General features: G+C 34.4%; 875 protein-coding genes, 3 other RNA genes, 37 pseudogenes, 6 riboswitches and 12 other annotated features (2 of these 933 only partly in view). Of the genes and pseudogenes, 205 read left to right on the top strand and 710 right to left on the bottom strand.

The window, feature by feature from the left end; translation table 11 throughout:
• Together NHG49_RS12300 and NHG49_RS12295 are read right to left on the bottom strand one after the other, a co-directional pair.
• A protein-coding gene (locus tag NHG49_RS12300; RefSeq protein ID WP_258126071.1) for an FtsX-like permease family protein crosses the window boundary here: on the bottom strand, window positions 1-1,812 show its 5' portion. It extends 72 nt beyond the left edge of the window; the window shows 1,812 of its 1,884 coding nt (coding positions 1-1,812); it begins with the start codon at window positions 1,810-1,812; the stop codon falls past the left edge of the window.
• An 11-nt stretch (window positions 1,813-1,823) separates the two neighbouring features.
• Window positions 1,824-2,591, bottom strand: a complete 768-nt coding sequence (locus NHG49_RS12295; RefSeq protein ID WP_098102823.1) for an ABC transporter ATP-binding protein — start codon at window positions 2,589-2,591, stop codon at window positions 1,824-1,826.
• Between the two features lie 388 nt (window positions 2,592-2,979).
• Between NHG49_RS12295 and NHG49_RS12290 the strand changes: the two genes are divergently transcribed.
• Window positions 2,980-3,462: a DUF2975 domain-containing protein gene (locus NHG49_RS12290; protein WP_098102824.1), complete on the top strand. Its 483-nt coding sequence runs from the start codon at window positions 2,980-2,982 to the stop codon at window positions 3,460-3,462.
• Between the two features lie 125 nt (window positions 3,463-3,587).
• On the opposite strand, the gene thrS is transcribed toward NHG49_RS12290, so the two are convergent.
• From thrS to NHG49_RS12270, 4 genes are all read right to left on the bottom strand, one after another.
• On the bottom strand, window positions 3,588-5,507 hold the full coding sequence (gene thrS / locus NHG49_RS12285; RefSeq protein ID WP_258126070.1) for a threonine--tRNA ligase: 1,920 nt from the start codon (window positions 5,505-5,507) through the stop codon (window positions 3,588-3,590).
• A 44-nt stretch (window positions 5,508-5,551) separates the two neighbouring features.
• Window positions 5,552-5,774: a binding site (T-box leader), on the bottom strand.
• 35 nt (window positions 5,775-5,809) lie between these two features.
• Window positions 5,810-6,034, bottom strand: a binding site (T-box leader).
• A 125-nt stretch (window positions 6,035-6,159) separates the two neighbouring features.
• Entirely contained in the window at window positions 6,160-6,867 is a 708-nt protein-coding gene (gene rluF / locus NHG49_RS12280) for a 23S rRNA pseudouridine(2604) synthase RluF (protein ID WP_001222161.1), read from the bottom strand.
• A gap of 183 nt (window positions 6,868-7,050) precedes the next feature.
• Window positions 7,051-7,671 (bottom strand): YdbC family protein, encoded by a 621-nt coding sequence (locus NHG49_RS12275; protein ID WP_064477278.1) that lies wholly within the window; start codon window positions 7,669-7,671, stop codon window positions 7,051-7,053.
• A 206-nt stretch (window positions 7,672-7,877) separates the two neighbouring features.
• The gene (locus NHG49_RS12270; RefSeq protein WP_258126069.1) at window positions 7,878-8,243 is read right to left on the bottom strand and encodes a hypothetical protein; all 366 of its coding nucleotides are present in this window, start codon (window positions 8,241-8,243) and stop codon (window positions 7,878-7,880) included.
• 132 nt (window positions 8,244-8,375) lie between these two features.
• On the opposite strand from NHG49_RS12270, the gene NHG49_RS12265 reads away from it, so the two are divergent.
• The 3 genes from NHG49_RS12265 to NHG49_RS12255 all read left to right on the top strand — a co-directional run bounded on the left by NHG49_RS12265 (window position 8,376) and on the right by NHG49_RS12255 (window position 12,180).
• Window positions 8,376-8,951: a hypothetical protein gene (locus NHG49_RS12265; RefSeq protein ID WP_258126068.1), complete on the top strand. Its 576-nt coding sequence runs from the start codon at window positions 8,376-8,378 to the stop codon at window positions 8,949-8,951.
• A gap of 208 nt (window positions 8,952-9,159) precedes the next feature.
• Window positions 9,160-9,279, top strand: a riboswitch (glycine riboswitch).
• Window positions 9,280-9,386: 107 nt separating this feature from the next.
• Entirely contained in the window at window positions 9,387-10,754 is a 1,368-nt protein-coding gene (locus NHG49_RS12260) for an alanine/glycine:cation symporter family protein (RefSeq protein ID WP_000451054.1), read from the top strand.
• 232 nt (window positions 10,755-10,986) lie between these two features.
• Window positions 10,987-12,180: a S8 family peptidase gene (locus tag NHG49_RS12255; RefSeq protein ID WP_000790928.1), complete on the top strand. Its 1,194-nt coding sequence runs from the start codon at window positions 10,987-10,989 to the stop codon at window positions 12,178-12,180.
• A gap of 100 nt (window positions 12,181-12,280) precedes the next feature.
• On the opposite strand, the gene NHG49_RS12250 is transcribed toward NHG49_RS12255, so the two are convergent.
• Entirely contained in the window at window positions 12,281-12,805 is a 525-nt protein-coding gene (locus tag NHG49_RS12250; RefSeq protein WP_000666442.1) for a DinB family protein, read from the bottom strand.
• 14 nt (window positions 12,806-12,819) lie between these two features.
• Window positions 12,820-13,587 (bottom strand): DUF3891 family protein, encoded by a 768-nt coding sequence (locus tag NHG49_RS12245; RefSeq protein ID WP_000577278.1) that lies wholly within the window; start codon window positions 13,585-13,587, stop codon window positions 12,820-12,822.
• Between the two features lie 204 nt (window positions 13,588-13,791).
• Here NHG49_RS12245 and NHG49_RS12240 point away from each other — a divergent pair.
• From NHG49_RS12240 to NHG49_RS12230, 3 genes and pseudogenes are all read left to right on the top strand, one after another.
• Window positions 13,792-13,944, top strand: a pseudogene (locus NHG49_RS12240) (HU family DNA-binding protein); the annotation flags it as partial.
• Window positions 13,945-14,748: 804 nt separating this feature from the next.
• Window positions 14,749-16,638, top strand: a complete 1,890-nt coding sequence (gene ltrA / locus NHG49_RS12235) for a group II intron reverse transcriptase/maturase (RefSeq protein ID WP_258126064.1) — start codon at window positions 14,749-14,751, stop codon at window positions 16,636-16,638.
• A 179-nt stretch (window positions 16,639-16,817) separates the two neighbouring features.
• A pseudogene (locus NHG49_RS12230) lies at window positions 16,818-16,937 on the top strand (HU family DNA-binding protein); the annotation flags it as partial.
• Window positions 16,938-16,974: 37 nt separating this feature from the next.
• On the opposite strand, the gene NHG49_RS12225 reads toward NHG49_RS12230, so the two are convergent.
• The 10 genes from NHG49_RS12225 to NHG49_RS12180 form a co-directional block, all read right to left on the bottom strand.
• The gene (locus tag NHG49_RS12225; RefSeq protein WP_000959141.1) at window positions 16,975-17,517 is read right to left on the bottom strand and encodes a hypothetical protein; all 543 of its coding nucleotides are present in this window, start codon (window positions 17,515-17,517) and stop codon (window positions 16,975-16,977) included.
• A gap of 35 nt (window positions 17,518-17,552) precedes the next feature.
• The gene (gene sfp / locus NHG49_RS12220) at window positions 17,553-18,302 is read right to left on the bottom strand and encodes a 4'-phosphopantetheinyl transferase Sfp (protein ID WP_098654731.1); all 750 of its coding nucleotides are present in this window, start codon (window positions 18,300-18,302) and stop codon (window positions 17,553-17,555) included.
• A gap of 63 nt (window positions 18,303-18,365) precedes the next feature.
• Window positions 18,366-19,808: an MDR family MFS transporter gene (locus NHG49_RS12215; protein ID WP_258126061.1), complete on the bottom strand. Its 1,443-nt coding sequence runs from the start codon at window positions 19,806-19,808 to the stop codon at window positions 18,366-18,368.
• Window positions 19,808-20,032 carry an MbtH family protein gene (locus NHG49_RS12210; protein WP_000184070.1) on the bottom strand — a complete coding sequence of 75 codons (225 nt, stop codon included), beginning with the start codon at window positions 20,030-20,032 and terminating at the stop codon, window positions 19,808-19,810. The genes NHG49_RS12215 and NHG49_RS12210 overlap by 1 nt, the downstream gene beginning before the upstream one ends.
• On the bottom strand, window positions 20,029-27,189 hold the full coding sequence (locus NHG49_RS12205; RefSeq protein ID WP_258126060.1) for an amino acid adenylation domain-containing protein: 7,161 nt from the start codon (window positions 27,187-27,189) through the stop codon (window positions 20,029-20,031). The genes NHG49_RS12210 and NHG49_RS12205 overlap by 4 nt, the downstream gene beginning before the upstream one ends.
• A gap of 33 nt (window positions 27,190-27,222) precedes the next feature.
• Entirely contained in the window at window positions 27,223-28,116 is an 894-nt protein-coding gene (locus NHG49_RS12200; RefSeq protein ID WP_064477284.1) for an isochorismatase family protein, read from the bottom strand.
• A 30-nt stretch (window positions 28,117-28,146) separates the two neighbouring features.
• A complete protein-coding gene (locus NHG49_RS12195) occupies window positions 28,147-29,763 on the bottom strand; it encodes a (2,3-dihydroxybenzoyl)adenylate synthase (protein WP_088046890.1) in 1,617 nt (538 codons plus the stop codon).
• Window positions 29,764-29,775: 12 nt separating this feature from the next.
• The gene (gene dhbC, locus NHG49_RS12190) at window positions 29,776-30,975 is read right to left on the bottom strand and encodes an isochorismate synthase DhbC (protein WP_098102828.1); all 1,200 of its coding nucleotides are present in this window, start codon (window positions 30,973-30,975) and stop codon (window positions 29,776-29,778) included.
• A 26-nt stretch (window positions 30,976-31,001) separates the two neighbouring features.
• Window positions 31,002-31,787 (bottom strand): 2,3-dihydro-2,3-dihydroxybenzoate dehydrogenase, encoded by a 786-nt coding sequence (gene dhbA / locus NHG49_RS12185; RefSeq protein WP_064477287.1) that lies wholly within the window; start codon window positions 31,785-31,787, stop codon window positions 31,002-31,004.
• A 637-nt stretch (window positions 31,788-32,424) separates the two neighbouring features.
• Window positions 32,425-33,627 carry an L-lactate MFS transporter gene (locus NHG49_RS12180; protein ID WP_064477288.1) on the bottom strand — a complete coding sequence of 401 codons (1,203 nt, stop codon included), beginning with the start codon at window positions 33,625-33,627 and terminating at the stop codon, window positions 32,425-32,427.
• A 489-nt stretch (window positions 33,628-34,116) separates the two neighbouring features.
• On the opposite strand from NHG49_RS12180, the gene NHG49_RS12175 reads away from it, so the two are divergent.
• Window positions 34,117-34,302, top strand: a complete 186-nt coding sequence (locus NHG49_RS12175) for a YkvS family protein (RefSeq protein WP_000646787.1) — start codon at window positions 34,117-34,119, stop codon at window positions 34,300-34,302.
• 58 nt (window positions 34,303-34,360) lie between these two features.
• On the opposite strand, the gene NHG49_RS12170 is transcribed toward NHG49_RS12175, so the two are convergent.
• Window positions 34,361-34,660 (bottom strand): ArsR/SmtB family transcription factor, encoded by a 300-nt coding sequence (locus tag NHG49_RS12170; protein ID WP_064477290.1) that lies wholly within the window; start codon window positions 34,658-34,660, stop codon window positions 34,361-34,363.
• Between the two features lie 330 nt (window positions 34,661-34,990).
• On the opposite strand from NHG49_RS12170, the gene NHG49_RS12165 reads away from it, so the two are divergent.
• Entirely contained in the window at window positions 34,991-35,164 is a 174-nt protein-coding gene (locus tag NHG49_RS12165; RefSeq protein ID WP_064477291.1) for a hypothetical protein, read from the top strand.
• A 123-nt stretch (window positions 35,165-35,287) separates the two neighbouring features.
• On the opposite strand, the gene NHG49_RS12160 is transcribed toward NHG49_RS12165, so the two are convergent.
• The 4 genes from NHG49_RS12160 to NHG49_RS12145 form a co-directional block, all read right to left on the bottom strand.
• Window positions 35,288-38,377 (bottom strand): SbcC/MukB-like Walker B domain-containing protein, encoded by a 3,090-nt coding sequence (locus tag NHG49_RS12160; RefSeq protein ID WP_258126057.1) that lies wholly within the window; start codon window positions 38,375-38,377, stop codon window positions 35,288-35,290.
• Window positions 38,374-39,531, bottom strand: coding sequence for an exonuclease SbcCD subunit D (locus tag NHG49_RS12155; RefSeq protein ID WP_258126055.1), 1,158 nt, complete (start codon window positions 39,529-39,531; stop codon window positions 38,374-38,376). The genes NHG49_RS12160 and NHG49_RS12155 overlap by 4 nt, the downstream gene beginning before the upstream one ends.
• 15 nt (window positions 39,532-39,546) lie before the next feature.
• Complete coding sequence (locus NHG49_RS12150; protein WP_000667347.1) at window positions 39,547-39,786, bottom strand: DUF2584 family protein; 240 nt, start codon at window positions 39,784-39,786, stop codon at window positions 39,547-39,549.
• 183 nt (window positions 39,787-39,969) lie between these two features.
• Window positions 39,970-40,227, bottom strand: coding sequence for a hypothetical protein (locus tag NHG49_RS12145; RefSeq protein ID WP_046955733.1), 258 nt, complete (start codon window positions 40,225-40,227; stop codon window positions 39,970-39,972).
• A 316-nt stretch (window positions 40,228-40,543) separates the two neighbouring features.
• On the opposite strand from NHG49_RS12145, the gene NHG49_RS12140 reads away from it, so the two are divergent.
• Both NHG49_RS12140 and NHG49_RS12135 read left to right on the top strand, forming a co-directional pair.
• Window positions 40,544-41,599 carry an enoyl-CoA hydratase/isomerase family protein gene (locus NHG49_RS12140; RefSeq protein ID WP_242290095.1) on the top strand — a complete coding sequence of 352 codons (1,056 nt, stop codon included), beginning with the start codon at window positions 40,544-40,546 and terminating at the stop codon, window positions 41,597-41,599.
• A 227-nt stretch (window positions 41,600-41,826) separates the two neighbouring features.
• Entirely contained in the window at window positions 41,827-42,459 is a 633-nt protein-coding gene (locus NHG49_RS12135) for a LysE family translocator (RefSeq protein WP_098111957.1), read from the top strand.
• 70 nt (window positions 42,460-42,529) lie between these two features.
• On the opposite strand, the gene NHG49_RS12130 is transcribed toward NHG49_RS12135, so the two are convergent.
• The 8 genes and pseudogenes from NHG49_RS12130 to NHG49_RS12095 form a co-directional block, all read right to left on the bottom strand.
• Window positions 42,530-43,990, bottom strand: a complete 1,461-nt coding sequence (locus NHG49_RS12130; protein WP_064477296.1) for a CoA-acylating methylmalonate-semialdehyde dehydrogenase — start codon at window positions 43,988-43,990, stop codon at window positions 42,530-42,532.
• 36 nt (window positions 43,991-44,026) lie between these two features.
• Window positions 44,027-44,917 (bottom strand): NAD(P)-dependent oxidoreductase, encoded by an 891-nt coding sequence (locus NHG49_RS12125; protein ID WP_064477297.1) that lies wholly within the window; start codon window positions 44,915-44,917, stop codon window positions 44,027-44,029.
• A gap of 16 nt (window positions 44,918-44,933) precedes the next feature.
• Window positions 44,934-46,643 (bottom strand): acyl-CoA dehydrogenase family protein, encoded by a 1,710-nt coding sequence (locus NHG49_RS12120; protein WP_064477298.1) that lies wholly within the window; start codon window positions 46,641-46,643, stop codon window positions 44,934-44,936.
• A 154-nt stretch (window positions 46,644-46,797) separates the two neighbouring features.
• Window positions 46,798-47,706, bottom strand: a complete 909-nt coding sequence (gene prpB / locus NHG49_RS12115) for a methylisocitrate lyase (protein ID WP_063261135.1) — start codon at window positions 47,704-47,706, stop codon at window positions 46,798-46,800.
• Between the two features lie 18 nt (window positions 47,707-47,724).
• Window positions 47,725-49,161, bottom strand: a complete 1,437-nt coding sequence (prpD, locus tag NHG49_RS12110; protein ID WP_064477299.1) for a 2-methylcitrate dehydratase — start codon at window positions 49,159-49,161, stop codon at window positions 47,725-47,727.
• A 98-nt stretch (window positions 49,162-49,259) separates the two neighbouring features.
• Window positions 49,260-50,381, bottom strand: a complete 1,122-nt coding sequence (gene mmgD / locus NHG49_RS12105; RefSeq protein WP_064477300.1) for a citrate synthase — start codon at window positions 50,379-50,381, stop codon at window positions 49,260-49,262.
• Between the two features lie 396 nt (window positions 50,382-50,777).
• Window positions 50,778-51,020: pseudogene (locus tag NHG49_RS12100) on the bottom strand (HesB/YadR/YfhF family protein).
• 15 nt (window positions 51,021-51,035) lie between these two features.
• A complete protein-coding gene (locus NHG49_RS12095) occupies window positions 51,036-52,181 on the bottom strand; it encodes an MFS transporter (RefSeq protein ID WP_088046824.1) in 1,146 nt (381 codons plus the stop codon).
• A 237-nt stretch (window positions 52,182-52,418) separates the two neighbouring features.
• On the opposite strand from NHG49_RS12095, the gene NHG49_RS12090 reads away from it, so the two are divergent.
• Window positions 52,419-52,700, top strand: a complete 282-nt coding sequence (locus NHG49_RS12090) for a hypothetical protein (RefSeq protein WP_064477302.1) — start codon at window positions 52,419-52,421, stop codon at window positions 52,698-52,700.
• A gap of 230 nt (window positions 52,701-52,930) precedes the next feature.
• Here NHG49_RS12090 and NHG49_RS12085 read toward each other — a convergent pair whose 3' ends face one another.
• Window positions 52,931-55,438, bottom strand: coding sequence for a transglycosylase domain-containing protein (locus NHG49_RS12085; protein ID WP_064477303.1), 2,508 nt, complete (start codon window positions 55,436-55,438; stop codon window positions 52,931-52,933).
• A gap of 465 nt (window positions 55,439-55,903) precedes the next feature.
• On the opposite strand from NHG49_RS12085, the gene NHG49_RS12080 reads away from it, so the two are divergent.
• Complete coding sequence (locus tag NHG49_RS12080) at window positions 55,904-56,113, top strand: KTSC domain-containing protein (RefSeq protein WP_000977083.1); 210 nt, start codon at window positions 55,904-55,906, stop codon at window positions 56,111-56,113.
• Window positions 56,114-56,181: 68 nt separating this feature from the next.
• Here the strand turns inward: NHG49_RS12080 and NHG49_RS12075 are convergent, their stop codons facing one another.
• From NHG49_RS12075 to NHG49_RS12055, 5 genes are all read right to left on the bottom strand, one after another.
• A complete protein-coding gene (locus tag NHG49_RS12075; protein ID WP_064477304.1) occupies window positions 56,182-56,394 on the bottom strand; it encodes a YqaE/Pmp3 family membrane protein in 213 nt (70 codons plus the stop codon).
• Window positions 56,395-56,528: 134 nt separating this feature from the next.
• Window positions 56,529-57,188 (bottom strand): DUF6944 family repetitive protein, encoded by a 660-nt coding sequence (locus NHG49_RS12070; protein WP_064477305.1) that lies wholly within the window; start codon window positions 57,186-57,188, stop codon window positions 56,529-56,531.
• A gap of 186 nt (window positions 57,189-57,374) precedes the next feature.
• Window positions 57,375-58,082: an SDR family oxidoreductase gene (locus tag NHG49_RS12065; RefSeq protein ID WP_064477306.1), complete on the bottom strand. Its 708-nt coding sequence runs from the start codon at window positions 58,080-58,082 to the stop codon at window positions 57,375-57,377.
• A 132-nt stretch (window positions 58,083-58,214) separates the two neighbouring features.
• A complete protein-coding gene (locus NHG49_RS12060; protein ID WP_064477307.1) occupies window positions 58,215-58,415 on the bottom strand; it encodes a hypothetical protein in 201 nt (66 codons plus the stop codon).
• A 41-nt stretch (window positions 58,416-58,456) separates the two neighbouring features.
• On the bottom strand, window positions 58,457-58,792 hold the full coding sequence (locus NHG49_RS12055) for a hypothetical protein (RefSeq protein ID WP_064477308.1): 336 nt from the start codon (window positions 58,790-58,792) through the stop codon (window positions 58,457-58,459).
• 209 nt (window positions 58,793-59,001) lie between these two features.
• Between NHG49_RS12055 and gerPF the strand changes: the two genes are divergently transcribed.
• On the top strand, window positions 59,002-59,217 hold the full coding sequence (gene gerPF / locus NHG49_RS12050) for a spore germination protein GerPF (RefSeq protein WP_001141565.1): 216 nt from the start codon (window positions 59,002-59,004) through the stop codon (window positions 59,215-59,217).
• A 217-nt stretch (window positions 59,218-59,434) separates the two neighbouring features.
• On the opposite strand, the gene NHG49_RS12045 is transcribed toward gerPF, so the two are convergent.
• The 5 genes from NHG49_RS12045 to NHG49_RS12025 form a co-directional block, all read right to left on the bottom strand.
• Window positions 59,435-59,770, bottom strand: coding sequence for a YolD-like family protein (locus NHG49_RS12045; RefSeq protein WP_258126054.1), 336 nt, complete (start codon window positions 59,768-59,770; stop codon window positions 59,435-59,437).
• Window positions 59,771-60,228: 458 nt separating this feature from the next.
• A complete protein-coding gene (locus tag NHG49_RS12040) occupies window positions 60,229-60,636 on the bottom strand; it encodes a hypothetical protein (RefSeq protein ID WP_064477309.1) in 408 nt (135 codons plus the stop codon).
• 228 nt (window positions 60,637-60,864) lie between these two features.
• A complete protein-coding gene (locus NHG49_RS12035) occupies window positions 60,865-61,083 on the bottom strand; it encodes a hypothetical protein (protein WP_258126053.1) in 219 nt (72 codons plus the stop codon).
• 486 nt (window positions 61,084-61,569) lie between these two features.
• Window positions 61,570-62,424 (bottom strand): peptidylprolyl isomerase PrsA, encoded by an 855-nt coding sequence (locus tag NHG49_RS12030; RefSeq protein WP_258126052.1) that lies wholly within the window; start codon window positions 62,422-62,424, stop codon window positions 61,570-61,572.
• Window positions 62,425-62,601: 177 nt separating this feature from the next.
• Window positions 62,602-63,615, bottom strand: coding sequence for a glycoside hydrolase family 25 protein (locus NHG49_RS12025; protein WP_258126051.1), 1,014 nt, complete (start codon window positions 63,613-63,615; stop codon window positions 62,602-62,604).
• Window positions 63,616-63,884: 269 nt separating this feature from the next.
• On the opposite strand from NHG49_RS12025, the gene NHG49_RS12020 reads away from it, so the two are divergent.
• Window positions 63,885-64,079, top strand: a complete 195-nt coding sequence (locus NHG49_RS12020) for a hypothetical protein (RefSeq protein ID WP_000412573.1) — start codon at window positions 63,885-63,887, stop codon at window positions 64,077-64,079.
• A 417-nt stretch (window positions 64,080-64,496) separates the two neighbouring features.
• On the top strand, window positions 64,497-64,922 hold the full coding sequence (locus tag NHG49_RS12015) for a GIY-YIG nuclease family protein (protein ID WP_081257454.1): 426 nt from the start codon (window positions 64,497-64,499) through the stop codon (window positions 64,920-64,922).
• A gap of 718 nt (window positions 64,923-65,640) precedes the next feature.
• Here NHG49_RS12015 and NHG49_RS12010 read toward each other — a convergent pair.
• The 7 genes from NHG49_RS12010 to NHG49_RS11980 form a co-directional block, all read right to left on the bottom strand.
• Entirely contained in the window at window positions 65,641-66,243 is a 603-nt protein-coding gene (locus NHG49_RS12010) for a C1q-like domain-containing protein (RefSeq protein WP_088046818.1), read from the bottom strand.
• A gap of 115 nt (window positions 66,244-66,358) precedes the next feature.
• Window positions 66,359-66,895 (bottom strand): C1q-like domain-containing protein, encoded by a 537-nt coding sequence (locus NHG49_RS12005; protein ID WP_064477313.1) that lies wholly within the window; start codon window positions 66,893-66,895, stop codon window positions 66,359-66,361.
• 235 nt (window positions 66,896-67,130) lie between these two features.
• Entirely contained in the window at window positions 67,131-67,442 is a 312-nt protein-coding gene (locus NHG49_RS12000; protein WP_064477314.1) for a hypothetical protein, read from the bottom strand.
• Window positions 67,424-68,446: an anti-sigma factor gene (locus NHG49_RS11995; RefSeq protein ID WP_064477315.1), complete on the bottom strand. Its 1,023-nt coding sequence runs from the start codon at window positions 68,444-68,446 to the stop codon at window positions 67,424-67,426. The genes NHG49_RS12000 and NHG49_RS11995 overlap by 19 nt, the downstream gene beginning before the upstream one ends.
• Window positions 68,436-68,936, bottom strand: a complete 501-nt coding sequence (locus NHG49_RS11990) for a sigma-70 family RNA polymerase sigma factor (protein ID WP_258126049.1) — start codon at window positions 68,934-68,936, stop codon at window positions 68,436-68,438. The genes NHG49_RS11995 and NHG49_RS11990 overlap by 11 nt, the downstream gene beginning before the upstream one ends.
• Before the next feature lie 633 nt (window positions 68,937-69,569).
• On the bottom strand, window positions 69,570-69,821 hold the full coding sequence (locus NHG49_RS11985) for a DUF3947 family protein (RefSeq protein ID WP_064477317.1): 252 nt from the start codon (window positions 69,819-69,821) through the stop codon (window positions 69,570-69,572).
• 376 nt (window positions 69,822-70,197) lie between these two features.
• Complete coding sequence (locus NHG49_RS11980; protein WP_240368303.1) at window positions 70,198-70,596, bottom strand: CHRD domain-containing protein; 399 nt, start codon at window positions 70,594-70,596, stop codon at window positions 70,198-70,200.
• A gap of 200 nt (window positions 70,597-70,796) precedes the next feature.
• Here NHG49_RS11980 and NHG49_RS11975 point away from each other — a divergent pair, with 200 nt between their 5' ends.
• On the top strand, window positions 70,797-70,934 hold the full coding sequence (locus NHG49_RS11975) for a DUF3956 family protein (protein WP_000443219.1): 138 nt from the start codon (window positions 70,797-70,799) through the stop codon (window positions 70,932-70,934).
• A 119-nt stretch (window positions 70,935-71,053) separates the two neighbouring features.
• Here NHG49_RS11975 and NHG49_RS11970 read toward each other — a convergent pair whose 3' ends face one another.
• The 3 genes from NHG49_RS11970 to NHG49_RS11960 form a co-directional block, all read right to left on the bottom strand.
• Complete coding sequence (locus NHG49_RS11970) at window positions 71,054-71,332, bottom strand: hypothetical protein (protein ID WP_098110990.1); 279 nt, start codon at window positions 71,330-71,332, stop codon at window positions 71,054-71,056.
• A gap of 234 nt (window positions 71,333-71,566) precedes the next feature.
• Window positions 71,567-72,223: a DUF6944 family repetitive protein gene (locus NHG49_RS11965; protein WP_088046815.1), complete on the bottom strand. Its 657-nt coding sequence runs from the start codon at window positions 72,221-72,223 to the stop codon at window positions 71,567-71,569.
• A 280-nt stretch (window positions 72,224-72,503) separates the two neighbouring features.
• Window positions 72,504-72,857 carry a hypothetical protein gene (locus tag NHG49_RS11960; protein WP_088046814.1) on the bottom strand — a complete coding sequence of 118 codons (354 nt, stop codon included), beginning with the start codon at window positions 72,855-72,857 and terminating at the stop codon, window positions 72,504-72,506.
• A 700-nt stretch (window positions 72,858-73,557) separates the two neighbouring features.
• On the opposite strand from NHG49_RS11960, the gene NHG49_RS11955 reads away from it, so the two are divergent.
• A complete protein-coding gene (locus NHG49_RS11955; RefSeq protein WP_258126047.1) occupies window positions 73,558-74,166 on the top strand; it encodes a hypothetical protein in 609 nt (202 codons plus the stop codon).
• Here NHG49_RS11955 and NHG49_RS11950 read toward each other — a convergent pair.
• Complete coding sequence (locus NHG49_RS11950; protein WP_154131299.1) at window positions 74,145-74,318, bottom strand: hypothetical protein; 174 nt, start codon at window positions 74,316-74,318, stop codon at window positions 74,145-74,147. The genes NHG49_RS11955 and NHG49_RS11950 overlap by 22 nt on opposite strands.
• Window positions 74,319-74,909: 591 nt before the next feature.
• On the opposite strand from NHG49_RS11950, the gene NHG49_RS31665 reads away from it, so the two are divergent.
• On the top strand, window positions 74,910-75,062 hold the full coding sequence (locus tag NHG49_RS31665; protein WP_258126046.1) for a hypothetical protein: 153 nt from the start codon (window positions 74,910-74,912) through the stop codon (window positions 75,060-75,062).
• 23 nt (window positions 75,063-75,085) lie between these two features.
• Window positions 75,086-75,400, top strand: coding sequence for a thioredoxin family protein (locus NHG49_RS11940; RefSeq protein ID WP_098110992.1), 315 nt, complete (start codon window positions 75,086-75,088; stop codon window positions 75,398-75,400).
• Window positions 75,401-75,436: 36 nt separating this feature from the next.
• Here NHG49_RS11940 and NHG49_RS11935 read toward each other — a convergent pair whose 3' ends face one another.
• Entirely contained in the window at window positions 75,437-75,805 is a 369-nt protein-coding gene (locus tag NHG49_RS11935; RefSeq protein WP_098110993.1) for a YhfM domain-containing protein, read from the bottom strand.
• A gap of 237 nt (window positions 75,806-76,042) precedes the next feature.
• Here NHG49_RS11935 and NHG49_RS11930 point away from each other — a divergent pair, with 237 nt between their 5' ends.
• Window positions 76,043-76,924 carry a cation diffusion facilitator family transporter gene (locus NHG49_RS11930; RefSeq protein WP_000380378.1) on the top strand — a complete coding sequence of 294 codons (882 nt, stop codon included), beginning with the start codon at window positions 76,043-76,045 and terminating at the stop codon, window positions 76,922-76,924.
• Here the strand turns inward: NHG49_RS11930 and NHG49_RS11925 are convergent.
• From NHG49_RS11925 to NHG49_RS11905, 5 genes are all read right to left on the bottom strand, one after another.
• The gene (locus NHG49_RS11925; protein WP_064477325.1) at window positions 76,914-77,549 is read right to left on the bottom strand and encodes a phosphatase PAP2 family protein; all 636 of its coding nucleotides are present in this window, start codon (window positions 77,547-77,549) and stop codon (window positions 76,914-76,916) included. The genes NHG49_RS11930 and NHG49_RS11925 overlap by 11 nt on opposite strands.
• 77 nt (window positions 77,550-77,626) lie before the next feature.
• On the bottom strand, window positions 77,627-78,382 hold the full coding sequence (locus NHG49_RS11920) for a sporulation protein (RefSeq protein ID WP_064477326.1): 756 nt from the start codon (window positions 78,380-78,382) through the stop codon (window positions 77,627-77,629).
• On the bottom strand, window positions 78,364-79,185 hold the full coding sequence (locus NHG49_RS11915; RefSeq protein ID WP_064477327.1) for a serine/threonine protein kinase: 822 nt from the start codon (window positions 79,183-79,185) through the stop codon (window positions 78,364-78,366). Before NHG49_RS11915 ends, NHG49_RS11920 begins: the two co-directional genes overlap by 19 nt.
• Window positions 79,185-79,367, bottom strand: a complete 183-nt coding sequence (locus NHG49_RS11910; RefSeq protein ID WP_000473373.1) for a hypothetical protein — start codon at window positions 79,365-79,367, stop codon at window positions 79,185-79,187. Before NHG49_RS11910 ends, NHG49_RS11915 begins: the two co-directional genes overlap by 1 nt.
• Window positions 79,368-79,477: 110 nt before the next feature.
• Window positions 79,478-79,657, bottom strand: coding sequence for a YozD family protein (locus tag NHG49_RS11905; protein WP_000658451.1), 180 nt, complete (start codon window positions 79,655-79,657; stop codon window positions 79,478-79,480).
• A 150-nt stretch (window positions 79,658-79,807) separates the two neighbouring features.
• Between NHG49_RS11905 and NHG49_RS11900 the strand changes: the two genes are divergently transcribed.
• Window positions 79,808-79,975: a DUF3930 family protein gene (locus NHG49_RS11900; protein ID WP_000456535.1), complete on the top strand. Its 168-nt coding sequence runs from the start codon at window positions 79,808-79,810 to the stop codon at window positions 79,973-79,975.
• A gap of 4 nt (window positions 79,976-79,979) precedes the next feature.
• Here NHG49_RS11900 and NHG49_RS11895 read toward each other — a convergent pair whose 3' ends face one another.
• From NHG49_RS11895 to NHG49_RS11850, 10 genes are all read right to left on the bottom strand, one after another.
• On the bottom strand, window positions 79,980-80,642 hold the full coding sequence (locus NHG49_RS11895; RefSeq protein WP_000101496.1) for a hypothetical protein: 663 nt from the start codon (window positions 80,640-80,642) through the stop codon (window positions 79,980-79,982).
• Window positions 80,643-80,831: 189 nt separating this feature from the next.
• Window positions 80,832-81,047, bottom strand: coding sequence for a YozE family protein (locus tag NHG49_RS11890; RefSeq protein ID WP_000750728.1), 216 nt, complete (start codon window positions 81,045-81,047; stop codon window positions 80,832-80,834).
• Window positions 81,048-81,119: 72 nt separating this feature from the next.
• The gene (locus tag NHG49_RS11885; protein ID WP_000995761.1) at window positions 81,120-81,392 is read right to left on the bottom strand and encodes a YokU family protein; all 273 of its coding nucleotides are present in this window, start codon (window positions 81,390-81,392) and stop codon (window positions 81,120-81,122) included.
• Window positions 81,389-82,810, bottom strand: coding sequence for a lysine 2,3-aminomutase (gene kamA / locus NHG49_RS11880; protein ID WP_000902134.1), 1,422 nt, complete (start codon window positions 82,808-82,810; stop codon window positions 81,389-81,391). The genes NHG49_RS11885 and kamA overlap by 4 nt, the downstream gene beginning before the upstream one ends.
• 210 nt (window positions 82,811-83,020) lie before the next feature.
• Window positions 83,021-84,406, bottom strand: a complete 1,386-nt coding sequence (gene rocR / locus NHG49_RS11875; RefSeq protein WP_087980322.1) for an arginine utilization transcriptional regulator RocR — start codon at window positions 84,404-84,406, stop codon at window positions 83,021-83,023.
• 99 nt (window positions 84,407-84,505) lie between these two features.
• Window positions 84,506-85,351 carry a putative beta-lysine N-acetyltransferase gene (gene ablB / locus NHG49_RS11870; protein ID WP_088046809.1) on the bottom strand — a complete coding sequence of 282 codons (846 nt, stop codon included), beginning with the start codon at window positions 85,349-85,351 and terminating at the stop codon, window positions 84,506-84,508.
• The gene (locus NHG49_RS11865) at window positions 85,348-86,616 is read right to left on the bottom strand and encodes a peptidase (RefSeq protein ID WP_064477330.1); all 1,269 of its coding nucleotides are present in this window, start codon (window positions 86,614-86,616) and stop codon (window positions 85,348-85,350) included. The genes ablB and NHG49_RS11865 overlap by 4 nt, the downstream gene beginning before the upstream one ends.
• Window positions 86,617-86,631: 15 nt before the next feature.
• Window positions 86,632-87,294: a CoA transferase subunit B gene (locus tag NHG49_RS11860; RefSeq protein WP_064477331.1), complete on the bottom strand. Its 663-nt coding sequence runs from the start codon at window positions 87,292-87,294 to the stop codon at window positions 86,632-86,634.
• Window positions 87,279-87,977 (bottom strand): acetate CoA-transferase subunit alpha, encoded by a 699-nt coding sequence (gene atoD, locus NHG49_RS11855; RefSeq protein ID WP_000208097.1) that lies wholly within the window; start codon window positions 87,975-87,977, stop codon window positions 87,279-87,281. Before atoD ends, NHG49_RS11860 begins: the two co-directional genes overlap by 16 nt.
• The gene (locus tag NHG49_RS11850) at window positions 87,974-89,284 is read right to left on the bottom strand and encodes an aspartate aminotransferase family protein (RefSeq protein WP_001205889.1); all 1,311 of its coding nucleotides are present in this window, start codon (window positions 89,282-89,284) and stop codon (window positions 87,974-87,976) included. Before NHG49_RS11850 ends, atoD begins: the two co-directional genes overlap by 4 nt.
• A gap of 1,004 nt (window positions 89,285-90,288) precedes the next feature.
• Here NHG49_RS11850 and NHG49_RS11845 point away from each other — a divergent pair.
• Window positions 90,289-91,038 carry a DUF4397 domain-containing protein gene (locus tag NHG49_RS11845; protein ID WP_064477332.1) on the top strand — a complete coding sequence of 250 codons (750 nt, stop codon included), beginning with the start codon at window positions 90,289-90,291 and terminating at the stop codon, window positions 91,036-91,038.
• A 33-nt stretch (window positions 91,039-91,071) separates the two neighbouring features.
• On the opposite strand, the gene NHG49_RS11840 is transcribed toward NHG49_RS11845, so the two are convergent.
• Window positions 91,072-92,205, bottom strand: coding sequence for a BA2291 family sporulation histidine kinase (locus tag NHG49_RS11840; RefSeq protein WP_081257457.1), 1,134 nt, complete (start codon window positions 92,203-92,205; stop codon window positions 91,072-91,074).
• Between the two features lie 233 nt (window positions 92,206-92,438).
• Between NHG49_RS11840 and NHG49_RS11835 the strand changes: the two genes are divergently transcribed.
• The gene (locus NHG49_RS11835; protein ID WP_064477333.1) at window positions 92,439-92,831 is read left to right on the top strand and encodes a YueI family protein; all 393 of its coding nucleotides are present in this window, start codon (window positions 92,439-92,441) and stop codon (window positions 92,829-92,831) included.
• Window positions 92,832-92,951: 120 nt separating this feature from the next.
• On the opposite strand, the gene NHG49_RS11830 is transcribed toward NHG49_RS11835, so the two are convergent.
• Complete coding sequence (locus NHG49_RS11830; protein ID WP_258126043.1) at window positions 92,952-94,376, bottom strand: aldehyde dehydrogenase family protein; 1,425 nt, start codon at window positions 94,374-94,376, stop codon at window positions 92,952-92,954.
• Between the two features lie 132 nt (window positions 94,377-94,508).
• Entirely contained in the window at window positions 94,509-95,864 is a 1,356-nt protein-coding gene (locus NHG49_RS11825) for a hemolysin family protein (RefSeq protein ID WP_064477335.1), read from the bottom strand.
• 353 nt (window positions 95,865-96,217) lie between these two features.
• Here NHG49_RS11825 and racA point away from each other — a divergent pair, with 353 nt between their 5' ends.
• Window positions 96,218-96,760: a chromosome-anchoring protein RacA gene (gene racA / locus NHG49_RS11820; RefSeq protein ID WP_064477336.1), complete on the top strand. Its 543-nt coding sequence runs from the start codon at window positions 96,218-96,220 to the stop codon at window positions 96,758-96,760.
• A 96-nt stretch (window positions 96,761-96,856) separates the two neighbouring features.
• Here the strand turns inward: racA and NHG49_RS11815 are convergent, their stop codons facing one another.
• The 15 genes from NHG49_RS11815 to gntK all read right to left on the bottom strand — a co-directional run bounded on the left by NHG49_RS11815 (window position 96,857) and on the right by gntK (window position 115,206).
• Window positions 96,857-97,453, bottom strand: a complete 597-nt coding sequence (locus tag NHG49_RS11815; protein WP_000487799.1) for a hypothetical protein — start codon at window positions 97,451-97,453, stop codon at window positions 96,857-96,859.
• Window positions 97,454-97,727: 274 nt separating this feature from the next.
• On the bottom strand, window positions 97,728-99,578 hold the full coding sequence (locus NHG49_RS11810) for a hypothetical protein (RefSeq protein WP_258126040.1): 1,851 nt from the start codon (window positions 99,576-99,578) through the stop codon (window positions 97,728-97,730).
• Complete coding sequence (locus NHG49_RS11805; RefSeq protein WP_064477338.1) at window positions 99,568-101,388, bottom strand: AAA family ATPase; 1,821 nt, start codon at window positions 101,386-101,388, stop codon at window positions 99,568-99,570. The genes NHG49_RS11810 and NHG49_RS11805 overlap by 11 nt, the downstream gene beginning before the upstream one ends.
• A gap of 107 nt (window positions 101,389-101,495) precedes the next feature.
• Entirely contained in the window at window positions 101,496-101,756 is a 261-nt protein-coding gene (locus NHG49_RS11800) for a hypothetical protein (protein WP_064477339.1), read from the bottom strand.
• A gap of 75 nt (window positions 101,757-101,831) precedes the next feature.
• On the bottom strand, window positions 101,832-103,259 hold the full coding sequence (locus tag NHG49_RS11795; RefSeq protein ID WP_000129472.1) for a basic amino acid/polyamine antiporter: 1,428 nt from the start codon (window positions 103,257-103,259) through the stop codon (window positions 101,832-101,834).
• Between the two features lie 213 nt (window positions 103,260-103,472).
• Window positions 103,473-104,984: an ABC transporter permease/substrate-binding protein gene (locus NHG49_RS11790; protein WP_048563114.1), complete on the bottom strand. Its 1,512-nt coding sequence runs from the start codon at window positions 104,982-104,984 to the stop codon at window positions 103,473-103,475.
• A 3-nt stretch (window positions 104,985-104,987) separates the two neighbouring features.
• A complete protein-coding gene (locus NHG49_RS11785) occupies window positions 104,988-105,935 on the bottom strand; it encodes an ABC transporter ATP-binding protein (protein ID WP_258126037.1) in 948 nt (315 codons plus the stop codon).
• 100 nt (window positions 105,936-106,035) lie between these two features.
• The gene (locus NHG49_RS11780; RefSeq protein ID WP_064477341.1) at window positions 106,036-106,593 is read right to left on the bottom strand and encodes a YdcF family protein; all 558 of its coding nucleotides are present in this window, start codon (window positions 106,591-106,593) and stop codon (window positions 106,036-106,038) included.
• 201 nt (window positions 106,594-106,794) lie between these two features.
• The gene (locus NHG49_RS11775; RefSeq protein ID WP_088046803.1) at window positions 106,795-108,024 is read right to left on the bottom strand and encodes an MFS transporter; all 1,230 of its coding nucleotides are present in this window, start codon (window positions 108,022-108,024) and stop codon (window positions 106,795-106,797) included.
• 1 nt (window position 108,025) lies between these two features.
• Window positions 108,026-108,562, bottom strand: a complete 537-nt coding sequence (locus tag NHG49_RS11770) for an NADPH-dependent FMN reductase (protein ID WP_046955699.1) — start codon at window positions 108,560-108,562, stop codon at window positions 108,026-108,028.
• Between the two features lie 146 nt (window positions 108,563-108,708).
• On the bottom strand, window positions 108,709-109,863 hold the full coding sequence (locus NHG49_RS11765) for a CgeB family protein (protein ID WP_064477343.1): 1,155 nt from the start codon (window positions 109,861-109,863) through the stop codon (window positions 108,709-108,711).
• A 34-nt stretch (window positions 109,864-109,897) separates the two neighbouring features.
• Window positions 109,898-111,118: a tetratricopeptide repeat-containing glycosyltransferase gene (locus tag NHG49_RS11760; protein ID WP_064477344.1), complete on the bottom strand. Its 1,221-nt coding sequence runs from the start codon at window positions 111,116-111,118 to the stop codon at window positions 109,898-109,900.
• A 270-nt stretch (window positions 111,119-111,388) separates the two neighbouring features.
• On the bottom strand, window positions 111,389-112,285 hold the full coding sequence (gene gnd / locus NHG49_RS11755; protein WP_064477345.1) for a phosphogluconate dehydrogenase (NAD(+)-dependent, decarboxylating): 897 nt from the start codon (window positions 112,283-112,285) through the stop codon (window positions 111,389-111,391).
• An 18-nt stretch (window positions 112,286-112,303) separates the two neighbouring features.
• Window positions 112,304-113,653: a GntP family permease gene (locus NHG49_RS11750; RefSeq protein ID WP_064477346.1), complete on the bottom strand. Its 1,350-nt coding sequence runs from the start codon at window positions 113,651-113,653 to the stop codon at window positions 112,304-112,306.
• Between the two features lie 14 nt (window positions 113,654-113,667).
• Window positions 113,668-115,206, bottom strand: coding sequence for a gluconokinase (gntK, locus tag NHG49_RS11745; protein ID WP_088046801.1), 1,539 nt, complete (start codon window positions 115,204-115,206; stop codon window positions 113,668-113,670).
• A gap of 512 nt (window positions 115,207-115,718) precedes the next feature.
• Between gntK and NHG49_RS11740 the strand changes: the two genes are divergently transcribed.
• The gene (locus tag NHG49_RS11740; protein ID WP_000902494.1) at window positions 115,719-116,621 is read left to right on the top strand and encodes an ABC transporter permease subunit; all 903 of its coding nucleotides are present in this window, start codon (window positions 115,719-115,721) and stop codon (window positions 116,619-116,621) included.
• On the top strand, window positions 116,618-117,637 hold the full coding sequence (locus NHG49_RS11735) for an ABC transporter permease (protein WP_000836586.1): 1,020 nt from the start codon (window positions 116,618-116,620) through the stop codon (window positions 117,635-117,637). Before NHG49_RS11740 ends, NHG49_RS11735 begins: the two co-directional genes overlap by 4 nt.
• A gap of 140 nt (window positions 117,638-117,777) precedes the next feature.
• On the opposite strand, the gene adhP is transcribed toward NHG49_RS11735, so the two are convergent.
• From adhP to NHG49_RS11710, 5 genes are all read right to left on the bottom strand, one after another.
• Window positions 117,778-118,815 (bottom strand): alcohol dehydrogenase AdhP, encoded by a 1,038-nt coding sequence (adhP, locus tag NHG49_RS11730; RefSeq protein WP_064477348.1) that lies wholly within the window; start codon window positions 118,813-118,815, stop codon window positions 117,778-117,780.
• Between the two features lie 362 nt (window positions 118,816-119,177).
• The gene (locus NHG49_RS11725) at window positions 119,178-120,032 is read right to left on the bottom strand and encodes a MurR/RpiR family transcriptional regulator (protein WP_048563126.1); all 855 of its coding nucleotides are present in this window, start codon (window positions 120,030-120,032) and stop codon (window positions 119,178-119,180) included.
• A 192-nt stretch (window positions 120,033-120,224) separates the two neighbouring features.
• Window positions 120,225-120,872, bottom strand: coding sequence for a response regulator (locus tag NHG49_RS11720; RefSeq protein WP_064477349.1), 648 nt, complete (start codon window positions 120,870-120,872; stop codon window positions 120,225-120,227).
• A gap of 14 nt (window positions 120,873-120,886) precedes the next feature.
• Complete coding sequence (locus NHG49_RS11715; RefSeq protein ID WP_064477350.1) at window positions 120,887-122,005, bottom strand: GAF domain-containing sensor histidine kinase; 1,119 nt, start codon at window positions 122,003-122,005, stop codon at window positions 120,887-120,889.
• A gap of 158 nt (window positions 122,006-122,163) precedes the next feature.
• Window positions 122,164-123,057: a mechanosensitive ion channel family protein gene (locus tag NHG49_RS11710; protein WP_064477351.1), complete on the bottom strand. Its 894-nt coding sequence runs from the start codon at window positions 123,055-123,057 to the stop codon at window positions 122,164-122,166.
• 254 nt (window positions 123,058-123,311) lie between these two features.
• Between NHG49_RS11710 and NHG49_RS11705 the strand changes: the two genes are divergently transcribed.
• Window positions 123,312-123,761: an NUDIX hydrolase gene (locus NHG49_RS11705; RefSeq protein WP_064477352.1), complete on the top strand. Its 450-nt coding sequence runs from the start codon at window positions 123,312-123,314 to the stop codon at window positions 123,759-123,761.
• A gap of 35 nt (window positions 123,762-123,796) precedes the next feature.
• On the opposite strand, the gene NHG49_RS11700 is transcribed toward NHG49_RS11705, so the two are convergent.
• The 10 genes and pseudogenes from NHG49_RS11700 to asnB (NHG49_RS11655) form a co-directional block, all read right to left on the bottom strand.
• Window positions 123,797-124,345: a cysteine hydrolase family protein gene (locus NHG49_RS11700; protein ID WP_258126026.1), complete on the bottom strand. Its 549-nt coding sequence runs from the start codon at window positions 124,343-124,345 to the stop codon at window positions 123,797-123,799.
• Between the two features lie 114 nt (window positions 124,346-124,459).
• Window positions 124,460-124,654 (bottom strand): annotated as a pseudogene (locus NHG49_RS11695) (hypothetical protein).
• An 85-nt stretch (window positions 124,655-124,739) separates the two neighbouring features.
• Complete coding sequence (locus NHG49_RS11690; RefSeq protein ID WP_064477354.1) at window positions 124,740-125,228, bottom strand: hypothetical protein; 489 nt, start codon at window positions 125,226-125,228, stop codon at window positions 124,740-124,742.
• A 259-nt stretch (window positions 125,229-125,487) separates the two neighbouring features.
• Window positions 125,488-126,135 (bottom strand): nitroreductase family protein, encoded by a 648-nt coding sequence (locus tag NHG49_RS11685; RefSeq protein ID WP_064477355.1) that lies wholly within the window; start codon window positions 126,133-126,135, stop codon window positions 125,488-125,490.
• A gap of 98 nt (window positions 126,136-126,233) precedes the next feature.
• Entirely contained in the window at window positions 126,234-127,109 is an 876-nt protein-coding gene (gene dat, locus NHG49_RS11680; RefSeq protein WP_088046799.1) for a D-amino-acid transaminase, read from the bottom strand.
• A 130-nt stretch (window positions 127,110-127,239) separates the two neighbouring features.
• Window positions 127,240-128,202, bottom strand: a complete 963-nt coding sequence (locus NHG49_RS11675) for an ABC transporter substrate-binding protein (RefSeq protein WP_064477357.1) — start codon at window positions 128,200-128,202, stop codon at window positions 127,240-127,242.
• A gap of 138 nt (window positions 128,203-128,340) precedes the next feature.
• A complete protein-coding gene (locus NHG49_RS11670; RefSeq protein ID WP_103655305.1) occupies window positions 128,341-129,195 on the bottom strand; it encodes a phosphatase PAP2 family protein in 855 nt (284 codons plus the stop codon).
• A 386-nt stretch (window positions 129,196-129,581) separates the two neighbouring features.
• Window positions 129,582-129,911 (bottom strand): hypothetical protein, encoded by a 330-nt coding sequence (locus tag NHG49_RS11665; protein WP_064477358.1) that lies wholly within the window; start codon window positions 129,909-129,911, stop codon window positions 129,582-129,584.
• A 48-nt stretch (window positions 129,912-129,959) separates the two neighbouring features.
• Entirely contained in the window at window positions 129,960-130,319 is a 360-nt protein-coding gene (locus NHG49_RS11660; protein ID WP_064477359.1) for a GNAT family N-acetyltransferase, read from the bottom strand.
• A gap of 93 nt (window positions 130,320-130,412) precedes the next feature.
• Entirely contained in the window at window positions 130,413-132,314 is a 1,902-nt protein-coding gene (asnB, locus tag NHG49_RS11655) for an asparagine synthase (glutamine-hydrolyzing) (RefSeq protein WP_064477360.1), read from the bottom strand.
• Between the two features lie 217 nt (window positions 132,315-132,531).
• Here asnB (NHG49_RS11655) and NHG49_RS11650 point away from each other — a divergent pair, with 217 nt between their 5' ends.
• Window positions 132,532-132,996 carry an Hsp20/alpha crystallin family protein gene (locus tag NHG49_RS11650; RefSeq protein ID WP_001288088.1) on the top strand — a complete coding sequence of 155 codons (465 nt, stop codon included), beginning with the start codon at window positions 132,532-132,534 and terminating at the stop codon, window positions 132,994-132,996.
• 34 nt (window positions 132,997-133,030) lie between these two features.
• Here the strand turns inward: NHG49_RS11650 and NHG49_RS11645 are convergent, their stop codons facing one another.
• On the bottom strand, window positions 133,031-133,618 hold the full coding sequence (locus tag NHG49_RS11645; RefSeq protein WP_046959312.1) for an SCO family protein: 588 nt from the start codon (window positions 133,616-133,618) through the stop codon (window positions 133,031-133,033).
• Between the two features lie 335 nt (window positions 133,619-133,953).
• Here NHG49_RS11645 and NHG49_RS11640 point away from each other — a divergent pair, with 335 nt between their 5' ends.
• On the top strand, window positions 133,954-134,928 hold the full coding sequence (locus tag NHG49_RS11640; protein ID WP_064477361.1) for an MBL fold metallo-hydrolase: 975 nt from the start codon (window positions 133,954-133,956) through the stop codon (window positions 134,926-134,928).
• Between the two features lie 199 nt (window positions 134,929-135,127).
• On the opposite strand, the gene NHG49_RS11635 is transcribed toward NHG49_RS11640, so the two are convergent.
• The 4 genes from NHG49_RS11635 to NHG49_RS11620 all read right to left on the bottom strand — a co-directional run bounded on the left by NHG49_RS11635 (window position 135,128) and on the right by NHG49_RS11620 (window position 137,674).
• On the bottom strand, window positions 135,128-135,970 hold the full coding sequence (locus NHG49_RS11635) for a DegV family protein (protein ID WP_033657798.1): 843 nt from the start codon (window positions 135,968-135,970) through the stop codon (window positions 135,128-135,130).
• A 152-nt stretch (window positions 135,971-136,122) separates the two neighbouring features.
• On the bottom strand, window positions 136,123-136,374 hold the full coding sequence (locus NHG49_RS11630; protein ID WP_000629012.1) for a DUF2535 family protein: 252 nt from the start codon (window positions 136,372-136,374) through the stop codon (window positions 136,123-136,125).
• Window positions 136,375-136,702: 328 nt separating this feature from the next.
• The gene (gene tatC, locus NHG49_RS11625; protein WP_258126024.1) at window positions 136,703-137,446 is read right to left on the bottom strand and encodes a twin-arginine translocase subunit TatC; all 744 of its coding nucleotides are present in this window, start codon (window positions 137,444-137,446) and stop codon (window positions 136,703-136,705) included.
• 42 nt (window positions 137,447-137,488) lie between these two features.
• Entirely contained in the window at window positions 137,489-137,674 is a 186-nt protein-coding gene (locus tag NHG49_RS11620) for a twin-arginine translocase TatA/TatE family subunit (RefSeq protein WP_064477362.1), read from the bottom strand.
• Window positions 137,675-137,887: 213 nt separating this feature from the next.
• On the opposite strand from NHG49_RS11620, the gene trhA reads away from it, so the two are divergent.
• Window positions 137,888-138,544 (top strand): PAQR family membrane homeostasis protein TrhA, encoded by a 657-nt coding sequence (trhA, locus tag NHG49_RS11615; RefSeq protein WP_064477363.1) that lies wholly within the window; start codon window positions 137,888-137,890, stop codon window positions 138,542-138,544.
• A 40-nt stretch (window positions 138,545-138,584) separates the two neighbouring features.
• Here trhA and NHG49_RS11610 read toward each other — a convergent pair whose 3' ends face one another.
• The 6 genes and pseudogenes from NHG49_RS11610 to NHG49_RS11585 form a co-directional block, all read right to left on the bottom strand.
• Entirely contained in the window at window positions 138,585-139,304 is a 720-nt protein-coding gene (locus tag NHG49_RS11610; RefSeq protein WP_064477364.1) for a lysophospholipid acyltransferase family protein, read from the bottom strand.
• Between the two features lie 111 nt (window positions 139,305-139,415).
• On the bottom strand, window positions 139,416-140,051 hold the full coding sequence (locus tag NHG49_RS11605; RefSeq protein WP_064477365.1) for an FMN-dependent NADH-azoreductase: 636 nt from the start codon (window positions 140,049-140,051) through the stop codon (window positions 139,416-139,418).
• 242 nt (window positions 140,052-140,293) lie between these two features.
• Window positions 140,294-142,279, bottom strand: coding sequence for a penicillin-binding protein 3 (pbpC, locus tag NHG49_RS11600; protein ID WP_258126023.1), 1,986 nt, complete (start codon window positions 142,277-142,279; stop codon window positions 140,294-140,296).
• Between the two features lie 154 nt (window positions 142,280-142,433).
• A complete protein-coding gene (locus NHG49_RS11595; protein ID WP_000637214.1) occupies window positions 142,434-142,922 on the bottom strand; it encodes a dihydrofolate reductase in 489 nt (162 codons plus the stop codon).
• A gap of 19 nt (window positions 142,923-142,941) precedes the next feature.
• Window positions 142,942-143,898, bottom strand: coding sequence for a thymidylate synthase (locus NHG49_RS11590; protein WP_222655347.1), 957 nt, complete (start codon window positions 143,896-143,898; stop codon window positions 142,942-142,944).
• A 106-nt stretch (window positions 143,899-144,004) separates the two neighbouring features.
• A pseudogene (locus NHG49_RS11585) lies at window positions 144,005-146,587 on the bottom strand (family 78 glycoside hydrolase catalytic domain).
• A 184-nt stretch (window positions 146,588-146,771) separates the two neighbouring features.
• Here NHG49_RS11585 and NHG49_RS11580 point away from each other — a divergent pair.
• Together NHG49_RS11580 and NHG49_RS11575 are read left to right on the top strand one after the other, a co-directional pair.
• Window positions 146,772-148,229: a serine hydrolase gene (locus NHG49_RS11580; RefSeq protein ID WP_098103302.1), complete on the top strand. Its 1,458-nt coding sequence runs from the start codon at window positions 146,772-146,774 to the stop codon at window positions 148,227-148,229.
• A gap of 129 nt (window positions 148,230-148,358) precedes the next feature.
• Window positions 148,359-149,642 (top strand): S41 family peptidase, encoded by a 1,284-nt coding sequence (locus NHG49_RS11575; protein WP_088046796.1) that lies wholly within the window; start codon window positions 148,359-148,361, stop codon window positions 149,640-149,642.
• Between the two features lie 41 nt (window positions 149,643-149,683).
• Here NHG49_RS11575 and NHG49_RS11570 read toward each other — a convergent pair whose 3' ends face one another.
• The 6 genes and pseudogenes from NHG49_RS11570 to NHG49_RS11545 form a co-directional block, all read right to left on the bottom strand.
• A complete protein-coding gene (locus tag NHG49_RS11570) occupies window positions 149,684-150,610 on the bottom strand; it encodes an aminoglycoside phosphotransferase family protein (protein ID WP_098103303.1) in 927 nt (308 codons plus the stop codon).
• A 29-nt stretch (window positions 150,611-150,639) separates the two neighbouring features.
• A pseudogene (locus tag NHG49_RS31660) lies at window positions 150,640-150,749 on the bottom strand (aminoglycoside phosphotransferase); the annotation flags it as partial.
• A gap of 1 nt (window position 150,750) precedes the next feature.
• The gene (locus NHG49_RS11560) at window positions 150,751-151,386 is read right to left on the bottom strand and encodes an HAD family hydrolase (RefSeq protein WP_001174998.1); all 636 of its coding nucleotides are present in this window, start codon (window positions 151,384-151,386) and stop codon (window positions 150,751-150,753) included.
• A gap of 106 nt (window positions 151,387-151,492) precedes the next feature.
• A complete protein-coding gene (locus NHG49_RS11555; protein ID WP_064477370.1) occupies window positions 151,493-152,080 on the bottom strand; it encodes a YpjP family protein in 588 nt (195 codons plus the stop codon).
• Between the two features lie 282 nt (window positions 152,081-152,362).
• Entirely contained in the window at window positions 152,363-153,562 is a 1,200-nt protein-coding gene (locus NHG49_RS11550; protein ID WP_098103305.1) for an ABC transporter permease, read from the bottom strand.
• Window positions 153,555-154,265, bottom strand: a complete 711-nt coding sequence (locus NHG49_RS11545) for an ABC transporter ATP-binding protein (protein WP_258126022.1) — start codon at window positions 154,263-154,265, stop codon at window positions 153,555-153,557. Before NHG49_RS11545 ends, NHG49_RS11550 begins: the two co-directional genes overlap by 8 nt.
• Before the next feature lie 153 nt (window positions 154,266-154,418).
• On the opposite strand from NHG49_RS11545, the gene NHG49_RS11540 reads away from it, so the two are divergent.
• Window positions 154,419-154,850 carry a GNAT family N-acetyltransferase gene (locus NHG49_RS11540; protein WP_000009770.1) on the top strand — a complete coding sequence of 144 codons (432 nt, stop codon included), beginning with the start codon at window positions 154,419-154,421 and terminating at the stop codon, window positions 154,848-154,850.
• 29 nt (window positions 154,851-154,879) lie between these two features.
• Window positions 154,880-155,407 (top strand): HAD-IIIA family hydrolase, encoded by a 528-nt coding sequence (locus NHG49_RS11535; protein ID WP_064477374.1) that lies wholly within the window; start codon window positions 154,880-154,882, stop codon window positions 155,405-155,407.
• Between the two features lie 57 nt (window positions 155,408-155,464).
• On the opposite strand, the gene NHG49_RS11530 is transcribed toward NHG49_RS11535, so the two are convergent.
• The 6 genes from NHG49_RS11530 to NHG49_RS11505 all read right to left on the bottom strand — a co-directional run bounded on the left by NHG49_RS11530 (window position 155,465) and on the right by NHG49_RS11505 (window position 160,875).
• On the bottom strand, window positions 155,465-155,905 hold the full coding sequence (locus tag NHG49_RS11530) for a GNAT family N-acetyltransferase (protein ID WP_001223855.1): 441 nt from the start codon (window positions 155,903-155,905) through the stop codon (window positions 155,465-155,467).
• Window positions 155,902-156,375, bottom strand: a complete 474-nt coding sequence (locus NHG49_RS11525; RefSeq protein WP_000493262.1) for an SAM-dependent methyltransferase — start codon at window positions 156,373-156,375, stop codon at window positions 155,902-155,904. The genes NHG49_RS11530 and NHG49_RS11525 overlap by 4 nt, the downstream gene beginning before the upstream one ends.
• 87 nt (window positions 156,376-156,462) lie before the next feature.
• Window positions 156,463-157,161 carry an aspartate/glutamate racemase family protein gene (locus NHG49_RS11520; protein ID WP_142315419.1) on the bottom strand — a complete coding sequence of 233 codons (699 nt, stop codon included), beginning with the start codon at window positions 157,159-157,161 and terminating at the stop codon, window positions 156,463-156,465.
• A gap of 147 nt (window positions 157,162-157,308) precedes the next feature.
• A complete protein-coding gene (gene eutG, locus NHG49_RS11515) occupies window positions 157,309-158,511 on the bottom strand; it encodes an alcohol dehydrogenase EutG (RefSeq protein ID WP_064477377.1) in 1,203 nt (400 codons plus the stop codon).
• A gap of 52 nt (window positions 158,512-158,563) precedes the next feature.
• Complete coding sequence (locus NHG49_RS11510) at window positions 158,564-160,003, bottom strand: GntP family permease (RefSeq protein WP_064477378.1); 1,440 nt, start codon at window positions 160,001-160,003, stop codon at window positions 158,564-158,566.
• 206 nt (window positions 160,004-160,209) lie between these two features.
• Window positions 160,210-160,875 (bottom strand): HAD family hydrolase, encoded by a 666-nt coding sequence (locus tag NHG49_RS11505; protein ID WP_064477379.1) that lies wholly within the window; start codon window positions 160,873-160,875, stop codon window positions 160,210-160,212.
• A gap of 190 nt (window positions 160,876-161,065) precedes the next feature.
• Between NHG49_RS11505 and NHG49_RS11500 the strand changes: the two genes are divergently transcribed.
• Entirely contained in the window at window positions 161,066-161,863 is a 798-nt protein-coding gene (locus NHG49_RS11500) for a lipid II flippase Amj family protein (RefSeq protein WP_000028920.1), read from the top strand.
• A 31-nt stretch (window positions 161,864-161,894) separates the two neighbouring features.
• Window positions 161,895-162,470: a nucleotidyltransferase family protein gene (locus NHG49_RS11495; protein ID WP_000155288.1), complete on the top strand. Its 576-nt coding sequence runs from the start codon at window positions 161,895-161,897 to the stop codon at window positions 162,468-162,470.
• Between the two features lie 39 nt (window positions 162,471-162,509).
• Here NHG49_RS11495 and NHG49_RS11490 read toward each other — a convergent pair whose 3' ends face one another.
• The 26 genes and pseudogenes from NHG49_RS11490 to NHG49_RS11365 all read right to left on the bottom strand — a co-directional run bounded on the left by NHG49_RS11490 (window position 162,510) and on the right by NHG49_RS11365 (window position 195,376).
• Entirely contained in the window at window positions 162,510-163,424 is a 915-nt protein-coding gene (locus NHG49_RS11490; RefSeq protein WP_258126021.1) for an alpha/beta fold hydrolase, read from the bottom strand.
• A gap of 37 nt (window positions 163,425-163,461) precedes the next feature.
• A complete protein-coding gene (locus NHG49_RS11485; protein ID WP_258126019.1) occupies window positions 163,462-164,802 on the bottom strand; it encodes a sodium-dependent transporter in 1,341 nt (446 codons plus the stop codon).
• 116 nt (window positions 164,803-164,918) lie between these two features.
• Window positions 164,919-165,167: a binding site (T-box leader), on the bottom strand.
• A 107-nt stretch (window positions 165,168-165,274) separates the two neighbouring features.
• Window positions 165,275-166,234: a PepSY domain-containing protein gene (locus NHG49_RS11480; RefSeq protein WP_088046790.1), complete on the bottom strand. Its 960-nt coding sequence runs from the start codon at window positions 166,232-166,234 to the stop codon at window positions 165,275-165,277.
• Between the two features lie 18 nt (window positions 166,235-166,252).
• Complete coding sequence (locus tag NHG49_RS11475; RefSeq protein ID WP_258126018.1) at window positions 166,253-167,611, bottom strand: HAMP domain-containing sensor histidine kinase; 1,359 nt, start codon at window positions 167,609-167,611, stop codon at window positions 166,253-166,255.
• Window positions 167,612-167,614: 3 nt separating this feature from the next.
• Window positions 167,615-168,298: a response regulator transcription factor gene (locus NHG49_RS11470; RefSeq protein WP_064477383.1), complete on the bottom strand. Its 684-nt coding sequence runs from the start codon at window positions 168,296-168,298 to the stop codon at window positions 167,615-167,617.
• Between the two features lie 134 nt (window positions 168,299-168,432).
• Complete coding sequence (locus tag NHG49_RS11465; RefSeq protein WP_258126017.1) at window positions 168,433-169,863, bottom strand: SLC13 family permease; 1,431 nt, start codon at window positions 169,861-169,863, stop codon at window positions 168,433-168,435.
• Window positions 169,860-171,044 (bottom strand): glycerate kinase family protein, encoded by a 1,185-nt coding sequence (locus tag NHG49_RS11460; protein ID WP_098103314.1) that lies wholly within the window; start codon window positions 171,042-171,044, stop codon window positions 169,860-169,862. The genes NHG49_RS11465 and NHG49_RS11460 overlap by 4 nt, the downstream gene beginning before the upstream one ends.
• A 283-nt stretch (window positions 171,045-171,327) precedes the next feature.
• Window positions 171,328-171,630, bottom strand: a pseudogene (locus NHG49_RS11455) (recombinase family protein); the annotation flags it as partial.
• 534 nt (window positions 171,631-172,164) lie between these two features.
• Window positions 172,165-172,632: a DUF2004 domain-containing protein gene (locus NHG49_RS11450; protein WP_258126016.1), complete on the bottom strand. Its 468-nt coding sequence runs from the start codon at window positions 172,630-172,632 to the stop codon at window positions 172,165-172,167.
• A gap of 14 nt (window positions 172,633-172,646) precedes the next feature.
• Window positions 172,647-173,252: an HNH endonuclease gene (locus tag NHG49_RS11445; RefSeq protein WP_064477393.1), complete on the bottom strand. Its 606-nt coding sequence runs from the start codon at window positions 173,250-173,252 to the stop codon at window positions 172,647-172,649.
• Between the two features lie 808 nt (window positions 173,253-174,060).
• The gene (locus NHG49_RS11440; protein ID WP_064477386.1) at window positions 174,061-174,498 is read right to left on the bottom strand and encodes an SMI1/KNR4 family protein; all 438 of its coding nucleotides are present in this window, start codon (window positions 174,496-174,498) and stop codon (window positions 174,061-174,063) included.
• A gap of 5 nt (window positions 174,499-174,503) precedes the next feature.
• Window positions 174,504-174,938, bottom strand: a pseudogene (locus tag NHG49_RS11435) (hypothetical protein); the annotation flags it as partial.
• A 54-nt stretch (window positions 174,939-174,992) separates the two neighbouring features.
• Window positions 174,993-176,141 (bottom strand): annotated as a pseudogene (locus tag NHG49_RS11430) (IS110 family RNA-guided transposase).
• Window positions 176,142-176,296: 155 nt separating this feature from the next.
• Window positions 176,297-177,082: a recombinase family protein gene (locus NHG49_RS11425; RefSeq protein WP_098103682.1), complete on the bottom strand. Its 786-nt coding sequence runs from the start codon at window positions 177,080-177,082 to the stop codon at window positions 176,297-176,299.
• A 583-nt stretch (window positions 177,083-177,665) separates the two neighbouring features.
• Window positions 177,666-178,154, bottom strand: coding sequence for an antitoxin YezG family protein (locus tag NHG49_RS11420; RefSeq protein WP_061663665.1), 489 nt, complete (start codon window positions 178,152-178,154; stop codon window positions 177,666-177,668).
• 5 nt (window positions 178,155-178,159) lie between these two features.
• Window positions 178,160-179,608, bottom strand: coding sequence for a WXG100 family type VII secretion target (locus NHG49_RS11415; protein WP_258126014.1), 1,449 nt, complete (start codon window positions 179,606-179,608; stop codon window positions 178,160-178,162).
• Between the two features lie 56 nt (window positions 179,609-179,664).
• On the bottom strand, window positions 179,665-180,102 hold the full coding sequence (locus NHG49_RS11410) for an SseB family protein (RefSeq protein WP_064473932.1): 438 nt from the start codon (window positions 180,100-180,102) through the stop codon (window positions 179,665-179,667).
• Window positions 180,103-180,172: 70 nt separating this feature from the next.
• On the bottom strand, window positions 180,173-182,956 hold the full coding sequence (locus tag NHG49_RS11405) for a hypothetical protein (RefSeq protein ID WP_258126012.1): 2,784 nt from the start codon (window positions 182,954-182,956) through the stop codon (window positions 180,173-180,175).
• A gap of 23 nt (window positions 182,957-182,979) precedes the next feature.
• Window positions 182,980-185,655 carry a tetratricopeptide repeat protein gene (locus NHG49_RS11400; protein WP_258126010.1) on the bottom strand — a complete coding sequence of 892 codons (2,676 nt, stop codon included), beginning with the start codon at window positions 185,653-185,655 and terminating at the stop codon, window positions 182,980-182,982.
• 82 nt (window positions 185,656-185,737) lie between these two features.
• Window positions 185,738-186,010 (bottom strand): WXG100 family type VII secretion target, encoded by a 273-nt coding sequence (locus NHG49_RS11395; RefSeq protein WP_064473935.1) that lies wholly within the window; start codon window positions 186,008-186,010, stop codon window positions 185,738-185,740.
• Between the two features lie 127 nt (window positions 186,011-186,137).
• Window positions 186,138-190,145, bottom strand: a complete 4,008-nt coding sequence (gene essC / locus NHG49_RS11390; protein ID WP_258126009.1) for a type VII secretion protein EssC — start codon at window positions 190,143-190,145, stop codon at window positions 186,138-186,140.
• Window positions 190,146-190,176: 31 nt separating this feature from the next.
• Window positions 190,177-190,539, bottom strand: coding sequence for a ubiquitin family protein (locus tag NHG49_RS11385; RefSeq protein ID WP_064473937.1), 363 nt, complete (start codon window positions 190,537-190,539; stop codon window positions 190,177-190,179).
• Window positions 190,540-190,568: 29 nt separating this feature from the next.
• Window positions 190,569-191,342, bottom strand: coding sequence for a hypothetical protein (locus NHG49_RS11380; protein WP_222661111.1), 774 nt, complete (start codon window positions 191,340-191,342; stop codon window positions 190,569-190,571).
• 9 nt (window positions 191,343-191,351) lie between these two features.
• The gene (locus tag NHG49_RS11375) at window positions 191,352-192,116 is read right to left on the bottom strand and encodes a vWA domain-containing protein (RefSeq protein ID WP_258126007.1); all 765 of its coding nucleotides are present in this window, start codon (window positions 192,114-192,116) and stop codon (window positions 191,352-191,354) included.
• A 195-nt stretch (window positions 192,117-192,311) separates the two neighbouring features.
• Complete coding sequence (aspS, locus tag NHG49_RS11370) at window positions 192,312-193,610, bottom strand: aspartate--tRNA(Asn) ligase (RefSeq protein ID WP_103655007.1); 1,299 nt, start codon at window positions 193,608-193,610, stop codon at window positions 192,312-192,314.
• Between the two features lie 105 nt (window positions 193,611-193,715).
• Window positions 193,716-193,927: a binding site (T-box leader), on the bottom strand.
• Window positions 193,928-193,993: 66 nt separating this feature from the next.
• Window positions 193,994-195,376: a UDP-N-acetylmuramoyl-tripeptide--D-alanyl-D-alanine ligase gene (locus tag NHG49_RS11365; protein ID WP_222661109.1), complete on the bottom strand. Its 1,383-nt coding sequence runs from the start codon at window positions 195,374-195,376 to the stop codon at window positions 193,994-193,996.
• 216 nt (window positions 195,377-195,592) lie between these two features.
• On the opposite strand from NHG49_RS11365, the gene NHG49_RS11360 reads away from it, so the two are divergent.
• Window positions 195,593-196,075 (top strand): hypothetical protein, encoded by a 483-nt coding sequence (locus tag NHG49_RS11360; RefSeq protein ID WP_103655006.1) that lies wholly within the window; start codon window positions 195,593-195,595, stop codon window positions 196,073-196,075.
• A gap of 103 nt (window positions 196,076-196,178) precedes the next feature.
• On the opposite strand, the gene NHG49_RS11355 is transcribed toward NHG49_RS11360, so the two are convergent.
• The 10 genes and pseudogenes from NHG49_RS11355 to NHG49_RS11310 form a co-directional block, all read right to left on the bottom strand.
• A complete protein-coding gene (locus tag NHG49_RS11355; protein ID WP_098111903.1) occupies window positions 196,179-197,690 on the bottom strand; it encodes a M36 family metallopeptidase in 1,512 nt (503 codons plus the stop codon).
• 292 nt (window positions 197,691-197,982) lie between these two features.
• The gene (gene ileS, locus NHG49_RS11350; protein WP_258126006.1) at window positions 197,983-201,084 is read right to left on the bottom strand and encodes an isoleucine--tRNA ligase; all 3,102 of its coding nucleotides are present in this window, start codon (window positions 201,082-201,084) and stop codon (window positions 197,983-197,985) included.
• 53 nt (window positions 201,085-201,137) lie between these two features.
• Window positions 201,138-201,377 (bottom strand) — a binding site (T-box leader).
• A gap of 99 nt (window positions 201,378-201,476) precedes the next feature.
• Window positions 201,477-205,679 (bottom strand): bacteriocin-processing peptidase family protein, encoded by a 4,203-nt coding sequence (locus NHG49_RS11345; RefSeq protein ID WP_064472912.1) that lies wholly within the window; start codon window positions 205,677-205,679, stop codon window positions 201,477-201,479.
• Between the two features lie 318 nt (window positions 205,680-205,997).
• Complete coding sequence (locus NHG49_RS11340) at window positions 205,998-206,918, bottom strand: class I SAM-dependent methyltransferase (protein ID WP_081252594.1); 921 nt, start codon at window positions 206,916-206,918, stop codon at window positions 205,998-206,000.
• Window positions 206,919-207,051: 133 nt separating this feature from the next.
• Window positions 207,052-208,740: an arginine--tRNA ligase gene (gene argS / locus NHG49_RS11335; protein ID WP_258126005.1), complete on the bottom strand. Its 1,689-nt coding sequence runs from the start codon at window positions 208,738-208,740 to the stop codon at window positions 207,052-207,054.
• A gap of 44 nt (window positions 208,741-208,784) precedes the next feature.
• Window positions 208,785-208,999 (bottom strand) — a binding site (T-box leader).
• A gap of 40 nt (window positions 209,000-209,039) precedes the next feature.
• On the bottom strand, window positions 209,040-209,816 hold the full coding sequence (locus NHG49_RS11330; protein WP_098274926.1) for a class I SAM-dependent methyltransferase: 777 nt from the start codon (window positions 209,814-209,816) through the stop codon (window positions 209,040-209,042).
• A 49-nt stretch (window positions 209,817-209,865) separates the two neighbouring features.
• Entirely contained in the window at window positions 209,866-210,300 is a 435-nt protein-coding gene (locus NHG49_RS11325; RefSeq protein ID WP_000063705.1) for a BrxA/BrxB family bacilliredoxin, read from the bottom strand.
• Between the two features lie 83 nt (window positions 210,301-210,383).
• Complete coding sequence (locus NHG49_RS11320) at window positions 210,384-210,767, bottom strand: thiol-disulfide oxidoreductase DCC family protein (protein WP_000634876.1); 384 nt, start codon at window positions 210,765-210,767, stop codon at window positions 210,384-210,386.
• Between the two features lie 3 nt (window positions 210,768-210,770).
• Window positions 210,771-211,898, bottom strand: a complete 1,128-nt coding sequence (locus NHG49_RS11315; protein ID WP_064473949.1) for a conserved virulence factor C family protein — start codon at window positions 211,896-211,898, stop codon at window positions 210,771-210,773.
• A gap of 164 nt (window positions 211,899-212,062) precedes the next feature.
• Window positions 212,063-212,251 (bottom strand): annotated as a pseudogene (locus NHG49_RS11310) (single-stranded DNA-binding protein); the annotation flags it as partial.
• Between the two features lie 196 nt (window positions 212,252-212,447).
• Between NHG49_RS11310 and NHG49_RS11305 the strand changes: the two are divergent.
• The 5 genes from NHG49_RS11305 (at window position 212,448) to NHG49_RS11285 (ending at window position 223,578) form a co-directional block, all read left to right on the top strand.
• Window positions 212,448-213,674, top strand: coding sequence for a hypothetical protein (locus NHG49_RS11305; RefSeq protein ID WP_098817555.1), 1,227 nt, complete (start codon window positions 212,448-212,450; stop codon window positions 213,672-213,674).
• A gap of 33 nt (window positions 213,675-213,707) precedes the next feature.
• Window positions 213,708-216,629: a helix-turn-helix domain-containing protein gene (locus NHG49_RS11300; RefSeq protein ID WP_258126003.1), complete on the top strand. Its 2,922-nt coding sequence runs from the start codon at window positions 213,708-213,710 to the stop codon at window positions 216,627-216,629.
• Window positions 216,630-216,656: 27 nt separating this feature from the next.
• The gene (locus NHG49_RS11295; protein WP_098817553.1) at window positions 216,657-218,258 is read left to right on the top strand and encodes a site-specific integrase; all 1,602 of its coding nucleotides are present in this window, start codon (window positions 216,657-216,659) and stop codon (window positions 218,256-218,258) included.
• A gap of 8 nt (window positions 218,259-218,266) precedes the next feature.
• Window positions 218,267-218,956 carry a hypothetical protein gene (locus NHG49_RS11290; protein WP_242290207.1) on the top strand — a complete coding sequence of 230 codons (690 nt, stop codon included), beginning with the start codon at window positions 218,267-218,269 and terminating at the stop codon, window positions 218,954-218,956.
• 929 nt (window positions 218,957-219,885) lie between these two features.
• A complete protein-coding gene (locus NHG49_RS11285; RefSeq protein WP_258126001.1) occupies window positions 219,886-223,578 on the top strand; it encodes a hypothetical protein in 3,693 nt (1,230 codons plus the stop codon).
• Window positions 223,579-223,954: 376 nt separating this feature from the next.
• Here NHG49_RS11285 and NHG49_RS11280 read toward each other — a convergent pair whose 3' ends face one another.
• The 8 genes and pseudogenes from NHG49_RS11280 to NHG49_RS11245 form a co-directional block, all read right to left on the bottom strand.
• Window positions 223,955-225,700, bottom strand: coding sequence for an ATP-dependent helicase (locus tag NHG49_RS11280; RefSeq protein WP_098817551.1), 1,746 nt, complete (start codon window positions 225,698-225,700; stop codon window positions 223,955-223,957).
• Entirely contained in the window at window positions 225,697-227,775 is a 2,079-nt protein-coding gene (locus tag NHG49_RS11275; protein WP_098817550.1) for an ATP-dependent nuclease, read from the bottom strand. Before NHG49_RS11275 ends, NHG49_RS11280 begins: the two co-directional genes overlap by 4 nt.
• Before the next feature lie 326 nt (window positions 227,776-228,101).
• Window positions 228,102-231,812: an NACHT domain-containing protein gene (locus NHG49_RS11270; RefSeq protein ID WP_258126000.1), complete on the bottom strand. Its 3,711-nt coding sequence runs from the start codon at window positions 231,810-231,812 to the stop codon at window positions 228,102-228,104.
• Window positions 231,813-232,584: 772 nt separating this feature from the next.
• Window positions 232,585-232,743, bottom strand: a pseudogene (locus tag NHG49_RS11265) (single-stranded DNA-binding protein); the annotation flags it as partial.
• 158 nt (window positions 232,744-232,901) lie between these two features.
• Window positions 232,902-233,156 (bottom strand): DUF4318 domain-containing protein, encoded by a 255-nt coding sequence (locus tag NHG49_RS11260; protein WP_088046778.1) that lies wholly within the window; start codon window positions 233,154-233,156, stop codon window positions 232,902-232,904.
• 154 nt (window positions 233,157-233,310) lie between these two features.
• Entirely contained in the window at window positions 233,311-234,042 is a 732-nt protein-coding gene (locus NHG49_RS11255; RefSeq protein ID WP_258125999.1) for a Bax inhibitor-1/YccA family protein, read from the bottom strand.
• A 75-nt stretch (window positions 234,043-234,117) separates the two neighbouring features.
• Window positions 234,118-236,013, bottom strand: coding sequence for an ABC-F family ATP-binding cassette domain-containing protein (locus tag NHG49_RS11250; protein WP_064473952.1), 1,896 nt, complete (start codon window positions 236,011-236,013; stop codon window positions 234,118-234,120).
• Window positions 236,010-236,657: an HD domain-containing protein gene (locus NHG49_RS11245; protein ID WP_000165957.1), complete on the bottom strand. Its 648-nt coding sequence runs from the start codon at window positions 236,655-236,657 to the stop codon at window positions 236,010-236,012. The genes NHG49_RS11250 and NHG49_RS11245 overlap by 4 nt, the downstream gene beginning before the upstream one ends.
• A gap of 109 nt (window positions 236,658-236,766) precedes the next feature.
• On the opposite strand from NHG49_RS11245, the gene NHG49_RS11240 reads away from it, so the two are divergent.
• Entirely contained in the window at window positions 236,767-237,573 is an 807-nt protein-coding gene (locus NHG49_RS11240; protein ID WP_258125993.1) for a hypothetical protein, read from the top strand.
• A 580-nt stretch (window positions 237,574-238,153) separates the two neighbouring features.
• Here the strand turns inward: NHG49_RS11240 and NHG49_RS11235 are convergent.
• Window positions 238,154-239,809: a multicopper oxidase family protein gene (locus NHG49_RS11235; protein WP_023441242.1), complete on the bottom strand. Its 1,656-nt coding sequence runs from the start codon at window positions 239,807-239,809 to the stop codon at window positions 238,154-238,156.
• 759 nt (window positions 239,810-240,568) lie between these two features.
• On the opposite strand from NHG49_RS11235, the gene NHG49_RS31915 reads away from it, so the two are divergent.
• Window positions 240,569-242,278, top strand: coding sequence for an exosporium leader peptide-containing protein (locus tag NHG49_RS31915; RefSeq protein ID WP_483861631.1), 1,710 nt, complete (start codon window positions 240,569-240,571; stop codon window positions 242,276-242,278).
• Between the two features lie 480 nt (window positions 242,279-242,758).
• On the opposite strand, the pseudogene NHG49_RS11220 reads toward NHG49_RS31915, so the two are convergent.
• The 3 genes and pseudogenes from NHG49_RS11220 to NHG49_RS11210 all read right to left on the bottom strand — a co-directional run.
• Window positions 242,759-242,992: pseudogene (locus tag NHG49_RS11220) on the bottom strand (DUF6262 family protein); the annotation flags it as partial.
• Between the two features lie 52 nt (window positions 242,993-243,044).
• On the bottom strand, window positions 243,045-244,106 hold the full coding sequence (locus NHG49_RS11215; RefSeq protein WP_258125989.1) for an N-acetylmuramoyl-L-alanine amidase: 1,062 nt from the start codon (window positions 244,104-244,106) through the stop codon (window positions 243,045-243,047).
• A 78-nt stretch (window positions 244,107-244,184) separates the two neighbouring features.
• Window positions 244,185-244,682 (bottom strand): phage holin family protein, encoded by a 498-nt coding sequence (locus NHG49_RS11210; protein WP_242294716.1) that lies wholly within the window; start codon window positions 244,680-244,682, stop codon window positions 244,185-244,187.
• A 341-nt stretch (window positions 244,683-245,023) separates the two neighbouring features.
• Between NHG49_RS11210 and NHG49_RS11205 the strand changes: the two genes are divergently transcribed.
• Entirely contained in the window at window positions 245,024-245,227 is a 204-nt protein-coding gene (locus tag NHG49_RS11205) for a hypothetical protein (protein ID WP_258125988.1), read from the top strand.
• Between the two features lie 421 nt (window positions 245,228-245,648).
• Here the strand turns inward: NHG49_RS11205 and NHG49_RS11200 are convergent, their stop codons facing one another.
• From NHG49_RS11200 to NHG49_RS11065, 28 genes are all read right to left on the bottom strand, one after another.
• Window positions 245,649-246,593 carry a hypothetical protein gene (locus NHG49_RS11200; protein WP_258125987.1) on the bottom strand — a complete coding sequence of 315 codons (945 nt, stop codon included), beginning with the start codon at window positions 246,591-246,593 and terminating at the stop codon, window positions 245,649-245,651.
• A 13-nt stretch (window positions 246,594-246,606) separates the two neighbouring features.
• On the bottom strand, window positions 246,607-246,987 hold the full coding sequence (locus NHG49_RS11195; RefSeq protein WP_098626269.1) for a hypothetical protein: 381 nt from the start codon (window positions 246,985-246,987) through the stop codon (window positions 246,607-246,609).
• 11 nt (window positions 246,988-246,998) lie between these two features.
• Complete coding sequence (locus NHG49_RS11190; RefSeq protein ID WP_258125985.1) at window positions 246,999-248,063, bottom strand: cell adhesion protein; 1,065 nt, start codon at window positions 248,061-248,063, stop codon at window positions 246,999-247,001.
• 10 nt (window positions 248,064-248,073) lie between these two features.
• The gene (locus tag NHG49_RS11185) at window positions 248,074-250,308 is read right to left on the bottom strand and encodes a hypothetical protein (RefSeq protein ID WP_258125983.1); all 2,235 of its coding nucleotides are present in this window, start codon (window positions 250,306-250,308) and stop codon (window positions 248,074-248,076) included.
• A 23-nt stretch (window positions 250,309-250,331) separates the two neighbouring features.
• Window positions 250,332-252,059, bottom strand: a complete 1,728-nt coding sequence (locus tag NHG49_RS11180; protein WP_258125982.1) for a DUF2460 domain-containing protein — start codon at window positions 252,057-252,059, stop codon at window positions 250,332-250,334.
• A gap of 16 nt (window positions 252,060-252,075) precedes the next feature.
• Window positions 252,076-253,434, bottom strand: coding sequence for a hypothetical protein (locus tag NHG49_RS11175; protein WP_088609091.1), 1,359 nt, complete (start codon window positions 253,432-253,434; stop codon window positions 252,076-252,078).
• 13 nt (window positions 253,435-253,447) lie between these two features.
• Entirely contained in the window at window positions 253,448-253,825 is a 378-nt protein-coding gene (locus NHG49_RS11170) for a Low copy number virion structural protein (protein ID WP_258125976.1), read from the bottom strand.
• 13 nt (window positions 253,826-253,838) lie between these two features.
• Window positions 253,839-254,213, bottom strand: coding sequence for a hypothetical protein (locus NHG49_RS11165; protein ID WP_000464285.1), 375 nt, complete (start codon window positions 254,211-254,213; stop codon window positions 253,839-253,841).
• 44 nt (window positions 254,214-254,257) lie between these two features.
• On the bottom strand, window positions 254,258-254,641 hold the full coding sequence (locus tag NHG49_RS11160; RefSeq protein WP_098251998.1) for a hypothetical protein: 384 nt from the start codon (window positions 254,639-254,641) through the stop codon (window positions 254,258-254,260).
• Window positions 254,642-254,651: 10 nt separating this feature from the next.
• Complete coding sequence (locus tag NHG49_RS11155; RefSeq protein WP_242289971.1) at window positions 254,652-256,196, bottom strand: hypothetical protein; 1,545 nt, start codon at window positions 256,194-256,196, stop codon at window positions 254,652-254,654.
• A complete protein-coding gene (locus NHG49_RS11150; protein ID WP_098103072.1) occupies window positions 256,193-256,876 on the bottom strand; it encodes a hypothetical protein in 684 nt (227 codons plus the stop codon). The genes NHG49_RS11155 and NHG49_RS11150 overlap by 4 nt, the downstream gene beginning before the upstream one ends.
• Window positions 256,873-259,896 carry a phage tail tape measure protein gene (locus NHG49_RS11145; protein WP_258125972.1) on the bottom strand — a complete coding sequence of 1,008 codons (3,024 nt, stop codon included), beginning with the start codon at window positions 259,894-259,896 and terminating at the stop codon, window positions 256,873-256,875. Before NHG49_RS11145 ends, NHG49_RS11150 begins: the two co-directional genes overlap by 4 nt.
• A 34-nt stretch (window positions 259,897-259,930) precedes the next feature.
• Window positions 259,931-260,365: a hypothetical protein gene (locus NHG49_RS11140; RefSeq protein WP_258125971.1), complete on the bottom strand. Its 435-nt coding sequence runs from the start codon at window positions 260,363-260,365 to the stop codon at window positions 259,931-259,933.
• Complete coding sequence (locus NHG49_RS11135; RefSeq protein ID WP_258125970.1) at window positions 260,317-260,847, bottom strand: hypothetical protein; 531 nt, start codon at window positions 260,845-260,847, stop codon at window positions 260,317-260,319. Before NHG49_RS11135 ends, NHG49_RS11140 begins: the two co-directional genes overlap by 49 nt.
• 57 nt (window positions 260,848-260,904) lie before the next feature.
• Window positions 260,905-261,507, bottom strand: coding sequence for a hypothetical protein (locus NHG49_RS11130; RefSeq protein WP_000118564.1), 603 nt, complete (start codon window positions 261,505-261,507; stop codon window positions 260,905-260,907).
• A gap of 12 nt (window positions 261,508-261,519) precedes the next feature.
• On the bottom strand, window positions 261,520-261,942 hold the full coding sequence (locus tag NHG49_RS11125) for a hypothetical protein (RefSeq protein ID WP_097815002.1): 423 nt from the start codon (window positions 261,940-261,942) through the stop codon (window positions 261,520-261,522).
• 4 nt (window positions 261,943-261,946) lie between these two features.
• Entirely contained in the window at window positions 261,947-262,357 is a 411-nt protein-coding gene (locus NHG49_RS11120; RefSeq protein ID WP_000099343.1) for a phage virion morphogenesis protein, read from the bottom strand.
• 6 nt (window positions 262,358-262,363) lie between these two features.
• Window positions 262,364-262,732, bottom strand: a complete 369-nt coding sequence (locus tag NHG49_RS11115) for a hypothetical protein (RefSeq protein WP_258125968.1) — start codon at window positions 262,730-262,732, stop codon at window positions 262,364-262,366.
• Window positions 262,729-263,265, bottom strand: a complete 537-nt coding sequence (locus NHG49_RS11110; protein WP_097815005.1) for a hypothetical protein — start codon at window positions 263,263-263,265, stop codon at window positions 262,729-262,731. The genes NHG49_RS11115 and NHG49_RS11110 overlap by 4 nt, the downstream gene beginning before the upstream one ends.
• A complete protein-coding gene (locus NHG49_RS11105; RefSeq protein ID WP_000869889.1) occupies window positions 263,265-263,429 on the bottom strand; it encodes a YqbF domain-containing protein in 165 nt (54 codons plus the stop codon). The genes NHG49_RS11110 and NHG49_RS11105 overlap by 1 nt, the downstream gene beginning before the upstream one ends.
• Before the next feature lie 171 nt (window positions 263,430-263,600).
• Window positions 263,601-264,587, bottom strand: coding sequence for a phage major capsid family protein (locus NHG49_RS11100; RefSeq protein WP_078183147.1), 987 nt, complete (start codon window positions 264,585-264,587; stop codon window positions 263,601-263,603).
• A 16-nt stretch (window positions 264,588-264,603) separates the two neighbouring features.
• The gene (locus tag NHG49_RS11095) at window positions 264,604-265,806 is read right to left on the bottom strand and encodes an XkdF-like putative serine protease domain-containing protein (protein WP_258125966.1); all 1,203 of its coding nucleotides are present in this window, start codon (window positions 265,804-265,806) and stop codon (window positions 264,604-264,606) included.
• Window positions 265,807-265,919: 113 nt separating this feature from the next.
• Window positions 265,920-266,438 carry a phage head morphogenesis protein gene (locus NHG49_RS11090; RefSeq protein ID WP_078186933.1) on the bottom strand — a complete coding sequence of 173 codons (519 nt, stop codon included), beginning with the start codon at window positions 266,436-266,438 and terminating at the stop codon, window positions 265,920-265,922.
• 113 nt (window positions 266,439-266,551) lie between these two features.
• The gene (locus tag NHG49_RS11085; RefSeq protein ID WP_258125963.1) at window positions 266,552-268,030 is read right to left on the bottom strand and encodes a phage portal protein; all 1,479 of its coding nucleotides are present in this window, start codon (window positions 268,028-268,030) and stop codon (window positions 266,552-266,554) included.
• Between the two features lie 69 nt (window positions 268,031-268,099).
• The gene (locus NHG49_RS11080; RefSeq protein WP_258125962.1) at window positions 268,100-269,377 is read right to left on the bottom strand and encodes a PBSX family phage terminase large subunit; all 1,278 of its coding nucleotides are present in this window, start codon (window positions 269,375-269,377) and stop codon (window positions 268,100-268,102) included.
• Window positions 269,370-270,194 (bottom strand): phage terminase small subunit, encoded by an 825-nt coding sequence (gene terS, locus NHG49_RS11075; RefSeq protein ID WP_258125961.1) that lies wholly within the window; start codon window positions 270,192-270,194, stop codon window positions 269,370-269,372. Before terS ends, NHG49_RS11080 begins: the two co-directional genes overlap by 8 nt.
• Before the next feature lie 21 nt (window positions 270,195-270,215).
• A complete protein-coding gene (locus NHG49_RS11070; RefSeq protein WP_048563265.1) occupies window positions 270,216-270,395 on the bottom strand; it encodes a hypothetical protein in 180 nt (59 codons plus the stop codon).
• A gap of 181 nt (window positions 270,396-270,576) precedes the next feature.
• Window positions 270,577-271,119 carry a site-specific integrase gene (locus NHG49_RS11065; RefSeq protein ID WP_078186931.1) on the bottom strand — a complete coding sequence of 181 codons (543 nt, stop codon included), beginning with the start codon at window positions 271,117-271,119 and terminating at the stop codon, window positions 270,577-270,579.
• A 477-nt stretch (window positions 271,120-271,596) separates the two neighbouring features.
• Between NHG49_RS11065 and NHG49_RS11060 the strand changes: the two genes are divergently transcribed.
• Window positions 271,597-271,806: a hypothetical protein gene (locus NHG49_RS11060; RefSeq protein ID WP_001067900.1), complete on the top strand. Its 210-nt coding sequence runs from the start codon at window positions 271,597-271,599 to the stop codon at window positions 271,804-271,806.
• Window positions 271,807-272,242: 436 nt separating this feature from the next.
• Here the strand turns inward: NHG49_RS11060 and NHG49_RS11055 are convergent, their stop codons facing one another.
• Window positions 272,243-272,461 carry a hypothetical protein gene (locus NHG49_RS11055; RefSeq protein ID WP_258125960.1) on the bottom strand — a complete coding sequence of 73 codons (219 nt, stop codon included), beginning with the start codon at window positions 272,459-272,461 and terminating at the stop codon, window positions 272,243-272,245.
• Window positions 272,462-272,906: 445 nt separating this feature from the next.
• Between NHG49_RS11055 and NHG49_RS11050 the strand changes: the two genes are divergently transcribed.
• A complete protein-coding gene (locus NHG49_RS11050) occupies window positions 272,907-273,533 on the top strand; it encodes a hypothetical protein (RefSeq protein WP_097855283.1) in 627 nt (208 codons plus the stop codon).
• A 255-nt stretch (window positions 273,534-273,788) separates the two neighbouring features.
• Here NHG49_RS11050 and NHG49_RS11045 read toward each other — a convergent pair whose 3' ends face one another.
• The 4 genes from NHG49_RS11045 to NHG49_RS11030 all read right to left on the bottom strand — a co-directional run bounded on the left by NHG49_RS11045 (window position 273,789) and on the right by NHG49_RS11030 (window position 275,828).
• Window positions 273,789-274,331, bottom strand: coding sequence for a site-specific integrase (locus tag NHG49_RS11045; RefSeq protein WP_060749527.1), 543 nt, complete (start codon window positions 274,329-274,331; stop codon window positions 273,789-273,791).
• On the bottom strand, window positions 274,331-274,813 hold the full coding sequence (locus NHG49_RS11040; protein ID WP_258125959.1) for an ArpU family phage packaging/lysis transcriptional regulator: 483 nt from the start codon (window positions 274,811-274,813) through the stop codon (window positions 274,331-274,333). The genes NHG49_RS11045 and NHG49_RS11040 overlap by 1 nt, the downstream gene beginning before the upstream one ends.
• Before the next feature lie 27 nt (window positions 274,814-274,840).
• Complete coding sequence (locus tag NHG49_RS11035) at window positions 274,841-275,011, bottom strand: hypothetical protein (RefSeq protein WP_097807920.1); 171 nt, start codon at window positions 275,009-275,011, stop codon at window positions 274,841-274,843.
• A gap of 160 nt (window positions 275,012-275,171) precedes the next feature.
• The gene (locus tag NHG49_RS11030) at window positions 275,172-275,828 is read right to left on the bottom strand and encodes a DUF6944 family repetitive protein (RefSeq protein ID WP_070168744.1); all 657 of its coding nucleotides are present in this window, start codon (window positions 275,826-275,828) and stop codon (window positions 275,172-275,174) included.
• Window positions 275,829-277,580: 1,752 nt separating this feature from the next.
• Between NHG49_RS11030 and NHG49_RS11025 the strand changes: the two genes are divergently transcribed.
• Window positions 277,581-278,897, top strand: a complete 1,317-nt coding sequence (locus NHG49_RS11025; protein ID WP_258125958.1) for a BclA C-terminal domain-containing protein — start codon at window positions 277,581-277,583, stop codon at window positions 278,895-278,897.
• A gap of 1,454 nt (window positions 278,898-280,351) precedes the next feature.
• Window positions 280,352-280,924, top strand: coding sequence for a cupin domain-containing protein (locus tag NHG49_RS11020; protein WP_098103054.1), 573 nt, complete (start codon window positions 280,352-280,354; stop codon window positions 280,922-280,924).
• Window positions 280,925-281,204: 280 nt separating this feature from the next.
• Here the strand turns inward: NHG49_RS11020 and NHG49_RS11015 are convergent, their stop codons facing one another.
• Together NHG49_RS11015 and NHG49_RS11010 are read right to left on the bottom strand one after the other, a co-directional pair.
• On the bottom strand, window positions 281,205-281,408 hold the full coding sequence (locus tag NHG49_RS11015; RefSeq protein ID WP_371399829.1) for a DUF3947 family protein: 204 nt from the start codon (window positions 281,406-281,408) through the stop codon (window positions 281,205-281,207).
• Between the two features lie 44 nt (window positions 281,409-281,452).
• Window positions 281,453-281,707, bottom strand: coding sequence for a hypothetical protein (locus tag NHG49_RS11010; protein ID WP_078183130.1), 255 nt, complete (start codon window positions 281,705-281,707; stop codon window positions 281,453-281,455).
• 594 nt (window positions 281,708-282,301) lie between these two features.
• Between NHG49_RS11010 and NHG49_RS11005 the strand changes: the two genes are divergently transcribed.
• Together NHG49_RS11005 and NHG49_RS11000 are read left to right on the top strand one after the other, a co-directional pair.
• Complete coding sequence (locus NHG49_RS11005; RefSeq protein ID WP_098103052.1) at window positions 282,302-282,634, top strand: S-Ena type endospore appendage; 333 nt, start codon at window positions 282,302-282,304, stop codon at window positions 282,632-282,634.
• Window positions 282,635-282,727: 93 nt separating this feature from the next.
• Complete coding sequence (locus NHG49_RS11000; RefSeq protein WP_258125957.1) at window positions 282,728-283,138, top strand: S-Ena type endospore appendage; 411 nt, start codon at window positions 282,728-282,730, stop codon at window positions 283,136-283,138.
• A 64-nt stretch (window positions 283,139-283,202) separates the two neighbouring features.
• Here NHG49_RS11000 and NHG49_RS10995 read toward each other — a convergent pair whose 3' ends face one another.
• The 8 genes from NHG49_RS10995 to NHG49_RS10960 form a co-directional block, all read right to left on the bottom strand.
• Window positions 283,203-283,394, bottom strand: coding sequence for a DUF3954 domain-containing protein (locus NHG49_RS10995; protein WP_078183127.1), 192 nt, complete (start codon window positions 283,392-283,394; stop codon window positions 283,203-283,205).
• A gap of 71 nt (window positions 283,395-283,465) precedes the next feature.
• Window positions 283,466-283,828 (bottom strand): cell division protein SepF, encoded by a 363-nt coding sequence (locus NHG49_RS10990; RefSeq protein WP_098103051.1) that lies wholly within the window; start codon window positions 283,826-283,828, stop codon window positions 283,466-283,468.
• Window positions 283,829-283,838: 10 nt separating this feature from the next.
• A complete protein-coding gene (locus NHG49_RS10985) occupies window positions 283,839-284,816 on the bottom strand; it encodes a DnaD domain-containing protein (protein WP_258126834.1) in 978 nt (325 codons plus the stop codon).
• 117 nt (window positions 284,817-284,933) lie between these two features.
• Window positions 284,934-285,218 (bottom strand): hypothetical protein, encoded by a 285-nt coding sequence (locus tag NHG49_RS10980; RefSeq protein WP_258125954.1) that lies wholly within the window; start codon window positions 285,216-285,218, stop codon window positions 284,934-284,936.
• Between the two features lie 173 nt (window positions 285,219-285,391).
• The gene (locus NHG49_RS10975) at window positions 285,392-285,613 is read right to left on the bottom strand and encodes an RNA polymerase subunit sigma (protein ID WP_089607429.1); all 222 of its coding nucleotides are present in this window, start codon (window positions 285,611-285,613) and stop codon (window positions 285,392-285,394) included.
• Between the two features lie 30 nt (window positions 285,614-285,643).
• The gene (locus tag NHG49_RS10970) at window positions 285,644-286,159 is read right to left on the bottom strand and encodes a helix-turn-helix transcriptional regulator (protein WP_258125953.1); all 516 of its coding nucleotides are present in this window, start codon (window positions 286,157-286,159) and stop codon (window positions 285,644-285,646) included.
• 67 nt (window positions 286,160-286,226) lie between these two features.
• A complete protein-coding gene (locus NHG49_RS10965) occupies window positions 286,227-286,526 on the bottom strand; it encodes a MerR family transcriptional regulator (RefSeq protein WP_000606754.1) in 300 nt (99 codons plus the stop codon).
• 55 nt (window positions 286,527-286,581) lie between these two features.
• The gene (locus NHG49_RS10960; protein WP_258125952.1) at window positions 286,582-286,797 is read right to left on the bottom strand and encodes a helix-turn-helix domain-containing protein; all 216 of its coding nucleotides are present in this window, start codon (window positions 286,795-286,797) and stop codon (window positions 286,582-286,584) included.
• A gap of 160 nt (window positions 286,798-286,957) precedes the next feature.
• Here NHG49_RS10960 and NHG49_RS10955 point away from each other — a divergent pair, with 160 nt between their 5' ends.
• The 6 genes from NHG49_RS10955 (at window position 286,958) to NHG49_RS10930 (ending at window position 292,363) form a co-directional block, all read left to right on the top strand.
• A complete protein-coding gene (locus NHG49_RS10955) occupies window positions 286,958-287,329 on the top strand; it encodes a helix-turn-helix domain-containing protein (RefSeq protein WP_001023058.1) in 372 nt (123 codons plus the stop codon).
• A 185-nt stretch (window positions 287,330-287,514) separates the two neighbouring features.
• A complete protein-coding gene (locus NHG49_RS10950; RefSeq protein ID WP_002135952.1) occupies window positions 287,515-287,985 on the top strand; it encodes a hypothetical protein in 471 nt (156 codons plus the stop codon).
• Window positions 287,986-287,995: 10 nt separating this feature from the next.
• Window positions 287,996-289,378, top strand: coding sequence for a chromosome partitioning protein ParB (locus tag NHG49_RS10945; protein WP_258125951.1), 1,383 nt, complete (start codon window positions 287,996-287,998; stop codon window positions 289,376-289,378).
• Window positions 289,362-290,444: a hypothetical protein gene (locus NHG49_RS10940; protein ID WP_258125950.1), complete on the top strand. Its 1,083-nt coding sequence runs from the start codon at window positions 289,362-289,364 to the stop codon at window positions 290,442-290,444. The genes NHG49_RS10945 and NHG49_RS10940 overlap by 17 nt, the downstream gene beginning before the upstream one ends.
• A gap of 243 nt (window positions 290,445-290,687) precedes the next feature.
• Entirely contained in the window at window positions 290,688-291,170 is a 483-nt protein-coding gene (locus tag NHG49_RS10935) for an ImmA/IrrE family metallo-endopeptidase (RefSeq protein ID WP_258125949.1), read from the top strand.
• Between the two features lie 56 nt (window positions 291,171-291,226).
• Complete coding sequence (locus tag NHG49_RS10930; protein ID WP_258125947.1) at window positions 291,227-292,363, top strand: site-specific integrase; 1,137 nt, start codon at window positions 291,227-291,229, stop codon at window positions 292,361-292,363.
• Between the two features lie 240 nt (window positions 292,364-292,603).
• Here NHG49_RS10930 and spoVS read toward each other — a convergent pair whose 3' ends face one another.
• Entirely contained in the window at window positions 292,604-292,876 is a 273-nt protein-coding gene (gene spoVS / locus NHG49_RS10925; RefSeq protein ID WP_000427790.1) for a stage V sporulation protein SpoVS, read from the bottom strand.
• 482 nt (window positions 292,877-293,358) lie between these two features.
• Here spoVS and NHG49_RS10920 point away from each other — a divergent pair, with 482 nt between their 5' ends.
• Complete coding sequence (locus NHG49_RS10920; RefSeq protein WP_258125946.1) at window positions 293,359-293,901, top strand: preprotein translocase; 543 nt, start codon at window positions 293,359-293,361, stop codon at window positions 293,899-293,901.
• A 184-nt stretch (window positions 293,902-294,085) separates the two neighbouring features.
• Here NHG49_RS10920 and NHG49_RS10915 read toward each other — a convergent pair whose 3' ends face one another.
• On the bottom strand, window positions 294,086-295,687 hold the full coding sequence (locus NHG49_RS10915) for an esterase/lipase family protein (RefSeq protein WP_064473961.1): 1,602 nt from the start codon (window positions 295,685-295,687) through the stop codon (window positions 294,086-294,088).
• 791 nt (window positions 295,688-296,478) lie between these two features.
• Here NHG49_RS10915 and NHG49_RS10910 point away from each other — a divergent pair.
• The 7 genes from NHG49_RS10910 to NHG49_RS10880 all read left to right on the top strand — a co-directional run bounded on the left by NHG49_RS10910 (window position 296,479) and on the right by NHG49_RS10880 (window position 303,927).
• A complete protein-coding gene (locus NHG49_RS10910; RefSeq protein WP_088046624.1) occupies window positions 296,479-297,417 on the top strand; it encodes an excalibur calcium-binding domain-containing protein in 939 nt (312 codons plus the stop codon).
• Window positions 297,418-297,616: 199 nt separating this feature from the next.
• Window positions 297,617-298,324 carry an iron-sulfur cluster repair di-iron protein gene (gene ric, locus NHG49_RS10905; RefSeq protein WP_064473964.1) on the top strand — a complete coding sequence of 236 codons (708 nt, stop codon included), beginning with the start codon at window positions 297,617-297,619 and terminating at the stop codon, window positions 298,322-298,324.
• 208 nt (window positions 298,325-298,532) lie between these two features.
• Complete coding sequence (nirB, locus tag NHG49_RS10900; protein WP_064473965.1) at window positions 298,533-300,938, top strand: NADPH-nitrite reductase large subunit; 2,406 nt, start codon at window positions 298,533-298,535, stop codon at window positions 300,936-300,938.
• A gap of 15 nt (window positions 300,939-300,953) precedes the next feature.
• Complete coding sequence (gene nirD, locus NHG49_RS10895; RefSeq protein ID WP_064473966.1) at window positions 300,954-301,271, top strand: nitrite reductase small subunit NirD; 318 nt, start codon at window positions 300,954-300,956, stop codon at window positions 301,269-301,271.
• A 61-nt stretch (window positions 301,272-301,332) separates the two neighbouring features.
• Complete coding sequence (locus tag NHG49_RS10890; protein ID WP_258125942.1) at window positions 301,333-302,757, top strand: uroporphyrin-III C-methyltransferase; 1,425 nt, start codon at window positions 301,333-301,335, stop codon at window positions 302,755-302,757.
• The gene (locus NHG49_RS10885; RefSeq protein ID WP_064473968.1) at window positions 302,754-303,464 is read left to right on the top strand and encodes a sirohydrochlorin chelatase; all 711 of its coding nucleotides are present in this window, start codon (window positions 302,754-302,756) and stop codon (window positions 303,462-303,464) included. Before NHG49_RS10890 ends, NHG49_RS10885 begins: the two co-directional genes overlap by 4 nt.
• Entirely contained in the window at window positions 303,457-303,927 is a 471-nt protein-coding gene (locus tag NHG49_RS10880) for a precorrin-2 dehydrogenase (RefSeq protein ID WP_064473969.1), read from the top strand. The genes NHG49_RS10885 and NHG49_RS10880 overlap by 8 nt, the downstream gene beginning before the upstream one ends.
• 223 nt (window positions 303,928-304,150) lie before the next feature.
• Here NHG49_RS10880 and NHG49_RS10875 read toward each other — a convergent pair whose 3' ends face one another.
• Both NHG49_RS10875 and NHG49_RS10870 read right to left on the bottom strand, forming a co-directional pair.
• A complete protein-coding gene (locus NHG49_RS10875; protein WP_064473970.1) occupies window positions 304,151-305,068 on the bottom strand; it encodes an AEC family transporter in 918 nt (305 codons plus the stop codon).
• Between the two features lie 498 nt (window positions 305,069-305,566).
• Window positions 305,567-305,764 carry a PspC domain-containing protein gene (locus tag NHG49_RS10870; protein ID WP_098103193.1) on the bottom strand — a complete coding sequence of 66 codons (198 nt, stop codon included), beginning with the start codon at window positions 305,762-305,764 and terminating at the stop codon, window positions 305,567-305,569.
• Window positions 305,765-306,338: 574 nt separating this feature from the next.
• On the opposite strand from NHG49_RS10870, the gene NHG49_RS10865 reads away from it, so the two are divergent.
• The gene (locus tag NHG49_RS10865) at window positions 306,339-307,694 is read left to right on the top strand and encodes an RNA-guided endonuclease TnpB family protein (protein WP_258125941.1); all 1,356 of its coding nucleotides are present in this window, start codon (window positions 306,339-306,341) and stop codon (window positions 307,692-307,694) included.
• A gap of 286 nt (window positions 307,695-307,980) precedes the next feature.
• Here the strand turns inward: NHG49_RS10865 and narK are convergent, their stop codons facing one another.
• The 6 genes from narK to moaA form a co-directional block, all read right to left on the bottom strand.
• Window positions 307,981-309,150: a nitrate transporter NarK gene (narK, locus tag NHG49_RS10860; RefSeq protein WP_000678171.1), complete on the bottom strand. Its 1,170-nt coding sequence runs from the start codon at window positions 309,148-309,150 to the stop codon at window positions 307,981-307,983.
• Window positions 309,151-309,230: 80 nt separating this feature from the next.
• Complete coding sequence (gene moaD / locus NHG49_RS10855; protein ID WP_000573685.1) at window positions 309,231-309,464, bottom strand: molybdopterin converting factor subunit 1; 234 nt, start codon at window positions 309,462-309,464, stop codon at window positions 309,231-309,233.
• Window positions 309,461-309,931 carry a molybdenum cofactor biosynthesis protein MoaE gene (locus tag NHG49_RS10850; RefSeq protein ID WP_064473973.1) on the bottom strand — a complete coding sequence of 157 codons (471 nt, stop codon included), beginning with the start codon at window positions 309,929-309,931 and terminating at the stop codon, window positions 309,461-309,463. The genes moaD and NHG49_RS10850 overlap by 4 nt, the downstream gene beginning before the upstream one ends.
• Window positions 309,932-309,975: 44 nt before the next feature.
• A complete protein-coding gene (locus tag NHG49_RS10845) occupies window positions 309,976-311,265 on the bottom strand; it encodes a molybdopterin molybdotransferase MoeA (protein WP_258125939.1) in 1,290 nt (429 codons plus the stop codon).
• Between the two features lie 42 nt (window positions 311,266-311,307).
• Window positions 311,308-312,321 (bottom strand): molybdopterin-synthase adenylyltransferase MoeB, encoded by a 1,014-nt coding sequence (locus tag NHG49_RS10840; RefSeq protein ID WP_064473975.1) that lies wholly within the window; start codon window positions 312,319-312,321, stop codon window positions 311,308-311,310.
• Window positions 312,322-312,338: 17 nt separating this feature from the next.
• The gene (gene moaA, locus NHG49_RS10835; protein ID WP_064473976.1) at window positions 312,339-313,352 is read right to left on the bottom strand and encodes a GTP 3',8-cyclase MoaA; all 1,014 of its coding nucleotides are present in this window, start codon (window positions 313,350-313,352) and stop codon (window positions 312,339-312,341) included.
• Between the two features lie 278 nt (window positions 313,353-313,630).
• Here moaA and NHG49_RS10830 point away from each other — a divergent pair, with 278 nt between their 5' ends.
• The gene (locus NHG49_RS10830; protein WP_046197562.1) at window positions 313,631-314,323 is read left to right on the top strand and encodes a Crp/Fnr family transcriptional regulator; all 693 of its coding nucleotides are present in this window, start codon (window positions 313,631-313,633) and stop codon (window positions 314,321-314,323) included.
• A gap of 93 nt (window positions 314,324-314,416) precedes the next feature.
• On the opposite strand, the gene narI is transcribed toward NHG49_RS10830, so the two are convergent.
• Genes narI through NHG49_RS10810 form a run of 4 tightly spaced genes read right to left on the bottom strand, consistent with a single transcriptional unit; the run spans window position 314,417 to window position 320,822 of the window.
• Complete coding sequence (narI, locus tag NHG49_RS10825; RefSeq protein ID WP_258125937.1) at window positions 314,417-315,106, bottom strand: respiratory nitrate reductase subunit gamma; 690 nt, start codon at window positions 315,104-315,106, stop codon at window positions 314,417-314,419.
• A 17-nt stretch (window positions 315,107-315,123) separates the two neighbouring features.
• Window positions 315,124-315,654 carry a nitrate reductase molybdenum cofactor assembly chaperone gene (narJ, locus tag NHG49_RS10820; RefSeq protein WP_258125936.1) on the bottom strand — a complete coding sequence of 177 codons (531 nt, stop codon included), beginning with the start codon at window positions 315,652-315,654 and terminating at the stop codon, window positions 315,124-315,126.
• 19 nt (window positions 315,655-315,673) lie between these two features.
• Complete coding sequence (gene narH, locus NHG49_RS10815; protein WP_258125935.1) at window positions 315,674-317,149, bottom strand: nitrate reductase subunit beta; 1,476 nt, start codon at window positions 317,147-317,149, stop codon at window positions 315,674-315,676.
• Entirely contained in the window at window positions 317,139-320,822 is a 3,684-nt protein-coding gene (locus NHG49_RS10810; RefSeq protein WP_258125933.1) for a nitrate reductase subunit alpha, read from the bottom strand. The genes narH and NHG49_RS10810 overlap by 11 nt, the downstream gene beginning before the upstream one ends.
• 478 nt (window positions 320,823-321,300) lie before the next feature.
• Here NHG49_RS10810 and NHG49_RS10805 point away from each other — a divergent pair, with 478 nt between their 5' ends.
• The 5 genes from NHG49_RS10805 to NHG49_RS10785 all read left to right on the top strand — a co-directional run bounded on the left by NHG49_RS10805 (window position 321,301) and on the right by NHG49_RS10785 (window position 327,063).
• Window positions 321,301-321,801, top strand: a complete 501-nt coding sequence (locus NHG49_RS10805; RefSeq protein WP_044797210.1) for a hypothetical protein — start codon at window positions 321,301-321,303, stop codon at window positions 321,799-321,801.
• Window positions 321,802-321,916: 115 nt separating this feature from the next.
• The gene (locus NHG49_RS10800; RefSeq protein WP_064473978.1) at window positions 321,917-322,258 is read left to right on the top strand and encodes a hypothetical protein; all 342 of its coding nucleotides are present in this window, start codon (window positions 321,917-321,919) and stop codon (window positions 322,256-322,258) included.
• Window positions 322,259-322,661: 403 nt separating this feature from the next.
• The gene (locus tag NHG49_RS10795) at window positions 322,662-323,624 is read left to right on the top strand and encodes an AAA family ATPase (protein ID WP_078420013.1); all 963 of its coding nucleotides are present in this window, start codon (window positions 322,662-322,664) and stop codon (window positions 323,622-323,624) included.
• Window positions 323,624-324,838: a DUF58 domain-containing protein gene (locus NHG49_RS10790; protein ID WP_258125932.1), complete on the top strand. Its 1,215-nt coding sequence runs from the start codon at window positions 323,624-323,626 to the stop codon at window positions 324,836-324,838. Before NHG49_RS10795 ends, NHG49_RS10790 begins: the two co-directional genes overlap by 1 nt.
• Window positions 324,835-327,063: a transglutaminase TgpA family protein gene (locus tag NHG49_RS10785; protein ID WP_258125931.1), complete on the top strand. Its 2,229-nt coding sequence runs from the start codon at window positions 324,835-324,837 to the stop codon at window positions 327,061-327,063. The genes NHG49_RS10790 and NHG49_RS10785 overlap by 4 nt, the downstream gene beginning before the upstream one ends.
• A gap of 66 nt (window positions 327,064-327,129) precedes the next feature.
• On the opposite strand, the gene bsaA is transcribed toward NHG49_RS10785, so the two are convergent.
• Window positions 327,130-327,612 (bottom strand): glutathione peroxidase, encoded by a 483-nt coding sequence (gene bsaA, locus NHG49_RS10780; protein WP_098103185.1) that lies wholly within the window; start codon window positions 327,610-327,612, stop codon window positions 327,130-327,132.
• A gap of 224 nt (window positions 327,613-327,836) precedes the next feature.
• Between bsaA and NHG49_RS10775 the strand changes: the two genes are divergently transcribed.
• The 4 genes from NHG49_RS10775 (at window position 327,837) to NHG49_RS10760 (ending at window position 330,186) form a co-directional block, all read left to right on the top strand.
• On the top strand, window positions 327,837-328,046 hold the full coding sequence (locus NHG49_RS10775; protein ID WP_064473983.1) for a DUF3925 family protein: 210 nt from the start codon (window positions 327,837-327,839) through the stop codon (window positions 328,044-328,046).
• 95 nt (window positions 328,047-328,141) lie between these two features.
• Window positions 328,142-329,113 (top strand): MBL fold metallo-hydrolase, encoded by a 972-nt coding sequence (locus tag NHG49_RS10770; protein ID WP_149173276.1) that lies wholly within the window; start codon window positions 328,142-328,144, stop codon window positions 329,111-329,113.
• Window positions 329,114-329,198: 85 nt separating this feature from the next.
• Complete coding sequence (locus NHG49_RS10765; RefSeq protein WP_120340661.1) at window positions 329,199-329,633, top strand: hypothetical protein; 435 nt, start codon at window positions 329,199-329,201, stop codon at window positions 329,631-329,633.
• 310 nt (window positions 329,634-329,943) lie between these two features.
• Window positions 329,944-330,186, top strand: coding sequence for a hypothetical protein (locus NHG49_RS10760; protein WP_098274960.1), 243 nt, complete (start codon window positions 329,944-329,946; stop codon window positions 330,184-330,186).
• A gap of 48 nt (window positions 330,187-330,234) precedes the next feature.
• Here NHG49_RS10760 and NHG49_RS10755 read toward each other — a convergent pair whose 3' ends face one another.
• Window positions 330,235-330,915 (bottom strand): DUF3600 domain-containing protein, encoded by a 681-nt coding sequence (locus NHG49_RS10755; protein WP_149173274.1) that lies wholly within the window; start codon window positions 330,913-330,915, stop codon window positions 330,235-330,237.
• Window positions 330,912-331,490 (bottom strand): sigma-70 family RNA polymerase sigma factor, encoded by a 579-nt coding sequence (locus NHG49_RS10750; protein ID WP_258125929.1) that lies wholly within the window; start codon window positions 331,488-331,490, stop codon window positions 330,912-330,914. Before NHG49_RS10750 ends, NHG49_RS10755 begins: the two co-directional genes overlap by 4 nt.
• 208 nt (window positions 331,491-331,698) lie before the next feature.
• On the opposite strand from NHG49_RS10750, the pseudogene NHG49_RS10745 reads away from it, so the two are divergent.
• Window positions 331,699-332,685, top strand: a pseudogene (locus NHG49_RS10745) (quinone oxidoreductase family protein).
• Window positions 332,686-332,714: 29 nt separating this feature from the next.
• A complete protein-coding gene (locus NHG49_RS10740) occupies window positions 332,715-333,353 on the top strand; it encodes a zinc dependent phospholipase C family protein (protein ID WP_061672518.1) in 639 nt (212 codons plus the stop codon).
• A gap of 44 nt (window positions 333,354-333,397) precedes the next feature.
• On the opposite strand, the gene NHG49_RS10735 is transcribed toward NHG49_RS10740, so the two are convergent.
• The 6 genes from NHG49_RS10735 to NHG49_RS10710 all read right to left on the bottom strand — a co-directional run bounded on the left by NHG49_RS10735 (window position 333,398) and on the right by NHG49_RS10710 (window position 339,113).
• A complete protein-coding gene (locus NHG49_RS10735) occupies window positions 333,398-333,781 on the bottom strand; it encodes a VOC family protein (protein WP_064056645.1) in 384 nt (127 codons plus the stop codon).
• A gap of 70 nt (window positions 333,782-333,851) precedes the next feature.
• Entirely contained in the window at window positions 333,852-334,646 is a 795-nt protein-coding gene (locus NHG49_RS10730; RefSeq protein WP_154131260.1) for a sugar phosphate isomerase/epimerase family protein, read from the bottom strand.
• A 196-nt stretch (window positions 334,647-334,842) separates the two neighbouring features.
• Window positions 334,843-336,012, bottom strand: coding sequence for a DEAD/DEAH box helicase (locus NHG49_RS10725; RefSeq protein WP_000588609.1), 1,170 nt, complete (start codon window positions 336,010-336,012; stop codon window positions 334,843-334,845).
• 19 nt (window positions 336,013-336,031) lie between these two features.
• The gene (locus NHG49_RS10720) at window positions 336,032-336,559 is read right to left on the bottom strand and encodes a hypothetical protein (protein WP_000460226.1); all 528 of its coding nucleotides are present in this window, start codon (window positions 336,557-336,559) and stop codon (window positions 336,032-336,034) included.
• Between the two features lie 90 nt (window positions 336,560-336,649).
• On the bottom strand, window positions 336,650-338,338 hold the full coding sequence (locus tag NHG49_RS10715; protein ID WP_046953671.1) for a formate--tetrahydrofolate ligase: 1,689 nt from the start codon (window positions 338,336-338,338) through the stop codon (window positions 336,650-336,652).
• Window positions 338,339-338,432: 94 nt separating this feature from the next.
• Window positions 338,433-339,113: a class I SAM-dependent methyltransferase gene (locus tag NHG49_RS10710; protein ID WP_064473988.1), complete on the bottom strand. Its 681-nt coding sequence runs from the start codon at window positions 339,111-339,113 to the stop codon at window positions 338,433-338,435.
• A gap of 204 nt (window positions 339,114-339,317) precedes the next feature.
• On the opposite strand from NHG49_RS10710, the gene NHG49_RS10705 reads away from it, so the two are divergent.
• Window positions 339,318-339,656 (top strand): hypothetical protein, encoded by a 339-nt coding sequence (locus NHG49_RS10705; RefSeq protein ID WP_001253201.1) that lies wholly within the window; start codon window positions 339,318-339,320, stop codon window positions 339,654-339,656.
• 30 nt (window positions 339,657-339,686) lie between these two features.
• On the opposite strand, the gene NHG49_RS10700 is transcribed toward NHG49_RS10705, so the two are convergent.
• The 9 genes and pseudogenes from NHG49_RS10700 to NHG49_RS10660 all read right to left on the bottom strand — a co-directional run bounded on the left by NHG49_RS10700 (window position 339,687) and on the right by NHG49_RS10660 (window position 344,331).
• Window positions 339,687-339,899: a hypothetical protein gene (locus tag NHG49_RS10700; RefSeq protein ID WP_000798747.1), complete on the bottom strand. Its 213-nt coding sequence runs from the start codon at window positions 339,897-339,899 to the stop codon at window positions 339,687-339,689.
• 69 nt (window positions 339,900-339,968) lie between these two features.
• Window positions 339,969-340,289, bottom strand: a complete 321-nt coding sequence (locus NHG49_RS10695; RefSeq protein ID WP_048540982.1) for a hypothetical protein — start codon at window positions 340,287-340,289, stop codon at window positions 339,969-339,971.
• Between the two features lie 51 nt (window positions 340,290-340,340).
• Window positions 340,341-341,117 (bottom strand): hypothetical protein, encoded by a 777-nt coding sequence (locus tag NHG49_RS10690; protein ID WP_064473989.1) that lies wholly within the window; start codon window positions 341,115-341,117, stop codon window positions 340,341-340,343.
• A gap of 160 nt (window positions 341,118-341,277) precedes the next feature.
• On the bottom strand, window positions 341,278-341,703 hold the full coding sequence (gene ytfJ / locus NHG49_RS10685; protein WP_000349987.1) for a GerW family sporulation protein: 426 nt from the start codon (window positions 341,701-341,703) through the stop codon (window positions 341,278-341,280).
• Window positions 341,704-341,906: 203 nt separating this feature from the next.
• A complete protein-coding gene (locus tag NHG49_RS10680; RefSeq protein WP_088046617.1) occupies window positions 341,907-342,335 on the bottom strand; it encodes a GNAT family N-acetyltransferase in 429 nt (142 codons plus the stop codon).
• Window positions 342,332-342,703 (bottom strand): annotated as a pseudogene (locus tag NHG49_RS10675) (cupin). Before NHG49_RS10675 ends, NHG49_RS10680 begins: the two are co-directional and overlap by 4 nt.
• Before the next feature lie 12 nt (window positions 342,704-342,715).
• Window positions 342,716-343,201: a GNAT family N-acetyltransferase gene (locus tag NHG49_RS10670; RefSeq protein ID WP_064473991.1), complete on the bottom strand. Its 486-nt coding sequence runs from the start codon at window positions 343,199-343,201 to the stop codon at window positions 342,716-342,718.
• Window positions 343,198-343,758 (bottom strand): 2'-5' RNA ligase family protein, encoded by a 561-nt coding sequence (locus NHG49_RS10665; RefSeq protein ID WP_064473992.1) that lies wholly within the window; start codon window positions 343,756-343,758, stop codon window positions 343,198-343,200. Before NHG49_RS10665 ends, NHG49_RS10670 begins: the two co-directional genes overlap by 4 nt.
• Window positions 343,759-343,764: 6 nt before the next feature.
• Entirely contained in the window at window positions 343,765-344,331 is a 567-nt protein-coding gene (locus NHG49_RS10660) for a GNAT family N-acetyltransferase (RefSeq protein WP_258125922.1), read from the bottom strand.
• Window positions 344,332-344,467: 136 nt separating this feature from the next.
• On the opposite strand from NHG49_RS10660, the gene NHG49_RS10655 reads away from it, so the two are divergent.
• Window positions 344,468-345,094, top strand: coding sequence for a DUF1648 domain-containing protein (locus tag NHG49_RS10655; protein ID WP_103654992.1), 627 nt, complete (start codon window positions 344,468-344,470; stop codon window positions 345,092-345,094).
• A 26-nt stretch (window positions 345,095-345,120) separates the two neighbouring features.
• Here NHG49_RS10655 and NHG49_RS10650 read toward each other — a convergent pair.
• Window positions 345,121-346,225 (bottom strand): annotated as a pseudogene (locus NHG49_RS10650) (metallophosphoesterase).
• 147 nt (window positions 346,226-346,372) lie between these two features.
• Complete coding sequence (locus NHG49_RS10645) at window positions 346,373-346,795, bottom strand: GNAT family N-acetyltransferase (RefSeq protein ID WP_258125920.1); 423 nt, start codon at window positions 346,793-346,795, stop codon at window positions 346,373-346,375.
• Window positions 346,796-346,925: 130 nt separating this feature from the next.
• Between NHG49_RS10645 and pdxR (NHG49_RS10640) the strand changes: the two genes are divergently transcribed.
• Window positions 346,926-348,326, top strand: coding sequence for a MocR-like pyridoxine biosynthesis transcription factor PdxR (gene pdxR / locus NHG49_RS10640; protein ID WP_064473996.1), 1,401 nt, complete (start codon window positions 346,926-346,928; stop codon window positions 348,324-348,326).
• A gap of 46 nt (window positions 348,327-348,372) precedes the next feature.
• On the opposite strand, the gene NHG49_RS10635 is transcribed toward pdxR (NHG49_RS10640), so the two are convergent.
• Window positions 348,373-349,218 (bottom strand): YitT family protein, encoded by an 846-nt coding sequence (locus NHG49_RS10635; RefSeq protein ID WP_000831975.1) that lies wholly within the window; start codon window positions 349,216-349,218, stop codon window positions 348,373-348,375.
• Window positions 349,219-349,387: 169 nt separating this feature from the next.
• On the bottom strand, window positions 349,388-350,596 hold the full coding sequence (locus NHG49_RS10630; RefSeq protein WP_064473997.1) for a macrolide family glycosyltransferase: 1,209 nt from the start codon (window positions 350,594-350,596) through the stop codon (window positions 349,388-349,390).
• A gap of 385 nt (window positions 350,597-350,981) precedes the next feature.
• On the opposite strand from NHG49_RS10630, the gene NHG49_RS10625 reads away from it, so the two are divergent.
• From NHG49_RS10625 to NHG49_RS10615, 3 genes are read left to right on the top strand one after another with little or no spacing between them, the layout of a single operon-like run.
• A complete protein-coding gene (locus tag NHG49_RS10625) occupies window positions 350,982-351,860 on the top strand; it encodes a nitrate reductase (RefSeq protein ID WP_088047474.1) in 879 nt (292 codons plus the stop codon).
• 23 nt (window positions 351,861-351,883) lie between these two features.
• Window positions 351,884-352,771, top strand: a complete 888-nt coding sequence (locus NHG49_RS10620) for a GNAT family N-acetyltransferase (RefSeq protein ID WP_064473999.1) — start codon at window positions 351,884-351,886, stop codon at window positions 352,769-352,771.
• Window positions 352,764-353,477 carry a class I SAM-dependent methyltransferase gene (locus NHG49_RS10615; RefSeq protein ID WP_064474000.1) on the top strand — a complete coding sequence of 238 codons (714 nt, stop codon included), beginning with the start codon at window positions 352,764-352,766 and terminating at the stop codon, window positions 353,475-353,477. The genes NHG49_RS10620 and NHG49_RS10615 overlap by 8 nt, the downstream gene beginning before the upstream one ends.
• Window positions 353,478-353,497: 20 nt before the next feature.
• Here NHG49_RS10615 and alr (NHG49_RS10610) read toward each other — a convergent pair whose 3' ends face one another.
• Entirely contained in the window at window positions 353,498-354,673 is a 1,176-nt protein-coding gene (gene alr, locus NHG49_RS10610; RefSeq protein ID WP_064474005.1) for an alanine racemase, read from the bottom strand.
• Between the two features lie 171 nt (window positions 354,674-354,844).
• Between alr (NHG49_RS10610) and NHG49_RS10605 the strand changes: the two genes are divergently transcribed.
• The gene (locus NHG49_RS10605) at window positions 354,845-355,306 is read left to right on the top strand and encodes a DinB family protein (protein WP_064474001.1); all 462 of its coding nucleotides are present in this window, start codon (window positions 354,845-354,847) and stop codon (window positions 355,304-355,306) included.
• Between the two features lie 24 nt (window positions 355,307-355,330).
• On the opposite strand, the gene NHG49_RS10600 is transcribed toward NHG49_RS10605, so the two are convergent.
• From NHG49_RS10600 to NHG49_RS10565, 8 genes and pseudogenes are all read right to left on the bottom strand, one after another.
• Complete coding sequence (locus tag NHG49_RS10600) at window positions 355,331-356,530, bottom strand: MFS transporter (RefSeq protein ID WP_064474006.1); 1,200 nt, start codon at window positions 356,528-356,530, stop codon at window positions 355,331-355,333.
• A gap of 171 nt (window positions 356,531-356,701) precedes the next feature.
• The gene (locus tag NHG49_RS10595) at window positions 356,702-357,247 is read right to left on the bottom strand and encodes a MarR family winged helix-turn-helix transcriptional regulator (RefSeq protein ID WP_064474002.1); all 546 of its coding nucleotides are present in this window, start codon (window positions 357,245-357,247) and stop codon (window positions 356,702-356,704) included.
• Window positions 357,248-357,389: 142 nt separating this feature from the next.
• Window positions 357,390-358,172 (bottom strand): Cof-type HAD-IIB family hydrolase, encoded by a 783-nt coding sequence (locus tag NHG49_RS10590; protein ID WP_098110841.1) that lies wholly within the window; start codon window positions 358,170-358,172, stop codon window positions 357,390-357,392.
• 6 nt (window positions 358,173-358,178) lie between these two features.
• A pseudogene (locus tag NHG49_RS10585) lies at window positions 358,179-358,679 on the bottom strand (histidine phosphatase family protein); the annotation flags it as partial.
• Window positions 358,680-358,820: 141 nt separating this feature from the next.
• The gene (locus tag NHG49_RS10580) at window positions 358,821-359,951 is read right to left on the bottom strand and encodes an RNA-guided endonuclease InsQ/TnpB family protein (protein ID WP_103654984.1); all 1,131 of its coding nucleotides are present in this window, start codon (window positions 359,949-359,951) and stop codon (window positions 358,821-358,823) included.
• A 640-nt stretch (window positions 359,952-360,591) separates the two neighbouring features.
• Window positions 360,592-360,714, bottom strand: a pseudogene (locus NHG49_RS10575) (histidine phosphatase family protein); the annotation flags it as partial.
• Window positions 360,715-360,948: 234 nt separating this feature from the next.
• Complete coding sequence (locus tag NHG49_RS10570) at window positions 360,949-361,920, bottom strand: SPFH domain-containing protein (RefSeq protein WP_000257391.1); 972 nt, start codon at window positions 361,918-361,920, stop codon at window positions 360,949-360,951.
• A gap of 2 nt (window positions 361,921-361,922) precedes the next feature.
• Window positions 361,923-362,351 carry an NfeD family protein gene (locus tag NHG49_RS10565; protein WP_064474166.1) on the bottom strand — a complete coding sequence of 143 codons (429 nt, stop codon included), beginning with the start codon at window positions 362,349-362,351 and terminating at the stop codon, window positions 361,923-361,925.
• Between the two features lie 276 nt (window positions 362,352-362,627).
• Between NHG49_RS10565 and NHG49_RS10560 the strand changes: the two genes are divergently transcribed.
• On the top strand, window positions 362,628-363,845 hold the full coding sequence (locus tag NHG49_RS10560) for an MFS transporter (protein WP_064474167.1): 1,218 nt from the start codon (window positions 362,628-362,630) through the stop codon (window positions 363,843-363,845).
• A 45-nt stretch (window positions 363,846-363,890) separates the two neighbouring features.
• On the opposite strand, the gene NHG49_RS10555 is transcribed toward NHG49_RS10560, so the two are convergent.
• The 5 genes from NHG49_RS10555 to spoIIP all read right to left on the bottom strand — a co-directional run bounded on the left by NHG49_RS10555 (window position 363,891) and on the right by spoIIP (window position 368,653).
• A complete protein-coding gene (locus tag NHG49_RS10555) occupies window positions 363,891-365,366 on the bottom strand; it encodes an amidase family protein (protein ID WP_064474168.1) in 1,476 nt (491 codons plus the stop codon).
• A 186-nt stretch (window positions 365,367-365,552) separates the two neighbouring features.
• The gene (locus NHG49_RS10550) at window positions 365,553-365,999 is read right to left on the bottom strand and encodes an NUDIX hydrolase (RefSeq protein ID WP_064474169.1); all 447 of its coding nucleotides are present in this window, start codon (window positions 365,997-365,999) and stop codon (window positions 365,553-365,555) included.
• 23 nt (window positions 366,000-366,022) lie between these two features.
• On the bottom strand, window positions 366,023-366,763 hold the full coding sequence (locus NHG49_RS10545; RefSeq protein ID WP_064474170.1) for a M15 family metallopeptidase: 741 nt from the start codon (window positions 366,761-366,763) through the stop codon (window positions 366,023-366,025).
• Between the two features lie 11 nt (window positions 366,764-366,774).
• On the bottom strand, window positions 366,775-367,272 hold the full coding sequence (locus NHG49_RS10540) for a GNAT family N-acetyltransferase (protein WP_064474171.1): 498 nt from the start codon (window positions 367,270-367,272) through the stop codon (window positions 366,775-366,777).
• 226 nt (window positions 367,273-367,498) lie between these two features.
• Window positions 367,499-368,653 carry a stage II sporulation protein SpoIIP gene (spoIIP, locus tag NHG49_RS10535; RefSeq protein ID WP_064474172.1) on the bottom strand — a complete coding sequence of 385 codons (1,155 nt, stop codon included), beginning with the start codon at window positions 368,651-368,653 and terminating at the stop codon, window positions 367,499-367,501.
• An 89-nt stretch (window positions 368,654-368,742) separates the two neighbouring features.
• On the opposite strand from spoIIP, the gene NHG49_RS10530 reads away from it, so the two are divergent.
• Together NHG49_RS10530 and NHG49_RS10525 are read left to right on the top strand one after the other, a co-directional pair.
• Window positions 368,743-369,039, top strand: coding sequence for a hypothetical protein (locus NHG49_RS10530; RefSeq protein WP_064474173.1), 297 nt, complete (start codon window positions 368,743-368,745; stop codon window positions 369,037-369,039).
• A gap of 4 nt (window positions 369,040-369,043) precedes the next feature.
• Complete coding sequence (locus NHG49_RS10525) at window positions 369,044-369,349, top strand: permease (RefSeq protein ID WP_141669099.1); 306 nt, start codon at window positions 369,044-369,046, stop codon at window positions 369,347-369,349.
• On the opposite strand, the gene NHG49_RS10520 is transcribed toward NHG49_RS10525, so the two are convergent.
• From NHG49_RS10520 to cbpA, 4 genes are all read right to left on the bottom strand, one after another.
• Window positions 369,322-369,849, bottom strand: coding sequence for a DUF1572 domain-containing protein (locus NHG49_RS10520; protein WP_064474174.1), 528 nt, complete (start codon window positions 369,847-369,849; stop codon window positions 369,322-369,324). The two genes, NHG49_RS10525 and NHG49_RS10520, sit on opposite strands and share 28 nt — an antisense overlap.
• An 18-nt stretch (window positions 369,850-369,867) precedes the next feature.
• A complete protein-coding gene (gene csaA / locus NHG49_RS10515; RefSeq protein ID WP_064474175.1) occupies window positions 369,868-370,197 on the bottom strand; it encodes a chaperone CsaA in 330 nt (109 codons plus the stop codon).
• Window positions 370,198-370,264: 67 nt separating this feature from the next.
• The gene (gene brnQ4 / locus NHG49_RS10510; RefSeq protein WP_396021591.1) at window positions 370,265-371,602 is read right to left on the bottom strand and encodes a branched-chain amino acid transport system II carrier protein BrnQ4; all 1,338 of its coding nucleotides are present in this window, start codon (window positions 371,600-371,602) and stop codon (window positions 370,265-370,267) included.
• 435 nt (window positions 371,603-372,037) lie between these two features.
• On the bottom strand, window positions 372,038-372,685 hold the full coding sequence (gene cbpA / locus NHG49_RS10505; protein ID WP_064474177.1) for a cyclic di-AMP binding protein CbpA: 648 nt from the start codon (window positions 372,683-372,685) through the stop codon (window positions 372,038-372,040).
• Window positions 372,686-372,941: 256 nt separating this feature from the next.
• On the opposite strand from cbpA, the gene NHG49_RS10500 reads away from it, so the two are divergent.
• The 3 genes from NHG49_RS10500 (at window position 372,942) to NHG49_RS10490 (ending at window position 375,811) form a co-directional block, all read left to right on the top strand.
• A complete protein-coding gene (locus tag NHG49_RS10500) occupies window positions 372,942-373,811 on the top strand; it encodes a hypothetical protein (RefSeq protein WP_064474178.1) in 870 nt (289 codons plus the stop codon).
• A gap of 208 nt (window positions 373,812-374,019) precedes the next feature.
• Window positions 374,020-375,327, top strand: a complete 1,308-nt coding sequence (locus tag NHG49_RS10495; RefSeq protein WP_046959212.1) for a hemolysin family protein — start codon at window positions 374,020-374,022, stop codon at window positions 375,325-375,327.
• A 1-nt stretch (window position 375,328) separates the two neighbouring features.
• Complete coding sequence (locus NHG49_RS10490; RefSeq protein ID WP_000217333.1) at window positions 375,329-375,811, top strand: DUF456 domain-containing protein; 483 nt, start codon at window positions 375,329-375,331, stop codon at window positions 375,809-375,811.
• Between the two features lie 25 nt (window positions 375,812-375,836).
• On the opposite strand, the gene NHG49_RS10485 is transcribed toward NHG49_RS10490, so the two are convergent.
• The 4 genes and pseudogenes from NHG49_RS10485 to cls (NHG49_RS10470) all read right to left on the bottom strand — a co-directional run bounded on the left by NHG49_RS10485 (window position 375,837) and on the right by cls (NHG49_RS10470) (window position 378,603).
• On the bottom strand, window positions 375,837-376,457 hold the full coding sequence (locus NHG49_RS10485; RefSeq protein ID WP_000861614.1) for an NAD(P)-dependent oxidoreductase: 621 nt from the start codon (window positions 376,455-376,457) through the stop codon (window positions 375,837-375,839).
• 101 nt (window positions 376,458-376,558) lie between these two features.
• Window positions 376,559-376,739: pseudogene (locus NHG49_RS10480) on the bottom strand (hypothetical protein).
• Between the two features lie 189 nt (window positions 376,740-376,928).
• On the bottom strand, window positions 376,929-377,387 hold the full coding sequence (locus tag NHG49_RS10475) for a spore coat protein (protein WP_000340554.1): 459 nt from the start codon (window positions 377,385-377,387) through the stop codon (window positions 376,929-376,931).
• A gap of 31 nt (window positions 377,388-377,418) precedes the next feature.
• Window positions 377,419-378,603 carry a cardiolipin synthase gene (gene cls / locus NHG49_RS10470; protein WP_064474179.1) on the bottom strand — a complete coding sequence of 395 codons (1,185 nt, stop codon included), beginning with the start codon at window positions 378,601-378,603 and terminating at the stop codon, window positions 377,419-377,421.
• A 160-nt stretch (window positions 378,604-378,763) separates the two neighbouring features.
• Here cls (NHG49_RS10470) and NHG49_RS10465 point away from each other — a divergent pair, with 160 nt between their 5' ends.
• Window positions 378,764-378,850 (top strand): YjcZ family sporulation protein, encoded by an 87-nt coding sequence (locus NHG49_RS10465; protein ID WP_000505094.1) that lies wholly within the window; start codon window positions 378,764-378,766, stop codon window positions 378,848-378,850.
• Window positions 378,851-378,976: 126 nt separating this feature from the next.
• On the opposite strand, the gene NHG49_RS10460 is transcribed toward NHG49_RS10465, so the two are convergent.
• The 8 genes from NHG49_RS10460 to cotH all read right to left on the bottom strand — a co-directional run bounded on the left by NHG49_RS10460 (window position 378,977) and on the right by cotH (window position 386,763).
• Complete coding sequence (locus NHG49_RS10460; protein ID WP_000141167.1) at window positions 378,977-379,483, bottom strand: acyl-CoA thioesterase; 507 nt, start codon at window positions 379,481-379,483, stop codon at window positions 378,977-378,979.
• A gap of 195 nt (window positions 379,484-379,678) precedes the next feature.
• Window positions 379,679-380,554 carry a TIGR03943 family putative permease subunit gene (locus NHG49_RS10455; protein ID WP_064474180.1) on the bottom strand — a complete coding sequence of 292 codons (876 nt, stop codon included), beginning with the start codon at window positions 380,552-380,554 and terminating at the stop codon, window positions 379,679-379,681.
• A gap of 3 nt (window positions 380,555-380,557) precedes the next feature.
• Complete coding sequence (locus NHG49_RS10450; RefSeq protein WP_000418724.1) at window positions 380,558-381,454, bottom strand: permease; 897 nt, start codon at window positions 381,452-381,454, stop codon at window positions 380,558-380,560.
• 198 nt (window positions 381,455-381,652) lie between these two features.
• Complete coding sequence (locus tag NHG49_RS10445) at window positions 381,653-382,594, bottom strand: magnesium transporter CorA family protein (RefSeq protein WP_000932392.1); 942 nt, start codon at window positions 382,592-382,594, stop codon at window positions 381,653-381,655.
• 184 nt (window positions 382,595-382,778) lie between these two features.
• Window positions 382,779-384,158 carry a putative polysaccharide biosynthesis protein gene (locus NHG49_RS10440; protein WP_002096686.1) on the bottom strand — a complete coding sequence of 460 codons (1,380 nt, stop codon included), beginning with the start codon at window positions 384,156-384,158 and terminating at the stop codon, window positions 382,779-382,781.
• A gap of 97 nt (window positions 384,159-384,255) precedes the next feature.
• Window positions 384,256-384,858, bottom strand: coding sequence for an undecaprenyl phosphate transporter UptA (uptA, locus tag NHG49_RS10435; protein WP_000881202.1), 603 nt, complete (start codon window positions 384,856-384,858; stop codon window positions 384,256-384,258).
• Between the two features lie 104 nt (window positions 384,859-384,962).
• Window positions 384,963-385,580 carry an NUDIX hydrolase N-terminal domain-containing protein gene (locus NHG49_RS10430; protein WP_222655376.1) on the bottom strand — a complete coding sequence of 206 codons (618 nt, stop codon included), beginning with the start codon at window positions 385,578-385,580 and terminating at the stop codon, window positions 384,963-384,965.
• 106 nt (window positions 385,581-385,686) lie between these two features.
• Window positions 385,687-386,763 (bottom strand): spore coat protein CotH, encoded by a 1,077-nt coding sequence (cotH, locus tag NHG49_RS10425; RefSeq protein WP_000937986.1) that lies wholly within the window; start codon window positions 386,761-386,763, stop codon window positions 385,687-385,689.
• A 181-nt stretch (window positions 386,764-386,944) separates the two neighbouring features.
• Between cotH and exsB the strand changes: the two genes are divergently transcribed.
• Window positions 386,945-387,523, top strand: coding sequence for an exosporium protein ExsB (exsB, locus tag NHG49_RS10420; RefSeq protein WP_000817494.1), 579 nt, complete (start codon window positions 386,945-386,947; stop codon window positions 387,521-387,523).
• Between the two features lie 45 nt (window positions 387,524-387,568).
• Here exsB and NHG49_RS10415 read toward each other — a convergent pair whose 3' ends face one another.
• The 6 genes from NHG49_RS10415 to NHG49_RS10390 form a co-directional block, all read right to left on the bottom strand.
• Entirely contained in the window at window positions 387,569-388,180 is a 612-nt protein-coding gene (locus tag NHG49_RS10415) for a phosphoserine phosphatase 1 (RefSeq protein ID WP_064474182.1), read from the bottom strand.
• A gap of 16 nt (window positions 388,181-388,196) precedes the next feature.
• Window positions 388,197-388,739, bottom strand: coding sequence for a short-chain dehydrogenase (locus tag NHG49_RS10410; protein ID WP_222655377.1), 543 nt, complete (start codon window positions 388,737-388,739; stop codon window positions 388,197-388,199).
• A gap of 12 nt (window positions 388,740-388,751) precedes the next feature.
• A complete protein-coding gene (gene fosB, locus NHG49_RS10405; protein WP_103654975.1) occupies window positions 388,752-389,168 on the bottom strand; it encodes a FosBx1 family fosfomycin resistance bacillithiol transferase in 417 nt (138 codons plus the stop codon).
• 58 nt (window positions 389,169-389,226) lie between these two features.
• The gene (locus NHG49_RS10400) at window positions 389,227-390,888 is read right to left on the bottom strand and encodes a peptide ABC transporter substrate-binding protein (RefSeq protein WP_064474185.1); all 1,662 of its coding nucleotides are present in this window, start codon (window positions 390,886-390,888) and stop codon (window positions 389,227-389,229) included.
• A 76-nt stretch (window positions 390,889-390,964) separates the two neighbouring features.
• Entirely contained in the window at window positions 390,965-391,978 is a 1,014-nt protein-coding gene (locus NHG49_RS10395) for a DUF2628 domain-containing protein (protein ID WP_081257109.1), read from the bottom strand.
• A gap of 7 nt (window positions 391,979-391,985) precedes the next feature.
• Window positions 391,986-392,438: a methylated-DNA--[protein]-cysteine S-methyltransferase gene (locus NHG49_RS10390; protein WP_258125907.1), complete on the bottom strand. Its 453-nt coding sequence runs from the start codon at window positions 392,436-392,438 to the stop codon at window positions 391,986-391,988.
• Window positions 392,439-392,569: 131 nt separating this feature from the next.
• On the opposite strand from NHG49_RS10390, the gene namA reads away from it, so the two are divergent.
• Window positions 392,570-393,607, top strand: a complete 1,038-nt coding sequence (namA, locus tag NHG49_RS10385) for an NADPH dehydrogenase NamA (RefSeq protein ID WP_103654973.1) — start codon at window positions 392,570-392,572, stop codon at window positions 393,605-393,607.
• A 323-nt stretch (window positions 393,608-393,930) separates the two neighbouring features.
• Here the strand turns inward: namA and NHG49_RS10380 are convergent.
• The 3 genes and pseudogenes from NHG49_RS10380 to NHG49_RS10370 all read right to left on the bottom strand — a co-directional run.
• Window positions 393,931-394,005 (bottom strand): annotated as a pseudogene (locus tag NHG49_RS10380) (DinB family protein); the annotation flags it as partial.
• A gap of 506 nt (window positions 394,006-394,511) precedes the next feature.
• Window positions 394,512-395,171 (bottom strand): oxidoreductase, encoded by a 660-nt coding sequence (locus NHG49_RS10375; protein WP_048559679.1) that lies wholly within the window; start codon window positions 395,169-395,171, stop codon window positions 394,512-394,514.
• A gap of 115 nt (window positions 395,172-395,286) precedes the next feature.
• A complete protein-coding gene (locus NHG49_RS10370; RefSeq protein ID WP_181004172.1) occupies window positions 395,287-395,436 on the bottom strand; it encodes a hypothetical protein in 150 nt (49 codons plus the stop codon).
• A gap of 267 nt (window positions 395,437-395,703) precedes the next feature.
• Here NHG49_RS10370 and NHG49_RS10365 point away from each other — a divergent pair, with 267 nt between their 5' ends.
• Entirely contained in the window at window positions 395,704-396,654 is a 951-nt protein-coding gene (locus tag NHG49_RS10365) for a metal ABC transporter substrate-binding protein (RefSeq protein WP_064474189.1), read from the top strand.
• Between the two features lie 135 nt (window positions 396,655-396,789).
• Window positions 396,790-397,260, top strand: coding sequence for a GNAT family N-acetyltransferase (locus NHG49_RS10360; protein WP_064474190.1), 471 nt, complete (start codon window positions 396,790-396,792; stop codon window positions 397,258-397,260).
• Between the two features lie 97 nt (window positions 397,261-397,357).
• Here NHG49_RS10360 and NHG49_RS10355 read toward each other — a convergent pair whose 3' ends face one another.
• Window positions 397,358-398,308, bottom strand: coding sequence for a CobW family GTP-binding protein (locus tag NHG49_RS10355; RefSeq protein ID WP_064474191.1), 951 nt, complete (start codon window positions 398,306-398,308; stop codon window positions 397,358-397,360).
• Between the two features lie 165 nt (window positions 398,309-398,473).
• Between NHG49_RS10355 and NHG49_RS10350 the strand changes: the two genes are divergently transcribed.
• Complete coding sequence (locus NHG49_RS10350; RefSeq protein WP_064474192.1) at window positions 398,474-399,376, top strand: aldo/keto reductase; 903 nt, start codon at window positions 398,474-398,476, stop codon at window positions 399,374-399,376.
• A 24-nt stretch (window positions 399,377-399,400) separates the two neighbouring features.
• Here NHG49_RS10350 and NHG49_RS10345 read toward each other — a convergent pair whose 3' ends face one another.
• Both NHG49_RS10345 and NHG49_RS10340 read right to left on the bottom strand, forming a co-directional pair.
• A complete protein-coding gene (locus tag NHG49_RS10345; RefSeq protein WP_064474193.1) occupies window positions 399,401-399,985 on the bottom strand; it encodes a GNAT family N-acetyltransferase in 585 nt (194 codons plus the stop codon).
• Window positions 399,986-400,069: 84 nt separating this feature from the next.
• Window positions 400,070-401,533, bottom strand: coding sequence for a flavin monoamine oxidase family protein (locus NHG49_RS10340; protein ID WP_064474194.1), 1,464 nt, complete (start codon window positions 401,531-401,533; stop codon window positions 400,070-400,072).
• Window positions 401,534-401,710: 177 nt separating this feature from the next.
• Between NHG49_RS10340 and NHG49_RS10335 the strand changes: the two genes are divergently transcribed.
• Window positions 401,711-401,902: a DUF3896 family protein gene (locus tag NHG49_RS10335; RefSeq protein WP_064474195.1), complete on the top strand. Its 192-nt coding sequence runs from the start codon at window positions 401,711-401,713 to the stop codon at window positions 401,900-401,902.
• Window positions 401,903-402,007: 105 nt separating this feature from the next.
• The gene (locus tag NHG49_RS10330; RefSeq protein WP_098102942.1) at window positions 402,008-403,009 is read left to right on the top strand and encodes an LLM class flavin-dependent oxidoreductase; all 1,002 of its coding nucleotides are present in this window, start codon (window positions 402,008-402,010) and stop codon (window positions 403,007-403,009) included.
• 45 nt (window positions 403,010-403,054) lie between these two features.
• Here the strand turns inward: NHG49_RS10330 and NHG49_RS10325 are convergent, their stop codons facing one another.
• The 3 genes from NHG49_RS10325 to NHG49_RS10315 all read right to left on the bottom strand — a co-directional run bounded on the left by NHG49_RS10325 (window position 403,055) and on the right by NHG49_RS10315 (window position 405,213).
• Window positions 403,055-403,999 carry an alpha/beta hydrolase gene (locus NHG49_RS10325; protein ID WP_064474197.1) on the bottom strand — a complete coding sequence of 315 codons (945 nt, stop codon included), beginning with the start codon at window positions 403,997-403,999 and terminating at the stop codon, window positions 403,055-403,057.
• Window positions 404,000-404,206: 207 nt separating this feature from the next.
• Window positions 404,207-404,662, bottom strand: a complete 456-nt coding sequence (locus NHG49_RS10320) for a DUF3939 domain-containing protein (protein WP_098102941.1) — start codon at window positions 404,660-404,662, stop codon at window positions 404,207-404,209.
• A gap of 107 nt (window positions 404,663-404,769) precedes the next feature.
• Window positions 404,770-405,213: a Dps family protein gene (locus NHG49_RS10315; RefSeq protein WP_000105194.1), complete on the bottom strand. Its 444-nt coding sequence runs from the start codon at window positions 405,211-405,213 to the stop codon at window positions 404,770-404,772.
• Window positions 405,214-405,454: 241 nt separating this feature from the next.
• On the opposite strand from NHG49_RS10315, the gene NHG49_RS10310 reads away from it, so the two are divergent.
• Window positions 405,455-406,495 carry a YkvI family membrane protein gene (locus tag NHG49_RS10310; protein ID WP_064474200.1) on the top strand — a complete coding sequence of 347 codons (1,041 nt, stop codon included), beginning with the start codon at window positions 405,455-405,457 and terminating at the stop codon, window positions 406,493-406,495.
• 36 nt (window positions 406,496-406,531) lie between these two features.
• Here NHG49_RS10310 and NHG49_RS10305 read toward each other — a convergent pair whose 3' ends face one another.
• From NHG49_RS10305 to NHG49_RS10285, 6 genes and pseudogenes are all read right to left on the bottom strand, one after another.
• A complete protein-coding gene (locus tag NHG49_RS10305; RefSeq protein ID WP_098102940.1) occupies window positions 406,532-406,900 on the bottom strand; it encodes a DUF3979 family protein in 369 nt (122 codons plus the stop codon).
• A 296-nt stretch (window positions 406,901-407,196) separates the two neighbouring features.
• A complete protein-coding gene (locus NHG49_RS10300) occupies window positions 407,197-407,502 on the bottom strand; it encodes a hypothetical protein (protein WP_098102939.1) in 306 nt (101 codons plus the stop codon).
• Window positions 407,503-407,698: 196 nt separating this feature from the next.
• Window positions 407,699-408,517, bottom strand: coding sequence for a methyl-accepting chemotaxis protein (locus NHG49_RS31910; protein WP_420707519.1), 819 nt, complete (start codon window positions 408,515-408,517; stop codon window positions 407,699-407,701).
• A gap of 123 nt (window positions 408,518-408,640) precedes the next feature.
• Window positions 408,641-409,579 (bottom strand): annotated as a pseudogene (locus NHG49_RS31905) (HAMP domain-containing protein); the annotation flags it as partial.
• Window positions 409,580-409,888: 309 nt separating this feature from the next.
• Window positions 409,889-410,938, bottom strand: a complete 1,050-nt coding sequence (gene rsgA, locus NHG49_RS10290; RefSeq protein ID WP_064474204.1) for a ribosome small subunit-dependent GTPase A — start codon at window positions 410,936-410,938, stop codon at window positions 409,889-409,891.
• Between the two features lie 182 nt (window positions 410,939-411,120).
• Window positions 411,121-411,648: a DinB family protein gene (locus tag NHG49_RS10285; RefSeq protein ID WP_064474205.1), complete on the bottom strand. Its 528-nt coding sequence runs from the start codon at window positions 411,646-411,648 to the stop codon at window positions 411,121-411,123.
• A 171-nt stretch (window positions 411,649-411,819) separates the two neighbouring features.
• Between NHG49_RS10285 and NHG49_RS10280 the strand changes: the two genes are divergently transcribed.
• Together NHG49_RS10280 and NHG49_RS10275 are read left to right on the top strand one after the other, a co-directional pair.
• Window positions 411,820-412,167 carry a DUF4257 domain-containing protein gene (locus tag NHG49_RS10280; protein ID WP_000426320.1) on the top strand — a complete coding sequence of 116 codons (348 nt, stop codon included), beginning with the start codon at window positions 411,820-411,822 and terminating at the stop codon, window positions 412,165-412,167.
• An 84-nt stretch (window positions 412,168-412,251) separates the two neighbouring features.
• Window positions 412,252-412,476: a hypothetical protein gene (locus NHG49_RS10275; RefSeq protein WP_258125904.1), complete on the top strand. Its 225-nt coding sequence runs from the start codon at window positions 412,252-412,254 to the stop codon at window positions 412,474-412,476.
• A 96-nt stretch (window positions 412,477-412,572) separates the two neighbouring features.
• Here the strand turns inward: NHG49_RS10275 and NHG49_RS10270 are convergent, their stop codons facing one another.
• The 4 genes and pseudogenes from NHG49_RS10270 to NHG49_RS10260 all read right to left on the bottom strand — a co-directional run bounded on the left by NHG49_RS10270 (window position 412,573) and on the right by NHG49_RS10260 (window position 415,645).
• Window positions 412,573-412,935, bottom strand: coding sequence for a DUF805 domain-containing protein (locus tag NHG49_RS10270; RefSeq protein ID WP_064474206.1), 363 nt, complete (start codon window positions 412,933-412,935; stop codon window positions 412,573-412,575).
• A 142-nt stretch (window positions 412,936-413,077) separates the two neighbouring features.
• Window positions 413,078-413,285 (bottom strand): annotated as a pseudogene (locus NHG49_RS31440) (hypothetical protein).
• A 48-nt stretch (window positions 413,286-413,333) separates the two neighbouring features.
• Window positions 413,334-414,509 (bottom strand): annotated as a pseudogene (locus tag NHG49_RS10265) (MFS transporter).
• A 201-nt stretch (window positions 414,510-414,710) separates the two neighbouring features.
• Window positions 414,711-415,645 (bottom strand): annotated as a pseudogene (locus NHG49_RS10260) (aldo/keto reductase).
• A 108-nt stretch (window positions 415,646-415,753) separates the two neighbouring features.
• On the opposite strand from NHG49_RS10260, the gene NHG49_RS10255 reads away from it, so the two are divergent.
• A complete protein-coding gene (locus tag NHG49_RS10255; RefSeq protein WP_064474209.1) occupies window positions 415,754-416,062 on the top strand; it encodes an ArsR/SmtB family transcription factor in 309 nt (102 codons plus the stop codon).
• Window positions 416,063-416,365: 303 nt separating this feature from the next.
• On the opposite strand, the gene galT is transcribed toward NHG49_RS10255, so the two are convergent.
• The 4 genes from galT to NHG49_RS10235 all read right to left on the bottom strand — a co-directional run bounded on the left by galT (window position 416,366) and on the right by NHG49_RS10235 (window position 421,562).
• Window positions 416,366-417,856 (bottom strand): UDP-glucose--hexose-1-phosphate uridylyltransferase, encoded by a 1,491-nt coding sequence (gene galT / locus NHG49_RS10250; protein ID WP_064474210.1) that lies wholly within the window; start codon window positions 417,854-417,856, stop codon window positions 416,366-416,368.
• 212 nt (window positions 417,857-418,068) lie between these two features.
• Window positions 418,069-419,019 (bottom strand): serine protease, encoded by a 951-nt coding sequence (locus tag NHG49_RS10245; protein ID WP_064474211.1) that lies wholly within the window; start codon window positions 419,017-419,019, stop codon window positions 418,069-418,071.
• Between the two features lie 259 nt (window positions 419,020-419,278).
• The gene (locus NHG49_RS10240) at window positions 419,279-419,566 is read right to left on the bottom strand and encodes an AbrB/MazE/SpoVT family DNA-binding domain-containing protein (RefSeq protein ID WP_064474212.1); all 288 of its coding nucleotides are present in this window, start codon (window positions 419,564-419,566) and stop codon (window positions 419,279-419,281) included.
• A 115-nt stretch (window positions 419,567-419,681) separates the two neighbouring features.
• Window positions 419,682-421,562 (bottom strand): FtsX-like permease family protein, encoded by a 1,881-nt coding sequence (locus tag NHG49_RS10235; protein ID WP_258125903.1) that lies wholly within the window; start codon window positions 421,560-421,562, stop codon window positions 419,682-419,684.
• Between the two features lie 270 nt (window positions 421,563-421,832).
• Here NHG49_RS10235 and nadE point away from each other — a divergent pair, with 270 nt between their 5' ends.
• On the top strand, window positions 421,833-422,651 hold the full coding sequence (nadE, locus tag NHG49_RS10230; RefSeq protein ID WP_064474214.1) for an ammonia-dependent NAD(+) synthetase: 819 nt from the start codon (window positions 421,833-421,835) through the stop codon (window positions 422,649-422,651).
• Window positions 422,652-422,695: 44 nt separating this feature from the next.
• Here the strand turns inward: nadE and NHG49_RS10225 are convergent, their stop codons facing one another.
• The 4 genes from NHG49_RS10225 to NHG49_RS10210 all read right to left on the bottom strand — a co-directional run bounded on the left by NHG49_RS10225 (window position 422,696) and on the right by NHG49_RS10210 (window position 425,544).
• Window positions 422,696-423,157 (bottom strand): NUDIX hydrolase, encoded by a 462-nt coding sequence (locus NHG49_RS10225; protein WP_088048528.1) that lies wholly within the window; start codon window positions 423,155-423,157, stop codon window positions 422,696-422,698.
• Window positions 423,158-423,187: 30 nt separating this feature from the next.
• Complete coding sequence (locus NHG49_RS10220) at window positions 423,188-423,385, bottom strand: DUF4083 domain-containing protein (RefSeq protein ID WP_064474216.1); 198 nt, start codon at window positions 423,383-423,385, stop codon at window positions 423,188-423,190.
• Window positions 423,386-423,484: 99 nt separating this feature from the next.
• Entirely contained in the window at window positions 423,485-424,645 is a 1,161-nt protein-coding gene (locus tag NHG49_RS10215) for a transglutaminase domain-containing protein (protein ID WP_064474217.1), read from the bottom strand.
• Window positions 424,646-424,791: 146 nt separating this feature from the next.
• Complete coding sequence (locus NHG49_RS10210; protein ID WP_064474218.1) at window positions 424,792-425,544, bottom strand: YwqG family protein; 753 nt, start codon at window positions 425,542-425,544, stop codon at window positions 424,792-424,794.
• 224 nt (window positions 425,545-425,768) lie between these two features.
• Between NHG49_RS10210 and NHG49_RS10205 the strand changes: the two genes are divergently transcribed.
• Both NHG49_RS10205 and NHG49_RS10200 read left to right on the top strand, forming a co-directional pair.
• Window positions 425,769-425,915, top strand: a complete 147-nt coding sequence (locus NHG49_RS10205; RefSeq protein WP_000540425.1) for a YjcZ family sporulation protein — start codon at window positions 425,769-425,771, stop codon at window positions 425,913-425,915.
• Window positions 425,916-426,002: 87 nt separating this feature from the next.
• Window positions 426,003-426,968, top strand: coding sequence for a patatin-like phospholipase family protein (locus NHG49_RS10200; protein WP_064474219.1), 966 nt, complete (start codon window positions 426,003-426,005; stop codon window positions 426,966-426,968).
• 111 nt (window positions 426,969-427,079) lie between these two features.
• On the opposite strand, the gene NHG49_RS10195 is transcribed toward NHG49_RS10200, so the two are convergent.
• Window positions 427,080-427,247, bottom strand: coding sequence for a DUF3933 family protein (locus NHG49_RS10195; protein ID WP_000816376.1), 168 nt, complete (start codon window positions 427,245-427,247; stop codon window positions 427,080-427,082).
• A 12-nt stretch (window positions 427,248-427,259) separates the two neighbouring features.
• Complete coding sequence (pdxR, locus tag NHG49_RS10190; protein WP_064474220.1) at window positions 427,260-428,702, bottom strand: MocR-like pyridoxine biosynthesis transcription factor PdxR; 1,443 nt, start codon at window positions 428,700-428,702, stop codon at window positions 427,260-427,262.
• Window positions 428,703-428,820: 118 nt separating this feature from the next.
• Between pdxR (NHG49_RS10190) and NHG49_RS10185 the strand changes: the two genes are divergently transcribed.
• Complete coding sequence (locus NHG49_RS10185; RefSeq protein ID WP_001287293.1) at window positions 428,821-429,435, top strand: LysE/ArgO family amino acid transporter; 615 nt, start codon at window positions 428,821-428,823, stop codon at window positions 429,433-429,435.
• Window positions 429,436-429,488: 53 nt separating this feature from the next.
• Here the strand turns inward: NHG49_RS10185 and bcbE are convergent, their stop codons facing one another.
• The 22 genes from bcbE to NHG49_RS10075 all read right to left on the bottom strand — a co-directional run bounded on the left by bcbE (window position 429,489) and on the right by NHG49_RS10075 (window position 454,172).
• Entirely contained in the window at window positions 429,489-430,718 is a 1,230-nt protein-coding gene (gene bcbE / locus NHG49_RS10180; protein WP_098102692.1) for a bacillibactin exporter BcbE, read from the bottom strand.
• Between the two features lie 237 nt (window positions 430,719-430,955).
• A complete protein-coding gene (locus tag NHG49_RS10175) occupies window positions 430,956-431,162 on the bottom strand; it encodes an alpha/beta-type small acid-soluble spore protein (RefSeq protein ID WP_000113545.1) in 207 nt (68 codons plus the stop codon).
• Window positions 431,163-431,288: 126 nt separating this feature from the next.
• The gene (locus tag NHG49_RS10170; protein ID WP_064474223.1) at window positions 431,289-432,131 is read right to left on the bottom strand and encodes a sugar phosphate isomerase/epimerase family protein; all 843 of its coding nucleotides are present in this window, start codon (window positions 432,129-432,131) and stop codon (window positions 431,289-431,291) included.
• Between the two features lie 37 nt (window positions 432,132-432,168).
• The gene (asbE, locus tag NHG49_RS10165; RefSeq protein ID WP_098102691.1) at window positions 432,169-433,152 is read right to left on the bottom strand and encodes a petrobactin biosynthesis protein AsbE; all 984 of its coding nucleotides are present in this window, start codon (window positions 433,150-433,152) and stop codon (window positions 432,169-432,171) included.
• A 44-nt stretch (window positions 433,153-433,196) separates the two neighbouring features.
• Window positions 433,197-433,451: a petrobactin biosynthesis protein AsbD gene (asbD, locus tag NHG49_RS10160; protein WP_001250755.1), complete on the bottom strand. Its 255-nt coding sequence runs from the start codon at window positions 433,449-433,451 to the stop codon at window positions 433,197-433,199.
• Window positions 433,448-434,686, bottom strand: a complete 1,239-nt coding sequence (gene asbC, locus NHG49_RS10155) for a 3,4-dihydroxybenzoic acid-AMP ligase AsbC (RefSeq protein WP_098102690.1) — start codon at window positions 434,684-434,686, stop codon at window positions 433,448-433,450. The genes asbD and asbC overlap by 4 nt, the downstream gene beginning before the upstream one ends.
• Window positions 434,673-436,511 carry an IucA/IucC family protein gene (locus NHG49_RS10150; RefSeq protein ID WP_142315041.1) on the bottom strand — a complete coding sequence of 613 codons (1,839 nt, stop codon included), beginning with the start codon at window positions 436,509-436,511 and terminating at the stop codon, window positions 434,673-434,675. Before NHG49_RS10150 ends, asbC begins: the two co-directional genes overlap by 14 nt.
• A gap of 59 nt (window positions 436,512-436,570) precedes the next feature.
• Window positions 436,571-438,379 carry an IucA/IucC family protein gene (locus NHG49_RS10145; RefSeq protein ID WP_098102688.1) on the bottom strand — a complete coding sequence of 603 codons (1,809 nt, stop codon included), beginning with the start codon at window positions 438,377-438,379 and terminating at the stop codon, window positions 436,571-436,573.
• A gap of 298 nt (window positions 438,380-438,677) precedes the next feature.
• The gene (locus tag NHG49_RS10140) at window positions 438,678-439,199 is read right to left on the bottom strand and encodes a GNAT family N-acetyltransferase (RefSeq protein WP_000402429.1); all 522 of its coding nucleotides are present in this window, start codon (window positions 439,197-439,199) and stop codon (window positions 438,678-438,680) included.
• A gap of 96 nt (window positions 439,200-439,295) precedes the next feature.
• The gene (locus NHG49_RS10135) at window positions 439,296-439,976 is read right to left on the bottom strand and encodes an MgtC/SapB family protein (RefSeq protein WP_000119503.1); all 681 of its coding nucleotides are present in this window, start codon (window positions 439,974-439,976) and stop codon (window positions 439,296-439,298) included.
• Between the two features lie 159 nt (window positions 439,977-440,135).
• On the bottom strand, window positions 440,136-440,792 hold the full coding sequence (locus NHG49_RS10130) for a YkyA family protein (protein WP_064474229.1): 657 nt from the start codon (window positions 440,790-440,792) through the stop codon (window positions 440,136-440,138).
• A 14-nt stretch (window positions 440,793-440,806) separates the two neighbouring features.
• A complete protein-coding gene (locus NHG49_RS10125) occupies window positions 440,807-441,628 on the bottom strand; it encodes a peptidoglycan-N-acetylglucosamine deacetylase (protein ID WP_064474230.1) in 822 nt (273 codons plus the stop codon).
• Between the two features lie 101 nt (window positions 441,629-441,729).
• Window positions 441,730-443,091 carry a sensor histidine kinase gene (locus NHG49_RS10120; protein WP_258125898.1) on the bottom strand — a complete coding sequence of 454 codons (1,362 nt, stop codon included), beginning with the start codon at window positions 443,089-443,091 and terminating at the stop codon, window positions 441,730-441,732.
• Window positions 443,088-443,777 (bottom strand): response regulator transcription factor, encoded by a 690-nt coding sequence (locus NHG49_RS10115; protein ID WP_064474232.1) that lies wholly within the window; start codon window positions 443,775-443,777, stop codon window positions 443,088-443,090. The genes NHG49_RS10120 and NHG49_RS10115 overlap by 4 nt, the downstream gene beginning before the upstream one ends.
• A 13-nt stretch (window positions 443,778-443,790) precedes the next feature.
• Window positions 443,791-445,038, bottom strand: a complete 1,248-nt coding sequence (locus NHG49_RS10110) for a hypothetical protein (protein WP_064474233.1) — start codon at window positions 445,036-445,038, stop codon at window positions 443,791-443,793.
• Window positions 445,039-445,202: 164 nt separating this feature from the next.
• A complete protein-coding gene (locus tag NHG49_RS10105) occupies window positions 445,203-446,204 on the bottom strand; it encodes an LCP family protein (RefSeq protein WP_000093639.1) in 1,002 nt (333 codons plus the stop codon).
• 283 nt (window positions 446,205-446,487) lie between these two features.
• Window positions 446,488-448,794, bottom strand: coding sequence for a glycoside hydrolase (locus NHG49_RS10100; protein WP_258125893.1), 2,307 nt, complete (start codon window positions 448,792-448,794; stop codon window positions 446,488-446,490).
• Window positions 448,795-449,007: 213 nt separating this feature from the next.
• Window positions 449,008-449,217 (bottom strand): DUF6366 family protein, encoded by a 210-nt coding sequence (locus NHG49_RS10095; RefSeq protein ID WP_064474235.1) that lies wholly within the window; start codon window positions 449,215-449,217, stop codon window positions 449,008-449,010.
• A gap of 112 nt (window positions 449,218-449,329) precedes the next feature.
• Window positions 449,330-450,223, bottom strand: coding sequence for a homoserine kinase (gene thrB / locus NHG49_RS10090; RefSeq protein ID WP_048559639.1), 894 nt, complete (start codon window positions 450,221-450,223; stop codon window positions 449,330-449,332).
• Window positions 450,220-451,278 carry a threonine synthase gene (gene thrC, locus NHG49_RS10085; RefSeq protein WP_064474236.1) on the bottom strand — a complete coding sequence of 353 codons (1,059 nt, stop codon included), beginning with the start codon at window positions 451,276-451,278 and terminating at the stop codon, window positions 450,220-450,222. Before thrC ends, thrB begins: the two co-directional genes overlap by 4 nt.
• On the bottom strand, window positions 451,271-452,566 hold the full coding sequence (locus tag NHG49_RS10080) for a homoserine dehydrogenase (protein WP_064474237.1): 1,296 nt from the start codon (window positions 452,564-452,566) through the stop codon (window positions 451,271-451,273). The genes thrC and NHG49_RS10080 overlap by 8 nt, the downstream gene beginning before the upstream one ends.
• Window positions 452,567-452,720: 154 nt before the next feature.
• Window positions 452,721-452,952 (bottom strand) — a binding site (T-box leader).
• 115 nt (window positions 452,953-453,067) lie between these two features.
• Window positions 453,068-453,299: a binding site (T-box leader), on the bottom strand.
• A gap of 234 nt (window positions 453,300-453,533) precedes the next feature.
• Entirely contained in the window at window positions 453,534-454,172 is a 639-nt protein-coding gene (locus NHG49_RS10075; RefSeq protein WP_064476338.1) for a pyridoxamine 5'-phosphate oxidase family protein, read from the bottom strand.
• Window positions 454,173-454,253: 81 nt separating this feature from the next.
• Here NHG49_RS10075 and NHG49_RS10070 point away from each other — a divergent pair, with 81 nt between their 5' ends.
• Complete coding sequence (locus tag NHG49_RS10070) at window positions 454,254-454,862, top strand: NUDIX hydrolase (protein WP_064476339.1); 609 nt, start codon at window positions 454,254-454,256, stop codon at window positions 454,860-454,862.
• A gap of 184 nt (window positions 454,863-455,046) precedes the next feature.
• On the opposite strand, the gene NHG49_RS10065 is transcribed toward NHG49_RS10070, so the two are convergent.
• The 5 genes from NHG49_RS10065 to NHG49_RS10045 form a co-directional block, all read right to left on the bottom strand.
• Complete coding sequence (locus tag NHG49_RS10065) at window positions 455,047-455,874, bottom strand: peptidoglycan-N-acetylglucosamine deacetylase (RefSeq protein WP_064476340.1); 828 nt, start codon at window positions 455,872-455,874, stop codon at window positions 455,047-455,049.
• Window positions 455,875-455,991: 117 nt separating this feature from the next.
• Window positions 455,992-456,864 (bottom strand): aminoglycoside 6-adenylyltransferase, encoded by an 873-nt coding sequence (locus NHG49_RS10060; RefSeq protein WP_064476341.1) that lies wholly within the window; start codon window positions 456,862-456,864, stop codon window positions 455,992-455,994.
• Window positions 456,865-456,989: 125 nt separating this feature from the next.
• Entirely contained in the window at window positions 456,990-457,430 is a 441-nt protein-coding gene (locus NHG49_RS10055) for an ASCH domain-containing protein (RefSeq protein WP_064476342.1), read from the bottom strand.
• Window positions 457,431-457,483: 53 nt separating this feature from the next.
• On the bottom strand, window positions 457,484-458,155 hold the full coding sequence (locus NHG49_RS10050; protein WP_064476343.1) for an O-methyltransferase: 672 nt from the start codon (window positions 458,153-458,155) through the stop codon (window positions 457,484-457,486).
• 140 nt (window positions 458,156-458,295) lie between these two features.
• Entirely contained in the window at window positions 458,296-459,015 is a 720-nt protein-coding gene (locus NHG49_RS10045) for a 3-ketoacyl-ACP reductase (RefSeq protein ID WP_000818985.1), read from the bottom strand.
• 258 nt (window positions 459,016-459,273) lie between these two features.
• Here NHG49_RS10045 and NHG49_RS10040 point away from each other — a divergent pair.
• Window positions 459,274-459,799, top strand: a pseudogene (locus NHG49_RS10040) (DUF3139 domain-containing protein).
• 23 nt (window positions 459,800-459,822) lie between these two features.
• Here the strand turns inward: NHG49_RS10040 and hitS are convergent.
• From hitS to NHG49_RS10025, 3 genes are all read right to left on the bottom strand, one after another.
• Window positions 459,823-460,896: an envelope stress sensor histidine kinase HitS gene (hitS, locus tag NHG49_RS10035; protein WP_064476344.1), complete on the bottom strand. Its 1,074-nt coding sequence runs from the start codon at window positions 460,894-460,896 to the stop codon at window positions 459,823-459,825.
• Entirely contained in the window at window positions 460,893-461,570 is a 678-nt protein-coding gene (hitR, locus tag NHG49_RS10030) for an envelope stress response regulator transcription factor HitR (protein ID WP_064476345.1), read from the bottom strand. Before hitR ends, hitS begins: the two co-directional genes overlap by 4 nt.
• An 88-nt stretch (window positions 461,571-461,658) precedes the next feature.
• Window positions 461,659-463,419 (bottom strand): ABC transporter ATP-binding protein, encoded by a 1,761-nt coding sequence (locus tag NHG49_RS10025; protein ID WP_064476346.1) that lies wholly within the window; start codon window positions 463,417-463,419, stop codon window positions 461,659-461,661.
• Window positions 463,420-463,659: 240 nt separating this feature from the next.
• On the opposite strand from NHG49_RS10025, the gene NHG49_RS10020 reads away from it, so the two are divergent.
• Window positions 463,660-464,424, top strand: a complete 765-nt coding sequence (locus NHG49_RS10020; RefSeq protein WP_064476347.1) for an alpha/beta fold hydrolase — start codon at window positions 463,660-463,662, stop codon at window positions 464,422-464,424.
• Window positions 464,425-464,523: 99 nt separating this feature from the next.
• On the opposite strand, the gene entFM is transcribed toward NHG49_RS10020, so the two are convergent.
• Window positions 464,524-465,810: an enterotoxin EntFM gene (entFM, locus tag NHG49_RS10015; protein WP_000755538.1), complete on the bottom strand. Its 1,287-nt coding sequence runs from the start codon at window positions 465,808-465,810 to the stop codon at window positions 464,524-464,526.
• A gap of 699 nt (window positions 465,811-466,509) precedes the next feature.
• On the opposite strand from entFM, the gene NHG49_RS10010 reads away from it, so the two are divergent.
• Window positions 466,510-466,680, top strand: coding sequence for a DNA mismatch repair protein MutT (locus tag NHG49_RS10010; protein WP_141537796.1), 171 nt, complete (start codon window positions 466,510-466,512; stop codon window positions 466,678-466,680).
• Between the two features lie 45 nt (window positions 466,681-466,725).
• On the opposite strand, the gene NHG49_RS10005 is transcribed toward NHG49_RS10010, so the two are convergent.
• Together NHG49_RS10005 and NHG49_RS10000 are read right to left on the bottom strand one after the other, a co-directional pair.
• Window positions 466,726-467,328, bottom strand: a complete 603-nt coding sequence (locus NHG49_RS10005) for a nitroreductase family protein (RefSeq protein WP_176713072.1) — start codon at window positions 467,326-467,328, stop codon at window positions 466,726-466,728.
• A gap of 236 nt (window positions 467,329-467,564) precedes the next feature.
• The gene (locus tag NHG49_RS10000) at window positions 467,565-468,518 is read right to left on the bottom strand and encodes a D-alanyl-D-alanine carboxypeptidase family protein (protein WP_064476350.1); all 954 of its coding nucleotides are present in this window, start codon (window positions 468,516-468,518) and stop codon (window positions 467,565-467,567) included.
• Between the two features lie 188 nt (window positions 468,519-468,706).
• On the opposite strand from NHG49_RS10000, the gene NHG49_RS09995 reads away from it, so the two are divergent.
• On the top strand, window positions 468,707-469,708 hold the full coding sequence (locus tag NHG49_RS09995; protein WP_064476351.1) for a S66 family peptidase: 1,002 nt from the start codon (window positions 468,707-468,709) through the stop codon (window positions 469,706-469,708).
• Between the two features lie 89 nt (window positions 469,709-469,797).
• Here NHG49_RS09995 and NHG49_RS09990 read toward each other — a convergent pair whose 3' ends face one another.
• The 12 genes from NHG49_RS09990 to NHG49_RS09935 form a co-directional block, all read right to left on the bottom strand.
• On the bottom strand, window positions 469,798-470,244 hold the full coding sequence (locus NHG49_RS09990; protein ID WP_048543214.1) for a DUF6376 family protein: 447 nt from the start codon (window positions 470,242-470,244) through the stop codon (window positions 469,798-469,800).
• A gap of 89 nt (window positions 470,245-470,333) precedes the next feature.
• Complete coding sequence (locus NHG49_RS09985) at window positions 470,334-470,555, bottom strand: hypothetical protein (protein WP_048543215.1); 222 nt, start codon at window positions 470,553-470,555, stop codon at window positions 470,334-470,336.
• 205 nt (window positions 470,556-470,760) lie between these two features.
• Window positions 470,761-473,322: a glycosyltransferase gene (locus tag NHG49_RS09980; protein WP_149173262.1), complete on the bottom strand. Its 2,562-nt coding sequence runs from the start codon at window positions 473,320-473,322 to the stop codon at window positions 470,761-470,763.
• A gap of 429 nt (window positions 473,323-473,751) precedes the next feature.
• Window positions 473,752-475,476, bottom strand: coding sequence for a thiol reductant ABC exporter subunit CydC (gene cydC / locus NHG49_RS09975; protein WP_258125889.1), 1,725 nt, complete (start codon window positions 475,474-475,476; stop codon window positions 473,752-473,754).
• A gap of 2 nt (window positions 475,477-475,478) precedes the next feature.
• Window positions 475,479-477,194, bottom strand: a complete 1,716-nt coding sequence (gene cydD, locus NHG49_RS09970) for a thiol reductant ABC exporter subunit CydD (protein WP_064476354.1) — start codon at window positions 477,192-477,194, stop codon at window positions 475,479-475,481.
• Window positions 477,194-478,210 (bottom strand): cytochrome d ubiquinol oxidase subunit II, encoded by a 1,017-nt coding sequence (cydB, locus tag NHG49_RS09965; RefSeq protein WP_064476355.1) that lies wholly within the window; start codon window positions 478,208-478,210, stop codon window positions 477,194-477,196. Before cydB ends, cydD begins: the two co-directional genes overlap by 1 nt.
• Window positions 478,197-479,600 carry a cytochrome ubiquinol oxidase subunit I gene (gene cydA, locus NHG49_RS09960; protein WP_064476356.1) on the bottom strand — a complete coding sequence of 468 codons (1,404 nt, stop codon included), beginning with the start codon at window positions 479,598-479,600 and terminating at the stop codon, window positions 478,197-478,199. The genes cydB and cydA overlap by 14 nt, the downstream gene beginning before the upstream one ends.
• 616 nt (window positions 479,601-480,216) lie before the next feature.
• Window positions 480,217-481,272 carry an LLM class flavin-dependent oxidoreductase gene (locus tag NHG49_RS09955; RefSeq protein ID WP_064476357.1) on the bottom strand — a complete coding sequence of 352 codons (1,056 nt, stop codon included), beginning with the start codon at window positions 481,270-481,272 and terminating at the stop codon, window positions 480,217-480,219.
• 83 nt (window positions 481,273-481,355) lie between these two features.
• Window positions 481,356-481,799, bottom strand: a complete 444-nt coding sequence (locus NHG49_RS09950) for a MarR family winged helix-turn-helix transcriptional regulator (RefSeq protein WP_001205523.1) — start codon at window positions 481,797-481,799, stop codon at window positions 481,356-481,358.
• 154 nt (window positions 481,800-481,953) lie between these two features.
• Window positions 481,954-482,274, bottom strand: coding sequence for a carboxymuconolactone decarboxylase family protein (locus NHG49_RS09945; protein WP_064476358.1), 321 nt, complete (start codon window positions 482,272-482,274; stop codon window positions 481,954-481,956).
• A gap of 8 nt (window positions 482,275-482,282) precedes the next feature.
• The gene (locus NHG49_RS09940) at window positions 482,283-482,690 is read right to left on the bottom strand and encodes a tautomerase family protein (RefSeq protein ID WP_064476359.1); all 408 of its coding nucleotides are present in this window, start codon (window positions 482,688-482,690) and stop codon (window positions 482,283-482,285) included.
• A 41-nt stretch (window positions 482,691-482,731) separates the two neighbouring features.
• Window positions 482,732-483,280, bottom strand: coding sequence for a DUF4865 family protein (locus NHG49_RS09935; protein WP_064476360.1), 549 nt, complete (start codon window positions 483,278-483,280; stop codon window positions 482,732-482,734).
• Window positions 483,281-483,400: 120 nt separating this feature from the next.
• Between NHG49_RS09935 and NHG49_RS09930 the strand changes: the two genes are divergently transcribed.
• Window positions 483,401-484,189, top strand: coding sequence for a LysR family transcriptional regulator (locus tag NHG49_RS09930; RefSeq protein ID WP_064476361.1), 789 nt, complete (start codon window positions 483,401-483,403; stop codon window positions 484,187-484,189).
• Window positions 484,190-484,281: 92 nt separating this feature from the next.
• Here NHG49_RS09930 and NHG49_RS09925 read toward each other — a convergent pair whose 3' ends face one another.
• The 6 genes and pseudogenes from NHG49_RS09925 to NHG49_RS09900 form a co-directional block, all read right to left on the bottom strand.
• Window positions 484,282-485,235 (bottom strand): branched-chain amino acid ABC transporter permease, encoded by a 954-nt coding sequence (locus NHG49_RS09925; protein ID WP_064476679.1) that lies wholly within the window; start codon window positions 485,233-485,235, stop codon window positions 484,282-484,284.
• 49 nt (window positions 485,236-485,284) lie between these two features.
• Complete coding sequence (locus tag NHG49_RS09920; protein ID WP_149174105.1) at window positions 485,285-486,145, bottom strand: branched-chain amino acid ABC transporter permease; 861 nt, start codon at window positions 486,143-486,145, stop codon at window positions 485,285-485,287.
• 21 nt (window positions 486,146-486,166) lie between these two features.
• On the bottom strand, window positions 486,167-486,868 hold the full coding sequence (locus NHG49_RS09915) for a branched-chain amino acid ABC transporter ATP-binding protein (protein ID WP_064476363.1): 702 nt from the start codon (window positions 486,866-486,868) through the stop codon (window positions 486,167-486,169).
• Window positions 486,846-487,619 (bottom strand): ABC transporter ATP-binding protein, encoded by a 774-nt coding sequence (locus NHG49_RS09910; RefSeq protein ID WP_240368853.1) that lies wholly within the window; start codon window positions 487,617-487,619, stop codon window positions 486,846-486,848. The genes NHG49_RS09915 and NHG49_RS09910 overlap by 23 nt, the downstream gene beginning before the upstream one ends.
• A gap of 90 nt (window positions 487,620-487,709) precedes the next feature.
• Window positions 487,710-488,927: a substrate-binding domain-containing protein gene (locus tag NHG49_RS09905; protein ID WP_149174107.1), complete on the bottom strand. Its 1,218-nt coding sequence runs from the start codon at window positions 488,925-488,927 to the stop codon at window positions 487,710-487,712.
• A 181-nt stretch (window positions 488,928-489,108) separates the two neighbouring features.
• Window positions 489,109-489,558: pseudogene (locus NHG49_RS09900) on the bottom strand (3-oxoacyl-[acyl-carrier-protein] synthase III C-terminal domain-containing protein); the annotation flags it as partial.
• Between the two features lie 233 nt (window positions 489,559-489,791).
• Between NHG49_RS09900 and NHG49_RS09895 the strand changes: the two are divergent.
• Complete coding sequence (locus tag NHG49_RS09895) at window positions 489,792-490,787, top strand: S-layer homology domain-containing protein (RefSeq protein ID WP_149174108.1); 996 nt, start codon at window positions 489,792-489,794, stop codon at window positions 490,785-490,787.
• A 100-nt stretch (window positions 490,788-490,887) separates the two neighbouring features.
• On the opposite strand, the gene NHG49_RS09890 is transcribed toward NHG49_RS09895, so the two are convergent.
• Window positions 490,888-491,811 (bottom strand): CobW family GTP-binding protein, encoded by a 924-nt coding sequence (locus NHG49_RS09890; protein ID WP_064476367.1) that lies wholly within the window; start codon window positions 491,809-491,811, stop codon window positions 490,888-490,890.
• Window positions 491,812-491,914: 103 nt separating this feature from the next.
• Window positions 491,915-493,351, bottom strand: coding sequence for a flavin monoamine oxidase family protein (locus NHG49_RS09885; protein ID WP_064476368.1), 1,437 nt, complete (start codon window positions 493,349-493,351; stop codon window positions 491,915-491,917).
• A gap of 201 nt (window positions 493,352-493,552) precedes the next feature.
• On the opposite strand from NHG49_RS09885, the gene NHG49_RS09880 reads away from it, so the two are divergent.
• Window positions 493,553-494,497 carry an L-lactate dehydrogenase gene (locus tag NHG49_RS09880; RefSeq protein ID WP_064476369.1) on the top strand — a complete coding sequence of 315 codons (945 nt, stop codon included), beginning with the start codon at window positions 493,553-493,555 and terminating at the stop codon, window positions 494,495-494,497.
• 86 nt (window positions 494,498-494,583) lie between these two features.
• Here NHG49_RS09880 and NHG49_RS09875 read toward each other — a convergent pair whose 3' ends face one another.
• The 3 genes from NHG49_RS09875 to NHG49_RS09865 form a co-directional block, all read right to left on the bottom strand.
• The gene (locus tag NHG49_RS09875) at window positions 494,584-495,597 is read right to left on the bottom strand and encodes an AI-2E family transporter (protein WP_064476370.1); all 1,014 of its coding nucleotides are present in this window, start codon (window positions 495,595-495,597) and stop codon (window positions 494,584-494,586) included.
• A 178-nt stretch (window positions 495,598-495,775) separates the two neighbouring features.
• Window positions 495,776-497,386, bottom strand: a complete 1,611-nt coding sequence (locus NHG49_RS09870; protein ID WP_098102317.1) for an amidase family protein — start codon at window positions 497,384-497,386, stop codon at window positions 495,776-495,778.
• 105 nt (window positions 497,387-497,491) lie between these two features.
• Entirely contained in the window at window positions 497,492-497,626 is a 135-nt protein-coding gene (locus NHG49_RS09865) for a hypothetical protein (protein ID WP_258125885.1), read from the bottom strand.
• A 184-nt stretch (window positions 497,627-497,810) separates the two neighbouring features.
• On the opposite strand from NHG49_RS09865, the gene NHG49_RS09860 reads away from it, so the two are divergent.
• A complete protein-coding gene (locus NHG49_RS09860; RefSeq protein WP_258125884.1) occupies window positions 497,811-498,230 on the top strand; it encodes a GNAT family N-acetyltransferase in 420 nt (139 codons plus the stop codon).
• A 151-nt stretch (window positions 498,231-498,381) separates the two neighbouring features.
• On the opposite strand, the gene NHG49_RS09855 is transcribed toward NHG49_RS09860, so the two are convergent.
• From NHG49_RS09855 to NHG49_RS09840, 4 genes are all read right to left on the bottom strand, one after another.
• A complete protein-coding gene (locus NHG49_RS09855; protein WP_064476373.1) occupies window positions 498,382-498,984 on the bottom strand; it encodes a nitroreductase family protein in 603 nt (200 codons plus the stop codon).
• Window positions 498,985-499,041: 57 nt separating this feature from the next.
• On the bottom strand, window positions 499,042-499,692 hold the full coding sequence (locus NHG49_RS09850) for a DsbA family oxidoreductase (protein ID WP_000216675.1): 651 nt from the start codon (window positions 499,690-499,692) through the stop codon (window positions 499,042-499,044).
• A 70-nt stretch (window positions 499,693-499,762) separates the two neighbouring features.
• Window positions 499,763-500,194 carry an Rrf2 family transcriptional regulator gene (locus tag NHG49_RS09845; protein WP_064476374.1) on the bottom strand — a complete coding sequence of 144 codons (432 nt, stop codon included), beginning with the start codon at window positions 500,192-500,194 and terminating at the stop codon, window positions 499,763-499,765.
• A gap of 120 nt (window positions 500,195-500,314) precedes the next feature.
• Window positions 500,315-501,184 (bottom strand): LysR family transcriptional regulator, encoded by an 870-nt coding sequence (locus NHG49_RS09840; RefSeq protein WP_242289317.1) that lies wholly within the window; start codon window positions 501,182-501,184, stop codon window positions 500,315-500,317.
• Window positions 501,185-501,281: 97 nt separating this feature from the next.
• Between NHG49_RS09840 and NHG49_RS09835 the strand changes: the two genes are divergently transcribed.
• Window positions 501,282-502,187 carry a DMT family transporter gene (locus NHG49_RS09835; RefSeq protein WP_064476376.1) on the top strand — a complete coding sequence of 302 codons (906 nt, stop codon included), beginning with the start codon at window positions 501,282-501,284 and terminating at the stop codon, window positions 502,185-502,187.
• A 122-nt stretch (window positions 502,188-502,309) separates the two neighbouring features.
• Window positions 502,310-503,086, top strand: coding sequence for an alpha/beta fold hydrolase (locus NHG49_RS09830; RefSeq protein ID WP_222661015.1), 777 nt, complete (start codon window positions 502,310-502,312; stop codon window positions 503,084-503,086).
• Between the two features lie 123 nt (window positions 503,087-503,209).
• On the opposite strand, the gene NHG49_RS09825 is transcribed toward NHG49_RS09830, so the two are convergent.
• The 10 genes from NHG49_RS09825 to NHG49_RS09780 all read right to left on the bottom strand — a co-directional run bounded on the left by NHG49_RS09825 (window position 503,210) and on the right by NHG49_RS09780 (window position 539,145).
• Window positions 503,210-503,830 (bottom strand): YcnI family copper-binding membrane protein, encoded by a 621-nt coding sequence (locus NHG49_RS09825; RefSeq protein ID WP_064476378.1) that lies wholly within the window; start codon window positions 503,828-503,830, stop codon window positions 503,210-503,212.
• Window positions 503,831-503,864: 34 nt separating this feature from the next.
• Window positions 503,865-505,514 carry a copper resistance CopC/CopD family protein gene (locus NHG49_RS09820; RefSeq protein ID WP_098102313.1) on the bottom strand — a complete coding sequence of 550 codons (1,650 nt, stop codon included), beginning with the start codon at window positions 505,512-505,514 and terminating at the stop codon, window positions 503,865-503,867.
• A 560-nt stretch (window positions 505,515-506,074) separates the two neighbouring features.
• The gene (locus NHG49_RS09815) at window positions 506,075-518,314 is read right to left on the bottom strand and encodes a non-ribosomal peptide synthetase (protein WP_308665591.1); all 12,240 of its coding nucleotides are present in this window, start codon (window positions 518,312-518,314) and stop codon (window positions 506,075-506,077) included.
• Window positions 518,298-521,465 (bottom strand): cyclic peptide export ABC transporter, encoded by a 3,168-nt coding sequence (locus tag NHG49_RS09810; protein WP_064476380.1) that lies wholly within the window; start codon window positions 521,463-521,465, stop codon window positions 518,298-518,300. Before NHG49_RS09810 ends, NHG49_RS09815 begins: the two co-directional genes overlap by 17 nt.
• A gap of 23 nt (window positions 521,466-521,488) precedes the next feature.
• Window positions 521,489-525,973, bottom strand: coding sequence for a non-ribosomal peptide synthetase (locus tag NHG49_RS09805; RefSeq protein WP_081257370.1), 4,485 nt, complete (start codon window positions 525,971-525,973; stop codon window positions 521,489-521,491).
• A gap of 18 nt (window positions 525,974-525,991) precedes the next feature.
• A complete protein-coding gene (locus tag NHG49_RS09800) occupies window positions 525,992-530,218 on the bottom strand; it encodes a type I polyketide synthase (RefSeq protein ID WP_064476382.1) in 4,227 nt (1,408 codons plus the stop codon).
• Entirely contained in the window at window positions 530,211-535,979 is a 5,769-nt protein-coding gene (locus NHG49_RS09795) for a non-ribosomal peptide synthetase (RefSeq protein ID WP_088048521.1), read from the bottom strand. The genes NHG49_RS09800 and NHG49_RS09795 overlap by 8 nt, the downstream gene beginning before the upstream one ends.
• Window positions 535,969-536,688, bottom strand: coding sequence for a thioesterase II family protein (locus NHG49_RS09790; RefSeq protein WP_064476384.1), 720 nt, complete (start codon window positions 536,686-536,688; stop codon window positions 535,969-535,971). The genes NHG49_RS09795 and NHG49_RS09790 overlap by 11 nt, the downstream gene beginning before the upstream one ends.
• Before the next feature lie 194 nt (window positions 536,689-536,882).
• On the bottom strand, window positions 536,883-537,893 hold the full coding sequence (locus NHG49_RS09785; protein ID WP_002189230.1) for a fatty acid desaturase family protein: 1,011 nt from the start codon (window positions 537,891-537,893) through the stop codon (window positions 536,883-536,885).
• A 220-nt stretch (window positions 537,894-538,113) separates the two neighbouring features.
• Window positions 538,114-539,145 (bottom strand): serine hydrolase domain-containing protein, encoded by a 1,032-nt coding sequence (locus NHG49_RS09780; protein ID WP_064476385.1) that lies wholly within the window; start codon window positions 539,143-539,145, stop codon window positions 538,114-538,116.
• A 323-nt stretch (window positions 539,146-539,468) separates the two neighbouring features.
• Here NHG49_RS09780 and NHG49_RS09775 point away from each other — a divergent pair, with 323 nt between their 5' ends.
• Together NHG49_RS09775 and NHG49_RS09770 are read left to right on the top strand one after the other, a co-directional pair.
• The gene (locus tag NHG49_RS09775; RefSeq protein ID WP_064476386.1) at window positions 539,469-540,188 is read left to right on the top strand and encodes a 4'-phosphopantetheinyl transferase family protein; all 720 of its coding nucleotides are present in this window, start codon (window positions 539,469-539,471) and stop codon (window positions 540,186-540,188) included.
• Window positions 540,189-540,404: 216 nt separating this feature from the next.
• Window positions 540,405-541,244 (top strand): dimethylarginine dimethylaminohydrolase family protein, encoded by an 840-nt coding sequence (locus NHG49_RS09770; protein WP_064476387.1) that lies wholly within the window; start codon window positions 540,405-540,407, stop codon window positions 541,242-541,244.
• A gap of 171 nt (window positions 541,245-541,415) precedes the next feature.
• Here NHG49_RS09770 and NHG49_RS09765 read toward each other — a convergent pair.
• The 5 genes and pseudogenes from NHG49_RS09765 to NHG49_RS09750 all read right to left on the bottom strand — a co-directional run.
• Window positions 541,416-541,622 (bottom strand): annotated as a pseudogene (locus NHG49_RS09765) (branched-chain amino acid transporter); the annotation flags it as partial.
• Between the two features lie 35 nt (window positions 541,623-541,657).
• Window positions 541,658-541,759, bottom strand: a pseudogene (locus NHG49_RS31650) (copper resistance CopC family protein); the annotation flags it as partial.
• Window positions 541,760-541,974: 215 nt separating this feature from the next.
• The gene (locus NHG49_RS09760) at window positions 541,975-542,394 is read right to left on the bottom strand and encodes a VOC family protein (RefSeq protein WP_064476389.1); all 420 of its coding nucleotides are present in this window, start codon (window positions 542,392-542,394) and stop codon (window positions 541,975-541,977) included.
• Between the two features lie 85 nt (window positions 542,395-542,479).
• Complete coding sequence (gene brnQ / locus NHG49_RS09755) at window positions 542,480-543,835, bottom strand: branched-chain amino acid transport system II carrier protein (protein ID WP_258125874.1); 1,356 nt, start codon at window positions 543,833-543,835, stop codon at window positions 542,480-542,482.
• 235 nt (window positions 543,836-544,070) lie between these two features.
• Entirely contained in the window at window positions 544,071-544,763 is a 693-nt protein-coding gene (locus NHG49_RS09750) for an FMN-dependent NADH-azoreductase (RefSeq protein WP_000522525.1), read from the bottom strand.
• A gap of 294 nt (window positions 544,764-545,057) precedes the next feature.
• On the opposite strand from NHG49_RS09750, the gene NHG49_RS09745 reads away from it, so the two are divergent.
• Window positions 545,058-546,023, top strand: coding sequence for an arsenic resistance protein (locus tag NHG49_RS09745; protein ID WP_064476391.1), 966 nt, complete (start codon window positions 545,058-545,060; stop codon window positions 546,021-546,023).
• A gap of 127 nt (window positions 546,024-546,150) precedes the next feature.
• Here NHG49_RS09745 and NHG49_RS09740 read toward each other — a convergent pair whose 3' ends face one another.
• Complete coding sequence (locus tag NHG49_RS09740) at window positions 546,151-547,398, bottom strand: DUF4153 domain-containing protein (protein WP_258125873.1); 1,248 nt, start codon at window positions 547,396-547,398, stop codon at window positions 546,151-546,153.
• 1,321 nt (window positions 547,399-548,719) lie between these two features.
• Here NHG49_RS09740 and alr (NHG49_RS09735) point away from each other — a divergent pair.
• Window positions 548,720-549,835: an alanine racemase gene (alr, locus tag NHG49_RS09735; protein ID WP_064476393.1), complete on the top strand. Its 1,116-nt coding sequence runs from the start codon at window positions 548,720-548,722 to the stop codon at window positions 549,833-549,835.
• Between the two features lie 561 nt (window positions 549,836-550,396).
• On the opposite strand, the gene topB is transcribed toward alr (NHG49_RS09735), so the two are convergent.
• The gene (topB, locus tag NHG49_RS09730; protein WP_064476394.1) at window positions 550,397-552,541 is read right to left on the bottom strand and encodes a DNA topoisomerase III; all 2,145 of its coding nucleotides are present in this window, start codon (window positions 552,539-552,541) and stop codon (window positions 550,397-550,399) included.
• 332 nt (window positions 552,542-552,873) lie between these two features.
• Here topB and NHG49_RS09725 point away from each other — a divergent pair, with 332 nt between their 5' ends.
• A complete protein-coding gene (locus NHG49_RS09725; protein ID WP_088048519.1) occupies window positions 552,874-553,422 on the top strand; it encodes a hypothetical protein in 549 nt (182 codons plus the stop codon).
• A gap of 97 nt (window positions 553,423-553,519) precedes the next feature.
• Here the strand turns inward: NHG49_RS09725 and NHG49_RS09720 are convergent, their stop codons facing one another.
• The gene (locus NHG49_RS09720) at window positions 553,520-554,803 is read right to left on the bottom strand and encodes an aminopeptidase P family protein (RefSeq protein ID WP_222661004.1); all 1,284 of its coding nucleotides are present in this window, start codon (window positions 554,801-554,803) and stop codon (window positions 553,520-553,522) included.
• Between the two features lie 221 nt (window positions 554,804-555,024).
• Between NHG49_RS09720 and NHG49_RS09715 the strand changes: the two genes are divergently transcribed.
• Together NHG49_RS09715 and NHG49_RS09710 are read left to right on the top strand one after the other, a co-directional pair.
• The gene (locus tag NHG49_RS09715; RefSeq protein ID WP_222661002.1) at window positions 555,025-556,008 is read left to right on the top strand and encodes a F510_1955 family glycosylhydrolase; all 984 of its coding nucleotides are present in this window, start codon (window positions 555,025-555,027) and stop codon (window positions 556,006-556,008) included.
• A gap of 15 nt (window positions 556,009-556,023) precedes the next feature.
• Window positions 556,024-556,740, top strand: coding sequence for a sulfite exporter TauE/SafE family protein (locus tag NHG49_RS09710; protein WP_258125869.1), 717 nt, complete (start codon window positions 556,024-556,026; stop codon window positions 556,738-556,740).
• A gap of 45 nt (window positions 556,741-556,785) precedes the next feature.
• On the opposite strand, the gene NHG49_RS09705 is transcribed toward NHG49_RS09710, so the two are convergent.
• On the bottom strand, window positions 556,786-557,658 hold the full coding sequence (locus NHG49_RS09705) for a LysR family transcriptional regulator (protein ID WP_064476398.1): 873 nt from the start codon (window positions 557,656-557,658) through the stop codon (window positions 556,786-556,788).
• A 143-nt stretch (window positions 557,659-557,801) separates the two neighbouring features.
• Between NHG49_RS09705 and NHG49_RS09700 the strand changes: the two genes are divergently transcribed.
• Complete coding sequence (locus tag NHG49_RS09700) at window positions 557,802-558,509, top strand: alpha/beta fold hydrolase (RefSeq protein WP_258125867.1); 708 nt, start codon at window positions 557,802-557,804, stop codon at window positions 558,507-558,509.
• A gap of 146 nt (window positions 558,510-558,655) precedes the next feature.
• Entirely contained in the window at window positions 558,656-558,886 is a 231-nt protein-coding gene (locus NHG49_RS09695) for a DUF896 domain-containing protein (RefSeq protein ID WP_064476400.1), read from the top strand.
• A 50-nt stretch (window positions 558,887-558,936) separates the two neighbouring features.
• Here the strand turns inward: NHG49_RS09695 and NHG49_RS09690 are convergent, their stop codons facing one another.
• The 12 genes from NHG49_RS09690 to NHG49_RS09635 form a co-directional block, all read right to left on the bottom strand.
• Entirely contained in the window at window positions 558,937-559,416 is a 480-nt protein-coding gene (locus NHG49_RS09690) for a CcdC family protein (RefSeq protein ID WP_064476401.1), read from the bottom strand.
• Window positions 559,417-559,431: 15 nt separating this feature from the next.
• Entirely contained in the window at window positions 559,432-559,827 is a 396-nt protein-coding gene (locus NHG49_RS09685) for a DUF2871 domain-containing protein (RefSeq protein ID WP_064476402.1), read from the bottom strand.
• Between the two features lie 146 nt (window positions 559,828-559,973).
• Window positions 559,974-560,369 (bottom strand): cytidine deaminase, encoded by a 396-nt coding sequence (locus NHG49_RS09680; RefSeq protein ID WP_064476403.1) that lies wholly within the window; start codon window positions 560,367-560,369, stop codon window positions 559,974-559,976.
• A 33-nt stretch (window positions 560,370-560,402) separates the two neighbouring features.
• Window positions 560,403-561,704 carry a pyrimidine-nucleoside phosphorylase gene (locus NHG49_RS09675; RefSeq protein ID WP_064476404.1) on the bottom strand — a complete coding sequence of 434 codons (1,302 nt, stop codon included), beginning with the start codon at window positions 561,702-561,704 and terminating at the stop codon, window positions 560,403-560,405.
• A 36-nt stretch (window positions 561,705-561,740) separates the two neighbouring features.
• Window positions 561,741-562,922: a NupC/NupG family nucleoside CNT transporter gene (locus NHG49_RS09670; RefSeq protein WP_064476405.1), complete on the bottom strand. Its 1,182-nt coding sequence runs from the start codon at window positions 562,920-562,922 to the stop codon at window positions 561,741-561,743.
• Window positions 562,923-563,024: 102 nt separating this feature from the next.
• On the bottom strand, window positions 563,025-563,696 hold the full coding sequence (gene deoC / locus NHG49_RS09665) for a deoxyribose-phosphate aldolase (RefSeq protein WP_064476406.1): 672 nt from the start codon (window positions 563,694-563,696) through the stop codon (window positions 563,025-563,027).
• 305 nt (window positions 563,697-564,001) lie between these two features.
• Window positions 564,002-564,949, bottom strand: coding sequence for a DNA-binding transcriptional repressor DeoR (locus NHG49_RS09660; protein WP_064476407.1), 948 nt, complete (start codon window positions 564,947-564,949; stop codon window positions 564,002-564,004).
• Between the two features lie 365 nt (window positions 564,950-565,314).
• Window positions 565,315-565,941, bottom strand: coding sequence for a LysE family translocator (locus tag NHG49_RS09655; protein WP_258125865.1), 627 nt, complete (start codon window positions 565,939-565,941; stop codon window positions 565,315-565,317).
• A gap of 233 nt (window positions 565,942-566,174) precedes the next feature.
• Entirely contained in the window at window positions 566,175-567,254 is a 1,080-nt protein-coding gene (gene nheC / locus NHG49_RS09650; RefSeq protein WP_064476409.1) for a non-hemolytic enterotoxin NHE subunit C, read from the bottom strand.
• Between the two features lie 107 nt (window positions 567,255-567,361).
• The gene (gene nheB / locus NHG49_RS09645) at window positions 567,362-568,570 is read right to left on the bottom strand and encodes a non-hemolytic enterotoxin NHE subunit B (RefSeq protein WP_064476410.1); all 1,209 of its coding nucleotides are present in this window, start codon (window positions 568,568-568,570) and stop codon (window positions 567,362-567,364) included.
• Window positions 568,571-568,607: 37 nt separating this feature from the next.
• Complete coding sequence (gene nheA / locus NHG49_RS09640; protein WP_046959101.1) at window positions 568,608-569,768, bottom strand: non-hemolytic enterotoxin NHE subunit A; 1,161 nt, start codon at window positions 569,766-569,768, stop codon at window positions 568,608-568,610.
• A gap of 593 nt (window positions 569,769-570,361) precedes the next feature.
• A complete protein-coding gene (locus NHG49_RS09635; protein ID WP_000254869.1) occupies window positions 570,362-572,188 on the bottom strand; it encodes an APC family permease in 1,827 nt (608 codons plus the stop codon).
• 143 nt (window positions 572,189-572,331) lie between these two features.
• Window positions 572,332-572,478, bottom strand: a riboswitch (cyclic di-AMP (ydaO/yuaA leader).
• A gap of 138 nt (window positions 572,479-572,616) precedes the next feature.
• On the opposite strand from NHG49_RS09635, the gene NHG49_RS09630 reads away from it, so the two are divergent.
• Entirely contained in the window at window positions 572,617-572,745 is a 129-nt protein-coding gene (locus NHG49_RS09630; RefSeq protein ID WP_000031869.1) for a hypothetical protein, read from the top strand.
• A 55-nt stretch (window positions 572,746-572,800) separates the two neighbouring features.
• Here the strand turns inward: NHG49_RS09630 and panE are convergent, their stop codons facing one another.
• The gene (gene panE, locus NHG49_RS09625) at window positions 572,801-573,745 is read right to left on the bottom strand and encodes a 2-dehydropantoate 2-reductase (protein ID WP_078183608.1); all 945 of its coding nucleotides are present in this window, start codon (window positions 573,743-573,745) and stop codon (window positions 572,801-572,803) included.
• A gap of 174 nt (window positions 573,746-573,919) precedes the next feature.
• On the opposite strand from panE, the gene NHG49_RS09620 reads away from it, so the two are divergent.
• Window positions 573,920-575,395, top strand: coding sequence for a hypothetical protein (locus tag NHG49_RS09620; RefSeq protein WP_258125860.1), 1,476 nt, complete (start codon window positions 573,920-573,922; stop codon window positions 575,393-575,395).
• Window positions 575,396-575,568: 173 nt separating this feature from the next.
• On the opposite strand, the gene trhO is transcribed toward NHG49_RS09620, so the two are convergent.
• A complete protein-coding gene (gene trhO / locus NHG49_RS09615) occupies window positions 575,569-576,528 on the bottom strand; it encodes an oxygen-dependent tRNA uridine(34) hydroxylase TrhO (protein ID WP_258125859.1) in 960 nt (319 codons plus the stop codon).
• 492 nt (window positions 576,529-577,020) lie between these two features.
• Between trhO and NHG49_RS09610 the strand changes: the two genes are divergently transcribed.
• Window positions 577,021-578,316, top strand: a complete 1,296-nt coding sequence (locus NHG49_RS09610; RefSeq protein ID WP_001030663.1) for an Nramp family divalent metal transporter — start codon at window positions 577,021-577,023, stop codon at window positions 578,314-578,316.
• On the opposite strand, the gene NHG49_RS09605 is transcribed toward NHG49_RS09610, so the two are convergent.
• The 3 genes from NHG49_RS09605 to NHG49_RS09595 form a co-directional block, all read right to left on the bottom strand.
• Window positions 578,306-579,214, bottom strand: a complete 909-nt coding sequence (locus NHG49_RS09605; protein ID WP_098111536.1) for a M23 family metallopeptidase — start codon at window positions 579,212-579,214, stop codon at window positions 578,306-578,308. The genes NHG49_RS09610 and NHG49_RS09605 overlap by 11 nt on opposite strands.
• Window positions 579,215-579,296: 82 nt before the next feature.
• Window positions 579,297-580,364: a sensor histidine kinase gene (locus NHG49_RS09600; protein ID WP_064476414.1), complete on the bottom strand. Its 1,068-nt coding sequence runs from the start codon at window positions 580,362-580,364 to the stop codon at window positions 579,297-579,299.
• Complete coding sequence (locus tag NHG49_RS09595; RefSeq protein WP_064476415.1) at window positions 580,354-581,052, bottom strand: response regulator transcription factor; 699 nt, start codon at window positions 581,050-581,052, stop codon at window positions 580,354-580,356. Before NHG49_RS09595 ends, NHG49_RS09600 begins: the two co-directional genes overlap by 11 nt.
• A gap of 142 nt (window positions 581,053-581,194) precedes the next feature.
• On the opposite strand from NHG49_RS09595, the gene NHG49_RS09590 reads away from it, so the two are divergent.
• The gene (locus NHG49_RS09590; protein ID WP_064476416.1) at window positions 581,195-581,719 is read left to right on the top strand and encodes a GNAT family N-acetyltransferase; all 525 of its coding nucleotides are present in this window, start codon (window positions 581,195-581,197) and stop codon (window positions 581,717-581,719) included.
• Window positions 581,720-581,885: 166 nt separating this feature from the next.
• Here NHG49_RS09590 and NHG49_RS09585 read toward each other — a convergent pair.
• The 12 genes and pseudogenes from NHG49_RS09585 to NHG49_RS09530 all read right to left on the bottom strand — a co-directional run.
• A pseudogene (locus tag NHG49_RS09585) lies at window positions 581,886-582,032 on the bottom strand (radical SAM/SPASM domain-containing protein); the annotation flags it as partial.
• Window positions 582,033-582,059: 27 nt separating this feature from the next.
• On the bottom strand, window positions 582,060-584,105 hold the full coding sequence (locus tag NHG49_RS09580) for a class I SAM-dependent methyltransferase (protein ID WP_064476417.1): 2,046 nt from the start codon (window positions 584,103-584,105) through the stop codon (window positions 582,060-582,062).
• A 327-nt stretch (window positions 584,106-584,432) separates the two neighbouring features.
• The gene (locus NHG49_RS09575; RefSeq protein WP_000771817.1) at window positions 584,433-584,813 is read right to left on the bottom strand and encodes a BA_1872 family lipoprotein; all 381 of its coding nucleotides are present in this window, start codon (window positions 584,811-584,813) and stop codon (window positions 584,433-584,435) included.
• 59 nt (window positions 584,814-584,872) lie between these two features.
• A complete protein-coding gene (locus NHG49_RS09570; RefSeq protein ID WP_000726954.1) occupies window positions 584,873-585,082 on the bottom strand; it encodes a hypothetical protein in 210 nt (69 codons plus the stop codon).
• Window positions 585,083-585,523: 441 nt separating this feature from the next.
• Window positions 585,524-587,152, bottom strand: coding sequence for a peptide ABC transporter substrate-binding protein (locus tag NHG49_RS09565; protein ID WP_064476420.1), 1,629 nt, complete (start codon window positions 587,150-587,152; stop codon window positions 585,524-585,526).
• Between the two features lie 154 nt (window positions 587,153-587,306).
• Window positions 587,307-588,632: a bifunctional S-methyl-5'-thioadenosine deaminase/S-adenosylhomocysteine deaminase gene (locus NHG49_RS09560; RefSeq protein ID WP_141669141.1), complete on the bottom strand. Its 1,326-nt coding sequence runs from the start codon at window positions 588,630-588,632 to the stop codon at window positions 587,307-587,309.
• 53 nt (window positions 588,633-588,685) lie between these two features.
• Window positions 588,686-589,045 (bottom strand): YunG family protein, encoded by a 360-nt coding sequence (locus NHG49_RS09555; protein WP_064476422.1) that lies wholly within the window; start codon window positions 589,043-589,045, stop codon window positions 588,686-588,688.
• Window positions 589,046-589,072: 27 nt separating this feature from the next.
• Entirely contained in the window at window positions 589,073-589,516 is a 444-nt protein-coding gene (locus tag NHG49_RS09550; RefSeq protein ID WP_064476423.1) for a GNAT family N-acetyltransferase, read from the bottom strand.
• 230 nt (window positions 589,517-589,746) lie between these two features.
• Window positions 589,747-591,261: a succinyl-CoA:acetate CoA-transferase ScpC gene (scpC, locus tag NHG49_RS09545; RefSeq protein WP_064476424.1), complete on the bottom strand. Its 1,515-nt coding sequence runs from the start codon at window positions 591,259-591,261 to the stop codon at window positions 589,747-589,749.
• 127 nt (window positions 591,262-591,388) lie between these two features.
• Entirely contained in the window at window positions 591,389-592,033 is a 645-nt protein-coding gene (locus tag NHG49_RS09540; RefSeq protein ID WP_000389704.1) for a LytTR family DNA-binding domain-containing protein, read from the bottom strand.
• An 81-nt stretch (window positions 592,034-592,114) separates the two neighbouring features.
• A complete protein-coding gene (locus tag NHG49_RS09535) occupies window positions 592,115-592,720 on the bottom strand; it encodes a pentapeptide repeat-containing protein (RefSeq protein ID WP_048561151.1) in 606 nt (201 codons plus the stop codon).
• Between the two features lie 55 nt (window positions 592,721-592,775).
• Complete coding sequence (locus NHG49_RS09530; RefSeq protein ID WP_001102603.1) at window positions 592,776-593,699, bottom strand: alpha/beta hydrolase; 924 nt, start codon at window positions 593,697-593,699, stop codon at window positions 592,776-592,778.
• 204 nt (window positions 593,700-593,903) lie between these two features.
• On the opposite strand from NHG49_RS09530, the gene NHG49_RS09525 reads away from it, so the two are divergent.
• A complete protein-coding gene (locus tag NHG49_RS09525) occupies window positions 593,904-594,665 on the top strand; it encodes a DODA-type extradiol aromatic ring-opening family dioxygenase (protein ID WP_000982936.1) in 762 nt (253 codons plus the stop codon).
• Window positions 594,666-594,718: 53 nt separating this feature from the next.
• Here NHG49_RS09525 and NHG49_RS09520 read toward each other — a convergent pair whose 3' ends face one another.
• The 3 genes from NHG49_RS09520 to NHG49_RS09510 form a co-directional block, all read right to left on the bottom strand.
• The gene (locus tag NHG49_RS09520; RefSeq protein WP_000179291.1) at window positions 594,719-595,933 is read right to left on the bottom strand and encodes a multidrug efflux MFS transporter; all 1,215 of its coding nucleotides are present in this window, start codon (window positions 595,931-595,933) and stop codon (window positions 594,719-594,721) included.
• Between the two features lie 167 nt (window positions 595,934-596,100).
• Window positions 596,101-596,952 (bottom strand): GNAT family N-acetyltransferase, encoded by an 852-nt coding sequence (locus NHG49_RS09515; RefSeq protein WP_142289440.1) that lies wholly within the window; start codon window positions 596,950-596,952, stop codon window positions 596,101-596,103.
• Between the two features lie 18 nt (window positions 596,953-596,970).
• Window positions 596,971-597,687, bottom strand: a complete 717-nt coding sequence (locus NHG49_RS09510; RefSeq protein ID WP_064476426.1) for a DUF554 domain-containing protein — start codon at window positions 597,685-597,687, stop codon at window positions 596,971-596,973.
• A gap of 216 nt (window positions 597,688-597,903) precedes the next feature.
• On the opposite strand from NHG49_RS09510, the gene NHG49_RS09505 reads away from it, so the two are divergent.
• Together NHG49_RS09505 and NHG49_RS09500 are read left to right on the top strand one after the other, a co-directional pair.
• The gene (locus NHG49_RS09505) at window positions 597,904-599,007 is read left to right on the top strand and encodes a CapA family protein (RefSeq protein ID WP_088048513.1); all 1,104 of its coding nucleotides are present in this window, start codon (window positions 597,904-597,906) and stop codon (window positions 599,005-599,007) included.
• A 52-nt stretch (window positions 599,008-599,059) separates the two neighbouring features.
• On the top strand, window positions 599,060-599,287 hold the full coding sequence (locus tag NHG49_RS09500; RefSeq protein ID WP_033657814.1) for a hypothetical protein: 228 nt from the start codon (window positions 599,060-599,062) through the stop codon (window positions 599,285-599,287).
• An 80-nt stretch (window positions 599,288-599,367) separates the two neighbouring features.
• On the opposite strand, the gene ilvA is transcribed toward NHG49_RS09500, so the two are convergent.
• Genes ilvA through ilvE form a run of 6 tightly spaced genes read right to left on the bottom strand, consistent with a single transcriptional unit; the run spans window position 599,368 to window position 606,265 of the window.
• Complete coding sequence (gene ilvA, locus NHG49_RS09495) at window positions 599,368-600,630, bottom strand: threonine ammonia-lyase IlvA (RefSeq protein WP_088048512.1); 1,263 nt, start codon at window positions 600,628-600,630, stop codon at window positions 599,368-599,370.
• 31 nt (window positions 600,631-600,661) lie between these two features.
• The gene (ilvD, locus tag NHG49_RS09490; RefSeq protein ID WP_064476429.1) at window positions 600,662-602,335 is read right to left on the bottom strand and encodes a dihydroxy-acid dehydratase; all 1,674 of its coding nucleotides are present in this window, start codon (window positions 602,333-602,335) and stop codon (window positions 600,662-600,664) included.
• 46 nt (window positions 602,336-602,381) lie between these two features.
• The gene (gene ilvC / locus NHG49_RS09485) at window positions 602,382-603,389 is read right to left on the bottom strand and encodes a ketol-acid reductoisomerase (RefSeq protein ID WP_064476430.1); all 1,008 of its coding nucleotides are present in this window, start codon (window positions 603,387-603,389) and stop codon (window positions 602,382-602,384) included.
• 14 nt (window positions 603,390-603,403) lie between these two features.
• Window positions 603,404-603,634 (bottom strand): ACT domain-containing protein, encoded by a 231-nt coding sequence (locus NHG49_RS09480; RefSeq protein WP_064476431.1) that lies wholly within the window; start codon window positions 603,632-603,634, stop codon window positions 603,404-603,406.
• On the bottom strand, window positions 603,631-605,343 hold the full coding sequence (ilvB, locus tag NHG49_RS09475; RefSeq protein WP_064476432.1) for an acetolactate synthase large subunit: 1,713 nt from the start codon (window positions 605,341-605,343) through the stop codon (window positions 603,631-603,633). The genes NHG49_RS09480 and ilvB overlap by 4 nt, the downstream gene beginning before the upstream one ends.
• 22 nt (window positions 605,344-605,365) lie before the next feature.
• Window positions 605,366-606,265, bottom strand: a complete 900-nt coding sequence (ilvE, locus tag NHG49_RS09470; RefSeq protein WP_088048511.1) for a branched-chain-amino-acid transaminase — start codon at window positions 606,263-606,265, stop codon at window positions 605,366-605,368.
• A 152-nt stretch (window positions 606,266-606,417) separates the two neighbouring features.
• Window positions 606,418-606,656, bottom strand: a binding site (T-box leader).
• Window positions 606,657-606,723: 67 nt separating this feature from the next.
• Window positions 606,724-606,969: a binding site (T-box leader), on the bottom strand.
• A gap of 260 nt (window positions 606,970-607,229) precedes the next feature.
• On the opposite strand from ilvE, the gene NHG49_RS09465 reads away from it, so the two are divergent.
• A complete protein-coding gene (locus NHG49_RS09465) occupies window positions 607,230-607,988 on the top strand; it encodes an SDR family oxidoreductase (RefSeq protein ID WP_064476434.1) in 759 nt (252 codons plus the stop codon).
• A 50-nt stretch (window positions 607,989-608,038) separates the two neighbouring features.
• On the opposite strand, the gene NHG49_RS09460 is transcribed toward NHG49_RS09465, so the two are convergent.
• The 4 genes from NHG49_RS09460 to NHG49_RS09445 are packed head-to-tail and all read right to left on the bottom strand — an operon-like array spanning window position 608,039 to window position 613,151.
• Window positions 608,039-608,728 (bottom strand): response regulator transcription factor, encoded by a 690-nt coding sequence (locus NHG49_RS09460; protein ID WP_064476435.1) that lies wholly within the window; start codon window positions 608,726-608,728, stop codon window positions 608,039-608,041.
• 15 nt (window positions 608,729-608,743) lie between these two features.
• Window positions 608,744-610,234, bottom strand: a complete 1,491-nt coding sequence (locus tag NHG49_RS09455) for a sensor histidine kinase (protein WP_064476436.1) — start codon at window positions 610,232-610,234, stop codon at window positions 608,744-608,746.
• A 27-nt stretch (window positions 610,235-610,261) separates the two neighbouring features.
• Window positions 610,262-611,506, bottom strand: coding sequence for a copper resistance CopC/CopD family protein (locus NHG49_RS09450; RefSeq protein WP_088048510.1), 1,245 nt, complete (start codon window positions 611,504-611,506; stop codon window positions 610,262-610,264).
• 16 nt (window positions 611,507-611,522) lie between these two features.
• Complete coding sequence (locus NHG49_RS09445; RefSeq protein WP_088048509.1) at window positions 611,523-613,151, bottom strand: multicopper oxidase family protein; 1,629 nt, start codon at window positions 613,149-613,151, stop codon at window positions 611,523-611,525.
• A 247-nt stretch (window positions 613,152-613,398) separates the two neighbouring features.
• On the opposite strand from NHG49_RS09445, the gene msrA reads away from it, so the two are divergent.
• Entirely contained in the window at window positions 613,399-613,935 is a 537-nt protein-coding gene (gene msrA, locus NHG49_RS09440) for a peptide-methionine (S)-S-oxide reductase MsrA (RefSeq protein WP_064476439.1), read from the top strand.
• Between the two features lie 163 nt (window positions 613,936-614,098).
• Here the strand turns inward: msrA and NHG49_RS09435 are convergent, their stop codons facing one another.
• The 5 genes from NHG49_RS09435 to NHG49_RS09415 all read right to left on the bottom strand — a co-directional run bounded on the left by NHG49_RS09435 (window position 614,099) and on the right by NHG49_RS09415 (window position 617,426).
• Entirely contained in the window at window positions 614,099-614,299 is a 201-nt protein-coding gene (locus tag NHG49_RS09435; RefSeq protein WP_000913390.1) for a hypothetical protein, read from the bottom strand.
• Window positions 614,300-614,495: 196 nt separating this feature from the next.
• The gene (locus NHG49_RS09430; protein WP_064476440.1) at window positions 614,496-615,380 is read right to left on the bottom strand and encodes an RCC1 domain-containing protein; all 885 of its coding nucleotides are present in this window, start codon (window positions 615,378-615,380) and stop codon (window positions 614,496-614,498) included.
• A gap of 164 nt (window positions 615,381-615,544) precedes the next feature.
• Entirely contained in the window at window positions 615,545-616,186 is a 642-nt protein-coding gene (locus NHG49_RS09425; protein ID WP_000387068.1) for a FusB/FusC family EF-G-binding protein, read from the bottom strand.
• 110 nt (window positions 616,187-616,296) lie between these two features.
• Window positions 616,297-616,983 (bottom strand): DUF421 domain-containing protein, encoded by a 687-nt coding sequence (locus tag NHG49_RS09420; RefSeq protein WP_064476441.1) that lies wholly within the window; start codon window positions 616,981-616,983, stop codon window positions 616,297-616,299.
• A gap of 179 nt (window positions 616,984-617,162) precedes the next feature.
• The gene (locus NHG49_RS09415; RefSeq protein ID WP_064476442.1) at window positions 617,163-617,426 is read right to left on the bottom strand and encodes a CD3324 family protein; all 264 of its coding nucleotides are present in this window, start codon (window positions 617,424-617,426) and stop codon (window positions 617,163-617,165) included.
• A gap of 328 nt (window positions 617,427-617,754) precedes the next feature.
• Between NHG49_RS09415 and NHG49_RS09410 the strand changes: the two genes are divergently transcribed.
• The gene (locus NHG49_RS09410; RefSeq protein ID WP_064476443.1) at window positions 617,755-618,459 is read left to right on the top strand and encodes a polysaccharide deacetylase family protein; all 705 of its coding nucleotides are present in this window, start codon (window positions 617,755-617,757) and stop codon (window positions 618,457-618,459) included.
• Between the two features lie 150 nt (window positions 618,460-618,609).
• On the opposite strand, the gene NHG49_RS09405 is transcribed toward NHG49_RS09410, so the two are convergent.
• A complete protein-coding gene (locus tag NHG49_RS09405) occupies window positions 618,610-619,947 on the bottom strand; it encodes a sodium-dependent transporter (protein WP_064476444.1) in 1,338 nt (445 codons plus the stop codon).
• 302 nt (window positions 619,948-620,249) lie between these two features.
• Window positions 620,250-620,472, bottom strand: a binding site (T-box leader).
• A gap of 221 nt (window positions 620,473-620,693) precedes the next feature.
• Here NHG49_RS09405 and NHG49_RS09400 point away from each other — a divergent pair.
• On the top strand, window positions 620,694-622,328 hold the full coding sequence (locus NHG49_RS09400; RefSeq protein WP_064476445.1) for a putative polysaccharide biosynthesis protein: 1,635 nt from the start codon (window positions 620,694-620,696) through the stop codon (window positions 622,326-622,328).
• Between the two features lie 38 nt (window positions 622,329-622,366).
• On the opposite strand, the gene NHG49_RS09395 is transcribed toward NHG49_RS09400, so the two are convergent.
• The 4 genes and pseudogenes from NHG49_RS09395 to NHG49_RS09380 all read right to left on the bottom strand — a co-directional run bounded on the left by NHG49_RS09395 (window position 622,367) and on the right by NHG49_RS09380 (window position 626,020).
• The gene (locus NHG49_RS09395) at window positions 622,367-623,191 is read right to left on the bottom strand and encodes a DUF4037 domain-containing protein (protein ID WP_064476446.1); all 825 of its coding nucleotides are present in this window, start codon (window positions 623,189-623,191) and stop codon (window positions 622,367-622,369) included.
• A gap of 99 nt (window positions 623,192-623,290) precedes the next feature.
• Window positions 623,291-623,803 (bottom strand): annotated as a pseudogene (locus NHG49_RS09390) (GNAT family N-acetyltransferase).
• Between the two features lie 77 nt (window positions 623,804-623,880).
• Complete coding sequence (gene cysK / locus NHG49_RS09385; protein ID WP_064476447.1) at window positions 623,881-624,798, bottom strand: cysteine synthase A; 918 nt, start codon at window positions 624,796-624,798, stop codon at window positions 623,881-623,883.
• A 10-nt stretch (window positions 624,799-624,808) separates the two neighbouring features.
• Window positions 624,809-626,020, bottom strand: a complete 1,212-nt coding sequence (locus NHG49_RS09380; RefSeq protein ID WP_064476448.1) for an MFS transporter — start codon at window positions 626,018-626,020, stop codon at window positions 624,809-624,811.
• Window positions 626,021-626,265: 245 nt separating this feature from the next.
• Here NHG49_RS09380 and NHG49_RS09375 point away from each other — a divergent pair, with 245 nt between their 5' ends.
• On the top strand, window positions 626,266-627,906 hold the full coding sequence (locus NHG49_RS09375) for a peptide ABC transporter substrate-binding protein (protein ID WP_064476449.1): 1,641 nt from the start codon (window positions 626,266-626,268) through the stop codon (window positions 627,904-627,906).
• A 41-nt stretch (window positions 627,907-627,947) separates the two neighbouring features.
• Here the strand turns inward: NHG49_RS09375 and hflX are convergent, their stop codons facing one another.
• Together hflX and NHG49_RS09365 are read right to left on the bottom strand one after the other, a co-directional pair.
• Window positions 627,948-629,207 carry a GTPase HflX gene (gene hflX, locus NHG49_RS09370; protein WP_061673188.1) on the bottom strand — a complete coding sequence of 420 codons (1,260 nt, stop codon included), beginning with the start codon at window positions 629,205-629,207 and terminating at the stop codon, window positions 627,948-627,950.
• A 484-nt stretch (window positions 629,208-629,691) separates the two neighbouring features.
• Entirely contained in the window at window positions 629,692-630,246 is a 555-nt protein-coding gene (locus tag NHG49_RS09365) for a hypothetical protein (protein ID WP_064476450.1), read from the bottom strand.
• Between the two features lie 182 nt (window positions 630,247-630,428).
• On the opposite strand from NHG49_RS09365, the gene NHG49_RS09360 reads away from it, so the two are divergent.
• On the top strand, window positions 630,429-631,412 hold the full coding sequence (locus NHG49_RS09360; protein ID WP_064476451.1) for a ketoacyl-ACP synthase III: 984 nt from the start codon (window positions 630,429-630,431) through the stop codon (window positions 631,410-631,412).
• An 87-nt stretch (window positions 631,413-631,499) separates the two neighbouring features.
• On the opposite strand, the gene NHG49_RS09355 is transcribed toward NHG49_RS09360, so the two are convergent.
• The 6 genes and pseudogenes from NHG49_RS09355 to NHG49_RS09330 form a co-directional block, all read right to left on the bottom strand.
• Complete coding sequence (locus tag NHG49_RS09355) at window positions 631,500-632,768, bottom strand: MFS transporter (protein WP_258125853.1); 1,269 nt, start codon at window positions 632,766-632,768, stop codon at window positions 631,500-631,502.
• Between the two features lie 218 nt (window positions 632,769-632,986).
• Complete coding sequence (locus NHG49_RS09350) at window positions 632,987-633,322, bottom strand: YrdB family protein (protein WP_064476453.1); 336 nt, start codon at window positions 633,320-633,322, stop codon at window positions 632,987-632,989.
• Between the two features lie 299 nt (window positions 633,323-633,621).
• Complete coding sequence (locus tag NHG49_RS09345; RefSeq protein WP_154131355.1) at window positions 633,622-635,370, bottom strand: MFS transporter; 1,749 nt, start codon at window positions 635,368-635,370, stop codon at window positions 633,622-633,624.
• A gap of 36 nt (window positions 635,371-635,406) precedes the next feature.
• Window positions 635,407-635,946, bottom strand: a complete 540-nt coding sequence (locus NHG49_RS09340) for a PadR family transcriptional regulator (protein ID WP_075310117.1) — start codon at window positions 635,944-635,946, stop codon at window positions 635,407-635,409.
• Between the two features lie 177 nt (window positions 635,947-636,123).
• On the bottom strand, window positions 636,124-636,936 hold the full coding sequence (locus NHG49_RS09335; RefSeq protein WP_064476456.1) for a polyphosphate kinase 2 family protein: 813 nt from the start codon (window positions 636,934-636,936) through the stop codon (window positions 636,124-636,126).
• Between the two features lie 89 nt (window positions 636,937-637,025).
• A pseudogene (locus tag NHG49_RS09330) lies at window positions 637,026-637,328 on the bottom strand (carbon starvation CstA family protein); the annotation flags it as partial.
• Window positions 637,329-637,439: 111 nt separating this feature from the next.
• On the opposite strand from NHG49_RS09330, the gene NHG49_RS09325 reads away from it, so the two are divergent.
• A complete protein-coding gene (locus NHG49_RS09325) occupies window positions 637,440-637,904 on the top strand; it encodes a hypothetical protein (RefSeq protein WP_064476458.1) in 465 nt (154 codons plus the stop codon).
• 19 nt (window positions 637,905-637,923) lie between these two features.
• Here the strand turns inward: NHG49_RS09325 and NHG49_RS09320 are convergent, their stop codons facing one another.
• The 4 genes and pseudogenes from NHG49_RS09320 to NHG49_RS09305 all read right to left on the bottom strand — a co-directional run bounded on the left by NHG49_RS09320 (window position 637,924) and on the right by NHG49_RS09305 (window position 641,533).
• A complete protein-coding gene (locus NHG49_RS09320) occupies window positions 637,924-638,202 on the bottom strand; it encodes a hypothetical protein (RefSeq protein WP_064476459.1) in 279 nt (92 codons plus the stop codon).
• Window positions 638,203-638,335: 133 nt separating this feature from the next.
• Window positions 638,336-638,473 (bottom strand): annotated as a pseudogene (locus tag NHG49_RS09315) (MFS transporter); the annotation flags it as partial.
• A gap of 145 nt (window positions 638,474-638,618) precedes the next feature.
• Window positions 638,619-640,031 carry an S-layer homology domain-containing protein gene (locus tag NHG49_RS09310; protein WP_064476460.1) on the bottom strand — a complete coding sequence of 471 codons (1,413 nt, stop codon included), beginning with the start codon at window positions 640,029-640,031 and terminating at the stop codon, window positions 638,619-638,621.
• A 254-nt stretch (window positions 640,032-640,285) separates the two neighbouring features.
• Window positions 640,286-641,533, bottom strand: coding sequence for an N-acetylmuramoyl-L-alanine amidase (locus NHG49_RS09305; RefSeq protein WP_064476461.1), 1,248 nt, complete (start codon window positions 641,531-641,533; stop codon window positions 640,286-640,288).
• 175 nt (window positions 641,534-641,708) lie between these two features.
• Here NHG49_RS09305 and NHG49_RS09300 point away from each other — a divergent pair, with 175 nt between their 5' ends.
• Window positions 641,709-642,194, top strand: a complete 486-nt coding sequence (locus NHG49_RS09300; protein ID WP_064476462.1) for an 8-oxo-dGTP diphosphatase — start codon at window positions 641,709-641,711, stop codon at window positions 642,192-642,194.
• Window positions 642,195-642,223: 29 nt separating this feature from the next.
• On the opposite strand, the gene NHG49_RS09295 is transcribed toward NHG49_RS09300, so the two are convergent.
• The 3 genes from NHG49_RS09295 to NHG49_RS09285 are packed head-to-tail and all read right to left on the bottom strand — an operon-like array spanning window position 642,224 to window position 645,378.
• Complete coding sequence (locus NHG49_RS09295) at window positions 642,224-643,849, bottom strand: YndJ family protein (protein ID WP_064476463.1); 1,626 nt, start codon at window positions 643,847-643,849, stop codon at window positions 642,224-642,226.
• 5 nt (window positions 643,850-643,854) lie between these two features.
• Window positions 643,855-644,466 carry a DUF4166 domain-containing protein gene (locus NHG49_RS09290; RefSeq protein WP_064476464.1) on the bottom strand — a complete coding sequence of 204 codons (612 nt, stop codon included), beginning with the start codon at window positions 644,464-644,466 and terminating at the stop codon, window positions 643,855-643,857.
• 3 nt (window positions 644,467-644,469) lie between these two features.
• On the bottom strand, window positions 644,470-645,378 hold the full coding sequence (locus NHG49_RS09285) for a DoxX-like family protein (RefSeq protein ID WP_064476465.1): 909 nt from the start codon (window positions 645,376-645,378) through the stop codon (window positions 644,470-644,472).
• A 191-nt stretch (window positions 645,379-645,569) separates the two neighbouring features.
• Window positions 645,570-645,756: riboswitch (Lysine riboswitch) on the top strand.
• 199 nt (window positions 645,757-645,955) lie between these two features.
• Here NHG49_RS09285 and NHG49_RS09280 point away from each other — a divergent pair.
• Both NHG49_RS09280 and NHG49_RS09275 read left to right on the top strand, forming a co-directional pair.
• Window positions 645,956-647,185, top strand: a complete 1,230-nt coding sequence (locus NHG49_RS09280) for an aspartate kinase (protein WP_064476466.1) — start codon at window positions 645,956-645,958, stop codon at window positions 647,183-647,185.
• A 357-nt stretch (window positions 647,186-647,542) separates the two neighbouring features.
• Window positions 647,543-647,995: a VOC family protein gene (locus NHG49_RS09275; RefSeq protein ID WP_064476467.1), complete on the top strand. Its 453-nt coding sequence runs from the start codon at window positions 647,543-647,545 to the stop codon at window positions 647,993-647,995.
• 207 nt (window positions 647,996-648,202) lie between these two features.
• Here NHG49_RS09275 and NHG49_RS09270 read toward each other — a convergent pair whose 3' ends face one another.
• Both NHG49_RS09270 and asnA read right to left on the bottom strand, forming a co-directional pair.
• Window positions 648,203-648,640 carry a helix-turn-helix domain-containing protein gene (locus tag NHG49_RS09270; protein WP_064476468.1) on the bottom strand — a complete coding sequence of 146 codons (438 nt, stop codon included), beginning with the start codon at window positions 648,638-648,640 and terminating at the stop codon, window positions 648,203-648,205.
• A gap of 136 nt (window positions 648,641-648,776) precedes the next feature.
• Window positions 648,777-649,760 carry an aspartate--ammonia ligase gene (gene asnA / locus NHG49_RS09265; protein WP_061676615.1) on the bottom strand — a complete coding sequence of 328 codons (984 nt, stop codon included), beginning with the start codon at window positions 649,758-649,760 and terminating at the stop codon, window positions 648,777-648,779.
• Window positions 649,761-649,830: 70 nt separating this feature from the next.
• Window positions 649,831-650,089 (bottom strand) — a binding site (T-box leader).
• Window positions 650,090-650,494: 405 nt separating this feature from the next.
• Between asnA and NHG49_RS09260 the strand changes: the two genes are divergently transcribed.
• Window positions 650,495-650,629, top strand: coding sequence for a DUF3934 domain-containing protein (locus tag NHG49_RS09260; protein WP_000047588.1), 135 nt, complete (start codon window positions 650,495-650,497; stop codon window positions 650,627-650,629).
• 100 nt (window positions 650,630-650,729) lie between these two features.
• On the opposite strand, the gene NHG49_RS09255 is transcribed toward NHG49_RS09260, so the two are convergent.
• The 6 genes from NHG49_RS09255 to NHG49_RS09230 all read right to left on the bottom strand — a co-directional run bounded on the left by NHG49_RS09255 (window position 650,730) and on the right by NHG49_RS09230 (window position 660,863).
• Window positions 650,730-653,924: a DEAD/DEAH box helicase gene (locus NHG49_RS09255; protein ID WP_154131356.1), complete on the bottom strand. Its 3,195-nt coding sequence runs from the start codon at window positions 653,922-653,924 to the stop codon at window positions 650,730-650,732.
• Between the two features lie 118 nt (window positions 653,925-654,042).
• On the bottom strand, window positions 654,043-654,975 hold the full coding sequence (locus NHG49_RS09250) for a response regulator (protein WP_064476470.1): 933 nt from the start codon (window positions 654,973-654,975) through the stop codon (window positions 654,043-654,045).
• A 2-nt stretch (window positions 654,976-654,977) separates the two neighbouring features.
• Window positions 654,978-656,276 carry a sensor histidine kinase gene (locus tag NHG49_RS09245; protein WP_081257374.1) on the bottom strand — a complete coding sequence of 433 codons (1,299 nt, stop codon included), beginning with the start codon at window positions 656,274-656,276 and terminating at the stop codon, window positions 654,978-654,980.
• Between the two features lie 63 nt (window positions 656,277-656,339).
• Window positions 656,340-658,052, bottom strand: coding sequence for an oxaloacetate-decarboxylating malate dehydrogenase (malS, locus tag NHG49_RS09240; protein WP_142289438.1), 1,713 nt, complete (start codon window positions 658,050-658,052; stop codon window positions 656,340-656,342).
• Between the two features lie 75 nt (window positions 658,053-658,127).
• Window positions 658,128-659,567 (bottom strand): aspartate ammonia-lyase, encoded by a 1,440-nt coding sequence (aspA, locus tag NHG49_RS09235; RefSeq protein ID WP_000224183.1) that lies wholly within the window; start codon window positions 659,565-659,567, stop codon window positions 658,128-658,130.
• 24 nt (window positions 659,568-659,591) lie between these two features.
• Complete coding sequence (locus NHG49_RS09230; protein ID WP_000713278.1) at window positions 659,592-660,863, bottom strand: cation:dicarboxylate symporter family transporter; 1,272 nt, start codon at window positions 660,861-660,863, stop codon at window positions 659,592-659,594.
• A gap of 377 nt (window positions 660,864-661,240) precedes the next feature.
• Here NHG49_RS09230 and pyrH point away from each other — a divergent pair, with 377 nt between their 5' ends.
• A complete protein-coding gene (gene pyrH / locus NHG49_RS09225) occupies window positions 661,241-661,984 on the top strand; it encodes a UMP kinase (RefSeq protein ID WP_064476472.1) in 744 nt (247 codons plus the stop codon).
• 52 nt (window positions 661,985-662,036) lie between these two features.
• On the opposite strand, the gene cls (NHG49_RS09220) is transcribed toward pyrH, so the two are convergent.
• The 6 genes from cls (NHG49_RS09220) to NHG49_RS09195 form a co-directional block, all read right to left on the bottom strand.
• Window positions 662,037-663,248: a cardiolipin synthase gene (gene cls, locus NHG49_RS09220; protein WP_064476473.1), complete on the bottom strand. Its 1,212-nt coding sequence runs from the start codon at window positions 663,246-663,248 to the stop codon at window positions 662,037-662,039.
• 110 nt (window positions 663,249-663,358) lie between these two features.
• Entirely contained in the window at window positions 663,359-664,504 is a 1,146-nt protein-coding gene (locus tag NHG49_RS09215; protein WP_258125847.1) for an ABC transporter permease, read from the bottom strand.
• A 1-nt stretch (window position 664,505) separates the two neighbouring features.
• Window positions 664,506-665,615, bottom strand: coding sequence for an ABC transporter permease (locus NHG49_RS09210; RefSeq protein WP_064476474.1), 1,110 nt, complete (start codon window positions 665,613-665,615; stop codon window positions 664,506-664,508).
• A 37-nt stretch (window positions 665,616-665,652) separates the two neighbouring features.
• Window positions 665,653-666,591 (bottom strand): ABC transporter ATP-binding protein, encoded by a 939-nt coding sequence (locus NHG49_RS09205; protein WP_001093809.1) that lies wholly within the window; start codon window positions 666,589-666,591, stop codon window positions 665,653-665,655.
• Window positions 666,592-666,727: 136 nt separating this feature from the next.
• Window positions 666,728-667,828: a sensor histidine kinase gene (locus tag NHG49_RS09200; protein WP_064476475.1), complete on the bottom strand. Its 1,101-nt coding sequence runs from the start codon at window positions 667,826-667,828 to the stop codon at window positions 666,728-666,730.
• Window positions 667,829-667,832: 4 nt separating this feature from the next.
• Entirely contained in the window at window positions 667,833-668,471 is a 639-nt protein-coding gene (locus NHG49_RS09195) for a response regulator transcription factor (protein WP_000694104.1), read from the bottom strand.
• Between the two features lie 282 nt (window positions 668,472-668,753).
• Here NHG49_RS09195 and NHG49_RS09190 point away from each other — a divergent pair, with 282 nt between their 5' ends.
• Genes NHG49_RS09190 through exsE form a run of 4 tightly spaced genes read left to right on the top strand, consistent with a single transcriptional unit; the run spans window position 668,754 to window position 671,692 of the window.
• Window positions 668,754-669,236, top strand: coding sequence for an RNA polymerase sigma factor (locus tag NHG49_RS09190; protein ID WP_154131357.1), 483 nt, complete (start codon window positions 668,754-668,756; stop codon window positions 669,234-669,236).
• Window positions 669,233-669,676, top strand: coding sequence for a hypothetical protein (locus NHG49_RS09185; RefSeq protein WP_048543328.1), 444 nt, complete (start codon window positions 669,233-669,235; stop codon window positions 669,674-669,676). The genes NHG49_RS09190 and NHG49_RS09185 overlap by 4 nt, the downstream gene beginning before the upstream one ends.
• Entirely contained in the window at window positions 669,669-670,739 is a 1,071-nt protein-coding gene (locus NHG49_RS09180) for a hypothetical protein (protein WP_258125846.1), read from the top strand. Before NHG49_RS09185 ends, NHG49_RS09180 begins: the two co-directional genes overlap by 8 nt.
• Complete coding sequence (gene exsE, locus NHG49_RS09175; RefSeq protein WP_064476477.1) at window positions 670,736-671,692, top strand: exosporium protein ExsE; 957 nt, start codon at window positions 670,736-670,738, stop codon at window positions 671,690-671,692. Before NHG49_RS09180 ends, exsE begins: the two co-directional genes overlap by 4 nt.
• A 30-nt stretch (window positions 671,693-671,722) precedes the next feature.
• Here exsE and NHG49_RS09170 read toward each other — a convergent pair whose 3' ends face one another.
• The gene (locus NHG49_RS09170; protein WP_088048501.1) at window positions 671,723-672,970 is read right to left on the bottom strand and encodes a DUF445 domain-containing protein; all 1,248 of its coding nucleotides are present in this window, start codon (window positions 672,968-672,970) and stop codon (window positions 671,723-671,725) included.
• A 158-nt stretch (window positions 672,971-673,128) separates the two neighbouring features.
• Window positions 673,129-674,469: a D-serine ammonia-lyase gene (dsdA, locus tag NHG49_RS09165; protein ID WP_258125845.1), complete on the bottom strand. Its 1,341-nt coding sequence runs from the start codon at window positions 674,467-674,469 to the stop codon at window positions 673,129-673,131.
• Window positions 674,470-674,618: 149 nt separating this feature from the next.
• Here dsdA and NHG49_RS09160 point away from each other — a divergent pair, with 149 nt between their 5' ends.
• A complete protein-coding gene (locus tag NHG49_RS09160; RefSeq protein ID WP_064476480.1) occupies window positions 674,619-675,164 on the top strand; it encodes a helix-turn-helix domain-containing protein in 546 nt (181 codons plus the stop codon).
• 53 nt (window positions 675,165-675,217) lie between these two features.
• Here the strand turns inward: NHG49_RS09160 and NHG49_RS09155 are convergent, their stop codons facing one another.
• The 6 genes from NHG49_RS09155 to NHG49_RS09130 form a co-directional block, all read right to left on the bottom strand.
• A complete protein-coding gene (locus NHG49_RS09155) occupies window positions 675,218-675,898 on the bottom strand; it encodes a prolipoprotein diacylglyceryl transferase family protein (protein ID WP_064476481.1) in 681 nt (226 codons plus the stop codon).
• Window positions 675,899-675,916: 18 nt separating this feature from the next.
• Window positions 675,917-676,471, bottom strand: coding sequence for a TlpA family protein disulfide reductase (locus NHG49_RS09150; protein WP_064476482.1), 555 nt, complete (start codon window positions 676,469-676,471; stop codon window positions 675,917-675,919).
• An 18-nt stretch (window positions 676,472-676,489) separates the two neighbouring features.
• Window positions 676,490-677,203, bottom strand: a complete 714-nt coding sequence (ccdA, locus tag NHG49_RS09145; protein WP_064476483.1) for a cytochrome c-type biogenesis protein CcdA — start codon at window positions 677,201-677,203, stop codon at window positions 676,490-676,492.
• Window positions 677,204-677,256: 53 nt separating this feature from the next.
• Window positions 677,257-678,069 (bottom strand): M56 family metallopeptidase, encoded by an 813-nt coding sequence (locus tag NHG49_RS09140; RefSeq protein ID WP_064476484.1) that lies wholly within the window; start codon window positions 678,067-678,069, stop codon window positions 677,257-677,259.
• Window position 678,070: 1 nt separating this feature from the next.
• Entirely contained in the window at window positions 678,071-678,487 is a 417-nt protein-coding gene (locus NHG49_RS09135) for a BlaI/MecI/CopY family transcriptional regulator (protein ID WP_258125842.1), read from the bottom strand.
• A gap of 107 nt (window positions 678,488-678,594) precedes the next feature.
• A complete protein-coding gene (locus NHG49_RS09130; protein ID WP_142289436.1) occupies window positions 678,595-678,993 on the bottom strand; it encodes a DUF3942 family protein in 399 nt (132 codons plus the stop codon).
• A gap of 489 nt (window positions 678,994-679,482) precedes the next feature.
• Here NHG49_RS09130 and NHG49_RS09125 point away from each other — a divergent pair, with 489 nt between their 5' ends.
• Window positions 679,483-680,181, top strand: a complete 699-nt coding sequence (locus tag NHG49_RS09125; RefSeq protein WP_098103562.1) for a peptidase E — start codon at window positions 679,483-679,485, stop codon at window positions 680,179-680,181.
• A 56-nt stretch (window positions 680,182-680,237) separates the two neighbouring features.
• Here NHG49_RS09125 and NHG49_RS09120 read toward each other — a convergent pair whose 3' ends face one another.
• Together NHG49_RS09120 and NHG49_RS09115 are read right to left on the bottom strand one after the other, a co-directional pair.
• Window positions 680,238-681,647: an MATE family efflux transporter gene (locus tag NHG49_RS09120; RefSeq protein WP_258125841.1), complete on the bottom strand. Its 1,410-nt coding sequence runs from the start codon at window positions 681,645-681,647 to the stop codon at window positions 680,238-680,240.
• Between the two features lie 99 nt (window positions 681,648-681,746).
• Complete coding sequence (locus NHG49_RS09115; RefSeq protein WP_064476488.1) at window positions 681,747-682,511, bottom strand: DUF2087 domain-containing protein; 765 nt, start codon at window positions 682,509-682,511, stop codon at window positions 681,747-681,749.
• 255 nt (window positions 682,512-682,766) lie between these two features.
• Here NHG49_RS09115 and NHG49_RS09110 point away from each other — a divergent pair.
• Window positions 682,767-682,919 (top strand): annotated as a pseudogene (locus NHG49_RS09110) (MBL fold metallo-hydrolase); the annotation flags it as partial.
• Between the two features lie 361 nt (window positions 682,920-683,280).
• Window positions 683,281-683,703: a PH domain-containing protein gene (locus tag NHG49_RS09105; protein WP_064476490.1), complete on the top strand. Its 423-nt coding sequence runs from the start codon at window positions 683,281-683,283 to the stop codon at window positions 683,701-683,703.
• 92 nt (window positions 683,704-683,795) lie between these two features.
• On the opposite strand, the gene fumC is transcribed toward NHG49_RS09105, so the two are convergent.
• Window positions 683,796-685,184 (bottom strand): class II fumarate hydratase, encoded by a 1,389-nt coding sequence (gene fumC / locus NHG49_RS09100; protein WP_258125839.1) that lies wholly within the window; start codon window positions 685,182-685,184, stop codon window positions 683,796-683,798.
• Window positions 685,185-685,373: 189 nt separating this feature from the next.
• On the opposite strand from fumC, the gene NHG49_RS09095 reads away from it, so the two are divergent.
• Window positions 685,374-686,084, top strand: a complete 711-nt coding sequence (locus tag NHG49_RS09095) for an SDR family NAD(P)-dependent oxidoreductase (protein ID WP_064476492.1) — start codon at window positions 685,374-685,376, stop codon at window positions 686,082-686,084.
• Window positions 686,085-686,100: 16 nt separating this feature from the next.
• A complete protein-coding gene (locus NHG49_RS09090; protein ID WP_088048489.1) occupies window positions 686,101-686,481 on the top strand; it encodes a MerR family transcriptional regulator in 381 nt (126 codons plus the stop codon).
• 41 nt (window positions 686,482-686,522) lie between these two features.
• Here NHG49_RS09090 and nhaC read toward each other — a convergent pair whose 3' ends face one another.
• From nhaC to NHG49_RS09070, 4 genes are all read right to left on the bottom strand, one after another.
• Complete coding sequence (gene nhaC / locus NHG49_RS09085; protein WP_064476494.1) at window positions 686,523-687,926, bottom strand: Na+/H+ antiporter NhaC; 1,404 nt, start codon at window positions 687,924-687,926, stop codon at window positions 686,523-686,525.
• 323 nt (window positions 687,927-688,249) lie between these two features.
• On the bottom strand, window positions 688,250-688,909 hold the full coding sequence (locus tag NHG49_RS09080; RefSeq protein ID WP_064476495.1) for a class I SAM-dependent methyltransferase: 660 nt from the start codon (window positions 688,907-688,909) through the stop codon (window positions 688,250-688,252).
• Window positions 688,910-689,021: 112 nt separating this feature from the next.
• Complete coding sequence (locus NHG49_RS09075; RefSeq protein ID WP_258125837.1) at window positions 689,022-689,900, bottom strand: TIGR03943 family putative permease subunit; 879 nt, start codon at window positions 689,898-689,900, stop codon at window positions 689,022-689,024.
• 13 nt (window positions 689,901-689,913) lie between these two features.
• On the bottom strand, window positions 689,914-690,891 hold the full coding sequence (locus NHG49_RS09070) for a permease (protein ID WP_088048487.1): 978 nt from the start codon (window positions 690,889-690,891) through the stop codon (window positions 689,914-689,916).
• A 184-nt stretch (window positions 690,892-691,075) separates the two neighbouring features.
• On the opposite strand from NHG49_RS09070, the gene NHG49_RS09065 reads away from it, so the two are divergent.
• The 3 genes from NHG49_RS09065 to NHG49_RS09055 all read left to right on the top strand — a co-directional run bounded on the left by NHG49_RS09065 (window position 691,076) and on the right by NHG49_RS09055 (window position 694,103).
• Window positions 691,076-692,263, top strand: coding sequence for a GTP-binding protein (locus tag NHG49_RS09065; RefSeq protein ID WP_258125836.1), 1,188 nt, complete (start codon window positions 691,076-691,078; stop codon window positions 692,261-692,263).
• Between the two features lie 186 nt (window positions 692,264-692,449).
• Window positions 692,450-693,415 (top strand): DMT family transporter, encoded by a 966-nt coding sequence (locus NHG49_RS09060; RefSeq protein ID WP_088048485.1) that lies wholly within the window; start codon window positions 692,450-692,452, stop codon window positions 693,413-693,415.
• Between the two features lie 16 nt (window positions 693,416-693,431).
• Window positions 693,432-694,103, top strand: a complete 672-nt coding sequence (locus NHG49_RS09055; protein WP_046959020.1) for a GntR family transcriptional regulator — start codon at window positions 693,432-693,434, stop codon at window positions 694,101-694,103.
• 56 nt (window positions 694,104-694,159) lie between these two features.
• Here the strand turns inward: NHG49_RS09055 and fbpA are convergent, their stop codons facing one another.
• Together fbpA and NHG49_RS09045 are read right to left on the bottom strand one after the other, a co-directional pair.
• On the bottom strand, window positions 694,160-694,330 hold the full coding sequence (fbpA, locus tag NHG49_RS09050) for a Fur-regulated basic protein FbpA (protein ID WP_088048484.1): 171 nt from the start codon (window positions 694,328-694,330) through the stop codon (window positions 694,160-694,162).
• Between the two features lie 193 nt (window positions 694,331-694,523).
• Window positions 694,524-695,423 carry a cation diffusion facilitator family transporter gene (locus tag NHG49_RS09045; RefSeq protein WP_064476501.1) on the bottom strand — a complete coding sequence of 300 codons (900 nt, stop codon included), beginning with the start codon at window positions 695,421-695,423 and terminating at the stop codon, window positions 694,524-694,526.
• 212 nt (window positions 695,424-695,635) lie between these two features.
• Here NHG49_RS09045 and NHG49_RS09040 point away from each other — a divergent pair, with 212 nt between their 5' ends.
• On the top strand, window positions 695,636-696,709 hold the full coding sequence (locus NHG49_RS09040; protein WP_088048483.1) for a WD40/YVTN/BNR-like repeat-containing protein: 1,074 nt from the start codon (window positions 695,636-695,638) through the stop codon (window positions 696,707-696,709).
• 39 nt (window positions 696,710-696,748) lie between these two features.
• On the opposite strand, the gene NHG49_RS09035 is transcribed toward NHG49_RS09040, so the two are convergent.
• Together NHG49_RS09035 and NHG49_RS09030 are read right to left on the bottom strand one after the other, a co-directional pair.
• Window positions 696,749-697,855 carry a DUF4179 domain-containing protein gene (locus tag NHG49_RS09035; protein ID WP_222660949.1) on the bottom strand — a complete coding sequence of 369 codons (1,107 nt, stop codon included), beginning with the start codon at window positions 697,853-697,855 and terminating at the stop codon, window positions 696,749-696,751.
• Entirely contained in the window at window positions 697,852-698,418 is a 567-nt protein-coding gene (locus tag NHG49_RS09030) for a sigma-70 family RNA polymerase sigma factor (RefSeq protein WP_098103325.1), read from the bottom strand. Before NHG49_RS09030 ends, NHG49_RS09035 begins: the two co-directional genes overlap by 4 nt.
• 263 nt (window positions 698,419-698,681) lie before the next feature.
• On the opposite strand from NHG49_RS09030, the gene asnB (NHG49_RS09025) reads away from it, so the two are divergent.
• Complete coding sequence (gene asnB / locus NHG49_RS09025) at window positions 698,682-700,505, top strand: asparagine synthase (glutamine-hydrolyzing) (RefSeq protein ID WP_064476505.1); 1,824 nt, start codon at window positions 698,682-698,684, stop codon at window positions 700,503-700,505.
• Window positions 700,506-700,547: 42 nt separating this feature from the next.
• On the opposite strand, the gene NHG49_RS09020 is transcribed toward asnB (NHG49_RS09025), so the two are convergent.
• A complete protein-coding gene (locus NHG49_RS09020; RefSeq protein ID WP_064476506.1) occupies window positions 700,548-701,375 on the bottom strand; it encodes a PP2C family serine/threonine-protein phosphatase in 828 nt (275 codons plus the stop codon).
• Window positions 701,376-701,499: 124 nt separating this feature from the next.
• Here NHG49_RS09020 and NHG49_RS09015 point away from each other — a divergent pair, with 124 nt between their 5' ends.
• From NHG49_RS09015 to NHG49_RS09005, 3 genes are read left to right on the top strand one after another with little or no spacing between them, the layout of a single operon-like run.
• On the top strand, window positions 701,500-701,910 hold the full coding sequence (locus NHG49_RS09015) for a MarR family winged helix-turn-helix transcriptional regulator (protein ID WP_064476507.1): 411 nt from the start codon (window positions 701,500-701,502) through the stop codon (window positions 701,908-701,910).
• On the top strand, window positions 701,894-702,223 hold the full coding sequence (locus NHG49_RS09010; RefSeq protein ID WP_103655426.1) for a DUF3147 family protein: 330 nt from the start codon (window positions 701,894-701,896) through the stop codon (window positions 702,221-702,223). Before NHG49_RS09015 ends, NHG49_RS09010 begins: the two co-directional genes overlap by 17 nt.
• Before the next feature lie 36 nt (window positions 702,224-702,259).
• Window positions 702,260-703,120 carry an alpha/beta fold hydrolase gene (locus NHG49_RS09005; protein ID WP_149174132.1) on the top strand — a complete coding sequence of 287 codons (861 nt, stop codon included), beginning with the start codon at window positions 702,260-702,262 and terminating at the stop codon, window positions 703,118-703,120.
• A gap of 18 nt (window positions 703,121-703,138) precedes the next feature.
• Here NHG49_RS09005 and NHG49_RS09000 read toward each other — a convergent pair whose 3' ends face one another.
• The 6 genes from NHG49_RS09000 to NHG49_RS08975 form a co-directional block, all read right to left on the bottom strand.
• Window positions 703,139-703,510 (bottom strand): hypothetical protein, encoded by a 372-nt coding sequence (locus tag NHG49_RS09000; protein ID WP_046959012.1) that lies wholly within the window; start codon window positions 703,508-703,510, stop codon window positions 703,139-703,141.
• 89 nt (window positions 703,511-703,599) lie between these two features.
• Complete coding sequence (locus tag NHG49_RS08995) at window positions 703,600-704,175, bottom strand: histidine phosphatase family protein (protein WP_222655002.1); 576 nt, start codon at window positions 704,173-704,175, stop codon at window positions 703,600-703,602.
• Window positions 704,176-704,296: 121 nt separating this feature from the next.
• Entirely contained in the window at window positions 704,297-705,388 is a 1,092-nt protein-coding gene (locus NHG49_RS08990) for a serine hydrolase (protein ID WP_098103331.1), read from the bottom strand.
• 101 nt (window positions 705,389-705,489) lie between these two features.
• Complete coding sequence (locus tag NHG49_RS08985) at window positions 705,490-706,125, bottom strand: cupin domain-containing protein (protein WP_064476512.1); 636 nt, start codon at window positions 706,123-706,125, stop codon at window positions 705,490-705,492.
• A 161-nt stretch (window positions 706,126-706,286) separates the two neighbouring features.
• On the bottom strand, window positions 706,287-706,448 hold the full coding sequence (locus NHG49_RS08980) for a hypothetical protein (RefSeq protein WP_061680580.1): 162 nt from the start codon (window positions 706,446-706,448) through the stop codon (window positions 706,287-706,289).
• A 65-nt stretch (window positions 706,449-706,513) separates the two neighbouring features.
• Window positions 706,514-706,630: a hypothetical protein gene (locus tag NHG49_RS08975; protein WP_002011946.1), complete on the bottom strand. Its 117-nt coding sequence runs from the start codon at window positions 706,628-706,630 to the stop codon at window positions 706,514-706,516.
• 131 nt (window positions 706,631-706,761) lie between these two features.
• Between NHG49_RS08975 and NHG49_RS08970 the strand changes: the two genes are divergently transcribed.
• Window positions 706,762-707,184 (top strand): YfmQ family protein, encoded by a 423-nt coding sequence (locus NHG49_RS08970; RefSeq protein WP_064476513.1) that lies wholly within the window; start codon window positions 706,762-706,764, stop codon window positions 707,182-707,184.
• 51 nt (window positions 707,185-707,235) lie between these two features.
• Here NHG49_RS08970 and NHG49_RS08965 read toward each other — a convergent pair whose 3' ends face one another.
• The 5 genes from NHG49_RS08965 to NHG49_RS08945 are packed head-to-tail and all read right to left on the bottom strand — an operon-like array spanning window position 707,236 to window position 713,027.
• Window positions 707,236-708,069 (bottom strand): hypothetical protein, encoded by an 834-nt coding sequence (locus tag NHG49_RS08965; protein ID WP_064476514.1) that lies wholly within the window; start codon window positions 708,067-708,069, stop codon window positions 707,236-707,238.
• Between the two features lie 20 nt (window positions 708,070-708,089).
• On the bottom strand, window positions 708,090-709,352 hold the full coding sequence (locus NHG49_RS08960) for an MBL fold metallo-hydrolase (protein WP_142315092.1): 1,263 nt from the start codon (window positions 709,350-709,352) through the stop codon (window positions 708,090-708,092).
• Window positions 709,349-711,019 (bottom strand): ABC transporter permease, encoded by a 1,671-nt coding sequence (locus NHG49_RS08955; RefSeq protein WP_098111811.1) that lies wholly within the window; start codon window positions 711,017-711,019, stop codon window positions 709,349-709,351. The genes NHG49_RS08960 and NHG49_RS08955 overlap by 4 nt, the downstream gene beginning before the upstream one ends.
• Before the next feature lie 12 nt (window positions 711,020-711,031).
• Complete coding sequence (locus NHG49_RS08950; protein ID WP_222655005.1) at window positions 711,032-712,057, bottom strand: ABC transporter substrate-binding protein; 1,026 nt, start codon at window positions 712,055-712,057, stop codon at window positions 711,032-711,034.
• Window positions 712,035-713,027, bottom strand: a complete 993-nt coding sequence (locus tag NHG49_RS08945) for an ABC transporter ATP-binding protein (RefSeq protein ID WP_064476518.1) — start codon at window positions 713,025-713,027, stop codon at window positions 712,035-712,037. Before NHG49_RS08945 ends, NHG49_RS08950 begins: the two co-directional genes overlap by 23 nt.
• Before the next feature lie 163 nt (window positions 713,028-713,190).
• On the opposite strand from NHG49_RS08945, the gene NHG49_RS08940 reads away from it, so the two are divergent.
• Window positions 713,191-714,084, top strand: a complete 894-nt coding sequence (locus NHG49_RS08940; protein WP_098111814.1) for a LysR family transcriptional regulator — start codon at window positions 713,191-713,193, stop codon at window positions 714,082-714,084.
• Window positions 714,085-714,124: 40 nt separating this feature from the next.
• Here the strand turns inward: NHG49_RS08940 and NHG49_RS08935 are convergent, their stop codons facing one another.
• Window positions 714,125-714,649 (bottom strand): COG3014 family protein, encoded by a 525-nt coding sequence (locus tag NHG49_RS08935; RefSeq protein WP_000736432.1) that lies wholly within the window; start codon window positions 714,647-714,649, stop codon window positions 714,125-714,127.
• A 126-nt stretch (window positions 714,650-714,775) separates the two neighbouring features.
• Window positions 714,776-716,044 (bottom strand): MFS transporter, encoded by a 1,269-nt coding sequence (locus NHG49_RS08930; RefSeq protein ID WP_098111815.1) that lies wholly within the window; start codon window positions 716,042-716,044, stop codon window positions 714,776-714,778.
• A gap of 118 nt (window positions 716,045-716,162) precedes the next feature.
• Between NHG49_RS08930 and NHG49_RS08925 the strand changes: the two genes are divergently transcribed.
• The 5 genes from NHG49_RS08925 (at window position 716,163) to NHG49_RS08905 (ending at window position 719,111) form a co-directional block, all read left to right on the top strand.
• A complete protein-coding gene (locus NHG49_RS08925; RefSeq protein ID WP_258125832.1) occupies window positions 716,163-717,377 on the top strand; it encodes a helix-turn-helix domain-containing protein in 1,215 nt (404 codons plus the stop codon).
• 66 nt (window positions 717,378-717,443) lie between these two features.
• Window positions 717,444-717,623 carry an H-type small acid-soluble spore protein gene (locus NHG49_RS08920; RefSeq protein WP_001025744.1) on the top strand — a complete coding sequence of 60 codons (180 nt, stop codon included), beginning with the start codon at window positions 717,444-717,446 and terminating at the stop codon, window positions 717,621-717,623.
• 185 nt (window positions 717,624-717,808) lie between these two features.
• Window positions 717,809-718,144 (top strand): antibiotic biosynthesis monooxygenase family protein, encoded by a 336-nt coding sequence (locus NHG49_RS08915; protein ID WP_064476522.1) that lies wholly within the window; start codon window positions 717,809-717,811, stop codon window positions 718,142-718,144.
• Window positions 718,145-718,146: 2 nt separating this feature from the next.
• The gene (locus NHG49_RS08910; protein WP_103655421.1) at window positions 718,147-718,740 is read left to right on the top strand and encodes a dienelactone hydrolase family protein; all 594 of its coding nucleotides are present in this window, start codon (window positions 718,147-718,149) and stop codon (window positions 718,738-718,740) included.
• Window positions 718,741-718,751: 11 nt separating this feature from the next.
• Entirely contained in the window at window positions 718,752-719,111 is a 360-nt protein-coding gene (locus tag NHG49_RS08905) for a hypothetical protein (protein ID WP_081257380.1), read from the top strand.
• Window positions 719,112-719,136: 25 nt separating this feature from the next.
• Here NHG49_RS08905 and NHG49_RS08900 read toward each other — a convergent pair whose 3' ends face one another.
• From NHG49_RS08900 to NHG49_RS08820, 17 genes are all read right to left on the bottom strand, one after another.
• Window positions 719,137-719,307: a DUF3951 domain-containing protein gene (locus tag NHG49_RS08900; protein ID WP_064476524.1), complete on the bottom strand. Its 171-nt coding sequence runs from the start codon at window positions 719,305-719,307 to the stop codon at window positions 719,137-719,139.
• A 62-nt stretch (window positions 719,308-719,369) separates the two neighbouring features.
• Window positions 719,370-719,681 carry an AzlD domain-containing protein gene (locus tag NHG49_RS08895; protein ID WP_000425942.1) on the bottom strand — a complete coding sequence of 104 codons (312 nt, stop codon included), beginning with the start codon at window positions 719,679-719,681 and terminating at the stop codon, window positions 719,370-719,372.
• Window positions 719,672-720,397, bottom strand: a complete 726-nt coding sequence (locus NHG49_RS08890; RefSeq protein ID WP_149174138.1) for an AzlC family ABC transporter permease — start codon at window positions 720,395-720,397, stop codon at window positions 719,672-719,674. The genes NHG49_RS08895 and NHG49_RS08890 overlap by 10 nt, the downstream gene beginning before the upstream one ends.
• Complete coding sequence (locus tag NHG49_RS08885; RefSeq protein WP_098103342.1) at window positions 720,390-721,226, bottom strand: TrmB family transcriptional regulator; 837 nt, start codon at window positions 721,224-721,226, stop codon at window positions 720,390-720,392. Before NHG49_RS08885 ends, NHG49_RS08890 begins: the two co-directional genes overlap by 8 nt.
• A 177-nt stretch (window positions 721,227-721,403) precedes the next feature.
• Window positions 721,404-722,699, bottom strand: a complete 1,296-nt coding sequence (locus NHG49_RS08880) for an NtaA/DmoA family FMN-dependent monooxygenase (protein WP_258125828.1) — start codon at window positions 722,697-722,699, stop codon at window positions 721,404-721,406.
• 164 nt (window positions 722,700-722,863) lie between these two features.
• On the bottom strand, window positions 722,864-723,637 hold the full coding sequence (locus NHG49_RS08875) for a flagellar basal-body rod protein FlgG (RefSeq protein WP_258125827.1): 774 nt from the start codon (window positions 723,635-723,637) through the stop codon (window positions 722,864-722,866).
• A gap of 42 nt (window positions 723,638-723,679) precedes the next feature.
• Window positions 723,680-724,990, bottom strand: coding sequence for a flagellar biosynthesis GTPase FlhF (gene flhF / locus NHG49_RS08870; RefSeq protein ID WP_258125824.1), 1,311 nt, complete (start codon window positions 724,988-724,990; stop codon window positions 723,680-723,682).
• Between the two features lie 14 nt (window positions 724,991-725,004).
• The gene (flhA, locus tag NHG49_RS08865) at window positions 725,005-727,071 is read right to left on the bottom strand and encodes a flagellar biosynthesis protein FlhA (RefSeq protein WP_000472554.1); all 2,067 of its coding nucleotides are present in this window, start codon (window positions 727,069-727,071) and stop codon (window positions 725,005-725,007) included.
• 24 nt (window positions 727,072-727,095) lie between these two features.
• The gene (gene flhB / locus NHG49_RS08860) at window positions 727,096-728,142 is read right to left on the bottom strand and encodes a flagellar type III secretion system protein FlhB (RefSeq protein WP_258125822.1); all 1,047 of its coding nucleotides are present in this window, start codon (window positions 728,140-728,142) and stop codon (window positions 727,096-727,098) included.
• 10 nt (window positions 728,143-728,152) lie between these two features.
• Window positions 728,153-728,914 (bottom strand): flagellar biosynthetic protein FliR, encoded by a 762-nt coding sequence (locus tag NHG49_RS08855; protein ID WP_001055716.1) that lies wholly within the window; start codon window positions 728,912-728,914, stop codon window positions 728,153-728,155.
• 15 nt (window positions 728,915-728,929) lie between these two features.
• Window positions 728,930-729,205: a flagellar biosynthetic protein FliQ gene (locus tag NHG49_RS08850; protein WP_064449842.1), complete on the bottom strand. Its 276-nt coding sequence runs from the start codon at window positions 729,203-729,205 to the stop codon at window positions 728,930-728,932.
• A gap of 33 nt (window positions 729,206-729,238) precedes the next feature.
• Window positions 729,239-729,997, bottom strand: a complete 759-nt coding sequence (locus NHG49_RS08845) for a flagellar type III secretion system pore protein FliP (RefSeq protein ID WP_001220582.1) — start codon at window positions 729,995-729,997, stop codon at window positions 729,239-729,241.
• On the bottom strand, window positions 729,994-730,314 hold the full coding sequence (locus NHG49_RS08840; RefSeq protein ID WP_258125818.1) for a flagellar motor switch protein FliN: 321 nt from the start codon (window positions 730,312-730,314) through the stop codon (window positions 729,994-729,996). The genes NHG49_RS08845 and NHG49_RS08840 overlap by 4 nt, the downstream gene beginning before the upstream one ends.
• Before the next feature lie 12 nt (window positions 730,315-730,326).
• Entirely contained in the window at window positions 730,327-730,686 is a 360-nt protein-coding gene (gene fliN / locus NHG49_RS08835) for a flagellar motor switch protein FliN (RefSeq protein ID WP_098653191.1), read from the bottom strand.
• A 10-nt stretch (window positions 730,687-730,696) separates the two neighbouring features.
• Window positions 730,697-731,683 carry a flagellar motor switch protein FliM gene (gene fliM, locus NHG49_RS08830; RefSeq protein WP_258125817.1) on the bottom strand — a complete coding sequence of 329 codons (987 nt, stop codon included), beginning with the start codon at window positions 731,681-731,683 and terminating at the stop codon, window positions 730,697-730,699.
• A 14-nt stretch (window positions 731,684-731,697) separates the two neighbouring features.
• Window positions 731,698-731,922 (bottom strand): flagellar motor switch protein FliN, encoded by a 225-nt coding sequence (locus NHG49_RS08825; protein WP_000775712.1) that lies wholly within the window; start codon window positions 731,920-731,922, stop codon window positions 731,698-731,700.
• 62 nt (window positions 731,923-731,984) lie between these two features.
• Window positions 731,985-732,770 carry a lytic transglycosylase domain-containing protein gene (locus NHG49_RS08820; RefSeq protein WP_222660926.1) on the bottom strand — a complete coding sequence of 262 codons (786 nt, stop codon included), beginning with the start codon at window positions 732,768-732,770 and terminating at the stop codon, window positions 731,985-731,987.
• Window positions 732,771-733,026: 256 nt separating this feature from the next.
• Here NHG49_RS08820 and NHG49_RS08815 point away from each other — a divergent pair, with 256 nt between their 5' ends.
• A complete protein-coding gene (locus tag NHG49_RS08815) occupies window positions 733,027-733,848 on the top strand; it encodes a flagellin N-terminal helical domain-containing protein (RefSeq protein ID WP_258125810.1) in 822 nt (273 codons plus the stop codon).
• Window positions 733,849-734,460: 612 nt separating this feature from the next.
• On the opposite strand, the pseudogene NHG49_RS08810 reads toward NHG49_RS08815, so the two are convergent.
• The 25 genes and pseudogenes from NHG49_RS08810 to NHG49_RS08690 all read right to left on the bottom strand — a co-directional run.
• A pseudogene (locus tag NHG49_RS08810) lies at window positions 734,461-734,610 on the bottom strand (RNA-guided endonuclease TnpB family protein); the annotation flags it as partial.
• Between the two features lie 32 nt (window positions 734,611-734,642).
• Window positions 734,643-734,984, bottom strand: a pseudogene (gene tnpA / locus NHG49_RS08805) (IS200/IS605 family transposase).
• A gap of 962 nt (window positions 734,985-735,946) precedes the next feature.
• Window positions 735,947-740,659: a hypothetical protein gene (locus NHG49_RS08800; RefSeq protein ID WP_258125809.1), complete on the bottom strand. Its 4,713-nt coding sequence runs from the start codon at window positions 740,657-740,659 to the stop codon at window positions 735,947-735,949.
• A 1,153-nt stretch (window positions 740,660-741,812) separates the two neighbouring features.
• Window positions 741,813-742,760, bottom strand: coding sequence for a DNA-binding domain-containing protein (locus tag NHG49_RS08795; RefSeq protein ID WP_222660900.1), 948 nt, complete (start codon window positions 742,758-742,760; stop codon window positions 741,813-741,815).
• A 623-nt stretch (window positions 742,761-743,383) separates the two neighbouring features.
• Window positions 743,384-744,292 (bottom strand): chemotaxis protein, encoded by a 909-nt coding sequence (locus NHG49_RS08790; RefSeq protein ID WP_222660585.1) that lies wholly within the window; start codon window positions 744,290-744,292, stop codon window positions 743,384-743,386.
• Window positions 744,293-744,567: 275 nt separating this feature from the next.
• Window positions 744,568-745,053: a LysR family transcriptional regulator gene (locus NHG49_RS08785; RefSeq protein ID WP_258125808.1), complete on the bottom strand. Its 486-nt coding sequence runs from the start codon at window positions 745,051-745,053 to the stop codon at window positions 744,568-744,570.
• Between the two features lie 324 nt (window positions 745,054-745,377).
• Window positions 745,378-745,716: a DUF3964 family protein gene (locus NHG49_RS08780; protein ID WP_258125807.1), complete on the bottom strand. Its 339-nt coding sequence runs from the start codon at window positions 745,714-745,716 to the stop codon at window positions 745,378-745,380.
• A 49-nt stretch (window positions 745,717-745,765) separates the two neighbouring features.
• On the bottom strand, window positions 745,766-747,079 hold the full coding sequence (flgE, locus tag NHG49_RS08775; protein ID WP_258125805.1) for a flagellar hook protein FlgE: 1,314 nt from the start codon (window positions 747,077-747,079) through the stop codon (window positions 745,766-745,768).
• 21 nt (window positions 747,080-747,100) lie between these two features.
• On the bottom strand, window positions 747,101-747,673 hold the full coding sequence (locus tag NHG49_RS08770) for a flagellar hook assembly protein FlgD (RefSeq protein WP_258125803.1): 573 nt from the start codon (window positions 747,671-747,673) through the stop codon (window positions 747,101-747,103).
• Between the two features lie 3 nt (window positions 747,674-747,676).
• On the bottom strand, window positions 747,677-748,792 hold the full coding sequence (locus NHG49_RS08765) for a flagellar hook-length control protein FliK (RefSeq protein ID WP_258125801.1): 1,116 nt from the start codon (window positions 748,790-748,792) through the stop codon (window positions 747,677-747,679).
• A gap of 10 nt (window positions 748,793-748,802) precedes the next feature.
• A complete protein-coding gene (locus tag NHG49_RS08760; RefSeq protein WP_029440761.1) occupies window positions 748,803-749,213 on the bottom strand; it encodes a hypothetical protein in 411 nt (136 codons plus the stop codon).
• 116 nt (window positions 749,214-749,329) lie between these two features.
• Window positions 749,330-750,634, bottom strand: a complete 1,305-nt coding sequence (gene fliI, locus NHG49_RS08755; protein ID WP_098251843.1) for a flagellar protein export ATPase FliI — start codon at window positions 750,632-750,634, stop codon at window positions 749,330-749,332.
• Complete coding sequence (locus NHG49_RS08750) at window positions 750,631-751,320, bottom strand: FliH/SctL family protein (RefSeq protein ID WP_258125798.1); 690 nt, start codon at window positions 751,318-751,320, stop codon at window positions 750,631-750,633. Before NHG49_RS08750 ends, fliI begins: the two co-directional genes overlap by 4 nt.
• On the bottom strand, window positions 751,307-752,311 hold the full coding sequence (locus NHG49_RS08745; protein WP_048561266.1) for a flagellar motor switch protein FliG: 1,005 nt from the start codon (window positions 752,309-752,311) through the stop codon (window positions 751,307-751,309). The genes NHG49_RS08750 and NHG49_RS08745 overlap by 14 nt, the downstream gene beginning before the upstream one ends.
• 13 nt (window positions 752,312-752,324) lie before the next feature.
• Window positions 752,325-753,899, bottom strand: a complete 1,575-nt coding sequence (locus NHG49_RS08740; protein WP_258125796.1) for a flagellar M-ring protein FliF — start codon at window positions 753,897-753,899, stop codon at window positions 752,325-752,327.
• A 22-nt stretch (window positions 753,900-753,921) separates the two neighbouring features.
• Window positions 753,922-754,221, bottom strand: a complete 300-nt coding sequence (fliE, locus tag NHG49_RS08735; RefSeq protein ID WP_000701682.1) for a flagellar hook-basal body complex protein FliE — start codon at window positions 754,219-754,221, stop codon at window positions 753,922-753,924.
• A gap of 16 nt (window positions 754,222-754,237) precedes the next feature.
• Window positions 754,238-754,651 (bottom strand): flagellar basal body rod protein FlgC, encoded by a 414-nt coding sequence (flgC, locus tag NHG49_RS08730; protein WP_064476543.1) that lies wholly within the window; start codon window positions 754,649-754,651, stop codon window positions 754,238-754,240.
• Between the two features lie 20 nt (window positions 754,652-754,671).
• On the bottom strand, window positions 754,672-755,079 hold the full coding sequence (flgB, locus tag NHG49_RS08725) for a flagellar basal body rod protein FlgB (RefSeq protein WP_258126830.1): 408 nt from the start codon (window positions 755,077-755,079) through the stop codon (window positions 754,672-754,674).
• 369 nt (window positions 755,080-755,448) lie between these two features.
• The gene (locus tag NHG49_RS08720; protein ID WP_001058076.1) at window positions 755,449-755,721 is read right to left on the bottom strand and encodes a hypothetical protein; all 273 of its coding nucleotides are present in this window, start codon (window positions 755,719-755,721) and stop codon (window positions 755,449-755,451) included.
• Window positions 755,711-756,079 carry a flagellar export chaperone FliS gene (locus NHG49_RS08715; RefSeq protein ID WP_098201787.1) on the bottom strand — a complete coding sequence of 123 codons (369 nt, stop codon included), beginning with the start codon at window positions 756,077-756,079 and terminating at the stop codon, window positions 755,711-755,713. The genes NHG49_RS08720 and NHG49_RS08715 overlap by 11 nt, the downstream gene beginning before the upstream one ends.
• A 22-nt stretch (window positions 756,080-756,101) precedes the next feature.
• Window positions 756,102-757,478: a flagellar hook-associated protein 2 gene (locus tag NHG49_RS08710; protein WP_258125794.1), complete on the bottom strand. Its 1,377-nt coding sequence runs from the start codon at window positions 757,476-757,478 to the stop codon at window positions 756,102-756,104.
• 19 nt (window positions 757,479-757,497) lie between these two features.
• Window positions 757,498-758,361, bottom strand: a complete 864-nt coding sequence (locus NHG49_RS08705) for a flagellar hook-associated protein 3 (protein ID WP_258125793.1) — start codon at window positions 758,359-758,361, stop codon at window positions 757,498-757,500.
• 41 nt (window positions 758,362-758,402) lie between these two features.
• A complete protein-coding gene (gene flgK / locus NHG49_RS08700) occupies window positions 758,403-759,701 on the bottom strand; it encodes a flagellar hook-associated protein FlgK (RefSeq protein WP_258125792.1) in 1,299 nt (432 codons plus the stop codon).
• Between the two features lie 17 nt (window positions 759,702-759,718).
• Window positions 759,719-760,171 carry a hypothetical protein gene (locus NHG49_RS08695; protein WP_048561273.1) on the bottom strand — a complete coding sequence of 151 codons (453 nt, stop codon included), beginning with the start codon at window positions 760,169-760,171 and terminating at the stop codon, window positions 759,719-759,721.
• 16 nt (window positions 760,172-760,187) lie between these two features.
• Window positions 760,188-760,652, bottom strand: a complete 465-nt coding sequence (locus tag NHG49_RS08690; RefSeq protein ID WP_000946323.1) for a YaaR family protein — start codon at window positions 760,650-760,652, stop codon at window positions 760,188-760,190.
• 143 nt (window positions 760,653-760,795) lie between these two features.
• Between NHG49_RS08690 and NHG49_RS08685 the strand changes: the two genes are divergently transcribed.
• Both NHG49_RS08685 and cheR read left to right on the top strand, forming a co-directional pair.
• On the top strand, window positions 760,796-761,293 hold the full coding sequence (locus NHG49_RS08685) for a flagellar motor switch protein FliG (protein WP_258125790.1): 498 nt from the start codon (window positions 760,796-760,798) through the stop codon (window positions 761,291-761,293).
• A 39-nt stretch (window positions 761,294-761,332) separates the two neighbouring features.
• Window positions 761,333-762,115, top strand: a complete 783-nt coding sequence (gene cheR, locus NHG49_RS08680) for a protein-glutamate O-methyltransferase CheR (protein WP_258125789.1) — start codon at window positions 761,333-761,335, stop codon at window positions 762,113-762,115.
• A 33-nt stretch (window positions 762,116-762,148) separates the two neighbouring features.
• Here the strand turns inward: cheR and NHG49_RS08675 are convergent, their stop codons facing one another.
• The 7 genes from NHG49_RS08675 to NHG49_RS08645 all read right to left on the bottom strand — a co-directional run bounded on the left by NHG49_RS08675 (window position 762,149) and on the right by NHG49_RS08645 (window position 770,265).
• The gene (locus NHG49_RS08675) at window positions 762,149-762,865 is read right to left on the bottom strand and encodes a hypothetical protein (protein ID WP_064476547.1); all 717 of its coding nucleotides are present in this window, start codon (window positions 762,863-762,865) and stop codon (window positions 762,149-762,151) included.
• Between the two features lie 27 nt (window positions 762,866-762,892).
• On the bottom strand, window positions 762,893-764,233 hold the full coding sequence (locus NHG49_RS08670) for a transglycosylase (protein WP_258125787.1): 1,341 nt from the start codon (window positions 764,231-764,233) through the stop codon (window positions 762,893-762,895).
• Window positions 764,234-764,262: 29 nt separating this feature from the next.
• A complete protein-coding gene (locus NHG49_RS08665) occupies window positions 764,263-765,906 on the bottom strand; it encodes a flagellar motor switch protein (RefSeq protein ID WP_258125786.1) in 1,644 nt (547 codons plus the stop codon).
• Between the two features lie 173 nt (window positions 765,907-766,079).
• The gene (locus NHG49_RS08660; RefSeq protein ID WP_258125784.1) at window positions 766,080-768,083 is read right to left on the bottom strand and encodes a chemotaxis protein CheA; all 2,004 of its coding nucleotides are present in this window, start codon (window positions 768,081-768,083) and stop codon (window positions 766,080-766,082) included.
• A 129-nt stretch (window positions 768,084-768,212) separates the two neighbouring features.
• Window positions 768,213-768,581, bottom strand: a complete 369-nt coding sequence (locus tag NHG49_RS08655; RefSeq protein WP_000940570.1) for a response regulator — start codon at window positions 768,579-768,581, stop codon at window positions 768,213-768,215.
• 150 nt (window positions 768,582-768,731) lie between these two features.
• Window positions 768,732-769,409 carry an OmpA family protein gene (locus tag NHG49_RS08650; RefSeq protein WP_137052285.1) on the bottom strand — a complete coding sequence of 226 codons (678 nt, stop codon included), beginning with the start codon at window positions 769,407-769,409 and terminating at the stop codon, window positions 768,732-768,734.
• Between the two features lie 22 nt (window positions 769,410-769,431).
• Window positions 769,432-770,265, bottom strand: coding sequence for a flagellar motor protein MotP (locus tag NHG49_RS08645; RefSeq protein WP_258125781.1), 834 nt, complete (start codon window positions 770,263-770,265; stop codon window positions 769,432-769,434).
• 172 nt (window positions 770,266-770,437) lie between these two features.
• On the opposite strand from NHG49_RS08645, the gene NHG49_RS08640 reads away from it, so the two are divergent.
• Window positions 770,438-771,040, top strand: a complete 603-nt coding sequence (locus tag NHG49_RS08640) for an HD domain-containing protein (RefSeq protein ID WP_258125780.1) — start codon at window positions 770,438-770,440, stop codon at window positions 771,038-771,040.
• A gap of 25 nt (window positions 771,041-771,065) precedes the next feature.
• On the opposite strand, the gene hfq is transcribed toward NHG49_RS08640, so the two are convergent.
• Window positions 771,066-771,254, bottom strand: coding sequence for an RNA chaperone Hfq (gene hfq, locus NHG49_RS08635; protein ID WP_000400658.1), 189 nt, complete (start codon window positions 771,252-771,254; stop codon window positions 771,066-771,068).
• 54 nt (window positions 771,255-771,308) lie between these two features.
• Window positions 771,309-771,527: an aspartyl-phosphate phosphatase Spo0E family protein gene (locus NHG49_RS08630; RefSeq protein ID WP_002096752.1), complete on the bottom strand. Its 219-nt coding sequence runs from the start codon at window positions 771,525-771,527 to the stop codon at window positions 771,309-771,311.
• Between the two features lie 238 nt (window positions 771,528-771,765).
• Between NHG49_RS08630 and NHG49_RS08625 the strand changes: the two genes are divergently transcribed.
• The 6 genes from NHG49_RS08625 to NHG49_RS08600 all read left to right on the top strand — a co-directional run bounded on the left by NHG49_RS08625 (window position 771,766) and on the right by NHG49_RS08600 (window position 776,408).
• A complete protein-coding gene (locus NHG49_RS08625; RefSeq protein ID WP_000120179.1) occupies window positions 771,766-771,885 on the top strand; it encodes a YjcZ family sporulation protein in 120 nt (39 codons plus the stop codon).
• A 165-nt stretch (window positions 771,886-772,050) separates the two neighbouring features.
• On the top strand, window positions 772,051-772,518 hold the full coding sequence (locus NHG49_RS08620) for a VOC family protein (RefSeq protein WP_258126828.1): 468 nt from the start codon (window positions 772,051-772,053) through the stop codon (window positions 772,516-772,518).
• 5 nt (window positions 772,519-772,523) lie between these two features.
• The gene (locus tag NHG49_RS08615; RefSeq protein WP_258125779.1) at window positions 772,524-773,738 is read left to right on the top strand and encodes an MFS transporter; all 1,215 of its coding nucleotides are present in this window, start codon (window positions 772,524-772,526) and stop codon (window positions 773,736-773,738) included.
• A gap of 128 nt (window positions 773,739-773,866) precedes the next feature.
• Window positions 773,867-774,316, top strand: coding sequence for an ArsR/SmtB family transcription factor (locus NHG49_RS08610; RefSeq protein WP_064476555.1), 450 nt, complete (start codon window positions 773,867-773,869; stop codon window positions 774,314-774,316).
• 19 nt (window positions 774,317-774,335) lie between these two features.
• Window positions 774,336-775,556, top strand: coding sequence for an MFS transporter (locus NHG49_RS08605; protein ID WP_258125777.1), 1,221 nt, complete (start codon window positions 774,336-774,338; stop codon window positions 775,554-775,556).
• Between the two features lie 126 nt (window positions 775,557-775,682).
• Window positions 775,683-776,408, top strand: a complete 726-nt coding sequence (locus NHG49_RS08600; RefSeq protein ID WP_088091306.1) for a sulfite exporter TauE/SafE family protein — start codon at window positions 775,683-775,685, stop codon at window positions 776,406-776,408.
• Window positions 776,409-776,593: 185 nt separating this feature from the next.
• Here NHG49_RS08600 and NHG49_RS08595 read toward each other — a convergent pair whose 3' ends face one another.
• From NHG49_RS08595 to NHG49_RS08570, 6 genes are all read right to left on the bottom strand, one after another.
• Window positions 776,594-777,205, bottom strand: coding sequence for a flagellar motor switch protein FliG (locus tag NHG49_RS08595; RefSeq protein ID WP_258125776.1), 612 nt, complete (start codon window positions 777,203-777,205; stop codon window positions 776,594-776,596).
• Between the two features lie 25 nt (window positions 777,206-777,230).
• The gene (locus NHG49_RS08590; protein ID WP_258126827.1) at window positions 777,231-777,752 is read right to left on the bottom strand and encodes a sigma-70 family RNA polymerase sigma factor; all 522 of its coding nucleotides are present in this window, start codon (window positions 777,750-777,752) and stop codon (window positions 777,231-777,233) included.
• Between the two features lie 186 nt (window positions 777,753-777,938).
• Entirely contained in the window at window positions 777,939-778,523 is a 585-nt protein-coding gene (locus NHG49_RS08585) for a type 1 glutamine amidotransferase family protein (protein WP_098102190.1), read from the bottom strand.
• An 87-nt stretch (window positions 778,524-778,610) separates the two neighbouring features.
• Window positions 778,611-779,345, bottom strand: a complete 735-nt coding sequence (gene nfsA, locus NHG49_RS08580) for an oxygen-insensitive NADPH nitroreductase (protein ID WP_258125774.1) — start codon at window positions 779,343-779,345, stop codon at window positions 778,611-778,613.
• A 212-nt stretch (window positions 779,346-779,557) separates the two neighbouring features.
• On the bottom strand, window positions 779,558-779,875 hold the full coding sequence (locus NHG49_RS08575; protein WP_222660620.1) for a magnetosome magnetite crystal formation protein family: 318 nt from the start codon (window positions 779,873-779,875) through the stop codon (window positions 779,558-779,560).
• 148 nt (window positions 779,876-780,023) lie between these two features.
• The gene (locus NHG49_RS08570; RefSeq protein WP_222660622.1) at window positions 780,024-780,602 is read right to left on the bottom strand and encodes a YdcF family protein; all 579 of its coding nucleotides are present in this window, start codon (window positions 780,600-780,602) and stop codon (window positions 780,024-780,026) included.
• Window positions 780,603-780,762: 160 nt separating this feature from the next.
• Between NHG49_RS08570 and NHG49_RS08565 the strand changes: the two genes are divergently transcribed.
• Window positions 780,763-781,428: a DUF421 domain-containing protein gene (locus tag NHG49_RS08565; protein ID WP_222660623.1), complete on the top strand. Its 666-nt coding sequence runs from the start codon at window positions 780,763-780,765 to the stop codon at window positions 781,426-781,428.
• Window positions 781,429-781,464: 36 nt separating this feature from the next.
• Here the strand turns inward: NHG49_RS08565 and NHG49_RS08560 are convergent, their stop codons facing one another.
• Both NHG49_RS08560 and NHG49_RS08555 read right to left on the bottom strand, forming a co-directional pair.
• The gene (locus NHG49_RS08560; RefSeq protein ID WP_098102217.1) at window positions 781,465-782,820 is read right to left on the bottom strand and encodes an MATE family efflux transporter; all 1,356 of its coding nucleotides are present in this window, start codon (window positions 782,818-782,820) and stop codon (window positions 781,465-781,467) included.
• A 129-nt stretch (window positions 782,821-782,949) separates the two neighbouring features.
• Window positions 782,950-783,795 (bottom strand): MerR family transcriptional regulator, encoded by an 846-nt coding sequence (locus tag NHG49_RS08555; protein ID WP_088048426.1) that lies wholly within the window; start codon window positions 783,793-783,795, stop codon window positions 782,950-782,952.
• Between the two features lie 268 nt (window positions 783,796-784,063).
• On the opposite strand from NHG49_RS08555, the gene NHG49_RS08550 reads away from it, so the two are divergent.
• Window positions 784,064-785,227, top strand: a complete 1,164-nt coding sequence (locus NHG49_RS08550; RefSeq protein ID WP_088048425.1) for a cation:proton antiporter — start codon at window positions 784,064-784,066, stop codon at window positions 785,225-785,227.
• Window positions 785,228-785,290: 63 nt separating this feature from the next.
• Here NHG49_RS08550 and NHG49_RS08545 read toward each other — a convergent pair whose 3' ends face one another.
• The 8 genes from NHG49_RS08545 to NHG49_RS08510 all read right to left on the bottom strand — a co-directional run bounded on the left by NHG49_RS08545 (window position 785,291) and on the right by NHG49_RS08510 (window position 791,844).
• A complete protein-coding gene (locus tag NHG49_RS08545; protein ID WP_222660625.1) occupies window positions 785,291-785,569 on the bottom strand; it encodes a DUF3986 family protein in 279 nt (92 codons plus the stop codon).
• Window positions 785,570-785,649: 80 nt separating this feature from the next.
• Window positions 785,650-786,999 (bottom strand): aspartate aminotransferase family protein, encoded by a 1,350-nt coding sequence (locus tag NHG49_RS08540; protein WP_141669145.1) that lies wholly within the window; start codon window positions 786,997-786,999, stop codon window positions 785,650-785,652.
• A 179-nt stretch (window positions 787,000-787,178) separates the two neighbouring features.
• Complete coding sequence (locus NHG49_RS08535; RefSeq protein ID WP_258125767.1) at window positions 787,179-788,729, bottom strand: solute symporter family protein; 1,551 nt, start codon at window positions 788,727-788,729, stop codon at window positions 787,179-787,181.
• A 2-nt stretch (window positions 788,730-788,731) separates the two neighbouring features.
• The gene (locus NHG49_RS08530; RefSeq protein ID WP_000817375.1) at window positions 788,732-789,073 is read right to left on the bottom strand and encodes a DUF485 domain-containing protein; all 342 of its coding nucleotides are present in this window, start codon (window positions 789,071-789,073) and stop codon (window positions 788,732-788,734) included.
• Between the two features lie 246 nt (window positions 789,074-789,319).
• Window positions 789,320-789,949 carry a sterol desaturase family protein gene (locus NHG49_RS08525; RefSeq protein WP_258125766.1) on the bottom strand — a complete coding sequence of 210 codons (630 nt, stop codon included), beginning with the start codon at window positions 789,947-789,949 and terminating at the stop codon, window positions 789,320-789,322.
• Between the two features lie 82 nt (window positions 789,950-790,031).
• On the bottom strand, window positions 790,032-790,325 hold the full coding sequence (locus tag NHG49_RS08520; protein ID WP_064476567.1) for a hypothetical protein: 294 nt from the start codon (window positions 790,323-790,325) through the stop codon (window positions 790,032-790,034).
• Window positions 790,326-790,344: 19 nt separating this feature from the next.
• Window positions 790,345-790,977 (bottom strand): LysE family transporter, encoded by a 633-nt coding sequence (locus NHG49_RS08515; RefSeq protein ID WP_000466561.1) that lies wholly within the window; start codon window positions 790,975-790,977, stop codon window positions 790,345-790,347.
• Between the two features lie 138 nt (window positions 790,978-791,115).
• A complete protein-coding gene (locus NHG49_RS08510) occupies window positions 791,116-791,844 on the bottom strand; it encodes a YqcI/YcgG family protein (protein WP_064476568.1) in 729 nt (242 codons plus the stop codon).
• A gap of 266 nt (window positions 791,845-792,110) precedes the next feature.
• Here NHG49_RS08510 and cspB point away from each other — a divergent pair, with 266 nt between their 5' ends.
• Complete coding sequence (gene cspB, locus NHG49_RS08505; protein ID WP_001161731.1) at window positions 792,111-792,308, top strand: cold shock-like protein CspB; 198 nt, start codon at window positions 792,111-792,113, stop codon at window positions 792,306-792,308.
• 119 nt (window positions 792,309-792,427) lie between these two features.
• Window positions 792,428-792,676 carry a DUF2564 family protein gene (locus NHG49_RS08500; RefSeq protein ID WP_000534395.1) on the top strand — a complete coding sequence of 83 codons (249 nt, stop codon included), beginning with the start codon at window positions 792,428-792,430 and terminating at the stop codon, window positions 792,674-792,676.
• Window positions 792,677-792,709: 33 nt separating this feature from the next.
• Here the strand turns inward: NHG49_RS08500 and NHG49_RS08495 are convergent, their stop codons facing one another.
• The 3 genes from NHG49_RS08495 to NHG49_RS08485 form a co-directional block, all read right to left on the bottom strand.
• A complete protein-coding gene (locus NHG49_RS08495; protein WP_000358801.1) occupies window positions 792,710-792,886 on the bottom strand; it encodes a zinc-finger domain-containing protein in 177 nt (58 codons plus the stop codon).
• Between the two features lie 12 nt (window positions 792,887-792,898).
• Window positions 792,899-793,558: a ribonuclease H family protein gene (locus NHG49_RS08490; RefSeq protein ID WP_098102182.1), complete on the bottom strand. Its 660-nt coding sequence runs from the start codon at window positions 793,556-793,558 to the stop codon at window positions 792,899-792,901.
• Between the two features lie 148 nt (window positions 793,559-793,706).
• Window positions 793,707-794,195: a QueT transporter family protein gene (locus tag NHG49_RS08485; RefSeq protein WP_088048422.1), complete on the bottom strand. Its 489-nt coding sequence runs from the start codon at window positions 794,193-794,195 to the stop codon at window positions 793,707-793,709.
• A gap of 6 nt (window positions 794,196-794,201) precedes the next feature.
• Window positions 794,202-794,246, bottom strand: a riboswitch (PreQ1 riboswitch).
• Between the two features lie 132 nt (window positions 794,247-794,378).
• On the opposite strand from NHG49_RS08485, the gene NHG49_RS08480 reads away from it, so the two are divergent.
• The 3 genes from NHG49_RS08480 to NHG49_RS08470 all read left to right on the top strand — a co-directional run bounded on the left by NHG49_RS08480 (window position 794,379) and on the right by NHG49_RS08470 (window position 796,627).
• Window positions 794,379-795,251 carry an aldose 1-epimerase family protein gene (locus NHG49_RS08480; RefSeq protein ID WP_088048421.1) on the top strand — a complete coding sequence of 291 codons (873 nt, stop codon included), beginning with the start codon at window positions 794,379-794,381 and terminating at the stop codon, window positions 795,249-795,251.
• A gap of 70 nt (window positions 795,252-795,321) precedes the next feature.
• Complete coding sequence (locus NHG49_RS08475) at window positions 795,322-795,708, top strand: reverse transcriptase-like protein (protein ID WP_064476572.1); 387 nt, start codon at window positions 795,322-795,324, stop codon at window positions 795,706-795,708.
• A gap of 13 nt (window positions 795,709-795,721) precedes the next feature.
• Window positions 795,722-796,627 carry a DMT family transporter gene (locus NHG49_RS08470; protein ID WP_064476573.1) on the top strand — a complete coding sequence of 302 codons (906 nt, stop codon included), beginning with the start codon at window positions 795,722-795,724 and terminating at the stop codon, window positions 796,625-796,627.
• A 2-nt stretch (window positions 796,628-796,629) separates the two neighbouring features.
• On the opposite strand, the gene NHG49_RS08465 is transcribed toward NHG49_RS08470, so the two are convergent.
• The gene (locus NHG49_RS08465) at window positions 796,630-796,890 is read right to left on the bottom strand and encodes a DUF6123 family protein (RefSeq protein WP_001195212.1); all 261 of its coding nucleotides are present in this window, start codon (window positions 796,888-796,890) and stop codon (window positions 796,630-796,632) included.
• A gap of 182 nt (window positions 796,891-797,072) precedes the next feature.
• Between NHG49_RS08465 and NHG49_RS08460 the strand changes: the two genes are divergently transcribed.
• Window positions 797,073-797,633, top strand: coding sequence for a cysteine hydrolase family protein (locus tag NHG49_RS08460; RefSeq protein WP_258125761.1), 561 nt, complete (start codon window positions 797,073-797,075; stop codon window positions 797,631-797,633).
• Between the two features lie 33 nt (window positions 797,634-797,666).
• Here the strand turns inward: NHG49_RS08460 and NHG49_RS08455 are convergent, their stop codons facing one another.
• Window positions 797,667-798,527: a GNAT family N-acetyltransferase gene (locus tag NHG49_RS08455; RefSeq protein ID WP_064476575.1), complete on the bottom strand. Its 861-nt coding sequence runs from the start codon at window positions 798,525-798,527 to the stop codon at window positions 797,667-797,669.
• A 122-nt stretch (window positions 798,528-798,649) separates the two neighbouring features.
• On the opposite strand from NHG49_RS08455, the pseudogene NHG49_RS08450 reads away from it, so the two are divergent.
• Window positions 798,650-803,638, top strand: a pseudogene (locus tag NHG49_RS08450) (DUF7507 domain-containing protein); the annotation flags it as partial.
• A gap of 17 nt (window positions 803,639-803,655) precedes the next feature.
• Here the strand turns inward: NHG49_RS08450 and NHG49_RS08445 are convergent.
• The 3 genes from NHG49_RS08445 to NHG49_RS08435 all read right to left on the bottom strand — a co-directional run bounded on the left by NHG49_RS08445 (window position 803,656) and on the right by NHG49_RS08435 (window position 806,177).
• Window positions 803,656-805,104 carry a recombinase family protein gene (locus tag NHG49_RS08445; RefSeq protein WP_258125759.1) on the bottom strand — a complete coding sequence of 483 codons (1,449 nt, stop codon included), beginning with the start codon at window positions 805,102-805,104 and terminating at the stop codon, window positions 803,656-803,658.
• A gap of 74 nt (window positions 805,105-805,178) precedes the next feature.
• Window positions 805,179-806,042, bottom strand: a complete 864-nt coding sequence (locus tag NHG49_RS08440) for a helix-turn-helix domain-containing protein (RefSeq protein WP_258125758.1) — start codon at window positions 806,040-806,042, stop codon at window positions 805,179-805,181.
• Window positions 806,043-806,057: 15 nt separating this feature from the next.
• A complete protein-coding gene (locus NHG49_RS08435; RefSeq protein WP_023521579.1) occupies window positions 806,058-806,177 on the bottom strand; it encodes a DUF3961 domain-containing protein in 120 nt (39 codons plus the stop codon).
• Window positions 806,178-806,340: 163 nt separating this feature from the next.
• Here NHG49_RS08435 and NHG49_RS08430 point away from each other — a divergent pair, with 163 nt between their 5' ends.
• Entirely contained in the window at window positions 806,341-806,577 is a 237-nt protein-coding gene (locus NHG49_RS08430; RefSeq protein ID WP_258125757.1) for a helix-turn-helix domain-containing protein, read from the top strand.
• A gap of 26 nt (window positions 806,578-806,603) precedes the next feature.
• Here the strand turns inward: NHG49_RS08430 and NHG49_RS08425 are convergent, their stop codons facing one another.
• From NHG49_RS08425 to NHG49_RS08405, 5 genes are read right to left on the bottom strand one after another with little or no spacing between them, the layout of a single operon-like run.
• On the bottom strand, window positions 806,604-806,819 hold the full coding sequence (locus NHG49_RS08425) for a hypothetical protein (RefSeq protein WP_258125756.1): 216 nt from the start codon (window positions 806,817-806,819) through the stop codon (window positions 806,604-806,606).
• 20 nt (window positions 806,820-806,839) lie between these two features.
• Window positions 806,840-807,490, bottom strand: a complete 651-nt coding sequence (locus tag NHG49_RS08420; protein WP_258125755.1) for a replication-relaxation family protein — start codon at window positions 807,488-807,490, stop codon at window positions 806,840-806,842.
• Window positions 807,480-808,640 (bottom strand): FtsK/SpoIIIE domain-containing protein, encoded by a 1,161-nt coding sequence (locus NHG49_RS08415; RefSeq protein WP_258125754.1) that lies wholly within the window; start codon window positions 808,638-808,640, stop codon window positions 807,480-807,482. The genes NHG49_RS08420 and NHG49_RS08415 overlap by 11 nt, the downstream gene beginning before the upstream one ends.
• 10 nt (window positions 808,641-808,650) lie before the next feature.
• The gene (locus NHG49_RS08410) at window positions 808,651-808,974 is read right to left on the bottom strand and encodes a hypothetical protein (RefSeq protein ID WP_258125752.1); all 324 of its coding nucleotides are present in this window, start codon (window positions 808,972-808,974) and stop codon (window positions 808,651-808,653) included.
• Window positions 808,975-808,986: 12 nt separating this feature from the next.
• Window positions 808,987-809,379: a hypothetical protein gene (locus NHG49_RS08405; RefSeq protein WP_258125750.1), complete on the bottom strand. Its 393-nt coding sequence runs from the start codon at window positions 809,377-809,379 to the stop codon at window positions 808,987-808,989.
• Between the two features lie 304 nt (window positions 809,380-809,683).
• Between NHG49_RS08405 and NHG49_RS08400 the strand changes: the two genes are divergently transcribed.
• On the top strand, window positions 809,684-809,890 hold the full coding sequence (locus tag NHG49_RS08400) for a helix-turn-helix transcriptional regulator (RefSeq protein ID WP_258125749.1): 207 nt from the start codon (window positions 809,684-809,686) through the stop codon (window positions 809,888-809,890).
• A gap of 31 nt (window positions 809,891-809,921) precedes the next feature.
• Here the strand turns inward: NHG49_RS08400 and NHG49_RS08395 are convergent, their stop codons facing one another.
• The 52 genes from NHG49_RS08395 to NHG49_RS08140 form a co-directional block, all read right to left on the bottom strand.
• Window positions 809,922-810,689, bottom strand: coding sequence for an N-acetylmuramoyl-L-alanine amidase (locus NHG49_RS08395; protein ID WP_258125748.1), 768 nt, complete (start codon window positions 810,687-810,689; stop codon window positions 809,922-809,924).
• A gap of 16 nt (window positions 810,690-810,705) precedes the next feature.
• The gene (locus NHG49_RS08390) at window positions 810,706-810,936 is read right to left on the bottom strand and encodes a phage holin (protein ID WP_098356600.1); all 231 of its coding nucleotides are present in this window, start codon (window positions 810,934-810,936) and stop codon (window positions 810,706-810,708) included.
• A gap of 14 nt (window positions 810,937-810,950) precedes the next feature.
• Window positions 810,951-811,235: a hypothetical protein gene (locus NHG49_RS08385; RefSeq protein ID WP_098082691.1), complete on the bottom strand. Its 285-nt coding sequence runs from the start codon at window positions 811,233-811,235 to the stop codon at window positions 810,951-810,953.
• A 72-nt stretch (window positions 811,236-811,307) separates the two neighbouring features.
• On the bottom strand, window positions 811,308-813,911 hold the full coding sequence (locus NHG49_RS08380; protein WP_258125745.1) for a phage baseplate upper protein: 2,604 nt from the start codon (window positions 813,909-813,911) through the stop codon (window positions 811,308-811,310).
• A gap of 47 nt (window positions 813,912-813,958) precedes the next feature.
• Window positions 813,959-815,080 carry a siphovirus ReqiPepy6 Gp37-like family protein gene (locus tag NHG49_RS08375; protein ID WP_258125744.1) on the bottom strand — a complete coding sequence of 374 codons (1,122 nt, stop codon included), beginning with the start codon at window positions 815,078-815,080 and terminating at the stop codon, window positions 813,959-813,961.
• A gap of 16 nt (window positions 815,081-815,096) precedes the next feature.
• Window positions 815,097-815,951: a structural protein gene (locus NHG49_RS08370; RefSeq protein ID WP_258125741.1), complete on the bottom strand. Its 855-nt coding sequence runs from the start codon at window positions 815,949-815,951 to the stop codon at window positions 815,097-815,099.
• Window positions 815,952-815,976: 25 nt separating this feature from the next.
• Window positions 815,977-816,849, bottom strand: coding sequence for a phage tail family protein (locus NHG49_RS08365; RefSeq protein ID WP_258125740.1), 873 nt, complete (start codon window positions 816,847-816,849; stop codon window positions 815,977-815,979).
• Window positions 816,846-821,744, bottom strand: a complete 4,899-nt coding sequence (locus NHG49_RS08360; protein ID WP_258125739.1) for a phage tail tape measure protein — start codon at window positions 821,742-821,744, stop codon at window positions 816,846-816,848. The genes NHG49_RS08365 and NHG49_RS08360 overlap by 4 nt, the downstream gene beginning before the upstream one ends.
• A gap of 164 nt (window positions 821,745-821,908) precedes the next feature.
• Window positions 821,909-822,283 carry a phage tail assembly chaperone G gene (gpG, locus tag NHG49_RS08355; protein ID WP_103655622.1) on the bottom strand — a complete coding sequence of 125 codons (375 nt, stop codon included), beginning with the start codon at window positions 822,281-822,283 and terminating at the stop codon, window positions 821,909-821,911.
• A 58-nt stretch (window positions 822,284-822,341) separates the two neighbouring features.
• A complete protein-coding gene (locus tag NHG49_RS08350; protein ID WP_098082685.1) occupies window positions 822,342-822,908 on the bottom strand; it encodes a major tail protein in 567 nt (188 codons plus the stop codon).
• Window positions 822,909-822,923: 15 nt separating this feature from the next.
• Window positions 822,924-823,286, bottom strand: a complete 363-nt coding sequence (gp17, locus tag NHG49_RS08345) for a tail completion protein gp17 (RefSeq protein ID WP_098082684.1) — start codon at window positions 823,284-823,286, stop codon at window positions 822,924-822,926.
• On the bottom strand, window positions 823,283-823,720 hold the full coding sequence (locus tag NHG49_RS08340) for an HK97-gp10 family putative phage morphogenesis protein (RefSeq protein ID WP_103655623.1): 438 nt from the start codon (window positions 823,718-823,720) through the stop codon (window positions 823,283-823,285). The genes gp17 and NHG49_RS08340 overlap by 4 nt, the downstream gene beginning before the upstream one ends.
• Window positions 823,708-824,052: a phage head closure protein gene (locus NHG49_RS08335; RefSeq protein ID WP_103655624.1), complete on the bottom strand. Its 345-nt coding sequence runs from the start codon at window positions 824,050-824,052 to the stop codon at window positions 823,708-823,710. The genes NHG49_RS08340 and NHG49_RS08335 overlap by 13 nt, the downstream gene beginning before the upstream one ends.
• On the bottom strand, window positions 824,049-824,342 hold the full coding sequence (locus tag NHG49_RS08330) for a head-tail connector protein (RefSeq protein ID WP_103655625.1): 294 nt from the start codon (window positions 824,340-824,342) through the stop codon (window positions 824,049-824,051). The genes NHG49_RS08335 and NHG49_RS08330 overlap by 4 nt, the downstream gene beginning before the upstream one ends.
• A gap of 40 nt (window positions 824,343-824,382) precedes the next feature.
• Window positions 824,383-825,540 carry a phage major capsid protein gene (locus tag NHG49_RS08325; RefSeq protein WP_103655626.1) on the bottom strand — a complete coding sequence of 386 codons (1,158 nt, stop codon included), beginning with the start codon at window positions 825,538-825,540 and terminating at the stop codon, window positions 824,383-824,385.
• A gap of 37 nt (window positions 825,541-825,577) precedes the next feature.
• Entirely contained in the window at window positions 825,578-826,270 is a 693-nt protein-coding gene (locus tag NHG49_RS08320; protein WP_103655627.1) for a head maturation protease, ClpP-related, read from the bottom strand.
• Window positions 826,251-827,498, bottom strand: coding sequence for a phage portal protein (locus NHG49_RS08315; protein WP_258125737.1), 1,248 nt, complete (start codon window positions 827,496-827,498; stop codon window positions 826,251-826,253). The genes NHG49_RS08320 and NHG49_RS08315 overlap by 20 nt, the downstream gene beginning before the upstream one ends.
• A gap of 13 nt (window positions 827,499-827,511) precedes the next feature.
• Window positions 827,512-829,227 (bottom strand): terminase large subunit, encoded by a 1,716-nt coding sequence (locus NHG49_RS08310; RefSeq protein WP_258125735.1) that lies wholly within the window; start codon window positions 829,225-829,227, stop codon window positions 827,512-827,514.
• 8 nt (window positions 829,228-829,235) lie between these two features.
• Window positions 829,236-829,757: a phage terminase small subunit P27 family gene (locus NHG49_RS08305; RefSeq protein WP_258125733.1), complete on the bottom strand. Its 522-nt coding sequence runs from the start codon at window positions 829,755-829,757 to the stop codon at window positions 829,236-829,238.
• A gap of 99 nt (window positions 829,758-829,856) precedes the next feature.
• Complete coding sequence (locus tag NHG49_RS08300) at window positions 829,857-830,219, bottom strand: HNH endonuclease (RefSeq protein ID WP_258126826.1); 363 nt, start codon at window positions 830,217-830,219, stop codon at window positions 829,857-829,859.
• A 41-nt stretch (window positions 830,220-830,260) separates the two neighbouring features.
• Complete coding sequence (locus NHG49_RS08295; RefSeq protein ID WP_258125732.1) at window positions 830,261-830,515, bottom strand: hypothetical protein; 255 nt, start codon at window positions 830,513-830,515, stop codon at window positions 830,261-830,263.
• Between the two features lie 2 nt (window positions 830,516-830,517).
• The gene (locus NHG49_RS08290; protein WP_258125730.1) at window positions 830,518-830,688 is read right to left on the bottom strand and encodes a helix-turn-helix domain-containing protein; all 171 of its coding nucleotides are present in this window, start codon (window positions 830,686-830,688) and stop codon (window positions 830,518-830,520) included.
• Window position 830,689: 1 nt separating this feature from the next.
• Window positions 830,690-830,929, bottom strand: a complete 240-nt coding sequence (locus NHG49_RS08285) for a hypothetical protein (RefSeq protein ID WP_258125728.1) — start codon at window positions 830,927-830,929, stop codon at window positions 830,690-830,692.
• A gap of 382 nt (window positions 830,930-831,311) precedes the next feature.
• A complete protein-coding gene (locus NHG49_RS08280; RefSeq protein WP_048558239.1) occupies window positions 831,312-832,457 on the bottom strand; it encodes a YecA family protein in 1,146 nt (381 codons plus the stop codon).
• Window positions 832,458-832,635: 178 nt separating this feature from the next.
• Window positions 832,636-833,178: a site-specific integrase gene (locus NHG49_RS08275; protein ID WP_001012123.1), complete on the bottom strand. Its 543-nt coding sequence runs from the start codon at window positions 833,176-833,178 to the stop codon at window positions 832,636-832,638.
• On the bottom strand, window positions 833,178-833,660 hold the full coding sequence (locus tag NHG49_RS08270; RefSeq protein ID WP_000166196.1) for an ArpU family phage packaging/lysis transcriptional regulator: 483 nt from the start codon (window positions 833,658-833,660) through the stop codon (window positions 833,178-833,180). Before NHG49_RS08270 ends, NHG49_RS08275 begins: the two co-directional genes overlap by 1 nt.
• Window positions 833,661-833,687: 27 nt before the next feature.
• The gene (locus NHG49_RS08265; protein WP_000866142.1) at window positions 833,688-833,858 is read right to left on the bottom strand and encodes a hypothetical protein; all 171 of its coding nucleotides are present in this window, start codon (window positions 833,856-833,858) and stop codon (window positions 833,688-833,690) included.
• A gap of 115 nt (window positions 833,859-833,973) precedes the next feature.
• A complete protein-coding gene (locus tag NHG49_RS08260) occupies window positions 833,974-834,096 on the bottom strand; it encodes a DUF3983 domain-containing protein (protein WP_098112003.1) in 123 nt (40 codons plus the stop codon).
• 29 nt (window positions 834,097-834,125) lie between these two features.
• Window positions 834,126-834,476 carry a YopX family protein gene (locus NHG49_RS08255; RefSeq protein ID WP_258125726.1) on the bottom strand — a complete coding sequence of 117 codons (351 nt, stop codon included), beginning with the start codon at window positions 834,474-834,476 and terminating at the stop codon, window positions 834,126-834,128.
• 115 nt (window positions 834,477-834,591) lie between these two features.
• Window positions 834,592-834,738, bottom strand: a complete 147-nt coding sequence (locus tag NHG49_RS08250) for a hypothetical protein (protein WP_258125725.1) — start codon at window positions 834,736-834,738, stop codon at window positions 834,592-834,594.
• A 116-nt stretch (window positions 834,739-834,854) separates the two neighbouring features.
• A complete protein-coding gene (locus tag NHG49_RS08245; protein ID WP_258125724.1) occupies window positions 834,855-835,139 on the bottom strand; it encodes a hypothetical protein in 285 nt (94 codons plus the stop codon).
• Between the two features lie 43 nt (window positions 835,140-835,182).
• Window positions 835,183-835,845, bottom strand: a complete 663-nt coding sequence (locus tag NHG49_RS08240) for a hypothetical protein (protein ID WP_258125723.1) — start codon at window positions 835,843-835,845, stop codon at window positions 835,183-835,185.
• Window positions 835,846-835,888: 43 nt separating this feature from the next.
• The gene (locus NHG49_RS08235) at window positions 835,889-836,059 is read right to left on the bottom strand and encodes a hypothetical protein (protein ID WP_163258084.1); all 171 of its coding nucleotides are present in this window, start codon (window positions 836,057-836,059) and stop codon (window positions 835,889-835,891) included.
• Window positions 836,060-836,164: 105 nt separating this feature from the next.
• Window positions 836,165-836,314: a hypothetical protein gene (locus NHG49_RS08230; protein ID WP_000872737.1), complete on the bottom strand. Its 150-nt coding sequence runs from the start codon at window positions 836,312-836,314 to the stop codon at window positions 836,165-836,167.
• 33 nt (window positions 836,315-836,347) lie between these two features.
• On the bottom strand, window positions 836,348-836,854 hold the full coding sequence (locus NHG49_RS08225) for a BC1872 family protein (RefSeq protein ID WP_258125722.1): 507 nt from the start codon (window positions 836,852-836,854) through the stop codon (window positions 836,348-836,350).
• 54 nt (window positions 836,855-836,908) lie between these two features.
• Window positions 836,909-837,196 (bottom strand): hypothetical protein, encoded by a 288-nt coding sequence (locus NHG49_RS08220; RefSeq protein ID WP_258125721.1) that lies wholly within the window; start codon window positions 837,194-837,196, stop codon window positions 836,909-836,911.
• A gap of 36 nt (window positions 837,197-837,232) precedes the next feature.
• A complete protein-coding gene (locus NHG49_RS08215) occupies window positions 837,233-837,421 on the bottom strand; it encodes a hypothetical protein (RefSeq protein ID WP_258125720.1) in 189 nt (62 codons plus the stop codon).
• A gap of 36 nt (window positions 837,422-837,457) precedes the next feature.
• Window positions 837,458-837,973 carry a phiTE_072 family protein gene (locus tag NHG49_RS08210; RefSeq protein WP_258125718.1) on the bottom strand — a complete coding sequence of 172 codons (516 nt, stop codon included), beginning with the start codon at window positions 837,971-837,973 and terminating at the stop codon, window positions 837,458-837,460.
• A gap of 39 nt (window positions 837,974-838,012) precedes the next feature.
• A complete protein-coding gene (locus tag NHG49_RS08205; protein WP_258125717.1) occupies window positions 838,013-838,267 on the bottom strand; it encodes a PadR family transcriptional regulator in 255 nt (84 codons plus the stop codon).
• A 30-nt stretch (window positions 838,268-838,297) separates the two neighbouring features.
• Window positions 838,298-838,483 (bottom strand): hypothetical protein, encoded by a 186-nt coding sequence (locus tag NHG49_RS08200; protein ID WP_258125716.1) that lies wholly within the window; start codon window positions 838,481-838,483, stop codon window positions 838,298-838,300.
• 79 nt (window positions 838,484-838,562) lie between these two features.
• The gene (locus NHG49_RS08195) at window positions 838,563-839,036 is read right to left on the bottom strand and encodes a hypothetical protein (RefSeq protein WP_258125715.1); all 474 of its coding nucleotides are present in this window, start codon (window positions 839,034-839,036) and stop codon (window positions 838,563-838,565) included.
• A gap of 3 nt (window positions 839,037-839,039) precedes the next feature.
• Window positions 839,040-839,549, bottom strand: a complete 510-nt coding sequence (locus tag NHG49_RS08190) for a dUTP diphosphatase (protein ID WP_258125713.1) — start codon at window positions 839,547-839,549, stop codon at window positions 839,040-839,042.
• A 25-nt stretch (window positions 839,550-839,574) separates the two neighbouring features.
• Complete coding sequence (locus NHG49_RS08185; RefSeq protein ID WP_258125712.1) at window positions 839,575-840,048, bottom strand: sugar ABC transporter substrate-binding protein; 474 nt, start codon at window positions 840,046-840,048, stop codon at window positions 839,575-839,577.
• Between the two features lie 24 nt (window positions 840,049-840,072).
• Complete coding sequence (locus NHG49_RS08180; protein ID WP_258125709.1) at window positions 840,073-840,237, bottom strand: DUF3954 domain-containing protein; 165 nt, start codon at window positions 840,235-840,237, stop codon at window positions 840,073-840,075.
• 18 nt (window positions 840,238-840,255) lie between these two features.
• Entirely contained in the window at window positions 840,256-840,615 is a 360-nt protein-coding gene (locus tag NHG49_RS08175) for a cell division protein SepF (protein ID WP_258125708.1), read from the bottom strand.
• Window positions 840,608-840,886: an AbrB/MazE/SpoVT family DNA-binding domain-containing protein gene (locus NHG49_RS08170; RefSeq protein WP_258125706.1), complete on the bottom strand. Its 279-nt coding sequence runs from the start codon at window positions 840,884-840,886 to the stop codon at window positions 840,608-840,610. The genes NHG49_RS08175 and NHG49_RS08170 overlap by 8 nt, the downstream gene beginning before the upstream one ends.
• 3 nt (window positions 840,887-840,889) lie before the next feature.
• The gene (locus NHG49_RS08165; protein ID WP_258125704.1) at window positions 840,890-841,864 is read right to left on the bottom strand and encodes a DnaD domain-containing protein; all 975 of its coding nucleotides are present in this window, start codon (window positions 841,862-841,864) and stop codon (window positions 840,890-840,892) included.
• Window positions 841,864-841,992 carry a hypothetical protein gene (locus NHG49_RS08160; RefSeq protein ID WP_258125703.1) on the bottom strand — a complete coding sequence of 43 codons (129 nt, stop codon included), beginning with the start codon at window positions 841,990-841,992 and terminating at the stop codon, window positions 841,864-841,866. Before NHG49_RS08160 ends, NHG49_RS08165 begins: the two co-directional genes overlap by 1 nt.
• On the bottom strand, window positions 841,993-842,313 hold the full coding sequence (locus NHG49_RS08155) for a hypothetical protein (RefSeq protein WP_258125701.1): 321 nt from the start codon (window positions 842,311-842,313) through the stop codon (window positions 841,993-841,995). It lies immediately after the preceding gene.
• Window positions 842,314-842,368: 55 nt separating this feature from the next.
• Window positions 842,369-842,524, bottom strand: a complete 156-nt coding sequence (locus NHG49_RS08150; protein WP_179876829.1) for a DUF6906 family protein — start codon at window positions 842,522-842,524, stop codon at window positions 842,369-842,371.
• 72 nt (window positions 842,525-842,596) lie between these two features.
• The gene (locus NHG49_RS08145; protein WP_179876830.1) at window positions 842,597-842,755 is read right to left on the bottom strand and encodes a hypothetical protein; all 159 of its coding nucleotides are present in this window, start codon (window positions 842,753-842,755) and stop codon (window positions 842,597-842,599) included.
• 38 nt (window positions 842,756-842,793) lie between these two features.
• A complete protein-coding gene (locus tag NHG49_RS08140; RefSeq protein ID WP_258125698.1) occupies window positions 842,794-843,021 on the bottom strand; it encodes a helix-turn-helix domain-containing protein in 228 nt (75 codons plus the stop codon).
• Between the two features lie 169 nt (window positions 843,022-843,190).
• On the opposite strand from NHG49_RS08140, the gene NHG49_RS08135 reads away from it, so the two are divergent.
• Window positions 843,191-843,532, top strand: a complete 342-nt coding sequence (locus tag NHG49_RS08135) for a helix-turn-helix domain-containing protein (protein ID WP_258125696.1) — start codon at window positions 843,191-843,193, stop codon at window positions 843,530-843,532.
• Window positions 843,533-843,548: 16 nt separating this feature from the next.
• Here the strand turns inward: NHG49_RS08135 and NHG49_RS08130 are convergent, their stop codons facing one another.
• Window positions 843,549-843,680, bottom strand: a complete 132-nt coding sequence (locus NHG49_RS08130) for a hypothetical protein (RefSeq protein ID WP_257144135.1) — start codon at window positions 843,678-843,680, stop codon at window positions 843,549-843,551.
• Window positions 843,681-843,856: 176 nt separating this feature from the next.
• On the bottom strand, window positions 843,857-845,116 hold the full coding sequence (locus NHG49_RS08125; protein WP_258125695.1) for an AimR family lysis-lysogeny pheromone receptor: 1,260 nt from the start codon (window positions 845,114-845,116) through the stop codon (window positions 843,857-843,859).
• 179 nt (window positions 845,117-845,295) lie between these two features.
• On the opposite strand from NHG49_RS08125, the pseudogene NHG49_RS08120 reads away from it, so the two are divergent.
• A pseudogene (locus NHG49_RS08120) lies at window positions 845,296-855,363 on the top strand (cell surface protein); the annotation flags it as partial.
• A 111-nt stretch (window positions 855,364-855,474) separates the two neighbouring features.
• On the opposite strand, the pseudogene NHG49_RS08115 reads toward NHG49_RS08120, so the two are convergent.
• The 15 genes and pseudogenes from NHG49_RS08115 to NHG49_RS08045 all read right to left on the bottom strand — a co-directional run bounded on the left by NHG49_RS08115 (window position 855,475) and on the right by NHG49_RS08045 (window position 869,948).
• Window positions 855,475-857,021 (bottom strand): annotated as a pseudogene (locus NHG49_RS08115) (hypothetical protein).
• Between the two features lie 92 nt (window positions 857,022-857,113).
• Window positions 857,114-858,166 (bottom strand): glycosyltransferase family 4 protein, encoded by a 1,053-nt coding sequence (locus NHG49_RS08110; RefSeq protein ID WP_258125694.1) that lies wholly within the window; start codon window positions 858,164-858,166, stop codon window positions 857,114-857,116.
• Window positions 858,163-858,960 (bottom strand): glycosyltransferase family 2 protein, encoded by a 798-nt coding sequence (locus NHG49_RS08105; RefSeq protein WP_064476579.1) that lies wholly within the window; start codon window positions 858,958-858,960, stop codon window positions 858,163-858,165. Before NHG49_RS08105 ends, NHG49_RS08110 begins: the two co-directional genes overlap by 4 nt.
• Window positions 858,935-860,149: an O-antigen ligase family protein gene (locus tag NHG49_RS08100; RefSeq protein WP_064476580.1), complete on the bottom strand. Its 1,215-nt coding sequence runs from the start codon at window positions 860,147-860,149 to the stop codon at window positions 858,935-858,937. Before NHG49_RS08100 ends, NHG49_RS08105 begins: the two co-directional genes overlap by 26 nt.
• Window positions 860,150-860,152: 3 nt before the next feature.
• On the bottom strand, window positions 860,153-861,589 hold the full coding sequence (locus tag NHG49_RS08095; protein ID WP_258125692.1) for an oligosaccharide flippase family protein: 1,437 nt from the start codon (window positions 861,587-861,589) through the stop codon (window positions 860,153-860,155).
• Between the two features lie 37 nt (window positions 861,590-861,626).
• Entirely contained in the window at window positions 861,627-862,265 is a 639-nt protein-coding gene (locus NHG49_RS08090) for a sugar transferase (RefSeq protein ID WP_048561308.1), read from the bottom strand.
• Window positions 862,266-862,283: 18 nt separating this feature from the next.
• On the bottom strand, window positions 862,284-862,904 hold the full coding sequence (locus NHG49_RS08085) for a CpsD/CapB family tyrosine-protein kinase (protein ID WP_048561309.1): 621 nt from the start codon (window positions 862,902-862,904) through the stop codon (window positions 862,284-862,286).
• Window positions 862,891-863,634: a YveK family protein gene (locus NHG49_RS08080; protein WP_258125691.1), complete on the bottom strand. Its 744-nt coding sequence runs from the start codon at window positions 863,632-863,634 to the stop codon at window positions 862,891-862,893. The genes NHG49_RS08085 and NHG49_RS08080 overlap by 14 nt, the downstream gene beginning before the upstream one ends.
• Entirely contained in the window at window positions 863,635-864,828 is a 1,194-nt protein-coding gene (locus NHG49_RS08075) for an acyltransferase family protein (protein WP_258125689.1), read from the bottom strand.
• Between the two features lie 328 nt (window positions 864,829-865,156).
• Window positions 865,157-865,297 (bottom strand): FbpB family small basic protein, encoded by a 141-nt coding sequence (locus NHG49_RS08070; protein ID WP_046955196.1) that lies wholly within the window; start codon window positions 865,295-865,297, stop codon window positions 865,157-865,159.
• A 360-nt stretch (window positions 865,298-865,657) separates the two neighbouring features.
• On the bottom strand, window positions 865,658-866,524 hold the full coding sequence (locus NHG49_RS08065; RefSeq protein WP_064476586.1) for a 5'-3' exonuclease: 867 nt from the start codon (window positions 866,522-866,524) through the stop codon (window positions 865,658-865,660).
• Between the two features lie 131 nt (window positions 866,525-866,655).
• Entirely contained in the window at window positions 866,656-867,381 is a 726-nt protein-coding gene (locus NHG49_RS08060) for a P-type ATPase actuator domain-containing protein (RefSeq protein WP_000964966.1), read from the bottom strand.
• A 342-nt stretch (window positions 867,382-867,723) separates the two neighbouring features.
• Window positions 867,724-867,889: riboswitch (M-box (ykoK) riboswitch) on the bottom strand.
• A gap of 125 nt (window positions 867,890-868,014) precedes the next feature.
• The gene (locus NHG49_RS08055; RefSeq protein ID WP_048561313.1) at window positions 868,015-868,401 is read right to left on the bottom strand and encodes a DUF350 domain-containing protein; all 387 of its coding nucleotides are present in this window, start codon (window positions 868,399-868,401) and stop codon (window positions 868,015-868,017) included.
• Complete coding sequence (locus NHG49_RS08050) at window positions 868,398-869,633, bottom strand: glutathionylspermidine synthase family protein (protein WP_258125687.1); 1,236 nt, start codon at window positions 869,631-869,633, stop codon at window positions 868,398-868,400. The genes NHG49_RS08055 and NHG49_RS08050 overlap by 4 nt, the downstream gene beginning before the upstream one ends.
• A 3-nt stretch (window positions 869,634-869,636) precedes the next feature.
• Window positions 869,637-869,948: a hypothetical protein gene (locus NHG49_RS08045; RefSeq protein ID WP_258125684.1), complete on the bottom strand. Its 312-nt coding sequence runs from the start codon at window positions 869,946-869,948 to the stop codon at window positions 869,637-869,639.
• A gap of 83 nt (window positions 869,949-870,031) precedes the next feature.
• Between NHG49_RS08045 and NHG49_RS08040 the strand changes: the two genes are divergently transcribed.
• Window positions 870,032-870,481 carry a hypothetical protein gene (locus NHG49_RS08040; RefSeq protein ID WP_001235541.1) on the top strand — a complete coding sequence of 150 codons (450 nt, stop codon included), beginning with the start codon at window positions 870,032-870,034 and terminating at the stop codon, window positions 870,479-870,481.
• Window positions 870,482-870,535: 54 nt separating this feature from the next.
• On the opposite strand, the gene ssrS (NHG49_RS08035) is transcribed toward NHG49_RS08040, so the two are convergent.
• The 5 genes from ssrS (NHG49_RS08035) to NHG49_RS08015 all read right to left on the bottom strand — a co-directional run bounded on the left by ssrS (NHG49_RS08035) (window position 870,536) and on the right by NHG49_RS08015 (window position 872,637).
• A non-coding RNA gene (gene ssrS, locus NHG49_RS08035) (6S RNA) lies at window positions 870,536-870,719 on the bottom strand.
• A gap of 21 nt (window positions 870,720-870,740) precedes the next feature.
• Window positions 870,741-870,923: non-coding RNA, 6S RNA (ssrS, locus tag NHG49_RS08030), on the bottom strand.
• Between the two features lie 116 nt (window positions 870,924-871,039).
• Window positions 871,040-871,873: a sulfurtransferase gene (locus NHG49_RS08025; RefSeq protein ID WP_064476590.1), complete on the bottom strand. Its 834-nt coding sequence runs from the start codon at window positions 871,871-871,873 to the stop codon at window positions 871,040-871,042.
• Between the two features lie 2 nt (window positions 871,874-871,875).
• Complete coding sequence (locus NHG49_RS08020; protein ID WP_000451806.1) at window positions 871,876-872,148, bottom strand: YpbS family protein; 273 nt, start codon at window positions 872,146-872,148, stop codon at window positions 871,876-871,878.
• Window positions 872,149-872,169: 21 nt separating this feature from the next.
• The gene (locus NHG49_RS08015) at window positions 872,170-872,637 is read right to left on the bottom strand and encodes a GNAT family N-acetyltransferase (RefSeq protein WP_048561317.1); all 468 of its coding nucleotides are present in this window, start codon (window positions 872,635-872,637) and stop codon (window positions 872,170-872,172) included.
• Between the two features lie 72 nt (window positions 872,638-872,709).
• On the opposite strand from NHG49_RS08015, the gene NHG49_RS08010 reads away from it, so the two are divergent.
• Window positions 872,710-872,964, top strand: coding sequence for a DUF3931 domain-containing protein (locus NHG49_RS08010; protein ID WP_000369740.1), 255 nt, complete (start codon window positions 872,710-872,712; stop codon window positions 872,962-872,964).
• 3 nt (window positions 872,965-872,967) lie between these two features.
• Here NHG49_RS08010 and NHG49_RS08005 read toward each other — a convergent pair whose 3' ends face one another.
• Window positions 872,968-876,627, bottom strand: a complete 3,660-nt coding sequence (locus NHG49_RS08005) for a dynamin family protein (RefSeq protein WP_258125681.1) — start codon at window positions 876,625-876,627, stop codon at window positions 872,968-872,970.
• 548 nt (window positions 876,628-877,175) lie between these two features.
• On the opposite strand from NHG49_RS08005, the gene NHG49_RS08000 reads away from it, so the two are divergent.
• Window positions 877,176-878,339, top strand: a complete 1,164-nt coding sequence (locus tag NHG49_RS08000) for a DUF418 domain-containing protein (protein WP_064476592.1) — start codon at window positions 877,176-877,178, stop codon at window positions 878,337-878,339.
• A gap of 178 nt (window positions 878,340-878,517) precedes the next feature.
• On the opposite strand, the gene NHG49_RS07995 is transcribed toward NHG49_RS08000, so the two are convergent.
• The 4 genes from NHG49_RS07995 to NHG49_RS07980 form a co-directional block, all read right to left on the bottom strand.
• Window positions 878,518-879,216: a YwqG family protein gene (locus NHG49_RS07995; protein ID WP_064476593.1), complete on the bottom strand. Its 699-nt coding sequence runs from the start codon at window positions 879,214-879,216 to the stop codon at window positions 878,518-878,520.
• A gap of 424 nt (window positions 879,217-879,640) precedes the next feature.
• On the bottom strand, window positions 879,641-880,963 hold the full coding sequence (gene pbuX / locus NHG49_RS07990) for a xanthine permease PbuX (protein WP_222660650.1): 1,323 nt from the start codon (window positions 880,961-880,963) through the stop codon (window positions 879,641-879,643).
• A gap of 3 nt (window positions 880,964-880,966) precedes the next feature.
• Entirely contained in the window at window positions 880,967-881,560 is a 594-nt protein-coding gene (locus NHG49_RS07985) for a xanthine phosphoribosyltransferase (RefSeq protein ID WP_064476595.1), read from the bottom strand.
• Window positions 881,561-881,666: 106 nt separating this feature from the next.
• A riboswitch (purine riboswitch) is annotated at window positions 881,667-881,768 on the bottom strand.
• 116 nt (window positions 881,769-881,884) lie between these two features.
• Window positions 881,885-882,631 carry a type I methionyl aminopeptidase gene (locus NHG49_RS07980; protein WP_088048412.1) on the bottom strand — a complete coding sequence of 249 codons (747 nt, stop codon included), beginning with the start codon at window positions 882,629-882,631 and terminating at the stop codon, window positions 881,885-881,887.
• A 607-nt stretch (window positions 882,632-883,238) separates the two neighbouring features.
• On the opposite strand from NHG49_RS07980, the gene mphL reads away from it, so the two are divergent.
• Window positions 883,239-884,135 (top strand): macrolide 2'-phosphotransferase MphL, encoded by an 897-nt coding sequence (gene mphL / locus NHG49_RS07975; RefSeq protein WP_088048411.1) that lies wholly within the window; start codon window positions 883,239-883,241, stop codon window positions 884,133-884,135.
• 42 nt (window positions 884,136-884,177) lie between these two features.
• Here the strand turns inward: mphL and NHG49_RS07970 are convergent, their stop codons facing one another.
• From NHG49_RS07970 to NHG49_RS07925, 10 genes are all read right to left on the bottom strand, one after another.
• Window positions 884,178-884,648, bottom strand: coding sequence for a GNAT family N-acetyltransferase (locus NHG49_RS07970; RefSeq protein ID WP_064476598.1), 471 nt, complete (start codon window positions 884,646-884,648; stop codon window positions 884,178-884,180).
• A gap of 47 nt (window positions 884,649-884,695) precedes the next feature.
• Window positions 884,696-886,213: a carboxypeptidase gene (gene ypwA / locus NHG49_RS07965; RefSeq protein WP_064476599.1), complete on the bottom strand. Its 1,518-nt coding sequence runs from the start codon at window positions 886,211-886,213 to the stop codon at window positions 884,696-884,698.
• A 100-nt stretch (window positions 886,214-886,313) separates the two neighbouring features.
• Window positions 886,314-888,251: an ATP-dependent DNA helicase gene (locus NHG49_RS07960; protein ID WP_000493718.1), complete on the bottom strand. Its 1,938-nt coding sequence runs from the start codon at window positions 888,249-888,251 to the stop codon at window positions 886,314-886,316.
• 138 nt (window positions 888,252-888,389) lie between these two features.
• Window positions 888,390-888,572, bottom strand: a complete 183-nt coding sequence (locus NHG49_RS07955) for a DUF3921 domain-containing protein (RefSeq protein ID WP_000376887.1) — start codon at window positions 888,570-888,572, stop codon at window positions 888,390-888,392.
• A gap of 61 nt (window positions 888,573-888,633) precedes the next feature.
• On the bottom strand, window positions 888,634-889,773 hold the full coding sequence (locus tag NHG49_RS07950; RefSeq protein ID WP_064476600.1) for a THUMP domain-containing class I SAM-dependent RNA methyltransferase: 1,140 nt from the start codon (window positions 889,771-889,773) through the stop codon (window positions 888,634-888,636).
• A gap of 180 nt (window positions 889,774-889,953) precedes the next feature.
• Window positions 889,954-890,344, bottom strand: an RNA gene (gene rnpB, locus NHG49_RS07945) — RNase P RNA component class B.
• Window positions 890,345-890,431: 87 nt separating this feature from the next.
• A complete protein-coding gene (gene gpsB / locus NHG49_RS07940) occupies window positions 890,432-890,770 on the bottom strand; it encodes a cell division regulator GpsB (RefSeq protein ID WP_000622425.1) in 339 nt (112 codons plus the stop codon).
• 97 nt (window positions 890,771-890,867) lie between these two features.
• Window positions 890,868-891,422 carry an SLOG family protein gene (locus NHG49_RS07935; RefSeq protein ID WP_048543489.1) on the bottom strand — a complete coding sequence of 185 codons (555 nt, stop codon included), beginning with the start codon at window positions 891,420-891,422 and terminating at the stop codon, window positions 890,868-890,870.
• Between the two features lie 56 nt (window positions 891,423-891,478).
• Window positions 891,479-891,919 (bottom strand): CotD family spore coat protein, encoded by a 441-nt coding sequence (locus tag NHG49_RS07930; protein ID WP_000546280.1) that lies wholly within the window; start codon window positions 891,917-891,919, stop codon window positions 891,479-891,481.
• Window positions 891,920-892,075: 156 nt separating this feature from the next.
• Window positions 892,076-892,612, bottom strand: coding sequence for a YppG family protein (locus tag NHG49_RS07925; RefSeq protein WP_064476601.1), 537 nt, complete (start codon window positions 892,610-892,612; stop codon window positions 892,076-892,078).
• Between the two features lie 177 nt (window positions 892,613-892,789).
• On the opposite strand from NHG49_RS07925, the gene NHG49_RS07920 reads away from it, so the two are divergent.
• A complete protein-coding gene (locus tag NHG49_RS07920) occupies window positions 892,790-892,981 on the top strand; it encodes a YppF family protein (RefSeq protein WP_258125674.1) in 192 nt (63 codons plus the stop codon).
• A 24-nt stretch (window positions 892,982-893,005) separates the two neighbouring features.
• On the opposite strand, the gene NHG49_RS07915 is transcribed toward NHG49_RS07920, so the two are convergent.
• Window positions 893,006-893,350 (bottom strand): YppE family protein, encoded by a 345-nt coding sequence (locus tag NHG49_RS07915; RefSeq protein WP_000872967.1) that lies wholly within the window; start codon window positions 893,348-893,350, stop codon window positions 893,006-893,008.
• Window positions 893,351-893,365: 15 nt separating this feature from the next.
• Window positions 893,366-893,608, bottom strand: coding sequence for a hypothetical protein (locus NHG49_RS07910; protein ID WP_001252042.1), 243 nt, complete (start codon window positions 893,606-893,608; stop codon window positions 893,366-893,368).
• 85 nt (window positions 893,609-893,693) lie between these two features.
• On the opposite strand from NHG49_RS07910, the gene NHG49_RS07905 reads away from it, so the two are divergent.
• The gene (locus NHG49_RS07905; protein WP_258125673.1) at window positions 893,694-893,870 is read left to right on the top strand and encodes a phage portal protein; all 177 of its coding nucleotides are present in this window, start codon (window positions 893,694-893,696) and stop codon (window positions 893,868-893,870) included.
• Window positions 893,871-894,009: 139 nt separating this feature from the next.
• Here NHG49_RS07905 and NHG49_RS07900 read toward each other — a convergent pair whose 3' ends face one another.
• Complete coding sequence (locus NHG49_RS07900; RefSeq protein WP_064476689.1) at window positions 894,010-895,035, bottom strand: DUF2515 domain-containing protein; 1,026 nt, start codon at window positions 895,033-895,035, stop codon at window positions 894,010-894,012.
• Between the two features lie 103 nt (window positions 895,036-895,138).
• On the opposite strand from NHG49_RS07900, the gene recU reads away from it, so the two are divergent.
• Window positions 895,139-895,741, top strand: a complete 603-nt coding sequence (recU, locus tag NHG49_RS07895; RefSeq protein WP_064476602.1) for a Holliday junction resolvase RecU — start codon at window positions 895,139-895,141, stop codon at window positions 895,739-895,741.
• Window positions 895,742-895,806: 65 nt separating this feature from the next.
• On the top strand, window positions 895,807-898,494 hold the full coding sequence (locus NHG49_RS07890; protein WP_088048409.1) for a PBP1A family penicillin-binding protein: 2,688 nt from the start codon (window positions 895,807-895,809) through the stop codon (window positions 898,492-898,494).
• Window positions 898,495-898,517: 23 nt separating this feature from the next.
• On the opposite strand, the gene NHG49_RS07885 is transcribed toward NHG49_RS07890, so the two are convergent.
• The 10 genes from NHG49_RS07885 to panB all read right to left on the bottom strand — a co-directional run bounded on the left by NHG49_RS07885 (window position 898,518) and on the right by panB (window position 907,683).
• Window positions 898,518-899,036 carry a YpoC family protein gene (locus NHG49_RS07885; protein ID WP_258125670.1) on the bottom strand — a complete coding sequence of 173 codons (519 nt, stop codon included), beginning with the start codon at window positions 899,034-899,036 and terminating at the stop codon, window positions 898,518-898,520.
• A gap of 3 nt (window positions 899,037-899,039) precedes the next feature.
• Window positions 899,040-899,687, bottom strand: coding sequence for an endonuclease III (nth, locus tag NHG49_RS07880; RefSeq protein WP_002158563.1), 648 nt, complete (start codon window positions 899,685-899,687; stop codon window positions 899,040-899,042).
• A 15-nt stretch (window positions 899,688-899,702) separates the two neighbouring features.
• Window positions 899,703-900,410, bottom strand: a complete 708-nt coding sequence (gene dnaD, locus NHG49_RS07875) for a DNA replication protein DnaD (RefSeq protein WP_064476605.1) — start codon at window positions 900,408-900,410, stop codon at window positions 899,703-899,705.
• A gap of 121 nt (window positions 900,411-900,531) precedes the next feature.
• Window positions 900,532-901,719 (bottom strand): aspartate transaminase AspB, encoded by a 1,188-nt coding sequence (gene aspB, locus NHG49_RS07870; protein ID WP_000761545.1) that lies wholly within the window; start codon window positions 901,717-901,719, stop codon window positions 900,532-900,534.
• A gap of 18 nt (window positions 901,720-901,737) precedes the next feature.
• Window positions 901,738-902,241 carry a cell wall elongation regulator TseB-like domain-containing protein gene (locus tag NHG49_RS07865; RefSeq protein WP_000758745.1) on the bottom strand — a complete coding sequence of 168 codons (504 nt, stop codon included), beginning with the start codon at window positions 902,239-902,241 and terminating at the stop codon, window positions 901,738-901,740.
• A 7-nt stretch (window positions 902,242-902,248) separates the two neighbouring features.
• Window positions 902,249-902,419 (bottom strand): YpmA family protein, encoded by a 171-nt coding sequence (locus tag NHG49_RS07860; protein ID WP_000358354.1) that lies wholly within the window; start codon window positions 902,417-902,419, stop codon window positions 902,249-902,251.
• 250 nt (window positions 902,420-902,669) lie between these two features.
• Complete coding sequence (dinG, locus tag NHG49_RS07855; RefSeq protein WP_222660657.1) at window positions 902,670-905,474, bottom strand: ATP-dependent DNA helicase DinG; 2,805 nt, start codon at window positions 905,472-905,474, stop codon at window positions 902,670-902,672.
• A gap of 128 nt (window positions 905,475-905,602) precedes the next feature.
• A complete protein-coding gene (gene panD, locus NHG49_RS07850; RefSeq protein WP_000490178.1) occupies window positions 905,603-905,986 on the bottom strand; it encodes an aspartate 1-decarboxylase in 384 nt (127 codons plus the stop codon).
• A gap of 12 nt (window positions 905,987-905,998) precedes the next feature.
• Entirely contained in the window at window positions 905,999-906,847 is an 849-nt protein-coding gene (gene panC, locus NHG49_RS07845) for a pantoate--beta-alanine ligase (protein ID WP_098092965.1), read from the bottom strand.
• On the bottom strand, window positions 906,847-907,683 hold the full coding sequence (panB, locus tag NHG49_RS07840) for a 3-methyl-2-oxobutanoate hydroxymethyltransferase (RefSeq protein WP_000853116.1): 837 nt from the start codon (window positions 907,681-907,683) through the stop codon (window positions 906,847-906,849). The genes panC and panB overlap by 1 nt, the downstream gene beginning before the upstream one ends.
• A gap of 412 nt (window positions 907,684-908,095) precedes the next feature.
• On the opposite strand from panB, the gene NHG49_RS07835 reads away from it, so the two are divergent.
• The gene (locus NHG49_RS07835) at window positions 908,096-908,485 is read left to right on the top strand and encodes a cupredoxin domain-containing protein (RefSeq protein WP_142315013.1); all 390 of its coding nucleotides are present in this window, start codon (window positions 908,096-908,098) and stop codon (window positions 908,483-908,485) included.
• 26 nt (window positions 908,486-908,511) lie between these two features.
• Here NHG49_RS07835 and NHG49_RS07830 read toward each other — a convergent pair whose 3' ends face one another.
• The 7 genes from NHG49_RS07830 to NHG49_RS07800 are packed head-to-tail and all read right to left on the bottom strand — an operon-like array spanning window position 908,512 to window position 914,066.
• Window positions 908,512-909,492, bottom strand: a complete 981-nt coding sequence (locus NHG49_RS07830) for a biotin--[acetyl-CoA-carboxylase] ligase (RefSeq protein ID WP_064476609.1) — start codon at window positions 909,490-909,492, stop codon at window positions 908,512-908,514.
• Window positions 909,477-910,670 carry a CCA tRNA nucleotidyltransferase gene (locus tag NHG49_RS07825; protein ID WP_098102158.1) on the bottom strand — a complete coding sequence of 398 codons (1,194 nt, stop codon included), beginning with the start codon at window positions 910,668-910,670 and terminating at the stop codon, window positions 909,477-909,479. Before NHG49_RS07825 ends, NHG49_RS07830 begins: the two co-directional genes overlap by 16 nt.
• Window positions 910,657-911,802 carry an N-acetyl-alpha-D-glucosaminyl L-malate synthase BshA gene (gene bshA, locus NHG49_RS07820; RefSeq protein ID WP_000768303.1) on the bottom strand — a complete coding sequence of 382 codons (1,146 nt, stop codon included), beginning with the start codon at window positions 911,800-911,802 and terminating at the stop codon, window positions 910,657-910,659. Before bshA ends, NHG49_RS07825 begins: the two co-directional genes overlap by 14 nt.
• Window positions 911,799-912,503 carry a bacillithiol biosynthesis deacetylase BshB1 gene (gene bshB1 / locus NHG49_RS07815; protein WP_087979995.1) on the bottom strand — a complete coding sequence of 235 codons (705 nt, stop codon included), beginning with the start codon at window positions 912,501-912,503 and terminating at the stop codon, window positions 911,799-911,801. The genes bshA and bshB1 overlap by 4 nt, the downstream gene beginning before the upstream one ends.
• 11 nt (window positions 912,504-912,514) lie before the next feature.
• Window positions 912,515-912,910, bottom strand: coding sequence for a methylglyoxal synthase (gene mgsA, locus NHG49_RS07810; protein WP_000684766.1), 396 nt, complete (start codon window positions 912,908-912,910; stop codon window positions 912,515-912,517).
• Between the two features lie 14 nt (window positions 912,911-912,924).
• Entirely contained in the window at window positions 912,925-913,725 is an 801-nt protein-coding gene (gene dapB, locus NHG49_RS07805; protein WP_000658814.1) for a dihydrodipicolinate reductase, read from the bottom strand.
• The gene (locus NHG49_RS07800; RefSeq protein ID WP_001992677.1) at window positions 913,725-914,066 is read right to left on the bottom strand and encodes a nucleotide pyrophosphohydrolase; all 342 of its coding nucleotides are present in this window, start codon (window positions 914,064-914,066) and stop codon (window positions 913,725-913,727) included. The genes dapB and NHG49_RS07800 overlap by 1 nt, the downstream gene beginning before the upstream one ends.
• Window positions 914,067-914,336: 270 nt before the next feature.
• On the opposite strand from NHG49_RS07800, the gene NHG49_RS07795 reads away from it, so the two are divergent.
• Window positions 914,337-915,218, top strand: a complete 882-nt coding sequence (locus NHG49_RS07795) for a YitT family protein (RefSeq protein WP_064476612.1) — start codon at window positions 914,337-914,339, stop codon at window positions 915,216-915,218.
• 28 nt (window positions 915,219-915,246) lie between these two features.
• Here the strand turns inward: NHG49_RS07795 and NHG49_RS07790 are convergent, their stop codons facing one another.
• The 11 genes from NHG49_RS07790 to NHG49_RS07740 all read right to left on the bottom strand — a co-directional run.
• Window positions 915,247-915,888, bottom strand: a complete 642-nt coding sequence (locus NHG49_RS07790; protein WP_088048408.1) for a uracil-DNA glycosylase — start codon at window positions 915,886-915,888, stop codon at window positions 915,247-915,249.
• 109 nt (window positions 915,889-915,997) lie between these two features.
• A complete protein-coding gene (locus NHG49_RS07785; RefSeq protein ID WP_073517780.1) occupies window positions 915,998-916,681 on the bottom strand; it encodes a zinc metallopeptidase in 684 nt (227 codons plus the stop codon).
• 101 nt (window positions 916,682-916,782) lie between these two features.
• Window positions 916,783-917,571: a sporulation protein YpjB gene (gene ypjB, locus NHG49_RS07780; protein ID WP_258125655.1), complete on the bottom strand. Its 789-nt coding sequence runs from the start codon at window positions 917,569-917,571 to the stop codon at window positions 916,783-916,785.
• A gap of 107 nt (window positions 917,572-917,678) precedes the next feature.
• Window positions 917,679-918,365 (bottom strand): lipoprotein intramolecular transacylase Lit, encoded by a 687-nt coding sequence (gene lit / locus NHG49_RS07775; protein ID WP_000739736.1) that lies wholly within the window; start codon window positions 918,363-918,365, stop codon window positions 917,679-917,681.
• A gap of 25 nt (window positions 918,366-918,390) precedes the next feature.
• Entirely contained in the window at window positions 918,391-918,981 is a 591-nt protein-coding gene (gene lhaT / locus NHG49_RS07770) for a lipoprotein heptaprenylglyceryl N-acetyltransferase LhaT (protein WP_098102214.1), read from the bottom strand.
• A 120-nt stretch (window positions 918,982-919,101) separates the two neighbouring features.
• Entirely contained in the window at window positions 919,102-919,869 is a 768-nt protein-coding gene (qcrC, locus tag NHG49_RS07765; protein WP_000554600.1) for a menaquinol-cytochrome c reductase cytochrome b/c subunit, read from the bottom strand.
• A gap of 43 nt (window positions 919,870-919,912) precedes the next feature.
• Complete coding sequence (gene qcrB, locus NHG49_RS07760) at window positions 919,913-920,587, bottom strand: menaquinol-cytochrome c reductase cytochrome b subunit (RefSeq protein ID WP_000932700.1); 675 nt, start codon at window positions 920,585-920,587, stop codon at window positions 919,913-919,915.
• Window positions 920,588-921,100 (bottom strand): menaquinol-cytochrome c reductase iron-sulfur subunit, encoded by a 513-nt coding sequence (gene qcrA, locus NHG49_RS07755; RefSeq protein ID WP_098111396.1) that lies wholly within the window; start codon window positions 921,098-921,100, stop codon window positions 920,588-920,590.
• 143 nt (window positions 921,101-921,243) lie between these two features.
• Complete coding sequence (locus NHG49_RS07750) at window positions 921,244-921,699, bottom strand: YpiF family protein (RefSeq protein ID WP_000872168.1); 456 nt, start codon at window positions 921,697-921,699, stop codon at window positions 921,244-921,246.
• Window positions 921,700-921,853: 154 nt separating this feature from the next.
• A complete protein-coding gene (locus NHG49_RS07745; protein ID WP_001095922.1) occupies window positions 921,854-922,390 on the bottom strand; it encodes a ReoY family proteolytic degradation factor in 537 nt (178 codons plus the stop codon).
• Window positions 922,391-922,463: 73 nt separating this feature from the next.
• Window positions 922,464-922,746, bottom strand: the 3' portion of a protein-coding gene (locus NHG49_RS07740; protein ID WP_064476614.1) for a tetratricopeptide repeat protein. Its footprint extends 980 nt past the window's final position; only the last 283 of its 1,263 coding nucleotides appear in the window; its start codon lies beyond the right edge, outside the window — the gene reads right to left on this strand; it ends in the stop codon at window positions 922,464-922,466.

The raw sequence follows: 922,746 nt of genomic DNA, 5'->3' as shown, positions 1-922,746 counted from the left end.
ATAAATGACTAAGAAAATCCCTATCGGCACCCATACCTTCACAAACGGGTCAACTAATATAAAGCTAAATAAGTTAAGCCCTACTAACACGTGGGAAATTCCAATAATTGCTGGGAAGATAAATAAATATGAAATTTCTTTATAAATACTTTTCGTTAACATACTACGTCTCACACCGATTTTTCGTAACATTTCATAACGGCGTACGTCACGAGAAGCACCTGTTAATATTTTGAACATTAGCGAACTTGCCATCATTGCTAAAAAGGCAATTCCAAGGAAAAATCCCATAAACATTGTTCCACTCATGAAACTGTTCATAAACTGATAAATTGTCATTTTTGTAAATAAGTCTACTTTTGTACCTGTTGTTTTTTCAATTTGTTCTTTTTGTCTCTTATCTATATCGAGCAACAACGGTTTATATTTTTTCATATCATCTACTTTTGCTAATGTTACACTATGTTCCGTTCCTTGAACTGCTTTGTAGTGTTCTTCATCAGCAATTCTTACCGGTTTTCCGTTAAATTGATTATGTGTAATTTGTATTTCTCTTACAACCGCATCTTCCCAATCCCTTGGCATACGAGGAAATTTATTGGCTGCTTCGGGAGCTTCCAAAGCAGAATAAACAGGTTCAGTTAAAGGTTCAGCCACACGTTTTCGAGCTGGCTCTTTTAAAGTTTTTGTATCAAAGTGATCGGAAACGAGTGGTGGTTTCGCCGTTAAGTCGTTACGTAAGTAATACACCGCTTCTCCATCTACTTTATATTTATACTTGCTTTCTTCCACAATTTCCATTTCTTTTAATGCCGCTTTATCTTGATCATTTGGATCATGAATTACAACATCATATACACGTGAGAAGTCTGTCATAATACCTACATTTTTTTGAAATGCCATCCCTGCCGTCATCGCACCTGCGCCTAATGCAATTAACATCGCTACAGTGCCTAATACTCTCGATAAACTATTTACGCGAAAGCGCAGCTGTGCATATGTAAAACTATTTAAGCCCGTTTCATTTCGTTTTTTATTCCCTTTAATTTTCATCACAAAAAATGGGAGTAATGAACTAAAGATAAAATATGTTCCAAGAGTTGTAACGATTGTCGCTATTATAAAGCCTAATTCAGCATATATTTTTACATTGATCATAAAGTAGTATCCTATACTTACTAGCAATATACCAAGTACCGTCATTATAATAATGCGAGTTTTACTTTTCTTTACTTCATCTAGTGTTTCATCTTCACGAATTAACTCCAATTCTGTTTTACGTAATAACCGGATGCTATTCATTAAACCAGTAATAAAAAATAGTATTAAGAAGAAAATAGCTGTAACTAAGATTGCTGGTGTATATACAGATGAATAACTACCTTTCGCTGAAATTTCCATACCATTCATTAAAAAGTTTCCTGCTACACTTGCAAGCAACATCCCCACTAAGATCCCGATAATAATACTGACAATCCCCATACCGAATGTTTCAATAAATAATAACTGTGCTACTTTTTTCTTTTTCGCACCGAGCATCATGTACATACCGAGTTCTTTTCTTCTTAATGTGAGTAAGAAAGAATTGGCATATATAATATAAAATACAGTAATGAACGATAATAGTATGGCACCTACCCAGAATACGAGTCTAATACTACTAATAAGACTATTATCCTTCGTAAATTCACTATTCATCGCCATCGTTTGGAACATGTAGAAAATACTAATACTAATAACGAGACCAATAAGTAAAACCATATAATCTTTTAACATCTTTTTCATACTATGACGTGATAATTTGAATAACATAGTCTCGCCCCCTACTTAGACTCAGCAGCTGAGCCCATATGAGCGAGCACGCCTAAAATGTCTTGATAGAAATTTTCTCGCGTTCCTTGACGCGTTAACTCTTTATAAAGAAGACCGTCTTGAATAAATAAAATACGCTCACAATAACTCGCACTAAATGCATCGTGTGTAACCATCAAAATACTTACATTGTGATTTTCATGTAAATCTTGCATCGCTTCTAATAAGCTTTTTGCATTTTTACTATCAAGCGCACCAGTCGGTTCATCTGCTAATACGATTGCTGGATTATGTACTAAAGCTCGTGCTGCCGCCGTTCTTTGCTTTTGTCCACCAGAAACAGCAGTTGGATATTTTGTTAAAATTTCAGTAATCCCTAATTTCTTTGCAACCTCATTTACCTTCCCCGTAATCTCACTTGAAGGTACGCCTTGCAGAGAAAGTGGTAAAGCGATATTTTCATAAATTGATAAGTTTTCTAGTAAGTTAAAATCTTGAAAAATGAATCCTAATTTTTGAGATCGAAAATCAGATAAAGCATTCCCCTTCATTGAAGTAATATTTGTGCCAGCTATTGTCACACTGCCACCTGTCGCTTGATCCAGTGTACTAATCACATTAAGTAGTGTCGTTTTTCCAGACCCAGAAGGACCCATAATCCCGACGAATTCTCCTTCTTTTATACTTAATGACACACCCCTTAATGCTTTTGACTGATTCTCATTTCTTTTCCCATACGTTTTTTCTACACTTTCCACAGTAACTACATTTGTTGACATCTCTTTCACTCCATCCCTTTTGTATAAAATTACTTTCTCACATATTTCTTATCTTTTTCTCATGTAAACCCTTAAGAATTTTTTAATTTTTCAATCAGTAAGGATTACACGAGTAACGTAAACCTTTTTCCTATTTCATATTCTCACTTTTCTAAAACTCGTTCCTTCGATTTCGCTTACATTTACCTTACATTTTTGTAAGGTAAAAATATGACAGACCACTTTATAAGGGAATTTTCTTTGTAATGAAAAAGCTTTTTATTTTCATCAAAATGAATAGGAGACATAAATAACAATAATAACAAATTAAAAAACAATATAATTTTATTTTAAAACGATAAATTATATGATAAAATCATGTTGTTATTAAATAAACGAGGTGCTTTTTATGAAACAAGTTACAACACTCTTTTTAAAACTAGCTATTGTTTTTATAGGTATAGTAGTACTTGCATTGTGCATATTTTTAGTGCCTAAAATCGGGAATTTTGCTGGAGAATTGTATCCAGCTATCGCTTATATGAAATCTCTCGTTTTAATCGATATTTACGTAGCAACGATACCTTTTTACTTTGCTCTGTATCAAGTTTTTAAACTTTTAAGTTATATTGATAAGAACAAAGCGTTCTCGGAATTATCAGTAAAGTCTTTAAAAAATATAAAATACTGTGCTCTCACGATCGGTACCATATACTTACTAGGTATGCCGCTCTACTATCTTATGGCAAAAAAAATTGATCCTCCAAGTTTTATAACAATTGGACTAATCATTATTTTCACCTCTATCTTGGTTGCTATTTTTGCTGCAGTTCTCCAAAAGCTCTTACAAGAAGCCATTAATATAAAATCAGAAAATGATTTAACAGTATGAAGTGAAGTATATGGCAATAAATGATGAAGGGATAGCTTAATCGCTATCCCTTCATCATTTATTATGGTTCTTTACTTACTTTAAATTCAGTAATACATGTTAATGGTGTATTTTATTTTCAATCTCTATTTCTTATTTTTTATTTCCTCTTTTATACTCTCCACAAACCCATTTAGTTCAATAACTTCTGACTGGTCTTCACCGTATTTACGTACATTTACAGATCCGTTCTCCATTTCCTTATCCCCAATAACAAGAACATAAGGAACTTTTTGCATTTGTGCTTCTCTTATTTTATATCCTAACTTTTCATCTCGTACATCTCTTTCAACACGAATGCCAGCTTGTGCTAATTTATCCGCAATCTCATCTGCGTATTGTACATGGACTGCATTCGAAACTGGAATGACCTTCACTTGAACCGGTGCCACCCATGCCGGGAACGCGCCTCCAAAGTGCTCAATTAATATCGCTAAGAAACGGTCTAAAGATCCTAAAACTGCTCTGTGAATGACAACTGGTCTTCTCTTTTCATTCTTCTCATCTATATAATTTAAATCAAACTTCTCTGGCATTTGGAAATCTAGTTGGATTGTCCCGCACTGATGACTTCTATTTAAGGCGTCTTTAATATGGAAGTCGATTTTCGGTCCATAAAATGCACCGTCACCTTCATTTAGTCTATATTTATAATTCAATGAATGTAATACATTTTCTAATGCCTCTTCTGCTTGCTCCCACAACTTATCATCACCCATTGAATCTTCTGGACGAGTAGAAAGCTCTACTTCATATTCGAATCCAAAAGTTTTATAAACATAATCAATTTGCGCCATTACAGATTTAATTTCATCTTCAATTTGTTCTGGAGTTACAAATAAATGAGCATCATCTTGGCAGAAAGTACGTACTCTTAATAATCCATTTAATGCCCCGCTAAATTCGTGTCGGTGTACTTGACCGAACTCACACATACGAATTGGCAATTCGCGATAAGAGTGTAATTTATTTTTGAACATTAACATATGTCCTGGGCAGTTCATTGGTTTTAATGCGAAACTTTTATTGTCTACTTCAGAGAAATACATGTTGTCTTTGTAATGTCCCCAGTGTCCTGATTTCTCCCATAATTCTTGGTTCATCATAAACGGAGTACGTACTTCTTGATACTTATACTCTTTTTGAATTTTTCTTAAAAATGCTTCTAATTCATTACGAATAATTTGTCCTTTCGGTAAATAAAATGGCATTCCCGGAGCCTCTTCAGAAAACATAAATAACTCCAGCTCACTACCTAATTTACGATGATTTCTTTTTGCTGCTTCTTCAACGAAATGTAAATAATCTTCTAATTCTTTTTGAGAAGAGAACGCAACACCATATATACGCTGAAGCACTTGATTGTTACTATCACCTCGCCAATATGCACCAGAAACGTGAGTTAATTGGAATGCTTTCAAATAGCCTGTTGACGGTACATGTGGTCCTCTACATAAGTCTACAAATTCACCTTGTTTATATAGTGTTACACTTTCCCCACTAGGAATTGCTTCTAACAATTCTAATTTCAGGTGATCATTCATTACTTGAAACAGTTTTTTTGCCTCTTCTCGTGAAACCTCAACTCGCTCTATTTTTATATTTTCATTTATAATTTTTTTCATTTCTTTTTCGATTTCCGGTAAATCTTCTACGTTTACACTACTCGGAAGATCCATATCATAATAAAATCCATTTTCAATAACAGGTCCTACACCAAGGTTTACATTACCATGCATTCTCTTTACAGCTTGCGCTAAAATATGTGCCGCAGAGTGTCTTGCAATTTCTACCCCTTCATTTGAATCTATAGTAACGATTTCTACTTCCGCATTTTCTTCAATATTTCGGCGTAAATCATATAACTGATCATTTACTTTCCCTGCAACTGCTTTCTTTTTTAAACTACTGCTAATGGATCCCGCAATTTCTTCTAAAGTAATTCCTTTTACAAATTCTTTAACGCTTCCATCCGGAAATTTCATTTCAATCATCTGTTCTTTCATTTTTCATCTCTCCATTTCATAATAAAAAGCACACTCATCCCTAAAATAGGGACGAGCGTGCTTTTACCCGTGGTTCCACCCAGATTCCCATTGTAAATATACAATGGCTTCTTTTACGGTAACGTCGTTTACACGGCACTAGATACTTAATTTCCCCAGTGCAGCTCTAAGGTGGTAAGTTATTTTTCTGCGTTAGGAAGTTCTCAGCTTTCCTTCCTTCTCTGTATAACCGGATAAAATAACTCGTGTCCTTTTCTTCGCTTATTATGAAATTGAATACAAAAAAGCATATTCATCCCTAAAATAGGGACGAATATGCTTATATCCGTGGTTCCACCCAGATTCCCATCACAAAAAAACATAATGGCTTCTTTTGCGATAACGTCGCTTACACGGCACTAGATACTTAGTTTCCCCAGTGCAGCTCTAAGGTGGTAAGTTATTTTTCTGCGTTAGGAAGTTCTCAGCTTTCCTTCCTTCTCTGTATAACCAGATAAAATAACTCGTGTCCTTTTCTTTGCTTTTAAAAGTACATCCATTAATTGTTATTTACTATATCTTATTCATTTTATTTTTGCAAGTGTTTAAAAATGATTTTTTATTAAATAAAAAAAGAAACCAAAAATAGATTTTTGGTTTCCTCTTCTCAATTTTACCAATCTTGTGGTTCGTAATTTAAGTCTGAAAATAGACGTCGTTTCTCTTTCTTCGATAAATCTCTCCACTGTCCAACAGGTAAATTATTTAATTCTATATTCATAATTCTTGTACGCTTTAACGTGTATACTTGATAACCTAAAGCTTCACACATACGACGAATTTGACGATTCAACCCTTGAGTTAAAATAATTTGGAATTCATATTTTGATAACTGTGTTACCTCACAAGGAAGGGTTTTCGTTCCTAAAATTTTCACACCAGCTGCCATTTTCTCTAGAAAATCAGGTGTAATTGGCTTATCTACTGAAACGATATATTCTTTTTCATGTTTGTTTTCAGCACGTAAAATTTCATTAACAATATCACCATCATTCGTTAATAAAATTAAACCGTCTGAATCTTTATCAAGACGTCCAATGTGACTAATTCGTAATGGATGATTCACTAAATCAATAATATTACCTTTTACAGCTTTTTCACTCGTACATGTAATACCTACTGGTTTATTTAAAGCGATATATACGTGATCTCGAGCAATACGAAGTTGCTCTCCATTTACGCGTACATCATCACCTGGATTTACTTGGTCACCAATTTTTGCAACCTTACCGTTAATAATTACTCTTCTCTCATTAATTAGTTTATCTGCTCCACGTCGAGACGCTTTTCCAGCTTCACTAATAAATTTATTGATACGCAAATTAGGCACATCCTTTTCAAAAAAATTCTAGCTCACACTGATTCTACCGTACAATACAAAAGGGTAAGCCTTCTATTATAACTTAAATATATTAACATGAAAGGGGATATAACGTCTTCTATTAATTACTCGTTTATAAGAAAATATCTTTATTATACATTCATTTATGCACGTTTTGAACACTTAATATACAAGCCACTCTTCCTTACATACAGCTTGTTTACCTCTTATGTCTTTTAAATCCTCATGAATATTAGCTAGTTTATACAGCTCTGGGAAAATCTCTTCTACATAATTTTGATGCGCCATTTCATCTTTCCAATAAGTTAACACTATGTAACGATTTTCAGTTTTTAAAGACTTCCCAACTACTCCACCTATCATCCCGTTTGCTTTTTCCATTCCTTTATTCCAAATTTCCTCTTGCTTATGTAAAAACTGCTTTTCTCTCTGTTGTTTTACATCACATATAGCAACTCTGACAAATGACCCTTCTGTAACAACCTCTTTCAAAGGCATATCAGTTATATCATACAATGTTTGAAACAGTTCAATTTCACATGAAAGAAACGTATCCTCTTGATTACTATTTAAATAAATGGTATCGTGAGCACCATTCATAAATGATTGATACGCACCCCTATCATTCCATAAAGTATAAACACACGCCTCATCTTCATTCCATCCACCAAATTGTCCGTGAAAACCATCTAGATGCTGTATATCACGCCATTTTTCTTGTGCGATTGAAAATAACTCTTTTTTCTCTTCTTCCACTTTACAATAGATTGTTTTTAGTAACATTTTTAATTCCCCCTTTAGAATATAATTTATTTTCTTCTCACAACATTTAGTTCACATAATAATTTTATAATCCTCTAATACTCTTTATAGACATATAGAACTAATCATATTTATCACTACATCTATCAAACCATTTATCTGATTTCATTTCAAATAATTCAGAATTAAAAGAAAAGCTGTAACCCTTAACGAATTACAACTTTATCTTATCTCCCTTTCTTATTCACCTTTTGTTCAAATAAATAATATGTAAATTCTCCTGGATAATGTAATACAGTTACCTTCCGCTCCCCTTTTTTAAAACTATTAGTATGCCCATTTTCCCCTAAGTGCTCCCATCCACTTGCCTTTGTAATAGGTATTACACTTATATATTTATAATCCGCTTCATTATCATCGTTAATATGGATTGCTGACATTGGTACTGGAAAATCTTCCATTTTAGATTCTTTGTCCAGATATATGAGTGCAAATAAGCCAACTAATATCATAGCCATTGAAATATTTGAAACTAGCTTTTTTCTATTCGTTTTCACTAAAAACCCTCTTTTCTCACATATTACTTTCATCATTTTACTAATCTTAGTTATTTATGTATATAAAAAATATAATTAAAATCAATTACATACTATATTCTCTACCATTAATAATATTATTGTTATATATTATAATTATAAGATGTTTATTTTTGGAGGGATTACCCATTGAAGAAATTATTTTTTAATAAATGGACAATAGTTATTTCTATTTTTATTATTACCTGTACGATTTTCTACACAACTAAAGATAAAAATAATAACGAAAAAACCACCGTAGAAACAATTGATACAAAAACTTTTAAAACTAAATTACAACCAAAAATTGATGAATTAACTACAAATTATAATGACATCATCGAAAAAGATTGGTTGCCTGCCTGGAAAGAGATTAACACGAACGGAGATTCAGTAGACAGAAATAAACTATTAGTCACAATGACTGCTATTTCCAAGCAATATGAAAAAATTATAAACGAAATAGACATTGTGAAAATTAAAGAAAATATATCGGAAGTACAAATACAAGAACAACTAATTTATTTCAAAACTGAATTTAAGACTGCTTCTAAATTTATGAAAAACGCAGCAGATTTAATTATAGACGGAGCAAATAACTCTACTCCATCCAATGAAACAATTGAAAATACTAAACATGCTTTAGGACTTGCGGACCAACATATTGTCCTCGCTTTATCTACGTTAAATGAAGTTGAAGTTAAATTAGGACTCGCAAAAAAATAAAACTGGTTACTATTTTAAAATAAAAAAAGATTGCAATTCACATTTTGTCTGTCTATAATGTTTTTATTGATTTACAATCAATGTTTTTATAAATTTTATAATTCGGATGAACCATTCAGGAGAAGGTCTATTGATCTACCGACGGGGCAAAAAGTTGCTGAATCAACTTTGAAACTCTCAGGTCTTGGTTACAAGTAGAACTGCATGGGGACGAATCTCTGGAGAGACTCCCTCTCGCTTTATATAGCGCGGAGGAAAACGAGCACCGAAGGAGCAAATCCGCTACTATAGCGGATAATCTCTCAGGTAAAAGGACAGAGACAAGCGAAAGAAAATGCCGATTTGTATCGGTTTATTTTTCTATCCCTTGTTTCTCCAGAGACCATTTCATTTTCTTGAAGTGGTTTTTATTTTTTCATAAAAAGGAGAATACAGATGGAGACAGTAAGTACAGTATTAGAACAAATCAATCACTATGTGTGGGGATTACCAACGTTGTTGTTACTCGTTGGTACTGGTATCATTCTCACAGTGCGTTTAAAAGGTTTACAGTTTAGTAAACTATTATACGCTCACAAACTAGCTTTTAAAAAATCAGAAGATACATCCTCCTCTGGAGATATTAGCCACTTCCAAGCACTTATGACAGCTATGGCGGCAACGATTGGTATGGGGAATATAGCCGGTGTTGCAACTGCTGTGACAATTGGTGGACCCGGTGCAATCTTTTGGATGTGGATTACTGCTTTGTTCGGTATGGCAACAAAGTATGCCGAAGCCATTCTTGCGGTGAAATACCGTGTTAGTAATGAAAATGGTGAATATTCAGGTGGTCCAATGTACTATTTAGAACGTGGTTTAGGTAAGAAATGGCTTGCTGTTTTATTCGCTATATTCGGTACAACTGCTTCTTTCGGTATCGGTAATATGGTGCAATCTAACTCAGTTGCAGAGGCAATGCGAATTAATTTCTCTTTCCCCCCTGCTTTAACTGGTATATTCATGTCGTTTTTAATCGCCATTGTTATTTTAGGCGGTGTGAAAAAAATCGGGAAAGTGACAGGATACATCGTTCCTATTAAAGCTTTCTTTTATATCATTGCTGGACTTATTATTATTTTCTATCACTACGATCAAATTCCAGAAGCATTTTCACTTATTTTTTCTGGCGCATTCAATGGTACTGCAGCTGCTGGTGGTTTTATTGGCGCAACAATTGCATCTGCAATTCAAATTGGAATGGCGCGCGGTGTATTTGCGAACGAAGCTGGTTTAGGGAGCGCCCCTATTGCAGCAGCGGCTGCAAAAACAGATTCGCCTGCAAAGCAAGCTTTAGTTTCTATGACTGGTACTTTTCTAGATACGTTTATCGTATGTACAATTACAGGGCTAGTATTAATTACTACAGGTGCATGGAAATCAGGTAAAACTGGCGTTGAAGCGACGACACTTGCGTTCCAATCTGTATTTGGCACTGCTGGTAGTATGATTCTTGGTATCGCAATTATATTATTTGCCTACTCTACTATTTTAGGATGGTCCTATTACGGCGAGAAGTGCGTGGCTTATTTGTTTGGAGAAGGTGCTGTTAAATATTATAAAGCAATCTTTATCGTCATGATTGCAATTGGTGCGAATTTAAAATTAGGCATCGTATGGACGTTTGCTGATATTGCAAATGGACTTATGGCGATTCCAAACTTAATTGGCCTTATTGGGTTAAGTGGTATTGTTGTTGCTGAAACAAATCGCTTTTTACAAGCAGAAAAATTGAAAGAAAGTCATAAAAAACAGGCAAGTTAATCTATGAAAAAAGGAATGACTCATACATGATGAGCATTCCTTTTTTTATCCCCTCTTTTACTTAATTACTTTCATTAAAAATATATTTATATCAATGTTTACTCCTTTTTATTCCTCCAAAAGTTTTTCACATAAATGTCATAAATCGTATGGTCTAACTATATAGTTGAAAAAGAATGCGACATTAAAGTGTCGCTGAAAAACTCATACAAGAAAAGGGAGGAAAAATCTTTTGAAAAACAAAATCATTGTTTTCCTATCTGTTTTATCTTTTATTATTGGTGGTTTCTTCTTTAACACGAATACTTCAAGCGCTGAAACATCATCTACTGATTACGTTCCTAACCAATTAATCGTTAAGTTCAAGCAAAATGCATCTTTAAGTAATGTGCAATCTTTTCATAAATCTGTCGGAGCCAATGTCTTATCTAAAGATGATAAGTTAGGTTTTGAAGTCGTTCAATTTTCGAAAGGTACTGTAAAAGAAAAAATAAAGAGTTATAAAAATAATCCAGATGTAGAATATGCAGAACCGAATTATTACGTTCACGCCTTTTGGACTCCAAACGACCCATATTTTAAAAATCAATATGGATTGCAAAAGATTCAAGCTCCACAAGCTTGGGATAGCCAACGAAGTGATCCTGGTGTAAAAGTAGCTATTATTGATACAGGAGTTCAAGGCTCACACCCTGATTTGGCTTTGAAAGTAATTTACGGGCATGATTATGTTGATAACGACAATACATCTGATGATGGTAATGGTCATGGTACACATTGCGCTGGAATTACTGGAGCACTTACGAATAACAGTGTCGGAATTGCTGGTGTTGCCCCACAAACTTCAATTTATGCTGTCCGCGTATTAGATAATCAAGGAAGTGGGACTCTTGATGCTGTAGCGCAAGGTATTCGAGAAGCTGCTGATTCGGGTGCAAAAGTAATTAGTTTAAGTTTAGGAGCTCCAAATGGTGGTACTGCATTACAACAAGCCGTTCAATATGCATGGAATAAAGGTTCTGTTATAGTTGCAGCTGCTGGAAATGCTGGAAATACAAAAGCTAATTACCCTGCTTATTACAGCGAAGTGATTGCAGTTGCTTCTACAGATCAATCAGATAAGAAATCTTCATTTTCTACTTATGGTAGCTGGGTAGATGTTGCAGCACCAGGTTCAAATATATATTCCACATATAAAGGAAGCACGTATCAATCATTAAGTGGTACATCTATGGCAACACCTCATGTTGCAGGAGTCGCTGCTCTTTTAGCAAATCAAGGATATAGCAATACACAAATCCGCCAAATTATTGAGTCTACTACTGATAAAATTAGTGGTACAGGTACGTACTGGAAAAACGGTAGAGTCAATGCATATAAGGCTGTACAATACGCTAAGCAATTACAAGAAAATAAAGCTTCTTAAGAAATAAAGCAAAACTTTAATCAGTCGATCTATCATTAATACGAAATAAAATAGAAGGAGAGACTTCTACAATTAAAGCCTCTCCTTCTTACAAACTATATTACTCCCCCTGCTTTTTAACCATATGTAAATATAGCACAAAATCCGTCATTGTCGATGAATGACCAAGTTGACGGATCATCGCTGTTATATTTCCTCTATGATATGTCCCATGATTTACAACATGTTGTACTAACTCTAAAATTGAAGTTTCTAATTTCCCTGCATATGGATTCTCAATAACAAATACAGCATTCACGTCTTGTATTGTAATTAAGAAGTCTTTATATTGATTTGCCATGTTTTCAAACATTTTTTCTAATTCATGTAACGATTTAGTTTCGATTTGTTTGCGTAAATTTTCTCGGTCTTGTATTGCTTCATTCATACTTTTACCATGCAATACGTGTAACCACACTTGATCTGTAATATAAATATGCGTAAAAGTATCCTTAATTGATGGAAATACACTCTGTATCTGTTCATTAAAAATAGTCTCATAGCTTGGTAATTCTTTTAGTCGATTGAATAACCGTATATTAGCCCAAGCATGGTAATCCACCTGTTTTAACATGTACTCTTTCAATCTAAATCGCCTCCTTATTGTACGAAACGAATGTTTTGTTTCTCCATTTCCGATTCTCTATCAGCTTTTGCAATTCCTTTTTCTTCAATTTCACGTTTATTTATTGTTTTATAATTTACATACGTATGAAATTCCGTTTGAAATGGAAACGGTGTAATCCGAATTGTTTCCTCGTCCACCCATTCAGCTTGAATAGGTTTCTCCACTTTACTATTAAACATTTCTGTTCCTTCAAAACCATCTTTAAACAAATCAATTTCATCTGTCTTTTCTACGCCAGGTTTATTCATACACACATATAAAGAAAGTTCATCGCAAAACTTTAATAATCTATAATGTTTATCGAACATCGCAAATTGTTCTTTTGTTAACGTTTTCAATATTCTTTTTTGTCGTTCCAATTCCCCTGTATAAAATGAAAGCATCTCTTCATCTTCATCATTTAATGGAAATGATAAAAAATGTTTACTACAAAGTAATGCTCCGTATGGATTTGAATCTTCAATTTCATTCAAACCAATCGTATAAAAAACAAAACGCAATGAACTTGGACAATCCATAAATGTATATGGAATATTTTTAGCATCATTCAAAATTGGTACTTTATCAAGTTCTATCCATCCTCTATCATGCTCATATATTGCATCAATTGTCTCTTTTAAGTATGTTTCATCTTCAAAAAAATCTTCTTTTATATGCTTTGCAATCTCTCCAGCTAAAAAACCATGATCATGTTGACGAATTAATATACTTTCTTTCTCATTCTTTTCACGAAAAATCATTCATATTCTCCCCCTCATCCTCATATTACAGCGTTTTCTATACATCAATTCTTAATTAATCCCTAATTATTAGCAGGGATTCAGTCTCTTACAACGAAATTAACATAACTATATAGTATTCTTTCTAACCATATAAATAGCTTTCTCTATACTATCCATTATACTAAAACATTCATTCTAAAAAACTTTTTATGAGGTGAAAACATGAACAAAACAGAATTAGTTAAAAACGTGGCACAATCCGCTGATATTTCTCAAAAGGAAGCTTCTGCAGCGGTACAATCCGTATTTGACACAATTGCTACTGCATTACAATCAGGCGATAAAGTTCAATTAATCGGCTTTGGAACTTTTGAAGGTGCGGGCTGTTGCTCAATAACTAGTGCTGCCTAAACGTCACTCATGACAATCAGGTGGTAGGACGCAAGTCCGAAAACTAGGAAATGAAGCGGGATTCAACCTGAATCCTAACTGCACCAATCTTATGGGTGAATGAAAATACACCCCTTATCCAATATCACAACCAGGATAAGAGTCTGATACTCCTACGTGCAACGAGGTGATAGCACACCAGATTGTGCGGAGCTAGGTAAAGTCGTAATCCACGTTGCGTGTGGCTCTTCTATTATAAGAAGACCTCAGGTCTTGAGGACGTAACAATGATGCGGGACTCCACAACTAAATATGGCTAGGAGACGAACCCTTGCGTGAAGCGTCGATAGTTCCACCTCCCCTTGTCACAAAGGGGATACAGAGTAGGTGTGATGAAATTCTCTTCAATAATTTCATCATCCAAATCCTTAAATGGATTTGGAATTTGAGAACAATTCGTGGTATTAAACTCAAATCAGACCTAACGGCGTAAAGAGGGAGCCTAAGTTTAGTTTATAAGGAAAGATAGTGCGGAACAGTCGAGAGCAAGTAATCACAGGAGGTATGCTATTACCAATGAAGGTGATGAAAGCAGTCAGTGTCCCATAGTAGTGTTGATGGTATGCCATTAGTAATATAGAAGTAATTCTATATGAAGGATATAAACATACCGGAGCAAAGGGGACTAGTCGGTGTTAGAATATAGCGAAAATCGACGTACGACAATACGAGGCAAGTCCGAGTCAAACAGCTAACCTATCAGTAACTACTATTAATAGGAGTGATGATATGGGGTTCAAAGGTCGTACAATCGCAGGCGAAAGAGATTTATTAGGATTCCAAGATAAAATGTATCAGGTGGCTTTAGAAGGAAAACCCATCTACAATCTAACCGAGTTCATGAAATCCGAACCAGTTATCGATAAAGCCATACATAACATCAAATCCAATCGCGGCTCTCAAACCGCAGGAATAGATGGGACAACCATCAATGACTATCTCCAAATGGATAGAAAACAACTTATCAACCTAATACAATCTCAAATCGACAACTATAATCCAAGCACGGTAAGAAGAACCTATATTCCTAAAGGAAATACAGGAAAACTCAGACCACTAGGGATTCCGGTCATAGTTGATAGAATTATTCAAGAGATAGCAAGAATGGCTATCGAGCCTTATTGCGAGGCTAAGTTCTATCCTCACAGTTATGGTTTCAGACCATACAGAAGTTCAGAACACGCAATCGCTAGAATAGTTCAGAATATCAACTCGAAAGCCTATATAGCCATCGAAGGTGATATCAAGGGTTATTTTGACAACATCAACCATAATAAGCTACTCGCGATATTGTGGGAAATGGGGATAAAAGACAAGCAATTCCTCTTCCTCATCAAGAAAATGTTAAAATCTAAAATCCTTGACAATGGAAACATAATCAGCTCAGACAAAGGCACACCACAGGGTGGTATTATCAGCCCTTTGTTAGCAAATGTTTACCTAAATAACTTCGACTGGATGGTCAGTGATTTATGGGAATCGCATTCGGCAGTGACCACTTATGCTGCTACACGAAATGGTAAAACGGTTGAGGAAAAGAATTACCAATTCCTTCGAAAGAAATCTGTTGCCAAACACTACAAGACGAATCTTGTAAGGTACGCGGATGATTGGATAATCCTAACGGAGACAAAAGAGTGTGCAGAAAAACTTCTCACGAAGTTACGAAAGTATATGAAACACCAACTCTCCCTTGAACTATCGGAAGAAAAGACGGTCATCACGGATTGTCGTGAGGAACCTTTACACTTCCTTGGATTCCGAATCAAAGCCGAACCGAAGCGTTTGGATGGTAAGATTGTCGCAAAAGTCTATCCTGACTGGAAGAAAATACTGCCCAAGGTTAGCGAAATAAGTAAAGATATTTCCCAATTACGGAGGACCAAACACCTCAAACATAGAGTCACTAAGATTGAACTAATCAACTCTAAAATAATTGGACTGTCTAACTATTACAGTATTGCTATGTCCAAACGGACATTTTCCAAAATCGACCACATACTGTTTAAGTCAACTTACGGGAGTTTCAAAAAACTCTATGGTAAGAACCATACTAAACAGATTTACAAATGTTGTGAACTTACAAATAGGGCCGTAAGGCACGATAAGTACAACTCCAAAACGTATGCTGAAACTTATCAGGATACTATCGTGGGTATAACAAAATGTGCAATCACAAAGATTGAATACGCTAGATTGTTTAATCCAGCGTGGCTACCTTACACCCCTTCGGGACGAGACCTTTGGCACGATGCTCATAACAAAAGGCTAAAGTTACATCTCGAAGACATATGGGTTAACTATGAAAAATTAAACCTATATGCTAACCACAACAATCACAAGCACAACTTTGAGTACTTTATGAACAGACCGTATGCCATAAAGCGTGATAAAGCCAAATGCTCCGTATGTAAATCATTTGTTTATCCTGAATCGGTGGAAGTCCACCACAAGAAACCTAAATTACCTTTAGAATTAGTAAACAAAGTGTCTAACTTAACAACGCTTTGTCTTCGATGCCACAAATATGTCCATAATAATGTACAAGTTATGGAACTAAATCCTAGCCAGTGCAAAAAGGTCAACAAATTAAGAAAAGAATTAACAATGACTGTATAGGTATAGTTGTAAAAAAATGTGCGACGAGAAGTATCTATAATGCCCGTACAAAGGTGACGATGTACAGGGTAAACATTTGTATCTACATCGATGGAACGCCGTATGCGCTGAAAGGCGCACGTACGGTGTGAAGTGGGGGAAAACGTGGAGTTGCATAAACAAAACGTTACCTATCACTATTGCGCGAAAGATCTGCTCGTACAGGACGTAACCCGCAAACTGGCGAAGAAATTCAAATCGCTGCCGGTAAAGTTCCAGCATTTAAAGCAGGTAAAGAGTTAAAAGAAGCTGTTAAATAAACAAGAAACCAGCCATTTTATAGGCTGGTTTCTTGTTTTATTTAAGTAATTCCTTTATATTCTCAGCATGATACACTTCACAAATATAAAATATACATTTGCAGTTACTTACAATTTGATATTTTCTAGTTGGATACACATTCGCCGTAACAGAGCATCCATCAAACAATTCAATAATATTCCCAGATGGCTGATATCCTTCGTATAGTACGTTTCTTCTTACTTCCATCTTTTCTATAAGTTTTTCAACTGGAATATTTCCACTCTCTAATTCACTCTTAATTGTATTTGGTAAAAACGAAGTGTCCGCAAAAATTAGATTCTCAGATAACACTTTTCCTTTATAACTAACATTGGATACACGATAAAGAAATGTTCCGTTTTTATCAAAGAAATTCTTTGCTTCTTTTGGGATGTACTGTCTATCAAGTACCTCTTGTTCGAGAACATCAAACTGAACTGTATCATTCAAAAGCTTTTCTAATGCATGAATAGATGATGTATCTCCAGAAAATAAAATATTTTTTATTGCTTGTACATTATAAGTGAATTCATTTGTTCTATTTTCCGCTACTAACATGAGGAACACCTCTTCTATAAGATTTTTTATTTAACTTATTTATAATTTAAAAGCGCTACTGCATCTAACTGTGTGATTTCAGTTACTTCTTTACTAAATATTGCAATTGAAGCCATATAATCTACACTAGGCCTTATATCTGCCATCATTGTATTTTCTACTAATTCTTGCCTATCCTTAAAAACTAACAAATTTGGAGGATCATTTGGAGCCGACACAGTAATATGTACTGGCGGAATCATTAGTCCTTCACCTGTCGCTTTTAGTACTGCTTCTTTTCGAGTCCAATATGTTAAAAAACCTTCTATTTTCTGTTCATTAGGTAATTTCATAACTTGTGCTATTTCAATGTCTGTTAATACGCCCTCTGCCATTTTCATAACATCTACATTTGGATTCATTTGTTCAACATCAACGCCAACAAGTGCAGACTTTGTAAATGCAACAACAACCCACTCACCCGAATGTGAAACAGATATTTGCGGCATTCCTTCTGGTAATTGTGGTCTACCATGTTGTAACTTACATACAGGGCACATTCGATCAATCGGTACTTGAACTGGCGACATAGAAAGGATCTTTCCAAGAACTAATCTACTAATTACACAACCTATTATAAATCGTGCACGATCTGCCGATTGATGATATGAATTTGCTTTCTCTCGTTCAACATCGTTTAGTAAATTGTAATGCCATGATTGTAAATCTGAAATTCTTGCCCACCATATTTGACAACTATTCTCATTAAGAGTTGGTACAGAATCTACAACTTTACTCTCTATCATGTAAACTCTCTCCTTCTTAGTACGAATATCACTTTATTTCAAAAATATTATCATGCTATTAACTTATTCGTTTACAGCTTCTTTCTCTTTTTGTAATACAGGTAACGGCTTTTTCTTCTTCTTTGCCATTACCTCTTTATCAGAAATACGTAAAGAAAATAGTAATGCTACAAGTAAAAATATTGCTGATCCAATTAATGCAGCTTGATATGGTAAAAAATCTGACTGAGCATTATTTTGTACACTATTATTTCCAAAACCGGCTAGTATACTAGCTAAAACTGCAACTCCTATCGCTGAACCTAATCGATTTTGCACATTAAATATAGTCGTAGCTCTCCCCATAGAAGGTGGCGTGATATTATTAAATGCCGAAAATTGAACTGCTCCAACAGACTGACCTAAGAAAATACCGATACCAAACAATAATGCCCGAATTTGCCATGGGTTCGTATCGTGATTTACAAAACTTAATAAAACAAAAATAATCGCCGTACAAATTAGTCCAATAGAAATTACCTTTCGAGCTCCTAATTTCTTATATGACCATGGGACAATCTGTGACGATATCATTAACCCAATCGCCTCTGGGAATGTCGTAAGACCTGATTCCAATGCGGAAACTCCTATTACATTTTGATACATAAGTGGAAAAACAAATAACATTCCTAGTAAACCAGCGGATGAAAACAATGAAATAAGACTCATTTTTCTAAAGACTGGTTCTTTTAATAAGCGTAAATCTAACATCGGTTGCTTTACTCTAAGTTCTACAATGATGAACAATGTAATGAGTACAATCCCAGCTATCCCAGTACTCATAATTTCTGGAGAAACCCAGCCTTTTGATGGTCCTTGGCTAAGTGCATAAATAAGCATCGCAAATCCTGGTGCTGAAAGAACAAAACCGAGAGAATCAAAGCGACCAGCTGATTTTTCAATATGCTCTTTTAAAAATAGAAGACCGAATAGTAACGCTAAGATTCCAAACGGTACATTAATATAAAATGCCCAGCGCCAAGACATTTGATCTACAAAGAAACCGCCAATAATTGGTCCTACTGCCGGTGCGACAGCAATTGGCAACACAATAAACCGTGAAATTTTCGGCCTTTCCTCTGGTGAGAATGTTCGGAATAACATCGCCATCCCAACTGGCGTTAAAAGCCCCCCGCCAGCACCTTGAATGATACGAAAAATATTCAATAAAGTAATATCGTTCGCTATTCCACATAATACAGACGCAGTTGTAAATACGAAAAGAGCAGTTAGAAATACCCTTTTCGTACCGAAGCGATCTCCTAACCAACCAGAAATCGCAAGGAAAACAGCTAAGCTAACTAAATACCCAACATTAACCGTCCCCATTGCAGATGGAGGCACTTGTAGTTCTTTACTTATTGTTTGGAGTGCTACATTCACAATCGTTGCATCCATCGCAGCCATAAACATCGCTGTTATATATACGATACTTACAACTATTTTTGGATTTATTTTTGCCTTCATTATCGTTTTCCTACTAATATTTTTTCGCCAACTTGATTACTTTTTGGATTCAAATCTTTCCAGTTATTTTCAACATATTGTAAACAATCATTCCTACTAGCCTCTTCATGTACGACATTCCAACCAATAGGTACATCAAGAAAGACAGGCCAGAGAGAATACTGGCCCTCCTCATTTTTTAATACTTTGTATGTGTAATTATCATTTTCAAACGGATTCGTCATACTGTACTTACCCCTTTCTTATTCTGCAAATATTTCGCTAATACTTGTCCAATTTCTGTAAGTGGTCCTGGTTGACATAAATCTTTATGTCTACAATCAATATCGTGTTGCACAATTTGCCCATCTAAATAATTTAGCCACGTATTTGGAGAGATAGGATCAAACCAGTCTGGTATAACAGTAGATCTAAAGAATAAAATATCTCCGTTATAAACTTTCGGTACATATTTCCCTAACAATCCTACCGAATTTACATATGTTTCTTTCAAGTTCAAAATAGTCTCTTCTTCAAGACTTGCTAATGCACTACCATCTTTACGAAGTATTTCTACTGCACTTTCCATCGTAAGTGGTTTACCATCCATATTATCTGGATCGTATCCGCCTAAAGCAAGTAATGCGATTAACGCTTCTTCTTCAGTAGGTGCTTCCGTATTCGGTAAGAAGTGACCTGGATAAGAATCTAACATAACGAGTAATTCTACTTCTTCTCCTTCATTTTGCAGTTGCGCCGCCATTGCATGAACAACATTTCCTCCGAGCGACCAACCGAGTAACCGATATGGTCCGTGAGGCTGTACTTCACGAACGTGTTTTAAATAATCCGCCGCCATCTCCTCTAAACTTCTTGGAAGTTCTTCATTTTTAGCGATACCACGTGCTTGGACACCGTAGATTGGATAATCTGTCCCTAAAGATTTCATAAGTCCTGCATAGCACCAACTTAATCCACCTGCTGGGTGTACACAAAATAGTGGTAGTTGTTCTCCGCTTGCTCGTAATGGAAGCAACACATCAAGTGCACTTTGTCCATTTCCGACCTCAAGTCTTTCAGCAAGACCCGCAACAGTAGGTGCGGCAAATAAAGTTCCGATATTTAGTTCAACCCCAAGTGCTTCTTTAATACGACTCATAAGCTGCACTGCAAGAAGTGAATGGCCACCTAGATCAAAGAATCCGTCATCAATTCCAATTTGCGGCACACTTAAAACTTCTGTAAACAAGTCACATAACATTTCTTCTTGCGGTGTTCTTGGTCCACGACTAGAAGATGATGCGATAAATTCTGGAGCCGGCAATGCCTTTCTATCTAATTTACCGTTTGGAGTTAAAGGCAACTCATTTACTACTACAAAAGCGTATGGAACCATGTAATCTGGTAAACTACCTCTAGCATACTTACGCATTTCATTCGTATCAATCATTTCATTATTTAATGCAACGATATAAGAAACTAACCGTTTATCCCCTGGTTGATCTTCCCGTACAATAACAGCTACTTGCTCAACTTTAGGATGTTTCATTATTACCGCTTCTATTTCCCCTAATTCAATTCGGAATCCACGAATTTTTATTTGATGATCTGCACGTCCTATATAATCTAGCGTCCCATCTTGACGCCAACGTGCTAAGTCTCCAGTACGATACATTCTTGTACCTGGCTTACCAAATGGATCTGCAATAAAACGTTCTGCAGTTAAACCTGCTCTTCCTAAATATCCACGAGCAAGCCCTGCACCTGCAACATACATTTCTCCAACTACTCCAGGTGGCACCGGTTGTAAATAGTTGTCTAACACATACACTTTAAGATCAGGTATACTACACCCAATTAAACTATTTGCTCGTAAAGAGACGATTGTTTCATCTAATTCAATATAACTAACATGTACTGTCGTCTCCGTAATACCGTACATATTAATAAGTTTTGGTGCGTTATGAGAATGTCGACTATACCAATCTTCTAATCGACTTAGCTCAAGTGCTTCTCCTCCAAAAACAACATATCGTAAAGATAATTTTTGGCCAATTTCTTCATTTTCACGATCTGCTTGCATCAATTGATAGAACGCTGATGGAGTTTGGTTTAAAACAGTTACCTTTTCTTTAACAAGAAGTTGTAAAAATTCTTTCGGTGAGCGACTTACAGTATGTGGTACTACGACTAAACGCCCACCATATAATAAAGGTCCCCAAATTTCCCAAACCGAGAAATCAAAAGCATATGAATGAAACATTGTCCATACATCGTTCTCGTCAAATTGGAACCAATGATCAGTTGCGCCTAAAAGTCTTACTACATTTTGATGAGGTATCATAACGCCTTTCGGTCTACCAGTTGAGCCTGATGTATAAATAACATACGCAATGTGGGAAGGAGATAACTGCTTCATGAGCTCCATTTCATCAATATTGTCTTCACTATATTTCTCAATTTCCCCTATTACTTTCACATCATCAACTAAAATTTTCAGTTCCTCATCACATTCAATTTCCACATCTGAATTTGTTAAAACACATGATGGTTTCGCATCGTGGAGCATAAATGAAATACGATCTGACGGATAATCCGGATCTAACGGAAGGTATCCCGCACCAGCTTTCAGAACAGCTAGTAAGCTTACAACCATATTTAAAGATCTCGGCATCGCTAAAGCAACGAGTTGATCAGGGCCAACTCCTTTTGCAATTAGCAATCGAGCTATTTTATTCGCTTTTTTATTCAACTCTTCATAAGTTAACTTTTCATCTTCAAAGACGACAGCAATAGAATTTGGATTTATATGAGCCTGCTTTTCAAATAATTGTGGCAATGTCATTTCTGGTACAATTTGAAAACCACCATTCCACTTTTCTAACACTGTATTTTTCTCTGCTAAAGTTAATATTTCTAATGTGCCAATTGATTGATCCGGATGTTTCGCTGCATCAGCCAATAACAAAATGAATCGTTCAATCAATTTTTGAATCGTTTCACGTTTATATAAATCCGTACTAAATTCTAGTAACCCGTTTAAGCCGTCTGGCGTACCATCAACTCCGTTACTCTCGCTAATTTCAAATGTTAGATCAAATTTCGCAGAACCAACGCTTTGAATTTCAAGGTTCGCTTCTATATCCGGAGCATCAAACGTTGCTTCTGGCGTATTTTGGAAAGCTAACATAACTTGAAACAGCGGATGACTATTTCGAGTACGTACTGGGTTTAACACTTCAACGAGTCGTTCAAATGGAACATCTTGATTTTCATAAGCTGCAAGATTTGACTGCTTCACTCTATTTAATAATTCTTTAAAACTTGGATCTCCTGATGTATTTGTACGTAACACTAATGTATTTACAAATAAACCAACTATGTCAGTGAGTGCATCATCGTTTCTTCCAGCAATCGGACTACCGATTGGTATATCAGTACCTGCACCTAATCTTGTAAATAGCGCACTAAGTCCTGCTTGCAACACCATAAACAAACTAACTCCGTTTTTCCGTGCAAGCTCTACTAACCTACTATGCATACCCGCATCTATTTGAAAATGAATTGTTTCTCCGCGATAACTCGTTTCAATTGGACGCTGGTAATCTGTAGGTAACTCCAGCTGATCTGGTAAACCTTCTAGCTCTTTCTTCCAAAACTCTAATTGTGTTGAAATAAGACTCTCTTGTGTAGTTTCATCACCAAGCAACTGTTGTTGCCAAAGTGCATAATCTGCGTATTGAACTGGAAGTGTCTCTAACTGAACTCTGTTACCTTGACATCGTGCTTTATATGCCGCTGTAAAATCTCTCGTTAACGGTTGTAATGACCAGCCATCCCCTACAATATGGTGCAATAGAATTAGTAATACATGTTCGTTTTCATTCACTGTAAATAGTTGCAGACGAACTGCTGGTTCAACATCAAGGTTAAAACTATATCTTACCGCCTCTACAAGCACACTTTCTAATTCATCTTTACATGTTTTTGTTATTATCATCTCTAGATTTAAATTTTCCATATCTAAAATTTTCTGATAGGAACTACCTAATACGTTAGGGAAAATCGTTCTAAGCGTTTCATGTTTCTCAACTACATCATAAAAAGCACCTTGCAATGATTCCTCGTTCAACTTTCCAGAAATACGAATGACTAATGGAATATTATAAGTAGGACTTGGACCTTCTAAACAATTTAAGAACCATAACCTGCGCTGCGCAAATGAAAGTGGAACTTCATTTGGTCTACTTACTTTCTTAATAGCTGGTCTTGCAGTTTTTGCTTGATCCAATTGTTTCGCAAGTTCAGCAACAGTTGGCGATTCAAATAGTTTTCCAATTCCTAATTCAACACTTAACGTTTCACGGATTCTTGCCATTAGACGAGATGCAAGAAGCGAATGGCCACCCATTTCAAAAAAATTATCATCAATACTAATGCGAGAAACACCAAGTACTTCTGCAAATAAATCACATAATATTTCTTCTTTCGGATTTCTAGCAACTCTCTCCTTATTCATTTCATTAAAATCAGGAGCAGGTAATTTCTTTCTATCAACCTTACCATTTGGCGTTAATGGTAATTCTTCTAGCACAACAAATGCCGATGGCACCATATAATTCGCTAAACTTTCTGAAACATAAGAACGAATTTCTGAAAGGTTAATCCCTTCACTCCCTTCGGCAACGATATACGCAATGATTCGTTTATCATTTGGGCGATCTTCTCGTACCATTACTACCGCTTGTTGAATATATTCATGTCGTTGTAATACCATTTCAATTTCAGCTAATTCAATTCGGAAACCACGAATTTTAATTTGATGATCTGCGCGGCTCATGTACTCTAACACTCCATCGTTACGCCATTTTACCAGATCACCTGTGCGGTACATGCGCTTCCCTGGTTTTCCATAAGGATCTGCAACAAACCGTTCAGCCGTTAACTCTGGTTTTCCTAAATATCCGTTCGCAAGCCCTTCCCCTGCAATATATAATTCACCAATTACTCCAGGTGGTACTGGTTGTAAACCTGCATCTAATACATACACATCTGTACTCCAAATTGGCTTTCCAATAGGAGGTATACCACTTTCCCTTTCATCGATGTTCATGAAAGTAGACCAAATAGTCGTTTCAGTTGGTCCATATAAATTTGTAATAGAGCAACCTAATTCTTTTAATGTATTTGCTAAATGGGCCGGAAGCGCTTCACCACCAACGAGCACATTTAGTCCTTGTAGCCTCTCTGGATATTCAGTTACTAACGCCTGCCATAGTGTCGGTGTAGCTTGCATAATTGTCACTCTTTCTTCTTGTAACAATGCCGTTAACGCCGAAGGCTCTTGAATCACCTCTTTTGGAGCGATTGTTATACTTGCACCACTAACAAGAGGTAAATAAATCTCTAGAGCAGAAATATCAAACGCAAATGTTGTAACTGCTAATAAATGATCATTTTCATGTAATGAAAACATATCATCCATGGACAATAAAAAGTTACTTAAAGCTTTCATAGGAACAATTACACCTTTTGGATTGCCAGTTGAGCCTGAAGTGTAAATTGTATACGCAGGCTTTAAAAGTGATTCTTCATTTCTAAATGGTAGATTCATATGAGAATATGTGTTTAACGCTAGTTGCATTTTTTCACTATTTAATTCGATCTTTTTTATATCATTTTCTATAACTAAAGTTGATGCAACCGATAAATGCGTTATAATACAAGCTGGTTTTGCATCATTTACTATATAATTTATTCGCTCGGCTGGATATTCTGGATCTATCGGTAAATACGCTGCACCAGCCTTTAATACTGCTAGCATACTAACTACCATTTCCGTTGATCTTGGAAATACTAAAGCTACAAACTGATTTGACCCTATTCCTTCTTCTACTAAATAGTGTGCTAGTTCATTCGCTCGTTCATTTAGCTCTTTATACGTAAGATTTATTCCATTACAAGTAACTGCTATTTTATTTGGATTTTTTTGTACTTGTTTTTCAAATAATATAGGTAGAGAAATTAACTCTTCCGCTTCTTTAGTTTCATTCCATTCGAATAAAACTTTTTGATTTTCTTCAGGAAGAGTAATGTTTATACTTCCAATCGACGCGTCTTTTTCATAATCATTTATCACTAATTCTAATACATTCATAAATCTTTCTTTATGCAATGCTAGTTCCGAGCCATTATATACTTCCGGGTTCGCATCAAAATGAATCATTAGCTCATTTTCATCGAAACGTTTATAAACATTTATCGATAAATCATCGACAGGTCCTGCTGATAAATTATGTGTAATACCACGATTCCCAGCAAAGTTAAGACCGTAATCAAAAGGCATAACATTCACTAACGGCCCAAATAACCTTTGATTTTCACCTAGTAACTTTAAGTCTCTTCTTAATTCCTCATGACGATATTTATGATGACGACGTACGTCTCGGATTTCTTTAGAAACTTGCTGTAATAATTCCGTAATAGTTATATTTGGAGTTACAGTGAGACGAAGTGGTACTAAATTCATTACCATACTCGGTGTATGAATTGATGCACTACCTAGACGCCCCATCATCGGTAAACCTAAAACAATATCATTTGCACCTGTTAACTTATGTATATAAATACTTGTTACAGCCACAATGAATTCTGGCCAACTTGTTAACGAAACATTAATATCTTCTAGTAAAGTTTTCGTACTAGAACTAGATAAATAAGCTGTTTCCCGTAAAAATCCATTTGATGTTCTCGGTGCTCTTTCTGCTAAACTTACAACTTCTGGTTCATCAGCAAACTTCTCTAACCAAAAAGTACGATCTTCCTGAAATTGTTTCGACTCACGATATACAATATCTTCTTGTACAATCTTTGAAAGAGTACCAAATGGTTTCTCTTTCTTATTTGTTTCTTCTATAAGTTTTGTATACTCTCTCGCTACCTTTTGGCTAAGAAGTGAAAATCCATAGCCATCCATCACAATGTGATGGATGCGCTGATACCAAAAGAACCGATTTTTTTCCACTTGAATAAGTGCTTCAGTAAATAATTTATCCTCTTTTAAATCCACGGGCATAGATAAATCATTTTTCATCCATACTTTAGCAGCCTCTTCAGGATCTTCTTCTTTACGAACGTCAATAAAATGCATATGAAAATTTGACGATTTCTCAATAACTTGCCACGGACCAATTTCATCCTCTTCGAAACGAACATGTAGTGCTTCTACTTCCATTACAACTTTACGTACTGCTAATTCGAAAATTCCTTGATTAATATTTCCATTTATTTCAACATATTCCCCAGTATTATAAATCGGATTCAGCGGATCTAATTGTTGTGCAAACCACATACCAGTCTGCGCAGATGATAACGAATGGCGAAGCTTTTGACTATTAGGCATTCTTTACTACCCCTTTATTATGTAGTCTATTTGTTACAGTACCTGTGCTGTCTGTGAAGATAGTAAACTGTACCAATCGGAAACAGTTGGACGTTCTGCTAAATCTGCAAAGGTTATTTCTTTCCCTTCGCGACGCCACTTCTCTACTAAACTCATAATTCTGACCGAATCAAGTCCTCTATTTAGTAAGTCCTCATCAATATCAATACTCACTACTGGCTCACGAAGTAGTTGTGCAACTAGTTCATGCACTTCCTGTATAGTGATTCCTTCACTCTCATCACTTTTTACACTTTGTAAATCTTTTAACAGTATGTTTGTTGATGTCGTTACTGCACATCTATTAGATGCATACTCCAATGCTTGTTTATGATGCTCTAATGAAAAATCAGCAACTGCATCTGCTACAAAGAACGGCTCTATACCATCCATAAATGCTTCGCAAGCTGTTAAAAGGCAGCCGATATGCGCATAAATACCGCAAATAATAAGTTGATCTCTTCCCTGTTTATTTAAGATTTCTAATAGATTTGTCTTTTTAAATGCACTATATCTCCATTTTGTTAAGAATATATCATCCTCATCAGGAGTAAGTTCATCGACAATTTTCTTTTTATCTGGTCCAGCAGGAATACCGTCCCCCCAGAAATCTTGTAATAACCCTCGTTGTTCTAACGTTTGTCCACCTGGTTGTGCTGTATAAACAACTGGTATACCAAGTTCCTTACATTTTTCTCTAATCACCTTAATATTTGAAATAAGTTCTACTTTTGGTGATTCTTTATCGCTATATGCATCAAGAAAATATTCTTGCATGTCATGGATTAGAAGAACCGCACGTTTCGGATCTGGTTTCCAGTTCACTTTATTTTTTGGTAGTTCTGATTCAACTGGCATTTTGTATACTGAAATAGATGGGATAGCCATCTAATCACTTCCTTCCAATTTTTATATTTTTTATTGTTTTACCGTAATAAGTTTTTCAGTAATGACTTTACGTAACTCTTTTTTGCTTACCTTTCCAACACCTGTTTGCGGGAATGAATCAATAAATTCAATTCGATCTGGAATCTTATAAGCCGCTATACCCCGTTCTCTTAAAAACATTTTTAATTCGCTTACTGTTGGAGCTTGTCCTCGAGCTATAACAAAGGCACAAGTACGTTCCCCTAAATAATCATCAGGCATTGATACAATGGCTACATCATGTACTGCATCATGTGCTAATAAATGATTTTCAACTTCTTCAGCAGCAACCTTCTCGCCACCACGGTTAATTTGATCTTTATCTCTACCTTCTACAATGATGTAACCTTGTTCATTTACTTTTACAAGATCACCTGTGCGATAAAATCCATCTTCAGTAAATGACCTTGCATTATGCTCTTCCGCTTTATAATAGCCACGAATTGTATATGGCCCTCGTGTTAATAAACTACCTACTTCACCAGGTTTCACATCGTTATCATTTTCATCAACGACCCTTACTTCATCGAATGTAGACATCGGTCTCCCTTGTGTATGAATGATGATTTCTTCAGGATCATTTAATCTTGTGTAATTTACTAACCCTTCTGCCATACCGAACACTTGCTGTAACGTACATCCAAATGTAGGGTGTATGCGCTTTGCAACCTCAGCGCTAAACTTAGCACCACCTACTTGAATCACTTCTAAGCTCGATAAATCGTTATTACGAGAAGAAGCTGCATCAAGCCAAATCATTGCTAATGGTGGAACGAGAGCAGTAATCGTAACTTTTTCTTTTTCTATAAGAGCAAATGCCTCATCTGGGCTACCACCAGTTGCCAACACTACTTTTCCACCCGCATAGAAAGTTCCAAATGTACCAGGCGAACTCATCGGGTAATTGTGTGCTACTGGAAGAACAGCCATATAGACGCTATCTGCATTCAAATTACAAATTTCAGCACTAACACGTAAACTATAAATATAGTCATCATGTGTTCTAGGAATTAATTTAGAAAGTCCTGTTGTCCCTCCTGATAATTGGAGAAACGCAACATCACTTGGCTGAACTTCTGGTAATGGAACGGGATCCATGTAAAGTTCATTTATACTCACAAATTCTTCTTCTTCTCCTACTACGATTACATGTTGTAAAGTAGGCACTTTTTCTTTTACTTCTCTTGCTAGTTTTCGGTAATCAAAGCCGAGAGCCTTATCTGAAATAACGTAAGCACTCGCCTCACCAAACTCGCAAAAATAACTAATTTCACTGCTTCGATGTGAAGGTAGTGCAAAAACAGGAAGTGCCCCAATGCGAAATAGCGCAAAGCATATTTCGAAAAACTCGATAATGTTAGGTAATTGGATTACAACTCGATCCTCTTGCTTTATTCCTAAATCCAGTAAGCCTGCAGCTAAGCGATCTACTTTTTTATCAAGCTCACTATATGTTATTTGCGTATCACCACTTACAACCGCAATTTCATCTCCATGCTTTTCAGCACGTTCTCTTAACAACGAACCAAAAGTTTCTCCAGGCCAACATCCTACTTCTCGATAACGATTTGCAAATTCTTCTGGCCATTCCGTATAACCTGTTAACATTCTTTCTTCCCCCTATTTTTGATTCAGCGAATTATCTCTTAATCCTAAAGCCTTCAGCATTGTTTGGAACTTAGCTGATGTTTCTGCTAACTCATCTTCTGGTTTTGACTCAGCAACAACTCCTGCTCCTGCAAATAATCGAAGTGTATTTTCCTGCACTTCAGCACAGCGAATTGTAACAATCCATTCACCATCTCCATTTAAATCGCTCCACCCTAGCATTCCTGTAAAGAATTCACGGTCAAATGGCTCAATTTTTTGAATCGCCTCTCTCGCTTCTTCCATCGGCGTACCGCAAACTGCTGGCGTAGGATGAAGAGCAATTGCTAATTCCAAAGAAGTAGTATTTGGATCCTTTAGTTCACCTTTCACTTCAGTAGACAAATGCCACATCGCTTCACTATGAATAACGGCTGGTTTTTCCGGAACATGTAATGTATGACAGTATGGACGAAGCGCAGCAGCAACCGCTTCCACTACTACCGCATGTTCATGTAAATCTTTCGGAGAAGAAAGTAATTCCTCTGCTCTTCTCTTATCTTCTACTGGATCATCACTACGTGGTCTTGAACCAGCTAACGGATTAGAAATAACTTGCATACCATTACGTGAAACGAGTAATTCAGGACTTGCTCCAATTAATGTCTTATTACACTCGTTTTCATCTTCCGGTAAATTCACAGCAAATGTATAACCATGCTTATTATGCTCTGCTAATTCTCGAAGGAGTTTTTGCTTATCAATCTTTTCGGAAGATTCAACATCTAGCGATCTAGATAGAACGATTTTCTTTAAATCGCCGTCCTTTATTTTTTGAATCCCTTGCTTTACACCATTCATATAAACTTCAGGATCTGGTACAGGCGTCATTTCAAATGTTAAGTTCTCATGTGTTTCAAGCTGATTTGTTGTATCCAATTGTAAACACTCGGAAATCCTACTATATTCTGGTACGATAAGTTGAACTTCTTTTCTTCGATCAAATGGCAAGGCACCGACAACGATAGGATTCGGATTTCCTGCTTGTTTTGCATTACGTAATACTGCTTGCACAAGCTCTGGGAAACTTTCAATTTCACGATGCTTTACTGTAGTAAATCCTCCTTCTGTCAATATCGTTCGAGTTGGTGAAGCGAAAAAGAATGAAGATTCAGTCTTATAATCTTCTAGTAATTTTTCTGACAGTTCCTTTACAGCCGTAAATTCATTCATAGTATAGTAACCCCCTGAATTTTTTATTAAACTCCTAATGTAGCTCCGCCATCGACACATAAATTGTGCATTGTAATATGACTCGCTTTATCTGAAGCTAAAAACAATACTGCTTCAGCAACTTCTGAAGGCTGTGCAATTTTTTGTAACGGTATACCGAGTCTATACGTATCTTGAGAACCCGCAATTATATTTTTTGCTCCATTCTCATCAGCCCATAGTAACCTTTGCATTTCAGTTTCAGTAGAACCTGGAGAAACTAAGTTACAGCGAATGTTATACGCTGCAAGTTCCAATCCTAAACACTTCATAAACATCGTCGTTGCAGCTTTTGATGCAGCATACGCAGCCATCTCCATTCTGGGCGTATTTGCTGCATTTGAACCAACTGTAACAATTGCCCCTGACTTTCTTTGCATCATATATTTACTTACTGCTCGGCACATATAGAAAACTCCTGTAGAATTTACAGAGAATGTTTTATTCCAATCTTCATCACTTAAAGAGTGAATTGCTCCCATACGTAAAACTCCTGCAACATTTACTAATATATCTATCGGTGCTATATCATTTTCAATACTCTTTACCATATCTTCAACAGCGACACTATCACTCACATCTAAACGAAACGTTTTCACACGTGTTTCATTTAATTCATTTTGATTTAAGAGTACGTTTAACCCCTCTTCAGTTTGATCAGCCGCAATAACTGTAGCTCCTCTTTCTAAAAACATGTTTGCTACAACACTACCTATACCTTGGGCTGCACCAGTTACTAAAACCGTTTTCTTATCAAATTCCCCTATGTTCATTTCCTCTATCCTTTCATTTGAAAATTAATCTAATTAAACAAATAATGATAACGATTATCATTATCGATGTAAAAAATAATACACTTACTAAACTAATTGGTCAAGTGTACTTTTCATCAAAATATTATTCATTGATAATGTTTTTCATTTAATATTCTTACACCGAAATGATAATATTTCTCAATAAACTTGTCAACCTATTTTTATTTTTCAGATAAAACATTTTAGTGATTCTCAATACAATTACATCTAAAAGCATTAATAAGTACTTACATTACACATTTAATTCATCCCCCTCTTTTTAAACTTGTAGAAGATTAACTGTAGATACCTTCATTTACAAAGCCTTATCAAAAACTCAAGTACATATTTTCTCAATATTTTTCTGAAAATACCGATAAAATATATCTTGCAATTACTAATGTATGTCTTGTTTATAATTTAAGATTTAATTCGTATTTCGAATATGATGTATCATTTTTCAATATTCCAATATAATCCAAATTGGTATTTCACTAACTTTTTTGTCTCAAAAAATCCCAAAAATTATATAACTTCGTTACAACCATTCATAAAAAAGCACCCTATTTAATAGGATGCTTTTTCGTATTTATAGTGTGATAGAAGATTTATATACTTATGCTACACTGCGATACTCTTCTTCTTTTTCTTTTTTCTGCTTAGGTGCTTGAATTAATATTGCGATAACAAATGATACGACACATAATACACCGATCACCGTGAAGGTTGGTTTGAATCCACCTAGAAGAGCACCGATAAAGGAACCTGCAAGTGCTCCAAATCCAAATCCTTGATACACAATTCCGTAGTTCTTACTATGGTTTTTCATACCGTAGAAATCACCAACGATAGCTGGGAAAATAGTGATATTTCCACCAAAGCAAAACGCTACGCTTGCTACACATACGAAGTAGATACCATAATTTAAATCTACGAAACTTAAAACCAAGACTGAAGCTGCCATAACAACAAATGTACCAGTAACGATTTTTAAACGGCCAATTTTATCTGATAACGGTCCTAAAATAATACGACCTAATGTATTGAAGATTGCAACCATAGCCACCGCATTAGCTGCTGTCGCTGCGCTAAGCCCTACAAGTTGAACACCAATGTCTTTTACCATACCAATTAAGTATAAGCCACTCATACATGATGTAAATAACATAATAAATAATAAGTATACTTGTTTTGTGCCTAACATTTCTTTCGTTGTATATTCCTGAGTTTTTGTTTCATGAACTGCTCCTTGATCTGCAGCTTGATGGATTAAACAAGCGCCAAGGACAATCATAGCTGTAACAATTAAACCCCAGTATATAAACGCTTGTGATACACCAACTGATTCAATTAACTGTGCGTTAATATATTTAAAGATTAAGCTACCCGAACCATATGCAGAGACAGAAATACCAGCAATTAAACCTTTACGCTTTGGAAACCACTTTATTAAATTGGATAGTGAAGTGATATATGCTGTACCATCTGCATAACCTACAACAACCCCTGCTAGTACATAAAGCAATAATAATGAGGAAGCTTGTGAACTAAGTATTAATCCTAGTCCTAACGCTAGTCCAGCTATCATAATAAGTTTTCGAAGTCCCCACTTTTCTTGCAATTTACTCGCAAATAAAGTTGAAAACGCTAAGGAAAGACTAGTAATTGAGAAAGTTATAGCAACAGCGTTTAGACTCCAACCATATTTACTAACTAAAGGCTGATTGAATAAACTCCATGTATATATCGTCCCAAGTCCCATTTGTACTATGACTGTGCCAAGGACAACAAGCCATGGATTAACATTTGATTTTTTCATATCATTCCGCCTCCTCTTTCTATTTCAATGCTATTCGCTAAATTTTCTTTTTTTATGTTCATATTGGCCACCTCATTTGATTTAACACCTTCATTGTATAAGATGTTCCTGATTATGTAAGCACTTACAAGATAGAGCGTCAAAAATATGGAATCAGTTACAGAAAACGAAGGTCGAAATACAAAAAACGAATTATTAAATACGTAAGTAGCTATTATAATGTTTTGCATCAATACGACTTACAGCGGTTTTATCATCTTCTTTTATAAAAATTATGTCTCAATTTATATGATGGCTAGATTGCAAAATTTTGATTTTCCTATACAAACAGAAAAAAACACTTTTTACACTACGATGTACTTTAGTTTTATTTATCAATAAAACAACAAATATTTTTTTAAAAAATAAAACTAAATATTCACTAATATAGCTTTACGTGGTTTAATATATATAATAAAAAAATATTTCTGTCTTTAATGAGGAGGTACTATGAAAGCAAACGTAGGCGATACTATACTTTTTCAACGAAATAATTTAAAAATTACGGGATCTGTACTAAAACTTTATACTGAATCGGTCTTAGTTGAAATTACAGATGTAAGCGGTGGTACTTTTGAATTTGATCGAACAATTGTAAATCATAAAAACTATAAAATTTTAAATGCGAATACATAAAACAACAAAAAATAGCCCCTGCTCACCAGCAGCGGCTATTTTATATGAAAACACTTCATTAGTTTATATATCCTAAAACACTTACAATCTTACTCGCTTTTAAATTATTAATATGATAATAAATTTCTAAACCTCTTCGCTCAGCTCGTAACACTTTACCTTTCATTTTTGATAAATGTTGCGAAACAGTCGATTGTGGAATATTTAGTAATTCTGTTAATTGTGTTACGTTACAAGTTTTTCTCGTACTTAATTCATTTACAATTTGTAATCGGATTGGATGCGCCATGATTTTTAAAATATCTACATCTTCTTCTGAAACTAAACTTTTTCTCATTTCATTCGTATATGTTGTCATAAGACATTCCCCTTTTATATGAATTCCTCTTATTTAGATCTATTTCCAAAATATTTAAAACTCCGATGTGAAACCTTTATATAAAAATAATAGAATTTTAAATTTTTAAAAACAGAACGAAATACAATTCACTTTATTTATTTGGTACATATACATAATACAATTTTAATATGTGCTCTATGTGAAGTTAGCATAAATTTGTAATGAAGATTTTTCAAACAATTCACATCTAACTATATACATCCTCATAATACTATCCAGTGATTTTAACATATTTTAGGCGTTTGTATATACTATCTACAAAATAAATGTTGTTTAGGGGGATTTCAAATGCCAACAATGTTACAAGAAGAAGTTGAAGAAGCGCACGAAACATATGTCAGTCGTATCATATTGGTCGGTGGATCAGCTTTATTTTTAGTCGGTGGTGTTATCTCGGCAATTTCGGCCTTTAAAACGTATAATCGCTTGGAAAATACACCGCCTTCTACAGATAACTCTTAGGTGAATTATTTAATTCTGAATAACAAACAAATGCCGTCTCTAAAAAGAGACGGCATTTGTTTGTTCATAAGTTCTTTACTAGAAAATCGCAAACAATACTTTGTGCATGAATTACAATTGAACTTACTTCACCACAAACCTAGTCTGACTACACCCATCCTTCTGCTTCGTTACTTCTAACACAGCCGGCATTGCGTTTTTCAGCTCTTGAACGTGTGAAATAACACCGATAAATCGGCCTGATTTTTGTAAGTCAATTAAGGCGTCAACTGCTTTTGTTAATGACTCCTCATCTAATGAACCAAAACCTTCGTCGATAAACATCGTTTCGATGGAAATACCACCTTCATACGATTGAATGACGTCTGCCATTCCAAGCGCTAAACAAAGTGATGCATTAAATTTCTCACCGCCAGATAATGTTTTTACATCGCGTGTTTGACCTGTATATGCGTCGTATACATCTAAGCCTAATCCACTTTGACGATTTCTCTTCTCAACTCGTTCACTTCGTTTTAAATAAAATTGTCCATTTGATAATTTACGTAATCGTTCGTTTGCAATTTGAACAATTTGTTCTAAATACTCAATTAAGATGTAACGTTCAAATGATATACGGCTTTCGTTATCACCTTTCATTACTTCATATAAATCAACAAGTTCTTGGAAAGCTTTTTCTTCCTCATGAATTTGTTCATCAATTCGTCTAATGTTTTCATGTAAATCAGAAATATATGTTACCGCAGTTTGCGCACGTTGGCGTTTTTCTTTTATTATATCGAGATTAATTTGTAATTCTATTATGTGTTCACCTAACGCCGTAATATCCATGTACTCTTTATCTTTTAATTCAGCATGTAACTCTTCAATTTGTTTTGCAAGCACTTCAAGAGATGAATAATAACTTTGAATTTCTTTTTGTAACATCTCCATCTCAATATCACTTAATTTAGCTTCTTTATACGTGGATTGATCTGTAAATCCGCTCTGTTCAAGCTCTTTCATAAAGCGCGTAAACGTCTCTTCTTTCTTTAATTTTGTACCTTCAAATTGATTAGAAGCACTTTCCTGTTCTGCTTGAATTCGTATATTTTCATTTTGCCAATGTTGATACGCTTCCTGCACTTTCTTCCATTCGTCCTCCATTAATTTGAGTTCATGCATAGCTTGGTCAAACTGGACTTTCCAAGCTTGGACTGTTTGTAAGTTTTCAGGAATATTTTTCTTATCATGTTCATATGACGTACGAAGCTGCATACACTCCATTTCTATACGGTGCTGCTCTGTTTCTACCTCACGCTTTTGCTTTTGAAGTGCATCTATTTTTTCTTCTACGCTTTTTATATTCACAGCAGTTTGCTTACGCGTTTCTTCGCTTGCTTTTAACGTATTCACTTCAGTTGCTAATTGCTTTCCCTTTTGAACAAGCGCACTATATGTTTCAACTAATTCTTCCGAGCGATAGCCTCGCTTCTTAACATCTTCTATTACCTGCTCATATTGAAGATGATAGAAATTCCATTTCTCCTCTAATTGAACATGTAACTTTTCAGCAATATTCTTCTTGTCTCTTAAATCATTTAACTCTTTTTCATCGATCGCATTACTTTGTTCTGTAGCTTTTTTCGGATGGTTCGTACTACCGCATACTGGACAAGATCCACCATCATGTAAATGAAGAGCTAATATACCAGCTTGTTCACTTAACCAGCGGCGTTCCATATTTTCATATGCGTTCACTGCCATTTGCATCTTATTATATGCTGCTTCTTTTTCTTGCTCGAATTTTTGTTTTTCTTGCCAAACATCATATGCTTGCTTTAAAACTTTGGCATCTTCTCGCATATTCGTTAGTTCTTCTACTTTAGCTACATATTGCTCAAGTGCTCGTTCTAATTGCTCTAATTCACTAGACATTAGCTGTTTTTGATTTGTATGCTCCTCTAATTGTCGATCTAAGTTTTGCATACTTTCTTTTAGTTTCCCTACTTGAAGTTCTGCATTTTTTAAATTCAATTGTTTCTCAGCCAATGATGCAATAATCGGTTGTAACTCTTCTAATCTTTGAACAAGTTTTTTTGCATTTTCTCTCTCAGGTTCTTTATTCTTTACTGCTTCATATTTCTCCTGAGCAAGTTCAAAGCTACTCGTTATATTTTCTTTTTTGGCGATTATTTGTTTTAACAAACTTTCAGCCTTCTGCTCATTTTGCATTGCTTCTTCATACCATTGTTCAAATGGTAATAAGCGCTTCGCTTCTTCCGCACGTTTAAAAGATGTTTCTTTCATTTCAATAACTGTACGATTTTCTTGTAAAGTATTATATTTCTCATTCTTTTGTTGTAAATCTATAAATTTCTCATTTACAGATTTCGCTGTATGAAAACGAGTTTCAGCATCTTTTAATTGCTTCGTTTGAACATCTTGTTCTAGTTGTAATTGCTCAACCTCTACCTTATACGCAGCTGTTTCTTGTTCTAATGCTTCTACTACTTGATGCGTGTTTACATGTTCTTGTTCCACTAATGTCTCTAATAATGCTCCATCGCGGATTGGTAATTTAAAAACATTACGGAAGTATAACTCTCGCTCTTTCTGCTTTTCTTGTAAAACGTCTTTCCATTGTTTTCGTTTTTGATCAAGTAACTCACGCATTAACTTATAACGATCCGTTTTAAAAATTCGACGTAAAATTTCTTCTTTGTTTTCTGTCTCAGATGTTAATAGTTTTCGGAATTCCCCTTGTGGTAACATAACAATTTGGCTAAATTGATGTTTACTTAAACCAATTAAATCTTCCACTTTTTTATTTACATCCGTTACATGGAAACGATCAACAGCTGGAACATTTTCTTCATCAATCACTTCATATAGTTCTACTGCATGTCCCGTAATTGTCTTGTTCCCTTGTTTTTTATGTCCAAGTTGTCGTTTTATTTCATAACGTTTCCCTTTTAACTGAAAGGTTAGTTCTACACTTGTATACATATTATCATCAGCAAATTGACTGCGAAGCATGCTCGTATCACTACGTTCTTCTCCGCTTGCCTCACCATATAACACATAACAAATCGCATCAAAAATCGTTGTCTTTCCAGCTCCTGTATTCCCAGAAATGGCGAAAATACGATGATCTCCAAGATCGTTAAAATCGATTACTTCTTTCTGTTTATATGGCCCAAATGCTGTCATAATTAGCTGAATCGGTCTCATCCTCGTTCACCTTCCCGTTCTTGCACTGTTTGTAGTACTTCTACAAATAGACGTTCTTTCTCTTCTGATAAATCTAAGCCTTTCATTTCTTTATAAAAAGCCTTTAATAACGATAAATCATCCGTTTTATGTCTTGAAACAGTTACTTCATTTGACTCTGTGAACTCTCGTCTTTGAATAGATCTTTCAACATGCATTGCATTTGGATATACAGAGCGTATTTTTTCCATTGGCTGCAAGACAGGATTTTCGTCTAATAATTTTACAAACACGTAATCTTCACTTACTGGATGTTGTAATAATTCATCTATTTTCGCTTCTACTGTTCGAATTTTACGACGTGGTGCAAGTAACCTTTTTTCAATTGTTGCTTCACCTTGCTCGTCCAGTTCCACAATATAATATCCTTTTTTATGTTTTTCTTCAGAAATAGAATATGCAAGTGGAGAACCTGAATATCGAACTGTCTCATTACGTACGAAATGCGCTTGATGTAAATGTCCAAGCGCTGTGTAATGAAACTTATCAAAATAATGACTATTTACGTATTCAGCACCACCAATTGAAAGTGGTCGTTCTGCATCACTTGTATTCTCTTCCGCTTCTCCCGCAGAAGTTACAAATGCATGACCAACAAATACATGTCTTGCTTCTTTATCCATCGTTTCAGAAAGCTCATTCATAAAAATACGCATCGCATCATCATGAGAACGTACATCTTCGTTTTTCAAAACATGTCTAACTATGCTTGGATCCGCATATGGAACGAGATGGAAGTGAACCTCGCCATATTCATCATTTAATATAATTGGCTCATATGGAAATTGAAATTGCCCCACAATAAATAATCCTTGTTTCTTCATTAAACTACTTCCAAAGTGAATACGATCTGGACTATCATGGTTTCCTGCAACCGCGATAACTGGTGTTTGTAAATCAATCACTATTTTTTGTAAAACATCATTTAATAAGTCTACTGCTTCCGTAGGTGGAATTGCTCGGTCATATAAATCCCCTGCAATAATTACCGCATCTGGTTTTTCTTCTTCAACAGCTTGTACAAACTGATCTAATACAATCTTTTGATCTTCAGTCATATACACGCCATGAACGAGCTTTCCTAAATGCCAATCCGCTGTATGAAATAACTTCATAGTTTCCTGCTCCTTTTAATTTACTGATTTTAGTGATACGAGTTGATAGTTTATTGTAGTTTTTCCGTTTTCCCACTCTAACTTTTGTATCATTGCACTACCAATTCTTTCTTCATTTGATTTATATAAAGGCAATATTTCTTGAACTGTAAATAAGTGATAACCATCCAATTTTAATTGAAATATGTTTTCTTCTATATGTAATCTTACTTCTTTTTCATTTGAAATAATTTTTGTGTGCATCTCAAATTTCATGACAGATACAACCCCTTTTTCTAATTTCCACATTATTAATAGTATATTGGCTATGCAAGATTGACAAGTAAATACACGGCAAAGTACACACTTTTCTACCGCTATATGTTTTTTATTTTTACATATAATACGGTATGTGAAATTTTATTTATTGTAAAAATAAAAATGTCTAATGTGACATCTTTATTTTTGTATAAAGTCTTTCATTACATAATATAAAACTGTAATGAAAACGATCGCTACAAAAAATGAAAATACTGCGATAATGTACCCATCCTTATTTAATAAAATGCAAAAAGAAATAGATATGATAAAAATCGGAAATACAAGCCGTACTTTATCCTTCACTTCCTCTGTCGTATCTGTATGATGAAAATACTGCGTTATCCCTATCATTAAAGAAGACAAAATAATCACCGACAATAGTAAAGGTCCTGGCATTCCGATTTCTCCTTTCTCTATTTCTAATGAAAAGCAATTTTTCTTTCATCATAATCACTTCAAATACTCTTTTTGAAGTGATTATGTACAATTTACACATATATAATAGCGTGTTTATCATGATAATTTCAAATAATTAAAATTACAGTAATGTTGTAATATTCATTTTCAACCTCAAAAATCCTGCAAATATATCTCGTCAAAATATGCGGTATACAAATTAACACATACCGTCAACTTTAGACAAAATTTATAAAGGACATTTCAGTACGTATCAAGAATTAAGAATAAGAAGATATGTAAGGGAGGATGAATTATGACTGAACACGTTTTATTTTCTATTAGCGAAAACGGCGTTGCATCAATTACTTTAAACCGCCCAAAAGCACTTAATTCTTTATCTTATGACATGTTGCAACCAATCGGGCAAAAACTGAAAGAATGGGAACATGATGAGCGAATTGCGCTTATCGTATTAAAAGGAGCTGGCACTAAAGGTTTTTGTGCAGGCGGCGACATTAAAACTCTTTATGAAGCACGTTCAAATGAAGCTGCATTACAGCATGCGGAACGTTTCTTTGAAGAAGAGTATGAAATTGATACATATATTTATCAATATAAAAAACCAATCATCGCTTGTTTAGATGGAATTGTAATGGGTGGTGGTGTCGGTCTTACAAATGGTGCGAAATATCGAATTGTAACTGAGCGTACGAAATGGGCAATGCCAGAGATGAATATCGGCTTCTTCCCAGACGTCGGTGCTGCATATTTCTTAAATAAAGCTCCAGGGTTTGCTGGCCGATATGTTGCTTTAACAGCAGCTGTTTTAAAAGCTGCTGACGTATTATTTATAAACGCTGCTGATTACTTTATGACATCTGATTCATTACCAAATTTCCTTACTGAACTTGAAAGTGTAAATTGGCATAAAAAAGATGATGTACATACTAATTTAAAAGAAGTCATTCGTACATTTGCAACTGCTCCAAACTTAGAAAGTGAACTTGCTCCTTCATTAGAAGAAATGAATTCACATTTTGCATTCGATACAATTGAAGAGATCACCGATTCATTGGAAAAAGCTCAAAGTTCCTTTGCTTTAAAAACAAACGAAACGCTATTATCAAAATCCCCTATTTCATTAAAAGTAACATTAAAACAATTTATTGATGGACAAGATAAATCCGTTGAAGAATGTTTCGCTACCGACCTTGTACTTGCTAAAAATTTCATGAGACATGAAGATTTCTTCGAAGGAGTACGTTCTGTTGTCGTTGATAAAGATCAAAATCCGAATTATAAATATAAGCAGTTAAGTGATGTTTCAGAAGAAGATGTAAATCGATTCTTTAACTTACTTAATGCATAATAAGGTGAAATATTAATAAGTGGGGGTGCATTGCCCGCTTATTATTAGCCCTCACCGATCGTCCGGTCATGCGGGCTAAAATTGAGGCTATATAGTAGTGAAATTCCACTACTATATAGCCTCTTTCTCATTTAATAATTTTTAATAAAATTTAATTTTATTAAATCAAAATATGTGCTACACTATTTTTAATCAAATATTCTAAAAATAAAAAAGGAGGAGCAACTATGATTGAAAATTATTTTCTTTTCATCATTATGTCTATTTGTCTTATTATTTTACCCGGTCCTGATACTGCAATGGCGACGAAAAATACATTGGTTGCTGGTAAGGTCGGTGGAGTGAAAACAGTGTTCGGTACATGTGTTGCACTTTTAATTCATACTTTAGCAGCAGTAATCGGACTTTCCGCAATTATTGTAAAGTCAGCTCTTTTATTTTCTATTTTCAAGTACGTTGGAGCTCTATATTTAATTTATATTGGCATTAAAGCCCTTTTAGCGGTAAGAAACAAAGAAGGCTTTGATACGAACGATATATCTTTAAATAATGAAGATGAACACACTTCTTGCTTTCGCCAAGGGTTTCTTACGAATTTATTAAACCCTAAAGTTGCAGTCTTCTTTTTAACCTTTTTACCGCAATTTTTAAATCCAAATCATAATACGTTTATCCAACTTCTCGTAATGGGTCTTACTTACCTCGTTTTAACAGTTATTTGGTTCGCTTTTTATATATTTTTAATTGATAAAATTAGTGCTTTTATGAAAAAATCGAGGACGCAACGTTATATTCAAGGCTTAACAGGAATCGTCTTAATCGGTTTTGGTATTAAACTAGCTTTTGAAAAAAATAATTAACAAGACGAAAACCACCACTATTAATAGTGGTGGTTTTCATTTAACAACTGATTTGGCTGTTCACTCTATATTAAAACCAGCGCTCAGTTACAACTTTTTTACGTGTATAGAATTGAACACCATCTGTACCATTTGTACCTAAATCACCAAAGAAGGAAGCTTTATTTCCTGCAAATGCGAAGAATGCCATTGGTGCTGGAACGTTTACGTTTACACCGATCATACCAGCATCGATATTATCACGGAACGTTTGTGCATGTTTACCATTTGACGTATAAATAACCGCGCCATTTGCAAATTTAGATTGATTTGTTAATTTAATACCTTCTTCTAAATCTTTAACTCGTACAATGCTTAATACTGGAGCAAAAATTTCATCTTGCCAAATTTTCATTTCTTGATTTACACCATCAAAGATTGTCGCACCTACAAAGTAACCTTCTCCAACTTCTTCCTTAATTTTGCGGCCATCAACTAATAAAGTTGCTCCATCTGCTACACCGCTATTAATATAGCCTAATACACGCTCTTTATGAGATTCACGAATTAATGGTCCAACATAATTATCTTCGTGGAAACCGTCACCTACTTTTAATTTCTTCGTCTCTGCTACTAGTACGTCGATGAATTCATCAGCAATTTCATCTACTACCGCTACTACTGAACATGCCATGCAGCGCTCTCCACTACTTGCGAATGCAGATCCAATTACACCTTGCACTGTTTTCTCAAGATTGCAATCTGGCATTACAATCGCATGGTTTTTCGCACCAGCTAACGCTTGTACACGTTTCCCGTGTTTCGTACCTGTTTCATACACGTAACGAGCTACCGGCTCAGAGCCAACGAACGAAACAGCTTGAATATCTTTACTTTCTAAAATGCTATTTACAACATCTTTTCCGCCTTGTACTAAATTTAATACTCCTTTTGGAAAACCAGCTTCATAGAATAATTCTACAAGTCGCTCTGCTAAAAGTGGCGTTCTTTCAGATGTTTTTAATACGAATGTATTACCGCAAGCAATTGCAAGTGGGAACATCCATAATGGAATCATCATTGGGAAGTTAAACGGTGTAATACCAGCAACAACTCCAATTGGATAGCGCCAAATCGATCCATCAATGCCGCTAGCAATATTCGGAAGAGCTTGTCCCATCATTAAATTTGGTGCTGATGTTGCAAGTTCTACCGCTTCAATCCCACGCTGTACTTCACCAGTTGCATCCGTTAACGTTTTACCATTTTCTAGCGTAATGATTTTTGCAAGCTCGTCTTTGTTTTCTTGTAAAAGCTGTAAATATTTATACAATTGTCTTGAACGATTCGGAACTGGTACTTTAGACCATGTTTCGTATGCTGCTTTTGCCGCTTCAACAGCTTTTTCAACATCTTCTTTCGGAGATAATGGAACGTAAGCGATAATTTTTCCAGTCGCCGGATTTGGAACTGCTTCTACTTCTGTACCAGTAGATTCTACCCACTCACCATTAATATGATTTTTTACTCGTTTAATTTCAGTTGTAATCATTATATTCTCTCCTTTTTTATGATGTATATAATTCTATTATTTTTGATTAGAAATTAATTGTTCACTAACTTTCTTATATAAAGCAGCCATATCGTTTTCGCCGTACCCAGCTTCACTTGCTTCTTCATATACGTTTAATAGCATCTCACTAACTGGTAAGTGCAGTTCGCTTTCTTTCGCTAAATCTACTGCAAATCCTAAATCTTTCTTTAATAAATTTACAGTAAAGCCTGGATCGTAGTTTTCAGTTGCAATGAAACTTTTATAATTACGCTCATAAATTCTGCTTTGACCGTAACTTACATTTAAAATATCAAACATTTTATCTAAATCCATATTATTCTTTTTCGCTAATGTTAAAGCTTCACTCACACCAGCTGTATAAAAACCAATTAATAAGTTATTAATTAATTTCACTGTTGTACCACTATCAATATTCTCACTAACATGGAAAACATTCGCGCCTAGTACGCTCATGATAGATTCCGTTTTCTCATATACTTCTTTCGATCCACCAACCATAAACGTTAATGTACGGTTTTCGGCTCCAATTACCCCACCACTAACAGGTGCGGCTAAAAAGTCTACTTTCTTTCCCTTCGCAGCTTCCTCTAACTGTTTGTTTAACTGTGGAGATACAGTACTTGTATCAATTAAAATTACATTCGAATGGCTATTTTCAAATAAGCCTTCTTCGCCAAAATATACCGCTTCAACAGCGCGAGGTGAAGGTAAACTTGTAAAAATCACATCACATGTTTCTGCTAGTTTTGAAATTGATAAGCCGATAATTCCTCCTTCTTTTTCAAAGGAAGCTTCAGCCTCTTTATTTAAATCCACACCATATACTGTGTAACTTGATTTAACTAAATTTTTAGACATTGGAAGACCCATGTTACCTAAACCGATAAAACCAATCTTTTTCATATCGCTTTCCTCCTATTTACACAATATACTTTCCACGATTTATAATAGCTTTCGCAATTTCTCTCTTTTTTGTAAATACGTTCGTGTATAAAGGCACTAATAATTGACGAATTTCAGTTAAAATCACGTGTCTATCTTGTTCTTCTGTGACAGCCGCTGAAAGTATAGAAACCGCTGCTTCTTCTACATTACGATAGCCTTCTTCACAAATAACGTCAGTTATCATTTGTTTCGTACGCTCTTTCTCATCACCATTTTTACTAATTGCTTTACTCGTACGTAAAAATGCTGATTCCATGACGTACACGTCCGTTAACATATTTGATAATACACGTGAATATTCTTGCTCTTGATCAATTTTCAACCCCGGAGTTTTAGAGAGCGTTTTCAAAGATTGTTTCAACAATTTTTTTGCTAATAAAATGTAACGATGGTTTCTTTCGACATTTTCTACATCAATTTCTACTTCAGTATCTTCAATTTGTTCCATTTGCTTCATTAACATTTTGGCAACTGTTAATCTATTAATTTCGTTCGTTCCTTCAAAAATACGACTAATTCTAGCATCACGATATAATCGTTCTACCTCGTACTCTTGCATATAACCGTAACCACCATGAATTTGTACAGCTTCATCTACGATATGACCAAGTGTTTCAGAAGCATTTACTTTATTAAGTGCACATTCAATTGCAAATTGAGACATTTTCTTCATAAGATCTTCATCACTCTCATGAATTGCTTCATCAATGACACCTGCTGTACGATAAGCTGCACTTTCTGCTCCATATGTAGCAATGATCATATTTGCAATTTTCTCTTGAATCATCGTAAAATCTACTAATTCTGTTTGGAACTGTTTTCGCTCTTTTCCATATTGAACCGATAAACCAATTGCTTGTTTTGCTGTTCCAATATTTCCAAAAGCCAGCTTTAGTCTAGCAAAGTTAAGGATATTAAGAGCTACGTGATGCCCTTTCCCAACTTCCCCTAAAACATTTTCAGCAGGGATGACAACATCTTCTAAAATTAGGGTAGCCGTTGAAGAACCTTTAATCCCCATTTTCTTTTCTTCTAGTCCAATGGATACACCTTCACATGTTCTTTCGACAATAAACGCTGTCATTCCTTTATTTGTCTTCGCAAAAACAACGTATACATCTGCCATATGAGCATTTGTAATCCACTGCTTCTCACCATTTAACTTCCAAGCAGTTCCATCTTCATTTAATACAGCACTCGTTTTTGCACTTAAAGCATCAGAACCAGCATTTGGCTCAGTTAAAGCATAAGCCCCAATCCATTCTCCAGACGCAATTTTCGGCAAATATTTTTCTTTTTGTTCTTTCGTTCCATAATATATGTAAGGCAATGTACCTACACCAGCGTGTATATTAAAGGAAACGCTAAATGCACCAGCATATCCCATTTTTTCTGCTACAAGCCCTGAAACTGCCTTTCCTAACTCAAATCCACCGTACTCTTCTGGGACCTCGATACTTAATAATCCAAGTTCTCCAGCTTTCTCAAATAATTGACGAGAAACTTCATAGTTATGTTGTTCAATAGTCTCCATTTGTGGAACAATTTCTTGTTTAACGAATTGTTCTGTCGTTTTTGCGATTAAATCTTCATCTCCGGAAAAATCTTCTGGCGTAAAGAAACTATGATTCACATTTTTATTAAGTGAAAAAAATTCATCCCACGGTAACTTCGTTTTCTCCATCTGAATCCCCCTATCATTTCGGCCTTACTTGCTACTACGTATGCTCGTCTACGATGAGTGGAATTTCTTATTTTTGAAAACAGAAGGCGATGAATTTTCACATCAAGCAGTTCGTTTTGCCAAAGATGTATTCTCATCGCCTTAGTTGTTTTATCTATTGATCCTCTGATAATACTGTTTTTGCAATTCCAGTATCTAATTCTTCAAAGTCATGATATGAAATTGTTTCATATAACTCACTTCTCGTTTGCATACTTGAAAGTGCATCTTTTTGAGAACCTGTTTCCTTAATTAAAGTAAACACATTCTCATATGCTTTCGCTGCAACACGAAGTGAAGTTACAGGATAAATAACCATTTGGAAGCCCATATTCGCAAATTCCTCTGCACTATAATACGGCGTTTTCCCGAACTCAGTCATATTCGCAAGTAAAGGTGCATTTACTTTACTATTAAATAGACGGAACTCTTCTTCTGATTGAAGTGCTTCAGGGAATATCGCATCTGCACCTGCTTTTACATAGGCGTTCGCTCTATCGATCGCTTCATCTAAGCCTTCTACACCTCGAGCATCTGTACGTGCCACAATATATAAGCTTGGTGCAACTTCTTTAATCGCTTTAATCTTTTGAACTAATTCTTCTGTAGTAACGAGTTTCTTACCATTTAAATGTCCACATTTCTTTGGTAATTGTTGATCTTCAATTTGAACAGCTGCAACTTTCGCTTCTACCATTTCTACCGCTGTTCTCGCTACGTTTAAGACACCGCCAAATCCTGTATCAATGTCAACAAGAACTGGTAAGTCTGTAGCTCTTACTAGATCTCTTGCTCTCTCTGCTACTTCAGTAGACGTCACGATTCCTAAATCAGGCAGTCCTTTACTTGCAGTATAAGCAGCTCCTGATAAATAAAGAGCTGAAAATCCTGTATTTCTCGCAACTAAAGCTGCCATTGCGTCATGTGCACCTGGAATTTGCAAAATTTCATTTGCTTCTACTAAAGCTCGGAAGCGATTCGCAAGCTCCTCTTGTGTTGACTGTTTATTCACAACCCAAGCCATTCTAAATTCCCCCTATCATTAATTTAAAAATAGATCTACAAATTCGTTTACATTCATATTTTCTAGTTTTTCTTCATTTAGACAAACTTCATGAATTTGTTCTTGCTGCTTACTAGAATAATGACCTGCCATATTTGCAGTGAATTTTTGAACAACTTTTGGAATTGCTTCGTCTCTACGGAAACGGTGACCAAGTGGATATTCACATTCCACATTTTCTGTTACAGTGCCATTCTTGAAATGAACTTGAACAGCGTTGGCGATTGAGCGCTTGTTCGGGTCAAGGTAATCTAAACTGTACTGTTTGTTTTCAACAACAACCATCTTATTACGTAATTCATCTACACGTGGATCATTTGCTACTACATCCTCATAATCATCCGCAACGATATCTCCTTTTAATAAACCAATTGCCGTAATGTATTGTAAGCAATGATCACGATCAGCTGGGTTATTTAATGGACCTTCTTTATCGATAATACGAATTGCTGATTCATGAGTTGTAATTGTAATACGGTCAATTTCATCTAATCTTTCTTTAATTTCTGGATGTAATTTCACAGCACACTCTGCAGCTGTTTGTGCATGGAACTCTGCTGGGTATGAAACTTTAAATAATACATTTTCCATTACATAAGACTCTAACGGTCTTGCTAACTTTAATTCTTGTTTATTGAATAATACATCTTGGAATCCCCAACCTGGTGCAGATAATGCTGTTGGATAACCCATTTCACCTTTTAGAGCAGTCATTGCAAGATGAACACCACGGCTTGTTGCATCACCTGCTGCCCATGATTTACGTGAGCCAGTATTTGGTGCATGACGATATGTACGAAGACTAGAATTATCAATCCATGCATGTGATAATGCATTAAAGATTTCTTCACGTGTTCCGCCAAGCATTTTTGCAACTACAGCAGTTGTTGCTACTTTTACGTATAATACGTGGTCAAGACCAACACGATTCAAACTATTTTCTAAAGCTAGTACACCTTGAATTTCATGTGCTTTAATCATCATTTCTAATACTTCACGTACTTTTAATGGTTCTTTTCCTTCTGAAATACGAACACGGCTAATATAATCTGCAACTGCTAAAATTCCGCCTAAGTTATCAGATGGATGTCCCCACTCTGCTGCAAGCCAAGTATCGTTATAGTCTAACCAACGGATCATACATCCGATATTAAATGCACCTTTCACTGGATCAAGCACATATGACGTACCTGGTACACGTGTACCATTTGGTACGATTGTTCCTGGTACAACTGGTCCTAGTAATTTCGTACACTCTGGATATTGTAGTGCTAAAATTCCGCATCCAAGCGTATCAAGTAATACGTAGCGAGCAGTACTGAATGCTTCTGCACTAGTTACCTCTTTATTTAATACATAATCCGCAATTTCTTCTAATAATGCATCTTTTTGTTTAATTTCATTTGTTTTAATCATACTATTCTTCCCTTTCTGTCGAAAATTCGTTATTATTAATGATGGGTGTCGGTCAAACACCCATCTAGCGGGCGGCGCTAACAACTCCCCAGTTGTTCTTATTTACTAAGTACATGTCGCTCGCCAATATAATTAACACGTGGACGGAACAATCGATTGTTCGCATGTTGCTCAATTACGTGCGCACATAGTCCTACTGTTCTAGAGCTAAAGAAGATTGGTGTGTAAAGTTGAATTGGAATACCAAGCATCCAATATACTGGAGCTGCATAATAATCAAGGTTCGGATAAATTCCTTTTTCCTTCTCCATAATCTTTTCTCCAGCTTCACACATTTCATATAGTGTATAATCACCTTTTACATCACATAACTGCTTCAAAGCTTCCTTCATCATCAGTGCTCTTGGATCCATCTTCTTCATGTACACACGATGTCCAAAGCCCATAATTTTTTCTTTGTTATATAATTTCTTCTGTAACAACTCTTCAAACTTCTCAACATTACCAGCTTCTAACAGCATGTACATAACCGCTTCGTTCGCACCACCGTGTAAGCTACCTTTTAAAGATGCAACTGCCCCTGTTAAAGCACCATATAAGTCCGATTGCGTTGATGCAATAACGCGCGCTGTAAATGTAGAGTTTGGCATTTCATGTTCACTATATAAAACAAGGGAACGATCAAAGATCTTCTCCTCAAGTTCAGTTGGTTTTTTACCTGTTAACATATAGAAGAAATTCGCGCTATATGTTAATTCTTGAAGAGGCTGGATTGGCTCTTCATTATTTAAAATATGATAGCTATTCGCTACAATGTTTGGTACTTTGCTCAATAATTTGTACCCGCGGCTTTTGTTTACTTCTAACGAGCGGTTTTCGATATCATTATCGTAACCAGCTAATGCGGACACACCTGTACGCAATCCATCCATCGGGTGCGTTTCTTTCGGTAATGCCTTTAATACGTTGAATACACCTTCTGGTACCGCGTATTCTTCTTTTAATTTCTTTTCAAGTTGTGCTTTTTCATCCTCATTCGGTAGATGTTCTTCCAATAAAAGGTGCACAATATCTAAATACTCTTTTGTTTTTGAGAGTTCGATTAAATCATACCCTTGAATTACAATTTCACCTTTCACTGTGTCAAGAAACGAAATTTTCGTCTCCGCTGCCACTATACCATCTAATCCCGGGGAAAATTTTTCTTCAGCTTTCATCATTATTTCCTCCAATCCTAATAGATCTTCGTGCACATAACTGTAAGCCTTTACAAAATCGTGAAACTACATTTCTATTTCAATGTATCAGAGTTTTTAGAAGATTTCAATTTATTTTATAATGATAAGTTTCCTATACTTTTACCGATGTAACAATACAATTTTTCAAAAATAATTTTCACATTTTATAAAGAAAGGACTGACTTCTTTATATGTCTTATTAAAACAAAATATAAGGATGACTCAGAAAATCCCACAGAATATATCATTCAACCAATTTTTTTAAGAAAATAAAAAAAACGAGCTGTACACATATACAACTCGTTTCTACATGATATTTATTTCACTATCTCATCAATATAATTCTTATATAAAACTTATTTATTTTTAAAAAAGTTATTATTTCACATAATTAAATTGAATTTCTTCCGTTTCCTCATAGTAACATTTAACTAAATGATAGTTTTAAAGTACCAAAGATTATAAACATCTCCCAAAATAGAATGACTTCTTTCTCAACTGACACGATTTCCCCATCTGATTTCTCAGAAACTATCCCTAAAGAATAGGCCGGCTGAATTGAACTATTATTATGTTATCCTTTAACCATTGTAAATCGTTAAGTTCAATTGAAATTTTCATCTTTGTTACTCCCGTTTACGCAAATTCTTTTTTACCTAATCGCTGTTTTACAAAAATGACAAAAATAATGAAAGCGATTAGTCCTGAAATTGCACTACCTACAAATAAAATACGGTAACCAAACATTTGCGAAATAACTCCAAGTAAAATCGCACCAAGTCCAATCCCTAAATCAAATGCAGTAAAGAATGAAGCGTTAGCAACTCCTCTTTTACTCGGATCAACAATTGTAAGCATCGCTGCTTGTAATGCGGGCTGTGCTGAACCGAATCCAACACCGTATAATGCAGCTGCGATAACTACCCCTATTAAACTATTTGAAATCGTTAATACAACTATCGCGATAATCGTAATACATAGTGCCGGGAGTATAATAAATACTTCTCCATACTTATCTAATAGTTTTCCTGAAATTGGTCTTACAATCGTTAAAGCAACTGCATATACAAGAAAGAATGTCCCAGGATTCACATCGATTGAAGATGCAAATAGCGGTAAAAACGTCGTAATTCCTCCATATGCAAATGATAAAAAGAAAACTACAATTGTAATGGATAGAACCGATTTTTCAAACAACTGCATTTTCCCTTTTTCTTTTTGTGGTGTGAATGGCATTTTCGTCATGAACGATAATAGGACTGCCATAAAGGATAAAAGAGTTGCCAACAAGAATAGACCGTGAAATGAATAATGTTGTACAACCGATAATCCAATCATTGGGCCGATTGCCATTGCAATTGTCATAGCCATCCCGTACCAACCCATACCTTCACCACGGCGTGAATCTGGAATAATATCAGTTATCGCTGTTCCAACAGCTGTTGTAGAAACAGCCCATGTCACTCCGTGAATAACGCGTAAAACTGCTAAAAGGACTATAGTCGATGCTAAATTATAGGAATACATCGTTAGCCCAAAAAGGATGAGTCCGAAAATAATAAACGATCTTCTACCATATTGATCTAACATCCCTCCAATAATCGGTCGTATTACAACTGCAGCTATTGTAAACATTCCCATCATGAGTCCAACTTGTGATTCATTGCCGCCTATCTCTTTAATAAAGAGCGGGAGCGTTGGTACAAGTAAATAAAATCCTGTAAATAAAAATAACATTGCGAAAGTCATTTGAATAAATGATTTCGTCCATAATCGTTCCATTAAAATTCCTCCATAAACACGTATATTCTTGCAATTAACACCTCCATTTTACATTTTCTCAGTCCCTTTTCCCTCCGTAAATAGACGTAACTTTTTATAATAAATGGTCCACCATCAATATAAATTGGTCTTACAACTTTATAAGTATACATTAGCCTAAAGTCCTATCTATATGTACCTTTATACGCGTGAAAAGAATATACTACTTTATTATCACAACTTAGGAGTGATTATGTTATGTGGGTATCTTCAAGAGTAACGGCCGTCGTTCCTTCGACTCCTGGGATACACGTTCCAGCCGTTCATACAGCTAGTTCCGATGTAGGGATTGAACTTCCTGCAACTTGGCAACAATATCAAATTCCAGGTCAAGTTACTCCCTCATTTTGGCATCATGGCGCACATCCAAGTAGTACCACCTTTCAAAGCCAAAGTTATCCTCCATTACCTCAGGCTCAAGTTTTTTATCATTTCCCTTCTATTTATTTCCAAAATTTCCACGGTACTTTTAACATTTAAATTCATCCTTGCATAGCTGCTGCATTTTAACGAAAATAATACTTCAAATAGAAAATTATGTAGTAATTTCACAGAACAACTATTTAATCCTAAAAACCTATAAACTGCTTACTATAGACTTTTCTGTAGGAAATCAATAATCAACATTTTAATTTAAACGATAAAAAAGCACTTAAGATTGTAATTTTTACAAATCTTAAGTGCTTTTTTGTACTTTTTATTAACTTCTCTTATTGTCCATTATTGACAGGGGCTTCTCCTGCATTCCCGCCAGTATCTGGTTGTGTGGTCGCTGGAGGTGTTGTATTTCCTTGACCAGCTCCATTATTTGCTGGAGGTGTTGTATTTCCTTGGCCTCCTCCATTATTTGCTGGAGGTGTTGTATTTCCTTGACCTCCTCCGTTATTCGCTGGAGGTGTTGTATTTCCTTGACCAGCTCCATTATTTGCTGGAGGTGTTGTATTTCCTTGGCCTCCTCCGTTATTTGCTGGAGGTGTCGTTCCTTGGCCATTTCCATTATTTTGTTCATTTTGTTTCTTTTCTTCTTCTTGTTTCTTTTGCTCTTCTAGTTTCTTTTGTTCTTCTTGCTTCTTCAGTTCCTCTTGTTGCTTTTGTTCTTCTTGTTTTTTAAGCTCTTCTTGTTTCTTTAATTCTTCTTTGTTTTTCTCTTCTTCAGTTTTTTGCTTTTGATCTTGTTTTGGTTGTTCCGTTGTATCCGGTACGCTCGTATTTGGTGAAGAATCACGTTTTTCACCTTTTATACGTAGCTCACTACCTTCTTGAATAACGCTACTTGGCATTTTAAAGCGTGATTTGTCAGTAGCAAACTCACTCATCATTTCTTTAAAGATCAACTGTGCAATTTTCGTATTTTTACTACTAATATACTCGTCTTTACCATCTTTCATATATCCAGTCCATACCGCCATCGTATATTGCGGCGTATAACCTGCAAACCAACTATCACGAGTCGCACTTTCTGGAATGTTATATTGAGCTAATTGTTTTGAAGCATAGTTTGTTGTACCTGTTTTACCAGCTACATCTAAAGAGCTAATATTTGCTGCTGTACCAGTACCTGATGTTACTACTGAACGAAGCATATCAGTGATCATATATGCTGTAGAGTCAGCTATAACTTGTTTTGGTTTTTGCTCAAAACTTTGTGACTTGCCGTCTGGATAAACTACTTTCTTAACAAAATGCGGTTTTGCATACTTTCCACCATTACCAAATGTCGCATAAGCACCCGCCATTTCAGTTGGTGAAACTTCATTTGTACCTATAGCTGTTGATTCTGCCAGCGGTTTATTAAATGTAATACCTAATTTCTCAGAGAATTCCTTTGATTTATTAAGTCCTACTTCTTTTGCAGTTTTAACTGCTGGAACGTTACGCGACATTTTTAATGCTTCACGCATAGTAATTGGGCCTAAATGACTTCTGTCCGCATTTCGAAGTTCTTGTCCAGTTGAATATTTAAATGGAGAATCATCAATTTGATGATATGTAGCCCATTTTAAGTATTCAATTGCAGGACCGTAATCAAAGATTGGCTTCATCGTCGAACCAGCTGCACGATCTAATTCAATTGCCATATTATGCCCTTTAAATACTGCTTTATTTTCACCGCGCCCACTACCTATAGCACGAACCTCACCTGTTTTCGTATCCATAAATGTGAAAGCACCTTGGAATTTATCATTTGGATAGTTAATAATATTTTCATCTAATATCCTATCAGCAGCTTTCTGTGCATCTTTATCTAAAGTTGTATAAATTTCCAAACCGTCAGAACCAATATTAGCATCTGGCAATTCTTTTTCTACTTCTTTCACAACTGCATCCATAAATGCAGGATATGGCATTGCTTGTACAGTTGCAGTTTTAAGTCCATCTGTTACTTTAACTTTCGAAGCTTCTTCCATTTCTGCCTTCGTAATATAACCATGTCGATTCATTAATTTTAGTACAACATCTCTTCTTTCTGTTGCTCTTTGAATATTGTCCGTTTTCGTTGGATCATAGTTATTCGGTGCTTTCGGTAAACCTGCAAGCATCGCAACTTCTGGTAATGTTAACTCTTTTAATTCTTTACCATAGTAGTTTTGTGCTGCTGTTGCGATACCATACGAACGGTTTCCTAAATTAATTTTATTTAAATACATTTCTAAAATTTCATGTTTTGAATACTGTTGTTCTAGCTTATACGCTAAATATATTTCCTGAACCTTACGTTTTGATGTTTTTTCCATCGATAAGAAATAGTTTTTAATAACCTGCTGCGTTATCGTACTTCCACCCTGTGAACCGTAATCTCCTTTAAGGCTCACCAACACAGCACGGGCAGTACCTTTGAAGTCTACTCCGCTATGCTCATAAAAACGTGCATCTTCTGTTGCTAAAAATGCATTTTCTACTAATTTAGGAATTTGATCATACGTAACATTCGTCCGTTTTTCTTTCCCATATTCATAAACCAAATCGCCATTTTTATCATAAATTTTTGAGGATAACGGATTAACAAGTTTTGCTTTCTCAAGTTTTGGTGCATCCTTAATCATTACGAAGAAGGTAGCAACCCCTGCCACTAAACCAACAATACCAAGTAATAAACAAGTAATTAAAAACTTACGAAAGAACGATGTTTTCCCTTTTGGTTTTTGTGTTTTAGAAGCTGGCTGTTTTTTCTTTTTAACTTGTCGTCGCTCCTCTCGAGAACGATAATTTTCTGACATGTTACTTTCTCCTGCCTTTCAATTCTCCCGTTGATTTACTTAAAAATATTGAGGTCACTTTCTAAACTGAAGTTAATTAAGAAAGTATATTGACCTGGAGCATTCAATATTTTCCTAATTCACAGATTATAATTTTTAGAATTCTTCGTATACAAACTATTTTCACTTCTATTTACCCTAATAATGCTGCCCCTTTAAGCATAGAATGTAAAAAGTGAATTTTTATACCTCGTATAAATAATATACCTTTTTTTCAAATGGTCAATATTTTCTTATTTATAAATCAAAGGTGAAATAAAAATAGCACAACGATATGTACTTCGTGTGAACTTCCTTATTATTACGTATAACAAACATTTAATATATTGCATATAAGTATAATACCTCTTTAATTATAAGGATTTCAACACCACAAACTCAACATCTACAAGAAATAATAAAAAATGAAAAGTGAGGAGTTGCGTAATGATGAAGCTATCTCCCGTGAGTTCAAAAAATATAGTTGCTGTTGGCTATAATCCTTTTTCTATGATTTTACGCATTCAATTAAAGAATGGAATGTATGATTTCTTTAACGTGCCTGAAAATATTTACACCGGTTTATTAAGTGCACAATCTAAAACTAATTATCACAATACTTATATTAAAAATTCTTACCGCTATACTAAAATTTAAACTTAAACAGAATGAAAAAAGAAAGGAGGTAGTCCCCCCTTTCTTTTTTTAATCATTTCACGACTTAGCTATCTTCTATCCCTCTTATTCATTTCATCATATGCTTGAATTTGTTTTTTTAATCTCCGGTCTGCTTTTTTATCATGTACAACTAATATCGCATGTATAACTCCTGGAACCCAAAATATTAATGTTAATATGAAGTTAATGATTGCTTGAAATGGTTTTCCGCAAAATAATACAGCTACAGGTGGTAGTAGAATTGCCAATAAATACATCATCTCTTGAAAACTCCTTGTTTTGTATTTTTTATCTCTATTCTTATATATTCTATTCATATGCCTAAAAACCTACTACTTCAATCCTACCACATATGTAAAATTGAAATTTCCCTACCTTTATCAAATGTGTATTTTCACATATCTATTTTTTCTAATCTTTCTTCTTCCTCTATTATAGTTAATCCAATCGCAGAAATAGAAGTTCCTATCGCTTGTATCCAAACACCAATGAGTGCTATTATTCTCTCATTTTTCTTATCAACCGTACTGTCTTCCTTTTCTATTTCGTTCTTTGATACATTAATAATACCTTGATACGCTTGAAGTCCAGCACCTAAACTTTGCAGAGAATTACCTAATATAATAATTCTCTGTATTGCTTTCATCTCAAGCAAAGCCGCTTCCACTCCTAAAAATGCACCAATCGATTGTAAACTGTTCCCGACAATTATAAGATAATCATTCTCTTTCAATTGTTCATGTATATTAAAATATGTTCCTATTATATTTGATATATTCCCTAATGCTAATAACTCAATGCCCATTTTATCAAGCATTTCAATTTTATTCTCCAAACACATATTTTGATTTTCTCTTTCAGGTTCATCTCCGGTATCATTACTCGCTATAATTTGTAATATATACCCGAGGGCTTGTAATGAGCTTCCTACAATTACAAGATCCGATTCAACTTTCTCTTCTCCAATAAATCCTCTTGTCGTCCCAATAGCCGCTGTAAGATTTCCTCCTACTTGAAACCATGCCCCTGTCACTTTTAAACCGCTTGGATTCATTTTTATCACCTATTTAGAAATTTTCTAGTGCTTTCGAAATACATAAATGGTATCCTCTAACTCATATTTATTTTCTATATGTAATTTTGTGCATTCTATAATGTGCTAATCATACAAAAAAGCACCTGAAAGGTACTTTTTTGGACAAAGTGTGTATCACTAAAAATATGGCAATTCAATATATATTTACGTACATTCTGGGCATGTCAATGAAGCTCCATTTTTATCTATTGTTATATTTAATATAAATTTAATCGCATTACGTGACCACATTTCAGGTGTGGGTGATTCATTTACATACTGTGGTGCACATGAATACAGCATTGGGGTACTGATACTTCCGCCCGGATCTAAAGCAACAACAGCCATACCATAGGGTAATTCAAGTGCCATAGATTTCGTGATACCTTCAATTGCAAACTTTGAGGCACAATATGGCGCAAGCTCAGCTTCTCCCTCTCGGCCCCAACTAGAACTCATATTAATAATCATTCCTTCTTTCCTAGCTACCATCGCTGGGACAAATGCCCGAATTACATTTACTACACCATTTACGTTTACATTCATTATATTTTCGAATTCTTGAGCGGTTACTTTCCACAGTGGCGCATTTTTATTAACAATCGATGCATTATTTATTAGCAAATCTGGTGCTCTATTTCTATGAAGTATATAATTTGCCCAACTACTTACTTGCTGGGAGTCTGAAACATCGATTATTTGAAAATCATGTATATTACCGTAATATTTTTTCAATTCTTCAATTTTATCTTTTGAACGTCCACAGCCATATATATTCCATCCCAATTCATGAAATCGATCAACCATTGCACGCCCTAATCCTTGCGTCACTCCTGTAATCATTACAATTTTTCCAGTTTCGTTTCGTTGCATGTACCTCTCCTCCTTTATAAAATTTTACACTCTCCCTTTTCATTCAGCCATTTACTAAAGTATCAACTCATTTCATACTTTAGTAGGAGTTTTTATGTAAGCAAAAAGAGTAACCATAACAGTTACTCTTGCTTATATATCAAAAAAGTCATTATTCATTTCGTTATTGCTTTTATATTTCCGCTTCTCTTTCCCGCATTTCTCACACCGATACATAAAAGCTACACGTAGATTACTTCTTTTAAAATCTTCATTATCCTGCATCTTAATAAAACCATATTTATGCTTACAGTGAGATACATCTGAAAAAATTTCAAACCAATTTTTCATCATAGAACAGTTCACCTCTATGAAAGAATCTTCATCTAGTCTGATTACCTATTTTTATTTAAATTCTCAATCTCATTTTGCAACTTTTTGAATTGTTCAAAATGCATAGTGATAGATTGACTGTTACCATAATCAACACTATGCTTCACAAATAAAACACCAGTGTCATGAAAAATTGCTTCCAGTTCTTTTCTCATGGTTACTTTCATTATATGTGCTGTTTTAATAGCCGATAAAATTGCAATTTCATTAAACTTTAATTTTATTTCATTTGGACAAAATGCTTCTTCAACCAAAATAACTTCATTGCTATAAATAAGCGCAACAAGATTACTTGATTTTGTATCTGTTAAATCTACTTTTTTTATAACATTATTCATTACATTTTGCCTCCTTCGATTTCGTATATATTAATTATACAATTGTTATTATTAATTACTCAACCTTACATTAATTTTAGCATACTTTTATTACGGGATTAAGCTACACTTCAAACGTTTTACTATTCCACAATTTTTGTTACATGAACCATTTGGACTATAAGACCATATAGTAGTGTTAACAAATGATTGTAAAGCGGGTGAAAACTATGCCCTCAGTTGTAGGGAATTTAGTTGTACAAAATAGTAACGGTTCATTTAATTTAGGTGATTTCTACAACGTTTCTCCGAAAGAAAATACGAAGGCTTATAATGGATCTGGTGCTTCAAATGTTGGTTTTGTTGTTAATACTTTTAATGGCGTGAGCGCGACTAATACGTTTGATTCTGACCTTGCAGATCAAAACCAAGTGGGTACAGCCTAATCCTATTTTTTCATCGTTCTGTTTAGGAATTTTAAATTTGTCTATACTATAATCAGGCTGTTACACAGCTATTATTGATTTTTGGAGTACCCTATCTTTTTCTCCCTTTCCCTGGGGCTCAGCAGCTAGTATGAAGCTAGCTGCTTTTTCGTTTCATTATTTATATCCCTCATCTAACATAACGTAAAGGAAGCTAAAATTGAAATTTCAGCTTCCCTTACGTTATTTCAATAATATCAGAAGTATTAAATACGTAAGTTTTATAAAATGCGTCAGTACATATTACACTGTGCTTTAGCGGATTTATATGCACAACTGTCATATAACTTGTAAGGATGTATCCATCTTCAAAAAATGTCACCAATATTTCTTTCTCAGACAATAATGACGTTAATAATTTATCAGAAATTCTCTCTTTTGCTTCGTTTGTTAAGAACGGTTTTTGTACTTTAAACTTCTCTACAACAACCTTTCGCATACTTAACAACTGTTCCGACATTACTGTAAATGGAACCCATTCTCTTTCTATTTTCTGCACCTTTACATCATTCATTTCTTTATCTCCTTGATCATTTATCCATTCTATTTCACACATATTGTTCCTCAATTATTCGTTAATAATTGCTAGGCTCATATTTATCCCGCATTAACAGGTAGTGGAGCTCCTACCTCAAAATCCGCTATATGCGAGGAGGTAATACGAAAATCAACTGCCCGTAAACGCTTAATTGGTGAAAGCTAATAAATAACGGACGATGAACACCTCGCTAATTAAAGTTTCACTTTATTTCTTATTCGTATACTATGTACACACACAAGAACATTCGTTCTAATTATACACGAACCTACGTTCTTTTGGAATGATTTAAATTATATTTTTATCCATCATTTATTTTTTCTTCATCAAATGAGCTTTTCACTTCTTATATAATAGGCCGTTCACATATCAACAGAAAAAGCGACTTCATACAAAGAGAAGTCGCTTTTTTCTAATAACGTATATTTCTATATTTACTTTTCTATCCTGACAAGCGTTCTTTCCGGAATACAAATCTCATCTATATTAAAATGATTTATTTTTAATTTTAATTCTCCCACTCGTTCCTGATCTTCATCACCAACCCAACAACTGAATAATTCAAAATAGTCCCCCTCATTTAAATAACCTTCCATAATCGAGCATAAAGCTAATAGCTTTTTTTTAGCATCTTTCTTCTCCTTTTCAATTTGCCACTCAACAAGTTCAATGCCCCAGCTCGTTGAAACTTCATACGTGTAACTTGTTTGAAATTGAAATTCTTGTACAATTTCAAGCATACTTTCATCTGAAAAGCACGATCCAAAAACAATTACATCATTGGAATCTGGATTCGTTAACGGAATTTCTACATTGCACCCTATATAACTTGCTAAACTCATTTTTACTCCTCCAATATTTGTATGAAAAACACTTTATATGAACATTTATCTACTTGAATATAAAATCCCTGCCTAAACTAAAAAGTTTTAATTTTTCAAGTTTATTAACCAACTATAAATGAAAGCATATATTATAAAGAACGAACTCACAAAATTTCTATAGAAAAGAGAGCAATGTAAACACTCTCTTTCCGTACATACTGTTTAAGAATACATAATCTCCCCTTACTACATATATTTTGGTTGTACTATTATATGTAATTCCCTCTCCGTTACTGCTTTTTTTGGGTTATGAAAATACTCTAATTCGTATTTTAATACTTCATAGTCAACCATCCCAATCTTAATCCCTTTCGTTTCTTTTAAAATTGCTAATAAGTTACTTATATCTTCATCATGCGATTCAAAAACCTTCCCCCCGCCTTCTCTCTGAAAAATTACTTTCATATTTTCTCCTCCTACATAATATATTTATCTATTAAGTAATTCGTTTAAAAGCATTCTTTCTATATCCTAAAAATTTCATACTAAAAAGAACATCCTTTTTTAGTAGAATGCTCTGCTTTCACTTCATTTAATATCAATATTTTTTCAATACTATTGTATGTTTCATTCTGTAAATTATGTTTATCCACTTCAATAAAGAAAAACTTAAATCAATTCAGGTTTTAATTAGCCCACGCCAATCAGACTACATGCAAATAGTGGGATGAAATTAATAAATCCACTTTATATTTAATGAAATTAAGCAAACGAAACATTATAATATCAACATTCTATGAAGCATTGATCATTCCTATTTAAAATAATTACATAAATTCCCATTGTAATTCTTAATATTTAAATGTAATATTATATTGTCTTACTATCTATTTATAACACACACACTAATTAGAAAAGGGAACCTATATAGGTTCCCTTTTCTAATTCCAATCATTCTTTCTTTTCTAGAAATTCAAATGTATTTTTAAATTCTTTATCATTCACTTTAATATCAGCATCTTTCAATAAATCATTAACTACTTGTTGTTTCCATTTACCTGTCGTATCTTGTAGTCTTTGCTGTTCTAAATCTTTACGAATTTGATCTTTTACTTCATCAAATGGCTTCAATTCTTTTTTATCTGTCACTTTAATAATATGGTATCCGTAAGTTGTTTTTACCGGCTCACTTACTTGTCCTGCATCTAATTTATATGCAGCTTCCTCAAATTCTTTCACCGTTTGCCCTGGAGCAAAACCAGTTATTTCTCCACCTTGTTCTTTTGAACCAGTATCCTCTGAATATTGCTTCGCTAAAGCTGCAAAATCTTCTCCATTATTTACTTTCTCTTTCACTTCTTTAGCAGTCTTTTCATCTTTCACTAAAATGTGACTTACCTTCATTTCTGGTTTATAGTTATCTTTTACATCTTTTTCTGTGACAGTCGCTTTAATCGCTTTCTCAAATGCGATTTCTGGCTTCATTTTTTCTTTTAATTCATCTTCATTTTTCAATCCAACTTGCTCTAAAGTCGATTTGAAGTTGTCACCCATTTTATCTTTTGCTTCTTCTACTTGTTTTTTTGCTTCCTCATCTGAAACTTTATATTTATCTAGCAACGCCTTACTTAACACCATTTGGTATAAAGTACTTTCCCCATATTTTTGTCTTAATTCTTTACTTAACTCTTTCTCTGTAACATTCCCTATTTTTGATGTTACTACATTGTCTGAGGAACCACATGCCGATAATGCCAGTACTACGCATGAAATAATTGTTCCTAAAAATAGCTTTTTCTTTTTCAATTCAAAATACCTCACTTTTATTATTATATAAGAATAACTATACAATGTACTTGTGTTAACAATGTGTTTTCCACATGTAATTCATTTCATTTGAATAAGCTATGTATCATGTTCTTTTTTGTTCAAATATTAAAGGTCATCTTACTATGTATCAGTAAAATGACCCTTTACGTATTCCTATAGATTCTTAATAGTTACATGTTCTTCCAGTATCCAATTATTTTGCCCGATATCTACCGCATTTTTGGCTCTGCCCCACACACGAAAAGATTTTGATCCATCAATATTTCCTTTATAATTTATACATTCAGGCTCTGCATAATAATTCACTCCATACCCAACAGGATATTTTGAAACTGCATAAAACCATTCTACATCAAAATGTTTTACATATACCCACTGTTTATCATTGCCTAAGCAAATCATATCTTTATCTGCGTCTTCCCAATAACCATGTAAGACTAAATATGGATTTTTTTGAGTGATTGTACCTGTAAACTGAGGATTCGCAGGATTTTCATATAGGTTTATTTCATATCCATCAGAATATTTCGAAACTGCAATACCAATACCATTTGATTGCTGTGTATTCTCTCTGTTAAATTGAATAGATTGATTTACTTGATCCGAGCCTATAAACCAAGAAAGCGACTTATTTCCTATTAATTGATTTAAATCACATTTCCCAATACCAGGAACATTTCCCGTATCAGTATATTGCCAAATATCACACGGATATGCTGGCTTCTTTCCTCCATAACGAGGAATCCATAAAAAATCAACTTCAATATTACGTGCTCCAAATGATACATACGTGTGATGCCCCACGTATAGCCCTACTTTTTTCGCACCTAAACGGCGTAATTCATCTATAAACGCTTGTGTCCCCCCTTGCATATCCATCATCGTTTGAATTTCTACGTCCACCACCCAAAACTTAGCAGATTTATCGCCACGACTCCAAAAATCTTGTGCCTCTTTCCTTGCATCAGCAATAGATATAAAACGACAAAATGCATAATTACCAAATGGAATACTGCGTTTCTTCATTTCATTCACATAATTTTGATACATAAAATCTACCGTATTCGAGCCATCTTGAACTCTAACAATAACTAAATCTAGCTGAGATGCTGCAATACCCCAATCAATAGTTCCATTCCATTTTGAAATATCGATAATATACCCCAATACAATTCATCCCCTTTTAATATCATATTCAAAGCTTGACTTATTGAAAGCCCCTTATGCCTAATACTAGCTATCTATACTATAAATAAAGAAAATCTATATTATTTTTCAAAATATACGATCTTTTAATTAAGTTTCTACTAATTTTTCATAATCTAATCACACCATCAAACTCCATATCATTATCAACTCAACTAAAAATTTCATATTATATATTAATCTAAACAAAAAAACGCAGTATACAATACTGCGTCTTAGGAGCTGATTTCATGGAAAAAAAACCTATCGTGGTCAAAGTTCCACCAAACTCAAAACTAAAAATCACATTTTTCGGTCCTTGTAACGAGGTAATTACAAATGTTTCTATAATTAATCAACTTTCCACACCTAAGTGTCAAACTATTACGCAATATCCAAACTATAAGAAATACGAAACTGAAGTACGATCATTATCCAGTTGTTAATCCATTCTATTCGCAATCCTTACAATTTGGTTAGCTCCGCGACTACGGGAATAGACCAAAATTACTCATTTCATGTTATTCCATTGATAATCTATTGATTTTTTACACGTTTTTATTAATCGAGCATATATTATCGTATGGAGATTATCCACTCATAAAACCTATCTTTCTTTAGAGCGTACTTTTTATGTATGCTCTTTTTTTATTTATCTCTCATTCTGTACACATAAACCTGCTCACTTTTATATTTTACGAGCGATCAATCTACCTGCTGCTTATAAACAATTTAATCAATGTGTAATCAACAATACTCCTTTATTTATTATACGTTCACTATAATCCTTGCATTTTCTTTCGATTTTTGAGAAATTGAAAAAAGACGATTTATTTTAATATCTTGATAAAAGGGTGAGACGTATGACTATTGTACATATTAGGTGGTCTAAACTTTATAATTTATCTGAAATCAATCATTATGAAGAAGCTTTTTCAAAAGGTATATATGCAATTTATAGAGTGTATCGTGGGAAGGAAAAATTACTATATATCGGAAAAACAAAAAGAAGTTTTTCGAAACGATTAAATGAACATTACAAAGAATGGATTCATGGGGCAAGAGGCATCCATGTAAGGTTAGGGATGTTAGAATTTCCTAATGGAGGTAAATATTCTGAGCAAAAATTATCAGATGTAGAAGCACTTTTAATTTCTTGGCATACTCCACTAGAAAACACCCAATGTACGAATTACTATATAGGAAGAGAAGCCTTAGAAGTTATCAGCTTTGGACAAAGAGGATTAATTGATAAAAAAATAACTACTCAGAACTATGAATGGGCATGAGCTCAGATCATAAATTAGTTTAATAGAGTTTGGCACTCTCCCTTAAAGTCCACTATGGTTTTTAGCGGATAACAAGACAATATAAAGACTTATTCTTCGCCATTGAAAAAAGAGCTTGATAGCTATGTCATGCTCTTTTTCCTTTAAACTAATCGCTGTTAAATTAGTGTATTATTCAATTCTCATTCATACATTCCCCTTCTAAATTGACCAAATATTTATTAAAATTCTTTATATACTCAAGGAGGTCCAACATGTTCAAGTTGTATCCCATACTACTCATCTTAGGATTAATTTTATTTTTATATAGTGTAATCGCCTTAATGTTATTCCTTTCCATTCAATAGCAATAACTACACAAACCTATGTTAAATATGTAATTTCTATATAGTAAAGAAAAAAACCGTAATTATACGGACTTATATATATTCATAAGTCAAGATGTCTTTGCTATTCTATAAGACAACTGGCAAATGTAAAACAAAAAATTTTCACAACCATGTTACATTTTTTTGTTTTACTCTTTTTATTACCTGCAGAATATCTAATACCCATAATAAGCTAGCACTTTCAACCTTACATCCTAGCATGTGAAATTCTCCTGAAACAAACTATAATTAACCTATTTACTTATATATTTTAGAAAAACAATAATAATCCCCCACCATTTGGTAAAGGGGATTAACTAAACCTACTGAAAAGTAATATATTCTCTTCGTTATTTAATTGGAGAAGGAAATCTTGCAGCTTCAAAATGAACTGTATTCAAACCATTAACATTTTGAACAATTACTCCAGCAACACTACTCTCAGCAAAAACTTCAACTGAATCCCCTGCTTCTAATTGCAAAATAGACGTTACTGAAACATCATTATTAAAAAATACCCCGGTCCCAAAGAAATCATTATCGATTGCTATTGCTGGATTTCCATTCACACGAATTTCAACCCTAGCTCTGTAATTTACATTAAAATCATTTGGAGAAAATGTTATATTCCCTAATACACTATATACCCCTTTAGTCTTCGGAGTAAAAATAGATGTTGCAGGATTATATTCATTTGCTAGATCAAACTGTTCATTTTGAAATAATACTTTAACAGGAGTATTTTCCGGAACAGGCTGATTCATTGTATTAACAGCTCTAAACGCAGACGCTCTTACAAGCTTTTCTTTCTTATCATCACAACAATTCACTTGTACATACTTTCTATCACATTGACTATTTTTTCTAAAGCAATCATGACTTTTATTTTTGTAACCTTGACAATACTTACAGTAATAATATGACGTAGTAAGTCCCCCTTTATATTTATTTATTATTACATACTATGCAATATAGATTAGAATAGTTTGGACAAACTGATACTATTTTCAACAAAAAAATCCCCACCATTTCGATGAGGATTATTCTTTATTTTCTGTATGTTCGACTTTATTTAATTGGAGAAGGGAATCTTGCAGCTTCAAAATGTGAGCCGTCTTCCGAAGTGCTTAAAACTCCGTCTATGCTACTTTGTGCATAAACCTCAACTTGATCTCCTTCATTCAATTGAATAATCGTCGAAACACTTACTACATTTCCAAAACTTATTGGACCGAAAAAGTCATTATCTATAGCTATTGCTGCGTTTCCATTTACACGAATTTCTACACGAGCTCTATAATTTAAGCTAGGATCGTTTGGAAAGAAACCAATCGTTCCAATAATAGAGTAAACTCCCCTAGTCTTCGGAATAAAAATAGACGTTACTGGATTATACTCATTTGCTAAATCAAATTGTTCATTTTGGAACAATACCTTTACAAAAGTATTGGCAGGAACTGTTTGATTCACCGTATTTCTAGCTCTAAATGCAGATGCCCTAACAAGCTTCTCCTCGTTGTCATTACACTTACTCGTGCACTTACAACAATCATGCTGTTTCTTTTTATACTCTTTACAATACTTACAGTAGTAATAACAAGACATACTAGTTCCCCTTTCATGCTTATTACTACATATTATGTAAGAGGGATTGGCAATGTTTGGACGAGCTATTGTTTTAGTCCAAAATTTGCGCCTATTTATATATACACGGGCGGAAAACATATCAATAAAACTTCAACCTAGATGTATAATGCTTACTATTCAAATTTCATAAGTTCTTCTCTTATCTAGTTTACTTTTATACATAAAAAAGAGCGAATCTACATTCGCTCTTTTTTTATGGCCCAAAGCTTATCATCCAACCTAGCATAAATCCAAATACAGAAAACAGCAGTATAAAAATAAATAAACTACATGCCCACAATGCATATTTTCGACTTTTGTTTTTGGTAATCATACCTATGACTGAGCACACCACTCCAATACCAACTATTTGCAGAAAACTTTTACCTATAAATGTTTCTTGAATAAGCAATATAATGTTCAAATACAATAACGCTAGAAAGGCAATAATTAATGAAATAGTCCCCATCCACGTTTCCTGTTTATACATACGATTCTGTCCTTTTTTTAAGAATGCCAATTCCATAACCTCGCTTCACCTACTTTCAATTTTCTAACTTTTTCGTGGCTCATCAATTTTTCAACTTCTACTTTAGGCCCAGTTACAACTGCCCCGTATGTTTTTATCCCATTTTTTTCAAGGAAAGAAATACGCTTTGACAACTCTAATACTTTCGCTCTAGATAGCTTCACTGCTAAATTTTCATGCTTCTGTAATGACTTTAACACATCAATAAATTGTTCCTCATGAGGTAAATCACTTACAAAAGCACCACTTGGACTTGAAATCATATCTGCTGGAAAGCCAATCGGGGCTACATACATACCCTCTTCATTCGTTTGCTTCTCCTCTAATCCTGTATTAACGGCATACCACACAATATCAATAGTAGGAAACATATTCGTTACCTCTTGTACACTTAATAATTCTCTAAAAGATACAAATGCTTCTACAACAGATTCTTGCGGAAGACCCTTTAATACCTGCGCTTCTTCGCTACTATTATAGGACACATTATAATTATTAGGATGAGACAACACCTCGTTATCTACATATGGGACTTCTGGAATTTTTTCATCTGTTGTATATTCACGGCTTACTTTCGTTGCTCTACTTAATACATAATCTGTTTTCTCTTCTCCTATTCGAATATCTTTCTTTCCTACCCTTTTATACAAATCAAAATGCAATTGCAAACTAAGCGGTAGCAATGTTTGCTCCATGTCCCTATCTTTCAAAAATACATTTGATTCTGTTACACTTAACGTTTGATTTACTACATTCCGTATCTCCATTGCGTTTGTAGGTGCCACTGTATAATATAAGAGTGTAGATATATATAAAATAGGTTGAATAAGTAGTAAAAAAGTAAATACAATCAAAACATTCGTAATACGCGCTCTTTTTTTACCTATTTTCAACACTTGTTCCTGTTTTCCATCAGGAAGTGAAGCCGGTCTTTGATGAAGAGCTTCTTGTAACAATTCTTTATAATTATCTTGTTCAGAATGAGGTTTATCATTTGTCATTTTGACTCTTTTCCCCCTTTAACAATTCTTTTAATCTCTTTCTCCCGCGAAATATGTGACTTTTATACGTATTTACCTTTAAATCTAGTACAGAAGCACCCTCTTCGTACGTTAATTGATGTACGTCACATAATAAAATAGATTGTGCCTCTACCACCGGCAAAGTATGAATAATCTGAATTAACTTCTCGCAACTATTTTTTGCGACTACATACTCTTCTGTAGATTCCCCTGCTTGTATTGTCTCTAATTCCTCCGTTCCTACAAAGGTTATTTTTTTCTCTTTCCTAACAAAATCAATAAACGTATGATATGCCACTTTAAATAGCCATGATTTTACCGTTTGGTTTTCATAGTCTTCTAAATAAAGATACGCCCGATAAAAAGTCTCCTGCATCAAGTCCTCCGCTACGTGATGGCTACGAGAAAGGGAAAATAAATACCGATACACATCGTTTATATAAACTTTATATATTTCTTCAATCTCCATCCCTCTCCTCCTTTCATACATAACACGAATAAACAAATTAAAAAGTTGCATTATTTTTCCTTTTTTCTTTTTTATTTTTTATTTTAAAAAAAACATCATTTATACATTTTAATAACTATTTACAATTATAAACAAAACATGTGATGTTATGACTGTGAATATCTTTCAAAAACAGTCAAAAAACGACTCAGATGTTCTCCTACTCTTGTAACTTGATAGTCTTAGGACAATCTTCCTGTACAAAATAACCACAGATAGGACTTCGTTTTTACATCTCAACCAGGTTCGCGTAAGTAAATATTTATGTATCCTTTCATACGGAGCCACTAACCATCATTTGTCATGATAAAATAATTCTCATTCTTTCTTTAATCGGTATATTCGCATCAAAAAAATTCCACTTGTAGTATGTACGGTGATTATCTCATCGGTTATTTACAAATTGTAGGTGGGGACTATTTGACGCTTACATATACACAATTTCATCCCCCTCAGTTGTTTCCTCTATTTGCGGGGAATAAGACTCACACCTCAAAATTCGGCACATGCGAGAAAGTTAGGTGGGAGCCGCGTTGATCGTAACTGCCCGATTGGCGAGGGCTAATAATCAGTTGGATATCCCTCTACTAATCTCTATAAGTTATATACAGTTCCATATGGGATGGTAAGAAAAGAACTTCCATACGGTGTAATAGGTTGCACTGGATAAAAATACTCCATGGATGAATAATATGGCTGAATACCTTGTTGCTGCATTTGCATTTGTTGTTGCATTTGTAACGCTTGTTGAACAGCTTGAACTGTACTTTGTGCTCCGCTAAACGTTATTGATGTACCATACGCTGGTCGCATACCTGCTTGAGAAGCAAAATATGAATAATACATTATTTTCAACTCACTTCCGTAAAAGTAATTACAATTTATGTTATGATTCTTTATTTCAGTGGGTGCGGAGAGTTAATCTATTAGCTTTGATTAGGTTTAAAGATTTTTATTATCTGTTACACTTTCATATTTCATTTACAAGGTTCATCTACTAATACTAATTTAATTTTAGAGGGTGTTTGATTTTGAATTTTCCGTTAATAGATTCACAAACTAAAGAGATAGTGAATTAACTACGTCTAATTAAATTCATTTACTTTTGAAACTATGAAAATGAATTTTCAAGATTATTAAAGGTATATGACTTATTAATACATCCTCCTCCAAATAAAAGCACCCTCAACGGATGCTTTATTTTTTACAATACTATAATTCATTAGCAATACTTCAATTGTCCGCGAATTTCACCATTAGGATATTGTACTGTATGAACATTAATATATATGTTTCTAGATATGATTTCATTTACAAGGTTACCTAATGTTTGACCCGCTAACGGCCCTATCAAATCATCTTGAGTAATCATTCCTGTGAGGGTTGCACACTCTATTGAAACTGGATTTGTTATAGGTCCAAATAAAAAAGCTACAACAGGACCGTTCGTTCCTTTTGATCCAAGATGCAGATGGGCAACAACTACATCCTCTATATCGAATAAATCTAATTTGAATTTTAAGCTAAGCTTGTCCAGGCTTAATTTAAAAAAAGCCTCTCCTCGAGCATCTGTTTCTACTGATGGAACTTCATTCCTACCGCGTAACTTTGCAAAGAACATATTTACCACTCCTACGTTTTTATATACTCCTAATATATTCTTGCCCTTCATATATGGTGTTAATAAATCGGCTGTTAGTCTACTTAAATTTTTTATACCATAGGTTAAATTATCAATTCTATTAAATTCTATAATCTAACTATTACGTATTAAATTTTTATTCATATGCTATATTAGATTACTCGGAAGGAGGCATAAGTATGGAAAGTTGTGTTTTGTTCGTTAATGGACAACCTCTTTTAGTGGTCTCAGTCGCTGGAATCGAAATTGCTAGATTAGAACTTTCTCTTCAAGTAGCATTGACCCTAATAGCATTAGGAATTCCAATCTGTGCATAAACGTTAGGTATCTATTCAAAAGAGAGCTTAGGCTCTCTTTTTATTTATATCTTTCCTTCACAACAAAAAAGACACCACTAAAAGCACGGCATCGCGTAAAATAACTGCTATTTGTTTAATCATTTCTTCACTAGCAACCCTAATTCATATAGAATTTCCGAGAACGAATAGCCATATGCAAAACCTACAATACGAATCCCTGGAATCCATCTATGTTCTAAATTTTCATTGTATGTTTTCTTATAATACTTTAATTTAGAATCTATACTGTATTTGTCGTTAATAATTACTTCATCGCTATGAAATCCATCCATTTCAATCTGAACAGCTACGTACTCTGCTCCCTCAATAAAGGCTTTATTATAACACTTTTCTAATTCTTCTAATGTCATCCCCATTATTAACCTCCTATCCAAATGGTTGTTTTGTTCAATAAAAAAGAGCATCTAGATCAGTAGATGCGAAGATATATAAAAGGTAAGCTCTTTGAGTATTTAATAGATTATAAGCTGGTTGCTTGTCCTACAATATATTATATGATTTTCATATAATAATGGTTCATCAAAAAAAGGTGAAAATTACTCATTGTCGTTTTAGAACATAGTTACATTTTAATTTTTTAAGCTAGTCTATCAATCGCTCCCTTCCAACTCCTCACTTTCTTCACGTATTTGTCCAATTAATGAAATTACGGAACCTACGGCTTGTATCCAACTTCCTGTTATTTCTATAAGTTGACCTTCTTTATTTTTTTCATTCGGTTCGCTATTCACTTGAATGTTTGAATTTTTTTCAATATCATTTAATTGATTTTCTTTACCATACTGTCTCTCTTCTCTATTAGTTTTCAGTTCATAAATACCCCCAATTGCTTGCAATGAATTCCCTATAGCTTGCAATAAGTTTCCTACAATATTTAAAGATTCATCTTTATCTGAAGTATCCTCAAATTCATCTGCTAATGCTGTAAGTCCTCCTAAAGCCTGTGTCCAATTCCCAGCAATCACTAATTTAATTTTTGTTTCATCTTTAAACTCAATAACCAATCCAGATATTACAGTTACATTACCAATTGATTGAATTTCATTTCCGATTTTTTCAAGCGATATTTCCCCTTGACCATCAGCCTCTAAAGCATTTCCAACTGCTTGTAATACGTTCCCGTATACATTCAAATCTTTCCTTACATTACTGCTTATAAAATAAAAAGGTGTACTTCCAATAGCGGCAGTTATTGTACCTATAGCTGCTATTAACGCACCAAATATTTCCTTTAGTTGGTTCTCCATTTATAACCTATCCCAACATTAAGTAATTACTTTCATCTTATTCAATCCCACATCTACCTGTTAAAAATTCAAATTATCTCTTCGTTTTCCCTCTTTTATTAGGTTGCTTTATAAAAGCAAATTTTCTAAGAAATCATGCTCATATATTGAGCGTAATTCTGTATTATTTTTATACATATTGCTACTTCTTTTTTAATGACTATACATTTGTAAGGTATTAAAATCCCCACTTTCTTTCTACAAAATAAAAAAGCAGCTGTTAAGCTACATTACATTCGTTTTATCCCCAAGTGAAATGATATATATATTCTCCCATTCCCCTTTGATTAATCCCATTAATTCTAGCAAACCGCATTAAGTCCGCTCCTTGAAGAAAATACATCGCAAGCATTACTGGTACTTGCGACCACATAAACTGATAAAGCTCCTCGACTCTCAAGTTTGTCGAAACAATTAAATCATTTACAGGTCCTTGATTCCATACAGAAGTTCTAACTGAAATAAACGGAAGATCCTTTCCATTTACCACTATTCTTGCCATGCTTTGAGTTATGTCCACATCAATTCCCTCCATCATTACAAAAATCGGACCTGCGTATTTACTCCTATGGTTATAAATATTCTTGACTTTCATAAATGACTAAGGCAAACCTCTATTTTTCGACTCTATTCAAATGAATTTATTTATTACAGTAAAAAACAAATGAAATTTTAGTATTACTCTCCCTCAACTTCCGTATTATTTAGATATTTCATACTCTTGTTCGCTATTAAAATCCGGTATGCAAAATTGCATATCTTATTATCTTAATATCACTTTATTAACTACAATTTGATAGAAATTCATTTGAATCACCTGACAAATCAACATTTGTAATTTAATTCCTTATTTAAAATTCCACCTTATCATTTTTAAACCCTATATTCAAATAATTATATTGGAATTTCTTGTTGTATACACATCTATCTTTTTGATGTATTATATACGAGAAGAGTAAGGTAAGAGTTACTCTTTGCCATTTTAGGAAAGGTCCTGTTGAAAACAACAGGACCTTTTTTCATATAATTGAATTTCCACTTATTCCCATCTTATAACCATTCTATTATTTATCAAAAACACTATGCTCATGTAATACATATCTGTAAATCAATGAATATGCATGCGCTTTATAAAGAAAATAAAAAAAGCACGTTATTCGTCATTTTTGCGAATCAGCTTTACAATTGCCATTGTGTATGAACATCGATTTTTCTAGCATCTAGTTCATCTCCTTAAAAATGCAGGATTTCCCTATCCAATATCGAATTTGTAATGTTTGGAAAGGGGGTGTAACATGGAGGAATTTAAAGTGGGACTTACACAATTTTTAGACTTCACACTGAAAAGTAGTGCAGCTAAAACAAATTTTGTAAAGAATCTAAAATCTCAACCTGAATATCACCCGGTTTTTGATTACTGGAAACAATTACGAGAAACTGTTATTAAATTTCATAAAAACGAACTACCTTTTGAATGTTTTGAAACATTAGTACAAACTGTTGACCAGAAGAAAAAGCAAAACTACATTGATGTTATAAAGCAGTACAAAAAATTTATTAAAAACAAAGACGTCTCTTGGTTTGATCCAGGTAAATCGCATTGGTTATCAGATAATTTAATCGTCCGCTCATCACCTGAACTCGGTTTGCTCATAAATGATGAGCCGCATCTTATTAAACTATTTTTCAAAGGAAAGAAAGAGCGAATTGATAAATATAACATCAACTCAACACTGACATTATTAAATGAATCAACATTTTCAAATGAATATAACGATGTGAATTATACTGTCCTTAACATCCAAAAGAACAAAATGTATACGAATAACTCTATTAATAACGATCATTTAATAGCTCTTGAATCAGAAGCCCACCAGCTTTGTTATTTATGGAATAAGATATAAAGGGTATAGGTATCTCTTTCAATACCTTGTTCATGCGTAATTTGGGCACAATTTTCACAAATCCAATTCGTTTCGTTTAATTGAGGCTCACCTTCTTGTTTCTCACAGACAATGCAAGGTGGGCGTTTTTGTTTCTTCCCCCATTTCAACACCCTAATTCCCCCTGACTTCTTAACCGCTAAATAATTCCTAAGATGTTCTTATGATCCCTTTCACGTTCCACATCATGTTTTTTCTTTCACTCTATACATCCCCTCTTGTTAGTCACGCTTGTTTCACCCACATTACTTTATTTGGTTGTGATTATTACTGGAACTCTGATAACGCCGCCCTAATCTCTTCTCTCACAACTTCACGAATAAGTTCTTATAACGATCATATATGCATCCCCTACATCTTTTTTTGAATTTCCTGCTTGTTGATCATTACTCATAAAATTTATGAGTAATGATCAACCACCGTTTACCTTCTCTAAGTACCGGAAAGAGATTGCTTGTTTTATCCGATATTACATTTCAGTCGCTTCATAAACATCTCATAAAAATATGTGAGAGAAGAACGTTATAGCGATGGCTATCATGAATACAATTTGATTTACCCTACTTAAAAATTCATAAGTTTGACACAGCTCATGAAAAAGCTTATAAAGAAAAGTGAGGTTCCTAATATTCTTTTCTAGTATCTAAGGTATATATCCGCAGATCACAAGCGAACGTTTCGGACTTAACAGAGTAGGTATCACATTGGACAATTACTTCCATGTTGTACCAGGACTTCAAGAAACTGCGGTGGATCAATTTGCAAACGAATTATTCAGAAAGAAAACTCTCGTTAGAATTTCGTTAGAAGTTTTCGTTTCACAGCAAATACACCAACTAAACAACCAAAAATATTGATAGTGAAAAAGGAGAAACAAAACATGAAAGAAATCAAATCTGAACAGGAATTCAAAGATATCATCGCAAGTGAGGAGCCAGTAGTTGTAAAGTTCTTTACTACATGGTGCCCAGATTGCGTGCGTATGGACAACTTTATCGGAGATGTAATGGAAGAGTTCAATAAGTTTGGATGGTATTCTATTAACAAAGATGAGTTTCCAAGTATCGCTGAAGAGTATCAAGTAATGGGTATTCCAAGTTTACTTGTATATCAAAATAGTGAGAAACTAGGCCACTTACATAGTGCTAACGCAAAAACTGAAGAGCAAGTTACTGAGTTTTTAGAAGCATACTAAGATTAAAACCCTCTGAAAAATAATTTCTAGAGGGTTTTAATCTTTTTTCACAATTATCTTTCGTAGTTGTTTCGTCATTTCTTCAGAAGTGTAGTATACAGTTTCTTCATGACCAATGTACATAATTACACTCCTTTCCCCTTCATCTCCGAGGTATAAATGTATCCCCTTCGTATCACTATTTTCATATGTAATTAGTATATCGTATTGTGGTGTTTCGCCTCTTTTCTTTTGTTTTTTCATGCCATTAAACATATTATTAATTCCATTGATTATTTGTTTGTCTTCTATGTTTAGAAAATAATTTTCATTTAATCCACCGTAGCCATTAAAAGTAGATATGGATACTTTAGAAATATTATGTTCCTTCATATTTTCGATATTTGATGAATTACAACCAATCATTATAAGAACAATATTAGTTTTTTCATCCTCTTACCCTCCCTTTTTAATTGGGAATAAAACCCAATTAATTTCACACTCTAACTTTGCACTTTACAACATATTTTTCCTTCACGAAACTTTGTTATCCCCTTCTTAAAAACCTAAAAAACGTCAACAATGTTTGTATAGACCCACACGAGTTTTGTTTGGTACTCTATTTATAGAAAGAAATTCCTTGTAGAAAGGTGAGTGATTAAAATGGATACTCTTTCTCATAAAGAAGCTGATAAAGGTGCTATTGTTAGCATTATGGCCTACATATTTTTATCCTCTATGAAAATCATCATCAGTTATATTACCCTCTCTAGCGCATTACGTGCTGACGGTTTAAATAACTTAACGGATATCGGTGCTTCTTTAGCGATATTAATTGGTCTAAAAATCTCTCGTAAACCTCGTGATCCAGATCATCCTTATGGGCATTCGCGCGCAGAACAAATTGCATCACTCGTTGCTTCTTTTATTATGGCAACGGTCGGTTTAGAAGTTGTTATTAGTGCCATTCAATCTTTTTTTAATCCGAAACAAGCAGCGCCTAATGTACTTGCTGCATGGGTAGCCTTATTTTCTGCTGTCGTTATGTACTTTGTGTATTTGTATACGAAAAAGATTGCAGCACGAACAAAAAGTAAATCATTAGAAGCCGCTGCAAAGGATAATTTATCAGATGCTCTCGTAAGTATCGGTACAGTAGTAGGTATTGTCGGTTCGCAGTTCCAAATGCCTATTTTAGACCCTATTGCCGCTTTAATTGTCGGCCTTATTATTTGTAAAACTGCATGGGAGATTTTCGTAGAAGCTTCTCATATGTTAACGGATGGAATCGATCCAGATAAGATGGAAGAGTACGCTGGTGCTATTGAACATATTGGTGGGGTGGAAAACATCGTAGACATTCGCGCGCGTATGTACGGGAATCAAACGTACGTTGATATTACAATCGAGGTAGATGCTCGTATGGATGTTGGTGAAAGTCATTGTATTACTGACAACATCGAGGCTATGCTTCGGAAAAAGTTTGGCATTTACCATGCACACATTCATGTTGAACCAATGGAAAAAGAACCTATTATGACATAGGTTCTTTTTTAATGAACGCTTTATGAAATATAACACATAAAACGAGCCAGCTACCGCCAGCTGCCCATCCTGCTAATATGTCAGATGGATAGTGAACGCCAAGATATATTCGGCTAACTGAAATAGATAATACAACAAAGCTCGCTATAAAAATAATCAACAATTTTTTATGCAATGTAATACGTTCTTCTGTAATTGTGACGTATGCAATAAATCCTAAAAAAGCAGTAGCATTCATCGTATGACCGCTCGGAAAACTATATCCAGTTGCCGTAACAAGCTGCGTTACATCCGGTCTTGCTCGTTCGTACCATAGTTTAAGCATACTGTTTAAATAACGAGATCCATAATAATTAATTGTTAGAAGTAATGCGCTAAGCAACTTTTTTCTAACGAGAAAATACATTACAAGAATGATGAGTAACGGAAAATATATTCTTTTGGAACCGATAAAAGACATCCAAGTAAAGTAGGCTGTCAAGTAATCGTTTCGAAAGCTTTGAATAAAATGCGCGACTATATTGTCAAATTTCTCAATACAAGCGGTATGATACGAAAGTGATAATACGACAAAACAAATGAGTAGCGTAAAACTTAACAAGTATAAATGTCGATATCGTTTCACATACATAACCTCACTATGCAAAAAAATGGAGCGGTTGTTTTAGTTTTCCTCTCCATTTCTTTTTTATGCATAGTTTATTAAAAAATATAATTGTTAATTTTTTCTTGCATTGTTGGAATATCTTCATTCGTTACTGTAAAGCGAATCACTTTCTCGTCAAGATCAAGCGCCTCTGCAAATAAACCTGCTAATCCGCGAGATTTTCTGTCTACTTCCATAATAATTTCTAAGCGATCGTAAGCGCTTGGTAAGATTAATAATTCTAGTTCATCTAATTTCCCATAATACTCTCCGGAAACAGGAACAAACTCAAATTCTTGTGCAAACGGAACTTGCTTACGTAATCGATACGGTAATTCTTCACATTCTATATGACGCGCTTTAAAACCTAATTGATTTACACTCTCTAACACACTATTTAATAGTGCATTGGGCAACACTTGAATGTAATCACGATCACTTGGATCTATACTGCGTTTAATATCAAGACCTGTATGCACCCAAACTGTTTTCATTCCAAGTGTAAGCGGCGTTTCAACTGGCATTATAAATGAAAATGGAATTTCTTTTTTTTCATTTGGCTCAACAGAAAAAGGTTCTGTTAAACGAACTCGCTCTAAATCATATGTTGCTGTTACTTTTTTATCATCCACTTCTCGTACATACGACGTCGATAACGTTAAGTAAATGCTTTCAATTTGTTGGCTAACTGAACCACCAGTTATATGAACCTTCCCTAGTATCTCTTCTCCAACAATATACTCATCTTTTTCAAGAACTGTATCTACTTTTGCATTACCAATACCAACACTTGCTAAAAACTTTTGAAACATGGAACCTCCATCCTTTCTAAAGCAAAAGCTATATCTTTTTTTAAATCTTGTACATTCTCATAGTACGGCGTTTTTATTTGTAACATTCGCATAAGCATTTCACGGTTATAATTTTCCAAAGTTAATTCGTCATACCATGGTTTTTCATGTTTTTCATTAGATTCATAGCCTGCATATAATAAAAATAACGAGAAATGACCAAGCGCATAAAAATCGCTACGAAAGTGAACTTCTCGCATCAAAGCTTGTTCACCTTCATAAGCTGTAGCTCGTTCATCACCCTCACCCTTCAATTTAGCTAATCCAAAATCAATAATACTAATTTGGTTTTCTTTCATTAATATGTTTGGAATGCGTAAATCTCGGTGAATAATACCTTTACTATGAAACACCGATACAATTTCTAATATTTCATATAAAATTTTTAAAACTTCACGTTCTGTATATGCATGCCCATCTAAGAAAATATAATCTTCGAAATTTTTACCAGGCATATATTCCATCACGAAAAAGCTTTTTTTCTCCCATACGAAATGATCATATAAACTAGGAATTGCATGATGATTTAATGTTTGTAAAATCATTTTCTCTTGTTCAAATGATTTTCTACCAGACTCATACCTTTGTTTACTTTGTCTTAATTGTTTTAAGACTTTATTTCTATTTATTTGTAAATCATTAACGACATATGTAACCCCATAACTGCCCATTCCAATTACTGATTCAATTTTATAACGTTCTGCAACAATTGTATTTTTTCGCAGTGGTCTATCAAATAAAGCTAGTATACGACGCCATTTCATCAGCTACTTGAAAAGAAGCTACGGCTTTTACGTTTTCTTTTATAATGCTGATGCCCATAACCAGATGAACGTCGTTTATAATCGCTACTTGAATAAGAGCGACCTCTATGGCGATAATCACTACTAGAATACGAACGATTTTTTTTCCTACCTAATAAAGAATCAATAATTTTTTTGAACATCCCTTCACCTCTTGAGTAAAATTTTCTTTTAATTATACCAATAATTTCCGACTATAGTTGTGACAAGTTTGTAAAGAGTAAAAAACGACGAGTTAAGCCCGCCGTTACTTTCACTCATCCTCTTCATCAAAAACTTCATCAATCATACATTTCTCTAATAAATACTCGAATGTAATATCTGCGAGATCTTCAATTTCTTCTCGTTTTGGGACGTATCCTCTTTCAATTAGTTGCTCATAAAAAAACTCCGCAATCTCTTCCGTATCAATTACGACCTCAATTTCCTTCATGAGCATCACTCCTTTATTTCTGTTTTATGAAAAAATCTCAAAATTATGTATATGAGATTAGAAAAATAGTTTTTCTTTTTTTATAGGTCATATCCTTTGGACGAGATACATACGATGGTAGTACAAGCTATCAAAAAGGGGGATTTAATTATGGAGTACCAATATGAGGTAGAACAAGAAGTAGGGCAAACAAAAGAAGAGTTCATGCATGAAGATCAATGGGCAGACTCTCTTATTAAATGGCTTTTTATTTTTTTAATAATTGTAGGCATACCTTATACTGCATATGTTGTTGTTCAATTCATTCTCTCTTTCTAGTTAACTATTTTTTCTCTGTCAATTTAACTAAATAATTATGAACAACATCCATAACAATTTTGTATTCTTCATCTTTAAATGTATCGAATAACAATTGATAATCGTTATAAATATCAAGTAATCCATCAATGATTTCTTGACGATTTGTCTTAACACTCACTTTTTTTGAGTTGTTAATTGACTTTAATTTTCCTAAATCTAATTTATTCATACCAGCTTTATCTTGTTTCATTTTCTTCAAAATTGCATTTGCCGTTTGAGCATTAGCAAGTAACGTTAAATCTGATTCATCCGCTTCTAACCATTCACCATCCGTAATTCGTGACAATTCGTATATAGTATCTTCCCATGCGTCATTTTTATATCTCCATACTTCTGTACGAAAACCAACAATACGAAACACATCTTTATCATATCCTGTTACTTGCACGAGATCACCAAATGTGAAATTATAGTTTAATTCAATCCACTCAGTTTCACCTTTTTTCATATCTTGCTCTGAAACGTGCTGCAACGTTTGCTCTACGTAAAACCCATCGTGATTATTGACTTCGTAAACGTAAACTCCATCTAAAACCTTCATATTTGTGATTTTACCAACGGTTCCATATAGCGTAATCACGACTATGTCCCCTACGTTATATTTAGGTTGCTTTTTTCTTGCCATCTATATCTCTCCTTTTTTTGACGTCGTGATTTTGATAACAGTATATGCAACCTACATAAAAACGCTTATCACAGAAGCGTATATTCATAAATTTTTTCAATAAAAAATATCACTGTATAAAAAAAATTATTTACAACGTAAAAAAGCTAGCAAATAGACTAGCTTCACGTCAAAAATTTCATATAGTTCTTATCTCTCTTGTATGTATAAATCCCAAGCTTCATCAAATATAGACATACTTTCTAGCAATCCACTTAACTCTAAGTATGAACTAATTTCATCATAATCTTCAGATTGCTTTGGAAAGCTTAAATCATCATACATTGCTTCTGCTAAATTCGATACTTCATTACTAAATAAAGCTGCACGATGCTTCATCATATAGTGGTAAAATGTCTTTTTCAAAAATATTCCCTGCCTTTCTAACTTGGATACATTATACAAGGCAAAAAAGAAAAAAACCAGCATAAAAGCTGGTTAAAAGTCGAAATAATTTCTTTTTAATAGACGTGGTCTTCCCATTAATTCTTCATATGTTAGTTGTTTTGGTAAATCTTTCGTATAAATTAGAAACAATTGATCTTCTATTTCTTTCACTGTTTGATCTGCTTGATAGTCCATACCACATGAGGAACAAGAAATGCATGGTGTCTCTTGGATTTCAATGGCTTTCGTACCATCTGGTAATTCCCAATATACAGTATTCAAGCTTTCTTTCGCTTCTGTACTGTCACACCACATACAATTCATACTGCATCACCCTCATTTTTTTTGTCGTTTTCTTCTAATTTAGCCATTTGCGATTGATACTTTTTATCTTTAAGTTGATCACGCTTATCACGTTTATCTTTTAGTGATGCATGAGTGTCATTATCTTCATAGTCTTTACGACGGCTCATACGCTGTAAGTCGTCTGGAACAAGGTTAAATTTCTTATCACTCATAAGACCTGCAATACCAACATCTGAACGTTTTTCTTCGTAGTTTGGATAGATTTCTTTAAAGTACCCTTCTGCTCTTCCTGGGATATAACTCTCTGGCTCTGGATACGTTGTAATAACACCTTCAAAGTTACGAAGTACAACTTTATCTGCACTTTGCGAAATTAAATAGTTTGGTTGAAGCGCAATTTTCCCGCCGCCTCCTGGTGCATCTACAACGAATGTTGGAACCGCATAACCAGATGTATGACCGCGTAAACCTTCAATAATTTCAAGACCTTTAGATACTGGTGCACGGAAATGACCAATACCTTCAGATAAGTCACATTGATAAATATAGTATGGACGTACACGGATTTTTACTAAGTCATGCATAAGTTTTTTCATAATTGGAACGCTGTCGTTAATACCAGCTAAAATTACTGCTTGGTTTCCAACTGGAACACCAGCATTCGCTAGCATTTCACATGCTTTTTTCGATTCCTCTGTAATTTCAATAGAAGTATTGAAATGTGTATTTAACCATACTGGATGGTATTTTTTAATAATATTACATAAGTTTTCTGTAATACGCTGCGGGAATACTACCGGCGCTCTCGTTCCGATACGAATAATCTCGACATGCGGAATCTCTCGTAAATTTTTTAATACATATTCTAAAATTTTATCGTTAATAAGAAGACCGTCACCACCAGAAATTAATACATCTCGTACTTGTGGTGTATCACGAATGTAACCAATTGCATCATCTAATTGTTTCTTCGGCACACCCATTCCAATTTGTCCACTAAAACGACGTCGTGTACAGTAACGACAATACATAGAACATTGATTCGTTACTAAGAACAATACGCGGTCTGGATAACGATGTGTTAGCCCTGGAACTGGTGAATCTTCATCTTCATGAAGCGGATCTTCTAAATCATATTTTGTTTTATATAACTCTTCCGAGATCGGTACAGATTGCATCCGAATCGGACAGCGTGGGTCATCAGGATTCATTAGCCAAGCATAGTACGGTGTAATATTTAACGGGATCGTTTTTGTTGAAATTTTAACGCCTTCTTCTTCTTCAGGTATTAAATTAATCACTTTCTTTAAGTCATCCAAAGTTTTGATCGTATTCGTTAATTGCCAAACCCAGTCATTCCATTGCTCTTCAGTAACATCCTTCCACAACTCGATATCCTTCCAGTGACGATTTGGTTTGTATACATCATGTAACATTGCTATTCCCCCTTTTTATACGCTCATCCTTTATATAAGCAATAGTTATGCCAACTTTACATTATTGATAAGTAAATGTATGGAGAACGCTATTACATAAACAAAAAAATATTTGTAAGCACTGTATGAAATCCATACATACTATCATATTCATTACTTTTTATATATGTAAACACGCTTTTATTGGTGCAAACACACAAAAACCGCCAATTATTCGGCGGTTTTGTCGTACTTACTCAATTTATATTGAAGCGTTTGGCGAGGGATACCTAACATTTTTGCAGCTTGTAATATATTCCCTTCCGTTTCAATTAACGCTTGATCTATTAATTCCTTTTCCGTTTGATGAAGTGCTTCTCTAAGTGGCAATATGCTCTTCTTCTTTGGCAGATCCTCTTTCCGAAATGTACGCGGTAAACAATTGGCTGTTAGTGTATCCCCTTCTGCAATAATGACAGCATGTTCGATCGTATGTTTTAGTTCACGAACATTGCCAGGCCATTGATAAGCTTGTAGTCTTTCTTTCGCTTCCTTATCCATTTGAAGTACACCTTTTTTATAACTTTTATTATATTCGTTCAAAAAATAAGACGCTAATAATAATACATCCTCAGTTCTTTCACGTAGCGGCGGAATATATAATGAAAAGACATTTAATCGATAATATAAATCCGTACGAATTTTATTCTCTCTTAAACATACTTCTGGTGGCTGATTCATTGCGGTAATAACGCGAACATCTACTTTTCTCGTCTTATTATCACCAATTCGACGAATTACACCATCTTCTAACACACGTAGCATTTTCGCTTGTAAATCGAGAGGCATTGAATTCAGTTCGTCTAAAAACAATGTCCCACCATCTACAAGTTCAAATAACCCCGCTCGTTCAATTGCCCCGGTATAGCTACCTTTTGTCGTTCCGAACAATAAACTTTCTAATAGCGACTCTGGCAAAGCTGCGCAGTTTTGTGCAATAAATGGCTTGTTCTTCCGTTTAGAATCTTCATGAATCGCTTGTACAAATAACTCTTTCCCTGTTCCTGTTTCCCCATATATTAAAACATTTGCATCAGTTGGCGCTACTTTTTGTGCTAATTCTTTCGTCTGTTTAAATCGAGCATCATCCGTCACGATCGTCTCAAATGCAACATGCTTTTTAATTGCTTTTTTTCTAGATGACCGCTTTATTTTTGACTGCAAATCTACAATTGTATCCGTAAGTTTTTGAACTGTAGAATAGTCCTTTGCAATTTCAACAGCTCCAGCAATATTTCCATCTATAAAAATAGGTAACGTCGTATTTACTGTACAAATGTCTTCCCCATTTAAATTTTGATAATGCTGAACTTGATGAACGATTGGTTTTTTTGTATCTAACACTTTCATTAACGTACTTGTTTCCCTAGATAAAGAAGGAAACGCTTCTAACAAATGTTTTCCTAACACTTTTTCAATTTTTGATCCATCGTGTTTTGCAGCTACAGTATTATAAAAAATTGTAATACCATTTTCATCTACTGCGTGTATAGCCTCATCAATACTGCCCAAAATCGCTTCAATGACTTCTTGTGTCGAAACTGCTAGCAATGTCATCCCCCCTTTTGCCGAAAATCCAGCAATAACATGCCGAATTTCCGGCATACCTATATGCGATTATAAGCATGACGATTCCGTTCTATTTTTTATACCGTACTATTTAGACAAATCTTTCACCCATATATTCATATCTTCCAGCTTATCGAAAATGTAGCAATTGTTCGCCAGTCTTCCTGTATACGTATAACCTAACTGATGAAAAGCCGCATTCATTCCGAAAGAAAGCGATCGAGCAATTGTATAGGAGCAGAAAATCGATTTTTCTTGCAGTTCTTCTTCTAACTTAATTAGTAAACTTTTCATAAACCCATGTTTACGATATTCGGGTAAAGTAGCACAATTCGTTAATTCTGCATTTCCTTCTTTTATATTCATTTCTGCAGAGGCTGTACTAATTATTTTCCCCTCAAATTCATACACATAGTATATTGTATCGTCTTCTTTCATCGTTTGTTTTACATAACTCGCTTCGTTTAAAGGCGTCGGATAAACTTCAAATACTTCTCCAAAGACAGCTGCTAATTCTTCCGCATCCTCTTCTGTCGCTTTTCTTAATAAAAATTTCTCTGGGACTATTTTTTCCTTTACTTCTTTTGCTTTAACACCGCTTAAAATGGTATCTTCCTCAGCCCAATGAATACTATTTCGCCTTTCATCATTAATAAATTTCACGAAGAAGTATACATCGTGACCTTGAAAATAATGCGGTATTGTTGCTTCCAATAAAAAACCGAAAGAGAGCCATGTAGAAACATGCTCTCCCTTTCCTTTAATAATACATTTAGTGAAAGAATGCTTCTCTGCTAATTCGTCAATTGTTTGGATAATCCTCTCAATATTTCCTGTATAGTGGTCTACTCGAATACGTTTATTAAAATAGTCTAAAACGCCTTCTACTGTATAGCCATTCGTCTGTTCTCTAAAAGATTCATAGTATTTCATTTTTTCACCTCACACCAATCTAGTAATGTACATGCAATAATTTTTGCGGCAGCTATCATTTTATCAACTTCTATATATTCGTTTGGATAATGTGCTACTTTCGTCTCTCCTGGACCAAATACTATCGTTGGTACGTTAGCGATTTGTGTAAATAAACCTCCATCAGTCCCCCACGGAGATGCTTCAATAATTGGTTTGTTCCCTTCGATTTCAACAAAGTTATGCTCTAGTGTCGTAATTAACTCATGATTTTCTTCTAGTTCACCAGGAACCCACCTCGCTCCAAACCACTCTACTTCTACAGGATTTTCAACAAACCAATTGTCCACATCATTTAATTCAGCGATCCAATTCTCAAACTCTTCTTTTGCTGCCTCTATAGTCTCATTCGGCGCAATACCACATCTTCCTTCTAAATTTAACGAATCAGGAACAGAACTTGGCCAGCTCCCACCTTCAATTTTCCCAATATTAATTGGAATTGGAATCGGGATTCCTTTAAATAACGGGTCTGTAATTCGGTCATTTCTCTTAACTTCCAATTTTCTCAAATGATCTACAACAAACATACTTTTTTCAATTGCACTTACTCCTTCATAACGCGTTCCACCGTGTGCTGCTTTGCCTTTCACATGTAGACGAAACCACATGGACCCTTGTTGTTTCGGGAAAAACTTCATATTTGTCGGTTCTGGAATAATAACACCATCTGCTTTATATCCTCGTAATATAGTCGCTAATGTTCCTGCCCCGCCGCTTTCTTCTTCAATTACACTTTGAAAATAAATATCTCCTTTTAATTCAATACCAGATTCAATAATGGCTTCCATCGCAAGCATCAGTGCGACATTGCCGCCTTTCATATCCGTTGTTCCACGACCATATATACGATTCCCTATTTGCTCACCACTATAAGGGTGATGGTCCCACTGATTCACATCTCCTTCTGGTACGACATCAATATGTCCATTTAATATCATAGATTTCCCGTCGCCACTTCCTTTTAAAGTTGCCACTATGTTCGGGCTATCCGAAAAACTTGTACGCGGTGATACAAAATAAGGATGATCTTTCATTTTAGAAAATGAAGGTTCCCAAATATCAAGATCTAAACCTAGCTCACGTAATTTTTCAATTACAATTGCCTGCGCACCACTTTCATCACCAGATACGCTTTTTTCTTGAATTAATCGTTTTAAAAATTTTACGCTTTCCTCTTCATGACTCTCGATATAATCACAAATTTTCTTTTTTAATTGCTCCATATATTACATCTCCCCTCATTCGATTACTAGTAAGTTAGAGCCAATTTTAAAATCAGCTTCTGTATGTTGTTTTATATCTTCCACTGTGTATGGACTCATTAATTCTTGTAAAACGAGTCCATCCTGCGTCACTTCCATAACTGCCATATCCGTAATAATTAAATCTACACATTTCTTTGAAGTTAATGGTAATGTACACTCCGAAACAATTTTTGCATTTCCGTATTTATCGACATGATTCATCACAACAACGACCCGCTTCGCTTTTTGTGCCAAATCCATCGCTCCCCCAATACCTGGAACGCGTTTTCCTGGTACAATCCAGTTCGCTAAATCACCATTCTCACTTACTTGTAATGAACCAAGAATCGTTATGTCTAATAAACCTTTTCGAATCATCCCAAACGCTGTGCAACTATCAAAATAACTCGCTCCTGTAATAAGAGAAGTCGGTAAACCTGCTGCATTACATAAATTTTCGTCTTCATTCCCTTTTCTTGGCGTAGGTCCCATACCTACAATTCCATTTTCCGCATGAAACATAACGTTTATATCGTCAGAAAGATGATTCGGTACAAGCGATGGTATACCAATACCTAAATTTACAATCATACCATTTTGTATTTCTTTTGCCGCGCGCCTAGCAATCTTATCTCTCACTTCTACGCCCATACCCATTTCCAATTCACTCCTTCCGACGGTACGATATAATTTACAAATACTCCTGGGACAACAATTTCTTCTGGATCTAAACTTCCAAGTGGAACGATTTCTTCTGCTTCTACAATTGTTATATCCCCTGCCATAGCAACGTGAGGATTCATATTTCGAGCACTTTTATCAAACACAAGATTACCAAACGGATCCGCTTTTTTTGCATATACAATTGCAACCTCAGCAGTTAATGCTGTTTCAACTAAATATGTCTTGCCATTCATTTCAACTGTACGTTTTCCCTCTTCTACAATCGTATCAACACCTACATCAACTAATACACCTCCAAGTCCTACACCACCAGCGCGAATACGCTCTGCTAATGTTCCTTGAGGAGAAAACTCGATTTGTAACCTTCCTTCGTTGAGCTGTCTTCCTGCATTTGGATTTGAACCAATATGTGAAGTAATTAATGATTTTACTCTTTCATTCGTAACAAGACGACCGATTCCTACATCAGGAAATCCCGTGTCATTTCCTATTAAATTTAAATTTGTAACTCCTTTTTCTAAAATCGCCTGTATTAAAGATGGGGGAGATCCGATCCCCCCAAATCCTCCAAACATTAATGTCATATCATCGTGGAACAAAGAAATTACTTCCTCTATCTCTTTTAATTTATCGAATGTATTCGTAATAGTTGTCATGCGATACTATGCCCTCCTTTTTGCATCATTTCTTCTACACTTTTTGCAAAAATCGAAAGTAATTCATCTAACTCGGAATATGTAGTTGTCATCGGCGGTGCTACAAGCAGTGCACTATCTTCTTTTCCTGCTTGCCCTGAAACAGCTTGGTATAAAAGAAGACCATTTTTAGCTGCAACCGAAATAAGTTCCGACGCTTTTGTAAACGGTTGCAATTCTACTCCAATCAGCAACCCTTTTCCGCGCACATCAGCAATGATTGTCGATTGTTGCTGAACTTTCTGTAGTCCTTTTATTAAATACTCTCCCTTTTCTGCTGTTTTTTCAGGTAGATTATGTTTCTCCATATATTCAATAACAGCTAGAGCTGTTGCTGCAGATAATGGATTTGCACTTAACGTATGCCCACTCATTACAGAACGCGATCCACGTAAAATTGGCTCCATAACACGGTCACTTACAATCGTCGCTGCCATCGGTGTATATCCAGCTCCTAAACCTTTACCAAGAGTCATAATATCCGGTTCTACCCCCCAATGCTCCATCGCAAACCATGCGCCAGTACGACCAAGCCCTGTCATTACTTCATCAGCAATAAATAAAATATCGTAATGACTACAAATATCTTTAATGACTTTATAATATTCTTTCGGCGGAACGACTGCGCCTCCAGCTGCTCCGATAATCGGTTCAGCGATAAAAGCTGCGATATGTTCTGCACCAATTCTTTCAATTGATCTTTCTAGTTCAGTCGCGCAAGCAAGCTGACAAGTTGGATATACCTTTTGCACTGGACATCTAAAACAATATGGAGCTGGAATAGTTGGATAATCTTCTAAAATTGACACGAAACGTTGTCTGCGCAGTGGATGCCCAGACATTGATAAGGCTCCCATCGTAATACCGTGATAACTCATCCATCGTGACAAAATTTTATGCTTCCCTTGAATACCTCGCTCTTGAAAATGCTGGATTGCAATTTTCATAGCTGTTTCATTTGCTTCCGTACCACTATTCACGAAAAAGCTCCAGTTCAAATCTCCTACACTTAAATCGCTTAATTTCTTCGCTAATTTTTCAGCTGGTTCACTCGTAAACTGTGATCTATAAACGAAAGCAATCTCCTCTGCTTGCTTTTTTATAACATCTGCAATCTCCTTTACGCCATGCCCAATACCTGCCGTAATTGCCCCTGACGAGCCATCAAAATATTTATTTCCGTTTTGATCATACAAATACACACCTTTTCCATGTGAAATCATTGGATACGGCTGACCAACAAGTGGTTTAATTAAGTAATCGCGCATAGCGCTCCCCCATTTCTCCAATTTGTATATATATATGAAGAAAATTGACGTTTCTTTCATAAAAAAGAACCCTCTGCGAAAGCAGTGATTTTATCAAAAAACTATTATAAAATATACAAATGAGTGCTAAATATTAATTCGAAAAACAGAAAATTCAGAACTTAAAAACGAAGACCAACCCTTATCTATACGCTCAAATAACCCTCCTTTATATAAAATAAACGCTTCACTACATACTTTCTCAACATAATATCAGCTGCCCTCAATTGCCGACATTGTGTAAACTTCGACGAAACTCCCTTTAAACTCCTTCCTATTCTCCTACTTTATATTGCATATTTTCAAACAAATATCGACAATTAATCCCACTAAATGCATAGCAATTATTTTTATAGAAACCAATATTTCACATACATTCTCCTCCGTTTTATACAATAAAAAAAGAACCGATTAACCACATTAATCAGTTCGGCACGACGCTCTTTTATCGGTTAATACTGCCACTTGCTAACGTAAATAGAAAAAATAATGTTACAAATTCAAAATTCATCCTACATCCTAAAGCACAAAATCGTCCATAACGCCATTCATAATTCCTTTTGGGATATCCCCATCCCAATATTTCATTCCTTTCCTTATATTTGAACTACCTTTCCTTTATAATTTATGTAGGACAATTATCACTTTGTATGTGTATTTGCCCATTATTAAAAAAATCCCTAGTTTCCTAAGGATTTTTGGACATGTTTTCGATATGTTACTTCATACGCTCTTAAGGTTTTTTATTTCGAAATATACATTGTAATCGGTACATCATCACCCAACATAGATGATATATTGCTGTTTACTCTAGAAAATTATAAGACACTTTCACCTAAAATACACTTATCCATAAGCAATACTCTTTATTAATTTTTAACTTTTCTCCTTCAAAAAACAATTTTCTCGCATAACTTCTTTCTTGTTAAGCATATAGTTTTAATGATGACAAAGGAGGAATGTTCATGTCTCAATCTGAAATTGAAAAATATGGACAAGAAGCTGCACGTTACGAACAGCTCGCTCGTTACTATCAATTTAATAATCCGAAAAAATATGTAGAACTATATATGAAATATTACGATGCGCTTACGAAACTTGTACAGGCGTATGAAAAAAGAGATTCACAAGAAGCTGCTTTACCGTCACACATACGTTTTTTTCACTCTGCTTCAAATACACCTGCGGTTGACATTTTAGTAAACGGGCAAAAGGTTATTAAAAATATTTCTTTCAAACAATTTAGTCCCTATTTAACATTAGTGCAAGGTAAATACCGTATAGATATTGTCCCAGTTGGAAATGAAACTCCCATCTTTTCAGCTTTAGTACCAATAATGGGGAATCACACTTATACTTTTGCTGCAATAAATAGTGACAATCATCTACAATTACAACCTATGCTTGATAATACACATTTACCAGCTGGTCAAGCAAAAATGCGTTTTGCACATTTTTCTCCAGATACCCCTGTTGTAAATGTAGATTTAAAAGGTGGAGATCATTTATTTGAAAATGTACTCTTTAAACAAATAACAGATTTTTTAGAAGTTAGTCCTGGTACAGCAGATATTGAAGTTTCACTCGCCGATAATCCCAGCGTCTTACTAACTATACCGAATTTCAAAGTCGAACCGAACATCATATATACAATTTCACTTTTAGGTTATTCAGCGAAAGATCCTAAATTAGAAGCCGTTATACTTACAAATTAAAACAGTCTACACCATTCATTTGGTGTAGACTGTTTATTTTTGAAATACAATTTGAAATTCTGTCCATTCGTTATCTGAACGGCACATGATGGACCCATTATGTTTTTCTACAATTTGTTTACATACAAATAATCCAATACCAGTTCCTAACTTTTTAGTAGTTACAAATGGTTCAAAAATCGTTTCTACACTTTCAGCTGGAATCATTGGCCCATTATTTTTTATCACAATTCGAATCGATTGATCTTCTTCAAATACATCAATGATAATTTTCCGTTCTTCTTTCATTGATTCTAGAGCGTCAATTGAGTTCATTAATATATTTAAAAATACTTGTCTCACTTCACTCCGATAGCCAACAAGTGGAATTTGATACGGTAAATTCTTTTCAATCGAAACATTTGCATTGACCAAACTCGGATATAAGAACTGTATAATATCTTGAAACAAATCGTTAAGCCAAAATCGTTCTGATTCATTCCACATTTCTTTTTTCGATACGAGTAAAAATTGCGAAATACGAAAATTTAACTGGTCTAATTCATGCGAAATAATATCTAAATACGATAAACTTGGATGATCTGCTTTTAATAATTTAACAAATCCCATAATTGAAGTGAGTGGGTTACGGAATTCATGTACAAAACTTGCTGACATTTGCCCTAAAATCGTCAGCCTTTCTTTATGTGTTTCGTTAATATATTGCTGTTTTTCCTCTAAATTTTTTGATATAATTTCCGAGTATTTTAAAACAGTATAATAAATTAATTTATCAAAACAAGTATGTATTTGGGCCATAATCGGCTTCAATTCACGTGCGCTAACATCTAATTCACACATCGCTTCGAAAAGTTCATTTCTTCCCACATTTGCATTATAAACAAAATCTCCAATATTCGCATCTGCCCCTGCACGTTCAATAGCAATTTTCTCGCATAATGGCTGAAGATAATCTATATCTTTTTCTTCCATAGTAAGTTCGATAATTAACTCTAATAAATCCTCTCCATTTTGAACTGCTTCTAGTTTATATGGATCTTTATCGGAAATTATCATTTTGTTTTTCCAGTTCTCAACGAATTGGTGCCTGTTGTTTTTCAAGTGCGAACAAAATACTTCTTTAATATCCTTATCGATTGGAAAAACCCCCATTCCCTCCATTTCCATGCGACGAATACCCTTTATATTTTGAATATTAACACAAAAAATGCGATTCGTTAATAGATTATTGTCACATTTTGTTAATATGTGTTGATAAAATTTTTAATGTCTTTATTAAAAGTTTAAATTGATACATTCCATTTTCCTTCCTTTCATTCAAATTTTTTTACATTCGATGCGACTTTTTTTGCATCCTGCTTCATTCTTTCGTACAATAGAAAATGAAAGGTGTGAAAAATATGGTAAATAAAAATGTGGAAGATTATCTCCAAGAAGGCATTTACGGCCAAAAGCAGAACAAACCAGAAGAACGTAATATGTATTTAACTACATTACGTGAGCGTGTAGAAATCGCTTTAACTATCGGTCAAGTAATGCAAAGTAATGTATATTCTGAAGTAGCTAGTAGCATGCGCTCTTCTCAATCATTACAAATATTCCTAAATGGTGGCATTGCTTACCCACATTTATCAAAATACATTAAATTAGCAAATGAAAAAAATGTTCCTTTTACAATTGTTCAAAATAAAGGCATAGAAACACCAATCGGTTTAGTATTATCTCATAGCACCGCTATTGACAAAGAACAAATTTATGTAGAAGATGCTATTTTCAAACAAGAAATGAAATAAAAGGTACACTTGATTAAATGAAATCGTTCTGAAAAACGTAAAACAAACAATAAAAAACGAGTATGGAATCGTAAACATTTCCTTCTCGTTTTTTATTGTTTTGTTTAAGCTTAATCTACTTTATTTTTTAATACACACTAATTTCATTTCTGTCATTTCTTCTATTGCATATTTAATTCCTTCACGCCCCGTACCGCTTTCTTTCACACCACCGTAAGGCATATGATCTACCCTAAACGTTGGAATATCATTTATCATGACACCACCAACTTCAAGCTCATCAATTGCACGCATTGCTTTAAACAAATTATTTGTAAACACACCTGCTTGTAGGCCGTAACGTGAATGATTTACTTGCTCTATCGCTTCATCAAATTCTTTAAATGTATTTACTGTCATGAGTGGACCAAATACTTCTTGGCACTGAACAGATACATACTCTGGAACATTTGTTAATACAGTTGGTTCAAAAATCCTTGCATCACGTTTCTTACCACCGTATAAAACAGCTGCCCCTTCCTTAATAGCTTCTTGCACCCACATTTCTATTCGCTCTACATCTTTTTTCGAAATTAAAGCCGATACATCCGTTTCTTCCAGCAATGGATCCCCAACAACAACTGTTTCCATCGCTTTCTTTAGCTTTGAAAGAAATTCATCCATTCTCTTTTCATGTACAAAAACACGTTGTACCGAAATACAAACTTGTCCATTGTTTACAAATGCTCCCCATTTTACACGTTCAATTAATTCATCTGCTAATTCTACATCTTCATCAATAATTACAGCAGCATTTGATCCTAGTTCCAATGTAACTCGCTTTAACCCAGCCTTTGCCTTAATTCCAATTCCAACTTTCGGACTTCCCGTAAAAGTAATGGAAGCAACATCATCATTTGTAACTATCGCCTCACCTACAGTTGAACCGGGACCATAAATAATATTTAAAGCTCCTTTTGGCAATCCTGCCTCTTCAAATAATTCAACTAATGCGTAAGACGATAATGGCGTTTGATCAGCTGGTTTTAACACAACTGTGTTTCCGGCAGCAATTGCAGGGCCGACTTTATGCGCCACTAAATTTAATGGGAAATTAAATGGGGTAATAGCTCCTATAACCCCAATCGGTTTACGTATTGTGTATGCAATACGCCCATCTGCACCAGGTGCTGCATCAAGTGGCAGTGTCTCACCGTATATACGCTTCGCTTCTTCCGCTGCAAATTTGTATGTCTGAACGGTACGATCTACTTCTCCCCTCGCAGCACGAATTGGTTTTGCAGCCTCTTTTGCAATAATCTCTGCAAATTCTTCTCTTCTTTCATCCATTTTTTGTGCAACCTTCTCTAAAATAGTCGCACGATCATATGCAGATAATGTATTCATTTTTTTCATTGCATTTTTTGCAGCAGTAACAGCCTCTTGTACATCTTCTTCCGTTCCTTGTGCAATTTCCGCTAACGTTTCTTCAGAATATGGTGCGTATAATGGTTTATAAGTGTTTACAGGCTTCCAATCTCCATTTATATATAAATGCTTTTTCATAATTCTTCCCCTTCCAAATATATGTTTACAACAATATTTCACCTAGTGAAAGGTCTGACTTATGTCATTGTATCATAGCACTTATTCTGCCAAAAACATTATGCTCAAAAAAACCCTGCCATATAGCAGAGTCTACGAACTAATTTGTTCTTGAAATGGAATTTGTTTTTCATCTTCTAAAATAACAATTGATTCTACAGTTTTTGTAACTTCTAATCTCTTTATATAGTGTCCATCTAATTCTTTTACACAAAACTTATAATTTTCAATTTCAATGAAATCCTCTTCAGCAATTTCTATATTCTTCGTTAAAATCCAACCACCAATTGTATCAACACCATTATCATCAATCGTTAAACCTAATAACGTATTCACTTCACTAACAAGCACTTTTCCCTCTAGTATTGTTTTCGTTTCACTAACTTTTTGAATTTCTGGCTGTTCATCCGTATCAAACTCATCTTGAATATCTCCCACTATTTCTTCTAAAATGTCTTCAACTGTAACAAGTCCAGACGTACCACCATATTCATCTATCAATATAGCAATATGTGTTCTTTCTTTTTGCATTTTTAAAAATAAGTCGTGTATTGGGATAGAGTCGATAACTAAAATGATTGGCCTAATATATTGCTCTACTTTCTTATTACTTACTGCATTATGCTGCACAAAATCTGTGAAAATATCTTTAAAGTTTACAAAGCCTATTACGTGATCTTTGTCCCCATCTACAACTGGATATCTCGTATATTTTTCCCGAGACATTTTTTGCAAAGCTTCTTCAGCAGGCATTTCTTTACTTATAATATGCATCTCAGTTCGGGGTACCATTATTTCTTTCGCTATACGATCATCAAATTCAAAAATTTTATTTACATATTTATATTCAGACTGATTAATCTCTCCATTTTTGTAACTTTCTGAAACTAATAACCGTAATTCTTCTTCTGAATGAACCTCATCGTGCCCTTTCGGTGGTTTCAGCCCTAACAACTTCGTAATAATGCGGGCTGATCCATTTAATAGCCAAATAAATGGAAACGCCATACGATAAAAGAAAATTAACGGTTTAGCAACAAACAAACTCACTTGTTCAGCTTTTTGAATCGCGAATGTTTTTGGGGCCAATTCCCCTATTACAACATGTAAAAATGTAATAAACAAAAACACTAAAATTACAGCAAACATGTCTGCTAGTTGAGTAGAAATGTTCAAATTTGCAAAAAGCGTGTCAAACATTTGCTTTAACGCCGGTTTACCAAACCACCCAATCCCCAGAGCTGTAACTGTTATTCCTAGCTGACAAGCAGATAAATATTCGTCTAAGTTTGTAATGACTGTTTTGACAGATGTTGCGCGATTATTTCCTTCTGCAATTAAATAGTCAATTCGTGAACTTCGCACTTTAACAATTGCAAATTCTGCTGCAACGAAAAATGCCGTTAAGGCAATTAAAACAATCACTATACTTATACTATATATGTCCAAATACTTCTCCTTACTTACATTGTAAGCAAGGAAGCCACCTCCTACTTAATTTTATTCAAGTGAAGTAAGCATTCTAATACTCTAACAAAATTCTACATTAGCAACCACCTTTTTATATATTATATGCATACATAAAAAAGATATTTATCATTATGATAATCTAATTCATTTCCCTTAGTCAAATAGTTCTAAATCTTAAGATAAAACATTTTATATAAACGATATATTCTTCACAGCTTCATTTCGTGAAAAAACACTTTCTTTGCCGATTCCACACTTCTTTTGTCACACTAGAAGGGAACTTCCTTCATAGATCGAAATCATTCAACAGGATATATATAGGAGGGATTATTTTGGAATATAAAACACCATTTATCGCAAAAAAATTAGGTGTTAGCCCAAAGGCTGTTGTCCGGATTGCACAACAATTAAATCTTACGATAGAAAAAAATAAATATGGTCACTTTATTTTCACACAAGAAGATTTAGATCAAATGTTAGAATTCCATCTTTTACAAATAGAGCAGTCTCAAAACTCTCACCCTACTCAAAAAACATCATCAAATGATGTTGAAGAATTAAAAACTCAAGTAAATACAATTGTTCAAAACAAATCATCACATGAATTTGAGCAATTAGCAGCTCAATTAAACACTATTACGAGAAGGCTAGATCGAATGGAAGAACAAATGCAAGATAAGGCAAATGATGTTGTTACGTACCAACTTTTACAACATCGCCGTGAAATGGAGGAAATGTTAGAGCGGATTCAAAAGCTAGAAGCTTCCCTCAAGAAAGAAGAACCAATATATATTACTCCCGATTCAAAACCAACATATGAACGAGAAAAGAAGCCGAAGCGCCGCAAAATGATTTTTAGTATATTTGGATTATAATTTTTAGACCCTTATTAAAATAATAAGGGTCTTTTTTCATGAAGAAAGACTTCATATTAAAATAGCATTCTCTTTATTATATATATTCATTTCGCTTTATTTTGTTAACATAATATTTTTACTGTATTCTGCGATTAATGCCTGTGCATGAGCATTCCCTTGAATCACATCTCGAAATTCTTTTAAAGAATACAAATGCGTAGCCCCTTTTCGGGCATGAATTCGCACTGGTACACCTTGTAAAGTATCATGAAACTGAAATGGCTTATCTACCGGTTCAATTGGGAAACCGAGTGTTAATAAATACATATACATTCTTTTTGTCACTGCTGCAATATACCATTCTGCTTTCGTTTCTAATGCATGCATAAATAAAATAGCTGTTAGTCTTTTGAAGTGTCCTCTCCCACGAGACGTTTTCGCAATACTTAACTTGCCTATTTCATACACATTTTTCAAATCTTTCACTAAATCATTTTTAGAAAACGGATAGAAAAACTCAGAATTCGATTGCTCTGGTTCCGTATACTTAATACATTCTACTGTACCAATATGATGTTCATCTTCTATTAATAAAAATCGTGATGGATTTAAATTACGTTCTACGAACATTAAGTTTCTTTCTTCACAAAAATCTCCCCATAGTTGCTCGAACCAAAAATGTTCTTCTTTTGTTTGAACACGCTGGAACATATTTACCCGCCTTTCCCATCGCCGCTCTGTTTTTGATAACGCTTTCACTATCTATCATATAAGAACAAATCTTCGTATGCAACTAAAAATATTTATGACTTATTATATTCTGCAAAATGAATTAAATTCCATCTTAATTGTCTTTTATCCCTCATGTACCGTTCTTCTAACAATATATTTATATTACTTTCAAATTCAAATCGTATAAAGCTGTCTTCCATACAGCATATATTTCTTCTTAATCTAAAAAAATCCTTTATAAAAAAGGATTTTTTTACTTCTTCATGCTTTTTAACCACTTCTCAAAAATTTGTACCATTCCATGTTTTCCGGCTAATTTCTCTTCCCCTTGTTTCGTTTTATATGGATATAATTGCAAGAACACACCACATCCAGACTCAATTTTTTTACTATGCATATGACTTCCTGGATATACACAAATAACTTCATAAATGGCCCTTCGATAATAGACTCTCTTTCCATCCTGTTCTTCTACATATTTTATAGACCAGTACTTATACATTTGCTCAGTTGCCTTCGTATTTCCAACGTGCTGAAAAATATTGTACATGGGGCTATACTTCACTTCGATAATAATAGAAGATTGATATACGTATTTCCCTTCTTCCTTTACATAACAGTCTAAGCGAATGTCTGGCTTCTTCGTATCTTCTCCATTATAAAAATTACTCCCTTTACTTAATGCAATAAGAGGATGAGTTTCAATTAAATCATTAAATGCGACTTGTACTCTAATATCATCTCGTTGTAAAACTACTGTCGTTCCATCCTGTAATCCATCTACATAAAAATGTTCTTGAATTTGTTCACGAATGGAATTTCTAGCCTCAAAACCAATTTGCTCTAACATGGAAATAACGATAAAAAAAGCGTAATATTCATACACTAAAAATGTTGGTTTATAAACAAATAATAAAGATGGAGATTGTTCTGTATATTGTGGAAGTAAATCTAAATGCTGTAGTAGTTGTTGATGTGGTATCGGTAAATTATGTGAGTGCATGTTACCAGTTTCGGAAACTTCTCTCCAAAATGGAGAATGCATTAAAGTTTGAAAGTATTGTACACTTTCATGTACAAAATGCGCTAATATTTTATATTCTTGTATCTTCATAGAGCTTTTTCGCAAATCCGCCTCTTTTAGTAAATGTATATTTTTATATTTTTGTTTCTCTCTATCGGTCACTGATCCATTACGCTCAATTGTTTGTATAATCGTTTTTACAGCTTGAAATTCTTCTGATTTCTTCCTTTTTGCTCTTTCTAATATTTCAATTGTTTGGCGCAAAAAACTTTCCGCTTCAAGTAAATAGAGATCAAACTGCATCGCTTTAAATTTAAGAAATGCATTTTCCTTACTATTTTTTTGTTCTATCAACTTACGATTATAATATTTTGCATACGGTTTTCTTTCCGCCACTATGGCTCCTTTTCTCGTCGCTTTCCGCTCCTTTTCTTCCCATTTATATTCATGTATAAATTTTGAACTCGATTCTATTTTCTTGAAAATTTGCTTTATCTTTTTCATTTTTTGCGGCAACTTTCTAAGTAACACTAAATAAGAAGAATCTTCAATATCACTAAGTGCAGAGAAAGTCTTTTTATAATAACCTCTATCTAAAATCAACTCATTCAAAATTGACTTTACATAGTTTTGAATCATTTCAAATTGATCATCAAAAAAATTTTTGGGAACGATTTGAAATGCGCCATAATACGTTCTATCTTCTATATTCACTTCAAAATGATATAATCCACAACGCCATGGATAAAAGAATTCCGTTTTTCCATGTTCATATATTAATACCTTTTGTTTTTTTTCATTTATTTCATATTTTGACTCTTTTATATTTTTCTGTCCCTCATATACTTTATTCCATATAAAAGTAATATTCATTGGACTTTCATAATGGTAATGCAATCTAATTGGTTTTAATTCTTGTACTTTATAAATACATTGAACTAATGCTGTAGTAGATGTACAAAGACGATTTAATAAAATATATTCCCCTTTTGCCTCAGTTCCAATGATTAACTTTAATACAAAAGGGAGCGTTTCTTTCGTATCAACGATTTCTGTTTCATATCGCCCTTCATTTTGCATAGCCATACAGCTCCAGTTCTCTACGCTTTTCTCTTATATATGCTAAAGAGTGTTCAAATGTAGATACTCTGTTTGCAAGTGGCGATTGCAAAAGAGGTAGTAATGTTGCCCCCCTTTTTACATCTTCAGAAAGTAAAGACCCAACCATCATTTCAGTCCCTCTTATTTTCGTCAATACACGTTGCTTGATTTGTAAATCAAATCCCTCTTCTCTACTGATCATATAGGAATGATTATTTTGGAACGGTATATTTTGCAAGTAAGTAGCGATTGCGTTTGCACATCGAAATGAAATTCCCTTTGACATATCATGTGATGACAATACAACATGTAACTTATCTAATAGTTCTAACTCTTCTTCAGAAAACACCTCAATCATCGCTTTATTCCTGACCCAGCTTATACGAAATTCTCCTGCAGTTACTTTCAGAGGTGGTTGTAATACAATTTTCTCTTGTTCCATACACATCTCACAAAACGGAATCTTTTGTAACGTTATTAAATTCGTCCGATCTAATAATCGATCTGAGAGTTCTTTCGTTGTTTCATCAAAATTTACTGTACCTACAAATATAATATTTTCACCAATTTCAATTGTTGATGGAATTGGATTTTCTTTTTCTTGTACACCTTCATACAAATTTAGAATACGGTTTTGCTTTTCAAGTTGAAGAACAGATAGAAATGGAGTAAACCAATGCTCAATATGCGACATATTCATTTCATCAAAAACGATTATATATAGTTGATTTTGATTTTCTTTTGCCTTCATTAACGCCCTAACTAATTTTGTTTCACTTTCAATAAAAGTACCATTTGGGTGAAGGTAACCAAGTAAATCATGTGGTTCTTGATACGATGGTGAAATCGGAATCCAAACCAATTCTTCCCCATACTGTAATCCAAGTGCTTCTGCATAAGCTTGCACAAATCGGGATTTCCCAGCGCCTGGTATACCACCTAGAATCGTCAACATATTTGTTTTCGCACTTATATGGAAATTATAAATGTCCGTTTCATCCAAATATAGCCCTTTATTACGTACAAAACTTTTTACATACTGTAAAAAGACGGATTCACGCTCATCCCATTCCCATTCATCCTTGTGCACTTTTATTTCCTCTACTTCTACATGCTTACCTTCTTCAGTCATTCGTTTTTTTAATTGCTCATACATGTGATTGCTTACAAAATACAATTGATCTTCTACCGCTATTTCCACATACTTCATCCAGTCATTTAAGTCTATATACTTACATTCCCGCTGCTGTTCAAAATAGGCGATTGAACTAATTGATGATGACTTTAAAGATATATTTCCATATAACCTTCCATCGTGCCACAATAATTCGGGAGGCTCAAAGTCTTTCGGATATTTTGGCATTAGAAATGACAAATAGCCATTTCCAAGTTTTCTTTCTAAAGACTCTCCTTTTTTGTATTCGGAAACTTTAGGTACTGGAATCATTTTATAGCCATTGGCCATTTCTCGTGGTTCTTCCGCACAAATTAACTCCACGTATATATGTCCTCTTTCATAATAGAGACGAAACATAACCAATTGCTTTTCTAATTTTCTTTTCTTTAATTCCGAAAAGACTTTTTCATTCTTTTTATTGCTACATAAACCTTCAAATACGTATGGTTCATTTTTTAATTGCTCTTGTAACGTGAATGGTATTGGCGATAGGCATTGCACAAAAAAATTCTCTCCATTCTTCTCTCTCTCTGCTTTTGTAAACTTTCCGATAAACCTCATATAGTACATTCTTTTTATAAAACTTGGCTGAAGAGCTTTATGTAATTTCACCTTCGTCACCTTCATTTCTTTCATACTATTCTTAGTGTATGAAAGAAATGAAAAACTAGAAACAAAAAACCTGACGTTATCCGCCAGGTTCAAAATAAAAACGTATATTAATGAGATGGAAATGCTTTTTTCTCTTGTAAAATGGCATTATGAGCAATTTTCATTTTAGCAAGTACATATCGTAATCGATCTTCAGCGTTTTCATCTGTATTTTGCTGTAATTCCGCCAAATTCTCTACAGCACTCGCTAAATTTTCAATCACTCCTCGTAGTTCAGGATGATGATTAAAAAAGGATTCTTGCACTAATACTTTCCTTACTTCACTCGCTAAATCAACAATTCTGGTTAACTGTTTTTTTTCTTCCATTTTCATCCCTCCTGAATATCTTATGTATTAAATATTCTCTAGACAAAGAAAAAAGCCCTTTATTTAAAAGGACTTTTACATTTTTATATTTCCAGTTAATAGCATATAAAGTGATGTGATAGCTGCGATAACAATTGCCCACATTACATATCTCTCAATACCTTTAAAACAACGATTTCCTTTTTCTTTTCTTGCATACATGTAAACAATAATCCCGATTCCATACACGATTGAAACAAGTAATAAATTTTTCAAACCTGCTGCATATAGAAGCCATACAGAATAAATAGAAGCAATTAAAGCTAACGAGCCGTTTTTTACTTTTGCATCTTTTAGTTCGTTTGTAATAACTAATTTGAATTGGAATAACGCTGATAATAAATATGGTACTAAAATTGATGTTGAAGCTATGAAATACATAATTTGATATGTTGATTCTGAAAACAGAACGATTATAAATATAATTTGGGCAACGCAATTTGAAATCCATAATGCCATATGTGGCGTTTGTTTTTTATTTGTTTTCGTAAAGACTTTCGGAAACACGCCATCTTTTCCTGCTACGTGGGAAATTTCAGAAACAAGTAAAAACCAGCCTATTAATGTACCTACAAGTGAAGCAACTAACCCAATGTTAATCGCAACTGCGCCCCATGTCCCAACAACATGTTCTAATACATGTCCCATTGATGGGGTTTCTAACACGGAAAGCTCTCCTCTTGTCATCGCTCCCATAGACAAGACAGAAATTAAAATATAAATAGACATTACTAAAATAAGTCCAAGTACTGTCGCTTTACCAACATCTCGGCTATTTTTCGCTCTACCAGATAATACAACCGCTCCTTCAACCCCAATGAAAACCCAAAGAGTTACAAGCATTGTATTTTTCACTTGACCAAGTATAGAGGAAACTGATATAGTTCCTTCTCCCCAAAAATCATGTGTAAACGTATCCCAGCGAAATGCTGTTACCATTACAACAATAAATAATACGATTGGAACTAATTTCCCTATCGTTGCAATAACATTCATAATAGATGCTTCACGAATTCCAAATAAAATTAGAAAATGAAGTGTCCATAATAAAAGTGACGCTCCAACAATAGACGCAACATTATTTCCACCTTTAAAAATGGGGAAGAAATAACCTAATGTACTAAACAGTAACATGATTGTTGCAACGTTTCCTAAAATTCCTGCTAGCCAATATCCCCAAGCACTGTTAAATCCGATATATTCTCCGAAACCAGCACGTGCATAACTATAAATTCCGCCCTCAAGCTCCGGTTTTTGTCTTGCTAACGTTTGATATACGAGCGCGAGTGGAATCATTCCCATCGCTGTAATACACCAACCAATTATTATAGAGCCGCTATTCGCTCCTACTGCTAAATCATGCGGTAAACTAAAAACACCGCCACCAACCATCGTTCCGACTACTAATGCAATTAATGGAAAAAAACCTAACTTCTTTTCTATTTGTACCACCCCATCTGTCATTCTAGGTGTTATGTTCGTTCAACTATTAAAGTCACCTTTTTCTCTAATAGACGTTTCTCTTATATTTTTTCAGGAAAACATTACTTATTCTAAAAGAAAATGAAGAAAAATGGAATACTTTTTTGAAAAAATGTATAAGTATGCACAAAAAAACCGTTCATTTTGTAATGAACGGTCATTTCATACATATAAATTTGTATATTTCTTGTAAAATTAACGAAGTAAATTCTCTTTTTGTAAAAATTGTTTCGCAACTTCTTCACTACTTTTTCCATTCACATTTACTTCATAATTCATTTTTCGCATTTCTTCATCTGTAATCTTCCCAGATAATGTATTTAATACTTTTTCAAGTTCAGGATATTTCTGTAACGTCTCTTTTCTTAATAATGGTGCACCTTGGTACGGTGGGAATAACCCTTTATCATCTTGTAGCACTTTCAGTCCATACTGCTCAAGTTCACTATCAGTTGAATATGCATCGATTACGTTAACATCCCCTGATTGAATTGCACTATAACGTAGTTTCGGTTCCATCGTTTTCACATTTAAAAACTTATAGTTATATAATTTTTGCATTCCTTTATAACCGTCTTCACGATCAGCAAATTCTAATGTGAATCCTACTTTAGCATCCTGTGCCATTTTTCCTAAATCAGAAATTGTATTTATATTATTTTGATCTGCTATTTTTTTCGGCATAGCTAGTGCATATGTATTGTTATACTCCATCGGCTTCAACATAACCATATTATATTTCTTTTCCATTCCAATGCGAGCCTGCTCATATACTTCATCCCGATTTGTACTTTTTGGCTCTTCTTTCACGAAAGTAGATAAAGCTGTTCCTGAAAATTCAGGGTATATATCTACTTCTCCTGATTTCAATGCTTCAAATACAAATGCTGTTTTTCCAAGACCTGGTTTTAATTCTACGTGTAAATCGGTATCTTGTTCGATAAGTTGCTTATACATTTGAATTAAAATTTCAGGTTCTGATCCAAGTTTGCCGGCAATAACAATATCTTTCTTTTGTGTGTTCCAAAGAAAGGGAGAAGCAATCATTATACAAGTAATACATATCGTCAATATAATACGCTTAGAGGAGCGTTTTGGACTCTCAAGCACTCTAAGTACTACATCAAAAAATAAAGCGAGTAACGCGGCTGGTACGGCCCCTAAAATGATAAGCGCATGATCATTTCGATCGATACCAAGTAATATGAGTTTTCCGAGCCCACCAGCACCTATAAGAGCTGCTAATGTAGCTGTTCCAACAATTAATACCATCGCCGTACGAATACCGGCCATAATAATTGGTAAAGCAAGAGGAAGTTCTACCTTCCACAGTCTTCTCCAGCTATTCATCCCCATAGCTCTCGCTGCCTCGATTAAAGATTCATCTAACTCCCTTATTCCTGTATATGTGTTTCGTAAAATAGGTAATAGTGCATACACAACTAATGCAATAATGGCAGGAAGTTTTCCAATTCCTACTAACGGAATTAAAAGTCCGAGTAATGCCAGTGATGGGACAGTCTGCATAACTGCAGAAGTTCCTATTATAAATTCAGCCATTCGTTGTTTTCTCGTTAATAAAATGCCAAGTGGCACCGCAATAATTACTGCAAAAAATAGTGAAATAAGCGATATTTGTAAATGCTCACTTAATGCAGTTAGTAATTCTATTTTTCGCTCTTGGAACGTTTGTATAAAATCAGTCACTGTTTAGCCTCTTTCCTTCATTTGTTCAACAATGTAATTAACAATATGACGACTTGTTAAAGCTCCAACATATTGACCATTTTCTTCAACTGGAACGACTTCGTCAGCTCGTACACGAATTAATGCTTCTTGTAAAGAAGAATGCAATGATAGTGCATCCCCTTCTATCCGCATACTTTTATCAAGTGGTAATACATCTTCTATACTTTTCCCCTCATACCAAGGTCGTCCACGATTTCCAATGAACTCCTCTACAAACTCATTTTTCGGATTATGTATAATACCTTCTGGTGTATCTAATTGAACAACTTTTCCTTCTTTCATAATACAAATACGATCTCCAAGCGATAACGCTTCTTGCATATCATGTGTTACGAACACAATTGTTTTTTGAATCTTTTTTTGCAATTGTACGATATCCTTCTGAAGCTGTTCCCTACTTAATGGATCTAACGCACTAAACGGTTCATCCATAAGAACGATTTTCGGGTTTGCGGCTAATGCCCTTACGACACCAACGCGCTGCTTTTGCCCTCCTGACAATTCATCAGGCATACGATCGCGATATACGTCTGGATCTAGCCCGACCATCTGTAGCAACTCATCGACACGAGCTTTTATTTTTTCTTTGCTCCATTTTCTCATTTCAGGAACAACTGCAATGTTTTCTGCAATTGTCATATGCGGAAACAAAGCAATTTGCTGCAATACGTATCCTATATTCCAACGCAATTCATTAATATTATATTGTTGAATATCTTTTCCATCGATTAAAATAGATCCTTTAGTCGTTTCAATTAAACGGTTAATCATTTTCATTGTCGTTGTTTTCCCGCAACCACTCGGACCAATGAGAACAAAAAATTCTCCCTTATTAATTTCTAAATGCAATGAATCCACTGCTTTCGTGCCATCTTCATACGCTTTTGACACATGATTAAATTGAATCACAAATACAGCTCCTTTAATGTTGTTTCCTTTATTTTGATGGAATACGGCATTCATTTCAAATGATACGCTTTATAATTAAAAAAGAGCCCACATTTGAGCTCTAACGGTCGAACAATATTGTTTTCATTATTGCAGCATATTCACGTACATACATTTTTTTCTTAGAGCGCATTGGTGTTTCAGCAGCTAGTGCCTCCATCTTCATGCCTAAACGCTTTGCGATTATTTTCGTTCTATATAAATGATACGTATTACTTACAACTACCGCATGTTTCACATCATATAAATCCATACTAAACTTTACATTCTCATACGTATTTGTAGATTGATCTTCTATTAAAATACGATTCTCATCTATACCATGTACCATTAAATAGTTTCTCATACTATGAGCTTCCGGTATATCTTCATCTTCCCCTTGACCACCTGAAACAATTACTTTCGCTTCAGGATGGGAATATAAATATTCCAACGCTACATCCAAACGGTTTTGAAGAGATAAAGACGGTCTATCTCCAAATAACTTTGCGCCTAATATAAGAACGTATGGAGAGTGATTACTCAATTTTTCACGAGCAACTTTCTTCATTCGAAACGTCATATAAAGAATGTATAGTGGCGGTAGTAATAAGATTATAAGCAATATCCATTTGTTCATAAATAAGTTTGCACTCCCTTTCTTTTTATTATATAGAAAAAGATAGGGAGGCAGAAGTATTTTTTATCCCGCTATTTGCTGGGCAGTAAGACCCCCAACTCAAAATTCAGCGAAAGCAAAGAAGTTAGGTGGGATTCGGGCTGCCCGTAAAAGCCCGATTGGTGAGGGGTGAACAGAACCCCCACGGTATAAAGTTTCACTTTATACGATTGATTTATTTGAAACGTTCGTCCCTACTTTACGTTGTGAAAGTACATAATAAATTGCGATTCCTAATGAAAAAATCAATATGCAGCTTAATACGTAAAAAGGGAGCATTACCCCAGTTTTAGATACACCAGCTGTAAACAGCATTAATAATACAATTCGTATTCCTGTACCAATTAATCGAAATAAGCTGTCTACACGTCCCATTACTTCGTTTGGAATTTCCTCCATCATCAATACATTTCTTGCCACTCTTGTACCTGCATTGCCAATTGCATGAAAAATTGCAAGTCCATATAACAACATTACGGAAGGTTCAATAATCATTGCGGTAATTGAAATTACATAAATGAGCATCGTCATGACGATTGAAACTTCTATCTTTATATATTTCATCATAATTGGAATACCTATTCCCGCAAGAACCGCTCCGACGCCGTACATCATACCTTCTATTGCGTATACTGAGGCACTGGCTTTTAATAGATCTGAAATATATACCGGGATTAAATAATTTGCCATCATGACACCGATAAACGGCATATAAGTCGCCAGTAAAAACCAAAAGAACTTCGGACGCTTTTGCATAAAGTGAATCCCTTCGAACAATTGCTTCTTAAATGTTACTTTCCTTTTTACTTCCTTTTTCTTTACGTACGGTATACATAAGAAAAGGAAAAATGCTCCTGCAAAAGTTAACATATCTACTAACAAAATCCATTTTAAAGAAATGATTTCAATAAGGAAGCTAGCAGCCGCTCCTGAAATAACTTGAGTTAACTGTCCTTGTATTTCCATTGTTCCACTTAAATTTTTATAATGTTCTGCTTGAAATATCTCTTGGTTAAACGCAAATATTGTAGGATAAAATAATAAATAGTAAAATGACCCTGCTATATATATAAGAATATAGTGAATAGAATGATAAGGTTGCCCAGTAAATCCCCATATAGCCATCATCCCTATAATGACTATCCCAATACCTTCATTACATAATAATAAAGATTTTCTTGAAAAACGATCAATACTCTGCCCGATAAACGGTGTTAATAAAAACATAATAAGAGTTGCGATGATGGAGACATAACCAAACGTTGTCTCTCCTCCATTCTCTTTAATTAACAACCACGGAATCGTTATCATAACAATACCGGAGCCAATAGCTGATAGACTATTGGCCCCTAGAATGAAATACAAGCGTGAATCTTTATACAGAGATGACATATCACTCAACTCCTAGTTGTTTTTTCACCTCTTTATATACGCTCATATATGCTTTTAATTCTTTAACTAAATCATGAATTAATGGTTTTGCATCTTCTCCAAGTTCACCGTCTTGTACATGAAGTCCATCAAGCACAACTTGTTTTGGGATTGCATTTGCGTACACCCCTCTAGCAACAATACGCATATTGTTTAATGCGTTAATGCCACCTTTACCGCCTCCAGCAACTGCAAGTAATGCGACAGGTTTATGAACAAATTCACTACTGCTTAAGTAATCTAACGAATTTTTCAACGCCCCACTCATTGCATTATGATATTCAGGTGTACATAGTACTACACCGTCTGCAGTTTTCACTAATGCCTTTAATTTTTTTACCGCTTCTAATTCACGTTGTGATTCTTCCCCGTTATATAAAGGCAGTTCCTCTACTGATAAATCGTATAACTCCCCTTCAAATTGATCAGCAATATATTTCGCCACCACACGAGTTCTACCGAATTTTCTTGGAGTACCGTTAATAACGACTAGTTTCATAATTATTTCTCTCCTTTGTTTTTCAGTTATACTTATATATTATCAGAAATTTCTATACAAAACACAATATAAAGAGGGAACTAGCTTGATAAAATAGTATGATAGACGAAAAAAAGAACTCATACGAAAGTATGAGTTCTTCACAATTACTTTTCCTCCTCTTTATGACACAGTATGCCAATGTTTCCTTTCGCTTCAAAATGGTTATACGCTTTTTCTGCTAATTTAATACGCTCTTCTGGTAAAGCTACATATTTCATAATATTTTCTATTATTTTTTCGTATGGAGTAAACACAATTCCTGGCCACTCTATCTCGTCCTCTGGATTACTATTTTCCGAAATAATAAATTTCTTATTTGCCACCGCATAAGAAACTCGAGGTGTTTCAAGAATTCCTGATAAGTAAAAATGAATATTTAATATAATTTTAGACCTAGCGATCAACTCATTTCTAACAATTCCCCACGCATTATTTTTAAAAACAATATTTAAATTGGGGGCAACTGCTTTTAATTGATCTAAAATAGCTTGCCGCCTCGGATTAAGAGCACCTATAAACAGTATATCGATGTCTTCAGTTACCTCATCTTCAAATGCATCTTTTTTTATTTCCAAAGTTGGGGCATAGTTCATTCCTATATGTCTTATTTCTTTTCCTACACCTTTTTGTTTTAACCATGCTATATTTTGTTTACTATAATCCCAAATTTCCTTATCTTTTAATAACATTAAATAAAGGGGGTGCGCATAAGGGCTTCCTTCATATAGCTGTTCTAAATTATAAATAATTGCATTTTTCGGAAGTAGATTCGGGTTATGTGCATATGTATGCGCTCCAAAAACAATTGTATTTTTCACATTTTCTAGTATTGTTTCTGAAATAATTGCTGTATTTCCCTCCTGCTCCAATCGCCATTTCAAAGCTCGCGCGACATCTATGAAACTACCATACGTCTTTGGGCATATAAAAAGACAATAATCATATTCTTTATTCAAATAAGCTTCCATTAGCCTTAAATTATTTTTATACAAATCCACATCCGGATATTTAAGTAAAAGCTCATTTGCATGTTTTTTTGCTACTTTATATAATCCAGCATAATAAGCAGCAATGCACCTTCTTAATTCAATCCTTTGCCGATGCTCATCTGCTACGTCCATGTCTAAAAGCAGATTTGCAATACAATACGCTTTTAAATGATCACGATCATAATAATAATCTAGTAGTGGCATCAATTCTTCATACGTATTTCCATGCACAGATTCTCCTAGTTCTAGCGCCCATCGTATTAATTCCATTATTACTCCACTACTCCTTTAACCGAAATTGTATTTAATAAAATTTCGCATTACTTTCTACCATATTTGCTATATGCAACGGTAACTCTTCTTTTTTCGATTCCAAAAATTTTTGTGACACTGCACCTAAATGTTTTTTATGCGGTATATAAAAAGCACTTATAGAAATCTCATAGTCAAATAAGTAATCATACACATGGTAATCTACAAATAGAAGATCATTATTCGGAAAAGGAACTTCCTTCCCTTGCAAGGCATACATCAAAGCAATATTATTTTGAGATTTTAATCGATACATTCTTGCAAGTTGGTATAATGGTTCAGCTCTAGTTGGTCGGTATTCCCACGCTTTTTGAAAATAAAGAATTGCTAATGCTGTATATTGTTCTTCTTGCTTCTTCATAGTTTCTTTTTCTTCCGCTTCTGTTACTTCATGTTGCTGATTTGCCGAACGGTTTGCTAATTGTTCATAACAAAATCCTATTCGCAATAACGAATAGAAAACTTCTTCAACCCATCCCCCTGCTTCCACTCTTTTTTTGTACCATTTAATCGAATCTTCAAATTGACTTAAATGAAAATAAGTTTGGGCTAAATAAAATAAATATCTTATATGCAAATCAGGCGTTGTTTCTGGATCATTAATCCCTTCTAACAATAATCTCTCATCTCTCTCAAATTTATCAGCTTTACTACCACCATCACCAGGGTCGTTAACGACAAGCGTCTCTAACCTTGCTACTCTCGTATTGTAATTCGCACCAACTTTGGAACGATCTATATCCCAATACTCATGAGTAACACCGACAGATTTCCATGGTAAAGAAGCTTTCAAAAGGCGTGTAAGCCAATACTTAATATGAATATCATATTGCAATGTAAGATAATGGTCTTCCGTTAAACTAGTCTTATCAAACTCAGGATTAACTTCTAATATCATATCTGCATCTAATATTAATAAATAATCTGCTTCTGGATATGTTTTTTGTGCCAATGAAACAGCTAAACTTCTGTTATAACCAAAGTTTTTAAATGGTTCATGATGAACTGTTCCTGGGATTTCATTTTCTTTACACCAATTTTCAATAATTTCGGGTGTATGATCAGTTGATCCCGTATCACAAATAGAAACAAAGTCTACAATTGATTTTGTAGCATTTAAACATCTTTCCATAATTCTAGACTCGTTTTTAACAATCATACAAAGACATAACTTTTTTTCTTTCCCTGCATTCTTCACTTGCTCATTTCCCATTTAACCACCTCATATTTTATTAACACGCTCTTTTCATATGTAACACCACTTCATAGCTACATTGATGACATAATCATCCTTTTACTATTTATGAAAATTTCATTTTATTTATTCTTATTTTTATGTTGGGACATCTTTCATGCTTCACTATATATTTGATACATCCAGTACAAATAAATAATGATTGATTGGTATTTTCAATTTAGAAATTTCTTACACTATAAAAAAGAAACTTGCGCCTTTGCACAAGTTTCTTTCAAAAATCATTTCCTATTTTTTCACAACTTCATGTCCACCGAACTGATTACGAAGAGCTGAAACTACTTTTCCGTGGAATGTATCATCTTCTTGAGAACGGTAGCGCATAAATAATGACATTGCAATTACCGGCGCTGCCGCTTGAAGTTCAAGTGCCGTTTCCACAGTCCATTTCCCTTCTCCTGAAGAGTTCATCACACCTTTTATGCCATCTAGTTTTGGATCATCTGCAAATGCCTTTTCAGTTAAGTCCATTAACCAACCGCGGATAACCGATCCGTTTGCCCATACTTTTGCAACATCTTCATAATTGAAATCAAAATCACTTTTATCTAACACTTCAAAGCCTTCAGCGATTGCTTGCATCATACCGTATTCAATACCGTTATGAACCATTTTTAAGAAATGACCACTTCCGACGCGACCAGCATACGAATACCCATTCTCTACTGCTAAATCTTTAAATAAAGGTTCTAATTGATCGTAAATTTCTTTTTCTCCACCAACCATTAAGCAAGCACCGTATCTAGCTCCTTCTACACCGCCTGATGTACCGATATCTACGTAATGTAAACCAAAGCTTTCCGCTTCTTCAGCACGGCGTAACGTATCTTTATAGAATGAATTTCCGCCTTCAATAACGATATCGCCTTCTTCTAATAATGGATATACATCTTTTAGTACCGATTCAACAACTTCTCCCGCAGGTACCATTACCCAAATTTTACGAGGAGCTTCTAGTTCAGCAATCATTTCTTTTAATGTATGACGAGCAGTAATCCCTAAAGCCCCTGCTTTTTCAACAAGTTCTTTATTAACGTCATATACAACTACTTCATGATTGTCTTCATATAAATGTTCTGCTAATGGGAATCCCATTTTTCCTAATCCAATTAAACCTAGTTTCATATTAATCAATCTCCCATTCTATACAAATATATTTAATAATGAAATTAGCCCAAGTGCTACAACAGATAATATCGTCTCCATTGCAGTCCATGTTAATAATGTTTCTTTCACAGTCATTCCGAAATACTCTTTAATCATCCAAAACCCAGAATCATTTACATGTGATAAAATTAATGAACCTGCACCTGTTGCAAGTGCTAGTAGTTCAACATTTACACCTGGTGTACTTGCTGCAATCGGTGCTACAATTCCAGCTGCTGTCATCATAGAAACTGTAGCAGATCCAGTCGCAATTCGGATAAGTGCCGCAATTCCCCAACCTAATAATATCGGTGAAATATGAGATTCTTTCGCCATTTCTGCGATTGTCGTTCCAATTCCAGAATCTAATAATACTTTATTAAACGCACCGCCTGCACCAATAACTAACAGTATGTTCGCAATTGGCCCTAAACAATCATTTGTAAATTGTAATACTTTATCTTTTGAGAAACCTTTTGCATAACCAAGACTAAAGAAAGAATATATCGTTGCAATTAATAACGCGACTATTGGATCTCCAATGAAGTGCAATACTTGTGCAAGTTGACTTGTTTTGCTTAGCCCTACTTCCGCAATCGATGCACCTAGCATAAGAAATACTGGAAGTAAAATAGTAAACAATGTATTTCCGAAACTAGGAAGTTCCTTCTTCTTATCTCTTTCAATAAATTGCTCCGCTATATCTAATGGTACTTCTTTATGTATACGAGCACCGATCCATTTCCCGTAAAGCGGACCTGAAATGATTGCAGTTGGAAGTCCGACAATTAATGCATATAAAATTGTTTTCCCTACATCTGCTTTAAAAATACCTACCGCTGCCATCGCTGCCGGATGCGGTGGAACGAGTCCGTGTACAACAGATAGTCCTGCTACTAGTGGAATACCAATTGTAATAAGCGATACCCCTGTTTCTAACGCAATTGTAAATACTAATGGAATTAGTAGTACAAATCCAACTTGGAAAAATACTGGAATCCCTACTAAAAATGCAACGAACATCATCGCCCAGTGAACACGTTTCTTCCCAAAACGATCTATTAATGTGGTAGCAATTCGTTCAGCACCGCCAGATTCGGCCATCATTTTTCCAAGCATCGTTCCTAATGCTAAAACTATCGCTAAAAACCCTAACGTATTACCAAGCCCTAGTTTAATAGAATCGATAATCCCTGGATCTTTTGGTGAAGTTCCAATCAATGGCATTCCCATTGCTAGCCCTACACCAATTGCTGTTAATATTAACGCGACAAACGGATGCCATTTTACTACCGTAATAAGTAAAAGTAGTATGACAACTGCCGCTAGTACGATTCCAACTACCATTTCTCCCAATCCCCCTATTGTTTACGTTGGAAAGCAGCTATACAATCAAATTCTTCTTTCAAGCGATTGTAAAGTCGTTCATACATATAAAACATTTCTAAATATATAGCCGTATTTTCTTTATTCGGTACATGATGATGAACAATATCAATCCAATCCTTTACCTCTTCAAGAGAATCAATTTTTCCTACAGCATATAAAGCAACTGCCGCTGCCCCAAGCGCAGATGCTTCATGACTTTCAGGAACAAGCAATTCTTTTCCCATCATATCGGATAACATTTGTCTCCAAAATGCAGATTTCGCAAAACCTCCTGAAACGCGTATTTCAGTAAGTGGCCCTGTACAATCCCTGATTGCGAGTGCAACAGAATATACGCTCATACAAACACCTTCCATGACTGCACGTATAAAATGTTCTCGTTTATGCTGAAGGTTTATTCCAAAGAATGTACCACGAGCATTTGCATTCCAGTAAGGTGCACGTTCTCCAGATAGAAACGGTAAAAATAGCAATCCACCCGCTCCAGCTGGTACACTTTCCGCATACTTAATTAATAAATCATACGGATCAATGCCAAGCTTCCTTGCAACTTCTTGTTCCGGGCTACCAAATTCATCACGTAACCATCTCAGTAATATTCCGCCGTTATTCGTTGGTCCGCCAATCACCCAGTGCTCGTCTGTTAATGCATAACAAAACGTTCTTCCTTTTTCATCTGTATTAACACTTGATGAAATTGTTCGAACTGCACCACTTGTACCAATTGTAATTGCAGCTGAGCCAGGCGATATTGCCCCAACGCCTACATTCGCAAGAACACCATCACTTGCACCAATAACAACTGGCGTATCTTCACGAATGCCCATCTTCTGTGCTAATTCAGGTTTCATACCCGATAAAATATATGTAGTTGGCACAGGTGTTGATAATTGTTCTGGTGACATATGTAACATCGTTAAAACATCTTCATCCCAGTTTAATGTTTCTAAATTAAATAACCCAGTAGCAGATGCAATTGAATAATCCACTACGTAGCGTGAAAATAATTGATAAATAACATATTCTTTAATGGAAATAAATTTATAAGCGCTCCTATATAATTCTGGCTCTTCCTCTTTCATCCACAATAATTTAGAAAGCGGTGACATCGGATGAACTGGTGTACCCGTTCGTCTATAAATTTCATGCCCATTCATATGTTGTAATAATTTTTCTGATTGCTTCGTACTTCGATTATCTGCCCAAATGATAGAACGCGTTAATGGCGTACTGTTTTCATCTACTGCAATTAATGAGTGCATCGCTGTACTAATACCGATTGACGAAATATCTTCTGGTAACACGTTACCTTTTTCAATGGCAACGCTTACAGTTTTGTATACAGCAGCACATATTACATCAGGATCTTGCTCAGCCCATCCGACGTTCGGTTGAATAATTGGATAATCAACTGCATGTGATGCAACGACTTTTCCTTTTTCTGTGAACACAACCGTTTTTGTACTTGTGGTACCGATATCAATCCCGATTACTCTCCCCCTTGTTTCCATGCGAATCTTCCCTTCGTTTCTAGTAAAATACGAACTAGTAAACCGTTTACATGAATTAGTATATAAAATATTTTTTCATTAATCAAGTTTTAAAAAGAAAATTTTTTTCATCACAAAAAATAAATCCCCTCATTCCATTTCACTTACATACTAAATTTAGCTTTTCCCTGCGGTAAAGTTGCGTTCTATTCGTTGCGCAACACACTCTTTTTCTTTCATTAACAACACATATATACTCCTTCCATACATTCTACTTATTTGCATGAAAAAGGAGTTGTACAGCAACTACCTCCTCAATGGAAACTTTGTGCACTTTGCTCGTTTTTATTGTATTAAGTTCTCTCGTACTTTTCTCTTAATAGTCTTAGAGCGCGTATCCTACTATCACTTTATTAACTTGTAAATATATGTTCCATGCTATAAAATCAAATAGTATTTATATTTTTCAGAAAAATAAAACAATATTTTAGACATTATTGTATAATGTTGTAAAAAGATGTCGGAGGGATTTAATGTTACATAAAATATCTCAATTCACAATTAAGCTTTCATCCATTCTTTTATCACTGTTACTATTATTAAATTTACCTTATTTATTTATCACTCAACAAGGATTCACCTTTCAACCAATTTATTTTTTTAACCAGATCGTTACTATGTTAAAACAGGTTTTCTCACCTGAATCATTGTTGGTTATAGGATCAGACCCAAAGTTTGGTCATTTAAAAACAACACCATTATTTCCAACTGTTTTAGAACCTTACCTATATTCGTTTATTATATTATTTGTAGCCTTTTTGCTTGCGCTCTTTATCTCATCTAGCATGGCATTTTTTTATTTTTTAGCAAAAGATTATATAAAAAAATGGATAAACCGAATTGTGTTCATATTAGAAGCTGTCCCTGATATGATGATGATGATTTGTTTACAAATATTTTTCATATGGTTACTGCGGAAATTCGGGGAATTACCTGTCACCATTATTTCTTTTAATGAAAATCGAGCTTATTTACTCCCTATTTTATCTTTAGCTGTCTTACCTACATTACAAATGTTTCGGATGATGGTGTTATACATAAAAGAAGAACATGGAAAACATTACGTAGAGGTTGCATATGGAAAAGGGTTTTCATCAAGTTATATACTATGCATTCATTTATTCAAAAATATATCTATCCACTTCTTCCACCATTTAAAAACGATTTTTGTTTTCTTACTTTCTAACTTATTTATTTTAGAATTTGTTTTTAATATGCAAGGCATTATTCAATTTTTATTTAAAAAGGCGTTTATTTCACCTCCAGCTGCATTTATCATACTTGTCATGATTATCTTACCGTTTTATGCCATTTTTCAAATAATCTCTTTCATGATGAATAGATGGCAAAAGCAATTGAAAGGAGCAGCTTTATGAAATCTATTTGGAAATCAAAACGCTTTTTAATCGGCTTTACTTATTTATTCATACTTGTTTCAGCTAGTTTTATTTATAGTTGGTTCTTTAAAGATAACATCCCAAAACCTCCTCAGTTACTTTACAATGACAATAACGAATTACTTGGAAAGGCCCCCTTTCCACCATCGTTAATACCGCCTTTTGGATCTGATCGTTTTGGAGAGTCTGTTTTCTTACAAATTATAGAAGGAGCAAAATTCACTATCTTATTAGCTGTGGCAATTAGCTTCTTTCGAATTTTATTCGGAACATGTATAGGAATTCTCTTAAGTTTATATGCTCCAAAATTCAAGAGATTTTTCCAGGCATGCTCAGAAGTGTTTTACTATATTCCTACTTTATTTATCGCATTTATACTCATCACGCCCGTTAATATTGTAATCATATCAAATGCTGATAGATTAGATCCAAATATTTCATTTGCATTTTATCAAGTACTTGTACTTATTTTCGTCGCTCTGCCTACACTTTCTTTATATATATCCTCAGAGGTTGATGAATTTATGAAACAAGATTATATTTTAAGTTCACAATTACTGGGTGCTAGCCGTTTTCATATTATCAAAAAACACTTACGAGTCTTATTACTTGACCGCTTATTTGTTTTATTTATGGAACATATCGTCCAAACTCTCATACTCGTTATCCATTTAGCGTTGCTTGATATTATAATTGGTGGGATACAAATGCGTGAACTCTATGACGGAGTACTCAAACCTGTTTCTCTATCGAATGATTGGGCAGGCCTTATTGGATTAAATCGTTATGAAATGAATATTTCATGGTGGATTATTTTGTATACTCTCGTTTCATTCTTTATTACGATTCTATTTATTAAGCTTATGACAATCGGGATTCAAGATGCACTGAAAGCAAGAGATTCGCAAGTTGTAGCAATTCAAACCGTTCCAAATCATAAAAAATTTGTTAAAAGTAAAGATTCTTTTTCGTTTGTAGATAAAGTGAACCTTTAATCCTTTCTCGTTAGTCGACATTGATAGTAGTGGAATGAAAAGAAGATGATTCCTGTTGAATGCAGGGATCATCTTCTTTCTGCTGTCTAACTTTTTTACATGTCTTTAGCTAGACTCATGCTTTTTATATTTAAAGTGAATTATTTGCAATCACAATTATGCTGTTTAAAATCGATTACCATACGTCCTTGAATTCTACCTTCTTCCATTTCTTCGAATACATTTTGTACTTTATCTAGAGAACAAGTTTGAACAACCGGCACTACTTTTCCTTCTGCACCGAACATGAATGCCTCTTCTAAGTCTTTACGAGTACCGACTAGAGAACCAACTACTTCAATTCCATCTAGTACAAGTCGCGGAATGTTTAAATCCATAGTTTCTACTGGTAAACCTACTGCAACGACTTTACCACAAGCACGTACTGCATCAACTGCTGAGTTGAATGCTACTTTAGAAACGGCTGTTACTACAGCAGCATAAGCACCACCAAACTCATCTTGAACAATCTTATCAGCAGGACCTTGAGAAATTGGATTGATAGTCATATCCGCACCAACCTCTTTTGCTAACGCTAATTTATCGTCATTAATATCTACTGCAATTACCTTTGCACCAAATACGTTTTTAGCATATTGGATAGCTAGGTTACCTAATCCACCACAACCATAGATGACGATAGGTTGACCAGGTTTAATGTCTGATACTTTTATCGCTTTATATGTAGTTACGCCCGCACATGTGATTGATGATGCTTGAGCAGGATCTAATCCTTCTGGTACTTTCACCGCATAATCAGCTGTAACGATACATTGTTCTGCCATACCACCATCTACTGAATAACCAGCGTTCTTAACTTCACGGCAAAATGTTTCTCTACCTGTTACGCAATATTCACAACGTCCACAAGATTGGAACATCCATGCAATACTTACACGGTCACCTACCTTTAGTGAAGTTACATCATCAGCAATTTTCGTAACAATACCTACACCCTCATGACCAAGAATACGGCCATCTGTGTTTCCAAAATCATGATTTGCAACGTGTAAATCAGTATGACAAACCCCACAATACTCTACATCTACTAGCGCTTCACCTGAGTGTAACGGACGTAATTCCTTTTCAATAACTTCAATGTTTGCTTTACTATTTTTATTAACTACTACTGCTTTCATATGTGATCTCCCCTTTAGTGTTTTAGAATTTTAATGAGTTCATCTCACAACTTCTGTCTTCACTGGTTCGGCTAATCATTATGCCAAATTTAAGTGTTCAATCATCATTACATGTTCATCATAACATGTAATTTTAAAAGCCTATTGTTAAATATTGAACAATATTTGAATTATTAACCAAATGTTTTCTTACTATATTTGAAGGAAAACTGAAATTTCATCCATATATAAGCTTATTAGAATTCAATGTGCGGAGTATGAGACTCAATTAATAAAGATTTTTTAAAACAGGAAATTATAATCATCAAATTTTCACAAAAGACTATTGGCCAATATAAAAAGCCCTTCAACTGAAGGACTTTTTATATTCGTTTCATCGAAATTGTTTCACGTATACTTTGTAAATTTTGCAACGTCTCTTCTTGGCGTTGTAACGATAACCCAACGTACAAAGTATCTAATAAACTTAACTGTGCTAATCTTGATGAACTTGCTTCTGTGCGGAATTCCGTCTCACGTGTTGAAGTATATAATGTAATATCAGCAAGTTGACTTAATGCTGATTTCTGATAGCTCGTAATTGCAATAATGCTAGCACCCCTTGCTTTTGCTACTTCTAACGCTTCCAGTAACCCTTTATTGCTACCAGAATGAGAAATTGCAATGACCACTGCTTCTTTAGTAAGTAAACCCGCACCCATAATTTGAAAATGTGAATCTGTATGAGCAATACAAGAAATACCCGTTCTCATAAATTTATGATATGCATCCATCGCAATAATACCAGAACCACCATTTCCATAAAACTCAATACGACTTGCGTCTTGTAATACCTTTACGGCTTGCTCTAGCGCTGTATCATTTAGCAAATGTAATGTATCTTGCAGTCCTGTAATATGCGAATGAAAAACTTTTTTAGCAACAGTTACCATACTATCTTCCGCCGATACTTCTTCATGAATATTTTGCATCGGAGTATGTACAATTTCACGAGCTAATGTAATCTTTAAATCTTGAAAACCTTGAAAACCAAGGTGCTTACATAAGCGGAATATCGTAGCTTCAGAACTATTCGTAACTTCAGCTAATTCTGTAATAGATTTATGTACAACATCTTGTGGATGTTTCAATATATGTTCGGCAATACTTCGCAATTTCGGTGATAAACCGTTTAACGAAGCCTGAATCTTACCAATCCCACTTCTTGTACCTGGCATAGCATATCTTCCCCTTCCATCGTAGCTTTATTGTACCTAATTATCGAAAGAAGAAAAACCTTTATTTGGCACTACTATAAATTGAAACTTTAATCAGTGAGAGTATTGTACATCTCCCACTGATTATAAGCCCGCAAATAGCTTGATAAATTTTAAATACTCCTATGTATTCTGTCGTTACATGGTACATAATTATTCATATTTATTATTTCCTCCATGCTTCACCGCATATAATGCAGCTTGCGTACGATCATCTACTTCCAATTTAGCTAAAACATTTGAAACATGTGTTTTCACAGTCTGTTCTGTAATATGAAGCTCTGCTGCAATTTCTTTATTACTTCGCCCTTTCGCGATTTCACGAAGTACTTCTTGCTCTCTTTTCGTTAACATGGAAAAAGGGTTTTCTTTTTCTTTCTTTTCTGCTGACCGTCCTAATAGTGCCGGTGTTACTTTCGGATGAAAATTCGCATTTCCTTGATGTACTGCAATGATAGAAGCAACAAGTTGCTCAGGTTGTACTTCTTTTAATTGATAACCATCTGCTCCAGCTTCTAGTGCTGGTAAAACATAGTCTTGTTCTGAAAAACTGCTTAATATAAGTATCTTTATTGTTTCATCATATTTTTTTATCCGTTTTGTTGCTTCTATACCATCCATCTTCGGCATTGATAGATCCATTAATACTACATCTGGTCTTTCCGTTTGAATGAATGTTAATGCCTCTTCACCATTTTCTGCTTCCCCAACTATTTCAAATTCTTCTCTCGTTTTTAAAAAGAATACAAGTCCTCTTCGAACGATATGATGATCCTCAACTAGTAGTAATTTAATCTTCAATCTTCTTCTCCCCTTTAAACCGGCAATTGAATTTCAATTTTCGTACCCTTTTTCAGCTCAGTTTTTATTTGAAATGATCCCCTCATTAACTGAATACGTTCCTTCATACTTTTTAAACCGAGCGCTGACTCTCTTACGTGATCTTGTATAAATCCTATTCCGTTATCCTCTATGTAAAAATACAACTGATTATTTTCTATTTTCAAAAGAATATTTACTTTTTCACATAAAGCGTGTTTTTTACAATTATGTATTGCTTCTTGACTAATACGCCATAAAACTTCTTCTATTTCATCTCCAATTGAAACCATTCCATCAATTCGAACTTCCACGTGAATCCCTAACAACTTACCATAATTTTTAATCGCCTCTGCTAAACCTTTCTCTAATCCTTCCGGTCTTAATTGCCAAATTAAAAGTGTCATTTCTTGTAATGCTTCCTGTGATAATTCTCCAATATAGCTCAACATCTCTTGCAAGTCTCTATCTTGCGTCATATTTAAAGTACCTTTTGCTGTTAGCATAATAGAAAATAACAATTGTTTTACTGAATCATGTAAATCACGAGCTAATCGATTTCTTTCAGCTACCACTACATATTTACGTTCTTTCTCCACTAACTGAATACGTTGTATTGTCGTTCCTATTTGAAATGCAATCGATTCTAATAATGCTAATTCTTCCTCTGAAAAATGTGTTTTTTGAGGCGAGGCCACATTTAATAGACCAAATTTCTCCGATCCAGACCTAAGGGGAATTGTCGCATGATGCGTAACATCTTCGGTCTCTCCCCAATTACATTCAATCGCATCCTCTATTCGCTTACATTCAATAATATTTGTCGCTTTTTCCAATCTGCCATTCACAAAGCGCTCTACACACCAACAGTCTCCTTCACACATTGGCTTCTTCTCTTGCCACGTAAGAGCTGGCGGTAAGTTTTCATCTACAAGCATACGGTGCTTTCCACTTTCATCAATAAAAAAAATCCACCCTGTTTGTAAATTCATAACTTGTAACAATGTATGTAACACTTTTTCTAACATGTCTTGTAAGTCTGTTGCTTCATTTAATAATTCTGCAATTGCTTTTAATGCTTCTAAACGATACATCTCTTTTTCTTCAAAGTTCATTTTCATCACCATCTATCATTATAACATTAAGAAATTTCTAAATTCTACAAATAAAGAAAGAACTGAATTCCTTCAGTTCTTTCTTTATTTTAATCATTTTATTATTGTTTTTCTATCCAATGTTGGAAGCTAGATTTTTGTTAACAAGCTATTCTATTTTAGCTGTCCGATAAAGATTGTCCACCATGGGCATGCTGTATACTTTCAGTAGTAATGAACATATTTGCTGATGGCATTTGCACTTGATTCTTATGGAACATAGACATTAATTCAAATCTTACTTGTCTAGAAATTTCAAAATAATCTTCCGGCTTTATTAAACCTGTAATACAAAATTCATATCCAACGTATTTAAGATTCGGATTTAAATCTGTAACACCAACGTATTTAAACGGTTCCACAGCTTCATCTTCTACTTTATAAAGATTTGGAGCGAATTTTTCATTGCAGTTAACACAAACTTCTTCTAACAATTCCTTAACTCTTGTAGGGTCTTCCTGATAGCTTACCGTAATCCGTTCAATTACGCGCATCCATCCTTTATTAAAATTTTGTATCGTCCTAATCTCTCCGTGTGGTATCGTAAGGAGTTTTCCTGACCATTCACGAATTTGCATAAAACGAATACTAATTTCCTCAATTGTTCCTGAATTTGTTCCGTTAAAAGTAACAAAATCGCCAACACGAAACTCTTTGTCCGCTAATCTCGCAAAGCCTAATATAACATCTTTTAACATCTGTTGTGCAGCAAAACCAATAACAACTCCCGCTATCCCTGCACCTGCAATGATACTTTTTATATCTACAAATTGGCTAATTAAATATATGATTAGACTGATGATAATGATATATCTAAAAATAGATCGAATCACACTTTGAATCGTTTGCTCTACCTCTTCATCAAAAAAGCTTGATTTCCTAAAAAACCAATCAATAATTCGGTTGATTACAAAAGAGATAATGATTAAAACTAAAGCAAATAGTAAAAATCTTAAAAGTAAAAACTCTCTTACATAATTAAAAAATTCTTCAGTATACGTTAATACACTCATCCATCCACACCCTTAACTAATGAAAATTTCATGAAAAACTAATTTATTGTCATACCTTTTGATTTCCTTAAAACTTGTTACACTTTCTTCTATAAATATACCCTTTTTTATTATCTAAAGGGAGATAACAATAGAATTTTTTATAAATGCCTTTATGTTAAGACCTCAATACTTACCTAAACAAAAAGGGGAATATTAACACAACGCCGAATTGTTCATTTGAAAATATTTTGACTCGCGGAGGTTAACTAACAATGGGCTATATCGAAGAACTAAGAGAAATTATTGGATCAAGACCACTCAATCTAGCTGGCGTTGCTGTAGCTGTTTTCAATGAACAAGGACAAATATTACTACAACAAAGGCGAAATGGTGTTTGGGGTGTTCCCGGTGGATTTGTTGAACTTGGTGAATCAACAGAAGAAGCCGGAAGACGTGAAGTTCTTGAAGAAACAGGGATTGAAATAGGAACTTTACAGTTAATACATGTATTTTCCGGAAAAGAATTTTTTGTAAAATTACCGAACGGAGATGAATTTTACCCTATAACAATCGCATACCTTTGCAAAAATATTACAGGTGGTACGTTAAAAGCTGATGGGTTTGAATCATTGCATGTACAATTTTTTAATTTAAATGGATTACCAGAAAAAATTAGTCCATTCATAAAAAAACTAATCGAGCAAAACGTCGTCACAATTTAAACGAAAAAAGAGACCTTTTTAAAGGCCTCTTTTTTTCACTTCACTTCTGCATGTAAGCATGACTTAAAATGTCCAAGTGCAAATTCATGTCCTTGCGCATTAAAAGATGCAACTGCCTTTTTATAAACTACGATTTTAAATCCTTTATTATAAGCGTCTACTGCTGTGTGAAGAACACAAATATCAGTACAAACACCTACAAGATAAACTTCTTCTATTCCTCTTTCTCGTAACTTCATTTCTAAGTCTGTTCCTGCAAATGCACTATATCGTGTTTTATCCATATAATATACATTCTCTGCATTTTTATATGTTTCGTACACTTTTTGTAATTCACCAAACAAATCTCTCCCATTTGTACCAGCTATGTTATGATGCGGGAATAACTTTGATTCTGGATGGTATACATCGTTTTCTTCGTGTTTATCAATCGCAAAGACAACATAATCTCCATTTTCAATATATTGCTTCGTTATATGGACAATTTCCTTCTCAATTTCTTGTCCTGGTTTCCCGCATGTTAAAGCACCTTTTTCAGCTACAAAATCATATGTATAATCAATATTAATAAGCGCTCGTTTCATAACTACTATCTCCCCTTCTTCTGTTTCACAGTAAACAATAGAAAATTTGTTATTACGACATCGTATGTACTATTCGACATTTCAAATGAAATACCTACATTTTTCATGTAAAACTTACTTTAATCTGAGTTTATCATATGATAGATAAACAATGGTAAAACAAATAGCTCCTTTTAACAAATCATGAATTTGTTAATTGAGCGTAATTTGAATTACTTCTTGTATCGTAAACCAAATTAATGACATCGTTATACGAATAAAGACGATACAAATACACCGATTCACATCTTCAGCCTCTTTCTCTGTCATAGTAGAAACAAGTGATTTACTATGACATCCTCTAGTATAAACAAAAAAGTACACTACTTTTTGAGTAATGTACTTTTTATTCTTCTTATGACGCTGGTTTTGTTTCAAATGTTGCTTGATTTAAACTGATAACCTTTCCTTTTGGGTCATTGTTTTCATACTGAACTGCAGTAATCGTATGACTACCTGTCTCAAGCGTCTTTTCTTTTAATTGTACTGTTGTCTGTGTTGTACTAGTGACTTGATGTTTATCTGCATACACTTGGTCTACAAATATAAATGTTTCTTTATCGTTTTGAAAATTAGAAAGCTCTAATTCAACTTGCTGAATTAAAGTATCCTTTTTGATGAATACAGCCGGTATATTACCATTCTCAGAAGTGCCATCTGGTGTAATGACTTTTACTTTTCCTTCTCCGACTGGCACTGCTCCTTCAGGAAATACAACTATATTCTCATTACTTGCGTTTACAACTTTTTCTTCCTGCTTTGGTTGTGTACCCTCTTTTTCCTGCGGAGCACCGCAACCAACTAATAACAATACAGACAATCCAGTGATTATGAATTTTTTCAAAATTCATCCCCCCTGTCATTTCATTATAATTTATTATACAAAAATAACTTTTAAATTTTAAGACTACTTTTTACACTTTCATGAACAAATAGAATATTGCTCACGATTAATGTATCATACTTTCCTTAATAGAACATTAATTTTTTTTATGAAATAAATAGTAATTCCCTCTTATCTATCATTTTAGCCCAACAGATGAATTACATACCTGTCCAAAATAAAAAGACATTGTTCATTCAATGTCTTTTTATTTTGGGCTTTAAAAAACAAATGTTGTAATCTCATCTACTTCTTTCCTTGGAAGTTTCTTCGGCTTATCTTTTGGAAAACCGAGTGAAATAACCATATTTATTTGTTTTTCAGGCTCAATTTGTAAATATTGTCGTAGTTCATCTTGAGCTAACAATACCGGTCCTGTCATCGGGCAAGTACCAAGCCCCTTCGCATATGCAGCCAACATTAAGTTTTGTGCCGCTAAACAGCTACTCTTAATTCCTTCTTCTTCCCAAACTGAATCTGGAACAAAAGCAATTGGATCAAAAATCTTTTCACGAAACTTTGATTCATATGGTGTTGCCAAACATACGATTAATACTGGCGCCTCCGAGAAAGCTGTTGCATATGGTCCGAAAGAACGTGTAAGTAATTTCCCTGCTTTCTCTTCTCCGTTTTCTGCCGCTTTTGCCGCAAGTTTATGTAATGCATCCCATGTCATTTGTTCAATTTCTTTAATTTTCTCTCGGTTCATAATGACCAAGAATTCCCAAGTTTGTGAGTTTGTATCACTCGGTGCATAACGAGCACAATCAATAATTTCTTTTATATCACTAGTGGATACTTCTTGTTCTGTGAACTTCCTAACACTTCGTCTACCGTGAATTACTTCTTTAAAATCTTCATAATTCATACATTAAATCCCCTTTTTACAGCGTTTTCAAATCTGGTCCTATGCTTGAATTATATCATGAAAAAAAGCTGGAGGAATACCAGCTTTTTTCTTCAATATTAGTTCGTAACTTTAAACAAACGAATACTTTCTTCATATGCAACTTGGAGTTTCTTTGTAATCGATCCTCTTTCGCCGGTTCTAAACTGTTCATCACCTATTTGAACGACTGGGAATATTTCAAGTGGTGTCGCTGTAAAGAAGCACTCATCAGCCTCATATACTTCTTGTAGTGAAAATTCTCGTTCTTCTACTTCAATATGTAACTCTTTCGCTAATGTAATAACGAAGTGACGTGTAATGCCGTGTAGAATGAAATTGTCAGCCGGATGTGTAATCAATTTATTATTCTTCACCATAAAGAAATTTGAATGACACCCTTCAGTTACAATTCCATCTCGTACTAATATCGCTTCTTGATAGCCTTGTTCGTTTATTTTATTTTTAATCATAATATTAGGTAGCAGATTTAAAGATTTTATATGACAGAACTTCCATCTTATATCCTCTTCTACAGTAACTTTTATTCCTCGTTCCATAGCAGCAATTGGTCTTGGAAACGAAACAATATTTGCAAAATATGTTGGTTGCATATTTGACTCATATACATGATTACGTGCTTGAGCACCTCTTGATATTTGCAAATATACATTCCCATCTTCTTGAAATTGATTTTTTTCAATCATTTGATGCAACTCTTCCACTAACTCCTTCTTAGTAAAAGGTGGAATTAGTTTTATTTCTTCCATAGAATTAAAGAATCGTTCCAAATGTAGATCTAATAAATGCGGCTTCCCATCATATAGTCTGAATACCTCGTATATACCATCACCAAATTGAAAGCCTCTCTCCTCCAATGGAATCATCGGCTGTTCTTCCTTCGTATTTACAATTCTTCCATTAAACAAAATCCAATCTTTATGAGTAGCTTTCATTCATTCCCACTCCTTTATTCCAGAATTGTTTTAATTGTACAACTTATCCACGCTCAAAAGAAGGAATTTTCTGTATTTTATAATTAAAAAAGTACATCACTCATTTACAGTGATGTACTTGACCATTTATTTACTTTAGAAAATATTTTTCAATATCATCTAACATAAGGTTTGCAGCTACAATACCACCTGCTGTATTCCAAATCACTTCATCTACTTGGAATACTTTATTATCTTTAGAAGCCTGTAACTGCTTAAAGAGCGGATCTTCTATCCATTCTTTCGCTAACGTGTTTCCTTCATTATTCTTATCCGCATCTTTATCAGATGTGAAATAGAATAAATAGTCCCCGTCCATATTTGGAATTTGTTCTTTTGTAATTCCTTTTATCGCAAATTCATCTTTATCTTGTAGTGGTGGTCGTTTAAATCCAATATCATTTAATACAACGCCTGAGAATGAATTTTTTTGATAAATACGAACATCACCTGGGACGAAGCGAATAATTGAAACTTTAGAGTTAATTTTATCACCTAATTGTTCTTTTATTCCTGCAATACGCTTTTTATAATCATTAAGAGCATTTTGTCCTTCTTTTTCTTTATTTACAGCTTTTGTATAAAGCGTAAAGTTTTCTTTCCAATCACCGCGCAATGTTTCAGCATATACTGTTGGCGCGATTTCTTTTAACTGCTCGTATATTTTTTCGTGACGCATTTTATTTCCGATAATTAAATCCGGCTTAAGCTTCATTACTGCCTCTAAATTAATGTCACGCTCTGTTCCTACTACTTTCGTATTTTTTAACTCTTTCGCTAAATGAGAATACCATTCATCACCAGCTCGTGGTTTTGTAGTTCCAACTGGCGTTACTCCAACACTTAAAAGTGCCTCAGCACCCTCATTTGTTAAAACAACAACTCTTTTTGGCGTACCATTTACTGTCGTTTCGCCCATTGCATGTTTTATCGTATATGAATCTTTTGCTTTAGCTGATGTATCATTTTCTTTCTTCTCTTCTTTACTACATCCTGCAATTATGATCGTTAGTAACATAATGCAAAATATAAACATATTTTTAGTGCGTGTCATAAGTCCTCCTAGTTGAAATTGATTATCATTTACATTTTAAAGAGTAATGTATATCTCATACATTGTCAATAGATATATCAGAAAACTTTTTTAATATATATAATTCAGACCTCATCTTTATTCAAAATACTTCTTTACTTATTTGCTACTCACATTTTTTAACCGTAGCATATAAAAAATAAATGGACATAAGAAAGTAATTGTAATTCCAGTCAATACATAACGTACATAATACATATCAGGTATTACTTTTTTTAGTATAAACTGCATTATTAGCATGACACTAAGGCCTAATACTGTTTTTATCACTTGCATTTTTAAATTATTATTTTCATTTATTTTAATAAAATGATTTTCTAATATTATACCAATCGTAGAACCTGTCACAACTCCAAGTAACTTTAAATTATCTATTTGGTCTGTTATAAAATACATAATGAGTGAAACTGCCAATACAATTCGTTGTAACAATATAAATTTCCTATCACTTAATTCCCCTGTTACTTTCGTATATAAATAAACAACTATGACACTAATTAAAACGGCACTTATTATATCACTGAGCCAATGTACACGTAAATATAGACGAGAAGTAGCAACCAATATTATAAAAATAATTCCAATGATCCAAATGATTTTCTTTTTACATAAAATCATGAGTGAGCTCCAAAATGTTGCAGCTAAGTGGACGTGTGTACTTGGAAAAGAATAACCTGCTGCTGATTTTTCATATAAAGCTTGAATTCCCTCGTATGTATACGGTCGTGGGATTTTCATGAACTCCTTTACCACTATCCCCATATAACCAGAGAAGCAAAGCATAACAATCATATGAAACGCTTTTCTTTTAGAAACGCACCAATATAAAATCGAAATAATAACTAAATACAACGTCTCATTTGCAATACTAGATACAAGTTTAAAAAATGTTGTAGGCACACTTCCCTCCAGACTGGTCATCCACTCAAGAAATAACATATCAATATTAAACATACAAAAACGATACCTCCTAAAAAACACCTTCTACTATTTGTTAGCACTTAAGATAAACTAGTTGATTCACATTTCAAATTTATTCACCTACTTACGTTATAGATCAAGAATATATAGTATCACATACTAATAATAGATAATATGTTAAATCATCTAATCATTTTTATAAATTCTAGTGGGATTTTGAGCTTTATATACAAAAACATATACATCTTGTTATCCCATTACTTATATTTCATTTCAGATTGCATCCATCGCACTTCGTATTTGTGTGTGTTATTGATATATGGAACTACAATTAGAAAAATATAACTTTCAAAGCCCGTGCCCATCATTATGTATAAGTAACACATAAGGCCATTACAATTACAAATAAAAAAACCGCCTTATGTAAGGCGGTTTCTATCATTGTGCTTTAACCAATTTAAAATAAATATATACGATTGATAGTGAATATAACGTATGCAAAATAAAAGAAATAAAAGGGCTATTCCAGTGCTACTATACAGCAAACCGAACTTTAAAAAAACATTTAAAAGTGGCGGAAAGTTCGTTATGTTTTGTAATGTAATAAGCATACAAAATAAAAGGAAAAACACAGGGGCATATTGTAATTCATACGGCTTTCTCTTCTTATTCATTCTTTTTCGAATGAACATATGGATTAGCTCTGCTACTAGAAAACACCCTCCAATTAATAAAAGACCAGAAGTCATCGTCATACATCCACCTGCCTTATATTTATCCTGCATAACTACTCATCGTTATATTTTCTTCACATATATTCCATCTTCTTCATTAAAACCAAAGCCCTCTATGAAAGATTTTGCTTGTTCTGTTAATTCCGTTTGCAGTACCTTTATCTCTTTCACATTTCTTTCTTTCATCATTGCTTCAAATGTAAAATACGTATTTGTCCCATAACCGTAACTTTGATAATCAAAGTGAATAATTAACTGAGATAAAACCGCACTCTCCTCTTGAACAAGATAATCTATTACACCAATATATGTATCATCAACTTTCACACAATACTGTACCTGATTCTCACTTAAACTATGTGAGCGAAACATTTCTTTAACAACGTTTTCATTTTCTACATTTACTTTTTCAAACGTAATCATATGTTGTCCATCCTTTTACTATTATTGTATCAATAATTCGTTCCATTTATGAAAAAAACCTTAAGATCATATGCGATCTTAAGGTTTTTCTAATTAAACTAAGCTATACGCACGTTTCGTTTCTTCGTGGAACTTATTCGTATCGTATTTATGCTCAACATAAATTTGATGCCATACCATAAACGCAAGTACAGTCCAAATTTTACGGCTATAATCGCCTTTATCTGCACAATGTGCTTCCAGTAAGTTTAATACATACTGTTTGTCGATTAAATGCTCTGTTTTACTCTCGTTTATAATATTGATAGCCCAATCATGCATTTCGTCTTTTAACCAGTGACGAATTGGTACTGGGAATCCAAGTTTTTTACGATCTAATACGTGATCTGGAACGATTCCGCGTGCTGCTTCACGTAAAATAGCTTTCGTAGTTCCGTTAGCAATCTTAAATTCAGTTGGAATTTTAGATGCAACATCGAATACTTCTTTATCTAAGAACGGTACACGAAGTTCTAATGAGTTTGCCATTGTCATTTTATCAGCTTTTAATAAAATGTCACCGCGTAACCATGTGAACATGTCAATGTACTGCATTTTGCTTACATCATCATAATCTTTAATTTCGTTATACAATGGTTTCGTGATATCCATATAGTTAACACTTTCATTGTAATACTTCATTAATTCAACTTTCTCTTCTTCACGGAAGATTTTCGCGTTTCCATAGTAACGCTCTTCAATCGGCGTACATCCACGCTCTAGGAAGCTCTTTCCTTTAAAGCCTTCTTTAAGAGCACCACTTAATGCTTTTAGAACGCTCTTACCTGGGCTAGGAATGTAAGAGAACATTTTTAGTGAGTTTGGCTCACGATAAATGTTATAACCGCCAAATAGCTCGTCTGCACCTTCACCTGAAAGAACAACTGTTACATGCTTACGTGCTTCTTTTGCAACGAAGTACAATGGTACAGCTGCTGGATCTGCTAAAGGATCATCCATATGCCAAATGATTTTTGGGAACTCATCCATAAACTCTTTCGCTGAAATGAATACGTTATGGTTTTTAACGCCTAATTTCTCAGCAGTTTCTTTGGCAACATCAACTTCACTGAAACCACGTTGTTCAAAACCAATAGAGAATGTTAAAAGATTTGGATTCATTTCTCTTGCGATAGAAGCGATAATAGATGAATCGATACCACCAGATAAGAATGAACCTACTGGTACATCACTGCGCATATGCACTTTTACTGAATCATATAACACATCACGAATTGCTTGGATATGCTCCTCTTTCGTTGCGCTTGAAGCATTGAAATAAGGTTTCCAGTAGCGATGGATTTTCATCTCTTTACCGATTTCTTTTACGAAATAATGACCAGGCTCGATTTTATTAACATCAATTGTTAATGTTTCTGGCTCTGGACCATATTGGTACGTAAAGTAATGTTGTAGTGACGTTGGATTAACGCCTTTATCTTCCATCACATGCATAATACTTTTCTTCTCAGATGCGAAGAATGTAGTATCACCTTGTTGTGCGACGTATAAAGGTTTAATACCGAAGTGGTCACGTGCACCGAAAAGTTTCTTCTCTTCACGATCCCAAATCATAAATGCAAACATACCACGAAGATAGTCTACACATTTTTCTTTCATATGTGCATACAATGCAATGATAACTTCTGTATCTGATTGTGTTGCAAACGTTGCACCTTTTTCAAGTAACATTTCACGTAATTCTACATAATTGTAAATTTCACCATTAAAAATAATTACATATCGATCATTTTCATAAGTTAGCGGCTGATGTCCTGCCTCTAAGTCAATGATGCTTAAACGGCGGAAGCCAAATTGTACATGTTCATCACGAAAATATCCTTCGTCATCTGGACCGCGGTGGAAAATCATCGTGTTCATATTTTCAAATTGATGTTTTTCTGTTTCTGAAAACTCTCTAGGGTTTTCACATAAACATCCTACAAAACCACACATACTTCTTACCCTCTTTCAGTTTTCATTCTGTCTATATACTACTATATCAACCCTATTTATACTAGCATAATCAATTGAATATGGCGACCAAAAACTATAAAAAAATCACTCCATTTCACATTTTTAACAATTTTTTATGAAAACATGAAAACTAGGCAATCACCTTTCTCCGCTTTTGTCATATGATATTGCAAATTGATTTCTAGGAGGGAATACCATGAGTGAAGAAAAAAAAGACTCTTCTCGCCCACCGGTTCGCAATTATTTAAAGCAAATTGATGATTTCTTCGAGCAAACACCACTTCGCAATGTAATCGCTGATTTAAATCATTTTTTCCAAAAAGGAAATCGTTTATTAACATTCCCCGTAGATTTATATGAAGTTGGTGAAGAACTCGTTGTTACAGCTGAGCTACCAGGTATACAAAAAGAACAAATTCAAATTGAAATACAAAGTGAATACTTAAAAGTCTCTGTAAAAGAAGAGATACTTGAAGAGGTCGAGGAAGAAACATCTCATAACTATTATCGCCGAGAACGTTCCATTTCAGAAGCATCAAGATTGATTAAATTACCGTACTCAATTAATAAAAAAGCAGCGAAAGCTTCGTATCAAAACGGCGTGTTAGAAATTCGGGCACCAAAACTTCCACAACAACATGACATTTTATCCATAGACTAATGTAAAAAAAGAAGGGTGCTGTGCACCCTTCTTTTTAATCCACTAATCTCTTCATATCACGTATAATGTCTTCGTACGGCGTATTACTAATACCACTATACTTTTTCATTACTTTTCCGTTTTGATCAATTAAATAAAATGATGTACCATGTATAACTTGACCATCCTCAGGTTTATCTACAAGTGATTGGAAATTATCTTTTGAAAACTTTGTAATATCTTCTAATGAATAACCCGTTAATAAATTCCAGTTACTAGTATCCTCTGTAAACTTTTGAATGAAAGCCTTCAAATTCTCCGGCTTATCAAGGTCTGGATCTACACTAAACGAAACAAACTGAACGTCTAATTTCTCTTCTTTTGCCATTTTTTGCAGTTTTGCCATATTAGCAGTCATTGGCGGACAAACTGTTTGGCAATTTGTGAACATAAAATCAGCAACCCAAACTTTCCCTTTTAAATCTTTTGTACCAAATGACTTTCCATCTTGATTTGTAAATTGGAAAGTTTCTAAATCCCAATTCAATGGTTTACGAAGCTTTGAACCCGATCCACTACATCCAGCAAGTACAAAGAGACAAAATACAACCATAAGACCAATTATTTTTTGATAACGCTTCATTTATAAACCTCTTTTCTCTATCCTAAATTTAAATAGGTTATGTTTATCATAACAAAAGTTAACACTACGAGAAAATTGTTTACTACATTTGTTCACGAAATCGTACGAATTTACGTATGTTACTTCTTTATTTCAAGCTAATTACTAGACAAAATTTATTTTTTTACTATTATTTCTCTAAATAGAAGTTGCAAAACTAATTTTATTGTTACTTTTGTAAACGCATCCCCCTATTTTTTAACAATTCCTTAAACATTCATCCATGTTATACACTGTATTCCTTAACAACATTTCGGTACAATACAATTACAACGATTTTAAATGAGGTGATGTTCATGACAAAACGTTATGAAAACATGGATAATGTGAGTACAAAAAAATCAATTCGTTCCTTTATACGTTGGCGAAAAGAACGAAAACAAAATAAAAAGGATTTTTCTTTTTTAGTAGAACAATCACCTGTTAAACAAAGTAAATTCCTACAAAACAACTTTGAAAAGACGACTGTAACTTGGATTGGTCATTCCACATTCCTTATCCAAACGAATGGGCTAAATATATTAACAGATCCAGTATGGGCTACTAAATTAAAATTAGTTCCAAGACTTACTGAACCTGGTCTTTCTATACAAGAACTACCTAAAATTGATATTGTCCTCATTTCACACGGTCATTATGATCATTTAGATTTTTCAACGCTTCGCCAGCTAAATGATGATGTTTTATACCTTGTACCTATTGGACTGAAAAAACTATTTACTCGCAAAAAATTTACTCGTGTGGAAGAGCATAATTGGTGGGAAAATACAATCATTAATGATGTTTCCTTTCACTTCGTACCGGCCCAACACTGGACGAGAAGATCCTTATTTGATATGAATACATCTCACTGGGGTGGATGGATTATTAGCAATGAAACAACGAAAGAAACCATTTATTTTTGTGGTGACAGTGGATATTTCCAAGGTTTCAAAGAAATTGGCAAACGCTTTTCAATTGATATTTCCCTTATGCCAATTGGCGCTTATGAACCAGAATGGTTTATGAAAGTATCTCATGTTTCACCTGAAGAGGCAGTGCAAGCTTATTTAGATTTAAACGCTACACACTTTATACCGATGCATTACGGAGCCTTTGCCCTCGCCGATGAAACACCCCGCGAGGCAGTAACAAAGCTCCGAAATAATTGGAATTTACGTATGTTACCGTGGGAACAACTGCATGTACTCTTTTTAGGCCAAACTTTTACTTATAATAGCGCAACAAACGATAAGCAAGTAAATGAAAAAATTGAAACATTACACGTATAACGTAACTACTTATTTTCTATATCCAACATATACTATAGAAAATCATAAAGTAAAACTTTAATCAGTGGGTGTTTTCTATGAATGAATATTTACAGACTCGCTATATCATTAGCGGGAGTGCCTGTATAACCCTTCTTATTTCTTACTTTCTATTCACATAAAAAAGCTACTTGAAAATTCATTTCAAGTAGCTTTTTTATTACTCTGCTAAATACATAAATCCGATCGCACCCGGACCTGTATGAGTACTAATAATAGGCGTTGTAAAGAAAATTTCTGATTGAGCAAATCCACTCACTTTTTCAACAGCCGCTTTTACATTTTCAGCTAAAGGAATTGCTTTCGCGTGTGGAATTGCAACAGCTTTTACAACTTTTCCAGCTGTATCTTCCTCAAATAACTTAGCTAACGTTTTTACAATTTGACCTTGGCTACGCACTTTCGTAACAGGGTTATAAACACCATCTTCAAGGCTAGCAATTGGCTTTATATTAAGTAGCGAACCGATAAACGCTTTTCCTTTACCGATACGCCCACCCTTCACTAAATTTTCTAATGTATCTACTACTACATATAAACGAGTATTCTTTCTCACTTCATCTACACGTTTTAAAATTTCTTCTAGTGAGCGTCCTTCATTTGCCATTTTCGCAGCTTCTATTACTTGATATGCTAAAGCATGTGTAATAAATTGAGAATCAACAACTGTTACTTTTGTGTCGGTCATTGATGCAGCACTATTGGCAGTTGCCACAGTACCACTCATTCCACTTGTCATATGAATGGAAAGTACTTCACTTCCATCTTCACCTAACTTGTCATACATTTCTACAAATGTACCCATTGCCGGTTGTGATGTTTTTGGTAATTCCTCTGATTTGATCATTTCTTCAATAAATTCATCAGGTTGTAAATCAACGCGATCTAAATATGTTTGTCCATTTACAGAGATTGATAATGGTAGCACATGAATGCCATACTTTTCGATTACATCCTGCGTTAAATCCGCAGTTGAATCTGTTACAATTTTAATTTTTTGCATATTATATTCTTCCCTTTCCAATACGCTCTCCTTGTTATTATACTAGCATTCCCTGTGCTTTCAACAATTTCGAACAAATTTCACCAAATTAATTATATTTTTATACCTAAAATGAAAAAGACAGAGTTTACTAACCCTGTCCATACTCTGTATCATGCATTTTTTTCAAGGGTATTTGTTTTATATACATTTAAATAATCATTCCACTTCAAACAATTTTGCAAATATTCACGGAAAGAATACGAAAATCTTGGGTGCTTTTGTTTTTGAATTTTTGCAATAAATAATTGAAGACGAGACTGAATTAGAAACGATAATGGATGCTGTGCCTGTAGGACAGGGATTTCGAATATTTTAATACAATCCCCTGTTGAATGAGTGAAATAAAAACTTTTCGTAATCACAATATCAATCCTCTTTTTCATTGGATTTTTGAACTTCCTCTACTTTACGCTGTAACACGTTGTTTAAAGTGGAGACTTCTATGAATACAAAAGTATCCTTAGTCAATCCCTGTAGTCCTTTTGGTTAGAAGATTTATACTCTATTCATCCTCCGTCCTAAATATCCGATAAGACAGGAATCCCGTTATCCGTATATTGCTTAATAATTTTAGTATAAACTTAGCAAAGCGCAAAGTTTGTCTAAATTTTGGAGATTCTATAATTTTTTTCTTCTATATATTGTATACGTTTATATCTAAAGTATAACAAATAAATAAAAAAAGTGCCTTTATAACGAGGCACTTTTCGACTGTATTTCTTCTTCTCTTTTCTTTTTTCGCTTATTAACAATCTTTGATAAAGCGATACTAATTTCATAAATACAAATAAGCGGTACCGCTACTAAACCATGAGATAAAAAATCAGGCGGTGATATACACGATGCAATGATAATCAATGCTACGTAAGCATACCTTCTTATTTTTATTAGAAATTCCGCCGTTAACAGTCCAATACTCGTTAAAAACATGACAACTACAGGTAATTCAAAAATCACAGCAAATGGAACTGTTAAATTAAGTACAAAATGAAAATACTTTTCTGTCGTAAACATCGTATTAAACATTTCATTACCTATCGTAGTTAAAAAATGAAATAAAAACGGCATTACAACGAAATATCCAAAACATAAACCTGCAATAAATAATATAGACAATACCGGTATATACATTACTGTCATTTTTTGTTCATTTGGATGTAAACCCGGTTTTACAAATAACCAAATTTGTATAGCAGCAAAAGGAATTGTACAAACGATAGCAAATACTGTAGCAATCGAGAAAAAAATCCATAATACATCACTTGGACCGAGAACTGTTAATTTCATTGGTAAATCTTTTACTAGCCAAAAATAAATATCCTTCGTAAAAGTAAATCCGATAATTAAAAATAGGACAAAGGATAGCACTGTATATATTACTCGTTTGCGAAGCTCAACAATATGTTCTACTACGCTCATTTCCCGATCTTCCATCTCGTTCACCACACTTTATTTATCCATTTCGAGGAAAATCCATTACATTTTTTCTTTCTTTTCCTTGTCTTGAAATGCATCATCAGTCAATTCTTTCGTTGATTTCTTGAATTCTTTTAACGTTTCCCCTAAAGCCTTTCCGATTTCCGGCAATTTTTTCGGCCCAAACAAAATAAGTACAGCTACTAAAATTAAAATTAATCCTGGAAAGCCAATATTTGAAAACATTTCTCCATCCCCTTTATTAGTAGATTCCTTGTCCTACTATTGCATAATTTTATTTTGTCAAAAAAGTTTGAAAACGTCAACAAATCCATTGCCTTTTGTCAAAAAAATTCAAAAATATAATCAATTATACAAATTTCATTTTCTATTGCCCTTGTGTATGATATGGTAAGGGAAACGACATATTATTTTATGATAGTAGAAAGGATTTGCATTATGACTGAAAAAATGACACGAATGACGCAATTTGTGAAAGAAGAAATTGCAAATGCAATTACACATGGTATCGGTGCCATTTTAAGCATCCCTGCCTTAATTATATTAATTATTCATGCCTCTAAGCATGGTACCGCATCTGCTGTATTTGCATTTACGGTTTATGGTGTAAGCATGTTCTTACTGTACTTGTTTTCTACATTGTTACATAGCATTCACCATCCAAAAGTAGAAAAATTATTTACTATACTAGATCACTCAGCCATTTATTTATTAATCGCTGGCACATATACTCCTTTTTTACTGATTACACTTCGTGGACCATTAGGCTGGACGTTACTCGCTATTATATGGACACTAGCAATCGGGGGTATCATCTTCAAAATTTTCTTTGTACGTCGCTTTATTAAAGCATCAACATTATGTTATATCATAATGGGATGGCTCATAATCGTTGCTATTAAACCACTTTATGAAAATCTAACTGGACATGGTTTTTCACTACTTTTAGCAGGCGGAATTTTATATTCTGTAGGGGCTATATTCTTCCTTTGGGAAAAATTACCTTTCAATCATGCCATTTGGCATCTTTTCGTTTTAGGTGGTAGTGCGATGATGTTCTTCTGCGTACTCTTTTATGTCTTACCTACAGCGTAATAAAAAGGTTTCAGCTTAATGTAAGCTGAAACCTTTTTTATTACTTATGTAATTGTGATGCGATAACGTCCTGTGTATGTTTCGTTAACTCTTTAATATCCATATTCGCATACTCTTCAGGTGTAATCGGCTTAGAAATTGTTACTGTTGCATGAGCTGGTTTCATACGGTTGCCATTCGCTTCAAACATTTTATATGTCCCATCTAATGTTACAGGTAAGATTGCTACACCAGATTTTACTGCAAGGTGAAAACTCCCAGCCTTAAACTCTCCGATTTCGCCACCCTTACTTCTCGTCCCTTCTGGGAAAATTACGATAGAATGTCCATTCTTTAATAGTTCAATTCCATCTTTAATCGCTTGAAGAGATTGACGACGATCATTACGAACCATAAATACACAATTCATAAGTTCCATCCAAGTTGGTACAACTGGAAACTTCTTAATCTCTGCTTTTGAAACGAATCCAATTGGCTTATTTAAGTAACCTAATAATACGGGAATATCCATATTACTTTGATGATTACTTACAACTAGTACCGGCTTATCTTTAGGAACATTTTCAAGTCCCTTTACTTCAACTGCCCCACCAGCTACACGTACCATTTTCTTACCAAACCAATTTGTCGTTTTATACACAACATTATCTTTTTCTTGTGGCGACATCGTATTTACTTGTTTTTTCAGACGCCACATTCTCGGTGTAATCGCAATTACGATTAAAATTAAATAAAAGATTTTAAAAAACGTTTGAATCATACAGAACCCCCACCTATTATCATTCCGACCTTCATTATACTAGACAAACGAAGGAAAAAGAAGAAAAAATGTCCAAACAACAAGTGCTTGGACATTTTTAAGTATTCTATATTAGAAACGTTTTGCTAATTCACGAGCATTAGCAATTGCTGCTTCTTTAATTTCTGGTGCTTTTTCAGGGTTTGCATTCATACCTTCAACTGCAATATATTCAGTTTCATTTACACCGATAAATCCTAATACTGTTTTTAAGTGATTGCGGCCGAAGTCTACAGCTGCGTACGCTCCTTCAGAATAAATGCCACCTGTTGCTTGAATGTGAAGTGCTTTTTTGCCTTCTAATAAGCCAACTGGTCCATTTTCAGTATATTTGAATGTTTTACCTGCGATTGCTAAGTTATCTAAGTATGCTTTTACTACTGGTGGATAGCTAAAGTTCCACATTGGAGTTACGAATACATAACGATCCGCATGCATAAATGTTTCTAAGTTTGTGTTCATTGCTGCAACTTTTTGTTGTTGAACTTCAGTTAAAGTTTCAAAGCCTTCACCTGCTGCAAATTTACCCCAAGCAGCGAATACATCTGCATCGATTGCTGGTACTGTAGTGTTGAATAAATCAATTGTTACAACTTCGTCTTGTGGATGTTCGTTTTTATAAGCTTCGATGAAAGCTTCCCCTACTGCCACTCCGAAAGAACCTTCTGCTGAATTTGGATTTGCTGTAATAAATAGTACTTTTGTCATTGTATTCTCTCCCTTTTACACACTTTATCTTTAATTTGAGATTTATAATTCGAAAGTAAATAACTTACCTTATGTAAGTATAATACAAAAAGTCGTGTGTGATGTCAATAAAAAATAGCTACTTTTTTTTCGTAAGTTAATGATTTATTTTGTTTCTTTAAAATTCAGTATATAGATATTAAGAATTTTTTCATACAAAAAGGCTATCTCTACAAATTATAGAGATAGCCTTTTATTACATGTTATTTTTGAAACACATGTTTCACTTTTTCAGCCGGAATATTACTTCCGCCTCTACCTTTTACATCTTCAATCATCATTGTAATGACCATATCTGGTGAATTTAAATCAAATGCAGCGAACCAGCCTAGTTCTTTTCCTTCGGCCTCTTTTGATACTTTCAATTCCGCTGTACCTGTTTTTCCAGCAAGCGTCTTACCATCAATTTTAGCAATTTTTCCAGTACCATCTGGATCATTAATTACTTTCGTCATAGCAGTCTTTAATATATCCTGATTGCCTTTTGAAATTACATTCTCTTTCCAAACTTTTGGTTGCTTATCTGTTTTAATAATATATGGAGAAGGTATGTTTCCATCATTAACAATTGGTGCGTACGTTAATGCTAGATGGAGTGGCGTCATTAATACTTGCCCTTGTCCATAACCTGTGTCTGCCATTTGAATATCATTTTTAATTCCATCATTTGCGATTTTAGAAGCTGGGAATCCGTATTCAATTGGTAATTTCTCATCAAATCCGAATTTTTTCGCCTCAGCCATAAATTTATCTTTTCCAATTTTCAAAGCTTCTTGTGCGAAATAAATATTATCCGAGTATTTCATTGCCTTATCAAAATCAATCGGATTCGCATCTTTTACACGTGTTACGTAATAATTGCCCCAAGAAGAATCTTTCGTCCATTTCAGTCCTTCAATTTTCAATTCTTCTTTTGGATCGATTGTTTTCGTTTCAAGACCAATTGCACCTGTAATCGGCTTAAATACAGAACCTGGTACCGATAATTGTGTAAATCGATTCGTCATCGGTTTTTTCGGATCATTATTCCAAGCCTCGCGTTGTGCTTTTGATGTTCCTCGTGCAATTAAATTAGGATTATAAGCTGGACTACTTACAAGAGCAATAGTTTCTCCACTTTTCGGATTAATTGCCGCACTTGAACCAGCTTCTCCCTTCATTTCATTATACGTTTTTTCTTGAACAACACTATCGATAGTTAAAGTTACATTTTCTCCATCAACAGCATCTGTCTTCGCTAAATTTTTAATTTCTTTTCCCTGTGCATCTTCCATGAAGACACGGCCACCTTTTTTCCCGCGTAGCTGTTCTTCCAATACTTGCTCTAATCCAGCCTTACCAACTGGCTCATCGGCTTGATAGCCTTTCTTTTGAAGCGTTTTTAAATCTTCAGCATTTACTTTTCCGATATAACCAGTAAGATGCGCTGCTGCTTCCCCTAACGGATATGTACGAACATTTACAGGTTTTGCTGCAACACCTGGTAAATTGATGTACGTATTTTGCGTTGCTCCCTCAGGCAAAATTCCAATTGGTACGAGATACCCTGGTTTTACCCATTTCGCAGCTAGTTTTTGATCAATCTCTTCTACAGACATATTTAACAACTTCGCTACTGCTTCTTTCGTTTGCGGAGCAGTTTCATCTAATTTTTCTGGAACAATTCCAATCTCAGAAGCTTTCCCATTCGTCGCAAGACCTTTTCCATTACGATCGTATATTTCACCACGTTTTGGTTGTGTTGTTTGCATACGCACTTTACTATCTTTTGTCATACCTGGGAATATAAAATCAGGAGTCCAATCTATTTTCCAAGATTCTTTATCTCCATCTTTTTCTTTCACCATTTTTGATTCATGACCAAAAGTGATTTTACCACCAACTGTATCCATACTTACTTTAAAAGGAACAGGACCTTCATCTTTTTTATCTTCTTTTAGTTCTCCTACTTCTACTTTTAAGTTTTTCACTTCAATGCCAGAATAAATTTTTTCATATTTCTCAGTGAACTCTTTCTTTGAAATATCTTTTTTTGCCTTTTCGGATAATTGATCATACATTTCTGCAAATTTTTGTTTATTCCATGCTTTTGTATATGTATCAAACGCTTCTTGTGGTTTTTCTTCTTTACCACATCCAACTAACATGAACGTTAAGCAAAGAAAAAGAATCCCCCATATCTTTCTCAATCGATTCTCCTCCTCTTTCTATATGAATACTTTTGAAAATTTTAGCATTTTTACATGCTAGATTTCATTATAGCACTATTGAATATCATCTATAAACTTATATTAACGAATACAAATAAAAAGATTGATGTGAATTTCACATCAATCCTTATTATTATTGTTGCTTCTCATATACATGATAATAGTACGTATACGGATTCTTTTCATCCGTTAAACCTTTTTCAACAAAAACTTCTTTCCAATTTGTCATATCCATTTCTGGGAAGAATGTATCTCCTTCAAATGCATGATGGATTTTTGTTATATATAACTTGTCTACGTAAGGTAAAAAGAGATCATAAATTTGTGCTCCGCCGAAAATAAAGATTTCCTCTTCATTTTTGCATAGTTCAAACACTTCTTCTACAGAATGTGCTACTTCACAACCTTCAACATGATACCCTTCATTACGAGTTACAATAATATTACGTCTTCCAGGCAGTGGTCTACCAATCGCTTCGTAGTTCTTTCTGCCCATAATAAGTGAATGGCCCATCGTTGTTTTTTTTACATACTGTAATTCACTCGGTAAACGCCAAGGTAAATTATTATCTTTGCCAATTACTCTATTCTCGTCCATTGCGACCATAAATGAAACAATCATTTTTTCATCTCCTCTACAATTATACTGCAACCGGTGCTTTAATTGCTGGGTGTGGATCATATCCTTCAATCGTTAAATCTTCCATTTCAAAATCAAACACAGATTTCACATCTGGATTTAATGTAAGTTCCGGGAATGGACGTGGTTTACGTGCCAATTGCTTTTCTACTTGTTCAAAATGATTCGTATAAATGTGTGCATCTCCAATTGTATGAACAAATTCTCCCACTTCAAGACCACATTCATGTGCGATTAAATGTGTTAGTAATGAGTAACTTGCAATGTTAAATGGAATTCCAAGGAATATATCTCCACTTCTTTGATATAGCTGACAAGAAAGTTTGCCATCCGCTACATAAAATTGGAATAGCGTATGACAAGGCGGTAATGCCATACTTGGTACATCTTCAGGATTCCAAGCAGAAACAATTAGGCGACGTGAGTCTGGCGTTTTTTTAATCATTTCAATTACATCTTTTAATTGATCAAGTGTCTCACCAGCTGTCGTTTTCCAAGCACGCCACTGCTTACCGTATACGTCTCCTAAATAACCATATTTATTTGAGAAATCATCATCTTCTAAAACTTTCTTTTTAAACAATTCCATTTGCTCATCGTACTGCACTTTAAATTCCTCATCTTGTTGTGAGCGAAGACCGAAATCAGTCATATCAGGACCAGTATACTCATCGCTTTCTACCCAGCTCTTAAATGCCCATTCATTCCAAATATTATTATTATGCTGCAATAAATAACGAATATTTGTATCACCTTTCATAAACCAAAGCAGTTCACTTGCTACAAGGCGAAACGGCACTCTCTTTGTCGTTAATAAAGGAAAACCTTTACTTAGATCAAAACGCATTTGATATCCAAATACAGATACAGTGCCTGTCCCTGTACGATCTTCTTTCTTCGTACCATGCTCCATTACATGGCGGCATAAATTTAAGTATTCATTTTCAGCATGTTTCATATGTAGTAAAACCTTCTTTCAATCGTGTATGAAATTTATCATAACATGAAAAATAGTAAATCTAATCATCCTAATCAATAAAAAATATTTCTATATTAACAGAATTCTACCCCTTTATATTTTTACAAAAGGTAAATTTATAATCGCCTGATCCTAAATCCTTTTCAATGTTATGTTCTGCTTTCCAATTCGTTTCGTCTATCCGCAATGTAGTGCTTGTATTTGGTGGTACAGAAATCTTGAGAAAGGCTTGTTCATTTTCTACACGCCACTCAATCTTAATTTCTCCATAAGCTGTCTCACGTTTTACTCTAATCCATTCTAAATTCGAATCAAAATGTGGTTGTACATAAAAATGTTTATATGCAGGTTTTGTCTCATCCATTTCTAATCCAATAATATATCGGTATATCCATTCAACGATAGAGCCATATGCGTAATGATTATAAGAATTCATACTATCATTCCAAAGTGTTCCATCCTCTTTCACGCCATCCCAATGTTCCCAAATCGTTGTGGCACCTTTTTTCACTTGGTATAACCATGATGGATAATCTTCATAAAATAGAAGCTTACAAGCAAGGTCATGCCTGTTAAACTTGCTTAATATTAAATTCAAATACGGTGTTCCTAAAAAACCTGTTGTTAAATGATTTTTATTTTCTTTTAATAGCTCAATTAAGCGATTAAATACTTTCTCCTTCACATCATCTTTCACTAGTTCAAAAAGAAGTACTAATATGTGGGCTGTTTGGGTATTTGAAATTAACCTTCCATTCGGTGTAACGAATTCATTTTGAAACGCTTGAACAATATTTCCATGTAACTCTGCATAAAACTTAGCATCTGTAGTTTCATCTAAAATCTCAGCAATTCTTCGTAAAAGCGATGTAGAATACGCATAATAAGCTGTCGCAATAAAATGCTTGTCTGTTCCGCCTTCATATACATCTGGTTTCGTATCTAATGCAAGCCAATCTCCTAAATGATAGCCTGTACCCCATAAATACTCGTTCTCACCTTGTGAACGTATGTAATCTATATACTTCTTCATACTGTTATATTGTTCTTTTAAAATCGATACATCTCCGTAATGTAAATAATGAACCCACGGGCATATAATTGCTGCATCGCCCCAACCACCAGAAGTATGTAAATCAAAATCCGCTCTTTTCCCAAAAGCATCTGGAATAACTAAAGGCACAGCTCCATTAACATTTTGATCTAATGATAAATCTTGGAGCCACTTTTTAAAGAACAATTGTACATTCATAATTTGCGTAGCTGTCCCAATGAACATTTGTGCATCTCCGGTCCATCCAAGTCGATCATCTCGCTGCGGACAATCTGTTGGCACATCAAAAAAGTTCCCTCTTTGAGACCATTCCACATTATGATGAAGTTGATTGATTAATGGATTAGACGTTTCAAATTCAGTCGCTTTTTCCATATCCGTATGTAATACAATCCCTTCAAAATCTGTTATTTGAGGTGGCTAGGTTAATCCACTTATTTTCACATACCTAAAGCCTTGATATGTAAAATGTGGTTCAAACGTTTCCTCTTCTTCTCCTTTTGCTATATACACTATTTTTTGTTTTGCCTTTCGGAGATTTCCAGTATAAAAACTACCATCTTTATTTAATATTTCAGCATGATGCAATTCTATCTTTTGCCCAATATAAACATGACGGACTATAAATCGAACCCACCCTACCATATTTTGCCCCATATCAATGAGCCATTCGTGATTCGGTAGTTTTGAAATAGAAATCGGTTTTATAATTTTCATTTTACGAATTGATTCATTTTCTTGTGCAACAATTATTTGTTTAGAATGCTCAGTTACTTCAACACCTTCTAGCTCTTGCCCACTTTCTTCTAGCCTAGCGTCATAAACCTCACCTTCATAAATTTCCGAATACAAAATAGGGCTTGGAGTTACTTTCCATGTTTCATCCGTTACAATTTTTTCTTTCGTTCCATCTTCATACGTTATATGTAATTGAGCAATTATTGCTCGTCTTCTCCCGTAATAATTACGTACATGATGCATGGTAAGTGGTCCCTTATACCAGCCATTACCTACCAGAACCGAAATAGTATTCTGCTCAACCTTTAATAAATGCGTTATATCATACGTTTGATACAGTACTCTCTTATCATAACTTGTCCATCCAGGGGTAAAATAACAATCTCCAATGCGCTCTCCATTTATAGAAGCCTCGTATAATCCTAAACTTGTGATATATAAACGCGCTTTTTTAACTACTTTTGTAATAGAAAAAAATTTATTAAAAGACATAACTTGCGTTCGTTCTTTTTTCGCAGCAATCCAGTTCCCGCTCCAGTTATCTTGCCCTTGTAATCCAGTCTCCCAAAATGCTACTTCTGACCAAGATGATTCTTCTCCGTAATTATCCCATACCTTTACCCGGTAAAAATAACGCGTTTCCGCTCTGTATGAAAATGAATTGATTGGTATATGTAAACTTTGATCTGTTTCTACTTTTCGCGAATCAAACATTATAATTTCAAAATCTCTATCCTTCGCAACCTGCAATTGATAAGCAAGTTGTTTTACATTTCGGTTACTCGACTCAAGCAGCCAACTCATTTTAACAACTTTTGAATCTATACCTATCGGATTTTTTTTATTATCGCAAAGTACTCTCTTTATTGTTAGCACACTTCTTCACCATCTTTTCTATATCTTAATTTAAATTAATTATAATAAAAATAAAATTCTAAACAAATAATAATTTCATTCATTCTTACAAAATTATTAACTTTCCAAATTTATAAAGGTTTTCATTTTCTATTACCGAAAGTATAGTGCGGTAGAACAAAATTTATATTTGGAGGTTAGAAGTATGTCTAAAATTGAAACTCCTGTTATGACTTCTTTACAAACAACGGTTGAAAAAATGATGAAGGATTTAAATGTTCCTGGAGCTGCTGTAGCTGTTATAAAAGACGGTGAAGTTATTATTTCAGAAGGATTTGGCTATCGAAATTTAGGGACAAAAGACACTGTTACACCGAATACTCGGTTCGCAATCGGTTCCTCAACGAAAGCTTTTGGTACACTTTCATTAAGCTTGTTAGCACAACAAAATAAGTTTAATTGGGATACTCCTGTCCAGTCTTATATACCTAACTTCTCTTTATCTGAACTACTTGCTAGCTCACAAGTTACCGGACGAGATTTAGCTTCTCATCGAACTGGTGTAAGCCGTCATGAGGCTCTTTGGTACAGCTCTTCCTTATCTCGAAAAGATCTCGTTGAAAAAATAAAACATTTACAACTTGATGCACCGTTCCGCACAGCATTTCTTTATAACAACTTAATGTATGCAACAATTAGCTACATTGTTGAAAACATTACAAATCAAACGTGGGAGCAATACGCTACAGAACATATTTTAGAACCTTTAAATATGAGACATACAAATTTCTCTGTTACAGATTCACAAACTACAGATGATTATGCTTTACCTTACATTGAAAATGAAGGTGAAATAAAAGAAGTTCCATTCCGCAATATTGATACGGTTGGCGCTGCTGGTTGTATTAATTCTACAATTGAAGATATGGCCAATTGGGTCCTTCTTCACTTAAAACAAGGGAAATTTGGAGAGCATGAATTAATTTCTCCTGAATTATTACAACAAATGTATACACCGCACAATTCAATTCCAGATCAACCGGTTTTATCACTACCTGAATCTCCATTAAATAGTTACGGCCTTGGTTGGTTTATTAGCGCTTATCGTGGTAATAAGGTGATTCATCATGGTGGTAATATTGATGGATTTTCAGCGCTTGTTTCATTCATACCAACAGAAAACATAGGCCTTGTCATTTTAACGAATGCTGGAGGTACATTACTACCTACTTATCTCGCTAATCAAATTTATGACGAACTACTTGAATTAGAATCCATTGATTGGCATAAACGTGCTGTAGAAGATACTGAAAAAATGAAGGAAATGATGAAAGAAGCAACTGAATCCATTCCTGAACAAATTAAAGGGACTACACCTTCTCACAAGTTAGAAGATTATACCGGTACTTTCGAGCATCCTGCATATGGAACATTACAAGTATACAAACGAGATGATTCGTTATTTGTAAAATTTATGGAGATGGACATTCAATTAGCGCATCATCATTACGACATCTTCTCTGCAAAAGTTGACTTATTCCAAATGAAAATGAGTTTATTATTGGCTTATGAAATGAGTGTTAGTGGTGAATTCCCATCCCTTCAGTTACATGTACCAACTATGTTAAGCACGCAGCCGCTTGCATTTAAGAAAATTAAATAAATATTTTAATAGAGGGAAGATAACACTTCCCTCTATTTCCCTTTAAATTATCCATCCGAAAAAAAGGATAATACGTAAAGGATACAGAATTCTATTATTCAACTAATTAAATTACCAGGAGGAAAAGCTGTGTACACAGAAATTTCCAAAGAAATTGTTTCGATTACTCATCACGATTATTCAGGTTGTATAGATAAGGAAGGATGGGACGATCCTGCTACTTATTTACAGACAGTTGAAAAACTAGAGAGACAAGGAGAACTAACACCAGTACAATTTACTGAAATTGTACGTGATTACTTACTAGACTTTAAAGATAATCATATGTTTTTCAAAATGCACTCTAAAAATCAACCTCTTAACAGTGTTGGCTTCCAGGTGAAAAGATACGAAGACCGCCTATATATTACATCCAATTCACAAGAAATAAGAGTGAAAAAAGGACAGACTATTCTAGCATTAGATAATATGAAAATTCCAGAGTTATTAATAAAATATAAGAAGTATTTAAATGAGAATACATATGAACGTGAAAAATGGGATTATGTTTTATTAAAATCATCAAATTGTACACTTATAGATGAAAATGGCGTAACCGAAACCATTACTTTACAAAAGTATAAACAAAGCGAATATACGCCTATTTATTCATTTAAACAGCAGAATAAAGATACACTCTTAATTACTTTGACGGATTTCGCAAATACTGATGCTATTAATAAATTATTAGACTTACATAAAGATGAGCTTAATACTTTTCCGAACTTAATAATAGATGTGCGATTGAATCGTGGCGGGAGTGATGATGCATTTTTTAAATTACTTCCTTACTTATTCGAAGACAAAGAGATTTCCCTTTTAGATTCTTCAGATACAATGCAATTAAATCATACAGAACGAAACTTTCATTTACGCATGAAAGACATCGAAATGGAAGATTATGATTCTTTAGACGAACTTTCCAAAATATTCACAGATATATTTATTCAAAATTTAAAAAAGAATTATAAAAAAGGATTCGTTACATTTGATACTTCTGAGTTACCAAAAGAACTTCAATCATTAAAAATACACGGACGAAAATCACCTTGTAGAGTAGTTATATTAACAGATGTTACATGTGGAAGTTCTGGTGATTCTTTTGTAGAAGTAGCAAAAAAATCATTGAAAGTAAAAGTAATTGGTCGTCCTACTGCTGGTTTAAATGATTATTCTAATTTAGCGGTAATGGAATGGGCTGATACATTTGCACTTTACTACCCTACTTCACGGCTCTCTATTATAGATAAAGGCGAAGGAATGTCCGGAATTGGTATACAGCCGCATATACATATCCCGTGGACTCCGGAACATCTACAAGAAGATGTTGATTTAAAATTAGCATTACAACTGCTTCAAAACGAAGAATGGTAAAAAAATAAAGGTAGATGTGAATCACACCTACCTTTTCTATTTCATATTAATTTTTCTGGTTGAAACCAAATTGGCTTTAATGACTCAAAGTCTTTATGATCTTCTAAAACTATAGTAAGACGCTCTAACGTATCATCTAACATGTGCGGTGCTGCTCGTAAACTCCAGACAACTGAAGAGAAAACCGTCATGCCAACGTAAACCGCATATAATTTCCAAAACTCCTCTGGTATTCTCCCGTTAAAGTATCCTTCTATTTGTCCGATTGAATACGGAATACTAATGTCCCTTGCAAATAGTGCAATTTTTACGAAATCATGAAGTGGGTCGCCCCAATCGTAGCCATTAAAATCAACAACACCTACATATTTCGCATCACGTACAATTATATTTTCTAAATGAAAATCATCGTGTTGAAATCGATTTGGGCGGCTTTGTAAATATATTTCATTTTCATCTATAAACTTAATGATTTTATCATCTTTTTTTATTTTTATTCCACATGTTTTATATGCCTCTACATATTTTCGATGTTTTTTCATTGCTCTTTCATACCATGGAAGGATATCCTTAGGAGCTTCATATGTATGCATTTTTGCTAAATCTTTTCCTGCCTCTATACCAATTTCATATTGTTCTTTTGGTGAATACGTAGGCAATAGCTTCTTCGCATCTTCCCCTTCTAAATATGAAAAAATGCCATAGCATAAACCTTTTTCTGCCAACAAACCCATTTCAATTGGTTTTTGTGCTTGCACACTACGGTTTTGCATTTCATTTAAAATTTGAAACTCTATTTTCTTTCTTTCATACTCTTTCATATCGCCTGTCCGCAATAAATATTTTTCGTTATTCGCACACGTAATTATATATTTCTTATCTGGTGAGAAACCTTTGGAGATTTCTTCAATATTAACTGCATCCTTTACTATTTGTATATTGTTTTGCCATGCTGTAATTGTCTTCATATATACTCCCCTTACATTTCTACATTTGGTGTATACGCTACTTCTATTATAAAACCATTCGGATCGTAAAAAGAAATGGGCTCCTCTAATTTGCTACCCAAAATTCAATATGATGAATACCTGCTCGAAGTGTATTCATATTAAGAATACGCCCCTTGTACTACTTGTACAATTTCCATCGGTGTATTGACCATATAATCTGGTGCATCTTTTTTCACTGTTTCAATGACATCATATCCCCAAGATACCCAAATTACATTTACCCCAGCCTTTTTACATGCTGCTACGTCTCGCTGTTCGTCACCAACATATAACATATCTTTCTCTGTTATCTTTTTGGATTTTAAAAACCGTTTTATCATTTTATCTTTTCCGAACAAATTTTTTGAACAATACACTTCTTGAATATTTTCTATATCATTATTGTGTAAAAATGCTCGAATATGCTCTTCTGAGTTCGATGATATGACTGCAATTCCGTAGCCTTTCTTATGTAGTTCATCTAATACATCCTTCATCCCATGGAACAAAATGAGATCTTTTATAGCAGGTTGATACAATTTATAAAACTCTAATGCTAATATCGGTAGTTTATACAGTGGTACATCGAGTTGTTTACATCTCTCCGGCATCGTTAATTTACGTAAATACTCAATTTCTTCTTCCCTTACGGTTTTATATCCATGCTTTTCAGCAAGCTGGTTATAAATTGGTACAAATATATTTTGTGAATCTACTAATGTGCCATCAAAGTCAAAAACAATATATTTTTGCATTCCCATACTCCCTTACTTCTTTTTTCCTAAACCTATTTTATTCAACAATATAGTTGTCTTACCCTTCTATAAGCATAAAAAAGAACAAGATTTTCTCTTGTTCTTTTTAAGAAAGCCATTTTGGCGGTACATTCGTATTCCAATAAATATTTCCTAACTCATGGTGTCCTGAGTACCCATCATCAAATCGATGATAGTGGAAATTAAAATAGTAACCATCTTGCGGTGGATGATCTCTTCTTACATGAAATCGCAATAAGTCATTTCCTGATTTCGTGTCATACACATGAAAAATCTTTTCATTATTTCCGCCAGCTGGCCTTTGAGAAATCGCTAATGATTGCAGCGAATCTTCTGGTACATCATTGGCAAGCTGAGCAATTGCCTCTTCAATTTTCGGTAATATTACATCTTTAAACTCATCTTCAATTACTGGACCAATTTTAGTGCCAAACTTTTGCATCGACTGCTTCTCTGCTTCTAGCATTGCATAAGTAATAAAAGTATCGGTGGTTAACCTGTCATTCGTTTCTTCATATGTATAGGACGTACTCTCCAAATTTTGTTGCCCAGCTGTACTCGTAGGCTTGTCCGCAGCTTTGGCATTATCAAGCAATATGGAAGGAGGCGTCACTAAACCAAATGTAAATACGGTAATTAATGCGACTAAGGTTTTTCTAAACCAATTTGGCATTTATGTTCCCTCCCTTTCACTCATTATATTTTATATAACGGTTGTTTCTTCTATTATACAAAATGATTGTAATTTTTGCACTTTACAATTTTGTTAACGTTCACATATTTTTCACTTGAATATGAAATTGTAAGATTTCATACAATATAAGTACAACAACAATGAGGAGGCAATCAGATGACTTTAGATGTCATGTATTCCGCCGCAAGCATACTCGTTTTAGTATATTTCCTTTATCAATGTGTAACAGATTAAAAAAAGAGCCATTTTCCGGCTCTTTTTCTATGGTAAAAATACAATCCAACCAATCCATACTATAAAAATAATCCCGGCAATTACAGCAGGTAATAAATAAAAATGAGAAAGTATAACTATTCCATACAAAAGCAGTACTGGAAGTAATAAATAGCGATCTGCCTTCCATCTTAACAGTAGTAATTTTCCTTCATCACAATATAAATGAAGAAACATTTTTTTCGTAAATTCATTCCAATAATCGCGCGCATAACGAGAAATTGCAACTAAAGAAAATACAAGAATAATAGCTACAATCCACCTCGGACTCATGATAATACTTACAGTACTTATACATACAATTTGAATATAAAATATTCGTGCACTACTTGTACGGAAAAATTCTTTTAAAAAGGATTCAACAATACGAGAATCTTTTTTCTTCCCTAAAAACTTTTTAGAACATGGAAACATCCACGGCTTTTTATTCGAACTACTCGGTTTAGCCGCATGACCACCAACTTGCATAATCCCACTCGTCCAGCGCATACTTTCTTCTTTCTCTTTCTCAACTTCTTTAAAAAAGCAATTTTTATAATTTAGTTTTTCTTTTATCAATACGATAATTAATAAAACTGCTAGACCGATACATAGTATAGAATAAAAGGAATTTTTATAAATAAGAAACAGACTCAATCCAAAAAAGGATAGACTTATAGAAAATATCACATTTTTTACAATCCATAGTAGCCATCGTTTCCCCACACGTATATGAATAAATCTCGTTAACAACGACAACATAAATCGAAATGCAGTAAAAAATAGCCAAAATAATATGATTTGTACCTGCGCCACTCCAATACTTTTCATCAACACTGGTAACATAGCAACTACTACCACTACATTCGTTATCGCTATTCGAATTAACGTATATGTCATGCCATACTGGATTAACTTTTGCATGTGAGCGGGATAAGAAATTAAAAATAAACTATCCGCTTGTTCAAAAAATGAGCGAACTCCTCTAGAATATGTAATCACATAAAATGCGAGTAAACCTAATCCGAAATAAACTGTCTCTCCCATCGATAATTCTTCCATCCATAGTGAACGATAATAAATCCCTATAAATATAAGTGCAGGAATAATAATATATAGTGCAACCGTCCAATCCGTTATAGAACGTATGGACTTCCATTTACGCCCCAGTTCATGGCGCAATCTTTTATAAAATTGTTGTTTAATCATGCTGTTCACGCCTTACTATTACATCAAAGCAGTCTAATAATGAACTCCCTCGCATTTCTGCTAACGCTTGGATAGATTCTAGATTTCCATCTGCGACTAATGTACCTTGTGAAATGAGTAAAAATCTCTCACAAATTCTTTCAGCTGTGTCTAATACGTGCGTACAAAGTAAAATACCTGCGCCACGTTCTTTTTCTTTATATAAATAACTTAAAAACTCTTTCGTAGCTACTGGATCTAAACCGATAAAAGGTTCATCAATGATATAAAAATCTGGTTCAGTTAAAAATGCCAAAATGAGCATCGATTTTTGTTTCATACCTTTTGAAAACTTTGATAAATACTCATGTTTATGTTTATCCATTCGAAACATATGTAATAACTCTTCTGCTTTTCTTTCCCAGCTTCCTACTTCGTTCTCGCGAGCATCCATTAATAGTTCGATATGTTCCCAAAGCGTCAAATAATCATAATATGTCGGGTGTTCCGGCACGTATGCATAAGGATTTTTCTTTTCACCAAATGATATTTCACCATTCATATTTACAAGTAAACCGAGCATCGTTTTAATCGTCGTACTCTTCCCAGCACCATTCGCACCAATAAGTGCAACTAATTCACCTTTTTCAATTGAAAAGGCAATATCATGAATTGTCTTTTCCCCTATATCATATCCGGCAGAGCGAATATTCACGTCTAACATACATTCCCCTTCTTTCCATTTCCAATAAAATCAAGGAAAAGAATAACATATAACTATCTATATATCATTATAAAATATTTATTTTCATAGCAGGAATACATACTTTTTAACAGAATATTTAATGTTTGATTACATTTTATTGGAGTGGATTATATGTCTTTTCAAATTCGCGAAGCTACAATAGACGATATAGATGCACTTTGTTCTTTAGCGAAAGAATTAAAAGGTTCTTCTATTTCCTATGAAGATATGAACAACCGATTGCAATTCGTACAAATGAGTCCTTTTGATTTTTTATATGTTTATGAGGAAGAAGAAACCATATGTGGATTACTTGGGTTTCGTATACGTGAAAATTTAGAAGATATAACTCGTTATGGGGAGATTTCAATTATTAGCGTTAATTCTACAATACGACGGAAAGGCATTGGACAAGTATTAATGGATTATGCAGAACAATTAGCAAAGACACATAATTGTATCGGCACATGGCTAGTCAGTGGAACAAAAAGAGTAGAAGCACATCCTTTTTACAAAAAATTAGGATATGAAGTAAATGGATATCGATTTGTAAAACATTTTTAAACTACTTATAAATGGAAAGGACTAAAACTATGACAAACATCGAAGCTATTTTTATTGATCGTGACGGTACAATTGGCGGTGACACTACAATACATTATCCAGGCTCTTTTACATTATTTCCTTTCACAAAAGCAGCTCTGCAAAAACTAAAAGCTCAAAATATAAAAATTTTCTCTTTCACAAATCAACCAGGTATCGCAGATGGGATAGCGACTGTAGCTGATTTTGTACAAGAATTAGAAGGCTTCGGTTTTGATGATATATACGTATGTCCTCATAAACACGGTGATGGTTGTGAATGCCGTAAACCAAGTACAGGTATGCTGCTGCAAGCGGCTGAAAAACACGGGCTTAATTTAACAAAATGCGCTGTAATTGGTGATCGCTGGACTGATATCGTTGCAGGAGCAACAGTACATGCGACAACGATATTAGTTCGAACAGGCGCTGGATATGATGCTTTACATACGTACCGAGACAAATGGGCACATATTGAACCAAACTACATTGCAGAAAACTTTGAAGATGCTACAAATTGGATTTTAAATCAACAATAATACAAATTAAAAGAGACGTTTTCACAATGAAAGCATCTCTTTTAATCTTATATTTTTTTAAAACGTTAATTCATAATGGAAATAACGATTATCTCTCAAATAACCATTTTCAGCATATAATCGCTGTGCTGATAAATTATCAATCTCCGTTTGTAATTTTACACCTTTTGCACCATTTTCTAATGCAAATTCTTTAGCAGCTTCTAGTAATTTTTTACCTGTTCCTGCTCCGCGCTTAGTGGCTTGTACAAATAAATCATTTAATATCCATAATTCTTTCATCGAAATGGAAGAAAATGATGGATATAATTGTGTGAAGCCAATATATTCACCGTCTTCAACTGCTACAAAAATAACGGATTCTTTTCTCTCTATTCGATTTCGCAAAAATCCTTTTGCTCCTTCTATATCGGAATCTTGTCTATAAAACATACGATAGTTATTAAAAACTGATGCTAGTCCATCTAAATCTGCAATTGTTGCCTCATATATTCTCATTTTACTCCATTCCCCTTCCAATACTCTCTCATTATATCTGTTGCCCATTTAGGCTGTACAATTTCTTCTTTCGGCATAAACTCTTTCATTATCGGCTTTATATCCAATATAGGGGTGCCATCAATAGCATCTAATCCCTCAACAATAATTGATTTACCTTCTCTTTTGATCACCTTTACAATTGTGGTTCCTATGCGATTCGGACGATTTTTCCCGCGCTGTGCAAAAATGCCTACTTTAGGATAATCATTATTATTTCTAGGATGTCTAGCAAAATATTGAATTTGTTCATCAGTTACTTTATGAAAATAAAAAACAACTTCAATATGAGAAAAATCTTCAATCCCTTGTATACTTTCCTCTGTATATATTTCAGTTAAAGTAATATAGGATCTTACTTCTCCCCACTCATCATCTTTTATTTCCTTTCTTTCATTATGTACAAATGCGATTGGTTGAACTGAAAACATACGCATTCCTCCTTAAATGTAACCACTTACATTATAAAGTATTTTCAGAATGTTTTCCACAAACACGAACTAGATTACATAATATAATTATGATCTATTTCGTAAAGCGAAATTAACTGCTTCAACTGCATGTATATAAGTTGTGTCGAATACCGGAATGGATATGTCTTCCTGTTTTATTAATAACCCTATTTCTGTACAACCTAATATGATTCCTTGTGCCCCTTCTTTTACTAGCTCTTCTATAACTCTTTTATAATACTCTCTAGATTGGGATGTTATCTTTCCTAAACACAATTCTTTATATATTACTTCATTTATTTTATCTCTATCCTTTTCTGATGGAACCATTACTTTTATATGATTCTCTTCTATGCGTAACTTATAAAAATCTTGCTCCATTGTATATTTAGTTCCAAGCAAACCAACCTTTTGAATATCTTTCCTTTTAATTTCTTTCACAGTTGCATCAGCGATATGTAAGACTGGAATATGAATATTCTTCTTTATTTTCTCAACTACTTTATGCATTGTATTTGTGCAAATAATTATAAAATCTGCTCCTCCCCTCTGTAACGAATATGCTGCATTTCCTAATATTTCTCCTGCTCCATTCCAATCTCCGTTAGACTGGAATCGCTCAATCTCTTCAAAGTCCACACTATTAATCATACATTTTGCTGAATGTAACCCTCCCAATCTCTCTTTTATTTCTTCATTTATGATTCGATAATATTCAGAAGTTGATTCCCAACTCATACCACCAATTAAACCTATTGTTTTCATTACAACAAACCCACCTTATACTGTTTTATAAAACTAATCACAACATTTTATTATGTATATTATACATAATAAAACAAGACTTTACGTTTATAATATAAAGTCTTGTTTTAACTATTTCCAAGGAAATTTTATAAGAATATTCTGAAATTAATTATTGGATGTTTTTATAGAATCTTCATATTGATAATGAAAACATTCTCGATACAACTGTTTAATTTCATCATATGATGGCACACGTGGATTATTTGCTGGACTTCCACTTTCAATTGCATCCAATGCCATTTTAGAAATAGCTGTTTCAAATTCAACTTCACCAATTCCGTATTCTTTTAAATTTGGGATACGAAGATCAAAACAAAGTTTTTTTATTTCCCTCAGCGTGTAGTCGGCTACTTCTTCATCACAATAGGAATACAAATCTTTATTTATACAACGTCCAATTTCTGCTAGTCTTTTTACTGCACTAACTTTTGTATATTCTAAAACTGTAGGTAATAGTATTGCATTCGATATACCATGTGGTACATGAAATAACGCTCCTACCGGCCTTGACATTCCATGAACTAACGTAACAGATGCATTTGAAAATGCGATTCCAGCTTGTAAGGAAGCAATCATCATCGCTTCTCTTGCCTCCATATTCTCTCTATCTTCATATGCAATACGTAAATATTTCATAATACTTTCAATAGCGGAAAGTGCAAGTACATCGGTAAGCGATTGTGAAACTTTAGATATATATGCTTCGACTGCATGACATAATGCATCTATCCCTGTTGCTGCTGTAATATGAGGTGGTACCGAACGCGTTAAAATTGGGTCAATAATCGCTACTTGTGGGGTAAAACTCGGATGCTTCATCATCATTTTTACATCTGTTCGTTTATTCGTAATTACTGCTACACTTGTTACTTCCGATCCAGTACCAGAAGTTGTTGGGATTGCAATTAGTGGTAGCGGATCGTTTTCTATTTCCATATCTTTTTGGACGTAATCTTCCACTTCTCCACCATTTGTATATAACACCGCAACTGCTTTCGCAGCATCAATACAACTTCCACCACCAATACCGATAATAAAATCACACTTTCCTTCTTTACAAAGTGTTAACGCTTCTAACACGTGTATATTTGTAGGCTCAGCATTTACTTTATTATATGTAATAACAGTTATACCTTTCGTATTTAATTGTTGTATACACCTCTCAACATATCCTAAATCCTCCATAATTGTATCCGTAACTATAAACGCTCTTTTCCCCAACTTCTTAGATTGTTCCCCCAGCTTTTCAAGCGAATTTCTTCCATATAATACAGACTTCGGCATACGAAACTCAGCAACATCTTGCAAGTACTCCACCCCTTCTTACCCTAATTTATATTTTAGTTTATAAAATATCGACTTAATAAATTCCTGTTGCAGTATAGAATGCAATTACTAAAAATACAGCAACCGTTTTCAAAATTGTAATAGCAAAAATATCTTTATACGACTGTTTATGTGTTAAACCTGTGACTGTAAGAATAGTAATAATAGCCCCGTTATGTGGTAATGTATCCATTCCTCCCGATGCCATTGACACGATACGATGCATTACTTCTAATGGAATATCAAATTGATTGGCCGCTGCAATAAACTTATCTCCCATCGCACTTAAAACAATTCCCATTCCTCCTGATGCAGAGCCTGTAATTCCAGCTAAAATATTCGTCGTTACTGCTCCATTCACTAAAGGATTCGTGAATGTGGCAGAAATGCCGTCTCTCATAATCGCGAAACCTGGAAGTGCTGCAATTACCCCACCGAATCCAAACTCAGCACCTGTATTCATCGTTGCAAGTAACGCTCCACCAATACTTGTATTCAATCCAGCTTGAAATCCTGTTACTACTCGTTTCCAATATAATAATAACGTTGTTACAATACCTATAATAAGTGCTAATTCTACTGACCAAATTCCAACTACTGCACTTAATTCTACTTTTCCAAATGCTCTCATACCAATTGCAGAAAAATCAAAACCATTCGGATACCACTTCGGTATCATAATAGTAAAAACTTTATTCATTACACCTACTAAAATAAGTGGTATAAAAGCAATCACTTGCTGTACTCTTGTAATTTCAATACTTTTAAGCATCGGCATATCTTTTTGTTCTACTTGCAAAGAAGCTGCCATTTCAGTATTCCCATCGTTAAAACCAAAATACCCTTCTCCTGCTACCTTCGCCTTCTTACGTCTACTCTCTAAATATAGTAAACCTAACGTGAGTACAAAAATTGCCCCTACAATACCAAGTATCGGCGCAGCATAAATGTCCGTTTTAAAAAAGGTTGTAGGTATTACATTTTGAATTTGTGGTGATCCAGGTAGCGCATCCATTGTAAACGTAACTGCTCCAAGAACAATTGTTCCAGGGATTAAACGCTTTGGAATATTCGCTTGGCGAAACAACTTAGCTGCGAACGGATATACAGCAAACACTACTACATACACACTAACACCACTATACGTTAAAATAGCACCCATTAATACAATCGCTAAAATCGTACGTTTTTCACCAACTAACTCTATAATTGTTTTTGCAATCGAGTCCGCAATTCCTGACATTTCTACTACTTTACCAAATATTGCACCAAGTAAAAATACAGGAAAATATAGTTTAATAAAACCTACCATTTTCTCCATAAAGATATTCGAAAAGAAAGGTAATACAAAACTAGGTTCTGTCAAAAATACCGCAAATAAAGCAAAAATCGGTGCAAATAAAATAACAGAAAACCCTCTATATGCTACAAACATTAGTAAACTAAGTGCTAATAATATAATAACTAGCTCCAATTATACCCCTCCATTTAAACAGAAAATTCAAACTTTTATAAATATAATTCTACTAATCTTTTGATTTTGACATCCCTCCTCTTATTCATACAAATTTTTCATGCTAAAAATGTCTAATTATAAGTATTCGATTACATATGAAAAATCCCTTTAAACATAAACGATTTCATCGTCATACGTTATAAAGGGATTGTTAGTCTCTATATTTACTTCTTTACCAAACTATTTTCTGCACAAAAATGCCGTAGTTCTTTTACATCATTTACTATATAAGTCGCACCAACTTCAGTCAATTCTGTTTCACTACCATAGCCATATAAAACGCCTATTGAGGAAATTCCATTATAATTCGCACCGATTATATCGTGTTTTCTATCTCCAATCATAACAATCTCTTCTTTATTAAAATCTTCATTTGTTTGTAAAATATGAGCAATGATTTCTTCTTTTTTTATTCTCGTACCATCTAAGTTACTTCCAATGATACTTTCGAAATAATTCGTTAGTTGAAAATGATCTAGTACTTGTTCAGCAAATATAGTAGGCTTGGAAGTTGCTATAAATAAACGATTTCCGGTATCTTTTAATTGTTTTAAAAGATTTCGAATACCATCGTACACATTATTTTCTAACAATCCACGTTGCTTTACATACTCTCTGAAATAAAAAACAGCTCTTTCAACTTCCCCTTCATTCATATTGTACCTCTCTACGAATGATTGTTGGATGGGCGGACCGATAAATGAGTCTAACTCATTTACATGTAATTCTTCAATTCCAAGCTTTTTTAATGCATACAATACTGAATTTACAATTCCTTCTTTCGGATCCGTCAATGTTCCATCTAAATCAAATAGAAATGTTGTATACACATTTAATCCCCCGCTCCTATTTACTTTACATATTATATGGAAGGCTTTTTCATGGCCACCTTTTACTATACTATCATTATTTATCTTTTCGAAATTTTTTCTTCTATGTCACATACTTTCAGTTACAAAATGTAATACATATGATAAAGTAAAAAAGTTACAATTATTTTAATAGAAACTGGTGAATCTAATGTCAATTACGTTAATTGTTATAATGGCTTTCACAATTGTTATTCATGCGGTTGAAACAAGCTCTTATAGTATTCGATTAGCTGGAGTGCGTTTAAAGAGAATTGCTGTTGCTTTGTCTGTCGTAGGCATGGTGTTACTCATTTCAAGAACATCTAACATGCTACAAGCCTTTTTAATCAGTGGGTTTGTCGATGAGGCAAAACGAGACGCATCCATTAATTTAGAACATATTATACGGCTCGTTCTATTATCCGCCTCTGTCGGTACATTGATTGCGATTATACTGTATCCAACTTTAACCAAACTATTTGGATATGTCATTCAAAACTTTGAAACAGACGGTTCTTTCATTCGAATGATGAGAACAAATAACATTCAAAAATTAAAGTACACAAAAAAATATGTACGCTTCCCAAAATTAGAAATGATTCATAGACTACGCATTGGTGGTATTCCAAAACGTATTATGCTTATTAACATGTTTGCTACTGCTATTTATACAGCTGGTGTTCTTTCAGCCCTATACGCTTCCTTTTTACTTCCAGATTACGCAACAAAAGCTACTACAGCTTCTGGCCTTATTAATGGGTTTGCTACTATTTTATTAACAGTGCTGCTTGATCCACGTATCGCTCTTTTAACAGAGCGAGCTCTTCAATCAGAAGAAGGTGCAGAAGCAATGAGTAAAATGTATGGTTGGCTAATGATTTCTAGACTTTTTGGTACGTTATTAGCACAACTATTATTCATACCAGGTGCTTACTGGATCACATGGATTATTAAACTGATGAATTAGTCCTCTATAAAAATAGTAGGTGGGATAACAAATGACTATACAAACAGAGCAAGATATAATTCGCTTAATAGAAAACGACGAATGGATGATGAACGTATTACAAATGGCAAAATCACTAGAGTTACCTGATTGGTGGATTTGCGCCGGATTTGTTCGCTCTAAAATTTGGGATACTTTACATAACTATGAAGCTAGAACAACTATGCCTGATGTTGATGTAATTTATTATAATAGTCTACATAAAGATGAGATATACGAACAATCATTAGAAACGAAATTAAAGAATATTGATGCTACTATCCCTTGGTCGGTAAAGAATCAAGCTCGTATGCATGTGGTGAATAATATGCCACCGTACTCTTCTTCTGTTGATGCTATTTCTAAATTTCCTGAAACAGCAACCGCTTTAGGGGTTACATTAGACGAAAAAAACAAAGTTATATTAACAGCCCCATGTGGTATTGAAGATGTTCTTTCCTTACAAGTGAGACCAACAGCTCCTTTTCTTGAAACAAAAGAACGATTACATATATACAACACTAGAGTTAATAAAAAGAACTGGCAAAACAAATGGCCTAATATTACAATCACTTATCCCAAAATGTAAGAAAAGGAGCTTCGCATTACACGAAGCTCCTTTTCTACTTTATTTCAAAAACTGAATGACTATTTCAGCAAATCGATCTGCTTCTTCATAATGCGGTGTATGACCACTCTCTTCAAATACAATATAATCCCCATTTTGAGCATCTTTATTAAATGTTTCAATTTGTTTTTCACACGTTACTACATCATGTTTTCCTACAATTAATAACATTGGATTTTGTATATCTTGTATCTTAGGTAATAATGAAGTGTGGAATACTCCTTCTAATTTCAATCTATCAAAATGAATTTTGGAACGATTTGAAAATACTTCCCACTCATCATCACTATATAAACTCTCATCTGTCACATCTTCCTTATAATTGTAAATCTCCATTCTTTTTTCTTTTAATTCATCGCTTAATCTTATATAGGCTTCTAGCAACTCTTCTGAAGTAGCATCGCTAGCTGAATAAGTAAGGGACTCCTCTGCTACTTCTTCTTTTTCATACTTTTGTAATAAATTCCCTGTCTTTTGTAACAAAGCTCTACTTGTTAACGCAAAATCGAAAGTTGGCCCTTCAAATATGATTTTCTCTATTGAACTTGGATATATCGACGCATATAACAATGCTACATATCCACCGAAAGAATGTCCAATGACAGACCATTTCTCAATTTGTAATACTTTTTTTAGTTCCTCACAGTCTTCAATCAAATCATTTAATCCAAAAGCTTCGTCCTCAGTAATTTCTTCTGAGCGACAAACACCTCTTTGATCTATCATTATTACATATAAAGAATCTTTTAAACGTTCCGCTTGATAAAATGAAAAATCATAGCAACTTTCTCCTGGTCCACCATGCAAGTATAAGACCGGTTTATTTTTAGGATTTCCATGCGTTTCAACGTATAGCTTTTTCCCTCTAATGTTCATGTGTTTCCCTACTTCTATCAAATTCGTCTTTATAATCATCACCTTCTTTTTTTACTGAATATTATAACATTTTCTGTTAAATAATCCCTATTACATTTAAAAAGACAACGATTATTGCAAGTGGTGCTACAAATCGAAGTAAAAACGCCCAACAAATAAATACTTTCTTTCCATAATTTCCACCTACAAAAAACTCTGCTTCTAGCACCTTCTTTTCCATTTTGAATGAAACGAAAATACTAATAAATAGTGCTCCAAGTGGCATTAATATATTACTAGATAAGAAGTCTACTGCATCAAAAATATTCTTTCCGAAAATCGTAATATCACCCCATACTCCAAATGATAATGCTGATGGTATACCTACTAAGAAAATGCCGAAACCGATCATCCATGATAATTTCGTTCTCTTTTCTTGTTCACCATTTGCTAATGCTGAAACAACTGTCTCTAGTAGAGAAAATGCCGATGTTAATGTCGCAAATGTAAATAGTGCAAGAAATACCGTTAAGAACAACCCACCGAATGGAATTTGACTAAATACAGATGGTAATACGATAAATAGTAACCCAGGCCCTTCTGTTGGTTCCATTCCTAATGAAAATACGGCCGGAAAAATAGCAAGACCCGCAAATAATGAAACAAATAAATTCAATCCAACAATTGTTATTGCTGATTTTGGTAAACTTTCTTTTTTATTTAAATAGGAACTATACGTGACCATAATCGAAATCCCGATACTAATCGCAAAAAATGATTGGCCCATTGCGAACAAAATACTTTCTGAAGTAATCTTTGAGAAATCTGGTTGTAAGAAAAACTTCACACCTTTCATTGCGTTATCAAGTGTTAGTGAGCGAACAATAAGAGCAACAAATAATACGAACAATGCTGGCAACATATATTTACTTGCTTTCTCAATTCCATTTTGTACACCTTTTGATACAACCCAAATCGTAATGAACATAAAAGCGAAATGTCCCATAATCGTCCAAGCGGGATTTCCAATTGTTTCAGTAAATAATGCTCCATAATTTTGTCCCGGAGTAATAAGTTGTCCCGTTACTCCTCTGAATAAATAAATTAACACCCATCCACCTACAACACTATAAAACGAAAGTAGTATAAAACATGTTCCAACGCCAAGGCGTCCAATCCAGTGCCATCCTGTATTAGGTGCGATACTTTTAAATGCTCCAACTGCTTGTTTCTGTGTACTGCGCCCAATCATAAATTCAGCTATAAGTAGTGGTAGTCCAATTAATACCGTAAATAATATAAAGATTAAAAAGAATGCTCCTCCCCCGCTCTTCCCAGCGATATAAGGAAACTTCCATATTGCGCCTAGTCCAATTGCTGATCCTGCTGCAGCCATTATAAAACCTAATTTCGAAGTCCATTGCTCCGTCTGTTTCATCTTATTTTCCTCCTAGTTAAATTACTTTATATAAATAATTAAATTTTTTAAACCAATCCGAATAAACCCTCCATTTCTATTTCCATAAAATAAAAAAATGGCTCAACGTCTCTATATAAAGAGACGCTAAGCCATTTACTTAACGCGGTACCACCCTTATTGATTCCATTATGAATCCACCTTAGTAGTAATCGTTTGATTACAAACCTAATATCGAAGGTTAACCGTTAAGATTTACTAAGAATGTGATTCCGTTCCACCTTACTGCTCCTAGGCGAGTTCAGGATGTCATTTGACTATGTCACACCAACCCATAGCTCTCTGTACAAATATACGACCTTACTACTCCTATTCAACACATTTTAATATTTAGAATATATTTTCTTTTGAAATTAATATGAAGTATATCGGTTATATTTATAACTGTCAAGGGCTATATTAAAATTTGATGAGAAACCCCTTTTATTTTTCATTATCCTTCATCATCATCACCGTGATCATCAGTACCTTCTTCTTGATCATCGTCATCTTGTTGTTGAGATGACTCCTTTTGCTGAATAGCATTATTTACCGCTGTAGTAGACATGACTTCACCTGTTATTGTATGTACTCTTACATCAACCGTTTCTGTTTGTTTTTTTATTATAATTTGGTAGGTAGACATACCATTTATATCGACTACACTTACCTTCTCGATAAAACCGCCTGGTACTTTTTGTAACGCAACTTCTTTCGCCTGCTCTTCTGTAACGACTTTTTGTATTTGTGAAGTACCAATAAAAGCACCCGTCGCTTCTTCAATTTCTACCATTACATTCTCATTTGCACTTTTCTCTATCTCTATTACATATACATTTTTTTCGTTCTTTTTCTCTAGTCTTATCCCTTTCACATTCCCTTGTACTTGCTGCACTGCAATCTCTTTTGCTTGCTGCTCTGTAACTTTTGTCGTTTGTTTCTGTAACAATTGAATTTTCCCGGTAGTTTTTTCAATCTCAACTATTGTACTTTGAGTAGCATTTGTTTCTACCGATATTACAAATACCTCTATCCCCTTTCTTTTTTCTAATATAGTTTGTTTAATGATCCCCTGTACTTTCTGAAGTGCCATTTCTTCCGCTTTTTCTTTCGTTATTGTATTACTTTTTAATGATATTTCTTTTGCACGTTTTATGTTACCACTTTGAGCATCTACTATTATTTCATATGAGCCTTTTTCATTTAAAAGATTTACCTTATATACATCTTGTTCCCCTTTGTTTACTAATTTCATATTTTTTATTTTTCCAGGATACTGCTCAGACACAATATTCTGAATTTGTTTTTCAGATAATATTTTTTCTCCTTGCTTAGAAACAATACGTTGTGATACAAAAGCTACACTTACAAGCACAAAACAAAGTAACAATGCAACCTTCCATTTCTTTTTCATTTTCAAACTCCTATCTCTTTATAAAAAACGAGGCAAATATACGGTAACTTTCGTCCATTCTCCCTCTTCACTTTCCAGTTGTATATTTCCTTCATGAGCATCAATAATCTGTTTCGCAATCGACAATCCTAGACCTGTTCCTCCTGTTTCCCTACTCCTCGCTTTATCAACTCGAAAATAGCGATCAAACACTTTCTGAATATCTTCCTTAGGAATTCCCATACCGTAATCTTGAATAGAAAAAAAGATTCTTTCCTTTTGTATTCCTACTATCAAATCGATTGAATCTTTACTGTATTTCATTGCGTTATCCAATAATACTACTAATACTTGTTTTATTTTTTGTTCATCAATATTTACAACAATCTTTTCTTCCTCTGTAATAACACGAAAATCCCGATTATATGTTTTTTCTAGTTGTTCCGCAGTCATCTTACATAACCGAACTAAATCTGATTCTTTCGTTTCCAACTTCCACTCTGCACTACTGTTGGCAAGCAGTAACATTTGATTTGTCATGCCTTTCATTCTTACTGCCTCGGAGTATATCGCTTCTACAGATTCTTCTAAAACATTTTGTTTTTTCATTCCCCATCTTTTTAATAATTTTGCATAACTTTCAATAACTGTTAACGGTGTTCTCAATTCATGTGAAGCATCTGAAACGAACTGCTGCTGCTTTTCAAAGTTTTGATGTAATAAATCTATCATTTTATTAAATGTTGTCCCCATTTTATGCAATTCATCTTTTGATTTTTTCTCAAGTGGTATTTTTTTGAATATCCCTCTATCTTGTATATGCTCCATTGTTTGTATTAAAGAATTTACAGGTTTTAAAATGAGTTTACTTAACATTCTCCCCGCAAAAAAAGACGGAATTAAAACGAAAAGCGATGCAATAACTAATACATTTTTTAACATATTTAAATTCTCTTGCAAACTATCTAAACGTTCTGTCATTTCTAATGAAACGATTTTCCCATCATTCCAAATAATTGGCATTTTTATATAAGCGAATTTCCCACCATTCTTCTCATAAATTCCCGCCGATTCTTTTCTTTCAAATTTCGCATTTACTGCTGGGATTGGTTTTGCACTATCCACTTCTTGTCTAATCATTACCTTTGAATTTTCATTAATAACTCTAATCATACCGTTTGAAGGTAAATATGGCTGTAGTAGATTTACTGCGTCTATTTCTTTTGCTGATTCAGCATTCATTCCTTCTATAATATGTACTGCCTCACGTTTTAAACGTTCTAACTCTCTGTTCGTTGTAACTTTATAAAACAAAAAGTATATAGAACTATTAATAAGTAACAAAATAAGTAGTAACCATACTGTAGAGAATAAATATATTTTATTTTTAATTTTCATATACTATACCTTTAAGACATACCCAACACCTCTAACAGTGTGAATAAGTGGTACGTCCACATTACAATCTACTTTTTTACGTATATATCGAATATATACATCGACAACATTTGTATCACCATAATAATCAAATCCCCAAACATTCGTTACGATTTGTTCTCGATTTAACACTTGATTTTCATGCTTCATTAAAAATAGTAATAAATCAAACTCTCGTGGTGTTAATTCCACTAAATGATTCCCTCTTTTCACTTCTCGTGTTTTCTCGTCTAAATATAAATCTGCAATTTGATAACTACTATTTTCCTCTTCTTTTCTTACGTTTGAAATTCTTAAACATGCACGAATTCTCGCTAAAAGTTCTTCTATTTGAAATGGCTTTGTAATATAATCACTTGCTCCTTGATCTAAGCCACTTACTTTATCAACAACTGAGTCACGAGCGGTTAATAAAATAATAGGTATTACAGCATTTTTCAAACGTATCCTTCGAAGTACTTCTAATCCACTTATGTTTGGAAGCATTACATCAAGTAAAATTAAATCCCATTTACTATCGTGAAACTTTTCCATTGCCTCTGTTCCTGTTTTAGCAATTTCACTTTCATATCCTTCAAATTCTAGTTCTAACTGTACGACACGCGCAATTTTTTCTTCATCCTCAACAATTAAAATCCTTTCTCCCATAAAAGCCTCCCGCATTATATAATCTTTTCATACCATTCCAGTATAACAAGTAATACTTTCCTCAAAAAGAAATAATGCCCAGTATTCTGTCCGACTTAATGAAAAAAATGAGGAACGAAATATATTCCTGATTGTTAGAGAGACAATCCAACCCATTGCCAATATGCATAGTAAAATAAGACCATTAGAAGCATATATATAACACTTAAATAGCTACTTAACTTTAATAAATCTTGCGATTGAAAAGTTTCTCTATCACTTTCTTGAAATAAAAGTAAAGCTTTAGAACTGACTGGAAAGGTTAAACAATAATTCATGCCAACAATCCCTAAAAATAGTACAGCTACTTCATTAAGCTGTAGACTACTAGCAAAATATAGTAATGGCGGAATAAAAATTACCGCTCTCGTCGTGTGAGATGTAATATATAAATGTGATGTGACTGAAAGAATAACAATTACGAGTAACACGATAAAAATGGATTGCTTATTAATTAGTTCTGTTACTAAAAATAACTTTTGCATAATCCATTGCGCTGCACCACTCTCCATTAAAGATTTCCCTAATGCAATTGCTGCTCCAACAAATAGAATTAAGTTCCACGAGACACCTTTTAAACTTTCTTTCCACTGCATCACGCCGAGTTTTGGTAAAGTTAATAAAAATACTCCGATTATCGTAACAGTTGCAATTTCCAAACCATGTAGCGACTCTGTTAACCAAAAAGCTACCATCGCTATTATAATACTAATTGTATACTTCTCATTTCGCGATAATTCAAACTTAATTTTTTTCTGTTTCAGTTTTGTTTTTACTTCCTCTTTGTCTAAAAATAAAAATAATATTACGCGACAACTTATACAGCTCATTATGACTCCAAATGGGAACCCCCATATTAACCACTCTACAAATGTAATGGTTTTATTATTAAATTCTTTTAACATATCTAGGGCGATTAAATGTGAGCCTGCCCCAATAATTGTAGAACTTGTTGATACTAAAATAACAGTAGGCATTAAAATTGCTAATGCTTTCGTAATTCTTCTACTCCCAATTTCTTTTGAGATAGCTTGAAAAACAGGTAATACAACCGCTGCGCGTCCAGATGTTGATGGAATAAAAAAGACGAGTATTTGAATAATCATTGTCAAAATCCCGCACAAACCGGCTATATTCCGAGCACGATTTACAACAAAGTACGTCATTTTCTCAGCTAAACCGGTAACTTGAAGTGCCCTTCCTAAAATAAAGGAACCGATCATCAGCCAAATAACATCTGAAGCTAACGAATCGAATAAAAAATCTTGCTTTGCTGTTCCTGAAATAATTAGAAATAAGACAGACCCTAGTGCGATATAGGCCGAATTTATCGTTGTTGTTGTCCATAAAATAATTGCACAGCAAAATCCAAACAAACTCCATTTTGCTTCCATCGTTAATGACGATGGAAGCAAAAGAACTATTTCTACCATTACTATAAGTGCTACGGGCAAAACCCAAGATGGCTTAGTTTTTGGATTATCGGTACTATTCACATGTAATTCCACTACATTTTTTTCAATCATGATACGTACCCACTGTTATTCAACCGAGAAGCGATTTGATAACCGACTAAAACTGTACGCATCGTACTCTCTGTGCAATCACGAAGCCATTTCTCCGCATTAGAAAATGCATTTTCTAATGAAGATGGCATTGGCAATATACTTGTATATGCATCAATTCCATAATCGTAATTGATACGTGCACCTTTACCGACTGTCCCTACTAATGCGATTACTGGTAATCCATATTTTTTTGCACATTTAGCCACCTCAGCTGGAATTTTCCCACGTGGTGTTTGAAAATCTATACTTCCTTCCGCAGTAAATACAAGATCACACGCTAACAATAGTTTATTTAAATCCATATACTTCATAATAATATTGTATCTCGGATGAAGCGTTGCACCAATTAAAGCTTGTAATCCAGCACCAAGCCCACCAGATGCACCGCTTCCTGGTGTATGATGTACATCTATACCCATATCTTTTTTTATAACAGAAGCATAGCGCTCCAGTGCTTTTTCTAGTTCTATTACTTGTGCTTTGTTAGCACCTTTTTGCGGACCGAATACTCGCGCTACTCCTTGTTCGCCGCATAATTGATTAAACCAATTACAGGCAACATCGATTTGAACATGCCTTAATCTAGGATCTACTTGTGATGTATCTATTTTTGAAACTTGTAATAAAGAGGTTCCACCATGAATTTGTATTTCCTTTCCAGCTTCATTTAAAAACTTTACACCTAAAGCTTCAGCCATACCAGCTCCTCCATCAGATGTTCCTGAATCACCACATCCAATTAATATACGATCTACCCCTTTATTTAAGGCTAATTCTATTAACTCCCCAACACCATGAGTAGTCGTTTTTCTAGGATCACGTAAATCTCTCGGTACAAGTCGTAGCCCCGCAGCAGCAGCCATTTCAATAACAGCTGTACGCTCACCATTTCTCGTTTCAAAAACTCCAAAATAAGATTGTATCTTTTCTCCAACAGGTCCCGTTACTTGTACTTTATACATTGTTCCATCAGTAATATTTATAATTGCCTCTGTAAAACCTTCCCCGCCATCAACCATTGGTAAAGTCTCTACAGTAGCTAACGGCATGACTTTTAAAATCCCCTCTTTCATTATATCAGCAGCTTCCTTCGCCCCTAAACTTTCTTTAAATCCGGATGGTACAACTAAAATACGCATGTAATATTTCTCCCTTCACCTTGTATATCTCTTTCGTTTCTAAGGCTTATACTAAAGGTGAAAAAAGAGAGCACAATTAAGCTTACATTAAAATTTGGTGAGAAAGTGCTGAGTTTTGTGATCTAAAAAATCCGTTGTACTATGAAATAGCACAACGGATTTATTCCTTTACTCTTTATTCAATTTTATTTCTCTATTACGGGACAATACTTGTATGATTTCGCGTTTCCTGTACTCAACAAGCAATTGTCTTCACATCTACTTCGTGTTTCTTTAGTTCTCATTGTATCAATACTTTCGCCATATCAGAGCGCCACAATCGTGATGTATTCAACACAACAACATAGCTTACTTGTTTATACGCCATATCAGACAATAGCTCTTGTAGCCCATCACGTTCAACTGTTAATCCATCTTCATCTACTGTCGCTCCGCTGATTCCTTTATCTTCATACACACGAAGTAGTTCTAAATTATTTTCGTTACAGTAACGTTCAATCTCTTCTACTTGATACGCTAAACTATACCAATCACGTACTTGTCCTTCCGTTGAAGCTCGTACGTAACCAACTACTTTCTCTCCCATTATAAATTCCCTCCCGTTACAGTAATTTTAGTCCCTGTAACGTTTACCTGTTCTTTGCGGATAACGTGTCCATAACTTAAATCCGTTAAAACGTACTTTACGATGACTTCAAAACATAATACAACCCTTTATTTTTTCTTCTACTATCGTCGTATACTGTACATAGCCATTACAATCTATAAAATTTAACAATTAATGCACTTATAAAATTATAATCCTCTTTTAAACTTTCACGTTAAAACACAAAAAAGCACTCGTTGCCTTTAGTCGACAATCAAGTGCTTTAAGTAGCATTAATTTTGTAAGTTTTATTGTAACAGTATGACACCTTTTATATGTCGTGACAACTACTACGTTAAAACTTACGAGTTTGTACGAGTTCGTTAGTTTAATATACATTCCATGTGTTTATCATCATCACCCAGTAAAATGTCATCTCGCCTAAGCTCGTACCTCGTTTTCTATTCTATCATTGCACATAACACTCTATGATGGTACAACCATCATGAAGTATGTACTTTTTAACAGCCTATTTTAAATTGCAACATCTTGACAACCTACTTCAGTTACTTTTTCATTTAACAAACGAATCCCTAGCCCATTTTCTGTATCCCATGTACAATTAAATGTAATTCCAATATCCCGACCGTCAAAAATACCTGCATAGGGAACAACAATCCCATCTAAACTTATCATTTCTAATATTTCATTAGTTGTTTCAACTAATGGATAGTTTTCATTTACTTCAATATCATAACCTAGTTCCTGACGCTCTTGTTTGTAATAGTCTAATATTGATTGCAAAAAGCTTTGTTGTAATTGTTCCCAATTTTGCATAAGTGAAGTATATGCTACATATTGTTCTTCATCAAACTTACCATCCTCATCACCTTTTACTATTAGCGCTATCTCGACTTCATTTCCCAAAAAGTTAATGCTAGTATCCTTAGACCACACAAAATCATATTCAAGCTCACCAAAAACCGCATCATTTATTTTCATCTTACTTCTCCTTTTTATTTTTTAGCAAATCCTCCTGGCTCAAACGCCCCTGCGTTTATCTCACCTACTCCACCAAGATGCCCAAATCTTTTATTTATCTCTGTCGGTACAAGTTGCATTATTTTCACATCATTTACTTCATGCCATGTTAATTGATTTTTTGTTCGATATTTGTCTATGTCTTTCGCGGTAATCCCACCAGGTTCCATTCCAAATTGGCGAGCTAGTTCAACTGAGTCATTTAGCTTATCTGCTAACTTTTGGTCTGCTTGAGCAAAATTGTATGTCCTAGCCTTTGTACCATAATTTCCTTTTCCTCCAAGCATATAGTCAATTTCAATTTGAGCCTTTAATACTGGCGAAAAATCAGGAACTCCGTTTTTATATTGAATACCTTTAATGCCAGCTTCATCTAATATACGTTTCAATTTAGGGTCTGGTGGTGGTTTAAGCGTACTTAAAGATTCTCCTCTGATTCCTTCAAATTCAACCTTCGAATTAATTGGTGAAGGTGTCTGATTATACCTTGCTTCATAAGAACTAGCAAAATCAGTTTGTCTAAAAGCAGGTGGAACTTCAGCCTCTCTATTACCCGTACCCTTAACAACCTTACTCTCCATATACTGATAAGCCTCTTTCAGAGAATACTGTCCTCCCCCTGAGACATTTCCTACTCCAGCCATGGCGAAGCCTTTTCCCTCACCTGGGATCCATTTGTACTCCAGCAATGTTTTTACTGCGTGCTGGATCTTTTCATTCCCCTGCAAGAAGGTTGTTTTTACGATTGTGGCACCTTTATTCCATAGGCTTCCGATTTTATCGGCAAAGCCTTTTGCTGTCGAGGCTACAAAGTTTACACCTTCTGTTACTTTGTGGCTAGCTGTTTTTATACCATCGACGGCTGCTTTTTAGTAGATACTTTTTATTTTCTCAATCTAACAAAATATTAACTTTTTTATTATATCTTATTTCTATACTAAGACGAAAAAAGCACTTGTTGCCTTTCAGAGACAATCAAGCGCTTTAAGTTCATATGTTTTAAGTAGCATAAATTTGTAAGTTTTTTAGTAACAGTATGACACCTTTTACATGTCATGACAACTACTACGTTAAAACTTACGAGTTTGTACGAGTTCGTTAGTTTAATGTCCATTCCATGTGTTTATATTTATCGCCCGGTAAAATGTCATCTCGCCTAAGCTCGTACTTTGTTTTCTATTCTATCATTGCACACAGTACCCCATGATGGTCCAACCATCATGAAGTACGTACTTTCTAACAGCCTATTCTTTTTCTGTCCACTTCAAAAATAAGTGCTTTTTCGTTTGCTTGTCTTATGTGTCAGTGTATATTTAACTTTAGCACCACGAACTTCGTCATTCTCGTTTGTTTACTCATTACTGTAGACTTTTAATCTATACTAGAGTATTAATCAACCATATTCACAAAGTATTCAGTATCCTGATTAATTTTCCGTATAAATTCCTCCAATGAATCAGCTATTTGAGTCTCAAAAAAATATACAGGAGTTTGTTGAGGAGTATTCAAATCAAGTGTTAAATATACACCCTCGTTTACTTCATAAAAAACCAATTTATCTTCTTCCTCGTATATCCCCTCTAAATCTGGATCAAACTCGTAAATACCTTCTCTCAATGTAATATCTGCTATAGTATCTGGATCCATTATTCTATTTATTGCATCCACATTATTTCCTTTTATAAAACCATAGCCAACTTCTAAGTAAAAATTTCTAAGTTCATTAGGAAACGCAAATCCAAGTCTCTTTTCTGCCACTATAAGTTCATTTTCTTGTAATTTAAAAAACTTATGATGACTATTTTTTATAAAATCAAATGCAGCCATTAAAACTACCTCCTTGGAAATAATTTATTTGATGGTGACCCTTTACCATGAATTCCTGCCTGATGTTCATCAGGAAATTTAGCAGGATGTATATTCCACCATTCATGAGGCCCACCAAAATTATTCTCTATAATATGATGTGCATCATAGGGTTGCCCAATATCCCTTACTACTCTACCTTTTTTATCATAAACTTCCTCAGTATATCTTGGCCATGTTTGCCCTGTTTTTTCTTCCCATTCACTTATCAATTTGTTTTTCACACTGTTAAATTTATTTCTGTGTTTTAACGTTTCTAATGGCGTCATTTTTTCATACTTATGTTCCCTTAGAGCAGCCTTTAATTGTTCTACTTGGTTTTTATGAAGCTTCAATCCTGTTTTTGACTCTACATCTCTAATATAATCTTTAGCTAAATCGTAATCAATTTTACCCGTACCCTATGTTGTAATCTTAAACCCTCACAATAAAAAAGCAAACCATGTAAACCCTTATTAAACTACTTCTTTTTCTTCCACTACTGGCAACTCATAAGCTGTTTTATATTTCATCATGCCATATACAATGTTTACAAGCCTTCTCATAATACATACCAATGCTTGTCCCTTTGTTTTTCCTTCTTTTAGTTTCTTCTGATAGTACGCATGAAACACTGGATTTCGTGGCATCTTACTGCCTTTTGCTACTTGCACTTGCTGTACTGCTAAATTATAAAATAAAGCGTGTAGCGCCTTGTTTGCTTTTGTGTGTCTTACCTTTCCCACCAGAACCAAAGTAAACAGGCGCAATCCCCGCAAATCGTGCTAATTTGTTGGCATTTGGAAATCGCCTTACATCCCCAATTTCTGCAATTAATGCTGATGCCGTCACAAGTTCTATTCCCGGCATCGTTTCTAATTGATAATCTAGTAGTTTTACTAGCTGTTTTAATTCTCTCTCGATGTATTTCATTTCTGTCTTTTTAAACTCAATATCCCGTACAATACTTCTTACTAAAAAGTCTCGTGTTTCTTGATATTCCTTCATTGTATGTCCATCTTCTTTTACAAGTTTTAATATTTCGCTTGCTTTCTTTACTGAACATGTATTGTTGCTAACATCTAATAAAAAAGCTGTTAATTGCTTTATATTTGCCCCCTCTAAACAAGAGGGTGACGGATATTGCTGCCAAAACGCTAATGCTGTTTTTCCATCTAACTCTGAGAAAAACTTTTTATAACTTGGATAATGGTGGTTTAATTGAATATGTAATTGGTTCTTTAATGCACTTTGTGCTTTTACTAATTCATTCCTTCTTGAAACCAATTGTTGTATCGACCAAAATAAATCGTTTGGCTTTGCATCTGGCAATTGATTAAATTTGTTTACCAATATGCGTGCCACACATTCCGCATCCCAACTATCATTTTTTTGTATCATCACTTGGCTCTTCCGTAACCACCAACATCTTCTAAACCAAATACAACAATTATCCCATCACACACATATGTCTCTACTTCTAATAAGAACTTTGAAAATGCAGATGGTTTATTATCAAATTGTATTTCTCCTAATTTCTCTTGCCAACAATTAATCATAACAGCCGTGTGATGCTCCTTATGTAAATCTACTCCTACATACAAATAGTTTTGTCTATTATGCATAACTCATCCCTCTATTCAATGATTTAGTCATATATAAAAATGTCGGCAACCTTAGTTCGAGCGTTCATCTTTCGATGCGCATAGGTACGCAAGCCTATCCATTTTCATCACTCTAGTAGTATGTATAGTAAAATGAGCTAATTTTTTAAGTGAGTTTATAAAATAATTGCTGGATGTTTCCCATTTGTTTGTATTTGCCCGTATGTATATACCCCTCGATAAAAGTTCTCTCGGTCTAACATGGGTTTAACTTGTACTTTCGTAAACCGCTTCCCTTTCTCTGTACAATAGCCTTCCATATTCAGTCTTTCTGCCAATTGAGTAAGTGACCAATGCTTACAAAAGTGTCGTAGCTCAAATAGTCTACGTACAACGATTGCTTTATTAGTATCCACTTCTAACACTTTTTGTCCTTTCTTTACTCTATAACCAAACATCACACCGCCACCTGCATATCCACCTTGTTCCGCTTTTTTCTTTCTACCTCGACTTAGCTTTAATACAATCTCAAGACGTTGGTATTGGTCTAATAGCTCTAACATACCATTTACTAAAAAATCATTTGGGTCATGTGTATATATACTATAATTCGGTTGTTCAATTGCTTTCACATCAACTGCATGTTTCTTTAGCCCTCGTTGTATTAACACTTTTGCCATATCAGAGCGCCATAACCGAGATGTATTTAGTACAATAACTTTGCTTACTTGATGACACGTCATATCTGACAGTAATTCTTGTAAGCCTTCACGTTCAACTGTTAATCCATCTTCATCTACTGTCGCTCCGCTAATTCCTTTATCTTCGTATATGTGAAGCAGCTGTAGTTTATTTTCAATGCAGTACCGTTCAATTTCTTCTACTTGATACGTTAGGCTATACCCTTCACGTACTTGTCCTTCTGTTGAAACTCGTACATAACCAACTACTTTTTCTTCCATATTAAGTCCCTTCCCGTTACAGCAATTAAAGTCCCTGTAACGTTTACCCGTTTTTTGCGGATAACATGTGCATAACGTCCATCCGTTAAAACGTACTTTACGATGACTTCAAAAAGTAACACAACCCTTTATTTTTTCCTCTACTATCGTCGTACACTGTTCACAGCCACTACAGTCTATAAAACAACAATAAAAATTTAACACTTAATGCACTTATAAAATTATAGTGCTCTTTTAAATTTCTACGCTAAAACGCAAAAAAGCACTTGTTGCCTTTAATTGACAATCAAGTGCTTTAAGTTCATATGTTTTTAAGTAGCGTAAATTTGTAAGTTTTGTAGTAACAGTATGACGCCTTTTGTACATCATGACAAATACTATATTAAAACTTACGAGTTTGTACGAGCTTGTTAGTTTAATATACATTCCATGTGTTTATATTTATCGCTCGGTAAAATGTCATCTCGCCTAAGCTCGTACTTTATTTTCTATTCTATCATTGCACATAACACTCTATGATGGTACAACCATCATGGAGTATTTATTTTCAAACGCCCTATTATTTTTTCTGTCTTTCATTTAGTTAAATAGGATTATTCGGAAATTCACTATGATATTTATCGATTAACGCTTTATATTCTCTATCATTTGGTACTTCTCCTAAGTATTTATTTTTCCAAATAATCATTTGGTCACTAAAACCATATTCTGTATCGAACCAATTTGTATAATCATAATGCATCTTAAATTTCCCACTACTCTCAAGAGTCATTGTAAAGGAATACCAAAGTTCTTGCTGATTATCTTTAAAAACATTTCTTAGTTCGTCGCTCAACTCAAACAGCTTTCTTTTATTTTTTTTAAATTCTTCTTTATCAATAGCATAGTTAAATGGGATTTTCACACTATAATTAAAGCATTGTCTATTTTCAGGTGTATTATAAAAAAAGTACGTCCCCCCTCCAGTTTCCGATATCTGAGCATAAAAATAAAATTTCTCCCATTCTTCTGGAATCATTTCATTAACCGTTTCAGCTATTTCTCTATACAACTTGTTCATTTCTTTTTCCACTTTAATCAACCTCCTGCGCGATTTCTAATCGTTTTCTCAAATATCCCTTTTCCTTCTATTTCATAAACTATTTCAAAATAATTTGGTCTTAGTGACGTTCCTTGATAAACTGGTTCAATCTTTACTGTTACTTTTTTAGGAGGCTTTCCACCTAACGCATTAGCCCACTCTTGCTCCATATTATACCACTCTCCACCAGAGCGATTAATTTGTCTATTTTGAGCAATTAAATTATCTATATCTCCAGAACCATGGAATTGAGTTCCTATCAAGTGGCCACCATCATCATCAGGTAACCTATCTTCACGGCCTGCTGCCACTTGCATTCCTTTGTTTCGTTTTCCTTTTTGAAGTATTAATTCTCCTGCCTCAACATCTACTATTCTACCAAGCTCATCTGTTGTATATTTATAACCATCCTCGGTAACATAACGCACGTTTGGTGCCAGTTCTTTTCTTCCATTTTTCCCTTTAATAATGTGCTTCCCAAGGTCCCCCTCTTGTATTTCCGTTATCTTAGGAGGATTACCCGTACCCTTAACAACCTTACTCTCCATATACTGATAAGCCTCTTTCAGAGAATACTGTCCTCCTCCTGAGACATTTCCTACTCCAGCCATGGCGAAGCCTTTTCCCTCACCTGGGATCCATTTGTACTCCAGCAATGTTTTTACTGCGTGCTGGATCTTTTCATTTCCCTGCAAGAAAGTTGTTTTTACGGTTGTGGCACCTTTGTTCCATAGACTTCCGATTTTATCGGCAAAGCCTTTTGCTGTGGAGGCTACAAAGTTTACACCTTCTGTTACTTTGTGGCTGGCTGTTTTTATACCATCGACAGCTGCTTTTCCAGCTTTTCCGGCTACCATTGTTACGCCTTCGCCTAGTCTTTTTCCTGCTTTTACAATTGTCTTCCCAAAGCTAGAAGCGACATACTTTATTCCTTTTCCAGCAAGACTTGCCACTTTTCCAACAGGAACAAAGTTTAGGAGCGTCCATCCTGCGGCGATGAGTCTTTCTTTTGATGATAATTCTTTTCCTGTAATAGGGTCTTTACCGGTAACTGCACGAATTGCATCATTTATTCCAATGAATTCAGCTGCTCCTTCTACTCCCTTTTCCCACCATGATTTTACATGTTTCTTTTCTGTTTTATGGGTTTCTTTCAATTTTTCATTTTGTTTCTTTTGATATTCTTCATCTGCTTGACGAAACTTTTGAGCGATACGCCGTAATTCTTTTTCTGTAACTTGTAAGTTACGTATGTAAGATTCCATGAGTCTCATTGATCTCATATATTCCCCATAAAAATGCTGACTCGTTGCTCCTTGCCATTGCATTTGAATACTAAACATAGATTGATTGAGATTTTGTTGTATGTTCTGGCTGTGTGTTTGCATCTCTGATATGTTTTTGGCAATTTGTTCGAGTTGTTCAGGTTTGACCTTGATCTCCAAACCCTCTCCCACCTTCCTCTATTTTATACCAAAAAGAAATAAAACTGCATCAATTTTTACTTGTTCCCTTTAGAAAAAACATCAAAAATACTGTTATCACAAATCGCTTCAATTTCTTCCTTCACAAATAATTTTTGAAATTTTGTTCCTGGGTTTAATATTACATTTGCTTCTAAATCTATCGTCTTTAATAATTCAATCGCATTCATAGAGACATATGGACATTCTTCTGGAATAACCATTTCTAAATGTTTCAAATCAGAATACAGTGGTAACATTAATCCTTCTTCCATTTCAAAATAATGAATTTGCAATTGTGTATTTTCAGTTGAAATCAAATTCCCTTCTTCATCTACATTTGTATCTCCCTCTACAGAAGCAACAACGTACAAATTTGATTTCTGTAATATCTCATAAAAACGAAATCTTTTTTCTTCATTCTGTAAAGCTTCCACTAGCGCCTCATCTAATGGACAAATTTCTAGTAAACTCATTGAACTTCACTCCTTATGTGAAATAATTTCGCCATCTTACGCAAAGTAAGATGGCGAATGTTAAATCTAATTATTTTTTAACGTTCATAGATTTAATTTTTTCTACATTCTCTTTTGCTTGTTTCGTTATTTCTCCATTAATAGCATTTGCATATTTATCACGAGTTAAAAATTCAAAACATTTATATGCATTATTCATATCAGTTGCAGACATATATCCTGCGCCTTTATTAAACATTTTTAGAGCTACCGTATTCATCCATTCTTTTGCATCTGCTTCTGGATATCCTAGTTCCATAGAGTGGTAAGTTAATTCAATTGCTGAAGCTAAATCTTCAATCGTATCTTTATTCCCGCTTACCTTTGCAGCTTCAAATGTACTCAAATACTCAATTGCCGCTTTTACCCCATCTTTAATTCCTAATTCTTCAATACCTGGTGTTTTATATAAAATTTGATAGTTGTTTAATGCTGATTTATATTGCGTTTTTTCTAACTGTTTTGCTTCTTTAATTACAAGACCAGCTACATTAGAAAATCCTGTTTTGTCAACCACACCGCGTGAAGCTGCTTGACCATAATAATGTAAAGCATTATAAAGGCTCGTTTGTCCTTCTTTATTTGCTTCATCACCTGCTAACTGAATAAGTTGAATTCCCTCCATTTTTTTGGATGCATTATCAATCATATTCATACCACTAATTTGGCCAATCGTTTTATCAATATCCTTTAACTGTGCAAGTAATGTGTATGATGGTAATAAGTTTTTACTTACTTCACTTTGCCATCCTGTCGTTCCATTTATTTTATTCCATTCATTTTCTGTATCTGTCCATAATTTATTCGCATAATTAACCATTTCTTCTCTTGAACGTTCCAATGGGTGCTTTGTACGAATTGCATTTGCAATATTTAATACCGCTGTATAATATTCTCCATTATTTGCTGCATCGTTTGCTTTTCTTTCAAACATTAGCGGCATTAATAACTTATGAGATTCATCTTGAACAGATTTTTCTACTCTTGCCGTATTTGCTAATAAATTCGCTTTATTTATAGCATCTTCCACTTTAAAATTAGGATCTTTTAATTGTCCACGAAGTCCCTCTACAGCCGCAACAAATTGCTTTTCTAACTTTTCTTTTTGTTCACCTGTTGCCCCACCAATATACTGATTTGCTAATAGTAAAGCATTTTCATATTGTGGACTCACTGGATTTAAATACGCTTCTATTTGATCAATCTCTTGACTAAATGGGTCAGATTTCACTTGTACTTTTTGAGTATTAGAATCAATAGTATTTGTTTTATCGTTATTTTTGACATCCTCAGTCTTTGAATCTTTTAGGTTTTTCTCTGTTGCTGTACTTGTTGCCTCATTTCCTTCTGTAACTGCCTTTCCTTCATTACTGCTAGTATTTTCTTTTACAGGGCTTGCTTTTTCTTTTGTCTCAGTTGCAGACTGCACTACTGTTGTTTGGATATTAAGGTTCTGTAATTCTTGTTGTAATAGCTTGTTGAAAATATCTTCTACACCTTGATTCGCTTTTTCTACTAATGTAGGATCTACGCTTTCAAGTACTGATGTAACTAAATAAAATTTACTTAATGCTTGTTCTAAAGATGCTACATCCCCTGTATTTGACCACTCTCTTTTTTCTTCTATTGCTGTTTGATAAACTTTTTCTGCTACAGATTTAATATAATCTTTCTTATTTTCACTTAAATATCTTTGTAACTCTTCTTGTGTAGTAACCGATTCATTTAGTACATTCATTTGATTACGTAAATAGAATAGTGCTCTCTCATTTGAATATTCACCACTTGTAAGAATTTGTTCTACATTATCTAATGCTAACTTATGTTCAGCTATCGATTTTGATTTTGATGGTGTATTCAATTGGCTAACAAGCGTCCAGTCTTCTTTTTTGCTATAGTAGTTCGTTAAATTATTTAATGCATTTTCATCCAGTTCTTTTTGACTCGTATAAAAATCATTAAAGAAAACAGATGAGTAGTATTTTCCATTTCCTGCGTACCACTCAACTAAAATATCACCCGTTTTTGGTGATACTGTAATTGTTGGGTGTGTTGGTTCTGGTGGCTTCGGATCTACTACTGGTGGCTTTGGATCTACCACTGGTGGCTTTGGATCTACCACTGGTGGCTTTGGATCTACCACTGGTGGCTTTGGATCTACCACTGGTGGCTTTGGATCTACCACTGGTGGCTGTGGATCTACCACTGGTGGCTTTGGATCTACCACTGGTGGCTTTGGATCTACCACTGGTGCATTTGGATCTACTGGTGACTTTGGATCTACCGGTAGCTTAGGACCTACTGGCGTATTCGAATCTACTGGTGGCTTAGTGTTCGGATCTACCTGTAACTTAGGGTCCACTGGTGTATTCGAATCTGCTGGTGACTTAGGATTATCCGCCACAGGTCCAACCATATTAATTGGCAACTCTGGCTTTTGCGGAGTTGGTGCATCTGATAATTTGATCTGTGGATCTTTCTTTTCCACCGATACTTCATCTGGTTTATATGTTACTGGCGTAATTGGTGATTTATTATTTCCAATTAAGTCTGCTAAATTAATAGTTGGTTTTTCGCCAGGTTTTTCATCTTTTTTTGCAGGATCAGCGACTAAATTTGGGAACATAGACTGTAAATCTCCCCCTGTAATACGATCATCTTTTTTCTCTTCTGTATTACTTGCTAGTTTTACTTGTTCTTTTCCTGCTGTCTTAAAGCCTTTGTCATACACAAGATATCCTGATGTTCCTAGTAATGCTACCGACATTACTGATATAGCGACTTTTTTCCCTAAGTTATTATTGTTTTCCTCCATGTCCTTTTCCCCTTTTCCTATCTTTATTGAATCCAACCGCTTGTTTTCATTTCTGTTAATTTTTCTTGCGCAGCTCTTACTTCGGATTCATTTTCATTTGCTTGAACTGTTTTTCTTAAGAAACGACTTGCATCCTCGTATTTTTTCTGTTTAATTTTAAACATCCCGAATGCAAAATTCACATGTGGATTTTCATCGTTTTGTGAGTATGCTTCTGTGAAAAGCTTCTCTGCTTCATTTCCTTGTCCCACTTTATCGTATAAAATCCCTATATTTACAAGCGTATTTATGTCGCGTGTTCCACTGCTGACAACTCTATTGTAAGCTTCTAACGCTTGCTGATATGCGGCAGTACTCTTTGCACCATCTCGCGTTTCATAAAATTGGCCCGCTTCGTAATACACAATTCCTAGTTGATTTAACAACTCAATATTTTTCATATCTTTTTGAATCGCTACTTGTAAAATGTGAGATGCTTGTTGATAATTCATTTCTTTCTTCGCACTATCAATTAGGTTTGTTTTATTCCAAAGCACATATAGATTTGAAAGTTCAATTGTATATATGGCATTCTTTGAATCTTGCATAATAGCTTCTTTAAAGAAAGATTCTGCTTTGTCTAACTGTACCGTTGCGGTTGATAATTGACCTTTTAAATACGAAACAATTGCTTTATCTTCATTTGTCTTCGTACTCATTTTGACAATAACATCTTCCGCTTTTTCAAATTCTTTCATTTTCATATGACATACAGCTAAATCTCGCATTGCATCTTTTTTGTATGGTTCAATTCCTTTTGCATTATTCGCTAACGCTTGTTCAAAATTTTGCACTGCTTCTTGATATTTTCCAATGCGGAAATTTGCTGAAGCTAATAGATAAGCAGCTTCATTATTTTCTTTATCGATTTCTCTATCTTTTATTAGTTTTGTAATATAATCGATTGCAATTTTATTTTTTCCTTCAGCAACGTAAATCGTTGCTAATTGAAGATAAGCCTCGTCTTTACCCTTTACAGCAATTGCATGTCCAACAGCTTCTTCAGCTTTTGTATATTTTTTATCATGATAGGCTTGTCGTGCTTGTTCCATAAACTTTTGATATTTAGCGTTTGTTGTGTAGAAATAAAATAACGTTGAACCACCTATAACAACAACTACAGTTGAGCCAATAATCAAAATCCGTTTTCTATTCTTTTTCCACCATTTAGAAAAGGCCGACGGTTCACTTTGCTCATGCGTTATTGTAAGTGGTTGATTTGATGCTTTTGCATTTAAAATCTCATCATCTACATCATATTCCACTTGTTTTTTCGTTTGTTTCCGGCTCTGTAGAATGCTAGTTGGCACTGTAATTGTAGCTGCTACTTCTTGCTGCGACTGTGTTCCTTGCTCTTCTTTTATCTCTTCAATAATGCTTTCAATTTCCTGTTTTAACGCCTGGTCAATGTTTGGAAATTGTACGATTCGTGAATAGACGAAACAAGCAAATGCTGCATTGTTTTCTCGTTCCAATTCAGTAGCTAATTCCAAATAATGTTGTAGGACCATTTTATTATTTATTTCAGGCTCTTGACTCTCCATAGTTTGAATGATATATGCGAGTTCTTTTTGCAGAGCTGTTGATGGATTGAGTGAATTGAAAATTATTTTATATTCATATAATGCCGCTTGTTTAAATCCTCTCTCTTCTAATAATCTTGCAATTTCCAAACATTTTGATACAAAAAGAGAGTGTTCTTCTGCTGACTGCCTTTCCGCATCAATTTTCATTCTTTCTCTCGCGCTATTAAATACATCGTACCACTGCGCAAAGCTTGGGCATTCTGCGAAAGAGTTACTACTCCATGCCTGCCTAAATAATTTTGCAATCTCCCCGTTCCATTGATTATGTAATACTTGCCGAAGTAACGTATATCTTTCACATTCTGTCTGCATTTCTTCCGTTTTAAAGTAACTTGCATCCGTCCATTTTTTATTTCGAACTTCCTCACTACACCAACTTAATATTTCTCCTAATAAAATAGCACCTGCAAATCGATCGGCTTCTTTTTGCCATACTCCACTTTTTAAATACATCGGTGCGTAGCCCGCTGAACCTGCTGGCAATAATGAAGGTCTTTTCGTTTTCGGGCCATACATTTGCTCAACATCAACAAGTTCGATATTGTGTTGACCTTCAGTTGGATTTTCACTTAAGAAAGGTACGAGTACGTTGCTAGACGATAAATCATTATGAGCAACTTCATTTTCTTCCATCATTTTAAGTGTTGTAAGAAATGCTTCTGCAATAAAGAAACATTGTTCTTTTGATAACATTCTTTGTTCTTGTATTATATCAGCCCAAGTTGGACCTTCAATCCAAGGCATTACAATACTATTAGCAAGATCTTCTGATTTTTCGATAGCAGATGTATGTTCTTCTTTAGTAACGATATAACGTGAACATACTTTCAGACCCACTAAGGAAGATAGTGGTTTCAAAAATGCCAGTTGATGTTTTTCCTCGCGATAGCGTTCCTTAAAAACTTTTAATGCAATTCGTTCAACACCATTTTCCTGTTGTAATTGATAAACTGTTCCTTGTCTTCCCTCTTGACCATAGGGCATCTCAATACCAATTACAGCTGGGTGTTTCTCAAAACGATAAACATCTTTATTAAGACTAATTTTTTCTCCTACTTCTGGTCGGAATCCCATTTTATCCCCTTACTCTCGTATAACAATTTTTCAAAAAAAGACCAGGAACAATAGCTCCTGGTCTTTTGCAATTGTTCTATTCTTAGTATGCGTTATCTGTATTACGGAATTTATCAGCGATACGTTTTAAATCTGTTGAAATACCTTCTAAAATTGGAATGTATTGTTGCATTGCTTGTTTAGATTGCATAAATTCTCCACGGAATTTTGCTTGTGTTGCCCCAGCCCATTGTCCTTCTAAACTATTAATATCGCCTTCAAGTCTATTAATTTGACTTTGTGCTTCTCCTGCTGCGTTTTTAAAGTTTCCTGCGATTCTTTCAAGTTCTTCTGGTGTGATTTTAATTTCTGCCATCTTAATAATTTCCCCTTTCAAATCATAAATGATACAACAATTAGATTATAAACTATATTCATACAATTTTTAAAGAGTTTAATTACAAAAATATTCTATTTTCTAGTAATTTAACCCTATTTTAATATTATTTCACTTTTAATTCAGACCATTTCACACTAATTTTATCTGTCATCGTGCGAAGTAAATGTAATGGTGTATATGCACATTTTATTTTTATTGGCTTTCTACGTATGCAATACCCATCCCCACTTAATAATTCTTGATCCATTTCAGTATGTGGCAGTTTCATATTAAAGAAATACACATCATTATTTTGTGTCGTTCCCAATAAATATCCAATACTTCTCTTTCTAATTTCCGCAAACCATTTTTCATGAGAATAGCTATTTAAGCTAGACGTTGTAGCAGCTGTCATAAAGTGAATCCCTTTATTTTTACAGTTTTGGACAATTAGTTCCATTTTGTTTTTTGCTTCATAATCAGTAGATAATATAGTTAACATTTGATCGATATCATCAATCGCAATGATTATTCTCTTATACGGAATCTCCACTGTTGCGTTTGGATCTATAGAAGGCATTATTGGTTCTCTATTATTTATTAGCTCTAACAATTCATCTAACATTTCTTTTAATTGCATACCATCTGTAACTTTCTTCTTCACATGAGGTAAATCTCCAAGAGCTAATATGCCTGTAGGTCTTTCACCAAGGTCTACTAAGTATAGCTCAACCTTTTCAGGAGAGTATTGGTATGTAGTAGTGAACAGAAGTGTTTGTAAAAGCGATGTTTTTCCACCTTCTATTCTTCCCCCAACAAATATATGACTCATTTCATCTAAAGAAATACTTTGTAATTGAATATCCTCTGTTTCCATACCTGCTGAAATTTGGGCTGTTTCCAATTTTTCAACCATATGCTCTACAAATATTTCTTTAGGTACCATTGGAATGGCTTTTGCTTTTTCACCATCCCATTCTCCATTCATTTTTTGAATAATTGTTTTTAATTGTTGAGAGTACTCAAGTTCACTTTCACCAATAAACGGCAATGCTGCTTGGAATAATTCCGGCGGTTGTCCTTTCATTAACCCACGGCCAACAGGAACTTCAATTAATGGGAATTTAGGTCTGCCAACTAAGTTATGATATTCTGTTCCATCTTGTAATTCAAATGTAAGTGCCATCGGTATATTATTACGAACACGATCAAACATATCAATTGTTTGATTCAGAGAGAAATAGAAATATACACCGTATGTACTTGATTCACGCAATAATAATTCTAATACTTCATTTTCTTTCTCGAATTCATTTTTGAACCTTATATAACCATCTACCATTACTACTATAGCTGGTATTTTCTTTTCTACCATTCGGTTATACATAGAGAATGACTTTGCACCGATATTAGAAAAGCTCTCTTTTCTAAGCGTGATTTCCTTCTTTAAAAATCCGAATAGACGTTTCATTTTCTCATTTTCGCCTTCTTGTATAATCCCGCCAATATGAGGTAAATCTCTAAAATCTAAAAACATACGACCAAAATCAATAACATAGAAATTCACTTCTTCTGGTGTGTGAGATACAGCTAGAGACATAATAATGGTTTGCAACATCGTTGTTTTTCCTGTACCTGGCATACCATAAATATTTAAATGCCCTTCTTGTAAATCTAACTTCAGCGGAAATTGTGCTTGTTTTGCAACATCATCAATTAATCCAACTGTTACTTGTAAATATTCTTTCGGTTTATTCCACTCACCAATTGTCCAATCTTCCATAGCATAAAATTCTTTTAACAATAATTTTTCCGGTAATGGATCCAGCCAAGGTCCTGGTAATGCTTTAATATTTTCTTTTTCTGATACGCTCTGTACATATTGAATAAAAGCTTGTAATTGTTTCGGACTATTTGTCATTGGTTTTGGACGCTTTTTCACTTTTATTCTTTCACCCGAGAGCTTAACTTCTGTAAAATCAACAATATCAAGAACTTTCTCTTCATCTGGATTATAAGGTGCTCCACTCCATGCAGACTGGAATAATTCCAATACTTCATTGCTACCAACTTGGAGATACCCTCGTCCTGGTACATTAATTTTAGATGCATCTGGAATCTTTAACATTTCACGACTATCCGCATCATCTTGTACACGTAAACAAATTCGAAAACGCGAGTTACTCCAAATCTTGTCATTTACAACCCCTGAAGGTTTTTGAGTTGCTAATAATAAATGAACTCCTAACGTCCTTCCTATTGCAGCGACACTAATTAGCTCGTCCATAAAGTCTGGTTGTTCCTTTTTCATTTGAGCAAACTCATCAATAACAATAAATAAATGTGGTAAAGGTTCTTTTTCACGCCAGCTTGTTTCATAATATTCATCTAGATGCTGAACATTTCCAGCCTGAATGAATAATTTTTGTCTCCGCTCTAATTCTGCCTTTAATGAAATTCTGGCACGCTCAATTAAGTTTGGATCTTCTAAGTTCGTAATAGATGCAATAATATGCGGTAATCCCGCAAATGTGTTTGACATTCCACCACCTTTATAGTCGATAAGCATAAATGCCATCTCATGAGGATGATAGGTTGCCGCTAACGCGGCTATTATAGACTGAATCACTTCACTTTTTCCTGATCCAGTTGTACCAGCCATTAGACCGTGCGGGCCATGCCCTTTTTTCTCTATTTTATCGTGAATATTTAGAAAAACAGGTTTACTTCCTTCTCTTACACCAATTGGAACCGGTAATGAAGTCGGATACCGATTTTCTTTCCATCTCTCTAGCACTTGTAACTCTTCCATGTTTTTAGCTTGAAACAGGTCTAAAAATGTTAATACTTTCGGAATGTTGGCTGCTGTAGAACTTTTCATTCGAATTGGAGCAATGTTTCGCGCTCCTAGCTCACATCGTTCGAATGAAAGTCGATCTACTTTAAAACTCGCACGCGTTGTTCCATTGTTTTCAGCTGAACTTGAAAACGTTTCTACTAACTCTCCATTTTCTCCATTTAAACTTATTACAAGATCACATTCCATCGGTAACCTTTCCCTTTGTTCTGCAAAAATAAATGTAGAAGCTCCTACACTTTCACCTTCTCTAAGTAACATTGGAGTTAAAGGATCATCCTCTAAAAATTCTCTCGCTGATAAGAAAAAGACATACATCGGAATTAAAGGAACTTTTGCATCCGCTTGCGCAGAAGAATTATATATTCTGCGCATATTAAGTGGAGTAAATAATACTTCTGCTAGTTTCTGTGCATCTTGTTGATTTTCAGATAAAAAGCGCATACTTCTCTGTTCATCCCATACGTGAGGAAGCCACCTCATCCAATCCCATTGTTTTTTTTCCTTTTCATGATAAAATGCTGCTATTTTCACTTCATTTGGTGCATGATGCGTCATAATTTGTGTCGTTACAATTCGAATAAAGTTTAGTCTATCTTCTTTATTTCCAACTACACCAATTACATCGTTTTTTTTCAAAGAAATTGAAATGTGTCCATTTGGTATCGTATTGAAATCCCTTTTCACATTTTGCGCTTCTGTAACTAATGGATTTTCTTCATAACCTTTCTGCTCAGGCACCTTCAATTCTACAAGGAATGGTCTTTCTCCTGTACCAATACGAATATCTAAAAAGTCTGGACTTTCAGGTGTACGCTCCCATAAATTACTTTCCCGATTTTCAATTCTTTGTACACTTTTTAATGGGCTTGGGTTTTGTGTAATTAAATATTTTGCTTGTTCAACCTTTAACGTATCTAATTCCACTCGATGCTTTTGAATTTGCTCTAAGTACCTTGTTTGTAATTGTTCAACCATTTGACGATGTTCTTTCTTTTTACGGAAATGCCCCATCGTTGTAATTATATATGACCCCAACATCGGAATACTTGAAACCATCATTAATGGCATATAACTTGAATTCATCTTCATAAATTTCATCATTACAAAATATAATACCAATGTTAAAACCGTCATCATTGCAGGCAGTAACATTGTTTCAATTGAAAACTTCGGCTCCTCCGGTATATTCGGTGGATCATGAATAATAACATCCCCTGTCGGTATATCTACTTTCACACGCGGAGAGCGTTGAAAATACGGTGATTTTTGCACAAAACATTTCTCCTTCCCCATCCAAAAACTATTACTCAATGATTTTCCATACATAATCTTCTTCACTAGAAGACATACCTTGTTTAACAGGTTCATTATAAACTTCTTCTGCCGGCATCATTTCAAAAGAAGGGATAATTGTCCCTTTTTTATGTAGTATTACATATTGTCCATCCCACACATCATTATCGCGCAACGTTTCATCATTTCGAATAGAATGCCACTCTTCTTTATCTTTTGCCACTCTAATTTCATAGATCCCGCTTAATGCTTCATCTATTTTTTCATGATGTAAAATTGCTTCAATAATTTGTACCGCTTTCACGTCATTTGGAATTGCAATATCAATTTCTTCATTTGACTGTTTTATGTATGTCACAATAATCTCTTCCACGTTTATTCACCTTTTTTCCATCATGTTTGTTACCAAGAAACATCTAAAAATGAAATATCATCGCTTGTCGGAGAGTTCTGTGCCCTCTCAATTTCTTTTAACACTTCCTCAAAGTTATACTGCTTAAGCGGTACAAGTCCGTCTGAGTGAATAACTATCCGATTAGCTTCTTGTCTTGATAATGTCTTTGAAAAAACCGCCAATTCCCCACCAATAATGCCTCGCTGTGTAGACCATCTTTTCTCTATATTTCTCTTAAACTTCATTACATTCGAACAATTCTCCTTATCTTGAAACAACTGTACAAATGAATCGCCATGTGTAACTATCGTTATCTTTGCTTTATCTTGATTTGAAATAAGTTCTATTTTCCCTCCAATAAACATCGTTTCACTACCTTGTTTTCGCTTTTCTTCCAAAACATCGCGTAGTAACCACGGTGTTTCTTCTGGCAATCGAAATGCACTCACTTCCTCTGAAGCTTCTTCTATCCAATTTTTTAACTGTTCATTTAATAATGTAGCAATATCCAGTCCACTTTCTTGACATGTTTCAAACAAGTTTACTAACTTCATACCAAGAAATTTTGCAGCAATTTCACCATGAAAAGACAGCCCTACACCATCACATAACGCAAATATGAAGCTAGTTCCATTATCTAGAAATACTAGAAAGTCTTCTCCACTCTCGTTTAAATCCTGCGTTTCTTTTGCTCTTACATAGCTATATCGATAAGTAAAATGTTTCGTTTCCTTTTCTTGCAATACCGTTTCTTTCTCTTGAGATAGAATATATTTCATCATACTTCTCTCCTATCGAACCGGCGTTGCAGCAGACATTTGAAATCCAAGTGATACTAAGTCCGCATTTGTCCCAGGAAACATCATCACAGCACCATCTGCAATATGAAACCCATGTTCCATCATCATCTCACGATAGCTTTGAGGGATAGGCGATGAAAGTCTTTGCAACTTTGCACCATATTCATCTGTAATCTCTATATTTGGCATAATTCCTTCCCACTTCTTTATATTAGAAATTTGTTCTTGCATAATTTCATCTGAAATAAAAATATTTTCAATTAGTACGTTTCCATCAGGTACAGACATATTCATAATTCTTCGTACAATTAATTCTGGATCTTCACCAGTTGATGCCCCATCTGTCATATGACAGACAATAGGAGCTGGCCCGTCTTGTAAATTTGGTAGTTCCTTTTGCAATAACTTCTCCACTACAGAGAAAGCTTTTGCTGTATCAGTTAAACGATGCGTTTGGATTTTTTCTAGTGGGCGAAGTCTTGCTACCTCATCTATTGTTTTCACACCACCCAATAAATCAAAAACATGATCGCTATAGGCTAAAATAGATAACTTATATCTCGGAAGCAAGCGACTACCTTTTGTTGAACGAAATACCATTTGGCGAATCGCTAAAGAAAGAGCATCCGTTACAATATCAATTCTTCTTTTTTCTTCTCCGCCTGCATCCATCATTTGGTTCATTGATGCGCTTACATCAAGAAGATAAATTATATAAGCTGGTGTTTGCTGTGTTGCTTGAGTTTGATATAACATGTTTCATACCCTTCCATACATTATTATATGAACTTTTTTTATATTCATATTTCATTATAACTTATGAATTTTCTTTTTCTCAATTCATTATAAAATGTTCTTAATATAATTTACATATTTTCACACAAAAAATTTATTCCTTTTAACATATGTTGAAAGGAATAAACCCCTTCATACTATAGAAGGGGTTTATTATTACGGTATAAGACGCATACAATCTCTCGGAAAGGCACTCGCCTCTCGTACATTTGTTAATTCTAATAGTTTGTATACAACTCTCTCTAATCCAATTCCAAAACCACCATGTGGGGGACAACCGTATCGGAATGTATTTAAATAAGATTGAAATGTATCTGGATGTAACCCTTTTTCTTTAAAAGAAGCAAGTAACATTTCATAATCATGAATTCGCTGTGCCCCTGATGTTATTTCTAATCCTTTATATAGTAAGTCGAACGAATCAGTAATAGACGGATTCTCATTATTCGGCATCGTATACATCGGCCTAGCTTCTTTCGGATAATGTGTAATGAAAACTAACTCACTCTTATATGTTTCCTTCACATATTTCCCTAGTAGCTTTTCACCTTCTGTATCTAAATCCCCAATTGGCGACTCTTTCCGGTATTTATTTTTCAAAATTTCTTGCGCTTCTAACAATGTAATTTTCGGTATTTCTGTAATAACAGGTACTTCTATTTGTAATAGTTTTAGTTCTTTTTCACAGTTTTTTGCTACTTGTTGAAACATATATCGTAAAACATCCGTTTCTAATTGCATTACCTCATGAAAATCATGAATAAATCCAAGTTCTACGTCTAACGATATATATTCATTCAAATGACGGGAAGAATTATGATGTTCCGCTCTGTAAACAGGTGCAACTTCAAAAACACGTTCTAACCCTCCAGCTACCATCATCTGTTTATAAAACTGTGGTGATTGTGCTAAATAAGCTTCTTTTTGAAAGTATGGAAGTTTAAAAACATTTGCTCCTCCTTCTGCCCCTTGTGAAACAATTTTCGGAGTAAATACACGTGTAAAATCGTTCTCTATAAGAAATTCACTAAAGCTCTGAACGAGCGTAGATTTCACTTTAAATATCGCCGCGGTTCGCTCATGTCTTAATGATAATACCCGTTCATTCAGTAGTTGATCTAAGCCAACTTGTAATTTCTTTTTATTTATTTCAAATGGAAGTGGTTCTGCGCCATTTAATATTTTCACTTCGTGAGCAAGCACTTCGACCCCTAACTCTGTTTTCGAAGTCTCTACAATTTCACCAACGACTTGAACGACACTTTCCACATCTACCTTATATCCAGCTAACTCATTTTCTAATACACATTGCATAACTCCTGATCGATCCCTTATTAATAAAAAACTAACATTACCTAGATGACGAATCTTTTTTACCCATCCTTGAAGTAATACAACCTTTCCGCTTTGTACCGTACATTCTTTTGTGAGTGAACGCTTCATTATTAACTCCATTATTTTTCCCTCCAGTAATTTTATATTTATTTACGTTATTGTTGTCATCGTCATCATCCACGGTCACTCACCTCCTTTCAAAGAATACAAAAATCCGCCCCTATAAATAGGGACGGATTTTTCCGCGGTACCACCCAAATTGTCATAATGACCATCTTAGCCCTGATAACGGTAGGTACCGTTTGCTTTTACTAATTATCACGTTCAAAGCAACACTCACAGGTGTCTTTCCATCATGCGGTATCGCAATCTTCTCAGCAACCGATTGCTCTCTGTAGACCTTTGCATCATGTACTTTTCCTGATCCTCACTTTTTATATTTACAGAGTATTCTATCTCTTCGTATTATAAAACGCAAGCCTTTTTAAATATATTTTGATTTTTCAAATCCAATTTTGTACAATCTCCTCTAAAGCCATACCACGTGAGCCTTTCAGTAATACAACATCCTTTTTCGAAATAATTTTCAATATTTCCTCTGCTATCTTGGTCTTATTATTAAATGACTGTACTTTTCCTGTATCATATTTCTTTCTTGCTTCTTCCGCTACAATTTCAGCTAACTCTCCATAGGTAAATACATATTGAATGCTCTCTTCATTTAACATTTTGCCAATTTCTCTATGATATGTTTCAGCTTTCTTTCCTAACTCCAACATATCCCCAATCACTATCATTTTTTTCTCATAGGCATTTAATTTCTGTAACGTCTCAATTGCAACCTTCATTGAAGAAGGACTGGCATTCCATGCATCGTTAATAACCGTAAATCCTGTTTTAGCAGTTAAAAATTGAAAGCGCATATGGGTAATATTTACTTGTCGTAATGCTTCCTGTATTTTTTCTGTAGGGACATTATAATATTGACCTACAGCGATTCCGACAATCGTATTTAAAATATTATGTTTTCCATGCAAGGGAACATCGTACTGTATTTTTGAATCATTTAATTTAAAATGAACACCATATTCATCTAATTGCACGTTTGTTGGAAACAAATCATTTGTATACTTTTCACCAAATGTCTTACAATTTATACTCGATAGATTTTTATTTTGCAAAAGCAATGGTTCATCACCGTTATATAAAAACAAACCATTTCCTTTTAACCCGTCAATAATTTCTAATTTAGCCTTCGCAATCTCTTCTTTTGATCCAAGCGTCTCTAAGTGAGAATGTCCAATCATTGTAATGATCACTACATCTGGCTGTGCTATTATTGATAAGTTTCGAATTTGTCCTTTTTCACTCATCCCCATTTCAAGAATTAAAAACTCTGTATCTCGTTTCATCTCTAAAATTGTTAATGGTAAACCGATTTGACTATTAAAATTGCCCTTTGTTTTATGCACACGATGAGTTGTACTTAAAATCGTGCTTATTATATCTTTTACCGTTGTCTTACCATTACTACCTGTAATTCCAATTACTTTTACATTTAGCTCTTTTCGATAAAATTGTGCCAATTGTTGCAAAGCAAACAAAGTGTCATCAACAAATATAATTGGCATCCCTTTTGGCGGAGTGCCGTAAGACTTTTTCCATAAGGAAGCGACAGCTCCATTATCGGATGCCTCTTTCACATAATCATGTCCATCTTTCACCCTAATGATTGGAACAAATAAATTTCCTTCTTTCATGCTTTTGGAATCTATGCAGACACCATGTATCTCTATGTGATGAAACGATTCTTGTAACCCTTCACCACCTACTACTTCTTCAAGTTTTTTCAAATTCATTTGAATCAAACTATCACATTTTTCCATTTTATTACATAATTTCCGTTTCATTTACGCATATTGATAAAGTGAAACTTTAATCAGTGGGGATTTTGTTCCTCCCCACTGATTATCAGCCCTCACCAATCGGGCTTTTACGGGCAGTTGATCCCCCACCTAACTTCTTTGCTTTCCCTGAATTTTGAGGTGGAGGGTCTTACTGCCCGTTAATGCGGGATAAAAATTTTATAGCGAGGTGTTTATATGAAAAAAGCGATTAGTTTCTTTCTTCTGTTGTTATGCCTAATTGCAGTGAATGAAACATACGCCTATTCACCAAAATCTTTACCAATCTCCCAAAACTCTGATCAATGGAAAGTGAATATTGATGAACCGAAGAACATAGATAAAAATATGCTTCAAGCTAAAGAAGATGAATTTAAAACATATCAATTTTCAGTAAAAAATGTTGGTAACAGTGAAGTATATAACGTACAAGTCGAAGTATTCCGCAACGAGCCAAAAACGAAAACGAAATATGAACTTTTCTCACGAAAGGAAAGTCGCTTAGCAAGTGGAAAAACTGGATTTGAACATGCTAATTTTCCAGTTGCTACAAAAGCAGATGAAGTTGATGTAATCATTACTTGGCAAGAACACCCTTTCCGCTCCATGAGAAACGGTCAAAAAGTTGAGTCTAGAAAATTTAAAGAGCATTTTGTTTTTAAAGATGAAAAAAATAAATAGAATGCGGATAAATTCACACTATCATTCATTTAGCTACCTTTACTAGTACCAGTGCTTAAGCAAATTTAAAAGTCGTGGCTTATAAATGCCACGACTTTTTATATTAATTCGTACTAATTCCTCTTGCTGCCCAAATACGATCGATATCTGCAGCATGTTGTCCGCCATATAAAAGAGCATCCGCTTGCTTAATCGCTTTTGCTCCATCACTGAATTTAGAGTTTGGTGTTAATGACCAGTGCGATTGTAAAATAATTTTCGTTGCTACATCACGTCCAAAAGCTTGTGCCATTTCGTATTGGCCTTGTGCCCAAATTTCCCCATCATCATGTACCTCATTTGTAATATCTTTCGGATACACTTTATTCGTATCTAAACGGCGCAAGCACGTCGGATCTGAACTAGAATAAGCAGCCGCATCCCATTCTCCAACACATGCTTTTCCGTACCCTGTTGTCGATACTGCATCTTCATACGTAGCACCTAAGAAGTCGCCAAACCCTTCTCCCATCGCTCCGCCTTCTGCTGAACTACCAAAGCCAGGAACTTGGTTATCTTGAATCGAATGCCCGTATTCATGTGCGATAATACCAGCATCTTCTGCATCATCTACTCCGCCAGTACCAAAAGTTAAAGCTTTCGTTGTCGGAGAATAAAATGAGTTATCCGCCGTCGTTCCATTTACATTCACTTTAATAGAGCGATTATTAATATTTTTAAAACCTAACCCTTGAATGTAACGTTGTATTGTATCGATATGATAATACGACATAACATCTTCAAAGCTATCATTTGCACGTGTATAGTTAAATTGTAAGTTTGTAGATTTTGTATTTGCTTTTGAAGAAATCGTTACATACTCTCCAATTAAAAATCCTGTCCCATCTAAACCTTTTAACGTAACAGCCTTCAATTGATTCGTTAACGCCGTTGAATCTGCATCGTTATTATCTTTCAAGCCTACTTTACTACCGCTAGATACGACTGGGTTAGGTAAAAATACTTTTCCTGTCCCTTCAGCTTTTCGGTTTATATCAACTTTTTTAATTAACTTCCCATTTTCTGCATCAATAAATGTTTCCCATGCACCAAATGGATTATTAGCGTGGACTACAACTTTATATACTGGACGAGCAATTCCCTCTTCCACAATATATCCGAATTCTTTCTCTGTAGGTGCCCATAAGTTTTGCTCACTTGCTTCTCCTACATACGCCATTGATTTTTGAATTGCATCTTTTTCACTAATTTTTGTCGTTACTTCCTTAACACCTTTAACGGATTGATAATCAGATACAGCAAGTACTCCCTTTCCCTCTCCGTTAAGAGTAACTGTAATTTGTTTTGAAAATACAGGCGCACCATTAACAACTTGTTGGAATCTAACATATGAAGCTACTGACGTTTCTGTTGTAGAAATATATTGCAAGTCTGAAAGGTCTGTTTTCAATCCATACTGCGCAGCATTTTCTTTTAAATATTCAGTTGCTTTTTTCTGCGGCGAATAAGCTTCTAGCTTTACTTGCTGCTGTTTTTCCAATGCCGAAACCGTAGAAATCGTCCCCATTACTAACGGCACAGTCATTGCCATTGCCACCATTTTTTTATTAAACATAGAACCACTCCCCCTAATAAAGTAGCTCAACCTTATCCCATTACCACTAGGTAATCATTTCCCACAAAATGGGAGGATAAAAATTGAATCTACGAGTAATTCTCTATAAACAATTCTATTACCTTTCCATTTAGGGTGAGTGAAATTTTCTCAATATTTATGTGTAAAGTAAAAACAATACTTTAGAAAGAAATTTTCTAGAGGCCCTATCGAATGGATTATGAGAAAATTAGCCGGATAAATTTCCATCATACAAAAAGGAAGTTGGAATGATTCCAACTTCCTTTTTGCTTTAATGAGCCGCGCTTAATTTAATTCGAACTTTCGCTTCACCTAAAGATAGTTCATCGTCTTCATTCGTTAAGTGATCAAATGTAAATTGCTTAACGAGTAAATTTTCTTCCAATAAATCTTTATGGTTCGTTAATGTTCGCTTTAGTTCTTCCTCTGCATCAAGAATAACATCGACTCGTAAATTAACCGGTAAATTCAACTGCTTACGATATTCTTGAACCGCTCGAATAAATTCACGCGCCACTCCTTCTTGTAACAACTCTTCTGTTACATTCGTATCTAACATAACTGTATATTGTCCGTTTGTCGTATTAGAAAATCCTGATTTCGCGACTTTCTCTACTACTACATCTTCAGCTGTTACAACTACTTCTTCTCCTGATGCTGCTTCGTAAACTGCTCTTTCTGTAGATACAAAGTGTTGTACTTCTTCTTTTGATAATTGTTTTAACCATCCATTTAATGCATTCACATTTTTACCAAACTTCGGCCCAGCTGTTTTAAAATTCAGCTTTAATTGATAGGACGTATATTTCGTTTCATCGAGTTCAACATGAAATGCTTTGACATTTAGCTCATCCATGACGATATCACGATAAGATTCCCAATCCATATCATTTTCATTATGCGCTAGTAATACAAGTTCTGCTAACGGCTGTTTTACTTTTAAAGAATGTTGATTACGGTTACTTCTTCCAAGTTCAACAACTTGTAAAACAGCATCCATTTCCACTTCTAATTCCGGCTGAAGTAGTGATTCATTTACAACTGGATAATCCTCTAAATGAACGCTACTTCCAGTTAAATTCAAATGAATATCTTCAGCGACAAACGGTGTAAATGGTGCGATTAATTTACTAATTGTTACAAGTACTTCATGTAGTGTCTCATATGCAGCTGCTTTTTCAGCATTCATACCAGATTCCCAGAAACGATTACGTGATCGTCTTACATACCAGTTACTTACTTCATCTACAAGCGCCGCGATTTCACGAGCCGCATTCGTAAATTGATAATCATCAAGTGCTGTTCTCACTTTTTTCGTTGTGCTATGCAATCTTGATAATACCCATTCATCCAATTTCGTTCGCTTTACATCATACGTTTCATTCGGGTTATACTCATCTAAATTTGCATATAAGACGTAGAAGCTATACACATTGACTAATGTATCTACAAATTTAGATTTTGCTTCCAGTACTGTTCTTTCCGAGAAACGTTTCGCATTCCACGGAGCACTGTCCACGAGTAGCGCCCATCTTAATGCATCTGCACCAAACTGATTTACTAAATCAACTGGATCTAGTGCATTCCCTTTACTTTTAGACATTTTCTGTCCTTCTTCGTCTAATACATGCCCTAGTGATAACACTCGTTTATATGGAGCTTTTCCTGTATATAGTGCTGATACTGCTAATAAACTATAAAACCAGCCGCGTGTTTGATCAATGCCTTCTGCAATAACATCCGCTGGAAACTGTTCTTCAAATAACTCTTTATTTTCAAATGGATAATGATATTGCGCAAATGGCATGGAACCACTATCAAACCAAACATCAATTACTTCTGGTGTACGATTCATTGTACTTCCGCATTTTTCGCAGCAAACTTGCACTTCATCTACATACGGCTTATGCAATTCCAAATCTTCAGGTGTTTCTTTCGTACTATGCTCTCTTAAGTCAGCAATGCTTTTCGGCGCGAATTGATGATCGCAACTTTCACATTCCCATACGTTTAATGGTGTTCCCCAATATCTATTTCGGCTAATATTCCAGTCCACCATATTTTCTAAAAACTTACCAAATCGTCCATGTTTCATATGGTCTGGATACCAAGTAACAGAATCGTTATTTTGTAAAAATGTATCCTTAATTGCAGTTGTTCGGATTAACCAACTCTCTCCTGCGTAATAAAGAAGTGGTGAATCACAACGCCAACAATGTGGGTAGCTATGTTCATACTTTTCTTTATGGTATAGTAAGCCTTCCTTCGCTAAATAACGAACGATATCCACGTCACAATCTTTTACAAATTTCCCTTTCAAAAATGGTACTGCTTCTGTATATTCACCTTTCTCATCTACAACATGCAAGAATGACAATCCTTCACTTTGAACGACTCTATAATCGTCCTCCCCATATGCTGGAGCGATATGAACGAGTCCTGTACCACTATCTGCCGTGACAAAATCGGCTGCGATAACTCGATAGCCATTTGTAACTTCCTTCATTGGAAATGGCGGCATATAAGATGTGTTTACTAATTCTTCACCTTTATGAACAGATAATACTTCATAGTTTTCTTTTAATACATCTTCTACACGTTCTTTCGCAACAATGTATACATGACCTTCTTGTTTCGCTTTCACGTATTCCATATTTGGATGTACAGCGAGCGCAACATTTGCTGGAAGTGTCCAAGGTGTCGTTGTCCACCCTAGGAAATATTCATTTTCACTATCTTTTACTTGAAACTTAACTGTTGCACTTAAGTCTTTTACTGTTTTATACCCTTGTGCAACCTCATGTGAACTTAGTGAAGTTTGACAACTTGGGCAGTATGGTGAGACTCTATGCCCTTTGTACAATAATCCTTTTTCATGAATCGTCCCTAAAATATGCCATACACTTTCGATATATGGATTCTCTAGCGTAACGTATGGATCATCCATATCTACCCAATAACCGATGCTTTCAGTGAATTCACGCCACTGCTTCTCATATGTGAATACACTCTCTTTACACTTCTGAATAAATGGCTCAATTCCATACTCTTCAATTTCATGTTTACCAGAAATACCGAGTTGCTTCTCAACACCTAATTCTACAGGTAAACCGTGTGTATCCCATCCCGCTTTTCGTAGCACTTTATAACCAGCCATCGTTTTATATCTCGCTACTACATCTTTAATTGTCCGTCCAAGTGCATGTCCGACGTGTGGTAAACCGTTCGCCGTTGGTGGTCCTTCATAAAATACGAAAGACTGTGCGCCTTCTCGATTCTGAATTGATTGCTCGAAAATGTTTTGCTCGTTCCACTGCTTACGAATACGTATTTCTCTCCCTACAGCTGACTCTTTTACATCTACTTTCTTCATCTACAATCACTCCTTTGAATGTTTTAAAGCACACAAAAAACCCGTCCCTATGAAGTAGGGACGGGTTTAACCGCGTTACCACCCTAATTCTATTAGCTCTTCGCTAATAGCACTTAGCAACGTACTATCATACGTGTTCTTTGTAACGGTAGACATCCGTCCGGGCTTACTTATTTTCAGCCTCGGCTCCTCGGAGATGATTTTCAAATAACGTCTGCACACCGGCTTTCAGCTATACACCGGCTCTCTGGGGAACAATTCATTATTTTACTCGTTCTCGTCTTCAGATTTGTATACTTTATTAAAAGCTATTTTATGCCATTGGGCAATAAATTGTCAACTAATTCGAAATATATATTTAATTATACCCTTTTTTCACAATTCCTATACAATTATTTCTTAAATTCTTGTATTCCAGCTAAATCTTCATCTTCTTCAATAAGCTCAGCAAAGAATCTTGATTCATCCTCACGAAGAACAATTTCAAGCTCTTGCTTCGCCTCTTCAATTCTATTTAACTGTGCTAAATAACAAGCGCGATCATATCTTGCTAACAAATCACTCGCATCTATTGTTAATACATCATTTGTTATTTTTTCTGCCTTTAGTGTTTGTCCGGCACCATGATACGAAGATGCTAAAGAAAGAAGAATTGCTGCTTCATTTGGATGATGTATAGAAGCATTTTCTAATACATGAATTGCCTCTTCAAACCTTTCTTGACTTTGATACATTTCTCCTAAAGCAAGAAACGCTCTACTTACAAACGGTGTTTGCTCCATTAATTGTAAGGTAATCTTTTCTGCTTTTCTTTCTTCTCCTATTTTAAAGAATACTTGTGCTTGTAAAAGAAGCGTATCATAATCATCTGGTAACTCTCGAACCATTTGCTTCGTTAATTCTGAAGCATCCCGTAACATATCTTCTTCCTCACACGCCATGAAAAGATTTACAAGTTGCTTCGCTACATCGTAATCCCATTTATTTTCTAACGATGTTTGCAATACATCTATCGCCTCTTTATACATCGCCACATTCTCGTAAAATAGTGAAAATCGCTGCGCTGCCATACTATTTTTTTGATTTAACTTTAACGAGATTTCATACAAATCAATGATTGTAGTAATAATCGAAATTTCTTTCGCACGGTTTTTCATACGATAAAAAGCTCTCGTAATTATGGATTTTTTCGGCTGTTCATTTTGTTGCCGTTCAATCCATCTTTCCGTCACCGCAGATGCAGCATACATAAATGCCATACTTCTTTCTGCCTTCTTCACCTTTAATGTATGAAGAAAATCTCGTATGTTAGACAATTTCTTATGTTGTTCTATCGTTTTTACATACACATCAAATATTTGTTCATTATTTGCATCTTTTTGTATAACTTTCATTGCAATTTCAATTGCTTTTGCATTCCTTTTTTTCACTAACACTTTGGCATAATGATATAGAACTTCTATATGCTCACTATCTAATTGAAGTGCCTCTTCAATCTGTGCTTGTTCTTTATCTATTTCATCCATCGCTCCATACACATATGCAATCGCATCTAATCGCCATATTTCAGGTGCTTCGTCCGCTAATTGTTCTAGTTCTGTCAGTAACTCTTCCTGAAGACTCATTTCTACTGAAAGCTGTGCCAAATATTCCATATTAATATGCATCGGCTCTTCTTTCATAGCCTGAACCATATGACTTTGTTCTTTAGAACGGTTTTCTTCTTTTTCGTATATTTCCGCAAGCTGTAAATGTACACCGACGAAATTCCCATCAAGCTCTAAACAAGTTTCATACGCTTGCTTTGCTTCTGTCAATTGCCCTAATGCCATAAGTGTTTCACCAATTCGGTAATACGGTAATGCCGTTTCCTTTTGTTCTATCGCCTTATTATACCTTTTCATCGCTTGGCCGTACTGCCCAATAGATTCATATAAAATACCTGTATAACAACCGTATTCGCTTATTTCATTTCTTTCTTTGTGTAACGTTCTTAAGAATGCTATACCTCTTTGTACAAATACCGTTCCTTTAATTCGATTCACATATTCATCTAACGCACTTGCCACATTATATTCGCTCTGCTTTATACCACTCTCTAACTTAGACAAAGCTACTTTAAACCCTTCTTCATTTCCACCAAGTTCAATCTCAGCATCCCATAAAACCATTCCCGCATTCATAAGAAAATCTTGGCTCTTTTCAATTTGTTTTTCAATACCGAGAATATATTGTTTCGCTTCCTTGTATTGTTCTTTCGCCATATAAACTTGCGTAAGTCCAAAGTGAGAATAAACATCATCATGATTTTCTTCTAAAGCACGATTATACAATGTTTCTGCTTCTTCCAGACTATCATTTTGAAAATGATAGTCACCGAGTTTTACGTATAGAGGTGCCTTATCGTCACAATTCTCAATACCTTTTAATAAAATTTCTTTCGTACTTTCCTCATCCTTCAAATCAGACTCGTATATTTCCGAAAGTTTCGTATAGATGTAAGGTGCATTACTATCCAAATAAATCGCTACTTTAAGCCCTTTTATCGCTAAATGTAATTTCCCTAAATGATGCGCACATCTCGCGCGCTCATACCATACATGTGCCTCATTTTTATTCTCTCTTAATAGGTCATTAAAAATTTCATACGCTTCTTCATATCTTTCTAAATCTATTAATATTAATCCGTGATTCGTTAAAGTGAATCTTTCTGGAGTACGTTCTAAAGCAACTTGAGAAAACTGCAACGCCTTTTCAGATTGATCGATATACATGTATGATAAAGCGAGAAAACTCCAAGCAATCGGCTGATCTGCGTCTAATTGTAATGATGAACGAAAACTTGAAATCGCTTCTATATAACTTTCCTGTTCAAAAGCATATCTTCCGTTTATTAAATGATATAAAGCACGATTATTTTTCTTCTCAACACTTGTCAGCATTTGCCCGGCTTTTTCTAATTCTTGAAGGCGAATAAAGCACTGCGCACCATGCAATTTAACAAAATCTGAGTTCGGAAACTTCTCCATTAACTTTTCAATACAACATATAATAAACTCATTATCTACTTCAACATCTAAATGCTTAACCGTATATAACCACGTATTCGGATTATCACTCGTCTCTTTTAAAAATTGTACTAAGTTATAAATCCCCTCTTTATCATGTTCATCTAAATGATCCGTAAGAGAAAAAATAGATTTAAAATAATGATTTTCTTCTTCATTTAAAAATGCTAATTGCTCCTTCTTTTCTTTCGGAACAAACGTAATCGCTAAACAACCTGTGTAACGATATTTTTCTTGTAACTTACTATATTCCACAATAACTGGTTCTATAAAGTTCGGATCTTGAACATAAAAAACTTGTAACGTATCATCATATCCAGATAATACTTGCACATGTGAAGCATGCTCAATATCTATACTTAATAAAACCGGAATCCCTTCATCCAGCAGTCTCTTATAATTTTCCTCATTACCTTTAAAATAACGATATTCATAACCTAATTCTTCTAAATAAGAAACAGTATCCGAAAACTTTGAGCCTGTCATATCAAAAATAAAATCTGCTATTTCATCTTGTGTACGTTTTTCTCCCCATAACTGCAACATCATTTCTAAACTTGTCGGAACACAATAATTATCCTTTTGTACAATAGGAACTATCGGTAAATGCACCTTTTTTCCATCTGGATTTTTTTCTAAATTATGATATAAAGACTCTTTTAAACTTTTTTCTTCTTTTAATAACTGTTGTAAATCTACAAGTTTATTCATTTTGTAAAGCGCTTCTGCACGTAAATGTACAAAGTAAGCTTTATACGCATGATAAGGAAGCTGATTATTTATGTTATCTATTACCGCTAACATTTCTTCATACTTCCTTAAATCTAATAAATATTTTACCTTTTCAAAATGAAAATATGGTACTTGTGGGAACTTTACAATCGCATCATCAATTAGCTGTAATGCACGTTTTTGTTCTCCTTGATTCGCATATAATTGTGATAATAAATAGGTAGATAGCTCTTCACAATCTTTATGCTGCATGCCGGCTATAAATTGTTCTTCTGCTTTCTCCCATTCACCTGTATGCATATAGACGTAGCCCCATTTATCAAATACGGCACGTGAACTGTACTCCTCTGCCTTTTGCATATAGATTAGGGCTTCTTCATTTCGTTTCATTTCCAACAAACATCGTACTAACGTAAAATATGTTTTCGCTAAAAGATCAGCTTCTATTTCTTCTTTACTTACCTCTTCTAATGAGTCTTTTAACAACTGTTCTACTTCAAGTATTTTCCGCTCATCAATTAACTCATCACAATATAAAGAGAGCGTTCTCATATTTGGGAATTTTTTGTAGGCGTAGCGAATGAGGAATGAACTGTATTGGTGCATAAGCCCTTCATCAGTAAGACGTATTAATATGTCAAACTCCTTATGTGAAGGAACACTAGCAAGCCAACTCTTTAAATAAGATAAAGTATTCTTTTCTTTTATATATGAAATTTCATTATTTATTTCCTGTAATCCATCTATAAATCTCTTGTCTTTCAAACAAGCATCTAACTGCTTAAAATCTAGCATGTATTCACCTCGAATATTTATTTGTACTGCTACTTGCTTAGATTTTACACATCATATTGTAGGTATTCAACTAAAATCTCTTATAATAGATGGTATTAATTAATATTATTCAAATTTATAACAAAATATAGTAAAAATGATTGTTTTCCCCCATATTTTGTTTAATTAAATGGAATAACGTAACATGAGGAGCTTATCTTTTGGAAGCTGAAATCCGTACATGAAATTATATCGGCGATTTTCAAAATATATCAGCGATTATACAGTGGATATCGACTTACCGACAAAAAATGACAATCCTCAATATACCTCTACCTTTTAACATTCTATGTCACCAAATGTAATTTTCATATTCGGAGCATATACTAAAGACGAATGCATTTGAAATGCTTTAAAAAATCGGAGTTCAGCTTCATATTGTGCTAGCGCATCATCATATATTAACCCTCTAGACATTAAACGTTCTATAAATTGCTGTTTATCACCCGGATCACCTGCAATTCCCTCTTCTTTTAACGAATGATACAACCTTTGTTTATCATTATGATGCATATTAGAATCTAAAAAGTTCACTTTATCACTTACTCTACATTGAATATTTTTTACGCCTAGTTCACTTAAAAATATCGGTATTTTCATACCAATATTTCCATCTTTTCCGCTTCTCTGCATGTCACTTTCAAATAACTTCTGCAAAGCACCTAGCCTAATAATTTCCGATTGATTCTCTCCATTTAAAGAGTATGAAGACATATTTGATATCCAATGTGGTTCAAAACAGATTATTTTTCCGTTCCTTTTAACTGAATGCATCATTTTTTGTACCATCATTTTTGGCGAACTCATATGTAATAAGAAAGCATGACAAATTGCTATATCGTATGTATCTTTCAATTCAATTTCTGTAGCATCTCCCTCAAGAAATTCTGTCTCATACGGAAGTAAACGAAACAACTCTCTCGCTTCAGATAATAATGTTTCTCCACTATCAATGCCTGTATACTTTGATCCTTCTGGAAGTAAAGGCATTAATACTAATCCTAAATAACCATATCCACAACCATAATCAACAATATGTACTGGCTTAGTAATCTTCCAAACCATATTTACTAAAAAGCTTACATAATCGTCGTTGTAATATAAATCTCTCGTGTTTTTTAAATATGTTATTTTACTGTTCCAATCGTATGTTTCCAAGTTTAACGCCTCCTTTTTATATATGACATTACAATTCTCCATTTAATATGGACATTCCTACACTTGAAACAATTCTAGAAAAGTTTAGATTTAATAAAATTAAACTTCTGCTTTCACATTTTCTATAAAAATAAATAGGCATACATATCTACTATGATACGTATACCTATTTATTTTACATCTCCTCAGGAGCCTCTACCCCTAGTAAACGTAATCCCTCTTTTAATACAACTGTCACAGCATACACTAATGCAAGTCTGCTGTCTTTCTCTTCACTCTCTTCCAATATACGTACATTTCCGTAATATTTATTGAACGATTGTGCTACATCTAATACGTATTTCGAAATGATTGATGGCTCATTTTTGTTGAAGGCTGCCTCAATTACTTGTGGGAATTTATTAAGTAATTTTACGACACTCCAGCTATGATCATCTTTTAATGCAAACGTACACGTTTCAAATTCTACACTTTCTTTTCTTAAAATAGAGCAAGCACGTGCATGTGTGTACTGTACATACGGTCCTGTTTCACCTTCAAATTTCAGCATATTTTCTAATGAGAATTCAATATTATGCATACGCTCATTTTTTAAATCATGAAAAATAACTGCCCCTACACCAACTTGCTTTGCTACTTCTTCTTTTTGTTTTAAGTTTGGATTTTTCTCTTCAATATTTTGTATTGCAAGGTCTATTGCATCTTCAAGTACTTCTTCAAGTAAAATAACTCTTCCTTTACGTGTCGACATTTTCTTACCGTCTTTTAAAATGAACCCAAACGGTACATGTTCCATGCCCTCAACCCAATTGTAACCAAGCTTTTTTAATACAGTGAAAAATTGATTAAAATGTAAACTTTGTTCTGGGCCAACTACATATAACGCTTTATCAAATGCATATGTGTTTTGACGGTATACAGCTGCCGTTAAGTCACGTGTTGCGTAAATCGTCGCACCATCTGATTTTCTAATTAAGCAAGGCGGCATTCCCTCTTCTTCTAAATTAACGACTAACGCGCCTTCAGACTCTTCAAGCAAATCATGTTCTTCTAAAATTCCAATAAAATCTTCCATTAAGTTATTATAAAAAGCTTCTCCTTGAAAATTAGTAAATTCAACACCGAGAAGTTCATAAATACGAGAAAATTCTTTTAAGGATTCGTGACGGAACCAATTCCAAAGCTCAACCGCTTCTTCATCACCTTCTTCTAATTTCTTAAACCAAGCGCGTCCATCTTCTTCTAGTTCTTCGTCGTCTTTTACCTCTTCATGGAATTGAACATATAACTTAAATAGTTCACGGATTGGATCCTCTTTAACTACTGCTTCATTTCCCCATTTTTTATAAGCGGTAATTAACTTTCCAAACTGTGTGCCCCAGTCTCCAATATAATTAATTCCTACAACTTCGTAGCCACATTTTTCAGCGATATGTTTCAATGAATTCCCTATCATTGTAGAACGTAAATGCCCCATTGAAAAAGGTTTCGCGATATTCGGAGAGGAATAGTCGATAACTACAGTCTTTTCACATCCAAAGTGATTTTGACCGTACTTTTCTTTCTCCGCTAAAATCGTTTTTAACACTGCATCACTTACAGTTTCACGATTAAAAAATACATTTACGTAAGGACCAACAGCCTCTACTTTCGTAAAGAACGGATCATGTAATTTCTCCGCAACTTCCTTTGCGATAATAGCTGGTGATTTTTTATATTGCTTCGCAAGTGAAAAACATGGAAATGCCGCATCTCCGAATTCATCTTGTTTCGGCGTTTCGATTAAATCTAAAATTTGGTTTTGTGTTAATTCATTCGTGAAAATATTAGATAAACTTTCCGCAAACTGCGTTTTATAATCCATACTACAACCTCCTTAATTTTTAAAACACAAAAAACTCGTCTCTAAAAAGAGACGAGTTTTAACCCGTGGTACCACCCTTGTTGTTCATTACGAACCACTTTCCCGTTTATAACGAGGACAGGGGGCCTCGGCTTACTCTACTATTCGTTCAAGAAGCATCTCCGAAGTGCGCTTCATCCTTTTCTTCCGCACTAGGCTCACACCATCCCTAGCTCGCTTTCCTTCGAAAAAAGACTACTCTCTTCATCACCGACAGTATATTTAATTAATTATTGCTTATTATACATCTTTTCAAACAATTAGCAAGGGTCAATTACACCAAAGTGAAACTTAGCACTTTTTCTTTTGTATACGTGAAAATTGTGTTTTTCAAATCTAGAACTACGGAAATGATCTTTCAAAACGACACGCTTTCTCGCCACACGCTTCGCTTCCGCAATTGTTTCGTCAGTAATATCATGATACAAAGCGAAGTGTTTTAATCCTTTTATTCCATCTGATTCTATAACAGTTTCTTCGAACATTGGATCAAGGTAAACGACATCATAACTATTATCTTCACATTGTTTTAAAAATGTGAAATGCTCCGTTTGCTTCACATCGATTCGTTGCATTGCCTCATCAATTTCAGAAACAGATGAAGACCATGTTTTCAAACCATTTTCCATAATATAAGCCATATACTCATTGCCTTCAAGTCCCGTTACTTTTCCGCTTTCACCAACAATATAACTAGCTACAATACTATCTGATGCCATGCCAAGCGTACAATCTAACACTGTCATTCCGCTCTCTAATTGCGTGGCTTGTACAAACGGATCATGTTCTCCGCGCATTAACCTTTTCACACGAAACATCGCTGAGTTTGGATGAAAGAAAAACGACTCTTCCGTTCCTCTCGGATAAATAGCTAATCGATTTTTCCCTACAACAAGTACATCTTGTTCATACTGCTCATGCAGTTTATGTACTGGTACGTCATTACGTTTAACGAAAGAACGATTTAATTCTGCTGCTACCTTGTTTGCGTAATCTGTCATTTCTTTGTTCGTTCTTCCTGCTGTTGTTACGATCATTGTTTCACCTCTATATAAAGAAAAGAGGGAGATTTACTCTCCCCCTTCTTTAGCAATTCTTTTCAAAAGCTTGTTCTAAGTTCGTAATAATTTCGTCCATAGTTGCACCTTCAATTTCATGACGGTGAATGAAGTGAACAACTTCTTTTCCTTTTAATAATGCCATAGATGGTGAAGATGGAGGAATTTCTCCGAAGTATTCACGCATTTTTGCAGTAGCATCTTTATCTTGGCCTGCGAATACAGTTACAAGATGATCAGGTTGTTTTTCAGCACGAACAACCGCTTGACCTGCTGATGGACGTGCTAAACCAGCTGCACAACCACAAACAGAGTTTACAACTACTAAAGTTGTACCTGCCGTGTTTTCCATAAATTCTGTTACAGCTTCTTCTGTAGTTAACTCTTCAAACCCAGAACGCACTAATTCTTGACGCATTGGGATTACCATTTGACGCATGTATTCTTCATAAGCATTTGACATCTTGTAATCTCTCCTTCAACTTTCATTCCAAATTCATCATATCACGCTCTATTACTAGGTGCAAAAGAAAGATTACGATGATTTCATTTTTTTGTAGGGATTTCACAAACCCCTTCACGGCAATGTCCAACTGGGACAAGTTTTCTATTGTTAGCGATATAATCGTATACTTTACTTCCAAATCCAAGTACAATAGATAGTTTGATAAAAGGCACGGCAAACCAGTAAGATGGAACAGCCTTTGCTAATACATGTATGCTATGAATCCCGTCATACCACTTATTATTTTTTAAAATATACAATCTTTGTTCCATCTTGCTTTGTAGTTCTTGAGAGAGTTCATACTTCTCAACTACATCTTCATCTCGAAATGAAACAAATTTCATCTTACCCTTTTTATCTAATTTTTTCGTACGTTCTGCAACCGCCGTACACATCGGGCACCAACTATCATAGAAAACAATCATACATTATTCTCCTTTACGAGACTCCGTCATTTGTTTCCATACAGAACCTTTTGCTTCTTCTCCGCCTTCAATACGCTCTAATGCTAGACGCGCTTGCATCGCTACTTCAAACTCTGGATCATCCTGCGCTGCTTTTAATGCCGGAATCGCACTTTCATCTCCAAGTTCAAATAAGAACATCGCTGCACGCCAGCGTACTAATTTACTTGAATCTTTCAGAGATTTAATCATAACGAACATCGCTGCTGGATCACCTACGTCAGATAAGCAATCGCCCGCTGTACGGCGAACACTTACTGAACGATCTAATAACGCTTTATATAATAACGGCAATACTCCATCACCTTTTACCATACCTAAATACGCTGTTGCTAAACGGCGGATCGAAACTTTTTCATCATCTAACGCCATCTGCAACACTAGCATATCTTCTTCAGTAGGATCCATTTGTTCTAATGCCGCAAAACGGTTTTTCCAGTCAGCATCTTTCATCATCTCTTCTGTTACTTTATATGGCTCACGCTTTTGAATCGTTACTTCAACAGCACCTGCCTGGTTTAATAATTCTTTAACTGTTTCATTTACACGTTCTTCTGAATAAGCAGCAACAATCTCTTCCACTACTTCTTTCCCGATTTCTTCAAAATTACCGTAACGTGTACTTTGTTCCACCCATTTACGTTCTTTTACAACGTTTGGTGCAGACATTTGAACTTTCATAATTGATTCTTTAAAACGATCTGGTAAGCCAACACGTTCTTCTGTTGTTCCATCTGTTAACTTTACTTGCATTGGAATTGTAAAGAACATTTGAACAAACACTTTCACTTCTCCAAAATGAGCAAGTTGTTGTCCTTCACTCTCTTCTACTACCTCTTCGCCGAAAACAGCACGAACTTGTTGTAATAAAACTTTCCAATCAAACTTTGCATTTCGCTCCACTGCTAAAAAGTCGGCTACATGATATACACCTTTAATGCCTTCAATTTTCAAAATTTCTTGCACTTGCATTGGTGCTTGTTCTTTATTTTCATTTGTATAATTATTACGCGCTCCTGATGGTAATACTTCATTCAAAATAACTTTCATTGTATTTGGACTTGGCGTCGGTTCAATTGCTTTAATCTTCACGTAAAAAACTCTCCTTTATTGCATGTTCTTAGCTGTATTGTAACATGTTCCACCTCTTTAAACCTACTCGGATGCTTTATCTTGCTGATTTCTTTCAATCATCATACTTTTCATTCTTTCTCTTTCCACCTAATTCCCCCAAACCCATTGTTTAAAATCCCATCTTATTGCGATGCACCCTCCCGCCTTCTCTCCAAAAATGTAATGCTCTCAATTACAACTTCCGTTTTATATATTCTCTTACCTTGATCATCCTCGTAATTACTCGTATGAATACGTCCGGTAATTCCAACAAGAGACGCCTTCGTACAATATTCAGTTACATTCTCAGCCGATCTGCGCCAAACGACATATCTCCATAAATATGTACTTAAACTTCATGTACATATTTATCTTTATCCAACACTATAAAAACAAGTAAATTCTAAATTTTAGGAATTTTCTATTGTACACAAAAAAGCGACAATATATTATAGATTTATACACATATCTTTCGACCAAATCCCTAAAGATAATGTACAAAATTATGTGATTGGGGGGACAGTAAAAATGATTACTCTGCAACTAGAAAATTATAAGTTTTTCTCTATTCCTGTTTGGCTAGAATGGAATACTTCAAGTAAAGGTGATATAACAGATAAGAAATTCTCAATTATTGGACTTAAAGAAACTTCAAATGATATACACATTGTGCATCCATTAAGCGACTTTATACTAAGCAATTGGAAATATAATGCTTACAATACCCAAAGAAAACATTGTAATAATACGGTTTCTTTTCTAAACTACTTATTAACTAACAAGAAACAGTTAGGGATTAATAATCTAAAAGAATTAAAACTAGTGCATGGAAATGATTTTCTTAATAATCTATCTCGCAAAGAAAGAACAGTAGGTACTGTTAAAGATGTTGAAAGAACACTAACATTATTTTATATATGGCTTCAAAAGAAAGGATGCTTACCAAAGGTAAATGAAACCCTTTTTATAAAAAAAGAGACTTATCAAGGAAGATATTATTTCCAATCCCCTTTTGAAGTCATCTATCCCACCAAAACAGTCTCAAAGCAAGAACATATGTTACCAGCAAAATACATTCCTCTATTATTAGAAATTGCTACTCTAAAAACAAAGCCAATTGCATTAGGAGTCTATCTACAAATATTTGGTGGCTTAAGGAGAGGCGAGGTCGTCAATTTAAAACGTTCAAATTTAAAGAGAAAATTAAATACTGGAGATTTTCTATTCACTTTAAAAAATCAAAATTTCAGAAAGGATATTAAAGATCATTCTGGATCCAGTAGCGTAAAAAAGCCTAGAAATCAGGCCGTCCTACAAATATTTGACTGGGGAAAGGTTCTTTTTACAGATCATATTAATTTATACAAAGATCATACTGACTCAGGTGCTCTTTTTATAAATAGAGATGGTAAAGCTATGTCAGGAAAAAGCTACAGTCAATATTTTAATAAACTAAAACAAAATTTTATAAATTTCTTGAAAACATACGGTAACTTAGAAGAAAAAATTCTTGCAAATCATTTACTCCTTGCAGATTGGTCTACTCATATAGGGCGAGGAACTTTCACTAACCTTATTGCCGAAAATACAGATAATCCTCTTGAAATAGCTTTTCATCGTGGTGATGATAACTTATTATCATCTTTAACATATATGGTTAAGACAGATAGAATGAGAAAAAAAATCGAAGGTAAATTCGATAATATGCATGAACATTATATCCCCTACCTTATTGATAGAAATAAATTTGATTAATATCATATTCCCTTCAAAAAAAGAGGTGAACAAATGTCTACTGAAAATAATAGTGAACTCCAATACATAACTGTACTGGAATTTAGTAAATCACTAGGAATTCACGAAGCTACAGCTTATAAATATATTAAAAGAGGGCTTATTTCAAATATAAAAAACATTAAAGGACGTATATATATCCATATAGACGAGATAGAAAAAACAAAAGAAAAGGCTAACCTACATCCTATTGATGATAGAAGCTCCTATCTAACAACATATGAAATATTTGAAGTTTTAAAAAAAGACGGTTTGTGTATTCGAGGAACATCGTGGATTCACGAAAAAGTTTCCACTGGATTAATAAAAAGATATATGAAATTCAAAAATAACCTTTATATTCATAAAGAAGAAATAAAAACACTAAAGCTTTACTATTCCGAACACTCGAATACAAATATTCCTTCACAAAAAATTGAGGATTACTATACAATTAACGAACTTAGCCTAGAATTAGGGCTATCCAAAAATTCAATTCACAGATACATATGTAAAAATAAAATCAACACCTTTAAACTCCCTCATTCTAAAAGAGATATATTTTTTCTAAAGTCTCATTTGTCACTAATAAAAAAAGAGATTGGTTATATAGATAAATATAACCCTACAGAATTTCTTTCTATTCAAGACCTAATAAGTCAACTTAAAAAACATGGAGTTTATGTGACTGATTGCTCAATCCGACATCTAATACATACAAAGCGAATACTAAATCATGTACTGCATCTAAATAAATACTATTTTCATAAAAACGAATTCACCCAGTTATTAAATTATTTTACTGAAAAAGGATATTACACATATGTTGATATTGAAACGCAGGAACAAGAAAAGAACAAACATATGACACATTTTTTAACTGTTAAACAAGCTTCAGAAAAACTACAAGCTCCACCAATTTGGCTAAGAGGGCTTTTAAAAGACTACTTCCCTAATTCAAAAAAAGTGCCTGCATCTGGTGGCTACCATTGGCTAGTATCAAAAACTGATATAGATAATTTCCAAAAAGAATACTACTATAATCCTAAAACGAAAATGCTACATTTAATTGACCATTACGATTTGGATACCCTACGCTCTATTTCAGGATTTACATTCGATAAACTACGTTTAGATATTAAAAAAGGCCTATTGCAAGGTGCTATAAAAAAAAATAATAGGTACTTTATCCCTATCAAAAATGCAAATAAGTATTTAGAAAGTCTACAATATGTACTAGATACTATTTACGATACACATAAAGCTTTAGAAGACTTATTAAAACATTTTAATAACCATCCCCCTCCCAGTGGTTTAATAAAAACATCATCTCTTTATAAAAAATGGGTGGAAATCAAGATTAATTCCAGCAATGCAAGACCATTCTCCTTAAGAGGATATACATTAAACTTTATTAACTTATATGATAGAATGCTTTCTTATTTCCATGAGGAAATATGGACTACTTCAAATGCTAAAATAGAGTTTTTTCTTTCCAATAGATCCTTATCTAATGAACTAAAAAAAAATTTCGTTCAATTTTTATCATATTGTGATAATCAAAATGGAAGAAATAGAGAAAAAAAATATTTGTACTACTACGAAAAAAAAGATAGTGCTTATTCAGAAAAAAATATATACTCATTTGAAATTTATCACCAGTATTATACTCATGTTCAAAACATTGAAATGCATATTACTCACGCTACTACATGTAGATACTATGCGAATATGTGGACATACACAACAATTCTTCTCACCAATAATTGGAGAGGAATAGATATCGTCCATGAATTCCCTTCTATAGAACTGGATTCTATAAGAGCAGACAAGTTATCTTGGTTCAAAACCAATAAATTAACCATGGAAGAATCACAAAGTATTATTAACCAGCTTTATATTAAACTTCGAAATGCAGTAGCAAATAAAGTTTCTGTACTTTATAACTTCTATGTATCTCCAAACTTAATAGAAAGCTTAGCGCATTCACTTGTCATTTCTGAACTTCATAAGAGAAATATACAAAATTACACTGCCCTTCCTGAAAACTCTCGTATACTTGGTACTTTCTTTTTTGGCAAAAAAATTGTATCCGCCAGAGTATCTGGAAAGGATCAGCATTTAAACTTTTTTAATCCCTCTCCTCAATTAAAAGATTTTGACTGTTTAGTCATGAATAGAAGTACCATGACTTATCTTTTTTATTCAATCTTAGAAGAAGATGGTGAAGATGCTGATTTAGCCCTAGAAATTACAAAAAACACTAGATCACACAAAAATTCAGATACAACTGCTATTTACATTCAAGCAAAAAATAAAGATGGCAGCATAAATAGAGTCTCAGTAAACTTGTTAAATCGCGGTATGTTTGGGTGGTTATACAACTATATTTTACTTAGATTAAAAGAGGATATACAAAATGGACAAACAATTGAAGAACGCACCAATACTATTAAAGAACTACGTAATTCTATTTCACCTATGGAACTAGAAAAATGGGCAATCCTTTTACAAAATCTTCATACTAATAAAAACCGTGTTATAGATGAAATCAAGCATCTTCCAATTGAAGAACTAAAAACACTTGCAATAAAATTATTTACAAATCAAATGCCTTCTAAAGAAAAAGCGGGCCAATGTCTTGTATACCCTAATTGTAAAAGAAAAAATCTAAAAACATGTTATTCTTGTGAGTATTTTATCCCTGAAAAAATGGTGTTAATTGAAGCAATTAGTGAACTTAAAAGATTAACAAGTTCATTAGAGAACACCAAATATGATGCTATTAGAAAAAGGGATTCGTTTTTTCTTCTCAATATTATTTTGTTAATTGACGAAGCAATTAAAGCTTTTGGTATTGATGTCGTCAATTCATTTCTTCCTTTAAAAGAAAAAACAAAAATATTAGAGAAAGTTAAACAACGTTTACTTTTATAAAAAAATACTATGTAAAGGATTTATATTATGCAATTAAAAAAGGTAATAAATATGGGAAACACACCAATAGCCGTTACTGAATCTATAACTTATAACGATCTTAATGTATCCAAATTCGAAAATATATTTAACGATTTACTTATCAATGAATATATAATGGCAAAATCTTTTGATGATGATGAATGGCTTATTCCATGTAACATCCAAAATACACCTTTTAAGCTGCCGTTTCATAAATTGTTTTCACATAAAAAATTATGCACCATTATTAAATGCTATCTTTTATTACGGCGTGCTTCAGGTATCTCACCTTCAACTATAGAAACCGATTTCAATATACTCAAGAAAATAATTTTAGCAACCGAGGGAGTAACCTCCACAGATCAATTCGAAAAATTACTTTCTAGTCTCAGCAAACCTTGGGCTTCGACATTTGCACTTGTACTAAAAGAGTTTTTGAAATTTTCACCATTGCCAGGACATGAAAAATACATAGAAATATGTGACTCATTCCCTTCACCTAAATGGAAAAATAGAGATCTTCCTAATTTTTATCATGTTCTGCTTTTTGATGAAATAATTAATGATTTTAAATATAAGATAGTCCTACCTAAATACCATAAATATTATCCTGTAATTTTATGGTGGACTATTACAAATATTATTCCCATGAGACCCAATGAATTTTTAAGAATGAAATATAATTGTCTACATGAAAAAAATGATGGTAAAACATGGATTGTTATTCCAAGATCTAAACAAAAGTTCGATAGCCCCAAACAACAAGAATATTTTCAACATATTCTTATTACTGATGATATATCTAAAGCAATTAAAGATTTTCAATATGTGTTGGATACGTATAACATTCATACAGATAATCTATTCCCACAAGAATTTTATTGTCAGTTTTTTTCTAGAAGTATTAAGAGATCCTCAAATAGAATTTTAAAGCATCAATTTCAAACTTTAATGAAGAACTTTTATAGCGAAATAGTTGAACAGATGTATTCACAGCACTCTTTAGATAAGATTTCTCCAGGTGATACAAGGCATTTTGCAATCATTAATATGTTCTTACAAGGATTTAATGTTTTATCCATCGCCAGATTAGCTGGACAAACAACTATACAACATGCGTCAAACTATTATTCTCACGCCAAATTATTTGCTCAATCATATGTATATAGACTTACACAAACTATAGTTGAGAAACAAGCTCAAAACAAAATGTCTGGTGGCTTTTTGGGAACTAAAAGAAAGATTTTTGATAACAGAATCTTATATTCACCTAAAAACGCAGACCAGTACCAGAAAGTTGATTATGGCTACTGCACTGATAAAAATTTCCCTAATAATTGCGTTGAGGATTGTAGAATATGTGTTAATCATTACTTTTTCAATCCGTCTATTGATGAATATGACGAGGCGATTAAGTGGTTAGAATCATACTCAAGGGACTTAGAAAATAGAATCAATGAACATCTTGATTCTATTAAAAAATTTAGTTTATCTAAGTCAAATGAACAATTGAATTACCATGAATCTCTTCTAACTAAACATTCTAGACAACTATTAAAATATATGGACCACAAAGCTATTATTGATGCAAAATTTATAGAGGAGTGAAAAAACTAATGCTAAAAGGAAAACAAAAAAGCTCAGGGCGGCCTAGAATATTTACTGATCAGGAATTAAAAGAACTCGCATTAGAAGTTAAAAACAGATTAGGTCACGTACATTTAACCTACTCTCTTCTTGAAAAAGAGACCAGCATTGGGAGAAACACTTGGAAAAGAAGATTAGAAAAAACAATAGCTGAATTAAATAAACCTATTTATCGAACAATTGGTGTAAACGAAGAGGATGAGGTTTATTTTCCAAACATAGAACAAATTTTTGAAATTTATAAGGGTAATACACCTAAAATTATTAATGCACTTCATGAATTTGAAACAATGTTTATTAAATTATATGAAGAACTCCATATCCTAAAAAAAGATGAACAAAAAGTTATCCATATAAAGCAAATTGCTGCTGAAAAAGATTTACAAATTAAAAAGCTTAAAATACAAGTTGAACATTATAAAAATCTTTACGATCAATTAATTATTTCTAGTTCTTTTCCTCACTTACAAGAAAAAACAGGACTCAAAGACAATCTTTTAGATTTCAACGCTAGTATTGATAAAAACAGTAGCCTATCAAATTTTAAAACTCTATTCGAAACTTCTAAAGATTCAATAGAATCCTCAGAAAAAAATAATATAGAGGAGCCTATCAACAAACTACAAGATATGTTTCCTGATTTTTTCAATGAAAAATAATACAGAAGATGTACAAAACAAGAAAAGAATCCATTTTTTCAAAATGGATTCTTTTCTAAAATACCTTTATAGCGAGCTCCATACACCTAATACAGATGATTTTAAATCATGTAAATAGCTTTATATTGACTTGATTTTTTTGGCTTTTTCCGTAGTAACATTTGTCTCATTTTAGACATAATTAAAGAACAAAGAAAAATATGTAAGTAGTGGGCCATAAAAATAACATTCTAGGCTTCCCCTCCCACCATAATCCTTTTCTAAAAACCTACGGTTTGGAAACTCTTTATGAAAGACATATTCATATGCAATCTTTTTTTAAGTTCAATAAACCTATCTACTTCTTTTAAATTATAACTCCAATTGTAATAGCTATATCTCCCATTATACCTTTTAGAAGCCCTTGTTCTTCTCTAAAGTGTAGTGCTCAATCCGTTGTATACTTCTCAATAAAAATTGGTCTTTCCATAATCCTAATCCCCCTTATGTATATCAAAATTAGATGAGCAAACCTCCTTCAAATCCATGGAATTTTCGTTATGGACGATTTGGTACTTTGAGGTTGATGGATAGTAATATAAGATAATCCCTATTACATTAGTCATAGTATTATTATTCATTGATGCTACTAAAAATGACAGCTATTTATTCTCCATAATTAATAATATATTGCTCGCCTTTAAGATCCTTAAATGGGGAGCTCATCAATTTTCTGTCCTACACTCTAACCTATTTGATTAATATATTCCTTACAACTTAATTAATTTTTTTCTTGTATAAACTTCAATAAATCACCTAACCTTTTTTTAAGAATACTAGAAGGCTATACTGAATACTTCATACACTCAGTAATACTCCAGTTTTGCAAGTTTGCTATTATTAATTTAAAATATAGTATAAATACATAGGATGATTATGGAAGGAGAACTATGAAAAACTTTATTGAATTAAGTCTTACTCATACCCAAAACGATGCTCTTGAATACTTTAAAAACAAATTAACACCATATGCTCACTCTTCTATTGATCGTGGCTTATATGAGAGAGAGGTTTCCTCAAACGATTGGGGGATAGATCTTTTTTATTTAAAAATATTACAGCATAGTGAAGTATCTCCTGACCAACGTAGTGTAAATAATGTACCGCAACTACTCGAAATATATTCTAAACAAGTTCCATCCTCTAAAATTCAATGGGACGAACTTGTTATGGATCAATGGATACGTGTAGTTTGGGATCGTTGGTATCTTCCTCACGAGGCTCGAATAGGTAATATCCAAATCGAATCCCATCTCAAAGGTTTCTTTGAATTTTTAAACAGTATTCCGTATCCTGATGAACGTTTTATATTAATAAAACAATTTCAGCACATATTAGAAACGCATAAAATTCAATATCCTAACACACCTGAACTTGCTGAACTACTCAAGAAAGAAATTATTATTCAGGAAGAAAAACAATATACTCTAAATCTGTCACACATTTTATATAGTGCTAATGCCAACAAAGTTCTAGCAAGACTTTGGAGTGAAGGTCATTGTGGCCCATCAAATCCGCTAGAGCGTCTTACATGGTGGATAAACTATTTTGAATTATCCCGAGAAGCTAGTATTCATTTTCTTGATTATTTAAACAAACAAGAACTTAATTCATTTATTAAGGCCATTATGGAACGAATTACATCTGAAAAAGATATAATTGGATGGAAAGAGGAATCCATTAAAAGGGAATTAGAGAAACAGCCATTTTATAAACCCGAAACTGTATATGATCCTTCAAATAAACTTTTTCCTGATCGCTTGTCCTGGGTTTTGGATGACATTAATGAGCATACTATACATGTCAATGATGCTCGTGATAGGATCGCGTGGCTACTTGGATTTCTCATTAGATCGGAACTAAAAAGTGGTTTTGATTCTCTCACCCCTTCACTACTATTGGATCAGCTTCTTTTTGCTGCGGAGCAACGCCCATATTTTTACCATATAATCTATTATACTGTAACCGAATATCATCCAGAGTGGATTCCCTTAATGCTATCTTCTTCAAAACATTTAGATTGGGGATTAATTTTATTAGCCTCTTTCACCCCAAATTTGAATCTTTTAGAAAAAATAGAAGAAGAAACACTAAAAAAAGAATGGTGGAATATCGGCTTAATATTCTTTGGACATACATTTAAACAGTTAGATTCCAAGGAAGCAAGTTTAAAACTATGGAATGTTACCAAGTGGCTATTCCAATCAAAAAAAGAAGCTCAATCTTTTAGGGGGCAAAATGAAATAGAAGTACGATTAGCTAACTATCGGTATTCATCCTTTTTAAAGTTAATTGAAGAGTTGACTGACGAAAATGATCAAGATCAAATTCTTCCAAATATATTACCTGTTCTATCCCCTATGATATATGGTGATTTAGAGAATTCTAAGCTTCCGCTTTATTCTTGCGAATATTATGTAATGTTATGGATTGTCAAAAACTTCAATAAAATTCCTATTAAGGAAACTGAACCTAACATTTTCAAAGATAATTTGAACCATTGTGTTTTCATTCTACAAAAGGGATATACTGATTCATTACTTAGTCTCCAGCCAATTAACAAAATTTATTTCGAAGAAATGAGCGTAGCATGGGTACATTTTATTGATTATCTCTTTCAAACAGATAAAGGTTTATTTTCAAGGTTCATTTATTGTTTCCATCACGTAAGTAGAGACAATAAAATAAATTATATTTATAAGCTTCGCTTGCATCTACAACTTATCTGTAACTTAATAATAAACTGGAAACATACTGAAACGGATGAATGTCTAATTGATTTAGTTAACGTATTAGAGCAATTATTAGAATACCAACGTGAGGATACCATGAGAGGATACGTGGACATCTTTTCTCTTACTCATGAAATTTTTGGAACGTCCCAAACACAGGAATCACTGTACAAATTGATAATTGACGTATGTTCTCATCTACCAGAAAACCTAAAAGAAAGACTAATAATACAAATTTTAAAAACAACAAATAATCGTGGACGATTATCCCTTCTAATCAAGGTACTATCAAGTAACGAAAAAGTTTATTCTCAGATTATGGCTAAAATTGAGAGTTTATCCGACGAAAGAGAAAACTTGCTAGATGCTCAGCAAACCATTAGTTCATTTATTGAATCACAACAGCCAACTTTAATTACCAAAGCATTTGAATTACTTCAAAAATACGATGAACTAGCTAGTAACAAAAATATTCGTGATTGGATAAACTGGTCATTTTCATGGCGCCTAAAGGGATTGTTTTTTGCAAATCACTTTCAAAGTATTCTAGATATGCAAATTCCGAATAGAATTTCACATTCAAAATCCGCCAAATTAGAACTTGATTTTTATAAAGGCTTAGTTTTTTTATCAAAAAAAACTTCAGGAGATGTCAAAAAAGCTATTGATATATTTCATAATCTTAGAAAAGAAGAACCGAATAATATCAGCTTTATAATAAATTATTTTACTGCATGTGTTACCTATAGTACCTTAGAATTAGATGACAAAATAACTTCTGAGAAAAAGAAAGAATTACGTGAAATATTGAATCTTGGTGAGAAACTCTTTCGCAACTTCTCACCAAATGAATGGTCTAGCATCAAAAAAAATTATACAGAAAATCAGTTATTTCTTTTTCTACTCCTTAATGATTGGTCTAACTTTTGGTCTTTGTACTGGTCACTCGAAGAAGAACTCCGCTTCAGCCTTATAATTGGTTCATATGCCGTTAACGCCTATGCTAGCCAAGGAGAAGAAGATAAGGCTCATGATTTACGAAAAATATTACAAGATAAGTATGGAGAAATTGAAGGTGTAATAGAATTATTGAAAGTTGAATTAACACCACAACATTTTAACAATTTTTCCTTAGCAATGTTTCATCTACAGAATTCGACACCAGACACCCAAGTAAAATTATATACATTGAACCAAGATATGGACCTCAAAAAATTTCTTATCGGTCGTATCGCTGATTCCTGCCGAACTGTTTGCAGTTTACTTCCTACCTTAGCCACAGGAGTAGCTGGAGCTTTAGACGAAGACCGATATACTGATGTATTCCTAAAAATTTTCGAAGAAAAAATTAGAGAACTTCGGTGGACAATAAAAGGGCAAGACAGGGGAGGGTATACAGCAAGTGATCCAAAGGATGGGCATGGTGGAGTAGGAGAACGTGACGGTATCTTATATGAATCAAAAGGAAATCCTTTATCATTAATTGAAGCTTTAGTATTAAAACATGTTGATACAAAAAACATTGAAGTTCATACCCAGAAAATATTTGGCTATGATACGACAAGAGTAAATCTTCACTTTGTTATCAACTGGGGAATTTCTTCAAACCCTACACATACTTGGGCTGGTTATCGAAAAATTGTATCCAATCGAACAACTGGAAAATTCGCTGTTGAAAAAACAGGCGAGATTACTGATTTTTCCAATCCTGATGATATGAAAGGAATTAAAGCCTTTTATAAAGTTCATAAAACATCATTAGAAGAAGTTAAAGCTTATGTTATTCATTTCTATGTAGATGTGGCACAGGAAGATGCCAAATTAATAGCTAAACAAGCAAGAGGTATTTAAACTTATTGATTATGTATTATATTTAGGGGGACATCATACTCATCAAGCTAAAATTTTGAAATATCCCCAAAACGAAAATTTTATATCTCTACAGTTTTTATGAGAATTCAGTTCATTTTTTCGTTTTGGGTAAAAATATATTTATTAATTTGCTGGCGATGTATGGTGACCCCTATATAAAGAAATTCAAGAAAGATAAATAAAGTAGAAATATTTATTGTATGCTTTATCAATCCACTTCATACTGCATTTTCCCTATATCTATTCACCTTTTATTAAAGTAATTAATAGTAGCAGATTAAATTTGTTTAATTTCAAAAGCTGAATAATCACACTCAATCCCTTTATTCTTACAACGTATTGAGTAAATTAAACCTTAAATTAATTGTGGTTCTTTTTCTAAATCTATTATTTCAAAATTAAATTTGGTTTCAATTATACCTCGGTTTTTCTTTGATAACTTAGGTGTTACTATAAATAGACTATCCATCGCTCTACTTATACCTACATAATAAATTCGCTGTTCCTCCTCTTCTGCTAAGTTTGGATTAATTAAAAATTCAATCGTCTCGGTAATCAATAAAACATTTTCAAATTCATCACCTTTAGACTTATGAATAGTCCTATGCTGACTAATATCTTCTTTATAATTTATACACAATGCTATGTCTTTATAAGAATATTTATTGTAAAAATCTTGAATAGTACCATTTCTAAAACTTGACATTTCAATATCTTCTCCAACTAATTTATAAAATAGCATTAAGGGTTCCTCAAAAAATGTCTCTTTTAAGCTGATTAATTTTTGTAAAATTAATATAGATTTGTTAATTTGCTCTTTTTCTGAATAGCCACTAAAATTAGTAGTCATTATTTTTATGGCATTTTTATAGTCATTTTGTTTAGCCAATTCTAAAGCTTCCATTGAATTTTTTATAATACTATACCTTTTAATATTACTATCTTTTAAAGCTAATTCAGCCAAAAGTTTTGTATTTAAACCACTATTATCTACCAAAAACTTCATTGAGTTAGCAGTAGGATTATCTCTAGACAAAGTTTGAATAAAATTACCATCACCGATCATCTCTTGTGTTTTATTAAATGCATCTACATTATTTCCTACAAATAAAACAGGTCTTTTAAGGTCTACATTTCTAACTTTGGTTTGTTCAATATCTGCTCTAATTGTATTTAATAAATCAATTATTTGATTAGAACTTCTTCTATTTTCAGCAATAGTATATTCATTTAAATTATTAATTTTAAATTTAAAGTACTCTTCTATACTAGCCCCTTGGAATGAGTATATTGACTGTGCAGGATCTCCAATTACCCCTATTATAGTTTCTTCTTCTGCTAATAAAGATATTATCTTAGCTTGAATCGGATTAGTGTCTTGAAATTCATCTATAAAAAAATAGGGGAATTTAGCACGTAATACTTTTAAAATAAATGGATATCTCATAATCAATTCATAACTAAAATATAGCACATCGTCATGATCAATTTTTCCTTCTTGCCAATATAATTTTTTATAATTTAGTAAATCCGTTTCTAGAATTTTAACTACCTTACGCAATTGTCTCGCATCACCTTCTTCACCTCTTAAATCTAATTTTTGATTACTGTTAAATGTATATTTAATACCCGATAACCAATTGAATAACGCCTCTTTGTTCTGTTGTCTATTTAGCAATTGGTTTATTGTATAAGGATGCTTTAATTCTTCGTTCTTAGAATGATTTTCTAACCAAGATTTAACTTTACCATATTTTGGTTCGATTTTATCGTGTCCTTTTAATAATTGATATTCTATTCCAAATAATTCTGCTATATAAGTAATGTATGGTTTAACTACATGCCCGTATAAAAAGCTATGAATAGTTGAAACTTCTACTTGATTAATGGATTGTGAACCTAATCTATTTAAAATGGTTTCTACAGCTACATTAGTATATGTTATACATGCTACTTTACGTGTCTTTTCTAATCTTTCTGAATTCCCCAGTACATTTCTGATATGATTTATTAGCCAGTAAGTTTTACCCGCACCTGGTCCCGCTGTAATCTTAAAATGCTGCTCAATATGTATTGTATCTTCAGAAGAAATAGCAATCATTCTTCACACATCCATTCTATCGCCGCTTTAATATAGTCAGGTATATTAAATTCTTTAAATTTAACATTTTCTTTTTCGTCAGTATTTCTCTTTTTCAACAAATTTTCCTCAAGCACATAAGCTAATTCTAATGCATTAACTCCTTTTCCTACTGAATTTAGATATCTTGCAGCAATTAATGCTTTTTTTCTATCTTTATCTGTCCAGGTTAAGCGATCGTCTGTTAAAGATTGTCCAATCCTTTTGTTTTCTTTAGAGACATTTAAAGTTTCAAGCATTAAGCCTAACGATTTACTATTACTATATTGATCCATTAACTCAAAAATCTCATCTCTATTAGCTGTAGACTCTGTAACTAGCTCCTTAAAAATAGGATTAAAACAAATCAAATCGTACTCTAATGTTTTTCCAAACTTTTTATCTTGTAAAAAGAACTTGATATTTTCAGAATAACCATTCATCTCTTCACTTATTTTATACTCATACTCTGTTTCATCTATAAACATTTCAAACGGATAACACTTTTTAAATGACTTTTTTTTCGCATTATCGCTAGAGATAATGCGTTTTCGTTCAGGATCTCTATCTGTTATACATGCTACTTTTCTTTTTATAGAGTATGGATTAGAAACGTCAAATAGTTTTAGAAAATGATCAAAATATTTCCCCCCCACATTAATTACTGCAATGTGATTATTTTCTAAAGAAACATCAAGATATTCAGCAAATATTGACATTAATAGCTGTTCTGCTAATCCTTCTACTAAAATGATTTTTTCAGCAAATAGCATATTAGATTTAGTAGCATCTAAAAATCTCTGCACATATTTTTTACTCTCTTCATTTTCATTGAAAGACTTCCCAGGATAGCCAATTAAAGTCTCACTATCATTTTTATAAATACATATTAATTCATCTAAATTCACCGCACCCGTTATATGAGTAGAGTGTGTAGTAACAAAGATTTGTCTAACCTTTTTATTATTTAAATTTCTTCTTAGAAAATTTAATAACTGCCTTTGCATTGTAGGATGTAAATGCGCTTCAGGTTCTTCAATAACCAACATCGGATATACCTTGGCATTACTACCAAAATACTCCTCATTTGCATCAACCTGCATTTTTGAAAGTAATAGCGACATAAATATTAAATTATTGTATCCAAGTCCATTATTAATAATAGGCATCTTAATACCTGTTTCATATTCAACTATTAATTTCAAAGCAGAATAAAGTTCGATATCTGTTATGCTACCATCAAAGTTAGGAGTAGATTTATCAAATGAAGCACCAATATCATTAGCATATGATAGAATATGCTTTTTCCCCTCTTTCATTCGCTCGTTCAATAGTGTAATTAAATTCCCAGCAAACTCTCCAAATTCTTTCCTTTTAATTTTAATTTCAGCTTCTTTTTGCTCCTTCGCTAAAGAGTTATCAGCTTTTATGTTATAGTCCATAAAGAAATCTAAAACATTCTTTAATAATGTGTTCTTTCCACTAAACATATCTCTTTCGACATCTCTTATTGCATCTAAAAATTGAAAATCAAACTTGTTTAGCGATTCACTATCGGCAGTTATTTGATTAGTAGGGTCTCCCCCAAAAATTTTATATGTATAAAGTCTAAGAAATTCATCTTGAATTAATTGCCATATTTCAAATGTCTCTTTCGATTCAGCTACTACTTTCCTATACTTTTCATGAAATTTAGTTGGGAGATAGAATTCATACTGTAGTTTCGCTTCATAAGGTTCTTCTAACTTAGTTAGCCAATTGCTTACAGTCACTAAGTCGTCACCCATTAATTCTTCACAATCGTCTTGCTTTAAAGTAGCAGTTATTTTAATACTAGGGGGATTTTCCTTTAACTCTTCTATTGAGATGTTTTTGTTAAAGTCATCAATTGATAAATGCTTTTTACTATTAGAGTTAAAAATTAACGCTAATGCTCGTAATAAATTTGATTTACCAGCATTATTATGTCCAATAATAACATTTATACCGTTATTAAAATCTATCAAGTTGGAACGAAAGTTTTTATAATTAGTTATACTTATATTCGAAATATACATTGCAATCAAGTCCCCCTTAATGGTTTATCACTTTTTACACTCAAATTATTAAATATACTTATATTATACATAGAAACACTAAAAAGCGGCATAAAATTCCAATTCCACACCACTCTTTAGCCTATTTTATTATTTGTAAAGACATAAATAATTTTTTTATCTTATACTCTTTTAAAATTTGAATTTTAAGTATTAATCAGATTCTCCAACAAACCTGCGTTCCTTTTTACTTCGAGTAATCTGCAAAGGTAAATATAATCTTTCCATCCAACAAGATTATTCAACATCTATTTTATTTTTTACATATAAATTGATTCAAACGTTATTTATATATCTTGAATCAATTCTTTAATTTTCACCTTTCTAATACGACTTTCTACTAATTTTATATTTTCCTGTAACCACTGTTTATGCTCAAGATACGGAATCCCGTTTATTTTTGTTTCTAATTGTTCATAAAATAGCCGCTTACTTTTTAAACTTGGTATTTCACTTCCACTCCATGAAGACATACTTGGAAAAAGGGGTATTTTTTTAAAAAGGTCAAATTCCGGTTTTATTTGGATTAATTTTATTATCCATTCAATCTGCTGATCATTATTAAAATCAGTTAAACATTGAAATAATATTTTCATTAACTCCTCATCTTCTGACCATAAATTTATTTTTGAATCAACCCATTCAAAGCATCTATCACTATATTCTTTCAACATATTCGTGTCTAAATGTAGTAACGTCTCTAATAATTCCCTTGCTACAAAATTTTTAGACGGAATTTTTATATATTTTACAATTATTTCACTTATAGTTTCTGATAGTTCAAACCAATTTTCTTCTTTCCAAATAAATTGTAAATTTACATTTTCCTGAAACTCATAAATACTCGTATCACCTTCGAATATGTTTTCTACTATTTCTTTTAAAACTTTGGAGTTCCATCTTGTTAATTGTTTCAAAATAGCAGAATCGCCATCAAAGTATTGTTTCATCTTCAAAAATCTTATATATACTCTTTTTAATAAATCCATATCGTTTTTTAAGTAAATAGCAATATATCTTTCATTATCGATGAAATTATCAAAAAAATGTTCCAATCCCCTAATAACATCTATATCTTCTTGTTTCAGTAAACTATTTATTACATTAATAAACACATTATCATCTATATTAATGTACATTTCTAAAAAAGATATATCCCTATAAAACCCTGCAACTTCACCCTCAGGTTGATTGAAATAATTATATATCTTTTTTAGGAGCTCGCTATTGGGATTAGAAAAGCTCATTTCTCTATATGCACAATACAGCCAATAACTTTTATTATAAAATTCTAATGATGCTATATTTTTTTCTAACTCTTCTAAATCCTCTGTTTTTTTCACTATATTCCTTGGATGTACAGCAATTTGTATATTTTCATTAAAGAACAGTTGTAATTTGCTCATTATTTTACTTTGAGGAGTATTTAGAAACAAAGCCTCTATCCTCTTTGCTGCTGCATATCTTTTAGAATTCAAGTAGCCTATAGCAACAACCTTGTTACAAATTTTAAATAGGTTACGAAGATCCTCGTCAGAAAGTTGATTAAACCAAACGATTAAACCTCTCTCCTCACCTAAACTATCTGCTTTCTCATATTTCAATTCACTAAATAATTTCATATAAACGCTATATTCATAAGTATTTATTAATTTTACTACTTTTTCGGCTAAACGAATTTCATATATTTCCAATAAATCCTTCAACCTATTAAAAACTATAGCTTGCTCTATTGTTAATTCTCTATTCCCAGTAATTATTATCTCAATGAAACTCTTATCAAATTTCAATATATCTATATCAACAAAATCCATTTTACTCGGAACATAATTATATAAAAGTTCATGAATCTCATTTAAATGAATTTGCTGCTTATATAAATCGCTTAACCTCTCCCATACATTCTTTCTAATCTGTATTATGTTATCTTCTAAATATAAAGGCGTAAAGGAGAATTTTACCACTCTCATCGCTTTCAAGCTTGTATGTTCATGATAGAACTTTAAATAATACTTGAAAATTTCAATTAATAAATTAGTATAAAGAATATCCTTTTTCAAACTATATCTTTGATCAATTTTCTTTAATAATTCTAATTCTTTAATGTAACCATAATCTGCTGACCTCTCATTAAACCCAAAATTCCTGATTAAAATATGGTATACAGAAGAGAACTCTGAAGGTTTCTTTTCAAGATATAACAATATTAGATCAATAGCTTCTAAATAGTAACGAGAATTTTTATATTGCGCTAATAGACTTAAGATATTTGAATGCTTTTCATTATTATTTTTTAATTCAAATTTCAAGTTAACATTTTTCTCAATTTGAAAATCTTCTATTTTATTTTTCGAGTATAGTAGTCCTTCAATTTCTAACGCAAACCAAAAAACCTTTAAATATTCTTCTATCTCTCCCTCACTACTATTTTTGATATCCTCTTCATATTTCTCTTTTACTGCTTCTTTTACTAGTTCTAAATTATTTTCTTTATAAAAATAAGAAAAAACATTATTTAAATTTTCTATTACTCTATTTTTTAATTGTGGATAATACTTATCAAGAAACAATTTATATGAAATTAACTTTTCTTTAAATATAGTTAAATAAAAAAGATAAACACTTAATATTTGATCTGAAATTTTAACAAGTTCATCTTCATATATATCAACTATCTCCATATAATGTAATTTAAAAACGAGATTTAAAAAATCTTCCTTCTCAATATTTGCTATCTCACATATTACTTTGACATTTTCCTCATCTCTTAAATTAACATGATTTAAAAAACTTAGAATGGCTACAACTTTCAAAAGCTCTTTATTCTCTAATTCCATTTCAAAATGCAATTTAACATCTTGATAATAAGATTCTAATAAATCAACTGTATTTTCTATGCTTTTTAAGTTGTTTTCTCGTTTAGCTGTAGTACACGCCATTATAGCTAATCTTGGATTCCCTTTGGAAATTTCATATATTCGTTCTATATATCTTGAATTCCTTACTTCGAAATATTCGCATAATAGTTTAATATTTTCTTCGTTCAAAGGATTCATTTTAAACAATTTATATTGATACTTTGAAATTTTGTCAATTATTTTTAATTCTGCATACTCTCTCACAGTTAGTAACAACTTGATATGTACACCTCTAGATTCCCAACTAAACAAATCTAATATTAATTGAATGTCGGTCTTTAAATTTGCATCATCAATCATTATTAAATAATAACCGGGTCTATTAAAATATGAATTCAAATCGTCATATATATTTTGCCCATTATTCCTTAAACATTTCAATTCATATTCATTATGTTTTTCCTTAAATTCTCTAATACTTTCTAAAGAGATTCTAGTTTTTCCTATACCGGGTAATCCTGAAAGTACTGTTATTTGATTTTCATCAATCGATTTAATTATATCCGCTATCTCTTCTTCTCTCCCAAAAATATCCATATCCAATGGTGTAGCCAGTTTACCACTATCATTTAATTTTATGAAATCTTCCAGGTCTAAAATTTGTTGGGTGTCTATAGATATTCCTAAAAAGTCATTAATTATAAAAGGATAATTTATTAATTTATAAGCTAGGGTATCTAAAGAAACCACCTCAATATTCACATCATTTCTTCTACCCTCCGAAATCAATTCTTCTATTTCTCTACTTTCTAATCTCGTATTACAACAACAAATTATCTTATCTATTTGTTCATTTTCAATACCTGTTTTGTTTTCATCTAGACATTTTTGAATATCATCTTTAAATTTAGAAACTATTCTATTTTTTTGCACTGTATATTCAATATATACATATTTCTTATTATCAGGCTTTATAAGAGTATCTGGTGTACCAGTTTTAGTGTTATTATTTTCCAACACAGATCCTATAGGATAAACTTCCCCCCTATATTCTTTAGCAAAATATGCATCCATTAATTTTTGAAACTCACCTCCATTTAGTTCACCTAGTTTATTTTGAATTTCATTAATTTTACTCATTTCTACCACCGATCTTAATTAAAACCCTATTTTTATAGAGCTTAATTACATTTTCTTGTAAGTCTCCAATTCTCAATTTATATTTGAAATAAAAGTATCCTCTCTTTTGATAATTTTATCCAAAGGAGTAAAAAGGTTCAACTTTTTATAACTGGTGCAACTTTTTTCTATAAATATTTATGTTTACACACAGTTTGTAGGCTATATTCCATTGGGCAAAAGAAATACCTCTTCCAACATTGTTTTATACGTATAGAGAGAGCAGTTTCTTGAATCCAGTATTGGATAAAAAAATATAAGTAGAAAACCAAACAAAGATAGACTTTTGGTTTTCTACTTATATCTTTATCTTCAGTATTTTTTTACATGTTTCTAAAATTGTACATATATCCATAAACATCTCTTCATAACAAAATAATTCCAGTGAATTCCTCAATTCGTTTAACTTAACATTTTCATTGAAAATTATTATTATTTTTCGTATAGCTAACTTATAAACGGTAAACAAATGTTGCTATAACTAATCCACCCTACACTTCAATAAGAAAAATTAAAATCATCTTTCCTATAAACGGTTATACTTATTGAATTCCACTCTCTTCTATATCTTATTTATAGATTTAAATTGTTTTGTACAGTTACCTATCATGATGTCAATCTATTTTTGTACATAGTATTAATTATGTACAATTACCTCTTCTGCCTTGACGCTATTGTTGCTAAGTGATTAGTTAAAAAATACAATTATGTACAATAGAGATCATGGAGATATTATCACACAATTAATAAAATCTACTTGTTGCTCACCTAAACTATTTCGAAAACCTCTATTCACCGCAACACATATTCGTGCATAAGCGACCCCTTGCTTTGTGTAGTATAATTCTGGCTCCTTTGTCAATCTACCGATTAATACAACTCGATTCATCATATGTTATACCACCTCACATATTTTTCTTTATTGTAAAGAAAAATGTATGAAGGGTAAAAAACGTAAAATAATATATTTTAAAGTAAAAAATATTATTTTATATGCTGTAAAAGAAAAAAAGAAACCTTACATATATTAAACATGTAAGGTTTCAAAATTTATACTTCACTACAGGAAATGTAATATCCACCGCGAGCCATCTTTATCTCAACACGATACATTACATTTTCTAAGTAAAAAGTAATCGGTTTAACTTTACTCTCAAAATTCAATTGTTCCTGACATTCAACCGCATACCTTTCGATAGCGGAAATAATAACTTCTGATGATGGATACGTTAAAGCATCTTCTAGTTCTATGAAAAAACTTTTAGAAAATAGTTTTTTCATAATCCTTTTCTTCTCTTTCATCATATTCCATCCCCCTTCAATTTGAGTTACCAACAACCATATTATACCATTACCGAAATTAACTTGCATTAACAGGCAGTATAAGCCTCACTGATTAAAATTTCACTCTATCTTTGAAAATAAAAAAATCCTGCATTTTTCATGCAGGATTTTTTTATTAGTCATTTTTCGTAAAGTAAGAAACGAAACGAAGAATTTCTAAGTATAACCAAACTAATGTAAGCATTAGTCCCATCGCAGTGTACCACTCCATATATTTCGGAGCTTGACTACGTACACCATTTTCGATTAAATCGAAATCTAGTAATAAGTTTAATGCAGCAACTACGATAACAACTGCACTAATAATAATACCAATTGTACCGCCTTGGTGAATGTACGGAACAGTTACACCAAACATGTTTAGTAGAAATACGACTAAATACATAACCATAATTCCAAGTGTTGCTGCCATCACGCCTGTACGGAATTTATCCGTTACCTTTACTACACGCGTTGCATATAACACTAACATTGCAAATAGAATTGAGATTGTTAGTAATACAGCATTTAAAACGATAGAATCGCCAAACTTCATTGTATAAACCGCTGAAATACTACCTAATACAACCCCTTCTACTGCCGCATAGATTGGTGCACCAAAAGGTGAAATACGTGGGAAGAACATAGACGCAAATGCGATGATTGCCGCAACGATTAAAGCACCAATTAGTACTGGCATCTTCATCGTCCCCTGCATCATCTGTATGTATGAATAGACAGACGTTGCAAGTAGCATGATAAGCATAATAAACGTTTTGCCTACTGTTCCGCCAATCGTCATCGCAGAAGCACTTGCTCCCTCTTTACGGAATGCCTCTTTTTTCAACATTGGATTAGATGTTCTCATTTTTTCCCTCCTAAAATAGGTTCTACCAATAGTGTAAAGTTTTTCTCTTTACTTTTCAATATATGCAGCTTGTTTTTATTTTAATCCTTCAACGATGTCTGATAGTTCACTCCATCTTTCCATCGTTTTTTCTAGCTCTTCTTCTGTTTTTTGCTGTGCTTCAGATAATTCTTGTGCCTTTGTGAAGTCAGATCCAACTTTCGCAAGTTCTTCTCCAATTGACTCAATTTTCTCTTCTAGTTCGGCAATTGTATCTTCAATTGTTTCCCATTCACGCTGCTCCTTGTATGAAAGTTTACGTTTACGTTGTTGTTTCGGAGCTTCTTCTACCACTTTTTTCTCTTTTTGAACTTCCGCCTTCTCAATAAGTTCTTTCGTCTTTTCCATTTCTAAAAAGTCCGTATAACTACCTAGGAATTCACGCACTTCGCCTCCACCACTAAAGATGAACAATTCATCTACTACTTTATCTAAGAAGTAACGGTCATGCGATACAGTTAAAACGACACCTGGGAAATCTTCTAAATAATCTTCCAGTACTGTTAATGTTTGTGTATCTAGATCATTCGTAGGTTCATCCAGTAATAGTACGTTTGGTTCTCCCATTAAAATACGTAATAAATATAAACGTCTTCTTTCCCCACCAGATAGTTTACCAAGCGGTGTACCATGTGAGTGCGTCGGGAATAAGAAACGTTCTAGCATTTGAGATGCACCAATTACTTTTCCATCTGTCGTATGAATAACTTCTGCAATCTCTTTAATGTATTCAATCATACGCTGATTTAAATTCATCTCTTCATTTTCTTGCGTATAATAAGCAACTTTTACAGTTTGTCCTACTTCAACTTCACCACTATCAGGAGCTAACTTGCCTGCAAGCATATTTAATAGAGAAGATTTTCCGCTTCCATTCGCTCCAATGATTCCGATACGATCTCCTGGTTTCACAATATGATTAAAGTTGTGTAATACCGTTTTATCACCGAATTTTTTCGTTACATCTTTTAACTCAAGTACTTTTTTACCGAGGCGACTGCCGCTAAGCGCAATATCAACTGACTGTTTTGCAGCTGGTCCTTCTTGACCTTTTAACTCATCAAATCGTTGAATACGTGCTTTTTGCTTTGTCGAACGAGCTTTTGCACCGCGGCGGATCCATGCTAGTTCGCGGCGATATAAGTTTTGACGTTTTGATTCTTGCGCAATTTCTTGTTCTTCACGAAGTGCTTTCGCTTCTAAAAATGTACTATAGTTTCCTTCGTAACTATATAGTTTACCATTGTCTAATTCAAAAATACGGTTTGTCACACGATCTAAGAAATAACGATCATGGGTTACAAGTAATACCGCACCATTATATCTTGCTAAATATTCTTCCAACCATTCAACTGTCTCATGGTCAAGATGGTTCGTAGGCTCATCCAAAATTAATAAATCAGGTGTTTCAATAAAACATTGCGCCATTGCAATACGCTTTTTTTGTCCACCAGATAGGTTTCCAACAGTTGCTGTAAAATCAGTAATTCCTAATTTCGTTAATAACGATTTTGCATTCGCATTTGCTTCCCATGCACTCATCGCATCCATACGTTGCTGCACTGCAAATAATTGTTCCTGTACTTTTTCATTACTTGGATCTTTTTCGATATTTAATAACGATTGTTCATAATCACGAAGAAGACGAATTAAAGGTGTATCACCATGGAACACTTGCTCTAGCACTGTTAGTTTTTCATCAAACTCTGGTTGCTGTGATAAATAACTAATTGTATACCCACGGGAATGCGTCATATCACCTGTATCAGGAGTTTCTAACCCTGCAATAATTTTTAATAATGTCGATTTACCAGTACCGTTTACACCAATAATTCCGACACGTTGTCCTTCTGTAATACTACATGATAATCCATCAAATAACGGTTTTTCTCCGTATGATTTCGATAAGTTTTCCACAGTTAACATTTTCATATTTGTGCATTCCACTCTTTCATAAATTGTTCAATAAACTGTTCCATATAACGATGACGAACTTCAGCCTCTTGCTTTGCTGCGTTCGTGTTCATTAAGTCTTTTAGTTTCAAAAGTTTTTCATAAAAATGATTTAAAGATGGATCGTTATTTTTTCTATATTCATCTTTCGTCATCACTTCACGTGGAGGAATAGTTGGATCATACATTAATCTCCCTTTCGCTCCACCATACGCAAATGTGCGAGCTATTCCAATTGCTCCAAGAGCGTCTAAGCGATCCGCATCTTGAACAAGCTTCCCTTCAAGTGAATCCACTTTACCGCCATGACCACCTTTATAAGACATATTGGCAATGATATGAAGAACATGTTTACTTTCCTCTGCTTCAACATGTAACTCTTCTAACCAATCAGAAACTTTTTTCATTCCTGCTTCTTCACTTTCATTTAACTTCTCATCTGCCACATCGTGAAGTAATGCTGCCATTTCAATTATAAAACGATTTCCCCCTTCTTGCTCGGATAAAGAAATCGCCAGTTTATGTACGCGTTCAATATGATACCAATCATGCCCACTCGCATCTTTTTCTAAAATATGTTTTACAAAAGTAATTGTTTTTTGAATCTTTTCTTGTTTTGTCATTTTATCTTCACCCAGTTACTTATTGTAACACGCCCGCATTTTTTCATCACATATTTTCTTGTCCGCCCATACACTGGGTGGTAGGCATCATCATGAAGGAGGAATAAATATGTTCTATAATAACCAACCGCCTTATCCACAACAACCATTTTACCCTCAGCAACAGGACCAAAGATACACACAACAATATGAAAAACAAGAACAACAATATGAAGAACAAGAACAACAATATGAAGAACAAGAACAACAATATGAACAAAATCCATACGCAACACCACAAAATCAAGAAGCTAATTATCAACAAAACGCATACGACACACGTCCTAATTATGAATATCCTCAAAACCCATATGCAGCACCACAAGATCAAGAACAACAATTTCAACAAAATCCATACGCAACAACGCAAAATCATGAAACTGAATATCAACAAAACTTATACGACACACGTCCTAATTATGAATACCCGCAAAATCCATATGTAGCACCTCAAAATCAAGAACAACAATTTCAACAAAATCCATACACAACTCAGCCGCAAATGTATCAACCAAACTATGACGCGCGTGTTTCACCACCGGCACCTCAAACGATCGATCCAACACAACCACAAATTTTGCCACCAGGACCAACACTCGATATTACACAACCTCAAATCTTACCCCCTGGACCAATTACAGAACCAACACAACAACAAATCCAGCAAGTGGTCGGTACACAGTTTTTACCTTTAAAGAAACCTGTACTAGATTTCGTAAAACCTTGGGTAGATTACGGTTTAAATGAAGCAAAACATACATCACACAAACACGCTTTAACAGAAGTTGCTGCGATTATGTTTTTAGTTGGGAAAGGATTCAACCCGACGATTGCACATTATATTGTGGAATCTTGGGAGAAGAATGAGCAGTTTTAGGGTTGTTTATTTGATAAAATATAAAAAATACAAAAGTGCCAAAACCCTTATACCACAAGGGTTTTGGCACTTTTTAATATCTAGAACAAATTTTATTGAAATAATTATTTTTATAGATTTTCATACTTTTTTATATAGTACGTGAACAAAATGTGAGCAAATATGTGAACATATACAGTACAAAATCACACCTTTGTATACACATTTTTAGAAACATCTTACGTTTATCAAACAATAACCGAAAGACGTACCTGCAACCTCATTCTATAAATAATAGATATTAAAAAGAGGACACTATAAGCGCCCTCTTCCTTGAGTTTTAAATATGTTCTCCATGATCCATAAATACTTGAAAAGGTATATTTATTAGAGAGTGAAAATCAAAAATTAAAGACACAAATCAAGAAAGATTTAGGTAAAGTTTATGACAGTTTGTAAATCAAATATCTTTTTACTTATAAAGTTATAAAATGCCTTTTGAGAAAAGCGCTATCCTTTCTGTATATTTCTACAAAAAGAATAGCGTTTTCTTCGTTCTATAGATACAAATTTATCTTAGCTTGATAGCGATGTGTTGTGATCAATCATCGTCATCATTATCACAGTCGAAACACTGAGAAAACGAATCATCTGGACATTCTCCAAGGATCGGTTCACACGGGTTAAAATTCTGATTATTAAGAACTTCATATGGTCTCATCATATCATGATCCTCGTGTTCAAGGATGTGGCAGTGCCACGGGTAGATTCCTGTAAAAGGACCAAAACGTGCAATGATACGAGTAACCTCCCCAGGATTGGCACGAACAGTATCTTTCCAGCCCATCTCGCTTGGATCAGGTGGTTGTGGTGGCCCAACTATAAGGTCAGGACCATTTGGATCCCCAGTAAACGTAGCACGATTCAAAATTTGAAAAGTAACAAGGTGCAAATGAATAGGGTGAGTGTCCGGTGTAGTATTGTAAAGCTCCCAAATCTCTATCGTCCCATTATATGGGGTTTCTGTAAGGGGCATTTGATCCCAATCTAGGTTATTTAATAAAAGTTTTAAACGCCCGAATTCATCGGTAGTTTCAACTAAGAGGTTTTTTCGTACGATTACAGTATCGTTAGGATCAAGATGTTCCAAGCAACTCAATTCTTTTGGAATTTTACTATTGTCAGGTTTATGCAATTTTCGTTTGACACGAAATTCCATAATCTGCGTAAGGTTTGAATCAGGTGGTTCGCCGTTAGGGAATGGGGCTGGTGCGTCATTTGTTAAGATGATACTTTGACCTTTATGGTTCGAAAAATCAATAATAACATCGACACGTTCAGCTGGTGCAAGTATGATTTGGGATACGGTGATTGGTGTTTCTAAAAGCCCTCCTTCTGTGCCAATTTGGACAAAATTTTGGCCAGAACTCAACCGTATACGATAAAAACGAGCATTGGAACCATTAAGGATGCGGAATCGGTATTTCCGTGGTTCGACCTCAAGATAAGGCCATGCTTTTCCATTGACTAAGATGGTGTTTCCGAAAAATTCAGGTACAACTGATGGATTTGGTAATGTTGGATCTATTGGTGGAGGTGGCTGCGGTGCTGGAGGCGGCTCATGGCCTGGCTGGGTTGGATAGAACAGTTCACCATTAGGATAGAACGATCGATCTTGGATGACGATTGGAATTTCAAATTTCCCACTCGGAAGGTTCAATTTTTCCTCTGCTCTATCTCTAAGGATATAGAAACCTGCAAGTCCTGCATAAACGTTCAAACGAGTGATTCCAAGGGCGTGGTCATGATACCATAACGTTGCAGGACGTTGACAGTTTGGATAATAGTAGACTTTATGCACAAATTTTGGACCAACATTTTCAAAATCTCGCGTAAACCATGCCTCTGGATATCCATCATTTTCGGGTCTAACCCGCCCTTCATGTAAATGAACAACCGTTCTGACAGAAGGTTTATCTGGTTCTGCTCCATGAATAGTTCGATCCACAGGCAGTAGGTGTTCGAAGGGTAATTTATTTTTCCATTTAACTAAAATAGGTTGGTTTCTTCGTACTTCAAATGTAGGACCAGGATACATACCGTTGTAACCCCAGACAGTAGTTGGTGGCAAATCTCTATGCAATTTTTGTTGCACTTGCTTCATGGTTACCTCATAGTATGGGATATCATTTATTTCATCTTTTGCTTTTAAGACAGGTGGAATAGGTAATGCATCTACAAACTTCTCTAAAGACATATGTCTGCCTCCTTTTTAAATAATCAGAATATCACTTCACCTCACATTTTTATGTAAAAAGAAACTTGAACAGAACTCACGCTAAAAAATGTAATGAATCGTTCTTTATATAATGAAAAAAGTGAACTTAATTCTCATAAATAAATGTAGAGAGAAGTAACTACCAAATTAAGATATCGATGAAGACATATATATAATGATAGAATCGTTAATATTAAAAATTTTTTTAAAAAATATCTTGATAAAATGGTCAAATGGAACCAAACGGTTATCAAGACCTAAATTGTAAAAAAACATAAAAAATAAAGGTTTCTACATATTATATATGACTAATATGTAGAAACCTTTTTAGTTCTTGTTAAACAAAAATCACCATTTTGTTGAATCAGTAAACACATTGAACTAAAAAAACAATGAGGGTTTATCTGTATTTTTTATATATTTATAAAAATTCCATACATGTTTTATTATAAACAGGCCGTTTTTTATGATAATGATGAATTACTATTCACTAAAAATATTTTCTATTAGTCAATTTAATAAATGAACCGAATGGAAGGGTCACCATAACATATAGGGGAAATGACACAGTCATCTGGTATCTTATTGATAAGAGAGAAAACTGTTTTATTTCTCGTTTTTTCATAACCTATTCGGTATATAAGGGAAATTAGTGACACACTTCTACATAGACTAATGTAGGGGTAAAAGCTGTTTCCTCATCCAAGGAATGAGTGTATTTTGTTTGGAGGTAATAATATGTTCGATAAACAAAATGAGCAAAAAAAATGGAAGGGAATTCAGGATGCGGCCTTTAATCCTAATCTAGTGGGGCCAACACTTCCAGCTATTCCTCCCTTTACTTTCCCAACAGGTCCTGGACTCACAGGACCCATAGGACCCACAGGACCCACAGGGCCGACAGGATCCACAGGACCCACAGGGCCGACAGGATCCACAGGACCCACAGGGCCGACAGGATCCACAGGACCCACAGGGCCGACAGGGCCCACAGGACCCACAGGGCCCACAGGATCCACAGGACCCACAGGGCCCACAGGATCCACAGGACCCACAGGGCCCACAGGATCCACAGGACCCACAGGGCCCACAGGACTTACAGGGCTTACAGGTCCGACAGGACCCACAGGACTTACAGGACTTACAGGAGCGACAGGACTTACAGGAGCGACAGGGCCCACAGGACCAACAGGACCGACAGGGCCCACAGGACCAACAGGACCGACAGGACCGACAGGGCCCACAGGACCAACAGGACTTACAGGACTTACAGGACCAACAGGGCCCACAGGACCAACAGGTACTACGGTTTTAACAGGAGTTGGTGCTCCAACATGCGCCATTGGAGATTTAGGGGATATCTACATTGACCTATCCACAGGGATCACGTATTATAAGCTCTCTCAGCCAGTTCCTCCGATGGTCAGAGCTATTCCAGCTCCTACCGGAAACACAATCCTTGTTGGGTCAACGCAAACCTATACGACAATTGATGCAGCTTTAGCTGTGGCTAATAACGGTGACAGACTATTGCTTGATGCTGAGACTTTTATACTTACATCCACTGTCACTGTTAATAAATCAGTAACAATTGAGGGGCAAGGAATAGGGGCAACTACCGTTATTACTACCTTGAATACTGTAATCTCTATGTTTAATGTTACAGTATCCAATGTTATTTTCCGAAACATGTCTATCGTCCAAAATTTCCCCTCTGTTTTAGGAGTTGAGTCTGTTATTTCAGTTAATAATTTGTCAGCAACAGGGATATATATCAATAGTTGTGAAATTTCAGTATGTGAACTCGGTATCGCTATTGTAGCAACTGAGTTTCAAATAACAAATTGCAACTTTACCTATGCACCTGCTGCTTCACCTAACAATGGGTATTTCTATATCATTATTTCATCTACTTCAGGGCAAAGTATTATTGACAGTAATACCTTTGTGTCTGATTCAGGTGACACACGATGCAGATTTATTATCATCACTAATATAACTGTTAATTCTGGGACATTACAAGGGAATTTAATAGTAAGCAATAATAATCAAGATAATTCTTCTCCTTTTACATTGAGACATCTATTAGTAATTGAAGAATTTGTTGGTACAAATTTCGGGTTATTTCTTCTAAGCAATACAACAGTTAATGAAGGAAATGTACCTGTCTTACTATTTAATGCTAATTTTAATATTTTTAAATTTATTGAAGTTATTGGAAACAGTGTTCAAAATACCGCCGGAAAGGGAATTATCGGAATTGACTCGAGTTCTACCGGGCAAACACCTATTTTCAGTTCGAGTAATACAATTGCAAACCAATTTTTCACTGCAGGGTGGGCTTCTGCAACTGTACCAGCTAGTTTTATTGTGGGATATAATACAACAGTAATCTCAGAGGCACCTAATCTTCCATTAACTAATTGTTATTGGCTTATGTTGATTTGATAACGTATAGATATAATTTAGAAATGTAATATGTTACTATGACCCAAACGAGACCTCTCAAATATTTGAATAGCATTGTAGAACAAGAGTAACACTTTATTAAGAAACGTGTACATTCTATGTTAAGACTAAGGTCTTTTCGCATATATATCCATTCTTGGAGAAGTAAAAAGCACATATATGATAAAAAAGAACAGATTGATTTACGTGATTAGTTTGTTCAAAATCAAAAAGAATTAATTTATCAAATATTTAGGTTAACAGCATAACATACAATTCTACTAGAAATATATGTTCTATATTTTCTCTTTTCTTTGTACAGAGTTGGTATAAACTAGCTGATTCAATTGATCATCCTTCTGACCAGAAAAGCTAATATGATCAAAGGTATAGGGGAACTTGTGTGAAGTTTCCTATACCTTTAATTAAAAGAGTGATAAATGTTAAGTGTGTACGATAAAATTACATCTTTCTATTTACTTATATCCGTTGGTATACATCTGCGTATGCTACTTTTAATTGATTCCGTAATTGTTTGTTTTCTTCTTCGACTTTCCTAATTCTTCGCTTTAACGATTCTATAATTAGATCTTTATTATTGTCAGTCATCTCACGTTTTATCTGTTTTGATGTAGGTGTTTGTGATTGCTGTTGGCGTAGAGTTTCAATTCGTTTACGGAAACCCTGGTTGTTATACAGTGTTGCTTTAGCAATCGTATAGAATCTCAAAAAAAGGGTATGCCCAAGTTTGGGCATACCCTTTTCTCTACTTCACATACACATAGGCTTCGTTTGCAGTTACATAATATGTTGTGCCCTTGCTGTTGTGTACTTTGTATTGTGGTGAGCCATTAACAGATACTTTAGCATCAATAGTAAATCCAAGCCATTCATCTACCGTACCTGCTACATCTTTATCAGACCAAGAAGCAGCGTCATAGAAGCGAAGGTTGTCCACTTTAGAAACAACACGTTTTCCTACTACAGAACTTGAAGTAGCAGTTTGTTCCTCTTGATATTTAATGTAGGATGGGTTGTTATAAACCCATTGATTACCACCAAGATTTAACCAATCACCTTGTTTTCCCCATACTTGATAGGATTCATCTTTACTTAATTGACGGATAATACCGTAATTTGTTGATGGCCCACTTCTAAGGTTTACATTATACCCATCGATATAAGCTACTCCTGTTGCTCCTACAACGTTTTGAATAGGTTCTTGTGGTTTTTTTGGTTTAACAGTAACTGTTGCGCCCTCATATGCTTTTTGTACGTCTGCTCTGAATTGTGATTCTGATACACCATGACTGCGAAGATAATCAAGCGGATCTTCGTGGTCGGTTCCACCTAATTTGTAAGTAATATCTTTATGTGTCCATAATCCTTTGCTTGGATGAATTCCTCTATCTTTTAAAATCTTAGCTAATAGTTTTACATAACGTTCATAAGAAGATTTAAATTTAGCTGGATTACTAGTTTCAGAAAGTTCTACGTGAACAAATCGTTTGTTAGCAGCTGGTCCAGCACCATAAGCGATATATTTTGTATCGGCAATTTGGATTGTTTCATCCCAATCTACTGCATAATGAACAAAAGCAGAACGCCATGTACGGGACTCATACTTTTGAATATTAATTGCTGGTGCTTCTGGTGTTGCAGTACTATGTGCTACAACGCCCTCATAAGCGCCTACACCGTAGCGATATGCTTGTTTCGGTAAGTCTTGGATAATTAGTACTCTATCGGCAAAAGAAGCCGTAGCGAACGAAAATAAGAGCAATAGAGTCATAAATAATGAACTAAATAGTTTAATTGGTTTTTTCATTGTGTATTTTCCCCTTTTTAGCCAAACAAAAAGAGCATCGTCTTTTGACAATGCTCTACTTATGTAAGGCGTATATTTTTATTTGTTTTTCTGTTTTTCTTTTCTTGCATCAGATCTTTGAATCTTTGCTTGAATTTCAGATGCTACACTTTCTAACAACCATGCAGGAATCCATTTTTCCCAGCCAATTCTTGCACAGTTTGCAGCGAAACTATTAAAAATGTGATAACTCAATCCGCCCACTACCATGAAGAAAAAGAAGTCAGGTAGTTTAAGAGCGATATCGAATAAATGTGCAAGAGCCGGTAATGATAAAAGCACCACGGTTCTCGTGATGCCCTCAATTCCGTATTGGCTGCTGTATGTTCCGTCTAGCTTGGAAGCTTTACTACCAGTAATCCAGTCCAACATAATAATCCAGCAGTAGATTCCAATCCAAATTACATTCGCCTTACCATATAGCAAATTAATTAATGTTCCTAGTCCTCCGCTTATAATGCCACCCACTTTAAATTGAGTACTTGTAATTACATCAGAAATATTCAATGCCTTGATGAGTTCTTGAATTCGTTCCAAGTTCTCACCTCCTTTCAAATTTTGGCCAAAATAAAAAAGCCTGCTGCTGCACGCTTGGGTTCTGTGATATGAACCATAAGTTTTCCGAAACAGCAAGCTTATGGTTCTTTTTGTTTGTGGCAAACTTATGCTTCCTGTAGCTTTGAAATAAATTCGTACCGATTATAAACAAGTTGATCGTTCTATCCCTTTGGGTTTACTTATCTATAGGGATATTTTTATTAATAAAAGAAACATGATATATAAACTGAATATAAAAACGTTTTAATCCTTTAAAAATATTCCATAATTTAGTATTATTTAAATATGGAATATTTTGTTTACTTGAAAGGGGTAACTATATGTTTTTACAAAAATATAAAGGTTTGATTATTGGGATAATCGGTGCTGTTATAGGGATATTATCTTTCTTTTATCTTAAAGATTTAGATTATATGTATAGATTGGGTTTTAGATTATTTTCTATAACATTAATAACTATAGGATGGATTATTGTCGAGAATTCGAACCATTTCTATAAAAAAAAGGATAATGGTAATGTATAGATGTTACTATTATCTTTTTTTGCTTTTTATTAATCAGAGAATCACATAGTAAGGTTAACATGTGTAATTTTAATCAACCATTTTTATAAAAAACAATCTTAAATCTACTGGAAAAGAATCTATTATAAAATCAACGTTTATAGCATGTTTTTGATTAAACTTTATTACAAACAGCATTCACGGCAAGTTTATGCTTCCAATTGCGGCAAACTTATAGGTAAAGTGACAGGTTCTCTTGTTTACGTATTTAATTTTTTCCATGAATGTTCTAATGGCTCTTGTCTTGGCCGTTTCATGTCATGATTTTGTTGATTATTAGGTATTTCTATTTTAGGTAAAAACGCCCCCTTCCGTGTATGTGCATTCCTATTGGCTACAGTTAGATAATTACGTAATATCATTCCTTTAAAAGTAGCCATAATCAAGAAACCCTTATTACAATATCTGATGGTAACGAATAGGTGTTGGCCACATTACTAACACAGGCTAAATATCTATATTTTTGTATCCCTTCATCGGTTGGAATTTCAATGAAGTCTCCTTGTGATAAATTCGTTGTTCCGCTTAAATAAAATATTCCATCTAATCGTCCTCGGACACCTTCATCCTTAGTCTCTACAAAAATAGGAGACAAAATATATGATTTATCAATTGTTGGGTTCTTCAAAGGCGTAAAATAACTTGTGGTGGATCTATACGGTTTAGTTGAAGAAGGAAATGATTCAGGACCCGCAAACATCCATCCTTGATTTTGAGCCGACACAGAACTAGTAGTTGCTCCAGAGAAAGCTGTTGATGCTGTATATATTGCTTTAGTAAATGGTTCATGTGATTCTTTTAAATACAGGTCATCCGGAACGCCTATATATGAAACAACGTTGTAACCGGATAGATATTCTGGTGCTATTGTAGCAACAATAACACGTTCTTTATCCGCAAAAATGTATAATTCAAAAATCGCATCCTTATCATAAGTTGGTCCTTTTCCCTTAGTAAAGCCGGTGTTATATCTTCTACCAAAAAACCAGCCTAAAGGATTGGAATCAGTTATATTTATCCGTCTACTTGTGTTTTCGTCGTATCCTTCAGAAAAACGAAAGAATGGATCTGCGTAGTCTGATTTTCTAATATCATAACTAGAGTTTGTTGACGGGGAAGATTCTGAATTTCTTCCATCAAACGGGATAAGTTCTAAGAATATATTTTTCTGATTATCATTACCATCTGAATACATAACAAAAAAGTTATTTTCAGAAGAGTCTCCTTTATTTTTTTGCACCCATCCTACTCTAAGCATCTCATCAATAACTGTTTGGAAAATGTCTTTTCGTGCAACTTCAAAGCGGTTAAAAATTTTATTAGTCATATAGTTCTCTCCTTTAAGATAAACTTACTGCTTTTATATTTAAAGAAAATAAAGCAGCCGAATCTCCTTTGTTTTCAACAAAAACATGAGCGGCTGCAGTATTATCTTTATCTTCAATTGGTATTGATAATATATCGTATATTTTCTTCTCTTGGAGACTCTTGTATATTTGATCTCCATCTTCTTTTTTATCAAAAATTGTAACAACTGTTTCGGAATCTTTATCATTTATGACTTTAATTGTTCGGATATCATATTTGTTGAATCCAATATTAATTGGTATATATTCCAACTGCCCTTTTTCTATAAAAATTTGTTCTTTTCTTTCAACAAATATTGGATTTGAATTTGCTGTTTCCCCTTTGAATCTATTAATTTTCATTTTAGTTCCCATATCATCACAACCTAATCATGTGCTAGTTTAATGTTGAAATAAATTGGTTCAAGGCCCATGTAATTATAGTCTTTAACAACTTTAACCCAGAATTCTTTAGAGTTTTGAGGGTCTAACGTACCGATAGAAATTTCTTTTGAAAAATTAATCCCATCTAGTGAAACATCTGCCCAGGAAACTCCGACCTTATCCATGTATTGTTGGACAGATATTTTTAAATTGGCCACAGCGGATATATTTTCATTTTGCGCAGACATTCGAATAACCTTTTGGCCCTCTACCATATTCCCTAAATGGGTTGGATCTGTATCGTTTAATTCTTTGTCATGCATTAAAATTTTTAAAGGAGAACCCATATTATATATGTCGCCACCATAAAAGATTGTTTTCTTTGTAGCGATTAGCATGTTTTTTTCGTCAAATATTTCTACTTGTCCCTTAAATTCCAGTGATGGTAAAACAATATCTATACCTGTATTATTTTGTACTACTACACTTTTAAAAACGATGGTTCCACTATCATCTTTTAATACAACTATGCTCCCAGGAAAGAGTTGTCGTAATTTTAATTTATTACCTGCAGTAACAATAATACGATCAACATTTAATGGCTTGTATTGGTTTTCTATGCCTTTTTTTAAGATTATTCCAATCCTATTAGATTCTAATTTGTCGCTATCAGCATAATCAAAATTAGAATCTGTTTTACTGTAAAAATCCCACTGATTACCTTGTGATACAGCTAACCATTCTGTATGGTCCTTTGAACTAGTTTTTGAATAAGATTCAAGGAATTCAATTTTGTTATCAGCATTCTGGTATATGAGTAGTCCACCATTATCATTTTCTACAGTTGGCTGATAATCTGCAGTTACTTGTATTGCAATGTCACCTGCAGGTTTATCAACTAATAGTAAAACATCTTTGCTGGCATCATGGTTTATTCGTAAAAAACTCTTTTCAGCAGAAATATCAAATGCACTTGCCGGAGACATGATCCACCGAGGATGTATGAAATCAAAATCATCCGTGAATATTTTTCCGCTTTCTTTTTCGTACAAAGAAACTAATTCCATTTTCACCATCCTATCTCGTTTTCTTCCAATTTGAATTCGTCCACCAAGATTGACGGCTATGCCGCAACCATAGCTTTGGATCTTCTTTTATAACTTCTTTATTTTCATCGCCTTCAATGATTTCAGCGTTATATATATTATCAACTATGAAATGTTCAAATTTTATACAAGTGGCATCAAATAGCATGTCCACTTTAAAACTATCATTCTTTATGATTGAACTTTCGATAATTACTTGTCTGTTAAGCTGCTCAGATTCGCTCACAACAGTTTCTACAGTGCTCTCTCTATCAAATGTATCACCTGTTATTTCATCTGCTTCAAACTGACGAGAAGCATCAAATAAATCCTGTTCGTGAATTAAAGCTTTCTTTGCAGGTGTATCAGCTGCATCATAATCATAATCAATTTGTGAATCTAGTTCTAAAAGCGGTCTTTCAAATTCTGTTACTCCGGACATATCCGTCATAATTTCTTGTATAGGGCGTACCATATCAACAGTATCAACAACTTTTAATGAGATATTTATTTCTGGTCGGTTCATTATTTCGGACAAAGCCGTTTCTGTTATGAATTCTCTCTTAATACGTGAAAATATGTCGAAGTCAGGTAAATAGACTGGAATACCCAAACCTTCGAACAAATCCATTTCTTCTCTCGTTGCATCAATCTGTAGGATATTTCTATCCGCTAATGAAAAAATCTCTTCTAAAACAATGGTTTCTGTATCAAAGCGGTTGCTTAATTCGTTTTCTGTAATGACAGTGACGATATCTTTCGTAATTTTATTAACCGGATTCGTTTCTATGTAATCTGTAGAAACTGTTGCAATTACTTTATCTGCAGCTACAGTGTTATTAATTACACTGTAAACGTCTTTGATATTTCTATCTCCATTATCAATTTCAATAATATTACCTGTATTAAATTCACGATTAACATTTAAACCATCTGATATATCAGCCGTGTTTACACCGTACTCACGACCTTTGGGGATTGTTAACTCCATATGTGCAACATCATTTGCGATAAATTCATTAGTAACCCTATCGCCTTCTGGTTCATTCATTGTTTCGGCTTCATGATATTTGTTTTTTCTATCAGCATATCCATGAAAAGCTGCTCCTGCTTTTATCTCGTTAGTAACCCTATCAGATTGATTTAAATCTATTTCAATTAAATCCATTTCTATTTTTTTTCGTAATAGAGTTTCTGAATCTACAAGTGAACTACCTATTTCCAATATAGAACGATCTACCGATTCTAATGAAACATCCTCCCCATCAATCTGTAAGGCATTTCTATCCCCTGTAGATAATTCAGCATAGTTTGCCGATAACTCTCTCTGGATGCGAGCGAATAAATCGTAATCGGGTAAATAAACTTTTATACCTTGACCGTTAAATATGTCATATTCTTCATATGAACCAATCATTTCTCTAATGGATCTATCTACTAATTCCGCGTCACTGATATTAATCGCTTCTAGTTCTTTTATTGTGATTTTGCTTGTATCGACGGATATTGTTCTAGCGCATATTTCCTTTTCTTGTCGTGCTGCTACGATACTTTCATAAAAATTTTCCCCATACAGAACACGTGCTACGTTAACCCATTCTGGTAATTCATCTACATCTACAGCAAATTCGCGCACTTTTTTATGAAGAACTTCTTCTTTTATTACTGGGTTCATTTCGTGCTCGTTTGTAGTACGGTGCAGCACCTCTTCGTTAGCAATAAGAATTTCATGTGTATTAAAAGGCTGATTAACATGTTCATCCACGATATGATCCATTTTAAAAATTCGCTCGTGTTGCAATGCTTCCTCATCAATATTTATACCAATGGGAAAACATCTGAATTGCTTGGAATCTTGTATATCTGAAACTTCCATATCAAATTCTATTAAACGTTTTGAAATGGAACTGTCTATAGAAGACGTACTCGCTTCAATTTCTCTAACTTGCCGACTAGCTTGTTCCACAATATCAGAGAAAACGCCTTTAATTTTAGTTGTTCTTTTTGTAGCAAATATCCCTGCATCATCTTCTGTAACAGCCTTAACTCTTGAATTTGCTGGCATACTCACTGGAAACTCGTGTTCATTTTTTCCAAAAGGGTTTGTAACTGAAAGTGCTACACAATAGCTCTTTTCAAAATTGGATTCTGAAGTAATAGAAACAGTATAGTGTTTTTCTTTTATAAATAAAGAAGGGGTAGCAAGCGAATAAACCTTTTCTTTCATTCTTTGCTTTCCCCCTTTCGTTTTTAAATGTCCTCTTTATAAATCGCTAACCCAATAGGATTAAACGGAGAATTTTTACTTGTGAATGGTGATACCGCAGTTGTGGGCAATGTATAACGATATAACTGCGCCATTTTATAACTAGCAGTAATTTCCCCAAGCGGAAATTCTTTAAATATCACTGTTTTGTCATCTGGATTATAGACATAATCTGTTTTCGGTATTTCTTTACAATTCATAAAAATGTTTAACGTATCACCTTGTGGTTTATGTTCTAAATGAAATATAGTCGTGGCACCATCACCGTTACCAAGCACTTCATTTACTACTGTTTTTTCAATTTCTAATTCATCCGCTTGTTGAATGTTCTTAGGATGTACCGCATAAACATCATCTAATTTCCCTACATAGCCATCGTTTGGATGAACAATATAAAATTGAGATAAATGATATTTATTACTGTACATTGAAGGATTAAAGCGACCTTGACCACTATCAATCTCAGAATTATGAGTAATGAATGCTAGATAATGCTGTTGATACATAGCCCCTGTTAAAGATTGGGCCAACATGGGCGATAAATTACCACCAGAAGTATTTTGGCCATAGTCGATGTTAGTTTCGCCAATTTTCTTCGTGGAATTATTAAATTGTTCTCCTTCGCGGCAACCGCCCATGATAATTAAATTTTTTTGTGGTTTATTATCAAAGGTGTGCATTTTTCCAATATAAAGCGGAACAAATAAAGCTCGGACAGGACTTGGCGTCGGATCTATTCGCATAAACATAACGATACGATCTTTATTTGCGTTTCCATACATGTAAACAACTGAATCTCTCTTCCAATCTTTTGTGAATCGTTGTTCTGGCGTGAAGCTTAACGATGTATAAGGTGACGCATTAATAAAATTGATAGATTTAAAAATTTCCGTCATAACACTTATTGTATTTTGAACATCAAATCTGGTTTTTGCTGTAAGAACATCTTCTAATACACCATCTTTATTTGGTTCAAGTAATCTTATTCCGGAAACTTTAATGTTGTCAGAACTTGCAGGCGCGGATTTGAAAATAATACTACCGCCAGTGAATGAGTACTCATTTCCTGTTACAACAACGTCATTTTTATAAACTGTAAAACGACTTTCATCGAAATCAGCAAATGGTAATGAGAATGTTGTTTTCGTTCCATTTCCATTCCCTAAATTTGCTGCTTCATCTGTAGATTTAATTTCTTTTTCGATGAAATATCGCGTATACGTGAAGAAAATCATATCATTAGATGGTTCATATGCATCATTGGCAAGACGGTATTCTGCAGTTACCTTTCCACCCTTTGCAATTGGACTATTAAACTTAATCTTCCCTGTTTTACTATCGACTGTATAAGAACTCTTATCTTGCAAAACACTATTTACATAAACTAATAGTGATGTTGAGATAATTGGGAAAGCAGGAATATTAAATTCTGTTTTTGTCCCATCCCCGACTCCTAGATTTCCTAATCTAGATTCAACGGAAACGTAACGTGCATCTGCAAAATCTGATTCCGCAGTATCGTATGCTACCGCAAAACCGAATCTGCGTCTTTCTAAATCACTACCTAACGATTCAAACAATCTCACATCAATATATTTACTAGAATCGCTTCGAATACGGAATAGTAAATCTCGTTTCCATCCATTTGCGATATACATTTTTTCTAAATCATTCGGTAACGTTTGTAAATTAACTACTTGATCGAACCACATTTAGTTTCTCCCCTTATCACATTGATTTTTCGTATATACCTAAACCAGCTGGACGATATGCAGTTGCTGGCATTTTCGTAATTGGTGAAATTGCATCCACTGTAAAGAAACGATAAATATCATGAGAGTCTGGACAAGTATCTATTCGGACTTTTAATTTGTCGCCATCTAATAATCCTAATGGTGATAGGAGAACGATATAAGGCATGTAGCCACGGACACCTTCATCTGGATGAACGATATAAGCGCGTGAAGTATGTACTCTACCACTATATAAAGATGGATTGAATTGATATTTATATTCATCATTGTCATGACTTTGCCATGCTGACGGGTATTGTCCACCGTTTTTTCCTTTACGATCTGGTGGCATCATATTACTAGGGACATTCCACGCAATATAGTGGGCTTGATATCTTGCTCCGAATCGGGAACGTTTTATAATTACATTATCAATACCGTTACCAGGGCTTTTCGGATATGTTTTTGTTCTTGGCATATATTTCGATACATCTCTAAAAGGTTTCGGGTTTTCATAATCAAAAGTATGAGAGGAAGATTCGTCGCCTTCATCATAGGCGCTACCAGCCCATAGAGCATCCGCAATTGTATCATCCGCTGCATAACTTTCTAACCTGCCCATATATACCGGTATTACAGGAACGACGTTATTTTCAAATGCTGGTGTTCTGTCTGCTTGAATTAATAATACCGCTCTATCTTTATCAACTTGACCTGTAATACGAACTAGTGAATCTGGCCACCAATTTGTATCTACATTTACATTTTGTAATCTTGGATTTCTAAAAGTACACTTTACCCAAGGTGACATCATGAGTTGCGGAGAATCAGAATACTCATAAGAATAAGTGTAATAAATATCACCAGTAGTCGGATTTCTGTTTTCATTTTTTACTTCTGTAACCTCAGCTAATTCAACATCCATTATGGATTTAGTTTCATATCCGTCTTGAGCGCCCATAGTGATTAAACTGTTATCTTTATAATTTGGGAGTTGTTCGATCATATATAGATACATACAAGAGCGATCTTTATATCCTGGGTTATTTTCTAGATAAGATTGAAGTTCTGTTTTTCCTTTATCTGTAGATAAATCTATATCCAATTTTATTTTATTCTCCCAAGCCCAGGTCTGAACAATTCCGTACATGCCACCATCCGAATTTTGTAAAACAACATGTTTTGCACACCAATATTTATACAATTTAGTAATGTTATTTTTGCTTCCTTGCTCTTTTTCTTTATGAATGTATTTATAAAAGGTTTTAACTTTTTTCCAACCATTTTCAGTCATTAAATTTATAAGCTCATTTTGAAATTCTGCTTCTGTAACGATTTTTTCAATATATGCCATAGATTTCACGCTCCTAATCCTTTAAAAGTTGATAATTAAGCCATACAGTTTTTTTCTCTGCAGATACATTATGGTATTCGAACTTTAACTCTGCATTGGCAGGTATAGGCTTAACGATGGAGAAATTAAATCCCTCCGGCACATCTTTTACATAAACTTCTTTAAATACTTGCTGGCCATTAATATATAAGTTCCAATAGTCCTTATCACTGTAATGTGAAGCAGCAACAGAAAAAGCAATCATTTCGGTTTCAAATGGTAATGAAAACTTATCTACATGCATTCCATCATAAATACCAATTCTCCGCCCCTGGATAAATGGCTCTGTTTTTGTAGGGAAGTAAGGTGCGTCAAATCGCCCACCAGCCATATAGTTAACAGAAAAGCTCATAAAGTACTCTCCTTTATCTTAAAAAGTGAAGTTCAAACCATACCGTTTTATCAAGAATGCCTTGATTATGGAATCGGAATGTAATTGTACTTCCTGCTTTTACGGATTTGTAAACCATAAAGTGCATACCTTCGGGGATGCGCTTTGTATAGATATCCTGGCAAACAGTTTGTCCGTTCACGATTAAATCCCATTTATCATCTAATTCGTACATGGAGGAACTAACACTAATTGCATAAATCTCCATATCTGCAGGTAATACATATTTCACTTCATCCGTTTTATATGATGTAGAATCCATAATGAATCCAGGTACGAATGGTTCCGTTTTTGTTGGATGAAAAGGTGGATCTAATCTTCCGCCAGCTAAATAGGTTGTTTCAAACAAGAGCATTCACCCTTTTCCATGTATTAAAAAATTCCCGTGCATCATTACGACACATCGGGAATTGGTAAATCAGAGAGCATACCGTTACCTTTATTTAAAAGGCGTGGCTGCACACGCTCTAGCTGTTTTTGTGCATTATATATTAATTGTGTTTCCATCATCTTTCCTGTTATCTTGTGGGATAAAATAACCTTATCTAACATACCGTTGTCGTTAAAAACTAAATCGTAATAAAGATATTTATCTCCATCAACAGCAGATAAACGAGCACCATCACGAATGAGGGTATATCCCTCTGTCATACCTTCTTTAAATACGTTATTCGGGTCATCGCCAGGCATTGGTTTTCCACCGCTGTAAAATTCTCTATCAATTAATCCTTTCATCAAATACATAATCGGATCATATAAGTTCTTTTGCATTATCATCATATCACCCCTAATTTACCCTTGTGACAGACCATGTTTTTGCAGGACGTTGAATATAATATCCATCTGGACCTATGTTTTTTCTATCAAACGTTAAATCTGGAATATCACCATAATCAAATAGAATATTATTCTGTGTATCTAACACTTGCATTCGTCCTGTAAGCCACCTTAAAGGATTTCGTACAGCTTCAAATACAACTACATTTACACCGTATTCGAGCGGGATATCAACATATGTAGGGTTGTTTCGGATAAGGTAATTTTCTTCTATCAACCTATCATTGGCGTAAATATTTATTACGTCACCATCTTCATAATCATAATCCCAAAGTTTTAACCGTAAGGTATCTACGTTTACTGTGATTCCGCTTATGTCTGTATAAGGAGTAGGTTCGTATCCATAGTTAACTGTTAAATCTAAAGTTTGATAGAAACCATCATCTGCTGAAATCATAGTATTAATACCTTTCACGAAATAATTCCATTGTTGGCCAGAATCTCGGTTGTAAACAGAAATTACATCAAACAATTGAATCCTTGGATCACCAACTACCGCTACCGTTAATGTCCTAAACTTCTGGATTGCCTTTAAATGATAAGCTGCAGCTACTGCTCTTCTTGCAAAGAATGTTGTAGCCCAAGGAACTTCTATCAGTTCCTCACGCAAATCCCCTTGCGATACATTTTTTAATAAAAACGAATTAAGAAATCCGTTTGCGTAATCTCCACATTTAACAACAATACTATTACTGATATCCTGATCGGTTAGCTGCATATCTAATGAAATGAGGTTCTCACCTTCATTAAAGTTAAATTTTGCAGGCTCGTTAATGGCATAGTCCGGCATTTTCATAAACGTACAACTTCCATCTGGTTCATGTTTAATATAGTGGAATGTTGTATCTATAATATCTCGGACAATTTCATCCCATTTTTGAAACCTCTTTCCAGTAGCACCTTCAACAAGCCAACTTTGATTGGTACCAGGTATGTTTACGGGACTACCATGTAAGACAACCCCTGCTTTTTGGAAGAAGAATTTCACAACATCATAAACATTTCCAGTTGGTGCGACAATTTCATCCGATCCAGGTGTTGGGATTACTGATTTATGTAGAAGTTTCTTATAAGATGTTGTACAAGTGACTGAAATAGTACCACTTTCGGCATTTACCTTCACATCAGATACCAAACCATGTATATAAGGTAAAACCTCTTCACCGTAGCCAATAGATACCTTAAATTCTGTTTGTGGATACAGTTGATTTGTATTTGTTACTTCACTGTTATAAAACCATTCTTGAATAGAGGAAAACTTACCATACCAATTATCAGGAGCCATTTGACCGTATTCATTTGCAAAGGTAATAGTAAATGTACTTGCGAATTGGTCTGCGTTCTCCTGGACTTCTAAACCCGTTACACGGTGTTGAATTTGGACGTAAGAAGAAGAGTCCCTTTTTTTCATAAAAACAATTAAATTAGGGGAGTTATTTCCTAATTGGAAATGACTCCCCAACATTCTAATTAAAGATACAGAACCTTCCCTCATATGCCATCAACTCCAACTCCTGCTTGTGCTGTAGATATTAATTTGCATTTCGCTATTACTAATGTGCCTTTTCTTATTGTATCTACTTCGTTAGGCGGGATAATACCCCCGTATGTACCGTAATCACCAGTGATAATATGAGTACGATATATTTCCCTCATGAAATCACGCCAATATTTTATATCTCTAAATAGCAGAGTGAATTCTACTTCGCATCCTTTATTACCAGCACTTTGAAAACGCGGATATCCATGCATAACATTGTGAGTTTTTAAGCCGTCTAATGACTTTGGCATCTTTGTTTGCTCAATCATTGCAATGTTAGGAACATACCCAAATGCATGATAAGAAGCTTGGCTTACATAGGCTACATCAGAAGCACCATAGCCTATTGTTGTAAATTCAATTGTTTGCGGCCCTGCACCAACAAATATTTCTCGTGCTTCCCAAGCGTAAGGCCCTCTTGCTCTAAACCGTTCAATACCATTTACCCGAACAATAAAGTATTTATTCGGCAGCATGCCATCAGAACCAATAGGAACTTGGGACATAAAATGAAAGTTATATGTCCCTGGCCATCCAAAAGTAATGGTATATTGTATTGTGTTTTTTAATTCTACTATCTCTTCAAAGAGGTAATACGAACCTGCTTTTCTATGCAATGTTTTTAATACACTCATACATTTCGCACCGCCATTCCCATTAGATCATCAGCAACTACGTTTTGTAGCAGCTTTCTCATTTTTACAAAGTCATCTGCAGATTGTAATTTTTCAACAGCGACTCTAAATGTAGCATTTTGAATTGTTACACCCTTATCCGTTTTCTTCTCAACGTGGGTTTGTCCAGCATATGGATGTGCTGTCTTACCAATTAAATCAGCAGAGCGTGCTCCCATTTGTCCGATTTGAGTAGATACATCGGTTACTAGTTTCATTGGTTTAGGTGGAACAACAGCTTTATTTAGTAGTTCAGAAGCTCTATCTACTGCAGGGATCATGTTTTCCATACCTACACCTAGACCTTCTGTAATAAATCCACCAAATTCCATCATTAGGCGTGAAGGACTTCGAATACCAAAGAACTTCTTAACTGCTTTTGGAATTCCGCTAACTACGCCTTTTGCTTTATCAGCTATCCAGCCACCCATTGCAGCCATACCTTCACCGATACCAGCAATGATGTCTTTTCCCCAGCTAACTGCTTCTTTTGCTACATTTTTTACAATAGATCCTACTTTGCTAAATACATCTTTTACGATATCTACAATACCTGTAAAAGCTCCCGTAATAGCTTTCTTAATTGCAGTAAAGCTACTTACTATGAAATCTTTAATAGCTCCAACAACACTAAAAATAGTATTTTTAAGTCTATTAAAATTATCAACTACGAAATTAACAAAGGCTCGAACTGTTGCAATGATTGTATCTTTAATAAAATTCCAGGCTGCTTGAATGAAATTCTTAATCGCAGTCATTACGGTAATGATTATATTTTTAATAAAGTTGAATGCATTTTGAACAGTGGTTTTAATGAAATTCAATACAGTAACAAATACTGTTTTTATAAAATTCCAGGCTGCAGAAATTATAGTTTTTATAACATTCATCGCTGTTGAAATCACATTTTTTATAAATTCAAATGCAGCACGAATAAACGATTTCAAAAAGTTAAGGACAGTTGTAAATATCGTTTTAATGATATTCCACCCAACTCTAAAAATCGTTTGGTATGCTTTTATATAAAATGAGATTACATTTTTAATAACTTCTAAGGCGAATTTAACAACGCTTTTTAAGATATTTAAAGCGGCATTAAAAATGAATTTTATAGCAATCCACCCAAGCTCGAATGCTTTTTTCCAGAAATTAATGTAAAACTTTATAACTGCAGCTATACCGCGCCAGGCTGCTTCGAGCATTTTTCCTATAAATGATACAGAAGCATGGAAGACTTTTTTCGTTCCTTCCCAAAATCCAGAACAGAATTTAGATAAACCGGACCAAGCGGATTTTGCACCTTTTACGGTTGCGTCCCACCCCTTAGAACATGCGTCACCCATCCATTTAACGGCTTGTTTCGTATATTTAACAACGGAATCCCAATTTTTGTAAATCAAATAAACTAATCCAACAATAGCAAGTATGGCAATTGTCCAGGGATTCATGAGTAGTGTCATTGCAGATCTACCAAGTATAGCGAGCGCTCTACCTATTGCATCAAACATACCAATAAGTTTAGGCCCTACTTTTAAAAGTCCTGCAAATGCAGTGCTACCTAGGAAAGCTACTGCTCTTCCTATCATAGCGAACATACTTATTAATCTTGGCCCGATTTTTAATATACCTGTAAACAGCAGAGGAACCTTTGTTAATACTGGTACAAGAAATCTAAACGAACCGACAAATGCACCTACTCCACTTGTCATAAAGCCCATCATGGCGACTAATGGTCCTAATACTGCAACCATACCTAAAATTGCTACGATACCAATTTGGATTGGTTTTGGAATAGAACTAAACGCCTTTGCAGCTACTTCTACAGCTTTGATAATGGGAGGAAGAGCAACTTCTGCAATATCAAGAATTGCTTGGCCTAGCGGTTCCAAGGATGCCATTGTAGTACGAGTGAGTTTTTGCCAGCGAACACCAAATGCTTCTTGCTGTGTCTTCTGCATTTTCTTCATACTGCCGTCAACATCGCGTAATGCACCATCGGCATTAGTAAGCCCTAATACAGCTTCAGCTCCCATGTCTTCCCATTTAGTACCGAATACAGCAACACCAAGCTGATTGGCTTTGACTTTATCGTCCATTTTGCCTAAATCGCCAAGTACTGCGTTAAATACATCTGCAGCAGTTCCTTTGCCTTTATTAAAATTGTCCCAAACCTTTTGAGTTTCTGGACTCATTTCTGCAAAGGCTTCTGTGACACCTTTTGATCCATCTTGTACACGAATACCGAATTCTTTTACAAGGTCGTTTACGTAATCGAGATTGTATGAACCATCTTGCGTTCCATTTGCCATAATGGTAAACATCTCTTCTGCAGAAAATCCTGCTTGTTTAAATAAAGGCGCGTATTCGGAAATGTTATCAAACATTTCGTTTGAGAAGTTTAAGCCTGCTTGTCCACCAGATGCTAAAAGGTCAAATGTCTCTTGTGCATCTAACCCGAACTGGTTCATAAGCTGTCCGGCCCCTCGTGTAACCTCATTAACATCCGCGTCAAAAGTTTTTGCAAGAGTCATAGCACTTTGTGTAGCACCCTGCATTTCATCGAAAGAAAGATTCTTCATGTTTTGACTTACTTGTATTACAGCTTCATCAACTTCTTGAATACTTTCTCCAAATCCATCTTTCCATGTCTCTTTTGCAACATTACCCAGCTCTTTTGTAGCTTCTTTTGATAAACCAAGTGTAGATTCTAATTTTCTATTAGAAGCATCAAAGTCAGAAGCTACTTTAACAGCTGCAGCACCAATACCAGCTAAAGGTAGTGAAACACCAGCAGTCATGTTAGTACCAACATCTTTCATTTTGTTACCTACATGACTAATGGATTCCCCTGCTTTTTGGAACTTATCATGCATTCCGTTTGCAGTCTTTTGTACTCGATCTTCAAATTGTTGTAAATCTTTATAAGCGCCGTCTGCTTTAATACCAATCGTTCCGAACAGTTGGAACATTTCAGCTAACATTTATGCACCCCCTTTTCTGGGGCCGATAACCATTTTATTCTTCATCGTCGTCTTCCTGGAATTGAGCCATAATTTGCTCAACATGTGCTTCACACTCTTCTTTGCTCCATACTTCACCCATTTCATAAGATGATTCCTTATCATCCTGGTTATCAGTTAGTCCAAAGGCTTTTAGATAATCATCAAAAGTAGTACCCTCTTCAAGTTGACGAGTTTGAAAACCAATGAACGCCATCTTCTTCCACTCGTTTAATTCTTCTTGCTGCTCTTCTTGTGCAATTAAAGAAAATAGGTCCATTAAACGCGAATACGGTATAGATAAGACGTATTCATCTGTCCATCCATACCGCTTTTGGATTTTATCGAAAGCACGTAACATGTTTTGTTCGGCTCCCTCTAAATATTCATCTGAATTTTCGTTTAAGCTAGTTTCGGAGCCGCTGCTGGAATCACTGCTGATTTGCTCCATTTCTCGCTCTGAACTTTCACTAGTCCCTTGACCTGGTTGAAAAAAGTCATTAGGTCTTCACTTTCTAATAATCCCTGTATAACAGCAACCATTGCTTCAGGAGGGAATTGACGAAACTCATCTGCTTTTACTTTTAATAAACTAGCAAAGAACTCTGTAAAATCATCTTCACAAGCAGGAATCATTGTTAAAACACGGAAAGCGAATTCGAATCCTTTTTGCTGCTGCTTCTCTTTAAGTGCAGCTAATTGCGCTTGCTTTTCTTCTTCCGGAAGAGATTCAGCTACTTTAGTTAGTTCATCCATTTCTTGCTTATCCTTACCGAAATCAGCAAAATTTGCCATTGCGCTGCGTCCAACCTTCGAAATAATTTTAGCGAATCGCCAAACATCCGTTACATTTAATCGTCGCATCGTCACTTTTACACCTGAAATTGTAATTTCTGTACCTGTATTCATCATTTTTTCTAAAATAGATGTCATTCCGTTCTCTCCTTTTAGCTTTTAGCTAGTTTTATATAATAGAAAACCGACTACCATTTATGCGGTAGCCGGCGCTTTAAGTGCTGCTGTTTTCTTTTTCTTTGGTAAATAGATTTCATAAGGCGGTGTATTTGGTGCAGATTCACTGTAATGACCAATGAACTTGCATTTCAATCCAACCGTTCCTTTTCCATCTTTCAAATCAACTTCAATAGATGATACTACCAATGCATTTCGAATAACGAAAATAATTGGCAAGTCGCTTCCTGAAACCATCCCAATCAAAGCAATATCATGGTAACTTGAATCCGGAATTTCATTTGAAGGCGTTAAAACATCGTAACCCTCTACTGTTGTGCTATCTACCGTCATCCCAGGTAAAGCTAACTGCAGGTTTTCTTTTGTAAACTCTACTAATGTAAGTTCTACATGCGGTTCATCTTTTAATAACCACTTGCCGCGCACCATCTTACCTAATACACCATCAATATCTGCATCATAGTACTCACGATCAAAACCTACTTTGGTTCCGCCTGTAGTTGCTCCGACCATTGTTCCTAAATCTTTTACGCTTTTAAAGTCTTTGTACATGACACCAGGGCCGATTACAAAATTATCAGTTGTCCCTTCACGGACACCGTTAATTAATTTCCAGCTCATTCGTTCTACCCCCTAATACAAGTCCGTTCGAATCGTTCGGACAAGAAATTTCGCATTTATATGAATGATAGATGGGTCTTCATCCGGTACTGGCAGTTTACCTGCACGATGTATAGAAAGTATCCCATCATCTTTTAAACCAACTTCCCTATCTAGTAACTTCTCAATACGTGTAGCAATTAACTTCGCCTTATCATAATCTCCGTTATCACAATACACATCGAAATTTAGAATCATACGATCTATAATTTCAACATCATCCGGATTATCTGCTTCAATTCTCATAACTACATAAGGCATTTCCATATCATCTTGTGCAGTTTGGAATGTAAGAGCAGGGCCTTTATCTTCACCTTCACCATATTCCGATAGATTTGTCTTTATTATTTCATCACTCTCAACAAGCTTTCTAATAGCTGCAATAGCATTAGACATACAATTACCCTCCCATTTGCCTTTTCAGTTCTCTGCGCTCTTTTTCAAACGTTTTAACCAGAAATGGACGGGCTTCTATATTACTCGTACCAGTTTCAAGCCATATTGCTTTTTTTAAGTCACTTCCTACTGCGCCCAATACCTCTGATTGCGACCTTTTAATGTTGTACTTAATAGAGTTTAATAAGTCACCAGTACGAACAGCAGGAGCTTCACCTGGTTTAGAAGCAGTATACTTACGACTGGTATGAGGTATCTTGTATTGTTTACCGCTACGGCTACCTGTGAGATTCTTTTTAACTTGATTTTGCAAATGAATAGTTGCTGCTGTTACTTTTTCAACACACATAGCGTTAATATGCGTCTTTACTTGCTCCATATTGCTTGAGAACTCAACTTCTACTGAACTAGACATATAGAATCACACCTTTTCACAATAAATCTCAATGTGATGATTCATAAACGCAGGATTACGTGGTTCTCCTTTTACTTCAAATGTATAATCAACGCCTAAATCATCATCTTTGAAAAAGATACGATCATTCGGCTTAATCTTGTAAGAAGCAGGTGCATATATCTTAAAGATTGTATCGAAATTTTGTTTATCACGTTTAAATCTCTCATTATCAGCAGCAGAATTAGTAGTTACACGGCAAATCATATTCTCGTAAATTTCCCCTTCTATTTCTGCATAATTGCCAGAGGATTGTTTCTTTCTCTCTTTTCGTTTTACAACTACTTCATGAATATATAAATCATCCATATCACCATCGTCAAAGTACATGCTCATGTGGCCATCACTGGCTTAACTCTTGCTCTAAACGCTTTTAAACCATTAAGTATCTTATTATTTGTAGCAGGTTCGTCTAGCGCTTCTGGGCTAATCTGGTACGAATAATCCCCTATACTTTCGGATGTCTTCATACCTTTCCGTTGTAATTTAGCACGACCTACTGCAGAAACAACCAAATCGATAATGCATTTCTTCATAAGTACCTGCAGATCATCGTAATCTTGTATCTTATATTCGAATTCATATAATTGATTTTCGGATAAACCATAAACAATACGGCCATTTACAGTAATAGAATCGGTCATATCTTGTTTTGAACTAACATGAGTTACTTTTGCTATAGATTCAGCAGGAAAAGAAAGCCAAGCTAGTTTACTAGTATGGATGATTTCTTTCATTGGGTTCTCCGGCTTTACTCTTAAATACTTTTTAGTAATAACCGTATAGTAATCTATCAGTTCTTGAACAACTGTATCAGGCATCTTATGCACATTTACGCGGTCTTTAATGTCCTGCATGGTAATATCCATTATGTTTCTTTCTCCTTCTTATCGACTTCTTTTACAAGTTCAAAATGTCCAGTACTTACAAGGTAATCAGCTTTATCATTTGAAACTGTTTCCTCTTGGCCATTCTTAAACTTTTGTCCATAAGCGGTGTAAGTGCCACCGTATCGCAGCGTAACTACTTTCATGGTTAACACCCCTTTCACGAATGTAAACTATTACATGAAAGTTTACATTCGAATTATTGTTTTTATTGGTTCTATCTAGTTTTCAATTAAAAACAAGAAAATATTAAAAAAGTATACATTCAAAACCCTGATAACAAAGGGTTTGTTCCCATAAAAAAATACGCCTGGATATTAAGCTCCAAACGTATCCGGAATATTTGTTAGGATTGCTACTGCATCCATTTCTTGAATAACAGCATCATCGTCAAAATGAATTACATAGAATCGTTTATCTTCCATTACTGCAGTTTTACCTTCTGTAGTTTTACGAACACGAGTGTCGTATGTATTAACTGCAATGAAGTTTTTTGGATCTGCAAGAATAATAACATCGTCTTCTAAAGATGGAACCGTAACAATTCCGTATCCCATTGGTTTATTAACTTGATCTCCTGCTCCAAGTAACGCAGCATCACCAGCGCCAGTAGGACGATTTGTTAAATACTCAATCCATTTCTCTCTACGGCTTGGAGACATAATCCAACGTAAATTGCTGTTTTTATATTTATTTGGCATTGCACCGGATAAAGCGAAGATAGAACCTTTTCCAAATCCATTCGCTGCCGCTGCTTCACCTGTACCAGTTACTAACTTAGTGTGATCGACAATATGAGATTCTTTCGATTTCTGGATTTTTTTCAACCATCCATCATTGATAGATAACATTCCGTCTGAAGACTCTGTATCACCATTCCAATGTAAATCCTCTAAATCGATACCTAATTGAGTAGACATAAGAGCCATTACAGTATCTTCATAGCCTTCACCTTCAATATTTTCACGGAGTAATTCTTCTGTAATCTCCCAAGGTAAGCGAATAGCCTTTGTATTGTACTCAATTTTAGAAGTTTGAACACCTGCGCGATAATTATCATCACTATTTTCCGTTTTCTTACGTAAGATACGGCCGCCAATTGCGATTTTATCTAATTCACCCTGTTTTGCTTTACGCAGTTCTTTACGGTGTAATTGTGAGAATGGTGTTGTATCGAATGCCATTCGGAAGAATTCCTTACTTTGTTCTGGATTTAATAGCCCAGCGGCTGTTCCTCCTGTCGTCATTGTGCTTTTTGCAATTCTTTGCATATGAGCTAATAATTCCGTGTTAGTCATTGTCATAGTGATAATCCTCCCCTTACAGGTTTAATCCTGCCCATTTAGATTTTTTAATTGGTTGTTGTCCTGGTGTAACTTCTTCATCTGGATCTAAGCCTTTACGAATAGAAGCAGCATTTTCGATATTCCCAAGACGTTCAGCAAATGGTTCTAGCGCTTTATTGATAACTGCCGCAACTTTCTCTTCCTCTGTTTGCTCTTCCGGCGTCGGTTCTACTTCTTCACCATTCACCTTCTTTTCAATCTTCTCTAACTTAGTAGCTAGTGGTTCTACTGCTTGTTTAACAATCTCTGCAATATCTTCTACTTTCATTTCTTCTTCCCCCTCTGGTAAAGCAGCTTCTTTTATTTCACTAATTAAAGCTAATGCTTCATCTAATTTCGCATGATTCTTTTGGGATAAAACTTTCCCAGCTTTTTTAATATTTTCTAATACAATGTTTTCTGCTTGTACACTGTCTTCGGATTTCGCAATGGTATAACCGCCTTTAATAGAAGAAAGGATTTCCTTCATATCATCAAGAGCAGCTGTCATCCGATCGATATCGGGATTGTTCTCCCAAACTTCCCAATAGAACACATCTTCGAACAAATTAAAAACAGCACGTAAATCACGATTCTGTCTTTCATCTACAAAACAATCTTTAACTTCGCCCTTTTTAATCTCGTGTTTCTCACCTTTGAAGAAACCGACCATTTTACGAATAATACCTTTCTCTTCATGAGTAAGATCATCTGCTTTTGCGATTTCTACACGCTCACCAAATCCACCCATAGAAAAACCAGTAACTTCGCCCTTTTTAATTTCTTCCCATGTGTCTACATCATCGACACGTACAGTCATGAGCCATGTTCCTGCTTTTACTTCTTGTTCGCCTACTGTCATATCACTTTTAGCAATCCAGTTTTCAACTACTGTCCCTTTACCAGCGATTTCATCGTGTTGTTTATCGATGTGTTGGTAATTATCCATAAAGGTATATGCAGCCTTTTCAATTTCCTCTGCGGTCATTGTGTCTCCGTGCGAATCTTCTACATCTGGTTCATATACCACACCCGTAACAAGCTGTTTCTCTTCCTCTGTTTTAAGGATTGGAACTTGCTTTGATATATTTGGTTGTTTAGCAGATGCACTCTTCATAATGGCGAATTGACGACCGTTAGCGCCCTTTGTAACCAATGAAACATAACTAATATTGGCGTTTTTTAGTTCGTAACCCATTGTTTTACCTCCTTCCCTATAAATATTGGGGTTCCACTGTCAAAACGCATAGCAGCCAATTTAAAGCCGTATACGTTTTGACGATGAAACCCCAATCAAATAGGTGTATTATATTACTCTTCTGAAATCATGGTGCAGCGACAATGAGGATGAGCTGGCGGACACATCTTTCCATTACTAAATAAATCATCAATATCTACCGTTTCCCCATGTAAACCACCACATTCTTTACAAACACGCTCATCGTTGCCTGTAAGCCATGTTTTCTTGTTTCTATTTGCACCCTTATAAGCGATTAAATTGCCGTAATTCATTGCATATGTTGTTTCTGTGCGTGCAATCATCATTGCTCTATAGTTACTTGCTTCTGACATCACATCTGCAATAGAAACACTTAATGCATCAACACCCATTCCCTCACTAAGATTCTTTAACATTGTCTCTCTTAATCTATCTTTAGTGGTTTCATGGATTCCTTTTGCTAATTCAAATGCATAAGCAGCAACCCATTTTGCAGCAACGTCACCAATTGGATCTAATACCATCCAGGTTAAACCATTTGATGCAATGGTACTTTGTACAAACTCTGTAACATCATCCTGTAGTGTGTCCGTGACTTCATCAACAAACATTTGTCGTTCTTCATCCCAATCCACACTATCCAGAAATTCATCAACTTCCGCTTCTGCAATTACAACATCAATCTCTTCATCTGCTTTATTAATACGGATTACGGGAAGCAGGTTTAAGAGCCGTTTTCCCTGCTCGGAAAAAAATCAGCTACCTTTTTTTGCATAGCTTTCTCTATTTCTTCATGCTTTTCCCTAAATGCATTAATAGCAATTAAGTTATCTTGCTCGTTATCTGCAGCTTTTGCAATTGGTTCAGGCGGAGAAGATTCTGTTTTACCATCAAAGAATTTATCCCCTTCCGGTACAGGTTCATAACCTACCACTTTACGGGACTCATTCAGTTTTAATATTCCACCCTCATAACTGTCTTTTGCATATTTCAAATCTGCTTCACGATCATCCGTATCGATTTCATTTAATTTAAAATGCCAATCTAAACCACCTAGCATTTCAGAAAATACACGGAACAATTGATTGTTTAATCGATGTTCTAATATTTCTTGGCCAGGTTCAATAATAGAACGCTTGTACATCTCATTCATTTCTTTAGCAGTTGTTTGTCCTAATGAACCTGTCATAGCCCAACCGATACGATAAGGTGGTACACGATGGGCCACACATATCTCCATTGCGCTATCCTGCTTATACAAACGGAAACTACCTTCTTTTACATCAGGGCTGACTTTTTCCAATCTAGCTTTTGCTCCTGGTGGAACAGGAACTACGGCCAACTTATGATGTTCTCCCTTTGTTTCTGCAGAGAAGAACGCTTTTAATTCATTTTCCGTTCCCTCATCTATCTCATCGATTCCCTCAATAAATAGCAGAGCATCTGGAATAGTCTTGCCCGTAAAAAAGTTAATATTGTAATCTCGCACTGCTTGAGAGCCAACTATTGAGCCAATAGAACTAACGTAATTAGGTATCCCATAATAAGAAGAACGAGAACCGAATTTGCGAATAACAATTACTTCCCCGGCTTTTTCTGTTCCGTTTTCTGCAATGTCTTCTGCTCCTAAAGGTTGACCATCAACAAGGCTATAATCATCTGGATAACCGAACTTTTTAAACCATCGTTCTTTGTTACTTACGATTTGAGCAAAGCGAACTTTATCTTTATGAGCACGAACTGTATGAGCTGGAATATGGTATAGTTTTGACGGTTCACCTTTGTTATTACGAACAACTTCAATAATGCCCCAGCCAACTGTTTCGTAATCGTCCCATACAGCTCTTATGATTTCGGAGCTTGTCATTTCTGGATTACAATTCCGCATGAATTCCTTTAACTTTTTATATTGCTCCTGGCTTGCAGCTTCTTTCACTTCTTCAAAAGGAGCAAAGTCGAAACCGACACCCGCAATATCATCGACTTTTGCGCTAATACAAGCAGAATGAATAGGATTACTTTCCTTTATTTCCAGCAATACCGCCATATCATAAGGAGGTTTAACTAATCCCTTATCACCATATATTTGAGCGAATGGATCAACTGCCATTTGCTTGCTGTTGTCTTCCTTATTCTTCGGATCATCCGCTGCTTTATTAATACCAAATACTTTTACATTCTTAATTGTTTTCTTATCGCTCATATCGTTTGTATGTCCTCCTTTCTTCTATTAATAAAGAGCAAAAGAAATAGCCGAACAATAAATGTCCGACTACACTCTTTTCACCTTTCCACCCATAACTACTTTACGTTTACTCATATCGTCCTCACATGCATAACGGGTCATGTCGATACTATGATTATCTTTATCTTGTAATCTATTTTTGGGATTACCATCTTTATCAACTTCATAATCAATATTTTCAAATTCACCTGCAGTTTTTGGACAACGTTCGGGGTCAATTATAATTTCTTCTAAATCGTCTAACCATTTTTCCCCGTATTCAACAGAGCCAGGGCCTTTAACTGCTCCCTTGATTCTCTTAATACCATGATCATTTTTCATTTCATCAATTGATTTTGGTTCCGATGAATCCGCAATTATCTCGACATCATCCCAACCAAGTTGTTTAATCTTTTCAGCTAATGAGCGGTTACTGATTTTAACTCCATGTATTTCACCGAATATATAAAGCTTTCTGCGCGTTTTATCATAATGCATACGACCAAAAGACAGTGCGTCATTCCCATAACCCCAGTCAATCCCTTGACGTATATTATCAAATGATTTGATTTCTTCATCTGTAATACGTCTGAATTTAAGGTTACTAAATGGAACAACGCCACTGCCTGTCGGTTTCCCTTCATATTCATGTTCATATTGCTGTGGTTTAAGCCTTTTTGTTTCTTCTGCTTCTTCCACGAACTGCTTAGAAATATGAGGATTATCATGATATGTACTATGATGTACAAATGTATTCTTTGGCTTGAATTGCGTTTCAAACTTCTTATTAACCCAGGACTGTTTTCTCTTTGGCGGATTATATGAATAATACATTTTGTATCGCAGTCCATTCGGTAATTCTTTACGCAAAATAGACTTCTCTATTGTAGAAACATCTTCTTCTAATTTAAATTCGGCCAACTCTTCAAACCATGCAATAGCAACTGGATACTTCGCTATTTTTATAGATTTGATTTTTGCAGGATCATCAGCACCACGGAATATGATTTTATTCCCACGTGGTTTATAAATGATTTCCATTGGACTTTCTTTAAAACGAAATAAATGCTCTACACCTAATAGCTCTATCGCTTCTTTTATTTGCTCGTAGCAGGATTCCCTTATTGTATCCTTTACTTTACGTATGCAAAGAACCGTAATAGGAAACTGAATAAGGTCCATAACGATACAAATGGATATATCAGTAGATTTACCCGAACCACGACCGCCCTTACAAACAATTTTTAATATCGATTCGCATTTACGGGCTAACCAAACTTGATGAAATGCTGGCGGAAGTATATCGGCTATTTGTTTTTTAGACATTTAAATCACCACTGATATTATCTACAATGATAACTGGCTCAATATTATTATCATCATTATTAGTGGATTTAATCTTATCAATTTGAACCTGTATAAATTCAAGTTTAGCGCGTCGCTCATCATCTATATTTGCTAATCTGTCAAAATCTCTAATAAGAGCAGACAAAGTAGAAAGGGCCTTAGATTGAGCATTTAAGAAACTCGCTTGTTTATCCCAAGCAAATTGAATTTCCCACTCTTCTTCAAATCCGCTTTCACTAAGTTTTTTCTTTCTTAGTTCCTTTGTCATGTCCTCTTTATTATTAACAAACATAATACGTTGAGCATGAATGATTTGAGCGTGCTGCAGCATTATACTTTCCCACAAAATCGATAATGGATCGTTGTTAATCGCTTCCTCTAATTCTTCTTTCAAATCATATAATTCTTTTGGTAAATACTTTCTATATAAACCATGTGTAGCAGCATTACCATTACGCAGTGGAGCAGAACCACCAGAATTACCGACAGCATTTTTATTACCCTTTTTAGCTCCACCACGATTGTTTACAGCATTCTTATTACCTTTGGGTGCTCCTGGTTTCTTTTTGGAGTACTCCGTTTCTTTCTTTGGAGTACTCCGTTCATTTTTATGAAGTACTCCATTTAATTGCTGCATCCATTTATCTTTTGTTTTCCATCCACCTACTGTTTTTTCATTAACAGTTCGTTCGGATGTAGACAACAATTCAGCAATTTTACGATTCGTAATATTACCATTATGTTCTTTAAATATCTCATACGCTTTGTTACGGTCTGGACTTCGTTGTCTGGCCATAATTACATAACACCTGCCCCCTTATCCAATTGCTTGCACTTCCTTCTCTAAACACTCAATGCATATATGAGCTTTATCCGTATTTACTTCACGGATATATGTTTTATCAAAATGAGTAATAGTTAATGGCATTTTCAATGTCCACATGCAGGGTTCATTACAAACAGAGCATGTAGGAACGTTTATAGTTTCTTCTTCCATTTACACCACCTCACGGTAAACCCTAAATTAATTATTGTAATTCCTAATATTAAGATGTAAAATAACGTTATCTTATATGCGCTTAAGATAGATCGGAATAAGAAAAGGAATCCTTTTTGGGGTTCCTTTTTTCTATACAAAATAAAAAAGCAGCGGATTCGCTACTTTTGTTGTTTCTTATTTATAAACTGAAATCTTCTAATGATTTATCAATCTCATCTTGTTGGATTCCTATATAACGTAATGTAATCGATGGAGCAGAATGATTAAAGATTGTTTGTAGCATTACTACATCTTTTGTCTTCTGATAATAATGATAGCCAAAAGTTTTTCTAAGAGTATGCGTTCCAATTTCATCAAGCCCTACTTTTTCAGCAGCAGCGTTCATAATTCGATAAGCTTGAATTCTCGTGATCGGTTTTCCTGTCTTTTTAGAAGCAAATAAGCAATCTGTTTCATTCATTCCACTTACATACTCATTTATTTTTTCTCTTAACGCTGTATTGATAATGAAACGTTTCTCTTTCCCGGTCTTCTGTTCTTTAATTACAATGTGAGTTCTTTCTTTCACATCATTTACATGTAACTTTAATAAGTCACTAATTCTTAGACCTGTATTGATTCCCATTTCAAATAAAAACAAATCACGATAAGATTGGCGACGTAAAACCTCTTTCACTTCTTCTAATTTTTTCTTATCTCGAATTGGTTGCACAAACTTCATTCCTTACCCCTCCATACGTTATGTTACATTAGATGTATCTTCATTATACAATATGTTACATAATATATGGTAGTTATTTTTATAAATAGACAAAAATGTTGATATAACAGCGTTTCTCTTCTGAAATATAATGTAACAAAATATATGATGTGTTACATTAGATGTTTTTTTGAAACTTCTTTACAATATTTGGTTTGTGTTGAGTTTGTTTTGTAAAATGCAACACGTTTGGGCTGACCTTTCCTTAACAACAAACAAGACGCCAACCAGAACACGGCAGCGCCTGCTATAATTGCTATACACATGTTTGTTCTATCTATATAGTAAAATAAAACACCCATAATGGACACATCATAAGATTAGTAACCCTATTTTTCTGTTCATTGATTATTATGTTTATAGACCTAGATTGTGCACATCTATATTCAGTAAGCGCATACCCTATTACATGAATACTACTTTAGGAGTGATTATATTATGAATCCCTTCCCGATGAGGATTGCTTTTGTAGCTCCAGCTGCGACTTGGCAACATTTACTTCAATATCATTCATATGGTCAATATGGTATGCAACCTGGGCACATTCCCTTTACTCCTACAATTCCGCCTTCTCCCGTAATATACCAATATCATTATAATTTCCCATCATTGTATTTCCAAGAGTTTCACGGTACATTTAACATCTAATATCTGTACCATGATGATGTCAATTCATGTTATACCTAAAACAGTATTTAAATACGTTTAATGTGTAATTTCTATATAACAAAGAAAAAAGCACCCGTTATGGATGCTCTGATATCAATTATTTATTTGTATTTTAATTACGGTAAATGAAGTTTTACCCTTCTTCCAGTTACTTAATATTGCTGCACCAATCTTTTTATGCATTATTAAGTAACTGGAAGAAGAGCAAAAGCTCTCCTTAATAACGGTATCATTCAATCGTTACCATCTGCTGGTTTCGGATTTTATGTGCCATCATTACGAACCGTTTAGAATTTTAAAAATAACATAATGAGTTGTGTTTCCCGCCACTTCCCACAATACAAATATAACACGTTAATTCCAAAATAACCGGCACATTTCCTGCCAAAAAGCGGTCACGACTCTGCCAACTTTTTCATAGTTCAAATTTTTCCACTGCATTTGTTAATTCCACTGATACACCGAATATACTTTTTTTCATTTCTGTCATTTTCTTTTTTATAAACCACTGTGGATAATTCAATTCTTCTAGAATATTTCTAAAATAAGTTGGATTTAGCTTTAACACATCAGGATTTCTTCCAGTATTCCTTTTGTATCTAATTATTACTTCTAATAGTTCTTCATTTAACATGAATCACAATTACCTCCCCCTTACATTTTATATTTATGTATATACACCATTCAATTCCTTGATACTACCACTTACCCATATCTTATATTGTGTGTAACTGCCCCCTTCGCTGAAACCCTTGGTATCATTGATTTCATTTAACTTTCTCTTTTGAGTTACACAGTACGAAAATTATGAGTAACTGTATAGGGATACCACCAGCATTTTACAAAACAACCTACACTATGAGGAAATATGTAAATAAGCTGTCCATATGGGCAGCTTATTTACATATTTCTCGTTATTGGAAGTTAAATTTTATCAGTTTTTCCTTCTTTGAGTACCTGTATTAATTTTTATAACTTGTTTTTTAAAGTAAGAAAAAACCTTTAGGTTCCCATAAAGGCAATTATGTCCAAACTAACTAATTCCTTTTCTATATAGTATTAAAAAAGGAGATGAGAAAATGAGTAATAATGAGCATAAATCTTTAAGTAAAAATAAAGTGAAAATAGAATCGGCACATCAAGAGTGTATTGACCGTGCTTATCGTATTCCCATATTTTTAAGTACGACAACTCATTTAAATGACAACCAACAAAGATTTCTAAACCGTCTAATTTTAGAAATTGAGTATGCTTTGCTTTTTCCACGTACATTGCCTTTAAGTGAAAGTTATCCCGAATCCATTTTAACTGATATTCGTCGTCTAGTTTCATCAAGCTATGGAATGTTAGCAGTAAACCTTCGTCGTTTTAAAATTCAAACAGTTGACGTCAATGTAGGACCTCTTCCACCACCAACTCCATTCTGGGTAGGATCAGTTTATTCACAAGTAGAACCTTCAATGGCTTTTCAATTTGGTCTCCCCTTATTATTAGTAAGGGAAGAAGATACTGACGTAAATAATGGAATTTGGGCAGGAGGAATTGCCCCACTTAACCTATTTATAGTTTGGCATTCTGAAACTCAAACTGTAGACCAATTCTTTAACACTCCTGAATGGAGATCAGCTTTTGCAAATTGGAGTGCACAAGTAAGAAATGCTTTTTATATTCAGACAGAACCTAAGTTCAAGTACAGTTGCGAATGATAAATTGGCCCTTTAGTTTTCTAAGGAACACATGAATATTCTATACAAAACTAGTTAATATAACGTCCTATCATCGGTAGCAAGGAAAAAGTGGCCCCGTACTCTGACAAGGGAACCTACTCCTGGTGCGGGTTTTCGGGTTCTCGTTTGTTACTGGATTAGTCGAAAACTGTATAAATTTTTGTATGCTCTTTGCGTGGGGGGTTTCAAAAATGCTGGCGATACCCCTAGATTTAAAAAGAAAAAAAGCAATGATTAGATTTTAAACCTAGTCATTGCTTTATCCATTGCATCTTGGTTTACACCTATATAACGTAGTGTGACTTTCTCTGACGAGTGATTGAATATCTCCATAAGTAAAGCTATGTTTTTCGTTTGCATGTACATATGATACCCGTACGTCTTTCTCAGTGTATGTGTGCCTATTTCATCTAATCCGAATTCTGCTGCGGCTATACTTAATATCTTATATGCCATGCTACGACCAATTGGACGATTCTTCCCTTGTCTACTTTGTAATAAATACTCATTGTCTTCTCTTTCTTCAATAAACCATTTAAGTTCTCTTTTCAGTGCTGCAGTAATTTGTATTCGTTTTTGTTTCCCTGTTTTCTTTTCCCTCATAGATATATGACTGCCTTTGACATCCCCTACTTTTAGTTTCAAAATATCTGAGATTCTAAGACCTGTATTAATACCCATAATGAAGAGAATGTAATTACGTAAGCTTTTTTCCTTAAAATACTCTTTTAGCTGCTGTATTTCTTCTGGATCACGTATTGGCTGAACAAAATTCATTATTCATTACCTCCAGTCTCTTCTGTCTCGTAAACTTCTAATCCAAGTGCAAAAGCAAGCTTATAAAAAGCTTTAGACTTCCAACGTCGATAAGTACGCTCTGACATTCCAATTTCGTTATAGACCATGTAATCACATACATCCTCTTCTTCTAAATAGCGTTTATAAATAATATCTCTTTGGATGCTTCCTGCACGTCCGTTCCCTAATCGATTTAAAAATTGATCTATACGTAATGATATTCTTTCAAGCCATTCTTCTCGTTTACTTTGTTGAATATTTGCTATGGCAACATCTTCTAACGGTTTACCAACTGCATGTGTAGGACCGTGCTCACGCATTTCATAAGAAGGAGTGACCTTCATTTCTTTACGCATCATCCCAAATTGCCTATGTATACGTACACTTTCCAACACGCCTTCTAATTCCTCTTGTGTTGCCGTTCTATCGATTTTTGGTAAGAAAGATAATTGTTTAGTCATGTAAGACCACTCCTTTTTATTTTTTAATTATTTTTGTCTTAAAGCTCCACGTCTCCGCTCATAACAAGGTCTATGCATCCCCATTAAATCCTCAATTTCACGAGTGCTAAATTTCTCTTTTCGTTTTTTCTTATTTTTCTTTTTCGATTGGTTCGATTGCTTTTTCCATTCACGTAATTGATCTTTTAATACCTTCATTCCCCACATCCCCTTTTTTAAAATAAAAAGGACACCTATTCTTAAAACAGCTTTAATTACTGGTTTAATGAATTGGTGTCCTCTAGTTTTCTAGCCGGACTATATTCTGTTTGTTTTCAATTTAAAAGAGTTATTGTTTTAATTGTTCTATTAAATTACTCTATTCATCGTCCCCTTCCAATTCCTCACTCTCTTCACGTATTTGTCCAATTAATGAAATTACAGAACCAACTGCTTGAACCCAACTTCCTATAATATCTATTAGTTTTCCTTCTTCATTTTCATTAGTTTCGTTGTTTACCTCCATGTCTGTATCTTTCTCCCCATCATTTACACTACGTTCTTTATTAGACTGTTCCTTATTTCTGATACTTTTTAATTCGTCAATACCTCCTATTGCTTGTAATGAATTCCCAATTGATTGTAATAAGTTTCCTATAATATTTAAGTATTCATCTTTATCGGATGTATCCTCAAACTCATCTGCTAATGCTGTAAGTCCACCCAAAGCCTGTGTCCAATTCCCGGCAATCACTAATTTAATTTGTGTTTCTTCTTTAAAATCAATAATTAATCCAGATATTACAGTGACATTACCAATTGATTGGATTTCATTACCGATTTTTTCAAGAGACACCTCTCCTTGACCATCAGCCTCTAAAGCATTTCCAACAGCCTGTAATACGTTTCCATAAACATTTAAATCCTTTCTTACATTACTGCTTATAAAATCAAAAGGCGTGCTTCCAATAGCGGAAGTAATTGTTCCTATTGCTGCTACCCCTGCACCAAATATCTCTTTAAATTGATTCTCCATTTAAAACATATCCCAGCATTAAGTAATTAATATAATCCTATTCAATTCCCCATCTCACTGTTAATAATTTTAAATGTCTCTTTACTATCTCATTTTATAATAACGTCTTATAAAAGTATTTTTTAGGAATTATGCAACTTTGTTAAACGTACTTCTATATTAATTTTATACATATTACTGAATCAACTTTATAAACCAACTACATCTTTAAATTTATTAAAATACTTAAGAATCATTATCCGCTCCACACAATGTAAAATGTTCAAAAAGCTCATATTGATCAGCGAAACATTCTAAACATTTTGGACAGATATACATCTGTTTCACCACTTTCTTTTAAAATAAACCTTTCATTAAGTTTTATTCCCATATAACTCTTCCAATTCTGTTTATACTGTAACTGTAAATTTAAGTTACATATCACTTATATTAAAAGGATTATTTTGTTCAAATTCTGGATAGACGTTAATATTCTTCATAAAGGAGGTCTACTGATGAAAAAGACTTTTTTAGTTATTTTTATAGCAACTTTCCTTTTAATAATTTTATATTTTGTTGGTACGTCACTTTTTTGGAACCAACCTTAAATTAAAACAAATAATAAATTACCACTATGATTATTTAATAAATATTCCGTCAATAATGTATATAAGCAGGCAATAGCCAAAACTCATTTAATGAAAACCTAACCTTTCTCCGATCCCCACGGAGAACCAGCCAAGCAGTTAGCTTTCGCTAGCTGCTTTATTTGTTAATCAGTCTTTTAAGAGGAACAAGTTATATGCATAATAGCTCAAATAAAATCCATACTATATGTAGGTTAGGTCTTAAAATCTAAAACCCTTATTTCAAACTTAGACCTAATATACCGCTCCTCTCCCTTCCCTGGGGCTCCGCAGCTAGCTTTTGCTAGTTGCTTTTTTGTCGTACAGGCACCTATTTACTTTAAAACAAATAAACTATCTTGAACTTTACTTCACAATTCATCATTTGTTCATAGTTCACAAACATAACCCTACTATACAGAATATTTTTTAATCGAGTACTCTGGCATAAGCGCTCGTTTTATTTTGGTGATTTTCTGCAAAATGAAATTTTTATTAAGTTCACTTTCACTCCTGTATAACCTTTCCGATTCCGCTTATACTATAGCTGTAACTTAAAGTTACATAGCATTACTTGTAGGGCCTAATTTTTTTGTACAACAAGTAGTTAGCTAATCCGGCTAGCTGCTTTGTTGTGCCAAATTAATTTTGGGTTCAAATAATTCACACCTTTTGAAAAATACACATACGATATTACATATTCTTTTACAGTAATGGTACTGGTCATAAGAGCATCCTCAAAGGTTGCTCTTTTAAATTTAATCTTCTATTTAATCTGTTCACAATTTTATGAGGTAGACATATTATTAACAAGACAAGACATAGTTTATATATAGTGGTGCACAAAAAACTTTGTGCACCATTTTTCATCTCGATAACTTAGTAATTAAATAGCTTTTTTGTTCAAATACTTCACGCCCATGAAAAAATTACATTTGGTATCACGTACTCTTTTACACTAAGAGCTTTGATCCGAAGAGCACTTATATAGTGCTCTTTTTGGTATGGAATGTGAAATAAAGGCTTGCTCTTAAAACCTTTTATGTAATTATTGTAGGTTTTTTCCTTACACCCGTGTGTCTGTTTACTCATAAGTTGTTAAAGTATAAATATAAATTGTTCGTTAATTTATAAGGGAGGTGTAAAAATGAGTAAATTTAAAAAGAATTGTCACATACCCTTTCCATGTGCCTTTCCTTTACCTCAAATCGGGTCTACTGGATTAACTGGTGCTACTGGACCTACTGGAGCTACCGGACCTTCAGGTGGACCTCGGGGACCTACCGGGCCTACTGGAATTCAAGGTAGCCTGGGACCTACTGGGCCTCAAGGTATTTCTGGACCTCAAGGGATTCCTGGGATTTCTGGATCTATTGGTCCAACTGGACCTTCTGGAATTCAAGGTATCCAAGGTATCCAAGGCATTCCTGGCATTCAAGGTCCTATTGGACCCACTGGAATAACAGGGGTCACTGGAATTCAAGGGATTCCTGGCATTCAAGGGATTCCTGGCATTCAAGGGATTCAAGGGATTCAAGGGATTCCTGGTCCGACCGGCCCTCAAGGGATTCCTGGCATTCCTGGTTCTGAAGGTCCAACTGGACCTTCTGGAGCTGTTGGACCTACCGGCCCTTCCGGGGGACCGCCAGGACCAACGGGCCCGACTGGACCTTCTGGGGGACCACCAGGACCAACCGGAGTGACTGGCCCCACTGGACCTTCTGGGTCACCAGGACCAACCGGACTTCAAGGTATTCAAGGTATCCAAGGGATTCCTGGCCCCACTGGACCTCAAGGAAGTCAAGGGATTCAGGGGATTCAAGGTAATCCGGGACCTATTGGTCCTATTGGACCCACTGGAATAACTGGGGCGACTGGAATTCAGGGTATCCAAGGTATTCAAGGTAATCCGGGACTTATTGGACCTATCGGCCCGACTGGCCCAACTGGGCTTCAAGGTATCCAAGGCATCCAAGGCATTCCTGGGCCTACTGGATTACCAGGAACCGCTGGAGCTACCGGACCTACTGGGCCTACCGGTCTTACAGTATCTGGGTTATCTCATTATGCTTATGTTTTCAATACAGCAGCTCAAGTTGTTGCCTTAGAAGCACCTATTCTTTTTAATTCACATGGTAGAATGACATCTGGTTTTACTCATACACTGGGAACTTCTCAATTAATGGTTCTTAATGCAGGAGATTATAAAATTTCTTTTTCTGTATCAGGAGTTGAGCCTAATCAATTCACACTTTTTTTAAATGGTGCTCCGGTTACCAGCGCAGTTTATGGATCAGGTGCAGGAACTCAACCAAACAACGGCCAAACAATCCTCGCTTTAGCTGCAGGAGATATTATTACCCTTAATAATCATACTTCCGCTGCTGCAGTTACTTTGCAGACTTTGGCAGGTGGAACACAAACAAATATAAATGCTTCGATTGTAATTGAAAAATTAAATTAATTTAATCATTTATTTCTTGAAACTCTGCCAGTAAATAACCTGGGGTGGATTCTTTTTTTTAACAAGCAGTTAGCTTTTGCTAGCTGCTCTTTAAATTAAAATAACGATTTTGTTATATATGTTTTTTCACACTTCATAAGAAAATACATATATTAATATAGGCTGCACATGTATTCATGCTTACAAATTAGGCCTTGTGAGCTGACACCTATTTTCTATTAAAAATCTTGGTCAGAGAGCGCTTTTTAAAACGCTCTTTATATTTAAATAAAGATTTTATTTAATCTCGCACCTAAATCAAAAACATACATACATACAATATTATGGGTATTCTTTTTCAACATTAGTTTTAGTCAGAGCGCCTTTCTCTCAAGGCGCTCTTTATTATTTAATGACAGGCTCCATAATTCCATGTAAGGCATACAATATTAAAAATTTACTCGTGAAAATCTGATTACGATTTTTTAGATTTTCTATATCTCATGAAACATTCACCTACCTTACTAAGGGCGCATATAAAAATGCACTCTTTTTATTTGTTGTTAAATAAGGATTTTGTTTTACTTGTACTAGCTATCCGTCCCTTGTATAAATGCACCTTTTTTACATACCATATTAAAATCCAAATAATCATCTTTTAGGACGGTACTAATATGAACAAGACATTAAAATACATTTTAACCTTCTTTTGTGTAGTGTTTTATATTGCCATAATTAGCTGTATTATTTATCTAAACTTTGTTTCAGAGCATTTTATTCCTCCAAGCAAGAAATCTAAGATCGAACATAACCATTTATAATTAGGCATAAGTAACGCTCTACAAGGCATTCTTTAGCTTTAAAATAAGATTTTGTTTAGATTTCATTAACCTTACTGATTCTTTGGCATACAATATTATCACAAGGAATTCCACAGGTTGCTCTGGTCCAGTTACCTTGAATTTCTTGCAGACCTTGTGGGAAGAATCCGTTTATAAAAGACGGGTTCTTTTATTTTTGGTCATACAACAAGAAGTTTGTTAAAAAATTAATTCAATTCTACATCCTGGTGCATTCTATATCTAAAAGGACTAATCATAAAAATCTTAAAATACATTGCTCTTATTATTGGATGGATCACATTGATATCTTTTGGGTATGCTATATTCTTTTTGTAATTATTTCTTTGCCGCACTTTTAATTTTCCCATTAAAATTTATCACCATTAGGCAAAAATCACATATATTATTTATGGATTGTTATTCATAGTTTTAGGCGGAGCACCCTAGTCAGGTGCTCTTTTTTTATTAATCAAATAACTATTTTATTAAGTTTTTTATACCAGTAGTACATCCCTTATTAACTTGTTACTTTTATTTTTTATTACTGCCCATTTCCTCTTATTCTGCATTCCTATAAATAGACAACAGCATAGGATAAAAAGTAAATGATAAAATTATGAGAGGAGCTTGGATATGCAACATATTCCACGTTATTATTATCAATCTCAAAGCCCAATGGATAGCATCTGGAATAACAATAATTGGATTTACGCTTGGAATCCTTATTATTACAGTTACAACAATAATGCTTGGAACCACAACCGGAATCCTTATTGTGAAAATGTTAGATTAACAGATTATGGAGCTAGACCATTTGTATTGAATATTAACCAAGCCACTAAACAAAATAATACTTACCGCACCGCTATCTGGACAGGAAAAAACTTACAAGTAACTTTAATGAGTATTAATGTTGGAGATGACATAGGTTTAGAAGTACACCCTACAACTGATCAATTCATACGTATTGAAGAGGGTCAAGGGCTTGTTCAAATGGGTGATAACAAAGATAAATTAGATTTTCAAGAAATGGCTTATGATGACTATGCAATTATGATACCTGCTGGAAAATGGCATAATGTAATCAATACAGGAAATACACCACTTAAAATTTACGCTATATACGCACCTCCAGAGCATCCCTATGGTACAGTTCATGAAACAAAAGCAATTGCCATTTCTACTGAAGCAAATCGGTATTACTAATTAGAAATTATCTTAGTCTTAAACAAAATTATTTCTCAAATACTTCAAACCCCTAAAAATTTAATATAGCTCTTAGTCATAGATCGCCTTAAAAAGCACCCTTTAATTTTCAAATAAAGATTTTATTAAATTCCGTCACCATTAGGTAAAAGTCACATATATTATTTATGGATTGTCTTTCATAAGTTTTGGCGGAGCACCCTGGTCATGTGCTCTTTTTTATACCCATTTAGTAAAATTGTTATTACAAATGAATACTAACTTAACAATCAAAGCCTTTCTATAAATCGTATACAGTTCCATAAGGGATTGTTGAAAAATATATCCCATCCCCTGAAATTACTATAGGGTTATAATATCCACTAGATATATAGTATGGCTGCATATCCAGATAAATAGGCGGTTGCATACTTTCATACATTTGTTGTTGCATTTGCAACGCTTGATGAACAGCTTGAACTGTACTAGGTGAATCGGCTAGCACAATTGCTGAGTCAGCTATTTATCTATAATAAAATAACGCTTTGGTTAAAATTTTTGATTCTGCCATTCAGTAATACAAGCTGATTCAATTTCTTCAAAATCTCCTTTTTCTTCATCAAAATCAATGACAGCATAGCTGGGAACTACTAAAAATTCTTTTCCACAAATGTTACAAGAAGGATCATCAAATGCATAAACTTCTTTAATTGTGTCTGGATTTTGCAAATCAAAATCAGCATTTTCGAAAACTACAAGACCATTACACCCTTTAACGTTACATCTATGTGCTTCAATAGCCATTTCTCATTCTCCATTTCTTAATAAAATTCAAATTTGATTAAAGTTACTGGTCTAGTTTCGTGATGTCTTTTTTAAGTAATTTGTCCTTTGATAATTTCAAACTATATTATTTTTCAGTTGACATACTACCCCAGGTCTTTACGAATAATCTTTTTTTACATTACACATAATATCTGCAAGCCGACTTCCCACGGCGGCACTCTTTCCAAACGGGGCTCACTCCTCCGAACTGTTTAAGAAAACGGCGGGTAACCTATTTAATTACCTGCCATTTTTACGTATAATCGTAAAAATTCTTGTCCAAACTGTTTAGAGAAAACATCTTAAGCTTTTTGATGAGACCTCCAGCACAGGTTATTTGTAAGGCCGTTCCAATAAATGGAGCGGTCTTATTCATTTATCCCTGCGTTACTTTTCGACAAAATAAAGCTTTTGTAATAAATTACTCTTAATAAAATCCTCTTGTTACAATTATCCCTTCAATTAAAATTACTTCCTATGAGCCGTGCCCCCTCAATAAAAACAAGCATCTAATAAGGTGAAGTATTTTTATATTTCGATAAATACTATTTAACAAATGAAAGGATGTTGTATATGTGTTGTTGTCCAGACCCCCAGTTTGTCTCTGTTTCTACATGCAATTCTTTCACGACAACAGGAGGTGATGTAGTTGGTGGAGCTACAGTATTTAACAATACTGGAGGTCCAGTTCTTTCCGGCTATGTCACTCTTACTAATAACCCTGCAAGTGGTGCAATTACTGCCTTTTTAGCGAACAATGGTACAAATATTATTGGCCCAATAACTCCAGGTAATAGCCAAACTGTTTTTGTGTCAAACATAGGAACATTGGTTGCTTTTTCTGGCACCGGTGGTCAACCTGTTAGTGGTAGAGTTTGTGTTGACGCTGCACGTCAAGTAGCTTAGATTGTAAGAAAAAGATATTAATTCATTTTGGATTTAATATCTTTTTCTTAATTTATATACACCGCTTATACTATTGAAATGAGGCATTATATTATGAAAAAAAATTCTTTGGATTTTAAATATCTATTTCCAATACCCTGTGCTTTTCCAATCCCAATCTATGATTCATTACCAATACCAAAAGAAAAACAAAAACTTGTATGTAATGAAATTTGTGGTAACTTTCTACTTAATGACAACCCTACCTTTCTAGAAGTTTGGGAAAAGAGAATTGAACAACCTGTTACTGCTACTGTCACAATCTTTAACAGTTTACAAAGTTCACTAATTGAAGTTAGCGTGCAACAAAGCATGAGTAAGTCTATCCTTTTCATAGTCCCTCCTGGAAATTCAATTTCCAAAACAATTGAAGATACCCAATCAGTTACTATTCGTCTCTTAGAACCTGGCAGTGCACGCGGAAAATTCTGTTTAGATATAAATTTCACTATAAAGTCCCTATAAATATGAAGGGACTTATACATACTCCCAAAACCTCTTCCTTTTTCTTAATAAAATTCAAATTTGATTAAAGTAACTGTGTTTTTCGTTCTTCCATACGAATTACTTTTCCACTTTGATATACAAATGATTGTTCACCAAATCCACCCTTGGGTGGTTCTATTAGTTGGACCTGACCATTTTTAACAACATATATTCCGTTTATTTTCAAATCTATTTCAGCTGTCATTTCTACAAGATTTTCTTTAATAATTCCCACTAAGACCACTCCCGTATGTTATGATTATTTTGTCGAAGCAAGTCGGGAGCAATCTCGGCTTTTTTGTTTGTCTACAAATATCGCACAACATTTTCTGGAACAAATAATTGTTCTAATGATAAATAAAGTCGTATTGAAATCGGTTCTTTATTATCTCTCGCAGACTTGCAAAGCTCCTCCGCTTCTTCCCAATCGAACTGCTTATCTTCCACTCGCTTAAATCTCCAAATTCCAATTGTATATTCCTCAAATAATTCATACTGATCATTTGGCGCTGTTGTTGGTTTTAATTCATCAGTAGCTCTTACTTGTTTTGGTACTTGAACAACTACATCCGTAAAACGAACTTTAGAATTTAATCGATGAATGTGTGCTTTCTCAGTATCGAATGCTACTACAGGCTCAACATCAAATATTGTTAACTGCTTTGGCATTACAATCCTCCTAAGCCTCTTTTTTATATTTAGCTAATACTTGTTCTAAACGTTTACGTTCACCCTCTAAATCCGTTTCATCGTGCTTTACAGGCTGAGATCGCACTTCTGTATCTTGTGTATGTAACCAATCAGGAACAATTTCTTTTCGAGCATTACTTCTGCCACCACGAGACTGGTATTTCTTACGGAATTGAGTTTGTGCAGCTTCAACATCAGTAATACTCTTATACCCCTTAGCATGCCAATCTCTTAAAATACCTTGTACATAAGACATATTAGGTGCATTCTTTTCTAAAGCTATTTTCATTGCTTTGATAACAAGCTGTGCATTCAAATCTTCAATCCACGCATTAATCCCTTCAGCCACAAATGGTTTAAGAACTCCAAAGTTTTGCTCATAAAATGCTATTGGATTTTCTTCTGCAATTTTTTTATCTCTTGAGCAGCTTGCTGCTTCTTCTTTTGTTTTTGTTTCTTCTTTTTCTTTTGTTTCTGTTTTTGTTTCTTCTTTTTCCTTCATAGGGTCTTCCAAGCCCCTTATAAGCCACTCAAAACGAGCTTGGAAGTATTCCTTAATACGAGGAATTTTAAAATCTTGCTGCTGTTCTAAATCTAAACATGCCTCATAAAAATCAATTAAAAAATCTTCACACTTAATATTCTGGATTTCTTTTAACACACACTTTTCAATATTCATATTTGTAATAGCATTGAATTTAAGCCAATTAATCAACATAATTTCTTTCGTCTTTTTGTTGTAATGAATTTTCCCGTAATCAGCAAACCTCTCTAGCAGCTTCTCAACCGTTTCACGGTTATATCCTGTATCCATTTCTATCACTCGTAGTGGAAGCTCATAGATACCACTCTGAGAAGTTTTGCTATTAGTCATTAAGTATAAGTAGAAGTATTTCTCCTCCGGTGTAAGATCTAAAACGAAAGCATCTTGCCAATATGAAACTTGAACAGGTCTATAAACTGCCATATTATTCATCCTCCATTGTTTTACTTGATTTGCTTTGATATACTTAATCCAATTCAATTTTTAGAAAGACTCTCTATAAGAGTCTAAAATCTATCACTCTGCCAAGTGATAGATTTTTTATTTTTTACGACTAACTAATGATGCATTGATCCCCTGTCCTTGAAGACTTTTAACAACTACACGATAACTCTTTGATACATCGTGATCCTCTTTTTCATTACGAAGGCTCTTGAATTCTTTTGCGCATCTATTTAATTCTTTCTCCCAATGATTTGCTTCATCTAATGAACCAGCATTGAACATGTTATGAATACATGTAACCATGCAATTATGTAATTCACTCGCAAAGGTAAAATCCCCTGGTAGAACTAAATCAAACAGACGATTACATTCTGATTTCATGACTTATTCCTCATTTCTAGTAATTTGATACTGTACGCATCGTTATGAACAGAAAGTATATTAAGGGGTTAGAGTTAACTAATCTTTCTGGTCATAACGACAAGCACAACAGCTTGTCGCACTAAATTGTTATATGCTATAATTTATCTATTGTCATGATTGGCTATCGCAAGCTACGCGGTAGCCTTTCCTTTTTTCTTTTTGTTTTTCAAAACAAATGCTGCTTCGATAATTCGAATTCTTATCTCCATCAACTTCTTCTCTTGCTTTAAGTTTTTTGCTTTCCTATAGTCTCCACAAACTGATGCAATTCGAATATCACCATATAAATTTGCTTCCTTACGAATTAGAGCTTTATATTGATTTAAAGTTGGACTTGCATAATCAATCGTCATATCTTAAACCTCCCCAATAAAATAATTAAATTAACCTTTTATATACTTCCTAGCTCGTAATGATACTTTCCAGTACTTAAAGACTTCTTTCATTGAAATACCATATTGATCACATAGGACCGCTACGAGGCTCATCATTGAACCTGTAGCATCCAGGATTTCATGCATTACCTTTTTCAAATCTTCTTTCTCACTTTCGGACCAAGTTTGTGAAGGTTTAAACCAACATACTGTATCGAGTTGTTCCAACGCTTCATTGGTCTCTTGTTGGACCATGTACCTCATACTTGCAGGATGTAGATCTATAAGCTCTCCATTAAAAAATGGGATACTAACATAACCAGTAGCTTCACTCCACATTTTGAAAAACAGTTGTGGATCATCAATGCCTTCTGTAATACATTTTCTTAAATCCTCTGGTAACTTTCGTTTTTCAGTTTCATATTTTGCTAGTGACTCACGACTCACGGGGATTTCTAAGGAGAGTTGTTCTTGGGTGATTCCCTTTCGTTTTCGTGCCATAGCAACTTCTTTTCCTATGGACATCGTTTACTTCCCCCATTCGTACCTAAAGCAATATTTATTTGTGACAACTTACTATGGTAATTTATTATTAGACGGATTCTTTAAATGGATTGTAATACTCTGTATTGTTTTCTACCCATTCAGTGTGATTTTCCATCCACTTAAAAAGAAGATGTGTAGGAATAAGAACTCCTGCTTCGCGACATACTGGAAAATCAGAACGGTTTAATAACTCAGATGCTTTTGTACGTTTGATATGTAACAGTTCCATTAATTCCGTAATAGTTAAAAATGGTGGTAACTCTTTCATTGGTTGAAGATGTTCAGTTGCTTTTTGTACTTCTTCCCGGATAATTTGACGGAATGATTCGATATCGAAGTTAATCATTTATATCCCCCTATTTTTCTTATTACTAAAATTTTAAATTCGCCATTTTGGCGATTTATTTTTCAAAAAAAAGAGAGTCTATTCTTACCTTTAAAACATCTGCAACCTGCGCAAGTGCCTCGGCGGAAAATTTGCTTCTTCCTTTTTCGATATAATGATATCCATTCGGACTATCATATCCTAATATTTTAGACATTTCCTCAAGAGTAATCTTTTGTTCTTTTCGCAAATCCTTTATCTTTTTTAAATTAACCTTTCTAATTGCAACCATTTTAATCCTCCTTTTCTCCATTTTGGCAACTTATACCTCAATAATAAATCGCCATTTCGGCAAAGTCAATCAAAAAAATTACCATATCGGCAATTTAAATGATATGCATATCCCCAATATGGTAAAATAATACTAAGTTTTACTAGGAAGGATGAAATTTATGAATATCCTTGGTGATCGAATCAGGTACTTAAGAGAATTGAATAATCTTTCTCAAAAAAGGTTATCTGATGCATTAGGATTAACAAATACTCAACTATCAAGATACGAACGTGGTGAAAGAAATCCTGAGCCTGAAACAATAAAACTAATAGCTGATTATTTTGATGTAACAACAGATTATTTACATGGCAGAACGAATAATATAAATTATACCAACCCTGATTTTAAAAACATTCTTGATGACGCTGAATTAGGTCTTTGGTTTAAAGATATTAAAGATGCTAGTCCTGAAAAGCGTGAAGAATTAAAACGCTTTTGGGAGTTCATTATGCAAAATGAAATAAAACGTAAATCTGGAGATAAAAAGTAGGAAAAACAGCCTTTAGAGGCTGTTTTTCCTACATAAATAACGCCATATTATCCCTATACAAGAATAATACAGTAAACGTTAAATTTTATAATGCCAACTATCAATCTCAAAACATACTATCACTATTTTTTAAACCTTTATTAAGCAAATCTATTCCAAATATATTTAGGGGGTTATCTTTAACAATGAAAAGTTTACCAGCAGAATCTAAGGAAAAGCCAGTAGAAATTAAAAATGAAACTTCTGTAGAAAAAAACACATTAGAAAATGAGATTATAGAGGATAATAATAATTTATTGTATAAACAAAGATTGAAAGACTTTATGAAACAGATTGGAAATAATGAAAATTTCGATATTAAATTTTACAAAACAAGTGAACAAACTCTTCAGGAATATTATAAATTTATTACAGCTGCACTTACATATGAAATTATTGATTTACTAAAGAAATATGATAAAAAGATTATTACAGATGATATTATTCGAGAAGCAGTCAGTAATTTCCTAAGTCAAGCTGATGCTTTTAATGTAGCAATAGTAGAACTTCAAGATACAATTTCAAAACTAATTTCACATAGTAGTAGTACCTCTATTGATAAAGCTAGTCATTACATTAATTATACCCTTCCAAACACTAAAATAAAGGAGGATTGAACAAGCCATTATGCAAGAACAAAAATTATTTTTCACTCGAAGAAACCAATTTAGTTTTTGGGAAAAACTTATGCATTTAAATAGCAATCAATATATCAATCTATATTCACAACTTGTACAAAAACGGCTTATAACAAATACAGCAGTTGCTCCGGATAATTATCCTAATTTTTTTTATTGTAAATATTTAGATTTTCAGGGTGAACATAAGCGACAACTAGAGTGTCTAGTAGATTCGTTTTTTCACACCCTTTCATCTCCAAAATCAGACTTTAATGCCATTATGTTTACTTATTCTAAAACAATCTTGAACCTAGAAAACCTAGGGGATCGCTTTAAGCAGTTATCAACTACACTTCCTCAAAAAATAAGTATTGAAAATTTAGAAATAAATCACTTTTTAGAATGTAATAACACTGTGTTAGATATAAGATTTACAAGTTCTAAAAATACCTACTTTAAAGAAAATAAAAATGAAAAATTAATTCATACCGAATTAAGATTTTACTTACAGCATAATATCGCACTTGTTACAAATTATTCTGACTACACTCACTCAGAATCGCAAAAAAAAGAATTTATTAGTGGCGTGTTAAATATTATTACTAACAATAGTAGTTTTTCCTTTATGGAATTGAAAGATCATTCTTTACGCAGTATTTTACTGGCTGACAAAGCAATTCCAACAAAAATAAAGTTTGAAGTAGAAGGGCGCATGGAAGTTGGTATTAATATAAATCAAAATATCAGTACTTACGAAGCATTGGCTCAGGATGAACTTAGATATTTTTATGACAAATATCCTATTTCCCACATTAAAGTCACTATTTCTGAACAAGATGATAAGATATTATTAATTAATGGAGATGAAGGGAAACTTTTATCCCGTTCTAAAAATATTGAAACAGAAGACATCGACTTATTTATTGAACAATTAACGAAATTACTAAAATACGATTACTTAAATCAGGACTACAACAAAGTACTATTATCTTTAGCAAATGAAAAAATAATTTCAACATCACGTTTTATAAAAGTAGAACTTACTAAAGGTTTCAAAGAAATAGAAAAACTTATTGCAAATAAATGTGAAGATGAGACATTAATGTACATAAAAACTATTAAAAATGCTTTCTTTTATAGTTTAATTAACAATTTCATTTTAGAGACAAACGAGAACATAGATACATCAATTTTAAGGATTGAAAATAAAACTTTAGAACTTTTCTCCTCTATCTCAAAAATGGATAAACAAAATATACATAATAATCTATGTTACTTAATAGACTTTTACAAAAAAAAGGATAAAGAAAAAACTTTTGAAGATTTCCTTAGTCAAATTGATAGTAAATTAAAACCTATGGGATGTGCATCAAATGTTATTGGGGCATGAATATGAAATTTTGTCTAGAATACCAGAGCATTTCACGTTACACAACAGTAATTATTTTATATTCAATCAAAAAAAACTAACAGATGAGTTTCACTCAACAGAAATAGACTCTCTTATGAGTTTAACTAATCAAGGAATCTTATCAAAGAAAGGCGAACTTATCTATATTGACATTAACAATTGGATTGACTTATTTATAAAAGAGTTAGAAAAAACAATGATTAACTTAGGTTATTCATTCATTTGTAAATATAATAAAGATGAGAGTTTAATTCAGTTCCAAAGTAAAGAGTCTGAAGATATATCCAAAGAATTCCAATTGAATTTCAATCCAAATACAGAGGAAGTTTATAATTTAAATAATGTAATTCATTTTTGTATACCTATGTCATTTGAATTTTCTCTGTTTTGGCTAGATCTTATAAATAATCACAATATCCTAATAATGTTCTGTGAATTTTTAAATAATGAATTTGAACGTTTCCAATATGATAAGAAAATTAGATTTAACTTTTTTGATGGGTTAGAGTTAGGAGATATAAATCATATTTACCATAAGAGTATCAGTAGTTACTTTACAAAAAAACAATTCAATAAGAATATTATTTCAGAAGAACTAAATCAAAAAATAAAAATGTTTATTTCTAAAGAAGATTATGAAGCTTATCAGATTACGATAAACAAATCCAATATTGCTGTTGTTAAATTAAAAAATGAAATTATATTCTTTTCATTTTTAGAAGATAAATTATATTATTCACAAGAAACCCTTCAAGAACTAGAAAATTTAAAGGAATTACTGCTAAATAAAGTAATTGAATATAATCAAATAATGTTAATCAATCGAACTAAGCTAATTGATTCAAAACATAAATCCTCAATCATTATCTTTAATATATTTTCGTACTTAGCAATTTCACTTAATTTTTTCATATATACTTTAAATTTAAATAATCAATACTTAAAATTTGCTACGGCTACAATATCTATTATTAGCTTGCTAGCTATTATTTGGTGGATTATTATTCCTGTAATAAAAATAAGTAGGTTTTCATGGGAAATTTAGTTACAACAGGAAAATAATATTTAAGACACATAAAAAAAGCGTAAGAAATGTATTTCTTACGCTTTTTTCTTTTTATCAATTTATCGCACCGATAATCTAATATTTAAATTTACTTTCAACTTCACGATTCCAAGACATATAATTCATAATTATTTCTTTGCCTATCTTTCTTGCTCTTCCAAGTTTTTTATTTTTGTTATATATTAAGAACATATGTTCTTAATATATGGATGGAGTGAAAATATGTTTCAATCGCAACCCTACTATACAACACAACTTGAAGACTATATCCAGCACTTGTACCAATCCTTATCTATTTTTGTTCCGGAACAAATAGATATGATAGAGATTGCGAAAAAACTAAATATTTGGCTGTATTTCGCTCCGTTTGGGAGTCATGCAATGGAAAGAAATCAAATAGCTAACTTGGTTATTGATAATCGTATCTCTCAGCAAGAACAATGGGAGGATTTTGGCCATGAGACCTGTCACATCTTATTTCATTCTGGTAATCAATTATTAATGCATCAAATGTTTCTAGATTATCAAGAAGCAAAGGCTAAAAACTTTGCACAACAATTTTGTGTACCTACTTTTATGTTACGAAAGCTTTCTCCCCTACAGTTAAAAGCATATATAATCTCAGAAAAATTCAATGTAACAACACAATTTGCTGAAAAAAGGCTTTTACATTATGAAAATCAATTATTAGCAAGTAAATTATAAAACCGAATATCACAATACTGTGATTTTTAAAACTAACGATACAGGAGGTATTGAATATGAAAGGAAGTTTTCGTAAACGTGGAAATACGTGGTCTTTTACAATAGATATCGGTATAGATCCGACCACAGGAAAACGACAGCAAAAAAGTAAGAGTGGATTTAGAACAAAAAAAGAAGCCCAAAATACTGCTGCAACAATGATTACAGAGATAGAGAAAGGAATATATTTTGATGACAAACAATTAGCTGTTTTAGATGTATGGGAAAAGTTAAAGCCTCTTCGTAAAGCTGAATTAAAAATTACATCTTATGAAAAAGACATGAGCTTAGTTAGGCTCTATATCCTTCCCCCATTTAGTTATAAAAAAATTAAAAGTATTAAGCCCGTAATGATTCAAAGCTACTATGCTGAACTTAAGGAAAAAGGACTATCAAATGGTACAATCAGCAATATCCACCGCTGCCTAAGATGCATTTTCAAACACGCTGTAGAATGGGAAATCATACATGATAATATAATGAATAAGGTTAAAAAACCACGTGAAGAGCAAGGTGAGATGAAAACATGGTCCAGCGAAGAATGTAATCGATTCCTCCAGTATCTAAAAGAAAAAAATATTAAGTACCATATGTTCTTCTTACTTGCAATCTATACAGGTATGAGACGCGGAGAATTACTTGCACTAACATGGAAAGACATTGACTTTGATAATAAACGTATCCTGGTTAATAAATCGCTTGTAAAAACAGAAAAAGGACTTTTTAAAGCTGCTACAAAAACTAAGTCTTCAAATAGAAGCATTAGTATCTCTTCTTTTGTTATAGGGAAGTTACAATCCTACTACTCCTATAAAAAGAAAGAATTTTTCCGCTGGGGTATACACTTGAATGAAGAGGCCTATATTTTCACCGGCAATACGATACATTCACCCTTACATATAGATGCTCCTCATCGGTTTTTGAATGACCACTATAAAAAAGCTGGTGTTCCTCGAATTCGTATACACGACTTACGACATACTCACGCTACACTTATGCTTCAGGCTGGAGAACACCCTAAAATCGTACAAGATCGCTTAGGACATTCATCTATACAAATGACTTTAGATAAGTATAGCCACATCACACAGAACATGCAGCAACAAGCAGCAGAAAACTTCGAGAGCATAATAAAATCTAATGAAAACACCTGATAAAAAATGAAAAGATTTAATGTGAGCAAAATGTGAGCATCAAGGGAAACCAACACTTATAAACCTTGATATAATAAGGTTTTTCATACTATATCGTTGAATCTTGGGAGAAGAATGAGCAGTTTTAGGGGTTTTTATTCTCACAAAACTATAAAAGTGTCACAAATGCCTATTTCATAAGCATTTGTGACACTTTTTGTTTGTTATGTTAAATATCATTTCAATACTGAATTACTGCAGTTACCTTTTCCTTCTAGGACCTACAATTAATTTAATTGCCGTTCTTTCTTGATCATTAATAGTAACCTCTTGAAATGCTGGAACAAAGGCCAAATCAATACCACTTGGAGCAACAAATCCTCTTGCGATTGCAATTGCTTTAATCGCTTGATTTATAGAACCCGCCCCAATCGCTTGAATTTCCACATTGCCACTTGTTCTTAGTACACCAGCTATTGCACCTGCTACTGAATTTGGTTTTGATTTTGAAGATACTTTTAATATATTTTCCATGTAAGTTGCTCCCTCTATTATTTAATCGCTCTTTTGTTACGGTTTAAAATATTTCAACGTATCTTTTACTACTATTCACACCAAAAGCAAACAATGCTACATATGTACATTCATTCGATACTTTTCGTCTTCTTCCTGCCCCGCTACGTAAATAAAAGAAAACAACCATAAACTCTAATATACAAACATTTCAAAAATAGACATTCACTTAAACGATCACATCATTGCAACTGAGGCTACTGGTTTTATTTTTACATGTGAAATTAAAATAAGCATTCCCACTATACTTTAACATTTCAAGATATTCCACTGATATTTTTACCAAATCATTAACCTTTTCTTCTTCAAAAATTGTTACAACTACTATTCTATTACTATATTTCATCGTATTAGCACTTTATACTCCAAATCTATCACCTTTTATATAAGACAAGCATAAAATACTATGAGTATACACTTCATTCATAATAGGGGGTAATATATTGGGTTCATACTATCATTCTTCAAACTCCAATAAAAAATGTTCATGTAACTCTTCTTCCAGTTCCTATAAAAAATGTTCATGCGACCATTCACATAAAAAAAGCTGTCCAGCATACGGCACTTTTTGGCAAACTGAGTTTATAACTGTTCCTTTTGGAGATCCTTTTCCATTTAATCACGTTGGCCCTATAGCAGGAGGAGTTTCCTTACTAAATCCTACTACTATACAAATTAGTCAAACTGGTGATTATAGAGTTTCTTTCATTTCAACTATTAACACTAATTCAAATCCTGTCTTTCCACATATTCCAGTCATGACTATATTTTTAAATAATAATCCACTTGCTAATAGTCAAGGTGATTTCGCTTTCCAAATGAATACTTCATCAAATAACGAATGTCTTCAACTAGCAGGCGAAACAATTGTGACAGCTAATTCCACTCTTCAACTGAAAAATAATAGTGGTTTTAATCGTCAAAGTATTACAACTTGTGATAATGGTATTAATTCCGTTGAATTAACAGTTATAAAACTAAGTTAATAATCCTCTTCACATTCAGATGCTATTTCAGCATCTTTTTTATTGAATAATGTTCTTTTGATTCCTATAATCAAACATAAATTCCATTGTACGTTTCTGTTAATCTAATAAACATGAAAAAAGTACCGAACTCTTCTACTACAAAAGTTCGGTACTTTTTATATTAAAAACTTCTCATTCTTTCTTACTTCTCCACATAAACCGACTTAACAATTGTACGATTATACGGTTGTCCTTCTTTATTCATCCCTTTTATATCCATCGTAATGTTGTATACTCCTGGTTGCTTTATGTCCTTCAAAGCACCAGTAAATGTAGTATTATTAACATTTTGTAATTCATTATATTCAGAGACTAGTTTCCCTTCTTTATTAACTACTCTTACTGTTATGGAAAGATCCCCTTTCATTTCAGGTGCTACAGGTGATTTTTTCAATTTATACTCAGATTTATTCACTTTAACTTTTGTAGGCATTTGGAGAACAAATGGTGCGCCACTGTTGTAATCGCTTACAATTAAAAATGCATCTTTCGACTGCTTCGCCATCATTTTAACTTTCCATTCTCCTACATCCATTTTATCAAATTTAAATGTTCTAATTGTCGCACCACCAAAGAAAGATTCACCTTCACCAGTAGTAATAACGCTATCCTTATTTGTATACATTTTTCCTTTTGGAGATATCATTTGTACTTCTACATCAGAAGACGCTGTTAAGATAGAAACTATTCCTTCAGCTTTTTTATCAACCGTAACGGTTTGCTCTATCCACTGATTTTGTGGCAATTCTCCTCCTAAAATGTTTTGATTTGAAGTTGTATTTAGTTGTTCTATATTTTCATTTGAACTAGTGCTGGATGCTACTAAAGCTGGTACAGCTACATTTGATGTACGTAAATATGGTTCAATTCGAGAGAAAACAGCAGATCCTTTTCTTATATTATCATGATCAAATCTGGAATCTGTAAATAAATGCGTTCCATACGGTAACTTAGCACTCCACTCATTTACTAGTCCATCATTTGAACCGTATGATGACAAATAGAACCCGCCCATAGATAACGCAGAAAATACTGGTCCCCAGCTAGTACCGGTAACCGTATAGTAACGGTTTAATTTAGCTGCTGGATTATTATCAATCGTTGAACGAAATTTTGCCATTTCCCCCATTTGTAATGAGTACGTACCATCATCTTTTTGACCTAATATAGAAGCAAGCCATCCTGCCCACCAACTATATGATAAATCCGCCAAGTTTGATCCATGATGTGGCGTCGCAAGCGTTATAACATTTCCAACAAATCGATTTGCACCATATCCTACTAATGCAGCCTGTGTATCGATACCGCCTTTACTATGTGCTACAATATTAACTTTTTTACCGAAGTGATTATATATTTCTTCTAATTTTTGTGCTAACAATTTTCCGTTATCCCACTGACTAGCTGACCCTTTCCCAGCAGCATCATATAATTGGATAAATACTGTTTGATAACCTGCTTTTAAAGCATAGTCATACATATCATTTATATCGTGATACACTGTCTTTCCATACCAACTATCAGCATTCCCATTCCTTCCTTGTACAAAAAGAATTGGAGGCTTATTCTCATCGTAATTAGCAGGTTTTTGACCTAAAAACCATTCTCCAGGTGTAAATACTTCTGTATCAGGAAATCCCTTTCCAAGCTCTTTTACAACTTCTGCTCGCACATTTGTGCTAATCATTGGAACCATGATAAAAAATACAATTAGTAAGGCAACACATCTTCTCATCAATCGCATGTTACTCCCCCCACTTTTTTTGAAAGAAGGTGCTCTTTGTAATTTTTTTTATCTTCTCTCTTAATACTAGATAATCTTTTTACTTAAACAAGATCTTGTCCCTATTCTCAAGAGATTACTAGTACCCCTTCTTCCTTAACACACGTTATTCTCTTTGATTCAATCTCTTCCTTTTGAGAGAGCGCTACAAAAAAGTTTCTCAACAATTGTTAACTTTACTGAATCCAAATATCCTCCAATTATTATTGTTTATATAAAGCATACAAATCTTGAAAAAACTTTAGTAAAAAAACACTTTATTACCAGCTAATTATAAAAAAGTTAATGGAGATATGTACTTTTATTTAATTAAATACAAACTAAACAAAATAGAGGCTTATACTATAAGACTTTCCTAACATTAAAAATTAAACTGAAATTTCAGAATAGAAAATAACATTTCCAGAAACATATATTATGATAATTTTCGCAGACTTGAATTAAACTTTTAGAAGTACTAACCTAGCGATGAGCAGAAGAAAATTCTGTAAAAAGAAAGGAGAATGCTTTATGATGACCAAGTTACCAATAATTGAAATTCCATTTAAACCCCCTCCTTTCAATCGATATATTATACTTTATGAATTCTCTTTAAAAACGTAATAGGAAATATATCTATTTTTCTTTATATATAAAATAAATATTTATAAATCTATTAAAAATACTAATTTTCTAAATTTATATAAATCGTGTAATATCCAATAAGTTCCTATATAATCAATAGTGAAAATCTTACAAATGGAGGTATAAAAATGGCGATTTTGAGTAATATTGGTGCAGCTTTATTTTTTATTGCTTTTATTCTTTTAATTTTATGTATCATTTCAATCTTTAAGAAAAATGGAAAAGCAAAACAATATGGTCGTCCTGCCGTTATTCTTTTTATGATTTCGATTGTATTCATAATAACTAGTGCTGAGACTTCTAATAACCCCATTGTTGAATTCTTTTCTATTTTAAGTTTTGTTTTATTTGTTTTCTTCCTTGTGTTAGCAATCTTATCCGTAATTAAAAAGACAGGTGTAGCAAAAAAACAATTTATTATCACTGCTATTTTATTTGTCATTTTTGTTGCATTATCAAGTATTTCAGCTCCTTCTTCTGAAAAGACGACAGCAACAAATAAACAAGTCGCTTCTAATAATGCAGAGAAAAAAGATGATAAAAAGAAAGAAGCGGACGAGAAAACTCAAAAGCAAGAAGATGAGAAGCGTCTAGCCGATGAACAAGCTCGTAAGCAAGAGGATGAAAAACGCCAAGCCGAAGAGCAAGCTCGCAAACAACAAGAAGAACAAAAACGTCTAGCTGATGAACAAGCTCGTAAACAACAAGAAGAACAAAAACGTCTAGCTGATGAACAAGCTCGTAAACAACAAGAAGAGCAAAAACGCCAAGCTGATGAACAAGCTCGTAAACAACAAGAAGAACAAAAACGTCAGGCTGATGAGCAAGCTCGTAAACAACAAGAGGAACAAAAACGCCAAGCTGATGAGCAAGCTCGCAAACAACAAGAGGAACAAAAAAAAGCACAGCAAGCTCAAACACAACCAGCTGCAAGTAACAATAGTAATGTAACTTACAAAAATTGTACTGAAGTTAAAAATGCTGGAAAAGCTCCATTATATAAAGACCAACCAGGTTATAGCTCTAAACTTGATCGTGATGGTGATGGAGTTGCATGTGAAAAATAGTAATAAAAAAGAAGCTTCTAGTAAGCTTCTTTTTTTATCAAATAGTATTGCGACTAATTACCTCCTCTCTCTTCCGTTTACAACACTCCTATTATTCTCAAAACTGACACATTATAAGTGATTTCAATCACCACATTGTTTTTCATTTATCGCTATTCTTAATTTAGATATTACATTTAAACTTTATGGAGGCATTCATATGGAACATACATTTACTGAAACTTCAATTGTTGGTGAGATTGTTACACAATTTCCGAAAGCTAGTGATCTTTTTAAATCGTATAGAATAGATTTTTGTTGCGGTGGTAATAAGCCACTTATTGATGCAATTCATGAAAGAAATTTATCAGCTTCTGAAGTAATTACAGAGTTAAATACGCTTTATCATAATACGAAACTATTAAATGAATCTGAAATTGATTGGAAAAATGCTTCTTATCGCGAATTGATTGATTATGTAATTAATAAGCATCATCGTTATTTAAATGAAGAGTTACCGCAGTTAAGTCCATATGTGACGAAAGTATTACGTGTTCATGGAGTAAATCAGCCTCATTTAGCTCAAATTCATAAGCTATTTCATGAACTTAAAATGGAATTAGAACAGCATTTAATTAAAGAAGAAACGGAAGATTTTCCATTAATTTTAGAATTTGAACAAAATCCAACTGATGAAAACTATGCAAAGTTACGTAAAGTAGTAGATGAACTAGAAAATGAACACAATCATGCCGGAAATATTATAAAAGAACTTCGTAAAGTGACAAATGACTTTACTCCTCCAGAAGGAGCTTGCGGCACTTATCGACTTGTGTATCAACGCCTTGAAGCGCTAGAGTCTGATTTATTTGAGCATATTCATTTAGAAAATAATATTTTATTTCCACGTGCCATTACGAGAGCATAAATTAAGTGCAGGACATGAGTGTAAATACTTATGTCCTGCTTTTTCATTTTGCGAAAAATATCCACGCCCCTCTCAAACAAATCAGAATTTTAACAATTTGTGAATCATTATAGAAGTGTGATAAATATCACATCTCCCCCTTTTTTGATTTTCTATAATAGAAATATAATCCTTTGTTCAATATTTCACATAAAAAGGGGAAACGAAAATGAAAAAACGTTTAGTTATGATCGGAAATGGTATGGCTGGCATACGCTGTATGGAAGAAATATTAAAACATGATAGTGATTCATATGAGATTACTATTTTTGGAGATGAACCGCATCCAAACTACAACCGTATTATGCTCTCTCATGTTTTACAAGGCAAAACAAATATGCAAGATATCATTATGAATGAATATAGTTGGTACGAAGAAAACGAAATAACTTTATACACAAACGAAAGAGTTCAAAGTATTAACCGAGAAGAAAAAATTATCATTACAGAAAAGAATCGTACTCTTACATATGACAAGCTCATTATTGCAACAGGTTCTAGTGCTTTTATTTTACCTGTTGAAGGTTCCACTCTTCCTGGTGTAACAGGATTTCGAACTATTGAAGATACACAATTTATGATAGATACCGCTAAAGAAAAGAAAAAGGCCGTTGTCATTGGTGGCGGGTTACTCGGTTTAGAAGCCGCGAGAGGTCTAATTGACTTAGGAATGGACGTGCATGTTGTTCATTTAATGCCAAACTTAATGGAGCAACAACTAGATACGAAAGCAGCTTCTTTATTGCGTGAAGATTTAGAAGCGCAAGGCATGAAGTTTTTAATGGAAAAGAAAACTGTAAAAATTCTTGGTACAGACTATGTTGCTGGCATTCAATTTGAAGATGGTGAAGTTGTAGATTGTGATTTAATCGTAATGGCTGTCGGAATACGACCAAATACGAAAATAGCCAGAGATGCTGGTCTCATTGTCAATCGCGGCATTGTAGTCAATGACTATATGCTAACAAATGATGAAGCCATTTATGCAGTTGGCGAATGCGCAGAACATGATGGTATCGCATATGGACTTGTTGCCCCTCTTTATGAACAAGGCACAATATTAGCAAAACATATAACGAATTTACAAACGAATGGATATATGGGCAGTATCGTTGGTACGCAATTAAAAGTTGCTGGTTGTGATTTATTCTCCGCTGGCCAAATTTATGAAGATGATCAAACGAAAGCAATTTCAATCTTTGATGAATGTAAACGTTCCTATAAAAAAGTATTAATTCGTGATAATAAAGTCGTCGGTATCGTTTTATATGGTGACACAGCTGACGGTACACGCCTCTTTAGCATGTTAAAGAAAGAAGAAGATATACAAGAATATACAGCCGCTTCCCTTCTTCACAAAGCTGGTGAAGAAAGTGAACTTGACGTTGCTACAATGAGTGCAGATGACACGATTTGTGGATGTAATGGTGTTACGAAAGGTACAATCGTTCATGCCATTTTAGAGCAAGAGTTAACTACTTTTGAAGAAGTAAAAGGATGCACGAAAGCCGCAGGATCTTGTGGTAAATGTCGTCCGCTTGTGGAGCAAGTTTTATCTCATACACTCGGAGATGCTTTTGATGCTTCCGCGCAGTCTGCTGGTATGTGCGGATGTACAACTTTATCACGTGATGAAGTCGTAGCCGCCATTCACGAGAAAGGTTTAAAATCTCCAAAAGAAGTACGAAATGTTCTTCGTTTTGTACATGAAGATGGCTGTTCAAAATGTCGCCCTGCTTTAAATTACTACTTACGGATGGCGATTCCAGAAGAATATGAAGATGATAAAGCGTCCCGTTTCGTTAATGAAAGAATGAACGGGAACATTCAGCACGATGGTACATTCTCTGTTATTCCACGTATGTACGGTGGTGTTACAACAGCAGATGATTTAATGAAAATTGCTGAAGTTGCGAAAAAGTACGATGTTCCTCTTGTGAAAATTACAGGTGCGAGCCGAATCGGCTTATATGGTGTTAAAAAACAAGATTTACCTAACGTATGGGCTGACTTACATATGACTTCGGGATATGCGTATTCAAAATCGCTTCGTAATGTAAAATCATGTGTTGGTTCTCGCTTCTGCCGTTTCGGCACGAAAGATTCATTAGGACTTGGTATGTTACTTGAACAATCATTAGAAATGGTAGATACACCCCATAAAATGAAGATGGGAGTAACGGGCTGTCCACGTAACTGTGCGGAAGTACTGACGAAAGATTTTGGCGTTGTATGTGTCGAAAATGGATACCAACTTTATATTGGCGGAAATGGTGGTACAGAAGTACGCGAAGCTGATTTTGTAATGATCGTGCCTACTGAAGATGATGTCCTTCGCATCGCTACAGCTTACATGCAATATTATCGTGAAACTGGTATTTACGGAGAGCGTACTGCTTACTGGACAGAACGTTTAGGCTTCGATCACATAAAAGAAATACTGCAAGATACAAGTATGGTTACTACGCTAAATGAACGCTTCCAAACAGCTCGTAGCACATATACGGAAGCGTGGGGACAAGCACTAGAAACGAAGTCATTAAAAGCGATGTATGAAGTAGAAACTGTGAAATAAGGAGCTGTGATTTAAATGATACAAACGAAAGAAAAAATAAAAGTTATGTGTGCAGAAGACCTTCCTATACAAATCGGTAAAGAGGTGCAAATGAAAGGTATGTCTATCGCCCTATTCCGTCTTTCAAATGGCGATATTCGAGCTGTAGAAAATCGTTGTCCTCATAAAAACGGACCGTTAGCAGAAGGAATTGTATCTGGTGAATTCGTCTTTTGTCCACTGCATGATTGGAAAATTTCATTACTAACAGGTGAAGTTCAAAAACCTGATGACGGTTGTATTCAAACTTATGAAGTAGAAGTTATTAAGGGTGACATTTATATATACATGTAATTTTTAAAAAAGGAAGCCTCCCCCTGGCTTCCTTTTACATAAAAATAGAAGAGGTGCGATTATGAACGGATATGTATATTTAGTTGGTGCAGGACCAGGTGATGAAGGGCTTATTACAAAGAAAGCGATAGATTGTTTAAAGCGTGCAGATATCGTTTTATATGACCGTTTATTAAACCCTTTCTTTCTTAGTTATACAAAAGAAACATGTGAACTTATTTATTGCGGAAAAATGCCAAAGAATCATACTATGCGACAAGAAATGATTAACGCCCACCTCCTTCAATTTGCGAAAGAAGGAAAAATCGTTGTCCGCTTAAAGGGCGGAGATCCATCTATTTTTGGCCGCGTTGGTGAAGAAGCAGAAACTTTAGCAGCAGTGAACGTTCCATATGAAATTGTACCAGGTATTACATCTAGCATCGCCGCTAGTAGCTATGCAGGTATCCCCCTCACCCACCGTAACTACAGTAATAGCGTCACTTTATTAACTGGGCATGCAAAAGGTCCTTTAACCGATCATGGAAAATATAATTCATCTCACAATAACGACACTATCGCCTACTACATGGGTATAAAAAACTTACCTACAATTTGTGAAACCTTACTACAAGCTGGAAAGAAAGACAATACGCCAGTAGCAGTCATTGAATGGGGTACAACTGGTAAACAACGCGTCGTCACAGGTACACTTTCAAGCATTGTTTCTATCGTCAAAAACGAAAATATTTCTAATCCATCCATGACAATTGTTGGTGATGTCGTTTCCTTACGGGATCAAATCGCTTGGAAAGAACGTAAACCATTGCATGGTAAAAAAGTTTTATTTGCATCCGCAACAAATAAAACAAGTTCAATGGTGCAAAAGTTACAAGAAGCCGGTGCAGAAATATATCAAATTCCAACTTTCAAAAAGGAAGAATATACATTAACATTTGAACAAATCAATGAAATTTTTAACGTTGATCGCCTTGTTTTTTGTTCAGCTGAAAGTGTAGAAATATTGATGCGATCATGTAGTAAACATCAGAAAGATATTCGTTCCTTACAGGCGCAACTGCAATATTTGAACGTTGCCACTCAAGAAAAACTGATGCAATATGGGCTACTAAGTAAACAAGCAGAGTTCTCTTCCGATACTACTATTTATTTAGGACGAAATATTAATCGGATTGCTTTTATTCAAGAGAAAATTGGTGCCGGGTCATATATGGTGACTCATGCGTATACAATTGATCATCGTTTCGATGAAGTCCATTCTCGTATGCTTTCTGAATTCTCATGGGATAGCATTGTGTTTGACGGCCGTGCTTCAATTGATACGTTTCTATCAGAAGTAAAGCGCCTTGGCTTTATCGATATTCTTACTCTCCCCTTCTCGTATACCGACATTCCAACTTTACACTATGCGAATAAAGTCGGATTTCATAATGTAGATGAGCAATTACAAGACATGATTATGAAGAAAGATTTGGTGGTACGATGAAAGGAATTGTGTATGTTGGACACGGGAGTCGCTTGCAAGAAGGGAACGAACAATTCATTCACTTTATTCAATCTGTTATGAAAGAACGTAACGAAAGAATTCAAAAAATAGCTTTTCTAGAGCTAACGACACCTACCATTTCTGATGCAGTTACAGAAGCGATACTGGAGGGATCAACTGAAATAATGATTGTACCTGTTTTATTATTTGCAGCAGCTCACTATAAACGTGATATTCCTTTTGAAATAGAGCAACTACAAAAGAAATATCCACAAATAACATTTTCAGTTGTACCACCTTTTAGTACGCATCCACATATGGTGGAACTTGTAGTGAAAAGAATACGTGAAACTATGCCAATGCAAGATAGTAGTATTTTACTCGTAGGACGAGGTAGCAGTGATCCACAGCCGATACATGAGTTACAACAAATCGGAGCAGCTGTCGAACGAAAACTCGGTATGCAAGTATCGTGCTCCTTTTTAACGAAAGGAGCGCCCTCTTTTACTGCTGAGCTCAAGGCTATAACATCGACTGCGCCCCATGTATATGTCATGCCGTACCTTCTCTTTACCGGATTGTTGCTTCAAAAAATTAAATTGCATACAAAAAAATATGATCACGTTACGACTTGTAACTGCCTTCAGTTTGATACATATATGAAGTTAACATTATTAGAACGAATGGAGGAATGTGTGTATGTATAACATGTACCCTCTTATGTTTAATCTAAATAAAAAAGTGGTCGTTATCATTGGTGGAGGTAAAATCGCATATCGAAAAGCGTCTGGATTAAAAGATACAGGCGCTTTTGTCACCATTATCAGCCCAGAAATTTGCGAGGAATTGAAAGAACTGCCTTATATTACTTGGAAGCAAAAAACTTTTAGTGATGATGATATTAAAGATGCTCATCTTATTTATGCAGCTACAAATCAACATGATATAAATATGATGGTCAAACAAGCCGCACTTGATTTTCAATGGGTTAACGTTGTAAGTGACGGTACAGAATCATCGTTTCACACACCGGGTATCATTCGATATGATGAATATGTTGTAACGATTTCAACCTCAGGTAAAGATCCATCGTTTACAAAGCGTATGAAGCAAGAACTAACATCTATGTTTCCTAAACTTATAAAAAAGCTTTCTCGTACTCACAAATAATAATCTATTTCTTAACTAAAATAGTAATTACCTTTGGACAAACGTTTTTTAGAAGCGTTTGTTCTTTTTGTTTTGGTTCCTTTTTTGAATTAAGCCGCTTGATTATCAGGCATGGTACAATTGTAAACGACACCTAATATATCAAAGACTGTTTTCTTCTCATATCGATGGGATTTCTGTCCATCATTTACCGCCTCAAATCTATTCGTTTTTGCACGTATATTCAAAACAAAATATATGACAAATAAATAACGACAGTTACTGTAATAATGCTGAAAAGTGTTGAAAATAAAACGATTTGTGCATGTAATTCAGGCTCTATTTGATACTCCATAGCAATGGTTGATGTATTTCTTGAAGTAGGAAAAGAACTTGCAATAAATAATGATTGTGCAACAATACCATCAATGTTTAGTAGGTATATCATGGCAAGTGCTAATAATGGTCCCATCAATAATCTTCCAATTAAAGCCCATGTTATGACTCGATGGAAAAAATTAAGCTTAATGTTGGATAATTGCGCTCCTAGCAATATGAGTGCTATTGCAACAAAACTATTCGCAAGCTGATTAAGAGGTAGAAAGATATAATTAGGTATTTGAATTGTAAAAGATTGAAAGAGAACCCCTAATATGAGTGCATGAAATACAGGTAGTCTTAAAAATGATTGAATAATACTTCCGATTGTTTTTGTTGCTGATAGTAAGTTATATATCCCATATGAATAAGTTAAAAGATTCTGGAAAATGACAATAAAAATTTGAATGGAAACCCCCACTGGATTGTGACTGAAAATCAATTGACTTACTGGTAATCCATAATTACCGGAATTCATTAACGAAATGCTATTTTTTAGAGCTGCATTTTCTCCTTTTTCTAACTTTAATGTTTTTGAAATGAAATGACTTACTATCATCACACTCAGACTGTAAAGTATTAAATAGTATATTATCTGGAGCAACAAACCTGTTTCTATACTAATATCATATATATTCACAAATACAGCCGCTGGCATCAAGCAATAAGTAATAAGTGTAGATAGCTGCTTTAAGTTAAATTGGAACTTTCTTTGTAAGATTGCACCAATTAGCATCAATATTAATATTGGTAATATTACGTCTAATATAATAAAAACAAACATTTAAAACCTCATTCTACATATATTTTAGTTGGATTAAACGCTCTCTTTTCCTTAACATATCAAATATGACTCATTAAGAAAATTAGGGATTATTTATACAAATTCATAATTTTATCTTATCACCCTAAACTGTATTCTTTATTTTAAGTGTATTTTTTCACAATATCCATTAGCCTTACCCAAAAATCTGGGCCTAAAAATATGCAGTTTTTTCTCGTTATAGATACCTCCATATGTTTTTGAATTTCGAAACATTTCAATATTTTAATATTTTTTTATACATATTAATAGATATACTTTAGAAAGGAGCGACTATTTATCGATTCGTTAGCGATCAATAGTCATCGTTTCATTCAAAAGTTATTATTTTCGTTCTCGATATATTCCGACAAAGGCAAAGTCCCTTTCTAGTACGCTAAACGTGTAAGAGGCGAAGTACCTTTAGCTACTCGTTCCTTTAAAGTTCCCCATTGTGGAATTCGATTTAATTTCATACATTTATCGCTTAATTTCTTTATCTGTAGGCAAAACAATTGCAGCAATTATATAAAGTAACACTGTAAATCCACTAGTAAAAAAAACTGATAATGCAGTTACTATGCGAAGAATACTTACATCAATTCCATACTTGTCGCTTAAGCCACCTAACACACCTGATACTTGTTTATCTTGAGTGGACTTATATAACTTTTTCATCTAAACACCCCGATCCAATTAAATATTTGTATGTTAAAAATTAGTTCGATCTTTGGAAGAAATTTAAATTTTCTTTAACTAACCTACCCTTTAATTGAATAACATCTGATATCTATATTTTAACATAAAATCCCATAAAACTTCTGGTTTTCATTTTAATACCACATTATTTTAGAAAACAAGCATTTGTTAAGATAGCAATATAACATATTGAAGCCTATTACTAAAAGAACCATCCTAGATTACTTTAGGATGGTTCTTTTTCTTTATCCTTTTCGGCAAGAAGACTCCATCTGATGTGTGTTACGGGTGAAACCCAACAAATCAGGTGGAGATGAATTGCTATCAGTAGGTAGACCAAACACTTTTGTTTCTTTTTGTCTTACGATACAATCTGCCCTTAGATAAGGAGGGAATAGATCGTAAGACAACGAAATTGGATAATCATAATCCTTTTGTTACTTGAGCCAATAGGAATTGCGATGCAGACTATGTTCACATTTTGTTCCGTTCCAAATATTGATTTGTCAAAAAAATAATTTTAATGAACTTTCTAAGAAAGGTGGTGAAAACTATGACTAGGAAGAAAGCAGTGAAAGTATTACGTAAACAAAAGAAAAGAGAAACTATGCAACGTTTTACGCAGAAACAAAATATCGGACGAGCTTGCCTGACTGCCAAAGAAGTCCGCTTACTGCAACGCATGCCACATAGTTCAAAAGCATTGCGAAATGTTGGGTTGTACACGATGAAACAAAGTTATTTGAACCATAATAAAATGGCTACTGTAAAAGAAGTGGATACTACCATGCAAGCCGATATGAACTACTGGGGCATTCAATCAAACTCTGTTCAAGCAATTCGTAGAGCCTTATATGCAGAAGTAAAGAGCTTTTTTAAAGCGATGGAAAAATGGAAGAAAAATCCTGAGAAGTTCACAGGGCGTCCTAAGTTTCCGAATTATTCTCGTTCAACCGACAAACGAATTATTGAAATCTATCAAGTTCCAAAAGTGGATGATAACGGGTATTGGATGATTCCGATGAGTGTTGCATTCAGAAAAAAATTCGGTTCCATTAAAATACGTATGCCTAAAAACTTGAGAAATAAAAATATCTCCTACATTGAGATTGTACCGAAGCAAAAAGGTCGGTTCTTTGAGGTGCATTATACATATGAGATGCACGTCTCTCAAATGAAGAAACAATCAGCGACCACTAGTAACGCTTTGAGTTGCGATTTAGGTGTAGATAGATTAGTAAGTTGCGTGACAAATACAGGTGATACATTTTTAATTGCTGGAAAAAAACTAAAATCCATTAACCAGTACTTCAACAAAATGATACGTAATCTCCAACAGAAAAATATAGAAAATGGACTTTCGAAACGTGTTGTAACGAATCAAATGGCTGCACTTTGGCATAAACGCGAACGACAAATAAATGGTTACATTTCACAAACTGTAGGCCTGTTGTTCAAAAAAGTAAAAGCATTTGGCATAGATACGATTGTCGTAGGCTATAACGTTGGTTGGAAACAAAGATCTGATATGGGGAAAAAGAATAATCAAACGTTTGTTCAAATCCCGTTTCATAAACTGATTGCAGCGATTGAGAATAAATGTATAAAAGAAGGGATACGATTTTTAAAACAAGAAGAAAGCTATACTTCTAAAGCTAGTTTTCTTGATAAAGATCCGGTTCCAGTCTGGTCTAAGGATGATAAAACTTATTATCGCTTTAGTGGCAAACGAATCACCCGTGGTCTGTACAAAAGTAAAGCAGGAACATGTATCCATGCTGATATTAATGGTGCGCTGAATACATTGAAAAAATCAAGAGTTGTAGAATTGGATGAAAGTCTTAAAGTGAAAACACCTATTCTATTAGAAGTACAAAAACGTAAGGCTGTTGCTTCGCGCATAGCTTAGTGGGTGCGTCAACCATCTATGTGTACTCGACTTGTCGGGGCTTGTAGTACACGCCGGATTCATCTGAGTGGTGGCTTCTTCCATAAGGAAGAACTGCTCTTTTTCGAAAGGGTGGTGCAAGTGGGAAAACAATCGTTCGTTGCCAGTACCAACCAAAAACATACTTGGGGTGTTACCGTAAGGTGGCATGAATGCTAGAGCGTCAAATGTCTAGCGATAGATGAAAAGACCTAGCTTTCTAACTCAAGCCCCCACTGAAACGCTTCATCTCAGTGGGGGTAGTTGACTAATGATTCTTTAACATCACTAACAGCTTTTCTTGACTATACATCCATACTGTAATGATTAAACAAGCAAGTGCGACTTCTGATAATGCCATAAATCCAATTGCATAATGACCTGTTAGTTGGAATAGTAAAGTTAAAATTAGGGGTGGGAAGAACCCTCCTAGTCCGCCTAAAGCTGAAACGAGTCCATTTACAATACCAGCTTGTTCTGAGAAATACATTGGAACGAGTTTGAAGATTGTACCATTACCAATACCTGCGCAAAATGCGACTAGTAGGCAACCAAATGTATACACGTTCATACTAGGCATAAATGATAAAATAATACCTGAAAGTGTTAAACCGATAAATACGAAGATTAATATTTTAAACGGGTTAAACTTATCACCAAGCCAACCACCAATCGGACGCATCATTGTTGCTAATACGATGAATCCGGCTGTCCGCATACCTGCATCTACTTTTTCTAATCCGAAGTGAGATACTAAAAAGTTTGGTAAGTATACTGTAAATGCGACAAATGATCCGAATGTTAAAAAGTAAAAGATACATAAAAACCAAAGTTTTTCATTTTTATATACACCTTTTATTTGTTCCATTAATGGTGTATTCACCTTTTTCTCCTTACGATCACCTAATAAAAAGTTCATAAGTGCAAATGCTGCAAGTAAAACTAAATAACACTGTACTGTCGTTCTCCAGCCAACTGAAGTTGCAATGACAGGTGCTAAAAACGAAGTAATTGCTGTTCCGGCGTTACCGACACCGTAAATACCATTTACAAAACCGTGACTCTCTTTCGGAAAGTATTTCGGTAAAGAAGTTACCCCTACGGAGAATACGGCCCCACCGATTCCGACGAATAAGCCACCAATAATTAAATCCATCATTGAATTGGCAACACTAATATAAAAGACAGGAAATAATAATAGAATAAAACTAATAAAGAATAATTTTCTTGCTCCGAAACGATTTGTCCAATAACCAATTGGAATGCGAAGAACAGAACCTAAAATAACCGGTACTGCTGTTACCATAGAAATTTGTCCCGCAGTTAATGGAATATCCGCTTTAATATAAGGCATTAATGATGATAAAATAACCCATACCATAAAACCGATAACTAGATTAGAAGTTTGTAAACTTAATTGAAAATTAGGACCTTTCATCCTGTTCCCTCCTATGTATGCATAGTTATATTCATTCCCTCCAGCCTAATCACGTCCTAACATGATTAGGCTGAAAAGAATCAACCACCACTTACTGGCGGAATCATTGCTATGACATCGCCAGTTTGAATGATATCATCCTCATTTGCATACTCTTCATTGATAGCGACCATTATCTCACTTGAAATTGCTACGTTGTATTTCGTAATAAGGACTTCCTTTAGTTCAGCAACCGTAATATTTTCACAATCTATGTGTAATGCTGACTTACTTACTTCTTCTTGTAAATGTGCAAATAATAGTACTTCAATCATATTCTCATCTCCTTTCTAGGCTCACCATTTGCATACGCTACCTTCTCTAACTGATCACCTATCCATGACTCACCATCTTCCCAAAACTCTTTCTTCCATATTGGAACCATTTGTTTTATACGCTCCATAATATATTCGTTCGCCTCATAGGCAGCTTTCCGGTGTGGTGTAGAAACAGCGACGACAACAGCAAGATCAGAAATTTGTAATGTACCAATGCGATGTGTAATGGCGACATTTGTCCCAGGCCACTTCTCTCCTACTTCGGTGCCAATTCTCTTAAGCTGTTTCTCCGCCATTGACTTATATGCTACATACTCTAAATATAGCGTACGACGGCCTTTCGTAAATTCTCTAACAGTACCAATGAAAGTCGCAACTGCGCCACATTCACGACGAATTACTTTGTTTGTAACTTCTTCAATTGAAATAGGTGTATCAATTACTTCATAATACGTATGTGTCATCTTGCACCTCTTATCTTTGTATAAGTTAGCAATCTATTTTTCTATTATTTGTATGATCGAAACTGTCCTTCCCACGTCCACTCACTTCCGGCGCTTGATTCTAATAACAGTACCGAGACAGTTATTCCTGCTTTAAATCCTCTCGTTCCTCCCGGCAGGACGATACATGCATTCGCCTCTGCAAGTGAAGAAATTGCACTAGATTTGTCTAAACCAACTGGTGTAGCTTGCAATGTTCCATCTACAATTTCCACTTTCCCTCGTACAAAACGAGTAAATGGGTTTGCTTTCAGAAAGTCTTTCTGTAATATTGCCTCTGCACGATATACGTGCGAATCTTTTCTATGCAAATATGTTCCAATGACTGGCCGAACATATAATTCACAACCGACATAACAAGCTGAAGGATTACCAGATAGACCAAATAATAGTTTTCCTTCTAGCTCAGCTACAGTTGTCACACTTCCTGGTCGCATCGCTATTTTGTTGAAAAGTACATTAGCTCGTAATCTCTCATAAATAGCAGGTAAATAGTCATAGTCTCCTACCGAAACGCCACCAGTTGTAATTAAAATATCGACTTCTTTTATCGCTTTTTTCACAGTGTTATAACACGTCTCAAAATCGTCAGCGAATTGTCCATAATACTGTACAACTCCGCCCGCTCGTTCAACTTGAGCAGCTATCATATAGGAGTTACTATTTCGAATCTTCCCTGGCTTTAATTGTTCATGTACTTCAAGCAGTTCACTTCCTGTCGTTACAATTCCGATAACCGGCTGTTTTACAACGTAAACGGTACTATAACCAAACGTAGAAAGAAGCGCCACTACTCCAGGGTTAATAACAGTCCCTTTTTTCACAAGGCTGGTATTTTGTTTTACATCTTCACCTTTAAAAGAAATGTTATCACCGGCGGCGAAGGAGCGTTTTAATTTCATATACGTCTTTTCTTTTTCTTCAAATCCTTCCGTTAGCTCTAACATAACAACCGCATTACACCCTTTTGGAATTGCGGCTCCTGTCATAATACGGACAGCTTGAAATGCTTTCACTTCTTCTGTAAAAACAAAACCGGCTCCAATTTCACCAATCACTTCAAACAGAATGGGATTACTGCTACTTGCTTCTTTTGTATCTTCTGCTCGAATCGCAAACCCGTCGTATGGAGAGCGATCAAAATGAGGGACATCATGATCTGCAATAACATCTTCTCCAAGAATTCTTCCGTAACTTTCTATAAGAGAAACCTCTTCTATTTCACCTTGATGAGCGTATTTCATTACACGTGCCACTGCTTCTGCCACCGGAATTGGTATACGTTTTGCTAACATTCTTTTTCACCTCGTTTTAATAAGGGGCAACGTTCTTTCTGTTCATCCTATATATTTTGCGTATAATCGTTTTGCTATTTTCACATCATTTGTTCCATGAATAAATGCCCTACCGTCTGTAAATAAAACGAAACGATATTCATCAATTAGAAATGATAGTAAGTAAGGCGTTTTTTGGACATGTACACTTTTTTGTAATCGTTTTTGAATTTCGTTTAAATTAAGATTTCTCTTTATTCCTGAACGGATTTGAACTGTATTCCGTCCGCATAACACTTCCGTTTTCATTTGTGCTTCAAATGTTAAACTTGGATACGTTCGTGATTTCCCACAAGATGGACATGTACTTTTTTTCTGTCTATTTACTTTTAATGAGAGATATTGATTGTTCCAAATATCAAATGATAACATCGTTCCTCTTAGCGACTCATAATCATCCACCAATATTTTCATCGCCTCTGTCACTTGGTGCGCAACAACCATCTGTACAGCTGGCTGAATAATTCCGGCTGTATCGCATGTTGCACCGCCCATAGGATGATCCATTAGACAGCGAAAACATGGTGTTTTCCCAGGAAGAATTGTATACGTTACACCGTAACTTCCAATGCATCCTCCGTATATCCAAGGTATATTTTCTTTTTGTGAGATGTCATTTATAAGTAGGCGCGTATCAAAATTGTCAGTCGCATCTAATATGAGATCTACTTCTTTTGTTAACTCTTCTATTTCTTGCATTGTGACATCCGTTACAACTGGTACAATTTCCACTTCAGAATTAATCTTTCTTACATGTTCTGCCGCTGCAATTGCTTTCGGTTTAGACTGCTTTGCATCTTCTTCTGTATATAACTGTTGCCGCTGTAAATTACTCCATTCGACGTAGTCACGATCGGCAATTGTCAATTTCCCAATTCCCATCCTAACGAGCGCTTCCGCATTTGCAGCTCCTAGTGCACCCGCACCGATTAGGAGCACTTGCTTTTCTCTTATTTTTCTTTGTCCCATTTCACCAATTCCAGAAAACAATACTTGCCTTGAATATCGCTCTTGCATAGAGAATCCTCCTTTCACTATCCGCCAATGTAAGACATTTCAACTTTTGGACGTTTATTTGTACTTTCCACCGTTCTTTCATCTGAATATCGATCTGTTCTATATCGCCATGTATGTTGTAAAATTTTTAATAGTGAGGCATCCGAAATATTTTCTCGAAGAAGCGTTCGCAAATCCGTTCCTTTTTCTCCAAATAAGCACGTATAAAACTTGCCGTCTGCCGAAATACGAGCTCTCGTACAAGAAGAACAAAATGACTCAGATACTGAAGTAATAAATCCAACTTCGGCATCGCTCCCTACATATCGATACAATTTCGCAACTTCGCCAAAGTAACGAGGTTGAACAGGCTCAATCGGATATACGCGATTAATCTTCTCTATTAATTGTTCCTTCGTAATAACTTGTTCAAAATTCCATCCGTTCGTACTGCCTACATCCATAAACTCAATAAAGCGGAGCTGAATTTCTTGTTCTTTAAAATAACGAGCCATATAAAGGATTTGACTATCATTCATTCCCTTTTTTACGACCATATTTACTTTCACTTCTAATCCTGCAGCCTTTGCTGCTTCAATTCCTTTTAATACAGGTTTTGTACTTACATTTCTTCCATTGATTTTTTGGAAGACGTGATCCTCTATCGCATCTAAACTAATATTTACACGTTTTAATCCCGCGTCTTTTAACTCCTTAGCTTGTTTTGCTAAATGAATACCGTTTGTTGTGAGCCCAATATCTTTTAAACCTTCTATCTTTGCAAGTCTTGCGATTAACTGCGGTAAGTCTTTACGCAATAACGGTTCACCGCCAGTAAGCCTAATTTTATTGACTCCCATACTTATAAATAATCGTGCTAATCTTTCTATTTCATCGAACGTTAATAAAAACTCTTCCTGTAAAAAAGCGTAATCAGGTCCGAACACTTCAGCGGGCATACAATATGTGCACCTAAAATTACAACGATCAATAACTGAAATACGTAAATCTTGAAGTGGCCGCTTTAAAGAATCTTTCATTTTCTCGTGCATCTATATCCCTTCTTTTCTACTGCAATCCTTAGTAAGTTTTCAATTTTTTATTTGCCTTTATTATAAAAAAGAAGCTACATATTCAATGTGACATTTCTCACATCACTTTCCCCATTCAAAAAATTTTCACAAATCCGTTCGAATTTTGTTCACATCTTCAGTCTCTCCTCCTTACGGTCATTGAAATTTCACTTTATTTTTAAAATAGCTCTTGCATTTCCAGCATATTTACACTCAAAATAGGAAATGTATTGCTTATAAGAAGAAAGGTGATTGCTGTGGCAAACAGTATGACATTATCTCAAGATTTAAAGGAATTACTTGCATCTGTTGAATATAAAATGCAGATTAAAAAGGGGAGTTTTATTTTTCAAGAAGGTATGGAAGCAACAGAACTCTATATCATCCACTCAGGAAAAGTACAAATTAGTAAACTAAGTGCTGACGGGCAAGAATTAACACTCCGTATTTGTTCGGCATACGACATTATTGGAGAATTAACATTATTCACGGACAATGCGAAGTATTTATTAAATTCAAAATGCCTTGAAGATGTTGAAGTAGGCGTTATAAAGCGTGAAGCGTTAGAAAGAGAATTACTCCAAAAGCCCGCACTTGTATTTGAATTTATGAAATGGATTAGTGAACATTTAAGAAGAATGCAAACGAAGTTCCGAGATTTAGTATTGCATGGCAAGAAAGGTGCCTTGTATTCTACTCTCATTCGAATGACAAATAGTTATGGTGTGTTAAAAGAAAATGGTATTCTCATCGATTTACCATTAACGAATCAAGAACTTGCTAATTTCTGTGCAACTTCACGTGAAAGCGTAAATCGAATGTTAAATGAATTAAAAAAGCAAGGTACAATTTCTATTCATAAAGGAAAGATTACAATCCACGATTTACAATTTTTAAAATGTGAAATTGCATGTGAAGATTGCTCTGCCTCTGTTTGTAGTATTGATTAGCATCTTATTTAGATACTTATACCTATAAGGAAAGCCGAGGTCTCCAATTAGATCTCGGCTTTCCTTATAAACTACTAAACATATAAAACTAAATCATTTTTTCAATTCATTTGGAATACGTCTTCTGTAAATCACATAACTACGGCTTAAATATTTAATTGGGGCACTAAAAACATGTACTAGTCTTGTAAATGGCCATACTGCGAAAAGCCCCATCCCTGCGAGAATATGAATTTTAAACCATACAGGCACTTCCATCATATATTCAACTTTCGGTTGGAAAATAAAGAGACTTCGGAACCACGGACCGATCGTTGTACGATAATCAAACCCTTTTGAGTCGATGTTTAAAAAAGTTGAAGAAAGTCCTGCTAGCATTACGATAAGTAATAAAATAAGCGCAATATAATCTCCCTTTGTACTCGTTGCAATGATGCGTTTTACTGTTACACGGCGGTACGTTAATATAATTAAACCGATGATAGAAGCAATACCTGCCGGAAGTCCGAAACTAATTGCCACTGTGTGATACATATGCTCTGAAATACCTATTGAACGATATATAGCTTCTGGAATTAAAATCCCCATAACATGACCGCCAATTACGAACATAATCCCAAAGTGGAATAATAGACTTCCGATTCGGAGCATTTTCTTTTCTAATAGTTCACTAGATTTTGATGTCCATCCAAATTGATCATAGTTGTATCTGAAAATATGTCCACCGATAAAGATTGCAAAAATGATATAGGGAAACAACACCCATAGAAATTGATCCATCATTTTGACAACTCTCCTTTCTAATTTGTCTGTACACCCCATGTATCAATAGCGAGTAGAACAGCCGCAAGAATTGGTTCATACATACTACCCGCTTCTTTTAACTGAACGTGTAATGCTTGTATGTTCTCTTTGTATTTACTCATAATTGGTTCACTGTCTTGCTCATTTGCATTTGCAAAAAACTCTAGTAATAGCGGTAAATAATCAGGTAGCTCTTTATCTGTTACTTTAAAACCAGATTTTTTATAATGCTGCTTTAACTCTAGTAATTCAATACCTCTTTCTCTTTGTTCACCGGTGTTCATATACGTTAAATACATATTAGTCTTTTTGCCAAAATCAAATGTATATACGTAACCATCAATTAATTGATCGTTCGTTTTATTTAATGCTTGTTCTATAAATACTGTAAGTGAAGCTTTAACATCGTCCTTCTCAATTGCTTCTATCTTTTCTTGTAATTCGATTAAAGCTTCTCTCCACCCGATTTCTGGGTAGGAGAGAAGGAATGAAGAACATGAAAAAGCAGTTTGTAAACTTTGTTTCATATGTTTCCGCCTCCATTATTTAAGAAATTGTCATACAAGAGCCTGGGCCACCTGCGAAGGATAAACCACAGCTTCCTTGTTCGTTATACAAATCTGCAACTTGTTCGCGGTGAGTGGCCGGAATGACGAAGCGATCTTTATATTTCGCGATAGCAAGAAGACGATACATATCTTCTACATCCTGTTTCGTTAAACCGAGTTCTTTTAATACAGCTTCATTTGGTTCTTTATTAATTTGAAGTGCCCTCATATGCGTTCGCATAACAGCCATTTTTTTCAATGTAAGACGAATATGTGATTCATCTCCTGCAGTGAGTAAATTCGCTAAATATTGAATTGGAATACGCATATTATCAATGGCAGGGAAAATCTCTTCTGCTTGCCAGTTACTCCCCTTCCCTTCCACCATGTTCATTATTGGACTAAGTGGCGGAATATACCAAACCATTGGCATAGTGCGATACTCTGGATGAAGAGGTAGAGCGATTTTCCAATCGATAATCATTTTATAGATTGGCGACTGTTGTGCCGCTTTTATCCATTCTTCAGGAATTCCTTGTTTTTTCGCTTCTGCTGCCACTTCTGGATCATTTGGATCTAGGAAAACAGTAAGCTGAGATTCATATAAATCTTTTTCATCTTCAACAGAAGCCGCTTCTTTTACTTTGTCAGCGTCATATAGCATTACTCCAATATACCGAATACGTCCTACACATGTTTCCGAACAAATTGTTGGCATACCTGCTTCAATACGAGGGAAACACATTGTGCATTTTTCAGCTTTATTCGTTTGCCAGTTAAAATACACTTTTTTATATGGACAAGAAGATACACAAAATCTCCAAGCACGACATGCATTTTGATCGACAAGAACAATCCCATCTTCTTCACGTTTATACATCGCACCAGATGGACAAGAAGATACACAAGATGGATTCATACAGTGTTCGCATATGCGTGGTAAATACATCATAAAGACATTTTCAAAATCCGTTTTAATTTCTTCTTCCATTTTCTTTACGTTCGGATCTTGTAATCCTGTTATATGTCCACCAGCTAAATCATCTTCCCAGTTCGGACCCCATTCAATTTTATCGATAAATTCACCTGTAATTGCTGATTTCGGACGAGCAACTGGCTGATGCTTACGCTGCGGACTATTTGTTAACGTTTCATAGTCATAGTTCCAAGGTTCAAAGTAATCATCAATTGTTGGTTGATCTGGATTGTGGAAAATATTCATAAGGCGCTTCATTTTCGAACCGGATTTCAGCTGAATTTCACCATTTTTCAATTCCCAGCCGCCTTTATATTTCTCCTGATCTTCCCATTGCTTCGGATACCCGATACCAGGTTTCGTTTCTACGTTATTGAAGTACATATATTCAGCACCTGGACGATTTGTCCAGGTGTTTTTGCACGTTACGCTACAAGTATGGCAACCGATGCATTTATCTAGATTCATTACCATTCCGACTTGTGCTTTAATCTTCAAGCCAATCTACCTCCTTCAGTTTGCGAATTACAACGTTTAAATCACGCTGGTTCCCAGTTGGACCATAATAGTTAAATCCATAACTTAATTGACCATATCCACCAATCATATGTGTCGGTTTCACGTGAATTCGAGTTGGACTATTGTGCGTTCCCCCGCGGTTACTTGTTAATTTCGTACCAGGTACGTTAATGTGACGATCTTGCGCATGGTGCATAAATGCCATTCCTCTCGGTATACGGTGCGTTACAACGGCACGCGCTACAACAACACCGTTACGGTTAAAGCACTCGATCCAATCATTATCTGCAACGCCAGCTTCTGCAGCGTCCTCTTTATTCATCCAAACGGTTGGACCACCTCTAAACAGCGTTAACATCGGTAATGAATCGAAATACATACTATGAATCGACCACTTATTATGCGGTGTTAAATAGTTTAGTGTAATCTCTTTTCCTTCCACTTCAGGCCGTGATTTACGGAACGGTTTATGTTGCAGAATTGGCTTAAATGTTGCCATCGTTTCACCAAATTCTTTCATCATGTCATGATCTAAGTAGAAAGATTGTCGACCCGTTATCGTTCTCCAAGGGATAAGACGTTCCACGTTTGTTGTAAACGGTGAGTAACGGCGTCCACCTTTTTCTGAACCTGTAAAGGCTGGAGAAGTAATTACTGTTTTTGGCTGCGCTGTAATTTGTTCAAATGTGAAGCATTCTTCTTCACGTTCTTCTGCTAAATCACGTAGTTTTAGATCCGTTTGTTTTTCAAGTGCTTCCCATGCTTTTACAGCCATATGACCGTTTGTTGTAGAAGAAAGTGTTAATACCGCTTCAGCAGCATTGATTGCTTCTTTTATGTCTGGACAACCTTTCGCAATAGAATCCGTTCGAACAACTCCTAATCGGCTCTTTAATTGTTCATATTCTTTTTCTGCAGACCAAGAAATCCCTTTCGTACCAATCGGTTGTTTTCCGGTATTTGGTCCTAGCGCGGTCATTTTGTCATAAATCGTTTTATAATCCCTTTCAACAACATGAATTTGTGGCATCGTTTTACCTGGGATTGGTTCACACTCACCTTTGCTCCAGTCTTTAATTTTGCCAAGTGGTTGCGCTAATTCTTGCGGTGTATCGTGAAGAAGCGGTGTTGCAACAACTTCTTTCATTGGTTCAAGATCGATTTTCTTCGCTAAATCTGACACAGCTTTAGAAAGAGAAGTGAAAATATCCCAATCAGAGCGCGCTTCCCACGGTGAACCGATTGCTGGATTAAATGGATGTACAAATGGATGCATATCTGTACTACTTAAATCATGCTTTTCATACCAAGTTGAAGCTGGTAAGACGATATCAGAATAAAGTGCTGTTCCAGCCATACGGAAATCTAAATTAATGAGTAAATCAAGCTTCCCTTCTGGCGCTTCTTCATGCCACTTAATTTCTTCTGGTCGTAATGAATCGCTATCGTCATTCATTAATCCGTTCGTTGTACCTAATAAATGTTTTAAGAAATATTCGTGACCTTTACCAGAACTTGAAATTAAATTTGCACGCCATACGAATAAATTACGCGGGAAGTTATTTTTATTATCAGGATCTTCAATCGCAAATTTCAGTTCTTTATTTTTTAGTTTTTGCGCAACGTATTTTCCGATTTCTTCTTGCGTTGTTGCACCAGAGGCAACAGCTTCTTTATATAATTCAATCCCATTTTTCTCGAATGTCGGATACGAAGGTAACCAGCCAAGTCGTGCTGCTAATACGTTGTAATCACCGTGATGTTGATAACGAGAGTTGCCTTCCACTGGTGATGCTAAATGTCCAACTGGTGTATCTTCATAGCGCCATTGATCTGTTACGAAATAGAAGAAAGATGTACCGTTTTGTAATTTTGGTGGCCCTTGCCAATCTTTTGCCATCGCGATTGTTTGCCATCCTTCTGCTGGACGTAATTTCTCTTGACCAACGTAATGCGCCCAACCACCGCCGTTTACACCTTGTGCCCCAACGAGAAGAACAAGATTTAAAACGGCGCGATAAATCGTATCAGAGTTAAACCAATGGTTAATACCAGCTCCGACAATAATCATTGAGCGACCATTTGTATCAACAGCATTTTGTGCGAACTCACGAGCGATTTGAGTAATAAGCTCTCGTTTCACTCCTGTCATTTTCTCTTGCCAAGCAGGAGTAAACGGTACATCATCATTGAAGTCTTTCGGCTCTTGTCCGCCAAGCCCTCGGTTCACACCGTAATTTGCTAACGTTAAGTCGTATACAGTTGTAACGAACACTTCGCCTTCTTCTGTCATAACCTTTTTCACTGGAATTGTACGTTCTAATATTGTATTTCCGTCATCAGAGAAGTATGGAATTTGCACCGTTTCAACACTATCTTCCATTCCAAGTAAAGATAGACGTGGTTCAATCTTTTCACCTGTTTCTTCATCTTCTAAACGTAAGTTCCATTTCTTTTCGTTATCCCAACGTGACCCCATTGTGCCGTGAGGTGTTGCAAAATCATTCGTGTTCTCGTTCCAAAGTACAGGTTTCCATTCTCCTAACTTCGTTTCGCGTCCAATATCAGAAGCGTTTAAGAAACGATCTGCAACGAATTGATTCCCTTTTTGTTTCAATGTGACGAAGAAAGGAAAATCAGTATATTGCTTCGCATACTTTGTGAAGTATTCCACTTGATTATCTACGTAAAATTCTTGTAAGATTACGTGCCCCATTGCCATCGCCAGTGCACCGTCTGTACCTTGTTTCACACTAATCCAATCATCCGCAAACTTTGTAGACTCAGCGAAATCAGGACTTACAGAAACAACTTTCGTTCCTTTATATCGAACCTCTGCTAAAAAGTGAGCATCTGGTGTTCTCGTCATCGGTACATTTGAACCCCATGTCATAATGTAACCAGAGTTATACCAATCACTACTTTCTGGTACATCTGTTTGATCGCCCCAAATTTGCGGAGAAGCTGGTGGTAAATCTGCGTACCAATCATAGAAGCTAAGCATCGGTCCCCCCATAAGTTGCATAAAGCGACTACCAGCTGCATGACTTAACATCGACATAGCTGGAATTGGTGAGAAACCAACATTTCGGTCTGGACCGTATTTCATTACTGTGTATAGTAAAGAAGCTGAAACGAGTTGTAATACTTCATCCCAATTCGCACGAATGAATCCCCCTTTACCACGCGCCTGCTTATACGTACGTGCCTTTTCAGGGTTTTCCACAATGCTTTTCCAAGCGTCTAATGGTGACTCGTTATTTTGCAGTTCTTCTTGCCACATATTCCAAAGAACACCACGTACATATGGATATTTCACACGAAGCGGGCTATAAATGTACCAAGAAAAACTTGCTCCACGTGGACATCCTCGCGGTTCAAAATCAGGCATATCAGGACCTGTAGTCGGATAGTTAAGCTCTTGTCCTTCCCAAGTTACAATTCCATCTTTCACATATATATTCCAACTACATGAACCAGTACAGTTCACGCCGTGTGTAGAACGAATTACTTTATCGTGCTGCCAACGCTTTCTGTACACATTCTCCCATTCGCGATCTTCATATGTTTCTTGTGTATGATTATCGTTATAACGATCTATTGGTGAAAAATATTTTAAACGTCTCATTAGTGCTGAAGGTTTCTTCTTCATACTGTTCACTCCTTTAATACGTCTCTCTTACATACCCCTTACTATAAGAGAGGTTGTAAAATTCAGATGTGACATTTCGCACAGTTCAAGAGATTGTCAAAAATTCCGGAAAAAATATAAAAAAGTGAAAATCTAATCATTGTGGAGGGCTCACATCCTTCACTGACTGTTAAATTACTTCCTTGCTTCTAGCAAAGTTTAAGATGAAGTACAGATAATAATGAGCTTGCAAAAAATTTCTTATATAATAGAGGAAGTAATTTGGGAGTAGTTAAATTTGGTATACCTAAATCGTTAGATGAGTTAATAAATAAAAATACAATACTTTAAATCCACCATATCAAGGGCAACTATCCTGAAAATAGTTGAACAAAAAACGCAAGGAAATCCATATGAATTGTCAGCAACTTGGATTGAATCAATAGAAGAATAAACCAAGAATGGCAGGATTTTAAGATAATAATACAAGGAGTATATTATGAAATTAGAACCGCTTTATGCAGAAAACATTATAGTAGCCGTCATATATAAAAATGAGTTTAGATGGTATGTAACAGATAAAGAACTATGGTTTTTAGATTATAATAAATTAGATAATGCATATAAAAATTTAGGTATAAGCATTGAAGATAATGACGAAACGGAAGAAAGAAATGGAATAAAAGTATTAGATCATGAAAATGTAGAAGTATTTTTAGTAAGGATTAATCAATATAAAACAACTAAAGAAGAATTAAATTATTTACTACTTGAAAATATTAAAAGGAAAAATGCAGGAGAAGATCTATTAGATTTTAGTCCAATCTTATTAATTAACTTTGATAATAAAATACTATATTCAATGTTTCCAGAACCGGCATCATACGAAAACTATGTACCAAAAGATTGGAGTGGTACATATGAAGATTTCACTGAATTCATACCTACATCAGAGAAATATTGGATAGATAAGTTTAATAATAATCTACTTTTACTATAATTTAAGTAGGAAATAGTGATGATAGTATAAGAATTTATTACCTTAATAGAGCTTATGAGATTAATAGAGAAGTAAATAGAGTCACTAAAGCCAGAAATAAAGGAGTAAAATAGTCATGAAATATCCATATAGTTTTGAAGTGCTTAACAGTAGTGATTTAGTTATGAGACTTCCTCAAGAAATTAAACTTGTTGAAACTTTTTTAGGAATTGAAGTTACATCTTTTGGAGATTGGATTTTAGAAGAAATACATAATGTTTTAAACGGAGAAAAAAATTATATAGTAGTAAATGGCAACATTTGCAGTTTAGAAATTCGGAACGACACAACTACTGTGTTAGACAATTTAGCCGAAGATGGTAAAGGAGAATATTGTGAGATTGAAACAATGGAATTGGTAGAATTAATTCATATTTGGTTAAATAAACGAAAAGAATATAAGAAAGATAAAAAATAAAGGAGTGTAATAATTTAAATAGCTGGCCTCTTCATGAGAAGTCGACTTTATTTTTTATTCATATACATTTTATTCACAAGGCGTATTAATATATGTTCCAAACTTTACGCGTAGGGTTTCCTACGCTATTTATTTTGCTCATTGAGGTCAATCTTTCCTTCTCCTCTTCTACTTTTACCGACGATACTATTCTATATCAAGACATATTTCACATAAAAAGAGAAATCATTATTTACCATATTGCCCTTAGTTACTGAAACAATTATACTAGATGTAACCAGAATAAATAATCTGAATATTCTTAGAATTAAAGGTAATAGTTTTATACTCGCACATAGAGAGGTACGTTCTATTTTTCACCAAATAGATTAGAAAACGATAATAACACATTAGGAGGATTACGATGCACCAGCTTGATTCATTACATCCCATTATAGAAAAAATAATCAACAATATTGAAAAATTAATGGTTGGAAAACGAAAAGAAACGATCTTAGCTTTGACAGCTCTCTTAGCTGAAGGTCATGTACTATTAGAAGATGTTCCTGGCGTTGGGAAAACAATGTTAGTACGTGCTCTTTCTAAATCTATTGATGCTGATTACAAGCGTATTCAATTCACACCTGATTTACTTCCATCAGATGTAACAGGTGTCTCTATTTATAATCCAAAAGAGCTCCAATTTGAGTTCAAGCCTGGACCAATCATGGGGAATTTTATACTGGCTGATGAAATTAATCGTACATCTCCAAAAACACAATCTGCCTTACTTGAAAGTATGGAAGAAGGCAATATTACAATAGATGGCATGACAAGACCGTTACCAAAACCGTTCTTTGTAATGGCTACACAAAATCCGGTAGAATATGAGGGAACATATCCTTTACCAGAAGCACAGCTCGATCGTTTCTTATTGAAACTAAAAATGGGATATCCTACACCAGAAGAAGAATTTGAAATTTTAAACCGGATGGAAAAAACGAACCCCCTCTCCCATTTACAAGCTATTACTACAATAGAAGAATTACTTTATTTACAACAAAGCGTACGGGAAGTAAGTATGGACAAGGCAATCAAGCATTACATTGTAAAGCTTGTTAGTCAGACTCGTTCTTATAGTTCTATACAACTTGGTGCAAGCCCGCGTGGCTCGATTGCTTTAATGAAAGCTTCACAAGCTTATGCTTTTATCCATGGTAGAAATTATGTTATTCCAGACGATGTTAAATTTTTAGCTCCTTACATATTGGCTCACAGACTCATTCTAAAAATGGAAGCAAAATTTGAAGGAATTACAGGAGAACAAGTTATCGCAAAAATCGTTGCACGAACTACCGTACCGACTCAAAGGAAGATGAACCTTTGATGAAACGAATACTACGATCACTCTATCATTTTACTAAGTTATCACTCATTCCGTTATGTCTAGTCTTAACATTTGTATACGCTATGCTTCAAGGAGGATTTGTAAGTTGGTTTTTGTTTTACAGTATGATTCCTATCGGCCTTTATTCACTATTACTCCCCTTCTATGCTTTACGAAACGCCGAGGTAAAACGAATAACAAATCAAGACGAATATATAGCAGGAGAATCATTTTTAAGCACCATTACAATAAAAAGAAAATTTCCTTTTCCCTTGCTTTATTTAATTATAGAAGATGTGCTACCATCACAATTCACAAATTGTAAACAAACGAAGATGAATAAAGTAATACTCTTTCCAGGATTGAAACGAAATATTTCATTTCAATATGCAATTGACACAATCCCTAGAGGAGAGCACTCTTTTTCAAGCGTACGTGTCAAAACTGGCGATCTATTCGGTATGATGGAGAAAGAAATAACTTTTTCAGTTCCAGATACATTTTTAGTCTATCCTCAGTATGTAGATATAACGTATCGACAAATGGAAAATCATTTCGAACAAGGAGCACTTTCAGCAAATATCAACTTAGTAAAAGATTCTACCATTTCTGTCGGTGTGAGAGACTATAAACCTGGTGACCGCTTTTCATGGATTGATTGGAAAGCAACTGCACGAACAAACAACATTATGACGAAAGAATTTGAACAACAGCGCAGCCATAATATTATGATATTCATGGACAGAACCTCATCCTCTCTATTCGAATCAGTCGTCACATTTACTGCCTCTATCGTCAGGGCTGTCTTGAAGCAAAATTCACCAGCGTCATTCGTGTCTTTCGGAAAAGAGCGAACTTTTTTCCCTTTAGACAATGGAGATAGTCAGTTGCATCAAATCTTTTGTCATTTAGCGAAAGTACAAGCGGACAGTGTATTCCCGCTCTCCCGGAGTGTTGAAATGGAATTAAGAAAAATTTATGAGCCTGTAACGATTATACTCGTGACAAGCGATCTTTCTCCCGATATTCAAAAGGCGGCTGACTATGCTGCTGTTAAAAATAGAAAATTAATGGTGTTTGTCGTAAAAGAAAAAGCAAATCAACTATCACATCGAGAACTCAGTATTCTAGAAACTCTGCAAAAAAGAAAAATATTTGTAAATGTGGTTTATGGAAACCAGTATACAAACGTGTTTTTTGAGGTGAGCAAATGATAACATTACAGGCAAAAAAACAATTGGATATGACTAGATTTTTCATGCATGCATGCGCATTTCTACTTTTACTAGAATGGCTAAGGCCACTTATAGGTATTACAAACGTAGGTAGATTAGATATTTTTGTAATATTTATAGGGATTTGCTTCACTCTCTCTTTTTTTCAAACAAGATGGCAGATTCCTATAAAGATTGTCACAATTTTATTCGTCATTCATTTCCTGTATTATAAAAATGCTTTTATAAACCCTTCTTGGTTAACGAAATTTTTTACTGATATTTCTCGTAATTCCTCCTTGTTATTTCAAGGGAATTTGCTAGATATTTCTCCAGTTTTTCCAACACTTTTATTTTTTTTATCATTTTGGTTTTTGAGTGCTTGCATCTCTTTTTGGATGATTCATAAAAAACGTGGGTTGTTATTTCTTATATTGACTATTATTTATATAACTGTTTTTCATAACCTGCATTTATATAATGCTAACTACGCTATTATTCGTACTGTTGTTATCGGATTTTTTATGCTTAGTCTTCTTCGCATAGAACGAATAAAAGAGATGGAACACTTACAAAATTATGCTAGAGAAATCTCAAAATTACTTAGACCTCTTATAGTATTTATTGTATTGTCAGCAACCATCGCATACTTCGCTCCAAAATTTGGCCCTCAATGGCCAAACCCAATGGATTTTTTAAAATTCAACACATCCGAAGCAAGTAAAAAGCAAGAAGTTTCTAAAATTGGGTATGGTTTAGATGACTCGAGATTAGGTGGTCCTTTTAAGGCAGATCCTACAATTGTATTCACAGCACAAACACAAAACAAACAATATTGGAGAGTCGAAACGAAAGATTTTTATACAGGAAAAGGCTGGGAGGTTTCTGAAAATCAAAAAAAGGTTTCTTTTAAAAATAAAAATGACGTCGTGAGCTGGTACGAACAAAATACAAAAACAGAGGCAACTGAGGCGACAATTACCATGCAAAAAAGTTATCCTCACCTTACCTATCCAGCAGGGTTAGTATCAGTTGAAGCTTCTTCTAATGTATCATACAGTGTTGACCCATTTTCAGAAAAAATCTATACGATGGACGGAGATTCTTCTACTACTTTACATTCATATAAAGTAACATATGAGGTCCCGGAGTTTTCCATAGAAAACTTAAAAGCTATAAAAATGAATGAAGGTCAAGAAACAAATCCTTATTTCATGACAAAGTACACGCAACTTCCCGAATCATTACCGCAGCGAGTAAGAGACTTAGCTGTTAATCTAACAAACGATAAAGACAACCGATATGATAAAGTATTGGCTATTGAAAACTACTTCACCGACCATTCTTTCGTATATGAAACAATGAATGTGTTGTTCCCTGCCAAAAACCAAGATTATGTTGATCAATTTCTTTTCGATACAAAAAGCGGCTACTGTAATAATTTCTCAACGTCTATGATCGTGTTACTTCGTTCTGCTGGGATTCCCGCTCGCTGGGTAAAAGGTTATACAGAAGGAACTCTTGATAATACGCTTGTGGGTGCTGAAGGTCAGGATGTTTATAAAATCGCGAACGATAACGCACACTCTTGGGTCGAAGTATATTTCCCCGGATACGGATGGATTCCATTCGAACCAACAAAAGGATTTACGAATCCCTATAATTTCACAAATAATACGCCTTCTCCTACTATACAAAATAGCGAAGAAACTAATACTCAAAACGCACAAATGCACCAAAGAAACAATGAAGCAAAGCTTAAAAATTTAATAGAAGATACGGAAGAAACCCCTACTAAAAAGATTACAAATTCTAAAAATAAATTTTCTTGGTGGTACGTATTGCTTTCTACTATACCAATTAGTATCATCGGATATACTCTCTTCGCTACTAGAATGAAATGGATTACATTTTTTATCATTCTTTTCTATAAATATCGAAAAGATGATACTGTTTATAGCAAAGCTTACAGTGCACTTTTGAAACAATTTGCGAGAACTGTTATACCACGAGAGGAAAGTCAAACATTCCGAGAATATGCTCTCCATATCGATACACTTTACAACTCAAATGATATGCAACAGCTTACTTTCAGTTATGAAAACGCTATGTATCAAAAGGGACAGGCCGCAGCAGAATGGGAAAAATCCGTACAGTTATGGGAAATGCTTATGAAAAAAGCAGCTTCTCCGCCTAAATCAAATGATTTTTATTCTGCGATTTAATCTTGAAAAAGCCTCAAAGAACTACATTGTTCTTTGAGGCTTTTTTTAATAAAGTGAAACTTCTAGTTATTCTCCAAGCACCTTCTCAATCTCAACCTCTAAATCCACCGGCTTCGTTTGTGGCGCAAAACGCCCTACTACTTTCCCGTCTTTTCCAATTAAAAACTTAGTAAAGTTCCATTTCACTGCTTTCATACCTAGCAAACCTGGTGCTTGTTCTGTCATGTATGTATACAGAGGATGAGCCTTATCACCTTTCACATCAATCTTTGCAAACATCGGGAAATTTACACCGTAGTTTAATTCACAAAAACTAGTAATATCTGCTTCTGTACCTGGTTCCTGTCCTCCGAATTGGTTACATGGGAAACCGAGTATTTCTAGTCCTTGGTCTTTATATTTATCATATATTTCTTGTAACCCTTTATATTGCGGTGTAAAACCACACTTGCTAGCTACATTTACAATAAGAAGCGCTTTTCCTTCGTAATCTTTTAACGATTTAGCTTCTCCTGTTATCGCTTTAGCTGAAAAATCATAAACTGTCATTTTCCTTGCCCCTCTCTTCACTATCATTCTATGTTTATACTATACTACATTCATGAATATACAGCTCTTTTTACGTACTTACACTCTCAAATGATAGCGCTTTATTTCTGTTCGAAAATTCGACACAAACTACTAGACTTTTATGTTGGAAAGTTTTACAATTAAATTGTGAACAAAATGTGACAGTTTATATTCCATTATAAAAGAAAAGGATGGTGTTCATTATGAAAACTGCACAACATGAAATGATTTCAAATCGCGAGTTTTATTTCGTACTATATATGATGTTATTGTATGTGATTGGCTGGGTAATCGATGTAAATGGTTTATTTTTAAGCTCCTACTTTAATTTAGCAGGAGAAATTATGCTTCCAATCGTTGGTGGCATAGTTGGACTGTTCGTTATGTCTATCAATAAAGAACAAACGAAATAACAACACTTTAAAAAGGCAGAAGACGAGCTTTCGTTTTCTGCCTTTTTCTATTTTAGCGTATAATAGAAACATGCAGTAACTAAGGAGTGGTAATGATGAAAAAAGTAGAGCAATTATCTTCTCACCTATATCTTATTGATGATTTCGATTTACAACATAACGAACGAACTGGTACGTACGTTTTATTAGGTGACGATATTACTTTAATTGAAACTTGTGCAGCCCCTTCTCTTCCGTATATTTTAGACGGCTTACAACAATTACATATTGATTTAAGCGATGTAAAAAACATTGTTGTTACACATGTTCATTTAGATCACGCCGGGGCTGCTGGTTTAATGATGGAAAAGTGTCCACATGCTACTTTATATGTGCATTCTCGCGGTGCTCGTCATATGATTGATCCAACAAAACTCATTTTAGGCGCAAAAGCTGTATACAAAGAAGATTTCGATAAACTATTTGATCCAATTCTTCCTATAGAAGAAGAGCGTGTTCGTATTGTACAAAATGGTGATACGTTAAAAATCGCCGAAGACCGTACACTTACATTTTACGATACACCGGGTCATGCTAAGCACCATATTAGCATTCACGATTCATTAACAAATGGCATTTTTACAGGCGATACAATAGGAATTTACTATAGAGAACTCGCAGACCTTGGTGTAGAACTATATTTACCATCAACGTCCCCTTCACAATTCCAACCAGATGCGATGCTTGCTTCTAAAAATCATATTCAAAGTATGAATGTAGATACTATTTATTTCGGCCATTACGGTGCATCATCCAATGTTACAGAAGTATATAACCAACTGGAACATTGGTTACCTATTTTCGTTCATACTGGTAAAGAGGTCTTTGAACAGTATAATGATTTCGATGAGGCTACTAAAGCATTACAAACTGTATTAATGGATAAGATCTCTTCTCACCTTACAAAATTAAAGGTTCCATCAGATCATTCCGTTTATAACATTTTACATCTAGATATAGAAATTAGCGCGATGGGCATTATAGATTATTTCACGAAGCAAGAAAAAGTAAATTCCACTATTAACTAACAGTAAAAGAAGAGATATACAACAGTAGTTATTGTATATCTCTTTTTTCTTTGAATATATTTTTAATAAAGGATGGTGGAATGCAATGCAAAAAGTGATGCTATACCTCTGCTTTACATTATTTATCGTCTTATTATTATTTGTCGGAGTGAAAATTCAATTTTATTTAGATACAGACGCTCAGGTGAACTTTAACGTGTATCCAAGGTTATTCTACTTTACACTCTTCCCTCTTATAGTCGGCATTTTATTACGATTCCTTCAATCGATTAATCGCGAAACGAGTAAACAAAACTGGAGCTTTCAACCGGATAAGTTTATCGCTATTACAGTGCCTACAATATTAATTTCCTTTTCCCCAGCTCTACTCTTTTCACCACTTGGCCAATACCTACCTTATTTAGCTAATATTATTCTTATAAATACAACTTTTGTTACGATAATTAGTTTAATAGCTGGTTATTCCCTTTTAGATTGTTTTATACAAAAAGATAAGGAAAATAGTAAGGAATATAACTAAGTGATTTCCCACTTTCACTTTATTAAGCAAATCAAGATAATTCTGCCCTGACTTGTATGCAAAAGAAACTAATGTTCAATTTTTAAGTGTCGTTGGTTATGGTGGTTTATTTATTAGTACAATACTTCTTGTAAGAGTTGCTATACATGCGGTAAGGAAACTTAAGTAATAACAAAACGAGTATGAAATCGCATAGAATTTATACTCGTTTTTTATTGTTCATATATTTAATTGACAATAGGAAATTTATGTTAAACTAAAGAAAGTCGTGCACTAAATCAAAATACATTTCAAACAAGGGGGACTTATTATGAAATTAGGGACTTTCTCGTTTCTAACGTTTCTCGCAAGTATATGTTCTTTCTTTGTTTTAAGAGGACCTAATGCGAATTTAACATTAATTATTGTGCTTCTAAGTATTCTTTCATTGCTCGGTATTCTTTTTGCAATCGCATCAAAGAATTGGCTTTTTAAAATAGTTGGTTCGGCATTAAATGGAGTAATACTAGTATTTGTATATTTCTTATTGCTAGCAAAAGGAATTGGTGGTTAATATATTTACGTTTTAATAAGAGAAGCTCAAAGCTACGAGCTTTCTTACTTATCGCACCTTTTCATCTACATACTCCATAAACTGCTCTGCTTTCATAAATCTTTCTTTGTACGCCTCAGGTATATCTTCTACTTTTATTCCACCAGTTGATTTAGTCTTCACTCGTACTATTTCATGTGTCATTAAAGCTTCCATATAGCGATCAAACTCTTCTTGCGTTAATATTTCTTTACTAGATTTATGACCATTTAATTTATCAAAGTATGGTTGAAGGCCCATACTTACCTTTTTCATTTCTTCTCTTTTTTCTGGTGATAATTGATCATAATCAATATTACCGTTCGAATCCCCGTACGCAAGCTTTGCATTTGTTAATTTTTTTAGTTCTTTTGTAAATTCTTCATATTCCTTCGCACCCATTTCATCTTTCGCTTCTGACAATTTTGCATTAAAACGCATATATGCTTCTAACGTCATTGCTCCAGCATGTTTTTTTAAATTCTCAAACGATCCGTATATACCATCCGCCATAATAGATTGATACGCAAAACCAGTCGTTGGGAGTAAAAATGCTGCCGCAAGCACTCCTGCGATAAGGCGCTTCTTCCTTTTATTCCCCCCGCGATTCATTTTAATCTGAACAATTACTTTCTCTTTTAAATCCGGTGGGGCGATAATCCCCTTCGCTTCTTCTTGTATAGATTCTCTAACTCTACATTCTAAACTCATTTCACATTCCCTACCTCTCCTAAAAAGATTTCTTCTACTTGCTCTTTTTGACGTAGTTTCTTTAATGCCGCATGAATTCTAGACTTCACTGTACCGATTGGAATATGTAATATGTGTGCTACTTCTTCTTGTGAATAATCGTGTAAGTATCTTAAGATAATAACTTGCTTCAATTTATACGGTAATTTATGTATAAGTTCGATTAGTTTTTGGTTTGATATTTTACTTACAATATCGTTAGAAAAATCAATTTGTACTGGTTTTCTTTGCTCTTCTGCTTTTTTCACAATACGTAGTCGCATCCACCTCTTTCTTCTGTAAGAATGAATTTGTTTAATCGCAAGTCCGATTAGCCAAGGACGAAATGGCTTCTCATTATCATATTTACGAAGCGATTCATATAGCTGTATGTACATTTCTTGAACGACATCATCTACATCCGTTTTATCACCTATTAAAAAATGTGCTGTTTTATATACTTCTTGAATCGTTTTATCATACAATTCGCCATACGCTTCTTTATTGCCTGATAAAGTTAATTGGATTAAATTTGTATACAATGTTTCATCCTTCATTTACCTTCCCTCCTTTGTCTTACACTATATATTGGCAAGCAATTGAGATTTCGTTCGATTTTTTCAAAAGTTTTTTATATAAATTAATATAATGATTGAATGAATTCATAAGCTTCACTTATAGCTTTGCATAACTATTATATAATTTTCCAATTTCTAATGACGATTTAAAATGATTTATATAGTCAAATTAAGGAGGATATATATGATGAAAGCTATCATTGTAACGTCGTTCGGTGGTCCTGAAGTGATGAAATATACAGATGTAGATATGCCAGCTATTTCAGAAGATCAAGTTTTGATTCGCGTTGTTGCTACTAGTGTAAATTTCGCCGATATTAAATCCCGTTTTGGTAAAAAAGGAAATAAAGCACTACCTTTTATACCAGGGATAGATGCCGCTGGTATTGTAGAACGTGTCGGTTCTCATGTGAAAAATATTTATCCTTGACAACATGTCATTGCTTTTCCTCAAAATGGATCTTACGCAGAATACGTTGTCGCAAACGAAAACCTTACTTTCGTTTTACCTGATAAAGTCGATTTTCAAACTGCAGCTGCTTGTCCGATTGTATCTTTTACAGGCTATAATTTACTCGCAAATGTTGCAAGGCTTCAACAAGGCGAGTCTGTACTCATTCATGCAGCGGCTGGTGGAATTGGTACGACAGCAATTCAACTTGCTAAACTATTAGGGGCTGGAACAATTATCGGTACTGTTGGAAATGAAGCGAAAGGTAAAATCGTTTTAGATGCTGGAGCTGATTATGTTATTTGTCATCAAGATGAGGGTTTTGTAGAGAAAATCAATGCGCTGACAAATGGCGAAGGGGTCGATGTAATTTTAGATTCTATTTCTGGAACGGTTTCGGAAAGAAGTTTAAAATGTCTTGCTTATTACGGTCGCCTCGTTCATTTCAGTAATGCAAGCGGTGAAATTGGTAACTTTCAAACGAAAGATTTACACGCAAGTTGCCGCTCTATACTCGGTTTTAGCTTCGGCACTACACGAAAAAAACGTCCTGAACTCCTCCAAGAAACTGCAAATGAAGTTTTCCGCTATTTGCGTGACGGAAGTTTACAAATTAAAGCCACGAAATCTTTTCCACTTCAAGATGCAGGGAAAGCACATGAATGGGTCGAAAGTAGAAAAAGTACAGGGAAAGTAATACTAACTGTTCAGTCCTCTTCCTGAAATGAATACTTGAAACCGAGGTGTCATTCATGGGATCACGAATTATGCATGCTATTATCGCTAACAGGATTGCCGAGAAATTATCTATTCAAGATAAAACTTCTTTCATACTTGGAGGTGTGGCCCCTGATGCGGTTCATTCAGCAGAAGAAAAAGGAACTTCACACTTTTACGCTGGCACAACGAAAAACTATACGAGAAGGATAGATTTCAATTCTTTTTTTCAAAAATATAAAGCTCATATGGATTCCCCTTTTCTTCTTGGCTATTACACCCATCTCATTGCCGATGACAATTGGCTAAGTGGCTTTTTTCTACCATGGCTAAAAAATAGAATAGAAAATGACGAAACGATCGCTCCTATGTACTATAACGATTTTAAATTGTTAAATGCAAAGTTGCTTCATCATTACGATACAGAACAGCAGCTCTTCTCTCTTCTCAACCAAGAGGCTCACATTGTGGATATTGAAGAAGTTTCTAAAGAAAACATATTAGCTTTTCGGAAGTATCTTTTTGAAGATATGTTGTATCCGGAGCAACATTTGCATGAAGACTTACAAGTATTTACGTTTAATCAAATCATTGGTTATATTGAGACAGCTATTGAAAAAGGCGTATTTTATATTAATCAACTCTCTAATGAAAAATCCACTTCAAACATGTAATCCCCCTCAATATATTTGAGGGGGATTTTCACATAGCAATATTATTATTTGTTCTTTTCCATAACCGCAAAATAATTGCCTTCACTATCAGCAAAGTTAAATACTTTACCAGAAGGCATAGTTACCATTTCACCAACAGTAACATTTTTATTTTTTAAATCTGTATATAATTGATCAAGATTTTCTGAGAAGAACATTAAAGATGGTGTACCAAGATTTAATTCTGGGCTCATCTTAGAAATAACTTCTTTGTTATGTAGTATGATACTCGTTTCTGCACCGTTAGTCGGAGCGATTTCAATCCATCTCATTCCTTGCTTGTTATCTTCCTCTGCAACTACATGAAACCCTACCTTTTCCGTCCAAAAATTTACTGCCTCATCTTGATTATTTACATACAACATAATTTGTCCAACTTTATGGATCATTTCATTTCCCCCTAATGGTTTTTATATTCTATGTAGGTTTCTACAAGTGCTACCGTTATTCCTTTTGAATTTATATGTACTTCTTTGCAAAATTTATCGACTGACTCATCCCATCCAATTCGTCAAAGTAATCATTTCTTTCAATCATGTTATATCCGTCGAATCTAATTTCATCTAATACCTTGAAGAATATATCGAAATCCACTTCACCATTTCCTGCTGCTACTTCTATATACTTACTCGAACTATCACTTTTTACTTCTTTACAATCTTTAATATGAGTTTGTACTATATAATCTTTTAATAGTAATAAACCTTCTATCGGATTTTCATTTACATTACTTATTAAATTTGCTGGGTCAAAGTTAACCGCTAGTCCTTTTGAATTTATATTTTCTAAAAATCTTTTTAACACTATCGCTTTTTCAGAACCAGTCTCAATTGCGAAAATCCCTCCAAATTTGAGTGCTAATTCCCCTATCTCATAACAAACTCGTTCCATTTTATTATAATACTCACTTTTTTCATCATCTGGAATTCCCCCGATATGAGCTGTTATTATCTTTGCTCCTAGCTCCAAACCTCTGTCAGTAATGTATTTAAACTGATCTATTTCACTGTCAACTTCCGTTCCCACAATTCCATTTTCTCCAAAGCTAATTGCTAATGATGGAACCTTTATTCCATTAAAAGATAAGCTTTTCTTTAAAGTATTCCATTCTACCCTTGGAATATTAGCTAAGTTGAAGTTCTTATTCATAGCATATAATTGAATACATTCTACATTCCATTCTCTCGCCTTATTTATTCCTTCATTTACTTCAATATGTTTCGTATTTAAAAACATTCCTAATTTCCTATCCATATATGTACCTTCTTTTTATTATTTCGCATCAGTTTAATATTCGACTCTCTTTATATTACTTCCTTGTACAAAACTAAATGAGAAATAATTTACCTTTATCGATATTTCTTATAATATAGGTACATTTAAATTCCCTTTGTTATTGAATTACAAACAAAAAAGACGTAACTACAAATAGTTACGTCTCCCAAATTATTTATCTAGGTTTTTTCTTCCCAGTAAATGCCGGTTTCTTTTTCTTTGGTGCTTTCGGTTTCGTTTCTACAAATGATCCGTTGAACATTTCTTGCTTCGTAAACACGATACCTAATTTTTTTGCAAATTGAAGTAATTTACGCTCTTCTTGTTGTGTTACAAGAGAAACGACAGTTCCTTCTTTCCCCATACGTCCTGTACGTCCTGAGCGGTGAATATATTGGTCTACTGTGTCTGGTAACTCCAAGTGGATTACATGTGTTAAATCATCGATATCTATTCCACGTGCTGCAATATCAGTAGCAAGTAGAATTTCTAATTTCCCGCTGCGGAAAGCACGCATCGTTGCTTCACGCTCTTGCTTACTTGCCTCTGAATGAAGAGCTGCTGCTTTCATTTTACGGAATTGCAATTTCTGAGTAATTTCATCTAAACGGAATGGGTCATTTAAGAAAGCAACAGCTTTTACATCGCCCATATGCATAATTCTTCTTACGTAATCATTTTTTTCGCGTCGCTCACAAATGATATACGTATGCTCAACTAGGCTTTTTGACTCTGCACGTGTTATACGTACTAATTGTGGTTCAACTGCTAAATCACGTGCAGCATCTTCTGCCGCTTTTGTAATTGTCGCCGAGAAGAATACTAATTGACGATCTCGCATTGTAGATTTAATTACATCTTGTACTGCGCCCATCATCTTTTGTTTTACAATTTGATCAAACTCATCAAATACAATCGTTTTTACTTCATGCATCTTTAGCTTTTTCATTCGAATTAATTCTAAAATACGTCCTGGTGAACCGACAATTACTCTCGGGTGTTTCTTTAATTTTTCAACTTGGCGCTTAATATCTGCACCACCAATTAAAGATGCCCCTGAAATTTCAGTCCCTGCTGTAAACTTTTGAACCTCTTCGTGAATTTGCATGACAAGCTCACGTGTTGGCGCTAAAACAACAACTTGTGGTTGTTTTACTTCAGGATTGATTTTATGTAAAAGGGGTAATAAGTACGCTAATGTTTTTCCTGTTCCAGTTGGAGATTCAGCTATAACGTCTTGTCCTTCTAAAATAGTTGGAATCGCTTGTTTTTGAATTTCAGTTAATTCTTTAAAACCAGCCTTCTCCCAAGCTTGTTGTAAAAATGGTTGCATATCTTTTATCATTTGTTTTTCTCCTTTATCTCTATTTTTGAAGAAAATGTTGTATTGTTCGCACCGTTTCTATCATGTGTGAAATAACAGCTATTAAATCATCAACATGGTCTTCTGTAATCGCTTTTTGAAATAGAACCTCTACCTTATTATGATATGAAATCGCTTGCTTATTATATTCGTATGAAATTTTCTGCGTAATCATTCTTTCTTTTCCCCATATAGAATGCATGAAAGTTTCAATTTCTTCACACACTACCTCTGGCTTTTCTATCGGGAATGAAAATGCTAACTTCATTTCACAACCTGGTGTAAATTGTGGTACTTCCAATATTTCACCAGACAAGTTCTTTGCATCTACAGATAGTGAAAATGTTGCTTTTACTACCGGTTCGAACGGTTCTGTTAATTGAAATGAAATATGGTATATACGACTTAATGAGGCAAGGTCCATCATATCTTTTCGATCTGTTACAAGAATATCTCCATGTAAATCAAAATCATAAACAGCACCTTCTACGATTACTTTTAAATTATCAAAAGCAGTTGGATCAAACATAATTTCCTCCAAAAAACAGGCGCCTTTCGATGGAAAGGCGCCACTTGATGTATATATAGTTTACAGATAAACGAGATGAATTACAACCTTTTAGAATAAACCTACTGCTTTTCCATCTTCATTTACATCCATTTGTAGTGCTGCTGGCTGTTTTGGAAGGCCTGGCATTGTTAACATTGTTCCTGTTAACGCAACGATAAACCCTGCACCAATAGATGGTTTTAGCTCACGAATTGTAACGATAAAGTCAGATGGACGACCTAATTTTGTTGCATCGTCAGAAAGAGAGTATTGTGTTTTAGCCATACAAATTGGTAGGTTACTCCATCCTTCTCCTTCATATTGAGCTAATTGCTTACGTGCTTTCGGAGCAAACTCAATATCTTTTGCACCGTACACCTTTTGAGCAATTGTACGAATTTTTTCTTCTAATGGTAATTCTAATTCATAAAGTGGTGCGTAGTTGTTCTCACCTTTTTCGATTTCTTTTAATACTTTTTCAGCAAGGTCAACTCCGCCTTGGCCACCTTTCTCCCAAACTTCCGTTAAGGATACTGCATAACCACGCTCATTGCACCACTCTTGTAAGTATGCAACTTCTGCATCTGTATCTGTAATAAATTTATTAATTGCAATTACGAAAGGTACACCGAAGCTTTGAATTGTTTCAACATGCTTCTGTAAGTTTTCCATACCTTTTGCTAATGCGTCTACATTTTCTTCTTTTAATTGATCTTTTGCTACGCCGCCATGCATTTTAAGCGCACGGATCGTCGCAACAATAACAACTGCTTCTGGTTTAATGCCAGCTGCACGAGCTTTAATATCTAAAAACTTCTCTGCACCTAAATCAGCACCAAATCCAGCTTCTGTAATAACATAATCACCTAATTTTGCGGCCATTGTTGTAGCGATAACACTGTTACAACCGTGAGCGATATTCGCAAATGGTCCACCGTGAATGATAGCTGGTGTATTTTCTAACGTTTGCACTAAGTTTGGTTTTAATGCGTCTTTTAATAATAATGTTAACGCACCTTCTACACCTAAATCTTTAACCGTTACAGGTTGATTTGCAAAGTTATAAGCAACTACGATGCGAGATAGACGCGCTTTTAAATCTTGAATATCTGTTGCAAGGCAGAATACGGCCATAATTTCAGATGCCACTGTAATATCGAAACCGTCTTCACGTGGTACACCTTGAACTGGTCCACCAAGACCAATTACTACGTTACGTAGGGCACGATCATTTAAGTCAACACAGCGTTTCCAAACGATTTTACGCGTATCAATCCCAAGTGTGTTTCCTTGTTGGATATGATTATCAATAAACGCCGCTAACGCGTTATTAGCAGTTGTGATCGCATGAATATCTCCAGTAAAGTGAAGGTTAATGTCTTCCATAGGTACAACCTGTGAAAAACCACCACCTGCTGCTCCGCCTTTTAGTCCCATCGTTGGTCCAAGAGATGGTTCGCGAAGTGCAATTACTGTTTTCTTACCAATTTTATTAAAAGCTTGACCTAAACCAACTGTTACTGTTGATTTACCTTCTCCAGCTGGAGTTGGGTTAATCGCTGTTACTAAAACAACTTTACCGTCTTTCTCATCCTGTAAGCGCTTAAAAATGTCAAGAGATAACTTACCTTTATAATGTCCGTATGGCTCTAATTCATCTTCTAAAATATTTAATTCAGCTGCAATTTCTTGAATCTTCTTCATACTCGCTTCTTGTGCGATTTCAATGTCGGATTTAACTGTTGTAGTAGTTGTCATATACCCTAGTCCCCCTTTAATTGGTTCTGATGATATTGTATCAGTTTTTTGTATTTTCTGCACTTATTTACCTCCTAAAAATTCTTTCATTTCTTTATACGTTTTTTAACATAAATACCCATAAGAATGTTAACGATTGTTGTAACTCGATAGGTAGTTGACCTAGCATCTTCTCATTTACTCCGCGCTTATATACACCGATGCCATCTACAACTTCAAAACCTTGTTCTTTCGCTAACTGTTCAAACTCCCAAGGCATCATCGTATTACAAACAACGTCTTTGCCATATAAACGAGGATAACTGTTCTCTCGAGGCTTTGCTGTCGGTCCTAAAATTGCAATACATGCATACCCATCTCTTTTTAAAACGCGCTTTATCTCATTTAATGCCCGTAATGGCTCCTCGGTCCATTCTAAAGAATTAATTGCCATAATTGATTCAAATTGCTCATTTTCAAATGGTAAGTAAGAAAGATCCCCTTTTATAAAAGATAAATTCGGTCCTTCTCCACGCTCCTTCCCTTTTTGAATCATCACTTCTGATAAATCTACTCCAACTGCTTTATAGCCCGCGCGACTTAATTTATATGTACCGTATCCATCACCACAACCAACATCGAGCACTTGAGCTTCTTTTTTCACGTATTTTTCAAAAAATGGAATAATTGTACTCCTACTCCCGCTGTCCCACATCTCTTGACTATTTTGAGTCCAAAATTCTGCACTACTATCCCATTTTTTCTCTGCTGATTCATGCCAATTAAATTTCGTCATACATTCCCCTGCCTTCACGTTTTATCACTCATTTCATTCTACATCATTTTCCAAAATTCCTGTTTATCTTCACTAGGAGATGTACAAGCTAATAATGGAATCTTTATTCTCCAATTTTTGCTTTACTTGGGTTTAACTCATACTCATGTTCTTCTCTTTATGTAAGATACTATAGGTACACCCAATTGAAAGAGAGGGATGTACATGCGAAGAAAGAGAAATCATCATTTTAAAAGTGGTGAAAAAAACGAAGAGTATGCAGCTGAAATATCACCAGCTGGCATACCAATTAGACATAAGCGTAAAGAAATTGCAAATGAAATAGAAGGTACAAATACCGGTGCAATGGTAGGCTATGTCGCTTTATTTCTTTCGCTTTTCTCAATTGCATTTTATCCGGTTACACTCGGCTCTCTTGCGATTTTAGTCGGCTTATTAGCTGTCAATTTCGGCGCAAGAACACTTGGATATACAGCAATTGGTTTTGGTAGTTTTTCTGTTTTATTTACTTTACTCTATCCGCTTGCTTTGTCAGCGTTTTAAAAAAAACACACCAAGTTATACTTGGTGTGTTCATTCGTGGTACAACATAATATGACCGCATCCACAACAATGTTTCGCTGTAATTTCTTGAAACACTGGATAATTCTCTTCATCCCGATGCTCAATAAACACCTTTTCAAATCGATACATATTTGGTGCATATGCCCAATCTTGTTTCGTCCGTGCATACAAAGTTGAGGAAAAAAACTCCTCACCACCGCAAACGATACATGTATTCTTCATCACTACCCCTCCTATGCTTGTCTTACTTCATCTATATGAACATAAGCATAAAAAAAAGACCTTCTATTACTAGAAAGTCTTCTCTGAAACAAAAAGAAATGTACCAAACATTCCTACTCCGCTATATTCTTTCGTAACACCAGCTTCTGTTTTAAATGTTTGCTTTGCAGTCATAAAGAATACACCATTTCGTGCATCTGTACTTTCAAATTGTAATTTTTCTTTTTTACCATCTACATTTTGTGTGCATTCAAAACTACTCTCATCACATTTCAATGCATACTTATCCTCTACATATACTTTAAAATCCGATTCTTTCGGACAAGTAATAAGTAAAATCGCTACGAGAATAATACTTACAATACCCACAATTGTATAATATTTCTTCATTTGTACTCCTTTCAAATGACAAGAAAACTTGACTTCATGCGCCAAGTTTTCTTAGTCCACAACCCATTGCCATTCTTGTTCTTTCTTATCAAAAATGAGCCAACCTGTCTCTGTTGCTTCTGCTTTCAATTCATCAATATTATCTAGTACCTCATCCGTGCTTTCATACGAACCAACTACATATACCGGAATTTCAAGACCTCTTCTTGACTCAATTTTCCCTGCTAGATCAATATAAAGACCATCCTCCATTAATGGAAGAAGCCCCATGATCACTTCTTTCGAAATTGCTGGGAAAATTTTTGATTTTTGGAACAAAGAAAAACGTTTCTTACCGAAAGCACCGAGTTTATAAGGAATGACTTTACTTAACATCCCTACAAAGTCAGCAATTCTACGATAATACACTTTGTTGTACCATCCATCATCATGTGAAAAATAAACAAATCTATTTTTCAATAGCGGAAAGAATGTTCTTGCAAGTGGTTCTTTTTTGTGAGCCAAATATAAAAGCTCTGCAATTTCTTTTGGCTCTAATTCATCTAAATCGCTTGCATCATCAAAATCTACCCAACAAAATTCATCAAATTCATCAATCTCTGCTTGAATTAGCTTATGTATATTTTCTTCCTCAACATATTCAAATAAAGTATGATAATGAAAATCTGTCCATTCAAAGTTATGCTTCAAAAGCAACACTTGATGAAGCGGTGAAGGGATGTTACTTGCAAACTCTTTAAACGTAATTCCTGATGTAATAAAACAATGACCCCGACGATTACCATTAATATATATCATATTCTTTACTTGGTCAGATCCTCCAGACAAAGCACCTAGCCACCTTCGTTTTATATGTTTCAATTCTATAGCATATTTTAACATGAAAAATTTTAGAAACATAGAAAAAAATTCAAAAACTATTTACAATTTCATGTGTTTTATTACATAGTGATTACAAGAAAAAACACCTGCTCGTGAGCAGGCGTTTTTAAAGGATTTCATCTGGGTTTTGAGGGTGATGATTTCCCTCTTTCTTTTCATCTTTTTGGAACATCGATTGAATTTTATCAATTGTTTGTGGAGCTAATTCAATCATTTTTTCTGCTAAATGTGTCGCATTTTGTAGATGCAGAATATTTACTCCATCTTTATTCACTACAAGAAATGCTACTGGTGTAATAGAAACACCACCCGCGCTACCGCCACCAAATGCAGGGTTACCGTTCGCTCTTTGTCCATCATTCGTTTGGAAATCAGAACCTCCTGCTCCAAACCCGAACGCTACTTTAGAAACCGTTAACACCACACCACCGTCAGCCGTTTGAACAGGCTCTCCAACAATCGTATTTACATCGACCATTTCTTTTAAATTTTCCATTGCCGCTTTCATTAACCCTTGAATTGGATGATCCACCGTTCATAACCTCCTTTGTCATATCTTTCCTAGTTTTTCCGAAAGTTTGTGAACTAAACATAAAATTTTATATTGATTTCAAAAATATTTTTATAATCTCATCAAAAACAAAAAAATGCCCTTGAATTGTATGGATGTCTCTAACAATTCAAGGGCACTTCACATTAAATAACCTTTTTTATTTATTCTCCTACTTAATGTTCTCACTTCAAAGTCATAATTACCTGTCTTTCAACAAAACCAAACTCTTCGTACATCTCTTTCGCAAAATTCCCAGCAAATACATTCAAACGAATTTCTGAAAACGTCTCCTTCAACTCCTTAATACCAGCTTCCATCAGTTCTCTCGACAGTCCTTTCCCGCGATATTCTGGAAAAACGTATAGCTCATATATAAATCCAAGTTTTTCACGAGAAAAATAGTCTGCATTTTCCCCTATTAATATCCACCCCATTACTTTCTTTTCTTCTTTAACGACTAAATAATATGCTCCCTTTTCTACAATCGGCCTTGTAATTTCAATTGCTTTCTCTGTACTTAACTGACAATTTCCCCTCGTTCCTTCAAAAAGCGATTGAGCTGCATATTGTATTATTTCGTCCGTTTCTTCCCGATTCGCCTTTTCTATCATTTTTCACAACTCTCCTCTTTAATAGGCATTAATATTGCTCGTTCAAGTTCCTCCGACTCAATCACAATTGCCATCAATCCCTGTTCCGTACTCGTTTCATGAGATTCGTCCTTCTCCCAAAACACAGCTTGTCCCGCTTCCACCTTCACTTTTTCTTTATCTGCTCCGCATACATATCCTTCTCCGTCCACAATAAGAAGCAGCTGTGATACAACTGCTTCATGATATCCAATTATTCCATTCTCTCGTAAATGCATAGCACCAATATGTACATTTCCTTTATGGTTTAATATTTTTGACATTATGAAATTAGATTAAAATGCTGAGATTTTCTTTCCCACTTTTTCACTAAAATCAAAAATTTTCATTACTAGTCCTCCCTATACGTATAAAACCATCCTTACTGTCTGCATCATATGTCCTTCAAAATCTTCTTCAAATTCCTCTAATTGAGCAAAACCTTTCGCTTCATAAAAACGTTTTCCTTTTTCATTCGCTGCTTCTACATGAATGTATAGTTTCCGAATTCCTTTTAATTCCGTTAACCCTTTTTGTAATAAAGCACTTCCTACCCCTTTCCCTTGCTGATCTGGTAACAAATAAATCGCTCCTAATTCTGCTTCGTTTTGCAATCTAACGGGTGAAAAATTCGCAAAGCCAATTACTTCTCCCTCTTCTTCCGCAACGAATAAATGTGTATTTTCAAGACGATATTTCATTTTTTCATCAGAATAAGCCTCATCTAAGAAACTGTCTTGAATCTTTCTCGGAATAATGTCTTCGTATGTATCATGCCAAGCTATTTTCGCTACTGATTGTACAGCGTGAATGTCTTCTTGCTTCATTTCTCTAATTACATATGTCATCTCGTTGTCTCCATTCTCTTAAAATTATATTCTGCTAATATACTAGAAGAAATGGCAGAACCATTTTCATAATTTACTTTAATTAATTTTAATTTCTCAATGGAAGCTGTTGCATGATCAAATTTTTCATAAATATATTCCATTGCAATTAAAAACTGATTTACATGTAACTTATTTGCAATTGTACAATGTGGAACCCATTTTCCTGGCACATAATATGAATTTAAATTATCATGAAAAATTTTAAAATTATCATGATAAGAATGATGAAGTTTTAACAATTCATCTGTAATGGTCGGTGCTAAAAAGACCGTTCCGTTAGTAGGAAAAATTCCAACAGAAGGAAAAGTTACCTCAGCCATATTCTCTTGAACAGCTACAAACACCTCTAATTTCTCCTTATATAAATGAACGTCTAACTCATGGTAATCAGCTAATGTAATATGAGGTTCTACTCCTGCTAATTGATTCGTGCCAATGATATTTGTTATTTCATTTTGCAATTCTATAATTTTATTAGTAAACACACGATCAAATGTAGCAATAATAGCGTACATACTTCCTCACCCCTTCGTTACATATAGCGCTTCCCATTCTTCACGAATCATACCCATTCTAATAGAATCATAGTATGTTCCGTTATAATAACGGCATTTGCGCATTCTACCTTCTAATGTCATTCCTATTTTCTCCGCTACTTTCATCATTCGTTTATTACCAGACCAAGTCATGATTCCTACCCTACCAATTTCCATCTTTTCAAATATTAAATCTCGATATAACGTTAACGCTTCTGTACCGTAGCCACCATTCCAGTAATTTGGATTATAAATAACAAGCCCCATCTCCAACCAACGCGTCAGTTTATGCTCCCAATAAAACCCGATTGTCCCTATAATTTGGCCGTTATTTTCTATAATTAATTTAGATAGAGGTTCTTCTTTTAAACGAGTTTGCATCTTTTCTTTATAAGACGGGTATTCTTGCATTGAAAACGGAAAATACGGTGCATCCCATTTTTTCCATTCTGGATTTTCTTCTTTAAATACGAGACTCCATAATGTTTTTATATCTGATTCTTCAATTGTACGAATTGTAACTTTATCCCTTTTTACTATTACGTTTTGCATAATTTCCTCCTACACCCCTCTTTATTTCATATATAATTATAATGTTTTTTCAGAAAAATCAAAACAAATATCAATTATTATATTGTATAATTTTGTTATAAGATACCAATTATTCATGTAGAAAGCTGGTGATTCAATGAATAATCGATGTAGTATTGCCTTATTTCTCACTATTATTACGACAAATATTATTCTCTATTTCATCTTACCTTCAAGTATTGTTACGAAATGGGACTTCAATGGAACGCCTACATCAACAATGGATAAAAGCACTTTTGTTATCGTAAATATAATTATATGTTCCTTCTTATTCTTTTTATTTTTAGCTTTATCTAAAGCAGCGAGTAACCAGAAATCTCTCCTTTGGATCGGCAACACAATTTTACTATTTTTATTTTTTGTCGATATTGTCATCGCTCTCATTGCTCTTGGCTTCACACTCCCTCTTGATCATTTAATATTTTTAGCATTAGGGCTTTTATTTATATTAATAGGCTATTTCAGTTCCAAAATTGATATGAATAAATCAACAGTTTCATTGGAATGGAATGATAAGCACCTTGAAAAAAGAGCTTCAAATATTTGTAGTATTTCAATGATGATAGCGGGTATTTTTCTAGCGGGTCTTCCATTTATCATTCCTGCTCCGTATAGAGGTTATGCTATACTCACAATTATTTTAGGGATGACGATTGTCATTTTACCGAGTACGATTTACTTACTTATGAAAGACAGTAAGCAATCTACTCATTTAAAAAGATAATAAAAAAACAGGAGGCTCCATACCTCCTATTTCATCTTTTCTATATCAACTAAAATACCTTTCTCTATCCAGCCTTCTACTCCATCTCTTTTAATTAAATTATATCCTGAGCAGCTATTATCAACGAGAGACACAATGTCCCCTTTTCTTACACTTATTTGTGCACAAGAAATATCGGTTTTCACTGTGTATTCACCTGAATCAAGTTGTCTAATATATTCATTTTTCACAGAGAGTAATTTATTCGTTTCTTTTTGCTTACATATCGTATAATCTTTCATCTTCTCCATAGGCTCTATGTAATAATACGGATATTTCACCCCGCCCTGCATTGATGTGTTCGCATTAAAATCCGCTATCACTTCAAACTCTGGAAAATAGTCTACATATGTATAAGAAAACGTATCACCTGCTCTTGTCCTTTGAATGATAAATGCGTTTAATTGTCCTGCTTCTTTAATCGCATTTCCACCGTCAATTGCAATAATCTTTTTCTCCTCATCAATAACTGGATTGTTAGACGGTGCCTTGTCTGAATAATTTACAACAGGCCAATGACCGACAACTACATACTTATTTGCTCTATGTGATTTATTGAAAAACTCTGGCATTGCTATCGCATTTTTGCGCTCTGTTTCTTTCCAATCTTCTTTATCATCAAGGCCAGCATGTACAAAAATATAATCTTCTGTTTCAATCGCTGTTGGTAATTCTGTTAGCCACTTTATTTCTTTTGAAAAATGACCCATCAATATGTTTTTCACTTCACAAATATCACTTTCTTCATTAACGGTAACACTCAATTCCGCTAGCCATTCATTAAAAATTGTATTCTTTCGCGTACATAAATAATTTATTAGCGCGGGATTTTCATTTACAAGTGCTTCAACTACAACTTCACAATTCCCTTCAATTACATAAACGTTTGGCATGCTAACTAATAGATCCATCACATAGTTTACGACGCCAATGCTATTTCTTCCTTTCTCACAAAGATCACCATTAATAATCCTCATCTTTAAAATTAACTTTATGTAGTAGTTCCTTAAAAAGATTTAATTCTCCATGAATATCAGAAATAATGATGACTCTTCCATCATTTGGTATAGATAATTTCTTTATTTTTTCCAAGTATAAACGCTCCTAACATTCTCTAAATTCAATATCCCCTTGTTATTTTCTAATATTCAACAAATTATATTACTGGACCTGTTACTAGCTCAAATCCAGAAAAGAAAATAGGTTCCATATATTTTCAAACACGGAACCTACTTAATATTATAGCCCTTTATAAAAAGAATAGCTTACCTTATCATAGCCCTCTCTTTCATAAAAACGATGTGCATCCATTCTTTGAAATGCAGATGTAAGAACGATAGAGCTGCACCCTTTTTCTTTCCCCCATTTTTCTACATATGACAGTAGAACTTTACCATATCCTTTTGATCTGTGTGCTTCCGCAGTTACAAGGTCATACACGAAAACATGTTTCTCATTATAAAAATTCGTACAAATCGCTACACCAGCTAGACTAACTGCTTCATCCTCTTCATTACGTAGCGAAAATAGTTTATAATTCTCTTCTTTCATTTTTTGAAACAAAGAACTTGCTTCTTCTCTTGAAAGTTTCGTTCGTAACTGCTGTAATACGGGAAATACATCATGTAAATCCGCTTCTGTTACTACTTCTCTAATATTCATTTTGATTCTCCCCTTACTATTTATAAAATTTTCTAAATGTTATATCATCATTATAGAAAGCCACTGCCCTTAGCTTAAGTGACAGTTTTATTCTTTTTTATAAGGCCAGTATGAAAAGGAGCGTCCACGAATGGATCTGACTATCCCATTAGTATTACAAAGTAAAACACCCCTTTACTTACAAATTTATGAATATATGAAACGAGAAATCTCTCATGGGTCACTATGTGCCGGTACACGCCTTCCTTCTCACAGAAATTTAGCTATGCAACTTAATGTGAGCCGTATTACAGTGGAATCCGCTTATCAACAATTACTAGCTGAAGGGTATGTAGAAAGCAAACCGAAACGTGGGATTTTTGTTGCAGAAGTTGATATTGATGTCATTCAAAAGAAACAGCAAATTGCGTCAAACAGTGCTAACAATAAAAAAGACGAACAATATGATTATGATTGTAGTCAAGGACTTATTGATCAAAAAGCTTTTCCAATAACAAACTGGAAAAGAGCAATACACGAAACTTTATTTCAGTATGAAAATGAATTATTTGCTAAGGAAGATCCACAAGGTGAGCTCGTTCTACGAGAACATATTTCAAAGTATTTATATCATGCTCGCGGGGTACATTCTTCACCTGATCAAATTATTATTGGAGCAGGTACGCAGCCTCTTCTTTGGCTACTACTTCAACTACTTGGTTCAAAAAAGGAATTCGGAATCGAAAACCCTGGATTTCACCGTATTCCTGCTATGATTCAAAGTTCTGGTCTTACCGTTCACCCCATCCCTTTAGATAATAAAGGGATTCATATTTCCGCTTTACGTGAATCGGGTTGCAATGTAGCGTATGTCACTCCATCTCACCAATTTCCACTTGGAATCATTATGCCGTTATCTAGAAGACTCGAGTTATTAAAATGGGCGAATGATTGTAAGGGCTATATTATTGAAGATGATTACGACGGGGAATTCCGTTATATAGGAAAACCTATTCCTTCTTTACAAGGACTAGATGCAAATGAACGCGTTATTTATATGGGAACTTTCTCGAAATCTTTTTTACCTTCTTTACGAATGGGATATATTGTTTTACCACCTCATCTGTTAAGAGCCTATGAAGAGCTTGGTGGTATGTTTAAACAAACAGTTTCTACGCTGCAACAACTTACCTTTGCCACCTTTATTCAAAATGGTGATTGGGAACGTCATATTAACCGCAGTCGGACGTTATATAAAAGAAAACATATTTCTTTAATTAAATCTATTACAAACGAGATGGGAAATAACGTTCATATACTCGGTGAACAATCCGGACTTCATATTGTACTTCACGTTCATAACGGAATGAATGAACAAGAACTTATTCATGCAGCCGCAAAAGAACGTATTAAGTTATACCCTCTCTCCACATACGATTCTGTTCATAATGTAATGGATGAGTCGTATGTATTGCTCGGTTTTGGCAGTATTCCAGAGAATTGTATCGAAACTGTAGTTCAATTACTGAAAAAGGCCTGGTTCCCTAAATAAGAATAGCTCCACGCAAGTTATACTTACGTGGAGCTATTTTCATTCACTATTTTTCTGATCTCGCTGCCCTTCCCGGACGTTTGACACCAGTTGTTTCTGTTGAATAGGAAGCTTCAATGATAGCAGTTGGATCTACAGAGAGAACGAGATCTTTCATTTTTGGATAAATGAAACGGTTTGTAATACAATAAATGATTCTCTTATGTTCTCCTAAAAAACCACCTTCTCCATGTAGATACGTAACGGATAATTGCAATTCTTTCATAAGCAGATCGCCTATTTCTTTATTTTTACCAGAAATAATCATGACGCTCTTTCCTTGATTAATACCATCTAATATGAAATCAATCATCTTCGTAACAATATAGAAAATTGCTAATGAGAACATCGCTTGTTCGATTGAAAATAAAATCGCTACAAATGTGAAAATAACTGCATTTACAGCAAGTAAAAATGTACTAATCGGTACTTTAAAGTGTTTGTTCATCCAAACCGCTAACATTTCTGATCCATCTATTGCTCCACCCATTTTAACAACAATCCCAACGCCTATTCCAAACAGTACGCCACCATAAAGTACAATTAATAGTTCAGAAGTCGTAATCGCTGGAAATGGTTTTAAATAGATTAATCCGAGTGTTGTAACTACATTTGCATAAGATGTACGGATGAAGAACTTCTTCCCCATTACTTTTGCGGTAAATAGCAGGATAGGAATATTAAGTCCTAAAAACACTCCGTAAAGCGGTAATCCAGCAACTTTATTTGCCATAATAGCAATGGCCGTTACCCCGCCATCTACTAATCCATTAGGTGCTAAAATAAGCTCTAATGAACCCGCTACAATAATCGATCCAATTGTTAATAATACGTATTCAAATACTCTTTTCATTCATTACCCCCAAAACTTATGTATTTTCTTAGTATTATTTTAACGTAATTTTACTACTGATTCAAAGATATGAGTTTATATACACAAAAGTTTCACCTTTACAGTGATTTTTTATGTAATTTATTTATAGAAACACACTTACATATTACAGTAAGTGTGCTCCAAACATTTATTTAAGTTTTGAGTATGAATTCATTTTCATTTTTAATATTTCATCAACTGCCCTATTATACCCACCAGCATTTCGAAGTGACTCTCCAACTTTACGACTATTTTCTTTAAACGTTACATCATCCATTACTTTCTCTACAGTCTCACGTAACAATTCAGAACTTAATTCTTTACGATTAATCCTTATTCCAGCCCCTACTTCAGTCACTCGTTGCGCAACTAAAGGCTGATCTCCTGTTACAGGAATTACAACTAACGGGACACCGTAATATAGTGCTTCACTCGAACTATTCATACCACCATGTGTCACGAATACATCAGCATGCTGTAATATTTCTAATTGCGGTACGTAATTATACAACTTAAAGTTATTCGGAATGTTTTCAAATTGATTTATATTTATCCTCTTACCAACTACTAATACGACTGTCGCTTCTACATCTTTAAACGCTTCAAAACATTTTTCATATAGTTCAGGTTGTTCATTAAAAACTGTTCCCATAGAAATGAAAATCAATTTTTCATCTTTTAAATCTTCCATAGAAAAGCTGTCTACTTCTTTTCGAGTAGCAATTGATGGGCCGACAAACTTATACGATTCATCGAATACATCTGAACGCGGCTGGTATTCTTTTGAAGTATATACGATAGTAATATCACCAGGATGATTCATAATATCATACATACTATTACATTTCATTCCATACTGCCTATTCCATTTTTCCATTCCCGCTAAACAAGATTGATATAATGGATTCGTTTCATCTACTTGTCTTGATTCTTGTTCATCATTAAAAGTAATGTACTGATTAAAAGCAAATGTTGTACAAGAAGAAACGCTAGGTAATTTTAAAACATTGGCTATAATACTTCCTACGGGAAAATGATTATCGTATATCAAGTAATCGTACTTTTCTCCTTTTGTTTCTTCTACAATTTGAGTCACAATACGCTCTGATGCCTCAATCATATGAGATAGCATCGTCAAAGGACTCCCACCTTCATTTACTCGTTCCATAATATTAATTTGAGAGAGGAAATTCTCAAACACTCGGAATTCTGCACCTGTTGCTTCAATCTTCTTTCTATAATCTTCAATACAATACGAAACAACTGTCTCCCCTCGCCGAATTAACTCACTTACAATAGCTAAAGTCGGATTTATATGACCTTCTCCAGGGAAATTTATTACGAGTACATTTGCCATCATATTCTCTCCTATCTAATATTATTAATAATTAATTATATTAATTAATTTAAAACTATTATAAAGGAATCTATTCTATTTCTTCACATTTTTCTCTTCATTTTATTATTGAGAAATATTTTTCATAACCAACATTATAATTCTTATAAAAGAGCGCTTAACTCTTCATTTACTGAAAATAAGAGATTTACATTCGGGTGTTTTTACAGATTTATCATCAGAAATATTATTTTGATAATTCATACAAAAGTAGAAAAATATAATTTCCACACTGATTTCTCACTATAAATTTATTTAAGTTCTATGTTGTCCCTATCATTATCCACTTGGAACATATTCTGTTATATAATGAATTTATAGAATTTACAGAAAAAGGAGCGTTTTTATGCTACAACAACTATTCACTTCACCTATTTTATCTGTCCAAACTTTACACCCAGGTTATGAAGACCATGCAAGCGATGTGTTTCTTGTTAAAACAGCAGCTGAAGAAGTTATTGTTCGTTCCTCAAAAATAACGGAAGAGCCAAACAATGATTTTTGGTGGGGATGTAAAAACCTATTTGGAATTGACCCAAGGAACGTACATCATTTAGAAGCTGTACATACATTGTTGCTAGCACATACTAATCTTCCTATCCCCGCAATATTAGAAAAACATATTTTAAATGGTCGTGAGTTCGTTGTAGCCGAAAAGTTAGTAGGTAACACAGTTCAATCTTTTATCGGGCAACCAGATTCTATTTTATTCAATCTAGGAAAAGGGCTTGCAGAAATACATAAATTTAAAACCGATTACATAGGAAATGTACCAGGCTCATTTCAAGTTACACTAGATGAATTCCAATCACACATTTTGAATGTGAGTAAAGAGATTGTGAATATGTTTTATTCCGATAATGAAAGCATACAAAATGCATTTCCTACTTTTGAATCACAACTTTCTTCCTTACCAGCACCAAAGGAATCAACGCTCGTTTTAATTGATATGGACCCTACTCAGTTTTTATCAGATGGTACAACTATTACGGGATTAGTAGATACAGAAGCCTACGCAGTTGCTCCCCGGGAGTTTGATTTTATCGGCTTAGAATATATATTTACTGAAAAAGAGGCTCATGCTTTTAAACAAGGTTACGAAACCATTATGCCCATTCCCCGTCTTGAAGAATGTAGACATCCCTATCGATATTTGTACCGATTATTATCTGTTCAGGGCAGCGTGGAGTTAGAAAAGTGGCTAAGTCATCCAGTCTATTTTTAAATACGAATGAGAGGGATTATGAAATGAATATTGAACAAAAGAAATCTTTAACAGCAAATGCAATTCAGCAAATGAAAGATTTAGCTCATATTTGCGGGGAATACGATCAAATTGATTATTCGTCACATTTACATATAAACTTTTTAACTGCTCGTACTAATGAAGAGATAAATGATTTTCTACTTTATGACGATACTCAATTAATCGGTTCATTAAGTATGTATGACTTTGAAAGACCGACAAAACTGGAGTTAATAGGGTTTGTTCATCCGAACTATAGGAAACAACATATAGGCACTACTCTTTTACAAGCTGCAATAAAAGAAATACGAATAAGAGAGGCAGATGAAGCTCTTCTTATTACGAATGGAGATTCTATTTCCGGGAAAGAATTTGCAAAACATATGAAGTTACCTTATTTATATAGTGAATATAGTATGGAGTTCAAAACAAAAGAAGTACAAAAAACACCAAAGCATACTATACAGCTTACTCTTGCCTCTTCAGAATCACTTCTTGATCTTATTGAAATTTCCAGTAAAGCTTTTGGAGATTCAGCAGAAAATACCGCTATATGGTTACAAAAAATGATGAATTTACCTTCCCATCAAGTTTACAGTGCCCTTATCGACGAAAAAGTGATAGGAACGATTACGGTTTCTGAGCAAGAACAATCTACTACACTATCAGGATTCGCCGTTCATCCTTCTTATCAAGGTAAAGGATATGGTAAAGATATTCTTAGTTATATGGTACATACCCTTATTACAAAAGGAGTTTCAACAATTGAATTAGACGTCGAAACGAAAAATAACAATGCTTTAAAACTATATACACAATGTGGTTTTGAAATGAAAACGAAGCATGACTATTATAATGTAATGAATCTTGAGGTGAATACATATGTGTAAAAAACTAATTTATTCTGATTATGATATTTTCGCATCCATTTATAATAAACATTGGGGGCATTATGCTGAACACTCCTATCTACTTTTGGAAAAAATCGTTTTACAATATGCACCACCACATTCTCATATTTTAGATCTTTGCTGCGGGACTGGTCACCTTACTAAGAAATTAATTGATAATACTTTTGTAGTAACTGGTATAGATGGTTCTGCTCAAATGATTGAATACGCACGTCAAAACGCGCCGGATGCAACCTTTATCGTCGATGATGCTCGTTATTTCAATATAAATGAGCAATTTCACTATGTTATCTCTACTGGCGATAGCTTAAACCATATTTTAAAATTAGATGAATTAATAAATGTTTTTCGTAATGTTTACTCCGTATTACATAGCAAAGGTACATTTGTATTTGATATGAATATGGAGAAAGGTTTTCTTGAAAATTGGATTGCTTCATTTCATATTTCAGTGGAAGAATATGTATGTACGATTGATTCTACCTATGATAACGAAAATAAAAAAGCAGAAATGAACTTTATACTATTTCAACATGACATAGATAATACTTGGACAAGAAGTGACTTTTCTTTTGAGGAAGCTTGTTATTCCGATGAAGAAATAATTTCTTCGTTGGAATCTGTAGGTTTTAAGAACATTCAATTACACGGTACAAATAGAGCATTTTTCATTTGTCAAAAATAAAAAAACTGAATCATAACGATTCAGTTTTTTCTTAGTATATTTACGACAGCAGCCGTTTCATTATTTTCTTTATAAACACGCGGGATTCTTCTGTCTAACATACATGTAACTTCATAGTTAATTGTACCTAACATATCCGCTACTTCTTCTACCGCAATTTCTTCTTCACCTTGTTTACCGTAGAATACTACTTCGTCCCCAACTTGTACTGGCATTGCTTTTGAAACGTCTAACATGAGCTGATCCATACAAACACGGCCAATAACAGGTAATCGAACTCCATTTATTAATGCATGCCCTTTATTAGATAACTGACGATTATAGCCATCAGCATAACCAATCGGTACAGTTGCAATCCATTCTTCACCAGTCGTTACATACGTATTCCCATAACTTACACCGCGATTCTTCTTCGCATGTTTAATATGAGCTACTTTTGATTTTAACGACAACGCAGGCTGTAAAGAAACGACTGCATGATCTACCTCTTTTGAAGGATACATTCCATATATTCCAATACCTACACGAACCATATTTTGAAATGTATTGCTAAGCTCCATTGAACCTGCACTATTTGAACTATGAATATATGGAATATGAATTCCTAATTCTTTTGCTGCATTGACCGCTTTCTCAAATAAACTTGTTTGCATATTCGTATATGATTTATCAATTTCATCTGCCGTAGAGTAATGTGTAAACATTCCTACTACCTCTACATACTCCATACGGTTTAATTCTTCTAAAAATGGTTTAACCTCTTCTTCTTGTAAACCGATACGACTCATTCCTGTATCAATTTTCACCTGAATTTGCGCTTTCTTTTGAAGACGGTTTGCGATTTCATTTATACCTTGTAAATCTTCACTTCTATAAACAGTCATCATAACGTCATATTGAATTGCCTCTTCCGCCGCTGCTACTGATGTATAACCTAAAATTAAAATCGGCACGTTAATTCCTGCTTCTCTTAACTCTATCGCTTCATCTACAAATGCAACTGCAAGCTGATTTATTCCTACTTCAATAGCAGCTTTCGCAACTTCAACCGCCCCGTGGCCATACCCATTTGCTTTTACAGCAGCCATCATTGCAATATTTTCATCATTCACACGCTTTTTAAATTCTTTTACATTATGTTTTACTGCATTTAAGTCAATTTCAATAATTGTATCTCTTCCATATTTCAAACTCATTGGTCTAACTCCTAACTCAATAATTGCATTCCATTCTATTTCACGTTTCATATGACCTTTTACAATATAATACTTTTCAATATGCTAGTCAAACTACTAGAATTTTCGGAATTTTGAGTATGATATAATACTCTTAAGAAACTATTATATACGGAGAAGAGGAGAATTACAATGTTTGTACAATCTGCCTTGCATCAACTACAAGTTGCTGTTGATACTTCTATTCAAATGCTTAACCAATATAATGAAGATAGTTTAAAAATACAACCCATTCACGCAAAGCGATCTGTATTTGAAATGTGTGCACATCTTTCTCTTATTTGCCATGCAGATTTACTCATTTTAAATGGTATTACAGAAAAACAACTACATACTTTCTATAAAGAACAAACACCCGAAACAATTACGCAAATGCAACAAACGATGATACAGGGCTACGATTTACTTTCTAAAACTTTTTTATCCTATTCCCAAGAAGAATTAGCAGAAGTTATGACTGCCTATTGGGGTGTTTCTTATTCTCGGTTTGAATGGTTACTTGAAATTCTCTCACATTTTTATCATCATCGTGGGCAAGTTCATATTTTATTGTGCGAGCATATGAAAGATCCTCGCATTCCTTTATTTGAGTGATTTTCCACTCATTCATTATCCAATTTACATATCATCAAATACACGTTCATTATTAATAAATAGAGAAGCAATAAATCCAATAAAAAGTAACATTCCTAATAAAATAAACGTTTGAGTATAACTTCCTATTTTCATAAGATAAATAGAAATGAGGGGTCCTATACTAGTACCTAAAAATAAAACAAAGGTATAGATAGAAACTGCTATTCCCCTTGCTTTCCCTCCTAATTGGCCGACAAGAGCAACTAAAGACGGAACGGATATAGCAATACCAATTACAAAACAAACACTCATTATGACTAGAAGAGGCAGATACGAAACAAAGCCCATTGCACTTAGACTAAAAATAGCGACCAGCAATCCACCTTGAAGAACTTTCCTTACTTCGAACCTCTTCGTTAAACGACCCGCAATTGGTGATAGAATCATACCAAATAACCCCGCTAAGCGAAAATAAAGGATTTGTTCTGTAGTTAAATTGTAAGTAGAAGAGCTCAAATAATTTCCTAAAACAGTGTACATATTAACAAAAGCCATCAATAAAACAAACGCAATCATATAACTCAATACTAAGCTTTTATGTGTAAAGACTTTGCCCATCTGTTTAAACGGTCCCAAAATATCAGTATAGGATTGAGATATCTCCCCTTTCGGAAGTGAAAAATGAACCCATACAGCAGTAATCATGTAGAGAACGCTAAGAAGAAAGAACACCATATGCCATCCAAAATGTTGACTAACAACCGTACTTATTACCTGACCTACAATTCCAGCTACTAAAAAACCGGTACTAACAAATCCTATTGTTGTAACCTTTTTTTCTACTGGAAATATTTCTACAACGTAAGCTAACGCTACCGGAGAAAATGTAGATGCTGCAATACCCTGTAAGCCCCTAAAAATAACAAGCCACAATATACTATCCACAAACCCTAAGGAAAACGAAATAATCGACAGAGCAAGTAATCCAATGAAGATCACTTTTTTTCGCCCATATTTATCAGAGATTGCCCCAAATAACAAGCAACCTATAGCAAAGCCAACAGAAAATATACTGCCTGTAGCTGCAGATTGCGCTAGTGAAACATTAAAAAGGTCTGAAAATAGTGCAATTAAAGGGATTGTTACATATAAGCTAGACATAACTACCATACCCGACCAACATAATACAACGGTCATTATTGTGTAATTCTTTTCACTATTTATTTTCTTTCCTATTGCCATCATAATATCACTCCCTTATTACGATTTTTTCTATTTAAAACCTCTAAAGTACGCTTACTTATTTTAATTACATCGTAAAAAGTATGATTGCCTCTAAAGTTAGCTAAACATATAATAAGGTATACTAATTATATTCCCAAATAAATAAGTTGACCCTTATAATCAACTTATTTACCTACCTTCACCTAATTTCACCTGCATATTTACTTGCATTTTATTTAATAGCTTCTCTAAAACTTGACGCTCTTCTTGATTAAAGTCATCAACTAACGAAGCGCAAGATAACCAAAAGGTTGGTAAAGAGTGCGTAACTAGCTCTTTTCCTTTCGGAGTAATTTTCACTTTTAGTCTTCTTCGATCTTCAGAATGATGGAATCTTACGATTAACTCTCGTTTCTCCATCCAATCTAATAAGCCAGTGACAGAAGCACGTGTTATCCCTAATCGACTCGCAATATCAGAAGGACTCATATTCACTTCTTCCCCATTTGATTCCATTTCACGCAAAATAAACAACAGTAAAAAATCTAATTTACTTTCCGATATACCAAGCGGAGCTAAATCTACATCAACAGCATCAAGAACATTATCAGACGTCCATAACATTAACAAACCAAGTTTTGCTGCGATTGGATCCGTATCCGCTGATGCTGTCTTTTTTATTAACTCTGTATACGGCCCAATCCCTAAAGGAAGAGAATCATTTTTTGAACCCATTTATCTTCACTCTCCTTTCCCTTAAATTAATTAGCTTACCTAACTACTTTTTCATTATACTCACATTTTTACTTTTATTGCAAGAATATTGTTAAACAAAAAATCCTGTCATGAAAACAGGATTTTTCAAACTGACTAGCTATTATTTTTCAATAATACGAAACTCCTTTAAGGCAAAGGAAATACCACCTTCACTCGCCTTCTTTGTAACGAAATCAGCTTTTGTTTTTAGTACTTCTCCGCCATTCCCCATCGCAATTCCTAATCCTACATATTGCAACATCTCAATATCGTTTCCACCATCACCAAAAGCAATTGCTTCTGATTTACAAATGTTTAAGTGATCCAATACTTTTTGAATTGCGGTGAGCTTCGATACTTTATTATCTTCCAATACATTTATGACATAACCATGAAAACGGTCGAATGTAAGCATTGGGTATTTTTCAATAAATTTTTGAGATTCTATTTCATCCGCATACAGACATAAACAATAGATCTCTTCAGACAAATCCTTGCTTTTTTCAGGGTACTCCCCTAAATTTAACGTCTCGCTAAGCGCTTGCATTACACGCTCATTATCTGAGGCTATTCCGTTCATTGTAAAACCCTCAGTAAAATAAGAAACGCCGTGACCATTTAATTCTGCAAACTCTGAGATATCATGAACGATTTCACTGGAAAGTACTGATTTATGTATAACTGTTTCCTCACACTTAATATGTGCACCATTTGCAGAAATAAATGTATGTATGCCTAGTTCCTTAAATTGCGAACATAAGCCATATGGTCCCCCTGTTGTAACAACTACGTGAATTCCTTTATCTATTAATCTTTGTATTGCTTCTTTTGTACTTTCGTGCATACTTCTATCAATCTCACTTAAAAGCGTACCGTCAACATCAAAAAACACTACTTTGTACATAGGTCTTTATATCCCGTCCAAATGATTCGTATCATTAATAAAATGCACCGTTTTTTGTTCACCATCAATTTCAATTAAGCTTATTCCCGTATCTCCCATTTTAAAATAATAATCCATTGAAATTGGCATTTTGAAAAACGCACGTAATAGACTATTTATTACACCACCGTGTGCAACGATTGCAATTCGGTCATATGTATTCTCTGTCACGATTTTAGAAAAGATTCCTTCTATTCTCATTCTAAATTCAATAAATGATTCCCCATTTTCAAAACGGTCATGAAGAAACTTTGGCTCTGGATATTTCTTTGCTTCTTCAAAAGATAAGCCTGCTTGCACTCCGTTATTAAACTCCATTAATTCCTCTTCTAGTTGAATTGGGCATCCAATTCCTTCAGCTAACGTTTCACCAGTTTCACGAGCACGCTTTAATGTACTTGCCCAAATGAAATCTGGTGGAAAATCTGCTTTCACTTTCTTTACAAGCCTTTGCACTTGCTGTCTTCCGATACGATAAACTTAACTAAATCTATACAATTCAATCAAATTTACACGAGTTAGTGCTTCATCGTGTTCTCGCAACCCCGAAGAGACGAGGGGTATAACACTCCACACGAGGCAGTATCGTTACCTCCTATTATCAAGCATTTATTTTACCCATCTTGATAAATTTATCGAAGCATTTAAATCTCTATCGTGGTGGCTATTGCACCCAACACAACACCACTCACGTATTTTTAAACTCCACTGTCCTTCTGGTTGAACTGAATGGTCGTATTTTACTCCGCAACATGAACAAATCTTGCTTGAGGCGAACCATTTATCAGCTTTTACATACTCAATGCCATACTTCTCGCACTTGTATGACAAACATTGAAAGAAGAAGTTTAATTTTTGAAATGAAAATGCTTTCGATAGTTTTTTGTTTTTTAACAGGTTTGAGATAGGTAAGTCTTCCACAACAATCCTCATTGGTTTGGTTTTCACCAATTTTGCTGTTGCTTGATGGATATGGTTATTTCGGATATTCGTAATTTTCCTAGATAACCGCAGGTGCTCAGCTTTCGCTTTTTCATATCCGGCAGATTGAATTTTTACACCTTTTTTAAATCTCCTAGACATATCTCTTTGTGCTAACTTTTTCCTTTTCAAAAGTTTTTTAACCTTAGCATCTTTATTTATATTTCGTTCTTTCGTACCATTAGAAGCTACACACAGCTCTTTTAAACCAACATCCACACCAATCGACTCATCGGTTAGTTCTTGTAATTCAAAGTCTTCTTGGAATCCTACACTAATCCACCAGTGACGACCATCAAAGGTAACTCTTGGATTGGATGGTTTTTTGTTTCTTGGTAGTTGTTGGCTTGTTTTCACTTTTCCAATAGACTGAATATGAACTACTTTCTTTCCTATAACCAGTCTTTCATAATTGGCATAAAATCCTTGGATTAAATCTTTTTTAGATTTATAAGAAGTGTGAGAACCATTTTTGTACTTTTTGAACGAATTTTTTCTCGCCGTATCAAAATCTTTTGAAGCCTGTTTAGGAACTTGTGCATTGATGTCTTTTAACCACTCATATCTCTTTCGCTTCTTGATCCTTGTAAATCGTTTCTGTAAAGCTAACTGTGAAACAGATTTTCCAAATAGCTTATAATATCTATCACTCATTCTTTTACAATAGTTATAAGCGAATCTTGCAGCACCAGCATGGTTTCTAAGCACTTTTTCTTGTTCAGGCGTTGGAATTAGTCTGACTTTCTTCGCCAATATCATCAGAATTTAACTCCTTTAATGAAAGATTTGTTCTTCTGAATAGTAGCGTGTTCCACCAGCATTCTCCTTAGACTACTCGGATGCAAACCTGTTAATTCTGATACTTGACTAACTCGTGAAAATTTCATTATTATTCTCACCTCATTGAACCTAACATAGCGCGTATGTTCGGTGTTTTCAATAAAGTTTGATAGATTCAATAAAATTTATCTTGTTCAACTAAGGGCGCAATTCCTTAGCCAGTTCTCTTATGAACTTCTCATGTTTTCACATGAGCGCAGACTATATGTTTATCTACTTAAAGATAGAGGATTTTTCCATCACCATAGGCTTGTGATGTACTCTCGTCAGTTATACGAGATAGTCGTTGAACGTTCATCTTATCCATTTTGACTTAGATGATTCGAGGCGGAAGACCCATTGTTCTAGTGTTTAGGATTTAACCTTGCACGATCTGATTGATTTTTTCTGCTTTCGCGACATTCACGCTCGCTATTTCTAGCCACGTTGTAGTTCAATCAGCTTTAGGGATTGCCCGCAGTTAACCCTCACTACTAGCCAATCACTTGACTAGCAGGGCTTACTGATATATTTAATTAACTTTCGTTATAATTGGTTAAATAAATCGTAACAGTTAGTTACCCTTTTCTGTTAATTCAAAGTCAGCTCGTCCTTCATGTACATGTAAAATATCTGCTTCGGATTCACCGTGACGTATTAATAATATTTGCACTTGTTTCCCACTCCCTTGTTTAATATCCACAAAATCCCATTATATCATATTTTAAATTTTCTTTAACAAAAATATATTACTTTGACAGTTTTTTAACCGTCTAGTAAACGTGTTATTCCACTTAACAATTCCAAACACTCTAAACTTATAATTCTTTGAAAAGTGACAAACAAAAAAGCCCTATCCATAATGGCAAAGGACTAATATTTTTTATCCTACTCAAAAATAAAAAGAGAAATGGCATCCCATTTCTCTTTTTCACTCTTATTGTTCTTTTGGTGTATCGGAAGAAGGCAATTTCTTCGCTTGTTTTTCTTTAAAGATTTCTCCAATTGCCCCGAGAGTACCAAGTGTTTCAATTGCATTAGACGGAATAAAGACTTTATTTGCTGGACCTTTTGCAACCTCAATCAATGATTCAAATGATTTATAGGCAAGTACGCGTTCATCTAAATCTGCTGCACGAAGTAATTCAATTCGATTTTGTTCTGCTTTTGCAATTTCCTCAATCGCTCTTGCTTCCCCTTGCGCTTCTAGTTCTTTTGCTTCCTTTATACCTTCAGCTTCTCGAATACGTGCTTCTTTATCCCCTTCAGCCATTAAGATTTTACTTTGCTTTTCACCTTCAGCACGAAGGACTTTATCTTGTTTTGCAGCTTCAGCTTCTAAAATGATCGCACGTTTATTACGTTCTGCTTTCATTTGTTTTTCCATCGATGCTTGCACATCTTTTGGCGGATTAATATCAACAACTTCAACACGCTCAATGCGAACGCCCCATTTTTCTGTTGCTTCATCAAGTGCTAAGCGAATTTCTGTTGAAATTTTTTCACGACCAGATAACGTTTCATCCAGTTCCATTTTACCAATGATTTGACGCATCGTTGCAGAAGTAATATTACGAACACCATATTCATAATTCGAAATACCATATGTCGCAAGTTCTGGTTCCACAATTTGATAGAAAATGATTGTATCAATTTCTACTTGTACATTATCTTTCGTAATTACCTTCTGTGGTGGTACATTCGTTTGTTGAATACGTAAGTCATGATATACACGAACACGGTCTACAATTGGTATTAATAAATTTAATCCCGGCTCCATAATACGCTGAAACTTACCAAATCTTTCAACGACTCCAACTTTTTGCTGTGGAATAATTTTAATTGTTAATGCAATAAATGTAACAACAATTAGTGCGAAAATAATCGTTAATGTTAATGCTACTGCCATATTTATTCACTCTCCTTCTTTACTTGTAATATAGTACTATGCCTCTTTATAACAATAACTTTTTCTCCAGCATCAATTGGATCATCTGCAATAGCTGTCCAAATATCTCCATCCACCTTCACAATACCATTCGCTTCTTTTGTAATCGCTTGCATAACAATGCCTTTTTTACCGACAAGCATATCTACTGTATCAGTAAAACCTTTTGCTTCTCGAAAGTTTTTTGAAATTCTTTTCGTAAAGAAAGTCAATGTTAAACTTACAATCGCACCAGCAACAACTTGTAACAGTAGTGCTTCAGGAGCAAACAAGGCAATTAGACCTCCGACAACAGCTCCAATTCCAAGCCAAAGCATGTAAAACGTAATCGACAACATTTCCGCAATAAATAAAATACCAGCTATTACAAACCAAATTACCCAAGCAGCCATATGCAACCCTCACTTTCTTTCTCATTTTCTATATGTATATGAAGAAAAGAATGGTTTATCCGCCCTTTCTTATACCGGGGCATTTACTACAAGCTATTGTACATATTCACTGTTATAAAAAGCATCAATAAAATACTATATTAATATATTCTTCATTATATATGAAAATCCCTTTCAAAAAGCGACAAAAAAATGAAATTCTTTCGAAAATTTAATTTTCAATTTATAATTATTTTAACTACTAAAATATTATTTTTTAGGAAAGTGGTGTGCTTGTTGCAAAGTCGTTCATTAACTTACTATTTAGGCTCTAAAATATGCATTACTCTCGCTGACATCGTATACATCATGATTATTACAACTCATATGTATATCACAACGAAATCAGCTACATTAACCGCTCTTTTTCCATTAGCACAAGTCATAACTAATCTTATAGCAAATACATCTGCACCACTTATAATGAATCGTTTTTCATCTTATTCATTACTTTTCACACTACAATGGACAAAAACTGTTCTATTATTTTTATTAATGATATTATTCCCGGCCCTTTCCTCAAACGTTGTAACACTATTCATTTTCATTTTTTTCATTTCTTTATGTAGCGGCTGGAGCGCACCGTTATTATACGGTATCCTTCCTCGCCTTACACGAAAAGAACAATTAGTAAAAGTAAATAGTATTTTTTCCTTTTCCACACAAATTGCGCAAGCCGCTGCTTATTCATTTACAAGTGTTATAGTTCTTCTTATCGATGCTACTTCTACACTCATGATGAATAACATTTTGATGATTTTTGGGTGTGTTGCACTACACCTTTCATTACGTTCCATACATACTGAACGAGTAATAGAGCCTTCTTCTTCAAAAGGCGCTGCTTTATTGGAAGGTTGGAGACTCTTATTTCAAAACCCGTCTCTCCGTATCGTTACATGTATGGACTTAATTGAAACTTTCGCAGGGACAATCTGGATCGGTGCTATTACAATGGCTTATGTAACGACTGTTCTTCATAAAGGAGAAGAATGGTGGGGATATATTAATACAAGTTATTATGTAGGGACGTTAATTGGCGGGATATTAGCATGGAAAATGAGTACATACATTCAAAACAATTTAATACGCTCCATGGCGATAGGCTCTCTTATGTTTAGTATTCTTACATTTTTATATGGTATGACAAGTAGCGGGTTTATTGCGCTTTTTCTATGCGTTCTAATGGGGCCATGTTATCAAATTAGAGATATTTCTCAAACGACAGTACTACAATCTAGTGTAGCCCCTACTTTATTATCAAAAATGTATACAGCTCATGGTGCAATCCTCTCGACAGCTTCTGGTCTTTCTATGCTTAGCGTTGGAATTATTACCGACCTGTTCGGTGTTCGTACTATTTATATTCTCGCTTCTTTCCTTATATTGTGCTCTGCTTGTTTATCATTTAACTTATTAAAATATGATAAAACAGAGAAAAAAGATATTTCACTTTAATGAACAAAATAAATAGGACAGGAATTCCTGTCCTATTTATTTTATTCATGATAAGTTAGGGATTTTCCGATGCTTTGTCGCTTGTTCAAAAGCGTATGCTAGTTTAATCAAAGTCCCCTCAGAAAAAGCATTGCTTGCAAGAGTAATTCCAAACGGTCTCCCATTATCCATATATCCCGCAGGTATTGCTATAGACGGATAACCTGCTTTCGCACATATAGTGGAGCCTATATAAGAAGGGAACAGAATCGCATCCAGATTATATTTTTCCAGTGCAAAATCAATGCCTTGTTCTTGAGAAAAATATATATCTTCTAATCTTGCATTTAAATATTCTGGATTTCTTAACGTATTAGGAACATCTTTTCTTCTCTCCAACTTAGTTTGTCCATATTTCAAAGCTCTTTCTGCTATATTTTCATTAAACTCCATTAACTCTGAAATAGAATGCACTGGAATAGTAGAAGGTAATTTTGAAAGATAGTTATCTAAACTATGCTTTAATTCATAGAGCGATACACCCCAGCTCCATTCTCTATGAAAAGACGGAATATTAATATCCTCTACTACTGTCGCACCCCCACTACGCAACACTTCAATCGTTTCCTTAAACAATTTTTCATCATACTCACCAGTTTCATAATAACCTTTAGGTGCATTGCTAAATACACCAATCTTTGCGCCATGTAAGCCATTAACATCAAGATATTTTGTATAATCCTGCTCTGCCATACCTTCACTTTTATGAGTAGCTACATCCTTCTCATCTACCCCAGTTAAACTCCCTAGCAAAATAGAAGCATCTGTTACCGTTCTAGCAAATGGTCCCGCTGTATCCTGTGAATAAGTAAGCGGAATAATTCCCCTACGACTAATTAGACCAACAGTCGGTTTAATACCGACTACAGAGTTTTGAACAGCTGGACTCAATATAGAACCATCTGTTTCCGTTCCAACAGATACTACTGTAAAATTAGCAGCAACTGCTATCGCAGATCCTGTACTTGAGCCTCCAACAAACATATCATCCTCACCTGTACCGTAAGGGTTTATTGTTTGTCCACCTCTTGCACTATATCCAGCCCACATGTCAAAAGACATTCCATTTGCTAATTCTGTCATATTTGTTTTTCCTATTATCACTGCTCCTGCTTCTCGTAGTTTCGTAACAAGAAATGCATCTTCACTACTAATATTTTGTTCCAAGGCAATCGTACCTGCACTGGTATGCATAGAGTCATTCGTTTCAATATTGTCCTTAAGTAAAACAGGTATACCATGTAATGGTCCCCGTCCACCTTTTGTCTTTCTTTCATAATCTAACGCTTCTGCAATAAAGATAGCGTCTGGATTGATTTCTAAAATAGAATTGATTTTTGGTCCTTCTTGATCATATTTCGCGATTCTATGAAGATAATACATAACTAATTCTTTTGAAGTTAATTGCCCAGCTTTCATCGCTACTTGTATATCATGAATTGTTAATTCTTTTTGTAATCGTGCATTGAACTGAATCTCCATCTTCATTCTCCTTCTTTAAAAGCTTTTATTGATAACGTGTATCTATTACTTTTTCATTTTCTCCGCTCCTCGCATATACAACTACAATCCCTTTCAAAGAATTCAACTTACCAATGTAAAAACCTTTTATTTCCTGAAAAATAAAAAGAGTCTGAAACGATTGGATTTCCGCTTCAGACTCTTTTATTACTTTACATATACCTCATCTAACAAATGTAAAAACTCACCTTGTTTCCCAGCTAATGCAGGGCATTTTGCAATATTAATCCATTCGTAGCAAAATGCTAATCCTTGATCTTCCTCACCGGCACTTACAATATGTTCCCAATCATCTTTTACATCTGTTAGTAACGTTACGTGGAAAAAATGCCGCTTTTGATATTCCTTTTTCTCTTTCACAAGTATGATGTAATCGGCTAGGAATCTTTCTATGCATAAATGACGTAATCCAGACTCTTCTTGTACTTCACGTAAAATTGCTGCTTCTAACGTTTCCCCTTCGTCAACTGTTCCCCCTGGTACTTGTATACCAGCTTCAGGTATATCACGATGTTTAAAAACAAGCAGTTGCATTACTCCTTCTTTTTCTCTTGTCACATATGCGTGTACTTTTTTCTTATATAGCACCGTCATAATCCTTCTCTCCCCTCAATTGTTCACTGCGTTACTTCTTCAAGTGTCAGTTGATTTTCATATAAATATGTAGCTTGTGGGTTCCCCACATACCTTACGTGCCATGGTTCATATCGATAGCCCGTAAGCGATTCTTTCTCTTTTGAATATCGAATTACAAAGCCAAATTTATGGGCATTTTCAGACAGCCACTGCCCTTCTTTCGTTTCACCAAAAATTGTCTCTAACTGAAACTTAGCAGCTTGAGATGTAATATCCATAGCAAGCCCTGTTTGATGTTCACTCGTACCAGGAACCGCGCTAGACATCGCTGTTTTTGCTTCTCCATCTTGCTTTTTATACATCGTATTTAATGCTTTTTGTCGATCAAAAGATCTAAATCCAGAGACTGCAAACAAGAAAATGCGCTCCTGATCAGCTTGCTGAAACATTTCCTCTAACGCACTCGCTGCCTCTTTTCTCATTTTTTTCTTTTCTTGATCACCTTCACTAGAATAGCGCACTTTCGGAATAACTAAATCTGGCGGTCTATATCCATCTGGTAAGCGTCTACTTTTATTCACAAGTACAAGCATCGAATTCGGATTACTAATTACCGCAATATCACCATCCATATTCGCAATCGTTTCTTTCGCTTTCGGAAATATGTTATTCACATTTACCTCTCGAGCCTGCTTATCCTTATACATTTTATAATTGATTCCTGCTACTCCAACAATGAGTATCATCGCTACGATACCAAGTAGTGTCCATCTTTTTTTCATATAACGACCTCTTATTTTAATAATTTGGCCATTTCATACTCATCGATGTTCTCTCCATCGATAATAAGAGCAGCTCTTTTGACACCTTCTTTCTCAAATCCAGCTTTTTTATATAGTGCCTGAGCTCTTGTATTGTGGGCCATTACCGTTAATTCTAAACGCCATACATCATGTAATCTTGCCCACTTCTCAGCATCTTTAAACAATCTCGTCCCAATACCTCGCCCGCTATACTCTTGCAAAATACCAATTACAATACTTGCTACATGTCTCTTTCTTTGAATATGATTTCCATTCACTAAAATAAACCCTACTACACGTTCTTCTTCAACTGCTACGAATATTGTTGCATATTCATTTTCTATAAAGCGATGAATCATTTGTTCTTGTTGCTCGACTGTAAATTTTCTTTCTCCTGGTTCATATAACATAAATTTCGTTTCTTCATCTAGTTGCTTACTTAATTGCAAAAATAGTGCTGCATCTTCTATTTTGATCTCCCTAATCACTTCTATCACCCTACCAGTTTTATAATAAAAAGTTTTCCTTGTAAAAAGATTTTCTCTAATTTTCCGAAAATCCCTTTGTAAATCTCCCAGTATTATTTGACAAATTTCGATATTACCATAACAACGGCAAATTTTGTCTATTCTGTGACACCTCATCATTACAAAGAAAAAACGCAAGATTTACACTCACGTTTTTTCAGACTCTCCCACTAATTTATGTTTCATTTTATCCATTCACCTTTTCTGCCTGCCAGAAATATTCACCAAACGCTTTAGCAAGTACATCAATTGATCGATTTAGTTCTTCCTCTGTATTATCTACGCCACCAACTTCAATTAATATCGCTTGCCCTGATAAGTCTTGATTGTAGACACCATTTCCTGTTTGGAATCCTTTTTGAATGACACCACGACTCATTCCTGGATATTTCTTATTAATTTCCTCATGAAGAGCTGTTGCTAATTGTAAGTTCTTTTCATAATTTTTATTGCCTTTCCCTATTACGAAAGCAAGCTTTGCATATGATTTATCTCCAATTGCTTTTGTCGTGACATTTTTCCGAGCACTATCACGATGCAAGTCAAAGAAGTACTGCAGTTCTTTATTGCCTGTCATTGCTTCTTGTACAATTTCCCGTGACACTTTGTAAGAACTATTACTATTTAACCCTTTACTAATCAACTTTTGGCCGACATCAGTCTTGTCATTAGTAGCTCCTATCCCTTCACTTTCTAATTGTTCACGAAATCGATCGCCGACTATTGAAATATTCGTAACGGAACTTGTTGCTTTATTCGGATTTGGATCGTTTGCTAAATTTAGTAACGGCAAATAAGATTCCCAACTATGCGAATGATAAATAAGCGCAACTTGTCTTTTTCCTGTCGTTTGAGCCGGTTGCTTTTTCTCTTTGTTTGTATCCGGCTTTTGAGCCTGTCCACCTTCACCAGTCCGTTCTTTTACCACTTCTTCAAGCGGAACGCTCGACTCTATCGGTAAGTTAGAATAATTTGTCCCTTCACCCGCAATAACAATTTCTGTATCGTACTTTCCAAAACCAGGTAACTCTTTGCCGACAAAACTGCGTACATCGTTAAAACGAATATTCGTAGCCATAGAAAAGAGAAACGAAGAAATTGAAAAATCTTGATTTAAATTTCGATACTCCTGTGTAAAATAATGATTCTCTTTCCCAAGAACGTACATGTAACCATTCATCGATAACTCATTTAACCAATTATATAAATACGTTGACTTTGTCTCTTTCATAGAGGTTACCATCATACTAATAAGAAAAAAAGTCGCTAGTACTGTAGTAATAATAAATAAAACTAACTTACGTACACTTGTGAACTTCACATAAAAAAAGCCTCGATTCATACTATCACCCTCTCTATTTCAAGTTATGTACAAGCTCTAGAGAATAGACCGTCTAAATTCCGGCTATATTGTTAATGAGGTGAAATGAATTGAAGCTACTAATAGGAACATTACCCATTGTACTATCATTTATTTTTTATTGGCTTACTAAGCATCCTACAATCCGTGTTGCGTTACATATTTCAGCTTATGTAGCACTTTATGTACTCGGCACAATTATTTCTATTAATATATATGACGTTTTAATACAAGATTTAGTTTTTATGACAAGCATTCATGGAATTTTACTAAACCCATTTTTTCTTATATCAGGAGCGTATATAGGAATATACTCCTTGCACTTAATCTTGTCTTACATTATTACGAAAATAAAAAATGGAGCGTAATGAAATGCAACCACCATTCATCTGTCATACATGCAAAAAAAGAATTGCGCGAAAGAAAGATCTTATTACTGCCACATCGTACTTCCGCTTTTATTTATTTCACAGTGATTGCTTTAAACGACAGCAAGTATTCATCTCACGATTTATCCCCGTAAATACGCTTTTTAATTTCTTTCTTATTATATATGGACTTATTTTTGGCAGCATGCTTATGATTACAGAACCATCTATTATTTGGGTGGTTTTCTTATTTCCCATTTTATATCGTTTTCTTTCCTATTATTATGTTGAACGTTTTTTCTCTACATAACGTGCAGACTGTCCTCTAGGAATACTTAAACATTCCCACTCGTTTTCTTTTAACATTTTACCAATGTAAATAATTTGTCCTATATGCAAAGCATAATGAGAAATTTGTCTTTCAATTGCTTGCATGACCGTATGTGCTTCACCACGAATATATACCGTCTGTAATAAATCTTCTGGCGTTAGCACATGCATCGTTTTCAAAACATATTCCCATCCGCCATTCCATGCTGCTAGAACCTCTTCCTTAGAATGATAACCACCTTCAAATTCAGCATCTCGGTTACGATCTATTTTTTCACCATCAGATGTTAAAAAATCCGTCCATCTAGAACGCATATTACCTTGCAGATGCTTTATAATAACCGATATACTATTTGTTGCTTCATGAGAAGACCATTCGATCTGTTCATATGATAATTGAGAAAGCACCCGTTCCCCTTGTTTCTTTGTTGCTTCAAAATTCGATATGGCACATTGTAAATATTCTCGTCGAATATCCATGTTACCCCCGCCTTTACACTAACTAATTTTTGTTCCATTTGGTAATTCCATATTAGGCTGAAGTAATACGACATCACCAGCTTCAGGTACTCCGCCTAAAACAAGTACTTCTGATTTAAATCCAGCCACGCGCTTCGGTGGAAAGTTTACAATCGCAACGATTTGCTGACCAATTAAATCTTCTGGATTATATCTCTTCGTAATTTGAGCACTTGACTGCTTAATTCCAAGCTCTCCAAAATCAATTTCAAGTTTAATTGCCGGAACTCTCGCTTCTTTAAATTCCTCTGCATGTGTTACAGTTCCAATTCGTAAATCCAAAGCTAAAAAATCTTCAAAATTAGCCATTTTATCATTCCTCCCAATTATTACTTAGACAAAACACAAAAATTCCCTTTTAAAAAAAGAAAGGCGCCTAAGCACCTTTCTTTTGTAATTCACTTGATTCATTTGATTTATAGAAGAAGAAACCGAGAATCCCGCCAATACATGATGGGATTAACCATCCTATTCCTTCTTTATATAATGGTAGCATTTGTAATACGTTAGAAATCGCGTCAATTTGAATGTTCGCACTTTCTAAACCGTTAAAGAAACTAATTAACAATGCACCTAAAATAGCTCCAATATAAATGGTATTACGCTTCCCTATCCATTTATGGAAGTAAGAAAGTACGATTAATACGATTGCAACTGGATAAATGATCATTAACACTGGTAAAGTGACTGCAATTAATTGTGTTAAACCTAGGTTAGATACAATTAAACTAAACACACATACCATCGTAACAATCATTTTATGCGAAAGTTTTGGGAATATGTTTGTAAAGAAGCCAGCACAAGCTGATGTTAATCCAACAGAAGTTGTTAAACAAGCAAGTATAATAACAAGTCCTAATAAAATTTTACCACTTGTTCCATATAACTCATTTACAACATTCGTTAAAATAAGTCCACCATTCTCGGAAACACCAAGTGATGTACTTGTTGAACCAAGATAAGCAAGTGATAAATAGATTAACGTTAAACCAAGTACAGCAATAATACCTGATACTACTGTTATTTTTGCAACTTCACTACTCTCTTGTATCCCTTTAGAGCGGATAACTTGTACAACGACAATTCCAAATACAAGCGCACTAATTGCATCCATCGTTAAATATCCTTGTATAAATCCACCAAAGAAAGCATTTTCTTGATATGCCGCTAGCGGCGCAGCTGGTTCTCCAATTGGATCAATAATTGCCTTTCCGACAATAACAGCAACAATCAATACTAACAATGGTGTAAGGAATTTTCCGAACCAATCCACTAATTTAGATGGATTTAATGATAAATACCACGTTATTCCGAAGAAAACTATTGTGAATAGAAACAGCATATACCACTCTGAAACCATTGCCTCTGATAAAAACGGCTTCATACCCATTTCAAATGAAACGGCTCCCGTACGCGGAATCGCGAAAAATGGTCCAATCGCTAAATAACTAATCAATGGGAAAATAAACGCAAATATAGGGTGAACTCTAGAAGATAGCGCTTTCAAGTCCCCCTCTACAAACGCGACAGCTGTTACAGCTAATAGGGGTAATCCGACTCCCGTCACTAGGAATCCAATTGTAGCAATCCAAACATTCTCTCCAGCTTGTTGCCCTAAAACTGGCGGAAAAATTAAATTTCCTGCTCCTAAAAATAGTGCAAATAACATTAAACCAATTGCTATCGTATCACCTGGCCTTAAACGTCCCTTCATACTTTTCATTTGCATAGCACTTTTTCATTGTTTATCTTTATTTTCACAATATGCTATGCATCCTCCTCTCTGCTCAAGATGATAAAATATGCCCCTTACAAAGCAGTGTCTTTCTCCATAATTTCTCCATTCCCCTTATTCTTACTCTAACTATTAATTTTTGATTTTTTTGAATTTTTAACTCATTAGAGTGGTATTGCGTGGAGTATAGTTGTCAGACCTCTTTGTTTTTATCACACATATAGTAACATATTTAGTTGAAAAATAAAAACATATTTTCAAATTGATTTTTTTGAAAATCAAAATTATCTACATTTTTCATTCTTTCACACAAATATTGTTACAATCTCAACTTTTATCCTATCGTTATTTTCAAATAATTTTATACACGAACATAGCAAAAGCCATCCAACATTATTAGATGGCTTTTGTATGTTATTCTATTGTTTCAACTTCACGTGGATTTTTCATCTCTTCCACATACACAACTCTAAATCCATGGTCTTCTAAATCTTTCAATAACGTATCTAATTCACCGTCGTTAAATTCTTCTCCTAATGTAAACATAATTCTACGAACTAATAAGGCATCATTATCAAAAGTCATTAAACTTTGGATACCTGTATATTTTTTTAATACTGTCGATAATTTTTGAATGGCTCCATTATAATCTTGTGTCCCAATCATGACAGAATATTTACTAGAATGAACGCCCCAAGCATCTTCTAATAACTCGAAAACCTTTTTATGCGTTAAAATTCCAAGAAAGACTCCATTTTCATCAACTACTGATAAATAAGGTAATTTTTTTATTGTAAAAAATACTTTAAAGAACGAAGAATCTTCTCTAACATAACCTTCTTTATCGTTTAATAATTGTACTACACTCTCTTCCAGCGAACCTTTATATTCTAAAATATCTACTTTGTATACATTTCCTAAATATTTCTCTTTTTTTTCATCTAAAACTGGTACACAACGATACCCAGTTTTATTTAAATGCTCCAGTGCTTCCCCTATCGTAATTGAACTTGAGCAAAATAAAACTTCCCTTTTCGGCACATAATTCCCTTTAATCCTCATAAACAGCCTCCTTATGTTAAAATACTTTCTGTGCCATAACTATATTATATTTTCAGAAAAAAATAAATAATTTATTTCACTTTTCTGAAAATTATTCATTTTCTTGTCATAATTTATTCACGTTTCATTCACTTTTATCCCCTACAATACGAAACATTCTCTCTAAACTTCTTTAAGAAAATATATTGTAACTTACGCCAAAAAAAGCTAAAATAAGAATAAGAATTTTCTGAATATTCTAAGAGTAGGTGATTACATGTCTTTATTGCGCTCACATATATGTAAATTTATAGTTGGTGTTCTCATTATATTTATCATTAGTCCTATTCCTGCATTATTCATTACACATAAATACTCATACATAACTGGCTTTATAAGTATTTTTCATAACTTCGCACAACTTTCTTCTATGACAATTCCAAAGATTGATTGGATGCACGAATCTATCTTTTTCTCAGCAAATCAAATGGTTCATACTTCTAATCATTCAACACCGTTATTCCCTTACATATGGGAAATATATTTTTTATCGGCTGTTCGTTTTACCTTTACTCTTGCAATCGGATTCTTTATCAGCTTAGGGATCGGCCATTTATTTTTTAAAGCACCTCAATCGGTTAAGAAGTTCACTTCTTTATTAAAATGGATACCGTACTCTTTTTGTACTGTATTATTACAATGCTCAGTCTTATTACTACTCCTATACATCACAAAATTGATAAAGCTTCCTTACTACTCATCTTTTATCATCGTTTGTAGTACTTCCATGATTATCGTTATGCAAGCAATTAAAAAGTGGGTTCCTTTCTTAAGTAACACAAATGAATATGAAATAAAACAATCTTCTTTCCTTGTAGATACATTGTTTTTAGCGCTTACTTCGAATCACAAATCTATTCTAGGTTCCATTATTCTTTCATTCGTTATTATGGAATGCGTTTTTCATGCAAGCGGACTATTGCAATTTATCGTTCAATTCGGCGGAAATGCACCTGTTATTGTTACAATTAGCTTATTACTTTTGTATATCCCATATTGCATACTCTCTTTCCTTCAAACACTATGGACGACAAATCACGTTAAACAACAATCATACGCTTTAACGAGAAGTATTCCAAAACCTTAATTTGAAATAACCCTCTATAATCTGAAAGTAGGGGGTTATTCCTTTTGTATAGCGGACAAAATAACAGCAAATTCAAAAACAATTGCAGAAACATACCAATATTTACCCTTTTTCTTTGACTATTCTTTTCGTTTGGATTTATTATAAAAGTATAACATAAACGCAGGAGGTGACATCTTTATTCCAAACTACGGAATAGGGAACACACTTGGACATATTAAATATTTTTCTCATCTTTGTACTCATCCTTATTTCCGGCTTTTTCGTTGCATCAGAATTCGCTGTTGTAAAAGTACGAAAAAGTCGAATTGACCAACTTGCAAACGAAGGCAATAAACAAGCTTTAGCTGCAAGAAGTGTCCTATCTAATTTAGATGTTTATTTATCAGCTTGTCAGCTCGGGATTACGATTACTTCTTTAGGCCTCGGTTGGCTCGGTGAACCGACTGTGGAACATTTACTACGACCGCTCTTTGAAAAGATTAATATTACTGGAACAATGGCGAATACTTTATCCTTTATTATAGCTTTTAGTGTTATTACATTTTTCCATGTTGTATTAGGTGAACTAGTTCCAAAGTCTTTCGCCATTCAAAAAGCAGAAGCAATAACACTTAAATTTGCACGACCACTTATTTTATTTGATAAAATTATGTATCCATTCATTTGGCTACTTAATAGTACGGCAATCTTTTTCACAAAACTACTCGGTTTAGAGCCTGCGAAAGAAAATGAACTTGCCCATTCTGAAGAGGAACTACGACTCATTTTAGGTGAAAGTTTCAAAAGCGGAGAAATAAACCAAACCGAATATAAATATGTAAATAATATTTTTGAATTTGACGACCGGGTCGCGAAAGAAATTATGGTCCCTCGTACAGAAATGATTTGCTTATCTACTGAAAATACGTTAGAAGAGAATATGGATATCGTCGCAACTGAAAAGTATACACGCTATCCGATCATCGAAAAAGATAAAGATGATATTATCGGTATGATCAATACGAAAGAAGTCTTTCACGATCAAACGAAAGGCATTCATAAACCACTTGAATCTTACATACATCCAGTACTAACTGTATTTGAAACTGTTCCAATTCGCAAAACATTAGTACATCTACAAAAGAATCGCGTTCAGATGGCAATCGTTATGGATGAATATGGTGGTACTGCTGGACTTTTAACAATGGAAGATATTCTTGAAGAAATTATTGGAGAAATTCAAGATGAGTTTGATGCGGATGAATCACCTATGATTGAAAAACGTACGCCGAAGCTTACTGTTTTAGATGGGAAGGTGCTCATTTCTGAAGTAAATGATATGTTTGGCCTGCATATTGATGATAGCGATTTAGATACAATCGGAGGCTGGCTCCTCTCTCAAGCAGTTGATTTAAATATTGAAGCTGGTTATTCCATTGAATTTGCCGGTTTTCAATTTAAAGCTCTAGAACTTGATGGACATCAAGTGAAAAAAATTGCGGTACATAAATTAGACACGAAGAAGGAGTTATAAAGTGACAGTATTATTAACAATCTGTATCATTGCCTGTTTCATTGTTTCATTTCTCGCCTTTATTTATCCTATCATTCCAGGCATCCTTGCTGTCTGGGCTGGATATTTAATTTACCATTTTGGTATAAATGGCGGAGAACTAACAACTTCCTTTTGGATTATTCAAGTCATTTTCACACTATTTATTTTCATAGCTGATTTTATTGCAAATGGATATTTCTTAAAGAAATACGGGAGTTCTAAATGGGGAGAGCGTGTCGGTATGATTTCTATCATTGTCGGATCTTTCTTCTTCCCACCATTCGGTTTAATTATCATACCGTTCTTATCGGTATTTATTACAGAACTCATGCATAAAAAAGCGCCAAAAGACGCCTTTCTAGTAGGAGTTGCTACTGTAGTTGGTTTTTTAAGCAGTACAGTAGCGAAAGCTATTCTCCAAATCATTATGATTCTCATATTTGTATGTTATATCATCTTTTAACCATCCCAATTTCGGGATGGTTTTTTTAATATGAAATACCTACTCGACTATTCTCATATTTGTTTTCACTACATAGATTCCACGTGAATTGCGCTGTATCACCAACTGTTATTTTCGCTCCCCCTTCTGGTAATACATCTTTTTCAGTTCGATACACTCCTGTCACATCACCGTCTATTAAATGCGTCGGACAAACGACCGTCCAACATAAATTACTACTACTAAGTATCTTATATGCAGCTAAATGATCTTCTGCTGCTGTTGTCATTTTCCTTTTTGACTCAGCTGATTGAAAACGATATAAATTTAGATTTGTTCTTGCTTGTAAAATACCAGCTGTTCCTATTGTAATGATCTTATGAACCCCTACTTCTTCCATTTTCTTTATAATATGTGGCATACTCTTCGCCAATGTCCCATTTTGATCCGTTCCAAGTGCACTAATTACTATATCGCTTCCTTCTATCACTTTCTTTATATCATTTTCATTCCATACATTACCTTCTATAACTCGTAACCTTTCATGATTTATTTCTATTCTATTTAAATCACGCGCTAATGCAGTCACTTCAGCTGCATCCTTTAATGCTAATTTTATTATGTTTGAACCTACTCGACCAGTTGCTCCCAATATACATACTTTCATTTGTTTTCCCCCTTTTTCATTCTTTCTCTATTTTTCAATAATTTTAATCAATTTTCAACAAAAAAGCTTCCTCATATATAAGAGGAAGCTCTATTATTATTTTATTTCTTTTCTTTAGAATCTGTAGATTTCTCAGTTCCACTTGTTTCTTTATCCTTTTTTGTCCTCTTGTTGTGTTGTTGTATCGTCTTCTTTCTTCTTGTCCTCACCTTTACTACAACCTACCATTAATAAAGAACTTGCAAGTGCCATAGCAGTTAATGATTTAACCCATTTGTTCATTTGCGTTTCCTCCTTTAGATAGAATATGTACAACCCCCATATTACTCTCTATTTTTAAAGGAAAGATTGAAAAATAGTAAATAAACGGTAAATATTTGTAAATTTTCTGATAATAAATACAGACACCTATTCTTTTTTTCTCCATGAAAAGTAAAAAAACTAAGGCGCCTATCTTTCCGCCTTAGTTTCTTATGCAAACTCCTCATTTTCATATACATGTTTAATCTTATACTCTTTCTTCACAACATATTGCCATACACTATAGGCATAACGATTCATTTTCAGGAAGCAATTTTCTAAAAACGAGCGGAATTCTGGATTCGCAACTTCAACTGCTACTTGAGCGAACTTTAGTGCTAACCGTTTTAAATGCGAAATATAACAAGTTGCAATATGGACATCCCCTGTATATTTACTATCAGTCTCCTTTTCCATTTCATGAAAATGAGATGAAATTGGTTCACAAGTTATATGCTGTACATTCTCTCCTTCTTGAAAATTCACTTGTTCATTATACGCTTGCAACATATATGGTAAATGATGCTGTAATAGCTCCTTTAATTCTTCGTCTCTTACCTTTCCTGTATACTCCCCAACCTTATAAATAAGCATATAACTATACCTCATTAATTCTTTCATACAATCCATGAAAATGCCTCCCTTCTCTTTTGTCTATATGTTATAAATATGATGCTATAACATTTGCTATTCTTGCTAAAAACCAATTCCACTTACTAATTTTCTCAAAGTCTTCTTCTGAAAATCTTTTTGATTTATGAAAGTCTTCTTTTAATCGGCTCCATACGTCAGCAACAACTCTTGTATCATATACGATACAGTTTGATTCACAATTTAAATAAAAACTTCTATTATCAAAATTCGCTGTACCTATATCAACAATTTCTCCATCAATGATTGTTACTTTCCCGTGAAAAAAACCATTCCGATATTGATAGATCTCCGCTCCAGCATGGTTCATCTCTCTCAAATACGGATAGGCGGCTTGTTTTAACAATACTGCGTCGCTTTTAAATGGTACGAGAATTTTCACATTGACACCTCGGTTTAATGCACCTTTTAATTCTTTTATCATTTCTTTACTTGGTACAAAATATGGCGTAGCAATAATTAAAGACTTTTTAGCTTGCTTTAAAAGCGCTCCATATTTTTGCCATAACCCTTTTCCATCTGAAAATAAATATTGATATTTTACATTCCCTATCTCAGGTAAACTTTCATGTACAGGCATTTTTTCTCCCGTATCTTCTTTCCAGTCAGCAGCAAATTTTCTTTCCATATCCGTAGCACCATTCCCATTGACTCTTACATGATAATCACGCCACGGGCCAAATTTCGGATCTTGTCCAAGGTACTCCTTTCCAATGTTAAAGCCGCCGATATATGATACTTTTCCGTCAATCGTAACAATGCGTCTATGGTTTCGTTGATGCAACGAATAGAATAAATGTTTCAATTTAGGTTTTTTACTAAACGTAAACTGGACACCATTGTTTTTTAGTTGACGAATTACCTTTTTCTTCAGCTTATATCCACCTATTCGATCAACTGACAATTTTACTTCTACTCCACTCGATGCCTTTTTCTCAAGCAACTGCAAAAACTCTTGGCTTATTTCATCTTTACCTACAATGTAAAAATGGACATATATGTACTTTTCTGCATTACGTATATCCTCAAATAATTTCTTATATAACTCTTCACCGTTCGTATAAAGTTGAAATTCACCTAATCGAACTTGTCCTAATTCATATTCACTAGCCATTTTTTTCCCCATTTCCACATCGATGTTCATCCATATGAATACACCTATTAAACAAAGGATTACAACGAAAAAGTGTTTCATGGATATTTTCCTTCCTCCACTTACTGTTATTTCTATATCTTCCCTTTTTTAATACAATATCATTCAAGAAAATATGTCATTACATGATATATGTCCATATCAAACGATAGCTCATTTGCATATTGTATGTTGTATCTTAAAATAAAAGGAGGAAATAACAATGGGCTTCGCACATGGTAATGGATTCGCGCTATTAGTCGTATTATTTATCCTCTTAATCATCGTCGGTGCTGCTTGCTTCTGCTAAGTAGTTATCGTCATATGATATGTGGATGAAAAAACTATAAAAGCGGACACCTATTTTTAGGTGTCCGCTTTTCATATGAAAAACATTTCCGTTTGTTATTGTGCCTTTAACGACTACATATTCAACTCAAAAAGTTAATAATGTAGCTACTTTCTTACTCTCCGCCTTACGTATATGGCGTTGTTCTGCACGTAACACAGCAATGCGATGTAATTCTTTCTCTTCTTCTGTTTCAGGGATTACTCGCGGCACTGGAACTGGATTATTTTCCTTACTAAGCGCAACAAAAGTAACAAATGACGTTGCTGCTATACGCTTCTCACCTGAAATTAAATCTTCTGCTACTACCTTCACAAATACTTCCATCGAAGTTCTACCCGTCCAAATTACAAAGGATTCATAACTAACACAATCTGAAGAGCGAACAGGATGTAAGAAATCTACCCAATCCATAGATGCTGTGACACATTCTTTTCTTGCGTGCCTCGTTGCTGAAATAGAAGCAACCATATCCATCTCGGCTAATATCTTCCCACCAAATAGCGTATTATGATCGTTTAAATCTGTTGGAAATACTCGGCTCGTTTTAAACACTCTAGACTCATTCGCTGTTTTCCCTTTCACTTCAGTCATTGTTATCACCTCTTTGATTATTTAACCCGCTATTTGCAGACATTAAGACTCCCACCACAAAATTCAGCTGGAGCAAAGAAGTTCGGTAAGAGTTCTATTTCCCATTAACACTAGAACGGTATGAGCTTACTATCACTACACATTTAATATTAACAACATTCAGAACTCTTAGTCCACAAAAAAGAACCGATATTATCAATCGGCTCCTCTAAATACATATTGCTCTTTTGGCGGTTCAACCTTATTCCATTTCGTTACTTCTAATACAGGGATATTTGCATGGAACGGCTGATAAAATTCCGTTGATATTTCTCCTTCAACTTGAATCCAATCATCATTTTTCCATTCTACACCTTCTGGTTTTTTTACTAACATACCATATACACCAGAATCCGCTACACAATGTATAATCCCGAAACGGAATAAGAAATATTGTTCTTTTTGAGAAGAGTCATCTTTGAAAACAAACCCTTTAAAAGATAATTTTTTCCCAGTAAACTCGCCAGGATAATTATAAATTGTTTCCATCCCTTTTAGAAAATCTTCATCTTTTAAAGTAATACTATCTTTCGTAACAAACTCTTTTTTCCCCTTTTCCATTACACCACGGTATCCTTCTTTCCCGTAATAAATGCTCGTATCAGGTTTTAGAAATTGCCTTGTCATAAATGGATCTGTACTTTCTGCTTGCGCAACAGGAAAATGAAATCCTTTCGCCTTAACGATATCTGAATCTAACGTTGCAATCGGGAAAAACAATCCTGAGACTATCGGAAAACAAAACAATGTGTACGAAAATGCTTTTTTCCACCATGTATTCTCATCTTTTGAATGATCATGCCCACAATGGCTATGATCGCAACCACAATTGTGCTGTTCTTTTTCTTTTTCTTTTTGATGTTCTTTCTGGAAAACGATAATAATTTGAACAATCGTTAAAAATCCTAAAATAATAGCTGCTGTTTTTGATAAATAGGCATACTTCATATTGATATACTTCGTAATATTACCTGAAATATGAAGCTGCGCAATTAAGATTGTAAAACCTAATAATATATATGCTCGAAACATAACCTACCACCCCATCGCATAAATGAGTAGTGAGCTTGCATAAACAACAAGTGTAACTGTAACTGTAACGACAATTACAAATTTCGTTTTAAATGTCGCAAGCATCATAAACATATTTTTAATATCCACCATCGGTCCATATACGAGGAACGCGACAAGTGACGCTGTTGAAAATGTACTTTGGAATGACGAAGCAATAAATGCATCCGCTTCTGAACAAAGTGATAAAATGTAAGCTAGTCCCATCATAACAGCTGGTGAAGAGAACGGCCCTTGTCCTATAGCAAGAAGTGTTGAAGTTTGTACGAACGTTTGAACTGCCGCTGCAATTAACGCACCTAATACTAAATATTTTCCCATCGAGAAAAATTCCTCAACAGCATGCGTACATACATCCCACATTTTTTTACGTAATGGACGCTTATGATTCACTTCTGGGAAGTGATCATCTCGTAATTGATGTTCTTTAAACATAAATGATAATATAATTCCAACGATTATTGCTACAATAATCGCTACAATAGAACGATACCATACCATGTGCATACTACTTCCAAAGGCAACGTATGTTGCAAATAATACGACTGGATTAATGATTGGTCCAGTTAACATAAATGCAATCCCGGCATATGGCGGAACCCCTTTTCCGATTAATCGCCTAACAATCGGAACGATTCCACATTCACAGCCCGGAAACATCATCCCTAAAAAAGTAGCCATTAAAACAGACAGAAATCGATTTTTCGGCATCCATTTTGCTACCATATCTTCTGTTACAAACATTTGAATGAATCCTGAAATAAATACACCAATGAGCACAAAAGGAAGTGCTTCGATCAATATGGAGATAAAAATTGTATTCATTTGCAGGAATGCTTTCGGTAATTGAAACAATTCCATGATGTATTTCCTCCAACTTTTCATTAACAATATGTAATTTTAACCCCATTTTATGAATTGGACAAGACTTATACGGAATTCACCCCTTTCATATACATTACATTTTATAAGTTATATTCTATTCAAAACTTTGGATTTCATAGCAAAAAAGCTGCTCTAGCGCAGTTACACAACTATGCTAGAGCAGCTTTCTTCTCGTTAAAAGTAACGTTTCTTCCAAAAAACAAATGCTAATGTGAAAGATAGTGTTACACATATTATGAGTACAATTACAAAACCATGTGCTTCCCCTTCAAACGGAACCTTTACGTTCATTCCAAAGAAACTAGAAACCATCGTTGGTAACGATAAAATGATTGTAATAGACGTTAACAGTTTCATAACACTATTTAAATTATTTGATATAACAGAGCTAAAAGTATTCATCATTCCACTTAAAATGTGACTATATATTTCCGCCATTTCAATAGCCTGTTTATTTTCAATTAATACATCTTCTAATAAATCTTGATCGTCTTCATACATTTTTAAAAATGTACTGTTACGCATTAATTTTTGAATTACAATTTTATTCGCCTTTAATGATGTTGTAAAGTAAACTAAACTTTTTTCAAGGCCTAGCAATGTGAAAATCTCTTTATTTTTCATCGACTTATTTAATTGGTGCTCTAAATCGATTGTTTTTCTGTTAATTTGCTTTAAGTATCTTAAATAATAAGTAGAAATCGTATATAAGAGCTGAAGTGCAAAGCGTGTCTTTTTAAACGTATAAAATTCTTTAATACGTTGATTAATAAAACGTTCAAAAATTGGGTTTTCTTCTAAACAAATTGTCACAAAGCAATCTGGCATTACAATCATACCTATTGGAATCGTGTCATAAATCGAATTTCCTTCTTCATCATGTCTAACTGTTGGGATATCCACGATTATTAAAGTATTATTGTCTTCCTTTTCAATACGAGAGCGTTCTTCATCATCTAAAGGGTCTTTAATGAAATCTAAGTCTACATTTAAAGTTTGTACTAGATATTGAATTTCTTCTTCCGTTGGATGAAGTACATTAATCCAGCAACCCTTTTGCATTTCCTCAACCTCTTGTAGTTTTCCGTTTCGGTCTGTTAAATAAATATTTAACATACTATCACCCCGATTCTTTTTACATGTAGGAATCTACCTCTCTTACATAACAGTTTTTGAACCGCCATTCTCAGCATATGAAACATACGTTTAAATTTCAATAGAAAAATTATTTTGAAAACGTTTTTATAAGAAAAATATTCTAAACAAAGAAAAAGACAGAGTGCTCTCTGCCTTAAAAAGCTTATGTTGCCTTTATAACATATTTAGAAAGCATCCACAAGTTAAAGCCAACTGAAATCGTATAACCAGCGTATGTTGAAATAATAAAACTTACATAATCGAAATAAGGAAGCAATACGATATTTAAAACTATCTTCACAATAATACCAATTACTAATCCTAGCACTGTTTTCTGTTGTTGATTAATTCCTTGTAACATCGCAGCTGTAACTGTAAAAAGCGAAAATAGTATACAGGCAGGAGCATAATACTGTAAAATAACTCTCCCCATCTCCGGATCATTTCCGGCACCAAATAAAAGAGTATATACTGGTTTTGCTAACAACATCATTCCAATTGCCGCTGGTACCGTAATTGCTACTACTAATACATTCGTCCTCGTAAAATGTTTGTACAGTAACTTCACATTCCCTGCTGTATAGGCTTTTGTCATCTCAGGTACGAGAGACATACTAAAAGCAGTCGCAACGGAAACCGGGATAAGTACAACCATCTGGACAAGACCAATTATTGCATTAATCTTCTCCGCTTCTCCTTGCATATACCCTATTTGTATAAGTAGTTTATTAATTGTAAATGTATCAATCGTCTGATACAACGGAATTGCTAAACCAACCACAACAAACGGTATTGAATATGTAAAGAGCTCCTTATACAGCGAGAAGAAAGATTTCGTTGTTTGCGGTATACTTGCCATCTCTTTTTTCTTTAAGTGCTTTCTCCTCCTTATGTAATACGCACTTAAAACTGTTAATCCACCTATCGCTCCCATAAAAGCACCGAACGTTGAAATACCAACCGCTAGCGAGATAGAAGCTTTTAAAATATATAAAACGACAAAGCTTCCTATTAATATGGTTAAGACCCGAAAAAATTGCTCAACAACTACACTTAAAGCAGAAGGCCCCATCGATTGAAACCCTTGAAAGAAGCCCCTTAATAAACTCATTACTGGTACAAGTATTAACGCAAAACTTACAATTTGAATATTATTAGTAACCGCTGTTATACTATTCCCCGTTTGATCATTTCCATCGATTACAAGTTTAGCTAAATGTGGAGCTAATATATATAGCGCTAAACATGAGATGACTCCCATTATTAACATAAAAAAGATACCACTCTTAAGTACTCTCTTAACTGTATGATAATCATTCAGTTGATCATATTTTGATACCATTTTTGAAACGGCAAGTGGTAGTCCCATCGTCGCAATGCTGAGCATAATCGTATATGGGCGATAAGCATACGTGTATAAAACGTACCCACTCGTACCGACCATTGCTGTAAACGGTATAACATATATAAACCCTAACATTTTAGATATCATCGTTGCCATCGTTAAAAATATCGTTCCACGTATAAACGGTGACCCTTTCATCACATTCCTCCGCTACGCTTTATTATTACACATTATGGACAACTCCTTTTTTTTAGAACCGAAACAAATAAAAAAAGCCAATGAACAATCATTGACTTTAACGCGCTGCTTTTTTCTTTTTGAAATACTTTAAACCGAAGTATAAAGCAACAAAGAGAACAGCTCCTATAATTATGTAATGTGTGTAATCAGATGCATACTCTTTAATGTGTCTCCAATTTCCACCAAGCTTTTCACCTAAGTAGATAAATAGTATTGACCATGGAATAATCGCAACCACAGTATACAGTGTAAATAGTTTTAATGGCATCTTAGCTAATCCTGCTGGAATAGAGATTGCATGACGTACTACTGGGATAAAGCGTGCAGAAAAGATTACTCCTGCTCCGTAACGCTTAAACCAACCTTCCGCTATGTCTAAATGGTGTTTATTAATAAGTAGATATTTCCCATATTTCTCTACAACCGGACGCCCTCCGTAATATCCAAGCCAGTATAAAAAGATTTGGGCTAAAGTACCACCAATAGTTCCGGCGATAACTGCACCAACAAAACTAATTTTACCATCCGCTACTAAAAATCCAGCATACGAAAGTACAATTTCACTCGGGATAATTTCAATCATTAAAGCTAGCGCTACTCCAAAGTAACCTAAGCTTGCAAAAAATTGCAATAACTGATCTATTATGCTTGCTAACATTTTATTTTCTATCTCCTTTTTTCTTCACATACCATCCCATTATTACATAAAGGTCGCATTCTGCCAATATCTTCATTTCAACAATATTATCGGCATAAGCATGATTAATCTATTAAAGTGTCTTTTTGAGGTTCTTTCATGTAGGCAAACATTTCTTTAATTTGCTCTTCTGTATTTCTAGCAATCGATAAATTAGGCAATTCATTCTCACCAAAAAACTCCACATCTTCTGTTTCAATACTAGTTTTCTTTTCGCCACCAATAATCTTACAGCTAATAAAAATTTTATATACGTGTGTTGCTGAAGGCGATGGTTGATGTTTTTCTTTATCAAATATAGCGAATAGCTTAAAATCATCTACTTCATAACCAGTCTCCTCTAAAACTTCTTTTGCTGCTACTTCTGTTGGCGTATAACCGATATCGGCCCATCCACCTGGCAATGCCCATTTCCCATCACTTTTTTCTTTCACAAATAATAACTTTTCATTTTGAAAAACGACTGCTCTTATATCAACTTTTGGTGTTTGATAGCCTGTCTCACTTGCAAATAATTTCTCTACTATTTCCCAATCTGTCTTTGTGTAATGTGACATCATCGAAATGGAAATATCCCGTAATTGTTGGAAACGCTCTATATCATACACATCTTTAGAATACGTTAAACCCGCTTGGGCTATAGCTTGTATTTGTTTTACCCAATCAATCCATTTTACCGTCATGTTTCCACATCCCCCATACTCTTTTAAGTGAATAGTAAGTCAGTTTTGTTGATACATCTTTATTATACAAAAAAAGAGATTGATAATGTTCCAATCTCTTTCAAAATTAATCTAATTCATGTAAGTGGTCTTGTATATACTTTCTTCTTTTATTTATATATTCATCGATCATATCAGCTTCTTGATCAAATGTTTCTAATTTTTCTTTCATATATGGATCTTGTAGTAAATATGGACGAATCGATTCACACAAACTTTCAACTTTCGGCATCATAAACGAAACGGTAAATTGTTCTTCTAGTATTTCTTCCAAAATACTTCGGTATTGCTTTCTAAATACAGGTATATCTAACAATCTTGCACTTAACGTGTTATAGCCTTGAATGCGAATATACTCATGATTAAGTGGTCTCCCTTGTACATCTCGCCCCCAAGTTGCATCATAATCCCACGGTATCACTTCAAATAAATTTGTTTCATCATTATGATATAGTGCATAGTTATGAACGAAACCATCAAAGTTTTGTGTGAAAATAACGCCAGCTAACCACCTTAAATATTTATCAACATGTAGAAACTTTCCAATTTCTTTTTCATAAGCTTCCCTCGACAAAGCATTCGCTTGAAATACAAATTCACTCAGTTGTTCTTCACTATTTTTATTCGAATATTTAAATTCATAACCCGCAAAGAGCTCGGTCTTAACATCTTTATCTCTCTCACTCATTAAAGAAAAATTCGCATCATCATCTATTGCATAATAAATAGAACCACTTGGTAATCCTCTATTTTTCAAAAAGTTTTCATCAACTGATTCTAACTGTAAATATACACCTTGAATTTGACCATTAATTTTTATAAATACATGTTGTGATTTTGGTGAAAGTACACCAATATCATGAAAAAAGTCTAAAGATAATTTGTTTCGTATGAGAGACGGATCCATAAACTCAGAATTTAAATGAATTTCTTTCGCACCTTGAAATTTTTTCGGTTTATAAAACATAACATGATAAGACTTTTTCTCAAACTCACGAATATGAGCCCCCCGGTATACGATATCAATATCATACTTCTTTTTTCCATAAGTTAATTTTGCTGGCACTGGACTATCTGACCAAATGTCTTTTTTTAATTCCACTAAGTACATTGGATGAATAAAAAAATCATATGAAGGTAGCATGTTTTCTCATCCCTTCTCAGTTCTCTTCATTCAATGTATGCGCCTTGTCTTGTCCATACATCCGCTATCATCCATTTATATAAAATTACACTCTTGTCTTGTTCAGAAAGACGTCATATCTCATATCATGTTAAGGAAAAAGAATACCTTTTCACCTGAATACATGATAAGGAGGATTTCTATGAAACGTGATATTAGAAAAGCTGTTGAAGAAATCAAAAGTGCTGGGATGGAGGATTTCTTACACCAAGATCCAAGTACTTTTGAGTGCGATGATGATAAATTCTCTCATCATCGATGTACAACAGGTTGTAAATGTACAACTGGGGGTAAATGTCCAAGAACAAGATGTACTCGCGTGAAACATTGTACTTTTATTACAAAATGTACGCACGTAAAAAAATGGACATTTGTTACAAAATGTACTCGTGTGCGCGTTCAAAAATGGACATTCGTTACGAAAGTGACTCGTAGAAAAGAATGCGTTTTAGTTACAAAACGTACTCGTAGAAAACATTGTACTTTCGTTACAAAATGCATACGCTTTGAAAAGAAATTTTTCTGGACAAAACGAAGTTTCTGTAAAAAATGCGAATTCTTCCCGCATAGAGACGGTCACTCGTGCGATGATTCATGTGATCATGGCAGAGACTGTCACGATAATGGACACAAATGGAATGATTGCAAAGGCGGACATAAATTCCCATCTTGCAAAAACAAGAAATTCGATCACTTCTGGTATAAAAAACGTAATTGCTAGTTTTTATGCCTACAAAAAAAGGCCGTTTTGCGGCCTTTTTTACGTTCATTGAAAATGACTTATATCTGCAAATTGCTTCACTTCACCTTTATCTTCTTCAAATTCTATTATACTTAGACTAGCACTATGCATAAATGGATCATCCCACACATTTTCTATTTCAATACCTGCAAAATGTCCTACAAGTAGTTTTGCCGCTGCCGCATGGGAAACAATTAATATACTTTCTCCTTTATGCTTTTCTAAAAGAAGTTGTATCCCCTCAATTACCCTTTTATAAACAGACTCAAAATTTTCTCCTGATGTTGACTGAAAAAGATGTGGCTCATACCAAAACAATTGTATTTCATCTGGGTATTCCCTTTCTATATCAGCGACTGTCTGTCCTTCCCATATACCCATGTTAATTTCATAGAAATGCTCATCCGCTATTATCGGTATATCACGATCGCCCTTTATTAACTCTGCAGTATGAAGGGTTCTTTCACTCGGACTACTGTAGATCGCATGGATAGATAAATCTTTCATTCGGTCTCCTAATTGCTTTGCTTGTAACATACCATTTTCAGTTAAAGCAGAATTTTTCCGGCCTTGCATTCGTTTCGATACATTCCATTCCGTCTCACCGTGCCTTGTTACATATACAGTTGTCTTCATTTCACATTCCCCCTTATCATTTTGGCCGCAATTCCCACGGTTCTACTCGTCCTACAATCCATTCATCACATTTATTCTCAATTCCTTTTATTACCCCATCCGATATTTCTTCATGGGTAAGCCATCTCCCGTATGTATCTTCTAATATAAAACCTAATATTATTCTATGGTAGCTACATCGCGTACCACCTATTTTTTGTGCGGGTATACGCGACGCTTTACTACCTAAAATATGAAAAACGTTGTATGTTTCAGACAACAAATCCACTTCTCTACAAATGAATGACAACGTATCCTTCGCACTTGCGTGTACCCATGCGACAACTAATGTCATGGGGCCATTCCGCTCAATTGTACTTTTAATAGCTAGCTTTACATCGTCATCATTATGATAATCTAACGGAAGACATGTGATACTTTCTGGCGCAGCACTCTCTCGCTTAACATTTTCTAATTTCACTTTATCTCGTCCAATAATAGAAACATGAAATCCTTGCTCACAAAGCCACATAGAAACTCTCTTTAGCATTCCTGTTCCACCAATTACTAGCGCATGCAACTTCTTCCACCCTTAGTAAAATGTCATATGAGACTTATCTTCCCTATAATAGTTCAGTCGGTCTTGCAATGTCCCTGAATGAAATTCAAACTTATGGCCGTCAGGATCAAAAAAATATATAGACTTACAATCCCTTACATCCCGTTCTCTTCCTTGTAAAATATGAACATCGTTTTCTTCTAATCGTTGCAGTAGACGTTCAAAGTCTTTCTGTTCAACTGAAAACGCAATATGCGTATAAGATTGATGAATCTCATTTCTCGGAATATGTGTTTCTTCATTAAGTGCTACCCATACCCCACATATATTAAAATACGCAAGTTTTCTCCCTTTAACTAATAATTCTCCTTCTAGTACTTTTTCGTAAAATATAATAGATTTTTCTAAATTAGACACTGAAAAACAAAGATGATTGATTCCCTTTAACAACTCTAATTCCTCCTATACAAATAAAAGATGAGCGAAAATTCACTCATCTTTTATTATACTATTTCTTTGTAATATATGCCCATTTATAACTGAAGTCCCCACCAAACGTATGATTCGCAATACCTTTTACGTATGGCTTCTCTAAGTAAGCCGTACTTTGTTGGTACGTAGGAGAAATGGCAGCATCTTGACCAATTAAGATTTTTTCAGCTTCTGCAAGGGCATTCCAGCGTGCTTTATCATCTTTTAATAGCTCTCCTTTTGATTTCGCTACTAAATCATCATACTTCGGATTAGAATAATCCATTTCATTAAATGAGCTTCCAGTAACAAACATATCAATATAAGTCATTGGATCTGGATAGTCCGGACTCCATGCAGATAATGAGAATTCATATTCAAATTTCTTTTCTAACTCTAGCTTTTGCTTATATGGTTGTTGTTTCAAATTCACTTTAATACCAGGTAAATTTTTCTCTAACTCTTCTTTAATAAAGTCACCCACTTTTTTACGGCTACCGTTATCATCATTTAGAAATTCTACTGTAATTGTATCTTGGCCAAGCTCTTTCTTCGCTTCTTCCCATAATTTTTTTGCTTTTTCAGCATTATCTTTGCTGTCACGGAAATTTTTATTTACAGTACGGAAATCTTTCCCATCTGGTCCTGTCGTAAATTTCTCAGGTACTAAGAAATATGCTGGTAATGATCCGTCATTTAAAATAACATTTGCAATTCCTTTTTTATCGTATGCCAGATCAATCGCTTCACGAACTTTTTGGTTTTTAAACGTTGCATTTTTCTGGTTAAAACGTAAGAAATACATACGTGGATCTAACTTCGTTTTAAATTCATCCGGCTTATTCTTTTTATACTTATCAACAAATTCAGAACTTAAAATAACACGGTCCGCTTGATCACTATCATATAAGTTTACTCCCGTGCTCGTTTCCTTCACAATATTTACATTAATTTCTTCTAACTTCACAGTATCTTTATCCCAATAATTAGGGTTTTTCTTTAACTGATAACTTCGTTCATGTTTCCATTCACTCATCGTAAATGGTCCATTATATAATAGTTTATCTGCTTCTAATGCATATTTATCCCCTTGTTCTTTCACATATTTTTCATTTAAAGGGAAAAATGTAGGGAATGAAGTAAGCTCAAGGAAATATGGTGCTGGCTGTTCTAATTCTACTACTAACGTTTTATCATCCTTCGCTTTCACTCCTAATTGATCTAGCGGTAATTCTCCTTTATTTACTTTCTGTGCATTTTTCACATCAAATAAAATAAATGCATATTCTGCCGCTATTGCTTTATCTAATGTACGTTGCCATGCATATACAAAATCTTGTGCTCGAACTGGATCACCATTTGACCATTTCGCATCACGTAATTCAAATGTATATGTCTTTTTATCTTCACTAATCTTCACATCTTTTGCCATGCCTGGTGTTGGTTTATTATCCTTATCTAAACGATATAACCCTTCCATTGCATTTACAAAGGCACGGAATGATACAGAGTCTGTTGATTTTGACGTATCCATTGAAGGGATTTCTGCTGTTTCTAGTAAGTTTAATACTTGCTTATCTGCTGCTCCCTTATTCGATTCTTTCTTCGTTGTCGAAGCCTTCTCACCATTCCCACATCCTGCAACCAATACACTCGTCGTTAACGCAAGTGCAGCAATTGTTGTTGTCTTTCTCTTCATTCTTCCTTCCCCCGATCTATATGTATAAATGAAAGCCAGTATAATATATATTATTATACAAAAGATTCAGATTATTTCAAATATTATTTTTGTACAGTAAAAAAAGAAGCTGATAGAAAACTCTTCTATCCACTTCTTTTTCTATTTCTTTTACTTGTAATCCATCCTCTATATCAAATGGGTTTTGAACTTTAAATATTTCGTCCATTATCTTCAAAAATTCTTCCTCATTTTTAGATTCGCCGTTAATCGTAAGTGAGTACGGCTCAATCTCACCCAATTTATAATCAACAATAAATTGGATTTTCACCTTTTTCCTTGGCATATCAGGACTAGTCCCTTGAAATTCTACTAATTCTAACCCTTCCGTTCCACGATAATATACCCAACCTGGATTTCTAAAGTAACTTTCAAACGATTCACCAATGGAAAAGAACGGATATTCATAAAGCGAGCTTGTACGAACTTTTTGAATAATATCTCGATCCGTCGGGAAAAAGAAATGGCTGAAAAAAATACTAGCAACCGCTAAAATCGTAACGATCGTTGCTCCCATTTTACTCGTTCCACCACTATCACGGATGAGATAATTTTCAACCGATTCATCTTGAATTTCTCGTGCTTTTATTCGATATATACGCCTTTCTGCAAATTGATAATATAATCCATTCGCAAAAATCGCCATTCCAAATAAAATAAAAACGAGTAATAGAAACGTAAGAGGCACCATATTAATGATTGGTAATGCTACGTTGAAGCCCATATAATAAGAAAACGCATCACATGCTACTAATAACAGTAAAAATAATGCTGCTGGTACATAATACTTACGATATCCAAGCCAACCCACATTGAAAATAGCAGCCCAACCATTCCAGCTCCACCTAGCAATCCGCTTATCCTCAAGTTCCCATTTCTTTTTGTAATACCGATATTGTCTACCTACATATACTTCTAATTCCTTGTCTATTAGCGAGCATCCTTCACCTTGTTCAGAATGCAAAGTCCACTGGCAACTTTCACAATTCAACTGATCTCCCTCACAAAGTTGCCCACAATTTATACACTTCAAAACAATCCCTCTTCCCATCCATACGTCATTTCAAAATACCTTCGTGATTTAATAACCACTCTTTCCTCCATAAACCGCCCGCATACCCAACAAGCTTCCCACTCTTTCCTATTACACGATGACACGGAACGATAATTGAAATTGGATTACGACTATTTGCTCCTCCTATCGCTCGTACAGCTTTCGTATTTCCGACCTTCTCTGCAATATCTAAATATGAAGCACTTACGCCATAAGGGATAGTATAGAGCGCATCCCATACATTTTTTTGAAATGCTGTTCCCTCAGCAGACAGCGGGACCGTAAACTCTTTTCTTTTCCCCTTAAAATATTCATCTAGCTCATTTATACATTGATCTATTATTTCATTTTTATGTTCTTCTTGTCTCTCATCAACAAATATAACAGACGTAATTCCTTTATCGTTCGCTGTAATTTCCAGCAAGCCTAATTTACTTTCATAATAAGCCTGGTACATATGTCATCCTCCAATTCATTTCATATTAATTATTGTAACACGAATAGACAAAATTTTTCGTATAAGCGTTTTATTAGGGAAACAAAAACAAGAATGATACAATGTAAGAAAATTCGATCTAGGAGGCTATGATGAATTCTGAACTTTTTTCACCTTATACAATTAAGGACGTTACATTAAAAAACCGTATCGTTATGTCACCTATGTGCATGTATTCATCAGAAAACGAGGATGGCCAAGTAACTAATTTCCATCACGTTCATTACGGAACAAGAGCTGCTGGTCAAGTTGGTTTAGTTATGATCGAAGCAACAGCCGTGTTACCTGAAGGAAGAATTTCTAATAAAGACCTAGGTATATGGGATGATAGCCTAATTGAAGGCTTACATAAAACGACAACTTTTATACATGATAACGGCGCAAAAGCCGCCATTCAACTTGCTCACGCCGGAAGAAAAGCTGAATTAGAAACGGATGCTCTCGCTCCATCCGCAATTCCGTTTAATGAAACTATGAAAATCCCAGTAGAAATGAGTATACAGCAAATAAAAAAGACCATATTAGCTTTTCAAGAGGCTGCAATACGATCCAAACAAGCTGGATTTGACGTTATTGAAATACACGGCGCTCACGGTTATCTTATTAATGAATTTCTTTCTCCACTTTCTAATAAACGGACTGATGAATATGGAGGTTCACCTGAAAATCGCTATCGTTTCTTACGTAAAATCATTGACTCAATAAATAAAGTTTGGAACGGACCGTTATTTGTTCGTATTTCAGCAAACGATTATCATCCTGACGGTTTAACGGTTCAAAATTACGTTCCATATACAAACTGGATGAAAGAACAAGGAGTAGATTTAATTGATTGTAGTTCTGGAGCTGTTGTTCCGGCACACATTGATGTATATCCCGGGTATCAAGTGCAATATGCTAAACATATTAAAGAACATGCTAACATTGCAACTGGGGCTGTTGGTTTGATTACGACTGGAGTACAGGCAGAACAAATTTTAAATAATAACGAAGCAGATTTAATTTTTATCGGACGTGAGTTACTTCGCAATCCTTACTTCCCAAGAATAGCCGCCAATGAACTTAGCTTTGAGTTAGAAGAACCGTATCAATACAAACGAGCACCGGGGAAAATCCATACGAATAAATAAAACCGAGAATAATATGTACTACTGAATCTAGAAGAATAAAAAGTATACTATAAGATAACGTATGTTATTTCATAATATCGTTTTAAGGTGAATCAACATTTTGCTTGATACACCTATTTTTTTATGTATTTATCTCCCGTTCTGAATATGTGACAGAGTTAAAAATCGAATTCCACAATCGTGATTACGAAAAAAACAATTTCTCAGATTAAGTGAGAAATTGTTTTTTGATATAGTAGTATTCTACATATTAATTCGTGTGTTTAGTTTGAAACTCCAACAATTTTAATTATCATTTAAAAATAAGAACGATGCGCTGGCCATGAACAAGGTGGATACCATTCTTCTTCGTAAAACACTTGCTTAATTCCATTTTGCACCATTTCTTTTTTACTCATTCGTATATCCTCCTTTTGCAAATCTCCCCAAAATACGGAATAGTACATATAGGACTTTTATATCTTCGGAACCCAATTCCCTTCAGGTTTTACTCAAACAGATATAAAAACAGATTATTTCCAAATAGAAAGTATATTCTATTTGATTTATTGGCATTACAAACAATAGATATATAATAGTAGTATATTTTCAAATGAGGTGAACCATTCTTATAACACGAAATCATCCGTTTGTATAATACGACTCTAAAAATAGCATTGCAATAAACGAGGTCACTTGTCGTATAAGATCAAGAGTGTTGGAGGCGTATAAAGTGAAACTTTAATCCGCGGGGGTTTGCTGTCGACAAATAGCGGGATAAAAATGCGATTTGCATAATAAATTATCGTAAAAAAGGAGTGGGCTTCCCACTCCTTTTTTACTTTCTTATAATTGTTAAACTACATGTATTTACTATTCATTCAAGATTCAAACTTTTTTTAAATACATGTCATTTTTTCGTTTTTTATTCTATCGTTGTAATTTCATTTGAGTTATAAATATAAATACCCGTTTCTTCTCGCAATGCAGTGATATACATCCCTTTCGCCACATCTTTCGCTGAAATTGGTTTATACTTTTTGAAAGCCCCTTTAAATATAAAAGGAATGATACGAGACAGCTTTTCAGCCATTCGTTCACCGAAACGAAATTCTTGTCGATTTCCTACTAATAAAGATGGCCTAAAAATGTGAATACCACCAATGACTAACTTTTGTAATTCCTCTTCCATTCTTCCTTTAACTTGCGAATAAAAGAAGAACGATTTAGGTTTTGCTCCCATTGAGGACACAACAAGGAAATTTTGTACCCCTTGTTTTTCAGCTAAACAAGCAGCTCGTAACGTATATTCATAATCTACCTTTTTGAAATTTGCCTTTGTTTTTGCTTTTTTGATTGTTGTTCCTAGACAACTAAATACGTCATCTACAGCAAAAAACTCTTTATATTCCTCTAACATCGAAAAATCTATTTGCTTTTGCTGTAACTTTTCATGTTGCCATTGCATTGGTTCCCTTACAAAAATAGTAACCGAATCGTAGTAATCTGATTCAAGTAATAGACGCGTTATCTCTTGTCCAACTAAACCACTTGCACCAAGTACTAACGCTGTTCGCTTATTCATATATGCATATACCTCTTATTTTACTTTTCTCTCCTTCAGTAAAATACAACTTTTAGGAGTTTCCTTCTCTCATTTTACCACAAGTAAAGCACTATGCGTACGCATAGTGCTTTACTCACTCTTTTTTCTCATCTTTCTCTTGCAATTTTGTTACTGTTGATGCATCTCCTAAATTACTTATTAATCTTCTTAAAAAAATTAAGACTAAGGCTAATGGTAATACTACCGCTAATATCAATAAAATAGCTTCCATTAAGTAACCCAAACACTCATCCCCCTCTACACCCTCCTTTCAAATATATGAACGTAGCGTTGTCACATATGCATGCATTCCTAAAAATAATACATCCAAATTTGACAACTTTATAACAAAAACAAATCGGAATGATTATTATTTATTGCAACTTTATAAAAGATGTATTATACTAAGTTCGCAAACTAAAACGTAATTATTCCGTTTTGTATTAAAATGATATTTTTCTTCTATAATTGGGGAAAATATATCCGTAAAAAAAGAAAAGAGGAGAACTTCATGCCTAAAAGATTGACTATATTTTCATTCTTACTTATTTTCACTTTAATTTTTACTGGCTGCTCAAATAAAAAAGAAGGTAATGCCAAGAAAGACGGAAAGCTAACTGTTTATACTACTATTTTTCCTCTTGCAGATTTTGCAAAAAAAATTGGTGGCGACTATGTAACTGTTGAAGCGATTTACCCACCTGGTGCAGATTCACATACATTTGAACCAAGTCAAAAACAAACAGTACAAGTTGCAAAAGCCGATTTATTCGTTTATAACGGCGCTGAATTAGAACCATTTGCTGAAAAAATGGAAAAAGCATTACAAAAAGAAAATGTTAAAATTGTAAATGCATCAAAAGGTATTGAACTGCGTACTTCTACTGAAGAAGAGCATCATGATCACGGAGACGGCCATAAAGAGGATGAACATCATCACGATAAAGACCCACACATTTGGTTAGACCCTACTCTAGCAATGAAACAGGCAGAAAAAATAAAAAATGCACTTGTAGAATTACAGCCTGATCATAAACAAGAGTTCGAAAAAAATTTCGCAGCACTGCAAACAAAATTTACTGATTTAGATGATCAATTTAAAGCAGCTGTTTCGAATGCAAAAACGAAAGATATTTTAGTTTCTCATGCGGCTTATGGATACTGGGAACAACGCTATGGCCTGAAACAAATTGCTATCGCTGGTATTTCAGCTTCTAATGAACCATCTCAAAAACAGCTTGCTGACATTACAAAAACAGTAAAAGAACATAATCTACAATATATTTTATTTGAAACATTCTCTACACCAAAGGTAGCATCCGTAATTCAGAAAGAGACAGGTACAAAAATTTTACGCTTAAATCATCTTGCTACTATTTCTGAAGATGATGCGAAGAACAATAAAGATTACTTCACTTTAATGGAAGAAAACGTAAATACATTAAAAGAAGCTACTAACTAATCAAATTTTTAAAAGAAGCTGAATATGTCATTCAGCTTCTTTTTTATTTGTTCTTACTTGACTTGACTAAAATAACAAGTAAAATTATCCATATTAGCTTTTAAGCTTTATTAATTTAGAAGGTGAGTTGGAATTATGACTCTTCACATTCGTGAAGTAACAGAAAAAAATTGGCGTTCAGTAGCTGCTTTAAACGTCGCAAAAGACCAGCAGCAATTTATTGAAAGCAATGCGTTTTCTCTAGCAGAATCATTATTTGAAGGAAACGGAACGTCAGTAGGTTTATATGATGGAGAAACACTTGTAGGGTATGCAATGTATGGATGGTATTTGGAAAAACGCAAAAGCGTATGGTTAGATCGATTTATGATTGACCAACAATATCAAGGAAAAGGATATGCAAAACGTTTCCTTCGCATACTCATTCAATTCTTACAAGATAAATATGAATGTAAAATAATTTATTTAAGTTTACATCCAGACAACAAACTCGCAATGGGGTTATACGAGTCATTTGGTTTCCGTTTAAATGGTGATATTGATGACGATGGTCCAGTTGTAGGTGTTGTAATGGAGTTACTATTAGATGAACATACAAGCCTGTGAAAACAGGCTTTTTATTATCCTTCGTTTTTTGCAATCGAGCATTTTTCTACAAAATACTTAGTTAAGTCAAAAAAATAAGCCTGCAATATATGCAGACTTATTTCACACACTCCCCGAAATGTTCTTGGAACCATTCCTTATTAATATCTTTTCCGATAAACACAACTTCACTTACTCGTTCTTCGCCCTCTTGCCACTCTCTATCATATGATGCAGCAAACAGTGTATGCACACCTTGGAAAACGATACGTTTATCTACTCCATCAATCGATAAAATTCCTTTGTAGCGATATAAATACTCCCCTAGCTCTTGAACGACAGCTGACATCCACTCATTTAGTTTTTGTAAATCTAACGGTCGCTCTTCGCGTAGTACAAACGACTTTACCCCTTCTAGATGATTATGCTCTTTATGAGGATAAATTTGTAACGTATCTTTCGTTTTAAACGTTTGAATTTGTAGTAACGATGGAATATCTACATCACAGTTAGTCGCCTCGATTAACTCTGCAGTTGGGTTAATACCTTGCAGTTCCTGCAATAGATTTTCCTTTTCACTTTCATCCACTAAATCTAATTTATTTACTAAAACGACATCAGCAAATGCAATTTGTTCCTTTGCTTCTAGTCCTTTTTCAAAATGTTTATGTATATGGTAACTATCTACTACTGTTACAACGCCGTTAATTTGGTATGCAGATTGAATCACAGGATCTAAAAAGAATGTTTGAATAATCGGACCTGGATTTGCAAGACCAGTCGTTTCAATTACTAATCCATCAAATTCCATTTTACCTTCTGCTTTTACGTCCAGTAATTGTTTTAAAGCGACTAGTAAATCTTCACGTACAGTACAACATAAACATCCATTCGTCATCTCCATAATCTCTTCTTCGACATTCATAATCAACTGATTATCAATACCAATTTGCCCTATTTCATTTACAATCACTGCTAATTTATGACCGTGATTTTCTGATAAAATGCGATTTAATAATGTCGTTTTCCCTGATCCAAGAAAACCAGTTAATATCGTTACTGGAATCATTTCGTACATCTCCTTATAGCTATATGTTTTTACATTATAGCATATAGGGAAAATCGTTTTTGTAGCAAAACATATTTATTGTATGTACGACACTGTAACTATATAATAATATGTAGCAAGAAAGCCTTTTCAAAAAATGATTCATTCATCAAGGAGGTACTTATAATGGAACGAGTTCAAATGGCCGAAACACTAGAATTTTCTCGTATTATTCAAGGTTTTTGGCGTTTAGCAGAATGGAATATGACAAAGCAAGAGTTACTCTCTTTTATGGAAGCTTGTATGGATATGGGAATTACTACTTTCGATCATGCTGATATTTATGGCGGATATACGTGTGAAGGATTATTTGGAGAAGCATTACAACTCAAGCCTTCCTTACGCGAAGACATGCAAATTATCACAAAATGTGGAATCGCTCCCCCATCACCAAAATTTCCAGAGCGATATGTTGCGCACTACAATACGAGTACTGAACATATAATAAAAAGCGCGGAAGACTCATTACGAAACTTACATACTGATTATATTGATGTACTGCTCATTCATCGCCCTGATCCATTTATGGATCCAAATGAAGTAGCAGAAGCGTTCTCACGCTTAAAGCAAGAAGGAAAAGTCCGTCACTTCGGTGTATCTAACTTTTTACCTTCACAGTTTAATATGTTAAGTTCTTATTTAGATTTCCCGCTCATTACAAATCAAATTGAAGTATCTGCGATGCAGCTTGAACATTTCGAAAAAGGGACAATTGATTTATGCCAAGAAAAGCGAATCAATCCTATGATTTGGTCGCCTCTTGCTGGCGGAGAAATCTTTACTGGTCAATCAGAACGTGCCGTACGTTTACGTGAAACGTTACAAAAGGTTGCTACTGAACTAGATGTTACTAGCATCGATACAGTTATGTATGCATGGCTGCTTGCTCATCCAGCTAACATGATGCCAATCGTTGGATCTGGTAAATTAGACCGTGTTAAAACAGCCGCTCTTGCTACAAAAGTTAATTTAGATCGTCAACAATGGTTTACAATTTTCGAAAGCTCTAATGGACATCCTGTACCATAATACACAAAAAGAAGAGCTGTTTCTTTACAGCTCTTCTTTTTCATATGTATTTCTAGTCATGGCAAATACACACATATCCCTTAATCCATTTCCATCTACCGCTACACTCGCACTTTCCAATGTGCCTTCTAACTTAAAGCCTAATTTCTCAGGTATCGCTCTACTCTTCTTATTTAAAGAATCGCATCGAATTTCTACGCGGTTTGCTTTCAATTCAGTGAAAGCAAACTCCATTATACCTTTTGCAGCCTCTAGCATATAACCCTTTCCACTAAACCTTGAATCAATCCAATACCCAATTTCAAATTGAGGTATATCCCAATTAATGCGATGCAATCCAGCTGATGCAATAAATTCACCTGTTTCTTTCGAAAAAACTAGTAATCTTAAATCCTCACGTTGCAAAAATTGAATATGCGATTTTCTAATACTCATCTCTACTTCTTCCTCTGTTTGCTCTTTCTGTGCAAAAACCATCCATGGTTTTAATTCTTTCATAGAAGCTTGAATTGCATCGTATACAGCTTTACCGTCACCCGGTTTCGGCATTCGAATAAATAGCCTATCAGTATAAAATTCAGAAGGAAAATCGAATAATAACGGATTCACTTTCAACACTCCTTTTAATGCTTTTATATATAATAATATCCATCTCAAACCATACAGTAAAGAAATTTCTGAATTTTACACATTTTAACCATTTACCTCTACCGCTACACGAACTCCAGATTCAATTGCACCTTGTATCCATCCGTGATATAACGTTGTATGATCACCTGCAAAGTATAATCTCCCCTCTGGTTTTATAATCGCTGGTTGTAGCTCAGATTCTTGCCCTGCCTGAAATAGCGCAAACCCTCCAAGTGCATATGGATCCAATGTCCAACTTTTTGATATGCCAGACATGAACTCATCATATACTTGACCGCCTAATATTGTCGCTAAATTTTGTAATGTGTAATAAATACGATCACCTTTTGATAACCCATCCCATAACAATGCATCATAAGACCATGTATAGCTGCCTAACATCATAGCGGGTCCTTTTTCTCCAATTCCGTGACTTGGATAATAGGCGTAACGAATTGGTAAATCCGTTATAATCCTGCCACCTAACTGTCCTTGTTCTTCCCAAAATCGACTTTTAAATTGAATTCCTATTTTTGTCGCTGGCATATAATGCAATTCACGAATTGCTTTCCATTTTTCATGAGATATAGAATCAAATGGATCTACTTCCACAAAGCGCATTGTCGAAAATGGAATTGTAATAATAACTAAATCCCCTGTAATACTACTATACTCAAAAGTTTCCTCGTTTCGATAGAAAGCTGTCACACCGTTATTGTGTTGATGTAGCTTCATTAATTTTTGATTATATATAATATTTTCTTCTAATTGTGGTAAGAAAGACTTTGGTAATCTATCATTCCCGCCTACTATTTCACAAAATCCACTCTCCTCCTGCATAATGTATAAAAAGCGTAGTGTCTCAACAAATGACCTTTCCAAAAAACCTTCTAAATCTAATAGAACACCGATCATCTCAATTGTTACTGGCGAGAAATACGTATTATATTGATAAGGATGATACTTTAAAAATTGTCCTGTAGAGTATCTCCCAAAATCCTTTACTACAACATCCCAATTTTTCTCTGGGTTCTTTTTTATAAAATTTATAATGGGCTGTACCGCTAGCAATAATAGCTCCTCAGACGTTTTTCCGACCTCATTCATTTCTACAGGATACTTTAATATACTTGGATCTTTTTCGTATTGTTTTAATGTCGTTTTCCGGCCATTTACGAAAATGATATCCGTCTCATTCCTATTAATAAACGGGCTCACCTGTAGCCCAAATTTTCTTATATATGCCATCGTTAATGTGTGCGAATACGGAATTCTCATTGCCCCAACATCTAAATATAATCCGGTATCTTCCATTCTAACCGTCTCTATGCGGCCACCTACCCGGTTGTTTGCTTCAAAAATCTTCACATCATGTCCTGCAGCCTTTAATAAAGATGCCGAAACCAACCCAGCCATACCGGCCCCTACTACTATAATTTGTTTCGAACGTGTCGTCTTCTTTAACCCTTGATTTATCACTTTCAACACTTCATCCATCTCAATGTTATACATTATATCTTTCTGCACAATTCCACCCCTTACTTCATAAAATGGGCATTAGTGGTTTAGTGCATTTTATTCATAAATTCCTATAAACATAACAACATAGCAAGTGGAATATTCACTAAAAGTACATAAGAGGTAGCTTTCACATCTCTTCACGCTTCGTATAATATAGCAACGGCAAAGAAGGAGTGGTTGAAAATGAAACAAACTTACGACTACCACGCTACAAAGAAATATTTAGAAGGAAAGAAGCACCAACTATGCAACAAACTTAGTTGTAAGCATCTATCTAAAAAAGAGCGTGAACAACTAAAACTTGAGATTGATAACTACGAATATATTTTAAATTTAGTTGAAATGAATCATTATGAACGAGGATTTTCTCGTTAAAAGTAAATATAGAATTTATCCACTTTATATTTTGAGCATTTTATTACGCATTTTTCGTAAGTAAATATATAATAGGATGTACATTAAGATTGAGAGGTATATTCTATGATCAAATTAAGTGTATTAGACCAATCACCTATTTCAGATGGTAGTACAGCAGCCCAAGCTTTTTCACATACAGTTACGCTTGCACAAGAAGTTGAAAAACTCGGATATACACGCTTTTGGGTATCGGAGCATCACAACTCTGTCAGCCTTGCTGGTTCAAGTCCTGAAATACTTATTTCTCATATTGCAGCAAAAACAAATCGTATGAGAGTGGGTTCAGGTGGTGTTATGTTGCCGCACTATAGCTCATATAAAGTTGCTGAGAATTTCCGCGTTTTAGAAGCGCTTTATCCAAATCGTATTGACCTTGGTGTCGGCAGAGCACCTGGTGGTATGCCAATTGCAACTCGCGCACTTCAAGAAGGGAAAATGGTCTCACTTGATCAATATCCAGAACAAATTGCAGATGTGGCAATGTACTTACATGATCAAGTACCAGAAAACCATCATTATGCAAATTTAAAGGCTACTCCTGTAATTACAACATCTCCTGAGATGTGGATGCTCGGTTCTAGCGGAGAGAGTGCAATGATTGCTGCAAAACAAGGTGCTTCTTTTGCATTCGCACAGTTCATTAACGGATACGGTGGCCCTGAAGTAATGGAAGCTTATCAGGAACAATTCCAACCTTCCTATTTAGGAGATAAACCAAAATCAATCGTCGCTATTTTTGTTATTTGCGGAGAAACAAATGAAGAGGCAGAAAAAATCGCTTCTAGTTTAGATTTATCAATCTTATTACTAGAACAAGGAAAGCGTACAACTGGTACTCCTTCTATTGAAACTGCACAAAATTATTCATACAGCGCTTATGATTTATTCCGTATAAAAGAAAATCGTCAACGTATGATCGTCGGTGATCCATCTTCTGTGAAAGAAAAAATCGTAAACTTAAGCAAAGCGTACAATACTGAAGAATTTATGATTGTCACAATTACCCATCGATTTGAAGATAAATTGAATTCCTATCGCTTACTAGCAAATGCTTTTCATTTATAATGATAAAAGGGAGATACATCAATTACGATGCATCTCCCTTTCTTACTACTTCTTGTTTTCATTTTCTATATATTCAATAGCCTCTTTTAATAACTCATCAAAATGATTAGGGTAATCATGATTTAAGTTAGGTACAACTTTATACTTATGTTCAATGTTCCTATCTTTTAATAATTGTACAAATTGCTGCGTACATTCGAAACAATCTTCATCTTGTTCCCCACACACTATATATCCCTTTATATTTTTATCTTGTAGCACTCCTAACAACTCATTCCATTCTTCAATCTCTGGAAGCCACGGCGCCACAAAAATAAAACCATCTACATCTATATCTTTTTGTAAAATCGTATACAAAGCTACTCTTGCACCAGCAGAAAAACCACCAATTATTACACTTTCTACTGTATGATTTTCTTTAAAATTAACGTAATGCTCTTTTAATTCTTCTTTCCCTCTATGTATATCATCCCAAACAAACCCATCTGAAAACTGAATTTGCGAAGACTGTGGTAAAGCTAACGTATAATCTTGTGTCAAAACAGTTTTCCAATATGGTTCTATTATTTCTATATTTTCTTGATCTCCGTGCATTGCAATAAATAGTTTTTCTTTTTTCTTACCATCTATAAATTTCACGTCTGCTCGTTCTGTTTTCTTTGCTAATTCTTCTCTCTCTTTACATAATTGAACCATTTTATGAAACTCTTCAAATTTATGTAGTGATTTTAAATCGTCGTCGGTAATTAAATATTCATTTCCGTACCAAAATCCATTGTCTATAATAGCTTCCTTCATTAACTGTAACGCTTCTTCTTCAAGCCCCGCTGCACTCGCTAGTGCATATTTGAAATTATATATTTGCGCCTCATTCCCCACTATGCCTTTCGCATGCTCCATTATATAAGTGTATGCTTCCAAACTTCCTTTATTTGCGTAACAATGTAACGTTTCATTTAATAATTGAATGTAAGTCATACTATTTTTCATACACCCATTCCCCCGTAATCTTTTATAATATTTAGTTCTCAAACCTTTATACCATTCTGTAATCACTGTATATAACTCAAGCTAACAATACTTAATCATTACTCCCCTTCGTCCAATAAGTTTAGTATAAAATTGAATAGACTGAAAAATCAATATTTTTATAAACAAAAAAAGACAACAATATATTTATTGTTGTTTTCCATACATCTACCCACTCTTTTGTTTTTTTCTGTCTGGTTTACTTGAAACTAAATAATGTTTTTCTGAAATATATAAATCTCTTTTTAATATACGATTTAAATACGGTCCTAATTTCATCCCGCATATAAGACGCTCTTCACTACCTTCAACAATTGGAAACATTTCTTTTTCTGTTACGTACTGATCTACTGCTTTTTGTACGATATCAATTTCTTTAACTAGGTTTAGGTTTTCTTCTGTATGTTCAAATACCTCAAGCGTTTCCTTCGTAATAAGAAAACTATTTGTTGGAAATGCAAGTAAATACGGCTTTAACAAATCATAATTTACTGTATAATCATCATTTACTAATACTGTATAAACAATATTAGCATTCTTTTCTAGAAACTTAGCCATCGCTTGTTCTAATTCATCTTTCGTAATTTCACGCTCTTCTTTTCCAGTTCTGAAAAAGCGAAACATCGCATCGCCTCCTTTTTACTATATTATAGCATAAAAGAAAACTGAAAAATTACAAAAAAAGCCATTGAAAGAATTTTTCAATGCCTTTTTTCTTTATATACTTATATTTATTTTAAGAACGCACTTAGCATCCATACATGTTGTTCTAATGTTGTATGAATCGCTAACAACATGTCCGCTGATGTTTCATCGCCAGCTTCACCAGCAACTTCCATACCTTCTTTTAATTCTTGAATAAGTGCAGAATAATCATTCACTAATGTTTGCACCATTTCTTCTGCAGATTCCTTGCTTGTCCCTTCATTCACACTAGATGTTGCAAGATATTCTTTCATTGTCGCTAGCGGTTTACCTTCCAACGCTAAAATACGTTCTGCTAATTCATCAATATTTGTTCCAGCTTCATTGTAAAACTCTTCAAATTTTTCATGTAACGTAAAGAAGTGTGGTCCTGTCACATACCAGTGATAATTATGTAGTTTCACATATAACACATTCCAGTTTGCTACCTGCTTGTTTAATACTTCAACAACATTTGTTTTCGTACTCATACAATCCACTCCTCTTATCATTTCATAATGTTTATCTTTTAATAACCTAGTTACATGTTACCATACATTTCCTATCCTTTCGAACGATTGGCTCATATGTAACAAAGTTTTAACACCTTTAATACTTCCCTAATATCTTTTAATTCATGTATGTTTTCAAACACTTCATACGTCTAATTGTCCAAGCTCATACATATGCATAATAGTAAATCAAGCTCATCGTAGTAGAAAGAGGGATAACATGGACAATCAACAATGGCAAGTGGCAAAGAAAGTCGCTGCTACTTATATTGGAACAGTCGTTGGAGCTGGATTTGCTACTGGACGAGAAATTGTTGAATTTTTCACAGTGAACGGATTATATGGAACAATTGGCATATGTGTAAGTGGATTTTTTTTTATTTGGCTTGGCACAAAGATGATGTTACTTTCATCACAAATTGGTGCATTTTCAGCGCAAGAATTTAACAAATATTTATTTGGGGATGTATTTGGCAATGTTGTAAACACACTATTATTACTCGTATTATTTGGTGTAACGAGCGTTATGTTATCAGGAGCGGGGGCGGTATTTGAAGAGCAACTTCGTTTACCAAGACAACTTGGTATTTTCATTATATTGATCGCCTGTCTCATTATAGGTAGTCGCGGGTTACAAGGGGTTTTTGAAGTTAATACACTTGTCGTACCTATTATGATGATTTTTATTATCGGACTTGCTATTACAACTTTTTTTCACGGTACAACTTCTATTAGTGACACTATTCCTGCAGAAAGCTGGAATATGAAGTGGATTACTAGTCCTATTACATATGTCGCCTTAAATCTTTCTCTCGCCCAAAGCGTTCTCGTCCCGTTAGCCAGTGAAGTAAAAGATCGAAAGGCCATTTTATGGGGCGGTATTTTAGGCGGTGCAGGACTTTCTTTAATTTTATTATGTAGCCATTTAGCTATCTTATCAGTCGATCAATTTTATCAATATAATATCCCAATGGCTGAAGTCATAAGAAAATTCAATGCAACTTTTCACTTTTTCTTTGTTCTTATCATTTTCGGTGAAGTGTTCACAACTTTAGTTGGTAATGTGTTCGGAATGACAAAACAAATGCAATCCATCACCGGATGGAAAAGTAACAATATTATTTTCTTCATTTTACTAATTAGTTATTGCTTTAGTTACATTGGTTACAGTGAATTACTCCACATTCTATACCCTATAATCGGGTGGGTCAGCATCATTTTACTGCCAATTATTGCTTTTAAACAACTTCAAAAAACATAAAAGAAGCATCCATGTTATTGGATGCTTCTTTTATGTTCATTCACAATCATCGCATACTTCCCAGTACGGCCCCATTTCGAGTGCTAAATATGGCTTTAATTGCAAGCGAATCATCCGACTAGGCATACGTTCTAAAACGAATTGAATCCCTTCTTCATCTTCGTCTAATTCAACTTTTGAAATCGCAATTCTTTGCATAATAGAAATAGGCATTCCATCTTTATATAAAGTGATTTTCACCTCATCATATTCATTAAAATACACTTCAACACTCATTTGATTTTTCAACATTTCATCAACAATTTCATATTTATCATTTCGTTCCTGGATTATATATTTCCAGCCGCCTCTACCTTCTTCTTTCGGAGCTGCTTGAAATAATGTCATCAAATCCTCGTATAGCATAAGATAACCCCTCTCTTACTAAAAAACGATGAGTATTTTATATACCCTTTATCTCTATCACTTTCCATATGTATTGTACCATATATCGCCGTTTTTACCGTATTCATTTGCTTCATAGATGCATATAAAATACCTGATTCTCTTCATTGCGGTGTGAGTTATCTCCTATTTCATTTCTTAATACTCTTCTATAGCTTTCAAATAATATCACACTTAAGCAAATCCACTTTTTGTCCATCCTCCACTTATTATTTGCTTGCAACAACAAAAAAGAAGAGTGACTTATATCACTCTCCTTAAAAGAATTTCCCAGTAGCTGCTAACGCTAATACTAGTATTAAAATTGTAAATAATAATGATACAATGAAACTAAAAATAGGTAATGCTTTCTTTTCATTCTTCTTAAAGAGTAACTTTAAACTAAGAAAGATGTTTACTGGTACAAGTATAAAATAAAAATATTTAACAATTTGCACCGAACTATTCGAAAGTGTTTTTAAAATAAACACTTCAATTAAAAAGACAATAAAAAATGAAATACTTAACCAAAACGAGACATAACTAAGCCAAGAATGTCTTTTGGTACCCCAATAACCTCCCATAGTAATCTCCTTTATTTGCATTTTATATGACTATAATTATACACAAAGTTAACAAATACCTCTATTTTTCGACAAATATTATACATGATATACCTTTAAACATCATAAAAATACTCTCTATCCCATTTCATGTTACATAATAAAAACAGACTACTCCAAAATCGCATACTGCTATTTTGGAGTAGTCTGTCCTCTGTTACACTTTAAATCTTTCAATTAACCCTTGTAACTCTTCAGCCATTTGAGATAATGTACCAGCCGCCGAACTAATCTCCTCAATGGACGCTAGTTGTTCTTCTGCTGATGCTGCAACGTTTTGAGTACTCGTCGCATTGTTCTGTGCTGTCATTGCAATTTGACCTACTGAAATAGACACTTCATTTGCACCTTTTGACATCCCATTAGCCGTTTCAACCATCGTTTTAATTTGATCTGCAATTTCATTTGTAGATTGTAAAATCTCAGTAAAGTTTTGCTTCGTTTCATTCGCAATAACAAGTCCAGATTGAACTTCTTCATTTACATGACCCATAGATTTTACCGTCTTACTCATGTCATCTTGTATTTCACATATTAATTTACTAATCTCACTAGAAGATTCGCTAGACTTCTCCGCCAATTTACGTACTTCATCTGCAACAATTGCAAATCCTCTTCCATGCTCTCCTGCTCTTGCAGCTTCAATTGCCGCATTCAAAGCTAGAAGATTTGTTTGATCTGCAATATTTTGAATGACTTCTAGTATGTCACCAATTTGTTTTGATTTATTATTTAGCAACTGTATAACTTCATCTGATTGTGAAACAGATTCTGCAATAGACTGCATTTGATTTACTGTTTTTCCGACTAGTTTTCCACCATCTTCTGCTTTTTCACGAGTATGAGCAGAAGCCGTACTAATTGATGATGAACTATTTGCTACATGCTGAATTCCTTCTGTTACATCAAATAGTAACATTGCACCATTTTCTACACTTGTCGTTTGCGTAGTTGCCCCACTCGATATTTCATCCATTGCCATTGTAATTTGCTCAGTCGCTTCACTCGCTTGTCTTACACTTGCCGTTAGCTCTTCTGATGCTGCTGCAACATGCCCGGCCGAAGTATTAATTCTTCCAATTAACGTTCGCAATGCATCTGTCATCTCATTAAATCCTTTTGCAAGTTGGCCAATTTCATCATTAGAATGAATTTCGATTGTTTGCGTTAAATCTCCCTCACTTATTTCTTTAGAAGTAATAACTAATCTCTTTAATGGCTTCGTTATAGAAAGTGTCACAAAATAAATAAGTGACCCACCTATAACTAATGAAATGAACATAACGATTAACATATTGTAAAATACAGGCTGCGCAGCTTCAATTACTTCATTTGAGTACATCGTCCCACCGATTTTCCAACCTGTTTTTACATTTGTAGCAAATACCATTTGTTTTTCGCTGCCATCATACATATATGAAAAAGCGCCATGATTATCTTCATAAATTTTCTTCGCCCAAGAATCAGCTGCTTTTCCCCCTGATTTTTCTTGAGGATGTGCAATTATTTTTTGTTGCCCATCTAAAATGAAAGCATATCCCTTTTTACCAATATTGATTAACTTTGTTGTTTTTAATAAATTCTCTAAACTTAAATCTACCGCTACAACACCGTTTTTATCTTCTACTTGTTTTGCAATCGTTACGACAATATGTCCATTCCCCTTCGCTTTGTAGGGCTCAGTAATTACAATACCACCTTGTTTTGCCACTGCATCTTTATACCAAGAACGTTCTGTTGGATCATAGTCTGCTGCCATTTGTATATTTGGTTCTTGCACAAATTTCTTATCATTCCCAGCAACGTATACTTGTTCAATATCTTTATTCAAATTGATATATTGAGATAACATCTTTCTTAATTCTTCTTGATTATCCCCTTGATACATATTACCTTGAATCACCCGTGCAAAGTTATTCACATCATTAAATTTCGCCTCAATCATTTGATTGATTAAATTATCTAATATTTTTATATTGTCGTGAGCACTGCTCGTAATTTGTGATTCAAAATTCTTTTTAGCTGTTTGATAAGACATACCTCCAATAATAGAGACAGCCGCAATTAAAATGATAAAAAACGAAATTAGTAGTTTTTTTGCTACTTTCATATCACGAAACCAATTTAATAGTCTACCCATTACAAACCTCCTGCTTTTCAATTTCAAAAGTTAAATCTAGCGAGTTCTAAACATTTCCCATCCCTAAATTATTATTTTCATAATCTATTACGATGAATACTTTGTAAAGTTTAAACAATTAAATTCCCTTTGTCTATATATTTGAATAATATTATTATAAAATTTACAAATACAAAAAAAAGCCAAAGGGAACCACCCTTTGGCTTTTTACATTTTTTTATGCTGTTTAGAAATCTTTTTCCACTTATCACGCTCTGCTCTTGCAAGAACAGCATCTTGTTTTCTCATAAAATACGCCAGTTCTTTTTGTAATTTTTTATAGCTTTGCAAACGATTTATCGTAACAATTCCGTTATCAATTGCATGATGCACTGCGCATCCTGGCTCATTTTCATGCTTACAGTCCCTAAAACGGCACGTTTTTGCTAATTTTTCAATATCAGAAAATGTTGTTTGAATTGCATCGCTACCTTCCCAAAGCTGCAGTTCCCTCATACCCGGAGTATCAATAACTAAACTACCACTCGGTAATCGGAACAATTCACGATGAGTTGTCGTATGCCTTCCTTTACTATCTTCCTCACGAATATCTCCCATTTTTGCTACTTCAATTCCTATAAGTGCATTTAGCAAAGTCGATTTTCCAACCCCCGATGATCCGACTAGAGCAATTGTTTTCCCAGAAGAAACAAATTGCTGCAACGATTCAATACCAGTATGCTCTAAACTATCAACGACGAAAATCGGAACACCAATTGCCACAGCTTCCGTTTCAACAATTTTCTGTTCCACGTCTTCACATAAGCTACTCTTTGTTAAAACAATAACAGGCATTGCACCACTTTCATACGCTAATAGTAAATAACGTTCTATTCTTCTTACGTTAAAATCATGGTTAAGTGCATTTACTAAAAATAGATAATCTACATTTGCTGCTATTACTTGTTCTTCCGTTCGATTACCAGCCTCTTGTCTAGAAAAAGAGCTTCTTCTTTGAAAAATACGATGAATAATTGCTTTCTTTTCATTCTCTATTTTCTTTATATACACCCAATCACCAACCGCTGGATAATCTCCCTTCGTTACTACTTCATGCCGAAACTTTCCAGACAGCTCTGCCATATATTCACCATCATTACAAATAATTCGATATATATGTTTATGCTCAAGTAAAATACGCCCTACTTCAAAGTTCTCTACAGCTTGTTCTTCAAAAAAAGAATCCCAGCCGAATGATTCTAAAATATTTTGATTCAAATTGATATCCTCCCTAGTTTAAGCTAAGCGGAAGGATCGTGCGCTCACTTATACAGTCTCGCCCTTTCCATCCACCTTTGTATTTGGTTTATTATTCATATACGTTATTTTCGCCATAATACATCACTCCGTTCTCATTTTAATTACTCTCATTATATGGAATATCCATTTAAAAAGCTACCTTATTTAACACAATTTTCAAATATTTTATTTTTCATCATTCTAATTTGTCCACAGTGACTAACCTCATCTTCTAGCACATGAAACCACAGATAGTGCTGGTTATACGCTACACCGTTAGGCCACTTTCCTTCTGACATAAGCCATTCATCATCTTGTTCATTCAAATACTTCAGAGATTCTTCTCGAACACTTTGTAGAAGTTGTACATAATACTGTATTTCATGACTACGGATTATTCTCCCCGCTTTCCCTAAATATAGTGCGTCTTCCCATATTTCTAATTCTTCTTTTGTAAAGTCGCGCTCTTGAAATGAAATAAGTTGATGGGCTTTTTCTATAGCTGCTATATGCTTTAGTAACGCTCCGATGGAATTCCCTCCACTCGTCATAATGAAATCTAATTGCTCAACAGATAGATCGTTTATTTCCTGTAATGTTACAGCCCTCGTATGCTCCAGCATCCTTACTAATTCCCCTATATTTTTTGTATAACCATCTACACTTCTTATTCGATAATTTATATTCATATTAAGGAATAACCGCTTCATATAATAGACTGAAAAATATCAGATTTTTCTGTTATAATTAAATTGAATACGTAATAAACCCAAACAAACTTTCTCAATATGCTTCTATGAAATATTAAAAGGAATCAATATAAAAGAATCGAATCTTATTCACTAAAAGGAGTGGATTCGATGGAAATGTATCAATGGCTAACTGCTGTTCTCGTTGGTGGCATTACTGGTTTCGTTTCCCATCTTATCAATAACCAAGGCAAGTTATTGCTTCCACGCCGTTTGAAAACTTTTTTTCACTTTGGGTTTTTGACTGATATTTTCACTGGTAGCTTAGCTGCACTTCTTGGACTCGTTCTATTCGATGTCACCTTAATAAAAGAAATTATAAAAGTATCCATTGTGACTGCTATTTCCGGTCAGACTTTCTTACTGCACCAAGCGCTTGGTGGTGAGCAGGCTAAAAATACACAAATTGGGAAAGCTGATGAGAAGATTCAAGAAATTGACAAATTATTACGACGTTAGTCTATACTTTCTTTAAAAATTATTGCTATAATAAACAATAAATATTTTCTATTGCGTCGTTTGTCAGAAGAAAGGGTGTTTCGTATGACAAAAAAGAAAATAGAAGATTTCTTAACAAACACTGAAAAAGAGGAACTGCTAGAAAACTATAAATGTTTACGAGAAGCCCGCACAAAAGGCGAAGCTAATTATTTTGGTGAAGCAGTAGACCATCTATTAAATAAAGCAAAACAACGAATTATTAAAGATGCAGGCATACATGATGAAAATGCAGCAACAGTTCAATCAAAGAGAAAAGCACTGTTTTAGTTACATTAACTAAAACAGTGCTTTTTATTTAGAATTTTTTCTTCTTGCCATGCTATATAATATTAGCCCGTGCAAACCATTTTAATAATAGGTTTATTAAATCGCTTCTTTTAAATCTGAATGCGGATTTGGTCCGTATTGATTGTCATTTTCTTCACTTTCAATGATAAAAAATACAAGTAAAACAATGCTACCAAACGGTACAAAATTTAATAGTTGCCACCATCCTGTTTTCCCAATATCATGCAATCGTCGTGCACCAACCGAAAAACTTGGTATAATCATTACTAACATAAATAGCAACGCAATAATAGCAACTAACACCTCTGAAAATGATGAGAAAAATACCAATAACCAAAAAATTACGATATTCGATAAACTAAAAGTCCAGTACTCTTTTCGCGTAGCTCTACCACTAAAATTCCCATAATCCTTTAGAGCTTTCAAATACCATTGCATTTAAATCTCTCCCTTTTATCCCCAATAAAATTAAAACATGTAATTATTAACAGATAAGTAGAAATATAACACAGCATTTATGTAAAATCCATATCCTCATCTAAATTATCCTCTATTTAAATAGTTTTTTTTTCAGCATTTTTCACATTACTTTCACATCTATTTCACAAATATAAGTAGTCCTATATGTTAAACTACATATATCCTTTTCCAAGGAACTATATGCCGATATATAAATCCCTATCTTTGTAGGGATTTTTTATTTTTGAAGTCCTCATAACATTGTTACAATACATTTCTTCTACTATTTCTATACTTTTAGTAACCACTGTAATTAAAAGCACATTCATGTATTCACACTCTGATTAATTCTGATTTGCGAAATATTTATACAGGCTTTATGATGCAATTCCTGTTTCACTATCTTCATTAAGCTTTTCACTTTTTCTAAACAAAAATAAAGCTCCTATATATAGTAACGCAGTAAAACTACCTATAAGTATAAAATTGTGAGATGCTGCAAATAGCAGTCCTGCTATTGCCGCTCCAATCATTTGACCAATATACATAGAAGCATTAGCAAGCGCGGCTCCTGTTCCTCTTGCTACACTAGACAGGTTTTGTAAGTGCCTCATCATCAATACAAACAAAATTCCTGTCACAAAAAATAAAACAAAGAATAATAGCTCCACAAATATAATGTTCTTTACATGAGGAAGTACTACATATAGCACTGCTGTAAATATAATTCCACCATAGAAAGAAAGGTTATAACCAATTTTATTTACAATTCTTGGGCCAAAAATATTCCCTGTTAAATTTCCTAACCCTAATACAAGCATAGCTGTTCCTATTTCATGAACTTGTAAACCAAATTGAATGGAAAGCCATACACCGAAAAATGAAAATGCAGCAAAATTACCAGTTTGAAAAACAAAATATGCAAATTAAGAAAGTGAAACCTTTGAATCTGTAAGTAATTGTTTATAGCGCTTTAAGATGTTTGTTTTACTTCCACCTATATAAACCGGTTGTATTTCTGGTAATACTACATAGATAAGAACGACAAGTAGTGCTGATAATATACCGATGATGAAGAATGGTATTGTGTAGTGTATCATTGCCAAATACGATCCAACTGGCAGCCCTAAAATTTGAGAGATTGCTAACCCTGCTGTTGCAATTCCAATTGCCTTTACAATTTGCTCCTTCTCTATAAGGAGCGGAATAGATGCCCACACTTGTGGAGATACAAAGGCTGCACTTACACCTGCTAAAAATCTAAATGCTAGCATCCATAGAAAACTCGGTGCCATTCCACATAAAAACGTACTTAACGCAAAAAAACTCATTCCTATTACCATCACTTTTTTTCTATTTAAGCCATCTGATATAGGACCAGCAATAAGCGCAAATCCAGCGTATCCTAAAGCATATGAACTCACCATCCATCCTGATAGCTCAGTTGAAACATGATACACCTGTTGTAATGTCGGTAAAAGTGGCGAAATTAAGAAAGTATCTGTACCTATCATAAACATTATCATAAAGAATACAGCTAGTACTCTTTTCATTTAAACCTTCTCCTTTTATATAAAGTGAAACTTTAATCAGTGGGGGTTTTATTCATCCCCCACTGATTATTAGTTGAACCAATCGGGCTTTTACGGGCAGTTGATCCCCCACCTAACTTCTTTGCTTCCGCTAAATTTTGAGGTGGGTGTCTTACTGCCCGTTAATGCGGGATAAAAAGAGGGAAGTACCCCTCTTCTCAACTAATCTTCTAAAATAGATGCAATTTCTTTCATAACCTTCTCATTCAATGAAACTTCCATTGCTCTTACACTTTCTCTTATTTGCTCCGCCCGTTTCCCACCAGGTATAACAGTATCAATTCCTTTTTTGTTTAATAGCCACGCTAAAGCTAAATGCGATACTTCGACACTCTCTTCTCTAGCTACGCCTTTTAACTTCTCAACTTTTTTAAAGTTACTCTTATATGTATTTTCTTCAAATAAACTTACACTTTGACGCCAATCTCCTTCATTCAATTTAAAATCTTCTGTATATTTACCACCTAATATCCCAAAAGCAAGAGGCCCGTATGGAATAAATGAAATACCTGATTCTATACAATACGGCAAAAGTTCTTCCCCAACAGCACGATCCAACATATTATACGGTGCTTGTACAACATCTATCTGTCCATGCTGATTCGCTTCTTTTAATTGCTCTACGTTTACGTTAGATATTCCAATTGCACGAAGTTTTCCTTCTTCTTTTAGACGAGCAAGCTCTCCAATTGAATCTATGTAACTTGTTTCTGGATTTGTAAAATGTAAATAATATAAATCAATATAATCAGTTTGTAATCTTCTTAAGCTATTTTCCACAGCATTTCTTAAATAGCTTCGTTCATTATTAATATAAACCTCTCCATTTAATAACGGCTGTATTCCGCCTTTTGTAGCAAGTACAAATTCTTGGCGTCTTCCTTTCAATACTTCTCCTACTAATTCCTCTGATCTACCGAAACCATATGAATCTGCTGTATCAAAAAATGTAATCCCTTGCTGGATAGCTTCTTCTATTAATCGTTTTCCTTCCTCCTCATTCACATCAGCATATAAATTATGTCCCCTACAGCGTTTGTTCCTAACCCCAACTTCGAAATATGTAGTCCTGCCTTTTGCAATTTGGTATATTTCATTTTTTCTCCCCCTATATTTCTATTGTTCGATTATATTCGAACAATAGAAATATACCACTTTATATGTTATAGTGCAAACTATATTAACTTATACAAGCAGGTGAAAAAATGCGTACTCTCTATCATCCAAATCGAGAAGAAATTCAATTCTCTTCTGTTTTATACGCACTTAGCGATCAAATTCGTTTACAAATTGTAACGATGCTATTAGAGAAAAATGAACAATCTTGTGGTGCGTTAAACATTCCAATTGCGAAATCAACTTTATCTCACCATTTCAAGGTTTTACGTGAATCCGGTGTTATGTATACACGCATTGAAGGAACACAGCGTTTCATTTCAATTCGTGAAGATGACTTACATGCTAGATTTCCCGGTTTATTAGACGTCGTATTACATGCGACAGAACCATACTAAAAACATCTCATATTCATATGAGATGTTTTTAGTTTTTTCTATTCTTTTAATAAAATGCAACTTTAATCAGCAGGAACTTTGTTCATCACACACTAGGAATATACACACTTCATTCTTTTTCACTTTATTTTTGTACTGGATCCTTTGGACACTTTAATTATTTGATTACATTTTATACACATCATTAATATAGGGCCGCCTATCTGTTTCAATTCCTGTAGTTGCTTATGCTCACACTCCTCCATATTATTACCTCCCTTATCATATAATTAGGTCATTTTGTAATCACCATCACTACTAAGTTCATTCCTTATTTAACTTCTGAATAAAACGTTTAAATGCCGATATCCCTTCGTCATCTCGTTTAAAAACACCAGCATCTTCAAGCGCCTGTATAAATTTCCGTCCCACTTCTTTTCTTATAATCTCCTGTACATTTTGTTCATGTATCCGATTTTCATATTTGATTTTTAATTGTTCTGCCCATCGTATATGAGGCGTTGGAATATCACTTGGAATGTTAAGTAAGAATTTTTCCACTTCCTGAAGTTCTGTTTTTAATCGCGCCGGAAGTACAGCTAACCCCATTACTTCAATCAGTCCGATATTTTCCTTTTTAATATGTTGTATTTCCGCATGAGGGTGGAAAATACCTAGCGGATGTTCTTCACTTATACGATTGTTTCGCAAAACAAGGTCCAATTCGTACATATTATTCCGGTAGCGGGCAATCGGCGTAATCGTATTATGTGGAACATCATTCGTAAATGCAAATGTATGAACAGAAGGATCACTATATCCCTTCCACCTCTCTAATATGTACTCCCCTGCATTTACTATTTGTTCTATGTCGTTACTTCTTAAGCGAATAACTGACATAGGCCATTTAATAATAGAACATTGCATTTCTGGAAAGTTAGTGAGTTCAAAAATTAAGTCGATTGATGCATTTGCCATAGCAAATTCATAGTTTCCACCTTGATAGTGGTCATGTGTTAGAATAGATCCTCCTACAATTGGCAAATCTGCATTGGAACCAAGGAAATAATGTGGGAATTTTTCTACAAATTTTAACAAACGTAAAAATGTTTGACGGTCAATTTTCATATCACGGTGTTCTGAAGACAATACAATACAGTGTTCATTGAAATATATATACGGAGAATACTGTAGAAACCAGCTTTCATCTGTAAGATTCATACGAATCATACGATGATTCGAGCGTGCTGGATGTCCAATTCTGCCTCTATATCCTTCATTCTCAATACAGAGTAAACATTTTGGATAATTTGTACTTTCCAATACTCTCTCTCTAGCAATTTGTTTCGGGTCTTTTTCCGGTTTTGATAAATTAATCGTTATATCAATGGGTCCATATTCCGTATTTACTTTATAATTTATATTTTTGGAAATTTGCTTCATCTGGATATAGTTGCTGTTTTTACTTAACTCATAGAAGTAATTTGTCGCAGCCTTCGGATTTTGTTCGTATTTTTCATAAAATAGCGAATTGATAACGGACGGTTTGGACATAAATACATCCATAATTGCACTTGCTAAAATCTCCTTCTCGTCCATTACTGCCTCAATGACTTTATGCATACAAGCATATTCAATTAACTCTTCCAATAACTCCGAAATTGCTTTCTTTGCGGGCGCTGACGCTTCCACTACAAAGTCATCTAAACGAAGTAAGGAAAGGATTTGATTTCTTGTATATATTTCATCTTCTTTTTCAATCAATTGAACTTCAATAGCACGATCAATTAACTGCTGGATAGCTTGATATATCATCCGTATATACCTCCTCTAACCTTATAGCGGTTTTCGTTGTTACGATGCAAGTTCTTATGTACCTTTTATAATTTTATGAACAGACGTATGGGATAACCACCATTCTAATATACGTTGCATGAAAAAGAATTAAATACTAGATTCCCTTGTATATGCGACAGAACCATACGAAAAAACATCTCATATTCATATGAGATGTTTTTTCGTATTTGCTATTCTTTTAATAAATCTATTAATCCATTCCCTTCAGATGTACGTTCATACCCTAAAGGTATAGTTCTTTTAATAAGTTGTGCATATATTTCTGGCTCTGATAATTTTCTACCATATTCTCTCTCACACTGCTTAATAAGCAATGCGAGCGCTCCAGCGACATGCGGTGTCGCCATAGAAGTTCCACTTAATACCGCATATTTCCCTTCAGGATACGTAGATAAAATTTCATCGCCTGGCGCCACTAAGTCAATTTCTTGATTCGAATTACTAAAACATGTGATTTTCCGTTCTAAATTAACAGCGCCGACTTCAATTACTTCTGAGTACGCACCTGGGAAGTCCAGTTCCTCCGTGTTATCATTACAATCTCCATTATTCCCAGCAGCACATACGACGAGAACATCTTGCCTTACCGCATTTTGAATTGCTTCATGTAATTCTGGAACGTCTTGCGGGCCACCAAGTGACATTGAAATGACTCTAACTCTTTCTTTATTAGGTCCTCTCCAATTTACAGCATAATGAATCGCCTCAATAATTTGCTCATAACTTCCAGAACCATCTCCCGCTAAAACCTTTAACACTAACATTTTAGCAAGTGGTGCGACTCCTAAAACACCGACCCCATTTTCAGTCGCTGCAATTGTCCCCGCTACATGAGTACCGTGTCCGTTATTATCAAGATAAATATTTGGATCCCCTTCGTAATCTTTCGTGAAATTTCTTCCACCGATAATACGATCCTTTAAATCTATATGATTCACATCACAACCTGTATCTAATACGGCAACAACAATATCTTTTCCTTTCGCACTCTTCTCCCATACTTGTGGAGCATGAATGAGTTGTACACCTGGTGGAATTTCATTTACTTGTTCAACCACCTTATCTACTGTAAAAGGAATCAATTGTATACCTTTTTGTTTATTCGCTGTACTACTATTCATCGTAATCCCTCCTGAAAATATATTATTTTCATTTCAGACCACTTTTGAAAAGGTTTAAATGTAACATTCGTTTTATTCGTTTCGTTTTCCTTCCTTAAAAATATTTCTCAATATAGCTTACTAATTTTATACTACTCTTTTATTTATCTCGTAATTTTTAGACACGAAAAATTACGAGATAAATAAAAGAACCAATTTAATGGTCCTTTTATAGTTTTTAAAGAATGATATGAAATTTTAAAAATAAATTAAATTAAGACTAAACCTCACTCTTATTTAAAAACTTCTCTATTTCTTTTATTAAATGTTTCGCTCCATCTATACTAACAGTAATGTTTCCATTTGCTAATGATATGTTTTGATTTGAAACATCACCTGTTATTTGACAAGCATTGTAAGGTTGATATTTTTGTAAAATGACTTTATCTTCTTCTACGAAAATTTCAAGTGGTGATTTGATTTGTATTCCCAATACATCACGTAATTCTTTAGGAATAACAATTCGTCCTAATTCGTCTACTTTTCGAATAACTCCTGTTGCTTTCATATTAATTCCCCCTTACTTTCTATTAGTTTTTCCACCTCGCTCTTTCCATTTTATCACTTTTTGGTAATACTTGTCTCTTTTTAGAAAATTTTGTACTCAAGTTAAAAAAACACATTTAACGAATGCGTAATCTCTCTTTCAATTGTTTTAAATAACGGGATCTTATCAGTAAAAAGTAACCAATTTGAATTCCTACGAAAATACTTAATACAATCGCATTTTCTTTAAATAGTGAATACTCAAACATCTGTCCCAGAGCAGTTAACGCTACTGCTCCATGTAATGTTGCAACACCTATTGGAACGAAGAATAAAAGTGCCAATCGAATTGTAACTACTTTCGATAATTCTCCACTCGTTAAGCCTACTTTTCGAATCATTTCAAACAAACGAGTATCATCCTCCAAATCAGAAAACAAACGGAAGTAAAGGAAGCTTCCTGCACATACGAAAAATACTATACCGATAAAGAAACCTACAAATAGAATTGGTCCTGCGATTTGTAAACTTTGGTTTTGTTCATACTCTTCTGCACTAAACGTTGCATGTTCTTCATAAGTCTTCATTTGATGAGTAAGTTCTTTACCAACCTCTATTTCATCTTTCGTTCCTTCTGTTTTGTACACATAATCTTTTTCCTCTTTAAATCCATCTTGTAATGCGTCATATTGATTTTTAGAGATTACATAAACGTTACCTCTTAGTATTTTACTTAATGAAGAAGTATTAACTTTTTTCACTTTTAAAGATTCATTCAAATGTGGTAAAGTAATTTCTTTTCTTTCTTTCATCGGTGGTCCTGGTATATCGACTGATAAAAATAAAGCTTCTTTATTTGCAACAGTTTGAAATGGTTCTCCTGTTAACTTTGCATACTCCTTATAATCTAATGCTTTTATGAAAATGACGCTTCTTAGCGACTGCTCCTCTGTCCTTTTCGTTGAAATAGTAGCTTTAGCAGCTGCTATACTATGCTTCTTTAATCCTTCGTCAATCAGCTTCAAATGTTGTGATTCATTACTATTTCCTTGCTTAGAATGATACTGAAACGCAATTGGTCTCTCCATAATTCCTTTCGTCATTGATGCGAAACCAACTAATGTACCTATTGCTGAAAATGCTACAGTTGAAATAATAGTTACAATAAAGAACATTCTGGCGTTGTCTCTCATACGGTAAGCTAAATCTGATAACGTAACAATATTTGTCTGTGTCCAATAGAAACGTTTACTTTTTTTACATAGTCTAATAATAAAGACACTCAACTGCTTATACAGCAAATACGTACCAATAATGACTACCGTTGTAACAGGAATCATCATGACAAATACCATTGCGCCGTGTGACAGAAGCGCTCCTGCATATCCCGCACTAAGCAATATGACTGCTAATATAGAAGAAATAATGGAAGCTTTCGGTTCCGGCTTCGCTTCTGCTGATCCTCTAAACAATTTCATAATTTTATTTTTCCGAATCATTCCTGCACTAAACAATGAAATGATCATAAATAATACGAAAAACATAATACTCGTTACAACAATGGCTTTCATTGGTATGTAATAAGCTAAGGAAATATCTAACTTTAATATCATCGGAGCTACAAATATTAATATTCCGGAAAACAGCATTCCAGCAAGTATCCCAAAAATAATGGCCCCTATTCCAATCATAATATTTTCAAAGAAGATAAGACGCTTTAATTGATATTTCGTCATACCTAACATCATTAAAATTCCTAATTCACGCTTTCTCGTTTTTAAAAACATTCCCATCGAATATAAAATAAAGAAAAACGTAAATAAGTAAATAATGGACTGTGCAAAAGACATACTTACGAATACATACTGCCCCAATTCTCCAGCGCTTAATGCCGGATGAAACGCAAAAAATGAGTACACAAAAAAGGCCATAATTGCAAATGCACTACTTAAAAAATATGCTGAGTATGTTCGTCTATTTCGTGTTACATTCCGGTATGCGAGTTCTCTAATGTTCATATTACTTCTCCGCCCTTCTGCTAACTATGTTCTTATATTAGTAAAATGCGGAAATAGCTTCCATCGATTCAAATGACAAAAACCTTACATTATTGAAAGGTTTCAAAAAAATTGCTTAAATGAAGCAGTTTCATTATAATGACTACATTCATATTCATACACGCATCCTATTGTATATTCGTTAGTTTTGCGAAATAATAAAGGATAGAAGTATGTGCCAATATACATATAAACTTATTTACCGCTTTAATACGAATAGGAGGAAACATAATGACATTACAAGAACAGATTATGAAAGCATTACATGTTCAGCCTGTAATTGATCCGAAAACAGAAATCCGTAAACGTGTTGATTTCTTAAAAGATTATGTGAAAAAAACGGGTGCGAAAGGATTTGTACTTGGAATTAGTGGCGGACAAGACTCTACATTAGCTGGACGTTTAGCTCAGCTTGCAGTGGAGGAAATTCGTAATGAAGGTGGTAACGCAACGTTTATCGCAGTGCGCCTTCCTTATAAAGTGCAAAAAGACGAAGATGATGCGCAATTAGCATTACAATTTATTCAAGCTGATCAATCTGTTGCATTTGATATTGCGTCAACAGTTGATACTTTCTCAAATCAATACGAAAACGTACTAGGTGAATCATTAACAGATTTCAATAAAGGTAACGTGAAAGCACGTATCCGTATGGTTACGCAGTACGCAATCGGTGGTCAACAAGGGCTACTTGTGATTGGAACTGATCACGCGGCAGAAGCTGTTACAGGATTCTTTACAAAATTCGGAGATGGTGGTGCAGACCTATTACCATTAACGGGATTAACGAAACGCCAAGGACGCGCTCTATTACAAGAATTAGATGCAGACGAGCGACTTTACTTAAAAATGCCAACAGCTGATTTATTAGATGAAAAACCAGGTCAAGCTGATGAAACAGAGTTAGGCATTACATATGATCAACTAGATGATTATTTAGAAGGTAAAGTAGTTCCAGCTGACGTTGCAGAAAAAATTGAAAAACGTTACACAGTGAGCGAACATAAAAGACAAGTACCAGCGTCTATGTTTGATGATTGGTGGAAATAAATTATATAAAAAAAGAAGCTAACCTCATTAGCTTCTTTTTTATGTTAACGATACACCCCTACTCTTTTCTCTAGTAAGTCCTGTAAACAATCCTCATGTTGTTGATTAAACAATGGTGGCATTTGGTTTAGCGGGAAAAACTTCAATTCCAACGTTTCATCACCGTCTACTTTTTGCTCTCCTCCGGCAATTGAGCATGAAAAGAATATTAAAATTGACTGGGCATTATCTCCATTTGGATATGCTTGAAAATATTTTGTATACACCCCGATAAGCTCATTTATTTTCACATCATAACCTGTTTCTTCTTTTATTTCTCGAATCGCGGTTTCTGCGGCAGATTCTCCAATTTCCATTGCACCGCCAGGAAATCCCCAAGCGTTAAAATCACCTCTTTTTTGTAGTAATACTTCTCCATGTTCATTCAACACACAACCACCCGCAAAGTTTATGAGAACACAGTCGTGACCTACTTTTTCACGTAATTCTTTTATATAATTAGCCATCCTCTTCCCCTTTTCATACATCTTCTATCATTATTTCTTATCTTTTTCAAGCAATTCAATCATTCGATCTAGCTTCTTATTCATATTAATTACATGTTGTTTTTTTGCAGCGCTGTTTTGCAATAATCTTCTATGGAACAAAGTAAATGATAGGAAAAACAAAACGATAAGTCCGATTACTAAACAAGTATATATCAATGTAAAAATATTACTTTCGAACAAATTCATTCAAATCCCACATCCTTCCTTTTTATATTTTATCACACAATTCTGTTTTTTAAAGTGATACATAATAAAAAGAGCACCTTTCCAAGATGCTCTTCTTAATTAATAAGTAAATGTAATTGTCGCTAATGAATAATCTGCCATTGCACTATATGGTGCTACTTCATAAGATACACGTTTTGCACCTTTTGGCCAATTTATTTCATTTAACACTTTCTTTATATCTTGCATCGTTCCATCCATAGATTGCTTATATCGTACTTCTACCTTTTCTGGTTTAGAAGCGAATTGTTGCTGTAATTTTTTCTTAAATTCACTATAATTATCTGCTCCGTATTGTGCAGACAAATATTTTAAATTTGTTTCTTTTAACATTTGTTCATACGTAGCAGTTTTTGAACTATCCGCTTTTATTTTGTTTGTTAATTCATTAAAGTAACTTGTAGTTGCCGCCGGGTATTTACTACGATCCCATTCATGATCTTTACTTAATTGCTCGTCAGACATATTAAAATATGAATATGTTACGCGCCCAGCTTTATCCGGTACTGGATCATCGAATGTCGTATCAAGGTGGTACCATTTGTTTTCAATGTTCACTATATTCCATGCGTGAGCTTGTCCATTTCCTGTACCTGTTACAATATGATTTTGGATACCCGCTTCTTGTAGCAATTCATATGTTAATAACGTATATCCTTGGCAAACGGCAGAACGATTCGCTAATGCTTCATATGCTGTATACGCTTTATAAGACGTATCATAAGATACATGTTTCACAACATAATCGTGAATAGCTTTTACTTTCTCATGCTCATCCATTCCTGGTTTTACAATTGAACCGATAATTGCTTTTGCCTGAGATTTCACATATTGTGTTTGCTCTTTTGATTCACGGTATTTCACTTGCAGTGTAAACGTATAGTTTCCTGGTAATCCTTTAATAGAATATTTAGTAGACGCTACATTATATTTTACATACTCATCTGCGTCTACAACTTTATTAAACTCGCCATACAATTGGTCCATAACATTTCTAGCATTTCTATCTTTTGATTTATATGTGATTGTAATATTTTCTTCTCGATTATCAACCTGTTTTTTTAATTCTTTTCTAACATCATTTAACAACTTTGCATCTGATTGTGATGTCGCTACAGTTGAATTCGTAGCTGCATAAGATACAGATGACGCCTGTAAGCCTCCCATTACTATTGTTGAACAAAGCAGGGTAGCTGTCACATACTTACTTGTCTTTCCCATCTCGTCACTCCTTACATTCTATAACTATACGAAAAAAGTATCGTATAGTTTCAGAGTATACAATACTTTTTCGTATAGGTCATATGAGATTATGCATATTTAACATTGTAAAAAGGTTGTTCTTTTTACAAGAACAACCTTTTTTCTTAACAAGTTTGTAATACGCAACATGCATTTTCAAAACGTTGATTTTTCAAGTCTTCATTTCCAATACAGAAATAAAGCATCCCTAAATCTCCCCACATCATATTACAATTTTTAGTATCTGAGTCAATTTGGAATAGAAGTGTCATTTGCTGCGGGTCGATCCCCATATATTCTCCTGTCTCATATAATACTTCCTCTTGTACAGAGAATGGCTCACCAAACATTTGATGGTTATCGTAGTTATCTGGAATTAACTCTTCAAGCAATTGTAAGAAACGATCTGAATCAGCCTCATCTTCAATGAAAAGCTCTGGCAATTTATATGTCAGTTCAAAAGTAGTTGCACACTGGTTATAATTTGTTTGCAATTCATCGGCCCTTCGTAATTGCTCTACAGGAACATCATAATAAAGTACACGTCCCGCTTCAGTTGGATTCACATCTTCTTCAAAGTAATTTTCAACGCTGAAAAAGTATAATATTCCTGTCTTAGGTAGATTGTGCTCCATACCAACATTTTGTAAATCATTTAAATTAAATTGAGCGATAAACTGTAACGGGTTTCCTTTGTACATTGGGTATTCAAATGCAGATGGTAAATCAGGAACTCCTCCCATTTTCGAACTACCTACCGCAACTGTTTCCTCCTGCTTTGGCACAACTTTCACACTAGGAAATACAGTATTAATAAGTTCTTCTTTTAAATGTGTCAGCCCATATTTATCAATTAATACTTCAATTTGTTTATTCATAAATTCTCCTTATATTTACATACTTATTTGTATCATCGCACAAAAATTATACTCCATTCTTTGTAAAAACAACAAGCCTCCAAAAAAACGGGCTCTTCCTTCATACGCGAACAAGTTAAAAAAAGCATAGTATACATTGTTCCTACAAACACGATAGTTCATTATTTCTTCCAGTACATTTTCCCCTCGTCCATTTTTATTTTTAATTTAAGGAGGAATTCCACATGGGTTACGGATATAGTTGCGGCGGTTACGGTTACGGCGGTAGTTGTGGTGGATGTGGTTATGGAGGTTTCGCTTTATTAATCGTTTTATTTATCCTTCTAATCATCATCGGAGCTAGCTGTTGGGGCGGCTTTGTAGGCTGCTAGTAAATTTAAAAACTATTGTAAAAAAGCACGTACAATACGTGCTTTTTTTCCATTTTCAAATCTTTTATTCGAAAGGAAGTATGATTGATGAAGATTGATGGTGTTTTTGAAGGAGGCGGTGTACGCGGGATTGCACATGTAGGGGCAATTTGCGCGTTAGCTGAAAAAGGCTATGAATGGGAGCGTGTAGCTGGAACATCAGCTGGTTCCATTATCGCTGCGCTCCTAGCAGCAGGATATTCTTGTTCAGAGTTAAAAACGATTATAACTGATATCGATTATAATACATTTACGAAGAGAACCTTTATTGACAGAATCCCCTTTATCGGAAAAGGATTAAGCGCATGGACTACTCTTGGTATTTACTCTAATATATTTATAGAAGAATGGATTGAAGAATTACTTCGAAAAAAAGGAGTTCACTTATTTACAGATTTACCTGATTTAAATAAACTTAAAATTATCGCTTCTGATATAAGTAATGGTAAAATGGTTATCTTTCCTGATGACTTACCAAACTACGGATTTTTAAATTATCGCTTCTCTATTGCTAAAGCTGTAAGAATGAGTAGTACAATCCCTTTCTTCTTTGAACCGGTAAAATGGAGAACCCCAAAATGGAAGCAACCTTGTTATATGGTTGATGGAGGGATTTTAAGCAATTACCCAATTTGGATTTTCGACTCACCTTCCTCTCCTCGCTGGCCAACATTTGGATTTCATTTCGTAAAAGATGAGATTCAAGCTGATCCTGCCCATTATAACGAGCCTATCTCCATGTTCAAAGGACTTTTTAAAACAATGATGCAAGCCCATGATTTACGTCATTTAGATAAGGAATCAAAAGCAAGAACAATTACAATTCCAACAGGATCCATTACAAGTACAAACTTTGAGTTAACAAAGGAAGAAAAAGAGTGGCTTTACAATTCTGGTTATAACGCCGCAAATAAGTTTTTACAATCTTGGAACTTCAGACAATATATTGATGACTATAGAAACGGAAATCAGGACCGAAAAACAAATCGGTATTTCCGTCAACTTGACTCATAATACTATTATTTTTCATACGAGAACACGTAACGCTTTCAAAAAAAATAAGCCTAGTAATATCATAGATTACTAGGCTTATTTACTTCCTGCTGCATCATTATTATTCGTTGCTTAAGGATACGTTAACCCTTCAGCTTCTTCCGCAGTAATAACTGTGTATCGATTTCCCGTTCGTAATCCTAACAATTCTGCTTTTTCAATTGCATCCTGCTTCGACTCCGCATAAGCAGCTAAATATTTTTCTCCATTGATAATTTGGCAAATTACGTATTGTTTCATTATTTTCTCCTCTTACTTTTTCATTAGTTGTGCAAGTTTTTTGATACCTATTTCAATTTCTTCTAACGTTGCGTATGAATAGGATAGACGCAAAAATTGGTTTGCACTTCTATCATACAAAGTACCTGGATTTAATAAAATCTTTTCTTTCAAAGCTTTGTCGAATAAGCTACGGTTCGAAACGGGTACATTCATATGTAACCAAATATAAAAACCACCTGTCGGTTCATACCATGTTGCTATATCACGACAATATTTCTCTAACATTTGCAACATAAAATCTCTACGTTTTTTCAACTTAGTTCTTACAAACTGTAAATGTTCATCATACAATCCATCTGCAAACCATTCCGCTGCAATTTGCTGGGATATAGAACTTGAACCATAATCTGTTTGCATTTTTATGTCTGCCAATCTTTGAATGACTGGCTCAGATCCAACAATCCATCCAATTCTTAACCCTGGACTAATAACTTTAGACATACTCCCAATATGTAGTACAATTCCGTTTTTATCATATGCTTTTAAAGGCTTTGAAACAGGCTCATCAAACCATAAGTCTTGGTACACCGCGTCTTCTATAATAGGCAAACCAATTTCGTTACATATTTCCATCACTTCTATTCGTTTCTTCGCATTCATACTAAAGTTCGTCGGATTATGAAAAGACGGGATTGTATATAAAATAGATGCATTAAATTGCTTCTTATATTTCGTAATATATGATGCATGTAAACCGTTCTCATCCATTGGTATACCAATTAAACGCATTCCTGCTGATTGAAAAACATTAAGAGAATATAAATAAGATGGTTTTTCTAATAAGATGGATGCCCCTTTTGGAAGAAGCCCCATAGAAATAAGTTGCAACGCTTGAATCGCTCCTGAAACAATTAATATAGAATCAGGAGTTACATCTATACCATGTCCTTTTAAATAGTCCGCAATCTTTTCCCTTAAAGAGAGACTTCCTTTCGGCTCTTCATAGCCAAGTGTCACCTTTGATGCTAAAAGCTTATTCATAATCTCTTTCATCTTTTTTTCAGGTAAAAGACTTGGCGCGAGCTCCCCGGTTCCTAAACGAATTACATGCGGATAAAATTCAGCTTGATTAATCTCTTGAATAGCAGGCAGATTCGGATAATGAAGTCCTGTTTCTACATAAGACTGCCAATTAGGTGGGGGCGCGTACGTTGAAGCATTCTCATTATTATTTACAACAATTGTTCCTTTCCTGCCATTTCCTTCAATGTATCCCTTTGCCACTAGTTCATCGAAAGCCATTACAATTGTACTCCGGTTCACACCGAATGTATGTGCCAAATCTCTTTGTGAAGGTAATTTCGTTCCAACAGTCCATTCTCCATTAACGATTCTTTCTTTTATATACGTTTCTATTTGTTTATACAGAGGAGTCGCTAGAGACATATTCGGTTTCCAAACGAATCTTTCCATCATATCACCTTATATTCTTTTTGGTTGGTAACCTCTCCAACCATATGGATGGATACAAATTTTCATTTCTTCTATACAATATACACTATCATACTGAATTAAAATAGGAGGTAATATGATGAGTGAAGCAATTATTCATGGTATCATTCTTGCATTTGGTCTTATCATTCCATTAGGTGTCCAAAATGTTTTCGTCTTTAACCAAGGTGCGAGCCAACCAAACATTTGGAGGGCAGCCCCTGTAGTATTAACTGCCTCTATATGTGATACGTTACTCATATTGATTGCAGTGCAGGGTGTCTCCCTTATACTCCTTACTTTTTCTTGGCTAACTAACACGTTATATATAATTGGATTTTTCTTTCTCCTATATATGGGCTTTGTTATTTGGAGAAGTAACCCTTCCAACGATATAAAAAAAGAAAACAGTATGCCATTAAAAAAGCAAATCCTTTTTGCTGCATCGGTTTCGTTATTAAATCCACATGCAATTTTAGATACAATCGGTGTAATCGGAACAAATTCTATTCAATACATAGGAAGTGAAAAATGGGCTTTCACACTTGCAACTATTATCGTTTCTTGGATTTGGTTTATAAGCTTAGCCTTAGCGGGGAAATTTCTAAAAAGAATAGACTCAACTGGAAAGACAATCGTATTATTAAATAAGTTTTCGGGTCTCATCATTTGGGGCGTCGCGCTTTATATGTTAAAACAAGTTATGTATTCTTAATGAACGAAAGAGAATTGCATGTTCCTTAAAACACCATGCAATTCTCTTACAGATTATGAAGTAGGTTCCGTTTTCTGTTTTACCGTCTTTGCATCTTTTGCTGGTTTAATCCAAATCATTGCTATAACAGCACCAATACCAGCGAAAATACTAGTTACATAAAACACTTCATGGTCAGCACCCTTCATGAAAAAAGAATATAGAGGTGGTCCAGCTGCTACACCGATAAATCGCATTGAACTATAAAATGACGTAACTGTCCCCCTTTGCTCCTTTTCAATTCCTTGTGTAATTAGGGCGTCTAAACATGGGAGTGCCATACCAATTCCTATCCCCATAATAACAAGACAAAGAAGTAGTAAATAGATCCCTTTTATAAATAAAGGAATGATGACTGATGCAGCTGCCATTAAAAAACCAATATAAATACACTTCTTCATTACATTTTGATTATCTCCAATTTTTTTACCCGCCATATATGAACTAAGTGACAGTACAAGTAACGGGATGGCAAGTACACAACCTTTCCATATACCATGTATGTCATACTTTGATTCCAGTATAGTCGACAAATAAAAGAGAATTCCGAATAAAATAAGCATAATAATTGCACCTAATACAAAAATGGCAATTAACCATCTTCCCTTTTCTCGAAACGTAGAGATAATAGATTTTATAAACTCTTTAAGTGGCGGTACTTCTCCTTCTTGTTTCTTTGCCTTTACTAGAACAAGTAATAAAACAATTGATACTACGCATAAAACTGGAATCGCCCAAAATGGTAAGAACCATACAATGGCAGCGAGAGCAGATCCTAAAATAGGGCTCAGCACTTTTCCAAATGTATTGGATGTTTCAATGATTCCTAAACCTGTACTAACTTGTTTTTCATCTTTGTATAAATCACCAACACACGGTATAACAACTGGCATTGCACCAGCAGCACCAATACCTTGAATCGCTCTACCAATCAATATCCAAGTGTAGGGATTATCAACTTTCCATGATACCCAACCAGTTATCGCTCCTCCTATAGCCGCAATCAGCAAACTCGGAACCATTATCATCTTTCGTCCCCATCGATCTGATAAATAACCAGCAATCGGTATAAGTAAAATGGCTACAATAGAGTAAATTGTAATAATCATGGATACTTGAAACGATGAAATATGTAATTCCTTTTCGATAGTCGGTAGGATTGGAATGAGCATTGAATTCCCTAATGTCATAACAAGTGGAACTGATGCAAGCGCAATTAAACAACAGTTTTCTTTTTTTAACATGTTGGCTTCGGAACCCTTTCATCGTATATTTCTGACCATATAATAGCCCTGCTGGAACGTAATTTTTCATTCCACCAGGGCTATTACATCTTTACTACTTCCCATTTACAACAAAAGAAATTGAGGAAAATATAGTATTATTCCTATTCTTTGAATTTAGTTCGCAATATATTCATACCAATTAATTGAAAAAAAAAGAAAGGAAGAATCCTTCCTTTCTCCTATAACCTTCTACAATTAGCGAGTATATCCGCCACCAAGTTGTTGTTCTGCCATCGCTACTAGACGTTTTGTAATTTCACCGCCTACAGAACCGTTTGCACGTGAAGAAGTGTCAGCTCCAAGTTGTACACCAAATTCTTGTGCAATTTCATATTTCATTTGATCTAAAGCTGCTTGTGCTCCATGTGATGCTAATTGATTAGAATTACGATTTCTAGCCATTACCAATCACCTCCTTATTTATATATAAATTGTGTTAAATTTCAATTTAAATACATGGTAATTTTTGGTTATTTATATTTTTTAAAAAAGAGTCTCTTCAATGAGAGACTCTTACATCATTTTATATTAAGAAGTTACTACTTCTAAATTTCTATTTGTTAATACTTTCATTTCTTCTTTTAATATATCTTTCGCATGATGTCCAAACCATTCGAGTGAAGCAAAATGGTCAGTATCTCTCACTTCCTGAATAATCTCATCATAATTTACCACACCTTCAAATAATGGAACCATACCAATTCGACTTCCCGCTGCTGCATATACATTATGTGGTTCAAACACATGCAAATAATCTGCTGACGATATATTCTTAAAATGGTAATGTTGTATCCACGGCTTTAGTCGATGGAAGCTGTCTATTGGATCTGCACCAGACTCCCATATATGAAGAAAATCAAGGTTTATTTTCAAATTCGGATGATCTACTTCTCCTAATAATTCCAAAGTAGAAGGCAGCGTATCCGTTAACGTATTTGGATGTGTTTCTAAAAGTACATACATATTATGCTGAGCAAATACTTCACAAATGATGCGAATACGATTCACATACTCTTTTCTCTCCTGTTCCGAGAAATCTTCGCTACCTTTTTGTCCAGCAAACGTACGAATTTTGTTCGTTTTAAACCAATTAGCTAATATTGCAAGTTGTTCACATTTCTCTATCGTTTTTTCAAAATCTGCCGATAGTGATATGTCTAAGTAATCACTTATCATCGTAATTCCCAAGTTTTTATCCTTTAAACAATTCAATTCTCGTTCTGTCGTTTCATACTCTTGCATATACAAATTTTGTGCATGAGTCCCCCACAATTCAATTCCTTCAAAACCGTTTTCATATGCAAATTGAACAATATCAGTAAATGAAATTAATTGATGACGAAAGGAAATAGTACATAATGAATATTTCATAGGTTTGAACTCCCTTATCTTAAATTCAGTTAGGTTTTTAAAATGCTAAGACAGACTGGTTTGTTTTCATTTCTTTCCATGATAAAAACTGTCTCTCTAATTCAGCCTTAATTTGCAGTTCAATTGCATTCATTACATCCAACTTTTCAACAATTGATAATAACATACCTTTATTATTCGTCATTGCCATTTTAATTGCTCGATACTGTACATTTGTAAATCCTTGTACAATATCCTCTACCCGATCACACCAATAATCAAACTCTTGCTCCGAATATTGCAACGTTTCACGGAAGTATGCAAAGGCATGTTCATAACTATATTTACGAATCGCAAGTACTGGTATTTGTTTGACTGCCGCTACAAGACCAGAAAGCGAATACCCATCTTCTTCATTTGCCATTTTTATAATTAAATTTTTCAGCTCCATAGTCAGTTCATTGTCATTTCTTTTGAAAGTTTCTATGAAATAACTCGCTACCATTTCTTCTGTTGGCTCCTGAATTTCTTCTACATCAATGAAATACCCTCCACCAAATGGGTTATCTTGAACAGAGTGAAGCACTTTTTCTCTTTCCATATTCCCTTCCCAACGAAAATCAGGATCTAGCATGAACCATTCTTCTTCTTTCTCTGTCTTCGATATCATTAAATAATGCGGAAACGGTTTTTGATGGAATTTATTTTCCCTCTCTGGCAATAGAGACATATCAACCATTACAATGACATAGCGATTTTCTGGCTTGTTTTCTACTAATTGTAAAAACGTCTCTACATTGCTATCTTTATCTTTTGCATGATCATACCATTCGTTCACTTTCATACCATACAATTTTTCATACCATAGTAAGTAATTATCATGGTTAATGTTTTCAGAGTGATACGAAATAATTCCGCCTTCTGTTATATCAAAATCGCCGTCCCATAATCCAAAATAAAATGGACGGAAATCTATATCGCTACGCCTTTTTATAATTTCACAAAAACAACTCACTAAACAGTGAACTTTAATTGAAGTCATATTCTCATCCACTTTCCTAAAGGTTAATTATTCACATTTACTTCTTATACCGGCTGTAGCTCCTCCATAAAATCAAGTAAAGATCCTACAGTAAGAAATGCCTTTGGATCTACCTCATCCTCTGGAACGCATAGCTTTACATCCATTTCTATGTAAACTATGAGTTGTAACATCATTACCGAATCTATATATAAATCTTGGTTTAAACGCATCGTTTCTTCTAAATGCGTTACATTTTTCAGTTCCATTTTTTCTTTCATAATTTTCAATACTTCATTTTTTAATGTTTCACGTCTCATGTTGTAACCTCTCCCATCTCTAGTAACTTTCTACTTACTTTTCCAGTTTTATTTTTCGGAATTTCAGTTACACTTTCAATCTCATGTGGAACTTTATAAGCTGGTAAATGCTGTATACACCATTCTCTTATTCGAACCGGATCAATATGAGAGATTACTTTCGCTTTAACTATTTCGCCCATCACAGGATGTTTCCCTCGATATACAATTGCCTCTTTAACACCTTCTAGTCGAAGCATCGTTTCTTCTACCTCTATAGGAAAGACTTTTAATCCTGAAACGTTAATCACATCATCCATGCGCCCCATAAAATGAAGGCCGCGCTCAGATTTATACCCCAAATCTTTCGTGAAAATTTCCTTATCGTTCATTTTCACTACGATTTCTTCAGGCATATTTTCATCTGAACCTATGCTTATACTCGCATGAGGTAGTGGATGTCCTAAATCTAAATGGCTTTTCATATCATGACATATACTAATACAACCTGCTTCAGAACAACCGTATTGCTGCATCATATATGTTGTCGTTTCTTTTAGTTTATAAAACAATGCTTCTGGCAAAGGCGCTCCGGATGTCATAATTTTATGAAACTGAAACGTTCCTTGCGGGAAACTCCCCATAATATGTAACATAAGTGGTACTGCATATATGATATGTTTTTCTGTATTGCGAACTATATTTAAGGCGAATTTAGGGTTTTTATTTGTAATGATGATAGGTTTGCTTCCCCGCGTAATTGCAGATAACGTACCACATATTAGTCCGTATGAATGTGAAACAGGAGCCATAACAATCGGCACTTCATCTACTTCACAGTTTAAAGCTTCATTATAAGCCGTAATTTCTGTATCCACTTCCGCCCATGCTCTACGAATCAGTTTTGGTTCTCCCGTAGTTCCAGAACTATATTGCAATAAAGAAGGCTCTTCGAGTAAAGCGTTCACTACTTCTAATTTCGTAAAATCGCCATATTCTCCATATAATATCCCGATACAATTTGCACGCTTTGCCATTTCAATAGCCGTTTCTTTTGGCGTATCTTCATGTATAAGCAATACTGATAATTTCTTTTCTTTTAAGAAAAACACAAGCGTAATAATATCGAATGGATCTTTCAGACAAAGCGCAAATCTATTTCCTTCTGCTTCTTTAAATTGTTCCATTTCCTCATAAACTTGTAATCTCAAATCAAAATCACTTTTGCTATACTCTTGTTTATTAACGATTAGCATAATTTCCTCCTGTAACAACTGATTTTTGTTTCATAAGTTGTCTTGCTCTATACAATGGATTTGGAACTTCATGAACAAGCGATTCCACATCCATATATAATCGACGCTTCGTTAATTGCTCAGCATAGAATGTAGGAGTGTATAGCTGAATACTTTCAAATCTATCTTTCAAGTGTGGATATTTTCTAAAATGATTTTCAATTTCTTCGACAACTATTATCCAAAAACTTTCTTCTTTCCAATCATATTCGTCTGCAAGTACGAAAGCTAATTCTCCTACATTAAATAAGAACAGTGCATCTAATACCATCTCTTGTAAACATTCAATACGATCCATTTCAAAGAAATCATTCATTTTTCCATCCGCATACGTTTTATGCATTTTAGTAAAGTCTGGACATTTATTCATTTCTTTTAAGAATGGACGATAAAACTCAAGTCCTTCATGGAAATCCTTTAATGCAATACGGACAGGTAGCCCTTCTTTATGAACTAAAATCATATTTTGTCCGTGTGATTCTAATGCGATTCCATGCTCTACAACAAGATGTATAACTGGTATGATCGCTTTTTGAATCAGTAATCGTAGCCAATTTTCTATCCCATATTTGTTTAACCATGCATCAATAACTGGTGTCCCGTCTTTCTCTTTTGCATATAAGCCGTTAAAGGGAACCGCATCCTCTTTCTCATTTAAATATTTATGAACGCTTTCACGCCAAATGCATCCTAATGAACCATATGTGGCTTTCTTATTCGTATCATACGTTACACTCGAAAATTCCTTTAGCAAAATAATGCGCGATTTATCCCTTAAATAAGAATCCTGACTTACGACATCACTTAACCAATTCGATATAGCTGGTGCACTCACAACTGAATATGGTTTCAGCGTACGGAGTGTTGAAGTGTTAAGTATGTTCAGCGATAACTTCACATATGGTCTCTTTGGATTCGTAACATTTCTTAACGTCCTCATCGATTGTTGCGCGCAATAATCATCCTCTGATTTTCCTAAATAAATAATATTTTTATCCTGTAAATGATCAGCGTAATTGGGAATGATGAAATTCTCCCACTGCCACGGATGAACAGGTATAAACACGTACTGCTTTGAATCGCATCCCGCACTGTGAATTTGTTCCATATACACTTCTAATGTATGCTCGCCTATCTCACCTTTTAAAATATTGTCATAAATCACTTCATTTTCATAACCTACAGCCGCATATTTCTTATGCGCTGCAATCCATATAATTTTTATTGATCTCATAAATTCATATCCATATTGAAAATTGTCACGATATTGAAATCCAATGCGCGCTTTATAGCTAGGATGATATGGATGACCGTCTATTAAATGGCTTTCAAAGTCATCGTACGATTTTTGAGTATATTTCACCTTATTATGTCTTTCATATTGTGCAATTGTATCTTTAAATATCGTTTGTTCTAATTCATGAATAAAAGAATCTAATTTCGTTTTTTCCACGTTAACAATCCGAAAAACTTCTTCCAAAAATTGCGAAACTGATTGTATTTCTTGTTTTTCTTCTTGAACTCTTATTACTAATGAATCTATAGAGATACGTCCAAATGTCATTCGTTCTCTTCCGTAACATTCGTACGTGACACTTTTGTTGTCCTCATCAAATCCTTGTATAAGAAAAAGAATTTGTTCTTCGTTTTCTATGCGAATTGGCGTAATAATTCCCTCATAAATTAACGACTCTACTAATTGACGTAACACTCTTCTTCGTACTGAAATGTAATCTTCTGATTCAAGCGCTTTCAATATTCTCGTATGATACATGTCCACTCTCATAACTCCCCCGCCTTACGAAAAAATACCATTATTTGTATTACGTGAAATTTTAACGTTATTTATGAACGTACAGCCACTTCTCTAACGAGCGGATTCTGTACCTGTACGTAAATTGCTTGTTCTAAAGGATTACTTAACTCATCGACATCGAAAAATCTCGTTAATAAATTTGCTTTACATGCCAACTTATGCTCTTCTAACAATTCTCTTAAAAAGGTAGAAGGTTCACGGTTATACGGAAGGAACGATTCAAGTACAGACCTTAATTCAGAGAGAAGAATTTCCTCCTTAATTAATCCTGCTGTGCCAAAACCGTTAATGAGACCAAACATATGATTGAAAATTAAGTAGTAACGAAATCTCTCATCTACAATATAATCGTCATATAAATTTCCAGTACGCTCTCCAATGCCAGCCAACTCATTATTAAGCATCTCTTTCATTGAATTACAGAAATAAAACCCTTGATTATCACGGAAATAATATTTGACCGGATAACCATTCTTTAGCTGAACAACGCTATTTTGCTGATGCGCTTCTAATGCAACACCATAACGTAAGTACATCCATACCATCGGCTTTAAAGAAATATTCATATATCGTCTAAACCAATCTAAACTTACTTCTTCACAGCTTCTACCTTCTAAATCTGCTAGTCGATGAATAATATTCGATAAACGAGTACGTTCCCCAGGTATAGCATCTTGCACTAATCCAGCAATTAAAGTAGCGTCATTTGCATGTTCACCATAAAAAGGATTCTCTCGTATAATTACTTCAAATCCAGATTCTTTTGCCCCATAATTTAATGTAATAAATGCTGGATCACAAATAAAATCAAAACCTGGAAACTTCTCTAACACTTCACCAATTGCTGTATTTAGCATTTCCTTTCCTTCAAGACCACTCTCTAGTTCCTTCAATTTATTAATACGCATTGAATTTGTTACTTTTACTGGAAATGAAAACTTAAGCATATATTTTGATTGGGGATGATATAACGTCCTAAGTGATGATGTTGCCATATAATACTTACCGACAGGACCGATATATTCAAGTACTCCTTGATCTATCCAATCCTGTACGTATGATTGGTGTAATAGCCATTCTGCCTGAAGCGGATGAATTGGAAGTAATGAATATTCATCTTCATTACAATACTTCGATATAAATTCTTTACTAACCATCTCATCATTACGTAACTCTTCTTTTAGAATTATTGTTGTAGAATCTAACAATAATGATTTTTCATTTACTATACTTTTATGTGCCCTAAAATAATGAAGCTGACATTCTCCTTTTAATTCTGGAGAATACATGGCACTTTTCCATTCCAAAATACCTTGTCTACTCTTTGGAGTTGGATGCGTTAAATGTCCAAATAATAAAGATTGCTCCGCTTCTATAAAGGATGTATGGAAACCGTATAATGCAGATGTATCTTCTATTCTCTCCCTTGTAAATTCTTCAATATTTTGACAACTACGGATAACTCGAAGCATAAGTTCAGCAGGATTCGTCCCTTCTCCGTAGTTGATAGACATCTCTTTTATTAAGAACGTAATAACTGTAACATAATCTGCTTTTATAACATTCTTATTTTCTCCCATTTGATAATAAAATTGTTCTCCAAACAAATGGCGATCTGTTGCTGATTTATATATAACTTCTCCATACAAAGTAATGTGTTGTGCCGATAGCCGACAATATAAATATGTGGGGACTATATCTCTATTCAACGTATTACTGAAGATACTTTTCATTTTTTCATCCTCTGTAATCCATTCTCCACTCCCTGTTTCTCTTAAATAACAGTTTAAAAAACTTTGTAATGTTGCATGTTCTGCGATTTGTTTCGCATGCTGCATATTGGTCCTCCTCTTTATATTAAAGCTATCGAAATTTTATATAATAAACAACAATTGAATATCGTTATCAATTATGATTCTAATTGATAACGATATTCAATTCAATAGTATATTTCAGAATTTTTTTATCTAATTTAATTTTTCTTGTTTTCTCTCTTTTCTTTAATCTAGTTAAAAATTCACGAAAAAAATACTCAATTTCAAACTACATACTTACTATTTTTCATTAGTAATCCATCCAAAATAGTTAAACAAAAGAGATATACCTTAATTGGCATACCTCTTTCAAAGAATAAGTTTACATAATAATATTATTTATATCTCTCCAACAATAGGCTGTCTCTTCTACCTGTACTCGCTCTAAAAATTTTGTATCAATTTTTTCTGGATTAAATTTTTCATAAAAATTTTTAGAAGGATTATTCGTAACAACCCATACTAAAAGTGATTGCATATCATTATTTATACATTCTGATAATAGAGATTGAAATAACTTTTGTCCTATTTTCATTCCTTGATACTCTTGTAAAAGGTAGATCGCATATAATTCCCCATCACAATTATATGCACCACTTCTTTCCACTCCCCCGTCAATGAATCCGATTATTGTTTCATCTGACGTCTCTGCTACAAATCTATATTGGTATGTATCTTCTTGTTGAAAAATGTTTTCCCATTGTTTTTCTCGTTGCTCATATGTTATATTTTCTAAAAATTCGTCAGCAAATATCCCTTTATACGTTGTTTTCCAGCTATCAACATGCACCTTTGCTATACCTCGTATATCATCTTTTATCGCTCTTCTAATATGTATTTCCATCATTTCTCCCCCCTTGTTATTCATCATTATATCAATTTTTTTCCTTAAAAATCCAAATAAAAAAGAGCGAATGCACTTCACTCTTTTTTATCATAATTATCTACTTTCCACTTCAACTGAAACAACACGATCAATCTCTTTCAGGGAACTATATAACTCTGTTGTATATAAATCTTCTGGAGCTAAAATAACCATTTCCAGTTGCTGAAATGCTCCACTATCTATATCTTTAATTTTTACGCGTTTCACATGCATACCTAAATTTTTAATTTGCTTAAATATACCATCTAACTCATGATGCTCTTTTACAGTAATTTTTATAGATAAATCTTTTTGTCTTAATGAATACGGACCTGCAATTTTCACAAGTTGTGGAAGTACGTTAATTGCTAAAATAATTAAAATCATAGCAACCGTCGCTTGTAAATAAAAGCCTGCCCCAATTGCTATACCTAAAGCTGAAGCAGCCCACACCATAGAAGCTGTCGTTAATCCAGAAATAACATCATTACTTCTTCGTAAAATAACACCTGCCCCAAGAAAACCAATCCCACTCACAATTTGAGCAGCTAGACGCATTGGATCCATATTTGTATGCCCTGGAACAGAATATACATGTACGGCTTCAATTGAAACCATCGTAATTAAACAACTTGCTACAGAAATAACCATACTTGTTTTCACACCAAGCGGTTTATTCTTTAGCTGCCTATCTATCCCGATGAATAATCCTAAAAAGAGTGCTAAACCTAATTTGAGTAAAAATTCATATGACATATTTCCATTCTCCTTACTTTACAATATTTCCCTTGGAATAATTCACTATAACTCTTTTATGATATCAATTCCAGTCTTTTCTATTCATTCAACGTAAAAAACCGAAAAAACATTTGTAACGATGTTTCTCCGGCTTTTTATTATGCTTAAGATTCTTCTTTATTTCTGATCTTTAATCTTAATCTCTGCATCTTTGTAGAATGCTAATTTACTGTCATTATACTCTTTTGTAAAATTGTTAAATTGCTCTTTTGATTTTTGTGCTTCCACAGTTAATTCATTAACAGCCTTAACTTTTTCACCAATCTCTTTTAATTTCGTTTCTTTTACTTTTAATTTTTCATACAGTTCTTTTTCAGTCGCTAACGCCTTCGTATAATTTTCATTCATCTTTTGGAATGCATCATAACGTTTTTTATACGACTCTTCTACCGCTTTCGCTTGTTTTTGTAACTTCTTATCTTCAAGCTTCTCTATATTTCCTTGAACAGATTTTGTTTCTTTCTGAGCTTTTTCTAGCATTTCTTTCTCATTTTTCAATACTTTTTCACGGTCATCTACATTTGCAGTAGCTTGCTCTATTTTCTTCATAACAGCGTCATTATGATCTTTACCTTCTTGTAAAATTTGAGAATATAGCTCTTGACCTTCATTCTCTAATTTCTCTAATTTCTTCGCTTCATCAACTAATGATTTTTCTTGTGTCGCTGCTGTTTCAAAAGCTGTGTATAGATTTTCTTCTGGTTTTTCACCGAAACAACCTGTTAATAGTCCTACTGATAGTGCTCCAACTACTGCTACTTTTCCATACTTCAACGTTCATTCCTCCATTACATACGGTTATCATGCCAAAGATTCACTGGAAAGTGACTCTCTTCATGATAAGCTTCAAACTCATAACCCTTTTCTTTTAACCCTTTTAAAATTGCTGGCACAGCAGCAACTGATTGTGGGTGAATGTCATGCATTAAAATAACTTCCTGTGGTTTTGTTGCATTTGTTAATACGTTTTGAGCAATTTGTGCTGCCGCTGCATCAACTTGCATTTTGTTATATTTCCAATCTAATGAATCAATTGTCCAATCCCATACTTTAAAACCGCCCTCTACCACTTTATTTCGAAGACCTTCATTTAATCCAGGCTTCGAACCGTATGGTGGACGTGTTAATTTAGGTGATTTTCCAATAATATTTGCGATTAAGCTTTGATTTTCTTTCATTTCATTTACATACTCGCCATTTTTATATAACTTCGCAAAATTATGTGTCATACTATGCATACCTACATAATGACCCTCTGCATTTTCACGTTTCACTAAATCCGGAAATTCTTTTACATTCGCTCCAATTAAAAAGAACGTCGCCTTCGCATCATGCTGTTTTAACATATTTAACAATTCAGCCGTATATTTCCCTGGGCCATCATCAAATGTAAGATAAGCAACTTTTCTTTCTTTTCCATTAAAACGACTTGGTGCCGTTTTATTCATTTCTACTTTCGGTTGTTCACTTGCAAGCTGTACTACGTTTTCTTGTTTTGCAACAGCCTTTGCTGGTGAAGTAATGGATTGAAACATGAAATACCCAATAGCTACTGCTGCAATCGCTATTAAAACGACTACTACTCGTTTAATTTTAAAAGCTTTTTCCATTCTATCGAATTCCTCTCCCTATTAATCTTATATATAAATCACCCAATATAATTATACATCTATTTATTTTATTACACTATATAAACAGACCTATATATGTATTATAGTGGGAGTTTTATCAAAATGGTTGTTCCTATTCCTTCTTTACTTATAAAATTAAGTGTGCCTCCATGAAGCTCTATCATTTTTTTAACGATGGCTAAACCGAGACCTGCACCTGTAGCATTGTTATTAATCTGGTAAAATGACTGTTCTATATACGGTAAATGCTCTTTAGCAATTCCAATCCCTTCGTCTTTCACCTTGATCACTGCTTGTCCTTCATTTTTAGTCGCTTCAATATGAATTGTACCTTTTTCATGTGAATATTTAATAGCATTTTGAACGATATTCAAGAAAATTTGCTTTAGCCTATTTCGATCTCCCATCAATTCAATTCTTTCTATCGTATTAATAAATTGAATTTGTTTCTCTTCAGCGTTAGGAGTTAATTGCCAAATCGTCTCCTCTAGTATATCGTACATTTGTACATTTTGTTTATATAAATTAAAATGATTTGATTGTAATCTTGAAAAATCTAGCAATTCTTCTACTAAATGAATCAATCGGTCTGTCTCACCTGAAATAATTCCCATGCCTTGCTTTATCTCTTCTTCTGTTAAATGATCTACCGTTTTTAACGTCTCACTCCAACCTTTAATTCCAGTTAAAGGCGTTCGTATTTCATGAGAAATAGAAGCAATGAATTCATTTTTCATCTGTTCCGCTTTTTCTATTTTATTAGACATATGATTTAAACTATATGCTAACTCACCTAATTCACCTGGATAATCTTCTTTAATTTTCTTCTTTAATGTACCTTCTGCAATTTGTGAAGAAGCATGAATAATAGATTCGATAGGTTTAACAAACGAATTCGCTAATCGTCTACTGATTAAGAATACGATACCAGAAATGACAATTCCAACTGAAATAGTAAACATAATAATTTCAATAATCTTTGCATTTACACTCGTTAAAACAGTCGTATATTTCAAAACACCTATCGTTTGTCCTTGATGAATAAGTGGACTAATCACTTCTAATTGTTTCACATTTTCTTTCGTAGCAGTCACTTGATGATACATTTCTCCTTCTAGTAACGAATACGGAATAACTACTTTACCTTCTACCTTTTGTCCACTTGACGATTGTATAATCGTACCATGTCGATCAATTAATTGTAATTCAGTTCCTTCTAACTGAAAGCTCTCAATTATATCCCCGCTGTATTCTTGCAAACGAATAAAGTATAGGGAATTGTATTCAGAGAAAAATCGTGTACTTGTCTTCGCATGAGATTCTACATATTGCGCAATACCATTATAATAATATCGATAAATGGAGACTGAAAATACGACTTCAAATAATACAAGCATAAGTATAATGACCGTCATAAAATATAAAGTCACTTTTCTTTTCATCTTATACTTTCCTTCCACACATATCCTTTTCCCCACACAGTAAGAATAAATTCAGGTTCTGATGGATTACATTCTATCTTTTGGCGTAACCGCCTCATATTTACATCTACTACTTTCGTCTCACCTACATAATTCGTTCCCCAAATCATATTTAAAATTTCATCACGTGAAACCGGCTTTGAAGCCTGATTCATCAAATACTGTAATATCATATACTCTGTAGGGGTTAAATCAACTAACTGTCCACTTTTATATAATCTTTCTTCTATAACATTTAACGAAAACGGGCCAGATATGATCGTATTCGCTTTTTCATCATGTACTTCTATTCTTCTTAGTAACGATTGTATACGTGCAGTTAGTTCCACTGGACTAAACGGCTTTGCGATATAATCATCTGCACCAATTCCTAGTCCTTGTACTTTATCTTCATTTTGTACGCGTGCGCTTAACATAATAATACCTATTTTCTTATTTTCTTCCCGGATGGATTTACAAACTTGAAAACCATCAATTCCTGGTAACATTACATCAAGTAATGCTACATCAACAGTATGTTCACATAAAATCTGTAACGCCTCTTCTCCCGTACTAGCTTCTAACACATAAAATCCAGCACGTTTCAAATTCAAGACGATAAAACTACGAATAGGCATTTCATCTTCTAAAACTAAAATTGTTGGCATAATTTCCACCTCCCTACTCTTGTTGATAATCCGCTAGCGGTTTTACATATGCTTTCACTTTTTCAAAATGTGATTGTTTCGGTACAGCATATACGTGAGAAGCTGTTTTAACTGTTGCTTCGTATCCTTTTATTTTGAACCATTCTTTCCGCTTAAATATATGGACTTCAAGCCATAGTTCATTTGTACTTGTCTCCAAAAACTTTTGAGAATTTGATTCCTTTTGCTCATCTGGTATCGTAATTTTTCCAATTAACTCTTCAGGAATTTTCACATAATATCCTTTTTCTATATCGATATATCTTTCTTCAATTGGTTTAATTCCAGATTCACTCCACTGTATGTAACGTTCAAAAAGCGGACTATCACCATGTGATTTATCTTCCCAACCTTGCGGACGCACTGTACGAACAAATTCAATAATGCCGTCTTCATTAACATCTTTACTTTCTACAACATATTCATTGAACAAATCTTCTTTCCCATCTATAGGCAATACCTCATAATGACCCTTATCAAATTTTGCTACATATGTTATCCCTGAATGAGCGCCAACACCTGCGTCAATTACAATCGCCTTTAGTGATTCAGAAATGCGGCCCATTTGTATTCTTTGAATGCTATTTATAAATGGATCGAATGATGCTTCAGATAAAGTTTTAAATTGTTCCATAAACTCAACTGTCAACTTCTCATCTTTTTCATACGTAACAAGGCTTATATCTTTCAGTCCATTTTTATTTAAATCCTCTATGAATAACTTCGTATAACTTCGATTATATATTTCCTTCATATCTTCATTTTCTTCCGAAAAAACATACATAACATGTTCTAACGATTCACGACTTACAGAAATTCCGATTAATAACTCTCGCTTCCCGTTCCCTGTAAAATCACCGACTTCAACGATATCTACATCTCCACCATCAAATCTATGCGTGGACTTTACTTTCCAGCCATTTCCAACTTCTTCATAGACAGCTAAATATACGCTATGATCTTCATTCGGTAATTTATAAAATAAGATGGCTTCTTTCTTATTATCTTGTTTAAAATCCATTGACCAAATCATCTGTTTATCTTTATTAGACATTGGAGTAAGCAATCGATAATTAACAGGCAAATCTTTATCTATTTGCTCTTTTAGTTCATTAATCCATTTTTCATTGGCGGGAGCACTCATTAAACTTGTTGGAGCTTCAGACATTTTACATCCAGTCAACATAAAAATGATTCCCATAATGCCTATCCATTTCTGCATATGATATCTTTCCTTATTACAGATTTTCATTATTTCTCTTTACTTTTTGCTTCTCCAATATTCTCATACATATGAGTATAATTTTTCTAAAATAAAAAATCGTTACAGAAAAGTTACAAATCCATTCCGATAAAAAAAGATTGGCGAAAGCCAATCTTTTTTTATTATTCATTTCGAACTGGTTTTGGCGTTACACCTAAATGCTCATTTAATTTTTTCGAAATATCTTTTACATTTTTTTCGTTTGGAATGTAATAATAAATACCTCCGATACGTTTATCCGTACCTTCTATTTGCATTTTTTCCATTTCCAAATTAGATCCTGCCATATTTTTTGTAATTGCAAGCATATCATCGAAAGTTAAGTTCGTTTTCATATTTTTATCAACCGCATCAAGTAAAGAGCCCATTTTGCTAATTGATTGCACAGACATCGCTTTTTTTGCAATTGCTTCTATTACAAGTTGTTGTCTTTGTCCACGCATTGCGTCACTATCAATTTTACGCGTTCTTGCAAGTGCAAGTGCTTGTTCTCCATTTAAATGTTGGAAGCCTTTTTCTAAATGAATCATACCCGCTTGGTCTTTACTATCTTGCTCTGTGAAAGTAACAGGTACATCAATATCAATACCACCAAGTGAATCGACAATTTGTACGAATGATTCAAAGTTAAACTTCACATAATAATCAACAGGAACATTTAAAAATCTTTCCACTGTATCTCGTGTACTTTCAACACCACCAAATACGTGTGCGTGTGTAATTTTATCTAATTTCTTTCTAGATGGGATATATACACGTGAATCACGCGGAATACTTACTAATTTAACTGATTTATCATCTTTATTAATTGTTGCTAATAAAAGTGCATCTGTGCGAACAGCTTCACCATATTGACTTTTTCGCATTTCACTACCATCTACACCCATGATTAAAATTGAAATGTTATCCTTTAAAGGTTCAACTTCTTTATCACGCTTCGATGACTTATCAATTTGTGCATACGCATCACTTACAACAGCTTTTGCTTTATTATATATTAATGATCCATATCCTACTCCTCCAAAAATAAGTAGGAAAAATGGAATTAAAATGAACCATTTTATTGACCTTCTTTTAGAACGTTTTTTATTACTTCTCGTATTTTGTTCTAATTCAGAGCTCATCTTCATTCGCCTCTCTTTCTCTTTCCCTAGTATAATGTATGTCTAGTATTCTTCATATTGAATTTCCTTTCAAACACCTTACATTTTTGTAAGGTTACATGATGAATCCAATATGTATTCCATTTCACATTATACTCTCGTGCTTATTTTTGGCAAGTCACTATTTTCCAACTTCAAATATTTAACACTTCGCAACATCCGAAATTACAGATTTATAAATTTATCCGTTTCGAATCCTTCAATTTTCACCTAAAAAATCAGCAATGCAACAATACATTGCATTTTATTTTTTCTCGAACGGTGTAAACATTGTTTTCTTCCCATGATTATAAATGAAAGCGGATTTTGCTTTTAGTTTCACCTTATCTATTTCTATCTCTTCATTTGAGAAATTCACAATAATTTTAATATCTTTTCCATATGAGGCAGATTGGACTAATTTATCTTCTGACAAATATGCAAAGTTCGTCATTTCTTCTTTTACTGCCTTTTCATGAACTTCATTCCAAACTTTTAGATGCTGCGTAATTTCTTGTTTATGTTTATTCCACTCTACTTCATCTAAATGGTACAACGGAGGCACATTATACAATAACTCATATAACATTCGGTTTCCTACCTCATCTTTTACTTTCAAACTTCCCCATTCCCAGTGGTGCGTTGTAATTACAGAATCGTTGTATACTAATTTATATAACGGTACCGAATATACTGGATTTAAATATACTTGTTTATATTCTTCTTTTAACGGTACTTGTTTTGCATATTTTTCTGGAACATTTTGATTCGGCGACCAATATCCGCCCACATAATACGGACTTGTTTTATTTTTCCTCATATCTTCATCGTCCCATTTAATAACAGGCGTTTCAATGCCGTGAGCAAATGCAATCGTGCTACTTGCAAAGTCATTTCCGCCTTCTGAGCCAACTACCATACCTTTTTCTTGCGCAATATAATCCATTCGTTGCAACCTTGCTTTTAAATCTTGTTCTTGTGTCGTTATATGTTTGGCCGAATAATCATCATAAATTTCACCTGTTGCATCACAATCAATAAACCATGAATTATATTTAGGTCCATTTTGTAATATCTCGTTCATTCGCTCTTTTACACTAGGAAGAGATAAAGTTGGATTTAATTTTCGCCCTCTACCTAAAAATCCTTGCACTTTTTCTCCATTTTTCTTCGTCACAGTTGCCTCTTCATATAGCGATGAATCCTGAAAAGAAGCTGTATTCCAATTTTTATCAGCTTTTTCGTGAATAGAATGATAAGAATCATACGGACCAACTAAATATCCTATTTTCTTAGCTTCTGTCACGAAATCAGGCTGCATATACCCTTGTTCCCAGTTCGGTAGCCCAATCCATGCATTGTCTATTCCTGATTCTTTCATTTCCTTTATAATATCCGTTCCATCTGCCTTACCCCATTTACTTACTTCTTCAACCGCATCACCGAGCGCCGACTTTAATACATGCTTATTTAAGTTATATAACTCCATCTTCGATAAGTGATCTACCCCTTTGTTTAATAACTCACTAGCCTTCTGATCAACATTTTGGAAAATATCCTTTTTATACAATTCCTTCATTGATAATACTTCATTTACATAACGCAAAATAACATTTTTTTGGTACTTATCAATGAAATCTTGTTTACTTACTTGCTCAAACACACTCAGTTCTCCAGGCTCCGAACTATTCTTTTGAATAAGCCCTTTTATATGACTAAACACAGGACTATTTATTTGTTCTCTTATCTTCGGCCAATTTATGTTACTGTCAGACAAACCATTTTGATTCCAAAAATAAAAATGAGCCGCACCATAAAGTTTTTCAATCTCTTTATTTTTTCTAGCTTTTTCTTGTAATGTTTTAAATTCACCTTTTTGAGCAATATTATCCTTATACAGTTTAGCAATACTGACTGCATCATTATTTGTCACATATAATTGAAATCCATATGCTTTATTTTTATTTATACGCGGGAATTCATGTATAAAATCAAATCCTATTTTCGGATCGGAATGAAATTTCAATTCATTATTAAACATATTGTTCGCAATATATACAATGGAATATTTCGAACCATTTAACGCAAAAAACTTCATAGAAAATGATTCAGCAAATGAATATGCATCATCCTTTAAAAACTTCTTCCAATTTTCATCATTACTCGGAATTTGCTTTCCTTCCCATAACGGAAGTGTATAATTTTCAGCTTGTACTTTCGGCCATGTAAAACTTTCTGCACCAGTCGATTCCACTTCAATATTTAAGTGATCTTTTTTCTTTTCTAGATTCACTTTTACTTTTTGATCTGGATATTCCCAAGATGTGCGACCCTTGTCTTTTTTTACATTCGACACCTTCATTTTCGGTAACGGCTGTGATGCCTGTTCCTTTACACCATCATGTTCTACAGTTAACGTGAAAGTCTCTGGATTTACATCGTAAGTGAACTCTTTATAGGTCGCTTTCTTTACCTTAGACTCTTGTACAGTATTGCTACCTTTTACATCACACCCGACTAAAGTCGAAAATGGCATCGTTGTAAGAAGACATATTGCTATCATTTTTTTCATCTTCTGCACCTCCACCACTGAATATACAGGAGCTTTGTTACAGGAATGTGGCAAAAAAATAGAACCAGCATAATGCTAGCTCTATTTTGAGTATTATAAATAAATGTGTATGAACAACTATAATCTGCTTAAAGTATATGTAGTACAATAACCGTGTTTTTTCATCTCCACTAAATATAAAAGCAAATAATTCGAAGCTTTAACATGCATTTCTTAACTAAAAAAATAAGTGTATATAATATACCCTAAAACTAGCACTAAAATTACTAGCGCTGTACCTTTCCAATTCATACCACCCGCCATATCAACTGGACTACCTGTTTCAGCTCTGTTGAGTCCATCATGTAAAGAACCGGTAGGATTATTTTTCAATTCACTTTGCCTTACACGTTCTCTTTTTTCTTCTGGTGACTCTTTATTCATATAATCACCTCCAAATTAATACACGCTTTACTAAATTATACATTATTACTTTTCTTATATATGCCAACTGAAAAGATATTTACAACAAAAAAAGCTAGCAATGCTAGCTTTTTTATAGTTCTATATGTTCTTCTTTATTTACAGTAATTCCTCTATGATCGATTTCTAGCTCACACACTTTCATAGACGTAAATACTCTCGCTAACTGTTCAGCAATTTCTTGACGTTTATCATATGGCGTTAATATAAAAATAGATGGACCTGCACCACTAAGCGCTGTGCCGTATGCGCCAAACTCTTTTGCACATTTACGAATTGAGGGTAATAGCGGTACGAGTTCTAAACGATACGGCTCGTGAAAATGATCTCTTTCCATCATTTCCCCTACAACTTCCCACTTCTTTTGACAAAACGCAGCTACTAATACGTTGCTGATTGCACTAGCCTTAACTGCTTCATGAAAAGGAAACACATCTGGTAATACAGATCGGCTTTCCTCTGTATTTAACTCTTCATTTGGAATAAGAGAAATTACACCTAATTCCTTACTTTCAATTCTTACAACCGAAACATTCTTTCCATCAAGTGCTCCGATTACAGTTCCTCCTAATATAGAAGCCGCAACATTATCTGGATGCCCTTCAAAATTTGTTGCAATTTGAACTTTTTGATCAGTCGTTAAGTTCAAATTACCAAGTTGATTCGCAAGCTCTATCCCTGCTACAATTGCTGATGCACTACTTCCTAGACCTCTTGTAAGCGGGATATTACCAGTAACTTCTATTATTTGAGGTGATAAAGAAGGACATACTTTACATGCCGTGCTAACGATTAAATTTTTATCGTCTGTCGGAATTGATTCTTCAAAGGAATGGATTACTTGCCATCTATCAGCTTTTTCTTTTACCACCACATCTAAATATAATGACAAAGCTATTCCTACTGAATCAAATCCTGGTCCAACATTCGCTGTACTAGCAGGAACACGAATACTTAATGGTATCACGACATAATCACCCCTTTAATATGCTCTTTAATTTGTTCTATATTATTTGAAACACTTGCAATGTCTAATGTATTAGAAGAAATTGCGATATCAGGATCTTTCAAGCCGTTTCCAGTTAAAATTGCAACAACTGTCTCTCCTTTTTTGATTTTTCCAGATTGAACATGTTTAATTACACCTGCTAATGAAGCATTTGATCCCGGCTCAGCGAAAACCCCTTCCGTTTTTGCTAATAATCTATACGCATGTAAAATTTCTTCATCTGATACCATATCTATTTCACCGTGAGACTGTTCAGCAGCCTCTACTGCATATGACCAACTTGCGGGGTTACCGATACGAATCGCTGTTGCAATTGTTTCAGGTTCTTCAATGACATGTCCTTTTACAATAGCAGCTGCTCCCTCCGCTTCAAATCCGTGAATTCTTGGCTTCTTATAGCCTTTTTCTTTCTCATATTCACAGAAACCTTTCCAGTACGCTGTAATATTCCCAGCATTCCCAACAGGAATCGCTAAAACATCTGGTGCACTTTGCAACTGGTCACAAATTTCAAATGCTGCTGTCTTTTGCCCTTCAATTCGATAAGGATTCACTGAGTTTACTAATGTAATCGGCTCTTCCGCAGCAATATTTCTTACAGCCTTAAGTGCATCATCAAAATTTCCTTCTATTGAAATGATTTCAGCTCCGTAAGCGACTGCTTGCGCTAATTTTCCATGTGCAATCTTTCCTTCCGGGATTACGATTATACATTTCATTCCAAGGCGTGCCGCGTATGCTGCGGCCGATGCTGATGTATTACCTGTTGATGCACAAATGATTGCCTCTGAACCCTCTTCTTTCGCCTTCGCGACTGCCATTACCATACCACGATCTTTAAAAGAACCTGTCGGATTCGCTCCTTCGTACTTACCGTATAACTTAATCCCTAATTGTTTTGATATATTTAATAGCGGAATAAGAGGTGTATTTCCTTCCATTAAGCTAACATCAGGTGTATTTTCATTCACCGGTAAATAAGAAGCATACTGTTTTAATAATCCTTTATACATATTGTTTTTCCTCCTCAATAATGTAATAACTGTTTATTTCACTTGCGACATCTTCTATCGCTCCTAGTACTCGTTGAAATTGATACTTTGAAGTTTGATGTGTCACAACAACGACTTCTGCAAGTTCGCGATTTAAAGGTAATTGAATCACTTCTTTTAAACTCACAGAATAATTAACGAAACATTCTGTTATTTTTTGCAACATCCCAGGTTCATCTCGTAATGAAATACGTAAGAAATATTTCGAAACGACTTCTTCATCCCCTTGTAACTCATATGGCTCTGGTTCTTTTAACGCACTTTTACTTTTCGGAACTTGATTCATATTTTTAACGATTGAAATAATATCACTTACTACAGCAGAACCAGTTGGTAACTTCCCAGCTCCAGGCCCGTAAAACATTACTTCTCCTACTGCTTGACCGTGAACATATACTGCATTAAATTCATTATTTACATTCGATAATGGATGATGACTTGGTAAAAGAGTCGGTTCTACACTTAAATGAATGGCTGACCCTTGTTTCTCTGCTTTACCAATTAATTTCATAGTAAATCCTAACTTTTCAGCCATTTGTAAATCTTCTTTTTCGACCTTTCGAATCCCTCTTACTTGCACATCATCTAAAGAAACATTCATCGAAAAACCTAAGTTTGCAAGAATGGCTACCTTTCTCGCCGCATCTAACCCATCTACATCCGCTGTTGGATCCGATTCTGCGAAACCTAATTTTTGCGCTTCCTGTAAAGCCTCTTCATACGACCATCCCTTTTGACTCATCTTTGTTAACATGTAATTTGTTGTTCCATTTACAATTCCCATTATTTTTTCAATTTGATCTGAAGCTAATCCGTCTGTTAATCCTCTTAACACCGGAATACCGCCCGCTACACTTGCTTCATAACATAGATCACAATCATTTTCGTTCGCTAATTGAAGAAGTTCTGCACCGTATACAGCCATTAAATCTTTATTTGCTGTCACGACATGTTTCTTATTTCGTAAAGCCTTAACAATATGTTGCTTTGCTTCTTCAATTCCGCCCATTACCTCTACTACAATATCAATATTTGAATCATTTAGAACTTCATCAACATGACTTGTTACTACGATCCCATCAATGCAAACATCACGTTCTTTTTCTAAGTCACGTACAACGACTGTCTTTACCTTCACTTCATACCCTGTATCAAGTGCAATTTTTTTATAATGTTCTTTCAAAATATGGACAACACCACTTCCGACCGTACCTAAGCCTAACACTCCAATATTAATAACGTTATTCATCTTCTAATCTCCTCCTACAATTTTATTTTTTATCTCTATCAATCACCTTGCTCTGTTTTTTAATCATGCAGGTGGTGGTTATTTCCGTACGTACAAATCGTTTCATGTTACAGCACCTCCTTTCAAAGTAATAAAAAAACACACTCATCCCTAGGAAAGGGACGAATGTGTTTTCGTGGTTCCACCCTTGTTCCAATCCAGACTTATTTCCTTCTAGATTGCTCAAGTTCAGATAACGGCTGATTCCGTCAATAATTACTAGATTACTCGTTCACTATTGAAGTTCAAAGGTGGTAAAATCATTTCTCGTGTTAGGAAGCTCACACCCTTGGCTCCCCTCTCTGTAAACCGTAAAAATGATTCCGTGTCCTTATCGTTACTTTTTCGTTCATGTTTATTTGTTAACTCATTATACTCGTATAAACAACAAAATCAATACTATTTTTTAATTATTTTTAATTTTCAATCTCTAACTCCATAAAAAAACACACTCATCCCTAGGAAAGGGACGAATGTGTTTTCGTGGTTCCACCCTTGTTCCAATCCAGACTTATTTCCTTCTAGATTGCTCAAGTTCAGATAACGGCTGATTCCGTCAATAATTACTAGATTACTCGTTCACTATTGAAGTTCAAAGGTGGTAAAATCATTTCTCGTGTTAGGAAGCTCACACCCTTGACTTCCCTCTCTGTAAACCGTAAAAATGATTTCATGTCCTTATCGTTACTTTTCGTTCATGTCTATTTGTTAACTTATTATAGTTATCAACTTTTTAAAAAGCAAGCCTATTTTTACTAACTATTTTCAAGATACTATTTTATTATATTTCACAATAACATTATGCAACTACCTCTCGATTTACCTATTTCGTTATTTCTCCAGTTTGTAAATCAACAGTTCATATATAAATATTCCATTCCAAAACGATTAGAAATCCGCCTTTAAAAATATATTACTAAAGTTTTTTTCAATACAATCTTTTCGTATAACTTTCTTCTAAAGAACGTGCAATATCTTCTTCTGAAGCATTCACTTTCGCATGCTCCAACAACATTTTTGCTGCTAAAGGTAACTCTTTTTTATTTAGCCATGACTCTGAATCCCACATCTTAGAACGAATAAAAGCTTTTGCGCAATGAATATAGCATTCCTCTATTTCAACAACAATTCCAAGTAACGGATTGCGTCCATTTGCCTGCATTTCTTGCAAAATTTCTTCATCGTTTGTAATGAATGCTCGGCCGTTTATTCGGAGTGTCTCCCCAAGACCAGGGATCAAAAAGAGTAACCCTACGTGCGGATTTGAAATAATATTCAAAATGGAGTCTATACGACGGTTGCCTGGTCTTTCTGGAATGATAATTTTATTATTATTTAATACGTATACAAATCCAGGTGCGTCTCCTCTCGGCGAAGCATCACACTCTCCTAATTTATTTGCAGTAGATAATACTAGAAAAGGAGATTTAGACAGAAAATCTATGCAATGATGGTCTAATGATGAAATAACTTTTTTCAAAGCTCGCTCACTTGGTCGCCCCAATATTTTTCGTAACTCTTCCTCTGTTGAAATAATCGATTTTATTTCCTTATTCTCTATCCCCACTTATACCCACCCCTTTTTCTTTATTTTCCCAAAATTCAATACAAATATTGTATAATATAATTGGCAGAAAGGGGAATTTAAATGACAGAGTGGTTAACAATATTTGATACTGAAAATAATATACTTGGGAAGAAATTACGTGATGAAGTGCATCGCGACGGTGATTGGCACGAAACATTTCATTGTTGGTTTGTAGAAAAAGATGCTGAAGATATGTTTTTATATTTCCAATTACGCTCTAAAAATAAAAAAGAAGCTCCGGGTATATGGGATATTACTTCAGCTGGACATATTATGCATAATGAAGATGTACAAATTGGCGGTCTTCGTGAAATTGAAGAAGAACTAGGGCTTTTCTTTCAAACTACCGATTTAGCATACAAAGGAATCTTTAAAATAGATTATGAAATTTCAAATCTTACTGATCGTGAATTTTGTCATATGTATTTTCATAATGTCATCAATACACTTCCATTTGCACCAGGTGAAGAAGTAGACGATGTGATGAAAATACATGCAACTCCTTTTCTACAACTATTAAAAAGAGAGATTTCATCTTTTACGGCTATTTCTGTTTTAAGCAATACACCGATAACGATAACATTTGAAGATATTTATCCGTATGATCTTGCATACTATGAATTCGTTGTAGAACAAGGAAAAGAATTACTAAAAAATAATAGTTTATAAATAAAATAGGACTCCCATTTTAAAGTACTTGGGACTCCTATTCTTTATCCTGCTATTTGCGTGCAATAAGAATCCCACCTCAAATTTCTGTAAATGCAATGAGTGAGTTTGAAGTCGGGCGCCCGTACGAGTGGGCTAATAATCAGTAGATAACAGACACAATCCGAGTGATTTAAAATCCATTTTATTTTCTCTCTTTCGATGTCTGGAACATACTTGGCAGCGTTACAAAGCGTGCCCCTTTCGTTTTTAACTGCGGAATAATTTTGTCTAGCGCCTCTACAGATCCTTGTAAATGCCCGCCTGGAGTTGAATGCTGAAGTATGACACTACCTGGAAATGAATTCCCTAACACATTATTTGTAATCGTATCAGCGCTTACTCCTTTCCAATCAACCGTATCGACACTCCATTGTACAATCATAAAATTTTGCTCTGTTGCCCACTTCAATTGATTTTCAAGTATTTCACCGTATGGCGGACGAATAAATTTCGGTGCATAACCAGCTAAACGATTTAATATTTCTTCTGTTTTTATAATTTGATTACGATACTCCGCCTCATTTACTTTCGCTAAATTTGGATGGCTGTACGTATGATTACCAATTACATGCCCTTCATTTGCAATACGTTTTACTACATTCGGATACTTTTCTGCGTTTTCACCAAGCAAGAAGAAAGTCGCCTTCACATTATGTTGTTTTAACTTATCTAAAATTTTCGGCGTAAATTCTAAATCTGGTCCATCATCAAATGTAAGAGCGACTTCCGCTTTATTGTACGACCCTGAAAATGCATACGCATATTTTTCGACCCAAGAAAATGGTGTCCACGATCCACGCTCATATACTTTCATTTGTACTGTATAGTTTTGAGGGATATATGCGTATGGCAATGAGCTTATATAGTCTCCATAATAAAATGAGTGATATGGCATATAGGCGTACGAAACATCTCGTTCTAGTCCCCATTGATATGGGGCAAACATTTCTGACGAATAAAAATAATACATGATAAAAACCTCCCTAAAATTTCATATGTGATTCATCTGCACTTTGTTAGAGAAATTATTATTCATGAACAAAAATAAGACTGTCCATAATTAGGACAGTCTTACTGCTTTATACAATTAATAAATCGATGCACTATCTTTCGGCAAAGCTTTCACATGTTTTAAATAGCCTGTCACTCTGTCATCATCACCTTGCGGGTATTGATACCCATATGTGTTAGCAATTTCGTTCGCAACTTTTCTAAATAAATCGCCCATTACAAAAAATGACTCCCATATGTTTTCATATTCAGCATCCGAATAGGTCCGTTTAAATTGCTCCCACATATCTTTTTCAATATATTGCTCGAAAAGCTTTCCAAACTTCCCTACATTAACTGTAAAGTCTGTTTTCATACCAATATGCCATTCTAACATTACGATAAACATATCCCGCACCGGGCCATCAAGTATTCCTTTCGCATAAGAAAGTTCTTCTCTCCATAGTCCTTTTGCCACATTCGTACTACACCACCAAAATTCATTACAGCAATCTAAAAACTCTTTTTCTGTAGGCTTTTTTATTAAGTAGTCTTTATCGCTTGCTGGTGGAAATTCATCAATACAATCATCTTTATCCAGAAGCAGTTCACTTAAACTATCTTGTCCAACAAACTTATTTATCAAATCAAATGGAACGAGCGTTAAATCAATTCGATTTCCATCCATAAACTGCATTAAATACGGAAATTTCCCGTCTTCGTCCGCTGGAACTAATGACATTTCTTCTGGCATTTGTACAATCATTATTTCTCCAAATCTACGTATCCAATTATGATTAGACGTAAAAGATTGTATATCATTTACAACATACATAATATCATAGTCTTGAAAACAATCTTTTTTCACATTTGGATTTACACGTGATCCATTCATGATGACAGCTCGAATTCTTTCATCCTCTTTTGCTGTATTAATAATTAAGTCTAGCATGTCTTTTTCAGTTCTCATCTATTCCTAACCTCCAATTTTTATATAAGCTTATATTTCCAAGTATATTGGAGGTCCACGAGCTAGCTGTGTTGTACACGATACATGTTATAATTTTTGAAACATCTTTTTCATTTTCTCTCCTCCTATTTTTTTATATCTATTCTTCTAAATCGTTCACATACAAGCAATATATCATCAGAAAAATCATGACCCACTTCATTCAATTTACTTCTGAAATATCTTTCATGGATCTCCTTCCAATTTTTATAGCTTTCATCCCCTTCAGCAATTGCAAATTCTTCTGTAATTTCATTCATAGGTACTATTGTTACTTCAATCGTCTTTACAATTGCTACCGGATTTTCATCGTGATCCAAAATAACAGAGTAGTCCTCTGTAGTTGGTAACGGTATATTCTTTAATTCATAGAAGAGATATGCAGAACAAGTTGCGGTTTTCGTTCCGTCAACTACTTGCTTAGCAAGACGATTTGGGGTATCACCAAATTTCCATGCACTCACCGATTTTGGTATCTCAGCATCTTTCCAATACTCCGTCCAGTATTGTTGCGCTGCTTCATTCATTATCTCTCACTCCCCTAAACTCTACTATAAGTGTAATAGACTTTCGAACCGTGTCACTCTTTTACGACTGCCATTACAAACCCATCGTATCCTTTACTTCCGACAGTTTGAAGCGCAGTAGCACTTACACGTGGCTCTGCAGCTATTAATTCATAGAAGCGACGTATCCCTTGTATGCGAGGATCGTTACTCGTATTGTCAATAACTTCTCCTTCACGTACTACGTTATCACCAATAATTATAGTACCAGGGCGTGATAGTTTCAGTGCCCATTCAAAATAGGTAGGGTTATTTTGTTTATCAGCGTCTATGAAAATAAAATCAAAAGGTTTATAATTCTCATTTTCGATTTGCTGTAAAGAATCTAAAGCTAATCCTGCTCGCACTTCAATTATATCATTCAAATTTGCACGCTCAATATTGCTACGTGCAATTTCAGCATGCTTTTCACTTGCCTCCAATGTAACAACTCTGCCTCCAGGTGGCAATCCCCTTGCAAGCCATATCGTGCTATATCCACCTAGAGTACCAATTTCCAAAATGTTTCGAGCTCCTTGAATTTGTACTAATAGTTGCAAAAACTTCCCTTGCGTTGGCGATACATCATGTGCTGGTAAATTAGCTGCAGCGTTTGCTTGAAGTACTTCTTCTAATGTAGAATCTTTCGGTATTAATACATCACTCACATATTGATCAACAGCCGTCCATTTCTCAATCGTACTCATGTAAATACCATCCCTTTCAATACTTTTCTACTATTCACATTTGATTATACCGAAAATTCCGTCTCATAAACAAAAATAAAGAAGGGACATCTACTCCATTACAGAATAAATATCCCTTCTTTTGTTTATACATTTATCCCTTACGGATTAGTAGACCAAAGTCCTGCTGATTTAATAAATGTACGTTTATTTAATTTCAGCTGCGCTACGATAAACTCTGCAATATCTTCTGCTTGCATTACTTTATCTGGATTCCCATCAGTTAATCCTAAATCTACAGCCATATCAGTTGCTACAGTACTTGGAGTTAAAGCTGTTACACGAATGTTATGTTTGCGAACTTCCATCGCTAACGATTCCGTTAAGCCAAGAACACCAAATTTAGAAGCACTATATGCACTTGTTACAGGTGCACCTTTTTGTCCTGCTGTAGATGAAATGTTAATAATATCACCAGATTGTTGTTCAATCATGCTTGGTAAAGCTGCACGAGTTGCATAGTATACACCCATTAAGTTTACTTGAATGATTTTTTCCCAATCAGCAACATCTAGTTCTAAAAACTTACCGAATTTAGAAATACCAGCGTTATTAATTAAAATATCGATAGATCCTAAACCATTTTTTAACGTTTCAATTGCAGTCGTTACCTCTTCATATGAAGATACATCAGCAGTCGCAATAACAGCTTTTACGCCTTCTGCTTCTACTTCTTTCGCTACAGCTTTTAAGTTTTCTTCTGAACGAGCTAAAAGACCTACATTTACGCCCTCTTTCGCTAATGCGATCGCTACAGCACGACCAATCCCTCTACCTGCTCCTGTAATTAAAGCATTTTTACCTTGTAATAATTCTGCCAAGTATAACACTCCTTAATCATCTCAGTTATGTATTATATTAAAATTGTATCTGTGTTTATGTAAAAAGGCAATGATGCACTTTCATGTGCGTAGGTTACTTATAGGTAACTATGGAAAGTTTTTATTGATAAGTCTCATGTTTTTGCCATAATTCATGTAAAATAAAAATAAATCCTGCATAGGAGAGTGCATGTGTATGAAAAGAAAAAATGGTTCTTATCACTAACTGCAGTCGGACTATGTATCATATTTTTGGCTATGTACTTTATATTTGGTAATCCATTACATTATAAAGTAATAGAAAAAGATACTAGCGACTACCTCTATACTATAAAAGGCTATAAGCAAAAAGAAATACAAAGCATAACCGGAAAATATACTCTCATTTATAATATCGGCTATTATGCAGAGGTCGTATATAAAGACGAACCTTATTTTACATACTCTTATACATACGATAAGAATAAGAAAATAATACAAGACAACGGCATTTTAGGAAGACATACTGAGTCATTTGAAAGTCTTAATTTAAACTGGTCATTGTTTGACGAGTTAGTAGACGGTATTCATACAAACCTGCAAAAAAAGAGGTTTAAGTGAAAAGAAAGATTATTCTATACGCTACGTTCAATTCATTGATATCGATAATGATAAAAACGGTGCAGAAGCATATGTTGACTTTAAGAAAGATAAAAAATCAGATTATTCACACCGTATGAATAACGAAGGAAAAGCTTATCAATATAGTTGCAGTAATGGAAAATGTATTTTTAAAGAGAAATAGTGTTAGAAGATATCCTCCTAACACTATTTCTCTTCAGAATTTGGAATACAAACAATAAATTCTGTCCCATTCCCCTCTTCACTCTCGACTTTTATTTTTCCTTGATGAAGGTCGAGTACCTTTTTTACGATAGCTAAACCTAATCCACTTCCTCCATAAGTACGATTTCGTGAAGAGTCCGCTTTATAAAAACGCTCAAAAATATGTTGTTTCTGTTCTTCAGATATACCAATTCCAGTGTCACGAATACGTATTTCTACGAATTTCTCATGTTCTTGTAACTGAATTGTAATTGTGCCACGACTTGGAGTAAATTTAATACTATTATGAATTAAATTAATCCAAACTTGACTCATACTTTCTTGATCGGCAGTTATATGCACTTTTTCTAAATCAAGGTCTAATTCAATTTCTTTTTCAGCCCAGAGCGGTTCACTATTTAACACAATTTGCTTTAACTGTTGATCTAATCGATAAGTCGCTTTTTCTGGTGTATACTCCTCTGACTCTAAAAGAGTTAGTTTCAGTAAATTTTGGCTTAGTTTAGATAATCTCGTCGTTTCCGTTTCAATAATGGTAAGATAATGCTTTCTTTTTTCCTCCGAAAGATTGTTATCTTGTAGTGCTCTAGCAAATCCTTTTATAGAAGTTAAAGGTGACTGTATTTCATGAGAAACATTCGATACAAATTCCTGGCGCATTTTCTCCATCGCATTCAGTTCATCTGTCATATCATTTATACTTTTTACGAGTACACCAATTTCTCCATCATACTTTTCTTCATTTCGTATTTTTACGGAGAAGTCTCCTTTTGCAATTTTTTGTATCGGTTCAATAATAGTCCAAATCATTGCCTCTCGTTTTGGTCTCATTAATATCCCAATCAATGTCCAGATAAGAACAATAAATATAAAACCGACCATATCACTAATTAGAAAGGCAACAAACGACGATACGTTTACTTCAAAAGCATTCAATATACTAGTTGCTACATAAAATGCGATAGACCAAATTATAGTGAGAAAAGAAAAAAGCGCTAATACCGCTCCCGTTACTTTCAACATCTTCACCTTACTCATTCGTTTTCTTTTCCTCATTTACTTACCTCTAAGCGATACCCTAATCCTCTTATCGTTTTAATACTAAATTTCGATTTCTCTTCTTGAAACTTCTCACGTAGACGATTAATATGAACATCCAGTGTACGTTCATTCCCTTCAAAATCATATCCCCATACATCTTCAATTAACTGCTCTCTCGAACATGTTCTTCCTGCTTTAGAACCTAAAGTAAAGAGCAATTCGAATTCTTTTAGCGGTAATGTGACTGTTTGTTCTCCGGCTGTAACTTCAAATGTTTTACGATTTAACAGTACATTCCCAATTTGAATCGATTGCGACACTGTAATTTGGTAACGTTTCAATAACGCCTTAACTCTCACTACTAGTTCTATAGGATCAAATGGTTTTACAAGATAATCATCGGTGCCAAGGTGAAATCCTTTTACTTTTTGAGACGTTTCCCCTTTAGCAGTTAGCATCAAAATCGGAATATCATAGTACTTCCTTAATTCAAAACATACATCAAATCCATCCATATTTGGCATCATAATATCAAGAATAACCATATCAACTTTTACTTCGTCTATTTTCTGAAGTGCATCTAGTCCATCAATTGCCTCATATGTTTGAAAACCTTCTCGTTCTAAAAATACAGAAACAAGTTCTCTAATATGCGGATCATCGTCTACTATTAAAATGTTAGGTATCAAAGAAACCATTTCCTTTCTAATTCGCATCCTTTATAAAACTTTTAAAAATGAATCATTAGTGGAGTAAAAACCCCACTGATGATTCATTTTATAATACGCCCTCTTTAATTTTCAATTGTTGCGTTGCAAATTCACGATACATATCATGTGTCTGTAATAATTCATCATGTGTACCACTTCCTGTAAGATTCCCTTTTTCTATAAAGATAATTTTATCTGCATCCACAACAGTAGAAAGTCTATGTGCAATAACTAACGTTGTTCTGCCTTTCATTAAGTTATTTAACGCTTTCTGAACGACAGACTCTGATTTACTATCTAGACTTGAAGTTGCTTCATCTAACATAAGAATTTGTGGATTTCGAAGTAACGCTCGAGCAATCGCAATTCGTTGTCTTTGCCCTCCTGAAAGCTTCACACCACGTTCTCCAACTTCTGTTGCGTATCCGTTTGGCAAATCATGAATAAATGCATCAACATATGCCATCGCTGCTACTTTTTCAATTTCTGCATCTGTCACTTCACCCTCAACACCGTAGCAAATATTATCACGAATTGTCCCATCGATTAACGGACTATCTTGTGAAACGTAACCAATTTGACGTCGCCATGATTGCAATGAATAACTCGTAATTGAGTCTTTTCCTAATTTAATAGCACCGCTAGTTGGCTCGTAAAAACGTTCTAATAGTGAGAATAACGTCGTTTTCCCGCTACCACTTGGTCCTACGATTGCTGTTACTTTTCCTGATTCAATTGTGAAATCAATATTCTTTAAAACTTGCTCTTCTTCGTTATACTCGAAATGTACATTTTCAAGAACGATCGGCTGCTTAGCATTTGTGACCTTCACACCAGTTTCATGATCTTCTACTTCATATTCTAAAATTGTATTAATTCTTTCCGTTGCACCAATCGCCTTTTGAAATTGTGTAAAGAACATAGATAATTGACTCATTGGCATTATAATTTGAACTAAATATAAAATAAACGCTACTAGTTCTCCTGTTGTTAATGCACCGCTAGAAACTCGCATTCCACCATACCCTACGATAATAACAAGCAATGCCATTAAAACAAACGACATAACTGGTGAAATTAACGCTTGCACTTTTCCCTCTTTCAAACCAAATTGTAATAGCTTTTCAATACCTTTATTTCCAGTTTCATATTCCTTTTTTTCTGTGTTCGAAGATTTCACTAAACGAATTTCTGATAACACTTGTGTTAATACACTAGTAAAAGATGCTGTTTCATCTTGAAGTGCTTTTGAAATTTTATACATTTTTCGTCCAAGCGGAACTAAAATGAGTACTGATAATGGAATAACCGTTAAAAGTAAAAGTGTCATTTTCCAATCTAAAACAAATAATACAATTAATGATCCAACAATTGAAATACCGCCTGTTAATAAATTTGACAAATGCTCAGAAATTAACGTTTTCACAACTCCTGTATCATTTGTCATACGACTAATTGTATCGCCTGTTCTATTTTGATCATAATAAGTTACCGGTAAAATAAGCACCTTTTTCCACAAACGTTCTCTCAGTCCAGCTACAATCTTCTGTCCAATATAATTTAATAAATATATAGACAATCCTGCAGCTATAGTTTGCATAATAAAGAATGCAACTAGCCCAACAATTTGCCCTGTACTAATTGAAGAAAGTGAAAAATTATCTACTAACCCCTTCGTTAACATCGGAATAAATAAACTCGCTCCCGTAGAAAGCAAACTCATTAATAATGCAAAAGCAAGAATCCCTTTCGGAGGATTTGTATCTTGAATAAGGCGTAAAAACTGCCTCCAGCTCCCTTTTTTCTTCATCTCATTTCTAACTTCCATTCCTGTTCATCTCCTCGTGTTAAACCAAACTGTTCTTTCTAAAAATAGAATACAATACGAATGTAAACTGAATGTAAACACACTTTTTCTATTTTTACAAAATATACATAAAAACGCATCTTTACAACAGATATAAACATCTGATATTATTACCTAGTACTAAATATTATTCTATGTGAATTATAAATAACCAATTTACGATACTATATAAATCTCCCGTTATTGAAAGGAGTATCCTTTTTGCAAACAAGTATACATTCCGAAAAAGAAACAATCATTTTTATTCATGGATTAGTTGGCAATCGTCGTGCCTTCAAAAAAGAGCATAAACGATTTTCCACCTCTTACAACATTATTACCTATGACTTATTAGGTCACGGCGACGATAAAGGAGAAGCTATCGAATTTTCATTACAGCGTCTCGTAGATCAATTATTGAATTTATACGAAAAAGAAGGCATTAAAAAGGCCCATATTTGCGCTTTAAGCTACGGCTGTTATATCTCTACAATTTTTGCACAAATGCACCCAGAAAAAGTTTTGAGCATTTGTCATATTGGTGGACATTATAATAACCCTTCCCTTTTATATAACGTATTTCAAAAGTTTTGGGAGAAGCGAGGAGACGATTACTCTAAATGGCTCTCTCAATACGCAAATACTATTTTTCCAAGTGGCATATTAAAGGCAAATCCGTTCGCAGTCATTTCAAGAAATATTTATTACCGTTTCGGATTGCAATTACATTCATCAATTATTGCCCAATCATTACGACACCGGTTAGAATTTGATTTGAAATCTAAATTAAAATCACTTCCCCATCCTATTCTATGGGTAATGGGTGAACATGATCATCTCTATAAATCTTGTCTTTTTGATTTAAAATCCATTCTTCCTAACGTTTTATATAAAGAAATACCGCTTGCAGGACATGCAGCAAACTTATTTCGTCCGAACTACTTTCATGACCTATACGCTCGATTTTTAAATGGGAAGTTACAGTAAAAACTACTACACTCCCAATTTATTCAACTATAAAAAGGCTTCCCAAGTTTCCCTGGAAAGCCTTTTCTCTATACGAAAAGTATATAAAACTACTTTTTCTTAGTATGCTTTTGTGTAACCTAACATGTGCTTGCTCCAGTAAGAGTTACTTACAGAACTAATTCGTACACCAGTTGCATCAGTTTCTGCACTAATGAACTGACCGTTTCCTAAGTAAACGCCCATGTGAGAAGGACCTGATTTATAAGTATTTTGGAAGTATACTAAATCACCTGGTTGTGGATTGCTAGTTTTTGTTTTAGAGCTCCAGTATCCAGCAACTGTTTGACGAGCGCCTTTATGACCAGTTTGATTTAATACGTAGTGAATGAATCCACTGCAGTCAAAACCAGCAGGTGTTGTACCAGCAGTTCTGTATGGTGAACCATTTAAAGATCTAGCGAATCCAGCGATTGAAGATGTATCTCCACCTGTTGTTGGTTTTTGTACGTCTTTACCTGGTTGTTGAACGTTATTTGTAACGTTATTGTTATTGTTATTCGTAACGTTGTTTACTCCGCCTTTTACAAACTTAACGAAGTCTGCGCTTACGTAACCTGTACGGCCGTTATGGTTAATTTTGTACCAACCATTTTCAGCACCAGTAACGTTTAATACTGTACCGTTTGTTACGCCACCGATTACAGCGTTGTATGTAGCTGGGCCTGTACGTACTTTTAAAGCACCAGTGTTAACAACATAAGAACCACCAGTTTGAACTGTAGTAGTATTGTTGTTTGTAGTTGGTTGTTTTGTTTCGTTAGATACAGCAGAACCACCTTTTGTTACGAAGTCTTTGCTTACGTATCCAGTTCCACCATTGAAGTTAATTTTAAACCAATCTTGTACTTCACCTACAACTTGTACTGTTTTACCTTTATTTACAGAGCCTAATACTGTATGAGATGTACTTGGGCCTGTACGTACGTTAAGTGAAGAAACGTTTACTGTGTAAGTACCAGTTCCTTGTTGAACAGTAGTTCCTGTTTTACCACCAGTCGTTACGAAGTCACCACTTACATAACCAGTTTGACCGTTTACAGTTACTTTGAACCAACCGTTTTCTTGTCCAATTACTTGTAGTACTTGACCTGATTTCACTTTAGAAATAACGTTATGTCCTGTACCAGCACCTGAACGTACATTTAATACATCAGCTGTTACCGTGTATTTTAATTCAGAAGTTGTTTCTACCTTTTTTGTTTCAGTTACAGTCGTTTGAGTTTGAGTTTGTCCATTAATTTCTTTTAGCGCCTCATTTGAAACTTGTGCCTGAGCAGAATCCATACCTGGAACTGCAACACCCACTACAGAAGCTGCTGCTAAACCTGCAATTACTTTTTTCATAAGTTGTCTTTACTTCCTTTCCCTACTATCCTCTTAAAAAAACTTATAAACTTAATACATTACAATATTATCAAAGTAAAATATTCATTAAGTTCCATTTTTTAACAAGAGTTTTATTTTTCACACAGAGTTCATTTTAAACGAATGAAGTGAATTCCGTGTGAACTTCATGTGAACTTTACCATTAAACTTATTGTTTTTGCAATGCTTTTTTCAATTCTCTTATGTATTTTATTGAAAATTCGACATTTCATTCATTATCTTAATATACATTTTCTATCCAATTTGAAAAACTCTATTTATCTAATCCAATGCAATGAATGTATTTCCTAGTAAAGTTCCTTCCATGAAGCATACTCTTATCATGACAAAAAATACTTTTTTTATCAATAGTATAATATTTTTAGAAAACTATTTTTGATACTATCTATCGCTTTTAAAAGATTTGACGATTTGTAAGATTTAACTTCAAGAATCCTGTTCTAATTTGGCGAAAACACACACCTCACTACCTACTTTTCACTAACTATGGAATTTCCAGGATATTTATATTATCATATATATAGTGGTATGTTAACCAATACAAATTTTATTTACCCTACACTGAAACCTATCGAACTTTTACAGGTCGGTACATTGAATTTTAAGATGGAAGTCTTATTGCCCGCAAATATTGGGATTAAAAAAGGAGGTATATTTATGAAAAACATAATAGATGATCCTATAAATAAAAATATAGAATTGTACTATGCTTTTTTCCAATTCGTTTCATTTATTACCTTACAAAAAGTATCAACTATTGAAACACGTAAAAACGAATTAAAAAATCAGATGAAAAATTCCTATCAAAAAAATCCTTATTACTTATAAAAGGTGAACAGGTTGTATCCCTGTTCACCTTTTATAGTTCCTACATTATTTATAAATTTTTACACGATTTTCTAAAGGTTGGTATTCTTTTTCACCTGCAGGTACCACCGGTTTACCAAACGGCATTTGCGCAGTAAGTTTCCAGCTTTCTGGAACTTCCCATTCTTTTCTCACTTCTTCATCAATTAATGGATTGTAATGCTGCAATGTAGCACCAAATCCTTCAATTTCTAAAGCTGTCCAAATTGCAAATTGTAACATTCCTGAGGATTGCTGTGACCACGTTGGGAAATTCTCTTTGTATAATGCAAAGTTTTCTTGCAGTTTTTCCACTACTTGACTGTCTTCAAAGTATAAAACCGTTCCATAACCACTTTTAAATGCATTCATTTTTTCTTCGGTAGATGCAAAGTTATTTTCAGGTACAATTTTTCGTAACGTTTCTTTCGTAATATCCCATAACTTATCATGTTGTTCTCCTAGCAAGACGACAACGCGAGCGCTCTGAGAGTTAAAAGCTGAAGGTGTATGTTTTACAGCATGATAAATCACTTCTTGAATTTTTTCATCAGAAACTACTTGCTCTTTACTAATCGCGTAAATAGATCTTCTGTCTTCAATTGCTGTGTAAAAATCTTTTGCCATCATAATTCCCTCCAATTTTCATTTGAGGCTTTTTCATATGTATACATCATGTTTCGCCTCTTAAAACTTATCATTAATAAGTTTCTAACTTTAGACTATCAACAAACAATAATAAACTCAAATAATTACACTCACATTTTTACTTCCTAATGCTAAAAATAAAAAGGCAATTTATTGTTACCGATAATAAGTAACAACAAATTGCCTTTCTTATATGATGATCCAACTCAGTATTTCACTTAATTAACTAAGCCAAATGCATAAGACATTAGCTTGTTCGTCTCTGTAAAACGCTTCGTTTTACCTTTCGTTCCCATTACAACTGTAATAATACGAGTATCACCTTGTTTTGCTGTACCCGTAAAACAATACCCTGCGCTATCTGTGAATCCTGTTTTTAATCCGTCTATTCCTTCTATATATAAAGCTTTATTATTTTTGTTTAACATATCATTTGTACTTACAACATTAATATTATTAAATGCTAACTGACTTTGACGTAAGTGAGTCACTTCTAATATTTCTGGATAGTCTTTTATTAGATGATACGCCAAGTTTGCTACATCAGCAGCTGTCATCTTCGTCTCACTTCCATCAGGTTCTTGTAGTCCTGATGCATTTGCGAATTTAGCATAATCCGACATTTTTAACTGCTTTGCTTTTTCATTCATAAGCTGCACGAAATCTTTCTCCGTCTTAGCCATATGTTCTGCTAGAGCTACAGCCGAATTATTTGCTGATTCAATCATTAATGCATGGTACAAATCTTTAACAGTTAATGTGTCATTCACTTGGACTGGGATTCTCGCACCCTCTGTTTGTGCCGCTTTCGCACTCATTTTCACCGGATCTTCCCAGCGAACTTTCCCATTATGTACATTTTCTAATAGAAGGTACGCTGTCATCATCTTAGACATACTTGCTGGCGCAAAAGCTTCATTTTCATTATGTTGATAAATAATATCTCCATTACTCGCATCGATAATCATAGCTGCTTTTGCATCAATTTCAGGTGGTATGTACTTTGGTGGCACTACTTTTTCAGCTAATCCTGTTTGAGGTAGTTCTGCCACTTGTAAAGGTTGTCCCTCTATATTTGTTGCACTCTTTTGAGTTCCTTGGAATAAGAACCAACATATCCCTAAAATAATGACTACTAGGATCGTCAGCCTTCCCCATTTTAACCGCTTCATTTCAAAACTCCTTTAGCAAACCTTTTATACACTCACGTTTAACCATAACAATAATTACTTTATATCGTCAAGGCAAAAGGCATATTTATTCATCTAATACATTTATGTTACAATTAAAATACCGAAATATAAGAATATTCAATGTTATATTATCTTAATTTAACTACTTAATAGAAAGGATTCTTACGATGCTACTTCCAAAAACATTAAAATACGGAGACACAATCGGCATTTATTCGCCCTCTTCACCAGCAACATACACTTCTCCAAAAAGATTTGAACGAGCGAAATCTTATTTACAACAGAAAGGATTTCACATATTAGAAGGTTCCCTAACAGGTCGATATGATTATTATCGCTCTGGCAGTATACAAGAGCGTGCCGAGGAACTGAATGCTTTAATAAGGAATCCTAATGTATCTTGTATTATGTCAACAATTGGCGGTATGAATTCTAATTCCTTATTACCTTATATTGATTATGATGCTTTTCAAAATAACCCTAAAATAATGATTGGCTATTCAGATGCAACAGCTTTATTATTAGGGATTTATGCAAAAACAGGAATCCCTACATTTTACGGTCCAGCACTCATTCCCTCCTTTGGAGAATTTGAGCCTTTTGTAGATAATACATACAAATATTTTGTAGAAACATTACTACATGATCAATTGCTTCCTTACAACATAAAACAACCTTTATTTTGGTCAGATGAATTTATTAATTGGGAAGAGAAGACGAAAGAAAAAGAACTTAGACCAAACAATTGGATTTCTGTAACAAACGGACAAGCTACTGGACGTATTATTGGTGGGAACTTAAATACAATAGAAGGAATTTGGGGTAGCTCTTATATGCCAAGCATTCAAGAAGGCGATATTTTATTTATTGAGGATAGCTCAAAAGATGCAGCTACTATTGAAAGAAGCTTTTCATTACTTAAGGTTAACGGCGTATTTGATAAAGTTTCAGGTATTATTCTTGGAAAACATGAGCAGTTTGATGATTGTGGTACAAATCGCAAACCTTACGAAATATTATTGGAAGTACTGCAAAATCAAAGAATCCCTTTACTAGCTGACTTTGATTGTTGTCATACCCATCCGATGATCACTATGCCGATAGGTGTTCAAGTGAACATGGATGCAACCAATAAAACAATACATATTTTAGAGAAATGGAAGAATTAAAAAAAGCTTATATTATAGGAAGAAAATATTATAAACTTTCCATTAGAAAACAGAAAAAAGCTCCGTTCATCACAAACGGAGCCTTTTTATTATTGTCCTAAATTTTGAACCTTGTCTTTCAAATCACGAACTTGATCTATCGTCTGCATAAGCTCAGAGTTTTTAAATTGCTCTACATCCACTTTACCTTCTTCTATCTTTGCCATCGCCGTATCAATTAATGTGTTTAACTTTTCGTTATATCCGACGATTTGCTGATGAAGATCCTTTGCTACATCAGGTGGCGTTAATTCATTGAAAGCGGGTATATCTTTTTTAATTTCACTAAGCTTCGTTTCTAATTCTTTTCGAGCTTCGCTATCATTAACGGCTTTTTCAGCTAATGCTGGTGCATCATTTGCAAATGCACTTATTTCATTTACGTAGTCTGTCGCTTTCTGAGCATAATCTAAAGAGTTCTTTCCTTGCTCTACTAGTGAACATCCCATTAAACCAATTGAAACTATAAATACTAATAAAATTGATTTGATTTTCATTTTAGACTCCCTTCGTCTTTATAATTGTCTACAATTTTCTCTATCATAACTTCTAGCCAAATTGCCTATACCCTTTTTTAAATAACTATCTAGACTCTTACATGTCCTATAATCGTTACCACATCTACTTCTATGTGTACGCTAATAATATCTTCAATTATATCCATATATCCTTGTCCTATAGCTGCTCCATAGTGTAATGTAAGCCCCTTTTTTTCATACACTGACTTTGGCACCGAAAAAATAAATCTCCTCAAGTTTCTTTCATCAGCTGGTTCCATAATTAAAACAATCCCATCCTCATCAAACATATACGCTCGCCCTCCAACTTTACATTCACTATGGCTCAGTATTGCCTTTGTCAGCTAAATTTAAAACCTAAAAATAAGATGCACATCGCTCTATAATTAAAATAAGAAGCATTAATTCTTTTTTTAAGGTTAATGCTTCTTCAAAACTTCGATTTAACTGCCCATAATCCGTATTATGCGAATTATTTCAATTCCCCTCAATTCTTCATTTCCGGACAATATAGAGTACATCAGTTTCAGATAAACCAAATTTCCTAGCACTTCTCATTCCTTGTTTTTCAGCTATGTTATACAATTCCACCTTAAATCCTACATTCATTAATCGTTGTATAAATCCTGATCGATTATAAATCCTTACATGTTCTTCATGACCAAAAGCTAATCTTCTCAATTTTGGCGTTAAAATTAATTCATTCTCTATAATACTATCTACATTCATTACGATTGGCGCTTGAATAATTCCCCATCCATTTGTCTTTAATACTCTATATAACTCTCTCATCGCTTTTTCATCATCTTGAACGTGCTGTAATACATGACCACATAAAATCACATCAAATGTATCATTTTCATATGGAATTCTAGTAACATCAATTTCCTGCATTAATGGATCCTTTGGTTCAATATCTCCACATACATATGTAATGTTTTTATACTGGGCAAACCAACTTCTTAACTTCGCTTCAGGTGCAATATGAAGCATAGTATCATTTCCACTTAATAACTCCGTTTCCATTTCAATATATACACGATATAACCTTTCACGATCCATCGAATCACATACCGAACAAATTCCCGTATCTTTATTCCACATCTCAAATTTATATTTTGGAAAATCATAATGTTCTGGCCAAGGAGAAAATTTTTCAAATTGTTGATTGCAAAATTGACAATAGCATACTTCTTCCTCAAATATACGATTAACTAACTTATTTAATTCCCTCTCCATCTTTTCATTATCAATTTGATTTAATTGTCCATTTTTTACCGTATCCTTAATTATTGACACCACATTTTCCAAACAATGAGTTAAACACGTTTTATAATCTTGCTCACGATTTAAAAACCCACTATTATATGCATCTATTATTAATTCAGTCCATTCTTCAATTGCCCTTAATGTAAATTGCATTTGTTTTTGATTTTTCCCACCATGTTGTCTAAAATAACTAAGAGGTTCCTCTATATAAACTACATTTCCTTTCTTCATCATATCTAGCCATGTTGCAATGTCATTAATAGCTGAATAACCCTTTCCCTTAAAACACCCAAAAGCCCCTTCAAAAAATTTCCGATTAAACAGAACTGTTGTAGGCTCACCAACTACATTTTTTAAGTTTTTTAACATATAATTACCTAATTCTTTCCCTTTAAAAAGTGTAGTTTCTTTTGCAATTTTCATATTCAATGTTGATGGTGGTAATACTTTTCCATTCTCATCAATTAATTCCCGATATGACGTCACAAATGAAATGTTTTCTAGTCTAAAAAAACAGTTCATCATTCTTTTAATCTTTTCAGGATGAAATAAGTCATCATCTAATAAAAAGTTTATATAATCTCCATTTGCAAGTTCTATACACTTATTAAAGTTCTCTGCTTCTAATCGAGGTTTATTTTTAACATATGTAATACATTCATATTCACTTAAATATGGTTGGATCATCGCTTGAATTTCACCGTTTGTACTATCGTCAGAAATTATTATTTCAATATTTTCATATGTTTGATTCAAAGCACTTTTGAGAGCTAATTCCAAGTAATGAGGTTTATTATAGGCAGGAATAAGTATACTGACTTTCGGTAAATGAGAGTTGTTATTCCGATACTGTTTTTTCTTTTCTATATTTATTTCCTTTCGCTTAATTTGTCGGTAGTAGTCTAATGTATATAATATTGATGATGGAACTAATTTTTTTGCATAGTCTAGGAAATTAGTTATCGCTTTATATAACTCTTTTTCAGTAGATAAAAAACCATACTTTTCTCCAACTATAATACTATGTGAAAAATCCTCTACTCCATCCATAAGTTTATTAGATTCATTCAACTGTTGACCTGAATGTAATCGGAAGTAACTAAGTGTCTCTGCTATATATACTGCTTTTCCTTTACTTAATAAAGATAACCATGAGGCTATATCTACATTACATAGATACCTCCTCTTATCAAAAATCCCATACGGTTCTTGTAAATCATTTTTACGAAATAAAACTGTTGTCGGTTCTCCAATATAATTTTTTTGATCCACAATTACCCTATTTCCTAATTCTGTTCCCTCTATAATCGTATCCTCTTCAAATAAACGGACAGTTGAATAAATATGTCGTAGTTCTTTCCCTTTATCATCAATTACTTGACGATGAGATGTTACAAGCTTGATTTCATTATCTAAATCATTGAAAAAATACTTCATCATTTTTTCAATTTTATTCATATGAAATATATCATCATCCATTAAAAAATTTATATACTCACCGTTCGCTTCATTAAATAACATTAGCGCATTTTCAAATTGTCCGAGAGTTGACCTGTTTTTTATATAAATAATATTTGAATGATCACATAAGTATTTTTGTAACACATTTTCCGTTTCGTCATTCGTGCTATCATCTCCAACAATAATTTCTATATTAGAATATGTTTGTTGTAATACACTACACAATGCTTTTTCAAAGTAGCCAGGACGATTATAAGTAGGAATTAATACACTTACCAACGGAATTCGCTCTATCGCCTCTTCACTTTTTTCAAAACGTTTCCCCATCTTTTCCCTCCACCTTTTCGCATATTATTTATATACGCGACATAATATCACATTACTTAAACCGTATGAAACTTTTATACTTTTATGCAAGCCCATAACAAAATATCCTACTTTTCACTCCAAAATATACATATTCAATAATTTAAGTATTTGATTAGCTGTTTTTTATACATTTGATTTCTATCATAAAATAATGTAAGACAAATAAAACGAAACTTTAATCAGGGGGGCTTCTCCATCCCTTCTGATTATCCCCCTCACCAATCGGACTTTTACGTACAGTTAATCTCCCGCCTAACTTCCTCACATCAGCCGGATCTTGCCCTGCAAATAGCGAGATAAATCTATACCTTAAAAAGAATATATTTCTTAACAAAAAAATAGCTGCACCATTAGGCGTAGCTATTTTACAATTATTACTTATTCAAACTATATTCCTTTATCTAACTCATACAGCTTACGATACTTCTCGTTTTCTTTCAGAAGTTGTTCATGACTGCCTTGCATCACAATTTGGCCACGATCAAGGAATATAACTTCATCTACATGTTCAATTCCTACAAGGTGGTGTGTAATCCAAATAACAGTCTTTTCTTCTGTTGCAGAAAACATTGTTTCTATTAAAGATAGTTCTGTCTTTGGATCTAAGCCGATCGTAGGTTCATCAAGTACAATAATTGGAGCCTCTTGCATTAGCGTTCTAGCAAAAGCAACCCGTTGTCTTTCTCCACCAGAAAACCTTTTTCCCATTTCATGCATTTTTGTTTGCAATCCATCTGGAAGAGAAGCTATATGCGAAGCTAATTGTGCTTTCTCTAAAGCTGTCCATATCTCTTCATCCGTAGCCTCTGGTTTACCGATTCGCACATTATTTCCAATTGTCGTATCGAATAAATGCGGCTTTTGATTCAATACAGAGATATATTTTGATATAAGATTCGTATGAGCATGTTCACTATTCAATAAAACTTCACCATGTAACGGGCTTAGCGCACCTGCTAACAATTTTAACAAAGTAGATTTTCCTGTTCCACTTCTTCCTAAAATGGCGATTTTCTTTCCTGCCTTTATTTGCAGTGATACTTCTTTCAATACAAATTCATTACTATCTGGGTAACGATACGATACATTATTTAATTCAATGTCTATATGTTTTGATGCAACATAATCTTTATCCTCATGTAATTCCTTTTCATCCTGTAAAACATCATTAGCTTTTACTTTATTTAGACGATGAGCAGATTCTACATATGATGGAATTCGATCGATAGCATCTGAAAGAGGGATAAGCGCGTTTGTGACTGATAACGTCATTAAGACGAAAGCCGCAATAACGGTAGGTGCAATCTGTTCACTTGCCGCCTCATTTCCAGTCCATATGATCATTGAAATAACTACAATCCCCACTACTAATTGAATGATACTGTCCCGAATATGATTCCAGCGTTTCATTCTTTTTTCCGTTTTTAACAACTCATTATTTTGCTCTACATACTTATCGATGAATTCATCTTTTCTACCACTTGCTTGCCAATCTGATAATCCAAAAACAGCGTCTGTTAATTGTTGATACAAACGGCTTCTTCCTTGTTTTAAAGTAACATGATGTTGCTTCATTAAAAGTAATGATACAAACGGAAGCAGAAAAACGATAATAGCCAACATACATGCTGCAATAAGTGCAAATACTACGTCAAATGCACCGATAACAAGTACGAATATGCTATATACAACTAATGCTAATAGACTAGGAAATATTGTACGTAAATATAGGTTTTGCAAATGCTCTATATCTTCGGATAATATACCTAACATATCGCCCGTTTGAAATCGTGAACGGAAAAATAACGCTTGCGGTTCTACTATTCTGTATAGTTTCGTTCTCATCTTTTCTAATATGCGTAGTACGACATCGTGTCCAACTAAACGCTCTAAATAATGAAATACCGCTTGTCCTATACTAAACGCACGTGTTGCAACGATAGGAACATATACAGCCATTACATTTTCTGGTCTAAGAGCAGATTTAGAGATTAAATAACCTGAAATGAAAAGTAACATCGCACCTGAACTAACTCCAAGAAGACCAAGGAAAATAGTTAAAGTCATTCTACCTTTATTTTGCTGTATATAAGGTTTAATCCAGTTACTCATCTCTATCCCCTCTCTTTCCTGTGAAAATGTAATGCCTCATTCTTTAAAAGTTCTTCATACGTTCCTCTTTCTATCATTTCCCCTTTATTTAAAATAAGAATATGATCCATCTGTTTCATCCAGTGAAGACGATGTGTTGCAAGAAATACTAACTTACCTTCAAACAGACGTAACATCGCTTGCTTTATTTCAAATTCAGTTTCAATATCAAGATGTGCTGTAGGCTCGTCTAATAGAATAATTGGCTTTTTACTTAAAAGAGCACGCGCCATAGCGACACGTTGTTCTTGCCCGCCACTAAGCATACGTCCACCTTCTCCAATTCTTTCATACATCCCGTTCGGAAGCGATGTAACGAGTGAACGAAGACCAACTTCATTAATAACTCTTTCCACTTCTGCATCAGTTGTATTTGTTTCATAGAAACAAATGTTATCTTTTAATGAAAGCGGGAAAATATAAGGTTGCTGTGGAATATATGCAATATTCTTTTGCCAATCTTCTCGAGTAGCCCCGTCAATTTCCACACCATTTACTATCAGCTTTCCACCCGAAGGAGTTAAAAATCCTGCTAATACGTCAATTAACGTCGATTTCCCTGCCCCACTTTCACCAATTACACCTATAGCACCGGTACCTTTCCAAGTAAAATCAATTCCCTCTAATATAGATTTTTCCGATTCATCATTCTTTACTTTTACATCTTGTAATTTCAAGTTACTAGAGGAATTCCATATTAGACCTACATTTGATTCTTTCGTTCCTATTTCTTTTTGTTGCTGTAAAATCTCTTCTATTTGCTCCATTGCAAGTTGTCCATCTAACGTAGCATGATAATTCGCTCCAACTTGTTTAATCGGCAGAAAATATTCCGGAGCTAAAATTAAAATCGTAAGGGCTGGCAATAGTACAATTGTCCCATCTATTAAACGTATCCCTAATCCGACCGCCACAAATGCGATTGATAAACTCGTAAAGAAATCTAATGCAAAAGAAGAAAGAAAAGCAACTCGCAAAGTACGCATCGTTGCTTTTCTATATCTTTTACTTACTTTTTCAATCTTTCCTTCGTGCTGTTTACTTTTACCTAAATACTTTAATGTTTCTAATCCTTTTAACGTATCTACAAAATGATTAGAAAGTACACGATACGACTCATACTGACTATCCGCCATCTTTTGCGCTGCTAATCCTAGTAGGATCATAAATATAATCACGATAGGAATCGTTACAACTAAAATGATTCCAGACTCAATATCTAGCGTAAAAACATATAGTACAATTAGCCCCGGTATGATACTACTTCTAATCATTTTAGGAATTGTTAATTCTATATATGTTTTAAACTTCTCAATACCTTCTATCGATAAGGTAACCAGATGACCAGTTCCAGCAGTTTGAACATAACGTGGACCTAATGTGAAATACGCCTCTATTAATTGTTTTCTCAGTAGTGATCCTGTTTTTTCAGCGAAACGTTCCACTAATATTTGCGATATTCGCACTAGCATATGACGTACTGCAAACGTGATCCCAAAATAAACCGTTTCATTTAACAAAGATTGCACAGTTTCTCCTTGAAATAAAAACGTAATAGCCCGCGCTAAAAACACTGTTTGCGCAATAATACTTACAGCTTCTAAAATGCTAATGATTGTTAACACTACATATAAAACTCGGCTACCAGGATACGACGGAAGTCCTCTTTTTCTTTTCATTAGTACTCCAAATCTTTATCTGACTTAACAGGTTGTCTAAACACATAGAAACTCCATATTTGACTTCCCAAAACAAATGGCAATATAGCAATTGAAAAATACGTCATCAGTTTTAGTGCATAATCTCCTGATGCTGCATTATAAATTGTTAAATCGTATATTGACCCTAACGAGCTAATTAAGACACGTGGGAACATGCCGGCGAACACACTCGCACTTAGTAAAATGATTGTTAAACTCGTCATAACGAAAGCCCAACCATCTCTTCTTCTTTTATTTAATAATGTTGACGCACATAATGCTACAAAAGCTCCAATCGGAACCATAATCCACTCTGTACCATGGGCAGTGAAAATATCTGTTTTCCATAATCCCAATCCGGCAAAAATAAGGAGTGCTATAATTGCAAGCGGTGCAATTTTCAACGCAGCAATACGTGCACGTTCTCTTAACTTACCAGTTGTACGTATAGTAAGGAATTGCAATCCGTGAACAATACATAGCAGAAGGAACATAACTCCTCCAAGTAATGCAAATGGATGTAGTAATGGTAAGAATCCACCTACAGCATTTTTCGTTTCATCAATTGGAATACCTACCATAAAGTTAGCAATTGCAACCCCCCAAAGGATAGGTGGTAGTAAACTTCCTAAAAACATACCCCAATCCCAAAAACCTTTCCATTTATGATTATCTATTTTCGCACGGAATTTAAAGGAAACCCCTCTTATAATTAAAGCAAGAAGCATAAATACAAACGGAATGTAAAACCCGCTAAATAAAGTTGCATACCAGTGCGGGAATGCTGCGAACATAGCTCCACCAGCACAAACAAGCCATACTTCATTCGCGTGCCAAAATGGACCAATTGTATTTAAATATATTCTTTTCTCTAAATCGTTTTCCCCTAAAAACCTTGAAACTATACCTACACCGAAATCGAAACCTTCAAGTACAAAGAAGCCTACGAATAAAATTGCAATAATGATAAACCACAACTCATTAAGAGATAACATACTCATCCTCCTTATCAAATGGATCATGGCTTTGAGAATCCTGTTTCGTTTTCTTATTCTCATGTCCTTTAATGACACGAACGAATAAGTAAATAGTAATTCCACCTATAATTAAATATAGTGATGTGAACGAAACTAAAGAGAATAATACTTCTCCGAACGTAACATTTGGAGATACAGCATCTTCCGTTTTCATAACACCGAAAACTACCCAAGGCTGACGTCCCATTTCAGTCATAATCCATCCTACTGTATTACCGATAAACGGTAGTGCAATTGCATACACCATTAATTTTAAATACCAAGTTTTTTCAGCTAAACGATCTTTTCTTGATAAGAACCATCCGTATGCTCCTAGAAGAAGCATAAATGTTCCACTCATTACCATCGCTCTAAAACTCCAGAACATAGTGTGTACTGGCGGTATATAATCTCCAGGCCCATATTTTTCTTCATATTGTTTTTGAATTTGATTCATTCCTTCTACTTGACCACTAAATTTATCAAATGATAATAGACTTAGCATATAAGGGATTTGAATTTCAAACGAATTTTCTTGCTTCTCTGCATCAATTTTCGCAAATACTGTAAATGGCGCTGGATCCTCACTCGTATTCCATAACGCTTCAGCTGCTGCCATTTTCATTGGATGTGTCTTAATTAATTGTTGTGCTTGCGCATGACCGAAGAATAATACTAGCGCAGTTGTAAGTGTTCCAACAATGATAGAAATGCGGAACGATTTTTTAAACACTTCAGTTTCTTGAGCTTTTGTTATTTTCCATGCACTCACACCTGCAATAAAGAATGCACCAGTTGCAATTGCCGCTGTAATTGTATGCGGGAATTGTACCCATAATTGTGGGTTTTGAATAATCGCTAAGAAATCATTCATTTGTGCACGTCCATCTGCTGCCATTTCATACCCTACTGGCGATTGCATAAATGCACTTGCAGTTAAAATCCAAAATGCTGATAACATTGTTCCAATTGAAAGGAGCCAAATACATAAAAGGTGAACACGCTTCGGCAATTTATCCTCACCGAATACCCATAAACCTAGGAATGTAGACTCAATGAAAAATGCTAATAAACCTTCAATCGCAAGTGATGGACCAAACACATCACCTACGAAACGTGAATAGGTTGACCAGTTCATACCAAACTGGAATTCTTGTAGAATACCAGTTACTACACCTACCGCAAAGTTTACAAGGAATATTTGTGTCCAAAACTTCGTCATCTTCTTATAAATTTCTTGTCCCTTTACCACATATAACGTTTGCATTAATGCAATGATAAAAGCTAAACCAATAGACAGCGGAACAAAAAAGTAATGGAAAATCGTTGTTGATGCGAATTGTATTCGTGCCAATTCGAGCGTTTCCATACTACAATCACTTCCTTCATAATTTTTTATATCGTATTTTCGATTGAGTTGTATGAATAAAACAACTCAAATCTTAGAAATATAGAAAGATAAATTTGTTTATGTACTTTTAGAAAATATAAATTTTCAGTTTTCAAGATCATTACAAAAGAACTTTCTCATAAAATTTACCTTTTCACTATTTCAGTAGTGTTTTATCCGTTAATCGAATTGTATAATATACCTGCATAGTAAATTCAACTGATTTTTGACGTATTATTGACATCATTTTGTCTGAAATATGTCTTTTGTCATTTTTTTGAATTATATTTTTCTCATTAATAAAATGTATTTTTTTAATATAAGACTTACTTCCATATCAATAAAATAATCATTTCCCTCTTCATACACTTGACTTTCACGCAGAAAAATGTCCTCTAAACTAAAGGAGAAATCAGTTAGTTTTTTGTCAAGAAGAAAATGTATTTTTAAAATTCAAACACAAAATATTGTTATTCGAAAATAGAAAATCCCCTCCCTCTTTCTAGACTGAAAATTCATTTTTTTATCATTTTTTCAAACTGAATTCATACATAAAAAATACCGAGAATCGATTAGACTCTCGGTATTTTTTAAATTATTTCGCTGTATGTTTTCTAACAGCCGGTAAAATTTCAGTAGCAATTAATTCAATATTTTTCTCAATTTTATTAAGTGGTACACCACCAAAATCAATTTGTGCCATAAAACGTTGTTGTCCAAACAATTCATATTGGTAAAGCATTTTTTCAATAATTTGTTGCGGGCTACCAACCATTAATGCGTCACGGTAATCTACTGCATTTGTAAATTGTTGCTTCGGATACCCACCACCACGCAGTGTAAGCATACCAGCATTAATATGAGGATAGTATTCACTAAATGCATCTTGTGAATTTTTTGCTGTATAAAATAAACTCGTCGTTGCAACTGGCAAACTTGCTGGATTAAATCCACTTTGCGCCGCAGCCTCACGGTAAGCATCTACTGACCCTTTAAAGTTAATAGCTGGACCACCTAGTGTTGTTATCATCATAGGTACACCCGCACGTCCTGCTTTAATCGCACTAGCTGGCGGGCCACCAACTGCACGCCAAATTGGTAAGTTATTATTCTTCGCTCTCGGAATCACCGATGCATGTGCAAGCGGCGCTCTGAACTGTCCGTTCCATGTTACATGTTCCTCGTTATTAATTTTTAATAAAAGATCCATCTTCTCTTCAAATAACTCTTCATAATCATTCACGTCATAACCAAGTAAACTATATCCCCCAATACGAGATCCACGACCAGCCACGATTTCTGCACGTCCATTAGAAATCAAGTCAATTGTAGCAAAATCCTCATATACTCGTACCGGATCAGATGTGCTTACTATCGTTGCTGAACTTGCAATTTTTATATTTTTCGTAGCTTGTGCAATAGCTCCTAAAATAACTGTATGAGCTTGCGTTGTAAAATGAGTTTGATGACTTTCACCGACAGCAAATACATCAAGTCCAGCTTCATCCGCTAACTTAGCTGTTTCAATTAATTCATGAATTCTTTGTTCTGCACTAATTTTCTCTCCATTATGCGGATTTAAAACATGATCCCCAATTGAATATAATCCAAACTCTATTCCTTTACTTGTATCCATACGGTATTTTTCCATAGTTGCTCTCTCCTTTAATTCAGTCGTATTCATATTCTTCAATTATTTTTCACTTGATTAGTCAATTGATATTGTAAAAAAAATTACTCTTGCGGCAATTCTTTTTTTTCGCTATGCTTATGAACTTTCGTCATTAGCTCGTATAATATTTTCTGCTCTTCTTCATTTAATACATCATCAAAAAACGATGATTGAAATGCAAGTTGCTCTGGCAATGCTCTCTCTAAAGCTGCTTCCCCTTGCTCTGTAAGACTAATTGTTTTCGTTTTCCAATCTTGTTTTCGTACAATATATCCTTCTTTTTCAAGACGAGTTAACATTCGAGAAATACCGCCTTGTGTAACAGTTACCTTTTCAGCTAACTCCATTTGTGTGAGTGGCTGATACGTACGTATTTGCAAAAGCACATCAAATTGAGCTGTCGTTAAATCAAACCGTTTTAAAAACTCATTTGACATCTGATTACTTTGGTTCGTAAATCGTATTAAGCGTAACCATATTAATGACCCTATCGTATTATCACGCATGTTTGATCACTTCCTATCGTGAATCTTACTATCACTTTACTACGCAAGTGATAAAAAAGCAAGAGAAAAAGTGAAAAATAATCTCATTAGAGTATTGCATAAATAACGATAAGAAAGAATTCATATTTAAATGAATTCTTTCTTATCGTTATTCTTAACTTTCCATTTCATTCATTGCTATATTTAAAGCTCCCACTGCTTTGGGCCAACCAACATAAAAAGCCATATGTGTTATTAATGCGATCATTTCATTTTCTCCAATTCCATTTTGTTTGGCCAGTCGCAAATGAAATGGTAATTGTTCTGTATGACCAAGACTGATTAATACCGACACTGTACATAAACTTCTTTCTCTTAATGTTAAAGTGTCATCCCGCCACACTTCCTCGAACAATATCTCTTCACTATAATGAGCAAATGCAGGTGCCATTTCTTTCATTCTCTCTTGAATACAATATTTAATTGATTGATTCATTCATCATTTCACTCTCCCTTCACTTTTACCAATTGTGTCAATCCTTGACCAAATGACCAATTTTCAGCAGATGTCTCATTTAGCGTAATAAAAATATCTGCACTTTTTATACTAGAACATTCAGAAATCTTCAAGGATATCGACTGATATAGATTCATTTTCTGTTTTATCGTTCTTCCCGGTCCGCATGTAATAGAAACATAAATCATCTTCTCTGTTCTCTTTTCTCCTCTTTCTAATAAATAATATGGATTATATAAAAAGTGATTTTGTTGATAAGGTAAAAACATTTGAAAAAAATCATTTTCAAGGATGTTAAAATGTTCAATTAATGACAGATGAATACATTCACCTATCTTTTTCAACTCTTCTTTATTTAATATATTTTCATGATAATAAACGTTCACAAAAGGCATACATTTTCATTCCTTTTTCCTAATTTAACTTCAACAAGTTTTCATCGTGAAATGTGCAAAATCTCATATACTGTAACACCTTTATTTGTTACCATTTCAGGCTTTTCTTCATAAAAACTTAACTGACTATACCTCCATTTATCTGAATTATAAATCATTACATTTCCTAAACACTTTTCTATATTTTGTACACATTCATTCATAGTTTTTAATTGAGTCTCCCTCAGTGAATTACTTTGAGAAATACTCCCTACATATTCAACAGCATATTTACTTTTCTTAAAATCATCACTTAGATTAACAACTAATGGAACACCTATATTTATTTGTTGCCACCCAAAAGATTGTAAAATATTATCGTAATACCCTTCAAAGATAAATTTGTTCATTCCTTCATGGCCATTCCAAATATATAAAGGTGCATAACAGTTATAGAAATTCCCATCCTTACCTGTCTCAGTAATTAAATATGCTTTGAAATTCAATTCTTGAAAACCATCCGTTTTATATCCATTATCCTTTACCCTTTTTTTAATAATCTCTATGTCATAATCCTTTGGCAAAATGACCTTATATTGCATTCCAATCATGTTTATCACTCACTTTCAATCTTATATACACAATGATAAACCGATGATTGACTAACGTAAAATAGGTATAAATTATATTTGATATCATTTATAATGATATCAAATAAGGGGCTGTGATATATGGACATAAATGATCTTATTATATTCAAAACTGTAGCCAGCGAAGGTTCTATTAGTAAAGCTGCGAAAGAGTTAGGATATGTTCAACCGAACGTAACTGAGCGAATCAAAAAATTAGAACAAGAATTAGAAACGCCTTTACTACATAGAGATAACAAAGGAGTATCCTTGTTACCTTCTGGTGATATTTTATTAGACTACACGAATCAAATATTAACTCTAGTAGAAGAAGCGAAAGATAAAATTAAAACGAGTAGTTCTTCTTATATAATCGCGACGTCACAATCTATTTTGACTAATTATGTAAGTAAGCGCATTAAAGAAAATTTCAGGAATTATCAAATATATGTAGAAAATAGTAGTCATTTGCAAAAATTACTGCAACAACAAAAAGTTGATATGGTCATTACTTACGAGGATGATCCCGACGCAGCTTTTAAAAAAGTATTTACTGCTTCAATTTCTGTAGGCTTATTAAAAGCGAAAGAAACGCCTACCATTGACTATTCAAAGGAACTCTTCTTCGTTAGTAATGACAAAAGGTGCCCTTTTAGAAATAAGACAATACAATTTTTAAAAGAAAATAATTTATCTCAGCGTCAACTTCAACAATTAGATTCTTATTCGCTTATGGAAGAGTTTATTCAGGATGGAAAAGGAATAGCCTTTTTGCCGATTAGAAATGATACATTGGTACCAATTGAAGATTTTCCAATTGAGAAATTAGCTGTTCATTTTTTTACGAATCAACACTCTTTAAAACAAATCCCTGATGAACTATTTAATTAATAGAATAGCTATAAACTAATTACATACACCAATAAAAATCCCTCCTTTACGAATCTAAAAGAGGGATTTTCATATTCTATACAATTGATTTTTCACACATTTTGCTCCACTTCTGCACTTTTCTCCTTCTTATTCCGTTTCATATTCTTCAAACTCTTTACCGTTCCAACTAATCCTTTCGGGAAAACTAGCAAGACGATAATGTACAATAAACCAAGAATAATCGTCCATCGTTCAAAAATCGGATACGCTGTAGCTAGTTCTGATAAATAATATTTCAGTGATTCAATAATTCCAGCTCCAGCAATTGCTCCAATTAACGTTCCAACGCCTCCAATCATTGTCATCAATAATGCATTTAATGTCATTTCAATTGAAAATACAGTTGTATTAACAAAGCGTAGTGTGATAACAAATAAACCACCGCTAATCGTAGCAACTACTCCTGCAACAATACTAGCAATAATTTTATAATGAAGAACTTTATATCCTAATGCTTCAACACGTTGTTCATTTTGTGAAATTGCCTTTAATACTTTTCCGATAGAAGATTTTGTGAAAAGACGTAACAGAATAAAAATGACAATTAAACATATAAGTGTTACATAATAAAACGTAAAACGATCACGGAATAAGTCTGGTACACCAAATGTAAAACCGTCCCCTCCGTGAGTGAGCCCACGCCATTTTTCAGCAAGTACGAAAAACAACTGTGAAATAGCAAGTGTTAACATTGCATAAAAATGACTTTTCAGTCGTAACGAAAGCAAACCGATTATATAACTAACAATTGCTGAAATGATAATTGCAGCTACTAGCCCTATTAAAAAGTTCGTTATGGATACTCCTTGCCGATCAAATAAAAGTGCTACGCCATATGCCCCTATTCCAAAGAACATACAATGACCGAATGATACAATTCCTGTATATCCAAGCAATACATCAAAACTCATTGCAAAAATAGCAAAGATGAAGATTTGAGTGAACAAAATTAACAAGCTCCGTGAATCATTTACGAATGGAAATACACTTAAACAAATGAGCATACATACTCCGAAGTATACTTTAATTCGATTTGAAGTGCTGTTCACCATTTCACCCCTTTTCACTAACAAGTCCATTTGGCTTCACGATTAAGAAAAATAGTAACATTAACATATTGATTGCAAGTGAGAAATCCGGCATAAAATACGCTGTAAAAGCACCAGCTAATCCGACAATTAAAGATGCGATTGCTGAACCTTGTACGCTTCCTAATCCTCCAATTATTACTACTATGAAAGCTAAAATCGCATACTGCATACCCATCTCGGCGAAAATAACTCCTGAATACGGCGCTAATAAGAAGCCTCCCAACGCTGCCATCCCTGCTCCTAATAAAAAGACGAAAGAAAATATCGCTTTTACGTTAATACCGAGCGCTTGAACCATTTCTTTATCCATTACACCTGCGCGGATCATTAGACCTATCTTTGTTTTTTTAAGCAATAATAGTAAGGCAATATAAATGATGATCCCAATTAAAATTACGAATAGACGATATTTAATTAATATAATACCTTCAAATGTATAACTACCTTGTAACCATAACGGTAATTTAGCACCAATTGGATTTGGCCCCCAAAATACTTTAATACATTCACTAAGTACAAGCATTCCTCCAAGCGTCACAAGAAGCTGGCGAACATGATTTCCATATACCGGTCTAATAAGGAATCTTTCTAAAATGAATCCAAGAAACATTCCCATAGCAATTGCTCCAATTAACGCTAATACATAACTACCTGTCATATTAAATAGCCAAACACCTGTAAACGCTCCCCAGGCAAATAAACCACCATGTGCGAAGTTTAGAACGCTCATTAAACCGAAAATCAGTGAAAGACCTGATGCTAATAAAAAAATGAGCATCCCTGTTGAAATCCCATTTACAAATAAATTGATTAACACATCCATCCTTCTCACCTCGGATTCATGTTAAGAGATTCCTAAATATTTGTGACACATTTCCTTATCCTCTTTTAATTCATGCATAAAACCGTTATGAACAATTTTTCCGTTATCCATAATATAAAAGTAATCACCAATTTGACTAGCCATCATAAAGTTTTGTTCAACGAGTAAAACGGTTGTTTTCTTCTTCATTTTCAAAATGGCTATCATTAATTTTTCTATCATAATAGGGGACAAGCCTTTACTCGGCTCATCGATAAGTAATAAACCATCACTATTAATAAATGCTCTTGAAATTGCTAGCATTTGCTTTTGTCCTCCGCTTAATAGTCCGCTTTTTTTGTGCCAAAACTGCTTTAAATCTGGAAATAGTTCAAGCATCCACTCAATTTTCTCTTCCGCTTCTTCTCCCTTACCCCTAGCAAGAGCGAATGTTTCTTCTACTGTCAAATCGTGAAAAATACCTTGATTTTCTGGTACATACCCTATTCCTTTTCTTGAAATTAAATGTGTAGATAATCCATTTACTTGTGTACTATCATAATAAATTTCACCATGTGCGATATGGTGAAATCCCATAACCGAACGTAATGTCGTCGTCTTCCCTGCCCCATTTCTTCCAAACAGTACAGTAATCGTTCCTTTCTCAACAGCAAGAGATACGCCTTGTAAAATATGAAACTGATCTAAATACGTCTCTATATTATTCACTTGTAATAGTGCCACTATATAATCCCCCTAAATAAGCACTTTGTACACGCTCATCTTTCATAATCTCTTCGGGCAAACCTTCAGCCAATAGCTCTCCATGGAATAAAACGATAAGATGGTCTGACAAATCTAGTACCATATCCATTTTGTGTTCAATTAGTACAATTGTACTCTCTGGATGTTTCTTAATATTTTCAATCACTTGTAAAATAGCCGGTACTTCCTCAACTGATATACCTGCCGTCGGCTCATCAAGTAGTAACACATCTGTTTTTAAAGCTAATAACATTGCAAGCTCTAACTTTCGTTTTTCTCCATGCGCTAAATCTTTCGCTAATACATGTTCTTTTTCCTGAAGTAATACAGTTTTTAAGACACGTCTCGCCTCTCCCACTTGTTGCTTAAATTTTGCCGAACTCGGAAAAAAACTATAGTAATCTTGCACAAATGATTGAACACTTAAACGAACATTTTCAAGTACCGTTAACTCTGGGAATATATTTGTAAGTTGAAAAGAACGACCAATTCCTAATCGAGTTCGATCCGAAATTGATAATTTTGTAATCTCTCGTCCTTTAAAATATACTTCCCCCTTTGTTGGAGAAATTTGTCCACTTAGTAAATTAAATAACGTTGTCTTTCCTGCACCATTAGGTCCAATAATGGAAATGAGCTTTCCTTTTTGTACTGTTACATTCACATCTTTAATAACATGATGCTCGCCAAAAGATACGCAAAGATTTTTCGTTTCTAGCAAATGTGTCACGAAATCCCTCCTTTTAAAGCTTTAAGTACAAAAGAAATACGTATAAAGAGGGCGTCCCCCTCTTTATACAAAATCAACGGAAAATTCAGTTTATTTATTTTGAACTGGTGGTTCTGTCTCTTTCATCGTTAATTCTCGCTCTAATACTGGCACCGGATAGTCAACACCATCTTGCTTTTTCAATTTGATAGAATACAGTGTCTGCATCGCTTGGTGATCCTTTTCTCTAAACTTCATCTTTCCTTTCGGTGTATCAAATTCCATTCCTTCCATTTTCTTAATCAATGTATCTACATCTGTATCACCTTTTGTTTTCTTTAAAGCTTCTACAATAGAAATTGCCGCTGACATTCCACCCGCTGTAAATAAATCTGGCACCGCACCATTAAATCGTTTTTTATGTTCTTCAACTAACCAATCATTCACCTTATTTTTCGGAAGTGTATGATAATAAACAGAAAAACCTTGCATTCCTACTAACGCATCCATCGTTTTTAATGCCGGTATATCTGGTGCACCTGTAGAAATTTTAATACCTTGTGCTTCCACATTCATATCTTTTAACTGTTTCCAAGGTGAGTTTGCCCCTGCCCAAACGATAAATAAATAATCTGGTTTTGAGCTAATGATATTTTGAATATTTGCAGTGAAGTCAGTCGAATTTGTATCTGCATATTGCTCGTTTACAATATTCGCACCTAATTTCTTCGCTCCAGCTTTAAACGCTGCAATCCCTTCACGGCCAAATGCATTATCCGGGGCAAACGTCGCAATCTTTATATCTTTTTTTGCAATTGCAGCTGCTCCTGCAATCGCATCTTGCGAAGAGCTTCTTCCTGTTCTAAAAACATATTTATTCCAATTCTTTCCGGTAATACTATCAGCAACTGCCGGTTCTACAACCATTATTTTTTCATATTCTTCAGCTAGTGGTAAAACCGCTAATGTATCACTTGAACTAGACGATCCGACTAAAAAATCCACTTTCTCTTCTTCTAATAATTTCGTAGCTTTTTTAACTGCTACCTCTGCTTTCGTTTCCGTATCTTCTACAACAAACTTAATCTTCTTCCCTTCCACTTTCCCCGTTCCATCCGTCGCATAGTCTAACCCTAATTCAAATCCATTCACTGTTTGTTTTCCATATGATTCTAATGGACCTGTTAATGAAGCAAGAACCCCTACCTTAATCGTCTTTTCATCCTCAGTACTTGTTTTCTTTCCTGAACAAGCTGCCGTTATTAATAACGAACCTAACACACAACCAGTAGCCACCATTCTTAGCCATTTACGTTTTTTTATCGACATTGTGATCCTCCCCATACTTTACTTTCTGATAGAGTCAAACACGCCAAAGTTACCCATCCGTAATTATGACTTTTCCTTTGAATCATACAAACACAGCTGTTTGAAAAATTTAATGAAGTACCTTTACATTCGCCGCCTCTTTCCAAATACCTCCATTTATCATATATTCATCTAGTATTTTTCACCACCTAATTACAGTCGCTGCCCATGTATACCCAGTCCCGGCACTAACTACTACTGCAATATCTCCGGCCTGTAATTTTCCCTGTTCATTTGCAAAGTGAAGACCAATGCAAGGATCAAGCGCTGACATATGTCCATAATGATCTAAATATACAACTTGTTCTTCTTCTAGCCCTAGTCCCTGTATCAATTCTATTAACATGGAACGTTTTGTATGCAGTGGTAACAATACTTTAATATCTTTAGGAGTACATCCACTTTTTCTTAACGCCTCCCTAATAACCTTGTCAAAATTAGGGATTGAAACCCGGTCTAGACGTTCTTTCATACTATTAGGATCTATTACATCAATATAATGTTGTCGATTCTCAACTGTATCATAGCTCGCAACCTACTTCGATCCACCAGCTGGAATACGAACATCGTCATGAAATGAACCATCTGTTAATTTATCAGAATTTTATAGCATATCCCTAATCAAAATGAATAAACGCCCCCGTCAGTTAACCTTTTTGCACTCCCCTCCTTCTTATAACACCACATATATTTAAACAACATTACGAAGGTAAATCCATATTTTACAAAAACAAAATATGCTAATATAATATATAAGTGATTATCACTTAAAAGGAACTGATATAAGTGAGAAGATATTGTTTTACATACTTAGGAGGAATCATAATGAATTTTAAACATGTACTTGCAACAGGCTTAATTACCGCCACACTATTTGGTGCAACGAATGCTCATGCACAAACTGAACATTTCATTGATGTACCAAAGGAACATTGGTCTAAAGATTCGATTAACTACTTAACTGAACAAAAGGTCATTAGTGGCTATGGCAACGGAAAATTTGGATTTGGGGACAATGTAACTCGTGGGCAAGTAGCTGCGATTATTTCAAGATACTTAAAATTAGAAAATACTGGATCTACAATTAAACATTTCTCTGATATTCATGGGCATATGTTTGAAAACAATATTAAAGCAGTTGCTCAAAAAGGACTCATGACAGGGGACAATAGCACTGACAAGTTTAGACCAGACGATACATTAACTCGATACGAAATGGCTGTTATCTTACAAAAAGCGTTTCATCTACCTGTAAAAACAAACGACCTTTTCTATGATGTTCCAAATAATTTTTGGGCAACAGACTCTGTTCGTTCATTGTATAGTAATGGAATTACAAAAGGAATTGGAAACTATCGATACGGCGGAGAAATGAATGTAACAAGAGAACAATTTGCAACGTTTATGTATAACGCAATTAATGTAAACCCTTATTTTGTTCCTGATTCTATTCCTGCGAAAGATGAGGATAAGTATAAAGAAATTGAGAATATACTGATTGATTCTGGATTTTTAAAAACAGATTATAACTATGTATATACTAAAACTGGTCGAACATATGATGGCATTATGTATTTTAATTTTTCTCCCTATGATGACAGCGCATATAGAATGTCTATTCATAGTGATGATCCTGTATTAAACGAGCCGGTGAAAAAAATCCTAAATACACTACTACCAACTAAAGCAGATTATCTGTATAGTCTAATTAAAAATCCTACTACAAGCTCTCGAACAATAAAATTAGATGGTCGCAAAATTGAATTTAGTAGAGACTCTAGTACTAGTGTAAATGTTTATCTTGGAAAACAAAAATACTAAAAGAGTGACTATTTAACATGAATACAAGTAGCTCTCATAAGAAATAAAAAGGCTGCCCCACAAGTCGGTTTCAACGACTTGTGGGGCAGCTCCTTTAATCTTAATTAGAATTAAGTTCCACTTTCTCTAATCCTTTAGCCAATTGTTTCTTATCTAGCCCTTCTCCTATTACTACCAAGTTCGTTGGGAAACCGAAGTCTTGTTCCAATAAAGTCGGTACCCCGAACGAATATTGGAATAGGTGCGGGTATTTATCTCCATGGAATTTCACAAATCCTTTTACGCGATAAATACTATCTGGTACATTCGAAAGCCATTCGTATAATTTATCTTGATCAATCGATTTCGTAAATTGATACGTCATCGTTTGTATATGTAAATGCTGTTTGACATGTAGTGTCTCATGTTCCCCATCATTCGTAAATTCAGCTTCTTCTATGTCTTCTAAAGATATATTACAATATTTTGTTTCAAACAATTTCGCATGATTGTTTATTGCTTTCACTTCTTCAATTACTTTGTTCTTATCCGCATCTGTTAGTAAATCTGATTTATTAATTAAAATGTGGCTACCAAACTTCAGTTGCTCATGCAGTAATTGCTGAACGTTTGCACTTAATACTCTTCGATTTAACCATCTTACTGCATCTAAAACGACTACAATTGATTTCACTTCTAAGAAAGGTGCTAAAATGGGTGATACACATGCATCTAACACTTCAATTGGATGTGCAACACCTGTCGTTTCTATATAAATGACATCTGGTCTTTCTTGCTGATATAACGAGTGTAATTGTATTTCAAGCTCTTCTTTTAGCGTACAACAAATACATCCTTTCAGAAGTTCTCTTAACACATTTTCTTTTCCAATAATATCCGTATCTACCGAGTATTCACCAATTTCATTCATTAATACTGCAACTTTTCTATTCTTCTTTTTCTCCGCTAACAATAAATTTTGTAATAATGTTGATTTTCCGCTACCTAAAAAGCCACCTAATATATGAATTTCTACTTTTTTCATTTGATCGACCATCCATTTCTTTATTTCAAACGTATTCAAAGCGTAATAATTACGATTTATATTTATTATTTTATTAAAAGAATTGTGATTTGTAAATATATCTTCACTGTTCGTTTACTTCATAAGCAACTCTAATTCCAGACTCTATTGCTCCTTGCATCCATCCATGCGTTAATGTCGTATGCTCTCCTGCAAAGTGTACTTTGCCAGCTGGCGGCGTAATATACGGAAATAACTCTAACTCTTGGCCTGGTTCGAAAGCTGTAAATGCGCCGCAAGAATATGAATTTTGACTCCAGCTAAAAGATGTTCCAGTAACAAACTCACTATAGACGATGTCACCGTATATTTCCGCTAAATTTTTCAATGCGTAACGAATACGATCTCTTTGCGGGAGACTATCCCATGTTAACGCCTCATCTGCCCACGTATAACTCGCTAAAACGATAGCTGCCCCTTGTGTATGAATACCATAACTCGGATAATATGTAAATCGTATAGGTAAATCTGTAATAGATTTTCCACCACATTGTCTCGCTTTCTCCCAAAATCTACTTTTAAATTCTATCGCAATTTTAGTTGCAGCAATATAATTTAATTCACGAATTGCTCGTCTTTTAAAATAAGAGAATAAATGATATGGCTGAACTTCTACAAATCGTAACGCTGAAAATGGAATTGTGATAATAGCAATGTCGCCTGTTACCATAAATGGATGTGACGTTTGTTCATTTGTTACTTGCATCATCACTTTATTATCTTCCTGTATAATTTTTTCTACTTTATAAGACATAAAAATATTATCTTTTAACTTCGGTAAAAATGAATTTGGTAATGTATCCATTCCGCCCGTTATCTCATAATATTTTGTCGTTGAAGTAAAAAAGATCATTTCACGTAATGCTTCAATTAAAGACATTCCCATATATGCTTCCATATCTAGAAGTACCCCAATCATATCTATTGCTCCATCTGAATAATACTCACTTAAAAATGATCCGAGTGAATATGTTTTATACTTTTTTTCAACGATGATCCAGTTTTTATTAGGATCTTTTTTTATAAAATTAAGTATTGGTTCTAATACTACTAACATTAACTCTTCTGCCGTTTTTCCATTTTCGTTCTCTAAAATTGGATATCCAAGTATACTTGGATTTTTTTCAAACACATTCAATCTCGTTTTAATATTATTCGTATAAATAATATCTGAAGCGGTTTTATTTATAAAAAGATTTAACGGTAATTTAAATTTACGAATGTAAGCTAAAGTTAACTCGTGCGTTTCAGGAATTCGCATTGGCCCTGCATTAAAATATAAGCCTCTGCTAAACGGTTCACGGATCGTATATATTCTTCCGCCTATTCGGTTATTCGCTTCTAAAATTGTTATGCTATGCCCTGATTCTTTCAATAACGAGGCTGCAACTAATCCTGAAATTCCTGCACCAGCAATAATAATTTGCTTTGGATTCTTCGTTTTTACGAGTCCCACATTAATAATATGAAGCATTCTTTCCATCGTTAATGGCTGCATCATGCCCTTTTCCCCTTCGATAAAGGATTTTATTGCATTATATTCGGTTCACTTACTTCCTATGTTTCGTGCACGAAATTGCACGGATACATTTTCAAAAACTTGAATATCTTTTATAAAATGTAATAAACTAGATATGAATCTATAGAAGTAAGACGTATTATCTTACATAATAAAATCAATGAAATTGCGAGGAATTTTGAAATGAAAAAGGGTATTAACCGTGTAGTATTAGTAGGAACAGGAGCAGTTGGATGTAGTTATGCTTACTGTATGATTAACCAAGCTGTAGCTGAAGAATTTGTTTTAGTTGATGTAAACGAGGCAAAAGCTGAAGGAGAAGCAATGGATTTAAGTCATGCTGTTCCTTTTGCACCAGCTCCAACTAGAGTATGGAAAGGTAGCTACGAAGATTGTAAAGATGCTGACCTTGTAGTCATTACGGCTGGATTACCACAAAAACCAGGCGAAACACGTTTAGATTTAGTTGAGAAAAACGCGAAAATCTTTAAACAAATCGTTCGTAGTATTATGGATAGCGGATTTGATGGTATCTTCTTAATCGCAACTAACCCTGTCGATATTTTAACTTACGTAACTTGGAAAGAATCTGGTTTACCAAAAGAACGCGTAATCGGTTCTGGTACAACGCTTGATTCTGCTCGTTTCCGCTATATGTTAGGTGAGTATTTCGATATTGGTCCACACAACATTCATGCTTATATTATCGGAGAACATGGTGATACGGAACTTCCTGTTTGGAGTCACGTATCAATTGGTATTCAAAAACTACAAACGCTTCTTGATAAAGACAACACATACACGCAAGAAGATTTAGACAAAATCTTCATAAACGTTCGTGACGCAGCTTACCATATTATTGAGCGAAAAGGTGCAACTTACTATGGTATTGGTATGTCACTTCTACGTGTTACAAAGGCGATTTTAAACGACGAAAATAGCGTATTAACAGTATCAGCTTACTTAGAAGGTCAATATGGTCAAAAAGATGTTTATATCGGTGTACCTGCTGTATTAAATCGCGGCGGTGTTCGTGAAATTTTAGAAGTGGAATTAAGTGAAGAAGAAGAATTAAAATTCGATCACTCTGTTCAAGTTTTGAAAGAAACAATGGCTCCTGTTCTGTAATCGTGTATGCAAAAAAGCAATCCAATTTATTTTGGATTGCTTTTTTTGATTGCTCCTTAAAAACATCAGTTATTTTCTATCTTTTCCTATTTTTTAAACTGTTCCTCATTGTTTACATCAAGTACATCTAATAAAAAGATAAAGATTGGTATCCCTATAATAAGCCCCCATATTCCAAGGAAATGTTCTGAGAAGATGAGAATCATAAATGTATAAAAGATTGGTAAATTCGTTTTCGCAGACATGAATTTTGGGTTTAAAAAATAACTTTCAAGAGCATGGATTACTGTAATGAACACAAGTATGTACACAACGTACATTACTCCGCCTACGTTATAAGCAATAATACAAAGTGGAAACAAGGAAATGATAACACCAGCAACTGGAATCAAACCGAGTAGAAAGACCATGACGGCCAATACAAGAAGCTGCGGAAATCCTAAAATCACAAGTGCAATTACAGTGAGTACACAATTGACAACCGCAATTAAAAACTGTGCTTCAATTACTTTACCGAACGATCTTGCAAACCTTTCACCAAAATATGCAATCTCCTCATAAAAAACCTTCAGACTACTATCTTTAAATTTCGAAGTAAATGATATTATGCGTTCTTTTTCTAATAAGAAAAATAAACTTAAAATAAGAGAAAGTAGTATTTGCAAACTGACTTTTCCTATATTTGCAATCGATTGATATATGACATCTACACCTTGTTCTACATATTTTGATACTTCCATCCCATTAATTGTTGAAAGTGCATATTTAATGATTTCATTATCAGGTGGATTTTGAAAAAACAACCTAAACTGATAAATCAATTGGGAAATTTGTATCGTTAGCACAGGTAAATATTTATATAATGTTGTGCCGATAAAAGTAACTAATATTATATACAAACATGCGATAACAATTTTCCGATTCACTTTCAATTTCTTTGAAATAAAACGTTGAAACCGATCCATTAAAAATGTCAGTATGAACGTAATTAATATTAAATTGATCATACTTTTTAATCCATATAATACAAGCGCTACTATTATTAAAACGAGAAACCGTTGGAACCCTCTACTTCGAAAGAAATTTTTCACTTCATTCATTAAAATTTAACCTCCCCCTTCAATGGATGGAAATTGAATATATTACATTTTATGAACTTCTATAGACAATCTTTCTTACTAATTGAGAAGAATCCTTTTTTTCTTTTTATATTGTTAGATTCTTTTCATATTAGCCCACCAACATATTTCAGTGGAGCTCTATTTTTCGTTTATCCTTTTACAGTTTTGGTGATTTTCTATTTTTAGACTGCTGCTCATACGCATATCCCATATTGAACAGTTCCTTTTCACCAAATTGCTTCCCGACAAACACTGCACCTACCGGCTCTCCATTGTTATCATATCCTGCTGGCACCGCTAATTCTGGATAGCCAGCTACAGCTGATAGAAGAACTTCTTCGTTGTTAATCATAACTAAAGCATCCAAACCTTTTTCTACTAAATATCTATCTAGCTCTTTTCTTGCATTTTCTTGACTCGATCGCACTATTTTTTCAAACTCATCTTTCGTTATAGCAGATTTTTCAGATCCCTCAATTAATGTTTGTCCGTATTTTATTCGTCTATTACTATCCTTTTTATTAAACGCTATAATCTCTTCTAGCGATTTTACCGGCACATTTTTTTGCTGTGAAAGATAATCCTTAACATTATGTTTGAACTCATATTCTAATGTTTGTAGATTATCTACACCCTCAGCGTTTAACTGAATATCATCAGTCAATATTGCACCTGCATCTTGAAGGTCTTTTCTAATTTTTTCTGCTACTTCTTTTCTATTTTCATCTTGTCGATCTATTGAAAAAAGAACTCCTATTTTTTTCCCTTTCAATCCATCTATCGATAAATCCTTCGCATAATCAACTCTTTCTTTATCTTTCATTTTTTCTGTCATAGCATCTTTTTCATCATAACTTACCATTATGCTAAATAACGTTGCCGCATCCCTCAGTGTTCTTGCCATCGGCCCTGCTGTATCAAGTGTTTCAGCTAACGGAATAATGCCAGATCTACTCACCATACCTAGTGATGGACGTAACCCAACTACTGATTGTTGCGTCGCGGGTGCTACAATTGACCCAGTCGTTTCCGTCCCGATTGCAAGTGGTGCAAAATCTGCCGCAACTACTGTAGCAGATCCAGAACTTGATCCCGATGTATCAAACGTAATCGGACCGTATGGATTCAAATTTTGTCCTTTTTTCCCGCTATATCCGCTAGGCATTGTAAAGGATAAATAATTTGCCCACTCAGACATATTCGCTTTCCCTAAAACAAAAGCACCTTCTTCTTTCAACTTCTTCACGATTGTCGCATCTTTATCTGCAATCCAATCTTTTAACACATACGTGCCCGCACTTGTCGGCATCACCTTTTCTGTTTGTACATTATCTTTTACGATAACCGGCATACCGTATAAGTTCGATTTCTTATTTGAAGACCTTTCTTTATCTAACTTTCGCGCTTCTTCCATTGCATTTGGATTAATCTCTGTAACAGCATTTAATGATATTCCATTTTGGTCATGTTCTTGTATTCTAAAAAGATAAATACTCGTTAATTCTTCATATGATAATTTTCCATCATCAATCATTTTTTGAAGCTCGTTCACAGTCGCATTTACAACCTCTTTTTCTTTTATCTTTACTTTATCTATGTTGATTCCTTTCAGCTGATTATGTATCGGTTTTAACACTCTATCTTTATCATATACGATACGCTCAGGTTCCTTTGGAAAATAATTTTTATACACGTAATATCCTCCGGCACATGCCAATAGGACAATACCCCCAGCAATTGACAGCGTTATCTTTACCCACTTTTTCATGCTGTTTCCTCCGCTCTAAAAGTTGCTAAATTGTATTGAAAAAGAGAGTTATCCTTATAACCCTCTCTTATTAAAATGCTAAATGAAAAAATGAAGAATTTCAATTTAATTCATTCTTTTTTGCATTTGCTTCACTAATAATTCCTTCACTTGATTATACGTTAATCCTGAATCTTTATTTAAACGTTTTACTTCCTCAACATTAGTACCTACCACTGTATATTTTTTCTCATCATTCATTTTTCCACTTCCCTTTCTACTGCATTATTTCTTATATTTTTCCCCTAAACTCTTATAAATTAACACAAATATAAATAAGGAAACTGTACGAAACTCAATAGGTGAAGGCAATTACGTAAGAGGAAAAGACAAAAAAATGTCGAATTTATATACTTGTTGAATTTAAGGACTTGGAGGATATATTTTGAATACATATGAGTTTAAACATAACATTCCAACTCTACAAGAGTATAAATATTTGTGTGATTCTGTTGGTTGGTCTAATTATATGAATTTTGAAGTGGCGGAAACTTCACTGAAGCATTCTATTCAATGCATCACAGTCAAAGATAATGAACAAATTATCGGCATGGGAAGAATTGTCGGCGATGGATCTATCTATTTCTATATTCAAGATATAGTAGTTCATCCAGATTATCAGAAACATGGTATCGGGAAAGAAATCATGTATCGTTTAGCTGCATACTTACATGAGAATGCCCCTGATAAGGCGTTTGTCGGTTTATTTGCATCACAAGGTAAAGAATCGTTCTATGAAAAATTTGATTTTAAGGATTACTCACCACACATGACGGGGATGTTTACTGTCATTACAAAACAATAAACATAACAGATTTTTAATTGTACGGAAAAACTTCAATTCATATGAAGGAAATCGTTCTTGCAGTAAGAGTTTAACATTGCATACGAAAGGAGAGTACATATATGGCTAATATGTACTCTCCTTTTATTTAACTTTTTATACATTAAATTTCTTAATAAAATTTCACTACATCTTCAGTAGGTAAGAAAGTTCTTTCTCCTGGTTGTTCATTTGGCTCACCAAATGGCATTTGTCCTACTAAACTCCACTCTGCTGGAATGTTCCAAGTTTCTTTCACTTCAGCATCTACGATTGGATTGTAATGTTGTAATGATGCACCAATTCCTTCAGCCGATAATAACATCCATACAGTATGTTGTAACATTGCATTTCCTTGATGAGACCAGAATGGGAACTGATCTTTATATAATGGTGCATTTTCTTGCATTTTTTCTACTGTTGCTTGATTTTCAAAGAATAACACAGTCCCAACACCTGTATGGAAACCTTTTAATCTTTCTACAGTCGCTTCAAAGTTTTCTGCTGGTACGCGAGCTCTTAGTGTTTCTTTAACAATATCCCAAAACTTTTCATGCTCTCCATCCATTAATACAACCATACGACCACTTTGCATATTGAAAGATGTTGGTGCGTGTAACGCTGTTTTTAAAACTTCTTCAATTCTTTCTTTCGTAATTGCATCGTTTTTTGTTACTTTACGAATAGAACGACGGTTCACAATTGCTTCTTTTAAGTTTGTTGTAGTTGCTGACATTTTAATTCCTCCAAATATTTGTTTTATAATTTATTTTGTTATTTCATAACAAGCGAATTAGCAATATCCATCTGTATTACATTGCATACCTTCAAATGAATTTGTTTTATCCTTTTCAATTTCTTTATCAATGACTCTTTGTAGCGTTTCTTTACTAGCTAGCCCTTGAATGACTTCATCTCCAATCATGACAGTTGGAACAGCCATAATATTCGCTTCATCATATGCATGCTGAATTGCTTCTTGATGCTTTTCTTTATATTTACGAGTTACTAACGCATCTTTAAATTCAGCTTCAGGAAGACCTACTTCTACCGCTAATTTTGTTAAAACATCAATATCTTCAATGTTTTGCTCTTCTTGGAAAAATGCTGTGAATACGCGGTGATGATACTCATTTCCTAGTCCACGTTCTTTCGCAAATTGACACCCTTCGAAAGCTAAATGTGTATATGGATGCGGAGAAACACGTGGCAAACGCATATCGATTCCTAACTTCTTCGCAGTTGGAAGAATAAAAGCATCCCATGAGCCTAATTTTTCTGGCTCATTCCATGGATCTATTTTTGAATATGGACTTGGACGTAATTCAAATGGCATCCATTCAATTTCTACATCTTTCTCTTTCGCTACTTCATCTAATGGACCTTTTGCTAAAAAACAAAATGGACATATAAAATCTGAGTATACTTTCATTTTTACAGTCATACTTTTACACCTTACCTTTATAGTTGTAATCAAATCAGTTACATTGATAACAAAAAAATATAAATATGATTTAAGCATTCATTTTTTCTTGCAAAATTTCAAACAAATGCCCCATCGTAATATTTCTCAAAACTTCTTCCATCGCGGATTGCGCTTGTATTAATATAACTTCTAACACCGCTTGAATATTTGCTCCAATTGGACAATCTGGATTTGGTTGCTCGTGAATATGAAATAGTTTGTCTTCTTCGACTACATTTACTGCATAGTATACATCTAACAATGTGATTTCATGTAAATCCTTTAATAATCCCGCACCACCTGGACCGCGATTTACATATACAAAACCAGCTTGTTTCAAGTACGACATAATTTTACGAATGACTACTGGATTTGTGTTTACACTTTCAGCTATATAGTCTGAAGTACAAAGTGAAGATGGATTGTTTTTCAAAATAGATAAAATATGAACAGCTATAGAAAAGCGGCTACTAATTTTCATCGTGATCACCACCCTGATGTAATCATTATAGTTACAACGAAAAGATAAGTCAATCCTTTTCATAGATTTTTTATAAGCAAATAAAAAAGTGTCCCATTATGATATATGAGACACCTCTTTTTATTCTGCAAATAGCGCTTGAAATTCTTCAATAAATAGCTGCACAGCGATTGAGGAATCCTTTAATAAAGGAACAGCTAAAGCAATTTCTCTCCATACTTGTGGTTCCAATTCTCTCGTTTGCACATTCTGTGGTAAATTCGTTAAAGATAATTCGGCTAATATTGCAATACCTAGCCCTTCTTGAATCATGTTTAAAGCTGTAGTAACGGTTGATATTACATACTCAGCCCGAAGTGGTACGTTTGCTTGTTTAAACATATCAATAATGGGTGGTTCGTATCCACCCTTACATAATATGATCGGTTCATTCTCTAAATCACTAATTGTAATAGAGTCCTTCTTACAAAGAGGATGATCATCTCTTAAGATAGCAACCATTTTCCCCTTCGTTAATGGGACAATCTCCATCTCTTTATTAGGCAAAATAACAATTCCTATATCAACAACCCTCGATACTAACCAATCTTCAACTTCTTTAATCGTTCCTTCACAAAGAACGACTTCTAAGTTCGGATACTTCTCCTTAAAAAGGTTTATCATTTTGGGTAAGAAATGTGCAGAGGCACTCGGAAAACTCCCAATTCGAATCGTCCCAACTTCGTGTCCTTTCTCCATCGCAACTTCTTGCTCAATTTTCTCTACACCGTTCAAAATCTCTCTAATATGCACAAGAATTCTGTTTCCTACATCCGTCACGATTAGCCCTTTTCGTTTATCACGTATAAGAATCGTAACTCCTAACTCTGACTCAATACTTGAAATTGCATGACTTACAGCTGGCTGCGTCATATTTAACACCCGAGCAGCCTTCGTAAAACTACCTAACTCAACAGTTTTTATTAATACTTGCAGTTGTGTAATGGTCATAACTAATCACTTATACTCCCCATAAAAAAGATTCATTTTATTTATTACAGTCGATATCATATCATAGTGAAATGAATAACAACAAGGAGGTCTTACCGTGACACAGCTTTCTCGAACTAAGACGGCCATAATCCTTACCTTTCTCGTTTTCATGTGGGGAATCAATTGGCCTTTATCTAAGTTTGCCCTGCATTATACACCACCCGTTTTATTTGCAGGCGTTCGAACTTTAATTGGAGGATTCATTTTACTCCTTTTCGCATTACCGAAATACAAAGAGTTACACTTAAAAGAAACTTGGCATTTATACGTTATTTCTTCTTTACTTAACATCATTATATTTTACGGATTACAAACTGTAGGCCTTCAATATATGCCCGCTGGGTTATTTTCCGCCATTGTATTTCTACAACCTGTTTTACTCGGCATTTTCTCATGGATTTGGCTTGAAGAATCTATGTACGGCTTAAAAATTTTTGGGCTTGTTCTTGGATTTATTGGCGTGGGTGTCATTAGCTCTAGTAGTTTAACTGGACATATTTCTATTATCGGAATCCTTCTCGCGATAGGATGCGCGATTGGCTGGGCACTTGGAACAGTATTTATTAAGAAGACTGGGCACCGCGTTAATTCCATTTGGATGGTAACACTTCAGCTCATTATTGGCGGGCTTTGCTTAATTGGATTTGGTTCAGAGTTTGAAAGCTGGTCTAGTATCGCTTGGAGTATACCATTTGTTAGCGTACTACTCTTTATTTCATTCTTTGTTATTGCAATGGGATGGCTTGCATACTTTACTCTTGTTGGAGCTGGTGAAGCAAGTAAAGTTGGGGCTTATACATTTCTTATTCCATTAATCGCTATTATTGTAAGTTCAATTTTCTTACATGAGGCCATTACTATTAGCTTATTCATCGGACTATTATTTATTGTGGTAAGTATTTGTTTCGTAAATATAAAGCCAAAAACGCTTACTGTAGGGCAGCAAGTTGAAGTGAAATAAATATAAGAAAGAGCCTACTATTTGTAGGCTCTTTCTTATTGTATGATAATACTTAAGTAATAAAAATATTACTTCTACTATACATGGATGAACTAACAATTCTAATCATAAGGGGGAATTATATGGTTTTACAGTATAAAGAATTTGGAGATTCAAGCTCTTCACTTATGGTTTTTATTCATGGGGGCGGAGTCAGTGGATGGATGTGGGACAAGCAAATTAAACATTTTACTAACTTTCACTGCCTTGTTCCTGATTTACCTGAGCAAGGAAAAAACAGAAGTAAAGATCATTTCTCAATAAACTTTAGTGCTGAAAAAATCATAGAACTAATTGAAGAAAAAGGACAAGGGAAGACTGTTATAGTAATTGGGTTTTCATTAGGCGCTCAAGTATTAATTGCTATGCTAAGCATGAAACCAAACTTAATTCAATATGCTATGGTCAATAGCGCATTAGTTAAACCAATTCCTTTCGCTAAAACATTAATAAGCTCTCTTAGCTTAACCTACTTCTTAATAAAGAGTAAGAGATTTTCCAAAATACAAGCAAAATCAATGTACATAGATGAAACACAGCTTGATAACTATTATCATGACAGTTGTCAAATAAACAAAAATACATTTGTAAGGATATTAGAAGAAAATATGTCGTTTACAATACAAAAAAGTTTCAAAGATGCTAATAGTAATATATTAGTAACTGTTGGAGACAAAGAAAAAAGAATTATGAAGGACTCAATGACTGAAATCCTTGAAAATAATACGAATTGCACAGGTATTATCATTCCTGAAATTGGTCATGTAATCTCTTTAGCAAATCCCATACTATTTAATACTATAATTGAAAACTGGCTCGAACATGATATCCTGCCGGAAGACTTCATAATCGTCAATTAAATTCCAGACATCGATAAACTTCATTATAGAGTGGCTATAATAGTGCCGATATCCTCATTCCTTCTAATCCATAGACCTAATAAAAAAGGTCTCATTATTTACGATGAGACCTTTCAATCTTACTTACCTTTTACGACGTACTACAAAAACACACGCACCAACCGACGATACAATCGCCAAAATAGATAAGACAATCGCTATTACTTGCATATTACTAGTGCCTTCATTCTTTTCTACACTAGACACTTCACCATGTTCTCCTGTTAATGACGTACCTTTTGCAATTGTAGTAAGTGAATGTGGTTTTTCAGCTTTTTCATCGCCTGTCCATTCAACAATTTCTCCATCTTTATATTGTTGATATGCATCCCAAGCTATTTTTTGTTCTTTATCAGGGTTTTTAGCGACGAAAGTAAATCGCTGGAACTGACCAGGTAAAATCCCTTCTCCTGTTGCTTCCCATACTACAGTTTTAACTTTTCCGGCATTATCTTTCTGCTCTTCCACTTTCCATCCTGGCACTGGTTCATACTGTTGGAACTCTACTCCAGACGGTATTTTTAATGTAACTTTTGTCGTTGCTACATTCTTCTCAACTGGTACTTTTATCGTGTAAGTCTCCCAAGAATTAACGTCCGAAGCTTCTGGTTTCACAGTGACGTGCGCACTAACAGGTAACGAAAAAATCCCCATTGCAATTATTGTTGCGATCATTGTTGTGCCAAATTTTTTTATACGTTTCATTTTCTATTCGCTCCTTTTTATCTATACCTTCTCTTTACCTGCCGCCTACTATAAATTTATAATCCGCATCAAAGCTATCAAGAGATTTTGTTAATCCGTGCACTTTTATATTCCAGTTTCCTATCATATTAATATACATACCTTCCGCTTCATATTCTCCTGGTGAAACGGCCGAAACTTTAAATGAACCTTTTCCCATGTTCATATCCAATGATTGCGTAGTTAAAATAAGTTGCTCCATATCGGTAACAGGTTGTCCGTTCTCATCCTTTAAAGTAATATGGAATGTATTTTGTCCTACTTTATTAGGACTTACATGTAAAGTAAGTTCATACCCATTATCTAATTGCTTACTCTCTGTAAAAGGTCCCGTAGGAGGCATCGGTGGTGTTTGTACGTTTGTCATAAAAGCTACGATGACGAAAATGATAATTCCAATGATAAACTCTACTTTCACCGTAGCGCCTAATCGTTGCTCCGCTCTCATTTTCCCTTTCACATAATGAACAATTCCCAATATCCCCATGAAAATGAATAAAAGTATCTTTGCTAATAAAGCTAATCCATACTTCGTATCAAATAACGAATGGATTGTTGGAATAAAGAATGTACTGTTAAAAAGACCTGTTATTAAAATCACGATGACAGCACCTGTTGCCCACGGTGAAAAACGCTTAATCATATCCCAATACATATTCCACTTATCATCCTCTTTACGTAAAAGAAGAATAATGGATGATAGACCACCAATCCATAATGAAGCTGCGAATAAATGTAAAAAATCCATAACGACAGCAATATCTTTAAACCTCAAACCATATGCATGGCTATTAAAGGCTTTCATAACAAGTATCCCGATAAACAATACTATTGGAATGCTCCATACTTTAAACGATGACAGCTTCTCGCGCTTCATCGCAAAATACGTAACGATTATAAGCAAACTAATAAGAGCCATTTGAGTGAGCCATACGTAACTAAAAACAGAAAGTTGTAACGTTTCTTTTAATAGTAAAGGATGGAATGCTTCTAACCATGAAACATCAGCATTTATTTTCGCTTGCAGTGGTAGAGTGAATAGTAAGCTAATGAATATGCCAATTAATGAGATCCATATTATTTTTTTACTTCTTGACCGAACCGAGGTTGCATTCCCTTTATACATAATAAGATTAAAGAATAGCACGCCTATAAATAGTGAGAAACTTGTATATAGAATTCCACGTTCCATAATCATATCTATTTGCGGGACATACCCCATCTCTTCTACTTGTATATCGTCTGCTCCCGCTTCTGCTGATCCAATTCGGAACGGAATAACCCCTTGAATAGGATGCCCGTCAGCAGAAATCACTTTCCACTGAATAGAGTAGAGTCCGTTTTTCAAATTTTCTTTTAACCCTGCTTCTAATATTTTTTTATTTTTCTTATCGATATAAGCATCTTTTAGATCTACTCTTGTACCTGAGGTATCTCTTACAAACAATGTATTAAAATGTGAAACTTGTATATCCTCATCGAATTCAATTTTCACAACAGCTGGTGCTTTCTTCAACGTTTCATTTTCAGCAGGGTTTGATTTCACAATGTACGCATGAGCAGATGCACTTTTCGGTATTGCTATGATAAGCACGCATGCAATTAATAACCATGCCCCTAACCTTCTCATTACTTTCACAATCATTTCACTTCTTTCTTCCTCATCGCTCTATTTTCATTACATCTACTTCCCAAGTCGATTACTTGAAGAAATATTAACCTGATTAAATATAAACTTCTATACAGTAGAACTCTTTATTTCTCTCTCACCTCTAAACTTCTAATAAAATAGTAACTATCTTCATAGATACAACTTACATTTTTAAAGTCGATTGTTATTATATCATAAAATATATTTATGTAAGTTCCTGAAGAAGAAAAGTTATCGTGAATCATTTGTGAAGAAAATGTGAAATACATAAATAAAAAGGTGTTACGTTATTACGTAACACCTTTTCGTAAAAACATATAGTACTACTGCGATACCGCTATCCCCAAAACACTTCTTTAAGTCTCTCCATGATAGAGGGCTCCCTTTATATCGCTACTTCTATATCATCGTTTTAATTATAATTAAAAGCCAATCTTTTCTATACAATATATCCTTTTATTTTTCATATATATTTAAAGAATCCATTTACATAAAACAGCTATTCCTAAAGTATCGCATTAGGAATAGCCTCAATAAAAAATATCTTATCTAGCTTAAAAATTAAATTTGACATTTTCAATTTCTGTATTCTCGATTACTAACCCTTCAATCTTAATATTTTCTAATTTTATTTCCTTATTTGAGCTAATCGCGTCTAAGATACCTAAAAAATTCTCCGCTAATTTTTTAATGGTTTCCATTTTATACAAACTACTCGCATATTCAAATTCAAAAAACAACTCTTTTTTTCCTTTTTCTACAAATAAGGTTAAATCAAATTTCGAAATTTTATTTCTATATTCAACAGGCGTCATTTTCAAATTCCCCATTATACTTTCATTGATTTGAGATTCTTGAAAAGCTAACATTGTAGAAAATATAGGGTTTCTCCCTAAGTCTCTCTTAATTTTTAACTTATCAATAATCATATCAAACTGATAATCTTGATTATCATACGCTTTAATTAACTGTTCTTTAATCTCTGACAAAAATTCTGTAAAGCTTTTTTTCTCAATAGGGAAACTTCTAATTGCAATAGTATTTGCAAACATACCAATGATATTTTTCAAATCAGAATGTGTCCGCCCTAAAATAGGCATTCCTACAATTATATCGTGCTGCGAGGAACATTTTGATAACAAAATACTATAAGCTGCAGACAAAATCATGTACAATGTCGTATCTGTTTCTAAACTTAAATTGTCTAAACGTTGCTTTAATTCATTTCCTCCTTCAAAAATAAAACTATTTCCTTCAAAACTTTGTATAATTGGTCTAGGAAAATCCGTAGGCATATCTAATACTGGAAGATCCCCTGAAAGTACATCTAACCAATATTTTTCTTGTATACTTGCAGCACTTGTCTTTAAAAACTCATTCTGCCAATAAACGAATTCTTTATATTGAATAGGGTTTTCCTGTAACAGTTTTCCTTGATATAATTCCGATAACTCCTGCAGTAAAATATTGACTGAATATCCATCTGAAATCAAATGATGCATATCTGTTAAAAGCACATGTTTATGACTACTTAAGCGAATGATCTTAACTCTTACTAAAGGTGCTTTACTTAAGTCAAAAGGTTCAATAAATTCATCAATTATATTTTCCAGTTCGACATTCAGCTTCCTTGATAGATTAGAACATAAATGTTCATCTAAAACAGAATAACTAATTTCTATATCCACGTCTCCCTGAATTCGTTGTTTAGGCACACCATCTACTACTTCAATAGATGTTTGAAATGCCTCATGTCTCTTTACAATCTCACAAAAAGCTTTTTCCAATTTATCCAGATTGATTTCACCTTCTAGTAAGGTTGCTCTTGGCATATTGTAACTAGTTCCAATCCCCTCCATCTGTTGTAGTGTATATATCCTTTTCTGGGCTGAAGAAAGGTCGTAATATTCGCACTTTTCCACAGGTTGTAATGACACATACTTATTTTCAGATCTTTTCTTTATATGCTTACTTATACCTCTTACTGTTGGTGCTTTAAACGCTTCTCTTAACGATATATCTACACTAAACTTTTTATGAATTTCTGCCATTAAAAGCATTAACGACAATGAGTTTCCACCCATTTCAAAAAACGAGTCATTCATACTAATTTGCTTAACATTAAGAGTTTCTTCCCACATTTGTGCAACAGTTTTTTCAATTGGATCCTCAGGCAGTTCATAATTAGTTTTTATCAATAATTCATCCTTAATTTCTGGGAGTGCTTTAACATTTAGCTTACCATTTGGAGTCAAAGGAATTCTATCTAACTTAATAAAGATAGAGGGCATCATGTAGTAAGGAATCTTACTTGAAAGGTATTCCCTTATTCCCCACCCATTCTCATTCTCTTTCAACACAATATAAGCACATAGTATATTATTATTTTCTTTATCTTTTTTTGGAACAACAATTGCATCAAGTATCATATCATGTTGCAACAGTACTGAATTTATTTCTTCTAACTCCACTCTATATCCTCGAATTTTTAATTGATTGTCGATTCTTCCGAGAAATTCTACTTCTTGATGGCATGTGAGCCTCCCTAAGTCTCCCGTTCTATAGAGTTTGATTTTTTCATGTCCCAAAGGTGAAACCGTAATAAACTTTTCGCTATTTAAATCAATTTGATTCAAATAACCTTCTGTCACTCCTACTCCCCCAATACAAATTTCACCAGCCATTCCAAGTGGAACAAGTTTTTGACCTCTATCCAAAATGAATATTTTCGTGTTATCTACTGGTTTTCCAATAACCGTTCCCTTGGATACAAGGTCAAAATCAGTAGCATTAAATTTATGAAATAGAGCGCCAATAGTAGTTTCTGTAGGTCCATAGTGATTCATAATTACAGTTTGCGGATACACCCTATTAAACTTACTAATATCAGCTGACTTCACTTCTTCACCGCCCAATACGATTAACCTTAGCGCCATGCAATTCTCATAATCTTCAACCATACGATGGTTAACTAAATAATTAAATAGTGAAGGAGTCAGTTTTATATAACTGATCTTTTTCTCTTTCAAATATGTGATAAGGGTTTCTGGGAGCATATAATGTTCTTTTGGAATTAAATGTAACTCACACCCATTTAATAAAGCTGTATACAAACTTGTATATCCTAAATCAAATGCGAAGGAAGATAATAGTAGTGTTTTATCCCTATGCGTTATACTTGCTTCTCGTGTGAACCATGAAATATAATTTACCAAGCTTTGATTCTTAATCGGTACCCCTTTTGGGAGCCCAGTGGTACCAGATGTATAAATAATATATATTGGATTATCAACTGTACTTCTTTCCTCTATATTTGAAGGACATTCAAAAAATAAGCTCTTATCTTCCAATTCCATAACCTCACAAGTAAAATCATTAGAAGTTACTAAGTGAGACTGGGTCAAAAGAAGAATTGTATCACTGTCTTCAATCATGCTATTTATTCGTTCTAATGGAAACTCCGGATCAAGAGGTAAATAAATTGCCCCGCTTTTAATAATACTCCATAGTCCAATGATCATTTCAATAGAAGGCTCAGCTAATAAAGCGATTACTGTATCACTTCCTGCCCCCTTCTTTATCAAGTGTTTAGCTAATTGATTTGCTTTATCATTTAATTCCTTATAAGTTATCGTTCTCTGTCCAAACACTACAGCAGTACGATTCGGATGTTTTTCCACCAGTTCTTCAAATATACGTTTAATCGTTTTTTCTTCTGGATACAAAGTATCAGTATTATTAAAAACACCTATTCTATTTTTTTCTTTCATGGTTACTAGATCAATTTCCTCAATTGGAATAGTAATGTCCTCTATGATAGTATCAATAATTTTAACGAAATGTTCCGCCATTCGTTCAATCGTCTCTTTACGGAACAAACCTGTACTATATTCAAATATAAAACGAAGTTGTCCATCCTGCTCAGTTACTTTCAGCTCTATATCAAATTTAGATGTACGATTCGTATACTCGTACGGTTTAATTTCAAAATCACCTATTTCCGCCCTTACTGCATCAACATTTTCAAAAGCAAACATCACATCAAACAGAGGATGACGATTCACATTTTTTTGCAATTGTAGCTTATCAACGAGCATCTCAAATGAATACTCCTGATGTTCGAGAGCTTGAAGTGTGTGGCTTGCAACTTCTTTCAAAAAATCCTCAAACCGTTTCTCTGAAGTAGGATAATTTCTGAGCGCAAGTGTATTAACAAACATACCTACCACATTCTCTAATTCAGAATTCAGTCTTCCTGCTACCGGGCTTCCAATTATAATGTCTTCTTGTCCGCTATATTTAAACAATAGTATATTGAATGCCGAAAGTAATAATGAGTACAGAGTAGCTCCTTTTCGGCTTGAGATTTCATTTAATTTAGATGTATAATATGCATCCAAATTAACTTGAACTACATCACCTTCAGACATTGGCTCATCTAATCTTGGATAATCAGTTGGTAAATTGAGTAATGGTATTTCTTTTGAAAATATTTCAAGCCAGTACAGTTCTTTTAGTTTCCAGTTCCCGGATTCTATCATTTTGTTTTGCCAGTTTGAAAAATCTTTGTATTGAATTCTTACGTCTGGCAAATTATTTTTTTGATAAAGAGATGCAAACTCTCTAATTAAAATTCCCATTGATAAACCATCGGATATAATATGGTGCATATCATAAACAAGCAAATATTTCGATGATGGTAGCACCTCCACAATTGCTGCTCTGAACAAGGGCCCTTTCTCTAAATCAAATGGTCTAATAAATGTTTCAACAACACTCTCAAAATTTTGTTCATCTGCATACAAGTGTTGCATATTCCATTCAGGATTTTGATGGATTTTTTGAACTATTTTCCCTTGTACTTGTTTAAATGATGTTCGCAAGCTTTCATGGCGATTAATTAAAGCTTGCAATGCCTTTTCTATCTGTACTATATTAACTTCCCCTTCAAGAAATACTGCTCCGGTAATATTATAGTTTGTAGATGCATCATTCAATTGACTAACAATATACATACTTTTTTGTGCTGGAGAGACTTCATAATACTCCTGTGGTGGTGCTAAACGAATCGCTTCATATGTTTCTTTTTTCCCCATCATTTCTTCAATGATTACAGCCAATTCCTTAATAGTAGGAAATGCAAATATATTTCCAAGTGGAAGTTCAACTTCAAATTCCCTATGAATTTCAGAAACAAGTGTTATTGCTTTTAATGATTGTCCCCCAATTTCAAAGAAATGATGATTAATACCTACACCATCAATCCCCAGTATCTTTCTCCAAATACTTACAAGTTTTTGTTGTATCGTATTATAAGGTTTTTGATACTCTTCATCAAACTCTACTTTAATCTCCATATTTTCTAGGGACTTCCGATCAATTTTTCCATTCGGACTGAGCGGAAGACTTCCTAGTTGAATAAAATAAGAAGGAATCATATATTCAGGAAGTTTCTTCCGCAAAAACCCCCTTATACTGCATTGATTATTTGTACCATGCGAGGGGGAATCATAGAATGCAACAAGATACTTATCATTTGCTACTCCATTCTTCACGACAACTATAGAGTTTTTTATGTTATCACATTTGTTTAACACAACTTCAATCTCTCCTATATCAATTCGATGCCCTCGTATTTTTGTTTGGTCATCCTTCCGCCCCAGAACCTCAATGTTACCATCGCAAAGTAATTTCCCCATATCTCCTGTTTTATAAAGCATTTTTCCATAATTATGATAATACGGATCTCGAATAAACTTATCCTTCGTCAACTTAGAATTGTTAATATAACCTCTAGCTAAAGGTATGCCACCTATGAATATTTCCCCCTTCACTCCAATCGGCAAAGGGTGCATGTTCTCATCAAGGATATAAATGCGCCTGTTAGCAAGTGGTTTTCCCACGGGAATAACTTTTAAGTCGGCACTTTTAGTTCCTTTTCCAGACACTTCATATAAAGTACTTGTCATCGCCGTTTCAGCAGGTCCATATGCATTTAACAAAATAATATCTTCTAAAGGTAACTGTTCCCACATCCCTACTTTCTCCGCTGGCATTTGTTCCCCACCAACTATGACGAGTCTGAGGTTACTATCTGGAATTATTTCTGGTCTTGTATACCATTCTTGTACAATTTCGCCCCAATAATTTGTAGGTAGATTAACAACTGAGAGTCCAAGTTCAACACATTTCTGAGAAAACTGATAAGGAGTCCATATATTCTTATCACGCAAAACAAGAGAACTTCCTGCCGCTAGTGTTGTAAAAATCTGTTCAAGTGAAATATCAAAACTTATCGAAGAAAACTGAAGAACACGATCCTCCGGTGTCAGCTCATAACGTTTGCAAATATCAATGGAGTGGCTTACAACTGCTTCATGAGACATCATTACACCTTTTGGTCGACCAGTAGAACCCGAAGTATAGATGATATATGCCAAATTCTGGGGTTCAATTCTAACACTCGGTTGGTTTTTTGGTTCTTCGAGCACTGAATCCCATTCTATATCAAGACAAACAGTATGCCCCTGATAATCTCTAATCTTCGACTGTAAATTATTTTGGGTGAGTAATATAGGTACTTGGGCATCTTTCAACATCAAATTTATTCTTTCGCCAGGATAATCCATATCTATAGGTAGAAAAGCTCCACCAGCTTTTAAAACAGCTAAAATTCCTACAATCATTTTAGGTGAACGTTCAACATACACTCCCACAGGTATTTCAGGCCCTACTCCTAATTTAATGAGCTTATGCGCTAACTGGTTTGAAAGTATATCTAATTCTGTGTAAGATACACTTTCATTCCCCTGTATAACAGCAGGTTTGTTTAGATTTAATTTTACTTGATCAGTAAATAAATCCTGGAAACATTGATTCTTAGGATAATCCAATGAAGTAGAATTATTATCACTTAAAATATGTGTAAGTTCTTTCTCAGAAATCATTGAGATATTCTCTAACTTACCATCTTCGCTAACAAGCATTTCCCACAAAATATTGATTAAATGTGAAAGTATCTGATTTGCTTCTGTTTCATTTAAAAAGGAACTATTGAATAGTAGCTTCAATTGAAGCTTTGGTTGTAGATTACAATAAACAACCAAAGGATAATCCATTTGTTCATCTATACGTACTGATTTCACTTGTAATGAACCAATTCCGTCTTTCAATTTCACATCGAATGGATAGTTTTCAACAATTACAATACTCTCATACAAATCATATAAGGCAGAGCTTCTTGGCATATCAATCCAACTTCTTATATCAACGAGTGAGGTATATTCATATTGACGCATTTCAACCTGCTTCAGTTGTACATCTTTAAGCCATTTAATCAAATTTACATTTTTATTTATCTTTACCCTAAAAGGAAGAGTATTCATAAAGCAACCAATTATTGAATCCGAACCTTCTAACTCAGCTGGACGCCCTGATGAAGTTACCCCAAAAATAATATCTGTTTCTTGGGAGTAGCGATTTAAAAGAATTGCCCAAGCCCCCTGAATCATAGTATTTAGTGTAATCCGATTCTTTCTAGTAAAGTCTTGAATTATCTGCTGTTTGTCTTCAGACACTTCGTATACTACATCTCCAAAAGCAGATAACTGATTTGAATTTTTTGCAGGAAAAATATTATTGAATCGTATAGGTGTTTTAAATCCATCTAACTCGGTTCTCCAAAATTGTTCCGCTTTCTTCTTGTCTTGCCTACGTAACCAGTCGATATAATCTTTAAATGAATATACATGTCCAAATGTTATCTTTTCGTCAACGCATAACGCTTCATAACACTGACCCAGTTCCTTAAAGAGGATGCTATTACACCAACCATCTAACTGAAGGTGATGATGCGTCCATACTACATCATAGGCATACTCGTCTTGCTTAATGACCAAAATTCTCATAAGTGGTGGTTTTGAAAGGTCGAATCCCTTCTTACGATCTTCCTCAATAAGTTGTTCTAACTTTTGCAATCCTTCAGATTTCGAAACATTTGTCCAATCTAAAACTTGAAAAGGGATTTTCAGATTTTTATGAACAATCTGTACAGGTTCTTCTAGTCCTTCCCAATGATATGATGTTCTTAAACTTTCATGTCTATCTAAAAGTTTTTGCCAAACCTTTTCAAATATCTCAATATCTAGTTTTGATTTTATTGAAAATATTGTTTGCTCCACAGTTACTGACGATTTTGGTGAATAGATATGATGAAAAACCATACTTTGTTGTACAGGTGAAAGCATGTATATATCTTCTATATTTTTATATACCTCAAGCCATTCATCAATTTTCTTTTGATCTATGGAGACAAGTGGGAAATCTGAAGGCGTCAAATATGTACCTTCTTTTGTTTGACAGTGGTCAATTATATCCTTCAAATTGTTGACGAAGTCCTTTGCCAAGCCTTGAATGGTTTCAACTAAATGACTATTCGTACTATATTTCCATTCTACACATAATTTTTTATCAACGATCATACATTCAATTTCAAGCAAGTGACTTCTAATTCCATTCAAATCACGGGTTGGTCCTGTATTCACATCCGATATATTAAATAACTGCTGTTTTTTAATTGCTTGTTCGAACTGTCCTAAATAATTAAAGCTTATTTGTGCCCTTTTCCTAGACGAAATTTGCCCTTGCATCTCTTTCTCTGCTAAGTAATATAAAATTTCATAACCAATTCCACCATTTGGTATAGCACGATACCGCTCTTTTACTTGCTTCAATATTTCTGCTATGCCCTTCTCTTTTTCAATGTCGCCCATAACAATAGGATATACACAAGTAAACCATCCTATAGTTCTTGAAGTGTCGTACTCTTTTAACAAAGGATTCCTACCATGGCCCTCCAAATCAACTAGTGTTTCACCACTCCAATTTGCTAATGTACTAGAAAGTGCGGAAAGCAGAATATCATCAATTCTCATTTTAAATAATTGATACGTGTCATGCAGTAAATACTTTGTTTCTTTCTCCGTCAACATAAAAGAAAGTGTACGAGCAGATTTTTCATCATTTCTCCCCCCTTCCATGTCAATAGGTATAGTATTTACAGAAGAAGAGACATTGTTCTTCCAAAAAGCAAGTTCATCTTTTAATTGATTGGAATAAGCATATTCATAGAGATGCTCAGACCATTTTTTAAAAGAGAGGCCTTTCACTGGAAGTTGAACAGATCCACTATTTGTAAGCTGTTCATATATCATCTGTAGAGTGTCCAGCATAAGTCTCCATGAATATCCGTCTATTACAAGATGATGTACTGTTATAAACAACCTTCCTTTTTCCTGATCCCCAGAATCAAAATATGCAACTTTAATTAATGGACCATCTGTAATATTTAATTCATACTGCAATTTTGATAAAATTTCATGCATATGACTATTATTAAAATCATGTAATTCAAATAACACATTCTCATCGGACTCTGAATAAACTTGAATCCATTCTCCAGCCCTTTGATAATAACGGAGCCTAAAACTATCATGATAATTTGTAAGTATACGAAAACTTTCATGCAACAAATTCGGATTTATACCTGCTCGTGTTTCCAATAGCACAGATTGATTCCAATGATGATAATTTTCCAAATCTTGCTCAAAAAACCACTTTTGAATCGGTGTAAGAAGCACTTCTCCAGTCTCAGGTTCTTCTATTTGATCTTCACTATAGCTTTCTTTAATATCTGCAATACAATCCGCCAGTTCTGCTATCGTTTGGTTCTCAAACATCTGACTCACGGTAATCTCTATACCCTTTTGAAGCGCTTTACCTACTATTTGAATACTTAAAATTGAGTCTCCTCCCAACTCGAAGAAGTTATCATGTATACCAATTTCCCCCTGATGTAGACCCAATACTGCAGACCATACCTCTACTAGTTCTTCTTGAACTTTATTTTTTGGAGCAACGTAACCTTTATAAGTATGAATTTGAGGAGCCGGTAAGTTCCTTCGATCAAGCTTTCCTATTGAAGTTAAGGGCAGACTCTCTAGCTGAATATAGTATGATGGAAGCATATAATCTGGTAATTCTTTTGCTAAAAATCCCTTAAGTTCCTCCATGTTAACCTGAACATGGGAAACGATATATGCACAGATAACTTTTTTCCCATTATTAATTTCCCAATCAATTACAGCAACATCTTCAATGTAGTTCCTTTTTAATATTAAATTATGAATTTCTGAAAGTTCAATCCGATACCCTCTGATTTTCACCTGATGATCCTCTCTTCCAAGAAACTCGATTTCTCCGTTTGGAAGCCATCTTCCTAAGTCCCCTGTTTTATACATACGATCATTTGGATTAAAGGGATCATTCATAAACTTTTCATTTGTAAATTCTGGTAGATTCAAATACCCTCTTCCTACACCGTCTCCAGCAATATACAACTCACCAGGAACACCTATTGGACTAATATTTTTATCTTTATCTAATATATAACATCTAACATTTGAAATCGGCCGCCCTAAAGAGACGGTATTTTCTGAACATTCAACACTTAAAGCATCCACTGTTGTTTCTGCTGGACCATAATTATTATATAATTTATATCCTCTATCAATCAGTGCATCTTTTAATGATTCTTCTAGTCTTTCTCCCCCTGAAATAACTGTGTGTAAACTCTGTAATTTGCGATCATGACATAATAATTCTTTTAATACAGTCGGTATGAAATTAATAATATGAATTTCATGTTGATCAACATAATCACAAAAATGCTTCTTATTTAAAATTAAATTCTTTTCGGCTATATGTAATGTCGCTCCATAAAGTAATGTACCGAAAAAATCCTCAATACTCGGATCAAACACATAATTTGTTAGTTGTAATAGATTTGTTTTTTCCGTTATATTAAATGTTTTTCCAAACCACTGAACAAGATTAACAACATTTCGATTTTCTATCATTACACCTTTAGGTTTTCCTGTAGTACCTGAAGTATACAAAACCGTAAATAAATCATTCGGACTAAGGTTTACTTTCGGTAGAAGAGTCTCACCCGAAAATTTTCTACTATTATCCAATATAAAAACACACTCATTGTTGAATTTTCCAATTACATAGTCGTTTTTATTAATTACATCCTTACTGGTCAATATGAACTTTGTTTGACTATCCTGTATCATATACATTTTCCTTGACTCTGGATATTCTGGATCAATTGGCAAGTATGCAGCTCCGACTTTTAAAATAGCAATTATCCCTATTAGCATTTCAATTGATGGATCCGTCATGATTCCAATAATCTCACCCTTTTTCACTCCTTTTCTAAGCAGTTCATTTGATAAGTTATTGGATATGTTATTTAATTCTTCATAAGTCATAGTCCTATTTTTATATACAATCGCAACATTATCCGGGGTTTTCATCGCTTGTTGCTCAAACAACTGACTAATCGTCAACTGATGTGAATATGTTTTACGAGTATTATTAAATTCCAAAAGGATTTGTTTTTTCTCTTCAATAGATACGATATCAATCTCTTCTATTTTTTTATGAGGATTTTTTATGACTGCTTCTGCAATTTTAGTAAAATGTTGAGCTAAACGCTCAATTTTAGATGATTCATATAATTGTTCGTTGTAACTGAAACATATCTCAATATCTTTGTGCAAACTTATACTAATAGATAAGCCATAATTAGTCATTTCAAAGGTGGAATATGAGTTCAAAGCGATTCTATTTTTGTTTGTCAGTATCGTCTGATCTAAAGGGTAGTTTTCAAAAACAACAATAGTATCAAAAAGATCGATTTCCGTATCCAATTCACTATATTTTTTTATATCTACTAAAGATGATGTCCCATACAATTCCCAATCCTGCAATGTCTTATTTAACTTTTTGATAAGTTCTATAGATGTTTCGCCAGAATCCTTTTTAACTCTTAATGGAACTGTATTTATAAATAGGCCTACCATTTCTTCAATCCCATTAAATGTTCCTGCTCTACCCGAAATAGTTGCGCCAAAAATAATGTCATCGATATTATGATTCTTTTGTAGCACAATTCCCCATAAACTATAAACAAGGGCGGCAAGAGTAACTTCATTTCCCTTCGCAAATCCTTCCAACTTATCCCTTGAAAATCGAATGCGATACTGATGATCTTTTCGAATTGATTTATGTTTCTTTTTTGTTACTTCCAAACTATTTTGCGAGTTAAATCCTTTTAAATACTCTTGCCAAAATACTTTCTGACTTTCTTTATCCTGTTTTTGAATATATTTAATAAAATCTTTATATTTTTTTTTAGTAGGCAGATTGTAAGTTTCTGATTCACTAAGGCATCGATATGCGTTTAGGAATTCTTTTAAAATAATTCCATTACTCCAGCCATCATATATAATATGATGATTACTTATAATCATTTCATGTCTTTCTTCTGCTAATATGCACAAAGTAACCCTAAATGGTATTTCTCGAAGATCAAACTTTTTTTCACGATCTTTAACTTTTATCTCTTCTAGTAAAATATTTTTTTCACTTTCACTCTTGTGTGTAAGATCAATTATTTTAATATGAGGGGTATGTTCTTTCAATACTATTTGAACAGGAGTTTTCACTTTTTCCCAACGAAATAGTGTACGTAACTGCTCATTTGTTTGGACAACCGCGTCCCAAGCTTTCGTAAACAATCCTGCATCAACACTACCTAAAATCCCCAAACATATCTGTTCAAAATACTCATCACTTTGAGGATTTTTTAAGTAGTGAAATAACAACCCTTCCTGCATTGGTGTTAAACCAAGAATATCTTCCAAATTTTGTTTATCCAATTTTATCATCATTGAGCTCCTCCTTGAGACAATCAAATGAATCTAAATAATTATGCTTCTTCATATTTTCTATAATTTCTCCTCTTTCCATCTTGATAACTTTATCCGCGATATGAAAGTACCTATCATCATGAGTAATAGCAATGATAGCTTTTCCTTTTCCCTTTAATTCAGCCAATAGTTCTGTATAGAAAAAATGTCTAAATTCAGGGTCTTGATCTGCCGCCCATTCATCAAATAGATAAATAGATTTATCCTCTAAATAGCTAATTAATAGTGCTAGTCTTTTTCGTTGTCCTGTTGAAAGTTTAGTTGTACTAAATTCTCCATTTTGAATTTGTACTTTTTCATCGATACGTAATATTTTCAAATATTTTTTTATTTCTTCTTCCTTTGAGCTATAGTCAATACCATAGACTTTTGTAAACAAATAAAAATCACTAAATATTGCGGAATATAGCTCTCTTAACTGTTCCTGATTTATTTCTTGATTGTTAACAAATATGTTTCCGCTATTTGCAGAATATAAACCTGTAATTAGTTTAGCAAGAGTTGATTTACCACTACCATTGCCACCGGTTATAAATACAACCTCTCCTGATTTAAGTTCAAAATTAATTGGCCCAACTTGAAAAGCTTCTCCATGTTCACTTTCGTATTGATATACTACCTCTTTAATCTCCATGTTTATTTTACTTTGAGGTATCAAAGTACTGTTTACGTCTGTCTTATTAGTTTCGGTTTTTAAATACCTTGAAAAATCATTTATTCTCTTCCAACTAATTTTCATTTGAATCGCATTAGGGATCGTATTGAGTATACTATGTAGAGGTCCTGTCATATAAAGAAAAACAAAAACATAGCTTCTTAAAAACTCACTCTGTACCCCTTTAAATAAAAGCGGAAATAAAAATGTAACAGCCCCAATTACCATAACAAACAGCAATTCACCAATAATAAAAACATTAGCAAACTTAAGACCACCTTGAATCCGCTTATCCTTATAATCCTCACAGCTCTCTTGCATCCCTTGTCCAAACTCTTCTCGTTTTGACTTTCCTATGCTTAACTCTTTATAACCGCCAATGAGATCGTTTATATATCTAAAAAAAGTGTTTTGGATGTTTCTTGTTTGTTCCCAAAGATTATTAGCTGATTTTCCAGCTACATAATACATACCTGCTGCAACCAAAATAACTGCAATAGAAACAAGCAGTCCATAAACATTAATTACTCCCAAATAAACCAAACAACATAAAAGTGTAATTGAATCAGTCAAACCAGTAATGATGGTGGCAGCATAATTACTGATAGCTTCTGTATCATTATTTAAGGTGGTTTGAATTCTTTCTGACTCTATTTTTTCAATTTTTTCATAAGGATTTTTTAATATATCGTTAATTAACTGGATTCTTTTTTCATAAATCAGATTATTCGTAATGGTAATCAACTGCGTCCGTACCAATTTTTGCGCTAATACATAAGTAATAATTCCTAGCAAAAAATATAAAAACAAACTATTGTTGCTTGAATAATTACTTCTAGTTAAAGCTTCATTAATAATAAAAATAATCATCGCATTTCCAAAACCACTGGTTACACTCAACACAAAAATCGGAAAAAAATTTTTCTTATTATGCAAAGGAAAAACAGTTATTAAAGATAAATATAGGCAGAACAGTACAATACTAATTAAAGTAGCCCATACCGCAAAACTCATACTGATAGGTAACCAAACATTAACAAAATCCCAAGAAAGTCTCCCGAAAAATACAAATGGAATTTTATAAAGGGCATACCCAGCTAAGAACGCAAATAGAAACGTTATAAAGGGAATACAAATACTTTTAAATTTATTTTTTTCCAACTTCCTTTTTTTCTTATACACCTGAATCATAACTATGAAAATGAAGTATAGAGTAATAATTGAAAAAGGAACCATAAACAAAAGTACAGTAACAGAAAAGGCATCAATACTCTTATACGTATCTTTACCGTTTGTCACCACACTCTCCCCCACAAGTGTGTCCATAATAGCCTGGCCAATATTTTGAGTGTAATCGGAGTTCATGTTAGCCATCACCGCAACTCCTAACTTCTCTTGAGGATGAAATACAACGAAAGAAGAGAAATTCGGATTACTTCCTGCATGTGATATTTCACCAGGACCATTTTGAAAAACTTGCCACCCTCCGGCATAAGAAGAGCCATCCTCAGATGGTGGAACTGATCTGTTTGGTATATGTGTACTATAAATTGCCTTTTGCTGATCATCACTTAGTCCATATATCCCAAGCTGCATACGAAGCCACTTTTCCATGTCTTCATTATTTGAGATAAAATAACCTGCGGGTGTATTTCCTCGATAAATAGGTGCATTAAACTCTATAGGCTTTAAAAAACCTATTTTATATCCCTTTGACATATCATATTTAGCGACATCTTTTCTAAACAAAAAAGTATTACCCATATTAAATTGGTTTAATATATTATTCTGAACGTATTGTTCAAAAGATTGATTGGTAACTTTTTGTATAACTAATCCTAGAATATCGTAGTTAATACTGGCATAATTGAATTGCTCTCCTGGATATGTCTCCAATTTTTGATTTAATATTTCTCTAACTGTATTTTCCAACGCATCATTGTCATTTGAGATAGGTATGTCCCCAATGGTATGAAAAGGGATCCCACTCGTATGATATAAAAGCTGTTCAAGAGTTATTTCAACATTTTTATTAAGTTGTTGTCCTTTATAATTACCTTCATATATCATTTGAAACCACTGCAAATATTTGCTAACAGGGTCCTTTAAATCAATTAACCCCTTTTGAACAAGTTGATATATTGCGAGAGCTGTAAACGCCTTACTGTTCGAACCGATTTCAAATAATGTTTTTTCCGTTACACGTTGCTTTGTCTCAAGATTTGAATAGCCAAAACTTTTTTTATATACAGCTTGATCACCTTTGACTACTATCACTGACATTCCAGGAATTTTGGCTTCTTGCATTTGTTTTTTTATAAGCGAGTCTAGTTGTTCTTTATCGTTTTCCGTAAACATTCTATCATTCTCTGCATTTGCTATTTGAATCCCAAATAGCATCTGTACATTTAATAATATTACAAGGGTAATCAAAACAATTTTTACTCTCATCATGATTGAATGACTCCTCTCTAATATCATATATTAAATATATTTTCAAGATCTTCACTCGAGAGGTTTGCCGTTTCAAAATCAGATGGGGTGAATTCAGCATGTTTTCTCTGACAACAATGTTGAATCAAATCTCTCAATTGATTCATATACTCCATGAAAAATTGCGATATTGTTTCTTGTTTAAATTTGTTTTTGCTATACGTAATCGACAAATTCAACTTTTTATCTACTGTATACGCAACGATATCTAGCAAACAATCCATCTCATTTTTATTGCTGTTATCTTGACCGGAATTTTCATACGCAAATTCAAAAATTCCATTGGAAAATGTAGCATTAAAATCACCTAAATAGTTAAAACGAACATATTTTCGAGATTCGGAACTTAATTCCTTCGAAATATACTTTAAAACTCCATAATTTAGACCTTTACTTGGAACGCTACGCAATTGCTCTTTTAATTGTTTAATTTGTTGTGATATATCTACATCCTCAAATTGTAACCGAATTGGAAATAGACTCGTAAACCATCCAATAGTTCGCGATACATCAATTTCATCATTTAATTCTTCACGCCCATGCCCTTCAATTTCAATAATCACATCATTTGTTTTAATATACTTAGCCATTACCAATGATAGCGCTATAATCATTAGTTCATTACCTTTTGTTCGATAAGCTTCATTTGCTTTTTGTAACAGCTGCATAGTTTCTTCTTCTGTTAACTTCTTAATCATTTTCTCGCAAAATTCCATACGATCCAATCCTAAATCAAAATCATGAAATGAATTCTCTTCATATTGATATACATGCTCCCAGTATCGCTTTTCTGATTCTGGAATTTTTTTACTCATTCTCTTTAACTCAATTGCCCAATCCTGTACCGAATTATCTTTTGGCGGCAAAGAAGTTTTCTGCTTATTTTCTATCTGTTTATATAATTGATTTATATCTTCAAAAATAATTCGCCAAGATATACCATCAACAGCTAAATGATGAGCTGTCATCAATAGTCTTTTACCAAAATCACCTAAATCAAATATACAAACTTTAAGAAGAATTTCATTTTCAATATTAAAGCTCGATTTCAATATTTCTCCAATACTAGCAATACGAATACTTTGCTCTGTTTTTGATAATTCAGATAAATCAAATGATTCTATTTTTATTTTTTTATTGTAATTATTTTGATTATAAAATAATTCCTTCGTTTCCATCCGGTAACTCAAGCGAAAAGCGTCGTGATGACAAACTAATAAGTTAAATGCCGATTCAAGTATGCCAACCTCAACGTCATCCTTTACTTTGACTAACACTGACTGTGTATAATGGTTTATATTGTTCAAATCTTGCGAAAAAAACCATGAGATAGATGGTATCGTTTCAATACTACCAACACATTGTTGATTACTCTTCTGCTCTTTTGTGCTAGTCATTTCTAAATATAAAATCATATCTTCAATAACTGGATTAGCCAAAATATCCTTTGTTTTTATTTTAATTCCTTTCTCACGTATCTTAGAAGAAATTTGAATTGCTTTAATGGAATCCCCGCCTAGGTGATAGAAGTTGTCTCTTATACTTACTTTTTCAACATTTAATACTTCACGTATAATACCTACTAAATCACTTTCTATCTCACCTTCAGTTTTTTTCTCTATTTTAACTTCAGGTTTCGGCAAGGCCTCTCTATCCAGCTTTCCGTTAAACGTCAACGGTATTTCTTTCAACACAATAAAATACGAAGGAATCATATAAACTGGTAAGATCTCTTTTAAGAATCTAAATAGTTCGGATGTCTTCACCTTAGCATTCTCAGTATAGTAGGCACAAAGATAGCGGTTTCCATCATAATCCTCTTGATCAATCACTACCACTTCCTTAATGCTCGGATATTTTTGCAAGTTTATTTCGATTTCTTTTAGTTCTATGCGGAACCCACGAACTTTTACTTGATCATCTTTCCTTCCCAAATACTCAATCTTATCTCCTTCAATAAATCTAGCTAAATCACCCGATTTATACATCTGCTCTTTTGCCGAATATGGATTTACAATAAATCTCTCTCTTGTTAAATCCTGATTGTTAAAATATCCTCTTGCAACACCTTCCCCAGAAATATAAATTTCTCCAACAACTCCCATTGGTACTGGGCGAAGATCGGAGTCCAACACATATATTTTCATATTTTGTGCAGGTACACCAATAGGGACAGATACCCCTTTATCTTTTTCAATATCGAATTGATGAATCATACATCCTACAACTGTTTCTGTGGGCCCATATTCATTATATATTTTTGTTTCTCTACCTAACTTTTTCTGTATGTTTGCGGCAAGGTCTACTGTTAAATTTTCTCCACCAACAATAATTTTTTTAATTGAACACCCGAAAAAGTCTGAATCTTTCAATAAAGAAAGGTGAGATGGAGTTAATTTAATAATACTTGCTTTTTTTTCTTTAAATATCCTATATAATACATATTCGTTTGCATCAGCAGGATAAATAATAATCTGATTACCACTAATTAATGGGGTAAATATAGTTGTAACAGTAAGATCAAAAGCAAGAGATGAATACAATGGGAAAACTTCATTTTCACTTGCGCCTACATATACTTGATTTGCCCAAGAAATATAATTAACCAATCCTTTCTGTTCAATCATTGTACCTTTAGGGTTTCCCGTAGAACCCGATGTATATATGATGTAAGCAAGGTCAGTCGGCTCACTTCTATTTTTAATATTAGAAGTATCTCCCATATAAATATGAGCTGCATTTATATGGATAACCTCAACCGCATACAAAGAAAGATCCCATTGATGCGAAATATCAAAATTAGTGAACAGAATATTGATATCTGAATCTTGCAGCATATAATTGACCCGTTCAGATGGATATTGTGGATCAATAGGTAAATATACCGCTCCTGCTTTTAAAATTCCTAAAATTCCAATAATTGTTTCTAGAGAATGCGTAGTTGATATTCCTATTACTGTACCTTTTGTTACATTTTTCTTTAATATATATCTCGCTAATTGATTAGATCTATCATTCAATTCACGATACGTAAGTTCCTTATCTTCCAGGCAAATCGCAACTCTATCTGGTGTCCTTTCTACTTGTTCTTCAAAAAGCTGATGGATTGTCTTGTCCTTTGGATACTCCCTATTCGTTGCATTAAATTCATATACCAACTTATCCCACATATCTTCTGGTAAAATTTCTAATTCCATCAACTTTTTATTAGGCGACTCCAACATCTGATTCAGTAAATGACTGATTCCAAGATACATTTGTTCAATTTGCTTTTCTGTATACATATGATCCTTATAATCTATATCTAGATTAAATCCTCCTAATCTAGACCATTCTCGAATAATCAATTGAATTGAATAAATCTGATTCCTATTGTAAAATTCTTCATTTTCTATTGGTGTACCATTAATTTCAGTAGGAAGTTTTGTATTGTAATAGTTAATACATGTATCAAATAAATCACCGTATCCCTTTTTCTTTAATTCCAAATCTTTCACCAATACATCATATGGATATTTTTGATGATAATAACAGCGAACCAATTCACGATTAATGCTTTTTATAAAATCTAAGACTGTCATTTTACTATCAACAGTATGACGAAATGGCATAGTACTTGTTAACATCCCCACAATATTTTTTTCATTTTTCCCCGCTCGATTAAGCACAGGCATTCCAATAATTAAATCATCCTGCCCATTTACTTTATTTAAGTAAATATAATATAGGGCAACAAAGAATGCGTACACAGAAACATTTATGCCAGTAGCAAATTGTTTAATTTCATCCGATTGATTACTTGTTAAAGAATATGTTTTTCTATTTGCCTTTGCACAATCTACTTCGTTCTTCCGCTTCACAATTGGGAGCTTACTAAACTTCTCATTCCAAAAATTTTTATCCTTCATAAATCTTTTTGAAGTTAAATAGGATTCTTCCTTCTCAAGGCAATACATATAGGTACTATTAAGCTGATCTGTTATTTTTTCACCTTTCAAAATTTGAGTGTATGCATTACAAATCTGTTCAGTTAAAAGATTCATAGACCAACCATCAGAAATAATATGATGGACCTTAACGAAATATCCCCCTTCTTTAGTATCTTGTAACTTGAACAAAGCAAAATCAAATAAGTCTTGTTCATTGATATCGAAAGGTTTTGCAGCTTCCTGCTGAACCCAGGCATCTAAATCGTTCTGACTATTAAAAATAGTATATCGAACTTGATATTTATGATATTCCTCCACATATTGATGAACCTTCTCATCCGATTCTACAAATCGATGCCTGATTCCATCATTTTTTTTTATAAAATAATTAATTGCTTTCTCAAGACAAACAAAATCCACTTCTCCTTGTATCTTTACTGTTCCCCCAATATTATGCAATGGCTGATGAGGATTAATTTTCTCCATATACCAAATCCTTTGTTGAGGATGAGTTAGTGAAAAATATTCTCTATACTTCAAATTATCACCACTTTATATTTAATGTTTTTCGAAATAATTCACTTTTTGACCATATCTAATCATTTTTTTCGTCATTTCATCCGTAATATTATTCCATACAAAACCCGTTTTTCTTAACAGCATATTCGTTTTATCCCCCATTATATGGAACAATGTTTGTTCGACATCATTAAATGTTTTCAATTCATCTCCTATACAATGCAGCTGTAAATTATATATATCTGATGCATATTGATTAAATTGCTTTTCATCAAAGATATAATCTATAAATTTATCAATTGAAGTTTCTTTTACATCTATGTCTAATCCATACGTTGTTAAAAGAGCTGATAAGCTTACATAGTTAGGATTGAAAATGTGATGAGTCTCATTCATTAATTCTTTTTTATTAAACAACTTAATAATTGCCTGACTAACATCATCCACACATGCAAAATCTATATCTCTTTCCATTTCTGGAACCAATCCAATTCTTATATATGATTTCATCATTGAGTATAATGCATTCTGCTCTATGTTTTCTTGAAACCTTCCTGTTTTAGAATCAAAACCAATGTTTCCCACTCGAAAAATATTTACATTTATTCCCTTACCCCTCATTTCCAGTACAATCTTTTCAGCTTCTAACTTTGTCTTTGGATAAGGATTTTCAATAATTTGCCCTAAATCATTATCATACTCCGTATACAATATGTCTTCGTTATTCTTTACCACACCAGAAGCTACAGCTAATGTAGAAATATGATTCACATCTTTCTTTACTCCCTTAAGCGAAAAATCAATTACATTTCTCGTGGCTAGAACGTTTGCTTCATAGGATTTTTCATATTTCCCATAATGACTAACACTGCCTGCTGAATGTATAATACATTGGATTGTTTCACTCAAATATTGATAGTTCGGCAGATCTAAGCCCATATATTTTTTTGTCAGATCGCCACTATATACAAAAATTCTTTTCTTATACTTATCATAAAAAGATGTTCCAAAATAAGAGCAAACTTTTTCTTTAATGCGATTTTCTGCTTGTATACAATTGTCACTTCTTACAATTAAATGTACATTGCAATCTAATTCAGTTAATAAATCATGTAATAAGTAAACACCCAAATATCCCGTGCTTCCTGTCAATAGAACTTCTTTATAACTGACTTGGCAAGAAAGGTTGATTTCGTAATACTTTTTGTTTCTATCATCATATAAACTTCTTATCGCTATGTCTCCTCTTACCTTCTCCTCCATCAACCGATGCCTTTCTCCTCTAGCAATCAGATAAGTTGCTAATGCATCTGGAATAGTCTTCTCCTTTTTATATGTCATATGTTGCGCTAGATCAGAAACTCTAGGGTATTCAAATAAATGATTAATAGAAATATCAAAATCCTTCTGCAAGCTCGAAACAACATTGATAGCCGTTAGTGAGCTACCTCCTAATTCAAAGAAATCATCATGGATACTAACTTGTTTTACTCCCGTAACTCTCTTATATGATTCTATAATTTTCCGCTGTTTATCATCTTTCGGAACAATATTCCTCTTTAGCTCTTCTACATAGTCGCTTTGCGATAAAGGGGAACTCTCTTCCATTTCAATATCTTTAGACAGGCTAAAGAATTGCCGTTCAAAAGGATACGTAGGGAGCGGAACACGATATCTTCTTTCTTGCGAAAAATACTTGGACCACTCAATCTTCACGCCATGAATATGCAACTTACCAATACTTTGAAGCAAGTACTTGTCATCACAAGTTTTTTCTTTTGGATGCCTTACAGTATTTACAATCGGGCATATAGATTTTCCTTGAGTATGTTGTCTAACAAAACTGCTTAATGTTCTACCTGGTCCAACTTCTACAAAAACATTTTCCGTACCCGATAGTAGATGCTTAACGCCCTCAGAAAATTTCACTACATGTCGCAGATGATTCACCCAATAATCTGCACTTTTTGCTTGTTCTTCCGTAATCCATTCTCCTGTCAAATTGGATATAAATGGTATTTTAATGTCATGGAAATTAATTTCTTTTAACTTCTTTCCATAGGTATCTAAAATTGAGTCCATCATGGATGAATGAAAGGCATGGGAGGTTGCAAGTTTTTTGAACTGAAAACCGTCCCTAATCAATTCCCCCTCAAAAGTATAGATTGCCTCATCAGAACCTGAGATTACGCATGATATTGGACTATTCACTGCGGCAATAGATACATCTTGATTCATTAGTGGTAAAATTTCATTTTCCGAAGCCATTACACTTATCATGCTTCCTTTAGGTAATTGTTGCATTAAGGTCGCCCGCTCATACACCAACTGAAGCGCTTGCTTTAATGAGAACACTCCCGCCAAACAAGCAGCCACATATTCCCCTATACTATGTCCAATCATGCCGTCCGGGTAGATGCCCCATTCCATTAGTGTTTTTGCTAATGAGTATTCAAAAATAAATATTGCAGGCTGAGTATTAGAGGTTTGATTTATATCATCTCTCATTCTAACGTCCAAATCCTTTGGGTATAAGACTTCCTTCCAGTCGACCCCACTAATCTCTTCTAAAATCTCACAACAAAGATTCACTTCATCTCGAAATCTCTTCTCTTCTTTATATAAATCCAATCCCATATTTACATATTGCGCACCCTGCCCGGGGAACATGAAAATTATTTGCTTACTACCGCCATCACAAAGATTAGTTTGAACCTTAGCAGAATTTTGATTAAAAAATTCTTGCTTCGCTTCCTCTATATCCGAAACCACTAATGCTCTTCGATATTTTAAATTTTTCCTTCCATTTAAAAGTGTATAAGCTACATCAGCCAAATTCACATTATTGTTGTGAGTTAAATATTCAGCTAACCTTTTAGTTTGCTCTTCAAGAGATTTTTTCGTTTGTGCAGAAAAAGAAAGCAATTGATATCTCCTGCTCCGCTCCGAAGCTTCTCTTTGGGGAGGTTCCTCAAGTACAACATGGGCATTTGTTCCCCCCATACCAAATGAACTTACTCCCGCTCTTAAAGGAAACTCTCGGTTCTTCCATCCCGCCAATGTATCCTGTACATAAAATGGACTATTACCAAAATTAATTTTTTCATTTGCTTTCTCGTAATTAATGCTTGGTGGAATCATGCGATGCTCCAAAGCAACTACAGTTTTTATCAAACCTGCTATACCTGCAGCGTTATCAAGATGTCCAATATTCCCTTTAACCGATCCAATACCACAAAAATTATTCTTCTCTGTATTAAATGCCAACTTCAAAGCTTCAACCTCAATCGGGTCACCTAGCATTGTTCCCGTACCATGAGCCTCTACATATGATATACTTTCAGATTCTACCTCGGCCATGTGATGGGCTGCTCTAATAACAGCAGCTTGTCCCTCTACACTTGGCGCATTAAAACTAACCTTATCAGCGCCATCATTATTTATTGCGGATCCTTTCACAACAGCATGGATGAAATCTCCATCGGCAATCGCATCCTCCATACGCTTCAAAACAACAATTCCCGCTCCATTTCCATTGACCGTTCCTCTAGCATTAGCATCAAAAGGTCTACAGTGCCCATCTGGTGAAAGAATCATACCCTCCTTGTATAAATATCCTCTTTTCTCAGGTAATGTAAGTGAAACTCCTCCAGCCAAAGCAATGTCACAATCTCCACTTAATAGCGCTTGACATGCCAAGTGCACAGCAACCAACGAAGATGAACATGCAGTTTGAACTGTATAACTAGGACCTCTCAAATTTAATTTATGTGATAATCTGGTGCCGAAAAATTGAGAACCATTTAAAAATTCCGCTTCTTTTATAAAATCTTTCGCTCCATGATATACCGTTTCTAACCAATATAAGTTTGTTGCTGCTCCAATATAAGTACCAATTAAACCATTAAAGGTATCCGGAAAGTAAGCACTACTCTCTAATGCCTCCCAAGCACACTCGTGCAAAATTTTCAGCTGTGGATCCATTACCTCTAATTCCCTAGGTGAGTAATTAAATAATTTATTGTCGAACCATTCTGTTCCTGTAATAGCCCCACCAGCCTTTATATAATTGGAACTCTGGATCGTTTCTAGATCAATTCCTCCTGTCTGTAACTCCTTATCTGTGAAGAAAGTTACCGATTCTACACCATTCTTCAAATTTTCCCAGAATTCATTTATAGTATCTCCACCAGGAAATCTGCAAGACATTCCAATAATAGCAATCTCTATACCATTTCTTATCGGTTCTTGTGCACTATCATTCATTCGAATCCCTCTTTCTTTGACGTCTCTGTTTCAACCTATTTTTTGATTCCTTTATTACCTGAACTCTATTTGAGTTCACTTCTTCCTGTCCCCTGCTCTCAGCGGTCATCTTTAATTGCTGGGATAGAGAATAAATTGTAGGAAATCTAAATAGCATCATCACAGTTATGTCAATGTTCAAATCATTTTTCAACCGTTCATTTACTTGAATAATATTCAGTGAATTCCCACCAAGTTCGAAGAAATGATCATAAATACCGACCTGATTTACCCCAAGTACCTGTTTCCAGATCTCCGCTATCATTTTTTCTAGATTCGTTCCAGGTGCTATATAAGTAGTACCTAACGATATATAATTCTCATCATCCCTTTCTTGCAAGGCCCTTACGTCGACTTTGTCGTTATTCGTTAAAGGCATACTCTCTAATTGCACAAAATGTGAAGGAATCATATATTCAGGTAACTTATTCCTCAAATAATTCCTTAATTCTGTACTGGTAACCTCTTGGTTTGCAATTAGATACGCACACAAATAGCTTTCATTACTTTGATTTTGTTTTGCAACAACAATTGCATTCTCAATAGATTTATGATTTAAAATATGGGTTTTTATTTCATCTGGCTCTACTCGGACTCCCTTAACCTTTACCTGATGGTCAACCCTTCCAATATACTCGATGTCCCCATTAGAGAGCCACCTTGTAAGGTCTCCCGTTTTATACATTTTCTCACCTGGAATAAATGGATCAGGCATAAATTTTTCATCTGTCAAATCTGACTTATTGATATATCCCCTTCCTACACCTGCTCCAGCGATATATAACTCCCCAGTCACACCAATAGGTACAGGATAATAATCTTGATTTAAAATATATGCCCTATAGTTACTTAGAGGCTTACCTATTGGTATGCTCGAACTCTCTTCATTTTCATGACAAATATAGTATGTTGAAAAAATCGTCGTCTCGGTTGGACCATACAGATTAATAATCATCTCTGCATTAACAGTACTCTTTAATTGATTATAAAGACTCTTTGTAAAGACCTCACCGGCTACAAGAACATAGTTAAGAGATTGACTTGTGACAATATTATCTATCAACACTTTCAAATGGGTAGGTACAGCTCCCAAGACATTAATTTTGTTTCTCTCAATAAAGTTCCACATATTTCTTGGCTCAGCGATTAGCTCTTCCTCAGGAATATATAACCTCCCCCCAGAGAGAATCGGGAGAAGAATTTGTTGAACAGAAACATCGAATGTGATTTTCGCCAGTAATAAATGATTCATTTCTTGATTAAATTTTAATTTTTGAATGAGTCCTTTCAACTGATTCACAATATTTTTGTGTTCGACCATAACCCCTTTAGGGTTACCGGTTGTTCCAGAGGTATAAATTACATATGCCAAATCGTCGGGCTGGTTTATGCTTTCAAGATGACAACCATCTTTTTTACAGTTTAATTCATCATCCAACCTAATTATTTCCTGTTCAAAAGTAAAGCGTTCCTTCATATTATTTCGGGCCAGAACCAACTGACAATCACTGTCTCCCAAAAAATATTTTATCCTATTTATTGGAAGAGCGGGATCAATCGGCAAAAATGCACCTCCTGCTTTTAGCACACCGAGAACTCCTATGACCATTTCTAAGGAAGGCTCTACAATAAGTCCAACAACGCTATTTCTTTGCACTCCCTTTTTTCTTAAAGTGCGGGCCAGTTGATTTGCCCTTGCATCCAGCTCAGAGTACGTTAGTGTCATCTCTTTATATACGATGGCATTTTCTGATGGATTTTCTTTCGCTTTCTGCTCAAATATCTCATGCACCGTCATTTGATACGAATATTCATCCGTCGTATTATTAAATTTATAAAGAACGGTTTTCATCTCTGCTTCAGACATCATCTGGATATCTTGTAATGGTATATCCATCTTTTTGGTAATCTCATCAAGTAGATAAATAAAATGTTCTGCTAATCTTTGTACTGTATCCTTCTTAAATATATCCTTACGATACTTCCACTTAAAATGCATATCTTCATTAATTTCCAATACATGAATGAACATATCAAATTGAGTCATACTACTTTCAAATGGGAATTTACGTAAAGTGATCCCCCCTGTATCCTTAAAGAAATACTCATCATTATCCAAAGAAAACATAATATCAAATATTGGATTTCTCCCTGTATTTCGATAAACATCAACTTCATTTACTAACAATTCAAATGGATATTCTTCATGATCGATAGCTTTTATTGTATTATCCTTCACTTCGTTCAGAAAATTCAGAAATGTCTTTTTGCGACATGGGAAATTTCTTATTACTACCGTATTCACAAACATACCAATAATCCGTTCCAAACCTGGACGAGATCGGCCAGCTGTAAGGGTACCAATCGTAATATCTTCTTGACCCGTATATTTTAAAAATAATACATTTAAAGCAGCAAGTAGCACCGTATATAGGGTTGTCCCATTCTCCTTCGCTATCCTTTTCAAACGCTTTGTCAAATCGTATCCCGCCATAATTGGTACATAATCACTATCATAAAGTTGCACCGGGTGTCGTGGATAATCTGTATTTAACTCTAACAATGGAGGTTCATCTTTAAATATGTTTAGCCAATACTTTTCTTTGCTCTTAAAATCATCAGTCTGAAAAAATTCTCCCTGCCATACTGCGTAGTCTCTATATTGTAATTTAACCGGAGGTAAGTCTTTATTTAAATAACTATCATAAAATTCCTCCATAATTATGTCCATCGATATACCATCAAAGACAATATGATGAGCATCAGTTAACAGTAAATGCTTATTTTCTCTGATTTTAATAACTTTAACTTTAAATAGAGGCGGTTGTTCCAGATTAAAAGGTGTAGCAAACCCATGTACATACTCCATTAATTCTTCTTCCGATGCTTCCACGATATCAACAATAACCTTTAATGTAGGATGTACATACTGCACCACTTGTCCATTGATGAATGAAAACGATGTACGTAAAGATTCATGACGATCAACAAGATGTTGGAAAGCTCTCACCAACATATCATATTCGAGATCACCCTCTATAATTGTCCCAGACGGTAAATTATAAGCTACTGAATCACGATTAAGTTGCCACATAATAAATAGCCTTTTTTGCTGTGATGAAACAGGATAGGATTCTCTTACTTCAACAGGTAATATAATTGAACTTTTATGTTGTTCCCCATCCAGTATTAGAGTTGTAAATTCTTTTATAGTTGGCTTTTTAAACATTTCACTCAAGTGTATATTCACGTCAAATTCTTGATTAACTTTCAATATGATTGAAGCAGCATTTAAAGAATGCCCACCTAACTCAAAAAAATTATCATACACTCCTATCTTTTGAATGTTAAGAACATCTCTCCATATATGTGCAACCTTTTTTTCCAATTCGCCTTCTGGTGCAATATAGTCGAAGTCTGATACTGGATCCAAGTTGGACACTGGCAATGCTTTACGATCAATTTTCCCGTTTTGATTGAGTGGCATTTTTTTCAGTTGAGTGAAGTAGGTTGGCACCATGAAATTCGGCAAACTTTTAATAAGGAAATTTCTTAATTCTGAGTTTGTTATATGCACATTGGCAACAAAATAAGCACTTAATACTTTCGTACCGAAAGTATCTTCGATTGCAACAACAACAACTTCATCTACATCTGGATGCTTCATAAGACAAGTCTCTATCTCCCCAACTTCTACCCGAAACCCCCTTATTTTCGTAAGATTATCTTTCCTTCCAATAAATTCAATATTCCCATCAGGCATCCACCTTGCCATATCGCCTGTTTTATAAACTTTTTTTTCGGTAATTTTCGGAAACTCTACAAATTTTTCTCTCGTTAAATCTGGAGCATTATAATACCCACGTGCCAATCCAACCCCAGCAATACACAGTTCTCCCGTTACACCAATAGGTACAAGATTCATTTCTTGATCCACAATGTATATTTCGACATTATTAAGAGGCTTTCCGATTGGAATCACCTTCAATTGTTCTATCTCTTGATTACTAATTCTATAGAAAGTGGCTAAATCCGTGCATTCCGTGGGACCATACGTATTTATAATTTCGCCCTTGAAATTTATTGATTTAACTAAAGGTTTGAGTTTTTTACAATTTATCGATTCACCACCTAAAAAAATACGCTTCAACGTGATTAACCTACTAAAATTAGTTCTCTCATTATACTCAACCAATGGATAAAAACCACTTGGGGTACAATTAACGCTCGTAATTTCATGAACATTTATATAATCAGACATTTTATTGTAATCATACATACCTGACTCAAAAAGGTGCAATCGCCCGCCTTTTATCAATGGAGCAAATAAATTTTTATGTGCTGTATCGAAACTAATTGGGGCAATTAATAATACATTATCGGTTGGATTCATATCAAATTCATTGGTATACCAATTGAGCAAATTCATAAATGAATTTCTTTTCACCATAACTCCTTTAGGTTCACCAGTGCTTCCAGATGTATAAAGAACATACATTAAGCTCTCTAATGGGATTTTCAATTCTAAATTCCCACTCATTTCTATAGGTGTACCGTCTCTTAAAGTTGTATCTATATCAATAAATCTAGTGTTTTCATTTATAAAATTAAATTCATTATTGCTGTACTTCAATATGATATCTACATTAGAATTACTTAGGAGATAATTAATTCGTTCATTTGGATAGTTTGGATCAATGGGTAAATATGCAGCTCCTGCCTTTAAAACACCTAATATACCAATTGGAAGTTCAAGCGATCTATCCAACATAATTCCTATTACAGAATCTTTTTTAGCTCCTAATTCAACTAATTTATGTGCTATATGATTTGCTTTTCTATTTAATTCCTCGTAAGTTAAATTTTGATTTTGATAAAAGACTGCTAGCTTATGTGGACTTTTAGCTACTTGAAATTCAAACAAATCAACAACAGATTTATCCTTAGGAAAACTTGATGTTGTGTTGTTAAACTCATTTAGAATACGATTTCTCTCATTGGATAAAATGTCGATTTCAGAGAGCCTTATACTAGGATTAGCTACTACCACTTTTAACAAATGAGTCAGTTGATCTATAACTCTTCCAATCAAGTCTTCTACACTTTCTTTACAAGTGACACAACACTCTATTTTATCTCCATGCCATTTAAAATTAAAGACGGTATCTGCATTTGTATAATGATTAGAAATATTATGTTGAATATTTTCAAACTGTATGACTGTACGAGGATTCAGTTTATTAGAATTTGCATTCTCATCTCCTAAAAGTTTTGCTAATCGCTTATGCGATACTTTCTGATTTTTATTTGCCTCTGAAATGTTTTGTTGTACTTTTAATAGAAGCTCCTTAAATGTCATATTACTATGGATATTACTTCTTATAATCAAAAGATGATCATAATATGCTGTGCCAGATTTTGATTGAATTACTGGCGTTCCAATAGAAACATCTTTACTATCCGTGTATATTGAGAGTAAATATTTCACACTAGCAATCAAAATGATAAATATTCCATATTCAGAATGATTACTTATTTCACTAATTTTATGTGATATGTTTTCTGACAATCTATATGTAAATACTTTTTCTCCCTGATTTTTCACACCAATTTTTTTATTAAAATTTAAAAAACTACTCATTTCTAAATCCGTTGATAGTTGATCCAACCAAAATTTCTCCTCTTTAGTTAACAAATCTGTATTATAAACATCATTGCTCATAATAATCTCCTCTCCCAACCAATGTTGAATTAATAAGATTTATAATATCAATGTAATTTTCATTAATAAAAAAGTGATCTCCTGGGTAGCCATAAACAACAGTATCTCTCGAAGTAAACTCACACCATTTTTCCATGTATTCCTCAGTAACATCGTCCATCTTACCGTACATTGCAGTAATACACGTATTTAACTTGTACAATTCATTACTGAATTTATATTCTTCTATCACTTTAAAGTCAGATCTTAAAATTGGTATAAACATATCCATTAACTGTTGATTATTAAGAACTTCTTTTGGAGTACCATTTAAATTTAATATCACATCTTTAAATTCTTTTTCTGGTAAGTTAGACACTTTTTGTTCTCTAATAAAATTAGGCGGTTTTACACCTGATAGAAAAATATGCACAGGAGCATTAAGATTTCTACTTTCTATTTCCTTACAAAGTTCATAAGCGATAAGCCCTCCCATACTGTGACCAAAAAACGCGTAATCGCAATTACCTACAACTCTATATACATATTCAAATATATCGTTAACCGCGTGATTCATATCATCATAACAATCTTCTTGAAATCTTTTACCTCTTCCTGCGTATTGAATTGGTTTCAATTCAATACTAGGATGTAAGTAATTTTTCCACTTACTATATATCGAACCGGATCCACCAGCATAAGGAAAACAAAAAAGCATCGTGTTATTCATATACTCTCCTTTCCTATGAATCAAAATTATTTACTAAATTTTAAAAGGCTCTATAGAACTTAATTAGCCACCTAACATCTCCCAATTTTTTTATTAATCTAGCTCCCATTTATATTTTAGGGTGCAATCAGGAATTATCTTTGGTAAACCATTAAATTTCCATACAGCCTATGTAGCACAACACGTATAATGATCTATTTCCCTTTCACTTTATTCCAAAATGGTATCCGTCCTTGTATATCATCTATTACAGAGGAGAATCCTGGTGCAGTGGAAAAAAAGAACCCTGTACAATGATGCGCTTTTTGATATTCTTCATCTTTCATTAAAATAAGATGAGCTTTCTTTATGTTAAAGTGTGGAACAGCAGGGAACAAGTGATGTACCAAATGGTATGAGTTTCTATGAGGATGAATGAGAAAGCGCTCAAACCAATTCCCAAAAGAATTTCTTGATGCAAATATCTCATTTTCCGATTCTAGTCCTGCATGTTCGGCCATTTCAGCCCAATATTTTAACATTTGAAAAGTTGTTAAAAACGGAACTACCCAAAATAAAATCAACTCTTGCCAGAAACCGAAAACAATTGAACAAATAATGATAGCGCCCCAATATAGAGTCCTGATTATTTGATCAAATCTAGGTTCCTCTTTTGCATATGCTGTTACTTTGATCATTCCAATCAAATAATTCGGCACATGTACTAAGAACAAAGGCTTTAAGCAATGCTGAATAAAAAATTTCATTTTATTTTTAGTCGGTTTATCTAACCCAACAATTTGATACCTTTGCTTATCAGGGTCTATCTCACTCCATAAATACCTGTGGTGATTCATGTGACTCTTACAATATGCTTTATAAGAAATCATTATCGGATAAGCAGCAAAGAAACATGCAACCCACTTATTTAATTTACGATTTTTAAAAAGCATACGATGACTTGACTCATGCATCATAATATCAAGGCCACGCATACGGCTACCAATGATAACAATACTAATTAAATACATCCACATAGTAGGGATAAAATAATTCAATGCAATTACTAAGGACACAATACCCCAATCCAACCCTATAGCAAAAAAATTATACCAATTGTTGGTTTTTTGTAATTCGCGAATTTCCAAGTTGATTTCTTTCGAAAAACGATGCTTCTCTAACTCTTTCTTTTGACTTTCCCCTAAATCGGTAGTTCCTCTAATCATATTATTAACTCCTTTATATAGAAATTAATGCTGTTGATTTATATCAGGAATCCTTCATTTAAATCCTTAACAAACACCCTTAGGCTCTCAAAATTTATACTCTAATTAATCCTTTAAAGCGAACAATCCAACAGTTTTTATAAGCAGATTAACTCTTAGTTAAATATTCATATCCTTTTTTATTTTGTAGGTATCAAAAAACATCCATGAATCTCAAAAACTAAATCTTTTTTCCAGAAATTAATTTATCAATCCCATTTTTAATAGGAACTACATTTTGTTCTACATTAGACATAATATGGAGTTGCATCTTAGACTTTGCATTTACAGATGAATGAACCCTCACACCTGGATCAAATCCAAATACAAAATATTTGAGAATCTCATCATTTTCCATTGAAATCCAAACACCATATCCATAATGTAAACTATTATTTTTCACATAAGGAGTTAACAACTGATTAGTGTACTCTTTATTTAAGAGTTTCCCATTAAATAATCCATTCCAAAATTCTCCTAAATCTAAAACTGTTGTAAAAGCCCCTCCATCTGGCCCACCAACTATAGGGACCGAATAGATATTAGTTCTCCAAGTGTTATCATCTTTATTATCTATATATCCAAGTGCAGTTCTTTCCGGCAGTTGATCCATCCGGAAATATCCTGAATCTGACATGCCGCAAACTTGAAATATATGCTCTTTTACATATTCTGCAAACTTCATCCCTGTCAATTTTTCTACAATCAAACCAAGTAAAATATAACCTGCATTACTATAAGAAAATTTACTTCCAGGATTAAACTTCATATGATAATTTTGAAACATAGGCAGAAAATCTGCAGGAGATTTAATAGAATACATTGGGGTATCCTTCCATAAATCTTCAAAATCATCCATTTCTTCTTCATCAAAATAATCTGGTATGCCCGAAGTATGAGTTAATAAATGATGAATTGTAATACCTTCATAAAAATGTGGGAATGGGTCTTCTAAACACTCTTTCAAACAGGTATCAAAAGTTAAAACACCCTTTTCAACTAATTGACATATTGCCACTGCAGTGAAAATTTTACACCCAGAAGCCATACCAAACCGAGTACGTGATGTATTAAAAATTTGTTCACTTCTATTCGCATATCCAAATCCATCTTCAAAGATCTTTTTTTTATTTTGAATTAAAATCGCACCTGAGAATGGTAATTTATCATCATAATTCTTTATAAATTCTTTTATTTCTCCAGAAATTATCACTTACCCAATCCCCTTTTATTTTTCTGATTTTTCCAACTATTAAACAGGATTAATTGTAACTTCATTTAATTTTCAAAGCAATCTAAAATACATAACAAAACTTGAGAAACTTTTTTAATAATTGAATTGACTTCAAAAAAAATAAAACATAAGTTTGTTCATTTCTTCAAAATAGCTATACAATAACACTTAATATAATTCACATGATTTCTCAATAAATCTTATATCACTCTCTATAATGTAATGGTAGTTGATAAATAATAAAATTAATTATACATTTAAATTCTCTTGAGACTATTATTTATATTGTTAGTGAGGTCATTATGAAAAAAATTGATAGTTACTTAGAAATTATTGCAGTTAAATTAGGAATTTTACTACCCTACAAAGACATAGAGCTGAAACTCACAAAATTACCTAAAAATGAAAGGGAAAGAATTTTAAGATTTCATAAATTAGAAGATCAACAAAGAACATTATTAGCTCATCTATGCATCAGAAAATGTTTAGAAAAAATTTTACTCATACCTGCAGATGCTATCTCTATAAACAGAGATCGAGCAGGCCGCCCTTTTTTAAATAAATATCATGGTTGGAAGGGGGATTTTAATTTATCTCATTCTGAAGAATGGATTATATGTGGACTTACTTCAAATGGAAGAATTGGTGTAGACATTGAAAAAATTCAACCTATAGATTTTTCCATAACCGAACTATGCTTTACTCAAGAAGAACTTGACTATTTTCAGCATATTCCTCACGATAGACAGTTATCGTTTTTCTTTGATATTTGGACTTTAAAAGAATCATTTGTTAAAGCGATCGGAAAAGGACTTCTATATCCATTAGATAGTTTCGGCTTCAATATGGACGATTGGTCCCAAAATAAAATAACATTACGGAACACTAATTCCACTTTTAGTCAATTTTATTTCTACCTAAATCGGTTAGAGCAAAATTACACTATCGCGGTTTGTTATACAGATTGGGAACAGATAAACAATTCATCTATAAAGATACTAGATTATTCTGAGTTCCTATAATTATTTTACGTTTTTTCTAGAACAATGATACACCCGGCGTTATAAAAAACTGAAAATACAGAAAACTATAACTTATAATAATCACTTAAATTATTATAAGCTCAATCTTTTTTAAGTTCATATTTTATTACGTTTTATCTTCTGTATCCAAAAATATTTTAAGCTTCAATCATCGTATAACAATTTAAAAATCACCTATATTGGAGGATTATTAGAATGAGTATTTTAAAGTCATATTGCTCAAGTGAATATAGTACGTTAAAAAAAGTTGTACTATGCGAACCATTATATATGAATATTTCTAGCGGTATAAACAAGACCCAAAAATATTTTATCAATTTAGGCTTTAATGTAAATCTAGCGAGAGAACAATACTCAAAATTTATTGATATACTTAAAGAAAATAGAATACACACTTTAATGCTACCTCCTGAAGTACGCTTTCCCGAACAAGTTTTCACGAGAGATATCGGTTTTACTGTAGGGGAAACTGTTTTCATTTCTAACATGAAAAATGAAGTTCGTAAAGGAGAAGAGCAAATTTTCAAGAAAATATTATTAGAAAAAGATATTACTTATATAGATTGTATTAATAGTCATATAGAAGGCGGCGACGTCATTATCGATCAAGATATTGTATATATTGGCGTAAGCAATCGAACGTTATTTAACTCTGTAATAAAACTTCAACAGTTGCTCACACACTATGAAATAATTCCCGTTCCTTTTTCCAAAGATTTTTTACATTTAGATTGTGTTTTTAATATCATTTCACAGGAAGAAGCTTTAATATATCCACATGCATTTAGTAATAGTACACTAAACATGTTATCAGATCGTTATAATTTAATAGAGGTATCTAAAAAAGAGCAATTTACTTTAGCAACCAATGTATTATCTTTAGGCAATGAAAAGATTATTAGTTTACCCAGTAATACTAAAACAAATAACGAACTGAGACGTAGAGGTTATGAGGTTATTGAAATTGACTTTGGAGAGATTATAAAATCTGGTGGATCTTTTCGCTGCTGCACTCTTCCTCTGCAAAGAGAATGATTAAAAAACTACGCTTTAAATGCTCTCATTTAAAGCGTAGTCTACAGTTACTGGCTTTCTCTACTAATATGAATCCTACATTTATCATACAACTACCTATAATATAAACTGCCATGATGATGTATTCTATATATAAGGGTTATAGGATTAAATGCTATAACCTTTTTTTACTTAACCTATTTTCTTATTCTCTCTAGCTGCTGGTTGAACTTGATTTTTCACTCCTAAAACATTAATACCCTCCCCAATAAATCCACCGATAATCGCGAGGAAAATCCAGTCTAACCCTACTACCTGCATCGTGAACAGATGGCTTACTACTTCAATGTTAACTCCAGCTGCAATTAATCTATTACATAAACTGATGATAAATGTTATAGCCTCACCGCATTTAATTTTCACAACAGTTAGCGCTTCTTCAACATTTCATTTTCAGTAGGGTTCGATTTCACAACATACCCATGAGCAGCGGCACTTTTTGGTACCCCTATAATGAAAATGCACTCTATTAGCAACTATGCCTCTAGCCTTCTTATTACTTTCACACTTCACTTATTTTTCATCACTATACTTTTCTTACATATACTTCCTAAACTATATTCCCATCCTAAGAATTTAACCTCATTAAATATAAGGAACTCTATAGCAGGATGTTCCACCTAAAGAAAATACACAAATTAAAAAGGCGTCACGCAATTACGCAACACCCTTTTTCAATCATAAAATTCCTCTACTTCTCTTCCGGATAATCACAATACTCAATGATTGTTCCCTCTGTATCCGCTGGGTTAAGATATATTAATCTTCTACCGTGCTTATTAATCCGAAGTGTATGCTCTAATGTCCGAATACCTTGTTCTTTTAACTCTTCTAGAGCCACATCTAAATCATCGACACGATACGCAACGTGATGAACACCTTTACCTTTTTGTTTAATAAAACGGGCAATTGGAGATGTCGTATTATTCGTCGGTGCAAGTAATTCAATTCTATCTCCATCCACTTCAAGAATGGCTACTTCGCTTTCCACACCAGGAGCTTCACTTACGTAACGATCTATTAAAGTTCCTAGTAACACATTTTCATAAAAACGTATCGTACTATTTATATCTCGAACTGCGATGCCGATATGATCAATTGTTTTTTTCATTTTATTTCCCCTACTACTTTATTTTTTCTATCCTTATCAATAGTAACAAAAAAAGTTATAGAAACAAGTTCTATAACTTTTTTATTTAACCTATTTTCTTATTCACACTAGCTGGTTGAACTTGATTTTTTGCTTTTAAAACGCTAATGCCATATCCGATAAATCCACCGATAATCGCTGGGAAGATCCATCCTAATCCTACTTCTTGCATCGGAAGGAATTTAGTGAACACTCGGCTTACTACTTCAATGTTAACTCCAGCTGCACTTAATCCATCGAATAAGCTGATGATAAATGTTACGATTAAGCTCACTTGATAAACTTCAGCTCTTCCTTTGAATAATGAATGGAAGAATGTTAAGAAAATCAATACGATTGCTAGTGGATAAATTGCTGTTAGTACTGGAACAGAAACTGCGATTAATTGTGTTAATCCTACGTTTGCAACAATTGCACTAAATACACATAGCGTGATGGCAATCGCTTTGTAAGGAACACTTGGGAATAACTTATGGAAGAATGAAGAACATGCTGATACAAGTCCCACACTAGTTGTTAAACACGCTACTGTAATCATTAATCCTAATAATACTCCACCATATGATCCGAAATAGTAGTTAGAAACTTTCGCTAATACTTCTCCACCGTTCTCTAAATGTCCAAGCTTCGCAACACTTGAAGCACCCATATAAGAAAGAGCTGTATAGATAATTGCTAAAATAGATGCTGCAATGATTGTCGCTTTTGCACAAACGATCATAATCTGTGTTTTCGTTTTTGCACCTTTTTCTTTAATTGCATTAATGATGATGATTCCAAATACGAATGATGCAAGCGTGTCCATTGTTAAGTATCCTTCTTGGAATCCTTTAAAGAATGCATGTGATGTATAAGCTTCCACTGGTGCTTGCATATCTCCAATCGGATGTATAAAAGCAACGATTACTAAAATACCAATGAAAGTTAACTTAATTGGCGTTAAGATTTTTCCAACAATATCGACAATTTTCGCAGGATTTAGCGAAAAAAAACAAGTGATGCTAAAGAATACAATTGTGAAAAGAATTAAAGGTGTAGAACCTAATCCTTCTGGCATAAACGGTTTAAGACCAATTTCATAAGAAACATTTCCTGTTCTTGGTATTGCAAATAACGGGCCAATCGCTAAGTATAAAACTGTTGTAAACACAATCCCGAATACTGGGTGAGCACGACTTGCTAATGACTGTAAATCATCTTTACCCGAAAAACCAAATGCCAGTACACCTAGTAGTGGTAATCCAACACCCGTTACTAAAAATCCAGCGTTAGCAATCCATACATTCTCTCCTGCCGATTGACCGAGCATTGCCGGGAATATTAAATTTCCTGCTCCAAAAAATAGTGCAAATAACATTAATCCAATAACTACTATGAACGAAAACGGTACTTTATTCGCCATAATATAACCCCCATTCAAATTTCCTTATCTCATTTTCCATTTTTAACTAATTGAATTTTCTGAATATTCAATTCGACTATCAACTATTCTTGAACTTATTATAGTTTGTCATATAATATTTTGCAATACTATTTTCAAACTTTTCATTTATTTTATAAATATACATTTTTTAACATAGAAATAGACTAAAAAACCAACATGGTCATCCATGTTGGTTTTTTACATTTACTATCAATTAAAATTTTGCCGCTACTTTCTTAACGTTCTCTAAACCTTCTTCAACAATTTGTTGTGAACGATCTGGATATTGATTGTGCCCTTCAATTACAACAGTCTCTGGATTTGTAATTCCCCAGAACCCAAGCACATTCGTTACATAATTAACCGCCATTTCCATAGGAGCCATTTGTTCTGAAGAATAATCCGAACCACGCGCACCTAATACAACGACTTTCTTATCACCAGCTAAACCTACTGGGCCATTTGCTGTATATTTAAATGTTTTTCCAGCTTGAGATAAGTATGAAATATATGTGATTAATGGTGCTGGCACTGTGAAGTTCCATAGTGGGAACGCAAATACAACTTTATCAGCTTCTAAAAACTGATTTAAATATTGATCTACCTTAGCTACAGCCTTCTCTTCTTCTGCTGTTAACTCCATTCCTTGACTACGTTTATATCCACCTGAAATCGCGATATTTCCGTAATACGGCAGATCTAATGCGAATAAATCTAACTCCGTAATTTCTGTATTTGGGTTCGCTTCTTTATAAGCACTTACAAATGTTTCATACATTCTTGAACTAACTGCTTGCTCCGCCGGACGATCGTTTGCTTTTACAAATAATACTTTTGACATTGTTTTATTCCCCTCTACTTTTGTATTTTCTTCTTTTTTACCAAATAATGAGCTAAATAATCCCACTTTCTTCACCTAAACTTTCTTATCATATTCATTATTCATCATCATAAAAATTCTTATTCTAGTAAAAAGTTCCAATAGATACCTTAAGTAAAAACACAAAAAACTTTTTGTTATTTAATTACCTTATGTAAGTGATTGTAATACAGTAACTTACTTTAGTCAAGTAACTTTAAATAAAAAATAATATCTCGGATTAAAAATAATGACCACAATACAATTCATACACCAATTGTAACTTTATTGTTTGTATAATGGATGTAGAGAGGGCAATTCATATTTAGAAAGGATTTACTCATGAGCACTATAGAAAAGATTCAAACTTTTATTATTCTTTTTGCTGTTACATGCGGCATCGTACTCGGACAATTTCATTTGATACATATGTATTCAGAGCAATTTATTGTCCCCTTCTTATTTTTCATGCTGTATGGATTATTCCTCAGCATTCCATTGAAAGAAATAAAAAATGGATTCCGCAATTTAAAATTTGCTGGAACGAGCCTTACTATTAATTTTTTATGGACACCTTTACTCGCTTGGGGATTAGGAGCACTATTTCTTTCCGACCATCCAGCACTTTGGGTTGGATTTATTATGTTAATGGTTACTCCATGTACAGACTGGTACTTAATCTTTACTGAAATAGCGAAAGGAAATGTAGCACTTTCTACTGCCATTTTGCCTGTAAATTTAATTTTGCAAGTACTACTCCTTCCCATTTATTTATTTTTATTTGCTGGTGTCATGAAGACTGTAGCGGTTTCTGTTTTAGTAGAAAGTATTGTTATCGTAATCGTCTTACCATTTGTACTTGCACACGCTACAAAATTCATTATGTATAAAATGAAACAAACTGAAACACTCGAGAATAAACTCATTCCGTTTTTCAGCTCTGCGCAAATTGTATTTTTAAGTTTAGCAATTGTAGCGATGTTTGCATCACAAGGTAAATATTTACTACAAAATATGAATGTTGTTTTACTATTACTCATTCCTGTTCTATTGTTCTTCATCATTAATTTTGTACTTGGACAATTTATCGGACGCATGATGCGTTTATCTTATAAAGATACAGTTAGTCTAAGCTTAACAACATTAGCAAGAAACTCGCCTGTTGCACTCGCTATTGCTGTAACAGCTTTTCCAGACGAACCTCTTATTGCACTTGCATTAGTGATTGGACCATTAATAGAACTACCAGTACTTGCTTGTGTGTCACAAGTGTTATTACTTATTAAGAAAAAAAAGCAATATACATAATAAAAAAACGTCCTACTTTGGGACGTTTTTTTATTTTAGAGAACTTATAGAAGTAACGATCATTATCGACTCTAAGGATTTTATACGTGATAGAAAATTAGCTTGTCGTTACATTTACTATGTCTTTCTAATTAAAAATTATAGGAAAAGTAAATATTACGAAAGCTGCCCAAAGTCCGTAGATTGGCAAATACTTCGTAACAGCATCTTGAATAGCTGTCGGTCCTGATTTGTTTTGTAGAAAACGCATATAGGAAAACATAATCCAAATGAGATTTGCCCAAATCAGTATGTTTACGCCTAAAACAGCAAGTCTATTAGGTGTAATCCCGTAAGAAGAAAGTCTGAATACGATGGCTGATAATGCGACAGTGTCAATAATAAGCGCCAGAACAATTAAGGCAAAATTTATATAATCTGAAATGCTCTTTTTCTCGTCTGAATCACTCTCAACGATAGAAAATATAGTAACAGCCAATACACCAAGGAGTATTACGTTGAAGGCCATTAGGAAATCACGATCCAAGAATGGATTTTTCGCGACCCAAATTACCGTTATAAGATAAATAAACAATGTGATCAGGACGAGAGGACTAAAAATTTTAGATATGTATAGTGTAATATTTTTAGCAAGTTTAAGATTCAATGATACTAAGTATGCAGCCACTACAGCGAGAGCGGCAGCTCCAAATAATACAACATTACTAAAATAGAATTCTCCTATATCCAAATCAACAAAGCTAAATAACTTCATGGTGAATACTGCTAGTATCATTCCGCTCACTGCCATGCTCGCGTAGAGAAGACAATATTCTAAATTAAATTTAATATAAGCTAATCTTGTACTGCCTTTTGAATATTCATTTCCCGTAAACGCAAGTCCCAATAAGACCCATAACAATATAGGAAGATGTAAATACGCAAGGATACTGCTGTCTTTATAATTTAATGGCAACATATTAAGATACAACCCGGCAATTAGGAACAACGCTGCAAGGAAATAAATAATACTTTTTTTCGGAGTATTATTGTAAATAAAATAAGCAGCAATAAAGGGAATTACACCAAAAGCCAAGTTAATTGGAGCAATTGCTTCCTGCTCGACAAAGTGGAAAATGATTCTAGTGCTTAGCCCAGCTAGAATAGCTAACATGCCCATGAATAAGAAACCTTTTTGAAACAGCGATATTTTTTCTTTATCTGCCGTCTCCTTGAAATGCAACCTTTCATACCAAGCAGCTAGCACCTGAGAATCAGGATTTTTATCCCATGCTTGTGAGAATGACTTTTTAAAAGCTTTCGGGTCTTTTCTATACATTCTCTCCAACTCATGAGGATTATCCATATTTTCAATAATCAAATTGTTAATGTCCATATTTATACCTCCTCTAATTAAAAAATAAAGTTGTTACCTTTTCCATAAAAAGCACCACACTTATTTATTATGTTTTTGATTTTAATATAATTTTTATCGTTTTACAATAAATTTTTATTAATTCATACGATATTTTTATTGCATATTTTCACAAATATTAGTGTAAGCTACTTTCGGTTGTGCTCTTAATTGCTTATTTCCATTTTCTAATTCCTTATTTTCCCTTTATATAAAAGAAGTTCCCTATAAAATAGATTTTTTCAGTGTCTACTCTATAGGGTACAGTTTAATTGGCATACTTTTTTATTTGTTGAAACCACTTGTCCCAAAGTAAAGAACTTTTTCTTCCGAATTTTTATGCTTCATAGTTTTTTAAAATTAAAATACCTGACATAAAAAGTACCTTCACCTATAAAGGAATATTTTTTCACCTGTAAATTGTAAAATGTACCTTATGACTCACGAAATAGTAATGATAAATATATAAGTTTCCTAGCCAAAAATAAACTCTAAGCAATCCTAAAATATCTAATCTTCCTTTATATATTTTCATCCACTTTAAATAAGATAACAGCAACTTCGATTTGCTTTTTACTACTCTTTTATGAATCAGTATCTTTTAAAATAATCACATTTTATTTACCACATTAGAAATTTGTTTATTATGAAAGTAGACTTTTTCTTCTAAGTATTTCGCTACTTCTGGTTTCAACCCTTGATATAGGCTCGTTAACATTTTTATTTTAGCAATAGTAGCTCTTTTATTACTAAATTTATTTTCTAACACATATTTAAGATGAAGAACAAAACTCAAAGTTTCAAAATGTAAGAGAAAATGAAAATGTCCAGAGATAAAAAAGAATTTTAATTTACAATAAATTCTTTTAAAACATAATAAATTTGTTTAAAAAATGCTGGTCATGTTATTTAACAATTGGGCCATTTAATAGAATAACTCCTTATACAATTTATTTGAATTTAATTAATCTAAAGGGGGATGACCCACCATCATATTTTCTAGCTACCATCTATCATAGTGGTTCCACACCCTACCATAAGACCGTAAAAATACTTATTGTGTGGACCTTTTTGGATTAGTGCAGGTATGTAAAAATTTTAGCAATGGTATGAATATAGTGTTTAACGCCTTTAAGCTTACAGACGGCCGTCCTGTATAGTCTCCCTTATGTGTTGGAAGTTAATTAATTCCCTAGGAAGACGAAAAAAAGTCTGCTCTTAAAAAGTTCACAATCAGTGGGCAATCGGTTTAATGAGCTACTTGAAACGATCATTGAAAATTCACCTAAAGTGGGGGGAAATGATGTATAGACCAATATGGACTGAAATTAGCCTTAGTAATATTTCACATAATATTAGTGAATTTCGAAAAATAATACCTAACTCAACAATAATAATGGCCACCGTAAAAGCGAATGGTTATGGGCACGGTGCTGTCGAGGTTTCCCAAAAAGCGATTAATAGTGGAGTGGATTATCTAGCGGTGGCCAGTTTAGAAGAAGCTATTAAACTACGAAAATCAGATATTCAGGCACCTATACTTATACTTGGATACACACCTCCATCAGCATCGAATCATGTTGTTTATTGGGATTTAACACAATCAATTTTTGATATGGAACATGCAGAAGCTTTATCAAATTCTGGGCAAATCTTAGGAAAACAGGCAAAGGTTCACGTCAAAGTCGATACAGGAATGGGACGATTGGGACTTCAAGCAGAAGGAGCAAGTGATTTTATCCATATCGTGTCAAAAATGGATGGCCTTTATCTAGAAGGAGTCTACTCGCATTTTGCTACCGCAGATGAAGCCGACATACGGTATGCAGAAAAGCAAAAGAACCGATGGAGAAGGTTATTGGAAGAATTGGAGAAACAAAAAGTTTCTATTCCCATATTTCATATTGCCAATAGTGCTGCAACAATAGAAATGCCAGATATGACCTACGATATGGTTCGTATTGGTATTTCAATGTATGGCCTTTATCCATCTAAAGAGGTGAATAAAACAAAAGTTAATCTTAAACAAGCAATGCAGTTAAAAACCAAAGTCATCTATATCCAGACACTTGAGAAGGGAGATGGCGTATCATATGGAGCAACTAGCGTTGAAAGAGATAAAGCAATTATTGCAACTATTCCAATTGGTTATGCAGATGGGTATTCGAGGCGATTATCTGGAACGGCTTATGTCCTTATACACGGACAAATAGCTCCTGTTTTTGGTAGAATATGTATGGATTTTTGTATGATTGATGTTACTGATATTAAGGATGTAAATATTGGTGATGAAGTGGTAGTTTATGGAGGTCAAGGGGATTATTTCATATCATTAGATGAAGTGGCAAATATGTTAGGAACCATATCGTATGAAGTTGCTTGTAACTTGGGTCAGAGAGTTCCTAGAATTTACAAATAACCAGCTAAAGACAGTATTTATCATAATTATCTCAATTGTTATGTATTAGGTCACTATGTTGAAAAGATATGAAATGGATGTAGCTTCATAACCCTTTTTCCAGAATAAATACGTAGCTTTATTCAAAACATGTTCTTTGTTAATATTTATACTTCTACCTAATTTACAACACTCCCATTCATATAATTTATTTTGAAATCAAGCCTTCCATTCATGAGATTTTATTTAATGTTCAAATCAGAATTTTAACAGAATTAACGGAAAATTATTTCCTTCTGATTTTCCTCTAGCCTAGTTAATTGTTCCCCAGTCTAATTAATTTTTCCTTTTGGACACTTCAATTGGACCAAGCTATATTAAATTGATATGGTGGAAAATTGTTTCCACCATATACAATGCACCTTCATACCCAGATGTTCCAGATAAATATAGCTTGACTAATTGTAGAAAAAGCATGACATAAATTTGTCATGCTTTTTCTTTTCTATAAATATTTTTTCAAACCTAGTCTGTTACAGAAGCTTTTACTCAAGAAAGAACTTTTTTATTTATTGACACCACTTAATTCTCAAATACAAAATTCATCTTATTATCTTTCCACTCTAACTTCGCATCAAATGTTTTCTCGCCCTTTTTAAAGCCTTTAATTAAATCGGTCTTTTCACCTTTTAAGAGCTTTGTCATATTTTTTTGCGAAATTGTTTTGCTTAATATTTTCTTTGAGATGGTAAAATCACATTGCGTCGTATTGTAGTTAGAACAACCGTAAAACGTTGACTTATCAATCACATCGCCATCACATTTTTTACAGCTACCTACCTTTTTACCTGTTGTAAATTTCGATCCTTTTCGTTCAATTGATTCAACATGTAATCCAGTGAAATCCCATTTCTCCGACATTTCTACCGCATCTTCAATAATTTTAGCTGATAGCTTTTTCGTTTGTTCCATAAATGTAGCTGGTGAAGCTGTGCCTTCACCAATTTCCGCAAGGCGCTGCTCCCATTTCGCTGTCATTTCTGGTGAAGCTAATATTTTGTCTCCTATTGCGGTAATTAATACTTTCCCTTTATCGGTTGCATACACTTGGTTCTTCTGCACATCTATATATTTACGGTCTTTCAGCATCGTAATAATACCTGCACGCGTTGCCTCTGTACCTAAACCTTCTGTTTTCTTTAATACTTTCTCCAGCTCTTCATTCTCTAAATACTTACCGGCCGTTTTCATTAACGTAATAAGTTGTCCTTCTGTATAACGCTTCGGCGGCTGTGTTTTTCCTTCTTTCACTTTCACCTTTACAACTTTTCCTTGTTCACCTTCTGCGACAATTGGAAGAATTGTTTCGTCATCTTTATCGTCTTGGAAAATAACTTTACGCCAACCTTCTTGAATTTGCTGTTTTCCTTTTGAAATGAATTCAGCACGTTCGTCTACAAGAGTTGTAATCGTTGTGTAGTCAAAGATTGCTACTTCATAATGCGCCGCAATCAGTCTTCTTACGATCATATCGTAAATTTTCTTTTCATCACCTGATAGTTTACTTGGATTTGTAACTTGCTCTGTCGGAATAATAGCGTAGTGATCTGTAACTTTTTTTTCATTCACATAACGCTTATTATTCATAATCGATTCAACTGGAGCTGGTAATAAACCTTTATATTCATCAAATTGACTTAACTTCTGTAAAATATCAGGGAACGTCGCTGCTTCTCCTTGTGTAACATAGTTAGAATCCGAACGCGGATAAGAAACTATCCCTTTTTGATATAGTGCTTGTGTTATATCAAGCGTCTTTTTCGGTGAAAATTTAAAAGCTTTATTAGCTGTCGCTTGCAGTGCTGATAAATTAAATAAAAACGGCGGCTGAAACTCTTTACGCTCCGTTTTCATTTCTTTTACTACGGCCGGTTTCCCTTGGCAAAATGCTGCAATTTTATTTGCCATATCAGGGTCTTGTAAGCGAGATTCATTGTCTTTCTCCCATTTCCCCTCATACTTCTTTCCTTCTATATTAAAGGTTGCAAACACTTCCCAAAATGGCTCTGACTTAAAGTTCTCTATTTCTTTTTCACGCTTTACAATTAATGCAAGTGTCGGTGTTTGTACACGACCAGCTGAAAATACATCGTTCATTCCTTTTTTCTTTAGCAAAATACTAAAGACACGCGATGCATTCATACCAACGACCCAATCCGCACATGACCTTGTATACGCCTCATAGTACGTATTAATTGTATCTGATTCATCAAGCAAGTTTTTAAACCCTTGGTAAATAGCTTGCTTCGTTAAAGATGAAATCCAAAGACGCTTCATCGGCTTTTGCACGTTGCAAAGATTAATAATGTTTCGTACGATTAATTCCCCTTCACGCCCAGCATCGCCCGCATGAATAATTTCTGTTACCCCCGGATTATGTAACAGCTGTTTCACAACGTTAAACTGTTTATACTTCGACTTTGTTACTTCAAATTGAAAACGCTCTGGAATCATCGGTAACGTATTAAGTGACCATTTTTTCCACTCTGCGTGATAATGCTCTGGATTACATAACTGCGTCAAATGACCAATTGCCCATGTACAGTACGCTCCATTTGGAAATAACTCATTCGCTTCTACTTCTAAATATCCATCTTTCCGGCGATATTTAAATTGTGAAACAAGAGCCAAACCTTGATCTGGTTTCTCGGCAATAATTAATTTCATTTTATAACTCCCTATCTGTATTCCAGTGTTACTTTCATTGTCTATCTGTTTAGAGGCGATGATAAAACAACAATCTTATTTATCATTCGCGGTTTGTCTCGCAAATGGGAGACCTATAATATTATACGCTTATTCTTTATGGCTTCACAATAGAAACTCTTCATTTAACTCTTACATTCACATGCTCATAATTAAAAAGACGTCCCAAAAAATCAGAAGCCTTCTTGCTTACATTTATGAAATTGTGCAGATAATATGCAGATATAAATAAGCATAAGTACTCTCCATATGAACATATGATGAAATGAATGATAGGACAGGGAGGTATCATAATGTTCGCTTACACATTAACCGCCTTAACACTTTGTTGTATCTCGATTCTTATTACATCATATATATCTAAACTCAAGGGTACCCTAATGGAGTATATGGTATTTATTATGTCTTTTAGTATGAGTACGGGTTTAAGTATCGGTTTTTATTTAGGTATTCTTTTTAAAGGTGAATTACTATATTCTACTTTGCTTGCGATTTTAATTAGTAGTTGTATCGGTTTTTTAGTCGGTCTACGGTTTCACCTATTTACTGCTTTAGAAGGAATGTTCTCTGGATTAATGGCAAGTATGATGGGAGCAATGATTACAGAAATGTTAAACGCTCAACAAGCTCATAGTATACTGTTTATTAGTCTTTTACTTACGATAACAATAACTATGTCATGTATGATTCAACTTTTATCAGAAACTTTTTCTACTTTTATTCAACGGCGTTTTTTGTTATTACTATCAATTAGTGTGGTAATTATCGTTGCCGTATTCGTGACATTCCCAGATCATACTCCCCCACCTTCGTCCGGGCATGATCAACATATAATACATTGACATTTGGAATATAATTGAAGATGCTTTTCGAGGAAATATCGCGGTTTAAAATGAACAAAATAAAAAGACGCTCAAACTTGAGCGTCTTTCCCGATCATTATTTCGTAACAACTTCATCTTCTTTTACATTCACATTATTTTCTCTCATAAACGCTTCAATCTCTTCCACTTCTCTAATAATATCTTTTGACAAGTTTTCATGTCCGTCTTTCGTTACAAGAATATCATCTTCAATACGAATTCCAATTGATTCTTCTTCAATATAAAGACCAGGTTCAATTGTTATTACCATACCTTCTTCTAACACTCTATCTTTATATGTTCCTACATCATGCGTATCTAAACCAAGGAAATGGCTAACACCATGATAATAGTATTTTGATAACTCTTCGTCTTCTTGAATTAAGCCAATTTCTTTACACTCTTCTGCTAGTACCTTTTTTGTATGCTCATTTAATGCAGCAAACTTTACTCCTGGCTTAATGAGTTCCGTTGTTTCTTTCAATGCTTTTAATACAATATTATACATTTGTTTTTGGCGACTAGAGAATGTTCCATTTGCCGGGAATGTATAACTAATATCAGCGTTATAGTAGTCTTTTTGAGCGCCTAAATCTAGCAGTACTAAATCACCATTTTGAATTTGTGCATCATTGTCTTCATAATGAAGAACTGTAGCATTTTTTCCACTTGCCAAAATTGTATTGAATGCATGATGCTTAATGCCAGATGATTTCAGTGTGAAATCAAACTGAGCTTCTAATTCATACTCCATCATGTCAGCTTTTGCATGCTTAAGTACGTTGTAAATGCCCTCTTTCGTTACAGAAATTGCTTCTTTAATAATTTCAACTTCTTCTTCTGTTTTAAACACTCGTAATTCACAAATATTCGGATATACATTACCAATTAAAACGTGTGGATACTGTTCTCTTACATGTTTAGCAAAAGCATGCGTTTTGGTCTCCGTACCATTCCACTCACGACGCTCTAAATCTAAATATAGATGCTTCACATTTTCTGTAAAAAGTATATTTGAAATTGTCTTTTCAAAGCTATCTAAATATACAACTTTCTTTATACCTGAAATTTTCTCTGCTTCTTTGTTAGAAACTGTTTTACCGACCCATTTTTCCATGACTGGATCCGATTTTTCAATGAACAGTGTTTCTTCAACACTATTTCCAAACTTCTTCAACATGAAAATAACATTTGGTTCCTCGATTCCTGTTACATAGTAAAAATTTCGATTCGGCACAAATTTATAATGTGCATCCGCTGACATATGAGGTGCTTGTCCAGCAAATAAAATAGTAATAGATTCATCTGGTAATGTGTTTACTAATCGTTCTCTATTTTGAGCAAAAAATGTTGATTTCATAATATTCCCCCTAGCGTTCTATGTATACTGGTAAATCTAATTACCCAATACAATTCATTCTATTATTGTTATAATTTTTCGTCAATTAATAGTACTCATAGTGAAAGGAAATTTTTCATTACTAGGGCCACTTACAATCGAAATTATGCATACCACTCCACAATTTCTTGACATTTATTCCATATACTTAAAATCTCATATATAGGAAAGGAGCTACTACTTTGAAACATTATGTAGCAACAAGACTAGCAATTACTTCTTTATTGTTCATTACAGGATGTTCTAGCAACGCCGAAACAGCACCAGTGAAGAAAGACACGGTGCAATCTCAGCCAAAACATACAGAAACAGCAAATACAATTCCGCAAAACTTCTATAAGGAAACTACATTTGGAAAAATCGAGCACATTCACGGAATTGGCTATGCAGGAAATATGCCTGGGGTTTCTATCGCCACTCATAGCGGGATAAAAGTTTATCAAAATGGAAAATGGCTTGAAACTAAGACTGAGCTACATGATTATATGGGGTTTCAGGCAACGAAGAACGGATTCTTTGCCAGCGGCCATCCTGAACCAGGTGCAAATTTAAAAAATCCTTTAGGATTAATGAAAAGTTCTGATGGCGGTAATACCCTCGAGAAGCTAGCGTTTTATGGAGAATCTGATTTTCACAACCTTGCTGTTGGATATAATACGGAAGCAATTTATTTATACAATGAGCGTCCAAATTCTAAATTACAACAAGGTTTTTATTTCAGTACGAACAACGGACAAGATTGGAAAAATAGTAAGTTAAAAGGTCTTTCAAGTACAATTCATTCCTTTTCCGTACACCCTGATCAATCTAGTGTAGTCGCGGTAAGTGCTAAAGATGGTGTTTACTTATCTACAGATTACGGAAATACATTTGAACTATTGTCTACATCACTTGAATCGACAGCAGTTACATTAAGTAATGAAGATGTTTTTTACGCCCCTATCAATAAGCAAATGATAACGAAGAAATCAATTGCTACAAATGAAGAAACAAACCTACAAACTCCATCTTTAGATTCTAAAGATACAATTATGTACATATCACAAAACCCTCAAAATTCAGCTGAAATAGTATTTGCTACAATGAAAGCAAATGTGTTCATTTCTACAGATGAGGGTAAAATGTGGAAGCAGATTACGAAAGAGGGAGCATTCCAATTTAATTAGAAAGGTGAATATAACGTGTTTTCAACAATTAGTGAATGGAGCTACCAACTCATGTCTCCTTTAATGGATGTCGCGAATGCTACGAAATCAGTACCTCTTTTATTTGCATTTTTATTTGGCGTAGTAGGTACCCTTGCTCCTTGCCAATTAACAGGAAACATAAGCGCTATTACACTTTATGGCAATCAATCTTTACAAAAGGGACATGCATGGAAACATATATTGTTATTCATTTCAGGAAAAATAATAGCTTTTACAACGCTTGGACTATTCGTATGGTTCTTAGGAAAAGAGTTTCAGCAAATATTAACTTTGTACTTCCCGTGGTTACGAAAAATAATTGGACCTTTATTAATTTTAATGGGGTTAATGTTGGCAGGTATTATAAAGAGCAGAAATTTCTTCTCGATCAAATTTATACGAAAACAAAGTGAAGTCAGCTCATTTTTACTTGGATTTTTCTTTTCGTTAGCTTTATGTCCAACTATGTTCGTTCTATTTTTCGGAACGTTAATCCCTTTATCTTTATCATCTAATTATGGGTACTTGTTTCCGACATTCTTTTCAATAGGAACTGCTCTACCAATCGTTGTCCTTATGTTCATCATCTTCTACCTCGGATTAAACGGAGCATTATTGAAAAAGAGCCGAAAAATAGGGAAAATTATTCAGCTTATAACCGGTGTTCTTCTGATATTCATCGGACTTTATGATACTACTCTTTATTGGTAATATATACAAAAGGTAAGCTTCAGTGAAATGAGCTTACCTTTTGTATCATTTTTTCTTTTGTTGTAGTTGATTTAGTAAATTCTTAACAAATTCTAAGAACAGCGGATCATTCTCTTTTTTAGGTGACCATTGCATAATAAGTTGTCGTGGAATTTTAATTTCTATCGGTTGCACGATAAAGTCATGAATGATTTGTTTATGCAGTCCTGATAACGGAACGATTGTTATACCGTTAACTTGTAAAGTAAGTGCTAATGCCGAGCTAATTGACTCTGACTCCATCACTTTATTAACTGTTATTTCATTTTTCATCAAATATGGTTCAAGTACTTCTTTACAACCAGAAAGCGGCATAATAAAAGGATAATTTTTCAACTCTTTAATAGTAAGGTTAGGTGGAATAGTCTTTGAAGAAACCATAACATAAGGATCTTCACCAATAACTTCATAATGAAATCCTGGTATTAAATTTTCTTTTATAGAAATAGAAAAATCAGCACTTCCAGAAGACAGCCAATCTAATACTTCTTGATAGCTTCCTTCTCGAACTGCAAGCACGTACTGACTTTGATCAATATTACCTAGTTGGATACACTCCGCCAAACAATATACAGTAACGGAAGGATACGTAGCTAGTACAATCTTATACAAGCTTCTATTTTTTAATTGTAAAACTGTTTCTTCAAGGTTTTCATACTCCATTAGAAGTCGATCTACACAAACTAAAAATTCCTTTCCATTTTCAGTTAACATCGTTCCTTGTCTAGAGCGATCAAATAAAGTTAAAGCATATCGTTTCTCTAATTTGTTTATGATATGAGTTATAGCGGGCTGTGTCATATGTAATTCTTTCGCTGCTAAACTAATGCTGTTCAACCGAGCCACATTTTTAAAAACTTTAAAATCAAAAACGTTCATTCTGTTCTCCTTATATAAAAGATATTTATATCATCTATAAATATCCTTCATTATATTTATCAAACCACTTCAGATACACTAATTATACACCATCAATATTACGAAAAAATAAAGCATATAAACATTAGAGGAGTGTTGATTAAATGAGTACTTACATTTTAATACATGGAGCATGGCAAGGTGAATGGGCATGGGAATTAGTAAAACCTCAACTAAAGGCTTTCGGACATACAGTTGTTACACTAGACTTACCTGGAAGTGGAAAAGATATGACTCCATCACAAAATATAACGCTAGATTCTTATGTTAATGCAGTAACAGCTACTATAAATCAACAAAATGAAAAAGTTATTCTTGTTGGACATAGTATGGGTGGAATTGTAATCACGCAAACAGCTGAACTTATACCAAATAAAATCGATAAATTAGTATATCTTTGCGCATTCTTACCACAAAACGGAGAAAGTCTTGGTAGTAAATTAGATGGTGAAGCTGGTCCACAATTCTCAATTAATGAGAATGACATGACTGCAGAACTTATACCAGAGTTGACTGAACAAACATTTTCAAATGCTACAAAAAATGCAGCTATTAAAGAATCTTCTTTCAAACAAATGCGTCCTCAGCCACTAGGACCGTTTCAACAAGAGCTAAAAATTTCTGAAGAAAACTTCGGAACTATAGATCGCATTTATATTGAAACAACTCTAGATAGAGCGATTCCAATTGATTTTCAGCGCCGAATGAATACAGAAACTCCTTGCGCGAAGGTTATTACTTTAGAAGCTGATCATTCACCGTTCTTCTCTAAAACATCAAAACTTGTTAGTCACTTACATGAATTAAGCTAAGCTTTATATTTTCCTTGTAGACACCCACTTACTGTAATACGGGTGTCTACTTTTCTTTTACCCTTCTTGACATATTCATATAAAAAAGTTAAAATAACTATAAATTAGTAAGTAACTAATTTAATTTAAAATTAGAGGTGAAAGAAATGAAAAACATTTTATTCCGTATTAACGAATTATCAAAAAAAGAAAAAGCATCTGGATTAACAGTTGATGAAAAACAAGAACAACAAATATTGCGTCAAAACTATACAAAAACATTTCGTGGAAGCTTAGATTCCATTTTATTAAACACAAAAATTGTTGATCAACATGGTCTTAACGTTACACCAGCCGCATTACAAGATGCTCAAATACGTTTAAAATTAAGCAAATGAAATCAAAGCTAAACAAACAATCGTATAAAACATAAAAAGAGCCGGAATTCCTATTTAGAAATTCCAGCTCTTTTTATTGTTTTTTCTAATTTAACATATAAACGATACATCGCAATTCTCCACGATACAATCATCGCAAATGCGAGCAAGAAAAACATTCCGCTTAACTCTGCTAAATCAATTGATTGACTTAAATATGATTTTAACGCTACTCGTACAGCCAATAACCCGACTAAAATAAATATGAATGCTTTTGACGGTTTCATATATATATGTTCGCTTCTTATTTCAAACTTAGTTGTTTTAATAAGAAATATAGAGAAAATAAGTCCTATACTAATCGCCTCTACTATTTCTAACGATGTTAATCGAAACTCCGGCAAGAAGTACATCATTGCGCCGGTACTCATAAAAATTGGCGGTAATATAATTTTCTTTTTCGTTACCGGTTTTTTCGCTGCTTTAAAGCGAAGAAACATTACTCCAACAGCCATACAAACCGCTATAATACTTGATAAAAGTGCTATCATATTCTCCACTCCTATCTATTTAAATGACTTTTTGAGCAAAATCATAAACCAAACGAACCCGATACTTATAATAACATGACCTAATCCAGCCATATGGCTTAAACCGTTAAAGTCAGTTCCATTTACTTGTAGTAGACCTCTCCATAGCATTGTAGCAATAGTAAAAATTAATCCTACATTATAAACAACAAACCATGCACGAAAGCTCTTTGTTTCTTGTACATGAAACACTTTACATAAAGCTAAAGCAATTAAAAAGAATACGAAACCGAGCACTAATACATGTGTATGCACCAATTGCAACATTGTGGATCCTTTAATTCCTTGTGCTTTCGTATACTCTCTTGCAAATACTCCTGATAATAAACCGATAATTAAGTAAATGAATGCTGCATTATATAATCTCTTCATTTTATTCCTCCTGCTGTAAACTTTCTATATTCACTGCAATCATTTTACGCAAAGTTTATGAATGGAATATGAACAAAATATTACATTCAATTTTTGAAAATAAAAAAGCCATTCCACAATTAATAATTGCGGAATGGCTTTTCAACTTATTTTAAATCTTCTATTGAGAAAGCACCTGGAAGTAATTGCTCAACAGTTACTTCTTTTTCATCACCTTTTACATTCGTTAGTAATACAGGCATTGTCGGTTCACAGAACTCAGCAATTACTTGTCTACAAGCACCACATGGTGAAATTGGTCCGTCCGTTTCGCCTGTAATAACTAAGTAACTAAAATCGCGCTCCCCTTCTGATACTGCTTTAAAGATCGCTGTTCTTTCTGCACAGTTACATAAACCGTAAGAAGCATTTTCTATATTACAACCAGTATAGATTTTACCTTCTTTCGTAACTAATGCTGCACCAACAGGAAATTTCGAATACGGAATATATGCTTTTGCTAACATCTTATTTGCTTCTTCGATATATTTTTTCTTATCCATATTATTTCCTCCTCAAAGTAAATGTAATGATGATTAATCAGTAATAACTGTATGAACTAATTTAGGAGCCACTGCTGTTTCAGCGATAGAAATGTTTTCATAAATTTTAGCTTTTACATCTTCTACATTTTCGCGATTTGCATAAATCGTTACGAACGGCTCGCCTTCTTTTACTGCATCGCCCACTTTTTTACGTAACATTAATCCTACCGCTAAATCGATTTCATCTTCTTTTGTTGCACGACCAGCACCAAGTAACATAGCAGCGATACCGATTTCATCTGCAACAATGTTAGAAATAACACCTGAAGTTTTTGCAGGTACATCAATTACATACTTAGCTTGTGGCATTTTTTCTGGATTGTCTACAATCGAGCTGTCTCCGCCTTGGTTGCTTAAGAACTCTTTAAATTTCTCAGTTGCTTTTCCATTTTTCATAACTTCAATTAACATTTCACGAGCTTCTTCTAATGTACTTGCTTTTTTCGCAAGTACAACCATTTGGCTACCTAATACGAGTACTAATTCTGTTAAATCTTCTGGACCTTCACCTTTTAAAGTATCAATCGCTTCTTTCACTTCTAGAGCGTTACCAATCGCAAAGCCAAGAGGTTGTGACATATCTGAAATAACAGCCATCGTTTGACGTCCTACGTTATTTCCGATACGTACCATTGCATGTGCTAATTCTTTTGCATCTTCTTCTGTTTTCATAAATGCGCCAGCACCTGTTTTTACATCAAGTACGATCGCATCAGCACCAGCTGCTATTTTTTTACTCATAATTGAACTTGCGATTAAAGGAATCGAGTTTACTGTTCCTGTTACATCACGAAGTGCATAGATTTTTTTATCTGCAGGTGTTAAGTTTCCTGTTTGTCCAATAACAGCAACTTTGTCACGGTTTACAATATCAATGAACTGCTCTTTCGTAATTTCAACGTGGAATCCTTCTACCGCTTCTAATTTATCAATTGTTCCGCCCGTATGTCCTAAACCACGACCAGACATTTTTGCTACCGGTACATCTAAAGCAGCTACTAATGGTCCTAATACTAATGTTGTTGTATCACCAACACCGCCAGTTGAATGTTTGTCTACTTTAATTCCTTCAATTGCTGATAAGTCGATTGTTTCTCCAGACTCCACCATTGCCATCGTTAAATCTGCACGTTCACGATCTGTCATATCTTTAAAGAAGATTGCCATTGCAAGTGCACTCACTTGATAATCAGGAATACTTCCGTCTGTATATCCATTAATAAAGAATTTGATTTCTTCAGTCGTTAATTCTTTGCCATCACGTTTTTTTGCAATAATATCTACCATTCTCATTACAATCACCATTCCTTTTTATATGATATGAATCTATTAAAATAATAAGCCAACGATTGTTGCTGATAAGAAACTTACTAATGTTGCACCGAAAAGTAATTTCAAACCAAATCTTGCGACTACATTCCCTTGCTTTTCATTTAAGCTCTTAACTGCCCCTGCAATAATTCCAATTGAAGAGAAGTTTGCAAATGAAACTAAGAATACAGATATAATCGCTGTCGTTCTATCTGAGAAATTAAAGTTGCCTTGTGCTAAATCTGTCATAGCGACAAATTCATTTGATACTAATTTTGTTGCCATAATATTTCCGGCATTAACTGCTTCATGCCAAGGTACACCCATAATAAATGCAAATGGTGCAAATACATAACCAAGAATTTCTTGGAATGAAATACCGATTACACCTTTAAATACTGCATTAATGAATGCGATAAGTGCAACGAAACCGACTAACATAGCTGCTACTGTAATCGCAACTTTAAATCCGTCTATAATATATTCTCCTAATACTTCAAAGAAAGTCTTTTTCTCTTCTTCTTGTACTTCTAACATATCTTCTTCTTCAGTAACTTCATACGGATTAATGATAGAAGCGATAATAAAACCACCGAATAAGTTAAGCACTAAAGCGGTTACAACATATTGTGGTTTTAATAACACCATATACGATCCAACGATAGACATTGAAACGGTAGACATTGCAGATGCACATAATGTATACATTCTTTTCTCTGGCAATAAGCCTAATTGTTTCTTAACTGAAATAAACACTTCAGATTGTCCTAAAATTGCAGAAGCAACAGCGTTATATGATTCTAATTTCCCCATTCCATTTACTTTACTTAATGCTAGACCGATAGATTTCACAATAATAGGTAATACTTTAATATGTTGCAAAATACCTATTAAAGCTGATATAAATACGATCGGCATTAATACACTTAAAAAGAACGAAAACTCTTTTTGATTTACTAATCCACCAAATACAAAATTCACACCGTCAGCGGCATATTTTAATAGCTCTCCAAAACCATCTGCTATTCCGCTAATTAATACATTCCCTACACTTGTATTTAATAATAAAAACCCCAAAATGAATTGTAATATAACCATCGTTATGATTGGGCGATATTTGACTTTCTTTCTATTATTACTAGCAAGCCAAGCGATACCTAAAATCAATACGAGGCCAAAAATACCAATTAAGTATTTCATAAGCCGTCTCCTCCCATTCGTATCCGCTTACATTCTTTTCAATTGTTAGAGCAATAGATACACTTTATTTTGTGTATCTATTGCTTTTGACTTCATTAATGATTAGTAGTTATCTGTAGCACCTTTTGCATCATTTAATACGATTGCAACACTAGCACTTGCTCCAACGCGAGAAGCTCCAGCAGCTACCATTTTGTCTGCATCTTCACGTGTACGAACGCCACCAGATGCTTTTACACCAACGTTTGGTCCTACTGTTTTACGCATTAATGCGATATCTTCAGCAGTTGCTCCGCCAGTTGAGAATCCAGTTGAAGTTTTTACGAAGTCAGCACCAGCTTTTACTGATAATTCACAAGCGCGTACTTTCTCTTCATCTGTTAATAGGCAAGTTTCAATGATTACTTTTACAAGAGCTTTTCCTTTTGCTGCTTGTACTACTTCATAAATATCTTTTTCAACGAACTCATTGTCACCGTCTTTTAAAGCGCCTACGTTGATTACCATGTCAACTTCAGTTGCACCTTTTGCGATAGCATCTTTTGTTTCGAAAGCTTTTGTTTCAGTCGTGCTTGCTCCTAATGGGAAACCGATTACAGTACAAACATCTACACCATGTCCAGCTAATTCTTCAGCAGCTAGCTTTACCCATGTAGGATTAATACAAACAGAAGCGAATTTATATTCCTTTGCTTCTTCGATTACTTTCATAACATCTTCTTTTGTAGTATTAGCTTTTAAAATTGTATGGTCAATTAACTTTGCAATATTCATTATCTTCACTCCTCATATCTTTTAACAACTTCATTCTAACTCTTAGTTGAACAAATGTAAATATACTTTTGAAATTTTGTTCATACTTTTTTAGAAGGAATCTCTTGTAGTAAATAAAGCGCATTCTAACTAAGAAACACTTCATATATAAAATGAAAACTTTTATATTAACAATGGTAGTATGTATCTCAATATCCATAATTATTTTTAAAAAGGCAATTTGTATTCAAAAACACTCCCATAATTCATACATAGTAAAATAAAAGGCTTTCTCAAAATTAAAATCTTGAGAAAGCCTTTTATTTCTAATCTTTTTGATAATGTAACAATTCCTTCGCTGTATGCTGATCTATAATTAATACATTTGCATACCCGCCACGTAACGCACCATCAATTGCTTTTATTTTTCTATTACCACCAGCAACTAAAATAGAGCGTTTCTTTAATTTCAGTTCTTCTAGCTCAATTCCAATGGTCCGCTGATTAATTTCTTCACTACTAATATTTCCGTCCCCATCAAAGAATCGTGAACAAATGTCACCGACCGATTGTTTTTTGAGTAAACTCGTTTCATCCTTATCGAAATAACCTAATCGGAATAATAGTGCTTCGTCTCTCACTGTTCCTACAGTGAAAATAGCAATATTCGCTTGTTTTCCCATTTCGATAATGTGATGAATATGTCGATCCTGCTCTACTAATTCTTTTGTCACTGCATTATCAAATATAACTGGAAGGGGTAGATTTCTTGGCGTCGTTTGAAAAGCATCTGCAAATAAAGCAATAGTCTCATTCGCATATGTATTTACACTTGAATGACTAATACCACCTTTTAACTGAACAACTTCTACACCTTTTACATGTTGTGGTACAATTTTTCTAGCGATTTCATACATCGTCATTCCCCAGCTTACACCAACGATATCACCATTTTTAACCGTCTTTCCCATATACTCAGCTGCATATTTACTAATATACTCTGTAATCGTTGCATATTCTGGCACTGGAGAAAATACGACATGTGCCTCTAACAAGTTGTACTTTTCTTTTAGTAAATTCCCAACGTTATCTAAATCAGCAAATGGATCGGCTATACTAATTTGAACAAATCCTTTTTCTTTCGCGTACTTTAATAGTCTAGAGATAGTCGGCCTTGAAATATTTAATTTGTTAGCAATTTCTTGCTGACTATAATCTGACTGATAATATAACCTTGCAACTTCAACGCTTAATTGTTGTTTATCTTTATCCATAGCAACTCGTTACATATCCTTTCCTGTATTTCCTTTTCGTTACAAGCATTATACAGCTTTATGCAAGAAATTTCGACTACCGAATTTTATCCGCCTATACTGCTACTTCACTTAATGTATGCAATGACACTTTAATCAATGGTTTTTTGTCCATCCCCCTACCGATTATCAGCCCGACCCTCATAATGTAAGATTTTTTCTTATAAAGCAAACCGGTCAGGTTATTGAGGAACTTATTTTTTAAGTTCAAATTAGATACGTGTGTAAAATTTGTATGAAGGTATGAAATCAATTGTAAAATGGTAGTTTTAGAATAAGTAAATAAGAGAAATAACCACTATTGATTATTTCTCTTATTTACTTATTTATTTTTGGAAAAACAACCTCACTCCAAATACTAATAATACTGCGCCCGTAATACCCTCTATTGTACGGTTCACTCTTTCTTTTCTTAGAAAAGTTCTTAATTGACGTATGAGTGAGATATAAAGTAAATACCATATTGCTGTCAAAGTCGTAAATGTGACTCCTAATAAAAGAAATTGAAGGAAATGATTTTGATTACTCACAATAAATTGGGGTAAAAAACTAAAGAAAAACACAGCAGTTTTTGGGTTTAAAATTGCCGTAGTAAATCCTTGTCTAAAGCTTTTAATTGCTCCAATATCCTTAGAGTCCATTTCTACTGAACCTGACATAGCTTCTTTTTTATATAAGGCACTTTTAATTGACTTTACAGCTAAGTAAATTAAATAAAAAGCCCCAGCATATTTTATAAATGTAAATAACATAGCAAATTTCATTAGGATGGCAGAGAGTCCTAGCGTGGCCATTATTGTATGAATCATCATTCCAGATATCGTTCCTAAAACAGTCTTTATCCCACCATTTTTACCATGCGAGATAGTGTTTTTTGTAACTAGTGCAAAACCAGGACCAGGCATTATTATGATTAACAGTGCTGTAAGGATAAATAACAAATAATTTTCCATGTTCTAGTATTTCCTTTCCAATTTTTAGTTTTGCTTACAGTATAACTTTTTTCATTAAAACATTACATATAAAAAGCTTGATCAGAAGTTTATCTAGGATATTAGTATCGATTTGATTAAACATTACCCTAAAACTATATGAATAAAAAACATGACAAATTTAAATATCAAATTACAAGTCCAACTCTCACAAAAAACAGGATAAAAAATAAACAGCGGAACTAGTCCACTGTTTACTTCGCCACACCTTCATGTAATTTTTCTGTATAATCTTTTACGTCTTTCCAGCTATCTTTTGCTGTATATAAGTCTTCTTTTATGAAGGTAAATTCTTCAGGGCTGATTTCTTTAACATTTTGCAGTAAATTATTATATTTTGCCCCTACTGTATACCATTGATTTGATATATTTTGCAGTGCTGTAATTGCTGCATCAATTGTTTCAGTCATGTTTGTTGTTTTATTTTTTACATCTGTCAAAATTGCGACTTCTGCTTGTGCGCCAGAAATTCTATCCTTTAAATTGGCTATTTCTCTTTCTGCATTTGCGATATCTTTTTTCGCAATCGCAATCATCGGTCCACCTGCAAGACATGTAATTAGTGCTACGCAAAGTACGCCACCAGCAATGACCATATCATTACTCTTTTTGATTGAATCGTTATATGTATTGATTTGTTGCTCTAGAGCTGGGATACCAGCATTCGTACTTGCTAATATCGCTGTTAATTGATTTGTATCCTCTTTAAAACTATTTGTGTCTTTCGCCATTCTATCGCGAAAAGCTTTCAAATCCCTTAATAATACATCTACCTCATTTTGATTCTTTACAATATCCGCATACAACTTTTCTAAATCCGCTTTTAACTTTACGCTATCCTTTTGATCAATCGCTATTAGCATGCTATTATAATACGCTTGAAAAGTATTATTGTAATTAATAACATTTTGATCTGTTTTCATAATTTGAGGCTTCATATAATTTAACCAATACGCCGCGTTAATTTTTGCATCTCTTTGGTGCTGAATCATATTTCCTTTAAACTCACTATTAATGGAACTTATTTTACTCAAATCAGTCTCTTGCTGATTTTGAATTAATTTTGCATATGAATCCATTGCAAATATGCTCGATGTCGTTTGCGCCATAACATCTTGGAATCCAGCTGGTCCGAGAGAATAGTTTTTCGCATTTTCTTGTAGCACCTTTGCATTTGGTTCTGCTGCAAAAGGATGTAAAGGGAATGCGTTACTCGTTGCCACCCCAGCAATCATTAACGTTAAAAGACATTTTTTATAAAATCTTTTCTGCATTCTTTTCACCTATTTTCTTTATAAGGGGATAAAAAGCTCCTGCTCACAACTGAACAGGAGCTTCAAACCCTTCATCAATACGTAACGCTCTAACGCTTCGTATTTGATTAAGATTTTTTCGTATCTACTACTTTAATATCTTCAGCATAAATCTTTTCTGCATAGTCTTTAATGTTTTTCCAGCTATCTTTCGCAATGTTTAAATCTTCTTTAATGAAAACAAGGTCATTCGGACTAATTGAATCTACATTTTGAAGTAAAGAATTGTATTTTGATCCCATTGTATACCATTGGTTTGAAATGTTTTGCAACGCTGTAATTGCAGTATCAATTGTATTTGTTAAATACTCCGTTTGTGTTTTAATGTTCGTTAACCCAGCTACTTCTAATTGAGCAGTTGTAACTTGTCCTGTTATTTTTTGAATTTCAGCTTGTGCATTATCAAGCTCTTTCTTCGCTAATACGATTCCAGCTGTACCACCACCTACAGCTGCTGCACCACCTGCAATTAATGCGACTCCTAGCGGCGTTCCTGCACCTGTAGCAATAACTACTGCACCACCGATAATTGCAATTGGGCCTAGTGCTGTTGCAACAGATGAACCGATAATAATTGCATTATATTTACTAATTGCTTCATTGTACGTTGTAATTTGATTTTGCAGAAGCGGAATTCCAGCATCTTGACTAGCTAAAATAGATGTAATTTGATTTGCATCACCTTTGAAGTTTTGCGTATCGGACGTCATTTTGTTTCGGAATTTTTTTAAGTCTTCTACTAACTGATCTACTTGCGCTTTATTTTCATTAATACTACTTGATAATCTAGTTAACCCTTTCGTAAGAGTCGCTTTATCCTTCGCATCTACCGCAGCGACTAAAGTATCATAATAGTTTTGGAATTTCGTATTGTAGTTAATGATATTTTGATTCGTTGAAATAAGCTGTGGCTTTAATACATCTAACCATTGCTTCGCATTTCCTCTAGCTGTATCTTGGTGCTGAATTACTTTCCCTTTTAAAGCCGCATCAACAGACGATACATTACCAAAGTTAACATTCCCTTGTTTAATAATTGTTAAAGCGTACAGATCCATTACTAAAGCGTTTGAACCCGTTCTTTCCATTGCATCTTTTAAGCCTTCTGGTCCTAATGAATATTCTTCATAGTCATTATAAGCTTTTGCTACCGCATGAATTGGAGCTTGTTTCACTGTACTTTCAGCTGCATACGTATGCGCCGGCATAATGTTCCCTGCTGCAAATACTGCCATAAGTGCTGATAGAGCCATTACTTTATAAGGTTTTTTTGTCATTTTTCTTCTCTCCCTATATCGCTAATTATTTTTCTGCTTAATGTACTTCAACGTTTGTAACGTAATCTTCAAATTGATTCGTTTGTTTATTCATTTCATCACTTACTTTTTTAATTTGGTTGAAATGTTTTTGAAGTAAACTACTGTCTGTATATGTGCCTTCTTCAACATTCTTTTGAATTTGGATCATATTATTGTTTAAAACTTTCCAATCCGTTAATAACGTTTCTAGAGTTGTAATTTGACGATCGATTAGTTCTGTAAAGCTACTTACTTGATCTTCAACGAATGTAATTTGTGTTGCCTCTGCTTCAGTTTGTGATAACTTTTGAATAAGTGGTAATAGCTCTTTTTGCTTTTGCTGAATGCGAAGAGCCGCTTCTCTCGTTTGGCTATCTGCAGCATTTACAATTTCATTACTTAAAGTACCGATAGAAACGAAATCAATTGTTTTCGTTTGCGCAGTTTGATTTGTAATTGTAAATACTTGTTTACCGATATTAATAGAACCTTTAATAATTTCTTGAGGTCTATTCAAAATAGTCGTTAATTCCGCTTGAATTTCCCCTTGAATTCTTTTAATATCTTCTCTTAACTTCACAATATCTCCACTTGATCCTTGTAGTGTTTTTATTGCTTCATCAGCTTTAAGTGATAAGTTGCTACTATCTTTGTCTAATACCGTTTTAAATCGATTTAATTCTAATAAGTCTTGCTCCATACTCTCTTGGATGCTTTGTACTTGCAATTGTAATTTTCCATATGCATTTGTAAAATCTGCTTTTGCTTGTTCATCTTCATTTACGTTTCCTGCTAGTTCATAGAGCTTACTATAATAACTATTAAATCTAGTACTATATCTCATCATCTCTTGATTTAAGTCGATTAGCTTCGGATTATATTCATCAATCCACTCTCGTACATTTGCCTTTGCAAACTTTTGATGATTTGTTAAGCTACTCATAGCATTTACCTTAATGTCTGGCTGTTGTAAAATAACTAATCCGTATGCTTGTATAAGTGGTGACTGTGATCCTAACATCCTAATTGAATTGGATAATGTATTTGGAGCAATTACATTTTGTGCATATACTGTTTTCACTTCTGTTTGCCCCTCCTTAGCGTAAGCGCTTACAGGAATAAAACAACTCGTAGATACTGCTGTAACCAATAACCCTGTAATTAAAGTCTTTTTCACTTTAACTCCTCCTATGTATTAGCAACTATTACTATCGCATTTTATTATTCTATTTTCTTGCACGTAATTTGAGATGGTTAAAATAGAGAACGTTCTTACCGTGATTCATATACGAACCATCTCTCCCAACTTTTATTGCTACAGTACTCACTTATCGTTCTAAAACATTTCATATGTGATTAGTATGAATAATATTGTATAAAATTTCTATTTCATAGCCATTTCCACATTCACACAGTGAATATATTACATAAAAATATTATTCATTTTAAGCTAAATAACGTACGCAAATATGAAATTTCGTTTTGTTTTCATGTAAGTTTTGTACTGTAAGGTCATTTAAACACAGCTATTTATCTATCGTAAAGAAGCATTTTCATTCCCTTTATTTTCAAGCTTTCCTGTCCTTATTTCAAAATATAATCCACTTCACTTTTTCAATTGAAATATCCATATATCACAACAAAAACTCCTACTTAATCATAGATATAAAAATTATATCAATATATCTTTTAGGTTCATATGCAATTATGCATAACGTATACACAAAAAGGATAGCTTCACTTTCGTAAAGCTATCCTTAAAAAATCTTCTTACTTTTTCAAATGATATGGAACTGTTGTAATAACAACATTTCTTTTATAGAGTAAATACGCACGAATGAGTAAACTAGACTGATTATGAAGAATGTTATGCCAACCTTTTTTCGGAATGAACTGTGGTATAACGACAGTAACTCGGTAATTTGATTCACTCGCTTTATATTGCACTGTATCAATAAACTTTGTTAGCGGTTGAATAATACTTCTATAGTGAGAATGTAAGGTAACAAGTCTTACTTCAGGTTGCCACTTCTTCCATTTCTCTTCAAATTTCTTTTCCTCTTCTCTGTCAAAAGCAACATATACAGCGATAACTTGATCTGCAGAAAGAGCCTTCGCATAGTTCAATGAATTTTCCACCACATGAGTCATGCCCGCTACAGGAACGACAATTACATTTCCCTCAATTGGAACAAGTGGTTCACAAGTTTTTAAACTCAATTGATCGCCCACTGCATCGTAATGCTTCTTAATTCTATGGAACAAGAAGATGATGGCAGGTAAGAAAATAAGGATTGACCAAACTTGTGCAAATTTAGTTAAAAAGAACATGCTCATTACGATAAAACTAATAACTGCACCAATTAAATTAACCGTTAATCTCAAAGCCCATCCTTCAGGTTTTTCACGAAGCCATTTTAATACCATACCCGTTTGAGAAAGTGTAAATGGAATAAATACTCCTACTGCATATAACGGGATTAAATGTTCTGTTTGCCCTTGGAAAGCTACAATTAAAATAATCGAAGCTATCCCAAGTATAATAATACCGTTTGAGTAACCTAGGCGGTCTCCTCTAATCGTAAACATTCTCGGTATAAATTTGTCTTTTGCAAGGTTAACTGCTAATAGTGGAAATGCAGAATAACCTGTATTAGCAGCAAGAATTAATATTAAAGCAGTTGTACCTTGTATGAAATAGTACATGAAATTACGTCCAAAAGTTTGTTCAGCAATTTGTGAAACAACTGTTACTTCCTTACTTGGATTAATTCCGTAATAATAAGCTAAAAAGACAATTCCTGAAAATAAAACGGCAAGTAATGCACCCATTGCAAGCAATGTTTTCGCTGCATTGTTAGGTGCAGGATCCTTAAAGTTTGGAATTGCGTTAGAGATTGCCTCAACACCTGTTAAAGCCGAACTACCCGATGCAAATGCTCGTAGCAGTAAGAACAAACTAATTCCCGCAACCGGCGTTCCAATCGGCGTGTGTAAAGTCGGTGAAACGTGACCAGTTAAAATATTGTATATCCCTACCCCAATTAATATAAATAGTGCTAGAACGAATAAATAAACCGGATATGCTAAAACGGAAGCTGATTCCGTTACCCCTCTTAAATTTAAAATAGTAATCAATATAACAAATATAATCGCAATGATTACATTATGTGCATGTAAACTTGGAAAAGCTGATGTGAGCGCATCTGTACCTGCGGACACACTTACTGCAACAGTTAAAATATAATCGACTAATAAAGATCCTCCAGCTATTAACCCTGGATTCATCCCTAAATTTTCTTTTGATACAACATACGCGCCTCCGCCATGAGGATAAGCAAAAATAATTTGACGATAAGATAAAATAAGGGCTGTCAATAACACTAATACCCCAACAGCGATTGGAATTGAATACCAATAAGCAATCGCTCCAAGACCTGCTAAAGCAATTAAAATTTGCTCTGGTCCGTATGCAACCGATGACAATGCGTCAGAAGATAAAATGGCTAACGCCTTCGTTTTATTAAGCTTTTGCTCTCCTAACTCAGTTGATTTTAACGGTCTTCCAATTAAAAACCTTTTAATAGATGAAACCAATGCTGTCCACTCTCCAATAATTTTGTACGAACGATTCTGCTAGTTACAGCGGATAAACAATTTCTTCAGAAAACAAAAATGTCTACAAGCCATAACGAAATAGACTTGTAGACATTATATTTTTTGTCGCACAAGCTCCACCTTCCTTCTCAATATAACGCTTACGAGGTTAGCTGTCGGATTCGGGCCTATGAGTAGCCCTACCTTTTTCAAGGATTCACCCCATTGGATTAAGTACTAATCCATAAGAACGGGTCCCCCGCACCATGCGGTTTCAGCGATTTAGAAAATTGAAACTGTGGATTATAATACTCCTTTATTTTCAAAATGTAAACAAAAATTTTGAAAAAGAAAAAAATAAAATGATTGCGCATAATCCGCTGGTAAATATACATAATGAATACTAAAAAACGATAAAGGAGACCCATATGTCTAAAGAAAAGAAGCCTATTTTTTCCGATTCCTATTTAGATGCATTAGCAAATGAAATTAATCAATTATACGGTAAACGTGAACAGGAAATAAATTTGACAGATAGAACGAAAAGAAATAAATAAGTTGTCATAAAAAAAGAAAGCAATACACTTATATATTGCTTTCTTTTTTATTTTTTCATACATCCAATTCTATTGCTGATTTGTTAAAGATCATTTCTTCATACACTTTTAAATTTTGATATACCGCACCCAATAATGGTGCTTCCATAGAAAACTGTTCTGCTACATCTAGTAAGTATCCTTGTATGTGCTTCCCTTCAATGGACGAACCTTTTTCCATATCACGCTGCATCGATGACTTCATATCATACGAAATTTTATCAATTGTTTTCATATGTTCCTGGGCAATATCTTCCTTAATTGGTGCCCCTATATATCTCATGATTTGCACACATTCTTCAAATAAGTTTTGAATAAAATCACGTCCACCTTCGCTTTCACGAATCGGTCCTATTGGTGCACGCATTAATGTTGTCACACCTGACATTACAGTAATAAATAAATATTTATGCCACATATCTTGCGTAATATTTTCACTTAAAACAAAACTAGATTTCGTACCTGCAAATGCTTTAGCAATATGCTGTATTCTCTCTGAATCTTGAAACTTCATTTCTCCAAACAGAAGTCTGTTGGCAGCGCTAGTTTGTACAATTTCTCCTTGATCGTTTAACGTCGTCTCGATAAAACATAGACCGCCAATCACTTTCTCTTCACCAAATTCTTTTTGTAATAGTGATACATGAGCAATACCATTTAACAATGGAATGATGACAGTATTTTCACCTACAAACGGCTTCAAATCTTGAATCGCCTCGTTTAAGTGATACGCTTTTGTTGAAAATAAAATGACATCAAATGGAGAAGTTCGATCTTCTTTCGTTATTAATTTCGGTTGGAAGGAAAAATCCCCATTCACACTACGAATAACAAGTCCCTTTTCCTCTAATTGCTGTTTTCTTTTACTACGAACAAGAAACGTAACATCTTCCCCTTTTTCGACTAATCGGCCACCAAAAAATCCTCCGACGCCACCAGCTCCTAATACTAAAATACGCATACAACATCCCCCTTTTCAAAATACAATTTTATAACATGTAGTATACATAACATTATACATGTCCTCTACTAAATAAGCTGAATTTTCATTCTTAATCAAGTATAAAACAGTGGTTATTTTCAAATAAATTTGGGCATGTTGTTTTTATAGCATATATGAAAGGAAACAATGTAAATGGAGGCAATACAGACAATCGAGGAAAAAGATGTAGCAACAGCTATATTTCAATTTATATTCCCGTTTTCTTTTAAAACCGGATATGAACAAAATATGTTCCCTTTCTTACAGAAAAATGATTTTCGCCCTTTTCGACTCGATCATCTTGAAAATGAAAATACATACTACGGAAAGTTTCAAGTTTCACATCAAAATATGGAAGCATACTATCTTTCATTTACAAATAAAATTCTATTTCCTCACTCAGAGCACCAAAAAGGATTGCAGCGCTATTCTAAAGACCTTAACTTAACTGGACATTTAACAACAAATTTGATTTCCGTTCCATTCAAAATTCATTCTATTGACGTAACACTTTGTCCTTATGAGCTTGGCTTCTTAACAATTCGGACAGAAGTAGAAACCGCTCCAAACATGACATTGTCAGAAGCAATCGAATTTGCCGCCCGCTTCCGTGTCCTTGAAACTAAAAATGATACAACTGAAACTATCTGTATTGAATGTAACGGAAAACAATATTCACAAGTAGAGAAGCTCATATTCGGCGATTTATTTCATGGCTTAACAGACTTCTTTGAGAAAAAGAGATTGCGGAGTTCTTACTTTCAAACATTCCCCTTCTTTGAAGATCAACGAATGTATGTACAAACTTTATTATCCATAAACAAAAAGTCAGACCTTCATGTAATCGATGTATACCGAGCTTCCAGTCTTTCCGGATTAACAGACAATGGCAAGCCCTATATTAGCGCAAATAATGTTCCTTATATTCAAGATTATTTAACAAAACATTCTTATCAAAGATGGGCTCCTAATCGCTACTTTATTATGGAAGAACATATTTTCACATGTATAACAAAAGAGGATGAACACGAATTCGCTAAACTTGCTAGTCAAATGTACGGAGAGTTTTATTACGCTTTGTTATTAAATCTATTTCATAAAGTTGTTTTATTAAAGATGGCAAACGCTTATGCTGAACTAAACATTGATCAAGATACAAATGAAATAGAGAAATTAATTTATTCAATCAATTCATTTACAGCGAATTACTTTTCTTTAGAGTTAGTATCCCAATCACAGAGTGAAGATATTTTTTTCCACTTAAGAAAACTATTTAATATTGAAGTACTTTACTCGAATGCAAAACAAAATCTCGATAGTTTGTTTAAATATCAAGAAAATGTCGCTTCTAAAAAAGATAGCCTTTTACTATTAATTTTAACGCTCTACTCTGTAGTAGGCCAAATGTTAGGGTTTACTATGATTGATCTTTTAAGAAACACCGATTCAAACAAAATCTCGTCGCCACTTGAATTTTTCGCACTTTTAATAGCAATCAGCGGCATAGTCATTTCATTTATTTTAGGCGCGCAAAGTTTATACCAATGGAGTCTACAACATAAACGAAGAAAATCATGGGTAAAACAAACTGTACTTTCTGCTGTGAAAGAGAAAGATGATAAGAAGTAAAGAAGGTTATTTTCAAATTACAAATACGTGGTACGCTTCAGTAAATGAAATTTTTATTAGCGATTTTTAAATTCTATCGACTTACCGACAAAAACTGACAAAAAAAGTACCGCATAGTAAAAAAAGTACTCCAAAATAAAATTTGGAGTACTTTTTTATTACACTAATTTATCTTACTTTCCTGCTTCGATTTTCTCTAATGCAGCAGCTACTTGCTCTTCAGTTAATTCGTGTTGCACGATATAACGATTACGTGGGTGTACACGACATTCATGAGAACATGCACGTAAATGTTTTGCTTCGTTTTCTTCAGAACATAAAATTTTCTTATTACATTCTGGATTTGCACAGTTTACATAGCGCTCACAAGGTTCACCTGTAAAGTGGTCTTTACCAACGATAACATGCTCTTTTTGGTTTACTGGTACAGAGATACGCTCATCGAACACGTAACATTGTCCATCCCAAAGCTCACCTTGTACTTCTGGGTCTTTGCCGTACGTTACAATACCGCCGTGAAGCTGACCTACATCTTCGTAACCTTCACGAACTAACCAACCAGAAAACTTCTCACAACGAATTCCGCCTGTACAGTATGTTAAAATCTTTTTACCTTCAAGTGTTTCTTTGTTTTCTCTAATCCAATCTGGTAATTCACGGAATGATTCGATATCTGGTTTAATTGCACCCTTGAAGTGTCCTAAATCAAACTCATAATCATTTCGTGCATCAATAATAACTGTATCTTCTTGTTTCATTGCTTCATAAAAATCTTTTGGCTCTAAATACTTTCCAGTTATTTCGTGTGGGTTAATGTCATCTTCTAGACGAAGTGTCACTAACTCTGGACGAGGACGTACGTGCATTTTCTTGAATGCGTGCCCTTCTTCTTCATCTATTTTAAATACGATACCGTCAAAGCGTGGATCGTTGTTCATTGCTTCCATGTATTTCTCTGTTTGTTCTACAGTTCCAGAACAAGTTCCGTTAATTCCTTCATTAGCTACAAGGATTCTTCCTTTTAATTCAAGTGAATTACAAAATGCTAAATGCTCTGCAGCGAATTCTTCAGGGTTTTCAATTGTTGTATACATGTAATATAGTAATACTCTGTATGGTTTTGTAGTTGCCAATGTATTTCTACCACCTATCTAATTTTTAAAATCATGTATAAGTTAACGTTCATATCAAAACATATATAATAAGAAAATGTATCCAAAGTTTTATGCATCCCATTTTCTTCTCTTTATACTATTTTCTATAAGTTAACAAAAATAAAAAACAAGATTACACATCAAAACACTATGGTTAAGTTGTAATCCCAATATATTATATATCATACAAATGCAATTCCATCAATTAATATGCTGTATTATAGGCTTTATGTTCACATAAATTTCAAAAATAGCCCTTTAATTCATTATGTTTCCCCACGTCATCACACCATAAACTCCCAATTTTTTATAACACGACACCATCTATTGCAGCAAGGCATATAATTTGCACTAAGGAAACATTTGTGTTCAAATAAAAATATCATCTAATACATCTAAATGTATTGAAATAAACAATAAGAATACTTACAATAATTTCATCAAGTTAACATTTCAAAGGGGAAAACTACTATGAATAAAGATATATCAAAAGATGAACAAGTCCCTTCTCAAAGTACAACTGTTCAATCCGCACACTTAGCTTTAAGTGGCGAAACGAAAGGCTGGAAACGACTGTTACCGTTTTTAGGACCCGCTTTTATCGCATCCGTAGCTTATATTGACCCTGGTAACTTTGCTACAAATATCGCAGCTGGTTCACAATACGGATATTTACTATTATGGGTTATATTCGCTTCTAACTTAATGGCAGTATTAATTCAAACTTTATCAGCTAAATTAGGAATTGCTACGGGAAATAATTTACCTGAAATAGCTCGCGAGCACTTTCCAAAACCTGTGTCTATCGGCTTATGGATACAAGGTGAACTCGTTATTATGGCTACAGATTTAGCTGAATTTATCGGGGCAGCACTCGGATTGTATTTATTATTTGGAATTCCTATGTTACCAGCTGCTTTAATTACAGCAGTCGGATCATTTATTATTCTTGAGTTTCAACGCAGAGGATTTCGCCCACTAGAAGCTATTATTACAGGGATGATTTTTATTGTAGTAATAGCATTTGGAATCCAAGTTTTTTATGCAAAACCAGAATTAAGTCCCCTTCTTTCCGGACTATTTATTCCGAAATTCCAAGGTGTAGACAGTATATTACTTGCAGCAGGGATATTAGGTGCGACAGTAATGCCACATGCAATCTATTTACATTCTGCATTGACACAACGCCGCGTGGTTGGAACAACTGACGAACAAAAGAAAAAGATTTTCCGTTTCGAATTTATTGATATCATTATTGCAATGGTTATCGCTGGAGCAATTAATGCGAGTATGTTAATTGTTGCTGCTGCACTATTCTTTAAAAATGGCTTGCATGTTGAAGATCTTGATGTTGCTTTTAACCAGTTCAGTACTTTAGTCGGTCCAGTATCGGCTGCTTTATTTGGAATTGGGCTCTTATCAGCAGGACTATCTAGCTCTTCTGTCGGTACAATGTCAGGTGACATTATTATGCAAGGATTCATTCGAATGCATATTCCGTTATATTTACGCCGCTTTATTACAATGATTCCACCCTTAGTTATTATCGCTTTAGGAGTAAATCCAACTTACGCTCTAGTCATGAGCCAAGTCGTCTTATCATTCGGTATTGCTTTTGCATTAGTACCACTTATTATGTTTACAAGCAGTAAAAAAATTATGGGTGCACTCGTTAACCACCGCATAACAACCTTTATCGCTTGGATTATTGCTGCACTTGTTATCATTTTAAATATTTTCTTACTGTATCAAACATTTATAGGATAATGAAAAAAGGTATTCCAATAAAACTGGAATACCTTTTTTCATTACCACTTATGTATGTACCTCTTTCTGGCATTATCGCACCTTTTTCAGTTCGAAAGTAAAGTGGTAATCCTTCCGAGAAAAATATACTCACCTTGGATGGATCCTGCCTTTGGTGATGTATATGTAAATGCGGCTCACTTGAACTTCCTGAGTTACCGACTTGAGCAAGAACCTCTCCCTCATTTACATGTTGTCCTTCCCTCACTTTAATTGAGTCTTTCTTTAAATGCGCCAGAACCATAAATGTCCCTGATTCGTCTAGTCGTAAATAAACATGATTCCCCGCCATTGACTGGAAATCATCCGATCCCGGAACTATATCTTTTTCATCATTATTGATTGATACAACTGTTCCATTAGCTGGTGCCATTACTTCCGCCCCATATATTCCATAATCCTCTAACATACTACTTTTCACTTCAGCAGGCGGAATAAGAATATCATACGCCCATCGTTCATTTGGTTTGATAACGTGATAGTTCGTTTCTAACCGATCGCCGCCCCAGCCCACTAGTGCTCGTTCATTTAAAGGAAAACGAACGACTATTTTAGGGCTCATAGAATGTACATCTGCTGGGTAAGCAAGTCCGCCTATGTTAGCAAACCACCCTAAAGGCCAAGCTCCAATTATAGAGAAAAGAACGATGAAGAGTAGCGTTCTATCTATTCGCTTTCTGAAAATGCCTTTCCACACAAATAGTAATACTGAACCTATCAAAATAAAGATTGATACTAAACTAAATGCTTGTATAATCCACCAAAAAATGACTATTATAACACCATTAGCTAAATAAACTACACTCCAACTTATAATTAAAAACGCAACTAAAATTACTAATACATATTTCTTCCACATGTTGTATCCCCACTCTCATATCTTTGTTCTACATGATACGAAGTGAAAATTACGACATACAAAAGAAATACTTACGACTTTCTTACATTTCTTTATACTGCGGTAAAACGATAGTGAAAACCGTTTCTTTATCGTTACTACGTACAGTGATATCTCCTTTATGAAGTTCCCCTATACTTCTCGCAATTGCAAGTCCCATTCCTTTTCCACCCGTATGAGAGCTACGTGATTTTTCACCACGATAAAACTTCTCAAAAACGTAAGGAAGGTTCTCATTCGGAATGCATTGTCCAAAATTTTCAATTTCTATTTCAACATTCATGTTTCTTTTAGAAATTTGAATCAAAATCTGTTTTCCGTCTTTCCCGTACATAATACTATTATTAATTACATTTTCGAACAGCCTCACCATAAGCGCTACATCCACTTCCACATGTAACTCCTTATCACCGTTAATATAAAAGCTCATATCGGCATCATCTAGTAATGGTACAAAATCAATCATGATTTGTTCAATGAACGCTTTCATATTTACTACACTTTTATTTAATTCAATCTCCCTATAATTTATTTGACAATATTCTAATAAATCATCTACTTGATTTTTCAATTCATAACTTTTTCGCTTTAATATACTTACATACTGTTCACATTCTTCTCCATTTGAATGAAGCTGATTTCCTAACAGGTCCGCGTAACCGATTATAGATGTTACAGGTGTTCGTAAGTCATGAGAAATATTACTAATCATTTCAGTTTTCATTTCCTGCGATTTTTTTTCATTTTCGATAGACTCTTTTAAACTTTTAGCCATTCTATTAACATTCGCTGCTAATTCACCAATCTCGTCATTTTTTGAAATAGGTATATGTATTTCCAAATTACCATTACTTATTTCTTTCACGTTCTTATTTATTTCAGATAACCTTTTCATCATTGTTTTTGTCATGAATGCAAAGTATATTGTAGTAAAAGTTAAAAAAGCTATTAAATATAACAATGAATATTTTTCCTCTAATCCAGTAATATGACTATATATATTTCCAACTACAATTTGAAACGCTATTATACTTACAGTTGCTAACAAAATGCTACATATGAATGCGATAAAAAACTTAGCTCTAATGCCTTGTAATGATTTAATCTTCAATTTTATATCCGACTCCCCAAACATTTTGAATAAACTTCGGCTCTTTTGGATTCGCTTCAATTTTATTTCTTAATCTTGCAATATGAACCATTACTGTATTATTACTTTCATAGGCTCTTTCTTTCCAAACACTCTCATATATTTCTTCAATAGTGAACACACGATTCTTTGCAGCGGCCATTAAGTACAAAATATCATATTCAGTTTTCGTAAGATTGATTGTTTCTCCATATAACATTACTGTTCTCGACACTTCATCGATTTCTAACCCTCTAATGTTTATTTTCATTTCTATTACTTGGGCAGCATTTTGATTGAAATATGTATACCTTCTTAATTGAGCTTTCACTCTCGCTATAAATTCAATTGTACTGAACGGCTTCACAATATAATCATCTGCCCCAGTACTAAACCCAATTACTTTATCTACATCCGATGATTTCGCGCTTAAAAACATAATTGGTAAACTATGTTTCTCTCTAATCCTTCTACACAATTCTATCCCATCCATATGTGGCATCATAATATCCAAAATAGCAAGTTGAATACTGTTATTATTTATTATTTTTAAAGCCTCTTCTCCGTTATGAGCACTAAAAACTTTAAAACCTTCTTGCATTAAATTCGCGTTAACAAATCGAACAATATCTTGATCATCATCTACAATTAAAATTGAGTTTTTCTCCATATACAAACCTCTTTTTGAAATATATTCCACAATCAATTTTATCACAAATTAAAACCATACTTCCCTCTTGAATAATCTTTATTTTCAGACTAAATTATATAATAACAACACATTCTAGTTTCAGAAGAAATGGAGTGAAAGTATGTTTCCTATATTAAAAACCGACCGACTCATTTTACGAGAACTTACCGAAGAAGATGCACCGAGTATACTACAATGCTTTTCTAATACTGACGTACTGCGCTATTATGGCCAAAAACCATTACAAAATGTTGATCATGTGAAACAAGTCATTCATAACTTTAAGCTGAGTTACAATGCAAGAAGTGGTATAAAGTGGGGAATTGAATTAAAAGGCAAGAAAGAACTCATTGGTACCATTGGTTTTCACGATTGGTCTTCTGAGCATAAACGAGCTAATATAAGTTATGCCTTTCTCCCTGAACACTGGGGAAAAGGATATGCGACGGAAGCTGTTTCTGACGTTATATCATACGGTTTCCACACACTTCACTTAAAGCGGATTGGGGCAATTGTCTTTCTTGAAAATGAGGCTTCCAATAAAGTGCTATTAAAATTAGGATTTGAAAAAGAAGGCGTTCTAAAAAATTATATGTATCAAGATGATATCCCATATGATACAAATTATTATTCTTTATTAAAATGAGTTTAATAGAAATTATACGTAAAAACTCGTTTCAGCATAATGAATCAAGATAGTGGATTTTTAACGAAAGATGGGAAACCGAGCGTTTTTCATTTCTTAGATCATCATACGACTGATGCGAAGTACAATAAATTATATAATCTAAACAAAGGGCATGAGCATATTCTTACTCATGTCCCTTTTTTACGTTCTTTTTCTGTTTTCGCAATGCTTTTGGAATGTATACACAGAAAGGTTCGCTTTCCATGTAATCTCCCGTCATTGCATATGATTTAGAACGAGATCCTCCACAAACATATCGAAACCCACAAACTAAACTTTTTATAAGTTTTCAATATCATTACCTCTTTTCTAAAACCATAAAGAACGTACTATCCGGTAGCACAACCGCATTCCCAGACTCATCTTTAAAATCGATTTTCTCGCTAAGATGTTGTGTATATCCATCCTGTAAATAGTTCATAGCTTGAACGATGTTTACTTTATCTCCAAAGATACCCTTTACGAAATCCTTATAGTCGTTTGGCGTAAAGATTCCAAACTGCTCTTGCACCTCGTGAACAAAGGAATCCTCACCCCATGTATACGTATATAAGAACTCCATCGCATCGTTAACAGGCATTTTGACTGTATTGTCTGCAAGTACCTCATACTGGATTATACGCCCCTTAAATTCACGGACATACTGCTCTAAGAACTTCATTCCACCTGCATCTTTAAAATGAATCACACGCATTAACATTTTATCTTCAGTCATGATGCCATCACGAATGATAATACGACCTCCTGGCTTTATCACCTCGTAAGCACTCTGTAACCCCTTTTTAATTACTTCATGATTGAATTTCTTCCCTTCATACTCGATATAAGAGAACAGTTCATGAAGGATAGAAGAATATACAATCGTATCAACCGATTCTTTATCAAACGAACTACCTAAGTTGATTGCATCCCCTTTAATGACGTCCCAAGAACGACCTTCGTCCTGTTTCTTCTTTTTCAACGTATCAATCACGTTTTCGGAAATATCGATACCGTAGATTCGTTTATTTTCGGTCTCTTCTTCAATCATGTCTAGCATAACACCACCACCAGCTCCAACATCTACAACCGTATCTCCCTTTATATAATCAAGAATAATTCGTTTATCATCAGCCGAACTATTCATATGTTCCAAATACACTTCTTCGTTATGGAATCTATCATATGCGTCCTTTCGTAACCCGAAGAAATCAAAGAGCAGTACATTTGCTCGAGCATGCATCATATCTATCTTTTCTGCCTCTACACAGAAGATGATTAACGCCTCACCTACAGCAGAAAACTGAAACGACACATACGCAGTCTTCATATCTTCATCGACTTTAATCTCAAAAGAAACATGTGTTGTATCCGGCTTCTCGTTCTCACGGTACTCCCGTAGATACTTCTCAATAACCCGCTTACGATACACATTGTCCTTCTTCTCACCTTTGAAATCATAGTGCAACTGCTGCATCAATTTCTCGAAATGGATATGTTGAACCTTTCTAGTTCCTATCTCGTTCTTTAACATAACAAAAACTGTCCAAATATCCTCGAAGCTAAGGGCATGCATAGACGGTTCTACATACCACAAATCCTTATCAGATAAAAATGTTTGAACGTTTCTCTTCTCGCTCCCCATAATTATATCTTTTTCAAATACTGACTCCTTATGTTTTGGCGTGAGTCTATGTACACGAGAAGTAAATGGCTCCACATAACCATCAAATAGCCCATCAATTGTAATCTTCACATCGTTCTTTACTTCGCTCCACAAAGATTTTGATACACCTTCAATAATACATTGATTAAGATAGTATAGAATCTCCTTTAACCTAACGTCTCCGTATTCTTCTTTATATGTGTCAATTAAATCAATATGAGAGTTCAAACGAGCCTCTCCGCGGATATACTGCCCGATTAATCCATGTGTTCTAATTAAATCTCGAACAAACAAATACTCAGTAGAGTTTAAGTTTGTCTCTATATGTTCGATAAACTGAATATCACTAAAGATATCAGCAGAACCCTCGTTATGTACCAATAGATTGATTCCGTTCTTCTTCCATTTCTCTCGCTGTTTTAAAGAGCCTACCTTTGCAAGCTCACTATACGTTAGTACTTTTTCAATAATGCGATACGCTTCTTCATCTAAAGACAATCCATCTAACACTTGCAGCGTACGGTGTACATAGTACAACACCGCATCTGTTTTTAATTCACCAAGTACTTGTACATTCTCATAGTTTTGATGTATCTCCTCTGCCTCGATTAGATACTTTAACCACGTAGGGAGAATATTAGAAAACCCTTCAATGTATTTATTTAGAATCTCAATATTTTTCACCTTATTTACCCCCATATATAATCAATTTCAGTAGTATGGTCTGGGATATCTTCTCTAAAAAGATTATCACCTTATGCCCCCTTTACCATCTATATCTCTTTCAAATACAAATGCATCAAACCGAGTCTTTTTATCATGTAAAAGAGAGTTATCAATTTCGTTTCTAACATGCCAAGTTTGTAACACATTCTTTTGTTCATCTCTTATTTTAACTTCATCAGGAATTTCGGCGGAATAAACAGCAGGGCGCAGCGAAGCATTTCTTACATTAATAAACATTTGTTGTGATAGAATCAACCGAAAATAGAAACGGCAAGCGGGTGCACTCCACTTGCCATTTTTTCATAGCTTAGTATGTATTTGAATTTCTTTTGCTTTCTCTTTTTCACCCTTCACTCGTACAATTAAATCATATGATCCGGATTTTGGCGCTTCAAAAGAAAGCAGACCTTCTTGTTGAGAAGTGACTTCTTCTTCATAAATAACCTTATCACCTTTTGTAACTTGCAATAAAATCGTACCTTCTTCAACGGCTGCTTCATAAGGAATTTCCACATTTCCTTTTTCAGCTTTAATCGTTTGCACATCGTAATACCCTTGCAACGAACCAATTTTTAAAGTCGTTTCGCCATTTTTTTGAACCTTTGTGACTTGTGTTGCTGTATTGCATGCGCTTAACAATACAACAAGAGTGAGAATCATAAATAAACGTAGTAATTTCATAGAAATTCTCCTTTTTTATGTATATGAATTAAATTTCTAACTCTAAATTTTGTACCATCTTATTTCCCACCTCTTAAAATAACTGTTTTTATAATAAAATAAGTAATAGAAAATAATAAACAAGTACCCATTGTACCAAAAACTGCAACTGAGATGTTACCTGCTAATGTTTCATTTGGATCTAATGCATTAGGTAAAATTGTACCCAAAATTGCAATACAGGCTAATACAACCATAAAATATTTAAATCTTTTTATTTTCTTTTTCATACTAATTATCCCCTTTATTCCTTAACATTAACTTCTAAACCAAATCCCATAAACCTACATCAGGACCTAATGGTACATGGAATTTGACTCTGCTTTTTCTAGCTTCAAAGGATCCCCCTAGATTCCCAAATTAATATCCCCAAGTATTATACATACCAATTAATTCATATAGAAAAAGCCCGTTCAATTCAAATACTTAAGCTCCCTTATTTTTATAATACTCAAATAATTATACACAAACATCGCTATCGATTCATCTTAATACCTCATTTACCTTTTAAGTATATCAATGACAAAATATATAATTTAATATTTTTTATATAATTAAAAACAAACATAGTTACAACAAGAGATTGTTTTTATGCTGATTTGTACTGTATTCCCTTATTCCATGTACTCTTTAAAAAAACCTTACTTTTTAAAAAGTAAGGTTTTTTGTATTTATTCATTAGCGATATAAGCATTCTTATACGTATAAACACCACCAAATTGATGCTTCTCAATTCCTTTTACATAATCCTTTTGTACGTAGGCTGATCCCATTTGATAAAGCGGTGCAACTGCAGCATCCTCTAGCAGAATACGCTCGGCCTCTTGCAATGCTTCCCATCTTTTCTTTTGATCTAGTACAAAATCGCTTTTCGCTTTCTTTATTAATTCATCGTAGTGAAGGTTAGAATAATTCATTTTGTTATTCTGATTATCCGTCGTAAAGAGTTCTAAATAACTAATTGGGTCTTTATAATCCGGTCCCCAATTTGCCATAGATATATCGTAATCTCCTGTTTGTTCTAACTGTAATTTTTGCTTAAATGGCTGTTGTTTAATTTGTATCGTTAATCCTTGCAAATTCTTTTCTAAGTCACCTTTTATATATTCTGCTATACGTTTTGCATTATCTTGTTCAAACGTTAAAAACTCTAGGTTTACTTGTTCTACTCCAAGCTCTTTTTTCGATTCTTCCCAAATCTTTTTCGCATTTTGCAAATCATATGAAGAAAGATCTCCGTTTTCTTTTCTAAAATCTTTGCCAGTCTCTTCATTTATATGACCAGCCGGTACAAGTTCGCTTGCAGGTTTTGCCCCGTTATTAATAAAGTGAGCAACGAAATCTTCTTTATTTAACGCGAATGAAATAGATTGACGCACCTTTTTATTTGCTAACGCACTATTTTTTTCATTAAAACGTAGCATAGCAATTCCTGAATCGCTCGACATATGTAAGTCCTTACTTCCCTTATACTTGTCTACAAATTGAGAATTAATAGGCACTCGATCCAAATCACCAGCTTCGTATAAATTAACAACCGTCATTGTATCTTTTACAATTTGAAAGTTTATTTCGTCTAATTTCACTTTCTTTTGATCCCAATATGTAGCATTCTTCTTTAATTGAAACTCTTGTTCATGCTTCCACTTCTCTAATACAAATGGCCCGTTATATATGAGATTACTAGGTTCCAATGCATAATTCTTTCCTTGTTCTTTCAAAAATGATTCATGCTGTGGTAAGTAAATCGGCAGTGCTAACAACTGTAAAAAATACGGAATTGGCTGTTCGAGTTCCACTTCTAACGTATAATCATTTATTGCTTTAACCCCAAGTGTATCAAGAGGCATTGTTCCTTTATTAATTTCTTTCGCATTTTTCACATGAAAGAGCATGTACGCATATTGAGATGCTGTTTCAGGTTTAATTGCACGTTTCCACGCAAACATAAAATCATTTGCTGTCACACTGTCTCCATTTGACCATTTTGCATCTTTACGCAAATCAAATGTATATTTTTTACCATCTTTACTTCTTTTAAACGATTTTGCTACCGCTGGAATAGGCTGATCTTGATCATCTAATACATACAAACCTTCAAATATGTTTTGCATAACGTGCGCTGATGTACCATCCATCGTTTTCGCAGTATCAAGAGAAGGAATTTCTTCTGATACTGTTACATTTAACACTTGTTTTTTAGCTTCTGCATCACTTTTATTCGCTTTATTATTACAAGCTGTTAATAATAAAGTTGTAACAAGTGCCATTACCATTAAATGGCTCTTTTTTTGCTTCATGAATTGTTCTCCTTAAGTATAAAATATTATAAAGCGTTATATATTATAGCAGAAATATGAACAGAAAGATGCGACATTCTTTTGAATATTTATTCGTTCAAGAAAAAAGCTATCCTTTTAAAAAAGGATAGCTTTTTCAACTACATATAATTACCTATCTTTGTAAACCTCGTTTATAACGACTCGCTTCAAATATAATACGCTCTTCATCTAACGTTTTACATTCACCATTCCAAACGACACGTTTTCCGTTAATAATTACATCGCTTATATCTTTTCCACTAGCGGCATATACAAGGTGTGATAACACTTCATCTGCTGGTTGTAAATGCGGCTTATTAGACGGATCAATCGTAATAAAATCGGCACACTTTCCAACCTCAAGTGATCCTGTTTGTTTCATGCCGATTACTTCAGCAGCTCCTTTAGTCGCAAGTGTAAGAGCCGTTTCAACTGGTAATGCTGTTGCATCTTGATGAATACCTTTTTGTAGTAAAGTCGCTATACGCATTTCTTCAAACATATCTAAATTGTTATTAGATGCCACACTATCTGTTGCAATTCCTACTTTCACTCCTGCTTCTAGCATCGCTTTTACATTCGCTATACCAGAACCTAGTTTTAAATTACTATTCGGGTTATGAGCTACTCGAACATCATGTTCTGCTAAAAATGCACGCTCATTTTCATTTAATACTACACCGTGTGCAATAACTGTTGGGCGTTTAAATAAACCGCAACTTGCTGCATATTCTACTGGACGTTTTCCGTACTGTGTTTCAATATCACGTACTTCACGCTCTGTTTCCGAAAGATGAATATGAACCATCGTTTGATTTTCTACTGCAATACGAGCACACTCTTCTAACAGTTCTGTAGAACATGTATATGGACTATGCGGCGCAACCATCGTAGTTAACATACCACTTTCGTTATAGTAACGCTTCACATATTTTTCAGCTTCTTCAATCGCTTTCTTCTCATCGTCCTTCTTTCCGAAGCTAAATAAAGTTCTTGAAACAGCAGCTCGCATCCCACTCTTTGATACCGTTTCCATAATTGCATCTTGATCTACTCCAATTGGATTAAACATATCAGAGAATGATGTTGTACCACTTTTCACCATTTCAAGTAATCCTAATTCCGTACTAGCAACCGCAAGCTCTGGCGTAAACTGACTTTCAAGTGGCCAAATTCTCGTCTCCAGCCATGGTTGTAATAACATATCATCGCCAATACCTCTTAAGAGACTCATTACAACGTGTGTATGTGTATTTACAAGCCCTGGTAAAACCCACTTTCCTTTCATATCAATTACTTCATCTACTTCAAAATCATTAGCGAATTCTCCGCTCTTTACATCTATAATTTGATCATTTTCTACAATGATATATCCATTTTCTATCACTTCGTTTTGTTCATTCATCGTTACGATTGTAGCGTTTACATAAGTTGTTTTCAAAAGTATTTCCCCTTTCAACTCTATGAAGTTCCCTTTAATAAGTTACCACCATTATAGTAACTTATTAAAGATTAAGAGTCAAAAGATAATTTGAATTCTTTCATTATCTTTTCCTTCAAAATGCTATATTGTTTTTCATTTGTATCCGCAAATGCTTCTTCCCGATTTGATTTCTCATCCATATAATCCATTTCTCTATTGAATTGAGCCCCTGTAAAATCAAGCCTCTTCCCATCTATACAGTTATAAAAGTGCCACACCTCTCCTATTTTTGTCTTCTTGATTTGCCCTCCGCATATATCTTGAATGACTAAAGCCGTTACACCACACTGTCCCTTTGCTGGATTTTCACTTGTCCACTTTGAACTCGTTTCAATCGACCACGATTTTATTAGTGCTTCATATATTCTTTTTCTCTTTATATGATCCATTTTCAGCTTCTCCTACTATTAATTGTTTTACACATCATATTTCAAAAGAGGCAGTAATCGCTCCTTAAAAACCGTTGATGGTGTTTCCCCGATTAACTTTGCTCCCATCTTCAAGTAAAACCCTTTTGCATTCGGATCACTATCAATTGTAAAACTTTTTATTCCTAGTTCATTTGCTTTTTCTATTACATACTCCCAAAGTATTTTCCCGTACCCTTTCCCTTTGTAACGAGGATGAATGTATAGGAAATCGAGAGCATTTTCATTACGTAAAAATGAAAAAAATCCAATCATCGTATTATCGTTTTCTAAAACATATACAAAATTATTTTTTATGTACTCATCGGTAATTGTTAAATCTTCCTTACAAGCAAGTATGAATTCTTCGCTATAGTTCCACGTTGCTTTTGAATGTAGTGCGAGTTCACTTAATTCATTTACTTCACTTAATAACGCTTTTCTTATCTTCATGATTCTTTCTCCTCACATTCAATATATAAACTCTTAAAATGATTCGAAAAGTAATTTAAAAAACCTCTTATTTCCGTAAATAAGAGATTACTTTTATAAATCTTTATTATAGGTAACAATTTTTGAAAAGAAAAAGAACGCCATTCCTGAAAATTGACGTTCTTTTTCTTTTAACCTTTATGGCATATTATATTGAGAGTCATTTGTTTTACTATTTTTATACTACATAACTATATATTTTCTACTACTGCTTCAAGCATTGTTCCATTTTTAGCATAATTCGTATGCCAAGAAAAAGCTTTTTCTAAAACATGAGGGGTTTGTCCACCTCTTGTTTGTGCTTCTTCGAAATAAGCTCTTAGCTGGTCACGATACATTGGATGTACGCAATTCTCAATAATTAGTTCCACTCTTTCTCTTGGCGCTAGTCCTCTTAAGTCCGCATACCCTTGTTCAGTGACGATAACATCTACATCGTGTTCCGTATGGTCTACATGCGAAACGAAAGGAACGATACTTGAAATGTTGCCGCCTTTTGCAATCGATTTAGTAACAAAGATAGCTAAACGCGCATTTCTTGCAAAATCGCCAGAACCACCAATACCGTTCATCATTTTTGTACCTAAAACGTGAGTAGAATTAACATTTCCGTATATATCTAATTCTAAAGCAGTATTAATCGAGATTAATCCAAGGCGACGAATGATTTCAGGATGATTAGAAATCTCTTGCGGGCGCATCATTAATTTATCACGATATTTTTCAAAGTTAGAAAATACTTGTTGCATTTTCTCTTCAGAAAGCGTGATGGAGCAGCAGGAAGCAAAATTGACTTTCCCAGCATCCATTAGATCAAAGACCGCATCCTGTAAAACTTCAGAATACACTTCTAAATTTTCAAACTCCGAATCTAGCATACCGTGCAATACTGCATTAGCAACTGAACCAATTCCAGATTGTAACGGCGCTAAACGATTTGTTAATCGACCTACTTTAACCTCTTCTCGAAGGAACTCTATTAAATGCTGTGCCATAATGACAGTTTCTTCATCTGGAGGAACAATTGTCGATGGCGAATCCAGTTGATTCGTAAACACAATTCCCTTCACTTTTTCAGCATCAATCGGAATACCGATTGTTCCAATTCGATCATCCGTTTTTACGAGCGGAATTGGGAGTCTTTCCCCTTGTTTACCTGGTTCATATAAATCATGTAGCCCCTCTAGTTGCGTAGATTGAGCCATATTCATTTCAATAATAATGGACTTAGCATGTAAGGAGAATGCTAAGGAATTTCCAATTGAAGTGGTTGGAATAATCATGCCATCTTCAGTAATCGCAACCGCTTCCAAAATAGCGACATCTATATCCATAACGTCAGCACGGAGTAACTCTGCTGTATGAGATAAGTGCTGATCCACAAATAAAAAGTCTCCGTTATTAATTCCTTTTCGCATAGTCGCATCAGCTTGGAAGGGCAATCTTTTCCCTAAAATTCCTGCCTCAGCAAATAATTTATCTACATCCGAACCTAAGGAAGCCCCTGTATAAACATTCACTTTAAAAGATTTATCATTCTTCACTCGGTTTACAAGTGCAAATGGGACTGCTTTTACATCCCCAGCGCGTGTAAATCCACTTAAACCTAAAGTCATTCCACTTTCAATCCATGAAGCTGCTTCTTCAGGTGTAACTACTCGATCTTTTAAACGTTGATCCCTAATTCTATCTAAATTATTCTCCATATGTAATCCCTCTCTTAATGAATATTCATAATTATTTTACACATTAACAGTATCAAAATAGGAATTTTCTTACACAATGCCGAAAATTCAGATAAAACAGCGAATCTAGGTTCTAAAGCAGAAACATTTAGAATCCTAGAAGCTTACGAAAATAGCTAGCATATGATTGACTCACTGGTACCCTCTCTCCGTTATCCATAGAAAGTAAAAAAGTAGAATGCGTATCAGGGTAAATCGCTTTAATATGATTAACATTTACAATAAAAGAACGGTGACATCTAATAAAAGAATCTTTCGGCAGCAAGTATTCGAATTCTTGTAGCGAGTACTTATGTGTTCCTGTTAACTCTTCTGAATTCACATACGTCTTTTTATCTTTAGCTTCTAAATACATGACCTTTGAGAAAGGAACTGGAACCCAGCCGTCTGTTGTTTTTAAAGTAACGACCGACTTACCATCCGTTAAAGCGGGATAAATTGCCGTCACGCAACCTTCAATCTTGCCATTATTTGAAAAAGGTACGGCCATTCCATGATAAGGAATACCGAAAACATCTCGGTTAATAAACTCAGAGGCTTTTTGCTTCGTTATCATTGCTTTATGAGCAATCGTCCCTTCCTTAATAGGATCTCCGGTGCTAATCTTTAAATCAATTCGTTTGCTTGGTCGATAGTAAATATATTCTTTCGTATTTGAAACGGCGATTGATATTTCATCTGAAAATAATTCCCCAACAACATCTAGTAGTATACCTAATGTTTTATCTTCCATATTATTAACACCTCATTTACTATTATACTACTATTATGATTTATAAAACCGTTCAGCAATTTGAACGGTTTTACAGATTATTTAGTTCACCTTAGCCCCATAACATCTTGCTACTGCAACTGCCTGCGCTATATCTAATTTCACATTTTTTAAATCAAAACTTGTAAAATCAATTCTATCAACTACCGCCCCTTTTAAATCTGCACCACTAAGTTTCGCCTTACCTAATTGTGCACCTGTTAAATCTGCTTCACGTAAATCTGCTTTTTCTAAATTACATTCATATAGGTCAGCTTCAATTAAACGTATACCCTTTAACATTTGTTTACTTAAGTTCGCGAACCTTAAATTCGTATATGACCAATCGCCCGATATTATAGTTATTCCATCTAAATTCGCTTCTTCAAAATCAGAGCCAGTCATTTTACATTCTTCAAACTTCGATACGAATAAATTCACACCAACAAACTTACAATTCGCAAATGTAGTTCCTTGATGGATAGAAGCGTTAAATAGAGCACCGGTAAAATCACATTCTATAAAATTACAATTTTCAGTAGAAACTTCCGATGCATCTATCCCTCTAAAACGGCATTTTATGAAAGTACAATTTTTCAATTCCTCTTCTTTAATCAAAACATCTTGAAAATCTATTTCTATATACTCTTTATTTACAAATTCACTCATAACTATTCCTCCGTCTCCTTAAAGAAACCTCACTTGAAAAAAGTGAGGTTTCTTCTCATACAATATGTCCATCTAACCAAGAAATCAAATCTTGAAATACTTCATCTCGATTTACTTCATGGAACATTTCATGTCTTCCATTTTCATATAGACGCAATGTTACATCTTTCACGCCACATTTTTTATAATTTTCATATACTTCTTTTACACCTTTCCCCATATCCCCAACAGGATCACGATTTCCTGAAAAAATATGTATTGGAAGGTTTTTCGGTGTTTTCTTAAACTCTTCTAGTTTATTTACTTCTAATACCCCAGAAAATAATTCACGATAAAAACTTGTTGTACAAATAAATCCACATAAAGGATCCGCAATATATTTATCAACTTGATTATTATCTGAAGATAACCAATCAAATTTCGTACGATTTGGTTTAAAGTGCGAATTGAAATTTCCGAAAGATAAAAAGTTTAGCATCGGACTTTTCGTTTTTGCCCCGCGTAGTTTCATCTCGATTGTCGCTACTTTATGACCAATGACTCCTAAGAATCCCGGGTTCCCACCAGTTCCTGAAATAAGGAATCCATCATATAATCCACCTTTAAGTTGTACAGCACGTCTTGATAAAAAAGAACCCATACTATGTCCAAGTAAAAACAACGGGCATGTCTGCTCTTTTCTTATCGTTTCTGATACAAAAATAACATCAGACACAGCCTCATTCCAACCTACATTTGGTTCAAAATGACCATAATCTTCTTCTCTTTTCACTGTTTTCCCATGACCTTTATGATCATGCGCATAAACACCATACCCTGCTTCTAATAAAGCAGCAATAAAGTCTGTATAAACACCTGCATGTTCTGTCATACCATGTGCAATTTGAATAATCCCTCGCGGATCTCTTTCTGGTAGCCACTTACGTAAATAAATTTCCGATCCATCCAATGCCGTAACGAAACTTTCCTGTACGTTCATTTCGTCAGCCCCCAACTCTATTATGTATATCAAAAAATGAATATCCATTCATTATTCTTATTATGTATTATATGCAATTGCTTTCATTATGACAAATACTGCACTTTTCCAATTAGCTCTATAACTATTATGTTGACGAATTTAAAATAAAATTATATAGTAACTTACATAAAGTAATTATTATATTTTTGGGAGGTTTCTATTATGATGCCATCATTATTTTTAGCACACGGATCACCGATGCTTGCTATTCAAGATACAGAATATACAAGTTTTTTAAAAACACTTGGAGAAACATATAAACCGAAAGCAATTGTTATTTTTACTGCTCACTGGGAAAGTGAAGTATTAACGATTTCCTCATCAGATAACGAATATGAAACAATTTATGATTTTGGAGGTTTTCCTCCTGAGTTATATGAAATTAAATATCGTGCGAAAGGCTCTTCTAACATTGCATCTATGTTAGAAACAAAATTTAAAAACAAAGGTATTCCAGTCCATCATAATATGACGAGAGGTTTAGATCATGGCTCATGGACACTCTTGCACCGCATGTATCCAGAAGCAAATATTCCTGTCGTCCAAATATCAGTCAATCCATTCCTTCCTGCAAAAGAACAATTTGAAATTGGAGAAGCACTAAAAGGACTTGGGCAAGAAGATATTTTAGTAATCGGGAGCGGTGTTACCGTTCATAATTTACGAGCTTTAAAATGGAATCAAACGACACCCGAACAATGGGCAATTGAGTTTGATGATTGGATTATTAAACATATGCAGACTACTGATAAAGATGCATTATTTAATTGGGAGAAAAATGCCCCTCATGCACAACTAGCAGTACCAAGAGCAGAGCATTTTGTTCCTTTATTTATCGCTATGGGAAGTGGCGATAATAACGGTGAAGTCATTCACCGTAGTTACGAGCTTGGTACATTAAGCTATCTTTGTCTCCAATTTTAAAGAAAAGGATGAAGCAATCGTTGCTTCATCCTTTTTCTTTTTCATTCACTTAGTTAACTAACTTCCAAATGTCGTTTCTCTGATACCTCTTCGTTCTTATTGTGAAAATAAACCCAAATGCACGCAATAAATAATAGTGATGAAGTAGAAAAGAAAACATATTGGAAGCCCGCATGTGCTGCAATTTGTCCACCAAGTACTGGTCCAATCATATTTCCTAAAAACTGAAACGATTGATTATACCCAAATATTCTTCCCGTTACATGGGTTGGTGTATGTTGTTTTAGTAGAGTTTGTACGGAAGGTAATAGTCCTGCTTGTGCAATACCTAATAAAAAGCGAAGAATTAATAGTTGCCAAGCTGAGGTTACAAATGCTTGCGGAATAAAAATAATTCCTGCAGCAAACAACGCTACAACTAACGTTTTTTGAGGACCGATATGATCTGATAATCTACCTAACTTAGGAGCTGCCATAATAATCGCTAAACCTGTCGCAGACATGACTGCGCCTGCAATCATTTCAATATGAGCTGTTCCTGGGCCTTCTAAATTCTTTACATACAATGTAATAATAGGTTGAATTGACATGTTCGCAAGTTGAATAATAAATGTTGTTACAAATAAACTAATAATTAAATGCTTTGCTGGAACCATCGTCCATACTTTTTTCTGTTGTACTTTTTTTGCTTGAGCGGAGTGATTCTCTTCATGTAGGAAGAAAAAAACGATGAGAAAAGAAAGGAATAAAAAAGCTCCTGTAACAAGAAAAACATGGCGCATTCCAATTAACTCAGACAAATAACCACCAAGTAATGGGCCAAGTAAAGAACCGCTCACGCCACCTGTTGAAATTGTGGAGATTGCCCAACCTGAATGTTCTTTCGGAGTTTCTGCTGCAATAAATGTCATCGCCGTTGAAAGGAAACCAGATACTGCTCCCATTAAAAATCTTAGTGCTACTAATTGATACACATCCGTTACAAATCCCATAAGCGTCATAATAATCGCCATACCTAGGCTCGCACGAATAAGCATCAATTTCCGTCCATGTATATCACCCAGCTTTCCCCATATTGGTGATACGATCGCACCCATTAAAAATGTTATACCAAATGCAAGTCCCGACCACTGTGCAATACTAGAAGTGCCAGTTACTCCTAATTCCTCAATATAAAAAGATAAAAAAGGAATTACTAAACTCATACCGGCTGCAGTGGTAAAACAACCTAGCCAACAAATCATTAAATTTCGTTTCCAGCTGGCCATTTTCACACCTTCTTTCTTTAGATACCCATTCTACACCCTTTCTTGTAAAAAGTTTAGTAATTTGCTTTATTTGTAAGATTTACTACAAAACCCGCTATTTTCTAGTAAAAACCACTACATCTTTACATTATTTTCATAAAAAAACCAACTCCCCTATATGGAGTTGGTTACTTATTCTCTAACGGTATTAAACGCGCATCACAATTTCGCTCATAAAACTCAATCGGACCTGCTTGTCCAATAATTACGTATTCATATCCTTCTTGCTTCATACTATGTAAACAACGATGTAACAATTGCTTCCCTACACCTTTCACTCGATTTTGTTTCGCTGTGCCCATTGGACCAAACAATCCCTTCTTTCCTCTCACTACATCATAACAAGCGAAGCCTACTATCGCTTCTTCTTGTTCTGCTATATAAATAGGTAAATTATCTTTATATGTACGAAATCCATACGCTATCGAATGCAGCCAACGTTCACCAAATTCCGCCTCAACAAAACTTGCTAATTTTTCGAAATCAGAAGAGCTAGCCTTTCTAACAGTACAAGTTAAATCATTATAAGTAGGAACAAAACATTTTAGATCAACCGCTAAATCTCTTGGCTCAGCTATAATACGTAATATATCTCTTTGTATTTGTGCATTTTCAATAAACGTATTTACACGAAATAGTGCATATATAACATGCCCTTCATTCATTATTACTTGCTGAAAACGTTCCATACGTTTCTTCGCTATTTGTAAAATTTCTAGCACCTTATAAGATACCTTATATTGTCCTATTTTTTTATACTCTTGATCCGTTAAATCGTATTGTTTTCGTAATGAAAGTTTTTCTAAAAAATCCGTACCCACGTTACGAAACAAATACATATACAACTCGCTGCAAACTCCAGCACCTTCTTTACACATGCCTATAAGCAGATGAGCTGGTTGAATGATATTACTTTCTGCCTCTTCTGCTGCAATCTTCAATATGTTATGAACACGTTTTGTAAATTTATACTCCTCCATATGTATCTCCACCCCCTATTACTTTACTATTAAACCGTAACCATAAATAAGTGAAACAATTATTCCAACTACCAATATACCTGGCAGTAAATTTGCCACTTTAATTTTAATAATACCAAGTAAGTTCAATCCAATAGCGGCTATCATAATACCACCTGTAGCTGTCATTTCCACTATAAATTGATTCATTAATTCTTTCGGGACCAAACTATTAATTTGTGTTGCAAAAACCGCAATCCCTCCTTCGTATAAAATAACTGGAATCGCCGAAAATACTACACCAATTCCTAAAGTTGTCGTTAATATAATAGAAATAAATCCATCGATAATCGCCTTTGTAAATAAAATATCATGATTGCCGCGAATCCCGCTGTCGAGTGCACCAAGTATCCCCATCGCACCAATTGCAAAAATTAAAGTAGCTGTTACAAAACCTTCTGATATGCTCCCTTTCCCTTTCGATCCAACTTTATTTTCTAGCCAATCTCCTAACTGTTTTAATTTCCCCTCTAATTGTAGCCATTCCCCGATGACGGTACCAATAACTAAACTTAGTATGACAACAAGAAAATTTTCACTTTTCAATGCCATTTGAAGTCCAAGCACAGTAACCGCTAAACCGATTGCATGCATAATTGTTCCCTTCATACTTTCTGGAATTCTACTAAATAATTTACCTAGTAAAGTACCAAATATAATACAAACCCCATTTACAACTGCTCCTAATATAACCATTTCTCATTCTTCACCCTTCGAATTCTTTATTTCTATATTTTGGTTTATACATTGATTTACAGGTTATCTATATGTTAACTTAATATTGAGAATATTAACAAATGTTTTTCACTACATAAACCGCAATTTTTTGTAGTTATACATAAAGTGAAACTTTAACTAGCGCGAGTTTTACTGCCCACAAATTGCGGTATAAACTCAAAAGGGACGGTATTTATGAAAACTTTACTAAAACGATTTCTGTTAATAGCCTTTTGCATTACACCAATTGTTTTATTAATTAACTACTCTTTTACTTCAAAAGCGAAAGACAAACCCGATTTGCAAAACAAATCTAGTAAAACCGCTTCAACAAGTGAAAAGAAAATAGAAGATCAGGAAATTACACTCACCTTCTCTGGTGATACTATGTTCGATTGGCAATTACGTCCTGTAATCGAAAAAAACGGGGCTGATTATCCATTCCAACATGTAAAAGAAGAAATAACAAAAGCTGATATTTCTTTCGTTAATTTAGAGTCAGCATTTACAACGAGAGAAAAAAAAGCACCTGGGCAACTATTTTGGATTAAAAGTGATCCATCCACACTACAAGCTATAAAAAACACTGGATATGACATCGTAAATATCGGGAATAACCATACACTTGATTATGGGCAAGATGGATTATTAGACACGATTTCTCACGTAGAAAAATTAAAGTTCCCATACATTGGAGCCGGAAAGAATGAAAAGGATGCCTATACCGCACGAGAAATGACTGTAAAAGGGAAAAAGTTCAAATTTCTTTCCTTCGTTCGATTTATGCCTGATACGAATTGGGTAGCTCGTGACAATAAACCTGGTGTTGCAAACGGATATGATTTAAATCTTGTAACAAAAACAATTAAAGAGCAAAAGAAAGATGCAGACTATTTAATCGTCTATATGCATTGGGGCGTTGAAAAATCAAATCGTCCGGTAGAATACCAAAAACAATATGTACCTAAAATGGTTGAAGCAGGAGCTGACGCGATTGTCGGGAGTCACCCGCATTGGTTACAAGGATTTGAGTATTATAATAAAGTTCCTATCGCTTACTCATTAGGAAACTTTTTATTCCCAAGTTATGTGAGCGGGAAAAGCGCCGAAACTGGCGTATTAACTTTAACTTTTAAAGGAAAGGATGTCCAAATGTCATTCAATCCTTACATCATTCGCAACAACCAAGTTTCCCCTGTAAATGAGGAAGAAAAGAAAAAAGCTCTACAATATTTACAAACGATTTCAACTGACGTAGAAATTGATGAAGCAGGGGAAATAAAAAATAAACGCAACTAGACAGCGCAAGATAAATTTCTCTGTAACATACATTAGAGGATAGGTGATGAATATGCTAAAAGACTTATTAGAAAATATAAACCTCTTAGAAAACATCTATAAAATGTCTATAGCAATCCTACTTTTATGTTCCTTTTATTCTGTGAGACTATTTAAAAAAATAAAGCGAGAGCGAAATCTTACTCCCTTTGAATTTACAATGTATGTAATTATTCGCATTGCGATATTTTTTTGGTTAGCTAGCTTTATTCTTCTTGAATTTAATGAGTATCTAGTTTAACTTTAAAAAAGATAGAACAAGCATTATATTTCCCCGCTTGTATCTATCTTTTTTATTTGGGTGCTAACTCTTTCCTTCTATTAAATAAGTAAATTAAACAAAACAGGATTTTTATTAAGCTCCATAAATTGAATATTATTTTCTTTAAAACGAGTAATTAATTGCTCATAATCCTCTTTATGTTTTAACTCTACTCCGACTAGTGCTGGGCCATTTTCTTTATTATGCTTCTTAATATACTCAAAGCGCGTAATATCATCTTCTGGCCCTAACCCTTTATCAAGAAATTCTCTTAGCGCACCTGAACGCTGCGGGAATTCAATGATAAAATAATGCTTTAACCCTTCGTAAATGAGCGAACGTTCTTTCATTTCTTGCATTCTATCAATATCATTATTTCCACCACTTAGCGTACATACAACTGTTTTACCTTTTATTTCATCTCTATATAAATCAAGCGCTGCAATAGATAGTGCACCAGCCGGTTCAGCTACAATTGCATTTTTCTTATACAGTTCTAAAATCGTCGTACAAACCTTTCCTTCTGGTACTAAAACAATATCATCAATTACATCTTTACAAGTTTCAAATGTTAACTTCCCTACCTTTTTAACAGCTGCCCCATCAACAAAACTATCTATTTTCTCCAATGCGACATTTTCATTTTGAAGAAAAGCCTCTTTCATAGATGCAGCTCCCATTGGCTCTACACCAATGATCTTTGTAGCAGGACTAACACCTTTAACATATGTACCAACACCTGATGCTAATCCACCACCGCCGATTGCTGTAAAGATATAATCAACTGGTTTCTCCATATCATGCATAATTTCAACTGCCACTGTTCCTTGACCAGCAATAACATACGAATCATCGAACGGATGAACAAACGTCATTCTATTATCCTCACAATAGCGCTGCGCTTCTTGGAAAGAGCTATCAAATGTATCACCAACTAATACAATTTCTGCAAAATCACCACCGAAAAATTGTACTTGCGATACTTTTTGTTTAGGCGTCGTTGTTGGCATGAAGATTTTTGACGGAATCTTCAATAAATTGCACGTATAAGCAACTCCTTGTGCATGATTACCTGCACTTGCACAAACAACACCGTTTTGTAATTGTTCTTTCGATAAACTTTGAATTAAATTGTACGCACCACGGATTTTGAAAGAGCGAATTAATTGTAAGTCTTCTCTTTTTACATAAACGTCACAATCATATTTCTCAGATAAAACTGTATCACGTTGTAACGGTGTTTTAATAACGATATCTTTCATGCAATTATGAGCCATTAAGATATCTTCAATTTTCACTCTCTCCTTTACCTTCTGCACCATTTCATATCATCCTTATCTCTTTTAAATTGGCTCAATCAAAATTCGGGATTTTTAGAACTGCACCTGTATTCGCCGATGTTACCATCTGTGCATAACGTCCAAGCCAGCCAGTTTTCACTTTCGGTTCTGGTCGTTTCCATTCTTTTTTACGCTTATCTAATTCTTCATCACTAACTCTTACTTCTAACAATCTTTCCTCAACATCGATACAAACGATATCCCCTTGCTTGAGAAGTGCAATCGTTCCGCCCGCAGCTGCTTCTGGCGAAATATGCCCTACCGAAATACCACGTGAAGCTCCAGAAAAACGACCATCCGTTAATAGCGCAACATCTGCACCTAATCCCATACCAGCAATCGCTGATGTTGGTGCTAACATTTCCGGCATACCAGGGCCGCCTCTTGGTCCTTCATAGCGAATAACAACTACATCGCCTTTCTTAACCTTTCCAAGCATAATGCCCGCAAGCGCCTCATCTTGTGAATTAAAAATAACGCAAGGTCCTTCAAATCGTTTTACTTCTGTTGCCCCACTTTTAATAACTGCCCCATCTTTCGCAAGGTTTCCTTTTAATATACGTAATCCCCCTTCTTCACTATGAGGGTTTTCGAGAGAATGAATAACTTCCTTATCTTTAATCTCTGCATGAGCAATGTTTTCTCTTAACGTCTGCCCAGTAGCCGTTATTCGGTCTAGATGAAGTACCCCTTCTTTTCGGCTCATCTCTTTCAAAATTGCACTAATCCCGCCCGCTCGATCAATATCTTCCATATGCCAATTGGAAGCAGGGCTTACTTTACATAAATGTGGTACACGTCTTGAAACGGCATCAATGCGGTTCATATCGTAATCTAATCCAGCCTCTTGCGCGAGCGCCAATGTGTGCAACACTGTATTTGTTGAACCGCCCATCGCCATATCAAGTGCGAACGCATCATCAATTGCTTCTTCCGTTACAATGTCTCGCGGTTTAATATCTCTTTCAATTAAAATCTTTAATTTCTCTGCTGCTTGTTTAATTAATTCTTCGCGTCTTGGATCGATGGCTAAAATACTTCCGTTACCCGGAAGAGCTAAACCTAATACTTCACATAAACAGTTCATAGAGTTCGCTGTAAACATACCGGAACAAGAACCACAAGATGGACAGCCATGATCTTCAATATCCTTTAATTCTTCTTCTGAAATTTTACCAGATTGATAAGCTCCTACTCCTTCAAAAACAGAACTTAAATCGACAACTTCTCCTTTAGATGTTTTTCCAGCCGCCATCGGACCACCTGAAACGAATACAGTTGGAATGTTAATACGAAGTGCAGCCATCATCATACCGGGTGTGATTTTGTCACAGTTTGGAATACAAATCATACCATCAAACCAATGTGCATTTACAACCGTTTCTACTGAATCTGCTATGATTTCACGACTCGGAAGCGAATAACGCATACCGATATGCCCCATCGCAATACCGTCATCTACTCCAATTGTATTAAATTCAAATGGAACCATACCTGCTGCACGCACTGCTTCTTTAACAAGTTTCCCAAACTCATTTAAGTGCTTATGACCTGGAATAATTTCAATAAAAGAATTACAGATAGCTATAAACGGTTTATCAAAATCTTCATCTTTCAAACCAGTTGCTTTTAATAAACTACGGTGCGGCGCTTTATCAAAACCTTTTTTAATCATGTCACTTCTCATCTTGTCAAATCCCCTCTTACGTATTTTTCACTTATAATCTCTTATTCTATTTCTTTACTAATTCTTTCGGTGCGTGAATCCAGCTCATCATTTCACGAAGCTCTGCTCCTACTTTTTCTAACTGATGATTTTGTTCTGCTTTTTTCATCGCATTATACGTTGGTCGCCCAGCTTGATTTTCTAAAATCCACTTCTTCGCGAATTCACCTTGCTGAATTTCTGTAAGTACTCGTTTCATTTCTTTCTTCGTTTCATCTGTAACAATTCTCGACCCTGTTACATAATCTCCGAACTCTGCCGTATCGGAAATAGAATGGCGCATGTTCGTTAAACCACCTTCGTACATTAAATCAACAATTAACTTTAATTCATGTAAACATTCAAAGTATGCAATTTCAGGACGATATCCGCCTTCTGTTAATGTTTCAAAACCAGCTTTCACAAGTGCCGTTACCCCGCCGCAAAGCACTGCTTGCTCACCGAATAAATCCGTCTCTGTTTCTTCTTGGAATGTCGTTTCAATTACGCCTGCACGTGTACAGCCTACACCTTTTGCATACGCAAGAGCTAAACTTAATGCTGTTCCTGTTGCATCTTGATGTACTGCTACTAATGCCGGAACACCATTTCCTTCTTGAAATACACGCCGAACGAGATGACCTGGACTTTTTGGCGCGACCATCGCTACATCTACGTAACTTGGCGGGTTAATTTGTCCGAAGTGAATATTAAATCCATGTGAGAAAAGTAACATTTGTCCTTCACGGAGATTCTCTTCTACTTCTACTTTATACACATGTGCTTGCTGTTCATCTGGCAATAGCATTTGTACAACTTGCGCGGTTCGAACAGCTTCTGAAACAGACATTACTTCAAATCCATCTGCTTTTGCTACTTCAAAAGACTTACCAGGCCGAACACCAACTACAACTTCCACACCAGAATTACGTAAATTTTGTGCCTGCGCATGACCTTGAGATCCATAACCAATTACCGCAATTGTTTTCCCTTGTAATAACTCTAAATTTGCATCTTTCTCATAATACGTTTTCATATTCCATACACTCCCTATAATTTATTTACTTGCAGTACATCAATTAATTTTTTCAACTGATCAACAAGTAATGTCGCTTCATTTTCAGTACAAACTGCTGTGAGTTTCATTTCAGAAACACCACTAGTATCTCTTTCGTTTAAATGTAAAGAAGAAATATAATAACCACGCCGAGCAAAAATCCCACTTATACGTAATAAGACGCTTGGCTCGTTATGAATAATGAGTGAAAAAGTATGGCTCATTCTTCCCACCTCTTCATAATCATTTCGTTATTCCCTTTGTTTGGCGGAACCATTGGAAATACGTTTTCACCTTCTTCTACACAAAAATCAACTACGACAGGACCTTCATGAGCAATTGCTTCTAACATCACTTGTTTCGCCTCGGTTGAATTCGTCGCTCTTAATCCCTTCACTCCATAAGCTTCTGCCACTTTCACAAAATCTGGCGATCCGATTTTTGACTCTGATAAACGATTTTCATAAAACATTTCTTGCCATTGCCTTACCATCCCTAAAAATTTGTTATTTATAATAAATACTTTTACAGGAATATTATTTTCAGCAATTGTTTGTAGTTCTTGAATGTTCATTTGAAAAGAAGCATCGCCTGCAATACAAATGACGAGTTCTTCTTCTTTTGCAAGCTGAGCACCAATTGCCGCCGGGAAACCAAACCCCATCGTTCCTAGTCCGCCAGATGTTAGAAAAGTCCGTGGGTTTTTCGCTTTATAAAAATGCGCAGCCCACATTTGATGTTGTCCTACTTCTGTCGTAACAATCGCTTCACCGTTCGTTAATTCACTTACTAGGCTAATAACATGCTGTGGTTTCAACTCACATTCTTTTTGATTGTAAGAAAGAGGATATTCCTCTTTCCACTCCTCGATTTTCGTAAGCCATTCTTTTGTTTGTGTATTAATCGGCATATGTAACAACATGTGTAACGCTTTTTTCACATCTCCAACAATCGGATATTCCACAGTTACATTTTTATGGAACTCCGCAGGATCTATATCAATATGTACCTTTTTCGAATGCGGAGAAAAGAGTTCTAATTTTCCTGTTACACGATCATCGAAGCGAACACCTAACGCAAGTAATAAATCACATTCTGTTACTGCCATATTTGCAGCGTACGTTCCATGCATGCCGAGCATTCCTAAAAATAACGAATCTCCCGGCGGATATGCACCTATTCCCATTAAAGTGGAAACGACAGGAATACGATTCTCCCTCGCAAACTGGATGAGTTCATCTGATCCACCTGCATGAATGACACCTCCGCCGATATAAAGAAGTGGGCGTTTTGCTTTTGAAATTTCTTTAGCCACCTCTCTAAGCTTCCTACTGTCTGGCATAGGCTCTATTTTGTATCCTGGAATCTCAATTACTTCATTATAAAAATTTGTTACATTTTCATTTTGAACATCTTTTGGAATATCAATTAATACTGGTCCCGGTCGCCCGCTTTCGGCGATATAAAAAGCTTCTTGTACAATACGTGATAAATGATTCACATCACGAACTTGGTAATTATGCTTCGTAACAGGTACTGTAATCCCGATAACATCTGCTTCTTGAAATCCGTCTTTTCCGATGAGAGGTTTTGCAACTTGCCCTGTAATAACAACTAAAGGAATCGAATCCATATAAGCATCTGCTAAACCCGTAACTAAATTTGTCGCCCCTGGTCCAGAGGTAGCAAAGACCACCCCGACATTTCCAGAAGCTCTCGCATACCCTTCTGCCGCATGAATGGCAGCTTGTTCATGACGAGTTAAAACGTGCTTCAAACCACTTCCGTATAACGCATCGTATACTGGCAAAATCGCTCCGCCCGGATAACCGAAAACAGTCGTTACACCTAAATTTTTCAAACATTGAATAACGTGTCCGGCACCTGTCACATTTTCACACTGTAATTTCTCACATGTTGTATGCTGCTCCATTTTAATTAACTCCTCTCCCTATCTACAGTAAGCTCTCCGCCAGTCCTGGAACACGTACCCCTCTTTCTCTCGTTAACTTTTTAAATTCCTCTGTCAATTGTTTCGTTACACTTCCCGGTCTCCCATCTCCTATTTCTCTTGAATCAACTTTTACAACCGGAATTAATTCTGCTGCCGTTCCTGTTAAAAACACTTCATCAGCTACATATACGTCATGACGAGTAAACGGTCTTTCCTCACACCGAATATTAAGTCGCTCACATAGCTCGATAACACTATTTCTCGTAATACCTTCTAGCGCTCCTAAATAAGAAGGAGGTGTTAACACTTTTCCATCTTTCACAACGAAAACATTATCTCCAGATCCTTCACAAACATATCCTTGTTGATTTAACATAAGTGCCTCTAGCACTCCTGCTTGCGCCGCTTCAATTTTTACAAGTACGTTATTTAAGTAGTTCATTGACTTAATGCGTGGATCTAGTGCATCTGGCGTATTACGTCTTGATGCAACAGATACAACGCTTAATCCATTATCGTAAAATTCCTGAGGGAATAACTTTAATTGTTCTGCAATGATAATAACGCTCGGTTTCACACAACTTCTAGGGTCGAGCCCTAAGTCACCTTTTCCTCGTGAAACAATTAAACGAATGTAAGCATCCGCATACTCATTTTTTTGCAACGTTTGTAAAACCGCTTCTTCCATTTCTTCAACCGTCAATGGGATTGTAAGTAAAATAGATTTTGCCGATTCATATAATCGTTTTACATGTTCTTTTAAACAAAATACATTTCCACCGTAACTACGAATTCCTTCAAATACACCGTCTCCGTATAAAAAACCGTGATCATATACTGAAACAACTGCCTTTTCCTTTTCTACAAATTCCCCATTCATATAAATGTACTGGTTTCCCATCTCACATCGCTCCTCTTTTTTTCTCTCTATTTTTGCAATCTATTTCTATATCGATTGCTGAGATGAGTATTTTTAACAGAATATTCAGTATATAAACCTTAAAAATATACTCGTCTCAACAATCGATTACATACATACTTGTAGCAATCCATTGCTGAGACGAGGGAATCGTGGTACCACTCAGCTTCCTTACACTTCTCACGAAATATAAGCTCTGCAAGTCCAATTAGACTTTTGTTTTTCTATCGGAAACAACTCCGCTACTTTTTACTAGTTTCAAAAGTAGTGCTCCGAGGTGATCTTCAATGATGAAATTGTTACCGCCCTCACAGCTTCTAGGCGGCTCTCTGAAACAATTTTTATCATTTACTCTCCTCTTCTACGCATTCTCTTATTCGATTTTTTAAAATAAAAACTCTCGCCTCAGCAATCAACTACTACAATTTAGTAGCTTTGATTGCTGAGGCGAGAGTTTCGCGGTACCACTCAGCTTCCTTATACTTCTCGCGAAATATAAGCTTTGTAGGTCCAATTAGACCCCCGTCCTTTTATCGGAGACGATGCCGTCGCCCTCTACTCAGTTTCCCTTTCGCAAGCGATGCTCCGAGGTGATCTTCAATGATTCGATTGTTACTACTCTCACAGCCTAGGAGCAGCTCTCTGAAACGATCATAACCATCTACTTTCCTCTTCTTTGCATATGTAACATATGAAGTTGGAAAATTCTTAATTAACTTTTATTTGTTAAACGTATTATAGGACGTTGTTCTTTTCATTGTCAACATGTTTTTCCGAAAAAAAATAAAATTCAATCAATTCAAGAGAAGTTTATTTATTTTTTCTCAAAACAAAATCGGAATGAACTTCTTACACATACTCATATATTACTTAAGTATGTTCGCATTACTACATAAAGAAAAACAACTTAATAACATATAAAATTTTTTGAGGAGATGAGAAAACTATGTTAAAAGGAAAAGTGGCATTAGTTACAGGAGCAAGCCGAGGAATTGGACGTGCTATTGCAAAACGTTTAGCAAACGACGGTGCATTAGTTGCTATTCATTACGGAAATCGAAAAGAAGATGCTGAAGAAACTGTTTATGAAATTCAATCAAATGGCGGATCTGCTTTTTCTATCGGTGCAAACCTTGAATCTTTACATGGTGTAGAAACCCTTTATAGTTCTTTAGATAACGAATTACAAAAAAGAACTGGTAGTACTAAATTCGATATTTTAATAAACAACGCTGGAATTGGTCCTGGTGCTTTTATTGAAGAAACGACTGAACAATTTTTTGATAGAATGGTTTCAGTAAATGCAAAAGCACCATTCTTTATCATCCAACAAGCTCTATCTCGTTTACGTGACAATAGCCGAATTATTAATATTTCATCCGCTGCCACTCGTATTTCTTTACCTGATTTCGTTGCATATAGTATGACGAAAGGCGCTATTAATACGATGACTTTCACACTAGCAAAACAGCTCGGAGCACGAGGAATAACAGTGAATGCAATACTTCCTGGATTTATTAAAACAGATATGAATGCGGAACTCTTGAGCGACCCAATGATGAAACAGTACGCTACTACCATTTCCGCTTTTAATCGCTTAGGTGAAGTAGAAGATATTGCCGATACCGCGGCATTTCTCGCTTCTCCAGACAGCCGCTGGGTTACTGGACAATTAATTGATGTGAGCGGAGGATCTTGTTTGTAATTTCTTAATCTACTTACGCAAAAAAAGGCCAGCACTTTTGCTGGCCTTTTTCATTGTGTAAAACGATACCCTACTCCCCAAATTGTCTCGATATATGATTTATCGAATGGATCGAGTTCAATTTTGTGACGAATATTTTTCACATGTACAGCAACCGTTGCTGCATCACCAATTACATCCATCCCCCATACAGTTTCAAAGAGACGATCTTTACTAAATACTTGATTTGGATGTTCTGCCATACAAGTTAATAAATCAAATTCTTTTCCTGTTAGCATGACCTCAGTTCCATTTACAAATACACGTCGGGCCGATTTATCAATAAGCAATCCTCGAATACGAATTTCATCTTTTATTTGTTCTCGTTTTCCTGTTAAACGATCATAACGAGCTAGATGAGCATTTACACGTGCCACCATTTCACTCGGGCTAAACGGTTTTATAATATAATCATCTGCTCCAAAACCTAACCCTTTAATTTTATCGATTTCCTCTTGTTTTGCGGATACCATAAGTATTGGGATGTCCTTTTTCAATCGAACTTGTTTACAAATTTCATATCCATCTATTCCCGGTAACATTATGTCTAAAATTAACAAGTCATAATCCTCCAGAAGAACTCTTTGTAAACCTTTTTCGCCAGAGTAATCAATATCTACTGTATACCCAGCAACCTCTAAATAATCCTTTTCTAACTCTGCTATAATTGCTTCATCTTCAATAATTAAAATTCTTTTCAAGATGCTCTCCTTTTTCTAATTGATTTTTTGTAATGTAAATGCCAGCGTCGTTCCTTTACCTTTTTTGCTTTCTACCCAAATATCACCACCATGTTGTGTGATAATCTGATGTGCAATTGACAAACCAAGTCCGCTTCCACCTGTTTTAGAATTTCTAGAATAATCTGCACGATAAAACCTTTCAAATATATGAGGCAACGCCTTCTCTTCTATTCCTACCCCATTATCTTTTATGTAAATCGTTACATAATCAATAGATTCAGTCATGCGAATTCCTATATAGCCCTCTTCTTTATCCATATACTTCACACTATTCCAAATGATATTTGTAATAACGCGTCGTAATTTTTCACGATCACCTTTTACCAAAATAGAAGTATCCTTTTGAGCATCCCATCTCACTGCAATTCCCTTATCTTGTAATTCAAGCTGTAGTTCTTCTATACAATCAGATAAGTATTGATTAATTTCAACCTCTTCAAATTGAAACGGTTCCTCTTTTAAATCAAGTTTTGAAAAGAGAAAAAGCTCGTCAATTAATTGATCCATATCAAACACTTTATGATAAATAATCGTTAAATATTTATCTAATTGTTCTGGAGTTCGAGCGATACCCTCTTTAATTCCTTGTACATAACCTTTAATAGCCGTAATTGGCGTCCGTAAATCATGAGAAATATTTGAAAGCAACTCTTTACGATTTTTTTCATATTGCATTTGCAACTCGACCGATTCCTTCAACCTGCCACGCATCTCTTCAAACGATAAACTTAATTCACCTATTTCATCTTTCGCAAGTGGCTTTACTTGAAAATCTAAATCACCCTTTTGAATTCTTTCCGTTGCCTGCTTTAATGAATGCAATGGTTTAATAATACTCCGTGATATAAAATATGTTAATATTCCATTCGTAATAATTAACCCAAGTATTAAAGAGAATACGAAATACGGGAAAAATTCTCTAATCATTTCTTCTAAAGGATTTACATACTCAAATACAAAAATACTAACCTTATCCTTCTCTTCATCGTAGTAATCAAATTGCTTATAGTAAAAAGAATTACCCTCTATTTTCACATCCATTCCCTTTCTTTGTCCTTCCGTTTCAAATGCGGGTAGGTATTTATCAAACGAAGAGATTTTAAAATATGGGGATGAATATGTAAGCTCATCATTTTTTCGAATTAGTAATCCTGCTTGATTATCGTTTAATTCTTTATCAGTTTCCTTTAAAAAATTTATATCCTCCAATTTATCTGGAGCATACGATGAAAGAATTTTCAACCTACTAAAAATATCATCTTCATCTTCTTTTGTACGAATAGCTCCCTCCTGCTCTTTATCAATGAGAGAATGACTATTTTGATTAAGACCAATGATTGCTTTTGCAATACGAATATCACCAAATAAAGTAACACTAATTAAAATAACTGCTATACCGCAAAAAACGATTGGAATAATTACCATCGCAACATACGACAACAGCAATCTAATACGGATTGACATTACAGAACTCCTATGAACATTATAATTTTAGCTTGTTACAGAATTCACCGGAAACGAAACTTGACTCATCCAAATACCAGCTAATAATACGAGTATAGCTAGAACAATTTCTAAGAGCAATAAACGGCGATTAACTGTTCCAATATCGTTACCCCATGTTTTCGTTTGTCTCCATGCTACAATTGTAATTATACATACAGTAAGAATCTTTATATTTAAAAGGTTCGTCCATATTGAATTAAAATTAAAAAGTACCCAATTCCTCGTCTGTAAAAACACAATTAATTCCCCAGAAAGAAATGCTAGAATAAATGAAATACCAGCAATAATACTAAAATGTTTACGGAAACGCTTTTGATCAAATGTAATTTTGTATAATGTTGTCCACGCTATAACAAGAGCTAAATAAATAAGTGCTCCTAGCCACACTGCAATACTCATAACGTGGACCATTCTAATTATAACTGCTGCCCAATTTGGATTCGTAATCCATACATGACCTGTGAAAGAAAAACTCGCAACAAGAAATCCCCAAACTAGCGCATACCATTCGTTCCCCATATGCTGTAAAGACATAAGAACTAATAATAGCAGTTGAATCATAATAATAACTGAAAATGGCGAATGAATAAGTAAACTTCCCTTCGGAATAACTGACTTATATACTATTAATTCGGCTATTAATCCTACTACAAGTATAGAGAAGAAAATCTTTTTCATATTCTTCATTCTTTGCAATATGGAAGGTAATCTATAACGTTTTACAAACATATCGATCCACTTTACTCCTGCTCCAATTAAAATCATTCCCTCTACAATATAGCGTAGTGTTACTATCATAACATCTGAAAATACTGAGCCACTCCCACTCGCATTTCCCTCTACCACTACATTAGTTTGTAATTCTTCTCCAATTGAAAAGGGATAGCCTCCCTCACTCGGATGTCCGTCTGCAGAAATCATAGACCACCTTACTGTGTAAGTACCATTATTTAAGCTTGGTAATTTCACTTTTATTTTTTTGGGGTTATCTAATATTTCAACCTTTGATACTTGCACTCTCTTTGCACTTGGATCTAGCAGTTCAATATTAACTACATTTCCTGTAACTGGTTCACTAAATTCAAGAATAATCTGTTCCGGTTGTACTGTAAGAACCTCCCCCTCTTTAGGGGTGGCTCCTACAACACTTGTATGAGCAAATACACTACTATGAGAAAATAAAAATATACTTACACTTGTTAAAATAAATACTATCATTCTATAAAGCATGAAAACCTCCGTATTATTATTCTGGATGATTACCTGAGTGATCTCCGGTAGAAAATGGAGTAGTTACCCCCTCATAATTCATCATCGTATGCATTCCTTTTTCCGCATGAACGAGATGATGACAATGAACCATCCATAGTCCACTATTATTTGCCTCTAAAGCAATTTCATATTCTTCTCCCGGAAAAACATTAACTGTATCTAAGTAAATCGGACTTCCCTCCATTGGTTTACCATTTTTAGAAATAACCTGGAATGTATGTCCATGCAAATGCATTGGATGAATTTCTTCTCCCTTATTTTTAAAGCGAATCTTAACTTTATCTCCTTTCTCTACTTTAATGGGTGGAATATCAGGTGATGTCTTTCCATTAATCGTATACACCCATTTTTCTTGTCCATTTACATCTTTCACACCTTCTGCCAAATCCATATCATAGACCTTTGTAAACTTTGAATCTATCGTAAACTTGCCAACTTCTTTTTCTCCATATTTCGTAAAGTCAAACCATGGATAACTCTTTATATCAATAGGTTTTTTCGGCAAAGAACCGTTCCCAATAGTCGCCGTTAACATTCGATTCATTTTCTTAGATGGATCCACATTAATAAGTTTTACACTCGTTGTTTCCGGCATTTTAAAAACAAGGTCATAACGTTGTGCAGCTCCCAACGGAAGAATTGCTTTATCTAGCTCGTCCCCACCTTTTATATCACGACCATCTAATGCGATAATTTGAAATGGCGCCCCAACTAATGTCATTAAATGCGTATTATTCCCAGCATTAATTAAGCGAAGGCGTACTGTTTCACCTGGTTTTGCATCCAATCGTAGTCCCTCACTTGTATCATTTAATGTAAATACATCGTAATCATCTCCATCAGATAAATCTTTGAGTTGATCATTACTTGGCATCATTAACGGTCCTTCTAAAGTTTGCGCCTTTTCATTTCGAATATGATTGCTAGGATAGCTATCCCAATCTTTATCTTGTTCGCCATTATGCTTACCGGTTTTTATGGCTCCTGTTTTCCATTCATGGATCGCCACTGTATAATCCTTTTCATATTTTACAGCTGGTTTATTCGGTTCAATAACAATGGTTCCAAATAGTCCCCGTTCCGTTTGTATTGCACTTTTTTGATGTGAATGATACCAATATGTCCCTACCTGATTAGCATTAAATGCGTATGTATATGTTTCACCTGGTTTTATAGCATTTTGCGTAACACCTGGAACACCGTCTACCGCCGCAGGAACATCTAATCCATGCCAATGGATTGTAACCGGTTCTGGCAATTCATTTTTCAAATTTACAACAATACGTTCACCTTGTTTAACTCGAATTTGAGTACCCGGTGATGTTCCATCAAAGGTCCATGCATCTACCTTTTTCCCATCTCCCAAATCTAAACTTGCTACTTTCGCCGTAATATTAAAAGTTTTTGTAACCCTTTTTTTGGCATCTGAATTAGCAATAGATGTAATTGATTCTGAAGTAGATGTTGCATCTGTTAACTTCTTTTTTTCATTTGTACCTGGGTAATTATTTATTAAAAAATATCCAAAAATAACTAACCCTAATAGTAAGCATGCCGCAATCAATATATTTCTTAAATCGCTTTGTATAAATTCCTTTTTCATATTAGTCTCTCTTTCATTTTTTGTTGTAAACTATTAATTTTCATACGTGGATTCATTGCCTATCACCTCACATATTCACTTCGATTTACATCATAACACTCAGAAAAAAAGAAACTTTGAAGGAATTTTAAAGACTTTATAAAGAAATATATTTCAATTTTTCTTTACTTCTAAATCTTTTTTATTGCGTAATAAAAAAGATTGTATAATACTATATAAAACATATATATTTAGGAGGATTACAACAATGTCCGAAAAAACATACGAACTCGCAACCTTCGCAGGCGGTTGCTTTTGGTGCATGGTAAAGCCATTTGATGAACTTCCTGGTATTCATAAAGTACTTTCTGGCTATGCAGGTGGTCATGTAGAAAACCCAACATATGAACAAGTAAAAGCTGGTACATCTGGTCATTTAGAAGTTGTACAAATTACATTCGATCCTTCTATTTTTCCATATGAAAAATTACTAGATTTATATTGGCCACAAATCGATCCAACTGATGATGGCGGACAATTCTTTGACCGTGGTCCCTCTTATCGCACTGCTATTTTTTATCATAATGAAACGCAAAAAGAGCTTGCTGAAAAATCAAAACAAGCTCTTGCAGAAAGCGGTATGTTTAAAGAGCCAATCATAACTGAAATTCGCCCGGCTGCACCTTTTTATGAGGCTGAAGAATACCATCAACATTTCTATAAAAAGAACCCAGAAAAATATGCTACTGAGCAAAAAGAATCTGGCCGTGAAGACTTTATAAAAGAAAATTGGCAAAAAAAATAATAAAAATGCATCGTACCTTTTAAGTACGATGCATTTTTATCTTTGAAAAAAGTACCATGCAATGATGAGAACAACCGCTGTCAATGTCCAAAGTGCGATTTCATTTTTCACTCTACTCTTCTTCTTAGTCATTTCATTCCCTCCTAATAGCAATACAACATATTCAAGATTTCCTCTGTTTAATTGTCCATCTTATATACGTGAATACATCCGTACAAATTCTTATAACAAGACCACCAATGATTCCGATTGCAATTGAAATTACTAATGTCTGTCCAAAACTAAAAGTAGTTGTGTATGTTATGTAGAGAACAACGCATACAAGTAAAACATCCGGTAAAGAAAGCAAAAACTTTTTAAGCATTTCTTCAGCTCTCCTATGTCTTATTTATCTCTTCTACTGTAGCTTTGAAATAAGATTTGTTTAAAAACTCCATTTAGACCTTCATTTTACGGAAAAGAATAAGACCCCCTTTTGAAAAGGGACTCTTATGTACATGTTCTATTCCATAATTACTCCTAAAATAGAATAATATTACTAATGATTTGTTGTACATTAACTATTTGCCAGGCAATCGAATGTTGCGCCAACTACCTACATCGCATTGACCGTATGTATTATCACCTACTGCTACCACCGTGCCATCTAATTTAAGACCGACCGTATGCGCACAACCAGCTGCTACCGCTACAATATCGCGCCAATCACTTACATTACATTGACCATACTCATTCCAGCCTACTGCCACCACGGTACCGTCTGATTTAAGTCCGATTGTATGATTCGTACCAGCTGCTATTACCATAATATCTCTCCAGCTGCCTACATCGCATTGACCAAGTTTATTATTACCCACCGCCATCACTTTTCCATCCGTTTTCAAACCAACAGTATGAAGGTAACCTGCGGCCAACTCCACCATTCCACGCCATTCACTTACATTGCATTGGCCATATCGATTATTCCCCACTGCCGTCACTGCGCCGTCCAATTTAAGACCGACTGTATGCCAATCACCCGCCGTGACCGCCACAATATTTCTCCAGCTACTTATATTACATTCTCCTTCTTTATTTCGCCCCACCGCTATTACCGTGCCATCCGGTTTAAGTCCAATGGTACGACGCCATCCCGCCGCAACCGATACAATATTATGCCATTCGTTTACATCACATTGATCATGCTTATTCCACCCCACCGCTTCCACAGTATTATCACTTTTCAGAGCGATTGTATGAGCATTACCCGTGTTCGTCGCCATATGAACATTGCCCGCTGCGACTGCTTCAATATCACACCAACGGCTTACATTGCATTCTCCTTCTTTATTTCGCCCCACTGCCACAACTGTGCCATCCGATTTAAGAGCAACTGTATGACCACGACCTGCCGCTATCGTACCTTTAGGCCACCGTTTCACTTTTAATATCTCTTCGTAATTCATGTTTTACCTCCTTGCATATAAGCAACTGTATCCAAATAGATATTTTTATCTAATTTCATTATAAATGACCCGACTTTTTTTATAAATTTACAGCTATAAAAGAAGCCTATTACTACTTCTTCAAAAAATAAAAACCTCCAGTTTAAATACTAGAGGTTTTTTCTTTATTTCTTCAATCGTTCGATAAAATCGTTCAATTTATCAAGAGATTTCATATTCTGATTACAAGCTACACCATCTTTACAAATATAGTTTCCCTTTTTAACGAAAGTTCCTTGTACATCACCTTTAATTTCAACTAAAAACATCCCTACTTCTTCATGTCCATGACATAATGAACAAATACTCTTTTTATTTAAACTTTGGAACGTTCCTTGCAGACCAACAAACTTATTTTTATCATTTTTCGCTATAATAAATTTCCTGCTTGACCCTTTATCAATCCAGCTTAAATAAGATAATTCTTTCATGTCCAGTTCTTCCATATCAGGAAGTTTTAATTTTTTCGCTTTAGGAAATAATTTTTTTAATGTTTGCGCTGTAACTTCCTGAAATGGAATTACATACGGATTTATTTTCATTAAAAACGATTCTGCATCTTCTCTATTTTGAACTGTTAATACCGTATCAATTAACTCTTTTTGTTCATCCGTTAAATTCTCAAATACATGTATTATCTTTTCAATCGCTAGTGATTTTAACGCTTGAATTACACCTCTATCATTTGCCGTTGCATGCCCGTTTGCTAAAATATAAGCTTGTGACTTTATAAAATTGTATTGATCACTTCTAATAAAAGCTTCCATCTTTATCACTCCATACAAATTGTTTATCTAGTGTTATTGTATACATAGATTCAGCTTTTTGATATGTAAAAGATAACTTAGAAACGAATATTACATACATCAATTATGTTCTACTGCTTCATTTCTTGACAAAAGAAGCCATCATCTGTTTTCCATTCTGCATATAATACATCTTCAAATTTAGTAATCCCTTTTTGCTTTATTTGTTTATAAAGCCATCCTTCATCAAAACCTGCTTCCCTCAAATTATCTTTCACTACTTTCCCATCACTAATTAATGAAATAGGTAAGTAAACAGGCTTATGTTTTAAACTTAAATCATTTATAGTGGGAGATTCATATTTACTTTTTTTCAATACACTTATGTTTCCATTTGGTTCCAAAATCATATACTCAACTTCTCGGATTGAAAATATATCTTTTTGTTGTCTTAGCATTTGTTGTAATTGGTTAATATCCAAATGATTCGATTTTAATTGCTCTCTGTCAATACGTCCATTTCGAATGATAATAGAAGGGTATCCTTCAAAAAACCTTCTTGTCCCCCTAAATTTTTGTGTTATCACTTCTATTGCGTAAATTAACACTGTCCATACAAGTACCGCATATAAAATAGACCATACTCTCACTTCAGGGTCATATATCGTATTTCCGACTAATTCCCCAAGAACAATGGCAGAAATAAAATCAAATGGCGTTAACTGAGATATTTGTGTTTTCCCTAATATTTTAGTCGCAACCAATAGAACAAAAAAACCAACAAACAGTTCTATCGTTATTTGTCCTAAATGATTCATATGTAGTCACCTTTCTGTCATATGAAATATAACATTTTTATTCCTATTCACATTTCTATGCCGTACAATCACGATTCACTTTTACTATTATCATTCCTATTTAAAACCAATATATCCAATATATACAAAGAAAAAAAGAGTCTAGTTCAATTTTATAATTGAACTAGACTCTTTTATTTTCATTTAGAATACACAATCTTTTTAATCGTTTCTCCGGAAAGAAAATGCTCCTCTGCAAGTTGATGAATGGAAACTCCACTTTTAAACGCTTCTTTAATTGTTTTATTTCTTTCATCTAATTGTTTTCTTCCTCCAGATCGTGTACCCCATTTATAATGTTTCGTTTCTTGTTTTGGAATGTAAATTGTTTCACCTTGTATATACTTTTGAATTTCAGTAATTAAACTTTCTGGTAAAACCGTCGCAGCTTTAACGTATTTCATTTCTGCTCGCCCCTTATTTTTTATGGTTCATTTCAATAAGGTGCAAAGCCAAATATAAAAAAATGATACAAGCTCATTTTAGGCGATTGTATATTACTTTTCTACCTCACGCAAAGTATCGCCATTTCCATACTTGGCTTTGCATGAGACGCTGCAGTGTCCGGCAATTGAATTGTAATCGCCATATAAACACCTCCTAATATACCTTTTGCATTTTATTATATGATAAATCCCTTCCCCTTGCATCCACATCCTTTTTAAAGCATGAAATTACTTAGTTTGATATAATACTTTTTAGTCCAATCCAAAAATATAGTGAGGTTACTTTATGAAAAAGAAAATAATCATTACAATCGTTACATTATTCATTATTACTGTAGCATTGTTCGGAACATACAAATTGATGAACGCAAGAAGTTTTCAATTGTTTGGAGATTTAACAAACCGAGTAGAAACAAATGAAAAAGTGATTGCTTTAACTTTTGATGATGGCCCTACGAACAATGTAAAACAAATATTACCGCTACTAGATACATACAATGCAAAAGCTACTTTCTTTTTAATCGGAAATGAACTAGAGAAAAACTTATCGTTAGGAGAAAATATCGTACAATCTGGACACCAAATTGGAAACCATACATACTCTCATAACAGAATGGTTTTTAAAACACCTTCTTTTATTAAAGAAGAAATAGAAAAAACGAATGCATTAATCCGCCAAACAGGATATACAGGCGAAATTGATTTTAGACCACCTAACGGTAAAAAGCTAATTGGTCTGCCCTATTATTTAAATAAAAATAATATCGAAACAATCATATGGGACCTTGAACCTGATACTTTTTATAAATCTGCGTCCGATAAAATTGAATATGTTAATAAAAATGTAAAACCAGGTTCTATCATTTTATTACACTCTATGTATGATGGGGCTAATGAAAATTTACAGACCATTGAAGGTATTTTAGACTCTTTATCTAAGAAGGGCTATCAGTTCGTAACAGTAAACGAACTGCAAAAAAGAGCAAAATAAAGTAAAACTTTAATCAGTGGGGGCTTTTACGGGCAGTTGATCCTCCACCTAAATTCTTCACTTTCGCTGAGTTTTGAGGCGGGGGTCTTACTTCCCGTTAATACGGGATAAAAAGGTAGCGTATCATAGAGCGATACGCTACCTTTCTTTTTAAATAATGCCAAGTACATTTAAGAATACGATAATAATCGCAATTGGTGCGATAAAGCGAAGTAAGAATAACCATAATACGAACAGTTTATAGCCTTTATTTTTACTTACACCAAGCTCTTTCATTAATACATCTTTCTTCATTTTTAAAGGAACAAAGATGGAAACTAATAAAACACCAAGTGGCATTAGTACGTTACTCACTGCATAGTCCGCTAAATCAAAGATTGTCTTTCCGAAAATCTTCAGATCACTTAATATACCAAATGATAATGCTGATGGTACTCCAACAATGAAGATTAATAATCCTACAATTAAAGCCATTTTTTCACGTTTCCCTTTACCTTTTGCAGTTAAAGATGCAACGCTAATTTCTAACATTGAAATTGCTGATGTAATAGTAGCAAAGAAGAATAGTAATAAGAAAACGATGAAGAATAATTTTCCGAATGCCATTTTACTGAAAATAGCTGGTAATACGATAAATAATAGCCCCGGTCCTTGAGATGGTTCCATACCAAATGCGAACACTACTGGGAAAATTGCAAGTCCTGCAAGTAATGTAATTACTAATGTTAAAGCTACGATAGAAAATGCTGAACGCGGTAAACTTTCTTCCTTCGGTAAGTATGAACTATATGTTACCATTACTGCTACACCGACCGATAATGAGAAGAATGATTGACCCATCGCATATAAAATAACTTCTGATGTTACATGTGAGAAATCAGGTTGTAAGAAGAAACGAACGCCTTCTCCTGCGCCGTCTAATGTAAGGGCACGAACGATTAATACAAAGAATAAAACGAATAATGCTGGCATGAAATATTTATTTACTTTTTCAACACCATTTTGTACACCTTTACTTACGATGAAAATAGTAATAAGGATGAATAATAGCTGTGATCCAACTGCTAAATACGGATTGGAAATGATTTCACCAAACGTAGCTTCGTATGCCCCATTCCCTTCCCATAGTCTACCTGTAATTGCATTCCATAAGTATAATAAAATCCAGCCTCCTACAACACTGTAGAAAGAAAGTAATATGAAACAAGTTACAATCCCTAATTTCCCTAACCACGGCCATCGTGTTTTTGGTGCAATTTCTCTATACGCATCAACAGCCTCTTTTTGTGTACTTCTTCCGATAACGAATTCAGCTAATAATAGCGGTAAACCAATTAATAATGTGAAACCGATGAAAATAAGGAAGAACGCCCCGCCTCCTCCGATGCCGGCCATATATGGGAATTTCCAAATCGCCCCTAGACCAATTGCTGAACCTGCTGCAGCTAATACGAAACCTAATTTTGATGTCCATTGCTGTGAATTCATTTGTTAATCTCCTCTCTGTCTCTTTTTCTTTGTTTCAGTTCAGTATTTATATTGTTCTATCAATACTCTTTTCTAATACGTTCACTTCCTCCCTAATCATAAAAAAACGCCCCTACGTAAATACGTAGGGACGACAAAAATATCGCGGTACCACCCTAGTTATGAAGATACAACAAAGTTAGGACCTAAATAAAAAACGCCCCTACGCAAATACGTAGGGACGATAAATTATCGCGGTACCACCCTAGTTATGAAGCCACAACAAAGTTAGGACCTAAATAAAAAACGTCCCTACGTAAATACGTAGGGACGATAAATATCGCGGTACCACCCTAGTTGTGAAACAATCTTCACCACTTTATTTGATAACGGTATAAACTACCGTCTTTCATTTCCTCAAAATATGAGATTTATGAAAGATGCTCCAGGACGAACTTCATGAATAATCTATATACTGATTCACACCAACCATCAGCTCTCTGAAATAGGGAGATATTCACTACTATACCCTTTCATTGCCCAAATATTATTTTCCGAATTGATTACTATCATTTTTATCACACATTAAAAATAGTGTCAACTTATATTTTGAATTTTTATGTATTACATTCTATTTAAAAAATGTAAAATATGACTTTTAAATGAATAATATTAGAATATTTATGTTCCATACTATATTAACTTCTCTAACAGGTTTATAGTAGTATACGATAAATGCAAGACAGCACGAGTAGGAGGAAAGAATTTTGTCTACTTCAAAAGTTTTAAAAGGTACTGCTTTATTAAGTGGTGCAACAATGATTTCACGTATATTAGGTTTTATATACTTCTTCCCTTTTCAACTATTAGTCGGAACACAAGGGGTCGCTTTATATGGATATGCATACTCTTGGTACGGTATTTTATTAAGCTTCTCAACAGCTGGTATTCCTATTGCCGTTTCCAAATTTGTTGCAAAGCATAATGCGCTCGGTGATTATAGTACAAGCAAAAAATTATACAACTCTAGTGTAAAATTAATGCTGTTTATGGGCTTTTTAGGATTTTTAATTTTATTTATTGGGGCACCATACATATCACAATTTATTATTCGCTCGAAAACGCCAGATCCACAATTTATCGCCGATGTAACACTTACGATGCGAGCATTAAGTTTCGCACTTATTATCGTACCAGCTATGAGTGTTACACGTGGCTATTTCCAAGGTTTTCAACATATGAAACCAAGTGCCGTTTCTCAAGTCGTAGAACAAATTGCACGCGTTGTTTTCATTTTAGTTGGTAGTTTTATCGTCTCAAAACTATTAGGGGGTTCCGTAGCTTCTTCTGTTGCAGTTGCTACGTTTGGCGCTGTTATCGGAGCGATTGCCAGCGTTTCAATTTTAACGTTGTACTGGAAAAAATATAATAGATTAAAGCCTCCCGAAGGAGAATTAAAGTCAAGGGCATCAAATATTCCATTAAAAAATATTTATATGGAATTACTTCGATATGCAATCCCAATTGTATTTGTCGGTATTGCAATCCCGCTCTATACGTTAGTAGATCAATATACTGTAGCTGATGTCCTTAGAGCGATGGGCGAGCCTTTAGAAACAGCGAATGCAGTGTTCGCTTATATAACGAACTATGCCCAAAAGTTAATTATGATTCCAGCTTCACTTGCAACTGGATTCTCGTTAACGATTATTCCAGCTATAACGAAATCTTATACAAGCGGGAAACTAGAAGAATTACAAGAACAAATTTCAAAGATATTTCAAGTCTTGTTATTCTTCACTATCCCAGCTGCATTCGGTCTTGCTAGCATCGCTCACGATGCATTCCGTATGGTTTATGTAAATCCTGAAATTGCACTTGGTGGATCACAATATTTAATTTCATTTGCACCTTCTGCTATATTAAGTGCGATTTTCACAGTTTCAGCAGCTATTTTACAAGGAATCGATTATCAAAGAAAAACAATGATTGCATTCTCAGCCGGTATTCTCGTTAAAGTTTTAGTAAATACACCGCTCTTACATTTATTTGGCGGACACGGTGCTGTAATGGGAACAATTCTTGGATACCTCGTTTCCAATGTTATTATGTTGTACTGCATCGTTAAGTTTGCGAAATTTAAAATTGGCGAAACAGCAAAAACAGTATTTCTTATTACGATTTATTCCGCAGCAATGTCTGCTGTTGTAATCGCATTAAAAGCAATTTTAAAATGGTTAATTCCTGGACAATCTTATATCGAATCACTGCTTATTGTATGTATTTGTGGCGTCGCAGGAGGACTTGTTTACCTTTTATTCGTATTAACAAGCGGACTTGCTTCACATATTCTCGGTGATAGGATTCAGCGATTACCCGTACTAGGTAAATTAATCAAATAAAAAGAAGGGATGTAACGCATTGTTACATCCCTTCTTTTCTACTTCGCATATTGAATATGTTTTTGTTGTTCAACAATATGTAATTCTGGAGCATGTTGTTCTACTAAATGTAATAGCTCTTCGATTAACACCTCTAACTCCTGTACACTATACTCCGGTTTCCCTATTAACGTATTCTCCATACGCTCATATAAATTTTCAGGCTTAATACTCATTCGTTCCACATTATTCGGCATCCATTTAAATGCAGGATGATGCACATACATTCGGTTTAGACCAAATAAGACCCCAAATATATTTCTTTGCACTTCACAAATAACATCATAAAGCATAAGCCAATCTTTTCGTTTTAAAAGAGCCTCGCGATTATGCCAGCGATTGCTTAACCAAAGATTTTCTGAAATCATCCGTTTCGCTAGGTCTTCTGGATATGATACCACTTTATCTTTTAATTCCTGTACTTTCTCTTCTCCATACAAACTAACACCATCATGAACGGATGAGACAATACATTGTTTTTCATAACTTATATCATATTGATCCACCACACCTAAAATCACTTTCTCTACTGTTTCAGTTAAAAAGTTACTAATCTCTAATTTAATTCCCTCTTTTGTCAAATATGTTTCCGACCATTCTTCTTCCTCGTAAGGATGATATGACAATATTGTTCCACCAATATGATTAATAGGCCCTTTACGATCCTCGTCCTCTGGTGGTGCTGACCATAAAATATGTAATTCTATATCTGAATGTTCATCTTCTAACTTTCTAGCTACTGAACCCGCTAAAATAACAGCTTCAATCTTCGGATTTCTCCTATAAATCTCCGACATTTCTATTGCTTTCTCTTTTAATACCACTTCATTTCCCCCTAAAATTGCAGTACACTCTTACTCTTACTTTTTCATTTATCTACTTCGATATGACGCATTATATTTCCTTTTCACTGTTCCACTAAATCATATTTCTATCCAATAACGCTGAACAATTTCCCCACTATGAGAAGAAACTACTTCATTTTCTAACACACCGCCAACCTTTTGAATCGTTTTAGCCGAAGCAATATTAGTTTTATCGCAAGTTATTAACACTTTCTGCAACCCTAACTTTCGTGCTTCATATAATGCGAGTTTCAATTGTTTTGTCGCGTAACCTTGGCGACGTTTATTCGGATGAACACTATATCCAATATGACCACTTTCCCGCAATAATTCTTCGTTTAATCGTTGTCTAATATTCACAAAACCTATAAGTTCCCCTTTTTCAACACTTAAAAATTGACTAGATGGTACTCGATTACCTAGTAAGTTTTCTCCCAGTTCCTGTTTACTCACTTTTTCAAACTATTCATGGAGAGAATCAAAATTATGTAAAGAACTACTGCCGTGTGGTTGTTCGTCAGCATATAAAAACGCTTCCCGATACTCCATAATTTGTTCACTATGTTCATTTGTTGGTTTTAATAGTTTCATTGTACTTCCCCTCTCTTAACTACCTACAACAAACCCCTTAATAGCGCTATTTCACCATTAAGGGGTTTCTATCATTTTTATTCAAATAATCCCATACTTAAATACCGTTCTCCCGTATCAGGTGCAATACATAAAACTTTTTTACCAGCGCCTAATCGTTTTGCTATCATAATCGCTGCATAAACAGAAGCTCCAGAAGATGGTCCAACTAATAACCCCTCTTGTCTTGCTAAGTTTCTCATTGTCGTTAAAGCCTCTTCGTCTGCAATTTGAATAATTTCGTTATACACTTCTGTATTTAAATTTTTCGGGATAAACCCTGGACTTGTTCCTACTAGTTTATGAGGACCTGGAACACCGCCTGATAAAACGGGAGATCCTTTCGGTTCTACTACTGCAATATATAAGTTTGGTAGTTTCTCTTTTAACGTTTCCCCAGTACCTGTAATAGTTCCACCAGTTCCTGCCGTTGCTACGAATGCATCAAGCTCGCCATCCATTTGTTCATAAATTTCAAGTGCAGTCGTATAACGATGAATATTCGGGTTTGCTGGATTTTCAAATTGTTGCGGAATAAAACTATTTGGTATTTGCTTTTGCAGTTCTAACGCCTTCGCAATTGCTCCTGGCATTCTTTGTTCTGCCGGTGTTAAAACTACTTCTGCTCCGTATGCTTTCAATAAATTTATACGCTCTTTTGACATATTGTCTGGCATAATTAAAATCGCTTTATACCCTTTCGCAGCTGCATTCATTGCTAAGCCTATTCCTGTATTTCCGCTTGTCGGTTCAATAATTGTATCTCCTGGTTTGATGAGACCATGCTCTTCTGCAACGTGCAGTAAATTATAGGCAGCGCGGTCCTTCACACTGCGTGATGGATTAAACATTTCTAGTTTCACATACACATCTGCTGCGTCTTCTGGAATAAATTTAGATAATCGGACGACAGGTGTATCTCCTATTAATTCTGTAACATTTTCACATAATTTCATAGTGCATCCCCTATTCTATCGTTTTCTTATCATTTGGTAATAACCAAGAAGTAAGTCCAATTAATGGCAGACAACTACATAGTAACATAATGAATTGTAGACTATATATGTCAGCCAATTTCCCAAGTACTACAGATCCTAAAGCTCCTAGTCCAAACGCAAGCCCTACAATTAATCCAGATACCATCCCTACTTTTCCAGGAACAAGCTCTTGCGCATAAACAACAATTACACTAAAACTACTTGAACTAATAAAACCGATACATAAAAATAGCGGTACAACCCACACTAGCGAAACGTGAGGTAATAAAAGGGCGAGTGGTGCCGAACCTAGCATTGAAAATACAATAATTGTTTTCTTTCCAAATCGATCTGCTAACGGTCCACCAAAGAAAGTTCCTAATACACCGGCAATCATAAATGCGAATACGAAATACTGGGCATTTTTTATAGATAAACCGTAATGCTCAATTAAGTAAAATTGATAAAAATTCCCGATACCAGCACCGTACCAAGAACGTACAAAGGTAAGAAAAACAAGAAGTAGAATAACAAATTTAATATGTGTACTTACAATCGCATTTTCCGCCTCAAGCGCAGCCCTCTTTTTTCTTCTCACAGCGCCAGTTGCTAATTCATTCCTATACCAATTTGATACGAAAATTAATAATACAATTCCTACCGCTGCAAATGCTGTAAAACCTAAAGAACCAATTTGGCCGAGCGGAACGAAAATTAACGCTGTAAAAATAGGAGCTAGGGAATTCCCTGTATTTCCTCCCACTTGATAAATCGCTTGCGCTAAACCCCGTTTTGCACCAGCTGCCATATAAGCAACACGAGCACCTTCTGGATGAAAGACTGCGGAACCTAATCCGATAAATAAAACAGAAATAATAACAATAATAAAGTTCGGTGCAAACCCAAGTCCAATCATCCCAAGCATACTCGAAAACATACCGAGTGGTAATAAAAATGGTGACGGCTTCTTATCCGAATACATACCAAAAAACGGCTGCATAATCGATGACGTCATATTTAATGCAAACGCAATCCACCCTACTTGCATATAGGATAAATTCATCGTTTTTTCCAAAATAGGAAACAATGCCGGCACAACTGCTTGCATCGAGTCATTTAAAAAATGACCGAAACTAATTGCAAATAGTATTCGATATATCGTCGGTGTTTCAACAGTGTTTTTTTGCGAAACTGCCTGCATACGTGTATTTCTCCTTCCTGTACAATATATATATTTATTACAGCAAGTGTAATAAAGTAAAACTTTAACCTCAATAAATTCTGACTTTTGAAACATTTATATTCTATACTGGTTTCATTTCTTTTTCCAGAAATATCACTTATAGAAATAATATATTTTTTCTATAAGTTTTATCGGATTTATTTATAGAAATTTTCTATATTTTCTTTTATACTAGGACAGAGATGAAGGAAGGGATGACAACTATGAAGAAAAAATCTAAAGGAATCGTTGCACTCTCAATCACATTATCTATACTTTTAACAGCATGTGGTCAAAAACAAGAGGCAACAACTACCGGAGAAAAGAAAAAAGAATCTTCAAAACAAGTATTAAACATTGTAGAAGCTGGGGAAATTTCTACACTTGATTCATCTATCGCAACTGATGGGTTTTCTTACGCTGCATTAAACAACGTAATGGAAGGATTATATATGCCTGGTCCTGACAATAAACCTGTTCCTGCAGCAGCTGAATCATACAAACTGAGCGAAGATGGAAAAACATATACATTTACATTACACGACTCCAAATGGTCAAATGGTGATCCAGTGACTGCTCATGATTTTGAATATGCATGGAAACGTGCCATAAATCCAGAAACTGCTTCTGAATACGCACATATTATGTTCGATATTAAAAATGCAGAAAAAATAAATAAAAAAGAATTACCAATTGATTCATTTGGTGTAAAAGCGATTGATAATAAAACGCTTGAAGTACAGTTAGAACACCCTGTTCCATACTTTTTAGGGTTAATGGGATTTGCAACATTTTATCCTCAAAACCAAAAAGTTGTAGTAGCACAAGGGAAAAATTACGGACTTGAAGCTGCAAATGTAGTTTATAACGGGCCGTTCCAATTAAGTGAATGGAAACATGATACAAGTTATAAAATGACAAAAAACCCGAACTACTGGGATAATAAAAATGTGAAGTTAAATGAAATTAATGTAAATATCGTAAAAGATACTTCCACAGCCGTTAATTTATTTGAAAGCAAACAAGTAGACCGAATTACGATTAATTCAGAGTTTGTTGATAAATATCAAAAAGATCCGAGCTTAAAGAAAATGGAACGTCCTTCTATGACGTTTTTCCGATTTAGCCAAAAGAATCCTTTATTAGCAAACAAAAATGCTCGAAAAGCTATTTCGCTCGCTTTTGATAAACAAGGAATCGCAACAACGATTTTAAATAATGGTTCTATACCTGCGAATGCATTCGTTCCGAAAGGATTCGTAAAAGGACCTGATAACAAAGATTTTCGCAGTACAAGTAATGTAAAAGTAGAAACAAATGTGAAAGAAGCTAAAACACTATGGGAAACGGCGAAAAAAGAAACAAATTTACAAAACGCTTCTCTTTCAATCATAACAACTGATGAGTCTAACGATAAAAAAATTAGCGAGTTTTTAAAAGGTGAATTGGAGAAAAACTTACCTGGATTAAAAATCACATTACAGCCACTTCCAGTAAAAGCATTTTTAGATCGTGAAGGAAATGGTGATTTTGAAATTTCACTTTCTACATGGGGACCAGATTATCCTGATCCTACAACATTTTTAAATATGTTCGTCACAGATGGACCATTTAATAAAATGAGCTATTCAAACAAACAATACGACGAATTAATTGAGAAAACGAGCTCTACTTTAGCAACTGATTTACCAGCACGTTGGAAAGCGTTCCAAGATGCTGAGAAAATATTACTGGAAGATGATGCAGCTATCGCTCCAATCTTCCAATCAGGACTTGTATATTTAGAACGTCCAACAGTAAAAGATGTTGTTATTCGTCCATTTGCAGGAATTTATTCTTATAAGTGGGCTTCTATTACAGAATAAGAAAAAGGCGATCCTAACATATATTAGGATCGCCTTTTTTATTAAATCGCAAAACGCTTATACTTTTCGTAATCACTCGTCTTACATTCTACTTCTAGTTTCGTACCTTCGTTTTCATAACTTGTAGATAAAACGTGCGCATGATTATTGAAATAAGAAACTACCTGTCCTTGATCATACGGAATTAACATTTCACACTTCGTATACTCTTTATAAATGTGTGAACGAATCATTTCGACAAGCTCTTCTATCCCAACATGTTTCTTCGCTGATAAATAAACCCGGTCTTCTTGTACTTTCGGAATTTCAACGTCTACCATATCTGATTTATTATAAGCATAAATGGTTGGAATATTTTCTACTCCAATTTTCTTTAACGTTTCATTTGTAATATCAATTAATTGTTCGTAATTTGGATTTGCGTAATCTACAACGTGAATAAGTAGGTCTGCTTCAGCTACCTCTTCCAATGTTGAACGGAAAGCTTTTACAAGGTGATGCGGTAATTTGCTTACAAATCCAACTGTATCTGTTAATAAGAATGATTTGTTATCTGGCAAATCAATATTTCGTACAGATGTTTCTAACGTCGCGAATAACATATCTTTTTCAAATACTTGTTTTTCTTCAGTACCATTGTAAATTTCAAGCATTGCATTCATCGTCGTTGACTTTCCGGCGTTCGTATAGCCTACTAATGCTACAACTGGTACTTCATTTTTCTTACGTTGCTTTCGCTGCGTTTGACGCTGGGCAACAAGTGCTTCTAGATCTTTATTTAAAACTGAAATTTGTTCTTCAATTTTACGACGATCTAACTCTAATTTCTTCTCACCGACACCTTTATTTTTCGTACCAACTCCGCCGCTCTGTCTTCCTAACGATTCACGAAGACCGATTAAACGAGGCATCATATACTGAAGGTGCGCTACCTCTACTTGCAACTGTGCTTCTTTCGTTTTCGCACGTTGCGCAAAAATATCTAAAATTAATATGGTACGGTCAATTACTTTACAATCTAAATCCGCTTCTAAATTTCGAATTTGTGAAGGAGATAATTCGTCGTTAAAGATTACCATATTCGCATCTACTTCATTTACATACGCTGCTACTTCTTCAATCTTTCCTTTTCCAATATAATGGGAAGGATTTACTCGTTGTAAATTTTGCGTCACTTGCCCAATTACCTCTACATCACAAGCTTCTGCAAGGTTTGTTAGCTCTTCCATTGAATATGCAAAATCATCTTCATTACCTAAATTCACTCCAACTAAAACTGCTCTTTGTAATAATTCTTCCATATATTTATTCCTCCATTTCGATTACGTAAAATAAAAAACACAGGTTACTGCCTGTGTTTTCGTAAACGGATAAGGGTTCACCAAAGAAATAGAAGAAAGTTATACTTTCATCCTATCTCATAGTCAAAAAGTCCCATGATCATATAACGCATCCACAATAAGTGTTCACCTATACGATCTCATTCTATTTATAAAGGCAAAACAAAAAGAGGGCGTATTCGTCCCTCCCTCTTTTTCACATATAAGCTTAATAAAGGGTTCCTTTAAAATAGGCAGACCAATCCCGTTCACTCTGTACACAGACAGAGCCTTTGAGCGCTATTCAATTATTGGCACAAAGTATTGAGACGTAATCTGATTAAGATCAAAGGAAGCCCCTCCGTTCATTTTAAGTTACATAAAGTGTAGCATAAGTAATTCGCTTTCACAAGATTAAACCACCTATAGAAACAGAAAGAAAATCTTTGTATTTTTACTTTAATCGTCATTTTTTGCGCATTCTTCTTACAATAAAAATCACAAGAGCTACTATCAGTAACAGACCTATAGAAAGAGTAACAACTTGCCACCAACTTAAATCACTCACCATTTCTCCTTTCAAATCCACTTTCTTCGTCGGAACAGACTCTTTTGCAATTTGACTTAAAGCCACTTTGTCCGCCCCTGCCTCATCTAATCTCTTCGTTCTACTGCAACTATGTGTGTATAATTGTTTGTCTGATCCTCTTTGAGAAGAATATACTAAGTACTCTCCTCCCTCTACAAAGTGAAACACACAATCACCACCATTTGTATATACAATAATTTGCGAAGATGTTGTCCCTTTCCAAATTCCCTTCACTTCAAATAATACTTCAATTCCACCCCCTTCTTTCCTTCCAACCTCAATTACCTTCCCCTCAAACACTACATCGTTTTTTTGAAATGCATCTTTTGCTGATACGTTAACACAATCACAAGCATGAGATTTCTCTGGAAAAATAATAAGAATAAAGCTATAAATAATGACAACAGAAACCATGTATAAAATCCTTTTCAAGGAGCTCAACTCCCCCCATTATCAATTTTTGAAACTTCTCGTATATTATTTTTACAACACTCACCAAATTCCTTCATAGTAAGTTAAGCATTATCGTTTCAATACAACAAAAGTCTTTATTGACATTTTTATAACCTGATATTAGTATCCGGTTATAAAAATAAAAGTTAGGAGATGTTCCCATGCATTCTAAATCCCGTATTACTGCAATTGGTACTCATGTTCCAAATCAAATATTATCTAATAATGATTTAGAAAAAATGATCGATACGATTGATGAATGGATTGTACAAAGAACAGGAATAAAGGAAAGAAGGATTACTAGCGAAGGCGAATACTCCTCACACTTAGCCATTAACGCAATTGAAAATTTATGTACAACATTTAAAAAGAACTTAGAAGATATCGACTGTATCATCGTCGCTACAACAACTGCTGACTATGTTTTTCCTAGTGTCGCATGTCAAATACAACAACACTTCAACATCCCCCATACACTAGCTTTTGATTTAAATGCAACTTGCGCCGGTTTCACATATGGACTACACGTAGCTAATAGCTTAATCACTTCTGGATCACATGAAAAAGTACCTGTCGTAGCGACAGAGACATTATCAAAAGTTACCGATTACACCGATAGAACGACCTGTATTTTATTCGGTGATGGTGCTGGAGCTATTTTATTAGAAAGAGATGAAAACAAACCAAGCTTTATCGCTGCTCATATGGGAACAAATGGTGCTGGTGGCATTCATCTATACAGAACAAACTTATCTACTACTATGAATGGTACACCACTACAAACAAATGAAAAAATCGTTCAGAATGGGAGAGAAGTATATAAATGGGCAACACGTACGGTACCAGCAGGTATAAAAGAACTATTACATACCGCCAATATGCAAATAGATGATATAGACTGGTTCATACCACACAGTGTTAACTTACGAATGATTGAATCTATTTGTGAGAAAACAGAAATTCCAATTCAAAATACTTTAACGAGTGTAAAATACATGGGGAATACATCTTCAGCTTCTATTCCACTCGCTCTAGATTTAGCTAGAAAAGAAGGGAAATTAAATAACGGAGACACACTTTTACTATACGGGTTTGGTGGTGGTCTTACTCATTTAGGGCTTATTGTGGAGTGGGATTTAAACTAACATTTTTCTTTTATACAACTAACTACAAAAAAGCAGCATTCAAAGATTGATGACCTCCCTTTGAACGCTGCTTCTACTATCTTAATTTTATTTACCTGTCCGAGTCCATATCACAACAGGAATAAGCATGAAAGCTAAAACTCCTCCAGCTAATGACAATGCCGCATAACTTGAATTTGCCACTACCATTCCTGACATCGCTCCACCTGAAGCTCCAGCTAGCGCAATAAACACATCTATTTTCCCTTGTGTTTTTGCACGTGTGGAAGGTATAGTTGCATCAACAATTTGAGCCGTACCACTGATTAAACCGAGGTTCCATCCTAATCCAAGTAAAGACAAAGCAAGAATTAATAGTATTAAAGAATCACTTGGCGCTATCGCCGCTATGACACCTGCTGCTAGTAAAATCACTCCACCAGCTATACTCATCGTAGTTCTGCCAATTTTATCAATTAACATTCCCGTAACGAGAGACGGAAGATACATTGCACCTACATGAAAACCAATTACAAGACCTACTGCACTTAAAGCATGACCGTGGTGTCCCATATGAACTGGCGTCATCGTCATAATCGCAACCATCACGATTTGCGTAAGTATCATTACGATAGCTCCAACTGTAATACCTCGTTTATTTTCTGTTGCTTCTTCTATTACTGGTTGCCCTTTATATGTATGCTCTTGTTTATATGTTTCTATCATATTAGCAATAAGTAACGGATCTGGACGAAGCATAACAAATAGAATAAGACCAGCTAGTATAAATGCTGCTGCCGATAATATGAACGGACCAGCAAGTTCAGGAATTCCAATTGAATGAGCAAACCTTCCCATTACACCTACTAAATTTGGACCTACGACTGCACCAAAGGTCGTCATTACCATCGTAATACTAATAGCAGTTGCTCTTTGCTTCTTATTCGCTAAATCGGTTCCAGCATAACGTGCTTGTAAATTCGTAGCTGTGCCCGCGCCATATATAAGTAAAGAAACTAGTAAAAGAATAATACTATTTGTTAAAGCTGCCACCACAACTCCAATAGCCCCTATTCCACCTACTATAAAACCTCCTGCAAGCCCTATGCGACGACCATGTTTTTGTGATAACTTCCCAACAAAGAAAGCCGCTACCGCAGATCCCATTGTAAACATAGCAGCTGGTAACCCTGCATATGCATCTGTCCCAAGCATTTGCTGCGCAAGAAGTGCACCTACTGTAATTCCGGCAGCTAACCCTGCTCCACCGAACATTTGTGAAATACTTACGATTAGTAATGTTCTTTTGTATAATTTTTGTTGTTCTTCTTCTGTATATATATGATTACTTATTGAAGCATCTGCTGTATCTATCATTTCCTCACCCTCTCTATAAAACTAATCCCCCTTGTTAATGTACTATAGAACAGCAAAATCCCCAATTTATAACTCTTAAATTTATTCATATTTTATTGCTCCTCCACTTCAAATAATAATCCCCTAAGTTTTAACACTACTCTTCTGTATTATTAAAGTTAAATAATATAATAAAAAAACTACATAACATATGATTTTATATAGATACCGTAGTAAATTTATTGTTTCCAAACAATGATTAAAGTGCGATTTATTATAAATAACACTGCAAGAATAATAGCAAAGGTTATTTGATCAACAGTATATAGAGCAACAGAGCTAACTCCAAACAATATGATTTCTAACATAAACCTATATGGTTCTGTCAATTTTAATGATGCTTTAGGTGCAATGAACCGCCCCCATATTATCGCAAAAAGTAGTGGTGAACCAATACCAAAAACATATTTCCCATATACATCCCCAAAAAATTGAAAGCCCCAATAACATAGTGATGCAAGAGCAAATAATTCTATAAAAAATCTTGTCACCAGATTTATATGTTTTATAGACATATTATAAAGCCCCCCTTGAAAACTTATGTAGAATCCTATAAAAATAATATTATGCATCCTATATTTGAACTTGATACGTACCTATTCATTGTATGTAAAAATACTTATTCATACTATTCAGTTCATCTTTGATTTTGACTGATAATGAATGAGAGTAAATACTTAAATGATAGTGACACATATGCCTATAAGCACAAAGGGAAGAACTTCGCCATTCACGTTTCGTCCATGGAGTTCTTTCCTTTGTTAATAACCAACTTTCAATAATTAGGGTGAAATTCATATTTAGCCTATTTCCCTTACAATCCCCCTACTATCCTTTTTTCCCTTCTTTTACTCAAAGCCTTTCCTTCCCAAAATAACAAACTTACTAAAGCAAAAACTAAGATAATCGGCACACTTGCTTTATATAAATCTGTAAAACTCATTGCCATCTGATTTTGAGCATAGTGATTCACATCATCCGAAAATGCGAGTACTTCTTTCTTTATACTTTCCTCTTGTTTTTCAACTTCTTTTGTCACTTGATTCATAACTTCTTCTCTTTTTACATCTCTATATTCTACTGGAATTTCTCTTAATACTTCATCCACTTTTTGGTGAATTAATGCATCTTTTTTCTCTTTATTTAACCCTACAAATGTTTCATTTTGATGTTTTTCTACATTTGTTTCTATACTTTGGTTCTCTATTTTTCCTTTTGTTATTTCTAATATCTCAGCCTGCTGGGCACTACTCACATGAATATTATGCAATTTTTCTTCTGCATAACGATATACATTCTCTTTATTTACAGCTAAATTGTGCGTTAAGTTAGATACAAATATTGCAACTGCTAATACAATTCCTACTTGCCGCAACATCGAGACAACACTTTGAGAAGCGGTTAATAATTCCCCTTCAAACGAAGAAGCACTTAAAACTGTAATTGGACCTACTACTAAACCATACCCAACACCTAATATCATACATGGAATAATAATTTCAATATTCGTTGAATTAACATCAATCATTTGCAACCAATAATAAGAGAAACCCATAACAAGAAAGCCTGACAAAATAATAGTTACTTTTCCGAGTTTTTTAATTAAAGTTGCTGCAACTGGTGAGACAAAAAATATCATTGCTGAAATAGGTGTCACTAAAAAAGCTGCTTCAATTTCCGTTCGGCCTTGTATTTTCGTCAAGAACGTCGGAAGCAATACAGTAACTCCAATTAAAAATAAATTACTTAATATGACAACGATAGACGCTCCGACAAACATTCGATCTTGAAATAACTTTAAATTCACCATTGGATTATGAATCTTTCGTTCTACTAAAACAAATAGAATAAGAGAAATAGTGCTAATTGCATAACAAGACAAAGCAATATTACTTTGCCATCCCCATGTATTGCCTTTTACTAATATGAGAGTAAAAGAAAAAATTGCTGTGCTACTTAATAGTAGTCCTACCCAATCTATTTTTGAGATAATACGTTCTTCATTTTTTATTTGCAGCATAATACAGCATAAAATGATTCCAAGAATACAAATAGGAACATTTATGAAGAACACCCATCTCCAACCGACATTTTGTGTAATAATTCCACCTATTACTGGTCCCATTGCAGCTGATAGTCCTTGTGTTACCCCTAAAATTGCAAGTGCAACATGTCTCTTTGCTAATGGCATTGCTGAAACGCCGATTACCATACTTGTCGGAAATAAAATTGCTGCACCAATACTTTGTATAAAACGAGAAAAGATGAGAAAATCGCCCGTATTAGCAAAAGCACAAAGCACTGATCCACCACCAAAAATTATCAAACCAAGAATATACATCTTTGCTTTCCCAAAAATATCAGCTATCCGTCCTAGTGGAATGGCTAGTACTGCAATCGTCATCGTATAAACATTTAATATCCAAGACATCTTTTCTAATGAAGTATTTACACTCGTTTGTATGGCCGGTAAAGCTATATTCATAATTGTCGTATCAATCATACAAAGAAATATACCTAAGCACATTAAAAAGACAATCTTAATACCCTTTGATTGCTCCATGTTCATCTACCCCTTTATTTATTATGAACGTGTTTTTCATTCTTCTGTTTTATTGTGTTTTTTTACTTCTAGTTGCTCTAGTTTTCTTTTCAATGTCTCTACTTGAGCACTATATGATGCAATACCTACATCGAGTGAAATTTCCTCAACAAAAGTAATACCTTCTCTCCACTTTTCATATTTCAAACGAAGATCCGCAATGTATACCTCTTTCCTTTCAATTTCGTCCTCAATCCATTTTTTTATCGCCTTGTCATCGCTATAATTACCAAAATACATCCTCATTAAAAAATCTGAACGTAAAACATCTTTCTCTACATCTGTTTGCATGTATTGATAAAACTCTTCACGCCCTTCATCTGTAATAAAGTACATTTTCTTATTCGGTTTCCCTTCTTGCATAATAACCTCTTTCTTTATTTTCCCCTCTTTTTCCAACTGTCGTAACGTTGGATAGATCATTCCAAAACTCCCATCAAAAAAATGAGTAAATACGTCTTCGAACACAATTTTAATATCATAACCAGACAATTCTTTTTCCATCAATAAACCTAAAACAACATCTCTTCCCTTCAAAATAAGACCCCCACATAGTATATAATCAATAATCATATTAACAATGTTAATATGATTATTGATTATATACCCTATTCTGTTAATTGTAAAATGTTTCTAAATAAAAGAACACCCTGTAATTTTATTGTTCAAAATTACAGGGTAGCTCTAATTTATATTTCATATACAAACTTTGTACTATTTTACAACTTCATCTTGATTAGCTTCAAAACCTTCTGTCTTACCCTCTTTCATTTCATAATAATACGAAGGTAATTCTATACCATGCTCTAAGAAATAATCCTCAATTAATGCAATAATGATTTTTAACGTTTTCACACGAGCATACAATTTATCATTACTTTCGATAATTTCCCATTTCGCATTTGGCTTATTTGTTTTTTCAAACATGTCTTCCATTGCTTCAACATACTCGTCCCACTTTTCACGGTTACGCCAATCTTCGTCTGTAATTTTCCATCTTTTCAAAGGATTGTTCTCTCTATCTTTAAACCTCTTTAATTGTTCATCTTTACTAATATGATAGAAAAACTTCCCGATTATATAATGATCATCTGTTAATAGTTTTTCAAAATCATTAATCTCATCATACCCTCTCGTCCACTCTTCCTTTGTAGCAAACCCTTCAACACGCTCCACTAACACACGTCCGTACCATGAGCGATCAAAAATAGTAATTTGCCCGTACTGAGGAAGTTTTCGCCAGAAACGTTGCAAGTAATGGTACCGTTTTTCATGAGGTGCTGGTGCTCCAATTGGATTTACTTGAAACCCGCGCGGATCAAGATGTTCCGTCACTCGCTTAATCGCTCCGCCTTTTCCAGCCGCATCCCAGCCTTCCATAACGAGCATAACCGCAATTTTTTCTTCTTTTACAATTTGCTGCAATGCTAATAAGCGCCTTTGATATTTTTCTAGTCTCTTATTGTACTTAGATTTCGATTCAATTCTTTTCGTTACATCTACTTTAGCAAGATATCCATTTTCCATAAAACAAATCCCCCTTGTTGTATGACAATGTTATTTTAACATATTATTGGAAATTTTTTCACATTAGAAAAAACTGTGTAGAAAAATCTCTACACAGCTTCCTTCTCTAATTGCACATCTACTTCAATATTCTCATTTTTATTTTTCACAGCTTTTATAAAGAATACAGCAGTTAACATAACGGTAATAACCGCACCTACCATATAAGATGTGTTTAACGGAATATTAAAACCAATTTTTGCATTTAAAATGTAAATGAAAGTCATGAGTTGCATGACTTTCGCGGGAATTAAGGAAACAACATACGGTTTCCCTTTTATGAATAAATACATCGTTCCAATCCATCACGCAATTGCTGCAGTCGATTGGTTAGCCCAAGAGAAATATCTCCATCTTATTCACAAAGAGAGACTATATTTTTTTACAATTGAATTATGGTATACGCTCTCAAAAAAAGAAGATAATAACAAATAAATCCGTTACAGAATGGGAGTACTTTAAAGATGAAACGAAAAATATTTTCTCTCTTTGCACTAATCTGTTTCGCACTACCAATACAAGCTAGTGCATACACATTTCACTCACTACCAATTGAATCAAAGTCTAAACAGTGGTATATCGAAATTGACAAATCTCATAACGCAAACAAGCAAGCAGTGCAGCCAAAACAGGGTGTATATGATACATATAGTTTACTCGTAAAAAACATCGGTAATGATGTATCAAATGTATCAGTGGAAATACTTGATAACACTCCTACCTCTAAAGCTACTTTTAATCCTACTACGTTAAATAGCAACGTTTCTAAAAGTCAAACAAGCTCTGACTACATCGTATTCCCTTTAGACTTTAATAGCCATAATTTTAAAGTCGTCATTACTTGGGAAGAAAAAAATTTCTCATACAACGGTCATCCGGTAAATGAGGGGGAACAAATGAAACAAACATTTGTGTTTAATGAAGAATAAGCCCTAATTTGATTAGGGCTTATTCTTCATTTACAAAACCAGATTGAATCGCTTCTGTTACTTCTTTTGTGATTTCTAGTTCTGTTGCTTCCGTACTAATTTTCTTGTCCCAAATATGTACGGAAGGCTTTTCGTTACAAAGATGTTTTACTAATACTAGTTGATTATATGTTAGCTTATTTTCTCTATGGGTGGCGATATAGACTGTGAAATTTTTTGCTTCAAAGACCTTTTCATGCAAAGTGTATTGGCTGGCCAATTCCTTTATTACTATATCTTTCCAGCTTCCTATAATCATATAAGTCGTTCCCCTTCCCTTATATCATCAATCAAATCGTCGAATACTTGGTACACATAACGCTATTCCAATTGTTACAAGTACTAATATAGCTAGTGTTATAATCGTTATCTCACCACCTATGACAATAGCGAACCATCGTTATCGAACTACCTAAAGTCGAAAGTAATTGCCCAATCCATAAAAATTTAAAATGTGGTGACGCTTTAACCGGCAATATTAATTTACCAACATAACTTACATTTTTCTCTGTTCGTATTTCTCCTTGCATACCTCTCTCCTCTTTTCAAATTAAGTTAATATCGATTATAAAACAGAAAATTCAATCTTCAATAATTTTAATTATATATGAAACTGTTAAATTATTGGTAAAAATATAAAAAAGGTGTTTTCATAAATGAAAACACCTTTTTTATTTATAATTTTAAGTTCTTCTTCAATGTCCAATACTTTTCTTGAGCATTTTCAAATGAAAATTCTACCCAACCGTTTGGATCTTCACGATATACATTTACTTTCTTACCATTTTCTAATTTTCCAACTTCATTTTGTGTAACATTTGGTACACTCTTAATTGTATAGCCAAATGGATATGGCACTTGATAGTAAGAGCCTACTAATTGAACAGTAGCTGTTGCATCTTTTGCATAATCTTTATATGGAATGTCTTTTCCTAATGCCTCTACATTTAATGTATTAGGATTTTTCGGTAATCGTTTTACATTTTCATAATCTTTCTTGTTAAACGGTTTAATACGCTCCATAATATTAGCGATTTTGCCAGCCCATTCTTTATCTGTTGCATACTTTTCATTCATATCAGGTAATGTGTAACCGCTGAAATAATTTGCACCTTCTTCTAAGTAGTTCTTCCTTACATAATCAGCATTGTAAGAAATACTTTCCTTATATGAAGGTAAATATTTTGCATATGCAAATGGATCGCGATCATATGCTCTTAAACCAAATAAATTATGTTTACGATATGCAATTTCTGATTTACCGTACGCAGATTCTAAGATTGCATGTGCAGCTAAATATAGTGCGCTCACACCATACTCATTTTGTGCTTGAATAAAATCTTGTCCAGTTCCAATAAGTGGACTGTCAGGATGCCATTTTTTAATGAAATTATCAATCTCTAGTGCCGTTACGTTAGATGGCAAAGTTACGTCTAGATTAATATACGATGGCTGTTCAACAGGAACATCATTTTTAATTTTCATCGCTTTATATAAAAGTTGCGCATAGCTTTCACGTGTTAATACACCCGATGGATCAAATCCTCCAAGCCCATTCCCTACCGATACACCATTGGATTGCAATGCACTAATTGCTTCTTTTGCCCACCAGTGTGTTGCATCTATATCATTAAATGTATGTGTTGCTTTTACTTCTAATTTAAATGCTCTTTGCAAAATAACAGACATTTCAGCACGAGTTAATGATTCTTTCGGTCTAAACGTCCCTTTACCATCACCTATGAAAATCCCCATATCTGTTAATGCCAAAATTTCTTTTGGGAACATCGTCGTTCCTGCGCTAATATCAGAGTATGGATTTTTATAATCGCTTTTTACTTCTGGTTTTAATGCGCGATACATTAATGCTGCTACTTGCTCACGAGTTACAACGTCTCCAAAACCAAATTTACCATTATCGTAACCTGCAATAACCCCTTTTGACGTTAAATCAGTAATCGCTTCAAGTGCCCAATGATTTTTCGGAACGTCTGGAAATTCTTTTGTAGATGCAAACGAAGTTGCTGGAGCCAGCACTACTTGAAGTGCGACTGTCACTGCTAACACATTAGAAATAACTTTTTTCATAATTTTTTAACACGTTATGTATATGCTTGTCCCGTGTTAACTTGCCTCCCTTTATTATATAATTTTCCCTAATAAACTAACAAACTCTTAATTAGTCAACAGTAAAAGTATACGTGATAAAAATAAACTAATCTACCATTATTTTATTTATAATCAGTATAATACGATGTATCTTTTTATTCCGATATAAAATTACGAAAACTTACATAAAAAGCCCACCTCTATATAGACGATGGACTTAGCAATCAACATTCTTATTTAGCTAAACGATATTTTGAAACATCGAAACCTTTCCACTCATAATAATCCAAAATCCCAGCATAAACTGCCTCAGCAGCAATTTGTCTTCCTGATTCATCAGCTAATTTACCATTATCTATATTATTATCAATAAAGGCAAGCTCTGTTAAAACTGCTGGTACTGTATTATTATTTACTACATAAAATGAATGATTGTCTTTTATAGTTCTATCTCTTGTATGTAGTGCTTCTACTACTCGTTTTTGAATTTTCTTCGCTAATACTTCGCTATCCTTTTCAATCTGTGTCTCTTCTCCACGCTTGGATTTTTTATAATAATATGTTTCCGTTCCATGACCATCATGATTTTCAGAAGAATTTGCATGAATGCTTACAAATATATCTCCATTGTTCTCTTGTCCAAATTTCACTCGATTCGCAAGAGATTCATTTTTGTTACTTCCTGGATTTCCATTCTCTTCACGTGTTAACAAAGCTTTTAAAGGTGTATTTTTTTCTAACAACTTCTGTAATCTTAAAGAAGTATCAAATACAATTCCACTTTCCTCTACACCTTGTCCCGGATTCCCTGGATCAAATCCTCCATGACCAGGATCAATAATAACTACCTTTTCTACTAAAGGATTGCCTACTTTAAGTGAGTCAGCCTTTGCAATAAACTGTGCTGCTTCTGCTTTCGTTACAGTTTTCTTAGGCTCCCACTTCTCACCAGTACCAAGAGAGATGCCTAATTCAACTAGGATGTTAGCTTTTTCTTTACCCCAGTTTAATGTTTCTAAATCTTTGAATTTAGTTGCTGGAGTACCGTTTACTTTAGACTCTAATTTGTAAGCTTCTACAAGAAGGGATGCCATTGAAACTCGGTCAATTTTCCCAGTTGGGTCAAAGACGCCTGGGCCTTTCCCTTTAACAACACCAGCTTTTTCTACAGCTGCGATGAATGGAGTGTACCAATCGTTTTGAGAATCACCGAAAGATGGTTTAGCATTTTTATCGATTGGTAAGTTTAAGATTTTAGCCATCATTGTAGCTGCTTCTGCACGAGTGATTTCTTTTCCAGGCTCGAACATTCCTTTATCGTTACCTGTAACTGCACCTTTATCTACTAAATAGTAAATAGAATCTTCTGCCCAATGTTTAGCTACGACATCTGGAAATTTTTTTGTTTGTGCGAAACTACTAGATGAATAAGTTAATATACTAGCTGCAATTAATCCTGCTGCAATTATTCTATTTTTCATAGAATATATTCCCCTCTCAAGTACAATGTATTTATATAACAGACTAATTATAGTTCTGAAAATTAGTAATAGTCAATTGAAATTTGTATAAATTTGTATTATTATTGTATTTTTTGTCATATATAACTATAGTTAAAAACTATAAGATTCTTATTTTATAAGAGGAGAGGTTCCCATGAGCAAGAATTGGAAAGATATAGAACACCGTATGTATACAATGTGTATGATTCAGCGTAATAACAAAGTATTGCTAATACAGCGCCCCGATCATCTAGGATTCCCTGGTTATATCGCTCCTGGCGGTAAAGTAGATTTTCCAGAAAGTATCGTCCAAGCTGCTAAACGAGAAGTAAAAGAAGAAACTGGATTACTTGTTTCAAATTTAACTTTTAAGGGATTAGATGAATACGTAAATCCGAAAGAAAATGTTCGATATATGGTATTTAACTATTGGACAAATTCATTTGAAGGTGAACTCCTTTTGAATCCTCCTGAAGGCGAATTATTATGGGTACCAATCGATACAGCATTAAATCTTCCAATGCAAGATTGGTTTAAAGAAAGATTCCCATTATTTTTTGAAAAAGGTTCGTTTGAAATTCAACGCGTTTGGGACGGAGACTTAGATAAACAAGTTGCTATGACAATTACGCATACGTAAAAAAAGCTTGGTATCTCTCCAAGCTTTTTTTACTTTCCTTCTATTTTCTTAATCTCATAATCAATTTCTAAAAACTTAACTCCAAATATCCACATTCTATGATTAGCTTCTAATATGTGATTCGTGTTCTCCTTTATAATAAAAGTCTCTGCTAACGGTAAACGAATTGTAAAGAAACGAGTATGTAAATAAATTCCTTCATCTCCTTTACCATTTCTTCTCAGCTTACTAGTAATGATTAAATCATTACTCCTATTACATAATTTTAAAACCCCCGTCATATTCGAATATGGTAAAGGCAATGCAATATTCATATATGCCTCGCTCTTATATGTGTGCTTTGAGTAAAGAGCTACAAAAATAGATTCTCCTGCTTCATTTTTTCTTAGCCAAGCCCTTACATTCTCTCTTCCATCCTTCTCATCTATTATCCCGACGATAGAGCCATGCATCGTTTCCCACTTACCGCCCATTCCTAAATGTATTTGTCCTACACGCTTACTCATTTTCTCATAGCAAAATGCAACCGGACGAAACCAACGAGCCCACTTAATATGCGATTGTAACTCATACTCTTTTGTATTTTCATAAAAACGAGTAATACTTAAAGGAATCTTCGTCACGTCAAATGCCTCACTATGAAAATCATTCATTTTATCAACTAAACCTTTGTATTCCTTGCTATCTATTAAATTTCTGTTATGTAAAAATGCTTCACCAACTGTCGCATTTCCTCTTAACCCGCTCATTGGTTTCCCGTAATATTTATAATTCGGGGCACTATTTTCAATCATCCAGCCGACAAATGCTGGTAACGCTACTCCAATTCCATTGACAACACCGTGAATCCAAACCATTTGAGCAATTGTAATCATCAGTACATGTTTCAAATTCCCATACGAATATATAAGTGAAAACATAATTGTTACCATGAGTGTACTAGACGATATGATCAGGAGAATCTTTGCACTGATAGCATTAAATTTCGTGCGCCAAACATAAATCCCATAACCATAAATAGCACATAAATATAGGAACACTGCAAAAAATTCAAATACTCTTGAGTACGTAATCCCTATTGCAACTGTCATAGGTGAAATGACGATGACAAACATAATAGCATCATATACTTTACTTCTTTTTTCTCTTTTTCTCCCAATTAAACCAGCTGATAACGGCAATAGAAATGCCGAATAATGAAAGTGTGCAGCGGTAAGCAAAACAATGTCAGAACTAAAGTGCATAATGGAAAGCTTTGCTACTGAAGCAAAAAACCAAAAACCACCTAGAAACAAATAAATAAACGCACTATCAATAGCTGTCTCTTCTAACTGTTTCCATCCTCTTTCTAGCACTCTACTTACACCAAATAACGCAATAATTCCTGTATATACAAACCAAAGTATCGCAAAGAAATAGTGATTTGTTACGAAAGCTAACGTTGCACTAATTGCTGCGATTGGATATAACAGCGATACAAATTTATAAAAAGATACATACGATCCATTTCTTGTTTTCTTATCAATGATGCAAAATGACATCGGTATAAATAACAAAATAGATAATAATATAATTGCTTCCACTGGGTTTATATTTGACCACTCACATATTAGAAAAATAATATAACAAGCAAGCCCAACTATTATATTTTTCATAACATTTATTTCCTCTCCACAAATGTTCCCTTATATGAAAATAATGAACCAATTAACGGATTGCGTACTTGTACATGAATTCGAAAACATTGTAGTGTTTCATCATAACTTTCCACAATTTTGGCCTCTCCGTATAAAAATCTAGGTAACAGGCATTTTCTTCCAAACATGTAGAACCATTGTTTCTTTGAAGAAATATGTATTGCCCCCACCTCATCAATATGAAAATCCAACGTAGAAACAAGTATGTGCGGTTCACCAAAATAATCTACAATTTCATTATTCTCTTCATCCAACTGCATAACGGCGTTAAAATATCTTTTTTTATTATGAAAATAAAAAGTACGATTCCACCGCACAAGTTCATTTCCATGTTCATCTCGCTCAGCGGTATTATGTATTGTAAATGGCACTTCCTTCCCCCGCTCAGAGAAAAACATTCTAAACTTCGATGCAATTTTTAATATCAATTTCACGAAAAAAGAACCTCCGTAAATTTCATCCATATTTCCTTCTCCAGTAAAGCTATTTTCTTCTGTAATTTCATAGCGTTTCTGTAATTTTGGATGAAGCTTTTTATAAGAATCCCCTAATAGTCTTTCATACATATTAGCCATACATTATCCCTTTCTCTTCCTCTTGCAATTTTTTGCGCTTGGCAAATTCGTGCTATTTATATAACCGACAATTGATAACCCCATTAGTAGAACGTTTAATGTAATTGGATTAAACGGCTCTGTAAAGCTTACGATATTCGTAAAACCCGCCGCTATCGTTAAGGCTATTAACATAAAAATATGTACGATAAATACTTTTCGTTTTTGAAATGGCAACAACCATATGACACCAAAAATAAGTTCTAGTAATCCAATTATTTTAAGTACAAAAATACTATGTTCAGTTGAACCAATCATCACAGATAGCATTTTTACTTCTTCTGAATGAGTAAACAATAGTTTCGGCACTATTCCTTGATACATCCATACAAAAGCAAATAAAAAACATACGAGCCAATATGTCATCGTTCTTCTAATTAGTAATCTCGGATGAAGTCCCTTTTCTATCCATAATTTTAACGCATCAAAACTCCAAGCAGTCGCCCAGCCTAATAACGGACGAAACATATAGAAATCTATTACATTTCCTATACGACCAAACCTCGTATCGTAATCATATTGCGTCTCAAAATGAATGTATTCTTCACGCGGTGTATACTTCCAATAACCACGCCCTATTTGAATAAGTGATAATTTATTATCTGTCCAAAATTTTAAAGAAGAAATTCTTTCACCCGTTTCTTTTCTTATTTCACCTATCGATTCCCCTTCACCAGCTATTTCAAGTCCAAATCCAATTTTAGTTTTATATAAAAACTTCTGCGGTTCTCCTTCTTTTTTCTCTAAATACGAAATTTCAGTAAAGCGAGCATCCCATTCTGTATGTATATCTGGTTCCTGTGTATATCCCCATATTTTTTCCATTGTTGTGTTCATTTCTGCCGAAACATAAATAGGCTTTTTCCCCTTCATTCTTCCACCTCCTATGCACTATAAATTTAATGTACATGCTATGAATTTATTTTGCTACAGTTTTCACAAACTCCTTCAAGAAAAGAAAGAATTTTTAAAATTTATACAAAACACTTGATTCCCCGAAAAATTTAAATTATTATAAAACAAATGTTACCAACAACTTCATAAATCAAACACTCTCGCCTAAAACGTGAGATAGAGGTTGCGATACTTATGATTATTCTAATGGAGACACAGAGATGTCTATGAAATTAGATGAAAGGAAGTATTGCCGAAATCGATAATTTTCTCTGCATTTATCGATTGGGGCTGTTTTCGAATAGAAACAGAACTGTCATATGTACAGAAGTGTATGTATGAAGAGCTATCTACAAAAAAGAGATATCATTTTTATGGTATTCCTTTTTTGGCGGTTTTTTTATTAGCTCCGTTTTCTGTTTCCCTTTTCCTGTAACAGCACCATCCTCACTTATTTGAGATGGTGTTTTTTGTTTTTCTCTGGTAACTACAGGAATATTGGGATCTATATATGTCCTAATCTATTCTTAAAAATGGATGAAAGAAGGAATTCGTAATGGAAACGATTGTACAAAAATTTGGTGGCACTTCTGTTGGAAGCGTTGAGCGCATTCAACATGTAGCAAATTTAATTATTGAAGAATATGAACGAGGACATAGCATCGTCTCTGTCGTTTCAGCAATGGGAAAAAGCACAGATGAACTCGTAGCACTTGCTAACGCGATTTCAGAAAATCCGAGTAAACGCGAAATGGATATGCTTCTATCAACAGGAGAGCAAGTGACTATTTCATTATTAACGATGGCACTACAAGCAAAAGGCTATAACGCAATTTCATTAACTGGATGGCAAGCTGGTATTACGACAGAATCTGTACATAGTAGTGCACGGATTACTGAAATTCATACAGATCGAATTCAGTCTTATCTTACTGAAGGCACGATTGTTATTGTAGCTGGCTTCCAAGGAATCAGCGAAAACCATGAAATTACAACGCTTGGCCGCGGTGGTTCTGATACAACTGCTGTTGCATTAGCTGCTGCACTGAAAGCAAAAAAATGTGATATTTACACGGATGTGACCGGTGTATATACGACGGACCCACGAGTTGTAAAAGATGCTTATAAATTAGATGAAATTTCTTATGACGAAATGCTAGAACTAGCAAACCTCGGTGCTGGTGTATTACACCCGCGTGCTGTTGAGTTTGCTAAAAATCATAATGTCATGTTAGAAGTTCGCTCAAGTATGGAACAAGAAAACGGAACAATTGTAAAAGGAGAATGTAACATGGAACAACAATCAATCGTTAAAGGTATTGCATTTGAAGATAATATTACACGCGTCACAATGAAAGGATTGGAACAAGGTGCACTTTCAACAGTTTTCTCTACATTGGCAACAGCACATATTAATGTAGATATCATCATTCAAAGTATTACAAATGAAGGAACTGTTCACCTCTCCTTCTCAATCCATTCTAATGATTTAAAAGAAACATTAGAGGTATTGGAACAAAATCAAGAAACACTTCACTATGAATCTGTAGAATATGAAAATCATTTAGCAAAAGTATCCATTGTAGGATCTGGTATGGTCTCTAATCCAGGAGTTGCTGCGAATATGTTCACTACTTTAAAAGAAGAAGATATTCATATTAAAATGGTAAGTACATCAGAAATTAAAGTATCTGTCGTTATTGACCGCCTTCATTTAGTAACAGGTGTTGAGGCGCTGCATCAATCATTTATGGCAAAAATTGAGCCTTTAGTGCAGATGAGTTAATTTCCACTAGTAACACTTAAAACAAATTATATGAATCTATTTTCTTCCTATATAAATAGAAACAGGGTAGGACTGTTTTGTGGGAAAGTCGAAGTTATTCTATCGAATAGCAATTACAGTATCAAATTCTTGAAACTACTTGAACATAATAGCATTCACGAAATAAAGTTCATGCGTATCTCAGTAGTAGAAGGTTTTCGAAGTGTTGTTCGTTAACAAGATGTTATATACTATACCTGAAAACACCTTGTCACATTTCCCTACACTGTGACAAGGTGTTTTTTATTTAGAAGAGATTTTAGTATAATTATGGGGAGAATTAAATAATAAATTTATACATATAAGGAGATAAAGACTATGGCAAACAACAGATTACTAAGAATGGACAATGTCAGCATCGTTGTAGAATCCCTTGATAACGCAATATCTTTCTTCGAAGAGATTGGATTAAAACTCGAAGGGCGAGCTACTGTCGAAGGTGAATGGGCTGGTCGCGTAACCGGACTCGGTTCTCAGTGCGTGGAGATTGCTATGATGGTGACCCCAGATGGCCATAGCCGAATTGAACTTTCTCGATTTCTCACACCATCTACTATAGCAGATCACCGGACAGCTCCTGTAAACACCCTCGGTTATTTGCGCGTCATGTTCACTGTCGAAGACATTGACGAAATGGTATCGAGACTGATTAAGCATGGTGCTCAACTCGTTGGCGAAGTAGTTCAGTACGAGAACTCATATCGACTCTGCTACATTCGTGGAACCGAAGGAATTTTAATCGGTTTAGCGGAACAACTCGGTAACAAGTAAGTAATGTTTTATAAGAAGTCTTTACTGAAATAAAAATATTTAAAAGAACTTCTTGATTAATAAAACTTAGATTTTCAACCCCGTCCTAGCTTTAAAACGGGGTTATACTTGTTTGAGCTTTTTAACATACTATCAACATCCCGAAATCATTATAAAACAATTCAATTACTTGTTATACTCTTTCCTAAGAAATATAACTAGCTCTTCTCACTTTTTATCATATATATCTTTTCTTTTAAAAAACGATCTGAACTCATTCAAAATAACTTTCTTCACGTCAGAGTAAAAAACCATCATGAATAGTGCTATTCCTAATAAGATCTCTTGCATTCCTTCATAATCAACGAAAGCACTCACAATTAGCAAACCAAACCCAATATAAAAACCAAACTCATTCTCTTTCTCAAAATACTCATCTTCATCAATATGTATTTTCTCTTTTAAATTTCGGTTCCCTTTTATTAACTCATCGAGCGTAACATTATACATTTCGCTAAGCAAAATTAAATTATCAATATCCGGACAGCTTTTATCATGTTCCCATTTATACACAGCTTGCCTTGTCACACCAATTTTTTTAGCAACATCTTCTTGTGAAAATCCTTTTGATTCTCTTAATTTTTTAAGTTGTTGTCCTAAGCTCATAACGTCCCCTCCTTTAACAAATTATTACATAATAGGAGATAAAAAAGAAAGAAACTATTGGTAAAATTCACTGTAAACCATTCGTTTACACAATAAAAAAGAGAGAATAACTCTTTGAGTTATCCTCTCTCTTCTATTAAAACAGATGAATGTTTTCCTTCTTGCAAGCTTCACGTAAATCGTCAGGCCATACAGAAGATTGAACTTCACCGATATGTGCTTTTCGTAAGAAGTACATGCACATTCTTGATTGTCCAATACCACCGCCAATTGTTAATGGTAGTACGTCTTCTAAAATACCTTTATGGAAATCATACTCACGTTTGAAGTCTTCACCTGTTTTCGTTAACTGCTCATCAAGTGATTTACTATCAACACGAATTCCCATTGATGATAATTCGAATGAAGATTGTAATACTGGGTGCCAGAATAAAATGTCACCGTTTAATTTCCAATCATCATAATCAGCTGCGCGTCCATCATGCTTTTCACCTGAACGAAGTGCATCACCAATTCCGATAATGAATACTGCACCATGCTCTTTCGCAATTGCATGTTCACGATCTTTCGGTGTTAATTCTGGATATTTATCTTCTAGTTCTTGGGAAGTGATGAAAACAATTTCTTCTGGTAAATACTTTCCAAGGAACGGATACTTTTCAAATAAGTGGTCTTCTAAATCTTTGAATATTCCATAAATTGTTTGTACTGTTTTTTGTAAGTAGTCTACAGTACGCCATTCTTTTTGAACGATTTTTTCCCAATCCCATTGGTCAACGTAAATGGAATGTGTTGCATCAAGTTCTTCATCACGACGAATTGCGTTCATGTTTGTATATAAACCTTCACCAGCTTCATATCCGTATTCATGTAATGCGAATCTTTTCCACTTCGCTAGTGAGTGAACAATTTCTAATTCTTCTCCTGAATGTAACATATCAAATTCAATTGGGCGTTCTACACCGTTTAAGTGATCGTTTAATCCTGATTTTTTCGTTACGAATAATGGTGCAGATACGCGGAATAGTTCAAGGCGTTTTGCTAATTGATCCTCGAAAAATGTTTTAACTTCCTTAATTGCGATTTGAGTCTCTCTTACTGTCATTAATGATTGATACATGGTGGTTTCCTCCTAAAATGTTTGGATGTTGTGAAAAGAAGCCAACAAAAAAAGCCCTTCTTTCCCAAAAAACTGGGACGAAAGACTTTGGTTCCGCGGTACCACCCAAATTAGCAACAGAGGTTGCTCACTTATACAATACGGAGATGAAATATCTCGATACTGTTCTTCTTGTAACGGCGAAGTTCCCGGCTAAGTCTACTTTCCTGTAAAGGATTTCGGTTAGCAACTCCAGGAGGTTCTTCATAATAGGCTTCGTATCAGGCTCACACCACCCCTGACTCGCTTAGACTACATCCTACTACTACTCGTCCTTTCATAGTCGTTTTGTTGTCACATCTCTGAAACATTTTATTAATGATTATTCTATACAAAAAATAAAGAAAGTCAACAAAAATTTAAAAATATTTTTCAATTCTTTATTTTACGGCTTTATTGATTGTTTTCAATATAACATCTTCACTTCTTTTGCCTTGTCAATCCAAAAAACGTTTCACTAACCGAGACTAACATATACACAACAAGTAATGTAATCGTTCGAAATATAGAATCCGCAGTATTTCGTATTATTTTCATTTTCTTTGTAATTCCTTTCAGTTTACTTGCAAATTCATGTTATACTATAGCATTCAAGCAGTTTATTTTTACTTAAAGTAATCATAGTCATTTATAAAGAGTATTTTCTAAATCATTGACTATTATCAAATAAGATTTTTATATAACGGAGTGATCATATGAGTAAAACGAAAGCAAAACCGAAAAAAGGTGTAGGGCAAGGTACAGGAAGTAAAGGATGGAATCGTTGGCAATCAAGTGCAAAGAAAAAGGCAGCTGCAAAGCCATACAAAAGTAAAGGTACAAAGAAGTAATTTAAATAACATTTGATTTCTTTACTTTGTACAAAACAAAATATAATTATTACAACAAAAAAGCTATGCACTCATACATTTGAAGGCATAGCTTTTTATATTAAATCATTAAAATATCTCGAATTTCTTCCTCCGTGATTGATGATAATTTCTCTTCTCCCGGCTCAATCACTTGAGCGATTAAATTTTTCTTACTCTCTTGCAGTTCATGCATTTTTTCCTCAATTGTTCCGTGGGCTACTAATTTTATAACTTGTACTGTATTTTTTTGTCCCATTCGATATGCTCTATCTGCTGCTTGTTGTTCAACAGCTGGATTCCACCATAAATCGTATAATATAACCGTATCGGCACCCGTTAAGTTAAGACCCGTACCACCAGCTTTTAAAGAAATGAGAAATAGATCCCCTTCCCCCTCGTTAAATCGATTACATAGCTCTACACGTTCTTGTGATGGTGTACTCCCGTCTAAATAAAAGTATGGAATCGCTTGACGATTTAACTCACGACCAATAATAGACAGCATCTTCGTAAATTGAGAAAAGATTAAAATTCTCTTACCAGTACTTCTACATTCCTCTAGTATCTCTAACAGTTGTTCAAATTTAGCTGAACTCCCCTTATAATCATCAACGAATAAAGCCGGATGATTACAAATTTGTCGCAGTCTCGTTAAACCAGCTAAAATTCTAATTTTATTTTTACGTAACGTATCTTTATCTAAATGTTTTAACGTTTCTTCTCTTAACTTCGCTAAATAAGCAGCATAAAGCCTCTTTTGATCTGGTAATAACTCCGATGACTGTAAGTGCTCTATTTTATCTGGAAGCTCCTGTAATACGTCTTCTTTTAATCGTCTTAATACGAAAGGTTTAATGCGCTTCGCTATATCTTCGCGCCTTAAATCACCGAATTCTTTTCTTCCTGGTAATAATTCCGGAAATACGACATGGAAGATAGACCATAACTCTTCTAATGAATTTTCGACAGGCGTTCCCGTTAGTCCGAAACGATACTCAGCTTGAATCGTTTTTACCGCTCTTGCAGTTTGCGTTGTAGGATTTTTAAACGCCTGTGCTTCATCAAGAAACAGTGTATGAAATGGCCTTGCATACGATCTTATATCTCTTCTCAGTAATGGATATGACGTAATTACGACATCAAATTCCGCTATATCTTTTAAGATTTTTCGCCGCTCTGTTTGATTTCCATCTGCAATCACTGCTCTAATATGCGGAGCGAATTTTTTCAATTCACTTAACCAATTATAAACAAGAGATGACGGAGAAACGACTAATATAGGCAGCTTCTTCTCTCTAATTTCAGGCAAAACAGAATCTATAAAAGCAATACTTTGCAGCGTTTTTCCAAGCCCCATATCGTCTGCTAAAATACCACCAAAACGGTAATGGGCAAGTGTTTTCATCCACTCGAATCCGTATACTTGATACTCTCTCATTACAGCATGTAAAGTTTGCGGCACTGTAAACTTTAATTTTTTCGGATTTTGAATACTTTCAACTAAATCTTGCACAGATTCATCTAAACTTAAAACATTACCTTCGTGAAGTCCACTCATCCATTTCACACTCCGAATAAGCGGAACATTCACTTCTTCCCCGTGTAAAAATTCTTTTCGAATACCCGATTCTTTTACAAACTGATTAATTTCATTAAACTCTTTGCTCTCTAGTGATAATAAAGAACCATTCGCTAATCGGTAATATTTGCGTTTCTCTTCAAGAGCGACTAATACACCTTTAATTTCTGCTTCCGGTATTCCTTTTATATCAAAACGAAATGATAACCAATCAATTCTTTCTTTTCTTCTCACTCTAATAAGTGGTGCTGTATCCCCTTTATGAATACGTAATTTAATTGCTGTCGTCGCATAAATATCAACTAATCCTTTTAACGACGGAACGACGTGATATAAAAAGTTATACTCCGCCTCTTCATTATGCATAAAGTAACCGCCTTCTGTTTTCGCAAAGGCACTTTCACTCATAACGTCTAAAATCTCTTTTTCCTTTTTCTCATCACGATTAAAAACAGACGGCTGTCCGTCTTCTTCTAACGGATTGATCATGACGTTTCCATAATGAAATTCAAGACCTGCTAACAAACGATTTTTCACACGATCTAAATACAGTTTTGCTTTTAGCGACGGCGTTTCAACACGATCTGATATTACTTTATCAATTCGTACCGTTCCAAGTTTCATTAATCCTGGCACAACTTTCGCTACAAAATGTTCCATCTTACTTTCAGGAATATAAAACTGATTGCTATTTGAGCGATTCATCATCTTTTGCAATTCAATAAGTCGCATACAATCTTCCATAGGTAAATGATATAATTTCCCATCGTAAAGAGCGTTGTTATACATTTCCATAACTTGAACACGATTTAGGCCGTCTATATGAAGTGTGAATCCACCATTATTTCCTTTCGTAAACTCAAAATGTAATGGCAATAAACCGTTTGAAATTTGTAAGCCCTGAAACTGTTGTTCATTTTGTTTCAGTTGTACATACTCAACTTTAGAAAGTGAAGAGAGCATATCTTTCCACGAAGCTGGCGGTATGAATATCATACTTTCATCTTGTTTCGCATGTACTTCTAGTGCATCTTCATACATTTTTTCGTTATGATATATTTTAATGAGTTGTTGTATAATCGCGTCCGTTTCTTGTTTAAAACTATGTACATCTGGCGTGTATGTAAATTCATTGGAACAATGAAAAGTCTCTCTTTTCTTCACTTTAGAAAGAAATTCTCTAATCTGATTTATAAAATATGTTTTCGCAAGTTTTAACTGAATTCCAAGAAGGGCCCCACCGCTTTTCGTTGCTACTGGTGAACAGATAAACGCCACATCTAATATTTCACGTGTATCAAAACGGTGTTGTTTACTTTTGGGCCTCAGTGGTTTTTCTGCAAACAACTGAAACATCCCGTTTGTTAATTGATCACTTCTGCTACTAACAGAGCCCATGCCACCCGTTTGCTGATTATAATTTATTTGTATTAGTACGGCTGCAACATGTTGACAGTACGTTTGAAAAGACGCTAATGAAGGACAACTGCATCTCGCAACTACATCACCTTTTTTAGCTTTTTCTACTGTAACATGAAAATCTTCATTCCCTTTTACCGTCGCCTCACAAATTTCTTTCGTTTCATCATAATGATTCACAATTACTTTATTTGCTTTATAATAAGCTTCGCCTCTTTTATATGAGGTCTCTCCGCATACTTCTTTTATAATCGATTTATTTAATGTAAAGCTCATTGTTTTGACACTTCCTTAATGTAAAACCATTTTCTCTTACTTAACATTTTACATGCTCAACGAGAAAATATAAAATATAGATTTAACAAAAAAAGGTACTTATTTATAAGCACCTTCTTCACTCTATCTCCATCAACCGTTTCGCTTCAAAATACAGCACCTGAATAAATTTCTTCGTATTAATTCGTATATGGCCAGAAGTTGCTACTTCATCCTTTGTCATTTCTGTCATCCGCTTTCTAACTACAGTGAAATCAAAAAACTTCGGAGCATAACTTTCAAATTTCGGATTTGAAAAGTCTGTCAGTCCAAGGGAAGCTAAATGATTCAAGGATTGATAAATTGCTCTTCTTACACGTTGTTCAGATGCTTTTCTCTCCTTATCTATATCTGCATCCGAAGTTATATGATCTAATTTTTTTAATGTTATTTGGTGAAAGATATCTTTTAAAGCAGGAAATCCAAATTCAAATGTTTGCGCCTTTTCTTGTCCATATAAATATTCCAGCATACTAAGTAAATCTTTACTTCCGTTCTCTCCCGCAATACCGAGTTCTGCTAGTAAGAAGCGTCCTGAATCTGATATCTTTTTTCCTTCTTGCACTGTTTCACTACGCATTTGCGGCTTTTCCCACTGAAACACATTATTTAATGATTTTTGAATGTCATATATAGAACGTTCCAAACGAATACGCTCTATCACTTTTCGTACAACAGATACTACTTCTATTTTGTTTAGTGGTTTCGTAATATAATATTCCACACCAAGTGTATACGCCTCACCAATGAGCTGTTTCGATTCAACTTGGGAAATCATAATAATTTTCCCAGAAAACGAAGATGCTATATGGCGAACTGTTTCAATGCCATCTCTCATCGGCATTAGTAAATCAATAAATAAAATATCTACTTTTTTATAATTTAGCTGTTCTGCTTCAATAAACGCTCCATCTTCCGATTCTCCAATTACTTCCCCAAGATCGCCATCCTCAATAATTTGCGAAAGCATCGAACGGAAAACTTCATCATCATCTACGATATAATAAAACAAACCTATTCCCCTTCCCGCTTTAAACTGCACTCCGGTAAACAAACGATAAACTTACACCCTTTTTCAGTTTCATTGTCTTCTAACCTTACTTCTCCGCCGAGCTCTGTAACCATTTCGTGTATGTAAGAAAGTCCAATACCTGTTGACGGTGTTCCTGTTTGATCATACTTGGAAGTAAACCCTGGCTTAAATACTAATTTCTTATACTTTTGTGCAATACCAGGGCCATCGTCAATTACTTCAAAGATTACATGTTGATCTCGTTTATATAACTTAATACGAATGAGACCTCTATCTTCAATTGCTTCCACTGCATTTGCAACTAAGTTATTAAAGATTGATAGCACTGTATACACGTGATATGCAGCGTGTTCACCTTCTATATGTTTAGAAAAACGTATATCTTTCCCTAGCATTTCAGCATATTTCTCATTTATTCTTACGATCATTTCTGTAAGCTCATGACCTTCTACATACTCAGCCACATTTTTATCTAATAACAGTTTAGATAACCCTGCAAAAATTCTTTGATTATCCTTTTTTATTTCATGTACTTCTCCCGCTATTTTCAATGCTATTTTACTGCTAGAATCATCGCTTGTCTGTAAATTCCGATATAGTTGATATGCTTCTTGTGTAATCAACTCTGCATTTTGTAACGTTTTTTTCAAGTGAACAGATTCTACATATAAATTTGAAAGGTGCATTAACATTTTTTCATTTTCTTTTCGGACTTGTGACTCTTTTAATTTCGTTTCATATAAAATCATCATATTTAAAAAGCCAAGTGCAAAGAAACTACGGAAAATAGCAATAATAATTAATTTATTCACTTCAGAAACTGTTATTGTTGTACCGAGCACTACCATATGATAAATCGCAAGTTCTGACATACTTGCGATAATTTCAATTGTAATTCCAAGGCACCCAATAACAATTGGTTTCTGATGAAACTTATTCACCCTAAAAAGTGAAAAAAGACTTCCATAAATAAAATAATAAAAGAACACAGCATAGCGCAAATAAAATGATTCTGTCATATGAAATGAACCTTGCATGATCCAATCAAGGCATACACGGAATAAAACGACACATATACCGACAAGAATACCTGCAGCCGCTGCTGGTATTCTTCTTAAAAATAGTAATAAAAAGAAGAAAAGCGGTGTCCCAAAGCTAACGCGAAACGTATCGTTAAAAGGATGAAAATTAAGCTCTCCAGCAATCGGAACAACAACCATTAATATAATTAAAAGGGATATATCTTTCTTCCATAATTGATTCCAATTCAAAGGTGCCACTTCCTATACTTTTTTCGACAATAAAAGTGAAAGCCCGCTTATTATAATAAACGGGCTTTATTTCTATATTCTAACCTTTTCTACCGCTTTTATTTGGCGGTACTCCGGCTCCCATATTGCTTCTTTCACTGCAATCTTGATATCGTTATCACTTAAGTTCTCTCTAGCAACACCTTCTGCAACGGCAACTTTCGCTACTTCAATTGCAACCATTTCCGAGATATTACGTAACTCTTCAACTTCTGGTAAGATAGGTGCTCCTGGCTGACTTGTATCTACCATGCTTGCAACTGCTTCAGCAGCTGCTGCAAACATTCCATCCGTCATGACGCTTGCACGTACGACAATTGTTCCAAGACCAAGTCCCGGGAAAATAAGTGCATTATTTGATTGTCCAATCACATACGTTACACCGTTGTATGTAACTGGTTCAAATGGACTTCCTGTTGCAACTAATGCTCTTCCTTCTGTCCACTCGATTAAATCAGCTGGTTTTGCTTCAGCAAGTGGCGTCGGATTCGACATTGGTAAAATGATTGGTCTTTCTACGTGAGAAGCCATTTCTTTAATAATCTCTTCTTTAAATGCACCTGCAACAGTTGATGTACCGATTAAAATTGTCGGTTTTACATGTTTCACAACTTCAGCAAGTCCGATCATATCATTTTTCTTCCACTCACTTACTTCCGCTTCTTTTCTTGCATATGGAATTTGGAAATCAAGAAGATCTTCCATATTATCTGTAACTAACCCGTTACGATCAATACACCAGAAACGCTTATATGATTCTTCTTCTGATACGCCAACGCGGACCATTGCATCTCTAACTTGATCTGCGATACCGATTCCAGCCGTACCAGCACCAAACACAACAACGCGGTGTTCACTTAGTGGTACACCCGAAACTTTCACTGCCGATAACACAGCAGCAAGTGAAACTGCACCTGTACCTTGAATATCATCATTAAATGTACAAATATCATGACGATATTTATCTAAAATTTTTCGTGCATTTCGAGAGCTAAAGTCTTCCCAATGTAAAAGTGCTTTCGGGAATTGTTTATTCACTGCTTGTACAAATGTATCAATAAATTCATCGTAAGCTTCACCAGTTATACGAGGGTGACGATTTCCAATATAAAATGGATTGTTTAATAGTTCCTCACGATTTGTACCCACATCTAAAATTACCGGTAATACACGGCTAGGATCGATACCAACTGCGGCCGTATAAACAGCTAATTTCCCGATTGCGATGTTTATACCACCAACACCCCAGTCACCAATTCCAAGTATGCCTTCTCCATCTGTTACAACGACTAAATCAATGTTTTCAGCTGTTGCACCGATATTGGCGAATGCTTCTTCGATACCCGACGGATCGTTAATTGATAAATACACACCACGCGGTTTACGGTATTCATGACTATACCTTTGAATTGCTACACCGACTGTTGGTGTATATACAATTGGTAACATTTCACGTAAGTGATTTGTTAATATACGATAAAATAATACTTCATTTCGATCATGTAACGCTGTTAAATATACGTTCTTTAATAAATCATCCGGCTGAGAACAAAATTGTTCATACGCTCGGCGTGCTTGTTCTTCTAATGTTAAAACTGCTGGCGGTAATAACCCTTTTAAACCTAATTCTTCTCTCTCTTCTTGCGTGAAAGCGACCCCTTTATTTAAAAGTGGTGTCGATAATACTTCTACTCCTCTTAATGTCGTTTCTAATGAACCATTAGAAGCTACTGTAAACTTACTCATAACATCCCTACCTCTATTCATATATAGCATTTCTATATTGTAAACAAAAAAGAGGGGATTGTCCCCCCTCTTCTTTTAATTTTTCTTTAAAAGAGTTGCTCCTGCAATCCCTGGGTGCGTCATTTCGAATGGATCTAGAATTAACTCTAAGTCTTCTTGTGACAGTACACCGTTTTTCACACAAAGTTCTCGAACGGATTGACCTGTTGCAATTGCTTCTTTCGCAACGCGAGCTGCTGCTTCATAACCGATATGAGGGTTCACGGCTGTAATAATTCCTACACTCTTCTCAACATACTCTTTTAAGCGATCTTCATTCGCTTCAATTCCTTTTAAGCAATTATCTGTAAAGGCACGGAAACCGTTATTCATAATGCTAATAGATTGAAGTAAGTTGAAAACAAGTACTGGTTCCATAACGTTTAATTCTAATTGTCCTGCTTCTGAAGCAAGGCAAATTGTATGGTCGTTACCAATTACTTGGAACGCAATTTGATTAATTACTTCTGGCATAACAGGGTTTACTTTCCCTGGCATAATAGATGAACCTGGTTGACGAGCAGGCAACATAATTTCCGCTAAGCCAACACGTGGACCTGATGCCATTAAGCGAAGGTCATTCGCAATTTTAGACATATTCATCATACATACTTTTAGTGCTGCTGATACTTCTGTGTATGCATCCGTATTTTGCGTTGCATCTACTAAGTCTTCTGCACCAACAAGTGGCAGTTCACTAATTGTAGCTAAATGTTTTACAACTGCTTCAATATATTCTGGATCTGCATTTAAGCCTGTACCAACTGCAGTTGCTCCCATATTTACTTCATATAGATGTTGACGTGATTGCTTGATACGTTTCATATCACGTTCAAGTACGCGAGAATACGCTTTAAATTCTTGTCCAAGACGAATTGGCACAGCGTCTTGTAAATGTGTACGACCCATTTTAATAACATGATCGAACTGCTCTGCTTTTAATTCAAATACATCGTGCATATAACCCATCGTTTGTAATAAGCCTTCTAATGCATTTAATGTTGCAATATGAATCGCCGTTGGGAATGCATCGTTTGTTGATTGCGCCATGTTTACATGACTATTTGGACTAATATAATGATAGTCTCCCTTTTCCATTCCTAATAATTCAAGAGCACGATTGGCCATGACTTCATTTGCATTCATATTCATTGAAGTACCTGCTCCGCCTTGGATTGGATCTACGATGAAATGATCATGCCATTTTCCATCAAGAATTTCTTGAGCGGCTTCTGCGATCGCGCCGCCCTTGTTCAATTCCAATCTTCCTACATCTGTATTAGCAAGCGCTGCAGCCTTTTTTACAATTGCGAATGCTTTAATTAAGCCTTCATGGATTTTGTATCCTGTAATTGGGAAGTTTTCTACTGCACGCATTGTTTGTACGCCGTAGTACGCATAGTTTGGCACTTCTTTTTCACCTAAAAAATCTTTTTCAATTCGAACACCATTTTTAACTTCAGTTAATGTTGCCATGATTATTCACTCCTTAACGATTTCTTATGCTGCTTTTGTTTCTTTGACTGTTTCTACATATTGTTTTGCTTTCTCATTATCGAATTCGCCTTCCCACTTCGACATAACAATGGCCGCTAATGCATTTCCTAATACATTGACAGATGAGCGAATCATATCTAAAATGCGGTCAATTCCCGCAATTAACGCGATACCTTCTAGTGGTAATCCCATTGAACCTAACGTTGCTAATACAACAACGAACGATGCACCTGGAACTCCCGCCATACCCTTGGATGTTAACATGAGAACGAATAATAACGTAATTTGCTCTGTCAGTGACATGTGCACACCGTACATTTGTGCAACAAACAATGCCGCTAACGCTTGATAAATAGCCGATCCAGTCAAGTTGAATGTATAACCTGTCGGAATAACGAAAGAGGCAACTGCCTTTGGACAACCGAACTCTTCCATTTTTCTCATTATATTAGGTAAAACAGCTTCTGAACTTGCTGTCGTAAATGAAAGAATAAGTTCTTCTTTTAAAATTTTCATTAATGTAAAAATGTTTACGCCAACCATTCGTGCATTAATACCTAATACAATCACAACGAATAGTATAACAGTTACGTATACAGCTAGCACTAGTTTTCCTAAAGGAAGTAGTGTTGCTACACCAAATTTTGCAACCGTAACTGCAATTAATGCGAATACACCAAATGGTGCAAATTTCATAACTTGATTTGTAACCCAAAACATCGCTTCGAGTACACCTTCAAAGAAGTTAAAGACGGGCTTTCCTTTGTCTCCAATTGCCGCAACTCCTAAACCGAATAATACTGAGAAGAAAATAATCGGTAATAAGTCACCTTGTGCAATCGATTCAAATACGTTTTTCGGTACAATATGAACAATTGTCTCAGCAAAACCTTTCTTCTCTGTAGCATCTGCTGTTTGTTTATAAGAAGAAATATCACTTTGCTGTAAGTTACTCATATCAACGCCAGTACCTGGTTGGAATATATTCGCCGCAAGTAATCCCATTAAAATAGCAATCGTCGTAATAATTTCGAAATAAAGAATTGTCTTACCGCCCAGTTTCCCAAGCTTCTTCATATCTCCTACACCAGCTACCGCAACAATTAATGCTGAAATAACAATTGGTACTACAATCATTTTAATTAAGTGAATAAATATATCCCCAATTGGTGTGATATAAGAAATCGCCGTTTTATTGCCATAAAAGATTGCCCCTACTACAATCCCTAAAACAAGCGCGACAAAAATTTGTGTTGCCAATCCGAATTTTTTCATTTATGTTCATCCCCTTCATGCGAACGCTTTCATTTCGTATTTATAAAAGCTTACTCACACATCTTATAGGCGAACCTACAAAATCATACAAAAACCTACAAGTTCGTCACAAAAAATTCGAAAATTTTTCTTTTCTTTTTCATTGACACCTTTTCATTAAAAAGAAATAAAATATACTTGATAAGTAATCAGATTGTTTCGTATAATCAAAAAGATATATACTTACAACAAATCGAAATGAAAAGGAGTGGATGATATGAAAAATTATGTACAAAAATTCGTCTTATCTTCTTCTTTTCTTTTTCATTTTCTAAAAAAGGAACAAAGGCATTTGCCTTTGTTCCTTTTTTATTGCGATCTATATAGGGGGAATTGTTATGAGGCCATATAAACGTGTCTTAATTAAATTAAGCGGCGGTGCACTTGCCGATCAAACCGGAAATAGCTTTAACTCCAAAAGATTAGAACATATCGCAAACGAGATTTTATCCATTGTTGATTTAGGTATCGAGGTATCTATTGTCATCGGAGGCGGTAACATTTTCAGAGGCCATTTAGCTGAAGAATGGGGAATTGATCGTGTAGAAGCTGATAATATCGGTACGTTAGGTACAATTATCAACAGTCTAATGCTACGCGGCGTTTTAACAAGTAAAACAAATAAAGAAGTACGCGTTATGACTTCCATCCCGTTTAATGCTGTAGCTGAACCATATATCCGCCTACGCGCAGTACATCATTTAGATAACGGTTATATCATTATCTTTGGAGGTGGTAACGGGCAACCATTTGTTACGACAGATTATCCAAGTGTCCAAAGAGCCATTGAAATGAATAGTGACGCTATATTAGTCGCAAAACAAGGAGTAGATGGCGTCTTTACTAGTGATCCAAAACATAATAAATCAGCAAAAATGTACAGAAAACTAAACTATAACGACATCGTTAGGCAAAACATACAAGTAATGGATCAAGCCGCTTTATTACTTGCCCGTGATTATAATTTGCCAGCACACGTCTTTAACTTTGATGAGCCTGGAGTTATGAAAAGAATTTGCTTAGGTGAGCATGTGGGGACATTGATTAATGATGATGCTTCATTGCTTATGCATGAAAACTAATGATTTCTCATTAAAAAGGGTGTCTATAAAAGACATCCTTTTCCATTAACCTTTATAAATAAAAATCCACCAATCCTGCTAATTTCTCCTTACACCGCTCCCAAAACGATAACGTCTCAAAAAACTCTTTCGTCATCTCTTTTGAATCACGAAAATCTTTTGTTAACGCCTCATTCACTTCTGATACGATAGTCCCACCGTGAATATACAAGTTCATCTCATCATTAATATAAAAGCTACGTGCCGTTATGTTCGTTGTACCGATAACAGTTAGTTCATTATCAATCAGCATTAACTTTCCATGAAACATTCCTTTTTTATAACCATATACTTTAATCCCATTATTAACAGCTTGACGAATATAAGGATACGCTGCCTCTTTAATGAGTGGAATATCTGGTTTATATGACCAAAGTATTTTCACTGTGACACCACGTTTTTGCGCTTCCATTAAAGCATTCATAAATTCTTTATTTTTCGCTATAAAATAAGGTGTTGTAATGACAATTGAATGCTTCGCTTGTTTTATTAATTCGATATACTTTTCAGCGACGTAATGTCCATTATAGTTAGTCATCGTATGTAATGTGTTCCCTTTACTAGCTTTATTCGTACTTCTTTTTATATGTTCTTTCGTATCTCGTTTCCAATCTAAAGCGAATTGCTCTTCTAAATCTTTCGCTCCTTCTCCTCTAAGCCGCACATGATAATCACGCCAATATCCAAATCGTTTATCTTTTCCTAAGTACTCATCTCCCATATTAAAACCACCCGTATAGCCAATCTCGCCATCAATGGTCGTAATACGGCGATGATTACGATGGTGAAGTGAATAAAATCCGAATGGCAATTCAGGTTTTCTACTATATGTAAAATGCACACCACTTTCCCGCAATTCATTTTTCATCTTTCTTTCAAATGATAAATCATTAATGCGATCAACTGATAAATAGACGTTTACTCCTTCTTTTGCCTTCTCTTTTAATAAGTTTAAAAAAGTATGGCTACTTTTATCATCCGACAAAATAAAAAAGTACGTGTAAATAGATTGCTTCGCCTCTCTTATATCAGTAAATAACTGTTTATAAAATGACTTTCCTTCTACATATAATTGAAAATCACTATAATGAGGAGCGTACTCTGTCGGCATATTTTTCCCGACTTCCATTTTTCTTCCGAGCGTAACGTCAATATGCATCCAAATTAAAACAAAAACGAAAATAGTAATTACAATAGAAGTAACTCGCAATATTTTTTTAATCATTTTGATTTCCTTCCGCTCATTTTCTTTCCACCTTTCTATTTTGTCATTCAAATTTAGATTTCATGCTTCATACAAAAAAGGATGCGACTTAACGTCACACCCTTTTCATATTAAACAAAGTTTCTCGCATCATTATTTCTTCCAAACTTATAAATAGCAATTAAGAAGAATGCTACCGCAAAGGCAAATAAGATTAAAATATTTAAATACAAATCTGAAATCGGAATTCCTTGTTGTAGTTTTGATACTGTGTCTAATAGCCATCTCTGTGGAAGAAAATCAGCTACTTTTTGCACCGCTTTCGGCATAATGTCATATGGAAAATAACATCCAGCCAGTAAACATGTCGGTACAATAATCATATTTTGCAGTGCATTTGCTGATGCTGAGTTTTTCGAAAAAGCGACAAGGACTAACGATATTCCAATCGCTATTAAAGCAAATAGCATGAGTACACCAATCATCACTATGAAAGGCATATTGATATTTATATGAAAAATATTCGTTAGGAATAAGATTGTAATCAGAATTTGTACTGTTAATAGCAGCATATTTACCCCGACATTAGATAATATGAATTTCTTCCCATCTATCGGCGTTGATAAGAGTCTAAAATACGTTCTATTTTCTTTTTCTTTTAAAATATAACCTGATAAGTTCGCTGCTGAAAATAGCATAAACATAATAAGGTAACCCATCGTTTGGTTTGTCATATCTTTATTTTTCGAAGTATCTTCTAGCGTCTCAGTTTTCATTTTAAATGAACCTTTTTGATATCCTGCGTACATAGTATCAAATGCACTTTGATCTGTTCCTGCTACTTTACTAATAGCTGCTACATTATCAATATAATTGTATAAATATGATTTTATAAATCCTGTTACTTGATCACCTTTAATCGATGCAATTTCAATATGATTTGGTTTCCCTTCTCGAACACTTTTTGAAAAACCAGAATCTAATGTAATAACTCCATCAAGTTTTTTGGAAGTGAGTTTATCTTCTACTTCAGATTCTTTAATTTTACTTACCTTTACATGATTTAATCCTTCTAAAAATTTCACCGTATCATTTGCTATAGATTGATTTTCTTTATTAATAACCCCGATATTTAACGTCCCTTGCCCCATATTCCCATACATCGAGAAGGAGATTAGTGTTCCGATTATCGGCAAACTAATAATAATGAATAACCCTTTTTTATTTTTCAAAAGGACAGATAACGTTTTTTGTATGAGCCATAAAATATCTTTCATACTATAGCCCCTCCCGTCTACGTAATGCAATAATTGCAATTAATAAAAAGAGTGCTGAAATGCCAAGGTTTAAACATATTACCGGTAGTGCTGCTCCTACATCATTTGCATAAATAATTTTCATAACAGCTGTGTTTGCCCACGTTAATGGTGATAAATTCGTAACGAAATTTTCTTCTATTACGAAATATGCACCACCAAAAATAGAGGCTAATTGCACAATAACCATAATAATCGCTCTAGATGATTCCGGTGTTTTTGTAATATATCCAATTCCTAAACCGAAGCTAATTGCTAGAAAAATTTGTGTTAATAAAATAAGAAATATGATTCCAAGATGGTCGCCCCAATTCGCTTGAAAAACAAATTTACTAAATAACATGACGAGTAATATGCACAGAGCATTTGCTACTAGGCTACCAAGTACTTTTCCAATGAATATTTCAGCCTTACTTATAGGTGCAGCAATGAGACGATCTCCTGTTTTACGTATTCGTTCTCCTCGAATTAAAGAACTCGCTCCCATCGCAGCATATAATGCAATCATCGTTGTCATTACAACCGCGTAGTAATCCATAGAACCTGGCTTTTGTGCAGCTTGTAAAGATGTTTCTTTTATATAATCATTATGATTTCCGCTTGAAATAACCGTGCCCACCTTACTAGGATCAACTTTTGCAACTTCGGCCGCTACATTGTACTTATCAATAAATGTTGTAAGCATGCCTTCCACAATACTTCCCTCAATACTACTTTTGTCACTTCCGTAAAATTTCGCACCATCTTTATTTAATTCTACATAAGCAGCATATTTATTTTGCTTCACTTCTTCTTTCCCATCTATACTGCCGGAAGCTTTTTTAAAATGAATACCCGATTTATCGACTTCTTTCGTAAATGCTTCGAACGTTTGAGAAAATGTGCTACTCGTTTCATCTTTGTAGAGCACTTGTATATCTTTAATCGCTTGACTATCGCTATCAAATGCATTCGTTAACGCTGTTCCTAACACAAGCATTAGTACAATCGGAAATGCTAACATAAAAACTAAAGTTCTTACGTCCCTGAAATCTCTTTTAATATGCATAACTGCAATATTGAAGATGTTCAATTGATGAACCTCCCTTTACCTTTTCTTCATTTACCTTTTATTTATCTCGTAAGTTTCTTCCAGTCAACGTAAGGAATACTGTTTCTAAGTTCGGGGCCTGCTCCTCTAACGAACGAATTTCAATGTCATGATTAATGAAATGCTGAATAATTTTATTTAAATTATTTACTCCTGCATCCGAGTTTACCTTGATTACGTTCTCTTCAACTTGAACAGCTTTCACACCGTTTATCTCTTTTAACTTTTCTACATCTAAATTTTCTACTGACTTCACTTCAACCCAAATGTCTTTCGTATCAGTAATAATCGCTTTTAACTGTTCTTTCGTTCCTTCTGCAATCACTTTACCGTGATCTACAATTGCTATTTTAGAACAAATCTCTTCTACTTCTTCCATGTAGTGACTCGTATAAATAATAGTACTTCCCATTTCATTTAATTTCCGAACAGACTGAAGGATATAGTTTCTTGACTGTGGATCAATTCCAACTGTCGGCTCATCCATAATAATTAACTTCGGTCTATGAGCGATCGCACAAGCGATATTCAGTCTTCGTTTCATCCCGCCAGAAAAGTTTTTCGGGTAACTTTTATGTTTATCACTAAGCCCTACAAATTGAAGTGCTTCCTCTACTCTCGCTTTTAGCTCAGCTCCTCTTAACCCGTACAGTCCAGCAAAGAATTTCACATTTTCATAGGCAGTTAACTCTTCATAAATCGCAATATCTTGCGGAACGATACCGATATTCATCTTCGCAAATCGATTATGTTTCTTTATATTTTTTCCTAATATGCTAATTTCACCTTCATTACTTCTTAACAACCCAGCAATCATATTTATCGTTGTACTTTTACCAGCACCATTTGATCCTAAAAAGCCAAATATCTCTCCTTCTTTAATAGATAAAGACATATTATCTACCGCGATGAAATCACCAAATTTTTTCGTTAAATTTTTAATTTCTAATGTATTCATCATTTCACCCCTATTTCGGTTTCTCTGCTTTTAGTATAAACAAAAAAAATGAACCTGCTCAGTGCAGAAGTTCATTCTTTTCACATGAGATTATTCACTTTTTTCATATGAGATGATTCATCCTCGTCATAATTTCCTATATGGGCAACAACATCGTTACTGAAAAACCACTTCTTCCGTCTACAATAATTTTTCCGTTTACTGATGCTGTTCGCTCCTCCATCCCCATAATCCCGAGACCTTTCTTAACGAGAGCTGCACCTTTTCCATTATCCTTCACTTGTACTTTCACCATCTTATTAAGTACATGAATATCGATTGAAATGACTGTCGCATCAGCATATTTCATCGCATTAGTTAATGCCTCCGTAACATTTTCACCGATAATCTTCCACTGAATCGGTGAAATCATATCTAAATTCCCTTTATATACGAAAGGAATATTTATTTCATGCTTACCGGCAAATTCCTCTATGAATAATTTCATACGATGAATGCCAATTTGCTCAGTTGGTGGCTTCATATTTTTTAATGTAACTCGAATACTTTCAATTCCATCTTTTGAAATATGAATTGCATTTTGTAATAACTCGGCAGATTTTTCTTTATCTATCCCCATTAATCTCTTTGCTGCTTCCATTTGAATTAGCGCCCCTGTCATCGAGTGGCCAATTTTATCATGAATTTCTTGTGACAACCGATTTCTCTCTTCTAACTTAAATGTATACTCTGATTGCTTTATGTACTCTTTATTTTCATGTAAACTTTTCGTCAACCGCTGCATATCTTTTCGCATCTTATCATTTTGTGATTCAAGCTTTAATACACGCGATATATACCGTTCTGCCATAGTTAGTACAATGAAAGAAAATGCAACAATTAATCCATATGTCATTCGAATACTTTCATCGGTAAAGATAATAGGAATCATCATAATGATAAAGATCAGCCATTTATTCTCTATATAACGAAATATAATTTCATATAAGTTCAATGGTAAAAACAAAATAAAAAACGGATGAATCTTCCATGCGAATAATATAACTATTCCAATTGACAGAGAAGTTAATATGTTTTTGTGCGTACCTTTTTTAAATATAGAGATTAGCACGTTTACAGAAAGATATAAAAGCAAAGCAAGTATAATCCATGGTAAGTTCGCAACATTTAAATAAATGTAACTAAACACAATATATATAAAGACAATTAATTTACTTACAATTAACCAAAATTCCATATCTTTAATCTACTTTCCCTGTTAAATAATAAATCGCAATTTGTGTACGATGTTCAAGTCCAGTTTTCCCTAAAACTGATGTAATATAATTAGCAATCGTTCCTTCTGATATGAAAAGTTGCTTTGAAATTTCTTTATTCGAGAAACCTTTCGCAATTAATGCGATAATACTAAGTTCTCTTTCTGTAAAAAGACTTGTATCTATTTTACATTCATCCTCTTTGCTCTCCATTAAATTGCTCTTAATTTTATCAAGCACTACATCTTGCATAACAGTTTGACCGTTATATACTCCTTTTATTGCATCACGAATACGCTCTGGATCATTATTTTTTAATAAATAACCTTTCGCCCCGTTCTTCACTGCGTCCAAAATATATTCATCATCATCGAACGTCGTTAAAATTAGTGGTTTCGTTTCCGTTTCTTCACAAATAAATTTCGTTGCCTCTACCCCGTTCATATTTGGCATACGGACATCTAAAAGAGCGATATCAACGTCGTTCTTTTTGCAATATTCCACCGCTTCCTTCCCATCATTCACAGTATCTACTACTTCGAACTCTTCATATGTATTTAAAATAATTTTCATGCCTTCTCTAATAAAAGAATTATCATCCGCTATTAATATTTTAATTTTCATGTTTGTTAGTATGGACCTTCCCCTACTAACATTCACATCCTTTCTTCACGTAACATTTCCCACTTGCTCATTATATACTTCTTTTTACCATTTTTTCACACCTTTTTCATATAGCTTCCTTCCTAAAAATATATTATTCTTTTTTTACAACATGTGTAGGGTGTCCAATCGTTTCTTACGTCTATATAATAGAATGCGTCAAAAAGGAGGGAGAGACCCATTGAGGAAAAACAATTAATTGAAAAAGCACAGCAAGGAAGCGAACATGCTTTTCGTATCCTTGTGCAAACATATCGTCATTATATTTTTCAAGTTATCTTTTCTATTTTAAGACATGAAGAAGATGCGAAAGATGTTACACAAGAAGTATTCTTAAAAATTCACGCCTCTCTCCCAAATTATCAATTTCGCGGATTAAAAACGTGGATGGCACGTATTGCCACCAATCACGCTATTGATTATAAAAGGAAGAAAGCTAGAGAAAACGAAGAACTCTCCTTATGTAAAGAAACTGGGGAAAATATAAAATCCTCTCATAATATTGAGGCTTTATTATTGACGAAAGAGCAAAAATTACTCATTGCTCAAAAACTGAGAGAACTTCCCGAAAATTACCGTGACGTCGTTCTCGCACATTACTTAGAAGAAAAAAGTTATCAAGAAATTTCTTTACAGGAAAACATCGAAGTGAAAACAGTCGAAATGAAACTGTACCGGGCAAGAAAATGGATTAAAAAACATTGGAAGGAGGAAGAGTTTCTATGATGCATTATTCAAAAGAGGATTGGCGCAATTATACTTTAGATTTTATAGAAAGCAATGGACGTGAATCTATGGAAGAACACCTTTATGAATGTGATCATTGTTTAGCACTTTATATGGAAAGTATCGATGAACAACATGAAAACCTTCCAATGATAAATGATGATTCATTTACGAACGAAGTTATGACGCAAATTAATTTTGAAACGCTACAACCTAATGAAAATATAAAAACAAACTCACTAAAGCGCACCATTATTCACTACATAATTGCGACTGCGGCTACAATTATTTTTATGGTAAGTGGTTTATTCCAATATATTTTCACAGCGACATCAAATTTCGAGAAATCTTCAAAACATAACGAGTCTTCTATCTCACAACAAATTGTAAACAAATCGGTAGACACATCAAAAAAGGACGGAGGTTCAAAGCATGAATAAAAATCCCTTTTTAGCACTTGTATTAGGGCTAATTCCCGGGCTTGGACATTTATATTTAAAGAAATTTGGACGGTTTATTTTATATAGCGGAGGGGCTGTATTTCTATTTATCTTTGCAGCATTTTGTACAATAGCATTAGGTGCGCGTGATATTGCTTTTCTTTCTCTATTTTTACTAGTTGTCTTATGGGCGATCAATTTATTAGATTTAGTTATCACTATTATTAACCAATCGAAAAAACAAGCTGCAGGAGAATTTACAGAGTCCTCTAAAGAAAGCGAACGATTTTATATCATTCTCCTATCCATCATCCCTGGACTTGGACATTTTCAATTAGGACTTATGCAACGTGGACTTACATTTTTAGTAGCTTGCACAGGAATCGGAAGTATGATTATTTTCGTTGCACTTTTAACATCGCAAGAAAGTTTCCTTATCTTCCTTATTACATTACCTGTTTTATGGATTTACAATTTCTTTGATGTTGTTCAGCAACTCCAGAAAAAAGAACGTGGCGAGCAACTAGATGATCGTACTATTTTCGAAGAGTTTGAAGAGCATCGTGAACAAGGAAAGAAGAATAAAACATTCGCTTCTATTTTAGCGATGTTCCCCGGAGCAGGACATATGTATTTAGGCTTACAACGCCGGGGCCTTCAGCTTATGGCAGCCTTTTTACTTTCTATATATTTACTCGACTTATTAAGACTTTCAGCGTTTTTATTTTTAGTTCCAATCATTTGGTTCTATAGCTTTTTTGACGCTTTACAACAAACTGCAAAGTATGGAAAAGAACGTGTACATGACGAACCTATCATTGATTATTTTACCAATCATCAAAGATGGATCGGTATTGGGTTAATTACACTTGGTGGTTATTATTTATTAGATCAAACAGTCCTTCCTATTTTGAATGATTACTTTGCAACTATATTTAACATTCATCTTAGCGAACTGTATTATCGCTATTTCCAAACATCTATCGTTGCACTCCTCTTAATTGGTGGCGGCTTTAAATTGTTAGTTGGAAATAAAGAAAACAAAGGTGGTACACAAGAATGAGAACATGGCGCGTTGGAACATTTTCAATGGGGCTTTCTATTATTTCATTAGGTTGCTTCTTACTATTTTCAGTTATAAAAGGTACTGAGGTATTAGATTCCTTAACAGCTTGGTGGCCTGTTTTACTTGTCATACTTGGCGTGGAAATTTTACTATACCTTCTATTTTCTAAGAAGGAACAATCCTTTATTAAATATGATATTTTTAGTATTTTCTTTATCGGCGTTTTAGGAAGCGTCGGAATTGCTTTTTACTGTTTATTATCCACTGGATTACTAGATGAAGTTCGTCATTCTATTCATACAACTCGCCAAACGAGTAATATTCCAAGTGAACAACTTGATATACCTGAATCTATCAAAAAAATCGTAGTGGATGCAGGGCATTATCCTCTAACAATAGAGGGAAATAATACAAATCAAATTCACCTTCTTGGAACATATGAAATGTCGACGAAAGCTAATGAAAAACTCAATTTAAAACAAGAAGATTTTCTTTCAGTTCAAACAGCTGGGGAAACGATGTATATCACTTTAAAATCATTACCAGTTCAACATACGTTATGGAATTCAGCACCACAGGTCAAACCGACACTCGTTCTTCCGCAAAATAAAAATGTAGAAGTTCGTGCTTCAAATAACGAGCTATCCCTTTATCCAGGTCAATTACAAAATAATTGGTTTGTACAAGAAAGTTCAAATGTATCTGTTCATTTAACGAAAGAAAGCGATGTATCTTTAATCGCCGTAACAAACAAAAAAGAAGCACATGGAAACACACCTTGGGAACAAGTTGAAGATTTAACGAAAAAAGAAAATAATTCTTCAGAAGAAAATCCAGAATTCAACGAGCAAGAACATTGGTATAAAAATTCGATTAAAACAGGAAATGGGACGTACAAATTAAATATTGAGAAAGCTTATAATATAAATATGAGTATTATTGAAAAATAAAAAACCTTCCACAATTGTGGAAGGTTTTTCTCATATAATCGCTTTAATTCCTTCTAATACTAATCCAATCATAAATCCGCAAACCGCTCCGTTTACTCGGATCCATTGCAAATCTTTACCGACGTTATTTTCAATCATTTCAATTAACATTTTATCATCTAACTTATCAAGATTTTCTTGTACAAGTTTTCCGATTTTCGAATGATTCTTTTCAACCAGTGTGACAACTTGTTTTTGTAACCACTCTTCTATTTTTTGAACAATCTGTTCATCTTCTTTTATTTTATTCATTTGTTTTTGTAAAAATGGCATAACATATTTATCCGTAAATTCTTCATTTTTCACAAAAGTAATTGCCCTTTGTTGTACTTGCTCCAGCATCTCTTTAATTTTGTCAGTAGCATCCCAATTGGCAATCCATTTTTCTTTCCAATTTTCTAATTCTTGTAGTAACGCTTCATTTTCTTTTACATTTATAATTTCTTGACGAATTTTCGCTAATATAAGTTGTCTTGTGCTATTATCTGCATCTTGTAAGCTGTTAATATTGCTAATAATAAACTTCTGCAAAATGCCACCAATTTTATCTTCATCTACAATATTCATAAATGATTTCAAAGTAAACTGTAAAAATCCATCTACTTTTATGTTTTCCATCGCCTTCATACCTAAGCTTCCGAGCTGATAACGCGCTTCATCTTGCGCTGTCCAATCTTTCACTTTTACTAAAATGTAATCAAGTGTCTTTTCATCATATTCTTGCACAACTAATTGATCAACAAGCACTTGTAATATGTTACTTGTATTAATGGTATGCAAATATGTTTTTAATTCTTTTTCAATAATAACCGCTAATTTTTCCGTATCTATCGTAACAATCGCTTTCTCCGCAATCGTTACAATTCCTTTTTTCACAGCGTCAGACTGCATTTCTCTTTCAGCAATTTGCAATACCATTTGTGCTAACTGCATTTCTTTTACTTTATTCGTAATACTTTCTTTCGTCAGCCATTCATTTTCTAACGTATGAATGAGCCCTTTCGTTACTCGTTTACGGTTTTTAGGTAATAACGCTGTATGTGGAATTGGAATTCCCATCGGATGACGGAATAATGCTGTAACTGCGAACCAATCCGCAAGTCCGCCAACCAATCCAGCTTCAAATCCCCCTTGTATAATCTCACCTGCTACCGTTCCTTGAAACGGGATAGAAGCCGCAAAACCTACTCCCATAACCCCAAGCGAAATACCCGCTATATATTTAGTCTGTAATGACATCGTATACACATCCTCTTATTATGTAAAATAATGCTTTTTGTTATATTTATTTGCTATTCGTTCTTTATATCTATACTATAATGAACTAATGCGAAAATAACAAAGAATTTATAATAATACATATGTCATATAAATAAAAAATGAGGCCACAATTAGCCTCATTTTTCTAATATTGTTAATGACTCACCTGTTTTATAATACCCATTCATCACATCTTCTGGAACCATACTACCGCCAGTTCCCCACACAATATGAGTACCTTTCTTCATCTTCTCCATTAACTGTTTCTTTTGTAAATACTCATCTTCTTTACACACTTTCACTGGCCCTATCATTCCCGCTAGCGCAGAGGGCTCTAAATAAATATTTTCCGTATCAGCTAGTTCTTTTAGCAATCTATATAACTCTTCATCACTTATTGTGTAATTTCCACTCAAAAATGGTTCCATCGTTTTACCGACAAATCCAGACGGTCTTCCTACCGCTAGTCCGTCCGCGTCTGTTACATTATCAATCCCTATATCTTGAACGGCAATTTTATCATGAAGTCCTGTCATTAAACCGAGTAACATACATGGAGAGTGCGTAGGCTCCGCAAAGAAACAGTGCACGTTGTCTTTATACAATAACTTTAAACCAAATGCGACTCCGCCAGGTCCGCCCCCTACTCCGCACGGAAGGTAAACAAATAAAGGGTGCTCTTCATCTACTACAATCTCTAACTCTTTTAATTGCTTTTGTAAACGCGATGCTGCTACTGCGTATCCTAAAAATAAATCATGTGAGTTTTCATCATCTACAAAATAACAGCTAGGATCTGCATCTGCTTGCTGACGCCCCTCTTCTACTGCTTTACTATAATCAGCTTCATATTCAATAACTTCTACACCTTTACTTCTTAATAAATCTTTTTTCCATTCTTTTGCGTCTGCTGACATATGAACAGTTACGTTAAAACCTAGTTTTGCACTCATAATCCCAATGCTTAGTCCTAAATTACCTGTAGAACCTACCGCAATTGAGTATTTCGCAAAAAACTCTCTACATGTATCACTGTCTAAAATGGAATAATCATGTTCTTCTGTTAACATTCCATGCTGCAAAGCTAATTTCTCCGCATGCTTCAGCACTTCATAAATGCCACCTCTAGCTTTAATGGATCCTGATATCGGAAGCCCGCTATCACATTTTAATAGTAATTCACCTAATATAGGTTTCCCGTAATTTTTCTCTAAAGACTGTTTCATAGTAGGTATCTTCACTAAAGGTGATTCTATAATGCCGCCCGTTTCTTTCGTTTCCGGAAAAACTTTCGCAATGTACGGTGCAAAACGCTTTAACCTCTCTTCCGCATCTTTTACATTCTCTTCATTCAATGGGGAATCTTTTATTGCCGTTTCATACTTTTCCATGTTCGGATTTACCCAAAACACTTCTTCTGTTGCGATTAATTTATTTAATAGTGGATATTCCTCGTTTAATTTCTCTATTCCCTTCATTTCTCTTCCTCCTCATAGCCTTGTAGCTTACGATTCAATAAATTATAATTAAATTAATTTAAATATAGTTTAACATAAATTATTCGCTTAAGTTAATTTTAATTTAATTTTTTTAAATATAATTTAATAATTAGTAAGGAGCTTTTATCATGGAAAATATAGATATCGGTAAAAAAATTGAAAAACAAAGAAAAGAAAAAGGTTTAACGAGTAAAGAACTAGCAACGATGGCAGGTATAACACCATCTATGTTAAGTCAAATTGAGCGTGGGTCTGCTAACCCTTCTATTCAAACATTAAAAGTACTCGCTAAAGCGTTAGATGTTCCAACATTTAGCTTTTTACTGGAAGATACAAATACAGACGATTTAATTGTACGTTCTCATAAACGAAAAAAAATGATTATCGATAATTTATCATATGAAATGCTATCACCTGATTTCACAGGAAATTTAGCAACAGCAATTATGACTGTTCCACCGAATACAGCTTCATCAGAAAATGTACTAGAACATAAAGGTGAAGAGTTAGCATACGTATTAGACGGGAAAATCACATTACATTTAAATGAAGAAAAATACATATTAGAAACGGGTGATAGCGTAAAAATACCCGCTTATTTAAAACATAAATGGATAAATCAATTCGAGAAAAATGCCATTGTTTTATTTTCTGTTACTCCTCCAATTTTTTAATATATAATAAAAAGATAGCCACGTACGGACACACTCCATACGTGGCTACCTTTTTATTTTTTCGGTATCAACAAAATTCCTAAACTAATAACAAAAAAGCTCATTATTTGCTGTGCTGATAAACCAAATAGAACCGAATTTTGTTCACTAACAAGTGAAATAATGATATGAGCAAACCCCTCAACAATTAGAAAAACACTTATATTCTTTCCATTTCCGAGCCTTTCATTTTTCATCCATAACAAGCCGATTATACAAAGGGCGAGAATGATCTCGTATACGAAAATAGGGTGATATAAAAATTTAGATTCATATATTTTCACACCCCAAGGCAATGTCGTTTGTACACCTATTTTGTGGTTGAATAGAAAATAAAAAATAATACTCATACATAGTCCGATAGGTAATGCATCAAGTAAAATACGAAGCGAAAATTGTCCTTTTTTACTTTTCCAAACAATGTATACACTCGCAATTACACATCCTGCTATAATATGCTGCATACTTCCTACAGCTAATAGTGCCTGCACTGGCGACCTAAAAGCCCATACTGGATTTAAAATTGCCGGTGCAAATTTCCATACAAATACGATGATAAGAAAAGCATTTGTTACTGCATCCATCATTTTTTCATATGGTACACTTTCGTTCTTCATCTTTCGTTTCATCAACATAAACCCAAATAGACTTCCAATTATAAGAGATACGGATTGTAACCTCACGATCCACTCCATCACTATGAAATCCCCTCTTTAACTCTCAATTAATTTCTTAAATTTCTCTTCTAATTGATCTGGAGGTAATACGCCTCGTACTTGCTCTACGATAATTCCATCTTTATTAACAAAAAATGTTGTTGGTAACGAAAATACTTTATAATCTAATCCAGCTACTCCGTCCATATCTAGTAAAACAGGAAACTTAAATCCGTGACGATCTGCAAATGCACTCGCTTCTTGTACTGGATCTCCAATTGTCGCATTTACCGCAAAAATTTCAACATCCTTTTTATATTTATCATACATACGAACTAAGTCAGGTGCCTCCATTTCACATGGGCCACACCATGATGCCCAAAAATTAATAAGATATGGCTTTCCTTTTGCATCATTTAACGAATACAACTTCCCGTCTAACCCTTTTAACGTTATGTTTGGCGCTTTAAATCCTACTTGTGGTAATACTTCTGTTTCTTGTAACTCCGCTTGTTTTGCTTTTCTTTCTTTTTCTTCTTTTTTTGTATTATAAAAATTAACTCCGGCCCAAATCAATGCCCCGGCCATTATAATCGCAATTAGCTTCTTCACTTTTCTTCCTCCTCATTTTTAAAAGCCTTTAAATCCACCGAATAGACGAATAAAGAATGCGGTAATTTTCGTCATTTGATTTGTATACAATAAAACCCCTGTTACAATCATCATTCCACCGCCAATTTTCATCATGACGTTGGCATATGTAACAATCCATTTTACCTTCCCAATAAAGAATGCCATCACGAAAAACGGAACCGCAAACCCAAGAGTATACGCAGTAATATAAAGAAGTGCCCCTTCAGGATTTGTCGCACCAAGCATGAGTACAGCTGAAAATATCGGTCCAACACATGGCGTCCAACCCGCTGCATATGTCATACCGACTAAAATCGAGCGAATATATCCAGTCGATTTACTTCTGTATTGTACCTTTTTCTCTGCCATAAGCCACTTAGGTTGAAACAAACCTGTCATAAACAGTCCCATCAAAACAATAAAAATCCCACCAATTTGTTGAATCAATTTTTGGTTAGATGAAAATGTTATTCCAATCCAACTTACCGATAAACCTAACGCATAAAATATAACCGAAAATCCGATCATAAAAAATACGGTATGTATAATCGCTGATTTTTGCATAATTCCACGATTCTCTTTTAAATCTTGAATAGACACACCTGTAATATATGATAAATAAGATGGATATAGCGGTAAAGAACATGGTGATATAAATGACAATACCCCTGCCCCAGCTACAAGCCAAATTGTTAAATCTGCTGCATTCATTTTATTCCCCCTATAGCACTACAATGAGTAGTGTTAATTCTTAAAAAAAGAGGCTATATGCACTCTCCGACAATAAGTACAATCGACATACAGAATAAACCTAATGTTACATATACCGAATTCGTATGCAACGGAATATTGAGCTTAACAACTTTTTCATTTAACACTTGCTCGATTCGTAAATTTATTGCTGTTTTTGCAAATGAAGCTGTCACACATCGATTTTCCATTGTCTTTATTTTAATTAATTTTAATAATGCACTACCTAATTCGAATGAAGATTTCATCTTTTGCATTGCATATTTATCTGCTGCTAGCTCCTGATACACATGATAGCGCTGCAATAACCCTTTTAATATCGGGATGTACACCATTCCTTCTGCTAATAACGTAAAACAAAATAATTTTAATGGATCTCGATTAGTTTGATGATATTCTTCATGGAAAATAATCGCATCCATTTCTTCATCTGAAAATGTTTGAAGCATGCCTTCTGACATGACAACTTTCGGACGAAATAACCCAATTGTAAATGCCGCAACTTCCGCGGTCGGCAATATATATATTTGTTTTCCTTTTCGAATGAAAGGGATAAGTACTTTTTGTAATTTTTGACTATAGAAAAATTGTCGCCAAATTCTTTTGCATACTATGAGTACTGTAAGTAATAGTAATCCAGCAATTATAATACGAATGAGCGATAATTCCTTCATATGTTGTTCTAATTGAAACAAGCAAAAATTTGAAAGAAAGAACGCCTTATTTTGAAACAGAAATGGATATGTAACGTAATACACTAACATACTGAAAAAGAGGGTACTAACAATTACCGCTAACAATACGATTTTACGCATTTGCCATTTCATTTCATTGATCCTCTTTTTTTAACTGACTCAATTTGTCTTCTAATTTTTTTATTAAAGTCGGATCAGCCTGCTCTAACTCATCTAGCATATGATTTACAACTAAATCTCCAAATTCCCCCATCAATTCCTGTGTCATCTTCTTCGTTTGATTGGATAAGAATTCTTCTTTTGTTTGTACAGTACGATATATGCCACTTCTTTTCACAGTCTGTTTTTCTAAGTGGAATTTCTCTACTAACCTGTTCATAACTGTCATGACCGTATTAAAATTCACAGGTGATTCTTCACTTAATTTCTGCTGCACTTCTTTAATCGTAATGCCCTCGGTGGACCAAACGATCTCCATAATTCTCGCTTCAAGTGGTCCAAAAAAGTGATTTAATCCTTGCTCATTTAACTTGTAGTTTTGAGTAAACATAATGTGGCTCCTTTCACACTACGAATTGTAGTATAAATTAAATGAAAGGTCAAACAAAAATGATATACACTAAAATTCACTACCTATAAATACGTAGGCCATTCCATTCATTTTAAACCTAATTTCTCTCCAAATGTCTCAAAGAGATACTGCTCTAATATTTGTACATTAAACTTCTCATTGCGCCCAAGTGCAAATAATTCCCGATCCTTTGCTACGATAGTATCTAAAGGAATAACGACATTATCCACTATTTTTGTAATTTCTATGATGTTACTTTTTACATTTACCTCTGTTTTAAATTCAATATTTTCTAATACGATATGTGAACGTCTTCCTGATGTAAAAAAAGTAAAATTAGGATTTTTAACAACGCCAATTTCAGCCTCTAACGCATATAAATAGTGAAAAATTATATCTCGATGTCCATCTTTTATTATTTTTTCATCCTTCTCATCATCTAAGTATTCTTTCACCTTCGCTGCAAACTCAAATCGAAAATCCACCTTTTTCACGCTCCCTTTTTGTATTTTTATATTAAATAAATATTTTGAAATAATTTTACCATATTGTAATACAACTTCCTATTAAAAGTAAAAAACGATTTGTGAAATCTCTATTATTTCCGACTCCTTTTTAAAGTATAAACACTAATTCAATTTGAATTAATGCTTCGTTATATCCATTTAAACATATTGTTTCCATATTTTGAAACAATAGTATGAAGTATTATATATCGATAAAGTGAAACTTTAATCAATGAGGGTTTTGTTCATCCCCACTGATTATCAGCCCTCACCAATCAGGCTTTTACGGGCAGCCCACAAATATCGGGGTAAATTGTTTCAAATTCATTTTTCTATAAAGTTCTCACTACCTTTACTATTCCGATATACTTAAACTATATTTTCTACTTATTCATTACATGAGAGAAGGAATGTTACTCTCTTCTATCGAATTTTTATATAACAAAAATGATTAGGTGGTGCTTTACTATGAAATTAGCTGTCATTGGTGGCGGTGATTTACAAGATTCAAATCACTCGCCTATTAATGAGCGACTTATAGAATTAACAAATAAACAGTATCCAAAAGTATTATTCATTCCTACAGCTAGTCATGATGATGAAAGCTATATAAAGCTATTTTTGGACACGTTCGAAACACAATTACACTGTGAAGTACAAATTTTACGTACTATAGCTGATACACCTTCTAAATATGAAATAGACGAAATGATTCAGTCTGCTGATTTAATTTATCTCGGTGGCGGGAACTATATTCACATGCTTACACAATGGAAAGAACATAAACTAGATGAAAAATTATTATTTGCTTTGCAACAAGGAACGCTCATTGCAGGCAATAGCGCCGGTGCTATGTGCTGGTTCACATCTAGCATCCGCTCAGATTATGAAGGTTCTGGTTATATAGAGTGTAACGGTTGGGGGATTGTTAACAAAAGGTTTTGTCCACATTATAATCAATTAAATAGAATGAACGCCTTCCATTCCTTTTTACAAAATCATCAAGGTAATATAGAAGGAATTGCACTAGAGGATAATTGCGCTTTATATATTACAGAAGAATCTTTTGAAATTATCGGTGAACCTGAAAAAGCGTGGGAGTTTTATATGAGTGATAACAAGCTCATTAGACAACATTTTGATATCACTTTAAAAAGCTATTTGTAAACCTACACTTACAAAAAATGTCCCTAAGTATAATAGCTTAGGGACATTTGCATGATTTAACTCACTAGTCGTGTAATTCGTTTCTTCTGCCATGAAAGCTTATAATATGCATACTGTAATATTAAGCTGACAATAAATGCTGCTGGGTACCCAATCCATATCCCTTCTATGCCAAGACTTGTATGGTAAGAAAGGTAATACGCTACAGGTACTTCAACAAGCCAAATTGATACAACACCGATAACAGTTGGCCATAATACTGTACCACTCGCTCGCATTGTCGCACTAATAATTTGCGCATGCCCGAAAATTAAATAACTCCATAACGTAATCATAACGAGGCTTTGAGCAATTTCAATTGTAGTTTGACTCGTTAAAAATAGTGATAGAATGTCTCTTGAGAACAAATAAATAAGAGATATTAGCACACCACCAATGACGTAGTTCATAATAATCCCGGCCTTCACAACTTTCTGCAGTCGATCGAATTGATTTGCACCAATTGATTGCGCTGCAAAAATAGAAACTGTAATACCAAGGCTAACTGCTGGCATTTGTACATAACTTGCAACCTGATTCACGACGCCATATGCCGCTGTTGCATCCGAACCGTAACGATTTACAAACGCGATTACCGCAATTTCAGATAATGAAACTAATATCATATTAATACTCGCTGGAATTCCGAGTCGTAGCAATAGCTTTAATAACTCCCCATCCATGCGAAGATATTTCCTTACCGTACTATCTAATTGTAGTGGGTGATTTTTCTTCTTTAAATACACTAACATGACAATAAACGTAATAACTGTAGATATAACAGAAGCATAGGCTGCTCCATACACATCTAATTTCGGAGCTCCTAACCATCCGAAAATAAGAATCGGTAATAAGATCATATTTAGCGCTGTACTTACAATTAAAAAGTAAAATGGCGTTTTAGAATCTCCTGTACCCCTCATAAATGTTGTGTATGCGAAGTATAAAAATAAGACTGGCATCGATATAAATAAAATACGCGCATAATGAACACTTATATCAATAATATTTTCTGGCGTTCCCATAAGGCGCATAATATCCATCGCAAAAATACTACCTATTATCGCCAACACAACTCCAATAATAAAGGTAAATGTCAGTGTCGTACCAACGATCGCTTTTAAACGATCTTCGTTTTTAGCACCAAACGCCTGACCAATTAAAATCGAACTACCTGAACCAATACCAATTACAAATGAAACGAGTAAGAAAAATAGCGGGAAGAATGCTGAGATGGCTGCTAAATCATTCACTCCAAGCCATCTTCCTACTACTACCATACCGAATAATTGTCCAATCGATTGTAGTACATTACTTAATAGTAACGGTACTAAAAACATGGACATCAACTTCCAAATCGGTTTACTCTCACTTTCTAACTTATGTGACTCCGCACCTTCTTTATTGTTATCTGTAGGTGGTTTCAAATTTCATTTCTCCTTTTATTAAAAATCTGTTTTTCAACTTCTATCTCTTTGTATATTTGTTATAATAATGTGCTTCTATGCATATTCTTTTCCCTATTATTATAACTTCACCCAATATTGACTTCCATCTGCTGTTCTATCTAAAAACCCATATTCGATTAAATATCTTCTTAAAGTTACAAAATCCGGATATACACTTTCTATGACAGTATTTACTTCTTTTTCAGTGTACTTTTTATTACTATCAAACTTCGTCACTAAATGGCGTAATATAATTAATTTACGCTTTTGCTTTTTCGGAAATTTAGAAAGCGGTCCATCTAATCCTTCTGTAAAGTGTGCTTTTAATACTTCATCATTTTCTTCTTCCGTAATATTGTAGCGATCATCTACCATCGTTGCTGTTCTATGAATGGGTACAAATTTCGTTTGTACTTTTGATTTTTCTTCTGATAGTTCCATTAACGCTAAAAACACTTTCGCTTGCTTCATTTTCTCTCGAAGTGTAAATCGATGATTTCGAATGGTCGAAGTACTTCCGCCATCCATCTCGTTTACAATCTCTTTATCATTCAGCCCCATATGGAAAAACTGAACCATTTTCTTTTGCAAATCAGTTAAACCAGTATACTTCTTATCAAGGTTTAATAAATAATCAAACATAGACGTATGTTCATTTTGCACATGCAATTGTACAAACTTCTCTGCTTCATACAAAACTTGATTATCTTGATAAATAACCCCCTTAATAAACGCTTCTCCACAAGCTAAACAAATATACTCCTCTGCTTCCGCTTCAAATACATACCCTTTCTTCAATTCTTCTACCGAAGCATCCCAAAACTTCTCTGAAATATCATTCACACTAAACACTCCTCCGAAACGTTTACTTAAAGACTAAACAAATCACAATAACGTTTATTATCACTTCACCATCTTAACATAACATAAATAAACATTTCAACATTCCGTTTACCCATTTTATAAACTTTTATAAAAAAATCTATTAAACAAACTAAAAAAAAGACTTAAAACAACGAAAAGCGAATGTATTTAATAAATGAATTACGATAGGATGTGAAACAAAACATGACTATTCTGCACTACCCTTGGTTTACTGTTAAACAAAATTACGGTTCACATCATACTCTCGGTCTTTCACCTGCTATATTGAAAGAAGTGAAATATGCTATTCAATATTTAAGTAATAACAACCTAGTTCAACATGGAACTGGTATTCACTCATTCCAAAACTTCAGCATTCAATTTTAAATACAAAAAAGGTATTTCCGTATACAGAAATACCTTTTATCCATTATATATTCTATTTACAACCTCGACTAAAGCTCTACTTACCTGTACGAATATATGCTTTCGGTTTCCATCCTCAACAAATTTATTAGCACAACTACCCATAATCATCATACAACTAATTATGACTAATGCTAACTTTCTATTTTTGCAAGTCACTTTATACCTCTCCACTATTGCAAAATTCCATTTAAATTTATCCCATCAGAAAATTTTACATGAATAATAAAACGTGTGAATATGCAATTATGCATATTCACACGTTTTATTAAGATGTTGTGATTTAATTTAGTTAGAGTACACGTAAACTGAGGTGACTAACTTGAAATTCAAAGCGAAAAAGAATCCATTTCACGTCATTTTTATTACATTATTTATCATTATTTTTTTCGTTTCGCTATTCTTCCAAAATGAAAATTCTATTTTTTTCACTCTCATGATGCTATTAAATATCGTCAATCTTTCTTCATTCTATTTCTCTCACTACAACGTAACGGAATCCTCTCTTGTTGTAAAACATGGTTTCATATTGCGTACTGAAATTCCATTTGAAGAAATTCGTCACGTTACATACTCTGGTAAAAAACTTCATTCAAAACAATGGACTAGACAGCAATTAGAAATCCATTACAATTTATTTGACTCTGTGACAACTTTCGTACCTCAAGAAGAAGAAAACTTCCTTTCACTCTTAAAAGAAAACTGTCCACAGATGAAAGTATTGAATATGCCTGCTAACAAATAATATATTTTGGTACTTGCAGTAATACAAATGGAAGACCTACAAATAAATATCAAAAAAGCCAAGATTCTAAACATAGAATCTTGGCTTTTTTATTACTCTTTCGGAGCAATCATTTTTTTCGGATCGACAATTTCATCAAATTGTTCTTCTGTTAGTAATCCAGATTGCAGTGCTGCCTCTTTTAACGTTAAGCCCTCTTTATGAGCATGCTTCGCAATTTTCGCTGCATTTTCATATCCGATATGCGGGTTTAATGCTGTAACAAGCATTAATGAACGATTTACATTCTCTTTAATTACTTCTTCATCTGCTTCAATACCAACTGCACAATTATCATTAAATGAAACAATTGCATCTGCTAATAAGTGAGCGGATTGTAAGAAGTTATATGCAATAACAGGTTTAAATACGTTTAACTCAAAATTACCTTGACTCGCAGCAAATCCAATTGTTGCGTCATTTCCCATCACTTGCGCTACAACCATCGTTAACGCTTCACTTTGCGTTGGATTTACTTTACCTGGCATAATAGAGCTTCCTGGCTCATTTGCCGGAATAATAATTTCTCCTAGACCACTACGTGGACCACTTGCCAACCAACGCATATCGTTAGCAATCTTCATTAAATCAGCTGCTAATGCTTTTAATGCACCATGCGTATATACAGCTTCATCATGGCTCGTTAATGCGTGGAATTTATTTGGTGCAGAAATAAATTGCTTACCTGTAAATTGGCTAATTTCCTCTGACACCATCTCACCGAATTTTGGATGAGCATTAATACCTGTTCCAACTGCAGTACCACCAATCGCAAGCTCTTTCATATATGTATTGCTCTCAGCAATCATACGCTCTGTTTTTTCAAGCATACGGTGCCATCCGCTAATTTCTTGTCCTAATGTTAACGGTGTTGCATCTTGTAAGTGTGTACGACCAATTTTTATAATATGTTCAAATGCAGTTACTTTTTCTGCTAGCGTTTCTTTTAATTTCGTAATTGCTGGTAATACGTGATTTTCTACTGCGATTACACATGCTACATGAAGTGCTGTTGGAAATGTATCATTTGAACTTTGAGACATGTTCACATCATCATTCGGATGAATATGTACGTCAGATCCCTTCTCTTTCAAAATTTGATTCCCTCGATTTGCAATTACTTCATTCACATTCATGTTTGACTGTGTACCACTACCCGTTTGCCATACGACAAGTGGAAAATGTTCATTCCATTTCCCTGCAATCACTTCGTCAGCTGCTGCCACAATTGCTTCTGCTTTTTCTTCTGATAGCTTTCCTAATTTTTGATTACTAAGTGCTGCACTCTTCTTTAATATGGCAAATGCTTTTACAATTTCAAGCGGCATTTGCTCTGTTCCAATCGGGAAGTTTTCTTTACTACGTTGCGTTTGTGCTGCCCATAATTTATCAGCTGGAACTTTTATTTCTCCTATTGTATCTCTTTCAATTCTGTACTCCATTTTTTCATCCCCTTGAAAATATAATACCTACATTTCTTATATTAACAGACTTTCAATCAAATGATAAGAATTCTCACTTATATATACAAATATTCAATGTTTTTTTAAAAATTCCTCTTGACCTAAACTTAAGTTTAGGCTGTATCCTTACCATTGTAACCTACTATAACACTACTGGAGGAATTTAAAATGAAAAAATATGCTTTCATAACAGGTGCGAATAAAGGGATCGGATATGAACTGGTTCGTCAATTAGCAGAAAAAGACTATCACGTATTTTTAGGTGCTCGTAATAAACAACTTGGACAACAAGCGGTAAAATCTTTACATGTTTCAAACGTTTCCTATATTCAAGTAGACATTTCTAGTGCTCAATCCATTCAAGAAGCAATCAAAAAAATCCATGAAACGACTGACCACTTAGATTTATTAATCAATAATGCAGGCATAGCACTCGACTTCCATACGATACCTAGTGAATTAAATATTGAAACTTTACGCCAAGGATTTGAGGTTAACTTTTTTGGAACATTCCAAATGGTGCAAGCCTTTTTACCATTATTAAAGAAATCAAGTAACAGTAAAATTATTAATGTAACAACTGACATGGCCTCACTAACAATGTTTGCTAGTGGTGAAACACACCCGATTAATACATTAGGATATAATTCTTCAAAAACAGCTATTAATGCTTTAACATTAGCTTTTAGCAAAGAATTTGGCACTAACGGTCCAGAAATTTTCGGAGTAACTCCTGGTTTTACAACTACTGACCTAAATGGAAATTCCCCAGGTGGCCATACGACTAATGAAAGTGCTAAAATTATTATTAAATATGCATTAAGTGAAACAAACTATAATGGTAAAATACTAAATAAAGATGGCATTATACCTTGGTAATAAAGGGATGAACGATATGTATTATACAATTGGGCAAGTCGCCAAAATGCACCTCTTAACTATTTCTCAAATACGTTATTACGATAAACAAGGACTGTTCCCTTTTCTTAAAAGAAATGAAAAAGGAGATCGAGTTTTTGATGAAGAAGCACTGAAATATTTAGAGATGATTTTATGCTTAAAAAACACCGGTATGCCCATTCAAAAAATAAAACAATTTATCGACTGGTCTATGGAGGGAGAATCTACAATCCTTCGACGGTTGGAATTAATGCAACAACAGGAGACCAATGTCTTACAACTCATTCAAGACACTGAAAAAAACTTAAAAAAGATACAACAAAAAATTGCTAAATATGAGGTCGAGATAACTTCTTCAACTCCTATTACAAAATAAAAAAATCACCTTCTACATATTGTAGAAGGTGATTTTTTATTTTATGATGCTTGCTTTCCTTTATCGGCATCATCTACATACCAAATAAATTTGCCTGTATATCCGTAAATAACTGCTAAAATTAATGATACGAAGCTTAACCACATAAATGGAACGTATGAGAATGTTGCTACACCTAAAATACCAGCCATAAAAATACCATTATCCGACCACGGAACCATACCAGAAGTTAACGTTCCACCTACTTCTGAGTTACGCGCTAATACACGTCGGTCTATTTTTAATTTATCATAGCTATCTTCCATAATTTTCGGTGTTAAAATTAGTGATACGTACATCGCACAACCAAATATATTAGCTAAGAATGCCACGATTAATGTAGACAATGTTACATTGCCTGCAGAATTTAATTTCTTCTCAAATTTAGATACAATCACTTTTAAAACACCTAGTTTTTCAAGTAATCCACCAAATCCTAAACCGAAAATAATAACGGCCACTGAGCCAAGCATACCGTTAATTCCACCACGGTTTAATAACTTGTCAACAAACTCAACACCAGATTGAATTGAAAATCCGTTATACGCTGTTCCAATCGCCTCTCCAAAGTTCATTCCTTGGAAAAGAGCTGCCCAAATTGCACCAATTAAAGCTCCCATTGCAATTGTCGGCATAGACGGCTTTTTCATCGCTAATAGAACAATAACAATGACCGCCGGAACAAGCATCCATATTTTAATATCAAATTGCTTTAATAAAGCTTCTTTTAAAAACTCTACTCGATTCAAATCTACATTATCGCCGCCATACATCCAACCAGCTACAGTAAACATAATGCTAGTAATAATATAAGCCGGAACATCTAATACGAGCATAGCTCGAACGTGAGCAATAACGTCTACTTTCGCCATAGAAGCTGCAAGAACTGTACTATCAGAAAGTGGTGATAATTTGTCGCCGAAATAAGCTCCTGAAAGAACTGCACCCGCAACAAGCGGAAGTGGTAATCCAAGTCCCTCACCAATCGCCATCATAGCAATACCCGCTGTTCCTACTGTTCCCCATGATGTTCCTGTTGCGATAGAAGTAATCGAACATATGATTAATGTTGCTAATAGGAATATGCTAGGGTGAATAAATTCTAATCCATAATAGATTAATGTTGGTACTACGCCACCAGCAATCCACGTTCCAATTAAAGCACCTACTGCAACTAAAATCAGTATTGCTTCTAATCCGTTAGAAATTCCTTTCGTAATTGCATCTTGCAATTCTTGATAACGAAATCCTAATCTTAATCCAAGCGCAATTACTAAAAACCATGAAATAAATAGCGCTAATTGAATTGGGAGATCAAAAATCGTTTGGAAGGAAAAGACAACAGCAAGAAATAGTAATAAAAGAACTATGATTTCTAGCATCGATGGTAATCTTACACTTTTCATTTTTTTCTCTCCTTACAAGTCGATAACATGACGTGTGTCGTCTTACATGTATGTAATATACAATTAGCGAAGACAAAACAAAATTTTCATATTATTTCGATTTATTTTTCCAGTATAATATAACACCTTTTCTATTGTAAAAGTAGATGTTACTTTTCGCAATGGAAAATATAAAAAATGTTACATTTTTATATAGAACAATCCATAAATAACTTTTTTAATATTTGTCATAACAAATTTTTTACTATTATCCTCACCTTTTAAGGACTACCATTTTTCCCCACAAAAAAGCACACATCATTAAAATGATGCATGCTCCACTTTTATTTATACATATTTTGTATTTCTTCTTTATTTTTAAGTATTTCCACAAACTTATCACTACAACCTTTCGGAAATAACACTCCGAGCCCATATGAATGCTCAAACTGAAAATGAGGGTACTTCGCTTTGACCTCATCCCAAAATTTATACACGCCGAAATTTCGATCTTTCACCTCAATATCGTGAAATAACACGATACCGTTATTCGCAAGTTTCGGTAACCATGTTTTATAATCATGAGAAACTGCTTCATACGTATGATAGCCATCAATATGCAACAAATTTATCGTTCCATCTTGAAACTGATCCACAGCCTCATCAAAAGTAGACCGAATTAAATTCCCTATTTGAGGATAACTCGTGCTCACGAATTTACTCACTATTTGAAAAACACCTTCTCCATATGGACCTGTGTGCTCATCTCCTGCCCAAGTATCTACAGCAAAGCATTTTGTAGATACTCCTCCATCTTTTACCCCTTGGCAAAAACTAAAAAAAGAAGCTCCTAAATGTGTACCTAACTCAACTAATATTTCTGGTTTTTCAAATCTTACTAAATCATAAGCGAAGTTTAAATGTCCCACCCACGCAGAGTTCATTCGAATATATGGACTATATTGATCAAATTCAAATGTTGGTTTATGAGTAACCCAGCTCATCACATTTCTCCTTCTACACATATTTTTAACAAACCAAATTACTCTTATCTTTATTTTTTTATCATTGTAATTATGATTTTATTTCATAAAAATATGAATTATTATTCCTTTCTTATTGCGGTAAAGCATCGTATACATACGGATCTGCAGGCGTATTAATTTTCTCTACTTTACTTACTTTTACAAGTGGAAATAGTGTTCCTTTATATGTCGTTTCGTCCAACAAACCTGTTATTTTCACCCATGTTTCCTGTGGGAGCTTTTTTACGTTTTCCCCTGCAACAATCATCCCCCAGACTGATGCATCCGCAATACAACAAGTTATGCCGTATCGCGCCACTACCGCTTTATCACCCGTCACATCCTTATCATTATATATAAACCCTGAGAATGTAATTTCTTTCCCTTTAAACCCTTTTACATCTTGGCCAATTATACTCATTGTTTGAACATAATCCTTATCCTCTACTTGTATTTTTCGTTGTCCTAACATACTTTTTTCTAATTGTTCTTCCACTTGATTAATCACTTTTAAATTCGAGGTTTCATCTTGATCAACTAATCTTTCTTTCCAAACAGAATTTGCCTGTATTCCCCCTTTTTCGTTCTTTTCCATACTTCTCGCCTGTACACTTTGATTCATACCTCTTTTTCCCGCTAAACTTCCGTCAATTGTTACACTTCCAAATAGAAAAGCACTAATAATCGGAACAACAAATAAAACATATACAAAGAAACTTTTCATCCCTGATTTTAATGCTGTATGATGCTTACAACAATTACAATCATCCCGTTTTTCTCCCCCATCTCTCCAAACTTGTAAAGAACCAAGAAGTAAAATCACTACAAAAGCTATATACGTAAATTTAATCATTTTTGGAGCGATAAAATTATAAATATTGCCTGTTACAAGTAGTTTAAATAAGAGCATCGCTAAACCAATTAAAATAATGCCACAAATATAGCGATGATAGGCCTTCTGTTCCTCCACTGTTTCCCACCTCCTATAACGTTGTAATTTGCACGATTGTGTACACCGATAAAATAATAATTCCAATCAAAAAGAATACAAATCTCTTTTGAAAATAAGCAAATAGCATTAATGTATTTTTCATATCAAGCATAGGTCCAAACACAAGAAATGCGAGAAGTGCTTTTACAGAGAAGACATGTCCAAAAGATGCCGCTATAAATGCATCAGCTGCTGAGCAAATGGATAAAACATAACCAAATCCCATCATAATAATTGGGGAAATTACTTCATTATGGGCCACTGCATCAAGTACATTTCGATCAAAAAACGTTTGAAATACGCTCGCAAAAAAAGCACCAATCAATAAATATTTACCCGTATCAAAAAACTCATCTACAGTGTGATTCACAACATTCCCCCAGCCCTTTTTTTCTTTTTTCTGAATCGGATCCTCTATATCTTTTAAAATATTGTTCCCGCGATAGAAATAATACACAATTAGCCCAACTAATAGCGCCGCACAAATCGTTATCCCAAAGCGTGCATATACAATTACATCATTTTTTTGAAATGCATATACGGTAGATAAAAGAACAATCGGATTCATAATAGGTGCACTCAATAAAATTACAATTCCTACATGAAGAGGGAGTCCTTTTTGAATAAGTCTTCTTACAATTGGTATAATGACACATTCACACATCGGAAAAATGATTCCGACAAATACCGCTGGAATCATTGCAACAATCTTTGATTTCGGCATTACTTTTTGAATCATATCTTCCGTCACAAACACTTGAATGAGTGAAGAAACAATTACCCCTAATAAAATAAAAGGTATTGCTTCGAATATAATACTTAAAAACACGGTATTCACATTCAACCATTCTTGTGGCATACTTTTGTGCAAATTTGCTAGACTTGTAAAATCTACAAAAAATAATAAAAAAAGAAAAATAGAAATAAGGGCTATTCCTATTAATTCTTTTGAAACTCTATTAAAGACCAACATTATCCCCCACTTTATTCATATTAAATTGTATACTTGTCCAAATGCCCTACACTACTACAGCACAAATTTTATAGTCTATTCCTATTCTTAAATCGTAATCATTATGATTTATTATTGATTTTTTCTTTTCTATCACTTAATATAAAACGTAATCATTACGATTTAAAGGAGAGATCATTTTATGAAAAAAGTACCTATCACTGTATTAAGTGGGTTTCTAGGAGCTGGAAAAACTACTCTACTACATCATATTTTGGCTAATAAGAGCAACTTAAAAGTGGCTGTTATCGTTAACGATATGAGTGAAATAAACATTGATGCATCGCTTATAAAAAAAGGTGGGTTTTCACGTACGGAAGAGAAATTAGTAGAAATTCAAAATGGTTGTATCTGCTGTACACTACGAGAAGATTTAATGATAGAAGTGAGTCGGCTTGTTGAAAACGGTGATATTGACTATATAGTTATTGAAGCTTCAGGTATAAGTGAGCCGATTCCAGTTGCCCAAACATTTACTTATACTGACGAAGTACTTAATATCGATTTAACGAGAAATTGTCGCCTCGATACGATGGTTACAGTTGTAGATGCAAATAAATTTTGGGATGATTTTGCAGATGGTGAAAGTTTATTAGACCGTAAACAGGCTATCGATGAAAATGATACTCGAGAAGTTATTGATTTACTAATAGACCAAATTGAATTTGCGAATGTCATTATTCTTAATAAAATTGATTTACTAGAAAAAGAAGATAGGGTAGAACTTCATCATTTACTACAAAAATTAAATCCCGATGCAAAAATTATTGAAGCTTCATTTAGCAATGTACCATTGCAAGAAATTTTAAATACAAATTTATTTAATTATGAGGAAGCGAGTCAATCGGCGGGCTGGATGCAAGAACTAAATAGTGAACATCATACACCCGAAACTGAAGAATATGGTATCAATTCCTTTGTATACCGTCGTAAATCCCCTTTTCATCCTGAACGCCTTATGAATTGGCTAGAAAAATGGCCTGTAGATGTTGTAAGAGCGAAAGGCTTTTTCTGGCTCGCATCTCGTAATAATATGATAGGGCTTCTATCTCAAGCAGGTTCCTCTATTACAATTCAAGGAGCAGGTGAATGGATAGCCGCATTACCTGAAACTGAAAGAAATCAAATTATTAAAGAAGAACCCGAAGTATTGAAAAACTGGGACGAGCGATATGGAGATCGAATAACTGAGCTCGTATTTATCGGTATTGATATGAATCATTCTGTGATTGAACAATCATTAGATGATTGTCTATTAACAGACAAGGAAATGGAACAAAAGTGGAATACATTTGTTGATCCTATTCCGGCTTTTACTTACACTTCATAATCTAAAATAAAAAGGCTTCCGTAAACAGAAGCCTTTTTATTTTATCGTTCTCTTATTTAACAAATTTTCTTTAATTTGAATAACACTTTACATTAAGAAAGAAATTTCAATTTATTAATGTTTCTTTCTGTGATATATTGCATATTGTATCCGATATATATTTTTAAAAGGAGGACTATATACAGTATGGATCCAAATCGTTTAAAAGGAATCATTATGGTTGTAATTGGTGCTTGTTTATGGGGCTTGTCCGGGACAGCTGCACAACAACTTTTTCAATATGAAAATGTTTCTACTGAATGGTTAGTTACAATTCGTTTGCTTATATCAGGCTTTATCTTGCTCCTTATTTCATCATTCAGAACGAGAAAAAAAGAAATATTCGGCATATGGAAACAAAGATCTGATGCTACTAAAATGATATTGTTTGGCCTATTCGGTATGCTTGCTGTACAGTACACGTACTTCGCTTCTATTAAAGAGGGAAATGCCGCTGTCGCAACATTATTGCAATATTTAGCTCCCATATTCATCACTGTATACTTACTTTTCAAATGGAACGTTCGACCATCAAAAATTGATTTCATTTCCATTACCCTTTCATTAGTAGGCACTTTTCTCTTACTAACAAACGGGTCTGTTCATAACTTGGCTGTTTCTACACCAGCTATTATTTGGGGTATTTTATCTGGATTATCTCTTGCTTTTTATAGTTTATATTCAAAGGGATTACTAGAAAGGTGGTCTTCCTCTGTTATCGTTGGATGGGGCATGATTATTGGGGGTATTGGCGTTACGATTCTACACTTTATTTCTACAAACGAATTCATTTTATTATCGACTATGAAATATGTAAAACTAAGTACCCTACCGCTCATAACATTTGTCGTCATTTTCGGGACACTGATTGCATTTTATTTATACTTAGACAGCATACGATACCTGACTCCGAAAGAAACAACATTATTCGGTTGTACTGAACCACTCGCGGCTATTATTTCTTCTGTACTTATATTGCACGTACCCTTTCAATCTTTTCAGTTATTAGGGGCTTTTTGTGTCATTGTAATGGTGCTCATCTTAAGTCAAAAACCGGATGAAGGGAAACAGGAATTAAAGTTTGTTCATGAGAAAAAAGAAAATATACAATGAAAGGATTGAATTCACTATGCCCATCCCTCAAAATTATAAAAAACAAGGAAGAGTTTCGGCAAAATCACTCGTTTTAAATCAATTACAAGATTGGATTATTGAAGGTGTTTTACAGCCTGATGAAAAAATTAATGATGGGGAATTGGCTGAAGCACTAGGAGTAAGCAGAACACCTGTAAGAGAAGCACTTCAAATATTAGAGCTTTCTGGATTAGTGGAAATGGTACCTGGGCAAAAAACAAAAATTGCTCCTATTAAGTTAGACGACATTCCTATCATTTATGAAACGATGGCTGGTCTTCACTCTATTATAGGAAAGCAAGCACTTCAAAACATTACAGACGCTGATCTGAAACTACTTTCTGAAATAAATGCTGATTTTCAGCGCTCTATAGAGAAGAAAAACGCAAAACAAGCTTTAAAACTAGATATACAATTTCACAATACAATTTCTTCTATTGCTAAAAACCAATATATTGAACCCTTTCTAGAAAATATGCAACTTCATGTTCTACGCCTTGAATATTTATTTTTCCAAAACTTTGTTCCAGCAAGTCAATCTATTGAAGAACATCACTCTATCATTCAAGCATTGCAAAAGCAGGACGAAAAACAAATGGAACAAATGATGTCTCAAAACTGGCTCCGTCCAATGAAAGAAATATCAAAAATAATTTCTACGAAATAATAATAAAGCTGGTTACACAAAATCGTAACCAGCTCACCTTTTACTAATCTATATAGCTATGCCTTAATATCTGCATAATCTTCCATATCTTCGTACTCTTTTTCCAATTCTTCTAAAGACAGCTCGTATAATTGTCGGTCGCGAATTTTAAACACACCTGCTCCAATTAACTCATCAATTAAATGCCTCTTACGATTTTCAACAGCAAAACGGAGTTGACTACTCATCTTTTAAAAAACTCCTTTCCACGATCATTGAAAATGATAATCTTTATCAATTACCACTTTTGATTATAAAAGATGACTCTTTATAAGTAAAGTAATTTCATGAAATATTTACCTTACAAAGTATTTGTGGCCACATTATATATATGTATGCCGTGCGAAAAATGTTATGACACATTTTCTTATCCTTTTTCTTTCATACTTTGCAAGTTGTCTCACTATGATTAAATTCACCATCTATTTCTACTTGAATGGTGACATGTTCTACATGAAACTTCTCCTTTAATACATCCGTAGCCTCTTTTAATACATTTTGCGTTTCATCACCTTTAATAATCAAATGGCAAGTTAATACTTGAAAATCAGATGTGACAGACCATATGTGCAAATCATGAACTTCTTTTACAACCGTAATATTTAATAATGTACTTTTTACCTCTTCAACATTTATGTGTTGGGGTGCACCTTCCATTAATATATGAACGGTATCACGTGTTACACGCCATCCGCTAATAATGACTAAAATAGACACAAGAATACTAGCAATCGCATCAGCAACAGTCCATCCGAAAAATTTAATAAATAGCGCAGCAATAATCGCTCCGACTGATCCTAATAGATCGCCTAATACGTGTAGGAACGCGCTTCTTAAATTCAAATTCCCCTTCACATCTCCGCCTCTCATTAATATCCAAGCTGATAAAATATTAATAAGCAGACCAAGTACAGCAATAATGAGCATCCCATTACTAGCAATCTCAACTGGCTCTTTAAAACGGCGAATTGCTTCAATAAAAATGTATACTGAAATGACAATAAGAACGACACCGTTACATAATGCCGCTAACATTTCGACTCGCTTATACCCATATGTTTTCGCAGTTGTTGCTGTTTTTTCTCCAAGCTTGAATGCAAGTAAACTTAGCGCTAAGGATACTGCATCACTTAGCATATGCCCCGCGTCAGATAATAGTGCTAAGCTATTCGTTACAAATCCCCCAATAACTTCAGCAATCATAAAGCTTGTCGTTAATAAGAAGGCAATTAATAACGCTTTTTTATTTTTTGAATGACCGTGATCATGTGAATGTCCCATACGAATGCTCCTTTAAGTGCAATATCTGTATGTTAGTATGAAACACATTCCCTATCTTTATCCCCCATTAACTGCCCATAAACGCCCGCTTCCTCTATCTACACACTTCGCTATTTTTCAAACAAGTCCTTTTTCTCAACAAAAAATAAGACTACTTCCTTTTCAGCTTCATATTGTTTACTAATGAAAGAATTTCTAAGGAGGTTACTAAAATGAAACGTTTATTTCTCTGTATGGAGCGTGAACTTGTTGTAGTGAAAGAACAATATGGTCACTTTGAAACAGCGTATCACTTACAAAATATGCAACCTACCTGTATTGCTGTTGATCCATTTCAAAAGAACCGTGTATATTGCGGCACATTTGGACGAGGTTTATGGTTAAGTGACGATGGTGGGGATTCATGGAGACCGATTGGAGATTCATATCGTTACTTTGATTTCCCTAAAGAAGATGGTATTTTACATTCTTGGATTACTTCTATAACGATAAGCTCAAATGAGCAAGTTAACGGCTATGGCGTCGTTTATGTCGGCACAGAACCGAGCGCTTTATTCCGTTCTGAAAATGGTGGTGAAACGTGGACTGAACTTAAAAATATGAAATCATTATTATCTTCTTATACGTGGGCTTTTCCGCCTAGACCTTTCACCCATCACGTACGCTGGATTACAGTTGATCCAAACACCCCAAATACAATCCATGTTTCAATTGAAGCTGGTGCTGTTATTCAAAGTAATGATAGAGGGCATACTTGGATTGATAAAAAATTTGGTGCTCCTATCGATGCTCATCAATTGCTTATGCACCCTGACGCTCCAAATCGCCTTTATGCATCATGTGGTGACGGATTTATGGGCGGACCTGATCGCGCATATCTTGAAAGTTATAACAGTGGAAACAGCTGGATCTCATGCAGTGAAGGACTTGAACATCATTATCTATATAGCATGGCTATCGATCCGGCTGATTGTGATACAATCCTCGTTTCTGCCGCACCGAGTGCTGACCTCGCTCATCATCGTATTCCTTATGAATCTTATATTTATCGTAAAACGAAAGATTCTCCTTTCCAGCAAGTGCAGCAAGGTCTACCATCTGCAATTGGTACAGTCATTTCAATGTTTGCAACAAATCCAGCAGAACCACATACGTTTTACACTTTAAATAACAATGGCATCTTTCAATCCAATGATAGCGGCGAATCGTGGGAACAACTAAACATTCCTTGGAAAGATGAGTATAAAACGCAGCATCCGCATGCGTTACTTGTAGCTAGTTCTTAACGAAAAAAGACTGCCTAACGGTTTTAGGCAGTCTCTCTTCTATTTCTTTAAATCAATTACGATATCATCTAGAACAATATCTTTACTCTTCGCTTCTTTTTTCGGCACTTCAATTTTCTTCTCTTTTCCATTCACATACTCCACTCCACCATGATTTTCAGGTGTATGAACTCGCAAGTGCACACGAGGTGTAACGATAAGCTTTGTGGCATTTTCGTTTAACTTTTGGAATGTAGCACTCCAACTACTTTTATGGGGTTCTGCTACTGTACTACTTCCGCCATTTCCTTCACCAGCATAATGATTTCCTAAATCATCTTTTATTTCTAACTCAACATCCGCACTATCCCATATACTTCGTAATGCCTTAGTTTCTTCTTGATTATAAAAAACGATAAAGGACATCGGGGTTACTTCCATTTTGTCTATATTTACTTTTATTAATTCATTTTCAGAAACCCTATTAACCTTTACTTCTTTACTATCCATTGCTTTTAAACTAAGCGCGAAATTCCAGTTCCCCTTTATTGCATTACCTTCATAATCCAACTCAATTGCCTCTATATCCCACCAAACATTTGCAACATCTAACCTTTCACTACCATGACCACTCATCGTAGTCATACCTACATACTTTCCCTCTCCAACTTTTGTAACGTCCGAACTACCTCCTCCGCCATCAAAGCCCATCACTTGCGGACTTCCAAATGGGAACGGTTTCTCTCCTAAATCTTTTTCGCTTTCAATAGAATATGTGATTGTAATTGTTCTACCATCGAACACAGCATCATTAATTGTAACCTTAACCCCATTACTCTCTCTCATCATATTCAATTCAGTCGAAAATTCTTTATAATTTTCATATAACCCTGTTCTACCATTATCTAAAAATCGGAATATGTCACCTACAATTGGCAATCCCCCGGCATATGTAGGAAACCCGATACCAAGCGTTGCAACTGATAACCCTACTAAAATAGATGCAGCAGCGACACTTTTTTTCCAACTTTTCATCTTTTTCTTCGTACGTATCGATTGTTTTACATTGCGCTTCGCTTTTTCTTTTTCAATTTCAGAAGCCTCAATTTCCTCAAGTTCTTTTTCATCTATATCAATGTCATTTAATAGTTCATAAATGTCTTTCATATTGCACTACCTCCAAAACTAATATTCGTAGCATTTTGTTGTAGTTTCTTTTTTCCACGGTACACACGATTATCGATCGCTGCCCGAGTTAACCCTAACTTATCTCCTATTTCTTCTGTCTTCATACCGAGAAGATATTTCATAATGAACACCTTTTGATCTAACGGTTCTAATTGATTAATAAGCTTCAATAACTCTTCCCTATCTTCCATAACGATTAATTCATCTTCCGCTGACTTTTCCGTACTAATATGAAACTCATCTGAAATAATTTCTACTTTCCTAGTCGCTTTCCGATAATAATCAATCGCCTTAAATTTCGCAATCGCCGCAATCCATTTTTTAAAGTCACTCGGCTCTCCATGAAATTTATTTGCGTTATTCCAAATGGAAAGAAATATATCGTTTACACATTCCTCTATGAGTCCATCATTTTGAACTGGAATAAGAACTTTGTGCGTTATTCCTTTTATGAGTGGTAAGTATGTATCGACAACGAATTCTAGTGCATCTTCTTTTTGCCGTTGTAATCTTTTTATAAAATTTTTCTCATTTGATTTCATGTAGCGATTCCCCTTATTTTTTTGTAAAAGCTTTTACACCCTATATAACGTCTTACAAAATATTTTCTCTCATCTTTTTTTATTTTTTGTATGTTATGGAATACTTTCCCTAAGCCATTGTCTCACATAACTATGTATTACAAGAAAATTTTCTCAAGTCTGCCCTTTAATTCATGTAGTACACTATTTATGTAGTGACTTTTTAACTTGATGTACATTTTATTTCATTAATCTACTATTTTAAATTAGGAGATGAGATGTGTATGTGTGGAATTACAGGTTGGGTCGATTGGAAGGAAGATCTTTCAAAACAACATGTTATTTTAGAAGAGATGGCAAATAGTATTCAGCATCGTGGTCCTGATGCTGAAGGATTTTGGTTTTCACCACGTGCGGCTTTTGCACACCGGCGTTTAATTGTTATTGATCCAGAAGGCGGGACACAGCCGAAGACATTTCGTGCTGGTGATTATACGTATGCTCTTACTTATAATGGAGAAATTTATAATTTCCGTGAACTGAGAGAGCAACTTCGAAAATGTGGTCATGCATTTGAAACGCATTCAGATACAGAAGTGTTACTACATGCTTATTTAGAATGGAAAGAAGATTGCGTACAACATTTAAACGGAATTTTCGCTTTCGCCTTATGGGATGATCAGAAGCAACAGTTGTTTTTAGCACGTGATCATTTAGGCGTAAAGCCACTCTTTTACACTGAAAGAAATGACAGCATTATTTTCGGATCTGAAATTAAAGCATTATTAGCTCATCCATCTGTTCCTGCTGAAATTGATGCAAATGGCATAAGCGAAATATTTGGATTAGGCTTATTTCGAACTCCAGGATGTGGCGTCTTTAAACATATTCAAGAAGTGCGTGCTGGACATTCTATAACGTTTACACGTGATAAAAAAGTAGTTAAGAAGTATTGGAATTTAGAAAGTAAAGTTCATACAGACTGTACTGAAGATACATCATCACATATTTTATCTATTTTACAAGATACAGTAAAAAGACAATTAATTGCCGATGTTCCTCTTGTCTGCATGTTATCGGGCGGGTTAGATTCTAGCGGTATTACTGCACTAGCGGGGAAAGAATTTGCCGCTGAAAATAAAACACTTCATACGTATTCCGTTGACTTTGTAAATAGCGCCAAAGATTTCGAGCTGACATTTGCTCGCACTGGTTTAGACGCCCCTTGGGTAAAACGCGTTTCTGAACATGTAGGGACATCGCATCATGACATTATTGTGAATGCTGAAGAATTAGCAAATCACTTATTCGTTCCTCTCCGTGCAAAAGATTTACCGAGTGCTGGCGAAATGGAAACTTCACTATATTTACTATTTTGCGAAATGAAAAAAGATGCAACTGTAGCTTTATCCGGAGAATCTGCTGATGAAGTATTTGGTGGGTACCCTTGGTTTCATCAAGAGGATTTACTATTTGTCGATAAATTTCCTTGGCTAACAAATTGGAAAAACACTTCCCCTCTTCTACTAAATGAAGTAAGTAACCAATGCAAATTAGAAAACTATATTGATACACGATTCCAAGAAGCGATACTTGAAGTACCTACTCTTGAAGGCGAAAATAAAAAATCCGCGAAACAACGTCAAATGTTTTATTTATTTTTAACGAGATTTCTCCCGTTTTTACTTGACCGTAAAGACCGTATGAGTATGGCTGTAGGATTTGAAGTTCGTGTACCGTTTTGCGACTATAGATTAGTTGAATATTTATGGAACGTTCCTTTCAACATAAAAAGCATTGATAATATTGAAAAAGGTATTTTACGTAGAGCACTGCAACCTGCTTTACCTGACGATGTACGCAATAGAAGAAAAAGTGCTTATCCAACTTCACAAGATCCACATTATTTACAAACAATCCGTCATTTATCACTCGACTTGTGCAGTAATAAAAACAATCCTATTTTCTCACTTATTAATCATTCCACATTACTTGCCATTGCCGATGAAAGTAATAAAGAAATTAACAATTTTGAAGCAAGAAGTGCTATGGAATATATGCTACAAGTAAATGAATGGTTGAAAACGTATCATATTCATATTGCTTAACAAAAAGGAGTTCAAGGATAAAAACCTTGAACTCCTTTTATATTAATTAGCACATTGTTTATTTTCAGTATCAATAGACCACCCAATAATTGTGGCACAATCTCTACCTTTCCACTGCAGTACATTTGTTAATACTGGCTCAATCTGTAAGCAACTTCCGTCGTGCAATATTTCTACTAAAGATTGATCATCATCAAATTTTCGTTTATCACACTCTAAAATACCGTCCGTTGCCATGACGATGTGATTCATTCCTTTTTCTAATCCCCTTACACCTGACGTAAAACAAGGTGTATTTGCTGCGAAAATATTTTTCCTACCGATATATTCGTAATTCTTCCGTTTATTTAACCGCCCTTTACTATTCTTCGTTTTCTCAGAATGGAATAAATATGCGAAGCAATCACCAACTGATAGCCAATATAAAAATTCACCTTTTCGTAAACAAATTAAGCATGCAAGTTCCTCATCATCTTGATCACATTTTTCAATAAACAGCTCATCTGTAAATAACGCTAATAAGTACATATGTGTATGATGAAAAGCTAAATGTATTGGGTATGAGAATAGCTCTTTTAGTTTCTCTTTTCTTTCTGAAATCGCTTCTATTATATAATTTATATTTTTTGTTTTGTGGTGTGTATCAAAAATCATAACAAATTCAAATTGTAATTCAGGATCCCACCAAGCAAGCACCGCATCTCCTCTTTCATATGCATCACTTTCTTGATTTCCCCCATATACGCCGACTGAAAGAGGACCACATTTTTCAACATGTATTTCATCTACATACATCTGTTCATGACTCATCCATTTGAATGTATTCACAGCTATCATCCTCTCTCCTGCTAAATGTATACCTTTACACATAGATTACCTTATATTTCAATAAAAATAAACTTTTTCAACATTTTCCATCCAAATAAAAGGATTTTATTTCTATTCTCACGAATATATCTTACTATGCGATATAAAAATAGGGGGATTTATCATTATGAAAGACATCAATCAACATTGGGAAAGTATTTATTATCACTTACGATATGAATATGAAGACAACCTTTCCCACCAAGCCATTCGTATTTTACAAATCGTTTCTCGTGAGAAAGATATAACAATTGGAAAAGTGGCTACTGAGCTTAGTCTCTCTCATAACACAGCGTCTGAACACGTAAAGCGCCTTATTCAAAAAGGATTTATCATGAAAGAAAGAAATAAACAAGATGAAAGGGTCGTAAACCTTACTTTAACGAAAGACGGCATTGAAGTATTAGAAAAGCATACTTTACTAGATAAAGAAAAGATAAAAATATTAGAATCACAGTTATCAAAAGAAGAACAACAATTAATTGAAAAAGCCTTTTCGTTATTAGCGAAGGAGGCACAATATGCATTTCCTCGTTAAAGTAATCGTTTCGGCACTTATTATCGGTGTGATTACTGAAGTCGCCAAACATTATAGTACGGTAGGCGGCTTTATTGCTGCCCTTCCACTCGTTAGTTTACTAAGCCTATTTTGGATTTCTTTCGAAGGTGGGAACAAACAAGAATTAAGTCAATTTGCTATAGGCGTATTATACGGATTTCCTGCATCCGCACTACTATTATTTATCGTCTATATTGGGTTGAAAAATTCGTTTTCACTTAGTGCATCTGTCCTACTCGGAATTGGGGTTTGGTGTATCGTTTTTGCTTGTCAAAAATTATTTCAAGCTTAGTTAGGAGGGTTTACTATTTATAAATTTGTAGAGGTACTGGGGCAAACTATAGAAGTATATATAAAAGGAAGTAGTAAACAAACGGTAGTTATTCAGACCGGAATGTGTTGCTCATTTTATGATTGGCTCCCTATTATAGAAAAACTTTCACAACATTTTACAGTCATTTCATACCATCGCCCAGGTTACGGAAAAAGTGAACTAGGAGATTATTCGCGTACTACAAGACAAGCGACAAACGAACTTCATATGTTACTACATAAACTTGCTATTCAGGAACCTATCATTCTAATCGGTCATTCCTATGGAGGCTTATGTGCACAACATTTTGCGATGTTACATGAAGATAAGCTGCAAGCACTTATTTTAGTTGATTCTACTTCTATGAACTTACACCGATTAGATGAACTTCATTTACCAATTTCTGACCAAACGGATTCGGATAATATGTGGTTTCAAAAATATATTACATACTCCAAAATGGATATAGATATGCTTTATAATGAACTAAAACCTATACTCGTTGATCAACCAAGACAGTACATTGAATTTTCTACCTCTCCTCTATTATATAAAGCGACAGCTTCTGAACTATGTGCGTGGAAAAATTGTGCTCGCTTAATAAAAGAGTTATATAAAACATTAGAAACACCTTTAATCGTTATCGGTAGAGACCCTCAATATTCTATTACTCAGTTGACTGAGGATGGCATGCCAAAAGAGGAAGCCACACAACTAGAAGCAATGTGGCAAGAACTGATTCATGAACAACTACAACTCTCAATAAATAGTCAATATATACTTGCCGAACATGCTGGTCACGGAATAGAAAATGATCGACCAGATATTATTATTGAAGCAATTCACCCCTTGCAAATAAAAAAAGGAAGCAACTAACGCTGCTTCCTTACTTATCTATTCATAATCTTCTTCATCATCGATTTCTTCATAATACGAATTCCCATTACTTACATATATAGGGCCATTCGCAACGTCAATACGTAATACCCATGCCCACGGCACAGCTAAACGCTTATGTATCGCTCGCCAAAAGCTCATTGATTTTCTTTCGTACTCCTGGAACTCCTGAAGTAACTCTTTGTAGGAGGAACCGTCTAACTGAATATTTGCTTCTAACAAACGAGAATGGGCATAGTACTGCAGCTCTAGTTCAGCAGCAATTTCCATTTCTTCTTCCGTTGCCATACCAATAATTGCTCCATCTGCTGGTACAATTTCAAATACGTTCTGAACTTCAATAAGCCCTTCTTTCTCTTTCTCAAACATGTAAACAGCCTCCTTTAACACAAATTTTTTATGTTACAAAGTCATACTTCTACAATAACTTCTCCCTTTCCTCTTTTTTTGATAAACTTTTACAAATTATTTATCTGATAATCTGTAGACTGTATTCTTTCAGCAGAACTGAAACAATTATTATCAAAAGTTAATTTATACACGTCAGGCATATGAAGGATTTTCCAAAACTGAAAATCATATTTCGAATCAAAATAATTCATTAGTAATACCATAATATTCCCATGAGTACCTATTACAATATTCTTACCTTTATATTTTTTTAATATACTTTGCATACATATTATAGCGCGTCTTTGTGCTACATCATTTGATTCTCCGCCTTCGTATGCATAATTCCAATCTCCCCACACTTTCTCCATAGCATCATCAAAATCCTGTACCGGCTCTGTACTTAATAACATTTCACGTAAATCTTCTTCTATTTGTATCGATATATTATATGTATTCGCGATTCCTTGCACAGTTTGAATTGCTCTTTTGTACGGGCTAGAGATCACAACATCGATATGTTTACCTTTTAACAAGCGTGTTACATTCTCTGCATCGCAATGCCCTTTTTCAGATAACGGCCGTTCCCGTTCTTGTTTTGTATATGTAGAGTGGGCATGGCGAACGAAATATATTGTCGTCATTTTTCAACTTCCTTTCTTATTTTCAATCTATATTCAATGAAACAAATAAGAAATCCTGTATTATAAAAAGAAAAGGACACTTTCTAAAAAGCGTCCTTGTTTACATAATAAAATTATTCCATTATAATTTCCTTCTAAACTCTTCATCTGTTATAGCATCTTGAATAAAATAATCTATATTATTTCTTAGCTTTTGATATGCAACTTGATCTTCTATACCATTAAACATAATTACAACTTCTACCTTATTCCCCTTCTTATCTGTACTATACAAACTTTTTGTCAATACGAATGCGGTAGATCCACCTTTTTGACCAGCAAATTCTAACTTACTATTATCAACTGTTCCTTTGAAAATATTCTCGATTTCTTCTTGCATTGATTTTGGAAAATACTTTCTACTATTTATCTTTTCCATTATACTCATATAATCTTTAGCGTTTGCACCCACTAATCGATCTGACCAAATTCGCTGAAATTCCATATCTACTTTTAATGGGATATCCCGTTTTTTCCATTCTTCTTCATCTTTCATCCATTCATGAATTTGTAACACATGTTTATTATACTCATCCTTTGACATGTTACGTATCATTTCTAATGATTGATTTTCTGGCTCATGAAGCTCTTTTTCTACATACCCTCTCATATATAGTGCAGCAGTATACGAAGAGAATTTGTCATGACTAGTAAGCTCTAATTCTTTTATACTTTCATTTACCCTTTCTATTCCAAGCTTATCTAACAAATATGTTGTATTTGCATTAGAACTATAATGAATCATCCCTTTAGCGACTTCTTCTAAGGCGATTTGTCCATTTTTCACTAATTCTCTCGCTTTGGCATCTTCTAACCAGTCAGGATGCGCTCCACCATCAGTGTTTTTAACGTAATATTTTTCTAACTCCTGCAATGAAATTTGTTCATCACGGCTTATCTTTCCTTCTGACACTTGCTTAGCAAATTCAACTGCTATTACGATTTTTGCCGTACTCGCTAATGGCAATTTTACATTTTCATTTATAGATGTTAATATTTTCCCATTTTTTCTAATTAGTAATGAACATGTTTTATCATCTTTATGTTCTTTTATGTACTTTAATACGTAATCAGGATCTTCTTTTGACAAATAGTACTTCATAATAACAAAGAAAGCTATAACCGCTACTATAATGACTCCTGCAACAATTCCTATAATCTTTAATATGTTCACAATATGCCCCCTCTATAAATCCCCTTCTATATAATATATTATAGCGAATCAAAATACAAAATTATACAAAATAGAGTAACTCTTCCTAAAAAATGAAAGAGTTACTCTATTTCACATGATGTTATTTGTCCATTTAACGTAACAACTATATTTGAGTCGTCACTTTCTTTAACGCTATTTAGTCGATTTGAGTTAGGAGGACCAATTACAACTGACTCCTTAATTGGCGAAAGATCCTTTCCTAATTTTTCTGCACTTACACCATATGCAGCTTGAAATACTTCTGGCGGTGTTAATCTAAGTATGTCTGATCCTTCTGCTGTTTCAAACTGATCGTTATTGAAAAACAAATGTAATTGTACTTCTTCTGTTATCGCTGTAATCCAATGCCACCATCCCATTGGAATAAAGACAGTTTGCCCCGCCTTTATATGATAATTTTGCAATTGATTCGTTTCGGGATTTAAAATGGATGTAACTGCTTCTCCTGATACAACAACATCTAATTCCCACGCATTCGGATGCCAATGCGGTTCCCGCATATGCCCTTTTGTCATAAATAAATCAACAAACGCTCCTCCTATCATCGCTGGTAACTGTGTTGACGTAACTTCATATGCAACGTTTTTATCATCCCTTTTAAAAAAGACATTTTTTCTCGAATCAAAGAAAAGGTTTGGAGTTCCTGAACTTTTCTTTAAATTTTTATTATCTGGAACATAACCTGAACTACTCATTTTATCCCTCTTTTCCACTCCGAACATTTCTACTTTCACACTGTATCCTATGGAAAAAATGTATGAATGTGCCTATCATTCACATAACAAAAAAACATGCCTTCATGATGAGAGCATGTTTTGTGATATTCTTCACATTGTTTAGTTAAAAAATAAACTTTTTACTTGCCATGATGTAACATTAAATCACTAAGTTCTTCTTCAATGTGATTTAATTTCGCAACGCCTTCTTTCCATTTATGAATATAACGTGAAACCCCGACAATAAATAAACCAATAATTGTAGAAAGAATAATACCATATACGATTGTTACAGTACTCATAGTTACACTTCCTTATAATTAGTAATGTTGTTAGTAGTTATATTTTTATTATAAACCTTTTTCTTTTAAAATACTTCGATTTCAACTTTTTGTAACAAAATTGATTTTTCTAATATTTCGTTCGTAAAAATGGCATATTTTTCACAAATTATACAAAACTTCACCATATGTACTATTACCATATGAGTTATATTGTTAAATAGGATAAAGTGAAATTTTAATCAGTATGGGGGATCTATCCCACACTGATTATTAGCCCGCACCAACCGGGCTTTTACGGACCGTTACTGTGGGATAAAGGGGATGATATACTATGACGACTTGGTTTATTGTAATGTTAATTGTATTTGGGGCATTTAAAATTATCGTTTCTAGCCTTCCCAACTCTGTTATTGAATCCATTATTAGCAAGTACGAGACACATCCACAACTTGAAGAAGAGAATGTGACTGTTACAATTAATGGAAACAACTTAGAAGGCGAACAAAAATCCAAAATTATTCATGATTTTAACGAAGGTTTATTTTTAGATCGCTATTACGCACCACCACACAATGAGGGCACGCCTTTAATTATCAATGAAAAACGTGGTAAAAAAGATTTTATCTTTTACATTTATAGTCATGAAGAGCATGTTGATGTTGTAAAGCAACATAAAAAGAAGGTAGTTGCTTATAGTTTACGCTCTAAAAACCTTCAAAATAATGATATGTTCGTGTCAGCTGATTTAGCTTAATACTCATATATTAGAAAAAGGAATCCATATATACGGATTCCTTTTTACTATTCACTGAAAAATAAGCTCTGTCTTCAAACTATCTTTCGGTAACAACCATCCTTTTTGTTCTAATCTCTTCATTAATAATTCTCTTTGTTTTGTTGCAATACTTTCCTCATTTGTTTTAAACGACACTTCTATTACGAAATCATCTTCTATTTTCCCTGTATTACTTAGTGGCCAAACTTCAATATTCGTTTTTATATTTTCAAACTCCCCTGTATACCTTTTCATTAATACAGGACCGTAAATACGAGAGTTCTTGAGCATTTCTTCTCCCCAATTCGTATACGACCATTTGTTCATTTTCCCTGGCAACTTTTCTATTAACATGTTTTGAGCGGCTCGTTCGTTCGGTAAATCAAGTACTCCATACCCTTTAGCACTGTAGGTTTTCTTATTTGAAATACTTAACGTTTTCTTCTCAAATCCCCAATCTATTTCCGCCTCATAGTTATCGGTTTTACTATCAAATCCATCCTTTTTAGCCACTTCTAGTGCATCTTGAATTACACCATTTTGAATAGGATATCTTTTTTTATATGTTAGCTCAAAATCTTTACTAAATTCTTTCTTTCGAATTCTCGCAAACCACCCTTCATTATTTAAATTTTTATTTGCTGTATCTAAAAATTGCACTTGTATTCTTTCATAATTTGTACCAGCCTGAAAATGTTCTAATATCTCTTGGTTCATTTCTTTGTTGTAACCTAATACTTGTTCTGGCTTTAATAATAACTTCACTTCAAAACTAGGTGTCATTGGACTGGCAGCAAACCCTTCCTTAACGTTATAAAGGAAACAACAAAATAAAATGCTTACGAATACAAATACTTTTTTCATATACCTATCTCCTTTGCATTTTAAATGACTTCTATACGTTCCATAGTAAGTGAATACACATTTTCATACCCTGCCGTGCTAAGCTTTTTCTGTAATCGATCCGTATCCCCTTTCAAAGCATGTACTAACACCGTATGTTCTGGTAATAATGTATTTAACATCTCTTTCACATCTCTTATACTTTGGTGAACTTTATATGGAACTCGCTTCACCCTACATTCTTTACCTACACGTTCTTTCAAAACTTTGTCTGCAAAACTCCCTTTAGCAATATGTCCAGTAAATATAATGGAATGTCGTTCTTCATATCGCAGTTGTTCATAATATAACTGCGCTCGTTTCGTTTGCATATTCGCATCACTCATTATAACTATTCCATAACTATTTTGCGTACCGATGTCATGATCCATAACGATTATGTTTCTTTTTAAACTCTCCAGGATCCGTTCAAGTTCTTCATTATTTTTGAGCCAATCTTTATATACGAACATTTCTTGGAATCCATCCAAAATTTCTTGATCTACTATAATGGGAAGTTCTTTATACTTTTCATATAAATACAATACGATATCTTGCGCTCTACCAAGCGGTGGCAATGGCAATAATGCTATTCCTTTCTTTTGCGCAACTCGTTCAATTTCTGTACACAGTTCATTTATTCGTTCATGTTGCGAAACATCATCAGTATGATAAGCGGCATCTACGATTGCGACTTTTATATCGCCGCGCAACTTCTCAGGTAAATTAGCTCGTAGTATGTTAGACTCTGCTGAATAATCGCCAGAATAAAATACATATGTATGACTCATGTCCACTAAAAACCAAACAGCCCCCAATACATGCCCACTATACCCCCATTGAAAACGCAATGTAGGTGTAATCTGTATCCATTCATTCGGATTACTAATCTCATCAATATATACATAATTTAAATCTTTAACATTTTGGTCGTTATAAGGTACATTCCATCCTTGCGTCAAATTATAGTTTCTCCATTTTTCATAATAAGCGGGAAGTTGCTCCTTCGTATAACGAGTCGTCCAAATTTTTTTCTTATATCCATACTTCGCTAATAAAGGTAAGCCCATCGTATGATCTTCATGAATATGTGATAAAAATACTGCATCTAAAAACGGTACAACTTCCCTATCTATTTTTGGATAACTATCCTCATATGATCGATTAATACCACAATCAAATACTATTTTCGTCTCTTTATTTTTTACGAAGTAGCAGGAACGACCGTATTCTCCCGCTCCTCCCCATACTTCTATCCTCATCATGCTACCCCTTTTCGTTTTTGCTCCATATGTTGCAGAAGTAATAAACATATTGTTGTAAGTCCAACGGAAACGACAGCCATTGCCATGCCAATAGATACTTCTCCTTGTTCAAACTGAGCAAAAATAAATGTTGCTGACGTTTCTACTGATGGAGGTAATACGAGAAGCGATGCTACTAATTCTCTTATCGAGATTGTAAATGTCATCGCCCATCCAGCAAGAATTCCCGGGATAATAAGAGGTAATATTATTTTTCTAAAAATATAAATATAATTTCCAGAAAAAATACTTCCTGCCTGTACAAGAGAATCATCAATTTGCCCAAGCGATGCTTTTACATACTGCACCGTATAAGGTAAAAAAAGAACGACGTACGTTACGATAACCATAACTGGTGTATTGTAAATTGACAGGGGCATATAGGGTGAATTCCAGAATAAAATAAGCCCTACAACCATCACGATTCCTGGTACCATATTCGGTAACATACCGCACATATCAAGCCATTTTTCAGAAGACTTTTCGCCCTTTCGGATCATAAGTGCCAAAAATACTCCAATCATAGCAGCAATAATCGCTGTTATAAGTGAAAAAAGAAAACTGTTCCATAAAGCTTCTAATCCTGGAGAGCCAATTGTAAATAATGCTTCATAATGGCTCGTTGTAAAGTTATTTACCTGTAAGCCGTCGCCTCTTAATTTCGATAATGAAGCAATCAGTATAGAAAAATACGGGATTCCAATTGATACGATTAATAAACCAATTACATAAACCCATGCTACAATGCGCGTAAATATAGACAATGTATACCTTTTAGATTTCACACCTTTTCCACTAACCATTGCATATGAGTACTTTCGATTCAAAACATTTTGCATATACCAAATGAGCATACATGCACTAAGTAATAAAGAAGATAATGCTGTTGCACTACTAAAATCAATCGGCCAACTTGAGATAAATTTATGAATCTCTGATGTTAACACATGAAATCCTATTCTTCGTCCGAATGTAGCCGGTGTTCCAAATTCAGCAATCGTCTTTACGAAAATGAGTAAAGCACCCATTACATAACTTGAAACTAATAATGGCAATATTATTTTTCTTAAACGGTAGAAAAAGCCTCCACCATGAACTGCTGCAGCTTCTTCTTTACTACTCCCAATTTGAAGTAACGTATTTTTCAACATGAAGTAAAGGAATGGGAATAAATGCAGACTCATAATTAAAACCATGCCGCCTAAACTAAAAAACGAAGATGAAATCGTCTTTAGCATCGGAAAAAACTGTTCGAAATAGCCGTTCGGTTGCATGAACAAAATCCAGCCCATCGATCCAATATACGGCGGTGTCATAAATGGAATCATAAAAATAATATCCAACTTACTATACTTTCCAACATCTGTTTTACTCATAATGAACGCTAATGGAAATGCAAATATAGTTGCTCCTATTACTACGAGTACACCTAAAAGCATCGAGTTTAGAAAAATCCCCGCTAATCCACCACTCTGCATCACTTCAAAAGGCTTTAAAAAATTCCAACTACTATTTTCGTATACACTAGAAAATAAAATGAGGAAAAGCGGAATGACGATTAACATCGCCACAAGCAACAACGCTACCGTCATTCCAACTTGTCTTACTGATACGAATCGATTTACCATGTAATCACCATCTTATTGAAATACTTTCTTAAATTGTTTTCCGATTTCATCTTGTTCTTTCTCAACTGTTTTCCAATCAATATGTAATACCGGAATCTCTTCTACATTCGGTCTATTTTCAGCTTTTATATCTGTTCTGCCTGGTAATAAGTACGCTTTAGCAACTTGTTTTTGCACATCATCTGATAATAAATAATCAATAAACTCTTTTGCACCTTCTACATTTTTACTATCCTTCATAATCCCTGCTGCACGTGGGCTAATAACTGTTCCGCTTTTTGGATAAACAATATCAACCCGTTCACCCTTTGCTTTTGCACTGTACGTCATATAATCAACACCAGCAATGACCATGTCTTTCGCACCTGTTACTACTGGATCTAACGCTTCTTGATTTGCCCCCGATACTGTAACTTCATTTTTCTTAAGTTGTTCAAATAAATTCCATCCATCTTTTCCATGCTTTTTCACATAACCTGTTACAAAGTCTAAAGCTGAACCTGATAGTGCTGGATCCGGAAGATTCACTTTTCCTTTCCATTCCCCTTTTGTTATATCGCTCCAATCTTCAGGCGCTGTCTTCACATTTTTTGTGTTATACACAATTCCTAATGCTGAAGCACTATATCCAAAATAATGTCCTTTATCATCCGACCATTCAGAACGAAGCTTATCAGCTTGTTTCGCTTCTTTATAAGCTAACGTTTGTCCATCCTTTTTTAATCCTTCCATCGATGGTAATGATGCAAGTACGACTACATCAACGACTGGATTTTTCTTTTCAGCTTCCATTCTCGCTAAAATCTTACCTGTTGTTCCTTGAAACATTTCTACTTTTATACCTGTTTTCTTTTCAAAATCCTTTTGAATCTTTTCTGCTAATCCTTTTGGTCCTGCACTATATACAACAATTTTCTTTTCATTCGTAGTTTTACTTTTTGCATCTACATTGCCTGTCTTTGAACTACACCCTGTTACTACAGCCGAAAATAATAAAGTACATACAAATAAAGACTTAAGCGAACTGAATTTCTTCATACGATTCTCCCCCTATATGATGAATACATTTTTTTGGCACATATAACGATACTGGTTTACCGATGCTTAATTTACTATTGTGATAAACTGTCCATATTCCAAGTGCACCCATGTTTACTTTCATTTCATATCGTTCTCCTACATATGTAACGTGCTGAATTTCACCTGTATACATTTCACACACTTCATTTTTCGTCCAGCTCACATGCTCTGGACGAATCATTTGTTTACCCTCTACAAGCCAATTTGCTTTACCAACAAATTTTGCAACAAATTCATGAGACGGCTTCACATAAATATCTTCTGGCGTTCCTTTTTGTAATACTTCTCCTTGTTTCATGACAATAATTTGATCTGACATTGACATAGCTTCCGTCTGATCGTGAGTGACATACAATGCCGTTAAACCAATAGAATGAACGATATCCATAAGCTCTAAGCGCATTTCTTCACGCAAAATTGCATCGAGTGCACTAAGCGGTTCATCAAACAAAATAAAATGAGGTTTTGTTACAATCGCTCTAGCAAATGCAACACGTTGCTGCTGTCCACCAGAAAGTTCGTGTGGATATCTTTTCTCCATACCTTGCAGACGAACTCGCTTTATCGCATCTTCTACCTTTTCTCGTAAGTGATTCGTTTGCTTTGTAGCCCTTAATCCAAATGCAACATTTTCAAATACAGTCATATGCGGCCATAAAGCAAAATCTTGAAATACCATACCGATATTACGTTCATGAGGAGATGTTTTTATTTTTTTCGCACCAGAATACATGCACTTATCTCCAAAATATATTTCACCTTTATCTGGCTCTTCAAGTCCTGCAATCATTCTAAGTAAAGTCGTTTTCCCGCATCCCGAAGGTCCTAAAAGTGTGGTGAATTCACCTTGTTTCATGACAATTTGTAACGGTTTTAACGCCTGCGTTTTTCCAAACTTCTTTTCTAATCCATGAATTTTAATATCCATCGTTTCACCTCTCTCCCCTCACTCTTAACCTGCTTTCATTCTATCTGGAAGATTTATACTGAATGTTAATGTACTGTAAAGATTAAATTAAAAAACTTCTAATAAACTATTTATTTCTATAGATTTTTTCTATAGTTAAAATAAAAAAGGCGGGCAATTCATAATGAATCTCTTAAAATTAGAAATTGTAGTGCTTATTAGGAAATATAAAAAACTTACACTTGTTGCAGAAAAACTTGGTGTTAAACAACCTACTATTACATTCCATATAAAAAGCTTAGAAGAGGAACTCGGTGTACCTTTATTTGAATTACGATCCGGGAGATATTTCTTAACGGAGGCTGGTGAGGCATTGCATCATTATGCTTGTAAAATAGATGCACTTATGAAAGAAGCTAGGCGGGTCACGCAAGAGTTTAAAGATTTTCATAAAGGCGCTATAACAATTGGCGCTAGTTATGTACCAGCGACTTATCTTTTACCAGAAATTATTCACCAATTTCAATGCGAATTTCCAAATATAAAAATAACACTCATGGTAAAAACAGCTCCTGAAATTCGAACGATGCTACAAAATCATGAAATTGACCTCGGGGTAATTTCTGCAGCACCGTTTGATGAATCCCTTTTAAAACAGACAAATGTAATGCCTGATACACTTGTTCTTGCTTTCTCCAAAGAACATCATTTTTCAAAAAAAGAAAATGTATCACTACAAGATATCGAAAAGGAACGTATATTATTGCATCGTAATCCATCTACAACGAGAGATTTACTTACAAAATGGACGTTAGCTCATAACATTACGTTCCAATCTGAAATTGAATTAGATTCATTAGAAACGATGAAACAAATTTTAAAATATGGTAATGGCATTGCTTTTATTTCTAAACTCGCTATCGAACAAGAAATACAACGAAATGAACTACGCTACATACCCATCCCTGGATTTGAATTTCAACGTAACATTTATACGATTCATCATGAGGACAGATGGAATTCTAAAATTATTTCTTTTTTACTACATAGCATCACTTCTTATGCCGCAAAAAATTAAAAGGCTGTCGTTATACACGACAGCCTTTCAAACTATAACTCTATTTATTTTTCTTCGCTTCAATTTTTGCTTGCGCCTCTTCAGCCTTATCTAATGCTTCTGAAACTTTCTTCTCTTTTTCTTTCACGTCATCTATACTATCGACCGCTTTAATCAGTTTATCAATTCCCTCTTCTTCTACCTTTCTCCGCTTTGCCACTCTTTCATTTACTTTCTTTTCCACATCTTTTGCTTTTTGAAGCATATTCTCTGCATTTGATGTTACAGCTGTTTCAAGTGCATCGTCTTTTTTCATTTGCAACACTTCATTTGCAATGTCTTTTGCTTCTAAATACTTACCATCTTTTAATGCTGTTGCTCCGTGATCCATTTTCTCGGCCATTTCTTTATATGATTTTGCTTCATTTCCTGACTTTTCTTTTTCCGCTTTTTCAAACCACATCGTTGCATCACTATATTTTTCATCTTTCAACGATTGCATACCTGTTTCTATATATGTGTCATAATTACTACATCCAGCCATTACGACTAACAGAAAAAGCATAACAAAACTTAATTTTTTCATGATGTTTTCCCCTTTTCTTTGCCTGCTCACTATACTGTAACATACATGAAAAAGAGTTTCAAAAACTAAAATACTAATTTGGTCATTTTTATAATGATAAGTCGAATTTTTATTATTTTCTTATTTTTAAGCCGACACACCTACTTGTTTTTTCCCCATATGTTGCTTTACTCCAACTAATACAACTAACAATAAACCTCCGCCTATCGTCATCATAACAATGCTAGTTGGTAACATATCTAATAATAATCCATATACAATCATACCGAGTGGTGCGATTGCAGTAGCAATTGTTTCAAGTAGGCCAAACACACGCCCTAAGTAGCTCGGATCTGTCGTTTTTTGCATATGTACTTGCATCGGAATATTTACAATCATAATTGCTATACCCGTTAACATCATAAAAGCAATATAGTAAATAAAACTTGCCCCTTTTGAAATGGTAACTACCAATGGGAAGACTGTACATAAACTTAAACCCGCAAACAAAAACAGCCCAGTATAAATAGAACGAAACGGATTATTCACTTCTTTACGCACCGATAAAGCAATCGCACCCATTAGCATCCCGACTGCTAACATTCCCTCTACGATACCGAGTTGCTTTGAAGATAAATGCAATGTATGGACGATAATGTATGGAAGTGCAACGGTTAGCCCACACGCAAAAAAGTTTACCCACAATGCTATTTTCATTAAACCATATATTTCATGCTGTCGTTTTACATATGAAAACCCTTCTTTTATACTCGTCAAGAAATCCTCTTTACTCTCAGCCACTTCTTTTTTATATAAATCAAATACAATAAATAATTGCAAAATAACTGCTAAAAAGAACGTAACACTATTTAACAAAAAAAACGACTTAATTGAAAAGAAACCAAATACAACTCCACCAATAATTGGCCCTAAAATATTTGATAAAGAAGCTGCCGTTTGATTTAAAGCACTCGCTTTTTGAATACGCCCCGCATCTACTAAATTAGGAATAGACGAAGTTAATGCAACAGAATAAAAACTTGCACAAATTGATAATAATGCTGCTGAAATATAGATAAAAAGAAGTGAAGGTCCAAATATAGTAGCAAGAATAAACATAATAAGCATCGTTACACTACTTAATAAATCCGTGCCAATGACAAGCCATTTTCGATTCACACGATCAGCTACAGCACCTGCAATCGGACCACAGATCATCCTTGGTAGTGATCCGCAAACGAGCGTAATAGCAAACCCCATCCCTGAACCAGTTGTCTTTAATACGTATAACCCCATTGCGAATGTATAAATACCTGCCCCTAATAAAGACGTCATCTTTCCAATCATCATCAAAATAATATTTCTCGTTGCAACTTTCATTCTTGTATCATGTTGTCCTATACTTATATCTCCCATAATGACTTTCTCCCCTTAAAAGTTAAATTGTGTTAAACTTATTATATAATCAACTTTCCAATTTTTACAACAAAAAGTTAAATACAATTTAACTTTTTAATGATAAAGGAGCAATAATATGGCAACTCTCGGCGAAAAAATTAAGGCATTACGAAAAGAAAAAAAACTTACACAAACAGAGCTGGCAGGTTCGGAACTGACAAAAAGTATGCTTAGTCAAATTGAAAACGGAAAAGCTACACCTTCCATGAAAACATTACAATATATTGCTGAAAAACTTGAATATGAAACGAGCTTTTTATTAGAGGAAGACGATGATGAAATTGTAGAACTCATTACAAAAATGGAGCAACTCATAAAGGAAAATAAATGTGATGAAGTATATGAAACTCTACTACCGATTGTTCAAAAAGAGCTATCTTCTACTATAAATACGGCTCGTTTATATAAACAGTTCCTAACAGGAGCAGCTATTATGAACGATTATAATATTGAATCTTACGTTGAAACCGCTGTTTCTATATTTGAAAAATATACTTTATATCGAGAAAGCACTGAAACGAAACTACTGTTTTACTATATGCTCTACAAACGGAAAAAATATAAAGAATGTTTACAGTTGATTACCAAAATTCGCGATGAATATAAAACGAAGAATTTAGAAATGGATCTTATTACACATATACAATTATATTTAAAAGAAGCAATTATTTTACTCGCATATGGCAATTATGAAAAATGTGAAAAAGTCATTTTAGATGCACTTGCATTTTCAAAAAAACACCAAGTGTATTATAAAACAGATGAATTTTACCGTATTTTATCTTATCAAAAAATCATTACAACTGATAAAGAAAGATATTTATATTACATAAAAAAATCTGAGCAATTTGCCATTTTTACAGAAGATACTTTATCCGCTGCAAATATACATATATTAAAAGCTTATTACTACAATACCGTTACGAATGAATATACAATTGCATTAGAACATTTAGAACAATTCCGAGAAAAACTAAAAGATGTACCAATTTTTCAAGACGATGGACTGTATTATATTGAAAAAGGAAAATCTTTGTATGGCTTAAAACGTTATAAGGACGCTTTGGAAACATTAAAACATGCTACTATACCAGATTATATGAGTCATCCACTTGATCAATCGTGGTTATTAACGGCTGGATCTTATCGTGCTCTTTGCTATATAGAACTTCAAGATAAAACAGCTGCACTCAAAGAAGCAAAAGAAGCAGTTCAAGCGATAGATAGCTATCCTGATTCCATCTTCTCTTCATTTATTAAAGGAACATTACAAATAATACAAAAACTTTAAGAATGTCTCGAAATGGTATATTATTCCTCTTTTTTAGCAAAGATAATAATGATGGGAGGAATATAAATGAATATTCAACGTGCAAAAGAGCTTTCTGTGTCAGCGGAGCAAGCTAATGTCAGTTTTCAAGGCATGCCTGTTACGATTCAACACGTCGACGAAAGCAATGAAACCGCCCGCATATATGAAGTTAAAAACCCAGGACGCGAATTAACAGTTCCAGTTAATAGCTTAGAGGAAATATAAAAAATGCCACTTCGACTTTTGAAGTGGCATTTTTCATCCTTTAGATTACTTATTATAAATTTCTTCTATCTTCTATTTTACATGGGATGAAAAAATAAGAATTTTCTACTTCTTTTCTTTTTGTGACCTGCTAGAATACAAACTATGGATTAATTATTTGTACTATACATTAAGGGGGAAAGACAATGAAATCTGATTTAGAAAAAAACAAACCTTATTATGCAGTTATATTCACTTCTAGTTTATCAAATGATACAACAGATTATAGTACCGTTGCCGAAACAATGGAGGAACTTGCGAAACAGCAACCTGGATTTTTAGGTGTAGAAAGTGCACGAGATAATTCGGGCCTCGGCATTACAATTTCTTATTGGGAATCACTTGAAGCAATTGAAAATTGGAAAAAGAACGCCTTACATAAAGAAGCGAAAAAAAGAGGCCGTGAGCAATGGTATGAAAACTTCCACCTGCGTATTTGCCTTGTTGAGAAAGAATTTAAGTTTCATAGAGGTACATTGTAACGATGGAGAAAAAATTAGCTCTCGTTGCTGTTCATGAAATTTATGGTGTGAACGACCATATGCATCACGTTACCCACCACTTCACTTCATCTCATATAGATGTATTCTGTCCTAATCTTCTACAATCGCAACATGCATTTCATTATAGTGATGAAGAAAAAGCATATCAACATTTTGTAAATAATATTGGATTTGATGATGGAAAAGAACAAATTAAAGAATTCATCAATACTCTTTCAAGTAATTATTCACATATTGGACTTATCGGCTTTAGTGTTGGCGCTACCATCTCATGGCTATGCAGTAACAATCCGAAAATAGATTTTATTATCGGATGTTACGGTTCCCGTATACGTGACTATATTCATATAAAACCTACATGCGCTACCTTACTTATTTTCCCTGAAAAAGAAGTTAGTTTTTCAGTATCCTCTTTCATTCAAACATTGCAGCAACAAAAAAATCCTTTATTAGAAATAAAACAACTACACGGTGAACATGGTTTTTTAAATCCGTACACTGAAAAATATAGAGCGAACTCTACAAAGCAGGCATACAATGTAATAGATGCATTTCTTGCAAAAACAATCTTATAAAGGAAATCCAAATAACGCTTACATTACTCTTACTTCTTTTCATATTCATTGCCTTTTTCGCAGCGCTAACTATCATTTTTATAACTGTAAAAAAAGGGGAGTTTTTCAAACGCCCCCACTTACAATCTATTATCGTTTGCATTTTATTTTTTACAAATTGGATCTTATATTCAACAACTTTTTATACGTTACCTCCCGAGAAAGTTAGCGAATTCATATTCTTGCCCATTTGGTTTCTCCTTTGTATTTTAGGATTTATCGTTTTCTGGCGCGAATGGAGAAATAATCGTGTGTTCTCCATATGTATCTGTTTTCTTTCCGTTATTAGTTTTCTATTTGAGTTATTGTTGTTAGTTCTTTCGGGGATGTAATAGAAAAAGGAAGAAAAGCCAACTTTCAACTTTTCTTCCTTCTATGTTTACCTTTAGCTTTCACTGTCACTGATTCACAAGGTGTATAATATATTTGAGGTGTCGCCTTATCAACAAACATCATAAACGTAATGAAGCCGATAATAAAGAAAATAAACAACGTTAACAAAATTGCTCCTATCGTTAAAAGTATCATAACACCACCCCTATATCTTTCATGTTATTACACCTTTCGCTATTATATGAGCGTAATCCTTTTTAGAAAAAGAAACGTAACAAAATAATCACAATCACTCCCGTTAATACTGTACCTAATAAACTACGAGTATATATCGCAACAAGAAATGTTGGGATTGCTGCGATAAGGTAATCCCACTGCATCGTCTCATGCATAAATAATACTTGGGCTAAAAGTGCTGCTAATATCGCAATTGGTATGTAATTTAACCATTTTAAACCCCAGTCTGGAATTTGTAGTTTGCTAAATACGAGTAGAGGTAAAATACGTGGCACGAGTGTGACAGCTCCTGCTGCTAGTAAAAGTAATAGTACGTCCAATCTCATTTCCATTTTTCAATTACAACTCCAATCGTCGCAGCTAGTAATGTTGCGATAATAACCGCTATACTATCTGGCATAAATAAGTGTGAAACGTATGCGATCATAATCGCTACAATTGCAACAGTAAGATGAATTGCTAGTTTCGGTTTACTACTTATGAGCTGAAGGACAAATAATCCGATAAACATTGCTGGTAATGCATAATCCATCCCGTACGTATGTGGATCTGGTATCCACTCACCAAACAGCCCGCCAATAATAGTAGCAAGAATCCAATTTAAATATGCTGTGACATTTAACCCCATCATCCACCTGTCACCTACATATCCTTTTTGCGCTGCGTGCTGCACTGCCACGCCGAACGTTTCATCTGTAATTTGAGAACCGATAATTACATTTTTTAATAGCGGAAGTTTCGTAAAGTATGGTGCAAGGGCAGCACTCATTAGAAGGTGGCGTAAATTAACAAAAAAGACGGTAAAAATAATTGCTGAAGCAGGAGCGCCAGCTGCATACATACCAGCTAATATAAATTGGGCAGAACCTGCATAAATTAAAGTGGACATAAACGCAATTTCAATGATTGAGAAACCTGCTGTTTTTGCAATTACACCAGCTGCTATACCGATACTTAAATAACCAAATACAGTTGGTAAACAATCTTTTACTCCTTGCTGAAATGTATCATCGCTCTGAAAAGCTACATGGGCCTGAGCTTTACTCATTCGTATCATCCTCCATTCCTTCCATCGTTCGTTTTCCTGTTACGACATGAACTAAATCTATATTTTCACGCCATAACGTATCTAACTTATCAGCCCCAAACTCCTTCGTAATTTCTTCAACCATAATATCGTGCCGCACATACTCTGTAGCAACGAGAACTAAAGCTGGGTCATACGTTGTAACGGCCCATGAAGTGCTATCATTTGAGAAGTTCGCAATTAATACTTCCTCTCCATCACGAGCAATAACGGTTAAATGACCACCCATTCTCTTTTCAACAACGTGGGGCGTCATATAATTATGGTGAAACGTCGCACCTATTTTTGTATTGGGAGCGCCAAATAAGATTGAAAATATATGTACACCTTCCTCTTCCTTTTGACGAATATATGGCTCAATTTCATGCACTTGATCTTCCCAAACAGAAATCCATAGCTCTTCCTTCGCCCTATTAATTATATTGCATATTTCTTTTACAACACGATCATTGGAGCGAATATGCGAAATTACATCTATTTGTCGCTCTTGTTCTAAACAATTTAATTTTCGGTCTAAAAATTCAAAGGAATTTTCAAAATCTTTTCGCATTCGATCCATTAACTCCGTAGCTGGTACTGGTACATATTTCACTGGTTCAGTAGGAACGATATGCACCGCTCCTTTATCCATCAATTTACCGAGTACTTCATAAATCATCGAACGCGGTACCCCTGTTTGCTTACTCACTTCATACCCGGTTACTGGGGAATGTTTTAATAGTCCAATATACGCTTTACATTCGTACTGGGAAAAACCTAACTTTTGTAATTCCTTTATAATTTCATCCATCAGCAATCCCTCACATTCTATATAACTCTCATCTCAAAACGATACATGTTTATTAGTAGTTATTAGTATACCTACTAATATAAAAAAACAGACCCACAAAGTCAATTGATAATTCTGAAATTTAACCCAAAAATAAAAAGCCTTCTTATGAAAGGCTTTTTGTACATAACACTCCTGTTATTTTAACTGCAAAGTTTTTGGCGACTTTCCCCTTAAATGCTCCCGTAAAGTAGAGCCTGTATACTCTTCCCTAAATACACCGGCCTTCACGAATAAAGGAATAACTTCACTAAAGAATAGATTTAGTGACTTTGGCGGTCCTCCTGGAATAGCAATAAATCCATCTAACGCTCCTGCCTCAAACCTATCCATAATTTGTTTCGCAACGTCATGCGCTGTACCAACCGCAACCCAATGAGCCGATCCAACAACTTCTGGTCGTTCTAGTATTTGTTCAACAGTTGGTTCATTTTTAATAATGTAGTTCCGTAATAATTCAGCGTGTGTTTTACTGCGAACAGTTTGATCACGGCTTGGCAACATCTCTTCCGTAATCTTACTTTCTAGCGGAATCCCTCTAACGTCTAATCCGAGAACCATTTCGAGTAACGAGTATCTTTTCTCTTTTGTGAGATGTTGATGTGCTTGCCTATGCATTTCTAACGCTTCTTCATATGTATCACCGATAAAGAAATATAATCCAGGTAATACACGTATATCATCTTGCTTTCGGCCATGCTGTTCTGCTCTTCTTCTTAAATCTTGACGCAGTTCAATTCCTGAATCTACATCCGGCGTTGCAGCAAAAATTGCATCCGCAACAGAAGCAGCGAAATTCCGGCCAGACTCAGAAGCACCCGCCTGAAATAATGGCATTTCTCCTGAAATATGCTGCGGAATATTAAGTGGACCTTTCACCTCAAAATATTTACCTCGATGTTCAATTGGCTTGACCATTTCTCTAATAACATCAGGATTATCTACTTTCAAAACTTCATTAGGGTGACTCCCCCAAAGTTTTCTTACTAACGCTGTACATTCTGCCGCTTTCGCGTATCGTTCCTCAGATGGTGGCATTCCTTCCTCTCCAAAGTTTTCAGCGCCGTCAATGGATGTAACAATATTCCACCCTACTCTGCCGTTACTAATCCAGTGTAAAGATTGTAATTGCCTCGCTAATATATACGGTGGATAAAACGAAGTTGAAGCAGTCGTAACGACTCCAATTTTTTCTGTTGCATAAGCAATAGCAGTAAATAGTAACGTCGGATCTAAAATGACATTCCCTTTATTACGAGCAATTAAATCTGGGTGCGCCACTAAATAATCTGCCTTAAAAACAAAATCTAACTTAGCCTTTTCTGCCTGTAGTGCCAACTCTACTTGTTCATCAATTCCTGAATCAAATATACAATCTTCTTTCTTTCTAGAAATTAAACATAATCCAATGCAAAGTTGTTTCTTTGTAGACATACACACCATCCCCTTATTTTTAATTTACCTAGTTAAGCAATGTTGCTATCATTATGAAATTCCATTCTTATGAAAAATGATAATGATATTGATAATCATTATCATTTTATGATGTAACTGTAATAAAAGCAATAATAAAAAAGACTTCCACTATGGGAAGTCTCTTATCTCAATATTTCATTCGCTTCTTTTTCATAAATTTTATCAAATGAAGTCATAACGCGTTGTGACGCTGAAATCATTTTTTGATCCGTCATAAGATCAGCCATCTCTTTCGTCATATCTACATTTGAATTTTCTAGCATATGGTTTTTTACTAAGCCTGCTCCGTTCGGTAAATCAGCAATGTTTCCTTCTGCTAATGTAAAGCTTTTGTTCTCTCTCTGTACGAGACGATTATTCGCTTCTGCATCTACTGTTTTTGTTTGCAGGCGGGCAATATTATTTTGTGTTACCGCATCATATAACGTACCGTCTGCTTGTACAGCTACTTTTGCTCCTTCTGGAATACGAATACGTTCATTATTCTCTCCCATTACGAAAGCGCCTGAAGTTGTTTGCAGGTAACGATCACTATTTAATGTAAAACTACCGTCTCTCGTTAAAAACGTTTCATTATTTTTAGATGTAACGAAAAACGAAGCTATGTCAGCAGTTCCATCATCTAAAAAGAAATCTGTATCACTATTTGTCATTTGTATATTTCCTTGTACTAAGTTCACATGCGTTGCGGCTGGTACTACAGCGTAATCAGTCGAACCGATATTTGTCACAGCCCCATCTCCGCGGCGATATGTGTCTTGTACATCAAATACTTTAGAAGTCATATTTTCTGCTTTAAATCCTGTCGTTTGAGCATTTGCAACGTTATTCGAATGAACATTAATGCGCTGCATGTAATTCATCATACCCATAGAACCTATATAAAGACCGTTCATAATCGTTTGAATAAGGCAGTTGCCTTATTCTTCACCTCTCTTCTATGATGTTTGCAACATTTGTTTCGCTAAATGTTCAGCTGTAGCGATATGTATATGTTGCTTCACGTCTTGTCCGTCTGTCATTAATACAATTGGAGCTGATGATACTGCTGGAATTTTCAATAATTCACCACTACTTGCTGTTTCATCAAATTTCGTAAATACGATACCGTCAATATGAATATCTTTAAAATTCGTAATGATTTCAATCATATCTTTACTTTTCATCGAAGCTGATAACGTTAAGCAAATATAATCTGGCTCTACTTGTCCCATCGTTTCAATCATTTCTTCTACTGTTTCTGACGCACGATAATTTTTTCCGGCGGTATCAATTAAAATATAATCGACGCGCGCTTCTTCTTTAAAATACGTAAGCGCTCTTGTCATTGCAGCTTCATCACGTACAGCGATTACTTCAAATCCAATTGTCTTGACGTAATCTTGCAGTTGCTGTACTGTTCCAATGCGCGAATGATCTGTCGTAATAAAACCGACCGTTTTGTTCTTATCGTGAAACTGCCATGCCATTTTCGCAAGTGTCGTCGTTTTTCCAACTCCAGTTGGACCGATTAATGCAATTGTTTGCACTTCTTTTTCAAAAACGTTTTCCGTGTTGAAATGAGATCTCATATCTTCCAATATGTATCCGATCACTTCTTCTTCTGTAATCATCGTCGCATTCTCAAACTTTACTTTTAACTTTTCAGCATATGCATGAATGAAGTATTGCTCTACATCGTTTTGTTCTAGCATCCGAATTACCTTTTGAATAATAAACGGTACAGATTCTTGCTTTTCTTTTTTTACAACAATTTCTTCTTTCTTGACCGGAACGACTTTTTTCACAGCTTTTTGCTTTTTCGTTACTTTCGTTTCTTCTGTCTGTTTTACAACGACGATACCTTTTTCAAACAACTTTAATAGTTTCTCTTTCTTTCTTCCCCATTCTTCACTATTTCCTGTTTGCATCGCTGCGTATGACATAGGAGTCGTCACGTTTTCTAAATTGTGTAGTACCGATTGAATTCCGTTCGCCTTCACAATTTGTTCTGAAGAATCATTTACAACATCCATTAATTGTTCATGAAATTGAGCTGTGCCTTCATTCACTTCTTCCTGTTTATCCTCTGGAAAAGCAACTAACATTTCATAATTCTTTTTCCAAAAAAACGGGATGTTTCGTTTTACACTTTCATCGACAACGTAATAATAATCTGTACCATATTGGTCAAATAACTTTCGATACAATTCATTTTTCGAAGCTGCTTTTATTCGCATTAACGCTTCTTTCTTTTCTGTACTTTCCATTACTTCACCCCCTACTATTCAATATAGGCAATTTGATCTACAACAATTTCTGGTGCTAATTCGCTAATACAAAGTACTTGCGCTTCTACTTGATAACGCTCAAGAAGTCTTACAATCGCAAATCTGAAATCTTTTCTACGCGTTAATAACACTGGCTCTCTTCCCATTAAACGAGCTTGTTTAAAGACACGCTGTACTTGTTCAACAACACGTGTTTCTAAATCTAAATCCCAGTTTAATAAGTAACCTTGGTATGAATTATTTACAACATCCGCATCTAACTCGATTGAATCTGAGAAGAGCGCCGCGTATATTTTACCGTCAGGATTTTTCGCATTTTCACAAATAACTTTTGAAATACATTCACGGACGAATGACGTTACACCGTCGACATGATTTTGATAAATTTCTTTTCCGTCAATAATACCTTCGATAATGGTTGGTAAATCACGAATAGAAATTCCTTCTTTTAACAATTGTTTAATAACATTTTGAACGAGTGATAAGTCGATTTCTTTCTTCTTAATCTCTTCTAATAAAACGCCGTTATCATTTTCAAGCGAGTTAATTAAGTCTTTTACATGTTGACGCTGAATTAACTCATGAAGATTACGTCTAACGACAACATCTAAATGTGTAATTAATATGCTCAGTGGCTCTAATACTTGATAGCCTTTCATTTGTGCATCTTGTACCATATGCTCTAAAATCCAATATCCATCTTCACCGAAAATTGGATCTTTCGCTGGTTCTGCATCTAAATCGGCCATTACATTCGGTGTTTTCAGTGCTAATAAATAACCTGATTTTAAAACACCTTCAGCTGCCTTCGCACCTTTAATACGGATAATGTAACGTCCGCGTGGTCTAAAACTCGTATTATCTTTAAAGTTAATGCCAGGAACGTTAATACCAAGGTCGGTAATAATCGACTTCCTCATAAGAACAACTTTATCACGAGCTGTTTCCCCGTTAATCTTCTGCTTTACAAGGGCTGCTAAATCTAAACCGAGTTCTACTATAATTGGATATTTATCTGTAAATACTCCGAATGAATCTTCCACTTGTTGCAGTTGCTCATCTTCGCCTTGAATCATTTCTAATTCTTTTTGAAGCTCGTCTTCTTTTTCTTTCTTTATTCGGTTTTTATTACGAATTCCTAAGAAAATAATTGTTCCACCAACAAGAGCAAACGGTAGAAATGGTAGCGGAGTGAAAATACCCATCGCAATAAATAAACCACCGAGCGCATATACAACAACTTCATGCGCTAATAACTCTTTAAAGATACCTTCTGTTACTGTATCCGCTGAACCATCAAATACACGTGTTACGATAATACCTGTTGAAATCGCAAGCATTAACGAACCGATTTGGTTTACGATTCCGTCTCCGACAGTTAGCTGTGTATAGTGAATAGCTGCGTCAGCAAAACTCATGCCCTGCTGCATCATGCCGACAATTAAACCGAAAATAATGTTTACGAATAAAATGACGATCCCGAAAATAACGTCCCCTTTAATGAACTTCCCGGCACCATCCATCGCCCCGTAAAACTCTGTTTCCATATTTAACTTTTTTCTTTTTGCCTGTGCATCTTTTTCAGTAATAATACGCTGGTTTAAATCCGCATCGATTGACATTTGTTTCCCGGGTAAAGAATCAAGTGTAAAACGAGCTGCAACTTCAGCTGTACGAGACGCACCGTTTGCAACGATAAACTGGAATATGATTAATACTATGAAAATAACGATACCAATTAATAAGTTCCCGCCAATTACAAACTGACCGAACTCTTCAATAACATGCCCCGCATTTCCGTCTGTCAAAATCGCTCGCGTCGTCGATACGTTAATCGATACGCGGAAAATCCCGATTAATAACAGCATCGTCGGAAATGACTTTAATTCATCCCACTCGTTAATACTTGTTGCTCGCATATAAATAAGCACTGACATACTTAGTAAAAAAACGATAACGATATCAAGTATAAATGGTGGAAGTGGAATTAAGAGCGCCACTACGAATGACGCTGCTAAAAAGATAGAAAAATAGGTTCTTGCAGAATCTATCTTAAACACAAGAGATCTCCTCCAACCGCGCTATTATACTTCAAGTTCATTCGTTTGAATTAAATAGCGCATAACTTCAATTACAGCTACGTATAAATCTTCTGGAATCGTCTCATCTTCCTCGACTTGATAATATAAAGAACGAGCAAGTGGACGGTTTTCCACCATTGGTATTTCTTGTTCGCGGGCGAGCATTCGTATGTATAATGCGAGCTCATCTTCCCCTTTTGCCACGACAATTGGCGCTGCATCAACCTGTTTATTATATCGAAGTACGACCGAAATATGAGTCGGGTTGTTTACAATAAACGTTGCACCATCCATCTTCTTCGCAATTGTCCCTTGCAAAATCGCATGCATAAAGTTTTTTCGTTTCCCCTTTACTTGCGGGTCCCCTTCATTATCTTTATGCTCTCGTTTTACTTCTTCTTTTTTCATCTTAATATCTTGTTCGTACTCCCATTTTTGATAAATAAAATCAATAATAGAAAGAACGATTAATATAATTAAAATAGCTAAAAAGATAAATTTAATTTGCCTAATAATTTCAGTAAGTGACGCAGTCCAGTTAAATCCAATCATACTAACGATTTTCTCTAAATTCTTTTTAAAAAGAACGTACGCAACGTAACCAATTAATCCCATATAAAATAGTGATTTCAAAATATCTACTAAACTTTTACGACTAAACAATCTTGTAAAATAGTTTTTCGGGTTAATACGTGACGCTTTCGGCTTAATGACTTTAGAAGAAAATAAGAAACCTACTTGAATCATATAATTAAATAAATGAAAAGCGTATACGAGTATTAATATTGGTGCTGATACTTTTAGTAGTAAAATACCCATTAAATAGAAATACTCGGTCGAATCTGTATTTTTTCCAATTTGATCAAACAGTACCGCTACAGAATTTGCAATCTCATAACCGAGCCAATCCCCGAAAAAGTAAACGACAACTGCTAATACGAGAATGGAAAATAAATTATTTAAATCTTTACTCCGGGCAATATTCCCTTCTTCACGCGATTTCTTACGCTTCTGCGGGGTGGCCTTTTCTGTTTTATTATCCTTTGCCATGCGCGTCCCCCTACTTCGTTAAGAAAAAGTTAAATAGTTTCGTATATTCTTCAAGCAATACATCCGTCATATTTTTAAACACATAACCGAGCATCGGTACACTCATCGCAATAAACAAAATACCACACGTAATTTTAATAACGTACGCATTCATAAAAACGTTTAATTGCGGAGCGTTTTTTGCGATTAAAATTAAAACAAAGTTAATGATGAACAAACTTCCCATGAGCGGAAGAGCAATTTCAACCGCTGATGTTATCGCAAATAATAACGTTGCGAGTAGACTATCTAAAAAACTAGTCGTCAGCAATTTTGAAATCGCCTCTGTATATTGAAACGACTTTAAAATCGTGGCAACGAAATAATTAATGCCGCCAAGTGAAATAAAAATAATGAGAAAAAATATATCAAAAATGGTTGATAGTAAAGTAGACTGTGAACCTGCATTTACATCAAACAAACTTGCCTGTGATAAACCGATATCAAAGTCTAAAATATGCCCAGCCATTTTCGGTATATTCCACAGCATCTCTACAATTTTTGAAAGCGATAATCCGATTACAATTTGCGTTCCTGCATAAGCTGCAACATCCCAAGTTGTCTTTATGTGAGAGACATCAACTTGATCGGCAACTGTAATCGAAAGAGCAAGTCCAACTGTAACCTTCGCCATTGCTGGAATGGATCGACCTGAGAAAAACGGTAAAAAATATAAAAATGAAGTAATGCGGCAAAACGCAAAAAACGTCGCCGCCCATAATTCCATATTCATTTCAGTTCACCTATCTTAGTACGAACGCAATAGCGATGGAATTTTATCAAATAAATCTAAAATAAGCGTCGTTAACTCTTGAAACATCCACGGACCTAAAATGATAATAACGAGCACAATACTCGCCATTTTCGGTAAAAACGTCAGCGTTTGCTCTTGAATTTGCATCATCGCCATAATGACAGCAATGATAATAACGACAATCATACTTACGCCGGCAATCGGCATTAAAATCATAACTCCTTTATAAAAAAAGGTTTGAAAAATATCTATAATTGGTGACGTATTCATTTATATGACTCCTATCACATAGCATCAAACGCTTCAGGCGACCGTTTTAAACATAATGTCGACGATTTTTGTATATCCACCTAAATATACGAAAACGAGTATTTTAAATGGTAAACTTAAAATCATCGGCGGTACCATCATCATCCCGAGGTACATTAAAAGTGTACTAATAATCAAATCTATAAATACAAACGCTAAATAAATGAACATCCCCGTTAATAATCCCTTTTGAATTTGCGTTAACGTAAAGGATGGTACGAGCGTAAATAAGGAAAGATCTTTCAAATCTTTCGGCAACTCTTCTCCGCGCACTTTCAGCATCATTTTTAAATCATGCTTATACGTATGCTTTGACATATACTCTTTCATAATCGGAGCTGTCGTCTCCGCAGCTTGACTTACTGTTATTTTCTCTTTCGTCATCGGATCCCACACATCGCTCTTTAGTTGCCCAAGTACAGGCTGCATCGTAAAGAGTGATAAAAATAATGCAAGTCCAACAAGTACTTGGTTCGGTGGTAAATTCATTACCCCAAGTCCTTGACGTGTAATCCCAAGAACGATCATAAAATAAGTAAAATGTGTAAATAATAGAACGATAGAAGAAGATAATGATAAAAGGGTAACGAGCGCAAATAATTGTACACTTGAATTACTCGTAAACTCTTTTCCATTTTCGAAATTAATAAAACCGTTCGGGGCCGCATACGCTGGATTTACAAAAATAATTGAAAAAACGATAGAAAATACGAAAATAACGGCTAATAATGATAACTGTTTCTTTATTCTCATGATGGATCCTCTACTTTTTTCGTTTCACTCTTCACCGCGTCTTCTAGCGCTTGTTGAAACTGATTTCCTGTTCCTGTTAATTGCACAGATTGTACACCGTTATTACTAATAACAGTGAACACTTGCTTGCCGTCTACTTCAAATAAAAAGGCACTCGTTTGATGATTTAAATACACGCCGTCCTTCACTTGAATATGGCCATTTTCACCTTGTTTAAAAAACTGCTGCTTGCGCGTCTTTTTCGTCATATAATATGCACCGTAGCCGAGCGCACCAAACAGTAAAATGACTTGAAATAAGGTCGTCATATACGACATATGACTCCTCCTCTACTCTTTATCTTGCATTTGACTTTGCGCTTTCATAAGCGCAGCTTGCTTCTTATCGGCTTCAATTTCAGAAATGATAATACCGAACTTCTCGTCCATTACAATCGCTTCCCCAATGCCGACTTTCATATTACTTAAATACACATCTACTTTATGTCCTAAGTTTTTCTCTACTTCAAGAACATCGCCAACTTTTAATTGCTTCACATCACCGAGCGTAATAGATGATTTCCCAAGCTTTACACCAAGTTCAATCGAAATATCTGAAACGGTATCAATATGTGCTTTATCTGCTTCATTTCGCTTCCCTGCAAAATCTTCTAATCCCATTAATGACACAGGAGATACTTCATGCTTCATATGGATCCTCCTACTCTACAAAACTTTTAAATAAGAGCGCCTTACGCGTTCCATCTTTTCCAATAAAACAATTAAATTTATGCTTTCCATCTACATAACCAAGTAATTCATCCGAAACTTTCGTATGAAGCGGAATAATATCGCCTTCTTCAATTTGTTCAATCTCACCCATTGTCATCTTCTGTTCACCAATCGCAACGTGAACAGGTTTAAACACTTGATTTACTTTCACTTCTACTTCAGACGTATACTTTTTACGCTTATCCGAAGAATGTTCGACAATATTTTCAGACGTTAACTTATCCATAATTTCTTCAACAGATAAGAACGGAATACCGATACGCACCGTCGTATCCCAAAAATCTGTTTTCATATTTACGTTCAGTAATGAAATGATATCACTCGCTGTCGTAATCTTTAATGCATTCGGATCTGTCTCCGTCGTTACAAATTTCGGTTCAATCGCCACAACACTTTCAAATGATTGCTCTAAATTTTTGCAAAGGAGCATAAAAATATTATCAAGCGTTAAAAACTCAAATGCGGTAAGTGGTCTGCGCATCGTAAAGTTACGCTTACTATCTCCGCCAAGCCAGCATTCATGAATGTAAATAACGAACGCTAAATCAATCTCAATAACAATTTCTCCAAGCTCTGGAAGACCAAGGTCAATAACGCAATATAAATAATAATCTTTTGGCATTTTCTCCACATACTCACTCGTAAATGGAACTTGCTCAACCGTTGAAGGTTCTAACTCAATCGGAATACGCATACGTGCTGCCAACGTCTGTGACGTCTGTTTTCCAAACGTAGAAGCAATTGCTTGCAAGCTACGTAAATGCTCAACACCGAACTTCTCCGGTCTATTAAAATCATACTCTTGAAATTTCTCTTGCTTCCCTGCTTCTTGTGCGAAAGCTGGCATTTCCTCGCCTTCATTTACCGCCTTCAGCAGGGCATCAATTTGCTCTTGGCTTAATTTTTCGCCACTCATGACAATCCCCTTCCCTACCTTTTCAATTCAACGATTTCAACGTACATCTTTCCATTCTTCGTCAAAATCTTTCCGGTTCCAATCTCTTCATTCTCAAGCATAAGACGCACCGTATTTTTCGTTGAATTTTCAAGACGATACAATGTACCTTTCGTAATATGAAGCAAATCTTCAATTTTCTTTTTCGTATTTCCGATTTCAAAATAAATTGTTAACGGAATATCATCTTGTAATTTCAAATCTAGCCAACTCCCATATCATGTTCACGAAAATTTCATGTTCTCTCTATATATGAAATTTCTTATTTTGAAACGTCGATATTTAATATTTTTTTAATATATCCTTGCGTTTCTTTAAATGGTGGTACGCCTCCGTACTTTCTCACATTACCAGGGCCAGCATTATAAGAAGCAAGTGCCAATACTAAGTCGCCGTTATTTTTCTTTAAATAACCGCTTAACTCTTTCACACCGCCCTCAATACTTTCAGCTGGTGAAAATGGATTTTTTATACCCATCTCTTTCACATTCGCTGGCATAAGCTGCATAAGACCCATCGCACCTGCATGTGACACCGTTTTCGGATTAAAATTAGACTCTACTTCAATCATTTTTTGAATTAACGTTTTCGGAATTCCGTATGTACGGCTAGCGCGATCAATAATATCCTCATACTTCCCCTCATTGGAAGAACGTATTTTTTGAATATTATACTTCTTCGTTAATCCCCACGTATCAGCAGCCTCATTTTTCGTTTCTGGAAAACGTCGTTCAAACTCTTTTTGTGCGACTTGCACTTCATCTACGTTCTTCGTTTCAGCCTTTTCTTCAGGCTTACTCGCTTCCTCTACTTTATTAATAGATTGTTCCGTTTTATTTACGACCGTTTCTATTTTCGTAGATTGTATCGGCTGACTCATATCCTCTACATTTACCGGCTGCGCAGTATCCTTCGTCTCCTTCGCAGGTTCACTCTGCAACTTCTCTTGAAAACGACTACTAACGAATGCTTGTGGACTACTTAACTTTTGCTGAATTTGTCCTTTCTTATATGCAAGCACTTCTTTTACTATATTTCCAACTAACATAATATCACCTTTTCGGTAAACAAAGATAATCTAATATTAGAGTTTTTTTTTAAAGTTTGCAATAATCCTTTTAATAATATTGTAATAAAAAAATGAATATATTGTTAAACTGTTATTTTTTTATATTTATTAATTCGAATTTTTAGTTGACACCCGCTATGACAGGGATTACAATAAATCTCGAAATTGATTTTTTCGCATATTACCGTTTTTCAATTTGCAGAAAAGTCAATATAAAAAAATGGGGGTTCTTAACATGAGAATTAATACAAACATTAACAGCATGCGTACTCAAGAGTACATGCGCCAAAACCAAGACAAAATGAATACAGCTATGAATCGTTTATCAAGCGGTAAATCAATCAACAGTGCGGCTGACGATGCAGCTGGTCTAGCAATCGCTACTCGTATGCGTGCAAAAGAGGGCGGCTTAATTGTTGGTGCTCGTAACACACAAGACGCTATGTCAGCATTACGTACTGGTGATTCAGCATTACAATCAATGTCAAACATCTTACTTCGTATGCGTGATCTTGCAACACAAGCATCAAGTGGTACAAATGGTACAACCGATGTTACTTCTGTTGGTAAAGAATATGCTCAATTAAAAGCGGAAATTGACCATATTGCTGAAAAAACAAATTTCAATGGTAAGGCATTCTTAAATGCAGATGCTGGTGGCGATTCTGATATCTCAGTTCAACTTTCTGACGCTTCAGGAGATACATTGGTAATTGCATCTCTAAATACAAAAGATTTAACAACTGCAAAATTAGGCGATGATATAACTACTAATGAACTGGCTGCTGCAGAATTAGACCAGCTTGACGACGCTATCCAATCAATTGCAGACGCTAGAGCAACTTTCGGTTCACAATTAAACCGCTTAGACCATAACTTAAACAACGTAACTAGCCAAGCTACAAACATGGCTGCTGCTGCTTCTCAAATCGAAGACGCTGACATGGCGAAAGAAATGTCTGAAATGACTAAGTTCAAAATCTTGAACGAAGCCGGTATCAGCATGCTTTCTCAAGCAAACCAAACTCCACAAATGGTAAGTAAATTATTACAATAATCCATTTGATTTCTACTAAAATACATCTCTCTCCTTACTGAGAGATGTATTTTTTACAATGTTAAAGATATACTCCTACGTTCTATGGTATACATTCAATTATTACAAAGGCTCTACCATCATATAAAGATAAAATTCATATATACTCAAAAATCAATTATATCGAACAAACTCCCAGATAGTTCTTCTACAAAAATAGATAATATACAAAAAAAGAAACAATACTTTACAATCTACTAGTCTCGCTAACAAAAGTGTCTGATTTCCCCATAAATTCTCTTAATAAAACACCTTTTAATCAAACAACTCACTTACTTATAACAAACTCGATCCAACAACAATCCCTATTATTCTCTTCATTAATTAAAGCTCCCACGACTAAAGTCTCAAGCCACACCCTTACGGATTTACGGGTGGGATTCTTGAATAACTAAACATTCGTAGTCCATTTCTGTTTTGAACAACCTTCAAGATGAGAGCATCTCATTCCCCCCTAAACCAGACCATATAAGCGCTTAGGCTGATTTTGACTGTTACCATCAATCACAGTTGCGTAGCGAATATTCATTGCCTCAACGATATCACGATGTGTCTCAAACCCACGTTGACACTTGTACTTTTTTTCGTGCTTTTCCTTGCTTCAATTATTTCAGATACAAGCATATTCATGAGTTTGATATACTCACGGCTACTTTGTTCCAATAAGCTAATTTTTTCTTTTGTGGGAAGCAATTTCACTTTAACTGTTATGGTCTGTGACATACATTTTACCCCTTTTTTTGATTTTCAACATATTATTTAATTGTCACACTTGATACATTTCTAGCAGTAGAAATAAAGTAGGCACACACCCATAAACCTTGCAAGTACATAAGATGAGGAGATTCCTCTCTCAAACGTTACGATGGCACTTCTTTTATTTTTGCCATTGTATCAGCAGGACTAAGTGTTGGCAGTATATTTAAAAACAAGTGAACGTGGTCTTTATCACATGCTATTGCGATAATAATGATATCAAGTTCTTTACATATCTCTTCAACCAACACTTTGAAACATTCTTCTACTTTTGCATTTAAAAAAATCTTTCTTCTGTATCGTGGACAAATTATAAAATGATTATAGTTACAATGTACCAGTTATTTTCGAAAAATCACAAAAAACACTCGAAGAAACTACCAATACTTTGGATACTTAAAGCACCACAAACCTTACGATTTTTAGTGACACTCCGTATCCAACCTCACTTTCATCCCATTTCTAAATGCGATGGGCTTTCTCGTTCGGAAAGAGCTGTAAAAAGGAAGCCTCTTTAGTAAAAAGGACTCTTAAAATCACAACAAAGGCTGAGGCTAGTAAAGCAATTACAAAAATAAATATTGCATTCCAAGAAATGCAACATCACCATACTAAAATGAATGTAATGATACAACGGCTTCAATTACATATTAAACACTCAAATACTCAAAACATATCCCTGTATTCTTTTTCACCTATAGATAGGTCTTATAAAGCCAAAAACTTTAGTGATTTTGTGAAATATAAATTATTATCATAAACAACAATAAGCAAATTTCGTCCCACAAACAGTTATAACATTACCAAAAATTTTTAAAAATTATATAACAATTAAAAAGGTATATTGTTTTTCATATAACAGCCAATATGCCTTCTTAAACCAAATTCCCTTACTATTTTTTCATTCATCTAGTCATTTTATATTCCATTAACCTTCTCTTATCTCACTTCTCTTTTAAGCACTCCTTTATTAAAGGGTATATATTTATAATCTCTATCTACCTAAAAATATAAATTACATGATCTAAAGTAACCAATAAAAAAATTAAATTACAAGTATGATTTAATAGAAATAATAATCTATGCCTAAATTTAAAACATCTTTATAAAAAAAAAAAAATAACATTAGGAAACCTAAAATATTTGCTTTCAGATACGCCTATGTTCTTCTCCATTATTCTTAATCATTCAGTTTCTTATTCTTTATAAAATCTCTCAAAGAAAATTAAAAAGCACCAGGTATTTTCTTTTCAGAAATGTCCCGATGCTTTTTTATCAATAATTATAAAAATTATTTATTCATTTACTCCGCAATATAATCTTTTGCTGTGCGTGCACTTTCTAGCTTATTATTCTTTGTGACAGTAACATAAACTTTTCCTGCCTGTTCCCCTAGTTGTTTGATTTTTACATTTACTGCTGTCTTTTTATCTCCTACAGTATTTGTGCCTAGTTTTTCCCCTTCTGTTAATGCGTCATAAACATTTACAACATCACCTGTAGCTAACCCTGTTACTCTTACAATATCATCTTCACCATCATTGTTTAGCACAACAATATTGTTTGCTTTTAGAGCTTCTGATACTTCTGTTGCGTATTTTACTGCTGTTCGGCTACTTTCATCTTTGTTTGGTTTTGTCACAGTTACGTACACTGTTCCACCTGTTGACTCTAATAAGTCTTTCACTTTAACTGTTGCTTCTTTTCCACCGTCAGCTACTGCTTCTGATGTTGCTTTTACTTCTCCGTCTTTCGCTACATTGTATACTTTTACAATGTCACCTTCTGTTAAGTCTGTTACTTTAATTGTATCTTCTGCACCTGTTTTATTGTTCTCTACCGTGATTGTTTTTGCTGCTGGCGCTGCTGATACTTCCGTATCATACTTCACTGCTGTTCGTGAGCTTTCTAAACCATCTACACCTTTTACGCTCACATACACTGTTCCACCTGTTGCTTTTAGAAGATCTGCTTTTTTAATTTCTACTTCTTGTTTCTCTTTTGCTACCGTTCCTGTTGCTAATTCATTTCCTTTTGTTGCTGCGTCATATACCGTTACGATATCACCTGCAACTAAACCTGTTACTTTGATTGTATCTTCTGCTGCTTTTTTATTATTTGCTACTGTGATTGTATCCGCCGCTGGCGCCGTTGTTACTGGCTCTGTTGTGTATTTTACTGCTGTTCGGCTACTTTCATCTTTGTTTGGTTTTGTCACAGTTACATACACTGTTCCACCTGTTGATTCTAATAAGTCTTTCACTTTAATTGTTGCTTCTTTTCCACCGTCAGCTACTGCTTCTGATGTTGCTTTTACTTCTCCATCTTTCGCTACATTGTATACTTTTACAATGTCACCTTCTGTTAAATCTGTTACTTTAATTGTATCTTCTGCACCTTTTTTCTTGTTTTCTACTGTGATTGTTTTTGCTGCTGGCGCTGCTGATACTTCCGTATCATACTTCACTGCTGTTCGTGAGCTTTCTAAACCATCTACACCTTTTACGCTCACATACACTGTTCCACCTGTTGCTTTTAGAAGATCTGCTTTTTTAATTTCTACTTCTTGTTTCTCTTTTGCTACCGTTCCTGTTGCTAATTCATTTCCTTTTGTTGCTGCGTCATATACCGTTACGATATCACCTGCAACTAAACCTGTTACTTTGATTGTATCTTCTGCTGCTTTTTTATTATTTGCTACTGTGATTGTATCCGCCGCTGGCGCCGTTGTTACTGGCTCTGTTGTGTATTTTACTGCTGTTCGGCTACTTTCATCTTTGTTTGGTTTTGTCACAGTTACATACACTGTTCCACCTGTTGACTCTAATAAGTCTTCCACTTTAATTGTTGCTTCTTTTCCACCGTCAGCTACTGCTTCTGATGTTGCTTTTACTTCTCCATCTTTCGCTACATTGTATACTTTTACAATGTCACCTTCTGTTAAATCTGTTACTTTAATTGTATCTTCTGCACCTTTTTTCTTGTTTTCTACTGTGATTGTTTTTGCTGCTGGCGCTGCTGATACTTCCGTATCATACTTCACTGCTGTTCGTGAGCTTTCTAAACCATCTACACCTTTTACGCTCACATACACTGTTCCACCTGTTGCTTTTAGAAGATCTGCTTTTTTAATTTCTACTTCTTGTTTCTCTTTTGCTACCGTTCCTGTTGCTAATTCATTTCCTTTTGTTGCTGCGTCATATACCGTTACGATATCACCTGCAACTAAACCTGTTACTTTGATTGTATCTTCTGCTGCTTTTTTATTATTTGCTACTGTGATTGTATCCGCCGCTGGCGCCGTTGTTACTGGCTCTGTTGTGTATTTTACTGCTGTTCGGCTACTTTCATCTTTGTTTGGTTTTGTCACAGTTACATACACTGTTCCACCTGTTGATTCTAATAAGTCTTCCACTTTAATTGTTGCTTCTTTTCCACCGTCAGCTACTGCTTCTGATGTTGCTTTTACTTCTCCATCTTTCGCTACATTGTATACTTTTACAATGTCACCTTCTGTTAAATCTGTTACTTTAATTGTATCTTCTGCACCTTTTTTCTTGTTTTCTACTGTGATTGTTTTTGCTGCTGGCGCTGCTGATACTTCCGTATCATACTTCACTGCTGTTCGTGAGCTTTCTAAACCATCTACACCTTTTACGCTCACATACACTGTTCCACCTGTTGCTTTTAGAAGATCTGCTTTTTTAATTTCTACTTCTTGTTTCTCTTTTGCTACCGTTCCTGTTGCTAATTCATTTCCTTTTGTTGCTGCGTCATATACCGTTACGATATCACCTGCAACTAAACCTGTTACTTTGATTGTATCTTCTGCTGCTTTTTTATTATTTGCTACTGTGATTGTATCCGCCGCTGGCGCCGTTGTTACTGGCTCTGTTGTGTATTTTACTGCTGTTCGGCTACTTTCATCTTTGTTTGGTTTTGTCACAGTTACATACACTGTTCCACCTGTTGATTCTAATAAGTCTTCCACTTTAATTGTTGCTTCTTTTCCACCGTCAGCTACTGCTTCTGATGTTGCTTTTACTTCTCCATCTTTCGCTACATTGTATACTTTTACAATGTCACCTTCTGTTAAATCTGTTACTTTAATTGTATCTTCTGCACCTTTTTTCTTGTTTTCTACTGTGATTGTTTTTGCTGCTGGCGCTGCTGATACTTCCGTATCATACTTCACTGCTGTTCGTGAGCTTTCTAAACCATCTACACCTTTTACGCTCACATACACTGTTCCACCTGTTGCTTTTAGAAGATCTGCTTTTTTAATTTCTACTTCTTGTTTCTCTTTTGCTACCGTTCCTGTTGCTAATTCATTTCCTTTTGTTGCTGCGTCATATACCGTTACGATATCACCTGCAACTAAACCTGTTACTTTGATTGTATCTTCTGCTGCTTTTTTATTATTTGCTACTGTGATTGTATCCGCCGCTGGCGCCGTTGTTACTGGCTCTGTTGTGTATTTTACTGCTGTTCGGCTACTTTCATCTTTGTTTGGTTTTGTCACAGTTACATACACTGTTCCACCTGTTGACTCTAATAAGTCTTCCACTTTAATTGTTGCTTCTTTTCCACCGTCAGCTACTGCTTCTGATGTTGCTTTTACTTCTCCATCTTTCGCTACATTGTATACTTTTACAATGTCACCTTCTGTTAAATCTGTTACTTTAATTGTATCTTCTGCACCTTTTTTCTTGTTTTCTACTGTGATTGTTTTTGCTGCTGGCGCTGCTGATACTTCCGTATCATACTTCACTGCTGTTCGTGAGCTTTCTAAACCATCTACACCTTTTACGCTCACATACACTGTTCCACCTGTTGCTTTTAGAAGATCTGCTTTTTTAATTTCTACTTCTTGTTTCTCTTTTGCTACCGTTCCTGTTGCTAATTCATTTCCTTTTGTTGCTGCGTCATATACCGTTACGATATCACCTGCAACTAAACCTGTTACTTTGATTGTATCTTCTGCTGCTTTTTTATTATTTGCTACTGTGATTGTATCCGCCGCTGGCGCCGTTGTTACTGGCTCTGTTGTGTATTTTACTGCTGTTCGGCTACTTTCATCTTTGTTTGGTTTTGTCACAGTTACATACACTGTTCCACCTGTTGACTCTAATAAGTCTTCCACTTTAATTGTTGCTTCTTTTCCACCGTCAGCTACTGCTTCTGATGTTGCTTTTACTTCTCCATCTTTCGCTACATTGTATACTTTTACAATGTCACCTTCTGTTAAATCTGTTACTTTAATTGTATCTTCTGCACCTTTTTTCTTGTTTTCTACTGTGATTGTTTTTGCTGCTGGCGCTGCTGATACTTCCGTATCATACTTCACTGCTGTTCGTGGACTTTCTAACTCTTCTTCATTTTCAACACTTACATATACTGTTCCAGTAGTTTTTGCATTTTTTGCAATTTGTTTGATTTTCACTATACCGATTTCTAGCTCAGAATCGCCCTTTACAATTGCTTTGCCTAGCTCTTTCCCTCCACTAGCAGCATCATAAACTCTTACTGTAGCCCCTTTTTTTACACCTTCCACTTTTACTTCATCTTCTACACTTGCTTTATTATTCACTACTGTTATCATTTTTACAGCAGGTGCTTTTGTTACTGGCTCCGCAGTATATTTTATCGCTGTTCGGGAACTTTCTTCCTTTTCTTTTTTCGTCACAGTGACATACACTGTTCCACCTTTTGCTTCTAATAAATCCTTCTTAGAAATTGTCAAAGATTTACCCTGATCTTCTACTGTACCCTCTGCTAATATCTCTGTAGATTTGATTGTACTATAAACTCTTACTTTATCCCCTGTTTCCAATTCACTTACTTGAATCGAATCTGTATCACCAGTTTTTTTATTTTCTATTTTTACATATGTCGCTTTTAGATCACCAGATTTCTCTACTGCTGCAAAAGCTGTAGCAGTTGGGTGAATAGCAGACATCAATAATATTGAACTCATACCAAGACCTGTTAAAAATTTCGTATTTTTATTTTTCATTGTTATAGCCTCCCAAATCTTATTTTTTATTTATAAAAATAATTTTATATTTTTATTTTACAATACTATATATTAACGATTTATATTATCCTACTTTTTTTAAAAATATGCTAGATAGTTAATTAAATTTTTTTATAAAAAAATTTAATTAACTATCATTTAAAGTATTTCTGAGAATTGTTTCACTTAAAATTTGATTTTCAAACTAGTGGCTAATAAAAATACAAGCAACTTTCATATATTCTCATAATCCCCTTATATGAAACCCAATATCGAATGAATACTAACTTGAAAATTTTAACAAAGAACTAAATGTTGTTTCTACTCGTCTATAGAATATCTTAATTACGAGTTGTGCTCATACAGGTATAAATATTTTTTAATTAGTTGCTCACCCTTCCAATGTTACCGCTTCAAAAAGAAACCGTGATTTGCATAGATAACGAGTTTCAAATATTAACAGAACAAATTATCTATATGGATTAAGCTATAGTACTCAATAATCGATTTTTATTTAGTGGGTAAAGTGTACAATACCAGTAAATATATTCCACCCTGCAATGGATAGAGAACATCTAACCTTGATGGATAGGGAAATAATTGCTCTTAATTATAATCTAGCTTTGCTCGTATAAATCTTTTACATGGATAGGTTTTAGAAAATCTTCTCCAGTAATGTTCTTTTTCGTTTCACGTGTGATTTTTCACTAAGTATCCAGGTGCGGATACTAGATTTTACCAATAATATTTTTTCTCTTTAATAAAGTTACTGTTGTGACACTTTCTAACCACATAGCAACTATATTAAAGAGAACTAATGTATCTAAGCTGGTAAACAGTTATCATTCTCTACTGATACACCACCAATTGTAATTAATATACCTTCTTTTACTTAACACTTTTTCACAACTGGTACTTCGCTGTAATCAAATGTAGCAAAGAAGAAATGAAATACCTAGATTGATATAAACTCTTCGTTTCCTAAAAATCATTCCTTTTCGAATATCTTCACCTCGGAAAGAAGCCTTATCTCTTTTTTAATTAAATGCTTCATTTTCACATATTCCCCCTTTTCCCGGAACGATTCCATACAAAACAAAAGGGAAATACATATAAACTATGTACCTCCCTTTTATTTTGTACCCAAATTTTATTACTGTGTTACAGTCATAACCTGTCCACTACGATCAACCATAATTTTCATTTTACCGTCTTGTGCGTTATATAACCCTAATTTATGCAAATCTTGTTTACATTCTTTTACGAAGAATGGCAATGTGCGAATTTGATCAATATCAGAGCTCGTAATGAAATGAATTAAATGATGCGTCATTTCTTTTATATCATGAACAAGCTCTTCCTTTTCTCGCTTGAGCCTTTCATTTTCAGCTCGTAATACATGTAACTCACCTTCAAGACCACGAGCATTCCTTTCACCTTTTGAACGCTCTGCAGCCATGCTAGAAAGCTTATAGATCCCATCCATGAACTGATGTAGTTCATGCTCTTTTCTTTCACTACACTGGCTAATCGTTTCAAAATTATCAACAATACCAGATATAACTGTTACAAGGCTTTTTTCGTTCTCTGTATTTGGAACTTCATTTCTTACTTCTTGTTTGTTTTCTTTTTTCATTTCAACAATCGGTTCTTTTACAGGCGTATATTTTCGCTTTCGTCCTGGTTTTTGTTTTTCAATATTTTCAAACGGTATTTCACATTTTTTTAATTTGTAATACGTATTTTGTAATTGACTTGCTGTTTTTGGAAAAAGATTTAGTTCTTTTTTACTAACGTATTTTGAAATATTAATAATGTTTAAACCGTGACGTTGTGAAAATTGATACACTTCATACAGTAACTCTAGCTCAGACTTCAGCCATGTAATTGTTGATTTTTCATATACCCGCATCCCGCCATGTTTTTCTATTTCTATTTGAAATAATACCATTCTATTATATAAATCAACTAATTCTTCATACTCTACTCGGAATTGTTTCTCTATTTTTTTTAATTCCTCTTCTAGTTGCACATCGTTCATTTTATTATTTGACATGTTTTGTAAAAGATTTAATACATTGATTGCTGTGTGGTGATACATAATCTGTGCCACTCCCCCCTCATCCTTTCACAATTCTCATCCGACTCCCATGTCATTTCAGAAAATAGCAATTTTTGTATATCCATATTATAACATTTCAAAATTATCTGTCAAATACTAAACATACAAAAATGTATAGAAAGTATAGAAATAGAAAAATTACTTTTGATTAATATGTATAATTACATATTAATTATATTATATGGTATTTCGGATATGTTTTCACCGAAAAAGTTTGCGTTACTACGCAACCTTACTAGCATATTCCAAAAATACGCTCTCTTATATTTTTAAATAAACAAGCCCGCTATTTATTTATTAAACGAATTGAAAATCTCGAAGTAGAGACTATTCATACAGCCACAAACACTCCAAAACGTCCCATCTTTCCGCCTATACAGAGTATAGAATACTAAAAAGGAACTAGCCAGTACTACTTACACATGGCTAGTTCCCTCCTTCCCTACTAAAAGAATAGAGTTGTATATCGGTTCTTCAAACCCTCAATTAAAGGCTCTATTCTTCTACTGACCTAAAACTACTCCATATCTCTGGTCTTAATCGTATAGGGCTCTATTAGGCACTGACCTCGCTAGATTCTCTCTTCCAGCCAATAAAAGCTTTTAAAGCACTAACTTATCAACTAAACCAATTAACTCTTGAATATCTGGCTTACTTACTTGCGCATTTGCTCCTACAGCTTCGCCTTTATGGAATAATTCATTTGTAATTAATGAAGAGAAAATAATAACCGGTAAACGATTCATTACTTCACTATCCTTAACAACTTTTGTTAAATGATGTCCGTCCATTTTCGGCATTTCAATATCAGTAATTAACAGGTGAATATGTTCAAACATTTTTTCACCTTGCTCTTTCGCTAACTTTTCAATTTGTGCTAATGCTTCTGCACCATTGCTGAAAAAATTCATTTTCGTATATCCAGCTGATGATAATGTTTCTTCTAATATTTGACGAAGCATCGCTGAATCTTCTGCAATATAAATAACTTTTTCAGCTCGATCTGTTTTCTGTTCTAACCCTGCAAGTGATTTATTATCATAACCAGTACCACTAATTTCGCATACAATTTTCTCATAATCTAATAATAAAATGATTTGCCCATCTAGCTTTACAATACCAGATGTCGTTTCTTCTAATCCCATAGATAATGAAGCTGGTTCATCAATTTGTTCCCACGAAATACGTTGAATACGATGCACTTCATCAACGCGGAAAATAACCTTCATTTGATTTAATTCTGAGATAATAAATTTCGTTTGATCAAGTGGCTTTGTCGATTTTAAATTAAGAGCCGTTGCTAAGTTAATAACAGGTAAAATTTCACCACGTACTTGAACAACACCTTCAACTGCATGATGAGATTCTGGCACAGTTGTAACAGGGAATGGATTAATGATTTCACGTACTTTCATTACGTTGATACTAAATAGGTTGTCACCAACAGTATATGTGACAATCTCTAATTCATTTGTTCCACTTTCTAATAAAATACTTTGTGCTTGTGACATAAAGGTGTCGCTCCCCTTCCATTAATTCCGTATATCTAATTATTAAGCTTTATTAAACCGAAAAAGTCAACTACCTATATAAAAAATATAGATAGTTGAACGATTTATTTATCCCGCTATTTGCGGGTAGTAAAATCCCCACCTCAAAAATTGGCTAGAGAAAAGAAGTTAGGTAGGAGATCACATTCCCGTAAACGCCCGATTGGTTCACCTCATAATTAGTGGGGCATGAACATCCCCCACTAATTAAAGTTTCACTTTATTTAAAAAGACGCTTAATCTTGTATAAATGAAGCAATTGCCTCTAATAAAACTTCTTGCGCTCCCACAATTTCTGTCGGCAGTGCTTCCCATTTTTTCGAAAGTTCCGTTTCTACTCTGATTCTTAGCTCCGGATTCATTTCTTCTAACACATATTCTTTCGTCGCTATATCAACATCCAATAGCGCGAGGGCATATAATTCTGGATCATTTATTTTTTTAAATAATTGTTTCAATATAGCTGGTGCTATATGTTTTAATTTTTCAATATGAATTTCCTTATCCGAAAATAGTAACTCATATTGAATAAACGTAACATTATCTTTAATCACTTTAAAATAACAATTATTTTTTTTATCATTTACAAAATAACCGTTTGGATCTGCAATAATACTCTCTACTTTACGAATTAAATCCGGCAAACTACTCGCCGCCATTACAGTCCGCTGCTCAACCTCACTTGGCGAAATGAATGTAACGCGATACTTATTTTGCGCCATCCTCCTCACCTCTCCTTTTATAGAAATCTATCATCACAAATAAACTTATTAGTCCATCTAACACGCTAAGACCACAGGTATTATTCATACTACACTTCATTTACATCTTCTTAAACTACTCTAGTAACAATGCATAGCTTTGTTCTTACATCAGTCGAGACTCTATTAAACAATAAGCGCCACCACACTTCGCTTACCGCTTCTTCAACTCCTCTAGTAAACTCTCCATATCTCTGTCCTTACACATCGGTCGAGCACCCTCATAGGTACTGACCGCGCTACCACATACCGCCAGATCCTCTCTCAAAACCTAAAAGAGGGCTTTTAAGAGCTTTTCAACAACTCGATGTTATTGAACCAAAATGCAATCTGCTGATCCGTTATTCCTGATAGTGTAATAAAAAACTCACGGCATTTCATCTCGTCCTTGAACAGTTGATACTTCCATTCTCCTTCGTTACCAACACTTATGAAATAAAACTCATGAATACGGCCAATAATTGTTTGCTTTTCACCAAATGAATATGCAGGTACTTGCTTAATTTCAAATTGATCAGGTAAATATATATGCTCTTCTCGTTCCATTTTTAACACTTGCTCTGCAAGTTCACGTTTTTTTTCGAAAAAAGGCAATTGTAAAATTCGCTCTTGTCTTGTCGTCATACGAATAAAAAACCCTTTCTACTACATTACAATTTTACTTTATGATATATTATCGAATTAAGTTTACAACTTCATTTAATACTTCATCTGAAACTTTAATTACTTTCGCATTTCCTTGGAATCCACGTTGATAAAGCATTAAATCAACAAACTCTACGGATAAGTCTACGTTTGAACTTTCTTTTGCTGACCCTCGTACATTCCCTGCACCATTCTCACCAGCAACACCTATTCCTGGAATACCCGCTGATGGTGTCGCAACGTAATTTCCATTCCCTGTTTTCATTAATCCACCTGAATTTGGGAATGTAGCTACAGCTAGTTGTCCTACAACTTTCATACTACCATCCGAATATTTCATCATAACGAAACCACCGTCAGAAATAGAGTAGTCATTTGCAATTGCAGCTGGACGCCCCGTTACTTCTGTTGTAGAAATAGTTTTCCCTGTGGGATAATTTGTTAATCCGCTTAAATCAAGTGTTAGACCATCACCAAAAGGAATTGTAATAGTTCCACCTTTAGTAATTTCACCAGTTACTGGATCTTTTTGTACAGGTTCATCTGTTTGCTTTAAATTTCCCAATGTATCAAATATAAGCGGTTTGTTGTCCGGCATGCCTTCAATAGGCTTAAATTCTTTTTCGTTTTTAGAATCATTTCTTACAGAAACTGAATATGTATATTCACCTTGCTTCGGCTTTTCAACTACTTTACCATCTACAGTCTCTGATTCAGTCTTTTGCTTAATATTTACACGTAACGTTAACGAGTTCCCTTCCGCATCAAAAACTGTGAATTCGTGGGATAATGCATTTTGGTTTCTAGGAAGGTTTCCGCCTATTGTCGCTTTATCTGTTTGAATCCCACCAACAGCTGATCCCATTGGAATATGAATTGGGCTTGGTCGTGAAGAAAAATCTACTTCTTGTGTTCCTGTTTTTACACCATAACCTAGTACATACTGTCCACCTGTATTTGTAACATAGCTATCTTTCGATACACTAAAAGATCCTTTTCTCGTATACTCTACATTTCCAGCATTACGATCACCAACTAAAAACAAACCGTTTCCTTCTATCGCTGTCTCCATCTTATCACTAGTTAAAGTAATAGAGCCATCACTAAAATCTGTAGATGTCCCACTGAACTTTACACCGTTACCAATACTCTTTGGATTCGTACCAGCATAAGCACCATCACCACGTGAACCAACCGTATTATTATATAGCAAATCATCAAAAATAGCTTTTTGCTTTTTATATCCAACTGTTTGTGCATTTGCAATATTATTTGAAGTAACACTTAATGCATTTTGTGCTGCATTCATCCCTGTAATACTTGTATATAACGCTTTAATCATAACCTTTGTACACTCCTTTTATTAATCTTGCTTAACCTCTTCATTTTTTTCTATATCATCTTTCTTCTCATCTTCCGGATTAGTTTCTGTTATCGGTTTATCAGAAACCCTTTCTATGAAACGAAGTGAGACAATTTGATTATCAACAATAAGTTGCACATCGTTATTTTCAGCAAGTCGAACTGTTTCCACTTGACCAGTCACTTGCTTTCCATTATTGCTTACACCTCTAACGTACTTTCCTAAAAACTTCATCCCTCCATCAAGAGCCGTCGAATACATCGTTGATTGCAGTTTATCTACTGCTTTCGTCATATTCTGTACTTGCTCCATAAGCGATAGCTGTGCTGTTTGGTTCATCATTTGGTTCATATCCATCGCATTAAACGGGTCTTGATGTTGAAAGCTTGCTAAAAAAAGTTTCAGGAAATCATCTTTATCCATAATACCGGGTGTTTTTTGAGTATTTGCTGATACTCCGTTTGCTTGTTGAGCTGTCGACTGTGCACCAGTAACAGATGCGTTTTTTGTTTGTGCTCCTGCTTGTAACGGAATATGATTTGTACTCGTTGTATTTAATCCAAATGTTGGCACACTTTATTCCTCCAATAATCCCGCAAATTCTTTTGAATGTTGTTTTTCATGTTTCGTACTTGCTAATTTTTGTTTTTGTCTTTGCTCTTGTTCTCGCTGTTCTTTTCGATTTTCATCTTTATCTGAATAGCTAATTTGAATATTGATTTCTTTTTCTTTTAACTTCAATCTCAATTCATCAAAAATGATTTCAACACGTTTTTTCGCATCGTGTTTTTCCATTTCTACGTGAACATCAATTTGATCTCCATGTTTTTTCATAAACACCGTTAATGTACCAAGTTTTTCTGGGTTTAACTGAAATAAAACACGCTCTTGTTTCACTACAAATTTTTGCAACGCTTCTACTTGTGCTTCCATTTTCTTTCCTAAGTCAGGTAACGTAACTTTCTCAGCGCCACTATTTGATTTTCCTATTTGATCCGTACCCGTTGCTTTATTTAGTAACTCCGCACCCGTTGAACTCGAATCGTTTAACACATCACCTTCAGGCAACTCTATCTTTACATCATCGCCCTCAGCTTTTGGAAGATCTACATCTAAGCCTTTGGAATCTTCTTGTTTCTTTGCAATATTACAAGTTTCTGTTTCTATAATTTTTAATGCTTGCATCGTTTGCTCCGGCATCTTCATTTTGTCTAATACCATTTGCATTGTATCTTCTAAACATATAGCATTTTTGATATTCATATTTGAAAGAAGCTCTTGCAACTGTTGTAATTCATTGGCGGGTAATTCGTTAAGTTTTATATTCCCATATTCTTTATATAGCTCTTGTATTTTTTGTATGTATTGATATAACAATTCCGGTTGCACACGTAATTGCTCAATTGCAACCATTTGCTCAGATACAGCTAATAACAACTGTTCTGTCTCTTTTTTTTCTTCTTTCTTTACAATTGGCTCTTCTTTCGTTACTGATTGTTTAGAAAGAATATATTCTTTTTTTTCTTCTTTTGGTGCTTCTTCTCGTTTCATTTTCTCCGTTTTCGGCTGCTTTTTATTTTCCATTCTCATCGTACGATCGAATGAAGAATCTTCACTTTTTGATTGTACTTCTAGCCCTTTTTCTTTTTGCGGAGGTAAACTTTGTTGCACCGGTAATACAGACTGTATCACTATATTCACCTCATCCATTCATACACATTTTCAAATCAAGAAGCATTTTTTCTTCCTGCTTTTCTCGTACTTTAGCCAGCTTTCTACAACCTTCTTGATACATCTCATCAATGACACGTTCTTTTTCTTTTACTTGTTCTAAAAGGCTTTCATTTTTTCGAATAAAATCTTCCGTTTTTTTAATTTTCCGATTCCATTCTTCTATTCTTTCAGGTGAAAACGTATGTGACGAAAGCATGCCAGCCATTATACGCTGCCCAGTTTGTACGACTTTACTACGCGATTTCACAACATATAAATCATATTCTTTTTTTTGTTCTATTTTTCTTTTTTCAGCTGTTAATTCATACACTTCTTTCAAAATCTGTTCTTTTTCTTGATTTATTTGCAATTTTATCGTGTCGTACTGCTGCTTATCCACCTGTTTTCATAGCCCCTTCCTATTATAACGTTCTCTTTTTCTATTATATAGTTTTTTTCCAAAAAAATCTGTGAAATATTAAAAAACAAAAAAATAAGACCTCTTGGGCAGAGGTCTTATACTGTATGGTGCATCGCTTCAACAATATCATCAAATTGGAAACTATCAGATCGACCTTGTTTTAAAAACGTATTTATACCTTCTACTTTGTTTTTACATTCAAAAATATAAGCATTTTCTGCATTTTCTTGAATCGTCCCTAATTTAAAATACAATTCATTTTCTTTATAAACAGATAAGATTTTTCTCATTTCATTTGCAAGTTGCCAATGAGTTGGCGAAACGATTTCTTCCATAATCCTACTCACTGAGTCTAGCACTGAAATAGCAGGGTAATGACTAAGTGTTGCAAGCTCACGTTTTAATACAATATGTCCATCTAAAATACCACGCGCTAAATCTGGTACAGGGCCGTTTAAATCGTCTCCATCGACGAGTACGGTATAAATACCTGTTATGGATCCCTTTTGTGTTTTCCCAGAGCGCTCTAACAGCTTCTTCATATAGCTTTCCATTAAGAGTGTTTTACCACCGATCGGCAACTCTTTAACGGCAATATCAACACTTCTACGCGCGTCAGCAAAACGAGTAACAGAGTCCATCATAAGAAGTACGTTATTACCTTGGTCTCGGAAGTATTCAGCGATAGATGTTGCAAGCTTAGCTGCGCGAAGTTGCATAAGGTGACTTTCATCTGACGTTGCTACGACAACGACGCTTTTCTTCATACCTTCCTCGCCTAATTCTTTTCGAATAAAGTCTTTTACTTCCCGGCCACGCTCTCCTACTAAACTAATAACGTTTATATCAGCTTTTGCATTTTTTGCAATCATTCCGAGTAAAGTAGATTTACCAACACCTGATCCAGCAAAAATACCAATCTTTTGACCGATGCCAATTGTTAGCATAGAATCAATAGATTTGATTCCCGTTTCAAATACATCGGTAATCTCTTCCCGTTCAAATGCATGAATAGGCGGAGCATCTAACTTTATTTTTTGCAATGGAATGTTTTCAGCGTTTTCATTTAACACTTCTCCATTTGCGCTTAACACTTTTCCGAGTAAATGATTCCCACGAGGTATGACAACATCTTCTGCAACTAATGTAACTGAATCTCCATAACATACTTTTTCTGTTTGCTCAAATGGAAGTAGCATATTGTTTTCTTTTTCAATCGCAATCACTTCACATAAAACATTATGTTCCCCAACGAAACAAACATCTCCAATTTTCGCCTTTGGCCCTTTCGCTACGAAAAACTGTTCTTGTACACTATGAACTTTACCGACTTTCGTATAAAACGGGGTTTCAATAAACGTATTCCATTTACTATGTTCGTTCATGAGCTTGTTATTCATACATTTTGCTCCTCAAATAACTTCCCCTCTTCCCATTTCTGGCGAAGTTTCGCAAATATAGGTGCAAATTTAAATTCAAAGAACTCTTTCTCTTCTTCCAGAACAAATTCACCGAACTGCAAGGAGAAATCATACTTCCATTCTACTAATTGTAGTAGCCAATATTCTTTCGTATTTTCCTTCTCTTCTTGAATACGTTCAAATGTTTCTGGATGTACTGTAATGACTAATTTTTCAAACGAAGTAGGCAACGTTTGAACGATACCAGTTAAAATAGGTAACACATCGAGCACGCGCGAATCTACTGCTTGATTTACAATTTTTTCTGCTAGTTGAAAAGATTGATCCCATAATAACTCTGTCCATTCATATGCTGTTTCTTGTTGTTCTTTTTGAAACTGCATACGTGCTGCTTCCATCTGTTCCATTTGTTCATGAATATGCATTTGAAATTGTTCTTTATCTTGCAATAGCTGTTGACGCTCTCGTTCTAACATTTGTTGTTCTTGCCTTAGTTGATTCATTTCCATATGTAACGATTCTTGTTGCGCGCGAAGTTCTGCGTGATCAACTTGTAATTCTTCCTCTTCTATATGAACTGCGGCTGACTTTGGAAATTGTAATTCATACGTTTCTTCAGAAAAAGAAACAGAATTCTTCGGAATTCTGTTTTTAAATAAGGACATCATCTTCACCTCTTTGAACGATAATTCTTCCTTCCTTCTCTAGCTTTTTAACTGTGCCTGTAATCGTTTGCTGTGCCTTTTCAGCATCCGTCATCTTAAGCGGTCCTAAGCCATCTAATTCTTCTAGAATCATCTCTTTACGGTTTGAAGACATACATGTAAATAATTTCTCTTTAATTTCTTCTTTTGCAATTTTAAGTGCTTTCGCAATAACACCGTTATCTGTAATTTCTTCTAATACACGACGAAGTGCAAGAGCTTCAAGTCCGAGTAAGTCTTCAAATACAAACATGTTTTCTTTAATTTTCTCAGATAACTCATAATCCATTTCATCCAGCTTTTGAAAGACTGTTTTTTCAACACCTCGTGAAACATTATTTAAAATGTTTACTATTGTTTTCAAGCCATCCGTTTTATTAATTGCATTAAATGCCATATTATTTAATTTTGATTTTAATAAATCACCAATTTGATTTATTAATTCACCATCAACTTGCTCTAGCTTCGCAATCCCCATTACCGTTTCTACTCGCTTATGATCTGGTAATCTCTCAATTAATTGAGAAGCAAGCTGCGGTTTAATATAAGAAGCGATAATCGCAATCGTTTGTGGCGACTCATCATTAAGTACAGTAAGAAGCGGTTCTAAATCTGCAAGTGAATTTAAGAATTCAAACGGATTATCTTTGTTATACCAAAGATCTTCCAATAATTTTTCTAGTTCGTCTTCTGGCATATTTTTAAATATGCGACGAATATATTCTTTATCTGGAGTCACTAGGTTTAATTCTTTTACATTTAATTCATATAAGAACTCCCCTAGTACATTTTCTAACGTTTCCGGTTTATATACACGAAACTTCGCGATTTCACGAAGTAATACTTCTTTTTCCTCAGCCGTCATATATTCAATGACTTTTGCTGCCACCCCTTCTTCTAATGTACGAATAAGGATGGCAGCTTTTTCTTTGGAGGAGATTTCATCTAACATCGTTGTTCCTCCCTTACTGTCCATTTAACCATTTTTTAATTACTTTTGCAGTACCTTCTACATGTTCTTTCGTAGCATCCTGCACTTGTTCATCTAACGTCGGTTCTGTCGGTCCTTCTGGTTCAGGTTTTGGTTCTGGTACTATTTTTTCTTCAGGAATTTCCATAATACTTTCACTACTTGCAGCAATTTCCTCTTCTGCTAAGTATTCTTCATATTCCTCTTCTTCTTTCTTTCTCTTACGTCTTGCTAATAGGAACCATACTAGACCACCAATCGCTAATAAACCAGCTGGAATTCCACCGAATAACCACCAGTTTATACCACTTTCTTCTGGCTCTTTCTTCTTCTCTTCTTTCGGCTGATCGAACTGAACAGTTACAACGTTAACTTGACCGTTTGTAAAGTTTCCATTCGGATCAGCTTGAAGCCCAGCAGCTGTGCCGATTGCTTCTTTGAAAGTAGTCATATCTATTTTTCGTTTTACTAACGTATCGTTGTCTACCCATACTACAACATTTGTTTTCGTTAATTCTGGGTGTTTCTTAATTGTTTCAACTGTTTTATCTATTTCATAGTTTTCAATTTTGTTACCATTTTTATTATCATAGACGATTTTACCATTTTGATTATTGTTCGTACCGTAATTTGGCACTTCACCGTTCGCTGTAATACCAGCGCCTTGTTTCGTCTCTGCTCCTTCTTGTGCAGTAGAGCTTTCTTCTTGCTCTTGTTTACTACGAAGTACACCTTTATCACCATATTTTTCTGACTGGCGTGTAACTTCATCATAGTTTACAGACACTTTCGTATTCACTTTATATTCATTCGGTTTAAACATCGTCATTAACGTTGCATCAATATCTTGCTTTAATTTACCTTCAATTTGTTGCTGCATCTCTACTTCTTTTTCATAAGAAGAGGAACTAGTAGAATGCGCTTCATCTGCTCCTTTTGAGATAATACCTTTTTTGCTATCAATCACACTTACTTCTTCTGCTTTTACACCTGGAACTGCTGCACTAATCATTTGCTGTATACCTGCAACCTGATCTGCAGTTAATAATTGGCCACGTTTCACACCTACAGTAATTGCCGCTGTTCCTTTTGCTTTTTCTTCATCAAAAATTGTCTCTTTTTCAGGTAATGTAATTTGAACATTTGCCGTTTCAACTGTCGCAAAGTTTCTTACGATATCTTGCTCCAATTGCTTTTTCGTACCGACAATTTGCTTCATTTTTTTATCTTGCTCACTTGAACCGAGCGAGCTTTCTAATAAAATTTCCTCACCGCTTTTAGAATTAAACGGTAAGCCCATCCCATTCATTTCTTTTCGAACCCATGGAGCATCATTTTTTTGCACACGAATCGAACCATCGGCTGCTAATTGATAATCGACACCTAACTTCGATAATTCTGCTGTAATCTCTTGCTTATCTGTATCATTTAAATTTTGATATACAACAACATATTTATCTGGCAAGGTGAAGTATAAAAGTGCTCCTGTTACAATCGCTAAAAGCGCAGCACCGATTACTAACTTATGCCACGTTTTTAATGATTGGATAACATTTTTTATCTTTTCCATTTAAACACACCCGTCCACTTTCCTAAATTTGCATATTAATTAGTGACTTATAATTTTCGATAAGATTATCACGTACGAGAGCAGCCGTTTTCATTTGGGACTCTGCCTTCTTCTGCTGAATTAAAACGTCATGCGTTTCCCCTACCCCTTTAGTTAGTAAATCGTATACTGCTGTTTGCGCATTGTTTTGCGTTTGATTCATATCTTCCAATAAATCAATAAACTTTTTCCCCTCAACTACAGATGTTTGAGACGTTTTCGGTGCACCAATTGACTGAATTGCTCCAAATGGTTGCGTATTTAACATTGGTTGGATTTTCATATTACTATATTCCCCCTTATCCTCTGCCAATTTCTAAATCTTTATCAAGCATTTTTTTATTCGCATTTAATACACTTGTATTCGCTTCGTACATTTTTTGGGCAACCATTACATTCGTCATTTCAGCAGTCACATCAATATTTGGATAGCGTACATATCCTTCTTCATTTGCATGCGGATGTGTTGGATCATACACTAAGTTTTCAGTTTTATCTGCTTCAATACTTTTTATTTTTACTCCATTTGTAGGAGACCCATCTAACATATTTGCAAAACTATTGTTTGATTCTAGCACTACACTACGACGCTCATATAAATCCGTCCCTGGAGCAGCCGTTGTATTTGCATTTACAATATTGTTAGAAGTAACTTCCATCCACTTTCTCGCTGTCGTTAGCCCTGAGCCACTTGCATTAATTGCCTGAAACATCGTTGTCTCTCCTTCTACTATTAACGTCCGCGTGCCGCTTGGTTAATTGCATATTGTGTATTAATCGCGTTAATTGAAATACCGTATAACTGATTTGCTTTCATTAAATCTAGCATTTCTGTCGTTACATCCACACTATTTCCATCTTTATTCGTTTGCATTGATTTTGTTTGCATCTTTACATATGTATTTTTCGCATTCACTGTCGGTAAGTGCATTTCATTCGTTTGATATAAATCTGGATTGCTCTTTAAGTCCGCAGCATTGTTTTTATATAATGCACTACTTTTATTCATTTGCTCAGCAAATGTTACATCTTGTGCTTTATAGCCGGGTGTATTCGCATTTGCAATATTACTAGAAACAGTATTTCGTTTCGTCACTAAATAATTCATATAATGGCCTACATCACTCACTAAATCTGGCATATTCCACACCCTTTCTTTTTTAACTTCATGATCCACTGATGGAAGTTTCACTTCATTATTTATTTTCTTATATGTATTTATTAAAATATTAACAATCATGTACCCTTACATATTTTATTCCATTTTTCCATTGTTGTCTTTATAAAAATATAAAAATATAAAAAAGAATACAAAAAAAACTGTATACAACCAATAATCTATGAAACATTTCAATATATAATCTACAAACTCAAGTTCATTTTCATATTATTTAAATTACTACTTTTTTTCATTACAGTCATAAAATGAAACCTCAATCAGCGGAAGTCTTTATTTAAACAAAGGAATGGATCCCCTCTTAAAAAGGGAACCCGTTTCTAAACTCTATCACTAAAATTTACCGTAAAATGAATTAGCTTTCATACGCCCATCATTTGTCATAATCATTTCTTCCAAAATCTTTTGCTTATCTCGAATATGCTGCGCCGCCTTAATAATGAATGGACTTACTTCTGCTGCAACTTGCGCACGCGTTTCTTCATCTAGTGTCATCATCCAACGATTTAACATTTCACTCTTCTCAGCAAACTCTTCATCTGAAACTTGTAATTCACCGATTTCATTAAAACAGCCGACAAACGTCCGATAAATATCATTGTTCATTTTCAAGTGCTCCGCGGTAACCGTCTATTAAATCTTGTAACACTTTCACAATCGTATCAATGTCTTTGGCTTCACGTGTTACTTTCATCGTTTGAATTTGAATGCTAATCCAATCGTATAAACCGTAAAGACTATCATATAAATCTTTCGTAATCTCAGGATTTAATTGAAGTTTTAATTCTTCAAAAATACGTTCTAACTTTTCAAGAAGTTCATCACCATCTTGAATTTTGAATGTATTTAAAAGCTCTTCCAATTTACGAAACTCGATAATACATTTTTCATAAATAAATATTGTATTTTTAATCGGATTACTCGTCATAATATCATTTTGCATATAACGTTGCCATGCTTGCATACAATCACTTCCTCAGCTTTCATTAGTCATCACTTTTTGTTTTTGTCATTGCTTGAATTGTCTTCAACTGACTATCAAGCAATGCTAACTGACTTTCTAATTTTGCATATTTATCAATAATTGTTTTTTGTTTTTCCTTATTAACTGTATCAATATCTTGAATTTTTCTCTCTAAATCAGTTACTTGCTTTTCAATACTTTTAGAACGTTTCCCAATAATTCCTTCATCTCCAAATATCCCGTCTAACTTTTTCTCTGTATTATGACCTAAGCCATTCAAGCCGAAGAAAAATTGTTTCGTAGATTCCGGATTCTCTTTAAAAGCTGTTTTCAATTTTTCTTCATCAAGAGTCATATTACCTTTTTTATCAATTTGAATTCCAAAAGAAAATAAATACTTATCATCTTGGGAAAAGTTAAAAATACTTGTCATTGCATTATTAATAGCAAATGACACATTATTCCCTTGCATTACTCCATTTTCTCCAGCAAATAAATCCAAACTTTTAACAGCCTTATTATACTCGTCTTTCATTTTTTTTATTAAGTCTATCGAATTTTTTATATCAGAATCTTCAATAGTTAATTTTATTGGCTCTGTAGTTTCCTTTTCTAAATTAATAGTTAATCCTGGAATTGTATCAATCTTATTTGTTTTACTAGTTCCTTTTATTCCATTTATTGTATACTCAGCATTTATTGCTCCTGTCACTTGATGTGCAACAACATTCGTTCCATCCGTATTTTTCGCAGAAGTAACTAGCCCTATATTTTGTAAAAAATCATTGGCGCCATCAGTTAATTTTAGCTCTCCAGCTTCTCCTGCAGTAGTCGATGTGAAAAATAGTTGATCCCCTAAAGTATATACTGATGCACCGTAATTCCCATTATTTATCTTATTGACAAGATCTTTATACGTCATATCTTTTGAGATTTTAACTTCTTTTCCATTTATCTGAAATACATCATCTACTCCGAGTTTTAAATCTAAACTAAATTGTTGCTCCATACCTTCAGGAGTTTTTGAAGGAGTAAGTGGAGCTGTAGTTACTTGATGTCTTTCAGCTACTCGTTCTACTGTAATTGTGTATGTTCCAGGAATTGCAGCAGCGTCAGCTTGTGCTTTCATAAAACCATCTTTGGATAGAGTTGTTTTCTTTTCATCACCTTTAAATGCGTATAGATCTTTGAACACTTGTACAAGATTTGCAAATTCTTTTTTCATGCTTGCATACACATTTTTTTCATTTGTTAATGTTTGTTTTTGTGTAGTATAGGGTGATTTTTTCATTTCCAATGCTTGTAACTCTAAATCGACTAACTTCTTTGTATCTATTATGTTATTTCCTAAATTCCATATTTGTTGTCTGCCACCATAATCAGATATTGTTCCTGCCATATTTTTCACTCCTTATTGTTTACATATAATCTAAAATACTCGTTTTACTCATCGTACTAACTGCCTTAAGTGTTGCTTCATACGTCGCGTTTATATAAGCTAAATCAGAAATTGCTACCGCTAAATCAACATCCTCAATTTCTTTACGGTTTTCTTGAAGTGCTAAATTTTGCTCGCTTAAAATTGTTTTAAACGTCTCCATTGTGTTCATTGTTGAGCCAACTTCAGTTGTGCGATTAATGATGCCATCTAAGTTTTGCTTATTTTCTTCTAATAACGGTTGTAACGCTTTTGGGTCACCGTTTTGCATCGCTTCGCTCATCTGTTTTAATGTTTTTATAACCGGGGATAATAATGCATCTCCGTTCCGGAACGCTTTGAATTCATAACCGTCATTTAGTTGCCAGTTCACATCATTTTTTCCACCTTGATACGTACCATCTTCTGTAAACGGTGGATTCTCTGCACTATCACCACCGAAAATATAACGACCTTGTTCTTTCGTATTCGCTAAATATACGACTTGCTTTAAAATTTGATCAATCTCTACACCCATAGCCTGCAATTCTTTTTCACTATTTGTCCCGTTTAATGCTTGTACTGTTAATTGGTCTGCTCTTGTTAAAGACTTCAACAAGCTTTGTAAAGTATTTTCAGTTTGTGTTAACACGTTTTTGGAATCCGTTATATCTTTTTGCATTTGCTCCATATTCGCCAATGAATGTTGAATTGCAAATGATTTACTTGCCGCAAGTGGATCTTCACTCATAAGAAGGTTTTTCTTCCCTGAAGTTACTTGATTTCGATGGTATTGTTGTTGCACATTCAAATCCATTAACTGATTCTTTGCCCAGCTTGCATTTTGAAATGTAGATACTCTCATTTCTATCTCCTCCTTATATATTTCCAATCAATTACTATCACTTATCGAATAATCGAAAATAGACTATCAAACACTTCATTCATCGTAGTAATTGCTTTAGAGTTTGCGACGAAATATTTTTGAAAGGCCATTAAATTAACCATTTCCTCTTCCATATTAACGCCTTCAACACCCATCTTTTCTTGCTGAATCCCCTCTAATAAATCCCCATGAATTTTTTGATAAGCATTCACTGCACTTTTATCAGATGCAACACCAACTACGAATTGGTCTAATGCTTGTTTATAAGAAAGACTTTCTTTATAATTTCCATCTGTAATTGCTGCTAGTTTATTTGCTGTTTCAGCTGATATTTTCATTTTCGAAACATCTTTTGCAAATTCAGGGTTTAATTTCATATCTTTCGCTTGATCTCCAACGAAGAACTCTTTTCCCATTACTGTGTTCACTTCATTCTTTACAGAGCTCATTAATTCTTCAAGGTTTTTCTTATAACTAGCAATCTTCGCTTTCGTATCGATCGCTGATTGGATTGCTCCACTAGTTAAAGGAATTTCCGAACCGTAAATTTCAGCAGTCATTGGTTCTTTTTCTTTATTTAATTGAAGTGGATATGTATCTTGTCCATTTACTGTTAAAACACCATTCATTCTAACACTCGCGATATTAGGATTCATAGATTCATAAGACACTTCTATATTTGCATACTTAGACATTTCTGTAATGATACGATCACGTTCATCCAAAAGTTGATTTGGCACTTGTGTACCTGCTTGTCCAATTTTTTTATTCGCTTCCGCTAAGCTGCCAGCAAGACGATTAAATTCATTGACATGCGCTTCAATATCTTCTGTCGTTTGTGCTGCTGCTGTATCTAAGCTTTTCGCCAGACGATTTACTTGACTTGTAAACTTCCCAGTTTCAGAAATTAATGTATCGTAGTAATTTGGTTGTTCTGGATTTTTTGCAACTTCACGAAAGGCATTAAAGAAGCCATCCATTAAACTAGATAATGAATTCTTTCCTGTCGTTCCAACCATAGATTCTACACGTGATAAAGTCGAATTCATATAGTTATAGTAAGAGAGTTGAGATAATTGATCGTTAAACTGTTTCGTCTTCACTTCATCTGTAATACGGTCAACACCTAACGTTTGTACACCATAACCTATTTTTTGTTCTGGTGAATAGCCATGACTTGCTCCAGCCGATCCGTAATTCACCATTTGACGCACATAACCAGGCGTATGAATGTTAGATAAATTTTGTTTCGTCGTTTGTAATCCCATTTGTGCCGCTAACAAACCCGATAACGGCGTATTATAATCAGATAGTCTCATAATGTTTCACTTCCCCTTTACAATAGTTCGTTCATAAAGATTTGTGAATTATTGTTTCGCTCTAAATTATATTCAGAAACGGAATCCACAATACTTTCTGTAGTTTTTAATAGTACGTTTAAGTAATATTGATTTTTCAAAAGAATCATTTTTACATTCTCTTCTAATTCAGCTACATTTTTTTGTAATTCTTCCATTTTTTCAATTTCTTCATGAGAAAAATACGAAAATAACGCACTTACGCGAAATGATTCCACGCCCTGTTCTTTACAAAACTGAACAACCATTTCTTCAAATGAACTTGATAACTTTTTTAAACCATCAATGTACTGCAATTGCTCTACTTGTAACTTTTGAACTGCATTTACATTTTTATGTTTTAAATTCTCATATATTTGTTCTCCAAGCGCTTGAATGTTTTCATATGCTTTTTGAATAATAACGAGCTTTTCATATAATTGTATGTACATATAGCTTCCTTCCCTTTTATAAGACTAAATTTACAATTAAACCGTGGATTTCTCCAATTTGATTTAACATTTCTAAATGTCCCGTTTTCGTATTAATTAAATTCATAACATCTTCTAACTCATTTAATCCCATTTCCGCTTGTTTCACAATCGTCATTTTCTGTGAATATCCGTAACGCGGATGACGAGACATGACATCTTTATATTGCAATACATTATCTACGTAAAAATTCAAAAATGATTTTACTGTATTTTTGTATTCCATTACATTATCAAGCGTTAATTCCATTTCAATTTTCTCTTTAATTTCTCCAATGTTATCGACAAATGCTTCCATTTGTTCTAACAATTTATCTTTTTTCGGATCTGCATGCAAATTATCCGAAAATGCAAGTCCTGTCCTGACATTTGCTTCTTTCGGCATTTGAGTAGCAGGCGGTATATGCGATAAAATTGGATTATGCGAGATCGAACGCAGCATATATATCACCTATTTATTTTTTTATTTCTTCCTAAACTTAATCGTAAAATCCAGTTATTTATAATTATACTCTGAACACTAATATTTTGCAGTTATTTTTTATAAAAGATATGTTACAATTTAGCATGAGGTGGCACAAATCTATGAATATTTTTCTTTGTGGTTCAAATCAATTAACAGCATTAGATCAAGAAGAAATAAAAAAATTTTTAACTGACTATGCTCACAAACATAAAATTTACATATTATGTTATAAATCTATCGAAAATGAGATTCTTCGTTTTTTCATCGAAAACGAAAGACTCGCTCAAAATTTATGCCTTTACACGCTACAGCCGTTACAAGCATTAACAGATGAATTTCAAGAGGTCGTTGATTACTTAAAAAGACATGGAGCCGAGTATGTTACTTTTGATCATCCTTCCGACTCCATTTACCGATCGGATTATATGTTTTTTGTAAAACAAATAATCGAAGATACCGATTTAGTTCTCTGTTTTTATAATGGGGACAAGCATACATCTGTCATTCCCGTTGACGTTGCAAAAGAAGCAGGAATGGATGCTGTTATTTATGATTTACCAGGTTTACATGAAAAACAGATGAAAAAAAACTTTGAACAAAAAATCCGTATGATGTAAAGGGGGAGGCACAATATCGTTATTGTGCCTATTATAAATATGATAATTGAACAAGATTACGATCATTTTATCGCGAGTTTTAAACAACAATTCAATATGGATATCGCTTCATATAAACAAGATAGAATGCGTCGTAGAATCGATGCTTTTATTTCGAGAAAGGGCTTTGGGAACTACACTAGTTTTTTAAGCAATTTACGTACCGATCAAAATTTATTTTTAAGTTTTATTGATTATATTACAATTAACGTTTCAGAGTTTTTTAGAAATAAAGAACGGTGGCAAACGTTAGAAACGAAAGCACTACCAAAATTACTCGAACAAAATAACGGAAAATTAAAAGTATGGAGTGCCGCTTGCGCTGCTGGTGAGGAACCATATACACTCTCTTTAATTTTATCGAAACATTTAGCTCCATTTCGTTTTGAAATCCAAGCAACAGATCTTGATTTTCACATTTTAGAAACTGCAAAACGTGGTCAATATACAGAACGTTCTTTAAAAGAATTACCTATCGATTTGAAAGAGCGTCATTTCACAAAAGAGAATGATATATATTCATTACATCAAAATATTAAGCAAAACGTCACGTTCAAACAACACGACCTGTTAATGCAGTCGTTCGATACAAATTACGACTTAATCATTTGTCGTAATGTAATGATTTACTTTACAGAAGAAGCAAGAATAAAACTTTATGAAAAATTTAGTCGCGCTTTACGAAAAGGCGGCGTATTATTTGTTGGTAGTACTGAACAAATTTTAACACCTGAACGATACAATCTTCAGCGCTTTGATACATTCTTTTACGAAAAAATATAAAAGAGGTCGTCACAATGTAAAGTGACGACCTTTTTATATAACTCGAATTAAAATAATAGCAACAATCCATACAAAGAGAAAAAGAAATGTCATAGACCATTTATGTTCTTGCATCGTTTGTTTCAGGGCCTGTGATAATTGTGTCATATTCATTTCTGCGAGCGCTCTCCATACACTTACATCCCGCTCTTTAGCAGTGCGATCTGTAACGCTAATTAAAATAGTTTCGTTAGACAATTTCGTTATGTAAGCAGTAATAACCGTTACCATTAAATTTATATTTCCTTCTGAAGAATCACTTTCCACTCTAGAAATGAGTGCACTTACATCTAATAACGGAATATGTACCTTTCTACCAAATGATAGTTGTACTTCTGCGAAATCATACGTTCCATCTAACAAAGGAAGTTCTTTTATATGCGCCTGCTTAACAAGCCCTAGTAAACTTCTCATTACTTGTTCAAATACTTTTTCTGTTTGCTTCCCTTCTCCAGATAACGTATGCAACTTTTTAAAGAGTTGTAACACTGTATCCATCTCTTTAGAAAGCATTTCCTTCATAACCTTTCCATCACCTAAACTCGCAAGTAAAATCCCTATTTCATTATTTCTCGAAATAATCTTAGACTGTCCAGTAAACACTAGATTACTATGCTTTCGTTCTTTCTGGATTTCATGTTCCGAAATAGCTGCAGGCTGTTTTAATGGTTGTAGCGTCTTATTTTCAATTGTCGTACGTTTAATCTCCATCTAAGCGCCTCCATTACTATGAAATAATTAGCCCCATTCTTTATTACTTTTTAAAACTAAAAACAATACGAATAAACCTGACATGATAGCAAATACATTAGAAGCTTGTATTCCCTGTTCACTTTTTGCTTCTTTCTTATCTTCTGGCTCTTCTTTTTTCTCTTTCTTTTTCGAAATGACTTGATTGTTATTATCTTTATCTTTTTGAGCCTTCGCTTTATTTACTTCCTTGTTGTCTGTGAGAGGCTCTTTTATAACATAAGTAATTTTTTCTTTCTCTTTCAATGGTTCTTTTATAAGATCGTTTACTTTCTCTTCTTTTTTCGGAATTTGAACAACTGGCAGTTTTTCTTCTGGAAGCGGGATTTCTACTTTCGAGTCTTCCTGCTTCTCAGGTTCTTCCTTAACTTCTAATTTATCTTCATTCTCTCGTTCTTCTATCTTTTTATTCTCTTCTGGTTTTTGCTCCAAAATAGAAACGATATACTCACTTTCCTCAACCAGTTTATTGCCGGCCGCATCCACTATCTCTACAAGTATTTCGTATGTCCCGATTGGCAACGCATCCGTTATTTCAAATACTTTTTGCCAATCCATGTCGCGCTTATTGTAATCTAATAAAAATGTAATCTCTTTATTTTCTTTCCCTTTTAATGTAACACGAACCTCTTTCACAACTGATTCTACGTCTGTCGCCTTCACTCGCACACGTATAGAATCGCCTTGTTTCCGTTCAATTAGCTTCTCTTTCGCCTCGTCAACAGTAACTTTATGCAACTTCGGCAGTTCTTTATCTATTGTTGGCGTGTCATTATTTATACGAATAAATGGGACTTTCACTTCATTTTCTATAAGCTCCTCTTTCTCAGTTTCTTTAGAACTTTGAATGAGCTGAAGATTCCAATCACCTTGCAAATCAAAAGTTTCGACCTTGTAGTTAGCAATCCATCGCTTTGTTTCCTCTTCATACTTAAACGATAGCATTCTTTCTTGTTCATACTGATCGCCGTTTTTTGGCAAGCGCAAAATACCTTTTATACTTTGAACATTTTGCTCTTTCGGCTCTACAATAACCCGCACTTCTTCGCCAACTTTTAATTCCGACTTATTTACTGTAATAACCCCTTGATCCGTCTCTATCTTTTTTTCGACCTCTTGTTCATTTGCTACTTCTTGTTGTTCCTCTTTACCTTGATTCAATTCCACTTGCTCTGGCTGCTCTTGAACTTCTTTGTTTTCTTCTTGTACATTCATTTCATTTAGTTTTTGATCTGGCTCAATTTGTTCTTCCGCCTGACTTTGCAGAGGGAAGAACAAATACATATGTATGAATAACCAGCTCATTAGAAAAAACTTTACGTTTTTCATCTACTAGCTCAAACTCCTATTTCAACGACTTATAGCGATTTCGTCACTTTTACTCCAAAAAATCCATCTACATTTACAAGTTCACCATACGCCACCAATACATCATTTACATAAATACGAATTGGCTCGTCAATATCCTCATCCAGTACAACCGCTTCATTCTCTTGTAAACTTAAAATATCTTGAATTGTTTTCACTGTGCTTCCAAATACAAATTTCACATTCATTTCTACATTTTGTAAGATGGATGTATCCATGTATACTGGTTCCATTTGTTTTACTTCTTTAAATTCAATAGGTTGCACAACAGGTTCTACAATTTTTTCTTCTTCAATTTCTTCCGTAACAATCTCTTCTTCCTCTTCCATCATTGGATATAGAAGTCTTCTTACCATTTCTTTCGCTTCTGAAATCGGTAAAATTTGATACATTTTCGATTGAAGCAGGTCACCAATTTCAAGGTTGAACGTAATTTGGACGAGTTCGTCCACTTTCATTGACTCTCCCAAATATTCCATTTCTTCTTTTAACGTTACGAATTTAACATTTGGTGGTGTCATGTCCATTTTTTCTTGAAACATTTCTGACATCGCCGTCGCAGCATGCCCCATCATTTGGTTCATGATTTCTTTAATGCCGCTCAGTTCTAATTCACTAAGCTCCTTCTCTGGATCAACTTCCCCTGTTCCCATCATCATTAAATCTACCATTGTTAAAGCGACATCTTTCGTAAATACAAATACATTCTCATTCTTTAGCCCTTCAACAAAATCAACATTTAAAATAACAAACGGAACTGGTACTCCGTCATAATGACGAACATTGATTGATTCTACATTGGGCGTACTAATTGTAACTGGCTGATTTAATAGTGTTGACAATACTGTTGAAGCTGAACCAATTGAAATATTTGCAATTTCACCAAGGACATCTTTCTCTTCTTGTGTTAAATGCTCTTTTTCAACTTGTTCTTCTACAATCTCCGTTTCCACTACTTCTGCTGGCTCATCTTTTCCTTCTACTCCACCAGATAATTGCATTAATTTATTTACCATTCGTTTCGCATGTTCAACTGAAACAATTTGCACAAGTTTAGAGTTTACAAGATTATCTATCTTTAAATCAAACGATACTTTAACAATCGTTTGATTCCCATCGATTTCAGAGATTTTCTCCATTTCTTCTGATAACTTTACAACTTTAATTGTCGGCGGAGACATATCTACTGTATCTTGGAAGAATTCAGACATAGATGTAGCTGCGAACCCCATCATTTGATTCATCGCTTCTTGTACAGCACTTAGCTCTAATTCACCAAGTTCTTTTCCGTCTTCCACTTCACCTGTCCCCATCATCATTAAATCAGCAATGGATAATGCAACATCTTGCTTAAGGACAAGAAGGTTTTCCATATCTAATCCTTTTGTAAAATGAATGTTTAATACAACGTGTGGAACTTCGACGTCGCTTGAATCATATAAATCTACCAATTCTATGCGAGGAGCAGTAATACTTACTTGCCTATTTAAGATTGTTGATAATACAGTCGAAGCTGAACCAAATGATATATTTGCAATTTCGCCAAGAATATCGCATTCTTGAGGCGTTAAATGCTCATTTTCTTTTTCTAGCACAATTGTGCTCGTATCCCCTTTTGTGTGTTGCTCAGGCATTTTCTCTGCCTCCTCATTTCTGTTTTTCTATCAAATGATATAAACTCTCATTTCATTTTAACAAACTTATTATATAAAACGTTAATATGTATTTATTCCCATTTTTAGATTCGTAACGATTAGCCAAAAAGCTCCCCAATTGTATACAAGTGGGGAGCTTTCCTTCATTCCTATTATAAACCTTCTGGGTTTAAAATGAGGACCACTCGTCCATCACCGAGAATTGTCGCACCAGAGAAATAATTCGAACTCTCTGCAAAGAAGTCACCTAATGACTTTAGGACTATTTCTCTTTGACCGATAATTGTGTTTACAATAAGTCCATAGCTGCGATGTGTATTACGAACAATTAACACAGGAACCATTTGACCATCATATGACGCAAACGCCTCATCTACTGTTTTCTCACCAAATACAGTACTTAAATGCTTCACTTCAATAATTTGATTACGGTAATTTAACACATCTTTTCCTTGTAAGGATTGGATGTCTTCTCTCTTAATCCGAATTGCTTCAACAATATTACCAAGAGGGAAAGCATAACGTTTATCATTCGTTTGAACAAGCATAGATTGAATAATGGACAACGTTAATGGCAGTTCAATTCTAAATGTACTACCTTTTCCTTCTTCAGAATCAATAATTAAATGTCCACCTAAACTATGGATTGTATGTTTCACTACATCTAATCCAACGCCACGCCCAGAAAGGTCGGATACAACTTCAGCTGTACTAAATCCTGGTTGGAAGATCAAATCAAATACTTCACGGTCCGTTAATTTATTTGCCTCAGATTCTGTTACAACACCATTTTTAATCGCTTTTTCTAATACTTTCCCTTTATGAATTCCATTTCCATCATCCGTAATTTGAATAACGACATGATTTCCACTATGAAACGCTTCTAATTTAATCGTACCTGTCTCATTTTTTCCTGCATCACGACGTTGTTCAACAGTTTCAACACCGTGATCAATTGCATTACGAATTAAATGGACGAGTGGATCACCGATTTCATCAATAACAATTTTATCAACTTCGGTGTCTTCACCTGTAATTTGTAAATCGATTTTCTTCCCTAAATCTTTCGCTAACATACGTACCATACGCGGGAAACGATTGAACACAGTTTCTATCGGTACCATACGCATGTTTAGTAGTACATTTTGAATATCTTTTGAAATATCGCCTAATCGATTTAAATGCTCAATTAATTCCTTGTTTTGAATTGCTTGTGCCAATTCATCTATACGACCACGCTCAATTACACTTTCTTCAAACATGTTCATTAATCTTTCAATTTTTTCTAATTGAACACGTATGGAACGATTTTCCACTTTACCATTTTTCGTTTTTGCAGCGCTTTTAGCAGGTGTAGCATTAGCAGCTTGCTTCGATACTTCTTTAGTTGATTCCACATGCGTAGCCGCTTGTAAATCTTCCTGCATAGCTTCTTGTGTACCCAATTCTTTCGAGACTACTTCTTTTAATGTATGTCCTTGTTTCACTTCTACTTTCTCGATTTCAGAAACATGAAGCACTACTTGTTTTAATTCTTCTTCACTTTGATCAGTATCCATAAATACTGTGAACTCAAAACCGAAAGCATCTGCTTCAATTTCTTCAATACTTGGAACTGTTTTTTGTACATTACCTACATTTTGCAGTGCTTCAATACACATAATTGCACGTACTGCTTTTAAAATAGCATGTTGCTCAACAGTTATATGCACTTCATGCGAAACTGCATCATCATTATTTATAGGTTCTTGCTCAATATATTCCGCAGGAGTTTCTACATTGCCATTCAATAATGCTTCTAATTTCTGCTTAGTTGTAATTACATCAATATTGCCCATTCCGCCTTGTTGCACATCTGCAACCATCTTCTCTAAATTATCAATGCACTCAAAAATCACATCAATAATCTCTGCATTTACAACTATATTCCCATGACGAATTTCATCTAAAACGTTTTCCATTTTATGCGTTAAATCCGCCATTTCCGTAAATTCCATACTCGCTGACATACCTTTAAATGTATGGGCTGAGCGGAATATTTCTCCCACAACATCCATATCAGTGGGATTTTGTTCTAAAGTTAGCACATTTTCATTTAGCGATTGTAAATGTTCTTCTGATTCCTCAAAAAATATATTTAATAGATCTGTTTGCATTTTCATCCCCTACCTGTCTAACAAACATTTCATTTATGTATAACAATTTAGTGTTTTAAAGCAAGAAAAAAGGGGGCCACACGCATATCCGCTATCAATGTTTAGATTCCTTGTGGCACCCCTTCTATATTAGCTGTTTGCTACTTTTGTTAAAGCTTCAATTACTCGATCCGCTTGGAACGGCTTTACAATAAAGTCTTTTGCTCCACCCTTAATTGCATCTAATACCATACCTTGTTGTCCCATTGCAGAACAAATAACAACTTTTGCACTTGAATCAATTTTAATAATTTCTTTTAACGCTTCAAGTCCGTCCATTTCTGGCATAGTAATATCTAATGTTACAATATCCGGTTGAAGTTCTTTAAACTTCTGAATTGCTTCTACTCCATTCTCTGCTTCACCAATAATTTCAAATTCAGAATTACTTTTTAATAAGTTTTTAATCATCGTTCGCATGAACATCGCATCGTCTACAACTAAAATTTTATGTGCCATTCTTTTTAATTCTCTCCTTCTATGTATAAATATATCTTAATATTTCACCTTATCATTCTCACTCATTATACAAAATAAAATGATAAAATTTAATATTTTTTTAAAAGAATTTTCGTATTTTCATTATTTTATTATTAAAATGATAATATACTATTCTTTTATGTAAATGACAACGCGACGGTTTTTCTCCCAATTTTGCGGTGAATCATTTGGTACAACTGGCTTTGTGTCTGCATATCCTACCGCAGCTAGCCTTTTATCATCCACATTATACACTTCGATTAAGTGGTGAATCATATTTGCTGCTCTTGCTGAAGACAGCTCCCAGTTAGAAGGGAATTTTTCATTATGAATCGGTCTACTATCTGTATGCCCTTCAACAACAATCGGATTTGGTACTGATTGGAAAAACCCAACTAATTGACTTATTATCTCTTTCGCTTCCGGTTTAACGTTCGCGTCACCCGTATCAAATATTAAATTATCTACTATAACGACGCTTACTCCCGTATCCTCTCGATATACATTCACTTGACTAATACCGTTATTATCTACATATGCTTTTAACTTTTTATATAATTCGTCCATTCTCTTTTTAGAGACCATTTTTTCATCATTTTTTTCATGCGAAATATCTGGTATTGTATTTTCCATTACTTTCGCATCTACTTGCTCCACGTCACTAAACTTTTCAAGCATCTTTGACAATTTTACTGCATCCTGCTTTGATGTAGCAACTAGTAATACAAAGAAAGTTAATAATAACATCGTTAAATCTGTAAAAGTCGTCATCCAACGAGGCGATCCCTTTTGCGGTCGTTTCATCATAACCATACCACTCCTTGAAATATTAGGCTGCTCGTTTTACTTTTTTTATCTTTGTTTCGTATACATATGTATCGAGTTTCAACTTTAATTTAGAAGGAATTTGACCGCGATATAATTCTGAAATCGCTTCAATAACAAACTTCTTCTCTGTATATAAATCTTCAATACCACGATACACTTTTTCAGCAAGAGGGATTGCAATCATATTTGCAAGTACTGACCCATACAATGTCGTTAACATCGCAACTGCCATCCCTGTACCAATTTGCGATGTGTCTTGCAAGTTTTGAAGCATAATGATAAGACCGATTAAAGTCCCTATCATGCCCCAAGCTGGAGCGAAATCGCCAATTTTATCTAATAATGCTGCCCCTTTTCTTAACTCATACACTTCCGTTTCAACATCTTTCATTAATACTTCTTTTAATTCATCTTCATCGTAACCACTTAACATTAATCGAATTCCTTTTTGAATAAAAGGATTGTCTACTTGCTCTCCATCAACTTCTAAAGAAAGCAGGCCATGTTTTTTAGACTTTTTCGAAAAATCAACAAATAAATCCGTTAACTGTTCTAAATTTTCTTCTTTTCTATGTAAAACAGTAAAAATGCTTTTCGTATATTTTTTTATTTCTCCAAATCGATATGCCACAACAATTGTCGCTGTAGTTCCCCCTATGACAATTAAAATAGATGAAACATCTAAAAAGTTTTTAAAAGCTTTTATTCCGCCGCCGCCAATCATAATTGCCGCTATCACTATGGCAAAACCTACTATAATGCCGACTGGGCTAGAAATGTCAAACTTCCTTTCTCTTCTTTGTGGTCTAGCAAATCCTTGATTTTCGTCTCCCATATTCCTGCCCTTTCCTTTTCATTTTTATAAAACATTTTTTTATTTTAATAATGCGTTTTCACATATAATAAGTATTATACGCTTATCATCTATTTATCGCAATATACTCATAGAATTGACACATTTTATTTCCATATTAGAATTACAGTATGGAAATATGAGGAGGATTACAATGGAACATAACATTTTACAAGTCATTGCACTAGCAGAAAAATTAAAATATGAAATGCGACATAGCTGGCTTTCTAACGGACGTCAAGAAAGTGTTGCTGAACATACGTGGCGCATGTCTCTAATGGCCATTTTGGTTGAGCCTTATTTAGATCAAAAAGTAAATATTGAAAAATTACTTAAAATGGTTATTATTCACGACCTAGTCGAAGCTGAAGCTGGTGATATTCCTGCTTTTGATACAATGAATAGTCATGAATTACAATTACAAAAACAAATAAATGAGCAAGAAGCCATTTTAAATATTAAACGAACATTAAAAGATTCTCTCGGTGAGGAATTATATGATTTATGGATGGAGTTTGAAGCGAAAGAAACGTACGAAGCAAAAGTAGCTAACGCACTTGATAAGCTTGAGGTGAAAATTCAGCATAACGAAGCTGATATTGATACGTGGCTACCAATTGAGCATAAAATGACATTCCAAGTAGCAAAGCATACAAACTTTGATTCTTTCCTATCTAAATTACAAAAAATGATTGAACAAGATGGCGAAAAGAAATTACTAGCTGCTGGCATTGACGTGGAAGCTTGCAAACGATAATGAAAAGACACTCAATATGAGTGTCTTATTTCATTATCGTTGATACAGCCTGCTTGTAAATCAGTTGTTGTTTTCCATCAACTAACATTAAAACGGTAAATTTGTCTATCGCAACAATTTCTCCTACTATTCTAACGCCACTCTTTAAAAAAATTGTAACAATACCTTTTTCTTCTTTTATTTGTTTATATAGCTCTTCTTGTAAATGTTCCAAATACTTTTCTCTCCTTTTTTACAAAATATCTTAATATAAAAAACTATAAATTATTTATTTGTGTACTTTATCTTTTACATTCATAAACTTATTAATAAGTATATCTAAATCTCGGCTAAATAACAAAACTTTATCATGATCCAATCCGTGTCTAGCAACAAGTTGGATTAGCTCTTTCTTTTTGTTTTCTATTTTATTGTGTAATTTTCCCATCTCCATCTCTTTACTAAAACTCCCTTTTCCCATAATATTACTTGTAAAATTATAGTACAAATCCTCTCATAAAAAAATATAAAAATGGTTTTTTTTACAATTTTTATATTTTTTATGAACAAATCGCAAAATATATAACGATTTCTTCACATATCCCTAGCACAATATACAATCAAAATAACCATACAGGCGTTTGTCTAATTACAAAAGAGACTGGCTCCTTTTCCATACAAAAAACATACTGTATATAGTAGTCCATGAATTATATAGATTAACTTACTCAAAAGGAGGAAAACATATGAGCTATGGTGGAAGTTGCGCTGGTTTCGGCGGTGGATTTGCTTTGCTTATCGTACTATTCATCCTTCTAATCATCATCGGATGTAGCTGCTGGGGTGGCGGCGGATACGGATACTAATATATCCTATCCTTAACAAATGAACGAAAAACTATACGAAAACAGCTCATATTTGAGCTGTTTTTTCATACTTTCGTATGAAGTGATATCCCTCCTTTTTGTGATTTCAACTAATAAAAAAACGTTTACTATGAAATAAGAAATATTTTACTAAGGAGGATTACAATAATTAAAGGTCTTTACGAAGCACATTTACCTGTCAGTAACTTAGAGATATCAATATCTTTTTATGAATCACTTGGACTGAAATTATATAAAAGAGGAGATGATATTGCTTTCTTTTGGATTAAAGAAAACGAAAGTTGGCTCGGTCTTTGGGAAGGCACAGCATACAAAGTTAATTATCATTTCTCTTTACGACACATCGCCTTTCAAGTAAGCTTACATGATTTAGAAGATGCGATTCATTGGCTAAATCAAAAATGCATTTCAGCACGAAAAGATTTTGGAATGGAACCAATTGAACCGATTGTTTTTCCAGAATTAGCGCATGCCGCCGTATACTTTAACGATCCTGACGGAAATAGTTTAGAATTGATTGCACAATTACCTATTGGACTTCCTACAGCAGAGAAAGTGTACTTAAGCGAGTGGAAAAAACAAGTTCAAGCATCATCATTACATAAAGATTAAATTTTATGTCAGTTTCTTATTCCACACTTCTAAAAACAAATAAAAACTTCAATAAACTATTTTACGGGCATACGTTAAGTGTACTTGGAGATTGGTTTCATACTGCAGCTTTATTAACATTCGTCTATAGCCTAACGGAATCTCCGTTTATGATTGCACTAACTTTTATAAGTAAAGGTTTACCCCAGCTTCTTCTTAGTCCTTTCATAGGCGGAGTTGTAGATCGTTTTTCTAAAAAGAAGATTCTGATTTTTACCGATATTTTACGAGGCATAATCGTCCTCACTTATTTATTTGCACTATATAAAATCGAGATTATTTTCATTTCTAATATATGTTTATCCGTACTTTCTTGTTTATTTGAACCAGCTAAACAAGCAACCTTAAAAAATGTCGTACACCAAAATCATTTCGTAACTGCTAACTCTCTTTCTAGTACAATGAATGGTTTTATGTCTATTATGGGGGCTTCTTTGGGCGGGATAATTGCACAATCTTTACATATTGAATTCGCTTTTTTAGTAAATAGCCTGTCATACTTTATTTCAGCCTATTTTATTTATAATATGAGTGTCCCTTCTCATGATACTTGTAACAAGAAAAAAGCATTTTTTACTGATATAAAAGATGGTTACACATACATATTACAAACAAAAATCATTTTAACGTTAATTCTTGTCGGCATTTCATGGGGCATGATTGGAGGCGCTTATCAGCTACTTCTAACGATCTATGCCGAAAAAATTTTCCACACCAACATTGGAATTTTATATACGGTTCAAGGGGCTGGGCTTATGATGGGAAGCCTTCTCGTTAATCTTTATATGTCTCATAATAAAGAAAAAATGAAAAAAGCATTCGGGTGGGCCTATCTCCTACAAGGAATTTTCTTTCTCGGATTTATTTTATCCAATCAACTTATTATCGGTATCATTACTCTATTCTGTATGCGCATAGCAGGAGGAATCATCGTTCCACTTGATACGACATTACTTCAAACTTATACGAAGGAAAATATGATTGGTAAAGTTTTTTCATTCCATTATTCCATTTACGGATCTCTTATTCAGTTATCTATGTTTTTTACGGGATGGCTTTTAGAAGTTCTTTCTCCTCAAGTTATTGGTACCTTGTTAGCTATATGCTGTATTTTTGTGAGTTTTATAAGGTTGTTCTTGTTTTATCGAGGGAAACTTAATGAAGAATCTACTATCACTTAATAGCATGTTTATGTACATGCTATTTTTATTTATGTCGAAATATAAAGGAAAAAGGCGATTTATTTCCCTTACGTTCTAATTTTTTAGAATGTACAATAAATTTAGATCATAAGAAAGGAGATATCATAATGTTTGACGATAGACTTACTATTTCAGCTGAGCAGCAGAAGCTCATTTCTAATGCAACTCGCATTCAAATTCTTCACCTTTTAAAAGACGAGGCACTCACTGCAAAACAAGTAGCTACTAAACTAAATAAATCTGCTGGTAGCGTTCATTATCACGTTCAAATTTTATATGATGGAGGGTTACTTGAATTAGTAGACACGAAAGAAAAACGAGGAATTATTGAAAAATATTACAAGGCAAAATCTGCTCATTTCTATATTGAAGAAAGCGGCACAGAAGGAACGAATACAGGCAGTCATATTGTATCTCATTTATTTTTAACTCCAGAGGAATTACAACAGCTTACTTGGGAAGTTACACAAGTGTTATTACGCTGGGAAAACAAAACCGCTCGTCAATCAAGCTCCGAAGAGGAATACGCTATTTCCTGCAGGATTAAAAAACAATGAAAGAAAGGTCCAACTGCTTATGAAAAATAAATTATTATTATTGTCGGGAACAGGAATTTCTCGTTTAGGTGATTTTATGTATCTCATCGCCCTAAACGTAATGGTGTTAAATAGCACAAACTCCCCTGCTGCTGTAGCAGGATTATGGATTGTAGGTCCAATTGCGACCGTTGTTACAAAAATATGGTCTGGTAGTATAGTAGATCGATTAAACAAACGGTCCATTATGCTCATCACAGATATAATTCGGGCAGCTCTTATTGGCTGTATTCCACTATTTAATTCTATTTGGGCCATTTATATTTTTATCTTTTTGACTCGTATTGCCACATCATTTTTCGATCCAGCTTCATTTTCTTATAAAACAATGCTCATACGAGCTGAAGAACGCGCTCAATTCAACGCTTGGAATAACTTTTGTACAAGCGGGGCTTTTATTATCGGTCCAGCCCTTGCTGGAATACTTCTCACCACGTACTCAGCATCCTTTGTTATTTACTGCAACTCACTTTCCTTTCTACTTTCTACTATTCTCATTTATTTCTTACCAAACATTACGTTACAAACAAAGCAAAACGAAGAAGTTGCAAATACTTTCGTACAAACATTACGAAGTGATTGGAAACAAGTTTTTTCATTCGCTCGAACTGAAAGTTACATTATTCTCATATTCGTTTTATTTCAAGCTACTACGCTTGTCTCTATGGCACTCGATTCACAAGAGGTTGTTTTCACAAAACAAGTACTGTTTTTATCCAACATGGAATATAGCATGCTTGTTAGTATAACTGGTGCTGCTTACGTTTTCGGTTCATTACTTGTTTCTCTCTTTGCTAAACGATTACCAATTCAACATTGTATCGGATTAGGTATGATTTTCACAGCAATAGGCTATGTAATTTTCGCCTTTTCAAATTCATTTATAGTCGCAGCGAGTGGTTTCATTTTACTTGGCATTTCTTCATCATTTGCTGGTACTGGCTTTATAACATTTTATCAAAATAACATCCCTGTACATATGATAGGACGTATCGATAGCGTGTTTGATTCAATAAAAAATTTCATCCAAATCTTTTTCATTTTAGCAATTGGGGCATCCGCACAATTCCTTTCCGTTCAAATCACTGTAATAAGCAGCTCATTACTCATTCTTTTCCTTTCCTGTTTATTAGCAATCCGTGTAATGACGCCTTCACGAGAAAAATATTTTAAAGCTACAGGGTCATCATTGGAATATTAAGTGCAATATAAAAAGCGGCTATTATGCCGCTTTTTTCCCGTATTAAAGGACAGTAAGACCCCCACTGATTAAAGTTTCACTTTATGTTAAAATATGTATTGGATCTGATTATGTAGGAGGGCTATTTTGGAGATTATATTCATTTTCATATGTATTATATTAGTAGCTTCTATTTTACAAACAAGTACAGGTTTTGGCTTTTCTATTATGGCAACACCTTTCTTACTCATGTTATTTCTACCACAAGAAGCTATACAAATAAATATCATTTTATCATTAATTATTTCCATATCACTCATTTGGAAAATAAGAATGGACATTGATTTTATTCTACTGAAAAGATTAATTTTCGGAAGTATAGTTGGTGTTCCTTTTGGTATTTTAATTTTCACTTCCATTAACATCAACACATTTAAATTAGCAATTAGCATCCTGCTCTTACTATTAACGTTGATGCTAATATGCAACTTTAAAATTAAATCAACAAAATCTAGAGATTTCTTAGTCGGTGGATTATCCGGTCTTTTAACGACAAGTATAGGTATGCCCGGACCTCCCCTGTTACTGTACTTTACAGGAACTGATACGAAAAAAGAAAAGTTGAGAGCAACTACTTTAGCTTTTTATCTATTTATATATTTCATTAGTCTACTAACTCAAATACTCTTTACTGGCACAAACAAAACAATTTGGCAATCAAGTTTTTATGCAATCCCAATTGTTTTTTTAGGTTTGTATATAGGTCAAATTATTTTCAAATGGCTTAATCAACGGATTTTTAAAATATTTACGTACATCCTTTTGAGTTGTACGGGTATGTATCTTCTTATTGAAAGTTTGCATTTGTTGTAAATAAGTTTCTCAAGATAAAGATACTTTAGATTGTGTAATAATATATAAATTTAAACGAATTTATATATTATTACGTGCGGTGAAGTATTTTACATCATAACTAAAAAACATATTTTAGAGATACAAAATCATAAATAAAATACTAACTAAACGATAAAAAGCGACTATTATGCCGCTTTTTATTTTCATATTAAATATTTTAAAACTAGAAGCCCACCTATTGCTATTACAAAAACATTGAAAAAAATCATCCAACGTTTTTCAAACTCCTTATATCTCTCTTCTTTCACTCCACATTGTTTTAGCTTTTCAAATAAAATTGTTAATTCTTGATTATACTCTTTACTTCCTAATTGTATATAATTGTTATTTATTTTAATTCCATATACATTTTTCATTTTTTTATGTTGCGAAACTGCTTGAATTGAGTTTACTAGTACATTGTATTCATTCAACTTTTTAAAATAACAATCTAACGCTATAATTTGTAACCTTGTATTAGTTAAAACAATGTAATAATAAAAAGTAGCACCTGCCGTGAATATATTCGGTATAACTTTAGAATTAACAAAGCCTCCTTCTTCCACTAATATTTCACACTCGATTTCTTCTCCTTCTTGCAACTCTTTCCGAACTGATTCTTCCAATATTTGCATCGTTAATTTCTTTAATAATTCCCCGTTTTTCACATAATACTTATCTATATTTATAGACTCATTCGCTTCTTTCTCTAAACGTGCAATTTCTTCCTCTGAATATTGGAGTTCATTTAACATAGATAATAATCTTTTATCCATATTACACACTCCCGTTCCACAGTTTTTAAATTTTTTTCTTCCCTCGAGAAATTCGATTGTATATATAATCCACCGTTACTTTTAATTCTTTCGCAATATCGTCAATAGAATATCCATCAATATACCTGTTTAAAAAGATATATCGATCTTTGTTATTTAAATCTTGAACTATTTCCATAATCTCTTCTTCTTGTTCTATTTCATACCTATCATGAACACTTGTATCTATTTCTACGTCTTTATCGATTTTATTCTCTTTATATACTTTCTTTTTATATTCCAATGCTTTTAATTTAGTAATACCAATCATCCAAGATTTTAAGTTTCCTTTTTCTGTATCAAATTGGTCGTTATGAAACCAAATGACAGTAAATACATCGTTATAACAATCATCCACATATTGTTTTTCAATAGGGGTACTTAATGATTTATGAATAATGTACAAAATTAATTTTCCATATTGATCAATCACTTCTTTCAAAGCATCTTGATCATGTTTTTTCATAGCTATAATTAAATCCCCTTCAGAATTGAAAATCATAAGTATCTTCCTTCCTCAGTTCCCCTTTAGCAGCTGCTTTTACTTACTATTGGCAGTTCATTCTCATTTTCTATCACTTTTGTAAAAAATTCTTAATTTTTATTTCTATGTATATAATAGCAAATAAAATACCTAAGTTCAGAAAGTGGAATCTACATTCTGAACTTAGGTATTAACAATCAAACTTTTCACTTATACTAACGTTTCATCACAAACCTCTGTTACATTTTTAAAGTATTGCAAGTTCTCCTTCACTTCAGCTTCGTTAAATAAATTGAGCTGCTTCATTATTTCAGCAGCAAATTCAACGTAAGCAGACCCTACCGCTGTTATGATTTTCCCATCAACGGTTACATCTTTATTTTGTTTATATTCCCATTCATGTAAATGTGCTAACTGTTTTTCATCTGATGTTAATGATGTTGAGAATTTCTTCTTATTAAGTACGCCTGCTGCATGTAGTAAAGATGTTCCTGCACAAATACCCGCTATCCATTTGTTCTGCTTATGTAATTCGTTCACGATCGATAACAATTGTTCATTTTCTAAATGGTCAAAAATATGTCCTCCTGGCACAATAAACACTTCATAGTCTGCTACTTCAACCTGCTCGATAGAGACATGTGGTTGACATAAAAAACCACCTTCTCCTTTAACTGTTTTTCCGTCTACAGTTGCTGTTATTATTTCGAATTCCTTACTTATTAAAAATAAACTCGCTATATTTACTTCAAATTCTGCAAATCCATCAAATAAAAAGATTAAAGCTTTTTTCATATTATCTCCTCCCTCCTATACTTATTCGAAGACAATCATATTTCTCCTCCAAAAAAGGCAGACCTGCATGCAGGTCTGCCTTTTTACTCATTTCTTATTAAATCCTTTTTCACTTAAAAACTCTTTCATATGCATTCTTTTCTCTTTGGACATAAACGAACTCATTGATTCCGTCCATGTTACGTTTTTCTTGTTTGCTAATCTTTCTTTATAGTACGAGCTCATCGTTTCATCGTATTCGTTTAATAATTCATCATATTTCTTTTCATCATATCCATTTTCATGAAGGATTGCCGCTACTGGTAAACGTGGTTTCACTCCATGATCTTCATCTGGTACACCAACTGTCATTCCGAATACAGGATATACTTTATCCGGTAAATGAAGCAATTCACTCACTTCTCTCGGGTTATTACGAATACCACCAATATAACAAATACCGTATCCTAACGATTCTGCTGCTAACGCTAAGTTTTGTGCGAACAGTGAAGCATCTACCGTCGCAACGATAAAGTCTTCTACTCCTTCATGCTTAATCTCTGTACCATGCTGTTCACATGCCATTTCAAGTCGTTTTAAATCTGCACAACAAACAAAGAATGCTGCACAGTCTTTCACGTGACGATTTCCGGATAACTCTGCTAGTTTAGCCTTTAAGTCTTGATCTGTTACATATATAACAGAATACGCCTGTACAAAATGTGAAGAAGCGGCATGCTGCGCAGCTTGTACCATTCTTTCTACTACATCTTTCGGAATTGATTCTTCTTTATAATTACGAACTGAAACGTGTTGCTCCATTTTATGTATGATCTCATTCATGAAAAACACTCCTTTTTTCTCTTCATATTGAAAAATTAACATATCTTTTTCAATATTCACAACTTATAAGCACAAAAAGAGCAATTCTTTTTGAATTGCTCTTTTTTAAAACGTCTATTAGTACGGTAAATGAAATTATATAGATGATTTTCCGAATATATCGACTTACCAACAAATACCGACAGGTTTACATCAAATTATTTCTTATCTTATTACGCTGTTTTCAAAACTTTAATACCTTTTACGATATTCCAAATGAAGTAATAAATCCCTACAAGAATGAACACCGCATATGTGATCATCATGCCAATTCCAGCGCCCTCAGATTGATTGAAGCTTAAACCGTATAGGCCTGATACTGCCAATCCACCAAATAAGATTGCATATGGGAATATATGTGACCAAAATGCTTTTTTCGCGTGGTATTTCACTTCGTCCTCCGCAATGAAGTACACGATAATTGGTAGTAAAAATGGTGCAAAAAAGATACTAAAGTAACATAGTGAAGATAATATATTATTTCCTTTCATCCGACTCACCTCTAAATAGTTTTTGTTATCTTCATTATGTCAGGAATCCATTCTAGAAACTATCGCTTTACCTTTCATGAACATGACATATTTGTAAGATTTCCCTCTAAAATAATCCCGCCTGAAATTTCAGGCGGGATTATTTTCTCTATATTCGATTCATAAACCAATATTGCGTAATGGCTAAATACTCTCGTAAATTCGATGAAATGACAATTCGCTTCGGTGTTTCGGCCGGAAGACCTTCTAATTGTAAACCTTGTTTTGCTGCTATTTTTTTCGCTCTAAACATATGGAAGTCGTTTGTTACGATCATTCCCTTTTTCATATTGTCCGGAATTAAAGGTTTTGAGAATTTAATATTCTCATCTGTACTCGTTGACTTATCTTCCATAATGATGCGGTCTTCTGCAATTTTCAGTTTCATTAATCCATTTTTCATTGCTAACGCTTCTGAAATATCTTCTCCTTTTCCTTTCCCTCCAGACACAATCGCAATTGTTTTCTCATGTGATTTTAAATACTCAGCTGCTTTATCAATACGATATTGCAATGAGTAAGATGGTTTCTTCCCGTTTACTTTCGATCCTAATACAATTATATAATCAGCATCGTAGGTCGCTTTCATATGCCCATGCTTATATATGTTATATTGTAAAAATCCTGCATAAACGGCGCAAACCATTATAATGCCTATCATATACTTAATTATTTTCTTCTTTTTCATATCCATATACTCCTATGTTCTTTGCTTCTTTCATGATAATATCCATTTATTTGTTTGTATACAGACAAATTCCAATTCAGCCTAATTTATCCTCTAGAAAGTAATATTTATATTTCTTTCGGGAACAGTAAGTACAACTTTGCACGAAGGAGTGTCTCTATTGCTTCTCTTTTTATGTAACGTATCGTTCTTTTTCATCTTATTTTTACTATCACTTAAATTGCTCGGTAAATCTGCTTTAGCACAACTAACGCCTCATGATTTTGGGGCTATTATCTTTTTATCTTATTTAGCTTTTCAGGCCATACCAGTCTCTGGTGCTTTGCAAGCTTTTCTCGGTATGGTCGTTATTACATGTTTACATTTGCTTCTTACAAAATTAAGCTTACTAAACAAACTAAATCGTTTTATTCTTGGACACCCCATTATTTTAATTAAACATGGTGACATTATTTTTGAGAACTTACAAAAAAGTAGATATCCAATTGCTGAACTACTGTCTAACCTTCGCGTTGCAGGATACCCAAGTGTTCACGAAATTGAATATGCTATTTTAGAAGCGAACGGAGCCATTAGCATTTTACCAAAGCGTGAACTTGTACCATTAACTCCAAAAGATTTGAACATAGATGTTACGTATGCTGGATTACCAATTGCTCTTATTGTTGATTCGCAAATTCAATACGATAACTTAAAGTTAATTCATAAGGACGAAAAATGGTTATATAAAGAATTAAAAGAAAAAGGCATCACTAATATTAAAAGCGTTGCTTTCGCGTCTGTTCAAGAAACAGATGGATCTTTTGCAATTAGTTTAAAAGAGTAAAAAAATCCCCTTACTTGCTCAAGGGGATTTTCTTCATTATATCGCTTCTTTCTTTCCTGTCATATTTAACGGAACAGGATGTTTCATACGATTCATCGTAAATACGATAATCGCTGTCAATACTTCAGCTACTGGCATAACGAGCCAAATTCCATTTATCCCAAATAATTTTGGCATAATCCATAATAATGGAATAATAAATAGTAACCCTCGGCTCATTATAATAAGCACTGATTTTGTCGTTTGTCGCACTGATTGGAAGTACTCTCCATACACAATGTTATAGCCTAAAAATACATATTGGATAAAGAACAAGCTAATACCCGTTAATGTTAACTCCAATAACTCTGGAGATTGGACATCAAATAGACCAATAATATATTTCCCGAAGAATAATCCGATAACTATTGCAATACCACCGAGTACTACCGCAATTTTTACAGCGAACTTTAATCCTTCACGCAATCTTTCTGATAAATTTGCCCCGTAATGGAAACTAGCGATCGGTTGTAACGCTGCTCCAACACCGAAGAATAGTAGTAATGTCATCGCATGAATACTGTTCACCATCGCATAAGAAGCGACTCCTACTTCTCCTGCATATTGAACGAATGCAATGTTAAAACCGATTGTTACAATTGCAACTGTGCTTTCTGCTGTAAAGCTCGGGAAACCAATTACCATAATTTGTTTAACTGTATCCCATTCAAAATGGAATTTCGTCCATTTTAAAATACTACTTTTTCTAAAGAAGTGAGTTAATAATACAAGGAAACCAATCGCTGCTGAAAGAATAGTTGCTGAGGCAGCACCTGTTACGCCCCATCCAAAGATGAAAATAAAGATATAGTCAAACACTATATTTAATACAGCCGTTACAACTAGACCTGCCATTGCTAAATTAGGATTTCCGTCATTTCGTATAAATGTACTTAAAATATTTTCTAAAACGTATATCATTCCAAATGTTAATAATACGTGTAAATAGTCTAAAGCATACGGTAAAATCACTTCGTTTGCACCAAATAAGTATGCTAAATCTTCTATTCTCCATAAGCAAATCGCTGCTAAAACACCTACGATAATTACTGCTACCGTCATGGATTGAGTAAAAATAGACCTTGCTCTTTCTAATTTATTTTCACCTAGTGCAATGGAATATAACGTTGCTCCGCCCATTCCAATCCATAATGAAATAGAGAAGAAAATTGAAAACGCTGGAATAGCCACGTTTACTCCTGCTAATCCGTTCGCTCCAACTCCCCGACTAATCATAACCGCATCAATCACAATATTAACTGACATTAATACCATTCCAAGAACAGCTGGTATTAAATAAGAAATAAATAAACTTTTTATTGGTTTTTCTCTTAATTTTTCTGTTGTTTCCATCATATAAATGCTCCTTTTTCAATGCTCTGTTCATAGTTTAAACCTTCAAGTTACTTGAAGGTCAATAGAGAATTAAAAAATAGGTAACTGAATTATCGTGTTTGATGCCAGTTTGTAATGATACGAGTCCTACATCTTATTGCTTTGTTTTTTCATTATAGGAATTTGAATTTCTGTTACTTGCTCCTCTGGATTTTCTGTTACAGACCAATCAATCAACCCAATCTCAATCGAATCTCCATTCACTTCGTAACCTTCTTTATCAATGTATGAAAGTAACTCCCTATACGTTGCATCTGTTTCTTCATATGGTCCATGGTGATAAGAACAAGCAAATAAACTTTCTTTAATTTCATCTGAAGTATGCACTTCATACGGCATATAATCCAAAAGAATAAACACACTGCTATATGCTTGAAATTCATTTTGCATGAATGCTTTTTTGGAAATTGTCACACCTATATCTCCTGAAAATAGACTATCATCCATTTGCTTCATATTTTTTTGAAGCGAATGAATATAGTAATCAAACATATCATCTGTCGTATTCGGCGCCACTGCAATCGCTGTTATTTTTCTTTTCGGTATCTTTTTAATAACAATTCGATCGGTTTCTGCTTTTGTCGCCTTCTTTATTAAATGAATTCTATGTTCCATTTTCGCCAAAGCATACTCAATGTCTCTTTGTTTTTTCAACATCATTTCTTGTTGTTTTTCCAGTAAATTGAGTGCGTATGCTGGATTTCTTTCATCAATATATTTCTTAATTTCCTTTAATGGAATATTTAATTGGCGTAAAAATTTAATCGTATCTAATAGTGAAAATTGATCGATTGTATAATAGCGATAATTTGTTTGCGGGTCCACAATAGACGGATGAAAAATCCCCTTTTCATCATAATAGCGTAAAGTAGATTCCGCTATATTATGCATTTTTGCCATTTCTCCAATTGTAAAACGTTTATTTAATAACATATATCCTTCTCCAATTCATAAAAAATGTAGCCTTATTTCTTCTTATTATATAGTGATTCCCTCCATACCTAAATCGAATCCTATCATGAAAATCTGCTATTTTTTCATTGATTTTTCATACATTTTATTATATATTAATTACAGGTTCAAATTACGAGTTCAAAAGAACTTGTAATCAGACCCTTTGTTTAATGTGTTTTACATATTTTCATTAGGCAAATTCCGAGAAATCGTATGATAAAAATAAAAATGATGAGGAGAGGATCCGATGGATTTCGAATTTTTCTTTCAAATTGCACTTATTTTATTAAGTACAAAGCTTGCTGGTGATCTTAGTGTTAGACTAGGTCAACCTTCTGTACTAGGTAAATTAATTGTCGGTATCGTTATCGGTCCAGCTATATTAGGTTGGATTGAAAATTCAGAGCTTCTAACACAATTAAGTAATGTCGGTGTTATTCTTTTAATGTTTATGGCAGGACTTGAAACAGACTTAGAGGAATTAAACGCAAATCGTAATTCTTCTTTAGCAGTTGCACTTGGAGGTATCCTTCTTCCATTCGTAGGTGGTTACGTTTCTGGTCTTGTTATGGGAATGGAACAAGGAAATGCTGTATTTTTAGGATTACTTCTATGTGCGACAAGTGTTAGTATTTCCGTACAAACACTTCGTGATTTAGGAAAGATGAAAACACGTGAAAGTACAACTATGCTTGGCGCAGCTGTATTTGATGACATTCTTGTTGTTATTTTATTAGCATTTGCAATGAGCTTCTTAGGTACAGACGATGTTAACTTAACAATGGTTATCTTGAAGAAAGTTGTATTCTTCGCTTCTATTATTTTAATCGGATGGAAAGGTGTTCCTGCAATCATGCGCTGGTTATCACCACTGCGCGTATCTGAGTCTATCGTAAGCGCGGCTCTTATCATCTGTTTCTCATTCGCATATTTCGGTGAATTATTAGGAATTGCTGGTATTATCGGTGCTTTCGCAGCTGGTATCGCTATTTCTCAAACGAACTACAAACATGAAGTAGAAAAGAAAGTAGAACCAATCGCTTACGCTATGTTCGTTCCAGTGTTCTTCGTTAGTATCGGTATGAATATTACATTTGACGGTATTGGCAATCAAATTTGGTTCATCCTAGCATTAACAGTAATCGCTGTATTAACGAAACTAATTGGTTGTGGATTCGGTGCACGAATGACTGGATTTGACGCTAAGTCTTCTGCCATTATCGGGGCTGGAATGGTTTCTCGTGGTGAAGTTGCACTTATCATCGCAGGAACAGGACTGTCTTCAGGTCTTTTAGCACAAGATTACTTTACAGCTATCGTTATCGTCGTTATTTTAACTACAATGATTACACCACCAATGTTAAAATACACTTTTGGTGCTAAAGATAAAGCAATGAAAGCAAGTAAATAAGCTTTCTACAATAAAAAGAGATTACTATCTTATAAGATAGTAATCTCTTTTTTCATTTTATCTTTAAACAATCTCGTTCTTTTTTAACCATTTTTCAAAAATAATTCGTGCTTCTTCATCATCCATATCATTACTAAATGAATACACCATAATGCCGTAATCATCTATATATTCACCTAGTTTCATTTCCTCCACTTTTTTATAAAAATCGTCTGCCTCGAAGTGCGGAATATAAGCATCCCAAACTGGTTCATTTATTCTTTTGTACGCCGTCACTTCTAAATCATATCCATCTTCATAATATCCGATGTGATAATGTTGACTAGGATCATATTTCTTCATAAAAATTCCCCTCCCTTTGAAAATGTATCATATTTCACATAATAAACAAAAGCGAGCCGTATTACGACTCGCTTCGTTCATTAAATGCGTTCCATCGCTGTCTTCAACGTTCCGACAACAAAGGCGATTTCTTCACTTGAAATAACAAGTGGTGGTGCTAACGTTAAGACGTTATTATATCCTGCTGTTGTCATGCCGTTTCGTCCTATAATTAACCCTTTTTCTTTACAAGCATTTACAACACTTGCAATTTTGTCGTTATCAATTGGCTCTTTCGTCTCTTTATCATTTACTAGTTCAATTCCAACTAGTAGACCTTTCCCTCTAATATTCCCAACAAGTGGATGCTCTCCAATTTCTTCTTTTAATTGCTCTAATAAAAGCGAGCCCATTTGTGCAGACCGCTCAATTAAATTTTCATTTTCCATAATCTCCAAGTTTTTAAGCGCTAATGCACAAGCCGCAGGATTTCCACCAAATGTATTAATATGACGGAAGAATTCATATTCTCCCTTCCCTTTAAATGCTTCATATATTTCTCTTTTCACAGCTGTCGCTGATAACGGTAAATATGCACTCGTAATCCCTTTTGCCATCGTAATAATATCCGGCTGAACGTCATAATTCATAAATCCAAATGCTTTTCCTGTACGTCCGAAACCGCAAATTACTTCATCGCTAATGAGAAGTGCACCGTGTTTTTGACACGTTTCATGAATAGCTTTCATATAGTCTTGTGGCGGCATTAAAATGCCTCCGCCCGTAATAATTGGTTCCATAATAAAAGCTGCAATCGTTTCACTTAATTCCCATGTCATAACGCGATCTACTTCTTTTACACATTCTACATCATAAATGTTCTCTCTTTCTATTTCAGGCATACGATAACAATCTGGCGGTGTTACATGTAAAAATCCTGAAGCAAATGGCTCATATTGATATCTACGCTGTGCTTGTCCCGTCGCTGCCATCGTTGCCATTGTATTTCCATGATACCCACGGTAACGTGACATAAATTTATAACGATGCGGTTCACCTTTTTGAGCATAGTATTGCCTTGCTATTTTAAAAGCCGTTTCGTTCGCTTCCGAGCCACTATTAGAGAAGAAAATAACATACTCCCCTCCAAGCCACTCATTTAATTTTTCTGCAAGCTTTATAGCCGGTTCATGCGATTGTGACATCGGAAAGTATGATAATGTTTGTAATTGCTTATAAGCCGCCTCTGCAAGCTCTTTTCTTCCGTATCCACTATTCACACACCAAAGACCACTCATACCATCTAAATATCTTTTCCCTTCTATATCTTCAACCCAGCACCCTTCTGCTTTTGCCCCTACCATTGTACTATTTGGACTAAAGGGACGCATTCCGTGCCAAACATATTGCTCATCTTTTGCTAATAATTCATCAGTCTGTTTCGTTTTCATCATTTCTTCCACCTTCCATAACAACTTATTTTTCACAAAAGCTGCGCTGGTGCCATGATGATTTAAATTTCTCCCTGCTTATTTTCATTCCACAAAATTAAGACAAAATCCTACTTACAATACAGTAATATTTACAAGAAAAAGGAGCTTTTCTTATATATCGAAAAGCCCCTCTTTTTTTAATGCGACGATGCTTCACTAACACCATGACCTGTATTAGATTTTACAAGAATCTCATCAAATTTCGCAGCATCTTCTTTCTTACTAGATAAAACTGTTCCTAAATATGCTGCAAGGAATCCAAGCGGAATTGAAATAATTCCAGGTGTCGTATATGGGAAAATCGCTTCCCCCACAAATATAGCTTTTCCAGCTACAGGGTTCCAAACATTTGGACTTAATGCTACGAGAACAATTGCTGATACAAGACCAACGACCATACCCGAAATAGCACCTGTTGTATTGAAGCGCTTCCAATATATTGTGAATAATATAACTGGTAGATTTGCACTCGCTGCAACTGCGAATGCTAATGAAACTAAAAATGCTACGTTCAATGTTTGAGCAAATAACGCTAGTATAATGGATAATACCGCTACCCCAATAGACGCATAGCGAGCCATTGAAACTTGCTCTTTTTCCGTTGATTTCCCCTTGCGAATAATTTCATTATAAAAATCATGTGCAAATGCTGATGCTGCTGTTAATACAAGGCCTGCCACTACAGCTAAAATAGTTGCAAAGGCAATTGCTGAAACGAAAGCAAATAAGAAATCTCCACCTAACGCTTTAGCTAATAAAGGTGCTGCCATATTACCAGCAGGGTTTGCTTTCATAATTGCCTCATTCCCTACAAATGCTGCTGCCCCAAATCCTAAGAAGATTGTCATAATATAAAATGCGCCAATTAACCACGTAGCGTACACAACAGATTGCCGTGCCGTTTTTGCATCACGTACTGTAAAAAAGCGAACAAGAATATGGGGTAATCCGGCAGTACCAAGAACTAGTCCTAAATTTAAAGACAGTGTATCAAGACCATCCTTATACTTTACTCCTGGATTTAAAAACGAATCTTTTAACGGAGTAGCAGTTTTCATTTGCGCGAACATTTCAGTCACACTAAAATTAAATTTTGAGAAAACGATAACAGAAATAATAAATGTACCAGCCATAAGTAGTACAGCCTTAACGATTTGTACCCAACTCGTCGCAGTCATTCCGCCAAAAATAACGTACACTGTCATTAATGTACCAACGATTAAAACTGATGTCGTATATTCGATCCCTAATAATAATTTAATAAGTGCACCAGCCCCAACTAATTGTGCAATCATATAAAAAATCGAAATCGTCATTGTATTAAGCGCTGCAACGCCGCGAACTTTTTTCGCATCAAAACGTGCCGCAATCATATCCGCTAACGTGTACTTCCCTAAATTTCTAAGCGGTTCTGCAACAAGGTATAGAACAACTAAATAAGCAACTAAAAAGCCGATACTATAAAAGAACCCATCAAACCCAGTTAATGCGATCGCTCCGGCTATACCAAGAAATGACGCAGCAGACATGTAATCTCCCGCAATGGCCAGACCATTTTGCCAACCAGTTAATCCTCCTCCAGCTGTATAAAACTCACTTGCATTTTTTGTTTTCTTTGATGCAAAATAAGTTATGACGAGTGTACCAAGAACGATGATTAAAAATAGTGCAAAAGCGGTTATATTCAAAGTCAGCCCCTCCCTTTTTGCATATCTTGTAGAATTTTTTGCGAGATTTCATCAAAGGATTCTGCTTTTTTGCTATAAATCATACATAATGACCACGTCATGATAAATTGCGCAAATGCAAACACCCATGCCCACGTAACATCCCCAAATGCTGGTGTATTGAGTACCTTTGAATACGATGTTAAAATAGGTAATGCAATAAAAAAGCTTAAAAAGAAAATACTCATCGGAACGATAAACTTCTTTTTCGTATTTAATAGCAATTGAAATTCTTCTGACTGAACAACCTCTGTATAATTCACTTCATTTTGTAACTTACGTGCTGACGTATCATCTCTTTTCATTCCCATTCCCCTCTCTTACTGAAAATACAATTCCCCCTTGCATACCTAAAGACTAAATTTTATAAATATTCAGAAACTTATTTCCATTTTAGACAATCCATACATTCCTGCAAAGATTTTTCGATAGACATTTTTCGGCAATTTCCCCTAAATTTTTAATATACTTTTTCAACATAAAAATTACGTACTTCAATCTCATACCAGTCAAGATTTGATGCCCATTAAAACAGAATAAAAAAGTAGTGCTTATCGCACTACTTCTGTCTTTTTCCCTTTTTCTAAATTACGAGCTGTTTCGCTTAATTCAACGTCCTTTCCATCTTTAAGCGTTCCAAATATGAAATCGAATACGGGATTTGAAACACCAAACCAAAACTTTTCATTTTTATAATGGTGTAATATGTGCTGTTTTTTGAGCCATCGCCCAAACTTAGTGAACGGACGAATTGGCTTATGTGCAATATAATGTTTCCATTCATAAACGAGAAGCATAATAATCATTCCAATTCCGAATGAAAGTGTAATAGTAACACTTTTTGTTATAGCGTATGATATAAGTAAATATATAGTAAAACTAGGTATACTAAACCATACAGGCAAAAATAATAGTTTTAAATCATCTGGATATACGTGATGATCATAATGTAATCTTCTTAACATTTTTAATAAAAATACGTTTTTAGGTGGCTTTAAGTGAAATAAAAATCGATGTGTCATATATTCGTTAAGCGTATAAAAAACAATCCCAAACAAACACGCGAACATACCGATCCATGTGAAAAATTGCATTTTTAAAATAATGATAAAAACAAATAAAATACTATACATAATAACGATATCATGTTGTAAAAAGAACTCTTTCCCCACTCTCTTCATCTTCCTTCCCCCTTTTCCAAAAAAACAGCCGCAACATATCGTTACGACTATTTCTTTTATTTTTTATTTTATTCTATTCACTTTACAAATTTGCCTGCTGCTCTATTGTCGAGAAAAAATTGTTCGATCCAAATATATTTTGCTTTGGAATAATATGTTCCACCGCAAACACTGTTACTTCTCCTCTTTGTACCTCTCCAATAATGAGCCCAAATATTTCATGATTTACCGCAAACGTCGGTTGCTTTGTTTGTAGTAATCTTGCTGCAGTATGAAATACCGCTTCATATAGTGGATTCCTATCAGTAATTTCTTTTCGGATTTTTGGTGCTAACGTAATAATAATTTCTTTTCCGTCAATAGTGGTTCGATACATAAAAATCTCCCCTTCAATCTTATGTGAACAACTGTAAAGCTTTGTATGCAAAATGGATAGAATATCCTACTAAAATAATACCTGCTCCGGCTGTTATATAGCCAAGTGCTTTTTGCTTTAATAAAGTTCTGCCAAAATGGACAGAAAAAGCAATATTTAAATTCCATAAAATAATGCCAACGATAATACAAAGACTGTACAAAAATGCTTCTTGTTTCGTTACCTTCGTAAGCAATGAGCTAAGTGTACTTCCGTATATACCAAACCAAAAAACAAGATTTAATGGATTGGATATCGCAATTAAAAAACCTGCCATAAACGATTGTTTCAGGCCACCTACCTCTTCCTTTTTATATTCCATATTCGTGTGGGAAATTCCTTGTTTTACACTTTGAAATCCTAAATAAAATAATAAGAAAAACCCTGTGCAATACATAAAAGCTTGTACATATGTATACATAAACACAGAAGATAAACCGAAGTAGATGAGAAGCATAAACAAAATATCTGCAGTCATCCCACCAATTCCAACAACCCACGCATGCCAAAAACCTCGTTCAATTCCTCGTTTTAACATTTCAATATTAATCGGACCTACTGGCGCAGCTAATGAAATACCTAATACAATTTGTTGTATAATCGCTCCAAACATCGCTCTATCCTTTCTACTTCCTTTACTATTAAGTAATGTTGTAATGATTAAAAATAGACTAGCTTTCATCAAAATATTTACTACTAAAATACCCTTTTTTATCCAAAATATACAAAAGAGCCATCTGGATGATGGCTCTTACTTTTCTAACTTATGAAGAAAAGGACATTTTCCTTTTACCACCTCTACATCGTCTCCTATGAAGTATTGTTTCCATTCGCGATGATCTGGATCACCATAATGACTAATATTAGGATGTTTCGGCAGCTGATCCCACTTTTCAACTCGATCTCGGACCGTTTGTCTTGAATATGCTCCTTTAGGGCGATCCCCTTCTAATCCATCAAAGATGGTGCGTGGTTGAAACCCAATAACGAGAGAATTTCCTAAATGCCTAGTTTTTCTTTGTTTATAAGCTGGCGCATTTCCAAATGCGAATATCGGTTCACCACCAAATGAAAATTCCCATAAGTAATGGTCTGGGTCTTCCGGAATTTGCTTCGGCCATGTTTGATCATCGTTTTCATGTAAATATTGTAGTACTTTCCAAAAGTAATCACGATAATATTCCAGTGATTGTTCCTCACATTCCGGTTCCACAAAAAGAAAGAACCCTCTTCTTACAATTGGGCGCTCTTTCATTAACTCTAAAAAAGATAACATTGTATGTGGCAAATGACTCCAATCATTATGAGAGAGAAATGAATAACGAAGTTCATTCTTTTTTAAAGCTGTTAAGCCGAAATAACACGGGAAAGTTGGTTCTAGCACGACACTCGAAAAATTTTGAAATTCTTTTGTAACCCAATTTGGTATGTCAGTTCTCGTTCTCATTCCTTCATTATCTAATAAATAAGACTCATTCATTCTTTCTTTCACCTCATTATGTATAGCATTCAATTAAGAATATTACATACTCGGCCTGTCCTATACCTATTTAAAAATTCGGCTGGAAAATTATTTAAAAATACAAAAAAATAAAATCGCTTACTTGACTAATTTCTACCAATTCGTGTATATTTAAATTAATCATTTAGCAGAATATTCAAGATTATAGCATTTTTAGTTTATATTATCTTTCAAATGAATTTCACTAAATGAAAAAAGCAAATGTTTTTAGGAGGAATTGTAGCATGCAAGGAAAAGTAAAATGGTTTAACAACGAAAAAGGTTTTGGATTTATCGAAATGGAAGGCGCTGACGATGTATTCGTACATTTCTCTGCTATTCAAGGTGACGGCTACAAAGCTTTAGAAGAAGGTCAAGAAGTATCTTTCGATATCACTGAAGGAAACCGCGGACCTCAAGCTGCTAACGTAGTAAAACTTTAATCCAACATATAACAGGAGGTTACCTTACTTGGTAACCTCCTTTGTTATTCCTTTGTATATTTCCGTTTTACAGAGCAAAAACTATGTGAAATGCGCAATATACAAAGGAGGAAGTAATAATGGGATCAGAAGTAAATGATTTTGAAGAAGTGAAATTCCGTGTAGAAACAGCACAAAAAATGGTAGGATCAGCGACAATTTCAATGGATCCAGATACATTAGAGCATGCAACTACTGCTGTAGAAGCCGCTCGCTCTCAGCTTGAAATTATGAAATCTGTTGCGACAGATTTAGATGAGCCATTTTTAATGAATGAGGAAAAGAAATTAAGTAAATGCGAGCATCAATTAAATGAAGCAAGACACTAAAAAACATCCAGAGAATTTTCTCTGGATGTTTTTTCATGATAACTGTTCTCCATACTTTTTCAATGTTTCTCCAACTGTACATTGTCGTATACAAAAGGAATGAGCATAATACTTACTATTTGTCTTTCGATTATGTTCTCGCAAAAAACATCCTTCACAATACGTTTCTAATAAGTCATTTACCTCTGTAATGAGTTGCTTTTTATCCACCTTTGCACCTCTCTATTCGGTTATTTCTTTATGACTATCAATGACTGTTCCTTCTAATGCTTGCGTAGCTAATTGATGCGCTTCTTTATTTTGTTTTCTAGATATCGGCTCACATACAAGTTTTAATTTCATTTGCTTCGCTTTTTGTTCAATTTGATCTAAGTAATGATTTAAATGCTCATCATAACACGGCCATTCTCCAGCCAATTGCTGCAGTACAACTTGAGAATCGCCGCGAAGTGTAACTGCTTCATACTTAATTCCTAATTCCTCGAGTATATTCATGCCATATAGTAATGATGCATATTCCGCTTCATTATTATCATATATACCTTCTATATATGCATTACGGCGAATTCGGTATTTTGTATTTCCTTTTTTATAGTATACACATATACCTACTCCAGCTTCTTTCGTCTGTACATCATAACCGCCATCAAAATAAACGAGTATTTCTTGGGGCTCTTCCTCCACTTGTTTACTCAGCTTTTTCATTTCCTTTAATGACCATTCTGCATCCATTTCATCATAAAATGATAGTTCTTTCACTCTTCCTGTTTTCTCGAAATCCTCTGCAAATTGCAATGCATCTTCTATGTTCATATAATCTGTCGTTAATTCCGTCTGTAATCCGCTCTTTGTTTTATACAACCAATGGATTTTATATTTCATACTAGATTCCCCTTATATAAGATTTCTTATATGTAGTCAGCTAATGAAAGCCTCACTTTATTTTATTATATTGTATCAAGAGTCACAGCATTATATTCAATTTGCTTACATACAAAAAGAGCTATCCCTATAGGAATAGCTCTTTCATCTATTGCATAAATCTTTCAAATTGTACTCGTTTATTAATCCAGTACATTACAGGCATACCAATCGCCATGACAACAAATTCACCGATTGCACATGTTAACCAAGTCAACATAAATGGTAAATCAAATGCAAGATGAAGTTCAGTTGCAATCATAAACATTGTAATTGTAAAAATAACTGTATTAAAAATCATACGAGCCCAAACACCTTTAATAAATCGCATAGAAATAATCGTTGCAACTAATGCAAGAATAGATTGCCCTACTCCAAATACTAAATCGTAAGCGATCATAGGTGAGAAAAAGAGATTTGTTAAAAATACACCTAATACAATTCCGTAAATTGCTTTCTTATTAAATACAACAAGATGATTAAACATCTCTGAAATACGAAACTGTACATTCGTAAAGCCAAATGGCTGAATCAGCATAGAAACAGCAATATATAATGCCGCTAAAATACCATTACCGACTAATGTTCTAATATTCATGACAAAATCTCCTTAGTTTTTTTACGTGGGATGGTTTCGAACCACGTTATTCGTTTTTTAAGCAACAAGATTATATTCTACGCAATACACACTCTTTCGTCAATAGATCCCTATCATTAACTACCTTTTTTCTTTTGGACAACGTATAATAAAACATATGAAAGTTTTAGGAGGTTTCACTTCATGACAGCAACAATTCAAAATGAAAAAGTGATCGTTTCCATTTCTGACAATGGTGCAGAATTACAAAGCGTTCGCTTAAAAGAAGATAACACTGAATACTTATGGCAAGGCGATTCTACTTATTGGGGGCGCCGCGCACCAATTTTATTCCCAATTGTCGGCCGATTAGTAGATAATACATACTACGTAGATGGTAAACCATATTCTTTAACACAGCACGGCTTTGCTCGTGATCTTACATTCTCTGTAAAAGAACAAAGTGAAACAAAAATCACTTACATTGTTACTAGTAATGAAGAGACATTAAAAAAATACCCATACGAATTCGAATTACTCGTTTCTTATGAACTAGATGAACAAATCGTTCATGTAACATATGAAGTAAATAATCCTGCTTCAAAAGAGATGTTCTTCTCAATCGGAGCACACCCTGGTTTCAACTTCCCCTTATTAGAGGGCGAATCATTTACAGATTATCATTTATCATTTAATGATTCTGAACGCTTAGAAACAAGCGTATTAGAAGGACCTTACCTTTCAAGTAAAAAACAATTAATTGCTGAAAATACGAATGAATTACCACTTACATACGATTTATTTAAAAATGATGCGCTTATTTTTGAAAATATGAATACGGATGAAATCTCTATTCGTTCTCATAAACATAATAAATTTGTAAAAGTAGAATTTGATGGATTCCCATTTGTTGGCGTGTGGACACCAGGCGAGAACGCACCTTTCTTATGTATTGAACCTTGGTACGGTATTGCTGATGAAGTAAATCCAGCAAAAGATTTCAAGGAAAAAAAAGGAATTCAATCTTTACAAGCGAATGAAACATTTACATGTCGTTATAGTATTACAATCGGCTAAGTTACTCTATCCCCTACTTCAAGGAAACATATAAGTAGGGGATCATCTTATAATATGGAGGTTTCTCATTTTGATTGAAGTATATATTGATGGTGCATCAAAAGGAAATCCTGGTCCTTCTGGTGCAGGCGTGTTTATTAAAGGGGTGCAACCAGCTGTACAATTATCACTGCCCCTTGGGAGAATGTCCAATCATGAAGCAGAATACCACGCTTTACTTGCGGCATTAAAATATTGCACGGAGCATAATTATAACATTGTCTCTTTTCGTACAGATTCGCAACTTGTCGAGCGAGCTGTTGAAAAAGAATACGCAAAAAATAAAATGTTTGCACCACTATTAGAGGAAGCATTACAGTACATAAAAAGTTTTGATCTCTTTTTTATTAAGTGGATTCCAAGTAGTCAAAATAAAGTTGCTGATGAATTAGCTAGAAAAGCTATCTTACAAAATTAACGGGGGGATGAGTGTGAAAAAAGATTGGATTGCTCCTCTTGCGTTATTATTCGTCTCTTTTATTTGGGGAGCTACATTTGTTGTCGTTCAAAATGCTATGTCTTTCGTTGGTCCATTTACTTTTAATGGTATTCGCTTTTTATTCGCTGGAATTATTTTATTATTCGTTCAAATGATTTTCTCAAAAAAATCTTCAAAACAAGATATAAAACAGAGTAGCCTCGCTGGATTAATCGTTGGATTCTTTTTATGTATTGGCTATGTATTACAAACATTCGGCTTACTTTATACAACTTCTTCAAAAGCAGGCTTCTTAACAGGGCTTAGTATCGTTATGGTACCAATTCTATCTTTTATCTTTTTAAAACAAAAAGCTACTATTTTTATCGTATTTGGTATTGCTGTAGCAACAGCAGGTTTATACTTATTAACAGCTGGTGATTCTTTTCAATTAAACATCGGCGATATACTCGTTCTCGGTTGTGCAGTTGCTTTCGCTGCTCATATTCTCGTTAACGGCTTCTTCTCTAAGAAAATATCACCTTTATTATTAAGCACGTCGCAAGTATTAGCTGTCGGTATGTTTTCTTCTATTTGCGCCTTTTTGTTTGAAGATTGGGAAAAATTATTTTCAGTAGCACTATGGACGAATTCTTCTTTTTTATTCGCTCTATTTCTAACTTCCCTATTCGCGACATCCATTGCTTTTTTCATTCAAACATCTGCACAAAAACATACGTCTCCAACGAGAGTAGCAATTATTTTCGCAATGGAGCCCGTTTTTGCTGCATTAACAGGCGTTCTCGTTGCAAACGAACAACTTTCTATTTCTGCTATTATCGGATGTCTATGTATTTTCCTAGGCATGGTTTTTGTTGAATTACCTTCCAAAACAAAAAAAGAAGCGCAGGCTGCGTGAAGTTACGCTTGTAACTTTCGCATAAAAGCCTTAGCGCTTTTTTTATCTGTAATTTCTTCTTCTTTCAATCGTTCTAATAACGCAACAAAATAACTTCCATCAAACTGTAATTGATGTTTAATTGTCGCTTCTATTGCCGCGTTCACAATACCATCAGATGCACCAGTATATCCTTGTCCGAACATAATAAATCCTTGTGCTTCCTCTGATAATTTAAATCCTTTCGTATGTAAGAATGAAAGATAATCTTCTACTGTTTGCATGTTATTCCCACCTACTCAAAAATTCTCCATCTCCTATCATACATGTTTTTACACGCTATGAGAATGAAATTTCTTTGACAACTTTGTAAATCTATCGTCTACTGCATAGACAATAGAGGATTTCCTTGTAATATGAATGAATATGTATAGTGGAACTTATTTTATATTAAAGGGGAGACACGATGAAACAAGCACTATTAATTATCGATGCGCAGCAAGAATTAATGGATGGAAATGAACAAGAAAAAGAAGTTTTTCGTAAAACCGAGTTATTATCTACACTAAATACAGCCGTACAGAAAGCGATAGATGCAAATGCCCTTATTGTTTTCGTAAGAGATATCGATGTTGCTTCTGGTAGTGGAGAAGGATTTGAAGTACATAATGAAATTAAAGTACCTCAGTCTGCAATCCTTATTAATAAAGCAGCAACAAACTCATTCTATGGCACTTCTCTACTTGAACTTTTAAAAGAAGAAAAAATTAATCATATCGTTATCGGTGGATGTAAAACAGAACATTGCATCGACACCGCAGTTAGAACAGCTACTGTACAAGGATTTGATGTTACATTAATTAAAAACGGTCATTCCACAACTGATTCTAACGTATTATCTGCAGAGCAAACTATTGGTCATCATAATAAAACTCTACATGGACATTATAACGTTGATCATTTTTCAATGGTTAGAGATGTCGAGGAAGACCTTTTTCAACCAACTCACGACCAATATCGTAATTAATAAAAAGAATCCTTCATTCAGAAGGATTCTTTTTCACCCGAAAATTTGCGCTGCAATACTATAGAGCCCATTATTCCGTTTTAATAATTGTTCACTATTTCTCATCATAATTGGTGGTGTATTAACCTTTTGAAAGCCAACAGCCTCTAATTGATTTATAAAATCTTTTTTACCCTCTGGTACATCAATTCTTACTTTACCATGATGTTCTCTTGCTAAATAATGTACAATTCTCATTGCCATCGCATCATTTTCAGCAACGACCGGACCTATTATTTTATTTTCTAGTGTTTGTATACTTAAACCGTAACCTAATACATTTTGTTTGTTGTCCTTTACAACGATGCATTGTTCACTTTGTATAATTCTTTTCTTTAAAAATACTTTTCTATTTGTTCCAAACGCATATTCATCTATTTTTATTATTTCTTCTAAATCAACCTCTTCATAATCCATCATACATTCTTCATTTTCTACACATTTATGATTCACATTGTATGAGTTGCATATGTATTTAGAAACATAGCTCACTGACTTGAACCCTAACTTTTCGTATAAAGGCTTTCCCTCATCCGTAGCAATAAGCATTATTGGAGTTTGAGCTGATACAGTCATAATGCATGAATTCGTTATCGCCTTTCCGATCCCACCTCCCTTATAAATCGGATGTACAATCACCATTCCGATAGACGCTAATTTCTCCCCATATAATATAATTGCCGCGCTAGCAATAAGTTCCTTCCTCCCATTCCACACACCGTATACAATACCTGAGTCAAAAATAGTCTCAATTTCTTCTCTGTTATAATCCCAGCCAATATAAGAAGATAATGCAACAATATCCTCTATATTTTCTTTTCTAAGACGATCCACTCTTATTTTCAATCCAATCATTCCCCATCCCCTTATCTAGACATTTAAATCATTATTATCAAATCAACTTGTACATGTTTCACTTTATCTGTCACACACATATCCTATTTTGACCAAGACTATATTGTAAATGAGGTGACAACATGCCCATTACGAATCGATTTTCTACCACCACTAACGGCGCACTCGCAATTACAGGTAATACACTCGGGTTAAGTAAAATTAGTAATCAAAACCGTGCTGGTACAATCGGGGCAATTGGTGCATTCGTAACTACGAATACTGCTTTACAAGTAACGACTTTTCCTGCTGGTACAACATTAAACTATACACAAAATAGTTCTACCGCTATTTTGAATATCCCTGCTGGTAGTACTATTCTTTACGCAGAACTCGTTTGGGGTGGAAACTATTTATCTCGTGATCAAAACATTACGAGTGTATTAGGAAACCCCGTTTCTTTTACAACACCTGTGTCAACATACTCAATTACCCCTTCGGCTGTTACAGCTTCAAATCAAACATTCGTTTCTGGATCTGTCACATTTGGATTTTACACACGATCAGCGGATGTAACGTCACTCGTTCAAGCTGCTGGATCTGGATCTTATACAACAGGTTCTGTTCCTGGACTTGTAGATCCTTTAGACGCTTCTAATGGAGCCATTAATTCTGCAGGATGGACGCTTATTGTCGCTTATCAAAACGGTTCCTTACCCGCAAGAAATTTAACAATTTACGTAGCTGGTAACCGCGTTTCTGTAGAAACCGGTAGTGCAGATGTATCTGTCTCAGGGTTTTTAACACCTGCCGGGGGACCTGTAAGCGGGAGATTATTTTTAAGTTCTACTGAAGGGGATGCTGATTTAACTGGGGATCAAGCTTTATTTGGACCAAATTTCAGTTCATTAAATGCATTATCTGGGCCAAATAATGCTGTTAATAATTTCTTCGGTTCTCAAATTAATAATGCTGCAGGGAACTTAGATACAACTGGGACATTTGGAACGCGAAACCAGAGTGCCTCTACAAGTACAAATATCTCCGCTGGAAGACAAGGATGGGACATTACTTCCATTGATATTTCTCCTTATTTAACAAATTCCCAAGTATCTGCCTCAATTCGTTTAACTACTAACGGGGATGCATATATGTTAAATACAGTCGGTTTACAAATCAATATAAACTCACCTAATATACAAGCAACTAAAAGCGTGAATAAAAGTGTCGCTACAATTGGAGATATTCTAACCTATACAGTTACTGTTCCTAACACCGGGCTTCTTCCTGCAAATAACGTTACTTTTACAGATGTTCTCCCTAACGGTACTTCCTTTATACCTGGAAGCGTAACGATAGATAACGTACCACAAACAAACGCAAATCCGGTCGCCGGTATATCTCTGGGGACAATTAATAATGGCTCTTCTCGTACAGTAGCTTTCCAAGCGACTGTCGTTTCTCTTCCAAGTCAAAATCCTATCTCTAACACTGCGAATATTACATTTCAATATACACCGATTGCCGGAGGAACGACTTTTAACGGTCTTGCAACAAGCAACTCTGCAGGAACACAAATTAATCTCGCAGATATTAATGGAACAAAATCAGTTAACAAAATCTTTACTGACATTGGTGAAACGTTAACTTACAGTATTGCCTTAGCTAATATAGGAAATATCGCTGCAACGAACGTTATATATACGGATCCAATTCCTAGTGGGACTACTTTCATTCCAGGAAGTGTAACTGTTAACGGAGTTATTCAAGCTGGAGCGAATCCCGCTAATGGTATATCCATTGGAACCATTGCTGCAAATTCTACTACTACTATTTCATTTCAAGTATTTGTTCCTTCTATCCCCCAAACAAATCCAATATTAAATAGTGGTACAACAACATATCAATACATTCCTGTGCCAAATCAGCCTGCAGTAAGCGGGACTGATACGACGAATATCGTATCTACTCAAGTGAATAACGCTACTGTAACTATGGCAAAAGCAGTAGATAAAAATTTTGCAGATATTGGTGATACGCTAACGTACACTGTTTCCTTTACAGGTACAGGTAATACGAATGCGAACAATGTTATTTTTACAGATGTCATTCCTACTGGAACAACTTTTGTTCTAAACAGTTTAACAATAGATGGAACGACACAAGTTGGAGCAAATCCTGCTAACGGTGTGAACATTGGATCTATCCCAACTGGCTCAACAAAAAATGTTTCCTTTCAAGTAGTAGTAAACACAATACTCGCGTCAAATGTCGTATCTAATGGATCAAGCGCTTCTTATCAATATACCGTCAATCCTAGCCAATCACCAATTACAAAAAATATCTCTTCTAATCTTGTTTCCACTCAAATTAACAACGCGAATTTAACATTAACAAAATCAACAAACAAACAATTTGCCACAATTGGCGAAACGATAAGTTATACAATCCTCATTACAAACAGTGGAAATACAGCTGCAACTAACGTGCAACTAACAGATCCACTTCCAAATGGAACGATATTGACTCCTGGTACTGTAACATTAAACGGAGTTTTGCAAAATGTAGATTCTCTCGTTGCTTTACCTATCGGCACAATTCCTGGCGGAGCTACTTTTACACTTTCTTTCCAAGTAACAGTCATCAATATTACCGCCCAAAATCCTATCATTAATAATGCTTTCGTTTCTTATTTATATAGTGTAAATCCAAGTCTGCCACCAACTTCAAAAACAGCAAATTCTAATTCTGTTACATCAACAATTAGACTAGCAAATCTTCAAGCTACTAAATCTGTAGATAAAACATTTGCGGAAGTTGGAGATGTATTAACTTATACCTTTGCTCTTACAAACGATGGAAATGTTGCGGCGAACAATGTATTACTATCCGATTCAATTGCGAATGGTACTGCCTTTGTACCAAACAGTGTTACGATTAACAATGTTGCTCAGCCAGGTGCTACACCAGCTAGCATCAATATTGGTAGCATCAATGCAAATACTACAATTACAGCTTCATTCCAAGTATTAATAACTAGCATTCCAAATCCTAATCCTATTTCAAATAGCGCTTCTATTTCCTATAACTTTATCGTGGATCCAAACGCTTCACCTGTAAGTAAGAACACTACTTCAACCACTACATTTACTCAAGTAAACGATGCAAATGTCATTTCAGCAAAAACAGTGGATCGAGCGTTTGCTACTGTTGGGGATGTATTAACTTATACTATTCTTTTAACGAATGCAGGAAGTGTTACTGCTGATAGCCCTACTTTCGTAGATACAAATCCAGATGGTACTACCTTTATTCCAAACACTTTCCTTATTAATGGTGTACTCCAAAATAACGCTGATCCAAACGTCGGTGTTCCGTTACCTTCCATTCCTGCTAACGGTGAAATTACTGTTTCTTATGAAGTAACCGTCACTGCTTTACCTACACAAAATCCAACAACAAATTCATCTAGTACACAGTATAGCTTTATTCTAAATCCAGGCGATCCACCAACTATAGAAACCTCTTTAAGTAACACTGTAAGCACACAAATTAATTTAGCGAATGTAGTTATTGTCAAACAGGTAGATTTAACTATTGCTGATGTTGGGCAACCAATCACATATACAATTGCTTTAGCTAACCCTGGGAATACTCCAGCGAATAATGTAGTCGTTACCGACATACTCCCTCCTGGTACGACTCTTGTACCAAATAGTATTTTTATAGGCGGCGCTTTACAGCTAGGTGCTGATCCAAGTGTTGGTCTTCAAGTTGGGACAATTCCCGCAGGTGGAATTACAACCATTGTTTTTCAAATTAGTGCAAATAGTTTACCTTCACCAAATCCAGTTCAAAATAGTGCTGCACTACAATATAGCTTTATCACAGATCCAAATTTACCTGCTGTTGTTAGAAATGCCACTAGCAATATCGTAACGACACAAATTAACACCGCAAATCTTGTTGCTACGAAACTAACAAGTACAAATTTCGCTGATGTTGGCGATGTCATAACTTATGCAACAATTTTAACGAATAACGGCAATCTCCCTGCCACTAATGTAACGTTTACAGATATCATTCCAGATGGTACCATCTTCCTTCCTAATACTGTAACGATTAACGGTGTCCCTATAGCAAATGCAAATCCTGCTAACGGCATTTTGATCGGTACGATTGGGGCAAATTCATCACGTACCGTTTCATTCCAAGTTTTTGTACCAACTATTCCTGCTGTAAATCCAATTACGAATCAATCAGGCACTACATTCCAATACACGTACGATCCATCCAAACCAACTGTCATGCAGATGGTGGTATCTAACACTGTACAGACAACTATTAATAACGCCTCGATTACCGCCACAAAATCTGCTGATAAACAGTTTGCGAACGTAAATGATATTATTACGTATACGACTACTTTAACGAATAATGGGAACACTCTTGCATCAAACGTGATTTTTACAGATGTAATTCCAAACGGGACATCGTTTATTCCTAATAGTGTAACAGTAAATGGGAATCTACTTCCTAATGTAAATCCAGCGAATGGAATAGCAATTGATCCAATAAATCCGAATGCAAATACGATAATTTCGTTCCAAGTGCAAGTAAATTCCATCCCGAATCCGAACCCAATCCCTAATCAAAGTAATACAGCATACCAATATGTCATAAATCCTAACTTACCTCCAACATCCGCCAATGCGTTAAGTAACGTAATAACAACTCAAATTAATAACGCTACAATCATCGCTACGAAATCAGTGAACACACCGACTGCTGCAATTGGAGATATCGTTACCTATACGATTGCAGTTACGAACACAGGAAATATCCCTGCTAGTGCTACAGTTTTAACAGATGGACTTGGACCAGGCGCATCCTTCATCCCAAATTCCGTTACAATAAATAACGTTTCCCAACCTGGATTAGACCCGTCATTAGGTATTCATTTAGACGATATTTCACCAGGAGGCACTACTTTCATTACATTCCAAGTGAAAATCCTCGCTATTCCACCTAGTGGAACTTTAACGAATAATGCTCTTGTAAACTACGAATATGCAGTGAATCCAACTGAAACACCAGCTGTTGGTAGTACCGTAACAAATCCTATAGTAACCAATAACCAACTTTAAAACTATAAAGAAAATGTATACTCGATTTCCATATACTTGTCCTTACTTAATGTGATTTTTTTAATTAGAGTTTTAAAAACCTCATGCATGTCTTTCTCTTCCTCGAGCATTGTAAAAGCTTTTTTGATTTGCTGATCCTCTTTATTTCTCTTATTTTGGTCCATTAACTTAAGAAGGTCTAATTCTTGCTCCTTAATTTCATTTTCAAAACTATAATCACGCTTCGAAAATACTTCTTTATCTATTAATCCTTCTACATATAAATCGATTAGTTTCTCTTTTTTATCTTTTAACAACTTAATATGCTTCTTGATTTCCATGGATTTATCTTTTCTTTTTTCACGTATTTTCGGATTGAAGTGTATCTCCAATTCTTTTTCTTGCTGTTTCAATCTATAAATGATTGCTTCCCGCAGTTCGTCATAATGAATTGGATCAAAATTAACGCATCGATTGAATCGTACATGATTACTGCATTTCATATACACCCATTCTTTTTTATCTTTCTTCGCATATTTGCCTGAATACTTTGCTATAATTGGCTCGCCACAATGATTACAAAATAGCATTCCTCTAAATTCATTTCTCATATCTTGTTTTGTTTTCTTCTTACTGGTGGTCCTATCTTTATTAACGGCACTCCATAATTCTTTTGACACAATCGCTGGATAATGATCTTCTGTAATTGTCAATCTCTCTTTTGGAGTGTATATCCTTTTCTTTTTTCCATCTACCTTTACAGTTTTATAGCTATTTAAAACTAGATCACCTTTGTACTTTCGGTTCTTTAAAACCTTACCTATAGTAGTATGCGACCATAATTGTCCTAATTTTGTATATGAACCTTTATCATTTAAAATTCTGGCTATCTTCTTAAAGCCAAAGCCATTCTTCGACAGGTTAAAAATTTCCCTTACAACTTCAGCTTCTTTTTCATTAATGACAAGCTTTTTATCAACTACATCGTAACCGAACCCCGGTTTTCCAATAAACTCTCCTCTTCTCGCTTTCGCTTGCATTGCAGCAGAAATTGATACAGATAAAGTTTTAGGCAATTGTGCAGCAAACATAGCAAACATTTCGAATTTTATATCATTGCCACCTTCATATAAGCTGTCGTAATTCTCCTCTATTGTAACTAAACGTATTCCATGTCCTATTAGGATTTCTTTAATTTCTAAGGCGTCCCTTAAATCCCTAGCTAAACGATGGATTGATTTAAACACGACCGTATCCAATTCATTTCGTCTTGCTTTTTCTAAAATTAATTGCATAGCATGTCGCTCTAACCACGCAGTCCCTGATATACCATCATCAAAATATACTGCATTTGAGTCCCATTCATATCCGTTTTTTTCTAGCCAGTATCGACAGATGTCTATTTGGTTTTGAACAGATGAAACCTGTTCATCTCTATCCGTTGAAACCCTTACATACACAGCATACTTCACAATTCCACCCACTTTTTTACAAATGATTTAATGAATAAATTATATATGTTTTTTTCCCTGTGGGCAATTTTTAATTATACATTTAGCCAATCATATAATGTGCCTTTGCATTCTCTTCTTCTTTCAACCGTCAATTTACTTTCAAGTACCCTATAAAAATATCCCTCAAATGTGTTCTTAATCTTATTGGATTTTTGTGCAAAAACAGTTTCTTTGAACGCTTGAATCGCTCTATCTATCACATGTTCAATTGGCTTGTCTATCTTGGAACGTTTATATGCGATTAATACTCGGTGGTATAGTTTATATATTTTGTTTGCGGATCTAAAGTAAGGTGCTACAGTATCTCGAAATTGATTCGGTACATTTTCAGGTGTGAAGGTTTCATCCAATTCTTCTAATTCAATTTTCTTGGATTCCCTTGGTGACGTTTCTTTTACGTTTAATTCGTTTTTAAATTCTTCTAGAGGGTGTGATTCAGAAAACTCTGCTTCCTTGTCCAATTTCGTGTCAGAAACCTTTGAATTTATAGGGTTTTCAGCGCTTTCCCCCTGTGACATTTCCGCTGGGACATTCGGTATGACACTATAATTTTTTAGAAGGACATAGACGTTGTGTCCATTCCCTCCTCTTAGTTTTCCTTCCTTTCGAATTGTTTTATGTCTAGCCAACACCTCGAAATCTTCTAATATCTTCAGCACCCTTTGAACCGTTCTGGCACTTATTCCTAAAGCTGTAGCGATCGTTGCTACTTTCAAAAAAGATACACCCGGTATTTTACAAGAATGTCTTGCTAAGTATTTCAATACATTGATTGCTGATTCAGATAATTCATGTGTATGTTTGTATAAAAAGGAGCGTATTGTTTCATTCATCTCATCAACCGATTGAAACGATTGCAACTCTTTGTATTGCTTATAGTTTGCTGAACTAAGCATCTCCTTACCTCCCAGTTATATAAGTACAATAATCATATTAATTACAATTAAAATCATAGAAACTGTGTAGAAACCATAAAACCATACAAGATCTGATTTGCTTTCTAAACCAAAATAATCATTTAATCTTTGCATGTTTGTTCCTCCCTTTAAGTTAAACTATTTAAGTTCAACTATTTAAGTTGAATTATAAACTTCTAAATGTTCAACGTCAATAGTTGAACGAAAAAAGTTTTACTATTTCCGTTTACTGTTGTAAAATGAGTACAAGATAACCAGTGCTGCGGAGGAGAATACAATGAAATTCACACTCGGAAATTCTTTAAATGAATTGGGGATTACTAAAAACAAATTATCTACAGAATCCCAAGTAAGGTACAACACAATTAGCGATTTGGTGAATGGTAATGCTAATGCTGTTCGTTTTGATTCACTTGAAGCTATCATCGATGCTTTAAATTCCATTGCTGCGGAAAAAGGTATTAATAAAACTTATAAAATAGACGATGTAGTACAATACATAAAAAAGAGCTAATCATTCGAAAATGATCAGCTCTTTTTTTAATACATGAAATTATACTTCCAATCTAATTTATTTATTTCAGCATGAAGATTATCTAAACGTATAAAATCGTTTTCTCCATATTCCTCTAAAGTTTCTTCACGATCATCATAAACTTTTCTTTCTAACCATTGTGACATCATTTCGATTACGTCTTCAGCACTCACATCATACTTACGCAAAATTTCATTTAACTCTTTTGTTGCTTCACTCATAATAAATCACTCCTTTTAAATTAATTTTTTCTTGATCCAACTTGAATAGAGATATCTTTTTTGGGTTGTTTAGGTGTTGTTTGGTTGAGGAAATCTTTAATTGATTGCGCTTGAAAGATACGGAAATTGCTACTAGAAACATCATATTTCCTATCAGTAAGAATTAAAATTGCGGGGAATATTTTTTTATTAGTGGGCTGCCATGATTCTTCTTGCCACTTCATACTGTAAAAATACATTTCATACCGTTTTATTTTCTCTTGCATAACAGCTTTACTGTATATTGATTTTTGTACTTCGATGAAAAAAGGAGCTTTCCGCCAAATCGCAAATATATCCGGTTCCATATATTCTTTTCCATACTTCGGCTCTACCTTAAAAACTTTTGGGTTCTCATGTTGAATCAACTGTTTATACGTGTCTACTATACCTAAAAAATGTGGTATTTTCTGACTCGTCTTTCTAATTGCACTAGGTTGAAGGAAATATACATATGGCTGGAATGTTGTGTTTACTTCTATATGTCCATCTCTACGTAATCTTTTTAACACTGTATTACATGAGGTTATCGGATTTTTCAAATGACTAAAATGTAATTCAGCAATATCATCTCTTGACATACAACGAAACTTCTTCAAATCCTTTAGAATGGCCATATCCCTATTCCTCATCATCTAACACCCCAAATAAAGGCTCTTCTTTCACTTCATCACTTACTTCTATTTCTCTTTTCCTTCTGAAAGGAGCCAATAGTTTCTTTGCTTTTTCTAATTTTAATTCTGGAGCTTGCACTTTCTTTAATCCCTTTAATTTAAAAATCATTTGTCCGGATTGCTCTAACATTTCTGCACCAGGGGTACCAATAATCCCTGCATTTAGTGACGAATCACATTGAAAGCCCATTCTGACCGTCATATTTACTTTTAATTTACCATCAATAACAGTTGCATCCGGACGTTGCATCGATAACAGTAAAAACACGCCTAGGGATCGCCCAACAGCTGATATTTTCCTAACAATCTTCATACTCTCGGTTTCATCTTCCAACATAGCTACTTCATCAATACAAATTACAATATAAGGTAATTTGTATTCTCTGGTTACTTTGTTGTATTCGATAACATGGTCCACTTCATATTTCTCCATGCACTTACGTCTTTTGATAATTTCCATCCACAACTGATTTAACATTAACTCCATTTCTGCTTCTTCCATGCACACTTTCTTTACATGCTGCACTCTTCTTAAAAAATGAAATTCTGAGTTCTTCAAATCACCTAAATAAAGCTGCAATGATTCTGGTGGTAAATGTTGAATCCATGTAGACAATATAACTCGAACCATACTGCTCTTTCCTGATCCGGTTTCTCCTGCTATTAATAGGTGTGGGCTATTGGAATCCGTCATATCATATACAATCCGTTTCCCAAATTGGTCCTTTCCTACCACTACAGGGATGCTATGTCCTTTTAGATGTGGTAACCAATCTGAATAGTTATACGAGTATGCTTGTAAACTTTTATTATGTTTGAACGAGTGAAGTACAAAGCGCTTGATATCCCCTTCAATTGCCAGTTCCTTTCCTAAGATTTGCTGAAAGCAAAACCATTTCTTTTCAATCGTTTGTGGATCTACTCCGTTCGGTAAAGTAAATGTATATCGAATAGAATCTTTTGTTTCTAAAACATTATGGATTTTAGGGAAAACGGGTAATTTACCGCCCCTTGTTTGATGTTCATAATAGATACCACTTTTTTTGAATACCTCAATTAACAGATTCTTGATAGCTCTTTTATGAAACCATTCCTTCATCAAGTTCATACACTCCCCTTTAAAACATCCTTACGATACGAATGAACACATATACAATGAAGCCAATACTACCTATCCGAAGTCCATGATACAATCCATCGGATACCAATTTACCTGCTGTAATGTGATCATTTTGAACTAAGTATCTTTCCAATAAAACGGCTCCAATTGTAAGTCCCCCCAATATCCCTAGCGCTACATATGTGTGTACAAGCGGTTGAGCCATATGAAAAAATGCTATAGGACTGATTGGTTCAATGCTTAATACCTTTGTTTGTTTTCGCTTCTTAAATGATCCATCCATAAATTCACGAAATGGTATGATTTCTTTTCGCTTAAACATAAAACCACTCCTTCACATGAACATTTTAAACATTAAACATACACACTCTAAAACCATCTGAGAAGTGCGCTTCAATAAGTCGATCGCATCGAATGGAACATTCGTAATGAATATCGCTAACTCATCCGGCAATTTCCTTATTTCGACTGCTGTGCTATCTAAAGGTTTGGTTACATACCAACTCATCCACCTATATAAAAAATCTGTGGTTTCCGATGTACTCATTGCATTTTGATTTAGTGCATCCCATTGACAAACTATCTCATTAGCAGAACTTCCACACCACTCATTTATTTCTTGAATGTTTCTAAATTTAGGTTTCGGAATTTGATTCCATCCTTTTGTTTGATCTTGATTTAAAAAGAACTTTATTTTATTTCCAATAACCTCATATCCATTTTCCATTTCCCTCTCCCCTTTATAAACAAAATTAGAAAACCCGCCATTATCATATTGCAGGAATCAAAACCATTGTAATCGAACCTTGATAGGTACATTGGTAATTACCTTGGTATCCTCTATTTGCTTACCATTGTTGCTACTTTTGTAGTAAAGTTCTCTTTTGTTGTGGCTATGCATGTTCTCTTACCTTTGTAATTGCTTTGGTATAGATATATGACTTTATCCCTAAAAACTTGTTTGTCCGACAATAAAAAAATAAAAAGTTCTTTCAAAAATATGATTGAATACTTTAAAAGGGGGAATTTTTATGAAGTGCAAATTGAAAGAGATTTTAGCCGATAAAATGATTAAACAATCTGCATTAGCAAGACGAGCTGGCATAACAGATCAAACGCTGAGCATGATAGTTAGAGGGAAAAGTGAACCGACACTTAGAGTTGCTATGCGTATTGCAAAAGCAATTAATATGCGCGTTGAGGAAATTTGGATTGAAGAAGAAAATGAAGGCAAATAAAAAAAACCGCCTCCACAAGGAGACGGGTTTTTTATTTAACTTCATACCAAAATTCTTTACGGCCAAGGTATTCTTTCATTGCATTTAATTGAGCATCTGACGTTGGATCAGAAATGAAATACGTTAATCCATCCGACTGCAATTTAAAATTAGCAGTCATTTTAACAGAAGTTAATGCTCCCATAACATCAGGAGTTTCATAAGGCGAGAAAGCACCTGATTGGATAATATTTTGTTTAGACGGTGTATTAGGTTGACTTGTACCAGAAGATTGAATAGGTTTCCCTACAATAACTTCCGCTACCGCTTTAGCCGCTTTATCAAAATTAGCACGGTATTTTTGCATATCCGTTTCATTATCGATAAAGCAAATTTCAGGAAGGAGCCCCGTTTTAGTTTTATTAATCCACCCTAATTCAGTAGAAAATTTGATTCCTCGATCTCTTAATCCGAATGCATCAGCCATTGCTTTTGAAATCTTTGCTGCTAATTCTCTGTTCCCGTATGAAGGATGTAACCATACTTCACAACCTGTCCCACCTAGAGTAGCATTTAAATGAAATTGACAATCTACATTACTATCTTTAACACGCAAGTGATTATTAGCTGCATTATTCCAAACATCATATTTTGTCGATCCTACTTCATCAGAACAGTTGACATATTTCCACCCTGCTGCCTGTACATATTTAGCAACAGCATCTAAGAAACGTCTATCCTCCACATGCTCGATTCCGTATTGACTATTTGCTCCCGGTACTTTTTGATTATGACCACCTGAACCTGCAAAACAACCCATTATTTAACCTCTCCTTTTAGTGTAAGTTATTTTTTTCTAATACATCTTTTTGCTGTAAGCCTTTGTTACTCAAATAGTTGTTTTTCCAAGCCATATACAAAGTGAATGCCCCCGTAATTACAGCGACTAGATCGTTTGTGATTTTGTCATCAATCGTTTGGTATCCCACAAGATTTAAGACACTATTAATTACAGCAATCACTAATACGACATAACGACTAATTGAAGCTGCATCAAGATTTTTCATGATTTCACCTCCTCTCATTTCAGGAAATTTAAAATGTTAAATAATAAAAGGACTGCCAATGACAGTCCTGAAATCCAAATTGATATATGCGCTTTTTTGTTAGCATCATTTTTTTCTTGTTCTTGTCTCAAATCATTAATTTCACGGTCTCGAAGTTTGAACATCTCGATTACTTCTGTACGACCTATATAATTGCTGTGATTGCGTTCTAAATTCTTTTCAATTCGCATCATCGTTTCGTTCATAGATTCGAGCTTTACTTCAAGTTTTGTTATACGCTCATACTCCTTTTGATCCACTACAATCACCCCACCTCAAAATAAAAAAGCGACTATATTTGTCACTTTTTCGTTATACAACCCATATTTTATTTAAGTTTGTTTTTCAAGATGTAATGCGCCTAAATCATCCACAACTAATTTCCATAAAGATCCATCCGGACTTTTCATAACAATACTTTTACTTGCATCACCAAAAATAAAATTTCCATAAACCGTGTTATCTGATTCTGCATTCACAAACGTTTTTGGGTAATCATCACCACTCGTAGCGAATATGCGATTGATTCTTATAAACTTATTATCATTATTGGAACCATAGATAGTAATTTTAAGTTTGTATGTAGCTGCTGACCTTGCAGCCACATGAACTACCGCCGCTGTATTTCCAGTTACATTAGCAATCTGTGTATACGCTCCATTTAATGTAGTCACTCTTTCAATTTTTATGTTTTTTGGTGTTTCTCCCCAAGCAAATGAAAGACCGATTGACTCCACATATGACAATGGATTTGAGCTACAATCTATCTCTATGATAATTGGAGCCTCTTGTGTTGGATCAGACCAGCGACAAGACTGTTCTCTTCTCATACTGAACATTCCCCATATATTTCCGCTCGTTCTTGTTGCCCCTATTGAGGACACTTTGTACCGTTTATCCGCCAACAATAATACATCATCTTGTTCTCCAACAATTCTCTTATCATTTGGTAACAATGGCGGCATATTTATATCGTTTGTTTCTTTAATATAATCTGTATAAGGAAGATATGCTTTCCCACCATCTTTAGCACTTGTTAGCATTACCCTTGAAATCCCAATCCGCTTATTTGATAGGTTACTTCCCCAACATTTAATTCTAATCTTTGTACACTTATCTACCGCTGCCCATGGCGCTGAAACTGCAATTTCTTGAGAGCGATTATTCTTTGTCCAATGGACACCGATCCATTGTTTACTCAAATCATCAAACATTTCCATTTCATAATTTTGCGGTTGACTTCCCCAACTTGACATAACTTGTAAAAATGACGCATACCAAATCGGATCAGTTGCCGTATCAATTTCAATTACAATTGGATTCTCATAAGTAGCGTTTGTACCATCGAATGTAATTCCTGATTCTGTGTCAAATGTAAGAATATCTGCTAACTCACCTGAAAGAAGTGGATGTGTTGAAACTTTTGTTACTTTGTATCCACGTTTATGCCCATTCACAATATAATCATCTTGGTTTCCTAAAAAGTTAGGTCTGCTCGGTAAACTAATTGGTAATGCGTTAATTCTTTTGTCTGATACATAGTTATTTGGGCTTAGAAAACTGTTCATATAACCGTTATCTATCCAACCTTCTGTTATTTCTTGCGCCATTGGGCTTACAATTTGGTTAAACCTTGCAGACTTCGTAAACTCATACGCTGCTTCTGTCGGCTTTAATTTGTGTATATCCCAACCGAATATATCAAAACGATTTGTACCACCTTCACAATAAATCAAACGTTTTGTTCCTGCTTCAGCCTGAAACTGGACTTGGTCAAACAGGTTTCCACCTACATCTCGTGGAACCTTACTGTCTCCCTCAAGGTATAATCCATATTCCACGTTCATTATTGTAACTTGATGGAAGAAGTTCGCATTTACCCAAGCCATATCGGCTTCTTTTGTAATACTTTTGTCTACTCGTAAATGGATGCCCTTTTGCATGTTTGTAATCGTAATGTTATTGCACTTTACATTATCGATATACGTCATAGGCTCCGTTGCTTCCATGAGAATCCCTGTACCTGTCCATCCTTCAGTTGCTCGTTTCCCAAGTATATTAATGTCCTTCAACATATGCGTTTGCTCATAAAATTGAAAGATATCGGATGCATTTAAGTAAATACCAGCCTTTGTAAATGGTATTTTCATCGTCCTCAAATCAATTGTCACACCTTCGACATACGCTTCCGGTTTTAATTGGATAACATTCACATCAGTTAACGGAACTAGTACTGCGTTCGGTGCAAATACCATTTTCACTTTAGGCGGTACTACAAGTGTTTTCGAAATACCATATACACCATCCGGCACATAAACTGTTTTTATCTTATTGGTATTTGCAAACATTTTTTCAAATGCTCCTATGTCATTGGACCCGTCACCCTTTGCACCAAAGCTTGATAAATCTAACCCCCGTTGATCTACCCTTTCTTGAATTTGTACAACTTGTTGTTGTGCCTGTTGTAATGCTGGAATATCTACTTTTTCAAATTCTTCAACCAATTTTATTCCTTTATCGATAATTCCTAATTGATTTTTCGATTCGAAATTCTCATCCGCTAAAAAAGATTGCCTTACTTTAAAATTAAAAGGATAAGAACTTCCTCTTTGTTTGATTCCATCCTCTTCTCGCTCAATTGAAATTTCACCAAATACTTCTCCTGACTTTGCTAAAGTCTGGGTGACCAACATTAAACTGATCTTCCCATTCGCTTTATCAATCACTTTTACTTCTTCTTGCTGGAGTACTGTTGTTCGATCTGGCTTTTTAAAGGCTACAATAATAATATCTGTATCTTTTAATACAAAGGCTTTTCCATCTTCTAAAACATGAATAATGAGTTCAGAAGTATTTAAACTGTTCTGCGAAAACTCAATATTATAGGACTCATTAGGTTTCCTAATGTCTACAGTTATTTCATATGAATTTTTCAAGTTGCTCACTCCTTTCTATAGAAAAAAGACCTGTTTACATACAGGTCTTAATTTCGGATGATGTTTTTAATTTGAGAAAGTTCTCTTTGGAGCAACTTGGTGATATCCATACGTTTCGTACCAAATGTTACTTTCAAATCCTTCTTATTGTTTATAGATATTTCTTCCACATTCGTTACCCTAGCATCCATTGTTACCCCAATCTTTTCATCCTCACATGTTACAATATCCCCAATTGTCCAATCCTTCTCATATTCCATACCCGGTTTCTCCGTTATAACACATGCAAACGAAACAATTTCATTGTATTCGCTCTCTAGTTTTTGTCGACCGCGATCTGAAAGCATTTGATTAATTTCCGATTCAGGTTTATCTTTTTTATCTTCTGTTTGATTACTTACATCTCTAGCATCGATAAATACTTCTTTTCTTGCTAAACCTTTGGCTTGTTCTTTCGAAACCTCTACAATCCTCCTCTCTTCTCCCTCACCTTGTCCGCCGACGTATGCTGTATTTTTATAGTTTGATATGTCTTTTTCAAATTCACGTTCCAGAACATTTTCAAATGCAATGGAGAAAATGACAGGTGGGTATGTTTGTTGATGTCTTGTCACGTTTCTCCCAGCAAAAACATCGAAAACAAATTGTCTAGTTGTTTCATCTAGATATACATCCCATCCTAACTCAGACGCCAAGGATATTTCTTTTAGTTGTTCTGCAAGATTTTTTAAACGACTCTCAACTTGGAGATATCCGCCTCTTTTTTGATTTACCTTTATAACGAGATTCGGAATTAATCGGTTTGAATCTGTTGGATATACCGCATGCCTATCTACATAATGTTTCATAACTGTTTCTGCATCTGCATAACGTCTATCATGAGTTGTATTTGGTGGCGGGGTAATGATTCGGTTACCCAAAATCTTTTTTAATTGAAATCCTTTTACCGTTCTATTATCATTTTTATCTATTGAATAATTTGTAATAACTCCTACACGTTTTTCATCTATTAAAATAAAGTTATCATCAAAGAGACCGATTGCATATTTGGCATCATTGGGAACTTTTAATTCAAAGGTTCCAACATCTTCCCATGAACGCCCAAAACTAAGGGATTCATAATCGCTAATTTCACCAATTTTTTGTAAATCTGGAGTATATATAATCAATTCTCATTCCCCTTCCTTATAGATGTGCATATTTTGTTGGATACGAAATACTAGAAACGTCTACCTCTCGATTTACCGGTACACTTTTACATATCAATTGTCCATCTGTCCACATAGCAAGATGACCAATTGCGAACCACCCATTATTGTCAATTGTAGTAACAGGTCTATATTGCGGTTCCAATGGAGCGAGATCGTCTGGAATCTTTAAAATAACACTACCATCATCTTTGAGCCCATTCATAACAGCCCCTCGAAAATGAATAATCCCAAACTGATCTAGAAAATAAGAAACCTTCCCATTGCTCCTTGCTGGTGTCCATCCGTTTTTAAACTCTGGTACAACCCAATCTGATTGTTTCTTCTTCGCATATAAACCTGTTTGTCCCTGTAAATCACAAAAATTACGATCATCGGTGATTTGCGTACCATCAATAAATGATTTCCCTTTTATAATTCGAACTTGGGCAATTGGCAACTCATATATAATACCTCCTTTGTTCATATTATCTTGTTGTAATGTTGGAGGTACTGGAAGCGCTGCTACCGCTCCCTTTTTTACCATAAGATTAATGCTTCTAGTTGCAAGATTTAACTGTAAAATAATCCGATCTATACGGTCTAACGTGGCATGTGCTGGGTCATGTGTTAAAATCCGTAATCCATCAAGGACATACCCTCTTCCGTATATCACCGCACACCCTGAGTTTACAGAGGTTTTCATACCATCCGATAAGGAAATTATATTCATGTTATTCAGATACCCTTTTACGACTCCAGTTCCGAAAAACATATCAAATAATTGAGCAAAGTCTTGAGAATTGTATAATTTATCTTCACCATCAAAGAAAAAAGAACGCTCACCTGCCATGCGTTCTCACCCCTTTCTTTTATTTTTATATCCCTGTATATCTATCTCTAAAACGGATAATAACTGTAGCGCTATCCCTACCTGCATTCGCACTATAATCTAATACATTTAGACCAACTTGCAATCTAAATTCATTCAACCTCACTCCCGGGGCAATCCAGTTATACGCATTTGTTCTCGTTCCATCTATACCTACAAGTTCAACGGTATTTTGACCATATGCTGTATTGATTTCAAGACGTTCTCCTGCAAGAATATCCCGATTGATTTGCACAGCTTTCATCGTTGTAAAATTCGTGATCCTTGGATTTGTACAAGGACCGTAAATATCTATTTTGACAGGTGTTTCCTCATCACCGTTATTGATTACGTTTTGTTGTTCACCTTTATATCCAAACTGTACCTTGGGTTTAAATGAAAAAGGAAAACTAAATTTTGGTTCCCATGATAATAAAGGAACTTCTATATCACTTTCATTTTTCCAATATGGATCTGGTGTAGTAATATGAAACAATCCTTGTTGTAAAATCAAAAACTGTTCATCTTCTACCCTGTATTTCGGCAAGTTTTCAATCATAATTGTATTTTGAAATGTACCATGTGGCATTTGTACAGTTATTGTAAATGGCCCTGATTTAGGATTTAATACACGATTTAACTTCCTGCGCAATTCAAACAATTCTTTTGAATTTGAAGCTTCAATATAAAATTCAATGGGATATTGCATCCCTTTCATTGTAACCGCTCTAGGAGTAAAACCATCTTGCATATATCCTTGAGACTGAACAATATCAGCTTCACTCCCTGAAAGGTCAATTGAAGTGAGGACGTATGGGCGTAATGGGCCGAATTCCACTTTTTCTTGTCTTTGATTTTCGATTATTACTCGCTTACTCATGATGTCCCTCCCCATGTGAAAGCTACTTCATTTAGCACTCTTTGCTGCTGCCTCATGACTTCAGAGGTATCTTGATTATAAAAATGATTTACAATTTGTGTTGGCGTCTTAGGTTGTATTGTTTTATTATCAACAGGCGCATGTTCGCGATTTCTATTGTTATTTGAAATAACAGTTTCCCATCCTCTTAAACGACCTATATCCATTGAGGAAAGATTTTCAAACCTTGCTATATTCCTTCCGATATTTGAAATAATTTCACGCATGTTACCCGAAAAGTTCCCCTGTAGACTAAGGAGTTGATTTGGTTTAAAAGAGCGGATTCCATCCATTGCACCTTCCACAGTATTTTGTAAGGCATCCCGAACGATTGAAGATTGGCTCTTAATACCTGATGCAATTCCTTGTGCCATTCGAACTCCTGCAAAAGTGTGTTCATTTTTATTCAACTCATTTACTAAAGCACTATTCGCTTGAAATGCAAGTGTACGACTTTCTTTTTCAGCCATAGATGATGACTGTTTAATACCTAAAGCAAAACCTTCACCAAATGGCATACCACCTTGATCTCTTGTAAGCTTAGATGGTGAGTTTACATCAAGTGTGGCTCTCAACGCAGCAAATGCCCCCTGTGCAAGACCTGAAGCAACTCTTGATACAATTGACCCTTTACTTGACATTCCATCTGCAAATCCCTGTGCGAAACTTCCACCCGCGCTATTTGCACTTACACTATTTAAACCAGATTTCCCACTTTCCGCAACACTTACACCGCTAGAACGTGCACTACCACTTTGGTTCCCTATTCCTCTAGCAAAGTCGCTACCAGCTTTTGCACCACCACCACCGTCCGTAGCACTTCCAAGTGTTCCTTCTACTCCTTGTTTCACACTAGATGCAGATCCAACTACATTACCTCTATTCCCACTAATCATTCGCTGCATAATGTTAGTTGAATTTGAACCGCCATTCCCATCCGTTGTACTACCTAAGCTGATCTCAACTCCCGATTTCACACCGGAAGCCGCTCCAACCACACTCCCATGATTATTAACAATATTGTTTCTCATCATAGAAGTTGAATTATTACCACCATTGTTATCTGTTGTGCTCCCTAATTGTTGTTCTACACCTTGTTTTATTCCACTTGCTTCTCCAACAATTCCCGGTTTATTTTGTGCCATGAATTGCCTCATAAGCAAAGTGGACATTGCCCCACCGTTTCCATCTGTGGTAGAGCCAAGTGTTCCTTCTACTCCTTGTTTCACTTCACCTGCTGCTTGAACAGGTTGACCGCCATTTTGACGAATTCCATCTGCTGTTGTTTGGGAGATGTTTGCTCCTTGTTGTGTTGTATCGACATTTGTCTTTGTTACAACCATTTGTCTGATTACTTCAAGTGCCTGATCGATACTGAATTGCCCTGTCTGTAATCCTTTCACAAGTGAAGAAATAGTAACTTCACCATTTGGACCAAGATTATATTTCGTTTTATCTTCGATACTAATCCCAAGCTTTTGCAATACATCTTGTACGCTAAGGAATCCCGTTTCCATCCCTGTTTTTAAAGTGGCCATTATTTTCGTGCCATCTTGGGACAAATCTTTTGCAGTTAGCTTAGATAAATGTTGTTGAAAAAAAATAAACACAGCGTCTATACCAACTGTGCCTTCTTTCAAGCCATTTACAAATTGTGTTGATGTCATTTTACCAAGTGGTCCTAAATCAACCTCTAAGTTCTTTTTGAGATCCAGATTTAATTTTGTAGCAATATCAGATACGTTCATTTGCTTTAAACCATCTGCAAATGTGTTCATGACCTTAATACCTTCTGCTGTTAATGGTTTATTCCCCATTTCAATCCGCATGGTATTAATAAGAGCAACTGCTACATCCTGAACCTTATATTTTCCCGTTTTTATACCATCAACAAATTCTTCTACCTTTACTACGCCTTTTTCCCCTAAATTAACAGCCTTTGTACCATCTTCCAAGGCATAAGCGATATCACTACCAACTTGCACAGCCTTTTCGCGTGTCGATTGAAAAAGACTATCATAAACAGTATTAGAATTCGCAATTAAAGCCTCACCATATCTTTTTACTTCTTCTGCACTTTTTTGACGTAATTCAGACTCTTTTGCTGATCGTTCTTGGAGTCTTCTAAAGAGATTGTCATTCTTGCTCTCAATCATTTCTGAATTCTTAACGTATTCACCAAAACTTCTACCTTGAATTGTAATTTTTTCTTGTTCGGCTTTTGTAATGCCTGATGTTAAGTCCATTTCAATTCCTTTAGACTTTAACACTTCTTGAGCATGTTGAAGCTGTTGTTTATAACCTTCTGTAATGAGGATAGACTGCTCTGAGTATTTCTTATTAATTTGCGCAATCGCAACTTCTTGTCCTTTGGTATCAGCTATTTTACTTTTCGCAAACTCTATTTCCTTTTGTCTTGCTTTATCTAAGTCATTATATAAACTTGTATATTGTTTTCCTAAATCTTTTACTTTTCCTTGAATCGTTTCAACAGACGTATTCTTGTTGAAATTATCCATTGCTTTGCCGATTTTTTGAATCTCATCTACACTTTTAGATGCTGATTTTCCAACTTCACTATCAATGGACTTTAAAGCTGCAAGAAATACAGACTTATCAGCTGCGCTCATTTTATATATCTGTCCATTATATTGTGTGAGTAAGCTTTGAATCTTCTCGTTCGCCTTGATAACTGCTTCTTCTTGTGCTTTAAATACTTCCATTTGATCATTAAGAATTTTGTCTTTTGCTCTTAATACAGCTGAATCTGTTTCACCCGAAAACCAACTATCTAAATGAGCCTGAAGCTTGCCTTTATCTTTATTTATTGCTTGAATAGCTTCGTCCGCTAACTTACCAAATTCATCATGTGCTCGCTGAACAGCTTCTTTCGCTTTATCTCCAGTAAGCACCGGGATTTCATCTAATGTTTTAAAAGCTTTTTCTTTTAAATTTACGTATCCTTCGAGTGCTTTTTTTGTACCTTCACTTACACCCTCACCATATTTACGGCTATCTTCTTCTGCTTGTTTCGCTTTTTTTCCTGCTTCAGCAAAAGCAAATCCTAGTGCTCCTAATCCAATTACAACCCCACCAATTGTTGCAACAATCGGGTTCGCTATAATTGCTCCTATAGCAAAAGAAAGCATTCCAAGAGCACTCACTACTCCTAATACTACCGGGGCTAATAATAATGATGTACCATATACTTTTTTCGTACTATCATCTAATCCGTTGAACCAATCTGCTACACCTTTAATTGATTCTTTTAATTCAGGTATGGCTTGTTTAGCGATATCTAAAATCACCTTGCCAAGTGGTTCTAATGCAATTTGTAATTCGCGAGTGACGGATTTCCATTGTTTTGCACTTGTATCATAACCGTCAACCATTTTATTCATTGCACCACTATAATCACCTAGCCCTGTTTCCATGTTGTTTAGTGATAACATAGTAGTAGCTTCGAGATCTTCCCATTTTGTCCCGAACAGTGAAACTCCAAGTTGGTTAACTTTAATTTGATCGTCACTTGACTTAAGTTCATTTAAAACCGCATTAAAGACATCTTTTACTGTCCCTTTACCTTTTAAGAACTCCTGCCATACTTTCTGTGTTCCTTTTGACATTTCCCCCATTGCGTCTGAAGTAGATTTTGAACCATCCTTCACACGGATTTGGAATTCCTTCATTACATCGTTCACATAGTCGAGATTATATGCTCCGTTTTTACTACCATTAATAAGAATTGTGAACATTTCTTCCGCACTAAATCCCATTTCATTAAATAACGGCCCATACTCGCTCAAATTATCGAAAAGCTCGTTTGAGTAATTTAATCCCTTTGCGGAACCTTGTGCTAATAAATCAAAAGCTTGTTGACCCGATAAACCAAATCGCCCCATTAATTGGGCTGCACCACGAGTTACCTCGTTTACATCTGACTCCATCGTCTCTGCTAAAATCTCACTATCGCGAGTCACTTGTTTTAATGTTTCATCATCATTTATATCTTTAATATTGCGCTTTACTTTAACTAAAGAATCGCTGACACTAGCTAAATCTTCCCCATAGCCTTCACGCCATACTTCTCTTGCTACAGCACTAACTTTTAAGCTTTCTTCCCTTGTTAATCCTAAACCAGCCTGTACTTTCTTGTTTGCCTCTTCAAATTGACTCGCGTTTACTACTAAAGCTCCAACTCCTGCCGCTACACCAACTGCTGCTGCTCCAAACCCTTGGCTAATTCTAGTGCCAGTTTCTTGCATACTATTTCCGACTTCATTCATGCGCTCACGCATTCTTCCAGAAACGTTGCTTAGCTGATCCATTCTTTCTTCTGTATCACCTAATTCATTACGAAAACGATGTAACGCTGCTGAAGCATTATTAAACGCTGTATCATTTCGAGAAACTTGTGCAGTCAATCGCTGTAAAGCTTGTGTACCTTGCTTATATTCTTGCTGTAATTGATTATATTGAGCTTGTAGGTCTTTTGTTTCTTGGGCATTTTTCCCGTATGCCTGAGTACTTTGCTGTATCTCTTGTTCTAATTGTTGCATAGATGTAGCTAACTGCTCACATTTTTGGCGCATTTCTTGTTGTTTTTGTTGTGAAGTCCTCAAAGCTTGCTCATAATGCTTCATCTTTTGTGTTTGCGCTTCAATCTTTTGATTTAGATGGTTTGTCTTATTTTCCAATTGATCCATCTCAGATCCAACACCACGTAGCTGTTCTGAAGTGTTCCGAAATTCAGCATCTATTCTTTTCAAACTTCTATTAATACCTGCAATGCCATTTTCAAATTGATCTGTATCCAAGCGGACACGACCACCTATTGTATTATCTCCTAGTGCCATTTAAATTCTCACCTACCTTTATAACCATGCTGGAGCTTGATTAGCTGTTGTCACACGATTTGCCTTTTGTTTTCTAGCCATACAGGTAAAGTAAAACGCAATATCCATCTCATTGATTTGATTTTGTGTCATTCCTGCATCCATAAGGACGTTATATATATCAATTACGATGTCCTCGTATTTGAACGTTTTCTTTTCGGCTTCATCTCTAGCTGTTTCATCAACTTTTTTTTCGCGTCTTCTACCGTTTCCATTACTTTTATTGCCTCATTTAAACGGCCCATAATTGTTAAACAAACAGAATGTATTGTTAAACTTAAAAACCATACATGTGTACCATCAACAAACTCTTGAGCTGTAAATTGATCTCCATATATACGAGCTATAAAATTAGCTGCTCTTTCAATTGTTTCTTTTGGTACAAGATCTGCTTGCAATTCATCAGCTAATTTAGACGCTTCAAATGTAGCTGAACCCGGGATGAACTGTGGTAAATAATAATCTTTTTGCCCCTCTGCATTCTGCAATGTAATTTTCATTCAGTTTTCCTCCTAAATTAAAATAGGGATAGCATCAGCTACCCCTTCAATTATTATTTTAAGCTGCTGTTGGTGGCGTTGGTACTGCCTTGAACCAGTTTGCTGCAACAGTTGGATCAAAACCAACTTCCTCTTCGTCTAAACGATGTCTCCAGTTGCCATCAGAACGTTGAATTGCTTTACCTTTGATTTTCGCACTTTGGAATGTCGGTTTGTCTTCTGCTGTTTTGTGCTCATCACTTGGAAGCTCAAACTTCATTTTGTAATAGCATACATACAGATTTTTTCCGTTGTCATATGGTAAACGATATAGTAAAGCTACATAAGGAGGTACATCGCTTGTATTATCAACAACTTGACCTTTTACAACCTTTTTACCTAACAACTCTGCATAGATGGATAGAGGTAATGTGTCAACTTCTAATTCAATTTCCGTTCCACCAAATGCACTTGCTGTTGCTGCTGGTCCACCTTCAGCATAAAAGGTTACTGATTCTGCTTTAGGTGCTGCTTTACCACTAACTGTTTTACCAATTCGTTTTGGTGCAGTGTAAGTAAATTTACCATCTGGTGTTTCTGTTAAAATCGCGTAATGTAAATCTCTAAAATCGATTGTCATTGCCATAGTTCTTTTTCCTCCTTAGTTCATGATTTCCGTTAAAAAACGAAAACCATACCTATAAATTTTCGTATCCATTTCATAATCTGGATAGGTGCTTAAACGCTGAAAAGACAGCTTTTTCATAGCTGCCTGAACTGCTGTTTTTAGTTGTGTTTTAATCGGTGACATTGACCATATATCCACTTGATACATAACATTTGAGGTTGTTTCTTCATTTTCCGCATAAGATCCTGGAGAGGTATTTAGTTCAGAAAATGTAATCCATATAGGTGTATTGTCATTACTTTTTACAAACTGATATATGAACTCTCCACCTAACTCAGAGGTAATAACCGCATCTTTACGTAATACATCGAACACATCTTTATTGAAATTTCTCATCGCCCTGTTACCCTACGCATAAATTCTCGCTCCATGGCTTGCAACACCTCTTTTTCACTCTGAACCAGTGTCTTCTCTACAAATCCTTTATGTGGTGGATTTGGATTTTTACTTGTTCCCCAGTTTTGAAACTTCATATAAAAGTGAGGTGTTCGATCGGCTTTATCCCACCCTATTTCAATAAAATAAGAGCCGCCTTTTTTAACAACCTTACCTTCTTCCACAGCATTTTTAGCATGTCTCCCATCCCACCAAGGTTGTTTAGGTGATGGCTTGTTCGGTTCTGGACCAACTGGAGAGTTAAACTCTAACTTCTGTTTAAATACTCCTGCACCCGCTTTTAATGCTTCTTTTGTGATTTTAGGTACGTCTTGACCTAAATTCTCTAATTCGCGAATCCATTCTTCTATTCCAAAGACCTCTAACTCTGCCAATTGGATCGCTCCTCACAGATTAAGCACAAATCTATGTGCTTTTCATCAATATCGATTGCTGATTTAATTTCAAACAGTTTCCCTCGATATCGTACCCGCATATCAGAATGAACACCTTTCCGATATGGAATCGTAAAATTTATTAACTTAATAACAAATTCTGCATTTCCCTTAAAGATTTCAGAATTAAACCCTGAACCTACAGGAGTTTCAGCTTTTGCCCATGCTTTAGAAAAAACTTCCCATCCTGCTGGGAGCGCGTTTCCTTCCTCGTCTTGTCTTTCGGTTTTATGTTCAATAACTATTCTTTTATCTCGTTTTCCCGGGTTCATACAGTTTCCTCGCTTAACTGAAGCTGTAATACCATACTTTTAATGGTATAACGCACTTTTTCATCAGCTTGACCTGAAAGATCACGATTGTCGTACCAATTCGTGACTAAAACCAAAGCAATTTTTTGCGCTTGCTTTCGATTTTCTTCAGTGGCATTGTAATGCTTTCCCACTGTTTTTTTCACATAAATCTCAGCATTATCGATTAAAAGTTGCAAAATATCGTCTTCTTCTGTATCCTCTTCTTCTAATCTCAGCCACTTTTTAGTCAATTGCATATCTAACAGCATAAAACCCCTCCTATTAAGAGGGGAAAAGCCCCTCTACCTATTAAGCAAATGTAATTTCACCAACAACGATTGCTTTTTTATCAACAGATTTAACATCTAAACGTTCACGCACTTTCATACCTACTAAATCTTTACCCCAAAGATCTAGCGCTTCCTCTGAAAACTCAATATAAAGCGCTTCTCTATCAAAGATAGTAATAGCCTCTTTAAAATCACCAAAATAAAGCGGTGCAGTTTTCTTCACTGTATCTGTTTTTAATGTTTTATTACTTACAACGATAATTGGATACTTACCAAACAATAACTTTTGTGTAGGCATTGTTGGATTTGGCTGAAGAATATATTTACCCTCGCTATCCTTTAATTTATCAAGAAAATTAAAAGCATCTTGGTTCATAAGTGCCTTAGATGTTGTTTCAAAAGCTGGATCAAGTTTTACGTTAAAAATATCTTTTAAATCGTCTACTGTTTTAACCGGAACTTTTGTAGTGCCAAAGTTATCGGCTATCGCCTTTAAAATTAAAGCATTACGAGTTGCTTTTGATTTTTTACTTGTCCATTTCTTAATGTAAGCTTGAATATTCTCTGCTGTATCAGCAAGTAATTCTTTAGAAAACTTCAAGATTCCGCCTTTTTTCTTTACAGCATACTGAATATCCTCAAATTTTGGCGCTTCCATTAATGGGAAATCAGCTGCTTCCTCCACATTGTCGAATGGAACATAATCGGCCTCTACTTCAATAATACGAGATCCTGTCAATGTAGAAACAGACTCGATATTCACATAATTTTCAAGTGCTTCAGGACCATTACGACGTAATTCTTTAATTGCTGTACGAATATCTTTAGGTACAGTTAAACCGCCATCAGCTGGAATCCCTTCTGTCATAGTAGTGGCATTCAATACTTCTTTTTCATCATCAGAAAGCTTGTGTTTTCCCACAGCTGCTTTCATTGCGTTAACAAAAGCATCACCCGGTTTTACTGTATTTGCTGATGGTTGAGGAATCGGATCATTTGGAATGTTATTTACTTCTTCTTCATACAAAGCTGAAACAATATCGAATTCTTTCTGTAAATCCTTAATTTCATTTGTAAGTTGCTCTGCTTCCTCAAGTTTTTTTTGATTTAAAAGTTCTCTTGCTGCTGCTTTCTTATTCTGAATTTTAGCTAACAGTTCTCTTAATTCTTTCGGCATTTTGTTTCCTCCTTAAAATTGAGCAATAAAAAAAGAGTTAGATCAACTCTAGCTCCCTCATCAATTTATTAATTTTTTCTTGTTCATTATTTTGCGGTGGATTTCTCTTCGGTTCTCTAAAAGCTTTTGGTGTATTCTTATACTCATTAAAAAGGTTACTTGTACAAGCGACTGCTGTATTTTCTGCTGCTACTTCAATATTAAAATAGTCGCTCGCCTTCAAGCCATTTAACCATGTCTCATTTTGTACCATTTCCCTGATTTCTTCGATGTCTACGCCTTCTTTTAGATTATCTTTATAAACATTGATAATCCCTTCCTCGATTGCATCTAAATCATCAGCCATTTTTCTAAAATCATTTGCATTACCATAAGTACCATTCCACGGCTTATGGATCATGAGATATGCATTAGATGGCACTATCAACTTATCTCCCGCAAATGCAATAACTGAAGCTATTGAGCCTCCAAGTCCATCGATGTGAACCGTTTTATACCCTTCATGGCGTTTAATCATATTGTAGATGGCCATTCCTGCAAAAACTGATCCACCACCACTGTTAATATAGATATTTAAGTCTTTCCCTCTCACACCATCAAGGATATTCCTTACATTCTCAGGATATTGATCTTCATCCTCCCAAGCGCCCCACCAAGAAGAGACAATATCACCATAAAAATAAAGTGATGGTGTATCTTCAGTTTGATTTTTAATCTGTAGCCACTCCACTTCCCTCACCTCCTTTCCCAACTGAAATTAACGGAACATAATTACCATTACACATTAATTGATCGCCACCTTCTTTACGTGGCATATCTACAAATTCTCGTGCTTCGTTCGGTGTATAAATGGCATTGTTGACACCTTTTGATAATCCTTCCATTTGTATCGCAAAATCAGCACGTAAAATGCCATTCACATTAAATTTACAGCAATAACCACTTTGAAATTCATCAGTAAGAAGAAGTTTGTAGCTCATTTCTTCTTCATAATGTTTCAAAATATATAAAAGGGTATCTACGTAAAATGAACGCTGCTGCGTTTCAACATTTGCATAGTTACCCTTGTCATAGTTATTTACTTGTGCGGGTTTAATCCCAAATGCTCCGGCAACCTGAAGCGCCGTATACTTATTGATTTCTAAGAATTGAGCATCAGCCATATTAACGTTTAACGGTGTAAGTTGAAATCCTAAGGGTAGAGGTACAATTCTCCCCGCATTTTTCAATCCACTGCTAAATTCTTCAATCTTTGCTGCCATTTTCTTTGCTTTTTCCTGATCTAAATCACCCGTGTACTGCACAACTGCTTTCCCCATTAAACCGTTCGAAAAGTAGTTACTCAGATACAAAGCCCCACTTTGTATGTTTTCAATTGAGACTTTTAATATGTCTTTTACAGCTAGACCAGAAATTCCATCTAAAGATAATGATGTTTTGAAATGCATGATCTGATCAAAACGAAATCTATATTGTTTACCGGATTTATTATCTCCCCAGATATACCAAATTGCATTTTCTTTTTGGAAAATCCCAGCATTATCTATCCAAATTTGCACTTGTTCACTTGGAAGAATCCATAAATCCTTTACTTTAGCCTTATCAGTATTGATATAGACATATGCATTGCCATGGTGATTTTTGTTTGCTTCGACTGTGGACCAAAATGTACTTGATGTCATATAAGGATTAGGTCTCATTTTTAAAAGTGTATATAAATTATGCTCTGTCGCCTTCTCGAGCCCTTTATTTGTATCCTTATACAATTTTAAAGGTAACTTTCCTACACTTTCAGATAGAAGCCTTAAACAAGTGAAATAGGTAATCTCACTTAATTTATTTTTATTTACACTTCCTATATCAATACCTAACATCTTTAAAAACTCTTCTGAATCGAAAGCCACAGAGTTCTGAACTTTCTTAGGCTTAGGCTTAATCTTATTTAGCCATTCCCACATATATTCACCTCCTTTACCAACCCAATTTATCAAGATTTTCATCAGTAACATATTGACTCAAGTTTAGTGCCGCTTCACCTTTCATTGCCATCTTATATGCATCGATAATAGCATCAATTGGGTCAATTCTTTTTTCCTTCAAGTGCTTATCAATTTTGATTTCACCGAAACTATTTGATACTGTCTTGGCATTTGCCACACTCCACGTCAACAATCGATTTTTACGATTATATTGAACGTTCTCCGCCTCAACTTCCAATCTGAAATCGGTTGTAGCATCGTTTAAGTTCTTCGCTGATTGAACAATCATAATGCTGTTATAGCCAAGCTCTTCAAGGTCATTCAAAAAGGCATCTGCATTGTGCGGATCGTATGCAATTACATTGATAATTAATTCATACTCTTCTACAATCCTTTTCAAATAAGCGATTATATATTTATAATCCGTTTTAATGCCACCTAGCGTCTCTGTAACGGTTAATAATCCATCTCTAACCCAAATGTCATAAGGAGCGTGATCTGTCTTTATATGCTCCGCTACACGATTTTTAGGGATAAAACTATGTGAGTGAATAAAATAATTCTTAACTTCCTCTTTTAAATACGGGAATATTGCCCCTAAACTCGTTAAATCACCGCCACTTGATAAATCAAGACCTATATAACACTCTTTCCCTCTAAAATCCTCTAAATCTAATTCTGAAGCGCATTTCTTCCAATGTTCCATGTTCATATATTGGCTATCTGTAAACTGCACCCAAATATTAAGGTGTTTTGTCATAAAGTTTCTTAATTCTGAGCCACCCATATTTTTTGCTTTTACAGCCATCGTTTGAAGGGTATTAACTCCTTCAGCTGTGCTACAAACAAGCGGATTCGCCTTTATCCAGTTTTCTGGATTCCAAATATCATCTTCTTCATCCATCTGAGCAATATAGACAAATTGTGTTTCATCCTCAAACGCACCTTTTAGCACATTACAACAGTATTCGTACAGCTCAAAACAAGGTGAATTCAAATCAAAACCTGCTGTTGTAATAACACTGATTAGACATTGCTTTAATTTACTTGTTCCACCTTCAAGGAGCTTATACATTTGGTTATCTTTATGAGCGTGATACTCGTCAATAACACCCAAATACGGACGAAATCCATCTATAGATTGTGTATCTCGTCCTAATGCTCTAATTTCAGAACTTGTGTTTAATGCTAATATTGTATTCTTGTACTCTTTAATCTCAAACAACTCTGATAAATCTTCATCGGCATTAATGAATTTTATCATTTCTTTTAAAACGATTTTAGCCTGATCTGCTTTTGTAGCTGTACAGTAGACTTGAGCGTAATTATATCCATCAAAATTTGAATAGTATGTGCCAAGAATACCGTTCTTCATTGATTTCCCATTTTGTCTTGCTAACTGAGTGTAACTAGTACGAAACCTACGATATCCAGTATCTTTATGAATCCAGCCATTTAACGAACCGAAAATAAAAACTTGAAAATCCGCAAGTTCTAATTGAAAAGCTTCGTCACCCTCTACAATGGTTAACGTTTCAGAATAATCAACAATGAGATTTGCCTTATCCTCATCAAAAATAAAAGGAAACTCCTCAGTTCCCTGTCTTTCTATATCGTTTATATGTCTTTGACAAGCAAGTTTAACTAAATTCCCAGCAATTATACGACCTTCCAATACATCCAGAGCATACTGCGTTACTCTATTCATAATACGACCTACATAAACTTATTAAATTTATTTTTAGGCTTTTCATCGGTCTGTTTTGGAACTACTAATCTGCATCTTGATGTAATTGTTAAACCTAAATCGCTGGAAGCTTGTCTGCATTGTTTGAAAAGTTTGTCTTGATTTATAAGTAAATCTGAATAAACGCCATTAGATATGGTATATCTATGCTCAGATATAACGGTACCTTCCTGATCTTTTTTTACATCCACCACTTCTTCTAACGGACTAAGCTCAAGCATAGCATTTGTAATTTCTATATACATTTTCCTTGCAATTAAAAATCTTGCTAAAGCATCAACATCAAGATTTGACATAATTTCAATCCTGATTAATTCATCAGATATCTTTTTAAAATCTCGCCTTAAATCTTTCGGAAGGTAAGTCGGTGCTCTGACTTTATCATGAGGCGCTTTAACTTCTTTCGCTTTCCGCCCTTCAATTTCAGCTTTCGTTAAATGTTTTTTGCCTTTCAGAACTACTAAGTCAACAGGTTCTCTTGGTCTAGCCATCTGCCTACCTCCTTTCCGAAATTTTCATTTAGGGAGTTTTTGCGAAATAAAAGACCACCCGGCGACTCGTCGCCCTCCTTGAAAAGTTTTTACTACCCCCTACCCTATCAAGGTTCTTAACATCTTCTGCACATTATACTTCTCCGTACTAATGTCATATAGCTTATGGACCTTCTGGTGGCATTTCTCACACAACGAAATTAAATTACTTCTTACCAAAGCTAACCGATCATTCTCTTCTAAAGGAATAATATGATGCACTGTGTTCATTGGTTTAACCTTGTTCTCACTCCAACACAGTTGACACAACCCATTGTCTCTATCCTTTACCCTTGCTCTAGTTACTCGCCAAGGCTTTGAGTTATAGAACTTCTGGTTGTCTGTATCCGTTCGCTTCGCCTTATAATCTCTGTGCCTTTGCTTCCTTCTTTCTTCAGCAACAGTAGCACACGCTTCACACATACCTTGTTCCATCGGTACTGTCCTACCACATCTACATATCTTTAGTAACATGTTATATCCACTGTATCTTTAACAATAGGATGATTGTGTTGAATGATCTTTGTGTTGCCACGTACTTCCTCCGGCTCCACATGTTCGATATGAATGTATGTCCCATCTGTAATCTTCTCTGTGTTCGTAACCCAATCAACACTCACACGTATCTTATTATCTATCGGCTTTCCCTTATATTGAACTACTGGTACCGAATCTATATCTGACAACGTAATTGATAATAACGGTTGCTTTTCCTCCATCCTCATCTCACTCCTCTCAATCTTAATCTATCAATCACCCATGTCTTACCTATCTTCTTTGCTACAATCTTTCCTTCAGCGCATAAGTTCTTAACGTGACCAGGTGATACATTAAGAATAGATGCCGCTTCATGCACACCGATTGTATTATGAGCAAATGTATTCTCATCCATATCAACACACCGTTCTTGCTCTAATGTGTTTAGGTTTACGATCCACCACTTGTGATTTCATTACCTTAACTGGCAAGTTACGAAAATGGATACGTTCTTTATATTCCAGTTCTTCCTCGTACAAATAAGAGGCATTAATCAATTCATTGAAATCTTCAATCTGTTTACGCATTTCAGTACAGGCTTCACATAGCACATCAAACGCTTCACCGAACATTCCTCCACAAGCAACAATAATCATTACCTTCACTCCTTATCAACAAAATAAAAGCACCCGAATGGATGCTTTGTTATGGTTTACTTATTTGTTTTTTCATTACGGTATGTGAAGTTTTATCCTTCTCTCAGCTAACAACCACGACAGACACTATCGGCAAACTTATCAGGTTTCCCTCATTCCATCTACCTAGGATGTTGTTAGCTCAAAGAAGAGCAAGAGCTCTCCTAATAACGGTATCATTCAATCATTACCATCTGCTGGTTTCGGATTTTATATGCCGTCATAATGAAGCCGTTTAGAAATTTAGAAACAACATAGTGAGTTGTGTTTTCCGCCACTTCTCACAATACAAATATATCACGTTAATTCCAAAACAACCGGCACATTTCCTGCCAAAAAGCGGTCACGACTCTGCCACTTTTTCTTCCCTTACATGGTTTATAAGCAAATCGTATGGTGTACTTCTCAATAGATTTGCTTTTAATCTGTTGTCGTGTGTCTCAAAATCAGCAGTAAACAACTTAAAGAACGCATCCTTTTGGCGTTTTGTAAAACTGCTCCATAAACTAGGTGCTACCACTACGTTTTCTGTGTAACTCGGTAAAAAATTATTAACATATGTTTTGAATTGCTCTTCTGTTAAACCTTCTAATTGTTGAATGTAATCCTTGAAATAATCATTATCATTCTTTATCCAGCTAAAAATGAAATATGATTTCCCGTTATTAGGAATAATGGTGAAGAATAATGCCTTTAATCTTTCTTCTTCCCTAGAATGTATATCATTCATTTTATTCCCTTTAATATCATAAGTTAACGTAACTCCTCCACAAGCCGCCATACTTATCTCGTAGTCGAACGTAAATGTTGTGGATTGAATCATATCATAGTCCTCATTAATTAAAGCTTTATCAAAGAACTTCTTGTATACAAATACATCATTTATAGCTAACTCTGTATATCTGTATTGTGCAATGAACTCAATTTCTTTCGACAAAGTTGGTCTTGCTTTGAATAGTTGTTGTATAGATTTCAGCGACTCTTTTTTCTTATGTAATTCTAAAGCGAATGCTCTATATGCAAATAAAAAACATTGTTTACTAGAAGTAACATCTATTTCTTTAGTTTCTATATCTTTAAAAACTAAGGTGTCGTGTTTATCACAAAAACCAGTAAAAGTTGTTGCTTTATTTTTACTCTCGTCTTTAACATCATAAATTAAATCATCTTTTCCGTAGTCTGTATTCAGGATTACTACATGACCATTCTCTGATATTTTTGATAAGACACCATTATTTTGTAGTGAATGAGCATTCTTTATTTTACCCTCACATTGTTCAGAATCTGGATATAAACATTCTTTGATTTTCGATTCTTTATCCAACCTATATGCGTAATTTTTAAATGCTCCCTCTCTTTTTTTATGAGGTACTTTTTCAAACGGTAACTCTTGATCTTTTCTATTAAAACAACAAGCTCTGTATTTTTTCCCACTACCACATGGACATGGCTCCGTCTTCGCAAACTGTCTAAATTTTATCGGTTCCATATGAATCACTCTCCCTTAAGTAATATTAACATACGACTTACCCATATGTTCTATTTTGTGTAACTAAGCCAAACGCTCCAGCCCTTGATATTCATAACTTCATAACACTTTCTTTTTTGAGTTACACAACACAATAAAAATGAGTAACTGTATAAAATTAAAAAGAATAAAGCAATGATTAGATTTTAAATCTAGTCATTGCTTTATCCATTGCATCTTGATTTACCCCTATATATCGTAATGTTACTCGTTGATTAGAATGGTTAAATATCTCCATTAGTAAGGCTATATTCTTTGTCTGCATGTACATATGATATCCGAACGTTTTACGTAGTGTATGTGTTCCAATCTCATCTAAACCAAACTCAGCTGCTGTAGTGCTAAGTATTTTATAAGCCATACTTCTTCCTATTGGTCGATTCTTTCCTTGCCTACTCTTAATTAGATATTCATCATCTTCCATATCTTCGATGTACCACTTTAACTCTCTTCTTAATGCTGCTGTAATTTGAATGCGTTTCTGTTTACCTGTCTTCATTTCACGCATTGAGATGTGGCTTCCCTTTAAATCTCCAACCTTTAGCTTTAGAATGTCACTAATACGTAAACCTGTATTGATTCCCATTACAAACAATATATAATTACGTTCGCTCTTTTCCCTTAAATGCTCTTTAATATGCTGTATTTGCTCTGGATCACGTATCGGTTGCACAAAATTCATTATTCATTACCTCCAGTTTCTTCAGTTTCATAAACTTCTAATCTAAGAGCAAAAGCAAGTTTATAAAATACTCTGGCCTTAACACGTCGATATGTACGCTCACTCATGCCGATTTCGTTATATACCATATAATCACATACATCTTCATCTTCTAAATAACGCTTAATGATGATGTTTCTTTGATCCTTTCCTGCACGTCCATTACCCAAACGACTAAGAAACTGGTCAATACGAAATGAAGTTTGCTTAACCCACTCTTCTCGCTTACTTTGTTGTATATTAGCCATCGCTACATCTTCTAATGGCTTTCCTACATCATTTGTAGGTCCGTGATATCTAATTTCATAAGAAGGAGTGACTTTCATTTCTTCACGCATCATTCCAAACTGTCTATATAAACGTACACTTTCGAGAACACCTTCTAATTTTTTCTGTGTTGCTGTTCTGTCGATTTTCGGTAAGAAAGATAATTGTTTAGTCATGTAAGACCACTCCTTTTTATTTTTAAATTACTTTTGTCTTAAAGCTCCACGTCTACGTTCGTAACAAGGTCTATGCATTCCCATTAAATCCTCAATTTCACGAGTACTTAATTTCTCTTTTCGTTTTTTCTTAGTTTTCTTTTTCGTTTGATCCGATTGCTTTTTCCATTCACGTAGCTGATCCTTTAACACCTTCATTTCTCCATCTCCCTTTTCAAAATAAAAAGGACACCTATTCTTAAAACAGCTTTAATAACTGCTCTAATGAATTGGTGTCCTCTAGTTTTCTAGCCGGACTGTATTTTGTTTGCGTTCACTTTAAAATACCAGCTTGTACAAAAATGTTTCTCCAAGCTTTATTGACTTTATGCTTTTCCACTTCTTTTGTACGACGAGCAATTGCTTTTCTAATTTTTCTTTTCTTCAAAGGTTTCATTCTGCTAACCTCACTTTCTATTAAAAGGATTATTTTATTAAGTTTTGATTCTCATAAATATTTCCCATAATTTCACCAACGCTTATATCAATCATTCTTAAATGATCATCTTCATGGTTATTTTTATCATGCATATAAAATCCCGTTTCTTCCTTGTCCCATTTAATGATGTAGAACCAACCATCATACTCTACGATATCGCCTTCATAAATTTCTTTACCATTTTTATCTTTAAACCCTGTGTATTGCATCCAGCTACTAAAAATAGCATCTTCTTTGTTATCATCTAACACATCTAATTTGTATAATCTCTTTGCTTGTTCCCAAGCCATCATTTTCTTTGCTTTCTTTTGGTATAACCTAAACTTAATTTCTCTCATTTTCCTCTACCTCCTGAATAAAACTCAATATTCCGTCAATACTATAGATGACACGGTAATCTTTTCTCCTTGTTCCCCCTTGGAGATGAGCAGTTAGCTTTTGCTGGCTGCTCTTTTAATCGTTCATTATTTCTCCGAATATAACGCTTGCTGTATAGTCGTAACAACGTTCGCATAACCACTCATTACGAGCTGGACTGTAACGAATCATTGTCTTTTCTTCATCGCATAAATCACATGTTCCGACTTTATCCTCTTCCATATCCATTCCTCCTCGAATAAATTTCTAAACCTTGTCCATACTATAAATACACTTGAGTTCTGAACTTCCTTCTTAATGCTTTTCTGGAGAGCAGTTAGCTTTTGCTAGCTGCTCTTTTATGCTAATTCTGAAGTAATTAAAACTGTTTGATTTTCATGACCATTAAAATCATTCAAATAACCTTGTAAGTTTTTCCCTTTATTTTCTTCTAAATAAGCGACTGCATTTAAAAATTTTCCAAATGCAATTTCCTTTGTGACCTCCTCAACTGCCCCTTCTTTTTGCACTTCCACAACCGACTCGCCCGCAACTTCTTCCGTATACACTTCACATGCCTTTATAACGTTATCCGCTGCTACTAATGCCCAGTATTCGTGTTTATTAAACTCAAAGTATTTCATATCCATTCCCCTTTTCTACAAAATGAAGTTTTTGTTTAGTTTTCTAAGCTTTATCTAAACTACTATCCCGTTTCGTTTTCATCTGATAAAAATCTTTGTATGTTAATTCTTTATAATCATCGACTTCGGAATGATAATCACATTCCATACAGACATACTCTAGAATTCCAAGAAGCTTTTCTTCTAACTCTTCATCGTATGCTTCCTTGTACTTCATGAACATAGAATCTAAGTTGTTCTTTTCTTCGGTTGTCATAATATTTGATGCATGTCCATCACAACAATGTGGACAAATAACTACATGCTTAGTTTCTAAAATCCCTTTTGATAGTAGCCATTCAATCAATTGTTTTCGTCTACTTTCATCCCTGACCAATCTCCAAAATGAACCTATATAATCTCCAACACGATATCTTACAAGCTCTTTATCTAACTCTATTTTCTGTTCCCCAGTCAGAAAATCTATTTCGTTTATGATTGGAAAATGATGTACACCTAACAATTGTGGGAATTCTTCTTTTTTCATTTCATCAGTCGTTTTGCTAATTTCATAAGCTAAGCTACGTAACTTTGCGTCATACAATTGGCCTTTAAATGTATTTAGTTCATGGCGATTAAATTGTTTCCGCAAATCTTCTATAGAAACACCCATTAGGAATTCATTGAACTCTTTGTATTTCGCTAAAATCTGTTCTCTTATATCCATCATTCATTCTCCTTTTCTAATAAAATAGCGTTTTTATAACAAATCATTTATCTTTGTATTCCATCTCCACAAAATCCGCTAATTCAATTTTCTTCTGCACTTCTTCTTCCAGATAATGAAATACCGCTTCTTCTCCACCTTGTTCTCTAACATAAGAAACCCATTTTTTCTGCGAATCATCTAATTCAAGTTTTATTGTTGCTTTAACAATCATTTGAATTTCACTCCAATCTATAAAATAACGACTTTGTTTTAAATCACGAACTTTCACTGGATCCAGTAGTGCTTTTTGTTCGTTTTTTCAAATAGAGATTTTGTATTATTTTTGCGCGCTCATTGCTTTTTCTTCTTTAACACGTTTCTGATTACACCAATAGCAAAGATTTGGGCCTTTATGACTCATTGATGGTCTATATAAAGTTTTAACTGGCTTGCTACATTTTGGACATTCTTGTTTATCATATTTCACGATTTCGTTCCCCTCTCAAATAAAGATTTTGTCTTAATTTCCTCTAACTGCATTTACGGCTGCTGCACAAACAGCAATTCCAAACTTTTCTTCAACGATGTAATCATTTTCATCTATGTTAACTTGCCAATTACCATTTTCATTTTTAATCCTCACTTCACGGTCATCTTCATCCAAACGATCTAAGACGATTGCCGCGTAGTTGATTGCATCGAATTTTTCTATTGGCATATCATGAAACGTTTTTCCATCTTTCCCCCAATGAGTTTCTACCTTTACCCACCCAAGCACTTCAAGAGCAATTACATCATTTAATTTTTCAACTTCATTCAAGTCTTCAAATGAAATCCAACTTTCTTCAAAATGAGCCACAAAATTTTCATCAATAGCGCTATACGTAATACATCCAATTCTCCATTCACAACCATCATGAGCTATTACAGAATCATATTGTTTTAACGATTCACCGTTCTTATCAACTGCATTTATTTCAATTGCACCTTGTTTCCACATTTCTTTTGCTTTTTCAATATTAGACATCTCTCATTTTCCCCTTCGTTTTAAAATAAGAATTTTGTTTAGTTTTACTGAACGTCATCTGATACGCTCTTTTATATCATTGACTCCATATAAATTACCTGTTCCTGCTCTATAGTCCGCAATTACTTCCCCTTCTTTATCTAAGTAAACCGTTTCCCATTTTGGATGACAGTTATGACTATGTTTTCCGTATTTTTCAGCATCTTCAAACACTACGTTTATATTCCCGCTTCTATTACCGCTTGTAACTCGCCCCTTATTCCCATCTACAACTACTTTCATTCCTCTTTTTAAGAAAGGCATATTCCGTGTTTTTGCGATGTCTTTAATCGATACAGCCATCTCCAACTCCCCTTTTCTCTCCAACAACACTTTGGTTTAATTTTTTTCTAAGAATCTACTCAATGAAATATGTCCAAAGAATTTTCCTATTAATTTAAGGTTTTCATCGTAAACATTAATATGTGCATCTTTCTCTTCCAAACCCCAGCCTCTCTCACGACAATTACAGAAATTCTGATCTCTTATGCCAATCAATAAGTTTCGTTGCAGATTAGCCAGTGACATCTTCTCACCTCGTTTTTTTACAAAATAACTATTTTGTTATAAAGCTACTGGCAATAATTCTTCCTTCAATGCCTCTTGTAATCTCACAAATGTTTCATTTGAGAATCGAACAGCTGCACTTGGATATTTGTATTGATAAAATCCATCATCGAATTGTATATGCGTTTTGTCATACCAATATTGAAACGCTACATCGTTTGAGTACTCATCCAAATCTTCCTGCAGTTCTTCAATGAGTTTCCATTCTTTCCTTGCATCAGCTTCTGTAAAACGTCCTTCTCTACGATCGTAAAGTAAGTTCTCTTTGATATATTTAATTGTTTCTTCAATATCAACTACATCTTGATTTGCGATTTTACAAAGCATCTGATCTGGTCTAGTACTAAGTAAGAATTCTTCTACACTTTCGTTTTCTCTTAATGAGAACCAATAAGCGAAGTTACCGAAGTCTGTAACTGCTGTGAATATTCCAGAACGGTCTAATAAGAATATCCCCCAACCTTCTCCATCTACTGACGGAACTGAGTAACGAATTGCTGAAGCTTTTGCCATTTTCATTTCCTCCCTTTTATATTCAAATAACGCTTTTGTTTAGTTTTCTTTCCAACTTTCACCTTTACGTAAATGAATATTCCAAGCTTGGCTATCTGTGAAACCCGCTTCTTTTAACTCTTTTATATTTTGTGGTTCTTCATAAGTGAAAGTACCACTGTATTCTTTGCCAAAATCAAAATCAGAATCAACTATCTTATCAGAAGCAATACTGACCTCTTGAACACCACTCTTTATTTCCACGCTTTCTCCATCAGGTGTTTCTATAAAGAATCTCACGCCTTCCATATTCATCCCTCACTTTTATACAAAATTCAAATTGTATTAGATTTCCTCCCCATCGTTCTTTATGGCCTTCAGTTGCTCCATTTCCTTCCTTACCGATTCATCTAACATTCTTCTTTGTATATCTGCTTTCTTGTTTTCCTCAGCTCTAAAACTAAAGTAAAGTAGTGCGCATGTAATAACAGAACCTGCCATATATCCTAAAAAACATCCTAACCAAAACATAAAATTACTCCTCCCTATGCATTAACTTCATAAATTTTTGACTTACTAATGCCCGAAGTTTCTATATTCCATTCTAGTTTTAAAAGAATGCTAGTTGCCCATCAGGTCTTTCTAACAATGAAACAGGTTCCGGTTCAGGTATTCCTTTAACTTCTTCTGCTTCTGATAGTTCCTCAAAATTAGCAAACCAATGTATTGGAAAACATCCACATATTTTTTTACATTCACGATCATGCCAGAAGAAACAATGATTACCTTTAGGCTTTATAATGTAATCCTTAAGCGGTTTATTTTTATAACCTTTTGTTCGCCAAATCAGTTGCGCTCTATACAGTAAACCTTTATCTAAATTAGACGTATTAACTTGAGGTTCTGGTGTCCAAACTTCTTTTTCCACCACTTGAAATCTCTCTGCTGGATAACAGCCAAAATGTGCTTCTTTACGATTACATTTGCTAACATAATAATGATCAGGTTTCGCTGGAAATAAAAAATATTCTTCATTAATTCCCAGTAGTGCAGAATGGTCTACATCTATGCATATCCCTTTCATTGCTTAATACCCATTATTCTGACGCTGATGATTCACTTCATTTTTCTTGTAATAACCTTGCTCAATTTCTACAAACGTGAACCCCAAGTTCTTACCTAATCCTAAGAAGGCATATAATAATTCTTTATAAAGCTCCCTATCTTGAGTTGCACGAAATTCTGATACAGCTTCATATACATTGTTAAATTGATTGACTAAAGAACTTACAGCAAAGACATTTGCTTTATGCTCTAAAAATTCCTCACTATATTCATCAGGATTAAAACCAATACCATTTCCTAATGAAGCTATAAAGTGTAATCCATCTACATATTCCATTAAAATAACTTCTTTTTCGCTTGGCACTTTATTGCTCCAATGCTTGAAACATCTAGTTTCATTTGCAAGTTCCCCAATTTCAACCTGTAAAGCAAGAATCATATTGTAAAATAAATTTTGGTCTTCCAATCCGTGCTCCTTGATGATTCTTGTATCTAATACCTTTTGCAACCCAAATATTCTAGTTAAGTTCATTTCTTCCACTCCCTCAATAATTTAATTAAGCAACCCTTTTTTTCGTATCTATTAAACAATTAATCATGTATTCTAAACCGAACTGGTCCAGTAATAATGTCGCTATTTCAATTTGATGCCTTCTTAATTTGTTCGCTATTTCCTCAATGCCGAGCTGCTGCATCCACAGATTCTTAAAAAGTTCTATATCGTCCTCATTCCAAATAAAATTCACTTCTTCTAAGGCGATGTAGACGTATGGTGGTATTTCTTTTTTCTTTTTATTCCGAATACTCTTGTCACCAATTTCCCCTAAACCTATTTTTCGTTTGTGGATTTTAAACTTATCCACTTGATCTAAAATAAGTGCCGCTACTTCTATTTGCTTTCTTTTAAACCTTTTCGAAATCTCTAAAAGTGTGTAGTTACTTTTCCACAACTCCCGGAATCGGAACACCTCTCTTAGATCCCATAAGAAATCCACTTCTTCTAAAACAATTTGAACTTTAAAAGCCGACATTTCAAACACTCCCTTTATAACTAATTAATTTATCTTTTCATTAGAGGTAGTTTTGATATGACCAACCTTACCGTTAATCCAAATTACAACTTGCTCACCAAAACCGCTTTCTGGCGGGTTGAATGAAAGGACTTCACCATCTTTTACCACAAGAAGTTTATTGTTTGTAACATCGATTTCTTTCTTCATATGTCCCTCTCCCTTTTACTACCGCATGTACTCGACAACATCAGGTTTAAAGCCACTTCCTAAATAAATCCGTACTGGAATAGTTTCTTTTTTATCTCTTGCTGCCTTACACAATTCTTCAGCTGTATCCCAATTAAAAAACTTATCTACAGCTCGTTGAAATCTCCAAATTGCCATTACATATTGTTCAAAGATGTCATAGCGATCATCTTGTTTAGTTGTGCGCGGTAATTCATCCGTACCCTTTGCATTTCTTGGGACTTGGACACGTACATCTGTATATGTAACGCGTCCAGTTCCTTTTTTCACATTGGCCTTCATTACATCAAACTCGCAAATCGATGGTTCTACATCGAAAATATTTAATTGCTTAGGCATTTGCCATCCCACTCTTTTGAATAATGTCCAGCAATTCACTTGCGCCTTCCTTACTCAAAAACATTCGACCGTCCAGCATTTCGATGTTGGATTCAGAAACTTCACCCGTTACAAAGCATGACATTTCTTGTTTCTTCAAAATAATGTTTTCTCCATAAACATGAAAGTCTAGTACAGTGCCTTCAGCAATTCCTAAAGTTCTGCGTAACTCTACCGGAATTACTACACGCCCTAGCTCATCCACTTTTCTTAAAACGCCTGTGGTTTTCATACCTTACTCCCCCTTAGTATTTTTATATTTGTTTAATATCTCATCAAAACGTTTCTTACTATCTTCGTGATCATCACTTAATATTTGCTGTGGTTGTTGCGTCGATTCAGGTTCTTCTTGTTGATGTAACCAGTCTGGTACAGCTTCCGTTCGATTAGCATAACCTTTTCCAATACGCTTTTTGTTTTGTTGTTGTCTTCGAAACCCCGCTTGTGCTGCTTCTACATCATGAATTGTTTTAAAACCCTGTTGATGCCAATCTTTTAGAATTCCTTTTGTATAAGACCAATTACGTGTATTGTTTTGTAATGTAATTTTCATTGCTTCAACCACTAATTCTTGATTTAAATCGTCTACCCAGTGATTTATTTCTTCTCCCATAAAAGGAGATATAAATCCGAAATTTTTCATATAAAAATCTACTGCAAGATTTTCTACTACTGGAGATATTTCTTCTTGTTGTAGTTTTTCTTTTTCTTTTTCTTTTTCTTTTTCTTTTTCTTTTTCTTTTTCTTTTTGTCCCCGTATCGCGGACGTATCGTTAGACGTATCGTCAAATCCAGCCATAATACTTATTTTTTTAACTAAAGAATCATTTGTAGTTCTATCCAATACAAGTTTTACTAAGGATAAATCTTTAATTGTTTTTATTTCCTTTTGAATACAATCTTCAATAGGTTTTCCGCCTTTTATCAGGTTATATTTGCCCCAATTTAGTATGCAAAGCTCTCTAGTTTCTTCGTTATAAATTATTAATTCATGGTGTTTCGTAAAACGGTCTAGTAAAGCTTTAGCGCTTTCTATGGAGTAACCTAATTCAAAGGCCATTTGCTTCCTTGTGATTGTATATACACCAATTTGTGTTGTATGTTCATTTGTCATTAGATACAAATAGAAATATCTATCCTCTGGTGTCATTTCTTCTGTAACCTTTGGATCTGACCAAAAAGTGGTTCTGACATGTCTGTATTTAGCCATTACTTTTCCTCCTCGTACAAACAGCCACTTATGCTTGTTTTATGAACAGTAAGCAATATGTTATAATAATGCTGCGTCATTTTTTCACAAACCGTTCTAGGGGTAGGGCGGTTTGTCTTGATTTCCAACTAACTCACCTCCTCTGAAAGGGTTATGCAATGAGCTCTTTCCACAACATCCGCATTAACGCCTTGACTCTTCAATCGCTGAATAATTCCTAAAATCCTCTTACGATCTCTTTCGCGCTCCACATCGTACTTTTCTTTCGCTCGATACATTGCTGCAAGTTCCCTTCTTGCAAGGCGTGCTTCTTTTATCCACTTATGTAATGACTTTTCATCATGTGCTCTTAATGCTTCGATTTGCATTTGTTCGCAATGTTTTAAAAATGAATCCAATGTTTGTTTATTTTGTATGTCTTTTTGTAAAACTGGTGCGGCGATACTCATGATTCTATCTCCTTTCGTAACTATTCATTTGACCAATATTTGATTACTCCTAAACTTATAAACTTGGAATTATACGTTTTTTATTTGTATAACGATGTACCAAATGCATTTGTTCATTCCCCTTCTTAAAAACTAACCAATTCTCAGGGGTCAGACTGTAAGATTTGACATGCATTTTTTCGCGTTTGGTTAACTTTTTACCGTTTTTCATAAAATCACCACCCTTCAAGCTTGTCCATTTTCCATCCGACCTCATTGAGTACTCTCAATGAAGTTTCGTACATTAACTAGCTGCACTGTTTCTTGTAGTTTCTACTTCCCTTTTTATGATCTTAACTTCAGTCCCATAAAATGACTCATATGCTTCCTTGAACACTTCCTCAATATTTTTTTCACCATAGGTTTCTTTGATTGTGAAGCCTTTATAAATAATTTCCGACATGGCTACCCCACCTCATGTTCCCTCAGGGAATATTGTTATTAAAAAAAATCGACTTGTTCTTCAAACAAATCAACTACACTCTCTTTTAATACATGTGCCATTTTAGATGCCAAGTTATATGATATTTTCTTTTTATAATTATGATTATTAATTAGCTTGTAACAATAACTACAAGATATATTTAATTTATCTGCTAATTCTTGATATTTATATCCTGATGCTTGAAATGCCAATTTTAATTTCGTTTCATTATTACTTTCATTCATGTTGTAACTCCTTTCTATACCTGTTTACATAAATTTAACATTCCCTAAGGGAAAGTTCAAGATATTTTTTTCCTTTTAATACTATAAATTTAAAGAAAATTCCTCTGATTGATTTTCCCTTTAGGAAATATTATAATAATCCTAACAAACCACTTAAGAGGTGATTATTGTGGAATTTAAAGATCGCTTACGTCAATTACGACAAGAACGAAACTTAACACAACATGAACTAGGACAAGCTATTGGTGTTACTGCTGGTAGTGTTTCTAAATTTGAAACAGGATTTAAGCCGGCATCCAGAGAGACCGTTGAGCGTGCAGCTGATTTTCTTGATGTTCCTGTTGATTATCTATTAGGTAGATCTGATTCTCGTGAACTAGATACTGAAATGAACCAAAAATACTTGAACTTAAAAAGCCGACTCGAACAACTACCTGAAGAACATCAGGAAATAGTCTTACAAAACATGCTTACAATGATGGAAAGCCTAGAAAAATTAAAAAGTACTTAAAAATAGTGATGTAGTACTACTCATCGCTATTTTTTATTGTTGGCTCGATATTAAATGCTACATCGATGAATTGCTGAAATTCCTCTTCTCCATTTGAACATGCATTCACACAATTTAAAAAAGCTTTTAGAATGCTCTCTTTTCTCATTATTATTCCCCCTCACCTGCTGTAATTTAATTATAACCTTTCCTCTAGGGAAAATTCAGAAAAGTATATCATTTTTCATTTTTCGTTTTTAGTTTACTAAAAAAAGGATTGAGAGATTCTCAATCCTTTTTCATCAGCCACCCGGTTTGATGGTTTCTTGCATATATAATGTTTGTTCATGTTTCTTGGAGTTGTCTTGTGTCTGTTCTGTAAATCCGCTCGACACAGTGAATACTGTTAATGCAACTAAGATTGTAGATATTAATTTTTTCATTAGTAAACGCTCCCTCTCCTATATTGCCTTTAAAGCCTACCATTGACTTAATTAATTCGGAACTATCTCCTCTTTTGAGGATCTCTTTTGCAACCAAACTTGTAAAAAAGTAATTTGATTGTAAAAGGAATTTTTGAAAACATTCATATATTCCGTTAGGCGATGTAGAAACAACACCTTCAAAATATACAAGAAAATCTTCTTCTGCACCATCGTATAGTGAATCTTGGAGTAGTTGCAGGGTAGATTGATCTGGCAAACTTTGAAATTGTTTCAAAAACTCATCTGAATCTTCAGGTAATATTTCATTTAAGTATATCTTAGCAAAATCTAGGTTGTAACGCACCTCTTTTTCATAAGTTTTATCACCAACTTTTTTAAATAACGCGTAACTATCCTCGAAATATTTTAAACTTTTTGTCTTGTCTTCTCCTAAATAGGTCATTCCTAATATGTATAAAGCATCAGAGATTGTTTTTTCACTTATATTAGCATCAATTATTACATGTGCAAATTGTCTGGCTAAATCTAATTGATTATAATGTAGATAAACAGGAGCGAATATCTCCGCTATTCTGTAAATGTAACATTCTTTAATATAAGACTTTCTATCACTATCTACAGTCATAACTTGTTGTTCAATTTCCTGAATTAATTCTAACATCAAACTATATTTCTTTAAGTGAAAATGATTATAGCACTTCATTATATCCACAAGTATATTTAAAACCTTATCCTTTGGTTGTCCTATTTTTTTTAGTTCATTGATAATTTCCGTCCCATGTGTTTCACCAATTATATATTTATATAAAATCCCATATACAGACACATATTCCCCAAGCGTGCCTGTTTCACTAGTATGTTTTACAAGTAGTTTGTGCAGTAAATTTATGTTTCTGGTTACGCATGCATATTCAAAACTCTGTTTTATTGCTTCTGTTGCATCTAAATCAAGGCACCATTCAACCATCGTCTCTTTAGAAGTTTTGTCTTTATCATTTATTACATGCGATAGCTTTACTAGTTGACAAAAACCAATTGTACCTGTTCTTTTAAATTTAGACATATATTGTTTTGATACTCCAATTGCACTGGCTACACTACTTGCTGTTATATCGTCCCTATCCTCAATTATCCCCATAATTTTTTCATGAAATTTCAATTGCCTATCCCCCTTCAATTCAATAAGTAACACATCATCCCTTATATTTACAGAATATTTTATCACATTACCAAGAACGTGTATTCTGCTCCATCCGAATATCATGTTGAGAAAGTTTTATGTCCTAAAAAAAACCAATAACCAACTAAATTTCTAAGGAATTTAGTTGGTTATTGGTTACTGTAATAAACACGACAGTTACACCGATTGTTGATGCTACTTTAGTAATAAATAAAAATGCTAGTACAACTTTTGCTACAATTGGAGATACAATTACATTCACTTCAGTTGTTACAAATACCGGAAATACTACTGCTAATAACGTTGTATTTACAGATACAATTCCAAACGGTACCGCTTTTGTCCCAAATAGCTTTAAAATAAATGGTGTAACCATCCCAAATGCAAATCCACAAAACGGTATTACTATTGGTAACTTGAATTCAAATGCATCGGTTACACTTAGTTTTCAAGTAAATATTACAACTCTTCCAAACCCTAATCCAATTCCTAACAAATCATCGCTTCAATATAGCTTTATTGTTGATATTAATGAGCCGCCTGTTTCACGAACAGTTCAATCCAATAAAACTTTTACACAAGTAAATACCGCTTCCGTTATCGCAACAAAAACTGCAAGCAGTGCATTTGCTGCTGTTGGAGATACAATTACGTATACAACTACCCTCACTAATAGCGGAAATACTACCGCAAACACACCTGTTTTTATCGATATATTACCACCTGAACTTTCATTCGTTCCTGATAGCGTACAAATTAATACGATCCCACAACTTGGATTTAGACCAGAGAGCGGGATTTCTTTAGACCCCATTCCAGTTGGAGGAACGACAACAATTAGTTTTCAAGTTATCGTTGGCTCAATACCAGCTACAAATCCTACGTTGAATCAATCCAGTACGACATATTCTATCATTGTGGATCCTACCCAGCCACCGGTGACAGAAACAGCTACAAGTAATCCAACTTTAGTGCAAATTAACGAAGCATTTATTCAAGCAACGAAAAATGTGGACCGTATCTTTTCTGACGTTGCACCAGGAAATTCATTTTTAACGTATACTGTTTTATTAGATAATATAGGGAACACGACTGCTACGAATATCATTTTTACAGATCCAATTCCAAATAATACAGTATTTATAGAAGATAGCGTTCGAGTAGGTGGGGTTTTATTACCTGGAGTAAATCCGGCGAATGGGATACCAATTGGGGATATTATTGCAGGAGATTTTATAAACGTCACCTTCAGTGTGCAAGTAGTTAGTATTCCAAATCCTATTTTTACAATCGGACCTGGAGGGCCAAATTCACCGGTTGTAAACGGTGCTTCTATTAATTATCAATTTATGACAGGACCTAATTTACCACTCGTTTCAAGAAGTACGACATCCAATCCTGTTTCGACACAAATAAATTCTGGGGAAATTGTGGCAATTAAATCTGTAGATAAAACTTTTGCAACAATTGGAGATACAATTTCTTATACAATTTCATTAAGCAATCCTGGAAATGTAACATCACAAAATGTGATATTTACTGATATGTTACCTGACGGAACAACATTTATTTCTGGAACTCTTATAAACGAATTAGGCACTCAACAAATTGGGAATCCAGCTAGTGGGATTCAGATTGGAAATATAAACCCTGGTAGTATGGTTGCTATTACGATAAGCGTACTTGTTACAAACATTCCGAGTATAAATCCAATTTCGAATTTTAGTTCTGTACAATTTGCACATGTGGTCGATCCTAGCCAACCATCCGTATCACAAACGAATGTATCTAATGCAGTTTCAACAACAATTAATAGTGCAATATTAAATACAACAAAAACTGTTGATAAATCTATTATTTCCGTCGGTGATACACTTACGTATACAACTACAATTACGAATACAGGAAATACACCTGCTACAAATATAACTTTTACAAGTACCATTCCTCCTAGCACTACTTTCGTACCAGATTCGGTCACAATAAATGGCATCCAACAGCTTGGTGCACAGCCAGCACTTGGAGTAACTATACCAAATATCGCTCCAGGTGAAACAGTAACTGTTACTTTCCAAGTAAATGTTATTTCTGTTCCCCCTTCAAGCTCGATTATGGGTAACGATACGATTTTATACTCTTATACTGTTGATCCAAACGGAACTCCTGCTACTACTTCTACTTCAACGAATATTGTTACAACCCCTGTATTAGATGCTATGATTACGATGATTAAATCAGTCGATCAAACACTTGTAACGCTAGGTGATACCATTACCTATACGACAACCTTAACGAATAGTGGTAATACAAACGCAACTAATATTACTTTCACTGACCTTATACCAGATGGTACAACGTTTATTACTGATAGCGTTACAATAGATGGCATCACGCAAATTGGTCTTAATCCTAATACAGGCATAACAATTGGAGCAATTGCTCCTAACAGCTCAATAGCAATAGCATTTCAAGTTACCGCTACTTCTACTCCTGTTCAAAATCCTATTGCCAATTCCGCTAGTTCTTCTTACACATTTATCACTGACCCTAATGCCCCTATTGTTTCAAGAAATGTTACTTCAAACACAGTGTTCACTACAATTAACACAGCTACCATTCTTTCATTAAAACAAGTCGATAAATCCTTTAGTCGTATTGGAGACACACTCACCTATACTGTTACTTTAACAAACAATGGAAACTCATCCGCACAAAATGTTATTTTCTCAGATACAATACCGAGCGGAACTACATTTATTACAAACTCATTTTCTATTAACGGGGTTCCTCAAAGTGGTGCGGACCCATCGAACGGTGTAAATATTGGGCCTATAACAGCTGGGTCTACAGTAAATGCTTCATTCCAAGTAAACGTGGCGTCATTACCAACCGAAAACCCAATTGTAAATTTCTCATCAACATCGTATCAATTAGTCTCACCGCCTGATGCAGAAACTTCAATTAGCAATCCTGTTTCAACTCAAATTAAAGAAGCTATATTATCCATGACGAAAAACGAGAGTGTATCCTTTATAGACGTCGGGCAAACTGCTTTTTACACTACTTCTATTTCGAATATAGGAAATACAGATGCAGCCAACATTGTATTCACAGATGTATTACCGAGCGGACTCACATTTGTTCCTAACACATTAACTGTTGATGGTGTTTTACAACCTGGCGCGAATCCAAATACAGGTGTATTACTTGCAGCACTTCCGCCTAATGAAATATATAGTATCGTATTTCAAGTTACGGTTAACAGCATCCCACCTATTAATCCTGTACCAAATACAGCATCAACGACGTATGAGTTTACTGTTGATCCTGTTAATCCTCCCGTTTCAAGTACAGCTAATTCTAACACGACGCTTCTTCAAATAAACAATGCAACTATTATTAGTACAAAAACAGCAAATCTTACTTTTGCGGATGTTGGTAATACAATAACATTTACACTTAACCTTCCTAATACCGGGAATGTGGCTGCAACTGATGTTACCGTTATCGATATACTTGATAGCAATTTAAGTTTCGTTCCAAACAGTTTCACAGTTAATGGGCAAACCATTCCAAACGCTGATTTATCTACTGGTGTAAATATCGGTTCAATTAATGGTGGAAACACATCAATCGTCACATTCCAAGCCATCGTTTCAACCCTCCCAATCAACAATCCTATTTCTAATTCGGCTCTTACCACTTACCGTTATATTGTTGATCCAGATCAGCCGCTCATTTCAACTTCTAATCAATCTAATACAACGACGACACAAGTTAATAGCGCTATCCTTACTGCACAAAAAAATTCAAATGTGGAAACAGTAGATATTGGGCAAGATATTGTCTACTCCGTTACGATTACAAATAGCGGAAATGTTAGTGCGACGAATGTTATTTTTACCGACCTAATTCCAGACGGAACTTCCTTTGAACCGAATAGTTTTACACTTAACGGAACTACCATCCCAAATGCAGACCTAATTACAGGCGTTCCAATTGGTGATATTGCGCCAAACGAATCTGTCATTGTAACATTTCATATTAGTGCCGATGAAATTCCGCCTATAAATCCAATTACCAATCAAGCTAGTGTTAGTTTCCAACATATCGTCAATCCAGCTAATCCTCCTGTTTCAAAAAACATTACTTCAAATATTGTTACAACAACAATTGAAAGTGCTATTTTAACTACTACTAAAATCGGAGATAAAGCTTTTGCAACGATTGGTGATACGATTACGTATACAACTACGATTACGAATACAGGAAATATTCCTGCTAATAACGTTATTTTCTCAGACCCGATTCCATCGTGGACACAATTTGTTGCAGGATCAGTTATTGTTGATGGCACACCATTAGCATCTGCTTCTATCATTGACGGTATTGGCATAAATACAATCATTCCAAATCAAACTGTAACAATCATATTCCAAGTTCAAATCGTAAGCAACCCAACAACGTTCACACCTGAACTCCAAAACTTAGGATTTGTGAACTTCCAATATAACGTAGGAAATGCATTACAGGCTCAGCCTGGCAATGTGGAAACGAACGTCTTCGTTACTTCTATTAATTCAGTAATACTTTCAGCTGTAAAAACTGCTAATACTGCCTTTGCAAACATCGGCGACACGATCACTTATACAGTTTTAATTCAAAATAGCGGCAATACAAACGCTACGAATGTAAATTTCTCAGATCCGATTCCAGCAGGAACAACTTTTGTTGAAAACAGTTTTACTGTAAATGGAAGTACCATTCCAGGTGCAAATCCAAATAATGGAGTGAATATCGGAACCGTGAACACCGATAGTTCCTTAACAGTTACTTTCCAAGTCATAGTTACATCTACTCCACCTTCGAACCCAATTACAAACGTTGCATCTATTCAATACGAATTTATAGTTAATCCAGCCTCTCCTCCTGTTACAGGTACAATAACTTCTAATAGTGCTTCCACACAAATTAATAACGCTACTGTTACAACTGTTTTAGAAGCAAATCGATCAATCGTATCTATCGGAGATATCATTACGTATACAGCAACATTAACGAATACTGGAAACTTCCCTGCAAATTCTGTATTACTCATTAACGGAGTTCCTGAAGGGGCATTATTTGTTCCAAATAGTGTTACGCTTAACGGGATTCCACTTTCAGATGCAAGTCCAACTCTCGGTATTCCAGTTGGTATTATCGCACCAGGTGATTCTGCTACGATTACGTTCCAATTTCTTGCAAATTCTATTCCACCGCAAGGAGCAATTATAAATCAAGCACTTACAAGTTACACTTATATTGTCGATCCAAGTCAACCTCCAGTTACAGCAACATCTTCATCTAATACGGTGAATACAGCTGTCGTTGATGCATCGCTATCTGTAATTAAAAATACAGATTCCCTCGTACAGTCTACTGACGGTACAATCACTTACACGGTAGTCGTTCAAAATAACGGGAATACAACTGCAAATACAGTTACTTTAACAGATTTGGTCCCAGAGGGAACTGCATTTATTCCGGATAGTGTGACCATTAATGGCGTTTTAGCTCCAGGTACTGATCCAAACGTAGGGATCTCATTAAACTCCATTGCACCTTCGGAAATCGTCACCGTCACATTCCAAGTTATCGTTCAATCCATTCCAAGCGTGAATCCAATTTCTAATACAGCACGTATTGACTATACTTTTATCGCCGATCCAACTGCTCCTATCACCTCTCGAACCATTACTTCTAATCCAGCTTTCACACAAATTTCGGATGCGAATGTTCTTTCTTTAAAAGCAGTCAATGCACAACAAGCAACAACAGGTGATATTTTGACCTATACGATAACGCTAGAAAATACCGGGAATATTCCAGCTACTAATCTCATATTTTCAGATACGCTTCCAGAAGGGACTACATTCGTAGAAAATAGTTTTACACTTAACGGAACAACTATACTTGGTGCAAATCCAAATGTAGGTGTTACTTTGCCTAACCTAGCAGCAAACGCTACTCACCTTATTTCGTTCCAAATTCTTATTAACGATCCATTCTCACAACAATTGATTACAAATCAGTCTAATACAACATATACAATTCAACCAGACCCAGGGCAACCGCCTATTACTGAAACATCTACAAGTAATATTGTCATTACAAATTTCGTGCAAGCACAATTGACAGTTACAAAAACGTCCAATCCAATAACTGTAGATATTGGCGGAACTATACTTTATATTTCTGAAGTGAAAAATACCGGAAATGTTGACGCAATAAATATTACTTTTACAGATTCTATTCCAGCTGGGACTACATTCGTTCCAGATAGTGTCACAATTAACGGTGTACTTCAGCCTGGTGCAAATCCAGGAAACGGAATACCAATTGGAACGATTCCACCAAATAGTTCCAAAACGATACTATTTCAAGTACAAACAAATAATCCACCTACTGAAACCGAAATTGTAAATCAATCATCTGTAAATTACCAATATGTAAGTATTCCTACAGCTCCACCAGTGAATCGCTCTGCAAATTCTAATATTGTTACAACATCACTTCAAAATGCAAATATTATTTCTGTTAAACAGGCGGATGTTACTTTCGTATCCATCGGGCAAAATATTACCTACACAAATACACTACAAAATATAGGAACTGTTCCAGCTAACAATACGGTGTTCATTGACAACATTCCAGAAGGTACTATATTCATTGAAGATAGCTTATCAATAAATAATGTGATTCAGCCTGGTGTGAACCCTGAAAATGGAGTAACCCTCGGCACGATACAACCAAATGAAACAGTCACTATTTCATTCCAAGTACAACTTACAAATATACCAGAGGGCAACACAGTCATTAACATTTCAGACACTTCATATGAATACCAAATTGACCCTAGTTCTCCGATTATTCAGCGTAGATCATTATCAAATGCAGTAAATACTGAAGTGCGTACGGCAAATGTTAGTGCAATTAAATCCGCTAACAGATCTATTACACGCATAGGTCAAATTATCACATATACAGTCGCAGTTACAAACGCTGGTACGGTACCTATTACAAATACTCTCCTAATTGACGCAATTGCTGCTGGTACAACATTCGTTCCAAATAGCATCCTTGTAGATGGCATACCAAGACCTAACGAAAATCCAATTACCGGAATCACCCTTGATATTATCCTTCCAAACAATACAATTATCGTTACATTCCAAGTAAATGTAGTCTCTATTCCTTCTCAAAATAACATTAATAATATCGCCGTCATCCACTATGAGTATCAGCCAGACCCAAGCTTACCACCAATTTCAGAAACGACATCTTCCAATACTACAAATATACAATTTATTGATGCTATTCTTATCGCTACAAAATCCGCTAATACAGTATTAGCAAATATTGATGAAACCATTGAATATACAGTGCTCATTCAAAATAACGGCTCCACTACAACTAACTCCATCTTTTTTACAGATACTATAGAGGATGGAACAGTATTTATTCCGGGAAGTGTAACAGTTAACAACACTGTACTTCCTGCAGCAGATCCGAATATCGGCTTTTTCATTCCTAATATCGCATCAGGTCAATCGACAACAATAACATTCCAAGTTTCCGTTACGAATTTACCTGCTGTAAACCCAACACCTAATACTGCAAACATCGTCTACGACTTTATTTTCAACCCTGACTTTGCACCAATTCAAAAATCTACTACTTCCAATACTACTTTCGTTCAAATTAATGACGCTGATATCGTTTCACTGAAAACTGTTGATTTGACCTCTGTAGCAATTGGTGACATTTTAACTTATACAACAACTTTAACGAATACAGGAAATACGGATGCTACTTCTGTTGTATTTACAGACAATATCCCTGATGGAACAACCTTTATAGACGGTAGTGTTTTAGTAAATAATATCCCTCAGCTTAACGCGGATCCAAGTACTGGTATACTTGTAGGAACGATTGCTCCTAACATTTCTATCCCAGTCACGTTTTCCGTTACCGTGGTATCTCTTCCAGCTAGCAGTCGTATCCAAAACCAATCAACTTCTCGTTATACAATTAATGGCGAGGAACAAATATCAACTAGTAATATTACCTTCACCGAAGTTATTTCTGCTAATGTACTCGCTATAAAAACAACACCTATCCAATATGCTGACCTACAAACGATTATCCCTTACACAATTTCCATCACAAACAATGGGAATATACAAGTAGAAAACATTATCGTTACAGATATCATCCCAGCAAATACGAGCTTTATAGAGAATAGTGTTATTGTGAATGGCATCGCTCTTCCAAATGACAATCCACTTAACGGGATACAACTTGATAACATTCCGTCTAATACGACAGCAACTATTCTATTCCAAGTACGGGTTACTTCAATTCCGCAAACAAATCCAATCTCTAACACGAGTACAATTGAATACCAATACACGTTACCAGATCGACCACCTATTACCGAGACTATTATTTCATCAGCTGCCGTAACAATAATTAATCATGCAACTTTGAATAGTAATAAAACTGTTGACCTAGCATTTGCAACAGTCGGTGACACGTTAACGTATACGATTACACTCAATCAAACTGGTAATGTTGCAGCAAATGATGTAGTCATTCAAGATATTATTCCTCAAGGTACTACGTTTATAGAAAATAGCGTCATTGTAAACGGAGAAACTCTTCCGGGAGTTAATCCAGTAAGTGGTATACCAATTGGTACCATAACTGTTGGCGGAAATGCTATCGCTTCATTCCAAGTGTCTGTGACTTCTATCCCAACACCAAATGAACTCAACAACAACGCAATTACTACCTTTAACTATATAGTCAACCCAAATAACGTACCTGTTACGAATGCAACTACAACCAATACCGTCACAACGACTGTCCAAAATGATAATGTCTTTGCTATTAAGTCTGTTGATGTAACGAATGCATTACCTGGTCAAACTTTAACGTATATAATTACGATTACAAATAGCGGTAATGTTACGATTGAAGACCTTCTTGCCATAGACACCGTACCAGTAGATACAGCCTTCGTTACGGGCAGCGTTACGATTAACGGAATCAATCAACCTAATGCAAATCCTGAAAATGGTATTACATTAGGAAATCTTGTTCCTAATGAAGCTGCTATCATTACTTTCCAAGTAACAATATCTTCTTCAACTCTTCAATCTGCAATCAATAACGATGCTTCTATTTCCTATACTGTTACCATTGATCCGAATGAACCGCCTATTACAATTACAAAGCAAACAAATACCGTTACAACAACAGTAGTTGATCCGATGGTTCGCATTGAAAAGACAGCTGATAAATCTATCGTAACAACAGGAGAGACCATAACTTTCACATTGGAAGTAATAAATCATTCACCAATTCCTACAATCAGTACTTCTGTCCTAGATATCATTCCAGCTGGTACAACATTTATAGAAAACAGCGTAACAATTAACGGTACTCCGGTTCCAAATGTTCGTCCAGACACTGGTATTAATATCGGCGCTTTACCTGCAGATGGAGTATCAACGATAACATTTAAAGTTCTCGTCACTTCTATTCCTTCAAACAATACAATTGTCAATTCCGCAACAGTTACAGCAGCTTTCCAATTGACACCACAAGACCCGATTATTACTTTCATTGTTAATTCAAACATTGTACGCATACTAGTTCAATTTATAACTGCAACAGTAGTAAAAAACGCTTCCGTCAACTCAGCTTATTTAAACCAATATTTTGATTATACGGTGCGTATTACAAATACTTCTGATATTTCACTTTCAAATGTTTCATTACAAGATACCATTCCACTAGGTTTACAATTCATGAACGGCACTGTCTTTATTAACGGCGAACGCTCTCCACTAGCGAATCCGAATATCGGTTTCCTAGTCGCTACTAATTTGGAACCAAACGAAACAATTAGCGTGTTATTCACAGTACAAGTGATAAGTCCACCTGTTAATAATGAATTTAAAAACACGGCGGATATTTCGTTACAACTTCAAGTCTCACCTACCGACCCACCAATTACAGTAACCGTTACAAGCAACGAAAACACCGTCAACTTTATTCCAAAAAATCCTGATGAAACACTTCCAAATTTCAATTGTTTCTTTGACGGCGAACATTTTATACGCATTACCCCTCGAAATATACGAAATTACTTTTGGACTTGGATTTGGTGGCGTTAATTTAAACAAAAAGAGATTGTAGTTTGGTTGAACCCAAATTACAATCTCTTTTTTATTCCCTTTATCGTACTACCTAATAACTCGTCCAAGCATTTACAACCAATCATCATCTCAAGTTATTTTAGTCGTAATAAGCTGGCCAGCCTCATTAATCGTTACTTTCCATTTCGCTCCACTAGCAGTCTTCATAATGATACCTTTACTTGCTTCTATTTCAATATCTCCAAACATTCTTCCGCCAGTTGTCGCTAACCAAGCATTCCCATTTTCCATCGACGATCTTGCAAACATACGATTAATCCGAAAACGCTTTTGGTCTTGAGAATAACCACTCAATGTAATTCTTACTTTATATAGTTGACTCGCCTTCATATTCGATATAATTGTATCGCCTACATTTAATGGAACATCCGATGCAACAACCCAATTTCCAGTTGCACTTAATGCATATTCGATTTTAATTTTCTTCGGACTCTCTCCCCATCCAAAATACATGCCAAAACAATTCAACATTTTGATTGGATTTTTCGTAAAATCTAGCTCAATCACAACTGGATTACTATCTGGAACATCGATATAGTTTACACTTTGTTCATCTATTAAATTAAAGCAATTTGCGAGATTCCCCCCGTAAGGTAATTTCCCACTTACTTGCTTAACAGTATACTTCTGTGGAGATTTACTAATATATCATCTTGGTTCCCTATTAAATGTGGTTTATTTAACGTAATCGGCAACTGAATCCGAAGAGATTCTTCATAGGTAGACTTACAAACATTGTATTGTCCTTTATCTACAATAGTTGTGGAAAGTAAATTCGAAAAAAGGTAGTTACGATGCGAATTAGAAGAAAATTCAATGACAATCTGTTCACTACTCATCCGGTACGTATCCCAAATCATACAATCAAATGTATTATAGGCACCCGTACAACGAATGACTTTTTTCGTTTGCTGTCTACATTGTACTTGAATATCATGAAACGTATTTCCTGAACTTTCATTTGGTAAATCACTGTTTCCATCAACTTCTATCCCATACTGACATCCATCAATAAATATAGATTGAAATACATTTGCGTTAATCCAGCAAGGTGTATTTATATCATCTATATATTCTGTCTTCAAATGTATTGCAGTTTGAAAGTTTTTAATTTGAATAAAGTTAACTTGAAAGAAACTAATATAATCCCATGCTTTTTGACAATAAAAGTGTATAGCCTTACCTTTATATGACGACGTTGCATTTACTATATTTATATTTGATATAAGAGAGTGATTAGGAACTTCTATTTGTTGTGAACCGGAAACATAAATAACAGTAGATTGAAACACTGGATTTATAACTTGAACTGTACCACCCGTAATAGATGCATTTTGTTGCAGTTCAAACGCATTAAAATCTCCATCAATTTGCAACGTAACAGTAGGATCTAGCTCTAACCTTACATTTGATTTAATAACAATCGGCTTTACAATTTTGTACGTATTTATCCCTGTAATTCTAACCGTCGAAATTCGGTTCGCTACACAATAATTTATAGCTTGCTGAATTGCTAATGAGCTATCATTCCCTGAATTCGGAACTGCTCCAAAACAATTAATATGAACGCTATTTTCTGGTACACAATCTTCTTGGGAAGAAATATATTCTGACAAAATAAATTCACTCCTCATATTACCTTTTTCATATAATATGTGAGTTTTCTCTTAAAAGTTTCTATAATAAAAAAAACAAACGACTTGCACGGTCATTTGTTTAATTCATATATACTTTTCGTTTCTTCTATCATTTTAGTTAATGAGAAATATCTCTCTGCTTTCTCTCGTGCTTTCAGTCTAATACCATTCACCTTTTTCTCATTTCCTTGTAGTTCCTCAAGCGCACTTGCAAATACCGATTCGCAATATTCAGATAACAAAACACCTGATTCCCCATCTATTACCGCTTCATTTATTCCACCAACATCTATTGAAACAATCGGTGTTCCTGTAGCCATTGCTTCAATTACTACCATTGGAAACACTTCACGAAAAGATAATAAAAGTAGGGCATCCATATTTCCTATAAACCTATGCGGCTCTGAAATATTCCCTAACATCTTTACACTTTGCTGCAATCCATACTTTTCTATTTCTTTCATAATAGATTCTTTCTCTGGTCCATCACCAGCAATATAAAACAAAAAGTCATCTCTTTTTTTCAACACATTTGCAATTTTTACAAATAACTGATGGTTTTTCTCCTTGGATAGTCTAGCTAATATCCCTATTTTATAAATAGATTCTTTCTTTTTCTGCTGGAATAAAAACTTTTCAATATCCACACCGTTATAAATTGTCTTTATTTTCTCTTCTGCTACAAGCATTGAAATTAAATTATTCTTTTCAAACTCACTTACTGTAATAATATTATTCACATATTTATTTATAAAATAACGAAAAAAAGTTGGCATTTTCTTTTCTAATATCGTTACATTATGTTTCGTATATACGACTTTTATCTTTTTTTTCATGAACTTTTGAATTAAAAAGGAATATAATACCATTCGAAAACTATTTGCATGAATAAGTTCTATCTTTCGTTTACAAATTTCTTTTCGTAAGTAATGAATATTTCTCAAATGATTCCATCGACTAAGTAACATGAAATTTTCTTTTCTAGTAAGAGATTCATATAGTTCTCCATCACCTGCAGCTGTATAAACCGTAAATTTCTCATCACGCAAATTGCTTTCCAATTTACAAAAATAACTCTCGGCTCCTCCAGTTATCAATTTATCTGTCATCAACAGTATATTCATAATTGCGTCTTCCCAACTACATTGATTTTATTTTTTCTATAGGCATGAAAAGCATACTTACTAAAATAGTAAAAGATTTGCACTGCATTCAGTCGTTTTTGTTCCCTTAATAATTTCCAATATCGAAAAGCCGCTTTAATTTTATTTCTCGAAACAGAATTTGCTACAATTCTATACTTCGCTAACACTTGCTGTATTCCTTTGGCTTCATGTCCTTCATCTAATAAGTTCAGCCATAACGCTGTATCTTCTGGCTGTACACTAGGCATTTCAATATGCGGAATTTTTTCACGATCAATCATTACTGTTAAACAACCGATAATTGTATTTCCTGCCAAACGATGATAGTCAACAAATTTTGGTACATTCACTTCTCGATTTAGTTCATTACTGTTTTCATCGATTAAGCTATACGATGCATATGAAAAAGCCGCATTCATTTCTTCCATAAATAACAATTGCGTCTTCAATTTATGTGGCAACCATATATCATCGCTATCTAAAAAGGAAATATACCTTCCTCTCGCCTCTTCAATCGCTATATTCCGAGCTTTAGCAGCACCAACATTTTCTTTTAATGATAATAATCTAATACGCGAGTCCCCTTCTATTATCTCTTTAATTTTTGCAAGAGATTGGTCAGTTGAAGCGTCATCAACGATAATCATTTCCCACTCTTCATATGATTGATTCTGTACAGATAAAATCGTCTCACCTATAAATATACTATTATAAGAAGGTGTTATTACAGAAACATGAGGCGCCTTATTATGTGCTGATAGACATTTTACCATCTACCTTTCCCCTTCCTTCATATATTGAAATGTACTTCACAACCATTGCTAAAAATAAAAAGAACGCTTCGTTAATAATGAGTGACAATGACATCATCTGAAATAAAAATGCAATCATAGTCAATAAAAGATACGGTTTTTCACGAAACAAAGTATACTGCGTTAACTTGAACATTAATATGAATAAAAAAGCGCTATATAACAGAAAACCAATTGTACCCGATTCAGACAAAATTTCTAAAAATGTATTGTGTACATATAACTTTTCATTAAATTGAAACTCATAATAATTCGAAAAATTAAATGCACCGATTCCGATATATGGATTGGATAAATAATATTTAAAAGCAGCTTCCCATAATGTAAATCTACCACTTCCATTATCATGCGAAAAATCAGAAATTCGTTTATTCAATATGTCATCCAATTGGCCACCCATTACACTATTCGATAAACTAAAAATCACTACACCAAACAATAGTAAACTCATTATTATTTTTATTTTTTTTGCAAAACTAGATGTACATACATATACAAAAACGACAAGCACAAGTGCCAATATTCCTCCCCTTGAAAAAGTTAATAAACTTGTCGTAACACATAAAATCAATCCTAAAATGTTCGTCATATTATGTAGGTTTGTCATATAATACATAAAAAATATTGTATTATAAAAAATAAAAATGTTAGGATCATCTAGCAAACCAATTAATCTTGGATACCCTCTATCAACTAATAGTCCAGCAAAAATTTCTCTCTCTTCTCCACCGTACAATCCAAAGTGCTGTAAACCGACTATATACAGTATTAGGCTTACAACATTAAATATGAATCCTACATAAACAATAGATGATTCAAGTGTTGCTATTTCAACATTTCCTAATAAATTTCTCATTATAAAATAACACCCTAAAACAAGTAGCACACCAAGAATCATACGAATACTAGCATGTAAATATATAGAAAGAATTCCACTGTAACAATAGATGAAATAAAATAGCAAAAATACAACTTCATGAAAATATAGCTTTTGAATATGAAAGTTTTTAACTGTTAAACAAAAATATATAACTAAAAAAATCATATATATCTTCAGCGAAAATCCAATATATATGTTGTATTTACTTAACATGACAAATAATATTAAGAGCATAATCCATTTCATCGATATCTTTATATTATTTTCCATAGGCTATATCCCCTGTTTCGTAATATAATCCTTTTTGCGTGTTTTTCTTATAAACGAAAGAAGAAGTTTTTTCAGCTCATAATCATATAGGAATATACCAACTACTACGATTAACGTATTCAGAACGAGCGCAATGAAATGATATGTGTGCAATATATATTGCACTCCAATAAAAGTTACGCCAAAATAAATTGTATACGGTATTACAATTTGGAATACAATTTTTTTCTTCACTACACTTACCGCTATATACCCAACTAAAGCCACAATTTCAAATAAAACCATAGCATAAGCCGCTCCTATCACTCCACCAATACTACTAAAGCTATAAAGTATAATCCCACCTATCACTAACGCTATACATTGCACAACCGTTCTTTTATTTTGACGTCCACTCGTTGTTAAGCCGTCAGCTATAGCAATATTTAAACTTTGCAGCACAATGAGAAATGATAATATTTGGAGTGGCTCTACTGCATTTCTCCATTCTTCCTGAAAAAATATAGAAATAAAGTATGGCGCTAAATGATATAAACCTATCGTCATACATATTCCCACAATCGCCATTGATTTTATTTGAAGTAAGTTTAATTTCGTATGCTCTTCTAAATTATTTTGATTATAATGCTTAAAGAGCACTGGATAAAATGCACCTGCAATCACCCCTGGCACTTGATATAAAGCTGCTGGCATCCGATACGCCACTGCGAAAACACCTACCATACTTAATGGCAATGTATAGTTAAGTAAGATAGGTGCTAATTGTGGCGTACTCATTATTAAAAAACCACTAATAATAAAAGGTGTCAATTGCCAAAATAACGCTTTATGAATTACGACTTTCATATTCATACTCGTCTTTCTTTTCATTACATATATGCTGAATACACCACCGATCATATAACCAAATCCATATAAACGAGCAGTTATATAAACTGGTAACTCTCCGAAAATACAAAAACATGTAATGATAATGACAATTGCCGCTGATACAACTTTAATAAGCGCTATATACTTCATACGCTCCGTCAGCTGAAAGTAGGCAATCCCTATATTTTGCCAAGTTAATCCTATTAACATGAAAAACATTACGTTTATCATCATATAAATCAAATTTCTATCCGCATACATATAATGAATAGCAATATAGCCGATTATAGAAATAAAAATAAGTAGAATCATCCTTACTTTTATATACGACGATAAAATCGTCTCTAAGTCTACTCCATCTTTTGCGCCTTCTCGAAGAAACGTATTTGTAAGTCCTAAATCTGTAAAAAATAACATAACAAACGTCACTGCTATAGCAACACTAAACATCCCATAATTTTGTGCATTAAAAAAATTTGCTAAAGCAATTAAACTCACAGCTTGAAGAAGATTAGCTAAAATTGTGCTATAAAATAGATGGATAATATTATTTAAAATAGATCTACCCATACCGGCTCTCCTTTGCAAGCAACCTACTTACATATATTTATCTTGCACCATTACCGTTCAATACTATTAAAACAGTTTTACATAAAATCCGAATGTCCATCTTAATCGTTTTCATTTCAATATACTCCATATCCAATTTCAACTTTTCTTTCGGATCAAGATTATATCCTCCATTTATTTGTGCCCATCCTGTTAACCCTGGCTTCACTATTAAACGATCCTTGAATTCTGGAATATACGTATCAAATTGTTTATAAAAATACTCTCTCTCTGGTCTTGGTCCGACAAAAGACATATCACCTTTTAAAATATTTAAAAGTTGCGGTAACTCATCAATTCTCGTTTTCCTTATAAACGATCCAACTTTAGTAATTCTTGAATCATTTTCATTTGCCCATTGTGGTCCATTTATTTCAGCATCTTTTACCATCGACCTTAATTTAAATACATTAAATTTCCTTCCATTAATCCCTAAACGTTCTTGAAAATAAATTGGAGCTCCTGCTGTTTCGAAAGTAATCATAATACAAAAGAACAACATAATTGGTAGCGTTAATAGTAACAATATGAGTGAAAATATAATATCAAACAAGCGCTTTATACTTCGATTCAAAATACTGGTCTTTTCTTGAGCCGGAATCGTATACAACTTGGCTTGGTTTGTTTCACGAATCATAGATCGTTACCCCCACATTCAAGAATATAAAACTATACCTATTAATTCACATTCTTTCTTCTTTATATTTGCTATCACTTTTTGCACCGTACGTAGGGAATCTTTTCTCTTTTTGACTGCTAAGACCACTCCATCGCATTTCCCTGCAATCATGTGCGTAGCAGGAAGCTCAAATACTTCAGAGGAATACAAGAAAATGTAATCAAAATCTTCTTTCCACTTCGCAATTACATGATCAAATTCATCCGTAGCAACTAAAGGCGTTCCGGTGTGTACTGTTTTTTGGGCAGGAATACAATATAAGTATTTAGATAAATTACTAGAAAAAGATTCATAACTACAAGGGGAATCGTTTATTATATCGTTCACTGTTTTCGTATAATTGCTTTGTAATAGTAGATGTAGTTTAGGATCAGAAAAATTCACATCGATAAGTAACACCTTTTTTTTCATCTCTGCAAACACTAGCCCTAGATTTACTATAAGCGACGCGATAACACCTCTATCCTTCGTTGAGGTAACTGTGAACACTTGTTTCCCCGATTTTTTCAACTCGTGATACACCGTATAAAACTGCTCTTTCATTAGAGCATCATGCGGATTAAATGGCAGCTTTTTCTTTGTCTTAAACATCGACATGTTCACCTCGATATATAGATGATTGCGCATCAACTTCTGTAGATTTCTTTTTTCTATTCGGTTTCATATTTATGTGACCAATAACAGATACTGTTGTTATTTTCTCTAAATCTTGTTCCACGTATATACGCTCATCAAAATACTCTCGAAATACAGCTAAACCTATCCCAACAAAAAAACTAACAATTAAAGAGATAGGAATGATAAGTTGCAATTTCGGAAACAACTTTTCAGCTTTTTCCTGTAACTCAGGGTCAGTTAATATTTTTATCCCCTGTACATTCGTATACTGTTGAAAGCTTTTTTGAGATTGTTCTGCCAATGACTTTACAATTTCTTTGACGATTGTAGGATCTGAATCTTTTACTGTAACAGTAACGATTTGAGAGTTGTCCATATTCACCACTGAAATTTTTTGTGCTAATTCATAAATTGATTGCTCTAATTTCAAATTTTTTTTAACCGTTGAAATAATGAGTGGACTTTTTAATATATCAACATACGACGTTACAAGTTGCTTATTTTCCTGTGTTTTATTCACTGCATTTTCTTTATTAAACCCATCTAAATTCCCAACGAGAATTTGCGTTGAATATTGATACGAAGGCTTTAATACATACATAGAAATAAGAATTAAAGAAAATGTTACACAACACATCGTCAAAATAATTGTTACTACTCTTCTTTTCAATAGCTGCTGAAAATCCTTCATACTAATTTCTTGCTTCAATTATTTCACCGCCTTTGTTTGAATAACATCCTGCAACTCACTTTCTACAGATAGTCTTTTCTTTTCTAAATTCGATTGCTTTGTTATATACTTTCCGATCCTGAATGCAAATTTTTCTACAAACAAATAAGAAATTATTGCTAGTATAAACGAAAGAATGAGCGATAACATTAAAACAATGGGTAACGGAAATATTTCATGAAGCATATACACTAGGGAAAATAAAGATATGGTGTGGTATAAATAAAGACTGTAAGAAATCTTCCCCAAATATAACAAGTATTTATTACGTAGCAAGGATGACAAAGTTGATACTGACAAGCTTAATATGACAAATAAACATGCACTTATCGCTACTACGTAGTCTCGAAATATAAAATTATTAAGCAAATTAATTTCTCCAACAAGCCCTTCATACATATAAAGTAAAACCGCAAATAAAAACCATGCAATTTTCTCATTTTTAGTACGATTACTATAAAAAACTATTAAATTATTTTTATATTTCGCAACTAGTGCTCCTAGTAAAAACAGCACTGTGTAATGCAGAGTTAATGCATAACTAGTTAATGTTAAACTTGAGTGAAATAAAAATAAAATCACGACAGAACATATACTAAAAATAAACAATGACAATAATGAATACCTCAACGTTTTTCGTAAACAAACCATCAAAACTAACGGAAAAATTATCGATATTCGCATTTCATGAACAAGTGACCAAATTACGCCGTTATATGCATCTGTATTATATTTCCCAATCAATAAAATATGTTGCGCTATTAAGCTTAAAGAACTTTCAATCGTCCATGAGCGATTAAACCATTCACTTAAATTAGAAATACCATATTTACTCATTGTATTCTGGCATAAAATAGCTATACTTATTGCTATGATATATGGAATATAGATTCTAGATATACGCTTTAAAAGGAATGATCCATAGCTATCGTAGTTTTTTTGAATGGATCTATACAAAACAAATCCACTCAAAACAAAAAAGATAATAACAGATTCGTTACCACTACTAAAAATTAGACGAGCAGGTGTTTCTTTTAATAGATAAATAACAAATGGTTTATTATCTTCATAACTGTAATTTTGAAATACTGAAAAAATCATTAAATGATGGCTAATCATTACTATCAATGAAGAAATTCCTCGTATAGAATCCAGTTCTTCATACCTATCCATCGTTTTACATCAACTCCTACTGAAATGATAATAATCATTTCAAAGCGACACCATTATTCATATTCCTCTCCTTTCTTTTCATTCCAATTTTTCATATTAAAATGATTTTATAGCGTAATTTTGAATGTATTGTAACATTTTTTGTAATATTATGAATAGCGAATCTTCAAAATTGATATATACCAATTACAACCTCGAAAAATGAATAATATTGACAGAAAAACACTATAAAAACATCTTGCATAGTTGCAAAATTAAAGAGAGGAATAAAGTTTTTTCAATATAAAATAAAAAAGATAGCCTTTAAAGGCTATCTTTTTTATTTTATTTAATTATTGGCACCACTATATGCTACATGTCGTTTCTCAATTCTCTCTTCAATTTCTTTCATATTTTCTTTATTATTTAATAGTGATTGTTTATTTTCAATTAATAATTGTTTAAAAGATTTTCTCACTTTTTTTCTCATTTCCATTGTCCTCCTTGGGGGATGGTTTATATAAAAGATAAGGAATTATCTGTGTGCCCTTATAATAATTGATTGTTGTGAATTCCATTTGAACTTCATATGAAAATTTCATTTATTTTCTGACAACTTTGTGAACATGCAAAAATGTGATCATCCTAAAACCATTTTGAAATTGCTTCATTTCATTATAAAAGTTGCTATTGTCATCAACTTCTATCCATATATTTTGTCGAAACATTTATATATTTAAAATTGAGTTCGATATAATTTTATTTACTACGATACTGTTCGTAAAAACAAAAAGAGGGATGTTGTATAAGTCAAAGTTTGACTTATACAACATCCCTCTTTCAAAACTATTTATAGCATATTTATTAATATTTCTGGTCTTCCCCAATTCATTTCTTCACAAACGAATCTAAGTTTTTCTTCATCCATTGTGTGTAAGCCTTCTTCTAATGAACATGAAATTGGAACTTCACAATGAATTTGTGCCAATTGTAATGAAATATTTAAGTTCTCTAAATCACTTTCAATCTTTGTACGCTGCGCTTTCGTTAATGTTGCTACATTTTCTAGTACAGTTGCTACTGTTCCGTGCTCTTGAATCAATTTATAAGCTGTTTTTTCCCCGATACCTTTTACACCTGGGTAATTATCACTCGTATCTCCCATGAATGCTTTCGCATGCACGATTTGCCACGGCTCTACGCCTTTTTCTTCCATGATTTTCTCTGGTGTGTAATATTCGTAATTTCCAATTCCTTTGCGCAAGAGCATTACTGTAACGTTCTTATCAACAAGCTGAAGTAAATCCGTATCACCTGTTAAAATATACACTTCCGCTTCATTACAGTATTGTTTTGCAAGCGTGCCGATACAATCATCCGCTTCATACCCTTTCATACCGATAACTGGAATAGACAATTTCGCAGTCATTTCTTGAACTAAATCAAATTGCGGAATTAATTCTTCAGGCGGCGCTACACGATTCGCTTTATAATTCGAGAACGATTCTGTTCTAAATGTCGTACTACCCATATCCCAGCATGTTACGATATGTGTCGGTTCAATTGCTTGCATAGCTGTTAATAAATGTTTCATATAACCATGAATCCCGTTTGTAGGGGTACCATCTTGTCGTTTCATAAATTGTCCGTAGACACTTGTTGCGTAAAAAGCACGAAATAATAGTGCCATACCATCAACTAATAATACTTTTTTCATAATCCCTCTCCTACCAAAAAAAATAATAACCCCACGTCATCACGTAAGGTTATATAAATAGATTACCATTCTACGTTTTTTCAACTTTGTCTATTATACATTGTTTTTGTATATTTAGCATCATTTACACATTAAGACGTTCTACTACAACAAGTATGAAGAATTCCTGTATACGTATTTTTTCCAGTCGAAACAACTACAGCCTTTGCATTTCCGCCAACAATATGAGTCCCTTTGAAACATACGTTTTCAAGTTCAAGTGGATTATAGTCTTTCATTCGTTTTAATGGAATAAATCGTTTACGCTCAAGGTGATAGCAACTTTCAAATTTCTCAATACTTGCATCTTTTCCTGTTAGCACGGATTCATTTACTAATAAATCATTCGCGTAAATGATACGTACATCTGCTGGTACTGTATCACCTTCTGAAAGAAAAATCATATCGCCAGGAACAAGTTCTTGTACTGGCACATTCATCATTTTTAATTCACCGTTTAAACCTGTTACACTAGAACATTCTACTCGAGACACAGTAATTTTCTCACATTGTAACCCATCACGCACATGTTGTTTTGAAAAACCTGGAATCATTCCACTTAGCTTCATCATTACTTCCGCAATACGCGCTCTTTTTGAAATTAATTCGTTACGGCCGTATACTTGAATGCGTTTTTGTGCCTCTTTCATAGATAATCCGTCTCTTGTTGTTTTAAAATACGCAAATACAGATTTTACATCTCTCGTTGCGATTTCAATTAATAAATCTTTATTTTTTTGAAGCATTGTTTGTTCTTTCATTGATTTTTTACTTAATTTATATGACGTGTTACCCACAGTTTTGTTTGCATATAACATATTATCGTCTCCTCCTGTACAACATAGGAAGAAACGCTTTGTTTCTCAATTTATCCACTTTACCGTAACAGTGTCTAGCGCTTAAACATGCATATAAACGCTACATTATGATAAATATAGAGGGAGGAACAAGTCGTTTCCTGCCTACATCATATATTTTTGATTTGAAGTATATGGGTAACGGAACCGAGTCAGAATTTGACATGCTCCTCACCTCCTCGTTTAATTTTATAGTTTATACTATGAAGTTACTCATAGCTTTGTAACAAAAAGACCCTTACTCCGAAAAGAGTAAAGGTCATGACATACACAAATAAACGATTCCTAAACAATTAGAAATCTACGGACCTCTCCCTCGCCGAGTTTTAGCACTGTATAGCATAGGTACATTACCAGCTACGTTAAGAAAAACCTTAATTCGATCATTCCTGTTGACCCATTGGCGTCTCTCGACATTTTTGGGCAGTAGCATTTCTCTATACAGGAGCCTCACCTAACAGAGACTTATTTTTATTACATAGAAAATGTTACTCTTATTTAAAATAGATGTCAACAGTAGCCTACAATTTTTTCGAAAGGTATGGCGAACTAACGTATATAAAATAAAAACCTTTACGTCTAAACGTAAAGGTTTTAATAAGTTATACAACCAGCAATTACAATCCCAATGGAAAGCGATAAAAACATAAGAAAAAGACCGACTGCTTGATTATCTTCTTCAAGACTTTTGTTTATATTAAAGCGTGGTGTAAGCCACTCAGCTAAATAAAAGACGATAATTTGAGCCAAAATCCCAACGGCTCCCCACGAAACCATATCAAGAAGTGAAATGGAATTAGCTGCTGTCGAATATAAAACAATAGCTAACCCAAGTAATCGTCCTCCAAGTACATAGCTTACCGCCTTATTTCCTTGGGCCATTAACTTAAATTCTTTTACTTTCGTTGTCACTTCCATGAGGATCAGACCAATACATAAAAGGCCCAGTGTTACTGCTAAATATAATAAAAAATTCATCATATACTTTCCTCCTTTTTTATACCTACCGGTAAATAGTACGATTCATTCCCCGTAATTTTTTCCCCAGCGCGAATACCGATACTACTCGCTTTTCCGGCAATTAAAAACGAACCAAACACATACGACAGTTTCTCCATCCCTTTCTCTGTTTCCAAAGATACGACTGGAAGTTCTGTATACTTTTGAAATATCGGCAGTGACGCTTTATACGTTTGGTGTACATTTTGAATCATAATATTTTCGTCCTTATCGCGAACGGTAATTGTGTCTCCTTCTCTACCAAATGAAGGTTTTTGAACGAAAGAGCCTTTTCCTAAAAATAAATCTGGTTCTAAATATGTAGGTAACATATATTCTTTAATCCACTGTTGTTCCTCATTTGTATAAAAGGCCTTTTCTTCTGCTAACCCCCAAATAAGACACTGAATTGATTTTGGCTGAAGCAAAAATGCTGACAAAGGATTTATTATAAAAAGCTTTCCGGCTTTTACAAGTTGCAACAGTTCCACACCTACGAAGTCTCCTGTTTCAGGATCTTGATCCTCAATTAAATCTTCTATCGGATATGTTTGGCGATATAAAATATCAATCTGTACTCCATCCCTATCCACTAAAGCATCTTTTGTAATTCTAAGTTCTGACATTGGCACTACTTTATTTTCAACATGGCATAACTGACTCAAATACATAGTCGTATTCCAATCCTCAATATGTTCATGATGTGCTGTAAAAACAACATTTGGGTTATCTATTCCCTTTGTCGCTTCCATTACAGCCTTTGTAACACCAGAAGATAGTAATCGTTCTTGCCCCAAGTTTGGATCATCATAGCCTAGTTTTCCACAAACTTTTCCATTCATTTGAAAGCATTCCATAATAAAAGTTGGTGTATCACTATTAAACTCAAGCATTTTAATTTGGTTATCATTTGTTAAAACGAAATCAAATCGTGAAATAACAGATTCAGGATATAATCCTTTCATTCTAATAAACGATAAGCTTGCAGGAGGATACCCAAGTTCAAGAAGCTGTTCGTCACTTAAATTCCGCAAAAGTTTAGCAGTCTTAAAAAATATCTTCCCCATTCGTTCAGTTGCTAATTGCAATTGTTTCATAGTCTGATTTGTTATAAAAAAAACATGAAACAAACTATACTCACATTCATATAAATCCGACCAAAAATTCGGATATTTCGAGTAAAATTCTTTTCGATCCCTTATGTATTGCGACATATGTTAGCCCCCAAATCCTCCCTTTGAACCGCTTCCAATTCCACCTTTAAATTCCGCAGACGATTGATAAGATTTAAACGCCGATGAATATTTAAAAGTGGATTTATTTTGATAGTAACTCCCACCATAAAAATAATGCCCACGATAACCTGACCTACTATCATCACACTGCCATACCCCAAGTTCATCATCCCAATCCCAATCTGAACAACTATTATCATTCGGTTTTGGGGGAAGATCTTGCTCGCAGCCAAATAAGGTGCCAGTCATTAAAGACGTTACGACACCACCTACTAGCCATTTCGTTTTCGTCACCTTCGCACTCCCCTTTTTAAATTCTATTCCTATTATATAAGATAGCATGATAAAGTAGAAGAAAAAGGAAGAAGAGGGATAAAATGCGCTTAGAATATCGACTTAATGATGAAACGAAAAGGTATCCTGCTTTATGGAACTACGCAAATATTTCTAATTCTGAAATCATCGCACGCATGACGTGTGAATATTTTATAAAAGATAACAAGACATATGTTGTTACTGCAACTTCAGTAGATCCAGACGGAACAGCAGTTATATATATTCAAAAAGAAGAGTTTGCAAATGACCCTTCAGATCCTACATACTCTCACATCGGTTTTGAGGTTAGAGAACTAAGTGAAACGAGTTCTAGCATAATAGATCGGAAAGATGTATGGAACTATGAAGAAATTTTGCCATCTCTTCATTCAGACCTTATATATATTCAGCGCGACGGCATGCATATGGAGTTCGCTTTAGATTCAAGAGAGATTGATGAAGATAGAAAGTGCTATATTTATTATGGAAACTTCACAGGTGAATCCAGATAAAACAAATATATTTATGCAACAAAAAAACCTTACGTATAAAACGTAAGGTTTTTATATAGCCCCACATATGCCGTTCTCTCTAGATGTCCATAAACCTGCTCTCACAGGTGGATGCTCTCACAAATGTTTGTAACTTCCTTCTTAAAAAGACGGCTTGTTAGCTACATTTAAATATTGAACTTCCATATTAAACTTATTGGTTTAAGACATGCATAAGCTACGTACACCGTAGGAATTTTATATAATGTTAGTTGAAATAAGACCCCCGCACGTGCCGCTCCTCGTAAATGTCCAAAAACCCGCTACTCGCAGGTGGATGCCCTCACAGTTACCGTACATCTTCCTCCACAAGGAAGGCTTGATGATGGTCGCTAAATATTGAGCTTCCGTATAACTAACATCGGTTTTAGACATAAATAAGTTACGTACACCGCAGGATGTATTATTTACTTGTCGTTATATTATCACATTGTTTCCAATGTGTAAAATACAAAGTTTTTCGAGCAATTTCTTGCTTGTGACCTTATTTTAATACAAATTATTTTTGCATGCAAGTGATTAATCTTCTTCTTTTGCAATTTGATTTTCTGGATAAGAAATCCAATCACTCCAGCTACCTGCATACAATTTAACATTTTGGAATCCAGCTAATTTCAATGCAAGGATATTTGGACATGCTGTAACACCAGAACCACAATATACAATTGTTTCCTTATCTTTCAAAAGATTTCGGAATCGTTCTTGTTGCCCAGCTTCATTCTTAAATTGTCCTGATTGTACAATTCCATCCTTCCAAAAATAGTTTACTGCTGTCGGAATATGTCCTGCTTTTGGATCAACTAGTTCCTCTACACCAGCATAACGTTTTGGCTCTCTAGAATCAATTAACGTAACATCTGCACCTGCATGAATATTCTCTCTCACCGTTTCCATCGTTACAAGCATATGATCTTGTACATTTGCTTTGAATGTTTTTCGTATAGCAACAGGAATTTCCTTTGTTATCGGTAGTCCATTCTCTTTCCAAGCTGGAAATCCACCATCTAATATATATACTTTCTCATGTCCTACATAGTTTAATAACCACCAGAGACGAGAAGCATTTGCACCCGCTTGACTGTCATATGCAATTACTGTCGTATGTTCACCAATACCAGCTTGTGAAAGCTTGTCTGCAAACTCCTCAATATTCGGCAATGGATGGCGACCACCATGTTCTGTTACAGGACTTGATAAATCTAAATTTAAATCAAAATATAACGCATGAAGAATATGTTCTTCCTCATACTTTTCTCTACCCCAATTAGGATTCGCTAAATCAAAACGACAATCGATTATACGGACATTCTCATCCTCTATATGCTCACGTAACCATTCGACTGTAACTATCATCTTTAACGACCTTCTTTCTCTTGCAAACGACTTACATACTCCATAACCATTTCTTCCGTAACAAATTTACGTTGCAGTGTAACACCATTTTTTGCAAGATCATTAATTTGCTTTGTTACAACATTAATGATATCAACCGAAAATTCTTTCCCCTTTGACGCAAGAGATACGGCTGCTTCAATAGCTGCTTCACGCTGCGCATCTAATTGTAAACATGCTTTTACACTTTCATTTTGTTTACGAGAATGTGCTGTAATTGCTTTATGTACTTCCATCTTCTCTTCCCCCTAAATAAGTTATACGTTCTTATTCAATTCCATTGCAAGCCGAATCATATCACGACATACAATCCCATTTTCAATAATCTCTTCTTCATAATGCTTTGAAAAGTAATCAAAATCAATAGAAAAAATACGAAATCCACATTTTTGATATAAAGCAAGTTGTGAAACACTAGAATTGCCTGTACCAACTTCAAGTTTTGACATACCATATCCTTTAGCAGTTTCTACGGCATGACTTAATAGCTGCTTTCCAATCCCTTTTCCTTGCAAATGCTCTACAACTGCAATATTCATAATTTCCATCGTCTTCGGCCTTGTTTCCAAAAGAACATATACACCGACAACTCTCTCCTCTTGCTTAGCTACATATGTTAACCCTCTTTGTACATATGCATCAATTTGCTGCTCACTTGGATCAGCAAGCAATAGTAAAGGTTTCGGTATAGCTTCTTTCGAAATATACTCTATTACTACACACATAAAAAACTCCCCTTTCTCTATTGTTCTAAACCCTCCTTGTCTACCATAAATAATAGAAAGGAGGGATTCACCATGGACAACAATGAGAAAAAATGCAACGTCATCTCTATTGATGGAAAGAAGAAGAAAAGCGACACGTATTCCTACCCAAAATTAGTAGTAGAAAACAAAACATATGAATTTTCTTCATTCGTCTTATGCGGTGAAACACCAGACGGCCGACGCCTCGTTCTTACTCATATGATTTCTACAGATGAATTTGCTGGGTTTGTCAAATCTTTAGATACAGTATTGCAAAAGAAAATCGAACGAATCTTTTTCTCATAACGACTATATCACATAAATTTCTTTTTCAATCTCTACTAACTGCTTTTGCAACTGTTCTTTACTTTGTTCATATAGTGATACATCAATTGTTTCAGCCAATGCAAATAATACACTTTCATAATAATTCATCACATCTTGCTGCATCACTTTTTGGAATAAGTTCCATTTCAAATCCCACTCTTGCTTATAATGATGAACAAATAAATCTTTTTCATCAGCTACATAGTTTGATACGAAGGGCTCTAATACAACTTTAGCCTCTTCTTGCATGAAAGCTTTATCATTCTTTTCAAAAAAGCTTTTTTCATTTTTAAAATGCGCTAGTGCTTTTTTGAAATCTTTTATTTCAACTGAAGGGAAAGGTTCTTTATGTGCAATATCTTTATATTTATAATCCACTGTTCCACTCATAGAAATTGATTCATTTTCTACTTTACAGTTCACCACAATTTCATTCTTTGCACGCTTCATCGCTTCATCTATCCATTTTTCAAGGCGTAATGATGTCGCACGCATTTCTTGTAATAAATCATGCTGAATAAATGCTACTAATTCCATAACGCACTGTTGCAACTGCACTTTCACATTCCCATCCGTTCGCAGCGATGCTGGATTAATAAATTCAGTAAACACATCGTTATAGCGTAGGAATAGACGCTGTTGCACGTAATAAAGCAATTCTTTCACTTCATTTTGCATCGCCTGCTCTTCAGCGAGCACACTATATGATGAAATAATATGAAGTAGCTGATCACGCTCTGCTTCATATTTTTTCGTTTGCTTCTCTTTCTCTTCATTCCCCTGCTTTGCACCGTTTATCATATTTACTAAAAGCTGATCTGCTCCTTGCAATGTACCATATAAAGCATGAACAGATACGAGCATTAAATCTCTCATCATAAAGGATGTAAATGATTCCTCGAACTTAACAATCCCAGAGTTTTGTAAAATACCGTACTTCTCTTTTTCAATATTCTTTCCTTGCTTCTCTTCAAGTGCACATAAACTTGAAATTGCAAATAAACGCGGACTTCTAATACCGTATTGCAGTAGCTGGTCTGCGATATAACCTTTTACCATTTCAAGTTCTTCTTCAGACTCTGCTAAATCGGCCGCATTTATTAAAAAGAACATTTTATCAAGTGCAAAAGTATCCTTTACACGACCAAGCTGGATTAAGAATTCACGGTCAGCACGAGAGAACACATGATTATAATACGTTACAAATAAAATAGCATCTGCGTTTTTAATATACTGGAACGCAACGTCCGTATGGCGGGCGTTAATAGAATCCGCTCCAGGTGTGTCTACAAGCGCTACTCCTTGCCTTGTTAAAGCACAATCATAATAAAGCTCCATGTACTCAACAAAACATGATTTTTCTTCATTCGCTACATAATCAGAAAACTCTTCTAATGTAACTTGTACCTGCTCGCCTAAATGAGCAGAAACCGTATCATACCCTTTTTGTACCGCTCGTAAAAAGCTAAATGTTGTTTTTTGCTTCCCAGTTGGTGAAGGATATTTCATAACTTTATCAATTTGTGCTAACGCTTCATCTAACGTAGTAATCTCATAATGAAACAACTTATAAACAGCTTTCATATCTTCTAATAGAGCTTGCTTTGATTTGAATTGAACCATTACTGTTCCGTGTGGTTTTTCCTCTGTAACCGGCAAAATTTGATTAATCGTTGCCGTCGTCGGATTTGGTGATACAGGAAGTACATTCCCACCAAGCAGTGCATTAGCAAATGATGATTTCCCAGCACTAAAAGCTCCGAATAACGCTACTGTAAATTGTTTCGTTTCCACACGACGCCTTTTTTCTATTACCTCTTGCTGTACATGTTTCAGCGCTGGCAATGGCTCTAATATCGTTTCAGCTTTCTTCACTTTCTCTAATATACGCTGAATATTTAAAGCTGCCGTTCCTTTTATCTCTTCCTCACGAGCCATTACGTGATCGTTTACGCTTTCCTGCTCTTGTAGTGTGAATTTCTCACTAACAATTTGTGTTTTACTTTGCAATATCTCCTCTATTTGCAAGCCTTCTGGTGTAGCAACACGCTCGTGCCAAACATTTTGCAAATAACTTTCATATGTCTCTAAATTGTTACTGTATTGCAATTGCGTTTCTTTTGCCGTTTGCAACATCGTATATTTTTCAATCTCTTCTTCAATGCGTGCAACTGCTTCCTTCACCTTTTGCTTTAAAACGACTGCACTTTTATCAAAAATTTGCTGCGCTTTTGTAAAATAACGTTTCTTCAGTTCATTCGCTACATCCGCTGTATAAAGAAGTAAGTAATCCCCTGTGAAACCTGCACCTTGTTTAATGACTTCAGCTAACATTTCTGGTCCAAAAGCAATTTCTAAAGCATATATGTCTTTCCCAATTTCCTCTGTGAACAATCCTTCTTCTTTTAAGAAGGCAACAATAAATTCTTTCACATGAAAATCAAGTTGCGTTTCAACAGTCTTTTGCAAAGCAGAATAAAAAGCATCTAAACGTCTCTGTTTTTCTTGCTCCGTCTTTCCTTTCGCAAACAGCAAACCGACCTTAAATTTTGTTAATTTCGTTTCTAAATACACATTTGCCAATTCTCTCATTTCAAATGGCATTAAATACGCGTTATCTAATATAGCTTGTAAGCCTTTTATAAATTCGTTTCTCACATGAGATTCTTTACTAGCCTCGCATTGTTTATTTTCCGTTAGCTCTTCTTTCTTTTCAACTATCTCTGAAATAGAAAGCGGCGATGCTAGCTCTTCCTCATATTTCAAAAGAGCTTTTTCATTTTCTGAAAGAATAAACGAGAAATGTTCCCCCATTAAATATTCTGTTTCTCGCTCCATTCCATCTCTTACATACTGCACTTTTTCTTTCATAATAGAAGTAATTAATGTTTCTAAGCTCCCAATTTCATTATGTGTATGGTTCATCATTCGCAATGAAGTATAATACACTCCATCTACTTCAATATCCCAGTTAGAGAACGATTGTTTTACACTATCTTTATAATCCTCAAACGATAATTCATTTTCTTTATGTTTATCTATTTGATTTACAACTAGATAAACCGTTTTATTACGTTGTTTCAATTCTTTAACAAATTGCAAATTCACTTCCGATTGGACGTGATTATAATCCATCATATAAAAAATTACGTCTGCTAGATGCAGCGTTGATTCTGTCGCTAATTGATGGGCATCATCTGTTGAATCAATCCCTGGTGTATCAACTAACATAACACCCTCAGGAATTGGCGCATCATTCCGATAAATATGAACACCAATTACCTCATCACCGTCTTTACAAATTTGTTTTAATTCTTCCGCTGAATATGCACCATCATATTCGTACTGTTCTCCAGATTTAACTGTTACAACAACACGATCCATTCCTTTTTCAATTTTGACAACGTTAGCGCTTGTCGGAATTGGACTTGTTGGTAACAACTGCGCTTTATATAGATGATTCATCATCGTTGATTTCCCTGCAGAGAAGTGACCGCAGAACGCTATCATAAGCTGTTCTTGTTTATATTTTTGAATCACCTCAAACAACTTTACACTATTCTCTGCATCGCCGTGTTTTTGCCACTCTTCATAAAAACAAACAAGTTTTTTCATACCGTTTGTCTGTACTATGTTTGTCATCCCCTTGTTCCCCTTTATCCAAGATGTATATACTTTTTCCCGCTATTTGCGAGCTCATAATCATCAGGAGATACATCCCCTCATCGATTACAGTTTCACTTTACTATCATACTAAATTTTCAGCATATTCTCATTAAAAATAAAAAATCCCTTTCATTCTTTTTACAGATGAAAGGGATTTTATGTCATATCACTCATTTTGCTGTTCCTACTCCATTTAAAACATACTTTGCAATAACTGCATATACAGCGACTGTACCTGCTACTAATGCGTATACCATACTCATGCACCAACCTTTTTGATAATGATTATCACTTTTGAATACATTTTATCATTAAAGAGAATCATTATCAACACTTTTCATAAAGAAAGCCCCTTATAAGAAGGAGCTTTACTGCCTGTTTTGAAGAAGGTTAAAACTTGTTGTGCACTCTTATTATATCTCATAATACACATCTTAACAGTTTTAAAAATTGGAAATTACCTATATACCCTCCTCTTTACATTTTGTATAATAAAAGGGAATTACTTAACAAGGAGGAAAATAATGACACAAAATATTTCACAAAGCGAGAGGATACACTCCATCGATATTATTAGAGGAATAGCTGTACTAGGTATTTTTCTTGTTAACTGGCCTGTTATCGCTGGAATTGACTCACGTGATCTTTCAGGAATTTATGAGGGGCTAGATAGCTATATCCGTCTGTTTTACGATATGTTTATTCAAACAAAGTTTTATACCATCTTTTCGTTTTTATTCGGCCTAGGCTTTTACATTTTTATGACTCGTGCTGAAGCGAAAACAGATCGACCAAAAACTTTATTTGTTCGTCGCTTACTTATTTTATTATTATTTGGTTTCTTACACTACGTTCTTTTATGGGACGGAGACATTTTACATACTTATGCAATCGCTGGATTTTTCTTATTTTTATTTTATAAGAGAGAACCTCGTACCATTTTAATATGGGCAATCGCTTTATTAAGTATTTTTCAATTTCTTATGCTAATTGCTAGTATTGGTATTGCCTTCATGCCAAAAGATGAACTTGGGTTATCCTTACCAATCATGCCACTTGAAGACTGGGTGTCACAAATACAAAATCGTTTCCATGCATTTTATGCTGATGGAATTGGACTAAACGCATTCATGCTCCCAGAAACAGTTGGGCTATTTTTACTTGGTTTATATGCCGGTAAAAAGGATATTTTCCGCCGTACGAAAGAGTTAGATCCAAAGCTTAAAAAATGGCAAATTATTATGTTCATTTTAACGTTGCCAATGTGGTTCCTCATGGTCCGCTATTTCTTATCAAAACCATCTTATGAACCAATTTATATGCAAGGCTTTACAATGTTTAGCGGAAAAACATTATTCATCTTCTACATTTTCACGCTTATGCGTTTATTACAGAAAGAAAAATGGCAAACATTATTACGACCATTCCAATATGTTGGTCGAATGGCGTTAACAAATTACATCTCGCATACAATTGTTACGTTACTTGTATTCGGACTATTGTTCAAAAATGATTATCTTGCTCCATTATGGGTAGGTCCTCTATTTTGCATTAGTTTCTATACGTTACAAATCTTTATTAGCCGCTGGTGGCTATCACGTTATCAATACGGGCCACTTGAGTACATTTGGCGTCTTGGTACGTACGGGAAAATGATGCCACTTAAAAAGAAAAGAAAGGTCTCATAACGAGACCTTTCTTTTTTTATGCTTCTCTTACTGCACTTTGCATCGGTTGTTCTAGTTGCAACATTTGAAGTAGCACTAAATAAACCATTTTAATTGATGTAAGGGGGCACAATGTAACTGGAGAAATATTAAAAGGGACTAGAGAAAAAATAACATGAGAGAACGTCACTTTATATTCCTATAAGAAATCACAATGTGCGATCCAATCATTTGTTTTACTATTTTTAGCAAAATAAATTCCACCGCCATGAATAATCTTTAAATGGGCTTTGGGATCGTCTGTTATTTGAAAAATAAATTCATAATCCGCAGGCCATTGGATACCTGATTGTGCAAAGCAAGCATAGCCTCCTAATTTGTGTATGTAATGATTTTCTTCAAAAATGTCCTCGTAGTAGTCAATCTCAATTGTGTTTTCAAGTTCAATAATTCTATCTTGCACGTTGTTAGGGAAATCTTCCGTATCCCATTGTGGAAACTCATCAGCTACTAATCTTGGTATTAAGGGAAAAGGTTTTAGATTTGGAAACGTAAGTGACATTTCATTCGGTACTAGTTCCTCTAAAGAATCATATTCTCTAACACAAAAATTTCCTGATAAATTGGACAAATCTTTAGCAAAGTTTGGAGAAAGAAATACTGCAATGACTTTCATATCTTTTACTGCTTCTGGAACAAAAGGTATTTGTGTTAAATTAAGCATCATAATCGCATACATTTTGTCTTGATAACGGTCGATTGGGCAAGTTTCATTTGGGAATGAATAGGGAATCTTTCCAATCCAACTTTCATTTATAGATGAATCAGGTCTTTTTCCGCCTGTTTGAAAGATAGTTGCTCTTTTTCTTAAGATATTCTTTATTTGATCTATTTCCAAAATATTTCTCCTCCTAAATATATATTTTGGTTTCTCCTTATTTTAACGGATAATTATATTCTAACAATAATGTACATTTTTTGTTATAACGTCCCTTTTGAAAGCTGTTGTTAAGCAGCAATTTCAAGGGTCTTTTTCTAGTTTTACTGTCGATTTAAAACAAATTTGTACTGTTTATAAAAAACATACCTTTTTGAATAAAGTTGCACCGTTTTGCATCATCAGGTAAAACTCCTGTAGTAATGAAGCTTTAGAATTAAAAGTAGATCTGGAAATTGAGACATTATAAACTTATTAAACTAGCTCAGTAATAAAAACGATGGGTTCAATTTGATTGGTATTTTAAACATCACTACAAATTAAAAACCTATCTCAAATGAGATAGGCTTAATTACATACAATTCGTATTGTGTCTACTTACTTTTTACGCTTCCCTTACTGCACTTTGCATAGACACTGCCTCTTCTTTTACTTTCACTTTACGCTGCGGCACCATATTAAATACGATATTTAAAAGTACTGCTGACGCACTTCCAAGTACAATTCCGTTATCTGTTAAAATACGAATGTTTTCAGGAAGTTGTGAGAATAATGTAGGAACAACTGTAACCCCAAGCCCAATTCCTACAGAACATGCAACGATTAATAAGTTTTCTTGTTTACCAAAATCAACGCTACTTAACATTTTAATACCATATGCCATTACCATACCGAACATCGCTAACATTGCACCGCCAAGTACTGATTTCGGGATAATAGTTGTAATAGCTGCGATTTTAGGAATGAATCCAAGAACAATTAACATACCACCACAAGTATAAATAATAACGCGATTTCTTACTCCAGTTAATTGAACAAGTCCTACGTTTTGAGAGTATGTTGTATATGGGAACGCGTTGAAAATACCGCCTAACACCATCGCTAATCCTTCTGCACGATACCCTTTTGTTAATTCTTTTTCACCGATCTTTTTATTGCAAATATCAGATAATGCAAAGTAAACACCTGTTGCTTCTACAATTCCTACGCAAGCAACTAAGATCATCGTAATGATTGGCGTCAATTCAAACGTTGGTGTACCGAAGTAAAACGGCTGAATACCATGGAACCAATCCGCTTCTCCAACCGCTTGCAAACTTACTTTCCCCATAAATGCTGCAACAATTGTACCGAACAATAGACCAAGTAAAATAGAGATTGAACGAATAAATCCGTCAAAGAAACGATACATAATGATGATAAATAGTAATACACCAAATGCTAACGCTAAATTTTCAAGACTACCAAAATCCTTACTTCCTACTCCTCCAGCCATATCATTAATTGCTGCTGGAACAAGTGTAACTCCAATTATAGTAACGACAGATCCTGTTACGACAGGTGGAAACAGTTTTACAAGCTTTCCAAATAATTTCGCAAAAATAACAACGAATAACCCGGCAGCAATAATTGCTCCATAAATAGAAGACACGCCGTATTGTTTCCCGATTGCAATCATTGGCCCAACCGCTGTAAATGTACAACCAAGTACAACTGGAAGTCCAATACCGAAAAAGCGATTTGATAATGCTTGTAAAATTGTCGCAACGCCACACATTAATAAATCAATTGAGACTAAGTATGTTAACTCTTTTTGATTTAAACCAAGTCCGCCGCCCACAATAAGCGGAACAATAATTGCTCCAGCATACATAGCAAGCATATGCTGCATACCAAGCGATGCGATTTTAAATGGATGTTGCTTCATCGTTTATTTCACCTCCGCAGTTTCTTGCTGTACAAATGTAACTGTGCCGTTATCAAGTGATGCAATTTCTGCTAGTGACTCAACACGAACTCCTTGTTCACGAAGCTTCTTTCCTCCATCTTGAAATGCTTTTTCAATAACAATACCAATTCCTGCAATACTTGCTCCAGCTTGCTCTACTAAACTCATTAAACCTAAAGCAGCCTGACCGTTTGCTAAAAAGTCATCAATAATTAAAACACGATCATTTTCATCGATATGATTTCGAGATAATGAAATTTCATTCGTTTCTTGTTTCGTAAATGAATGTACGTTTGCAACGTACATATTATCTTGTAACGTTAACGATTTACGTTTTCTTGCAAAGATTACTTTTACACCAAGCTCTAATGCAGCCATAACCGCTGGTGCAATGCCTGAAGATTCAATCGTCACGATTTTTGTAATGTTCTCTTCTTTAAAACGTTTAGCAAATTCTTTTCCGATCTCTTGCATAAGTACTGGGTCAATTTGATGATTTAAAAAGGCATCTACCTTTAATACGTCACCAGATAAAACCTTTCCTTCGTTCAAAATCTTTTCTTGTAATACTTTCATGTTTGTTCCCCCTCTTATGCAATAAAAAACTCCAAAAGCCGCCACCACTCGTTACAAGTGAGAGACGCGCTTTTGGAGTTTCGCAAAAAAGAATGCTAAACAAGCAAATATATTCGTCCTCACTCATAGTCAAAGTATTTACGGTACTTCGGTAGAAACTTGCAGGCCATATCCCCGCGATTATATGAGTGTAGCTAACTATTTATTTTATAGATGGATTATAACGCACTTTTTATACTTTGAAAAGCATTTCTTAATAAAACACGTACAAATTTTATAAAAACATCATTTTCGTTCGAGTTTTGTAAACTCTTACATATTATTTCAAAGTGTCGTTAAAATGATTGGCCCATCTTTTGTAATCGCAATTGTATGCTCATATTGCGCTGATAATTTCCCGTCCATCGTTCTTGCAGCCCATCCATTTAAATCTACTTTCGAATATCGCATACCTACATTGACAATAGGCTCAATTGTAATTACCATTCCTTCTTGTAGTTCAGGCCCTTGTCCTTGTTTCCCAAAATGAAAAATTGCTGGTTCTTCATGAATCTCTTTACCTATTCCATGTCCCGTAAAGTCTCTTGCGACAGAAAAACCTTTATTTGCTACATAACTTTCAATCGCATAGCCAATATCTCCTACATGATTACCGATTATCGCCTGATCAATTCCTTTATACAATGCATTCTCAGCTACTACCAATAACATTTCTGCTTCTTCAGAAACATTTCCAACTCTATACGTCCAAGCAGAATCTGAAAGACCACCATTTAAGTTTACTACCATGTCAATTGTTACAATATCACCCTCAGTTAAAGGAACATCCGCCGGAAACCCATGACACATTTCATCGTTTACAGATGCGCATATCGCATATGGATACCCGTTGTAACCTTTCTGTTCAGATGTTGCACCATGCTTTTCTAAATATGCTTCAACAAACGTATCAATTTCTTTTGTCGTAATACCTGGTTTCATCATTTGGGCAATTTCCCTATGACATGAAGCAAGTAATTTCCCAGATTCATGCATCAAATCTATTTCATTTTTCGTTTTAATTGTAATCATTCTATCTCTCCTTGCTAAACCTGCTATTTGCTACTAAAGTTCAATCATACACATCCTCTTCCAAAACTTCCAATTATAAAAGCAAACATCATTTCTTCTATTTTCCGAATATAAATTTTTATTTAATTCGTTTTTTAAAATATTACATCTAGTATTTTTTATTGATGTTTATTTATAAACAAAGTATATTGTTACTATACTATTAAAAGGAGGATTGTTAAAGATGATGCATGCAGGAAGACTACGTCAGCAACCTTTGAACACTAAGTAATTTAATATGTTCAAAGGCTCTGTTTTCATAAAGCAGAGTAAACGGGATTAGTCTGCACATTTTTAATAATCTTCATCGGAAGAGTACACTTTCCACATGAAGAAAGGCAGATATACATCTGTCTTTTTTTCGTATATTTTTTCATACAAAGAGAGACGTTTATTCATTATATCCTCGTTTACTCTTAACCACAGACAGAAGCCCGTCTGTGGTTTTTTTATGATTACATTTTCTTATATCTCGCTACTTTAAGCATATTGATGTAGTTAGAGACAAAAAGTAACAGAAAACGCATGAAAACATTGAAATTAGAATAAACATTTGGAGGAAATAAAAATGAATACACTTAAAGTGAAACAATTAGCAAATACGAAAGGCCTAAATATATTAGAAGATTCAATAGAAATCAATGAATCTGGCGTTGACTTTCAAGTAGCACACGTTAAAGAACAAAACGGGGATAAATGGATACTAAGAATTCCTCGTAGACCAGAATCTATGAGACATGCTCTACGTGAAAAAGAAGCATTAGAAATCATGAAAAAACATGCAGAATTCCAAATTCCTGATTGGTCTATATTTTCTGAGGAACTAATTGCTTATAAACAACTAAGCGGCGTTCCTGCCGCTACTATTGATATAGAACAACAAGGTTATATATGGACCTTTAACGAAAAGAATGTACCAACTGAATACCATACTTCATTAGGAAAAGTTCTAGCGAATTTACACTCATTACCTCAACAAAAATTTAATAATACAGGTGTTGAAATTCTTACTGCTAATGAATTAAGAACTTCTATGAAACAAAGGATGAATCGAGTGAAGGAACAATACCATATTAATCAAGACTTATGGGATCGTTGGCAAGCATGGCTAGCTGAAGATTCTTTTTGGCCATCTCACGTAGGAGTAAAGCACGGGGATATCCATCCAGGTCATATCCTGATTAATAATAAAAATAAAGTAACTGGCTTAATCGATTGGACAGAAGTAGGAATAGGTGATGTATCTATAGATTTCACATCGCATTATCTACTCTTTGGGAAGGATGGACTAACAAAGTTAATTCACTCTTATGACAACGCTGGCGGTAAAACTTGGTCAAAAATGGATGAACATATTATCGAACTTCTAACAACGAGTAGTATTACTGTTGCTGAATACGCTCAAGTTTCAGGTTTGAAAGACATGCATGAAATAGCTGTGCACATGCTAGCAACTGAAAGATAATGAAATTGCAAAAAAACAGAAGAACCCTCTTCTGTTTTTTTGTTATTTTTTACATATATAATTCATTTTCAAAAACTCAAAACAACTACCATTTGTTTTCTGTATAAACGTTCCAACAACTTCAAATCCTGCTCTTTTATACACTTTAATCGCTCTCTCATTACATGTCGCTACTGATAGTGTTATATACTTGCAACCATATTTTTCTTTACTAAAAGCTAGTCCAGCGTTTACGAACTGTAAACCAAATCCATTTCCAGTTATATCAGGTCTCATTCCAAGACCTATATCAAACGTTCCATCATTTATTTTACAAACAGTAAAAAAACCAATGAGAGTGCCGTTTTCCTTCACAGAAAATGTATGATCTCCTCTACTCTCATCATGTAAAAACTCAGCTAAATCTTCTTCATCTGCACCTATATCGTAAAAGGAATACCTCCCTTCATAATGCCAGTTATATGCAATTTCTTCTGCTTCTTCTTGCGTCATTACTGTATATGTATAAGCCATTCTTCTATCCCCCTTGAAAAAAAGAGCTGCAATTAAGCAGCTCTTTTTTATAACTCATAGATTTCTTTATACTTCGCTTCTAAATAATCTGCTAAGTAGTTTGCATTTAATCCTTCACCTGTCACATCTTCTAAAATTTCAAGTGGCTTTTTCGTTTTACCGTATTGGTGAATATTTTCTGTTAGCCATTCACGAATTGGTGTTACGTTTCCTTCTTCTAATAATGCATCAAAGTTCGGAATGTCTTTTAACATTCTTTGCTTAAATTGCGCTGCATACATATAACCAAGCGCATAAGATGGGAAGTATCCAAATGAACCACCAGCCCAGTGAACATCTTGCAATACACCTTGTGCATTGTTTTCCGGACGAATTCCTAAATATGCTTCCATCTTATCATTCCAAGCCTCCGGCAAATCCTTCACTTGTAATGTGCCATCAAATAATTCTTTCTCAAGTTCATAACGAACCATGACGTGAAGCGGATATGTAAGCTCATCTGCTTCTATACGAATGAACGATGGCTTCGATTCGTTAATCGCATCATAAAACTCATCTACTGATATATCATTGAATTGACCATCGCTATACTCTTTTAATAAATCATAATTTTTCTTCCAGAATGATTTATTACGACCGATAAAGTTCTCAAAGAATAATGATTGCGACTCATGAATACCCATAGAAGTTCCACTACATAGCGGTGTACCTTCGAATTTCTCTGCAATATTTTGTTCATATACAGCATGGCCACATTCATGAATTGTTCCAAACACTGCCATACGGAAATCTTTTTCATCATAGCGTGTTGTAATACGAACGTCCCCTCTATTTAATGTAATCTCAAATGGATGTACCGTTTCATCAAGACGACCTGCTTCAAAGTCATAATTCAATTGCTTTAATAACTCTAATGTAAAGTTCTTTTGTTTTTCTTTTGAAAAATATTCTGATAAAGCACTTGTCTTTAATCTCTTTTGTGACTCCGATATTTCTTTTACGAGCGGAACGATACGCTCACGAAGTTGACCAAATACGTGATCTAACACTTCTACTGTAATACCTGGCTCATACATATCTAATAATGTATTATATTTATATGTTTCGTAACCCCAATATGTAATGAATTTCTTTTTAAATTCAACTATTTGTTCTAAATAAGGACGGAACATTTCGAAATCAGATTTTTCCCGAGCTTCTTCCCACACACTTTCCGCTTTCGCTTCTAATTTCACATACGCCTCGTATTCCGCTTGTGGAATTTTCTTATTTCTATCATATTCTTTACGACACTCTTCAACCATTTTCTTCGTCGTTTCAGAAAGTTTATCTTCACTTATTAAAGCTTCAAGCTCTGTTAAATAATTTCCCATCTCATCTGAAGTCGACATGACAAACACTTCTGATGAAAGCATACCAATTACTTCTGAACGCTGGTCTACACCTTTTTTAGGCGCACCTGTTCTTAAGTCCCAAAACATTAAGCTTAATGCTTCCTCATAATTCTGTATCTTCTTCACATATGTTAAAAATTGTTTTTCTACTTCATATGTAGCTACTGTCATCGTATAAAACCTCCCTTTTCTACCTCAAACTTAATTCGACATGGAACTCTAAATCCCTTTTATAATAGAAAAAAAGCTTGGCAAGTGCCAAGCTTTCTCCTTATAATTCTTTACCTTCTACTGGTAGTACGTTTTTCACCGCTTCTATCACTTTCTCATCTTCTGTATCAGATAAGAAGATTGATATAGCACCTTTATCGTCGCTCGTACGAATTAAACGTCCAATCCCTTGACGAAGACGTAAAATCATATACGGTACATCTACATCCCAGAATGGATCATTTACATGTTTACGCTTCGCTTCAAACACAGGATCGTTTGGAGGGAATGGTAATGACCAAATAATAACATGCGATAATGATGAACCAGGAATATCTAAACCTTCCCATAAATGAACAGCACAAAGTACAGTCTCTTCTTCATTTTGGAAACGAGAAACGAGCTGACTAATTTCTTGATCCCCTTCATATAGGAACGGAACGGACATTTGTTCTTTACTTACATATTCTTTAAACGCTGCAAGTTCTTGTGTTGTACGGAATAATACAAGTGTACGTCCATTTGTTTTCTGTATATTTTCAAGTGTATATTGACACTTTCTTTCCCATTCATTTTCTTTCGTATGCGATAGTAAGTTTACTGCCATTTGCTCCTCATAATCAAACGGTGAGGCAACTGAGAATGATAAGTAATCTTTTACCCCTAGGCTATTTGCTGTAAATGCGAATGAATCGTTGTTAGATAATGTAGCAGAAGAGAAAATATACGGGATTTTCTTCGAGAATACTTTCTCTTGTAATACTTCTTCAACTGCACGTGGCATAATCACTAACGTGAAGGCTCCATCACCTTCTTCACCCCATGTAATTACATTTTTCTCGTGCATGAACAGACGAAGTGAATGTTCTAATACATCTAAATGTTCATCAACGATATTTAAATCATACGTGTTTACTGTATGCATTTCACTTTCAAATACTAATGCATCACCGACTTCACCAATTTTCGCATAAAGTCTATTCGCTTCAGCTGTTACTTTTTCTGTCACAGTAATTTCTAAACGATCAGAACCGGCGATTTCCTTTTTATTTTCTTGTAACACATCAAAGAATCGCTCTGTTTGCCAAATTGTTTCTTCTACTAAATGCGCAAACTCTTCACGAATATCGTTTTGCAACAATCTTGTTAAAAGTTGCTCCATCATCGTTTGCTTTAAACGATATGTTAAAGCTTTTTGAGCTGCATATTCTACAAGATGTCCTTCATCGAATACAACGCAGCTACTTTCAGGTAATAACGGAATTTGCCCTTCACGCTTACGAGCATCGTACGTCCAAATATGATCCATGTAGAAATCTTGAGAACAAATAATTAAATCTGCCGCTTTACGATAATGTTCACGAGAAAGAGTTTGACCACAACGATGACGAGAATCACAAGTGAAGCAATCTTGGAAGTAATCCCAATTTACTTTTGACCATTCCTCATCATTTAAAAGTGGAAATTCTTTTCTGTCACCGTAGTGGGTAAAGTTTTGCATCGTACCATGATCGAATACAAACTGTGGTAATTCGTAGTATACATCTTCAATTACTTCTGGAGCTCGTCCACTCATAACATCTTCAAGTTTACGTAAACATAAATAATTATCCATTGATTTCGCAAGTCTAACATCAACAGATAGTCCTAATGCTTCAGATAACTTAGCAATGTCCCCTTCTTCTTTCACAAGCTGCTCAATTAACGTTTCATCAGCACAAGCGATAATAGCTGGTTTTCCAGTATAACGCGCATAGCAAATTGCATATAGAAGATATACAATTGTTTTCCCTGTTCCTACACCCGCTTCTGCGAACATTACTTTCTTTTCTTGGAAAGCACGCTCTAATTGAAACGCCATAAAAATTTGTTCATCACGCTCTTCAAAGCCTTTTTCCGGAAGGATATCGTAAAACACATCTCCAATCCATTCATTCAACTTATCATAAAAATTATCTTGTTTCCCTACTTCAAATGGTAATCTCTTCTCAGTAAACATCCTTAGCCTCCAACCAAAAAGTTTTTCTATAAAAAGATATAGCAACTGCTACTCATATGTGTGCAGCCACTTTCCCCTGTTGCCATACATAGAAATACACGAAAAAAAATTTTCCTTTCGAAAAAGGAAAATTTTTTTCTATATTAATGACTTTAAATATCGTTTATCAATCGCTGTTTCGTGTGAAAGAGCTGACAAATATTCTTCTTGTGCTTTTTGTATTTCATCTACAATCGCACCTTGGCTATCCACTTCTTTCCCGATCTCATCATACGTACGATGAATAGCTTTTTGAATCATTGATAATTGGAAACTATCCATATCACGTCCTCCTTTACGCATTACATAATAGCCAGTATATGCGCGCTGGAGGAGTTTTATACTATGAATTACGCGGTGGACGTTTTCCGAAGTATTGGTAGTAATCTGTACGGATAAATCCATTAAATAGTTTACGTTTCTTCGATGCATCTTTTCCATAACACTTTTCAAATGCTTCGTAGCTTGTTAATACATACGCTGACCATGTGTCTAATGGGCGGAATACTTGTCCCATTTCTTTGTACAATTGTTCAACGAGTGCTTTTTCACTTAAACGTTCTCCGTATGGAGGATTCGTTACAACATATCCATAATCCTCTTTTGTCGTGAAATCTTTTACTTGCATTTGTTTAAATGTAATTAAATCACCTAAACCTACTTCTTCAGCGTTGTCTTGAGCAACTCGGATCATACGATGATCGATATCTGACCCAATGATTTGTAGTGGTTGATTATAATTCGCTAAATCTTCAGCTTCTTGACGAGCTTCACGCCAGTTTTGTTTACCAACCCAGCCCCACGCATCTGATGCGAAGCCACGGTTAAATCCTGGTGCAATATTTTGTCCAATTAATGCTGCTTCAATCGGAATTGTACCTGATCCACAGAAAGGATCCACGAAAGGACGATCCGGCTTCCAGTTTGTTAACTTAATTAAAGACGCAGCCAATGTTTCTTTTAATGGAGCTTCCCCTTGATCCATACGGTATCCACGTTTATGAAGTCCAACACCACTTGCATCAATTGTTAATGTTGCAATATCCTTGAGCATTGCGATCTCAATACGGAATAACGGACCATCTTCTTCAAACCAAGTTGTACGTTTATATGTTGTTTTTAATTTTTCAACGACAGCTTTTTTAACGATACGTTGGCAATCTGAAACACTGAACAACTCAGATTTTAACGATTTACCAATTACAGGGAACTCTCCGTTCTCTGGAATATAATCTCCCCAGTTTAATGCTTTCGTTTTTTCAAACAGCTCATCAAATGTTGTCGCTTTGAATTCGCCAACTTTAATTTTCACACGGTCCGCAGTACGTAACCATAAGTTCGTGCGACAAATCGCCTTTTCATCTGCTTCAAATGTTACTTTGCTGTTTTCCACTTGGCATTCATAACCAAGATCACGAACTTCTCGGGCAACTAACGATTCAATACCCATTGCCGCTGTTGCAATTAAAGTAACTTTTCCCATTTGCATTCACCTCTTATGTATAGTTAAACAATAATTAATAGCAATTTGTCCTATTAATCATTACATTTTACGAAGAATTTTCTCATTAACCATTTTAACTCATAATTTATAACTTCATACAAATAAAAAGCCCTCCTCTAACAAAGGAGAGCTGAGTTATTTCATAGTTGGTTCATAACGTTCTGTAAGCCATGTTCTGTTCCTTTGTACTGCAAACGGCCCACGCCTCGTACTCCGGTGGCAATCATCTATCTACAGGTTATACAACCTGTCCTTTCCCATCGTTCATTTCCTTGGAAAAGATTCCCCTACCATTATTTGGGTTTCTCGCTCGTGGGGTTTACCTCGTTCCACTCCTATCATTTCTTCAAGGACTTCGTCACTGTGGCACTTTAAAGGTAGTCAAACCATATCCGAAAGGACTTAGGTTTTTTCCCTGCCGTTAAACCAGCCTTACAGCCAGAATACCCTAGCTTATGAATTGGCTAGGCACGAACACTACAGCCATCTCAGGCCGTGCGAGCATGGACTTTCCTCTACAACGTTGGCGTTGCAGCGATTACCCAAACGTTATGACATCCATTAGTATAGTGGAAACAAAAAGATTTTGCAATGTTTTTTTCTATGTAAAATGCTTTAACCTTTTTACCACTAAAAATTATTCGTATAACTTACTTCCAAATACAGCTTTTTCTAAATTAGATAGACGTTTTAAAATGTCCGTATTCGTGTTGTTATATACAGGTTGTGCAACTGGTGTTTGTACAACTGGTTGTTGTGGCACTTGCGTTGCTACTAATTTTTGTTCCTCTAATTCACGCTTTAAACGAGCATTTTGTTGCTTTAATTGATCAAACTCCTTGTGGAAAGCTTCATAGTCTTTAATGATCATGTCAAGAAACTTGTCTACTTCTTCTTGTTGATAGCCTCTCATGCCTGTTTTAAATTCTTTTTCTAAAATATCTTTCGCCGTTAATTTAATTTTATCCGAAATCATTTTCTTCACCTCAAATTTTTGCCAAAACTTTCATTACCTAAATTTTTTCAGAAACAACGCCTTTTGTCAATCATATATACGAGTACTATATTACATATTACTCAGCATTATTCCACTGTTCCTCTTCTATTATATCTTGTAAATCAGAAAAAAGAATGAAATAACTGTGATAATTTTCTATTTCTCCTTTTTTCTTTGCTGCTTCTACAATATATTTGGGACTCCCTGGTTTTTCTTCATCATATACAGCTAAAAGTGCATCACTTTTTTCAATAAAAAATTGATTTTTTAATTTAAATTGTTCCGGGCTTTCGTACTTCCGTTTCGTAATACTATCAATATGGTCTGCTTGAGAGAGAATACATTCGTAATATTCACGGTTATCTTCCTTCCAGCTTTCTTCTTGTTCTAAAAACGGAGTAAATACCGCTAATTTTAGATTTGGATATTCTACTTGAATTTCAAAAACAACTTCAGCAGCCCATAATTCGACTCCTAACTGCCCACTTATTATCACCCATTCCAAACCTTCTTCTACAAAAGTAGTTAATTTTCGGTGCAATGCTTTTTTTATACATTCCACCCCTGGATGATCATTTTTAAATATACCAAGTTCAAATGGCTTATATCCCGTTACAGCAATAACTTTCATATCAACACTCCAATTACAAAAAAAGAACTAGCATTTCGCTAGTTCTAACATATCATTTACTTTTTAAATATTCCACCAACGTTTGGTCCAATATTCGGACCTACTGGTGATACATTGTTTGGTAAAAATGGTGATACATTTGGTCCGAATGGTGATACGTTTGGTCCAAACGGAGATACATTTGGTCCTGGACCAAATGGTGATACGTGATGTCCGTGATGTCCATGATGTCCATGACCACATGGTCCACATCCACCGCCGAATCCTGGATCGATTGGGTCTACAACATTTACATTCGAGTTTGTTTGTGGGAAGAAGTTTTGGTTTTTAATTTGTTGATGATGAACATGTGTTGTATGCGTTGGGAAAATGTGTGGCACCACCGTTGTTGAAAAAGAATGTGTTACACACTGTTTCGTCGGATGAATGACAGGAGCAGTTGTACAGATAGGTCCTACAGGCTTATGCCCTCCAAAACAAGGATGACAATGATGCATAGTTTTTTCTCTCCTCTCTCGTTAAAAAAATCTGACTACACTTTACAATATGAGAAAAGAGGGAAAGCCGTTTGTTATATATACCCATTTATTACAAGGAAATTTGTCTAGCCTTCTGCTTTATACGTAATGCTTTTTATAGACAATCCCCCAAGATTACTTACCAAAAAAACCTCCAACTTGCTTTACAATACCCGTCACTTGGTTCATCGCATTCATCATTTGTCCAGCTGTATTCATCATTTTATTTACATCATAGTTACCATCTGAGTTTTTAAATTGGGAAACAAAACTAGAAAATTGACTCGGTTGCTGTTGTTGTTTTTGTTTATTCTGCGTCGGGTACGGTTGTTTTGGTGGATAAAACATCGCTTGTTGATTTCCATAGGGAGATGGTGGTGGCATATAGTATTGTGAATTCATATAAGATTGCTGTTGTTGATCCATATAGGGCTGCTGCTGCGGTTGCGGTTGATTCATATAAGGTTGCTGTTGCTGATCCATATAGGGCTGCTGCTGTTGTTGCGGTTGATTCATAAACGACACTTCAAATGGCTGGTAATAATTTTGATTTCCATAATGAGGCTCGAAAGGATACATATTATACCGTAAATATGTATCCGTATTATATTGGTACATATTTTGCTGTGTATATGGATTAGATTGCTGATATACGTTTGGTTGTTGAAACATGCATTCTCTCCTCCTTCACATAAGTTTCTACATATATAATATGTACCAGTAAAATAATATGTGTGACGGAGTATCTGTCTATTTTTGTCGGAAGTTTAAATTTTTAAAAAATTAAAAAAGAAAACCCTTCCATGCTATGATAATAAAGAAGAAGATTCTCATGGGGGAGGAATCAACATGGTATTAGGGGATTTAAAACAAGCGTTTTCTCAAAAAAAGGGGTATTACACAGAGAATGTAAATGAATTGTTAGACTTTGCGAGACATTGGTATCTCGAAGGAAAAATATGCATTTCAGATTACCGAACATTAATAAAAGAATTAGAAATAAACGGTGCAACAAAACCTACAACAATGACAGAAGTATAAAAAACAAGAGGGTTTCCCCTCTTGTTACTTACATTGCTCAATTATATTTTGCAAAGTATACGAAATGGCTTGATGTGTTTCAAAGAATCGCTTACCTTTACCTTTATTTACAAAACATTGCAACACATTTGTCTGTAAATTATCGTACACTTGATCAATTTGCTGTACATGTATATACTTCGGTTTTTCTTCCTTAATCCATTTATAAGCTAATTCTTTCCACACTTTTAATTCCTCATCTACCATATCTACAAATGGTTTCATATCCTTATAAAAATCGTACTCAATCATTTCTCTTTTTTTCACATTCGCTTCATTATTATACTGCATGAGTTTTTCTGAAGATTGTATTAATGCTTCATACTTCATTTTATTCCCACCTTATTATGCACTCACTACGACGTTTTGAAATGCCTTCACCCAATTCCCTTTTTCTTCGTGATGCACTAATTTATTTTCCATATGCTCAATATGCATTTCTGTTATTTCTATTTTATTGCATATTTTTTCACTCGTATCCTTCAATGCATGATTCATTCTAATCCCTATATTCATTTCCAGCAAATCGAGAGAACTTAACATTTGATCCATTGTTTTCATTACATCTTCCTTCTGAACCATCGCCATATACAAAACGCCCCCTTCTTTGCTTTTCCTTTGTCATGTAATTTCGCCGAATGACTCTTCACTCCTGCTCACATGACAAAACTAGTTGTTATTCGTCAAAGAAATCATTTTGTATGTCATTTATAGAAATGGTAACAATACAAAAAGGAGGTGTATGAAAATGGCAAAGAACAAAAACGAAAAAAAGAAAAAACGAAACAAACAAAATAAACCCGAGACTGGCAACCCTAAGTTAGATGGTCCAAACTTCCCTGCTACATAAAGTGAAACTTTAGCACTTTTACAAAAAGCTAATTTCTAAAGCATCCTTAATCTCTTAATTAAATTTTTAGCATACAGGGCAGGATTACTTCACATTAAGAAGTCCCGTCTTCATTTATGAAGACGGGACTTCTTTTTTATTATATCACGAACTCATCCATCCTTTTAACAAAACGATTTACGATAGAAGCAACATATATTTGCTCCCTCTTTCTTTTATACCATTCTGTTATATCAACTTCCCCCTTATACTCTTCCAGTAGAAACAACTCATTTATTTCCGTATCTCTACAAAACCAATCTCTCATACTTATTTCCTTATGTGCAACGACAGGATAAACCTCTCTAAGGGCTGGCGTACAAGATTTTCTAGCTTCTCTTACATAATATTCATAATCTGCTCTTGATCCTGTGTGTATAGTTTGCAATGCAAACCTATGGAATGAACTTTTATAATTCGGATGAAACAGTAACTCCGCTAGTTTCTGCCCTAGTTCTATACGCTTTTGTAACGTTTCAAATTGATAAACTGAAAAACCATACATCCTCCCTTCCACAGTCGGAAAAATAACAGCACTAATATGAAGCATTTCTTGCAATTTAAAAAGTGCAGTATGGAATACATGTTTTTTAAAATATGTATTCTCAATAACTGGTTTTTGAATTTTATTTTGCTCATTTATAATAAGCGCTGTCATGAGCCTATTTATATCTTTTTTTTCCCAAAAATAAATCCATTCTTTTTCCATAAAAATTGATACGTTAAAATATTGTAACAAATAGAATAGTGGTACCTGCCTCCTCTTACTTTCTTCGTATAACAATAGCTGAGGAAATGCATCTAAAAAAATAATCCAATTCGCTTCTTCATAAGTCAGAAACAAATGTTTTTTTACTGTTTGAGGTAAAACAGTAGCATAATATATCCCTTTTAAATCAGTCATATTCCATCCCGCATTTCTCGAGACCATACTTGCTAAAAAGGCCCACCTAATTTCACTGTTCCTTACATAATATTCTTGATAAGAGTGTGTTCGAGAAATGTTGTCCATATTAGCCATTTCTATTTTCCCCTTAATGTTATAAACGATTGTTTTTTCTTCGTCTGTACAAACCATATTTTTACGATATTGTTTAATTTTTGCATAATCATTCCATGTAAACATAAATAAGTCATCATACCTTTCTTCAAAAAGGTCACATCTTTTTTCATTTTTTGTTATAATCACCTTTGTAAGTAATTCTTAGCAAGTTGGGAGTGGACACACTATGACCATTCGTTACCCAAACGGAAAACGGTACAATCAAGCTTCACAACCTCATAAAACACCAATTAAAAAACATACTTATAGTAATAGAGGTATGTCCCTTGAAGAGGAATTGAATGAAACAAATGAATATTACTTAACCCATAATATTGCATGTGTACATAAAAAGCCTACACCTCTTCAAATTGTAAAAGTAGATTACCCCGCTCGAAGTGCTGCAGTGGTAAAAGAAGCGTATTTTAAACAACCTTCTACAACAGATTACAACGGTGTATACAAAGGGAAATACATCGATTTTGAAGCGAAAGAAACAAAAAATAAAACCAGCTTTCCACTTCAAAACTTCCACCTTCATCAAATTGAACATATGAAGCAAGTACTCGCTCATGATGGAATTGCATTTGTTATTATTAAATTTACACTTTTTGATGAACTTTATTTACTAGATGCAAAACATATTATTGCATTTTGGAATCGTCAAAATACTGGTGGACGGAAATCGATTACGAAAGAAGAAATAGAAGAGCATGGATCTTTATTATCATGCGGTTATCACCCTCGGATTGATTATATCCGTGTACTAGACACGGTTTATTTTTCGTGATAGAGTCATCACTAAGGCTCTTTTTTCGACTTTTGGGGAGAGAATGAAAGGTAGGAGAAAGTATAATGTCAGATAATTATCGTTCTCGTACAGAACGAAATCATGTAAAAAATCAAAAGCAAGAAACAAATAAAGAGAACAAACCAAAGAAAAAAGGCTCCTTTTTAAAAAAATTCCTTATAGGTTGTCTACTTCTTGGTATCGTTGGTCTTGTAGCTGGCGTTTCCGCTTTCTTTGTTATGGTGAAGGACGCTCCAAAATTAGACAAATCAAAACTTGTCAATCCTTTATCAACAAAGTTTCTTGATAAGAATGGGAACTTTTTCTATGAATACGGTGCTGAAAAACGAACCCACGTTACGTATGATCAAATTCCAAAGGTAGTTGAAAGTGCATTCCTTGCAACTGAGGATTCACGTTTCTATGATCATAATGGAATTGATTTTAAACGAACTACAAAAGCAGTTATGGAAAATGTCACTGGAGGCTTCGGATCTCAAGGTGGTAGTACGATTACACAACAAGTAGTCAAAAACTATTTTCTAACGATGGACAAAACTGCGAAGAGAAAAGTACAAGAATGGTACCTATCTTACAAATTAGAGCAACAATACTCTAAACATGAGATCTTAGAAATGTACTTAAATAAGATTAACTTAGGTAACCGTTCGTACGGTATTGCAACAGCAGCCAAAAAATATTATAACAAAGACTTAAAAGACTTACAGTTACATGAAGCTGCAATGCTTGCAGGTTTACCCCAAGGTCCTAATATTTATGACCCAACAAAACAAGACAACGTTGAACGAGCTACACAACGTCGTAACGTCGTATTATCATTAATGAATCGACATGGTTATATAACAAAAGATGAAATGAATAACGCAATGAAAATCTCTGTAACTGAGGGTCTTCAACCGTCTTCAGAAGTAACTGAGATGAAGTATCAAGCATTTTTAGATGCTGTTGTAAAAGAAGTTGAAAAAGAATATCCCGATATAAATATCGGTTCAGATGGTTTAACGATTCATACAACACTTGACCAAGATGCTCAAGATTACGCTGACAAAATTATGGATGGCAATCTCATTAAGTATCCTAACGATCAATTCCAAGGATCATTCGTATTTATGGATACACAATCTGGAGAAGTTCGAGCAATTGGAGCTGGGCGTAAAGAAAGTAAGTCTACTTTCAAAGGTCATAATATGGCCATTGATCTAAAACGCCAAGTTGGTTCAACAATGAAACCAATTTTCGACTACGGTCCAGCAATTGAGAATTTACAATGGTCTACATACCATCAATTAAATGACTCAGAGTATACGTATTCCAATGGTAAAAAAATACGAAATGCAACAAATAGTTACAAAGGTGACGTTTCACTACGTGAAGCTTTGAAAAAATCATTAAACATCCCGGCTTTAAAAACAGCCCAAGCGGTGGGTCTTCCTAAGTCACAAGCGTTTGCTGAAGGGTTGGGTATGACATTTAAAGACGGCAAAACATATGAATCAACAGCAATTGGTAGTAACGATAGTTCTCCATTAGAACTAGCAGGTGCATATGCCGCATTTGGTAATGACGGTGTATATAATAAGCCTCACTTCGTAAAAGAAGTCATCTTCCCAGACGGGAAAAAGAAAAACTTTAAGCCGAAAGAACAACGTGCAATGCACGACTATACAGCATATATGGTTACTGACGTACTTCGTGACGTAATAAGACCTGGTTCTGGTGGTACAGGTCCAACAGCATACGTTTCCGGTATAGACGTAGCTGGTAAAACAGGAACACAAAACTTTGATGAAGACGTTATAAAAAAATATGGTATCCCAGCTGATGCAAACAGAGATAGCTGGTTTGCTGGATATTCACCGCAATATACAATGGCGGTGTGGACTGGTTACGAAAAAGATAGCTCAGAAAATTACATTGGCGATCGCTCTACTAGAATTGCGCAACAAATGTTCCAAGTAATGATGAGCAAATTCGCTACAGATAAATCTCGTTTCGAACGCCCTTCTTCTGTACAAGAATTATATGGTGAATTGTACGTAAAAGGTGCTAAGAAAGATGCGGTTAAACAAATTAAAGTAGATGCACCTAGTGGTCTTAATGTCGCTTTCGATGGCGCTAGCACAGTTACACTAAACTGGTCTGGACCAGCAGAAGTTGATGCGTATGCAGCAAGCTATAAAGCAACTGACGGTTCAAGTGGTAGCCTATCAATAAGTGGTACGACAGCTACTCTTGGTGGTATTAAACCAGGCGTTACTTACAGCTTCTCTGTAGTAGCGAAAAAAGGTAATGGAACAAGCCCTGCAGTTGGTGCATCCTTCACTGCACCTGGCGGAACTCCAGACCCGAAAAAAGCTGAAGAAGAGGCTAAGAAGAAGGCTGAAGAAGAAGCTAAGAAAAAAGCTGATGAGGAAACTCAGAAAAAAGCTAATGAAGATAAACTAAAACAAGAAGAAGCTAAGAAAAAGGCTGATGAAGAACAGCGTAAACAACAAGAGCAACAGCAACAACAAGAACAACAACGTAAACAACAAGAAGAAGCTCAGAAAAAGGCTGCTGAAGAAGAAGCCGCTAGAAAGAAAGCCGAAGAAGAAGCTGCTAGAAAGAAAGCTGAAGAAGAGGCTGCTAGAAAAAAAGCTGAAGAAGAACAACACAAGCAACAAGAACAACAACAAAATACCGGAGGAGATACACCTCACGCAGACGGAAATGTTGTTACAACAGAATCTTAATACAAAAAAAGAAGTCCTTTCTCTTAACGAGAAAAGGACTTCTTTTTTGTTATCATTTTCTTTACATATAGCTTTTCTATTTCAATATACAACTGCGCTAACTGAATGTAGGAATGATAATTATTCGGTTTCTTTATAATGAACGAATATCGCTCCATAAAATTAACTGGTTGTACTTCCAATTTACTCGTATAAGCTTCCATTTCATTCAAACTATGAACAGGTTGCTCATTTAACCAAAATACAATCGATAACAAATGTGCCGCCAAAAGAATCATTGGACCTTCAGCTTCTTGCTTATTTCTGTTTCGAAATAGTGTAGCAATGTCTTCATGCTTACTTTTCCACACTTTCAACAGTACAGGAATACTATTTTCAATTTCATTCCATGGCTCATATTGTCTTTCAATATCATGTATAAAGTAAGTATTTTGTATTATTTCTTCAAAAGATTGGTCTGTGTGATACGTAATCGAATTCGCACTCTCTTTAAAAAATGGTACGCACCGAAACTCTTTCGGTATTTCTATAACTCGCTCCATCCTTTATTTCCCCTTCATTCGTTTCTTTCCTTCGCGACATATTTCTAGTAATCGGCACTCTTCACATTGTGGTCGTTGCGCCTTACAGTAATAACGTCCAAAGAAAATCATACGGTGGTGTGTAACTCCCCACTCATCCATTGGAATTTTCTTCATCAATGTCTTTTCCACTTCTAACACAGAATCTTTCCATCTACAAATTGCTAACCGTTTACTCACTCTCTCTACATGCGTATCAACAGCAATCGCTGGAATTCCAAATGCAACCGAAACAACTACATTCGCTGTCTTTCTTCCTACTCCTGGTAGTTTCGTCAGCTCGTCCCGGTCTTCTGGAACTTTCCCGTTATAATCATCTAGCAACATCTGGCACAATTTTTGAATGTTTTTCGCCTTATTTCTAAACAATCCAATGGAACGTATATCTTGTTGTAATTCTTCTAAAGACACACTTAAATAATCCTCTGGTGTTTTGTATTTTTGAAATAAATTTTTCGTCACTTTATTTACAAGTGCATCTGTACATTGTGCAGATAATGCCACCGCGATTACTAATTCAAACGGATTATCATGAATTAATTCACAATGTGCTTCTGGATACATATCCGCCATTGTGTCTAAACAATAGCGAATTTGCGTTTTATTTAACATATACTTCCTCCTACATTACTGCTCCAACCAATTATAAAAAGGCACTTTCCCAGTAAATTTCGTCTCTTGTTTTGTCGTTTGCTGCGTTCGTTGTTGATTTGCTCTAAATTTCCGTCCTTGGTTTTGGGCTTGATCTACTGTTTTAATACCATTCTTTTTCCACTCAAATAAAATACGATCAATATATCGGAAATTAAGCTTACCACTCATTACAGCTTCCCTGAGGGCCGCTTGAATTAAATTCGGATGATGTTGATCTTGATCTTCCCACATACCCAACGTTTCACATTCAAACGGAGAAAGTGGTCTTCCAAATTCTTTTTCAAATACTGTATATAAATTTACTTGCAGTTGTTTTATTTCTTTTTGTTCTTCCTCTATTGATTCGTTCATTAAGAAATGCAATATTTTTTCCCATAGCGGTTGTAAAGAATAACTTTCACAAATCATCGCTTCTGATTTTTGTCCACCTTCTAATGATAAAAAACCTTTTTGAATCAATGTCTGAATTACTTCCATACATTTCATTTCAGTAATCGTCATCCGTTCTGAAATCTCTGACGGAGTCGGGAACGAATTGCCCGATTCTAAAAATGTGTGTACATGAAGTACAACCATAAATTCCACTTCATTTAACCCTAATTTTTTATAATGCATCATAAGTAATTTTGGAATTGCGATGCTTCCCTGCTCAAACCACTGTAACATCATTTTCTTTTTCATCACCAAACACCTCGCTCTCTAGTATAACACACCTTTCGCTATTTCTTTTTGTCACAATTCGTCAAAAAAACCTCCCTATTATGTAGGAAGGTTTTTTGTATTGCGTTAATAAAATATACAATTAAGCTTGCACTTTACTTTTCATAAACGTATGAATGCGTTCTAATGCTTTCTCTACTTGTTCAAGAGATGTCGCATATGATAAACGAACATTATTTGGAGCACCAAATCCTGTACCTGGTACAAGAGCCACTTTTTCCTCTTCTAATAGAGCTTTTGCCCAATCATCTACAGTTTCGTATCCTGATAAAGCTACAGCTTCTTTTACATTAGGGAATAAGTAAAATGCACCTTGTGGTTTAATGCAAGTAAAGCCAGGGATTTGAATTAATTTATCATAAATAATGTTTAATCTTTCTTCAAATGCTTGACGCATTGTTTCTACAGGTTCTTGTGAGCCTGCATATGCTGCAATTGCGCCGTATTGAGCGATTGAAGTAGGGTTTGACGTACTATGACTCGCTAAGTTCGTCATCGCTTTAATAAGCTGCTTATTTCCTGCTGCATATCCAATACGCCATCCTGTCATAGAATGAGATTTAGATACACCATTAATAATAAGTGTTTGTTCTTTTAATGCATTAGAAAGCTGGGCAATCGAAGTATATTCTGCTCCACCATAAATTAATTTTTCATAAATTTCATCTGAAACGATTAAAATATCGTGTTCTAAACATACTTCTCCAAGCTGTTGTAATTCCTCTTTGCTATAAATCATTCCTGTTGGATTGCTCGGTGAATTAATAATAACTGCTTTCGTTTTCTCTGTAATTGCCTCACGCAGCTGCTTCGCTGTAATTTTGTACTCATTGTCTTCCAGGCCTTCTACGTAAACTGGCTTACCTCCAGCAAGCTTTACTTGCTCAGGATAACTTACCCAATAAGGAGTTGGGATGATAACTTCATCTCCTTCATCAAGCAACACTTGGAATAATGTATATAATGCATGCTTTGCACCGTTACATACAATAATTTCAGATGGATCATACGCAATTCCTTGATCACGTGTAAACTTCTTCACAATTTCTTGTTTTAACGCTTGTAATCCACCTGTTGGTGTATACTTCGTATGTCCTTCTAACATCGCTTTATGTGCAGCATCCATAATATGTTCTGGCGTATTAAAGTCAGGTTCTCCTGCCCCTAATCCAATTACATCATGACCTTCTGCTTTTAATGCTTGTGCCTTTGCTGTAATTTCTAAAGTTGCAGATGGTGTTAAAGCAGCTACTCGCTTTGCTAATTTCATTTGTAGTTCCCCCTACATCTATTTTTCAATGCTGTAATGACCAGCATAAGCCCCATTTTGAAACTCTAAATAATAATACGTATAACGATCTTCCTGATCAATATATGTAATTTCCCACAACGGAATATCGTTTTGAGCACCTAATTTTACTTTTATAATTTCTTTTGGCTTTGGCTTCGGCTCATCGCCTTTTCCTGTAGCTTGTTCAGCCAACTTTTGCAAAGCTTCTTTTTCAGGAATACCTTCACTCTTTTTCTTCACAAGGACATTCCCTTTTTTATTTGGCACCCAAACAATAATTTGTTCTCCTTTTTCGTCTACACCTTGTACGACTGTATATGAAGAATTTCCGTTATAATAATCTACAGATTTTACTTTTGTAAGCTTTGCCTTTTCTTTTGCAATTTCTACAGATTTTTCCTCTTTATGGATTTTCTTTTCCATTGCTTTATTATAAACATACGCCCCATATATTCCGCTAGCAACGATTACGATAACGATTGCAAAGATCCACTTTTTCATTGTATCACTACGTTCTGTAAATCGTAAATACAGCTGTTTCTTTATCTTTTTCGTCTAATGCTAATCCGAACATGAGGTCCTGCTCTTTTAACGTACGATTCAAACTATCAACGATTTTATACAAATCAGACGAATATTTAAGACGCGTCGTTGATAGGACTTCGATTTTCTTATCCATGAAAAAACTCCTCCGTTACACAAAAATTTCTAATTATAGAAGAACGCAATACGGTTACAATAAGAGTACATTCTTTACAACCCCTGCTTCATCACCCATCTATTATAGCAGGACATGTACTGCAAAAAAAGGTTTCAAGTCGAAAACCAATACATTTTGTATACAAGAAGTAAGAAAAATAAAATTCCTCCTACCCACATTTTTTACGCCTGAAGCTTAAATGTACTTCAGGCGTATTTTTCTTCCAATTTTATTTATTTGGCCGTTCCTTTAATTGTTCTAATAATTCTTCTAAAGGGCCTTCATAAAGCGGAACAGTTGGGATTGATTGTAAAAAACGTTTTCCATAAGAAGCGCTTGTCAAACGACGGTCTAATACAAATACTGTTCCGGTATCTGTACTTGTTCTAATTAGACGACCAAATCCTTGTTTGAAACGCAAGATTGCTTGCGGGAGTGCTAACTTAGCGAATACGTCCTGTCCTTGATTTTGTAACCACTCTCCTTTTGCTTCCATCATCGGTTGATGCGGAGGTGTAAAGGGAAGTCGTACAATAACAAGACAACTAAGGGCATCTCCAGGTATATCTATCCCTTCCCAAAAACTACTTGTTCCTAACAAAATCGATTTGTCGAACTCTTGAAATTTACGAATGAGACGACTTCGGCTCTTATTATTCACACTTTGCGTTAATAATAAATACCCCTCTAATTCCTCATCATTTTTCAAATTCGTATACGCTTCTTTCAACATCTCATAAGAAGTGAATAAAACAAGCATTCTACCTTTTGTAGCTTTCGCTATTTTTGCAATATGTGCCGACACAGATTCAATATATTCTTCATTACTTGCTTGCTTAATAAAAGGCACATCTGTTGAAACCATTAATTTCATCTGTTCTTCAAAACGGAATGGTGACGGAACCTGTAATGTATTGGGAGCAAAATCATGTAAACCTAGCTCTTCTTTTATATAGTCAAATGAATCGTTTACTGTTAACGTTGCTGATGTGAAAATAACACTCTTTTTCTGTGTTAAAAATTCATCCGCAAGCCTTTCACCAATATGAACAGGCTGTGCATATAAAACGGTTGAATGAATTGTCCCCTTCGTTTCAGTCTCCATCCATGTCACGTATGAATTTTTTTCTAAAATGAGTAATTGTAAAGATTGTTCCATCTTTCTCAACAACTCAATTAAATGCATAAATTCACCTGTAACAACATGCATCTCCCATTCTAATTTACTTTGCAATATATCAACTTGCTTCTCAAGTGTAGTCAATAATTTTCTTACATCGTATACAAAACGATTTGTTAACTCGGTAATGCTATCCCATAACTTACCTTTCTCTACTTCCGTGTTATATCGATAAATGAGTGGCATATTGCTTATCCCTTGTTCCTGCTTTGTTTGTTTAAAGATGAAAGCACGTAACATTTGGAATAGCTCATCCGCATCAAATTTCAATTCCTTCAAACTATGACTCACCATACGGAAAGTCGAACGAGAGGCTTGCTCTGATTTTTTCATCATTTTATATACTTTAGAAAGTACATCATCTGTTTCTAGCGTACCAAGACGAGATAAAACTAATTGAAAATACATACAGGAGAACTGTTCACCTAATGTTCTACTCGCCGCTTCCTCGATATGATGAGCTTCATCAAAAATAATATGTTCACATGAAGCAAATAGTGGTTCTTCGCTTGAAAAATCTTGAAATAATAACGCATGATTTGTAATAACGATATCTGCAAATAATGCTTTATTCTTTGCTCGTTGATAAAAACAACGGCTATACCAGTTGCTTTGCATCCCGCCTGGACTATGTACATCACTACAAATACGGTTCCAAAGTAACTTTCCGCCCTCAGGAATATTTAATTCATCACGATCGCCAGTTTCTGTTTGCAATAACCACACTAAAATTTTTGCCTTTGTGAGCGCCATATCATAATTTTTCTCTTCCTCTTGCAAAGCATATTCAAATTTATGTAGACAAAGATAATGCTTTCTTCCTTTCAAAAGAGCTACTTCAAATGAAAATGGCATTATTTTCTGTAATAATGGAATTTCTTTTTCTAATATTTGTTGTTGCAGTTGTACTGTTTGGGTACTTATGATGACAGGTTCTTCTTTTTTCGTTGCAAAATAAACACTTGGAAGTAAATATGCAAGAGTCTTCCCTGTTCCTGTTCCTGCTTCAATTAGTGAAAACCTAGAATCTCTTAGTGCTGTATATATTTCCTTCATCATAATCTGTTGGCTTTCTCTTTTTTCAAACTTTGGCATATTCAATTCAAGTTTATCGATTGCCTTATGCAAGAAAGCATCAAATTTAGATGAACATGTTTCACTGAGATTTAAAGCATAATTTCGTTTTCGAAGCGCAATATTTCGATATACTTCATACCCCTCTGCCCCTTTTCTACCATGCATCATTTTCTTTAAAATATTTTCAGAAAGTACATCCGCTATATCACTTTGAAAAACATCGCTCAATTCATAAAGCGATTGCAAGGTGACAAGTGGCAAATTTTCAATTTCATTTAAAAATTGTAAAAATAATTCCGCTGTTGCAAGAGCATCACTATCCGCACGATGCGGTTGATCGTGCTCTAATTCATGTTGTTTAGCTAAATCACGTAATTTATAACTATCAGCCGTCGGCAAAAGAATTTGCGCCAACTCAACTGTATCAACTTTCGGACAATGTACTTCTGTATATCCAGCACGCCTTAATTCTTCTGTTAAAAAATTCCAATCAAAGTGAACGTTATGTGCAACGAAAGCTGCACCTTGCAATAGCTCAACAACCATCGGGGCTACATCTTGAAATAACGGGGCTTGCTTAACCATACTCTCATCAATCCCTGTTAATTCTGTAATAAATGGCGGAATCTCTCTCTTCGGATTAATAAAAGATGAAAAAATCTCTAGTATCTCTCCATCTTCCACTACAACAGCTGCGATTTGGGTAATTTTATCCTTCCCGTCCTTCCAGGAGTTCCCTGTCGTCTCTAAATCCACAACGACATAACGTTTACTCATATATGTAACACCTCAATTTCTTACCTATCAAACACAAAATTATATAATGTTACTATACCACGTTTTATCTCATCTTAATGAAAAGATGCACAAAAAAGCTATCTCCGTAATAGAGATAGCCTTCTTACTTATAATATCGTACCCGCTTTTTCAGCGCCTAACATTTGGATAATTTGATTATCATCGTCTAATACTGCAATTTTCGGCTCTTGGTTATGAATATTTTCTTCTGCCACTAAACCGTAGCAAATAATAATAACTTTATCCCCTGGCTGTACAAGCCTTGCAGCTGCACCATTTAAACAAACAACACCGCTACCTCGTTCTCCTTTAATAACATATGTCTCTAAGCGAGCACCATTATTGTTATTTACAATTTGTACTTTTTCATTTTCTACAATATTTACTGCATCCATTAAATCTTCATCAATTGTAATACTACCTACATAATTTAAATTTGCTTCTGTTACCGTAGCGCGATGTAACTTCGCTCTCATCATTGTGCGAAACATAGATGCTCCCCCTTATTTAACCGTTAATGTTATATTGTCAATTAATCGTACATTCTCAAATTTAACTGCAATTGCTAAAATCATTCGTCCTTCAATTTTATCTATTACTTGTAGTGAAGGATAGGCATATAAATCAGCATAATCTACAGTGCCTTTCGTATACGTCTCAATATACTCTTTCACAAGAGTTGTAATGATTTCTGCATTACGTTCGCCTGCTTCAATTCTTTCTTTCGCTTTACATAGACTGCTGTATAAATGAGGAGCCTCTTCACGCTCTTCTTGTGATAAATACACGTTACGAGAACTTTTCGCTAATCCATCTACTTCCCTCACAATATCCACTGGTACGATCGTAACCGGGATATTAAAATCAGCGACAAATCCTTCAATGACAGCAACTTGCTGTGCATCTTTCATACCAAAATAAGCACGCGTTGGCAATGTAATATTAAATAGTTTCATTAGTACAGTCGCAACTCCAGCGAAATGACCAGGTCTTTGTTTGCCACATAATACATCAGTACGTTTCACAACTGCTACTGTTGTCGTTTGTTCTGCTGGATACATTTCTTCTACGCTCGGATAAAATAAATAATCTACACCGTTTTCTTTTGCTACATTTTCATCTCTATCAATATCACGAGGGTATCGATCTAAATCTTCATTCGGCCCAAACTGTAGTGGATTGACAAACACGCTTAAAACTACAATTTCATTTTCTGCTCTTGCCTTACGTAATAAAGTCGCATGACCTTCATGTAAATAACCCATCGTTGGAACAAAACCAATACTTTTTCCACTTATACGAAGTTCGTTTGTAATTTGCTGCATCTCTTGCACTGTAGTTACGATTTTCATTATTGTTTTCCTCCGTATAACGCTAAGCATTCTTCCTCTTTCATTGTGAACGAATGTTTTTCTTCTGGAAATTGTCCCGTCTTTACTTCAGTAACGTATTGTGAAATCCCTCGCACAATCTCCTCTTGAACAGACGTATATTGCTTCACAAATTTCGGAACACGATTTACGCCGTATGAGATAAGATCATGATAGACAAGTACTTGCCCATCTACTTTTTTCCCTGCTCCAATTCCAATCGTCGGAATTGTTAGTTGCTTCGAAATTAATTCCGCTAACTGCATTGGCACACATTCTAACACAAGCGCTATCGCACCAGCTTCCTCACATCTCTTCGCATCTTCTATTAATTTTTTTGCACTTTCAGCATCTTTCCCTTGTACTTTATACCCACCTAGTACTCCTACAGATTGAGGAGTTAAGCCTAAGTGTGCCACGACAGGAATTCCCGCATTCGTCAAGTAATGAATAGTTGATACCACTTCCCCTGCACCTTCTACCTTCAATGCATGAGCACCACTCTCTTGAACAATGCGGCGTGCATTCACCATCGTATCTTGAGGCGACACATGATACGACATAAATGGCATATCAGTTACAATAAACGTCTCTTTCGCTCCTCGGCGTACAGCTTTCGTATGATGAATCATATCCTCTACTGTGACAGGTACTGTTGAATCGTAGCCGAGCACAACCATCCCAAGGGAATCTCCAACTAGAATCATATCAACTTCAGCTTCTTCTGCTAACTTAGCAGATGGATAATCATACGCCGTTAGCATCGTAATCGGCTCACCTTGCTCTTTCATCTTCAAAAAATCTGTTTTTGTTTTCAAAAACTACTCCTCCTTTATACAGGAGAGAGGAGATGGCCGAAATCATATAAAAAACCCCTCTGGCCATAAAAGGGCAGAAGGGTTGTGTGTTAGTCGGCATTATTCATCCCTCTGTCCCAGTCCGTTATTGGATCAAGGCAGAATCCAAGTTATTATTTTTCGTATTGCTTCGAATCATGGTGCAGTTCGCTCTGATACTGCCCACATTCGAACTAATTATAGCAAACTCCAAAAAGGAATTACTACATTTTTTTGAAAAAATAATTTTTTATTCCCATTACGGTATGTGAAAATTTCATAACTAACGAACTCATAGAAAGGGTAAATAGCTTTTAGTTTATATGCATTGTATAACTCGTGAACTAATGATGCAGGTTAATTGAGAAAAGTACTTACAAAAGGAGAATTGCGAATGTTTATGAACAAATGGTTATTTCCATCGACCGGTTTGCTTCTGATGATTGTAGTGATGATAACTTTTAGCTCCTTCCATGCATTTGCCTCAGTTAACGTCGTAACACAACCTATCGATTCAACGAAAGTAATTGAGGTCGAACTGAATGATGATTACTTTCATCCAAACGTCATCACCATTCCAATTGAAGAGTCAACAACATTGTTATTAAAAAACAAAGGTAAGAATGAACATACCTTTACAGTAAAAAAACTCGGCATTGATGTCGTAGTCGAGTCAGGAAAAGAAAAAAACATTACCGTGAAACCTAAAAATACTGGTACATATGAATTAATATGCCGGTACCATCTTCTTAAAGGAATGGAAGGCAAAGTAATAGTCAAATAAAAAGAAGTTCCTTTTTGGAACTTCTTTTACTTAATTTCGATATCTGCAGAATGAATGTGATGTACTTTCCCTTCATGGTCCTCCAGAAGCAATACACCATCCTCTGTAATTCCTTTTGCTACCCCTGTAATTGTCTCTCTCATCGTTCGAGCGGTAATTTCTTTCCCGACGCTCACAGCGTAACTTTCCCAAAGAATTTTAATGACAGAGAAACCATTTTGTAAATACTCTTCATATAATTTTTCTAGTTGTAAAAAGATTTGTTGCATAAGCTCTGCACGAACAATTGGCTCACCGGATTCAATCGCTAAAGAAGTAGCAATATGTTGAATTTCCTCATCAAAATGTTCTTGCTTTTGATTCGCATTAATACCAATGCCCATAATGACAGCATTAATTTTATCAGGATCTGCCTGCATTTCTGTTAATATACCTACAGCCTTTTTACCTTGAATTAAAATATCATTCGGCCATTTTATTCCTACGTTTACACCCGTGCACTTTTCAATTGCTTGTGCAACGCTAACAGCCGCTAATAAAGTAAGTTGTGGTGCATGATGAACCGGGATTGATGGACGTAAAATAATACTCATCCAAATTCCTGTTCCTTTTGGTGAATGCCATTTCCTGCTTAAACGACCTCTGCCAGCTGTTTGTTCTTCTGCAACAACAATCGTTCCTTCTTCCGCACCTTCATAAGCAAGTTTTGCTGCAATATGCTGCGTGGATTCGACAGTTTCTTCAAAATATACCGTTCTACCAATATGTTTCGTTTGTAACCCTAACTGAATTTCATTAGCAGTTACTTTGTCTGGCTTACTCGCAATGCGATAACCTAATCGACGCACAGCTTCAAGTTCATATCCCTCATTCCGAAGGTCCTCCATATGTTTCCACACAGCGGTTCTTGAACAACCAAGTTTATCACTAATCGTTTGGCCAGATACAAACGCGCCATCCGCTTCCGAAAAAACTTGCAATAACTGCTTTCTTATAGTAGATTGCATTCTTGCAGCCACTCCCTTATACACTCTTTCTCATTACCTACGTTTCCTTGTACGATTGCTTCCTCAATTTTTTGAATCATTTCAGCAACCCACGGACCGGGCTTTTTATTTGCCCAGTTTAATAAATCATTCCCAGTCACATTCATTTCTTGGCGACTCTTTATTGGCAATACTTCAAACAACATTTGTACTCGTTTAACAGATGTATGATCATAGCTTTCAATCATCGCTTCATATACTCTTTCGGCCATTTCAGCGATATGAAGTCCCGTTTTATAAAGAAGAACTGTATCCCAATCCTTCTCCTTTCTCGTACGAATTGTTAATAAAACTGCGACGATATCTTTTATTTTTTTATTCGAAAACTTCCATTGACGTAAAAAGACAGATGGATGCTCTTCCCCAATACAATATAAGAAGAATGCCCATGCCTCAATGTCCGTTTCAAAAGAATCCCAGTTATACTGCGTAGCTTTTAATAATCTCTCTTCTGACATTTGTAAATATGGCAGATGAGAAAATAGCTTCGTTTCTACTAATTCTTGCAAGCCCTTCACACAATATGTACCAGTTAACAGTTTCTCAAACTCCACTGTAATTCGCTCAATTGCAATATGTTCTAGCAAATGTCCATATGTTTCAATTGCTTGTTTCGTTTTCATTTCTAAAGAAAAACCTAACGTACTTACGAAACGAATACCACGCATCATTCGCAGGGCGTCTTCTTGAAAACGATCCGCAGCATTTCCAACCGTCACAACTTCTCTCTTTTGAATCGCTTCCTGTCCAGCAAATAAATCAACCATTTTGCCTTCTTCTGTCATCGCAATTGCATTCATTGTGAAATCACGACGTTTTAAATCCTCTTCTAATGAACGAACGAATTGAACACTACTAGGTCTTCGAAAATCTTCATATTCGCTCTCTGTTCGAAAAGTAGTTACCTCATAAGGTTCACCATTTTCTACCACAATTACAGTTCCATGCTCAAGACCAACAGGAACATGTCTTGGAAATATAGCCATCACTTCTTCTGGTAAAGCAGATGTCGCAATATCAATATCACCAATTGGCCTATCGATAATAAGATCTCGTACGCTTCCACCGACAAAGTAAGCCTCATGTCCTTGTTGCTTTAAAGTCTCAATAATAGAACTAGCTTTTTTAAATCTTTCCATTTTTGTCATCCCTTAGTACATCGTAGTAAATCGTTTCATATTGTGAGACGATTTTTTCAGAGCGGAACTGCTCGTAAACACTTTCTCTTGCTCGCTCTCCCATATTACGGTGAAGTTCTTCATCCTTTAATAGCTGAATGGCTTGATTTGCCACTCCTGTTGGATTGCCAACTTCACATAAATATCCTGTTTCACCATGTTGAATGACTTCCGGAATACCTCCAACCCTTGTTCCGATACAAGGTACACCACACGCCATCGCTTCTAATAAAACAAGACCAAAACTCTCCTTCTCTGAAAGAAGCAACATTAAATCACTCATCGCAAGTAGTTCTGCAACATTATCTTGCTTCCCTAAGAATAAGACGCGATCTTCAATATGTAGATTTTTCACTATCTGTAAAATCGTGCAAAATTCTGGTCCATCTCCAACAAGAAGCAACTTCGCATCTACTTCTGTAACAATTTTAGCAAATGCCTGAACAACATCTTGCACACGTTTCACTTTACGGAAATTTGAAATGTGAATTAGTATCTTTTCACTCTCACTTATACCGTATTCTTTCTTTAATTGAGACATATCACGCTTGAAATATACACGTTCGTCTATAAAGTTATATACCGTTTGAATGTTTTTATTTGGTTTTACAAGCTCATGCGTTTCGTTAATTAATGAATGCGAGACCGCCGTCACAACATCAGATTGCTCAATACCAAAACGAATTAAATTATTTAGCGAAGGGTCGGAACCTAACACAGTAATATCTGTTCCATGCAAGGTTGTAACAATTTTAATACGCTCTCCAATCATTTGTTTTGCTAAATAAGCACAAATTGCATGTGGTATTGCGTAATGCACATGTAAAATATCTAGGTTTTCTCTTTGTGCAACTTCTGCCATTTTACTCGCTAACGCTAAATCGTATGGTGGATATTGAAATACAGAGTATTGATTTACCGTCACTTCATGAAAATAAATGTTTGGATACACTTTATTTAACCGGAATGGTAAACCCGATGTAATAAAATGAATTTCATGCCCGCGTTCCGCTAATTGCTTTCCTAATTCTGTTCCAACAACTCCAGAACCACCTACAGAAGGATAACATGTAATACCTATTTTTAATTTCATTTACATCCCCCTATTAAATCAGCATGTAATAAAACCGGTTTCTTACTCATAAATCCCTCGGCATATAAGACTCCAACTTCTTTTCCAAACATTTTCTCTCGAGCGACCACAGTTTCAACATAACCTTCTGTTAACGGCGTTTTCACACCATCACTACTTGTTGAAAACTGACTTTCATATGCTTCTAATGCTTCCACTTTTATAGAAAGGTACTCACTTATATCTATACAAAAATTCGGTTTATGAAAACCATTAATCATATAATAATAAAAAGACTCCACACGATGTGGTGGAAGCTCTGGCATATATTTACGAATTCCCGCTGAAAAAATAGCTTCTTCCACAAGTTTTGCACAATTCGCATGATCTGGATGACGATCTTCATAATACGGCGCAAAAACTAGTTTTGGTTTATATGTACGAATCACCTTTACAATTTCACGTATATACTCTTCTTTCATATACAAACCACGGTCTGGCATCGCTAAATTCAGTCTCGTTTTTACTCCCATTATACGAGCTGCCGCCTTTGCTTCTTCTTTTCTCAATTCTATTGTTCCATTAGAAGAAAGATCAGCTTCTGTTAAATCACAAATACCTACTTCATACCCTTGCTTCGTATATTTAGCAATGGTACCGGCCATGCCGATTTCAACATCATCGGCATGAGCACCAAACGCTAATATATGTAATCCACTCATAATTGTTCCCCTCATTTTCTAAACTTACGGTAATCTAAATCTCCTCGCTCTAATGCGTGCATTAACATTTCAGCACTTGCCATGTTCGTTGCAAGTGGAATCGCATATACATCACATAGACGAAGCAATGCATTTACATCTGGTTCATGCGGCTGAGCAGTTAGTGGATCCCGGAAAAAAATCACCATATCCATATCATTTTTCGCAATCATGGCACCAATTTCTTGATCACCACCAAGAGGACCCGATTGATATCTTGTTACAACTAAACCAGTTGCCTCCATAATACGAAGTCCTGTCGTCCCTGTTGCAAACAATTCATGTTGTTCAAAAATTGGTTTATATGCGTATGCAAACGAAACCATGTCATTTTTCTTTTTGTCATGTGCGATTAAGGCAATTTTCATCCGTTGTCTCCCCTTTAGTCGATAATGTTTTCTAATCCGTACACAAGATGATCTAAATTCATTACTGTATCAATTGATAGTTTTACACCTGACATAAAGGATGCACGATTGAATGAATCATGGCGAACCGTTAACATTTGTCCATCTCCACCAAACATTACTTCTTGGTGTGCAATAAGTCCTGGTAAACGTACACTATGAATGTGAATGCCGTCTACATTTGCACCACGAGCACCTTCTAGTTGCTCTACTTCATTCGGGTGACCTTGCTGCTTTGATTCACGATTTTGACGAATTAATTCTACTGTTTTTACAGCTGTACCAGATGGTGCATCTAATTTTTGATCATGATGCAATTCAATTACTTCAACATCTTGGAAGTACTTCGCTGCCATTTGTGAGAATTTCATCATAAGAACTGCACCAATTGCAAAGTTTGGAGCGATAATTGTTCCTACTGCTTTTTCTTTCGCATTCTCTGTTAATTGCTTTAGTTCTTCTTCTGTAAATCCAGTTGTACCAATAACAGAACGAAGTCCACGCTCAACTGCTAGTGTAACGTGTTGTTTTCCAACTTCTGGCGTTGTTAAATCTAACAACACATCTGCTTCTACTTCCTCTAAACAAGTATGTAAATCCGCGTAAATTGGCGCTTGTAACGCTGGCATGCCCGGTAAATCAGAGATTTTCTCTCCACCATGCTTATAATCCACTGCTGCTACTAAATTAAAATGTTCCGTTCTTTCCATAAGAAGGACTGCTTCATGTCCCATACGTCCTCTTGGTCCAGCGATAATTACTTTAATTTCTTTCATTATTCTTTCTCTCCCTCATCAATACGTGTCCAGCGATCTTTATCGCGAGTATTAAATTTATTCATTACAATGTTATGTGCCGTTTCTAAATCAATATTTAAACTATTTGCCATACAAATCATAACAAATAATACATCTCCAAGCTCTTCTTCAATACTACGTTCTGTTTCAGTTGTTTTCTTCGGTTTCTCACCATAATAATGATTAACCTCTCTTGCAAGCTCCCCCATTTCTTCCGTTAAACGAGCCATCATTGCAAGTGGACTGAAATAACCTTCTTTAAACTGACCAATATATGCATCTACTTCTTTCTGCATATCCTTCATCGTTTTTGCTTCCATACAATTCACCTCTAATCCTTCCTCTTTCATGTTAGCCAATTCATCGCGATTTGACAAATATTATTCCCCGCAAAACACCTATTTGCGCCCCTTTTTTGGATAGACTATAATAAAGTGAAACTTCTTTTGCATGCTTTTCGCAAAAGATTAGTTGAACCAATCGGATTTTTTTAGCCTTCACTATTTTTACTAACAACTAGAAATTACTTATCATTATGTTTTACCGTTTCAGCGGAGCAATGCAATCTACATAATTAGGGGGATTTCTATATGACATCAAATTTGAAGATTCGAAATATCATTTTCATTTTAATCGGTTCCGCTATTTTTTCTTTCGGTATTGTGAATATCAATATTGAAAATCACCTTGCGGAAGGTGGATTTACCGGTATTACACTATTATTGTATTTTCTATTTAAGTTTGACCCTTCTTACTCAAACTTAATTTTAAATATCCCTATATTTATTATTGGTTGGAAGTTACTTGGAAGAACGACATTTTTATATACACTAATCGGCACCTTTAGCGTATCTTTATTTCTATGGATTTTTCAGCGTTACGATGTTCTGAACTTACATTTAAATTTACAAAATGATATGACACTCGCGGCTTTATTCGCCGGGGCATTTATTGGTATCGGTCTTGGAATAATATTTAAATATGGCGGGACTACTGGCGGTGTAGATATTATCGCGAGACTCGCTCATAAATATGTTGGCTGGAGTATGGGGAAAACGATGTTTATGTTTGATGCTATCGTCATTATCGTCTCGATTCTTACATATTTATCATACCGCGAGGGCATGTATACGTTAGTTGCTGTTTTTATCGGTGCTAAGGTCATTGATTTTATGCAAGAAGGAGCTTATGCGGCGAAAGGAGCAACTATTATCTCAGATAAAAACGATGAAATTGCTGCCAAAATTTTATCTGATATGGAACGCGGAGCTACTTTTTTAAAAGCTGTTGGATCGTATACAAAAGTGGAACGGAACGTATTATATTGCGTTGTTGCTAAAAATGAAATCGTGAAATTAAAAAATATTATTACTTCTGTAGATCCTCATGCTTTTGTTGCAGTAAGTGATGTACATGATGTAGTTGGTGAAGGTTTTACGTTAGATGAAAATAAAAATCCGTTACATACATAAACGCAACTAGAAAAGCTCTCTAGCTTTTCTAGTTTTTTATTACATGTTTTTTAAGTTTCTCTAAATCCTCATAAATAAGCTCCAATAAACTCCGATTATAAAAAATGGACGCAGGATGAAAAGTCGGGAAAATATGATATTCTTTCTCTGACCATGTAAACTCTGCACTTTGCATATCCTTTACTTTTTGAATAGGCTGTTTTAATAATTGTCCGTGCACATCAGTTATTTTTTTATTTTTTCCTGTTAAACGTTGAAGGCCGATATTTCCAAGTGTGACGATAAGATTCGGGTTTATTTTCTCTAATTCATAATCTAACAAAGGTGCATGGGCAAGTATTTCTCCTTGATTTGGCGTTCTATTATACTTTTTCTGTATGATTTCACCATTTCGTTCTCTTTTCTCTCGCCACTTATAAGGTCTACTCCGAACAGCGCTCGTAATATATACTTCTTCCCTTGTAACGTGAATCCGTTCTAAAAAAACCATTAATTGTTTTCCCGCTCTCCCGCTAAACGGAATCCCATTATGAATTTCTGTTTCACCAGGCGCTTCTCCTAACAGCATAAATTTTGGATTTTCAGGACCTTGTCCACTTAAAAAGCCTTCTAACTGATAAGAAGCGCTTTGTTCTTTCACTTGTTTTACTATATGACTTGGATATTTCACTTCCCCCACCGCCTTTCCGCATTATTTCTATTCCTTCTATTATTTCTATTTGCAATACATTATATAATTCAATCCACAAAACAAAAAAGACTATCAAAATTGATAGTCTTTAGTCGTCGCTACGCTGCATACCAGTATACATTAATACGAGACGTAATAATTCAAATACCGCTACAGCTGCAGCCGCTACATATGTTAATGCCGCCGCATTTAATACTTTACGAGCTTGGCCATATTCATCTGTTGATACGATACCTAACGCTTCAATTTGTTGCATTGCACGCTTTGATGCATCAAACTCAACTGGTAATGTAACGAGTTGGAACACAACACCTGCTGCCATTAAAATAATTCCTAATAACAATAGTTTTGACATTGTCGCAAATATACCAATCATAATAAATACCCATGATATATTCGATCCAAAATTCGCCACAGGCACTAACGAATGACGAATACGCATAAAGTTATAATCTTTTGCATCTTGAATTGCGTGTCCTACTTCGTGTGCTGCCACTGCTGTACCAGCAACTGAATGACCGTAATAGTTATCTGTTGATAATCGAACTGTTTTGGCAGTTGGATCATAATGGTCTGATAAATGACCTGGTGTTTCTTCTACAGCTACGTTGTATAATCCATTTTCATCTAAAATCTTTCGAGCCACTTCCGCTCCTGTCATACCTGATGTTGAATAAACTTGTGAATACTTGCTATAAGCACTACGTACTCTTGACTGTGCATACAACGGTATGATCATTATGATCGCGAAGTAAATTAAATAAAACATCATGAACCTCCATTGAAGTTTTAATTATAGTACTTCTCATTCTATTTTCTTCTGTCATCATTGTCAATGAATAAACCTTACAATCCATATCTTTATTTATTGCATTATCTATTCTTAGAGTGTACATTACTTTTTCTTTTTTCTCTCTCTCCTTTATACTTTCTCCATCCAACATAAGTTAATGTGAATAAAATAAGACCTCCAGTAATTGTCATAAACCAAATGAGAGAGGGTGCAATTTCATCTTTTTTTACTGTGTGAAATATTTTTTGCAAATCCCCTTTAATGATTCCTACTTGCAGTTGCCCCCCTTTCGTATTTAACATAACGTTACGAAATTCATCCAAATAAGATAAATGGGCATTTACACGCTGCACTTCATTTTCTGGCAGGGCGATCATTAAGCTTGGATAAATAATATTAAATTCATGTAAAAATGTGTTTAACGTTTGTTGAAACTGTCCCGTATCTTCTTTTTTCATCGCTTTTTCCATTTGAGAAAAGGCACCCATTACTTTTCTTTCTCTTTCCATCCAAAGTGGTTGATATTTCGACACTTGCGCATCAACAGCGAGCTGCAGGGCTAACACATTATCAATTTTAACTTGTTTACCTAAATCTGTTTCCGAGAGAGATTGTTTCGCCTTGTCGTAAGCTAAAGAAATAACTCTAACTTGATCTGGCGTTACTTCTTGCTTCTTTTCATTCCCCTTTATAACAAACTGCTCGGAGAAATGTTGTAATACTTGTACTGCTTTTTCATCTTCATTACGCTTCACTAATTGTAATGAGTCGTCTAACAACCCTGTTAGTTCACTCCACTCTTCAGCATATATACGTAACGGAAACATTATAATTAGAAATACTATTAATCCAATTAATGTTCTCTTCATCACGGTCCCCCCTATAACTACTAGTACAAAATATGTTAATTTGGACAAGAATAGAACAGTACTGGACCGAAAAATATATTATCGTTTTACAAACAAAAAAATTCTCTTTAAACAGAGAATTTTTCCTTTGAAATCCTTTTCTTTTTTACGAAATATCTATACAAGCTGTAACAAAGTATGCTGCCGCATAAAATAAATAATAAAATTGCACACGCAGCATGCATAAAGAATTCTTCTGGTAGCATTAATATAATTGGATCCGTTTCAATATCAAACATCCAATAATCATTACTGAATAAAAGCTTATGGAATAATACAAAACTCTTTTCAAAATTAATAGCGATCGGTAACATGAGCGCGATCGGTAAGATAATTGTTAAAATTGATCCGTGCAGTAAAAACTTTTCATTTTTCTTTTTTAATAAATAAATGCCGCCTATTATTGCAATCATAATTGTCGCATACATTACATATTGAATCTTTACTAAAATATTTTTAACATCTACAAAATGAATACGGCCATTTGTAGACATATCTAATGTTGGCAACTGCAATGCTCCATCATAAAACGGCGATAAATATGTAATAAGCACATCATAATTTCTTTTAATATCATCCTTCGTCATATCCGCTAAATCTGGAATGTTTAAAAAATCAATTTCAAAATAATATAGCCATTTTCCGTATACAACCGCCGTTGTTGCGAGTGCAAATATAGAAAATGCTATGCTATATGAAACAACTATAGTAATCAATCGATCCAATATTTTTGTACCACTCTTATTTTTCTTCATTTTCTCCCCCTACATGTTCTAACAATCATAAAGAAAACTGTTTTCGATTCTCACGCAAGCAATAATAATATGTAATACATAGTGTGGTGATACTTAGCCAAAACGTAAAGTAACCAATTTCTTCTACAAACAAATGCATAATTCCATATCTCGGCATTTGCCAAAATAAATAATCAATTGCATCATTATGTAATGTCCATATAGCCGCTACCGCAAAATGCCATTTTTCTATACGGTAAAACGGTGCATATAACAATCCTTGTACTGCCATCGCAAAATGCGAAAACATTAACAGATATCCGATAAGACCAATGGGACCTTTTACATAGATCATAATTGCATTTACAACAACAGCCCATATACCATATTTTATTAAAGTAACAATCGCTAACGCCTCTATTAACCCCCAATTTCTCTTTCTTAAAAAAGCAATTAAAACAAAGACAAAAAAGAGACTCGCCATCGGGCTATCAGGTACAAACGGCCAAAATATAGGTGAGGTCTCTTTTAATTGATTTCCATACCATATAAATCCGTATATTGTACCTAATATGTTAACAACTAATAAAAATAATAATACAGAGCGTTGTCTTAACATTGCATACAAATAAACCAAGCTGCATGTCCAACACCTTTCAAACAAAGTCATTCTTTCCTCAAACTCTACTCTATTATATAGTAAACTTTCTTTCATCAAAATAAAAAGCTGACTACAAATTTTGTAGTCAGCTTTTTATTATTTTTTATTATACTTAGCAATGAATTCCGAAAGCTTCTTCAATTCCTCATCCGTACCTTTAAATACGCCTTTAGGCATTGAACCTTTTCCATCTTTCGCAATTTTAGCAATTTCTTCTGGCTTTAAAGTTAAATTTTGCAGTGCCGGTGCTGCTGCCCCGCCTTGTAAATTGTCACCGTGACACGTTAAACAAGTATTTTTTTGCATTAATTTATAGCCGTCATCATTTTTATCAACTGGTGCTGTTTTTACAATTGCTCCTTGTTTTTTTGCAGCTTCCCAGTCGTGGTGTGCTACAGATTCCCAAGTTAAAAAGATAATTGATGCAATGGCTAAAAGCATAAATCCAGTTGCTACAGGACGCTTTAACGGGCGTCTTTCTGGTCCTCGATCAAGAAATGGAGCTAATAGTAATGCGCCAAACGCAATCCCTGGCATAATAAACGCTCCAATTACAGTAAATGAACCAGAAGCATAAGAATACTTTAATAACTGATACAAGAATAAGAAATACCAATCTGGAAGTGGTATATATCCGGCATCAGTTGGATCCGCCATTCTCTCAAGTGGTGACGGATGCGCCACTGTTAAACATAAATAACCGATTAAAAAAACTGCACCAACCATCCATTCTTTTAACAAGAAGTTCGGCCAAAACGCTTCTGTTTTTCCTGGGTATTCAGAATAGTCTTTCGGAATATTTGGTTTCCTAGCTACTGGTACCCGAGAATCTCCTACAAACTTCATCCCTTTGCCGCGATGCATAATCTCCCTCCTTTAGTTCTTTCCCCTTTAATTTAGCAATCTCTTATAGCGGACCGGAAATACCTTGTTTGCGAATCATGATGAAGTGGAAGGCCATTAAACCTAGAAGTGCTGCTGGTAAGAAGAAGACGTGAATAGCAAAGAAGCGAGTTAATGTTTGAGCGCCAACAATTTCGGAATGACCAGCGAGTAATGTTTTAATATAAGGACCAATGAGTGGCGTTTGCTCTGCAATTTGAATCCCTACTTTCGTAGCAAATAATGCTTTCATATCCCACGGTAGTAAATATCCGGTAAAACCAAGACCTAACATAACAAAGAAAATAAGAACACCAACAATCCAGTTTAACTCACGAGGCTTTTTATACGCACCCTGGAAGAAAACTCTAAGTGTATGTAAAAACATCATTACAATGACGAGACTAGCGCCCCAGTGGTGCATCCCACGAACAATTTGCCCATATGCAACTTCATTTTGTAAATAATAAACCGATTCCCAAGCATTTTTAATATCAGGCACATAATACATCGTCAAAAACATTCCTGATAAAATTTGAATTACAGTAACGAAAAAGGTAAGTCCTCCAAAGCAATAAACGAATGCAGAAAAGTGATGTGCCGGGTTTACATGTTCAGGTACTTCATGATCAGCGATATCACGCCATATTGGTGTAATATCTAACCTTTCATCTACCCAATCATAAATTTTATTTAGCATCTACTTTGCACCCCCTTTTGGCTTCGCTTTTCCTAAATACAGCGTTCCATCTTTTACTTTGGACTCGTATACATCAAGCGGAGCAAGGGGCGGCGTGCCTTTAATGTTCATCCCGTCTTTTGTGTAACGGCCCCCGTGACATGGACAAAAGAATTGATTCGGATGTGCTTTGTCCGAATTCCAGTTAACTGTACACCCTAAATGTTTACATACCGGAGAGAACGCAATAATGTCTCCGCTTTCATCTTTATGAACCCAAGCTGATTTTGGCTCTTCGGACTTGTACCAACCATCAACCTGCTTCACCTTAAAGTCGAAACGTTTCGGCTCTGTTGTAATATCCTTTACTTGTGCAACAGCAACCATATCCGTTCCCGCTTCTTTTCTTAACACCGGATCAAGCGCAAATCGCGTCATCGGCATTAAAATACCCGCTGCCATAAAGCCTCCTACCCCTGTAAGGGTGTAATTTAAAAACTGTCTTCTTGATACACGATGTTCTTTCTCGCTCACGAAAATTTCCCCCCTCTATCAGAAATTGTCCCCTCGTGATAAATTATATAAAAAATAAAAACTAGGACACTATCATGATATAATACGCTTAGGTACAGGTCAATATCATACTACTCATAATAATAAGAACTTTCTGTTTATTATTACTTTCCCCATTTTTCTTCTAACATCACCATTATATTTTTTATATGTGCATGAATAACTTCTCTTTTCGCTTGATCACTAAATTGTTCTAACGCTAATGAAGGAAACCAAAATAAATCTCCTTGTAACTCTTGCATATCTTCTTTCCATGAAAAATCACTTGTAACATAAGCAATATGCTTAAAACCTTGCTTTTGCAAATGATTTGTCCATTCTTGCAAACGACCTTTTTCATTTTTTTGACTTTCTACTAAATACGTAAATGCAGGTAGTAAAAGTACTCTTCCTTTATATTCTCTTTCCAACTCCATACTCAACAATTCGATAAATTCACCTTGTTCTACTACCATTTTCATTTCTTTTGCTGCCGAAATTGATAAAAGTGGTATAACACCGGTATCTACATACTCTCTTGCTTGCTCAAACTGCTCCACATCTTTTACACTCCATTTCAAATGTCTTCCCTCCCTTCATCTACAAATTACAGAACTTTCACTTTATATATATTAAACCATACTAAAAGAGGTAAAAAAAGAAAAACTACCTATATTAAGGTAGTTTTTCTTAAAAAGTCTGAAATTTGTAAAATTTTATGAATCCAAATGAATTCTATAACATCTTTAACTCAGCTGTTAACTTATGAAACGCTTCCTTATCTTGCTTATCCAGCGCTTCATCAATTTGTTTCAAAAGACGTTCTCTTCTAAAAGAAAATACACTTTCTTCTAAAAATCTTTCTGCAAGTAAACGATCTTTTTCATTTACTTCAATATGCTTTGGTAAATACGGGTTTTCTTCTAATACAGCTACATAATTGGCATTTTGAAACGATGATTTAAAATTGAGTTGAATATAAATATCTTCATCTCGATTTAAACGAATATCATGAAACGATTTTTCAGCATCTGTTGTCATAACATTTTGTTTAAAAAAGTGAAATGGTGTGTCCTTCACACAATTCGCGGACATCACTAAACCACGCGGACAATATTTTGCATGCTCTACGAAGTGGACTTTATGCATCAATTGGTCATGACTCATTAAATAATTCAAAATCCATACGCATTCACGCTGTTTCAGTTGGTAATTATTCAAAAACCATTTTACAAAATCCTTCTTCTCGTTTACAGAAACAGGGGTATTCATAGCAATTAAGTCCCTCCTCTGTCTTTCTCTTTTCTTTTTAGATTCAAGAAGCGGCATTCAGTTTCCTTCCAACTTATGAAAAATCCTCTAAATTATATAACAATTCTTCAATATGAATTTGTGTCGGGTCTAGTTGTATTAACTGAGTAAATACTTCTTTCGCCTCTTTTCGCATACCTTCTTCCAATAAGAAATAACCGTACTCTTCCAAGAAGTCTGGATGATTCTTAAAAGAAGTATATGCACTTTCATAGTGTTTTAATGCATCCGAATACATTTCTAATTGTTTTTTTGCAAACGCAAGATCCCAAAGTAGTTGTGTATCTGGTTCTCCGCTATCAATCGCACGCTCTACA

The organism is Bacillus sp. IBL03825 (assembly GCF_024712505.1).
GTDB lineage: Bacteria > Bacillota > Bacilli > Bacillales > Bacillaceae_G > Bacillus_A > Bacillus_A wiedmannii.
Note: the sequence above shows the minus strand (reverse complement) of the source record. Positions and strands in the feature narration are given on the sequence as shown.

Excerpts from the sequence above, each read along its gene's own strand:
- NHG49_RS12295 (WP_098102823.1), bottom strand. The coding sequence starts at position 2,591 with ATGTCAACAAATGTAGTTACTGTGGAAAGTGTAGAAAAAACGTATGGG.
- NHG49_RS12290 (WP_098102824.1), top strand. The coding sequence starts at position 2,980 with ATGAAACAAGTTACAACACTCTTTTTAAAACTAGCTATTGTTTTTATA.
- thrS (WP_258126070.1), bottom strand. The coding sequence starts at position 5,507 with ATGAAAGAACAGATGATTGAAATGAAATTTCCGGATGGAAGCGTTAAA.
- NHG49_RS12275 (WP_064477278.1), bottom strand. The coding sequence starts at position 7,671 with ATGTTACTAAAAACAATCTATTGTAAAGTGGAAGAAGAGAAAAAAGAG.
- NHG49_RS12270 (WP_258126069.1), bottom strand. The coding sequence starts at position 8,243 with ATGATGAAAGTAATATGTGAGAAAAGAGGGTTTTTAGTGAAAACGAAT.
- NHG49_RS12260 (WP_000451054.1), top strand. The coding sequence starts at position 9,387 with ATGGAGACAGTAAGTACAGTATTAGAACAAATCAATCACTATGTGTGG.
- NHG49_RS12245 (WP_000577278.1), bottom strand. The coding sequence starts at position 13,587 with ATGATTTTTCGTGAAAAGAATGAGAAAGAAAGTATATTAATTCGTCAA.
- ltrA (WP_258126064.1), top strand. The coding sequence starts at position 14,749 with ATGGGGTTCAAAGGTCGTACAATCGCAGGCGAAAGAGATTTATTAGGA.
- NHG49_RS12225 (WP_000959141.1), bottom strand. The coding sequence starts at position 17,517 with ATGTTAGTAGCGGAAAATAGAACAAATGAATTCACTTATAATGTACAA.
- sfp (WP_098654731.1), bottom strand. The coding sequence starts at position 18,302 with ATGATAGAGAGTAAAGTTGTAGATTCTGTACCAACTCTTAATGAGAAT.
- NHG49_RS12215 (WP_258126061.1), bottom strand. The coding sequence starts at position 19,808 with ATGAAGGCAAAAATAAATCCAAAAATAGTTGTAAGTATCGTATATATA.
- NHG49_RS12210 (WP_000184070.1), bottom strand. The coding sequence starts at position 20,032 with ATGACGAATCCGTTTGAAAATGATAATTACACATACAAAGTATTAAAA.
- NHG49_RS12205 (WP_258126060.1), bottom strand. The coding sequence starts at position 27,189 with ATGCCTAATAGTCAAAAGCTTCGCCATTCGTTATCATCTGCGCAGACT.
- NHG49_RS12200 (WP_064477284.1), bottom strand. The coding sequence starts at position 28,116 with ATGGCTATCCCATCTATTTCAGTATACAAAATGCCAGTTGAATCAGAA.
- NHG49_RS12195 (WP_088046890.1), bottom strand. The coding sequence starts at position 29,763 with ATGTTAACAGGTTATACGGAATGGCCAGAAGAATTTGCAAATCGTTAT.
- dhbC (WP_098102828.1), bottom strand. The coding sequence starts at position 30,975 with ATGAATGAATTTACGGCTGTAAAGGAACTGTCAGAAAAATTACTAGAA.
- dhbA (WP_064477287.1), bottom strand. The coding sequence starts at position 31,787 with ATGAACATAGGGGAATTTGATAAGAAAACGGTTTTAGTAACTGGTGCA.
- NHG49_RS12180 (WP_064477288.1), bottom strand. The coding sequence starts at position 33,627 with ATGAAAAAATCAAATGTTAATCCATGGCTTGTTGTCCTTGGCACAGTC.
- NHG49_RS12175 (WP_000646787.1), top strand. The coding sequence starts at position 34,117 with ATGAAAGCAAACGTAGGCGATACTATACTTTTTCAACGAAATAATTTA.
- NHG49_RS12170 (WP_064477290.1), bottom strand. The coding sequence starts at position 34,660 with ATGACAACATATACGAATGAAATGAGAAAAAGTTTAGTTTCAGAAGAA.
- NHG49_RS12165 (WP_064477291.1), top strand. The coding sequence starts at position 34,991 with ATGCCAACAATGTTACAAGAAGAAGTTGAAGAAGCGCACGAAACATAT.
- NHG49_RS12160 (WP_258126057.1), bottom strand. The coding sequence starts at position 38,377 with ATGAGACCGATTCAGCTAATTATGACAGCATTTGGGCCATATAAACAG.
- NHG49_RS12155 (WP_258126055.1), bottom strand. The coding sequence starts at position 39,531 with ATGAAGTTATTTCATACAGCGGATTGGCATTTAGGAAAGCTCGTTCAT.
- NHG49_RS12150 (WP_000667347.1), bottom strand. The coding sequence starts at position 39,786 with ATGAAATTTGAGATGCACACAAAAATTATTTCAAATGAAAAAGAAGTA.
- NHG49_RS12145 (WP_046955733.1), bottom strand. The coding sequence starts at position 40,227 with ATGCCAGGACCTTTACTATTGTCGGTGATTATTTTGTCTTCTTTAATG.
- NHG49_RS12140 (WP_242290095.1), top strand. The coding sequence starts at position 40,544 with ATGACTGAACACGTTTTATTTTCTATTAGCGAAAACGGCGTTGCATCA.
- NHG49_RS12135 (WP_098111957.1), top strand. The coding sequence starts at position 41,827 with ATGATTGAAAATTATTTTCTTTTCATCATTATGTCTATTTGTCTTATT.
- NHG49_RS12130 (WP_064477296.1), bottom strand. The coding sequence starts at position 43,990 with ATGATTACAACTGAAATTAAACGAGTAAAAAATCATATTAATGGTGAG.
- NHG49_RS12125 (WP_064477297.1), bottom strand. The coding sequence starts at position 44,917 with ATGAAAAAGATTGGTTTTATCGGTTTAGGTAACATGGGTCTTCCAATG.
- NHG49_RS12120 (WP_064477298.1), bottom strand. The coding sequence starts at position 46,643 with ATGGAGAAAACGAAGTTACCGTGGGATGAATTTTTTTCACTTAATAAA.
- prpB (WP_063261135.1), bottom strand. The coding sequence starts at position 47,706 with ATGGCTTGGGTTGTGAATAAACAGTCAACACAAGAGGAGCTTGCGAAT.
- prpD (WP_064477299.1), bottom strand. The coding sequence starts at position 49,161 with ATGATTAAAACAAATGAAATTAAACAAAAAGATGCATTATTAGAAGAA.
- mmgD (WP_064477300.1), bottom strand. The coding sequence starts at position 50,381 with ATGATGAAAGCTGAAGAAAAATTTTCCCCGGGATTAGATGGTATAGTG.
- NHG49_RS12095 (WP_088046824.1), bottom strand. The coding sequence starts at position 52,181 with ATGGAACGATTATGGACGAAATCATTTATTCAAATGACTTTCGCAATG.
- NHG49_RS12090 (WP_064477302.1), top strand. The coding sequence starts at position 52,419 with ATGTGGGTATCTTCAAGAGTAACGGCCGTCGTTCCTTCGACTCCTGGG.
- NHG49_RS12085 (WP_064477303.1), bottom strand. The coding sequence starts at position 55,438 with ATGTCAGAAAATTATCGTTCTCGAGAGGAGCGACGACAAGTTAAAAAG.
- NHG49_RS12080 (WP_000977083.1), top strand. The coding sequence starts at position 55,904 with ATGATGAAGCTATCTCCCGTGAGTTCAAAAAATATAGTTGCTGTTGGC.
- NHG49_RS12075 (WP_064477304.1), bottom strand. The coding sequence starts at position 56,394 with ATGATGTATTTATTGGCAATTCTACTACCACCTGTAGCTGTATTATTT.
- NHG49_RS12070 (WP_064477305.1), bottom strand. The coding sequence starts at position 57,188 with ATGAATCCAAGCGGTTTAAAAGTGACAGGGGCATGGTTTCAAGTAGGA.
- NHG49_RS12065 (WP_064477306.1), bottom strand. The coding sequence starts at position 58,082 with ATGCAACGAAACGAAACTGGAAAAATTGTAATGATTACAGGAGTGACG.
- NHG49_RS12060 (WP_064477307.1), bottom strand. The coding sequence starts at position 58,415 with ATGATGAAAAATTGGTTTGAAATTTTTTCAGATGTATCTCACTGTAAG.
- NHG49_RS12055 (WP_064477308.1), bottom strand. The coding sequence starts at position 58,792 with ATGAATAATGTTATAAAAAAAGTAGATTTAACAGATACAAAATCAAGT.
- gerPF (WP_001141565.1), top strand. The coding sequence starts at position 59,002 with ATGCCCTCAGTTGTAGGGAATTTAGTTGTACAAAATAGTAACGGTTCA.
- NHG49_RS12045 (WP_258126054.1), bottom strand. The coding sequence starts at position 59,770 with ATGAATGATGTAAAGGTGCAGAAAATAGAAAGAGAATGGGTTCCATTT.
- NHG49_RS12040 (WP_064477309.1), bottom strand. The coding sequence starts at position 60,636 with ATGAGTTTAGCAAGTTATATAGGGTGCAATGTAGAAATTCCGTTAACG.
- NHG49_RS12035 (WP_258126053.1), bottom strand. The coding sequence starts at position 61,083 with ATGAAAGTAATTTTTCAGAGAGAAGGCGGGGGGAAGGTTTTTGAATCG.
- NHG49_RS12020 (WP_000412573.1), top strand. The coding sequence starts at position 63,885 with ATGGAAAAAAAACCTATCGTGGTCAAAGTTCCACCAAACTCAAAACTA.
- NHG49_RS12015 (WP_081257454.1), top strand. The coding sequence starts at position 64,497 with ATGACTATTGTACATATTAGGTGGTCTAAACTTTATAATTTATCTGAA.
- NHG49_RS12005 (WP_064477313.1), bottom strand. The coding sequence starts at position 66,895 with ATGTCTTGTTATTACTACTGTAAGTATTGTAAAGAGTATAAAAAGAAA.
- NHG49_RS12000 (WP_064477314.1), bottom strand. The coding sequence starts at position 67,442 with ATGGAATTGGCATTCTTAAAAAAAGGACAGAATCGTATGTATAAACAG.
- NHG49_RS11995 (WP_064477315.1), bottom strand. The coding sequence starts at position 68,446 with ATGACAAATGATAAACCTCATTCTGAACAAGATAATTATAAAGAATTG.
- NHG49_RS11990 (WP_258126049.1), bottom strand. The coding sequence starts at position 68,936 with ATGGAGATTGAAGAAATATATAAAGTTTATATAAACGATGTGTATCGG.
- NHG49_RS11985 (WP_064477317.1), bottom strand. The coding sequence starts at position 69,821 with ATGTATTATTCATATTTTGCTTCTCAAGCAGGTATGCGACCAGCGTAT.
- NHG49_RS11980 (WP_240368303.1), bottom strand. The coding sequence starts at position 70,596 with ATGTTCTTTGCAAAGTTACGCGGTAGGAATGAAGTTCCATCAGTAGAA.
- NHG49_RS11975 (WP_000443219.1), top strand. The coding sequence starts at position 70,797 with ATGGAAAGTTGTGTTTTGTTCGTTAATGGACAACCTCTTTTAGTGGTC.
- NHG49_RS11970 (WP_098110990.1), bottom strand. The coding sequence starts at position 71,332 with ATGGGGATGACATTAGAAGAATTAGAAAAGTGTTATAATAAAGCCTTT.
- NHG49_RS11965 (WP_088046815.1), bottom strand. The coding sequence starts at position 72,223 with ATGGAGAACCAACTAAAGGAAATATTTGGTGCGTTAATAGCAGCTATA.
- NHG49_RS11960 (WP_088046814.1), bottom strand. The coding sequence starts at position 72,857 with ATGAAAGTCAAGAATATTTATAACCATAGGAGTAAATACGCAGGTCCG.
- NHG49_RS11955 (WP_258126047.1), top strand. The coding sequence starts at position 73,558 with ATGGAGGAATTTAAAGTGGGACTTACACAATTTTTAGACTTCACACTG.
- NHG49_RS11940 (WP_098110992.1), top strand. The coding sequence starts at position 75,086 with ATGAAAGAAATCAAATCTGAACAGGAATTCAAAGATATCATCGCAAGT.
- NHG49_RS11935 (WP_098110993.1), bottom strand. The coding sequence starts at position 75,805 with ATGATTGGTTGTAATTCATCAAATATCGAAAATATGAAGGAACATAAT.
- NHG49_RS11930 (WP_000380378.1), top strand. The coding sequence starts at position 76,043 with ATGGATACTCTTTCTCATAAAGAAGCTGATAAAGGTGCTATTGTTAGC.
- NHG49_RS11920 (WP_064477326.1), bottom strand. The coding sequence starts at position 78,382 with ATGTTTCAAAAGTTTTTAGCAAGTGTTGGTATTGGTAATGCAAAAGTA.
- NHG49_RS11915 (WP_064477327.1), bottom strand. The coding sequence starts at position 79,185 with ATGAAATGGCGTCGTATACTAGCTTTATTTGATAGACCACTGCGAAAA.
- NHG49_RS11910 (WP_000473373.1), bottom strand. The coding sequence starts at position 79,367 with ATGTTCAAAAAAATTATTGATTCTTTATTAGGTAGGAAAAAAAATCGT.
- NHG49_RS11905 (WP_000658451.1), bottom strand. The coding sequence starts at position 79,657 with ATGAAGGAAATTGAGGTCGTAATTGATACGGAAGAGATTGCGGAGTTT.
- NHG49_RS11900 (WP_000456535.1), top strand. The coding sequence starts at position 79,808 with ATGGAGTACCAATATGAGGTAGAACAAGAAGTAGGGCAAACAAAAGAA.
- NHG49_RS11895 (WP_000101496.1), bottom strand. The coding sequence starts at position 80,642 with ATGGCAAGAAAAAAGCAACCTAAATATAACGTAGGGGACATAGTCGTG.
- NHG49_RS11885 (WP_000995761.1), bottom strand. The coding sequence starts at position 81,392 with ATGAATTGTATGTGGTGTGACAGTACAGAAGCGAAAGAAAGCTTGAAT.
- kamA (WP_000902134.1), bottom strand. The coding sequence starts at position 82,810 with ATGTTACATGATGTATACAAACCAAATCGTCACTGGAAGGATATCGAG.
- rocR (WP_087980322.1), bottom strand. The coding sequence starts at position 84,406 with ATGACATTGCTAGCAGTTTCGACACAAGAAGTCATTGAAGCGATTTTG.
- ablB (WP_088046809.1), bottom strand. The coding sequence starts at position 85,351 with ATGAAATACTATGAATCTTTTAGAGAACAGACGAATGGCTATACAGTA.
- NHG49_RS11865 (WP_064477330.1), bottom strand. The coding sequence starts at position 86,616 with ATGGAGCAATTAAAAAAGAAAATTTGTGATTATATCGAGAGTCATGAA.
- NHG49_RS11860 (WP_064477331.1), bottom strand. The coding sequence starts at position 87,294 with ATGGGTATGGGCGTAGAAGTGAGAGATAAGATTGCTAGGCGCGCGGCA.
- atoD (WP_000208097.1), bottom strand. The coding sequence starts at position 87,977 with ATGACAACTATTACGAATACATTCGATAAATTAAAAGAGATAGAGGAA.
- NHG49_RS11850 (WP_001205889.1), bottom strand. The coding sequence starts at position 89,284 with ATGCGCGATTACTTAATTAAACCACTTGTTGGTCAGCCGTATCCAATG.
- NHG49_RS11845 (WP_064477332.1), top strand. The coding sequence starts at position 90,289 with ATGTCTCAATCTGAAATTGAAAAATATGGACAAGAAGCTGCACGTTAC.
- NHG49_RS11840 (WP_081257457.1), bottom strand. The coding sequence starts at position 92,205 with ATGGAAATGGAGGGAATGGGGGTTTTTCCAATCGATAAGGATATTAAA.
- NHG49_RS11835 (WP_064477333.1), top strand. The coding sequence starts at position 92,439 with ATGGTAAATAAAAATGTGGAAGATTATCTCCAAGAAGGCATTTACGGC.
- NHG49_RS11830 (WP_258126043.1), bottom strand. The coding sequence starts at position 94,376 with ATGAAAAAGCATTTATATATAAATGGAGATTGGAAGCCTGTAAACACT.
- NHG49_RS11815 (WP_000487799.1), bottom strand. The coding sequence starts at position 97,453 with ATGTTCCAGCGTGTTCAAACAAAAGAAGAACATTTTTGGTTCGAGCAA.
- NHG49_RS11810 (WP_258126040.1), bottom strand. The coding sequence starts at position 99,578 with ATGCAAAATGAAGGGCGATATGAAACAGAAATCGTTGATACGAAAGAA.
- NHG49_RS11800 (WP_064477339.1), bottom strand. The coding sequence starts at position 101,756 with ATGGAAGAAAAAAAACAGTTAACCAGAATTGTTGATTTAGCGAGTGAA.
- NHG49_RS11795 (WP_000129472.1), bottom strand. The coding sequence starts at position 103,259 with ATGACAGATGGGGTGGTACAAATAGAAAAGAAGTTAGGTTTTTTTCCA.
- NHG49_RS11780 (WP_064477341.1), bottom strand. The coding sequence starts at position 106,593 with ATGAACAAATGGATATTGCTTATAATCTTATTACTACCGCCACTATAC.
- NHG49_RS11775 (WP_088046803.1), bottom strand. The coding sequence starts at position 108,024 with ATGTCATCTCTGTATAAAGATTCACGCTTGTATTTCATTCTAGGGGCC.
- NHG49_RS11770 (WP_046955699.1), bottom strand. The coding sequence starts at position 108,562 with ATGAAACTAGTCGTTATTAACGGTACTCCAAGAAAATTCGGTAGAACT.
- NHG49_RS11765 (WP_064477343.1), bottom strand. The coding sequence starts at position 109,863 with ATGGAATTAATACGATGGGCGCTAGAACTAGGAGAATCTGTGCATGGA.
- NHG49_RS11760 (WP_064477344.1), bottom strand. The coding sequence starts at position 111,118 with ATGGGAAATGAGCAAGTGAAGAATGCAGGGAAAGAAAAAAAGTTATGT.
- gnd (WP_064477345.1), bottom strand. The coding sequence starts at position 112,285 with ATGAAACTAGGTTTAATTGGATTAGGAAAAATGGGATTCCCATTAGCA.
- NHG49_RS11750 (WP_064477346.1), bottom strand. The coding sequence starts at position 113,653 with ATGGTAGTTGGAATCGTACTAGCGGCAGTTGTCATACTACTTTTACTT.
- gntK (WP_088046801.1), bottom strand. The coding sequence starts at position 115,206 with ATGGAAACAAGGGGGAGAGTAATCGGGATTGATATCGGTACCACAAGT.
- NHG49_RS11740 (WP_000902494.1), top strand. The coding sequence starts at position 115,719 with ATGTTACATAAAATATCTCAATTCACAATTAAGCTTTCATCCATTCTT.
- NHG49_RS11735 (WP_000836586.1), top strand. The coding sequence starts at position 116,618 with ATGAAATCTATTTGGAAATCAAAACGCTTTTTAATCGGCTTTACTTAT.
- adhP (WP_064477348.1), bottom strand. The coding sequence starts at position 118,815 with ATGAAAGCAGTAGTAGTTAATAAAAATAGTAAAGCAAACATTGAAGTT.
- NHG49_RS11725 (WP_048563126.1), bottom strand. The coding sequence starts at position 120,032 with ATGCCAGGTACAAGAAGTGGGATTGGTAAGATTCAGGCTTCGTTAAAC.
- NHG49_RS11715 (WP_064477350.1), bottom strand. The coding sequence starts at position 122,005 with ATGAACTTTGAAGAAAAAGAGATGTATCGTTTAGAAGCATTAAAAGCA.
- NHG49_RS11710 (WP_064477351.1), bottom strand. The coding sequence starts at position 123,057 with ATGAGTGTATTAACGTATACTGAAGAATTTTTTAATTATGTAAGAGAG.
- NHG49_RS11705 (WP_064477352.1), top strand. The coding sequence starts at position 123,312 with ATGGGCTATATCGAAGAACTAAGAGAAATTATTGGATCAAGACCACTC.
- NHG49_RS11700 (WP_258126026.1), bottom strand. The coding sequence starts at position 124,345 with ATGAAACGAGCGCTTATTAATATTGATTATACATATGATTTTGTAGCT.
- NHG49_RS11685 (WP_064477355.1), bottom strand. The coding sequence starts at position 126,135 with ATGAATTATGAAGATTTTAAAGAAGTAATTCACGGTAGACGAAGTGTT.
- dat (WP_088046799.1), bottom strand. The coding sequence starts at position 127,109 with ATGAAAGCTACTCATAAAGATTGGATTTTGTTTAATGGAAGAATTGTA.
- NHG49_RS11675 (WP_064477357.1), bottom strand. The coding sequence starts at position 128,202 with ATGACACGCACTAAAAATATGTTTATATTTTGCATTATGTTACTAACG.
- NHG49_RS11670 (WP_103655305.1), bottom strand. The coding sequence starts at position 129,195 with ATGTTTAATATTGATATGTTATTTCTTGAGTGGATGACCAGTCTGGAG.
- NHG49_RS11665 (WP_064477358.1), bottom strand. The coding sequence starts at position 129,911 with ATGACTTCTGGTCTTTTATTAATTGGAGGGTGTTTTCTAGTAGCAGAG.
- NHG49_RS11660 (WP_064477359.1), bottom strand. The coding sequence starts at position 130,319 with ATGATTACGTTTGAAAAAGTAAATGTAGAAAATGAAAACGTTGTTAAA.
- asnB (WP_064477360.1), bottom strand. The coding sequence starts at position 132,314 with ATGTGTGGTTTTGTAGGATGTTTATGTGAAAACCCTAGAGAGTTTTCA.
- NHG49_RS11650 (WP_001288088.1), top strand. The coding sequence starts at position 132,532 with ATGAGTGAAGAAAAAAAAGACTCTTCTCGCCCACCGGTTCGCAATTAT.
- NHG49_RS11645 (WP_046959312.1), bottom strand. The coding sequence starts at position 133,618 with ATGAAGCGTTATCAAAAAATAATTGGTCTTATGGTTGTATTTTGTCTC.
- NHG49_RS11640 (WP_064477361.1), top strand. The coding sequence starts at position 133,954 with ATGACAAAACGTTATGAAAACATGGATAATGTGAGTACAAAAAAATCA.
- NHG49_RS11635 (WP_033657798.1), bottom strand. The coding sequence starts at position 135,970 with ATGCAAAAAATTAAAATTGTAACAGATTCAACTGCGGATTTAACGCAG.
- tatC (WP_258126024.1), bottom strand. The coding sequence starts at position 137,446 with ATGGAAGATCGGGAAATGAGCGTAGTAGAACATATTGTTGAGCTTCGC.
- NHG49_RS11620 (WP_064477362.1), bottom strand. The coding sequence starts at position 137,674 with ATGTTTTCAAATATTGGCTTTCCAGGATTAATTTTAATTTTAGTAGCT.
- trhA (WP_064477363.1), top strand. The coding sequence starts at position 137,888 with ATGACTGAAAAAATGACACGAATGACGCAATTTGTGAAAGAAGAAATT.
- NHG49_RS11610 (WP_064477364.1), bottom strand. The coding sequence starts at position 139,304 with ATGATTCAAACGTTTTTTAAAATCTTTTATTTAATTTTAATCGTAATT.
- NHG49_RS11605 (WP_064477365.1), bottom strand. The coding sequence starts at position 140,051 with ATGACAAAAGTACTATTTATTACAGCAAATCCAAATTCAGCAGAAGGT.
- NHG49_RS11595 (WP_000637214.1), bottom strand. The coding sequence starts at position 142,922 with ATGATTGTTTCATTTATGGTCGCAATGGACGAGAATAGAGTAATTGGC.
- NHG49_RS11590 (WP_222655347.1), bottom strand. The coding sequence starts at position 143,898 with ATGAAACATGCTGAAAATGAATACTTAAATTTATGCCGCCATGTAATG.
- NHG49_RS11580 (WP_098103302.1), top strand. The coding sequence starts at position 146,772 with ATGTCTAAAATTGAAACTCCTGTTATGACTTCTTTACAAACAACGGTT.
- NHG49_RS11570 (WP_098103303.1), bottom strand. The coding sequence starts at position 150,610 with ATGAAGACAATTACAGCATGGCAAAACAATATACAAATAGTAAAGGAT.
- NHG49_RS11560 (WP_001174998.1), bottom strand. The coding sequence starts at position 151,386 with ATGCAAAAATATATTGTTTTTGACTTTGATGGCACATTAGTAGATTCA.
- NHG49_RS11555 (WP_064477370.1), bottom strand. The coding sequence starts at position 152,080 with ATGCCAAATTGGTTTAGAAAAACCTTAGTCGCATTAATTACCGTATTT.
- NHG49_RS11550 (WP_098103305.1), bottom strand. The coding sequence starts at position 153,562 with ATGATTAAACAACAATTTTATAAAAGATTGCGCCATGAACTGGGGCGT.
- NHG49_RS11545 (WP_258126022.1), bottom strand. The coding sequence starts at position 154,265 with ATGTTAGACGTGAATATTCGCTCTGCCGGATATGATATAGGGGAAAAG.
- NHG49_RS11540 (WP_000009770.1), top strand. The coding sequence starts at position 154,419 with ATGTCTTTTCAAATTCGCGAAGCTACAATAGACGATATAGATGCACTT.
- NHG49_RS11535 (WP_064477374.1), top strand. The coding sequence starts at position 154,880 with ATGACAAACATCGAAGCTATTTTTATTGATCGTGACGGTACAATTGGC.
- NHG49_RS11530 (WP_001223855.1), bottom strand. The coding sequence starts at position 155,905 with ATGAGAATATATGAGGCAACAATTGCAGATTTAGATGGACTAGCATCA.
- NHG49_RS11525 (WP_000493262.1), bottom strand. The coding sequence starts at position 156,375 with ATGTTTTCAGTTCAACCAATCGCATTTGTACATAATGAAAGAAAGGAA.
- NHG49_RS11520 (WP_142315419.1), bottom strand. The coding sequence starts at position 157,161 with ATGAAAACAATAGGTTTAATTGGTGGTATGAGTTGGGAATCAACTTCT.
- NHG49_RS11500 (WP_000028920.1), top strand. The coding sequence starts at position 161,066 with ATGTCAATTACGTTAATTGTTATAATGGCTTTCACAATTGTTATTCAT.
- NHG49_RS11495 (WP_000155288.1), top strand. The coding sequence starts at position 161,895 with ATGACTATACAAACAGAGCAAGATATAATTCGCTTAATAGAAAACGAC.
- NHG49_RS11490 (WP_258126021.1), bottom strand. The coding sequence starts at position 163,424 with ATGATTATAAAGACGAATTTGATAGAAGTAGGGAAACACATGAACATT.
- NHG49_RS11485 (WP_258126019.1), bottom strand. The coding sequence starts at position 164,802 with ATGAAACAGACGGAGCAATGGACTTCGAAATTAGGTTTTATAATGGCT.
- NHG49_RS11480 (WP_088046790.1), bottom strand. The coding sequence starts at position 166,234 with ATGAAAAAGAAATGGAAGGTTGCATTGTTACTTTGTTTTGTGCTTGTA.
- NHG49_RS11475 (WP_258126018.1), bottom strand. The coding sequence starts at position 167,611 with ATGAAAATTAAAAATAAAATATATTTATTCTCTACAGTATGGTTACTA.
- NHG49_RS11470 (WP_064477383.1), bottom strand. The coding sequence starts at position 168,298 with ATGGGAGAAAGGATTTTAATTGTTGAGGATGAAGAAAAAATTGCGCGT.
- NHG49_RS11465 (WP_258126017.1), bottom strand. The coding sequence starts at position 169,863 with ATGATTGAAAAAAATGTAGTGGAATTACATGTGAATAGTACCGATAAT.
- NHG49_RS11460 (WP_098103314.1), bottom strand. The coding sequence starts at position 171,044 with ATGCGTATTTTAGTTGTACCATCCGGATTTAAAGAAAGTTTAGGGGCG.
- NHG49_RS11450 (WP_258126016.1), bottom strand. The coding sequence starts at position 172,632 with ATGAAAATAAATGATGCGGTTTTTGGTGAGCTTGAATATGATTTTGTG.
- NHG49_RS11445 (WP_064477393.1), bottom strand. The coding sequence starts at position 173,252 with ATGGAGAGTAAGGTTGTTAAGGGTACGGGTAATAGAGAGGCTGAAGTT.
- NHG49_RS11440 (WP_064477386.1), bottom strand. The coding sequence starts at position 174,498 with ATGGCTGCATTTGATTTTATAAAAAATAGTCATCATAAGTTTTTTAAA.
- NHG49_RS11425 (WP_098103682.1), bottom strand. The coding sequence starts at position 177,082 with ATGGAAGAAAAAGTAGTTGGTTATGTACGAGTTTCAACAGAAGGACAA.
- NHG49_RS11410 (WP_064473932.1), bottom strand. The coding sequence starts at position 180,102 with ATGAGTTTACTAGAAATTTGTCCATTAGATGAGGCGCTAGTGGAAGCT.
- NHG49_RS11405 (WP_258126012.1), bottom strand. The coding sequence starts at position 182,956 with ATGGAGGAAAACAATAATAACTTAGGGAAAAAAGTCGCTATATCAGTA.
- NHG49_RS11400 (WP_258126010.1), bottom strand. The coding sequence starts at position 185,655 with ATGGGATTCCGACCAGAAGTAGGAGAAAAAATTAGTCTTAATAAAGAT.
- NHG49_RS11395 (WP_064473935.1), bottom strand. The coding sequence starts at position 186,010 with ATGGCAGAAATTAAAATCACACCAGAAGAACTTGAAAGAATCGCAGGA.
- NHG49_RS11380 (WP_222661111.1), bottom strand. The coding sequence starts at position 191,342 with ATGATGAAATATATTCTATCTCAAGAGAAAGAAACGGTATTGCAAGAA.
- NHG49_RS11375 (WP_258126007.1), bottom strand. The coding sequence starts at position 192,116 with ATGTTATATCAAACTCAAGCAACACAGCAAACACCAGCTTATATAATT.
- aspS (WP_103655007.1), bottom strand. The coding sequence starts at position 193,610 with ATGGAGTTAATAATGAAGCGTTCACTCACAAAAGAATGTACGGTACAA.
- NHG49_RS11365 (WP_222661109.1), bottom strand. The coding sequence starts at position 195,376 with ATGGAAAAATGTGATAGTTTGATTCAAATGAATTTGAAAAAACTTGAA.
- NHG49_RS11360 (WP_103655006.1), top strand. The coding sequence starts at position 195,593 with ATGAAAAAAGCGATTAGTTTCTTTCTTCTGTTGTTATGCCTAATTGCA.
- NHG49_RS11355 (WP_098111903.1), bottom strand. The coding sequence starts at position 197,690 with ATGTTTAATAAAAAAATGGTGGCAATGGCAATGACTGTGCCGTTAGTA.
- ileS (WP_258126006.1), bottom strand. The coding sequence starts at position 201,084 with ATGAAGAAAGTAGATGTAAAAGAGTCAGCTGTAGGGAGAGAAATACGT.
- NHG49_RS11345 (WP_064472912.1), bottom strand. The coding sequence starts at position 205,679 with ATGCTAGATTTTAAGCAGTTAGATGCTTGTTTGAAAGACAAGAGATTT.
- NHG49_RS11340 (WP_081252594.1), bottom strand. The coding sequence starts at position 206,918 with ATGGAGAATTGTAATGTCATATATAAAAAGGAGGCGTTAAACTTGGAA.
- argS (WP_258126005.1), bottom strand. The coding sequence starts at position 208,740 with ATGGATTATAAAACGCAGTTTGCGGAAAGTTTATCTAATATTTTCACG.
- NHG49_RS11330 (WP_098274926.1), bottom strand. The coding sequence starts at position 209,816 with ATGATCGTAACAACAGCAGGAAGAACGAACAAAGAAATGACAGATTAC.
- NHG49_RS11325 (WP_000063705.1), bottom strand. The coding sequence starts at position 210,300 with ATGTCAAATGCTTATGAAGAATACATGCGTCAAATGGTAATCCCAATG.
- NHG49_RS11320 (WP_000634876.1), bottom strand. The coding sequence starts at position 210,767 with ATGATTGTTTTCTATGATAGTTGGTGCCCGATGTGTACGGCGGTTGCA.
- NHG49_RS11305 (WP_098817555.1), top strand. The coding sequence starts at position 212,448 with ATGATTACTCTGCAACTAGAAAATTATAAGTTTTTCTCTATTCCTGTT.
- NHG49_RS11300 (WP_258126003.1), top strand. The coding sequence starts at position 213,708 with ATGTCTACTGAAAATAATAGTGAACTCCAATACATAACTGTACTGGAA.
- NHG49_RS11295 (WP_098817553.1), top strand. The coding sequence starts at position 216,657 with ATGCAATTAAAAAAGGTAATAAATATGGGAAACACACCAATAGCCGTT.
- NHG49_RS11290 (WP_242290207.1), top strand. The coding sequence starts at position 218,267 with ATGCTAAAAGGAAAACAAAAAAGCTCAGGGCGGCCTAGAATATTTACT.
- NHG49_RS11285 (WP_258126001.1), top strand. The coding sequence starts at position 219,886 with ATGAAAAACTTTATTGAATTAAGTCTTACTCATACCCAAAACGATGCT.
- NHG49_RS11280 (WP_098817551.1), bottom strand. The coding sequence starts at position 225,700 with ATGATTGCTATTTCTTCTGAAGATACAATACATATTGAGCAGCATTTT.
- NHG49_RS11275 (WP_098817550.1), bottom strand. The coding sequence starts at position 227,775 with ATGTATATTTCGAATATAAGTATAACTAATTATAAAAACTTTCGTTCC.
- NHG49_RS11270 (WP_258126000.1), bottom strand. The coding sequence starts at position 231,812 with ATGAGTAAAATTAATGAAATTCAAAATAAACTAGGTGAACTAAATGGA.
- NHG49_RS11260 (WP_088046778.1), bottom strand. The coding sequence starts at position 233,156 with ATGATGAAAGAGAAGAAAAGGATTATGAAAAAACTATTTTCTAAAAGT.
- NHG49_RS11255 (WP_258125999.1), bottom strand. The coding sequence starts at position 234,042 with ATGAGAACATCTAATCCAATGTTGAAAAAAGAGGCATTCCGTAAAGAG.
- NHG49_RS11250 (WP_064473952.1), bottom strand. The coding sequence starts at position 236,013 with ATGAAAATGTTAACTGTGGAAAACTTATCGAAATCATACGGAGAAAAA.
- NHG49_RS11245 (WP_000165957.1), bottom strand. The coding sequence starts at position 236,657 with ATGACAAAACAAGAAAAGATTCAAAAAACAATTACTTTTGTAAAACAT.
- NHG49_RS11240 (WP_258125993.1), top strand. The coding sequence starts at position 236,767 with ATGTTCTATAATAACCAACCGCCTTATCCACAACAACCATTTTACCCT.
- NHG49_RS11235 (WP_023441242.1), bottom strand. The coding sequence starts at position 239,809 with ATGTCTTTAGAGAAGTTTGTAGATGCATTACCTATTCCACCTGTCTTA.
- NHG49_RS31915 (WP_483861631.1), top strand. The coding sequence starts at position 240,569 with ATGTTCGATAAACAAAATGAGCAAAAAAAATGGAAGGGAATTCAGGAT.
- NHG49_RS11215 (WP_258125989.1), bottom strand. The coding sequence starts at position 244,106 with ATGAAAAAACCAATTAAACTATTTAGTTCATTATTTATGACTCTATTG.
- NHG49_RS11205 (WP_258125988.1), top strand. The coding sequence starts at position 245,024 with ATGTTTTTACAAAAATATAAAGGTTTGATTATTGGGATAATCGGTGCT.
- NHG49_RS11200 (WP_258125987.1), bottom strand. The coding sequence starts at position 246,593 with ATGACTAATAAAATTTTTAACCGCTTTGAAGTTGCACGAAAAGACATT.
- NHG49_RS11195 (WP_098626269.1), bottom strand. The coding sequence starts at position 246,987 with ATGGGAACTAAAATGAAAATTAATAGATTCAAAGGGGAAACAGCAAAT.
- NHG49_RS11190 (WP_258125985.1), bottom strand. The coding sequence starts at position 248,063 with ATGGAATTAGTTTCTTTGTACGAAAAAGAAAGCGGAAAAATATTCACG.
- NHG49_RS11185 (WP_258125983.1), bottom strand. The coding sequence starts at position 250,308 with ATGAAAGAAAAGGTTTATTCGCTTGCTACCCCTTCTTTATTTATAAAA.
- NHG49_RS11180 (WP_258125982.1), bottom strand. The coding sequence starts at position 252,059 with ATGTGGTTCGATCAAGTAGTTAATTTACAAACGTTACCGAATGATTTA.
- NHG49_RS11175 (WP_088609091.1), bottom strand. The coding sequence starts at position 253,434 with ATGGCATATATTGAAAAAATCGTTACAGAAGCAGAATTTCAAAATGAG.
- NHG49_RS11170 (WP_258125976.1), bottom strand. The coding sequence starts at position 253,825 with ATGAGCTTTTCTGTTAACTATATGGCTGGTGGGCGATTTGACGCACCT.
- NHG49_RS11160 (WP_098251998.1), bottom strand. The coding sequence starts at position 254,641 with ATGATAATGCAAAAGAACTTATATGATCCGATTATGTATTTGATGAAA.
- NHG49_RS11155 (WP_242289971.1), bottom strand. The coding sequence starts at position 256,196 with ATGAGGGAAGGTTCTGTATCTTTAATTAGAATGTTGGGGAGTCATTTC.
- NHG49_RS11150 (WP_098103072.1), bottom strand. The coding sequence starts at position 256,876 with ATGAGTGTATTAAAAACATTGCATAGAAAAGCAGGTTCGTATTACCTC.
- NHG49_RS11145 (WP_258125972.1), bottom strand. The coding sequence starts at position 259,896 with ATGTTAGCTGAAATGTTCCAACTGTTCGGAACGATTGGTATTAAAGCA.
- NHG49_RS11140 (WP_258125971.1), bottom strand. The coding sequence starts at position 260,365 with ATGGAGCAAATCAGCAGTGATTCCAGCAGCGGCTCCGAAACTAGCTTA.
- NHG49_RS11135 (WP_258125970.1), bottom strand. The coding sequence starts at position 260,847 with ATGACATCTATTTTAGAAAAAATGATGAATACAGGTACAGAAATTACA.
- NHG49_RS11130 (WP_000118564.1), bottom strand. The coding sequence starts at position 261,507 with ATGAGCTGGAAATTAATTAACGGTGTCCGTGAAGGGACAACTGATAAT.
- NHG49_RS11125 (WP_097815002.1), bottom strand. The coding sequence starts at position 261,942 with ATGTCTAATGCTATTGCAGCTATTAGAAAGCTTGTTGAGAGTGATGAA.
- NHG49_RS11120 (WP_000099343.1), bottom strand. The coding sequence starts at position 262,357 with ATGTCTAGTTCAGTAGAAGTTGAGTTCTCAAGCAATATGGAGCAAGTA.
- NHG49_RS11115 (WP_258125968.1), bottom strand. The coding sequence starts at position 262,732 with ATGAGCATGTACTTTGACGATGGTGATATGGATGATTTATATATTCAT.
- NHG49_RS11110 (WP_097815005.1), bottom strand. The coding sequence starts at position 263,265 with ATGGATATTACCATGCAGGACATTAAAGACCGCGTAAATGTGCATAAG.
- NHG49_RS11105 (WP_000869889.1), bottom strand. The coding sequence starts at position 263,429 with ATGAAAGTAGTTACGCTGCGATACGGTGGCACTTACACCGCTTATGGA.
- NHG49_RS11100 (WP_078183147.1), bottom strand. The coding sequence starts at position 264,587 with ATGACAATGACTAACACGGAATTATTAGCTCATATGCAAAGAATTGCA.
- NHG49_RS11095 (WP_258125966.1), bottom strand. The coding sequence starts at position 265,806 with ATGGGTTACGAACTAAAAAACGCCAATATTAGTTATGTTTCATTGGTT.
- NHG49_RS11090 (WP_078186933.1), bottom strand. The coding sequence starts at position 266,438 with ATGTTTGTTGATGAAGTCACGGACACACTACAGGATGATGTTACAGAG.
- NHG49_RS11085 (WP_258125963.1), bottom strand. The coding sequence starts at position 268,030 with ATGAGCGATAAGAAAACAATTAAGAATGTAAAAGTATTTGGTATTAAT.
- NHG49_RS11080 (WP_258125962.1), bottom strand. The coding sequence starts at position 269,377 with ATGTCTAAAAAACAAATAGCCGATATACTTCCGCCAGCATTTCATCAA.
- terS (WP_258125961.1), bottom strand. The coding sequence starts at position 270,194 with ATGGCCAGACAACGAAGTCCAGACCGTAACAAAGCGTATGAGATATTT.
- NHG49_RS11070 (WP_048563265.1), bottom strand. The coding sequence starts at position 270,395 with ATGGAAGAAGAAACTATAAACGTTCCTACATGCTCTGTTTGTAATGAA.
- NHG49_RS11065 (WP_078186931.1), bottom strand. The coding sequence starts at position 271,119 with ATGAAGTTTGTGCAACCAATTCGAGATAAGAAAAAATTAGAAGAAGTG.
- NHG49_RS11060 (WP_001067900.1), top strand. The coding sequence starts at position 271,597 with ATGAATCCCTTCCCGATGAGGATTGCTTTTGTAGCTCCAGCTGCGACT.
- NHG49_RS11055 (WP_258125960.1), bottom strand. The coding sequence starts at position 272,461 with ATGTTAAATGAAGAACTATTAGAAGTAATAATTAGATACAAAAGGAAT.
- NHG49_RS11050 (WP_097855283.1), top strand. The coding sequence starts at position 272,907 with ATGAGTAATAATGAGCATAAATCTTTAAGTAAAAATAAAGTGAAAATA.
- NHG49_RS11045 (WP_060749527.1), bottom strand. The coding sequence starts at position 274,331 with ATGAATTTTGTTCAGCCAATACGTGATCCAGAAGAAATACAGCAGCTA.
- NHG49_RS11040 (WP_258125959.1), bottom strand. The coding sequence starts at position 274,813 with ATGACTAAACAATTATCTTTCTTACCAAAAATCGATAGAACGGCAACA.
- NHG49_RS11035 (WP_097807920.1), bottom strand. The coding sequence starts at position 275,011 with ATGAAGGTATTAAAAGATCAATTACGTGAATGGAAAAAGCAATCGAAC.
- NHG49_RS11030 (WP_070168744.1), bottom strand. The coding sequence starts at position 275,828 with ATGGAGAATCAATTTAAAGAGATATTTGGTGCAGGGGTAGCAGCAATA.
- NHG49_RS11025 (WP_258125958.1), top strand. The coding sequence starts at position 277,581 with ATGAGTAAATTTAAAAAGAATTGTCACATACCCTTTCCATGTGCCTTT.
- NHG49_RS11020 (WP_098103054.1), top strand. The coding sequence starts at position 280,352 with ATGCAACATATTCCACGTTATTATTATCAATCTCAAAGCCCAATGGAT.
- NHG49_RS11010 (WP_078183130.1), bottom strand. The coding sequence starts at position 281,707 with ATGGCTATTGAAGCACATAGATGTAACGTTAAAGGGTGTAATGGTCTT.
- NHG49_RS11005 (WP_098103052.1), top strand. The coding sequence starts at position 282,302 with ATGTGTTGTTGTCCAGACCCCCAGTTTGTCTCTGTTTCTACATGCAAT.
- NHG49_RS11000 (WP_258125957.1), top strand. The coding sequence starts at position 282,728 with ATGAAAAAAAATTCTTTGGATTTTAAATATCTATTTCCAATACCCTGT.
- NHG49_RS10990 (WP_098103051.1), bottom strand. The coding sequence starts at position 283,828 with ATGCCAAAGCAGTTAACAATATTTGATGTTGAGCCTGTAGTAGCATTC.
- NHG49_RS10985 (WP_258126834.1), bottom strand. The coding sequence starts at position 284,816 with ATGGCAGTTTATAGACCTGTTCAAGTTTCATATTGGCAAGATGCTTTC.
- NHG49_RS10980 (WP_258125954.1), bottom strand. The coding sequence starts at position 285,218 with ATGAAATCAGAATGTAATCGTCTGTTTGATTTAGTTCTACCAGGGGAT.
- NHG49_RS10975 (WP_089607429.1), bottom strand. The coding sequence starts at position 285,613 with ATGACGATTGATTATGCAAGTCCAACTTTAAATCAATATAAAGCTCTA.
- NHG49_RS10970 (WP_258125953.1), bottom strand. The coding sequence starts at position 286,159 with ATGTCCATAGGAAAAGAAGTTGCTATGGCACGAAAACGAAAGGGAATC.
- NHG49_RS10965 (WP_000606754.1), bottom strand. The coding sequence starts at position 286,526 with ATGATTAACTTCGATATCGAATCATTCCGTCAAATTATCCGGGAAGAA.
- NHG49_RS10960 (WP_258125952.1), bottom strand. The coding sequence starts at position 286,797 with ATGGTTGCAATTAGAAAGGTTAATTTAAAAAAGATAAAGGATTTGCGA.
- NHG49_RS10955 (WP_001023058.1), top strand. The coding sequence starts at position 286,958 with ATGAATATCCTTGGTGATCGAATCAGGTACTTAAGAGAATTGAATAAT.
- NHG49_RS10950 (WP_002135952.1), top strand. The coding sequence starts at position 287,515 with ATGAAAAGTTTACCAGCAGAATCTAAGGAAAAGCCAGTAGAAATTAAA.
- NHG49_RS10945 (WP_258125951.1), top strand. The coding sequence starts at position 287,996 with ATGCAAGAACAAAAATTATTTTTCACTCGAAGAAACCAATTTAGTTTT.
- NHG49_RS10940 (WP_258125950.1), top strand. The coding sequence starts at position 289,362 with ATGTTATTGGGGCATGAATATGAAATTTTGTCTAGAATACCAGAGCAT.
- NHG49_RS10935 (WP_258125949.1), top strand. The coding sequence starts at position 290,688 with ATGTTTCAATCGCAACCCTACTATACAACACAACTTGAAGACTATATC.
- NHG49_RS10930 (WP_258125947.1), top strand. The coding sequence starts at position 291,227 with ATGAAAGGAAGTTTTCGTAAACGTGGAAATACGTGGTCTTTTACAATA.
- spoVS (WP_000427790.1), bottom strand. The coding sequence starts at position 292,876 with ATGGAAAATATATTAAAAGTATCTTCAAAATCAAAACCAAATTCAGTA.
- NHG49_RS10915 (WP_064473961.1), bottom strand. The coding sequence starts at position 295,687 with ATGCGATTGATGAGAAGATGTGTTGCCTTACTAATTGTATTTTTTATC.
- NHG49_RS10910 (WP_088046624.1), top strand. The coding sequence starts at position 296,479 with ATGGCGATTTTGAGTAATATTGGTGCAGCTTTATTTTTTATTGCTTTT.
- ric (WP_064473964.1), top strand. The coding sequence starts at position 297,617 with ATGGAACATACATTTACTGAAACTTCAATTGTTGGTGAGATTGTTACA.
- nirB (WP_064473965.1), top strand. The coding sequence starts at position 298,533 with ATGAAAAAACGTTTAGTTATGATCGGAAATGGTATGGCTGGCATACGC.
- nirD (WP_064473966.1), top strand. The coding sequence starts at position 300,954 with ATGATACAAACGAAAGAAAAAATAAAAGTTATGTGTGCAGAAGACCTT.
- NHG49_RS10890 (WP_258125942.1), top strand. The coding sequence starts at position 301,333 with ATGAACGGATATGTATATTTAGTTGGTGCAGGACCAGGTGATGAAGGG.
- NHG49_RS10885 (WP_064473968.1), top strand. The coding sequence starts at position 302,754 with ATGAAAGGAATTGTGTATGTTGGACACGGGAGTCGCTTGCAAGAAGGG.
- NHG49_RS10880 (WP_064473969.1), top strand. The coding sequence starts at position 303,457 with ATGTATAACATGTACCCTCTTATGTTTAATCTAAATAAAAAAGTGGTC.
- NHG49_RS10875 (WP_064473970.1), bottom strand. The coding sequence starts at position 305,068 with ATGTTTGTTTTTATTATATTAGACGTAATATTACCAATATTAATATTG.
- NHG49_RS10870 (WP_098103193.1), bottom strand. The coding sequence starts at position 305,764 with ATGAAAAAGTTATATAAGTCCACTCAAGATAAACAAGTATCAGGTGTG.
- NHG49_RS10865 (WP_258125941.1), top strand. The coding sequence starts at position 306,339 with ATGACTAGGAAGAAAGCAGTGAAAGTATTACGTAAACAAAAGAAAAGA.
- narK (WP_000678171.1), bottom strand. The coding sequence starts at position 309,150 with ATGAAAGGTCCTAATTTTCAATTAAGTTTACAAACTTCTAATCTAGTT.
- moaD (WP_000573685.1), bottom strand. The coding sequence starts at position 309,464 with ATGATTGAAGTACTATTATTTGCACATTTACAAGAAGAAGTAAGTAAG.
- NHG49_RS10850 (WP_064473973.1), bottom strand. The coding sequence starts at position 309,931 with ATGACACATACGTATTATGAAGTAATTGATACACCTATTTCAATTGAA.
- NHG49_RS10845 (WP_258125939.1), bottom strand. The coding sequence starts at position 311,265 with ATGTTAGCAAAACGTATACCAATTCCGGTGGCAGAAGCAGTGGCACGT.
- NHG49_RS10840 (WP_064473975.1), bottom strand. The coding sequence starts at position 312,321 with ATGCAAGAGCGATATTCAAGGCAAGTATTGTTTTCTGGAATTGGTGAA.
- moaA (WP_064473976.1), bottom strand. The coding sequence starts at position 313,352 with ATGCACGAGAAAATGAAAGATTCTTTAAAGCGGCCACTTCAAGATTTA.
- narI (WP_258125937.1), bottom strand. The coding sequence starts at position 315,106 with ATGATGGATCAATTTCTATGGGTGTTGTTTCCCTATATCATTTTTGCA.
- narJ (WP_258125936.1), bottom strand. The coding sequence starts at position 315,654 with ATGAAACAAAGTTTACAAACTGCTTTTTCATGTTCTTCATTCCTTCTC.
- NHG49_RS10810 (WP_258125933.1), bottom strand. The coding sequence starts at position 320,822 with ATGAAGAAGAAACCTTCAGCACTAATGAGACGTTTAAAATATTTTTCA.
- NHG49_RS10805 (WP_044797210.1), top strand. The coding sequence starts at position 321,301 with ATGAAATTAGAACCGCTTTATGCAGAAAACATTATAGTAGCCGTCATA.
- NHG49_RS10800 (WP_064473978.1), top strand. The coding sequence starts at position 321,917 with ATGAAATATCCATATAGTTTTGAAGTGCTTAACAGTAGTGATTTAGTT.
- NHG49_RS10795 (WP_078420013.1), top strand. The coding sequence starts at position 322,662 with ATGCACCAGCTTGATTCATTACATCCCATTATAGAAAAAATAATCAAC.
- NHG49_RS10790 (WP_258125932.1), top strand. The coding sequence starts at position 323,624 with ATGAAACGAATACTACGATCACTCTATCATTTTACTAAGTTATCACTC.
- NHG49_RS10785 (WP_258125931.1), top strand. The coding sequence starts at position 324,835 with ATGATAACATTACAGGCAAAAAAACAATTGGATATGACTAGATTTTTC.
- bsaA (WP_098103185.1), bottom strand. The coding sequence starts at position 327,612 with ATGACAGTTTATGATTTTTCAGCTAAAGCGATAACAGGAGAAGCTAAA.
- NHG49_RS10775 (WP_064473983.1), top strand. The coding sequence starts at position 327,837 with ATGAAAACTGCACAACATGAAATGATTTCAAATCGCGAGTTTTATTTC.
- NHG49_RS10770 (WP_149173276.1), top strand. The coding sequence starts at position 328,142 with ATGAAAAAAGTAGAGCAATTATCTTCTCACCTATATCTTATTGATGAT.
- NHG49_RS10765 (WP_120340661.1), top strand. The coding sequence starts at position 329,199 with ATGCAAAAAGTGATGCTATACCTCTGCTTTACATTATTTATCGTCTTA.
- NHG49_RS10760 (WP_098274960.1), top strand. The coding sequence starts at position 329,944 with ATGAAATTAGGGACTTTCTCGTTTCTAACGTTTCTCGCAAGTATATGT.
- NHG49_RS10755 (WP_149173274.1), bottom strand. The coding sequence starts at position 330,915 with ATGAGTTTAGAATGTAGAGTTAGAGAATCTATACAAGAAGAAGCGAAG.
- NHG49_RS10750 (WP_258125929.1), bottom strand. The coding sequence starts at position 331,490 with ATGAAGGATGAAACATTGTATACAAATTTAATCCAATTAACTTTATCA.
- NHG49_RS10740 (WP_061672518.1), top strand. The coding sequence starts at position 332,715 with ATGGGATCACGAATTATGCATGCTATTATCGCTAACAGGATTGCCGAG.
- NHG49_RS10735 (WP_064056645.1), bottom strand. The coding sequence starts at position 333,781 with ATGATCCATAAAGTTGGACAAATTATGTTGTATGTAAATAATCAAGAT.
- NHG49_RS10730 (WP_154131260.1), bottom strand. The coding sequence starts at position 334,646 with ATGGATAGGAAATTAGGAATGTTTTTAAATACGAAACATATTGAAGTA.
- NHG49_RS10725 (WP_000588609.1), bottom strand. The coding sequence starts at position 336,012 with ATGATAAAAGATATGCAACCATTTTTACAACAAGCTTGGGAGAAGGCT.
- NHG49_RS10720 (WP_000460226.1), bottom strand. The coding sequence starts at position 336,559 with ATGTTTGATCCAACTGCTTTTGATAATTTAAAAGTAATCGTAGAAGGT.
- NHG49_RS10715 (WP_046953671.1), bottom strand. The coding sequence starts at position 338,338 with ATGACAACTACTACAACAGTTAAATCCGACATTGAAATCGCACAAGAA.
- NHG49_RS10710 (WP_064473988.1), bottom strand. The coding sequence starts at position 339,113 with ATGACGAAATTTAATTGGCATGAATCAGCAGAGAAAAAATGGGATAGT.
- NHG49_RS10705 (WP_001253201.1), top strand. The coding sequence starts at position 339,318 with ATGCGAAGAAAGAGAAATCATCATTTTAAAAGTGGTGAAAAAAACGAA.
- NHG49_RS10700 (WP_000798747.1), bottom strand. The coding sequence starts at position 339,899 with ATGAAGAATACATGTATCGTTTGCGGTGGTGAGGAGTTTTTTTCCTCA.
- NHG49_RS10695 (WP_048540982.1), bottom strand. The coding sequence starts at position 340,289 with ATGAAGAAATATTATACAATTGTGGGTATTGTAAGTATTATTCTCGTA.
- NHG49_RS10680 (WP_088046617.1), bottom strand. The coding sequence starts at position 342,335 with ATGATAGAAAAGGCGAATCGGGAAGAAACGGACGAAATAATACAATAT.
- NHG49_RS10670 (WP_064473991.1), bottom strand. The coding sequence starts at position 343,201 with ATGACATATGTAATTAGAGAAATGAAGCAAGAAGACATTCACGCTGTA.
- NHG49_RS10665 (WP_064473992.1), bottom strand. The coding sequence starts at position 343,758 with ATGTACGCTATTATTGCTACATTTGATCGTGTGTTTACTAATAAAATT.
- NHG49_RS10660 (WP_258125922.1), bottom strand. The coding sequence starts at position 344,331 with ATGCAAAACGTAATAGTAAAAAGGGATAAAGTTACAATTCGTACAATT.
- NHG49_RS10655 (WP_103654992.1), top strand. The coding sequence starts at position 344,468 with ATGAATAATCGATGTAGTATTGCCTTATTTCTCACTATTATTACGACA.
- NHG49_RS10645 (WP_258125920.1), bottom strand. The coding sequence starts at position 346,795 with ATGAATATTAGAGAAGTAGTAACAGAAGCGGATTTACATGATGTATTT.
- pdxR (WP_064473996.1), top strand. The coding sequence starts at position 346,926 with ATGGATCTGACTATCCCATTAGTATTACAAAGTAAAACACCCCTTTAC.
- NHG49_RS10635 (WP_000831975.1), bottom strand. The coding sequence starts at position 349,218 with ATGAAAAGAGTATTTGAATACGTATTATTAACAATTGGATCGATTATT.
- NHG49_RS10630 (WP_064473997.1), bottom strand. The coding sequence starts at position 350,596 with ATGGCAAATGTACTCGTAATAAATTTCCCTGGAGAAGGTCATATAAAT.
- NHG49_RS10625 (WP_088047474.1), top strand. The coding sequence starts at position 350,982 with ATGCTACAACAACTATTCACTTCACCTATTTTATCTGTCCAAACTTTA.
- NHG49_RS10620 (WP_064473999.1), top strand. The coding sequence starts at position 351,884 with ATGAATATTGAACAAAAGAAATCTTTAACAGCAAATGCAATTCAGCAA.
- NHG49_RS10615 (WP_064474000.1), top strand. The coding sequence starts at position 352,764 with ATGTGTAAAAAACTAATTTATTCTGATTATGATATTTTCGCATCCATT.
- alr (WP_064474005.1), bottom strand. The coding sequence starts at position 354,673 with ATGAGTTTGAAATATGGAAGAGATACAATTATTGAAATTGACTTAAAT.
- NHG49_RS10605 (WP_064474001.1), top strand. The coding sequence starts at position 354,845 with ATGTTTGTACAATCTGCCTTGCATCAACTACAAGTTGCTGTTGATACT.
- NHG49_RS10600 (WP_064474006.1), bottom strand. The coding sequence starts at position 356,530 with ATGGCAATAGGAAAGAAAATAAATAGTGAAAAGAATTACACAATAATG.
- NHG49_RS10595 (WP_064474002.1), bottom strand. The coding sequence starts at position 357,247 with ATGGGTTCAAAAAATGATTCTCTTCCTTTAGGGATTGGGCCGTATACA.
- NHG49_RS10590 (WP_098110841.1), bottom strand. The coding sequence starts at position 358,172 with ATGTACAAAGTAGTGTTTTTTGATGTTGACGGTACGCTTTTAAGTGAG.
- NHG49_RS10580 (WP_103654984.1), bottom strand. The coding sequence starts at position 359,951 with ATGATATTGGCGAAGAAAGTCAGACTAATTCCAACGCCTGAACAAGAA.
- NHG49_RS10570 (WP_000257391.1), bottom strand. The coding sequence starts at position 361,920 with ATGGCAGTAGCATTAACATTAACGATTATTTTCGCACTAATTGTTGTT.
- NHG49_RS10565 (WP_064474166.1), bottom strand. The coding sequence starts at position 362,351 with ATGGCTGCTTGGGTAATTTGGTTTGTAATAGCTGGTATTTTATTTATT.
- NHG49_RS10555 (WP_064474168.1), bottom strand. The coding sequence starts at position 365,366 with ATGGAGATTCAGTTCAATGCACGATTACAAAAAGAATTAACAATTCAT.
- NHG49_RS10550 (WP_064474169.1), bottom strand. The coding sequence starts at position 365,999 with ATGACGGTGCTATATAAGAAAAAAGTACACGCATATGTGACAAGAGAA.
- NHG49_RS10545 (WP_064474170.1), bottom strand. The coding sequence starts at position 366,763 with ATGAAAAAAAGATGGACACTACTTGGTATCGTAGCGATGATACTCATT.
- spoIIP (WP_064474172.1), bottom strand. The coding sequence starts at position 368,653 with ATGAATCGAGGCTTTTTTTATGTGAAGTTCACAAGTGTACGTAAGTTA.
- NHG49_RS10525 (WP_141669099.1), top strand. The coding sequence starts at position 369,044 with ATGCAACCACCATTCATCTGTCATACATGCAAAAAAAGAATTGCGCGA.
- NHG49_RS10520 (WP_064474174.1), bottom strand. The coding sequence starts at position 369,849 with ATGGATATTCGACGAGAATATTTACAATGTGCCATATCGAATTTTGAA.
- csaA (WP_064474175.1), bottom strand. The coding sequence starts at position 370,197 with ATGGCTAATTTTGAAGATTTTTTAGCTTTGGATTTACGAATTGGAACT.
- brnQ4 (WP_396021591.1), bottom strand. The coding sequence starts at position 371,602 with ATGAAGGGACGTTTAAGGCCAGGTGATACGATAGCAATTGGTTTAATG.
- cbpA (WP_064474177.1), bottom strand. The coding sequence starts at position 372,685 with ATGAGGATTAAAGGGAATTATGTGCCGAAAAGGGAAGTTTTATTTTGC.
- NHG49_RS10500 (WP_064474178.1), top strand. The coding sequence starts at position 372,942 with ATGTCTTTATTGCGCTCACATATATGTAAATTTATAGTTGGTGTTCTC.
- NHG49_RS10485 (WP_000861614.1), bottom strand. The coding sequence starts at position 376,457 with ATGAAAGTATGTATATTGGGAGCAACTGGTCGAGTAGGTTCAAACATA.
- NHG49_RS10475 (WP_000340554.1), bottom strand. The coding sequence starts at position 377,387 with ATGGATTGTATGAAAGAATTAATGAGGTATAGTTATATGCTTATTTAT.
- cls (WP_064474179.1), bottom strand. The coding sequence starts at position 378,603 with ATGAAACACTTTTTCGTTGTAATCCTTTGTTTAATAGGTGTATTCATA.
- NHG49_RS10465 (WP_000505094.1), top strand. The coding sequence starts at position 378,764 with ATGGGCTTCGCACATGGTAATGGATTCGCGCTATTAGTCGTATTATTT.
- NHG49_RS10460 (WP_000141167.1), bottom strand. The coding sequence starts at position 379,483 with ATGACTGAAGTGAAAGGGAAAACAGCGAATGAGTCTAGAGTGTTTAAA.
- NHG49_RS10455 (WP_064474180.1), bottom strand. The coding sequence starts at position 380,554 with ATGTTTCGAGCATATATATTATTAGGTTTTACAATCTTAATTGCGCAG.
- NHG49_RS10450 (WP_000418724.1), bottom strand. The coding sequence starts at position 381,454 with ATGGAATTGTTTCAATTACCGAAAGCATTCCTGCAAATGAATACAATT.
- NHG49_RS10445 (WP_000932392.1), bottom strand. The coding sequence starts at position 382,594 with ATGTTAAATATTTATTTAACAGACCGAAACGGAAAACTACAAGAGGTT.
- NHG49_RS10440 (WP_002096686.1), bottom strand. The coding sequence starts at position 384,158 with ATGAAAGGGTCACCGTTTATACGTGGAACGATATTTTTAACGATGGCA.
- uptA (WP_000881202.1), bottom strand. The coding sequence starts at position 384,858 with ATGTTAGCAAGCATAATAGATCAGTTATTGCAATTTTTTGCAAGCTTA.
- NHG49_RS10430 (WP_222655376.1), bottom strand. The coding sequence starts at position 385,580 with ATGACGGTAAAATGGATTGATTGGGTAAAACAAATACAAGCTATAGCC.
- cotH (WP_000937986.1), bottom strand. The coding sequence starts at position 386,763 with ATGCTACCTTCATATGATTTTTTTATTCATCCAATGTACTTAGTGGAA.
- exsB (WP_000817494.1), top strand. The coding sequence starts at position 386,945 with ATGAAACGTGATATTAGAAAAGCTGTTGAAGAAATCAAAAGTGCTGGG.
- NHG49_RS10415 (WP_064474182.1), bottom strand. The coding sequence starts at position 388,180 with ATGAAGACAACTGTATATGTAACAAGGCACGGTGAGACGGAATGGAAT.
- NHG49_RS10400 (WP_064474185.1), bottom strand. The coding sequence starts at position 390,888 with ATGAAGAGAAAGACAACAACAATTGCTGCACTTGCGTTAACGACGAGT.
- NHG49_RS10395 (WP_081257109.1), bottom strand. The coding sequence starts at position 391,978 with ATGGGAAGAGGGATTGTTTTGAAGTGTATAAATTGTGGGCAACTTTGT.
- NHG49_RS10390 (WP_258125907.1), bottom strand. The coding sequence starts at position 392,438 with ATGTACCAGGCTTATTATGAAAGTAAATTAGGCTTGCTGGAAATTACA.
- namA (WP_103654973.1), top strand. The coding sequence starts at position 392,570 with ATGAATTCTGAACTTTTTTCACCTTATACAATTAAGGACGTTACATTA.
- NHG49_RS10375 (WP_048559679.1), bottom strand. The coding sequence starts at position 395,171 with ATGAATAAGCGAACAGCGTTAGTACTTGGTGCAAGTGGTTTAGTTGGA.
- NHG49_RS10365 (WP_064474189.1), top strand. The coding sequence starts at position 395,704 with ATGCCTAAAAGATTGACTATATTTTCATTCTTACTTATTTTCACTTTA.
- NHG49_RS10360 (WP_064474190.1), top strand. The coding sequence starts at position 396,790 with ATGACTCTTCACATTCGTGAAGTAACAGAAAAAAATTGGCGTTCAGTA.
- NHG49_RS10355 (WP_064474191.1), bottom strand. The coding sequence starts at position 398,308 with ATGATTCCAGTAACGATATTAACTGGTTTTCTTGGATCAGGGAAAACG.
- NHG49_RS10350 (WP_064474192.1), top strand. The coding sequence starts at position 398,474 with ATGGAACGAGTTCAAATGGCCGAAACACTAGAATTTTCTCGTATTATT.
- NHG49_RS10335 (WP_064474195.1), top strand. The coding sequence starts at position 401,711 with ATGAAACAAACTTACGACTACCACGCTACAAAGAAATATTTAGAAGGA.
- NHG49_RS10330 (WP_098102942.1), top strand. The coding sequence starts at position 402,008 with ATGATCAAATTAAGTGTATTAGACCAATCACCTATTTCAGATGGTAGT.
- NHG49_RS10325 (WP_064474197.1), bottom strand. The coding sequence starts at position 403,999 with ATGAAAAATAGTATGACTTACATTCAATTATTAAATGAAACGTTACAT.
- NHG49_RS10320 (WP_098102941.1), bottom strand. The coding sequence starts at position 404,662 with ATGTTTCGCTTTTTCAGAACTGGAAAAGAAGAGCGTGAAATTACGAAA.
- NHG49_RS10315 (WP_000105194.1), bottom strand. The coding sequence starts at position 405,213 with ATGAGTACGAAAACAAATGTTGTTGAAGTATTAAACAAGCAGGTAGCA.
- NHG49_RS10310 (WP_064474200.1), top strand. The coding sequence starts at position 405,455 with ATGGACAATCAACAATGGCAAGTGGCAAAGAAAGTCGCTGCTACTTAT.
- NHG49_RS10305 (WP_098102940.1), bottom strand. The coding sequence starts at position 406,900 with ATGCTATACGAGGATTTGATGACATTATTTCAAGCAGCTCCGAAAGAA.
- NHG49_RS10300 (WP_098102939.1), bottom strand. The coding sequence starts at position 407,502 with ATGGGAGGTTATTGGGGTACCAAAAGACATTCTTGGCTTAGTTATGTC.
- NHG49_RS31910 (WP_420707519.1), bottom strand. The coding sequence starts at position 408,517 with ATGGATGAAATATCGAGTGGGGCAACTACGCAAACGACAAGTGTAGAA.
- NHG49_RS10285 (WP_064474205.1), bottom strand. The coding sequence starts at position 411,648 with ATGAATATAAATTATCGAATAAGAAGTGTAGATGGTTATACAAAAAAT.
- NHG49_RS10280 (WP_000426320.1), top strand. The coding sequence starts at position 411,820 with ATGGAAATGTATCAATGGCTAACTGCTGTTCTCGTTGGTGGCATTACT.
- NHG49_RS10275 (WP_258125904.1), top strand. The coding sequence starts at position 412,252 with ATGACAAAAAAGAAAATAGAAGATTTCTTAACAAACACTGAAAAAGAG.
- NHG49_RS10270 (WP_064474206.1), bottom strand. The coding sequence starts at position 412,935 with ATGCAATGGTATTTGAAAGCTCTAAAGGATTATGGGAATTTTAGTGGT.
- NHG49_RS10255 (WP_064474209.1), top strand. The coding sequence starts at position 415,754 with ATGCGTACTCTCTATCATCCAAATCGAGAAGAAATTCAATTCTCTTCT.
- galT (WP_064474210.1), bottom strand. The coding sequence starts at position 417,856 with ATGATATATCAAGCTATCCAGCAGTTAATTGATCGTGCTATTGAAGTT.
- NHG49_RS10245 (WP_064474211.1), bottom strand. The coding sequence starts at position 419,019 with ATGAATAGTAGTACAGCGAATAAACAAAAAGGTATACAATTGATTCCT.
- NHG49_RS10240 (WP_064474212.1), bottom strand. The coding sequence starts at position 419,566 with ATGAAAGCAACAGGAGTTATTCGAAAAGTAGACGAATTAGGACGAATT.
- NHG49_RS10235 (WP_258125903.1), bottom strand. The coding sequence starts at position 421,562 with ATGAACATTAGAGAACTCGCATACCGGAATGTAACACGAAATAGACGA.
- nadE (WP_064474214.1), top strand. The coding sequence starts at position 421,833 with ATGACATTACAAGAACAGATTATGAAAGCATTACATGTTCAGCCTGTA.
- NHG49_RS10225 (WP_088048528.1), bottom strand. The coding sequence starts at position 423,157 with ATGGCTAATTATATAAAAGAATTACGTGAAAAAGTAGGTCACGACTGT.
- NHG49_RS10220 (WP_064474216.1), bottom strand. The coding sequence starts at position 423,385 with ATGAATTTGTTCGAAAGTAATATTTTTACATTGATATATACTTGTTTA.
- NHG49_RS10215 (WP_064474217.1), bottom strand. The coding sequence starts at position 424,645 with ATGGGAAAGACAAGTAAGTATGTGACAGCTACCCTGCTTTGTTCAACA.
- NHG49_RS10210 (WP_064474218.1), bottom strand. The coding sequence starts at position 425,544 with ATGAATAAACAAATTGAAGTATTAATTGATAAATATGGGCTGACACAT.
- NHG49_RS10205 (WP_000540425.1), top strand. The coding sequence starts at position 425,769 with ATGGGTTACGGATATAGTTGCGGCGGTTACGGTTACGGCGGTAGTTGT.
- NHG49_RS10200 (WP_064474219.1), top strand. The coding sequence starts at position 426,003 with ATGAAGATTGATGGTGTTTTTGAAGGAGGCGGTGTACGCGGGATTGCA.
- NHG49_RS10195 (WP_000816376.1), bottom strand. The coding sequence starts at position 427,247 with ATGAAACAATACGTAATTTGCCAAATTATCAATGGAGAAAAATATTTA.
- pdxR (WP_064474220.1), bottom strand. The coding sequence starts at position 428,702 with ATGGAAAGATTCGTTTGGAAACCGAATATGTCTCTAGCGACTCCTCTG.
- NHG49_RS10185 (WP_001287293.1), top strand. The coding sequence starts at position 428,821 with ATGAGTGAAGCAATTATTCATGGTATCATTCTTGCATTTGGTCTTATC.
- bcbE (WP_098102692.1), bottom strand. The coding sequence starts at position 430,718 with ATGTTAAAAAAAGAAAACTGTTGTTTAATTGCGCTTGCATCAGTTCCA.
- NHG49_RS10175 (WP_000113545.1), bottom strand. The coding sequence starts at position 431,162 with ATGGCTAGAAATCGTAATTCTAATCAATTAGCATCACATGGAGCACAA.
- NHG49_RS10170 (WP_064474223.1), bottom strand. The coding sequence starts at position 432,131 with ATGAAATATTCATTATGTACTATTTCCTTTCGTCATCAATTAATTTCA.
- asbE (WP_098102691.1), bottom strand. The coding sequence starts at position 433,152 with ATGACTTCAATTAAAGTTCACTGTTTAGTGAGTTGTTTTTGTGAAATT.
- asbD (WP_001250755.1), bottom strand. The coding sequence starts at position 433,451 with ATGAGACGTGAAACATTAAAAAATGAAGTATTGAAAATTATGAAAGAA.
- asbC (WP_098102690.1), bottom strand. The coding sequence starts at position 434,686 with ATGCTAATCGTTAATAAACAAGAGTATAGCAAAAGTGATTTTGATTTG.
- NHG49_RS10150 (WP_142315041.1), bottom strand. The coding sequence starts at position 436,511 with ATGAGAGTGGACATGTATCATACGAGAATATTGAAAGCGCTTGAATCA.
- NHG49_RS10145 (WP_098102688.1), bottom strand. The coding sequence starts at position 438,379 with ATGCAGCATGCGAAACAAATCGCAGAACATGCAACATTACAAAGTTTT.
- NHG49_RS10140 (WP_000402429.1), bottom strand. The coding sequence starts at position 439,199 with ATGGAAATACATATTAGAAGAGCGATAAAAGATGATATACGAGGTATA.
- NHG49_RS10135 (WP_000119503.1), bottom strand. The coding sequence starts at position 439,976 with ATGTCATATGAATTTTTACTCAAATTAGGTTTAGCACTCTTTTTAGGA.
- NHG49_RS10125 (WP_064474230.1), bottom strand. The coding sequence starts at position 441,628 with ATGGAAAAAGCTTTTAAAATTAAACGAGTAGTAGTCGTTTTAATAGCG.
- NHG49_RS10120 (WP_258125898.1), bottom strand. The coding sequence starts at position 443,091 with ATGAAAAGAAAAGTGACTTTATATTTTATGACGGTCATTATACTTATG.
- NHG49_RS10115 (WP_064474232.1), bottom strand. The coding sequence starts at position 443,777 with ATGCCAACAATTTTAGTTTTAGAAGATGAAATGCCTATTCGTAGTTTT.
- NHG49_RS10110 (WP_064474233.1), bottom strand. The coding sequence starts at position 445,038 with ATGCAGAAATGGATAGGCATTATGGGAATCATTTTTATGTTGACTGGA.
- NHG49_RS10105 (WP_000093639.1), bottom strand. The coding sequence starts at position 446,204 with ATGAGCTCTGAATTAGAACAAAATACGAGAAGTAATAAAAAACGTTCT.
- NHG49_RS10100 (WP_258125893.1), bottom strand. The coding sequence starts at position 448,794 with ATGAAAAAAATGATAGCAATATGTCTTCTTACAACGATGCCATTTTCG.
- NHG49_RS10095 (WP_064474235.1), bottom strand. The coding sequence starts at position 449,217 with ATGAATAAAGAGTCACCAGAAGAAAAAAGAGAACGTGTAAGGCAAAGT.
- thrC (WP_064474236.1), bottom strand. The coding sequence starts at position 451,278 with ATGTATAAAGGATTATTAAAACAGTATGCTTCTTATTTACCGGTGAAT.
- NHG49_RS10080 (WP_064474237.1), bottom strand. The coding sequence starts at position 452,566 with ATGAATAACGTTATTAATATTGGAGTGTTAGGCTTAGGTACGGTCGGA.
- NHG49_RS10070 (WP_064476339.1), top strand. The coding sequence starts at position 454,254 with ATGACAGAGTGGTTAACAATATTTGATACTGAAAATAATATACTTGGG.
- NHG49_RS10065 (WP_064476340.1), bottom strand. The coding sequence starts at position 455,874 with ATGTATTATTTTTATTCGTCAGAAATGTTTGCCCCATATCAATGGGGA.
- NHG49_RS10060 (WP_064476341.1), bottom strand. The coding sequence starts at position 456,864 with ATGAGAACTGAAAAAGACATGCTAGACTTAATTATTAATACAGCAAAA.
- NHG49_RS10055 (WP_064476342.1), bottom strand. The coding sequence starts at position 457,430 with ATGAATGAAGCAGCGCAACAATACTGGACGGAGTATTGGAAAGATGCT.
- NHG49_RS10050 (WP_064476343.1), bottom strand. The coding sequence starts at position 458,155 with ATGAGTACGATTGAGAAATGGACGGCTGTTGATCAATATGTGAGTGAT.
- hitS (WP_064476344.1), bottom strand. The coding sequence starts at position 460,896 with ATGAGGAAAAGAAAACGAATGAGTAAGGTGAAGATGTTGAAAGTAACG.
- NHG49_RS10025 (WP_064476346.1), bottom strand. The coding sequence starts at position 463,419 with ATGGAAGTTAGAAATGAGATGAAGAAAAAAGGGAGCTGGAGGCAGTTT.
- entFM (WP_000755538.1), bottom strand. The coding sequence starts at position 465,810 with ATGAAAAAAGTAATTGCAGGTTTAGCAGCAGCTTCTGTAGTGGGTGTT.
- NHG49_RS10010 (WP_141537796.1), top strand. The coding sequence starts at position 466,510 with ATGAAAAACATAATAGATGATCCTATAAATAAAAATATAGAATTGTAC.
- NHG49_RS10005 (WP_176713072.1), bottom strand. The coding sequence starts at position 467,328 with ATGATGGCAAAAGATTTTTACACAGCAATTGAAGACAGAAGATCTATT.
- NHG49_RS10000 (WP_064476350.1), bottom strand. The coding sequence starts at position 468,518 with ATGAAGCGGTTAAAATGGGGAAGGCTGACGATCCTAGTAGTCATTATT.
- NHG49_RS09995 (WP_064476351.1), top strand. The coding sequence starts at position 468,707 with ATGCTACTTCCAAAAACATTAAAATACGGAGACACAATCGGCATTTAT.
- NHG49_RS09990 (WP_048543214.1), bottom strand. The coding sequence starts at position 470,244 with ATGAAAATCAAATCAATTTTATTAGTATTTATAGTTTCAATTGGTTTA.
- NHG49_RS09985 (WP_048543215.1), bottom strand. The coding sequence starts at position 470,555 with ATGTTTGATGAGGATGGGATTGTTTTAATTATGGAACCAGCTGATGAA.
- NHG49_RS09980 (WP_149173262.1), bottom strand. The coding sequence starts at position 473,322 with ATGGGGAAACGTTTTGAAAAAAGTGAAGAGGCGATAGAGCGAATTCCG.
- cydC (WP_258125889.1), bottom strand. The coding sequence starts at position 475,476 with ATGAGTAACTGGATTAAACCTTATATACAGCAAAATAAAGGTAGAATG.
- cydD (WP_064476354.1), bottom strand. The coding sequence starts at position 477,194 with ATGAAAAGAAAAAGAGGACTTCCGTCGTATCCTGGTAGCCGAGTTTTA.
- cydB (WP_064476355.1), bottom strand. The coding sequence starts at position 478,210 with ATGTTATCTCTTAATGAGTTGTGGTTTATCATTATTGCAATTTTATTC.
- cydA (WP_064476356.1), bottom strand. The coding sequence starts at position 479,600 with ATGGAAACGCTCGAATTGGCACGAATACAATTCGCATCAACAACGATT.
- NHG49_RS09955 (WP_064476357.1), bottom strand. The coding sequence starts at position 481,272 with ATGGAAAAATACCGTATGGATACAAGTAAAGGAATAGAGTTTGGATTA.
- NHG49_RS09950 (WP_001205523.1), bottom strand. The coding sequence starts at position 481,799 with ATGCGTGATAATACGATAGGGTCATTAATATGGTTACGCTTAATACGA.
- NHG49_RS09945 (WP_064476358.1), bottom strand. The coding sequence starts at position 482,274 with ATGAATCAATCAATTAAATATTGTATTCAAGAGAGAATGAAAGAAATG.
- NHG49_RS09940 (WP_064476359.1), bottom strand. The coding sequence starts at position 482,690 with ATGCCTTTTGTGAACGTTTATTATCATGAAAATATATTAAATAAAGAA.
- NHG49_RS09935 (WP_064476360.1), bottom strand. The coding sequence starts at position 483,280 with ATGATTGGAATGCAATATAAGGTCATTTTGCCAAAGGATTATGACATA.
- NHG49_RS09930 (WP_064476361.1), top strand. The coding sequence starts at position 483,401 with ATGGACATAAATGATCTTATTATATTCAAAACTGTAGCCAGCGAAGGT.
- NHG49_RS09925 (WP_064476679.1), bottom strand. The coding sequence starts at position 485,235 with ATGCTCATTTGTTTAAGTGTATTTCCATTCGTAAATGATTCACGGAGC.
- NHG49_RS09920 (WP_149174105.1), bottom strand. The coding sequence starts at position 486,145 with ATGGATGTGTTAATCAATTTATTTGTAAATGGGATTTCAACAGGGATG.
- NHG49_RS09905 (WP_149174107.1), bottom strand. The coding sequence starts at position 488,927 with ATGTCGATAAAAAAACGTAAATGGCTAAGAATGGTGGCTACTGGTTGT.
- NHG49_RS09895 (WP_149174108.1), top strand. The coding sequence starts at position 489,792 with ATGAATTTTAAACATGTACTTGCAACAGGCTTAATTACCGCCACACTA.
- NHG49_RS09890 (WP_064476367.1), bottom strand. The coding sequence starts at position 491,811 with ATGAAAAAAGTAGAAATTCATATATTAGGTGGCTTTTTAGGTAGCGGA.
- NHG49_RS09885 (WP_064476368.1), bottom strand. The coding sequence starts at position 493,351 with ATGATGCAGCCATTAACGATGGAAAGAATGCTTCATATTATTAATGTG.
- NHG49_RS09880 (WP_064476369.1), top strand. The coding sequence starts at position 493,553 with ATGAAAAAGGGTATTAACCGTGTAGTATTAGTAGGAACAGGAGCAGTT.
- NHG49_RS09875 (WP_064476370.1), bottom strand. The coding sequence starts at position 495,597 with ATGAATGAAGTGAAAAATTTCTTTCGAAGTAGAGGGTTCCAACGGTTT.
- NHG49_RS09870 (WP_098102317.1), bottom strand. The coding sequence starts at position 497,386 with ATGAAAAAGTGGGTAAAGATAACGCTGTCAATTGCTGGGGGTATTGTC.
- NHG49_RS09865 (WP_258125885.1), bottom strand. The coding sequence starts at position 497,626 with ATGAATGATGAGAAAAAATATACAGTGGTAGGTACTAATGTTGAGGAA.
- NHG49_RS09855 (WP_064476373.1), bottom strand. The coding sequence starts at position 498,984 with ATGTCAGCAACTACAACAAACTTAAAAGAAGCAATTGTGAACCGTCGT.
- NHG49_RS09850 (WP_000216675.1), bottom strand. The coding sequence starts at position 499,692 with ATGACTGTAAAAATGAAAGTATACTCAGATTTTATATGTCCATTTTGT.
- NHG49_RS09845 (WP_064476374.1), bottom strand. The coding sequence starts at position 500,194 with ATGAAAATTAGTAGCCGCTTTTCTATAGCTGTTCATATTTTATCTATT.
- NHG49_RS09840 (WP_242289317.1), bottom strand. The coding sequence starts at position 501,184 with ATGACCATTACACAACTGCAAGTATTAATAAAAACTGTTGAGTTAGGT.
- NHG49_RS09830 (WP_222661015.1), top strand. The coding sequence starts at position 502,310 with ATGGTTTTACAGTATAAAGAATTTGGAGATTCAAGCTCTTCACTTATG.
- NHG49_RS09825 (WP_064476378.1), bottom strand. The coding sequence starts at position 503,830 with ATGAAACGTATAAAAAAATTTGGCACAACAATGATCGCAACAATAATT.
- NHG49_RS09820 (WP_098102313.1), bottom strand. The coding sequence starts at position 505,514 with ATGATTGTGAAAGTAATGAGAAGGTTAGGGGCATGGTTATTAATTGCA.
- NHG49_RS09815 (WP_308665591.1), bottom strand. The coding sequence starts at position 518,314 with ATGATAAAATTGGATAAACAAAATTTGGAAGATATTCTTGGTTTAACA.
- NHG49_RS09810 (WP_064476380.1), bottom strand. The coding sequence starts at position 521,465 with ATGATGAGAGTAAAAATTGTTTTGATTACCCTTGTAATATTATTAAAT.
- NHG49_RS09800 (WP_064476382.1), bottom strand. The coding sequence starts at position 530,218 with ATGAATGATAGTGCACAAGAACCGATAAGAAATGGTATAGAGATTGCT.
- NHG49_RS09795 (WP_088048521.1), bottom strand. The coding sequence starts at position 535,979 with ATGAGCAATGATGTTTATAATACAGATTTGTTAACTAAAGAGGAGAAA.
- NHG49_RS09790 (WP_064476384.1), bottom strand. The coding sequence starts at position 536,688 with ATGAATAACACGATGCTTTTTTGTTTTCCTTATGCTGGTGGATCCGGT.
- NHG49_RS09785 (WP_002189230.1), bottom strand. The coding sequence starts at position 537,893 with ATGATTAGAGGAACTACCGATTTAGGGGAAAGTCAAAAGAAAGAGTTA.
- NHG49_RS09775 (WP_064476386.1), top strand. The coding sequence starts at position 539,469 with ATGAAAAAAATTGATAGTTACTTAGAAATTATTGCAGTTAAATTAGGA.
- NHG49_RS09770 (WP_064476387.1), top strand. The coding sequence starts at position 540,405 with ATGAGTATTTTAAAGTCATATTGCTCAAGTGAATATAGTACGTTAAAA.
- NHG49_RS09760 (WP_064476389.1), bottom strand. The coding sequence starts at position 542,394 with ATGAAAAAAACAATTGATCATATCGGCATCGCAGTTCGAGATATAAAT.
- brnQ (WP_258125874.1), bottom strand. The coding sequence starts at position 543,835 with ATGGCGAATAAAGTACCGTTTTCGTTCATAGTAGTTATTGGATTAATG.
- NHG49_RS09745 (WP_064476391.1), top strand. The coding sequence starts at position 545,058 with ATGAGCACTATAGAAAAGATTCAAACTTTTATTATTCTTTTTGCTGTT.
- NHG49_RS09740 (WP_258125873.1), bottom strand. The coding sequence starts at position 547,398 with ATGGACATTAACAATTTGATTATTGAAAATATGGATAATCCTCATGAG.
- alr (WP_064476393.1), top strand. The coding sequence starts at position 548,720 with ATGTATAGACCAATATGGACTGAAATTAGCCTTAGTAATATTTCACAT.
- topB (WP_064476394.1), bottom strand. The coding sequence starts at position 552,541 with ATGAAATTAATTATTGCCGAGAAACCAGATCAAGGTTTGGCTCTTGTT.
- NHG49_RS09725 (WP_088048519.1), top strand. The coding sequence starts at position 552,874 with ATGTTCGCTTACACATTAACCGCCTTAACACTTTGTTGTATCTCGATT.
- NHG49_RS09720 (WP_222661004.1), bottom strand. The coding sequence starts at position 554,803 with ATGAAATCAACATTTTTTGCTCAAAATAGAGAACGATTAGTAAACACA.
- NHG49_RS09705 (WP_064476398.1), bottom strand. The coding sequence starts at position 557,658 with ATGAACGTTTTTGATTTTAAAGTTTTTAAAAATGTGGCTCGGTTGAAC.
- NHG49_RS09700 (WP_258125867.1), top strand. The coding sequence starts at position 557,802 with ATGAGTACTTACATTTTAATACATGGAGCATGGCAAGGTGAATGGGCA.
- NHG49_RS09695 (WP_064476400.1), top strand. The coding sequence starts at position 558,656 with ATGAAAAACATTTTATTCCGTATTAACGAATTATCAAAAAAAGAAAAA.
- NHG49_RS09690 (WP_064476401.1), bottom strand. The coding sequence starts at position 559,416 with ATGATAGCACTTTTATCAAGTATTATAGCGGTTTGTATGGCTGTTGGA.
- NHG49_RS09685 (WP_064476402.1), bottom strand. The coding sequence starts at position 559,827 with ATGAAGAGATTATATAATGCAGCATTCATTTACTTAATTATCGGTTTA.
- NHG49_RS09680 (WP_064476403.1), bottom strand. The coding sequence starts at position 560,369 with ATGGATAAGAAAAAATATATCGAAGAAGCAAATAAGATGTTAGCAAAA.
- NHG49_RS09675 (WP_064476404.1), bottom strand. The coding sequence starts at position 561,704 with ATGAGAATGGTAGATATTATTGCAAAAAAACGTGATGGCAAAGAATTA.
- NHG49_RS09670 (WP_064476405.1), bottom strand. The coding sequence starts at position 562,922 with ATGAAATACTTAATTGGTATTTTTGGCCTCGTATTGATTTTAGGTATC.
- deoC (WP_064476406.1), bottom strand. The coding sequence starts at position 563,696 with ATGAATATTGCAAAGTTAATTGACCATACAATTTTAAAAGCTAATACT.
- NHG49_RS09660 (WP_064476407.1), bottom strand. The coding sequence starts at position 564,949 with ATGGATAAAGATAAACAACAATTAAGCGTTGAAGTTGCAAGGTTATAT.
- NHG49_RS09655 (WP_258125865.1), bottom strand. The coding sequence starts at position 565,941 with ATGGAAAATTATTTGTTATTTATCCTTACAGCACTGTTAATCATAATA.
- nheC (WP_064476409.1), bottom strand. The coding sequence starts at position 567,254 with ATGCAGAAAAGATTTTATAAAAAATGTCTTTTAACGTTAATGATTGCT.
- nheB (WP_064476410.1), bottom strand. The coding sequence starts at position 568,570 with ATGACAAAAAAACCTTATAAAGTAATGGCTCTATCAGCACTTATGGCA.
- NHG49_RS09630 (WP_000031869.1), top strand. The coding sequence starts at position 572,617 with ATGTCTAAAGAAAAGAAGCCTATTTTTTCCGATTCCTATTTAGATGCA.
- panE (WP_078183608.1), bottom strand. The coding sequence starts at position 573,745 with ATGCGTATTTTAGTATTAGGAGCTGGTGGCGTCGGAGGATTTTTTGGT.
- NHG49_RS09620 (WP_258125860.1), top strand. The coding sequence starts at position 573,920 with ATGGAGGCAATACAGACAATCGAGGAAAAAGATGTAGCAACAGCTATA.
- NHG49_RS09610 (WP_001030663.1), top strand. The coding sequence starts at position 577,021 with ATGAATAAAGATATATCAAAAGATGAACAAGTCCCTTCTCAAAGTACA.
- NHG49_RS09605 (WP_098111536.1), bottom strand. The coding sequence starts at position 579,214 with ATGTGGAAGAAATATGTATTAGTAATTTTAGTTGCGTTTTTAATTATA.
- NHG49_RS09595 (WP_064476415.1), bottom strand. The coding sequence starts at position 581,052 with ATGGAGAAAAACTCAATTTTAATTGTAGATGATGATCAAGATATTGTT.
- NHG49_RS09590 (WP_064476416.1), top strand. The coding sequence starts at position 581,195 with ATGTTTCCTATATTAAAAACCGACCGACTCATTTTACGAGAACTTACC.
- NHG49_RS09580 (WP_064476417.1), bottom strand. The coding sequence starts at position 584,105 with ATGGGGGTAAATAAGGTGAAAAATATTGAGATTCTAAATAAATACATT.
- NHG49_RS09575 (WP_000771817.1), bottom strand. The coding sequence starts at position 584,813 with ATGAAATTACTACGTTTATTTATGATTCTCACTCTTGTTGTATTGTTA.
- NHG49_RS09570 (WP_000726954.1), bottom strand. The coding sequence starts at position 585,082 with ATGAAAAAGAAAATAAAAAGATTTAAATATTTTATGGTTGTATTAGCC.
- NHG49_RS09565 (WP_064476420.1), bottom strand. The coding sequence starts at position 587,152 with ATGAAGCAAAAAAAGAGCCATTTAATGGTAATGGCACTTGTTACAACT.
- NHG49_RS09555 (WP_064476422.1), bottom strand. The coding sequence starts at position 589,045 with ATGGATCATATAAAGAGAAAAAGAATATATGAAGCACTAATAAAATCG.
- NHG49_RS09550 (WP_064476423.1), bottom strand. The coding sequence starts at position 589,516 with ATGAAGATAAGAAAAGCGTTATTAAGTGAAGTAAATGAATTAAGTGAA.
- scpC (WP_064476424.1), bottom strand. The coding sequence starts at position 591,261 with ATGGAGAATAATTTAGATAGAATTAGGGATCAACGTTTAAAAGATCGA.
- NHG49_RS09540 (WP_000389704.1), bottom strand. The coding sequence starts at position 592,033 with ATGGAAGATAAAACATTAGGTATACTACTAGATGTTGTTGGGGAATTA.
- NHG49_RS09535 (WP_048561151.1), bottom strand. The coding sequence starts at position 592,720 with ATGAGTGAATTTGTAAATAAAGAGTATATAGAAATAGATTTTCAAGAT.
- NHG49_RS09530 (WP_001102603.1), bottom strand. The coding sequence starts at position 593,699 with ATGAACGTACAGGAAAGTTTCGTTACGGCATTGGATGGATCGGAAATT.
- NHG49_RS09525 (WP_000982936.1), top strand. The coding sequence starts at position 593,904 with ATGATGCCATCATTATTTTTAGCACACGGATCACCGATGCTTGCTATT.
- NHG49_RS09520 (WP_000179291.1), bottom strand. The coding sequence starts at position 595,933 with ATGGCCAGCTGGAAACGAAATTTAATGATTTGTTGGCTAGGTTGTTTT.
- NHG49_RS09515 (WP_142289440.1), bottom strand. The coding sequence starts at position 596,952 with ATGGAGGAGTATAAATTTACAAAACGTGTTCATAACATATTGAAGATT.
- NHG49_RS09510 (WP_064476426.1), bottom strand. The coding sequence starts at position 597,687 with ATGGTTATATTAGGAGCAGTTGTAAATGGGGTTTGTATTATATTTGGT.
- NHG49_RS09505 (WP_088048513.1), top strand. The coding sequence starts at position 597,904 with ATGAAAACTTTACTAAAACGATTTCTGTTAATAGCCTTTTGCATTACA.
- NHG49_RS09500 (WP_033657814.1), top strand. The coding sequence starts at position 599,060 with ATGCTAAAAGACTTATTAGAAAATATAAACCTCTTAGAAAACATCTAT.
- ilvA (WP_088048512.1), bottom strand. The coding sequence starts at position 600,630 with ATGGTGCAGAAGGTAAAGGAGAGAGTGAAAATTGAAGATATCTTAATG.
- ilvD (WP_064476429.1), bottom strand. The coding sequence starts at position 602,335 with ATGAGAAGTGACATGATTAAAAAAGGTTTTGATAAAGCGCCGCACCGT.
- ilvC (WP_064476430.1), bottom strand. The coding sequence starts at position 603,389 with ATGAAAACGTATTATGAGAAAGATGCAAATTTAGAGTTATTACAAGGG.
- NHG49_RS09480 (WP_064476431.1), bottom strand. The coding sequence starts at position 603,634 with ATGAGCCATACTTTTTCACTCATTATTCATAACGAGCCAAGCGTCTTA.
- ilvB (WP_064476432.1), bottom strand. The coding sequence starts at position 605,343 with ATGGAGCAGCATACAACATGTGAGAAATTACAGTGTGAAAATGTGACA.
- ilvE (WP_088048511.1), bottom strand. The coding sequence starts at position 606,265 with ATGGGAAACCAGTACATTTATATGAATGGGGAATTTGTAGAAAAGGAA.
- NHG49_RS09465 (WP_064476434.1), top strand. The coding sequence starts at position 607,230 with ATGTTAAAAGGAAAAGTGGCATTAGTTACAGGAGCAAGCCGAGGAATT.
- NHG49_RS09455 (WP_064476436.1), bottom strand. The coding sequence starts at position 610,234 with ATGTCAATCCGTATTAGATTGCTGTTGTCGTATGTTGCGATGGTAATT.
- NHG49_RS09450 (WP_088048510.1), bottom strand. The coding sequence starts at position 611,506 with ATGCTTTATAGAATGATAGTATTTATTTTAACAAGTGTAAGTATATTT.
- NHG49_RS09445 (WP_088048509.1), bottom strand. The coding sequence starts at position 613,151 with ATGAAAAAGGAATTTATACAAAGCGATTTAAGAAATATATTGATTGCG.
- msrA (WP_064476439.1), top strand. The coding sequence starts at position 613,399 with ATGTCCGAAAAAACATACGAACTCGCAACCTTCGCAGGCGGTTGCTTT.
- NHG49_RS09435 (WP_000913390.1), bottom strand. The coding sequence starts at position 614,299 with ATGCTTAAAAAGTTTTTGCTTTCTTTACCGGATGTTTTACTTGTATGC.
- NHG49_RS09430 (WP_064476440.1), bottom strand. The coding sequence starts at position 615,380 with ATGAATTACGAAGAGATATTAAAAGTGAAACGGTGGCCTAAAGGTACG.
- NHG49_RS09425 (WP_000387068.1), bottom strand. The coding sequence starts at position 616,186 with ATGGAAGCTTTTATTAGAAGTGATCAATACAATTTTATAAAGTCACAA.
- NHG49_RS09420 (WP_064476441.1), bottom strand. The coding sequence starts at position 616,983 with ATGAATCATTTAGGACAAATAACGATAGAACTGTTTGTTGGTTTTTTT.
- NHG49_RS09415 (WP_064476442.1), bottom strand. The coding sequence starts at position 617,426 with ATGAAATACGTTAAAGCTGCGACGGTTTTACCAGAAAGTTTAATTACT.
- NHG49_RS09410 (WP_064476443.1), top strand. The coding sequence starts at position 617,755 with ATGAAAAAGAAAATAATCATTACAATCGTTACATTATTCATTATTACT.
- NHG49_RS09405 (WP_064476444.1), bottom strand. The coding sequence starts at position 619,947 with ATGAATTCACAGCAATGGACATCAAAATTAGGTTTCGTATTAGCTGCA.
- cysK (WP_064476447.1), bottom strand. The coding sequence starts at position 624,798 with ATGAAATTATGTGAAAATGTTACAGAATTAATAGGAGATACACCTGTC.
- NHG49_RS09380 (WP_064476448.1), bottom strand. The coding sequence starts at position 626,020 with ATGCAGGCAGTTTCGCAAAAAAACACTGTTGAAACACCGACGATATAT.
- NHG49_RS09375 (WP_064476449.1), top strand. The coding sequence starts at position 626,266 with ATGAAGAAAAAATCTAAAGGAATCGTTGCACTCTCAATCACATTATCT.
- hflX (WP_061673188.1), bottom strand. The coding sequence starts at position 629,207 with ATGGAAGAATTATTACAAAGAGCAGTTTTAGTTGGAGTGAATTTAGGT.
- NHG49_RS09360 (WP_064476451.1), top strand. The coding sequence starts at position 630,429 with ATGCATTCTAAATCCCGTATTACTGCAATTGGTACTCATGTTCCAAAT.
- NHG49_RS09355 (WP_258125853.1), bottom strand. The coding sequence starts at position 632,768 with ATGATAGATACAGCAGATGCTTCAATAAGTAATCATATATATACAGAA.
- NHG49_RS09350 (WP_064476453.1), bottom strand. The coding sequence starts at position 633,322 with ATGTCTATAAAACATATAAATCTGGTGACAAGATTTTTTATAGAATTA.
- NHG49_RS09345 (WP_154131355.1), bottom strand. The coding sequence starts at position 635,370 with ATGGAGCAATCAAAGGGTATTAAGATTGTCTTTTTAATGTGCTTAGGT.
- NHG49_RS09335 (WP_064476456.1), bottom strand. The coding sequence starts at position 636,936 with ATGGAAAATGGATATCTTGCTAAAGTAGATGTAACGAAAAGAATTGAA.
- NHG49_RS09325 (WP_064476458.1), top strand. The coding sequence starts at position 637,440 with ATGAAACGAAAAATATTTTCTCTCTTTGCACTAATCTGTTTCGCACTA.
- NHG49_RS09320 (WP_064476459.1), bottom strand. The coding sequence starts at position 638,202 with ATGATTATAGGAAGCTGGAAAGATATAGTAATAAAGGAATTGGCCAGC.
- NHG49_RS09310 (WP_064476460.1), bottom strand. The coding sequence starts at position 640,031 with ATGAAAAAAGTTATTTCTAATGTGTTAGCAGTGACAGTCGCACTTCAA.
- NHG49_RS09305 (WP_064476461.1), bottom strand. The coding sequence starts at position 641,533 with ATGAAAAATAGAATAATTGCAGCAGGATTAATTGCAGCTAGTATATTA.
- NHG49_RS09300 (WP_064476462.1), top strand. The coding sequence starts at position 641,709 with ATGAGCAAGAATTGGAAAGATATAGAACACCGTATGTATACAATGTGT.
- NHG49_RS09295 (WP_064476463.1), bottom strand. The coding sequence starts at position 643,849 with ATGAAAAATATAATAGTTGGGCTTGCTTGTTATATTATTTTTCTAATA.
- NHG49_RS09290 (WP_064476464.1), bottom strand. The coding sequence starts at position 644,466 with ATGGCTAATATGTATGAAAGACTATTAGGGGATTCTTATAAAAAGCTT.
- NHG49_RS09285 (WP_064476465.1), bottom strand. The coding sequence starts at position 645,378 with ATGAAGGGGAAAAAGCCTATTTATGTTTCGGCAGAAATGAACACAACA.
- NHG49_RS09280 (WP_064476466.1), top strand. The coding sequence starts at position 645,956 with ATGGAAACGATTGTACAAAAATTTGGTGGCACTTCTGTTGGAAGCGTT.
- NHG49_RS09275 (WP_064476467.1), top strand. The coding sequence starts at position 647,543 with ATGGCAAACAACAGATTACTAAGAATGGACAATGTCAGCATCGTTGTA.
- NHG49_RS09270 (WP_064476468.1), bottom strand. The coding sequence starts at position 648,640 with ATGAGCTTAGGACAACAACTTAAAAAATTAAGAGAATCAAAAGGATTT.
- asnA (WP_061676615.1), bottom strand. The coding sequence starts at position 649,760 with ATGTATCAATCATTAATGACAGTAAGAGAGACTCAAATCGCAATTAAG.
- NHG49_RS09260 (WP_000047588.1), top strand. The coding sequence starts at position 650,495 with ATGAGTAAAACGAAAGCAAAACCGAAAAAAGGTGTAGGGCAAGGTACA.
- NHG49_RS09255 (WP_154131356.1), bottom strand. The coding sequence starts at position 653,924 with ATGAGCTTTACATTAAATAAATCGATTATAAAAGAAGTATGCGGAGAG.
- malS (WP_142289438.1), bottom strand. The coding sequence starts at position 658,052 with ATGAGTAAGTTTACAGTAGCTTCTAATGGTTCATTAGAAACGACATTA.
- aspA (WP_000224183.1), bottom strand. The coding sequence starts at position 659,567 with ATGGCAACATTAACTGAAGTTAAAAATGGTGTTCGAATTGAAAAAGAT.
- NHG49_RS09230 (WP_000713278.1), bottom strand. The coding sequence starts at position 660,863 with ATGAAAAAATTCGGATTGGCAACACAAATTTTTGTCGCGCTTGTTTTA.
- pyrH (WP_064476472.1), top strand. The coding sequence starts at position 661,241 with ATGAGGCCATATAAACGTGTCTTAATTAAATTAAGCGGCGGTGCACTT.
- cls (WP_064476473.1), bottom strand. The coding sequence starts at position 663,248 with ATGATTAAAAAAATATTGCGAGTTACTTCTATTGTAATTACTATTTTC.
- NHG49_RS09215 (WP_258125847.1), bottom strand. The coding sequence starts at position 664,504 with ATGAAAGATATTTTATGGCTCATACAAAAAACGTTATCTGTCCTTTTG.
- NHG49_RS09205 (WP_001093809.1), bottom strand. The coding sequence starts at position 666,591 with ATGAATACATTAGAAATTAAAAATTTAACGAAAAAATTTGGTGATTTC.
- NHG49_RS09200 (WP_064476475.1), bottom strand. The coding sequence starts at position 667,828 with ATGGAATTTTGGTTAATTGTAAGTAAATTAATTGTCTTTATATATATT.
- NHG49_RS09195 (WP_000694104.1), bottom strand. The coding sequence starts at position 668,471 with ATGAAAATTAAAATATTAATAGCGGATGATAATTCTTTTATTAGAGAA.
- NHG49_RS09185 (WP_048543328.1), top strand. The coding sequence starts at position 669,233 with ATGATGCATTATTCAAAAGAGGATTGGCGCAATTATACTTTAGATTTT.
- NHG49_RS09180 (WP_258125846.1), top strand. The coding sequence starts at position 669,669 with ATGAATAAAAATCCCTTTTTAGCACTTGTATTAGGGCTAATTCCCGGG.
- exsE (WP_064476477.1), top strand. The coding sequence starts at position 670,736 with ATGAGAACATGGCGCGTTGGAACATTTTCAATGGGGCTTTCTATTATT.
- NHG49_RS09170 (WP_088048501.1), bottom strand. The coding sequence starts at position 672,970 with ATGTCATTACAGACTAAATATATAGCGGGTATTTCGCTTGGGGTTATG.
- dsdA (WP_258125845.1), bottom strand. The coding sequence starts at position 674,469 with ATGAAGGGAATAGAGAAATTAAACGAGGAATATCCACTATTAAATAAA.
- NHG49_RS09160 (WP_064476480.1), top strand. The coding sequence starts at position 674,619 with ATGGAAAATATAGATATCGGTAAAAAAATTGAAAAACAAAGAAAAGAA.
- NHG49_RS09155 (WP_064476481.1), bottom strand. The coding sequence starts at position 675,898 with ATGGAGTGGATCGTGAGGTTACAATCCGTATCTCTTATAATTGGAAGT.
- ccdA (WP_064476483.1), bottom strand. The coding sequence starts at position 677,203 with ATGAATGCAGCAGATTTAACAATTTGGCTTGTAGCTGGGGCAGGGGTA.
- NHG49_RS09140 (WP_064476484.1), bottom strand. The coding sequence starts at position 678,069 with ATGAAATGGCAAATGCGTAAAATCGTATTGTTAGCGGTAATTGTTAGT.
- NHG49_RS09135 (WP_258125842.1), bottom strand. The coding sequence starts at position 678,487 with ATGTTTACTCAAAACTACAAGTTAAATGAGCAAGGATTAAATCACTTT.
- NHG49_RS09125 (WP_098103562.1), top strand. The coding sequence starts at position 679,483 with ATGAAATTAGCTGTCATTGGTGGCGGTGATTTACAAGATTCAAATCAC.
- fumC (WP_258125839.1), bottom strand. The coding sequence starts at position 685,184 with ATGGAGTACAGAATTGAAAGAGATACAATAGGAGAAATAAAAGTTCCA.
- NHG49_RS09095 (WP_064476492.1), top strand. The coding sequence starts at position 685,374 with ATGAAAAAATATGCTTTCATAACAGGTGCGAATAAAGGGATCGGATAT.
- NHG49_RS09090 (WP_088048489.1), top strand. The coding sequence starts at position 686,101 with ATGTATTATACAATTGGGCAAGTCGCCAAAATGCACCTCTTAACTATT.
- nhaC (WP_064476494.1), bottom strand. The coding sequence starts at position 687,926 with ATGAAAAGTGTAAGATTACCATCGATGCTAGAAATCATAGTTCTTTTA.
- NHG49_RS09080 (WP_064476495.1), bottom strand. The coding sequence starts at position 688,909 with ATGAGCTGGGTTACTCATAAACCAACATTTGAATTTGATCAATATAGT.
- NHG49_RS09065 (WP_258125836.1), top strand. The coding sequence starts at position 691,076 with ATGAAAAAAGTACCTATCACTGTATTAAGTGGGTTTCTAGGAGCTGGA.
- NHG49_RS09060 (WP_088048485.1), top strand. The coding sequence starts at position 692,450 with ATGGATCCAAATCGTTTAAAAGGAATCATTATGGTTGTAATTGGTGCT.
- NHG49_RS09055 (WP_046959020.1), top strand. The coding sequence starts at position 693,432 with ATGCCCATCCCTCAAAATTATAAAAAACAAGGAAGAGTTTCGGCAAAA.
- fbpA (WP_088048484.1), bottom strand. The coding sequence starts at position 694,330 with ATGAGTAGTCAACTCCGTTTTGCTGTTGAAAATCGTAAGAGGCATTTA.
- NHG49_RS09045 (WP_064476501.1), bottom strand. The coding sequence starts at position 695,423 with ATGGGACATTCACATGATCACGGTCATTCAAAAAATAAAAAAGCGTTA.
- NHG49_RS09040 (WP_088048483.1), top strand. The coding sequence starts at position 695,636 with ATGAAACGTTTATTTCTCTGTATGGAGCGTGAACTTGTTGTAGTGAAA.
- NHG49_RS09035 (WP_222660949.1), bottom strand. The coding sequence starts at position 697,855 with ATGAAAGACATTTATGAACTATTAAATGACATTGATATAGATGAAAAA.
- NHG49_RS09030 (WP_098103325.1), bottom strand. The coding sequence starts at position 698,418 with ATGAAATCAAATGAGAAAAATTTTATAAAAAGATTACAACGGCAAAAA.
- asnB (WP_064476505.1), top strand. The coding sequence starts at position 698,682 with ATGTGTGGAATTACAGGTTGGGTCGATTGGAAGGAAGATCTTTCAAAA.
- NHG49_RS09020 (WP_064476506.1), bottom strand. The coding sequence starts at position 701,375 with ATGTGTAAAGGTATACATTTAGCAGGAGAGAGGATGATAGCTGTGAAT.
- NHG49_RS09015 (WP_064476507.1), top strand. The coding sequence starts at position 701,500 with ATGAAAGACATCAATCAACATTGGGAAAGTATTTATTATCACTTACGA.
- NHG49_RS09010 (WP_103655426.1), top strand. The coding sequence starts at position 701,894 with ATGCATTTCCTCGTTAAAGTAATCGTTTCGGCACTTATTATCGGTGTG.
- NHG49_RS09000 (WP_046959012.1), bottom strand. The coding sequence starts at position 703,510 with ATGTTTGAGAAAGAGAAAGAAGGGCTTATTGAAGTTCAGAACGTATTT.
- NHG49_RS08995 (WP_222655002.1), bottom strand. The coding sequence starts at position 704,175 with ATGACGACAATATATTTCGTTCGCCATGCCCACTCTACATATACAAAA.
- NHG49_RS08985 (WP_064476512.1), bottom strand. The coding sequence starts at position 706,125 with ATGAGTAGTTCAGGTTATGTTCCAGATAATAAAAATTTAAAGAAAAGT.
- NHG49_RS08980 (WP_061680580.1), bottom strand. The coding sequence starts at position 706,448 with ATGAGTACTGTAACAATCGTATATGGTATTATTCTTTCTACAATTATT.
- NHG49_RS08975 (WP_002011946.1), bottom strand. The coding sequence starts at position 706,630 with ATGGTAATAGTACATATGGTGAAGTTTTGTATAATTTGTGAAAAATAT.
- NHG49_RS08970 (WP_064476513.1), top strand. The coding sequence starts at position 706,762 with ATGACGACTTGGTTTATTGTAATGTTAATTGTATTTGGGGCATTTAAA.
- NHG49_RS08965 (WP_064476514.1), bottom strand. The coding sequence starts at position 708,069 with ATGAAAAAAGTATTTGTATTCGTAAGCATTTTATTTTGTTGTTTCCTT.
- NHG49_RS08960 (WP_142315092.1), bottom strand. The coding sequence starts at position 709,352 with ATGATGAGGATAGAAGTATGGGGAGGAGCGGGAGAATACGGTCGTTCC.
- NHG49_RS08955 (WP_098111811.1), bottom strand. The coding sequence starts at position 711,019 with ATGGTAAATCGATTCGTATCAGTAAGACAAGTTGGAATGACGGTAGCG.
- NHG49_RS08950 (WP_222655005.1), bottom strand. The coding sequence starts at position 712,057 with ATGAAGAAATTCAGTTCGCTTAAGTCTTTATTTGTATGTACTTTATTA.
- NHG49_RS08945 (WP_064476518.1), bottom strand. The coding sequence starts at position 713,027 with ATGGATATTAAAATTCATGGATTAGAAAAGAAGTTTGGAAAAACGCAG.
- NHG49_RS08940 (WP_098111814.1), top strand. The coding sequence starts at position 713,191 with ATGAATCTCTTAAAATTAGAAATTGTAGTGCTTATTAGGAAATATAAA.
- NHG49_RS08935 (WP_000736432.1), bottom strand. The coding sequence starts at position 714,649 with ATGAAAAAATTAAGTTTTGTTATGCTTTTTCTGTTAGTCGTAATGGCT.
- NHG49_RS08930 (WP_098111815.1), bottom strand. The coding sequence starts at position 716,044 with ATGGGAGATATAAGTATAGGACAACATGATACAAGAATGAAAGTTGCA.
- NHG49_RS08925 (WP_258125832.1), top strand. The coding sequence starts at position 716,163 with ATGGCAACTCTCGGCGAAAAAATTAAGGCATTACGAAAAGAAAAAAAA.
- NHG49_RS08920 (WP_001025744.1), top strand. The coding sequence starts at position 717,444 with ATGAATATTCAACGTGCAAAAGAGCTTTCTGTGTCAGCGGAGCAAGCT.
- NHG49_RS08915 (WP_064476522.1), top strand. The coding sequence starts at position 717,809 with ATGAAATCTGATTTAGAAAAAAACAAACCTTATTATGCAGTTATATTC.
- NHG49_RS08910 (WP_103655421.1), top strand. The coding sequence starts at position 718,147 with ATGGAGAAAAAATTAGCTCTCGTTGCTGTTCATGAAATTTATGGTGTG.
- NHG49_RS08900 (WP_064476524.1), bottom strand. The coding sequence starts at position 719,307 with ATGATACTTTTAACGATAGGAGCAATTTTGTTAACGTTGTTTATTTTC.
- NHG49_RS08895 (WP_000425942.1), bottom strand. The coding sequence starts at position 719,681 with ATGGAAATGAGATTGGACGTACTATTACTTTTACTAGCAGCAGGAGCT.
- NHG49_RS08890 (WP_149174138.1), bottom strand. The coding sequence starts at position 720,397 with ATGAGTAAAGCTCAGGCCCATGTAGCTTTTCAGAGCGATGATACATTT.
- NHG49_RS08885 (WP_098103342.1), bottom strand. The coding sequence starts at position 721,226 with ATGGATGAAATTATAAAGGAATTACAAAAGTTAGGTTTTTCCCAGTAC.
- NHG49_RS08880 (WP_258125828.1), bottom strand. The coding sequence starts at position 722,699 with ATGTCTACAAAGAAACAACTTTGCATTGGATTATGTTTAATTTCTAGA.
- NHG49_RS08875 (WP_258125827.1), bottom strand. The coding sequence starts at position 723,637 with ATGAACGGTCTTTATATAGGTTCTATGGGTATGATGAATTACATGCAG.
- flhF (WP_258125824.1), bottom strand. The coding sequence starts at position 724,990 with ATGGAAAGTACAGAAAAGAAAGAAGCGTTAATGCGAATAAAAGCAGCT.
- flhB (WP_258125822.1), bottom strand. The coding sequence starts at position 728,142 with ATGGCAAAGGATAATAAAACAGAAAAGGCCACCCCGCAGAAGCGTAAG.
- NHG49_RS08855 (WP_001055716.1), bottom strand. The coding sequence starts at position 728,914 with ATGAATATGGAATTATGGGCGGCGACGTTTTTTGCGTTTTGCCGCATT.
- NHG49_RS08850 (WP_064449842.1), bottom strand. The coding sequence starts at position 729,205 with ATGAATACGTCACCAATTATAGATATTTTTCAAACCTTTTTTTATAAA.
- NHG49_RS08845 (WP_001220582.1), bottom strand. The coding sequence starts at position 729,997 with ATGAGAATAAAGAAACAGTTATCATTATTAGCCGTTATTTTCGTATTT.
- NHG49_RS08840 (WP_258125818.1), bottom strand. The coding sequence starts at position 730,314 with ATGTCGTATATGACGACCTTATTTCAAGTCATTTTACTGTTTGGTGCG.
- fliN (WP_098653191.1), bottom strand. The coding sequence starts at position 730,686 with ATGAAGCATGAAGTATCTCCTGTGTCATTAATGGGATTAGAAGATTTT.
- fliM (WP_258125817.1), bottom strand. The coding sequence starts at position 731,683 with ATGAGTGGCGAAAAATTAAGCCAAGAGCAAATTGATGCCCTGCTGAAG.
- NHG49_RS08820 (WP_222660926.1), bottom strand. The coding sequence starts at position 732,770 with ATGTTAGTTGGAAATATAGTAAAAGAAGTGCTTGCATATAAGAAAGGA.
- NHG49_RS08815 (WP_258125810.1), top strand. The coding sequence starts at position 733,027 with ATGAGAATTAATACAAACATTAACAGCATGCGTACTCAAGAGTACATG.
- NHG49_RS08800 (WP_258125809.1), bottom strand. The coding sequence starts at position 740,659 with ATGAAAAATAAAAATACGAAATTTTTAACAGGTCTTGGTATGAGTTCA.
- NHG49_RS08795 (WP_222660900.1), bottom strand. The coding sequence starts at position 742,760 with ATGTATCACCACACAGCAATCAATGTATTAAATCTTTTACAAAACATG.
- NHG49_RS08790 (WP_222660585.1), bottom strand. The coding sequence starts at position 744,292 with ATGTCACAAGCACAAAGTATTTTATTAGAAAGTGGAACAAATGAATTA.
- NHG49_RS08785 (WP_258125808.1), bottom strand. The coding sequence starts at position 745,053 with ATGGCGCAAAATAAGTATCGCGTTACATTCATTTCGCCAAGTGAGGTT.
- NHG49_RS08780 (WP_258125807.1), bottom strand. The coding sequence starts at position 745,716 with ATGACGACAAGACAAGAGCGAATTTTACAATTGCCTTTTTTCGAAAAA.
- flgE (WP_258125805.1), bottom strand. The coding sequence starts at position 747,079 with ATGATTAAAGCGTTATATACAAGTATTACAGGGATGAATGCAGCACAA.
- fliI (WP_098251843.1), bottom strand. The coding sequence starts at position 750,634 with ATGAATAACAAGCTCATGAACGAACATAGTAAATGGAATACGTTTATT.
- NHG49_RS08750 (WP_258125798.1), bottom strand. The coding sequence starts at position 751,320 with ATGTCCTTATTTAAAAACAGAATTCCGAAGAATTCTGTTTCTTTTTCT.
- NHG49_RS08745 (WP_048561266.1), bottom strand. The coding sequence starts at position 752,311 with ATGTTAGATGAAATCTCCTCCAAAGAAAAAGCTGCCATCCTTATTCGT.
- NHG49_RS08740 (WP_258125796.1), bottom strand. The coding sequence starts at position 753,899 with ATGGAAAAGATAAAAAATGTTATCCAATCATTAAAAACGTGGCATAAG.
- fliE (WP_000701682.1), bottom strand. The coding sequence starts at position 754,221 with ATGAAAATCCAACCAATGTTAAATACGCAACCATTTGGAGCAATTCAG.
- flgC (WP_064476543.1), bottom strand. The coding sequence starts at position 754,651 with ATGTTTCAGGCAATTAATGCAAGTGGCTCAGGGCTAACGACAGCGAGA.
- flgB (WP_258126830.1), bottom strand. The coding sequence starts at position 755,079 with ATGCCAGATTTAGTGAGTGATGTAGGCCATTATATGAATTATTTAGTG.
- NHG49_RS08720 (WP_001058076.1), bottom strand. The coding sequence starts at position 755,721 with ATGAACAATGATATTTATCGGACGTTTGTCGGCTGTTTTAATGAAATC.
- NHG49_RS08715 (WP_098201787.1), bottom strand. The coding sequence starts at position 756,079 with ATGCAAGCATGGCAACGTTATATGCAAAATGATATTATGACGAGTAAT.
- NHG49_RS08710 (WP_258125794.1), bottom strand. The coding sequence starts at position 757,478 with ATGGCAGGAACAATATCTGATTATGGTGGCAGACAACAAATATGGAAT.
- NHG49_RS08705 (WP_258125793.1), bottom strand. The coding sequence starts at position 758,361 with ATGAGAGTATCTACATTTCAAAATGCAAGCTGGGCAAAGAATCAGTTA.
- flgK (WP_258125792.1), bottom strand. The coding sequence starts at position 759,701 with ATGAGACTATCTGATTATAATACGCCGTTATCGGGTTTGTTAGCGGCA.
- NHG49_RS08695 (WP_048561273.1), bottom strand. The coding sequence starts at position 760,171 with ATGTACATACAATTATATGAAAAGCTCGTTATTATTCAAAAAGCATAT.
- NHG49_RS08690 (WP_000946323.1), bottom strand. The coding sequence starts at position 760,652 with ATGCTGCGTTCGATCTCGCATAATCCAATTTTATCGCATATACCGCCT.
- NHG49_RS08685 (WP_258125790.1), top strand. The coding sequence starts at position 760,796 with ATGAATATTTTTCTTTGTGGTTCAAATCAATTAACAGCATTAGATCAA.
- cheR (WP_258125789.1), top strand. The coding sequence starts at position 761,333 with ATGATAATTGAACAAGATTACGATCATTTTATCGCGAGTTTTAAACAA.
- NHG49_RS08675 (WP_064476547.1), bottom strand. The coding sequence starts at position 762,865 with ATGGAGATTAAACGTACGACAATTGAAAATAAGACGCTACAACCATTA.
- NHG49_RS08670 (WP_258125787.1), bottom strand. The coding sequence starts at position 764,233 with ATGAAAAACGTAAAGTTTTTTCTAATGAGCTGGTTATTCATACATATG.
- NHG49_RS08665 (WP_258125786.1), bottom strand. The coding sequence starts at position 765,906 with ATGCCTGAGCAACACACAAAAGGGGATACGAGCACAATTGTGCTAGAA.
- NHG49_RS08660 (WP_258125784.1), bottom strand. The coding sequence starts at position 768,083 with ATGCAAACAGATCTATTAAATATATTTTTTGAGGAATCAGAAGAACAT.
- NHG49_RS08655 (WP_000940570.1), bottom strand. The coding sequence starts at position 768,581 with ATGGCACATAAAATTTTAGTTGTAGACGATGCGATGTTCATGCGAACG.
- NHG49_RS08650 (WP_137052285.1), bottom strand. The coding sequence starts at position 769,409 with ATGATGAAACGACCGCAAAAGGGATCGCCTCGTTGGATGACGACTTTT.
- NHG49_RS08645 (WP_258125781.1), bottom strand. The coding sequence starts at position 770,265 with ATGGGAGACGAAAATCAAGGATTTGCTAGACCACAAAGAAGAGAAAGG.
- NHG49_RS08640 (WP_258125780.1), top strand. The coding sequence starts at position 770,438 with ATGGAACATAACATTTTACAAGTCATTGCACTAGCAGAAAAATTAAAA.
- NHG49_RS08625 (WP_000120179.1), top strand. The coding sequence starts at position 771,766 with ATGAGCTATGGTGGAAGTTGCGCTGGTTTCGGCGGTGGATTTGCTTTG.
- NHG49_RS08615 (WP_258125779.1), top strand. The coding sequence starts at position 772,524 with ATGTCAGTTTCTTATTCCACACTTCTAAAAACAAATAAAAACTTCAAT.
- NHG49_RS08610 (WP_064476555.1), top strand. The coding sequence starts at position 773,867 with ATGTTTGACGATAGACTTACTATTTCAGCTGAGCAGCAGAAGCTCATT.
- NHG49_RS08605 (WP_258125777.1), top strand. The coding sequence starts at position 774,336 with ATGAAAAATAAATTATTATTATTGTCGGGAACAGGAATTTCTCGTTTA.
- NHG49_RS08595 (WP_258125776.1), bottom strand. The coding sequence starts at position 777,205 with ATGGATAAAAGATTATTATCTATGTTAAATGAACTCCAATATTCAGAG.
- NHG49_RS08585 (WP_098102190.1), bottom strand. The coding sequence starts at position 778,523 with ATGAAAAAAGCTTTAATCTTTTTATTTGATGGATTTGCAGAATTTGAA.
- nfsA (WP_258125774.1), bottom strand. The coding sequence starts at position 779,345 with ATGAATGAGATCATACATAAAATGGAGCAACACGTTTCAGTTCGTAAT.
- NHG49_RS08575 (WP_222660620.1), bottom strand. The coding sequence starts at position 779,875 with ATGAAAGGAAATAATATATTATCTTCACTATGTTACTTTAGTATCTTT.
- NHG49_RS08570 (WP_222660622.1), bottom strand. The coding sequence starts at position 780,602 with ATGAAAAAGAAGAAAATAATTAAGTATATGATAGGCATTATAATGGTT.
- NHG49_RS08560 (WP_098102217.1), bottom strand. The coding sequence starts at position 782,820 with ATGGAAACAACAGAAAAATTAAGAGAAAAACCAATAAAAAGTTTATTT.
- NHG49_RS08555 (WP_088048426.1), bottom strand. The coding sequence starts at position 783,795 with ATGTTATTAAATAAACGTTTTACAATTGGAGAAATGGCAAAAATGCAT.
- NHG49_RS08550 (WP_088048425.1), top strand. The coding sequence starts at position 784,064 with ATGGATTTCGAATTTTTCTTTCAAATTGCACTTATTTTATTAAGTACA.
- NHG49_RS08545 (WP_222660625.1), bottom strand. The coding sequence starts at position 785,569 with ATGAAGAAATATGATCCTAGTCAACATTATCACATCGGATATTATGAA.
- NHG49_RS08540 (WP_141669145.1), bottom strand. The coding sequence starts at position 786,999 with ATGAAAACGAAACAGACTGATGAATTATTAGCAAAAGATGAGCAATAT.
- NHG49_RS08530 (WP_000817375.1), bottom strand. The coding sequence starts at position 789,073 with ATGAAAAGAGATGATACGTCAGCACGTAAGTTACAAAATGAAGTGAAT.
- NHG49_RS08525 (WP_258125766.1), bottom strand. The coding sequence starts at position 789,949 with ATGAAGAGAGTGGGGAAAGAGTTCTTTTTACAACATGATATCGTTATT.
- NHG49_RS08520 (WP_064476567.1), bottom strand. The coding sequence starts at position 790,325 with ATGTATCGAACCACTATTGACGGAAAAGAAATTATTATTACGTTAGCA.
- NHG49_RS08515 (WP_000466561.1), bottom strand. The coding sequence starts at position 790,977 with ATGTTTGGAGCGATTATACAACAAATTGTATTAGGTATTTCATTAGCT.
- NHG49_RS08510 (WP_064476568.1), bottom strand. The coding sequence starts at position 791,844 with ATGAATGAGTCTTATTTATTAGATAATGAAGGAATGAGAACGAGAACT.
- cspB (WP_001161731.1), top strand. The coding sequence starts at position 792,111 with ATGCAAGGAAAAGTAAAATGGTTTAACAACGAAAAAGGTTTTGGATTT.
- NHG49_RS08500 (WP_000534395.1), top strand. The coding sequence starts at position 792,428 with ATGGGATCAGAAGTAAATGATTTTGAAGAAGTGAAATTCCGTGTAGAA.
- NHG49_RS08490 (WP_098102182.1), bottom strand. The coding sequence starts at position 793,558 with ATGAAATATAAAATCCATTGGTTGTATAAAACAAAGAGCGGATTACAG.
- NHG49_RS08485 (WP_088048422.1), bottom strand. The coding sequence starts at position 794,195 with ATGAATATTAGAACATTAGTCGGTAATGGTATTTTAGCGGCATTATAT.
- NHG49_RS08480 (WP_088048421.1), top strand. The coding sequence starts at position 794,379 with ATGACAGCAACAATTCAAAATGAAAAAGTGATCGTTTCCATTTCTGAC.
- NHG49_RS08465 (WP_001195212.1), bottom strand. The coding sequence starts at position 796,890 with ATGCAAACAGTAGAAGATTATCTTTCATTCTTACATACGAAAGGATTT.
- NHG49_RS08460 (WP_258125761.1), top strand. The coding sequence starts at position 797,073 with ATGAAACAAGCACTATTAATTATCGATGCGCAGCAAGAATTAATGGAT.
- NHG49_RS08455 (WP_064476575.1), bottom strand. The coding sequence starts at position 798,527 with ATGATTGGATTGAAAATAAGAGTGGATCGTCTTAGAAAAGAAAATATA.
- NHG49_RS08440 (WP_258125758.1), bottom strand. The coding sequence starts at position 806,042 with ATGCTTAGTTCAGCAAACTATAAGCAATACAAAGAGTTGCAATCGTTT.
- NHG49_RS08435 (WP_023521579.1), bottom strand. The coding sequence starts at position 806,177 with ATGCAAAGATTAAATGATTATTTTGGTTTAGAAAGCAAATCAGATCTT.
- NHG49_RS08430 (WP_258125757.1), top strand. The coding sequence starts at position 806,341 with ATGAAATTCACACTCGGAAATTCTTTAAATGAATTGGGGATTACTAAA.
- NHG49_RS08425 (WP_258125756.1), bottom strand. The coding sequence starts at position 806,819 with ATGAGTGAAGCAACAAAAGAGTTAAATGAAATTTTGCGTAAGTATGAT.
- NHG49_RS08420 (WP_258125755.1), bottom strand. The coding sequence starts at position 807,490 with ATGAGGAATAGGGATATGGCCATTCTAAAGGATTTGAAGAAGTTTCGT.
- NHG49_RS08415 (WP_258125754.1), bottom strand. The coding sequence starts at position 808,640 with ATGAACTTGATGAAGGAATGGTTTCATAAAAGAGCTATCAAGAATCTG.
- NHG49_RS08410 (WP_258125752.1), bottom strand. The coding sequence starts at position 808,974 with ATGTTTAAGCGAAAAGAAATCATACCATTTCGTGAATTTATGGATGGA.
- NHG49_RS08405 (WP_258125750.1), bottom strand. The coding sequence starts at position 809,379 with ATGGAAAATGGATATGAGGTTATTGGAAATAAAATAAAGTTCTTTTTA.
- NHG49_RS08400 (WP_258125749.1), top strand. The coding sequence starts at position 809,684 with ATGAAGTGCAAATTGAAAGAGATTTTAGCCGATAAAATGATTAAACAA.
- NHG49_RS08395 (WP_258125748.1), bottom strand. The coding sequence starts at position 810,689 with ATGGGTTGTTTTGCAGGTTCAGGTGGTCATAATCAAAAAGTACCGGGA.
- NHG49_RS08390 (WP_098356600.1), bottom strand. The coding sequence starts at position 810,936 with ATGAAAAATCTTGATGCAGCTTCAATTAGTCGTTATGTCGTATTAGTG.
- NHG49_RS08370 (WP_258125741.1), bottom strand. The coding sequence starts at position 815,951 with ATGGCAGGTGAGCGTTCTTTTTTCTTTGATGGTGAAGATAAATTATAC.
- NHG49_RS08365 (WP_258125740.1), bottom strand. The coding sequence starts at position 816,849 with ATGAGTAAGCGAGTAATAATCGAAAATCAAAGACAAGAAAAAGTGGAA.
- NHG49_RS08360 (WP_258125739.1), bottom strand. The coding sequence starts at position 821,744 with ATGGCACTAGGAGATAATACAATAGGTGGTCGTGTCCGCTTGGATACA.
- gpG (WP_103655622.1), bottom strand. The coding sequence starts at position 822,283 with ATGAAAATTACATTGCAGAATGCAGAGGGGCAAAAAGATTATTATTTA.
- NHG49_RS08350 (WP_098082685.1), bottom strand. The coding sequence starts at position 822,908 with ATGGCAATGACAATCGATTTTAGAGATTTACATTACGCGATTTTAACA.
- gp17 (WP_098082684.1), bottom strand. The coding sequence starts at position 823,286 with ATGAGAAATTTCAATAAAGATGTGTTCGATGTATTACGTAAAGATGCG.
- NHG49_RS08335 (WP_103655624.1), bottom strand. The coding sequence starts at position 824,052 with ATGAACCCGGGAAAACGAGATAAAAGAATAGTTATTGAACATAAAACC.
- NHG49_RS08330 (WP_103655625.1), bottom strand. The coding sequence starts at position 824,342 with ATGCTGTTAGATATGCAATTGACTAAAAAGTGGCTGAGATTAGAAGAA.
- NHG49_RS08325 (WP_103655626.1), bottom strand. The coding sequence starts at position 825,540 with ATGCCGAAAGAATTAAGAGAACTGTTAGCTAAAATTCAGAATAAGAAA.
- NHG49_RS08315 (WP_258125737.1), bottom strand. The coding sequence starts at position 827,498 with ATGTGGGAATGGCTAAATAAGATTAAGCCTAAGCCTAAGAAAGTTCAG.
- NHG49_RS08310 (WP_258125735.1), bottom strand. The coding sequence starts at position 829,227 with ATGAATAGAGTAACGCAGTATGCTCTGGATGTATTGGAAGGTCGTATA.
- NHG49_RS08305 (WP_258125733.1), bottom strand. The coding sequence starts at position 829,757 with ATGGCTAGACCAAGAGAACCTGTTGACTTAGTAGTTCTGAAAGGCAAA.
- NHG49_RS08300 (WP_258126826.1), bottom strand. The coding sequence starts at position 830,219 with ATGTGTGAAGCGTGTGCTACTGTTGCTGAAGAAAGAAGGAAGCAAAGG.
- NHG49_RS08295 (WP_258125732.1), bottom strand. The coding sequence starts at position 830,515 with ATGGAGGAAAAGCAACCGTTATTATCAATTACGTTGTCAGATATAGAT.
- NHG49_RS08290 (WP_258125730.1), bottom strand. The coding sequence starts at position 830,688 with ATGGATGAGAATACATTTGCTCATAATACAATCGGTGTGCATGAAGCG.
- NHG49_RS08285 (WP_258125728.1), bottom strand. The coding sequence starts at position 830,929 with ATGATTATTGTTGCTTGTGGAGGAATGTTCGGTGAAGCGTTTGATGTG.
- NHG49_RS08280 (WP_048558239.1), bottom strand. The coding sequence starts at position 832,457 with ATGGAACCGATAAAATTTAGACAGTTTGCGAAGACGGAGCCATGTCCA.
- NHG49_RS08275 (WP_001012123.1), bottom strand. The coding sequence starts at position 833,178 with ATGAATTTTGTGCAACCGATACGTGATCCAGAGCAAATACAGCATATT.
- NHG49_RS08270 (WP_000166196.1), bottom strand. The coding sequence starts at position 833,660 with ATGACTAAACAATTATCTTTCTTACCGAAAATCGACAGAACAGCAACA.
- NHG49_RS08265 (WP_000866142.1), bottom strand. The coding sequence starts at position 833,858 with ATGAAGGTGTTAAAGGATCAGCTACGTGAATGGAAAAAGCAATCGGAT.
- NHG49_RS08260 (WP_098112003.1), bottom strand. The coding sequence starts at position 834,096 with ATGAAACCTTTGAAGAAAAGAAAAATTAGAAAAGCAATTGCTCGTCGT.
- NHG49_RS08255 (WP_258125726.1), bottom strand. The coding sequence starts at position 834,476 with ATGAGAGAAATTAAGTTTAGGTTATACCAAAAGAAAGCAAAGAAAATG.
- NHG49_RS08250 (WP_258125725.1), bottom strand. The coding sequence starts at position 834,738 with ATGGAAGAGGATAAAGTCGGAACATGTGATTTATGCGATGAAGAAAAG.
- NHG49_RS08245 (WP_258125724.1), bottom strand. The coding sequence starts at position 835,139 with ATGAAATACTTTGAGTTTAATAAACACGAATACTGGGCATTAGTAGCA.
- NHG49_RS08240 (WP_258125723.1), bottom strand. The coding sequence starts at position 835,845 with ATGGATATAAGAGAACAGATTTTAGCGAAATACAAAGAGTTCAATGAA.
- NHG49_RS08235 (WP_163258084.1), bottom strand. The coding sequence starts at position 836,059 with ATGATTGTTAAAGCAACAATAAAACTTGAATTAGATGATTCGCAGAAA.
- NHG49_RS08225 (WP_258125722.1), bottom strand. The coding sequence starts at position 836,854 with ATGTCTAATATTGAAAAAGCAAAAGAAATGTGGAAACAAGGTGCAATT.
- NHG49_RS08220 (WP_258125721.1), bottom strand. The coding sequence starts at position 837,196 with ATGGCTGTATCGATTAAAGACATCGCAAAAACACGGAATATGCCTTTC.
- NHG49_RS08215 (WP_258125720.1), bottom strand. The coding sequence starts at position 837,421 with ATGTCACTGGCTAATCTGCAACGAAACTTATTGATTGGCATAAGAGAT.
- NHG49_RS08210 (WP_258125718.1), bottom strand. The coding sequence starts at position 837,973 with ATGGCAAAAGCTTCAGCAATTCGTTACTCAGTTCCGTCAGTAGATGGA.
- NHG49_RS08205 (WP_258125717.1), bottom strand. The coding sequence starts at position 838,267 with ATGAATATGGAAGGCGTGAGATTCTTTATAGAAACACCTGATGGAGAA.
- NHG49_RS08200 (WP_258125716.1), bottom strand. The coding sequence starts at position 838,483 with ATGTTTTGGTTAGGATGTTTTTTAGGATATATGGCAGGTTCTGTTATT.
- NHG49_RS08195 (WP_258125715.1), bottom strand. The coding sequence starts at position 839,036 with ATGAAAGGGATATGCATAGATGTAGACCATTCTGCACTACTGGGAATT.
- NHG49_RS08190 (WP_258125713.1), bottom strand. The coding sequence starts at position 839,549 with ATGAACTTAACTAGAATATTTGGGTTGCAAAAGGTATTAGATACAAGA.
- NHG49_RS08185 (WP_258125712.1), bottom strand. The coding sequence starts at position 840,048 with ATGTCGGCTTTTAAAGTTCAAATTGTTTTAGAAGAAGTGGATTTCTTA.
- NHG49_RS08180 (WP_258125709.1), bottom strand. The coding sequence starts at position 840,237 with ATGAAGAAAGAAATCGATGTTACAAACAATAAACTTCTTGTGGTAAAA.
- NHG49_RS08175 (WP_258125708.1), bottom strand. The coding sequence starts at position 840,615 with ATGCCTAAGCAATTAAATATTTTCGATGTAGAACCATCGATTTGCGAG.
- NHG49_RS08170 (WP_258125706.1), bottom strand. The coding sequence starts at position 840,886 with ATGAAAACCACAGGCGTTTTAAGAAAAGTGGATGAGCTAGGGCGTGTA.
- NHG49_RS08165 (WP_258125704.1), bottom strand. The coding sequence starts at position 841,864 with ATGGCTAAATACAGACATGTCAGAACCACTTTTTGGTCAGATCCAAAG.
- NHG49_RS08155 (WP_258125701.1), bottom strand. The coding sequence starts at position 842,313 with ATGAGTATCGCCGCACCAGTTTTACAAAAAGACATACAAAATAAACAA.
- NHG49_RS08150 (WP_179876829.1), bottom strand. The coding sequence starts at position 842,524 with ATGAAAAACGGTAAAAAGTTAACCAAACGCGAAAAAATGCATGTCAAA.
- NHG49_RS08145 (WP_179876830.1), bottom strand. The coding sequence starts at position 842,755 with ATGTCGGAAATTATTTATAAAGGCTTCACAATCAAAGAAACCTATGGT.
- NHG49_RS08140 (WP_258125698.1), bottom strand. The coding sequence starts at position 843,021 with ATGAATGAAAGTAATAATGAAACGAAATTAAAATTGGCATTTCAAGCA.
- NHG49_RS08130 (WP_257144135.1), bottom strand. The coding sequence starts at position 843,680 with ATGAGAAAAGAGAGCATTCTAAAAGCTTTTTTAAATTGTGTGAATGCA.
- NHG49_RS08110 (WP_258125694.1), bottom strand. The coding sequence starts at position 858,166 with ATGAATATACTGTTGATGACAGATAAATTGATAACTGGAGGAGCCGAG.
- NHG49_RS08105 (WP_064476579.1), bottom strand. The coding sequence starts at position 858,960 with ATGGTAAAATGTCTATCAGCACATAATAAGGCGCCTCATGTTTCTGTA.
- NHG49_RS08100 (WP_064476580.1), bottom strand. The coding sequence starts at position 860,149 with ATGGAAAATAATATAAAGATATCGATGAAATGGATTATGCTCTTAATA.
- NHG49_RS08095 (WP_258125692.1), bottom strand. The coding sequence starts at position 861,589 with ATGGGTAGATCTATTTTAAATAATATTATCCATCTATTTTATAGCACA.
- NHG49_RS08090 (WP_048561308.1), bottom strand. The coding sequence starts at position 862,265 with ATGATTCGTGAAACAAACCAAGCCAAGTTGTATACGATTCCGGCTCAA.
- NHG49_RS08085 (WP_048561309.1), bottom strand. The coding sequence starts at position 862,904 with ATGTCGATGTTTAAGACAAAGAAAAAGCTGCCATTTAATCCGCATGAT.
- NHG49_RS08075 (WP_258125689.1), bottom strand. The coding sequence starts at position 864,828 with ATGGATAGGTATGAAGAACTGGATTCTATACGAGGAATTTCTTCATTG.
- NHG49_RS08070 (WP_046955196.1), bottom strand. The coding sequence starts at position 865,297 with ATGAGAAAAAAAGTGAGAAAATCTTTTAAACAATTATTAATTGAAAAT.
- NHG49_RS08065 (WP_064476586.1), bottom strand. The coding sequence starts at position 866,524 with ATGAAAAAAGTATTATTAGTTGATGGTATGGCACTATTATTTCGTGCT.
- NHG49_RS08060 (WP_000964966.1), bottom strand. The coding sequence starts at position 867,381 with ATGTTATATGCAAACAAAACTGTGGGTAACACGTCATATAAATTAAGT.
- NHG49_RS08055 (WP_048561313.1), bottom strand. The coding sequence starts at position 868,401 with ATGATGAATTTTTTATTATATTTAGCAGTAACACTGGGCCTTTTATGT.
- NHG49_RS08050 (WP_258125687.1), bottom strand. The coding sequence starts at position 869,633 with ATGTCGCAATACATAAGGGATCGAAAAGAATTTTACTCGAAATATCCG.
- NHG49_RS08040 (WP_001235541.1), top strand. The coding sequence starts at position 870,032 with ATGCGCTTAGAATATCGACTTAATGATGAAACGAAAAGGTATCCTGCT.
- NHG49_RS08025 (WP_064476590.1), bottom strand. The coding sequence starts at position 871,873 with ATGATAGTTACAGTCGAATGGTTACGTGAGCATATAGAGGATGAGAAT.
- NHG49_RS08020 (WP_000451806.1), bottom strand. The coding sequence starts at position 872,148 with ATGGAAGTACATAAAGCAATTACAGCACATTCTCGTAAACAAAATGAA.
- NHG49_RS08015 (WP_048561317.1), bottom strand. The coding sequence starts at position 872,637 with ATGTGTGTAGTAATAGAGTATATTTCGAAAGAAGCTATACCGAAACCT.
- NHG49_RS08010 (WP_000369740.1), top strand. The coding sequence starts at position 872,710 with ATGGACAACAATGAGAAAAAATGCAACGTCATCTCTATTGATGGAAAG.
- NHG49_RS08005 (WP_258125681.1), bottom strand. The coding sequence starts at position 876,627 with ATGACAAACATAGTACAGACAAACGGTATGAAAAAACTTGTTTGTTTT.
- NHG49_RS08000 (WP_064476592.1), top strand. The coding sequence starts at position 877,176 with ATGACACAAAATATTTCACAAAGCGAGAGGATACACTCCATCGATATT.
- pbuX (WP_222660650.1), bottom strand. The coding sequence starts at position 880,963 with ATGAAGCAACATCCATTTAAAATCGCATCGCTTGGTATGCAGCATATG.
- NHG49_RS07985 (WP_064476595.1), bottom strand. The coding sequence starts at position 881,560 with ATGAAAGTATTACAAGAAAAGATTTTGAACGAAGGAAAGGTTTTATCT.
- NHG49_RS07980 (WP_088048412.1), bottom strand. The coding sequence starts at position 882,631 with ATGATTACAATTAAAACGAAAAATGAAATAGATTTGATGCATGAATCT.
- mphL (WP_088048411.1), top strand. The coding sequence starts at position 883,239 with ATGAATACACTTAAAGTGAAACAATTAGCAAATACGAAAGGCCTAAAT.
- NHG49_RS07970 (WP_064476598.1), bottom strand. The coding sequence starts at position 884,648 with ATGGCTTATACATATACAGTAATGACGCAAGAAGAAGCAGAAGAAATT.
- ypwA (WP_064476599.1), bottom strand. The coding sequence starts at position 886,213 with ATGACAGTAGCTACATATGAAGTAGAAAAACAATTTTTAACATATGTG.
- NHG49_RS07960 (WP_000493718.1), bottom strand. The coding sequence starts at position 888,251 with ATGTTTACTGAGAAGAGATTACCATTTGAAGTAGGGAAACAAGATAAT.
- NHG49_RS07955 (WP_000376887.1), bottom strand. The coding sequence starts at position 888,572 with ATGGATAGTTTCCAATTATCAATGATTCAAAAAGCTATTCATCGTACG.
- NHG49_RS07950 (WP_064476600.1), bottom strand. The coding sequence starts at position 889,773 with ATGGGAAAAGTTACTTTAATTGCAACAGCGGCAATGGGTATTGAATCG.
- gpsB (WP_000622425.1), bottom strand. The coding sequence starts at position 890,770 with ATGATTTCGGATAAAATTAAATTAACGGCGAAAGATATTTTAGAAAAA.
- NHG49_RS07935 (WP_048543489.1), bottom strand. The coding sequence starts at position 891,422 with ATGAAAGTTATTGCTGTAACGGGATATAAGCCATTTGAACTTGGTATA.
- NHG49_RS07930 (WP_000546280.1), bottom strand. The coding sequence starts at position 891,919 with ATGCATCATTGTCATCCTTGTTTTGGAGGGCATAAGCCTGTAGGACCT.
- NHG49_RS07925 (WP_064476601.1), bottom strand. The coding sequence starts at position 892,612 with ATGTTTCAACAACCAAACGTATATCAGCAATCTAATCCATATACACAG.
- NHG49_RS07920 (WP_258125674.1), top strand. The coding sequence starts at position 892,790 with ATGGTATTAGGGGATTTAAAACAAGCGTTTTCTCAAAAAAAGGGGTAT.
- NHG49_RS07915 (WP_000872967.1), bottom strand. The coding sequence starts at position 893,350 with ATGAAGTATGAAGCATTAATACAATCTTCAGAAAAACTCATGCAGTAT.
- NHG49_RS07910 (WP_001252042.1), bottom strand. The coding sequence starts at position 893,608 with ATGGCGATGGTTCAGAAGGAAGATGTAATGAAAACAATGGATCAAATG.
- NHG49_RS07900 (WP_064476689.1), bottom strand. The coding sequence starts at position 895,035 with ATGTTTACATGGAATGATTATGCAAAAATTAAACAATATCGTAAAAAT.
- recU (WP_064476602.1), top strand. The coding sequence starts at position 895,139 with ATGACCATTCGTTACCCAAACGGAAAACGGTACAATCAAGCTTCACAA.
- NHG49_RS07890 (WP_088048409.1), top strand. The coding sequence starts at position 895,807 with ATGTCAGATAATTATCGTTCTCGTACAGAACGAAATCATGTAAAAAAT.
- NHG49_RS07885 (WP_258125670.1), bottom strand. The coding sequence starts at position 899,036 with ATGGAGCGAGTTATAGAAATACCGAAAGAGTTTCGGTGCGTACCATTT.
- nth (WP_002158563.1), bottom strand. The coding sequence starts at position 899,687 with ATGTTAAATAAAACGCAAATTCGCTATTGTTTAGACACAATGGCGGAT.
- dnaD (WP_064476605.1), bottom strand. The coding sequence starts at position 900,410 with ATGAAAAAGAAAATGATGTTACAGTGGTTTGAGCAGGGAAGCATCGCA.
- aspB (WP_000761545.1), bottom strand. The coding sequence starts at position 901,719 with ATGAAATTAGCAAAGCGAGTAGCTGCTTTAACACCATCTGCAACTTTA.
- NHG49_RS07865 (WP_000758745.1), bottom strand. The coding sequence starts at position 902,241 with ATGAAAAAGTGGATCTTTGCAATCGTTATCGTAATCGTTGCTAGCGGA.
- NHG49_RS07860 (WP_000358354.1), bottom strand. The coding sequence starts at position 902,419 with ATGGATAAGAAAATCGAAGTCCTATCAACGACGCGTCTTAAATATTCG.
- dinG (WP_222660657.1), bottom strand. The coding sequence starts at position 905,474 with ATGAGTAAACGTTATGTCGTTGTGGATTTAGAGACGACAGGGAACTCC.
- panD (WP_000490178.1), bottom strand. The coding sequence starts at position 905,986 with ATGTTTCGCACAATGATGAGAGCGAAGTTACATCGCGCTACGGTAACA.
- panC (WP_098092965.1), bottom strand. The coding sequence starts at position 906,847 with ATGAAAATCGTAACTACAGTGCAAGAGATGCAGCAAATTACAAACGAA.
- NHG49_RS07835 (WP_142315013.1), top strand. The coding sequence starts at position 908,096 with ATGTTTATGAACAAATGGTTATTTCCATCGACCGGTTTGCTTCTGATG.
- NHG49_RS07830 (WP_064476609.1), bottom strand. The coding sequence starts at position 909,492 with ATGCAATCTACTATAAGAAAGCAGTTATTGCAAGTTTTTTCGGAAGCG.
- NHG49_RS07825 (WP_098102158.1), bottom strand. The coding sequence starts at position 910,670 with ATGGAAAGATTTAAAAAAGCTAGTTCTATTATTGAGACTTTAAAGCAA.
- bshA (WP_000768303.1), bottom strand. The coding sequence starts at position 911,802 with ATGAAATTAAAAATAGGTATTACATGTTATCCTTCTGTAGGTGGTTCT.
- bshB1 (WP_087979995.1), bottom strand. The coding sequence starts at position 912,503 with ATGAGTGGATTACATATATTAGCGTTTGGTGCTCATGCCGATGATGTT.
- mgsA (WP_000684766.1), bottom strand. The coding sequence starts at position 912,910 with ATGAAAATTGCCTTAATCGCACATGACAAAAAGAAAAATGACATGGTT.
- dapB (WP_000658814.1), bottom strand. The coding sequence starts at position 913,725 with ATGAAAGAAATTAAAGTAATTATCGCTGGACCAAGAGGACGTATGGGA.
- NHG49_RS07800 (WP_001992677.1), bottom strand. The coding sequence starts at position 914,066 with ATGGAAGCAAAAACGATGAAGGATATGCAGAAAGAAGTAGATGCATAT.
- NHG49_RS07795 (WP_064476612.1), top strand. The coding sequence starts at position 914,337 with ATGACATCAAATTTGAAGATTCGAAATATCATTTTCATTTTAATCGGT.
- NHG49_RS07785 (WP_073517780.1), bottom strand. The coding sequence starts at position 916,681 with ATGATGTTTTATTTAATTTACTTCGCGATCATAATGATCATACCGTTG.
- ypjB (WP_258125655.1), bottom strand. The coding sequence starts at position 917,571 with ATGAAGAGAACATTAATTGGATTAATAGTATTTCTAATTATAATGTTT.
- lit (WP_000739736.1), bottom strand. The coding sequence starts at position 918,365 with ATGAAGAAAAATAAGAGTGGTACAAAAATATTGGATCGATTGATTACT.
- qcrC (WP_000554600.1), bottom strand. The coding sequence starts at position 919,869 with ATGCATCGCGGCAAAGGGATGAAGTTTGTAGGAGATTCTCGGGTACCA.
- qcrB (WP_000932700.1), bottom strand. The coding sequence starts at position 920,587 with ATGCTAAATAAAATTTATGATTGGGTAGATGAAAGGTTAGATATTACA.
- NHG49_RS07745 (WP_001095922.1), bottom strand. The coding sequence starts at position 922,390 with ATGAATACCCCTGTTTCTGTAAACGAGAAGAAGGATTTTGTAAAATGG.